845 protein-coding genes, 6 tRNA genes, 1 other RNA gene, 10 pseudogenes and 3 riboswitches (1 of these 865 running past the window's edge) are annotated in these 917,934 nt (G+C 70.8%); of the genes and pseudogenes, 366 read left to right on the plus strand and 496 right to left on the minus strand.

Annotation, left to right across the window (positions count from 1 at the left end; translation table 11 throughout):
- Nucleotides 1-59: the beginning of a PmoA family protein gene (locus OIE47_RS03625; protein ID WP_326560054.1), read on the minus strand. Its footprint begins 784 nt before the window's first position; the window shows 59 of its 843 coding nt (coding positions 1-59); it begins with the start codon at nt 57-59; its stop codon lies off the left edge, out of view.
- A gap of 229 nt (nt 60-288) precedes the next feature.
- On the opposite strand from OIE47_RS03625, the gene OIE47_RS03630 reads away from it, so the two are divergent.
- From OIE47_RS03630 to OIE47_RS03660, 7 genes are all read left to right on the plus strand, one after another.
- Nucleotides 289-1,323 (plus strand): LacI family DNA-binding transcriptional regulator, encoded by a 1,035-nt coding sequence (locus OIE47_RS03630; protein WP_326560055.1) that lies wholly within the window; start codon nt 289-291, stop codon nt 1,321-1,323.
- 153 nt (nt 1,324-1,476) lie between these two features.
- Nucleotides 1,477-1,887, plus strand: a complete 411-nt coding sequence (locus tag OIE47_RS03635; protein ID WP_326560056.1) for an L-rhamnose mutarotase — start codon at nt 1,477-1,479, stop codon at nt 1,885-1,887.
- Nucleotides 1,884-3,059 carry an L-rhamnose isomerase gene (gene rhaI / locus OIE47_RS03640; protein WP_326560057.1) on the plus strand — a complete coding sequence of 392 codons (1,176 nt, stop codon included), beginning with the start codon at nt 1,884-1,886 and terminating at the stop codon, nt 3,057-3,059. The genes OIE47_RS03635 and rhaI overlap by 4 nt, the downstream gene beginning before the upstream one ends.
- A gap of 56 nt (nt 3,060-3,115) precedes the next feature.
- On the plus strand, nt 3,116-5,155 hold the full coding sequence (locus tag OIE47_RS03645; protein ID WP_326560058.1) for a bifunctional aldolase/short-chain dehydrogenase: 2,040 nt from the start codon (nt 3,116-3,118) through the stop codon (nt 5,153-5,155).
- A 23-nt stretch (nt 5,156-5,178) separates the two neighbouring features.
- Nucleotides 5,179-6,669: a rhamnulokinase gene (locus tag OIE47_RS03650; RefSeq protein ID WP_326560059.1), complete on the plus strand. Its 1,491-nt coding sequence runs from the start codon at nt 5,179-5,181 to the stop codon at nt 6,667-6,669.
- Between the two features lie 590 nt (nt 6,670-7,259).
- Nucleotides 7,260-8,564: a DUF1996 domain-containing protein gene (locus tag OIE47_RS03655; RefSeq protein WP_326560060.1), complete on the plus strand. Its 1,305-nt coding sequence runs from the start codon at nt 7,260-7,262 to the stop codon at nt 8,562-8,564.
- 98 nt (nt 8,565-8,662) lie between these two features.
- The gene (locus OIE47_RS03660; protein ID WP_326560061.1) at nt 8,663-9,289 is read left to right on the plus strand and encodes a DUF305 domain-containing protein; all 627 of its coding nucleotides are present in this window, start codon (nt 8,663-8,665) and stop codon (nt 9,287-9,289) included.
- An 87-nt stretch (nt 9,290-9,376) separates the two neighbouring features.
- Here the strand turns inward: OIE47_RS03660 and OIE47_RS03665 are convergent, their stop codons facing one another.
- Nucleotides 9,377-10,591, minus strand: a complete 1,215-nt coding sequence (locus tag OIE47_RS03665) for a zinc-dependent alcohol dehydrogenase (RefSeq protein ID WP_326560062.1) — start codon at nt 10,589-10,591, stop codon at nt 9,377-9,379.
- A gap of 242 nt (nt 10,592-10,833) precedes the next feature.
- Complete coding sequence (locus OIE47_RS03670) at nt 10,834-12,135, minus strand: ABC transporter substrate-binding protein (RefSeq protein WP_326560063.1); 1,302 nt, start codon at nt 12,133-12,135, stop codon at nt 10,834-10,836.
- A 225-nt stretch (nt 12,136-12,360) separates the two neighbouring features.
- Between OIE47_RS03670 and OIE47_RS03675 the strand changes: the two genes are divergently transcribed.
- From OIE47_RS03675 to OIE47_RS03690, 4 genes are all read left to right on the plus strand, one after another.
- Entirely contained in the window at nt 12,361-13,539 is a 1,179-nt protein-coding gene (locus OIE47_RS03675) for a Gfo/Idh/MocA family protein (RefSeq protein ID WP_326560064.1), read from the plus strand.
- A 216-nt stretch (nt 13,540-13,755) separates the two neighbouring features.
- The gene (locus tag OIE47_RS03680; RefSeq protein ID WP_326560065.1) at nt 13,756-15,876 is read left to right on the plus strand and encodes an acyltransferase family protein; all 2,121 of its coding nucleotides are present in this window, start codon (nt 13,756-13,758) and stop codon (nt 15,874-15,876) included.
- Between the two features lie 212 nt (nt 15,877-16,088).
- On the plus strand, nt 16,089-18,209 hold the full coding sequence (locus OIE47_RS03685; RefSeq protein WP_326560066.1) for an acyltransferase family protein: 2,121 nt from the start codon (nt 16,089-16,091) through the stop codon (nt 18,207-18,209).
- Nucleotides 18,210-18,438: 229 nt separating this feature from the next.
- Nucleotides 18,439-21,357: a M36 family metallopeptidase gene (locus OIE47_RS03690; RefSeq protein ID WP_326560067.1), complete on the plus strand. Its 2,919-nt coding sequence runs from the start codon at nt 18,439-18,441 to the stop codon at nt 21,355-21,357.
- Between the two features lie 122 nt (nt 21,358-21,479).
- Here the strand turns inward: OIE47_RS03690 and OIE47_RS03695 are convergent, their stop codons facing one another.
- Nucleotides 21,480-22,484, minus strand: a complete 1,005-nt coding sequence (locus OIE47_RS03695) for a hypothetical protein (protein ID WP_326560068.1) — start codon at nt 22,482-22,484, stop codon at nt 21,480-21,482.
- A 187-nt stretch (nt 22,485-22,671) separates the two neighbouring features.
- On the opposite strand from OIE47_RS03695, the gene OIE47_RS03700 reads away from it, so the two are divergent.
- From OIE47_RS03700 to OIE47_RS03715, 4 genes are all read left to right on the plus strand, one after another.
- Entirely contained in the window at nt 22,672-23,343 is a 672-nt protein-coding gene (locus OIE47_RS03700; RefSeq protein ID WP_326560069.1) for a class I SAM-dependent methyltransferase, read from the plus strand.
- A gap of 9 nt (nt 23,344-23,352) precedes the next feature.
- Nucleotides 23,353-24,522 carry a cytochrome P450 gene (locus OIE47_RS03705; protein WP_326560070.1) on the plus strand — a complete coding sequence of 390 codons (1,170 nt, stop codon included), beginning with the start codon at nt 23,353-23,355 and terminating at the stop codon, nt 24,520-24,522.
- Between the two features lie 120 nt (nt 24,523-24,642).
- Nucleotides 24,643-25,584, plus strand: a complete 942-nt coding sequence (locus OIE47_RS03710) for an ATP-binding cassette domain-containing protein (RefSeq protein WP_326560071.1) — start codon at nt 24,643-24,645, stop codon at nt 25,582-25,584.
- Nucleotides 25,581-26,444: an ABC transporter permease gene (locus tag OIE47_RS03715; RefSeq protein WP_326560072.1), complete on the plus strand. Its 864-nt coding sequence runs from the start codon at nt 25,581-25,583 to the stop codon at nt 26,442-26,444. Before OIE47_RS03710 ends, OIE47_RS03715 begins: the two co-directional genes overlap by 4 nt.
- A gap of 55 nt (nt 26,445-26,499) precedes the next feature.
- On the opposite strand, the gene OIE47_RS03720 is transcribed toward OIE47_RS03715, so the two are convergent.
- The 4 genes from OIE47_RS03720 to OIE47_RS03735 all read right to left on the minus strand — a co-directional run bounded on the left by OIE47_RS03720 (nt 26,500) and on the right by OIE47_RS03735 (nt 30,890).
- Nucleotides 26,500-27,240, minus strand: coding sequence for a response regulator transcription factor (locus OIE47_RS03720; RefSeq protein WP_326560073.1), 741 nt, complete (start codon nt 27,238-27,240; stop codon nt 26,500-26,502).
- A gap of 22 nt (nt 27,241-27,262) precedes the next feature.
- A complete protein-coding gene (locus OIE47_RS03725; RefSeq protein ID WP_326560074.1) occupies nt 27,263-28,864 on the minus strand; it encodes a sensor histidine kinase in 1,602 nt (533 codons plus the stop codon).
- 117 nt (nt 28,865-28,981) lie between these two features.
- Nucleotides 28,982-29,686 (minus strand): dethiobiotin synthase, encoded by a 705-nt coding sequence (gene bioD, locus OIE47_RS03730; protein ID WP_326562981.1) that lies wholly within the window; start codon nt 29,684-29,686, stop codon nt 28,982-28,984.
- Between the two features lie 67 nt (nt 29,687-29,753).
- Nucleotides 29,754-30,890 carry an 8-amino-7-oxononanoate synthase gene (locus OIE47_RS03735; RefSeq protein ID WP_326560075.1) on the minus strand — a complete coding sequence of 379 codons (1,137 nt, stop codon included), beginning with the start codon at nt 30,888-30,890 and terminating at the stop codon, nt 29,754-29,756.
- Nucleotides 30,891-31,224: 334 nt separating this feature from the next.
- On the opposite strand from OIE47_RS03735, the gene bioB reads away from it, so the two are divergent.
- Together bioB and bsaP are read left to right on the plus strand one after the other, a co-directional pair.
- Nucleotides 31,225-32,220 (plus strand): biotin synthase BioB, encoded by a 996-nt coding sequence (gene bioB, locus OIE47_RS03740; protein ID WP_326560076.1) that lies wholly within the window; start codon nt 31,225-31,227, stop codon nt 32,218-32,220.
- Between the two features lie 14 nt (nt 32,221-32,234).
- Complete coding sequence (gene bsaP, locus OIE47_RS03745) at nt 32,235-32,444, plus strand: biotin synthase auxiliary protein BsaP (RefSeq protein ID WP_326560077.1); 210 nt, start codon at nt 32,235-32,237, stop codon at nt 32,442-32,444.
- A gap of 65 nt (nt 32,445-32,509) precedes the next feature.
- Here the strand turns inward: bsaP and OIE47_RS03750 are convergent, their stop codons facing one another.
- Both OIE47_RS03750 and OIE47_RS03755 read right to left on the minus strand, forming a co-directional pair.
- On the minus strand, nt 32,510-34,210 hold the full coding sequence (locus tag OIE47_RS03750; protein WP_326560078.1) for an insulinase family protein: 1,701 nt from the start codon (nt 34,208-34,210) through the stop codon (nt 32,510-32,512).
- A complete protein-coding gene (locus OIE47_RS03755; protein WP_326560079.1) occupies nt 34,207-35,157 on the minus strand; it encodes a hypothetical protein in 951 nt (316 codons plus the stop codon). The genes OIE47_RS03750 and OIE47_RS03755 overlap by 4 nt, the downstream gene beginning before the upstream one ends.
- Before the next feature lie 247 nt (nt 35,158-35,404).
- Here OIE47_RS03755 and OIE47_RS03760 point away from each other — a divergent pair, with 247 nt between their 5' ends.
- Nucleotides 35,405-36,442, plus strand: a complete 1,038-nt coding sequence (locus OIE47_RS03760) for an ice-binding family protein (RefSeq protein WP_326560080.1) — start codon at nt 35,405-35,407, stop codon at nt 36,440-36,442.
- A gap of 90 nt (nt 36,443-36,532) precedes the next feature.
- Here OIE47_RS03760 and OIE47_RS03765 read toward each other — a convergent pair whose 3' ends face one another.
- On the minus strand, nt 36,533-37,141 hold the full coding sequence (locus tag OIE47_RS03765) for a TetR/AcrR family transcriptional regulator (protein WP_326560081.1): 609 nt from the start codon (nt 37,139-37,141) through the stop codon (nt 36,533-36,535).
- A gap of 77 nt (nt 37,142-37,218) precedes the next feature.
- Here OIE47_RS03765 and OIE47_RS03770 point away from each other — a divergent pair, with 77 nt between their 5' ends.
- Entirely contained in the window at nt 37,219-38,130 is a 912-nt protein-coding gene (locus tag OIE47_RS03770; protein WP_326560082.1) for an SDR family oxidoreductase, read from the plus strand.
- Nucleotides 38,131-38,166: 36 nt separating this feature from the next.
- On the opposite strand, the gene OIE47_RS03775 is transcribed toward OIE47_RS03770, so the two are convergent.
- Entirely contained in the window at nt 38,167-41,088 is a 2,922-nt protein-coding gene (locus tag OIE47_RS03775; RefSeq protein ID WP_442792046.1) for a glycoside hydrolase family 9 protein, read from the minus strand.
- Nucleotides 41,089-41,346: 258 nt separating this feature from the next.
- Here OIE47_RS03775 and OIE47_RS03780 point away from each other — a divergent pair, with 258 nt between their 5' ends.
- The 3 genes from OIE47_RS03780 (at nt 41,347) to OIE47_RS03790 (ending at nt 45,349) form a co-directional block, all read left to right on the plus strand.
- Nucleotides 41,347-42,594, plus strand: coding sequence for a hypothetical protein (locus tag OIE47_RS03780; RefSeq protein ID WP_326560084.1), 1,248 nt, complete (start codon nt 41,347-41,349; stop codon nt 42,592-42,594).
- Between the two features lie 159 nt (nt 42,595-42,753).
- On the plus strand, nt 42,754-44,325 hold the full coding sequence (locus OIE47_RS03785) for an aldehyde dehydrogenase family protein (protein ID WP_326560085.1): 1,572 nt from the start codon (nt 42,754-42,756) through the stop codon (nt 44,323-44,325).
- A gap of 139 nt (nt 44,326-44,464) precedes the next feature.
- Entirely contained in the window at nt 44,465-45,349 is an 885-nt protein-coding gene (locus tag OIE47_RS03790; RefSeq protein WP_326560086.1) for a hypothetical protein, read from the plus strand.
- A gap of 51 nt (nt 45,350-45,400) precedes the next feature.
- Here the strand turns inward: OIE47_RS03790 and OIE47_RS03795 are convergent, their stop codons facing one another.
- Together OIE47_RS03795 and OIE47_RS03800 are read right to left on the minus strand one after the other, a co-directional pair.
- A complete protein-coding gene (locus tag OIE47_RS03795; RefSeq protein WP_326560087.1) occupies nt 45,401-45,841 on the minus strand; it encodes a DUF6924 domain-containing protein in 441 nt (146 codons plus the stop codon).
- Nucleotides 45,838-46,233 carry a hypothetical protein gene (locus OIE47_RS03800; protein WP_326560088.1) on the minus strand — a complete coding sequence of 132 codons (396 nt, stop codon included), beginning with the start codon at nt 46,231-46,233 and terminating at the stop codon, nt 45,838-45,840. Before OIE47_RS03800 ends, OIE47_RS03795 begins: the two co-directional genes overlap by 4 nt.
- A gap of 211 nt (nt 46,234-46,444) precedes the next feature.
- On the opposite strand from OIE47_RS03800, the gene OIE47_RS03805 reads away from it, so the two are divergent.
- The 5 genes from OIE47_RS03805 to OIE47_RS03825 all read left to right on the plus strand — a co-directional run bounded on the left by OIE47_RS03805 (nt 46,445) and on the right by OIE47_RS03825 (nt 50,670).
- Nucleotides 46,445-46,909, plus strand: coding sequence for an iron chaperone (locus tag OIE47_RS03805; RefSeq protein WP_326560089.1), 465 nt, complete (start codon nt 46,445-46,447; stop codon nt 46,907-46,909).
- A gap of 331 nt (nt 46,910-47,240) precedes the next feature.
- Nucleotides 47,241-47,723 (plus strand): NUDIX domain-containing protein, encoded by a 483-nt coding sequence (locus OIE47_RS03810; RefSeq protein WP_326560090.1) that lies wholly within the window; start codon nt 47,241-47,243, stop codon nt 47,721-47,723.
- Nucleotides 47,724-47,772: 49 nt separating this feature from the next.
- Nucleotides 47,773-48,423, plus strand: coding sequence for an HAD family hydrolase (locus tag OIE47_RS03815; RefSeq protein ID WP_326560091.1), 651 nt, complete (start codon nt 47,773-47,775; stop codon nt 48,421-48,423).
- 198 nt (nt 48,424-48,621) lie between these two features.
- Entirely contained in the window at nt 48,622-49,995 is a 1,374-nt protein-coding gene (locus tag OIE47_RS03820; RefSeq protein WP_326560092.1) for a serine hydrolase domain-containing protein, read from the plus strand.
- Nucleotides 49,996-50,070: 75 nt separating this feature from the next.
- On the plus strand, nt 50,071-50,670 hold the full coding sequence (locus OIE47_RS03825; RefSeq protein WP_326560093.1) for a hypothetical protein: 600 nt from the start codon (nt 50,071-50,073) through the stop codon (nt 50,668-50,670).
- Nucleotides 50,671-50,985: 315 nt separating this feature from the next.
- On the opposite strand, the gene OIE47_RS03830 is transcribed toward OIE47_RS03825, so the two are convergent.
- Both OIE47_RS03830 and OIE47_RS03835 read right to left on the minus strand, forming a co-directional pair.
- Nucleotides 50,986-51,273: a hypothetical protein gene (locus OIE47_RS03830; protein WP_326560094.1), complete on the minus strand. Its 288-nt coding sequence runs from the start codon at nt 51,271-51,273 to the stop codon at nt 50,986-50,988.
- A 104-nt stretch (nt 51,274-51,377) separates the two neighbouring features.
- Complete coding sequence (locus OIE47_RS03835) at nt 51,378-52,256, minus strand: endonuclease/exonuclease/phosphatase family protein (protein WP_326560095.1); 879 nt, start codon at nt 52,254-52,256, stop codon at nt 51,378-51,380.
- A 29-nt stretch (nt 52,257-52,285) separates the two neighbouring features.
- Between OIE47_RS03835 and OIE47_RS03840 the strand changes: the two genes are divergently transcribed.
- Nucleotides 52,286-53,404, plus strand: coding sequence for a hypothetical protein (locus OIE47_RS03840; protein ID WP_326560096.1), 1,119 nt, complete (start codon nt 52,286-52,288; stop codon nt 53,402-53,404).
- A 72-nt stretch (nt 53,405-53,476) separates the two neighbouring features.
- On the plus strand, nt 53,477-54,469 hold the full coding sequence (locus OIE47_RS03845; RefSeq protein WP_326562982.1) for a DUF1152 domain-containing protein: 993 nt from the start codon (nt 53,477-53,479) through the stop codon (nt 54,467-54,469).
- 47 nt (nt 54,470-54,516) lie between these two features.
- Here OIE47_RS03845 and rph (OIE47_RS03850) read toward each other — a convergent pair whose 3' ends face one another.
- Both rph (OIE47_RS03850) and OIE47_RS03855 read right to left on the minus strand, forming a co-directional pair.
- Entirely contained in the window at nt 54,517-57,111 is a 2,595-nt protein-coding gene (gene rph / locus OIE47_RS03850; protein WP_326560097.1) for a rifamycin-inactivating phosphotransferase, read from the minus strand.
- 265 nt (nt 57,112-57,376) lie between these two features.
- Complete coding sequence (locus tag OIE47_RS03855) at nt 57,377-57,841, minus strand: winged helix-turn-helix transcriptional regulator (RefSeq protein WP_326560098.1); 465 nt, start codon at nt 57,839-57,841, stop codon at nt 57,377-57,379.
- A 17-nt stretch (nt 57,842-57,858) separates the two neighbouring features.
- On the opposite strand from OIE47_RS03855, the gene OIE47_RS03860 reads away from it, so the two are divergent.
- Nucleotides 57,859-58,656: an SDR family NAD(P)-dependent oxidoreductase gene (locus OIE47_RS03860; protein ID WP_326560099.1), complete on the plus strand. Its 798-nt coding sequence runs from the start codon at nt 57,859-57,861 to the stop codon at nt 58,654-58,656.
- A gap of 40 nt (nt 58,657-58,696) precedes the next feature.
- Here the strand turns inward: OIE47_RS03860 and OIE47_RS03865 are convergent, their stop codons facing one another.
- Nucleotides 58,697-59,422: a TetR/AcrR family transcriptional regulator gene (locus OIE47_RS03865; RefSeq protein ID WP_326560100.1), complete on the minus strand. Its 726-nt coding sequence runs from the start codon at nt 59,420-59,422 to the stop codon at nt 58,697-58,699.
- Between the two features lie 24 nt (nt 59,423-59,446).
- Between OIE47_RS03865 and OIE47_RS03870 the strand changes: the two genes are divergently transcribed.
- Complete coding sequence (locus tag OIE47_RS03870; RefSeq protein WP_326560101.1) at nt 59,447-60,577, plus strand: FAD-dependent oxidoreductase; 1,131 nt, start codon at nt 59,447-59,449, stop codon at nt 60,575-60,577.
- A gap of 12 nt (nt 60,578-60,589) precedes the next feature.
- On the opposite strand, the gene OIE47_RS03875 is transcribed toward OIE47_RS03870, so the two are convergent.
- The gene (locus OIE47_RS03875) at nt 60,590-61,087 is read right to left on the minus strand and encodes a YcxB family protein (RefSeq protein ID WP_326560102.1); all 498 of its coding nucleotides are present in this window, start codon (nt 61,085-61,087) and stop codon (nt 60,590-60,592) included.
- A 121-nt stretch (nt 61,088-61,208) separates the two neighbouring features.
- On the opposite strand from OIE47_RS03875, the gene OIE47_RS03880 reads away from it, so the two are divergent.
- Entirely contained in the window at nt 61,209-61,883 is a 675-nt protein-coding gene (locus OIE47_RS03880) for an alpha/beta fold hydrolase (protein ID WP_326560103.1), read from the plus strand.
- Nucleotides 61,884-62,013: 130 nt separating this feature from the next.
- Nucleotides 62,014-62,622: a class I SAM-dependent methyltransferase gene (locus OIE47_RS03885; protein ID WP_326560104.1), complete on the plus strand. Its 609-nt coding sequence runs from the start codon at nt 62,014-62,016 to the stop codon at nt 62,620-62,622.
- A gap of 85 nt (nt 62,623-62,707) precedes the next feature.
- Here OIE47_RS03885 and OIE47_RS03890 read toward each other — a convergent pair whose 3' ends face one another.
- Genes OIE47_RS03890 through OIE47_RS03900 form a run of 3 tightly spaced genes read right to left on the minus strand, consistent with a single transcriptional unit; the run spans nt 62,708 to nt 65,764 of the window.
- Nucleotides 62,708-64,495, minus strand: coding sequence for an FtsX-like permease family protein (locus OIE47_RS03890; RefSeq protein WP_326560105.1), 1,788 nt, complete (start codon nt 64,493-64,495; stop codon nt 62,708-62,710).
- Nucleotide 64,496: 1 nt separating this feature from the next.
- Complete coding sequence (locus OIE47_RS03895; RefSeq protein WP_326560106.1) at nt 64,497-65,225, minus strand: ABC transporter ATP-binding protein; 729 nt, start codon at nt 65,223-65,225, stop codon at nt 64,497-64,499.
- Nucleotides 65,222-65,764 (minus strand): PadR family transcriptional regulator, encoded by a 543-nt coding sequence (locus tag OIE47_RS03900; RefSeq protein ID WP_326560107.1) that lies wholly within the window; start codon nt 65,762-65,764, stop codon nt 65,222-65,224. Before OIE47_RS03900 ends, OIE47_RS03895 begins: the two co-directional genes overlap by 4 nt.
- A gap of 210 nt (nt 65,765-65,974) precedes the next feature.
- On the opposite strand from OIE47_RS03900, the gene OIE47_RS03905 reads away from it, so the two are divergent.
- Nucleotides 65,975-67,126, plus strand: coding sequence for an epoxide hydrolase family protein (locus OIE47_RS03905; protein WP_326560108.1), 1,152 nt, complete (start codon nt 65,975-65,977; stop codon nt 67,124-67,126).
- Nucleotides 67,127-67,454: 328 nt separating this feature from the next.
- Nucleotides 67,455-67,748: a hypothetical protein gene (locus tag OIE47_RS03910; protein WP_326560109.1), complete on the plus strand. Its 294-nt coding sequence runs from the start codon at nt 67,455-67,457 to the stop codon at nt 67,746-67,748.
- 28 nt (nt 67,749-67,776) lie between these two features.
- Here the strand turns inward: OIE47_RS03910 and OIE47_RS03915 are convergent, their stop codons facing one another.
- Complete coding sequence (locus OIE47_RS03915; RefSeq protein ID WP_326560110.1) at nt 67,777-68,529, minus strand: SDR family NAD(P)-dependent oxidoreductase; 753 nt, start codon at nt 68,527-68,529, stop codon at nt 67,777-67,779.
- 83 nt (nt 68,530-68,612) lie between these two features.
- Here OIE47_RS03915 and OIE47_RS03920 point away from each other — a divergent pair, with 83 nt between their 5' ends.
- Entirely contained in the window at nt 68,613-69,239 is a 627-nt protein-coding gene (locus OIE47_RS03920) for a TetR/AcrR family transcriptional regulator (RefSeq protein ID WP_326560111.1), read from the plus strand.
- A 407-nt stretch (nt 69,240-69,646) separates the two neighbouring features.
- On the opposite strand, the gene OIE47_RS03925 is transcribed toward OIE47_RS03920, so the two are convergent.
- Complete coding sequence (locus tag OIE47_RS03925; RefSeq protein WP_326560112.1) at nt 69,647-70,444, minus strand: class I SAM-dependent methyltransferase; 798 nt, start codon at nt 70,442-70,444, stop codon at nt 69,647-69,649.
- Nucleotides 70,445-70,526: 82 nt separating this feature from the next.
- Between OIE47_RS03925 and OIE47_RS03930 the strand changes: the two genes are divergently transcribed.
- Entirely contained in the window at nt 70,527-70,985 is a 459-nt protein-coding gene (locus OIE47_RS03930; protein WP_326560113.1) for a GNAT family N-acetyltransferase, read from the plus strand.
- Nucleotides 70,986-71,081: 96 nt separating this feature from the next.
- Here the strand turns inward: OIE47_RS03930 and OIE47_RS03935 are convergent, their stop codons facing one another.
- Nucleotides 71,082-72,254, minus strand: a complete 1,173-nt coding sequence (locus tag OIE47_RS03935; protein WP_326560114.1) for a GNAT family N-acetyltransferase — start codon at nt 72,252-72,254, stop codon at nt 71,082-71,084.
- Nucleotides 72,255-72,329: 75 nt separating this feature from the next.
- Nucleotides 72,330-73,052, minus strand: coding sequence for an amino acid-binding protein (locus OIE47_RS03940; protein ID WP_326560115.1), 723 nt, complete (start codon nt 73,050-73,052; stop codon nt 72,330-72,332).
- Between the two features lie 180 nt (nt 73,053-73,232).
- Here OIE47_RS03940 and OIE47_RS03945 point away from each other — a divergent pair, with 180 nt between their 5' ends.
- Genes OIE47_RS03945 through OIE47_RS03955 form a run of 3 tightly spaced genes read left to right on the plus strand, consistent with a single transcriptional unit; the run spans nt 73,233 to nt 76,328 of the window.
- Nucleotides 73,233-74,369 (plus strand): phosphotransferase family protein, encoded by a 1,137-nt coding sequence (locus tag OIE47_RS03945; RefSeq protein WP_326560116.1) that lies wholly within the window; start codon nt 73,233-73,235, stop codon nt 74,367-74,369.
- A gap of 4 nt (nt 74,370-74,373) precedes the next feature.
- Entirely contained in the window at nt 74,374-75,072 is a 699-nt protein-coding gene (locus OIE47_RS03950; RefSeq protein WP_326560117.1) for a hypothetical protein, read from the plus strand.
- A gap of 38 nt (nt 75,073-75,110) precedes the next feature.
- The gene (locus OIE47_RS03955; protein WP_326560118.1) at nt 75,111-76,328 is read left to right on the plus strand and encodes an acyl-CoA dehydrogenase family protein; all 1,218 of its coding nucleotides are present in this window, start codon (nt 75,111-75,113) and stop codon (nt 76,326-76,328) included.
- Nucleotides 76,329-76,331: 3 nt separating this feature from the next.
- On the opposite strand, the gene OIE47_RS03960 is transcribed toward OIE47_RS03955, so the two are convergent.
- The 9 genes from OIE47_RS03960 to OIE47_RS04000 all read right to left on the minus strand — a co-directional run bounded on the left by OIE47_RS03960 (nt 76,332) and on the right by OIE47_RS04000 (nt 83,790).
- On the minus strand, nt 76,332-77,378 hold the full coding sequence (locus OIE47_RS03960) for a LacI family DNA-binding transcriptional regulator (protein WP_326560119.1): 1,047 nt from the start codon (nt 77,376-77,378) through the stop codon (nt 76,332-76,334).
- 83 nt (nt 77,379-77,461) lie between these two features.
- On the minus strand, nt 77,462-78,853 hold the full coding sequence (locus tag OIE47_RS03965; protein WP_326560120.1) for a GH1 family beta-glucosidase: 1,392 nt from the start codon (nt 78,851-78,853) through the stop codon (nt 77,462-77,464).
- The gene (locus OIE47_RS03970) at nt 78,850-79,755 is read right to left on the minus strand and encodes a carbohydrate ABC transporter permease (RefSeq protein ID WP_326560121.1); all 906 of its coding nucleotides are present in this window, start codon (nt 79,753-79,755) and stop codon (nt 78,850-78,852) included. Before OIE47_RS03970 ends, OIE47_RS03965 begins: the two co-directional genes overlap by 4 nt.
- Nucleotides 79,756-79,765: 10 nt before the next feature.
- A complete protein-coding gene (locus OIE47_RS03975) occupies nt 79,766-80,752 on the minus strand; it encodes a carbohydrate ABC transporter permease (protein ID WP_326560122.1) in 987 nt (328 codons plus the stop codon).
- Between the two features lie 72 nt (nt 80,753-80,824).
- Nucleotides 80,825-82,138, minus strand: coding sequence for an ABC transporter substrate-binding protein (locus OIE47_RS03980; protein WP_326560123.1), 1,314 nt, complete (start codon nt 82,136-82,138; stop codon nt 80,825-80,827).
- 245 nt (nt 82,139-82,383) lie between these two features.
- Nucleotides 82,384-82,950 carry a plasmid pRiA4b ORF-3 family protein gene (locus OIE47_RS03985; protein WP_326560124.1) on the minus strand — a complete coding sequence of 189 codons (567 nt, stop codon included), beginning with the start codon at nt 82,948-82,950 and terminating at the stop codon, nt 82,384-82,386.
- An 80-nt stretch (nt 82,951-83,030) separates the two neighbouring features.
- Complete coding sequence (locus OIE47_RS03990; RefSeq protein ID WP_326560125.1) at nt 83,031-83,279, minus strand: flavin reductase; 249 nt, start codon at nt 83,277-83,279, stop codon at nt 83,031-83,033.
- A complete protein-coding gene (locus OIE47_RS03995) occupies nt 83,264-83,611 on the minus strand; it encodes a cell division protein DivIVA (protein ID WP_326560126.1) in 348 nt (115 codons plus the stop codon). Before OIE47_RS03995 ends, OIE47_RS03990 begins: the two co-directional genes overlap by 16 nt.
- A gap of 29 nt (nt 83,612-83,640) precedes the next feature.
- Nucleotides 83,641-83,790 (minus strand): hypothetical protein, encoded by a 150-nt coding sequence (locus OIE47_RS04000; protein WP_326560127.1) that lies wholly within the window; start codon nt 83,788-83,790, stop codon nt 83,641-83,643.
- A gap of 181 nt (nt 83,791-83,971) precedes the next feature.
- Here OIE47_RS04000 and OIE47_RS04005 point away from each other — a divergent pair, with 181 nt between their 5' ends.
- The 3 genes from OIE47_RS04005 to OIE47_RS04015 are packed head-to-tail and all read left to right on the plus strand — an operon-like array spanning nt 83,972 to nt 85,264.
- Nucleotides 83,972-84,829 (plus strand): helix-turn-helix domain-containing protein, encoded by an 858-nt coding sequence (locus OIE47_RS04005; protein ID WP_326560128.1) that lies wholly within the window; start codon nt 83,972-83,974, stop codon nt 84,827-84,829.
- Nucleotides 84,830-84,845: 16 nt separating this feature from the next.
- Nucleotides 84,846-85,034 carry a DUF397 domain-containing protein gene (locus OIE47_RS04010; RefSeq protein ID WP_326560129.1) on the plus strand — a complete coding sequence of 63 codons (189 nt, stop codon included), beginning with the start codon at nt 84,846-84,848 and terminating at the stop codon, nt 85,032-85,034.
- Between the two features lie 29 nt (nt 85,035-85,063).
- Nucleotides 85,064-85,264 (plus strand): DUF397 domain-containing protein, encoded by a 201-nt coding sequence (locus OIE47_RS04015; protein WP_326560130.1) that lies wholly within the window; start codon nt 85,064-85,066, stop codon nt 85,262-85,264.
- Between the two features lie 7 nt (nt 85,265-85,271).
- Here the strand turns inward: OIE47_RS04015 and OIE47_RS04020 are convergent, their stop codons facing one another.
- From OIE47_RS04020 to OIE47_RS04030, 3 genes are all read right to left on the minus strand, one after another.
- Nucleotides 85,272-85,571 carry a hypothetical protein gene (locus OIE47_RS04020; RefSeq protein WP_326560131.1) on the minus strand — a complete coding sequence of 100 codons (300 nt, stop codon included), beginning with the start codon at nt 85,569-85,571 and terminating at the stop codon, nt 85,272-85,274.
- A 113-nt stretch (nt 85,572-85,684) separates the two neighbouring features.
- Nucleotides 85,685-86,845: an alkaline phosphatase PhoX gene (locus OIE47_RS04025; protein ID WP_326560132.1), complete on the minus strand. Its 1,161-nt coding sequence runs from the start codon at nt 86,843-86,845 to the stop codon at nt 85,685-85,687.
- A 161-nt stretch (nt 86,846-87,006) separates the two neighbouring features.
- Nucleotides 87,007-87,951, minus strand: a complete 945-nt coding sequence (locus OIE47_RS04030) for an alpha/beta hydrolase family esterase (protein ID WP_326562983.1) — start codon at nt 87,949-87,951, stop codon at nt 87,007-87,009.
- Here OIE47_RS04030 and OIE47_RS04035 point away from each other — a divergent pair.
- Nucleotides 87,950-88,543 carry a TetR/AcrR family transcriptional regulator gene (locus tag OIE47_RS04035; RefSeq protein ID WP_326560133.1) on the plus strand — a complete coding sequence of 198 codons (594 nt, stop codon included), beginning with the start codon at nt 87,950-87,952 and terminating at the stop codon, nt 88,541-88,543. The two genes, OIE47_RS04030 and OIE47_RS04035, sit on opposite strands and share 2 nt — an antisense overlap.
- Here the strand turns inward: OIE47_RS04035 and OIE47_RS04040 are convergent.
- From OIE47_RS04040 to OIE47_RS04060, 5 genes are all read right to left on the minus strand, one after another.
- Nucleotides 88,536-89,069: a YfbM family protein gene (locus OIE47_RS04040; protein ID WP_326562984.1), complete on the minus strand. Its 534-nt coding sequence runs from the start codon at nt 89,067-89,069 to the stop codon at nt 88,536-88,538. The genes OIE47_RS04035 and OIE47_RS04040 overlap by 8 nt on opposite strands.
- Nucleotides 89,070-89,118: 49 nt before the next feature.
- Nucleotides 89,119-89,898, minus strand: coding sequence for a TIGR03089 family protein (locus OIE47_RS04045; RefSeq protein ID WP_326560134.1), 780 nt, complete (start codon nt 89,896-89,898; stop codon nt 89,119-89,121).
- A gap of 263 nt (nt 89,899-90,161) precedes the next feature.
- The gene (locus OIE47_RS04050) at nt 90,162-90,821 is read right to left on the minus strand and encodes a phosphotransferase (RefSeq protein ID WP_326560135.1); all 660 of its coding nucleotides are present in this window, start codon (nt 90,819-90,821) and stop codon (nt 90,162-90,164) included.
- Between the two features lie 11 nt (nt 90,822-90,832).
- The gene (locus tag OIE47_RS04055; protein WP_326560136.1) at nt 90,833-92,029 is read right to left on the minus strand and encodes an endonuclease; all 1,197 of its coding nucleotides are present in this window, start codon (nt 92,027-92,029) and stop codon (nt 90,833-90,835) included.
- Nucleotides 92,030-92,078: 49 nt separating this feature from the next.
- On the minus strand, nt 92,079-92,561 hold the full coding sequence (locus OIE47_RS04060) for an OsmC family protein (RefSeq protein WP_326560137.1): 483 nt from the start codon (nt 92,559-92,561) through the stop codon (nt 92,079-92,081).
- Nucleotides 92,562-92,663: 102 nt separating this feature from the next.
- On the opposite strand from OIE47_RS04060, the gene OIE47_RS04065 reads away from it, so the two are divergent.
- From OIE47_RS04065 to OIE47_RS04075, 3 genes are all read left to right on the plus strand, one after another.
- Nucleotides 92,664-93,137, plus strand: a complete 474-nt coding sequence (locus tag OIE47_RS04065; RefSeq protein ID WP_326560138.1) for an NUDIX domain-containing protein — start codon at nt 92,664-92,666, stop codon at nt 93,135-93,137.
- A 215-nt stretch (nt 93,138-93,352) separates the two neighbouring features.
- Nucleotides 93,353-94,141: a pyrimidine reductase family protein gene (locus tag OIE47_RS04070; protein WP_442792129.1), complete on the plus strand. Its 789-nt coding sequence runs from the start codon at nt 93,353-93,355 to the stop codon at nt 94,139-94,141.
- Between the two features lie 142 nt (nt 94,142-94,283).
- Nucleotides 94,284-95,750 (plus strand): hypothetical protein, encoded by a 1,467-nt coding sequence (locus OIE47_RS04075; RefSeq protein WP_326560139.1) that lies wholly within the window; start codon nt 94,284-94,286, stop codon nt 95,748-95,750.
- 12 nt (nt 95,751-95,762) lie between these two features.
- On the opposite strand, the gene OIE47_RS04080 is transcribed toward OIE47_RS04075, so the two are convergent.
- Together OIE47_RS04080 and OIE47_RS04085 are read right to left on the minus strand one after the other, a co-directional pair.
- Nucleotides 95,763-96,323 (minus strand): hypothetical protein, encoded by a 561-nt coding sequence (locus OIE47_RS04080; RefSeq protein ID WP_326560140.1) that lies wholly within the window; start codon nt 96,321-96,323, stop codon nt 95,763-95,765.
- Between the two features lie 42 nt (nt 96,324-96,365).
- A complete protein-coding gene (locus OIE47_RS04085) occupies nt 96,366-96,974 on the minus strand; it encodes a TetR/AcrR family transcriptional regulator (protein ID WP_326560141.1) in 609 nt (202 codons plus the stop codon).
- A 248-nt stretch (nt 96,975-97,222) separates the two neighbouring features.
- On the opposite strand from OIE47_RS04085, the gene OIE47_RS04090 reads away from it, so the two are divergent.
- The 8 genes from OIE47_RS04090 to OIE47_RS04125 all read left to right on the plus strand — a co-directional run bounded on the left by OIE47_RS04090 (nt 97,223) and on the right by OIE47_RS04125 (nt 107,710).
- Nucleotides 97,223-98,596 (plus strand): extracellular catalytic domain type 1 short-chain-length polyhydroxyalkanoate depolymerase, encoded by a 1,374-nt coding sequence (locus OIE47_RS04090; RefSeq protein WP_326560142.1) that lies wholly within the window; start codon nt 97,223-97,225, stop codon nt 98,594-98,596.
- A gap of 228 nt (nt 98,597-98,824) precedes the next feature.
- Complete coding sequence (locus tag OIE47_RS04095) at nt 98,825-100,579, plus strand: ATP-binding protein (RefSeq protein ID WP_326562986.1); 1,755 nt, start codon at nt 98,825-98,827, stop codon at nt 100,577-100,579.
- Nucleotides 100,580-100,589: 10 nt separating this feature from the next.
- Nucleotides 100,590-101,735 (plus strand): metallophosphoesterase family protein, encoded by a 1,146-nt coding sequence (locus OIE47_RS04100; protein ID WP_326560143.1) that lies wholly within the window; start codon nt 100,590-100,592, stop codon nt 101,733-101,735.
- On the plus strand, nt 101,735-104,227 hold the full coding sequence (locus OIE47_RS04105; protein ID WP_326560144.1) for an SMC family ATPase: 2,493 nt from the start codon (nt 101,735-101,737) through the stop codon (nt 104,225-104,227). Before OIE47_RS04100 ends, OIE47_RS04105 begins: the two co-directional genes overlap by 1 nt.
- Nucleotides 104,224-105,198, plus strand: coding sequence for a hypothetical protein (locus OIE47_RS04110; RefSeq protein WP_326560145.1), 975 nt, complete (start codon nt 104,224-104,226; stop codon nt 105,196-105,198). Before OIE47_RS04105 ends, OIE47_RS04110 begins: the two co-directional genes overlap by 4 nt.
- Nucleotides 105,199-105,258: 60 nt before the next feature.
- Nucleotides 105,259-106,116, plus strand: coding sequence for a spermidine synthase (locus OIE47_RS04115; RefSeq protein ID WP_326560146.1), 858 nt, complete (start codon nt 105,259-105,261; stop codon nt 106,114-106,116).
- A gap of 140 nt (nt 106,117-106,256) precedes the next feature.
- Entirely contained in the window at nt 106,257-106,949 is a 693-nt protein-coding gene (locus OIE47_RS04120) for a sigma-70 family RNA polymerase sigma factor (protein ID WP_326560147.1), read from the plus strand.
- Nucleotides 106,946-107,710: an anti-sigma factor gene (locus OIE47_RS04125; protein ID WP_326560148.1), complete on the plus strand. Its 765-nt coding sequence runs from the start codon at nt 106,946-106,948 to the stop codon at nt 107,708-107,710. Before OIE47_RS04120 ends, OIE47_RS04125 begins: the two co-directional genes overlap by 4 nt.
- A gap of 115 nt (nt 107,711-107,825) precedes the next feature.
- Here the strand turns inward: OIE47_RS04125 and OIE47_RS04130 are convergent, their stop codons facing one another.
- Nucleotides 107,826-109,433, minus strand: a complete 1,608-nt coding sequence (locus OIE47_RS04130; protein ID WP_326560149.1) for an FAD-binding oxidoreductase — start codon at nt 109,431-109,433, stop codon at nt 107,826-107,828.
- Between the two features lie 187 nt (nt 109,434-109,620).
- A complete protein-coding gene (locus OIE47_RS04135) occupies nt 109,621-110,505 on the minus strand; it encodes a helix-turn-helix transcriptional regulator (protein ID WP_326560150.1) in 885 nt (294 codons plus the stop codon).
- 115 nt (nt 110,506-110,620) lie between these two features.
- Between OIE47_RS04135 and OIE47_RS04140 the strand changes: the two genes are divergently transcribed.
- Together OIE47_RS04140 and OIE47_RS04145 are read left to right on the plus strand one after the other, a co-directional pair.
- Nucleotides 110,621-111,373, plus strand: a complete 753-nt coding sequence (locus tag OIE47_RS04140; protein WP_326560151.1) for an SDR family oxidoreductase — start codon at nt 110,621-110,623, stop codon at nt 111,371-111,373.
- Nucleotides 111,374-111,512: 139 nt separating this feature from the next.
- Entirely contained in the window at nt 111,513-112,187 is a 675-nt protein-coding gene (locus OIE47_RS04145) for a hypothetical protein (protein WP_326560152.1), read from the plus strand.
- An 82-nt stretch (nt 112,188-112,269) separates the two neighbouring features.
- Here the strand turns inward: OIE47_RS04145 and OIE47_RS04150 are convergent, their stop codons facing one another.
- Both OIE47_RS04150 and OIE47_RS04155 read right to left on the minus strand, forming a co-directional pair.
- Nucleotides 112,270-113,577, minus strand: coding sequence for an NAD(P)/FAD-dependent oxidoreductase (locus tag OIE47_RS04150; protein WP_326560153.1), 1,308 nt, complete (start codon nt 113,575-113,577; stop codon nt 112,270-112,272).
- Nucleotides 113,574-114,515 carry a ferric reductase-like transmembrane domain-containing protein gene (locus OIE47_RS04155; protein ID WP_326560154.1) on the minus strand — a complete coding sequence of 314 codons (942 nt, stop codon included), beginning with the start codon at nt 114,513-114,515 and terminating at the stop codon, nt 113,574-113,576. The genes OIE47_RS04150 and OIE47_RS04155 overlap by 4 nt, the downstream gene beginning before the upstream one ends.
- A 311-nt stretch (nt 114,516-114,826) precedes the next feature.
- Here OIE47_RS04155 and OIE47_RS04160 point away from each other — a divergent pair, with 311 nt between their 5' ends.
- From OIE47_RS04160 to OIE47_RS04170, 3 genes are all read left to right on the plus strand, one after another.
- Complete coding sequence (locus OIE47_RS04160; RefSeq protein ID WP_326560155.1) at nt 114,827-115,690, plus strand: DUF4142 domain-containing protein; 864 nt, start codon at nt 114,827-114,829, stop codon at nt 115,688-115,690.
- Nucleotides 115,691-115,720: 30 nt separating this feature from the next.
- Nucleotides 115,721-116,737, plus strand: coding sequence for a Pecanex-like protein 1 (locus OIE47_RS04165; RefSeq protein WP_326560156.1), 1,017 nt, complete (start codon nt 115,721-115,723; stop codon nt 116,735-116,737).
- A gap of 258 nt (nt 116,738-116,995) precedes the next feature.
- On the plus strand, nt 116,996-117,916 hold the full coding sequence (locus OIE47_RS04170) for a DNA-3-methyladenine glycosylase family protein (protein WP_326560157.1): 921 nt from the start codon (nt 116,996-116,998) through the stop codon (nt 117,914-117,916).
- Between the two features lie 10 nt (nt 117,917-117,926).
- Here OIE47_RS04170 and OIE47_RS04175 read toward each other — a convergent pair whose 3' ends face one another.
- The 4 genes from OIE47_RS04175 to OIE47_RS04190 form a co-directional block, all read right to left on the minus strand.
- Nucleotides 117,927-118,424 (minus strand): DUF1990 family protein, encoded by a 498-nt coding sequence (locus OIE47_RS04175; RefSeq protein WP_326560158.1) that lies wholly within the window; start codon nt 118,422-118,424, stop codon nt 117,927-117,929.
- A gap of 72 nt (nt 118,425-118,496) precedes the next feature.
- Nucleotides 118,497-118,709 (minus strand): hypothetical protein, encoded by a 213-nt coding sequence (locus OIE47_RS04180; protein ID WP_326560159.1) that lies wholly within the window; start codon nt 118,707-118,709, stop codon nt 118,497-118,499.
- A gap of 84 nt (nt 118,710-118,793) precedes the next feature.
- Nucleotides 118,794-119,762, minus strand: coding sequence for a hypothetical protein (locus OIE47_RS04185; protein WP_326560160.1), 969 nt, complete (start codon nt 119,760-119,762; stop codon nt 118,794-118,796).
- Nucleotides 119,759-120,826, minus strand: coding sequence for an ATP-dependent DNA ligase (locus OIE47_RS04190; RefSeq protein WP_326560161.1), 1,068 nt, complete (start codon nt 120,824-120,826; stop codon nt 119,759-119,761). The genes OIE47_RS04185 and OIE47_RS04190 overlap by 4 nt, the downstream gene beginning before the upstream one ends.
- Before the next feature lie 183 nt (nt 120,827-121,009).
- On the opposite strand from OIE47_RS04190, the gene OIE47_RS04195 reads away from it, so the two are divergent.
- Both OIE47_RS04195 and OIE47_RS04200 read left to right on the plus strand, forming a co-directional pair.
- Complete coding sequence (locus OIE47_RS04195; RefSeq protein WP_326562987.1) at nt 121,010-122,593, plus strand: alpha/beta hydrolase; 1,584 nt, start codon at nt 121,010-121,012, stop codon at nt 122,591-122,593.
- Between the two features lie 31 nt (nt 122,594-122,624).
- The gene (locus OIE47_RS04200; RefSeq protein ID WP_326560162.1) at nt 122,625-123,083 is read left to right on the plus strand and encodes a GNAT family N-acetyltransferase; all 459 of its coding nucleotides are present in this window, start codon (nt 122,625-122,627) and stop codon (nt 123,081-123,083) included.
- 74 nt (nt 123,084-123,157) lie between these two features.
- Here OIE47_RS04200 and OIE47_RS04205 read toward each other — a convergent pair whose 3' ends face one another.
- From OIE47_RS04205 to OIE47_RS04215, 3 genes are all read right to left on the minus strand, one after another.
- Entirely contained in the window at nt 123,158-123,961 is an 804-nt protein-coding gene (locus tag OIE47_RS04205) for a hypothetical protein (protein WP_326560163.1), read from the minus strand.
- A 215-nt stretch (nt 123,962-124,176) separates the two neighbouring features.
- Complete coding sequence (gene ligD, locus OIE47_RS04210; RefSeq protein WP_326560164.1) at nt 124,177-125,214, minus strand: non-homologous end-joining DNA ligase; 1,038 nt, start codon at nt 125,212-125,214, stop codon at nt 124,177-124,179.
- Nucleotides 125,215-125,305: 91 nt separating this feature from the next.
- A complete protein-coding gene (locus tag OIE47_RS04215) occupies nt 125,306-125,896 on the minus strand; it encodes a hypothetical protein (RefSeq protein ID WP_326560165.1) in 591 nt (196 codons plus the stop codon).
- 66 nt (nt 125,897-125,962) lie between these two features.
- Here OIE47_RS04215 and msrB point away from each other — a divergent pair, with 66 nt between their 5' ends.
- A complete protein-coding gene (gene msrB, locus OIE47_RS04220) occupies nt 125,963-126,376 on the plus strand; it encodes a peptide-methionine (R)-S-oxide reductase MsrB (protein WP_326560166.1) in 414 nt (137 codons plus the stop codon).
- A gap of 81 nt (nt 126,377-126,457) precedes the next feature.
- On the opposite strand, the gene OIE47_RS04225 is transcribed toward msrB, so the two are convergent.
- Nucleotides 126,458-126,736 (minus strand): isoamylase early set domain-containing protein, encoded by a 279-nt coding sequence (locus OIE47_RS04225; RefSeq protein WP_326560167.1) that lies wholly within the window; start codon nt 126,734-126,736, stop codon nt 126,458-126,460.
- A 156-nt stretch (nt 126,737-126,892) separates the two neighbouring features.
- Between OIE47_RS04225 and OIE47_RS04230 the strand changes: the two genes are divergently transcribed.
- Together OIE47_RS04230 and OIE47_RS04235 are read left to right on the plus strand one after the other, a co-directional pair.
- Nucleotides 126,893-127,153 (plus strand): Prokaryotic metallothionein, encoded by a 261-nt coding sequence (locus OIE47_RS04230; RefSeq protein ID WP_326560168.1) that lies wholly within the window; start codon nt 126,893-126,895, stop codon nt 127,151-127,153.
- Nucleotides 127,154-127,194: 41 nt separating this feature from the next.
- On the plus strand, nt 127,195-127,644 hold the full coding sequence (locus OIE47_RS04235) for a GNAT family N-acetyltransferase (protein ID WP_326560169.1): 450 nt from the start codon (nt 127,195-127,197) through the stop codon (nt 127,642-127,644).
- Nucleotides 127,645-127,761: 117 nt separating this feature from the next.
- Here OIE47_RS04235 and OIE47_RS04240 read toward each other — a convergent pair whose 3' ends face one another.
- From OIE47_RS04240 to OIE47_RS04255, 4 genes are all read right to left on the minus strand, one after another.
- The gene (locus OIE47_RS04240) at nt 127,762-127,968 is read right to left on the minus strand and encodes a DUF397 domain-containing protein (RefSeq protein WP_326560170.1); all 207 of its coding nucleotides are present in this window, start codon (nt 127,966-127,968) and stop codon (nt 127,762-127,764) included.
- Nucleotides 127,965-128,837, minus strand: coding sequence for a helix-turn-helix domain-containing protein (locus OIE47_RS04245; RefSeq protein WP_326560171.1), 873 nt, complete (start codon nt 128,835-128,837; stop codon nt 127,965-127,967). The genes OIE47_RS04240 and OIE47_RS04245 overlap by 4 nt, the downstream gene beginning before the upstream one ends.
- A 403-nt stretch (nt 128,838-129,240) precedes the next feature.
- Complete coding sequence (locus tag OIE47_RS04250; RefSeq protein ID WP_326560172.1) at nt 129,241-130,449, minus strand: GNAT family N-acetyltransferase; 1,209 nt, start codon at nt 130,447-130,449, stop codon at nt 129,241-129,243.
- A 62-nt stretch (nt 130,450-130,511) separates the two neighbouring features.
- Nucleotides 130,512-131,273, minus strand: a complete 762-nt coding sequence (locus OIE47_RS04255) for an acetate uptake transporter family protein (RefSeq protein WP_326560173.1) — start codon at nt 131,271-131,273, stop codon at nt 130,512-130,514.
- Nucleotides 131,274-131,503: 230 nt separating this feature from the next.
- Here OIE47_RS04255 and OIE47_RS04260 point away from each other — a divergent pair, with 230 nt between their 5' ends.
- Nucleotides 131,504-133,708 (plus strand): ricin-type beta-trefoil lectin domain protein, encoded by a 2,205-nt coding sequence (locus OIE47_RS04260; RefSeq protein ID WP_326560174.1) that lies wholly within the window; start codon nt 131,504-131,506, stop codon nt 133,706-133,708.
- A 58-nt stretch (nt 133,709-133,766) separates the two neighbouring features.
- Here OIE47_RS04260 and hemQ read toward each other — a convergent pair whose 3' ends face one another.
- From hemQ to hemE, 3 genes are read right to left on the minus strand one after another with little or no spacing between them, the layout of a single operon-like run.
- Nucleotides 133,767-134,483 (minus strand): hydrogen peroxide-dependent heme synthase, encoded by a 717-nt coding sequence (gene hemQ, locus OIE47_RS04265; RefSeq protein WP_326560175.1) that lies wholly within the window; start codon nt 134,481-134,483, stop codon nt 133,767-133,769.
- On the minus strand, nt 134,480-135,958 hold the full coding sequence (gene hemG / locus OIE47_RS04270; RefSeq protein WP_326560176.1) for a protoporphyrinogen oxidase: 1,479 nt from the start codon (nt 135,956-135,958) through the stop codon (nt 134,480-134,482). Before hemG ends, hemQ begins: the two co-directional genes overlap by 4 nt.
- Before the next feature lie 19 nt (nt 135,959-135,977).
- Nucleotides 135,978-137,060: a uroporphyrinogen decarboxylase gene (gene hemE, locus OIE47_RS04275; RefSeq protein ID WP_326560177.1), complete on the minus strand. Its 1,083-nt coding sequence runs from the start codon at nt 137,058-137,060 to the stop codon at nt 135,978-135,980.
- 117 nt (nt 137,061-137,177) lie between these two features.
- Between hemE and OIE47_RS04280 the strand changes: the two genes are divergently transcribed.
- Nucleotides 137,178-137,750, plus strand: coding sequence for a DUF3000 domain-containing protein (locus OIE47_RS04280; RefSeq protein ID WP_326560178.1), 573 nt, complete (start codon nt 137,178-137,180; stop codon nt 137,748-137,750).
- Between the two features lie 67 nt (nt 137,751-137,817).
- On the opposite strand, the gene OIE47_RS04285 is transcribed toward OIE47_RS04280, so the two are convergent.
- Both OIE47_RS04285 and OIE47_RS04290 read right to left on the minus strand, forming a co-directional pair.
- Nucleotides 137,818-138,633, minus strand: a complete 816-nt coding sequence (locus tag OIE47_RS04285; protein WP_326560179.1) for a hypothetical protein — start codon at nt 138,631-138,633, stop codon at nt 137,818-137,820.
- 129 nt (nt 138,634-138,762) lie between these two features.
- Entirely contained in the window at nt 138,763-140,100 is a 1,338-nt protein-coding gene (locus tag OIE47_RS04290; RefSeq protein WP_326560180.1) for a S1C family serine protease, read from the minus strand.
- Nucleotides 140,101-140,320: 220 nt separating this feature from the next.
- On the opposite strand from OIE47_RS04290, the gene OIE47_RS04295 reads away from it, so the two are divergent.
- Nucleotides 140,321-141,640 (plus strand): ribonuclease D, encoded by a 1,320-nt coding sequence (locus OIE47_RS04295; protein WP_326560181.1) that lies wholly within the window; start codon nt 140,321-140,323, stop codon nt 141,638-141,640.
- A 67-nt stretch (nt 141,641-141,707) separates the two neighbouring features.
- Here the strand turns inward: OIE47_RS04295 and galE are convergent, their stop codons facing one another.
- Nucleotides 141,708-142,709: a UDP-glucose 4-epimerase GalE gene (galE, locus tag OIE47_RS04300; protein ID WP_326560182.1), complete on the minus strand. Its 1,002-nt coding sequence runs from the start codon at nt 142,707-142,709 to the stop codon at nt 141,708-141,710.
- Nucleotides 142,710-142,871: 162 nt separating this feature from the next.
- On the opposite strand from galE, the gene OIE47_RS04305 reads away from it, so the two are divergent.
- Nucleotides 142,872-144,068 carry a thiolase family protein gene (locus OIE47_RS04305; protein WP_326560183.1) on the plus strand — a complete coding sequence of 399 codons (1,197 nt, stop codon included), beginning with the start codon at nt 142,872-142,874 and terminating at the stop codon, nt 144,066-144,068.
- Nucleotides 144,065-146,134, plus strand: coding sequence for a 3-hydroxyacyl-CoA dehydrogenase NAD-binding domain-containing protein (locus OIE47_RS04310; protein WP_326560184.1), 2,070 nt, complete (start codon nt 144,065-144,067; stop codon nt 146,132-146,134). Before OIE47_RS04305 ends, OIE47_RS04310 begins: the two co-directional genes overlap by 4 nt.
- 324 nt (nt 146,135-146,458) lie before the next feature.
- Here the strand turns inward: OIE47_RS04310 and OIE47_RS04315 are convergent.
- The 3 genes and pseudogenes from OIE47_RS04315 to OIE47_RS04325 all read right to left on the minus strand — a co-directional run.
- Nucleotides 146,459-147,604: pseudogene (locus OIE47_RS04315) on the minus strand (sensor histidine kinase); the annotation flags it as partial.
- Between the two features lie 8 nt (nt 147,605-147,612).
- Nucleotides 147,613-148,299, minus strand: a complete 687-nt coding sequence (locus OIE47_RS04320) for a response regulator transcription factor (protein WP_326560185.1) — start codon at nt 148,297-148,299, stop codon at nt 147,613-147,615.
- Nucleotides 148,300-148,421: 122 nt separating this feature from the next.
- The gene (locus tag OIE47_RS04325) at nt 148,422-149,840 is read right to left on the minus strand and encodes a hypothetical protein (RefSeq protein WP_326560186.1); all 1,419 of its coding nucleotides are present in this window, start codon (nt 149,838-149,840) and stop codon (nt 148,422-148,424) included.
- 142 nt (nt 149,841-149,982) lie between these two features.
- Between OIE47_RS04325 and OIE47_RS04330 the strand changes: the two genes are divergently transcribed.
- Nucleotides 149,983-151,830 (plus strand): hypothetical protein, encoded by a 1,848-nt coding sequence (locus tag OIE47_RS04330; RefSeq protein ID WP_442792130.1) that lies wholly within the window; start codon nt 149,983-149,985, stop codon nt 151,828-151,830.
- A gap of 18 nt (nt 151,831-151,848) precedes the next feature.
- On the opposite strand, the gene OIE47_RS04335 is transcribed toward OIE47_RS04330, so the two are convergent.
- Together OIE47_RS04335 and OIE47_RS04340 are read right to left on the minus strand one after the other, a co-directional pair.
- Nucleotides 151,849-153,732 carry a hypothetical protein gene (locus OIE47_RS04335; protein WP_326560188.1) on the minus strand — a complete coding sequence of 628 codons (1,884 nt, stop codon included), beginning with the start codon at nt 153,730-153,732 and terminating at the stop codon, nt 151,849-151,851.
- Nucleotides 153,733-153,784: 52 nt separating this feature from the next.
- Entirely contained in the window at nt 153,785-155,683 is a 1,899-nt protein-coding gene (locus OIE47_RS04340; protein WP_442792131.1) for a hypothetical protein, read from the minus strand.
- A gap of 218 nt (nt 155,684-155,901) precedes the next feature.
- Here OIE47_RS04340 and OIE47_RS04345 point away from each other — a divergent pair, with 218 nt between their 5' ends.
- Entirely contained in the window at nt 155,902-157,131 is a 1,230-nt protein-coding gene (locus OIE47_RS04345) for a hypothetical protein (RefSeq protein WP_442792047.1), read from the plus strand.
- 132 nt (nt 157,132-157,263) lie between these two features.
- Here OIE47_RS04345 and dxs read toward each other — a convergent pair whose 3' ends face one another.
- Nucleotides 157,264-159,255 (minus strand): 1-deoxy-D-xylulose-5-phosphate synthase, encoded by a 1,992-nt coding sequence (gene dxs / locus OIE47_RS04350; protein ID WP_326560189.1) that lies wholly within the window; start codon nt 159,253-159,255, stop codon nt 157,264-157,266.
- Nucleotides 159,256-159,481: 226 nt separating this feature from the next.
- On the opposite strand from dxs, the gene OIE47_RS04355 reads away from it, so the two are divergent.
- On the plus strand, nt 159,482-159,721 hold the full coding sequence (locus OIE47_RS04355; RefSeq protein ID WP_326560190.1) for a hypothetical protein: 240 nt from the start codon (nt 159,482-159,484) through the stop codon (nt 159,719-159,721).
- Nucleotides 159,722-159,737: 16 nt separating this feature from the next.
- On the opposite strand, the gene OIE47_RS04360 is transcribed toward OIE47_RS04355, so the two are convergent.
- Together OIE47_RS04360 and OIE47_RS04365 are read right to left on the minus strand one after the other, a co-directional pair.
- The gene (locus OIE47_RS04360; RefSeq protein ID WP_326560191.1) at nt 159,738-161,054 is read right to left on the minus strand and encodes a class I SAM-dependent RNA methyltransferase; all 1,317 of its coding nucleotides are present in this window, start codon (nt 161,052-161,054) and stop codon (nt 159,738-159,740) included.
- Nucleotides 161,051-163,159, minus strand: a complete 2,109-nt coding sequence (locus OIE47_RS04365) for an APC family permease (protein ID WP_326560192.1) — start codon at nt 163,157-163,159, stop codon at nt 161,051-161,053. The genes OIE47_RS04360 and OIE47_RS04365 overlap by 4 nt, the downstream gene beginning before the upstream one ends.
- Before the next feature lie 173 nt (nt 163,160-163,332).
- Between OIE47_RS04365 and OIE47_RS04370 the strand changes: the two genes are divergently transcribed.
- Together OIE47_RS04370 and OIE47_RS04375 are read left to right on the plus strand one after the other, a co-directional pair.
- The gene (locus OIE47_RS04370) at nt 163,333-163,998 is read left to right on the plus strand and encodes a potassium channel family protein (RefSeq protein WP_326560193.1); all 666 of its coding nucleotides are present in this window, start codon (nt 163,333-163,335) and stop codon (nt 163,996-163,998) included.
- Nucleotide 163,999: 1 nt separating this feature from the next.
- Nucleotides 164,000-164,689, plus strand: a complete 690-nt coding sequence (locus OIE47_RS04375) for a potassium channel family protein (protein WP_326560194.1) — start codon at nt 164,000-164,002, stop codon at nt 164,687-164,689.
- A gap of 18 nt (nt 164,690-164,707) precedes the next feature.
- On the opposite strand, the gene OIE47_RS04380 is transcribed toward OIE47_RS04375, so the two are convergent.
- From OIE47_RS04380 to dut, 4 genes and pseudogenes are all read right to left on the minus strand, one after another.
- Nucleotides 164,708-165,403, minus strand: coding sequence for a DUF3159 domain-containing protein (locus tag OIE47_RS04380; RefSeq protein WP_326560195.1), 696 nt, complete (start codon nt 165,401-165,403; stop codon nt 164,708-164,710).
- Nucleotides 165,404-165,446: 43 nt separating this feature from the next.
- Nucleotides 165,447-165,827, minus strand: a complete 381-nt coding sequence (locus OIE47_RS04385; RefSeq protein WP_326560196.1) for an OB-fold nucleic acid binding domain-containing protein — start codon at nt 165,825-165,827, stop codon at nt 165,447-165,449.
- A 282-nt stretch (nt 165,828-166,109) separates the two neighbouring features.
- Nucleotides 166,110-166,769, minus strand: a pseudogene (locus tag OIE47_RS04390) (DUF3710 domain-containing protein); the annotation flags it as partial.
- A 103-nt stretch (nt 166,770-166,872) separates the two neighbouring features.
- On the minus strand, nt 166,873-167,376 hold the full coding sequence (gene dut / locus OIE47_RS04395; RefSeq protein WP_326560197.1) for a dUTP diphosphatase: 504 nt from the start codon (nt 167,374-167,376) through the stop codon (nt 166,873-166,875).
- 85 nt (nt 167,377-167,461) lie between these two features.
- Here dut and OIE47_RS04400 point away from each other — a divergent pair, with 85 nt between their 5' ends.
- Nucleotides 167,462-168,013, plus strand: coding sequence for a DUF3093 domain-containing protein (locus OIE47_RS04400; protein WP_326560198.1), 552 nt, complete (start codon nt 167,462-167,464; stop codon nt 168,011-168,013).
- Here the strand turns inward: OIE47_RS04400 and OIE47_RS04405 are convergent.
- Nucleotides 168,010-168,903 carry a hypothetical protein gene (locus OIE47_RS04405; RefSeq protein WP_326560199.1) on the minus strand — a complete coding sequence of 298 codons (894 nt, stop codon included), beginning with the start codon at nt 168,901-168,903 and terminating at the stop codon, nt 168,010-168,012. The two genes, OIE47_RS04400 and OIE47_RS04405, sit on opposite strands and share 4 nt — an antisense overlap.
- A gap of 147 nt (nt 168,904-169,050) precedes the next feature.
- On the minus strand, nt 169,051-169,347 hold the full coding sequence (locus OIE47_RS04410) for a DUF4193 domain-containing protein (protein WP_121159124.1): 297 nt from the start codon (nt 169,345-169,347) through the stop codon (nt 169,051-169,053).
- A 439-nt stretch (nt 169,348-169,786) separates the two neighbouring features.
- Between OIE47_RS04410 and OIE47_RS04415 the strand changes: the two genes are divergently transcribed.
- Nucleotides 169,787-170,305, plus strand: coding sequence for a LytR C-terminal domain-containing protein (locus tag OIE47_RS04415; protein ID WP_326562990.1), 519 nt, complete (start codon nt 169,787-169,789; stop codon nt 170,303-170,305).
- A gap of 139 nt (nt 170,306-170,444) precedes the next feature.
- Here OIE47_RS04415 and OIE47_RS04420 read toward each other — a convergent pair whose 3' ends face one another.
- Nucleotides 170,445-171,269: an inositol monophosphatase family protein gene (locus tag OIE47_RS04420; RefSeq protein ID WP_326560200.1), complete on the minus strand. Its 825-nt coding sequence runs from the start codon at nt 171,267-171,269 to the stop codon at nt 170,445-170,447.
- Nucleotides 171,270-171,556: 287 nt separating this feature from the next.
- Here OIE47_RS04420 and OIE47_RS04425 point away from each other — a divergent pair, with 287 nt between their 5' ends.
- Both OIE47_RS04425 and OIE47_RS04430 read left to right on the plus strand, forming a co-directional pair.
- Nucleotides 171,557-173,158 carry an RNA polymerase sigma factor gene (locus tag OIE47_RS04425; protein ID WP_326560201.1) on the plus strand — a complete coding sequence of 534 codons (1,602 nt, stop codon included), beginning with the start codon at nt 171,557-171,559 and terminating at the stop codon, nt 173,156-173,158.
- Nucleotides 173,159-173,402: 244 nt separating this feature from the next.
- Nucleotides 173,403-173,636 carry a DUF7455 domain-containing protein gene (locus OIE47_RS04430; RefSeq protein WP_326560202.1) on the plus strand — a complete coding sequence of 78 codons (234 nt, stop codon included), beginning with the start codon at nt 173,403-173,405 and terminating at the stop codon, nt 173,634-173,636.
- Between the two features lie 214 nt (nt 173,637-173,850).
- Here the strand turns inward: OIE47_RS04430 and OIE47_RS04435 are convergent, their stop codons facing one another.
- From OIE47_RS04435 to OIE47_RS04445, 3 genes and pseudogenes are all read right to left on the minus strand, one after another.
- Nucleotides 173,851-175,572, minus strand: a complete 1,722-nt coding sequence (locus OIE47_RS04435; RefSeq protein ID WP_326560203.1) for a DEAD/DEAH box helicase — start codon at nt 175,570-175,572, stop codon at nt 173,851-173,853.
- 433 nt (nt 175,573-176,005) lie between these two features.
- Nucleotides 176,006-176,626, minus strand: a pseudogene (locus tag OIE47_RS04440) (trimeric intracellular cation channel family protein); the annotation flags it as partial.
- Nucleotides 176,627-176,666: 40 nt separating this feature from the next.
- Nucleotides 176,667-176,885, minus strand: a complete 219-nt coding sequence (locus OIE47_RS04445; protein WP_326560204.1) for a DUF3039 domain-containing protein — start codon at nt 176,883-176,885, stop codon at nt 176,667-176,669.
- A gap of 104 nt (nt 176,886-176,989) precedes the next feature.
- Between OIE47_RS04445 and OIE47_RS04450 the strand changes: the two genes are divergently transcribed.
- The 3 genes from OIE47_RS04450 to OIE47_RS04460 all read left to right on the plus strand — a co-directional run bounded on the left by OIE47_RS04450 (nt 176,990) and on the right by OIE47_RS04460 (nt 179,853).
- Entirely contained in the window at nt 176,990-177,925 is a 936-nt protein-coding gene (locus OIE47_RS04450; protein WP_326560205.1) for a pseudouridine-5'-phosphate glycosidase, read from the plus strand.
- Nucleotides 177,922-178,821, plus strand: a complete 900-nt coding sequence (locus OIE47_RS04455) for a carbohydrate kinase family protein (RefSeq protein ID WP_442792048.1) — start codon at nt 177,922-177,924, stop codon at nt 178,819-178,821. Before OIE47_RS04450 ends, OIE47_RS04455 begins: the two co-directional genes overlap by 4 nt.
- A gap of 405 nt (nt 178,822-179,226) precedes the next feature.
- Nucleotides 179,227-179,853, plus strand: a complete 627-nt coding sequence (locus OIE47_RS04460) for a hypothetical protein (protein WP_326560206.1) — start codon at nt 179,227-179,229, stop codon at nt 179,851-179,853.
- Nucleotides 179,854-179,931: 78 nt separating this feature from the next.
- Here OIE47_RS04460 and OIE47_RS04465 read toward each other — a convergent pair whose 3' ends face one another.
- Nucleotides 179,932-180,288 (minus strand): DUF3099 domain-containing protein, encoded by a 357-nt coding sequence (locus OIE47_RS04465; RefSeq protein ID WP_326560207.1) that lies wholly within the window; start codon nt 180,286-180,288, stop codon nt 179,932-179,934.
- A gap of 104 nt (nt 180,289-180,392) precedes the next feature.
- On the opposite strand from OIE47_RS04465, the gene OIE47_RS04470 reads away from it, so the two are divergent.
- Both OIE47_RS04470 and OIE47_RS04475 read left to right on the plus strand, forming a co-directional pair.
- Complete coding sequence (locus OIE47_RS04470; RefSeq protein ID WP_326560208.1) at nt 180,393-180,680, plus strand: hypothetical protein; 288 nt, start codon at nt 180,393-180,395, stop codon at nt 180,678-180,680.
- A 13-nt stretch (nt 180,681-180,693) separates the two neighbouring features.
- Nucleotides 180,694-181,005, plus strand: a complete 312-nt coding sequence (locus OIE47_RS04475) for a hypothetical protein (protein WP_326560209.1) — start codon at nt 180,694-180,696, stop codon at nt 181,003-181,005.
- Between the two features lie 39 nt (nt 181,006-181,044).
- Here OIE47_RS04475 and OIE47_RS04480 read toward each other — a convergent pair whose 3' ends face one another.
- Complete coding sequence (locus OIE47_RS04480; RefSeq protein WP_326560210.1) at nt 181,045-181,611, minus strand: HhH-GPD-type base excision DNA repair protein; 567 nt, start codon at nt 181,609-181,611, stop codon at nt 181,045-181,047.
- 16 nt (nt 181,612-181,627) lie between these two features.
- Nucleotides 181,628-183,811 (minus strand): FxSxx-COOH system tetratricopeptide repeat protein, encoded by a 2,184-nt coding sequence (fxsT, locus tag OIE47_RS04485; RefSeq protein WP_326560211.1) that lies wholly within the window; start codon nt 183,809-183,811, stop codon nt 181,628-181,630.
- A 274-nt stretch (nt 183,812-184,085) separates the two neighbouring features.
- On the opposite strand from fxsT, the gene OIE47_RS04490 reads away from it, so the two are divergent.
- The 3 genes from OIE47_RS04490 (at nt 184,086) to dtd (ending at nt 186,505) form a co-directional block, all read left to right on the plus strand.
- A complete protein-coding gene (locus OIE47_RS04490; protein WP_326560212.1) occupies nt 184,086-184,526 on the plus strand; it encodes a cupin domain-containing protein in 441 nt (146 codons plus the stop codon).
- Between the two features lie 65 nt (nt 184,527-184,591).
- Entirely contained in the window at nt 184,592-186,076 is a 1,485-nt protein-coding gene (locus OIE47_RS04495) for a DUF7782 domain-containing protein (protein ID WP_326560213.1), read from the plus strand.
- Nucleotides 186,077-186,082: 6 nt separating this feature from the next.
- Nucleotides 186,083-186,505 (plus strand): D-aminoacyl-tRNA deacylase, encoded by a 423-nt coding sequence (gene dtd, locus OIE47_RS04500; protein WP_326560214.1) that lies wholly within the window; start codon nt 186,083-186,085, stop codon nt 186,503-186,505.
- Between the two features lie 77 nt (nt 186,506-186,582).
- Here dtd and OIE47_RS04505 read toward each other — a convergent pair whose 3' ends face one another.
- Nucleotides 186,583-187,371: a sporulation protein gene (locus OIE47_RS04505; protein ID WP_326560215.1), complete on the minus strand. Its 789-nt coding sequence runs from the start codon at nt 187,369-187,371 to the stop codon at nt 186,583-186,585.
- A gap of 302 nt (nt 187,372-187,673) precedes the next feature.
- Between OIE47_RS04505 and sigB the strand changes: the two genes are divergently transcribed.
- Together sigB and OIE47_RS04515 are read left to right on the plus strand one after the other, a co-directional pair.
- A complete protein-coding gene (gene sigB / locus OIE47_RS04510; RefSeq protein ID WP_326560216.1) occupies nt 187,674-188,708 on the plus strand; it encodes an RNA polymerase sigma factor SigB in 1,035 nt (344 codons plus the stop codon).
- A gap of 124 nt (nt 188,709-188,832) precedes the next feature.
- Nucleotides 188,833-189,189 carry a YrdB family protein gene (locus OIE47_RS04515; protein WP_326560217.1) on the plus strand — a complete coding sequence of 119 codons (357 nt, stop codon included), beginning with the start codon at nt 188,833-188,835 and terminating at the stop codon, nt 189,187-189,189.
- 21 nt (nt 189,190-189,210) lie between these two features.
- On the opposite strand, the gene OIE47_RS04520 is transcribed toward OIE47_RS04515, so the two are convergent.
- The 3 genes from OIE47_RS04520 to OIE47_RS04530 form a co-directional block, all read right to left on the minus strand.
- On the minus strand, nt 189,211-191,823 hold the full coding sequence (locus tag OIE47_RS04520; RefSeq protein ID WP_326560218.1) for a bifunctional acetate--CoA ligase family protein/GNAT family N-acetyltransferase: 2,613 nt from the start codon (nt 191,821-191,823) through the stop codon (nt 189,211-189,213).
- A 14-nt stretch (nt 191,824-191,837) separates the two neighbouring features.
- The gene (locus tag OIE47_RS04525) at nt 191,838-193,019 is read right to left on the minus strand and encodes an acetoin utilization protein AcuC (protein ID WP_326560219.1); all 1,182 of its coding nucleotides are present in this window, start codon (nt 193,017-193,019) and stop codon (nt 191,838-191,840) included.
- A gap of 86 nt (nt 193,020-193,105) precedes the next feature.
- On the minus strand, nt 193,106-193,972 hold the full coding sequence (locus OIE47_RS04530) for a sulfurtransferase (protein WP_326560220.1): 867 nt from the start codon (nt 193,970-193,972) through the stop codon (nt 193,106-193,108).
- 114 nt (nt 193,973-194,086) lie between these two features.
- On the opposite strand from OIE47_RS04530, the gene OIE47_RS04535 reads away from it, so the two are divergent.
- A complete protein-coding gene (locus tag OIE47_RS04535; RefSeq protein WP_326560221.1) occupies nt 194,087-194,773 on the plus strand; it encodes a metal-dependent transcriptional regulator in 687 nt (228 codons plus the stop codon).
- 112 nt (nt 194,774-194,885) lie between these two features.
- Here the strand turns inward: OIE47_RS04535 and OIE47_RS04540 are convergent, their stop codons facing one another.
- The 7 genes from OIE47_RS04540 to OIE47_RS04570 all read right to left on the minus strand — a co-directional run bounded on the left by OIE47_RS04540 (nt 194,886) and on the right by OIE47_RS04570 (nt 200,099).
- Nucleotides 194,886-195,434, minus strand: coding sequence for a hypothetical protein (locus OIE47_RS04540; protein ID WP_326560222.1), 549 nt, complete (start codon nt 195,432-195,434; stop codon nt 194,886-194,888).
- A 183-nt stretch (nt 195,435-195,617) separates the two neighbouring features.
- Entirely contained in the window at nt 195,618-196,820 is a 1,203-nt protein-coding gene (lhgO, locus tag OIE47_RS04545) for an L-2-hydroxyglutarate oxidase (protein WP_326560223.1), read from the minus strand.
- Between the two features lie 11 nt (nt 196,821-196,831).
- Nucleotides 196,832-197,128, minus strand: coding sequence for a DUF5522 domain-containing protein (locus OIE47_RS04550; RefSeq protein ID WP_326560224.1), 297 nt, complete (start codon nt 197,126-197,128; stop codon nt 196,832-196,834).
- A gap of 127 nt (nt 197,129-197,255) precedes the next feature.
- Nucleotides 197,256-197,951: an ABC transporter permease gene (locus tag OIE47_RS04555; RefSeq protein WP_326560225.1), complete on the minus strand. Its 696-nt coding sequence runs from the start codon at nt 197,949-197,951 to the stop codon at nt 197,256-197,258.
- The gene (locus tag OIE47_RS04560) at nt 197,948-198,862 is read right to left on the minus strand and encodes an ABC transporter ATP-binding protein (RefSeq protein ID WP_326560226.1); all 915 of its coding nucleotides are present in this window, start codon (nt 198,860-198,862) and stop codon (nt 197,948-197,950) included. The genes OIE47_RS04555 and OIE47_RS04560 overlap by 4 nt, the downstream gene beginning before the upstream one ends.
- Complete coding sequence (locus OIE47_RS04565; RefSeq protein ID WP_326562992.1) at nt 198,859-199,218, minus strand: GntR family transcriptional regulator; 360 nt, start codon at nt 199,216-199,218, stop codon at nt 198,859-198,861. The genes OIE47_RS04560 and OIE47_RS04565 overlap by 4 nt, the downstream gene beginning before the upstream one ends.
- Before the next feature lie 131 nt (nt 199,219-199,349).
- The gene (locus OIE47_RS04570; RefSeq protein WP_326560227.1) at nt 199,350-200,099 is read right to left on the minus strand and encodes a hypothetical protein; all 750 of its coding nucleotides are present in this window, start codon (nt 200,097-200,099) and stop codon (nt 199,350-199,352) included.
- Between the two features lie 87 nt (nt 200,100-200,186).
- Here OIE47_RS04570 and OIE47_RS04575 point away from each other — a divergent pair, with 87 nt between their 5' ends.
- Nucleotides 200,187-201,467: an MFS transporter gene (locus OIE47_RS04575; protein ID WP_326560228.1), complete on the plus strand. Its 1,281-nt coding sequence runs from the start codon at nt 200,187-200,189 to the stop codon at nt 201,465-201,467.
- A 43-nt stretch (nt 201,468-201,510) separates the two neighbouring features.
- Here OIE47_RS04575 and OIE47_RS04580 read toward each other — a convergent pair whose 3' ends face one another.
- The 4 genes from OIE47_RS04580 to OIE47_RS04595 all read right to left on the minus strand — a co-directional run bounded on the left by OIE47_RS04580 (nt 201,511) and on the right by OIE47_RS04595 (nt 205,872).
- Nucleotides 201,511-202,476, minus strand: a complete 966-nt coding sequence (locus OIE47_RS04580; RefSeq protein WP_326560229.1) for a DUF2332 domain-containing protein — start codon at nt 202,474-202,476, stop codon at nt 201,511-201,513.
- A gap of 418 nt (nt 202,477-202,894) precedes the next feature.
- Nucleotides 202,895-204,016: a hypothetical protein gene (locus OIE47_RS04585; RefSeq protein WP_326560230.1), complete on the minus strand. Its 1,122-nt coding sequence runs from the start codon at nt 204,014-204,016 to the stop codon at nt 202,895-202,897.
- 346 nt (nt 204,017-204,362) lie between these two features.
- Entirely contained in the window at nt 204,363-205,253 is an 891-nt protein-coding gene (locus tag OIE47_RS04590; protein WP_442792132.1) for an IS5 family transposase, read from the minus strand.
- A 133-nt stretch (nt 205,254-205,386) separates the two neighbouring features.
- Nucleotides 205,387-205,872 (minus strand): hypothetical protein, encoded by a 486-nt coding sequence (locus OIE47_RS04595; protein ID WP_326560231.1) that lies wholly within the window; start codon nt 205,870-205,872, stop codon nt 205,387-205,389.
- A gap of 11 nt (nt 205,873-205,883) precedes the next feature.
- Between OIE47_RS04595 and OIE47_RS04600 the strand changes: the two genes are divergently transcribed.
- Nucleotides 205,884-206,216 (plus strand): hypothetical protein, encoded by a 333-nt coding sequence (locus OIE47_RS04600; protein ID WP_326560232.1) that lies wholly within the window; start codon nt 205,884-205,886, stop codon nt 206,214-206,216.
- A gap of 221 nt (nt 206,217-206,437) precedes the next feature.
- Here OIE47_RS04600 and OIE47_RS04605 read toward each other — a convergent pair whose 3' ends face one another.
- The 3 genes from OIE47_RS04605 to OIE47_RS04615 all read right to left on the minus strand — a co-directional run bounded on the left by OIE47_RS04605 (nt 206,438) and on the right by OIE47_RS04615 (nt 210,588).
- Nucleotides 206,438-209,347 carry a vitamin B12-dependent ribonucleotide reductase gene (locus OIE47_RS04605; protein ID WP_326560233.1) on the minus strand — a complete coding sequence of 970 codons (2,910 nt, stop codon included), beginning with the start codon at nt 209,345-209,347 and terminating at the stop codon, nt 206,438-206,440.
- Nucleotides 209,348-209,411: 64 nt separating this feature from the next.
- The gene (nrdR, locus tag OIE47_RS04610) at nt 209,412-209,942 is read right to left on the minus strand and encodes a transcriptional regulator NrdR (RefSeq protein WP_326560234.1); all 531 of its coding nucleotides are present in this window, start codon (nt 209,940-209,942) and stop codon (nt 209,412-209,414) included.
- Between the two features lie 322 nt (nt 209,943-210,264).
- Nucleotides 210,265-210,588: a LysM peptidoglycan-binding domain-containing protein gene (locus tag OIE47_RS04615; RefSeq protein ID WP_326560235.1), complete on the minus strand. Its 324-nt coding sequence runs from the start codon at nt 210,586-210,588 to the stop codon at nt 210,265-210,267.
- Nucleotides 210,589-210,835: 247 nt separating this feature from the next.
- On the opposite strand from OIE47_RS04615, the gene lexA reads away from it, so the two are divergent.
- Nucleotides 210,836-211,627 carry a transcriptional repressor LexA gene (gene lexA / locus OIE47_RS04620; protein WP_326560236.1) on the plus strand — a complete coding sequence of 264 codons (792 nt, stop codon included), beginning with the start codon at nt 210,836-210,838 and terminating at the stop codon, nt 211,625-211,627.
- Nucleotides 211,628-211,761: 134 nt separating this feature from the next.
- On the opposite strand, the gene OIE47_RS04625 is transcribed toward lexA, so the two are convergent.
- On the minus strand, nt 211,762-213,414 hold the full coding sequence (locus OIE47_RS04625; protein ID WP_326560237.1) for a hypothetical protein: 1,653 nt from the start codon (nt 213,412-213,414) through the stop codon (nt 211,762-211,764).
- A gap of 82 nt (nt 213,415-213,496) precedes the next feature.
- Nucleotides 213,497-214,945: a GTPase HflX gene (hflX, locus tag OIE47_RS04630; RefSeq protein ID WP_326560238.1), complete on the minus strand. Its 1,449-nt coding sequence runs from the start codon at nt 214,943-214,945 to the stop codon at nt 213,497-213,499.
- 258 nt (nt 214,946-215,203) lie between these two features.
- On the opposite strand from hflX, the gene OIE47_RS04635 reads away from it, so the two are divergent.
- On the plus strand, nt 215,204-216,694 hold the full coding sequence (locus OIE47_RS04635; RefSeq protein WP_326560239.1) for an NAD-dependent malic enzyme: 1,491 nt from the start codon (nt 215,204-215,206) through the stop codon (nt 216,692-216,694).
- A gap of 208 nt (nt 216,695-216,902) precedes the next feature.
- Here OIE47_RS04635 and dapF read toward each other — a convergent pair whose 3' ends face one another.
- Genes dapF through OIE47_RS04650 form a run of 3 tightly spaced genes read right to left on the minus strand, consistent with a single transcriptional unit; the run spans nt 216,903 to nt 219,528 of the window.
- Nucleotides 216,903-217,817, minus strand: a complete 915-nt coding sequence (gene dapF, locus OIE47_RS04640; protein WP_326562993.1) for a diaminopimelate epimerase — start codon at nt 217,815-217,817, stop codon at nt 216,903-216,905.
- 29 nt (nt 217,818-217,846) lie between these two features.
- Nucleotides 217,847-218,767, minus strand: a complete 921-nt coding sequence (gene miaA, locus OIE47_RS04645) for a tRNA (adenosine(37)-N6)-dimethylallyltransferase MiaA (RefSeq protein ID WP_326560240.1) — start codon at nt 218,765-218,767, stop codon at nt 217,847-217,849.
- On the minus strand, nt 218,764-219,528 hold the full coding sequence (locus OIE47_RS04650; RefSeq protein ID WP_326562994.1) for a hypothetical protein: 765 nt from the start codon (nt 219,526-219,528) through the stop codon (nt 218,764-218,766). Before OIE47_RS04650 ends, miaA begins: the two co-directional genes overlap by 4 nt.
- Nucleotides 219,529-219,787: 259 nt before the next feature.
- Between OIE47_RS04650 and OIE47_RS04655 the strand changes: the two genes are divergently transcribed.
- Nucleotides 219,788-220,996 (plus strand): DUF349 domain-containing protein, encoded by a 1,209-nt coding sequence (locus tag OIE47_RS04655; RefSeq protein ID WP_326560241.1) that lies wholly within the window; start codon nt 219,788-219,790, stop codon nt 220,994-220,996.
- A gap of 314 nt (nt 220,997-221,310) precedes the next feature.
- The gene (locus OIE47_RS04660) at nt 221,311-222,699 is read left to right on the plus strand and encodes a pectate lyase family protein (protein ID WP_326560242.1); all 1,389 of its coding nucleotides are present in this window, start codon (nt 221,311-221,313) and stop codon (nt 222,697-222,699) included.
- Between the two features lie 77 nt (nt 222,700-222,776).
- Here the strand turns inward: OIE47_RS04660 and miaB are convergent, their stop codons facing one another.
- Nucleotides 222,777-224,273, minus strand: a complete 1,497-nt coding sequence (gene miaB / locus OIE47_RS04665) for a tRNA (N6-isopentenyl adenosine(37)-C2)-methylthiotransferase MiaB (RefSeq protein WP_326560243.1) — start codon at nt 224,271-224,273, stop codon at nt 222,777-222,779.
- Nucleotides 224,274-224,424: 151 nt separating this feature from the next.
- Here miaB and OIE47_RS04670 point away from each other — a divergent pair, with 151 nt between their 5' ends.
- Nucleotides 224,425-224,685: a DUF2277 family protein gene (locus tag OIE47_RS04670; RefSeq protein WP_326560244.1), complete on the plus strand. Its 261-nt coding sequence runs from the start codon at nt 224,425-224,427 to the stop codon at nt 224,683-224,685.
- 292 nt (nt 224,686-224,977) lie between these two features.
- Here OIE47_RS04670 and OIE47_RS04675 read toward each other — a convergent pair whose 3' ends face one another.
- A complete protein-coding gene (locus tag OIE47_RS04675; RefSeq protein WP_326560245.1) occupies nt 224,978-225,460 on the minus strand; it encodes a hypothetical protein in 483 nt (160 codons plus the stop codon).
- Between the two features lie 620 nt (nt 225,461-226,080).
- Here OIE47_RS04675 and OIE47_RS04680 point away from each other — a divergent pair.
- Genes OIE47_RS04680 through OIE47_RS04695 form a run of 4 tightly spaced genes read left to right on the plus strand, consistent with a single transcriptional unit; the run spans nt 226,081 to nt 229,544 of the window.
- Nucleotides 226,081-226,833 carry an amino acid ABC transporter ATP-binding protein gene (locus OIE47_RS04680; protein ID WP_326560246.1) on the plus strand — a complete coding sequence of 251 codons (753 nt, stop codon included), beginning with the start codon at nt 226,081-226,083 and terminating at the stop codon, nt 226,831-226,833.
- A gap of 58 nt (nt 226,834-226,891) precedes the next feature.
- The gene (locus tag OIE47_RS04685; RefSeq protein WP_326560247.1) at nt 226,892-227,773 is read left to right on the plus strand and encodes a glutamate ABC transporter substrate-binding protein; all 882 of its coding nucleotides are present in this window, start codon (nt 226,892-226,894) and stop codon (nt 227,771-227,773) included.
- A gap of 45 nt (nt 227,774-227,818) precedes the next feature.
- Nucleotides 227,819-228,529 carry an amino acid ABC transporter permease gene (locus OIE47_RS04690; RefSeq protein WP_326560248.1) on the plus strand — a complete coding sequence of 237 codons (711 nt, stop codon included), beginning with the start codon at nt 227,819-227,821 and terminating at the stop codon, nt 228,527-228,529.
- Nucleotides 228,530-228,575: 46 nt separating this feature from the next.
- The gene (locus OIE47_RS04695) at nt 228,576-229,544 is read left to right on the plus strand and encodes an amino acid ABC transporter permease (protein WP_326560249.1); all 969 of its coding nucleotides are present in this window, start codon (nt 228,576-228,578) and stop codon (nt 229,542-229,544) included.
- Nucleotides 229,545-229,676: 132 nt separating this feature from the next.
- On the opposite strand, the gene rny is transcribed toward OIE47_RS04695, so the two are convergent.
- The 6 genes from rny to OIE47_RS04725 all read right to left on the minus strand — a co-directional run bounded on the left by rny (nt 229,677) and on the right by OIE47_RS04725 (nt 236,661).
- The gene (gene rny / locus OIE47_RS04700; protein ID WP_326560250.1) at nt 229,677-231,452 is read right to left on the minus strand and encodes a ribonuclease Y; all 1,776 of its coding nucleotides are present in this window, start codon (nt 231,450-231,452) and stop codon (nt 229,677-229,679) included.
- A 505-nt stretch (nt 231,453-231,957) separates the two neighbouring features.
- On the minus strand, nt 231,958-232,809 hold the full coding sequence (locus OIE47_RS04705) for a regulatory protein RecX (RefSeq protein WP_326560251.1): 852 nt from the start codon (nt 232,807-232,809) through the stop codon (nt 231,958-231,960).
- A gap of 26 nt (nt 232,810-232,835) precedes the next feature.
- The gene (gene recA / locus OIE47_RS04710) at nt 232,836-233,882 is read right to left on the minus strand and encodes a recombinase RecA (protein ID WP_326560252.1); all 1,047 of its coding nucleotides are present in this window, start codon (nt 233,880-233,882) and stop codon (nt 232,836-232,838) included.
- A 183-nt stretch (nt 233,883-234,065) separates the two neighbouring features.
- Complete coding sequence (locus OIE47_RS04715) at nt 234,066-234,266, minus strand: DUF3046 domain-containing protein (protein WP_326560253.1); 201 nt, start codon at nt 234,264-234,266, stop codon at nt 234,066-234,068.
- Nucleotides 234,267-234,535: 269 nt separating this feature from the next.
- Nucleotides 234,536-235,225: a UdgX family uracil-DNA binding protein gene (locus tag OIE47_RS04720; RefSeq protein ID WP_326560254.1), complete on the minus strand. Its 690-nt coding sequence runs from the start codon at nt 235,223-235,225 to the stop codon at nt 234,536-234,538.
- Between the two features lie 92 nt (nt 235,226-235,317).
- Nucleotides 235,318-236,661, minus strand: coding sequence for an aminotransferase class I/II-fold pyridoxal phosphate-dependent enzyme (locus OIE47_RS04725; RefSeq protein ID WP_326560255.1), 1,344 nt, complete (start codon nt 236,659-236,661; stop codon nt 235,318-235,320).
- 39 nt (nt 236,662-236,700) lie between these two features.
- On the opposite strand from OIE47_RS04725, the gene OIE47_RS04730 reads away from it, so the two are divergent.
- Nucleotides 236,701-237,945, plus strand: coding sequence for a bifunctional pyridoxamine 5'-phosphate oxidase family protein/GNAT family N-acetyltransferase (locus OIE47_RS04730; protein WP_326560256.1), 1,245 nt, complete (start codon nt 236,701-236,703; stop codon nt 237,943-237,945).
- Nucleotides 237,945-238,616: a leucine efflux protein LeuE gene (gene leuE, locus OIE47_RS04735; protein WP_326560257.1), complete on the plus strand. Its 672-nt coding sequence runs from the start codon at nt 237,945-237,947 to the stop codon at nt 238,614-238,616. The genes OIE47_RS04730 and leuE overlap by 1 nt, the downstream gene beginning before the upstream one ends.
- Nucleotides 238,617-238,813: 197 nt before the next feature.
- On the opposite strand, the gene OIE47_RS04740 is transcribed toward leuE, so the two are convergent.
- From OIE47_RS04740 to OIE47_RS04790, 11 genes are all read right to left on the minus strand, one after another.
- On the minus strand, nt 238,814-239,704 hold the full coding sequence (locus tag OIE47_RS04740; RefSeq protein ID WP_442792133.1) for a sporulation protein: 891 nt from the start codon (nt 239,702-239,704) through the stop codon (nt 238,814-238,816).
- Between the two features lie 140 nt (nt 239,705-239,844).
- A complete protein-coding gene (locus OIE47_RS04745; protein ID WP_326560259.1) occupies nt 239,845-240,909 on the minus strand; it encodes a hemolysin family protein in 1,065 nt (354 codons plus the stop codon).
- The gene (locus OIE47_RS04750; RefSeq protein WP_326560260.1) at nt 240,906-242,282 is read right to left on the minus strand and encodes a hemolysin family protein; all 1,377 of its coding nucleotides are present in this window, start codon (nt 242,280-242,282) and stop codon (nt 240,906-240,908) included. The genes OIE47_RS04745 and OIE47_RS04750 overlap by 4 nt, the downstream gene beginning before the upstream one ends.
- Nucleotides 242,283-242,540: 258 nt before the next feature.
- Complete coding sequence (mnhG, locus tag OIE47_RS04755) at nt 242,541-242,891, minus strand: monovalent cation/H(+) antiporter subunit G (protein ID WP_326560261.1); 351 nt, start codon at nt 242,889-242,891, stop codon at nt 242,541-242,543.
- A complete protein-coding gene (locus OIE47_RS04760) occupies nt 242,888-243,148 on the minus strand; it encodes a monovalent cation/H+ antiporter complex subunit F (protein WP_326560262.1) in 261 nt (86 codons plus the stop codon). Before OIE47_RS04760 ends, mnhG begins: the two co-directional genes overlap by 4 nt.
- Nucleotides 243,145-243,837 (minus strand): Na+/H+ antiporter subunit E, encoded by a 693-nt coding sequence (locus OIE47_RS04765; protein ID WP_326560263.1) that lies wholly within the window; start codon nt 243,835-243,837, stop codon nt 243,145-243,147. Before OIE47_RS04765 ends, OIE47_RS04760 begins: the two co-directional genes overlap by 4 nt.
- Nucleotides 243,834-245,339 (minus strand): Na+/H+ antiporter subunit D, encoded by a 1,506-nt coding sequence (locus OIE47_RS04770; protein WP_326560264.1) that lies wholly within the window; start codon nt 245,337-245,339, stop codon nt 243,834-243,836. Before OIE47_RS04770 ends, OIE47_RS04765 begins: the two co-directional genes overlap by 4 nt.
- Nucleotides 245,336-245,875 carry a Na(+)/H(+) antiporter subunit C gene (locus OIE47_RS04775; RefSeq protein WP_326560265.1) on the minus strand — a complete coding sequence of 180 codons (540 nt, stop codon included), beginning with the start codon at nt 245,873-245,875 and terminating at the stop codon, nt 245,336-245,338. Before OIE47_RS04775 ends, OIE47_RS04770 begins: the two co-directional genes overlap by 4 nt.
- Complete coding sequence (locus OIE47_RS04780; protein WP_326560266.1) at nt 245,872-248,721, minus strand: Na+/H+ antiporter subunit A; 2,850 nt, start codon at nt 248,719-248,721, stop codon at nt 245,872-245,874. The genes OIE47_RS04775 and OIE47_RS04780 overlap by 4 nt, the downstream gene beginning before the upstream one ends.
- A gap of 350 nt (nt 248,722-249,071) precedes the next feature.
- Nucleotides 249,072-249,467, minus strand: coding sequence for a hypothetical protein (locus OIE47_RS04785; RefSeq protein WP_326560267.1), 396 nt, complete (start codon nt 249,465-249,467; stop codon nt 249,072-249,074).
- A 68-nt stretch (nt 249,468-249,535) separates the two neighbouring features.
- A complete protein-coding gene (locus tag OIE47_RS04790) occupies nt 249,536-249,874 on the minus strand; it encodes a hypothetical protein (RefSeq protein WP_326560268.1) in 339 nt (112 codons plus the stop codon).
- Between the two features lie 171 nt (nt 249,875-250,045).
- Here OIE47_RS04790 and OIE47_RS04795 point away from each other — a divergent pair, with 171 nt between their 5' ends.
- Complete coding sequence (locus OIE47_RS04795) at nt 250,046-254,602, plus strand: ATP-dependent helicase (RefSeq protein WP_326560269.1); 4,557 nt, start codon at nt 250,046-250,048, stop codon at nt 254,600-254,602.
- Nucleotides 254,603-254,648: 46 nt separating this feature from the next.
- Here OIE47_RS04795 and OIE47_RS04800 read toward each other — a convergent pair whose 3' ends face one another.
- On the minus strand, nt 254,649-254,819 hold the full coding sequence (locus tag OIE47_RS04800; protein WP_326560270.1) for a hypothetical protein: 171 nt from the start codon (nt 254,817-254,819) through the stop codon (nt 254,649-254,651).
- 95 nt (nt 254,820-254,914) lie between these two features.
- Here OIE47_RS04800 and OIE47_RS04805 point away from each other — a divergent pair, with 95 nt between their 5' ends.
- The gene (locus OIE47_RS04805; RefSeq protein WP_326560271.1) at nt 254,915-255,430 is read left to right on the plus strand and encodes a VOC family protein; all 516 of its coding nucleotides are present in this window, start codon (nt 254,915-254,917) and stop codon (nt 255,428-255,430) included.
- Nucleotides 255,427-255,978, plus strand: a complete 552-nt coding sequence (locus OIE47_RS04810) for a DUF6624 domain-containing protein (RefSeq protein ID WP_326560272.1) — start codon at nt 255,427-255,429, stop codon at nt 255,976-255,978. Before OIE47_RS04805 ends, OIE47_RS04810 begins: the two co-directional genes overlap by 4 nt.
- 12 nt (nt 255,979-255,990) lie before the next feature.
- Here the strand turns inward: OIE47_RS04810 and OIE47_RS04815 are convergent, their stop codons facing one another.
- Both OIE47_RS04815 and OIE47_RS04820 read right to left on the minus strand, forming a co-directional pair.
- Nucleotides 255,991-256,728 carry an ABC transporter permease gene (locus OIE47_RS04815; protein WP_326560273.1) on the minus strand — a complete coding sequence of 246 codons (738 nt, stop codon included), beginning with the start codon at nt 256,726-256,728 and terminating at the stop codon, nt 255,991-255,993.
- A complete protein-coding gene (locus tag OIE47_RS04820; RefSeq protein ID WP_442792049.1) occupies nt 256,709-257,656 on the minus strand; it encodes an ABC transporter ATP-binding protein in 948 nt (315 codons plus the stop codon). Before OIE47_RS04820 ends, OIE47_RS04815 begins: the two co-directional genes overlap by 20 nt.
- 98 nt (nt 257,657-257,754) lie before the next feature.
- Here OIE47_RS04820 and OIE47_RS04825 point away from each other — a divergent pair, with 98 nt between their 5' ends.
- The 3 genes from OIE47_RS04825 to OIE47_RS04835 all read left to right on the plus strand — a co-directional run bounded on the left by OIE47_RS04825 (nt 257,755) and on the right by OIE47_RS04835 (nt 259,887).
- Nucleotides 257,755-258,408, plus strand: a complete 654-nt coding sequence (locus tag OIE47_RS04825) for a TetR/AcrR family transcriptional regulator (RefSeq protein ID WP_326560275.1) — start codon at nt 257,755-257,757, stop codon at nt 258,406-258,408.
- 122 nt (nt 258,409-258,530) lie between these two features.
- On the plus strand, nt 258,531-259,457 hold the full coding sequence (locus OIE47_RS04830) for an alpha/beta fold hydrolase (protein ID WP_326560276.1): 927 nt from the start codon (nt 258,531-258,533) through the stop codon (nt 259,455-259,457).
- 13 nt (nt 259,458-259,470) lie between these two features.
- Nucleotides 259,471-259,887: a VOC family protein gene (locus OIE47_RS04835; protein WP_326560277.1), complete on the plus strand. Its 417-nt coding sequence runs from the start codon at nt 259,471-259,473 to the stop codon at nt 259,885-259,887.
- A 6-nt stretch (nt 259,888-259,893) separates the two neighbouring features.
- On the opposite strand, the gene OIE47_RS04840 is transcribed toward OIE47_RS04835, so the two are convergent.
- Complete coding sequence (locus tag OIE47_RS04840) at nt 259,894-260,799, minus strand: diacylglycerol/lipid kinase family protein (protein ID WP_326560278.1); 906 nt, start codon at nt 260,797-260,799, stop codon at nt 259,894-259,896.
- Nucleotides 260,800-260,961: 162 nt separating this feature from the next.
- On the opposite strand from OIE47_RS04840, the gene OIE47_RS04845 reads away from it, so the two are divergent.
- Entirely contained in the window at nt 260,962-261,681 is a 720-nt protein-coding gene (locus tag OIE47_RS04845) for a pentapeptide repeat-containing protein (RefSeq protein ID WP_326560279.1), read from the plus strand.
- 10 nt (nt 261,682-261,691) lie between these two features.
- Here the strand turns inward: OIE47_RS04845 and OIE47_RS04850 are convergent, their stop codons facing one another.
- Nucleotides 261,692-262,114, minus strand: a complete 423-nt coding sequence (locus tag OIE47_RS04850) for a VOC family protein (protein WP_326560280.1) — start codon at nt 262,112-262,114, stop codon at nt 261,692-261,694.
- Nucleotides 262,115-262,300: 186 nt separating this feature from the next.
- Between OIE47_RS04850 and OIE47_RS04855 the strand changes: the two genes are divergently transcribed.
- Entirely contained in the window at nt 262,301-263,524 is a 1,224-nt protein-coding gene (locus OIE47_RS04855) for a hypothetical protein (protein ID WP_326560281.1), read from the plus strand.
- Nucleotides 263,525-263,552: 28 nt separating this feature from the next.
- Here the strand turns inward: OIE47_RS04855 and OIE47_RS04860 are convergent, their stop codons facing one another.
- Both OIE47_RS04860 and OIE47_RS04865 read right to left on the minus strand, forming a co-directional pair.
- Nucleotides 263,553-264,977 carry an ATP-binding protein gene (locus tag OIE47_RS04860; protein ID WP_326560282.1) on the minus strand — a complete coding sequence of 475 codons (1,425 nt, stop codon included), beginning with the start codon at nt 264,975-264,977 and terminating at the stop codon, nt 263,553-263,555.
- A gap of 119 nt (nt 264,978-265,096) precedes the next feature.
- The gene (locus OIE47_RS04865; RefSeq protein ID WP_326560283.1) at nt 265,097-266,035 is read right to left on the minus strand and encodes an LLM class F420-dependent oxidoreductase; all 939 of its coding nucleotides are present in this window, start codon (nt 266,033-266,035) and stop codon (nt 265,097-265,099) included.
- An 87-nt stretch (nt 266,036-266,122) separates the two neighbouring features.
- Here OIE47_RS04865 and OIE47_RS04870 point away from each other — a divergent pair, with 87 nt between their 5' ends.
- From OIE47_RS04870 to OIE47_RS04885, 4 genes are all read left to right on the plus strand, one after another.
- Nucleotides 266,123-266,911, plus strand: a complete 789-nt coding sequence (locus OIE47_RS04870) for an SAM hydrolase/SAM-dependent halogenase family protein (RefSeq protein ID WP_326560284.1) — start codon at nt 266,123-266,125, stop codon at nt 266,909-266,911.
- A gap of 61 nt (nt 266,912-266,972) precedes the next feature.
- Nucleotides 266,973-267,221 (plus strand): CPCC family cysteine-rich protein, encoded by a 249-nt coding sequence (locus OIE47_RS04875; protein ID WP_326560285.1) that lies wholly within the window; start codon nt 266,973-266,975, stop codon nt 267,219-267,221.
- 27 nt (nt 267,222-267,248) lie between these two features.
- The gene (locus tag OIE47_RS04880) at nt 267,249-268,043 is read left to right on the plus strand and encodes a zinc finger domain-containing protein (RefSeq protein WP_326560286.1); all 795 of its coding nucleotides are present in this window, start codon (nt 267,249-267,251) and stop codon (nt 268,041-268,043) included.
- A 172-nt stretch (nt 268,044-268,215) separates the two neighbouring features.
- Nucleotides 268,216-271,839 carry a fibronectin type III domain-containing protein gene (locus OIE47_RS04885; RefSeq protein WP_326560287.1) on the plus strand — a complete coding sequence of 1,208 codons (3,624 nt, stop codon included), beginning with the start codon at nt 268,216-268,218 and terminating at the stop codon, nt 271,837-271,839.
- Here the strand turns inward: OIE47_RS04885 and pspM are convergent.
- The 7 genes from pspM to OIE47_RS04920 form a co-directional block, all read right to left on the minus strand.
- On the minus strand, nt 271,836-272,597 hold the full coding sequence (gene pspM, locus OIE47_RS04890) for a phage shock envelope stress response protein PspM (RefSeq protein ID WP_326560288.1): 762 nt from the start codon (nt 272,595-272,597) through the stop codon (nt 271,836-271,838). The genes OIE47_RS04885 and pspM overlap by 4 nt on opposite strands.
- Nucleotides 272,598-272,619: 22 nt before the next feature.
- Nucleotides 272,620-273,480 carry a PspA/IM30 family protein gene (locus OIE47_RS04895; protein ID WP_326560289.1) on the minus strand — a complete coding sequence of 287 codons (861 nt, stop codon included), beginning with the start codon at nt 273,478-273,480 and terminating at the stop codon, nt 272,620-272,622.
- 187 nt (nt 273,481-273,667) lie between these two features.
- The gene (locus OIE47_RS04900; protein WP_326560290.1) at nt 273,668-274,141 is read right to left on the minus strand and encodes a helix-turn-helix domain-containing protein; all 474 of its coding nucleotides are present in this window, start codon (nt 274,139-274,141) and stop codon (nt 273,668-273,670) included.
- Nucleotides 274,142-274,323: 182 nt separating this feature from the next.
- Nucleotides 274,324-274,845 carry a CinA family protein gene (locus OIE47_RS04905; protein ID WP_326560291.1) on the minus strand — a complete coding sequence of 174 codons (522 nt, stop codon included), beginning with the start codon at nt 274,843-274,845 and terminating at the stop codon, nt 274,324-274,326.
- Nucleotides 274,846-274,927: 82 nt separating this feature from the next.
- On the minus strand, nt 274,928-275,524 hold the full coding sequence (gene pgsA, locus OIE47_RS04910) for a CDP-diacylglycerol--glycerol-3-phosphate 3-phosphatidyltransferase (protein ID WP_442792050.1): 597 nt from the start codon (nt 275,522-275,524) through the stop codon (nt 274,928-274,930).
- 4 nt (nt 275,525-275,528) lie between these two features.
- The gene (gene rimO / locus OIE47_RS04915; RefSeq protein ID WP_326560292.1) at nt 275,529-277,049 is read right to left on the minus strand and encodes a 30S ribosomal protein S12 methylthiotransferase RimO; all 1,521 of its coding nucleotides are present in this window, start codon (nt 277,047-277,049) and stop codon (nt 275,529-275,531) included.
- A gap of 95 nt (nt 277,050-277,144) precedes the next feature.
- Nucleotides 277,145-278,068: an ornithine cyclodeaminase family protein gene (locus tag OIE47_RS04920; protein WP_326560293.1), complete on the minus strand. Its 924-nt coding sequence runs from the start codon at nt 278,066-278,068 to the stop codon at nt 277,145-277,147.
- Nucleotides 278,069-278,166: 98 nt separating this feature from the next.
- Nucleotides 278,167-278,235: riboswitch (guanidine-III (ykkC-III) riboswitch) on the plus strand.
- Nucleotides 278,236-278,242: 7 nt separating this feature from the next.
- Between OIE47_RS04920 and OIE47_RS04925 the strand changes: the two genes are divergently transcribed.
- Nucleotides 278,243-278,515 carry a CBU_0592 family membrane protein gene (locus OIE47_RS04925; RefSeq protein WP_326560294.1) on the plus strand — a complete coding sequence of 91 codons (273 nt, stop codon included), beginning with the start codon at nt 278,243-278,245 and terminating at the stop codon, nt 278,513-278,515.
- A gap of 92 nt (nt 278,516-278,607) precedes the next feature.
- On the opposite strand, the gene OIE47_RS04930 is transcribed toward OIE47_RS04925, so the two are convergent.
- Nucleotides 278,608-281,103 carry an FtsK/SpoIIIE family DNA translocase gene (locus tag OIE47_RS04930; RefSeq protein ID WP_326560295.1) on the minus strand — a complete coding sequence of 832 codons (2,496 nt, stop codon included), beginning with the start codon at nt 281,101-281,103 and terminating at the stop codon, nt 278,608-278,610.
- A gap of 194 nt (nt 281,104-281,297) precedes the next feature.
- Between OIE47_RS04930 and OIE47_RS04935 the strand changes: the two genes are divergently transcribed.
- Genes OIE47_RS04935 through OIE47_RS04945 form a run of 3 tightly spaced genes read left to right on the plus strand, consistent with a single transcriptional unit; the run spans nt 281,298 to nt 285,244 of the window.
- Complete coding sequence (locus OIE47_RS04935; RefSeq protein WP_326560296.1) at nt 281,298-281,768, plus strand: YbjN domain-containing protein; 471 nt, start codon at nt 281,298-281,300, stop codon at nt 281,766-281,768.
- Between the two features lie 14 nt (nt 281,769-281,782).
- Nucleotides 281,783-283,639 (plus strand): HSP90 family protein, encoded by a 1,857-nt coding sequence (locus OIE47_RS04940; RefSeq protein WP_326560297.1) that lies wholly within the window; start codon nt 281,783-281,785, stop codon nt 283,637-283,639.
- 30 nt (nt 283,640-283,669) lie between these two features.
- On the plus strand, nt 283,670-285,244 hold the full coding sequence (locus OIE47_RS04945) for a YbjN domain-containing protein (protein ID WP_326560298.1): 1,575 nt from the start codon (nt 283,670-283,672) through the stop codon (nt 285,242-285,244).
- A 236-nt stretch (nt 285,245-285,480) separates the two neighbouring features.
- Here OIE47_RS04945 and OIE47_RS04950 read toward each other — a convergent pair whose 3' ends face one another.
- Nucleotides 285,481-285,861 (minus strand): DUF2784 domain-containing protein, encoded by a 381-nt coding sequence (locus OIE47_RS04950; protein ID WP_326560299.1) that lies wholly within the window; start codon nt 285,859-285,861, stop codon nt 285,481-285,483.
- Between the two features lie 135 nt (nt 285,862-285,996).
- Here OIE47_RS04950 and OIE47_RS04955 point away from each other — a divergent pair, with 135 nt between their 5' ends.
- The gene (locus tag OIE47_RS04955) at nt 285,997-286,191 is read left to right on the plus strand and encodes a hypothetical protein (RefSeq protein WP_326560300.1); all 195 of its coding nucleotides are present in this window, start codon (nt 285,997-285,999) and stop codon (nt 286,189-286,191) included.
- Here the strand turns inward: OIE47_RS04955 and OIE47_RS04960 are convergent.
- Nucleotides 286,146-287,531, minus strand: coding sequence for an FAD-dependent oxidoreductase (locus OIE47_RS04960; protein ID WP_326560301.1), 1,386 nt, complete (start codon nt 287,529-287,531; stop codon nt 286,146-286,148). The genes OIE47_RS04955 and OIE47_RS04960 overlap by 46 nt on opposite strands.
- A 249-nt stretch (nt 287,532-287,780) precedes the next feature.
- Between OIE47_RS04960 and OIE47_RS04965 the strand changes: the two genes are divergently transcribed.
- The gene (locus tag OIE47_RS04965; RefSeq protein ID WP_326560302.1) at nt 287,781-288,134 is read left to right on the plus strand and encodes a TraR/DksA family transcriptional regulator; all 354 of its coding nucleotides are present in this window, start codon (nt 287,781-287,783) and stop codon (nt 288,132-288,134) included.
- 18 nt (nt 288,135-288,152) lie between these two features.
- On the opposite strand, the gene OIE47_RS04970 is transcribed toward OIE47_RS04965, so the two are convergent.
- The 4 genes from OIE47_RS04970 to OIE47_RS04985 all read right to left on the minus strand — a co-directional run bounded on the left by OIE47_RS04970 (nt 288,153) and on the right by OIE47_RS04985 (nt 291,931).
- Nucleotides 288,153-288,980 carry a DUF72 domain-containing protein gene (locus OIE47_RS04970; protein WP_326560303.1) on the minus strand — a complete coding sequence of 276 codons (828 nt, stop codon included), beginning with the start codon at nt 288,978-288,980 and terminating at the stop codon, nt 288,153-288,155.
- A gap of 106 nt (nt 288,981-289,086) precedes the next feature.
- Entirely contained in the window at nt 289,087-289,374 is a 288-nt protein-coding gene (locus tag OIE47_RS04975) for a DUF1905 domain-containing protein (protein ID WP_326560304.1), read from the minus strand.
- A gap of 50 nt (nt 289,375-289,424) precedes the next feature.
- Nucleotides 289,425-289,763, minus strand: a complete 339-nt coding sequence (locus OIE47_RS04980; RefSeq protein WP_326560305.1) for an Imm51 family immunity protein — start codon at nt 289,761-289,763, stop codon at nt 289,425-289,427.
- An 80-nt stretch (nt 289,764-289,843) separates the two neighbouring features.
- The gene (locus OIE47_RS04985; protein WP_326560306.1) at nt 289,844-291,931 is read right to left on the minus strand and encodes a transporter substrate-binding domain-containing protein; all 2,088 of its coding nucleotides are present in this window, start codon (nt 291,929-291,931) and stop codon (nt 289,844-289,846) included.
- A gap of 402 nt (nt 291,932-292,333) precedes the next feature.
- Here OIE47_RS04985 and OIE47_RS04990 point away from each other — a divergent pair, with 402 nt between their 5' ends.
- From OIE47_RS04990 to OIE47_RS05010, 5 genes are all read left to right on the plus strand, one after another.
- Complete coding sequence (locus OIE47_RS04990; RefSeq protein WP_326560307.1) at nt 292,334-293,041, plus strand: hypothetical protein; 708 nt, start codon at nt 292,334-292,336, stop codon at nt 293,039-293,041.
- Between the two features lie 129 nt (nt 293,042-293,170).
- Nucleotides 293,171-293,851: a hypothetical protein gene (locus OIE47_RS04995; protein WP_326560308.1), complete on the plus strand. Its 681-nt coding sequence runs from the start codon at nt 293,171-293,173 to the stop codon at nt 293,849-293,851.
- Between the two features lie 82 nt (nt 293,852-293,933).
- Nucleotides 293,934-294,503 carry an RNA polymerase sigma factor gene (locus tag OIE47_RS05000; RefSeq protein ID WP_326560309.1) on the plus strand — a complete coding sequence of 190 codons (570 nt, stop codon included), beginning with the start codon at nt 293,934-293,936 and terminating at the stop codon, nt 294,501-294,503.
- A gap of 10 nt (nt 294,504-294,513) precedes the next feature.
- The gene (locus OIE47_RS05005) at nt 294,514-295,470 is read left to right on the plus strand and encodes a CU044_5270 family protein (protein WP_326560310.1); all 957 of its coding nucleotides are present in this window, start codon (nt 294,514-294,516) and stop codon (nt 295,468-295,470) included.
- A 118-nt stretch (nt 295,471-295,588) separates the two neighbouring features.
- On the plus strand, nt 295,589-295,903 hold the full coding sequence (locus OIE47_RS05010; RefSeq protein ID WP_326560311.1) for a putative quinol monooxygenase: 315 nt from the start codon (nt 295,589-295,591) through the stop codon (nt 295,901-295,903).
- A 145-nt stretch (nt 295,904-296,048) separates the two neighbouring features.
- Here OIE47_RS05010 and OIE47_RS05015 read toward each other — a convergent pair whose 3' ends face one another.
- Genes OIE47_RS05015 through OIE47_RS05025 form a run of 3 tightly spaced genes read right to left on the minus strand, consistent with a single transcriptional unit; the run spans nt 296,049 to nt 297,306 of the window.
- Nucleotides 296,049-296,231, minus strand: coding sequence for a DUF397 domain-containing protein (locus OIE47_RS05015; RefSeq protein WP_326560312.1), 183 nt, complete (start codon nt 296,229-296,231; stop codon nt 296,049-296,051).
- A gap of 41 nt (nt 296,232-296,272) precedes the next feature.
- The gene (locus tag OIE47_RS05020) at nt 296,273-296,461 is read right to left on the minus strand and encodes a DUF397 domain-containing protein (RefSeq protein WP_326560313.1); all 189 of its coding nucleotides are present in this window, start codon (nt 296,459-296,461) and stop codon (nt 296,273-296,275) included.
- On the minus strand, nt 296,452-297,306 hold the full coding sequence (locus tag OIE47_RS05025) for a helix-turn-helix domain-containing protein (RefSeq protein ID WP_326560314.1): 855 nt from the start codon (nt 297,304-297,306) through the stop codon (nt 296,452-296,454). Before OIE47_RS05025 ends, OIE47_RS05020 begins: the two co-directional genes overlap by 10 nt.
- Nucleotides 297,307-297,694: 388 nt before the next feature.
- Here OIE47_RS05025 and OIE47_RS05030 point away from each other — a divergent pair, with 388 nt between their 5' ends.
- Nucleotides 297,695-298,912 (plus strand): helix-turn-helix domain-containing protein, encoded by a 1,218-nt coding sequence (locus OIE47_RS05030; RefSeq protein WP_326560315.1) that lies wholly within the window; start codon nt 297,695-297,697, stop codon nt 298,910-298,912.
- 23 nt (nt 298,913-298,935) lie between these two features.
- Nucleotides 298,936-299,211 (plus strand): hypothetical protein, encoded by a 276-nt coding sequence (locus tag OIE47_RS05035; RefSeq protein WP_326560316.1) that lies wholly within the window; start codon nt 298,936-298,938, stop codon nt 299,209-299,211.
- 16 nt (nt 299,212-299,227) lie between these two features.
- On the opposite strand, the gene OIE47_RS05040 is transcribed toward OIE47_RS05035, so the two are convergent.
- Complete coding sequence (locus tag OIE47_RS05040) at nt 299,228-299,635, minus strand: cupin domain-containing protein (protein ID WP_326560317.1); 408 nt, start codon at nt 299,633-299,635, stop codon at nt 299,228-299,230.
- Between the two features lie 95 nt (nt 299,636-299,730).
- Here OIE47_RS05040 and OIE47_RS05045 point away from each other — a divergent pair, with 95 nt between their 5' ends.
- The 3 genes from OIE47_RS05045 to OIE47_RS37985 are packed head-to-tail and all read left to right on the plus strand — an operon-like array spanning nt 299,731 to nt 301,058.
- Nucleotides 299,731-300,213: a MarR family winged helix-turn-helix transcriptional regulator gene (locus OIE47_RS05045; RefSeq protein WP_326560318.1), complete on the plus strand. Its 483-nt coding sequence runs from the start codon at nt 299,731-299,733 to the stop codon at nt 300,211-300,213.
- 37 nt (nt 300,214-300,250) lie between these two features.
- Nucleotides 300,251-300,814 carry a GrpB family protein gene (locus OIE47_RS05050; RefSeq protein ID WP_326560319.1) on the plus strand — a complete coding sequence of 188 codons (564 nt, stop codon included), beginning with the start codon at nt 300,251-300,253 and terminating at the stop codon, nt 300,812-300,814.
- A gap of 34 nt (nt 300,815-300,848) precedes the next feature.
- Complete coding sequence (locus OIE47_RS37985; RefSeq protein WP_442792051.1) at nt 300,849-301,058, plus strand: AsnC family transcriptional regulator; 210 nt, start codon at nt 300,849-300,851, stop codon at nt 301,056-301,058.
- An 88-nt stretch (nt 301,059-301,146) separates the two neighbouring features.
- Here OIE47_RS37985 and OIE47_RS05055 read toward each other — a convergent pair whose 3' ends face one another.
- Nucleotides 301,147-302,280 carry an epoxide hydrolase family protein gene (locus OIE47_RS05055; protein WP_326560320.1) on the minus strand — a complete coding sequence of 378 codons (1,134 nt, stop codon included), beginning with the start codon at nt 302,278-302,280 and terminating at the stop codon, nt 301,147-301,149.
- A 91-nt stretch (nt 302,281-302,371) separates the two neighbouring features.
- On the opposite strand from OIE47_RS05055, the gene OIE47_RS05060 reads away from it, so the two are divergent.
- Nucleotides 302,372-303,340, plus strand: coding sequence for a helix-turn-helix transcriptional regulator (locus tag OIE47_RS05060; protein WP_326560321.1), 969 nt, complete (start codon nt 302,372-302,374; stop codon nt 303,338-303,340).
- A gap of 43 nt (nt 303,341-303,383) precedes the next feature.
- On the opposite strand, the gene OIE47_RS05065 is transcribed toward OIE47_RS05060, so the two are convergent.
- The 5 genes from OIE47_RS05065 to OIE47_RS05085 all read right to left on the minus strand — a co-directional run bounded on the left by OIE47_RS05065 (nt 303,384) and on the right by OIE47_RS05085 (nt 308,754).
- Nucleotides 303,384-305,075 (minus strand): ribonuclease J, encoded by a 1,692-nt coding sequence (locus OIE47_RS05065; protein ID WP_326560322.1) that lies wholly within the window; start codon nt 305,073-305,075, stop codon nt 303,384-303,386.
- A gap of 82 nt (nt 305,076-305,157) precedes the next feature.
- A complete protein-coding gene (gene dapA / locus OIE47_RS05070) occupies nt 305,158-306,084 on the minus strand; it encodes a 4-hydroxy-tetrahydrodipicolinate synthase (protein WP_326560323.1) in 927 nt (308 codons plus the stop codon).
- A gap of 46 nt (nt 306,085-306,130) precedes the next feature.
- Nucleotides 306,131-306,883 carry an FAD-dependent thymidylate synthase gene (thyX, locus tag OIE47_RS05075; RefSeq protein WP_326560324.1) on the minus strand — a complete coding sequence of 251 codons (753 nt, stop codon included), beginning with the start codon at nt 306,881-306,883 and terminating at the stop codon, nt 306,131-306,133.
- A 53-nt stretch (nt 306,884-306,936) separates the two neighbouring features.
- Nucleotides 306,937-307,494 (minus strand): DUF2752 domain-containing protein, encoded by a 558-nt coding sequence (locus OIE47_RS05080; protein WP_326560325.1) that lies wholly within the window; start codon nt 307,492-307,494, stop codon nt 306,937-306,939.
- 30 nt (nt 307,495-307,524) lie between these two features.
- On the minus strand, nt 307,525-308,754 hold the full coding sequence (locus OIE47_RS05085) for a winged helix-turn-helix domain-containing protein (RefSeq protein ID WP_326560326.1): 1,230 nt from the start codon (nt 308,752-308,754) through the stop codon (nt 307,525-307,527).
- A 105-nt stretch (nt 308,755-308,859) separates the two neighbouring features.
- Between OIE47_RS05085 and OIE47_RS05090 the strand changes: the two genes are divergently transcribed.
- Complete coding sequence (locus tag OIE47_RS05090; RefSeq protein ID WP_326560327.1) at nt 308,860-309,408, plus strand: GNAT family N-acetyltransferase; 549 nt, start codon at nt 308,860-308,862, stop codon at nt 309,406-309,408.
- Here OIE47_RS05090 and OIE47_RS05095 read toward each other — a convergent pair.
- Nucleotides 309,340-310,662 carry a glycosyltransferase 87 family protein gene (locus OIE47_RS05095; protein ID WP_326560328.1) on the minus strand — a complete coding sequence of 441 codons (1,323 nt, stop codon included), beginning with the start codon at nt 310,660-310,662 and terminating at the stop codon, nt 309,340-309,342. The genes OIE47_RS05090 and OIE47_RS05095 overlap by 69 nt on opposite strands.
- Before the next feature lie 34 nt (nt 310,663-310,696).
- On the opposite strand from OIE47_RS05095, the gene OIE47_RS05100 reads away from it, so the two are divergent.
- The gene (locus OIE47_RS05100; protein WP_326560329.1) at nt 310,697-311,341 is read left to right on the plus strand and encodes a GNAT family N-acetyltransferase; all 645 of its coding nucleotides are present in this window, start codon (nt 310,697-310,699) and stop codon (nt 311,339-311,341) included.
- 60 nt (nt 311,342-311,401) lie between these two features.
- Here OIE47_RS05100 and OIE47_RS05105 read toward each other — a convergent pair whose 3' ends face one another.
- The 4 genes from OIE47_RS05105 to OIE47_RS05120 all read right to left on the minus strand — a co-directional run bounded on the left by OIE47_RS05105 (nt 311,402) and on the right by OIE47_RS05120 (nt 315,872).
- Nucleotides 311,402-312,343: a carbohydrate ABC transporter permease gene (locus OIE47_RS05105; protein ID WP_326560330.1), complete on the minus strand. Its 942-nt coding sequence runs from the start codon at nt 312,341-312,343 to the stop codon at nt 311,402-311,404.
- Nucleotide 312,344: 1 nt separating this feature from the next.
- A complete protein-coding gene (locus OIE47_RS05110) occupies nt 312,345-313,436 on the minus strand; it encodes a carbohydrate ABC transporter permease (protein ID WP_326560331.1) in 1,092 nt (363 codons plus the stop codon).
- 90 nt (nt 313,437-313,526) lie between these two features.
- A complete protein-coding gene (locus OIE47_RS05115; RefSeq protein ID WP_326560332.1) occupies nt 313,527-314,774 on the minus strand; it encodes a sugar ABC transporter substrate-binding protein in 1,248 nt (415 codons plus the stop codon).
- Nucleotides 314,775-314,855: 81 nt separating this feature from the next.
- Nucleotides 314,856-315,872, minus strand: coding sequence for a substrate-binding domain-containing protein (locus OIE47_RS05120; protein ID WP_326560333.1), 1,017 nt, complete (start codon nt 315,870-315,872; stop codon nt 314,856-314,858).
- A 145-nt stretch (nt 315,873-316,017) separates the two neighbouring features.
- On the opposite strand from OIE47_RS05120, the gene OIE47_RS05125 reads away from it, so the two are divergent.
- The gene (locus OIE47_RS05125) at nt 316,018-318,168 is read left to right on the plus strand and encodes an amylo-alpha-1,6-glucosidase (protein WP_326560334.1); all 2,151 of its coding nucleotides are present in this window, start codon (nt 316,018-316,020) and stop codon (nt 318,166-318,168) included.
- Between the two features lie 133 nt (nt 318,169-318,301).
- On the opposite strand, the gene dapB is transcribed toward OIE47_RS05125, so the two are convergent.
- The 16 genes and pseudogenes from dapB to rimP form a co-directional block, all read right to left on the minus strand.
- Nucleotides 318,302-319,063, minus strand: coding sequence for a 4-hydroxy-tetrahydrodipicolinate reductase (dapB, locus tag OIE47_RS05130; protein ID WP_326562996.1), 762 nt, complete (start codon nt 319,061-319,063; stop codon nt 318,302-318,304).
- A gap of 176 nt (nt 319,064-319,239) precedes the next feature.
- The gene (locus OIE47_RS05135; RefSeq protein ID WP_326562997.1) at nt 319,240-320,607 is read right to left on the minus strand and encodes a M16 family metallopeptidase; all 1,368 of its coding nucleotides are present in this window, start codon (nt 320,605-320,607) and stop codon (nt 319,240-319,242) included.
- A 121-nt stretch (nt 320,608-320,728) separates the two neighbouring features.
- A complete protein-coding gene (locus OIE47_RS05140) occupies nt 320,729-323,083 on the minus strand; it encodes a polyribonucleotide nucleotidyltransferase (RefSeq protein WP_326560335.1) in 2,355 nt (784 codons plus the stop codon).
- Between the two features lie 281 nt (nt 323,084-323,364).
- Nucleotides 323,365-323,634: a 30S ribosomal protein S15 gene (gene rpsO, locus OIE47_RS05145; protein ID WP_326560336.1), complete on the minus strand. Its 270-nt coding sequence runs from the start codon at nt 323,632-323,634 to the stop codon at nt 323,365-323,367.
- A 146-nt stretch (nt 323,635-323,780) separates the two neighbouring features.
- Nucleotides 323,781-324,725, minus strand: a complete 945-nt coding sequence (locus OIE47_RS05150; protein WP_326560337.1) for a bifunctional riboflavin kinase/FAD synthetase — start codon at nt 324,723-324,725, stop codon at nt 323,781-323,783.
- 122 nt (nt 324,726-324,847) lie between these two features.
- Nucleotides 324,848-325,735 carry a tRNA pseudouridine(55) synthase TruB gene (truB, locus tag OIE47_RS05155; protein WP_326560338.1) on the minus strand — a complete coding sequence of 296 codons (888 nt, stop codon included), beginning with the start codon at nt 325,733-325,735 and terminating at the stop codon, nt 324,848-324,850.
- A 212-nt stretch (nt 325,736-325,947) separates the two neighbouring features.
- A pseudogene (locus OIE47_RS05160) lies at nt 325,948-327,263 on the minus strand (MATE family efflux transporter); the annotation flags it as partial.
- Nucleotides 327,264-327,772: 509 nt separating this feature from the next.
- A complete protein-coding gene (locus OIE47_RS05165; protein ID WP_326560340.1) occupies nt 327,773-327,991 on the minus strand; it encodes a DUF6186 family protein in 219 nt (72 codons plus the stop codon).
- On the minus strand, nt 327,988-328,395 hold the full coding sequence (locus OIE47_RS05170; protein WP_326560341.1) for a hypothetical protein: 408 nt from the start codon (nt 328,393-328,395) through the stop codon (nt 327,988-327,990). The genes OIE47_RS05165 and OIE47_RS05170 overlap by 4 nt, the downstream gene beginning before the upstream one ends.
- A 51-nt stretch (nt 328,396-328,446) precedes the next feature.
- Complete coding sequence (locus OIE47_RS05175) at nt 328,447-329,514, minus strand: DHH family phosphoesterase (protein WP_326560342.1); 1,068 nt, start codon at nt 329,512-329,514, stop codon at nt 328,447-328,449.
- A complete protein-coding gene (gene rbfA, locus OIE47_RS05180; RefSeq protein ID WP_326560343.1) occupies nt 329,511-330,002 on the minus strand; it encodes a 30S ribosome-binding factor RbfA in 492 nt (163 codons plus the stop codon). The genes OIE47_RS05175 and rbfA overlap by 4 nt, the downstream gene beginning before the upstream one ends.
- 175 nt (nt 330,003-330,177) lie before the next feature.
- Entirely contained in the window at nt 330,178-330,471 is a 294-nt protein-coding gene (locus OIE47_RS05185; protein ID WP_326560344.1) for a DUF503 domain-containing protein, read from the minus strand.
- A gap of 88 nt (nt 330,472-330,559) precedes the next feature.
- Nucleotides 330,560-333,586, minus strand: a complete 3,027-nt coding sequence (gene infB / locus OIE47_RS05190; protein WP_442792052.1) for a translation initiation factor IF-2 — start codon at nt 333,584-333,586, stop codon at nt 330,560-330,562.
- A gap of 93 nt (nt 333,587-333,679) precedes the next feature.
- Nucleotides 333,680-334,011 (minus strand): annotated as a pseudogene (locus tag OIE47_RS05195) (YlxR family protein).
- A gap of 15 nt (nt 334,012-334,026) precedes the next feature.
- Complete coding sequence (nusA, locus tag OIE47_RS05200) at nt 334,027-335,082, minus strand: transcription termination factor NusA (RefSeq protein WP_326560346.1); 1,056 nt, start codon at nt 335,080-335,082, stop codon at nt 334,027-334,029.
- The gene (gene rimP, locus OIE47_RS05205; protein ID WP_326560347.1) at nt 335,079-335,813 is read right to left on the minus strand and encodes a ribosome maturation factor RimP; all 735 of its coding nucleotides are present in this window, start codon (nt 335,811-335,813) and stop codon (nt 335,079-335,081) included. Before rimP ends, nusA begins: the two co-directional genes overlap by 4 nt.
- Before the next feature lie 196 nt (nt 335,814-336,009).
- Here rimP and OIE47_RS05210 point away from each other — a divergent pair, with 196 nt between their 5' ends.
- The 4 genes from OIE47_RS05210 (at nt 336,010) to OIE47_RS05225 (ending at nt 338,489) form a co-directional block, all read left to right on the plus strand.
- Nucleotides 336,010-336,528: a hypothetical protein gene (locus tag OIE47_RS05210; RefSeq protein WP_326560348.1), complete on the plus strand. Its 519-nt coding sequence runs from the start codon at nt 336,010-336,012 to the stop codon at nt 336,526-336,528.
- Nucleotides 336,529-336,673: 145 nt separating this feature from the next.
- Nucleotides 336,674-337,096, plus strand: a complete 423-nt coding sequence (locus tag OIE47_RS05215) for a ferritin-like domain-containing protein (RefSeq protein ID WP_326560349.1) — start codon at nt 336,674-336,676, stop codon at nt 337,094-337,096.
- Between the two features lie 195 nt (nt 337,097-337,291).
- Nucleotides 337,292-337,831, plus strand: coding sequence for a PadR family transcriptional regulator (locus tag OIE47_RS05220; RefSeq protein ID WP_326560350.1), 540 nt, complete (start codon nt 337,292-337,294; stop codon nt 337,829-337,831).
- 97 nt (nt 337,832-337,928) lie between these two features.
- Nucleotides 337,929-338,489 carry a nitroreductase/quinone reductase family protein gene (locus tag OIE47_RS05225; RefSeq protein WP_326560351.1) on the plus strand — a complete coding sequence of 187 codons (561 nt, stop codon included), beginning with the start codon at nt 337,929-337,931 and terminating at the stop codon, nt 338,487-338,489.
- A gap of 18 nt (nt 338,490-338,507) precedes the next feature.
- Here OIE47_RS05225 and OIE47_RS05230 read toward each other — a convergent pair whose 3' ends face one another.
- The 6 genes from OIE47_RS05230 to pcaF all read right to left on the minus strand — a co-directional run bounded on the left by OIE47_RS05230 (nt 338,508) and on the right by pcaF (nt 346,038).
- On the minus strand, nt 338,508-339,224 hold the full coding sequence (locus OIE47_RS05230) for a VIT1/CCC1 transporter family protein (RefSeq protein ID WP_326560352.1): 717 nt from the start codon (nt 339,222-339,224) through the stop codon (nt 338,508-338,510).
- Nucleotides 339,221-340,078, minus strand: a complete 858-nt coding sequence (gene map / locus OIE47_RS05235) for a type I methionyl aminopeptidase (protein WP_326560353.1) — start codon at nt 340,076-340,078, stop codon at nt 339,221-339,223. Before map ends, OIE47_RS05230 begins: the two co-directional genes overlap by 4 nt.
- 111 nt (nt 340,079-340,189) lie before the next feature.
- Nucleotides 340,190-341,317, minus strand: coding sequence for an ATP-binding SpoIIE family protein phosphatase (locus OIE47_RS05240; RefSeq protein ID WP_326560354.1), 1,128 nt, complete (start codon nt 341,315-341,317; stop codon nt 340,190-340,192).
- Between the two features lie 581 nt (nt 341,318-341,898).
- The gene (locus OIE47_RS05245; RefSeq protein WP_326560355.1) at nt 341,899-342,399 is read right to left on the minus strand and encodes a DUF456 domain-containing protein; all 501 of its coding nucleotides are present in this window, start codon (nt 342,397-342,399) and stop codon (nt 341,899-341,901) included.
- Nucleotides 342,400-342,403: 4 nt separating this feature from the next.
- The gene (locus OIE47_RS05250; RefSeq protein ID WP_326560356.1) at nt 342,404-344,572 is read right to left on the minus strand and encodes a putative bifunctional diguanylate cyclase/phosphodiesterase; all 2,169 of its coding nucleotides are present in this window, start codon (nt 344,570-344,572) and stop codon (nt 342,404-342,406) included.
- A gap of 260 nt (nt 344,573-344,832) precedes the next feature.
- Nucleotides 344,833-346,038, minus strand: coding sequence for a 3-oxoadipyl-CoA thiolase (gene pcaF / locus OIE47_RS05255; protein WP_326560357.1), 1,206 nt, complete (start codon nt 346,036-346,038; stop codon nt 344,833-344,835).
- Nucleotides 346,039-346,171: 133 nt separating this feature from the next.
- Between pcaF and OIE47_RS05260 the strand changes: the two genes are divergently transcribed.
- Nucleotides 346,172-346,828, plus strand: a complete 657-nt coding sequence (locus OIE47_RS05260) for a DUF998 domain-containing protein (protein ID WP_326560358.1) — start codon at nt 346,172-346,174, stop codon at nt 346,826-346,828.
- Nucleotides 346,829-346,906: 78 nt separating this feature from the next.
- Nucleotides 346,907-348,034: an NADH:flavin oxidoreductase/NADH oxidase gene (locus OIE47_RS05265; RefSeq protein WP_326560359.1), complete on the plus strand. Its 1,128-nt coding sequence runs from the start codon at nt 346,907-346,909 to the stop codon at nt 348,032-348,034.
- A 15-nt stretch (nt 348,035-348,049) separates the two neighbouring features.
- On the opposite strand, the gene OIE47_RS05270 is transcribed toward OIE47_RS05265, so the two are convergent.
- From OIE47_RS05270 to OIE47_RS05290, 5 genes and pseudogenes are all read right to left on the minus strand, one after another.
- Nucleotides 348,050-349,294: a sugar ABC transporter permease gene (locus tag OIE47_RS05270; protein ID WP_326560360.1), complete on the minus strand. Its 1,245-nt coding sequence runs from the start codon at nt 349,292-349,294 to the stop codon at nt 348,050-348,052.
- Between the two features lie 229 nt (nt 349,295-349,523).
- A pseudogene (locus OIE47_RS05275) lies at nt 349,524-350,333 on the minus strand (ATP-binding cassette domain-containing protein); the annotation flags it as partial.
- Nucleotides 350,334-350,415: 82 nt separating this feature from the next.
- Nucleotides 350,416-351,543 carry a sugar ABC transporter substrate-binding protein gene (locus tag OIE47_RS05280; RefSeq protein WP_326560362.1) on the minus strand — a complete coding sequence of 376 codons (1,128 nt, stop codon included), beginning with the start codon at nt 351,541-351,543 and terminating at the stop codon, nt 350,416-350,418.
- A 175-nt stretch (nt 351,544-351,718) separates the two neighbouring features.
- A complete protein-coding gene (locus OIE47_RS05285; RefSeq protein ID WP_326560363.1) occupies nt 351,719-352,558 on the minus strand; it encodes a GNAT family N-acetyltransferase in 840 nt (279 codons plus the stop codon).
- Nucleotides 352,559-352,616: 58 nt separating this feature from the next.
- Complete coding sequence (locus OIE47_RS05290) at nt 352,617-353,888, minus strand: MFS transporter (protein ID WP_326560364.1); 1,272 nt, start codon at nt 353,886-353,888, stop codon at nt 352,617-352,619.
- Between the two features lie 128 nt (nt 353,889-354,016).
- Between OIE47_RS05290 and OIE47_RS05295 the strand changes: the two genes are divergently transcribed.
- The gene (locus OIE47_RS05295; protein WP_326560365.1) at nt 354,017-354,592 is read left to right on the plus strand and encodes a PadR family transcriptional regulator; all 576 of its coding nucleotides are present in this window, start codon (nt 354,017-354,019) and stop codon (nt 354,590-354,592) included.
- Nucleotides 354,593-354,744: 152 nt separating this feature from the next.
- On the opposite strand, the gene ispG is transcribed toward OIE47_RS05295, so the two are convergent.
- The 5 genes from ispG to OIE47_RS05320 all read right to left on the minus strand — a co-directional run bounded on the left by ispG (nt 354,745) and on the right by OIE47_RS05320 (nt 361,391).
- Nucleotides 354,745-355,917, minus strand: a complete 1,173-nt coding sequence (gene ispG / locus OIE47_RS05300) for a flavodoxin-dependent (E)-4-hydroxy-3-methylbut-2-enyl-diphosphate synthase (protein ID WP_326560366.1) — start codon at nt 355,915-355,917, stop codon at nt 354,745-354,747.
- A 7-nt stretch (nt 355,918-355,924) separates the two neighbouring features.
- On the minus strand, nt 355,925-357,175 hold the full coding sequence (locus OIE47_RS05305; RefSeq protein ID WP_326560367.1) for a M50 family metallopeptidase: 1,251 nt from the start codon (nt 357,173-357,175) through the stop codon (nt 355,925-355,927).
- Nucleotides 357,175-358,386, minus strand: a complete 1,212-nt coding sequence (gene dxr, locus OIE47_RS05310) for a 1-deoxy-D-xylulose-5-phosphate reductoisomerase (RefSeq protein ID WP_326560368.1) — start codon at nt 358,384-358,386, stop codon at nt 357,175-357,177. The genes OIE47_RS05305 and dxr overlap by 1 nt, the downstream gene beginning before the upstream one ends.
- Before the next feature lie 101 nt (nt 358,387-358,487).
- Nucleotides 358,488-359,036, minus strand: coding sequence for a GNAT family N-acetyltransferase (locus OIE47_RS05315; protein ID WP_326560369.1), 549 nt, complete (start codon nt 359,034-359,036; stop codon nt 358,488-358,490).
- 138 nt (nt 359,037-359,174) lie between these two features.
- Nucleotides 359,175-361,391: an MMPL family transporter gene (locus OIE47_RS05320; protein WP_326560370.1), complete on the minus strand. Its 2,217-nt coding sequence runs from the start codon at nt 361,389-361,391 to the stop codon at nt 359,175-359,177.
- Between the two features lie 127 nt (nt 361,392-361,518).
- Between OIE47_RS05320 and OIE47_RS05325 the strand changes: the two genes are divergently transcribed.
- Nucleotides 361,519-363,117, plus strand: coding sequence for a phytoene desaturase family protein (locus OIE47_RS05325; protein ID WP_326560371.1), 1,599 nt, complete (start codon nt 361,519-361,521; stop codon nt 363,115-363,117).
- Nucleotides 363,118-363,236: 119 nt separating this feature from the next.
- Here OIE47_RS05325 and OIE47_RS05330 read toward each other — a convergent pair whose 3' ends face one another.
- The gene (locus OIE47_RS05330; protein WP_326560372.1) at nt 363,237-364,820 is read right to left on the minus strand and encodes a Rieske 2Fe-2S domain-containing protein; all 1,584 of its coding nucleotides are present in this window, start codon (nt 364,818-364,820) and stop codon (nt 363,237-363,239) included.
- 179 nt (nt 364,821-364,999) lie between these two features.
- Here OIE47_RS05330 and OIE47_RS05335 point away from each other — a divergent pair, with 179 nt between their 5' ends.
- A complete protein-coding gene (locus tag OIE47_RS05335; RefSeq protein ID WP_326560373.1) occupies nt 365,000-365,221 on the plus strand; it encodes a DUF2631 domain-containing protein in 222 nt (73 codons plus the stop codon).
- Between the two features lie 119 nt (nt 365,222-365,340).
- Here the strand turns inward: OIE47_RS05335 and OIE47_RS05340 are convergent, their stop codons facing one another.
- From OIE47_RS05340 to OIE47_RS05375, 8 genes are all read right to left on the minus strand, one after another.
- The gene (locus tag OIE47_RS05340) at nt 365,341-366,609 is read right to left on the minus strand and encodes a DivIVA domain-containing protein (protein WP_326560374.1); all 1,269 of its coding nucleotides are present in this window, start codon (nt 366,607-366,609) and stop codon (nt 365,341-365,343) included.
- Nucleotides 366,610-366,676: 67 nt separating this feature from the next.
- Entirely contained in the window at nt 366,677-367,813 is a 1,137-nt protein-coding gene (gene rlmN, locus OIE47_RS05345; protein ID WP_326560375.1) for a 23S rRNA (adenine(2503)-C(2))-methyltransferase RlmN, read from the minus strand.
- Nucleotides 367,814-367,909: 96 nt separating this feature from the next.
- On the minus strand, nt 367,910-369,391 hold the full coding sequence (locus tag OIE47_RS05350; protein WP_326560376.1) for a phosphatidate cytidylyltransferase: 1,482 nt from the start codon (nt 369,389-369,391) through the stop codon (nt 367,910-367,912).
- Nucleotides 369,391-369,948: a ribosome recycling factor gene (gene frr / locus OIE47_RS05355; RefSeq protein ID WP_326560377.1), complete on the minus strand. Its 558-nt coding sequence runs from the start codon at nt 369,946-369,948 to the stop codon at nt 369,391-369,393. The genes OIE47_RS05350 and frr overlap by 1 nt, the downstream gene beginning before the upstream one ends.
- Before the next feature lie 178 nt (nt 369,949-370,126).
- On the minus strand, nt 370,127-370,894 hold the full coding sequence (gene pyrH, locus OIE47_RS05360) for a UMP kinase (protein WP_326560378.1): 768 nt from the start codon (nt 370,892-370,894) through the stop codon (nt 370,127-370,129).
- A 182-nt stretch (nt 370,895-371,076) separates the two neighbouring features.
- On the minus strand, nt 371,077-371,904 hold the full coding sequence (gene tsf / locus OIE47_RS05365) for a translation elongation factor Ts (protein ID WP_326560379.1): 828 nt from the start codon (nt 371,902-371,904) through the stop codon (nt 371,077-371,079).
- Between the two features lie 132 nt (nt 371,905-372,036).
- Nucleotides 372,037-372,885: a 30S ribosomal protein S2 gene (gene rpsB / locus OIE47_RS05370; protein ID WP_326560380.1), complete on the minus strand. Its 849-nt coding sequence runs from the start codon at nt 372,883-372,885 to the stop codon at nt 372,037-372,039.
- Nucleotides 372,886-373,159: 274 nt separating this feature from the next.
- On the minus strand, nt 373,160-374,353 hold the full coding sequence (locus OIE47_RS05375; RefSeq protein ID WP_326560381.1) for a hypothetical protein: 1,194 nt from the start codon (nt 374,351-374,353) through the stop codon (nt 373,160-373,162).
- Nucleotides 374,354-374,569: 216 nt separating this feature from the next.
- Between OIE47_RS05375 and OIE47_RS05380 the strand changes: the two genes are divergently transcribed.
- Together OIE47_RS05380 and OIE47_RS05385 are read left to right on the plus strand one after the other, a co-directional pair.
- Nucleotides 374,570-375,718, plus strand: coding sequence for a DUF2332 domain-containing protein (locus OIE47_RS05380; RefSeq protein ID WP_326560382.1), 1,149 nt, complete (start codon nt 374,570-374,572; stop codon nt 375,716-375,718).
- Nucleotides 375,719-375,847: 129 nt separating this feature from the next.
- Nucleotides 375,848-376,225, plus strand: a complete 378-nt coding sequence (locus tag OIE47_RS05385) for a YraN family protein (protein WP_326560383.1) — start codon at nt 375,848-375,850, stop codon at nt 376,223-376,225.
- Nucleotides 376,226-376,330: 105 nt separating this feature from the next.
- Here the strand turns inward: OIE47_RS05385 and OIE47_RS05390 are convergent, their stop codons facing one another.
- Nucleotides 376,331-377,776 (minus strand): glycerophosphodiester phosphodiesterase, encoded by a 1,446-nt coding sequence (locus OIE47_RS05390; protein WP_326560384.1) that lies wholly within the window; start codon nt 377,774-377,776, stop codon nt 376,331-376,333.
- 165 nt (nt 377,777-377,941) lie between these two features.
- On the opposite strand from OIE47_RS05390, the gene OIE47_RS05395 reads away from it, so the two are divergent.
- Entirely contained in the window at nt 377,942-379,168 is a 1,227-nt protein-coding gene (locus OIE47_RS05395; RefSeq protein WP_326560385.1) for an acyltransferase family protein, read from the plus strand.
- A gap of 183 nt (nt 379,169-379,351) precedes the next feature.
- Nucleotides 379,352-380,185: a GNAT family N-acetyltransferase gene (locus tag OIE47_RS05400; protein ID WP_326560386.1), complete on the plus strand. Its 834-nt coding sequence runs from the start codon at nt 379,352-379,354 to the stop codon at nt 380,183-380,185.
- A gap of 6 nt (nt 380,186-380,191) precedes the next feature.
- Here OIE47_RS05400 and OIE47_RS05405 read toward each other — a convergent pair whose 3' ends face one another.
- A complete protein-coding gene (locus OIE47_RS05405; protein WP_326560387.1) occupies nt 380,192-380,833 on the minus strand; it encodes a GNAT family N-acetyltransferase in 642 nt (213 codons plus the stop codon).
- A gap of 109 nt (nt 380,834-380,942) precedes the next feature.
- On the opposite strand from OIE47_RS05405, the gene OIE47_RS05410 reads away from it, so the two are divergent.
- Together OIE47_RS05410 and OIE47_RS05415 are read left to right on the plus strand one after the other, a co-directional pair.
- A complete protein-coding gene (locus OIE47_RS05410) occupies nt 380,943-381,887 on the plus strand; it encodes a helix-turn-helix domain-containing protein (protein ID WP_326560388.1) in 945 nt (314 codons plus the stop codon).
- A gap of 52 nt (nt 381,888-381,939) precedes the next feature.
- The gene (locus OIE47_RS05415) at nt 381,940-383,025 is read left to right on the plus strand and encodes a threonine aldolase family protein (protein WP_326560389.1); all 1,086 of its coding nucleotides are present in this window, start codon (nt 381,940-381,942) and stop codon (nt 383,023-383,025) included.
- Nucleotides 383,026-383,028: 3 nt separating this feature from the next.
- On the opposite strand, the gene OIE47_RS05420 is transcribed toward OIE47_RS05415, so the two are convergent.
- From OIE47_RS05420 to OIE47_RS05430, 3 genes are read right to left on the minus strand one after another with little or no spacing between them, the layout of a single operon-like run.
- On the minus strand, nt 383,029-383,517 hold the full coding sequence (locus OIE47_RS05420; protein WP_326560390.1) for a carboxymuconolactone decarboxylase family protein: 489 nt from the start codon (nt 383,515-383,517) through the stop codon (nt 383,029-383,031).
- Complete coding sequence (locus OIE47_RS05425) at nt 383,517-383,939, minus strand: GNAT family N-acetyltransferase (protein ID WP_326562998.1); 423 nt, start codon at nt 383,937-383,939, stop codon at nt 383,517-383,519. Before OIE47_RS05425 ends, OIE47_RS05420 begins: the two co-directional genes overlap by 1 nt.
- On the minus strand, nt 383,879-384,856 hold the full coding sequence (locus tag OIE47_RS05430; protein ID WP_326560391.1) for a pirin family protein: 978 nt from the start codon (nt 384,854-384,856) through the stop codon (nt 383,879-383,881). Before OIE47_RS05430 ends, OIE47_RS05425 begins: the two co-directional genes overlap by 61 nt.
- A 181-nt stretch (nt 384,857-385,037) precedes the next feature.
- On the opposite strand from OIE47_RS05430, the gene OIE47_RS05435 reads away from it, so the two are divergent.
- Complete coding sequence (locus OIE47_RS05435; protein ID WP_326560392.1) at nt 385,038-385,973, plus strand: GNAT family N-acetyltransferase; 936 nt, start codon at nt 385,038-385,040, stop codon at nt 385,971-385,973.
- Nucleotides 385,974-386,023: 50 nt separating this feature from the next.
- Here the strand turns inward: OIE47_RS05435 and OIE47_RS05440 are convergent, their stop codons facing one another.
- The 4 genes from OIE47_RS05440 to OIE47_RS05455 form a co-directional block, all read right to left on the minus strand.
- Nucleotides 386,024-386,170 carry a hypothetical protein gene (locus tag OIE47_RS05440; RefSeq protein ID WP_326560393.1) on the minus strand — a complete coding sequence of 49 codons (147 nt, stop codon included), beginning with the start codon at nt 386,168-386,170 and terminating at the stop codon, nt 386,024-386,026.
- A gap of 15 nt (nt 386,171-386,185) precedes the next feature.
- Entirely contained in the window at nt 386,186-386,563 is a 378-nt protein-coding gene (locus OIE47_RS05445; RefSeq protein WP_326560394.1) for a GNAT family N-acetyltransferase, read from the minus strand.
- A 42-nt stretch (nt 386,564-386,605) separates the two neighbouring features.
- Nucleotides 386,606-387,169 (minus strand): GNAT family N-acetyltransferase, encoded by a 564-nt coding sequence (locus OIE47_RS05450; protein WP_326560395.1) that lies wholly within the window; start codon nt 387,167-387,169, stop codon nt 386,606-386,608.
- A gap of 66 nt (nt 387,170-387,235) precedes the next feature.
- Nucleotides 387,236-387,583 (minus strand): winged helix-turn-helix transcriptional regulator, encoded by a 348-nt coding sequence (locus OIE47_RS05455; RefSeq protein WP_326560396.1) that lies wholly within the window; start codon nt 387,581-387,583, stop codon nt 387,236-387,238.
- Nucleotides 387,584-387,691: 108 nt separating this feature from the next.
- On the opposite strand from OIE47_RS05455, the gene OIE47_RS05460 reads away from it, so the two are divergent.
- The gene (locus OIE47_RS05460) at nt 387,692-388,801 is read left to right on the plus strand and encodes an NAD(P)/FAD-dependent oxidoreductase (protein WP_326560397.1); all 1,110 of its coding nucleotides are present in this window, start codon (nt 387,692-387,694) and stop codon (nt 388,799-388,801) included.
- A 48-nt stretch (nt 388,802-388,849) separates the two neighbouring features.
- Here the strand turns inward: OIE47_RS05460 and OIE47_RS05465 are convergent, their stop codons facing one another.
- The 6 genes from OIE47_RS05465 to OIE47_RS05490 form a co-directional block, all read right to left on the minus strand.
- Nucleotides 388,850-389,080 (minus strand): hypothetical protein, encoded by a 231-nt coding sequence (locus OIE47_RS05465; RefSeq protein ID WP_326560398.1) that lies wholly within the window; start codon nt 389,078-389,080, stop codon nt 388,850-388,852.
- A complete protein-coding gene (locus OIE47_RS05470) occupies nt 389,077-389,277 on the minus strand; it encodes a hypothetical protein (protein ID WP_326560399.1) in 201 nt (66 codons plus the stop codon). The genes OIE47_RS05465 and OIE47_RS05470 overlap by 4 nt, the downstream gene beginning before the upstream one ends.
- On the minus strand, nt 389,274-389,549 hold the full coding sequence (locus OIE47_RS05475) for a hypothetical protein (RefSeq protein ID WP_326560400.1): 276 nt from the start codon (nt 389,547-389,549) through the stop codon (nt 389,274-389,276). The genes OIE47_RS05470 and OIE47_RS05475 overlap by 4 nt, the downstream gene beginning before the upstream one ends.
- Nucleotides 389,550-389,688: 139 nt before the next feature.
- Entirely contained in the window at nt 389,689-389,919 is a 231-nt protein-coding gene (locus OIE47_RS05480; protein ID WP_326560401.1) for a hypothetical protein, read from the minus strand.
- A gap of 165 nt (nt 389,920-390,084) precedes the next feature.
- Nucleotides 390,085-391,251, minus strand: a complete 1,167-nt coding sequence (locus OIE47_RS05485) for a helix-turn-helix domain-containing protein (RefSeq protein ID WP_326560402.1) — start codon at nt 391,249-391,251, stop codon at nt 390,085-390,087.
- A gap of 373 nt (nt 391,252-391,624) precedes the next feature.
- Nucleotides 391,625-392,200 carry a hypothetical protein gene (locus OIE47_RS05490; RefSeq protein ID WP_326560403.1) on the minus strand — a complete coding sequence of 192 codons (576 nt, stop codon included), beginning with the start codon at nt 392,198-392,200 and terminating at the stop codon, nt 391,625-391,627.
- 50 nt (nt 392,201-392,250) lie between these two features.
- Between OIE47_RS05490 and OIE47_RS05495 the strand changes: the two genes are divergently transcribed.
- The 3 genes from OIE47_RS05495 to OIE47_RS05505 all read left to right on the plus strand — a co-directional run bounded on the left by OIE47_RS05495 (nt 392,251) and on the right by OIE47_RS05505 (nt 395,551).
- Entirely contained in the window at nt 392,251-392,403 is a 153-nt protein-coding gene (locus OIE47_RS05495; RefSeq protein WP_326560404.1) for a hypothetical protein, read from the plus strand.
- Between the two features lie 380 nt (nt 392,404-392,783).
- The gene (locus OIE47_RS05500; protein WP_326560405.1) at nt 392,784-394,304 is read left to right on the plus strand and encodes a YifB family Mg chelatase-like AAA ATPase; all 1,521 of its coding nucleotides are present in this window, start codon (nt 392,784-392,786) and stop codon (nt 394,302-394,304) included.
- Nucleotides 394,301-395,551: a DNA-processing protein DprA gene (locus OIE47_RS05505; protein ID WP_326560406.1), complete on the plus strand. Its 1,251-nt coding sequence runs from the start codon at nt 394,301-394,303 to the stop codon at nt 395,549-395,551. Before OIE47_RS05500 ends, OIE47_RS05505 begins: the two co-directional genes overlap by 4 nt.
- Before the next feature lie 58 nt (nt 395,552-395,609).
- Here OIE47_RS05505 and OIE47_RS05510 read toward each other — a convergent pair whose 3' ends face one another.
- On the minus strand, nt 395,610-397,316 hold the full coding sequence (locus OIE47_RS05510) for a cellulose-binding domain-containing protein (RefSeq protein WP_442792053.1): 1,707 nt from the start codon (nt 397,314-397,316) through the stop codon (nt 395,610-395,612).
- A 272-nt stretch (nt 397,317-397,588) separates the two neighbouring features.
- Nucleotides 397,589-398,020 (minus strand): VOC family protein, encoded by a 432-nt coding sequence (locus OIE47_RS05515; RefSeq protein WP_326560408.1) that lies wholly within the window; start codon nt 398,018-398,020, stop codon nt 397,589-397,591.
- 116 nt (nt 398,021-398,136) lie between these two features.
- On the opposite strand from OIE47_RS05515, the gene OIE47_RS05520 reads away from it, so the two are divergent.
- From OIE47_RS05520 to OIE47_RS05535, 4 genes are all read left to right on the plus strand, one after another.
- Nucleotides 398,137-399,171 carry a helix-turn-helix transcriptional regulator gene (locus tag OIE47_RS05520; RefSeq protein ID WP_326560409.1) on the plus strand — a complete coding sequence of 345 codons (1,035 nt, stop codon included), beginning with the start codon at nt 398,137-398,139 and terminating at the stop codon, nt 399,169-399,171.
- Between the two features lie 46 nt (nt 399,172-399,217).
- The gene (locus OIE47_RS05525) at nt 399,218-399,982 is read left to right on the plus strand and encodes a hypothetical protein (protein ID WP_326560410.1); all 765 of its coding nucleotides are present in this window, start codon (nt 399,218-399,220) and stop codon (nt 399,980-399,982) included.
- A 116-nt stretch (nt 399,983-400,098) separates the two neighbouring features.
- Nucleotides 400,099-401,040 (plus strand): tyrosine recombinase XerC, encoded by a 942-nt coding sequence (locus OIE47_RS05530; protein WP_326560411.1) that lies wholly within the window; start codon nt 400,099-400,101, stop codon nt 401,038-401,040.
- 113 nt (nt 401,041-401,153) lie between these two features.
- On the plus strand, nt 401,154-402,344 hold the full coding sequence (locus OIE47_RS05535; protein ID WP_326560412.1) for an aminotransferase class V-fold PLP-dependent enzyme: 1,191 nt from the start codon (nt 401,154-401,156) through the stop codon (nt 402,342-402,344).
- On the opposite strand, the gene OIE47_RS05540 is transcribed toward OIE47_RS05535, so the two are convergent.
- Nucleotides 402,262-402,900 (minus strand): murein hydrolase activator EnvC family protein, encoded by a 639-nt coding sequence (locus OIE47_RS05540; RefSeq protein WP_326560413.1) that lies wholly within the window; start codon nt 402,898-402,900, stop codon nt 402,262-402,264. The genes OIE47_RS05535 and OIE47_RS05540 overlap by 83 nt on opposite strands.
- Before the next feature lie 249 nt (nt 402,901-403,149).
- Here OIE47_RS05540 and OIE47_RS05545 point away from each other — a divergent pair, with 249 nt between their 5' ends.
- Nucleotides 403,150-403,755: a hypothetical protein gene (locus OIE47_RS05545; RefSeq protein WP_326560414.1), complete on the plus strand. Its 606-nt coding sequence runs from the start codon at nt 403,150-403,152 to the stop codon at nt 403,753-403,755.
- A 117-nt stretch (nt 403,756-403,872) separates the two neighbouring features.
- The gene (locus OIE47_RS05550; RefSeq protein ID WP_326560415.1) at nt 403,873-404,994 is read left to right on the plus strand and encodes a sulfite oxidase; all 1,122 of its coding nucleotides are present in this window, start codon (nt 403,873-403,875) and stop codon (nt 404,992-404,994) included.
- A 72-nt stretch (nt 404,995-405,066) separates the two neighbouring features.
- On the opposite strand, the gene OIE47_RS05555 is transcribed toward OIE47_RS05550, so the two are convergent.
- From OIE47_RS05555 to OIE47_RS05645, 19 genes are all read right to left on the minus strand, one after another.
- Complete coding sequence (locus tag OIE47_RS05555; protein ID WP_121158970.1) at nt 405,067-405,390, minus strand: DUF2469 domain-containing protein; 324 nt, start codon at nt 405,388-405,390, stop codon at nt 405,067-405,069.
- Nucleotides 405,387-406,199 (minus strand): ribonuclease HII, encoded by an 813-nt coding sequence (locus OIE47_RS05560; protein ID WP_326560416.1) that lies wholly within the window; start codon nt 406,197-406,199, stop codon nt 405,387-405,389. The genes OIE47_RS05555 and OIE47_RS05560 overlap by 4 nt, the downstream gene beginning before the upstream one ends.
- A complete protein-coding gene (locus OIE47_RS05565) occupies nt 406,199-406,669 on the minus strand; it encodes an NUDIX hydrolase (protein ID WP_326560417.1) in 471 nt (156 codons plus the stop codon). Before OIE47_RS05565 ends, OIE47_RS05560 begins: the two co-directional genes overlap by 1 nt.
- An 84-nt stretch (nt 406,670-406,753) precedes the next feature.
- Nucleotides 406,754-407,410, minus strand: a complete 657-nt coding sequence (gene lepB / locus OIE47_RS05570) for a signal peptidase I (RefSeq protein WP_326560418.1) — start codon at nt 407,408-407,410, stop codon at nt 406,754-406,756.
- Nucleotides 407,407-408,219: a signal peptidase I gene (gene lepB, locus OIE47_RS05575; protein WP_442792134.1), complete on the minus strand. Its 813-nt coding sequence runs from the start codon at nt 408,217-408,219 to the stop codon at nt 407,407-407,409. Before lepB (OIE47_RS05575) ends, lepB (OIE47_RS05570) begins: the two co-directional genes overlap by 4 nt.
- A gap of 264 nt (nt 408,220-408,483) precedes the next feature.
- Nucleotides 408,484-408,840, minus strand: coding sequence for a 50S ribosomal protein L19 (rplS, locus tag OIE47_RS05580; RefSeq protein WP_326560420.1), 357 nt, complete (start codon nt 408,838-408,840; stop codon nt 408,484-408,486).
- A 122-nt stretch (nt 408,841-408,962) separates the two neighbouring features.
- Nucleotides 408,963-409,739, minus strand: a complete 777-nt coding sequence (gene trmD, locus OIE47_RS05585; protein ID WP_326560421.1) for a tRNA (guanosine(37)-N1)-methyltransferase TrmD — start codon at nt 409,737-409,739, stop codon at nt 408,963-408,965.
- Nucleotides 409,740-409,794: 55 nt separating this feature from the next.
- On the minus strand, nt 409,795-410,370 hold the full coding sequence (gene rimM / locus OIE47_RS05590; RefSeq protein WP_326560422.1) for a ribosome maturation factor RimM: 576 nt from the start codon (nt 410,368-410,370) through the stop codon (nt 409,795-409,797).
- A complete protein-coding gene (locus tag OIE47_RS05595) occupies nt 410,370-410,630 on the minus strand; it encodes an RNA-binding protein (protein ID WP_326560423.1) in 261 nt (86 codons plus the stop codon). The genes rimM and OIE47_RS05595 overlap by 1 nt, the downstream gene beginning before the upstream one ends.
- The gene (gene rpsP / locus OIE47_RS05600) at nt 410,605-411,093 is read right to left on the minus strand and encodes a 30S ribosomal protein S16 (protein WP_326560424.1); all 489 of its coding nucleotides are present in this window, start codon (nt 411,091-411,093) and stop codon (nt 410,605-410,607) included. The genes OIE47_RS05595 and rpsP overlap by 26 nt, the downstream gene beginning before the upstream one ends.
- A 238-nt stretch (nt 411,094-411,331) precedes the next feature.
- Nucleotides 411,332-413,722, minus strand: a complete 2,391-nt coding sequence (locus OIE47_RS05605; RefSeq protein WP_326560425.1) for a geranylgeranyl reductase family protein — start codon at nt 413,720-413,722, stop codon at nt 411,332-411,334.
- 1 nt (nt 413,723) lies between these two features.
- Entirely contained in the window at nt 413,724-414,740 is a 1,017-nt protein-coding gene (locus OIE47_RS05610; RefSeq protein ID WP_326560426.1) for a polyprenyl synthetase family protein, read from the minus strand.
- Nucleotides 414,733-418,446, minus strand: coding sequence for a PKD domain-containing protein (locus OIE47_RS05615; RefSeq protein ID WP_326560427.1), 3,714 nt, complete (start codon nt 418,444-418,446; stop codon nt 414,733-414,735). The genes OIE47_RS05610 and OIE47_RS05615 overlap by 8 nt, the downstream gene beginning before the upstream one ends.
- 15 nt (nt 418,447-418,461) lie before the next feature.
- Entirely contained in the window at nt 418,462-419,028 is a 567-nt protein-coding gene (locus OIE47_RS05620) for a hypothetical protein (RefSeq protein ID WP_326560428.1), read from the minus strand.
- Between the two features lie 165 nt (nt 419,029-419,193).
- Complete coding sequence (locus OIE47_RS05625) at nt 419,194-419,814, minus strand: DUF402 domain-containing protein (RefSeq protein WP_326562999.1); 621 nt, start codon at nt 419,812-419,814, stop codon at nt 419,194-419,196.
- A gap of 89 nt (nt 419,815-419,903) precedes the next feature.
- Nucleotides 419,904-421,310, minus strand: coding sequence for a proline--tRNA ligase (gene proS, locus OIE47_RS05630; protein ID WP_326560429.1), 1,407 nt, complete (start codon nt 421,308-421,310; stop codon nt 419,904-419,906).
- A 467-nt stretch (nt 421,311-421,777) separates the two neighbouring features.
- Nucleotides 421,778-422,251 (minus strand): PPC domain-containing DNA-binding protein, encoded by a 474-nt coding sequence (locus OIE47_RS05635; protein WP_326560430.1) that lies wholly within the window; start codon nt 422,249-422,251, stop codon nt 421,778-421,780.
- Nucleotides 422,252-422,263: 12 nt separating this feature from the next.
- Nucleotides 422,264-423,340: an asparaginase gene (locus tag OIE47_RS05640; protein WP_326560431.1), complete on the minus strand. Its 1,077-nt coding sequence runs from the start codon at nt 423,338-423,340 to the stop codon at nt 422,264-422,266.
- A gap of 42 nt (nt 423,341-423,382) precedes the next feature.
- Complete coding sequence (locus tag OIE47_RS05645; RefSeq protein ID WP_442792054.1) at nt 423,383-424,990, minus strand: hypothetical protein; 1,608 nt, start codon at nt 424,988-424,990, stop codon at nt 423,383-423,385.
- A 431-nt stretch (nt 424,991-425,421) separates the two neighbouring features.
- Between OIE47_RS05645 and OIE47_RS05650 the strand changes: the two are divergent.
- A pseudogene (locus OIE47_RS05650) lies at nt 425,422-426,639 on the plus strand (UDP-N-acetylmuramate--L-alanine ligase); the annotation flags it as partial.
- Nucleotides 426,640-426,777: 138 nt separating this feature from the next.
- Here OIE47_RS05650 and OIE47_RS05655 read toward each other — a convergent pair.
- From OIE47_RS05655 to ftsY, 8 genes are all read right to left on the minus strand, one after another.
- Nucleotides 426,778-428,175 (minus strand): UDP-N-acetylmuramoyl-tripeptide--D-alanyl-D-alanine ligase, encoded by a 1,398-nt coding sequence (locus OIE47_RS05655; RefSeq protein ID WP_326560432.1) that lies wholly within the window; start codon nt 428,173-428,175, stop codon nt 426,778-426,780.
- Nucleotides 428,176-428,396: 221 nt separating this feature from the next.
- The gene (locus OIE47_RS05660) at nt 428,397-429,494 is read right to left on the minus strand and encodes an amidohydrolase family protein (RefSeq protein ID WP_326560433.1); all 1,098 of its coding nucleotides are present in this window, start codon (nt 429,492-429,494) and stop codon (nt 428,397-428,399) included.
- Complete coding sequence (gene ffh, locus OIE47_RS05665; RefSeq protein WP_326560434.1) at nt 429,491-431,038, minus strand: signal recognition particle protein; 1,548 nt, start codon at nt 431,036-431,038, stop codon at nt 429,491-429,493. The genes OIE47_RS05660 and ffh overlap by 4 nt, the downstream gene beginning before the upstream one ends.
- A 223-nt stretch (nt 431,039-431,261) precedes the next feature.
- A complete protein-coding gene (locus OIE47_RS05670) occupies nt 431,262-433,535 on the minus strand; it encodes a [protein-PII] uridylyltransferase (protein WP_326560435.1) in 2,274 nt (757 codons plus the stop codon).
- 10 nt (nt 433,536-433,545) lie between these two features.
- A complete protein-coding gene (locus OIE47_RS05675) occupies nt 433,546-433,884 on the minus strand; it encodes a P-II family nitrogen regulator (protein WP_173041812.1) in 339 nt (112 codons plus the stop codon).
- A 25-nt stretch (nt 433,885-433,909) separates the two neighbouring features.
- Nucleotides 433,910-435,304 carry an ammonium transporter gene (locus OIE47_RS05680; protein WP_326560436.1) on the minus strand — a complete coding sequence of 465 codons (1,395 nt, stop codon included), beginning with the start codon at nt 435,302-435,304 and terminating at the stop codon, nt 433,910-433,912.
- 290 nt (nt 435,305-435,594) lie between these two features.
- Nucleotides 435,595-436,425 (minus strand): aminoglycoside phosphotransferase family protein, encoded by an 831-nt coding sequence (locus tag OIE47_RS05685; RefSeq protein WP_326560437.1) that lies wholly within the window; start codon nt 436,423-436,425, stop codon nt 435,595-435,597.
- A 5-nt stretch (nt 436,426-436,430) separates the two neighbouring features.
- On the minus strand, nt 436,431-437,627 hold the full coding sequence (gene ftsY, locus OIE47_RS05690; RefSeq protein ID WP_326560438.1) for a signal recognition particle-docking protein FtsY: 1,197 nt from the start codon (nt 437,625-437,627) through the stop codon (nt 436,431-436,433).
- 152 nt (nt 437,628-437,779) lie between these two features.
- Here ftsY and OIE47_RS05695 point away from each other — a divergent pair, with 152 nt between their 5' ends.
- From OIE47_RS05695 to OIE47_RS05710, 4 genes are all read left to right on the plus strand, one after another.
- Nucleotides 437,780-439,570: an alkaline phosphatase D family protein gene (locus OIE47_RS05695; RefSeq protein WP_326560439.1), complete on the plus strand. Its 1,791-nt coding sequence runs from the start codon at nt 437,780-437,782 to the stop codon at nt 439,568-439,570.
- A 129-nt stretch (nt 439,571-439,699) separates the two neighbouring features.
- Nucleotides 439,700-440,173, plus strand: coding sequence for a MarR family winged helix-turn-helix transcriptional regulator (locus tag OIE47_RS05700; RefSeq protein ID WP_326560440.1), 474 nt, complete (start codon nt 439,700-439,702; stop codon nt 440,171-440,173).
- Nucleotides 440,174-440,378: 205 nt separating this feature from the next.
- Nucleotides 440,379-442,052 carry an MDR family MFS transporter gene (locus tag OIE47_RS05705; RefSeq protein WP_442792055.1) on the plus strand — a complete coding sequence of 558 codons (1,674 nt, stop codon included), beginning with the start codon at nt 440,379-440,381 and terminating at the stop codon, nt 442,050-442,052.
- Entirely contained in the window at nt 442,049-442,579 is a 531-nt protein-coding gene (locus OIE47_RS05710) for a universal stress protein (RefSeq protein ID WP_326560441.1), read from the plus strand. Before OIE47_RS05705 ends, OIE47_RS05710 begins: the two co-directional genes overlap by 4 nt.
- Before the next feature lie 136 nt (nt 442,580-442,715).
- Here the strand turns inward: OIE47_RS05710 and OIE47_RS05715 are convergent, their stop codons facing one another.
- From OIE47_RS05715 to OIE47_RS05725, 3 genes are all read right to left on the minus strand, one after another.
- Nucleotides 442,716-443,336 carry an HAD-IA family hydrolase gene (locus OIE47_RS05715; protein WP_326560442.1) on the minus strand — a complete coding sequence of 207 codons (621 nt, stop codon included), beginning with the start codon at nt 443,334-443,336 and terminating at the stop codon, nt 442,716-442,718.
- Nucleotides 443,336-446,914 (minus strand): chromosome segregation protein SMC, encoded by a 3,579-nt coding sequence (smc, locus tag OIE47_RS05720; RefSeq protein ID WP_326560443.1) that lies wholly within the window; start codon nt 446,912-446,914, stop codon nt 443,336-443,338. The genes OIE47_RS05715 and smc overlap by 1 nt, the downstream gene beginning before the upstream one ends.
- A gap of 383 nt (nt 446,915-447,297) precedes the next feature.
- Nucleotides 447,298-447,492: a hypothetical protein gene (locus OIE47_RS05725; RefSeq protein ID WP_326560444.1), complete on the minus strand. Its 195-nt coding sequence runs from the start codon at nt 447,490-447,492 to the stop codon at nt 447,298-447,300.
- 370 nt (nt 447,493-447,862) lie between these two features.
- On the opposite strand from OIE47_RS05725, the gene OIE47_RS05730 reads away from it, so the two are divergent.
- Together OIE47_RS05730 and OIE47_RS05735 are read left to right on the plus strand one after the other, a co-directional pair.
- Nucleotides 447,863-448,624 carry a CAP domain-containing protein gene (locus tag OIE47_RS05730; protein WP_326560445.1) on the plus strand — a complete coding sequence of 254 codons (762 nt, stop codon included), beginning with the start codon at nt 447,863-447,865 and terminating at the stop codon, nt 448,622-448,624.
- A gap of 238 nt (nt 448,625-448,862) precedes the next feature.
- Nucleotides 448,863-449,651, plus strand: coding sequence for an endo alpha-1,4 polygalactosaminidase (locus tag OIE47_RS05735; RefSeq protein ID WP_326560446.1), 789 nt, complete (start codon nt 448,863-448,865; stop codon nt 449,649-449,651).
- A gap of 31 nt (nt 449,652-449,682) precedes the next feature.
- Here OIE47_RS05735 and mutM read toward each other — a convergent pair whose 3' ends face one another.
- The 8 genes from mutM to rsmD form a co-directional block, all read right to left on the minus strand.
- Nucleotides 449,683-450,528: a bifunctional DNA-formamidopyrimidine glycosylase/DNA-(apurinic or apyrimidinic site) lyase gene (gene mutM, locus OIE47_RS05740; protein WP_326560447.1), complete on the minus strand. Its 846-nt coding sequence runs from the start codon at nt 450,526-450,528 to the stop codon at nt 449,683-449,685.
- A gap of 106 nt (nt 450,529-450,634) precedes the next feature.
- A complete protein-coding gene (gene rnc / locus OIE47_RS05745; protein ID WP_326560448.1) occupies nt 450,635-451,498 on the minus strand; it encodes a ribonuclease III in 864 nt (287 codons plus the stop codon).
- Nucleotides 451,495-452,541: a phosphate acyltransferase PlsX gene (locus OIE47_RS05750; protein ID WP_326560449.1), complete on the minus strand. Its 1,047-nt coding sequence runs from the start codon at nt 452,539-452,541 to the stop codon at nt 451,495-451,497. The genes rnc and OIE47_RS05750 overlap by 4 nt, the downstream gene beginning before the upstream one ends.
- 115 nt (nt 452,542-452,656) lie before the next feature.
- Nucleotides 452,657-452,830, minus strand: coding sequence for a 50S ribosomal protein L32 (rpmF, locus tag OIE47_RS05755; RefSeq protein ID WP_030335284.1), 174 nt, complete (start codon nt 452,828-452,830; stop codon nt 452,657-452,659).
- A 5-nt stretch (nt 452,831-452,835) separates the two neighbouring features.
- Nucleotides 452,836-453,399: a YceD family protein gene (locus OIE47_RS05760; RefSeq protein ID WP_326560451.1), complete on the minus strand. Its 564-nt coding sequence runs from the start codon at nt 453,397-453,399 to the stop codon at nt 452,836-452,838.
- A 155-nt stretch (nt 453,400-453,554) separates the two neighbouring features.
- Complete coding sequence (locus tag OIE47_RS05765; RefSeq protein WP_326560452.1) at nt 453,555-454,052, minus strand: hypothetical protein; 498 nt, start codon at nt 454,050-454,052, stop codon at nt 453,555-453,557.
- 193 nt (nt 454,053-454,245) lie between these two features.
- Entirely contained in the window at nt 454,246-454,734 is a 489-nt protein-coding gene (gene coaD, locus OIE47_RS05770) for a pantetheine-phosphate adenylyltransferase (RefSeq protein ID WP_326560453.1), read from the minus strand.
- Complete coding sequence (gene rsmD, locus OIE47_RS05775; RefSeq protein ID WP_326560454.1) at nt 454,731-455,294, minus strand: 16S rRNA (guanine(966)-N(2))-methyltransferase RsmD; 564 nt, start codon at nt 455,292-455,294, stop codon at nt 454,731-454,733. The genes coaD and rsmD overlap by 4 nt, the downstream gene beginning before the upstream one ends.
- A 317-nt stretch (nt 455,295-455,611) precedes the next feature.
- On the opposite strand from rsmD, the gene OIE47_RS05780 reads away from it, so the two are divergent.
- From OIE47_RS05780 to OIE47_RS05790, 3 genes are all read left to right on the plus strand, one after another.
- A complete protein-coding gene (locus OIE47_RS05780) occupies nt 455,612-456,607 on the plus strand; it encodes a hypothetical protein (RefSeq protein WP_326560455.1) in 996 nt (331 codons plus the stop codon).
- A gap of 546 nt (nt 456,608-457,153) precedes the next feature.
- Complete coding sequence (locus tag OIE47_RS05785) at nt 457,154-458,158, plus strand: cell wall anchor protein (RefSeq protein WP_326560456.1); 1,005 nt, start codon at nt 457,154-457,156, stop codon at nt 458,156-458,158.
- Between the two features lie 416 nt (nt 458,159-458,574).
- Nucleotides 458,575-459,744, plus strand: coding sequence for a cell wall anchor protein (locus OIE47_RS05790; protein ID WP_326560457.1), 1,170 nt, complete (start codon nt 458,575-458,577; stop codon nt 459,742-459,744).
- Between the two features lie 85 nt (nt 459,745-459,829).
- Here OIE47_RS05790 and recG read toward each other — a convergent pair whose 3' ends face one another.
- Both recG and OIE47_RS05800 read right to left on the minus strand, forming a co-directional pair.
- A complete protein-coding gene (gene recG, locus OIE47_RS05795) occupies nt 459,830-462,052 on the minus strand; it encodes an ATP-dependent DNA helicase RecG (protein ID WP_326560458.1) in 2,223 nt (740 codons plus the stop codon).
- A gap of 17 nt (nt 462,053-462,069) precedes the next feature.
- Nucleotides 462,070-463,884: a DAK2 domain-containing protein gene (locus OIE47_RS05800; protein ID WP_326560459.1), complete on the minus strand. Its 1,815-nt coding sequence runs from the start codon at nt 463,882-463,884 to the stop codon at nt 462,070-462,072.
- Between the two features lie 250 nt (nt 463,885-464,134).
- On the opposite strand from OIE47_RS05800, the gene rpmB reads away from it, so the two are divergent.
- Nucleotides 464,135-464,326, plus strand: a complete 192-nt coding sequence (gene rpmB, locus OIE47_RS05805; protein ID WP_326560460.1) for a 50S ribosomal protein L28 — start codon at nt 464,135-464,137, stop codon at nt 464,324-464,326.
- A 250-nt stretch (nt 464,327-464,576) separates the two neighbouring features.
- Here the strand turns inward: rpmB and OIE47_RS05810 are convergent, their stop codons facing one another.
- A complete protein-coding gene (locus tag OIE47_RS05810) occupies nt 464,577-465,044 on the minus strand; it encodes a GNAT family N-acetyltransferase (protein WP_326560461.1) in 468 nt (155 codons plus the stop codon).
- 92 nt (nt 465,045-465,136) lie between these two features.
- On the minus strand, nt 465,137-466,075 hold the full coding sequence (locus OIE47_RS05815) for a thiamine-phosphate kinase (RefSeq protein ID WP_326560462.1): 939 nt from the start codon (nt 466,073-466,075) through the stop codon (nt 465,137-465,139).
- A 168-nt stretch (nt 466,076-466,243) separates the two neighbouring features.
- On the opposite strand from OIE47_RS05815, the gene OIE47_RS05820 reads away from it, so the two are divergent.
- Both OIE47_RS05820 and OIE47_RS05825 read left to right on the plus strand, forming a co-directional pair.
- The gene (locus tag OIE47_RS05820) at nt 466,244-466,477 is read left to right on the plus strand and encodes an Lrp/AsnC ligand binding domain-containing protein (protein WP_326560463.1); all 234 of its coding nucleotides are present in this window, start codon (nt 466,244-466,246) and stop codon (nt 466,475-466,477) included.
- Complete coding sequence (locus OIE47_RS05825; RefSeq protein WP_442792056.1) at nt 466,478-467,143, plus strand: DUF3515 family protein; 666 nt, start codon at nt 466,478-466,480, stop codon at nt 467,141-467,143. It abuts the gene before it with no gap.
- A gap of 72 nt (nt 467,144-467,215) precedes the next feature.
- Here the strand turns inward: OIE47_RS05825 and OIE47_RS05830 are convergent, their stop codons facing one another.
- The 3 genes from OIE47_RS05830 to OIE47_RS05840 form a co-directional block, all read right to left on the minus strand.
- The gene (locus OIE47_RS05830; RefSeq protein ID WP_326560464.1) at nt 467,216-468,316 is read right to left on the minus strand and encodes a D-alanine--D-alanine ligase family protein; all 1,101 of its coding nucleotides are present in this window, start codon (nt 468,314-468,316) and stop codon (nt 467,216-467,218) included.
- A gap of 257 nt (nt 468,317-468,573) precedes the next feature.
- Nucleotides 468,574-468,795 carry a hypothetical protein gene (locus OIE47_RS05835; protein WP_326560465.1) on the minus strand — a complete coding sequence of 74 codons (222 nt, stop codon included), beginning with the start codon at nt 468,793-468,795 and terminating at the stop codon, nt 468,574-468,576.
- Between the two features lie 237 nt (nt 468,796-469,032).
- Nucleotides 469,033-469,155, minus strand: a complete 123-nt coding sequence (locus OIE47_RS05840; RefSeq protein ID WP_281278644.1) for a hypothetical protein — start codon at nt 469,153-469,155, stop codon at nt 469,033-469,035.
- 282 nt (nt 469,156-469,437) lie between these two features.
- On the opposite strand from OIE47_RS05840, the gene OIE47_RS05845 reads away from it, so the two are divergent.
- Entirely contained in the window at nt 469,438-470,283 is an 846-nt protein-coding gene (locus OIE47_RS05845) for a helix-turn-helix domain-containing protein (RefSeq protein WP_326560466.1), read from the plus strand.
- Nucleotides 470,284-470,287: 4 nt separating this feature from the next.
- Nucleotides 470,288-470,509, plus strand: coding sequence for a DUF397 domain-containing protein (locus OIE47_RS05850; protein ID WP_326560467.1), 222 nt, complete (start codon nt 470,288-470,290; stop codon nt 470,507-470,509).
- 185 nt (nt 470,510-470,694) lie between these two features.
- Here OIE47_RS05850 and OIE47_RS05855 read toward each other — a convergent pair whose 3' ends face one another.
- From OIE47_RS05855 to OIE47_RS05865, 3 genes are read right to left on the minus strand one after another with little or no spacing between them, the layout of a single operon-like run.
- The gene (locus OIE47_RS05855; protein ID WP_326560468.1) at nt 470,695-471,825 is read right to left on the minus strand and encodes a cystathionine gamma-lyase; all 1,131 of its coding nucleotides are present in this window, start codon (nt 471,823-471,825) and stop codon (nt 470,695-470,697) included.
- Nucleotides 471,826-471,857: 32 nt separating this feature from the next.
- Nucleotides 471,858-472,856 carry an NAD(P)H-dependent glycerol-3-phosphate dehydrogenase gene (locus tag OIE47_RS05860; RefSeq protein WP_326560469.1) on the minus strand — a complete coding sequence of 333 codons (999 nt, stop codon included), beginning with the start codon at nt 472,854-472,856 and terminating at the stop codon, nt 471,858-471,860.
- Nucleotides 472,853-473,599 carry a lysophospholipid acyltransferase family protein gene (locus tag OIE47_RS05865; protein ID WP_326560470.1) on the minus strand — a complete coding sequence of 249 codons (747 nt, stop codon included), beginning with the start codon at nt 473,597-473,599 and terminating at the stop codon, nt 472,853-472,855. Before OIE47_RS05865 ends, OIE47_RS05860 begins: the two co-directional genes overlap by 4 nt.
- Before the next feature lie 145 nt (nt 473,600-473,744).
- On the opposite strand from OIE47_RS05865, the gene cofC reads away from it, so the two are divergent.
- The 5 genes from cofC to OIE47_RS05890 all read left to right on the plus strand — a co-directional run bounded on the left by cofC (nt 473,745) and on the right by OIE47_RS05890 (nt 479,715).
- Nucleotides 473,745-474,365, plus strand: coding sequence for a 2-phospho-L-lactate guanylyltransferase (cofC, locus tag OIE47_RS05870; RefSeq protein WP_326560471.1), 621 nt, complete (start codon nt 473,745-473,747; stop codon nt 474,363-474,365).
- A 95-nt stretch (nt 474,366-474,460) separates the two neighbouring features.
- On the plus strand, nt 474,461-474,658 hold the full coding sequence (locus OIE47_RS05875; protein WP_326560472.1) for a cold-shock protein: 198 nt from the start codon (nt 474,461-474,463) through the stop codon (nt 474,656-474,658).
- A gap of 165 nt (nt 474,659-474,823) precedes the next feature.
- Nucleotides 474,824-477,175 (plus strand): RNA degradosome polyphosphate kinase, encoded by a 2,352-nt coding sequence (locus OIE47_RS05880; protein WP_442792057.1) that lies wholly within the window; start codon nt 474,824-474,826, stop codon nt 477,173-477,175.
- A gap of 144 nt (nt 477,176-477,319) precedes the next feature.
- Nucleotides 477,320-478,849: a CYTH and CHAD domain-containing protein gene (locus tag OIE47_RS05885; protein WP_326560473.1), complete on the plus strand. Its 1,530-nt coding sequence runs from the start codon at nt 477,320-477,322 to the stop codon at nt 478,847-478,849.
- Complete coding sequence (locus OIE47_RS05890; RefSeq protein ID WP_326560474.1) at nt 478,846-479,715, plus strand: NUDIX hydrolase; 870 nt, start codon at nt 478,846-478,848, stop codon at nt 479,713-479,715. Before OIE47_RS05885 ends, OIE47_RS05890 begins: the two co-directional genes overlap by 4 nt.
- A 30-nt stretch (nt 479,716-479,745) precedes the next feature.
- Here OIE47_RS05890 and OIE47_RS05895 read toward each other — a convergent pair whose 3' ends face one another.
- The 4 genes from OIE47_RS05895 to leuC form a co-directional block, all read right to left on the minus strand.
- A complete protein-coding gene (locus tag OIE47_RS05895; protein ID WP_326560475.1) occupies nt 479,746-481,755 on the minus strand; it encodes an endonuclease/exonuclease/phosphatase family protein in 2,010 nt (669 codons plus the stop codon).
- A 235-nt stretch (nt 481,756-481,990) separates the two neighbouring features.
- Entirely contained in the window at nt 481,991-482,605 is a 615-nt protein-coding gene (locus OIE47_RS05900; protein WP_326560476.1) for an HU family DNA-binding protein, read from the minus strand.
- A 218-nt stretch (nt 482,606-482,823) separates the two neighbouring features.
- Entirely contained in the window at nt 482,824-483,411 is a 588-nt protein-coding gene (gene leuD, locus OIE47_RS05905) for a 3-isopropylmalate dehydratase small subunit (RefSeq protein WP_326560477.1), read from the minus strand.
- Between the two features lie 14 nt (nt 483,412-483,425).
- Entirely contained in the window at nt 483,426-484,880 is a 1,455-nt protein-coding gene (gene leuC, locus OIE47_RS05910) for a 3-isopropylmalate dehydratase large subunit (RefSeq protein ID WP_326560478.1), read from the minus strand.
- A gap of 49 nt (nt 484,881-484,929) precedes the next feature.
- Here leuC and OIE47_RS05915 point away from each other — a divergent pair, with 49 nt between their 5' ends.
- Nucleotides 484,930-485,616 (plus strand): IclR family transcriptional regulator, encoded by a 687-nt coding sequence (locus OIE47_RS05915; RefSeq protein ID WP_326560479.1) that lies wholly within the window; start codon nt 484,930-484,932, stop codon nt 485,614-485,616.
- A 390-nt stretch (nt 485,617-486,006) separates the two neighbouring features.
- Here the strand turns inward: OIE47_RS05915 and OIE47_RS05920 are convergent.
- From OIE47_RS05920 to OIE47_RS05930, 3 genes are all read right to left on the minus strand, one after another.
- A tRNA-Glu gene (locus tag OIE47_RS05920) sits at nt 486,007-486,079 on the minus strand.
- Between the two features lie 84 nt (nt 486,080-486,163).
- A tRNA-Gln gene (locus OIE47_RS05925) sits at nt 486,164-486,238 on the minus strand.
- 131 nt (nt 486,239-486,369) lie between these two features.
- The gene (locus OIE47_RS05930) at nt 486,370-487,173 is read right to left on the minus strand and encodes a fumarylacetoacetate hydrolase family protein (protein ID WP_326560480.1); all 804 of its coding nucleotides are present in this window, start codon (nt 487,171-487,173) and stop codon (nt 486,370-486,372) included.
- Nucleotides 487,174-487,338: 165 nt separating this feature from the next.
- Between OIE47_RS05930 and OIE47_RS05935 the strand changes: the two genes are divergently transcribed.
- The 6 genes from OIE47_RS05935 (at nt 487,339) to OIE47_RS05960 (ending at nt 495,277) form a co-directional block, all read left to right on the plus strand.
- A complete protein-coding gene (locus OIE47_RS05935) occupies nt 487,339-489,153 on the plus strand; it encodes a hypothetical protein (protein WP_326560481.1) in 1,815 nt (604 codons plus the stop codon).
- Between the two features lie 235 nt (nt 489,154-489,388).
- A complete protein-coding gene (locus tag OIE47_RS05940; protein ID WP_326560482.1) occupies nt 489,389-489,823 on the plus strand; it encodes a protein-tyrosine phosphatase family protein in 435 nt (144 codons plus the stop codon).
- A gap of 120 nt (nt 489,824-489,943) precedes the next feature.
- Entirely contained in the window at nt 489,944-490,813 is an 870-nt protein-coding gene (locus tag OIE47_RS05945; RefSeq protein ID WP_326560483.1) for a 3-methyladenine DNA glycosylase, read from the plus strand.
- A gap of 103 nt (nt 490,814-490,916) precedes the next feature.
- Nucleotides 490,917-492,386 (plus strand): outer membrane protein assembly factor BamB family protein, encoded by a 1,470-nt coding sequence (locus tag OIE47_RS05950; RefSeq protein WP_326560484.1) that lies wholly within the window; start codon nt 490,917-490,919, stop codon nt 492,384-492,386.
- On the plus strand, nt 492,383-493,789 hold the full coding sequence (locus OIE47_RS05955) for an outer membrane protein assembly factor BamB family protein (RefSeq protein WP_326560485.1): 1,407 nt from the start codon (nt 492,383-492,385) through the stop codon (nt 493,787-493,789). The genes OIE47_RS05950 and OIE47_RS05955 overlap by 4 nt, the downstream gene beginning before the upstream one ends.
- Before the next feature lie 216 nt (nt 493,790-494,005).
- Entirely contained in the window at nt 494,006-495,277 is a 1,272-nt protein-coding gene (locus OIE47_RS05960; protein WP_326562955.1) for an ISL3 family transposase, read from the plus strand.
- Nucleotides 495,278-495,378: 101 nt separating this feature from the next.
- On the opposite strand, the gene OIE47_RS05965 is transcribed toward OIE47_RS05960, so the two are convergent.
- Nucleotides 495,379-495,879 (minus strand): DinB family protein, encoded by a 501-nt coding sequence (locus tag OIE47_RS05965; protein ID WP_326560486.1) that lies wholly within the window; start codon nt 495,877-495,879, stop codon nt 495,379-495,381.
- Between the two features lie 119 nt (nt 495,880-495,998).
- On the opposite strand from OIE47_RS05965, the gene OIE47_RS05970 reads away from it, so the two are divergent.
- On the plus strand, nt 495,999-496,805 hold the full coding sequence (locus OIE47_RS05970) for a maleylpyruvate isomerase family mycothiol-dependent enzyme (protein ID WP_326560487.1): 807 nt from the start codon (nt 495,999-496,001) through the stop codon (nt 496,803-496,805).
- Nucleotides 496,806-496,921: 116 nt separating this feature from the next.
- Here the strand turns inward: OIE47_RS05970 and OIE47_RS05975 are convergent, their stop codons facing one another.
- The 3 genes from OIE47_RS05975 to OIE47_RS05985 form a co-directional block, all read right to left on the minus strand.
- Nucleotides 496,922-497,116: a DUF397 domain-containing protein gene (locus tag OIE47_RS05975; RefSeq protein WP_326560488.1), complete on the minus strand. Its 195-nt coding sequence runs from the start codon at nt 497,114-497,116 to the stop codon at nt 496,922-496,924.
- A 69-nt stretch (nt 497,117-497,185) separates the two neighbouring features.
- A complete protein-coding gene (locus OIE47_RS05980; RefSeq protein ID WP_326560489.1) occupies nt 497,186-497,380 on the minus strand; it encodes a DUF397 domain-containing protein in 195 nt (64 codons plus the stop codon).
- Nucleotides 497,371-498,159 (minus strand): helix-turn-helix domain-containing protein, encoded by a 789-nt coding sequence (locus OIE47_RS05985; RefSeq protein WP_326560490.1) that lies wholly within the window; start codon nt 498,157-498,159, stop codon nt 497,371-497,373. Before OIE47_RS05985 ends, OIE47_RS05980 begins: the two co-directional genes overlap by 10 nt.
- A gap of 461 nt (nt 498,160-498,620) precedes the next feature.
- Here OIE47_RS05985 and OIE47_RS05990 point away from each other — a divergent pair, with 461 nt between their 5' ends.
- The 4 genes from OIE47_RS05990 to OIE47_RS06005 all read left to right on the plus strand — a co-directional run bounded on the left by OIE47_RS05990 (nt 498,621) and on the right by OIE47_RS06005 (nt 499,873).
- Nucleotides 498,621-498,887 (plus strand): flavin reductase, encoded by a 267-nt coding sequence (locus OIE47_RS05990; protein ID WP_442792058.1) that lies wholly within the window; start codon nt 498,621-498,623, stop codon nt 498,885-498,887.
- On the plus strand, nt 498,884-499,102 hold the full coding sequence (locus OIE47_RS05995; RefSeq protein ID WP_326560491.1) for a hypothetical protein: 219 nt from the start codon (nt 498,884-498,886) through the stop codon (nt 499,100-499,102). The genes OIE47_RS05990 and OIE47_RS05995 overlap by 4 nt, the downstream gene beginning before the upstream one ends.
- 28 nt (nt 499,103-499,130) lie before the next feature.
- Nucleotides 499,131-499,397, plus strand: coding sequence for a hypothetical protein (locus OIE47_RS06000; protein WP_326560492.1), 267 nt, complete (start codon nt 499,131-499,133; stop codon nt 499,395-499,397).
- Between the two features lie 95 nt (nt 499,398-499,492).
- Nucleotides 499,493-499,873: a VOC family protein gene (locus OIE47_RS06005; protein ID WP_326560493.1), complete on the plus strand. Its 381-nt coding sequence runs from the start codon at nt 499,493-499,495 to the stop codon at nt 499,871-499,873.
- A gap of 92 nt (nt 499,874-499,965) precedes the next feature.
- Here the strand turns inward: OIE47_RS06005 and OIE47_RS06010 are convergent, their stop codons facing one another.
- The 10 genes from OIE47_RS06010 to OIE47_RS06055 all read right to left on the minus strand — a co-directional run bounded on the left by OIE47_RS06010 (nt 499,966) and on the right by OIE47_RS06055 (nt 509,964).
- Nucleotides 499,966-501,045, minus strand: coding sequence for an acyltransferase family protein (locus OIE47_RS06010; RefSeq protein ID WP_326560494.1), 1,080 nt, complete (start codon nt 501,043-501,045; stop codon nt 499,966-499,968).
- Entirely contained in the window at nt 501,042-501,686 is a 645-nt protein-coding gene (locus OIE47_RS06015; protein WP_326560495.1) for a M15 family metallopeptidase, read from the minus strand. The genes OIE47_RS06010 and OIE47_RS06015 overlap by 4 nt, the downstream gene beginning before the upstream one ends.
- The gene (locus OIE47_RS06020) at nt 501,683-502,858 is read right to left on the minus strand and encodes a UDP-N-acetylglucosamine--N-acetylmuramyl-(pentapeptide) pyrophosphoryl-undecaprenol N-acetylglucosamine transferase (RefSeq protein WP_326560496.1); all 1,176 of its coding nucleotides are present in this window, start codon (nt 502,856-502,858) and stop codon (nt 501,683-501,685) included. The genes OIE47_RS06015 and OIE47_RS06020 overlap by 4 nt, the downstream gene beginning before the upstream one ends.
- 3 nt (nt 502,859-502,861) lie before the next feature.
- Nucleotides 502,862-503,851, minus strand: coding sequence for a D-alanine--D-alanine ligase family protein (locus tag OIE47_RS06025; RefSeq protein WP_326560497.1), 990 nt, complete (start codon nt 503,849-503,851; stop codon nt 502,862-502,864).
- A gap of 1 nt (nt 503,852) precedes the next feature.
- Nucleotides 503,853-505,016 (minus strand): alanine racemase, encoded by a 1,164-nt coding sequence (gene alr / locus OIE47_RS06030; protein WP_326560498.1) that lies wholly within the window; start codon nt 505,014-505,016, stop codon nt 503,853-503,855.
- A gap of 416 nt (nt 505,017-505,432) precedes the next feature.
- Complete coding sequence (gene arfB, locus OIE47_RS06035) at nt 505,433-505,852, minus strand: alternative ribosome rescue aminoacyl-tRNA hydrolase ArfB (RefSeq protein ID WP_326560499.1); 420 nt, start codon at nt 505,850-505,852, stop codon at nt 505,433-505,435.
- 87 nt (nt 505,853-505,939) lie between these two features.
- Nucleotides 505,940-506,857: a S1C family serine protease gene (locus tag OIE47_RS06040; RefSeq protein WP_326560500.1), complete on the minus strand. Its 918-nt coding sequence runs from the start codon at nt 506,855-506,857 to the stop codon at nt 505,940-505,942.
- Nucleotides 506,858-506,936: 79 nt separating this feature from the next.
- The gene (locus OIE47_RS06045) at nt 506,937-507,896 is read right to left on the minus strand and encodes a VWA domain-containing protein (protein ID WP_326560501.1); all 960 of its coding nucleotides are present in this window, start codon (nt 507,894-507,896) and stop codon (nt 506,937-506,939) included.
- On the minus strand, nt 507,893-508,912 hold the full coding sequence (locus OIE47_RS06050) for a DUF58 domain-containing protein (RefSeq protein ID WP_326560502.1): 1,020 nt from the start codon (nt 508,910-508,912) through the stop codon (nt 507,893-507,895). The genes OIE47_RS06045 and OIE47_RS06050 overlap by 4 nt, the downstream gene beginning before the upstream one ends.
- Nucleotides 508,909-509,964 carry an AAA family ATPase gene (locus OIE47_RS06055; RefSeq protein ID WP_326560503.1) on the minus strand — a complete coding sequence of 352 codons (1,056 nt, stop codon included), beginning with the start codon at nt 509,962-509,964 and terminating at the stop codon, nt 508,909-508,911. The genes OIE47_RS06050 and OIE47_RS06055 overlap by 4 nt, the downstream gene beginning before the upstream one ends.
- Nucleotides 509,965-510,187: 223 nt before the next feature.
- Between OIE47_RS06055 and OIE47_RS06060 the strand changes: the two genes are divergently transcribed.
- Complete coding sequence (locus tag OIE47_RS06060; RefSeq protein WP_326563005.1) at nt 510,188-511,138, plus strand: endonuclease/exonuclease/phosphatase family protein; 951 nt, start codon at nt 510,188-510,190, stop codon at nt 511,136-511,138.
- Between the two features lie 50 nt (nt 511,139-511,188).
- Here the strand turns inward: OIE47_RS06060 and cimA are convergent, their stop codons facing one another.
- Both cimA and OIE47_RS06070 read right to left on the minus strand, forming a co-directional pair.
- On the minus strand, nt 511,189-512,778 hold the full coding sequence (gene cimA / locus OIE47_RS06065) for a citramalate synthase (protein ID WP_326560504.1): 1,590 nt from the start codon (nt 512,776-512,778) through the stop codon (nt 511,189-511,191).
- Between the two features lie 239 nt (nt 512,779-513,017).
- Entirely contained in the window at nt 513,018-513,902 is an 885-nt protein-coding gene (locus OIE47_RS06070; protein WP_326563006.1) for an aminoglycoside phosphotransferase family protein, read from the minus strand.
- Between the two features lie 409 nt (nt 513,903-514,311).
- Between OIE47_RS06070 and OIE47_RS06075 the strand changes: the two genes are divergently transcribed.
- Nucleotides 514,312-514,638 carry a PRC-barrel domain containing protein gene (locus tag OIE47_RS06075; RefSeq protein WP_326563007.1) on the plus strand — a complete coding sequence of 109 codons (327 nt, stop codon included), beginning with the start codon at nt 514,312-514,314 and terminating at the stop codon, nt 514,636-514,638.
- Nucleotides 514,639-514,679: 41 nt separating this feature from the next.
- Here the strand turns inward: OIE47_RS06075 and OIE47_RS06080 are convergent, their stop codons facing one another.
- On the minus strand, nt 514,680-516,068 hold the full coding sequence (locus OIE47_RS06080; protein ID WP_326560505.1) for an MFS transporter: 1,389 nt from the start codon (nt 516,066-516,068) through the stop codon (nt 514,680-514,682).
- A gap of 145 nt (nt 516,069-516,213) precedes the next feature.
- On the opposite strand from OIE47_RS06080, the gene OIE47_RS06085 reads away from it, so the two are divergent.
- A complete protein-coding gene (locus OIE47_RS06085; RefSeq protein WP_326560506.1) occupies nt 516,214-516,957 on the plus strand; it encodes a tyrosine-protein phosphatase in 744 nt (247 codons plus the stop codon).
- Between the two features lie 103 nt (nt 516,958-517,060).
- On the opposite strand, the gene OIE47_RS06090 is transcribed toward OIE47_RS06085, so the two are convergent.
- On the minus strand, nt 517,061-518,158 hold the full coding sequence (locus OIE47_RS06090; protein ID WP_326560507.1) for a branched-chain amino acid aminotransferase: 1,098 nt from the start codon (nt 518,156-518,158) through the stop codon (nt 517,061-517,063).
- A 215-nt stretch (nt 518,159-518,373) separates the two neighbouring features.
- A complete protein-coding gene (locus OIE47_RS06095; RefSeq protein WP_326560508.1) occupies nt 518,374-519,405 on the minus strand; it encodes a 3-isopropylmalate dehydrogenase in 1,032 nt (343 codons plus the stop codon).
- Between the two features lie 221 nt (nt 519,406-519,626).
- Between OIE47_RS06095 and OIE47_RS06100 the strand changes: the two genes are divergently transcribed.
- On the plus strand, nt 519,627-520,565 hold the full coding sequence (locus tag OIE47_RS06100; protein WP_326560509.1) for an FAD:protein FMN transferase: 939 nt from the start codon (nt 519,627-519,629) through the stop codon (nt 520,563-520,565).
- Nucleotides 520,566-520,857: 292 nt separating this feature from the next.
- Nucleotides 520,858-521,214 (plus strand): hypothetical protein, encoded by a 357-nt coding sequence (locus tag OIE47_RS06105; protein ID WP_326560510.1) that lies wholly within the window; start codon nt 520,858-520,860, stop codon nt 521,212-521,214.
- A gap of 46 nt (nt 521,215-521,260) precedes the next feature.
- On the opposite strand, the gene serA is transcribed toward OIE47_RS06105, so the two are convergent.
- The 5 genes from serA to OIE47_RS06130 all read right to left on the minus strand — a co-directional run bounded on the left by serA (nt 521,261) and on the right by OIE47_RS06130 (nt 529,223).
- Nucleotides 521,261-522,859, minus strand: a complete 1,599-nt coding sequence (serA, locus tag OIE47_RS06110; RefSeq protein ID WP_326560511.1) for a phosphoglycerate dehydrogenase — start codon at nt 522,857-522,859, stop codon at nt 521,261-521,263.
- A gap of 208 nt (nt 522,860-523,067) precedes the next feature.
- Nucleotides 523,068-524,081 (minus strand): ketol-acid reductoisomerase, encoded by a 1,014-nt coding sequence (gene ilvC / locus OIE47_RS06115; RefSeq protein ID WP_326560512.1) that lies wholly within the window; start codon nt 524,079-524,081, stop codon nt 523,068-523,070.
- A 42-nt stretch (nt 524,082-524,123) separates the two neighbouring features.
- A complete protein-coding gene (gene ilvN, locus OIE47_RS06120) occupies nt 524,124-524,639 on the minus strand; it encodes an acetolactate synthase small subunit (RefSeq protein ID WP_326560513.1) in 516 nt (171 codons plus the stop codon).
- A 28-nt stretch (nt 524,640-524,667) separates the two neighbouring features.
- Complete coding sequence (locus tag OIE47_RS06125; RefSeq protein WP_326560514.1) at nt 524,668-526,659, minus strand: acetolactate synthase large subunit; 1,992 nt, start codon at nt 526,657-526,659, stop codon at nt 524,668-524,670.
- Nucleotides 526,660-526,919: 260 nt separating this feature from the next.
- On the minus strand, nt 526,920-529,223 hold the full coding sequence (locus OIE47_RS06130; protein WP_326560515.1) for a putative bifunctional diguanylate cyclase/phosphodiesterase: 2,304 nt from the start codon (nt 529,221-529,223) through the stop codon (nt 526,920-526,922).
- 44 nt (nt 529,224-529,267) lie between these two features.
- Here OIE47_RS06130 and OIE47_RS06135 point away from each other — a divergent pair, with 44 nt between their 5' ends.
- From OIE47_RS06135 to OIE47_RS06145, 3 genes are all read left to right on the plus strand, one after another.
- On the plus strand, nt 529,268-529,414 hold the full coding sequence (locus OIE47_RS06135; RefSeq protein ID WP_326560516.1) for a hypothetical protein: 147 nt from the start codon (nt 529,268-529,270) through the stop codon (nt 529,412-529,414).
- Nucleotides 529,415-529,424: 10 nt separating this feature from the next.
- Entirely contained in the window at nt 529,425-531,272 is a 1,848-nt protein-coding gene (ilvD, locus tag OIE47_RS06140) for a dihydroxy-acid dehydratase (protein ID WP_326560517.1), read from the plus strand.
- 213 nt (nt 531,273-531,485) lie between these two features.
- Nucleotides 531,486-531,920 (plus strand): DUF5980 family protein, encoded by a 435-nt coding sequence (locus OIE47_RS06145; RefSeq protein WP_326560518.1) that lies wholly within the window; start codon nt 531,486-531,488, stop codon nt 531,918-531,920.
- A 230-nt stretch (nt 531,921-532,150) separates the two neighbouring features.
- Here the strand turns inward: OIE47_RS06145 and OIE47_RS06150 are convergent, their stop codons facing one another.
- Complete coding sequence (locus OIE47_RS06150; protein ID WP_326560519.1) at nt 532,151-532,789, minus strand: hypothetical protein; 639 nt, start codon at nt 532,787-532,789, stop codon at nt 532,151-532,153.
- A 104-nt stretch (nt 532,790-532,893) separates the two neighbouring features.
- On the opposite strand from OIE47_RS06150, the gene OIE47_RS06155 reads away from it, so the two are divergent.
- Genes OIE47_RS06155 through OIE47_RS06165 form a run of 3 tightly spaced genes read left to right on the plus strand, consistent with a single transcriptional unit; the run spans nt 532,894 to nt 534,055 of the window.
- Entirely contained in the window at nt 532,894-533,241 is a 348-nt protein-coding gene (locus tag OIE47_RS06155; RefSeq protein ID WP_326560520.1) for an ArsR/SmtB family transcription factor, read from the plus strand.
- Nucleotides 533,238-533,702: an SRPBCC family protein gene (locus OIE47_RS06160; protein WP_326560521.1), complete on the plus strand. Its 465-nt coding sequence runs from the start codon at nt 533,238-533,240 to the stop codon at nt 533,700-533,702. Before OIE47_RS06155 ends, OIE47_RS06160 begins: the two co-directional genes overlap by 4 nt.
- Complete coding sequence (locus OIE47_RS06165; RefSeq protein WP_326560522.1) at nt 533,699-534,055, plus strand: nuclear transport factor 2 family protein; 357 nt, start codon at nt 533,699-533,701, stop codon at nt 534,053-534,055. Before OIE47_RS06160 ends, OIE47_RS06165 begins: the two co-directional genes overlap by 4 nt.
- Before the next feature lie 6 nt (nt 534,056-534,061).
- Here OIE47_RS06165 and OIE47_RS06170 read toward each other — a convergent pair whose 3' ends face one another.
- The 3 genes from OIE47_RS06170 to OIE47_RS06180 form a co-directional block, all read right to left on the minus strand.
- A complete protein-coding gene (locus OIE47_RS06170; RefSeq protein ID WP_326560523.1) occupies nt 534,062-534,670 on the minus strand; it encodes a class I SAM-dependent DNA methyltransferase in 609 nt (202 codons plus the stop codon).
- Nucleotides 534,671-534,695: 25 nt separating this feature from the next.
- A complete protein-coding gene (locus tag OIE47_RS06175; protein WP_326560524.1) occupies nt 534,696-535,139 on the minus strand; it encodes a nuclear transport factor 2 family protein in 444 nt (147 codons plus the stop codon).
- Nucleotides 535,140-535,282: 143 nt separating this feature from the next.
- Nucleotides 535,283-535,870, minus strand: coding sequence for a TetR/AcrR family transcriptional regulator (locus OIE47_RS06180; protein WP_326560525.1), 588 nt, complete (start codon nt 535,868-535,870; stop codon nt 535,283-535,285).
- Between the two features lie 70 nt (nt 535,871-535,940).
- Here OIE47_RS06180 and OIE47_RS06185 point away from each other — a divergent pair, with 70 nt between their 5' ends.
- Both OIE47_RS06185 and OIE47_RS06190 read left to right on the plus strand, forming a co-directional pair.
- Nucleotides 535,941-536,765, plus strand: a complete 825-nt coding sequence (locus OIE47_RS06185; protein ID WP_326560526.1) for a class I SAM-dependent methyltransferase — start codon at nt 535,941-535,943, stop codon at nt 536,763-536,765.
- A gap of 62 nt (nt 536,766-536,827) precedes the next feature.
- Nucleotides 536,828-536,912, plus strand: a riboswitch (ZMP/ZTP riboswitch).
- Between the two features lie 29 nt (nt 536,913-536,941).
- A complete protein-coding gene (locus OIE47_RS06190) occupies nt 536,942-538,042 on the plus strand; it encodes a phosphoribosylaminoimidazolecarboxamide formyltransferase (RefSeq protein ID WP_326560527.1) in 1,101 nt (366 codons plus the stop codon).
- A gap of 139 nt (nt 538,043-538,181) precedes the next feature.
- Here OIE47_RS06190 and OIE47_RS06195 read toward each other — a convergent pair whose 3' ends face one another.
- On the minus strand, nt 538,182-538,931 hold the full coding sequence (locus tag OIE47_RS06195) for an SDR family oxidoreductase (protein ID WP_326560528.1): 750 nt from the start codon (nt 538,929-538,931) through the stop codon (nt 538,182-538,184).
- A gap of 109 nt (nt 538,932-539,040) precedes the next feature.
- Between OIE47_RS06195 and OIE47_RS06200 the strand changes: the two genes are divergently transcribed.
- Both OIE47_RS06200 and OIE47_RS06205 read left to right on the plus strand, forming a co-directional pair.
- Nucleotides 539,041-539,649 carry a TetR/AcrR family transcriptional regulator gene (locus OIE47_RS06200; RefSeq protein ID WP_326560529.1) on the plus strand — a complete coding sequence of 203 codons (609 nt, stop codon included), beginning with the start codon at nt 539,041-539,043 and terminating at the stop codon, nt 539,647-539,649.
- A gap of 149 nt (nt 539,650-539,798) precedes the next feature.
- On the plus strand, nt 539,799-540,791 hold the full coding sequence (locus OIE47_RS06205; RefSeq protein WP_326560530.1) for a MerR family transcriptional regulator: 993 nt from the start codon (nt 539,799-539,801) through the stop codon (nt 540,789-540,791).
- A gap of 24 nt (nt 540,792-540,815) precedes the next feature.
- Here the strand turns inward: OIE47_RS06205 and OIE47_RS06210 are convergent, their stop codons facing one another.
- The 3 genes from OIE47_RS06210 to OIE47_RS06220 form a co-directional block, all read right to left on the minus strand.
- Nucleotides 540,816-542,054, minus strand: a complete 1,239-nt coding sequence (locus tag OIE47_RS06210) for an RNA polymerase sigma factor (RefSeq protein WP_326560531.1) — start codon at nt 542,052-542,054, stop codon at nt 540,816-540,818.
- Nucleotides 542,055-542,118: 64 nt separating this feature from the next.
- Complete coding sequence (locus OIE47_RS06215; RefSeq protein ID WP_326560532.1) at nt 542,119-542,490, minus strand: YciI family protein; 372 nt, start codon at nt 542,488-542,490, stop codon at nt 542,119-542,121.
- Nucleotides 542,491-542,523: 33 nt separating this feature from the next.
- On the minus strand, nt 542,524-543,174 hold the full coding sequence (locus OIE47_RS06220; protein ID WP_326560533.1) for a DUF998 domain-containing protein: 651 nt from the start codon (nt 543,172-543,174) through the stop codon (nt 542,524-542,526).
- Nucleotides 543,175-543,323: 149 nt separating this feature from the next.
- Between OIE47_RS06220 and OIE47_RS06225 the strand changes: the two genes are divergently transcribed.
- From OIE47_RS06225 to OIE47_RS06235, 3 genes are all read left to right on the plus strand, one after another.
- Nucleotides 543,324-543,749, plus strand: coding sequence for a hypothetical protein (locus OIE47_RS06225; protein ID WP_326560534.1), 426 nt, complete (start codon nt 543,324-543,326; stop codon nt 543,747-543,749).
- A 296-nt stretch (nt 543,750-544,045) separates the two neighbouring features.
- Nucleotides 544,046-544,816, plus strand: a complete 771-nt coding sequence (locus OIE47_RS06230) for an SDR family NAD(P)-dependent oxidoreductase (protein ID WP_326560535.1) — start codon at nt 544,046-544,048, stop codon at nt 544,814-544,816.
- A gap of 171 nt (nt 544,817-544,987) precedes the next feature.
- A complete protein-coding gene (locus OIE47_RS06235; protein WP_326560536.1) occupies nt 544,988-545,905 on the plus strand; it encodes a phosphotransferase in 918 nt (305 codons plus the stop codon).
- A gap of 129 nt (nt 545,906-546,034) precedes the next feature.
- On the opposite strand, the gene OIE47_RS06240 is transcribed toward OIE47_RS06235, so the two are convergent.
- Nucleotides 546,035-546,649 (minus strand): hypothetical protein, encoded by a 615-nt coding sequence (locus OIE47_RS06240; RefSeq protein ID WP_326560537.1) that lies wholly within the window; start codon nt 546,647-546,649, stop codon nt 546,035-546,037.
- An 853-nt stretch (nt 546,650-547,502) separates the two neighbouring features.
- Between OIE47_RS06240 and OIE47_RS06245 the strand changes: the two genes are divergently transcribed.
- From OIE47_RS06245 to OIE47_RS06255, 3 genes are all read left to right on the plus strand, one after another.
- Nucleotides 547,503-548,894 (plus strand): tetratricopeptide repeat protein, encoded by a 1,392-nt coding sequence (locus OIE47_RS06245; protein WP_326560538.1) that lies wholly within the window; start codon nt 547,503-547,505, stop codon nt 548,892-548,894.
- A 257-nt stretch (nt 548,895-549,151) separates the two neighbouring features.
- Nucleotides 549,152-551,419 (plus strand): CHAT domain-containing protein, encoded by a 2,268-nt coding sequence (locus OIE47_RS06250; RefSeq protein WP_326560539.1) that lies wholly within the window; start codon nt 549,152-549,154, stop codon nt 551,417-551,419.
- Complete coding sequence (locus tag OIE47_RS06255; RefSeq protein ID WP_326560540.1) at nt 551,416-552,486, plus strand: tetratricopeptide repeat protein; 1,071 nt, start codon at nt 551,416-551,418, stop codon at nt 552,484-552,486. The genes OIE47_RS06250 and OIE47_RS06255 overlap by 4 nt, the downstream gene beginning before the upstream one ends.
- Before the next feature lie 186 nt (nt 552,487-552,672).
- Here the strand turns inward: OIE47_RS06255 and OIE47_RS06260 are convergent, their stop codons facing one another.
- The 4 genes from OIE47_RS06260 to OIE47_RS06275 are packed head-to-tail and all read right to left on the minus strand — an operon-like array spanning nt 552,673 to nt 558,354.
- On the minus strand, nt 552,673-555,162 hold the full coding sequence (locus OIE47_RS06260; RefSeq protein ID WP_326560541.1) for a glycoside hydrolase family 2 protein: 2,490 nt from the start codon (nt 555,160-555,162) through the stop codon (nt 552,673-552,675).
- Nucleotides 555,159-556,055 (minus strand): carbohydrate ABC transporter permease, encoded by an 897-nt coding sequence (locus OIE47_RS06265; RefSeq protein ID WP_326560542.1) that lies wholly within the window; start codon nt 556,053-556,055, stop codon nt 555,159-555,161. The genes OIE47_RS06260 and OIE47_RS06265 overlap by 4 nt, the downstream gene beginning before the upstream one ends.
- Entirely contained in the window at nt 556,052-557,059 is a 1,008-nt protein-coding gene (locus tag OIE47_RS06270; RefSeq protein WP_326560543.1) for a carbohydrate ABC transporter permease, read from the minus strand. Before OIE47_RS06270 ends, OIE47_RS06265 begins: the two co-directional genes overlap by 4 nt.
- A gap of 8 nt (nt 557,060-557,067) precedes the next feature.
- Nucleotides 557,068-558,354 (minus strand): ABC transporter substrate-binding protein, encoded by a 1,287-nt coding sequence (locus OIE47_RS06275; protein ID WP_326560544.1) that lies wholly within the window; start codon nt 558,352-558,354, stop codon nt 557,068-557,070.
- A 243-nt stretch (nt 558,355-558,597) separates the two neighbouring features.
- On the opposite strand from OIE47_RS06275, the gene OIE47_RS06280 reads away from it, so the two are divergent.
- Nucleotides 558,598-559,617 (plus strand): LacI family DNA-binding transcriptional regulator, encoded by a 1,020-nt coding sequence (locus tag OIE47_RS06280; protein WP_326560545.1) that lies wholly within the window; start codon nt 558,598-558,600, stop codon nt 559,615-559,617.
- An 81-nt stretch (nt 559,618-559,698) separates the two neighbouring features.
- Nucleotides 559,699-559,783, plus strand: a riboswitch (ZMP/ZTP riboswitch).
- A gap of 108 nt (nt 559,784-559,891) precedes the next feature.
- The gene (glyA, locus tag OIE47_RS06285) at nt 559,892-561,160 is read left to right on the plus strand and encodes a serine hydroxymethyltransferase (protein ID WP_326560546.1); all 1,269 of its coding nucleotides are present in this window, start codon (nt 559,892-559,894) and stop codon (nt 561,158-561,160) included.
- Nucleotides 561,161-561,219: 59 nt separating this feature from the next.
- Here glyA and OIE47_RS06290 read toward each other — a convergent pair whose 3' ends face one another.
- Complete coding sequence (locus OIE47_RS06290; RefSeq protein ID WP_326560547.1) at nt 561,220-562,386, minus strand: acyl-CoA dehydrogenase family protein; 1,167 nt, start codon at nt 562,384-562,386, stop codon at nt 561,220-561,222.
- Between the two features lie 205 nt (nt 562,387-562,591).
- Nucleotides 562,592-565,264, minus strand: coding sequence for a putative bifunctional diguanylate cyclase/phosphodiesterase (locus OIE47_RS06295; protein ID WP_326560548.1), 2,673 nt, complete (start codon nt 565,262-565,264; stop codon nt 562,592-562,594).
- Nucleotides 565,265-565,533: 269 nt separating this feature from the next.
- Here OIE47_RS06295 and OIE47_RS06300 point away from each other — a divergent pair, with 269 nt between their 5' ends.
- Nucleotides 565,534-565,932, plus strand: a complete 399-nt coding sequence (locus tag OIE47_RS06300) for a PH domain-containing protein (protein WP_326560549.1) — start codon at nt 565,534-565,536, stop codon at nt 565,930-565,932.
- Here the strand turns inward: OIE47_RS06300 and OIE47_RS06305 are convergent.
- Complete coding sequence (locus OIE47_RS06305) at nt 565,926-566,852, minus strand: 2-hydroxyacid dehydrogenase (RefSeq protein WP_326560550.1); 927 nt, start codon at nt 566,850-566,852, stop codon at nt 565,926-565,928. The two genes, OIE47_RS06300 and OIE47_RS06305, sit on opposite strands and share 7 nt — an antisense overlap.
- 28 nt (nt 566,853-566,880) lie before the next feature.
- Nucleotides 566,881-568,554 (minus strand): hypothetical protein, encoded by a 1,674-nt coding sequence (locus OIE47_RS06310; RefSeq protein ID WP_326560551.1) that lies wholly within the window; start codon nt 568,552-568,554, stop codon nt 566,881-566,883.
- A gap of 146 nt (nt 568,555-568,700) precedes the next feature.
- Here OIE47_RS06310 and OIE47_RS06315 point away from each other — a divergent pair, with 146 nt between their 5' ends.
- Together OIE47_RS06315 and OIE47_RS06320 are read left to right on the plus strand one after the other, a co-directional pair.
- The gene (locus tag OIE47_RS06315; protein ID WP_326560552.1) at nt 568,701-569,888 is read left to right on the plus strand and encodes a PQQ-dependent sugar dehydrogenase; all 1,188 of its coding nucleotides are present in this window, start codon (nt 568,701-568,703) and stop codon (nt 569,886-569,888) included.
- Between the two features lie 156 nt (nt 569,889-570,044).
- Nucleotides 570,045-571,643, plus strand: a pseudogene (locus OIE47_RS06320) (metallophosphoesterase family protein); the annotation flags it as partial.
- A 332-nt stretch (nt 571,644-571,975) separates the two neighbouring features.
- Here OIE47_RS06320 and gatB read toward each other — a convergent pair.
- From gatB to ligA, 5 genes are all read right to left on the minus strand, one after another.
- Nucleotides 571,976-573,469, minus strand: a complete 1,494-nt coding sequence (gatB, locus tag OIE47_RS06325; protein ID WP_326560553.1) for an Asp-tRNA(Asn)/Glu-tRNA(Gln) amidotransferase subunit GatB — start codon at nt 573,467-573,469, stop codon at nt 571,976-571,978.
- Nucleotides 573,470-573,519: 50 nt separating this feature from the next.
- A complete protein-coding gene (gene gatA / locus OIE47_RS06330) occupies nt 573,520-574,995 on the minus strand; it encodes an Asp-tRNA(Asn)/Glu-tRNA(Gln) amidotransferase subunit GatA (RefSeq protein WP_326560554.1) in 1,476 nt (491 codons plus the stop codon).
- Between the two features lie 5 nt (nt 574,996-575,000).
- Nucleotides 575,001-575,300, minus strand: coding sequence for an Asp-tRNA(Asn)/Glu-tRNA(Gln) amidotransferase subunit GatC (gene gatC / locus OIE47_RS06335; protein ID WP_326560555.1), 300 nt, complete (start codon nt 575,298-575,300; stop codon nt 575,001-575,003).
- Nucleotides 575,301-575,369: 69 nt separating this feature from the next.
- The gene (locus tag OIE47_RS06340; protein WP_326560556.1) at nt 575,370-577,757 is read right to left on the minus strand and encodes a putative bifunctional diguanylate cyclase/phosphodiesterase; all 2,388 of its coding nucleotides are present in this window, start codon (nt 577,755-577,757) and stop codon (nt 575,370-575,372) included.
- A 177-nt stretch (nt 577,758-577,934) separates the two neighbouring features.
- Nucleotides 577,935-580,076 (minus strand): NAD-dependent DNA ligase LigA, encoded by a 2,142-nt coding sequence (gene ligA, locus OIE47_RS06345; protein WP_326560557.1) that lies wholly within the window; start codon nt 580,074-580,076, stop codon nt 577,935-577,937.
- Nucleotides 580,077-580,262: 186 nt separating this feature from the next.
- Here ligA and OIE47_RS06350 point away from each other — a divergent pair, with 186 nt between their 5' ends.
- Nucleotides 580,263-580,781 (plus strand): type II toxin-antitoxin system PemK/MazF family toxin, encoded by a 519-nt coding sequence (locus OIE47_RS06350; protein WP_326560558.1) that lies wholly within the window; start codon nt 580,263-580,265, stop codon nt 580,779-580,781.
- Nucleotides 580,782-580,886: 105 nt separating this feature from the next.
- Here OIE47_RS06350 and OIE47_RS06355 read toward each other — a convergent pair whose 3' ends face one another.
- The gene (locus OIE47_RS06355; RefSeq protein WP_326560559.1) at nt 580,887-581,399 is read right to left on the minus strand and encodes a hypothetical protein; all 513 of its coding nucleotides are present in this window, start codon (nt 581,397-581,399) and stop codon (nt 580,887-580,889) included.
- Between the two features lie 129 nt (nt 581,400-581,528).
- Between OIE47_RS06355 and OIE47_RS06360 the strand changes: the two genes are divergently transcribed.
- On the plus strand, nt 581,529-582,437 hold the full coding sequence (locus OIE47_RS06360) for a GNAT family N-acetyltransferase (protein WP_326560560.1): 909 nt from the start codon (nt 581,529-581,531) through the stop codon (nt 582,435-582,437).
- A gap of 27 nt (nt 582,438-582,464) precedes the next feature.
- Here OIE47_RS06360 and OIE47_RS06365 read toward each other — a convergent pair whose 3' ends face one another.
- The 9 genes from OIE47_RS06365 to OIE47_RS06405 all read right to left on the minus strand — a co-directional run bounded on the left by OIE47_RS06365 (nt 582,465) and on the right by OIE47_RS06405 (nt 590,913).
- Nucleotides 582,465-583,481, minus strand: a complete 1,017-nt coding sequence (locus OIE47_RS06365) for an ADP-ribosylglycohydrolase family protein (protein ID WP_326560561.1) — start codon at nt 583,479-583,481, stop codon at nt 582,465-582,467.
- Between the two features lie 63 nt (nt 583,482-583,544).
- Nucleotides 583,545-583,904, minus strand: a complete 360-nt coding sequence (locus OIE47_RS06370; RefSeq protein ID WP_326560562.1) for a VOC family protein — start codon at nt 583,902-583,904, stop codon at nt 583,545-583,547.
- Between the two features lie 176 nt (nt 583,905-584,080).
- A complete protein-coding gene (locus OIE47_RS06375) occupies nt 584,081-585,085 on the minus strand; it encodes a methionine synthase (RefSeq protein ID WP_326560563.1) in 1,005 nt (334 codons plus the stop codon).
- Nucleotides 585,086-585,116: 31 nt separating this feature from the next.
- On the minus strand, nt 585,117-586,190 hold the full coding sequence (gene mnmA / locus OIE47_RS06380; RefSeq protein WP_326560564.1) for a tRNA 2-thiouridine(34) synthase MnmA: 1,074 nt from the start codon (nt 586,188-586,190) through the stop codon (nt 585,117-585,119).
- Nucleotides 586,191-586,239: 49 nt separating this feature from the next.
- A complete protein-coding gene (locus OIE47_RS06385) occupies nt 586,240-587,418 on the minus strand; it encodes a cysteine desulfurase family protein (RefSeq protein WP_326560565.1) in 1,179 nt (392 codons plus the stop codon).
- Between the two features lie 243 nt (nt 587,419-587,661).
- Entirely contained in the window at nt 587,662-588,621 is a 960-nt protein-coding gene (locus OIE47_RS06390) for an electron transfer flavoprotein subunit alpha/FixB family protein (protein WP_326560566.1), read from the minus strand.
- Nucleotides 588,622-588,647: 26 nt separating this feature from the next.
- Nucleotides 588,648-589,439: an electron transfer flavoprotein subunit beta/FixA family protein gene (locus OIE47_RS06395; protein WP_326560567.1), complete on the minus strand. Its 792-nt coding sequence runs from the start codon at nt 589,437-589,439 to the stop codon at nt 588,648-588,650.
- 200 nt (nt 589,440-589,639) lie between these two features.
- Nucleotides 589,640-590,029: a hypothetical protein gene (locus OIE47_RS06400; RefSeq protein WP_326560568.1), complete on the minus strand. Its 390-nt coding sequence runs from the start codon at nt 590,027-590,029 to the stop codon at nt 589,640-589,642.
- 32 nt (nt 590,030-590,061) lie between these two features.
- Nucleotides 590,062-590,913, minus strand: a complete 852-nt coding sequence (locus OIE47_RS06405; RefSeq protein ID WP_326560569.1) for a GNAT family N-acetyltransferase — start codon at nt 590,911-590,913, stop codon at nt 590,062-590,064.
- A 41-nt stretch (nt 590,914-590,954) separates the two neighbouring features.
- On the opposite strand from OIE47_RS06405, the gene OIE47_RS06410 reads away from it, so the two are divergent.
- From OIE47_RS06410 to OIE47_RS06425, 4 genes are all read left to right on the plus strand, one after another.
- Complete coding sequence (locus OIE47_RS06410) at nt 590,955-591,347, plus strand: YidH family protein (RefSeq protein WP_326560570.1); 393 nt, start codon at nt 590,955-590,957, stop codon at nt 591,345-591,347.
- On the plus strand, nt 591,344-591,679 hold the full coding sequence (locus OIE47_RS06415) for a DUF202 domain-containing protein (protein ID WP_326560571.1): 336 nt from the start codon (nt 591,344-591,346) through the stop codon (nt 591,677-591,679). Before OIE47_RS06410 ends, OIE47_RS06415 begins: the two co-directional genes overlap by 4 nt.
- A gap of 27 nt (nt 591,680-591,706) precedes the next feature.
- On the plus strand, nt 591,707-592,111 hold the full coding sequence (locus tag OIE47_RS06420; protein WP_326560572.1) for a PLD nuclease N-terminal domain-containing protein: 405 nt from the start codon (nt 591,707-591,709) through the stop codon (nt 592,109-592,111).
- Between the two features lie 161 nt (nt 592,112-592,272).
- A complete protein-coding gene (locus tag OIE47_RS06425; RefSeq protein WP_326560573.1) occupies nt 592,273-593,814 on the plus strand; it encodes a DUF6020 family protein in 1,542 nt (513 codons plus the stop codon).
- Here the strand turns inward: OIE47_RS06425 and OIE47_RS06430 are convergent.
- Both OIE47_RS06430 and OIE47_RS06435 read right to left on the minus strand, forming a co-directional pair.
- A complete protein-coding gene (locus OIE47_RS06430; protein WP_326560574.1) occupies nt 593,797-595,443 on the minus strand; it encodes an acetolactate synthase in 1,647 nt (548 codons plus the stop codon). The genes OIE47_RS06425 and OIE47_RS06430 overlap by 18 nt on opposite strands.
- 117 nt (nt 595,444-595,560) lie before the next feature.
- Nucleotides 595,561-596,334, minus strand: a complete 774-nt coding sequence (locus tag OIE47_RS06435) for an enoyl-CoA hydratase/isomerase family protein (RefSeq protein ID WP_326560575.1) — start codon at nt 596,332-596,334, stop codon at nt 595,561-595,563.
- A 93-nt stretch (nt 596,335-596,427) separates the two neighbouring features.
- Between OIE47_RS06435 and OIE47_RS06440 the strand changes: the two genes are divergently transcribed.
- Nucleotides 596,428-596,934 (plus strand): DUF6232 family protein, encoded by a 507-nt coding sequence (locus OIE47_RS06440; RefSeq protein ID WP_326560576.1) that lies wholly within the window; start codon nt 596,428-596,430, stop codon nt 596,932-596,934.
- On the opposite strand, the gene OIE47_RS06445 is transcribed toward OIE47_RS06440, so the two are convergent.
- Nucleotides 596,927-599,014: a PrsW family glutamic-type intramembrane protease gene (locus OIE47_RS06445; protein ID WP_326560577.1), complete on the minus strand. Its 2,088-nt coding sequence runs from the start codon at nt 599,012-599,014 to the stop codon at nt 596,927-596,929. The genes OIE47_RS06440 and OIE47_RS06445 overlap by 8 nt on opposite strands.
- Nucleotides 599,011-599,568 (minus strand): hypothetical protein, encoded by a 558-nt coding sequence (locus OIE47_RS06450; RefSeq protein WP_326560578.1) that lies wholly within the window; start codon nt 599,566-599,568, stop codon nt 599,011-599,013. Before OIE47_RS06450 ends, OIE47_RS06445 begins: the two co-directional genes overlap by 4 nt.
- A gap of 291 nt (nt 599,569-599,859) precedes the next feature.
- Here OIE47_RS06450 and OIE47_RS06455 point away from each other — a divergent pair, with 291 nt between their 5' ends.
- Nucleotides 599,860-600,342 carry a DUF6232 family protein gene (locus tag OIE47_RS06455; RefSeq protein ID WP_326560579.1) on the plus strand — a complete coding sequence of 161 codons (483 nt, stop codon included), beginning with the start codon at nt 599,860-599,862 and terminating at the stop codon, nt 600,340-600,342.
- A gap of 16 nt (nt 600,343-600,358) precedes the next feature.
- Here the strand turns inward: OIE47_RS06455 and OIE47_RS06460 are convergent, their stop codons facing one another.
- Nucleotides 600,359-602,080 (minus strand): alpha-keto acid decarboxylase family protein, encoded by a 1,722-nt coding sequence (locus OIE47_RS06460; protein WP_326560580.1) that lies wholly within the window; start codon nt 602,078-602,080, stop codon nt 600,359-600,361.
- A gap of 284 nt (nt 602,081-602,364) precedes the next feature.
- Here OIE47_RS06460 and OIE47_RS06465 point away from each other — a divergent pair, with 284 nt between their 5' ends.
- Nucleotides 602,365-603,081 carry a hypothetical protein gene (locus tag OIE47_RS06465; RefSeq protein ID WP_326560581.1) on the plus strand — a complete coding sequence of 239 codons (717 nt, stop codon included), beginning with the start codon at nt 602,365-602,367 and terminating at the stop codon, nt 603,079-603,081.
- 24 nt (nt 603,082-603,105) lie between these two features.
- On the opposite strand, the gene OIE47_RS06470 is transcribed toward OIE47_RS06465, so the two are convergent.
- The 3 genes from OIE47_RS06470 to OIE47_RS06480 all read right to left on the minus strand — a co-directional run bounded on the left by OIE47_RS06470 (nt 603,106) and on the right by OIE47_RS06480 (nt 605,396).
- Nucleotides 603,106-603,960: a polysaccharide deacetylase family protein gene (locus OIE47_RS06470; protein WP_326560582.1), complete on the minus strand. Its 855-nt coding sequence runs from the start codon at nt 603,958-603,960 to the stop codon at nt 603,106-603,108.
- A gap of 64 nt (nt 603,961-604,024) precedes the next feature.
- Nucleotides 604,025-604,432, minus strand: a complete 408-nt coding sequence (locus tag OIE47_RS06475; protein ID WP_326560583.1) for a YccF domain-containing protein — start codon at nt 604,430-604,432, stop codon at nt 604,025-604,027.
- Between the two features lie 49 nt (nt 604,433-604,481).
- The gene (locus OIE47_RS06480; RefSeq protein ID WP_326560584.1) at nt 604,482-605,396 is read right to left on the minus strand and encodes a ribokinase; all 915 of its coding nucleotides are present in this window, start codon (nt 605,394-605,396) and stop codon (nt 604,482-604,484) included.
- A 77-nt stretch (nt 605,397-605,473) separates the two neighbouring features.
- Between OIE47_RS06480 and OIE47_RS06485 the strand changes: the two genes are divergently transcribed.
- A complete protein-coding gene (locus OIE47_RS06485; protein WP_326560585.1) occupies nt 605,474-606,451 on the plus strand; it encodes an LLM class flavin-dependent oxidoreductase in 978 nt (325 codons plus the stop codon).
- A 137-nt stretch (nt 606,452-606,588) separates the two neighbouring features.
- On the opposite strand, the gene OIE47_RS06490 is transcribed toward OIE47_RS06485, so the two are convergent.
- The 3 genes from OIE47_RS06490 to OIE47_RS06500 all read right to left on the minus strand — a co-directional run bounded on the left by OIE47_RS06490 (nt 606,589) and on the right by OIE47_RS06500 (nt 610,330).
- Nucleotides 606,589-607,506, minus strand: coding sequence for an N-acyl homoserine lactonase family protein (locus tag OIE47_RS06490; RefSeq protein WP_326560586.1), 918 nt, complete (start codon nt 607,504-607,506; stop codon nt 606,589-606,591).
- Nucleotides 607,507-607,649: 143 nt separating this feature from the next.
- Complete coding sequence (locus tag OIE47_RS06495) at nt 607,650-609,281, minus strand: cellulase family glycosylhydrolase (RefSeq protein ID WP_326560587.1); 1,632 nt, start codon at nt 609,279-609,281, stop codon at nt 607,650-607,652.
- A gap of 122 nt (nt 609,282-609,403) precedes the next feature.
- Complete coding sequence (locus tag OIE47_RS06500) at nt 609,404-610,330, minus strand: ABC transporter ATP-binding protein (protein WP_326560588.1); 927 nt, start codon at nt 610,328-610,330, stop codon at nt 609,404-609,406.
- Nucleotides 610,331-610,385: 55 nt separating this feature from the next.
- On the opposite strand from OIE47_RS06500, the pseudogene OIE47_RS06505 reads away from it, so the two are divergent.
- Nucleotides 610,386-611,366, plus strand: a pseudogene (locus OIE47_RS06505) (ABC transporter ATP-binding protein); the annotation flags it as partial.
- A 107-nt stretch (nt 611,367-611,473) separates the two neighbouring features.
- Nucleotides 611,474-612,475, plus strand: a complete 1,002-nt coding sequence (locus OIE47_RS06510; RefSeq protein ID WP_326560589.1) for an ABC transporter permease subunit — start codon at nt 611,474-611,476, stop codon at nt 612,473-612,475.
- A 78-nt stretch (nt 612,476-612,553) separates the two neighbouring features.
- Here OIE47_RS06510 and OIE47_RS37990 read toward each other — a convergent pair whose 3' ends face one another.
- Both OIE47_RS37990 and OIE47_RS06520 read right to left on the minus strand, forming a co-directional pair.
- Nucleotides 612,554-613,480: a golvesin C-terminal-like domain-containing protein gene (locus OIE47_RS37990; RefSeq protein ID WP_442792135.1), complete on the minus strand. Its 927-nt coding sequence runs from the start codon at nt 613,478-613,480 to the stop codon at nt 612,554-612,556.
- Between the two features lie 779 nt (nt 613,481-614,259).
- Nucleotides 614,260-615,435 carry an ROK family transcriptional regulator gene (locus tag OIE47_RS06520; RefSeq protein ID WP_326560591.1) on the minus strand — a complete coding sequence of 392 codons (1,176 nt, stop codon included), beginning with the start codon at nt 615,433-615,435 and terminating at the stop codon, nt 614,260-614,262.
- A 177-nt stretch (nt 615,436-615,612) separates the two neighbouring features.
- Between OIE47_RS06520 and OIE47_RS06525 the strand changes: the two genes are divergently transcribed.
- Both OIE47_RS06525 and OIE47_RS06530 read left to right on the plus strand, forming a co-directional pair.
- On the plus strand, nt 615,613-617,064 hold the full coding sequence (locus OIE47_RS06525; RefSeq protein WP_326560592.1) for a glycoside hydrolase family 3 protein: 1,452 nt from the start codon (nt 615,613-615,615) through the stop codon (nt 617,062-617,064).
- 93 nt (nt 617,065-617,157) lie between these two features.
- Complete coding sequence (locus tag OIE47_RS06530) at nt 617,158-617,943, plus strand: phosphatase PAP2 family protein (RefSeq protein WP_326560593.1); 786 nt, start codon at nt 617,158-617,160, stop codon at nt 617,941-617,943.
- 249 nt (nt 617,944-618,192) lie between these two features.
- On the opposite strand, the gene OIE47_RS06535 is transcribed toward OIE47_RS06530, so the two are convergent.
- The 3 genes from OIE47_RS06535 to OIE47_RS06545 form a co-directional block, all read right to left on the minus strand.
- Nucleotides 618,193-619,617 (minus strand): PQQ-dependent sugar dehydrogenase, encoded by a 1,425-nt coding sequence (locus tag OIE47_RS06535; RefSeq protein ID WP_326560594.1) that lies wholly within the window; start codon nt 619,615-619,617, stop codon nt 618,193-618,195.
- 125 nt (nt 619,618-619,742) lie between these two features.
- Complete coding sequence (locus OIE47_RS06540; RefSeq protein ID WP_326560595.1) at nt 619,743-620,840, minus strand: Ig-like domain-containing protein; 1,098 nt, start codon at nt 620,838-620,840, stop codon at nt 619,743-619,745.
- 82 nt (nt 620,841-620,922) lie between these two features.
- Nucleotides 620,923-622,089 (minus strand): Ig-like domain-containing protein, encoded by a 1,167-nt coding sequence (locus tag OIE47_RS06545; protein ID WP_326560596.1) that lies wholly within the window; start codon nt 622,087-622,089, stop codon nt 620,923-620,925.
- Nucleotides 622,090-623,242: 1,153 nt separating this feature from the next.
- Between OIE47_RS06545 and OIE47_RS06550 the strand changes: the two genes are divergently transcribed.
- Nucleotides 623,243-623,986, plus strand: coding sequence for a GAF and ANTAR domain-containing protein (locus tag OIE47_RS06550; RefSeq protein ID WP_326560597.1), 744 nt, complete (start codon nt 623,243-623,245; stop codon nt 623,984-623,986).
- A 38-nt stretch (nt 623,987-624,024) separates the two neighbouring features.
- Complete coding sequence (locus OIE47_RS06555) at nt 624,025-624,750, plus strand: GAF and ANTAR domain-containing protein (protein WP_326560598.1); 726 nt, start codon at nt 624,025-624,027, stop codon at nt 624,748-624,750.
- Nucleotides 624,751-624,771: 21 nt separating this feature from the next.
- Here the strand turns inward: OIE47_RS06555 and OIE47_RS06560 are convergent, their stop codons facing one another.
- Complete coding sequence (locus tag OIE47_RS06560) at nt 624,772-625,704, minus strand: AraC family transcriptional regulator (RefSeq protein WP_326560599.1); 933 nt, start codon at nt 625,702-625,704, stop codon at nt 624,772-624,774.
- Nucleotides 625,705-625,785: 81 nt separating this feature from the next.
- On the opposite strand from OIE47_RS06560, the gene OIE47_RS06565 reads away from it, so the two are divergent.
- Complete coding sequence (locus OIE47_RS06565; protein ID WP_326560600.1) at nt 625,786-626,643, plus strand: NmrA family NAD(P)-binding protein; 858 nt, start codon at nt 625,786-625,788, stop codon at nt 626,641-626,643.
- Complete coding sequence (locus OIE47_RS06570) at nt 626,640-627,143, plus strand: anthrone oxygenase family protein (RefSeq protein ID WP_326560601.1); 504 nt, start codon at nt 626,640-626,642, stop codon at nt 627,141-627,143. The genes OIE47_RS06565 and OIE47_RS06570 overlap by 4 nt, the downstream gene beginning before the upstream one ends.
- 33 nt (nt 627,144-627,176) lie before the next feature.
- Here the strand turns inward: OIE47_RS06570 and OIE47_RS06575 are convergent, their stop codons facing one another.
- From OIE47_RS06575 to OIE47_RS06595, 5 genes are all read right to left on the minus strand, one after another.
- Complete coding sequence (locus tag OIE47_RS06575) at nt 627,177-627,941, minus strand: class I SAM-dependent methyltransferase (protein ID WP_326560602.1); 765 nt, start codon at nt 627,939-627,941, stop codon at nt 627,177-627,179.
- Nucleotides 627,942-628,193: 252 nt separating this feature from the next.
- On the minus strand, nt 628,194-628,382 hold the full coding sequence (locus OIE47_RS06580) for a DUF397 domain-containing protein (protein WP_326560603.1): 189 nt from the start codon (nt 628,380-628,382) through the stop codon (nt 628,194-628,196).
- Nucleotides 628,382-629,161, minus strand: a complete 780-nt coding sequence (locus OIE47_RS06585) for a helix-turn-helix domain-containing protein (protein WP_326560604.1) — start codon at nt 629,159-629,161, stop codon at nt 628,382-628,384. Before OIE47_RS06585 ends, OIE47_RS06580 begins: the two co-directional genes overlap by 1 nt.
- Before the next feature lie 203 nt (nt 629,162-629,364).
- The gene (locus OIE47_RS06590; RefSeq protein WP_326560605.1) at nt 629,365-630,609 is read right to left on the minus strand and encodes an alginate lyase family protein; all 1,245 of its coding nucleotides are present in this window, start codon (nt 630,607-630,609) and stop codon (nt 629,365-629,367) included.
- A gap of 193 nt (nt 630,610-630,802) precedes the next feature.
- The gene (locus OIE47_RS06595) at nt 630,803-631,465 is read right to left on the minus strand and encodes a GNAT family N-acetyltransferase (RefSeq protein WP_326560606.1); all 663 of its coding nucleotides are present in this window, start codon (nt 631,463-631,465) and stop codon (nt 630,803-630,805) included.
- A 160-nt stretch (nt 631,466-631,625) separates the two neighbouring features.
- Between OIE47_RS06595 and OIE47_RS06600 the strand changes: the two genes are divergently transcribed.
- Complete coding sequence (locus OIE47_RS06600) at nt 631,626-632,381, plus strand: aminoglycoside adenylyltransferase domain-containing protein (protein ID WP_326560607.1); 756 nt, start codon at nt 631,626-631,628, stop codon at nt 632,379-632,381.
- 79 nt (nt 632,382-632,460) lie between these two features.
- Here the strand turns inward: OIE47_RS06600 and OIE47_RS06605 are convergent, their stop codons facing one another.
- A complete protein-coding gene (locus OIE47_RS06605) occupies nt 632,461-633,225 on the minus strand; it encodes an SDR family NAD(P)-dependent oxidoreductase (RefSeq protein WP_326560608.1) in 765 nt (254 codons plus the stop codon).
- A gap of 374 nt (nt 633,226-633,599) precedes the next feature.
- Between OIE47_RS06605 and OIE47_RS06610 the strand changes: the two genes are divergently transcribed.
- Genes OIE47_RS06610 through OIE47_RS06625 form a run of 4 tightly spaced genes read left to right on the plus strand, consistent with a single transcriptional unit; the run spans nt 633,600 to nt 638,703 of the window.
- The gene (locus tag OIE47_RS06610; RefSeq protein WP_326560609.1) at nt 633,600-634,079 is read left to right on the plus strand and encodes a formate dehydrogenase subunit gamma; all 480 of its coding nucleotides are present in this window, start codon (nt 633,600-633,602) and stop codon (nt 634,077-634,079) included.
- Complete coding sequence (locus OIE47_RS06615) at nt 634,076-635,665, plus strand: formate dehydrogenase beta subunit (RefSeq protein WP_326560610.1); 1,590 nt, start codon at nt 634,076-634,078, stop codon at nt 635,663-635,665. The genes OIE47_RS06610 and OIE47_RS06615 overlap by 4 nt, the downstream gene beginning before the upstream one ends.
- Nucleotides 635,662-638,478: a formate dehydrogenase subunit alpha gene (gene fdhF / locus OIE47_RS06620; protein WP_326560611.1), complete on the plus strand. Its 2,817-nt coding sequence runs from the start codon at nt 635,662-635,664 to the stop codon at nt 638,476-638,478. Before OIE47_RS06615 ends, fdhF begins: the two co-directional genes overlap by 4 nt.
- A gap of 3 nt (nt 638,479-638,481) precedes the next feature.
- Nucleotides 638,482-638,703 (plus strand): formate dehydrogenase subunit delta, encoded by a 222-nt coding sequence (locus OIE47_RS06625; protein ID WP_326560612.1) that lies wholly within the window; start codon nt 638,482-638,484, stop codon nt 638,701-638,703.
- Nucleotides 638,704-638,768: 65 nt separating this feature from the next.
- On the opposite strand, the gene OIE47_RS06630 is transcribed toward OIE47_RS06625, so the two are convergent.
- A complete protein-coding gene (locus OIE47_RS06630; RefSeq protein ID WP_326560613.1) occupies nt 638,769-640,976 on the minus strand; it encodes an MMPL family transporter in 2,208 nt (735 codons plus the stop codon).
- 351 nt (nt 640,977-641,327) lie between these two features.
- Between OIE47_RS06630 and OIE47_RS06635 the strand changes: the two genes are divergently transcribed.
- The 6 genes from OIE47_RS06635 (at nt 641,328) to OIE47_RS06660 (ending at nt 646,715) form a co-directional block, all read left to right on the plus strand.
- On the plus strand, nt 641,328-641,918 hold the full coding sequence (locus OIE47_RS06635; RefSeq protein WP_326560614.1) for a TetR/AcrR family transcriptional regulator: 591 nt from the start codon (nt 641,328-641,330) through the stop codon (nt 641,916-641,918).
- Nucleotides 641,919-641,923: 5 nt separating this feature from the next.
- Entirely contained in the window at nt 641,924-642,361 is a 438-nt protein-coding gene (locus OIE47_RS06640) for an SRPBCC family protein (protein ID WP_326560615.1), read from the plus strand.
- 97 nt (nt 642,362-642,458) lie between these two features.
- A complete protein-coding gene (locus OIE47_RS06645) occupies nt 642,459-643,775 on the plus strand; it encodes a sensor histidine kinase (protein WP_326560616.1) in 1,317 nt (438 codons plus the stop codon).
- The gene (locus tag OIE47_RS06650; RefSeq protein ID WP_326560617.1) at nt 643,772-644,518 is read left to right on the plus strand and encodes a response regulator transcription factor; all 747 of its coding nucleotides are present in this window, start codon (nt 643,772-643,774) and stop codon (nt 644,516-644,518) included. Before OIE47_RS06645 ends, OIE47_RS06650 begins: the two co-directional genes overlap by 4 nt.
- A gap of 179 nt (nt 644,519-644,697) precedes the next feature.
- The gene (locus OIE47_RS06655; protein ID WP_326560618.1) at nt 644,698-645,582 is read left to right on the plus strand and encodes an ABC transporter ATP-binding protein; all 885 of its coding nucleotides are present in this window, start codon (nt 644,698-644,700) and stop codon (nt 645,580-645,582) included.
- Nucleotides 645,579-646,715: an ABC transporter permease gene (locus tag OIE47_RS06660; protein WP_326560619.1), complete on the plus strand. Its 1,137-nt coding sequence runs from the start codon at nt 645,579-645,581 to the stop codon at nt 646,713-646,715. The genes OIE47_RS06655 and OIE47_RS06660 overlap by 4 nt, the downstream gene beginning before the upstream one ends.
- Nucleotides 646,716-646,772: 57 nt before the next feature.
- Here OIE47_RS06660 and OIE47_RS06665 read toward each other — a convergent pair whose 3' ends face one another.
- Together OIE47_RS06665 and OIE47_RS06670 are read right to left on the minus strand one after the other, a co-directional pair.
- Nucleotides 646,773-647,501 (minus strand): hypothetical protein, encoded by a 729-nt coding sequence (locus tag OIE47_RS06665; RefSeq protein WP_326560620.1) that lies wholly within the window; start codon nt 647,499-647,501, stop codon nt 646,773-646,775.
- A 5-nt stretch (nt 647,502-647,506) separates the two neighbouring features.
- Complete coding sequence (locus tag OIE47_RS06670; protein WP_326560621.1) at nt 647,507-648,244, minus strand: Crp/Fnr family transcriptional regulator; 738 nt, start codon at nt 648,242-648,244, stop codon at nt 647,507-647,509.
- 261 nt (nt 648,245-648,505) lie between these two features.
- Here OIE47_RS06670 and OIE47_RS06675 point away from each other — a divergent pair, with 261 nt between their 5' ends.
- The gene (locus OIE47_RS06675; protein ID WP_326560622.1) at nt 648,506-650,314 is read left to right on the plus strand and encodes a dynamin family protein; all 1,809 of its coding nucleotides are present in this window, start codon (nt 648,506-648,508) and stop codon (nt 650,312-650,314) included.
- Nucleotides 650,315-650,339: 25 nt separating this feature from the next.
- On the opposite strand, the gene OIE47_RS06680 is transcribed toward OIE47_RS06675, so the two are convergent.
- Nucleotides 650,340-651,083 carry an SDR family oxidoreductase gene (locus tag OIE47_RS06680; RefSeq protein ID WP_326560623.1) on the minus strand — a complete coding sequence of 248 codons (744 nt, stop codon included), beginning with the start codon at nt 651,081-651,083 and terminating at the stop codon, nt 650,340-650,342.
- A gap of 194 nt (nt 651,084-651,277) precedes the next feature.
- On the opposite strand from OIE47_RS06680, the gene OIE47_RS06685 reads away from it, so the two are divergent.
- A complete protein-coding gene (locus OIE47_RS06685) occupies nt 651,278-651,649 on the plus strand; it encodes a nuclear transport factor 2 family protein (RefSeq protein ID WP_326560624.1) in 372 nt (123 codons plus the stop codon).
- Between the two features lie 19 nt (nt 651,650-651,668).
- Here the strand turns inward: OIE47_RS06685 and OIE47_RS06690 are convergent, their stop codons facing one another.
- Nucleotides 651,669-652,496: a helix-turn-helix transcriptional regulator gene (locus OIE47_RS06690; protein ID WP_326560625.1), complete on the minus strand. Its 828-nt coding sequence runs from the start codon at nt 652,494-652,496 to the stop codon at nt 651,669-651,671.
- Between the two features lie 160 nt (nt 652,497-652,656).
- The gene (locus OIE47_RS06695; protein WP_326560626.1) at nt 652,657-653,289 is read right to left on the minus strand and encodes a hypothetical protein; all 633 of its coding nucleotides are present in this window, start codon (nt 653,287-653,289) and stop codon (nt 652,657-652,659) included.
- A 325-nt stretch (nt 653,290-653,614) separates the two neighbouring features.
- On the opposite strand from OIE47_RS06695, the gene OIE47_RS06700 reads away from it, so the two are divergent.
- Nucleotides 653,615-654,088, plus strand: coding sequence for a hypothetical protein (locus OIE47_RS06700; protein ID WP_326560627.1), 474 nt, complete (start codon nt 653,615-653,617; stop codon nt 654,086-654,088).
- A complete protein-coding gene (locus tag OIE47_RS06705; RefSeq protein WP_326560628.1) occupies nt 654,085-654,438 on the plus strand; it encodes a hypothetical protein in 354 nt (117 codons plus the stop codon). The genes OIE47_RS06700 and OIE47_RS06705 overlap by 4 nt, the downstream gene beginning before the upstream one ends.
- A gap of 102 nt (nt 654,439-654,540) precedes the next feature.
- On the opposite strand, the gene OIE47_RS06710 is transcribed toward OIE47_RS06705, so the two are convergent.
- Complete coding sequence (locus tag OIE47_RS06710; RefSeq protein WP_326560629.1) at nt 654,541-656,628, minus strand: NPCBM/NEW2 domain-containing protein; 2,088 nt, start codon at nt 656,626-656,628, stop codon at nt 654,541-654,543.
- A 765-nt stretch (nt 656,629-657,393) separates the two neighbouring features.
- On the opposite strand from OIE47_RS06710, the gene OIE47_RS06715 reads away from it, so the two are divergent.
- Nucleotides 657,394-658,527 carry a type I restriction endonuclease gene (locus OIE47_RS06715; RefSeq protein ID WP_326560630.1) on the plus strand — a complete coding sequence of 378 codons (1,134 nt, stop codon included), beginning with the start codon at nt 657,394-657,396 and terminating at the stop codon, nt 658,525-658,527.
- Nucleotides 658,528-658,733: 206 nt separating this feature from the next.
- On the opposite strand, the gene OIE47_RS06720 is transcribed toward OIE47_RS06715, so the two are convergent.
- The 5 genes from OIE47_RS06720 to amcA (OIE47_RS06740) form a co-directional block, all read right to left on the minus strand.
- The gene (locus tag OIE47_RS06720; protein WP_326560631.1) at nt 658,734-659,396 is read right to left on the minus strand and encodes a pentapeptide repeat-containing protein; all 663 of its coding nucleotides are present in this window, start codon (nt 659,394-659,396) and stop codon (nt 658,734-658,736) included.
- A gap of 75 nt (nt 659,397-659,471) precedes the next feature.
- The gene (amcA, locus tag OIE47_RS06725) at nt 659,472-659,654 is read right to left on the minus strand and encodes a multiple cyclophane-containing RiPP AmcA (protein ID WP_326560632.1); all 183 of its coding nucleotides are present in this window, start codon (nt 659,652-659,654) and stop codon (nt 659,472-659,474) included.
- A gap of 10 nt (nt 659,655-659,664) precedes the next feature.
- Complete coding sequence (amcB, locus tag OIE47_RS06730) at nt 659,665-660,786, minus strand: cyclophane-forming radical SAM peptide maturase AmcB (RefSeq protein WP_326560633.1); 1,122 nt, start codon at nt 660,784-660,786, stop codon at nt 659,665-659,667.
- Nucleotides 660,783-661,148, minus strand: a complete 366-nt coding sequence (locus OIE47_RS06735) for a hypothetical protein (RefSeq protein WP_326560634.1) — start codon at nt 661,146-661,148, stop codon at nt 660,783-660,785. Before OIE47_RS06735 ends, amcB begins: the two co-directional genes overlap by 4 nt.
- On the minus strand, nt 661,145-661,312 hold the full coding sequence (amcA, locus tag OIE47_RS06740; protein WP_326560635.1) for a multiple cyclophane-containing RiPP AmcA: 168 nt from the start codon (nt 661,310-661,312) through the stop codon (nt 661,145-661,147). Before amcA (OIE47_RS06740) ends, OIE47_RS06735 begins: the two co-directional genes overlap by 4 nt.
- 424 nt (nt 661,313-661,736) lie before the next feature.
- Here amcA (OIE47_RS06740) and OIE47_RS06745 point away from each other — a divergent pair, with 424 nt between their 5' ends.
- On the plus strand, nt 661,737-663,083 hold the full coding sequence (locus OIE47_RS06745) for a hypothetical protein (RefSeq protein WP_326560636.1): 1,347 nt from the start codon (nt 661,737-661,739) through the stop codon (nt 663,081-663,083).
- The gene (locus OIE47_RS06750; protein ID WP_326560637.1) at nt 663,080-663,655 is read left to right on the plus strand and encodes a flavoprotein; all 576 of its coding nucleotides are present in this window, start codon (nt 663,080-663,082) and stop codon (nt 663,653-663,655) included. Before OIE47_RS06745 ends, OIE47_RS06750 begins: the two co-directional genes overlap by 4 nt.
- 174 nt (nt 663,656-663,829) lie before the next feature.
- Here the strand turns inward: OIE47_RS06750 and OIE47_RS06755 are convergent.
- Nucleotides 663,830-663,905 (minus strand) — tRNA-Lys (locus OIE47_RS06755).
- A gap of 185 nt (nt 663,906-664,090) precedes the next feature.
- On the opposite strand from OIE47_RS06755, the gene OIE47_RS06760 reads away from it, so the two are divergent.
- Nucleotides 664,091-665,365, plus strand: a complete 1,275-nt coding sequence (locus OIE47_RS06760; protein ID WP_326560638.1) for a L,D-transpeptidase — start codon at nt 664,091-664,093, stop codon at nt 665,363-665,365.
- 196 nt (nt 665,366-665,561) lie between these two features.
- Nucleotides 665,562-666,863, plus strand: coding sequence for a L,D-transpeptidase (locus OIE47_RS06765; RefSeq protein ID WP_326560639.1), 1,302 nt, complete (start codon nt 665,562-665,564; stop codon nt 666,861-666,863).
- A 121-nt stretch (nt 666,864-666,984) separates the two neighbouring features.
- On the opposite strand, the gene OIE47_RS06770 is transcribed toward OIE47_RS06765, so the two are convergent.
- Nucleotides 666,985-667,060, minus strand: a tRNA-His gene (locus OIE47_RS06770).
- 129 nt (nt 667,061-667,189) lie between these two features.
- Nucleotides 667,190-667,786: an oligoribonuclease gene (gene orn, locus OIE47_RS06775; RefSeq protein WP_326560640.1), complete on the minus strand. Its 597-nt coding sequence runs from the start codon at nt 667,784-667,786 to the stop codon at nt 667,190-667,192.
- 67 nt (nt 667,787-667,853) lie between these two features.
- Here orn and OIE47_RS06780 point away from each other — a divergent pair, with 67 nt between their 5' ends.
- Complete coding sequence (locus OIE47_RS06780) at nt 667,854-669,149, plus strand: glycosyltransferase family 87 protein (RefSeq protein WP_326560641.1); 1,296 nt, start codon at nt 667,854-667,856, stop codon at nt 669,147-669,149.
- A 209-nt stretch (nt 669,150-669,358) separates the two neighbouring features.
- Here OIE47_RS06780 and OIE47_RS06785 read toward each other — a convergent pair whose 3' ends face one another.
- The 4 genes from OIE47_RS06785 to OIE47_RS06800 form a co-directional block, all read right to left on the minus strand.
- Complete coding sequence (locus OIE47_RS06785) at nt 669,359-671,419, minus strand: hypothetical protein (protein WP_326560642.1); 2,061 nt, start codon at nt 671,417-671,419, stop codon at nt 669,359-669,361.
- A gap of 121 nt (nt 671,420-671,540) precedes the next feature.
- Complete coding sequence (locus tag OIE47_RS06790) at nt 671,541-672,281, minus strand: YcnI family copper-binding membrane protein (RefSeq protein WP_326560643.1); 741 nt, start codon at nt 672,279-672,281, stop codon at nt 671,541-671,543.
- Nucleotides 672,282-672,293: 12 nt separating this feature from the next.
- A complete protein-coding gene (locus OIE47_RS06795; RefSeq protein ID WP_326560644.1) occupies nt 672,294-673,955 on the minus strand; it encodes a copper resistance CopC/CopD family protein in 1,662 nt (553 codons plus the stop codon).
- 35 nt (nt 673,956-673,990) lie between these two features.
- Nucleotides 673,991-674,644: a zf-HC2 domain-containing protein gene (locus OIE47_RS06800; RefSeq protein WP_326560645.1), complete on the minus strand. Its 654-nt coding sequence runs from the start codon at nt 674,642-674,644 to the stop codon at nt 673,991-673,993.
- A gap of 193 nt (nt 674,645-674,837) precedes the next feature.
- Between OIE47_RS06800 and OIE47_RS06805 the strand changes: the two genes are divergently transcribed.
- From OIE47_RS06805 to OIE47_RS06820, 4 genes are all read left to right on the plus strand, one after another.
- Nucleotides 674,838-675,410: a sigma-70 family RNA polymerase sigma factor gene (locus OIE47_RS06805; protein ID WP_326563008.1), complete on the plus strand. Its 573-nt coding sequence runs from the start codon at nt 674,838-674,840 to the stop codon at nt 675,408-675,410.
- Between the two features lie 130 nt (nt 675,411-675,540).
- Entirely contained in the window at nt 675,541-676,059 is a 519-nt protein-coding gene (locus tag OIE47_RS06810) for a MauE/DoxX family redox-associated membrane protein (RefSeq protein ID WP_326560646.1), read from the plus strand.
- A complete protein-coding gene (locus OIE47_RS06815) occupies nt 676,052-676,873 on the plus strand; it encodes a DsbA family protein (protein ID WP_326560647.1) in 822 nt (273 codons plus the stop codon). Before OIE47_RS06810 ends, OIE47_RS06815 begins: the two co-directional genes overlap by 8 nt.
- Entirely contained in the window at nt 676,870-678,000 is a 1,131-nt protein-coding gene (locus OIE47_RS06820) for a hypothetical protein (protein ID WP_326560648.1), read from the plus strand. The genes OIE47_RS06815 and OIE47_RS06820 overlap by 4 nt, the downstream gene beginning before the upstream one ends.
- Here the strand turns inward: OIE47_RS06820 and OIE47_RS06825 are convergent.
- From OIE47_RS06825 to OIE47_RS06840, 4 genes are all read right to left on the minus strand, one after another.
- The gene (locus OIE47_RS06825) at nt 677,961-678,734 is read right to left on the minus strand and encodes an energy-coupling factor ABC transporter ATP-binding protein (protein WP_326560649.1); all 774 of its coding nucleotides are present in this window, start codon (nt 678,732-678,734) and stop codon (nt 677,961-677,963) included. The two genes, OIE47_RS06820 and OIE47_RS06825, sit on opposite strands and share 40 nt — an antisense overlap.
- Nucleotides 678,735-678,807: 73 nt before the next feature.
- A complete protein-coding gene (gene cbiQ / locus OIE47_RS06830) occupies nt 678,808-679,578 on the minus strand; it encodes a cobalt ECF transporter T component CbiQ (RefSeq protein ID WP_326560650.1) in 771 nt (256 codons plus the stop codon).
- Entirely contained in the window at nt 679,579-679,992 is a 414-nt protein-coding gene (locus OIE47_RS06835; RefSeq protein WP_326560651.1) for a PDGLE domain-containing protein, read from the minus strand.
- Entirely contained in the window at nt 679,989-680,705 is a 717-nt protein-coding gene (locus OIE47_RS06840; RefSeq protein ID WP_326560652.1) for an energy-coupling factor ABC transporter permease, read from the minus strand. Before OIE47_RS06840 ends, OIE47_RS06835 begins: the two co-directional genes overlap by 4 nt.
- Nucleotides 680,706-680,848: 143 nt before the next feature.
- On the opposite strand from OIE47_RS06840, the gene bcp reads away from it, so the two are divergent.
- Complete coding sequence (bcp, locus tag OIE47_RS06845) at nt 680,849-681,322, plus strand: thioredoxin-dependent thiol peroxidase (protein ID WP_326560653.1); 474 nt, start codon at nt 680,849-680,851, stop codon at nt 681,320-681,322.
- A gap of 91 nt (nt 681,323-681,413) precedes the next feature.
- Nucleotides 681,414-681,497: transfer RNA gene (locus OIE47_RS06850), tRNA-Leu, on the plus strand.
- A 122-nt stretch (nt 681,498-681,619) separates the two neighbouring features.
- Here OIE47_RS06850 and OIE47_RS06855 read toward each other — a convergent pair.
- Nucleotides 681,620-682,372 carry a GntR family transcriptional regulator gene (locus OIE47_RS06855; RefSeq protein WP_326560654.1) on the minus strand — a complete coding sequence of 251 codons (753 nt, stop codon included), beginning with the start codon at nt 682,370-682,372 and terminating at the stop codon, nt 681,620-681,622.
- 638 nt (nt 682,373-683,010) lie between these two features.
- Between OIE47_RS06855 and OIE47_RS06860 the strand changes: the two genes are divergently transcribed.
- Genes OIE47_RS06860 through OIE47_RS06870 form a run of 3 tightly spaced genes read left to right on the plus strand, consistent with a single transcriptional unit; the run spans nt 683,011 to nt 683,719 of the window.
- Entirely contained in the window at nt 683,011-683,283 is a 273-nt protein-coding gene (locus OIE47_RS06860) for a hypothetical protein (RefSeq protein ID WP_326560655.1), read from the plus strand.
- 5 nt (nt 683,284-683,288) lie between these two features.
- On the plus strand, nt 683,289-683,495 hold the full coding sequence (locus tag OIE47_RS06865) for a hypothetical protein (protein ID WP_326560656.1): 207 nt from the start codon (nt 683,289-683,291) through the stop codon (nt 683,493-683,495).
- Nucleotides 683,492-683,719, plus strand: coding sequence for a hypothetical protein (locus OIE47_RS06870; RefSeq protein WP_326560657.1), 228 nt, complete (start codon nt 683,492-683,494; stop codon nt 683,717-683,719). The genes OIE47_RS06865 and OIE47_RS06870 overlap by 4 nt, the downstream gene beginning before the upstream one ends.
- A gap of 41 nt (nt 683,720-683,760) precedes the next feature.
- Here the strand turns inward: OIE47_RS06870 and OIE47_RS06875 are convergent, their stop codons facing one another.
- Nucleotides 683,761-684,348 (minus strand): TetR family transcriptional regulator, encoded by a 588-nt coding sequence (locus OIE47_RS06875; protein WP_326560658.1) that lies wholly within the window; start codon nt 684,346-684,348, stop codon nt 683,761-683,763.
- Between the two features lie 10 nt (nt 684,349-684,358).
- The gene (locus OIE47_RS06880; RefSeq protein ID WP_326560659.1) at nt 684,359-685,354 is read right to left on the minus strand and encodes an aldo/keto reductase; all 996 of its coding nucleotides are present in this window, start codon (nt 685,352-685,354) and stop codon (nt 684,359-684,361) included.
- A gap of 162 nt (nt 685,355-685,516) precedes the next feature.
- Here OIE47_RS06880 and OIE47_RS06885 point away from each other — a divergent pair, with 162 nt between their 5' ends.
- Nucleotides 685,517-686,038 carry a GNAT family N-acetyltransferase gene (locus tag OIE47_RS06885; protein ID WP_326560660.1) on the plus strand — a complete coding sequence of 174 codons (522 nt, stop codon included), beginning with the start codon at nt 685,517-685,519 and terminating at the stop codon, nt 686,036-686,038.
- Nucleotides 686,039-686,158: 120 nt separating this feature from the next.
- The gene (locus OIE47_RS06890; protein ID WP_326560661.1) at nt 686,159-686,794 is read left to right on the plus strand and encodes a flavin reductase family protein; all 636 of its coding nucleotides are present in this window, start codon (nt 686,159-686,161) and stop codon (nt 686,792-686,794) included.
- 44 nt (nt 686,795-686,838) lie between these two features.
- Here OIE47_RS06890 and OIE47_RS06895 read toward each other — a convergent pair whose 3' ends face one another.
- Nucleotides 686,839-688,020, minus strand: a complete 1,182-nt coding sequence (locus tag OIE47_RS06895; RefSeq protein ID WP_326560662.1) for a low temperature requirement protein A — start codon at nt 688,018-688,020, stop codon at nt 686,839-686,841.
- A gap of 153 nt (nt 688,021-688,173) precedes the next feature.
- Here OIE47_RS06895 and OIE47_RS06900 point away from each other — a divergent pair, with 153 nt between their 5' ends.
- Nucleotides 688,174-689,421 carry a serine hydrolase domain-containing protein gene (locus OIE47_RS06900; protein WP_326560663.1) on the plus strand — a complete coding sequence of 416 codons (1,248 nt, stop codon included), beginning with the start codon at nt 688,174-688,176 and terminating at the stop codon, nt 689,419-689,421.
- 82 nt (nt 689,422-689,503) lie between these two features.
- Here OIE47_RS06900 and OIE47_RS06905 read toward each other — a convergent pair whose 3' ends face one another.
- The 4 genes from OIE47_RS06905 to OIE47_RS06920 all read right to left on the minus strand — a co-directional run bounded on the left by OIE47_RS06905 (nt 689,504) and on the right by OIE47_RS06920 (nt 693,035).
- Complete coding sequence (locus tag OIE47_RS06905) at nt 689,504-690,166, minus strand: class I SAM-dependent methyltransferase (RefSeq protein ID WP_326560664.1); 663 nt, start codon at nt 690,164-690,166, stop codon at nt 689,504-689,506.
- 157 nt (nt 690,167-690,323) lie between these two features.
- Nucleotides 690,324-691,211 (minus strand): expansin EXLX1 family cellulose-binding protein, encoded by an 888-nt coding sequence (locus OIE47_RS06910; protein ID WP_326560665.1) that lies wholly within the window; start codon nt 691,209-691,211, stop codon nt 690,324-690,326.
- A 151-nt stretch (nt 691,212-691,362) separates the two neighbouring features.
- On the minus strand, nt 691,363-692,208 hold the full coding sequence (locus OIE47_RS06915; RefSeq protein ID WP_326560666.1) for an MOSC domain-containing protein: 846 nt from the start codon (nt 692,206-692,208) through the stop codon (nt 691,363-691,365).
- Nucleotides 692,209-692,252: 44 nt separating this feature from the next.
- The gene (locus OIE47_RS06920; protein ID WP_326560667.1) at nt 692,253-693,035 is read right to left on the minus strand and encodes a class I SAM-dependent methyltransferase; all 783 of its coding nucleotides are present in this window, start codon (nt 693,033-693,035) and stop codon (nt 692,253-692,255) included.
- A 191-nt stretch (nt 693,036-693,226) separates the two neighbouring features.
- Between OIE47_RS06920 and OIE47_RS06925 the strand changes: the two genes are divergently transcribed.
- The 6 genes and pseudogenes from OIE47_RS06925 to hutH all read left to right on the plus strand — a co-directional run bounded on the left by OIE47_RS06925 (nt 693,227) and on the right by hutH (nt 701,135).
- Nucleotides 693,227-694,108 carry a MurR/RpiR family transcriptional regulator gene (locus tag OIE47_RS06925; protein WP_326560668.1) on the plus strand — a complete coding sequence of 294 codons (882 nt, stop codon included), beginning with the start codon at nt 693,227-693,229 and terminating at the stop codon, nt 694,106-694,108.
- A 36-nt stretch (nt 694,109-694,144) separates the two neighbouring features.
- Nucleotides 694,145-695,794 carry a urocanate hydratase gene (hutU, locus tag OIE47_RS06930; protein WP_326560669.1) on the plus strand — a complete coding sequence of 550 codons (1,650 nt, stop codon included), beginning with the start codon at nt 694,145-694,147 and terminating at the stop codon, nt 695,792-695,794.
- A gap of 13 nt (nt 695,795-695,807) precedes the next feature.
- A pseudogene (locus OIE47_RS06935) lies at nt 695,808-697,022 on the plus strand (allantoate amidohydrolase); the annotation flags it as partial.
- A 74-nt stretch (nt 697,023-697,096) separates the two neighbouring features.
- Nucleotides 697,097-698,419 carry a formimidoylglutamate deiminase gene (locus OIE47_RS06940; RefSeq protein WP_326560670.1) on the plus strand — a complete coding sequence of 441 codons (1,323 nt, stop codon included), beginning with the start codon at nt 697,097-697,099 and terminating at the stop codon, nt 698,417-698,419.
- Nucleotides 698,416-699,603, plus strand: coding sequence for an imidazolonepropionase (gene hutI, locus OIE47_RS06945; protein ID WP_326560671.1), 1,188 nt, complete (start codon nt 698,416-698,418; stop codon nt 699,601-699,603). Before OIE47_RS06940 ends, hutI begins: the two co-directional genes overlap by 4 nt.
- Nucleotides 699,594-701,135, plus strand: a complete 1,542-nt coding sequence (gene hutH / locus OIE47_RS06950; protein WP_326560672.1) for a histidine ammonia-lyase — start codon at nt 699,594-699,596, stop codon at nt 701,133-701,135. The genes hutI and hutH overlap by 10 nt, the downstream gene beginning before the upstream one ends.
- An 80-nt stretch (nt 701,136-701,215) precedes the next feature.
- Here hutH and rdgB read toward each other — a convergent pair whose 3' ends face one another.
- The 5 genes from rdgB to OIE47_RS06975 all read right to left on the minus strand — a co-directional run bounded on the left by rdgB (nt 701,216) and on the right by OIE47_RS06975 (nt 705,810).
- Nucleotides 701,216-701,830, minus strand: a complete 615-nt coding sequence (gene rdgB / locus OIE47_RS06955) for an RdgB/HAM1 family non-canonical purine NTP pyrophosphatase (RefSeq protein WP_326560673.1) — start codon at nt 701,828-701,830, stop codon at nt 701,216-701,218.
- Between the two features lie 20 nt (nt 701,831-701,850).
- Nucleotides 701,851-702,579, minus strand: coding sequence for a ribonuclease PH (gene rph, locus OIE47_RS06960; RefSeq protein WP_326560674.1), 729 nt, complete (start codon nt 702,577-702,579; stop codon nt 701,851-701,853).
- Nucleotides 702,580-702,683: 104 nt separating this feature from the next.
- Entirely contained in the window at nt 702,684-703,811 is a 1,128-nt protein-coding gene (locus OIE47_RS06965) for a glycosyltransferase (RefSeq protein ID WP_326563009.1), read from the minus strand.
- Between the two features lie 5 nt (nt 703,812-703,816).
- Nucleotides 703,817-704,962, minus strand: a complete 1,146-nt coding sequence (locus OIE47_RS06970) for a glycosyltransferase family 4 protein (protein WP_326560675.1) — start codon at nt 704,960-704,962, stop codon at nt 703,817-703,819.
- Between the two features lie 101 nt (nt 704,963-705,063).
- Complete coding sequence (locus OIE47_RS06975; RefSeq protein WP_326560676.1) at nt 705,064-705,810, minus strand: MBL fold metallo-hydrolase; 747 nt, start codon at nt 705,808-705,810, stop codon at nt 705,064-705,066.
- 305 nt (nt 705,811-706,115) lie between these two features.
- Here OIE47_RS06975 and OIE47_RS06980 point away from each other — a divergent pair, with 305 nt between their 5' ends.
- On the plus strand, nt 706,116-706,685 hold the full coding sequence (locus tag OIE47_RS06980; protein ID WP_326560677.1) for a hypothetical protein: 570 nt from the start codon (nt 706,116-706,118) through the stop codon (nt 706,683-706,685).
- A gap of 15 nt (nt 706,686-706,700) precedes the next feature.
- Here OIE47_RS06980 and OIE47_RS06985 read toward each other — a convergent pair whose 3' ends face one another.
- The 3 genes from OIE47_RS06985 to OIE47_RS06995 form a co-directional block, all read right to left on the minus strand.
- Nucleotides 706,701-707,666, minus strand: a complete 966-nt coding sequence (locus OIE47_RS06985) for a PLP-dependent cysteine synthase family protein (protein ID WP_326560678.1) — start codon at nt 707,664-707,666, stop codon at nt 706,701-706,703.
- A gap of 10 nt (nt 707,667-707,676) precedes the next feature.
- Nucleotides 707,677-708,030, minus strand: a complete 354-nt coding sequence (locus OIE47_RS06990; RefSeq protein ID WP_326560679.1) for a MoaD/ThiS family protein — start codon at nt 708,028-708,030, stop codon at nt 707,677-707,679.
- Nucleotides 708,031-708,102: 72 nt separating this feature from the next.
- On the minus strand, nt 708,103-708,591 hold the full coding sequence (locus OIE47_RS06995; protein ID WP_326560680.1) for a M67 family metallopeptidase: 489 nt from the start codon (nt 708,589-708,591) through the stop codon (nt 708,103-708,105).
- 127 nt (nt 708,592-708,718) lie between these two features.
- On the opposite strand from OIE47_RS06995, the gene OIE47_RS07000 reads away from it, so the two are divergent.
- On the plus strand, nt 708,719-709,582 hold the full coding sequence (locus OIE47_RS07000) for an aldo/keto reductase (protein WP_326560681.1): 864 nt from the start codon (nt 708,719-708,721) through the stop codon (nt 709,580-709,582).
- Nucleotides 709,583-709,641: 59 nt separating this feature from the next.
- On the opposite strand, the gene OIE47_RS07005 is transcribed toward OIE47_RS07000, so the two are convergent.
- The 3 genes from OIE47_RS07005 to OIE47_RS07015 all read right to left on the minus strand — a co-directional run bounded on the left by OIE47_RS07005 (nt 709,642) and on the right by OIE47_RS07015 (nt 712,284).
- Nucleotides 709,642-710,136: a DUF2017 domain-containing protein gene (locus tag OIE47_RS07005; RefSeq protein WP_326563010.1), complete on the minus strand. Its 495-nt coding sequence runs from the start codon at nt 710,134-710,136 to the stop codon at nt 709,642-709,644.
- A 64-nt stretch (nt 710,137-710,200) separates the two neighbouring features.
- Nucleotides 710,201-710,491 (minus strand): ATP-dependent Clp protease adapter ClpS, encoded by a 291-nt coding sequence (gene clpS / locus OIE47_RS07010; RefSeq protein WP_326563011.1) that lies wholly within the window; start codon nt 710,489-710,491, stop codon nt 710,201-710,203.
- A gap of 104 nt (nt 710,492-710,595) precedes the next feature.
- On the minus strand, nt 710,596-712,284 hold the full coding sequence (locus tag OIE47_RS07015) for a hypothetical protein (protein ID WP_326560682.1): 1,689 nt from the start codon (nt 712,282-712,284) through the stop codon (nt 710,596-710,598).
- Nucleotides 712,285-712,492: 208 nt separating this feature from the next.
- On the opposite strand from OIE47_RS07015, the gene OIE47_RS07020 reads away from it, so the two are divergent.
- The 4 genes from OIE47_RS07020 to OIE47_RS07035 all read left to right on the plus strand — a co-directional run bounded on the left by OIE47_RS07020 (nt 712,493) and on the right by OIE47_RS07035 (nt 718,469).
- The gene (locus OIE47_RS07020) at nt 712,493-715,186 is read left to right on the plus strand and encodes a helix-turn-helix transcriptional regulator (protein WP_326560683.1); all 2,694 of its coding nucleotides are present in this window, start codon (nt 712,493-712,495) and stop codon (nt 715,184-715,186) included.
- A 53-nt stretch (nt 715,187-715,239) separates the two neighbouring features.
- Nucleotides 715,240-716,526: a nicotinate phosphoribosyltransferase gene (locus tag OIE47_RS07025; protein ID WP_326560684.1), complete on the plus strand. Its 1,287-nt coding sequence runs from the start codon at nt 715,240-715,242 to the stop codon at nt 716,524-716,526.
- A 29-nt stretch (nt 716,527-716,555) separates the two neighbouring features.
- Nucleotides 716,556-717,137, plus strand: coding sequence for an isochorismatase family protein (locus OIE47_RS07030; protein ID WP_326560685.1), 582 nt, complete (start codon nt 716,556-716,558; stop codon nt 717,135-717,137).
- Between the two features lie 72 nt (nt 717,138-717,209).
- The gene (locus OIE47_RS07035; RefSeq protein WP_326563012.1) at nt 717,210-718,469 is read left to right on the plus strand and encodes an MFS transporter; all 1,260 of its coding nucleotides are present in this window, start codon (nt 717,210-717,212) and stop codon (nt 718,467-718,469) included.
- Between the two features lie 102 nt (nt 718,470-718,571).
- Here OIE47_RS07035 and ctaD read toward each other — a convergent pair whose 3' ends face one another.
- The 4 genes from ctaD to eda all read right to left on the minus strand — a co-directional run bounded on the left by ctaD (nt 718,572) and on the right by eda (nt 723,597).
- Complete coding sequence (gene ctaD / locus OIE47_RS07040) at nt 718,572-720,329, minus strand: aa3-type cytochrome oxidase subunit I (RefSeq protein WP_326560686.1); 1,758 nt, start codon at nt 720,327-720,329, stop codon at nt 718,572-718,574.
- A 192-nt stretch (nt 720,330-720,521) separates the two neighbouring features.
- A complete protein-coding gene (locus OIE47_RS07045) occupies nt 720,522-721,628 on the minus strand; it encodes an FAD-dependent monooxygenase (RefSeq protein WP_326563013.1) in 1,107 nt (368 codons plus the stop codon).
- A 116-nt stretch (nt 721,629-721,744) separates the two neighbouring features.
- Nucleotides 721,745-722,842: a sugar kinase gene (locus OIE47_RS07050; protein WP_326560687.1), complete on the minus strand. Its 1,098-nt coding sequence runs from the start codon at nt 722,840-722,842 to the stop codon at nt 721,745-721,747.
- 2 nt (nt 722,843-722,844) lie between these two features.
- Entirely contained in the window at nt 722,845-723,597 is a 753-nt protein-coding gene (gene eda, locus OIE47_RS07055; protein WP_326560688.1) for a bifunctional 4-hydroxy-2-oxoglutarate aldolase/2-dehydro-3-deoxy-phosphogluconate aldolase, read from the minus strand.
- Between the two features lie 54 nt (nt 723,598-723,651).
- On the opposite strand from eda, the gene OIE47_RS07060 reads away from it, so the two are divergent.
- Nucleotides 723,652-724,446 (plus strand): IclR family transcriptional regulator, encoded by a 795-nt coding sequence (locus OIE47_RS07060; RefSeq protein WP_326560689.1) that lies wholly within the window; start codon nt 723,652-723,654, stop codon nt 724,444-724,446.
- A 210-nt stretch (nt 724,447-724,656) separates the two neighbouring features.
- Nucleotides 724,657-725,817 carry a GH12 family glycosyl hydrolase domain-containing protein gene (locus OIE47_RS07065; RefSeq protein WP_326560690.1) on the plus strand — a complete coding sequence of 387 codons (1,161 nt, stop codon included), beginning with the start codon at nt 724,657-724,659 and terminating at the stop codon, nt 725,815-725,817.
- Between the two features lie 75 nt (nt 725,818-725,892).
- On the opposite strand, the gene OIE47_RS07070 is transcribed toward OIE47_RS07065, so the two are convergent.
- From OIE47_RS07070 to OIE47_RS07085, 4 genes are all read right to left on the minus strand, one after another.
- The gene (locus OIE47_RS07070) at nt 725,893-726,942 is read right to left on the minus strand and encodes a hypothetical protein (protein WP_326560691.1); all 1,050 of its coding nucleotides are present in this window, start codon (nt 726,940-726,942) and stop codon (nt 725,893-725,895) included.
- Nucleotides 726,943-727,470: 528 nt separating this feature from the next.
- A complete protein-coding gene (locus OIE47_RS07075; RefSeq protein ID WP_326560692.1) occupies nt 727,471-727,860 on the minus strand; it encodes a TOBE domain-containing protein in 390 nt (129 codons plus the stop codon).
- Nucleotides 727,861-727,950: 90 nt separating this feature from the next.
- Nucleotides 727,951-729,786 carry an IPT/TIG domain-containing protein gene (locus tag OIE47_RS07080; RefSeq protein WP_326560693.1) on the minus strand — a complete coding sequence of 612 codons (1,836 nt, stop codon included), beginning with the start codon at nt 729,784-729,786 and terminating at the stop codon, nt 727,951-727,953.
- Nucleotides 729,787-730,001: 215 nt separating this feature from the next.
- Nucleotides 730,002-730,787 (minus strand): aldo/keto reductase, encoded by a 786-nt coding sequence (locus OIE47_RS07085; RefSeq protein WP_326560694.1) that lies wholly within the window; start codon nt 730,785-730,787, stop codon nt 730,002-730,004.
- A gap of 205 nt (nt 730,788-730,992) precedes the next feature.
- Between OIE47_RS07085 and OIE47_RS07090 the strand changes: the two genes are divergently transcribed.
- On the plus strand, nt 730,993-732,201 hold the full coding sequence (locus tag OIE47_RS07090) for a threonine synthase (protein ID WP_326560695.1): 1,209 nt from the start codon (nt 730,993-730,995) through the stop codon (nt 732,199-732,201).
- Between the two features lie 135 nt (nt 732,202-732,336).
- Nucleotides 732,337-734,451, plus strand: coding sequence for a catalase (locus OIE47_RS07095; protein WP_326560696.1), 2,115 nt, complete (start codon nt 732,337-732,339; stop codon nt 734,449-734,451).
- Between the two features lie 106 nt (nt 734,452-734,557).
- On the opposite strand, the gene OIE47_RS07100 is transcribed toward OIE47_RS07095, so the two are convergent.
- The 4 genes from OIE47_RS07100 to OIE47_RS07115 form a co-directional block, all read right to left on the minus strand.
- Nucleotides 734,558-736,375 carry a glycoside hydrolase family 15 protein gene (locus OIE47_RS07100; protein ID WP_326560697.1) on the minus strand — a complete coding sequence of 606 codons (1,818 nt, stop codon included), beginning with the start codon at nt 736,373-736,375 and terminating at the stop codon, nt 734,558-734,560.
- Nucleotides 736,376-736,426: 51 nt separating this feature from the next.
- Nucleotides 736,427-736,819 carry a cupin domain-containing protein gene (locus OIE47_RS07105; protein WP_326560698.1) on the minus strand — a complete coding sequence of 131 codons (393 nt, stop codon included), beginning with the start codon at nt 736,817-736,819 and terminating at the stop codon, nt 736,427-736,429.
- Nucleotides 736,820-737,140: 321 nt separating this feature from the next.
- A complete protein-coding gene (locus OIE47_RS07110) occupies nt 737,141-737,554 on the minus strand; it encodes a hypothetical protein (protein ID WP_326560699.1) in 414 nt (137 codons plus the stop codon).
- Between the two features lie 294 nt (nt 737,555-737,848).
- Nucleotides 737,849-738,940, minus strand: coding sequence for an FAD-dependent oxidoreductase (locus OIE47_RS07115; RefSeq protein ID WP_326560700.1), 1,092 nt, complete (start codon nt 738,938-738,940; stop codon nt 737,849-737,851).
- A 148-nt stretch (nt 738,941-739,088) separates the two neighbouring features.
- On the opposite strand from OIE47_RS07115, the gene OIE47_RS07120 reads away from it, so the two are divergent.
- Nucleotides 739,089-739,844 (plus strand): MIP/aquaporin family protein, encoded by a 756-nt coding sequence (locus OIE47_RS07120; RefSeq protein WP_326560701.1) that lies wholly within the window; start codon nt 739,089-739,091, stop codon nt 739,842-739,844.
- A gap of 54 nt (nt 739,845-739,898) precedes the next feature.
- Here OIE47_RS07120 and OIE47_RS07125 read toward each other — a convergent pair whose 3' ends face one another.
- Nucleotides 739,899-740,117, minus strand: a complete 219-nt coding sequence (locus OIE47_RS07125; RefSeq protein WP_326560702.1) for a winged helix-turn-helix domain-containing protein — start codon at nt 740,115-740,117, stop codon at nt 739,899-739,901.
- 183 nt (nt 740,118-740,300) lie between these two features.
- Between OIE47_RS07125 and OIE47_RS07130 the strand changes: the two genes are divergently transcribed.
- From OIE47_RS07130 to aceB, 3 genes are all read left to right on the plus strand, one after another.
- Nucleotides 740,301-740,498: a hypothetical protein gene (locus OIE47_RS07130; RefSeq protein WP_326560703.1), complete on the plus strand. Its 198-nt coding sequence runs from the start codon at nt 740,301-740,303 to the stop codon at nt 740,496-740,498.
- Nucleotides 740,499-740,734: 236 nt separating this feature from the next.
- Complete coding sequence (locus tag OIE47_RS07135; protein ID WP_326560704.1) at nt 740,735-741,175, plus strand: hypothetical protein; 441 nt, start codon at nt 740,735-740,737, stop codon at nt 741,173-741,175.
- Nucleotides 741,176-741,366: 191 nt separating this feature from the next.
- Nucleotides 741,367-742,968 carry a malate synthase A gene (gene aceB / locus OIE47_RS07140; protein WP_326560705.1) on the plus strand — a complete coding sequence of 534 codons (1,602 nt, stop codon included), beginning with the start codon at nt 741,367-741,369 and terminating at the stop codon, nt 742,966-742,968.
- A gap of 25 nt (nt 742,969-742,993) precedes the next feature.
- Here aceB and OIE47_RS07145 read toward each other — a convergent pair whose 3' ends face one another.
- Together OIE47_RS07145 and OIE47_RS07150 are read right to left on the minus strand one after the other, a co-directional pair.
- Entirely contained in the window at nt 742,994-743,476 is a 483-nt protein-coding gene (locus tag OIE47_RS07145) for an SRPBCC family protein (RefSeq protein WP_326560706.1), read from the minus strand.
- Between the two features lie 124 nt (nt 743,477-743,600).
- On the minus strand, nt 743,601-744,326 hold the full coding sequence (locus tag OIE47_RS07150) for a hypothetical protein (RefSeq protein ID WP_326560707.1): 726 nt from the start codon (nt 744,324-744,326) through the stop codon (nt 743,601-743,603).
- Nucleotides 744,327-744,569: 243 nt separating this feature from the next.
- Here OIE47_RS07150 and OIE47_RS07155 point away from each other — a divergent pair, with 243 nt between their 5' ends.
- Nucleotides 744,570-747,014, plus strand: a complete 2,445-nt coding sequence (locus OIE47_RS07155; protein WP_326560708.1) for a hypothetical protein — start codon at nt 744,570-744,572, stop codon at nt 747,012-747,014.
- Here OIE47_RS07155 and OIE47_RS07160 read toward each other — a convergent pair.
- Entirely contained in the window at nt 746,962-747,789 is an 828-nt protein-coding gene (locus OIE47_RS07160) for a response regulator (protein ID WP_442792136.1), read from the minus strand. The genes OIE47_RS07155 and OIE47_RS07160 overlap by 53 nt on opposite strands.
- Nucleotides 747,768-749,018: a sensor histidine kinase gene (locus tag OIE47_RS07165; protein ID WP_326560709.1), complete on the minus strand. Its 1,251-nt coding sequence runs from the start codon at nt 749,016-749,018 to the stop codon at nt 747,768-747,770. Before OIE47_RS07165 ends, OIE47_RS07160 begins: the two co-directional genes overlap by 22 nt.
- Before the next feature lie 129 nt (nt 749,019-749,147).
- On the opposite strand from OIE47_RS07165, the gene OIE47_RS07170 reads away from it, so the two are divergent.
- The 3 genes from OIE47_RS07170 to OIE47_RS07180 are packed head-to-tail and all read left to right on the plus strand — an operon-like array spanning nt 749,148 to nt 751,639.
- The gene (locus OIE47_RS07170; RefSeq protein ID WP_326560710.1) at nt 749,148-750,047 is read left to right on the plus strand and encodes an ABC transporter ATP-binding protein; all 900 of its coding nucleotides are present in this window, start codon (nt 749,148-749,150) and stop codon (nt 750,045-750,047) included.
- Complete coding sequence (locus OIE47_RS07175; protein WP_326560711.1) at nt 750,044-750,844, plus strand: ABC transporter permease; 801 nt, start codon at nt 750,044-750,046, stop codon at nt 750,842-750,844. Before OIE47_RS07170 ends, OIE47_RS07175 begins: the two co-directional genes overlap by 4 nt.
- Nucleotides 750,845-751,639, plus strand: a complete 795-nt coding sequence (locus OIE47_RS07180; RefSeq protein ID WP_326560712.1) for a YqeB family protein — start codon at nt 750,845-750,847, stop codon at nt 751,637-751,639. It abuts the gene before it with no gap.
- Nucleotides 751,640-751,718: 79 nt separating this feature from the next.
- On the opposite strand, the gene yicI is transcribed toward OIE47_RS07180, so the two are convergent.
- A complete protein-coding gene (gene yicI / locus OIE47_RS07185) occupies nt 751,719-754,046 on the minus strand; it encodes an alpha-xylosidase (protein WP_326560713.1) in 2,328 nt (775 codons plus the stop codon).
- Nucleotides 754,047-754,467: 421 nt separating this feature from the next.
- On the opposite strand from yicI, the gene OIE47_RS07190 reads away from it, so the two are divergent.
- Entirely contained in the window at nt 754,468-754,890 is a 423-nt protein-coding gene (locus tag OIE47_RS07190; RefSeq protein WP_326560714.1) for a hypothetical protein, read from the plus strand.
- A gap of 7 nt (nt 754,891-754,897) precedes the next feature.
- Here the strand turns inward: OIE47_RS07190 and OIE47_RS07195 are convergent, their stop codons facing one another.
- Both OIE47_RS07195 and OIE47_RS07200 read right to left on the minus strand, forming a co-directional pair.
- A complete protein-coding gene (locus tag OIE47_RS07195; protein WP_326560715.1) occupies nt 754,898-755,812 on the minus strand; it encodes an SDR family NAD(P)-dependent oxidoreductase in 915 nt (304 codons plus the stop codon).
- Between the two features lie 102 nt (nt 755,813-755,914).
- Nucleotides 755,915-756,382 carry a PPOX class F420-dependent oxidoreductase gene (locus OIE47_RS07200; protein WP_326560716.1) on the minus strand — a complete coding sequence of 156 codons (468 nt, stop codon included), beginning with the start codon at nt 756,380-756,382 and terminating at the stop codon, nt 755,915-755,917.
- A gap of 402 nt (nt 756,383-756,784) precedes the next feature.
- On the opposite strand from OIE47_RS07200, the gene OIE47_RS07205 reads away from it, so the two are divergent.
- Together OIE47_RS07205 and OIE47_RS07210 are read left to right on the plus strand one after the other, a co-directional pair.
- The gene (locus tag OIE47_RS07205; RefSeq protein ID WP_326560717.1) at nt 756,785-757,843 is read left to right on the plus strand and encodes a LuxR C-terminal-related transcriptional regulator; all 1,059 of its coding nucleotides are present in this window, start codon (nt 756,785-756,787) and stop codon (nt 757,841-757,843) included.
- The gene (locus OIE47_RS07210; RefSeq protein WP_326560718.1) at nt 757,840-758,040 is read left to right on the plus strand and encodes a hypothetical protein; all 201 of its coding nucleotides are present in this window, start codon (nt 757,840-757,842) and stop codon (nt 758,038-758,040) included. Before OIE47_RS07205 ends, OIE47_RS07210 begins: the two co-directional genes overlap by 4 nt.
- Before the next feature lie 29 nt (nt 758,041-758,069).
- On the opposite strand, the gene OIE47_RS07215 is transcribed toward OIE47_RS07210, so the two are convergent.
- From OIE47_RS07215 to OIE47_RS07235, 5 genes are all read right to left on the minus strand, one after another.
- Entirely contained in the window at nt 758,070-758,888 is an 819-nt protein-coding gene (locus OIE47_RS07215; RefSeq protein WP_326560719.1) for a hypothetical protein, read from the minus strand.
- Between the two features lie 157 nt (nt 758,889-759,045).
- Nucleotides 759,046-759,498, minus strand: a complete 453-nt coding sequence (locus OIE47_RS07220; protein ID WP_326560720.1) for a hypothetical protein — start codon at nt 759,496-759,498, stop codon at nt 759,046-759,048.
- Nucleotides 759,499-759,549: 51 nt separating this feature from the next.
- Nucleotides 759,550-760,353 carry a hypothetical protein gene (locus OIE47_RS07225; protein WP_326560721.1) on the minus strand — a complete coding sequence of 268 codons (804 nt, stop codon included), beginning with the start codon at nt 760,351-760,353 and terminating at the stop codon, nt 759,550-759,552.
- Between the two features lie 135 nt (nt 760,354-760,488).
- Nucleotides 760,489-762,333: an MFS transporter gene (locus OIE47_RS07230; RefSeq protein ID WP_326560722.1), complete on the minus strand. Its 1,845-nt coding sequence runs from the start codon at nt 762,331-762,333 to the stop codon at nt 760,489-760,491.
- A gap of 16 nt (nt 762,334-762,349) precedes the next feature.
- Entirely contained in the window at nt 762,350-762,796 is a 447-nt protein-coding gene (locus OIE47_RS07235; protein WP_326560723.1) for a MarR family winged helix-turn-helix transcriptional regulator, read from the minus strand.
- 156 nt (nt 762,797-762,952) lie between these two features.
- Between OIE47_RS07235 and OIE47_RS07240 the strand changes: the two genes are divergently transcribed.
- Nucleotides 762,953-763,879, plus strand: a complete 927-nt coding sequence (locus tag OIE47_RS07240) for a 2-hydroxyacid dehydrogenase (protein ID WP_326560724.1) — start codon at nt 762,953-762,955, stop codon at nt 763,877-763,879.
- Here the strand turns inward: OIE47_RS07240 and OIE47_RS07245 are convergent.
- On the minus strand, nt 763,876-765,222 hold the full coding sequence (locus tag OIE47_RS07245; RefSeq protein WP_326560725.1) for an AAA family ATPase: 1,347 nt from the start codon (nt 765,220-765,222) through the stop codon (nt 763,876-763,878). The two genes, OIE47_RS07240 and OIE47_RS07245, sit on opposite strands and share 4 nt — an antisense overlap.
- A gap of 206 nt (nt 765,223-765,428) precedes the next feature.
- Between OIE47_RS07245 and OIE47_RS07250 the strand changes: the two genes are divergently transcribed.
- Nucleotides 765,429-766,532 carry an Ig-like domain-containing protein gene (locus OIE47_RS07250; protein WP_326560726.1) on the plus strand — a complete coding sequence of 368 codons (1,104 nt, stop codon included), beginning with the start codon at nt 765,429-765,431 and terminating at the stop codon, nt 766,530-766,532.
- Nucleotides 766,533-766,562: 30 nt separating this feature from the next.
- Here the strand turns inward: OIE47_RS07250 and OIE47_RS07255 are convergent, their stop codons facing one another.
- The gene (locus tag OIE47_RS07255; protein ID WP_326560727.1) at nt 766,563-767,372 is read right to left on the minus strand and encodes an alpha/beta hydrolase family esterase; all 810 of its coding nucleotides are present in this window, start codon (nt 767,370-767,372) and stop codon (nt 766,563-766,565) included.
- A 43-nt stretch (nt 767,373-767,415) separates the two neighbouring features.
- Here OIE47_RS07255 and OIE47_RS07260 point away from each other — a divergent pair, with 43 nt between their 5' ends.
- A complete protein-coding gene (locus OIE47_RS07260) occupies nt 767,416-767,946 on the plus strand; it encodes a PadR family transcriptional regulator (protein WP_326560728.1) in 531 nt (176 codons plus the stop codon).
- A 106-nt stretch (nt 767,947-768,052) separates the two neighbouring features.
- On the plus strand, nt 768,053-769,279 hold the full coding sequence (locus OIE47_RS07265) for an exonuclease domain-containing protein (protein ID WP_326560729.1): 1,227 nt from the start codon (nt 768,053-768,055) through the stop codon (nt 769,277-769,279).
- Between the two features lie 25 nt (nt 769,280-769,304).
- Here the strand turns inward: OIE47_RS07265 and OIE47_RS07270 are convergent, their stop codons facing one another.
- The 5 genes from OIE47_RS07270 to OIE47_RS07290 all read right to left on the minus strand — a co-directional run bounded on the left by OIE47_RS07270 (nt 769,305) and on the right by OIE47_RS07290 (nt 774,744).
- The gene (locus tag OIE47_RS07270; protein ID WP_326560730.1) at nt 769,305-770,264 is read right to left on the minus strand and encodes a PfkB family carbohydrate kinase; all 960 of its coding nucleotides are present in this window, start codon (nt 770,262-770,264) and stop codon (nt 769,305-769,307) included.
- Complete coding sequence (locus tag OIE47_RS07275) at nt 770,261-771,784, minus strand: purine-cytosine permease family protein (protein ID WP_326560731.1); 1,524 nt, start codon at nt 771,782-771,784, stop codon at nt 770,261-770,263. The genes OIE47_RS07270 and OIE47_RS07275 overlap by 4 nt, the downstream gene beginning before the upstream one ends.
- A gap of 33 nt (nt 771,785-771,817) precedes the next feature.
- On the minus strand, nt 771,818-772,846 hold the full coding sequence (locus OIE47_RS07280) for an ADP-ribosylglycohydrolase family protein (protein WP_326560732.1): 1,029 nt from the start codon (nt 772,844-772,846) through the stop codon (nt 771,818-771,820).
- Nucleotides 772,843-773,562 carry a GntR family transcriptional regulator gene (locus OIE47_RS07285; RefSeq protein WP_326560733.1) on the minus strand — a complete coding sequence of 240 codons (720 nt, stop codon included), beginning with the start codon at nt 773,560-773,562 and terminating at the stop codon, nt 772,843-772,845. The genes OIE47_RS07280 and OIE47_RS07285 overlap by 4 nt, the downstream gene beginning before the upstream one ends.
- A gap of 204 nt (nt 773,563-773,766) precedes the next feature.
- Entirely contained in the window at nt 773,767-774,744 is a 978-nt protein-coding gene (locus OIE47_RS07290; RefSeq protein ID WP_326560734.1) for an SDR family NAD(P)-dependent oxidoreductase, read from the minus strand.
- Nucleotides 774,745-774,836: 92 nt separating this feature from the next.
- Here OIE47_RS07290 and OIE47_RS07295 point away from each other — a divergent pair, with 92 nt between their 5' ends.
- The 4 genes from OIE47_RS07295 to OIE47_RS07310 all read left to right on the plus strand — a co-directional run bounded on the left by OIE47_RS07295 (nt 774,837) and on the right by OIE47_RS07310 (nt 778,791).
- On the plus strand, nt 774,837-775,643 hold the full coding sequence (locus OIE47_RS07295) for a hypothetical protein (RefSeq protein WP_326560735.1): 807 nt from the start codon (nt 774,837-774,839) through the stop codon (nt 775,641-775,643).
- Nucleotides 775,644-775,722: 79 nt separating this feature from the next.
- A complete protein-coding gene (locus OIE47_RS07300) occupies nt 775,723-776,343 on the plus strand; it encodes a TetR/AcrR family transcriptional regulator (RefSeq protein ID WP_326560736.1) in 621 nt (206 codons plus the stop codon).
- 72 nt (nt 776,344-776,415) lie between these two features.
- The gene (locus tag OIE47_RS07305; RefSeq protein ID WP_326560737.1) at nt 776,416-778,014 is read left to right on the plus strand and encodes an MDR family MFS transporter; all 1,599 of its coding nucleotides are present in this window, start codon (nt 776,416-776,418) and stop codon (nt 778,012-778,014) included.
- A gap of 147 nt (nt 778,015-778,161) precedes the next feature.
- Entirely contained in the window at nt 778,162-778,791 is a 630-nt protein-coding gene (locus OIE47_RS07310; RefSeq protein WP_326560738.1) for a DUF899 domain-containing protein, read from the plus strand.
- On the opposite strand, the gene OIE47_RS07315 is transcribed toward OIE47_RS07310, so the two are convergent.
- A complete protein-coding gene (locus OIE47_RS07315; protein ID WP_326560739.1) occupies nt 778,788-780,011 on the minus strand; it encodes a PP2C family protein-serine/threonine phosphatase in 1,224 nt (407 codons plus the stop codon). The two genes, OIE47_RS07310 and OIE47_RS07315, sit on opposite strands and share 4 nt — an antisense overlap.
- Nucleotides 780,012-780,157: 146 nt before the next feature.
- The gene (locus tag OIE47_RS07320; RefSeq protein WP_326560740.1) at nt 780,158-781,021 is read right to left on the minus strand and encodes an SDR family oxidoreductase; all 864 of its coding nucleotides are present in this window, start codon (nt 781,019-781,021) and stop codon (nt 780,158-780,160) included.
- 129 nt (nt 781,022-781,150) lie between these two features.
- Between OIE47_RS07320 and OIE47_RS07325 the strand changes: the two genes are divergently transcribed.
- Nucleotides 781,151-781,531 carry a winged helix-turn-helix transcriptional regulator gene (locus tag OIE47_RS07325; protein ID WP_326560741.1) on the plus strand — a complete coding sequence of 127 codons (381 nt, stop codon included), beginning with the start codon at nt 781,151-781,153 and terminating at the stop codon, nt 781,529-781,531.
- A 29-nt stretch (nt 781,532-781,560) separates the two neighbouring features.
- Here OIE47_RS07325 and OIE47_RS07330 read toward each other — a convergent pair whose 3' ends face one another.
- Nucleotides 781,561-781,992 carry a hypothetical protein gene (locus OIE47_RS07330; protein ID WP_326560742.1) on the minus strand — a complete coding sequence of 144 codons (432 nt, stop codon included), beginning with the start codon at nt 781,990-781,992 and terminating at the stop codon, nt 781,561-781,563.
- Nucleotides 781,993-782,164: 172 nt separating this feature from the next.
- Here OIE47_RS07330 and OIE47_RS07335 point away from each other — a divergent pair, with 172 nt between their 5' ends.
- Together OIE47_RS07335 and OIE47_RS07340 are read left to right on the plus strand one after the other, a co-directional pair.
- Nucleotides 782,165-782,515 carry a hypothetical protein gene (locus OIE47_RS07335; protein WP_326560743.1) on the plus strand — a complete coding sequence of 117 codons (351 nt, stop codon included), beginning with the start codon at nt 782,165-782,167 and terminating at the stop codon, nt 782,513-782,515.
- Nucleotides 782,516-782,672: 157 nt separating this feature from the next.
- A complete protein-coding gene (locus OIE47_RS07340; protein WP_326560744.1) occupies nt 782,673-783,452 on the plus strand; it encodes a maleylpyruvate isomerase family mycothiol-dependent enzyme in 780 nt (259 codons plus the stop codon).
- 9 nt (nt 783,453-783,461) lie between these two features.
- Here the strand turns inward: OIE47_RS07340 and OIE47_RS07345 are convergent, their stop codons facing one another.
- Nucleotides 783,462-783,719, minus strand: coding sequence for a hypothetical protein (locus OIE47_RS07345; RefSeq protein ID WP_326560745.1), 258 nt, complete (start codon nt 783,717-783,719; stop codon nt 783,462-783,464).
- On the minus strand, nt 783,719-784,033 hold the full coding sequence (locus tag OIE47_RS07350; RefSeq protein WP_326560746.1) for a DivIVA domain-containing protein: 315 nt from the start codon (nt 784,031-784,033) through the stop codon (nt 783,719-783,721). Before OIE47_RS07350 ends, OIE47_RS07345 begins: the two co-directional genes overlap by 1 nt.
- 338 nt (nt 784,034-784,371) lie before the next feature.
- Here OIE47_RS07350 and OIE47_RS07355 point away from each other — a divergent pair, with 338 nt between their 5' ends.
- The 5 genes from OIE47_RS07355 (at nt 784,372) to OIE47_RS07375 (ending at nt 793,065) form a co-directional block, all read left to right on the plus strand.
- On the plus strand, nt 784,372-785,256 hold the full coding sequence (locus OIE47_RS07355; protein WP_326560747.1) for a helix-turn-helix domain-containing protein: 885 nt from the start codon (nt 784,372-784,374) through the stop codon (nt 785,254-785,256).
- Nucleotides 785,253-785,456 carry a DUF397 domain-containing protein gene (locus OIE47_RS07360; protein WP_326560748.1) on the plus strand — a complete coding sequence of 68 codons (204 nt, stop codon included), beginning with the start codon at nt 785,253-785,255 and terminating at the stop codon, nt 785,454-785,456. The genes OIE47_RS07355 and OIE47_RS07360 overlap by 4 nt, the downstream gene beginning before the upstream one ends.
- A gap of 1,113 nt (nt 785,457-786,569) precedes the next feature.
- Entirely contained in the window at nt 786,570-788,177 is a 1,608-nt protein-coding gene (locus OIE47_RS07365; protein WP_326560749.1) for an ATP-dependent nuclease, read from the plus strand.
- The gene (locus OIE47_RS07370; protein ID WP_326560750.1) at nt 788,177-789,871 is read left to right on the plus strand and encodes an ATP-dependent helicase; all 1,695 of its coding nucleotides are present in this window, start codon (nt 788,177-788,179) and stop codon (nt 789,869-789,871) included. The genes OIE47_RS07365 and OIE47_RS07370 overlap by 1 nt, the downstream gene beginning before the upstream one ends.
- A gap of 98 nt (nt 789,872-789,969) precedes the next feature.
- Complete coding sequence (locus tag OIE47_RS07375) at nt 789,970-793,065, plus strand: DUF3427 domain-containing protein (RefSeq protein ID WP_326560751.1); 3,096 nt, start codon at nt 789,970-789,972, stop codon at nt 793,063-793,065.
- A gap of 16 nt (nt 793,066-793,081) precedes the next feature.
- Here OIE47_RS07375 and OIE47_RS07380 read toward each other — a convergent pair whose 3' ends face one another.
- Entirely contained in the window at nt 793,082-793,921 is an 840-nt protein-coding gene (locus tag OIE47_RS07380; protein ID WP_326560752.1) for an NAD(P)H-binding protein, read from the minus strand.
- A gap of 88 nt (nt 793,922-794,009) precedes the next feature.
- Between OIE47_RS07380 and OIE47_RS07385 the strand changes: the two genes are divergently transcribed.
- Nucleotides 794,010-794,966: an AraC family transcriptional regulator gene (locus OIE47_RS07385; RefSeq protein ID WP_326560753.1), complete on the plus strand. Its 957-nt coding sequence runs from the start codon at nt 794,010-794,012 to the stop codon at nt 794,964-794,966.
- Nucleotides 794,967-794,996: 30 nt separating this feature from the next.
- Here OIE47_RS07385 and OIE47_RS07390 read toward each other — a convergent pair whose 3' ends face one another.
- The 4 genes from OIE47_RS07390 to OIE47_RS07405 all read right to left on the minus strand — a co-directional run bounded on the left by OIE47_RS07390 (nt 794,997) and on the right by OIE47_RS07405 (nt 798,545).
- The gene (locus OIE47_RS07390) at nt 794,997-795,947 is read right to left on the minus strand and encodes a permease prefix domain 1-containing protein (protein WP_326560754.1); all 951 of its coding nucleotides are present in this window, start codon (nt 795,945-795,947) and stop codon (nt 794,997-794,999) included.
- A complete protein-coding gene (locus OIE47_RS07395) occupies nt 795,944-796,285 on the minus strand; it encodes a PadR family transcriptional regulator (RefSeq protein ID WP_326560755.1) in 342 nt (113 codons plus the stop codon). The genes OIE47_RS07390 and OIE47_RS07395 overlap by 4 nt, the downstream gene beginning before the upstream one ends.
- Before the next feature lie 71 nt (nt 796,286-796,356).
- Entirely contained in the window at nt 796,357-797,601 is a 1,245-nt protein-coding gene (locus tag OIE47_RS07400) for an MFS transporter (RefSeq protein ID WP_326560756.1), read from the minus strand.
- Nucleotides 797,496-798,545, minus strand: a complete 1,050-nt coding sequence (locus tag OIE47_RS07405) for a DMT family transporter (protein ID WP_326560757.1) — start codon at nt 798,543-798,545, stop codon at nt 797,496-797,498. The genes OIE47_RS07400 and OIE47_RS07405 overlap by 106 nt, the downstream gene beginning before the upstream one ends.
- A gap of 95 nt (nt 798,546-798,640) precedes the next feature.
- Here OIE47_RS07405 and OIE47_RS07410 point away from each other — a divergent pair, with 95 nt between their 5' ends.
- The 3 genes from OIE47_RS07410 to OIE47_RS07420 all read left to right on the plus strand — a co-directional run bounded on the left by OIE47_RS07410 (nt 798,641) and on the right by OIE47_RS07420 (nt 801,002).
- Nucleotides 798,641-799,552, plus strand: coding sequence for a LysR family transcriptional regulator (locus tag OIE47_RS07410; protein WP_326560758.1), 912 nt, complete (start codon nt 798,641-798,643; stop codon nt 799,550-799,552).
- Between the two features lie 165 nt (nt 799,553-799,717).
- Complete coding sequence (locus tag OIE47_RS07415; protein WP_326560759.1) at nt 799,718-800,239, plus strand: SigE family RNA polymerase sigma factor; 522 nt, start codon at nt 799,718-799,720, stop codon at nt 800,237-800,239.
- Nucleotides 800,232-801,002, plus strand: a complete 771-nt coding sequence (locus OIE47_RS07420; RefSeq protein ID WP_326560760.1) for a DUF4232 domain-containing protein — start codon at nt 800,232-800,234, stop codon at nt 801,000-801,002. The genes OIE47_RS07415 and OIE47_RS07420 overlap by 8 nt, the downstream gene beginning before the upstream one ends.
- Nucleotides 801,003-801,011: 9 nt before the next feature.
- Here OIE47_RS07420 and OIE47_RS07425 read toward each other — a convergent pair whose 3' ends face one another.
- Nucleotides 801,012-801,743 (minus strand): maleylpyruvate isomerase family mycothiol-dependent enzyme, encoded by a 732-nt coding sequence (locus OIE47_RS07425; protein ID WP_326560761.1) that lies wholly within the window; start codon nt 801,741-801,743, stop codon nt 801,012-801,014.
- A gap of 294 nt (nt 801,744-802,037) precedes the next feature.
- Here OIE47_RS07425 and OIE47_RS07430 point away from each other — a divergent pair, with 294 nt between their 5' ends.
- Nucleotides 802,038-802,844: a TIGR03084 family metal-binding protein gene (locus OIE47_RS07430; protein WP_326560762.1), complete on the plus strand. Its 807-nt coding sequence runs from the start codon at nt 802,038-802,040 to the stop codon at nt 802,842-802,844.
- A gap of 120 nt (nt 802,845-802,964) precedes the next feature.
- Here OIE47_RS07430 and OIE47_RS07435 read toward each other — a convergent pair whose 3' ends face one another.
- From OIE47_RS07435 to OIE47_RS07450, 4 genes are all read right to left on the minus strand, one after another.
- Nucleotides 802,965-804,572, minus strand: coding sequence for an MFS transporter (locus OIE47_RS07435; RefSeq protein ID WP_326560763.1), 1,608 nt, complete (start codon nt 804,570-804,572; stop codon nt 802,965-802,967).
- Nucleotides 804,569-805,675 carry a carboxymuconolactone decarboxylase family protein gene (locus OIE47_RS07440; protein ID WP_326560764.1) on the minus strand — a complete coding sequence of 369 codons (1,107 nt, stop codon included), beginning with the start codon at nt 805,673-805,675 and terminating at the stop codon, nt 804,569-804,571. The genes OIE47_RS07435 and OIE47_RS07440 overlap by 4 nt, the downstream gene beginning before the upstream one ends.
- Nucleotides 805,676-805,750: 75 nt before the next feature.
- Nucleotides 805,751-807,391, minus strand: coding sequence for a GMC family oxidoreductase (locus OIE47_RS07445; protein ID WP_326560765.1), 1,641 nt, complete (start codon nt 807,389-807,391; stop codon nt 805,751-805,753).
- Nucleotides 807,388-807,918 carry a DUF5987 family protein gene (locus OIE47_RS07450; protein ID WP_326563015.1) on the minus strand — a complete coding sequence of 177 codons (531 nt, stop codon included), beginning with the start codon at nt 807,916-807,918 and terminating at the stop codon, nt 807,388-807,390. The genes OIE47_RS07445 and OIE47_RS07450 overlap by 4 nt, the downstream gene beginning before the upstream one ends.
- A 475-nt stretch (nt 807,919-808,393) precedes the next feature.
- On the opposite strand from OIE47_RS07450, the gene OIE47_RS07455 reads away from it, so the two are divergent.
- The 9 genes from OIE47_RS07455 to OIE47_RS07495 all read left to right on the plus strand — a co-directional run bounded on the left by OIE47_RS07455 (nt 808,394) and on the right by OIE47_RS07495 (nt 821,352).
- Complete coding sequence (locus OIE47_RS07455; protein WP_326560766.1) at nt 808,394-809,491, plus strand: carboxymuconolactone decarboxylase family protein; 1,098 nt, start codon at nt 808,394-808,396, stop codon at nt 809,489-809,491.
- A gap of 133 nt (nt 809,492-809,624) precedes the next feature.
- A complete protein-coding gene (locus OIE47_RS07460) occupies nt 809,625-810,206 on the plus strand; it encodes a hypothetical protein (RefSeq protein ID WP_326560767.1) in 582 nt (193 codons plus the stop codon).
- Nucleotides 810,207-810,208: 2 nt separating this feature from the next.
- Nucleotides 810,209-810,793 carry a copper resistance CopC family protein gene (locus tag OIE47_RS07465; protein WP_326560768.1) on the plus strand — a complete coding sequence of 195 codons (585 nt, stop codon included), beginning with the start codon at nt 810,209-810,211 and terminating at the stop codon, nt 810,791-810,793.
- A gap of 187 nt (nt 810,794-810,980) precedes the next feature.
- Nucleotides 810,981-811,970, plus strand: coding sequence for a DUF1702 family protein (locus OIE47_RS07470; protein WP_326560769.1), 990 nt, complete (start codon nt 810,981-810,983; stop codon nt 811,968-811,970).
- A 182-nt stretch (nt 811,971-812,152) separates the two neighbouring features.
- The gene (locus OIE47_RS07475) at nt 812,153-813,127 is read left to right on the plus strand and encodes a DUF1702 family protein (RefSeq protein ID WP_326560770.1); all 975 of its coding nucleotides are present in this window, start codon (nt 812,153-812,155) and stop codon (nt 813,125-813,127) included.
- A gap of 71 nt (nt 813,128-813,198) precedes the next feature.
- Nucleotides 813,199-818,991 carry a type I polyketide synthase gene (locus tag OIE47_RS07480; RefSeq protein WP_326560771.1) on the plus strand — a complete coding sequence of 1,931 codons (5,793 nt, stop codon included), beginning with the start codon at nt 813,199-813,201 and terminating at the stop codon, nt 818,989-818,991.
- 5 nt (nt 818,992-818,996) lie between these two features.
- Entirely contained in the window at nt 818,997-819,440 is a 444-nt protein-coding gene (locus OIE47_RS07485; protein WP_326563016.1) for an acyl-CoA thioesterase, read from the plus strand.
- A gap of 23 nt (nt 819,441-819,463) precedes the next feature.
- The gene (locus OIE47_RS07490; protein WP_326560772.1) at nt 819,464-819,979 is read left to right on the plus strand and encodes a flavin reductase family protein; all 516 of its coding nucleotides are present in this window, start codon (nt 819,464-819,466) and stop codon (nt 819,977-819,979) included.
- A gap of 14 nt (nt 819,980-819,993) precedes the next feature.
- Nucleotides 819,994-821,352, plus strand: a complete 1,359-nt coding sequence (locus tag OIE47_RS07495) for a cytochrome P450 (protein WP_326560773.1) — start codon at nt 819,994-819,996, stop codon at nt 821,350-821,352.
- Nucleotides 821,353-821,452: 100 nt separating this feature from the next.
- On the opposite strand, the gene OIE47_RS07500 is transcribed toward OIE47_RS07495, so the two are convergent.
- On the minus strand, nt 821,453-822,208 hold the full coding sequence (locus OIE47_RS07500; protein ID WP_326560774.1) for a helix-turn-helix transcriptional regulator: 756 nt from the start codon (nt 822,206-822,208) through the stop codon (nt 821,453-821,455).
- 711 nt (nt 822,209-822,919) lie between these two features.
- On the opposite strand from OIE47_RS07500, the gene OIE47_RS07505 reads away from it, so the two are divergent.
- The 4 genes from OIE47_RS07505 to OIE47_RS07520 all read left to right on the plus strand — a co-directional run bounded on the left by OIE47_RS07505 (nt 822,920) and on the right by OIE47_RS07520 (nt 828,085).
- Nucleotides 822,920-823,570 (plus strand): MerR family transcriptional regulator, encoded by a 651-nt coding sequence (locus tag OIE47_RS07505; protein ID WP_326560775.1) that lies wholly within the window; start codon nt 822,920-822,922, stop codon nt 823,568-823,570.
- 479 nt (nt 823,571-824,049) lie between these two features.
- Nucleotides 824,050-826,023 (plus strand): CRTAC1 family protein, encoded by a 1,974-nt coding sequence (locus OIE47_RS07510; protein ID WP_326560776.1) that lies wholly within the window; start codon nt 824,050-824,052, stop codon nt 826,021-826,023.
- Nucleotides 826,020-827,060, plus strand: a complete 1,041-nt coding sequence (locus OIE47_RS07515) for an enediyne biosynthesis protein (protein ID WP_326560777.1) — start codon at nt 826,020-826,022, stop codon at nt 827,058-827,060. Before OIE47_RS07510 ends, OIE47_RS07515 begins: the two co-directional genes overlap by 4 nt.
- A gap of 89 nt (nt 827,061-827,149) precedes the next feature.
- The gene (locus OIE47_RS07520) at nt 827,150-828,085 is read left to right on the plus strand and encodes a hypothetical protein (RefSeq protein ID WP_326560778.1); all 936 of its coding nucleotides are present in this window, start codon (nt 827,150-827,152) and stop codon (nt 828,083-828,085) included.
- Between the two features lie 70 nt (nt 828,086-828,155).
- On the opposite strand, the gene OIE47_RS07525 is transcribed toward OIE47_RS07520, so the two are convergent.
- Nucleotides 828,156-828,914: a MerR family transcriptional regulator gene (locus OIE47_RS07525; protein ID WP_326560779.1), complete on the minus strand. Its 759-nt coding sequence runs from the start codon at nt 828,912-828,914 to the stop codon at nt 828,156-828,158.
- A 573-nt stretch (nt 828,915-829,487) separates the two neighbouring features.
- Between OIE47_RS07525 and OIE47_RS07530 the strand changes: the two genes are divergently transcribed.
- Complete coding sequence (locus OIE47_RS07530; protein ID WP_326560780.1) at nt 829,488-830,186, plus strand: ice-binding family protein; 699 nt, start codon at nt 829,488-829,490, stop codon at nt 830,184-830,186.
- Between the two features lie 70 nt (nt 830,187-830,256).
- Here the strand turns inward: OIE47_RS07530 and OIE47_RS07535 are convergent, their stop codons facing one another.
- A complete protein-coding gene (locus OIE47_RS07535; protein WP_326560781.1) occupies nt 830,257-831,744 on the minus strand; it encodes a hypothetical protein in 1,488 nt (495 codons plus the stop codon).
- The gene (locus tag OIE47_RS07540; protein ID WP_326560782.1) at nt 831,741-832,931 is read right to left on the minus strand and encodes a hypothetical protein; all 1,191 of its coding nucleotides are present in this window, start codon (nt 832,929-832,931) and stop codon (nt 831,741-831,743) included. Before OIE47_RS07540 ends, OIE47_RS07535 begins: the two co-directional genes overlap by 4 nt.
- 129 nt (nt 832,932-833,060) lie before the next feature.
- On the opposite strand from OIE47_RS07540, the gene OIE47_RS07545 reads away from it, so the two are divergent.
- Together OIE47_RS07545 and OIE47_RS07550 are read left to right on the plus strand one after the other, a co-directional pair.
- Complete coding sequence (locus OIE47_RS07545; protein WP_326560783.1) at nt 833,061-833,750, plus strand: DUF4232 domain-containing protein; 690 nt, start codon at nt 833,061-833,063, stop codon at nt 833,748-833,750.
- A gap of 312 nt (nt 833,751-834,062) precedes the next feature.
- Nucleotides 834,063-835,529, plus strand: coding sequence for an IS4 family transposase (locus OIE47_RS07550; RefSeq protein WP_326556267.1), 1,467 nt, complete (start codon nt 834,063-834,065; stop codon nt 835,527-835,529).
- Nucleotides 835,530-835,624: 95 nt separating this feature from the next.
- Here OIE47_RS07550 and OIE47_RS07555 read toward each other — a convergent pair whose 3' ends face one another.
- Nucleotides 835,625-836,410, minus strand: coding sequence for a hypothetical protein (locus tag OIE47_RS07555; protein WP_326560784.1), 786 nt, complete (start codon nt 836,408-836,410; stop codon nt 835,625-835,627).
- Between the two features lie 331 nt (nt 836,411-836,741).
- Here OIE47_RS07555 and OIE47_RS07560 point away from each other — a divergent pair, with 331 nt between their 5' ends.
- A complete protein-coding gene (locus OIE47_RS07560) occupies nt 836,742-837,497 on the plus strand; it encodes an SAM-dependent methyltransferase (RefSeq protein ID WP_326560785.1) in 756 nt (251 codons plus the stop codon).
- Nucleotides 837,498-837,840: 343 nt separating this feature from the next.
- On the opposite strand, the gene groEL is transcribed toward OIE47_RS07560, so the two are convergent.
- Complete coding sequence (gene groEL / locus OIE47_RS07565; RefSeq protein WP_326560786.1) at nt 837,841-840,309, minus strand: chaperonin GroEL; 2,469 nt, start codon at nt 840,307-840,309, stop codon at nt 837,841-837,843.
- The gene (locus OIE47_RS07570) at nt 840,287-840,835 is read right to left on the minus strand and encodes a hypothetical protein (protein ID WP_326560787.1); all 549 of its coding nucleotides are present in this window, start codon (nt 840,833-840,835) and stop codon (nt 840,287-840,289) included. Before OIE47_RS07570 ends, groEL begins: the two co-directional genes overlap by 23 nt.
- A 163-nt stretch (nt 840,836-840,998) precedes the next feature.
- Between OIE47_RS07570 and OIE47_RS07575 the strand changes: the two genes are divergently transcribed.
- Together OIE47_RS07575 and OIE47_RS07580 are read left to right on the plus strand one after the other, a co-directional pair.
- Nucleotides 840,999-841,283, plus strand: coding sequence for a DUF427 domain-containing protein (locus OIE47_RS07575; RefSeq protein ID WP_326560788.1), 285 nt, complete (start codon nt 840,999-841,001; stop codon nt 841,281-841,283).
- 134 nt (nt 841,284-841,417) lie between these two features.
- A complete protein-coding gene (locus OIE47_RS07580) occupies nt 841,418-842,128 on the plus strand; it encodes an RICIN domain-containing protein (protein WP_326560789.1) in 711 nt (236 codons plus the stop codon).
- A gap of 15 nt (nt 842,129-842,143) precedes the next feature.
- Here the strand turns inward: OIE47_RS07580 and OIE47_RS07585 are convergent, their stop codons facing one another.
- Nucleotides 842,144-843,520 carry an MFS transporter gene (locus OIE47_RS07585; protein WP_326563017.1) on the minus strand — a complete coding sequence of 459 codons (1,377 nt, stop codon included), beginning with the start codon at nt 843,518-843,520 and terminating at the stop codon, nt 842,144-842,146.
- A gap of 1 nt (nt 843,521) precedes the next feature.
- On the opposite strand from OIE47_RS07585, the gene OIE47_RS07590 reads away from it, so the two are divergent.
- Entirely contained in the window at nt 843,522-844,589 is a 1,068-nt protein-coding gene (locus tag OIE47_RS07590; protein WP_326560790.1) for a GlxA family transcriptional regulator, read from the plus strand.
- A gap of 50 nt (nt 844,590-844,639) precedes the next feature.
- Here OIE47_RS07590 and OIE47_RS07595 read toward each other — a convergent pair whose 3' ends face one another.
- The gene (locus tag OIE47_RS07595) at nt 844,640-846,223 is read right to left on the minus strand and encodes a PQQ-dependent sugar dehydrogenase (protein WP_326560791.1); all 1,584 of its coding nucleotides are present in this window, start codon (nt 846,221-846,223) and stop codon (nt 844,640-844,642) included.
- A 318-nt stretch (nt 846,224-846,541) separates the two neighbouring features.
- Between OIE47_RS07595 and OIE47_RS07600 the strand changes: the two genes are divergently transcribed.
- The 3 genes from OIE47_RS07600 to OIE47_RS07610 are packed head-to-tail and all read left to right on the plus strand — an operon-like array spanning nt 846,542 to nt 847,929.
- Nucleotides 846,542-847,252, plus strand: coding sequence for a hypothetical protein (locus OIE47_RS07600; RefSeq protein WP_326560792.1), 711 nt, complete (start codon nt 846,542-846,544; stop codon nt 847,250-847,252).
- A gap of 15 nt (nt 847,253-847,267) precedes the next feature.
- Nucleotides 847,268-847,528: a hypothetical protein gene (locus OIE47_RS07605; RefSeq protein ID WP_326560793.1), complete on the plus strand. Its 261-nt coding sequence runs from the start codon at nt 847,268-847,270 to the stop codon at nt 847,526-847,528.
- On the plus strand, nt 847,525-847,929 hold the full coding sequence (locus OIE47_RS07610; protein WP_326560794.1) for a hypothetical protein: 405 nt from the start codon (nt 847,525-847,527) through the stop codon (nt 847,927-847,929). The genes OIE47_RS07605 and OIE47_RS07610 overlap by 4 nt, the downstream gene beginning before the upstream one ends.
- A 21-nt stretch (nt 847,930-847,950) precedes the next feature.
- Here OIE47_RS07610 and OIE47_RS07615 read toward each other — a convergent pair whose 3' ends face one another.
- The 8 genes from OIE47_RS07615 to OIE47_RS07650 form a co-directional block, all read right to left on the minus strand.
- A complete protein-coding gene (locus OIE47_RS07615) occupies nt 847,951-848,427 on the minus strand; it encodes a hypothetical protein (RefSeq protein WP_326560795.1) in 477 nt (158 codons plus the stop codon).
- Nucleotides 848,428-848,540: 113 nt separating this feature from the next.
- A complete protein-coding gene (locus OIE47_RS07620; RefSeq protein WP_326560796.1) occupies nt 848,541-850,517 on the minus strand; it encodes a vWA domain-containing protein in 1,977 nt (658 codons plus the stop codon).
- A gap of 3 nt (nt 850,518-850,520) precedes the next feature.
- On the minus strand, nt 850,521-851,996 hold the full coding sequence (locus OIE47_RS07625) for a sigma 54-interacting transcriptional regulator (protein ID WP_442792059.1): 1,476 nt from the start codon (nt 851,994-851,996) through the stop codon (nt 850,521-850,523).
- A gap of 34 nt (nt 851,997-852,030) precedes the next feature.
- Nucleotides 852,031-853,158 carry a hypothetical protein gene (locus tag OIE47_RS07630; protein ID WP_326560798.1) on the minus strand — a complete coding sequence of 376 codons (1,128 nt, stop codon included), beginning with the start codon at nt 853,156-853,158 and terminating at the stop codon, nt 852,031-852,033.
- 142 nt (nt 853,159-853,300) lie between these two features.
- Nucleotides 853,301-853,978: a response regulator transcription factor gene (locus tag OIE47_RS07635; protein ID WP_326560799.1), complete on the minus strand. Its 678-nt coding sequence runs from the start codon at nt 853,976-853,978 to the stop codon at nt 853,301-853,303.
- A complete protein-coding gene (locus OIE47_RS07640) occupies nt 853,975-855,279 on the minus strand; it encodes a sensor histidine kinase (RefSeq protein ID WP_326560800.1) in 1,305 nt (434 codons plus the stop codon). The genes OIE47_RS07635 and OIE47_RS07640 overlap by 4 nt, the downstream gene beginning before the upstream one ends.
- 36 nt (nt 855,280-855,315) lie before the next feature.
- A complete protein-coding gene (locus tag OIE47_RS07645) occupies nt 855,316-855,813 on the minus strand; it encodes a hemerythrin domain-containing protein (RefSeq protein ID WP_326560801.1) in 498 nt (165 codons plus the stop codon).
- A gap of 120 nt (nt 855,814-855,933) precedes the next feature.
- A complete protein-coding gene (locus OIE47_RS07650) occupies nt 855,934-856,542 on the minus strand; it encodes an NAD(P)H-dependent oxidoreductase (RefSeq protein WP_326560802.1) in 609 nt (202 codons plus the stop codon).
- Nucleotides 856,543-856,692: 150 nt separating this feature from the next.
- Between OIE47_RS07650 and OIE47_RS07655 the strand changes: the two genes are divergently transcribed.
- A complete protein-coding gene (locus OIE47_RS07655; RefSeq protein ID WP_326560803.1) occupies nt 856,693-857,211 on the plus strand; it encodes a DinB family protein in 519 nt (172 codons plus the stop codon).
- A gap of 18 nt (nt 857,212-857,229) precedes the next feature.
- On the opposite strand, the gene mdlC is transcribed toward OIE47_RS07655, so the two are convergent.
- Nucleotides 857,230-858,825: a benzoylformate decarboxylase gene (gene mdlC, locus OIE47_RS07660; RefSeq protein ID WP_326560804.1), complete on the minus strand. Its 1,596-nt coding sequence runs from the start codon at nt 858,823-858,825 to the stop codon at nt 857,230-857,232.
- 397 nt (nt 858,826-859,222) lie between these two features.
- On the opposite strand from mdlC, the gene OIE47_RS07665 reads away from it, so the two are divergent.
- A complete protein-coding gene (locus OIE47_RS07665; RefSeq protein ID WP_326560805.1) occupies nt 859,223-859,972 on the plus strand; it encodes a S1 family peptidase in 750 nt (249 codons plus the stop codon).
- Nucleotides 859,973-860,070: 98 nt separating this feature from the next.
- On the opposite strand, the gene OIE47_RS07670 is transcribed toward OIE47_RS07665, so the two are convergent.
- Entirely contained in the window at nt 860,071-861,351 is a 1,281-nt protein-coding gene (locus OIE47_RS07670; RefSeq protein WP_326560806.1) for a serine hydrolase domain-containing protein, read from the minus strand.
- A 115-nt stretch (nt 861,352-861,466) separates the two neighbouring features.
- Here OIE47_RS07670 and OIE47_RS07675 point away from each other — a divergent pair, with 115 nt between their 5' ends.
- From OIE47_RS07675 to OIE47_RS07695, 5 genes are all read left to right on the plus strand, one after another.
- Nucleotides 861,467-862,039 (plus strand): thymidine kinase, encoded by a 573-nt coding sequence (locus OIE47_RS07675; RefSeq protein ID WP_326560807.1) that lies wholly within the window; start codon nt 861,467-861,469, stop codon nt 862,037-862,039.
- 146 nt (nt 862,040-862,185) lie between these two features.
- The gene (locus OIE47_RS07680; protein WP_326560808.1) at nt 862,186-862,572 is read left to right on the plus strand and encodes a VOC family protein; all 387 of its coding nucleotides are present in this window, start codon (nt 862,186-862,188) and stop codon (nt 862,570-862,572) included.
- 69 nt (nt 862,573-862,641) lie between these two features.
- Nucleotides 862,642-863,892 (plus strand): RNA polymerase sigma factor, encoded by a 1,251-nt coding sequence (locus OIE47_RS07685; protein WP_326560809.1) that lies wholly within the window; start codon nt 862,642-862,644, stop codon nt 863,890-863,892.
- A gap of 340 nt (nt 863,893-864,232) precedes the next feature.
- Nucleotides 864,233-865,711: an FAD-binding oxidoreductase gene (locus tag OIE47_RS07690; RefSeq protein WP_326560810.1), complete on the plus strand. Its 1,479-nt coding sequence runs from the start codon at nt 864,233-864,235 to the stop codon at nt 865,709-865,711.
- Between the two features lie 169 nt (nt 865,712-865,880).
- On the plus strand, nt 865,881-866,786 hold the full coding sequence (locus OIE47_RS07695) for a putative sugar O-methyltransferase (protein WP_326560811.1): 906 nt from the start codon (nt 865,881-865,883) through the stop codon (nt 866,784-866,786).
- A gap of 56 nt (nt 866,787-866,842) precedes the next feature.
- Here OIE47_RS07695 and OIE47_RS07700 read toward each other — a convergent pair whose 3' ends face one another.
- From OIE47_RS07700 to OIE47_RS07715, 4 genes are all read right to left on the minus strand, one after another.
- On the minus strand, nt 866,843-868,309 hold the full coding sequence (locus OIE47_RS07700) for an MFS transporter (protein WP_326560812.1): 1,467 nt from the start codon (nt 868,307-868,309) through the stop codon (nt 866,843-866,845).
- A gap of 200 nt (nt 868,310-868,509) precedes the next feature.
- Complete coding sequence (locus OIE47_RS07705) at nt 868,510-869,904, minus strand: FAD-dependent oxidoreductase (RefSeq protein ID WP_326560813.1); 1,395 nt, start codon at nt 869,902-869,904, stop codon at nt 868,510-868,512.
- Between the two features lie 203 nt (nt 869,905-870,107).
- On the minus strand, nt 870,108-871,268 hold the full coding sequence (locus OIE47_RS07710; protein WP_326560814.1) for an epoxide hydrolase family protein: 1,161 nt from the start codon (nt 871,266-871,268) through the stop codon (nt 870,108-870,110).
- 152 nt (nt 871,269-871,420) lie between these two features.
- Nucleotides 871,421-872,302 (minus strand): alpha/beta fold hydrolase, encoded by an 882-nt coding sequence (locus OIE47_RS07715; RefSeq protein WP_326560815.1) that lies wholly within the window; start codon nt 872,300-872,302, stop codon nt 871,421-871,423.
- Between the two features lie 339 nt (nt 872,303-872,641).
- Between OIE47_RS07715 and OIE47_RS07720 the strand changes: the two genes are divergently transcribed.
- Nucleotides 872,642-873,829, plus strand: coding sequence for an acyl-CoA dehydrogenase family protein (locus OIE47_RS07720; protein WP_326560816.1), 1,188 nt, complete (start codon nt 872,642-872,644; stop codon nt 873,827-873,829).
- Between the two features lie 222 nt (nt 873,830-874,051).
- Here the strand turns inward: OIE47_RS07720 and OIE47_RS07725 are convergent, their stop codons facing one another.
- Both OIE47_RS07725 and OIE47_RS07730 read right to left on the minus strand, forming a co-directional pair.
- Nucleotides 874,052-874,447, minus strand: coding sequence for a YciI family protein (locus OIE47_RS07725; protein ID WP_326560817.1), 396 nt, complete (start codon nt 874,445-874,447; stop codon nt 874,052-874,054).
- 151 nt (nt 874,448-874,598) lie between these two features.
- Nucleotides 874,599-875,906 (minus strand): nucleotide disphospho-sugar-binding domain-containing protein, encoded by a 1,308-nt coding sequence (locus tag OIE47_RS07730; RefSeq protein ID WP_326560818.1) that lies wholly within the window; start codon nt 875,904-875,906, stop codon nt 874,599-874,601.
- Between the two features lie 233 nt (nt 875,907-876,139).
- Here OIE47_RS07730 and OIE47_RS07735 point away from each other — a divergent pair, with 233 nt between their 5' ends.
- The 7 genes from OIE47_RS07735 to OIE47_RS07765 all read left to right on the plus strand — a co-directional run bounded on the left by OIE47_RS07735 (nt 876,140) and on the right by OIE47_RS07765 (nt 884,042).
- Nucleotides 876,140-876,544, plus strand: coding sequence for an SgcJ/EcaC family oxidoreductase (locus tag OIE47_RS07735; RefSeq protein ID WP_326560819.1), 405 nt, complete (start codon nt 876,140-876,142; stop codon nt 876,542-876,544).
- A gap of 193 nt (nt 876,545-876,737) precedes the next feature.
- Nucleotides 876,738-877,982: a cytochrome P450 family protein gene (locus OIE47_RS07740; RefSeq protein WP_326560820.1), complete on the plus strand. Its 1,245-nt coding sequence runs from the start codon at nt 876,738-876,740 to the stop codon at nt 877,980-877,982.
- A gap of 174 nt (nt 877,983-878,156) precedes the next feature.
- A complete protein-coding gene (locus OIE47_RS07745; protein ID WP_326560821.1) occupies nt 878,157-879,539 on the plus strand; it encodes an NDP-hexose 2,3-dehydratase family protein in 1,383 nt (460 codons plus the stop codon).
- Between the two features lie 47 nt (nt 879,540-879,586).
- Nucleotides 879,587-880,882 carry an acyl-CoA dehydrogenase family protein gene (locus OIE47_RS07750; protein ID WP_326560822.1) on the plus strand — a complete coding sequence of 432 codons (1,296 nt, stop codon included), beginning with the start codon at nt 879,587-879,589 and terminating at the stop codon, nt 880,880-880,882.
- A 70-nt stretch (nt 880,883-880,952) separates the two neighbouring features.
- A complete protein-coding gene (locus OIE47_RS07755; protein ID WP_326560823.1) occupies nt 880,953-882,074 on the plus strand; it encodes a DegT/DnrJ/EryC1/StrS family aminotransferase in 1,122 nt (373 codons plus the stop codon).
- A 46-nt stretch (nt 882,075-882,120) separates the two neighbouring features.
- Nucleotides 882,121-883,374 carry a class I SAM-dependent methyltransferase gene (locus OIE47_RS07760; protein ID WP_326560824.1) on the plus strand — a complete coding sequence of 418 codons (1,254 nt, stop codon included), beginning with the start codon at nt 882,121-882,123 and terminating at the stop codon, nt 883,372-883,374.
- Between the two features lie 23 nt (nt 883,375-883,397).
- Entirely contained in the window at nt 883,398-884,042 is a 645-nt protein-coding gene (locus OIE47_RS07765; RefSeq protein WP_326560825.1) for a dTDP-4-dehydrorhamnose 3,5-epimerase family protein, read from the plus strand.
- Here OIE47_RS07765 and OIE47_RS07770 read toward each other — a convergent pair.
- Nucleotides 883,996-885,030 (minus strand): NAD-dependent epimerase/dehydratase family protein, encoded by a 1,035-nt coding sequence (locus OIE47_RS07770; protein ID WP_326560826.1) that lies wholly within the window; start codon nt 885,028-885,030, stop codon nt 883,996-883,998. The two genes, OIE47_RS07765 and OIE47_RS07770, sit on opposite strands and share 47 nt — an antisense overlap.
- A gap of 134 nt (nt 885,031-885,164) precedes the next feature.
- Between OIE47_RS07770 and rfbA the strand changes: the two genes are divergently transcribed.
- The 4 genes from rfbA to OIE47_RS07790 all read left to right on the plus strand — a co-directional run bounded on the left by rfbA (nt 885,165) and on the right by OIE47_RS07790 (nt 889,051).
- Nucleotides 885,165-886,037, plus strand: a complete 873-nt coding sequence (gene rfbA, locus OIE47_RS07775) for a glucose-1-phosphate thymidylyltransferase RfbA (protein WP_326560827.1) — start codon at nt 885,165-885,167, stop codon at nt 886,035-886,037.
- A 6-nt stretch (nt 886,038-886,043) separates the two neighbouring features.
- Nucleotides 886,044-887,033, plus strand: coding sequence for a dTDP-glucose 4,6-dehydratase (gene rfbB, locus OIE47_RS07780; protein ID WP_326560828.1), 990 nt, complete (start codon nt 886,044-886,046; stop codon nt 887,031-887,033).
- A gap of 43 nt (nt 887,034-887,076) precedes the next feature.
- Nucleotides 887,077-887,301: a ferredoxin gene (locus tag OIE47_RS07785; protein WP_326560829.1), complete on the plus strand. Its 225-nt coding sequence runs from the start codon at nt 887,077-887,079 to the stop codon at nt 887,299-887,301.
- 160 nt (nt 887,302-887,461) lie between these two features.
- Nucleotides 887,462-889,051, plus strand: a complete 1,590-nt coding sequence (locus tag OIE47_RS07790) for a DUF2142 domain-containing protein (RefSeq protein ID WP_326560830.1) — start codon at nt 887,462-887,464, stop codon at nt 889,049-889,051.
- Nucleotides 889,052-889,233: 182 nt separating this feature from the next.
- On the opposite strand, the gene OIE47_RS07795 is transcribed toward OIE47_RS07790, so the two are convergent.
- Together OIE47_RS07795 and OIE47_RS07800 are read right to left on the minus strand one after the other, a co-directional pair.
- A tRNA-Ala gene (locus OIE47_RS07795) sits at nt 889,234-889,306 on the minus strand.
- A 121-nt stretch (nt 889,307-889,427) separates the two neighbouring features.
- The gene (locus OIE47_RS07800) at nt 889,428-890,027 is read right to left on the minus strand and encodes a YqgE/AlgH family protein (RefSeq protein WP_326560831.1); all 600 of its coding nucleotides are present in this window, start codon (nt 890,025-890,027) and stop codon (nt 889,428-889,430) included.
- A gap of 282 nt (nt 890,028-890,309) precedes the next feature.
- On the opposite strand from OIE47_RS07800, the gene OIE47_RS07805 reads away from it, so the two are divergent.
- Nucleotides 890,310-891,113 carry an S-methyl-5'-thioadenosine phosphorylase gene (locus tag OIE47_RS07805; RefSeq protein ID WP_326560832.1) on the plus strand — a complete coding sequence of 268 codons (804 nt, stop codon included), beginning with the start codon at nt 890,310-890,312 and terminating at the stop codon, nt 891,111-891,113.
- An 81-nt stretch (nt 891,114-891,194) separates the two neighbouring features.
- Here the strand turns inward: OIE47_RS07805 and OIE47_RS07810 are convergent, their stop codons facing one another.
- The 9 genes from OIE47_RS07810 to pruA all read right to left on the minus strand — a co-directional run bounded on the left by OIE47_RS07810 (nt 891,195) and on the right by pruA (nt 899,517).
- The gene (locus tag OIE47_RS07810; RefSeq protein WP_326560833.1) at nt 891,195-892,145 is read right to left on the minus strand and encodes a hypothetical protein; all 951 of its coding nucleotides are present in this window, start codon (nt 892,143-892,145) and stop codon (nt 891,195-891,197) included.
- Nucleotides 892,146-892,238: 93 nt separating this feature from the next.
- Nucleotides 892,239-892,718, minus strand: coding sequence for a hypothetical protein (locus OIE47_RS07815; RefSeq protein ID WP_326560834.1), 480 nt, complete (start codon nt 892,716-892,718; stop codon nt 892,239-892,241).
- A gap of 164 nt (nt 892,719-892,882) precedes the next feature.
- Nucleotides 892,883-893,258, minus strand: a transfer-messenger RNA (tmRNA) gene (gene ssrA / locus OIE47_RS07820).
- A 99-nt stretch (nt 893,259-893,357) separates the two neighbouring features.
- Entirely contained in the window at nt 893,358-893,834 is a 477-nt protein-coding gene (smpB, locus tag OIE47_RS07825) for an SsrA-binding protein SmpB (RefSeq protein WP_326560835.1), read from the minus strand.
- A gap of 162 nt (nt 893,835-893,996) precedes the next feature.
- Nucleotides 893,997-894,872 (minus strand): permease-like cell division protein FtsX, encoded by an 876-nt coding sequence (gene ftsX, locus OIE47_RS07830; protein ID WP_326560836.1) that lies wholly within the window; start codon nt 894,870-894,872, stop codon nt 893,997-893,999.
- 78 nt (nt 894,873-894,950) lie between these two features.
- Nucleotides 894,951-895,631, minus strand: coding sequence for a cell division ATP-binding protein FtsE (ftsE, locus tag OIE47_RS07835; protein ID WP_326560837.1), 681 nt, complete (start codon nt 895,629-895,631; stop codon nt 894,951-894,953).
- 119 nt (nt 895,632-895,750) lie between these two features.
- Nucleotides 895,751-896,872, minus strand: coding sequence for a peptide chain release factor 2 (gene prfB / locus OIE47_RS07840; RefSeq protein ID WP_326560838.1), 1,122 nt, complete (start codon nt 896,870-896,872; stop codon nt 895,751-895,753).
- Nucleotides 896,873-896,939: 67 nt separating this feature from the next.
- A complete protein-coding gene (locus OIE47_RS07845) occupies nt 896,940-897,455 on the minus strand; it encodes a PadR family transcriptional regulator (RefSeq protein ID WP_326560839.1) in 516 nt (171 codons plus the stop codon).
- A 433-nt stretch (nt 897,456-897,888) separates the two neighbouring features.
- Nucleotides 897,889-899,517 carry an L-glutamate gamma-semialdehyde dehydrogenase gene (gene pruA, locus OIE47_RS07850; protein ID WP_326560840.1) on the minus strand — a complete coding sequence of 543 codons (1,629 nt, stop codon included), beginning with the start codon at nt 899,515-899,517 and terminating at the stop codon, nt 897,889-897,891.
- A gap of 317 nt (nt 899,518-899,834) precedes the next feature.
- On the opposite strand from pruA, the gene OIE47_RS07855 reads away from it, so the two are divergent.
- The gene (locus OIE47_RS07855; protein WP_326560841.1) at nt 899,835-901,013 is read left to right on the plus strand and encodes a hypothetical protein; all 1,179 of its coding nucleotides are present in this window, start codon (nt 899,835-899,837) and stop codon (nt 901,011-901,013) included.
- A gap of 41 nt (nt 901,014-901,054) precedes the next feature.
- Here the strand turns inward: OIE47_RS07855 and OIE47_RS07860 are convergent, their stop codons facing one another.
- Nucleotides 901,055-901,555 (minus strand): DUF6912 family protein, encoded by a 501-nt coding sequence (locus OIE47_RS07860; RefSeq protein WP_326560842.1) that lies wholly within the window; start codon nt 901,553-901,555, stop codon nt 901,055-901,057.
- 267 nt (nt 901,556-901,822) lie between these two features.
- Here OIE47_RS07860 and OIE47_RS07865 point away from each other — a divergent pair, with 267 nt between their 5' ends.
- Both OIE47_RS07865 and OIE47_RS07870 read left to right on the plus strand, forming a co-directional pair.
- Nucleotides 901,823-902,050 (plus strand): helix-turn-helix transcriptional regulator, encoded by a 228-nt coding sequence (locus OIE47_RS07865; RefSeq protein WP_326560843.1) that lies wholly within the window; start codon nt 901,823-901,825, stop codon nt 902,048-902,050.
- Nucleotides 902,051-902,248: 198 nt separating this feature from the next.
- Nucleotides 902,249-902,806, plus strand: a complete 558-nt coding sequence (locus OIE47_RS07870) for an Rv3235 family protein (RefSeq protein ID WP_326560844.1) — start codon at nt 902,249-902,251, stop codon at nt 902,804-902,806.
- A 166-nt stretch (nt 902,807-902,972) separates the two neighbouring features.
- Here the strand turns inward: OIE47_RS07870 and secA are convergent, their stop codons facing one another.
- Nucleotides 902,973-905,828 (minus strand): preprotein translocase subunit SecA, encoded by a 2,856-nt coding sequence (secA, locus tag OIE47_RS07875; protein WP_326560845.1) that lies wholly within the window; start codon nt 905,826-905,828, stop codon nt 902,973-902,975.
- Nucleotides 905,829-905,991: 163 nt separating this feature from the next.
- Between secA and OIE47_RS07880 the strand changes: the two genes are divergently transcribed.
- Together OIE47_RS07880 and OIE47_RS07885 are read left to right on the plus strand one after the other, a co-directional pair.
- Nucleotides 905,992-907,203 carry a GNAT family N-acetyltransferase gene (locus OIE47_RS07880; RefSeq protein ID WP_326560846.1) on the plus strand — a complete coding sequence of 404 codons (1,212 nt, stop codon included), beginning with the start codon at nt 905,992-905,994 and terminating at the stop codon, nt 907,201-907,203.
- Nucleotides 907,200-908,312 carry a GNAT family N-acetyltransferase gene (locus OIE47_RS07885; protein WP_326560847.1) on the plus strand — a complete coding sequence of 371 codons (1,113 nt, stop codon included), beginning with the start codon at nt 907,200-907,202 and terminating at the stop codon, nt 908,310-908,312. The genes OIE47_RS07880 and OIE47_RS07885 overlap by 4 nt, the downstream gene beginning before the upstream one ends.
- A gap of 72 nt (nt 908,313-908,384) precedes the next feature.
- Here OIE47_RS07885 and hpf read toward each other — a convergent pair whose 3' ends face one another.
- The 8 genes from hpf to efeU all read right to left on the minus strand — a co-directional run bounded on the left by hpf (nt 908,385) and on the right by efeU (nt 917,870).
- Nucleotides 908,385-909,032, minus strand: coding sequence for a ribosome hibernation-promoting factor, HPF/YfiA family (hpf, locus tag OIE47_RS07890; RefSeq protein ID WP_326560848.1), 648 nt, complete (start codon nt 909,030-909,032; stop codon nt 908,385-908,387).
- Nucleotides 909,033-909,287: 255 nt separating this feature from the next.
- Nucleotides 909,288-909,995, minus strand: a complete 708-nt coding sequence (locus tag OIE47_RS07895; RefSeq protein WP_326560849.1) for a ComF family protein — start codon at nt 909,993-909,995, stop codon at nt 909,288-909,290.
- 15 nt (nt 909,996-910,010) lie between these two features.
- Nucleotides 910,011-911,858 carry an LpqB family beta-propeller domain-containing protein gene (locus tag OIE47_RS07900; RefSeq protein WP_326560850.1) on the minus strand — a complete coding sequence of 616 codons (1,848 nt, stop codon included), beginning with the start codon at nt 911,856-911,858 and terminating at the stop codon, nt 910,011-910,013.
- A complete protein-coding gene (gene mtrB / locus OIE47_RS07905) occupies nt 911,855-913,630 on the minus strand; it encodes an MtrAB system histidine kinase MtrB (RefSeq protein WP_442792060.1) in 1,776 nt (591 codons plus the stop codon). Before mtrB ends, OIE47_RS07900 begins: the two co-directional genes overlap by 4 nt.
- Nucleotides 913,631-913,642: 12 nt before the next feature.
- Nucleotides 913,643-914,332 (minus strand): MtrAB system response regulator MtrA, encoded by a 690-nt coding sequence (gene mtrA, locus OIE47_RS07910; protein WP_326560851.1) that lies wholly within the window; start codon nt 914,330-914,332, stop codon nt 913,643-913,645.
- Between the two features lie 54 nt (nt 914,333-914,386).
- Nucleotides 914,387-915,667, minus strand: coding sequence for an iron uptake transporter deferrochelatase/peroxidase subunit (gene efeB / locus OIE47_RS07915; RefSeq protein WP_326560852.1), 1,281 nt, complete (start codon nt 915,665-915,667; stop codon nt 914,387-914,389).
- Nucleotides 915,668-915,777: 110 nt separating this feature from the next.
- Nucleotides 915,778-916,914, minus strand: a complete 1,137-nt coding sequence (gene efeO / locus OIE47_RS07920; protein WP_326560853.1) for an iron uptake system protein EfeO — start codon at nt 916,912-916,914, stop codon at nt 915,778-915,780.
- A 104-nt stretch (nt 916,915-917,018) separates the two neighbouring features.
- Nucleotides 917,019-917,870: an iron uptake transporter permease EfeU gene (gene efeU, locus OIE47_RS07925; RefSeq protein WP_326560854.1), complete on the minus strand. Its 852-nt coding sequence runs from the start codon at nt 917,868-917,870 to the stop codon at nt 917,019-917,021.
- Nucleotides 917,871-917,934: the final 64 nt, after the last annotated feature.

The following is a 917,934-nucleotide window of genomic DNA, read 5'->3' on the forward strand; positions in this document are numbered from 1 at the left end:
TACTCGGCGACGGTCTCGCCGCGTACGCGCAGCCGGGTGGTGGTGGTTCCGTGGCTCATCTGTCCGCCTCTCGTGGTCGACCACCCTCGCGGCGGCCCGACCAGCCAGGTACGAATTGGAAAGCGCTTGCCCCCGATCGGCGCCACCCTACCGGGCGCGGCCGGGCGACTGCTGCCGGTAGGGTCTGCGCCACGACGCGCGACCGGTGGCACGGGGATCGATCCGGCAACGCTATTCTTGACACGTTTCAGTCGGTGCGGACCAGCCCGACTGCGAAAGGAGGCGACGGTGGCGGGACCAGCCGTGAGCATCCGTGACGTGGCCACCCGCGCGGGTGTGTCGGTCGGCACGGTTTCCAACGTGCTCAATCGGCCCGACATCGTCGCGGCGTCGACCCGTACCCGTGTGCTCGCCGCGATCAGCGATCTCGGGTTCGTGCCGAACGACGCGGCCCGGCAGTTGCGCCGGGGCCGGGGACGCACCCTGGGCCTGGTCGTACTCGACGTGGCGAACCCGTTCTTCACCGACGTCGCCAAGGGCGTCGAGGAGGCCACCGGCGCGGCCGGGATGGCGGTCATCTTCTGCAACAGCGACGGCGATCCGGTACGCGAGAGCGCCTATCTGGACCTGCTGGAGGAGCAGCGGGTGCAGGGCGTACTGATCACCCCGGTCGACGACGCGAACGAGCGGCTGGTGCGGCTGCGCGACCGGGGCGTACTGGTGGTGCTGCTGGACCGACGCTCGAACCGGCCGGACGTCTGCTCGGTGTCGGTCGACGACCGGCTCGGCGGCGAGCTGGCCGCCCGGCACCTGGTCGAGACCGGACACCGGCAGATCGCCTTTGTGGGTGGGCCGTGGCGGCTGGAGCAGGTCCGCGACCGCTACGCCGGTGCGGTGCACGCCCTGCGTGAGGCCGGGTTGGACGAGGACCGGTTGCGCCGGTTCGACACCCCGAGCCCGACCGTGGCCGCCGGCCGGGACGCCGCCGCCCGGATCCTGGGCCAACCCCGTTCGGCCCGCGCCACCGCGGTCTTCTGCGCCAACGACCTGCTCGCCCTCGGGGTGCTGCAGGAACTGACCCGGCAGCAGGTCCGGGTGCCCGAGGAGATCGCCCTGGTCGGGTACGACGACATCGAGTTCGCCGCCGCGGCGGCGGTGCCGCTGTCCTCGGTCCGCCAGCCCCGTCAGCGGCTCGGGCGTACCGCGGCGGCCCTCATGCTGGAGGAGTCGAACGAGCCCGAGGTGCACCAGCACCAGCAGGTGATCTTCGAGCCCGAACTGGTGGTCCGCGAATCCAGCCGGTACACCCGCCGGGAGAGCTGAACCCCGGCGACTCCCGCCCGCCGACGCCGCAGCCGGTGGCCCGTGTGACATGACGGGGTCGACGCCGGGGCTTCGTTTCCTTGACATCCCAGCGCGGTCGCTCGTAGTTTGAGGGCGGGATTATTGAAACGGTTCACAAACTAAGGGGGCCCGGTGCGGAGAGTCTGCTTCGTCCTACGGGTACGACCCGACCGGCTGACCGAGTACACCGCGCGCCACGCCGCCGTCTGGCCGGACATGCTGGCCGCGCTCCGGGACGCCGGTTGGTACGACTACTCGATCTTCCTGCACACCGACGGACTGCTGGTCGGACACTTCCGTACCGACGACCTGGCCGAGTCGCTCGCCGCGATGGAACGTACCGAGGTCAACGCGCGGTGGCAGGCAGAGATGGCCCCGTTCTTCGAGGGACTCGACGGACGCCGCCCGGACGAGGGCTTCACCGTCCTCACCGAGATCTTCAACCTCGACGCCCAACTCGACGCCCTCACCCCCGCCTCGGCCGGCCCCGCCGCGCCCGCACCCGCCGCATCCGCACTCGATTCCACTCAGGAGCTATCGTGACCGCCACCGCAGCCTCGCCGGAGGTCCGGGCCGCCCTGCGCGGCCAGCGGATCGAGGTGCCCTCCTGGGCGTACGGCAACTCCGGCACCCGGTTCAAGGTGTTCTCCCAGCCGGGTGTGCCGCGTACCCCGCAGGAGAAGATCGCCGACGCGGCGCAGGTGCACGCGTACACCGGGATCGCCCCGATCGTCTCGCTGCACATCCCGTGGGACCGGGTCGACGACTACGCCAAGCTCGCCTCGTACGCCGCCGACCTCGGGGTACGGATCGGCGCGATCAACGCGAACGTGTTCCAGGACGACGACTACCGGCTCGGCAGCGTCACCAACCCCGACCCGGCGATCCGGCGCAAGGCCCTGGGCCACCTGCTCGAGTGCGTGGACATCATGGATGCCACCGGCTCGCCGGACCTGAAGCTGTGGTTCTCCGACGGCACCAACTACCCCGGTCAGGACGACATCCGCTCCCGGCAGGACCGGCTCGCCGAGGCGCTCGCCGCCACCTACGACCGGATCGGTGAGCACCAGCGGATCCTGCTGGAGTACAAGCTGTTCGAGCCGGCGTTCTACGTCACCGACGTACCGGACTGGGGCACCGCGTACGCGCACTGCCTCAAGCTCGGCGAACGGGCCCAGGTGGTGATCGACACCGGGCACCACGCCCCCGGGACCAACATCGAGTTCATCGTGGCGTTCCTGCTGCGCGAGGGGAAGCTCGGCGCGTTCGACTTCAACTCCCGGTTCTACGCCGACGACGACCTGATGGTCGGTGCGGCCGACCCGTTCCAGCTGTTCCGGATCATGCACGAGATCGTCCGGGCGGACGCCCTGCGGGTCGAGTCGGGGGTGAACTTCATGCTCGACCAGTGCCACAACATCGAGCCGAAGATCCCCGGCCAGATCCGCTCGGTGCTCAACGTCCAGGAGGCCACCGCGAAGGCGCTGCTGGTCGACGCCGACGCGCTGGCCGCCGCCCAGGCCGCCGGTGACGTACTCGGGGCGAACGCGGTGCTGATGGACGCGTACAACACCGACGTCCGGCCGCTGCTGCGCGAGATCCGGGCCGAGCAGGGCCTCGACCCCGACCCGATGGCCGCGTACGCCCGGTCCGGTTACGCCGAGAAGATCGCCGCCGACCGGGTCGGCGGACAGCAGGCCGGTTGGGGCGCATGACCACCACCGGCGAGACAACCGACAACGGCACACACGAGGGGAAACCGAGCACAGCGATGGGTACGCATCCGGAGGTGGCCGCGCTGCTGGGGCGCAGTCACCGGATCGGCGCCGACCGGCGCAACACCAACTTCGGCGGGGGCAACGTCTCGGTCAAGGCCACCGGCGAGGACCCGGTCACCGGTACGCCGGTCGAGCTGATGTGGGTCAAGGGTTCCGGCGGCGACATCGGCACCCTCACCGAGGCCGGGTTGGCGGTGCTGCGACTCGACCGGCTCCGGGCCCTGGTCGACGTCTACCCGGGCGTCGAGCGCGAGGACGAGATGGTCGCCGCGTTCGACTACTGCCTGCACGGCAAGGGCGGCGCCGCGCCGTCGATCGACACCGCCATGCATGGCCTGGTCGACGTCGCCCACGTGGACCACCTGCACCCGGACGCCGGTATCGCGCTGGCCACCGCCGCCGACGGCGAGGAACTGACCCGACGTTGCTTCGGCGACCGGGTGGTCTGGGTGCCGTGGCGCCGGCCCGGCTTCCAGCTCGGCCTGGACATCGCCGCGCTGGCCCGGGACAACCCGCAGGCGATCGGGGTGATCCTCGGCGGGCACGGCATCACCGCCTGGGGCGCCACCAGCGAGGAGTGCGAGGCCCGGTCGCTGGAGATCATCGCCACCGCCGAGCGCTTCCTGGCCGAGCACGGCCGACCCGAGCCGTTCGGCCCGCTCCTGCCCGGTTACGGCGCCCTGCCGGCCGAGCAGCGCCGCGCCAAGGCCGCCGCCCTGGCCCCGGTCATCCGGGGCCTGGCCAGCACCGACGCCCGGCAGGTCGGGCACTTCACCGACGACGAGGCGGTGCTGGACTTCCTGGCCCGCACCGAACACCCCCGGCTCGCCGCGCTCGGCACCTCCTGCCCGGACCACTTCCTGCGGACCAAGGTCCGGCCGCTGGTGCTGGACCTGCCGGCGGACGCACCCCTGGAGCAGGCGGTGACCCGGCTGCGCGAGCTGCACGAGGCGTACCGCAAGGACTACCGGGCCTACTACGACCGGTACGCCGAGCCGGACTCCCCCGCCATCCGCGGTGCCGACCCGGCGATCGTCCTGGTTCCCGGCGTGGGCATGTTCAGCTTCGGCAAGGACAAGCAGACCGCGCGGGTGGCGGCCGAGTACTACCTGAACGCGGTCAACGTGATGCGGGGCGCCGAGGCGGTCTCCACGTACGCGCCGATCGACGAGTCGGAGAAGTTCCGGATCGAGTACTGGCTGCTCGAAGAGGCGAAGCTGCGCCGGCTGCCGGCACCGAAGCCGCTCGCCGGCCGGGTCGCGCTGGTCACCGGCGGCGGCTCCGGGATCGGGGCGGCGATCGCCCGCCGGCTCGGCGCCGAGGGTGCGGCCGTGGTGGTCGCCGACCGGGACGCGAACGCCGCCGCGACGGTCGCGGCCGAGATCGGCAACACCGACCGGGCCGTCCCGGTCACCGTGGACGTCACCGACGGCGCGGCGATCGAGGCCGCGTTCGCGTCGGCCGCGCTCGCCTTCGGCGGGGTCGACCTGGTGGTGAACAACGCCGGGCTGTCGGTGTCGAAGTCGCTGCTGGACACCACCGAGGCGGACTGGGACCTGCAGCACGACGTGATGGCCAAGGGTTCGTTCCTGGTCTCCCGGGCCGCCGCGCGGCTGCTGATCGAGCAGGGCACCGGCGGTGACCTCGTCTACATCGTCAGCAAGAACGCCGTCTTCGCCGGCCCGAACAACGTCGCGTACGGGGCGGCCAAGGCCGACCAGGCACACCAGGTACGCCTGCTCGCCGCCGAACTCGGCGCGTACGGCATTCGGGTCAACGGGGTCAACCCCGACGGGGTGGTCCGGGGCTCCGGCATCTTCGCCGGTGGCTGGGGCGCCAAGCGGGCCGCGGTGTACGGCGTACCGGAGGAGGAGTTGGGCGCCTTCTACGCCCAGCGGACCCTGCTGAAGCAGGAGGTGCTGCCGGAGCACGTGGCGAACGCGGTCTTCGCGCTCACCGGCGGGGACCTGTCGCACACCACCGGGCTGCACGTGCCGGTCGACGCCGGCGTGGCCGCCGCCTTCCTGCGCTGAGCCACGACGATGGACGAACAGCGATGAGGAGTAACGCGTCGAGGTCGGCGGCGGTCGCCGCGGTCGACCTCGGCGCGTCCAGTGGTCGGGTGATGCTCGCCGAGGTCGACCGGGACCGGGTCACGCTGACCGAGGCGCACCGGTTCGACAACGGCCCGGTACGCCTGCCCGACGCCCTGCACTGGGACGCGTTGCGGCTGTACGCCGAGACGTTGACCGGGTTGCGGACCGCCCTGGCCCGCCGCCCCGACCTGGCCAGTGTCGGGATCGACTCCTGGGCGGTCGACTACGGGCTGCTCGACCCGGACGGTGCGCTGCTCGGCAACCCGGTGCACTACCGCGACCGGCGTACCGACGGGGTGCCGGAGCGGGTGGTGGCGGCGCTCGGGGCGCAGCGGCTCTACCGGGTGACCGGGCTGCAACTGCTGCCGTTCAACACGTTGTTCCAGCTCACCGCGGCACTCGGTACGCCCGCCCTGGCGGCGGCGCACCGGATGCTGCTGGTTCCGGACCTGCTCTCGTACTGGCTGACGGGGGTGGCGGGCAGTGAGGTCACCAATGCCTCCACCACCCAGCTGCTGGACGTACGGACCCGCGAGTGGTCGACCGAGCTGATCGAACAGGCCGGTCTCCCGGCACGGATCTTCGGCCCGCTGCGCCGTCCGGGCGACCACGCCGGGGAGTTGCTGCCCGAGGTCGGGGAGGCGATCGGGGCGACCTGGCCGGTCCCGGTCATCACAGTCGGCTCGCACGACACCGCCTCGGCGGTGGTCGCGGTGCCCGCCGAGGGTGACCGGTTCGCCTTCATCTCCTGCGGCACCTGGTCCCTGGTCGGTCTGGAACTGACCGAGCCGGTGCTGTCCGGGGCGAGCCGGCGGGCGAACTTCAGCAACGAGGCCGGGGTCGACGGCACGATCCGCTACCTGCGCAACGTGATGGGCCTCTGGCTGCTCCAGGAGTCACTGCGCGCATGGCGGGCCGCCGGCCTGGACGTCGAGCTGACCGACCTGTTGGCAGAGGCGGCCCGGCGTCCGGCACTGGCCGCCGTGATCGACCCGGACGACCCGGAGTTCCTGCCGCCCGGTGACATGCCGGCCCGGATCACCGAGGCATGCGTACGGCTGGGGCAGCCGGCGCCGGCCGATCCGGCGGCGGTGGTCCGGTGCATCGTGGACAGCCTGGCGCTGGCCCACCGGGTCGCCGTCCGGCAGGCCCAGGAGTTGTCCGGTCGGGACGTCGACGTGGTGCACGTCGTCGGCGGCGGTGCCCGCAACGAGCTGCTCTGCCAGCTCACCGCCGACGCCTGCGGGCTGCCGGTGGTGGCCGGTCCGGTGGAGGCGACCGCGCTGGGCAACGCGCTGGTGCAGGCGCGGGCGCTCGGCGTACTCGATGGTGGGTTGGCCGATCTGCGGGCGGTGCCGCGCCGCGATCCGACGCTGCGGACGTACCGCCCGGCGCCCGGCGCCGCCGCGGCCTGGCAGGCGGCGGCGGACCGGATCGGCCGACCGGGCTGAGACCTCCCGCGGGAGGGGTGCCCGCGGGTACGGGAAGGGGGTGCCGTGTCTCGTGCGGTGGCACGGCACCCCGCCCCCCGATCGACCGTGACACGCCGTAAAACCACGCATTCGCGCCAACCACGACAGCAGGGCGGCGTCCAAGTGCGTCGAGCCACCCTCATCGAGCAACATGCCCACGAATATGCGGAAAGCGTACGGCGGCTCGGCGCGACCGCCGACGAGGCCGTCGCGGCGGTCCGGGCGGCCTTCGAGGCGTAGCCGAACCCGAACCCGCTGGGCGCGGGACGGCCCGGCTGGACATCGATCGTGGCCGGGGAGATTCGTCCGGGGGAAGACCTTGTTCCGGAACCGTCCCAAAGCATTGACTCTGGGCAATAGAAGAGTCAAAGTGATGCCAGAGAGCGCTCTCACTACCCAGTTCGACACTCGTCCGTAACCCGTCCGACACAAGCTCCGGTGCGACCGACGACGCCCGTTCGGCGCCGCCACCGGCACAGCGGAGTCGGGCGCCACCACACCCCACCTACGGACGTTGCACCGGTGGCGACTCCCACGCCGCTCTCCTGCCCATGCCCCGAAGGAGCCCCATGCACCCGGTCGCACCACCAACCCGTTCCAGACCACGCCGCCGCCTGCGCCTCGCCACCGTGCTCACCACACTCACCGCCCTCGTCGGCACCTACCTCGCGGTCGGCGTCGGCCCGGCCGCCGCCGCCGAGGTAACGCTCTCCCAGGGCCGTCCCGCCACCGCGTCCTCGGTCGAGGGCGGCTACGCCGCCAGCGCCGCCGTCGACGGCAACGGCGGAACCCGCTGGTCCAGCGCCTTCAGCGACCCGCAGTGGATCCAGGTCGACCTCGGCTCGGCCCGCGCGATCAGCCGGGTGGCGCTGAACTGGGAAGCCGCGTACGCCAGCGACTTCCGGATCCAGACCTCCAACGACGCGACCAACTGGACCACCATCCACACCACGGTCGCCGGCACCGGTGGCAGCAAGAGCATCGCCGTCTCCGGCAACGGCCGGTACGTCCGGCTGCACTCCACCAAGCGGGCCACCGCGTACGGAGTGTCGCTCTGGGAGTTCCAGGTGTTCGGTGACGACGGTGGCGCCCCGCCGACGCCCCCGCCGAACGGGCCGATCGTCCGGGTGGCCGAGTTCCTGGCCGACTGCCCGTTCACCCGCCGGCTGCCCGACGACCCGATCATCTACCCCGGTCTGGCCGGCGCCTCGCACATGCACAGCTTCTTCGGCAACCTGTCGACCGACGCCAACTCGGACTACACGAGCCTGGCCAACGCGTCCAGCAACTGCAACCCGTCGATCGACCTGTCGTCGTACTGGGTGCCGACGCTGTACAACAACAACGTGCCGGTGGAGCCGACCATCGTCACCTTCTACTACCTCGGTGAGGGCGTACGCGCCGACATAGTCGCGCAGACCCAACCGATGCCACTCGGCCTGAAGATCGTCGCCGGCAACGCCAAGGCCACCAGCGGCGACCAGAGCATCGCCCGCTGGTCCTGCCTGCACGCCGGACAGGTGCCACCGGGCAAGGACTTCGTCAACTGTCCGGCCGGCACGATGATGGAGTCGTACCTCGACTTCCCGCAGTGTTGGAACGGCCGTGACCTGGACTCGCCCGACCACAAGAGCCACATGGCGTACCCGGTCAACCAGGCCTGCCCGTCCACCCACCCGGTGCACGTGCCCAAGCTGCGCCAGGTCCTGCGTTATCCGGTGAACGGCAACCCGGCCAACTTCCGGCTGGCGTCCGGGCCCGGCTACACGATGCACGGCGACTTCTTCAACGTCTGGCCGGCCGCGGAGATGGAGCGGCGGGTTCTCAACTGCATCCGTCCGGTCATCAAGTGCGGACATGACGGAACCTACTGAACGTGATCCACTAGGTAGGGGATGACACCGACGGCGGGGCCCGGCGAGCCGGGTCCCGCCCCGGTCCGTCGCCGACCGCCGGCACCAGGGAGGACGAGATGACTTCGACCGTACGCGGCACGCTGCTGCTGACCCTGCTCGCCGTACTCCTCGGCGGTTGTGCCGACGGTGGCGACGGGCCGGCGGCCGGGTCCGGAGCCGGCGGACCGACGAGCCCGACCGCGACGGTCAGCCCGGCGGGCGCACCCGGGGCGGCCGGAGCGGCGGGGAACTTCAATCCGACCGACATCGCCTGGACCCAACTCATGATCGCGCTGGACGAGAAGACCCTGCTGCTGACCGATCTCACCCCGAAGCAGACCTCGGACAACGGCATCCGGGGCATGGCCGACCAGGTCGGCACGAACCACCGGGGCGAGCTGACCGGGCTGCGGAGCCTGTTGCAGCAGGCCAGCGTGGCGGAGAGCAACGAGCACGAGGGGCACGACATGCCCGGCATGGTGACCGCCGACGACCTGCGCGCGTTGACCGCCGCCAACGGTCCCGCGTTCGACCAGCTCTTCGTCAGCAACATGCGCGACCACCTGGAGCAGACCCTGCGGCTCGCCCGCGCGGTGGAGAAGTCCGGCAGCGAGCCGAACATCCGGGCGCTGGCCACCGAGATCGAGCGGACCCGGACCGCCCAGCTCGACCAGCTCGCCGCGATCGAGTCGCAGGGGCGCTGAGCCCGGACGCCCGCTCTCCGGGGCCGCGAGGACGTCGGGACCCACGGTACGGTCGGCGCCATGCCGAGGATCCTGGGGACCCGGACCTCAGGTAGTCGGGTTGATCGCCACCTTGAGCCAGCCGGGCTCCCGGCGGTCGAACTCCCGGTAGGCGTCGACGATGTCGCTCATCGGCTCCTCCTCGGTGACCAGTCCGGACGGGTCGACCGTGCCGTTGCCGATCATCTCGACCAGTTGCGGCAGGTAGTGGCGGTGGTTGGCGTTACCGGCCTTGATGGTCAGGTTCTTGTTCATCGCGATGCCGGTCGGGAACGATGTCATCGTCGGCGGGTACACCCCGAGGATGCCGAGCGTGCCGGCCTTGGCCAGGGCGTCGACCGCCCAACGCAGGGCCTGACCGGGTGCGTTGCCCGGCACCCAGTTGTCGTCCCGCGGGGCCGCGTGCGGGGACACGTCGGCCATCTCCCGGGCGATCAGCTCGGCCTGCCGGTCTGCCTGCGCGGCGGCCGGACCCCGGGTGGGGCGCTGCGAGTCGACGCCGACCGCGTCGATGGCCCGGTCCACCCCGATGCCGCCGGTCAGCTCCTCGATCACCGACACCGGGTCCTCGGCGCTGAAGTCGATCACCTCGGCGTGCTGGCCCTTGGCGGTGGCGAGCCGGTCCGGCACCTGATCGACCGCGATCACCCGGCCGGCGCCCTGTAGCTGCGCGGAGAGGATCGCCAGTTGCCCCACCGGTCCGCAGCCGAAGACGGCCACCGTGTCCCCGGCGGAGACGTCGGCGATCCGGGCCCCGAACCACGCGGTCGGGAAGATGTCCGACAGCAGGATCGCCTCGTCGTCGGAGACGTCGTCGGGGAGCGCGACCAGACCGTTGCTCGCGTACGGGATGCGGGCGTACTCGGCCTGGAGTCCGGCGAAGCCACCGGCGCTGTCCGGGGCGCCGTAGTACGCGGTGCCGGCGCGACGGCCACCGGGGTTCGCGTTGTCGCACTGGGCCTGATAACCGGCCCGGCAGTAGGAACAGAACCCGCAGGAGATGGTGGACGAGATCACCACCCGGTCGCCGGGTGAGAAGTTGCGGACCGCGCTGCCGACCTGGACCACCTCGCCGACGCCCTCGTGGCCGAGGATGCTGCCCTCCCGCAGGCCGGGTACGGTGCCCCGGGCAAAGTGCAGGTCGGTGCCACAGATGGCGCTTCCGGTTATCCGGACGATCGCGTCGGTCGGTTCCTCTATCCGCGGATCCGGAACCTCATCCAACCGGATATCACCGATACCGTGCCAGACCGCTGCCCTCATCGCCGAGCCCCTTCCCCCAGGTCCCAAGCTGTCCGTGGGGCCTACCCGACCCGCCGGCCGGAAAACCGTCGAGACCACGCGCGCCGGGTGACGGCGGTGCCGGGTGCGCGGCGACACCCCGGCGACGGCGTGTGCGCCGGGGTGCCCGCAGACGGCGGTGCCCCGGTCCATCGGGACCGGGGCACCATCGGGTCGGGCTCAGTCGAGCTGGGCCGGGGCTCAGCCGACCTGGGTCGGGGCGCTCAGCCGAGCTGGCTCTTGGCCTCCGAGATCAGCCGCTTGGCGCCTTCCTGCGGCGAGATCCGGCCGAAGATGACCTCGTCGTACACCCGCTGGAACTCGGCCTTCACCGCGCCACCGCCCTTGGGCTGGGCCGGCGGGGTCGGCAGGAGCTTGTCGGTCACCGAGCTCTCGAACTCGTAGACCAGCTTGTCGTTCTCGGCCAGGGTCGGCGCGAGCGCGTCGCGTACCTTGCCGTTCGCCGGCATGCCGCGGGAGACCGCGAGGACCTTGCCGGCCGCCTCGTCGTTGATCAGGAAGTCGATCAGCATCGCTGCCTGCTTCGGGTGCTCACTGCGCTCGGCCACGCTGTACGCCATGGCCATCGACGCGATCATGCCGCGCTTGTCGGTGTCGCTGGGCATCGGGGCGATCGCCAGCGGGGCGCCGTACGCGGAGATCATCGGGCTGAAGCTGGAGTCGTAGTTGACCTCCGCCGTGACGCCCTTCTTGATCAGCGAGGAGTTCTGCACCGAGCCGTCCATCTGGGTGGTCAGCTCGGCCGGGGCGAGCGCGCCGGCCTTGCGGTACTCACCGGTCATGGTCCAGAACTGGGCCAGGTCGCCCTCTTCGAAGCCGAGCTTGCCGTCGTCGGTGTAGATCTTCTTGCCGCGCTGCTGCAACCAGATGTCGAACCAGTCGATGGCGAAGCCGAAGTCACCGAAGCCGGCGACCTTGCCACCGCCCGCCTGGTTCAGCTTCTGGCCGGCCGCGAGCAGGTCGTTCCAGGTCCAGGTGGCGGTGGGGGCGGCCACGCCGGCCTTGCTCCAGAGCGCCGGGTCGTAGATGACACCCTGGGTGTTCTGCGCGATCGGGATGGCGTACGTCGCGTCGCCCACCTTGCCCGCGGGGAGCAGCGTGGGGGTCAGGTCACCGACCTTGAGGGTGCCGTCCTTGATGTACTTCTCGAGGTCGAGCAGGGCGTTGCGGTCGGCGTACTCGCGCAGGTAGGCGCGGTCCATCTGCACCACGTCCGGGGCGTCGCCGCCGGCGATCTGGGTGGAGAGCTTCTGGAAGTACGCGTCGAAGGCGCCGAACGAGGTCTGCACCTTGATGTCCGGGTACTTGGCCTCGAACAGGTCGATGGCCTCCTCGGTCACCTTCGCCCGGGCGTCGTTGCCCCACCAGGTGAACTGGAGGGTGACGGGGCCGTCGTCGGCCGCGTCGTCACCGCCGCCGCACGCGGCCAGCGGCAGGGCGAGCAGCGCCGACACGGCGACCGCGGCGGCCCGTGCGACGCGGTGGGCCCGACGGGTTCTGAACATAGGGGTTTCTCCTTCGCTGGGGGCGCGTGGAGCAGGGGGTAAGCGCTTGCCCGGCACGGGCGGCTTGGCCATATGAAACGGTTTAACTAGACCGGACGCTAGGTCCGCTCCACCCTCTTGTCAAGGGATGGTTACCAACCCGCGTCGCCTCTGTTACCTGGGCCAGCGCACGGTCTCGCCGACGCGGGTTGAATCGTTACATATTCTGTGGGTAGCCTCGCCCGCATGTCCCAGCCCACACCACCCACGGTGGCCCTGATCGGCGCGACCGGCTACGGCGCCCAGCACCGGGAGGCCATCGCCGCCCTGGAGCGGGCCGGCCGGGTCCGGCTGGTCGCCCTCTGCGACACCCGGCCACTGTCCGAAGAGGCCCCGGGGGTCGCCGTACACACCGATCACCGCGCGATGCTGGCCGCCGCCCGCCCGGACATCGTGGTGGTCAGCACCCCGCCGCACACGCACCTGCCGATCGCCCTGGACGCGGTCGCGGCCGGCGCCGACCTGCTGCTGGAGAAACCGCCGGTGACCAGCCTCGCCGACCACGACCTGCTCAGCCGGGCCCTGCGGGACGCGGGCCGGATCTGCCAGGTCGGCTTCCAGGCCCAGGGCTCGCACGCGCTGGCGGCACTGCGGGACGCGATCCGCGACGGGCGGCTCGGCGAAGTCACCGGTGTCGCCGCCGCCGGCACCTGGATCCGCGACGACGCCTACTACGACCGCTCCCCCTGGGCCGGCCGGCGCTCGGTCAACGGGCAACCGGTGGTCGACGGCGCCCTGGTCAACCCGTTCGCGCACACCCTGATGCTCGGTCTCGACCTGGTCCGGGCCGCCGCACCCGGCGCGGTGCCGACCCGGTTCACCCTGGAGCGGTACCGCACCCGGGAGATCGAGGTCGAGGACACCGCCTGCCTGCGGGTCGAGTTCTCCGCCGGGCCACCGCTGCTGATCGCGGTGACACTCAGCGCGGCCGGCTTCCGCGAGGGCGACATGCTGGTACACGGGACCAACGGGTCGGCGGTGCTGGAGTACCCGACCGACCGGCTGCTGTTCGGCCCGGACGAGGCGGCTCTCCCCGGCGCCGCCGCCGGCCTGGCGAGCGGCGACCGGACGGGGCTGCTGGCCAACCTGCTCGACCACCGGCGGGACCCGTCCGTCGCGCTGCTCGCCCCGCTCGACGCCACCCGCGACTTCACCGCGCTGGTCGAGGCGATCCTGACCGCGCCGGCACCCACCCCGGTCGCAGCCGAACACCTGCGCCAGCACCACGACACCGGCAGCCCGGCCTGGGTGATCGACGGCATCGACGCGGCGGTCACCACCGCCACCACCACCATGACCACGTACGCCAACCTCAACCTCCCCTGGACCACCTCCCCGTACACAGCCCCCCTCCCCCGACCCTGACACCCCGACGATCTTGCAGTTGTGGTGGCGCGCAAATCCGGATGAGCGCCCTGATTCGGGCACCACAACTGCAAGATCGTCGACGAGGTCGGCGGCGGCGTTCGCGGGTCTGTCGATACGGCGGTGGTGGGTGGGTAAATGCTCTAATGTCGAGCCGAAATTCGCAAAAGCGACTTGGTGCCTGCACCATGGGCCGGCTGGCAGGGGTGGACCGGGATGACCGCGCTGGCGGGCCGCGACGAACGTGAGACCCGCTCCCGATCCGGCTTCCGGGGCGACATCCAGGGCATGCGGGCCCTGGCGGTCGTACTGGTGCTGCTGTTCCACGTCGGACTCGGCGTACCCGGCGGTTTCGTCGGGGTGGACGTCTTTTTTGTCATCTCCGGTTTCCTGATCACCGGGCTGCTCCTCGCCGAACTGGAGCGCACCGGTCGGATCTCCCTGGTCCGGTTCTACGCCCGGCGCGCCAAACGGCTGCTGCCGGCGGCGTTCCTCGTCCTGGCCGGATCCCTGCTGCTCACCTACCTTTTCCTGCCCCGTACCCGGTGGGCCGACACCGGCTGGGACGTGGTGGCCAGCGGCGCGTACGTGATGAACTGGCGGCTGGCCACCCAGGCGGTCGACTACCTGGTCGCCGCCGAGGCCCCGAGCATCCTCCAGCACTACTGGTCGCTCGCCGTGGAGGAGCAGTTCTACCTGCTCTGGCCGCTGCTGCTGATCGTGGTCGGGGTCCACGCCGCGAAACGGTGGCCGGGGCACCTGCGCCACCGGCTGCTGCTCTGCCTCGGCCTGGTCGCGATCGCCTCGTTCGCCTGGTCGGTGTACCTCACCCGGAGCAATCCGGAGTCGGCCTTCTTCGTCACCACCACCAGGATCTGGGAACTGGCCGTCGGCGGCGGGCTGGCCATCCTGAGCCGGCAACTCGTCCGACTGCCCCGCCTCGCCGCCGCCGCTCTCGGGTGGGCCGGACTCGGCACCATCGTGCTGGCCGCCCTGCTGCTCGGCGAGACCAGCCCGTTCCCCGGCCACCTGGCCCTGCTGCCGACCCTCGGCGCGGCGGCGGTGATCGCCGCCGGGGTGGCCGGCCGGGCGGGACCTGCCCGGCTGCTCGACCGGCGGCCGATCCGAGCGGTCGGCGCGATCTCCTACTCGCTCTACCTGTGGCACTGGCCCCTGGTGGTCACCGCCGAGGCCCGCTTCGGGGAACTGGGCCTGTTCGGCGGACTGGTCGTGGTGGCGCTCTCGACCGCGCTGGCGGTGCTGACCTACCGGTACGTGGAGAACCCGTTCCGGACCAGGAGGGTCTTCAGTCGCCGGCCGCTGCTGGCACTGCAACTCGGCCTGGCCTGCACCGCAACCGCGGTGGTCATGGGCCTGCTGTTCCAGTTCACCGTCTGGCCGCCCCCGCGGGTCGGCCCCTCGGCCGCCCTGCCGCCCCAACCGAACGCCACCGCCGGCGGCACCCTGCCCACCGGCCCGCTCGGCGCCGCCGTACTCGGTGCGCAGCCGCGGCACGACCCGGCGGGCGAGCCGGTGGACCACGTCGACTCGATCTTCCCGGCGCCGCTCGCCGCCCGGAAGGACCTGCCGGACGTGTACGACAACAAGTGCCTGGTGAACCAGCAGGACAACGAGGTGCTCACCTGCGTGTACGGCAACCGCGAGTCCGACTTCACGGTGGCGCTCGCGGGCGACTCGCACGCCGCCCAGTGGCTGCCCGCCCTGCAGCCGATCGCCGAGGCGAACGGGTGGCGGCTGGTCACGTACATCAAGGCGGCCTGTCCGCTGATCGGCATCACCGTGATCCGGTCCGGTCGACCCAACTCCAGTTGTACCGAGTGGAACCGGACCGTCCGGTCCCGGCTGACCGGTGCGGAGCGACCCAGGCTCCTGCTCACCAGCAGTTCGCTCTACACCCCCGTACGCGACGGCCGGGCCCTGAGCGGCGAGGCGGGTCGGAGCGTACTGGCCGACGGGCTCGGGGAGACCTGGTCCGGGCTGGCACAGGCCGGGATCGCCACCGTCGTGCTGCGCGGCACTCCGCAGCCGGGTCTGGACGTGGTCGAGTGCGTGTCGGAGCACGGGGACCGGTTGACCGAGTGCGCCGTCGACCGGGACACCGCCGTGGCCGGGGTGGGACCGATCCAGGCGGAGGCGGCCACCGGGCTGACCGGGGTGCACCTGCTCGACCTCAACGACGCGATCTGTCCGGCCGACCGGTGTGCCGCGGTCATCGGCGGGATGCTGGTCTACCGGGACACCAACCACCTGACCGCGAGCTACGCCCGGAGCCTCTCCCCCCGGCTGCGCGTGGAACTCGACCGCGTACTGGCCTGAGCGCGTGCCGGCCCGAGCGCAACACCCGGCGCTCCCGACGTCCGGCGCTCCCGACGTCCGGCGCTCCCGACGTCCGGCGCTCTCGACGTCCGGCGTTCTGACCGGCGCGGATAAGCGGGGAATACCCTCCACAGTCCTCTAATATCAACTCGAAAGTGGGCATAGACGACTTAGCTTGTCCGTCCGGCGCCGGCGCGTAGGGGGTAGGCGAGATGACTCAGCTGGCGAGCCGGACCGGGCGCGAGGCCACCGGTCGGCCCGAGCGCCGAGGTGACATCGAGGGGCTGCGCGGGCTGGCAGTCGTACTGGTGCTGCTCTGTCATGCCGGGCCGTGGGTCGTACCCGGTGGATTTGTCGGGGTGGACGTCTTCTTCGTGATCTCCGGCTTCCTGGTCACCGGCCTGCTCGCCGACGAGTTGGACCGGACCGGGAAGATCGAGCTGGTCGAGCACTACGGCCGGCGGGTACGCCGACTGCTGCCCGCCGCACTGGTCGTCCTGTTCGCCACCCTGCCGCTGGCCTACCTGCTGCTCCCACGCTTCCGGTGGGCGGAAACCGGCTGGGACGTGGTCGCCAGCGGCCTGTGGGTGATGAACTGGCGGGCCGCCGGTGCCGGTGGTGACCAGGTCGGCGCCGACGCCTTCGCCAGCCCGACCCAGCACTTCTGGGCCCTCGCCGTCGGCGCGCAGTTCCACCTGATCTGGCCGGTGCTGCTGCTCGGCCTCGGACTCTGGGCCGCCCGTCGGGGCGGATCGACGCGCCGGTGGCTGCTGATCGGCGCCGGGGTGGTCGCCCTCCCCTCGTTCGTCTGGTCGGTCGTGTACAGCAACGGCGCAACGGCGGCGGCCTTCTTCGTCACCACCACCCGGGCCTGGGAACTGGCCCTCGGCGCCGGCCTGGCCCTGCTGACCAGGGCACCGGTCCGGCTCACCGGGCCGGTGGCCTCGGTACTCGGCTGGGGCGGGTTGGCCGCCATCGCACTGGCGGCGCTGCTGCTGGGCGAGGCGACACCGTACCCCGGTGTGGCGGCGCTGCTGCCCACGCTCGGTGCGGCGGCGGTGATCGCCGCCGGTGGCACCGGGCCGGGGCGGCTGCTGTCGCTGCGACCGGTACGCGCGGTCGGTGCGGTCGCCCTTCCGCTCTATCTCTGGCACTGGCCGCTGCTGGTGCTGGCAAACGCCCGGTTCGGGGACCTGCACCCCGTCGGCGCCCTGGCGGTCCTGCTCGCCGCCGCCGCGCTGGCGGTGCTCACCCACCGGTACGTGGAACGTCCCCTGCGTACGCCCGGGTTCTCCGCACCGTGGCAGGCCGGGCAGGCGCTGCGGATCGGTCTGCTCGGCACCACCACGGCGGTGGTCGCGGGTCTGCTCTTCCAGCTCACCGTCTGGCCACCACCGCCGCCGAACCCGGCCACCGGACTGGCCGCGCCACCGGCGAGCGCCAGCCCGACGCCCGCCCCCGCGCCGTCCGCACCGCAGGGGGCGGCGGTGCTCGGGGACGAGCCGCGCAGCAACAAGGCCGGTGAGCCGGTGGACCGGGTCGAGAAGATCGTGCCGGAGCCGGCGAAGGCCGGTGACGACCGACCCGAGGGGTACGACGACAAGTGCCTGACCCCGGCGCAGGAGAGCAAGGTGCGCTCCTGCGTGTACGGCGACCAGGAGTCCGCCTTCACCGTGGTGCTCGCCGGTGACTCGCACGCCGCCCAGTGGTTGCCCGCGTTGGAGCCGATCGCGCGGGCGAACAAGTGGAAGCTGGTGACGTACACGAAGGAGTCCTGTCCGCTGCTGGGCGCTGCGGTGGCGCGGGCGAAGCGGGCGTACCCGAGTTGCACGGAGTGGAACCGGTCGGTACGGACCAGGCTGACCGGCGACGACCAGCCCCAACTGCTGGTCACCAGCAGTGCGGCGCACACCCTGTTCGCCGACGGTTACGCCCTGACCGGCGAGTACGGCCGGACCGAGCTGATCGGGAGCTTCCGGGAGACCTGGTCGGAGCTGGCCGACGCGGACCTGCCCACGATCGTGCTGCGCGGCACCCCGCAGCCGGGGCGGGACGTGCCCGAATGCGTGACCGGGCACCGGCAGCGGCTGACCGAGTGCACCGCGAAGCGGGAGACCGCGCTGGCCGGGATCGGCCCGGTGCAGGAGAAGGCGGCGTCCGGGCTGGACGGCGTACACCTGATCAACCTCAACGACGCGATCTGCCCGGCCGCCCGGTGTGCCCCGGTGATCGGCGGGATTTTGGTCTACCGGGACAACGAGCACCTGACCGCCAGCTACGCGGCCAGCCTCTCCCCCCGGCTGCGCGCCGAACTCGACCGCGTCCTGGCCTGAGCCCGGCCGCCTACCTGGCTTCCATTACCGGCCCGCTGGCCCGGCCCCGCCTCACTCAAGGATCACGTTCGAACCACCGAACGTGATCTTCCCTTGCCAAGATCGGGTGCGGGCTGGTATTCACGTATCTATACCTATGCACCCCCACCATTTCCTGGAGCCGACCGGACCGGTCGGCTCTTTCGCAGCGCCGTCCAAGGAGGATCCCTTGCGTCTACCGGAGCGAACAGTGTTCGGCAACAGATGGCGGGTCATGCCCGCGTTCGCCACGGCCGTCGTGATCGCGGCCACGCTTCCCGGTGCCACCGCCGCCAGCGCCGCCCCCGACCAGGCGGCACCGGCGGCCCCTGCCGCCGCGACGGACTCGTCCGTCGACGAGCACAACCACGAGGCCAGGGACAAGGACAACCGCCGGGGTACGGCGAGCCCGAGCACCACCCAGCGCTCGCGCGCCGACAGGGTCGACTCCTCCGTACGGTGGAACGCGTTCGGCACCCCGCACGCGCTCGGTCCGGTCGACGCCGGCCTGGCCACCGGTCTCGCCGCCGACCCGGAGACCGCCGCCCGGCAGTACCTGCTGGCGCAGCGGGACCTGTTCGGTCTGGACGAAGCGGCCGTGGCGAGCATGGAGAAGCTGCTCGTCCGGCAGATCGGCACCGGTGCCGTGGTCACCCTTCGGCAGCGCTTCGGTGACCTGCCCGCCGGATTCGACGGTCTGGTCAGCATCGCCGTCGACCGGGGCACCGTGGTCCACGTCAGCTCCTCGCTCACCCGCGACACCAGCGCCCCGGCACCGCTGACCATCTCGGCCGACGAGGCGTACGCCGCCGCGCTCGCCGACGCCGGCCTGCGCGCCGACCAGGTGGCCAGCCACGACCTGCGCAAGGTCGCCGTGCCGACCCCGGTCGACGGCAACCGGGCCGCCTGGGAGGTGACGCTGATCGGCAAGGAGAGCACCGAGCCGACCGCGTTCACCACCTTCGTGGACGGTACGGACCACAGCGTCCTGGTCCGGGAGGACCTGGTCGACTACGACTCGGACAACCCGCAGTGGGCGGTCTTCCCGGCCAACCCGCCGAGCAAGACCAACCCGCGCCACGACGACCGGGTCACCTGGTGCTTCACCTGGACCTGGGGCTGCGAGAAGACGGTCCAGGACGCGGCCAGCGGCCAGGCCTGGGACGTCGACCTGGCCACCGGTGAGCCGACGCTGACCACCCGGGGCAACTCGGCGAACAACGTCGTCTCCTGGGGTGCCGGCACCCCGGTCGTGCCGGCCACGCCGAGCCCGACCCGCGACTACGACTACCCGTTCACCGACCAGTGGCGGCAGTCCAAGTGCAACCCGGAGGTGTTCACCTCGTTGCAGCGCAACGACATCGACGCCGCCACCGCGAACCTGTTCGCGATGCACAACCGGATGCACGACTGGGCGTACAAGCTCGGCTTCGACGAGGCGGCCTGGAACCTGCAGGCGGTCAACCTCACCGCCGAGGGCCTCGGCGGCGACGCCGAGCAGGGTCGCGCCCAGCAGGGCGCGCTGACCGGCAACCGGAACAACGCCAACCAGTCGACCCCGCGTGACGGGCTGCCGCCGAGCACCAACATGTACCTGTGGCAGCCGATCGCCGGTACGTCGTACCCGCCCTGCGTGGACGGTGACTACGACATGACGGTGATCGGGCACGAGTACGCCCACGCGATCACCAACCGCATGATCGGTGGACCGGACTCCGGCATCGGCGGCCACCAGGGCGGCGCGATGGGCGAGTCCTGGGGTGACCTGCTCGGTACCGAGTACCTGGTCCAGAACGGCTGGAAGCCGGCCGGGAAGAGCCCGTACATCGTCGGTGGTTACGTCACCGGCAACCTGGAGAGCGGCATCCGCAACTACGACCTCAGCCGCAGCCCGCTGAACTACTCCGACGTCGGCTACGCGCTGTCCGGTCCGGCGGTGCACGCCGACGGTGAGATCTGGGGCGCCACCAACCACCGGATCCGCTCGGCCCTGGTCGGCCGGTACGGCGACGGCAACGCCCTGACCCAGGCGGCCTGCGCCGAGGGCAAGCTGGCGGTCGACAGGTGCCCGGGTAACCGCCGCTGGACGCAGCTCGTCTTCGACTCGTTCCTGCTCCAGGCGGTCAGCCAGGTCAGCATGCTCGACATGCGGGACAACATGCTCGCCGCCGACGTGCTCCGCTTCGGTGGCCGCAACCAGGACCTCATCTGGAACGCGTTCGCCGAGTCGGGCATGGGCCGGGACGCGGCCACGGTCAACGCCGCGGACACCGACCCGACGCCGAGCTTCGCCTCGCCGCACGCCCGCAACGCCACGGTCACGCTCCGCCCGAAGGGCGACAGCGCGTCCGCACCGGTCCGGCTCTACGTCGGCGACTACGAGGCCCGCGCGGTCCCGATCGCGGACACCGACCCGGCCACCGCCCTGCCGGACACCTTCGAGATCGTGCCGGGCAAGGAGTTCTCCTTCCTGGCCGTCGCCCCCGGCTTCGGGCACTCCCGGTTCACCGAGAAGTTCTCCTCCGGCGAGCGGGAGAAGCTGGACCTGGACCTAGACCGCAACCTCGCCTCGCTGACCGCCGGTGCGGTGATCAGTGGTGACGGGGTCAACCTGGACCGGATCGCCGACGACACCGAGACGACCAACTGGGCGTCGCTGGACGGGGTCGCCGGCAAGCGGGTCACGGTCGACCTGCCCGGTGACCGGGCGCAGACCGTACGGCGGGTGAACGTGAGCGCGTACCTCCGGCCGGCGATCGCCGGTGACGTGGACACGGGCAGTCAGAACGCCCTGTCGGCGTTGCGGTCGTTCACCGTGCTCGCCTGTGACGAGCGCAGGGCGGACTGCACCGACGACGCCAGCTTCCGGAAGGTCTACACCAGCCGGTCGGACGCGTTCCCCGGTGGGGCGTTCCGGCCGTACACCCGGGAGCTGAACCTGCGGTCGTTCGAGATCCCGAAGACGACCGCGACCCACCTGCGGCTGGAGGTGACCGCCAGCCAGTGCACCGGCGGTCCGCTCTACGCCGGTGAGCAGGACAACGATCCGGCCACCGCGACCGACTGCACCGCCAACAGCCCGTTCCGGACCCAGGTCCGGATCGCGGAGTTCCAGGCGTTCGAGCGGTAGTGGTGAAGTGACGGGTCCGCCTCCGGCCGCTCCCCCGGCCGAAGGCGGACCCGTACCCGGTGTGCCGCGGTCGGGGGCACGACCGGAGGAGGTCGGTGCGGCAACCGGGGGTCAGTGGTACGTCAGCGACGGCGCCAGACCGGAACGGTGGGCTCGTCGGTCTGCCAGACCGGTCGGCCGTAACCCGCACCCGGGTCCGCACCCAGGTCGATGGCGCCGTCGGCACCGGAGTCGGCGCGACGGCGGCGACGACGGAACGGTCCTCCGCCGGAACGGCCGGCTCGTTGGGCGCCCCGGCCGAGGGCCCGACCGGCTCCGCCGGTGACCGCGCCGAGGAGCCGGTGCCGGACCCGCATCAGCAGCCCGACGCCGAGGAAGAGCAGCAACGCCCCGGTCAGGAAGCCGACCTGGACCAGTCCCAGTCCGCCGGAGTTCGCGGCGGGATCGGGGCGACCGCCGCCGGTTCCGGAGGCCACCACGGGCTCTTCCGTCGGCACCGGGATCAGCTCGTTCGGCTGCTCGTCCTCGGCCGACTCCTCCGGTGCCGCCTCGGTTGCCTCCGGTGACGGGGATGCGGTGGTGCGGGTGGCCGACGGGGTGGCCCTGGCCCGGTTGCCGGCCACCGTACGGGTGGCGGATCCGCTGGCCAGTAGGCGTGACCGGGCGTCGAACGCCTCGGCGGTCACGGTGACCCGGCCGCCGGCAGCCTCCGCACCGAAGGCGATCCGGTAGCGCGCGGTGACCGTCCGGTCCCGGCAGAGTTCGCCGGGGTCGAAATCGTTGTCGGTCAGCCGGGCCGTGTCGCCGTCGGCCCGCACCTGTACGGGGAACGACCCGGTCTCCTCGACCCGGTCGACCCGTACCTGGTCCAGCCGGAGCCCGGCCACCCGCAGCACCAGTGACCAGCGGACCTTGCGGCACTCGCCGCGCTCGCTGGTGCCCACCACCGCCGAGATGGTCGCCGGGTCACCACCCGCGGTGAACTGACCGGGCAGGTCGAGCCGGGTGTCGAACCCCGGCGCCGCGCTGACCGGTGTGCCGGTGGCGAGCAGTCCCACCCCGGTCACCCCCGCCAGTACGACACCCAGCCGGCCGATGATCTGCCGCACCGCCACCACCGCCTCCATTCACGTACACCTATTGGTTTCGGTGATCCGATTACTCCCCGCAACGCTAGAACGGGATCAGGCAGCCGGAAAGGGGCGTAAGTCAGCACCCAGCGCCAATGAAACCCCCTACTTTCACCGACAGTGTTGAACCGGTAACCCAACCCCCGCGACACGCCGGCAGCACCGGCCCGGCACAATCCGGGTGGTGTCCGAAACCTCGGCGGCGTTCGTCCGCCTGCACGCCCGGCTGACCCCGGTCGCCTTCGTCCCGGAGGTCCTGCTGCACCAGGCCGACGAACCGATCGGTCTGTGGCAGCTCACCGAGGGTGAGTTCCGCAGCGAACAACCGCCACCGTTCTGGGCCTTCGCCTGGGCCGGCGGCCAGGCCCTCGCCCGCTACCTGCTCGACCATCCGGACGAGGTGGCCGGTCGCCGGGTGCTCGACTTCGCCTCCGGCTCCGGTCTGGTCGCCATCGCCGCCGCCCGCGCCGGCGCCCGGCACGTACGCGCGGTCGAGATCGACGAGCGGGCCGGCGCCGCGATCGAGCTGAACGCGCGGGCCAACGACGTACCGGTGGACATCACCGTCGCCGACATCCTCGACGACGACTGGGCCGGTGACGCCGACCTCGTGCTCGCCGGGGACGTCTTCTACAGCCAGGCGATGGCCAACCGGGTGCTGCGCTTCCTGCTCCGCGCCGCCCGTGGCGGGGCGCGGGTGCTGGTCGGTGACCCGGACCGGGCGTTCCTGCCCCGCGGCCGGTTCGGCAAACTGGCCGCGTACGACGTGCCGGTCCCGCCCGCGCTGGAGAGCGTACGGGTGAAGCCCACCACGGTCTGGGAGCTTGACCCCGGTCGGCCGGGTGCCGCTGGGTAGCGTGTCGCCGTGTTGTTCCGCAGCTGGGCGGCGGGGACGGTGGACCGGCCGTGGCCGGACGTCGCCACCGTCGCCGACCACGTCGACGTCGACCACCTGGTGGTGACCCGGCACGCCCTGGTCCGCCAGGTGCTCGCCGACCCGCAGACGTACCGGCCGGACAACGCGCTGGACGCGATGAGTCCGATACCGATCGCCGCCCTGCGGGTCCTGGCCGGGTACGGGTTCCGGCTGCCCCCGACGCTGGCGAACAACAGTGGACACAGCCACCCGGCGATCCGGACGATCGTCGCCGACGCCCTGCACCCGAAGCGGGTCGCCGAGCAGCAGGAATGGCTGACCGGCGTGGTCCGTACGCGGGTCGCCCGGCTCTCCGCCGAGCTGGTCGCCGGCCAACCGGTCGACCTGTACGCCGACCTCGCCGCCGACCTGCCGCTGCTGGTCCTGGCCCGGCTGGTCGACCTACCGGACGCCCGGATCGACGTCGTCAAGGAGTTCACCCGGGCGGCACTCGAACTGTTCTGGGCCCCGGTCGACGCCGTACGCCAACAGCACCTCGCCGCGATCGTCGGCCGCTTCCACACGGTCCTGCGGGAGTTCGCGACCACCGGATCCGGGCTCGCCGCCCGGTTGCGCGACGCCGGCCACCCCACGGACGTGGTGGTCGGCGCCCTGTTCTTCCTGCTGGTCGCCGGGCAGGAGACCACGTCGCAGTTCCTGACCCTGCTGCTGCACCGGCTCACCGGGGAGCCGGAGGTGCTGCGCGGGCTGACCGACGGCACGGTCGAGGTGGCCGACGTGGTGGAGGAGGGACTGCGACTGGAGCCCCCGATCGTCACCTGGCGTCGGGTCGCCGCCCGGGACACCACCCTCGGCGGGGTCGACGTACCGGCGGGGCGCAGCGTCGTACTCTGGCTCGCCCGTGCCGGCCGTGACCCGGCGGTGGTCGACGAGCCGGAGGAGTTCCGGCCCGGCCAGCCCGGCTCCCGCCGGCACCTCGCCTTCGGTGCCGGCGCGCACCGTTGCGTCGGCGCCCAGCTCACCCGGATGGAAGCCGCCGTCGTGGTCGCCGAAACCGCCCCGCTGCTGCGCGACGCCACCGTCCTGCGCGAGCCCTGGTGCCCCGACAACCTCTCCTTCCGCATGCCCGACGCCCTGGTCATCGCCCGTCCGGCCTAGTACCGGCGACGACCGGGCCTGACGAAGGTCAGGACCGCCTGGTGCCGTTCGGGTGCATCGCCCGACCCTGCCGGATTCCTACCGTCGACCCATCACGACGGGGGAACCCAGGGAGGCTCCATGATCACTTTGACCGGGCTGACGAAACGCTTCGGCGACTCGACAGCCGTCGACCACCTGACCCTGGACATCGCGCCGGGACGGGTCACCGGCTTTCTCGGCCCGAACGGCGCCGGCAAGTCCACCACCATGCGGATGATCCTCGGCCTGGACCGGCCCACCGCCGGGACCGCGCTGGTCGACGGTCGGCCGTACGCGAGCCTGCGACACCCGCTGCGGCACGTCGGGGCGCTGCTCGACGCCAAGGCCGTCCATCCGGGCCGGACCGCACGCGCACACCTGCTCGCGATGGCCCACAGCAACGGCATCCCGGCCCGCCGGGTCGACGAGGTCCTGGCCACGGTCGGCCTGACCGGCGTCGCCGGCAAGCGGGCCGGCACCTTCTCCCTCGGCATGGGTCAGCGCCTCGGCATCGCCGGCGCCCTGCTCGGCGATCCGGGGGTGCTGATGTTCGACGAGCCCGTCAACGGGCTCGACCCGGACGGGGTGCGCTGGATCCGCCAGCTCATGCGCTCCCTCGCCGCCGAGGGACGTACGGTCTTCGTCTCCAGCCACCTGATGAGCGAAATGCAGCTCACCGCGGACCAGCTCGTGGTGATCGGGAGGGGCCGGCTGATCGTCGACGCCCCGATCGCCGAGGTCATCGCGGGCAGCTCACGCACGGTGGTCCGGGTCCGCAGCCCACAACCGGCCGGACTCGCCGCGCTGCGCGACCGGCTGACCGCACCGACGGTCACCGTCGAGCCGGGCGACGCCGGGGAGCTGCTGATCTCCGGGGCCGATGTCGCGCTGGTCGGCGACCTGGCCCACGAACTCGGCGTACGTCTGCACGAGCTGAGCACCCGGGAGGCGTCCCTGGAACAGGCGTACCTGGAGCTGACCGCGGACAGCCTCGAATACACCGGCCCCGCCAGTGGGCCCGACCGGCAGGAGCGCGCATGAGCACCGTACCGACCCGTGGACTCGACCGGGCCGCGTCCCCATCCCCATCCTCTGCTTCTGCTTCGGGGTCGGGGTCTGCTGGTGGGGCGCCGACCGGGGGCGGGCTGGGCGGCGCGGTGGCCAGTGAGTGGACCAAACTCTGGTCGGTCCGCTCGGTCTGGTGGGCCCTGCTCGCCGGTGTCCTGCTGATGGCGGCGACCGCCGCCCAACTGGCGATCTACGTCCAGAACAGCAACACCAACGAGGACCCGACCGACGACCGGGGCGTGGTCGCGCTCGGCCGGGTCGCGATCGACTCCGTCGAGCTGACCCAGTTCGCCGTGCTCGCGATGGCGATGCTGGTGATCACCGCCGAGTACGGTTCCGGCACCATCCGGGCCACCCTCCAGTGGACCCCGTTGCGGTGGCACGTCATCCTCGCCAAGACCGCCGTCGTCGCCGGGGTCACCTTCGTGCTGGGGGTGCTGCTCGGGGCACTCGGTACGGCGGTCGCCGCCCCGATCCTCGGTGACTGGGGCCGGTACGAGCCCGCCGAGACCCTCGGGGACGTGTTGGGGGTCGGGGCGTACCTGTCCCTGATCTCGGTGTTCACCCTCGGTGTGGGGGCGGCACTGCGGGGTGCGGTCGCCACCCTTACCTCGGTCTTCCTGATCCTCACCGTGGTACCGGCGACGCTCGGGCTCACCAACGTGACGTTCATCCAGCGGATCGCCGACGCCATGCCCGGCACCGCCGGCCTCCACTTCCTACGCGGCGACACCGACCCCTACCCCCCACTCGTCGGCCTACTCCTCCTCACCACCTGGGCGGTACTCGCCCTCCTGGCCGCCCACACAGTCCTCCACCACCGCGACGCCTAACCCACCCGACCCCACCCCCACCCCTACCCCTACCCCTACCCCGTTGATCATGAAGTTAGCGACACGAAATCGCTCCGGCGGCGTCGCTAACTTCATGATCAACGGGGCGGGGCGGGGGCGGGGGTGGGGGCAGGGGCAGGGGTGGGGGTGGGGTGGGGAGGTTGGCTTCGTGGGCGATTATGGCGGCTTGGACGCGGTTTCGGACGTTTAGGCGGGTGAAGATGGTGCTCAGGTAGCCCTTTACGGTTCCTTCTACCAGGTAGAGGCGGCGGGCGATCTCGGCGTTGGAGAGGCCGGCTCCGACCAGCGCCAGCACCTCGCGTTCCCGTTCGGTGAGTGCCGAGGTCAGCTCCCGGGCCGCCGGGCCGCGCGACATCCGCTCCCCGCCGAGGTTCAGCACCCGCCGCGCCACCGCCGGCGACAGGTACGCGGCACCGTCGGAGACCGCCCGTACGCCGGCGATCAGTTCCCTCGGGTCGCCGGACTTGACCAGGAACCCACTGGCCCCGTCACCGATCGCGCGAGCGATGTAGTCGTCCTCGCCGAACGTGGTCAGCATGACCACCTCGGTCTCCGGCACCAACCGGCGGATCTCCGCCCCGGCGGCGAGCCCGTCCATTCGGGGCATCCGGATGTCGAGCAGCGCCACCCGAGGCCGGTGGGCGCGGACCAGTTCAACCGCGGCCCGACCGTCGGCCGCCTCGGCGACCACCTCTATCTCCGGGTCGGTGGCCAGGATCGCCCGTACCCCGGCGCGGATCATCGCCTCGTCGTCGGCCAGCAGGACCGGGATCATCACATCTCCTCGTGAAAACAGCTCAGCCGGGCAGTTCGTCCTTGGCCACCAACAGCCCGTCCGCGAAACAGAGCCGGTACGCGGGCAGCGCCAATGGGAAGTTGCCGTCGGTGTAGAACTCGCAGGCGGCGTTGACCGGTGCCGGACCGGTGTTCTTGGCCAACCCCTGTGCCTGCCGGCCGGGCAGCATCGGAGCCAGTTCGGTACGCGGCGCGCCGATCCGCAGCCGCTCGAACTCGGACCGGTGCAGCACCGAGTCGAACGTGACGAACGGGTAGTAGACCAGCGACAGCATGGCGGCGATCGCCAGCGGGGCGGTGACCGCCACCAGCAGGCTGCGCCGGACCCGCCGCCGCTGTGCGCGTAGACCACCGTCGTCGGCGGTGGCACCGGCGAGCAGCCGTACCGGGGCGTCGGGGTCGGCGGTGACACCGTCGGCGACCAGTGGCAGCCGGGCGACCACCGCGAACCCACCGGCGTGCGGCCCGGCGGCCAGGGTGCCCCCGGCCAGCCGCACCCGCTCGCGCAGGCCGAGCAGCCCGGTGCCGGCCGTCACCGGTACGGGCAGCGGCCCGGCCGGGGGCCGACCGTTGTGCACCCGCACCTCGATCCGCTCCGCCGTCCGGTCGACCTCGACCGTCACGGGGGCGCCGGGGGCGTACCGGGCGGCGTTGGTCAGGGCCTCCTGGACCACCCGGTGCACCGCCCGCCCGACCATCACCGGCAGCTCCGGTCCGGCGTCTTCCGGGTGCTGCGCATCGCGAAGACGAGTGGCATGGCCAACCGGCCGGTCCGGCCAGCGCAGGTCGACCGCGAGACCGGCCGCCGTCGCCCGGTCGACCAGTTCGGTGACGCTCTCGTCGACCGGCCGGGTCGGTGCCGCGCCCGCGTCCTCCCGGAGTACGCCGATGATCTCGCGGAGCCGGTCGGTGGCGGCGGCGACGCTGGCCCGGAGTTCACCGGCGGCGGCCCGTTGCCCGTCGTCCAGGCCGGGGGCGAGTTCCAACGCCCCGGCGCGCAGCGCGATCAGGCTCAGGTCGTGGCCGAGCGAGTCGTGCATGTCCCCGGCGATCCGTGCCCGTTCCCGCATCCGTACCCGTTCGGCCGCACCGGCCTGCTCCCGTTCGAGCAGTTCGGCCCGGGCCCACCCTGCCCGGACCAGCTCGCCGTGCTGACGCCGGTAGCGGCCGAGCAGCCAGGGGAACACCCCGGCGAAGAGCAGCATGGTGGCGAGCAGGAACCAGGTGGACAGTGCGCTCTCCAGCACCCAGAGGTTCAGGCCGGTGCCGCCCGCCGCGATCACGGCGAAGACCAGCCCGGCCGGTCGGGCCCGTGCCATCCGCAGACCGGCGAGGTAACTCAGCACCGGGATCGCGAACAGGAAGTTGCCGTCCAGCAGGGTCGGCGTGATCACCAGGACCAGGGCGACCAGCGGTTGGCGCCGGCTGACCGCCACCGCGATCCCCAGCAGGAGCGGTTCGGCGACGAGCAGCACCGGGTCGTACGGTCGGGACGGTGGGCTGGCCAGCGCCGCGACGATCGGTGCGGCGAGCGCCGCCCAGAGCAGCAGGTCCAGCACCACACCCCGCCGCCGGTCCCCCAGGCCCTGCCACCAACCCACCACCCGGCCAGGCTACGCGGCGCCGGACCGGCCCAGACACCGACGAAAGTCAGGTAGCTCGGCGCACTCGTCGGCCAGATGCGCCAGGCGCGCTCGTCGGCGCATGCGCCAGCCGGGCGCTCAGTGCACGTCGTCGGCCCAGGTGCGCCAGTCGTCGAGGACGCCGTACAGGGCGGGGGTGAGCCAGCCGGGCGCGGACCGCCGGAACACGCCGGGATCCATCCCGCCGGCCCCGTCCGGCAGTGCGCCGACCATGTTCGGCACCAGCTCGCTGAGGTTGGCCCAGTGGACCAGTTCCGGCTCGTTCGGCCAGGCCCCGAGGACCACCCCGGCCGGGACCGCCCGCCGTTCCAGCGCCTCCAGGGTGAGCGCGGTGTGGTTGAGCGTGCCCAGTCCGGCGCGGCTGACCACCACCGCCGGGGCCCCGAGCGAGACCGCGAGGTCGGCGACGGTCCACGGCTCACCGGAGGGGCGTACGCCCATCGGCACCAGGAGTCCCCCGGCTCCCTCGACCAGCACCAGGTCGTGCTTGTCGGCTTCGGCCCGGACGGCGTCGACGACGGCGTACAGCTCCAGGGGTTCCATCGCCGCGACCCGCGCCGCGGCCAGCGGGGCGAGCGGTTCGGGGAAGTTGGCCAGCGTACGCGCGGTCAGTGGGGCGGCGAGCCGGTTCACGATGTCGATGTCCGACGGGGCGCCGGTGACCGTACCGGTCTGGCCGGGTTTGATGACCGCGACCCGCAGCCCGGCCGCCTGGGCGGCGGCGGTGATCGCCGCGGTCACCACGGTCTTGCCGACGTCGGTGTCCGTGCCGGTGACCAGGATCGGGCCACGCCAGGAGGTGGTGCTCACCGGGCACCCGCCAGGATCGGGCCACGGCACGCGGTTCCGCTCACGGGGCACACTCCACGATCACGTCGAGGGCCCGGTCGAAGTCGGCCCTCGGTACCCCGGTGTTGATCGTCAGGCGGAGCCGGGACCGACTGTCCGGTGTGGATGGTGGGCGGAAGCAGCCGACCGCGACGCCCCGGTCCAGGCAGTCGGCGGCCCAGGCGGTCGCCGCCTCGGGTCCCGGCGCGGTCACCGAGATCACCCCGGCCGCCGGTGCCGACACGTCCAGTCCGGCCAGGCCGAGGCGGCGCATTGCCGTGGTCGCCCGGTCCGCCAGCTCCGCCCGCAGCGGATCCCCGGACCGCGCCAGCCCGGTGGCGGCGAGCACACCCGCCGCCACGGCCGGCGGCAGCGCGGTGTCGTAGATGAAGGTCCGGCCGGTCTCCACCAGGTGCCGGACCAGCTCCGCCGGGCCGGCGACGACGCCGCCGGCCCCGCCGAGCGCCTTGGAGAGCGTCGCGGTGATCACCACGTCCGGTGCGCCGGCCAGACCGGCGTCGACCACCGCGCCGGCTCCACCCGGACCGCGTACGCCCACCGCGTGCGCGTCGTCGACCAGCAGCAACGCGTCGTGGCGGCGGGCCACCTCGTGCAGCCTCGCCAGCGGGGCGAGATCGCCGTCGACGGAGAAGACCGACTCGGTGACCACCACCGCCGGACGCCCCGGCGCCGCCGCCAGGGCCGCCTCGACGGCGTCCACGTCGTTGTGCGGGGTGACCATGGTCTGCGCGCCGGACAACCGGCACCCGTCGATCAGCGAGGCGTGGTTGTGCGCGTCCGAGACGAGCAACGTACGCGGGCGGACCAGGGCGCGTACGGCACCGAGGTTGGCCAGGTAACCGGAGGAGTAGACCAGGGCCTGCTGCGCGCCGAGCCAGTCGGCCAGGGCCTGTTCCAGGGCGGTGTGCAGGTCGGTCGAGCCGCGTACCAGGCGTGATCCGGTGGCGCCCAGGCCGTACCGGTGCAGGGACTCGGTGGCGGCGGCGGTGACCTCCGGGTGCCGGGCCAGCCCGAGGTAGTCGTTGCCGGCGAGGTCGGTCACCGGGTCCGTGGCGCCGCGCGGGCGCAGTTGCCGGGTCAGCCCCGCCTTGGCCCGTAGCTGGGCACGCCGGTCCAGCGCCTCCAGCCACTTCGCCACGTCGACTCCTCGTCTGCCCGTCCCGCGTCGGGACCGCCCGACCCGTCACGCGCCGGCCCGATCACATCCGCGACCATTCGACCCGTCCCGACCGGCGAAAATTACCACTTCGCCGGGCGCCGACCCGGAAGGCGGGCCGTACGCCGGACCGATCCACGGGGAGCCGGGGCCGGGCGACGGTCACCTTAGCCGGTTCGGGCGGGCGGCACGACGGGGCCGGTTCCGGTGCTGGTGACGGCGGCTGCGGCGGGACCGGTCGCGGGGCGCACGGACACGACCACCCGGGGAGCCGGCGGCTCCCATCGATGGCCGAACCGCCTTGTAGGGTACGACCATGCCAGAGATCCTCGACCGGGCGCGTGCCCAGGTGCTCGGTGAAGGCGTCGGTCTCGACGAGGCCGGTGTGCTCGCCGTGTTGCGCCTTCCCGACGAGCACCTGCCCGCCGCCCTCCAACTCGCCCACGACGTGCGGATGCGCTGGTGCGGGCCGGAGGTCGAGGTCGAGGGCATCGTCTCGCTGAAGACCGGGGGGTGCCCGGAGGACTGCCACTTCTGCTCCCAGTCGGGGCTGTTCGCCTCCCCGGTCCGGTCGGTCTGGCTGGACATCCCGTCGCTGGTCGAGGCGGCGAAGCAGACCGCGAAGACCGGTGCGACCGAGTTCTGCATCGTCGCCGCCGTACGCGGCCCGGACGCGCGGCTGATGAAGCAGATGCGCGAGGGTGTGGCCGCGATCCGGGCGGAGGTGGACATCCAGGTCGCCGCGTCGCTCGGCATGCTCAACCAGGAGCAGGTCGACGAGCTGGTCGACATGGGGGTGCACCGCTACAACCACAACCTGGAGACCTGCCGGTCGTACTTCCCGAACGTGGTGACCACGCACTCCTTCGAGGAGCGGTGGGAGACCCTGCGGATGGTGCGCGAGTCCGGCATGGAGGTCTGCTGCGGCGGCATCCTGGGTCTGGGCGAGTCGGTGGAGCAGCGGGCCGAGTTCGCCGCGCAGCTCGCCGAGCTCGACCCGCACGAGGTGCCGATGAACTTCCTCAACCCGAGGCCGGGCACCCCGCTCGGCGAGCAGCCGGTGGTGGAGGGCAAGGACGCGCTGCGGGCGATCGCGGCGTTCCGGCTGGCGATGCCGCGTACGATCCTCCGGTTCGCCGGTGGCCGGGAGATCACCCTCGGTGACCTCGGCACCCGTGACGGTCTGCTCGGCGGGATCAACGCGGTGATCGTCGGCAACTACCTGACCACCCTGGGCCGTCCGGCAAACGCCGACCTGGACCTGCTCGACGAGCTGAAGATGCCGGTCAAGTCCCTCTCCGCGACGCTCTGAGCGACGGCGTGCCGATGGTTTCGAGCGGAGCAGACCCGACAACGGCGGTGTGGTGCGACCGGTGCGGCCGGTCGACCGGGGACGGTTCGCACGAGGACTGCGCGGCGGCCCGTGCACTGGAACCGCCCCGGTTCTGCCCCCAGTGCCGGCGCCGAATGAAGGTCCAGGTCCTCCCGACCGGCTGGTCCGCCCTCTGCGTCGAACACGGCGAGACCCACCAGTGAGCCCCGATAGTTGATCATGAAGTTAGGGCATCCCCGAGGCGCTCGGGGATGCCCTAACCTCATGATCAACGGGTTGGTTGGGAGCGGCGGCGGTGGCGGTGGATCAGGAAGATCGGCAGCGCTACGGTCGCGGTGAGGATCCAGGAGAACACCACCAGGCCCCAGATGAAGGCGTCCGCCTCCTCGGTCACGAACGCGCCGAGCGTCATCAGCAGCGCGAACCCGCCCACCCCGACGGTGGCGATCCCGCTCAGCACCAGCCCCACGACGGCCAGCCAGCCGTACGGTCGCAGCGGCGGCTTCGCCACCGGTTGCACCGGTCCCGGTACGGGGATCGCCTCCGGTGCCCTCGCCGGCATGTCGACCCGGAGGCTGACCGGTATCCGGTGGTCGAGCATCCGGACCGTGTCCGGGTGGAGCTGGAACAGGGTCGGCTCGATCCGCATCCCGATACCGTCCAGCCCGATCACCTGGCGGGCCCCGTCCGGCCAGGCCAGCATCGCCGCGGTCTCGGTGTAGGGGACGCTGAGCGGGCCGCCCGGTCCGAGGTAGCTGACGCCGTCGGGGCCGAACCGCAGCTCCCCGTTCCCGTCGATCGAGGTGTACGACGTACCCGGCAGCGCGTGGGTGGAGCGGGTCGGCGCCTCGGCGAAACCGGCCCAGTCGGCGCGGCAGCCGTCGGGCACCATCAGCAGCGCCGAGGACATCGCCTCATCGGCGACCCGGTGCAGGTCGGTCACGGTGACCTGTTTCAGCTCGGCCCGGTACTCCTCCAGGGTCAGGTTGGGCGCCCCGACCAGGAGGTTGAAGGCGAACCCGGGCAGCCGGGCGGCGTGCACCGCGGCGGAGCCGAGGGCGTCGGTGACCTTGCCGACGTGCGCGTCGAGGTCAGCCTGCTCGATCCGGCCGACCTTCAGTTTCGCCAGTACGTCGACAAAACCCCCGAGCACCGCCCACTGCTTCTCCGGCAGCGCGTCAGCGAGGGCGCGCAGGGTGGCGTACTCGCTGTCGCGGGGCTCGTAGACGGCGGTGGCGGTGTAGGAGAGACCGCCCTCCTGGCGCAGCGAGCGGAACAGTTCCCGTTCCAGTACCTCGGCGAAGACACCGGCGGCGGTGTCCCGGCGGACCACCGCGTCGAGGGCGACCGCACGGGAGCCGCTGGTGAAGTAGGCGGGGGTGGTCGGCAGCGCGGACGACGGGGTGGGCACCGGGTGCCGGGTGCCGTTCGGCAGCGGGAGGCGCAGTCCGGCGGGGACCCGGGCGCCGGCGATCCACAGGACCGCGTTCTCACGGGTGAAGTAGCGGCCCGCCCAGGTCCGCAGGTGCTCCGGGGTGAGCATCGACAGCCCGAACTCGGGGTAGCTGGCCAGCCCGTGGTCGCGGGCACCGTGCCGCCACAGCGGCACCGAGTCCATCGCGCCCGGCGAGCGGCTGCTCCATTCCGTACGGAGGATTTCCTTCTCCAGGTCGAGCCGCTGCATCGGCAGATCGTGCAGGTTGCGGCAGACGGCGGCGAGGAAGTCGGCGATGTCCTGCTCGGAGCCCTGTAGCTGGAACCGGGTGACGGCCGGTCCGGTGGCGCCGTTGAAGTGGTAGTCGGCGAGCCCGATCGGCGCGAGTGCCAGGTGCTCCAGCAGGTGCGTGACGCCGCTGCGGGCGAGCGTCTCGTCCGCGGTGCCGACCCGGAAGGCCAGTCCGGCCTGCATCGGCCCGTCGGTCGGCGCGAGCAGCGTCGGTACGCCGTCCACCTCGAGCTGCCGGATCATCGCGCGCCACCCTTCGCGTACGCGTCCGCCCGGAACCTCTGGAACTGCTCGGTGGCGTCGCCGAGGTAACCGAACATCGCCTCGCTACCGAGGTTGCCGAGGGCGGAGAACTGGGCCGCCGCCGCCTTGTGGTCGCCCATCAGCCCGAAGGCCATGGCGAAGGTGCCGCGTACGCCGACCCAGCCCCAGTCGTGCTGGAATCCGGGGTGCCAGACCGAGCGCCGGGCGGCCTCCTGGATGCTCTGCCAGACCGGCATGGTGAGCAGGTACTCGCCGGCCTGCCGCAGGGTGTCCGATTCGAGTGCCTGCTCCAGGTGCGCGGTCACCACCAGTACGCCGTGGTGACCGCCCTCTGGCGCCGCGTTCATGCACTCGCGGGCGAAGGTGTGGGCCGCTTCCCAGGATCCGCCCCACTTCGGACAGAGCTTCTGCAGCAGCGACTGCTGCCCGGGGAGATGGTGCGGCTCGTGACGGGCGAGCCGGTCGTAGCGGCGCCGCGCCTCCGACTGACCCATCTGCAGGCCCATGGCGGTGGTGAGGCGCCAGTCCCAGGCGGTCACGTACGCGGGGTGTCGGGCGGTGACGTCGATCAGGATCTGCTCGGCCTGCCGCAGGTACGCGTGGAGCTGGTCGAACTGCTCCCGGCTGACCTGGTTGGCCCGCTTGTCCGTACGGATGCTCCAGCCGGTCACGACGAGGCAGGCGGCGAGCAGGGTGGCCGGCAGGGCTTCACCGGGCTGCCGGGCCACCTCCGAACGGAGGAAACCCTCGATTCCCGGGTGGTCGCTGGCGTTGTTGACCAGGTGCGAGACCGTTTTCGCGTCGCGCCCGTCGAAGAGCTGCTCCACGGCCGGCCAGTCGGCGCCGGTCAGCGCCGCGCGCAGCCGGTTGACCTCGGGGAAGGCGGCCCCGGGGTCGAAGTCCGGAGCGGGAAGGGGTGCGGGCACTGCGGGATCATAGGTGATCACGATGACGGCTTGGGTCCCCTGTTGCACAGACCGGACAGGGTCGGATCGACGCCCGTCCACCCAAGCCCACCCTCCCGATATTAACAATTTACCCACTTGAGACCGATCTGCCCGGTTATGGTGCTTGACATCCATCAAAAAGGCATTTAGCCACTGGCTGGCCGTTCGGTGCTCCGATGACCGCGGAGACCCCTGCTGCCGTCGGTGCTCACGGGAGGGCTGTTCTGTGACGGGTCAGGTCACTTATCACGTTCGACGGGCGATCCTGCCCGCATCCGCGGGGCTCGCCGCGGTCGCCATCCTCACCGCGATCGCGCTGCTGCTGGTCAACACCAGGGGTGCGCAGGCCGCCCAGGCCCCCGTCGGGCTCGGCACCGCGGCGAACTTCTCCGTACTCGCCGGCTCCACCGTGACCAACACCGGGCCGAGCTTCCTCGCCCAGGACCTCGGCGTGAGCCCCGGCAGCTCGGCGACCGGGTTCCCACCCGGACTCGTCGGCGGCACCATCCACCTCGCCGACGCCGTCGCCCTCCAGGCCAAGAACGATCTCACCACCGCCTACAACGACGCCGCCGGCCGCACCCCGTTCACCAACCTTCCCGCCGAACTCGGCGGCAGCACCCTGATCCACGGCGTGTACCGCATCGGCGCCGCCCAGCTCACCGGGCAACTCACCCTCGACTCCCAGGGCGACCCGGCCGCCGTCTTCATCTTCCAGATCGACTCGACCCTGGTCACCGCCGCCAACAGCAGCGTCGTCTTCATCAACGGCGCCTCCCCCTGCAACGTCTACTGGCAGGTCGGCAGCTCAGCCACCATCGGCACCAACACCGCCTTCATGGGCAACATCCTCGCCGCGACGTCCATCACCATGAACACCGGCGCCACCCTCCAGGGCCGGGCCCTCGCCCAGACCGGCGCCGTCACCCTGGACACCAACACCATCATCGAGCCCCTCTGTCTCCAGCCGACGGGCACGCCCACCGGCACCCCGACGGGCACGCCCACCGGAACGCCGACGGGCACGCCCACCGGTACACCGACGGGCACCCCCACGGGTACGCCCACCGGTACGCCGACCGGACCTCCGACGGGCACCCCGACCGGCGGGCCCACCGTCCGGCCGACCCGTACCCACCTGCCGATCACCGGTCCCGGAGGCGGAAGCACCCTGGTACCGATGCTGACCGCGGCCGGAACCGGCATGGTCGTGGTGGGCGGACTGCTCGTCTTCCTCTACCGCCGCCGAATCCACGAGTCCTGAGCCACGACTCCTGAGCCAGGAGCGGCACGAGCCGGGGCAGCACACCCATCGGGTTGGGTGTGCTGCCCTCGTGCCGTACGGGTCAGGGATTCAGGATCGTCGGCGGTACGGGACGAGCAGGAACCGCAACTGCCCCCGGACCCGCTCCCCCAGCGCCCCCCGTGGTTCGAGCGCCCAGGTGATCATCGTTCCGTTGTACGCGGTGAGCAGTGCCTCGGCGAGCCCGTCCAGGTCGACCCCGGCCGTGCCGTCGCCGACAGCGATCTCCCCGGCCTGCGCCGCTTCCGCCAGCAGGTCACGGATGCCGGCGCGCAGGGCGACGGTGAAGTCCCGGGCCTGGGCGTGCAGTTCGGGGTCGGTGAGGTCCATCATCAGGAAGGCCACGTGGTGGGCCATCTGTTCGTGCCGTTGGACGCCCCCGGTCAACCCGACCAGGACGTTCTCCAACCGATCCAGCTTCGACACGGTGCCGTCGCGCGGGTCATGGAACGCCCGCGTGACGTCGTGCACCCCGCGCCGGGACACCGCGACCAGCAGCCCGTGCTTGGAGCCGAAGCGCTTGACCAGGGTGGCCGGTGACGCGCCGGTACGGTGCGCGACATCGGCCAGGGTGAGGGCTCCCGGACCGAGGTCGGCGATCGCCGAGGCGGCGGCGGCGAGAATCTGGTCGTCGGTGAACGCCAGGGGGCGGGGACTCATGGGCGGCAGTCTAGTTGATAGTAAATGAACCAGCATTTACTATCGGCCGAGCATCCGACGGAAGGCAGGCAGGCCCGATGAGCACTCCCGAACAGCCCCTGACCGGACAGGTCGCCCTGGTGGCGGGCGGCACCCGAGGCGGCGGCCGGGGCATCGCCGTACAACTCGGCGCGGCCGGCGCGACGGTCTACGTCACCGGACGCAGCAGCCGGGCCGGGCGCTCGGACCTGGACCGCCCGGAGACCATCGAGCAGACCGCCGAGCAGGTCACCGCCGCCGGTGGCACCGGCATCCCGGTCCGGGTCGACCACGGCCAGCCCGACCAGGTCCGGGCCCTGGTCGACCGGATAGCCGCCGAGCAGGACGGCCGGCTGGACGTCCTGGTCAACTGCGTCTGGGGCGGCGACCCGCTGACCGACTGGACGAACCCGCTCTGGCAGCAGGATCTCGACACCGGCCTGCGGCTGCTGCGCCAGGCCGTCGACACCCACATCATCACCAGCCGGTACGCCCTGCCGCTGCTCGTCGCCGCCGGGCGCGGGCTGGTGGTCGAGGTGACCGACGGCAACACCGCCCGCTACCGGGGCACCCTCTTCTACGACCTGGCCAAGTCCGCGGTCATCCGCCTGGCCGTGGCCCAGGCCGCCGAACTGCGGCCGTACGGGGTGACGGCGGTTGCCATCACTCCGGGTTTCCTGCGCTCGGAAGCCGTACTCGACCACTTCGGGGTGTCCGAGGCGAACTGGCGGGACGCGATCGCCCAGGACCCGCACTTCGCCGAGTCCGAGACTCCGGCGTACCTCGGTCGGGCCGTCGCCGCCCTGGCCGCCGACCCGGACGTGCTGACCCACACCGGCCGGGCCCTCTCCACCGCCGCCCTCTACCCGAGGTACGGGTTCACCGACGTCGACGGCACCCAACCCGACTTCCCCGCCTACTGGGCCAGGGCCCTCGAAACCGAACACGGCCCCCTGGGCGACCCCCTCTGAGACCCCGCGCGGGCACGGGGTCTCAGAGGGCCGGGGTCAGGTGAGGGTGCAGGGGGAGCCGTTGAGGGTGAAGGTGGCGGGGCGGGGGTTGGTGCCGGTGTGGGTGGCGTTGAAGCCGAAGGTGGTCGACGCGCCCGGCGCCAGGGTGCCGTTGTAGGAGAGGTTGGTCGCGGTCACCGAGGTGCCGGTCTGGGTGACGGTGGCCGACCATGCCTGGGTGACCCGCTGGCCGGCGGTGTACGCGAACACCAGCGACCAGCCGTTGAGCGTGCTGCTGCCGGTGTTGCGTACGGTGACGCTGCCGGTAAAGCCGTTGCTCCAGTCGTTGGTGGAGTAGGTGACCGCGCACGCCCCGGCCGGAGCACTCGGCAGGGTGGTCACGCCGACCGGTGCCGACGCGGCCGAGACGTTGCCGGCCAGGTCCACCCCGACCACGTAGAACTGGTACGCCGTAGCCGGCGTCAACCCGGTCACCCCGAGCGTCGCCGCGACCGGTGACCCGACCAGCACATCCGTCGCCCCCGCCTCCCGGTACACCCGGTAGCCGGCGAGGTCCCCGCCCGAGGATGCGGCCCAGGTGAGGGTGAGGCCGGTGGCGGTGACCGCCGAGGCGACCGGGGTGCCCGGCGTACCGGGTGGGGTGGTGTCACCGCCCCCGCTTCCGGTGGTGACCGCGACCGGGGTGGAGCCGGCCGACCGGTTCCCGGCACCGTCGCGGGCCACCACGTAGAACTGGTACGCGGTCGCCGGGGTCAACCCGGTCACCGCCAGCGACGCGGCGACCGGTGACCCGACCAGCACGTCGGTCGTCCCCGCCTCCCGGTACACGTCGTAACCGGCCAGGCCGCTGCCGCCGGTGTCGGTGGACGGGTTCCAGGTCAGCGTCACTCCGGTGGCGGTCACGGCCGACGCGACCGGGGTGCCGGGCACGGTCGGCGCGGTGGTGTCCGGGGTGGTCGGGCCGGGCTCGGTGCCCCAGACCCGTACGCCGCCCTCGTAGAGCGGCACGTTCGGGTTCGGCCCGACGGCGGTCTGGTACGACGGGTCGTTGGCCGAGTTCCAGGTTCCGCCCTCCGGTACGCCGATCTTGAACTGGACCTCCATCCGGTGCGCCGACTGTCCGGCCGGGGCGATCGTGTACCCGGCGCAGTTGACCTCGACGTACCAGAGGTCGCCGGAGGCCTGGCGGGCGGTGGTCGGTGCCGGGCACCCCTGGGTGTATCCGCTGGTCACCTCGATCGCACTGGTGCCCTCGCGGCGGAAGTAGTAGCGGAAGGTGGCGGCCTTGAGGGCACGGGCGGGGAAGGCCGACTTGTTGTAGACGACGGCCTTGATGCCGGTCGACCGGGTCTCGTTCTGCATCATCGTGGTTTCCACGGTCAGCTCGTCGATGTCCGGCGTCTCGGGCTGCGGGAAGGCGGAAAGCGGGGTGCCGCCGTACTCGGAATAGAGCCGGACCAGCGCGGACGTGAAGCCGGCGTTGTAGTCGGTGGCGACCTCGTTCATCACGTAGTCGCCCCGGCTGTCGGTGTACGCGTCGTTCGGCGCGGACGGGCCCCCGACGAGGGCGCCGTAGAGCACGTGCCGGGTCTCGACCGGTACGGTCTGGCTGTCCCACCAGGAGCCGTGCGCGGTGCGATGGTGCGGGTTGCGGGGCGAGTTGGTGCCGAAGCCGATCAGGTAGCTGGAGTTGCGCGGGTTGTCACCGAGGGCGTAGTTGATCTGCTTGACCGCGAAGTCGTGGTAGCGCGTCTTGCGGGTGGTGTCGGTGGTCCGGTCGGCGTAGACCAGGGCAGCGAAGGCGGTGTTGGCCGCGTAGCGCAACGCCCCCCAGGTGTCGAGGACGGCCATCCCGCCGGGTGAGGTGCGCACCTTCTCGCCGTTGACGCCGACGGTCCAGTAGTCGAGCCACCGGTTGGCGTCGTCGACGTACTTCTGCCGGCCGGTCAGGTTGGCCAGCAGGACGTACGTGCCGAACTGTTTGTTGTCCCAGGCCACGGTCCACTTGTAGAGCCGGGTGGTGGACTGGGGTTCGGTGCCGAGGCGGTCGTACTCGGCTTCGGCCTTGGCCAGGTAGGCGGCCTCGCCGGTGGCCCGGTGCAGCCAGATCGCGCCCCAGACCAGTTCGTCCTGGTAACCGCTCCAGGAGCGGTAGAAGCTGGTCACGTCGGTGATGCACTCGTGGTAGGCGCGGCGGACGGTGTCGGCGAAGGTGTAGAGCTGGCGGGCGTGGCTGACCAGCCGGTCGGCGTAGGTCGGGTCGGTGGGGCGGAACACCATCGAGGAGGCGGCCATCGCGGCGGCCGTCTCCCCCGCCAGGTCCGCCCCGCCACAGCTCGCGTCAATCTTGTACGCGGGCCGCGCCATCGGCATCACCTCGGCCGGTCCCCACCACTTGTGGTCGTCGTCGCCCTTGCCGACCTGTCCATAGAGGACATTCGGGGACGGGTGCGCCTTGATGAAGTAGTCGTTGACGAAGCGCAGGTTGTTCAGCAGGTGCGGGAGTTGCCCGGAGGCGGTGTAACCCGCCCGGTACTCGACCGCACCCCAGGCGAGCATGGTGGCGCTGAACGCCATCGGGAAGCCGAACTTGACGTGGTCGCCGGCGTCGTACCAGCCGCCGGTGAGGTCCAGGCCGGCGTCGGTGCCGTCGGTGAGGGCGGAGTCGCCGCGCCAGGAGACCCGGTTCCAGTCGGGCAGGGTGCCGCTCTGCTGGGCCTCGTAGAAGAACAGCGACTTCTGCAACGCCTCGGCGTAGTTGTACGCGGGCGCGGCAACCACGGGACCGGGAGCCGCGGCGGCCGGTGGACTGGTCGGGCCCGCGTACAGGAGGGCCGCTGCGGTTACCGTGAGTAAGCCGAAAGTGGCGAATCTTCGGTACCACCGTCCGGGCCGGACCCTACCGGTGGGCCGGGCAAGTTGACCATTTGGCCAGGCCGGCGCGATGCTGGGCAGCACTAGACTCGCTCCTGTCCGTGGAGCCGCGCGCGGCAACGCGTAGCGGAGGACATTGGAGGGGCGGATGTGGGCGCATCCGCCCTTTCGCTATGTCATCGACCCGTAGTGCGCGGCGGCAGTTTGGTGGGGTTCCGACGGAGGCGCGGGAGCGCTCCCATGGATGTCCAACAATGTAACCGCCACGTTGCCGCTTTGTGAAGAGCGACCGACGCCGATGGCTCGGCCGGAGTTGTTGCCCCGACTGGCTACAGTCCTGCGATGCCCGTCGCGTACCACCGGCTCCGCCGGTTCGCCGTACTCGCCCCGGTCACGGCGCTCGCCCTGGTCGCCACCCTGGCCGGGGCAACCCTGGCCGTACGGGCGCACACGCCCAGCCCACTGACCCGGACCGACGCCGAGGTGGTGGAGGACGCCCTGCCCCGGCTGGAGTTCCTGCGCCGGTCCCTCGACGACGGTTCGGCGCAGCGGATGCAGCAGCTCTTCCCGGAGGGCCACCTCTTCCTGCACGTGCTCTACGGGCTCTCCTGGGTCGACGTCGGCACCCGGTCGACCGCCCACCGGGACCGGGCGCTGACCGAGGCCCGGCGAGCCCTGGCCGAGGTCGACTCCGACGCCGGACGGGCCCCCTTCTCCCCCGCCCTCGACCCGCCGTACGGGGTCTTCCACGCCGGCTGGAGCAACTGGCTGCGCGGCGGGGTGGTACGCCTGGCCGGTGGCCCGACCGGGGCACCCGCCGAGGCCGAGCGGCTCGCCACCGACGCCGCCGCCCTCGCCGCCGCCTTCGACCGGCAACTGGGCTCGACCGGCTCGCCGTTCCTCACCGCCTACCCCGGTCAGGCGTGGCCGGTGGACAGCACCGTCGGGCTCGCCGTACTCCGGCTCACCGACCACCTCGCGGGGACGGACACGTACACCGAACTGATCCGGCGGTGGCGGACGGCGGCCGACGAACGACGCGACCCGGCCACCGGGCTGCTCCCCCACCGGGTCGACCCGAAGAGCGGCCAGCCGGTCGAGGGCGCCCGCGCCACCTCGCAGACCGTGGCACTGCGCTTCCTGCGCGAGGTGTTCCCGGCCGACGCGACCCGCGACTGGGCCACCTTCCGTACCCGGTTCGCCTCGACCGTGCCCGGCGCCCCCGGCCTGCGCGAACACCCGCGCGGCGTCGACCTGCCCGGCGACGTGGACTCCGGACCACTCATCCTCGGCCTCTCCGCCTCGGCCAGCGTGGTCGCGCTCGGTGACGCGGTGGTCTTCCGCGACCGGCGTACGGCAGCCGCGCTCACCGGCCTGGCCGAGGTGACCGGGATGGCCGTCGAGATCGGCGGGCAGCGCCGCTACCTGGGCGGGGTGCTCCCGGTCGGTGACGCCTTCCTCACCTGGTCGGTCACGGCCACCGGCTGGATCGTGCCGACGACCGAGTCCACCGCCCCGGTGGGCGGACCGTCACCATGGTGGCGGTTGCCCTGGCTGCTCCTCGCCTGGTGGCTGGTCCCGCTCGGTTGACCGTGAACGACTGAGCGCGGACGACCAACGGGTGGGCGGATCCGTCCTGGGATACGAGCGTACGGTTGCCGCCGACCGGCGGCACGCGGGACAGTACGCGCAGCTCAGCGGTGCCACCGAAGCTGCCGCTCCACTGGAAACGATCTCCAGGAGGCAGCGATGGCACTACGCCTCGCCGACGGCACCGGATGGCAGCAGACCCTCGCCCGCGCGGTCGCCACCACCCCCGAAGCGTTCGACCCCGCCACGTCCGACGTCGTCACCCTGCGCAACCTGATCCAGGGTGCCTGGCAGTCCGTCGGCACCCCGACCCCGGTGCGTACCCCGATCGACAACACCGTGCTGGTCAACCTGTCCCGGCTGAGCGCCGTCTCGGCCCAGGCCGCCGTCGCCTTCGCCGCCGACGAACACCGCGACTGGGCGATCCTGCCGCTGTCCGACCGGAAGGTCCGGGTCACCGAGGCACTGGACGAGCTGACCGTCCACCGTGACCTGCTGGCCCTGCTGCTGGTCTGGGAGATCGGCAAGCCATGGCGGCTGGCCTGCGCCGACGTCGACCGGGCACTCGACGGAGTCCGGTGGTACGTCAACGAGATCGACCGGATGCTCGCCGACGGTCGGGAGCCGCTCCCCGGCCCGGTCAGCAACATCGCGAGCTGGAACTACCCGATGAGCGTCCTGGTCCACGCCGAACTGGTGCAGTTGCTCGCCGGCAACGCGGTCATCGCCAAGACCCCGTCCCAGGGCGGCGCGGTCTGCCTGACCGTCGCGCACGCGCTGATGCGCCGGGCCGGTCTGCCCGCCACCCTCCTCTCCGGCGGCGGCGAGGAGCTCTCCGAGGTGCTGGTACGCGCACCCGAGATCGGCGCGGTCGCGTTCGTCGGCGGCCGGTCAAACGGCGGCAAGGTCGCCGCCGCGCTGCTCGACTCCGACAAGCGGCACTTCATCGAGCAGGAGGGGCTGAACGCCTGGGGCATCTGGGAGTTCTCCCAGTGGGACATGCTCGCCAAGCACCTGAAGAAGGGCTTCGAGTACGGCAAGCAGCGCTGTACGGCGTACCCCCGGTTCGTGGTGCAGCGTGACCTGGTCGACCGGTTCCTCGACATGTACCTCCCTGTCGTCCGCTCCGTACGCTTCGGCCACCCGCTCGCCGTCGGTGACGACTGGGTCGACGGCGACGCCCTGCCGGAACTGGACTTCGGCCCGCTGATCAGCGGCGCCAAGGCCGACGAGCTGCGCCGCAAGGTCGAAGAGGCGGTACGCGGCGGCGCGATCCCGCTCTACCGTGGCCGCCTCGACGGGGCACCGTTCCTCGACGGCCAGGACACCTCGGCGTACGTGGCACCCTCGGTGCTGCTCGCCCCGCCCGGACGGTCCCGGCTGATGCACGCCGAGCCGTTCGGCCCGGTGGACACGATAGTGGTGGTCGACACCGAGGACGAGCTGCTGGCCGCGATGAACGCCTCCAACGGGGCACTGGTCGCGAGCCTCGCCTGCGACAACGAGGACGAGGCGGCCAAGCTCGCGGTGGACCTCCAGGCGTTCAAGGTCGGCATCAACAAGCCCCGCTCGCGCGGCGACCGGGACGAACCGTTCGGCGGGCGCGGCGCCTCCTGGAAGGGCGCGTTCGTCGGCGGCGACCTGCTCGTGCACGCGGTCACCCAGGGCGGCGGTTCGGACCAACGGCTCTACGGCAACTTCCCCGACTACAACAGCTACCCCGCCACCTGACGCAGGGGTCCACGGCTGCTCCTCGTCCGGCAATACGTAGTCAGCGCGGGCGCCCTGCCGCTCCTGCGGGGCGGGAGGTCCCGGGATCGGTCGGACACTCGGTGGCACGCCCGCCTGCCGACCCACGGAGAATACGAACATGGAGATGGATCTCAACGCCGCGATCTCGTTCGTACAGACCCATGGACGCGTACTCGACCGGCGACGCCTGGGTCTGTTGCTGGGCGACGGTTCGCCGGGCGACGTGCTTGCCGCGCTGGATGCCTACCGCAACCCGGACGGCGGCTATGGCTGGGCGTTGGAACCCGACCAACGGTCGGCAACGAGTCAACCCGTGGCGGCAATGCACGCCCTGGAGGTCCTTGCCGACATCCGGGACACGAAGAGCCGGCGGCCCGTGGAACTGTGTGAGTGGCTCTCCGGACACACCCTGCCCGACGGTGGTGTGCCGTTCGGCCTGCCGTGCTCCGACACCGCGGGCAGCGCGCCGCACTGGGTGGAAGCCGACGCGACGGTGTCGTCCCTGCAGATGACGGCGCAGCTCGCCGCCCAGGCCCATCGACTTGCCCGACACCGCGCCGACATCGCGGCACATCCGTGGCTGGCCGCCGCCACCGCCTACTGCCTGGAGCGGATCGACCAGGTCGACGACGCCCCGCACGCCTACGAACTGATGTTCGCGATGCGCTTCCTCGACGCGGTCACCGGACATGACCGCCGGGCCCGCGCGCTGATCGACCGGCTCATCCCCTACCTGGTCAGCGACGGCCCGACCCCGGTCACGGGTGGTGCGGAGGGCGAGGTGCTGCACGTACTGGACTTCACACCGTACGCGGACGCACCCTCCAGGACGTCGTTCACCAAGGACGCCATCGCGGCGGACCTGGTCCGGCTGGCCCGCCGGCAGCAGCCCGACGGCGGGTGGACCGTTGCCTACACGGTCTACTCCCCCGCCGCCGTGCTCGAGTGGCGTGGTTACACGACGGTTCAGGCCATCGCCACGCTGCAAGGCGCTCCCCTGTGACCGTCAACCGGCTGCCCACGCCTGCCGCGCGCCCTCCGTCGCCGATCGGCCTCAGTGCCTCTGGTCATGATGCGGCTGTTGGACCTCATCGAAGCCACGATAGGTGCCGGACTCGTCGGCCGCGTCGGCAAACTCGTCGAAGTCCATGTTCGCGATGCTCAGGTTGGCCGAAACGTCGGCATACCAACGAGGCGGTACGCGGAACGTACGGCCGGGTTCGGTATAGAGGTCGACGGCGAGAAGTGGACGCTCTTTGTCAACCATCGTGATGACATCGGCGAGGAAGAGGTAGGTCAGCTTGTGGTCGTCGGCCGCGGCCATGTCCGCATCGATCAGAGCCCGGACAGTCACGTTGGAGTAGGTGACGTCACTGACACAGGTTGCACCTCCCGCTTCGGTGGCCTGTATGACTTCGCCCCATGCTCCGTCGTCGCCGAAGTCGACCCGCAGAATCAGCGTTGTCAGGTCGTCGGGTTGAGGCAGGGAGATCACCTCGATGATCCTTCCATCTCGTCCGCGGACATCCGGCTGATAGTCCTGCCGGCCTCGGTCTCCACCAGCGTCAGAGCACCGACCCAACTCGGACCATCCGGGTACTCCCAACTGGCCGGGTCCGCCAGTACCGCCGGCAGGTGGTCCCTCGACACAGGTTCGCCGTACGCCAGGCCCTCCCGACCCTCATTGACCACCGACACGTAGCGGCGCAACTCCATCCAGCCGCTGTCCACCAACCTCAGCAGGACGGAGGCAAGTTCGGACAGCGACGGCTCGGGCTGAGCGGGATCCAGGTCACCGAACACCCCGGGCAGCAGGTCCATCTCGAAGGAGTTGATGAGGAACGCTCGCTCGACATGCGACAGGCGTTGCCACTCGTTGAGGCCCACCAGCAGATCATCACATGCCGCTCGGAGCCCCGACGGACGCGTTTCATCGTTCCGCCTCGCACCTGCCGCTCGGGCGACGGGTCCGCCGACCGCGCGACGGGATGCCTTCTGAAGTAGGGGGCGCATCGATCAAGAATCGAGAAGCGCCAGCCTCCGCAGTACGGCTAGCGTCACCGTCAGTCACACCGACAACGATCAGGAGAGCGACGCGATGGGCGCGAGCAGCGATGCGAAGAACAAGACGAGCAGGGACGGCTTCTCCGAGGACGAACGCGCTGCGATGAAGGAACGCTCCGCGGAGCTGAAGAAGGAGGCGACCCGCGGTCGTGGCAACAAGGCTGCCGCCGAGGAACTCGACGTGCTCTCGAAGATCGCGGAAATGGAGCCGTCGGACCGGGCACTGGCCGAACGCATCCACGCCATCGTCACCACCAACGCCCCGGATCTGTCGCCGAAGCTGTGGTACGGACAGCCGGCCTACGCCAGAAAAGGCAAGGTCGTGTGCTTCTTCCGCAGCGGGCACGGGGACAAAGAACCCTACTCAACCTTCAGCTTCACCGCCGAAGCCAACCTCGCCGACGCCAGCGGCCTGTGGCCCACGTCCTTCGCCGTGACCGAGGTCAGCAACGAGGTCGCGAAGACCATCACCACCCTCGTCAAGAAGGCCGCGAGCTGACGTACTGCGAGGGGGCCACTGCCAATCGTCGTGGTCGAGCCGGACGTGTCCTGACTCGACGAGTAGGGCTTGGTCAACAGGGATTTTGTCGCGATGATCGTGCCGAACCCGGTCGGTGGGCTCGGGCTGTCGGGGTTGCTCGACGGGGTGCTCGCCTGAACGCCGTCGCGTCGCGCGGCGCTTCGCTTCGCTTCGGCCGGATAGTGGTGGAGCCCGGTGAGGGGTGGCAGGCGTCGTCGTCGCGTAACGAGCGGATCGTGGCAGAGCCGGATGTCTGCGCGTGCCCTCCGGCTGGAGGGAGCTTGTCCTATCCCTGTGCTCCAATCCCGTCATGCATATCGTCGTCTGCGGTGCGCTGGTGGAGAACGGGGCGGTCCTGCTGGTACACCGCAGCCCGACCCGCCGGGCGTACCCGGATCTCTGGGACCTGCCCGGGGGGCACGTCGAAGCGGGTGAGTCGGAACTACAGGCCCTCGCGCGTGAGATGCACGAGGAGCTGGGAGTTCACATCGCGGCGGAGTCCTCGTCACGGTTGGGCGACCTGCGTGCCGGCAGTGGCGAGGACGCCGTCCGCGTGAGCGTCTGGCACATCCGAGACTGGGTCGGCTCGCCCACCAACGGTGCACCTGAGGAGCATGACGACATCGCATGGGTCGGGATCAGCAAGCTGGCCGGTCTTCCCCTCGTGTTCGGCGCCCTGCCGGCATTACTGCGTGCCCTGCCCGAGCCTGACCGGCCGCCTCGTCGCGACGAAGCACGGACAACCGCAACGCCGGACGGCCCGCGTGGCGACAGCGATCCCGCACCTCCGTGAACAGGTGAGCGCCGCCGCGTCCGCCGCCCATTCCCGCTAGTCTCTTTGAGTGATCAATCCGATCGAGCTTGTCATCTTCGACTGCGACGGAGTGCTGGTCGACAGCGAGCGCATCGCGGTCCGTGTCCATGTCGCGGTGGGCGCGGACCTGGGCTGGCCACTTACCGAGGCGGACGTGGTCGAGCGGTTCGTCGGCCGGTCCAGCGCGTCCATCCGGGAGCTGATCGCCGTCCGCCTCGGGCACGATGTGGCCGGGACCTGGGCGGAGCGGTTCGAGCTGGCGCACCGCCAGGAGGTGGACGCCGGACTGACCGCGGTCGAAGGGATCACCGACGCGCTCGACGCGATCAGCCAGCCGACATGCGTGGCCTCCAGTGGTACGCACGAGAAGATGCGGCACACCCTGGGTCGCACCGGACTGTATCGCCGCTTTGCGGGCCGTATCTTCAGCGCGACCGAGGTCGCCCGCGGCAAGCCCGCCCCCGACCTGTTCCTGCACGCGGCGGCGAACATGGGTGTCCCGCCTGCGGCGTGCGTCGTGGTCGAGGACAGCCTGTACGGCGCGCAAGCGGCCCGCGCCGCGGGCATGCGCTGCCTCGGCTACGCGGGCGGACTTACCCCCGCCCGTCGACTTGAGGGCTCCGCCACCGTGATCTTCGACGACATGCGCAAACTGCCGGCCCTGCTCGACGAGGTCTGAGCGCGTGCGACTGCGACAACCTCCACCGCGGCAGGGGCGAAGTCGAATACGATCCGCCGTCCGCCTGCCGGTCCGAGTCGCCGGGGAAATACCCGCCGGAAGCTGAGAACGAACGTTGTACGCCGGTGGATAAGCGGTTCCCCGAACGTCCGCTCGGCAGATCAGGATGTTGAGCGGGCCGCCGGTAGGTTTGCCCGTATGTCACCGATCCCGACGCCGCTGCTGCCCGAAACCCGACGTGCGCTGGTCCACCGGCTGGCCACTGGTCAGGTAGCGGGTCGGGCGCCTTCGGTCGTCGCTGCCGTGGTGCGTGATGGCAGTCCGGTATGGATGGACGGGTGGGGAACGGTGGACGGAAGGGTGCCGGATGGCGACCTCCAATACCGGATCGGCTCGATCACCAAGACGTTCCTGGCGGTGCTGGTGCTGCGCCTGCGCGACGAGGGGCGACTCGCGCTTAGCGACCCACTGGCCGCGCATTTGCCCGGCACGGCGGCGGGCCAGGCCACGGTCGGTGCGTTGCTGGCGCACACCGCCGGGCTGATGTCTGAGGCGCCCGGCCCGTGGTGGGAACGGACCCCGGGAGCGCTGCGACCCGACCTGGCCGACGTGCTGGGCAGCGATCCGCAGGTGCATCCGGCCGGGCAGCGCTACCACTATTCCAGCCCTGGCTATGCGCTGCTTGGCGCGCTGGTGCAGCGGGTTCGGGGGCAGGCGTGGGGTGAGGTGCTGCGGCGCGAGGTGCTGGAGCCGCTCGCGATGACCCGCACCACCCTGCTGCCGGTCGCGCCGCATGCCACGGGCTGGGCGGTGCATCCCTGGGCCGATGTGCTCCTTGCGGAGCCCGCCGTGGACACCGGTCTGATGGCGCCTGCCGGGCAACTGTGGTCGACCGTGACGGATCTGGCCAGGTTCGCCGCGTTCCTCATCGACGGCGACGACCGGGTGTTGCATCCGGACACCGTCGCGCAGATGCGTACCCCGGCGAGCCCGCCGGAGGCGACGGACTGGGAGAGCGGCTACGGGCTCGGCATGCAGTTGCTGCGCCGCGACGGCCGGTTGTTGGCCGGGCACACCGGCTCGATGCCGGGCTTTGTCGCGACCGTTTGGGTCAGCCCCGATGACGCTCTGGGTGCGGTCGTTATGGGTAACGTGACCGCAGGCCTGTCCGCCGGTGCGCTCGCCGCCGATCTGCTACAGACGGTCGCCGAGCGGGAACCGCGGATCCCTGCGCCGTGGCGACCGCTGCCCTCAGTTGACCCACAGCTACTGGATCTCGCCGGTCCGTGGTACTGGGGGCCGGCTCCTTATGTGTTGCGCCCGCAGGCTGAGGGCTTCCTGGACTTGGCCTCGCTGTCCGGCGGGCGCGGCACCCGGCTACGCCCCACCGACGACGGCGGCTGGGAGGGGATCAACGGCTACTTCGCCGGCGAACGGCTGCGGGTGCAACGCGACGCGGCTGGTGCCGTCAGCCACCTCGATCTTGGCACCTTCGTCTTCACCCGGCAGCCCTACGACCCTGCGGCGCCAGTGCCCGGCGGTATCGACCCCGCCGGTTGGCGCGCCGGCTGACCTCACGAACGCACTGATCTCGACACGACCGGATGTCCTCACACCTAGATGCGCGGTCAATGACGGCTACCACGGGTGATGGGAACCCTGGCGCTTGCACGCCCGGTCGGCGGCAGAATAGTACGGCTGACCTTGGCCGAGGCGGTCCACGGATGCGACACTGCGGCGGTGAGTTGGTCGCTCTTCGTGGTGCCGCTGGACGGTCTTTCCCAGGACGGCATGTCCGACTGGATTGCGTCGGCCGAGTTTACGCGAGGCATACCCGAACAGGTTCCACAGGCGCTGCCCCGGCCCTCGGTCGCCGAGGTCCTGGACGCTTTTGAGGCGGCAGGCTGCCACGGAACGAACTGGTTCGAGGTCGTCGGTGAAGACGCAGGCTCACGGCTACCGGAGTGCCCGAGTCCGGGTACCTGCGCGAGCACCGGAGGGCTGGACCTCGGTGAGGTCAGCGTGTACTCGAGCGGCGAGACTAGTAGCCAGCCGGCTGTCCTGGCGGACGCGGCGGTGGAGACGGTGGCCTTTCGAAAGCCGAATCCCGTCGCGGTGTTGAGAGCGGTATGTGCCTTGGCATCGTATGCAGGCCCTCAGTTGGTGTTCGACGAGTCGGCGGACCAGGCATTCGCCGTCTGGCCCGGGGAAGCGGCTGGCGAGTTGGAGGACGACTGGCCCTGGTGACCTTTAGCAACGTTCTCCGAAGACCATGATCACGTGCACGCTCATCGACAGATCAGGATGTTGAGCGACGACAGAGGTCGCTACGGTGTGTGATGGTGGGCCATGCGCCGCCGCGCACGGTCGGAGGCAGATCCGGATGGTGGCGCTCTGGTCTTTTCGCCGCCACGGCGCGAGTGCTCGACCTTCTGGGCGGCGTGGTTGCGTCCGCGGGCCGAGCACGGCCGCCGCTGACCCTGCCGCCACCCGACCGCAGGACAACTGTCAACCGCCGCCGTTCTCGACCCAGCCGCACCACAGGTATCCGGCCGACCCTGATCAGAAGGGGGGTGCGTCCTCGCCCATCAGCGCCAGCACGACGCCTCCCTTTCCGCTCTTGAGGCTCTGGACCACGACCTTGCCGGTGCTGCCGTCGGGCAACTCCAAGGTAAAGGTCTTCCCGACCGCGTTCTTGGGGCCATTGCCGGCGCTGTTGGCGGGTCGGAAGTCGCCTGCCCACGGTCGAACCCCGCCCTTGCGGGCGGGCTCGGCGAAGAGTGCGGCGGTGCCGGGGGTCCTGGTTCCGTCGGAGGAGAGAAGCACTGAGGCGCTGCGATAGGTAGCCATATACGTCAAGACTATCCCGGACCGCGCTCGTTTGCGCTACGACAACTGCCCCGCGACGCGGCTGGAGCGGGAGCAGGTGTCGTAGTCGGCGGAGGGCGAGCGCGTCAGTTCTGGATGGAAAACGCCGCGACGACACCGTCGTGGTCGGACCTGGTGCCGCCGACGATGTCGTAGCCGGTCATCCACATGATCTGGTACGCCGGCAGCCGCTTCCAGAAGTAGACGTAGTCGATGTGCCGGTTGCCGTGCGTACCGGTGCCCTTTTCTCCGTACAGGTTGAAGTTGGAACGCAGGTTCGGCAGCTCGTTGGCTTCGAAGACCTGCCACGGGAACTTCGCGTACCCGTAGGTCCGGTCGGCGCTGAAGTCGACGTTGAGGTCACCGCTGACGATGACCTGGCCCTCGCCCTGCTTGTCGACCGCCAGTTCCTTGAGACCCTGGAACTGCGCCTCGGCGCACCTGGTACGCGGCAGGTCCTCCGGCCGACCGGCGTTTTCGATGCTGGCCACCGCATGGGCGTTGATGTGGGTCACGACGCGGCCACTGGCCTTGTGCCGGTACTTGACCCAGTTGTTGTACCGGGCGGGCGGCACCTCGCCCGGACCGTTGGTGTCACAGACGAAGATCGAGCCCTTGTCGAGTACGTCGAAAATGCTCTTCTTGGCGATCAGCGCCTCGCCGGCCTGGTTGGTCCCGCCCGGTGCGTACAACCACCAGCCGTTGTCGGCGGCCCAGTTCTCCAGGAAAGCCTTGCGGTTGCCGACCTCGTTGAGACCGACGAGGTCGGCCTTGGACGCGATCAGGTTCAGGTCGTGCACGAAGTCGGCCTGGCTCAGTCCGTGGTAAATATTGAGCGTCCCCGCCTTGAAGGCCACGGTCGCCGCGGCCGCCGCCGGAGTGGCCGACAGCAGGGCCGCCACCAGCACGACCGCCCCCGCGAGGGCGCCCAGGGCGCGGGTGGACCAGTGTGTCGTCTTGCGCATCGACTTCCCTTCGTACGAAACCGCCGTCGGTGGCGGCCACCGCACGCTATCGATCTCAGTCGACGCGGCACCGAACAACGGGGAACAAAAGACCGACAGGTCCGCGCCGACCGGCGAAGGTAGCTATCCTCCCCGCCGTGACCTTCACTTCGCCGGTACCGCCGCTGGACCTTCGGAGTCTGTTTCCCGGCATCGAGGCGTTCGGCAGGACAGCGACGCGGTTGCACCCGCGGGCGGGGACGCCGGGTCTGTCGGACAGTCACGTCGCAGGCATGCTGTTGTGGCCGGCCGACGAGCCGTGGCCGACGTGTCGGGGGCCTCATCTCGTGCCGACCGAGACCTCGGTTCCGGCGGAAGTCGCCGCGCTGCTCAAAACGCCTCGCGTCGAGATGACGGCGCTTCTGCGGGAACGGATTCCCGGTTTCACCGGGATCCGGACCACCGAGGCCGGCACCGTCCTGTTGGGTTCCGAGGCCGTGACGGAGCCGATTCCGAGCCCGTTGGTGCCGGTGGCGCAGCTGCGTGCGGCCGACATCCCGGACCTGCACTGCCCCGTCGGCACGGACCTGTTGCAGGTGTTGTGGTGCCCCAACAGACACCACGATTCGGCGGGACCCCCGGTGCAGCTGAGATGGCGCGTGTCGTCGACGGTCGTCGACCCGTTGCCCGCGCCGCCGCCCCCGACCGTCGTACGCGCGGAGCAGTACCTGCTGCGTTCGTGTGTGCTGCACCCCGAACAGGTCACGGAGTATCCGTGGTGGCAGGAGCTACCCGCAGAGCTCGGGCGCCGGGTCCGCGACTTCGACGACAACTGCCAACTCGGCGAGCACGACTACTCCTCCGTGTCCCGGGCGCGCGGGTGGAAAGTCGGCGGCTACGCGACCTGGGCACTCACCGACCTCCTCCCGATGGACTGTCCCGGCTGTCACAGGTCGATGGACCTTCTTCTGACGGTGGACTCGTCCGAGTCGGAAGGCAGCAGTGCCTGGCTGCCCGTCGAGGACTCACATCTCCGACCATCGCGGACCGACCCGGAGTGGATGGCCGCCTACCAACCCACCGGTGTTTCTGTCGGCCGTGAGGGCCGGCTGCAAGTCTTCGTCTGCATGACCTGCCCCGATACACCGACCAGACAGATCATCCAGTAGTCCGGCAGCGGATCCGCGCGCTGCCGCACGGGGCCCATGGACAGCATCGGCATGGTTGATCATTGCTCGGTGATGAACCCTGCCGCGCTGCCGACCGATCCCGGTACGTTCTCGTTGGCCGTTCCGCCGCTGTTTGCCGCGCTGGCTCCGGCGCGGAGCATCCTCATCGCCGGGGCCGGCGGAGGGTTCGACGTGTACGCCGGCCTTCCGTTGGCCCTCGCGCTGTGGCGCGGCGGCGTACAGGTGCACCTGGCCAGCCTGTCCTTCTCCGAGCTCGAGTTGATCAACCAGGACGCGTGGGTGACGGAACACGTCGCGGCGGTACAACCGGACACCGCCAGCCCGGACTGGTACTTCCCCGAACGGACGCTCGCCCGGTGGCTTGCGGCTCAGGACCTGCCGTCGACCGTGTACGCCTTTCCGCCGCTGGGCGTGCAGACGTTACGGGAGGCGTACCGGCACCTGGTCGACCAGCTCGACATCGACGCGGTGGTGCTGGTCGACGGGGGCACCGATGTCCTGCTGCGCGGCGACGAGAGTGATCTCGGCACCCCGGTGGAGGACATCACCAGCCTGGCCGCCGTGGCCGCGCTGGACGTACCGGTCAAGCTGGTGACCAGTCTCGGCTTCGGCATCGACGCCTACGACGGCGTCAACCACGTCGAGGTGCTGGAGAACCTTGCCGCGCTCGACCGCGACGGGGGCTACCTCGGCGCCCTGTCCATCCCGGGTTCCAGCCGGGAGGCCGCGCTGTACCGCGACGCTGTCGCCGACGCCCTGGCCGCCACCCCGGACCGGCCGAGCATCGTCCAGGGACAGATCGCCGCCGCCACCAGCGGGGCGTTCGGAGACGTCCGGTTCACCCGGCGCACCGGCAGCGGCGACCTGTTCGTCAACCCGCTGATGGCGATCTACTTCACCGTCGACCTCGACAAACTCGCCGCCCGATGCCTGTACCTCGACCGGATCGAGAACACCGTCGGCAGGCGACAGGTCATCACGCGCATCCAGGCGTTCCGCGACGAACTCCCCGGCGCACGCATCCCCCGCGCGTATCCTCACTGAGCGCCCGGACGGCAGGCCGGGCGCGAACCCGTGCCACCGGAGTTGGATCAGAGAATTTCGACGTACCCGTCGCTTCCGTGCACGCGGATCCGCTGCCCGTCGGGAATCAGCCGGGTGGCATCGACCACCCCGACGACGGCCGGCAGGCCGTACTCCCGTGCGATCACTGCGCCGTGTGTCATCAATCCTCCGACCTCCGTCACCAGGCCGGTGATGGCGACGAAGAGAGGCGTCCAGCTCGGATCCGTGTGGGCCGTGACGAGGATGTCACCCGGTTCGAGGTCAGCCCGGGCCATGTCCAGGATCACCCGGGCGCGCCCTTCGACGGTCCCGGCGGAGACCGGCAGGCCGACCAGGGCGCCCGCTGGCACGTCGTCGCGTCGGTACGCCCCCGTGACGGCCTCGCCGTCGGAGGTGAGCACCCGGGGCGGCGTGAGCGCGTGGTAAGACCGGTACGCCTCCTTGCGCTCCTGGATGAGCTGGTCATCCACCCGGTTGCCGCGTACGACGTCGTGGAGTTCGTGGAACGTGAGGTAGTAGATGTCCTCCTGCTCCGGGAGGACGTCGGCCTGCACGAGGCGCTCGGCCTCTTTCAGCAGAGCCTGCTTGTAGACGAAGTAGCGGCTGACGATCCCGTACTTCGGGTACTCCCGGTAGCCGATGAAGGTCCGTACCCGGTCGATCATCCGCTTGGCCTCGTCGGCTTTCTGGTCCCCGTCCGGCAGGGCCCGCAAGCGTGACAGGACGTCCTGTTCCTTCTCCTGTGCCTTCTGCCGTCCCTGCTCGAAGCGCCGTTCGGCGGCGCCCGGCCCGAAGTTCCTGACGTTGTCGAGGATCACGGGCACGAGCGTGGTGGGGCGTTCGCGCCAACGCGGCCTCGTGATGTCGATCTCGCCGACGCAGCGCATCCCGTACCGGTCGAGGTAGACCTCGACGGCCTCGCGCGCCTCGGTCCCGCCCGCGAGCTTCGGCAGGTCGTCCAGAAAGCCGTCGTCCTCGACGCCCTCCAGGAAGGCCACCACCTCCGGGTACGGGCGGATCACGTCCGCGACGTCGAGCAGTGCGAGCCCCATCTCCGACGTGATGTTGCCGGGGGCGGACAGCGTGAGGGTGTCGGCCGCGTTCTTCTCGCCCAGCCACTCCTGCAGCTTGTCGTTGAGCCACCAGGTGGCCTCCATCCCCGCCATGATCGCCTGGATGCTCAGCGGGTCGCTGAGGACCCGCTTGTGATCCTGGAAGGCCTCCAGCAGGAAGTCGAACAGCGCCGGTCCGGTCTTCGTCCGGATGTCGCGCTCCAACGCGGCGATGGAGACCTGGCTGCGCGCGATCAGCTCGGCGACGATGGCCGGATCGGTCTCGATCGGGGCGGGCGCCTCGCGGGGTGGCGGCCCGCCGGGGCCGGCGTCCGGGATCGTCGGGACGAAGTCGTCGCGGTCCAGGACGGTCTCCAGAGCGTCCCTGATCAGCGGATCGCCTCTCCCCATGACGTCCAGGAGGCCGGCGCGGCTCGCGGGCGAGGTCAGGCGCGGGGTGACGTCGACGAACAGCCTTCCGCCGGCCTCGTGCATCGGTGCCAGGGCCGTCAGCTGCCACACGGAGACACCCAGGGGCTTCATGGGGTCGGTCATCATCTGCCCGTGACCAACGGAGACGTAGACATGGTTGTCCTGGTCGCCGGCCTCCGGGATGGGAAAGAGCGTGGTGATCGGCCGGCTCTGCACGATCTGGAAGCCATCGTCGACCAGGCACCATTCGATGTCCTGCGGGCGGCCGAAGTGCGCCTCGATCCGCCGCCCGAGTTCCACGAGCCGCACGACCTGTACATCCGTCAGCGCCGGCTGCTCCTGCCGCCGCGAGTCGATTGCCACTTCCTGCGTACCGCCGGCCGGCAGGGCGTGCACGGCACGCTGTTTGGCGGCGATCGCCCTGGCGACGATCTCGCCGTCGCGGACCTTGAAGACGTCCGGGTTCACCAGGCCGGAGACCAGGGCCTCGCCGAGGCCGAAGCCGGCGTCCACGGTGGCGACCCTCCGGTTGCCCGTGACCGGGTCGGCCGTGAACAGGATGCCGGCCGCGTCCGGCAAGACCATCTGCTGTACGACCACGGCCATGCGGACCGTACGGTGGTCGATGCCGTTGCGCAGGCGGTACGTCACGGCCCGCTCGGTGAACAGTGACGCCCAGCACCGGCTGACGTGATCGAGGATCGCCATCGGCCCCACGACGTTCAGGTACGTGTCCTGCTGGCCGGCGAAGGAGGCTGTCGGCAGGTCCTCTGCCGTAGCGCTGGACCGGACGGCGTACGCGACTCGCTCGCCGAGCCGGGCGAGCGCGCGGGTGATCGCCGCCGCCAGGTCGACGGGGATGGCAGTCCCCTCGATGGTCCGGCGGATCTCCGCACTGAGCGTACGGATCGTCTCCCGGTCGTCCGGGGTCAGGCGGGACAGTTGATCGAGCAGATCGTCGACCGACGGCGCTTCTGCCATGATCCGCCGGAAGGCGGCCGTCGTCACGCAGAAGCCAACCGGCACGCGGATGCCTTCGAGCCGCGACAGCCCGCCCAGGTGTGCGCCCTTGCCGCCAACAACCGCGACCTGAGTCGCGTCAACCTCTTGAAGATCCAACACGTACCGCTCGATCACCCGTGCCCCCGTTTTCGCAGGTTGTGGCCTCGGCCGACGATTCTGCGCCACGACCCGGGTCTTGCCGCAAGCCCCCCGGTGCGCTATACGTTAGAAGTGGCAAGGAGAGAAATCTCCTTGCCTTTGCTTTTGTCGGCCGCCTCGGGCCGGCGGATACCTGGCCTTCGTCGCCCACTACCCCCGGCAACACCGCTCGCCATCTGTTCGACCGGACGGGACCCCCGGGACACGCGGCCGGCAGCGTACGGGTGCGTCGCGTGGTTTCTCAGGCGGGTCGCTGACGTGCCGCAGCGATCTCGGCGTGATGGTCGACCGCCCAGTCGGCCAGAGCGGAGAGCGGTTCCAGGAGGCTGACGCCGAGGGGCGTCAGCCGGTACTCGACGCTCGGCGGCAACGTCGGAAACACTTCACGTTCGACCAGGCCGTCGCTCTCCAGCGTGCGCAACGTCCGGGTGAGCATGCGCGGGCTGATGCCCTCCACGGCCCGATGCAGCTCGTTGAACCGGTACGGATGCCGACCGAGCAGGGTGACCAGCAACAGCGTCCACTTGTCGCTCACCCGCCACAGCACGTCGGTGACCGGGCAGCTTTCGTACTCGCCTATCGGAACAGGCGTCGGCAGCCGATGGTCGGGTAGTGAGGCACTCACACCGATGTTACTTGTGGACATGAAAATGCCTTCTTTCGCCTCCGCCGGCCGGCTGCCCAGAATGAGCACGTCATTGAGCAACGATAATGGGGGACGACATGGGCGTCGTGGTCATCAGTGGCGGCACGAACGGGATGGGACGTGCGTTGGCCCTCGGGCGGGCCGAACGCGGCGACCGGGTCCTGGTCCTCGGCCGCAGCCGTGAACGCGGCGAGGCGCTGGCCGGCGGCTCGATCGCCTTCCTTCCCGTCGACCTGTCCAGTGTGGCGCAGACGCGGCAGGTCGTCGAACACATCCTTACCGAGTACGAGGTCGTGGACGCGCTGGCGCTGTTCGCGAATGCCGTGGCGCCGCGTCGCATCGTGACAGTCGAGGGCCTGGAGCGTACGTTCGCGCTCTACTACCTCAGTCGATATCTGCTCAGCTTCGGCCTGCGTCCGGCCCTGGACCGGGCTGCCGCGCCGGTGGTCGTGAACGTCGCCGGTGTCGGGGTCACCAGAGGCAAGGTGCACTGGGCCGACCCGCAGCTGGCGTCGGGCTACTCGGCCGTGGCCGCACAGTTGCAGGCAGGTCGAGCCAACGACCTGCTCGGCGTGGGTTTCGCCCAGCGCTCCGGCAGCCGCGCCCGATACGTGCTCTACCATCCCGGATTCACCAGGAGCGGTGACCGTACCCCGCTCCCGCTGGTGTTCCGCGGGCTGCTCGCGGTGGCGGCGGCGGTGGCGGCCCGACCCGTCGTGGACGCGGTAGCGCCGGTTCACCGGTTCCTGGACGCGCCGCCGGCCGCGCCGGTGACCGCCGTCGACCGGAAGAAGTCGCTTCCACTCAGTTTCCCGACCCTCGACCCCCAGGACGCCGAGCGGTTGATGGACCTCACCGAGAAGCTCCTGAATTGAGCCTGTCGATTCGGCAGTTCCCACCATGGACAGCAGTCGGTCAGGTGCGGGGACGGTTGGTGATCCCGTCCAGGATGGTGATCAGGTTGTGGTGGAAGGTTTCCTCGGCGTTGTGGTGGGCGCCGTCGATGACAAGTCGGGCGACGGTGGGGTAGCGGCCCGTCTCGAGCATGCGGGTCAGGTAGGGCCCGAGGGTGGCCTGCCAAGCGGGCTCGTCCGTGCCGGTCGAACGGGCGGTGCGTCGCTCGGTGATCTCCCTGCGGAGTGCTCCGACGATGAACGCGTTGAGGGCGCCCAGGGCCCGCTGGAGGTCGTCGACACCGCGCAGGCCAGGGGCCTGGCTGAGCGCCGCCGCCGTCGATTCGCCCACGGCGAGCGCGTGCGGTCCCAGGTGCGGCCGTCCGCCGAGCAGGTCGGCGAACCACTCATGTTCGAGAGCGGCATCGCGGGTCCGGTGGACGATGGCCAGGACCGTGGCGCGCCACTCGGCGTGCTGGGCGGCCTCGGCGATCTGGGCGTACACGGCGTCGAGCATGAGGTCGAGCAGCTCGGACCTGTTGGCCACGTAGTCGTAGAGCCGCATCGGACCGACTCCGAGCTCTTTGGCGATCTTGCGTACCGACAGCCCGTCGAGGCCGTGCGCGTCGGCGAGCAGGATCGCCGTGGCGGCGATCTTCGCGCGGCTCAGTGGCACCGGAGCCACCCTCGGCTGAGGCTCCGGCCGTTCCCAGACGGGCAGCGGTGCGCTACCGTACGGCGTATCCATGAGGTACAGCGTACGGTAAGGAAGATGACGATGCGAGTAGCCATCGCCGGCGGCGGCCTTGGCGGGCTGACCCTGGCCCGGATCCTGCACCGACACGGCATCGATGCGGTGGTGTACGAGCGCGAGGCGAGCCGAGCCGCCCGATCGCAGGGCGGCTCGCTCGACCTGCACCCGGAGTCCGGGCAACACGCCCTGGCCGAGGCGGGTCTCGCCGGCCGGTTCCGGTCCGAGGCGCGCCCCGAGGGCGAGGAACATCGCATCCTCGACCCAGCAGGACGCACCCTCGTGCACCACAAGCCATCTCCCGGATCATTCTCCGGGCGTCCCGAGATCGACCGGAGCGTCCTGCGTGATCTTCTGCTGGATTCGCTTCCCGGCGACGCGGTTGCCTGGCAGCACCGGCTCGTCTCGGCGACACCACGATCCGGCGGGGGCTTCGGGCTGACGTTCCAGGGTGGCCGCGGAACCGACTGCGACATCCTCATCGGTGCGGACGGCGCACGCTCGGCCGTCCGGCCACTGCTGACCGACGTGAAACTGTCCTACGTGGCCACCCTGGTCGAGTTGGGCATCAGCGACGCCGACCGGCGCCACCCGGGCCTCGCCGAACTGGTCGGCCCCGGCAACCTGTGGTGCATCGGCGTGAACCAGATCCTCGCGGCTCAACGCCTCGGCGACGGCAGCATCCGGGTCGGGATCTCACTACGCGCAGAAGATCGCGACATCGACTCGTACCGTAGTAAGCGCGCTCTGCTGGAGATGTTCGAAGGCTGGGACCCGAGCCTCACCGCACTCATCGAAGCCGGCGACAGCGCGCCGACGCCGCGCACGATCGAAGCGATGCCCATCGGCACCCGCTGGGCCAACCGGCCGGGCATCACCCTCATCGGTGACGCCGCGCACCTCATGCCGCCGGTCGGCGAGGGTGCCAATCAGGCCATGCTCGACGCCGCCGAACTCGCCGGCGCACTCGCCGCCAACCCCACCGAACCGGAATCGGCGATCCGGACGTACGAGGAGGCGATGTTCACCAGAACGCACTCGATCGCCGAAATGTCGGCACGGGTCCAGGCGATGATGCTGTCCCCGACCGCAGCGGACGACATCACCCGCTTCTTCACGGCGCGGCCCACCGAGCCGTCACCCGCAGAGTGAGAAGGATGAAGTTCACCGGTCCTGGAGCAGCCCACGTTCGGCCATGTAGGCCCGCAACGTTTCGGCGTCCTCGGCGGACATCAGGCGGCGTGGGATCACGGTCGCCGGCATCCGGCCGACGTACACGATCCAGAACTCGGGGGTGTCGCTCACCCTTGCGACCCCGTCCCAGGCGATGCCGCCGGACTCCGAGCCGCTGCGCATCATGATGTTGTCGTCGGTGATGTCGTAGGCGCCCTCGACCGCGTAGCCGCCGGAGCGGCGCCGGGCGCGTAACCGGACCCACGGCAGGTACAGCATCGACAACAGGCCGGCTACGACCAGCGCGGTGCACAGCGGCGAGATCTTGTCGCCCCACGCGAACCCCTGCGAGACGGCGAGACCGATCGCCCCGACCGCCGCCAGGAGCGCGCCGATGTAGGTGTGCTTGCGCAGCCGAGCACCACTGAGCGCTGCGGCCACGCGGCCCGGGTACGCGGGATCGGCTGGGACGTCAAAACGGATGTGCACGCCAGAACGATAGTGCCCCCCGTACCCGCGACCCGAGCAGCGCTTCGATCCGGCGGCTGGCTGGCGTGGCAAACCCGGACACGTGGCCAGGATGTCGTGCCCGTGTGTGAGGCTTCGGGGCATGGCGACTTTCGTACTGATCCACGGCGGCGGGGGCAGCGCCTGGGACTGGCATCTTCTGGTTCCCGAGCTGGTCAGCCGTGGTCACGACGTGGTGGTGCCGGAGCTGCCGATCGAGGACCGGTCGGCGGGGTTTGCCGAGTTCCGCGAGACGGTCGTCAACGCGATCGGGGACCGGAGCGACCTCGTGGTCGTCGGACACTCGTACGGTGCGTTCACCGCGCCGCTGATTGCCGACAGGCTGCCGGTGCGGCTGATTGTCCTGCTCACCCCGATGGTTCCGAAGCCCGGCGAGAGCCCCGGGGACTGGTGGGGCAACACCGGTTACCGCGGCGTGGAGGGGCTCAGCGAGCAGGAGCAGTTCTACAACGGCGTACCGGCCGAGATCGTCGCCGAGGCCGGGGCGCATGTCAGGGACCAGGTCAGCGCGGAGTGGAACGAGCCGTGGCCGCTGGGCGCCTGGCCGGACGCGCCGACGAAGGTCCTCATCACCCGACAGGACCAGTTCTTCCTGGCGGACTTCCAGCGCCGGGTGGCCGCCGAACGGCTCGGGACCACCCCGGACGAGATCGACGGTTGCCACTCGGTGACGCTCAGCCACCCGGAGCAACTTGCCGACCGGCTGACCGCGTACCTGTTGCCCGAAGGCGCCGGGAGCCCGACCCACAGCAACTGACGGCGCCGCAGCGCGGTGGATGTGCTCGTCCGACCTGGCCCCCGGATCGCCGGATGCGGGCACCGCGAGAAGCGACGCGTGCGCCGCTGGCCCGGCCGGCTCTGCCGGTCCGAGCCCCTATAGTCGCGTGGTGAACGTGGATCAGGTCCGGCAGGCGTACGGGTCCGTCGCGGACCTCTACATCGAGCTGTTCGGCACAAGCGAGCAGGTACACGCCGACGACCTCGCCTTCATCGGGCGACATCTGGCGGGCCGACCGGGCACGGTGCTCGATCTGGGCTGCGGACCCGGCCATATCACCGACCACCTTCGCTCGCTGGGCGTCAACGCAACGGGAATCGACATGGTCCCCGAGTTCATCGACCATGCGCGGGCGGCCCACCCGAGCGGTAGCTACCAACTCGGGTCGTTCGAAAATCTCGCCGCCGCCGACCACTCCGTCGCCGGCATCCTGGCCTGGGGATCGTTGATCCATCTACCGCCGCAGGATCTCGACGGTGTGCTCGCCGAGTTCCGTCGAGTAATGGCCCCGGCCGGAGCGTTGGTGCTGGCCATCTTCGTGGGTGACGAGGTCGCCGCCTTCGACCACAAGGTCGTGACCGCCTACCGCTGGCCCGTCGACGAGTTCTCCGAGCGACTGACCCGTGCCGGCTTCACGGAGGTCGAGCGCCTGCAGCGGCCCGGCGACGGCACTCATCGGCCGCACGCCGCCATCGCGGCAGTCGCCACCGAAGGGTGAGCCGAGTCGGCCAGCCTCCCTGTCCGTTGCCCTCCACCTGTCCGGGGGCGGCGCGGGCGCCTGTCCGGGGAACTGTGGGGGGACGTCAGGTCGGTGCGGACGCGAGGGTGTCCGCCACGGGGCGACGTGCGGCGGCCAGCGCGGGGATGGCGGTGAGCACGGCGACGGCGAGCAGGACGCCGAGCGCCGCGGCGAGCATCGAGGAAGCGGGTGCGTACCGGTTGTCGCCCCCGGCGAAGAAGGTCACGAGACCGAAGGGGATTCCGGCGGCGACGCCCGGTATGGCGGGTAGCAGTTGCGCCACCGCCAGGCCCATCCCGGCCTGTGCTGGCGTCGCGCCGAGCGCGCGGGCGACGGCCAGCGGGTGCCGGGTGTCGAGGACGGCGGTCCAGGTGCTCACGACGGTGTTGAGCAGAGCGAGCAGGCAGACCACGCCGATGACGATGAGCAGGGCCTGGGTGGTTCGTTCGTCGCGGGCGTCGGGAAGGTCCGAGTAGCCGAGATCCAGCGGCTTGCGATCCTGCGCGAAGGCCATGAGTACGGCAGCGAGCGCGGTCGTGGTGACCAGGGTGTTCACCGTGACGAGCCGGGCACGGCGCGGCCGGCGTGCGTTGATGCGTACCCCGATCAGCAGGGCGGTGGGTAGCCGGCGGGACAGCCAGATGGCCCATCCCCGGCGGCGCGGGGGTGTGGCGGCGTCGGCCAACGCCTGGGTGGTGCTGGTGACGGCGGCGCGGATCACCGGTACCAGGGTCGCCGCGACGGCGATCCCGAGGGCGAGCGAGACGGCGGCGACCACCAGGCGCAGCGGTGGCGGGTGGACGCCGACCGAGCCGACGAGTCCGGCGGTCGGTCGGAACAGCGCGGGCGCGGCGAGCCAGCCGGCGGCCAGGCCGGTGCCGGCCGCGGCGAGCCCGATCACGAGATACTCGGCGAGGTGTACGGCGGCGATCATGGCCGGTCCGGCGCCGACTGCCTTGAGCAGTCCCACCCGGCGCCGCTGGCCGATCGCCCGGCCGGCGACGATGCCGGCGACCCCGGCCACCGCGAGGGCGGCCAGCAGCCAGCTACCGATCAGCAGGGCTTCGCGTGCCGGCGCGTTGAGCCGGTCGTTGGCGTCGGCGATGTCCTGCCCGGTGCGGAAGTGCCAGCCCCGGAACCTGGGGTTGCCGTTTGCCGGGTCGACGACCGTGATGCCGGCCGCCGGGTCGGCCAGCTTCAGATTCAGGGTGTACGACAACGGCCGGTTGCCGGCGAGCGTGGCGATGTCCGCCCGGTCGGCCCAGATCAGGCCACCGCCTTCGGTCAGGATGCTGCCCGGCAGGTGCCACCCGACGCGCGGGTACACGGGCCTGGCCGCGGTGACCGCGATCCCGGCCACGCGCAGCGGATGACCCTCGACGCTGACCGGGTCGCCGGTGCGGATGCCGAGGGCCTCGGCGAAGGTGCGCTCGACGACCACACCGCCGGGGCGTACCCAGGTTCCGTCGGTGACGGCCGGGCGGTCGACCGCGGCTGGCGCGTCGTCGCGGCCCTCGACGACGACCCGTACGGTCGTGTCGCGGGCGGTCAACGCCAGGAACGCCAGCGGGTGCGGCCCGCTGTGGTCGGTGACGCCGGGCAGGGTCGTCAGCGGTGCGAGCGCCTCCAGGGCTCCCGGGCCGGGAAATCCCGGCTCCACCACCAGGTCCGGACCCGCGGTGGCGACCCTGGTCCGCTCGTACGGGCCGGTGACGAGTTCCTTGAGGGCGAGGCCGAGGGTCAACGTCGCGGTCGCGGCGGTGACGGCGACCAGCAGCAGTATGGTCTCGGTCCGGCGCCGGGCAAGGTCCCGGACCAGCAGCCGCCAGACGAGCAGCAGGCGACCGGCCACGTCAGCGACCCCCGCCGTAGACGGTCCCGGTGCCGGCACCGGCGAGCCGGCTGTCGTCGGCGAACGCCCCGTCGCGCATGGAGATCACCCGGTCCGCGACCGCCGCGATCCGGGCGTCGTGGGTGACCACCACCAACGTCTGTCCCCCGGTGCGCAGCTCCTCGAACAGCCGCAGCACCTCCAGGGTGGCGGCGCTGTCGAGGTTGCCGGTGGGTTCGTCGGCCAGCACGACCAGCGGCTCGTTGCTCAGCGCGCGGGCGATGGCGACCCGTTGCCGCTGCCCGCCGGACAGCGCCGAGGGCAGGTACGCGGCACGGTCGGCCAGCCCCACCCGGTCCAACAGGTGCAGGGCCCGCCGACGGGCCCGACCGGGCTGCTGACCGGCCAGCAGCGCGGCCATCTCGACGTTCTCCACCGCGGTGAGCTCGTCCATCAGGTGGAAGGACTGGAAGACGAGGCCGATGTGCTGTCGCCGGAGTCGGGCCAGGGCCCGTTCGCTCATCGTGTCGATCCGGTGGTCGGCCAGCCACACCTCCCCGTCGGTCGGGCGTTGCAGCCCGCCGAGCAGGTGCAGCAGCGTGGACTTGCCGCAACCGCTGGGTCCCATGATGGCCAGCGCCTGCCCGGCGGGTACGTCCAGGTCGACCTCGTCGACCGCGCGTACCAGCGAGTTGTTCCAGCCGTACCGTTTGGTCAACCCGCGTGTGCGCAGCGCCGTCGATCCGGTCATGCCCCCGCCTTCTTCCGTTCGGTCCGATCACGCTCGGTCCACATGCGTTCGCACGCCTCCAGCCACTCCAGGTCGGCCCGCAGCCGCAGCACGACGCCCTCCAGCAGCAGCCCGGCGACCGGATCCACCGACCGGTCCAGTGCGGCCCGCTGGTTGTCGCGCAGCCGACGCAGCACCTCGCGTCGCTGCGCGTCGACCAGGGCCACCGGATCGGCCAACCGGGCGGACGCGGCGGCCACCAGCTTCAGGTGGAACTCGGTGAGGTCCGGCTTCGGCCAGCTCACCTCGGCCAGCCAGGCGGCGACCCGCTGCTGCCCGGCCGGGGTCAGGGCGTACACCCGGCGGTCGGGCCGGTCCGGCAGACCCTCGGACCGTTCCGAGGTCACCAGCCCCGCCTTCGCCAGCCGGGCCAACGTGACATAGATCTGCCCGGCGTTCATCGCCTCCCCGAGGGGGCCGAGCGCGTCCCGCATCCGGCCGCGCAGCTCGTACCCGTACGCCGGCTCCTTCGCCAGCATGGCCAGCACCACGTCCTGCACCCCGGCACACCCCTCGGATAGACCGCTAATAGATAACCGCTAGCTATGCCGCTGTCAACTCCGCCGGACCGACGATGTGTACAGTGGCCGCGTCAGCGACGAGGGGAGGTGAGCCCGGTGAAGACCCGACGTGACGCCTGGGCGCTCCACCCGGCCATCCCTGTCCGCTGACTTCGCGTCGGGGAGAGCGCCCTCCTGACCGGAGGAACAATGACCTTCTCCCCGTTCCGCATCGACGTTTCCGACGAGACCCTCGATGACCTGCGGGCACGACTGGCCCGTACCCGCTTCACCGCCGCCAGCGGCGATCGGCCGTGGCAGGCCGGCACCGACCCCGACTACCTGCGCGATCTCGTGTCCTACTGGGCCGACGGGTTCGACTGGCGCGCCCGGGAAGCCGAACTCAACACCCTGCCGCACTACCGGGCCCGGATCGACGGCCGCCGGCTGCACTTCCTTCGCGTACGCGGGAAGCGTCCGTCCGGCGCGCCCGCGCCGCTGCCGCTGATCCTGACCCATGGCTGGCCCAGCAGCTTCGTGGAGATGCTGCCGCTGGTCGACCGCCTGACCGACCCCGCCGGCCACGGGGGCGACCCCGCCGACGCGTACGACGTGGTGGTGCCCTCACTGCCCGGCTTCCTCTACTCGGAACTGCCGGAGGGTCCGCTCACCCGCGCGGCGATGGCGCGGACGCTGCACCTGTTGATGACCGACATCCTCGGCTACCACCGGTACGGCGCCTTCGGTGGCGACATCGGCGGTGCGGTCACCGGCTGGCTGGGCGCCCTGTATCCCGAGCAGGTCGCCGGCATCCACCTGATCCACCCGCCGTTCCCAGCCAGCTTCGACGCCCACCCGCTCTCCCCCGCCGAGCAGGCGTACCTGGATGCCGAAGCGGCGTACGACCTGACCGACGGCGGTTACAGCGCCATCATGGGCACCCGGCCGGACACCATCGCGGCGGCGTTGGGTGACTCCCCGGCCGGACTGGCGGCCTGGCTGGTGGACAAGTACCGGGACTGGAGCGACAACCACGGGGACCTGGAGAGCCGTTTCGACCGGGACACCCTGCTCACGGTCATCACCCTGTACTGGGCGAGCGGCTCGATCGGCTCGACGTTCCGGCAGTACGTCGACTTCGAGCACAACAGCCCACGACCCGACATCACCGTCCCTGCCGCGTTCACGGTGAGCACCGAACCGTCCCAGGCCAACTTCCCGCGCGAGATCGCCGAACGCGCCTGCACCGACATCCGGCACTGGAACGAACCGGGTAGGGGCGGACACTTCATGCCCCTGGAGGAACCGGACCTGCTCGCCGGCGAACTGAGGCGGTTCTTCACGTCGCTCCGCCCGTACTGACGGGTCAGGGGGCCGGGTGGAATCGGCCCGGCCCCCTGAGCGGGGTTCCTCGGCGCGTCCCGCCGCACGGTGGCGTCAGCCGGCCTCGGCCCGGGAACCTGACGCGCACGTGGTGACTCGCAGGTGCATGAGACTTCCGCAGTCGGCCGCTCTGCTCATTTCGGCCGTTGTCATTCTGCTTGCCGGGTGCACGACCGGGGCCCCCTCCGTACGGTCGGCTCCCGCTGTTCCGGCGGCGCCGAGCCCGACCAGGACGGGCTGCGGCTCCCCGGTTGACACCGGCCCGCTACCCGAATGGGCTCGGACCGGGTTCTCCGGCGACTCGAGCATGCCGCACGTTCTGGGCGACCGGGGTGACATCGTCGGCGCGATCTTCGGGTACCCGCTCACCGTGTCCCGGCCGGAAGGCCCCACCAACAAGATCCTCTGGGTGTCCAAGGTCTCGGACCCGCCCGGCGATCTCGTGATCGAGGCGAAACTCGACGCCTCGGACACCTCCGCGACCCGTCGCGTCACCGGCGGGCCCGGACCCTCCATCATCGACCTGCCCCAGCCCGGCTGCTGGCATCTCACCCTCACCTGGCCGGGCCACACCGACACCATGGATCTCATCTACCGATGACCGGCGGAAACCGGTACCGGTGCCATGCTCAGCCGGGCAGTGAGCTGCGCTCGCCTCCGTTGGCGACCACCACTGTTCCGTTGAGGTAGCTGCTGCGGCCGTCGACCAGGAACAGGACCACATCGGCGATCTCATCGGGCTCGCCCACCCGACCGCGAATGTTGACCTGCCCGAGCACCTCGATGTTCTCGCCGAGCATCTGCTCGGTGCCGGCGGTGCGTACCGGGCCCGGCGAGACGCCGTTGACCCGGACTCCGTTGGCACCGAATTCGGTGGCCCAGGAGCGGGTGAGCAGTTCCACGGCAGCCTTCGACGCGCCGTACGCGGCACCGACGGGTGCGGCCGAGGTGGCCGCGGTCGAGGTGACGTTGACGACGACACCGTAGCCGCGCTTCGCCATCGCCGGCGCCAGGGCACCCACCAGGAGGAAGGGTGCCCTGGTGTTGATCGCGACGTGCCGGTCGAAGCTTTCCGCGCTCGTCTCCGGCGTGCTGGTGAAGACGTAGATGCCGGCGTTGTTGACCAGGATGTCCACCTGACCGGCGTTGTCGGCCAGCCGGGCGACCTCCTCGGGGTTCGCCAGGTCGGCAACCACGAAGCGCGCCCGGCCGCCCCGCGCGACGATCTCGGTCACCACCTCGCTCCCCCGGCCCGGATCGCGCCCGTGCACGACGACCTCGGCGCCGCGGTCGGCCAACTTGAGGGCCACGGCGCGGCCGATGCCGGCGGTCGCGCCGGTCACCAGCGCGGTACGACCTGCGAGATCAGTGTCGACAGACATGACAACCTGCTTTCTGGGTTGGGCTACCCAATTTTTAGCAGTAAGTTTTGGGTTGCGCAACCCATTCCGGTAGGGTGGTGTCCGTGACAGACAGCGCGGACAAGCCCCGTCGGTTGACGCGCAAGGGGCAGGCGACCCGTGAGCGGATCCTGCAGGCGGCCACCGACCTCATCGCCGTACACGGGGTCGCGGGCACCGGCACCGAGGATGTCCGCAGGGCGGCCGGGGTGAGCGGCTCGCAGATCTACCACTACTTCGACAGCAAGCAGGCCCTGATCCGAGCGGTCATCACCCGTCAGGCCGACGCGGCACCGGTCCCCGGCCAGCCGATGATGGGCCTGCTCGACAGCTTCGACGCCCTCCGGGCGTGGGCCGACGCGGCGATCGAACGTCAGGAACAGAACGACGGTCGCGGTGAATGCACGCTCGGCTCACTGGCCGGGGAACTCAGCGCGACCGACGAGGAGTCGCGGGAGGATCTCAGCAAGGGGTTCCTCCGATGGCAGTCACTGCTCCACGACGGCCTGTTCGCCATGCAGGACCGGGGAGAGCTGCACCCGGACGCGGACCTGGACGAGCTGTCCCTCGCCCTGCTGACCGCGCTGCAGGGCGGGACCCTCCTCAGCCAGACGATGCGGGACACCCGACCGCTCCGGGCATCGATGAACGCGGCGCTGGCCTACATTCGCTCCTTCGCGCCTCCTGCTTGAGCGCCGGGAGCAGCCGCTCGGTACGAGCGGACACCGTCAGAGGCCGAACATCGGCAGGCAGGCCGCCATGCCGTCGACCGTCACGGTCGGCCGCTCCTGCCGGTTCCACTTCTCTCGGGTGAGCCGCAGGCGGTCGGACACCACGGCCTCGCCGTAACGGGCGTCGACGGAGTGCCGTCGTTGTCGTAGCCGAGCTTGCGGGACACACCCTGGGAGGAGTGGTTGTCCTGGAACACCTCGCCGACAGGCGGGAACTGACGTGTCCACAATCAGTACGGCCACCGTTGAGCGCTCGGGTTCGCGAACTGGCGCGGCGACCTGGCTCGTGCGGCCAAGCTGGAGAGGCTCCGTCCGTTCGCCGTCTGCCCCGAGGTGACAGCAGTGCGCAGATCGGATGCCGAGCCGAGTCACCGTGTCTTCTGAGCGATGGCGAGCCGGGTCCGGTACTGCTTGGTGATTTCTCCGTTGTAGACGTCGTCGATCAGGTGGGTGATGCACGCGAACAGGCCGCTGCGTGCCTGCGGTGCCATGGCTCGATTGCCGGAGTAGGTCATGAGCAGGTTCAGATACTCGTGGGCCGTGTAGGTCTGTTGCCACTCGTAGCGCCGGAATTCGACTGGCCCGAATCGTGCCGACCGATCGAACTCTGCCGCCTCCTCGGGGGTCTCGTCATCGGTCGTCAGGCGCATGCCGGGCGGTGTTGTGGGGTCGAAACGTTCATAGCATCGTTGGGCGTCGGCGAAGAAGGCGCTCGTCCCGCCGGCGATGTGGTGGGTCGAGACGATGCCGAGAGATCCGCCGGGACGCAGCAGGTCAGCGGCTTTGATCATGCGGACGTCGGGGTCAAGCCAGTGGAACGCGGTCGCGGAGAGAACCGCGTCGAAGGTTCCGTCCGAGGGCTGCCAGTCCTCGAAGGCCGCCGCGACCACGGTGACGTTCGGAAACCGTGCGAGGTTGCGTCGGGCGATGGCGGCCATGTCGGGGCTGAGGTCCATCGCGACGACATGGCATCCCAGTTGTGCCAGGGGCAGGGTCGCTTGGCCGGTGCCGCATCCGATCTCCAGCACCCGAGTGTGTGGACCGAGATCTGCGAATGTGGCGAGGTCGGTGAACAGTTGGGGCGGATAGGTCGGACGGCATTGGTCGTAGAGTTCGGCGTCCTGGCCGAATGTGGTGCGCAGTATTTCTCGGTTGGTGTCGGTCATAGTTGCTGGTTATCCCCTCAAGTCGCGCGGAACCGGAGGACCACCACGAGCCGGATCAGCTTGACACGATAGTTTGGCGATCATGGCGGACTGGGAGATCCGGCCGGCTTCGGTGGCGGATATCGAGGCGGTGGCCGAGTTGCGGGCCGTGGTGCTGCGGGCAGACCTGGAACGGCTCGGGCGGTACGACGAGCAACGGGTCCGGCAGCGACTGCGGCACGGGTTCGCACCCGAGCACACCTGGGTGATCGAGGTGGACGGGGCGTTCGCCGGCTGTGTGTCGCTGCGGCCGGCCGAGGACGCCCACTGGCTGGAGCACTTCTACCTGGTCCCGCACCTGCAGGGCAGCGGCATCGGTACGGCCGTGCTGCGTGGGCTGCTGGAGCGGTGCGACCGCGCCGGCACCCTGGTCCGGCTGAACGTGCTCCAGGGCAGTGCGGCCCGTCGGCTGTACGAGCGGCACGGGTTCAGACCTGAGACCGAGGATGCGGTGGACGTCTTCATGGTGCGCGAGCCGGCCTTCGCCGCGCCTGACGTGTGATCACCGTAAGTGATCATTGGTGCTGCTACCGAAGTAGCGGAGAGAGGGTTCCTTCCTGCCGTCCCACAGGAAGGAACCCTCTCCCCTTCGCCCCAGTCAGGCTGTTCCGGCGGCCCGGCTCCGCACCGGAGCCGGGCCGCTGGGGTCTTCGTCCGCCGCATCGGCGGAAGCATCGGCCGGGTCGGCGACTGTCCGCCCGGTGGTCGGGTCGGCGCCGAGGCCGGCCGCGACGGCCAGGTCGGCGCCGTTCAGCGGCAGGGTGACGGTCACCAGGTCACCGTCGGTCTCGACCGGTTCCGGCCGACCCACCCGGTGCAGCACCCGCAGCAGGCCGAGGTTGTCGGCGTACGCGTGCGCCACCAGCGCCGCGCACCCGCCCCGGCTCGCGTACGCGACCAGCCGGCGCATCAGCGCGCCGCCCAGCCCACGCCGCTGCCAGGCGTCCTCGACCAGCAGCGCCACCTCGGCCAGCGCACCCTCGGGCACCAGGTTGGCCATCGCCACCACCCGTTCCGGGGTGCCGTCGACACCGCCGGCCACGGCCAGCAGGGTCATCCCCCGCGCCGGCTCCAGCAGTTGGCGCAACCGGTCCGGGGATGGGGTCGCCGCGCCCAGGTAACGCTGCCAGCGGGTCCGGGCCGAGCAGCGGTTCTGCATCGCCAGCACCGCCGGCAGGTCGTCCGCGGTCGCCGGTCGTACGGTCAGTTCGGCGCCGTCGGGCAGGACCAGGGTGACCTGGTCGGCCGTACGCCGTACCACGTTCGCGGCCAGGTCCACCAGCGCCTGGGCGCGGGCGTACTCGGCCGGGGTGAAGCCGGGCGCGGCGCGGAGCACCTCGTAGGAGCCGCCGGCCGGGTCGGCGAGTCGCATGGTCTCCAGTCCCGGCTGCGGACGGCTCTGTCCGGGTGCCGGGCGCCAGGTGACCGCGTCGGCCCCGAGCAGTGCCCGCAACGCCTCACCGAGCGCGTCCGGGTCCCGGACCAGCCTGCTGGCCAGCCCCAACGCGCGGGTCGGCTGGTCCACCAGGCCACGCGCCTCGCTGCGCGCCACCCAGCAGTTCCGTCCGCGTCCGCGTTCCACCGCCGCCACCAGGTCGGCCGCGGTCAGTCGTTCCGGTGCGTCGACCAGGAAGTCGTCGAGCGCGCCGGCCTCGGTGGTGTGTACCTGCACGCTGAGGATGTTGACTCCGCGCAGCGCGAGACTGGCGGTCAACACCGCCAGGTAACCTGGCCGGTCATCGACCGTCGCCCTGATCCGCCATAGCGCCATCTCAGCTCCTCTCCCGGGTCCGCCCGGCCCATCGGCCGGGCTCGTCACGGGTCACTCCGCGTCAGCGTCGAGCGGTCACGATCGGATGGCCGCCGGGGGCGCACTGACCAGGTCGAGCCGGTCACCGAGGATGACCGCCGCGGCCCGTACCAGTTGCGCCACCCGGTCCACCTCGGTGATGTGGAAGCCTGCCGCCGACAGGCCTTCCGCATCCACCCGAGCCACCATGAGCACCAGCCCGGCCCGGCCGAACGGCGCCGCCACGTAGTGGGTGCCGACCGGCCCGTCCATCGCCCGGGCCCGTAGTGGCGTCACCTCCGGCAGGGTCAGCGGGTTCGGCGCACGCCAGCTCGCGTACGCCACCGCCGGTGCCCCACCGGGCGCCCCGGGAAGCGCCGCCCCCCGCCGGGACGCCCAGTCCGCCGGGACCACCGCGGCCGCCGCCCAGTCCGCCGCCAACAGACCGGGTACGGCGTCCACCAGCGTCGCCAGCCCGTCGCCGGGATTCCCCGCCACCTGGGCCAGCAACTCGGCATCCTGTCCCCCACTGGTGGGCGCGCCGATCGCCCGCCAGACGCCGTCCACCTGCACGCCGGGTATCGCCGCCAACCCGGCCATCAGCCGTTCGACCCGGGATGCACCGGGCCAGACCACGGTAAAGTCGTCGACAGCTCGCCCGCCGAGCCGCTCCAGCACGATCACCTGGACGATGTCGGCGCCCGCCACGCCCAGCGTGCGGGCCACCTGACCGAGCGCGCCCGGTCGGTCCGGCAGGGTCACCCGAACCCTCAGCAACATCTCTCTGTTCCTCCGTCGACGAGTCGGCGCGGGAACCCCGGGCGCCTGCTGACGGCGTCTGCACGCCGCTTTACCTGAACCAAGATTGCCCGCTGACCATTTCGCCCCTGTTGCCGCACCATGTCCCGGCCGCAAACACCCGTCCTTGACAAGTTGGCCCAGGTGCCATCAACTGTTCGGATGACCGAGCCGCCGGGCAGCGCCGTCCGGCCGGAGCCGACGTCGGCCGCCCCGGATCCGGGGCCCGTACCGACGGAGGAGTCGCCGGCCGGTCTCGATCTCGACCGGCTCGCCGGGCACCTGAGCGTCCACCGTCCCGACCTGCTCGACGGCGCACCCCGGGCCCGACTGATCCCCGGTGGCCGGTCCAACCTGACCTACCGGGTACGAACCGGTGCCCGCGAGTTCGTGCTGCGCCGTCCCCCGCTGGGCCACGTCCTGGCCACCGCGCACGACATGGCCCGCGAGTTCCGGGTGATCTCCGCCCTGTCCGGCACCGGTGTCCCGGTCCCGGCCGCGCTGCTGCTCTGCCCGGACCACACGGTGATCGGGGCCCCGTTCTACCTGATGGAGTGGGTGCCCGGGGTGGTCTACCGGGACCGGGCGCAGACCGACCGGCTCGGCCCGGGTCAGCGGCGTGCGTTGGCGCTCGCGATGATGGACACCCTGGCCGTGCTGCACGGGGTCGACCCCGCCTCGGTCGGCCTGGCCGACTTCGGCCGCCCCGAGGGTTTCCTCGCCCGGCAGGTACGTCGCTGGGGCGGGCAGCTCGACCAGTCCCGCAGCCGACCCCTGCCCGGCATGGCGGAACTGCGCGAGCGGCTGGCCGCCACCGCGCCCGAGGGCGCCAACGCGGGCCGGATCGTGCACGGCGACTACCGCCTGGACAACCTGCTGGCCGAGGCCGGTCCCGAGGAGAACGCGGAGCCGGCGGGGGCGACCATCCGGGCGGTGCTGGACTGGGAGATGGCCACCCTCGGCGACCCGCTGGCCGACCTCGGGCTGCTGCTGACGTACTGGGAGGTGCTCGGTGACCGGGAGGAGACGGTCGGCAACCCGGTCGCCGACGGCCTCGGCCCCCGGGCCGGGTTCCCGTCCGGTGCCGAGCTGATCGAGCGGTACGCCGACCGCAGCGACGTCGACGTCGGCCCGCTGGACTGGCACATCGCGCTCGGCTGCTTCAAGCTCGCGGTGATCTGCGAGGGCATCCACTACCGGCACACGCTCGGGCAGACCGTGGGCGACGGCTTCGACCGGATCGGCGAGATGGTGTTCCCGCTGGTCGAGCACGGGCTGACCGCCGTACCCCGGGGCTGACGCGGTGGCCGACGCGGAATCCCGCGCACCGATGCGCCCGCCCGGCGAGGACCACGCGCTCCGGGCACCGGCCGCCCCCGCTCGGCAGGCGCTGGTTGTCTTCGCCCTCGCGTACGGGCTGCTGCACCATCTCGGCGGGGCGCTCGGCGGGCTCGGTACGGTCGGCCCGACCCGGTGGGCCGACTGGGCCGAGCTGCTGGTGCCGTACGCGGTGCTGGTCCCGGCGGCGGTGGCGCTCGCGGCCGGCGGCGCGCGGCGGACGGTGTGGGCGGTCTACCTGGTCGGGGCGCTGCTCTACGCCGAGGGTAAGGGCGTACACGTGGCCGCGAACTCGATCGGGAACGTGGCTCCGGGGCCGGCGTCCCACCTCTGGGACGAGGTGGTCGGGCACTACCTCTGGTACGCGGGAGCCGCGCTCGTCCTCGCCGCGCTGGCCGCCACCTTCGCCCGGTCCGCCCCGCCGCACGGGATCGGGGGTTACCTGCTGGCGCTGCTGGTCGGGCTCACCCACGCGACGAACTCGCTGGAGGGCGGCACGGCGGTCTTCGGTGTGGTGGTCGCGATCGTCGGCTGCGGCTGGGGCTGGTCGACCCGGGCCGGGCTGGGCCGGCTGCTGCTGGTCGTGTACGCCCCGGCGGTGTTGGTGCTGGTCGGGTACGGGCTGTGGCACGGCGGCTTCCCGCAACCCTCGGAACTCGGCTGAGCCCTCGGAGACCCCCTGAGGCACAAGGAGGAAAGCAGATGGACTTCGGATTCGACGCCCGTACCGCCGAGCTGCACGAGGCCCTGGGCGACTTCATGGTCGACCATGTCTACCCGGCCGAGCCGGTGCACGCCGCCCAGGTGGCCGGGGCGGCCGACCCGTGGACCCGGCCGCCGGTGCTCGACGAACTCAAGGCCCAGGCGCGCAAGCGGGGCCTGTGGAACCTCTTCCTGCCCGATCCCGAGTACGGCGCCGGCCTGACCAACCTCCAGTACGCGCCGCTGGCCGAGCTGACCGGGCACAGCCCGTACCTGGCGCCGGAGGCGCTCAACTGCGCCGCGCCGGACACCGGCAACATGGAGCTGCTGGCCGAGTTCGGCTCGCCGGAGCAGCGGGAACGGTGGCTGCGTCCGCTGCTCGACGGGGAGATCCGGTCCGCGTTCTGCATGACCGAGCCCGAGGTGGCCTCGTCGGACGCGACGAACATCGCGACCCGGATCGAACGCGACGGCGACGAGTACGTGGTGACCGGGCGCAAGTGGTGGTCGTCCGGTGCGATGGACCCTCGGTGCGAGATCTTCATCGTGATGGGCAAGACCGATCCGGGCGCCGAGCGGCACCGGCAGCAGAGCATGGTGCTGGTCCCCCGGAACACGCCCGGCGTGACGGTCGAGCGCGGGATGACCGTCTTCGGTTACACCGACGGGGCGCACGGCGGGCACGCCGAGGTCAGCTTCGACGGCGTACGGGTGCCGGCGGAGAACCTGGTCGGTGCGGCCGGGGACGGGTTCCCGATCGCCCAGGCACGGCTCGGGCCGGGGCGGATCCACCACTGCATGCGCCTGGTCGGGATGGCGGAACGGGCGCTGGAGCTGCTCTGCCGGCGTACGTCGGAGCGGGTCGCGTTCGGTCGTCCGCTGGCCGAGCAGGGGGTGATCCGGGACTGGATCGCCGAGTCACGGGTCCGGATCGAGCAGGCCCGGTTGCTGGTGCTCAAGACCGCGTGGCTGATGGACACGGTCGGCAACCGGGGTGCGCACACCGAGATCCAGGCCATCAAGATCGCCACCCCTGCGATGGCCGAGTGGGTGATCGACAAGGCGATCCAGGCGTACGGCGCCGCCGGCGTCAGCCAGGACACCCCGCTTGCCGCTCTCTGGGCCCAGGCCCGCACCCTGCGCCTGGCCGACGGCCCCGACGAGGTCCACCGCGCCTCCCTCGCCCGCCGCGAACTCCGCCGCTGGTCCCCCGCCTGACGCTCAGGCGGAGGCGCGGTGGACCAGGTGGGTGTCGAGGAGGATGTAGGGGGTTTGCAGGTCCTCGTGGCGGATCCGGGACATCAGCAGGCGGGCCATCTGGCGGCCCATCTCCTCGACCGGCTGGTACACGGTGGTCAGCGGCGGGTCGGACTGGCGGGCGATCGGCGCGTCCTCGAAGCCGACCACGGACACGTCCTCGGGGACCCGCCGGCCGGCGTCGCGCAGGGCCCGCAGGGCGCCGCAGGCCATCAGGTCGGAGGCGACAAAAACCGCGTCGAGGTCCGGGCACTGTTCGAGCAGCCGCCGCATGGCCGCGGTGCCGCTGCTCTCACTGAAATCGCCGTACGCGATGAGGTGTTCGCTGACCGGCCGGCCGCTGGCCTGCACGGCCTGGCGGTAACCGGCGAGCCGGGCCACCCCGACGCCCATGTCCTGCGGTCCGGCGATCGTGGCGACCTTGGTCCGACCCTTCTCCACCAGGTATTCGACAGCCTGCCGGGCTCCACCGGCGTTGTCCACGTCGACGAAGTAGGCGGCCTGGGCGCCGGGTTGCAGCATCCTGGCCGGGCGACCGCCGAGGACCGCCGGCAGGGACCGCTGCTCCAGCAGGGTCGGCAGCGGGTCGGAGTCGTGCAGGGAGAGCAGGAGTACGCCGTCGACGTGCTGCGGGGTGAGGTGGTGCTCGACCCGTTCCCGTTCGGCGGGCGACTGGGCCATGGCGAGCCAGAGCTGCATCGGGGTGTCGAGCAGTCCGGAGCTGATGCCGCGGACGATGCCGGCGAAGAACGGTTCGCCGAAGACCCGTTCCTCCGACTCCGACACGACCAGCGCGACGGAGTCCGTACGCTGTGTGACCAGCGCGCGGGCGGCGCGGTTGGGTACGTAGCCCAGCTCGGCGATGGCCTGTTGGACCGCTGCCCGCGCCTCCGGGCTCACCTGGGGTGACCCGTTCACAACGCGGGAGACCGTGCCCCGGCCGACCCCGGCACGGGCGGCGACCGCGTCCAGGGTGGGCCGCCCGAGTGACCGGGTGCGCTGGGTTGTCATGGTGTGCTCCTCCGACGGTGGGGTGGGTCGGCACCGACCCGGCGCGGGTTGGTGCCGACACCCCGGTTACTGGCTGGCCCCGGTTATTGTGCGGCCAGACCGTTACGTCGGATCACGTCGGCGTACCACCTGGCACTGGACTTGGGGGTACGAAGCTGACTGTCGTAGTCAATGTGGATCATGCCGAAGCGCTTCGTGTAGCCCCATGCCCATTCGAAATTATCCATCAGGGACCAGGCGAAGTACCCACGCAATGGCACGCCCGAAGAGATCGCGGTGTGGCAGGCCCTCAGGTGGGCGTCGAAGTAGGCAACCCGGTCGATGTCGTCGACCTCACCGTCGACCACCTCGTCGACGAAGGCCGCCCCGTTCTCGGTGATGTAGAGCGGCAGCTCGGGGTACTCCCGGTGCACCCGCTCCAGCACCTCGACCAGGCCGGGGGCGTCGATCTCCCAGTTCATGTCGGTCACCGGCACCCCCCGGGTGACAAAACGGACGTGCTCGCTGCCGGGCCAGTTCGACGGCGCCCGCCAGTACGGCTCCGGCTCCACCCCCTCGATCGGGGCGGCCACCACGTGCCGGCTGTAGTAGTTGATCCCGAGCACCGACAGCGGGGTGGAGATGATCTCCATGTCGCCGTCGCGTACGTGCTTGAAGTCGGTCACCTGGGCCAGGTCCTCGACCACGTCCGGCGGGTACTCGCCGAGCAGGACCGGGTCGAGGAAGAACCGGTTGGCCAGCCCGTCGATGCGCCGGGCGGCGTCCGCGTCGGCCGGGGTGTCCCGCTCCGGCGAGACCGCGTACAGGTTGAGCGTGATGCCCAGGTCGTGGTCGGGCCGGGCCTCCTTGATCGCCCGTACGGCGAGACCGTGGCCGAGCATCAGGTGGTGACCGGCCTGGACCGCCGCCTCCGGGTCGCTGAGTCCGGGGGCGTGCGCGCCGGAGCCGTACCCGAGGAAGGCCGAGCACCACGGCTCGTTCAGCGTGGTCCAGTAGCGGACCCGGTCGCCGAGGGCGTGGTGGGCCAGCACCGCGTAGTCGGCGAACCGTTCGGCGGTGTCCCGCAGCGGCCAGCCACCGGCGTCCTGCAACGGCTGGGGCAGGTCCCAGTGGTAGAGCGTCACCCACGGCTCGATGTCGTGTTCGAGCAGGTCGTCCACCAGCCGCTGGTAGAAGTCCACCCCCTCGGGGTTGACCGGGCCGACACCTCCGGGCTGGATCCGGGTCCAGGACAGGGAGAACCGGTACGACTTCAGCCCCATTTCGGCCATCAGCTTGATGTCGTCACGGAACCGGTGGAAGTGGTCGCAGGCGACGTCGCCGGTGTGCCCCTGCTTGGTGAGGCCGGGGGTGTGGCTGAAGGTGTCCCAGATCGAAGGGGTACGGCCGCCCTCGGTGGCACCACCCTCGATCTGGTACGCCGCGGTGGCGGCACCCCAGAGGAAGGTGCTCGGGAAGATGAGCTCGTTGGTCACGACTTGACGGCGCCTTCCATGATGCCGCCGATGATCTGGCGGCCGAAGAGTACGAACACGACGAACAACGGCAGCGTCGCGATCAACGTGCCGGCGAAGATCTGCGAGTTGTCGGCGAAGTAGGCCGAGTTGAGGCTACGCAGGGAGATCTGCACGGTCGGGTTGGCCGGATCGGCCAGCACGACGAACGGCCAGAAGAACTGGTTCCACTGCTCCATGAAGGTGAGCAGCCCGAGTACGGCGGCGGCCGGGCGCAGGGCCGGGGCGACCACGTGCCAGTAGACCCGCCAGGTGGAGCAGCCGTCGACCCGGGCCGCCTCGATCAGCTCGTTCGGGACCGCCTGTTCGGCGTACTGGCGCATCATGAAGATCCCGAAGCCGCCGATCAGGAACGGTACGGTCACCGACGGCATGGTGTTGAGCCACTCGAGCTTCGCCATCAGGATGTAGAGCGGGAGCACCCCGAGTTGGATCGGCACCATCATCGAGGCGAGGATGATCAGGAGCAGCGCGTTCTTGCCCTTGAACCGCAGCTTGGCGAAGGCGAAGCCGGCGAGCGAGCCGAAGAAGACGGTGGCGATGGTGATCGTGCCGGAGACGAGGAACGAGTTCATCAGCCCCTTGACGATGTTCGCGTCCCCGTTGGCGAGCACCCGTTCGATGTTCTCGCCGAGCTTGCCACCGGGCAGGAACGGCGGTGGCCAGGAGTTGGCCGCGTCGTTCGTACGCGAGGCGATGACGATCATCCAGTAGAACGGGAAGAGCGACAGGATCACCGCGAAGACCAGGCCGACCCAGGTCAGCGGGCTGGCCTTCCACAGCCGCTCGGCACGGTTGCGGGGCGGGCGCCCCTTGGGCGGGGTGAGTGGCGAGGGCCGGGGCCCGAGCGTCGTCGTAGTCATCGTCGGGTCCTCACTTGTCCGAGCTGATGCGGCGGGCCAACAGGTAGTTGATCGCCGACATGGCCGCGATCAGCACGAAGAGCACGAGCGCCACCGCACCGGCGTACCCCCACCGGAACCGGGTGTTCATGACGTCGAGCAGGTACATGGTGATCGTCTGGAACTGACCCTGCGAGCCGCCGGAGATGCCGCCGGAACCGCTGGTGAACAGCAGCGGTTCGGTGAAGAGCTGGAGACCGCCGATGGTCGAGATGATCAGCGTGAAGATGATCGTCGGGCGGAGCTGCGGGATGGTGATCGACCAGAACTGCCGGGTCTTGGACGCGCCGTCGAGCGCCGCGGCCTCGTAGACGTCCTTGTTGATCGACTGCATAGCGGCCAGGTAGATCAACGCGTTGTAGCCGACCCACCGCCAGTCGACCATGGTGGAGATGGCGAACCAGGAGGCGTACCGGTTGGCCCGCCAGTCGATCGGGTCGATCCCGACCAGGTCGAGCAGCCAGTTGGCCAGGCCGAACTCCCGGGAGTAGATCATCGAGAAGATCAGCGCCACCACCGCGGTGGAGGTGATGATCGGCATCGCGATGGCCATCCGGAAGAAGGTCTGGCCCTTGATCCGCCGGTTCAGGGCGTTGGCCAGCAGCAGCGCGATCAGCAACTGCGGCACGGTCGACATGGCGAACATGCCGAAGGTGTTGACCACCGCGTTCCAGAACTGCGGGTCCTGGCCGATCTCGACGAAGTTGTCCAGGCCGACGAAGCTGATGGTGGCGTTCATCGGCGACCGGTCGGTCAGCGCGATCCAGACGGTGTAACCGATCGGATAGGCGCTGAAGATCGCGAAGATGACAAAGAACGGCAGGATGTACAGGTAGGGCGAGACCTTGAGGTCCAGCCGGGTGAGCGAACGTCGGGGGGCACGCCGGGGTCCCCGCTCGTCGTCCGTCCGGTGGCTGTGCCGGCCGGTCGGCGGGGCCGGGTCGAGATCCAGGCTCATCGGAAGTCCTTCAACTAGGGCGTGGCGCCGACAGGGCGAACCTGTCGGCGCCACCCGCGCTCACGGCCGGGGTCACTTACCGGCGGCCGCACCGTTCTTCAACGCGTCCTTCCAGGCCGCGTCGGCGGCCTGTCCCTGCTCGACCGCGCGCAGCGCGTTCTCCACCGCGGTCCGTACGGCCTGGTTCTTCGGGCCGAGGTAGACCGGCTTCAGCTCGGTGGCACCGGCGGCGAAGATCTTGCCGATCGGCGCGTTGCTGAAGTACGCGTTGGTCGCGGCGGTCACGGCCGGGTCGCTCAGCGCGGCCGGCTGCGAGGGCAGGTTGCCCAGCTTCTTGAAGACCTCGATCTGGCTCTGCGCGCTGGTCAGGTACTTGGCCAGCTCGGCCGCCGCCTTCTGGTGCTTGCTCGACTTCGGTACGGCGAGGAAGCTGCCGCCCCAGTTGCCGCCGTTGCCGGGCGCCTTGGCGACGTCCCACTTGCCGGCCGCCGCGTCACCGGCCTGGCCCTTGATCACACCGGTCATCCAGGCCGGGCAGGCGATGGTGGCGAAGGTGCCGTTCTTGAAGCCGGCGTTCCACTCGTTGGAGAACGACTGGAGGTTGTTGGAGAGCTTCGCCTCGATCATCTTGGTGGTCAGGTTGAACGCCGTCTTGACGTCCGGGTTGCTCTCCAGCACCAGCTTGTTGCTCTTGTCGTAGTACGTGTAGCCGGTGCCGGCGCCCGCCGTCTGGCTCAGTACGACGTTGAAGAAGTTGGTCGCCGAGTCGACGAACTTGTTCTTCTGGTCGGCGGCGGCGAACTTGGCGCCCTGCTCGATGAACGCGTCCCAGGTCGGCCAGAGCTTGCCGACCTCTTCGCGGTCGGTCGGGAGGTTGGCGGCCTTGAACAGGTCGGTGCGGTAGCAGATCGCCATCGAGCCGATGTCGGTGCCGAGGCCGAGGACCTTGCCGTCGGGGGTGGTGCCCTGCTCCCACTTCCACGGCAGGTAGTTGGCCTTGAGGTCGTTCGCGCCCTCGTCGGCCAGGTTCACGAACTTGTCGGCCTGCGCGTAGAACTGCACGATCGTGCCCTCTTCGAGGGCGACGACGTCACCGGCGCCGGAGCCGGCGGTGATCTGCTGGGTGAGCCGGGTGTTGTAGTCACCCAGGCCGAGGCCCTTGCCGCGTTCCTGGATCGTGACGTTCGGGTGGTCCTTCTTGTACGCGTCGTACAGGCCCTCGTACCCGAAACCCTGGTCGCCGAAGACGTCGACGATCAGGGTGATGGGCGCGTTGGGATCGGCCGGCTCGCTTGACGAGTCGTCGCCACAGGCCGTCGTGGCGAACACGGCGACGGACGCGATCGCGATTGCCGCGAACCGCCGACGGCGGGACGTGACGCTCATCCTGACCCCTCTCAGGTCGCATGTATGTGTGGTGGGGGGCGCGGTGGTACGGGTTGGGGACGGCTACCCGGACGAAGATCGTGGATCGATGCTGTGGCGCGAGCCACACGGGCCGGGAGCGCTCCCATGAGATTGCCGGGGGGTTTCCAGGGTGTCAATACCCCGATGGGAGCGTTCCCATTTCGTTACCGCCGCCGCCCAAGGTCACCAAGAGCGAAGAAGGTGTTACGGAGCCGCCGGGGCGTTCAGCAGAGCCGGCGGGTCAACGTGGTCGCCCGGTCGGCAGCGAACGCCTCCGCGTCGAAGGACCGGCCGATCCACTCCCGCATCGACTCGTGGTCCGGATGATCGGGATCGGCCAGCGCGACCAGGAAGGTCCGGTACCCGAACGCGCCACCCACGTCCTCCGGCGGGCAGGCACGGGCACCGCTCACACAGATCGGGTACCGCTCCCCCGGATCGGCACCGAACGCGTCCTCGACCGTGACGTCGTGCTCCCACCAGTCACCGAAGTCGTACGTGTAGCGGAACCTGCTCCCCTTGCCGACCACCGCGTCCAGCCGGGTGTCCAGCTCGTCGCGCAGGGTCAGCTCACCCTCCGGGTCGGGCTCGCCGTACTGGAGACCGTCGATCTCGAACGAGTGCAGGTGGCAGTCCTGCCAACCCATCACGTGCTGGAGGACGCGGTGCAGCCGGTCCAGGGTGTAACCACCTGGCACCAGCACCCGCCGCCACACCACGGGCGTGACATCGGAAAGCGAGACCTTCAGTTGGAAGATCTGCCGTTGCGGGCTCGACAGTTCGCGCACCATCAATCAATACCATGCAGGTCAGCGGCATAGCGCAGACTCAACGGAATAGCCCAAAATCTATCTATCGCGGCGCAGAACTTTCACGGCGGGCGAGGCAGCGGACGGTCACACCAGCCGAGCAACCGCTCGGTGAGCTGCCGGGTGCTCGACTCGCCGAGGTCGGCGCTCGCGTCGGCCAGATAACGCACCAGGTGCCGGCGCATCCGTACGGCGTCGCACTGGAACAGCACCTTGAGCTGCCGCTTGCGGGTCAGGCACGGCCACGGACTCCCGCAGGCCCGACACAGCCAGGTCGGCCTGGTCGGGGCATGGATCACCGCGTCGGCCACGGCCAGCCCCGTTGGTTGCGCCGGTCGCCGGTCGCCGCCCCTTCCGCCGTACGCCGATCAGCCGGCACCTCGCGCGGACAGCGACCGTGCCGGGACTGCCATTCGCGCAGCGCCGCCCGGTGATGCTCGGCCTCGTCGTGGGCCGCGGCCAGTTCCCGGTAGAGCGCGGAGAGTTCCCGCTCGACCCGCCACAGGAAGCCCCGCACCTCGGCCGGCGCGTAACCCCGTCGACCGATCCGGGTCCACCCGAAGCAGATCCCCCGGACGTCCCCCGGGACCAGGCGCCCCCGGCCGCCCCGGTAGACGCCATTCCGACCCGCGTTTCGATCCATCCGGCCCCCTCTCGGCTCTGCGATCCGACTCATTCCAGGTGGCCCAGGCGCAGGCAGACGAGGCAGCGCAGTCCCGAGCCGCAGACCGTGCACCAGCAACGCGACTTCCGATAGGTCACCAGCCCGGCAACGAAGCCGAGCAACACCGCCCCCACCACCACGAATCCCACCTGATACATCGACACGACATCCCCCTCGTCTGATCGAAGTCGCCAAGGCCGATCGAAAGTCATCGTGCCAAAGCAAATCCGGGAAGTCGAGACTTCCATGGAAGATTGGTTTGTGAGACTCTTCGGCCCGAGCTTGTACTTGGAGGATCGGGAGGCGAGACTGACCATGACCGCTCATTGGGAGGTACACGTGGCGAGGGCAAGCGGCCCCACCATCGCTCGCTGGCAACTCGGCGGGCAGTTGCGACAGCTGCGCGAGAAAGCAGCGGTCGACCACGCGGAGATCGCGGCCGAGTTGGGCTGCTCCGCCTCGAAGATCTACAAGATCGAGTCGGGTGACGTCGGCACGAGCCGGTCCGACGTCATCGTGATGCTCAACCGCTACGGGATCACCGACGAACGCCAGCGGCAGACCGCGCTTGACCTACAGAAGCAGGGCAAGGAACGCGGGTGGTGGGCGAAGTACGGCCAACTGCCGAACCCGTACAGCATGTACATCGGGCTTGAGTCGGCTGCCACGGCGATCCGGAACTTCGAACTGGCCGCCGTACCCGGCCTGCTTCAGACCGAGGACTACACCAGGGCGCTCTTCGATCAACAACGCCTCAACGACAGCCCGGAGGAGCTGAGCAGGAGACTCCAGGTGCGGATGGCGCGGCAGGAGTGTCTGGTCGAGGACCCGCCGGTTCAACTTTGGGCAATCATCGACGAAGGCGCGTTGCGCCGAGTAGTCGGCGGACCGGCCGTCATGCGCGCCCAGCTCGAACATCTCGTCACGCTGTCCCAGCGCAACAACATCAACGTCCAGGCGCTGCCGTTCAGCGAGGGCGCTCACCCCGGCATGCTCGGTTCGGTATCGGTACTGGAGTTCCCGGAAGAGGTCCACACGCCAGTTGCCTACGTGGAGAGCTTCGCGGGAGACGTGTACTTGGAGAAGGAGGAGGACATGCGACGGGTTACCGTTGCCTACACGCACCTGCACTCGTCTGCGCTCAGCGCCGCCAAGACACGGGACCTGATCGCGGCGATTGCGCACGAATTGACGTAGGCGAAGGAGAACCGCTGTGGAGCTGACCGGCGCCGAGTGGCGCAAGAGCACCAGGAGCCAGACCAACGGCCAGTGTGTCGAGGTGGCCGATCTCAGGGACGTAGTCGGCGTACGCGACAGCAAGGACGCCAACGGACCGGTCCTCACGATCAGCCGCGCCAGCTGGACCGCGTTCGTCGGCGGTCTCGGCGCTCGCGACAGCTGATCGGTCTCCGCGACGTAGGGCGGGCAGCAGTGGAGCTTCGCAGCGCCGAGTGGCGGAAGAGCACACGTTCCAGTGGCGGCGGCAACGGAGACTGCGTCGAGGTGGCCGATCTCCGGGACGCGGTCGGCGTACGCGACAGCAAGGACGCGGGCGGGCCGGTGCTCACGTTCGACCGTGCGGGCTGGGCGGCCTTTGTGCACGGCCTACGCGACCCGCAGCCGGCCGGGTAGTCCCGGGTCAGTCGTCTTCGGGCTCGTCTCGATATTCGCGGAGGGTGAACCCGGCGCCGTTGTTGTCGAGCGAAAACACGGTGACCGGGATCGTGCTGTCGTCGGCGAATCGCAGGCTGAAGAGCGGATCGAGGTCGCGAAGGATCTCGAAGCCTTGCAGGTCGTCGTCCTCGACCAGGCGCCCCGTCGCCTCCCAACCGGCCTCCGACGTACTGATCACCACCGTGACCTCGGTGCTGAAGCGCAGGGACGAGTTGGTCCACCAGTCGAGCCAGGCGCTGCCCCGATAAGCATCCACGCCGCCCACCTAACCACCGAGCGGCGAACAAGGCGTCGCCTCGTGTAGAGAAAGAGTGGCTATCCGGCGGGGGATAACCACTCTTTCTCTACACGAGGGGTTATCCCCCGCACGGATGGGGCTCAGGTGCGGAACGGGCCGGTGACGCAGTACGTGATGCCGCCGGACGAGGAGCCCGAGGTGCCGCGCTGGGACGAGAAGTACAGCCGGTTCCCGGCCGGGGTGAACGCGGGACCGCAGATCTCCGACGAGCCCTGGCCGGTGATCCGGAGGAACACGGAGATCTTGTCGTCCGGGGTGATCACGCAGATCTCCATGTTGCCGCCGTCCTCGGCGACGTAGAGGTCACCGAACGAGGAACCGGTGATGTTGTCGACGCCGGTCAGCGGGGCCGAACCGGGGCTGACGAGGTTGTCGTCGTACGCGAGTTCGTAGGTGTTGTTGGCGAGGTTGAGCTGCCAGACCCGGTTGTCGCCCTTGGTGGTGAACCACAGGGTGTTGTTCGAGTAGTGGCAGCCCTCCCCGCCGTTGAACGACTTGGCGCCGGACACCTGCGACCGGGTCACGGTCGGGGAGCCGTCCGGATCGGGTACGGCGGCCCAGCTGAACGAGCCTGACGTGGCGCTGCCGGCGACCAGTACCTGGAGCGCACCGGCCGACAGGTCGCCCCAGGTGTTCGGGATGAACCGGTAGAGCTTGCCGTTGGTCTCGTCCTCGGTGAGGTAGATGACCCGCCGGTCCGGGTCGGCGGCGGCGGCCTCGTGCTTGAACCGGCCCATCGCCGGGCGTACCACGGCGGTGCCGCCGAGCGGGTACGTCTCCCACACCCGGCCGAGGTTGACCTCCTCGCAGGACAACCAGGTATTCCACGGGGTCTTGCCACCCGCGCAGTTGTTGTTGGTGCCGGACAGGATCCGGGACGCCCCGGTGACGGCGCCACTGGAGTTGAACAGGATCCGGGACGCGCCGCCGCCGGAGCCGGAGCTGGTCTCGGAGTTGGAGACGTAGACCCAGCCGGTGCCGTTCGCGTACACCGCGCCGCCGTCGGGCGCGCTGTGCCAGGTGTACGAGGTGCCGGGCACCACCTGCCCGGAACGGGCGACGATCTGACTGGTGAAGCCGGCCGGGAGCTGGATGCCGTGGCTGTTGGCGGCCTGGAGCGGACCGTACGGGCCGGTCGCGTTCTGCGCCGGTGCCGCGTACGCCGCCGACCATGCGGTGAACGGGAGCGCTACGGCGCCGGCGCCGAGCACGGTGGCGCGCAGCATGTTCCGACGATCCATCTGGACCTCCTTGGTGGGGTGGGTCCGAGGAACGTAACGATCCGCCGTTGCCGGAGAACGCTACGTAAATGAACGTCCGTCATCGATATGTGAACGAGCAGGCCCGGTCCGCCACAAATAGGGCAGCGGCCGGCAGGGCCCCGACCGCTGTCACCGGTCTGTCAGTGACGTGCCGGCTCGGAAATGGCGAAGAACTCGTCGATCAGCCTGGCGGTCTGCACGTCCTGGCTGGTCTTGCCCATCACGGCGGGCCCCTTGGTCGGTCCCGGGATGGTGTGCCCGCCGCCGCGCACGGTGTAGAGCGCCACCGACGGGTGCCCGTGCTGCCGGTATTCGGCGCGCTCTATCGAGGTCGCCGCGTTCGCGGCCGGGAGTTCGGTGATGGTGGGCCGCGCGGTGATGCCGTTGCGGGCGGCGAAATAGGTCGCGGACTCGGGCGCGGACAGGCTGCGGCCGCCGACCTTGAAGGCCTTGCGCGCCCACCAGCTGAACTCACCCCCGGCGTACTTGACGATCGGGTCTTTCGTGCCGTGGATGAGCAGGATCGGCATCGGCGCGGGTGGTGCGTCGGCGAGAAGGAAGCTCTCGGGCGCCGGCATGGTCGCGGCGATCACGGTCGCACCGGCGATCAGCGCCGGCGTTTCGTGGGCCAGGCGAATCACCATCTGACCGCCGTTGGAGTAGCCGATCGCGTACACCTTCGCGGGGTCGATGTCGTGACTGTGGGTCAACCTCTCGATCAGCGCCCGGGTGAAGCCGACGTCGTCGCTGCTGTCCCTGCGGGCCGGGAAGGAGTTCTCACGCCGGGCGTCGTTCCAGTTGCCCTTGTACCCGTCGAGATAGACCACCACCGCGGCGCCGCTCTCGGCGAGCGCGTCGTAAGCCCGGCCGATGAACTTCCGGTGCTTGGCACCGGTCTGTCGCGATCCGTGGAACACGAGCAGGAGACTCCGTCCGGGTCTGCCGTCCGAAGGCCCGATGATCCCGTACGTCCGCCGCGTGCCGTTCACCGTGATGCTCTCGATCATGGGAGCCTCCTGAAGTGGATAGGTCATCCACTTCAACGTAGCAGAACCGGATAACCTATCCGGTATGCTTGTGGGCATGACCACTGCTCCACTGCGTAAGGACGCCGCCCGCAACTGGCACCGGATCGTGGAGGTCGGCCGCCGCTTGGTGGACGAGGAGGTGCCGATCCAGCTCAACGACGTCGCGCGGGCAGCCTCGGTCGGCGTGGCCACGGTCTACCGCCACTTTCCCACCCCGGAAGCGCTGGTCGAGACTGTGGCCACGCCCGGCCTGGAGTCGCTGGAGCAGCACGCCGAGCAGGCCCTGGCCGGTGACGACGCCTGGCTGGCGCTCCGCGACTTCCTGTACGCGGCCATCGATGCCCAGATGACCGACGCGTCACTCGCTCCGGTCTTCGCCGCGCCGCAGCATGCCCTGACACGCACCGCCGAACTCATGCGGCACCTGAACGAGTTGTTCGCGGGGATCCTCGACCGTGCCCGTGCGGCAGGAGTGGTTAACCCATCGGTCACACCTGCCGACGTGGGCCCCCTGATGTGCGGCCTGACCTTCGCGGCGCGCGTGCGCTCCGCCGCCGGCGACCACGCACCCGCCGTCATCGCCCGCCGGTACCTCGACGTGCTGCTGGAGGGGCTACGAGTCCACGAAGCTGGGCAACCGCCTAGTTGATCCAGCAGATGACGGCGTCGCCGCGCCTGGCGGCGGTGGCGAAGAACCGGCGGGCGTCGGGCAGGAAGTGGGCGACCCAGACGAGTTCGTCGGGCCGGTCCCAGCGGTTCGGGTAGATGTCGGCGCGCTGCAACTCGGCCGGGTCGACGCCCCGGATCAGGTCTTCCGGAGTGATGGTGGCGAGTTCGGCCGCAGCCGTGGCGACCTGCTCGGGGGTGAGGTAGCTGGGCGGCCCGTAACCCCAGTCCTTGCCCGACTCCTCGAGATGTTCGAGGAACTCCTGGAACTCCTCGTCCTCCGGATCCGCGTCGGGATATTCGACGAAGCCCTCGGCGCCCTCCACGATCGGGACGTCGAAGGCCCGACGCTCCAGCAGGAAGGCGAAAGCCTGCCACGCCTTGCCCGTACCCGACGATCGGTCGTCACCGGCTTCACCGGCGGCCTCGGCCAACTCGTACGCCCATTCGAGGTCGTCCTTTGCCCGTGCCAGCTCGGCCGGGGTCACCCGTAGCCAGTTCCCGTTCATGCTCACGGACGGCAGGTTAGGCGTACGGTCCGACAGGATCCGGCGCCGCTCAGAAGATGCGGTTGGCGCCTTCGGTGCGGGCGCGGGACTCGGCGGTGCCGGGTGCGAGGTTGTGGCAGAGGATCACCGACGCACCGGCGAACAGTGGGGCGAGCAGCCAGATGACCGGTTGTTCCTGCCCGGCCGTGTCGACCAGCACCCGGTCGCCCGGCCGCAGGTCGCGGGACTCGGCGATCCCCTGTGCCACCGTTGCCCACTCCCGGTAGCTGGTGCCGTCGACCGTGGCCGCGTCGGTGGGCCGGACCGAGGCGTACGGCGGCGCGCTGTCACCGTGCTCGCGGACCTCGACCAGGTAGTCCCGGTAGCCGGCGGGCACCTCGCGCATCGGTTCGGCCCCCGGCGCGAGCCCGAGCACGAACTGGTGTTCCGCCTCGGGTACGTCCTCCAGCCAGTTGTCGAGCCGGTCGTGGGCCACGAAGGTGACGTCGGCCGGCAGGTCCGCGCCGGGGCCGATGCGCGGCAGACCGGCGGTCGCGGCCAGGTGGAAGGCCACCGAAACGCCGGCCGACCAGGCGCCGAGCAGCACAGCGGCGGTCTGCCAGTGCGGCGGGAGCAGCACCGCCGCGCGGTCGCCGGGGTTCAGCCGGCAGCCGTCGACGAGCAGGTTCGCCGTCCTGGCCACCCACCCGCCCAGTTCGGCCACGGACAGCTCGGTCCGCTCCCCGGTCGCGTCGTCACAATAGGTGAGCAGTGGCCGCGAGGTGTCGACCGCCGCCGCGTCCAGCAGGGCGGGAACTTCCTCGGTACGGCGTGCAGCAGTCACGTCCATCAGGGCGACGATACCGAATCCCGCCCGAAAAGGACTCACCCGGAGCGGTAACGCGAATTTGTCGTACATCAAAAACGATGTACGTACTCGCCTGGAGATGTAAAGGAAAAACGCGATACGGCTTCCAGTGAGGTTACGCATCGTGACCGGACGGACGGAGGCCGGCAGGAGCGGGCGGACGGACGGAGGCCGGCAGGAGCGGGCGGACGGACGGAGGCCGGCAGGCGGGGCGCAGGCGGAGCGGGCGGTGGGCGCGGGGGGGGTCAGTCGGGGCGGGTTCGGACCAGGGCGGCGGCGCGGTCGAGGGCGGCCTTCTCGGTGGCGGTGAGGGTGGGATTGACCCGGCGCAGGTCCAACGCCCGCCGGAGCTGGCTGGCCCGGGGCGGCTGCGCCCGTTGCTGGAAGGCGGTCAGTGCCAGCCGGCCGGGGTCGGCGAGGACGCCCAACTCGCCGACGGCGACCTCGGCGAAGATCAGCGCGGTCATCGCCACGTCGAAGTCGGCCGGTCCCTCGATCGCGTTGCGCCAGTCGATCACGACCGGGCCGCGCGAGGTCAGCATGACGTTCAGCGGATGCAGGTCGAGGTGCAGGATCCGGTCGGTCGGGTCGGTGCTGAGCCGGGCCGGCAGGGCGTGCAGCCGGTCGTGCAGGTCCACCAGCAGGTCGGCGGCCGGGTCGACGTCGATCCGGCCGGCGAGCAGGGCGTCCAGGAGGGTTTCGCCGTCGAGTCGTTCGAGGACCATCTCGGGCCCGACGGCGGAATGGACCTCCGGCACCGGGTAGCCGGCGCCGGAGAGGTAGGCCATCACCGCCGCCTCCGGGGCGGTGTCACCGCCCTCCCGGTAGCGGCGCAGCACCCGCCTCCGGTCGAGCGCGAACACGTCGGCGTCCCGACCGGAGGCGAGCAGGGTGGGTTCGTTCACGGCTGCTGACGCTAGTTGCCCCAGATCGCCGTCGCCCACTCCGGGTGGTCGATGAACGGGTTGCGGTTGCCCTGCCACTCGTCGTAGATGACCTGGTTGCGGCGCTTCTCGAAGGCGTCCGGCGGGTCCGACCGGTTCCACTGCAACAGCACCGACAACTTCCCGATGTACGGGTTGCTGCCGTTGTTGACCGACTGGTTCATCTCCAGGTTGGGCCAGCCGTCGCCGCCCTCGTACCGGACCGCCATGTACATGATCATGCGGGCCACGTCGCCCTTGACCGCGTTGCGCGGTTCGAACGAGTCGCTGTCGGTGTAGTTGCCCGGTGCCTCCGCGACGGTGCTGCCGCCGCTGTCGAAGTCCTTGTTGCCGCGCGAGGAGTTGACCGAGACGTCCTCGGGGCGCAGGTGGTGTACGTCGGTGCCCGGACCGGTCGCGGTGCCGAAGTCTCCGTGCGACTTGGCCCAGACGTGCTCGCGGTTCCAGTCGTTCGGGTTGCCCCCGTTGGTGTTCTTGCTCTGCGACCGCCCGCTGTAGAGCAGGATGACGTTGCCCGAGTTGCCGGGATCCTGGTCGGTGTCCTTCAACGCCTCCCAGACCTGGTCGTAGGTGAGCCTGGTCTGGACCCTGATCACGTTGTGCAGGGCGGTACGCAGCGCGGGGCCGGTCTTGCCGATCGCGCTCGCGTAGTACGTCCGGTCGTAGTCGCCGCCCGGTGGGCTCGTGGTCGGACCGGCCGTCGGGGTACGGGTGGGAGTGGGGGTCGGGGTGGAGCCGCCGAGGGTCATCGCCGTCGGATCCTTCAACCCCCCGTGGGCGAAGTACGCGGTCAGCGTCCCGGTGACGGTGACCAGCCGCCCGCGCAGGCTCGGATTGGACTGGAGACCGAAGGTGCTCCGGTAGGAGCTGGTCACCTGGACGTAGAGCATCCTCGACGTCGCGGTCTCGCTCGCCACGTCGGCGATCGCGATGGCGGTGTCGCCGGTGAAGCCCGACCTGAGCACCGTGTTGGTGGCCGTCGGCTGACCGATGACGTACCCGGTGACCGAAGCGGACCTACCGTCCTGGGCGGCGAGTGCGCCGGCCACCGTCAGGCTCGCCGCCGCCGAGGCGGAGATCGCCGCGACCGGCAACCCCACCCCGAGTACGAGCGCGAGCCCGGCCGCCAGTCGCCACGTACGGGCGCCGGCGATCCTCCTGATATCCATATCTGGCGATGCTAATCGAGATCATCACGTTCACGTCATGCGTGCATGGTCATACTTCCGGCGTGGCGGCCACGACAACGGTCGGCTCGTGACGTACCGGGAAGTTGACCGAGTTGGCGATGAAACAGGCCCGGTGCGCGTCGGCGTGCAGCCCGGTCGCGGGTTCGACCATGGCCGGCTCGGCCACGGTCACCTCGGGCCGGAGCAGCACCTCGGTGAACCGGCCGCCGTCGGCGTCCTCGGTCATCGCGCCCACCGCCCGGTCGACGTAGCCGGTGACCACCACCCCGGACTCGGCGCAGAGGTGCAGGTACCAGAGCAGGTGGCACTGCGAGAGCGAGGCGACCAGCAACTGTTCCGGGTTCCACCGGGTCCTGTCCCCCCGGAACGCCGGGTCGGAACTGCCGGCGATGGTGACCGGGCCGTCGGCGGCCACCTCGTGGTCTCGGTGGTAGTCCCGGTACCCGCTGGTGCCGGTGCCCCGGTTACCGGTCCAGGTGACGACGGTGTCGTAGTGGTGCTGTCGGGCCATCTGCGGTCCACCCCTCCACCGGAACGCGTCCGGAAATCCGCGCGCGGGTCCGGGCAATCTCATGATCGGATGGGGACCAGCCAACCATGGGGAGCGCCACCGATGACAGCCGGTTTCGGACGGGAGGCGGCGGGCCGTACGCCGTCGGTTTCCTGTGTTTTCGTCTGCCACGACGGTGCCGGGCGGGTGCTGCTGGCCCGGCGCGGCGCCGGTGCCCGCGACGAGCCCGGCACCTGGGACACCGGCGCCGGGGCACTGGAGTTCGGCGAGACCTTCGAGGCCGCGGTGCGCCGCGAGGTCGGCGAGGAGTACGCGACCCGCCCGCTCGACATCACCACCCTCGGCGTACGGAACGTGCTGCGCGACGAGCCGCCCTCGCACTGGGTCGCGGTGGTCTTCGCGGTACGGGTGGACCCGGCGACGGTGACCATCGGGGAGCCGCACAAGTTCGACGAACTGGGCTGGTTCACGCTCGACGCCCTGCCCGCACCGCTGCACTCCCAGGTGCCACCGACCCTGGAACTGTTCGGCCGGACTGGGGCCGACCCGCAACGCGCCGCCGGTCGTACCGCATAGGGTTTCGACATGATCTGCCGAGCGTGCCGCGAACGGCGGCATGACCAGTGCCCCGGCCGGAACTGGTGCGACTGCCAGCACCGGGTCCCGGTGCCGACCCCTCCGGTGACCGGGCCGGCCGGCGAATGACCGAGCCGACCTCGGCCGCACCGGCCCCGACCACCGACCCGCGTACGCCGATCCACCGGCTCTGGCCGGCACCGGACGGTACGCCGCTGGACAACGACGCCCTCGCCGCGCTGTACGGCCGCACCGAACAGCCGCACCTGCGGGTCAACTTCGTGTCGAGCATCGACGGGGCGGTGGCCGTCAACGGGTTCTCCGCCGGGCTGTCCAGCGGCCCGGACAAGCGGGTCTTCGGCGTACTTCGGATGCTCTGCGACGCCCTCGTGGTCGGCGCCGGCACCCTGCGTCAGGAGAACTACGGCCCGTTACGCCTCGACGAGCGTCGCCGGGCGTGGCGGCGGGCGCACGGGATGTCCGAGTATCCGACCCTGGTGGTCGTCTCCGGGGCGCTGGACCTCGACCCCCGGCAGGCGGCGTTCGCCGAGGCCCCGGTCCGCCCGGTGGTCCTCACCCACGCCCGCTCCACCGCCCCGGCGGGGCTGGCCGCCGTCGCCGACCTGATCAGGGTCAGCGCGGACACCGCCGACCCGAACACCCGGTTCGAGGAGTCGACCGAGATCGGCCTGGTCAACCAGGTCGGGCTGGTGGACCAGAACGACCGGATCGACCTGGTGGACCGGGTCGACCTCACCGCCGGGCTCGCCGAGTTGCACCGGCGGGGCCACCGGCAACTGCTCTGCGAGGGCGGGCCGTACCTGTTCGGGGCGCTCACCACGGCGGACCTGGTGGACGAGGTCTGCCTGACCGTGGCGCCGCTGCTGGCCGGGGCGGGCGCGGGCAGGATCACCGCCGGTACGCCCAGTCCCCCGCGCGGGATGGGGTTGCGGCACCTGCTCGCGGCCGAGTCGACACTGTTGCTGCGCTACGCCCGGGACTGATCGGCGGCGGATCGGAGCCGCGACTCAGCCGGCCGGCCGATATTGATCTACGTTCGTCTATGGAATGGGAAACGGTTTCCTGTCAGTCTGCGTGAGGCGGATCTCTACGGCCCGCCCAGCCGACGCCACGGGGAGACTGTCGATGACCGCGCCTGTAGCCGACCGCCCGGACGGACCGGAGGCAGCCCCGGAGGCAGCCGCCGAGACGGTTGCGGAGACACCTCCGGAGCCGCTCCCCGAGACGGCGGCGCAACCCGATCCACCGGCCGGGAGGTCGAGGGCTGGCCGGATCGTGGCCGCGGTGGAGACGGCCCTGCTCGCGGTCGGGGTGATGCTGCTGGCCGTCACCCCGAAACCGCCGATGATGGGCGACGGGCTCGCCCGCTACCAGGCCCTGCTCGAACTGCTCGAACAGCGGCAACTGCCGGGCACCCAGTACTCGATGATCGGGCCGCTGTTCGCGACGCCACTGTGGCTGGTGGGGGACTGGTACGGCAACACCCAGATCTGGCTCGTGCAGTACAACTTCCTGCTGCTCATGATCGGACTCGCCGCGATCCACCTCCTGCTCCAGGGCCGGATGGCACCGCGTACGCACCGGCGGTTGCTGTTGCTCCTGGTCGCCGGGAGCATGGTCGCCGCGCACGTACAGGACTTCTACGGCGAGATGTTCACCGCGATCGCCGTCGGGGTCGGCCTGCTGGCGGTGACACTCCCGGACACCAGGTGGGCGACGAGGGCCGCCGGTTGGGTCGCCGTCGTCCTCGGCGTCGCCAACACCCCCGGGTCCATCGTGGCGCTCGGACTGGTCGTCGTCGTGCTCTGCCTGATGCGGCGCCGGTTGCGTTACCTGGCGGCTCTGCCGGCCGCCGCCGCCCTGATCGTCGGGGAGAACTGGTGGCGCTTCGGCGATCCGCTGCACACCGCGTACGCCGGGCACGGCGGTGGCGCGACGGTCATGCCGTACTCCGGGGACCCCGGTTTCTCGTACCCGTTCCTGGTGGGCCTGGTCGCGATCGTGTTCTCGTTCGGCAAGGGCCTGCTCTGGTTCACCCCGGGGCTGTTCCTGCCGGCCCGCACCCGGCTACGGGAGGCCGGCACGGACCTGTGGCGGGTCTGGCTGCTCTGGGCGGTGTTCGTGGCCGGCCTGGTGCTGCTCTACTCCCGCTGGTGGGGCTGGTACGGCGGCATGTACTGGGGGCCGAGGTTCTTCCTCATCGCCATGCTGCCCGCCGCCCTGGCCCTGGCCGTGTGCCTGGAACCGGGCCGGGCCGGCCCCTGGTTCAACGTCGCGACCGTGGGCGTGGCCGTGCTCTCCGTGTGGGGGGCCGCGAACAGCCTCGTCTTCGGCCAACTCCGACCGTGGACCTGTTACGAGAACAACTACCACCTGGAAGCCCTGTGCCATTTCACGCCCGAGTTCAGCCCCCTGTGGTTCCCGTTCGTCGACACCCCTGAGCTGACCAGCCTGCAACGCGGCACCCTGCTGTTCTACGCCGTGGTGCTGCTGTGGCTGGTCGCCCCGGTGGTCGGTCGGCTCGCCGGCCAGGCCCGGTCGGCGTTGGGCGGACACCGCGACCTGCTGGCCCGACGCAGCTGGCACTGGTAGCCGGCGGGACCGTTATCCCTCGTCACCGGCCCGCGAAGGCGCGGTCGGGCCGGCGAAGAGGTCGGTCTGCTCGTCGACCCGGAGGTCCGTGGTGGCGTGTGCCGGCGCGGGGCGGTCGCTGACCGGCAGCCGGGAGTAGAGCCGTACCTTCGGGTCGGGGCCGCGCCGGGAGGTCACCGGGCAGGTCACCAACCGCACCGGAAGCGGCGGCGTCTCGAAGCCCCTGCTCCCCCACCGCAGCCAGATCGGGATCCGGCCGGCACCGGCCTCGGCGAGCAGCTTCTCCACCGAACGGCGGCGGTCGGTCTTGTCGATCTCGACGGCGACCGGCGGGCCGTCCGGCCGGGCGCAGGCCACGTCGAGGAACGAGTGCCGATGCTGGTACGGCGGGGGCAGCGGCAACACGCTCGCCGCCCGCCGGTAGACCCGCCAGCCCCGACCGGTGGCCCAGGCGGCGACCTCCTCCACCAGCAGCGCGGTGACCTGCTCCGGTGTCCGGTCGACGAAGGTGAGCGCGGCCAGCCGGTCGGCCAGCGACGCGGCGATCAGTTCACCATCCCCGGCAACGTCCACCGCGTCACGCTAGCGCCTCCGGCCGCGACGCAGCCAAAGGCGCTAGCGAACGGTTCGCCCGCCCTTACGGAGGTTCTCGATGGTCAGGTCGAGTGCGGCTTCGAGGTGGGTGATCCGGCCGGTGGAGAGCATCATCAGCACCCCGCCCTGGATCCCGGCGAGCAGGGCCGCCGCCGTCCGGTCGGTGTCCAGATCCGGATCGACCTCGCCGGTGTCCCGCATGTGGCGCAGGCCCCTGTTGATCTCCGACTCCCACTGGTGCATCAGGGCGCGTACGACCGCCTGGGCGCCGGGGGTGCTGCGACCGAGTTGGGAGACCAGCACGTTGAGCGGGCAGTGCTGGCCCTGCTCCAGGTAGCGGGCGACGACCGCGTCGCGCCAGGCGTACCAGGCGGGCCAGGAGGTGAGGTCGCCGAGGAAGGGTTGCTGGTCGGTGAGCACCCGGTCGGCCTCGAACTGGGCCACCGCGAGCAGCAGTTCCTCCTTGCCCTCGGGAAAGTAGTGGAAGAGCTGGCTCTTGCTGGTGCCGGTCCGGGCGCGTACGTCGTCGAGGGTGGTGACGGCGATCCCGCGCTCCCGGATCTCCTCGGCGGCGCCCTCGATGATCCGTTGCCGGGTCGCGGCGCCCTTGCGGGTCAGTGTCCCGGCCACACCGGCCACCTCCTCTTTTAGGACCAGCGGGTCCACTTTACCCCGCGCCCGGCACCACCGGCGACCATCCGGCGGCGCAGCCCGTACCGATAATTTGCGGTCGCAATATGGCTTCCCACCTGAGGATACCTATGACCATCTATCTCTTGTGTAGTGAAAACTTTCGATCCATACTTCGGAATGTTTCACCACCATGGGCGATCCGGCAAGCCCTGCGGCCCGATCGGCCACCACCAGAAGGGGAACGCATGAAACGACTCCTCCGGTCGCTCGCCGCGGCCGGGGCCGCGGCGGCGCTGGCAGTGCTGAGCCTGATCGTGGCCACACCCGCGTCCGCGGCCACCCTGACCGAGGTGACCAACTTCGGGACCAACCCCAGCAACCTGCGCATGCACCTGTACGTGCCGGACCGGGTCGCCGCCCGACCCGCGATCCTGGTGGCCGTGCACTACTGCACCGGAACCGGTCCCGCCTTCTACTCCGGCACCCAGTTCGCCCAGCTCGCCGACCAGTACGGGTTCATCGTGATCTACCCGTCGGCGACCCGCAGCGGCCAGTGCTTCGACGTCTACTCGCCGCAGGCCCTGCGCCGCGACGGCGGCAGCGACCCGGTGGGGATCCTGTCGATGGTCCGGTACGTCCAGCAGCGCCACAACGGCGACCCGGACCGGGTGTACGCCACCGGCGTCTCCTCCGGCGCGATGATGACCAACGTCCTGCTCGGGAACTATCCCGACGTGTTCAAGGCCGGTGCCGCCTTCGCGGGCGTGCCGCACAGTTGCTTCGCCACCACCGATGGCTCGACCTGGAACAGCCAGTGCGCCAACGGACAGGTCATCCGAACCGCCCAGCAGTGGGGTGACCTGGTACGCAACGCGTACCCCGGTTACACCGGCGCCCGGCCGAGGATGCAGTTGTGGCACGGCACCAACGACGAGACGCTGCGTTACCCGAACTTCGGCGAGGAGATCAAGCAGTGGACCAACGTCCACGGGCTGAGCCAGACCCCGACGTTCACCGACACCCCGCAGTCCGGTTACACCCGCACCCGGTACGGCAGCAGCGGAGGCAACGCCCCGGTCGAGGCGATCAGCATGCAGGGCGTGTCGCACAACCTGCCGGTGAACGCGGCCGAGGCGATCCGCTTCTTCGGCCTGAACAGCACCACCCCGCCGACGACCCCGCCGCCGACCACTACTCCCCCGCCGACGACTCCCCCGCCCACCACTCCTCCGCCGACGACCCCGCCCCCGACCACGCCGCCCCCGACCACTCCCCCGCCGACCACGCCGCCGCCGGTGGGTGGGACCTGTGCGGTCGGTTACACGGTCAACGCCTGGAACACCGGCCTGACCACCGCCGTCACCATCAGCAACCGGGGTAGTGCCCCGATCAACGGCTGGACCCTGGTCTTCACCCTGCCGTCCGGGCAGACCATCACCTCCGGGTGGAACGCCAGCTACAGCCCGACCAGCGGCGCGGTGAGCGCCCGCAACGTCAGCTACAACGGCACGATCCCGCCGAACGGCTCCACCAGCATCGGCTTCCAGGCCACCCACACCGGCAACACCGGTCGGCCGGCCGCCTTCACCCTCAACGGCGTCGCCTGCACCGTCGTCTGATCCGGTGACTGTCCGGGGTGACAGCAACCCGTCCCGTCACCCCGGACAGTGCCGTACCGCCCCGCAGGCGCGTCAACTTGGCGTGCTGTCGTACAGGTGGGGCAGGATGCAACACGTGTCGTGTCTTGAGCAAGAATCGCCCGTGGTCCGCGCGTCGGACCCGACCCACGGACCGAAGCCGGTCCGGGCGTCGGCGCCGACCGGAGCCCGGCGGTGAGCACCCCGCCGATCGGCGACGAGTCGACCGACCCCGGCACGGTGGTCGGCCGGGTCCTGGGCACCGCCGACGCCACCCCGTTGCAGTTCTGGACCGCCGTCGGACCGGACAGCTACCTGCAACTCGACGACGTGGTGGTGACCCGGCGTGAGCTGCCCGACCGGGAACCGGTGACGATCGCCGGGGTGGTCACCCAGGTCCGGGCCCGGCACGAGGGCGCGCAGTTCGACTCGGACGTCTTCGCAATCGCCGACGGCACCCTGCCGGCCCAGGTGCAGGAGGCCGCCGAGATCACCACCACCCGGGTCGACCCGGAGTTCTACGTCCCGCCGTCACCCGGCGCGCTGGTCTACCGGGCGCAGGGCGAGGCGCGTGACTCGGCGCTGCACTTCGACCGGATGGAGCGGCGGGTGCCGATGGGCACCGGCCGGGACGGGGTGCCGGTCTTCCTCAACGCCGACTTCCTCGACGGGAGCCGGGGCGCCCACGTGTCGATCTCCGGCATCTCCGGGGTGGCGACCAAGACCAGCTTCGCCACCTTCCTGCTCTACTCGGTGTTCCGCTCCGGGGTGCTCGGCGGCGACGCGGTCAACGCCAAGGCGCTGATCTTCAACGTCAAGGGTGAGGACCTGCTCTTCCTCGACCACCCGAACACCCGCCTGGACGCGGCCACCACCGCGGCGTACGCGAAGCTCGGGCTCACCGCGGGCGCGTTCCCCGACGTTCGGGTCTACGCCCCTCCCCGGGCCGGTGACGCCTCCGGCACCCCGGACGTGAGCAGCAGGCTGACCGGGGTGGACAGCTTCTACTGGACGCTGACCGAGTTCTGCGCCGACCGGATGCTGCCGTACGTCTTCGCCGACGCCGACGACGAACGCCAGCAGTACACGATGGTGGTCCACTCGGTCACCGCCCACCTGCACCGGTACGCCCAGCCGGCCGACGGCGGGGTGAGCATCGACGGGGTACGGGTGCACTCCTACCCCGACCTGGTCGACCACATCGTGGAGCAGCTCACCGACGAGGAGACCCGGTCCACCTGGGCCGGCAGCGCGATCAACACCGGCACGGTGAACGCGTTCGCCCGACGGCTGATCAACAGCAAGAAGGACCTGGCCCGGCTGATCCGGGGCGACCTGGCCACCCGCCGCCCGCACCGGATCAACACCGCCGAGAGCGCCCAGGTCACCGTCGTCGACCTGCACAACCTGCCGGACCGGGCGCAGCGGTTCGTGGTCGGTGTGACGCTGAAGACCGAGTTCGAGAACAAGGAGAAGACCGGCACCGCCAAGCCGCTGCTCTTCGTGGTGCTGGACGAGCTGAACAAGTACGCCCCCCGCGAGGGCTCCTCCCCGATCAAGGAGGTGCTGCTGGACATCGCCGAGCGCGGTCGCTCCCTCGGGGTGATCCTGATCGGCGCCCAGCAGACCGCCAGCGAGGTGGAACGGCGGATCGTCACCAACTCGGCGATCCGGGTGGTCGGCCGGCTCGACCCGGCCGAGGCGTCCCGCCCCGAGTACGGCTTCCTCCCCCCGGCGCAACGCCAACGCGCGCTGCTCGCCAAACCCGGCACCATGTTCGTCAACCAGCCGGACATCCCGGTCCCGCTCTGCCTGGAGTTCCCCTTCCCGGCCTGGGCGACCCGGGTCTCCGAGGCCGGCCAGGCCCCGTCGGAGACGCTGCGTTCGATCACCCAGGCGGCCGACCCGTTCGCGGTGGTCGGCTCCGGGGCCGGCGCGCTGACCGACGACGACATCCCGTTCTGAGGACCCCGCCGTGAAGATCCTGCACACCTCCGACTGGCACATCGGCAAGGTCCTCAAGGGACAGTCACGGGTCGCCGAGCAGGTGAAGGTGCTGACCCAGGTGGTGGAGGTCGCCCGCGCCGAGCAACCCGACCTGGTGATCGTCGCCGGTGACCTCTACGACACCGCCGCGCCCACCCCGGAGGCGACCCGGCTGGTCACGCGCGCGCTGACCGCGCTGCGCAACACCGGGGCGCAGGTGGTCGCGGTCGGCGGCAACCACGACAACGGGCCGGCACTGGACGCCCTGCGCCCGTGGGCCGACGCGGCCGGGGTGGCGCTGCGCGGCAGTGTCCGGGACACCCCGGAGGAACACCTGGTCGACGGGGTCACCGCCGGTGGCGAGCGGTGGCGGTTGGTCGCCCTGCCGTTCCTGTCCCAGCGGTACGCGGTCCGGGCGACGGAAATGTACGAGCTGACCGCCGCCGAGGCGAACCAGACGTACGCCGACCACGTCGGGCGGCTCATCCGGCGGCTCACCGAGAGCTTCAGCGAACCGGACCGGGTGCACCTGGTCACCGCCCACCTGACCGTGGTCGGCGCGATGGCCGGCGGCGGCGAGCGGGAGTCGCAGACCGTACTCGGGTATGCGGTGCCGGCGACGGTCTTCCCGACCAACGCGCACTACGTGGCGCTCGGCCACCTGCACCGGTCCCAGCAGGTGCCCGGACCGGCCCCGATCCGCTACAGCGGGAGCCCGCTCGCGATCGACTTCGGCGAGGAGGAGAACCGGCCCTCGGTCACCATCGTCGAGGTCGGCACCAGCACCGCCGCCCGTACCCGTGAGGTGCCGATCACCGCCGCCTCGCCGCTGCGTACGGTCCGGGGCACCCTCGCCGAACTGGCCGAGATCGAGGCGCCGGACGGGTGGCTGCGGGTGTACGTACGCGAGACACCCCGGGCCGGGCTGCGCGAGGAGGTGCAGGCCCTGCTCCCCCGCGCGCTGGAGGTCCGGGTCGATCCGGAGCTGCTGGCGGCGGCCACCCGTACCCGGGCCGCACCCCGGGCCGGTCGCTCGGCGCGGGAACTGTTCGGCGACTACCTGGACAGTCGGGGCCCGGAGGACGACGGCGTACGCGACCTGTTCGACGAGCTGTACGAGGAGGTGGGCGGGTAGTGCGTCCGCTCCGGCTGGACCTGGCGGGCTTCACCGTCTTCCGGGAGCCCACCACGATCGACTTCACCGACGCCGACTTCTTCGCCCTGGTCGGGCCGACCGGTTCGGGCAAGTCGACGGTCCTCGACGCGATCTGCTTCGCCCTCTACGGCACCGTCCCGCGCTGGGGCGGCAGCCGGGGCATCGCCAACGCCCTCGCCCCGTCGGCGGTCGAGGCCCGGGTCCGGCTGGTCTTCGACTCCGCCGGCTCCCGTTACGTGGCGACCCGGGTGGTCCGGCGGGACAGCCGGGGCAACGTCAAGACCGGCAACGCCGGCCTGCAACGGATGCCCGACGGGTTCGACGTGACCAAGCTCGACACCGGGATGAGCCCGGAGGACCTCGGCGAGGCCCTGGCCGGCACCCCGGCCCAGATGGACGAGGCGGTGCTGACCGCAGTCGGCCTGCCGTACGAGCAGTTCACCAGCTGTGTGGTGCTGCCGCAGGGGCAGTTCGCGGACTTCCTGCACGCCAAGCCCGCCACCCGGCAGCAGATCCTGATCAACCTGCTCGGGCTCGGCGTCTACGAGCGGGTGCAGCAGGCCGCCACCGGGCGCGCGGTCGGAGCCGAGGCGCAGCTCGCCGCGGTCAACCAGGTACTGCAGGGGCTCACCGACGCCGACGAGGAGACCCTGACCGCCGCCACCGAGCACGTCGGCGCGATGCATCGGCTGGCCGACGACGTGCGGGCCGCCGTACCCGAACTGGAACGGGCCCGTGCGGCGGCGGACGCGGCGGCGGCCCGGCTGACCGCGCTCGACGGCGAACTCGCCGAACTGGACCGGATCCACCCGCCGGCCGACGTCGCCGCCGTGGCGCGGGCGGTGACCGACGCGCGGGCCGTGGCGGCGGAGACCGTCGCGGCGGTCACCCTGGCCGAGGAACGCGAAGAGAAGGTACGCGGCGAGCTGGCCTCGGCCGGTGACCAGACGATGCTGCGGCTGCTGTTGCAGGCACACACCGAACGGGACCGGGTGGCCGCCGAGGCGGAAGCCCTCGGGTCCGGGCTGACCGGCGCCGAGACCGACCACACCGCCGCGCTCGCCGCACTCGACCGGGCCCGCACCGACGCCGAGCGGGCGTCCGTGGAGCTGGAGGCGGCGCGCCGGGCATACCAGGAGGCGCAGACCGCCGACCGGGCCGCCGCGCTGCGCGGACACCTCGCCGCCGGGGAGCCGTGCCCGGTCTGCGAGCAGGAGGTGCACGTGGTGCCCGCGGTGCCGGCCGGTTCCGCGGTGACCGCCGCCGAGGCCGCCGGACACACCGCCAGGACCACCGCCGACGCCGCGACCAAGGTCCTCACCGAACGCGAACGGGCCGCCCGCGCCCTGGAACGGGACCTCGACCGGGCCCGTGCCCGGCACGACCAGCTCGCCGCCGCACTGTCCGAACTGGACACCCGGCTGGCCGACTCGCCCGGACCGGCCGCCCTGCGTCGTGAACTCGCCGCCCTGGACAGGCTGCGCGGCCAACTCGACCAGGCCGGTACGGCGGTCCGCACCGCACGGGAGGCGTCCCGGCGGGCCCGGACCGGAGTCGAGGCGGCCGAGGAACGGGTCCGGCTCGCCGGCCGGGAGTTCGACACCGCCCGCGACCGGATCGCCCGGCTCGGCCCGCCCGCCGCCGACCGGGACGACCTCGCCGCCGCCTGGGAGGTGCTGCGCGACTGGGCGCAGCGGGAGGCGGACCGCCGACGGGCCGACCGGGTCGACGCCGCGAGTGCGGTGGCGCAGGCACGGGCCGCCGCCGACACCGTCGCCGCCGGGATCGCCGCCCTGTTCACCGCCGCCGGGGTGCCCGCCGGCAACGCGACGGGCCGGTCCGGCACCGACCCGGTGGCCGCCGCGGCGGTCGCGGTGGTGGCCGCCGAGGCCGAACAGCGGCGCCTGGCGCAGCGGCGGGAGCAGGCCGACCAGCTCACCGAGAAACGGGTCGAACACGAACGCGCCGCCCGGACGGCACGGTCGTTGGCGGGGCACCTACGGGCCAACAACTTCGAACGGTGGCTGCTCGCCGAGGCGCTGGACCTGCTGGTCGACGGCGCCTCCCGGATCCTGCGCGAACTGACCGGCGGGCAGTACGAACTCACCCACGACAAGGGCGAGTTCTACGTGGTCGACCAGCACGACGCCGGGCTGCGCCGGGGCGTACGGACGCTGTCCGGCGGGGAGACGTTCCAGGCCAGCCTGGCCCTGGCACTGGCCCTGTCCGAGCAGCTCGCCGGCCTCTCCACCACCACCGCCAGCCTGGAGTCGATCCTGCTCGACGAGGGCTTCGGCACCCTCGACGTGGCCACCCTCGACACCGTCGCGGCGACCCTGGAAACCCTGGCCGCCCGGGGTGACCGGATGGTCGGCGTGGTCACCCACGTACCGGCGCTGGCCGAACGGGTGCCGGTCCGGTACGAGGTCAGCAAGGACGCCCGTACCGCACGGGTGGAGCGGATCGGATGACCGGGACCCAGGAGCCACCGCCCCGGCTCTACGTCGACGGCTGGGACCCCTCCTACGGTGCCTCGTTCGAGGCGGCCGGCGGACCGGCGGCGCCGAGCAGCGCACAGGTCGACGCGACCGTGGAGATGCCGGCGGACGAGTGGCGGGCGGTGGGCGTACCGGACGGTTTGCGGCCACCGGACGTGGTGCTCCTGGTCGACGGGGTACGCCGGATCGACGCCAGCGTCTGGACCCGCGAGCACGACGGTGCCTCGTACCCCGGCATCGCCGCCTCGTACGCCGCCGGCGTGGTCCGGTGCGACCTGCGGCGCGGGGCGGCCGAGCTGGCCGGGTCGCAGGTCAAACGGGGGCTGTTCACCGCCAGCCCGTCGGCCGGGGACGTGCTCGCCGGTCAGGTCCGCTACACGCTGCACCGGGTCGGCGGGACCGGTGAGCTGAGCAAGCTGCCGGCCGCCGTACAGGGGCCGCTGACCGCCCTGGAGGTCGAGGTCTCCGACGCGGCCAGGACCGACGACGACCTGCTGATCCTGGACGGGCCGCTGCGCAACCGGCGCGACCTGCCACGTGCCATCGGCTACATCAAGACCCAGCACAGCCAGTACCTGGACGCCGGGCTGACCGCCGTGGTGACCCGGCTGGCGCCGGGGGAACGGTCCCCGGTGTTCAAGCTCGGCACCGCCTGGGGCGGCTACTCCTGGTACCTGCGGCTGCCGGGGACGACCGGTGCCCCGTGGGCCGGGATCGTCCGGGTCGAGTGCTCGGCCGAGCTGAGCGCCCCGGAGGCGATCGGGCTCGCCGACCGGTCCCTGGTGACACTGCCCCGGTTCGCCTCGTCGCCGTACAAGGATCCTCGGGCACCGCAGAACCTGATCCCGATCGCCGGGCTGGAGCGCCGGCTGCGGGCCCTGCTCGGCGACGCCCGGCTGCTGCACCGCACGCTGACCGTGGCCGCCAACCGGCTTCCGCGCTGATCCGGTGACGCTGGCCATGGTCGCCGGCCCGGTCGGGGTCCGACCGACGATACTGGCGGTATGGCACGCAAGCGAGGTCCGGACCGGCTCGCCGTACGGGTCGACACCGGGCTCGCCGAGCTGGTGCCCGACCCCGACCGGCCGCGATCGTTCACGCTCAACCTCGACGGCACCCCGCAGTCGCACGTCGACCTGGACGACCCGACCCACCTCGAATTCGAGTACATCCGTCGGATGGCCGCCGCGATCGACCTGGTCGCCCCGGCCGGTACGCCGCTGCGGGTGCTGCACCTCGGCGGCGGCGCGCTGACCCTGCCCCGGTACGTGGCACAGACCCGCCCCGGCTCCACCCAACGGGTGGTCGAGATCGACGCCGCCCTGGTCGAACTGGTCCGCCGGGAACTGCCGTGGCCGCCACAGGCCCGGCTGAAGGTACGGGTCGCCGACGCCCGGGAGGCGCTGACCGGATCACCGGAGGACTCCTACGACCTGGTGGTAGCCGACGTGTTCGCCGGTGCCCGGACCCCGGCCCGGCTCACCTCGGTCGAGTTCGCCGCCGAGGTGGCACGGGTGCTCCGACCGGCCGGCAGCTACCTGGTGAACGTCGCCGACGGGCCGCCGCTGAAGCACATCCGGGGTCAGGTCGCCACGATCCGGTCGGTGCTGCCGATGGCCTGCCTGGTCGCCGACGCGGCGGTGCTGCGCGGTCGCCGGTACGGCAACCTGGTGCTGGTCGCCGGACGGGTGCCACCGCCGGTGGCCGAATTGACCCGCCGTGCGGCCGGTGACTGGTTTCCCGGCCGGGTGCTGGCCGACGAGGAACTGGAACGGTTCGTCGGCGGCGCCAAAATAGTGGTGGACGCCACCGCGACCGGTTCCGCCGCGCCCCCGGCCGGCACCTTCGGCGTCGCCGGGTGATCCGTACCACTCGGGGTCGGGTGAGCCGCTCCGCATAGGGCTGAATCACGGTCGCCCAGGATCCGGTGCATTGCCGTTGATCCGTTCCCGGTTCTGATCCGTACCCCTCGGTGGCTGGATGACCGGAAGCGGAGGGGTGAATGCACACGGTGACCGAAGAACGGCCCGCCGACCTGGTCCGGGCGGACTGGGTGCGCGCACCCCAGCCGCGACGGGATATCGAAGCCGGGGGCGGTATCGACGCCCGGATCGCGGCCCGCAATGATGTTCGCGTGACGCCACGATCGGCTACCGGCCGCCACCAATCCGGATCAGCCGAGGCCAACCGTTCAGACGATCTGGTCCGGCTCCTATATGAGCAGCATGCCGGCCCTCTGTTGATGTTCGTGCTCCGGCTCACCGGCGGGGACCGACAGCGGGCCGAGGATGTCGTACAGGAAACGCTTCTGCGTGCCTGGCGAAACGCGCACCGGCTCGGTGCCCAGGGACAGACGTCCCTGCGGCCCTGGCTGGTCACCGTCGCCCGTCGGATCGTCATCGACGAACATCGCAGCGGGCAGGCCCGGCCGGCGGAAACCTACGACCGCGACCTGGAAACCTTTGCCGAAGCCGACGAAACCGAACGGGTGCTACGCCTGATGACGGTTACCGACGCACTCCGCACGCTGAGCGACTCGCATCGGGAGATCCTGGTCGCCACCTATTTCCGGGGCCGTACGGTCCCGGAGGCCGCCGAGGAGTTGGGGCTGCCGCTGGGCACCGCCAAGTCCCGGGTCTACTACGCGCTACGCGCCCTGCGGACCGCGCTGCAACAGCGGGGGGTGACCGAATGAGCCGGTCCGACCACTTCGACGTCGCCTCGTACGCGCTGGGCGTGCTCGACGAAGAGGACACCATACGGTTCGAGGAGCACCTGGCCGACTGCTGGGCCTGCGCCGGTGAGCTGGAGTCGATGCTGCCGGTGGTGGACCTGCTCGCCGAGGTCGACCGGGACGACCTGGCGGTGATGGAACGGGCGACCGCCGACGACACCATGGTCACCCGCGCGCTGACGGTTGTCGGCCGGGACCGGCGCCGGGCCCGCAGCCAGCGGATCCTGAGCCTGGCCGCGGGTGTCGTGGTGGTGGCGCTGCTCAGCGGGCTGGCCCTGGTGACCGGCGCGAACTGGGTCGGTGGCGGTTCGAACACCCCCACTCCGTCCGGACCGGTGACCCAGGTCGGCGCTCCACCGTGGACCAACGGCAGCTTCCCGGACGTACCGAACGCGGAGAAGCTGACCGTCACCGACAAGGACACCGGCGTCCGCGCCGACCTGCTGCTCGACGCCCGGCCGTTCGGCACCCAGGTCTCGTTCGCGCTGCGCAACCTCACCGGCCCACGGGTCTGCCGGCTGGTGGTGCTGCGCAAGAACGGCGACCCGGAGGTGCTGTCGAGCTGGACCGTGCCGACCGAGGGTTACGGCACACCGGCCCGCCCGGAACCGCTGCTGCTGCAGAGCACCACCTCGGCGCCCCGCGCCGACATCGACCGGATGCAGATCCAGGCGCTCGACGACAAGGGAGCCGCGACGGCGCTGGTCACCATTCCCCTCTGAACGCCCGTACGGAAAACAGTGGGCTGTGCCGGAATCCTCGCTTCCGGCACAGCCCACTGTCGTGCTTCCAGCACAGCCCGCCGTCGTGGTGGCCGGTGGCGGTTGCCGGTCCGGGTTACGGGCGGACGGACAGGGTGTGGTGGAAGACGTCGCGGGGGTCCCAGCGGGCCTTGACCCGGCGCAGGCGGGGGTAGTTCTCCTTGTAGTACAGGGCGTGCCAGGGCACCCCGGAGGTGTTCCACCCAGGGTCGGCCAGGTCGGTGTCCGGGTAGTTGACGAAGGAGCCGTCGTTGACGGGGCCCGGCACCGGCACGCCGCCGGTGTCGGCGTACATGTCCCGGTAGAACTCGCGGATCCACCTCAGGTGCCGGGCCTCGTCCTTCGGGTCCGCCCAGGCCACGAGGTAGAAGAGCTTCAGGATCGAGTCGCGCTGGGCGGCGGCGGTCGCGTCCGGCGCGACGGCGTTGATCTGTCCGCCGTACGAGTTCAGGCTCAGCGTCCCGCCCACGATGTCGTAGTCGTCCCTGGTGAGGTGGCGGTGTACGACGTCCACCTGTCGGTCGGTGAGGCGCCGCCGCAGGTAACCCGCCTTGGTCTTGAGCCGCCACCGGCCGGGGTCCTCGCCCGGACCGCGCAGCGCCGAGGCGAGCCACGGTAGTCGCTGCTGCGTGCGGGCCGAGGGCGGAGCGAACCCGGCGCTGAGCGCGGCGACGTGCTCGTCGAGCAGCCGTTCGGCATTGGCGCCGGCCACCTGCCCGAGCATCAGGATCCGGCCGGACTGGCGGCGGAAGAGGAGCAGCTCGCTGTAGAGGCCGGCGTACGGCGTACCCGGTCCGCTGTGTCGCTCGAACCATCGCCCGTGGTTGCCTACCAGCCGCGCGAACGCGTCCGGGCCGAGTCCCTCCCAGGACCACTCCATCTCGAACGTCAGCACCGAGGCCGGCGGCTGGGGTAGCAGCCGGGTCGGGTCGGTGCCGCGTGCGCCCGGTGTACGGAACCAGTAGCGGGTGACGACGCCGAAGTTCCCGCCCCCGCCACCGGTGTGCGCCCACCAGAGTTCACGGTTGGGGTCCGACGGCTCCCTGGTGGCGACCACACTCCGTGCGGTGCCGTCGCGGTCCACGACGACCACCTCGACCGCGTACAGGTAGTCAACGACCAGGCCGAGCAGCCGGCACAGCGGCCCGTATCCGCCGCCCTGGACGTGCCCACCGGCACCTACCTCCGGGCAGTAACCGCCGGGGATGGTCACCCCCCACCCCAGGAAGAGCCTCCGGTACACCTCGCCCAGCGTCGCCCCCGCCTCGACCGCGAACGCGTTGTGCTTCGGGTCGAAGTAGACGCCGGTCATGCCCGACATGTCGATGACCACGCGTACGGCCGGGTCGTCGACGAAGTTCTCGAAACAGTGCCCACCGCTGCGCACCGCGACCCGCTTGCCGGCGCGTACGGCCTCCTGGACCGCCCGCACGACATGGTCGGTCGTACCCACGACGCGTATCTGCTCCGGCGTGCCCTCGAACCGCAGGTTGTAGCGACGCTGTACGAGGTCCTGGTACCGCGGGTCGTCCGGCGTGACCCGGATCGGGCCGAACGGTGGCGGCCACGCCGGTCCCGGCGCGCCCGACGCGGGTGACGCCGCCAGTCCCTGATGGACGGCCACGCCGGCCGCGGCGGCGACGGCTGTCCTGCGTAACAGGCTCCGCCTGGTGTGATCCCCCATGGACGTGTCTCCTTCGTGCTCGGTGGCGACCTTGCCGGACCGACGCTACGCAGGGTGATGCGCCCGGAAAATCCCGCTGACCGGAGGCTTGAGCCGGGGGCTGGCACCACCATCGATGGGGGCGTGGTGGTGCCGCGACAACTCTGCCGGCGGCCGCGACGGAGATTCCCGATTCGCGGAAGGGAACCTAGGTGGCGGGCAGGTCGGCCCGGCCGCCGAGGCGACGGAAGGTGTCGTGGGTGGGCGAGCCGGGCTCGGCCACGTAGACGATCAACCGCTGGTCGGTGTCGGCCAGGAGCAGCACCTGGCACTCGAACTCGAGCGGGCCGACCTCCGGGTGCGCCACCCGTTTGACGATCCGCCGACGAACCTCGACGTCGTGGTCCGCCCACAGCTCGGCGAACCAGGTCGAGCTGCCGAGCAACTCGGTCACCAGCTCCTCGATCCCCAGGTCCCCCGGGTAACGCCCGTACGCCGCGCGCAGGTCCGCGACCGAACTGCGGGCGAACCGCACCGCGTCGGCGTCCTCCCAGTGCTGGTCGTCGGCGGGCCGGCGGAACATCCAGCGGACCATGTTCCGGTCCGCGTCCGGGACCGCCGACAGGTCCCCGACGAAGTACGTCGCCAGCCGGTTCCAGGCCAGCACGTCGTACTTCGCGTCGACGACGTACGCCGGGGTCTCGACCATCGAGTCGATCAGGTGCCGCACGCCCTCGGTCACCTCCCGGCTCGGTCCGACCGTCGCGGGCGGGTTCTCCCCGGCGATCCGGAACAGGTACTCGCGCTCGTCCCGGGTGAGCATCAGCGCCCGCGCCAGCGCCATCAGCACCTGCCGGGACGGGTGCGGGCCCCGCCGCTGCTCCAGCCGGATGTAGTAGTCGATCGACATCCCGGCGAGCTGTGCCACCTCCTGCCGGCGCAGCCCCGGCGTACGGCGACCGATCCCCTCCGGCAGGCCGGCGTCACCGGGCCGCAACCGGGCCCGCCGGCTGCGCAGGAACGCCGCCAGCTCGTCGCGCCGCAGCCCGGACCCGTTGGCCGTGCTCGTCGCCGCACCGTTCGCCGTGTTCATGACTTCCATGGTGCTCCGCGTGCCGTGCCCACCGCACCCGGCGTGGGTGGTATCGCCAGTCCCAGCCTCGACGCGTCTCTCCCGCCCGGCCGCGCCCGGCGGCACGCTCGGACCCATGACCACCAACATGACCGTCCTGATCACCGGGGCGAACAAGGGAATCGGACTCGCCACCGCCAGGCAGCTCGGCGGGCGCGGCTACACCGTCCTGGTCGGCGCTCGGGACCCGGAGCGGGGCCGGGAGGCCGAACGGGTGCTGCGCGACGGCGGGGCCGACGCGTACGCCGTGGAACTGGACGTCACCGACGAGGAGTCGGTGGCCCGGGCGGCGAAACAGGTCTCCGACCGGTACGGACACCTGGACGTACTGGTGAACAACGCCGGTATCGCCCGGGGCGACGGGACCGGTCGGCCGAGCGAGACCACCCTGGCGACCCTGCGCGAGGTGTACGAGACGAACGTCTTCGGCGTCGTCACGGTCACCAACGCCCTGCTCCCGCTGCTGCTGGCCGCCCCGGCGGCACGGATCGTCAACGTCTCCAGCGAGGTGGGATCGATCGGCATCATGACCGATCCGGCGCATCCCCTGTTCCCGATCGCCTCGGTGCCGTACCCGTCGTCGAAGTCGGCGCTGAACATGGTCACCGCGATGTACGCGAAGGAACTGCGGGACACCCCGATCAAGGTGAACGCGGCGAATCCCGGTTACTGCGCGACCGACCTGAACGGCAACAGCGGATTCCGTACGCCGGAACAGGGGGCCGAGGTGAGCGTTCACCTCGCCACTCTGGGTGAGGACGGGCCGAGCGGGCTGCTGTGGGGCTTCCTGATGGACGGCAGCGACTCGTACGGGGTAATGCCCTGGTAGAGCCGTCCATCAGAACGGGTACGGGAAACCGGAGCGAACAGTTCAACGGTTTGCTGTGAAATTGTCCACCGTCTATCACCTCATCCGCCGGCCGGTAATCGCCGTACTTCCCCGTGACCTGCCAAGCTGAGGAGGACACGTGGCACTGATCAAGCGAACCGCGACCATTGCGAGCACGCTGGCCGCAATGACCGTGGTGGCCGCACTGACGGCCTGCGCCCCGGCCGGGTACGACCCGACCCAGGCCGCCGCCGACACCGAGCCGGTGGCGAACGCGGCGGCCGAGGCGGCGGCAGCGCCGAGTGCGACCCCGGAACCGTCGGCCTCCGCCGCGCCGAACCCGCCGTCGAACGCGCCTCTCACCACGGAACTGAACGGCAAGAAGGTCGCCAAGATGGGTTCGGTGGTCACCGACCAGAAGGGCTGGATCCTCTACCGGTTCGACAAGGACTCGGCCAACCCGCCGACCAGCAACTGCAACGGTGACTGCGCCCGGCTGTGGCCGCCGTCGCTGACCGACGGCAACACCGAGTTGACCGGGGTCGACGAGGACAAGGTCGGCGAGGTCACCCGCGAGGACGGCACCCGCCAGCTCACCATCGGCGGCTGGCCGGTCTACCGCTACATCGGTGACCTGAAGCCGGGCCAGTGGAAGGGCCAGAAGGTCGGCGGCACCTGGTTCGTGGTCGCTCCCGACGGCAAGAAGAACCTGAGCTGCCTGCCCGAGGGCACCCCGAAGCCCGTTCCGCTGCCGCCGGCCGACGGCGAGGGCGGTGCCGCCGAGAGCACCGGCGGCGACTCCTACTCGTACTGACCGGTGGCCACCGACGCGGCGGCCGGCCGTTGCCGAACAGGGCGCGGCCGGCCGTCGCCGGTGGTCGGTCGGAGTTGTCCGCTCAGCTCGCCGCGGCGAGCCGCCGTGGGGCGGCCGGTTCGACGGCCGGCACCGGCACCGGTGCGGAGGCCGACACGGAGACGGGCGCGGGCACGGTGATCGTGGTGCTGGCGAGCATGGTCCGGGTGATGGAGGTGAAGGCGTGCGGGGCGTTGACCGCGACCAGACCGACGAGTCGACCCTCGTCGTGGTAGCCGACCAGCACACCGGCGCGGGCCACGTCACGACGCCCCGGACGGAGTTCGGTGACGGTCACCTCGGCGTTACCCGGCAACTCACCGCAGACCTGGATGCGCAGCCCGTACTGGTCGGACCAGAAGCGCGGCACCAGGGTGACCGGCTCCACCGCACGGTCACCGGCGAGCAGGGTGTGGGCGGCGGCCCGGCCCTGCTGCAACGCGGCGATCCACTGTCCACAGCGGACGGGCCGGGCGGAGTAGCGCAGGTTCGGCCAGCGGGCGACGGTGCCGGCGGCGACGATTCCCTCGGCGCCGAGCACGCGCAGGCCCTCGTCGCACAGGACCCCGTCGGTGATGTCCAGACCGGTGCCCTCGAGCCAGTCGACGTCCGGTCGCTCGCCGGTGGTGGTCACCACCAGGTCGGCCTGGATCTCGTCGCCGTCGTCCAACTCGACCAGCCAGCCCCGGCGGCGCCGGTTCAAACCGGTGACCCGGCGGCCGAGTCGCAACTGCACCCCGTCGCGGGCCACCTCCTTTCCGACCAGCCGACCGACCGTCTCGCCGACCGCACGCCCCATGACGTACGGCTTCGAGTCGATCAGCACGGCGTCGCGGGCCAGGGTGCGTACCGCGGAGGCGACCTCGCAGCCGGTCAGGCCGGCACCGATCACCACCACCCGGTCGGCGTCACGCAGCGCGGCACGCAGCGCCCAGGCGTCGGCGAGCGTGCGCAGGGTGTGCAGGCCCGGTTCGCCCACCGGCCAGTCGCGCGGCAGGGCCGCCCGGGCACCGGTGGCGATCACCAGTCCGTCGTACCCGAAGCGTTCGTCGGTGTCGGTGGTGACGATCCGCCGATCCGGGTCCAGGTGCACCGCACGCCGGCCGAGATGCCAGGTGATGTCGGCGCCGTCGAGCACCGGCATCCGTACGTCGCTGGGCCGCCGGTGTCCGGTGAGCAGACCCTTCGAGCAGGCCGGTCGGTCGTACGGAGCCTCCGGCTCGCCGCCGAGCACCCGTACGTCGCCCCGGAAACCGGCCCGGCGCAGTTCCTCGGCGGCGGCCACACCGGCCCGTCCCGCTCCGACCACCACCACCCGGTCGTACGCCGAGCGTGGTCCACGCCGCCTCACGGCGCACCGTCGCGGCGGTGCACCCCCGTGCCGCTGCCCGAGGGGACGGATCGCGGACCGGGACGGGGTCGCCGGGCGGAGCGGGTGGGCCGGTCAGGTTCGGTGTCCGGATCGGACGGTGGGTCGAGGTCGAGGTCGACCGGGAGCGGGGTCAGCACGGTGGTCGGCACGCGGTTGAGGGTAATCGCCCGTGCGGGGCAGACTTCGACGGCTCGGATCACCGCGTTCGTCTGGTCGGCCGGAACCATGGCCTTGTACGCCAACCGCCCGTCGCCGCGCAGGGTGAACACGTCCGGCGCCTCGTGTTCGCAGAAGCCGAACCGGGCGCACCGGTTGGCGTCCACGTCGATGGTGATCTCCTGCCCGCGTCGCCGCCCGGTGAACCGCTCGCCCAGGTCACGACGCAGGTCGGTGGCCCACGGAGTGGTCGTGAACCAGAGCGCCACAGTGGACAACCAGGCGACCAGTACGCTGCCCCAGACGGCGGGCGGCCCGACATCCGAGCCGGAGATCAGCACGTGTGCGACGAGCAGCATGAACGCCACGTACGTCAGCGCGTGCAGCGCCCGCCACCGGGAGTACCCCAGCCGACGCTGGATCAGTACGGACAGCGTGGTGGCGAGGAGCAGTTCCAGCGCGATCACCCCGACCCCGATGCCGATCGGGTCGTCCGGGTTGAGGAAGGGGATGAACTGGTCGACCAGCCGGACCGGGCCACCGGGTGAGGCGAGCTGGACGAGGGCGTGCACCAGGCCGAGACAGAGCCCGAGCAGGGCGATCGTGGAATGGGTGGCGTGTGCGGTCGAATGCCGGATCCGGGTCAGCGCCCAGCCGTTGCGAAGGACCAGGCCGGACAACACCGCGAGCCAGAGCAGGAAGAATGAAATAAATCCCACGGTCGCGGCGATGAGATGGACGCTTTCCTGCGCACTGCGCACGCCTGCGGTCCTCCTATTCCCGATGGCACCGGCCCGGGGGTAGGTGTCTATATCATTCCGGGCTACCAGCCAGTATGGTGACCTGGGCGCAAAAGTCAAGGCGACCCTGACCAACGTTGTGGCCTGGGCATTGAACCCTACCCATCGGCCGAACGGACGATGTCCCGGGTTGACCTTCGCCAACATAAGTTCCACTTAAGTAAGTCCTAAGAATTCCCTATCTTGTTGAGCCCGGATTGACGACTGGACAATATGATCCGTACGGTTTCCGGGCAGTCGAAGATTTGCTGATTGTCAGGGGAGGTGAGCCGATGTTGACCGCACTGTCTCGTTCGCGGCGCCGGTCGAACTGGCCGGTGACGATGATCACCGGAATTGCCGGCGCCCTGCTCGGTGGCATGCTCGTCGCGCCCGTGGCGGCCATGGCCGCCCCACTCGCCGGCCAGCCGGTGCAGGCCCCGGTCCCGCACTCGTCGGGCGCTCCGATCAGTGGCGAGGTGCCGAACCCGCTCACCGAGCTGCCGGCCAAGCCGTCCGTCGCCGGGCCGGTCGGTCCGGCCGACCGGGACCTGCTGGTCAAGGTGAAGCTGGCCGGGCTCTGGGAGATGCCGGCCAGCGACATGGCGGTGGCCAAGGGCGCCTCGGCGAAGGTCAAGGAGGTCGGCGGGAAGATCGGCCCGCAGCACATGACGTTGGACGACCTGGTGAACAAGGCGGCGGCGAAGCTGGGCGTGCCGCTGCCGACCGAGCCGACCCCCGAACAGAAGGGCTGGCTCGCCGAGATGCAGCGCGCCTCGGGCCCCCAGTTCGACCTGGTCTTCGTGGACCGGCTCCGGGCCGCCCACGGCAAGATCTTCCCGGCCATCGGCGCCGTCCGGGCCGGCACCCGCAACGAAGTGGTCCGTGAGCTCGCCGCACAGGCCAACGCGTTCGTACTGACCCATATCACGCTGCTGGAGAGCACCGGGTTGGTCGACTACGAATCCCTCCCGTTGCCTCCGGCGCCCGCCCCCGGGGCGGCTGCGGCGGCGGCAGTCGGCACCGGCTCGCTTCTCAGCGGCGTCGACACCCGCGCCGCCACCGGCGGCATCAACCCGACCGTCGTCTGGCTCGTGCTGCTGGCCGCGCTGATCGCCGGCGCCTACAGCATGGTCCGCCTGATCCGCCCTCGCTGATTCGACCCTCGAAGGAAGAGGTGGCTCCACGTGTACGACACCCCCGCCCGCAACGCCCGGCAGAGCCGGTCGCCCCGCCCGCAACGCCGTACCCGGCTGATCGCCGTCATCGCCACCGTCGTCGTCTTCGGCGGCATCGTCGCGGTCACCCAGGTCTCGTCGGCGGGCACGAACTGGCGCGGTAGAGGCGCGCCATGCCCACCGGCGACCAGCGCGGCACAGCAGCCCCCGGCGAGCGCCTCCCCCGGCGCGAGCGCTCCGGCGGCGACGCTGAGCCCCGGTGCCGCCGCCCCGACGGGCAGCGCGCCGAACCCGGCGAACCCGGCCGCGGCGTACCACGACCACGGTGCCATCCAGCACCCCGGCGACGGCCAGGAAGCACCGGTCGCCGGTGCGCAGAACCGCCAGCAGGACCGCAACCGGGGCCGCAACTGCACCCCCCGCCCCGGTACGACGAGCGCCGCTCCCCCGGTCGGCAACCCGGCCAACCCGGGTGCCCCGCTGGAGATCCTCGGCAACAGCTGCGAGGGGAGCCAGAAGCAGCCGCACGACGGCTTCCAGAACGGCGACCGGTGCGTCAGCACCGAGTTCGGTGAGGTCGCCACGGCCGAGGACAACCCGTCGCTGCTGATCACCAACGCACCCCGCCGGGTACGGGTGAACCAGTCGTTCACCATCCGGGTCAGCACCCGCAACCTGGTCCGGGACCGGTTCCTCGCGGCCGGTCAGGGCGGGTACTACAAGGAGAGCTCGTTCCTGAACGAGGACGGTCTGGTCCGGGGCCACTTCCACACCGCCTGCCGGATGCTGACCAGCGACCGGGCCGCCCCCGACCCGGCGCCGGTCCCCGCGTTCTTCGTGGCCACCGAGGACGGCAAGGGCGGCGCCCAGGCCGACGAGGTCACGGTGACCGTGCCCGGTCTGCCGGCCGCGGGCGAGGCACAGTGCGCCTCCTGGGCGGGCGACGGTTCGCACCGGGTACCGATGATGCAGCGGGCCAACCAGATCCCGGCCTTCGACGTGGTCCGGGTAACCGTCACCAGGTGATCCGGCTCCCCCGGCGCCGATTCCGGCGCCGGGGCGGAACTTCCCGGAGCAGGCACGGGCACACCGACGCAGGTCCCCTCCACCGCCGGTGTGTCACAGGTCCCCAACCATCCCCCACAGCTGGTCCGGCGACCATGCGGACGGACAGGAAGGACGGCCCCACCAGCCAGGACAGCTGACCTGCTCCGGGTAGGACAGGCACCGGGACGCGCACGGGCGTCCCGGTGCCTGTCCGTTGCGGTGTCCTAGAGTGGGCCGGTGACCGAGACCGGGCCGGCGGCGACGCGGACGATCCGTCCGCCCGACGGCTACGCGCTGGCCGCCTCGGTCGGACTGCTGGCAATGGGCGGACACGACCCCTGTGCCCGGTTCGCCGACGGGGCGTTCTGGTGGGCCACCCGTACCCCGGCCGGGCCGGGGACGCTGGCGCTGCGGCGTACCGGTGGGGAGTTGCTGGCCACCGGCTACGGACCCGGCGCCGACTGGGTGGTGGAGCGGGCCGACGCGGTCGCCGGGCTCCGCGACGACCTCACCGGCTTCGCCGAACTCGCCGCCCGGCATCCGGTGGTGGCCGAACTCGCGCACGTGCACCGGGGGCTGCGGCTGCCCGCCACCGGGCAGGTCTTCCCCCGGCTGCTGCGCACGATCATGGAGCAGAAGGTCACCGGCAAGGAGGCGTACCGGGGTTACGCCGCCACCGTCCGGCACTTCGGGACCCCGGCCCCCGGGCCGCTGGCGTCGCTCTGGGCACCACCGGACCCGGCCGACGTGGCGGCGGCGCCCTACTGGGTGTTCCACCCGTTCGGGGTGGAACAACGGCGGGCCGACACGCTGCGCCGGGCCGCCGCGGTCGCGGACCGGCTGGAGCGGTGCGCGGACTCGGCCGAGGCGACCCGGCGGCTGACCGCCATCGCCGGCATCGGACCGTGGACCGCCGCCGAGGTCGTCCGGATCGGGTACGGCGACGCCGACGCGGTCAGCGTCGGTGATTACCACATCCCGAACACGGTCGCCTGGGCGCTGGCCGGGCAGGCGCGGGCGGACGACGCCCGGATGCTCGAGTTGCTGGAGCCGTTCCGGGGACATCGCGGGCGGGTCTGCGTACTGCTGGCGGCTGCCGGCGTACACGCGCCGCGCTTCGGCCCCCGGACGCCGATCCGTTCCTTCGCCCGGTTCTGAGCGCTGCCCGCTAGCGGGTCAGGCGGCGCAGGGCGGCGGCGAGGTTCCGGGCGTACAGGTGCTGGAAGGCCACCCCGAACGGCCCGGCGGCGGTCATCAACCACCCGGCCGGACGGCTGAACGCGGTGACGCTAAACCAGACCTCGCCCCGGTCGTCCCGCTCGACCAGGAACGCCTCCTCGCCCCGGGCCGGATGGCCGGGCAGGGTGCCGTAGCCGAAGCCGGCCCGCGACGCGTCGGCCACCGCCCACACCACCCGGCAGGGCGCACGCAGCCGCAGCGGGCCGAGACCGAGACCGGCGACCACCGTGACGCCCTCGGCGGCGCGGGGTCCGGTCGCCTCGATCCTGACCCCGGCGGCCCGGTGCAGGCGCCAGTCGAGTACGGCTTCGCCGGCCGCCGCAAAGTCCACCCGGCCGATCGAGGTGCGGTACCGCAGGTGCCGGTAACCCGGCGGAAGCTGGCCGGTACGGGTCGCGCCGACCTCGTCGTACGTCAGTGGATCCACCCGGGCCGACCTCCCGCCGTCGCCATCCCGACCGGGTGCGACAGACCCGGGGTCGTCAACATCCGGTACGCCTCAGGCGGCCTCGCGGAGGTCCGCCAGGGTGAGCGGGGTACGGGCCCGGAGCAGCCGGTCGAGCGCCTCGACGGTCGCCACCTCGCCCAGCACGTTCCGTCCCCCGCCGACCTCGGCCGGATAGCACCGGACCAGCCGGTACAGGTACCGCCCCTGAATCCGCTCGACACTCACCTGCCACCGCCCGCAGCAGGTGCAAACCCAACCTCGCATCCGGCGAACATAGCTCTGACCTGCGAAAACGCCGACCCGAACCGGTCGGGTGGGGCCGGCGGGGCAGGCGTGACGGGGGTGACGTCACAGTCCCTCGATCCTCCGGTACAGCGCCCGCACGGAGAGCACCGCCGACCGGATCTCCTGCACCACCGCGTCCGTACGGGAGGGCGGCAGCCAGGGGCTGACGGCGGCATCCAGGCCCACCGTGTCGATCGAGCACCCGTGCCGGAGACCGAGCATGTGTACGGCGTCGCAGTGCTGGAACGGGACGAACAGGTCCGTGGTGACCAGCAACAACCGCTCCCCCTCGGCGGGCTCGGCCATTTCCGCCCAGCCGAACAGGCTGTCCGCGGTGTTGGCGCGCTGACCGGGCCGCGACGACGCCACCGCCAGGGCGTGCACGGCCGGTTGCCGGTCGAGGTACGAGCGCACCCACCACCCCTCGCCCAACTCGGTCTCCCCGGACCGTCGCCGGGTCGGCTCGCCCAGTGCGAAGGCCCGCCGCAGCCCCTCGTCGACCGCGTCGCCCTCGGTGGGGCAGTCGCGCAGACCGATCTCCCGGACGGCGTCCTCCTGGTCGACGAGCGGCCGGGTCCCGCCCAGTCCGGCGACGGTCCCGGTGACGACCCCGGCCCGGAGCACGGAAGCGGCGAAGTCGGCGCGGGCCACGGAGGTGCGTACGCCGCCGCCGAGCACCAGCAGGTGGTCGTAGCTCCGGTGGGCGGGCGTCTGCCTGCCGGCGAGGCCGAGCGACGTCGCCGCCGCGCGGATCAGCTCGTCGACCTCCGGGGCGAAGTCCACCCGCCGGGCCTGGTGGCGTTCGCGTCCCTCGCGGAAGTTCCAGTGTTCGGCGGTGAACCGTTCCAGCTCGTCCAGGCGGGGGCCGAGCGGGCCCGGCAGGGGTGACGGGTGACCGAACGCGACGAGCAGGGCGGACATCGCCGCCGAGCCGGTCCAGGCGTCGATCGTGTCGGCGATCCCGGCTCGGCGATCGGCACCCGGTTCGACGTTCGGCAGCGGCACGACGGGAAAAACCGGGACGTCCGTCATCGGCTGGTCAGTACGTCGGCCAGGTTGAACCGGACCGCCCGTTCGAGCTGGGCGTACGTGCAGGTGTGCGGGTCGCGGTCCGGCCGCCAGCGCTCGAACTGGGTGGTGTGCCGGAACCGTACGCCCTCCATGTAGTCGTAGCGGACCTCGACGACCCGCTCGGGGCGCAGGGGCACGAAGGAGAGGTCCTTGCCGGCGTTCCACCGGCTCACCTCGTTCTTACGCGGGGTACGTTCGCCCTGCTCATGCGCGGCGTAGTTCCACGGGTGCCCGTCCATCGAGGTGACCAGGGGCTGCAACTCGACGAAGAGTTCCTCCCGTACGGCCATCGAGAACGCGCCGATCACCCCGACCGAGACGAGTACGTCACGCTCGTCGTAGAGGCCGAGCAGCAAGGAGCCGATCCGGTTGTCGGCGGACTTGTGCACCCGGTAGCCGGCGAGTACGCAGTCGGCGGTGCGCTTGTGCTTGATCTTCGTCATGACCCGCTTGTCCGGCTGGTAGGCCAACCCGGGGTCCTTCGCGATCAACCCGTCGAGGCCGGCGCCCTCGAACTCCTCGAACCACCGGCGGGCGGTCGCCTCGTCCTCGGTGACCGGGGTGACGTGGATCGGTGGCTTCGCGTCGGCGAGACACCGCTCCAGCAGCTCGCGCCGCTGCGCGAACGACCGGTCGGTCAGGTCGTCGTCGCCGAGTGCCAGCAGGTCGAAGGCGACGAAGCTGGCCGGGGTCTGTTCCGCGAGCAGCTTCACCCGGCTGGCGGCGGGGTGGATGCGCTGCTGCAACGCCTCGAAGTCGAGGGTGTTCCGGTCCGTGTCGGCGACGATGATCTCGCCGTCGATCACCGCCCGGTCCGGGAAGTTCGCCCGTACGGCCTCGACGATCTCGGGGAAGTAGCGGGTCATCGGCTTCTCGTTGCGGCTACCGATCTCCACCTCGTCGCCGTCGCGGAAGATGATGGATCGGAACCCGTCCCACTTCGGTTCGTAGAGCTGCCCGGCCGGGATGTCCCCGATCGGCTTGGCGAGCATGGGCGCGACGGGTGGCATCACCGGTAGATCCATGCGGCCCATCGTCCCCGCTGGGGTGTGGGGATGTCCACGAAATCATCGGCGCGCCGGACAGGACCGCACGGGTGAGCACGGTGACCGGCGATCCGGTACGGAGACGACCGCGTAGCCTGGCCACTGAGCCGATCGGGAGGATCTCTGGTGACCAGCACGCCCCGTCCACCGCTGCGCCGCCGGATGACTCGACGGTGGCGGGTGCTCGCCACCGTCGTCGCCGCCTCCCTGGTGCTGAGCGGCTGCACGTTGCCGGTCTTCGCGCCGCGTACGGACAACGTCCCGGACCGTGCACCGGCCGGGCCGGTCGGCGCGGCGGCGAACTGGCAGCCGTGCCCGGAGACGCCGAAGGACCTCGTCGGCCGGTCCGCACCGGACATGCGCTACGACTGCGCCACGATCGCCGTACCCCGGGACTGGCAGGCGGCCGGCGCCACGACGGGCGCCACCGCGACCCCCGGCGGGGCCGGGGCGACCTTCGACATCGCCCTGATCCGGGTCCGCTCGACCAAACAGAAGGACCGGATCGGCTCGTTGCTGATCAATCCGGGCGGGCCGGGCGGCTCCGGCGTGGACACCGCCGTCTACCTCTCCTTCGGCTCCGCCTTCGGCGGCCTGCCCGACGACATCACCGAACGGTTCGACCTGGTCGGCTTCGACCCGCGCGGGGTGTCCCGGTCCAGCCCGGTCAAGTGCATCTCCGACGCCGACCTGGACTCGAACTTCGGGTACGACCCCGACCCGCAGACCCAGGCCGAGTTCGACGCCTCGGTGGCGCTGTCCCAGCGGATCGGCGAGGAGTGCGGCGACAAGTACGGCGACCAGCTCCGCCTCTACTCCACCGAGCAGGCGGCCCGGGACATGGACGCAATCCGGGCGGCCGTGGGCGACGAGAAGATGACCTACCTCGGGTACTCGTACGGGACCCTGCTCGGGGCGACGTACGCCCAGCTCTTCCCGCGCAACATCCGGGCACTCGTGCTGGACGGGGCGGTCGACCCGGAGCAGGACGTGGTGGCCGGCTCGGAGAGCCAGGCCAAGGGGTTCGAGTTGGCGTTCACCAACTTCACCCAGTGGTGCGCCCGGACTCCGGCCCGGTGCCCGATCGCGCCGGACGCGCGCGGCGCCGTCACCGACGCGCTGGCCAAGGCCGACGTCTCCCCGGTACGCGGACGCAACGGCAGGACCGCGACCGGCGGCTGGGTGATGTACGCGGTGATCTCCTCCCTCTACACCGAGTCCGGTTGGGAGGAACTGGCCAAGGGCATCGACGAGTTGGCCGGCGGCGACCCGACCCAGGTGTTCGAGCTGGCCGACTCGTACGCCGAGCGCACCGCCGACGGCCACTACTCCAACCTGTTCGACGCGAACCTGGCGATCAACTGCGCGGACGAGGACAGCGTCCCCGACCTGGCCCGGATCCGTGAACTCCAGTCGCAGTGGCGGACGAAGTACCCGCTGTTCGGGGCGCCGCTGGCGGTGGGCCTGCTGAGCTGCCTGTACTGGCCGGGGCAGCGGGACCCGTACCCGACCGGGGCGGCGACCGGGGCGCCGCCGATCCTGGTGGTCGGCACCACCGGCGACCCGGCCACCCCGTACGAGCAGACACCGAAACTGGCCGGCATGCTCGGCGTCGGCAAGGTGCTGACGTGGGAGGGCGAGGGGCACACCGCGTACCCGCAGACGGCGTGCATCACCCGGGCGGTGGACGCGTACCTGCTCGACCTCACCGTGCCGGCCGCCGGCCTGCGCTGCCCGCCCCGGTGACCGTACGACGCGCCGTGTCAGGCTGGCCGGTGTGACGCAGACCAGTTTCCGGGCCGCCCGGCGAACCGACGTACCGGCGATCGTGGCACTGCTCGCCGACGACGAACTCGGCGCCACCCGGGAGATCGTCGGTGAGGGGACCGACGCCGCGTACTGGGCCGCGTTCGAGGCGATCGACGCGGACCCGCGCAACGTACTGGTCGTGGCCGACGAGGGCGGCGAGGTGGTCGGCACGTTGCAGCTCACCTTCATCCCGTCGCTCACCCGCGGCGGTGCCGAGCGCGCCGAGATCGAAGGCGTACGGGTACGCGCCGACCGCCGGGGCGACGGCCTCGGCCAACTCCTGATCGGCTGGGCGGTGGAGCAGGCCCGGGATCGGGGCTGCGGGCTGGTCCAACTGACCACGGACAAACAACGTACGGCGGCGCACCGGTTCTACGCCCGGCTGGGTTTCCGGGCCAGCCACGAGGGTTTGAAGCTCTCGCTGTAGACGCCGACGGCCCACCGCAGAACACGACGGGCCGTCGGCGCGCGGGGCGGATCCGGCTACCCCGCGAGCGGTGGTCAGGTGGTGCGCGAGGTGCTCGCGATCCGTCGGAGCATCGCCTCGGCCAGCTTGTCGTAGTCGATCGGCGTCGGCTTGAGCGCCGACTCCGCCTGGAACTTCAACACGGCCGTCACGTCGCGACGGAGCTGGTTGAACTCACGGACGAAACGCATCTCCCGAACGCCTCCGTCCGTGGTCTCCTGCATGTCGAGCAGCGCGTCGGTGGCCTGCCAGGCCACGGACAACGCACCATCCTGCGCCGGGGTCATCATGTCGCTTTCCTCATCCTTGGGTGGGTCTCCGAGCGCGATCGCGAGGATCCGCTCCATCAACGGGCGGTCGGCGCAGCGGCGTCGGTCGAGGCTCAGGTGCCAGTGCCACAGGTGTGAGCTGTCCGAGGTGGCCGACACGTTGCGTACGTTGTCCCAGCCGTCCACCACCTTGTCGCCGTCGACGTTGCAGTAGATCTCCCGGACCTCCTCCAGTTCACCGGCTCTCATCGCGGTGAGCAGCCGTTTCGACTGGGCGATCATGGGTTCGGTGGCACCGGGGGTGAAGTCGAAACCGGCGATGTGCCGTAGTTGCTCGGCGGTCGGTCCGGTCTGGGCGGTGTACGTGCGGTTGGTGCAGAGTGGACTCTTCTCCACGAATTCCTGCGATCGGTGCGCACCCCTGAGGTGCAGGTGGTCGCCCTTGGTTCCCGCGGCGGCGCGGGGGCGACCGGTACGCCGGCACAGTTCGTCTCCGAGCCAGTTCAGCTCGGCGGTGACGATCTCGCGGCGTACCCAGGGATCGGCGTTGAATTCTGCCTGCGTGGCCATGTAGGCACCGCTTCCCGAACACGTACCGACCTGTTCATGGGCAGGGGCGTACCGCCGACGGCGGTGAGCAGCGCCCGCCCGAGAGGTCGAATGGTCGGTCCGTGGTCTGCTTGTTACTCTAAGCAACGACCGCCCTGACCTGCGGGTTCGTCCCGGCGGGGAGGATGGCACATTGTGCGATCACACCTAGCCACAACCGGTTGACCAATGCGTCGTTATTCGGATTTCCCGTCGGTCTGCCGGGCCCGGCTGGGCTGGACGCGCTTCGGCTCGCCCGGCATCTTCGGGTGGTCCGGCGGGTACGGCAGGTCCCCCGAGCCGCCCCGGTCATCCCGCTGCGCCCACTCCAGCAGCGGGGTGATGTCCCACGGTGCCTCGTCCATCCCGGCGTGCGGGTCGCCGATCTTCGCCATCCGTGGCGGGACCGTACGCAGGTCGAAGTCGTCCGGCTCCACGTCCGGCAACTCGTCCCAGGTGACCGGGGTGGAGACGGTGGCGCGGGCGTTGGCCCGCAGCGAGTACGCGCAGGCGATGGTCCGGTCGCGGGCCATCTGGTTGTAGTCGAGGAACACCTTCTCGCCCCGCTGTTCCTTCCACCACGAGGTGGTCGCCAGGTCGGGGCGGCGCCGCTCGATCTCGCGGGCGAAGGCGATCACCGCGCGGCGTACCTCGGTGTACGTCCACCGGGGCTCGATCCGCAGGTAGACGTGCACGCCGCGACCACCGGAGGTCTTCGGCCAGCCGGTCGCGCCGAGTTCGTCGAGCAGTCCCCGGACCTCGCCGGCCACGGTCACCGCGTCACCGAAGTCGGTCCCCGGCTGCGGGTCGAGGTCGATCCGGAGTTCGTCGGGGCGGTCGACGTCGGCCGAACGCACCGGCCAGGGGTGGAAGACCACGGTCCCCATCTGCGCGGCCCACGCGACGTGGGCCAGGTCCGCCGGGCAGAGCTCGTCGGCGGTACGACCGCTGGGGAACTTGATCTCCGCGGTCTGCACCCACGGAGGTACGCCCCGGGCGGGCACCCGCTTCTGGAAGAACATCTCCCCCTCGATCCCGTCGGGGAAGCGCTGCAGGGTGGTGGGACGCGATCCCAGCGCCTGCATGATCCCGTCGCCGACCGAGAGGTAGTAGTCGAAGACGTCCTTCTTCGTGTAGCCGCGGCTCGGGAACATGACGCGGTCCGGGCTGCTCAGCCGTACCTGATGTCCCGCCACCTCGACCTCGACGGGTGGTGCCTTCGCGCTGCCGACCATGCCGCGACCATATGTCAACCACGGGCCCCGCAGGTCCCCGGCGGGCCGGTCGGGACCCGTTACTTCGGCTCGCGGCCCCGGCGGCGCGGGCTCAGTCCCCGTCGTCGGTCGCGTCGCCCGCCCTCGGCTCGGGGGTGCAGGCCGGCACCCGCCAGTCCCGGTGGGTCTCCCAGACGTGGCAGATCAGGAAGAGTTTGCGCTCGAATCTCGGGTCCCGGCCGAGTACCCCGTCGTACGGTGCGCGCAGCCGCAGGGTGGCACCGCTGTGCAGGTAGACGGCGACCAGGGTGCGCCCGTGCCGGCGTTCCGCCCGGATGTCGACGACCAGGCGCCAGGGCGCGAAGCCGTCCAGCCCCAGCGGGACGCTGCGTACGCCGAGTTCGTCCAGGCGGGCGCCGATCCGGCGCCGGACGGCCAGGCCGTAGATCAGGCCGAGCGGCACCGGCGCCAGTACGGCCACCACGATGGATTGCGGCGGGGCGCGCAGCTGCCAGGTCCCGCCCACCAGTACGGCCAGCAGGGTCGGTCCGGTCAACGCCGACGCGGCGAGCACGATCGTGCCCACGACGCCGGCCCAGAGCCCGCTGACAATCGCTTGGCGCCAGGTCGGCCGGAAACTGGCCAGCACCGCTAGCTGATGCTTGCCGTCCTGGTCCCCGCCCGGCCTGGTGGCCGCCCGCATGCCCTTCCAACGATCGTCGTCGGCAGTTGGTAATCAGCCGTTCGGCGGGCGTCGTACCGTTGGAGTATGACTCTTGACAAGAAGGAGCTTCCCCGTACCGAGGACGAGTGGCGGGTACGCCTGTCGCCCGAGGAGTTCCGGGTGCTGCGTCAGGCCGGGACCGAGCGGGCCTGGACCGGCGAATACGTCGAAACCAAGACTTCGGGGACATATCGCTGTCGCGCCTGCGACGCGGAACTTTTCGCCAGTGACACGAAGTTCGACTCGCACTGCGGCTGGCCGAGCTTCGACCAGGCGCTGCCCGGCGCGATCCGCTACATCGAGGACCGGTCGATGGGCATGGTCCGGGTGGAGGTGCGCTGCGCCAACTGCGACTCCCACCTCGGACACCGGTTCGACGGGGAGGGCTTCACCCCGACCGACGCCCGGTACTGCATCAACTCGGTGTCGATGCGGCTCGACCCGACCGACGTACACTGACCGACCCTGATCCGACGGACGGCCGTCTCCCGGCGGCCGTCCCGACGCCCCGGTGATGCCGGCCACCGGCCCGGTGTGGCTTCAGTGCAGGAGCAGCCGGCCGCCCTGCTGGTCCACCTGGTCGGCCTGGTCGTCGTCGAGCCAGATCCCACCGGTGGCCAGGTAGCGGAACCGGTACTCGCCGGGGGCGAGCCGGACCGTCACCGTACGGCTGCCGTCCCGGCGCGGAACCAGCTCGTGCCGGCCGGGTTCCCACCCGTTGAAGCAGCCGACCACACTGACCGTGCCGGTGGGCGCGTCCTTCGGCAGCGAGAAGGTCACCCGGGTCTGGTTCCCGAACAGTCGGTTCCGTTTGATCATTTCGCCCTCCAGCCCCTGGCCTGCGGTGGTGTCACCCGCTGTCCGGTTCAACGGGCGACCCGGCGGACGAGTGGCGGGCCCGTTTTACCGGTTTCGGCCGCCTTCACCGGTCCATCCCGTCAAGCTGGACCCAGTGTCCGAAACGGGGGGATTGTCATGGCAACCTGCGAAGTCTGCGGCAACGACTACTGGCTGGCGTTCGAGGTACGGACGGTGAGCGGCGACTCGCACACGTTCGACTCGTTCGAGTGCGCGATCCAGAGCCTCGCGCCGATCTGCGAACACTGTCAGGTCCGGATCGTCGGGCACGGGGTGGAGGTGTCCGGCCGCTTCTTCTGCTGTGCGCACTGCGCCCGTGCCGTCGAGGGCGACCGTGGCGCCGCCATCAAGGACACCGTCGGCGCCCGCCCCGCCTGACCCGGCGAACCGGTCGACGCCCGCCCGCCTACGATCGCGGGATGCAACCGCGGCAGCTCACCCTCCACGTCGCCTCCTTCGCCGACCTCGACGCCCGTACGCTGCACGACCTGCTCCGGCTGCGGATCGACGTGTTCGTGGTCGAACAGGAGTGCCCGTACCCCGAGTTGGACGGGCGGGACGTCGAGCCCGGCACCCGGCACCTGTGGCTGGAGCAGGACGGCGCGCCGGTGGCGTACCTCCGGGTCCTGGCCGACCCGGACGGGGTGGAGCGGATCGGCCGGGTGGTGGTGGCCAAGCAGGCGCGCGGCGACGGCCACGCCGGCCGGCTGATGACCGAGGCGCTTGCCCTGGTCGGCGACCGGACGAGCGTGCTGGAGGCGCAGGCGCACCTGGCCGGCTTCTACGCCCGCTACGGCTACACCCCCACCGGTCCCGAGTACGTCGAGGACGGCATCCCCCACCTCCCGATGCGCCGCATCCCCGCCTGACCCCCGCCCCGCTGGGTCCGCTGGCCCCGTTGGTTGGGTCCGTTCGGTCCGGCCCCGGTCACCGCCGCGATGGGCGAGAGCCGGGGCCGTCCAGCCATCCATCCTGTTGAGACCCGCTCAGGCGGGAGTGCCGTGCCCGACGTCCCGGAGGAAACGGGACCAGGGGCCGGGGCTGAAGACCAGAATCGGCCCGTCCGGGTCCTTGCTGTCGCGTACGGCCACCAGGTGGGGCAGGTTGTCGGCGACCTCGACGCAGTTGCCCTCCGCCCCGCTGCGGCTGCTCTTGTGCCAGATGGCGCCGGTCAGCTCGGTTCGATCGGTCATCGTCTCTCCCCTGCGAACGATTTGATCACCTCGCTCGATTCTGCCTCGGGGAGGGCGAGCCGGGCGAGGTCCTTCCAGATGGCGTCGTAGGCGGCGACGTCCGCCGGCCGGTCGAGGTAGAGCGCTCCGGTCGGCCCCTCCTGGTAGACCATCGGTCGCTCACCCTCCTCCCGCCTCGGCTGCGGGAAGGTGAGCATGACAAAGGCGCCACCGGTCGAGGCCCGGTGCAGGCCGGCGGCCAGCGGCAGCACCCGGAGGCGGATGTTGGGTCGTTCGTTGAGCAGGGCCAGATGGGTGAGCTGGTCGGCCATCGCGGCGGGATCGCCCAGTGGCCGGTGCAGCACCGCCTCGCTCAGCACGACGTCGAACTGCGGCGCGGTCGGGAGTTTGCGGGTGAGCATGCGCTGCCGCTTCATGCGCAATTCGATCCGGAGTTCACGTTCCTCGTCGGACCAGTCGGGTCGGCCGATCCGCATGACCTCCTCCATGTAGCGCCGCGTCTGCAACAGCCCCGGTATCAGTTCGCCGTCGTAATGGCGGATCCGCTCGGCGGCCGCCTCCATGCTGACGTACAGCTCGAACCAGTCCGGGACGGCGTCGCCGTACGCCTGCCACCAGCCGTCGGTGGTCTCCCGCGAGAGGCTGACGAGCGTCTCGGCCAGTTCCGCCGGCGCCTGGTAGACGTCGCACAGGGTCTTGACATCGAGGGTACGGACGGCCTGGAGTCCGGTCTCGATCCGGTAGATCTTGATTGTCGAGCAGTCGAGCGCCTCGCCGGCCGTCTTGATCGACATGCCGCCCTCGTCGCGGAGCTGACGCAGGTAACGACCGAGCTGACGCCGGGGCACGCTGGTGCTGGTTTTTTCCACCTGAAATCCCTCTCTGTTACGTCCTGAAAGACAGATCGGTTGCGTCACGAAAGACCCGGCGATGCAATCGAGAAACGCGGAGGTCGGCAGCGATCGACGCCGAAAAGCGGAGCTGATGCGGGCACGGGTCATTGACGGAAATCATAGTTGGCGGAGGGCCTGCGTGATGGGAAGGCAATTCACCGATTCTCTTTACATCATCTTTGATGTACGCACATCAAAGATGATGTACGAAGAAACCGCAGTACACGCCCCAGACGATCGGGACCGCCCACCCGACGCCGGTCGCCGCGACTCATATGAAGAAAGAGTGGCTATCCGAGGCGGGATAACCACTCTTTCTCTACAAGTGTGCGATCTGGAGCGGGGTGGAGTGGGGTGGGCGGGGCAGGGAGCGGGTGGGTTAGAAGTCGGTGAAGAGGTAGGGGACGGCGTGGGGGAAGAGGGAGCGGAGTTCGGTGGCGGCCTCGGGTGGGACGGTGCCGAAGCCGCGCAGGGGCAGTTCGTCCGGGTCGAGTACGCCGTAGGCCAGGGCGGAGATGCCGGCGGCGGTCAGGGTGGCGACGGGTGGGGCGGTGGCAGTGGCGGGCGCCGCGCCGGGGCCATGGGTGACCTCCAACCGACCGTCAACCCCGTCGAGGAGGTAGGTGCCGGCGATGAACGGGTCGTCGACGATGTCGACGCGTACCCGGCCGGGGGCGGTCGGCAGGCCGCGCAGGGCGTCGACCGAGAGCAGCCGGGCCATCGGCGCGACCGAACTCGGGAAGGAGAGCCTGCTCTCGGTGTGGGTGGCGAGATCGGTGGCCCACAGTTCCGGAGTCTCGTCGGGGGCGACCACCGTGCTGATCCGGGCCACCTGGTCGACGTGGCGGGCGAAGAACTGCAGCAGCAGCGCCCGGCCGAGCGGGTTGACGGTGAGCAGGTCGTCGGCGTGCAGCGTGCCGCCGTGCCCGTCGATCGTGTAGGTGACCGCGCCGACCACCTCGCCGTCGTGCCAGGCGCTGACGATCCAGCGCTTGTCGTCCTCCCGGCGCTGGACGTCCCGGTAGTCGGGCAGGAGGGAGAAGCCGTGCCTGGACGTCAACAGCCGCTCGGTGAGAGCACGGTGGGCGTCGTACCCGTCCCGGATCCGCTGCCAGCGCAGCTCCCCCGGCAGGTCCGCGCGCAGCCACTCACCGAGGTCGGCCGGGGAGAAGCTGACCGTACGCGGCTGCGGGAGCGCGGCGAAACCGAAACGGCCGTAGAAGGAGGGTCGGAACGGGTAGAGCGCGCTGATCGGGTACCCCTCGTCGCGCAGCTCACCGAGGAGCTGGGTGAGCAGTGTACGGACGTGTCCCTGGCGGCGGGCCAGCGGATGGCTGACCACACCGGAGACCCCCACCATCGGATGTACGGTCCCCCGGACGTTCTGCCGCATCGGGATCACGCTCACCGCCGCGAGCGTCTCCTTGCCGTCCTCCACGACCAGCGTGATGTTGCCCTCGTGGTACGGCAGGTAGCCGCGGAGTTTCGCCCCCTCCTCCGGCGGCATCGGCGACCGCTCGAACGCGTACTCCTGCAGGCGCCAGCTCGTGGTGGGACGTTCCTCGTTGGCCAGTCGACGGATCTTCATTGCCCCATCCCAGCCTGCGGGCCGTCCGGGTTCAACCCCGTTTCGCTCCGGAGCGGGCGCCGCTACTGGCCGACCTTGATGCCCGGCTCCCCGGCGACGAACTGGATCGACTGGCGCGGCTCCCGGCCGGGTACGTTCACGCCCCCGCGCTTGCCGAGCGGCAGGATGACCCGGCGGTAGGTTCCCTCCAACATCATCGCGGTCGCGACGTACCAGGCGATCAGGGCGGAGACGACGAAGAACCAGGCGCCGGTCGTACGCCAGGCGGAGCTGTCGGCGATCTGGCCGACGCCGAAGGTGGTCGCCCCACCGGCGAGTGCGATCAGCACCCCGGCGAGTCCGAGGTTCACCGCGAGCGCGGCGGCGGCACCGGACCAGGTGATCGCGGCGAGTGCGACGAACCAGTACCCGAGCGCCACGAACGGGGTGGGCTGGGTCAGTACGCCGATCGAGATCAACAGGAAGAGCAGCCCGTACGCGAGCCAGAAGGCGCCCCAGATCCCGTGCATGGCGGTGGCGAGCCCGTCCCGCGCCCGGTACGCCCACATCCCGGCCAGCAACTGGGCCAGGCCGCCGAGGAACGCGGCGAACGGGAAGAGGAACTGCGGGGTGGTCGAGTTGCCGTACCAGCCGGCCAGGTTCGCGCCGACGACGAAGGTGGCGGCGGCGAAGCCGAAGAGCCCGAGGATCGAGGGCGCGGCCACCGGTTGCAGCGAGATCGTGGCGTGGTTGCGCCAGAACTGGAACTCGCCGTCGTGGCCGTCGTGCCCGTCATGACCGTCGTTGCCGCGCATGGGTTGCGCCGGGCGTGACATGTGAGACATCTCCAGACTCCCTCTCCAGCGGAGCTCACCGCCTGACGCGGCCGGGCGGCTCACGGCCCGGCCGTGGACGGCTGAGCCGGTAGCGACCGCGGACTACCCATCGGACCAGGCATTACACGGGATGTTGACTTCCCCCTTCGCCAGGAATAGCCTTCCGTCAATCTGTAAAGTTTGTGAACTGATCGGCGTCAGTCACAGTCCTGCCGTCACCCGGCGAGTAAGGAAGCGCCATGACCCCCAGCAGCGCCACGACCCCCCGCAGTAGGACCAGGGGGCGCGTCCGGCCCCGGATCGTCGCCGTACTCGCCACCGTCGTGGTCGGGCTCGCGGTGGGCGCGGTGGGCGTAACCAACGCCCTGGCCGCGACCACCGGCGCGATCACCGGGTACGGCGGCAAGTGCGTCGACGTCGCCGCCGCCAGCAACGCCAACGGCACCCAGGTGCAGCTCTACACCTGTAACGGCAGCAACGCGCAACAGTGGATCGTCGGCGACGACGGCACCATCCGGGCCCTGGGCAAATGCCTCGACGTGGCCAGCGCGTCCACCGCCAACGGGGCCAGGGTGCAGATCTGGGACTGCAACGGCAGCGGCGCCCAACAGTGGACCGCCAGCGCCGGGCTGCTGCGCAACCCGCAGGCGAACAAGTGCCTCGACGCCACCGGCCCCTCCTCCGCCGACGGGACACCTCTGCAGATCTGGGAGTGTTTCGGTGGACCCAACCAACAGTGGGTCCTGCCCACCGGCGGCGGCGGTCCCACGCCGACGCCGACGGCACCGACACCACCGCCGGGAGGCAACGTGGACCTGGGGCCGAACGTCTCCGTCTTCGACCCGTCGATGTCCAGCGCGACCATCCAGAGCCGCCTGAACACCGTGTTCAACCAGCAGGAGAGCAACCAGTTCGGCAACAACCGGTACGCGCTGCTGTTCAAGCCCGGCACGTACAACGTCGACGTCAACGTCGGCTTCTACACCCAGGTCGCCGGCCTCGGTTACCTGCCCGACAACGTCACCATCAACGGCGGTGTCCACGTCGAGGCGGACTGGTTCCAGGGCAACGCCACGCACAACTTCTGGCGCGGGGCGGAGAACCTGTCGGTGAACCCGACCTCCGGCACCGACCGGTGGGCGGTCTCCCAGGCGGCGGCGTACCGCCGGATGCACGTACGCGGAAATCTCCAGCTCGACGACGGCGGCTGGTCCAGCGGCGGCCTGCTCGCCGACACCCGGGTGGACGGCCAGGTCCGCTCCGGGTCACAGCAGCAGTGGCTCTCCCGCAACACCCAGTGGGGTAGCTGGACCGGCTCGAACTGGAACATGGTCTTCGTCGGCGCGGTCAACGCACCGGCCAACAGCTTCCCCAACCCGCCCTACACCACCGTGGCGCAGACCCCGGTGGTCCGGGAGAAGCCGTTCCTCTACGTCGACCAGGCCGGCAACTACCAGGTGTTCGTACCCTCGGTGCGGTCCAACACGACCGGGACGAGCTGGGCGTCCGGCAGCCCGGCCGGCTCGTCCCTGCCGATCAGCCAGTTCTTCGTGGTGAAGCCCGGCGCGACCGCCGCCACCATCAACGCCCAACTCGCCCAGGGCAAGCACCTGCTGTTCACGCCGGGGATCTACCACCTGAACGACACCCTGCGGGTGACCCGACCGGACACGGTGGTGCTCGGCCTCGGCCTGGCCACGCTGGTGCCGGACAACGGCGTGGTCGCGATGAGCGTCGCCGACGTCGACGGGGTCAAGGTCGCCGGGCTGCTCTTCGACGCCGGCCCGACCAACTCGCCCGTGCTGATGGAGGTCGGCCCGACCGGCTCGTCGGCGAACCACTCGGCCAACCCCACCTCCCTGCACGACCTGTACTTCCGGGTCGGCGGCGCGGCGGTCGGCAAGGCCACCGTGAGCCTGCGGGTGAACAGCTCGAACGTGATCGGCGACCACCTGTGGATCTGGCGCGGGGACCACACGTACGGCGTCGGCTGGAACGTCAACACCGCCGACACCGGCCTGATCGTCAACGGTGCCGACGTCACCATGTACGGGCTCTTCGTCGAGCACTACCAGAAGTACCAGACCATCTGGAACGGCGAACGGGGCCGGACGTACTTCTACCAGAACGAGATCCCGTACGACGTGCCGAACCAGGCGAGCTGGCAGAACGGCTCCCAACAGGGGTACGCGGCGTACAAGGTGGCCGACTCGGTCAACACCCACGAGGCGTGGGGGCTGGGCAGCTACTGCTTCTTCAACGCGAACCCGTCGGTGGTGCTGGGGCACTCGTTCGAGGTGCCGAACAAGGCGGGGGTCCGGTTCCACAACATGGTCACGGTCTCGCTCGGCGGTGGCACCGGAAGCATCCGGAACATCATCAACAACGCCGGTGGTCCGGCGAACTCGACCACAACCGTCTCCACACTGGTCAACTACCCCTGATCGGGTGAACGCGGAGCGGGCCACGGCAGAAAGCGCCGTGGCCCGCTCCGCGTCGACGTCACGGCAGGCTGGTGACCAGTTCGCTGACCGAACGGCGGCGCCCGGTGTAGAACGGGACCTCCTCGCGTACGTGCCGGCGGGCCCGGGAGGCGCGCAGGTCACGCATCAGGTCGACGATCCGGTGCAGTTCGTCGGCCTCGAAGGCGAGCATCCACTCGTAGTCGCCGAGGGCGAACGAGGCGACCGTGTTGGCCCGTACGTCGGGGTAGCCCCTGGCCATCCGGCCGTGCTCGGCGAGCATCTCCCGGCGCTCGGCGTCGGGCAGCAGGTACCACTCGTACGAGCGCACGAACGGGTAGACGCAGATGTAGTCGCGAGCCGGCTCTCCGGCCAGGAACGCGGGTACGTGACTCTTGTTGAACTCGGCCGGTCGGTGCAGCGCCATCTGGGACCAGACCGGTGCCAGTTGCCGGCCCAGTGCCGTACGCCGGAACAGCCCGTACGCCTCCTGGAGCGCGTCCGGGGTGCTCGCGTGCCACCAGATCAGCACGTCGGCGTCGGCCCGCAGCGCCGAGACGTCGTAGCTGCCCCGGATCACCACGTCCTTGCTCGCCAGGTCGGCGAAGAGCGCCTCGACCTCGGCGGCGATCCCGTCCCGGTCGGCCGGCAGCGGCCCGGTGGCCCGGAAAACCGACCACATCGTGTAGCGGACGGTGTCGTTCAGTTCCCGTAGCCGGGCCGCGTTGCTCTGTTCCGCAGCAGAATCCGTACTCATCCCGTGGCTCCTCCCAACGCCTTGACGATCTCTTCAGCGGCCGTCTCGCCGGACCGTACGCAGATCGGCACGCCGACCCCGTCGTAGCCGGCGCCGGCCAGTGCCAGCGTCGGGTGGCTCGCCCGCAGGGTGCTCCGGGCCGCCGCTACCCGGTCCAGGTGTCCCGGCTGGTACTGCGGCAGCGCCCCGCCCCACCGTTGCACGTGGCTCGCCACCGGCTCGGGCAGTACGGCGCCGGGCAGCAGTTGCCCCAGTTCCCGGTGCACGGTCGCGATCAGTTCGGCGTCGTCGCGCTGCAACAGGTGCTCCTCGCCGTACCGGCCGACCGAGGTGCGCAGCAGGGCCAGCCCGTCCGTCCGGCGCTGGTGCGCCCACTTGGTGCTGAAGAAGGTGGCCGCCTTGATCAGTGTGCCCTCGGTGGCCGGCACCAGGATCCCGGAGAGGTCGGGCAGGGTGGCCGCCGGGACGACCAGGGTGACCAGCGCGACACTCGCGTAGTCGAGCCGGCCGACCAGGGCACCGACGCCGACGTCGACCCCGGCGAGCAGCCGGGCGGCCGGACGTGCCGGCAGGGCCAGCACCACCGCGTCCGCCTCGACCAGTTCCGGGTCACGGGTGGGCCCGATCACCAGCCGCCAGCCTGTCGGGGTGCGGCTCAGTTCGCGGACGGCCGCGCCGAGCCGGATCTGCACCCCGCCGACCGCCGTCCCGCCGCCGGTTCCGGCGGGTGCCACGAGTTGCTCGGCCGCGGCGTTGACCAGCCGGCTCAGCCCGCCCTCGACGGTGGCGAAGATCGGTCGGCCGGGGGCGCGGGGCGCGGCGGCCTGGGCCGCCCGGACCGCTCCGGCCAGGGTGTTCTCCACCCGTGCGGTGCGGGCCAGCGCGGGCATGGTGGTGGCCAGCGAGAGCAGGTCGGCCCGGCCGGCGTAGACGCCGCCGAGCATCGGGTCGACCAGCCGGTCGACCACCTCGTCGCCGAACCGGCGCCGGACCAGTTCGCCGACCGCGACGTCCTCGTCGGGGTCGAGCAGCGGGCGGCCGGCGTCGGTGTCCCGGTCCGCCGCCGGCTGCGCCACCGCGGCCACCTTCTCCAGATCACCGGGTACGCCGACCAGCGTCCCGCCGGGTACGGGCAGCAGCCGCCCGCCGAGCGCGATCGCGGCCTGCCCGGTCGCCGGGTGCACCAGGTCCTCGCCCAGCCCCAGCCGGCGGGCCAGGGCGATCGCCGCGGACTCTCCTCCGGCGGGGTCGCGGGTCAGGAACGCCTCGGCGCCGAGTTCGACGGGTGCGCCGGCGAGGGTGCCGGTGCGCAGCTTGCCGCCGAGCGAGCCGGACTGCTCGTACACGGTGATGGTGGTGCCGGCCGGTGCCCGGTCGCGCAGCCGCAACGCGGCGGCGAGGCCGGTGATCCCGCCGCCGACCACCGCGATCCGCGCCGGTTGTTCCCCGGCGTCGCCGCGCGTTCCGGTTTCCATGATCAGGCAGCTCTCATGATCAGCGGGCGGATGCCTCGTGCACCAACGCGACCACCCGGGTGAGTACGTCGGGATCGGTCTCCGGCAGCACGCCGTGCCCGAGGTTGAACACGTGTCCCGGCGTCGACTCCCCCTCGGCCAGGATCCGGCGCACCTCGGCCTCGACCACCGGCCACGGAGCGAAGAGCACAGCCGGGTCGAGGTTGCCCTGTACCGCCTTGTCCGGACCGATCCGTACGGTGGCCGCGTCCAGCGGCGTACGCCAGTCGACCCCGACCACGTCCGCCCCGGCCTCGCCCATGGCGCCGAGCAGCTCGGCGGTGCCCACCCCGAAGTGGATCCGGGGCACTCCCGCATCGGCCAGACCGGCCAGCACCCGGGCCGAGTGCGGCAGCACGAACCGCCGGTAGTCGGCCTCGGAGAGCGCACCGGCCCAGGAGTCGAAGAGCTGCACCGCGGAGGCGCCCGCGTTCACCTGCACCCGGAGGAACTCCCCGGTGATCTCGGCCAGCCGGTCGCAGAGCGCGTGCCAGACCTCGGGTGCGCCGTACATCAGGGCCTTGGTCTTGACGTGGTTGCGGGACGGGCCACCCTCCACCAGGTAGCTGGCGAGGGTGAACGGCGCCCCGGCGAACCCGATCAACGGGGTGTCACCGAGGTCGGCGACGAGCAGCCGGACCGCTTCGTCCACAAAGGAGAGATCGTCCGGGCCGATCGGCCGGATCCGCGCCACGTCGGCGGCGTCGCGTACCGGTTCGGCCACCAGCGGACCGGTGCCCGGAACGATCTCCAGGTCGACCCCGGCCGCCGCGACCGGGACCACGATGTCGCTGAACAGGATCGCGGCGTCCACCCCGTGCCGGCGTACCGGTTGCAGGGTGATCTCGCGGACCAGCTCGGGTCGGCGGCACGACTCCAGCATCGCCACGCCGGCCCGCAGGTCGCGGTACTCCGGCAGCGAGCGGCCGGCCTGGCGCATGAACCAGACCGGGGTGTGCGGCACCGGCAGCCGCCGGCAGGCACGGACGAACGGAGAGTCGGCGGGACCGGCCTGGGCGGGTTCCCCGCTCCGGCTCACATTTCCGGCAGTCGTGGTGGTCATCGGCGCAATCGTGCCACGCCCACCGGTGGCAGCGGAGGGGGCCGGGCCGATTGTGAGCACGAACGCGGACGGCGCGGCGATCCCCCACCACGCCACCGGTCGGCTTAGGCTGCGAACATGGCCGCCCCGATCGTGCTTCCCGAGACGTTCACCTCCGCGGTGGCCGGCTTGCGTGCGGCGGCGCCCCGGGATGAAATCCTGCTCGAAGAGGTGGGCGCCCCCCAGCGACTCGCCCCGTACGCCTTCGCGCTGAGCGCCACCGTGCTGCGCGACGGCGACGAGGTGGCCACCGGGCGACTCATCCTGCTGCACGACCCCGTCGGTCACGAAGCGTGGGAAGGGACACTACGCCTGGTCACGTACGTGACCGCGGAGCTGGAGATCGACCTCGCGGCCGACCCCCTGCTCCCCTCGGTCGGCTGGACCTGGCTCACCGACGCGCTCGACGCGCAGGGCGCCGACTACCGGGCCCTCGGTGGCACCGTGACCCAGACCATGTCCACCCGGTTCGGCGACCTGGCCGGGCCACCCGCCGCCGGTGACATCGAGATCCGGGCCTCCTGGACCCCTCTCGGCGCCGACCTGCACGCCCACCTGTTGGCCTGGTGCACCCTGCTGGCCTCGACCGCCGGGCTGCCCCCGCCCGGGGTGACCGCGCTGCCGGACCGCCGCCCGGCCGGCGCCGCCTGACCCCCGGATCAGGGGCCACCGGTCGCCGGCCGTCACCGTTCGGTCGTCATCGCGCGTTCGTCACCCGTCAGAGGTAGCCGTCGGCCTCCGCGCAGACCTTGTCCGCCTCTTCGAGCGCCTTCTTGAACGCGGACTCGCTGCTGGCGGTCATCGCCTTGCTGAACAGGTCGAGGCAGTTGGCGATGACCGCCTTCTGCCGGGCCTGCTCGTCCCGGTCGTTCTTGGTCCCGGTCAGGTCCTGCTCGACCGCCTTGATCCGGTCGTTGGCCGCCTCCAGGCCCCGGTTGAGCCGCTCGATCTCGCGCGAGTTCGCGGCCAGCCGGGTGTCCCGGTCGGCCACCTGGCCGGTGAGTTCCCGCTCGGTCCGGTTCAGCTCGTTGGACCTGGTCACGAAGAGCCCGGTCATCACCGCCCCGACGGTGAACAGCAGCGCGACGACGATCGAGAGCACCAGCACCGTACGGCGCTTGCCACCCGGCGCCGGTGTGCCGTACGGCAGGCCGGGTCCCGGCGGCGCGGACATCGGCTGCCCGTACGGTGCCCCCGACATCGGCACCCCCGGATAGGGCTGCGGCCCACCGACCGGCACGCCCGACGCCGGAACCCCGGAGACCGGCGCGTAGTACGGCGGCGGCACACCCGGCCCGGTCGGGGCGGGGTGGGCCACGGTCGGCGGCTCCGCCGGCTGTCCGGGCACCGCCGGAGCCGGGTGGGCCACCGTCGGCGGCTCCGTGGGCTGCCCGGCAGTGGCCGGCGGCGGATTCCCCGCTCCGGCCGGGCCGGCGGCCGGTACGGGGGCAGCGCCCGACCCGGTCACCGGCGGCAGCGGGGTGGTCGGATCGACCAGTGGCGCGTCGTCGGGACCGTTCAGGGGCTGGGACATGGGCTTCCTCCGTGGGTATGACTGAGCGCTGGATTATCCGGCCGGACCGGATGCGACGGTGGGGCACAAACGGCCCACACCGGTGATTGCGACCGATGGGCTGACCCGATGCGGGCTGTCCGGTCGACCTCAGCAGATCTTGAAGCCGTCGCAGGCGGTCTTGATGGGTACGGCCAGACCAATCCCCTCGGCGTCGCGTGCCTTCGCCGTGGCGATGCCGACGACCTGCTTCGCCCCGTTGATCACCGGGCCACCCGAGTTCCCCGGGTTGATCGGCGCGTCGAACTGGATCACCTTCCCGGGGCCGTCCTCGTTGTCGCGGAAGGCGCTGACCACACCGGTCGTCACGCTGTCCTCCAGGCCGAGCGGCGCGCCCACCACCACGATCTGCTGGCCGGACTTCACCACCTCGGGCGCGGCGACCAGGCCGGTGAAGGTGCCGTCCGTACTGAGCTGCGCGACGTCGTTGGCCTTGTCGACCTTGACGATGGTGGCCGGGAAGCGCTGGTCCGTACGCTCCAGGAAGACCTGCCTGCCGCCGCCGTTCCAGAGTTCCTCGACCACGTGGAAGTTGGTGAACAGGTTGGTGCCGCCGTTGGCGGTCGGCTTGCCGACGGCGAACGCGGTGCCGGTGAACTGCCCGGCCCGGACCCGGAAGACGCTGGGCAGGACGGCGCTGGAGATGGCCTCGGGGTTGAACACCTGCCCGGCCCGGTCCTCCAGGTTCCGGGTCTGCCCCTCGATGCCGTCCAGGCGGGCGCCGTCGGCCCGCTGCGCCTCGGCCAACCGCCGGTCGGTGTCGGCGAGCCGGCCGGTGAGCCGGTCGATCTGGTACGCCTGGAACCCGACCGCCCCGGCCAGCGCGAGCACCAGCAGCAGCGCGGTCACGCCGGGCCAGGCGAGTCGCCGCCGCGCCTTCGGCGCCGGTTCACCGACCCCGACCGGCGGGTAGGGGTAGCCGGGCGGCCCGTAACCGGTGCCCGGCGCAGGGGCGTACGCCGGCCCCGAGGACACCGGCCCGTAGCCCGGCGCGGAAACCGATGCCGGACCGTAACCGGACTCCGACCCCGGCCCGTGCACCGGGGCGGACGCCGGCCCGTAACCGGACCCGGACACCGCGCCGTGAGCGGGTGCGGAGACCGGACCGTGAGCCGGTACGGGGCCGGGGCCGGACGCCGGGCCGTATCCCGGTGCCGGTACGGGGCCGTACCCGGTGCCGGGTGCCGGCGGCGGGGTCAGCGGCGCGGTGGGGTCGGTCCGGGGCGGCTCCATCCGGGGCGGCAGCGGACCCGGCCTGACCTCGACCACCGGCTCCACCTGCGGCGATCCCGGGACACCGGACCACTGTCCGGGTCCGGGCGCGGTCCGGTCCGGTCCGTCCTCGGTCGGCTGCCGCTGGCCGGGCACCGGTGCGCCGGGGTACGGCTCGGGGCCAGGGGCGGGATGCGGGTCATAGCCAGAGGTCATGAATCGACGTCCTCCCGTAGACGTTCGTGCCACAGTCGTACCGTCGGGCGACCAGCCCGGGAATCTGCGGCAAGGAGGGACCGTACCGGCCGTGCTGAGCTTTGTCTTCCCCGATGTCTGACTCGTCCAATCCGACAAATGTACGCACCGTCCGGGCGGACAAACCGCCGCGCCGGCCCGGCTGCGTATGGCGGATGCGGGTGACCACTAGGGTTGTCAGGTGACCGACGAACCACCCCTGCGCCGTCGGGCCGCGCAAAGCCAAGCAGGGGACGAGCCGCACAGCCTGCCGGCGTCCGCGCCGGAACCCGAGACCGTGGGGCCCGACCCAACGCCTGGCGGGCCCGTTCCGCTCCTCGCCCCCCGCGACGGCACACCGGAGCCGGTGGCAACCCCTGCCGCCCTCGCCGATGTCGTCGCCCGCTTCGCCGCCGGCACCGGCCCGGTTGCCGTCGACGCCGAACGCGCCTCCGGCTACCGCTACAGCCAGCGCGCCTACCTGGTGCAGTTGCGCCGGGCCGGCGCTGGCACCGTGCTGATCGACCCGTTGCCCCTCGGCGACCTACACACCCTCGACGAGGCACTCGCCGACACCGAGTGGGTGCTCCACGCCGCCAGTCAGGATCTGCCCTGCCTGGCAGACCTGGGGCTGCGCCCGCGCCGGCTGTTCGACACCGAGTTGGCCGCCCGGCTGGCCGGTTTCGAACGCGTCGGCCTGGCCGCGCTGACCGAGCAGTTGCTCGGTTACACCCTGGAGAAACATCATTCGGCCGCCGACTGGTCGAGTCGACCGCTGCCGGACTCCTGGCTGACGTACGCCGCGCTGGACGTGGAACTCCTCACCGACCTGCGCGACCGTCTCGCTCTCGAACTGGAGGAGCAGGGCAAGCAGGACTGGGCGGCGGAGGAGTTCGCCGCGCTGGTGCTGTGGGGGGCGCAGCCGTTGCGGCAGCGACCCGACCCGTGGCGCCGTACCTCCGGTATCCACCGGGTCCGGGGCGCGCGCGCCCAGGCCCGGGTCCGGTCGATGTGGTACGCCCGCGACGCCATCGCGTCCCGGCGCGACTCCGCACCGGGTCGGGTCCTGCCGGACGCGGCGATCATCGCCGCCGCCGAGATGGACCCGAAGGACGAGCGGACCCTGCTGATGCTGCCCGGCTTCGGTGGCCGTTCGGTACGCCGGCTCGCCCGGACCTGGCTCGAGGCGCTTTCCGAGGCGAGGGCGCTGCCCGACGACGCGCTGCCGGTCAGCCCGTCGGTGGACGGGCCGCCACCACCGCACCGGTGGGCCGAGCGCGACCCGACGGCGGCGGCCCGGCTGGCCCGCTGCCGTGAGGTGGTGACCCGGATCGCGGCCGAGCACAATCTGCCGCCGGAGAACCTGATCACGCCGGACTCGGTCCGCCGGCTGGCGTGGACGCCGCCCGACGAGATCGACGAGGCGACGGTGGTCGAGACGCTGCGCGGCTACGGAGCCCGCAACTGGCAGGTCACCCTGATCGGGGAAGAGCTGACCCGGGCCCTGCCCGAGCCGGTCTGACCGCTCCGCCACCGCCCCACGTACGCCGGGGCGGTGGCGGTTCACACGGTCCTCGCGTACGGCGGCTTCAGTCTTCGAGTACGGCGTCGCGCTGTGCGGCCCAGGCCAGGGAGTGCCGGATCCCGTCCTCCAGGGTCAGTTCCGCCTTCCAGTCCAGCAACTGCCGGGCCCGGCCCGTACGGGTGTAGGAGCCGGCGGAGTCACCGGGGCGGGGACCGGTTTCGCGTACCCGCAGGGGGCGGTCGCTGACCGCGTTGAACGCGGTGACGAACTCCTTGACCGTGGTGCCGTTGCCGGTGCCGAGGTTGATCACCTCGTACGACCGCTGCGCGCCGACCGGGAGGATGTCGTCGAACCGGCGCAGCGCCTGTACGTGCGCCCGCGCCAGGTCCCAGACGTGGATGTAGTCGCGGATCCCGGACCCGTCACGGGTGGGCCAGTCGACGCCGGTGACCAGGAACTCGGTGTCCTTCTCCAGCGCGCTGATCATCATCCCGAGGGCGTGGCTGGGCCGGCGGAGCTGCAACCCGGTACGCATGGTCGGGTCCGCCCCGATCGGGTTGAAGTAGCGCAGCGAGAGTGCCCGCAGGTCGGTGGCGGCGGCGGTGTCGGCGAGGATCGTCTCCAGCATCGCCTTGGTCCGCCCGTACGGGCTGGTCGGTTCCAGGTCCGAGTTCTCGTCCACGGAGAAGTCCTCGCCGGGGCGGTAGATCGCGGCCGAGGAGCTGAACAGGACCCGCTGGCACCCGTTGCGCAGCAGGTGGTCGAGGAAGTCGACGGACTTGCCGACGTTCTCCCGGTAGTAGCGCAGCGGCTGGGCGACCGACTCGGGGACCACGATCAGCGCGGCGGCGTGCACGACCGCGGTGATGTCGGGGTGGTCGGCGAAGATCCGGTCGATCAGCGCGCCGTCGGCGATGTCCCCCTGGTAGAAGATCCGGTCCCGGGTGAACTCCCGCCGGCCGGTGTTGAGGTTGTCCAGGATCACCGGCACCAGGCCGTCATCGAGGCAGGCCGACACCACCGTGCTGCCGATGAAGCCCGCGCCGCCCGCTACCAGTACCTTCAACGCCGCCTCCGTGTCACCCCGCGCCGGTCCCGATCAACCTACCGGACCCGCGTCGGGGGCCGGGCGGACGTGGTGTGGCCCGGACCACAGACGGCGCACTGACAGCCCTAGTTACCGGCGAGTAGCATCCGGGGTACACGCCCCGCCGCCAAGGAGGCTCAAGTGCCCCGAGAAGTCAGGGAAGTCGTCTTCGTCGACGGCGTCCGCACCCCGTTCGGCAAGGCGGGTGGGATGTACGCCAACACCCGCGCCGACGACCTCGTCATCCGCTGCATCCGCGAGCTGCTGCGCCGCAACCCGCAACTGCCGCCGGAGCGGGTCGACGAGGTGGCCATCGCCGCCACCACCCAGATCGGCGACCAGGGCCTGACGATCGGCCGTACCGCCGCCCTCCTGTCCGGTCTGCCCAAGACCGTCCCCGGCTACGCCATCGACCGGATGTGCGCCGGCGCGATGACCGCGGTGACCACAGTGGCCGGTGGCATCGCCATCGGCGCGTACGACGTGGCCATCGCCGGCGGTGTCGAGCACATGGGCCGGCACCCGATGGGCGAGGGCGTCGACCCCAACCCGCGCATCCTGGCCGAGAAGCTGGTCGACCCGTCCGCCCTGGTGATGGGCTCCACCGCGGAGAACCTGCACGACCGGGTCCCGCACATCACCAAGGAGCGCTCGGACGCCTTCGCGCTCGCCTCCCAGCAGAAGACCGCCAAGGCGTACGCCAACGGCAAGCTCCAGGACGACCTGGTGACCGTCGCGATCCGCGACCCCGAGACCGGCTGGGCCCTGGCCACCGTCGACGAGGCGCCCCGGGACACGTCGATGGAGAGGCTGGCCGGGCTGAAGACCCCCTTCCGCCCGCACGGCAAGGTCACCGCCGGCAACGCCGCCGGACTCAACGACGGCGCCACCGCCAGCCTGCTCGCCGCCGAGGAGGTCGCCCACGAACTCGGCCTGCCGATCGGCATGCGCCTGGTGTCGTACGGCTTCGTCGGGGTGGAGCCGGAGGTGATGGGGATCGGCCCGATCCCGTCCACCGAGAAGGCGCTGCGGATCGCCGGGCTGACCATCGACGACATCGGCCTGTTCGAGCTGAACGAGGCGTTCGCGGTCCAGGTCCTCACCTTCCTGGACCACTTCGGGATCGCCGACGACGACCCCCGGGTCAACCAGTGGGGTGGGGCGATCGCCATCGGCCACCCGCTCGCCTCCTCCGGCGTACGGCTGATGACCCAGCTCTCCCGGCAGTTCGCCGAGCACCCCGAGGTGCGGTACGGCATCACCGCCATGTGCATCGGGATCGGCATGGGCGGCACGGTCATCTGGGAGAACCCGCACTGGAACGGGGCAGATTCATGAGTCAGCTGCAGAACCCGAACGAGGTTGTCACCAGGGCGCTGCTGCGGCTGGTGAACGTACCCGGGCTGGACCGGCCGGCGGCGCTGATCACACTCGACAACGGCTTCGACCACAAGAAGCCGAACAGCCTCGGGCCGGCCGGACTGGCCAGCCTGGACGAGGCGATCACCGCCGCGCTGGCCGCCGAGCCGGCGTTGGTCGCGGTGACCGGGAAGCCGTACATCTTCTGTGTCGGCGCCGACGTGACCGGGATCCCGCTGGTCACCGACCGGGAGCAGGCGCTCGATATCGGCCGGCTCGGCCACCGGGTCTTCGCCCGGCTGCGCGACAGCGCCGTACCGACCTTCGCCTTCGTCAACGGTGCCGCGATGGGCGGCGGCCTGGAGCTGGCCCTGCACTGCCACTACCGGACCCTCTCCGGCGGGGCGGCTGCGTTGGCCCTGCCCGAGGTGTCGCTGGGCCTGGTGCCCGGCTGGGGCGGAACGCAGCTACTGCCGAACCTGATCGGCATCCCGATGGCCACCCAGGTGATCATCCAGAACCCGCTGATGCAGAACCGGATGCTCAAGCCGAAGCAGGCGGCCGAGATGGGCATCGCCGACGTACTGCTCGAACCGGCCGACTTCCTGGAACGGTCGCTGGAGTGGGCGGCCGGCGTGGTCCGGGGCACGGTCACGGTGACCCGACCCGAGGTCGACCGGGAGATGTGGGACGGGGTGATGTTCTTCGCCAAGCAGACGCTCGACGAGCGGCTGCACGGCGCGGTCCCGGCGGCGTACCGGGCGTTGGAACTGCTCGGCCTGGCCAAGGACGCACCGTTCGAGGCCGGTACGGCCGCCGAGGACGAGGCCCTGGCCGACCTGGTCCTCAGCGAGGAACTCCGCAGCGGCCTGTACGCCTTCGACCTGGTCCAGCGCCGGGCCCGCAAGCCCGTCGGCGCTCCCCCGGCGACGCTGGCCCGCCCGGTGACCAAGGTCGGCATCGTCGGCGCCGGTCTGATGGCCTCGCAGCTCGCGTTGCTGTTCGCCCGCCGGTTGCAGGTCCCGGTGGTGCTCACCGACCTCGACCAGAACCGGGTCGACAAGGGCGTGGCCTACGTCCACGGCGAGATCGAGAAGCTGCTCGGCAAGGGCCGGATGGACGCCGGTACGGCAGCCAAGCTGCGCGGGCTGGTCACCGGCTCGGTGGACAAGTCGGTCTTCGCCGACGCCGACTTCGTCATCGAGGCGGTCTTCGAGGATCTCGGGGTGAAGAAGCAGGTCTGGGCGGAACTGGAGAAGATCGTCTCCCCGGAGGCGGTGCTCGCCACGAACACCTCGTCGCTGTCGATCGGTGCGATGGCCGCCGACCTGGAGCACCCGGAGCGGGTGGTCGGGTTCCACTTCTTCAACCCGGTCGCGGTCCTCCCGCTGCTGGAGATCATCCGGGGCGAGCGGACCGACGACGCCACCCTGGCCACCGCGTTCGCGGTCGGCAAGGAGCTGCGCAAGTCCTGCGTACTGGTCTCGGACGCACCGGCGTTCGTGGTCAACCGGCTGCTCACCCGGTTCCTCGGGGAGATCTTCGCGGCGGTCGACGCGGGCACCCCGCTCGACGTGGCGAACACCGCCCTGGACCCGCTCGGGCTACCGATGCGCCCGCTGGCGCTGCTGCAACTGGTCGGGCCGGCGGTGGCGTACCACACCGGGGCGACGCTGCACGGTGCCTTCCCGGACCGGTTCGGGGTGAGCGAGAACCTGAAGCGGATCGCCGACGCCGGCCGGCCCCTGCTGGTCGACGGCGAGGTGGACCCCGAGGTCGCGGCCCTGCTCCAGGTGGGTGACCAGCCGCTCGACGCCGAACAGGTACGTCAGCGCGCCCTCGACGCACTCGCGCAGGAGGTCCGGCTGATGCTGGACGAGGGAGTGGTGGCCGCCGCGCCGGACATCGACCTGTGCCTGATCCTGGGCGCGGGGTGGCCGTTCCACCTGGGCGGCGTGACGCCGTACCTGGACCGGACCGGCACCTCCGAGCGGGTCACCGGCCAGCGCTTTCTGCCGTACGGCGTGGCCAGCCTGCCGGCCTGACCCGTCCTGGTCCACGGGGGCCGTTCGCCGCACGACGCGGTGGACGGCCCCCGCCGCGAGCGGGTCAGCGCAACTGCTGGGCGACGTCCTTGCCGGCCGACAGGATCTCGATGACCGGCAGGGGCTTCAACGGCGTGACGGGCGCCGATCCGGGTGGGGTTACCGGACCGGTGGGGCCGGCACGTCCGCCGTGCCACCGTCCGCCTGAGCCGACGCCGGAGCCGTTGTCGAGGCCGGGACGGCCCTAGGAGCCGGAGCCACGGCCGGTGATGCGGCCGGCGACGCGGGCACCACCACGGCCGAGGCCGCCACCACCGGGGTCGCGTCGGCGGCCGGCAGCGTCACGGTGACCTCCAGGCCCCCACCGGGCTGGGCCACCGCGGTCACCGCTCCCCCGTGCGCGTCGCAGACCGCCGAGACGATCGACAGCCCGAGTCCGGAGCCACGGGCACCGGTCCGCTCCCGGCCACCGCGCCGGAACGCCTCGAACAGCCCCGGCACGTCGGTCTGGTCCACCTCGAAGCCGGTGTTCCCGACCACCAACCGGACCTGCGCCGCGTCCGAACTGGTACGCACCCAGAGCCGGCCGTGCAGGTGGTTGTACCGGACCGCGTTCTCGATCAGGTTCCCGGCCAGCCGCTCCAGCAGGCTCGGGTCGCCGACCACCGGGGCCGGCTCCAGCGACGCGCTGACGTCCAGCCCCAGCCGTTTCACCTCCGAGCCCATGGCGGACAGCGCGGCGGCGGCACCGTCGGCCAGGTCGGTGGGGGCCTTGCGGCTGAGCCGGCGCCCCGACTGGGCCTCGCTTCGTGCCAGCACCAGCAGCGAGTCGACCAGCCCGTTCGCCCGCTCGGAGGCGTCCCGGACCACGGTCGCCATCCGGCGGTACTCGGCCACGTCCGCCTCGTCGTCGGCCATCGTCACGTCGATCTCGGTACGCATCACCGCCAGCGGCGTACGCAGCTCGTGCGAGGCGTTCGCGACGAAGCGTTTCTGCGCCTCGAACGCCCCGCCGATCCGGTCCAGCATGGCGTCGAAGGTGCCGGCCAGCTCGGCCACCTCGTCGTCCGCCCCGGAGTAGCGGATCCGCTGGTCGAGGGTGGCCTCACCGAGCCGGCGGGCGGTGGAGGTGACCTGGTGCAGCGGGCGCAGCGCCCGACCGGCGACCGCGTACGCGCCGGCCACCCCGACCACGCTGATCGCCAGCAGGGCGACGAACCCCTTGGCCAGCAGTTGCCGGGTGGCGGAGGAGGCCACCTCCTCCTGCCACTGCTGGGCGTCCAGCTGGGTGTTGTCGGCGAGTACCACGGTGGTGCCGGGGAGCAGGTCGTCGGCGGGCCGGAGCGCGGCGGTGACCAGCAGCCAGGCGAGCAGCAGCAGGATCGCCCCCGCACCGACCAGCAGTACGCCGTTGAGCAGGGTCAGCCGCAGCCGCAGGGTGGGCCGCAGCCGGGGCCGTCGACGGGTCAGGTAGACGGTCATGCGCCGACCTGCTCGGGCAGGTAGCGCTCCGGCATTCGGTAACCGGCGCCGACCACGGTCTCGATCAACGGCGGATCACCGAGCTTCTTGCGCAACGTCATCACGGTGACCCGGACGGTGGTGGTGAACGGGTCGGTGTTGGCGTCCCAGACCCGTTCCAGAAGCTCCTCGCTCGACACCACCGCACCCCGGGCCTTCAACAACTCCTCCAGCACGCCGAACTCCTTGCGGGTCAGGTCGACCGGTGCGCCCGCGCGGGTCGCCACCCGGCGGGCCGGGTCGACCACCAGGTCCGCGACGGTGAGCACCGGGGGCGCGGCCGGGGTGGCCCGCCGGCCGAGCGCCTGCACCCGGGCGACGAGCTCGTCGAAGGCGAACGGCTTGGGCAGGTAGTCGTCGGCCCCGAGTTGCAGCCCCTCCACCCGGTCGGCGACCGTACCGCTCGCGGTGAGCATGAGGACCCGGGTCAGCGCCCCGGACTCGACCAGGTCGGCGCAGATCTGGTCGCCGTGCACACCGGGCAGGTCCCGATCGAGTACGACCACGTCGTACCTGGTCACCATCGCCATCTCGTGCCCGGCGGTGCCGTCGTAGGCCACGTCGACCGCCATGCCCCGGCGGCGCAGCCCGCGAACGATCGCGTCGGCCAGATTCCGCTCGTCCTCCACCACCAGCACCCGCATCGCGACCTCCGAAGCTCGACTGTCCCCCGCCGTCCAGGAACAACCTAGCCGCGCCGACCAAACCCCAGCTCAGGTCGCCCCTGCCGGGGCGGTGTCGGGCTCCGGCCGGGGCCGGCCGCCGGTCAGCTCGGCAGGTGCCAGATGCCGATCGCCCCGCTGAGCTGGCGGCAGACCAGCAGTCCGTCCGTGACCCGGCAGTCACCGGAGACGTCGGGCACCACGGCCAGCGGCCGGGTTGACCCCGACGCCGGGTCGAGGTCGGCGACCCAGGTACGGCCGTCGTCCGACCTGATCCGTACGCCGATCAACCGGACCGGGTCCGCCGGCTTCCCGCTGCCCGGTGCGGCCCCGGCGCCCGGCGAGCGGCCGATCACCTGCCAGGAACCGAGGTCGCCGAGCACCCGACCGGTGGCCGGGTCGAGCACGTTCAGCCCGGCCGCCACCATCGGCCGCGCCTCGCTGCTCGCGAGCAGGTACGCCCCGACCGGCATCAGGTTGCTCCAGCGGGGATCGCTCCAGCGGACCGCCCCGGTGGCCGGGTCGAGCACCCGTACGCCGCCCTGCGGGCGGAACGTGCAGAGCAGCGGGCCGCACGGCTGCGGCCACGGTTCCCGGTCGACGTCCCAGTCGATCGTCCACCGCCGGTCGAACGCGTCCAACCCGTACGCGGTGAGGCTCTGCGGGCCGTCGGGGACCAGCAGCAGGTCGCCGACGACCTGTGGCGGCCACTGACCGCTGCCGAGCGCGGGCGGGTGGGGCAGGTCCGCCGACCGGACCACCGCACCGGAGCCGAGGTCGCGTACCTCGATCCGGCCGGTTGTCCCCCTGGTCACGGCCACCTCCGGCAGCGGCCCCTCGGGGCCGGGGTCGGCGGACCCGGCCGGCGCGGCGTAACCGCGTACGACGCCGGCGGGCAGGGGGAGCGACCAGTGCACCGCCCCGGTGTCCGGGGCCACCGACTCCAGGGTGCCGGCGGACAGGACACCCCAGCCGTTCGGGGAGTCGTCCCAGCCGGGTCCACCGGCACCGACGTCGGTGTCCGGTACCCAGAGCAGGATGTCGCCGCTGGCGCTGGCCGTCTCGTAGGTGGCCGTACGGAGCCAGGAGATGGCCCCGGTGGCGGTGTCGACCCCGACCGTCCGCCGGGGTGCCACCGAACCCCAGTCCGAGGTGAGGACCAGCGTGTGACCGATCAGGGTGTGCCCGCCCAGGGGGCCCGGTACCGGCATCCGGACCTGCCACAGGAGCGCGCCGTCGGCCAGCCGGAACGCGCTGACCTGCTGCCGGGGCTCGGTGGAGGTGTCGACCGGGTCGATCACGAAGATCCGGTCGGTGCCGGTGACCATCGACGCGCCCAGCCGGGCGGGAATGGTCGCCACCGACAACGGGGGCGGCCCGACGCCGGCCGCGGTCACGGTGGCGAGCAGCACCGCCAGCACGGCGGCGATCCGGACCCACCGGTTGGCGAGCCAGGCACGGGCCAGTGGCCGCTCCTCGACCGGCTGCTCGGTGAGCCGATCACCGAGGTCGATCTCGATCACCGGCCACCCCTCCGTCCGAACCTCGTGTTGCCGTCCGGAGCGGTTGTCGTACCGGCGGTCGGACCGGGGGCCCGCGAGTCCATTCTCAACCGGCTGGCCCGACTCGCCCCGGCGCCCGCCTGTACGATGTCGCGTCGTGGCAATCCCGGTAGTAAATAACAATTCGGACACGGATCCCGCGTCGGAGGCACGCACCGGGTCGGACGACGCCCCCGCACCGGCGGCCTCCGACCAACCGCGCGTACGCCGACCGTACCGGAAGCCGGCCCGCGCCGACGTGCTCGCCATCGGGGCATACGTCCTGCTCGGGGTGGTGGTCTGCGCCAACTACTGGGTGGACATCCAGTACCGGGTGTCGTCGCACCTGCCGACCGACCACAGCTGGTTCGAGTGGCTCCTCTCACACGGCGCCTACTCGGTCCGGCACTGGGAGAACCCGCTCTTCTCGGCCCGGCAGAACGCCCCGGACGGGGTCAACATGATGGCGAACACCTCGGTGCTCGGCATCAGCCTGCCGCTGGCCCCGCTGACCATGCTGTTCGGTCCGCAGGTCACGTACGCGATCTACCTGGGCGGGGCGCTCGCGGCCACCGCCGGCACCTCGTACTGGATGCTCTCCCGGCACCTGGTCACCTCGCGCGGTGCCGCGTTCGTCGGCGGGGCGTTCCTCGGCTTCGCGCCGGGGATCGTGCACCACGCCAACGGCCAGCCGAACTTCGTCTCGAACTTCCTGCTGCCGATCATCGTGGTCCGGGTGCTGCGCCTCGGCGAGCCCGGCCGCTGGCTGCGCAACGGGCTGGTGCTGGGGCTGCTGGTCGCGTACCAGATCTTCATCAACGAGGAGATGCTGCTGCTCACGGCGCTCGCCCTGCTGGTGGTCGTGGCCGCGTACGCGGTGCAGCGGTGGTCGGCGGTACGCGCCCAGGCGGTGCCGTTCCTGCTCTCGATGGGCGTCGGCGGGGCGCTCGCCCTGCTGCTCGCCGGCTACCCGATCTGGTACCAGTTCAACGGCCCCCAGTCCTACCGGGGGTTGCAGGGCGGGATCTTCCACAACTGGGGCGAGGACCTGTCCGCGTTCGTCACCTACTCCCGGGACACCATCGCCGGCTCCGAGGCGGTGGAGAAGACCATCGGCATGACCGAGCAGAACACCTGGTTCGGCTGGCCGCTCGTCGGTCTCGCCCTGCTGGTGATCGTGCTGCTCTGGCGTACCTCGCTGGCGGCGCGGACGGCCGCCGTACTCGCCCTGGTCTTCGGCGTCGCCTCGATCGGGCCGTTCGTCCGGGTCGGCGGGGTCGAGACCGAGGTCCGGGGCCCGTGGAGCTTCATCCCGGACGACCTTCCGCTGGTCGAGATGATGATGCCGACCCGGCTGAGCCTGGTCGTCGCCGCCGTGGTCGGGGTGCTGATCGCGCTGGCCTGGGACGCGGTGGCGACCACCGCCGCCGGCGACGGGCCGCAGCGGCGCAGGGTCAGGATCCTGGCGTACGCCGCGATCGCGCTCGCGCTGCTGCCGCTGGTGCCCAAGCCCCTGCCCGCGATGCACATCGACCCGCCGCCGCACTTCATCACCAGTGACGAGTGGAAGCCGTACGTGCCGGCCGGACGCACCCTGGTGCCGGTGCCCGTGCCCAGCAACGTGCACGGCCTGTCGACGCTGCGCTGGAGCGCGCTGACCGAGCACGAGTTCCCGGTGCCGGGAGGCTACTTCATCGGCCCGAACGCCGAGGGGCAGGGCGTGTTCGGCGCCACCACCCTCCCCACCGCCATGCTGATGTACGTCACGATCGACACCGGCCAGGTCCCCGACATCACCCCGGAGCAGCGGGCCCGTGCCGTCGAGGACCTGCGGTTCTGGCGTGCCTCGGTGGTGGTGCTCGGCGACCACCCGAAGGTGGACGCGCTGCGCGGCCTGATGACCGCACTGATCGGGCCACCCCAGCGGGTCGACGACGTCTGGCTCTGGGACGTACGCGCCCTGGTCGGCTGACCCGCCGGACCGGGCCGGCTACGGGACCTGGGCGCGGACGTCCCAGACCCAGGCCCCGGAGATCATCCGGCCCGGTCCCAGCAGCAGGTCCACGGTCTCCTTGACCGGGCCGCCCCGGTGCAGGCCGCCCTGGACCACCACGGCGGCCCGCCAGTACCGCAGGTCCTCGATCGCCTGCCGCCGCTGCTCGTCACCGATCGGGGGCACCTCGCCGGTGAACGCGACCCGGTCGAGCAGCACCGCCGTCGGCCGGTCCGGTGCACCCCACCGGGCCCGCCGGTCGTCCGGGCCCATCGGCCCGATGAAGTAGCCGCCCGGCGCGGTGAACGCCAACCCGGTCCGGGCCGACCAGTACATGCCGGCGGTCGCCTCACCGCCCCGGGTCGGGGGCACCGGCACGATGGTGCGCCCCGGCGGGACGTAGGACCGCCACTCGCCGGTGGCCACGAACTCCGGCACCGGCCAGGTCGGCACCGTACGCAGCGGCAGCGGCGCCACCGGCAGCGCCACGGCGAGCAGCGCCCCGGCCCAGATCAGCCGGACCGGGAGCCCCCCGGTCCGGGCGGCCGGGCCCCGGCGGAAGACCTCGTCGGTGGCCAACGCGAGCAGGACCGCCAGCATCGGCAGGCAGATCAGCGGGAACCGGGCCGGCACCGCCAGGTCGATCAGCGGCAGCTCGGCGAGCAGCCGGTACGGCCCGGTCAGCCCGGTCGGCCGGCCGTCCAGCCGGATCTCGTCACCCAGCGACAGTACGGCGAAGACCACCACCCCGACCGCGAGCACCTTCACCAGCGGCCGGCGCCACAGCCAGACCACCACCACGGCACAGAGGACGAGCAGCGGCAGCCCGAAGAACGAGTTCTCCTCGGTCGGGTTCGGCGACAGCAGCCCCGGTACGGAGTCGTGCCCGGTCAGCGACTGGCGGGCGGACGCGGTGAACGAGTTGATGTCGAGGGCGTACCCGCCGGGGTCGAAGGGCAGCCCCTGGTAGTGGCCCGGACCGAGGAACTGGAACCAGAGCGGGTACGCCAGCAGCACCGCCGCGACCAGCGCACCGATCCCGAGCCGGCCGAGGAAGGCCCGGCCGATCCGGCGTACGGTGGCCGGGCTCGCCGCCGCGTACGCGACCGTGAACAGGCCGCAGGCCAGGACCAGGAAAACGAGCACCTCCTCGCCGAGGAACACCTGGTAGGCGACGAGCAGCCCGAGCAGCACACCGCGCCGGAGCACCCGGTCGGTCGCCGGGGCGAACACCACCGCGAGGATCGCCGGGACCAGGAACTGCGAGATCATGTGCAGGTGGCCGGTGGCCTGGGAGACCATGCCGGGGGCGAACCCGCAGAGCAGCCCGCCGACGGCGGCGGCGAACCGGGACCGGACCAGCCGGCGGGACAGGAAGAGGTACCAGGCGGCGGCGGTGCCGGCCAGCGAGCCGACGATGGCCAGCAGGAACGCGGTGTGCGAGCCGAACAGCAGGGTCACCGGGGTGAGCGGGACGCCCAGGCCGAGCACCGACGTGTTGGCCATCAGGTTGACCCCGTCGGGGGCGTTGAGCGCGGTGCTGTGCAGCGGGTTCTCCAGGTGGGTCACCGCGTGCGCGGCGCGGGCCAGCATCCACTCGAAGAGCAGCTGGTCGTTGCCGGCCCGGGTGTTGTGGTCCGGGTGCAGCCAGAGCCGGGCGGTGACGTACCCGCCGGCGAGCAGGTATCCCGCCACCACCGCCAGGTCGACCAGCCACGGACGGCCGCGCCACCCGGCGACGATCCGGGTACGCAGACGCCGTACCGCCGACGGGGGTGAGCCGGCCGGTGGGGTGCCGCCGTCCGGCGTACCGGGAGAGGTGTCCGCACCCGCGGTGACCACCGCGGTCCGGGCCGGTTCCGCTCCCCCGGTCGGATTCATCCGACCGGTACCGGTGTTCCGCCGCCGGCCCGGCCGGCTCCGGTCCGCCGCATCAGCTACTCGGGGCGGTCAGGGTACGGATGTCCCACAACCAGACGTCGTCCACCCGCCGGCCGGGGCCGACGATCTGCTCCACGGTCCGGCGCAGCGGTTCGGCGTTCTTCTCCCGGACCGGGAGCACCAGGATCGCCGCCTGCCAGTGCCGGAGTTCGTCCATCGAGCGGCGCCGCTCGCGGTCGGTCAGGGTGAGCACCCGCCCGGTGGTCGAGACCTGGTCCAGCAGTTCGCTGACCCCGCTCGGCCGGCCACCGAAGCGACCCGGATCGCCGGTGTTCCCGTTGCGCGGGGCCAGGAAGTAACCCCCGGGGATCTTGAAGTCGAGGTTGGTCGAGGCGGCCCAGCGCATCCCGTTGGTGTGTCCCATCGCCGGCACCGGCACCGGCACCAGGGACTGGTCCGGGCCGACGAACTGCCGCCAGTGCCCGGACGAGATGAAGTCCGGTACGGCCGGTCGGGAGGTCATCTTCAGCGGCAGCGGGATGAGCGGGAGCAGGACGACGGCCAGCGCGGTGACCACACCGACCCGGCGGATCCGGCGGTCGACGCTCTCCAGGGACCAGGCCCGGTCGACGGCGAGGGCGAGCAGGATGCCGATCACCACGGTCGTGATCAGACCGAACCGGGTCGGCACCACCGCGTCGAGCAGCGGCAGCTTGACCAGCCACTCCCACGGACCCCAGAACAGGTCCCGGTTCCAGTAGGAGACCCGCTCACCCAACGACAGGATCGCGAAGAGCAGCCCGGTGAAGGCGAGCGCCCGTACGATCACCTCGCGCCGCAGCCAGATCACGATGCCCACGGTGAGCAGGGCCAGGCCCCAGCCGAAGAAGGCGTTCTCCTCGGAGTAGTTCGGTGCCAGGTTGGCGTTGGCCCGCTCGTTGCCACCGAGGGTCGGCGAACCGGGGCTGACGAACGCGGCCAGGTCGTTGCCGTAGTCGCGGACCGCGTCGCTGAGCCCGTGGTACGCCTGCCGCCCGGCGAACTGCACGTAGAGCGGGTACGCCAGCAGGGCGACCGCGAGCACCGCGCAGACCGCCAGCCCACCGGCCAGCGGTCGCCAGGCGGTACGGAACCGGCCGGGCTGCTGCGCCAGCACGGCGGCCAGGAAGACACCGCAGGCCAGGGCGGTGAAGAGCAGGATCTCCTCGTTGATGAACGCCTGGTAGCTGACCAGCAGCGCGAGGATGATGCCGTCGCGCACGACCCGGGTGGAGCGGGTCAGCAGGATGACCCGCCAGACGATGAACGGCAGCAGGAACTGGGAGATGATGTTCGGGTGCCAACTGGCGTGTGACAGCAGCGCCGGGGAGAACCCGCAGAACCAGCCGCCGACGATCGCCGCGATCGGGTTGCGGACGACGTACCGCGACAGGACGAAGTACCAGGCCGAGGCGGTGCCGGCGAGGCCGAGCGTCACCAGGACCACGAAGGACACCGCCGGCCCGAACAGCAGTGTCACCGGGATCATCGGAATGCCCAGCCCGAGGATGGCGGTGTTCGCCATCAGGTTGACCCCGTCAGGATAGTTCAGCCGGTCGGTGAAGAACGGGTATTCGCCGTGCAACACCACCCGTACGGAGTGGGCCAGGAAGAACTGCACCTGGGCCGGGTCGCTGCTGTAGAGCGACGCCACCCGACCGGCCGGATCGAGCCAGATCTGGCTGGTCACCCAGAACGCGGCGAGCAGGAACGCACCGAAGACCAGCAGGTCACGGCGGCGGGTCGGCCAGCGGCGCACGGGCGTACCCGGGTTGCCGGAGCGGTCCGCGGTGCCCCGGTCCGAACCGGAGGGCGGTGGCGTCGGTGTCGTACCGGCGGTGGTGCCGTCCGCCTCGACGGCTCCACCGTCCGCATCGACGGAAACCGGGCCCTGCTCACCGGTCGGGTCAATGGCAGCGGGCCCGCCGGACCCGGGTGCCTCCGGATCCGGTGTGGTTTCGAGACGTGGCTCGGCAAGCGTCACAGTCGGCGGAGTCTACCGGAGCGTCACGGACGTATCGGACGGCACGTACGGGATTGCGCAACGAGATCCGGACGGCACGCGTGGGCCGCCAAAAGCTGGGACGGCTTTGCCAGGTGACGCCCGAGCCCCGCCCGAGATCTCGTAGGATGTGGCTTCCGCACGCCAACGGGATCGGGGGCTTTCAGGTGGGTTCGGTCCGTCGTGGCGGCGTTTTGGCCACGGTGCTGGCATCGGCACTGCTCATCACCGGTTGCGGCCCGAGCACGGTGGAGCCGTCCGATCCGCTCCGCGTCGGTGCCGACTCCCGCGACGGCTCGCTGGAGGTCTGGCCGGCCCGGGGCGGGCTGACCGGCGATCCACAGGCGACGGCCGCGGTCACCCGGGCGGTGACGGACTGGCGTTCCCCGGTCGACGACCGGGTGCACGTCTCCTCGTCCGGCATCCTCTGGCTCGGGCAGCTCGACGGCGGCCCGCCGGTGGCCCTGGTCGCCGCGGACGTGCCGGGCGACGCCGCCTCCTGGTTGCTCCAGCTCACGGGGCGGGGCGCCGAGTTCGAGGTCACCAACGCCGTCGACTACTCCGACCCGGGCTACCTGATCTACTCCGACGTGCTGCCGGTCGTGGTGCCGGAGGGCCGCCGGTACCTGACCTCGACCCGGGTGGAGCGGCTGCTCGGCCCGGACGGCAAGCCGTTGACGGTGACCGACGGGGTCAGCGCACCGGTGGCCGTACCGCGCTGCGGTGCGGTGCCGATCACCGCCCGGCTGCGCAGCACCGAGTCGCTGCCGCAGGGCAAGGCGAACGACCGGCTGATCGACCTCGGCACCGGGATCGCCGGGCCGCGTTACCCGCTGGTGGTCGACGAGTCCGGGTCCGGGTTGAGTGCCCTGGAGGGGCTGGACACCTGTTCGCTGGCCACTTTGACGGGTCCGTTCGGGAGCGTTCCGCGCCAGATCCACGACCGGGTCCACCTCGGCTCGGTGCCGACGTCCTGGCCGGCCGACCGGGTCGCCACGAAGCCGCTCGGGCAGGTCCGGTTCGGTTCGGAGAAAGCCGGCCGACTCGACCAGCTCTCCTGGCACACCGACGCGGGCATGATGAACGCGGTCGTCCTGCGGCCGGCACAGGGGGCACCGGTGGCCTCCGAGGCGGACCGGGTGAACCCGTTGCAGGCGTACGAGCTGCCCACGCCGGAACGGAACCTGGTGGTCCTGGTCTGGCGGGCCAACTCGGAGACCAACCTGGCCCTACCGGCGGGCGTGACCCGTCTGGTGGACCGGCCGGGCTTGGCCGTGGTCGAGAAACCGGCCACCCGGGTGACGTTCACCCTCACCACCGCCGACAAGTCCTACCAGCGCCAGATGGGCGGCCGGTAGACACTCGCCGTCCCGGCAATCGGGTACGAGGGCGGTCGGTCGGCAGCACGCGGCACCCGCGCGGAGACACGAACCGCCGGTGGGGACAACCGGTGACCGGTCATCCCCACCGGCGGTGGAGTCGTTCGCGGGTCAGGCCCGGCCGTTGCGGCCCTTGGCCCGTTCCCCGGTGGCCGGGCGGTCCCCGTTTCCGGCGGGAATCCGAACCTCGACCGGCTCGATCGGCGCGTCGAGGCGGGACACCCAGCCGGTGACGTCACGGGCCACGTCCTGGGCGGTCAGGCCCAGGTCGGCGAGGATCTGCGCGCGGGTGCCGTGCGGTTGGAAGACCGACGGCACACCGAGGTCGCGCAGCGGCACCAGCAGGTCGGCGTCGCGCATCGCCTTGGCCAGCGCGTCACCGACACCACCGGCGCGTACGCCGTCCTCGACGGTCACCACCAGCCGGTGCGAACCGGCGAGCGTGACCAGGTCCTCGGGGATCGGGCGGACCCAGCGCGGGTCGACCACGGTGACCCCGTAGCCCTGCTCGGCCACCCGGGCCGCGACCTCGACGCCGAGCTGTGCGAACGCGCCGACGGCGACCAGCAGGACGTCCTTGCGCGCCGACTCCGCGAGTACGTCCACCGTGCCGACCCGGCGGACCGCCGGCAGGTCCTTGGCGATCGAACCGGTCGGGAAGCGCAGGATGGTCGGACCGTCGTCGACGGCGACCGCCTCGCGCAACTCGGCGCGGAGCGTGGCGGCGTCGCGGGGGGCGGCGATCCGCAGGCCGGGCACCACTCCGAAGACGGACATGTCCCAGATTCCGTAGTGGCTCGGCCCGTCCGGGCCGGTGATGCCGGCCCGGTCCAGCACGAAGGTGACCGGCAGCTTGTGCATCGCCACGTCGAGCAGGACCTGGTCGAAGGCCCGGTTGAGGAAGGTCGCGTAGACCGCCACCACCGGGTGCAGGCCGCCGAAGGCGAGCCCGGCCGCCGAGGTGGCCGCGTGCTGCTCGGCGATGCCCACGTCGTACACCCGCTCGGGGTACTTACGGGCCAGCGAGGCGATGCCGGTCGGCTCGGCCATGGCGGCGGTGATGCCGACCACGTCGGGCCGCTCGTCGGCGATCGCGACCAGTTCGTTGGCGAACACGTGGGTCCACTTCACCGACGGCGCGGCGAGCGCCTTGCCGGTGGCCACGTCGAAGGCGCTCGGGCCGTGGAAGCAGTCGGCCTCGTCCTCTTCGGCCGGCCGGTAGCCGTAGCCCTTGCGGGTGACCGCGTGCACGATGACCGGCCCGCCGAAGCCCCGGGCCCGGCGCAGGGCCGACTCGACCGCGGCCACGTCGTGCCCGTCGACCGGGCCGATGTACTTGATGCCGAGGTCCTCGAACATCGCCTGCGGCGTGACCGCGTCCTTGATGCCCTTCTTGACCGCGTGCAGCACCTCGTACATCGGACGGCCGACCAGGGGCGTCGAGCCGAGGGCGTCCTTCACCACGTCGAGCACCCGCTCGTAGCCGGGGTTGAGCCGCAGCGTGGAGAGGTGGTCGGCCAGGCCGCCGATGGTGGGCGCGTACGACCGGCCGTTGTCGTTGACCACGATGACCAGTGGGTTGCGGGCGGCGGCGATGTTGTTCAGCGCCTCCCAGCACATGCCCCCGGTGAGCGCGCCGTCGCCGACCACCGCGACCACGTCGCGGCGTTCACCCCGCAGGGCGTAGGCCTTGGCCAGCCCGTCCGCGTAGGAGAGTGCGGTCGAGGCGTGCGAGTTCTCGATCAGGTCGTGCTCGCTCTCGGCCTGGCTCGGGTAGCCGGAGAGCCCGCCGCGCTGGCGGAGCTTGTCGAACCCGTCCTGCCGCCCGGTCACCATCTTGTGCACGTACGCCTGGTGCCCGGTGTCGAACAGGAACCGGTCGCGGGGCGAGTCGAAGACCCGGTGCATGGCGAGAGTCAGCTCGACCACGCCGAGGTTGGGGCCGAGATGGCCACCGGTGCGGGACACCTTGGCGACCAGGAAGTCCCGGATCTCGGCGGCGAGCAGGTCGAGTTCCTCGGCCGACATCCGCTTGACGTCCTGGGGGCCGCGGACGGTAGCCAGCAGCCGGCCCGGGTTGGCCGCACCCTCTTCAACTCTCATGACCGGAGAGTCTATCGGCCCCGGGGGCGAGTGCAGCCCGGGCCGGAATCGTGCGCCGTTATTCGTCCGAGGGGCGGGCCTGCTGACATCCGGCTCAGCTCGTACGCCGATCAGGCAACCGATTCTGGCGGATCATCGGCAACTCCGGACGGTAACGAACCGGGTGCTCCGAGGGGTGGCGACGTTAATATGGCGGTAACAACCTCCTCGTCTTGAGGTGTTCCGTATGTTGCCTCGTAGTACCCGTCGCAACCGATCGGGCAGGGACGTCCGGCACCCCCAGAAATCCGGGGGGTACGCCACCGGCCAGCTCCTGGGCCTGCTCGTCGTCCTCCTGATCGGCCTTCCTTTCCTCCCCCTACTCCTGCTGATCATCCTCTGGATCCGTCTGAAGGACCGGACCCAGGGCCGGCCGGACCGGCAGGCCGCCGCCACCCGACGCGCTCTGGCGCACGGCCTGCTCTGACCCAGCGTGACCAGCGTTATGCAGCCGGGGTGAACAGCCCCACACACTCGACGTGCTGCGTCATCGGGAACATGTCGTACCCGCGCAACGCGACCAGTCGCCACCCCGCCTCGGCGAAGACCCGTACGTCGCGGGCGAAGGCCGCCGGGTCGCAGGCCACGTACGCGATCGCCCGCGCTCCGGTGCCGGTCAGCGCCCGGACCACGTCCGCGCCAGCGCCGGTACGCGGCGGATCCAGCACCACCAGGTCCACCGGTCCGGTGATCCGGCGGCGGGCCAGTGCGGTCTCCACCTTCGCCGACACCACCTCGACCTGACCGAGGTCACCCAGGTTCTCCCGAGCCGCCGCGACCCCCGACGGCGCCGCCTCGACCATGGTCACCCGCCCGGTCGGACCGACCCGGTCGGCCAGCGCGGCGGCGAACAGCCCCGCCCCGCCGTAGAGGTCCCAGGCCCGTTCCCCGGTACGCGGCTCCAGCAGCTCCAGTACCGCACCGACCAGTGTCTGCGCGGCAGCCGGATGGACCTGCCAGAACGCGTCCGGCGGCAGTTGCCACTCCCGTCCGGCGGCCAGCTCCCGGACCTTCTCCGGACCCCGCTCGGTGACCGGGGTGCCGTCCACGACGAGTTGGACGGCGACGTCACCACCGGTGGAGGCGACCGTCTCCACCGCCTCGGCGGTGGGCCACCGCTGTCCGTCGACCGAGAGCACCGGCAGTGACTGGATCGCCGGGTGCGCGATCAGGCACCGGTCCACCGGGACCACCTCGTGCGAGCGGTGCTTGAGCAGACCGGCCCGGCCGGCGGCGTCGACCGCGTACCGGACCCGGGAGCGCCAGCCGAGCGGACCTCCGGGCAGCGGTTCGATCCGTACCCCGAGGCTGTCGACCTCCTCCGGGGTGAGTCGGCCGAGCCGGCGCAACTGCTCGCGTACGACGTCGGCCTTCCAGTCGAGCTGCGCGCTCGGCGCGACGTGTTGCAGGTCGCAGCCGCCGCAGAGGTTCGGACCGGCGTACGGGCACGGCGGGGTGACCCGCTGCGCCGACGGTTCCAGGACGGTCACCGCGTCGGCCCGCAGGTACCCCCGGTTCACCTCGGTGATCTCGGCGATCACCCGCTCGCCGGGGAGCGCGTGCCGGACGAAGACGATCTGCCCGTCGAGCCGGGCCACGCAGTGCCCACCGGGGGCGACCGCGTCGATGGTCAGCTCGACCAGCTCGGCCTCACCCGGACCCGATCCCGCCTCCGGCCGGGTCCCGCCCGGCTGGGTGTCGGCCGGGGTCGGCTCGGTCTGCTCGGTCCGTACGCCCGTCGGCGCCTCGGCCCGGCTCATCGGGGCCGCGCCGTCGGGTCGGGGTCGGTCTGCGTCGGGGCGACCGGGGGTGGCTGTGGCGGGGCCGGGGTGAGCAGGCCGGCTCCGGTGCCGCCGCCGTGGCCGGTACCGCCCATGCTGGCGCCGCGCGGGCCACGGGCGGGCCCACGGCTGAGCGTGGCGTCGTAACGGTCCAGGTCCTTGGTCGCCGACGAGGCCAACTGCCAGGGCACGCTGGTCACCATCACGCCGGGCTCGTAGAGCAGGCGGCCCTTGAGCCGCAACGCGCTCTGGTTGTGCAACAGGTTCTCCCACCATCGGCCGACGACGTACTCGGGAATGAAGACGGTGACCACGTCGCGCGGTGCGTCGCGGCGCACCGAGGCGACGAAGTCGAGGATCGGCCGGGTGATCTCCCGGTACGGCGAGTCGATCACGGTCAGCGGCACCGGCACCTCGCGGCGCTCCCACTCGGCCTGGATCGCCCGGGTGTCCTTCTCGTCGACGTTGACCGTGACCGCGGTCAGCGTGTCCGGTCGGGTCGCCTGAGCGTACGCGACCGCCCGCAGGGTGGGTTGGTGCACCTTGCTGACCAGCACGATGGCGTGGTTGCGGGCGGGCAGCATGGGCCGGCCCTCGGCCGGGGTCAGCTCGGCCGCGACGGTGTCGTAGTGCTTGCGGATGCCCAGCATCAGCAGGTAGATCACGGCCATCGCGGCGATCGCGATCCAGGCACCGAGCAGGAACTTGGTGATCAGCACGATCACCAGTACGACGCCGGTCAGCCCCATCCCGAAGCCGTTGATCCCCCGGGACCGGATCATCTTCCGGCGCCGTTCCGGATCCCGTTCCACCCGCAGGAGCCGGTTCCAGTGCCTGATCATGCCGGCCTGGGAGAGGGTGAAGGAGACGAAGACGCCGACGATGTAGAGCTGGATCAGTCGGGTGATCTCGGCCTGGAACCCGACGATCAGCACGATCGCGGCGATGGAGAGGAAGACGATGCCGTTGGAGAAGGCCAGCCGGTCGCCCCGGGTGTGCAGTTGCCGGGGCAGGTACCGGTCCTGGGCCAGGATCGAGCCGAGCACCGGGAACCCGTTGAAGGCGGTGTTGGCGGCCAGGAACAGGATCAGCGCGGTCACCCCGGCGACGATGTAGAGCAGGAACGAACCACTGCCGAAGACCGTCTCGCCGAGTTGGGTGGTGACCGTCTTCTGCACGTACCCCTCGGGGCCGCCGATGATCTGCCGGGCCGGGTCCTCGACGAACTGCAGGTGGGTCAGGTGGGCCAGGGTGATGATGCCGACCAGCATGGTGATCGCGACGACCCCGAGCAACAGCAGCGTGGACGCCGCGTTCTTGCTCTTCGGCGGCTTGAACGCCGGTACGCCGTTGGAGATCGCCTCCACCCCGGTCAGCGCCGCGGCTCCCGAGGAGAACGTACGCAGCAGCAGGAAGACCAGGGCGAATCCGGTCACGCTGTGTTCGGCCTGGATCTGCAACCCGGCACTGGGGGCCTGGAGGTCGTCGCCGAGCACGAAGATCCGGAACAGGCCGGTGAGCACCATCCCGATGATCACGATCATGAAGCCGTAGGTCGGGATCGCGAACGCCGTCCCCGACTCCCGCAGGCCGCGCAGGTTGATCGCGGTCAGGATCACCACCGCCGCCACCGCGACGCCGACCTTGTGGGTGGCCACGAACGGCACCACCGAGCCCAGGTTGGCCACCCCGGAGGAAACCGACACCGCGACGGTCAGGACGTAGTCGACCAGCAGCGCGCTGGCCACCCCCACCCCGAACTTCGGGCCCAGGTTGACCGTGGCCACCTCGTAGTCGCCCCCACCCGACGGATAGGCGTGCACATTCTGCCGGTAACTCGCCACCACGGTGAGCATGACCACAACAACGGCCAGCGCCACCCACGGCGAGAAGACGAACGCCGAGGCGCCGGCGATCGACAGGGTAAGCAGGATCTCGTCCGGCGCGTACGCCACGCTCGAGAGCGCGTCGGAGGCGAAGACGGGCAGTGCGATGCGCTTGGGTAGGAGGGTGTGCTGCAGCTTGTCGGACCGGAACGGTCGACCGAGCAGCAGCCGCTTCATCAGAGAGGTGGGACTGGCCACAACCGGTAAGAGTACGACCGGGACCAGCCCATCGACATCCGGTGGCTGATCAACCGTCCCCGGCCGGGAACCGGTACGGTCGGGCGGCGTGAGCTGCCCCCGGCATGGCACGCTCTTTGCAGTCCCCCGGCCGCCGGGTGGAGCACACACGGTTCACGCCAGGAGGAAGCACCGTGCACATCGTGATCATGGGGTGTGGGCGGGTCGGCTCGACGCTTGCCCACAGTCTGGAGTCCCGCGGTCATTCGGTGGCCGTGATCGACCAGAACTCGGACAGTTTCCGCCGGCTCGGTCCCGACTTCGGTGGGATCACGGTCACCGGGATCGGGTTCGACGGCGAGGTCCTGCGCCAGGCCGGCATCGAACGGGCGGACGCCTTCGCCGCCGTGTCCAGCGGTGACAACTCCAACATCATCTCGGCCAGGTTGGCCCGGGAGACGTTCGGGGTGACCCGGGTGGCCGCGCGGATCTACGACCAGAAGCGGGCCCAGGTCTACGAGCGGCTCGGCATCCCCACCGTCGCCACCGTCCGGTGGACCGCCGACCGGATGATCCGTCACCTGGTGCCCGAGGGGAACGTGGAGATCTTCCGCGACCCCACCAGCACCGTTTCGATCATCGAGGTGCCGATACACAAGGACTGGGTCGGCCGCCCGATCAAGGCGATCGAGCAGGCGACCGGCGCCCGCGCCGCGTACGTCATGCGGTTCGGTATCGGAACGCTGCCCACCGCGTCCAGCGTTCTGCAGGAGGGTGACCAGCTCTTCATGCTGGTCACCGACGACATGGCCGGCGGGGTCACCACGGCGGCCGGCGCACCGCCCGAAGGGGGACAGTGACATGCGGGTCGCCATCGCTGGCGCGGGCAACGTGGGCCGGTCCATCGCCCAGGAGCTGATCGACAACGGCCACCAGGTGATGCTGGTGGAACGGCAGCCGAGGATGCTGCGCCCGGAACGGGTGCCGGACGCCGAGTGGGTGCTCGCGGACGCGTGCGAGCTGGCCAGCCTCGAGGAGGCGGACCTGGCGAGCTGCGACGTGGTGGTCGCGGCGACCGGCGACGACAAGGTCAACCTGGTGGTCTCCCTGCTGGCGAAGACCGAGTTCGCCGTGGCCCGGGTGGTCGCCCGGGTGAACCGGGCGGAGAACGAGTGGCTCTTCACCGACCAGTGGGGCGTCGATGTCGCGGTGAGCAAGCCCCGGGTGATGGCCGCGCTGGTCGAGGAGGCGGTGACGGTCGGTGACCTGGTCCGGCTGATGACCTTCCGCCAGGGCGAGGCGAACCTGGTCGAGATCACCCTGCCGCGTACCGCGCCCTACGTCGGGCACCCGATCCACGCCGTACCGCTGCCCCGGGACTCCGCCCTGGTGGCGATCCTGCGCGGCCGGCGGGTGCTGGTGCCGAGCCCGGACGACCCGCTCGAGGCGGGCGACGAGCTGATCTTCGTATGCACGGCCGAGGTGGAGGACGCCGTCCGGGCGGTCATGCTCGGCGCGGACAGCGTCGAACGGACCCGGGGCGAGAGCTGACCGGAAGGCGGGCCGCGGTCAGCTCGGGCTGACCGCGGTGGCCGACCCGGCCCGCGGAGCGTCCCGGGTCACCCGGCGCACCGTCCAGACCGTGATCGCCAGCAACAGCAGGTACGGCGGGTAACCCAGGGCCAGCCGGGCGATGCCCAGCGCGGTGTCCTGGTCGGCGAGGTAGAGCGCCGCCTGGACGCCGACCTTCGCCAACCAGACCACACCCCAGAGCACGGTGAGCCAGGTGAAGGTACGCACCAGCCGGGCGTCCTGGCGCCACTCGGACTTCCCCTTGGCCACCAGCACCGACCAGATCCAGCCGACCAGCGGCTGCCGGATCGCGGCCGAGGCGAGCAGCGCCAGCCCGTACGCGATGCCGTAGAGGATGCCGGGCAGGTAGAAGTCCTTCGAGTCGCCGCTGCGGAAGGCGATGAACGCCCCGACGGCGATGCCGAACAGGCCGTTGACCGCGTGCCGGATCGGCCGCTTCTGTGCCAGCCGGAGCACCGCGATCGCGATCGCCACGGCCAGCGAGGCGATCAGCGCCGGGCGCAGCTCGGCGAGCACGTTGACCAGTACGAAGACGAGCACCGGGACGCTCGACTCGACCATCCCCCGCCAGCCGCCGAGCTGCTCGGCGACCTGCTCGGCCATGCTCGGCAGCGGTGCCTCGTCCGCCGGGTCGGTGTCGACCCTGGCGGCCGGCTGTGGTCCAGTCGTCATCTGCACGTCTTCCGTTCGGGGCGGCGGCTGCCCGGCCTCGTACTCAACGGGGCAGTTCCAACTCGTAGTACGGGTTGTAGATGACTTTACGGTCATCGCGAATCGCCACGCGACCGCGAACGGTCAATTGCCGTCCCGGCTCGATCCCGATGATGTGCCTGCGCCCCAGCCAGACCAGTGTCACCACGTCGGTGCCGTCGTAGAGGTCGGCCTCCAGCGTGGGCAGGTTCGTCCGGGGCGTGTAGACCACGGTGCGGAGCCGACCGGAGATCGACACCAGCTCGCCCCGCCGGCACAGCCCGGCCGGCGTGCCACCACACTGCGCGCTCTCGCGACGCAGTTCCTGCGCCTCGATCTCGGCCTCGCTCGCGGTCAGCCGCTGCAGGAGGTTGCGCAGCGACCCCCGACCCTCGTCGGTCGCCATGACCTCGTGCCACCCTCCTCGAGCCGCCCCGGATCATCCGGCCGCGGCCAGTTCCAGCCGGTCCCGGCGGGGACCGCACTGCCAGCGTACGCCGGTGGGCCGGATCGGCGCGGACCGGTGGATCTCCGATCAGGCTGACCCGCGCGGCCTCGGCGAGGGCTTGCCCCGGCGGGGCTGCTGCTGGTCGGGAGCGCTCCCGTTGACCCTCGGCGCGGGCGTCGGGCCGCCCCCGTCCGGGCCACCGCCGTCCGCCCTGATCACGGACTCCCCGCCCGGCGCGGTGCCGGCCGCGGCGGCCTCCGCCGCCTGCCGCTCGGCGATCTCCTTGGGCAGTCGCAACGGCAACGGCTCACGAACCGGCTTGGCCTCCTGGCCCCGGTCCACCACCAGTCCGTAGAGGCAGTCGGCGAGCGGGCCGGCGGCGGTCGGGTCGGTCGCCACCCTGCCCTGATAGACCCCGCGAACCATCCACCGCGGCCCGTCGATGCCGACGAACCGCAGGTCCGTGAAACCCTCCGGGGTACGGACCCGGGCCCGCAGCTCGACGCCGTACTCGCCGTCGCTCTCCTCGGCCGCCGTGCCCTCACCGGACAGGGACTCGCGGATCTCCGCCCGCACCTCGTCCCAGATGCCCTCCGAGCGGGGCGCGGCGAAGACGCCGAGCTGCAACGCGTTCTCCCCGTGCAGCAGCACCACCTGCTGGACCACACCCTCCGGGTCGGCCTGGACCCGGATCTCGACGTCGGCGACCGCGGGAATCTGCAGGCTGCCCAGATCGAGTCGCTCCACCCCGGCCGGGGCCTCGGAGATGTCGTACGGGCCCCGGTCGCCGGCCGGGGCGTCCGACGAGTCGTCCGCAGGCTGGTCGACCGCCGCACCCTCGGACCGACCGGCCCGCTCGTCACGGGCGTGCCGTCCGCCGCGTCCTCGGGAAAAGATCACCGTGCCGACCTTTCGTTCGCGACTGCGGGGCTCGCAAGCTCAACTCGCATTCCGGCGCAGCCGCGTCCCACGCGGACCGCCCCGGAACGCTCGCTCCTCGCGCTCACCGTGCCGACCTTTCTGCCTGCTGCTCGCTTGCGTCGCGCGGCGGGACCAGACCCGCGTGCCCGCCCGTCGAACCGTGTCCATTCTCGCCCCGCTGGGTGGCGGGAAGCTCGTCGACGGGGTGGAAGCGGGCGTGTTCCACCCGCTGCACCACGAGTTGCGCGATCCGGTCGCCACGAGAGATCTTGGCCGGGTTCTCCCGGTCATGGTTGATCAGGTTGACCAAGATCTCGCCGCGGTAGCCGGCGTCGACCGTACCGGGCGCGTTGAGCACCGTGATACCCAGCCTGGCGGCCAGTCCCGAACGCGGATGGACCAGCCCGACGAAGCCCTCCGGCAGGGCGATCGCGATCCCGGTGGGTACCAGCGCCCGCGCACCCGGCGCCAGCTCGACGTCCCGGGCGGCCAGCAGATCGGCGCCCGCGTCACCGGGATGGGCGTACACCGGTAGCGGTAGGTCCGGGTCCAGCTGTCGGACGGGTACGGGCACGGCCTGGGTCACGGTGTCACTCTTCCGATCCGTCGGGGCGGGCGATGGTCTCTATCCTGCCGGGTCACCCCGCCACGCCGCGCCGTACCCTCACACTGTGGCACCAACTCGTCTCACTTCCGCCGCCGCGCCGGCCGTGCCGAGCATCGACGGTTACCGCGAACGCCTCCGTCTGCCCTGGTGGGGTTGGCTTGCCGGGGCGGCAGCCGGTGCGCTGCTCGCGATGGAGGTCTGGATGGGCTCGGACGGCATGCGGGCCTGGTTGCCGTTTGTCGTGCTGCTCCCGTTGACCGCGCTCGGGCTCTGGTGGGTGGGTCGCATCACGGTCGGCGTACGCGACGGCGAACTGCTGGTCGACGACGCCCGGTTGCCCGTCCGGTACGTCAGCGACGCCATCGCCCTGGACGCGGAGGGGCGCCGCGAGGTCCTCGGCGTCGGCGCCGATCCGCTCGCCTTCGTGGTGCAGCGGCCCTGGGTGGCGGGCGCGGTGCAGGTCGTACTCGACGATCCGGCCGATCCGACCCCGTACTGGGTGGTCAGCTCCCGGCATCCGGTGCAGCTCGCCGAGGCGATCCTCGCCGCCCGCGACCTGGCCGGGACGACCGGTCGATCCGGCACCGCCGGCGACACCGCCACGGCGGCCGGTTAGTCGTTGTCCGGCCAGTGCCGTCGTGGCTCGGGCCCGCTGATGGTCCCCTGCTCCGGTGGGCCGGTGATGGCCCGGAACTGCTTGCGCAGGTCGGTCCGGATCGCGTCGCCCAGGGTGAGGGTCGCCCGCCGGTTGAGGTAACCGGCCACCGCGGCACCGGTCAGGAACGGGCCGAGGGTGGTCAGATTGCGCCCGAACCGGCGCAGCAACGTCTCCCGGAGCTGCTTGCGGACCGCCGGCCCGAGTACGGCGCCGACGCCCATCCCCGGCAGGAACGGGTTCACCCCGCGCCGGCTCGCCCACGACTGGATCATCGCGACGGCGCGCTGGCTGCTGCTGCCCGGCAGCGGAACCCCGTACGCCTCGTGCAGCTCGCCGATCAGCTTGATCTCGATGGTCACCACCGCGACCGTCTCGGCGGCCAGCAGCACCGGTGCGGAGAGCAGGGTCGGCGCGACCGCCCACTCCACCGCCGCCACCCCACCGCCGGCCGCACCCACCCCGGCGGTGGCCCTGGCCGCGTTACGGATCAACCGCTCGGCGAGCGCGTCGCCGTCGAGGCCGTCGTAGTGCCGCCGGAGCGTTTCCCGATCCCGGATCGGGATGTGCGGCACCACCTCGCCGACCACGTCGCTCATCCAGCGGATCGCCGCCCTGGGCCGGAACAGGTCGCCCAGACCACGGGCTCGAACCTGGCCGACGAGCCGGCCCAGCAGCCGGCGACGCCGCGCCGGACCGAGGTCGTCCTCGGTCAACGCGGCGATGGTCGCACCGAGGTCGCCCTCGGCGCTCTCCAACTCGGCGTCCGGCGGGTTCTCCACCGGGCCGGTCCCCCCAGTCGGCGCCGGCACCCCCTCAGGGGTCCCCGGCGCCTGCTCGGAGCGGGTCATGCGCTGACCTCCAGCCCTGGCGATCCGTCCAACGTCGAGTCGGTCGGATCGAGTCAAGCAGGTCGGTGCCACCCGCGCATCTCGAATCGAACGCGGCCTACCCTCGCCGCGTCGCCTCTCCGTCGCCCCCCGGCGACAGTGGCGAACTCAGGCGCACTCGCGGCAGATCAGCTCGCCGTTGCGCTCCACCGCGAGTTGACTGCGGTGGTGTACGAGGAAACAGCGGGCGCAGCGGAACTCGTCCGACTGCATCGGCAGCACCTTCACCGTGAGCTCTTCGTCGGCCAGGTCGGCTCCCGGAAGCTCGAAGCTCTCGGCGACTTCGGCCTCGTCGACGTCCACGGCGCCCGACTGTGAGTCGACGCGCCGGGCCTTCAGCTCTTCCAGGCTGTCCTCGCCGAGGTCGACCTCGTCGCGACGCGGGGCGTCGTAGTCGGTGGCCATCGGTTTCACTCTCCCATATCGATATAGTCGCTTCCGGTTGTAACGCCGGAAGACACTGTTTCGGTTCCCGCTGGCCGGTCATCTTTTTTCCGGTCGCCGACCCCGGCTCGGTGCCCGGGCCACGGCCGCCAGGAGAACACCCCCGGCGAGCGCGGTACCTTACCCCCCATCGGGCGAGGCATGTATACCGCCCTCGCGGCATGCATGTACGCCCGAGCGGCCAGAGTTGTTCCCAATGTGACTCAGGCGACACGAAGATAGGGGTAGCGGTAGTCCGAACGGCGTCGGCACGCCGGCAGGTTTGCCGGTTTCCGCGCCGGGCCGGACAACAGCTAGCCTCACCGGCATACTCGGTAGCCGACGGCGGCCAGGTCCCATCGGCCGCTCGGCACCACCGGTCCACACCTGTACGGGAGCCAACCAGATGAGTTTTGCCCGGGTGCGCGCGTTTGTCGTCGTCGGGGTGCTGGCGGTGCTCGCCCTGGTCTTCGTCGGTGCCGCCCTGATCCGCGACACGCAGAGCGGTGCCGCCGCCGAAGACGCCTGCCCGGCCGGGTTCAAGCGGGCCAACATCGCGTTGCGAGAGGCCAAGGACGTCAAGATCGCTGTCTACAACGCGACCGACACGCCCGCGCTCGCCTCGAACGTCGCGACGGACTTCAAGAACCGGAAGTTCCAGGTCGTCAAGCAGGGCAACGATTCCGAGCCGGTCGACGGGGTCGCGGTTCTGCGGTACGGCCCCAAGGGGATCGCCTCCGCGCACCTGCTGAAGGCGTACTTCCTGGACGAGGCCGAGCCGGAGTACGACCCCAACCGCGAGGACGACACCGTGGACGTGGTGATCGGGAACAGCTACACCCAGCTCGCCACCACCACCGAGGTCAACCAGGCCCTGTCCGGGCTCGGCTCGCCGAAGCTGGAGCCGGGCACCTGCCCGGCGAAGGAAGAGACGAACTGACCCGCCGCAGACCGAACGTCACCGGCCCCGCCCCGCGACCTGCGGGAGCGGGGCCGGTTTCGGTTCCACCGAAGGGTGGAGCGGTGCTACCCGAACAGGTGGATTGATTGACCCGGCAGGTCACGGTCTGCTCCGGGGGTCACGGTCCCCCGGCGGCGTCGAGCCGGGCCAGCCGCTCGTGCAGCGGGTCGAACAGGGCCGGCGGTGCGGCGATGACCAGATCCGGTCCGGGTGCGGCACCGGCCAGCCCGGCGACCCGCAGCCCCGCCTCGGCCGCGATCAGTCCACCGGCCGCGTGGTCCCAGTGGTTGAGGCCCTTCTCGTAGTACGCGTCGACGCTGCCCTCGGCGGCCAGGCAGAGGTCGAGTGCCGCCGCACCGAACCGGCGGACGTCGCGTACCCCGGTGATCAGTCCGGCCAGCACCCCGGCCTGGTGCGCGCGGCGGGCCGGGTCGTAGCCGAAGCCGGTGGCGACCAGCGCCTGGCCGAGATCGGTCTCGGTCGAGCCGGTGAGCTTCCGGCCGTCCCGCCAGGCCCCGCCGCCCAGGGTGGCGGTCCATTCGTCCCCGGTCGCGGCGTTGCGCACCACCCCCGCCACCACCTCGCCGTCGACCTCGGCGGCGAGCGAGACGGCGTACTGGGGCAGCCCGTACAGGTAGTTCACGGTGCCGTCGATCGGGTCCAGGATCCACCGGACGGCGCCCGGACCGGACGGGGCGGGGCCGGCGGTGGTGCCGTACTCCTCGCCGAGCACCGCGTCGGCCGGACGCGCCTCCCGCAGGGCGGCGACGACCTGCCGCTCCACCGCCCGGTCGGCGGCCGTGACCACGTCGGTCGCGGTGCTCTTGGTGGCCACCGCGGAGACCCCCTCGGCGCGCATCCGGCGGGCGGTGTCGGCGGCCCGTCGGGCCACCTCCAGCGCCAGCTCCAGCAGTTCCTCGGCGGTGGGCCGGCTGCTACCCATGGCGTCCCCTTCTCGCACAGGCTGCGACGTCCGCGCCGGACGCGAGTATCATCCTTACAAAGTCCACATGCGCTCCGAGTCGGCGGCCTCCAGCCGCCGTTTCGGCGTGCGGCGCGGGAGGAACCCCGCAGACGGCGTTACAATTCACGCCTGCCCACGCGCCACGGACCGCCGACACCGGCCGGCCCGGGACTCGGGGGTCCCTCAACCACATCGGTCCGGCACGACGCCTAGCGCTGCGCTGGCCGACCCGGCCGTGCTCGCTCATCGCCTCCGGAAGGTCATTCGTGACAGAACCCCGCCACACCGGCGCCGACGTACGCTCCCTCACCGACACCCTGATCGCCCACGCGCAAAACGCCGGCGGCCAGCTCACGTCGGCAGAGCTGGCGCGCACGGTCGAGTCCGCTGAGGTGACTCCGGCCCAGGCCAAGAAGATCCTACGGGCGCTCTCCGACGCGGGCGTGACCGTCGTGGTCGACGGCTCCGCGAGCACCCGTCGCCGGGTCGCCGCGGCTCGATCGGCCACCCCCGCCTCGCGGGCCACCACCGCCAAGGCCACGGCCAAGAAGGCGTCGCCCGCCCCCAAGCAGGCCACCGCCGCGGACGAGGCCACCCCGGCCCGCAAGGCGGCTGCCGCCGCCAGTGCGGCCGGAAAACCCGCTGAGACGCCCGCCAAGGCTGCGGCCCGGGTCGGCCGGGCCACCAAGGCGGCCGGCGCGGCTACGGGCGCGACCGGGGCCGTGAAGGCCACCAAAACCGCGACCAAGCCGAAGTCGGGCGAGGACGGCGAGATCGATCCCGAGGAGCTCGCCGCCGAGATCGAGGACGTTGTCGTCGAGGAGCCGGCCGAGCTGACCCAGGCGGCCGAGTCCGACGCGGCCAGCGCCGCCACCGACAACGACTTCGAGTGGGACGACGAGGAGTCCGAGGCGCTCAAGCAGGCTCGGCGCGACGCCGAGCTGACCGCCTCCGCCGACTCGGTCCGGGCGTACCTCAAGCAGATCGGCAAGGTCCCGCTGCTCAACGCCGAGCAGGAGGTCGAGCTCGCCAAGCGGATCGAGGCCGGCCTCTACGCCGCCGAGCGCCTGCGCGCGGCGGAGGAGGGCGAGGAGAAGCTCGTCATCCAGATGACGCGCGACCTCGGTTGGATCTCCCGGGACGGCGAACGGGCCAAGAACCACCTGCTGGAGGCGAACCTCCGCCTGGTGGTCTCCCTGGCCAAGCGCTACACCGGTCGCGGGATGGCCTTCCTCGACCTGATCCAGGAGGGCAACCTCGGCCTCATCCGGGCCGTCGAGAAGTTCGACTACACCAAGGGCTACAAGTTCTCCACCTACGCCACCTGGTGGATCCGCCAGGCCATCACCCGCGCCATGGCCGACCAGGCCCGCACCATCCGCATCCCGGTGCACATGGTCGAAGTGATCAACAAGCTGGGCCGGATCCAGCGCGAGCTGCTCCAGGACCTGGGCCGCGAGCCCACCCCGGAGGAGCTGGCGAAGGAGATGGACATCACACCTGAAAAGGTGTTGGAGATCCAGCAGTACGCGCGGGAGCCGATCTCGCTCGACCAGACCATCGGCGACGAGGGCGACAGTCAGCTCGGCGACTTCATCGAAGACTCCGAAGCGGTGGTCGCGGTCGACGCGGTCTCCTTCTCGCTCCTGCAGGACCAGCTCCAGCAGGTGCTCCAGACCCTCTCCGAGCGGGAGGCCGGGGTGGTGCGTCTGCGCTTCGGGCTCACCGACGGGCAGCCTCGCACCCTGGACGAAATCGGTCAGGTGTACGGGGTCACCCGGGAGCGGATCCGGCAGATCGAGTCGAAGACGATGTCGAAACTGCGCCATCCGTCCCGTTCCCAGGTGCTGCGGGACTATCTGGACTGAGCCAAAACGTCAACCAGTTGTGTCGCTTTGATCACCAGGTGTACAACACCCGATAGCGATCGGCCGGTTTCCCGGTTGTGATCGTTGACGTGGCACCCTTGGTGCACGGCACACTGTCTCTACCACGTGTGACCTCGGTCCCCCGCGGGCACACTGGGAAGGCCACACCCCGCCAGGGTGTTGCACGATAGGTGAGCAACGACCGAAGAGAGTGTTCATCGGTGACGACCCGAGGAGGAAGGCGATGACCCCGACCCTCACGCCGCCGCCCGCAACGGTGGCTCCCCCAGCCGCCGATGAACGGTGCGACCGCTGCAACGCCGCCGGCAAGCTCCGGATCACCCTCGCGGGTGGGAGTGAGCTGGTGTTCTGTGGACATCACGCGAACAAGTACGCCGAAGATCTGGTGAAGATCACGGTCCGGTTCGCGGCTGACCCAGATTTCACGTGGCGTGGCGCCGATCTGATGGCGAACTGATACGAAACCCCATATAGATGACCGGAGGGGCCCCTGACGGGCACCTCCGGTCATCTATCTATCCCCGTTCGGCAACCGGCTGGGCACGCCCTGCCCGGTACGGACGGGACAAGCGTCGCACCGTATCCGGTGACGCCCGTACCGCCCGCTCGGGTGGCACGGGCGTCTCCGGCTCGGTCGGTCCGCTTCCGGGCCGGGTCGGTTCCCGGCCCGGTCAGAGGGTCTGGATCGTGGCGATGCGTTCCTCTAGCTGCTCGATCGTGGCCTGAGCGCTCGGCGGGCCGCCACAGAGCCGACGCAGCTCCGCGTGGATCTTCCCGTGCGGCAGGTTCGTACGGTGGTGGTGGGCCGCCACCAGGGTGTTGAGCTGGCGCCGCAGGGTGACCCGACGCTCCGCCGCACTGCGGGGTGCGGTCGGCTCGCGGGGCGCCGGCACCGGCTCGTTCGCCGCCCGACGCCGCTTGGCGGCCAACTGCTCGGCCTGGCGCTTGTTCAGCAGCACCGACACCTGGTCGGCGGTGAGCAGGCCGGGCAGGCCCAGATACTCCTCCTCCTCCGGCGTACCGGCCTGGGCCGTGGTGCCGAACGAGGCGCCGTCGAAGATCACCTGGTCGAGGTGGGCGGTCGCTTCGAGGACCTCGAACCGTTTGTCCAGCTCGCCGCTGGCCTTCTCCTCGCGCTGCGCCCGTTCGAGCAGGTCGTCCTCGAAGCCCTCGCGCTTTTTGGGCTCCCCGAGCACGTGGTCCCGCTCGGCCTCCAACTCGCTGGCGAGCCCCAACAGGTGCGGCACGCTCGGCAGGAAGACCGATGCGGTCTCCCCCGGGCGGCGGGCCCGGACGAACCGCCCGATCGCCTGGGCGAAGTAGAGCGGGGTCGAGGCGCTGGTCGCGTAGACACCGACGGCGAGCCGGGGAATGTCGACCCCCTCGGACACCATCCGGACGGCGACCATCCAGCGCTGGTCCGACTCGGCGAACGCGGCGATCCGGGCCGACGAGCCCACGTCGTCGGAGAGCACCACCACGGCCTTCTCCCCGGTGACCCGCTCGATCAGCCGGGCGTACGCCCGAGCCGCCTGCTGGTCGGTGGCGATCACCAGGCCGCCCGCGTCGGTCATCCCGCCCGCCCGGAGCACCTGCAGCCGGGCGTCGGCGGCCCGGAGCACCTGCGGCATCCAGTCGCCGGCCGGGTCCAGGACCGTACGCCACGCCTGCGCGATCAGGTCCGGGGTCATCGGGTCGCCCAACCGGGCCGCCAGTTCGTCGCCCGCGTTGGTACGCCACCTCGTCTCGCCCGAGTACGCGAGGAAGATCACCGGGCGCACCACGCCGTCGCGGAGCGCGTCCGCGTACCCGTAGGTCGAGTCGGAGCGGGAGCGGGGCAGCCCGTCACCGCCCCGCTCGTACGTCACGAACGGGATCGGGTTGTCGTCGGAGCGGAACGGCGTACCGGTGAGCATCAGGCGGCGTACGGCCGGCTCGAAGGCCGCCCTGACCCCGTCCCCCCAGGTACGGGAGTCACCGGCGTGGTGCACCTCGTCCAGGATCACCAGGGTCCGCCGGGTCATCGTCCGCCGGCGGTGGACCTGCGGAGCCATCCCGACCTGCGCGTACGTCACCACGGCACCGTGGAAGTCGGTGGAGGAGTGCAGGTCGGCGTTGCGGAACGCGGAGTCGAGCTGGATCCCCACCCGGGCGGCGGCCAGCGACCACTGGGTCTTCAGGTGCTCGGTCGGTGCGACCACGGTGACCGCCTCGACGGTCCCGTCGGCGAGCAGTTCGGCGGCGATCCGCAGGGCGAAGGTGGTCTTGCCCGCACCGGGGGTGGCCACCGCCATGAAGTCCTCGGACCTCCGGCGCAGGTATCCCACCAGCGCCTTGCGCTGCCAGTCCCGCAGCGCCGGGAAGGTGTCGATCGCCGGCAGTCGGGCACCCACGCGAGAATCTCCCCTTCGGCTACCGGGACCGCGCGCTCGCGGACCGGATGGCCGCGGCGCGGCGGTGGTAGCGGTAACGGTGGACCATGAAAACGCCTCCGCGACCCAGGTGGCGCGCGAAGGCCGCCCCAGCATAACCAGCGGAGCCGGGCCGCCCCAGGCGACACCACCGCACCGTTGGTCACACTCCCCGGTGCTCGCCCCCGCGCTCGGACGACGATGACCCGGCCCGCTCCGGCGAGGGACCGGCCCCCTGGTCCGATGGGGTGACGCGGTCCGGTGCGGCGGGGTGGTCGGGCACGGGCGGCGACGGGACGGCCGGATCCGAAGTGCCGGTCGCCGCGCGGTCGCGAGGGGTTGCGGGCGTGCGGTGCGACGTGCCGGTGCGACGTCGGGACCGTTGTCGACGGGCCGGGACGGGGTGGCCGGTTCCCGGTACGACGACCAGCGGGACCGGTGCCGACCAGCGCCGACGCAGCGCCACCAGGCGCAGGCCGAAGATGAGGACCACCGCCGCGACCAGGGGCAGCGGTCCGGTCACTCCGGCGTGGTCCAGGGCGACCACCACGATCGACCCGGCCAGGGCGGCCACCGCGTAGATCTCCCGCCGCAGCACCACCGGGATCTCCCCGGTGAGCAGGTCCCGGCCGAGACCGCCACCGATCGCGGTGAGCATGCCGATCAGCACCGCGCCGACCGGCGGCACGTCGGCCGCGAGGGCCTTCAGCGTGCCGGTGACGGTGAACAGGCCCAGCCCGGCCGCGTCGAGGATCAGGACCGCCGTACGCAGCCGGGCCAGTTGCGGATGCAGCCAGAAGACCGCAGCCGCGCTGAGTGCGGCGGTGACCGCGTACCGCCAGTCGGCGAAGGCCAGCGGCGGGACCTCGTCGATCACCAGATCACGGAAGATCCCGCCGCCCAACGCGGCGACGAACCCGACAAAGACCACGCCGAAGAGGTCGAGCCGCTTCACCACCGCCGCCGACGCCCCGGACGCGGCGAATACGGCCACGCCGGTCAGGTCGGCCAGCAGCAGGGCGGTCGAGGTGGTCACCGCAGAATGTTACGCGCTGTCGATGGAACGGGTCGGCGGGTCAGTCACGCATCGACTCGTAGATCTCCTTGCACTGCGGGCAGACCGGTGAACCCGGCTTGGCCGCCTTGGTCACGGGGAACGTCTCGCCGCAGAGGGCGATGACGAAGGTACCCATGACCGCGCTTTCAGCAATCTTCTCTTTCCGGACATAATGAAACATCTCCGGCCCGGTGTCCGCGTCCTTCAGTTCCGGACGCTCGAGAACCTCGGTGCTCACGTCGGCATTACCTCCCAGAATGACCCCGCAACTTTCCAGTTTGGCAGGTCACTGGCGCAGGGTCCACCGGAACACCTGCTGACCGGCCCCGTACGGTGATCAACGTGACCAAGTTCAACATCCGCTACGGCGCCGAGGTGGCCGACGCCCGACGCGAGGGGCGCCCGATCGTGGCGCTGGAGAGCACCATCGTCTCGCACGGGCTGCCCCGGCCCGACAACCTCCGGGTCGCCCGGGAGATCGAACAGGCGGTCCGGTCCACCGGAGCGATACCCGCCACCATCGGCATGGTCGAGGGCGAACTGGTGGTCGGTCTGGACGACAACCAGCTCACCCGGCTGGCCAGCACCGACGGGGTGGCGAAACTCTCCGTACGCGATCTGGCCGTGGCCGCCGCGACCGGCGCGGACGGCGCCACCACGGTCGCCGCGACCAGCGCGGTCGCCGCCGCCGCCGGAATCGGCGTCTTCGCCACCGGTGGCCTGGGCGGGGTGCACCGCGAGGCTGCGCAGACCTTCGACGAGTCGGCCGACCTGACCGCGCTGGCCCGGACCCCGATCGCGGTGGTCTGCGCCGGGGTGAAGTCGATCCTCGACGTCGGCGCGACACTGGAACGGCTGGAGACGCTCGGCGTCACCGTGCTCGGCTACCGCACCCACCGCTTCCCCGGTTTTTTCATCACCGACAGCGGCTTCACCCTGGACTGGTCGGTGGAGACGCCGGAGCAGATCGCCGCGGTGCTGGCCGCGCGGGCGGACCACGGCGTACAGCCGGGCGGGGTGATCGTGGCGAACCCGCTGCCCGTCGACGAGCAGCTCGACCCGGACCTGCACGACCGGACCCTGGCCGACGGGCTGGCCCTGATGGCCCGCGACGGGGTCACCGGCAAGGCCGTCACCCCGTTCCTGCTCTCCCACTTCCACTCCTCCACCGGCGGCGCCAGCCTGGCCGTCAACGTACGGATCATCCTGCGCAACGCGACCCTGGCCGGGCAGATCGCGGTAGCGGCGGTCGCCCGGACCGGCACCAGCGCCGGATGATCGGGGCGGCGCGGATCATCGCGGTCGGCGACATCGTCACCGACGTCCTCGCGGTGCTCTCCGGGCCGCTGGCGACCGGCTCCGACACCCCGGCCGCCATCCGCCTCACCGGCGGCGGCCAGGCCGCGAACACCGCGGCCTGGCTGGCCTCCCGGGGCAACCCGGTGACCCTGGTCGCCGTCGTCGGCGACGACGACGCCGGTCGGGCGAGGGTGGCGGAGCTGACCGCCGCCGGGGTCGACTGCGCCGTACGCCGCTGCGACGACGCGCCGACCGGGACGGTGATCGTGCTCGCCGGTGCCGGCGAACGGACGATGATCAGCGAACGGGGTGCCAACCTCCGGCTGGCGCCGGCCGACCTGGACGCGGCCCTGGACGGCGCACCGGACGCCCGGCACCTGCACCTGTCCGCGTACACGTTGTTGGACGCCGACTCGCGCGACGCCGGGCGGCATGCGCTGGCCGCGGCACGTAAACGCGGGCTCACCACCAGCGTCGACGCGGCCTCCGCCGAGCCGCTGCGGCAGGTCGGTGCGGCGGCCTTCCTGGACTGGGTACGCGACGCCGACCTCCTTCTCGCCAACGCGGACGAGGCGGAGGTGCTCGCCGGGCCGGAAACGGCGCGTGCCCAGGCGGAGGCGTTGACGGGGTCCGTCAGGCACGTGGTGGTGAAACGGGGCGGAGACGGGGCAGTCTGGGCGTCGCGGGGCGGGCCGACGGTCGAGTCGGTGGTGCGGCGGGTGCGGGTGGTGGATCCGACCGGAGCGGGGGATGCGTTCGCGGCCGGTCTGCTGGGGGCTTGGACTCGGGGCTTGGGTCCGGGTGAGGCGTTGGGGTTGGCTGGCGAGGTTGGTGGGCTTGCGGTGTCTTCGGTTGGGGCTCGGCCTGTGCTTTGAGTTTGGTTGGCGGGTGGGGTTTCGGGGGCGGCGTACCCCGCTCTGGGCGGTCATGCTTGATCCCGACGCGGGGCACGCCGCCCCCGAAACCCGACGTGGGCGCTGTTTCAGTGAATGAGTGGTTATCCCGCCCTGGATAGCCACTCTTTCTCTGTATTAGAGGTCTGGTGGTGACCCGGGTGTCGGGTGTGCGAGGTTTTTGGGCTTGATCAACTCGCCTCGGGGGGGGCGTTGGCGGAATGCCGGCGGGCCCGGGACGGTTATACATCGCGTACGACCGGAGCAGCGCCGGGGCAGTGATCGCCTCGCCTCGTGTGTGCTGTGGCCTCGTACTTCTTTCCCCGAGCGCCAGCGCCTCCCCCTGTAGGCGCGCGTCGGGAACCCCCGAATGGAAGGTGAACCATCGTGAAGACGACTTTCACCGGTATTACCAAGACTTCGTTCGTTCGTAAGACCGCTCTGGGTGTTGCCAGCCTGGCGTTTGTTGGTGGCGCTGTCGCGGGTCCTGTGGGTCACGCGTTCGCGTCCCCGGCCGAGCACGCGGCTCCGGCGATGACCACGGTCGCGCAGGTCACGGCCGACAAGCCGGCCATGGACAAGCTGATCCCGCACGGTGTGCAGGGTGCCCAGTCGAGCATTGATCTGAGCAAGGACCAGCTTGCTAACGCCAAGGCCATCACGGAGACGGCGAAGAAGCTGGGTATGGGTGAGCGTGGTGCCGTGATCGCGGTTGCTACCTCGATGCAGGAGTCGAAGCTGGAGAACCTGGGTCACCTGGGTGACATGAACGACCACGACTCGCTGGGCCTGTTCCAGCAGCGCCCGTCGTCGGGTTGGGGTTCTCCTGAGCAGATCACGGATCCGACCTATGCCTCGACCATGTTCCTGAAGGGTCTGAAGCAGGTTGATGGTTGGCAGGACATGCCGTTGACGGATGCGGCGCAGAAGGTTCAGGTGTCGGCGTTCCCGGATGCGTACGCGCAGTGGGAGAACCAGGCCGCGCACATCGTGCAGGACGTCTGGACCAAGTAAGCAATACGAATAGTAAAAACGGAAGCCGGGTCCCCGTCACGGGGGCCCGGCTTTTCGCGTACCCGGAAGGTTTGGGTTCTAGGGTTCGGCGTCGATCACGGGGTGGGGACGCTCGGCGGGGAGGCTGCGGGGCGGGGTGTCGTCCAGGTGACGCTGGCGACGGCGGGCACCGAAGCGGTGCTCCTCCTTGGGCGGCCGGTCGTTGGCGAGCAGGACCGCCAGCCACGGTACGAGGACCATGCCGACGGCGCAGAGCGGCAGCCAGAGCCAGAGCAGGGGTGCCTGCACGCCGACCAGGATGGCACCGGCGACGATGCAGACGACGCGGATCGACATCATCACCACGTAGCGCACCTGGCGACTGTGCAGTTGGTCCTGCTGGCTCCGTGAGGCGTCGGTGATCAGGATCGGCTGGTACGCCTGGTGCTTCACCACGGTCCTCCTCGCAGGGGATGCCGGTCCATCCTCGCACTTCGTCAGCGGTGCCGACGAAAAGCGGACTGGTCTCGTTCGTGTTACGTACGTGGTACGCTCTCGCCGTGGGCAGCAGGTTCAGCTTCACCGACGAGGCGTTGGGCAACCTGAAGGTCTACGGCGTCACCCCCGGCGAGGTCTGGGAGGCCCTGCACAGCTCGCGGCGGGTCATCCGGCACCTCGGCGACGACGTGATGGTCATGTACGCGACCGCACGTCGCGGGCGCCGGCTGGCCATCCTGCTCGCCGAGGCCGACCACAACGACAACGACTGGGACATCCTCTCCGCACGCGACCTCAGCGACAGCGAGTCCAAGCGCTACGACGAGGCGATCCGGGGATGGCGACGATGAGGAGGCGATGACGATGAACCGACACGACGCGACCAAGCACTTCCACGAGGGCGGCGACCGGCTCGCGGACCTGATCGACGACAGTCAGCCGGTCGACCTGCCGACGCCCGACACGGACGTGCCGATGGTCAGCCGGTCCGTACGGCTGCCGCTGGACACGTACGAACGGGTCCGTGCCGCCGCCGACGCCCGCGGCATCGGGGTCACCACCCTGATGCGGCAGTGGATCGAGGCCGGGCTGGCCGACCTGGACGACTCGGCGACGGTGTCCCTGGCTGACGTACGCCGGGCGCTGGCGGCACTCGCCCACCCGACCGCCGCCTGATCCACCGCGCCTCCCGCACCACCGTCGGGCGAGCCGCGCTCAGACCTTGGCAGCGGCCTTCATCTCCTTCTTGTAGGCGCGCACCTTCGCCAGCGACTCGTCGTCAACGATGTCCGCCACCGAGCGGTACGCGCCCTCCTCGCCGTAGCCGCCGGCCGCCTCGCGCCACCCGGCCGGCTGTACGCCGTACTGCTTGCCCAGCAGGGCCACGAAGATCTGGGCCTTCTGCTTGCCGAAGCCCGGCAGCGACACGATCCGCTTGAACAGGTCGGCGCCGTCCGACACGTCCCGCCACAGCGCGGCGGGGTCACCGTCGTAACGGTCGACGATGACCCGGCACACCTCCTGGACCCGCGCCGCCATCGCCTTCGGGAAGCGGTGCAGGGCCGGCGGGGTGGCGAAGATCGCGAGCAGGTCGTCGGCGTCGAAGTCGGCCAACTCGGCCGCGGTCGGCTCGTGCCCGAGCCGCTGGACGAGTACGTGCGGAGACGTGAACGCCTTCTCCATCGTCACTTGTTGATCAAGGGTCAGGCCGATCACCACCGCCAGTGGGTCCCGGTCCAGCAGCGCGTTCGCCTCGGGGACGATCGGCAACGAGAAGCTCATGCCCCCATCATGCCGGTTACGGCTTCGGCTGGACGAGCGGCACGGCCGGCGGGGCACCGCCGACCCTGGCCCGCCAGTAGGCGAGTCTCGTACGGGTCCGATCCGTGTGGAGATGATCGTCGCCCAGCACCCGGATCCGGTCGACGAGCAGCTCCTCCAGTTCCGCGACCGCGCCCGCCGGATCACCGGCCTCACCACGCCACCGGGCGAGGTTGTACCGGGTGGTGAGGGTGCTGGGGTGATCGGGCCCAAGGACCCGCAGCCGGTCGGCCAGCAACAGGGCGGAGGCCTCCCTGGCACCGGCGGGGTCGCCGGCCAGACCGCGCCAGAAGGCCACGTTGTAGCGCGTGTTGAGGGTATTCGGATGATCCGGGCCCCGCACCCTCGACAGGTCCTCCAGTAACTGCTCGAACGCGACCAGGGCACCGGCCGGATCTCCCGCCCTGCCCCGCCAGAAGGCCAGGTTGTGCCGGGCGTTGAGGGTGTCGACGTGGTCCGGACCGAGGAGCCGGAGCAGGTCGGCCAGCACCTCACCGAACTCCCGGGCGGCCCGCCACGGGTCACCGGCGGTACCCCGCCAGTTGGCGAGGTTGCCCCGGCAGACCAGGGTCTCCCGGTTGTCCGGCCCGTCGACCCGCAACCGGTCCGCCAACAGCCGCTCGTACGCGGCCTCGGCCGCCGCCGGATCACCGCCCTGACCCAGGGCGTACGCGAGGTGGTGGCGCACGGTCAGGGTGTCGGCGTGATCGGCACCGAGCCGCGCCTCGGCACGGTCGTGCAGCCGTTGCCAGTACGTCAGCGCGTCGGCGCCGAGCCCGGATTCGCTGAGGCTCCGGCCGGCCCGCCAGAGCAGCGGATGCGGCTCGGGATCCCACAGCAGCGGGCCGGCGTGCCCGTCGAGCGTCTCCACGTTGGCCCGGAGCACCTGGCCGAGGGCGCTTTCCCGCTCGATCTCCGGCCAGGTCCGGCAGAGGGCGTCCGCCAGGGTGCGCGCCGCCCGCCGGAGCTGTTCGGGGGTGAGCTGTTCCCGGGTGGCCCGTTGGACGAGGCCGTGCACCCGGATGGCCCGACCGGCCTGGGCGGGATCGAAACTGATCAGGTTGACGCGGTGCAGGCCGTACAGCGCGTCCCTGGCATCCTCGGCGTCCACCGCCCGCTCCCCCGCGTACTCGACCGGGCGGGCCTGCCGGAGGTGGTCGAGGGCCACCTCGGTGGTGAGCACCGCAGCGGGGATGCCGTTCGGGTCGAGCAGGCTGAGCAGATGCAGCATCGCTCGGGCCAGGCCCGGTGGGTGCAGCCGGTCGGCGAGTTCGACGGAGAGTGCCCAGGTGGCGGCGACCGTCTCGCGGTGGTCGTCCGGCAGCGCGCCCGGCTCCGGCAAGAGTTCCGGCAGCCGACGTCGGGCGTCGACCAGCCGGCGCCGGTAGTCGGCGAACCCGAGTCCCCGGTCGACCAGGTAGGCGGCGGCCTGGGCCAGCGCCAACGGCAGGTAGCCCAGGTCGGCGGCGAGCAGGCGGGCCTGTTCCGCCTCGTCGTAGCGACCGGTCTTCGCGGTGAGGTAGCGGGTGGCCTGGTCCGGGGTGAACAGACCGACCTCGACCAGGCGACGACCGGACCCGCCCAGGGCGGTGTCCCGGCGCCGGGTGGTGACCAGGGTGTGCCCACCCACCGGCTGCGGTGGCCAGAGGCCACGCAGGTCGGCCGGGTCGGAGAGGTCGTCGAGCACGATCAGCCACCGCCGGTCGGTCTGGGCCAGCCAGGCGAGGAAACGGTCGGCGTCGGCGTCGGCACCGGTACGTTCGCCGGGCAGCACCTCCGCCGCCGCCCCGGCATAACCGGCGACGATCGAGTCCCGGCTCCCGGCGGTGATCCAGACCAGCAGGTCCACCGCGCCCTCCCGCCAGGCGTGACGGGCCAGTTGCGCCGCGACCTGGGTTTTGCCCACCCCGCCCAGGCCGACCAACACGCGTACCCCGGCGACCGGCTCTCCGACCGAGCCGTCGGTGTCCGCCGCCTCGACGGGACGGTCCTGGAAGCAGTCCGCCGCCGGTGGGACCACGCCGACCCGGCACGGCCAGGTCACCGGCGGTCGGGCGGCGACGAAGAGGTTCGTCTGGAAGCCGCCGTCGCCGATCTGTACGCCGAGCGCGGCGCCGGCATCGACGTCCCAGTGCGGCGTCGCCTGCGGACCGACGTTCACGTCCACCTCCCACGGCCCATCATGCACTGCCGATCGGTCTGGCAGGAGTCGTGAATCCCGGCGGATCCGACGTACGCCCGTCGATGCGGCGGGGGCAGGGCCGACCTGGAAACGCCCGTGGACACAGCAGGGTCCGTTCCGGTTCTCGCCAGCTAACCTCAGCTCGTCCGGTCGCGGGTACCCCGACCGGCGCGTCCGCCACCGGTTCGCCCGCGGATACGCACCCGCATCGGGCCGTGGCGGACGGTAGTCGTACCCGGAAGGAGAACGACCCGTGACCACGCCGCACCGGCCCGACCTGGCCGCGCAGCTCGACCTCGCGAGCCACCCCGAGGGCGGCTGGTTCCGCGAAACCTGGCGGTCCGCGCACAGCTTCCACCCGGACGGGTACGCCGCAGCGCGCAGCGCGGCCACCGCGATCCTCTTCCTCCTCGCCCCCGGTGAGGAGTCCCGCTGGCACCTGGTCCGCTCGGACGAGCTGTGGTTCTGGCACTCCGGCGGACCGCTGACGCTGCGCTTCGGCGGCACCGGGGAGCAGCCGGCGACCGACCCGGACGAGGTGCTGCTCGGCGCCGACGTGTCGGCCGACCAGCAGCCGCAGGTGCTGATCCCCGGCGGGGTGTGGCAGGCGGCGGTGCCCGCCGGTGACCAGCCGGTGCTGGTGAGCTGCGTGGTCGCGCCCGGTTTCGACTTCGCCGACTTCCGGCTGCACTGATCCACCAACCGCTTCTACCGGGGGTTGTGCCCGGCATGCTCGGGCGCAACCGGCAGGATGGCGGGGTGGACGAAAACGACATGCTCCTCTCCGCGGCCGGCGTCGACCAGCTCCGCACGGCACTGACCAACGCCGGTTACACGTCGAGCGGCATCGCCGGACGGCTGGGTCCGCAGGCGACCAGCGGGATGGCCCGCAACGACTTCCGGGCGGCGCTGCGGATCACCGCGGACCGGGACCCGCTCGGCACACTGATCCGGCTGTTCGTCTGCGCCCAGACCGAACCGGAGGCGGCGGTCGCGGCGGCCCTGGCTCCGCTCCCGCTGGCCGACGCTCTCGCCGCCGGCCTGGTCGAACGCGCCGACGGTGGCCTGCGCCAGGGCATCGACCTGGAGCCGTACGGGGACGCCTGGTGGGCGCTGTCCGACGTCCCGGCGAGCGCCCGACCGGGCCGCCCCCTCGCCGCCGACCATGTGCTGGGCATCGGTGGGGCGTCGACCACGCTGGTCGGCGCCACCGTCCGGCGGCCGGTCGACACCGCGCTCGACCTCGGCACCGGTTCCGGCGTACAGGCGCTGCACCTGGCCACCCACGCCGGCCGGGTGACCGCCACCGACTTCTCCACCCGCTCGCTGCGGTTCGCGGCGACCACCGCCGCGCTCAACGGCCAGCAGTGGGAACTGCTGCACGGCGACATGACCGCCCCGGTCGCGGGTCGCCGCTTCGACCTGGTGGTCAGCAACCCGCCGTTCGTCGTCGGGCCCGGTACCACCACGCACAGTTACCGCGACTCGGGGCGGGTCGGTGACGGGATCGCGGCGGAACTGGCCGCCGCCGCACCGGACCTGCTAACCGAGGGCGGCACGATGCAGTACCTCGCCAACTGGGTGCACATCGCCGGTGAGGACTGGGGCGAGCGGGTGGCCGGGTGGTTCGCCGGCACCGGGCTGGACGCCTGGGTGATCCAGCGCGAGGTGGCCGACCCGATGGCGTACGTCGACCTGTGGCTGGCCGACGCGAGCGAGGCGACCGACCCGCACCGGATCGCCGCCTGGCTGGACTGGTTCGACGCGCAGAAGGTGGAGGCGGTCGGCTTCGGGTTGATCAACCTCCGCCGGGGCGGGCACGACCAGCCGGTCGTCCGGGTCGAGGACCTCCGCCAGCCGGTGCAGCCGCCGATGGGCGACCAGATCGCCGCCTGGTTCGACCGCCAGGACTGGCTCCGGGTACGCGACACCGACGCGCTCCTGGCCAGCCGCTACCGGATCGCGGAGGGGTTGCAGCTCCGGCAGGAGGCGACCATGGGTCCGGACGGTTGGGCGGTGGACCGTCAGGTGCTCGCCATGCCGCACGGGCTGCGCTGGAGCGAGGAGGTGGACCCGCTGGTGCTGGCTCTGGTCAGTGGCGCGGACGGCCGGGTGCCGCTGCGTGAGCAGTTGGCGGTGCTGGCGATCGCGCACGAGGTGGCGGCCGACGACCTGGCCGAGGCGGCTGGGCCGATCATCGCGCACCTGGTGGAACGGGGTCTGATCACTCCCGAGACGGACTGATCGCCCGTGCGCGCGGTGGTGCAGACGGTCAGCCGGGCCAGTGTCACGGTCGACGGCGAGGTGGTAGGCGCGATCTCCGACGGGCTCCTGGTGCTGGTCGGGGTGACCCACACCGACACCCCGGCGACCGCCGAGACGATGGCCCGCAAGGTGTACGAGCTGCGGATCCTGGACGACGAGCGATCCGCCTCGGAGGTCGGTGCGCCGGTGCTCGTGGTCAGCCAGTTCACCCTGTACGGCGACGCCCGCAAGGGGCGGCGGCCGAGCTGGGGCGGTGCGGCTCCGGCCGAGGTGGCCGAGCCGTTAGTGAAGGCGTTCGCCGAGGCGCTGCGGGCACGCGGGGCGACGGTGGAAACGGGGCGGTTCCGCGCCCACATGCTGGTCGAGAGCGTGAACGTCGGTCCGTGCACCATCCTGCTCGACCTCTGAACGGCCCGGGCCCGTACACGATCCCGGCCGCCCGTCCCGTCCCACGCGGTGTGGGCGGGACGGGCCGGGCGGGTCGGCTAGAAGAACAGGCCGCGCTGGCGCATCGACTGGCGCAGCCAGCCGTCGAGCTGGGCGGCCCAGTCGGTCTGGTCCGCGGTGGCGTAGTCGACCGTGAACCGGCCGAACGCGTCGCGGCCCTCGGAAAAGACCCCGCCCCGCTTGTCGATCTCCAGGACGAGCTGGAGGTGCTGGGGCGTACCGACGAAGGTCAGTTCGAGCTGGTTGATGGCGCGGGCGTACTGCGGCGCCGGGTAGAACTCGATCTCCTGGTAGAACGGGAGCGTCTGCTGCACCCCGTAGATCCGGCCCCGCTCGACATCGGCCCGGGTGAACCGGAAACCGAGCCGGAGCAGGGCGTCGAGGATGCGCTCCTGCGCCGGCAACGGATGTACGGCAACCGCGTCCAGGTCGCCCTTGTCCACCGCCCGGGCCACCTCCAACTCGGTACGCAGCCCCATCGTCATGCCGTGCAGGTGCTGGCCGTAGACCTCGGTGATCGGCGTCTCCCAGGGCACCTCGAAACGGAACGGGATCTCGTGCCGCTGCCCGCTCTCCAGCCGGAACGCCCCGGTGGCGCGCTGGCGCTGGAACTCCTGCGTGGTGTCGTACTCGCCGTCGCCGCTCTCCACCTCGACCCGGGTGACGAGGCCCAGCGCGACGTACTCGATGTCGACCGGGTGGTCGCCCCCGCTGATCTGGATCCGGCCCTCGAGCTGGCCGCCCGGACGGCAGTTCGGGTTGTTCAGCACGGTTTCCACGGACGGGCCGCCCACACCCATCGCCTGCATCAGTCTTTTGAAGACCACGCCGTCCTCCCTGGCTTTCGTCGGCACTTGGTTGGTTCTCGTTGCTGGCCGGGTGGCCAATCGGTGGCACAGTAGCCGGTCCCGGCAAGCCCTCGTTCGCAGACTGAGCGCTCAGAATATTATCGACGTACCGCACTAAATAGGGTAAGTCGCCGGGAGCGACTCCCGGTTTCATGCCACCTGGACGATCGCCTCACCGCAGCTTCACGCCATGCCCGCCAAGCTGTTCTCATCGGCGCCACAGGGCTGCCGGTACGCGCCACTTAGTCGACGCGGGGAGGCGACTGAAGATGGTCCTCGAGATGATCCAGAACGAACTGCACCCGGCCGCCGTCATCGGGCCCGATAACAGCAAGGTTGCCGACAGCACGATTGTCGACAGCGGCACCACGGACACGCTGGTCGACCTGGACGCCACCGACGAGCGGGGCGTGTCGGCCGACCTGGTCCGCGCCTACCTCAACGGCATCGGCCGGACCAAGCTCCTCACCGCCGTACAGGAGGTCGATCTGGCCAAGCGGATCGAGGCCGGCCTCTACGCCGAGGAGAAGCTGACCGGCGACCTGCCGGCCGCACTGCGGCGGGACCTCACCACCGTGGCCGACCAGGGTCGGCTGGCGAAGAACCACCTCCTGGAGGCGAACCTCCGCCTGGTGGTCAGCATCGCCAAGCGCTACACCGGTCGCGGGATGGCCTTCCTCGACCTGATCCAGGAGGGCAACCTCGGCCTCATCCGGGCCGTCGAGAAGTTCGACTACACCAAGGGCTACAAGTTCTCCACCTACGCCACCTGGTGGATCCGCCAGGCCATCACCCGCGCCATGGCCGACCAGGCCCGCACCATCCGCATCCCGGTGCACATGGTCGAGCAGGTCAACCGGATGGTCCGGGCCCGCCGAGACCTCGCCACCACGCTCGGCCGCGAACCCAGCGTGGCCGAGGTCGCCGTGGCGCTGGGCGTACCGGAGTTCCAGGTGATCGAACTGATCTCGTACGACCGGGAGCCGGTCAGCCTGGACCAGGCCGTCGGCGAGGACGGTGAGAGCGCGCTCGGTGACTTCGTCGCCTCGGTCGACCCGCGCCAGGAGCCGGGCGACGCGGTCTCCCAGGGCCAGTTGCGCAACGAGGTGGAGATCGTGCTGGCCACCCTCTCGCAGCGGGAGGAGGCGGTGATCCGGCTGCGGTTCGGCCTCGACGACGGACGGCAGCGCACCCTGGACGAGGTGGGACGGGAGTTCGGGCTCTCCCGCGAGCGGATCCGGCAGATCGAGAAGGTGACCCTGCTCAAGCTGCGCGATCCCTCCCGCGCCGACCGCCTGGAGGCGTACGCGAGCTGACGCTCGCACGGCCTGGTGGAAGGGCCCCCGGTTGACAGCGGTTCGCGTCGACCAGGGGTCCTTTCCCTGTCCGGCGTCGACCGACCGGCACCATGATCAGGGAACGGGATGAGAGAGTTCGAACATGAGAATCGCGAACCTCGGCCTGCGATTCCTGCTGGAGCTCGGCGCACTGGTCGCGCTCGCCTACGGCGGCTGGCTGGCCGGCGAGCCACAACTGTGGCAGCGGCTCCTGCTGGCCGTGCTGTTTCCGCTCGCCGCCGCGCTGATCTGGGGCCGCTGGGTCGCACCGAGATCGGACCGGAAGCTGGCCGACCCGGTACGCCTGATCCCGGAGTGGGTGGTCTTCGGCGGTGCGACCGCCGTACTCGTGGTCAGCGGCCGTCCCTACCTCGGCGCCGCCCTGGCGGTACTGGCCGCCGCCAACCGGCTGGTGCTGTGGCGGCTGGGCAGCGACACCGACGGCCGGGCGGTCCGTTGACACCCACCGCCGCCCGATCGGTCAGAGGCGGCGGGGGCCGGTGTCGGGGCGGATGATCGAGGGACCGAGGGCGATCTCGGCGTGCAGGACCGCCACCCCGTCGGGGCGGGCCAGCACCGGGTTGAGGCGCAGCGACCGTACCCGTGGTTGCTCGTCGACCAGCCGGCCCACCCGCTGGAGCAGGTCGGCCAGCGCGGCCCGGTCGACCGGGTCCGCGCCCCGGTAACCGTGCAGCAGCGGCGCGGCCCGTGGCCCGTCGATCAGCGCGGCGGCGTCCCGGTCGGTCAGCGGCGCCGCCCGCCAGGCCCGGTCACCGAGCAACTCGGTCGCCACCCCGCCGAGCCCGAAGCCGACCACCGGGCCGAACACACGATCCTCGACCGCCTCCACCACGCAGGCCACCCCCGGTGGCACCATCGACTGGACCAGAACCCGGGCACCGAACGGTTCCGCGATCTCCCGGTACGCCCGGCGTACCGCGTTGTCGTCGGCGAGGCCCAGGCGGACCGCGCCCAGGTCGAGCCGGTGCCGCAGCCCCTCCCTGGCGGCCTTGAGCACCACCGGGTAACCCCGCAGCCGGGCCGCCTCCACCGCCGCCTCGACCGATTCGGCCACCGTGGACGGCACCACCGCGATCCCGTACGCGGCGAGCAGCCGCTCGGCCGCACCGGCCCCGCCGTCGGTCAGCGCGGTACGCGCCGCGTCGGCGTCGACACCGGCCAGTTCGGGCAGCTCACCCATTGGTGCACGTAACCAGTCGGCGTACCCGGTCATCCGGGCCAGGGCCCGTACCGCCTCCTCCACCGACGGGTACGACGGCACCCCGGCCGGCGGTCGCCCGACCGGGAAGGTCGCCACCGTCGGCCGGTCCCCGGCCAGCGCCACGCTCGCCACCGCCGAGGTGAAGTCGGCGTCCTCCCCCACGAGCTGACCGGGCAACGGCGGGGCGAAGTGCACCAGCAGGGCGTCGACCGCCGGGTCGATCGCGGCGTCGGCGAGGGCGTCGGCGAAGTCGTGCGCGGTCGCCTGCGGCTCGACGTTGCGCGGGTACCCGGTGGCGACGGTGAGCCCGTACGCGTGGCAGGCGATCGCGGCCAGGTCGGCCAGCGCGGTGGAGTTGCCGACGATCCCGATCCGCCGGCCGGCCGGCAACGGTTGCTGCGCCAGCAGGACGCCGACGTCGAAGAGTTCCGCCACGGTCTCCACCCGGATCACGCCGGACTGGGCGTACAGGGCGGTCATCGCCGAGGCGTCCGGACCGGCGGGTACGGGATCCGACCGGGGCTGCACCGGGGCGTCGGGTGCGGGCGGGCGGTTCGACGAGGCGAGCGCCACCACCGGCTTGGTCCGGCCGATCCGGCGGGCCAGCCGGGCGAACTTGCGCGGATTGCCGAAGGTCTCCAGGTAGAGCAGGATCACGTCCGTTCCGGGGTCGTCCTGCCAGTACTGGAGCAGGTCGTTGCCGGAGACGTCGGCCCGGTTGCCGGCGGAGACGAAACTCGACAGGCCCAGCCCACGGCGTTCCGCCTCGGCCAGCAACGCCACCCCGAGCACGCCGGACTGGCTGAAGAAGCCGACCCGGCCGGGGGACGGCAGCCGGGGCGCGAGGGTGGCGTTGAGGCGTACCCGCTCGTCGGTGTTGGCCACACCCAGGCAGTTCGGCCCGACGACCCGCATGCCGGCGGCGTGCGCGGCCCGGATCAGTTCGCGTTCGGCGGCGGCGCCGGACGGGCCGGACTCGGCGAACCCGGCCGAGACCACGACCAGGCCGTGCAGGCCGGCACCGGCCGCGTCGGCAACCACGCCGGGTACGGCCTCCGGCGGCACCGCGACAACTGCCAGGTCCAGCGGTACGCCGGCAGCAACCGCCGTCGGGTACGCCGGCAGCCCGCCCACCACGGCCGCGCTCGGGTGCACCGGTACGAGGTGTCCGGTGAAACCGCCGTCGCGCAGGTGCCCGAGGATGGCCGCCCCGATGCCCTGCCCGGTGGCGCTGGCCCCGTACACGGCGATGCCGGTGGGGGCGAGCAGCCGGGCGATCGACCGGGCCTCGGTCAGGTGCTCCCGACCCCACTGGACCCGCAGGGACGCCTCGGTGGGTGCGATCGGGAAGCTGAGGTGGACCACGCCGTCGGCGTACTGGCGCTGGACGAGGTAGCCGAAGTCGGCGAAGACCCGCAGCATGGTGGCGTTGGACGGCAGGACCTCGGCGACGAACCGGCTGATCCCCTCCCGGCGGGCCGCCTCTGCCAGGTGCTCCAGCAGCACCGGTCCGATGCCGCGCCCCTGGTGGGCGTCCTCGACCACGAACGCGACCTCGGCATCGGTCGCGCCGGGGCCGAGCCGGTCGAACCGGCCGACGGCGAGGATCCGCTCCCCCGCGACCACCACGAACGCCTCCCGGTCGTGGTGGTCGACGGTGACGAACCGGTGCAGGTCCCGTTCCGGAATGCGCGGGTACGGCGAGAAGTAGCGCAGGTAGCGGGTGCGGTCGGAGAACCGGGAGTGCATGGCGACGATGCCGGCCGCGTCGTCCTCGCGGATCGGTCGCAAATGGACGGTCGTGCCGTCGCGCAACAGCACGTCCGCCGAGCGGTCCGGTGGGCCCTCGACCACGCTCGGGTCGCCTCCCATCACTTCCTCGGGTCTCAGTCCCTGGGGTCGTGCGGGTCCAGCCCGTGCAGCGGGAACACCGCCTTGCGGGTGGCCAGGATGGCCCGGTCCACCCCGTCCGGCTCCCCGGTCGGCTGCCACGGCTCGTACGTCGGGTCGACGTTGTCGGTCATCCGCAGCGGTACGTCCCGCTCCGGCCGCCGGGACCGGGCCAGCGCCCGCCAGGCCGGCGGGGTGAGGGCGGCCGGGTCGATCGGTTCCCCGGTGGCGATCGCCAGCAGGTGGGTCCACGCCCTCGGCACGACCTCGACCAGGGCGTACCCGCCGCCGCCGGTGGCCACCCAGCGGCCCTCGCAGAGTTCGTCGGCGAGCGCCCGCAGCGCCAGGTAGCTGGCCCGCTGCCCGTCGACGGAGAGCCGCAGGTCGGCGAGGGGGTCGAGCCGGTGGCTGTCCGCCCCGCACTGGGTGACCAGGATCTGCGGCCGGAAGGCCCGCAGCACCGACGGGACGATCGCGTGGAAGGCCCGCAGCCAGCCGGCGTCGCCGGTGCCCGGCGGCAGCGGCACGTTGACCGCGCTGCCCCTGGCTGCCGGGCCACCGGTCTCGTCGGAGAAGCCGGTGCCCGGAAAGAGCGCCAGCGGGGTTTCGTGCAGGCTGACCGTGAGCACCCGGGGGTCGTCGGCGAAGATCTCCTGCACCCCGTCGCCGTGGTGTACGTCGACGTCGACGTAGGCGACCCGCTCGGCACCGAGGTCGAGCAGCCGGGCGATGGCCACCGCCGGATCGTTGTAGACGCAGAACCCGGCGGCCCGACCGGCCATGGCGTGGTGCAGGCCACCGGCGACGTTGACCGCCCGCCGGGCCTCGCCCCGCCAGACCGCCTCGGCGGCGGCCAGGCTCGCCCCGGCGATCAGGGCGCTGGACTCGTGCATGTTGTCGAAGATCGGGTTGTCCGAGGTGCCCAGGCCGTACCCGGAGAAGAACGGGTCGTTCGGGGCGGCGCGGACCGCGTCCAGGTAGTCCGGCCGGTGCACCCGGGTCAGCGCCGCCTCGTCGGCCGGCGTCGGCGCGACGATCCGGACACCGGCCCGGTCGAGTACGCCGAACTCTCTCGCCAACGCGACGGTCAGCTCGACCCGGACCGGGTCGAGCGGGTGCTCACCCAGGTCGTAGGCGAGCAGGGACTCGTCCCACATCACCACCGTGCCATCCGACATGGCGCCATCGTCGCACGGGGCGCAGCCCGCTCCCAGACGCATCCGCCCTCTCCACGTGGATGGAACGGGCCCGGTCGGGGACCGGATCAGGTGCCGGCGCCGGTGGCCACCGGGCGGTCCGGGTCGGTGAGCCAGTGGCTCCACGAGCCGACGTAGAGGCCGGCGTGCTCGTGCCCGGCGAGATGCAGGGCGAACACCGTGTGCGCGGCGGTCACCCCGGACCCGCAGTACGCGCCGACGCGTACGCCGGGCTCGACGCCGGCCTCGGCGAACCGGGTCCGGAGGGCGGCGGCGGCCCGCAGCCGGCCGTCCGGGTCGACGTGCTCGGTGGTCGGGAGGTTGACCGCGCCGGGCACGTGCCCGGCGACCGGGTCGATCGGCTCGGTGTCGCCCCGGTAGCGCGGGGCGGCCCGGACGTCGAGCAGCACCCCGTCACCGGCGGCGAGTGCGGCCGCCGCGTCGGCGTCGAGCACCGGCAGGCCGCCCGGACGGACGGTGACGTCTCCCGGCGCCGGTGTCGGCACCTCGGTGGTGACCGGGTGACCGGCGGTGACCCAGGCCGGGTAGCCGCCGTCGAGCACCCGGACCCGGGTGTGCCCGGCCCAGCGCAGCGTCCACCAGGCGCGGGCGGCGGCCAGCCCGTCCCCGGCGTCGTAGACCACCACCGGGTGGCTGGTCAGGACCCCGGCGGCCCGCAGGACCCGCTGGAGCGCGGCCGGGTCGGGCAGCGGGTGCCGCCCGTCGGGGCCGGGTGCCCCGCAGAGGTCGGCGTCGAGATCGACGAAGACCGCTCCGGGCAGGTGTCCGGCGGCGTAGTCGCCCCGGCCGGGTGGGCCGGCGAGGCGCCAACGCACATCGAGTACGGTGGGTGCGGCCGTGGCGGCCGGCTCCGGGTCGGCCAGTTCCCCGGCGAGGGCGGCTACGTCGACCAGAAGATCGTCTGTGGCGGGCATGACACTCAGTCAACACCATCACATTCGGTGGATACCAGCACGAGACGCCCCGTCCGGGCTGCGGCTCCGTGTCGGTAACTCGGGGTAGCATTGCCTACCGGGAGGGCGGCTGACGTGAACGACCTGGTCGATACGACTGAGATGTACCTGCGCACCATTCTCGAACTCGAAGAGGAGGGTGTGCCGGCCCTGCGCGCGAGAATCGCGGAGCGGCTGCACCAGAGCGGGCCGACCGTCAGCCAGACCGTGGCGCGGATGGAACGTGACGGTCTGCTGACCCTCGAGGACGACCGGCACCTGCGGCTCACCGCGTCCGGTCGGGGCCTGGCGATCGCCGTGATGCGCAAGCACCGACTCGCCGAGCTGCTGCTGGTCAACGTCATCGGCATGCCCTACGAGGAGGCCCACGAGGAGGCCTGCCGGTGGGAGCACGTGATGAGCGACGCGGTGGAGCAGAAGGTCTACGACCTGCTCAACCGGCCGACCCGGTCGCCGTACGGCAACCCGATCCCGGGGCTGGAGGCGCTCGGCAGCGCCCTGGACTCGACGACCGCCGAGGGCCCGGACGCGGAGCGTAACCTCGCCTTCCCCGGTCTGACCGGAATGGTGGTGGTCCGGCGCATCTGCGAGAGCGTGCAGACCGACGGTGACGTGCTGCGTCAGCTCCACGCCGCCGGGGTCGACCCGGGTGCCACGGTGACCGTGGCGCAGGAGCGCGACGGGGTCACCATCGACCGCTCCGGTGACAAGATCCGGCTGCCGCGTGAGGTGGCCTCGCGGGTTTTCGTCGCCGCATCCTGACTTCCGGTCCGGGCCCGCCGGACCAACCCATGCCGGTCACCGCGCGGTGGCCGGCATGCGACTGTCCGGGCACCGGCGCGCCCGCCGGGCAGGCGTGCCGGTGCCGTGACCGTCATGCCTTGGCGGCGTCGATCTCCTTGGCCAGGGTGACCAGCTTGGTGGCGAGGGCGTCCGCCGCCGGCTTACCCTCGCCGGCCGGGAAGGTGTAGCGGAGGTTGATCATTTGGCCGTCCGCGGAGAGCCAGGACACCTCCACACCGGCGCCGTAGTCCTTGCCCTCCGGCAGGGACAGCCGGTACGCGGCCTTGCCCAGCCCCTTGACGGTCTGTCCCCCCTTGGGCATCTCGTCGGCGAACACGGCCGAGTCGGCGGTGGTCGGCGTCACCGACAGCGCCAGATCGGGGCGGCTGGACTGCTCGGACTGGAGCACACAGGTGCTCGTCTTGCCCGAGGTGGTGGAGGCCGAGACATCGAACAGGGTGCCGATCGCCTTCTCCACCGCCGGGTAGTCAAGCAACTGGCAGACGCCCCCACCGGCCGAGGCCGGCAACTTCACCACCGGCGGGATGGGCAGCGGATCGTTCCGGGTCGCGGCGGCCGACTCGCCACAGCCGGACAGCACCAGCAGTCCCGCACCGATCAGTAAGAGCCGCCCGCGCACAGTGACCTCCCGCTCGCCCCGGCCGGGGGGCGGCCGGTGAGTCCGTCGGACACCGTACGGGGTCGGGCGCCAGGGGCGAAACCCCCCGCCCGGACATGGCGCTCCGCGAATGGAAATTTCGTCCATGCGGACCCGTGGTCCGTTCCGGCGCGGCCCCTGATCCACTCCTGGTGGACGCCGGTTCTACTCCGGCAGCCGGGCCACGATGTGCTTGGCGATCTCCAACGAACTGGTCGCCGCCGGCGACGGCGCGTTGAGTACGTGCACCTGGCGGTGCGCGGCCACGATGAGGAAGTCGTCGACCAGCGACCCGTCCCGGGCGATCGCCTGGGCGCGTACGCCGGCCGCGCTCGGCACGAGGTCCCGTACGGTCAGGTCCGGCACCAGGCGGGCCAGGCTGGCGGCGAACAGTTGCCGGGACAGCGACCGGCGGACCTCGGTCAGCCCGTACCCGAGGTGTCTGCGGGCCAGCCGCCACAGGCCCGGATAGGTGACCGCGTCGGCCAGCTCCCGCAGGTTGACCCGCCCCCACGAGTAACCCTCGCGGGCCAGCGCCAGGACCGCGTTCGGGCCGGCGTGCACGGTCCCGTCGATCATCCGGGTCAGGTGTACGCCGAGGAACGGGAACTGCGGGTCGGGCACCGGGTAGATCAGGCCACGGACCAGGTCCCGCCGCTCCGGTCGCAGCTCGTAGTACTCGCCCCGGAACGGGACGATCCGCGCGGACGGGGTGACACCGGCCAGCCGGGCCACCCGGTCGGCGTGCAGCCCGGCACAGTTGACCAGTACGTCCGCCACCACCTCGCCGGCCGTACTGGTCACGACCAGTTCCTCGGCTCCGGCCGGCCCGCCGCGGCGGGTGCTGACGCCGGTGACCCGGGCACCGAGCCGGATCCGGGCGCCCGCCTTCTCCGCCAGGGTGGCCAGGGCGGTGCAGACCGCGGTGAAGTCGACGATGCCGGTGGACTCCACCCGGAGGGCCTCGACGCACCGGACCGCCGGCTCGTACTCGGCGGCCTCGGCGGGGGTGAGCAGCCGGACCGGCAACCGGTTGGCCAGCGCCCGTTCGTGCAGGGCCCGCAACCGGGGCAGTTCCGCCTCGTCGGTGGCGACGATGAGCTTGCCGCACCGCTGCACCGGGATGTCCTGCTCGGCGCAGAAGTCCACCATGGACCGGCTGCCGGCACGGCAGAGTTCGGCCTTGAGGCTGCCCGGTTTGTAGTAGACCCCGGCGTGGATCACACCGGAGTTGTGGCCGGTCTGGTGGGCCGCCAGCCGGTGCTCCTTCTCCAGCACGGTGACCTCGGCGTCCGGCCGGTCGAGGATTATCCGGTGGGCCGTTGCCAGCCCGACGATGCCGCCACCGATGACCACGTACCTCGCCATGGCCGCAGACGCTACCGGCTGACGGGGCCGCCGGGAGCCGGGTCACCGGCCGGCTCGTCATCGACGTACGGACAGTGCCGGCATCCCCGTCCGCAGCACGTACCCCGGCGGGCCAGGAATCCCGCGGTGAGGACGAAGAGTCCGGTCGCCGGGTCCGGGTAGCCGGCCTGCCCGGCGGCGAGGGCGTCGGCGTGCGCGGCCAGGATCGACGACCGCAGCGGGTGGTCCGGTGCCAGCCGGGACGGGTGCGGCTGGTCCAGCGGGCGGGGTGCCAACGGCAGTCGCCGCCCCTGCTCACCGTCACCCATCCCGCGAGGTTACGCCCGGCGGCCGGACGCGGTTCGCGGCGAGCCCGGCCCTGGCCGTGGGCCGCCGGTGACGGTGACGGGTCCGGCTCCCCCCGAGCGAGCCGGACCCGTACCGGTGGAACGTCCGTCAGGTGGTGGCCCGGCGGATGGTCAGCAGACCGGCACCGGCCAGCGCCAGGGCGAGCAGGGCCGGCCAACCGGCGAAGAGGGTGAGCGCGGACTGGTCGCCGAACCACCGTCCGATGGTCAGCCACCACCCCTGCCAGGTGATCAGTACGGCGGGCAGGCCGAGCAGGGACAGCAGCCCGATGCTCAGGACGTACAGGCCGGTGATGCCCCAGCGCTTCATCACCAGGGCGGCGAAGATCCCGAAGAAGCCGAGCACCAGGAACGGCACCATGTAGATCAGGATCTGCAGGACCGGGTTATCGCTGTTCAGGAACGACGGGGCGAAGAAACCCATCGAGATGCCCCACCCGTCGGTCGCCCGCTCGGCCAGCTTGCACAGGTAGAGCATGACCCCGAAGAGCAGGGACTCACCGAGGAGCAGCAGCGAGACGGCGGCGTAGAAGGTCCGCCGGGTCACGCTCAGCCCGAGCGAGAACGGGAAGAACTGGGTGATCGACTGGCCGGCGCTGACCATCGTCACGATGTAGACGCTGACCAGCCCACCGGTCTGCGGCCCACCCTCGATGTCGTCGCCGATCCCGGTGAACAGGACCAGGTTGAACACGAAGCTGGTGAGCAGGATCCCCCAGGGCCAGGCGACCAGGGTCGGCCAGGTGATGAGGTGGACCCGGGTCGCGGGAAGGACACGGTTCATCGGAGGGCACCCTTTCCGGCGGTACGGACGTTCCCGGCACCGTTCGACGTACTGGTGAGCCGGACGACGAGTTCCTGTAGCGGGACCGGTGTCAGTTCCAGCCCGAGTCCGGTGATCCGGTTCCGCTCTGCCGGGTCGAACCGCCCCCGCAGGGTGACGCGTACCAGGTTGCCGAGCCGTTCGCGGTGCAGTTCCTCGGCGTTCGCGGCCATCTGTTCCACCTCGTCCACCGGCCCGGAGACCGTGACCAGCTCGGTACGGAGTGCCTCCGCGCTCTCGTCCAGCAGGATCCGCCCCCGGTCGATCAGCAGGACGTGCTCGATCAGGTTGCTGACCTCGTCGATCAGGTGGGTGGAGAGCACGATGGTGCGGGGATGTTCGGCATAGTCGGCGAGCAGCCGGTCGTAGAAGATCTGCCGGGCGGTGGCGTCCAACCCGAGGTACGGCTCGTCGAAGAAGGTGAGCGGTGCGCGGGCGGCGAGTCCGATGATGACGCCGAGCGCGGAGAGCATGCCCCGGGAGAGCTTGCGCACCTGTCGCCGTAGCGGCAGTTGGAAGTCGTCCACCAGGGCGGTGGCGAACTCCTGGTCCCAGCGCGGAAAGAGCAGGCGGGCGGCGGTGAGCGCGTGCCGTACCTGGAAGTTCTGCGGGTAGGTCTGGCTCTCCTTGATGAAGCAGACCCCGGAGAGGACCTCGTCGTTTTCGTACGGGTGCTGCCCGAACACCGACAGTTCGCCGGAGGTGGCGAAGTTCTGTCCGGTGAGGATCTGCATCAGGGTGGTCTTGCCGGCGCCGTTGCGGCCGAGCAGACCGTGGATGGTGTTCTCGGTCAGGGAGAAGCTGACGTCGTCGAGCGCGGTCGTCTGACCGAATCGCTTGGTCACGGCCCGGGCGGTCACCACCGCGCTCATCGCTCCCCCTCCCGGAGGTCGATCATCGACTTGAGCTCCTCGGCGCCGATGCCGAGCCTGCGCGCCTGCGCGAGCAGGGGTTGGACGTACTGGTCGGCGAACTCTTCACGGCGCCGTTCCCGCAGCCTGGCGCGGGCGCCGGTGGAGACGAACATCCCGATTCCTCGTTTCTTGTACAGAACGCCGTCGTCGACAAGCTGGTTGACGCCCTTCGCGGCGGTGGCGGGGTTGATCCGGTGGAAGGCGGCCAGCTCGTTGGTCGAGGGGACCTGGGTCTCCTCGGCGAGGCTGCCGTCGATGATCGCGGTCTCCAGCAGCTCCGCGACCTGGAGGAAGATCGGCCGGCCCTCCTCCATCACGCGCACCGGCCCGAGCGGAGGTCGCGCCGACCGGGCCGACCGAGGTTAGCCGGTTCATTACTCATGTAACTAACCATGTAACCAACCCGACCGGATGTCAAGTGCGGATCCCTGGGAGGGGTCCCGGATCAGTCCCGTTCCCGATGCGACGGCCAGACGTGGCCGCGCCGGTCGGCGTACTCCGGGGACCCGCCGCACACCTCCGTGACCACCCTCGGGTCAGCGGCGAGCAGCAGCTCCGCCAGCCTCTCCGCCTGGGTCGACGGATCTTCGGCGGTCACCTGGAACCGCGCCCGGAACTGGAGCCAGGGCCGACCCTCGACCAGGGCGGCCCGGTCTGGGTGCAGAAAGAAGACACCGATCTCGTACGGTTTCGAAGGCAGCGCGGTGACAAAGTCCAGCTCACACCCCTGGCGCGTCAGCCGCTCGGCCTGCCGCCGAAGCAGCTCCTCCACCAGGCGGGCGACCGTACGGGCCGGCCACTCCCAGTCGCGATCGATGGTTGCCCGGTCCAGTTCCTCGGCGTACTGCGCGGCGTCGAACCGGAACTCCGGCAGGTCGACGTTCTCCTCGTCCGGGTTGCGCCAGTCCGCCCAGACCACCTGGTCGCCATCGAGCCGGACGGTCACGTAGATCGCGCCGCAGCACCCCTCGGTGCAGGAGGCCTCCGCCAGGCGTACCTCGCGCGCCTCCACGGTCGCGGTCAGCGGCCCGTACGGTCGCAGCAGCGCCGCCGGATCCGCCCCGGGACCCTCCCGGAACACCCGGGCCAGGATGTCCTCCCCGTCGACCAGGGGTCGGACCTCCACACTCGCGCCCCGGTCGGACGGCCCCGGCACCACCACCCGCAAAGTCAGTCGCCCCAGCTCCACACTCATGTCACGATCGTTGGCCGGAGCCGCCCCGATGTCACACCGATTTCGGCGGCGTTCCCTCGTCAACTCCCGTACGGATCGGCGGCAGCAGTGACGCGACAACTGGCGCCACCCGCGCGGGCCGGTACGGCAGGCCCGGCGTCGCTCTGGCGCAGCCGGAACTTCCTGCTGCTCTGGAGTGGACAGACGGTCAGCGAACTGGGCACCCGGATCTCCGGCATCGCGATCCCGCTGCTCGCCGCGAACGACCTCGATGCCAGCGTGTTCCAGATCTCCCTGCTGACCTTCCTCGCCTGGTTGCCGTACCTGTTGTTCTCGCTGCCCGCCGGAATCCTCGCCGACCGGGTCGACCAGCGCCGACTGATGATCTTCTGTGATCTTGGCCGGATGGCGCTGATGCTGTCGCTGCCGCTGGTCGCGCTCGGCGGACACCTGACGCTCTGGTACCTCTACGGCGTCGTCGGGCTCTCCGGGGTGCTCACCGTGCTGTTCACCGTGGCCTACCGCAGCCGGCTCCCCCGGCTCGTCGCGGCCGACCAGCTCGTCGACGCCAACGCGAAACTCGGGATGAGCCAGGAGTTCGCCGAACTCGCCGGCGCGAGCATCGGCGGTGCGCTGATCGGACTCGTCGGCGCAGCCAGGACGTTCTTCAGCAACGGACTCGCCTTCCTGGTCAGCGCGCTGACCCTGTGGCTGATCCGGGAGACACCGGCCGAACGGGAACCGGCCGGACCGGAGACCGAACGGGTCGGGTTGCGGGTCGCGATGACCGAGGGCCTGGCCTTCATCCGCCACCAGCCGATCCTGGGTTCGATCCTGGCCTGTACGACCACGTCCAACTTCTTCGTCATGGCCTCGGGCTCCATCGAGGTCACCTTCATGGTCCGCGAGCTGGACGCCTCGTCCATGCTGGTCGGACTCGTCTTCACGCTCAGCGCGCTCGGCGGCCTGGTGGCCGGCGCCCTGGCCAGCCGCCTGTCCCGCTGGATCGGATCCGCCCGGATCATCTGGGTGGCGATGGCGGCGCCGGGACCGCTGTACCTGCTGATGCCGCTGGCACAGCCCGGCTGGGGGGTGCTGCTCTACGGCATCGGACTCGCCGCGTTCTCCGCCAACGCGGTCCTGTTCAACGTGGCGGCGATGACGTACCGGCAGCGCATCACCCCGCCCGGTCTGCTCGGCCGGGTCAACGCGTCGTTCCTGTGGATCTGCCTCGGGGCGGTTCCGCTCGGCGCACTGTTCGGGGGTGCACTCGCCAGTCACCTGGGTCTGCGGGCGACGCTGTGGATCTGCGTACTCGGCACCTGGAGTGCGGCCCTGTTCGTCTTCTTCTCGCCGCTGCGGAAGATGCGGGACATGGCGGTGGCGTGAGGTGCCCGGCGACTTGCCCCGAGGCGCGGCTTGCCCGGAGGTGTCAGCCGAACCAGGTCATCGCCTGGCCGTGGCCCCGGGTCCAGGCGAGCGGCTTCCCGTCGAGCGCGAGCACGTTGTGCAGCGCCTCGCCCGGCGGCTGCGGCAGGTGGTCGTAGGGCAGGACGTCCGGCGCCTCGTTCGCGATCCAGTGTCCCGGCAGGTCGCGTACCAGCTCGACGAACGCCTCCCGGCGCGGCACCGGCACCTGGTAGAGCACCGAGGTGTGGAACACCACCAGCGTCGCGTCGGCCGGCGCCCGTGCGGCCAGCGCCGGCAGGTCGTCCACCAGATCACCGCGTACGAGCAACGGCGGCTCGGCCGAGGCGACGGCAGCCGCGGCTCGTAAACGGGCCCGGCGGTGCGTGTGCTCGGGCCAGATGAGCGAGTCGAGCCACCCCACGTCCGCCGGGTCGGTCACGTCGAGCGGGTTCAGGTCCAGGCCACCCCGCCACACCACCTCCGGTACGCCGACCGGCAGCGGCACCCCCGTCGCCTCGCACTCCAGCAGCGGCGCCCCGGTCGCCTCGCGCTCCAGGAGCGGCTCGCCCGTGCCGAGCACCCTGTCCCCGTAGCGGTAGGCGTACCGGTCGGGATATAGGCAGAGTCCGGCCGACGCACCGACCTCCAGCAGGGCGAGCGGCTGCGGCAGCGCGGCGAGCACCGGCAGCAGTACGGCACACCGCCCGGCCTCGTTCGTCTGGGTGGCCCTGGCCCGCATCTGTGCCTCGATCGCCGGCCAGTTCTGCACCACGTACCCGTGGAACGCGGCCGGATCGTCAACCGGGCCACCGAGCAGCCGTACGACGCCGAACAGCAGGTTCGGTTGCCGCTTGGCCGGCGGGAGCGTACCGAGCAGTTCGATGACCTCGTCGTCACGGGCGACCGCGAGCGACAGTCGCTCGTACGCGGGCGACACCCCGCGCGCCTCACGTACCCCGAACTCGACGTAGGTCTCCGCGATCGTCATTCCCCGATGATCGCAGGAACCCCTGCCCACGGCCCCACCCAATGCCGGCCTCCACTTTCCCCTAGTGCGGCCCCTGCTTGCAGATGACGCAGCGCATCCCGTTGCCGGTGACATCGACAACCGGCGGAACGTAGGCGTGCGGGAACACCGGCGCGTCGCCCCATGCCGCCTGGACGCAGGCTTGCCCGTCCGAGCACAGGCCACAGCATGTGTGGCCGATCGCCTTGCTCAGGCGGGGGTTCTGGTGCTTCAGGCATCCGTTGTGCTGGCAGGTCCAAAATCCAACCCTTGTCACTGGTTGTCCTCCGCGTCGACTCCGAACTTAGCCTTAATGCAGGCTGCACTGTATCCGCCGAGGCGGCGGCACAGATGATGTCGACGGCGGCAATGAGCGCTGCGGGCCAGCTCCGGGCGTCGATCAAGTTCGGCTCTCCTTTGCTCGTTCGACCAGATGTTCCAGGACCACAGAGGTGAGGTCCGCGAGGTCGGTACGCGTGATCCGGCCTACATCCAAGTCGAACTGCGTCGCCAGCCTTCGACCCTTGTCGTGCAAAAAGACCGGATGCCGACGTGGCGTGCTGCCGCCAGCAACAAGCCGACCGCGCCAGTCCGCCATAACCGCGCGATCGGGTAACCCAGCGAGCCCGTCATGCTTGGCAACGTGCAGTGATTGGGCAAGCTCAGGTCGACCTCGCTCAACAAGAGCCTCCTGGATGGCGGACAGCATCATCGCTGGTTGCAGCGCGACAGCCAGATCGTGTGCTTCCAGGACGGCCTCTCGTACCGCTTCTTCCGACTCGTCCCTCAGATCGACATCGACGCAGGGCCGAAACAGCCAGGGCGAAGCCGCAGCCCTGCGGCCCCGGCATCGCACGTCCACGCCGATCCATGCCTGATCCGACCCATGCGGATGACGTCGCCAAGCGAGCAGCGTTGGGTTTCCCGCCTTGGTAACCGTGGCGCTCGCCATTCCAGCGCCAGGGAAGGCCCGGCACAGCGCATCATCGAGAGCGCGGGCGGTGCGACGAGTCACCAAATCCGGGACGTACCAGCCCTGAGCTTTCCCGATTGCAGCATCCGCCTCTGCATCCCAGCGGTGTAGAACCGCGGTGATTTCACCGGCGAGCCACGCCGTGTGTGGATCCGCAACCGTCTGCCAGGCACCGAAGATTGTAATGAGGCTCAGTGACCGCCACGGCGGGCGCGGTTCGCCATCAAAAGTGCAGTAGAACAATGCCGGTGCCATATCGAACGTGTCGGCCCACGCTCGATATCGATCCAGCTGATCGTCATGCTCGTCGCTGGCACCCTTCATCTCCAGCACAGCCACCGGCAGATCGTCCGACTGCCGGTAAAAGACAAGATCCACGCGCCCGGCGCGCTGTGCCTTGACCTCCCGCCGACACCGATATGTGTCCTCGGCCAGCCCGAGCAATCCAATCAGTGGCTGGGGATCCCGCTCGAACAGGAAGGCGAGCAGATCGCTTGAGCTGTTCTCGTTCGCGACCAATCGTCCAAGGGCAAGGCCGGGTTCCGACATTCGAAAGCTCCTCAGCGGACGTGGATTGGACATCTCGGGTAGCGGCCGAGACCGCGCTCACCTCGGGTTATCGGTATGCCAAGGATGCAGAAAGTGGCCCGGTGGAAGATTCCACGCGTGGAGAAGCGCGGCAAGCGCTTCTTCGCCTACGACGGTTGCAGCGCGCACGAGTACCGCGCCGATGTCGTAGTCGAAGCCATCCAACTGGTTGGCGTCATAGTCCCAGTGCGCCAGCTTGAAGGTGCGATCACGGTCGGGCCGGGTCCAGCCTTCCCGGTTGGCGACATGATCGGCATCAGCGGCGACGGATGCTCTTGCCGTCGATCACGGCGCTCTAGGGCGCGTTTTATAAGTCCGGTCGGAGCCACTCTCCGATGGCGGTGATGGTCAGGACGGCCTGGTAGCGGACGGCGAGTTTGTCGTATCGGGTCGCGACGCCGCGGTGGCGTTTGAGGCGGTTGATGCCGCACTCGACGGCGTGGCGTTGCCGGTAGACGACCGGGTCGAAGCGGGGTGGGCGACCGCCCTTCGATCCCTTGGCTTTGCGGTGGGCGTCCTGGTCGGCTTTGCTCGGGATGCAGGCCTTGATCCCGCGGGAACGCAGGTGGGCTCGGTTGCTTTTCGAGGTGTAGGCCTTGTCGGCCAGGACGAGGTCCGGACGGGTCCGGGGATGCCCACCGCCGGGCCGGCCCACCCGGATCTTGCGTAGGACGGGGATGAACTGCGGGCTGTCGCCGCGTTGACCGGCCGTGAGGATCAGGGCGAGGGGTTTCTGACCTTGTTCACAGGCCAGATGCGTCTTGGTGGTCAGCCCGCCTCGCGACCGCCCGAGCGCGTGATCGACGGGCTCGTCGTGGATGCCGCCGGGTGGTTCTCTCTGCAGATGCCCGTCCCGGCGGGCACCGGCAGCGTGTTGGTGGGCGCGGCTGGTCATCGAGTCGATGCTGACGTCCCACTCGATCCGGCCGGCCGCGTCAGCGCTGGCCTGTAGCCCGGCGAGGATCTTCTCCCAGGTGCCGTCGCGCTGCCAGCGGCGGAACAGGCCGTAGATGGTGGGCCAGGGCGCGTACTCGGCCGGGACGTCACGCCAGGGTGAACCGATCCGGATCCGCCACCGAATCCCGTCGATCAGCTGCCTTCTTGTCCACTTCGGCGGACGACCCCGAACCGGCGCAGCGGGTAGCAACGGGGCAAGCGCCGCCCATTGCGCGTCGGTCAGGTCGTGCCGCCTCGTCACCGCTAGGGTGGCCACGAGGTCTCCGGTGCATGGTGCTTCTTGGTCGTTGTACCAAGTACCGGAGACCTCGTTGTCTATCGATCACCGCCACGCCGTGACCTCAACCTGCCCACCGTGCTTTATGAAACGCGCCCTAGGGGTCGTCATCAGCGCTGCTCAGTTGCAGCGGCTCGGCGGGCCGGTAGGGGCGACCCTCTTCGATGAGCTTGGCGCGGTACTCGGTGATGTAGTGGCGCAGGGAAACGAGGCGGTGAGAGAAGACGAAGGCGTCTCCGCCGGCATCGTTCTTCGTGATGAAGTCAGGCACCCGGATGGTGGTGAAGTCGTTGCTGCTCAACGGCGGGATCTCGTACCAGGAGATGTAGGTGAGGGTCTCGCGGCGCAGGCCGGCGGCGAGCCCGAGGCTGATGATGGCCGCGTCCCGGTCGACGGTTCGCACGTCGTGCTGGCGGCGGTCCCGGTCGATTCGGATCGCGCCTTGGACGAGCAGGTCGGCGAAGCCCGGGGTGATCGGGGTGCCACGGCTGCCAGTGCCGCGGCGTGGCCGTAGGCCGGCGATGGCTTGGACGCTGCGGCCGTCGGGCAGGTTGATGCGCTCGAGGTCGAAGGGCAGCGGCAATTGTAGGTGCGGTGCAGAAACTCGTGGAACTGCTTGAGGGTGGAGCGCTGGGCTTGCCAGGTCGACGAGGAGACCTGGGTGTCCTGGTCGTACTGGCGGGCGCGGTAGTAGGCGAGCAGGTCTTCCTCATCGGCGACGAACACGTCGCTGCGGTGCTCGGCGGGGTCAATGCTGAGCCGCACCACGCGCAGATATTCGATCCAGGCGGCGACTCGACGGGCGTGGGCGACGGTCGTGTCCATCACCGGCCGTCGCTGGTGCTTACGACGCAGCCAATGCGACGCCGCCGCGTGATAGCGACCGTCGACAAGGATGGACGGGCTGTCTACGTGCTCCACCCGTAGCGCCGGCTCGCCGAGCATCTGCCCGAGCAGGTCGTGATCGGTGGGACGTGGAGGGACGACACTCACCGACACGTCCACTGCTCCCCTCGTACGCCCAAAGCAGATGCCTCCCACCCGAACGCGGATGGGAGGCATCTGTTGTAGGCCTTTACCAGGATCGATGTCAACCAGTGATTCCTCTTAGGAGTTACTCACGGGAGACATACATGAACTTCCCGGTTTCAGCTGCAGCCCGAGGTGGAGCCGCAGCCCTCGCAGACGTAGCAGCTACCGGCCGGGCGCATCTTCGTGCCGCAGGTGAAGCAGAGCGGTGCGTCCGCCGCCTTGCCGAGCACCGATTCCAGCAGCTCGGTCGAGGATCCGATCCGGACCCCCAGCTGCTTGGTCCCGGCCGCCTCGACCGACACCGGCTCGGCAACCGGTGCCACGGGGGCGGCCACCGGCTCCGCCTTGACCTCGACCGGAGCCGTCACCGGCGCGGAGGAGGCCATCACGGACAGCTCGAGGTTGTTCTCCGCCTCGGCCTCGGCCCGCAACTGCGCGGCCCGCTCGGTCGCGGTGAAGATGCCCAGTTCGGCGCGGCGCTCGTACGGCAGGAAGTCCAGTGCCAGCCGGCGGAAGATGTAGTCCATCACCGAGGCGGCCATCCGGATGTCCGGGTCGTCGGTCATCCCGGCCGGCTCGAACCGCATGTTGGTGAACTTGCTGACGTACGTCTCCAGCGGAACGCCGTACTGCAGGCCGATCGAGATGGCGACGGAGAACGCGTCCATCACCCCGGCGAGCGTGGAGCCCTGCTTGGACATCTTGAGGAAGACCTCGCCCAGGCCGTCGTCCGGGTACGACGACGCGGTGAGGTAGCCCTCGGCACCGCCGACCGAGAAGGAGACCGTCTCCGACGGGCGCTTCTTCGGCAGGCGCTTGCGTACCGGGCGGTACTCGATGACCTTCTCGACGACCTTCTCCGCGCTGACCGGCGCGACCTCGGCCGGGGCGGTCTCGACGGCCTTGTTCGGCTTGGCCACCGAGAGCGGCTGGCCGACCTTGCAGTTGTCGCGGTAGATCGCCAGCGCCTTGAGGCCGAGCTTCCAGCCCTCGAAGTAGATCTCCTCGACGTCGGCGACGGTGGCCGCCTCCGGCATGTTGACCGTCTTGGAAATCGCGCCGGAGATGAACGGCTGCACCGCGGCCATCATCCGGACGTGCCCCATCGGGGCGATCGAGCGCTCGCCCATGGCGCAGTCGAAGACGGCGTAGTGCTCCGGCTTCAGGCCGGGCGCGTCGACGACGTGTCCGTGGTCGGCGATGTGCTCGACGATCGCCTCGACCTGCTCCTCGGGGTAGCCGAGGCTGCGCAGGGCGCGCGGGACGGTCTGGTTGACGATCTGCATCGAACCGCCGCCGACCAGCTTCTTGAACTTGACCAGCGCCAGGTCGGGCTCGACCCCGGTGGTGTCGCAGTCCATCATCAGGCCGATGGTGCCGGTGGGCGCGAGCACCGACGCCTGGGCGTTGCGCCAGCCGTTGCGGTCGCCGAGCTTGTTGCCCGTCGTCCACTGCTTGGTGGCCTCGCGGACGATCGCGGTGGCGACCGCGCCGGACGGCTTGATCTCGTCGTTGGCGGCGGCGTGCTTGCGCATCACCCGCTTGTGGGGCTCGGCGTTGCGGGCATACCCGTCGTACGCGCCGACAACCCCGGCCAGCTCGGCCGAGCGGCGGTACGCGGTGCCGTTCATCAGCGAGGTGATCGCCGCGGCAACCGAGCGCCCGGTCTCCGAGTCGTACGGGTGGCCGGTCGCCATCAGCAGGGCGCCGAGGTTGGCGTAGCCGATGCCGAGCTGCCGGTAGGCCCGGGTCGTCTCACCGATCTTCTCGGTCGGGAAGTCGGCGAAGCAGATCGAGATGTCCATCGCGGTGATGACGAACTCGACCGACCGGACGAACTTCTCCACCTCGAAGCCACCGTCGGCGCGGAGGAACTTCATCAGGTTGAGCGAGGCCAGGTTGCACGAGGAGTTGTCCAGGTGCAGGTACTCCGAGCACGGGTTGGAGGCGGTGATCCGCCCGGTCTCCGGGCTGGTGTGCCAGTCGTTGATGGTGTCGTCGTACTGCAGGCCGGGGTCGGCGCACTCCCAGGCGGCCTGGGCGATGGTGCGGAACAGCCCCTTGGCGTCGACGGTGTCGATGACCGCGCCGTCGAGCCGGCCGCGCAGGTCGAACGTGCCGCCGCCCTCGACCGCCCGCATGAACTCGTCGGTGACCCGGACCGAGTTGTTGGCGTTCTGGTACTGCACGCTGACGATGTCCGACCCGCCGAGGTCCATGTCGAACCCGGCGTCACGAAGGGCACGGATCTTGTGCTCCTCGCGTGCCTTGGTGGTCACGAACTCCTCGATGTCCGGGTGGTCGACGTCGAGGATGACCATCTTGGCCGCGCGCCGGGTGGCGCCGCCGGACTTGATGGTGCCGGCGCTGGCGTCGGCGCCGCGCATGAAGCTGACCGGGCCGGAGGCGGTGCCGCCGCTGGAGAGCAGTTCCCGCGAGGACCGGATCCGGGAGAGGTTCACCCCGGAGCCCGAGCCGCCCTTGAAGATCAGCCCCTCTTCCTTGTACCAGTCGAGGATCGAGTCCATCGAGTCGTCGACGGCCAGGATGAAGCAGGCGCTGACCTGCTGCGGCGAGGCGGTGCCGACGTTGAACCAGACCGGCGAGTTGAAGCTGAACACCTGGTGCAGCAGCATCCAGGCCAGCTCGTGCTCGAAGATCTCGGCGTCGGCCGGGGTGGCGAAGTAACCGTGCTGCTCCCCCGCGGCCCGGTAGGTCTTCACGACCCGGTCGATGAGCTGCTTGAGCGACCACTCCCGCTCCGGGGTGCCGACGGCACCGCGGAAGTACTTGGTGGTCACGATGTTGGCCGCGTTGACGCTCCACGACTCCGGGTACTCGACCCCGCGCTGCTCGAAGTTGATCGAGCCGTCGCGCCAGTTCGTCATGACGACGTCCCGGCGTTCCCAGGTCACCTCGTCGTAGGGGTGCACCCCCTCGGTGGTCCAGACCCGCTCGACCTTGAGTCCGGTGCTGCTGGCCGCCCGTGACCGGCTCTTGTTCGCTGTCATACCTTCCCCCGCCATCTCATCCGCCCCCTTACCGGCACGGTCCGCCGCCGCGCCGCCTACATGATCAAAACCCAAGAAGCTAACTGGTACGGCCACCGGCCGGCTCCGCCTGTGCCGGGATCGCCGGCCCCTGCGGTGCGTCGCTCCGTGCCGCCGTACGGGCGGCAGCCGCCGCGCGCAGTGACTCGATCTCGCGCTCGAAGTCCCCCAGGGAGTCGAACGAGCGGTAGACGCTGGCGAAGCGGAGGTAGGCCACCTCGTCCAACTCACGCAGCGGTCCGAGGATGGCCAGGCCGACCTCGTTGCTCGGGATCTCGGCGGCGCCCTTGGCCCGGACGGTCTCCTCCACCCGCTGGGCGAGCAGAGCGATCCTGTCCTCGTCGACCGGGCGGCCCTGGCACGCCTTGCGCACCCCACCGATGATCTTCGTACGGCTGAACGGCTCGGTCACCCCGCTGCGCTTGACGACGGCGAGCACCGCCTCCTCGACGGTGGTGAACCGCTTGCCGCACTCCGGGCACGACCGCCGGCGGCGGATCAACTGGCCGTCGTCGGCCTCGCGCGAGTCGACGACCCGGGAGTCGGCGTGCCGGCAGTATGGACACCGCATAGCCGACCTCCTTTCACCGCACTGTGGGGTGCCCGCCACCCCCCGGACACCAGGACAGCCGGCGGGAGCCACTGTGAGGTGGCCGTCGCCGTGCTGGTGAGCGGGAAGCTGTGGGTAGTCGAACCCAACCTGTGGACGACTTACACCCTTGTCACTACTACATCTAGGGGTCGACCGTATGCCGCGGAGCGGCCGGGGTCAAGTTCAGGGCGGCCCGGCGCGCCGAGGCGTTATCTTGCCAACATCACCGGTCGGCCCCGGGTTACCGGGCCCCGACAGACGGTCAGACGACCACCGCGTGTCACCCCGAACACCCCGTGAGTCACTCCTCTCGCGGGAGCTTCAGCTTCTGCCCGGCGTGGATCGTGTTGCCGTCGAGCCCGTTGAGTCGGCGGATCTCGGCGATCACCCGGAACGGCTGTCGGCTCGGCCGGTGCCGCTCGGCGACCGACCAGAGCGTGTCACCGGGAAGCACCACGGCGGTCGGCACCGGACCGGGCGGATCGGACGCCCGGGACGAAGGGGCGAGCGCCACCGCCAGCCCGGCCGCGAGAACCAGGAAAAGACCGACCAGCACCACCCGACCACGTCGGGTCAGGCGGAGTCGACCACCCTGCGAGGGCCGGGAGATGTCCGGTGCACCCACGCTGACCTCCAAGATCGTACGCCAGTTCGATAGAACAGACGTACGATGGTGTATCAGAACAGACGTACGGATGTCGAGCGTGCGGGCACGACACGCCGACGCCACGTCGTACAGATGTTTGAAACTGTCCGATCTCACCTATACGGTCGTGAACAACCGATCCCGGCCGGCCCACGGTCGCAACGGGATCCGGGCCCATGCGCACCACGTGCCACACCGGCACCACCGCCGAGCAGGGAGGACGGACGTGTCGACCGACGACCGGACGAACCGGCAGCAAAACCCGCCAGAGGCCGCCGTTGGATCCGGCGCGACCTCGGCCCGCCGCCGCAGCCCGGCCCGCGCCCGAGCGGCCGAGCCGACCCTGCGCGCCGTCACCTCGGTGGTGAGCCACTTCCCCGACCTGGTCAGCGCCGACCTGACCGCCCGGCAGCGGCGGATCCTGGAGTTCATCCGGGACTGGGTGGAGCGCTACGGCTACCCGCCGAGCGTCCGCGAGATCGGCGAGGCCGTCGGTCTGGTGTCCCCGTCCAGCGTCGCCTACCAGCTCAAGGAACTCGAGCGGAAGGGCTTCCTGCGGCGCGACCCGAACCGTCCCCGCGCGGTGGACGTCCGTCCGCCCAGCGACCTCATGGACGACGAGGCGGCCCGCGCCCAGCGCCCCACCCCGGCGTACGTGCCGATGCTGGGCCGGATCGCGGCCGGTGGCCCGATCCTGGCCGAGCAGGCCGTGGAGGACGTCTTCCCGCTGCCCCGCGAGCTGGTCGGCGAGGGCGAGGTCTTCATGCTCAAGGTCAAGGGCGACTCGATGCTCGACGCCGCGATCTGCGACGGCGACTGGGTGGTCGTCCGCCAGCAGCCGACCGCCGACTCGGGCGAGATCGTCGCCGCCATGCTGGACGGCGAGGCCACGGTGAAGACCTACCGCCGGCGGGACGGGCACGTCTGGCTGATGCCGGCGAACTCCGCGTTCGACCCGATCCCGGGCGACAGCGCCTCGATCATGGGTCGGGTGGTCGCCGTACTCCGCCGGATCTAGCGTCCGGCAGCACGCTCACAGCCGTCGCGGTGCACCCGGGCCACAGCCCGGCCCGTACCGCGACGGCTTCGACGTACCCGGTCCGGACGAGCACAACCGGTCCTGGCCGGTACGGCACCGGACGGAGGGTCGGCTCAGCGCCGGCCCTGCTCCGGATAACCCTGCTCGGGGTAGCCCTGCTCCGGGTAACCGTTCTCCGGGTAACCGCGGGGCGCCGGGCGCCCCTGCCCGTACTGGCCGCCGCGCGGCTGGCCGTACCCGTTCACCGGTTGGTCGTTGCGCCGGTCGCCGGCCTGCCCACGGGGATCGGCGGGCGGGTAGCCGCCACGGCCTCCGCCGTAGGCCGGATCCGGCGCCGCGCCTCCGGGCGCCCGCGAACCGGCACCGCCGTAGACCCCGCCGCCGGGACCGGCGGTCTGCGGTCGGGGCGCACCACCGTAGACCGCACCGCCACCACCGCCGCCCTGCTGACCGCCGTAGACGCCCGGCTGGGGCCGTCCGGTGGGCTCGTAGCCGCCACCACCGGGGGCCGGGTAGGCACCACCGGGCGCACCGGTCCACCCACCGTCCTGGGCGCCCCCGCCGTACGTGTTCCCGCGTGCCTGTCCCGGCGGGTCCGCCGGGAGGTCACCGGCGCCCGGACGCCCGTTCCTCGACCCGTCGGCGTCCAGCGTGCCGTCCGGGTCCCCCGGTTCCCCCGCCCGCTTGCGCCGGGACCGGACGATGCCGAAGATCCCGAGCCCGACCAGCAGGGCGCCGAGCACCCCGACGGCACCGATCAGGTACGTGATGTCGGTGAGGGTGAGCTGGGAGGTCCAGGACTTGCCGCTGTCGCTCGTGCCACCGGTGGTGCCACCGGCCGCGGCCGGAGCGGCGGCGACCTGCGTCGACGGCTCATAGCTCTGGATCACGACCTCGGCGTCGTCGGCGAGGCTGCCGACGTCCGAGACGGTGACGAAGGCGCTGCCGTCCGGGGTGTACGCGATCGACTCGCCGAAGGCGTCGGCCAGCGGCGTCATCCGTGGCTTGCCGGTGGTCAGGGCCTTGACGATGTCACCGTCGGGCACGTCCCACTCGAACGCGTCCGCGTAGGTCCGCAACACCACCCGGCTACCGTCCGGAGACCGCGCCGCACCGGTGATCATCAACCGTCCGGTCACGGTGAGCAGGTTCTCCGTCGTGCTCTTCGGCAGGGTGATCTCGCCGGCCAGCTCCATCGGCACGCCCGTGGCGTTGTCCTTCGGCAGCGGCGCCGGCGCCCGGTAGATCTCGCTCTTCTCGGTGCCGGTCTTGGTGATGATGTACGGCGTACCGTCCTCGCCGAGCAGCAGCGCCTCGGCGTCGTGCGGCTTGTTGCCCGGATAGGCCAGCCGGTGCAGGACCGGCTTGCCGGTCCCCTCCACCGGCAGGCTCCAGAGCACCACGCTGGTACGCCGCTCGGCGGCGTCGACGTTGTCCCCGATGTCGGCGACCCAGAGGGTCCTGCCGTCCGCCGACAGCGCCAGGTCCTCCGGGTCCCGCGAGCCCTTCCCGGTGTACGGGACGGCCCTGGTCACCTTGCACTTGCTGCTCAGGAAGAAGATCTGGTCGTGGCTCTGCACCTCGGTGCTGTCGTTGATCACGACGTAACCGGTCTTGGTGGCGACCATGCCGGACAGTTCGTTCGTCCGGCTGTCGTCGATGGTGCACACCCTGGCCGGCGCGGCGAGCGCCGGGGCTCCAGTCAACCCCAGGCACGCGCCGACCACACCACCGACAACCACGACCGAGGAGAGGACACGCCGCATCGGCCAAGTGTCGCACGTCGCAGGGACACGGCGGGGAGGCCGTGATCGTTCGGCCCGAAGCTGCCGTTCGGGCAGTTTCAATCTACTCCCCGGAGGTCCGATATGGGGTCAATTCGGCCGCTAACGCCTCGTCGACCCGGACGTGCAGCAGGGTCCCCTCGGCGAGGTGTGTGGTGCCGAGTACCTCGCCACGCCGATGGATCCGGGCGACCAGGTCTCCCCGGGCGTACGGCAGCACCGCCCGCAGCTCGACCGCCGGCCTCGGCAGCCGGGCCTCGATCGTCGCCCGAAGGTCGTCGATGCCCCGCCCGGCCCGGGCCGAGACGAAGATGGCGTCCGGCCACTCACGCTTGAGCCGGAGCAGCATCTCCTCGTCGGCGGCGTCGGTCTTGTTCACCACCAGCAGCTCGGGCAGCTTGTCGGCGCCCACCTCGGCGAGCACCTCACGGACCGCCCGTACCTGCTCCTCGGGATCGGGGTGCGCCCCGTCCACCACGTGTACGACCAGGTCGGCGTCGGCCACCTCCTCGAGCGTCGAACGGAACGCCTCGACGATCTGGTGCGGCAGGTGCCGGACGAAACCGACCGTGTCGGAGAGGGTGTAGACCCGCCCGTCGGCGGCTTCCGTACGGCGGGTGGTCGGGTCCAGGGTGGCGAAGAGGGCGTCCTCGACCAGGACTCCCGCCCCGGTCAGCCGGTTCAGGATGCTGGACTTGCCGGCGTTGGTGTAGCCCGCGATGGCGATCGCCGGGACGGCGTTGCGACTACGGCGGGCGCGCTTGGTCTGCCGTACGGTGCGCATGTTCTTGATTTCCCGCCGCAGGCGGGAGATGCGGTGCCGGATCCGGCGCCGGTCGGTCTCCAGCTTGGTCTCACCCGGACCACGGGTGCCGACACCACCGCCCGCGCCACCGCCGCGACCGCTGCCGCCGGCCTGCCGGGACAGGCTCTCACCCCAACCGCGCAGCCGGGGCAGCAGGTATTCGAGCTGGGCCAGCTCGACCTGCGCCTTGCCCTCCTTGCTCTTGGCGTGCTGGGCGAAGATGTCCAGGATCAGCGCGGTCCGGTCGACGACCTTGACCTTGGTGCGCTGCTCCAGGTTGCGCAACTGGGACGGGGAGAGCTCCCCGTCGCAGATCACCGTGTCCGCACCGGAGGCGAGCACCTCGGCGGCGAGATCCTCGACCTTGCCCCGACCGATGTACGTCGCCGGGTCGGGCCGGGTACGCCGCTGGATCAGCCCCTCGAGCACCTCGGAACCGGCGGTCTCGGCGAGCGCGGCCAACTCGGTGAGCGAGTTCTCCGCGTCGGTCATGGTGCCCTCGGTCCAGACCCCGACCAGGACCACCCGCTCCAACCGGAGTTGCCGGTACTCGACCTCGGTGACGTCGGTGAGCTCGGTGGAGAGTCCGGCGACCCGGCGCAGTGCCTGGCGGTCCTCCCGCTCCATCTCACCGGTGGTGATCTCCTCGCCGAGCAGGGCGTCGAGGTCCTGGTCGGTCAGCGGAGCGAAGCTTTCCTGATTTCGCAAGCGGGTCTCCTGTCCGTTTCATTCCTGGCGTCAATCGTGACACGCTCCGCCACCGATCGCACCGCCATAATCCGTCACCCCGACTGATCGGCCCGTCAGGTACAACCAGGGGGTAACCCGTCAAAAAGGGGCGTTTGCGGGCTGATGAGGGTCGTTTACGGCACTCATGGGGGATGCGCCGGAAGCGGCCCGTACGACGCGGGTAAGAATGCGAAGCGACGGCCGGCCGGCCGTGCCCACCAACGACGGAGGGACCCCGTGACCACCACCCGCCTGCCGAGCGCCGGATTCTCGATCACCATCCGGATCGGCGTCACCGCTGACGCCTCGGCCATCGGCCGGCTCACCACCTGCGTCGGCGAAGCCGGCGCGATCGTCACCGCCCTGGACGTGGTCGATTCCGACCCGACCACGGTGATCGTCGACCTCACCTGCGACACCGCCGACTCCAACCACGCCGACCAGGTGGTGAAGTCGCTGACCGCCCTCGACGGCGTGGACGTCCGCAAGGTGTCCGACCGTACGTTCCTGCTGCACCTCGGGGGCAAGATCGAGGTCACCCCGAAGGTCGCGCTGCGCAACCGCGACGAGCTTTCCCGGGCGTACACCCCGGGGGTGGCCCGGGTCTGCCTCGCGATCGCGGAGAACCCGGCCGACGCCCGTCGGCTCACCATCAAGCGCAACACCGTCGCCGTGGTCACCGACGGGTCGGCCGTACTCGGGCTGGGCAACCTCGGACCGGCCGCGTCGCTGCCGGTGATGGAGGGCAAGGCGGCACTGTTCAAGCGCTTCGGCGGGGTGGACGCCTGGCCGGTGGTCCTGGACACCCAGGACGTGGACGAGATCGTCTCGATCGTGCGGGCGATCGCCCCCGCGTACGGCGGGATCAACCTGGAGGACATCGCCGCCCCGCGTTGCTTCGAGATCGAGGCGAAGCTGCGCGACCTGCTCGACATCCCGGTCTTCCACGACGACCAGCACGGGACCGCGATCGTCGTGCTCGCCGCGCTGACCAACGCCCTGCGGGTGGTGGGCAAGCGCCTCGCCGACGTCAAGGTGGTCGTCTCTGGAGCCGGCGCCGCCGGTACGGCGATCATGAAGCTGCTGCTGCGCCAGGGCGTCGGCGACATCATCGCGTACGACCGGGCCGGTGCCCTGCACCGTGGGCTGGCCGACGGCAACCCGGCCTGGCAGTGGCTGGCCGAGAACACCAACAAGGAGAACTACAGCGGCGACCTGCCCGGAGCGATCCGGGGCGCTGACGTGTTCATCGGGGTGAGCGCGCCGAACCTGCTCACCGGCGACGACATCGCCGGCATGGCGAAGGACTCGATCGTGTTCGCGCTGGCCAACCCGGACCCCGAGGTCGACCCGCGAGAGGCCCGCAAGTACGCGGCCGTGGTCGCCACCGGCCGGTCCGACCAGCCGAACCAGATCAACAACGTGCTCGCCTTCCCCGGTGTGTTCCGGGGCATGCTCGACGCGCACGCCGAGGAGTTCACCGAGGAGATGGCGCTCGCGGCGGCTCAGGCGATCGCCGACGTGGTCGGCGAGGACAAGATCAACCCGACGGTGATCGTGCCCAGCGTCTTCGACTCCCGGGTGGCCACCGCCGTCGCCGCCGCCGTACGCGCCGCCGCCCAGAACCCCGCTCCCGCCCCGGCCGCCGACCCCGGCCCCGCCGACCTCCCCGAGATCGCCGCCACCGCCGCCGCCCCCACCGCCCCCCTAGCCAACAACACCAACTAACCCGCCCACCCCGCCCACCCCGCTCCCTCGCCCGCCCTGCCGTCCCACCCCTCCCGCCCGCGTCGATCTTGCACTTGTGGTGGTTCACAAATCCGAACGAAAGACCTCATTCGGGCGCCACAACTGCAAGATCGACGGGCGGAGGGGCGGGCGGGGACGGGGACGGACGGGGCGCGGGGACGGGGCGGGGGTGTGGGGCAGGAGGGGGTCAGGAGAGGGTGGAGGGGTTCAGGGTGCCTTCGGCTATCAGGAGGGCGGGGCCGGAGAGCCAGGCGCTTTCGGGGTCGACGGTGATGGTGAGGCGGCCGCCGGGTACGTCCACCGCGACCACACCCTCGCTCAGGCCGGCGTCGCGCAGGGCCACCGCTGCCACCGCCACCGCACCGGAGCCGCAGGACAGGGTCTCCGCCGAACCCCGCTCGTAGACCCGCATGAGTACGTGCAGGTCGGTGCCGGCCACCGGCTCGGCCGGGGTGACGAACTCGACGTTGACCCCGGTCGGGAAGAACTCCGCATCGAATCCGGGTGCCCGGGTCAGGTCCAACGCGGACAGCTCCAGCCCGGCCGGCAGGACGCAGACCAGGTGCGGGTTGCCGCAGTCCACCGCCGCACCGGACAAAGTCACCCGCTCGGGCCCGTCCAGCCCGTCGGAGTCGGGCCGGGGGGCGAGGGCGGTGATCGACGTGCTGTCGCCGTACAGCCGGGGGGCGCCGAGGTCGACGGAGATCTCCCGGTCCGCGACCACGCCGCGCCCGACGGTGGCCGGTCCGACCACGGCCCGGACCACTCCGGCGCGGGTGGCGATCGGCAGCCCGCCGTCGGCCGGCTCGGCGAGGCCGTTGTCGAGCAGGTAGCGGGTGAAGACCCGGACCCCGTTGCCGCACATCTCGGCCAGCGACCCGTCGCTGTTCCAGTAGTCCATGAACCACTCGGCGTCACCCGCGTACGCGGCGCCGGCCGGATGCTTGGCCGCCCGGATCACCCGCAGTACGCCGTCCGCGCCGATCCCGCGCCTACGGTCACAGAGCGCGGCGACCAGCGTCGGGGTGAGCGGAAGTTCGCCGTCCGGGTCGGCGAGGATGACAAAGTCGTTGCCGGTGCCATGTCCCTTGGTGAAGTGCACCAGCCCATCATTCCCGATCATCGGCGTGTTCATCCCCGAGCCTGCTCCCGAGCCGCCTCGACGGCCTTCACCCCGGCCTCGACCAGGTCCGACCGGCCCGCGTCGAGCCAGCCGATCCGCGGGTCCCGACGGAACCACTTGCGCTGTCGACGGACGAACCGCCGGGTCGCGTGGATCGTCTCGGCGCGTGCCTGTTCCTCGGTCAGCTCCCCGTCGAGCTGGCGCAGCACCTGCTGGTAGCCGAGCGCCCGGCCGGCGGTCCGGCCCTCGCGCAGGCCCCGGCCGGCGAGTTCGCGTACCTCGTCGACCAGTCCGGCCGCCCACATCAGGTCGACCCGGAGGGCGATCCGCTCGTCCAGGACCGCGGTGTCCCGGTCGACGCCGAGCTGCACCGACGGGTACCAGGGCTTCGGATCCGGGAGGGCGGCGGTGAACGGGCCGCCGGTGAGTTCGATGACCTCCAGGGCACGGACGATCCGCCGCCCGTTGCCGGGCAGGATGCTCTCCGCCGCTTCGGGGTCGACCGCCCGGAGCCGGGCGTACAGCGGCGCCGGCCCGATCTCGGCCAGCTCCGCCTCCAGCCGTGCCCGCAGGGCGGGGTCGGTGCCGGGAAACTCGAACTCCTCCAGCACCGCCCGGACGTAGAGACCGGAGCCGCCGACCAGCAGCGGCACCCGGCCCCGGGCCAGGATGTCGTCGATCGCCGCACGGGCCAGCCGCTGGTACTCGGCGACGCTCGCGGGCTCGGTGACGTCCCAGACGTCCAGGAGGTGGTGTGGGACGCCGGCCCGCTCGGCCGGGGTGAGCTTGGCGGTGCCGATGTCCATGCCCCGGTAGAGCTGCATCGAGTCGGCGTTGACCACCTCGCCGCCGAGGGCCCCGGCCAGGCCGATGCTCAGCGCCGACTTGCCGGCCGCGGTCGGCCCGACGATCGCGACCACGAGACTCATCGCCGCCCCTCCCGCTCCCCGTCGGCCCGCTCCCCGTCAGCCTGCTCCCCGTCAGCCTGCTCGCCGTCAGCCTGCTCCCCGTCAGCCTGCTCGCCGTCGGCCGGGTGCCAGGTGGTCACGAAGTAGCCGACGCCGTACGGGGCGGCGTGGTAGGTCAGCTCACCGCTCCAGCCGCCACCTGCGGCACCGGCGAGCACCTGCCACGGCGCCCGCCCGGCCACCCGCAACTCGGTCGACACCACCGGGTCGAGGCCGAGCAGGGCGTCGACGTCCGCGCGGGCCAGGGCCTCGGCAACCCGATCGTCGTACGCGACCGCGCGCGGGTCGTCGTAGCCGGGTGACTTCTCCCCCCGGCAGGCCGACCCGTCCCCGAGGACGAGCAGCGCGACCCGGGGCCGGTGGTCGGCCAGTTCCGTACCGAGCTTGACGCAGTCCCCGGCGGTTGCCGTGGTGTCGACGGTGTCCAGCCGGAGGTCCGTGCCGGTGACGTCGTGCCGGCTGAGCAACCAGCCGCCGACCAGCAGGCTCAGCGGCCCGAGCGGTCGACGGGCGCCGTCACCGATGGCGAATCCGGTGTCCACTCCCCAGGGCGCGAAGCTGCCGGCGTACGGGGCGGGGAAGGTTTCCGTCCGGTCGCCGCCGCCGAGGACCACCAGCACGTCGGGAGCGACGGAAAGTAGTCGTGTGATCGCGGCGTCTGCGGCGTACCGTAGGTCATCGAGTTCGGCCGCGGCCGAGCCGGCGATCTCGGGCACGATCATCGGTGGGTGCGGGCAGACGGCGGCGGCGATCAGAGACACGCCACCACCGTAGCCGGGTTCGGACCTTACACCCGCTTGCACACCGATCGGCCATGGTCAAGGACACCGTATGGTCACGGTCGACCACAGGCGCTCGACGCGGACCCGGTTGGACCTGTGACAATGCCGGGGAGAAACTTCGCTGCAATATGACTGCGCCGTGGCGGCGACCCCGGGGGACCCCTCTCTTCGGTGGCGCCGGGAGAACGAGGATGGGCACATGAGCGACTGGACGGCCTTCGGACGGGTGGACGCGGACGGCACGGTCTACGTCAAGACGGCCGAGGGCGAGCGGGTGGTCGGTTCCTGGCAGGCCGGGGCACCGGAGGAGGGGCTGGCGCACTTCGCCCGCCGCTTCGCCGACCTGGTGACCGAGGTGGACCTGATCGAGGCGCGGCTCAACTCCGGCGCCGCCGACGCGGCGCACTCACTGGCGAGCGTACGGCGACTGCGTGGCTCGCTGGCCGAGGCGCACGTGGTGGGCGACATCGACGCCCTCGGCGCCCGGCTGGACAAGTTGGCGGGTGTTGCCGACGAGAAGGCGGGCGAGGCCCGAGCGGCCCGCGAGACGGCCCGGACCGAGGCGCTGGCGCGCAAGACGGCCCTGGTCGAGGAGGCGGAGAAGCTGGCCGCCGAGTCGACCGGCTGGAAGACCGCCGGTGACCGGCTCAAGGAGATCCTGGACGAGTGGAAGACCATTCGTGGGGTCGACAAGAAGACCGACGGTGAGCTGTGGAAGCGGTTCGCCGCCGCGCGCGACGGGTTCACCCGCCGCCGGGGCGCTCACTTCGCCACCCTCGACGCCCAGCGCAAGCAGGCCCAGGGCGCGAAGGAGGAGCTGGTCACCGAGGCCGAGTCGCTGGCCGAGTCGACCGACTGGGCGGCGACCGCGAACCGGCTCAAGGACCTGATGACGGAGTGGAAGGCGGCTCCGCGCGCCTCGAAGGAGGCCGAGCAGAAGCTCTGGGACCGGTTCCGGGCCGCCCAGGACGCGTTCTTCTCCCGGCGGAGCGAGGTCTTCTCCGCGCGGGACAACGAGCAGCGCGGCAACCTGGAGCGCAAGCAGGCCCTGCTGGCCGAGGCCGAGGCGCTGGACGTGGACACCGACCCGAGGGCCGCGCAGGCCAAGCTGCGGGAGATCCAGGGGGCGTGGCACGACGCCGGCCGGGTGCCGCGCGAGGCGGCTGCCGGGCTGGACCGCCGGCTGCGGGTCGTGGACGAGAAGGTACGGCAGGCAATGGACTCGGCGTGGCGGCGTACCGAGCCGTCGGCCAACCCGTTGCTGGTGCAGATGCGCGACCAGGTGGCCGAGGCCGAGCAGCGGCTGGCCCGGGCCCAGGCGGCCGGGGACGCCAAGCGGATCCGGGAGGCCGAGTCGGCGCTCGCCGCCAAGCGTCAGTTCCTCCAGCTCGCGGAGCAGGCGAGCTGACCCAACCGCACCGCCCGGTGACACCGGGCAGCCCGGGGGCCTCCTCCCACCGTCGATCGGTGGTGAGGGGGCCCTTTCGCCTGTCTGGTCCGAGGTGAGGCTTTACATCGATTCAAATCCATGGTTGCATCAGGAAAGCGCTTGCCTCGGGCATGTGAGCGCGGGAGCCAATGCTTCGACCACGGTTCGATCCGTACGGCGGGTAAGCCGGACGACGTCGATCCGGTGGATCACCGGCACCGCCTTGGGCACGGCCACCGGAGCTGATCCGCCGCCCGGCGCCGCTTTCCCGCCAGTCACCAAGGAGAGCCACCATGCTCGCACGACGGCGCCGGATGGCGCTGTTCAGCACTGCCGCCGCGGCCACCCTGACCCTCGCCGCGACCGGAATCGTCACCGCCGTCAACGCCCACGCCGCCGCCGGCTGCCAGGTCAGCTACTCGGTCGGCGGCCAGTGGCCCGGCGGCTTCAGCGGCAACGTCACCGTCACCAACCTCGGTGACCCGCTCGCCGGTTGGACCCTGCGCTGGTCGTACGCGGCCGGGCAGCAGGTGACACAGGCCTGGAACGCCACCGTCACCCAGAGCGGCGCCCAGGTCAGCGCGGCCAACGTCGGTTACAACGCCAACCTCGCCACCAACGCCAGCGCGTCGTTCGGCTTCAACGGCACCTGGAACAACTCCAGCAACCCGGCGCCGACCGGCTTCACCCTGAACAACGTGGCCTGCACCGGCAGCGTCGGGCCGACCACCCCCGGCACGAATCCGACCACTCCGGGGCCGAACCCGACCACACCCCGGCCGACCACGCCACCGCCGACGACCGGCCCGACCCTGCCCCCGCAGACCGGGCTGGTCGGTTGGGCCACCCAGAACGGTGGCACCTCCGGCGGTGGCAGCGCCTCGCCGATCACCGTCTCCGACTCGGGTGCTCTGACCAGTGCTCTCGGCTCCACCAGCGCCTCGGTCATCCGGGTCTCCGGCACCATCTCCTGCTCCGGGATGCTCCGGGTCCGGTCGAACAAGACCATCCTCGGCATCGGCTCCGGCGCCACCATCAACGGTTGCGGATTCAACATCAACGGCGACCGCAACGTCATCATCCGCAACCTCAACTTCCGCGGCTGGGACGACGACGCCATCAACGTCCAGGAGTCGGCCACCAACATCTGGATCGACCACAACAGCTTCACCGACGGCTACGACGGCGCCGTCGACGTCAAACGCGGCTCCGACTTCGTCACCATCTCCTGGAACCGCGTCTACGGCCACGACAAGTCGATGCTGCTCGGCCACAGCGACGACAACGCCAGCCAGGACATCGGCCACCTGCGGGTCAGCTACCACCACAACTGGTTCGACGGCTCGAACCAGCGACACCCCCGCGTCCGGTTCGGCAACCCGGTGCACGTCTACAACAACTACTACAACAACAACGGCGGCTACGGTGTCGCCTCCACCGAGGGTGCCGGCGTACTCGTCGAGGGCAACTACTTCGAGAACACCGACGACCCGTACCACCTCGGTGAGGGCGACTCCGGTCCCGGCACCCTGGTCGCCCGGAACAACCACTTCGTGAACTCCGGCACCGGCCAGACCGGCGGCAGCGTCGCCAGCATCCCGTACTCCTACCAACTCGACACCGCCAGCAGCGTCAAGTCCATCGTCACCTCGGGCGCCGGCACCGGCCGGATCGGCCTCTGACCGCGTGACGAAGGGCCCCTCGTACATCGGAATCCGACGTGCGAGGGGCCCTTCCTGACGCTTCGAAGACCCGGGGGTCAGCGCTCGCAGGCGCTCACGGCCGGGGTGGCGGCGAGCGGCGGTACGCCGATGGTGGGCAGGCCGAGCGACACCGCCGACGTACGCGGAACCCGACCGGCCTCGTACGCGTCACCGGCCCGCGTCCGGCGGTGGTGAAGCGGCGCCCCGTCGGCGTTGAGGTGGTGCGGCGCCGCGTAGGTCACCACGGTGTGCACGACGTCACCCGGTCGGATCGACCCGGCGTCGGGACCACCGTCGAAGTGCACCAGCCGGCCGTCGCGGGCCCGGCCGGACATCCGCCCGGTCCGCTCGTCCTTGCGCCCCTCGCCGACCGCGACCAGCAGTTCGACCGGTTCGCCGACCAGCTTCTTGTTCTCCGCCCAGGTGATCTCCTCGACGGCGGCGATCAACCGCTCGTACCGCTCCTGCACGACCTGCTTCGGCAACTGGCCGTCCATGGTCGCGGCCGGGGTACCGGGACGCTTGGAGTACTGGAACGTGAAGGCGGAGGAGAACCGGGCCTCGCGGACCACGTCGAGGGTCCGTTCGAAGTCGGCCTCGGTCTCGCCGGGGAAACCCACGATGATGTCGGTGGTGATCGCCGCGTCCGGCATGGCCGCCCGGACCTTCTCGATGATCCCCAGGTAGCGGTCCGACCGGTACGAGCGCCGCATCGCCCTGAGTACGTCGTCGGAGCCGGACTGCAACGGCATGTGCAGGGAGTGGCAGACGTTCGGTGTCTCCGCCATCGCCGCGATCACGTCGTCGGTGAAGTCCTTCGGGTGCGGGCTGGTGAACCGGACCCGCTCCAGCCCGTCTATCTCACCGGTGGCCCGCAGCAGCTTGCCGAAGGCGAGCCGGTCACCGAACTCCACCCCGTACGAGTTGACGTTCTGCCCGAGCAGGGTTACCTCCAGTACGCCCTCGGCGACCAGGGCGCGTACCTCGGCGAGCACGTCGCCGGGGCGCCGGTCCTTCTCCTTGCCGCGCAGCGAGGGCACGATGCAGAAGGTGCAGGTGTTGTTGCAGCCGACCGAGATCGACACCCAGCCGGCGTAGGTCGACTCGCGCCGGGTGGGCAGGGTCGACGGGAAGACGTCGAGGGATTCGAGGATCTCCACCTCGGCGCTGGAGTTGTGCCGGGCCCGTTCGAGCAGCACCGGCAGCGAGCCGATGTTGTGGGTGCCGAACACAACGTCGACCCAGGGTGCCTTCCGGACGATCTCGCTGCGGTCCTTCTGCGCCAGGCAGCCGCCGACCGCGATCTGCATGCCGGGGTGTTTGTCCTTCACCGGGCGGAGGTGACCGAGGTTGCCGTAGAGCCGGTTGTCGGCGTTCTCGCGTACGGCACAGGTGTTGAAGACCACCACGTCCGGGTCGTCGACCTCGGCGGCACGTACGTAACCGGCCTGCTCCAGCAGGCCGGAGATCCGCTCCGAGTCGTGCACGTTCATCTGGCAGCCGTAGGTCACGACCTTGTAGCTCTTCGACACTGTCGCGCGCCCCTCTCCCACGGCCACCAAGCGTAGCCGTCCGCCTCGTCCCGCCCAGGTCGGGTGGGTGCGCCGGCGCCGCCCGGCGGGAACGGCCGGCACCGCCGTACGCCCCTTCGGTGGCAGAGTATGCGCAGGGAGCCCCGACCGGCGGGCCGGACCAGGAGGAACCATGTGCCGCAGCATCAAGACCCTGCGTGAGCCGTACGCCGAGGAGGTCACGGTGGCCGACATCGAGGCGGCGGCGTTGCAGTACGTACGGAAGATCTCCGGCTTCCGTGCACCGGCGGCCCACAACGCGGCGGCGTTCCAGGCCGCGGTCGACGCGGTGGCGGACGCCACCCGGACCCTGCTCGACCAGCTCGTGGTCCGGGGCAGCAGCCCGGCCCAGGCCGGCGCGGCGGACACCCGGACCGCCACGAACGCCGGCTGACGGCGGCCCGACCCGTCCAGCCGGGTCGGTCCGCCGGTTGGACCGGCACCAGCGTTCGCGACCCGGTTGGCGGAGGACGGTGCCACCGCTTCGTCGGGCGGCCGTGTGCCCGCCGGGCCTCGTCGAACGGTCAGGCAGCCCGCGCGACGGCCAACCAGCGGCGGGCCGACAGCTTCCGGCCGGGTCAACCTCTGGCCCCGGCCGGGTCAGGCTCGCTCACCCGCCCGGTCAGGCTCGCCGCGAGCCCCCGTAGGCCCGACGCGCGGGCCGTGGGTCGCGTCCGCCGTGCGGGTCAGGCGGCGGCGAGGGCCGGGACCACCGAGTCCGGCCCCCACTGCGACTGGTGGCACTGCGACCAGGCCCGGCACCGTGGACTGTGCGCGCTGCACAGGCGAAGGTTGCTCAGGATGTCGCCGTCGTCGTCCTCGCGGACGTCGAGGTGCACCGGCCGGATCGTGCCGTCCGAGCCGACCAGCAGGTGCCGGCCGGGGTCGAGGGTGTCGTCCGCGAGCAGGCACGGCCGGCCGAGTCGTCGGGCGAAGGCCGCGATCACGGCCACCTCCGGCAGCCCGTCCGGGATGCCGTAGCAGTCCACGGAGGTGGGAAACTCCCCCGGCCTGGGCCACACGTCGCACACCACCGCGTCGTGCGGCAGCCGCGCCGGGTCGGCCGTGCTCAACGGCACCACCGCCGAGCCGAGTACGTCGGTGAGCGCGGAGCAGACCTCCGCGACGGTCATGCGGTCGTCGATCTTCCAGTTCCACAGCTCGGTCACGCCGCCTCCTCGCTGTGCGCAGCCACGGCCGCAGCAACGGCCCCTACTGACGATGGTGACCGGCAGCCGACGCCGAGCGGGGCTAAGTTACCGGTCTGTGACCATTTCTGCCGAAATCCGCCTATCCCATTACCTTGTGTAATCGAGTGGTGACACTCTACCGCTCCCGATTTCCGGCCGCACTCACTTAGCGTATTCCAGCCGCAGCAGTAGGTTTACCGACACTCGGCGTCCCCGTACCGGCCGCGATCGGGGGCGCGGGAGGGACCGTACGGGACGGTGCCAGGTCGCCGATCCGACCTCCCGGCGGCCGTCATGGTCCGACCCGGAGACGGGCGGGTGCCCGGTGGTCCTCCCGGTCCGTAAAACCGACGCGGTCGAGCACCTCGCCTGGACAGGTCCGGTTCCTGTCCGCCTCCGACAGGGTTTGCGCAGGCCAAGCCCTGTACGTCGGTCGTCCGAAGCGGACCGTACGGGTGGACCCGGCCACCTCATGGTCCGGATCGCGTTACCGCCCCGTGACCAGATCGTTTGCGTCGCCGCACGTCAGGTCCCCTACAGTTGCCTAACCAAAGCAGACTGGGGTCCACGACAGGACCACAGACCAGACAGGTGGGGGCATGACCGCGGCGACCGACCAACCGCTCATCAAGCTTGACGGGGTCAACAAATGGTTCGGCCCGCTCCATGTGCTGCACGACGTGAACCTCTCCGTCAATCGCGGTGAGGTGGTCGTCGTGATCGGGCCGTCCGGCTCCGGCAAGTCGACGCTCTGCCGGGCGATCAACCGCCTGGAGCCGATCAACTCGGGCACCATCATCTTCGACGGCCAGCCGCTGCCGGCCGAGGGCAAGGCCCTGGCCCGCCTGCGCAGCGAGGTCGGCATGGTGTTCCAGTCGTTCAACCTCTTCGCGCACAAGACGATCCTGCAGAACGTCACGCTAGGGCCGGTCAAGGTACGCAAGGAGAAGCCGGCCGCCGCGCGGGACCGCGCCCTGGCACTGCTGGACCGGGTGGGCATCGCCAACCAGGCCGACAAGTACCCGGCCCAGCTCTCCGGTGGACAGCAGCAGCGGGTGGCGATCGCCCGCGCCCTGGCGATGCAGCCGAAGGCGATGCTCTTCGACGAGCCGACCAGCGCGCTGGACCCGGAGATGGTCGGCGAAGTGCTGGACGTGATGACCTCGCTGGCCCGCGACGGCATGACGATGGTCGTGGTGACGCACGAGATGGGCTTCGCCCGGCACGCCGCGAACCGCGTCATCTTCATGGCCGACGGCCAGCTCGTCGAGGACGCTCCGCCGGAGGAGTTCTTCGCGAACCCCCGCAGCGAGCGGGCCAAGGACTTCCTGTCCAAGATCTTGACGCACTAGGCGTCCAGTGTGGAGCGCCCCGGGTGGGGGCGACCGTTCGTCGAAGAAGGAGATGTACATGCGTATCTCGCGAGTGGCCACGCTGGCCGCGGTCGCGGCCCTGACCCTGGGTGTTGCCGCGTGCGGCGGTGACGACAGTGACGACGCCGGCACGGCGCCCGAGAGCAAGAGCTTTGCCGCCGGCAGCACGATGGAGAAGCTGAACAAGGCTCAGAAGATCGTCATCGGCACCAAGTTCGACCAGCCCGGCTTCGGGCTCAAGGGCCTGGACAACAAGCCGGCCGGCTTCGACGTGGAGATCGGCAAGATCATCGCGACCGAGCTCGGCATCCCGGAGAGCAAGATCGAGTACATCGAGACCCCGTCGGCCGTCCGCGAGGAGGTCCTCGAGCAGGGCAAGGCCGACATCGTGGTGGCGACGTACACCATCAACGACAAGCGCAAGGAGCGGATCGACTTCGCCGGTCCGTACTACGTCGCCGGGCAGCACATCATGGTCAAGGCCGGCGACTCCAGCATCACCGGCCCGGACTCGTTCAAGGCCGGCGGCAAGAAGGTCTGCTCGGTCGCGGGTTCGACGCCGGCCGCGAACATCGAGAAGTACCTGGCCGACAAGGTCGCCCAGCTGGTGGTCTTCGACGTCTACCAGAAGTGCGTCGACGCGCTGACCGGCGGTCAGGTCGACGCCGTCACCACCGACAACGTGATCCTCACCGGCTTCATCGCAAAGAACGAGGGCAAGTTCAAGCTCGCCGGCCAGAAGTTCACCGACGAGCCGTACGGCATCGGGGTCAAGAAGGGCGACACCGCCTTCCGTGACTTCATCAACGACACCCTCGAGAAGATCTACGCCGACGGCCGTTACGCCAAGGCGTGGACCGAGACCGCGGGCAAGTTCGACTCGGCCGTTCCTACCGGCCCGAGCATCAACCGGTACTGAGTTTCACCGCTGGAGCTGGAGGGTGACCATGAGAGAGGCTTGTCCGTGAGTGTGCTCGTCGACAACTTCGACGTCTTCGCCGGGGGACTCTGGGTCACCTTCCAGCTCTGTGTGTTCGCCGCGATCGGTGCCCTGCTCATCGGCACCCTCGTGGCGGTCATGCGGATCGCGCCGGTGCCACCGCTGCGGTGGATCGGCACGGCGTACGTGACGGTGTTCCGCAACTGTCCGCTGACCATCGTCCTGTTCTTCGCCGCCTTCGCGCTGCCGGCGCTCGGGTCGAACGCCGATTTCCTGCGGATACCGGGGCTGACCTCGATCTCCAGCCGGCTCGGCAACGACCTGCCGTACTTCCGGTTCGCGATCATCGCGCTGAGCCTCTACACCGGCGCGTTCGTCTGCGAGGCCATCCGCAGCGGCATCAACGCGGTCTCGCCCGGTCAGGCCGAGGCCGCCCGGGCGATCGGCCTGACCTTCACCCAGAACCTGCGGCTGGTGGTGCTGCCGCAGGCGTGGAAGTCGGCGATCGTGCCGCTGGGCAGCGTCATCATCGCAATGATCAAGAATTCCGCGCTGGCCGGCTTCTTCGGCGTGGTCGGCGACCTTTCCAGCTCCGGCACGAACCTGACCAGTCAGGGCGGCGAGCCGATCATCCCGGTGTTCGTCGGCATCTGCATCGGCTTCCTGCTGCTGACCGTGCCGCTCGGCCTCCTGCTGGACCGGGTCGAGCGACGCCGGGCGGTCGGGGTCCGATGAACGAGCGAAACATCGAGCGGTACGCGGCGCACGGCGAGGACTCGGCATGAACCAGCAGCAATCGGTGCTCTACGACAACCCCGGCCCGCGCGCCCGGCGGATCACCCTGATCGGCAGCGTGATCGCCGTCGTCGGCATCGCCGCCGCCGTCTACTTCCTCGTCTACCGGCCGCTGGAGGAAAACGGCCAGTTCGAGATGGAGAAGTGGGGACCGCTGGTCGACCCGAACAACGAGGTCTTCCCGCTGGTCTGGGCCCGCCTGCGGGACGGCTTCATCGCCACCCTCACCGCCGCCGGCCTGGCGGTCGTCGGCTCACTGGTCGTCGGCATCGCGCTGGCCGTACTGCGGGTCCAGCTCAAGGCGCTGCGGGAACGCCGTTTCGTCGGTCTGCCCGTCCCGGCCGCGCTGGCCCTGCGCGTGCTGAGCTGGCTGCTCAACGCGATCACCCGGTTCTGCGTCGAGGTCTTCCGGGGCCTCCCGGTCGTGATCACCATCTTCTTCGTGGCGACCGCCCTGCCCGACCTCGGTATCGACTTCGGCGACCGGCTCTGGTACCTGGTGCTCGGCCTGACCATCTACAACAGCGTGGTGATCGGCGAGATCCTGCGCTCCGGGATGGAGGGGCTGCCCGGCGGCCAACGCGAGGCGGCGCTGGCCTGCGGCCTCAGCTCGTTCCAGATCACCCGCATGATCCTGCTGCCGCAGGCGCTGCGCATCATGCTCCCGGCGCTGATCAGCCAACTGGTGGTGGTCCTCAAGGACACCTCGCTCGGCTTCATCATCGGCTACGAGGAGGTGCTCCGGGTCAGCGCGTTCCTGATCGGGAACCTGGAGAACCCGATCCAGGTGTACGCCGTGGTCGGTGCCATCTACATCGTGCTCAACTACCTGCTCTCCAAGCTCGCCGAGTACGTCCAGCGCCGGCTCGCCAGGGGACGCAAGACGAAGGGTCTGCCCCCGATCGACGTCATGACGCCGGCCCGCGCCGGCGCCGACGGGAGCGGCGCCGCCTGAACCGAACGATCCGTACGACCGAACCCGGGTCCAGCCCCACGGCTGGCCCGGGTTTCGTTCTGTCCGGGACGGCTACTCTGCCCGTTCAGGGGCGCTGCCGGCACCGGGCCCCGCCGGTCGGCGGGCGGTCCCTCAGCGGGCGATCTCGGTGACCCGGGACTCGCGTACGACGGTGACCCGGATCTGACCCGGATAGGTCAGCTCCTCCTCGATCTGCTTGGCCACGTCACGGGCCAGCACGGCGGCACCGATGTCGTCGACGTCGTCCGGCTTGACCATCACCCGGATCTCCCGGCCCGCCTGCATGGCGAAGACCTTCTCCACTCCGGACTTGCCGCCGGCGATCTCCTCGATCCGCTCCAGGCGCTTGACGTACGCCTCCAGGCTCTCCCGACGCGCGCCCGGCCGACCACCGGAACAGGCGTCCGACGCCTGGGTCAGCACCGCCTCGATGGTCTGCGGCTGCACCTCGTTGTGGTGCGCCTCGATCGCGTGCACGACGTCGTCGGACTCACCGTACTTGCGGGCCAGGTCGGCGCCGATCAGCGCGTGGCTGCCCTCCACCTCGTGGGTGAGCGCCTTGCCGATGTCGTGCAGGAAGGCACACCGCTTGATCGTCGGCGCGTCCAACCGCAGTTCCGACGCCATGATGCCGGCGATGTGGGCGGTCTCGACCAGGTGCTTGAGCACGTTCTGCCCGTACGACGTCCGGTAGCGCAGCCGGCCGAGCAGGGTGACCAGTTCGGGGTGGATCTCGGTGATCCCGACCTCGACCAGGGCGTCCTCGGCGGCCCGCTGGCAGAGCCGCTCCACCTCGTGCCGAGCGGTCTCGAAGACCTCCTCGATCCGGTGCGGGTGGATCCGACCGTCGAGGACCAGCTTCTCCAGGGTGAGCCGGCCGATCTCCCGGCGTACCGGGTCGAAGCAGGAGAGCAGCACCGCCTCGGGGGTGTCGTCGATGATCAGGTTGACGCCGGTGACCGATTCGAAGGCGCGGATGTTGCGCCCCTCCCGGCCGATGATCCGGCCCTTCATCTCGTCACCGGGCAGGTGCAGCACGCTGACCACACTCTCGGCGGTCTGCTCGCTGGCGACCCGCTGGATGGCGTCCACCACGATGTGCCGGGCCCGCTGGTCGGCCGTGTTGCGCGCGTCGGCCTCGATGTCCCGGACCAGGATCGCCGCCTCGCGCTTGGCCTGCCCCTCGATCGCCTCGACCAGCTCGCCACGGGCGGCGTCGGCGGTCAGGCCGGCGACCCGTTCCAGCTCCCGCTTGCGCTGCTCCTCGGCCTCGACCAGGGCCGCCTCCCGGAGGCCCAGGGCACCCTCCCGCTCGGCCAGTTCGGTCGTGGCGGTGGCCAGCCGGCGTTCCCGCTCGGTGAGCCGCTCGACCTCCTCGGTGTGCAGCCGCTCCCGCTCGTCCATCCTGGCGGCCCGCCGCTCGACCTCGACGGCCTGTTCCCTGGTGGTGGCCGCGAGGGAGGCGATCTCCCGCTCACCGCTGCGCCGGGCCGCGGTTCGTACCTGCTCGGCGTCGACCTCGGCCTGCCGGTGCGCCCGGTCGAGCACGGTGTCCGCCTCGACCCGGGCCGCGTCCAGCACCCGCCGGGCCTCGGCCCGTGCCGCGCTCGCCTCGGCCTTCGCCGCGGCTGCCTCGGCCCGAGCGGCGGCGGCCGCCGATTTCGCCGTGTCCACCGTCGTGTACGCCTCGTCGGCAGCGGACCGCAGGGCCGCGAGGGACTGCTCCTGGCGGTCCTTCTCTGCGACGAAGGCGGAGTCGTCCGCCGCCGGTCCGGCCCCGGTGAGGCCGATCCGGCGCAGCGCCCGCGCACCCAGGACCAACGCGGTGAGTACGAGGGCGGTCAGCACCGCGATCGCGGCGAGCAGCCCCCACTCGAGCGCGGTCATGCCGACGCCTCACAGCGACTTGTACCGATGCCCCTGCGCCGCCCGGTCATGGCCGCCTCCCCTCACCGTCCCGGCGCCGGAGGGTCGCCCTCCTGGTGACGCGCCCTACGGCTGTCGAGACGCCCGACCGAGGCGGCTGGCCGAGGATAGGTTCCATCGGCGGTGTGTTGGTACACCGCCGAAGGCCGGGAACCGTGTCATCCCGTTACCGGATCGGCCTGTCCGGTAACGGGCTATCTGGCCCCTGAACTGGCCAAAGTGATGCCGTACTGTTACGCGATCTATGTTGTGCGTTTAGCCTGCGATGGTCGGGCAGTCTCACCTGTAACGCGAGGCTAGGTCGCGAGGTGCCCTTCGGTCAAGGACTCATGATCCAGCATGAGTCGGACGTACGGCACACGGATGCCTACCCGCAGCTCATGACGGGTGGGGCATACCCGGACGAGCCCGGCCGGTCGGAAGCCCTCACAGACCCCGTCACGTCGGTTGCCGGCGTCCGGCGGCGCTACTCCCCCGCCCGGGCGTCCCGGTCGACCTCGGACTCGGCGTCGGCGAGCGCGTCCGGGTCGATGTATTCGGCGAACTCGGCCGCCTCGGCGCTCTGTGCCGCCAACGCGTCCTTCACCGCCCGGATCGCCACACCGGGGGGATAGCCCTTGCGGGCGAGCATGCCCACCAGCCGGCGGAACACCGCGTCCGGGGCGCCCCGCGCGGTCCGCAGCTTGCGGTCGACCAGGGTCCGGGCGGTCTCGCTCTCGGTCGTCTCGTCCAGCTCCTCGAGCGCCTCGGCGGCGACGTCGCGGTCCACCCCGTGCTGGCGCAGCTCGTTGGCGAGCGCCCGGCGGGCCAGGCCCCGGCCCTGGTGGCGACTGGTCACCCAGGCTCGGGCGAAGGCGGCGTCGTCGATGATGCCGACCTCGTCGTACCGGTCGAGCACCTGGTGGGCGACCTCTTCGCTGATGCCCCGTCGGGCGAGTGCGGTCGCCAGCTCGGCTCGGGTACGCGGACGCACGGCGAGCTGGCGCAGGCAGATCTCCCGAGCCAGTTCGCCCTCGTCACGGGGCGGCCCGGCCTCGGCGGTGTCCCCGCTCCGGCCACGCCGTCGACCGCCGAAGCCGCCCGGCTGTTCCGCCCCGGCCCCGTCGGTACGCCCCGACGACGTCGACGCGCCCTCCGGCCAGCCCTGATCGTCCTCGGACCAGCCGGTTGTACCGGTGTCACCGGTCGCGGCGAGGTCGCCGCCCGGATCGGCGCCCGCGGACCGTCCCCGCCGCGAGCGCCCCACTGTCCCGCCGCCCGATCGGGGCGGTGCGGCATCCCAGCCACGCCCCGACCTGGCCCCACGTCGTCCAGCCATGATGGAGAGGAAGACTCAGCGACCGGTCAGAAGTCCACCGGCGGCAGCTCCGGGCCGCCCGCGGCGTCACTCGGGCTGACCCCGACGCCGAGCTTCTCCAGGATCTTCTTCTCGATCTCGGCCGCCACGTCCGGGTTGTCCTTGAGGAACTCCCGGGCCTTCTCCTTGCCCTGGCCGAGCTGGTCACCGTCGTAGGTGTACCAGGCGCCGGACTTACGGATGATCGACTGCTCCACACCGACGTCGATCAGGGATCCCTCGCGGGAGATGCCCTTGCCGTACATGATGTCGAACTCGGCCTGCTTGAACGGGGCGGCGACCTTGTTCTTCACCACCTTGACCCTGGTCCGGTTACCGACCACGTCGGTGCCGTCCTTGAGGCTCTCGATCCGGCGTACGTCGAGCCGGACCGACGCGTAGAACTTCAGCGCCCGACCACCGGTGGTGGTCTCCGGGCTGCCGAACATGACACCGATCTTCTCGCGGAGCTGGTTGATGAAGATCGCGGTGGTGTTGGTGTTGCTGAGCACACCGGTGATCTTCCGGAGCGCCTGGCTCATCAGCCGGGCCTGGAGGCCCACGTGGCTGTCGCCCATCTCGCCCTCGATCTCGGCCCGGGGCACCAGTGCGGCCACCGAGTCGATCACGATGATGTCCAGCGCGCCGGAGCGGATCAGCATGTCCGCGATCTCCAGCGCCTGCTCGCCGGTGTCCGGCTGGGAGACCAGCATCGCGTCGGTGTCGACCCCGAGCGCCTTGGCGTATTCCGGGTCGAGCGCGTGCTCGGCGTCGATGAAGGCGGCGATGCCACCGGCCCGCTGCGCGCTCGCCACCGCGTGCAGCGCCACGGTGGTCTTACCGCTGCTCTCCGGGCCGTAGATCTCGACCACCCGGCCACGGGGCAGACCGCCCACACCAAGTGCCACGTCGAGTGCGATCGAACCAGTCGGGATAACGGCCATCTGGACCTGCGGTCGTTCACCGAGCCGCATCACCGAGCCCTTACCGAACTGCTTGTCGATCTGAGCGAGAGCAAGGTCTAGTGCCTTCTCCCGGTCAGGTCCTGGCGCCATGGTTGCCACCCCTGCCTTCGCCGGCGTCTTTGCTGAACTTTTCGTCACGCGCACACGCTAGGCGCTAGGTCCGACAGAAAACAGCCGACCGGCCGTGAGCTGTGGACGAGCACCCCGCTGTGGACAATAGCCGAACAGGTGTACGACAGCATGCACGACACGCCACAAGGCAATAACGGCAGCTCAGCGTAGTCGGGCCGGTACTCGATCGGGGTACGCGGCGACCACCGCACGCCAGACGACGACGGTCGCCTCACCCTCGGCGAGCGCCTGCTTGACCGTCCGGCCACCCAACTGGGACAGCACCTGATCGGCGGCGATGCTGGTCGCGTACGCCGAGCCGAACACCTGCTCCAGCCGCGTCCAGAAATCCGTCAGCCGCACCGGTCCAACCCCCTCGCGTACACCCGTCCCCGACCCGCCGCCGGATCGGCCGCGCCACCACCCGCCGACGCCGACCGCCAACGCTAGCGCCACCGGCACCGTCACCGCGAACGGGCGCGACACCGACGGCCCCGGAACCCGCTTCCGTCCGACACCCGGCCTCCGACACCCGGCCTCCGACACCCGGCCACCGATGCCCGGCCTCCGATGCCCGGCCTCCGACACCCGGCCACCGACACCCGGCCACCGTGGTCGGGCCGGCGCCACGGTCAGGCCAGTGCCCCGGCGGCCACGGTCAGGTCGGCGACCAGGCCGGCGTACGCGTCCTCCCGGTTGTCGGAGCGCAGCACCGCCGAGGGGTGGATGGTGGCCAGCAGCCGGGTCGGCTCGACCTGCCCGTTCGCGGTGGTCGACGGCCGGGTGAAGTCCTCCGGGTGCTGGGCGGACTCCGGCCAGGGCAGCAGCACCCCCCGATCGCGGGTGACCCGGAACGCCGGCCCGAGCAGCGACTTCGCCGCGATCGCGCCGAGCACCACGACAACCTCCGGGTGCAGCACGGCGAACTCGGCGACCAGCCAGGGCCGGCAGGCGACGATGTGCACCTGGTCCGGGGTCTGGTGCAGCCGCCGCTTGCCGCGCATGGTGTGCCGGAAGTGCTTCACCGCGTTGGTCAGGTAGAGCTGTCCCGGGTCCAGGCCGGCGTCGTCCACCGCCCGGCGCAGCACCCGGCCGGCAGGGCCGACGAACGGGAGGCCTTCCCGGTCCTCCACGTCGCCGGGCTGTTCACCGACCATCACCACCCGGGCGGATGCGGCACCCCGGCCGAAGACCGTCTGGTTCGCGTCGGCGTACAGGTCGCAGCCCTCGCAGGAGGCCGCGGCCGTACGCAGCGCGGTCAGGCTCTTCGCGCGGGGCGGGATGAACTCCTGTGCGCCGGGGGCGGTCCGGGTCTGCGCCATGGACCTGTCCTACCCCGGCCCACCGCGCTCACACACCACGCCCCCGAGGGCACCCGCGCGGCACCGGCCGGGGAGATCGGGTGGGCGGGTGCTCAGGCGCCGAACGGGGTCGGCGGGCCGGTGCCGGTGGCGCGGAGCAGCGCGTCGGCCAGGGGTTCGATGTCGGCGTCGGCGAGCGGGCTGATCGTGATCCGGATGGCCGGTCCGGTGGCGAGCCGGTAGAGCGAGCCGGGCGCGACCGCGTAACCGGCGTCGCGCAGGCCGGTCACGGCCCGGATCTCGTCCGGGACCGGCAGCCAGACGTTGATCCCGCTGCGGCCGTGTGCGGTCAGCCCCCGCCGGGCCAGCGCCGCCCGCAGGGCCTCCCGCCGCCGCTGGTAGCTATCCCTGGCCGCGGCCACCTGGGCGGCCACCTCCGGATCCCGCCAGAGTCCGATGGCGAGCCGTTGCAGCAGGGTGGAGACCCAACCGGCGCCGACCCGCATCCGGCCTGCGACCCGGGCCACGGTCGCCTCGTCCCCGGCGAGGACCGCCAGGCGCAGGTCGGGACCGTAGGGCTTGCTGGCCGACCGGACGAAAGCCCAGCTCCGGGTCACCCCGGCGAGGCTGTGCAGCGGCATCGGGGCGAGTTCGGCGGCGTGGTCGTCCTCGATCAGCAGCAGGTCGGGCCGGGCACCGAGCAGTTCGCGCAGCTCCGCCGCCCGGTCGGCGGTGACCGCGGCCCCGGTCGGGTTCTGCGCCCGGCTGGTGACCACCAGCGCCCGTACGCCGGACGCCAGCGCGGCCCGTACGCCGGCCGGGGTGGGGCCGTTGTCGTCGACCGGTACGCCGACCGGCTGGAAGCCCAGCGCGGCGACCAGGTCGAGCAGGTTGGCCCAGCCGGGGTCCTCGACCCCGACCGGGTCGCCGGGGCGCAGGTGGGCGGTGAGGAGTCGTTCGATGCCGTCGAGCGCGCCACTGGTCACGGTGATCGAGTCGGTCGGCACCCCGTCGGCGGCCAGTCGCCGCCCGGCGAGGTCGACCAGTTCGGGCAGCACACCGGCATCCCCGTAACCGATGGGGGCGCCTCCGGCGTGGGCGAGGGCAGCCAGGTGCGGCCCGAACGCGGGCAGCAGCCGGTGGTCGGGCTCGCCGCTGGCCAGGTCGAGCGTCCCGGAGGCCACCGGGGGCAGCCGCAGCGCCGACCGGGACGCGGCGACCGGCGGTCGGGGGCGGATCCGGGTGCCGTTGCGTCCGGCGGTCTCCACCAGCCCGCGCTGGCGCAACGCCTGGTACGCCTTGGCCACCGTGGCCGGGCTGACCGCGAGCTGCCCGGCCAGGTTCCGGACCGGCGGCAGGGCCGCACCGGCGGGCAGGGCACCGATGCGTACGCCGGTTTCCACGCTGGCCGAAATCTCGGCTGCCGTACCACCCTCGATCTGATAATGTGCTGCCACAGTTTCGAGACTGTACTAGAACAATCGGGGAGGCGCCAGGTGTACCAGCAGACGGAACGGACCACCGCGAACCGAGGCCGCAACCGGATGGGCTACCAGCGCGACGCCGCGCACGCGATCCTGGACGAGGCGTACCACTGCTCCCTCGCCTTCACCGTGGACGGCGAACCCCGGGTCCTGCCCACCCTGCACGTACGCGTCGGCGACACGGTCTACCTGCACGGCTCCACCGGGGGACGGCCGCTGCTCGCCGCCCGTGGTCCGGACGGGCTGCCGGTCTGCCTCAGCGTCACCCTGCTCGACGGCCTGGTCTACGGCCGGTCCCAGTTCCACCACAGCGCCAACTACCGCTCGGTGATCGCGCACGGCACCGCCCACCTGGTCACCGACCAGGCCGAGAAGGCGTCCGCGATGACCGCCCTGGTGGAGAAGGTGGGCCGGGGACGGGCCGCCGACAGCCGCCCGCCGACCCGCAAGGAACTCGCCGAGACGGCGGTGCTGGCCCTGCCCCTGCGGGAGGTGTCGGTACGGGCCCGGACCGGCCCGGTGGTCGACGAGCCCGAGGACTACGACCTGCCGCACTGGGCCGGGGTGCTGCCGCTGCGGCAGGTCGCCGGCCCGGCCGAGCCGGACACCGGGGTCACCGCCCCGGTCCCCGACTACCTGCGCCCGCCCCGCTCGCCCTGGCTCACCGCGGCACCGATGACCGGCGCGCACGTACGGCTGGAACCGCTCGACCTCGCCCACACCGACGACCTGTACGCGGCCACCGACGACGCCGAGGTCTGGCGCCACCTGTCCCACCCCCGCCCGGCGAACCGGGACGACCTGGCGGCGGTCATCGCCGAGGCCCTGCGCGCCCAGCACCTCGGCACGCGGGTGCCCTGGGTGCAGCGCGACGCCCGGACCGGCCGGATCGTCGGCAGCACCTCCTACTACGAGGTCGACGAGGCCCGGCGGTCGGTGGCGATCGGGCACACCTTCCTGGGCCGGGCGAGCTGGCGTACCGGGATCAACACCGAGGCCAAGCTGCTCCTGCTCGGCCGGGCCTTCGACGAACTGGGCGCGGAGCGGGTGGTCTGGCACACCGACATCCGCAACGAGCGCTCCCAGCGGGCGATCGAACGGCTCGGCGCCCAGCGCGAGGGGGTGCTGCGGCGGCACCGGCAGCGGCCGGACGGCTCGTGGCGGGACACCGTGCTCTACGCCATGATCGCCGACGAGTGGCCGAAGGCACAGCTCTCGCTCCGGGAATCGCTTCGCCCGACGGCACCCCTGGGGTGATGATGACGCCCGTGCTGGGGATCACCGACATCTGGACCTACGTGCTGGGCACCGTCGCCATCGTGCTGCTGCCCGGACCGAACTCGCTCTTCGTGCTCTCCACCGCCGCCAAACGCGGCATCCGGGTCGGCTACCAGGCGGCGTCCGGGGTGTTCCTCGGCGACACCGTACTGATGGTGCTCTCCGCCGCCGGGGTGGCGTCGCTGCTCAAGGCGTACCCGCCGATCTTCATGGTGATCAAGTACGGCGGTGCGGCGTACCTCGGTTATGTGGGGTTGACCATGCTGCGCGGAGCGTGGCGGCGCTGGCGTGCCCGCAACGACCCCGGAGCGCCGCGCCTGATCGACGGGGCGGAGCCGGCCCCGGTGCGCAACCCGTTCCGGCGGGCCGCCGTGATCAGCCTGCTGAACCCGAAGGCGATCCTGTTCTTCATCTCCTTCTTCATCCAGTTCGTCGACCCGAACTACGCCTACCCGGCGCTGTCGTTCCTGCTCCTCGGGGTGATCGCGCAGGCCGCCAGCGTGCTCTACCTGACCCTGCTGATCCTCACCGGCACCTACCTGGCCGCCCAGTTCCGCCAACGCCGCCGCCTGGCCGCGGCAACCACCACCGGCATCGGCGTCCTCTTCCTGGGCTTCAGCCTCAAACTAGCCACCGCCACCGCCGGCTAACCCCTCCCCGCCCCTCCCCACCCCGCCCGGCCCCCGTCCCGCCCGTCCCGGCGATCTTGCACTTGTGGTCGCTGACATAAGCCCTAAGTCGGTCATACGAGGCGCCACAACTGCAAGATCGCCGGGGCGGGCGGGACGGGCGGGGGCGGGGTGGGCGGGGCGGGGGTGGGCGGGGCGGGGCGAGGGGCGGGGCGGGGTTAGATTCCGCCTTCGCCGCCGGCGGTGCCGGTGAGGCCCTCGCCTTCGGGGGGTAGGTCGGGGGGGCGGTTGGTGTGGACGGACTCGGGCATGGTCGGGCCGTCGGTGGCGCCGGAGCGGACGGCGGCGTGCCGGGCCACCGCGTGCCGGACCCAACTGTCCACCACCTCGACCCAGTTGAACCGGTCGACGTCGGCGTGCGGTACGCGGAACCGGGTCAGGCTGTAGTGGCTGGCTCCGGCGAGAGCCAGACGCCGGTCCAGCGCGAAGACCACCTCCAACGCCTGCGGACCGGCCAGGAAGGTCAGCTCGACCTCGGCGAACGGGCCGGCGTAGAGCGGCGCCGCCCAGTAACCGATCTTCTGGTGGAACGGCAGGCTCTGCCTCACCCCCGGCAGCTCCCCCTGTTGCAGGCCCACCTGGCGCAGGGTGAAGCCCAGACTCTCGAAGGTCGACAGGATCCGCTCCTGCGCCGGCAGCGGATGGACAAAAACGCCGGTCAGGCCGCCCCGGTCCAGTTCCGGGCCGAGCGCCACCTCGGTCCGCAACGCCATCGGCAGGTTCAACCGGGGTACGCCGTTGACCACGGTCACCGGAAGTTCCCAGGGCATCGGTACGGCGAACGCGACGTCCCGCCGCTCCCCCGGTCCCAGCACGACCGCCCCGGCGACCCGTACCCGGCCGAACTCGTACTCGAGGTAACCGTCGCCGCCGTCCGCCGGCTCGACCCTGGTCACCAGTCCCACCGTCACGTGCCCGATCGGCACCGGTTGGTCACCGCCGACCATCCGGACCCGTCCCGGCAGGTCGAGCCCCGGCCGGGTGCTCGGATTGGTCAGCGTCGTACGGACGGCGAAGCCCGTACCGGGTGACGCGCCACCGAAGAGCACCGTCGGCCGTCCCTCCACGCCGGGGCCTGCCCTGCCGATCCTGCCCCAACGCGACCGGGCGGGGCGGCCGATTCGACCACCCCGCCCGGTTGACACCGACTGACGAACCAGCACGGTCGACGACCGCGCGGCAGAACGGATCAGCGCAGTCGACGACCGCGCGGGACCTGGTCGGTCTCGTCGTCGAACTCCCCGATGACCTCCTCCAGGAGGTCCTCCAGGGCCACGAACCCGACCGGGCGGCCGACCCCGACCCGGTCGGTGACCAGGGCGAGCTGGGCCTGACGAGCCCGCATCGCGGCCACCGCCTCGGTGACGGTGGCGGTGGCGGCCAGGCTGAAGACCGGGGTCATCAGCTGCTCCGCCGTCGCCGCCCGGCCCGCCGTGGTGGCGCGTACGGCCTCGCGTACGTGCACCATGCCGGCGACCACGTCGGGGCCGTCCAGCACGGCCAGTCGGGACCGGCCACTGTCCCGGCTCACCGCCTCGATCCGGTCGGCGGTGTCCTCCCGCCGGACCGAGACGATCCGGTCCACCGGCTCCATCACGTCGGCCACCGTGGTGCCCTGCAACTCCAGCATGCTGGTCAGCAACTGCTGCTGGTCCGCGGCGAGCAACCCGTGCTCGGCCGACTGCTCCAGCAGCATCCGCAGTTCCTCCGGGCCGTGTGCCTGGGCCAACTGGTCCTGCGGTCGTACCTTGGCCAGGCGCAGGATCACGTTCGCCAGGCCGTTGAGCGCGGTCAGCAGCGGCCGGGCCACCCGGGCGAAGCCCCGGAACGGCAGGGCCAGCAGGACCGCGGACCGCTCCGCGTCGGTGATCGCCCAGGACTTGGGCGCCATCTCGCCGACCACCAGGTGCAGGAACGTCACCAGCAGCAGGGCGAACAGCAGGGCGATCACGTGACTGGGCGCGTCGGGCAGCCCCACCGCGTGCAGGACCGGGCTGGCCAGGTGCTCGATCGCCGGCTCGGCGAGGGCACCGAGGCCCAGGGTGCAGACGGTGATGCCGAGTTGCGCGCCGGCCAGCATCAGGCCGAGTTCGCGTACCCCGTCCAGGGCCGCCTTCGCCGCCCGTCCACCGTTCGCGGCGACCTGTTCCAACCGGTACCTCTTGCTCGCCACCAGGGCGAACTCGGCCGCCACGAAAAAGCCGTTCAGGGCGAGCAGGAGCAGCGAGATGAGCAGCGCCCAGGTCGTACTCATGCGGTCACCTCGGGGTGTTCGGAGCCGGCGCCGTACGCGTTCTGGCCGACCAGCGCGAGCCGGACCGAGTCGGCGACGTGCCGATCGACCGCGAGCACCTCGACCAGGGCCTTCGGGTGTGGCCGGGGAAGTTCGGACTCGGCCGACAGGTTGATCTCCAACCGGTCGCCGACCTCCGGCACCCGGCCCAGCTCGCGCATGACGAGCCCGGAGAGGGTGTCGTACTCGGGTGCCTCGGGCAGCGCGATGCCGGTGCTGTCCGCGACCTCGTCGATCCGCCAGCGGGCGGGCACCACCCAGGAACCGTCCGGCTGCCGGATCGGGGTCGGCTCGGGCGGGTCGTCCTCGTCCCGGATCGGGCCGACGAGTTCCTCCGCGATGTCCTCCAGGGTGATCACCCCGGCGAAACCGCCGTACTCGTCGACCACGCAGGCGAGCTGGCGGTGCCCGGCCCGGAGCCGGTCCAGCACCGTCGGCAGCGGCAACGTGGTGGGCACCAGCAACGGGGGTACGGCCACGTCCGCGACCCGGGTGGTGGACCGCCGCTCCGGCGGCACCCCGAGTACGTCGGCGATCCCGGCAACCCCGATCACGTCGTCCACGCCCTCGGTCCCGCGTACGGGAAAGCGGGAGTGGCCGGTGTCGAGGAGCTCCACCAGCCGGCTCACCGGATCGTCCGCCTGTACGGTGTGCACCGCCACCCGGGGCACCATCGCCTCGGCGGCGGTGAGCTGGCGGAAGTCGAGTCCCCGGTCGAGCAGGGTCGACATGGCGATGTCGAGCTGCCCCTCCTCCCGCGACTCGGCGATGATCTGTTCCAGGTCCTCCGGGGTGGCGCCGCTGGGCAGTTCCTCGATCGGTTCGATGCCGACCCGGCGCAGCAGCCGGGTGGCGGCGGCGTCGAAGAGGCGGATCACCGGGGCGGCGACGGTCAGGTAGATCAGGGTCGACCGGCTGAGCTTCAGGGCCAGCATCTCGGCGCGGGCGATGGCAAGGTTCTTCGGGGCCAGTTCGCCGAGCACCATCTGCACGACGGTCGCGATGACCAGCGACAGGGCGATGGACAGCGGCATGGTGATCCCCTCGGGGAACCCGGCCACGCCGAACAGGTCGGCGAGCCCGTCACCGAGGAAGGGTTCGGCGACGTACCCGACGAGCAGGGCGGTCAGGGTGATGCCGAGCTGGGCGCCGGAGAGCATGAAGGAGAGCCGTCCGGTGACCTTGAGGGCGCGCTGGGCGGCCGGGTCGCCGTCGTCGGCGAGCTGTTTGAGTTTGCCGCGGTCGACGGCGACGTAGCCGAACTCCTGGGCCACGAAGTAACCCGTCGCGGCCGTGAGCACGATGATCAGAAGAAGGCCGATCGCGATCAACACGGAGGGCTCAGGGCTCCCCGGTTCGTCGGTCGGTGGGAGGGGCGCCGGGTCGTACCCGGCTGGCTACTACTGCCCTCCTGGGCAGCGGAGTCGATCATGCCGACAGTTTATCCGGACGGCCCGGCCAATCACCCGAACCCTCGCGAGTCCGCCCCGGGGTAGGGCGAGGCCCTGGTTGTCCCTCTCTGCACGCTGATGAGCCGTTCCTGGTGCGTCTGGCCGGATTCGGCTCCGGGCGAGCTGCCGGCCGTCTCCTCCTCACCGGTCGGGGTTGGTGGGGGTGGCGTCGGCGAGTTCGTCGGTGACCAGCAGATCGGCCCGGTGCCGCCCGGCCCGGTACGCGGCCCGCCCCACCATCTGGGCGGCCACCGGGGCGGTCGCCAACTGGAACACCCCGACCAGGACCAGGGTGGCGATGTCGGCGCCCGTACGCAGCCGCAGTCCCACCCCGATCAGGATCAGCAGCAGGCCGAGGATCTGCGGCTTGGTCGCCGCGTGCATCCGGGACAGCACGTCGGGAAAGCGCACCACCCCGATCCCGGCGGCGAGACTGAGCAGCGCACCGGCGATCAGGAAAGCCGCCGAGAGCAGGTCCGCGACGTCGGTCACGAGTCCTCCCGGGCGGCGAACCGGACCACGCCCACCGAGGCCACGAACCCCAGGATGGCGAGGACCACCAGGATCGGCAGGGTGGTCGCGTGCCGGTTGATCGCCGCCTCGGTGCCGACCGCGCCGACGATGACGGCCAGCAGCAGGTCGGTGGCGACGACCCGGTCCAGCAGGGACGGGCCGCGGACGATGCGGTAGAGGGCCAGCAACGCCGCGACGGAGAGCAGTGCGGTGACGATCACGATCACGACGCTCATTCGGTCGCTCCTTCATCGGTACGGGTGGACGGTGGCGGGTCGGATTCGTCGGTGTTCTGCAACGGGGTCGGATTCGTCGCCGGTGGTGGGCCGGACGGGGGCTGGTCGGAGGCCGACGGGCCGGGTCCGGTCAGCAGGCGCAGTTCGGCGGCGGATCCCGTGGCCCGGACGATCCGCTCCTCGACCGCGAGCACGTCCCGCCGGGCGCGTTCGACGTCGGCGGGGCCGCGTACGTCCAACACGTGCACGTAGAGCGTGCCGGTGTCGCGTACCGCCTCGACGATGAGCGTGCCGGGGACCAGCGACAGCGCCTCGGCGGTCAGGGTCAGGTTCAGGTCCGAGCGCACCCGCAGCGGTACGGCGATGATCGCGCTGTGCCGTACGCCGTCCGGACGGACCGCGATCCAGGCGACCTGGACGCTGGCGGTGAGCAGTTCGGCGATGAACCGGGCGGCGAACCGGAGCAGCCCGAGTGGCCGGATCCGGCCGTCGAAGGTCACCCGTGGCAGCGGGAAGAAGACCAGGACCAGCAGCGAGACCAGCGCGCCCCCGAGGACGTTGCCCCAGGTGAACTCGCCCCAGAGCAGGTTCCAGACCAGCACCAGCCAGACCACGGTGACCAACTGGTCGCGCCACCGTCCCCGGGTGGTCACGGGTCGGCTGGTGGTGGCCTGCGACGGCCCGGTCACGGTGTGCCCACCGGGAAGACCGCTTCCACGTACGGCGTGCGTTGTCGCAGGTCCTCGGCCGCGTCACCGCTGAGCTGGTAGAGCGGACCGGCGACCACGGTGAGCCCGATCCCGAGGGCGACCAGGGCGAGGGTGGCGCCGACCATGATCGGCGGGAGTCCGGCCGGGGCGTGCGGATCGGCGAGCCTCGGTGCCCGCCAGAACGCCAGGTTCCAGACCTTCATGGTGGCGTAGAGGGTGAGCAGGCTGGTGAGGGTGCCGCCGATGACCAGCAGCCACGGCAGCGCACCGCCCTCCGCCACCCCGGCCTGGAGCAGGCCGAGCTTGCCGAGGAACCCGGAGAACGGCGGGATGCCGGCCAGGTTGAGCGCGGGTACGAGGAACAGGATGCCGAGCAGGGGTGCCACCCGGGCCAGCCCGCCGAGCCGGTCCAGGTTGGTGCTCCCGCCCCGGCGTTCGACCAGTCCGGTGGCGAGGAAGAGGGTGGTCTGCACGGTGATGTGGTGCACCACGTAGAAGATCGCCCCGGACAGCCCGGCCAGTGAGGTCAGCGCCACCCCGAAGATCATGTATCCGATGTGGCTGAGCAGGGTGAAGGAGAGCAGCCGCTTGATGTCGGACTGGGCGACCGCGCCGAGGATGCCGATCACCATGGTCAGCAGCGCGACCACCAGCAGCAGGTCGTCGACCTGGCCACCGGGGAAGAGCAGGGTCTCGGTACGGATGATGGCGTACACGCCGACCTTGGTGAGCAGGCCGGCGAAGACCGCGGTGACCGGGGCGGGAGCGGTCGGGTAGCTGTCCGGCAGCCAGGCCGACAGCGGGAAGACCGCCGCCTTGATCCCGAAGGCCAGCAGAAGCATCAGGTGCAGGACCAGCCGGAGTTCCGCCGGGAGGGCGTCGAGCCGGCCGGCGAGCTGGGCCAGGTTGAGCGTGCCGGTGGCCGCGTAGATCAGCCCGATCGCGCTCAGGAAGATCATCGAGGAGAGCAGGCTGACCACCACGTACGTCGTACCGCCTCTGATCCGTACCCCGGTCCCGCTGAGCGTGATGAGTACGTAGCTCGCGGCGAGCAGCATCTCGAAGCCGACGAAGAGGTTGAACAGGTCGCCGGAGAGGAACGCGTTCGTCACACCGGCGGTCAGCACCAGGTAGGTGGGGTGGTAGATGGTCACCGGGGTCGACTCGGAACCGTCCCCCCGGCCCTCCCCGATCGAGTAGAGCAGGACGCAGAGGGTCACCGCGGCGGAGACCACCAGCATCAGCGCCGAGAGTTGGTCGGCGACGAGCACGATGCCGACCGGCGCCGGCCACCCGCCGACGTAGACGACCAGCGGGCCCTCCCGGCTGGCCTGCACCAGGAGCACGACCGCGACACCGAGGGTGGTGCTGAGCGCGGTGATGCTGACCAGCCGTTGCGCGACCGGGTACCGGGCCAGGACCAGCGTCAACGCCGCCGCCAGCAACGGAATCACCACCGGCAGGGGAACCAGGTAGCTCATCGGTCACCACCACCCGTACCACCCAAGCCGGCGGCGCTGTCCGGGCCGGTGCCGTCGTGGCGGGTGAAGGGTCCCGCCGGGCCGGGTACCTGCTCCGGGTCGTCGCCGTCCTCGGTGGGCGCTTCCGCGCGGTCGTCCGTACGCTCGTCGACCGGCTCGTCCCCGCGGGTCACCTCGTCCCGCTGGGCGAGCACCATGATCCGCTGATCCTCCAGGTCGTCCTGTACCTCGTCGTGGCCGAAGAGCTGCCAGCTCCGGTAGCCGACGGCGAGCAGGAACGCGGTGATGCCGAGGGTGATGACGATCGCGGTGAGGACCATCGCCTGGGGCAACGGGTCGCTCATCTCCGCCTCCGGGGTGACCCCGACGATCGGTGCGGCGCCGCTGCGACCGCCGAGCAGGATCATCAGGTTGACCCCGTTGCCGAGCATGATGACGCCGAGCAGGACCCGGGTCAGGCTGCGCTCCAGCAGCAGGGTGACGCCGGCGCCGACGAGGACGGCGACGGTCACCGCCTGGACCAGGTTGGGGATCATGTCAGCTCCCGCTCTCGCAACGGTTCCAGTTCGGTTTCGGGTCCCTCGCCGGCCTCGATCTGCCGGTCCACCTCGGCGCCGAGGCTGCGCAGGATGTCCAGCACCAGGCCGACCACGATCAGGTACACGCCGATGTCGAAGAAGAGGGACGTGACCAGGTGCACCTCACCGATCACCGGCAGGTGCAGGTCGAGTACGCCGCTCTGCAGGACCTCGGCACCGGCCAGCAGGGCCAGCGCACCGGCGCCGACCGAGACGAACAGTCCGGCCCCGAGGACCAGTCCGGCGTCGACCGGGGCGGCCTCGTCGAGTTCGTACCGGCCTCCGGCGAGGTAGCGGACGGCCAGGGCCAGCCCGACGACCAGCCCGCCGCTGAACCCTCCACCGGGGGCGTTGTGCCCGGAGAACACCAGGTAGAGGGAGAACAGCACGATGGTGTGGAAGATCAGCCGGGTGACCACCTCGAAGACGATCGAGCGGCGCCGGTCGCGCAGGGTGGGTCCGGCCCGCAGCCAGACCCGTTCCCGGCGACGCTCCGGCCGGCTCGGACCCCGGCGGGCGAGGTTCGGCCGGCGGGGACCGGGACCGGCCCGGGGACGCTGGAAGATCAGGCTGGCGACCCCGGTGGCGGCCACCACCAGCACCGCGATCTCGCCCATGGTGTCCCAGGCCCGGATGTCGACCAGCGTGACGTTCACGATGTTGCGGCCATGGCCGTACGAGACGGCGAGTTCGGCGAAGTCGACCGAGATCGGCACCGCCTCCCGGCCACCGGCGGCGGCGAGCGCCAACCCGCCCATGACCAGACCGACGGCCGTACCGATGCCGACTCGCAGCCATCGGCTGGCGCGCAGCGGGCGGGCCGAGAAGTTGGCCGGCAACCGGCGCAGGACCAGCACGAACATCACGATCGAGACGGTCTCGACCAGGAACTGGGTCAGGGCCAGGTCGGGTGCGCCGTAGAGGATGAACATCATCGCCGTGCCGTAGCCGGTGACCCCGACCAGGACCATCGCGGTGAGCCGGCGGCGGGCCCGTACGGTGAGCACCGCGGCGGTGGCGAGGACGATCGCGACCACCAGTTGCACCGGGCTGTGCCAGAGCGCGATCCGCTCCGGCCAGGGCCGGCCGATCAGCAGCGCCCCGCCGGGCACCACCACCAGGACCACCAGGATGGTGCCGAGGTACTGCGGCAGCGAACCGCGCTGGGTGGCCCCGGTGACCTCGACCGCCACCCGGTCCAGCCAGTAGGTGACCCGCTCGTAGGCGGTACCGCCGTCGAACGGGGCACGCATCCGTTGGACCAGCCGGGCCATCCGGTGCCGCAGGGCGAACAGCAGCCCGCCGCCGGACAGCGCGACCAGGGTCAGCCCGACCGCCAGGCCGGGTCCGTGCCAGAGCGCGAGGTGGTATTCACCCGGACCGAACTGCCCGGCGTACGGGACCAGCAGGTCGTCGACCGGCCCGGCCAGTACGCCCAGCGCCAGCCCGGCCACCGCCAGCAGCCCGACCGGGGCGAGCATGGCGACCGCCACCGGTTCGGTCGGGGTGGCCGGCACCGAGGCTTTGGTGCCGAACGCCCCCCACAGGAAGCGCAGGCTGTAGGCCACGGTCAGGGTGGCACCGGCGACCAGGGTGGTCAGCAGGACGGGGTCGTGCCGGAACGCCTCGAACACCGCCTCCTTGCCGACGAATCCGAGCAGCGGCGGCACCCCGGCCATCGACGCCACGGCGAGTACGGCGGCGGCGAAGACCACCGGCATCCGCCGCCACAGTCCGGACAGCGCGGGCAGTTCACGGGTGCCGGCGCTGTGGTCGACGATGCCGACGACGAGGAAGAGCGCGGACTTGAACAGCGCGTGGGCGAGCAGCATGGTGATGCCGGCGAGTTCGGCGTCCCGGGTGCCCGCCCCGGTGAGGATGAACAGCAGCCCCAACTGGCTGACCGTGCCGTACGCGAGCAGCAGTTTCAGGTCGGTCTGGCGCAGTGCGGCCCAGCCGCCGAGCAGCATGGTGACCGCACCGGTGACGAAGACCAGCAGCCGCCAGGGCTGGTCGTCGGCGAACAGCGGGGCGAAGAGCGCGACGAGGTAGACCCCGGCCTTGACCATCGCCGCCGCGTGCAGGTACGCGCTGACCGGGGTGGGGGCGGCCATCGCCGCGGGCAGCCAGAAGCTGACCGGGAAGATCGCGGACTTGGTGAGCGCCCCGACCAGGAGCAGCACGACCAGGGTGGCGAGGTATCCGTCGGTGGGCAGCGGTGCGTCCGCCAGTTCGGAGATCCGGTACGTCCCGGCGCGCTGGCCGAGCATGATCAGGCCGATCAGCATGGCCAGCCCGCCGACGGTGGTGATCACGAGCGCCTGGGCGGCGGCCCGCCGGCTGGCCCACTTCTCCGGGTTCTGGCCGATCAGCAGGTAGGAGCAGACCGTGGTCAGCTCCCAGAACACGTAGAGCAGGATCAGGTTGTCGGAGACGACGAGGCCGAACATGGCGCCGGCGAAGCCGACGAAGGTGGCGGCGAAGCGACCGAGACCGGTGTCGTCGGCGGCGAAGTACCGGGCGCAGTAGACCAGGACCAGGGCACCGATCCCGCCGACCAGGAGCACCATCAGCCAGGAGAGCGTGGTCACCCGCAGGGCCAGGTCGAGGTGCAACTGCCGGACCCAGCCGTACGTCTCGGCCACCGTGCCGCCGTCGCGGACCGTACCGGTGATGGCGACGGCCCAGGCGAAGACCGCCGCCGGGGCGAGGGCCAGCAGGTAGCAGGCGCGGCGACCCCACCAACGGACGAGCAGTGGCGCGATCAGCGCCAGCGCGAGGTGGAGGCTCAGCAGCACCAGCATGCGTTCTCCAGGTAGGTGTCATCGCAGGCCCTTGTCCAGGGTCTGCGGCTACGGGGGATCAGGAGGCATAAACGTCGATAATGCCGGCAAATAACGAAAGTCGGGCTAAACCCCGTCAGCAGCCGCGACACCGGGCCGCCGGGCCGGATGGCCGGGCGGCACGACGTACCCGAAGCGGGCGAGGATGGGAAGTCCGGACCGCCACGGCGGGACGGAGATCAGCCGACGACCAGGCCGGCGGACGTCCGGACCACTGCCACTCGGTGACCATGGCGGCGGGGGTCGTTGGGGGTCCGGACCGCGACCGTCGGGCGCGGATCAGCCGGTGGCGCGGTGGTGCCGGCGGTGGGTCAGGCCGGCGGGGCGCGGCTGGACGGCCCGGAAACGGTCCGGGAACGCGGATCCGCCCGGTGTCCGACGATCGTCGCGGAGACCTCGACCGGTACGACCGGCAGCGCGACCGACCGCGTCCGCACGGCGAGCGGCTCCGGCGCGGGTGGGCGCAACTCCGCTCCGGCGAGCGCTCGGGCGGCGCCCCGGCCGGAGCCGGTTTCCGCCTCGCCCCGGCCGTGCACCGGGGTCGTGTGGTGCAGCGCCGCGCCGATGGACGCGTGCGGACTGGCCAGGGCGCCGGCCGGGGTGTCGGCGGAACTCGCCCCGTGTACGGCGGTGAGCGAGAGCAGGGTGAGCAGGACAGCGACGACCAGCCGACCGATCGGTCGGCGGATCAGACGTCCGTCCCACATTGCTTGATGTCACCCCGTCCGGTCGCTTCTCGGCGGGTGCAGTCTACCGGGTGGGTCCCGGGGGCCGATCAGTCCGAAGTGGACCCGACCAGCAGGTCGGGTCGGCCGAGTTGGAGAACGACCCGGTTGACCAGGTGTTGGGCCGCGGCGAGCGACCGGACCGCGACGAGTTTGCCGCGCCCCTCGCGGCGCAGGACGAAGTAGTGCACCGCGGCCCGGACCTGTGCCCGGTCGGCCGCGCTGGCCTGGGCGGTGTCGAGCACCAGGACGCGCAGGCAGGCACCGACCCGTTCGGCGAGTTCGAGGTCGGCGCCCCGCAGGCCGAGGCGGAGTGCGGCCAGGTGCCCGTCGACCTTCCGGATGAGTACGTCGGTGCCGCGATCGGCACGGTGCTGTTCGGCAGTCATCCGGCCCCCTCCGTACCGACCTCGGACTGCCGGAGAAGTTACTTTATGTCGCAGTGCGCCAGCAAGCAGTTAAGTAACACTTAACGGAGGAATAAGCCTTTAAGCGTACAAGCATCGCAAAGCGCCACGGTGATCCGCCGATTGTCGTAGGCGCGGGGCAGGATTGGCGCCATGGCGGACGTACTGGAGCGGTTCGGGGTGGCGACCCGTGAGTGGTTCGCCGCCGCGTTCGCCGCACCCACCGCCGCCCAGGCCGGTGCCTGGAAGTCGATCGGCGCCGGCCACAACGCCCTGGTCGTCGCGCCGACCGGATCCGGCAAGACCCTGGCCGCCTTCCTCTGGTCACTGGACCGGCTGGCCCGCGAACCCCGACCGGAGGACCCGAAGCAGCGCTGCCGGGTGCTCTACGTCAGCCCGCTCAAGGCACTCGCCGTCGACGTCGAACGCAACCTGCGCGCCCCGCTCACCGGCATCCGGCAGGCGTCCGCCCGGCTCGGGCTCCCGCCACCGGAGATCACCGTCGGGATGCGTACCGGTGACACCCCGGCGGACGAGCGGCGGGCCTTCGCCCGTACCCCACCGGACATCCTGATCACCACCCCCGAGTCGCTGTTCCTGCTGCTCACCTCGGCCGCCCGCGACTCCCTGCGCGGGGTCGAGTCGGTGATCGTCGACGAGGTGCACGCGGTCGCGGCCACCAAACGCGGCGCCCACCTGGCCCTCTCCCTCGAACGCCTGGACCAGCTCCTGCCCCGACCGGCACAGCGGATCGGGCTCTCCGCCACCGTACGGCCGATCGACGCCACCGCCCGCTTCCTCGCCGGTGCCCGGCCGGTCGACGTGGTCCAGCCACGCACCCCGAAGACCATCGAGGTCAGCGTCGAGGTGCCGGTGGAGGACATGACCCGGCTGGACGAGCGCAACCCACCCGACGACGACGAGCTGGGCACACCCCGCCGCGCCTCCATCTGGCCGGCGGTCGAGGAACGGGTCTTCCAGCTCATCCGGGAACACCGGTCGACCATCGTGTTCACCAACTCCCGACGGGGCGCGGAACGCTTCTGCGCCCGGCTCAACGAACTCGCCGCCGACGAGCAGGCCGGCGTTGCCGCCGCCCTCGACGCCCCACGGGCCGTACCGGCCGAACGGCTGCCGGCGGAGATCATGGCCCAGTCCGGCGCCGCCACCGGCGCCCCACCGGTGATCGCCCGGGCCCACCACGGGAGCGTCTCCCGCGAGGAACGCAAGCACATCGAGGAGGCGCTCAAGTCCGGCCAGCTCCCCGCCGTGGTCGCCACCTCCAGCCTCGAACTCGGCATCGACATGGGCGCGGTCGACCTGGTGGTCCAGATCGAGGCCCCGCCGAGCGTCGCCGCCGGCCTGCAACGGGTCGGCCGGGCCGGACACCAGGTCGGCGCCATCTCCCGAGGGGTCGTCTTCCCCAAGCACCGGGGCGACCTGATCTCCTGCGCGGTGGTCGCCGAGCGGATGGGCGACGGGGCGATCGAGGAACTGCACTACCCCCGCAACCCGCTCGACGTACTGGCGCAGCAGATCATCGCGATGGTCGCACTGGACGAGTGGCGGGTGCCCGACCTCGCCGCCCTGGTCCGCCGGGCCGCGCCCTTCGCCGAGCTGCCCGACTCGGCCCTGCACGCGGTGCTGGACATGCTCTCCGGGCGCTACCCGTCGACCGCCTTCGCCGAGCTGCGCCCACGGCTGGTCTGGGACCGGGGCACCGACCTGCTCACCGGTCGGGCCGGCGCCCAGCGGCTCGCCGTCACCAGCGGCGGCACCATCCCCGACCGGGGCCTGTTCGGCGTTTTCCTCGCCGGGGCGACCCGGTCCGCGCGGGTCGGCGAGTTGGACGAGGAGATGGTCTACGAGTCCCGGATCGGCGACGTCTTCCTGCTCGGCTCCTCGTCCTGGCGGATCGAGGACATCACCCCGGACCGGGTGCTGGTCTCCCCCGCCCCCGGCCAGGCCGCCCGGATGCCGTTCTGGAAGGGCGACAGCCTCGGCCGCCCGATCGAGCTGGGCCGGGCCATCGGCGCCCGGCTGCGCACCCTGGTCAAACAGGACGACGAGACCGCCACCGCGGCACTGCGCGACGGTGGGCTGGACGCCTGGGCAGCCGGCAACCTGGTCGCGTACCTGCGCGAACAGCGGGAGGCGACCCGGTCGTTGCCGGACGACCGGACCGTGGTGGTCGAGCGCTTCCGCGACGAGCTGGGTGACTGGCGGCTCGCCGTGCACTCGGTCCTCGGGGCCAGGGTCAACGGCCCCTGGGCGCTCGCGATCGGCCGCCGGCTGGCCGAACGGTACGGGGTGGACGCGCAGGTCGTACCGAGCGACGACGGGATCGTGGTGCGGCTGCCGGACACCGCCGACGAACCACCCGGCGCCGACCTGGTCGGCTTCGACCCGGACGAGATCGCGCAGATCGTGCAGGAGGCGGTGGGCGGCTCGGCGATGTTCGCCGCCCGGTTCCGTGAGTGCGCCGCCCGTGCCCTGCTGCTGCCCCGACGCGATCCCCGGCGCCGGCAACCGCTCTGGCAGCAGCGGCAACGGGCCGCCCAACTGCTCGACGTGGCCCGCGAGTACGCCGACTTCCCGATCACCCTGGAAGCGGCCCGCGAGTGCCTCCAGGACGTTTTCGACGTACCGGCGCTGGTCGGGCTGATGCGCGATCTCGCCGCCCGGAAGATCCGGCTGGTCGAGGTGGAGACCAACCAGCCGTCGCCGTTCGCCCGGTCGCTGCTGTTCGGCTACGTCGGCGCCTTCCTCTACGAGGGCGACGCCCCGCTGGCCGAACGCCGGGCCGCCGCGCTCGCTCTCGACTCGGCCCTGCTCGGTGAGCTGCTCGGCCGGGTCGACCTGCGTGAACTGCTCGATCCGGCGGTGGTCGCCGAGACCGAGCGGCAGTTGCAGTGGCTGACCGAGCAGCGCCGGCCCCGCGACGGCGAGGACGTGGTCGAGCTGCTCCGGCTGCTCGGCGACCAGACCGAGGCGGAGCTGGTCGAACGCGGTGCCCGACCGGAGTGGCTGACCGAGTTGGAGGCGACCCGCCGGATCCTGCGGGTACGGATCGCCGGACAGGAGCGCTGGATCGGGGTCGAGGACGCCGGCCGGTTCTCCGACGCGCTCGGGGTCGCCCTGCCGGTCGGCATCGCGCAGGCGTACCTGGAGCCGGTGACGGACCCGCTCGGTGACCTGGTCGCCCGCTACGCCCGTACGCACGCGCCGTTCCCGGCGGCCACCTGCGCGGCCCGGTTCGGGCTCGGGGTGTTCGTGGTGGAGCAGGCACTGCGCCGGCTCGCCGCGACCGGTCAGGTGGTGTCGGGCGAGTTCTCACCGGCCGGCACCGGCACCGAGTGGTGCGGTGCCGAGGTCCTGCGGCTGCTCCGCCGCCGTTCCCTCGCCGCCCTGCGCCGGGAGATCGAGCCCGTCCCGCCGCGTACGCTCGCCACCTTCCTGCCCCGCTGGCAGCAGGTCGGCGGCAACGCGAGAGGCGTCGAGGCGGTCGCCGCGGCGATCGAACAGCTCCAGGGCGTGGCGGTGCCCGCATCGGCGCTGGAGAGCCTGATCCTCCCGGCACGGGTGGCGGACTACTCCCCCGCGTATCTGGACGAGCTCTGCGCCAGCGGCGAGGTGACCTGGGCCGGTACGGGCGCGATCGGCGCCGCCGACGGCTGGGTCAGCCTCGCGTACGCCGACTCCGCCCCGCTCCTGCTCCCGCCGCCCGATCCGGCGCTCGCCCTGACCCCGCTGCACCAGTCGATACTGGACGCGCTCGGCGACGGGCAGGCGCTCTTCTTCCGGGCGTTGGCCGACCGGGTCGGTTCGACCGACGACGATCCCCTGGTCGCCGCCGTCTGGGAGCTGACCTGGGGCGGTTGGTTGACCAATGACACCATCGCCCCGCTGCGTGCGCTGCTCGGCGGACGGGGCGCACACCGGGCCCGCCCGGGAGCACCGCGTACCCGCTACCGGCGTCCCGGTCGCCCGGCACTGCCGGCCCGGGGTGGCCCACCGGCCGTCGCCGGCCGCTGGTCCCGGCTGCCCGATCGGGACACCGACCCGACCCGACGGGCCGCCGCCCTGGCGGATCTGCTGCTGGAACGGCACGGACTGGTCACCCGGGGCGCGGTCGCCGCCGAGGGGATCGTCGGCGGGTTCGCGGGCGTCTACCCGGTGCTGGTGGCGATGGAGGAACGCGGTGCCGCCCGACGGGGGTACTTCGTCGAGGGACTGGGCGCGGCGCAGTTCGCCGTACCGGGGGCGGTGGACCGGCTCCGCGCGCTGGCCGAACCGGACGACGGCCGTCGGCGTACGGGCAGCGCCCTGGTGCTCGCCGCCACCGACCCGGCGAATCCGTACGGTGCCGCCCTGCCCTGGCCGGAGCGGGTGGTCGACTCCGGTGACGGTGAACGCGGGGTGAGCGGGCACCGGGCCGGTCGCAAGGCCGGTGCCCTGGTGATCCTGGTAGCCGGCGACCTGGCCCTGTACGTCGAGCGGGGCGGCCGTACCCTACTGTCCTTCGTGGACGACAACGACGCCCTGGTCCTGGCCGCAAAAGCACTGGCCGACGCCGTCCACTCCGGCGCCCTCGGCCCCCTGTCGGTAGAACGCGCCGACGGCGACTCCGTCCAGTCCAGTCCCCTGGCGGCGGCCCTAACCGCAGCCGGCTTCCGCCCCACCCCCCGAGCCCTCCGCCTCCGCACCTGACCCCCAGGTTCGCGTTGATCATGAAGTTAGCGACGGATTTTCGCTCTCAGGGCGCGCTAACTTCATGATCAACGCGACAGCCGAGTCCGATCCGGAAGAAGATGATCTCACCGGGTACGTCGAGTGTCGGACGCCAACCGAGCCCGTCGACATGGAACCGCCGGGCGGCATCAAGATCGGCCATCGCCACCGTCACGAAGTGCACCTGTTGCTCCATGGTGATCCATTCTGCAGAGCGGCGGCACCCCGCTGGGCTGCTGACACGCCTGATCGTCTTGCCGGGCTCGACCATTCGTGCCTATGGTCACGGGCATGGCGGTTGCGTTCCGTGATCCCTTTCCGATCATTCTGAGCGACGATCCGGCACGACTCACCGCGTTCTATCGGGAGCGCCTCGGATTCACCGAGTCCTACCGCTTTCCGCCGGAGCAGGACAGCGAGCCGGAGTTTGTCGTACTCACGCTCGGTGGGGCCCAGTTCGCTTTCGGTCGGGCGGACGACACCGGGCTGCACGGCATTCCTCGGGGTGCGGACAACGGCCGGCGTACGGAGGTGTGCCTCTACACCGACGACGTGGACCGCGCAGTCGAGGACCTGCGTACCGTCGGGGTTCCGGTGCTGTTCGAGCCGGCCGACCAGCCGTGGCGGGAGCGGGCCGCGTACGTCGCGGACCCCGACGGCAACCCGATCCTGATCGTCGCACCACTGACGACCCAAGCCACCCCGCCAGCGACCGAACCGACCGAACCCATCGCACCGACCGCACCGACCGCACCGACCGCACCGGGCAACCGGATCGCATCGGCCGAACCGGTCGCCGGGTCGTGACCGAACCTGCGGACCACCCGCTCGCGGTCGAACTCGTGGCGCGGATGGATCGTGACCAGGAGGCTCGCAACGAGATATCGGGCCGCGCGACCGGCGAGGCCGCCTGGGCCCGGGTCAACGCGGTCGACGCCGAGAACACCGGTTGGCTGAAGACGGTGCTGGCAGAGAATGGCTGGCCACGCCGGAGTGTGGTCGGCGAGCAGGCCGCCCTTGCCGCCTGGCTGCTGGCCCAGCACGCCTCCCGCGACCCGGAGTTCCAGCGCGACTGCCTGGCCCTGCTCGAACAGGCGGTGCGCGACGGTGAGGCGAGCCCCGGCCATCTGGCCTACCTCACCGACCGCGTCCTCCGGGTGGAGGGAAAACCGCAGCTGTACGGCACCCAGTTCTGGTACGACCCGGAGAACGGGAATGAGCTGACCGCACAGCCGATCGAGGATCCAGCCGGGCTGGACGAGCGGCGCCGAGCGGTCGGCCTCGGACCGTTTGCCGAGTACGAGACCCTGATGCGTCACCGCGAGACCGAGGAGCCTGAGACCGAGGACGACTGAGCCGGATCGCCGCTATGCCCGACGGGTCATGATCCGCAGGGTGATGGTGAGGCCGAGTAGGCACCACACGCCCAGTACGGCGAACGGGAGTCCGCTTACCCCGTCCGGCGGGACGGCCAGGGTGTCGCGTACGGCTTCGGCCATGTACTGGAACGGCAGCGCCAGGTGCACGGTCTGGAGCCATTCGGGTAGCCGGTCGGCGGGAAAGTTGATCGGGGCGAACATCAGCGCCACGAAGACGATGAGCTGGGCGATGAGGCCGGTCACCGTCGGCGAGGTGGCGTACGCGATCGCGTACCCGATGGCGGTTGCGGTCACCGCGACGAGCAGGACGGCGACCACGACGAGCGGGCTGATGTCGAGGGTGAGGTCGAACCGGATCGTTGCCGTGAGCAGCGCCAGGACCAGTCCGGGCAGTGCGGTGACCAGCCAGGTGCTGAGGTCGGCGGCGAGGATCGCGGACCGGGGCACCGGGAGGGTCCGGTTGTAGTCGAAGGTACCGGCGGTCTTGGCCTCGGCGACCAACTGCGGGGCGAGCACCATGCCGACGGTGATCAGGCCGAGGGTGGGTGCGCCGGTCGACAGGTAGAGCGCGGTGGCGGGGTCCATGGTGGGGATCAGGAACGAGAAGCCGATCACGATGCCGACCGCCAGCATGGTCTGGATGATGACCATCAGCGGGAGGGTGTGCCTGAGCCGGATGGTGCTCCACCGCAGGAGCAGCAGGTAGCTACGCAGCCAGGATCGCATCGCCGGCCTCCTCCTTCGCGGTGCCGCCGGTCAGGCCGACGTAGACGTCTTCGAGGCTGACCGGGTGCAGGGCGAACTCGGTGATGGTTCCGGCGCCGCGCAGGCCGAGCGCCCAGGCGACCGCCCGTTCGGTCTGGTCGGTGCCGACGGGGAGGACGACCCGGTGGCCGGTGACACTCGCGGTGCCGGCCCAGGCCGGTGGCTCGGGTGGTGGCAGCCCCGGTGTGCAGGTGAGTTCGAGCCGCAGGTCGGCGGTGACCCGGTTGCGCAGTTCGGCGGGGGTGCCGGTGACCACCGCCCGACCGTGGTCGAGCACGACGATCCGGTCGACGCTCCGCTCGGCCTCGGCCACGTTGTGGGTGACCAGGATGACCGCGCACCCGTCCGCGGCGAGGTGGCGTACCTGCTGCCAGAGCAGGCGGCGGCGGACCGGGTCGACGTCGTTGGTGGGCTCGTCGAGCATGACCAGCCGGCCGGGTTCGACCACCGCCATGCAGAACGCGGTCAGCCGGCGGACACCCCCGGAGAGCCGTTCTCCGGGTACGTCGGCCCACTCGGCGAGGTCGAGGGCGGCCAGCAGTTCCCGGGTACGTTGCCGTACCCGTTGCCGTCTGCCGCCCCGGATCCGGCCGAGGATCTCGATCGCCTGTTTCGGCGTCACCCCGGTCAGCGGTGCCTGTGCCTGGAGTTGGACCGAGCAGACCGCACGCGCGTACGCCGGGTCGGCGACCGGGTCGCGCCCGTCCAGCCGCAGCGTGCCGGAGGTGGGTCGGACCAGGCCGGCGACCTGGTTGAGCAGGGTGGTCTTGCCGGCGCCGTTGTGTCCGAGCAGGCCGAGTACCTCGCCGGGACGGACCACCAGGGAGAGGTTGTCGTTGGCGCGCAGCCCACCTCGGTAGATCTTCGTCAGGTGTTCGACGTGCAGCACCCGCATCACCCCTTCACATACCGACCAGTATTCGGATACCAATGAGTATCCGGATACCGATGGGAATGTCAACGCACCCGCTGTGGCAGGATCACGACATGAGCGATCGACTCACCCGTGCGCAGCAGCAACAGCGCACCCGCCAGCACCTGCTGGACGCGGCCGAGACGCTCTTCGGCGAACGGGGCATCCACCGGACCTCGCTCGACGAGGTGGCGGCCGAGGCCGGGCTGACCAAGGGCGCCATCTACGCCAACTTCGAGGGCAAGACCGGCCTGGTGGCGGCGATCCTCGAACGCAGGCTCACCGACGACCACCCGGCCTACCCCGGCACCGATGTCGACGCCGACGTCTCGTACGACGGCTGGCTGCGCCAGCTCGGCGCCGACTACGACGCCAACCTCCCCCTGCCCGAGGTACGCCGGTTCGCCATGGCCATCGTCGAGTTCTGGCTGTACGGGATGCGCACCCCGGAGGCCCGGGAGTCGATCGCGGCGTGGCTGCGGGTGGTACGGGCGAGCAACGCGAAGGAGATCGTCGAGCGGACCGGGGGCAATCCGCCGATGCCCGCCGACCAGTTGGCCGCCCTGATGACCGCGCTGGACGTCGGCGTCGCCGTACAGCACCTGATCGACCCCGACGCGGTTCCCACCGAGGTCTACGGGCGTGGCCTGCGCGCCATCCTCGGCACCGACGGGGCGTCCCGGAAGGCAGCCCAGGAGACATCCGACCCGGCGGCAGCCGAGGGGTGAATCGCCGTACGGCGTTTCGGGTCTCCTGGTTCGGGTAGCAAGCGCGATCCGGTTCTGTCCCGGCGTCTGGGTCCGTCAGCCCGTCACGTGCTGCTCGGAGTCAGGCCGTGAAGGAGATCGCCATGACCAAGGTGCAATCCCGTCCGGGCACGACGAACCGGGTCCAGTCCATTCCCAGTTCCGTCGTCCACCGGAAGGCGAGCGTCGCCGGGACAGAGGTGTTCTACCGTGAGGCGGGGACGGTCGGCGCACCGAAACTGTTGCTCCTGCACGGATATCCGGCCTCGTCGCACCAGTACCGCAACCTGATGCCGGCACTGGCGGACCGCTTTCACCTGCTCGCCCCGGACTATCCCGGCTTCGGCAACACCGGCGTCCCGGATCCGTCCGATTTCGCCTACACCTTCGACCACCTTGCCGACGTGGTCGACCAACTGGTCAACCAGGTCGACTTCATCGGGCCGATGGGCATCTACATGGAGGGGTACGGCGGCGCGATCGGGAACCGGCTGGTCGACCGACACCGGGACTGGCTCCAGTGGCAGATCATCCAGAACGCCAACTCGTACGAGGAGGGCCTGAGTCCGGCCTGGGATCCGTTCAAGGCGCTCTGGAACGACCGGAATCCGGACACCGAGCAGGCGATGATGTCGCTCATGACGCCGGACGGGGTGAAGCTCGTCTACACCCACGGCCACAAGGACCTGGAGTCGCTCAGCCCGGACAACTGGAACATGGACTCGTTCTTCCTCGCCGGTCAGGACGCGCAACGGGCCCAGTTGGAACTGTTCTACGACTTCCGTACCAACGTCGCGTTGTTTCCGCAGTGGCAGGAGGCAGCGCGTACGCACCGGCCCGAGACGCTGATCCTCTGGGGCATGAACGACATCTTCTTCACCCCCACCGCGGGCGAGATGTACCTGCGGGATCTGCCCAACGCCGAACTGGTGCGGCTCGACTCGGGACATTTTGTGGTGGAGGACAGCCTCGACGAAGTCGTGACCGCGATCAACAGGTTCTACGACGGGCGCGTACGCCCGGCCCGCTGAGCAGGAGGCAACCATGACAACCGATGTGGCACCCGACTATTTCAAGCCCGAGGCGGGGATCTTCCTCGCCACCCTGCTGATCGTTCGCGACATCGACCGGTCACGGGAGTTCTACGAGCGGGTGTTCGGCGCGACCTGCATCCACGACAGCAACCCGCTGATCCTCCGCTTCCACAACAGCTACATCATCATCAACGTCGAGGGCGGCCCGACGGACGACAAGCCGACCGTGCAGGCCAAGGCGCCCGCCGACTCCGACACGTTGAGCTGTGCGATGAACGTACGGGTCACCGACATCCGGTCGCTCTACCAGGAGTGGAAGGCGCGCGGCGCGGACTTCATCACCGAGCCGAAGGACCACGGTACGGAGATCCGCTGTTACCTGCGCGACCCCGACGGCTACCTGATCGAGGTCGGCCAGGGCCTCTGACCCCTTCTAGCCTTCGGTCGCCTGATCGCCCTCACGCTGGGCCGGTACGCACACCGTGATGGCGGACGGCACCACCCGTACCTTCAGTCGCTTGTCGGTGCCGCACGCCCCGCCGTCGACCTCGTACGTCTGGGGCTTGCCGAACCGTACGTCGACCTTGCGCCCCTGGGTGATCTCGATCAGCGGGGAGTTCTCGGACCGGCCGACCGCCATCCGGCCGAGCGTACGGGCCCAGTCGATCACCCCGTGCCCGGTGGCGACCCCGATCTCCAGCCGGCCGTCGTCGGGGCGGGCGTCGTCGAACGCCTCGATCCCGCCGGTGATCGTGCTGACGTTGCCGAACAGCACGCAGCTCGCCTCGCCGTCGAACCACTTCTCCCCGTCGACCTTGATCTTCACCGGCACGACCTCGTCGCGTACGTGCCGCAGGCCGGTCCAGACGTAGGCGAGCTTGCCCATGCTGTCCTTCATCTGCCGGTCGGCGTCCGAGATCATCTCCGCGTCGAATCCGGCGCCGGCCATCACCGCGAAGTGCTGCCCGTTGACCCGACCGAGGTCGATCCGGCGACGCTCGCCGTGCAGGGCGATCCGGAGCGCCTCGTCGAGGTCCTGCGGAATGCCGAGGTTGGTGGCGAGCAGGTTGGCCGTACCGGCCGGGAGGATCCCGGTGGCACCGTCCCAGCCGGCGAGGGTGTCCACGCAGTGCTGGACCATGCCGTCCCCGCCCCAGACCAGGATCAGCTCGGCTCCCTTGTCCAGCGCTTTCCGTACCTTCTTGGGAGCCTTGCGGCTTTTCGGCACCTCGTACCAGATCGGGTCTTTGATGCCCTCGTCGGTGAGCCGCCGACGCAGCTCGCCGAGCCCGCCGCCGAGGGTCTTCTTGCGGTGGGCGATCACCGCGACCCTGGTCACCGGCCCACCCGGACCGCAACGAAGACGGCACGTCCGCCGCCCGACCGGGTCGGCGCAACACCAACGGAGTACGTCATGCGTCCGGTCTTACCCACCGCCCCACCCGATCTACACCCGCCCCACCGTCCCGGCGGCCCGAACCGGTTGGGCTACCGTGCGGACATGCCAGTACGCGCGGTACGCCGGGAAAGCGGTCGGTCGGCCGAGCGGGCACCGGTGGAGCCGAAACGACCCGCGTCGCTGGACCTGGCCACGGTCGAGGAGCACGACCTCGACCACGAGGCGACGTTCCGCCGGCTGGGGTTCGTGGACCTGGATCTGTCCGGCCGGTCGGCGGACGCGGTGGAGTTCGAGCAGTGCCGGTTGCGCGGCACCGACCTGAGCGGCGCAACGCTGGACGGGGCGAAGTTCAGCGACTGTCTGGTCGAGAGCTCGAACCTGGCCAACCTGCGGGTGGAGAAGTCGACCCTGCTGCGGGTACGGGTCTCGACGGCACGGATGACCGGCGTGCACTGGGTCAACGGGTCGCTGCGCGACGTGACGTTCTCGCAGTGCCGGCTCGACCTGGCCTCGTTCCGGTTCTCGAACTTCCGGCACGTGGTGTTCGAGGGGTGCAACCTGAGCCGGGCCGACTTCACCAACGCCGACCTCGGCGGCGTACGGTTCACCGACTGCGACCTGACCGGTGCCCAGTTCAGCCACGCGAAGTTGCCCGGCACCCGGTTCGTCAACTGTTCCCTGGCCGGGATCGGTGGGGTGACGAGTCTGGCCGGTGCGATCGTCGCGCGGGCCGACCTGATCGCGTTGTCGTACACGCTCGCGGGTGCGCTCGGCATCCGGATCGAGGACGAGGACGCCGATCCGGATGCCGAGCGCACCTGACGAGCGTCGGTCAGCTCACGCAGAGTTCGTTGCCCTCGGGGTCGTGCAGGGTGGTGTTGACCGGACCCCGGTCGGACGTGACCCAGGCGAGGGTGGCGCCCAACTCGACCAGTCGTTCGACCTCCGCCTTCGCCGCCTCCGGACCGACCTGGAGGTCCAGGTGCACCCTGTTCTTCGCGGTCTTCGGCTCCGGCACCCGCTGGAAGAACAGTCGGGGCCCGGTGCCGTCGGGGTCCGTGCAGGTCGCCACGTCCCGGAAGGCCCGGCGACCGTCGACCTCGATCACTTCCTGCGCCTGTAGCTGACCGCCGTCGAGCAGTTGCCCGATCAGCGCGCTGTGGTCCTCCTGCCGGTAACGCAGCGCCTCGGCCCAGAAGCGGGCCAGCGCGTGCGGGTCGGCCGCGTCGAAGGCCACCTGAATTCTCACGCCCATGACCGTTGCCTCCACACCATCGTCGTAACCGGTTAAACCGGTGTCTACAGCAGACTAACAAGCTCGGCGGCTTCCGTTGCTCCCGACACCACGCGGTTGAGGTGGTCCCTCCGACCCGACCCTCCCTCGATTCGCTAACGCCCCGCGGTGGATTGACCGGCGCCCGCGCTCTGACAGGATCAGCGGGTGCCCATCACCGCCTCCCGCGCCCTGGTCCGGCAAGCCGAGCGCTGGTTCGTCCGCCACGGCGTGCCCCAGATGATCGCCGGGTACGACTTCGACCGGCACATCCTGCCCCGGATGCTGCCGTTCCTCGCCGTGGTCGTGGTGGCCGACCTCGCCTGGGTGATCCTCCAGGCGGCCACCGGCACCGCCCGCTGGGTACTGCTCGCGATCGTGGTCGCCGCCGGGCTGGCCGGCTGGTCCGCACTGACCCGGTTCGGCCGCCGCCTGCCCCACTTCTCCCGGCGCATGATGATCACGATCCTGGTCGCGTACGCGGTGGTGCCGGTTGTCGTACCGCCGCTCGCGCTCTGGCTGCACGACGGACAGTTGAAAATCACCGTCACCTCGATCGCCGCGTTCGCGCTGCTGTTCACCGGCTCCTGGCTGGCCACCAGCTACGGCGTGGTCCCGCTGCTGCGCCGGGCCATCCGGCACGCGGTCGACGACATGCGCAACAGCGTCCGGCTACAGGGTCGGGCCCTGCCCCTGCTGCTCTTCGTCACCCTGTTCTTCTTTTTCACCGGCGAACTGTGGCAGGCGATGAACCGGCTGCCCTGGTACCGCCTCGGCCTGGTGCTCAGCCTCTTCACCGCGGTCACCATCCTGGCCGCCGCCGGCCGGCTGCGCGACGAGATCGGCCGGGTGGAACAGGACCTGAGCGCCGAACGGCTCTCCTCGTCCTGCAAGCGCACCCCGCTGGCCAGCCTCCCGATCGAGGAGGTCGCCCCGGACGGACCACTGCAACCGGTGCCACTCAACGCCCGGCAGGTTGGCAACCTCCTGCTCATGCTCGCCACCCGGCAACTCGTACAGGCCCTGGTGGTCGGGGTCGGGCTGTTCAGCTTCTTCCTGGTGCTGGGACTGATAGTGGTCCAGCCGGAGACCGCCGAACAGTGGATCGGTGAACCGCCGACGATGCTCGCGGGCGGGCTGCCGGTGCCGCTGGCACTGGTGGGCAACGCCACCCTCCTGGCCGGGTTCGGGAGCATGTACTTCGCGGTCACCTCGATGAGCGACGTGGAACACCGCCGCCAGTTCTTCGCCCCGATCCTGGACGAGGTCGAGCGGACCCTCGCCGTGCGCGCCGTCTACCTCTCCGTACGCGAGATCGTCCTGCCGACCCAGCCCGTACCCCTCCAGCCGGCGGAGGCTGCCATCGGTCCCGTGGTCGACGCGGGCCGGTAGCCCGAAGCGCGAGGTGCGGTGGCCCGAGTTACCGGCTCTCCGTGCTCCGCCAGGCGGCCAGCAGGTCTTCCGGGCCGTATGCCGCGTCCAACCCGCCGCAGGAGACGCCACTGCGCGACACCGCCAGGATCGGCAGCGGTTGATCGGTGAGCGCGGCCCGGTGCCGGTGCAGGACGGCAAGGTCGTGTGCGTCGAAGGTGGCCTGGTCAAGCCACTTGATCGATCCGACGAACAGCAGTTCCCGGGCGATCGGCCCACGGTCCGCGCCGACGATGTCGACCTCGACATCGTTGGCCCGGGTCCAGTAGCTGCCGACGGCCCCGGCGGCGGGTAGCGTCCCGTCCGGCAGCAGTCGGGAGAGCGCGTCCCGGACCAGGGGCTCCACCGCACGTCCCCGCCAACTGGTCCAGCCCCGCCGGATCCGGGCGAGGGTCAGGTCGCCTCGACCGCGCTCGATCTCGGCCATGTACGGGGCGATGAAGTGCAACCAGAACCGCAGGTAAGGATCTGCGATCCGGTAGCGGCGTTCCTTCGACGGCCGGGTGGACAGCGGCAGGTCACCGACCACCAGCCGCTTTTCGTTGAGTACGTCCAGCGAGCGCTGGAGCGGCGTAGCGCCGAGGCCACCGCTGGCGCGGGCGATGTTCGCGAAGGTCCGCTCGCCGGAACCGATCGCGGCGAGTACGGCACGAGCCTGGACGGCGGCGGGAAACTCGGCGGCCAGCGAACGTTCCGCCGAGACGAGCAAGGCCGACGTCGGGTCCGCCAGCGCCGTGGTGAGGAAGTCCCATACGTCCGTGCCGGGCTGCCATTCGGTGCAGACGAGCGGAAGACCGCCGGTGACCAGTGTGGCGTCGATGGCCTCGGCCGCATCCACCTCCAGCATGGTGCTGAGGTCCGCCGGGTTGAGCGGCCCCACGACCATCTCCCGACCCCGCTGGTGGAACGGCCGCTCGTAGCTGTTCAGCGCCTCCATCATGGACAGATCGGAGCCGATCAGGATCAGCAGCACCGGTTTACGGGACAGCTGCCGATCCCATGCCCGTTGCAGCACGCCTTCGAAGACGTGCTCCCCATCCATCAGGTACGGCACCTCGTCGATCACCACGACACTCGGGCCGTCCTCCGGGAGTGCCGCGGCGAGCAGCCGCAACGCGGAGTCCCAGTCCTCGGGGTTGGCCGCGGCCAGCAACTCACGACCCGGCAGCGGCGACTCGGCGACGTCGGCGCAGAACCGCCGAACCTCTTGCGGCGTGGGGGACCCGGCGGCGGTGAAGTAGACGCTGGGCGCGTCGAGGTTCTCGACGAACTGCTCGACCAGGCGCGACTTGCCCACCCGGCGTCGTCCACGGATCAGCAGGCAACGCCCCGGGCGGCTGTCGCCGGGCGCGATCCGCTCCAACTCGGCGGCGAGCACTCGCAGCTCACGGTGCCGGCCAACGAAGGCAACCATGATCCATCACCACTCCCCGCTGTCCTGACCATCGACCACCCGATGCTAACACTGATGTTACTAACATCCATGTTACTAACACTGATGTTAGTAACATGGATGTTAGTTATCTCTGGCGGTCAGAGCTGAGGGGCCACCTCGGCGGCGATCAGGTCGAGCTGGTCCAGGTCGGCGAGGTCCAGGAACTGCAGGAAGAAGCGGGAAGCCCCGCCCTTGGCGTACTCGTGCAGTTGCTCGACCACCTCGTCCGGGGTGCCGACCACACCGGGTCCGGTGCGCAGCTCGTCCAGGTCCCGGCCGATGGCGTCGGCCCGGCGGCGTACCTCGGCGTCGTTTCGCCCGCAGACCACCGTGACCGCGGCCGAGAGCGTCAGCGGCGCACGACCGGCGGCGTCCCGGCCGATCCGCTCGCAGGCCTCGACCACCGCGGCGAAGTTCTTCGCCGCCGCCTGCGCGGACTGGAACGGGACGTTGTACTCGTCGGCGAACCTGGCGGCCAGGACCGGCGTCCGCTTCAGGCCGGTGCCGCCGACGATGACCGGTGGTCCCGGGTGCTGGACCGGCTTCGGCATCGCGGGCGAGTCGTAGAGGTCGTAGTAACCGCCCCGGTACGTGAAGGTGTCACCCGGCGGGGTCCCCCACAGGCCGGTGATCACCTCGAGCTGCTCGGTCAACCGGTCGAACCGCTCCTTGAGCGGCGGGAACGGGATCCCGTACGCGCGGTGCTCGGCCTCGAACCAGCCGGTGCCCAGGCCCAGTTCGACCCGTCCACCGCTCATCTCGTCCACCTGCGCGACCGAGATGGCCAGCGGTCCGGGCAGCCGGAAGGTGGCCGAGGTGACCAGGGTGCCGAGCCGGATCCGCTCGGTCTGCAGGGCGAGCCCGGCCAGGGTCAGCCAGGCGTCGGTCGGGCCCGGTTGGCCGTCCCCGTTCATGTGCAGATAGTGGTCGGACCGGAAGAAGCCGTCGAAGCCACAGTCGGACGTGTGGCGCGCCACCCGGAGCAGATCCTGGTACGTCGCGCCGTCCTGCGGCTCGGTGAAGATGACCAATCGCATGCCATCAGCTTGCCAGGTGCCACCGCCCCGACGTGCCGGCGGAGGGGTTGTCGTCACCGCGACCGTGCGACGGCTAACGTGCTGGTCATGCCCGGCTATGGCTGGATCAGCCTGACCACCGACTACGGACTCTCCGACGGCTTCGTCGCCGCCTGCCACGGGGTGGTGGCCCGGCTGGCGCCCGCCGTACGGGTCCTCGACGTGACCCACCTGGTGCCGCCTGGCGACCTCGGGCGGGGTGCGGCCGTACTCGCCCAGACGGTGGTGGACCTGCCGCCGGCGGTGCACGTGGCGGTGGTCGACCCCGGTGTCGGCACCGCTCGGCGCGGGGTGGCGCTACAGACCCCCGGCGGGCTGCTGGTCGGGCCGGACAACGGGCTGCTCTGCTGGGCGGCCGACGCCCTCGGCGGGACCGAGCGTGCGGTGGAGCTGACCAACTCGGACTGGCACGCGGCGACCGTCTCGCACACCTTCCACGGACGGGACGTCTTCGCCCCGGTCGCCGCCCGACTCGCGCTCGGCGCCGAGTTCGCCGACGCCGGGCCATCGGTCGACCCGGCCAGTCTGGTCCGGCTCCCCGATCCGGTGGTCGGTAGCGGGCCGGGCTGGCTCGCCGCCGAGGTCCTGTCGGTGGACCACTTCGGCAACGTGCAGCTCGCCGCGCCCGCGTCCGCGCTGGACGGGCTGGGGGCGGCGTTGCTGGTGGAGGGCGTTCCGGCCCGCCGGGCGGCGACTTTCGGTGACGTACCGAGCGGTGCGCTCGCGGTGCTCGCAGACTCCGCCGGGCGGGTGGCGCTGGCGGTGAACGGTGGCCGCGCGGATGCCCTACTTTCGCTGGTAACGGGGCAGGTGCTACGGATAGCGGACGCTAGCTGATCTACTTCCGCATCGCGGACACGGAGCTGCGATGGATGGACCATTATGGAATGCTTGACCGGTGGGGAAGCATTCGATCGATGTACAAGCATGTCCATGCTGCGGCTTTTTCACCGGAGAAGGTGGGACCTGTCCGGTCTGTTTCTGGACGAACGACGGCCAGCAGGGGTCGGAGGACGCCGTGGTCGAGGGCGGCCCGAACGGCGACCTGAGCCTGTCCCACGCCCGGCTCAACTTCGCCATCTACGGCGCCAGCCATCCCCGTTACCAGGACATGGTCCGCGCCCCTCGGGTCGAAGAGCAGCCCTGACCCGGCGATAGCGGGCAGGATGGAAGCGTGCCCGAAGGCGACACCGTCTGGAACACCGCCCGCGCGCTGCACCGCGCGCTGGCCGGTGGCCGGCTGACCGCCAGCGACTTCCGGGTGCCCCAGCTCGCCGGCACCGACCTGGTCGGCTGGACCGTCCTGGAAGCGGTCAGCCGAGGCAAGCACCTGCTGATCCGCCTCGCCGAGCCGGCCGGCGAGCGGCGCCTCAGCCTGCACTCCCACCTGCGGATGGACGGGGCCTGGCGGGTCTACCCGCCGGGTGAGCGCTGGGCCGCCCGGCCGGCGCACCTGATCCGGCTGGTGCTGCGTACGGCGGATGCCATCGCGGTCGGTTACCACCTGCACGAGGTCGCCCTGGTGCCGACCGACCGGGAGGCAGAACTGGTCGGCGGGCTCGGCCCCGACCTGCTCGGCCCGGACTGGGACCCCGCCGAGGCGGTACGCCGGCTCGGCACCCACCCCCGGACGACCATCGCCGAGGCGCTCCTCGACCAGTCCAACCTGGCCGGCGTGGGCAACCTCTACAAGTCGGAGGTGCTCTTCCTGCGGGGCGTCAACCCGTGGACACCGGTGGCGGCGGTACCCGACCTGACCGGGCTGGTGACACTCGCCCAGCGGCTGCTCTCGGCGAACCGTGGACGGTGGACGCAGAGCACCACCGGCTCCCTGCACCGGGGGCAGACCAACTACGTGTACGGCCGACGCGCCCAACCGTGCCGTCGCTGCGGCATGCTGGTAGAGAAGGCCGAACAGGGCGACCGGGTCACGTACTGGTGCCCGCGCTGCCAGCCCGCCCCGAGCTGAACATCCCCACCCGCGAACCCGTGCCAAACCGACGCTGATCCAGCCGTATCCAATCGTCGCTTGACGCGGTTAGTTGCTTACGGATTGTCAGCGATGGCCGTCTGATCGGCTCGACCGAACCCCCACTGGCGGAACCTCCGGTCGAGCAGGCATCCGGGGAGGGAGCATGGTCATGTTCAGGAAACTCGCGGCGCACCGCCTGGCCCGGCGCGCGAAGCAGGACACCGACAGTCGCGCCGCTTCCCCCGCCCAGGCACCGGAAGAGTCCCGGCCCGGCATTCCACAGCAGACCCAGAGTCAGGTGACAACGGCGGCGATGCTGCCCGCGCCGGACTACTTCGGCTTCGTGCCCAACTACGCGAACAGTCCCCTGCCCCGCCTCGACCCCGCCGGACAGGTGGTATCCGGCACCGGGATGCGCAAATTCGTCGACTCGCTGCCCCTGGTCGGCGACGGGCAGCGCAACGACCTCGGCAACTTCCTGCCGGTCGCCACCCCGGACACGGTCAGCTACCCCGGCTGCGACTACTACGAGATCGGGTTGGAGCAGTTCACCCAGCAACTGCACAAGGATCTCGGCCCGACCCGGTTACGCGGCTACCGGCAGCTCAACAACGGCACCGACGCCAACGGGCGCAACACGGTCATCCCGCCGAACCGGCCGTACCATCTCGGGCCGGTCATCGTCGCGGACCGCAACCGACCGGTACGGGTGAAGTTCGTCAACGGCCTGCCGACCGGCCCCGCCGGGCGGCTGCCGCTGCCGGTGGACCCGACCGTCCGGGGCGCCGGACCCGGTCCCCTCGGCGGGCCGGAGCACTATCCGCAGAACCGCGCGGTGCTGCACCTGCACGGGGCGGCCACGCCCTGGATCAGCAACGGCGGCCCCGACCAGTGGCTCACCCCGGCCGGCGAACCGACCTCCTACCCCACCGGTACGGGCCTGGTGAACGTGCCGGACATGGCAACACCGGAGCCGGGGGCGGTGACGCTGTACTACCCGAACCAGGCCGGCGCCCGGCTGCTCTGGTACCACGACCACACCCTCGGCATCGCCCGGCTGACCGTCTACTCCGGGCAGCTCGGCCTCTACCTGCTCCGCGACGAGGTGGAACGGGAACTCGTCGCCGAGCAGGTCATCCCGGCCGACGAGATCCCCCTGGTCATCCAGGACAAGACGTTCGTGCCCGGCGACGCCCAGCTCGAAGCCCAGGACCCGACCTGGGACCGGGTCAACTGGGGCGGTCGGGGGAACCTCTGGTATCCGCACGTCTACATGCCCAACCAGAACCCGTACAACGAGTCCGGGACCAACCCGATGGGGCGCTGGGACTACGGGCCGTGGTTCTGGCCGCCGTACACGGGGACGGCGCACGGGCCGGCGGAGAACCCGCACTACGACCCGGCGGGCGCACCCTGGCAACCGCCGGTGATGCCGGGTACGCCGAACCCGTCCGTGGTCCCGGAGGCGTTCCTGGACACCCCGCTGGTCAACGGGTGCGCGTACCCGTACCTGCGGGTGGCGCCGAAGGCGTACCGGTTCCGGATCCTGAACGCCTGCAACGACCGCAGCCTCAACCTCCAGCTCTACTACGCCGCCTCGCACGGGCCGATGTGGCACCCGGACGGGACGCTGGGCGACGGCGGGGCCGGGGAGGTGCCGATGGTCGACGCCACCGCCAACCCCGACCACCCGCGCACCTGGCCGACCGACGGCCGGGCCGGAGGTGTGCCCGACCCGGACAGCGTCGGCCCGGACTGGATCCAGATCGGCACCGAGGGTGGACTGCTGCCCGAGGTGGCGGTGGTGCCGAACCAGCCGATCAACTACGTCTACAACCGGCGGGACATCGCCGCGCTGAACGTCTCCGAGCACTCGCTCCTGCTCGGCCCCGGCGAGCGGGCGGACGTGATCGTCGACTTCTCCTCCGTACCGCCCGGTTCGAAGATCATCCTTTACAACGACTGTCCGGCGCCGATGCCGGCCTTCGACACCCGGTACGACTACTACACCGGTGATCCCGACCGGACCGCCGCCGGTGGTGCCCCGAGCACCCAGCCCGGCTACGGGCCGAACACCCGTACGCTGCTCCAGTTCCAGGTGGAGGGGACACCGGAGGCGCCGTACGACCTCGAGACGCTGCGTGCCCGGCTGCCCGTGGCGTACGGCGCCAGCCAGCCCCCGCCGATCGTGCCGCAGCCGGCGTACGACACCGCGTTCGGCACCCGTACGCCGAAGAACACGCACGTCCCGATCCACAGCAACACGATCACGTTCACCCCCGCCGGGCGGACCGGCCCGGTCACCGTGCCGCTGCGGGCGAAGGCGATCCAGGAACTCTTCGAACCGGAGTACGGCCGGATGAACGCCACCCTCGGGGTGGAACTGCCGAAGGTCAGCGCGCTGGTGCAGACCACCACACCGCTGTCGTACGTTGACCCGCCCACCGAGATCCTGACCGGGACCGATCCGGGCACCCCGATCGGGGCACCGGGCGACGGCACCCAGATCTGGAAGATCACCCACAACGGGGCCGACACCCGGGCGATCCACTTCCACCACCTGGTGGTGCAGTTGATCAACCGGGTCGGGTGGGACGGCGCGATCCGCCCGCCGGACCCGAACGAGCTGGGCTGGAAGGAGACGATCCGGATGAACCCGCTGGAGGACACGATCGTCGCCATCCGGCCGACCGTCCCGGACCCGCTCCCGTTCAAGGTCGGCGACAGCGTACGGCTGCTCGACCCCACCCGACCGGCCGGTACGACCAGCGGCTTCACCCAGGTCAATCCGCGTACGGGCGAACCGGCGGTGGTCGTCAACCAGGTCTTCAACTTCGGCTGGGAGTACGCCTGGCAGGGTCATCTGGTCGGCCACGAGGGCAGCGAGCTGAGCCGCCCGGTGGTGCTCCGGGTCTCCCCGGCGCAACCCACCGGGCTCACCTCGACGGCGGCACCCGGCTCACCGACCGTGGCACCGTCGATCGCCCTCGCCTGGACGAACAACGCGACCCGTCCGGCGGCCACGAACCATCTCGTCGAGCGGGCCACCAACGCCGCCTTCAGCGCCGGTGTCACCGCGTTCAGCCTGCCCCCGACGGTCAGTACGACCACCGACTCCACGGTCACGCCCGGGACGACGTACTACTACCGGGTCCGTACGGAGACCGAGGTCGGCTACTCCGGCTGGTCCAACACCGCCTCCGCGGTGGTACGCCTGATCGCCCCGAGCGGCCTGACCGCGTCCGTGGCCCCGTCCGCCCCCGTACGCGTCGACCTGGCCTGGCGCAACCGCTCCTTCGCCACCGAGATCGAGGTGCAGCGGGCGGTGAACCCGACCTTCACCAGCGGGCTGGTCACCGCCTCCGGGCCGTTGACCGCCGCGTACACCGACAGCACGGTGAGCCCGAACACCACCTACTACCACCGGGTGCGGACCGTCTACCTCGGCGCCCCGTCACCCTGGTCGACGGTTTCGGTGGTGACCGTGCCGACCGCACCGGCGGTGCCGCACAGCCTCTCCGCGACCATCGCCGCCGCCGCACCGGACTCGGTCAGCGTGCAGCTCAACTGGTTCGAGAGCGCGGGCAGCGTGGTCAGCGGCTTCACCCTGCAACGGGCCAACGACGACTCGTTCGGCACCGGGCTGACCAGCTTCACCATCGCCGGTACCGCCCGTTCGTTCACCAACACCGGGCTGGCCCCCGGCACCACGTACCACTGGCGGATCCAGGCCTTCAACGCCGTCGGCACCTCCGCCTTCACCACCCCGCTCGCCGTCCAGCCCCCGGACTAACGCGGAGTGCGGAGCTGGGACAGGCCGGTGGCAATGCCGTGGAGGAGGTCGGTCGCCTCGGTCAACCGGGTGGCGGCCGGGTGTTCGGTCGCGGACCTCGTGTCCTCGGCCAGGTAGGCGGCGGCCGCGACGACCAGCGCCTCGTAGGCGGTGATGCCCCGGTCGAGCTGCCCGCACAGGTCCCGGTGCGCCGACTCCAACGCCGGGCGGGACCCGTCGGGCGCGAGCCGCATCGCCTTCTCCAGGCTGGCCACCCGGTGCGCCAGGTCGTGCAGCGAGGTCTCCGCCACGGTCGCCTCCAGCACCGCCGGCCCGGCCAGGGCGGGCAGCCGACCGGCCAGCCCGGTCATCGTGGACGAGGCCCGGGACAGTCGGTTCCACGGCTCGGCGGCGGCGGAGCCGCGCAGGGTGAACCGGGCCTTCTGCCGGCGTACCTCGGCCAGCGCCCCGGCACCGGCGGGGAGCCGCTCGACCGCGGCGATGAGTTGCGCGCGGGTCCGCTCGGCCGCCAGCGCCGGATCGGGCGGCGGTGGCGCCGGTTGCGCCGCCAGCAGGCGCAGGTCGGCCCACCGCCAGAGGGCCAACGCCGCGGTGCCGCCGGCACCGGCGACCCAGGCCGCGTCCGGCAGACCCAGTCCCTGGTACGGAGTCAGGACCACGGCGGCGCCGCCCAGCCCACCCGCCCAGACGCTCCACCAGCGGGCGGAACGGCGCAGGGAGCGCAAACGTCGGAAGTACCGGGCTCGCTGGTCTGCCATCGCTGCCCTCTCCTGCCCGAACTCAGCCGGCGGCGCTCTGGTCGCCGGTCGAGCGCTCCTTGGCCAGGCTCGCCCGGATCTCGTCGAGCCGGGCCACGCCCGCGTTGTCCGCCGCCCGGTTGGCCTGGTCGACCGCCGGCTGGGTCTTCCCGCCGAGCTGATCCCCGGACATGCTCGCCCGGATCTGCTCCAACCGGGCCGACCCGGCCAGGTCGAGGCTGCTCTTCTGGACCTCCAGCATCCGCCCCTCGACCGAGTTGCCGGCGAGTTCGGCGCGGCCCATGGCGGTGGCGTACCGGCGTTCGATCTTGTCCCGCACCTCGTCCAACGAGGGGGTGGTGCCCGGCGCGGCCAGCGTCGACATCGACTCCAGCGACTTCGCCACGGTTTCCTGCATCTTGGCCTGCTCGAGCTGACTCAGCAGCTTGGTCCGCTCGGCCAGCTTCTGCTGGAGGATCATCTGGTTGTTCTCGACCGCCCGACGGGCCTGCCCGGCGGCGCCGAGTGCCTGGTCGTGCAGGGCCTTGAGATCCTCGGTCGACTGCTCGGCCGAGACGAGCTGGGCGGCCAGGGTCTGCGCGGTCTGCTCGAACTTCTGCGCCTCCGCCTCGTCGCCCCCGGCACGGGCCTTGTCGGCGAGGACCAGCGCCTGACGGGTCATCCCCTGCAACCGCTCGACCTCGGACATCTGCCGGGACAGCCGCATCTCCAGCTGGTGCTGGTTGCCGATGACCGCTGCCGCCTGCTGTACGAGTGCCTGGTGCTGGCGCTGGGACTCCTCGATGGCCTGCTGTATCTGCACCTTCGGATCGGCGTGCTCATCGATCTTGGCGCCGAACAGCGCCATCAGGTAGCGCACTCCCTTGACGAACGGGTTCGCCATCTTCGCGTAGTCCCCTCGGTGTCATCCGCTTCGGCCGGTTGCCGCCCGACCGGTGTACACCGGTCGAACACGGCATGGTCACCATCGTCCCAGGCCGGCGCCACACCGGCAGACGACCACGGGGATATCGGCCGGGAAGCACCTCTGGAACTGCCACCCTACGCCGCAGAGGGCGCTCCGAGCAGGGTCAGGCGGCGCGGACGATGTCGCGACCCCGGTCGGTGGTCGACCGGACCCGACGGGTGGTGCGCAGCGTGGCCTTGAGCGGCGAGTCCTGGCGCACCGAGACGGAGACGTTCCCGTCGGTGGCGACCTGGCGTACGCCCGAATCGGTCACCGTACGCACACCGGACTCGGTGAGCACGGTGCGGGCCGGCACGTCGACCGTCGACCGTTCCTGCACCGGTGCCAGCACCCCGGACACCTGTTCGCCGAGCGCGACGGTGTCGCTGACCTCGCGCAACAGCTCGGAGAGGCGGGCGCCGAGGGCGTCACAGATGGCGGCGAGCAGCTCGCTCGACGCCTCCTTCTGGCCGCGTTCGATCTCGGAAAGGTAGCCGAGGCTGACGTTGGCGGCCGAGGAAACCTCGCGCAGGGTCCGGTGCTGACCCTGCCGGCGAGCACGCAACGCGTCACCGATCACCCGGCGTAGCAGGACCATCGCACCTCCCCCTCACGTGGGACCGTAGCTCCGGCGGCAGTCAGCGCAACGCCGCGTGGAGCGACTCCGACCCCCAATCCCGACCGCTGCCGGGACCTTCCCGCAACCGTACCCGTTGCCGGCCCGCACGACATCCCACCCCGCCGGTCCGGATTCCGGCCGGCACCCGCCGGGCGCCCCGGTCAGCTCCGCACCGGGGGCGGCGGTACGCCGTGCAACCGGTCCACGAGCAGCCGCAACGCCTCGGTGACCGTGTGCGCCCTGATCTGGTCCCGGCCGCCCCCGAGGCGCAGCTCACGCACCTGCGTACCGCCAGGTCCGGCCACCGCGACGTAGACGAGCCCGACCGGACGGCCGTTCTGCGGCTCCGGACCGGCGACCCCGGTGGTTGCCAGGCACCAGTCGGCGCCGCAGCGTCGGCGACCGCCCTCGGCCAGCGCGACGGCCACGTCCGCGTCGACCGGACCCCGTGCGGCGAGCAGTTCGGCCGGTACGCCGGCCAGGGATTCCTTCAGGTCGGTGGCGTAGACCACCAGCCCGCCCCGGAACACGCTGCTCACCCCGGCGATGTCCACGATCGTGGCGGCCAGCAGCCCGCCGGTGAGCGACTCCACCACGGCCAGGGTCTCGCCCCGCTCGGCCAGCGGGTGCACCGCCGCAGCCGCCTCGGTCGCCGCGACCCGTGCCTCGACCCCGCCCGTCATCCCGCCCCCTCGCCATCCAACCGACCCACCCACCGACCAACCCGCGCCGGCCGGTCCCGGTGACGGAACCCTCGGGCGGCGGTCAGTTGGCCCGACGACGCAGGCGCAGGGCCCGTACCACGTAGTCGAGCCCGGTGATCATGGTCACCACCAGGGCCACACCCATGATCCATGGGCCGACGAAGGTGGCCGAATCCGGCACCGGCCAGAGGTACCAGACGATCGCGAGGATCTGCAGCGCGGTCTTGGCCTTGCCGCCCCGACTGGCCGCGATCACCCCGAACCGGATCACCCAGAACCGGATCAACGTGACGCCGAACTCACGGGCCAGGATCAGCAGGGTGACCCACCAGGGCAGCAGGTCGTACCAGGAGAGCAGGACCAGGGCGGCGCCGGTCAGCGCCTTGTCGGCGATCGGGTCGGCGACCTTGCCGACCGCGGTGACCAGCTTGAACCGCCGGGCGATCCAGCCGTCGAGCAGGTCGGTCGCGGACGCCACCGCGAAGGTCAGGCAGGCGGCGATCCGCCACGCCGGATGGGTCATCTCGGAGACGACCGCCAACGCCACGAACACCGGGACCAGGACGAGCCGCAGGGCGGTGAGCGCGTTGGCCGCGTTGACGACGGGCACCGGCTCGACCATGGCGGCCGGGGCGGTGGGCTCCGACGCCTCCGTCACGCCGTCACCTCGCGCCGCCGGGCGGGCTGGCCGCCGCGGAGACCAGTTCGACCGGTACGGCGATCAGGTCGACTCCCTCGGTTGCGGTGACGGTGGCCCGGACCAGGTCACCGGGGCGCAGCGCGGCCAGGTCGACCCCGCCCTCCACCGGTGCCACCAGGGTCGTGGAGCCGTCGACCTCGGGCGCCTGGTGCTCGGCGCGCCCCTCGATCTGCCCGCCGTCGACCGTGTCGACCAGGACCTCGACGGTCGAGCCGAGGCGTTCCTCGGCCCGCTGGGAGCAGAGTTCGTCGGCGAGCGCGCTCAGCCGGTCGTACCGTCGCTTGATCGTGGCCGACGCGACCTTGCCGGGCAGGCCGGCGGCCTCGGTGCCGTCCTCGTCGCTGTAGTCGAACATCCCGATCGCGTCGAGCCGGGCCTCGGAGAGGAAGCGGACCAGCTCGTCCACGTCGGCGCGGGTCTCGCCGGGGAAGCCGACGATGAAGTTGCTGCGCGCACCCGCCGCCGGGGCCAGGTCGCGGGCCGAGCCGAGCAGTTCGAGGAATCGGGCGGTGGACCCGAAACGGCGCATCCGGCGCAGGACGGGCTCGCTGGAGTGCTGGAACGACAGGTCGAAGTAGGCCGCGACCCCCGGGGTGGTGGCGATCGTCTCGACCAGGCCCGGCCGGGTCTCCGCCGGTTGCAGGTAGCTCGCCCGGACCCGGACGATCCCGGTCACGGCGGCGAGCTGCGGCAAAAGCTTCTCCAGCAGGCGCGGGTCGCCCAGGTCCTTGCCGTACGAGGTGGAGTTCTCGCTGACCAGCACCAGCTCGCGTACGCCCGTCCGGGCCAGCCATTCCGCCTCGGCCAGCAGCTCTTCCGGGGGGCGGGAGACGAAGGCGCCCCGGAACGCCGGGATGGCGCAGAACGCGCACCGCCGGTCGCAGCCGCTGGCGAGCTTGAGCGAGGCGACCGGGCCGGCGTCGAGCCGGTGGCGCAGCACCGGCCGCAGGTGCGCCGGGGTGTGCTCGTCGGTGACGAGGCCACCGCCGGCCGGACGGACGGAGGTCTGGGCGTGACCGGGGAGCACGACCCCGCTGCCGTGCCGGTCGACCGGGGTCAGCGGGAGCAGTTCCCGGCGGTCCCTGGGGGTGTGCGCGACGACCTGCTCACCGGCGAGGACGGCGTTGAGCCGGGCCGAGATGTCGGGGTAGTCGTCGAAGCTCAGTACGGCGCCGGCCTCGGGCAGGCTGTCGGCGAGTTCACGGCCGTAGCGCTCGGCCATGCACCCGGCGGCGACCACCTTGGCTCCGGTGTCGGCGGCGGCGAGCAGGGTCTCGATCGAGTCCTGCTTGGCCTTCTCGACGAAGCCGCACGTGTTGACCAGCACCACGTCGGCACCCTCGCCGTCCGTGGTCACCTGCCATCCGTCGGCGTCGAGGCGGGCCGCCAGCTCCTCCGAGTCGACCTCGTTGCGGGCACAGCCCAGGGTCAGCAGTGCGACCCGGCGGCCGGTGGTCGAGGAAGACGAAGTAGCAGACACCATCCGAGGGTACCGGGCCGCTCCGGAAGCCCGGCGAGCGCTAGGGGTGCCTGCCGGGTGCGCAACCCCCCGGCCGCGCCGCTCCCCTCACCGCAGGGCTAGGCGGGCAGCGCCTCGACCCGGGCCAGCCGGTCGAGCAGGAAGACCTCCGCGCCGGCCAGCCCGACCGAGCAGAACAGGGTGACCTGGTCGGCGTCCGTCCGGCCCGGCTGTTCGCCGGTGAGCAGCGCGCCGAGGTGGCGCAGCCGGTCGGCGTACGGGGCGACGGCGGCGAGCATCGGCGGGCGGTAGTCCATCGCCTGGGCCAGCGAGTCGGTGACCAGCACCTCCGCCCGGTCGAGCAGGTCCGTACCGAACTCGGCCCGGCCCTGCTGCTTGAAGCCGACCACGTTGACGTGGGTACCGGGCGCGAGATCCGCCGGGTCGATCACCGGTACGGGGCTGTCGGTGGCGAGGACGACCAGGTCACGGTCGCGTACCGCCTCACTGGCGCTGGTCACCGCCCGTGCGGGTACGCCCAGCTCGGCCCGTACCCGGGCGGCGAAGGCGTCCCGGACGGCCGGCGTACGGCAGTGGACGGTGACCTCGCGCAGCGGGCGTACCGCCGCGGTGGCCCAGACGTGCGCCCACGCCTGCCGTCCGGCACCGAGCACGCCGACCGTGGCGGCGTCGGGGCGGGCCAGGGTGTCGACCGCCACCGCCCCGAGGGCGCCGCTGCCGCGCGAACCGATCTCCTCGCCGACCGCTATCGCCCGGATCCGTCCCGAGCCGGCGTCGTGCAGGACGACGAGTTGCTCGGCGTCGGGGTGGCCGAAGGTGTCGTAGGAACGGAACCCGTACCACTCCTCGGTGAGCTGCCCGGCGGCCGTGACCAGGCGACCTCCGTGCAGGGCGGCGGACGCCCGGGGCGGCGCGACCAACCGCCCGGAGTACGCGGCCAGCAGCGCGGCGCGCATCGCGGCGACGGCGGTGGTGCCGTCGAGCCGTTGCGCCACCTCGTCGTCGGTGAGAAGCAGGGTCATACGAAGATCCTGATAGTTGAACCGGACTTGAGGTCAAGTCGGACGGGTGAGGTTTACCACACAGCGGGTCGCCACCGGGGCGATGGCTAGACTGGCGGAAGGTGGACGCTTTCGCGTACGCCCCGGACGAGCGCGTGCCGTACCCGGCCAGGCAAAGACGGCGCGCAGACGGTGATGAACACACACGACCTGATCGAGGTCCTCGGCGCTCTGCTGATCCTGGCCGCCTTCGCCGCCAACCAGCTCCGCCGGATGGACCCGCACTCCATCCGCTACCTCGTCCTCAACGTCCTGGGCGCCGGCATCCTGGCGGTGATCGCCGCGACCGAACGCTCCTGGGGCTTCCTCCTCCTGGAGGGCACCTGGACCATCGTCTCGGTGATCTCCCTCACCCAAGCCCTCCTCCACCACCGCCGCCCAGCCCCCTCCTCCCCACCCGAATCCTGACCCCCTCTTGTAGAGAAAGAGGGGCTATCCGACCCGCGATAGCCCCTCTTTCTCTACAAGTGCGCCCTGCGGGACGAGGGCGTGGGGCTGCGTCAGGCGTCGGGGTCGCCCTGGAGGCTGGAGAGGACGTCGTCTAGTTCGTCGGGCTTGATGAGGACGTCGCGGGCCTTGGAGCCCTCGGAGGGGCCGACGACGCCACGGGTCTCCATCAGGTCCATCAGGCGGCCGGCCTTGGCGAAACCGACCCGCAGCTTGCGCTGGAGCATCGAGGTGGACCCGAACTGCGAGGTGACCACCAGCTCGATCGCCTGCACGAGTACGTCCAGGTCGTCGCCGATGTCCTCGTCGACCTTCTTCTTCGTGTCCTTCGCCGGGGCGAGTACGTCGGAGCGGAACTCCGGCTCCCGCTGGTCCTTGCAGAACTTCACGATGTCGCTGATCTCGGACTCGTTGACCCAGGCGCCCTGGATGCGTACCGGCTTCGAGGCGCCCATCGGCAGGAACAGCCCGTCACCGCGACCGATCAGCTTCTCGGCGCCGGGCTGGTCCAGGATGACCCGCGAGTCGGCCAGCGAGGACGTGGCGAACGCCAGCCGGGACGGCACGTTCGCCTTGATCAGACCGGTCACCACGTCGACCGAGGGCCGCTGGGTGGCGAGCACCAGGTGGATGCCGGCGGCGCGGGCGAGCTGGGTGATCCGGACGACCGAGTCCTCCACGTCGCGCGGGGCGACCATCATCAGGTCCGCCAGCTCGTCCACGATCACCAGCAGGTACGGGTACGGCCGGATCTCCCGCTCGCTGCCCGGTGGCGGCTTGATCTGTCCGGCCCGGACCTTGCGGTTGTAGTCGTCGATGTGGCGTACCCCGGCGGCGGCGAGGTCGTCGTAGCGCATGTCCATCTCGCGGACCACCCAGTCCAGCGAGTCGGCCGCCTTCTTCGGGTTGGTCACGATCGGGGTGACCAGGTGCGGGATCCCCTCGTAGCTGGTCATCTCGACCCGCTTCGGGTCGATCAGGAGCAGCCGCACCTCGTCCGGGGTGGCCCGGCTCAGGATCGACACCAGCAACGAGTTCAGGCAGGACGACTTGCCCGCACCGGTCGCGCCGGCGATCAGGATGTGCGGCATCTTGGCCAGGTTGGCGACCACGTACCCGCCCTCGATGTCCTTGCCGAGGGCCACCAGCATCGGATGGTGGTCGCTGCCGGCGGCGCGGGACCGGAGCACGTCACCGAGGGCCACGTCCTCCCGGTCGGTGTTCGGGATCTCCACCCCGACCGCGCTCTTGCCGGGGATCGGGCTGAGGATCCGTACGTCCGGGGACTTGACCGCGTACGCGATGTTCCGGGAGAGCTGGGTGATCCGCTCCACCTTCACCCCGTGGCCGAGTTCCACCTCGTAGCGGGTCACGGTCGGTCCCCGGGTGAACCCGGTCACCGCGGCGTCCACGTCGAACTGGTCGAAGACACCGGTGAGCGCGGCGATCACCTCGTCGTTGGCCTTGCTCCGGGTCTTCGGCGCCGTGCCGGTACGCAGCAGGTTCGCCGGTGGCAGGACGTAGTTACCGCCGAGGCCGGTGATGGCGAGCTGTTCGGCGCGGGTCGGCGCGGGCGAGTGCTCGGGCGGCTCGGCGACCTTCCGGGCGGCGGGCACCTTCGCGGGCGGTTTGCGGGGCACCGGGACCGGCTCGTCGGGGAACTCGTCGGCTCCGTACCCGTCGGTCTCGGTGGCGGACCCGACCCGGCTGCCGGTCCGGCGCCGGGACGGCCGGCGGCGGGTCGGGGTCTCCTCTTCCTCGTCGTCGGACTCGTCGGTCTCGTCGTCGGTGAGCGTGCCGCCGCCTCGACCGGTGACCGCCTCGGCGAACAGCCCGAGCCGCTCGGGAACCTTGTTGATCGGCGTCGCGGTGACCACGAGCAGGCCGAAGAGGACCAGCAGCACCAGCAGCGGTACGGCCACCCACGGGGTGACCGCGTTCTCCAGCGTCTGACCGATCCCGGCCCCGACCAGCCCACCGGCGTAGTCCCGTTCCAGGTTGTTGGCCGGGTGGTGGCCGATGTGCAGCAGCCCGCCGGTGCCCAGGATGAGCGCCGACCACCCGACCAGTCCACGGCCCCGGTGCTCCGCCTCGCTCGGTGTCCGCATCAGCCGGATCGCGCCGATCAGCAGCAGCAGCGGCAGGACCACGGAGATCGCGCCGAGGAAGAGTCGTACGGTGTCGGCCAACCGGGCGCCGAGCGGCCCGGCGGAGGAGAACCAGACCGCGACCGCGGTCAGGATGGACAGGCCGAGCACGAGCAGCCCGGCGCCGTCGCGGCGGTGTTCCGGGTCCAGCTCGCGGGCGGTGGCCGCCTGGCGGCCGGCGGCGCGGAACGCCCACCCGACACCGTGCGCCAGTCCCATCCACATCGTGTTGACCGCGCGACCGACGTAGACCGCCGGCGGGGTGCGAACCGGTCGCCGGGTGGTCGCTCGGGCGCGGGCAGCCTGCTGGGCACGCGTGCCCTGTCGGGTACGGGAAGGTGCGGCGCCGCGCGTCGACGACCCGCTTCGGCGCCGGTTCGCCTGAGGGGTACGGCCCGCCATAAGGTCACACGTTAGCCCTGCCGTCACGGATATCCGCGCTTTTACCGGTCGTGTCCGCCCCCGGTCCGGCACAACGTCACAGTCGGTACGGTCGAACGAGGTGGACGGTCCGGCCGAACTATGCCGGGTCGCGTGATCCGCCTAACATCACGGGCAGACCAACCAACCCATCTCGCCGCAACGGGGGACGTCGCATGTCATCGCCGGGTTTCCCGCACTCTTCCGAGGAGCCGGCCGAGGCCGGGCAGTTGCAGACGCTGCAACCGCTGACCAATGACCTCATCGCGGCGGTGCTCGGTGCCCGGGGCTTCTCCTTCTACACCGACGGCGACGGTGACCTGGTCGGCAGGTGGGACGACAACCTGATCTACTTCTTCCGGCTCGGTCCGGAGGGTGAGCTGCTCCAGGTACGCACGATGGCCGCGACCACGTTCCCGATCGACCGGGTGCCCGAGCTGTACGCGTTCTGCAACTCCTGGAACCACGACCGGCTGTGGCCCAAGGCGTTCGTACACGTCAACGACGACGGCAGTGCCCGGGTCTGCGGCGAGGTGACGGCCGACCTGGCCCAGGGCGTGACCCTGCACCAGCTCGACCAGCTGATCAACTGTGGCATCTCGACCGGTTGCCAGCTCGCCGAGTCCGCCGCCGAACTGCGGCCCTGAGCGCGGGATCCACGATGGAGCAGCGGTTCCGGGTCGACCTGCGCGGCATAGTCGACCTCCTCAGCCAACATCTCTACAGCAGCCCCCGGGTCTACGCCCGCGAGCTGTTGCAGAACGCCGCCGACGCGATCACCGCCCGGCGGGCACTGGCCCCCGGCGCCGACCCGGCGCCCGAGCCGGGGCGGGTCGTGTTCGAGATCGACCCGGACGGCACGCTCCGGGTGCACGACAACGGCGTCGGGCTGACCGAGCCCGAGGTGCACACCTTCCTGGCCAGCGTCGGGCGTACCTCGAAACGCGACGAGTTGGGTTTCGCCCGGCAGGACTTCCTCGGCCAGTTCGGCATCGGCCTGCTCTCCTGCTTCATGGTCGCCGACACCATCGAGGTGGCGTCCCGGTCGGTGACCGGCACCCCGGCGGTGCGGTGGACCGGGCACGCCGACGGGCGGTACACGGTCGTGGTCGACGACGCGGCCCGGCCGGGGATCGGCACCACCGTGACCCTGCGCCCCCGCCCCGGCGGGACGCACTGGTTCGCCCCGGACCAGGTCGCGGACCTGGTCCGGGCGTACGGGCACCTGCTCGACGTGGAGGTGGTCCGGCACGCCCCGGACACGGACGAACTGCGGCTGACCGAGCCGCAGGCGCCGTGGGAGGTCGACCACGAAGACCCGGACGTACGCCGTGAGGCACTGCTCGACTACGGGGCACAACTGCTCGGCAGCCGCCCGATGGACGTGATCGACCTGCGGATGCCGGAGGCCGGTCTGGTCGGGGTCGGTTTTGTGCTGCCGACCGCGAACACGGTCCAGACCGGCGGGCACCGGGTCTACCTGAAGCGGATGCTGCTCACCGAGAACGCGGTCGGGCTGGTCCCGGAGTGGGCGTTCTTCGTCCGGTGCGTGGTCGACACGTCGGTGCTGCGCCCCACCGCCAGCCGGGAGGGTCTCTACGACGACGACCTGCTGTCCCAGGTGCAGGAGTCGCTCGGCGGGCAGATCCGGGACTGGCTGCTGGACCTGTCGGTGCACCACCCGGACCGGCTCGCCGCCTTCCTCCGGGTGCACCACCTCGGGGTGAAGGCGCTCGCCGTACGCGACGACGAGATGCTGCGCCTGGTCGACGCCGGGCTGCCGTTCGAGACGAGCCGGGGCACGATGACCCTGCGGGCCTTCCGGCGGGGCGCCACCGTGCTGCGGTACGCCGAGACGGTGGACGAGTTCCGTGCCCTCGCCGCGATCGCCAGTGCCGCCGGCACTCCCCTGGTCAACGCCGGTTACGCGTACGACACCGAGATCCTGGAGCGGCTGCACCGGATCGACCGGTCGGTGACCGTACGGCGGTTGGATCCGGGTGAGCTGGCGGCCCGGTTGGAGCCGCTGCCGGCCGAGCAGGAGGCGGAACTGGCGACGTTCCTGGGTGTCGCCCGGGGCGTACTGGCCGAGTTCGGTTGTGTGCCGCTGATCCGCCAGTTCGACCCGGTCACCGTACCGGCGCTCTACGTGGTCAGCCGGCGGGCGCACCAGCAGGAGTCGGTCCACCGCAACCTGGCCCAGGCCGACGAGCTCTGGTCCGATGTGCTCTCCGCCTTCGCCGAGGTGGAGATCGAGCACCGCCCGGAGCTGGTGTTCAACTGGCGGCACCCGCTGATCCGGCGGATCTCCGCTGGCCCGCCGGGCGCCACCCTCCGCCACGGCATCGAGGCCCTGTACGGGCAGGCGCTGCTCGCCGGCCACCACCCCCTGCGCGCGGTCGACACCGCCGCCCTGAACCGGTCGTTTCTCGCGCTGCTCGACCGCGCCTTCTCCGGCCCGCCGGCCGGTACGGGCGCGGCTCCGGCAGCGGACCCGCCCCCCGAGGAGATCCCATGAACACCCCTTCTCGTGCCGCTAGGACGCCGCGTGAGTGAGCAGGAAGAGCTGGTCGAGGCGCTGGAGGATGCGCGGGATCTGCCGGACGGCGACGGCAAGATCGCCGAGCTGGAACGGATCGTCGCGCACGCCGACGCGGCCGGGAACGTACGGCTCGGCTTCGACGCCCGGTTCGCCGTGATCGACGCGTACAACAACCACACCGAACGGTGGCGGATGCTCCCGCCGTTCAGTTGGTGCCTGGCCGCCTTCGACCGGGACCCGTCGCTCTTCGACGACTGGGACGCGGAGATGCTCCGCTGGTACCACAAGTGGGCGATCGCGGCCCTGCGCAGCACGCCCAGGGTGGGGTTGGTGCAGACCCAGGCGGCCCTGGACGACCTGGAACGCCGGTTCAAGGCGGGCGGGCGCAGCCTCCAGGCGGTCTACAACCTGCGCTGCCGGGTCGCCGACCACCTCGGTGACGAGGCGGGGGCACGGGAGTGGCTGGCCAAGTGGCGTGCCGCCCGGCGGGACGAGAACAGCGACTGCGCGGGGTGCGACCCGTCCCGCCAGGCCGAACTGCTGGCCGGGTGGGGCGAGTGGGAAGCCGCGGTCGACACTGTCGAGCCGGTCCTCTCCGGTGCCCTCGGTTGCGCCGAACAGCCGGAGAAGGCCCTGGTCACGGTGCTGATCGCGTACCTGCGGCTGGGGCGGTACGACGAGGCGGCCCAGGCGCACGTGCGGGCGTACCGCCGGCACCGGCACGAGCGGGACGCGTTCCCGTTCCTCGCCGAGCACCTGCGGTTCTGCGCGCTGACCGGTCAGCACGAACGCGGGCTGGAGATCCTCGGCACCCACCTCGGCTGGCTGGACCGGCCGTACGACGAGTCCTCGGCGATGGAGTTCTCCGCCGCCGGGGCGCTGGTCTGCCGGCTGGCCTCGGAAGCCGGCGTCGACCGCAAGATCCAACGCCCGGAGTACGGCGAGCGCGCCGCCGCCGAACTGTCCCTCACGGCGCTCGGTGCCGACCTGGTGGCCACCGCGCAGGATCTCGCCGGCCGGTTCGACGCCCGCAACGGCTCCAGCCACCAGTCCGGGCGGATGGCCGCCTGGCTGGCCGAGCGGCCGGTCGACGTACCGGTGGTGCTGCCGCCGGACGAGCCGCCGGGCGACTGGGCGATGCCGTCCGCGCTGCCCCCGGAGGGGCGGCAGGACGTGGTGGCGCCGCTGCGAATCGAGGGCATCGTCGCGGTGTTGCAGGAGCGCGGCGACCACTACCGGGTGGACGAGGACGGCACGGTCGGTGGGCGTTGGGGCACCGCCGTGATCCAGTTCCAGCAGATCGGCGAGCGGCAGGAGATCCTGCACGCGCGGGTGATCGCCGACCGGCGGCTGGACGCGGACCGGCTGGCCGAGGCGTACGAGTTCTGCAACTCGTGGAACCACGACCAGTTGCTGCCGAAGGCGTACGTGCACGACACCGGCGAGGGTGAGCTGATCATCGCCGGTGACGTCACCACCGACCTGGAACACGGCGTGAGCGGGCCGCAGTTGGCCGCCCTGATCAACGCCACCGTGGCGACCGGTGCGGCCTTCGCCGACGCGGTGACCGACCTGCCCTGACGCTTCCGGCTCGACGAAACGGCAGTCCCCGCGCGGGGGCTGCCGTTTCGTTTTCCGTCGTGGTGCGAGCCGTCCTCCCCGTTCCGTCCTCCCCCCGTTGACCGGCTGATTCAAGGCGCTCGCAAGGTTCCGTGCCAGGTCCGCACGCCATGGTTGGGCAACTGTTTCAGCGCTCCGGGGGGGAGAGTGGCATGGCAGGACCCTCATCGCGGCATCCGGCCACGACGGTCGGATCTCTAGGCGCGCAGCGAGGGTCGCTGGACGCGTCGGCCGCGGAGGAAGAACCCGGTCCAGGAGGCGAACACCGTAAGGGCGAGCAGGACCTGGGCCAGGGCGGTGAGACGTTCGGGGAAGAGCACGCCCTCGACGTACCGATCGATGAAGCCCTGGGTGGTCGCGGCGCCGACCTCGCCCGCCTGACGTCTCGACCAGTGCTCGGCGTAGGTCAGCGGGCAGACCAGCTTGCCCACGACGACCGTCACCCCCCAGACCGCGGCGGCCAGGTGCGGCCAGATCGTCCAGCGCCAGTGCCAGGCCACGAACCCGCCGAGCAGCAGGTAGGCCAGAAAGCCGAAATGCACCACCAGGATCACCGTGGTCAACAACCGATACCCCATGTACGCCTCCGCAGGCCAGGCTACGCAGCCACGCCCGCCGAATCCTGGGTACGCGCACTCAGGAGCACATTTCCGGCGCGGCCGGATCGATCCATCGAGTTTCCCGGCAACACACCTACAGAGGAGAGACCGACAATGTTCGGCAGCACAGCACCCCGAACGATCCTGCGGACGCTGGCCGCGACGGTGGTCGCGTTCGCGGCGGTGACCGTCGCCCCGGCCCCGGCGCAGGCCGAGCCGTACTGGTGCAAGGACGCGTACTACAACAACGAAGAGCCGTCCGGCTACGGCGAGATCTGCCCCAAGGACCCTCCGGTGATCCTTCCGTGACGGGTCGATGGTTGGCTCCGCAGCGCGCCGCGTAGCACCCGCAGCACGATGCCCGGAGCCAGCAGGCTGGTCGGCGGGTCGATCAGGTTCAGGACCCGGAGGAACGCGGCACCGAGTACGGGGTCGGTGGTGGCCGCCCGGTGCAGCCGGTGGACGTACGCGTTGACGAACCGCACCTTCGCCGTACGCGGGCCGACCACCTCCGGGAACCGCAGGTCGGTGCCGACCGCGATCGACCAGGGCGCGTCGATCAGCCGGGCGGCGCCCCGGAAGAACCGCCGGGCCAGGTCGTCCGTCCCACCGGTGAGCAGTTGGCGCAGCAGCAGCGCCTCCAGGCTCGCCACGGTCATGCCCTGGCCGTAGATCGGGTTGAAGCTGCACACGGCGTCGGCGACCACCAGGTAGCCGTCGGGGAACCGGCGCAGGTGCTCGTACCGTCTGCGGATGCTCGCCGGGAAACGCATCTTGACCGGTTCGCCCGTCGGGGCGGCGGCCCGGAGCACCTCGGCGAACTCCGGTGCGACGAGCTGCCCGGCGTACGCGGCCAGACCCTCGTCGTCGGTGGGCGGCTCCTCGCCGAGCATGCCGGCGAAGGCGACCGCGAACTGGTTGTCCTCCCGGACGGCGATGATCGCCGACCGTGGCTTGCCCGGTACGGCGTTCGTCAGCACCCCCAGCAGCCCGTCGATGTGGTGCGGTTCCCGCCGGTAGGTGCGCGTCACATAGGTGACGTCGACGCGTACCTGGTCTTCGGCCGGGGGCGGGTAGCCGAGCCCCGCCAACCAGACCGGCGTACGGGAGGCGCGTCCGCCGGCGTCCACCACCAGGTCGGCGTCGATCGTGTACGCCTCGTCCTCCCCGGCCCCGTGCGGCAGCACCCGTACGCCGGTGATCCGGCTGTGGTCCGGGGTGGCGGTGATGCCCAGCACCTCGGTCGTGGCGAGGAACTCGACGCCCGGCAGTGCCGCCACCCGTGCCCGTACGGCATGTTCCAGCAGTGGCCGTCCGATGCCGACCGCGTGCAGGGAGGACGGTTTGCGGCGCATCAGGTAACCGTCGTTGTACCAGTTCACCTGCCCGTGCAGGTCGACCAGCGGGGCGCTGCGCGAGTGCAGTTCCTCGGTCAGGCCGGGGAACAGCTCGTCGAACGCCTCCCGACCACGGGCCAGCAGGACGTGCAACTGCCTGCCCTGCGGCACCCCGCGCCGGTTCGCCGGCTGGACCGGCAACCGGTCCCGGTCGATGACCACGACCCTGGCGTACGTCTCACTGAGCGCGCGGGCCGCGAGCAGCCCGCCCATGCTCCCGCCGACCACCACGGCGCTGCCGGTGGATGCCATGCGCAGCACTCTATGTGCCGAACCGGTCGCGTTCCGTCTTCGACGTTGCGCACTCGGCCGGGGGTGACCCTCCGTGGGTCAATAGAAGCCATGCCCTCCACCGTCAGGGTGTCGAGGCGCTGCTCACGGGTTCCCTCGGGACCGGGTGGGCGGCGCTCGTGGCGGTACTCGCCGGAAGTGCGATCGGCATCACGGTGCACGCGGCGGTCACCCATCTGCCACGCCGTACGCTCAACTGATGGAAGCGCCATGAGCAGGGAAAACGCACCGATCCGTGCGGCACTGCTGCGACTACGTCAGCAGGCCGAGGCCCAGGCCACAGCGCTGGACGGCGACCTGCGGAGCCTGTTCGAGGCGTCCCGGTCGTCCAACGCCGATGACGAGCACGACCCCGAGGGCTCCACCATCGCGTTCGAACGGGCCCAGCTCACCGCCGTAATGGACGCGGCGCGCCGGCAGATCGCCGAACTCGACGTCGCGTTACAACGGCTCGACGCCGGCACGTACGGGGTGTGCGAGGGATGCGGGCGTCCGATTCCCGCCGAGCGGCTTGCCGTACGCCCCTCGGCCCGTACCTGTGTCGCCTGCGCCGACCGGAGGTGACGGTGCCCTCGGGCGCGGTCAGAAGAGAGTCAGCGGCTCGGCCGGGATCGGCTCGGGAAGCGCCGCCAGTTCGGGTACCCGCGCCCGTACCTCGTCGTGGAAGCGACGGGCGAGCAGGGGCGCGTCGGCGTTGTCCGGGGTGTGGATGAACATGGTCGGCGAGCGCCCCTCGCGCAGCCAACCGGCGACGATCCCGACCCAGGGCTGCCACCCCTCGACCGTCCGCACCTCGGCGTCCCGGCCCAGGTAACGGACGATCGGCCGGTCGGTCAGCGCGTGGGTACGCAGCGGCAACCGCGGTTTCTTCGTCCACGCGTCCCGTTCCGCGTCGCTGGTCGGCGGACTCCGGAAGAAGGCGGTGGTGTCGAACGGGATCCATTCCGTGGCCGTCTCGGCAAGCACCCCTTCGAGCAGCCGCGCCGAACGGGGGTCGTCGAAGAACGCGGGGTGGCGGACCTCTACGGCGTACCGGTGGGTCTCGGGAAGCCGGCGCAGGAAGCTCGCGAGGGTGGGGACCTCGGTGGGACCGAACGATCCCGGCAACTGGATCCACAGCGCATGGGTACGCGGACCGAGTGGCTCGATCGCGTCCAGGAAGATCCGGAGCGGTTCGTCGACGTCGGTCAGGCGCCGTTCGTGCGTGATGGGTTTCGGCAGCTTGAGTACGAACCGGAAGTCGGGATCGGTCTGCTGCGCCCAGGTGACCACGGTGTCCCTGGCCGGAGTCGCGTAGAAGGTGGTGTTCCCCTCGACCGCGTTGCACCAGCTCGCGTAGTGCCGCAGGCGCTCGTGGGACGGAAGTGGATGCGGCAGGACGCGCCCCTGCCATGACTTGAGACTCCACATCGCGCATCCCACGTGCAGGTGCAAGACCCCGACCCCTTCCCTGGACCCACCGAACCGCTCGGACCCTATCGGGCGTTGACGGATTCGTACCCCGACGGGACCCGGCTCAGACGTCAACGGCGAGGCGTACGGTCACCACGTCGCCCAACTCGATCGCTTCGGCCTTGCGTACCCACGCCTTGATCGGCACGAGGTAACGCCCGTCCTTCGGGAACAGCGACGTCCGCCAGCCGGTCGCGCCGATCCGAGCCGAGACCGGGATCATGCCCCAGCCGTACGTCACCAGCGCCGAGGCCGCTTCCAGCGCACCGCACTCCTGCTCCGGCACGGTGACGAAGTGCCACGGCGACGGGCCCTTCCAGAACCACAGCTCGCCTCTGAACTCCAGGTCCACGAGATGAGGATAGGAGCCGGACGGTTACGGGAGTGGCCCCGAAACCCTGGTCAGTCGTCGAACTCGAATCCGTTCGCCTCGGCGTCGGCGACCAACTGCCGCATGCGCTCGGGATCCGTCGCCACGGCGGTCATCCGGATCGCCAACTCCTCCAGCGCGGCCCGGTCCGTACCGTAGGCGACGAACATGCTGCCCTCCGGGTCGTACGCGAAACGCCCGCCGAGCGCCGGTGCCTCGTTGCTGACCAGCAGTTGGGCCACGCCTTCCCAGAAGTACCCGTTGGGTTCGTGACCCAGCTCCGCGATCAGGTCGTCCACGTCGGTGGAGCCGGCGTCCAGCGACAGGGAGAACTTGCCCGGGGTCAGCTCGTGCAGCCGGATCGAATCCATCGGTGGAGCTTGCCAGCCACCGACATCCGGCGGCAACCGGAGCCGGGACCGGTCCTCGTACACGACGGGCGGGTGTCGGGTCAGCGGAGCACCGGGCGGCAGCCGGGGTCGGAGGTCAGAGCCGGCCGTTGGTCGCGGGCGAGCCGGTCCAGCAGGGACTGGTCCAGGAACACGGTGAGCAGGGTGAGGTCGTACCGTTCCCGTTCGACCCGGAGGCAGGTGAGCTGCGACCGGATCTGGTCGTTGCTGAGCATCTCGATGCCACCCCGCTTCGGCAGGACCATCGTGTACCGCTCGTCGACCCCCAGGATGTGCCCGCCGACCAGACGCTCCTGCGCGTCCTGGCCGGGCTGGGCGACGGCGACCACGCTCAGCGGCAGGATCGGTGTGGTGACGATGCCGTGCAGACCGATCACTGCCAGCGCGAGTGCGAGCAGAGCCGCACCCCGGGCGAACAGGGGCACGGCCGTACGCTGGATCGGCCGTCCGACACCGAACGCGAGCAGCAGCAGCGGGGCGGCGAGGACCACGATCGGGAACGCCTCGCCGAGCAGCAGGGCGGAGATGAGCGTGGGGGCGAGCAGGATCAGCGCCACCACCGCCGCGCCGGACACGAGCACCCGGTGCCGGGCCGGCCGGTCCTCGCGGGTCGGACCCAACGCGACGCTGTGCAGGGCGAGCGCGCACCAGGCCAGGTACATCACCGGCCAACTGATGGCGGCGAGCGCGAAACTGATCCACCGTACGTAGTTCGGGATGCGCCGGGTCCACCGGGCGAAGGCGTACCGGGCGGCGAGGGCCTCCTCGTCGGCCGGGCTGTCGGCGCTGCGCAGGATCAGGCTGCCCACCGCCAGGATCAGCACCGGCACCATGGCGAGTTGCCAGAGCGCGGCGAAGACCATCGTGGTGAAGAAGCTGACCGGGTTGATGTTCTGCAACATCAGCAGGGTGAGCTGCATGTTGCCGCCGCTCTGGATCCACACGTGCAGCGCGGAGACCGTCACGGGGATACCGACGATCAGCGGCCACGGGCCCTGCCAGTCGAAGCCGCGCGTCGGCGTACCACCCGGCCGGTTGTCCGTGGGCGGGTCGCTCGGCGTCGGCCGGGTTGCCCGGTCGCGCGGCACCAGCCGGAGCACGGTTCGGCGTTGCCGGGGAACCGCCCGGCGTTGCCGGGGCAGCCGGGACCGGCGGCGGGTGCTCTGCCGGGCCGGGGGTACCGAGGCGTGCCGGGGCACTCGGTGCGGCGATCGGCTCCCGGCCAGCGCCTGCGGGTCGAGGTCGTCGTAGAGGTTGACGCTGGACATGACGGAGGGCTGGGTCGCCACCAGGCCGGCGCGGCCCAGCGTCCGGTCGTACGCGACCTGCCAGGGGCTGTTCTGCCGTTTCAGGTAGCTGCTCTGTAGGAAGTGCTCGATCAGCGCCTGGAGATGGATGTCCCCGAGAGGGAGGCCGATGCCGAGCAGTTCGGTGGTGTCCAGCGGCAGGTCGACCAGGCTGAGTTTGTCCTCCGACCCGTACCGGACGCTGGCGAGCAGGACGCTGGAGGCGACGAAGGCGTCGAACTGACCGTTCGTCAACCCGTCGACACAGCTCTGCGTGGTGCCGCGGGTCGCAACGGGTATGTCGAGGCGTTGCAGTTGCGACTCGCTGGTCGAGCCGCCGGTCACGCAGACCCGCCGTCCCCGCAGGTCCCCGAGTTCGCGTACGTCGTCCGCGAGGGCACTGGGCACCAACGCCTCCTGGGTGGCGACCAGGTAGGGGGCGGCGAACCGTACCGCCTTCTGGCGCTCCTCGGTGATCGCGAACTCCGCCACGACCAGGTCGACCTTGCCCGTAGCCAGGGCGATGGCCCGCTCCTCGGGAGTCACCGGCGAGAACACGATCTGGTCGTCCGCGAAACCGAGCGAGTGCGCCAGATATCTGGCGATCTCAACGTCGAATCCGGTCAGTTCCCCCGTCGATTCCCGGTAGCCCAACAGTGGCCGGTCGACATAGACCCCGATGGTGATCTGTGCCTTACCGCTGAGAGTGGACGCTTCGAGGTAGCCGCTCACGGTCGGACCCCCGCCTCCGGGTGATCCGGCCTCACGCAGCCCGTAGAAGACGGTGAATCCGAGCAGGAGCAGCGCCAGTAGAGCGCCGATCGTGGCGCGGCTGAATGTCACCGATCGCCGCAGGGTAGTCACCATCATCGGCACAGTGTGTCACCGACCACAACCGGAAGGTCTACGGCTCGACGGGTGAGGCCCGCCGGTTCCAACGACCGGCAGCCGGGTCCCATCCGGTACGGGGGATTGCCCGTACATACCCGAACGCGTGCACCAAGCGGGTGCCGCGCCCTCGTCCAGTGATGTCGGACGAACGATCATCCACGGCCGGTTACACATCGGCGCGAATCACTGACCGCGCGACCGGGACGGGTCCCCCGCCCCCGAACACATACTGGGCTCGCCAAATGCCCTCACCCACAATTCCGGAAGCAGATACGGGAGCAGATCATGTCTTCGATCCCGTCGACCGGCGCGCGTCCGACAAGGCTTCGGCGCTGCCCGCTCCCCGTACGGTTGGTGGGTCTGATGTTGGCGGCGGGGTTCGCCGCTCTCGTCGTCGCGCAGTCGCCTGCCGTGGCGGCACCCGCGTCGGCCGTGGACTCCGAAGTGGCCGGCACCTGGGAGGGCGAGTACGTCTGCCAGCAGGGGCCGACCGGACTGACGCTCACCGTGTCCGACAACGGCAGTGGTGCGGTGACGGCCACGTTCCACTTCTACCCGGTCTCCCGCAATCCCGGTGTGGCGGACGGATCCTTCGAGATGCGCGGGAGCTATTCACCGCCGCGACTCGTACTGGATCCGCACGAGTGGACGAACCAACCACCCGACTACGGAATGGTCTCGCTCGACGCCACGTTCACCGAGGGCAGCCCGGACCGGATCAGCGGAAGAATTCCGGGAGACGGCTGCGGGGCGGTGGACCTGGTCCGTACGTCGGAACAGCCCGCCCGGTCCGTGACGTCGCTGTCTCGGTGCGACCTCGCCGCACTCCAACACTCGGTCGGTTATCTCCTCATGATGCCGGCGGCGCTGCTCGGCCTCGCCCTGGCCCTGTTCCTGATGTTCGTCTCGCGGGGCAGGATCACCGGCCTCATCGACGCCGTCATCTGGGCGTTCGGCCACCGTGTACGGGCGATCGCCGTCAGCGTGTGCCTGCTGTCCGCCATCGTCGGCTGGCTGGTCATGGGGGCGGGCGACGAGGTCATCGCCGGTTGCCCGACCTGACCGGGGTGCCGGACCCGGACCCCATCCCCGACAGGGGAAATTCAGGATCTGCGCCGCGGAACTGTTGACCTCAACGTTTGTTGGGGTTCTAGCGTCGACTCCGTACCCACACCTCCGAAGGAGCCGACCATGCGCGTCACCGAACAGCTTCCCGACCTCACCCGTACCGATGTGGGTGTTGCCCTGTCGAGCGAGTGGGTGCTCGGCACACCCGGCCGGCAGCGAGCAGCGGCGGATGCGATCGTCGCCGCCTGGCAGGACGCCCCCTGGCCGGCCGGACTGCTGTCGTACTCGATCTACCTGGACACGGACGGCGAGTTGGTCCGGCACTACTCCCAGTGGGCGGACGAGGCCGCGTTCGAGCGGTTCACCCACGACGGTCGGGCGGCCCGGGTCGACCGGATCGACGCCGCCGTGCCCGGCATCGAGCGGCGTGACCTGGCCCGGTACCGGATCTACCGGGGCAACCGGGCCGACGACGGCCGGGTCACGGGCGCGGTGGTGGCGGTGCGGGTCGACACCGACAGTCTCGAACGCTCGCGGGTCTGGATCGACGCGGTGTTCGAGGCGCTCGACGCGGACGGGAACCTGCCCGCCGGTGGCATCGGAGCCTTCTTCCACATCAGCGACGACGGCACCCACGTGTTGAACTACGCCGAGTGGACGAGCCCCGAGGCACACCTGGAAGCCCTGGCGGCCAACGGCAACGCCATCTCGAAGGGGCCATTGTGGGACCGCGTCCGGACCATGGAGGGCGTACGGCAGGTGAGCGTCAAGCGCTACCGCCTGCACCGGACCCTGACCGCCTGACCAGCACCTTCGAGCGACGATGTAACGCCACACGCGCGCCGAGCCAAGGAAGGGGTGCAACGGCAACCAGGAGGACGGACTTGTGAACGACTCCGGCACGCAGGAGGGCGACCTGACCACGATCGGGCACGATCCGGCGGCGTTCGAGATCTTCTACCGGGCGCACATCGACATCGTCGGCCGGTTCGTCGCCCGGAGGGTCGACGACCCCCACACCGCCGCCGATCTGACCGCCGAGGTCTTCCTCGCGGTGATCCACTCGGCGGCGGGCTACCGCGCCGACCGGGGCAGCCCGCTCGGCTGGCTCTTCGGGGTGGCCCGCAACGTGATCGCCGCCGAGCGGCGGCGGTCGTTGCGCCAGCACCAGGCGAGCGGACGGGTCGCCGGGCGGCGACTGCTGGACCCCGACGACATCGCGCGGATCGAGGAGCGGATCGACGCCGAGGCGGTGGCCCGCCGGACGTACGAGGCGCTGGGCGGGCTGCCGGAACAGACCAGGGCGCTGCTCGAACTCGTCGCCGTCGACGGTCTTTCCGTCGCCGAGGCCGCCCAGGCGTTGGGGATCTCCCCGATCGCCGCCCGGGTACGGCTGCACCGCGCACGCCGGACGGTACGCCTCCTGCTCGCCCACCCCGATCCCGCTTTCTCGTGAGGAGACGATCATGACGTCGACCAGATCCGACCGGTCCGATCGGTCCACCTTCGAGGAGCGGCTGCTCGTCGAGTTGAAGGACGAGATCACGGCGCGAAACCTCGAACGGTCCGGCGCACTGTCCTCGCCCGACACCGTCGGTCGGGGGGCTCGGCGGTCTCGCGTACCCGTCTGGCGGCTCGCCGTCGCGGCGGGGGTGGCCGGGGTGCTCGCCGCCGGCGTCCTGGTGGTGCAGGTGATCAGGGCGGACGACCTGCCGGCCGAGGCGAGCGCCGCGCAGGTCCTGCACGACGCGGCCCTGACCGCACGCCAGCAACCCGCACTCACCGCCCGGCCCGACCAGTACGTCTTCACGGAATATCTGGCCACCTACCGTGAGGAGCCGATGAGCGGGCCTTACCACACCTACCGGTTCCAGCGATGGGTGACGGCGGGCGACGGCGACCAATGGCAGGCGCGTCGGCGGCCGGAGTCCGAACCGGACGCATGGCAGAAAGCCCCGCCGCGGGCGGACACGCCCCGGCCCGCCGGCTACCTGACCGGACTGCCGACCGATCCTGACGGGATGCTGCGTTACCTGCGGGACAACCCTCCGGACCTCAACCTGCCGGCCGGCGCGGACGAGGCGGCCATCGCGGCCGAGCCCACCGCGCCGTTCACCACGGCAAGCTGGTTTCTCGACGGCTACCTGCCGCCGGAGTCGATGGGCGCACTGTTCGAGGCGATGGCACGGGTACCGGGTGCCGTGGTGGTCCCCGGCGGTGTGAAGGACGCCGCAGGTCGGCACGGGATAGCGCTGCGTACGCCGGGCGTCTTCGGCGCGACGGACGACGTCATCTTCGACCGCGAGACGTACGCCTACCTCGGCACCCGCATGATGCTGGTCCGCGACGGCAAGGAGTCGCTGTACCTGAGCACCGCCAGACTGCGGACCGCGATCGTCGACCACCCCGGCCAACTCCCGTAACGCGACTGATCGCCCTCCGTGCCACCGCCAACGCACCGGAGGGCGATGGATCGGATCCCGGCACCGCACCCTCGGGTACGGTGGCGCGGATCAACGCGGCGTACCCGAGGAGGGGTGGATGTTTGCACTGGTGGTTCGGTTCGACCTCCGCGACGACGCGGCTGCGACGGAGTTCGACCGGCTGACCTCGGAAACCCTGCCCCTCATCGAGACCCACGAGCCCGGCACCCTCGTCTACGCCACCCACCGAGTCGAAAACGAGCCGCTCGCCCGAGTCTTCTACGAGGTCTACCGCGACCGCGAAGCGTTCGAGTCACACGAACACCAACCCCACGTCGTACGCTTCCACGCCGACAAGGAACAGTGCGTGGCATCCGTACGCGTCGAGTTCCTGGAGCCATCGGCGACGAAAGGCCCCCACATTAGTCGTTGATCATGAAGTTAGCGACGAGATTTGGCTGATTTCCGGTCGCTAACTTCATGATCAACGGCCGAGGTCACCAGGAGGGGCAGTACGGCGGGGACACAGCATCGCCCTCCGCGCCGATTCGGGCACGGAGGGCGATGGGTGAAGTTAGTCAGTGTTGCTTGGCGAGGCTGACGAAGGCGCGCCACGCGTCCGGGGCGAAGCTCAGCGTGCCGCCGTCACGATCCTTGGTGTCCCGGACCAGCACCCGCCCCGGAAGGTTGTCGGCAACCTCCACACAGGCGCCACCGTTGTTGCTACTACGCGTGCTCTTCCGCCACCGTGCTCCGCTCATGTCCATACCCGTGTCCTCCAGACCAACGGTGTGTCCAAGAGTCAGTTCTGCTTGGCGAGGCTGACGAAGGCGCGCCACGCGTCCGGGGCGAAGCTCAGGGTGCCGCCGTCACGATCCTTGGTGTCCCGGACCAGCACCCGCCCCGGAAGGTTGTCGGCAACCTCCACACAGGACCCACCGTTGTTCCCACTGCGCGTGCTCTTCCGCCACCGCGCGCCGGTCACGTCCATGATGTCGCCGCTTTCTTGATCAAATCGAGGGATTGGTCACCCGGGAGCGCATAGTTCCGGATCCGCTCCCACCTACTAGCGAGCGTAGCAATCACGGTGGGCTTGTCCGTGATCTGCGCCGGCAGCTGACTGTCGGCGTGCGCGACCCGCGCGCCCTCCCGCGTCTCGGCGATGATGAACGGCCCACCGAACCCCGGATACATTCCGACGTTGCCGGGCACTACGTGCACCTGGACGTTCGGCATCTCCGCGCAGGTCACCAGATAGTCAATCTGCTCCGTCATGAGTGGGTTGGTCTGGACAGCAAGCCGCTGGATGACGGCTTGGTCGAAGACTGCAACGAGCAGAGGCGGTCGCTCCTGTGTGAGCACGGCCTGCCGACCAATCCGCGACGCGACCAGTCGGTCCAACTCTTCGGAAGTCAGCGACTCCCCGGCCAGGGTCGCCCGCGCGTACGCCTCGGTTTGCAGGAGGCCGGGAATCCACGCCGGCTCGAACCACAGCAGTGAGGCGGCGGCCCGTTCGATCTCGATCCACTCGCGCAACCACACAGGTGCGGCATCGTCCTTGACCATCTCCTCCCAGAGGGTCTCGAAATAGCCGCCGGTCTCCAGCGCCGTGTCGACCAACTCCAGGTGCTCCACGGTCACGGGCTTGGTGCCGGTCTCGATACCGGAGATCACCGTGTCCGAACAAAAGGTTCGCTTACCCAGCTCGATCTGCGTGAGGCCGGCGGCCTTGCGTCGGCGGCGCAGTTCGCGCAGCAGGTATTCAGAAGGTGAAATTCCCACGTGTTCCTCGTTCCTTCCCGGATTTCTCAGCCGGCCCGGCTCGATGGGCAACACCTGTGCCGCCAGCTCCCTGTTAGGTGAATCTGCGTTCCGAACGTAGCGGTATCCACAGCAGAGTGTCATCAGCGGGACCGCTCGGAGTTACGGCAATGACCCGGGCGGAACTGTGGGGCCGCCCCGCCGTCTCCCCCACGACCACCGGGGCGGCCCCTTCCACTCAAGAGAGGAGCCGCCTCATGTATGAGGACGACCATGAGCCGAGCGCATCCGGGCAGGTCGCCCCTGCGCCACGCGAGATGACGACCGATCTGCCACCCGTACGCGAAAGTCGGCAGCGGGCCCGCAACGGTGGACGGTGGCCAGCCCGGTCGGAACTCGGGCCGTCGGAACCCTTCGCGGTCGGTGTGTCCGGTCGAGCCCGGCCCGATTCCACCGACTGACGATGGAGGAATTACCCATCGGGCGGCGAGTGGCGTACTGGCGCAACCGCCGGAAGCTGACGCTCCAGGTTCTGGCAGACAGGGTCGGAATGTCGAAGAGTTGGATGGAGAAGGTCGAGTCGGGTGCCCGCCGGCTGGACAAGTTCTCGACAATCTCCGAGGTCGCGGACGCGCTGGAGATCGACATTTCGATGTTGCTCGGCCGCAGTCCGGACGCCCGCCCGCCACGTGCTTATGCGGATCATTGCGAGATCGGCGCGCTGCGCGACGCGTTGGGTAGATCGGCGCTGGCGTCGCGGCTCAGCCACCCGCGCCGGCCGGACCTGGGCAACCTGCGTCAGGCGACCGAGCACGCGTGGACGAGCTTCCAGTACGCCCGGTACGACGTCCTCGCCCAGGCGCTGCCCGCCCTGCTCCGCGCCGCCCAGTCCGCCGCCGACCACCACACCGGTGACGCCGCTGAACAGGCGACCGGCCTGCTCGCGCAGGTCTACCAGGTCGCCTCCTCCACGCTGCGGAAACTCGGTGAGTACGACCTTGCCCACCTGGCGGCCGATCGGGCCCTCGGGGCGTCCGTGCGGTGCGGTGACGACCTGCTCGCCGGGACGTCCACCACCAGGGTCGCCAACGCGCTGCTCGGGATGGGACACGCTCGGGCAGCGTTCGAGGCGAACGTGGCGATGGCGCACCGGCTCGCTCCGGGCGACGTCAACGACACCAGCCCGGCACGACTGTCGGTCTACGGCGTGCTGCTGCTCCAGGGCGCGATGGCGGCAGCACATCTGCGCGACAGCACCAGCGTCCGCGAACTGATCGCGGAGGCTCGGGTTGCCGCGACCGCGCTGGGTGTGGACGCGGACCACTACCGGACCAGTTTCGGCCCCACCAACGTCGAGTTGCATCGTGCGGCGGCAGCCGTCGAGCTGGGCGAGGGCCGGCAGGCGATCGCGGCCCACGACCAGCTCGATCGGGGCCGGCTGTCCGCGCTGGTCCCCGAGCGCCGGGCGCAGCACCTGCTCGACCTCGCCCGCGCGCTCGCCCACACCGGGGAACTCGATCGGGCCGGGGAGGTGCTGGGCGAGGCGGAGCATCTCGCCCCGGCGGAGATCCGCTCCCGTCCGGCTGCGCACGCCGTGATGACGGGCATTCTCCGGCGTACCAAAGGTTCTCCGCCCGCCCTGCTTGCCGCGCTCGCCGACCGGATGGGGGCACGGGTGTGAACAGACCAGAGTCAGGAGAAAACGTGACCGACGACGAGGGCGCCGCCTTCGGTGCCCCGCACCGGCCCGGCGCCGACTGGCGCTGTCGGGACGACGGCGAGGAGTGGCCGTGCCAGGTCTTCCGTCGACGCATGTGGTCCCTTTACCGCAACGACCGGGAGCGGCTCGCCGCTTTCATGCGCCACTTCCGGGACAAGGCAACCGCCGACCTGGACGACCTGACGGCCGAGCGGGCGCAGGCACGCTTTATCGGTTGGATAGACGACCCACCGGTACGCCGACGCCTGCGCTCGGTCTGACCGCGGCACCGCCGAATCAGACCACCCAGGCCGGTATGACCTTGTCGCCGTCCGGTACGGCGCAGTCGCGCGCCACCACCCCGGCGTCGAGCCGGTACGCCCGCATCCCGACCGGTGCCACCACAACGGCGGTGAACCCGTCCGGAGCTGCGGTGATCCGGCGCGGAACGTCGGCGGGGATGACGAGGGTGTCGCCGGGCTCGATGGCGTACCCCTCATCGGCCAACTCGACGGTGGCGGCGCCGGTCAGGACGGTCCAGACCTGCTCGGTGTCGATGCCGTGCAGCGGACCGGCCTGGCCGGCACCCATGTCGACCCGCCAGACGAGCTGGCCGGCACCGCCCTGGGTGGGCGAGGCGAGCGTGGTCATGATCGCGTTCGGGGTTTCGGTACGGCGGCTCTCGGCGTGGCGGATGACAGGCATCGCGGGATCCCCTAGATTAGACAACGTGGTTGTCGGAATAGTTAACCAGGTTGTCGATCGTGTCAAGTGAGTACCGGACCGAGACGCCGGCTGAGATGCCCGCCTCGACAAGCCCGGAGATGCCCGGTTACGAGGTGGCGCTGCGGCTTTTCCAGGGCTTTCGGCTCATGATCGACGAGTTGCACGCCGAGCTTGCCCGGCAGGGTCACCCCGATCTGCGACCCATGCACGGCTTCGTCTTCCAGGCGATCGGCCCCGATGGCACCACCGCAGTCGAACTCGGCCGCCGGCTCGGCGTCTCCAAGCAGGCGGCCGGCAAGACCCTCGACGGGTTGGAACGCCTCGGTTACGTCGTACGGGAGTCCGATCCGCGCGACGCCCGACGCAAGGTCGTACGCCTCACCGAACGCGGCGTCGACTCGCTCGTCCGGTCGGCACGCATCTTCGACGAGATCCGCGCCCGCTGGGCCAGCGTGCTCGGCCCCGACCGCCTCCGCGCGTTCGAGTCCGACCTGCGCACCCTCACCCCGTCGGAGATGTTCCCGCTGGACGTACCGGGCTGGTTCGGGAGCGATTGATCATGGTGCGGCAGGTTCATGGCACTACCGTGGGGACATGGAGAACGCCGCGCGCGTAGTCGAGGTGGTGGCCCACGACCCGGCGTGGCCGGATCAATTCGAGGTCGAGCGAGGGCTGTTGGCGAAGTCACTGCCCGCTGCGCTGGGCATCGAGCACATCGGGTCTACCAGCGTCCCCGGGTTGGCTGCCAAGCCGATCATCGACATCCTCGCTGTCGTGCGAGATGTCAGTGAGGTGATCGCCGATCACGCGGCACTCGATCGACTTGGATACGTCTACCGCCCACTGGTGTTCGCCGACGACGGCGAGCACTTGTTCTTCTGCAAGGACACCGCCGGCAGGCGGACCCACCACCTGCACGTATTCGGAATGATGTCGCCAGTGCCGGACGAGAACCGGCTCTTCCGTGACTTCATCGCGGCCGACACTGATGCTGCCCGCCGATACGAGGCGGCGAAAATGCGGGCGGCAGAGTTGAACCCCGACAGTCGGGCACGGTACGGCGCAGCAAAGGATGACGCCATGGCGGGACTGATGGCCGAGGCACGACTGTGGGGCGCGGCCATGCGCCAGGCTCCGAAACCCGCCACCGTCGCCTAGCCAGCGGGTGAGCCCGGCGTGGAATCATCAGTTGATGGCGGCGCCGCGAAGACACAGCACCGGTTTAGATGATCTCGACCGGCAAATCGTGGTCGCACTCCAAGCTGACGGACGCGCTAGCTGGACCCGGATAGCCAGAACCTGTGGCACCTCGGTGCCTACCATCGCCCACCGTGGTCAGCAGTTGTTGAGGGAAGGACTCGTTCGGGAGCGCGGACCTCGTGCTCGACACAATCCGGCGTGACTTCGTCGATGCCTCGCCGGCTACCACCACCTCGGTAGGTGGATGAGAGCGACCGTCCGAGCGTGGACGAGCAAGGACCAGTCGAACGTCAGCGGAGGTCGGCGAAGAAGCGGCGGAGGTCGGCGGCGACCGGATCGGGCTGGTCCATGCAGACGAAGTGGTGGCCGGCGGGGTTGTCCTGCGGCCAGTGCACGATGGTGTTGTCCCGCTCGGCGAGCCGACGGAAGCCGGGCGGTCCGCTGTAGACCCCGGTCGGCACCGCCTTCTGCCCCTCCGGCCAGGCAAAACCGGTGGCGTCGTACATCGGCCAGGAGGACGAGCCGAAGCTGCCGGTGAACCAGTAGAGGCTCACGTTGGTCAGGAGCAGGTCGCGGTCGATCACCCGGTCCGGAAGCTCACCGGTCACGGCGAACTCCTTGAACTTCTGCATCATCCAGGCCAGCGCCGCCGCCGGGGAGTCCTGCCAGCCGTACGCGAATGTCTGCGGTGCCGCGCGCAGCAGCGCGTGGTGGTCCACCCCGTTCACCCAGTTCTGCGTCTGGAGGTCCGCGTACGCGGCCCGCTCGTCGTCGGTCATCGTCGGCAGGTCGGCCTCGGTCGGGAAACCGAGTCCGCTGATCACGTACACGCCGACGACGTTGTCCGGAGCGAGTTTCGCCACCTCGGGGGCGACGTACGCGCCGAGGTCGCCGCCCTGGGTGCCGTAACGGTCGTAGCCGAGGGGGCGCATCAACTCGACCCAGATCCCCGCCACCCGCGCCACCGTGAAGCCGGTCGCCTGCGGTGGCGCGGAGAACCCGAAACCGGGCACCGACGGTACGACCACGTGGAACGCCCCGGCCGGGTCGCCACCGTACGCGCCAGGGTCGGTGAGGCGGCCGATCAGTTCGGTGAACTCCACGAAGGAGTTCGGCCAGCCGTGCGTGAGCAGCAGCGGCAGCGCCCCGGCAACCTCGGACCGGACGTGCAGGAAGTGAATGTCCTGACCGTCGATCTCGGTCATGAACTGGGGAAACTCGTTCAGCCGGGCCTCGGACCGGCGCCAGTCATAACCGTCGCGCCAGTAGCCGGCCAGGTCCCGCAGGTAGTCGACCGGCACGCCCCGACGCCACCCGTCGCCGGGCAACTGCGCGGGCCATCGAACGCGCGACAGCCGGTCGTCCAGGTCCGCCAGGTCGGCCTGCGGGATGTCGATCCGGAAGGGGCGGATCTCGGTGCTCATCGTTGCTCCTCGATAGATCGTCTTGACGAGGAGAAACAATAGAAGGGATCTAGGTCAGCTTCCGGCCTCGTTCGTCGGGCAGACTGGACCCATGACCGACACCCCCGGCCGGCTGCTCAGGCTGCTGTCGCTGTTGCAGACCCCGCGCGAGTGGCCCGGCAGCGAGTTGGCCGAGCGGCTGCGGGTCGGCCCGCGTACGGTCCGGCGCGACGTCGACCGGCTACGCGAGCTGGGTTACCCCGTGCAGGCGAGTCTCGGCGTGACCGGGGGATACCGGCTCGTCGCGGGCAAGGCCATGCCGCCGCTGCTGCTGGACGACGAGGAGGCGGTGGCCATCGCCGTGGGCCTGCGGATCGCCGCCGGCAACCCGATCGACGGCATCGAGGAGGCATCCGTACGGGCGCTGACCAAGGTGACCCAGGTCCTGCCGTCGCGGCTGCGGCACCGGGTCGGTGCGCTCGGCGCGGCCACCGTACCGATGATCACAGGGAGCGGGCCGGGGGTGGACCCGCAGACCCTGACCGTGATCGCCGGGACGGTCACCGCCCACGAGCGGCTACGGTTCGGCTACCGGGCTGGTGACGGGACCAGCGGCGACCGGCTGGTGGAGCCGTACCGGCTGGTCGCGGCCGGTCGGCGCTGGTACCTGCTGGCGTACGACAACAACCGCGCCGACTGGCGGTTCTTCCGGGTCGACCGGATCCGCGATCCACAACCGACCGGGGTACGGGTGCCGCCCCGCGAACCGGACCAGGATCCGACCGCGTTCGTCACCAGCAGGATGTACTCCCTCGCCCCCACCTACGAGGTACGGGCCACCGTGCACCTGCCCGCCGAACAGGTCGTGCAACGGCTCGGTGCGGCACCGGCGGACGTGCACGTGATCGACGAGCGGAGCTGTGAGCTGCGCGGGCACAACGACACCCTGGAGTGGTTGGCGTCGCGGCTGCTGATGCTCGGCTGCGAGTTCGAGGTGCACGAGCCGGCGGAGCTTCGCGCCTACCTGGAAGAGCTGGGCAACCGGGCCCGACGAGCCGCCGGCACCAAAAATCCGGGGTGACGCGGCAACCGTGCCACGCCACCCCGGATGAGTTCGACTCTCGTCAGACCTCGACCACGTTCGGCACGATCATCGGCCGGCGGCGGTACGCGTCGTTCACCCAGCGTCCGACCGTACGGCGGACGATCTGCTGGAGCTGGTGCGGATCGGTGATGCCCTCGGTGGCGGCCCGGCTCAGCGCCTCGGTGATCAGCGGGATCACCGGGTTGAACGCGTCCGGGTCGTCGGAGAAGCCCTTTGCCGACACGGTGGGTCCGCCGACGACCTTGCCGGTCACCGAGTCGACCACCACGGTCGCGGCGATGAAACCGCCGTCGCCGAGCATCCGCCGCTCGGTGAGCAGCGACTCACCCACGTCGCCGACGGCGAGACCGTCGACGTAGACGTACCGGCTCTGCACGTGACCGACCAGGGTGGCCCGGCCCTCGACCAGGTCCACCACGTCGCCGTCCTCGGCGATCACCACCCGGTCGGCGGCGACACCGGACTCGATGCCCAGCCGGGCGTGCGCCCGCAGGTGCCGCCACTCGCCGTGCACCGGCAGCAGGTTGCTCGGCCGTACGACGTTGAGCAGGTAGAGCAGCTCACCGGCGGGGGCGTGGCCGGAGACGTGGACCTTCGCGACGTCCTTGTGGATGACGGTCGCACCGGCCCGGGACAGCCGGTTGATCACGCGGTAGACCGAGGTCTCGTTGCCCGGCACCAGGGAACTGGCCAGCACGACGGTGTCGCCGGCCGCCACGGTGATGTGCCGGTGGTCGCCGGTGGCCATCCGGCCGAGCGCGCTCATCGGCTCGCCCTGCGACCCGGTCGACATGAAGACGATCTGGTTCGGCGGAAGGGTGGTCGCCTCGTCCAGCCCGACCACCAGGCCCGGCGGGATCTGTAGCAGCCCGAGGTCGCGGGCGATGCCCATGTTGCGGACCATCGACCGGCCGATCAGGGCCACCTTGCGGTTGTATTCGGTGGCCGCGTCGAGCACCTGCTGCACCCGGTGCACGTGCGAGGCGAACGACGCCACGATGATCCGGCCGCGTGCCTTGCCGAAGATCGAGCCGAGGATCGGGCCGATCTCCCGCTCCGGCGTCACGAAACCGGGGATCTCCGCGTTGGTCGAATCGGAGAGGAGCAGGTCGACGCCCTCGGCACCGAGCCGCGCGAACCCGGCCAGGTCGGTCAGCCGTCCGTCCAGCGGAAGTTGGTCCATCTTGAAGTCACCGGTGTGCAGCACCAGACCGGCCGGGGTACGGATGGCCACCGCGAGGGCGTCCGGGATCGAGTGGTTGACGGCGAAGAACTCGCACTCGAACGGACCCAGCCGCTCCCGCCCGCCCTCCCGCACGGTCAGCGTGTACGGCTCGATCCGCCGCTCGGCGAGCTTCGCCTCGACCAGTGCGAGGGTGAACTGCGAACCGACCAGCGGAATGTCCGGTTTGTGAGCGAGCAGGTACGGCACCGCGCCGATGTGGTCCTCGTGCCCGTGGGTCAACACGATCGCCTGCACGTCCTCGAGCCGATCGAGGATCGGTGCGAAGTCGGGCAGGATCAGGTCGACACCCGGCTGTTCGACGTCGGGGAAGAGGACCCCGCAGTCGACCACCAGCAGCTTGCCGTCGTACTCGAAAACGGTCATGTTGCGCCCGATGGCGCCCAGTCCGCCGAGCGGTATCACCCGCAGCCCACCTACGGGCAGCGGTGGGGGAAGTTCCAACTCGCGCGCCTGCGGCTGGCTCATGCCACCGCCTCGCCGCGATCGGTCGGTGCCGTCGTCCTACTGTTCAGCTTGCCCATGCCGCCGACCTTACTGATTGACCCACTCATGCCGGCAACTCCAGACCCGCGTCGGCGCAGTCGGCGCGCAACTGGGCGACCTCGGCCTCGGTCGCGTCGACCAGTGGGGGACGAACCGGACCGGCGGGCAGACCCGACGCCGCGAGGCCGGCCTTGACCAGGATCGTGCCCTGGGTACGGAAGATTCCGGTGAACAACGGCAGCAGCCGCCGGTGCAGGAGCAGGGCGGTGTCGTGCTCGCCCCGCTCGTACGCCTCGATCAACTGCTTGCTGAGCGCACCGGTGAAGTGCGTGGAGGTGCCGACCAGGCCGACCGCGCCGATCGACAGGAAGGGCAGCGTGAGCGCGTCCTCGCCGGAGTAGTACGCCAGGTCGGTGCGGCTGGTCACCCAGGAGGTGGCGAACAGGTCGCCCTTGGCGTCCTTCACCCCGACGATCCGCTCGTGCTCGGCCAGCCGTACCAGCGTCTCGGAGTCGATCGGCACTCCGGCGCGGTGCGGGATGTCGTAGAGCATGATCGGCAGGCTGGACGCGTCGGCAACCGCGGTGAAGTGCCGCAGCAGACCGGCCTGTGGCGGCTTGTTGTAGTACGGCGTCACCACGAGGAGCCCGTGGGCGCCGGCCTTCTCCGCGGAGGCGGCCAGCTCGATCGTGTGCCGGGTGTCGTTGGTGCCGACCCCGGCCACCACCTGGGCGCGGTCACCGACCGCCTCCACCACAGCCCGGAGCAGGCGTTCCTTTTCCGCGTCGGTGGTCGTGGGCGACTCGCCGGTGGTGCCGCTGATCACAAGGGCGTCGTTGGCCTGCTCGTCCACCAGATAGGTGGCGAGGCGGGCCGCGCCGTCGAGGTCCAGCGAGCCGTCCGCGGTGAACGGCGTGACCATGGCCGTGAGCAGTCGCCCGAAGGGACGGGATACCGCCCGGTCGGCGGCGGCAGGGTGGTCGTGCGTCATACCGCTAACCTATCGGACGCCCACCGCCCGGCCGCCGGGGAAGTGCTCAGGACTGCTCGGCGTACGGGCTGGTGGCCACCTCGGTGCCATCCGGGAGGGTGCTGACGGTGAAGTCGGCGAACACGTTCGGCGCCACCTGCTGGAGCTGGCGCAGGCACTCCACGGCCAGCTCACGGATCTCGACATCCGCGTGCTCGGTGGCCCGCATCGACACGAAGTGCCGCCAGGCCCGGTAGTTGCCGCTGACCACGATCCGGGTCTCGGTGGCGTTCGGGAGCACCGCGCGGGCCGCCTGCCGGGCCTGCTTGCGCCGCAGGGTCGGGTTCGTCACGTCGGCGAACCGCTGCTCCAGCCCCTCCAGCAACTCGTTGTACGCCCGTACGCTCGCCTCGGTCGCCTCGACGAACCGCTTGTGCAGCTCGGCGTCCTCGGCGATCACGGCCGGCTCCACCACGGCGGCGTCGCGCTCCGGCACGTACCGCTGGGAGAGCTGCGAGTACGAGAAGTGCCGGTGCCGGATCAGCTCGTGGGTGAACGACCGGGACACCCCGGTGAAGTAGAACGTCACGCTCCCGTGCTCCAGCACGGAGAGGTGGCCGACCTCGAGGATGTGCGCGAGGTAACCGGCGTTGGTCGCGGTGGCCGGGTTCGGCTTCTTCCACGACTGGTAGCAGGCCCGTCCGGCGAACTCGGCGAGCGCCTGGCCACCGTCGGCGTCGGTCGACCAGGGCACCTCTTCGGGGGCCTGGAACTGGGTCCACGCGATGAGCTTGACCTGCGGTGACACGATTTCCGGCATTCCTGGGACTCTAGTGGCTCCGGCGACGGCCGCGTCGCAAGGGGTTCCCGGTGTCAGACGTAGAACCAGGTGAACGGTGTCCACGGCAGGTTGCGCAACACCGAGAAGGCCATCCAGGCGCCGAGGAACACCCCGATGGTGACCGGGCCGATCGAGAGCTGCGGCAGGCGCCAGCCGAAGAGCTGCTTGCCGGCCCAGGCGGCGTAGACGTAGAGCAGGAACGGGACGGCGAAGACAAAGAGGATGTGGTGCCGGGCGGCGGCCGGCAGGTCACCGTGGAGCAGGTACCAGAACGCGCGGGTGCCGCCGCAGCCGGGACAGTCCAGCCCGGTGGTCAGCTTCAGCAGACAGGTCGGTGCCGCGTCGGGGGCGCTGCGGGTCGGGTCGGCGTAGAGCGTGTAACCGACCGCACCACCGAAACAGGCCAGGATCGCGACCGGCGCCAACCAGCGCGGGGACCGGGCCGCGATCCGGTCGAAGAACCGGGTGATCCGGTCGGGTTCGGCGGCCACCGGGTACCACTGCTGCGGGGCGTCCGGATCGGGTGTCCACTGCGGCCCCACGACGGTCGGCAGGTCGGGCGGTGTGGTCGGTCCACCCGTGCTGGTCATAGCCACCCCACTCGTCCGCGCCGGCCGCTCTCACCGTACACCGGTGGTGGAAACCAGGGCGGCGGTGAGCGGGCCGGCGAGATCGCCCGCGACGGGCGGTGCGACCGCACTCAGGCCGAGCCAGCCGGCGAGCCGGCGCAGCTCGGCGGCGAGCGCCAACGCGGTGTCGGCCGGGTCCGCGCCCGGCTCCAGCCAGGCCGCCGGCACCAGCAGCAGACCCGCCTTCCGGTCGGCCTTCAGGTCCACCCGGGCGGTGAACCGCTCCCCCTGCAGGAACGGCAGGACGTAGTAGCCGTGGATCCGCTGCGGGGCCGGGACGTAGATCTCGATCCGGTAGCTGAAGTTGAACAGCCGCTCGGTCCGGGCCCGCTCCCAGACCAGCGGATCGAACGGGCTGACCAGCGTGTTCGCCCGGATCCACCGGGGCAGCCGGGCATCGACGTGCAGGTACGCCGGCAGCCGCCAGCCCTGGACCGTCACCGGCAGGAGCTCCCCCGCCTCGACGAGTTCCGCCACCGCCGCCCGCGCCGCCGCCACCGGCAGCCGGAAGTAGTCGCGCAACTCCGGCTCGGCGGCCACCCCCAGGGACCGGGCCGCGATCGCCACCAACCGCCGGTACGCGTCCGCCGGCTCCGGGGTCGGTGTGTTCAGCACCGCCGCCGGCAGGACCCGTTCGGGCAGGTCGTAGCGGCGGGCGAAGGAGTTCGTCCGGCTGGCGGCGGCGACCTCGCCGGCCCAGAAGAGGAACTCCAGCGCCCGTTTCACCTCCGACCAGTTCCAGCCCCAGTTCCCGGTTTCGCGGGGGGCGTCGTGCTCGATCTCGGCCGCGGTCAGCGGACCCCGGTCGGCCACCTCGTCCCGGACCCAGGCGACGAGTTGCGGCTGCTCCTGGGCGATCCGGCGCATCCCGCCCCACGACTCGTCCCGGGCGGCGGCCATCCGCCAACGCAGCAGCGGTTGCAGGTCGACCGGGACCAGGGACGCCTCGTGCCCCCAGTATTCGAACAGGTCCCGCGGCGGTCGGTAGGCGGCCCGATCGAGGAGGTCGGTCGGGTACGGGCCGAGCCGGCTGTAGAGCGGCAGGTAGTGCGCCCGCTGCAACACGTTGACCGAGTCCATCTGGAGCAGCCCCACCCGGCCGAGCACCCGGCGCAGATGACGCGCGGTCGGCACGGCGGTGGGCACCGGGTCGGCGAAACCCTGGGCGGCCAGCGCCACCCGCCGGGCCTGGGCCAGCGACAAAGATTCAGAAACTCCCATCGCCCCGCACCCTAACCGCACCCTCCGACACTCATCCGGGGTATCCGGGCCGGGGCGCGACCCGATGGGCTGGACTCGCCGCCCGGCAGGGGTTAGAACGGACACGTGCTGACGATCCGACCGGAGGAACCCGCCGACGCCGAGGCGGTCGCGAGCGTGCACGTACGCACCTGGCAGGCCGGGTACGCGGGCATCATGCCGGACGAGGTGCTGGCCCGGCTGAACGTACAGGCGTGGGCGCAGCGGCGGCGCGACATCGGGACCGCCGACCCGGAGCACCCGTTCACCACCCTGCTGGCGGAACGGGACGACACCGTGATCGGGTTCACCACCTTCGGTCCGTACCGCAACAACCAGGACCGGGACGACCTCGACCACACCTACGGCGAGATCCTGACGATGTACGTCGACCCGGCGCACTGGGGCACCGGCGTCGGCCGGGACCTGATGGTCGCCGGGCTGACCGGGCTCACCGAACGCGGGTGGCGGGACATCCGACTGTGGGTGCTGGCGGAGAACGAACGGGCCCGCCGGTTCTACGAACGCGCCGGACTGGTCACCGACGGCGAGCAGTCGACGTACGAGCTACACCGGACCGGGGGACGGCCGCCGCTCGGGCTGGTCGAGCTTCGGTACGCCGCCCGGCTCGGCTAGCCGTGACGGTGCCCCGATCGGCAGCCCGACCAGCAGCGCGATGCTGACCCAGACGTAGGCGTTGCTGCCGAGGAACCCGCCCACTCCGGTGAAGTCGTGCTCCCAGGGCCAGACCAGTCGACTGCACAGCACCGCGTACGCGACGATCGCGAAGGCGAGCAGCCAGCGCCGCCTTCGGCTGCCGGCGGGTGACCCGTACGCGTGGTCGACCAGCAGGACCAGCGCCGGGATCAGCCACACCAGGTGGTGCACCCAGGTCACCGGGCTGACCAGCGCACCCAGCACCCCGGTCAGCGCCAGCCCGGTCACCTCGTCACCGATGCGCACAGCGGCCCGTACCCGCCAGGCCCAGATGACCACCGCGGCGCCGACCAGGATCAGCCAGGCCAGCTTGCTCGGCTGCGCCGGGTCGAGCCGGGCGACCATCCCCTGCAACGACTGGTTGGAGATGAACGCCAGCTCGCCGACCCGGTCGGTGTCCCAGAGCGCGGTGGTCCAGAACTCCCGTGAGGCGTCCGGGGCGATCGCGGCGGCGACCAGGGTCGCCACGGCCGCGGTCCCGCTGGCCGTGAGCGCCGCCCGCCACCGCCCGGTGACCAGCAGGTAGACGATGAAGATGCCCGGTGTCAGCTTGATCGCGGTGGCGAGCCCGATGCCCACCCCGGCCCAGCGTTTGTACCGGGACGGGGTCCGCAGACCGCCGGCCGGGGCCCGTCCGGGCAGGAAACTACCGGGTACGACCTGCCCGGGTGCGGCGTAGCCGGGGCGGACCAGCCAGAGCAGGTCGGCCGCGACCAGCACCAGCAGGAGCATGTTGACCTGGCCGAAGTCGACCGTCTCGCGCATCGGCTCGAAGGCCGCCGCGAGCAGGGCCGCCACCGCCAGGGCGAACCAGCGGGTCCAGCCCACCCGGCGGGCGATCGGGTCGACCAGCCACCAGAGCAGGAGCACGCTCACCACGACGGTGGCGGAGACGCTCAGCACCATCGACACCGTGAACGGCAGGTACGCCAGCGGCAGCATGACCAGGGCGGCGAACGGCGGGTAGGTGAAGCCGTACTTGCTGTTCGGCTTGAGCCAGTCGTAGATCTCGCCGCCCTCACGGGCCCAGTAGTGCAGGGCACCGGAGTAGACCTTGAGGTCGAAGAATCCGTGCCCGACGGCCGCCACCGACAGGAACGCGGCGACCAGTACGGCCAGGGCGAGCACGAAGAGTACCTGGTACCGGGTTCGCCGGAAGGTACCCTGCGCCACCGTCGCCTCCCTCGCGTCCGTACGCTCACCGTTCATGGCTCTCGGGTACGTCCGCCCGGCGCGTCCGGAGGACGCCGCCGAGATCGCACGCATTCAGCTCGCGACCTGGCGGGTCGCCTATCGCCGGCTGCTGCCCAAGCACGTGCTCGACCGGTTGGACGAGGGGTGGCTCGGCAAGCGGTGGTCCGCCGCGATCGAGGCACCACCGTCGCCCCGGCACCGCGTCCTGGTGGCGATCGAGCAGGCGGAGAAATCTTATCTGGTGGGTTTTGCCGCATCCGGACCGGCAGACGAGCAGTCACTTGCCCCGGACGAACCCGCGCAAACGCTGGTCCCGGACCTGATCGGGGTGACCGACCTGCTGGTGGAGCCGCGCTGGGGCCGCCGTGGGCACGGCAGTCGGCTGTTGGCGGCGAGCGTCGACCTGTGGCGTGAGGACGGCGCCCGTACGGCAATCGCCTGGGCCTTCGACGGCGACGAGGCGACCAGGGCGTTCCTGGCCAGCACCGGCTGGGAGCCGGACGGGGCGACCCGGGCGCTGGACGTGGACGACATGCTGGTCCCCCAGTTGCGCCTGCACGTCTCCCTGGACGCGGATTCGGCGACCGACGCCGAGCCGTCGACCGGCACCGACGCCGAGTTGTCGACCGGCACCGAGGAGCCCACGGACGCTTCGTGAGCGTGCGCGGGCTCCCCGTGCCACGGGGCCGGCCCCGGTCGGGCGCGGCCCCGGCGGGCGTCAGCCCTTGTCGGCGCCCTGGTTGGCGTCGCGGACGAAGTAACGCTGGAACACCACGAAGATGATCGCCACCGGGATGGTGGCCAGCAACGCGGCGCCGAGTTTGAGCGGGTACTGCGTACCCGCGCCGAGCGAGCCGCTGACCAGGTCGGCGAGCCCACGCGGCAGGGTGAACAGGTTCGGGTCCTGGACCGCGACCAGGGAGTGCGGGAACTCGTTCCAGGAGCCCTGGAACGACAGGATGGTCAGCGTGATCAGGGCCGGTCTGGCGGTCGGCAGGACCACCGACCAGAACGTACGGAACACCCCCGCGCCGTCGATCCGGGCCGCCTCCTCGACGCTGGGCGGCACCGACTCGAAGAACTGCTTCATGATGAAGACCCCGCTGGCGTCCACCAGCAGCGGCAGGATCAGCGCGGTGTACGTGTTGTAGATGCCGAGCTGGTTGAGGACCAGGAACTTCGGGATCAGCAGCACCACACCGGGTACGGCCATCACCGCCACCACGGCGGCGAAGATCGCTGTCCGGCCCCGGAAGCGCAGCCGGGCCAGGGCGTACCCGGCGAGCGAGTCCAGGAACACCCGGCCGAGCGTCACCACGACCGTGACCAGCAGCGAGTTGCCGAGCCAGAGCGGGAAGTTCGTCCCCTCGAAGATCCGTTGGAAGCTGTCCAGGTCGACCGGGTTCGGCACCGGGGAGAGCGGGTTCGCCGCCGCGTCCGGCTCGGTCTTGAACGAGCTGGCGATCTGGATCACGAACGGGTAGAGGAAGACCAGCGCGAAGAAGATCAGGATGGCGTACCCGACGAAGCTGGTCACCAGGCTGCGCGGCTCCCGCCGGTGGCCGGAGGTGGCGGCGGGCCTGGGCGTGCGTTCCGGCGGTGGCGGTGGGTCAGCGGCCGGCGCGTTTCCCCTGGTCGGGGGCTCGGTCACGATGGACATCTCACGACCTCCGCTCGGACCGGCGCCACCAGCGGTGCGAGCGGCCGGTGTCCCGGTCGCGCATCAACCGCCGCTGCGCCAGGGTCAGCACGATGATGATCAGGAACAGGACGAACGAGATCGCCGCGCCGGCGCCGTAGTCGAAGTCGCGGAACGCGGTCCGGTAGGACAGGTACGCCGGGGTGAGCGTGGTCTTCGCCGGATTGCCCTGACTCATCACGTAGATCTGGTCGAAGACCTGCCAGGACCCGATCAGGCCGAGGGTCAGCACCAGGAAGAGGGTCGGCTTGATCATCGGCAGGGTCAGGTAACGCAGCCGCTGCCACCGGGTCGTCCCGTCGAGCACGCTGGCCTCCTCCAGCGCCACCGGGACGTTCTGCAGCGCGGCGAGGAACATCAGCATGAAGGTGCCCGAGGTGGTCCAGATGACCAGCGCGATGATCGCCGTCATCGCCACGCTCGGCCCGGACAGCCAGTCCCACCAGCTCAGCCCGAGCGGGCCGCCGCTGCTCAACGCGGCCGGCGGCTCGTCCACCCCGAACAGGCCGAAGAACAGGTGCAGGATGCCGCGCGAGTCGGCGAACCACTGCGGCCCGTCGATCCCGAACAGGCCCAGCAGCCCGTTGATCGCCCCGGAGTTGGCGAACATGAACAGGAAGACCACGCTGATCGCGACCGAGCTGGTGACCGACGGGAAGTAGAACGCCGTACGGAAGAACGACTTGCCCTTGAGCATCCGGTGATTGACCACCAGGGCGAGGAAGAGTGCCAGTGCGGTCTGCACCGGTACGACGATCGCCACGTAGTAGATGTTGTTCCGGATCGAGGTCATGAAGTCGCGGCGGGCCAACCCGTCCTCGGTGAAGAGGTGGGTGTAGTTGTCCGCCCCGACGAACGGGACCTTGCCGGTGAACGGGCTGCCCTGACCGTTCCAGGAGGTGAGGCTCACCCAGAGCGCCATCAGGATCGGCAGCAGCATGAAAACGCCGAGGATCACCACGACCGGGGCGACGAAGACCCAGCCGGCGATCCGCTCGTTGCCGCGGATCCCACCACGTAGGCGGCGGGGAGCGGCCGGGACTCCGGAAGCCATGCTTCCTCTTTTCGAGGGGGAACTTTCGAGGGGTACGGGTCGGTGCGGGTGGGCCCCCGGTCCGCGGACCGGGGGCCCTTCCTCAGGAGGTCAGCCGCCGAGGGTGGCGGCGGTGTTCTTCTGCAGGTTCTGCAGGATCGTCTTCGGGTCGGTGCTGGCCAGCGCGGAGAGCTGGGCGTCGAAGTCGACCAGGACGCTGTCCATCTTCGGGGCGTTGACCGGGCCCTGGGCGTACTCGGCGCCGTCGATGAACGGCTTGTCGGCCGGGAACGCCTGGGTGTACTGGTCCCGGGCGGACTCGCGCGACGGCATGACACCGAACGCCTTGGCGAAGGTCATCTGCTGGTCGACGCTGGTCATCGCCTCGACGAACTTGATCGCCTGCTCCTTGTGCTGGCTCTTGGCCGCGATCCCCCAGCAGTTGGTGAAGGAGAGCGTGCCCTTGCCCTTCGGGCCGGCCGGCAGCGGGTGCACGGTGTACTTGGTGTCCGGGAAGTCGTTCTGCAGACCGCCCTTGATCCAGTTGCCCTCGATGGTCATCGCGACCTTGCCCTTGCCGAAGGCCTCACCGGCCCAGCCGGCGTCGAGCTGCTTCGGGTACTGCGCCAGACCACCGGCGAGCAGGGTCTTGACGTACTCCAGGGCCTGGAGGTTGGCCGGGCTGTCGGCGGTGGCCTGCTTGCCGTCGGCGCTGGTGATCCAGCCGCCGGCCTGGGCGAGGAAGGCGCCGACCCGGTCCCGGGTGTCGCCGATCGCCATCGGGGTGATGCCCTTCGCCTTGATCTTCTGGGCGGTGGTGGTGAGCTGCTCCCAGGTGGTCGGGATGTCCGCGTCGGTCAGCCCGGCCTTGGCCCACAGATCGGTGTTGATCTCAAGCGCGAGGGTGGAGAAGTCCTTCGGCGCGCAGTAGAACTTGCCGTCGTAGGTGAACGTCTGGCGCAGGCTGTCGTAGAAGTCGCCGCCGTCGGCGAGCTTGTCCCCGTACGGCTCCAGCGCGCCGACGCTGGCGTAGTCGGCGAAGCGGCCGGCGTCGACGTAGAAGACGTCCGGCGGGGTGCCGCCGGCAAGGGCCTGGCCGAGCTGCTGGGTGAGGTCCTGCGCCGGGGTGACCGTCGCGGTGTTGCCGGAGCTGCTGGCCCACGCGGTCGCCGCGTCCTGCACCGCCTTGGTCTCGGCCTCGCCGGACGAGCCGATCAGGATCTGGATGTTGGCCGGGCCACTGTTCTGGGCGCTGTCGGCGTTGTCGTCGTCGAAGCCACCGCCACAGGCGGTGGAACCGAACAGCGCCGCCACGGCGATGCCCGCCACAGCCGAGCGCCGGATGAAACGTCGTGCCATGTCAATCTCCTGGTGGGGGGTGGGATACCGGTGGTGCTTGGGAGGTACGAGGTATGCAGTTGGGGGTGTCCGTGCGCCCGGTCAGCCGGACTGGCGGAGCACCAGCGACGGCGCCAGCAGCACCTGGGCCGGTGCGCCGTCCCCGGTACGGCCGTCCCGGATGCCGCCGCCGTCGAGCACGCCGGTCAGCAGGTCCACGCAGCTCGCCGCCGCCTGGGCCAGCGGCTGGCTCACACTGGTCAGCCCGATCGCCTGGGCGACCGGGGTGTCGTCGAAACCGGTGACCGCCACGGTCACGCCGCGGGCCCGGACCGCCTGGAGGGCGCCCAGCGCCAGCGAGTCGCTGGCACAGACCATCGCCGTCGGCGGTTTCCGCAGACCGAGCAGTTCATCCGCCACCGCCTCACCCTGAGTAATGCCATCCGGGGTGGCCCGGTCGAGTTCGGCCGGGTCGGCGCCGGTCGCCCGGACGGTCGACGCCCAGCCGGCACGGCGGTTGTCGCCCACCCCGGAACCAACCGGCCAGCCAATGAAGGCTATCCGTTGGTGACCCTGAGTGACCAGGTGGGCGGTGGCTGCGGCGGTGCCGACGGCACCGTCGACGTCGACCCAGGGGTAGCGCTCCGGCGCGTCCCAGGACCGACCGAAGGTGACGAAGGGCACCTTCCGTTCGGCCAACCAGGCGGTACGGATGTCGCCGTGGTCGGTGCCGGTGAGCACGAACGCGTCCAGGTCGTACGCGCCGAGCAGGTCGTCGTAGGTGGCGATCTCGGTGGTCGGGTCCTCGGCCGTGTAGAGCATCACCCGGTAGCCGGCCTCGCCGGCCGCCTCGGTGAGCCCGTGCAGGAAACGGTCGAGGACCGAGCCGTTGATCCCGTCCCGGGTCGGCTCGATCCGTACGGCGATCAGTTGGGATCGCCCCGTACGCATCTGCCGGGCGGCCTGGCTGGCGCGGTAACCGAGGACGGAGATGGCCTCCCGAACCCGTTCGCGGGTTTCCTCGCGGACGATCTCCGGGCTGTGGATCACGTTCGAGACGGTCTGGCGGCTGACCCCGGCATGGCGGGCCACTGTCGCGATGGTCACTTTCTGTGCCATAAATCCTCCCTCCCGTCTTGAACGTTCAAACTCTGATGAGGCATTATTGGATCGTTCAAGTTTCTGGAATGTTTCGCATGTTGCACCGCCCGCGACGAGTTGTCAAGGGTTCGTCAACGCCCCGCCCCCCGCTCAGGAGCTCCTCGTGACCAACCGCTACCTGCAACCGTTGCTGCACGATCTTGTCGGTGTCGTCCTCGCCCCGACCAGCACCCTGAGCGGCCAGGACGGGCAGATCCGGCCGGCCGGCGTACAGGGCGTGTTCCACGCCGACGCCCGGGTGCTGTCCCGCGCCGAACTCCTGGTCGACGGCCGCGAGCCGGAGTCGATCACCCACGGCACCGACGGTCCGCACGGCGCCCGGTTCGTCTCGCTGGCCCGCTGGCTCGGCGACGACACCCCCGACCCGACCGTACGGATCGACCGGATCCGCCGGATGACCTCGCGCGGGCTGACCGAGGAGATCCACGTCTTCTCCACCGCCACCGCCCCGGTCCGCGCCGAGGTCACCCTCGACCTCGGCTGCGACCTGGCCCCGATCGAGGTGGTCAAGTCCGGCGGCGCGACCGTCGACCTCGAAGCCAAGAGCGGCGAACCCGGCCAGCTGACCTGGGCCGGCGACGGCATCACCGTCGTGGTGACCGGCGAACCGGTCGTCGCCGGCGGCACCATCGGCACGGGCGGCGGCACGGGCGCTGCGGCGGTCACGAACGCCAGCACCAACACCGGCACCGGCGCGGTGACCGCCGTCGCGGGAGACGGCACGGCCCGGCTGGTCTGGCCGGTCGAGCTGGCCCCGCGCACCTCGGCCGTACTGCGGTTTCACCTGGTCGTCGACGACCCGCGCGCCGTGGTTGTCGCACCGCCCGCGGAACCTGCCTGGTCCCGCCCGGAGGTACGGGCCGACGACCGGCGGCTCACCCGGCTGCTCGACCGGTCCCTCGACGACCTGCGCGGACTGCGGCTGGCCGAGGCCGATGCCCCGCAGGACGTCTTCCTCGGCGCCGGGGTCCCCTGGTTCCTCACCCTGTTCGGCCGGGACAGCCTCTGGGCAGCCAGGATGATGCTCCCGCTCGGCACCGACCTGGCCGCCAGCACGCTGCGGGTGCTCGCCCGCCGGCAGGGGACGAAGATCGACCCCAACTCCGGCGAGGCCCCCGGCAAGATCATGCACGAGTTGCGCCGGGACGAGTTCACCGTCGCCGGCAACGGCCTGCACCTGCCCGCCGCCTACTACGGCACCGTCGACGCCACCATGCTCTGGGTCAACCTGCTGCACGACGCCTGGCGCTGGGGACTCGCCGACAACGAGGTGGCCGACCTGCTGCCCGCCCTGGAGGCATCACTCGGTTGGCTCGCCGACCACGCCGACGCCGACGGTGACGGCTTCGTCGAGTACGTCGACACCAGCGGCCGGGGCCTGGCCAACCAGGGGTGGAAGGACTCCTTCGACTCGGTCCGGTTCCGGGACGGCTCCCTCGCCCACGCCCCGATCGCCCTGGCCGAGGTGCAGGGTTACGCGTACCAGGCGGCCACCCAGGGCGCGGCCCTGCTCGCCGCCTTCGGCCGGCCCGGCGCGCAACGCTGGCTCGACTACGCCGGTCGGCTCGCCGAACGGTTCCGCAACCAGTTCTGGGTCGACGGCCCCGACGGGCCGTACCCGGCCCTGGCCCTGGACCGGGACAAGCGCCCGGTCGACGCGCTGACCAGCAACATCGGCCACCTGCTCGGCACCGGACTGCTGACGGCGGCCGAGTCGACCCAGGTCGCCGAGGCGATCGCCGGACCCGGCCTGGCCGGCGGGTTCGGGCTGCGGACCATGTCCGCCACCGACGGCGGCTTCAGCCCGCTGTCGTACCACTGCGGCTCGATCTGGTCGCACGACACCGCGATCGTCATCGCCGGGCTGGCCCGGGAGGGCTTCACCGCCCCGGCCGCGCAGCTCGCCGAGGGGCTGCTCAGCGCCGCCGAGGCGTTCGACTACCGGCTGCCCGAACTGTTCAGCGGCGACGACCGGGCCACCCTGGGCCGGCCGGCGCCGTACCCGGCGGCCTGCCAGCCACAGGCCTGGTCCGCGGCCGCCGCCGTGGTCCTGCTCCAGGCGGCCGTCGGGCTCTACCCGGACGTGCCGGCCGGCACCGTACGCCTCCGTCCGCTGCACGGCGCCCCGCTCGGCGCGGTCAGCGCGCAGCGGCTGCGGGTGGCCGGCGCCCCGGTCGACGTCTCCGTGGACCGTGACGGTGTCGCCACCGTCACCGGACTACCGGCCGGTCTCACCGTGATCGACGAGCGGTAACACCCACCGGACGACAACGTCCCGGCACCGGATCAACCGGTGCCGGGACGACGTCATGCCCAGGGGTGCTCAGTTGCCGAGACAAGGGCAACCAGGGATGCTCGGTTGCCGGGCCAAGGGCAACCAGGGATGCTCAGTCGAGCAGGGCGTCCAGACCGAGGGTGAGACCGGGGCGGCGGGGCACCGAACGGATCGCCAGCAGCACACCGGGCATGAACGACGCCCGGTCGTACGAGTCGTGCCGGATGGTGAGCGTCTCGCCGGTCGTACCGAACAGGACCTCCTGGTGCGCGACCAGGCCGGCGGCGCGGACCGAGTGGACCCGTACGCCGTCGATCTCCGCCCCGCGCGCACCCGGCACCTCGTCCTTGGTGGCGTCCGGTCCGGCGCCGAGGCCGGCCTCGGCCCGTGCCTGCGCGATCAACCGCGCGGTGTGGGTGGCCGTGCCGCTGGGCGCGTCGAGCTTGCCCGGGTGGTGCTGCTCGATCACCTCGACCGACTCGAAGAACCGGGCGGCCCGAGCGGCGAACTGCATCATCAGGACCGCGCCGATGCCGAAGTTGGGGGCGATCACCACACCGACACCCGGCTTGTGCGAGAGCCAGTTGCGCACCCGGTCGAGGCGCTGCTCGGTGAACCCGCTCGTGCCGACCACGACGCTGATGCCCTGCTCGACGCACCAGTGCAGGTTGTCCATCACCACGTCCGGGGTGGTGAAGTCGACAACCACCTCGGCACCCGCGTCCGAGGCGGAGAACAACTGGTCGCCCTGGTCGACCATGGCGACCAGTTCGAGGTCGTCGGCGGCGTCCACCGCCCTGCACACCTCGATGCCCATCCGGCCCCGGGCGCCGAGCACCCCGACCCGCAGCGGCTCCGCCGACGTCTCCGCCAGTGCTTCAAGTCCGTCACTCACGGGGCACAACCTATCCCACCCCGCTCGGGAGGCACCCGCAGACGTCCCATCCGGCGGCCCACCGGTGGCCGCCGACACGGTCGGCCTGCGGGCCGAACGACACAGTCAGCCTGCGGGCCGATCGACACAGTCAGCCTGCGGCTCGATCGGCACGGTCAGCTCGCGGGAAAGTCGTCCTCGCCGAACGGGCCGACGACCGCGAGCGACATCGGGCGGGCGAGCAGGTCCGCGGCGAGCGCGTTGACCTCCTCGGCCGTGACCGCGTCCACCCGGGCCAGCAACTGGTCGACCGAGAGCAGGTCACCGAAGAGCAGCTCGCCCTTGGCCAGCCGGCTCATCCGGGAACCGGTGTCCTCCAGGCCGAGCACGTACGAGCCCTTCGCCATGCCCTTGCCCCGGGCGAGTTCGCTCGGGCTGATGCCGTTCGCGGCGACCTCGGCCAACTCGGCCCGGACCAGGTTCAGGACCTCTTCGACCTTGCCCGGGGCGCAACCGGCGTAGACGGCGAACACGCCGCTGTCGGCGTACTGGCTGGCGTAGGAGTAGACCGAGTACGCCAACCCGCGCTGCTCCCGGATCTCCTGGAACAGCCGGCTGGACATGCCGCCGCCGAGCACGTTGTTGAGTACGCCGAGCGCGAACCGCCGGTCGTCGACCCGGCCGATGCCGGCACAGCCGAGGATCACGTGCGCCTGCTCGGTCTCCTTGTGCTCCACCGCCGTACGCCCGACCCTGGTCTTCGTCGCCGGGGTGGCCGGACGCGGCGGTGCCGGGTCGGCCGCCGGGGTGTCCAGCGGGGTGCCACGCAGCGCCTGGCGGACCAGCTTGACCACGGTCGCGTGGTCGAGGTTGCCGGCGGCGGAGATCACGATGTTCGGCGCGGTGTAGCGCTTCTTGTAGAAGGTCTGGATCTGCCGGCGGGTCATCGGGGAGATGGTCTCCTCGGTACCCGAGATCAGCCGGCCGAGCGGGTGGTCGCCGTAGATGGCGGTGGCGAACAGGTCGTGCACCTCGTCGCCGGGCTCGTCGTCGTGCATGGCGATCTCTTCGAGGATCACCCCGCGTTCGGTCTCCACGTCGGCCGGGTCGAGCACCGAGTCGGCGACCAGGTCGCACATCACGTCGATGGCCAGCGGCAGATCCTGGTCGAGCACCCGCGCGTAGTAGCAGGTGTACTCCTTGGTGGTGAAGGCGTTCGTCTCGCCGCCCACCGCCTCGATCTCGGCCGAGATCTCCAGCGCGTTCCGCTTGTTCGTGCCCTTGAACAGCAGGTGTTCGAGGAAGTGCGAGACACCGGCGGAGGCACCGGTCTCATCCCGCGAACCGACCGACACCCAGACGCCGAACGAGACACTCCGTACGGTCGGGATCGCCTCGGTGAGGATCCGCAGACCGCTGGGCAGGACGGTACGCCGTACGGTGCCGCCGAGCGGATCGGTGCTGAGCGTACGGGTCACCGCCCGAGCCGGCGCCCGGTGAGCGCCGGTGCCACCGGCGGACCGGCCGTGTCCCGGCCGAGTCAGGAGAAATGGTGGTTGCGTATCCCGCTTCAAGGAACCAGGACTCCTAGCTCGGTGGAGATGGACAGGCCGTGTCCCATCGACGTGATCGACAGGACACGGCCCGTTTGGTCAACCCTGTGGATCAGCTACGGCGGTCCCGGCGACGACGCTCGCCGCCGCCCTCACCGCCACCCTCGCCCTCACCACGGCTCGGGCCACGGTCGCCCCGGTCCCGGTCGCCCCGGTCACGCGGGCCACGGTCGCCGCCCCGGCTGGCCGGACGGTCGGCGCCGTCGGCCTCGGCCGGTGCCTCCTCGCCCTCCGGACGCACCTTGTCCAGGTAGATCTTGCCCCGGGCGTCGATGTCGGCGATCGACACCTCGACCCGGTCGCCGACGTTCAGGAAGTCCTCGACCCGCTCGACCCGCTTGCCATCGCCGACCTTGGAGATGTGCAGCAGGCCGTCCCGGCCGGGCAGCAGCGAGACGAAGGCGCCGAACGGGGCGGTCTTCACCACGGTGCCGAGGAACTTGTCCCCCATCTTCGGCAGCGTCGGGTTGGCGATCGCGTTGATCCGCTCCACCGCGGCCTCGGCCGACGGGCCGTTGGTCGCGCCGACGTAGATCGTGCCGTCGTCCTCGATCGAGATCTCGGCGCCGGTCTCGTCCTGGATCGCGTTGATGGTCTGGCCCTTCGGCCCGATCACCATGCCGATCTTGTCGACCGGGATCCGGACCGTGGTCACCCGGGGTGCGTAGTCCGACATCGTGGCCGGGCCCTCGATCGCCTGCTGCATCACGCCGAGGATCGTGGTACGAGCCTCGTGCGCCTGCTGCAACGCGGCGGCCAGCACGTCCGACGGGATGCCGTCGAGCTTGGTGTCGAGCTGGAGCGCGGTGACGAACTCCGGCGTACCGGCGACCTTGAAGTCCATGTCACCGAACGCGTCCTCGGCACCGAGGATGTCGGTCAGCGTCACGTACTGGGTCTTGCCGTCGACCTCGTCGGAGATCAGACCCATCGCGATGCCGGCAACCGGCGCCTTGAGCGGCACACCGGCGGACAGCAGCGCCAGGGTGGACGCGCAGACCGAACCCATGCTGGTGGAGCCGTTCGAGCCAAGCGCCTCGGAGACCTGCCGGATGGCGTACGGGAACTCCTCCCGCGCCGGCAGCACCGGGATGAGGGCCCGCTCGGCGAGCGCCCCGTGGCCGATCTCGCGGCGCTTCGGCGCACCGACCCGGCCGGTCTCACCGGTCGAGTACGGCGGGAAGTTGTAGTTGTGCATGTAGCGCTTGGACTTCTCCGGGGAGAGGGTGTCCAGCGCCTGCTCCATCCGGAGCATGTTCAGCGTGGTGACGCCGAGGATCTGCGTCTCGCCGCGCTCGAACAGCGCCGAGCCGTGCACCCGCGGGAGCACCTGGATCTCGGCGGTCAGCGGCCGGATGTCGCGCGGGCCACGGCCGTCGATCCGGACCTGGTCCCGCAGGACCCGGGCCCGCATCTCGGACTTGGTCAGCGACCGGAAGGCGGCGCTGACCTCGCGCTCGCGTCCCTCGAAGTCGGTCGCGAGCTGCTCGCGCACCCGGTCCTTGATCAGGTCCAGGGCTTCCTCGCGCTCGGCCTTGCCGGCGATCCGGAGTGCCTCGGCGACGTCGCCACGGGCGATCGCGGCGACCGCTTCGAACGTGTCGTCCTGGTAGTCCAGGAAGAGCGGGAACTCGGCCACCGGCTTCGCCGCGACCTCGGCCAGCGCGCTCTGCGCCCGGCACAGCTCACGGATGGCGGGCTTGGCGGCCTCCAGGCCACCGGCCACGATCTCCTCGGTCGGCGCGGTCGCACCGCCGGCGACCAGGGCCACGGTGTTCGCCGTCGCCTCGGCCTCGACCATCATGATCGCGACGTCGCCGTCCGCCAGGGTCCGACCGGCCACGACCATGTCGAAGGTGGCCCGGGCCAGCTCCTCGTGGGTCGGGAAGGCCACCCACTGGCCGTCCACGTGCGCCATCCGGGTGGCACCGATCGGGCCGGAGAACGGCAGGCCGGAGAGCTTGGTGGACATCGACGCGGCGTTGATCGCGACCACGTCGTACGGGTGCTGCGGGTCGAGCGCCAGCACGGTCTCGACGACCTGGACCTCGTTGCGCAGGCCCTTGACGAAGGACGGGCGCAGCGGCCGGTCGATCAGGCGGCAGGTGAGGATCGCGTCCTCGCTCGGGCGCCCCTCGCGGCGGAAGAACGAACCGGGGATCCGGCCCGCGGCGTACATCCGCTCCTCGACGTCGACGGTGAGCGGGAAGAAGTCGAACTGCTCCTTGGGCTGCTTGCCCGCGGTGGTCGTGGAGAGGACCACCGTCTCGCCGAGTTGGGCGATGACGGAGCCGGCGGCCTGGCGGGCCAGGCGGCCGGTGGAGAAGGTGATCTCGCGGGTGCCGAACGCACCGTTGTCGATCACGGCCTTGCTCTGCTCGGTGCCGAGAGTGTTCTGCTCGGTCATGAGTGTGTTGCACTCCTTCGGTCGTGGGGCTCACGACCTCCCGATGCGCCGGTAGGTTCCGGCGCGCGCCCGGTTGGCATGGGGAACTGTTCGAACGGCCGGTCTTCGATCGAAGCGCCCGGGGTGCCGGCATGTGCCGGGGGCCCGGGGGCCACTACCGAGGACCGGTGCCGACCTGCTCCCGTTGGGTGGTCGCGCTGGCCCCTGTTATTCGTTGGTGACGGGTCGGGGGAGCGGTCGTCGCCGGGACGAACCCGACGTCGCGCCACTCCCCCGCTCAGTCACCTCCGCAGGCCGAGACGCTCGATGAGCGTCCGGTAGCGGCTGATGTCCTTCTTCTGCATGTAGTTGAGCAGCCGGCGACGACGGCCGACCAGCAGCAGCAGACCACGACGGCTGTGGTGGTCGTGCTTGTGCACCTTGAGGTGCTCGGTGAGGTCGGCGATGCGCTTGGTGAGGACCGCGACCTGGACCTCCGGCGAACCGGTGTCGCCCTCGGCGGTCGCGTATTCCTGCCGGATCTTGCTCTTTGCTTCCTGATCGAGCGCCATTTTCTCCCTGTTCTGGTGGGTTTCTAGTGAATACCTCGCACCCGCGGCGTCGTGCAGGCGCGCGAGGACCCTCGTCGGTGACCCGACGTCTCCGTCACATTACCAGCCCGGGGTACGTCAACCCCCTGAAGGGCCGGCCGCGCCGCTCAACCGAGCAGCGCACGGACCTGCGCCACGTCCTCGTTGATCTGCGCCACCAGTGGATCGATGCCGTCGTACTGGCGGGTCTCGCGCAGCCGCTCGACGAAGTCGATCGCCAACCGCTCCCCGTAGAGATCACCGGCGAAGTCGAGCACGTACGCCTCCACCCGGCGCTCCCGGCCGTTGAACGTCGGGTTGGTGCCGATCGACACCGCCGCCGGCCGTACCTCGGGTGGCTGACCGGCCCGTCCGCCGTGCCGGACCAGCCGGGCGGCGTAGATCCCGTCCGCCGGGACCGCCGCGTAGCGGTGGCAGAGCAGGTTCGCGGTCGGGAAGCCGATCTCCCGCCCCCGCTGGTCGCCCCGGACCACCACGCCGTCGAGCCGGTGCGGTCGGCCGAGCGCGGCCGTGGCGGCGGCCATGTCCCCCGCCGCCACACAGGCCCGGATGTACGTCGAGGAGAAGACGGTCTCGTCGCGCGCGACCAGCGGTGCCCCCTCCACGGCGAAGCCGAACGTACGGCCGAGCCGCTCCAGCAGGACCACGTCACCGGCGGCCCGGTGCCCGAAGCGGAAGTTCTCCCCGACCACCACCAGCGCCGCGTGCAGGTTCTCCACCAGGACGTTGTGCACGAACTCCTCGGCGGTCAACCGGGAGAACTCGGGCGTGAACGGCACCACCCAGAGCACGTCGACGCCGAGTTCCTCGATCAGTTCCGCCCGCCGGGTCGGCTCGGTCAGCACCGCCGGGTGGGTGCCCGGCCGGACCACCTCGGACGGGTGCGGGTCGAAGGTGACCACCACCGACTGCATCCCGAGTTCCCGGGCCCGCTTCGCCGCGTACCCGATGATCGCCTGGTGTCCCTGGTGCACCCCGTCGAAGACGCCGATGGTCACCACCGACCGGCCCCACCCGCCCGGCACCCCGTCGTACCCCCGCCAACGCTGCATCCGCGTCCCTTCCGCTCGTCCGCCCCCGGCCCGGCCCGCTTCCCACGACCGGCGCACTGTTCCGGCCCGCAACGCCCGGCCGGGTCCCGCTTCCCCGGTCAGGCCGGGTCCCCTTCTCCTGCTCAGGCCGGGGCGAGCACGATCTCCGCCCGGGCCCGGCCGCCCCGCTCGCTGACGATAGCGATCAGGCCGCCGGCCGGGTCGAACACGGCGTACGGCCCGTCGATGCCGGCCGGTTCCAGCGGGCCACCGTGGGAGAGCACCTTCGCCTCGGCCGCGTCGGCCTGCCGGGAGGTGAAGAACCTCCGGGCCGCCGCCTCGACCGGCAGGTTCACCACGTCCTGCGGCTCCCGCTCGGCCAGCTCGTCCAGGGTCACCGCCTCGGTCAGCTCGAACCCGCCGACGGCGGTACGCCGCAGCGCGGTCAGGTGCCCGCCGACGCCGAGCGCCGCACCGAGGTCCCGGGCGATCGCCCGGATGTACGTCCCGGACGAGCAGGTCACGTCGACGTCGAGATCCACCAGCTCCGGTGTCGGGCGCCGGACCGCCAGCAGGTCGAGCCGGGAGACCGTCACCCGGCGGGCCGCGAGCTGCACCGCCTCGCCGTCCCGCACCCGCTTGTACGCCCGCTGCCCGTCGATCTTGATCGCGCTCACCGCGCTGGGCACCTGGTCGATCTCGCCGGTCAACGGCAGCAGGCCGGCGCGGACCTGTTCGTCGGTGATGTCGCCCGCCGACGCCTCGGTGACCACGTCGCCCTCGGCGTCGTCGGTGATCGTCGACTGCCCGAGCCGGATCGTGGCGGTGTACCGCTTCCCCGCGCCGATCACGTACGTGAGCAGCCGGGTCGCCCGACCGACGCCGATCACCAGCACCCCGGTCGCCATCGGGTCCAGGGTGCCGCCGTGCCCGACCCTCCGGGTCCGGGCGAACCGGCGGATCCGCGCCACCACATCGTGCGACGTCATACCACCGGGCTTGTCCACCACAATCAGACCGTCGACGCTCACAACCGCCAAGCCTGCCAGACGCCGGCCCCCACCCCTCCCCCACCCACCCTCCGCCCCGTCCCCACCCCGCCCGACCCCACCCAGCCCGGCGATCTTGCACTTGTGGCTGTGCGCAAATCAGAAGAAGTAAGGCATCTTCGGGCACCACAACTGCAAGATCGCCCGGTGGGGTGGGGTGGGGACGGGACGGGGGTGGGGGTGGGGGTGGGGGTTTAGCGGGTGGGGCCGGCGATGGACCAGGCGTCGGTGCGGAGGCGGAGGAGTAGGCCGGCGAGGCGTACTACCAGGAACAGTGCGAGGCCGGCCCAGATGCCGCCGAGTCCCAGGTCGAGGGCGTAGGCGGCCCAGATCGCCGGCAGGAAGGCGCCCACCGCGGCGACGATGGTGAGATCGCGCATGTAGCGCAGGTCGCCCGCGCCGATCAGCACCCCGTCGAGGGCGAACACCACCCCGGCGATCGGTTGCATGCCGACGAACCACGGCCACGCGACCAGCGCCTGGTCGCGTACCTGCTGGTCGGCGCTGAACCAGGACGGCACCACCGGAGCGCCGGCGGCGACCAGCAGGGCGAAGACGATCCCGCAGGCGCCACCGATCAGGGCGAGCCGGCGGGCCAGCGCCCGGGCGCCGGCCACGTCGCCGGAGCCGAGTGCCGCGCCGATCAGCGACTGGGCGGCGATGGCCAGCGCGTCCAGCACCAGCGCGGTGAAGAACCAGAGTTGCAGGGCTATCTGGTGGGCGGCGACCGACGCGGCACCGAACCGGGCGGCGACGGCGGTCGCGGACAGGAAGCTGGCCTGGAAGGCCGCTCCGCGTACCAGCAGGTCGCGGCTGAGCACGAGCTGACCGACGATCATCGGTGGCCGGGGGCGCAGCGACACCCGTTCGGCGACCAGGGCGCCGACGAAGAGGATCCCGCCGAGGGTCTGTGCGGTGGCGTTGGCGACCGCGCTGCCGACCAGGCCGAGCCCGGCCGGGTAGACCAGCAGCGGGCAGAGCGCGGCGGAGAGCAGGTTGGGGCCGAGCACGAAGAAGAGTGGACGCCGGGTGTCCTGCACGCCCCGCAGCCAGCCGTTCCCGGCCGCCGCGAGCAGCAGGCCGGGTGCGCCGAGGGCGGCGATCCGCAGCCAGTCGGCGGCGGCGCCGGCCACCGCCGGGTCGTCGCCGGCAAGGGTCCGCGCCAGCGGTCCGGCCGCGATCTGGACCACGAGCAGAATGAGTACGCCGGAAGCGAGGGCCAGCCAGGACGCCTGTACGCCCTCCTCCACCGCGGCGGCGCGGTCACCGGCACCGAACCGGCGCGCCGAACGGCCGGTGGTGCCGTACGCGGCGACGGTGCCGAGCCAGACGACCAGGGTCATCACCGTGCCGGCGATCGCCAGCGCGGCGAGCGGCACCCGGCCCAGGTGGCCCACCACGGCGGTGTCCACCAGGACGTACAGCGGCTCGGCGGCGAGCACGATCAGGGCCGGTACGGCCAGCCGGGCGATCCGGCGCGAGGTGATCGGGGGCGGGTGCGGACCGGCGACGGTGGGGTTGCTCATCGCGCCTGATCCTGGCACGGCTCCCGTAAGGACTGCAATGCTCCACGGGACTTACTCAGTCGCGCAGGGGCGGAGCGGGTGGGCGGCCGACGGCCGAGTGGGTTGATCCTCGGTCGTCAGCCGCGCACCGGTGGTGTCACTGGCGGGTGTCCATCGACGTCTGCAGCGCGCGACGGGCCTGCTCACGAGCCTCGTCGGTGGTCTCCGGCTTGGTCTTGGTGGTGGCCATGGGACGGCTCCTTTTCCAGGGTGCGTCGGCCGCACAGGGAGGCGACCGTTCGCGTACGGGTTCTGCTGATCGCCGCCGGCCCGCCCTCCGGGGTCGCCGGACGGGGTCGGTCAGGGCAGCGTGAGCCCGGGTCGGTTGACCCTGGAGGCGCCCGGCACCGGGTGTGGAACCGTGGCACGCATCACAAACCAAGCTATCGTTCAGGTCCACATTCTGTACACCAATCCCGCGATACGGAACGGTACGGTGCGTTGACCTGCGGGGTCAGCGGGCGAAGAAGTGCCAGCCCAGCCACCACCAGAACCCGAAGAGGCCGATTCGGCCCACCGGGACGGGGCCCACCTCGTACCGCATCACCTGGGCGCAGACGTCACCGAGAGTAGGAATTCGCGAGCCCTCCCGCCGGGCCGCCCACTCGACCACCGCGAACAGGACGAAGGCCAGCAGGAAACCGCCGATCGCGAGCATCCGGGTCCCGCTCATCGGCGCACCAGCGCCCAGAAGGCCGCCAGCCAGCCGAAGTACACGGCCGACCGGGTCAGCTCGTCGGTCAGCAGCGGATCGGCCAGGCGGGAGAAGGTCGGGAAGTCGTCACCGGAACCGAGGGCGAAGGTGGCGCCCTCGAACACCCCGAAGACGGCAACCGGCAGCACCCACCAGATCGTGCCCGGACCCGGCCGGGCGGGCGGCCGGCGACGGGGCACCCGGTTGGTGAGTCCGAGCCAGATCAGCGCTCCCCCGGTGCCCAGGGTGTAGAGGTTCGCGGACAGGGAGAACGACGGTAACTGGCCGCCCACCAATGACAGACAGGCGAGTACGGGGACAGAAACAAGGGGTTTGTCCCAGGGACGCGGCACATCGACGGCTATTTCCGAGGGCTGCTCCATCTTCCGATTGTGCCCGCGGTGCCGGAGTGCCGAAAGTGCATTAACCCCGGACTATCCCCGATCTTCCGGCTCGGCCAGGACCCGCTCCAACTCGGCCCGGATCGCGCCGATCACCTCGGCCCGACCACCGCGACCGGTGAAACCGGCGGCCAGCCGGTGTCCCCCGCCACCGAGCGCCACCGCGACCCGGCTGACGTCCAGGGCACCCTTGCTCCGCATCGACACCGCCCACTCGGCCTCGGCCACCTGCTTGAGCACGCAGCTCACGTCCGCCTCCGCGGTGCAGCGGACCGAGTCGATCAGGGCCTCCAGGACGTACGCCGGCTGTTGGTGCCGGGCCAGGTCGTCCAGGGTCGCGTAGGTCCAGACCAGCCCGTGCCCGGCCGCGGCGGCCGGTTCGAGTTCGGCCCGGGCGAGGACGTCACCGTAGAGCCGGACGGCACCGAACGGCCTGGTGTCGAAGACCCGACGGGAGATCTCCTCCGGCCGGATCCCGGTGGCCAGCATCCGGGCCGCCATCTCGTGCACCGCCGGGGTGGTCATGGCGAACCGGAACGAACCGGTGTCGGTGGTCAGCGCGACGTAGAGGCACTCGGCGATCTCACGGTCCAGCGGTACGTCCAACCGGTCGAGCAGCCCCTCCACCACCACCGACGTGGCCGCCGCGTGCGGGTCGACCAGGTGGATCCGGCCGAACCGGGTGTTCGAGGCATGGTGGTCGAGGACCACCACCTCGCCGGCCCGGTCCAGACGGTCGACCAGATCGCCGATCCGGGACACGCTGGCTGCGTCGAAACAGAGCACCAGATCCGGGTCGGTCCAGGTGTCTGTGGCAGGTACGAGCAGGTCGAGACCGGGCAGGGCGCCGAACGGCTCGGCCACACCGGGCGGGCCGGGGAAGGTCGCCTGGAGCTGCCGGAAACCCATCCGGCGCAGGCCGAGGGCGAAGCCGAGCATGCTGCCCAGCGCGTCCCCGTCCGGGTTGACGTGGCAGATCAGCAGCACCCGGGAATCGGGCGAGAGGGCGCGTACGGCACCGACCGCCGCCGCCCAGTCAGCCTCGCCGGGACCGGCGTCGGCCGGCGACTGCGCGAGCGCCGAGCCGGCCGAGCCGGTCACCGCCGGTCACCGGCGTCGACCGCCGGATCGTCCGACTCGTCGGCGTCGAGGTCCTCGTCGTCGTCCTCATCCTCGTCGAGCTTGTACGGCTGCGCGTCACCGGCGTACGCGGCGTTGGCCGCCCGCCGCTGCACCTCCTCGTCCGCACTGCGCGCCACGGCGATCAGGTCGTCGATGTGCTTGACCTGGTCCTGCACGTTGTCGAGGACAAATGCCAGGGACGGCGAGTGGCGCAGCCCCAGGGCCTTGCCGACGGTGCTGCGCAGCAGACCCTTGGCGCTCTCCAGCGCGGCGGCGGTGGAGGCCTGTTCGGTGGCATCGCCGAGCACGGTGTAGAAGACCGTGGCTTCCCGCAGATCAGCGGTGATCCGGGCATCGGTGATGGTGATCATGCCGAGCCGAGGATCCTTGATCTGCGTACGCACCACGGAAGCCACCAGCTCCCGGACACGCTCAGCGTGCCGGCGTACCTTGGCCGGGTCCGTCATTTCCGCACCTCCACGGCATTCCTACTTCCGGCGCGGGCCGGTGGTGCGGTGCACCACCGGCGGCCACCGGCCGACTTTTGAACACTACCTGCGAGCCCCCGCGCGGCGCTTCCGGGCGGCGACCCGGCGACGGCACCCACCGGGGCGGTCCCTCGGGTACGGCCGCACCGGCCCCTCAGTCGTCCTCGCCGTGCAACCTTCTCCGGACCGACAAGAGTTCGAGCTCCGGTCGACCGGCGACCAGGCGCTCGCAGTTGTCGAGCACCTCACCCACGTGACCCGCCTCGGAGGCCACCACCGCGACCGCTATCTGCGCCCGTCCGTGCAGGTCCAGGCCGCCCACCTCGGCGACCGAGACCTCGAACCGGCGCAGTGCCGCCACGACCGGGCGGACATAGGATCGCTTTTCTTTGAGTGACCGGGAATCGCCCGGCAGCAATACGTCGAAAACCGCGGTTCCAGTAAACATCGAGTGGACAATACCGTCCGGACACCCCGCATGATCAAGGGGTTTACGCCCACCGGGCGTAAACCCCTTGATCAGTTGGACCTATTCGTCAGGCGCGGGTCTTCTCCCGCATCTCGAAGGTCTCGATGATGTCGCCAACCTGGACGTTGTTGTAGTTGCCCAGGGTGAGACCGCACTCGAAGCCCTCGCGCACCTCGGTCGCGTCGTCCTTGAACCGCTTGAGCGAGCTGATCGTGAGGTTGTCCGCCACGACCGCCCCGTCGCGCAGCAGGCGGGCCTTGGCATTACGCCGGATGACCCCCGAGCGGACGATACAACCGGAGATGTTACCGATCTTGGAGGACCGGAACACGTCGCGGATCTCCGCGCTGCCGAGCTCGACCTCTTCGTACTCCGGCTTGAGCAGACCCTTGAGCGCCGCGTCGATCTCCTCGATGGCCTGGTAGATCACGGTGTAGTACCGGATCTCCACGCCCTCGCGGTCGGCGATCTCGCGGACCTTGTTCGAGGCCCGTACGTTGAAGCCGATGATCGTCGCCGCCTCGGCCGAAGCACTCGCCAGCATCACGTTGCTTTCCGTGATGGCACCGACGCCACGGTCGAGGATCTTGAGCTGAACCTCCTCGGGGATGTCCAGCTTGAACAGCGCGTCCTCCAGGGCCTCCACGGAACCGGAGACATCGCCCTTGAGGATGAGGTTGAGCGAGGTCTTCTCGCCCTCCTTGATCTGCTCCATGAGCGTCTCAAGAGTGGCCCGACCACGGGAGTTGGCGAAGCTCGCCGCCCGCCGCCGTGCCTGCCGCTGTTCGGCGATCTGCCGCACCGTACGGTCGTCGGCCGCGGCCAGGAACGTGTCCCCGGCGCTGGGCACCGCGGTCAGACCGAGCACCATGACCGGGCGTGCCGGTCCGGCCTCGGCGACCTGGTTGCCGTTCTCGTCCAGCATCGCCCGGACACGTCCGTGCGCTCCACCGGCGACGATCGAGTCACCGGCACGCAGGGTGCCCTTCTGGACCAGCACCGTCGCCACCGCACCGCGACCCTTGTCGAGGTGCGCCTCGACCGCGACACCCTGCGCCGGCCCGTCGATCGGAGCGGTCAGCTCCAGCGACGCGTCGGCGGTCAGGAGGATCGCCTCGAGCAGCTCGTCGATGCCGATGCCGGGCTTGGCCGCGACGTTGACGAACATGGTGTCGCCGCCGTACTCCTCGGCGACCAGGCCGTACTCGGTCAGCTGCTGGCGGACCTTGTCCGGGTTGGCCTCCGGCTTGTCGACCTTGTTCACCGCGACCACGATCGGCACGTCGGCCGCCTTGGCGTGGTTGAGAGCCTCGATCGTCTGCGGCATGACGCCGTCGTCGGCCGCGACCACCAGCACCACGATGTCGGTGACCTGGGCACCACGGGCACGCATGGCGGTGAACGCCTCGTGGCCCGGGGTGTCGATGAAGGTCAGCGCACGCTCGTCGCCGTTGTGCGGAACCCACACCTGGTAGGCACCGATGTGCTGGGTGATGCCACCGGCCTCGCCCGCGACCATGTTGGTCTTGCGGATCGCGTCCAGCAGCTTGGTCTTACCGTGGTCGACGTGACCCATGACGGTCACCACCGGCGGGCGGGTGACCAGCCGGGCGACGTCAACCTCGGCGTCGAGGTCGATGTTGAACTGCGCCAGCAGGGCGCGGTCCTCGTCCTCGGGGCTGACGATCTGCACGTCGAAACCGAGGTGCTCACCGAGGAGCAACAGGGTCTCGTCCGAGCAGGACTGGGTTGCCGTGACCATCTCGCCCAGGTTGAACATCTCCTGGACCAGCGAGCCGGGGTTGGCGTTGATCCGGTCGGCGAAGTCCGACAGCGAGGCACCGCGCGACAGCCGTACGACCTGGCCCTGACCTCGGGGGGCACCCGAGCTCATGGTCGGCGCGGACAGGTTGTCGAACTCTTGTCTGCGCTGCTTCTTCGACTTGCGACCGCGGGTCGGCTTGCCACCCGGACGCCCGAAGGCACCCGCGGCACCGCCGCCACGGCCACGACCGCCACCACCCGGACGGCCGCCACCGGCGCCCGCACCGGCCGGCGCGCCGCCACCGGGACCACCGCGGTAACCGCCACCACCACCGGGGGCGCCACCGCCGCCACCGGGGCGGAAGCCGCCACCGGCACCGCCGCCGCCACCGGGACGGAAGCCACCGCCACCGCCACCGCCACCGGGACCGCCGCGGAAGCCGCCACCGGCACCGCCGCCGCCACCGGGACGACCCGCACCGCCACCGGGACCGCCCGGACGGCCGGGGCCGCCAGCGGGACGACCGGGACGCTGGGTCGGCATCGAAGCCGGGCTGGGCCGAGGCGGCATGGAGGCCGGGCTCGGCCGGGGCGGCATCGACGCCGGGTTGGGCCGGGGTCCGCCGGAAGCGGCCGGACGCTGACCACCCGGGGTGATGCCGAACGGGTTGTTGCCACCGCTACGCGCCGGCGGACGACCGCCGGGGCCGGGCCGACCCGGTGCCGGGGCACCCGGGTTCGCCGGCCGGGCGGCCGGTGAACCCGGACGCGGCGGAACGGCGTTCGGACCCGGACGCGGCCGGGTCTGTGCGCCACCGTCGGCCGGCGGTTCCCGGCGTACGGTGTCGCGCTGCTGCTGACGGGCGGCCTGGGCGGCCTTGACCGCCGCCTCCTGCTCCGCCTTCAGGGCCGAGGCGCGCGCCTCGGCGGCCGCCACCTCGATGTCGTGCGCGCTCGCCGGCTTGGCGGTCGGCGCGGCTGCGGCCGGCTGCGGCGGACCCGGAACCGGGCCCTTCGGCCGGGCCGGAGGCGCCGACGGCGCCGTGGGCCGCCGGGGCGGCATGGGCTTGGCGGACACCCGCGGCTCGCCCGGGGTTGCCCCGGGGGTCGCCGACGGAGTCGCCGGAGGGGCTGGGGTCGCCGGCGCAGCGGGAGCCGCGGGGTTCGACGACGCGACGAACGCGCCGCGCAACCGGCGGGCGACCGGCGCCTCGACGGTGCTCGACGCGGACTTGACGAACTCGCCCATTTCTTTCAGCTTGGCGAGAACGGTCTTACTTTCGACCCCGAGCTCTTTTGCCAGCTCGTGAACGCGGGCCTTGCCTGCCACTGCACTCCTCACTCCGAGGTCGTGCGGGCAGCACCCGCAACAACCTCACTCGTGCACTTGAAGCCTGGTCATTTCTGGGACTTCATCGTGTGCTCATGTCGGTCGTCCTACCTTGCTTGCGACCCTCGCCCGACCGGATGGCCGGACGTAGTGGTTGACGCATCAATGTGCTCGGCCAGCGCCCCGGTATCTGGAACACCGGGGATACGCAGCGCCCGCCCGAAGGCGCGGCGCCGCAGTGCCAGCGCGAAGCAAGCCGAGTCAAAGTGCAGATGCGCCCCCCGACCCGGCAGTCTGCGGGCCGGATCAGGTCGGAGATTGTAGCCAACCCCGTCGCCGACCGCGACAATCCGCAGCAGATCGACAGCCGAAGCGCGTTTCCGACAGCCCACACAGGTGCGCACCGGCCACACGCGTCGTACCACTGGGAAAGTCTACCCCTACCCGGCCGAGATCGCTCCGCCCGGCTCCGTCACGTGATCAGCGGACCCCCGCGCACCGGTCGGTGCCGGGCTCGCCGCCTGCTCGTTGTCCGGCCGGATGTCGATCCGCCAACCGGTCAGCCGGGCCGCCAGGCGGGCGTTCTGGCCCTCCCGGCCGATCGCCAGCGAGAGCTGGAAGTCCGGCACGGTGACCCGGGCCGCCCGGGTGGCCAGGTCGACCACCTCGACCCGCAGGGCCTTGGCCGGCGACAACGCGTTGCCGACGAAGTTGGCCGGATCGTCGGACCAGTCAATGATGTCGATCTTCTCGCCGTGCAACTCGCTCATCACGGCGCGGACCCGCTGGCCCATCGGCCCGATGCAGGCGCCCTTGGCGTTCACGCCGGGCACCGCCGACCGCACCGCGATCTTCGTACGGTGACCTGCCTCACGTGCGATGGCGGCGATCTCCACCGTGCCGTCGGCGATCTCCGGCACCTCCAGGGCGAAGAGCTTCTTCACCAGGTTGGGGTGCGAACGGGACAGGGTGATCTGCGGTCCCCGGAAGCCCTTGGCCACGTGCACCACCACGCACCGGATCCGCTGGCCGTGACCGTAGATCTCACCCGGCACCTGCTCCGGCGCGGGCAGTACGGCCTCCAGCTTGCCCAGGTCGACGCTGACGATGCCCTTCTCGGCCCGCCCCTCGTGCGCCTGCACCACCCCGGTGACCAGGTCGCCCTCGCGGCCGACGTACTCGCCGAAGTGCACCTCGTCGGTCGCCTCCCGCAGCCGCTGGAGGATCACCTGCTTGGCGGTCATCGCCGCGATCCGGCCGAAGTCGTGCGGGGTGTCGTCCCATTCCCGGCCGACCACGCCCTCGTCGTCGACCTCCTGGGCGTAGACCAGGGCGGCCCCGGTCTTACGGTCGATCTCCACCCGGGCGTGCGTCTCCGAGCCCTCGGTATGCCGGTAAGCGGTCAGCAACGCGGTCTCGATCGCCGCGAGGATCGTGTCGAACGGGATCTCCCGCTCGCGCTCCAGGGCGCGCAGTGCCGCGAGGTCGATGTTCACCTCTCCTCGCCCTCCACATCTTCGTCGTCAGTGTCGTCGATTTCGGGCAGGTCGTCGTCGTGCATGTCGGACTGGTCGTCGTCGATCTCCGCCAGGTCCTCGTCCGCCACCTCGTCGAGCCGGCTGAACTCCACCTGCACCCGACCGGGGCCGAGATCCGCGTAGGCCCACTCCCCGGACGTCCCGTCCAGGTCGAACCGCACCCGTTCGTCGTCGGCGGCGATCACCCGTGCGGTGACCTGCCGCTCGGTGGCCGGGCGGTCACCGGTCGCCGGATCCGCCGTACGCTGCTCCGGCGCGGACCGGCCGGGACCCTTCGTGGTGACCTTGACCAGTCGACCGACGTTACGCCGCCAGTGCCGGGGCAGGGTCAGCGGGCGGTCCACGCCCGGCGAACTGACCTCGAGCTGGTATTCCCCGGCGATCAGGTCCCCGCCGGTCTCCTCGGCCAGGTCGAGCGCGGCCGAGATGGCGCGGGACACGTCGGCCACCGCGTCGAGGTTGATGCCGCCGTCGCCGTCCACGATGATCCGGACCACGTGCCGTCGGCCGGCGCGGGAGACCGAGATGTCCTCCAGGTCGTACCCCTGCGCGATCACCACCGGCTCGATCACCGCCCGTAGTTGGGCCCGACGAGCCGTAAGATCACCCCGAGGGCGTTCCACGGAGCGCCGCTCACCAGCCCGCGGTCCAGCCGTCGACCGGCTGGTAGCGCGGCCACGCTGCGTCATATCCGCACTCCTTTCGAATCGTCGGCGGCCCGTGCGGGCAGCCATGCCAGTTCGCCACCGGGCCCAGACGCGCCCGGCGGCTGCGCAGAGCGTAACGCGCGGGCCGACCGGCGAGCCGGGCGGCGCACCGGCGGAGCGTTACGCCCGGTACCGGCCTTGTGGCCGGGGTCCGCGGCCCATGGTGTTGACTTGCCCGGTGCGGACCGCGGAGACCAACCAGAACCATCGCGTACGGGGGCGGTCCCGTCGCGACCTGATCCGGGCGGCCGGCCTGGTGGCACTGACCGCCGGAACGGGGTCACTGGCCGCGTGCGGCCTGTTCGGCGACGACCCGGTGCCACCGCCGCCCGACCCGCTCGCCCCCCTGGTGACCAACACCCTCGATCTCGCCGCCCGGTACGACGCCGCCGTGGCGGCCTTTCCCGATCTCGCCGACCGGCTGGCCCCGGTGGCACAGGCGCACCGGGCACACGCGGCGGAACTCGCCCGGGTGACCCGCACCGCCCTGCCCAGCGGCAGCCCGTCGGCCGGCGCCCCGGCGGGCACGGCGACACCCCCCGGCGACTCGAAGAGTGCGCTGGCGATGTTGCGGGCGGCCGAGACCGAGGGCCGGGAGACCATGGCCAAGGCCTGCACCGAGGCCCCGGCCGACCGGGCGGTCCTGCTCGGCACCATCGCCGCGGCGCGGGCCACCCACCTGGAGGTCCTCCGGTGAACCGGGCCGAAGGTGCCGTGGCGGGCCGAGCGGAAGGTGCCACGGTGAGCCGGGTGGGCGGCACGGGGACCGGCGGGCCGGCACATCGGCCGAACGGGAGCGACCGGACGAGCGGGCCAGCGGTGGTCCGGGCGGGGGTGGACGGATGAGCGGGCCACTGGACGCGGCACTCGCCGCCGAGCACGCGGCGATCTTCGCGTACGGGCCGATCGGGGTGCGACTGGCCGGGGCGGCGGCCACCGACGCACGGGCCGCCGAGGCCGCTCACCGGACCCGGCGGGACGCGCTGGTGCTGCTGTTGACCACCGGCGGCGGGACCGCGCCCGCGGCGGCGGCCAGTTACGAGTTGCCGTACCCGGTCACGGATCCGGCGTCGGCGCTGCGGCTGGCGGTCGAGATCGAGGAACGTACCGGCGCGGTCTGGCGGGCGGCGCTCGCCACCACCACCGGTGTCGAACGTGGGCGGGCTCTGGACGCGCTGACCGACTGCGCCGTACGGGCCACCCGGTGGCGGCGCACCGCGGGCGTCACTCCCGCCACGGTGGCATTCCCCGGTCGACCAACCTAGACCGCAGACCAGGCGCAGCGACGATCTTGCACTTGTGGTGGGCCACAAATCCGGACGAGTACCTCGATCCGGGGCGCCACAAGTGCAAGATCGTCGAGGGAATCGGTGGTGGGCGGGGATCGGTGGTGGGCGGGTCGGCCGAGTGGATCGTCAGCGAGTTGCGGGCGGGATACCCGGTATACATACTCGGTAGCCGTGTCCATCCGCTACGGCCTGCTGGCCCTGCTCGAACGCGGGCCGATGTACGGCTACCAGCTCCGATCCGCCTTCGAGGAGTCGATCGGCGCCACCTGGCCGCTCAACATCGGGCAGGTCTACACCACCCTCGGCCGCCTCGTCCGGGACGAGTTGGTCGAATCGTTGCCGGAGCACGACGCCGGGCAGCGGCCGTACCGGATCACCGAGGCCGGACGGGCGGACCTGGCCGGGTGGTTCGGCACGGCGCTGCGCCGTACCGACCGGCCCCGGGACGAGTTGACGATCAAGCTGGCGCTGGCGCTGGCCACACCGGGGGTCGACATCGACGCGGTGGTGAACACCCAGCGGGTGGCGAGCAGGCAGGCGCTGCAGGAGTTCGTCCGGCGCAAGATCCGCGACACCGACGCCGACAACGTCTCCGGGCGGCTGGTGCTGGACGCGATGATCTTCCAGACCGAGGCGGAGATCCGCTGGCTGGACCACTGCCTGGAGACCCTGGGCCGGGGCGGCACGCGGCCGGTAGCCGAGCAGCCGTAGGGGTTCCGGTCAGGGAATCGACGCCGGGCGCCCACCGGCACCGGATCCGCCGCCGTCGGGGGCTTTTCTTTTCCCCGGAAACCGACACACTGTGTCGATGTCCGCACTCGGTACGCTCGCCCGCCGGTTCAGCCACCGACGGTGGTTCGCCCGGACGGTCCGGTTCGTCGTCCCGGTCGACCGGGTGATCGGTCGCCTGACCAGGGGACGGGTGGTCGCGCTCGGGATCGCCCCGTCGCTGATCATCACGACCACCGGCCGCCGCTCGGGACAGCCCCGCAGCAACCCCCTGCTCTTCGTACGCGACGGCGACGCGTACGTGGTGATCGCCTCGAACTGGGGCCAGGCCCAGCACCCGGCCTGGTCGCTGAACCTGCTCGCCGACCCGAGCGCCACGGTCACCCTCGACGGCGCCCGGCTCCCGGTCCGGGCCACCCTGGCGGAGGGTGCGCAGCGGGAACGGCTGTGGCAACTGCTGCTGACGGAGTGGCCGGCGTACCAGACCTATGTGGAGCGGGCCGGCGGCCGGGACCTGCGGATCTTCCGGCTGGCCCCGGACGGCCCCGCCACCGCAGCCGACGACGGCGCCCCGGCGGACGGCCCTGCCGCCGTGGCCGACGATGGCGCCGACGCGGGTCCGCCCGACCCGCGGCCCTGAGCCCGGACCGGTCCGGGGTCAGCCGAGCGGGCCGCCGAGGCCGATCAACCGCCCGACCAGGTACGTCACCACGGCCGCCGCCATACCGAGCAGCAGTTGCCGGGTGCCGCTGATCCACCACGGCCGGCCGGTGAACCGGGCCACCAGCGCACCGGCCACGAACAGGCCCAGCGCGCCGACGCCCAACGCCAGCCAGAGGTTGGTGAAGCCGACCAGGTAGGTCAGCAGGGGCACCAGGGCGCCGATGGAGAAGCAGACCGTCGACAGGATCGCGGCCGTCCAGGGGCTCGGCTGCTCGTCCGGATCGACCCCGAGTTCCTCGCGTACGTGCACCCGCAGCGCCTCTTCGGGGTTGCTCCGCAGCGCCAGGGCGACCTGTTCGGCGAGATGACGGGGCAGCCCGCGCTGCACCCAGGCGTCGGCCAGTTCCTGCGCCTCGGCCTCCGGGTGCCGCTCCAGTTCGCGACGCTCCTTGGCCACCTCGGCGGCCAACTGCTCGTTCTGGGAGCGGACGCTGGTGTACTCGCCGAGCCCCATCGAGATCGCTCCGGCGACGAGGCCGGCGACGCCGGTCAGCACGATGGTGCGCGGCGCGATGCCGCCCCCACCGACGCCGGCGATCAAGGCGATGTTGGTGACCAGTCCGTCCATCGCACCGAAGACGGCGGGGCGCAGCCAGCCACCGGAGACGTCGGCGTGATGGTCCTCTCGTACCGCTGCCGGGGTTTCGGTCATGGCAGGGTGAGGATCTCGTGACCGTCCTCGGTCACCAGGATCGTGTGCTCGAACTGGGCGGTCCACCGCCGGTCCTTGGTCACGACGGTCCAGCCGTCGGCCCACATGTCGTACTCGTGGGTGCCGAGGGTGATCATCGGCTCGATGGTGAAGGTCATCCCCGGTTCCATCACGTCGGTGGGCCGGGGGCTGTCGTAGTGCGGGACGTACAGCCCGCTGTGGAAGGTCTCGCCGATGCCGTGGCCGGTGAAGTCGCGTACCACCCCGTAGCCGAACCGGCGGGCGTACGACTCGATCACCCGACCGATGACGTTGATCTGCCGCCCCGGGGCGACCGCCCGGATGCCCCGCATCATGGCCTCGTGGGTCCGCTCCACCAGCAGCCGGTTCGGCTCCGCCACCTCGCCCACGCAGAACGTGGCGTCGGTGTCGCCGTGCACCCCGTCGATGAAGGCGGTGACGTCGACGTTGATGATGTCGCCGTCCTCCAGCACGGTGGTGTCCGGGATGCCGTGGCAGATGACCTCGTTCAGGCTGGTGCAGCACGACTTGGGGAAACCCCGGTAGCCCAGCGTCGACGGGTACGCGCCCTGGTCGACCAGGAACTCGTGCACCACCCGGTCGATCTCGTCCGTGGTGACCCCCGGCTTGCAGTGCTCACCCGCGAGCTGCGTGGCCTGCGCGGCGATCCGCCCGGCGACCCGCATCTTCTCGATCGTCTCGGCGGTCTGCACGTGGGATCCGCGCCACTGGGCGGGCCGCTTCTTGCCGACGTACTCCGGTCGGGCGATCTGGGGCGGCACCGGCCGCCACGGGGACAGCGTGCCTGGGGTGAGTGGCGCACGGACGTTCATGCATCCAGCCTATCGCCGGGGGTGCGGGCGCTCACCGCGCCGTGACTCCCGCCACGACGGCTTCGTTCACCCCGGCGGGCCCACCCGCCGGCCGGACCGGTCGGGTCCGGATCAGGACGACAGGCGCCGCCAGAAGGTCAGCTCGGTGCCCTCGGCGGTACGGCTCACCCGCAGCTCGCCGAGCGCCCGGATCAGCTCCAACCCCCGCCCCCGGAACCCCGGATCGTGCGCCTCCCGCCACTGGCCGCTGTCCCGTACGGTCGCCACCACCGTGCCGTCGGCGACGGTCACCTCGACGGTGATGGTCCGGTCCACCGGTGCCACCGGATGCTCGATCGCGTTCGCCGCCGCCTCGGAGACCGCGACCACAAGATCGAACAGGTCTTCCTCGCCCACCTGGTGCTCGGTGAGGAAGTCCAGCAACCGCTGGCGCAGGGTGCTCAGCTTGGTCGGGTCCGCCGGCAGGCGCAGGGCGAACCGGTTCGGCGCGGTCTCCGCGAGCGCCAGGATCGCCACCCCGTCGGCCCTCGGCCGGCGTGGTGCCTGGACGAAACGCACCTGGATCAGCTCCTCTATCTGCTCTTCGGCCGGCTCGACCGGGATCGCCGCCACCGGCCGGGGCGAGTCCCACACCGGGCGGAACGGGAAGATCACGTCGGCCGGGGGCGCCACCGGGGTGGGTGCCCGTGCGGGGGCCGCGCTGTAGAACAGCAGCCGCGCCCCCGGCGCCAACCGGGACTCGATCGTGTCGTACCGGGCATCGGGCCCGGCCCCGATCGGCGGGCCGAGCGGTCGCCGGTGCAGCAGGTCGATCTGGCCCTCGGGGCCGAGGCAGACCGGTGACGGGTGACCCGCGCTGGCGTAGCAGAGCCGGCCGGTGTGCGGGTCGAACTCCAGGCAGACCACGATCGCGTACGACCCGCGCAGCGCGTTGCCGAACTGCGCGTTGAGGTGGGTGAGGGCGGTACCGGGCGCCACCCCGCCCAGCAGCTCCGCCAGCAGTGCGGTACGCAGTTGACCCATCGCCGCCACCGCCGGCACCCCGGTGTCGAGCACGTCCCCGACCACCAGCACCAGGTGGCCGTCGACGCTCGTGACCACGTCGTACCAGTCGCCGCCGCCCGTACCTGCGGTGTCGACCGTGGTGGTGCCGGCATCGACGCCGACAGGGAGTTGGCGCGTACCGTGCACCGGACCGGCCGGGTTTAGGCCGTCGTCTCCTGCCGGTCCCGCGCTCATCTCGCCTCCTGCTCCCGCCGGTGTGGAGGGCCGCTCAGCTCTCTCACCGTGTCCGCCCAGTACCCGATGGGAGGAGCGCCGTAACGCTTTGATCATGGTCAGTTGAGCGGTGTGGTGAGCACGACACCCACGGTGACCACGGCCGGAGCGGTCCGGGCGCGATCAGGCGGGGATCGGCGGCGGTAGCTGGATTCGATAATCGGATTGCCCCGACACCCCGGCCGGCCGCATGCTCGTTGTCATGCCGATGCGCGAGGACCGACGAGTGCGCCACCGGTGCGCCGGGTCGTCAACCGCGGCGGGAGCCGGACCGGCCCGCTGAGCCACTCCGGGCACCACAGATCTCCCGGAGACCCGGACACGGGTCTCCGACCGGGCCGGATCACACCGGCCCAGAGCCGGGCCCTCGGACGGCCCGGCGTACGCGACGGCGCGGGACGCGGTCACCTCTCTCACCCGTACGGCAACCGCCGTGCCAACGCCCGTTCCGCGCCGTCGCACCCACCACTGGGCCACGAGATCCGACAAACCACGCTCGGCGCCCGAAGCAGGTTCAGACCGACACGAACCAGGAGTGCCGGTCAGACCACGGCCAGGCCGACCACCCAGGTCAGCGCGATGGCGAGGGCGACGCTCAGTTCGACCAGCATGGCCAGGCCGAACGCCTTGAGCGCGTCCTTGGTCGACGGCCAGGCCAACCGGTTCTCGCCCAGCCGGAGCCGCTCGGCCAGCCAGACACCGAGCACGAAGCCGAGGACCAGGCCCACCACCGGCACGACGAAGAAGCCCACCAGCCCGAGTACGCCGCCGGCCAGCAACGTGCTGTTCGGCACCCCGGTCCGCTTCAGGTTCCGCCCCGGCCAGGCGTACTTGATGATGGTCCCGACCACGGTGAGCGCGGTGGCGATGCCGAGCACCACCCACCGGCCCCAGCCGCCGTCCGCGAAGATCGCCCAGATCAGTACGCCGCCCCAGCACAGCGGCAGTGCCGGCAGCACGGGCATGAGTACGCCGATGATGCCGGCCAGGATGGCCAGTCCAGCCAGGACAGTGACCAGGGAATCGGTGTCCGTCAGATCCACCCGGTCAGCCTGCCCTACGGAAGGCGGATTCGCGTAGTCGAGCGGTTATCTCGTCCGCCGCGACCGGCGCCCCGAAGTACAGCCCCTGCCCGGTGTCGCAGGTCAGCGCCCGCAGCCGGTCGGCCTGACCGGCCGTCTCCACCGCCTCGGCGGTCACCGACAGGCCCAGCGCGTGCGCCAACCGGACCAGGGCGTCCACGATCCGCTCGTCGACCAGGGCGAGCGGATCGCCGGTCCGGATCCCCTCGACGAACGGTGCGGCGAGCTTCAGCGTGTGGAACGGCAACCGCCGCAGGTACGCCAGGTTCGAGTAACCGGTGCCGAAGTCGTCGATGGCCAGGCGTACGCCGAGCGCGGCGAGCCGGCGCATCGAACGTACGGGCTCCCCGGAGGTGGCCATCAGCGCGCTCTCGGTGATCTCCAGTTGCAGCAGTTCGGCCGGGAAGCCGGTCTCGGCGAGCACGTCGGCCACCATGTCGACCACACCCGGATCGTTGACCTGCCGTACGGCCAGGTTGACGCTGACCACGAGGCGGGAGTCGGGGAACTCCCGCCGCCACCGGCTGCCGTACCCGCACGCCTGGTGCAGTACCCAGCGACCGAGTCGGATGATCAGGCCGGTCTCCTCGGCCAGCCCGATGAACTGGTCCGGGCCGAGCAGTCCCAGCTCCGGGTGCCGCCACCGGACCAGCGCCTCGACCGCCCGGGTCGATCCGTCGGCGAGTGCCACGATCGGCTGGTAGTCCACGGTGAACTCGCCCCGCTCCAGCGCGGCCGGCAGCACCGCGGCGAGCCCGGCGCGGGTGTTGTCCCGGGCGCCCCGCTCGGGGTCGTAGACCGCCCAGCGTCCGCGCCCGTCCGCCTTGGCCCAGTAGAGGGTGGCGTCCGCGGCCTTCATCAGCTCGGCCGGGCGGGTCCCGGCGAGTGGGCCCTCGACCAGGCCGATGCTCGCCGAGACCTCGAGCTGCTGGTCGCCGACATGCACCGGACGGGCGACGGTGGCCAGCGCCACCTCCGCCACGTCGATCACCTCCTGCGGGCCGCCGCTGCCGTCGACCAGGATGACAAACTCGTCGCCGCCCATCCGGGCGACCAGGTGACCACGGCCGGAGACGGATTCGGCGAGCCGCCGGGCGACCACCACCAGCAACCGGTCACCGAGGTCGTGCCCGAGGCTGTCGTTGATCGCCTTGAAGCCGTCGAGGTCGAGGAAGCAGAGGCCGACCCGGTCGGCGGGTTCACCGTCGGCGAAGACCGCCGCCAGCCGGTCGAAGAAGAGGGTACGGTTCGGCAGCCCGGTCAGCGGGTCGTGCAGTGCCTGGAAGCGCAGCCGCTGCTGCAACTCGTACCGTTCGGTGATGTCCTCGGCCATGGCCACGATGAACCTCGGCCGGCCGTCGTCGTGCCGGATCAGGGAGAGCGCCAGGTCGGTCCGGACGACGTCGCCGTCCTTGCGGCAGTACCGCTTCTCCACCCGGACGGTCTCCCGCTTGCCCTCGACCAGGTCCCGGTAGAGCTCGGCCAGCGGCTCGGCGTCCTCGGGGTGGCAGAGCGAGGTCACGTCGGTGTCGCGCAGTTCGCCGACGGAGTAGCCCAGCATCTCGGCGAACGCCTGGTTGACGTCGACGATCCGGCCGCCGGTGTCGGCGATCCCGATGCCCAGCGCGGCCCCGGTGAAGACGGCTCGGAACCGTGCCTCGCTGTCCCGCAGCGCCTGCTCGGTCTCGTCCCGGGCCTGCCAGGCCGAACGGCTGATCCGCTCCTGCTGGCTGAACGTCAGCTCGCGCAGCGCCCGGGCGAAGCCGGCGGCCAGGCCACCCTGCAACTGCGTCACCCGGTGCCGTACGGCCGGGGAGTCGGGCCGTTCGAGGAGGACCGCGGCGGCGAACCCGTTGCCGAGGGCGCGTACGGACCAGTCGAGCACGGCCGGGGCGGTCAGGTGCGCCCCGACGAGGGCCCGACCGACGTCGTCCGCGGGTTCGGCGCTGAACGGCTCGGCGAGCAACGCCTGCGCGAGCCGTACGGTGTGCACGGTCAGCAGGCGTTCGGTCTCCACCGCGCTCATCGGCACGAACCCGAGCCGGGCGACGGCGCCGGCCCACTGTTGGGCGTACCGGTGCACACCTGCCCGGCTGAACTCCTCACCGCCGGCCGGTGGTACGGGGGCCGGCACGGCTAGCCGCCGACGTGGTCAGGTGGGGCGATCCGCTGCCCGGCACCGCCGCCCGCCGGTCCACTGTGCACAGTGGAGGTGTTGCCCCTCCGGCGATGTTCGTCAGGCCGTTGCATCGTCCGCCTCAGCTCGTACCGCCGGTCGTCGACCGGATCGATGAGCCATCGAGCATACGCGCGGTCCGCCGCCCCGTGGCTCCGCCGCAGGGTCGTCACGATCCCGCCGATCGGGGCCCGTTCGACGGCACCGGGAGCGTCGCCCTAGTCGACGGACTCCAGCATCAGCGCGATGCCCTGACCGACCCCGATGCACATGGTGCACAGCGCCCGCCGCGCCCCCCGGTGGCGCAGTTCCAGCCCCGCGGTCAACGCCAGCCGGGCACCGCTGGCGCCGAGCGGATGCCCGAGGGCGATCGCGCCGCCGTTCGGGTTGACGTGCTCGGCGTCCTCCGGCAGTCCCAACTCGCGCAGGACGGCGACCGCCTGCGCGGCGAACGCCTCGTTCAACTCGACCAGGTCGACGTCGCCGATGCCGATGCCGAGCCGGTCGAGCAGCCGCCCGGTCGCCGGGACCGGGCCCATGCCCATCACCCGTGGCGGCACCCCGGCGGCGGCCGATCCGGTGATCCGGGCCAGCGGGGTGAGGTCGTAGCGGCGTACCGCGTCTGCGCTGGCGACGAGCACCGCGGCGGCGCCGTCGTTGACCCCGGAGGAGTTCCCGGCGGTGACGGTGCCGCCGTCGCGGAACGGGGTGGGCAGTGCCGCGAGCCGCTCCAGGGAGGTCTCCCTCGGGTGCTCGTCGAGGTCCACCAACCGGGTCTCCCGGCGGCCGGCCGGAACCTCGATCGGCGCGATCTCCTCGGCGAGCCGGCCGCTGGCCTGGGCGCGTGCCGCCCGCTGCTGGGAGCGGTACGCGAACGCGTCCTGGGCGGCCCGGTCGACGCCGTACTCGGCGGCCACGTTCTCCGCCGTCTCCGGCATGGCGTCGGTGCCCCAGCCGCGTTCCATCAGCGGGTTGACGAACCGCCACCCGAGCGTGGTGTCGTAGATCTCCGCCGCGCGGGAGAAGGGTGTGGTCGCCTTCGGCATGACAAACGGCGCCCGGCTCATGCTCTCCACCCCGCCGGCGACCATCAGGTCGGCCTCACCGGCGATGACGGCGCGGGCGGCGATCCCGACCGCGTCCAGCCCCGAGCCGCACAACCGGTTCACGGTGGTCCCCGGCACAGCCTCGGGGAGCCCGGCCAGCAGGGTCGCCATCCGGGCCACGTTCCGGTTGTCCTCACCGGCCTGGTTGGCGCAGCCGAGCACCACATCGTCCACGGCCGCCCAGTCGACCGTCCGGTGGCGGGCCACGAGTTCCCGGATCACGTGCGCCGCGAGGTCGTCCGGACGTACGCCGGCCAGCGCGCCGGCGTACCGGCCGATCGGGGTACGGACGCCGGAGACGAGGTATGCCGCTGTCACGCCGGGCAGCATAACCAGTCGAGATCAAGTCCCGCCCCGCCGGCCGCCCCGACCAGGTCCGGGGCGGCGACCAGGTACGTCGGGCACACCCGACCGGCACCGGTGCCCCGAGCCGGCAAGATAGTTTGTCCCCATGCGCCGGACCCTGGTCGCTCGCGGCGCCGCCGCCAGCCTGCTGACCGGAGTGGTCGTCGTGACCCTCGCCGTGGTCGCCGGTCCGACCTCCCCCGTCACCGGGTACGTCAGCGAGGCCGGCGTCGGCCCCAGCGGGTACGCGACCGCGTACCAGGTCGGGATCTTCGCGGTGGCGGTCGGCCTGCTCCTGCTCGCCGCGGCCCTGACCCCGACGCTGCGGCCGGCGTCCACCCTGCTGGCCGTCGGCGCCGCCGGCACCGGGCTGTCCGCCTCGGTTCCCTGCACCGCCGGTTGCCCGCTCCCGCCGTTCGAGCCGACCACCACCACCGACCTGGTCCACGGCAGCGGCAGCATCCTCGCGGTGGCCTGCGTCGTCTTCGCCATGGTGGCGATCGCCTGGTCGGCCACTGACGCCCGGGTGCTGCGCCGGCTCGGCCTGGTCGGCGCCACGGTGGCGCTGCCGCTGTCGGTGACGATCGGCCTGGCCATGCTCACCGTCGGCCGGGGACCCCTGATCGGGGCGGTCGAACGGACCCTGCTGCTCGTCATCGCGCTCTGGGCGATCGCCAGCGCATTGACAGCGGGCTTCGTACGCGGTGATATGTCACCCGAGCGTCCGGCCGGCTCCGCCGTCCGACATCCGGGCCGGCCCTGACCGGCCGGTCCCGCCCCCACGGGAACCGGTGGTAGCCGCAACACCGTGCCGGCGCCTCCGCCCCCGAGAGGATCGCCGATGACCGCCCGTCCCACCGCCCCCGAGGTCGCGACCGGTGCCGTACCGGCGGGTTCGGCGAGCGCCCTGTTCACCCCGTTGCGGCTGCGTTCGGTGACCCTGCCCAATCGGGTGGCGATGGCACCGATGTGCCAGTACTCGGCCGGTCCGGACGGTCTGCCCACCGACTGGCACCGGATCCATCTCGGTGCCCGCGCGGTCGGTGGGGCCGGGCTGGTGCTGACCGAGGCGACCGCGGTGCTGCCCGAGGGGCGGATCAGCCCGCAGGACACCGGGCTCTGGTCGGACGCCCACGTCGACGCCTGGCGGCCGATCACCGCGTTCATCTCCGAACAGGGTGCGGTGCCCGGGGTCCAACTCGCGCACGCCGGTTTCAAGGCGTCGACCTACCGGCCCTGGGCGCGGCACCGGGGCGGGGTGCCGGACGCCGGGGGCGGGTGGACGCCGGTCGGCCCCGGTACGGAACCGTTCGCTCCGGCGTACCGGATCCCGGCGGCGCTGGACACCGACGGCGTCGCCGCCGTGGTCGACGCGTTCGCAGCCGCCGCGACCCGGGCCGTGGCCGCCGGGTTCGAGGCGATCGAGCTGCACTCCGCCCACGGCTACCTGCTGCACGAGTTCCTCTCCCCGCTGTCCAACCATCGCACCGACGAGTACGGCGGCACCCTGACCAACCGGATGCGGCTGCCGCTTGCGGTCGCCCGGGCGGTACGGGCGGCGGTCGGCCCGGACGTGCCGGTGCTGGCCCGGATCTCCGCCACCGACTGGGTGCCCGACGGTTGGTCGGTGGCCGACAGCGTCCTGCTCGCCACCGAGTTGGCCACCGCCGGGGTGGACCTGGTCGACTGTTCCTCGGGCGGGGTGCTCCCCTCCGCACCGGTTCCGGTCGGGCCCGGCTACCAGGTGCCGCTGGCGGCCAGGATCCGGCGCGAGGCCGGGGTGCCCACCGGCGCGGTCGGGCTGATCACCGAGCCGGAGCAGGCCGAGGAGATCGTCGCGAGCGGGCAGGCCGATCTGGTCCTGCTCGGGCGGGAGTTGCTGCGTGACCCGTACTGGCCGCAGCGGGCGGCGGCCCGGCTCGGTGCCGCCCCCGACCGGCCCGCCCAGTACCTGCGCGCCTGGGAGTGACCGACCGCCGGGGATTCAGCCCCGGCCGGTGGTACGGCGACCGCGTCGGGACACCGAGTCGAGGATGACGGCGGCCAGCAGCACACCTGCGGTGATCATGAACCGGACCGACGAGTTGAGCTGGAGCAGGAACATGCCCGAGGTGATCGACCCGAGCACCAGTGCGCCGAGCAGCGCGCCGTAGGTCGAGCCCCGGCCGCCGAAGAGGCTCACCCCGCCGATGACGGCGGCGGCGATGGCGATCAGGAGGGTGTCGGCGGCCCCGGTGGACTGGCCGGCGGCGAATCCGCGGGACGCGGTCAGCACCCCGCCGAAGGCGGCGAACGCGGAGGCGAGCGCGAACACGGAGATCCGGATCAGCGAGACGTTGATGCCGGCCCGGCGGGCGGCCTCGACGTTGCCACCGACCGCGAAGATGCTCCGGCCGTAGCGGGTCCGGCGCAGCACCAGGTCGACGATGACCACCAGACCCACGAAGATCAACAACGCCACCGGTACGCCCTGCCAGGCGTTGAGTACGCCCACCGCGGCGAAGACCAGTACGGCCAGCCCGACCACCCGCACCAGCGAGGGCAGTACGCCCCGGGTCGGCAGTCCGGCCGCGATCCGGCGCCGACTGTCCACCAGCACGGTCAGGGCGTACACGACCACTGCCGCCGCGCCGATCACCCAGCCGGAGACGCTGTCCAGGTTGGTGTGGGTCAGCCCGCCGATCACCCCGGTGTACGGGAGGTTGATCGTCCCCTCCGGACTGAGCAGGTAGAGCTGCAGGCCCTGCCAGCCGATGTTGCCGGACAGGGTGACGATGAACGCGGGCACCCCGAGCCGGGCGAAGATGCTGCCCTGGAAGATGCCGATCGCGATGCCGAAGATGACCGCGACGATGATCGCCGCCACGTCGCCCCAACCGTTGCGCACGCTCAGTACGGCCAGCAGGGCGGCGGCCACACCGGCGACCGAGCCGACCGACAGGTCGATCTCGCCGAGCAGCAGGACCAGCACGATGCCGACACTGATCGTGCCGGTGGCGGCGATCTGGAGGGCGAGGTTGGTCAGGTTCTGCGGGCTGAGGAAGGCGTCGTTGAGCGACTGGAACACCGCCCAGATGACGATCAGTCCGATCACCACCGGCCAGGCGCCCAGTTCGCCGCCGCGCAACCGCCGCCGCAGGGCGTCCAGCGGGCCGGTGGTCCCCCGGTCGGCCGGGTGTTGGAGACCGTCACCGGCGGGCGGCTCCGGACTCGTGGTCGCCGTACTCATGCCGAGACCTCCCGCCGTGTCACGTCCGCTCCTCCGGGTCCGGGGAGTGGGCACCGCCGGCCGGCGGGCCACCGGCCGCACCGCCGGAACCCGGGCCGGCAGCCGAACCACCGGCGGCCGGACCACCGGCGGGTGGGTCGGGGACCGGGCCACCGGGCGGGCCGCCGACAACCGGGCCTCCCGCCGGGCCGCCGGGACCGGCGGTCGGACCCGTGACGGGTCCGGTCGCGGGGCCGGAGGCGGGCGAACCGGCCAGGCCACCGCCACCGCCCTCGGCGGAACGGGCCCGGCGTCGGGTGACGGCGTTGTCCAGCGCCCCGGTGATCGCCTGCACGATCTCCTCCTGGCTGGTCCGCTGCTGGTCGAACACCCCGGCGTTGCGGCCGAGGCGCAGCACCGCTACCCGGTTCGCGACCGCCTTGACGTCGGCCAGGTTGTGACTGATCAGGAGGACGCCGAGACCCCGCTGCCGGAGTCGTTCGATCAGGTCCAGCACCTCGGCGGTCTGTGCGACGCCGAGCGCGGCGGTGGGCTCGTCGAGCAGCACCAGCTTCGGTTCGCCGAGCAGCGACCGGGCGATGGCCACCGACTGGCGCTGCCCGCCGGAGAGGCCGGCGGCCGGCAGCCGTACGGAGGGGATCTTCACCGAGAGGCTGACCAGCAGTTCCCGCGCGCGTCGTTCCATCCCGATCTCGTCGATCACCAGGCTCCGGGTCAGTTCCCGGCCGAGGAACAGGTTGGCGACCACGTCGAGGTTGTCGCAGAGGGCGAGGTCCTGGTAGACGGTGGCGATGCCCAGCGCGGTGGCGTCGCTCGGTTTGGTGATCTGCGCCGGCCGTCCCTGCCAGCGGATCTCGCCCTCGTCGGCGGGGTTGACCCCGGCGATCACCTTGATCAGCGTCGACTTGCCGGCGCCGTTGTCGCCGACCAGGGCGACCACCTCACCGGGGTAGACCTCCAGCGAGACGTCGGCGAGTGCCTCGACCGCACCGAACCGTTTGGAGATGCCCGACAACGCGAGCACCGGTGTGTCGGCCACCGCCCTCACCCCGTTTCAGATCACGATCCGCCTGAGGAAGATCACGTGTTGCCCGAGGAAGATCAGGAATTGCCGCGGCGGGTCAGGAGATGCCGGCGGAGGCGCACGGTGCGGCGAACGCACCGGCACAGATCTGCGCCACCGTGTAGAACCCGTCCTTGATCACCGTGTCCTTGATGTTGGTCTTGGTCACCGAGACCGGCTCCAGCAGGACCGACGCGACGTCCTTGGTCCCGTTGTTGCGCATGGTGGTCGACTGCGCGGTGAAGTCCTGGCCGGTCGCCGCGTCGATCGCCATCTGCCCGGCGATGTCCGCCTCCGGTTTGATCGACTTGAAGACCGTCATGAACTGGTCACCGGAGACGATCCGCTGGATCCCGGCGAGTTCGGCGTCCTGACCGGTGACCGGGGGCAGCGGCGTACCGAATCCGGCGCCCTTCATCGAGGCGATCGCCCCACCGGCCATGCCGTCGTTGGCGGCGTAGACACCGATCACCCGGTCCCGCCCGATGGCCGTGATCGCCTGGTCCATCTCCTGCTGGGCCCGGTCCGGGGACCAGTCCGGGGTGTCGAACTCGTTGCCGATGTTGACCTTCCCGTCCAGTACGGAGTGGGCGCCGGCCTTGAAGTCGGCCGCGTTCGGGTCGGTCGGCGAACCGTTGATCATCACGATGTCGCCGCGCTTCGGGTCCTGCCCGTTCGCGCTCAACTGGTCCAGCAGCGCCTGCCCCTGCACCATGCCGACCCGCCGGTTGTCGTACGAGACGTAGAAGCTGACCGGGCCGGAGGCGAGCCGGTCGTACGCGACCACCGGCACCTTCTGTGACTGGGCGTTGCTGACGATCGCGCCGGCCGCCTTCGCGTCGACCGCGTCGAGGATCATCACCTTGATCCCCTGGGTCAGCATCGCCTCGGCCTGCGACTGCTGCTTGGCCGGGTCCTGGTCGGCGTTCTGGTAGAGGACCTCGCACTTGGGACACAGCTCGGCAAGCCGCGACTGGATCAGCGGCCGGTCGAAGGTCTCGTACCGGGTCGTCTTGGATTCCGGCAGCAGCAGACCGATCTTGAACCCGTCGGCGACCTTCACGTTGCTGGAGGTCGTGCCGCTACCGCCGCCGTTGTCGTCGTCTCCCCCACAGCCGGCAACCGCGAGCCCGGCCACGAGCAGCGCGCTGGTGACGCGCACGGCGGCGCGAAATCTCGTTGACACGTCTACCTCCTGGCTAGCCGACCCCGTCGCCGTAGTACCGCCGCAGGGGTTTCACATTTGCCCTGGTTGTCAGCTTGGCGGAACTAAGCGGTCTTTGGAGCTGCTTTGCCAGCATCGGTGGCACCACGCTGCCGAGGATCCACCCCGACAGCCGTCGACCGGCAGAAACGAAGGCTCAGAACAGGATGGTGGCGAACGTACCGACCGGCTGGAAGCCGCAACGCTCGTAGACCCGGCGGGCGGGCACGTTGTAGTCGTTGACGTAGAGCGACACCGTCGGCGCGACCCGGGTCAGGGCGTCCGCCACGACCGCGGCCATCGCGGCGGCGGCGATCCCCCGGCCGCGCCACCCCGGCGCCACCCAGACACCCTGGATCTGCGCGGTGCGCCGGGTGACGACCGCGAGTTCGGCCTTGAAGACCACCTGGCCGTCGACAAACCGGGCGTACGCGCGGCGCGCCCGGACCAGGTCGGCGACCCGACGGCGGTAACTGCGCCCACCGTCCTCGGCCAGCGGTGACACGCCCACCTCTTCGGTGTACATCGCCACGGCGGCCGGAAAGAGCAGGTCGACCTCGGCCGGGCGGACCGGGCGCACGTCGGGGTCGACCGGGATCGGCGGCTGCGCCCCGGTGGCCAGCAACGGCTGGTTCGGGCGTACGTCACGGGCCGGGCCCCAGTGCGCCGAGAGCTGCTCCCAGAGGCCGAGCACCTCGTCGGCCCGCCCGACGATCGACGAGCAGAACCGGTCCTCGGCGGCGAGCAGTTCACCGAACGCGCTGATCGCGGAGGCGGTCGCCCGTACGGGGGTGAGCTGACCGCCGACCCAGCAGAGCGACTCGATCTCCCGGCCGGAACCGTAGCCGTAGACCCGACCGTCCGCCCGCCACCAGGACAGTCCGTGCGCGGCGATCCGCTCGGCCACCTGGGCAGCCGCGTACGGTTCGAGGTCGAGCAGCCGTTCGACCGCGCCCCGCTCGGCCTCGCCGAGTTGCCGTACCGGAACCATCAGCACACCCACCAGCGTGCCAGATGAGTGACCGCTCGGGCGGGGCGACGTCCGTGCCCGCCCCTCAGGAGGGGGCCCTTCCGCCACCGGAGGCGACAACCAGCGGCGCTTCCTGCATCCCGACGCTGGTGGGGCGGTGTTGGGCGGCCCAGCGTACGACCGGGGGTTGTGCCGCGCCGAGCAGCGCGAAGAGTACGGCCAGCACCAACCACCCCGGCGCGCCCCAGCCGATCGCGAGCGTGGTCACCAGGACCGGGGCCAGCATGCCGCCGAGCTGCATCCCCATCCCGTACGCGCCCTGGTACTGCCCCTGGGCGTGGGCCGGAGCCAGCCCGAACGAGATGCCCCAACCGGCGGCGGAGTGCCAGAGTTCCCCGATCACGTGCACCAGTGCGCCGGCCACCAGCAGGCCGACCGCCACCGGGGTCGGCACCCCGCCGCTGGCCGCGTAGAGCAGGCAGGCGACACCGATGGCGACTCCGGCCCGGCGGGCGGCGTGCGCGGCCCCGGTCAACTGCTCGGTCCCGCGCGAGGCGCGTACCTGGAACAGGACGATGACGGTGGTGTTCACCAGGAGCAGGACCGAGATCAGCCAGCGCGGCGCGTGGGTGTGCTGGGCGATCCAGAGCGGCAGTGCGATGTTGAGCAGACCGAAGTGCATCGACATCAGCCCGTCCAGCACGGTGAAGGCCAGGAACGGGCGGTCCCGCAGGGCGATCAGTCGTGGCCCGTTGCCGGTCCCCCGTACCGGCGGGATCGGCGCCATCGGGATCAGGACCAGTGCCGCCCCGGCGAGGCTGGCGGCGTTGACCGCGATCAGCGTGACGTACGCGGCCCGGGTGTCGGCGGCGAGCCCGACGCCGGCCAGGACGGTGCCGACCGAGATGCCGACGTTGGTGGTGGCCCGCAGGTACGCCCTGGTGCGTACGCGCTGGTCGGGTGGTACGGCACCGGCGATCATGGCGCCCCGGGCACCCCGGAACGCGGCGTCGCTGAGCGCGGTGGCGACCCCGACCAGGAGGAACTGCGGGAAGGACCGGACCGCGATCAGGGCCGCGGTGAGCCCGGCCGAGCCGAGCAGGCCGAGGAACTGGATGCCGCGCGGCCCGAACCGGTCGGCCAGGTAGCCCATCGGGGTGCTCGCCACCAGGCTGACCAGCGCGGTCACGGTGAGACCGACACCGACCTCCGCCACGGTCAGGCCGACCGATCGGGTCAGGAAGAGCGCGCTCGCGGTGAGCCAGATGCCCCGTCCGACCGTCTGGACCAGGGTGGAGACGGCGAGGATCCGGGCCGCTCCGGGTTCCGGCAGAAGTCGTTCCGGCAGAAGTCGCATCACCCCACCCAACCGTACGACCGTACGGTTTGTCGCCCCATTATTGCCCGACTCACGTCGAGGGGGTTGCAGCCGATGCGTTGGCGATATATCGTCGACACATCAGCGATACTCACAGGAGGAGTTACATGAGTTTCCACCGAAGGTTCCAGGCGATGCACGACGAGTCCCGGATGCGCGGCGGCTTCGGCTTCCCGTCCTTCTCCCCCGGCGGCCACGGACATCCCGGTCACGGCCGGGGACGGGGTCGCGGCCGGGGACGCCGGCCGAACGTGCGCGGCGCCGTACTGGCCCTGCTCACCGAGCGGCCGATGCACGGCTACGAGATGATCCAGGAGCTCGACTCCCGTACCGGCGGTGCGTGGCGGCCGAGCCCCGGCTCGATCTACCCCACCCTGCAACTACTCGAGGACGAGGGCCTGATCGTCGCCGCGGCGGCCGAGGCCGGCGGCGGGCGCAAGCGCTTCAGCCTCACCGAGGCCGGCCAACCCGAAGCCACCGAGGCCGCCCAGACCCCACCCTGGGAAGAGTTCACCCCCGACACCGTCAACAGCTGGCAGGAGATGCGCGACGCCGGCTTCCAGGCGATGAACGCCCTCCGCCAGGTCATGATCAACGGCACCGACGACCAGCGCGAACGCGCCGCCCAGGTCCTCGAAGAAACCCGCCGCAAGCTCTACGCCATCCTCGCCGAATCCGAGTGACCGCCTCAGCACCCAGGACCAGACAGCAGAAAGGGCATCCCCACCACAGGAGGGGATGCCCTTTCCGTACGCACAAAGGTTTTCCGGGCGGCGTCCCCACGACGGGGATCAAGCCTGACGACCCAGAGTGGGGACGCCGCCCGGAAAACCCCCTAGTGAACAGTCACCGTAGGCCCGGTGATCATGTCCCGCAGCTCCTCGGGCAACTCCGCACCCATCTCATCCGCCAACCGCAGCGCCTCTTCGATCAGCGTCTCGACGATCTGCGCCTCGGGCACCGTCTTGACCACCTGACCGCGTACGAAAATCTGGCCCTTGCCGTTGCCCGACGCGACGCCGAGGTCGGCCTCCCGGGCCTCGCCCGGTCCGTTGACCACGCAGCCCATGACGGCGACCCGCAGCGGCACCGGCAGCCCTTCCAGACCGGCGGTGACCTCCTCGGCCAGCTTGTAGACGTCGACCTGGGCCCGACCGCAGGACGGGCAGGAGACGATCTCCAGACCCCGTTCGCGCAGGCCCAGCGACTCCAGGATCTGGTTACCGACCTTGATCTCCTCGACCGGCGGCGCGGAGAGCGAGACCCGGATCGTGTCGCCGATCCCCTCGGCCAGCAGCGCGCCGAACGCGACCGCCGACTTGATGGTGCCCTGGAACGCCGGCCCGGCCTCGGTCACCCCGAGGTGCAGCGGATAGTCGCACTGCTCGGCGAGCTGCCGGTACGCCCGGATCATGACCACCGGGTCGTTGTGCTTGACCGAGATCTTGATGTCCCGGAAGCCGTGCTCCTCGAACAGCGAGCATTCCCAGAGCGCCGACTCGACCAGTGCCTCGGCGGTCGCCTTGCCGTACTTGGCGAGCAGGCGCTTGTCCAGGGAGCCGGCGTTCACACCGATCCGGATCGGCACCCTGGCCGCCTCGGCGGCGCGGGCGATCTCGGCCACCTTGTCGTCGAACTGCCGGATGTTGCCCGGGTTGACCCGGACCGCCGCGCAGCCCGCGTCGATCGCGGCGAAGACGTACTTCGGCTGGAAGTGGATGTCGGCGATCACCGGGATCTGCGACTTCTTGGCGATCGCCGGGAGCGCCTCCACGTCGTCCTGGGAGGGCACGGCAACCCGGACGATCTGGCATCCGGACGCGGTCAGCTCGGCGATCTGCTGGAGCGTGGCGTTCACGTCGGAGGTAAGGGTGGTGGTCATCGACTGCACCGAGACCGGGGCACCGCCGCCGACCGGTACGGACCCGACCATGATCTGGCGACTGATCCGCCGGGGTGCGAGCGGCGGCGGAGGTACGGCCGGCATACCGAGACTGACAGCGGTCACTGGACACTCACCTTGAGAAGAGCGTGATCGGATTTACCACGTCCGCGGTGACGGTGAGCAGCGTGAACGCCCCACCGATCAGGATCACCACGTACGTTACGGGCATCAGCTTGAGATAGTCGACGCGCCCCGGGTCGGGGCGGCCCAGCCGGGCGAAGATCCAGGTGCGGACCCGTTCGAACCAGGCGATCGCGATGTGGCCGCCGTCCAGCGGCAGCAGCGGCAGCAGGTTGAAGATACCGACGAAGAAGTTCAGCGAGATGAACACCAGGACGAGGACTTCCCAGGCGTCGTTGGCGACGGCCTCGCCACCGAGCCGGCTGGCCCCGACCACGCTGATCGGGGTGTCCGCGTCCCGCTCACCACCGGTGATCGCGTTCCAGAGGGCCGGGATCTTCTCCGGGATCCGCTGCAACGCCTGCACCGTGCCGACCGCCATGTCACCGGTGTAGTCGGCGGTCGCGCCGAAGGCGTCGATCGGGCTGTAGGTGATCATGCCGGGGGTGGTGATGCTGAGTCCGACACCGAGCGCGGAGACCGGGGAAACCGGGCCGGTGGCGTCACCCAGGGGCGGGCGCTGCACCGAGGCGAGCTTCACCTCGGCCTGCTGGGTGGCGCCGTCGCGCTGGAAGTCGACCTTCGCGGGCGCGTCGGAGGGCGTACGCCGGACCACGTCGAGGACGTCGCCCCAGGTGGAGACGGCGGCCCCGTTCACCGCGGTGATCCGGTCCCCGGTACGGAGCTGGGCCTGGGCGGCCGGGCTCGGCGGGTCGTTCGGGGTGCAGGCGCGCTGCACGTTCTCCACCACGACGCAGTCGGCCAGGGCGATCACGGCCGGCTGCTGCCGGGCCTGCGCCTCGGTGGTCGGGAAGTCGGGGTTGGGCAGGCCCATGAAGACCGCGGCGAACCAGAGCGCCACGATCGCCAGCAGGAAGTGGGTGATCGAGCCCGCGGACATCACGATCGTCCGCTTCCACACCGGGAACCGCCACATCGCCCGCGGCTCGTCGGCCGGGTCGACGTCGTCGTCCTGGGGGGTCATCCCGACGATCTTGCAGAAACCGCCGAGCGGGATCGCCTTGAGTCCGTACTCGGTCTCGCCCCGGCGGAAGGACCAGACGGTGGGGCCGAAGCCCACGAAGTAGCGGGTGACCTTCATCCCGAAGCTCTTGGCCGTCACCATGTGTCCGGCCTCATGCAAGCTCACCGAGATGAGAATCCCCAGGGCAACCACCACGACCCCGAGCAGGTACAGCATCAAGCTCCCTTCACCGACATCTCGATGATCTTCTGAGCGTGCTCGCGTGCCCAGGACTCCGCCGCGAGCACCTCCTCGACGGTACCCGGTTCGTCCAGTTCCGGAGCCGCCTCCAGGACCCGCTCCAGCGTGTCGACGATGCCGAGAAACGGTAGCCGACCCGCCACGAACGCGGCGACGCACTCTTCGTTGGCGGCGTTGTAGATGGCCGGTCGACCCCGGCCGGTCAGCCCGGCCTGCTTCGCCAGCCGCACGGCCGGAAACGCCGCGTCGTCCAGCGGGGCGAACTCCCAGGTGTGTACGGCGGTCCAGTCGACCGCGGCGGCGGCCTCGGGCACCCGGTCCGGCCAGCCCAGGGCCAGCGCGATCGGCAGCCGCATATCCGGCGGGCTGGCCTGGGCGATGGTGGAGCCGTCGACGAACTCGACCATCGAGTGGATCACCGACTGCGGGTGCACCATCACCTCGATGTCGGCGTACGGGACGTCGAACAGCTCGTGCGCCTCGATCACCTCGAGGGCCTTGTTCACCAGCGTGGCGCTGTTGATCGTGACGACCGGTCCCATGTTCCAGGTCGGGTGCGCCAACGCCTGTTCGGGGGTGACCCCGGTCAGCTCGGCCCGCCGCCGCCCCCGGAACGGTCCACCGCTGGCGGTCAGGACCAGCCGGCGCACCTCGCTCCGGTCACCCGAGCGCAGGCACTGGGCCAGCGCGGAGTGCTCGGAGTCGACCGGCACGATCTGGCCGGGTCGCTGCACCGCACCCCGTACGATCGCACCGCCGGCGACCAGGGACTCCTTGTTGGCCAGCGCGAGCGTACGACCGGCGCGCAGCGCGGCCAGGGTGGGTGCCAGCCCGAGCGAGCCGACCACCCCGTTGAGGACCACGTCGGCCGGCCACTGCGCCAACTCGGTCATCGCCGACGGGCCGGCGAGGATCTTGGGGATGCGGAAGCCGCCGCTCGGGTAGCCGCGCTTGGCGGCCTCGGCGTAGAAGGCGAGTTGCAGGTCCTGGGCGGCCGAGGACTTGGCCACCCCGACGGCCTCGACCCCGAACTCCAGGGCCTGGGCGGCGAGTTCCGCCACGTTGCCACCGCCGGCACCGAGCGCGACCACCCGGAAGCGGTCGGGATTGCGCCGAGCGATGTCGATGGCCTGGGTGCCGATCGACCCGGTCGAGCCGAGCAGCACGATGTCACGGGGAACGCTCACCCGGACATTCTCCCTGAACCACGCCGACTACCGGACACCGAGCCTCACGCCCCGCCGGTGACCTGCCGATCCGGGCCGCCGATCCCCCACGGGAGACCGGCTCACCCAGGACGGCGCAGGACAAAGGTCTCCAACTCCTCGCCGCCGTACCAGTCGGTCCGCCGGCCGATCGGCGTCATGCCCAGCCGCCGGGTGACCGCCATCGAGGCGTTGTTGCCCGGCGACACCACCGCGTAGATCTCGGGGGTCCCGTGGGGGAACTCCCGGTCGACCGCGCCCCGGGCCGCCTCGGTGGCGAAGCCGTGCCCGTGCGAGTCCGGGTGCAGGTGCCAGCCGACCTCGATGTCCGAGGTGGGGGTCGAGCCGTCGGCACCCGGCAGCGGTTTGAGCAGCACCGTACCGACGACCTGTGCGGTGTCCCGGCGCTCGATCGCCCAGGCGCCGTAGCGGTCGCCGTGATCGGCGTGCCGGGCGTGCCAGCGCCGTACCACGTTGGCGGCCCGCCCGGGATCGGTGAGCGGGAGGTCGGGCGACGCCCCGAGCCAGCGGGTGACCTCCACCAGGGAGTAGATCTCGAAGATCCGGCTCAGGTCGCCCGGTTCCTCGGTCCAGTTCCGGACGACCAGCCGCTCGGTCTCGAACACCGTCATGGCCCGCGATCCTAGACCAGCCCGAAGCCGTGTCGCGATCACATAAAAGTCGGTCGGCCGGCAAGGAAGCCGATCTTGAACATGGCACGTCATCTGCTCGCCGTCGAGCACGCCCGGCCCGACCGGGCCCTCCGGGGATCAGGAGGGGCCGGACTCACGGATGCCGAAGCGGCGGTGGAAGCGGGCCAGCGGAGCGGGTGCCCACCAGTTCCAGCGGCCGAGCAGGCGCATCGTCGCCGGCACCAGCAGTGCCCGGACCAGGGTCGCGTCCACCACGATCGCCACGATCATGCCCACCCCGATCAGCTTGATGAAGGTGGTCCCCCCGGTGGCGAAGCCGGCCACCACGACGACCAGCAGGAGCGCCGCCGCGGTGATGATCCGGCCGGTGTGTTGCAGCCCGGTGGCGACGGCGGCGGTGTTGTCCCCGGTCCGGTCCCACTCCTCCCGTACGCGGGAGAGCAGGAAGACCTCGTAGTCGGTGGCGAGCCCGAACAGCACGGCGAGCATCAGGATCGGGTTGCTCGGCTCGATGAAGCCGGTCGGGGTGAAGTCGAGCAGGCCGGCGAGGTGCCCCTCCTGGAAGATCCAGACGACCACGCCGAACGAGGCGCCGATCGAGACCAGGTTCATCACCACCGCCTTGATCGGCAGCACCACCGAACCGAAGGCGAGGAAGAGCAGCACCAGGGTGGCCGCCGCCATGATCAGCGCCATCCAGGGCAGTCGCGTACCGAGGCTGTGCAGGAGGTCGGCGTCGGCGGCGGGACGACCACCGACGAGTACCTCGGCGCCGGCCGGGCCGGGCAGCCGGCGCAGTTCCCGTACGGCCGACTGGGCGGTCTCCCCGGTCGGCTCACCCCGGTACGTCACGGAGAGCAGGGTGTGCTCGCCCCGGTTCGCCGCCACCCGTACGCCGGTGACCCCGGACACCCGACCGACCTGCTCGGCGAACCCGCCGGTCACCTCCGCCGGCACCCCCGACACCAGGACCTCGATCGGGTTCGGGTTGCCGCCGGGGAACTCGGCGCCGATCCGCTCGGTGACCACCCGTGGCTGCGCGTCGGCCGGCAGCACCCGCTCGTCGATCCCGCCGAACTCGATCCGCAGGAACGGGGCGGCCAGGATCGCCAGCACCACCAGCACACCGACCAGGTACGGCAACGGCCGCCGCATCACACTGCGCGCCAACCGCGCCCAACCGCCCCCGGCGACCGCGCTCCCGTCCCGACCGGCCCCACCGGTCCCGCCTTCCGCAGCCGACGCAGCAGCCGACGCAGCGGCAGCAGCGGCCGACGCAGCCGCTCGGGCGGCCCGGCGGCGGGCACCCGGCAGTGGCACCCGGAGCGCGTTGATCCGGGGGCCGAGTACGGCGAGCAGCGCCGGCAGCACGGTCAGGGCGGCGAGCATGGCGACCAGCACCGCCGCCACCCCGCCCAACCCCATCGACCGGAGGAACACCTGGGGGAAGATCAGCAGGCTGGCCAGAGCCAACGCGATGGTCAACCCCGACACCAGCACGGTACGACCGGCGCTGTTCATCACCCGGGCGATCGCCGCCGAGGTGTCGTGCCCGGCGGCGAGTTCCTCCCGGAACCGGCTGACCACAAAGAGCGCGTAGTCGATCGCCATGCCGAGCCCGATCAGGGTGATGATGTTGACGGCGAAGACCGACACGTCGGTCACCAGGTGCAGCAGCCGTACGGCGACGAACGCGCCGAGGATGGCCAGTCCACCGATCAGCAGCGGGGTGGCCGCCGCGACCAGCCCGCCGAAGATCAGGATGAGCAGCACCAGGAGGACCGGGAGGGAGAGCGTCTCGGCCCGGGTGATGTCCTCGGTGGTCTGCTTGTTCGCGGTGACCAGGAACGGCACGTTGCCACCGATCTGGGTCCGTACGCCGGGGGCCTCCAGGTCCGGTCGGAGCCGTTCGAAGGCCGCGGTCTTGCCGTCCTCGTCGCCGGCCCGCAGTTGCACCAGGGCGTAGGTGGCCCGCCGGTCGGTGGAGAGCAGGGCCGGGGCGCCGGTGGCGTACCAGTCGGTCACGCTGACCACCTCGGGCCGCTGGCGCAGGCGCTCCAGGGTGGCGGTGACCGGCTCCCGGACGGCCGGCTGGTCCACCGTCGTGGTGGCGGAGGAGTAGAGCACCAGCACGTCGGCGCCCTGCTCACCCAGTTCGGCGACGATCCGCTGCTGGGCACGGCTGGACTCGCTGGCCGGATCGTCGAAGCCGCCGCCGGTGAGCGAGCCGAGCACCCCGGTCCCCCAGGTCGCGCCGAGCAGGACCAGGGCCAGCCCGCCGCCGAGCACCGCCCAGCGGAACCGTACGACCGCCGCACCCCACCAGTCGAACATCGACATCCTCCCGCGTCGCCCGTCCCGTCCCGCCCGGCGGTGCCAGCCACCGGTACGGGTGACGATCAAGATCCGGGTTCAGCCTAGGACCCTCCCGGACGGCTCCGATCGGCACTAGGCTCCCCGGATGAGCACAGAGCTGCCCCGGCGGGCCGACGTGGTGGTCATCGGGTCCGGGCACAACGGTCTGGTCTCCGCCGTGCTGCTGGCCCGCGCCGGCCTCGACGTGGTGGTGCTGGAGGCGTCCGGGACCCTCGGTGGAGCCACCCGGACCGAACAGCCGTTCGCGAAGGTACCGGGACTGCGCCACTCGACCGGGTCGTACCTGCTCGGGCTGATGCCGCCGGAGCTGATCGCCCTGCTGGACGTGAAGATCCCGGTGCTACGCCGCGACCCGCACTACTTCCTGCCGACGCCGGGCGGCCTCGGCTCGCCGTACCTGCTCTTCGGCAGTGACCGGGCGGCGACCCGGGCGCAGATGGCGTCGGTCTTCTCCCCCGCCGACGTGGCCGCCGACGACGCCATGCAGGCCGAGTTGGCGGCGTTGCGCGACGACCTGGCGCCGGCCTGGCTGGCCGAGCCGCTGCCGGTGGCGCAGACCGCCGAGCGGTACATCCGGCCGGCGCTGCGCGACATCTTCGTCGACCTGGTCACCGGCTCGGTCGCCGACTACCTGGCCCGGTTCGAGTTCCGGTCCGAGCTGCTGGTCTCGATGTACGCGGTCACCGACGGGCTCTCCGGGCTGAACGCCGGTCCGGACGACCCCGGCACCGGGCACAACTTCCTGGTGCACAACATGTGCCGGCTGCCCGGTGCCGACGGCACCTGGATGATCACCGAGGGCGGCATGGGGACCGTCTCGCGGACCTTCGCCGACGCCGCCCGCGCCGCCGGGGCCAAGATCTTCACCGGTACGCCGGTCAGCACGGTCACCCTGACCGGCGGTACGGCCACCGGCGTGGTGCTCGCCGACGGGCGGGAGATCGACGCCGAGGTGGTGCTCGGCGCCTGTGACCCGTACCGGTTGATCGACCTGTTGCCCGACGGCGCCCTGCCGGCCCCGCTCGGCGAACGGATGGCGGCGGTACGCCGTACCGGCACCACGCTCAAGCTGAACCTGGCACTGTCCGGGCTGCCGCGGTTCTCCTGCCTGCCGGCGGACGCCCCGAGCCCGTTCGGCTCGACCATCCACCTGCTGCCCGGCTCGGCCTCCCTGCTCGACGGGGCGGCCGGGGAGTCCCCGATGGCGGCGCTGCGCGCGATGTGGGCCGACGTGCGGGCCGGGCGGCTGCCGGAGGAGCCGACCATCGAGTGGTACCTGCACACCACCGTCGACCCGTCCCTGCGCGACGAGGCGGGGCACCACTCGTCGGCGCTGTTCGTGCAGTCGGTCCCGTACGAGCTGGCCGGCACCACCTGGGCCGAGGCGATGCCGTCCTATGTGGACAAGCTGCTGGCGGTCTGCGAGCGGTACGCCCCCGGCACCGCCGACCTGGTCGCCGACGCGGTACCCCTGCCCCCGCCCGGCATCGAGGCACATTTCGGCATCACCGGCGGGCACATCCACCACGTCGACAACACGGTCGCGTTCGCCGACCGGATGCCGTACGCCACCGGAATCGACGGCCTGTACGCCGGCAGCGCCGGCTGCCACCCGGCGGGCAGCGTGATCGGCGCCGCCGGACACAACGCCGCCCGCCGCATCCTCACCGACCTCAACCGCTGACCCCGCACTCGCGCGCTCGCGCCGCGCGCTCGGGGCTGCCGCTCATGTAGAGAAAGAGTGGCTATCCGGAGGCGGATAACCACTCTTTCTCTACATGAGGCGTTACGGGTGGGGCGGGGTCAGTCGGTGGTGGTGGTTGCTTCGGCGGGGACGGGGGCTTCGGTGCCGGCGCGGTGGGCGCGGATCTCGTGGCCGACGCTGGTGAGGCAGCGACCGCTGGGCAGGTCGAAGCGCCACCCGTGGAGCTGGCAGGTGAGCTGGTCGCCGTCGATGATGCCGAACCGGGTCAGGTCCGCCTTCAGGTGCGGGCAACGCCGCTGTACGACCCAGTCGCCGAGCGTGACGTCCTCGGCGTCCGGGCGCTGCTCGGCGTACCAGCCTTCGGCGTACTGGAGCCGCTCCTCGGAGAGGCACTTGAAGAAGGCGTACACGAACTCGTTGTACTGACCGATCCTGGCGGCCGAGAACCGGCAGGAGAGGAAGAGGGAGTTGACCCAGTCGACCTCGCCGGAGTGCAGGAGCGACTCGATCAGCGTCCGCTCGGTACGGAACCGGTAGCGGACCTTCTCGTCGGCGGCTGCCCGGACCTCCTTGCCCGGGAAGTCCACCACGATCGACTCGACCGACTCGCCGTCGTAACCGATGAGGTCGAACCGGATCGGACCGCCGACGCCCTTGGCCAGGTAGACGGACTCTTCGAGCAACGGCTCGATCCGGCGCTTCATCTCACCCAGGACGTCGACCTCCGGGTGCCGCCAGGTCGCCTTGGCCGCCTCGATCACCGGCCGCTGCCGGGCCTGGTACTCGCGCAGGTGCTCTTCCTTGTTCTCGAAGAACTTGCGGACGTCGGCGACCGGGTGGGTGGTCTCGCAGGTCTCGGTGGTCAGCTCGGAGACGGTGCCGGGCAGGAGGATGACCCCGTTGTCGTAACCGAGCCCCTCGTAGTGGTCGATGAAGACCTGCTGGTCGGGGAAGATGTTGCCCTCGTCGCCGTGGATGTCGTTGAACTGCCACAGGTCGTCGTCGAGAAAGCAGGGCGGTCCGGCGATCGGGAAGACGTAGGACGCCTTCAGGTCGTCGATGTAGCGGATCGTCCGGTCCATCTGCCGGTCGCGCTTCTGCTTGCCGAACGCCGTCTTCGCCGCCGCCGGCAGCTCGTAGACCATCGGGTACCAGATGGCGCCGGAGAACTGGATCATCTGCGCGTGCACGTGGCCCAGTTCGCTGAAGACGTCCAGATCGCTCGGGCGGGCGTCGTTCTGGTTGAGCAACCGGACGCCGTCGTACTCGACCCAGAGTGACGAGTCACCGATGGGGCCGTCGGTCGGGCTGGTCAGCGCCTGGATCATCACCTTGAGCCCGCCGTCGAGCTCGACCACCTCGTTGCTGGTGGTACGCAGGAAACTGGTGAAGCCCAGGTCCCGCAGCTCGTCCTCCAGCTCCGAGGTCGGGTACGCCGGCAGCAGGACGGTCGCCTTCTTCGAGATGAACCGCTTCAGGTGGGCGGCGTCGAAATGGTCCCGGTGCAGGTGCGAGACGTAGAGGTAGTCGACCTGGCCGAGGGTCTCCCAATCGAGCTGTGAATTGTCCGGGAATGGGAACCACGAGGCGAAGTAGGCCGGGTTGACCCACGGGTCGCACAGGATGCTGCCCGCACCCGTGTCGATCCGCATACTGGCGTGTCCCGTACCGGTCACTCGCACCGCGCACTCCTTCAACCGAGAGAACAAGTCGTACGCCCAAACGCTACCGGAGTGAGTACGGGGCCCAACCCGCGACGCCAGGTTGGCTGCCTCACGCCAGCGTGGAGACCCTCCGGCGCAGCCGGTGACCGGCGTGCCAAACTGAACCGGAGATCCGATCGTGAGGGGAAGGACCGAACGTGGCAGGAAGCGAGCCGGTAACGTCGCCCGATCAGCACAAGCCGGGGCACCGCAGGGCAGGCCGGATCGGCGCTGTCGTCTCCGCGGCGGCTCTGCTGGCCATGCTGGTCGGTAACCACGAGGGCGCGACCGAGGACATCTGGCTGATCGGCATCGCAGCCGGGCTGCTGCTGATCGTGATCGGCGACACCGTACTGCGTCGCAACGGGCTCCGTTCCTGATCCTCGGCGGCCGCCGGGATCGGCACGGTACACCGGCAACGTACACATTCAGGCCCGTCCCGGAACCGGGACGGGCCTGAATTCATGTTCTATCCGGTTGCCCGGGATGATCGAGACGGTCAGCGGCGGCGCAGGATGTCCTGCACCTCCTTGAGCGCGGCGTCAACCTCGGCTTCGAAGTAGCCGCCGGGCACCAGGCCAAACTTCATCAGGTCGAGTTCGGCCGGGTTGACCGGCATCGGCCCCCGCCCGGACATGCTGGTCAGGATTCCGTCGAACAACCGGTCCACCTGCTCCGGGTCGTACCCGCTACCGAAGCGGCGGACCTGGAACTGGCGACGGATGTTGTCGACCCGCTGCATGTCGCCACCGGGGCCGCCGGGCATCGGCGGAGGGCCACCAGCCGGCGGGCCACCCATCGGTGGGCCACCCATGGGCGGGCCGGCGATCGGCGGACCACCCGCGGGCGCCATGCCCGGTCCGGGACCGGGGCCACGGCCGCGCAGGTCACGGTCGGGCATCCGGATTTCGGCGGTCATGTCCGTCTTACCGTGGCGTCCCGACTCGAAACCGTCGAAACGGTCGTCCGGCGACGGCCCGAAGTTGGGACCGGGCGGACCGGCCGGCCCACGGGCACCGGGAGGCGGGCCGCCGGGGCCACGCGGGTTGTCATAACCACCGCGCGGCGGGACCTCGCCGCCGAAGACGCCGGTCGGCTCGTCGTACCGTCCGTACGGGTCCGGGGGCGGCCCGGCCTGGGCGGGCATCGGTCGTTGCGGCAGCGACGGCTGTCCCGGAGGCAGCGCACGGTCGTCCCGCATCGGCGGACCCATCCGGTCGGGGTGACCCATCGGACCGGGAGGACCCATGCGGTCGGGGGGCCCCATCCGATCCGGGGGACCCATCGGGCCGGGAGGGCCCATCCGGTCCGGCGGACCCATGCGATCCAGAGGGCCCATCTGTCCGGGGGGACCCATGCGGTCCGGAGGGCCCATCTGTCCGGGGGGACCCATGCGGTCCGGCGGACCCATCCGGTCGGGGGGACCCATGCGATCCGGGGGACCCATCCGGTCGGGGGCGCCCATCCGGTCGGGCGGACCCATCCGGGCCGGCAGGCGGGAGTCGGCGCCCCGGCTGCCGCCGCCGCGCTCCTCCAACTCGGCGAGCTGGCGCTCGACCCGGTCGAGATGCAGGTCGACCTGCCACTCGTCGTAGCCGCCGAAACGGACCCGGAACACCACGTCGTGGACTTCCGCCGAGGCGACGGGCGCGCCGACCGGCGAACCGGCGAGCGTGGACTCGACCCGGTCCAGGAACGTGTCAACCTCGTCGACCTTGTAGCCCCGCCGGAGCGCCTTACGCCGGAAGCGTTGACCCTGACTCGCCACTATGTCTCCTGCTTCGATCGCTCATCACGCAGCCCACTGCGCCAGCCGGCCCATCCGCGGTGCCCGGTCACGTGGCCACCTCGGCCGCGGCCAACTGCCCACATGCCCCGTCGATCTCCCGCCCTCGGGTGTCGCGGACCGTGGTCGACACCCCGGCCTCGCGCAACCGTCGGACGAACTCCCGCTCCACCGGCTTCGGGCTGGCATCCCAGCGGCTGCCCGGCGTCGGGTTGAGCGGAATGAGATTCACGTGTGCCAGCCGTCCGGCCAGCAGCCGACCGAGCAGGTCGGCACGCCACGGCTGGTCGTTCACATCTTTGATCATTGCGTACTCGATGGAAACGCGACGCCCCGTGCGGTCGGCGTAGTCCCATGCCGCATCCAGCACCTCGGCGACCTTCCACCGCTGGTTGACCGGAACGAGTTCGTCGCGCAGATCATCATCGGGCGCGTGCAACGACAGCGCAAGGGTCACCGAGAGGTCCTCGCCAGTCAACCGGCGGATGGCCGGCACCAGACCGACCGTGGAGACGGTGATGTGGCGCTGGGACAGGCCGAGCCCCTCCGGCGCGGGGGCGCAGAGCCGCCGTACCGCCGCGATCACCCGGGAGTAGTTGGCCAACGGCTCGCCCATGCCCATGAAGACCACGTGCGACAGCCTCGGCGGCGAACCGGCGACCGCACCGGACGCGGCCACCCCGGCGAGGTAGACCGCCTGGTCGACGATCTCGGCGGTGGAGAGGTTCCGGGTCAGGCCGGCCTGACCGGTCGCGCAGAACGGGCAGGCCATGCCGCATCCGGCCTGGCTGGAGATGCAGACGGTGATCCGGTCGGGATAACCCATCAGGACGCTCTCGACCATCGAGCCGTCGTGCAGCCGCCAGAGCGCCTTGCGGGTCGCGCCGTCGTCGCAGGCCAGCTCGCGGACCGGGGTCAGCAGGGTCGGCAGCAGCGCCTCGGTGATGCGGTCGCGGGTGGCGGCCGGCAGGTCCGTCATCTGTGCCGGGTCGCGTACCAGCCGACCGAAGTAGTGGGTGGAGACCTGGCGGGCGCGGAACGCGGGCTCGCCCAACTCCGCGACCAGCGCCTGCCGGTCGGGCAGGGCGAGGTCGGCGAGATGGCGCGGAGGCATTGCCGCGCGGGCGGACTTCCCGGCCGCCGTCGGCGCGTCCGGACTGATCTGGATCATGGGCAGGCTCGTCATGGCTTGTCCAGTCTCCCACGCCGACGGAAGCACGTACCTGGCCGAGGGGTCCGAACCGGTACGTGAACCCGGTGAGGTCGCGGACGTGGGAACATCTCAGCCGACCGGCACCAGGAGCGCCAACAGGAGATAAGCGACAGGTACGGCGAACAGCACCGAGTCCAGCCGGTCCATCAGACCGCCGTGTCCCGGCAGCAGATTGCTCATGTCCTTGACGCCGAGATCCCTCTTGATCATTGATTCGCCCAGGTCCCCGAGGACCGCCGCACCCGAGACGGCCACCCCGAAGAGGGCTCCCCAGAGCGGGTTCACGTCGAAGAGGAGGAAGAGCAGCAGGGCACTGCCCCCGGCCGCCGCCAGTACCGACCCGGCAAAGCCCTCCCAGGACTTCTTCGGGCTCACCGACGGGGCCATCGGGTGCTTGCCGAACATCACCCCGGCGGCGTACCCACCGGTGTCGGAGAGCACCACGGCGGCGATGGTCACCACCACCCGCAGCGGCCCGTTGGTGGGTTCGGCGGCGAGCAGCGCGGCGAAGCCACCCAGGAACGGCACGTAGACGGCGATCAGCGTCGCCGCGGTGATGTCCCGCTGGAAGCCCGCCGGTCCGTCGCCGAGCCGCCAGACCATGGTCGCCAGCACGGTCACCAGGAGCCCGAGGCTGAGCGCGTCCGGACCGGCCCACCAGGCCAGCCCCACCATCAGCACACCACCGACGACCAGCGGCACCAACGGCGCCTCGGCGCCGCCGCGCCGTACGGCCTGGGTCATCTCCCAGATGCCGATCGCCACCGCGGCCGCGATCACCGGGAAGAACGCGACCGGCAGCAGGACGAGCGGAAGGACCACCGCCGCGCCCAGGCCGAGTCCGACGCCGATCGCGGCCGGCAGGTTGCGCCCGGCCCGGCTGTTCGCCGGTAGGGTCGCGGGCCGTCCACGGCCGGCTCGACGTCGACCGGTACGGGGACGCGCGCCGGTCGGCTCGGCCTCCTCCGGATCGAGGGCCGGTGCACCGTCGGGCATCCCGCCCGGACCGTGCTCGACGTACTCGGGGTGCAGCCGGCCGGGGTCGACCTGCTCCGGCCGCCCCTGCCGGGGGTCGCCGTAGTCCGCTCTCGGCTGGTTCGGGTAACCGGGCGGCGCCACCAGGTTCTGCTGGTTCTGCTGGTCGAAGCCGCGGATCGGTGCCCAGCCGACGGGATCGGTCAGCCCGTCCGCACCCGCGTCGGCCAGGTCGTCGCCACCCGGGTAGCCGCCGCCGGGGTAGCCCGCACCGGAGTCCCCCGGTCCGTACGCAGGCCCGTCCGGCCGGTCCGTGCCCGCGTACGGGCCGGGCGGTCCCCCGTACGGACCGGGCGGGCCGGTGTAGCCGTCGCGACGGGCCGGCGCGTCACCGTGCCGGTACCCGGACACGGGTGCATAGCCCGGCGGGTCGGCAACGGCCTCGGGCGCGGCACCGGTGTGCCGCGCCCGAAGTCGAGGCTCCTCGGGAGCATCCGGCCAGTACGGGCCGGCAGGTCCGTCCTGGCGCTGCCGGCCCTGTGACTCGGCGCTGCCGTTGGGGTCGAGGTAGGACATCAGACCTCGAGCAGCTCGGCTTCCTTGTGCTTGACCAGTTCGTCGACGTGCGTCGAGTACTTCTGGGTGAGGTCGTCCAGCTCCTTCTCGGCGCGGCGCCCCTCGTCTTCACCCGCCTCGCCGTCCTTGACGATGCGGTCGAACTCCTCCTTGCCCCGGCGGCGGATGTTGCGGATCGCCACCTTGGCTTCCTCTGCCTTGTTCCGCGCCACCTTGATCATTTCCCGGCGCCGCTCCTCGGTCATCTGCGGGAGCAGGATGCGGAGCTGGTTGCCCTCGTTGCCGGGGTTGACGCCGAGGTCGGAGTCGCGGATCGCCTTCTCCATCGCCTGCAGCTGCGAGGCGTCGTAAGGCTTGATGATCGCCATCCGGGGCTCGGGTACGCCGACCGACGCCATCTGGGTCAGTGGCGTCGGGGTCCCGTAGTAGTCAATAATGATCTTGGAGAACATGGCCGGAGTGGCCCGCCCGGTGCGGATGGCACCGAACTCCTCCTTGGCGTGCTCGACCGCACGTTCCATCTTTTCCTCGGACTCGAGGAGAGTGTCGTCGATCACCTGCTCCCTCGCCTCCCTCTGCTAAGTCGTAGTCGTTTCTCATGCCCGGCTGCCCGGCTCGCGCCGCGCTCTGCTCGATGGTCCCGGCTTACGCCGTGCTCTGCTGTCCGGTCCCGGCTTACGCCGTGCTCTGCTCGATGGTCCCGGCTTACGCCGTGATCTGCTCGATGGTCCCGGCTTACGCCGTGATCAAGGTCCCGATCCGGTCGCCACCGACGGCGCGGATGATGGTGTCGTCGCCCTCGGCCCCGAAGACCAGCATCGGCAGGCCGTTCTCCTCGCAGAGGCTGAACGCGGCGGCGTCGGCCACCCGGAGCCCACGGCGGAGCACCTCGGAGAAGGTGATCTTGTCGAACTTGCTGGCGGTCGGGTCGGTACGCGGATCGGCGGAGTAGACCCCGTCCACCCCGTTCTTGCTCATCAACACGACGTCGGCACGAATCTCCAGCGCCCGCTGGGCGGCGACGGTGTCGGTCGAGAAGTACGGCATCCCGGCGCCCGCACCGAAGATGACCACGCGGCCCTTCTCCAGGTGCCGGATCGCCCTCAACGGGATGTACGGCTCGGCCACCTGGGCCATCGTGATCGCGCTCTGCACCCGCGTCTCGATGCCCTCCTTCTCCAGGAAGTCCTGGAGGGCGAGGCAGTTCATCACCGTACCGAGCATGCCCATGTAGTCGGCCCGTGCGCGGTCCATGCCGCGCTTCTGCAACTCGGCGCCGCGGAAGAAGTTGCCTCCGCCGACCACCACGGAGACCTGCACGCCACGGCGTACGACGGTCGCGATCTGCCGGGCGATGGCCTGGACCACGTCGGGGTCGACCCCGATCGCCCCGCCGCCGAAGACCTCACCGGAGAGCTTGAGCACCACCCGGCGGGCCCGACCGGGCGGCGGCGCCGTCGGATCGTCCGCCGCCAGGCTCCGATCACTAACCACCTGCGTCATCCGACCCGCCTCTCTCCCGCGGACATCCCGTCCGCTGCCCCGTCGCCGCACCTGCCGCTGCCGACCCTATGTGACGAGGAGGCCGCGGTGCCTGTCATGTACACCGGCGGCCTCCTCGTGGTTTGTCTCAGTCCCTCACCGACCCGGGCCGCAGTGGTGGCCCGGACCGACGGTGGGATCCGTCAGGCCTGGCCGACCTCGAAACGGACGAAGCGGGTCACGGTGATGCCAGCCTCGGCGAGCACCTGCTTGACCGTCTTCTTGTTGTCCGTCACGGACGGCTGCTCGACCAGGACGTAGTCCTTGAAGAAGCCGTTCACCCGACCCTCGACGATCTTCGGCAGGGCCGCTTCCGGCTTGCCCTCCTCGCGGGCGGTCTGCTCGGCGATGCGCCGCTCCGACTCGACCGTCTCGGCCGGCACCTCGTCACGGGTGACGAACTTCGGCCGCATCGCCGCGATCTGCATCGCCGCGCCGCGCGCGTCAGCGTCGGCGGCCTCGTCGGTCTTGCCGGTGTACTCGACCAGTACGCCGACCGCCGGCGGCAGGTCCTGCGCCTTGCGGTGCAGGTAGACCGCGATGGTCCCGTCGAGTACGGCGAAGCGGTTGAGCACCAGCTTCTCGCCGATCTTGGCGGACTGCTCCTGGATCAGGTCGGCGACGGTCTTGCCGTCCAGCGTCGAGGCGAGCAGCCCCTCGGCGTCGCTCACACCCGCCTGCTCGCCGTGCTCGACGAGCTGCTGGGCCAGCGCGATGAAGTCCGCGGTCTTGGCCACGAAGTCGGTCTCGCAGTTGAGCTCGAGCAGCGCCTTGCCGGAGTGGGCGACCAGGCCGTTCGCGGCGGTACGGCCGGCCCGCTTGCCGACGTCCTTGGCACCCTTGATACGCAGCAGCTCGATGGCCTTGTCGAAGTCGCCCTCAGCCTCGGTGAGCGCCTTCTTGGAGTCCATCATGCCGGCGCCGGTCAGGTCGCGGAGCCGCTTGACATCCGCAGCGGTGAAGTCTGACATGACTCTCTCTTCGGTGATTGGGACTGCGATTGATGATCTGCTAAAGGGATAACTCGGTCCGGGCGCGTGGTGTCCACGTACGCGCTCGGGCCAGCCGGCCGCGGTGTGCGGCCGGCCGACCCGGCGGCAGGGTCACTCAGCGGCGGCGGCCACGGGTTCCGCGGCCTTCGGCTCCGAGTCGTCGGCCTTCTTGTCGGTGTCCTCGATCAGCTCGCGCTCCCACTCGGCGAGCGGCTCGTCGGCGGCCACCACACCCGGCTCCGGCTTCTCGTCGCCGCCACGGTGCTTGCCGGAGCGGGCGATCAGGCCGTCGCCGACCGCCGCCGCGATCACGCGGGTGAGCAGTTCGGCGGAGCGGATCGCGTCGTCGTTGCCCGGGATCGGGAAGTCGACCTCGTCCGGGTCACAGTTGGTGTCGAGCACCGCGATCACCGGGATGCCCAGCTTGCGGGCCTCGTCGACGGCGATGTGCTCCTTCTTGGTGTCGACGACCCAGATCGCGGCCGGAACCTTGGTCATGTCCCGCAGACCACCGAGCGTCCGGGTGAGCTTGATCTTCTCCCGGGAGAGCTGCAGGGTCTCCTTCTTGGTGTAACCCGCGGCGGTGCCGGAGAGGTCGCCGAGCGCCTCCAGTTCCTTCATCCGCTGGAGCCGCTTGTAGACCGTCTGGAAGTTGGTCAGCATGCCACCGAGCCAGCGGTGGTTGACGTACGGCTGGCCGACCCGGGTCGCCTGCTCGGCGATGGCCTCCTGGGCCTGCTTCTTGGTGCCGACGAACAGGATGCTGCCGCCCTCGGCGACGGTCCGGCGGACGTACTCGTACGCCGTCTCGATGTACTCGAGGGTCTGGCGCAGGTCGATGATGTAGATGCCGTTGCGCTCGGTGAAGATGAAGCGCTTCATCTTCGGGTTCCAGCGGCGGGTCTGGTGCCCGAAGTGGACACCACTTTCCAGCAGCTGACGCATGGTCACTACGGCCATGGTGGGGTGCTCCTTCGATGTCCCTGGTTGTCACGCCGGGCCGGTTGGCCCGGCGTCCTGGCGCCTGGTCGACGGTCATGGTGGGCCCAATCAAGATCGGGACCAGGGGGCCGTCGTCCCACGGGCAACCGTGGAAAGGGCGCGCGAGGTCGACCGCGCAGGGCGGTCGCCATTGCCAAGTGTACGCCCCGCGCCCCCCGCCCCCGCACAAGCCCGGCAGGCCGGGCGAACGCGGGGACACCGGTGACGCGGGGAACGGGTGGTGCGTACCCGCTCAGCCGGCGGCGAGTGCGGCGGCGACGAACAGGACCAACCCGACGGTGAGGTACGCCGTCGGCGGGCGCAGCCACACCCTGCCCGGATCACCGATGGCCGCGCCCCCGGTCAGCAGCGCGTACATGCCGGTGGCGAACATCGGGAGGCCGAATGCGAGGAATGCCCCGGAGACGACCCCGCTGGGCGATACCGGCCCGCCGATCGCCCCGTCGACCAGGATCCGGAGCGCCGGCACCTCGAAGATCACCACCAGTACGGCAAAGAGCAGGGCGATGACCGGGCGGCGGGTCCGGTAGACGCCGTCCCCGGCCGGGGCGCCACCCGGACCGATCCGGCGGGGGCCGTCGGCGGGCTCGCCGTACAGACCGGTGGGCTCGCCGGTGGGGAACTCCGGTCCCGGCGGGAGGTCGGCCGGCTGGGCCGGGATCATGATCATTGGGCCGGTGGGCAGGTGCAGTGCTCCGGCGGCCGGGTCGGCCTGCGGGGACGACAGACCCGCACCGGGTACGGCCGGGGCGGGCGCCTGCGCGCTGCGGCCACCGGCGACGATCGGGTAGCCGGACAGAGGCGGGCGTTCCGTACCGCCCGCGCTGTGGGCCGGTTCGGTCCCGCCCCACCCACCGTCGACCGCCGGTTCGGCCAGCCGCCCGGTGGTCTCGCCCCGGCCGGTCGGTACGTCCCCGCCCCGCCCCGGGTCCGCCGCGTCCCGCCCACCACGCTCCGCCGGTACGGGGACGGCGTCCGGCCGTATCCGGATCGCTTCGAGCGGGTCCCGCCCCAGGTCGATCGGGTCGGCGTAGCCGGTGGGGGCGTACCGGTCGGGTTCGTTGCGGAACCGGTCCGGATCGGCGCGGAACCGATCCGACTCCCCGGTGAACCGGTCCGACTCGCGACTGCCGAGACGGTCAGGATCGCGACTGCCGAGGCGGTCAGGATCGGCGGTGAACCGGTCGGGGTCCACGGCGAAGCGGTCCGGACCGGCGGGGTACCTGTCCCGGTGGGAGTCGCCGTCCGGGTCGGCGGAGTGCCGGTCCGAGCCGGCCGGATAACGCTCGGACTCGGGATAGCGCTCGGACTCCGCCGGGTAGCGCGCGTCGGTGCTGGTCCGCCAGTCCGACTCGGGATATCCGCGCTCGTCGGCGTACCAGCGCGGCTGCTCCTGACCCTCGGGGAAGTTCCGTTGTCCGTCCACGATCGGGCACCGTAAACGACCCGCCCGAGGCGGCGCCAATTAGATGACCTTGATGCCCGGCTTGTTGCCGCTTCTGACTTCCGGCCGAGGCGCCGCTTTTTATCCGCGATGCGGAGATTCCCCGACGGGAGCTCGCGCCGTACCCGCCGGGGGTGCGTACCTGCACGTGACGAAGGTCGCTGCGCGCGACGGCCGGTCGGCGGACCATCACCCGGTATGACGGTTACCGAGGAGTTCGCCCTGGCGGAGATGTTCCGCCGCTTCGCCCGGCACGAGTTCCGCGGTGTCTCCCCCCGGTACGAGTACCTCTCCGCACTGCTCGCCGAACGACCGGACCTGTCCGGGCCGTTGCGCGCCGCCGGTCCCGGGCAGCGACGGGCGATCCTCTACTTCGCCGCCGTGCAGTACCTGCTCCGGACCAGCGCGGCGGGGCATCCGCTCGCGGCGTACCTGCCGACCCTCGGCGGTGGGCGGGAGGTCGACGACGGGCTGGGCCTGGCGTTCGCCGACCTGGTCGGTGCGTACCGGGACGAGCTGACGGCGATCTGCGGAACCAGGACCACCCAGACCAACGAGGCCCGGCGGGGTGCGGTGCTGCGTGCGGGCTTCGGCCGGGCAGCCGCGTACGCCGAGGACCGGCCGCTGCACCTGGTCGAACTCGGCACCAGCGCCGGCCTGCTGCTGATCAGCGACCGGTACGCCTGCCGGTACGTCGGCCCGGACGGCCGCACCGAGACGTACGGGCCGGCGGGGGTGCCGGAGTCACTGACCATGACGGTCGGGCTGCACGGTCCCGGTTGGCCCGAGCCGGCCGCCACCGAGCTGACCGTCGCCGATCGGGTCGGCATCGACCTCGCCCCGATCGACGCCACCGATCCGCTGGCCACCGACTGGTTGCGGGCCTGCGTCTGGCCGGAGCAGACCGAACGGCTGGCCCGGTTGGAGGCGGCCCTCGCGGAGGTGGCCCTGGTCGGGCCGCGACTGGTCGCCGGGGACATGGTGCAGACCCTGCCCACGCTGCTGACGGAGGTGCCGGACGGGGTGGTGCCGGTGGTCTTCGCCTCGATGGCGCTGACCTATCTCGACCGCGCCGACCGGCAGCGGCTGGCGGCGATCCTGGCCGGGTTCGGCGCCCGGCGTGACCTGACCGTGGTGCTCAACGAGGCGTCCGTCTCCGGCGCCGAACTCTTCCTCGACCGACGACCGGCGACGGCCGGACCGCCGGGGGTGCTCGCCGCCGCGCTGCTCACCGTGGTCGCCTGGCGCGACGGCCGGGCCACCGTCGAGGTGCTGGGCCGCACCGGCGGGCACGGCGACTGGTTGGAATGGCACCCCATGACGTACGCGTACGCGCCACCGGCCTGACCAGCGCTGGCACTCAGCCGCATAGCACGATGGTGGCTTGATCGTCCGGCTGTCCACAGGGCGCCCCGTCGTCCACAGGCTCGCCCTCGCCGGCTGCGCCGTACGGCCGGTCCGTTCACCCTCGACCCCATGACGCTGGAACGGAAGGCGGTCGGCGCGTACGGCGAGCGGTGTGCCGTACGGCACCTGGTGGCGAACGGTCTGCGGGTGGTGGACCGGAACTGGCGTACGCCCGCCGGACCGCACGGTCCCGCCGGGGAGATCGACATCATCGCCTGGGACGGTCCCGTGCTCGCGTTCTGCGAGGTGAAGACCCGACGGGGCGCCACCTTCGGCTCTCCCGCCGAGGCGGTCGTGCCGGCCAAGGCGCGGCGGTTGCGGCGGTTGGCCGCGCAGTGGCTGGAACAGTCCGGCGCCCATCCGGCCGAGGTTCGCTTCGACGTGGTCTCGGTCTTCGCCCCACCGCGCGGCCCGGCACAGGTGGAACACCTCAAGGGGGCATTCTGAACCCTTGGCCGGCTGACCCCCGGCCGGTGAGCCGCGCCGATCGGCGGCGCGACTCACCAGCGCGGCACGGCTCACCGAGGCGGCGCCCAACCGGCGGAGTGTGGGTCAGCCGGGGTTGGCGGCGTTCCAGTCGACGAGTTCGGGCGACCGGTTGGTGATGATCCCGTCCACCCCGAGGCCCTTGAGCTGCTGCCACTGGGTGGCCGAGTCGACCGTCCAGACCATCAGCGCCACCCCGGCGGTGTGCAGGCTCGCGATGACCGCCGGACGGGCGGTCAACGCCGCCACCGCCGGGTTGTACGCGGTCAGGTGGTACTGCCGGGCGATCGCCACCGGGTCCGCGTCGAGGGTGCTGCGCAGCAGGCCGAGCGGGATCTCCGGGGCAAGCTGGTAGCTGTACGTGAGCGCGCTGGTCTCGAAGCTCTGGATGAAGACCCGCCCGGTCATCTGCTCGGCCCGGATGATGTCGATGATCCTGCCAACCTCGGCCTTGGTGTGCGCACCCTTGATCTCCAGCAGCAGCTTGCCACCACGGGTACGCAGGTCGGCCAGTTGCTCGGCCAGCGTCGGCAGGCGTACGCCGGTGAACTGCGGGCCGAACCACGAACCGGCGTCGAGTTGCTTGAGCTGGGCGGCGGTGAGGCTGCGGATCGCGCCGGTGCCGTTGGTGGTCCGGTTCACCGTGCTGTCGTGCATCACGAAGGGCACGCCGTCCTTGCTCGGCTGGACGTCGTTCTCGATCCAGTCGGCCCCGTTGCTCCGGGCGATGTCCTGGGCGACCAGGGTGTTCTCCGGCGCCACCGCCGAGGCACCCCGGTGGGCGATGACGGTCAGCGGCGCACCGACGGGCCGGAGGTACGGGCTCGGCGCCAGCTCGGTGACCTTGACGTTGTCGAACGAGACGGTGGCCCCGTTCACGATCAGCGCCTGTACGCCACCGGCCGAGCGCTGCAGGCTGCTGGTCCGGAGCACCTCCCGGCCGCCGAAGAACCAGCGGGCGTTGATGCCGTGCACCTCGGCGGCGATGCTGATGTCCCGACCGGTGCCGGCCGCCGAAGGCGCCGCGGCGGTGTTCGTCACGTTCCACGTGTTCGCCGTGGTGAGCTGGGCGAACTCCAGCCCGTTGGTGGCGGTGCTGCCGCTGCGCAGGGTGGCGATCCACCACGGCGGGGCACCGGCGGTCGGTACGTCGAGCCCGAGCGCGGTCCACCGGGTCTCCTCGGCCACCGACTCGAACCGGACCGTCGCCTCGAGCCGGAAGTCGTTCAGGTGCCGACCGAAGGTGATCTTCTTCGAGCCGCTGCCGGCGGCCCCGTACAGCCGGCCGTTCTTGACCGTCCAGTCACCGTCGACGGCCCGCCAGCCGGCGGGCAGGCCGCCCGTGTCGAAGTTCGCGGAGACGACCACGCTGCCGGGGGCGGCGGCGGCCGGCGTGGTGTTGTCGACGGCGGTGAGCGTCGACACCGAGGCGGCCAGCGCCAGCAGTGCGACGGCGACCCGGCCGGGGGTGGTGGCACGGGCGGGCGCGATACCCGATCGAGTGAAGACCATGATTGGGCACGGTAGGGCGGACCGGGGAACAGTCGACCCCGAATCAGTGACGAGTACGGAAATCAAGGATGTACGACTCATCGTCGGCCGAAGTGGCCGATCCCGAACGGAAGCGGACCCGTGCCGGTGGCCGGTGCCGGCGTACCGGTTAGAGTGCCGGGCGTCATGACGAGCACTCCCACGGCCACCGCCGCTGGCCGACCCCTGAGCAAGCTGCCGTCACTGACCGGGTTGCGGTGGATCGCCGCGATGCTGGTCTTCGGCTTCCACGTCGGGACGATGCGGGTCATCGCCGAGCCCGACTACCACGCCGTGGTCAGCAAGGTGTTCACCCTCGGCCTGTCCGGGGTCCAGTTCTTCTTTATCCTCAGCGGGTTCGTGCTGGTCTGGTCGGCCCGACCCGGTGACACCCCGCTGGCGTTCTGGCGGCGCCGGGCCGCGAAGATCTTCCCCAACCACGTGGTGCTCTGGGCGGCGGTGCTGCTGCTCGGGCTCTACTGGGCGGACCCGTTCAACCTCAAGGTCGCGCTCACCAACCTCTTCCTGGTGCAGGCCTGGAACCCGACTCCGGGTTGGTTCTACAGCGTCAACACGGTGAGCTGGTCGCTCTCCTGCGAGCTGTTCTTCTACCTGTGCCTGCCCCTGGTCCTTCCGCTGATCCGCCGTCTGCGCCCCTGGGTCCTGGTCGCCGTCATCGTCGCGATGCCGCTGCTGATCCTCTCCCTCTGGCCGGGTCAGCTCCTGGTGCCGGAGGCGGACCGGTGGTGGTTCACCCAGGTGTTCCCGCTGGTGCGTTCGCTGGAGTTCTGGATGGGTGTGGCCGCGGCCGAGCTGATGGTGCGCGGCCGGTGGCGCGGCCCGAACCTGAAGGTCGCGACCGTGATCTTCCTGCTGACCTGGGTCGCCGCCACCCAGTGGATCCGCGCCGAGCTGTGGACGACCCTGCTCGCCGCGGCGTACATCCTGGTGATCGCGGCGGCAGCCGAGGCGGACGTACGCGGAACCTGGTCGCCATGGCGGTCCCGGCCGATGCGCTGGCTCGGCGAGGTGTCCTTCGCCTACTACCTGGTGCACGTGTTCGTGGTGACCAGCATCCTGCGGGCCACGAACCATCAGGGCGGTTTCCCCGGCTGGCAGGGACCGGCCGCGGCGATCGGCTTCCTGCTGCTCAACCTGGTCCTCGCCGGGCTGCTGTACCGGTTCGTCGAGACCCCGACGATGCGCCTGCTCGGGCCCCGACGGCGCCCACCGTCGACCTCACCGCCACCCGCCCGGGTACCGCGCCAGCCCGGCCCAACCGACCGCAACGGCAACAGCGATCCGGGCACGGCGCACGATCCGGTTGGCGATCGGGCCACCCCGCAGGGCCGAAGTGCCGAGCGGGTCAACTGACCGGGTACGCCGCCGCCGCGAACCCTCACGGGTAGTGGGCGTCACACCGAGGTCCAGATCACAGCGTTCGGTCGCCGGGTCGGCTTGGTACGCGTACGCCGTCCTGCCCATAGTTGTGGCTGCCGTACGGGCGTAGGCGCTGCTCAGCGTGCCCGACCACCACCTGTCGCCCGGAGGATCCCCGTGTCGGTTGATGATCGACTGTCCGCGCTCGCCGAACTGGCCGAGGCCGAGGTGATGTTCCGGTACGAGTCCGGCACACCGGAGAGTGTCCAGTCGACCCTCGGGATGGCGCAGACCCGGATCGGTGGCGGCGTCGCGGTGTCGATGCGACACGACCCGGCCGGCGGCTACTGGAACAAAGCGCTCGGCTTCGGTTTCGACGAGCCGGTGACCGCCAAGACGATCGCCGAGGTCTGCGACTTCTACCGGGAGCAGGGCCGCCAGCAGGCCACGATCCAGATCGCCCCGTCCCGGCTGCCGGACGACTGGGACGAGATCTGCGCCGCGCAGGGCATCACGCCGGGCTCGTACTGGGTGCAGTTGGCCCGCGAGGTGACCGACTTCCCGACGGTCGAGACGACGTTGCGGATCACCGAGGTCGACACCACCCAGGCCGCACAGTGGGCCTCGGTCCTGATGCGCGGCTTCGGCATGCCCGAGGAGGGTCTGGCGGAGATGATGGCCGCCACCGTGGCCCACCCCGACTTTCGCGCGTACGCCGCCTGGGACGGCGACGAGATGGTCGGGGCCGCCAACCTGTTCGTCCACGGTGAGGCCGGCGGGATCTGCGGTGCGTCGACCCTGCCCACCCACCGTGGCCGGGGCGCCCAGTCGGCACTGCTGGCGGCCCGCGCCCGCGGCGCCGCCGAGGCCGGGTGCCGTTGGCTGACCGCGCAGACCGGCCGTCCGGCCGAAGGTGATCACAACGCGTCGCTGGAGAACATGCTCCGGCTCGGTTTCCGGGTCAACTACGACCGCCGCAACTGGGTCTGGCAGTCGGACCTCCCGGCCTGACCGGGGTCAGGTGACGGGGGTGACCGCCGGTCGCCACATGGGTTGGATGCCGGGGCCGCCGTCCGGGAGCACGATCGGGGCGCCGAGCGCCCGGAACCCGTGTCGCTCGTACAGCTTGCGGTTGCGGGGGGTGCTGGCCTCCAGGTAGGCCGCGACCCCGTCGGCATCGGCCCGGGCGAGTTGGTGGGCCAGCATCGCGCCGCCGAGCCCACGGCCCCGGTGATCCGGTAGGACCACCATCAACTGGAGATACCAGTGCGGCTCGTCGCGCGGGTGACGGCGCTGGGTCAGCTCGTGCACCAGGGCCATCCGGGGCGCGTACTCGCCGTAGGCCTGGGCGAAGACGGCGGTCAGCTCCTCCGGGGCGGGGCCGGGTGCGACCGCGTCACCGTCGGTGTACTCCCAGAGGGACAGCCCGCCGATCCCGCCGGAGTCGTCCTGGGCGACCAGGATCTCGCCGGTGGCGAGCACCCCGAGCACCCAGCCGACGGTCTGCTCCGCGCCGGAGGTGAGCCGGTCGCGGCGTATCCGCTCGTCCGGCACCACCCAGCCGACCACGGCCTCGTCCAGGCTCGCCTCGCCGAGAACGGTCGCGATCGCCGCCGCCTCGTCCGCGCCGGCCCGCCGTACGGTCACACGTCCGGACATGATTTCCCCCCCGGTTCCGGAACGGCAATCATAGTTCGGACCACGATGGACGGCTGCCCCTGAACCGGGAGCTTGAGTCTCCGGTGGGTGGAGGGTGCAGGCTGGTCCCATGGACGACGGCACCGCCCCGCAGCGGTACACGATCGGGCAGTTGGCGCGGCGTACCGGGTTGGCGGTGCGGACGATCCGCTACTGGTCCGACATCGGGGTGGTACCTCCGGTGGACCGGTCCACCGGTGGCTACCGCCGGTACGACGCGAGCGCCGTGGCCCGGCTGGACCTGGTCCGTACCCTGCGTGAACTCGGCCTCGGCCTGGACGCCGTACGCCGGGTGCTCGCCCGGCAGGACACCCTGCCCGAGGTGGCGCGAATGCACGTCCGGGCCCTCGACGCGGAGATCCGTACGTTGCGGCTGCGCCGGGCGGTACTGGCCACCGTCGCGAACCGTGGCAGCACAACCGAGGAGCTGACATTGATCCACAAACTGGCCCGACTCTCGGTACGGGAGCGCCAGCAGGTCATCGACGACTTCGTCGACGAGATCTTCGCCGGGGTCGACGACTCCGACGCTCTGGTGGTCGCGGGATGGATGCGGGAGTTGCCGACGGAGTTGCCCGACGACGCCACCGCCGAGCAGGTGGACGCCTGGGTGGAGCTGGCGGACCTGGTCGCGGACGAGGACTTCCGGCGGTCCGTACGACGAATGGTGTTGACCGGTGGGGACGACAACCGGTTGGACTTCGGTCTCACCATCCGCCCGGCGGTGGTCGAGCACGCGGGGCGGGCGGTGGCGGAGGGGGTCGCGCCGGAGTCCCCGGTGGGTGCGGCGGTGCTCGCCCGGATCGTCCCCGCCGACCTGCCGGAGCCGGAGCGGGCCGCCCTGCTGACCTGGTTGGAGACGGTGGCCGATCCCGCCGTGGAGCGATACTGGGAGCTGTTGAGCCTGGTCAACGGGGTCGCCCCGGCACCACCGGCGGTGCCCGCGTTCACCTGGCTGCTGGCCGCACTACGGGCGACGCGACCCGGCTCGGCGACCCCGACGCACGCCCGGTGACGAAGAACAAGCCTTATTGCAAACAGGTGGCAGCAAGGGCATGCTCTGGATCATGTCCGCGCCCGATGCCCGCCCGCCGATCCGGCGTTCCCTGTTCGCACACGCGCCGATCCGGCTGAGCCCGCAGGTGGTGCTGCGGGACCTTCTGGAACGGGTGGACGCCGACACCCCGCCGTCCGGGCCGGACGGGCCGGTGGCGCAGCTCGAACGGCGGGTGGCGACCCTGCTGGGCAAGGAGGCCGCGCTGTTCTTCCCCACCGGGACGATGGCGCAGCAGATCGCGCTCCGGATCCACGCCCAGCGTCGCAACGTGCCCGCGTTCGCCGCGCATCCACAGACCCACCTGGATGCCTGGGAGGCGCAGGGTTACCAGGTCGTGCACGGGCTGCGCTTCCACCCGGCCGGTGACCGGCACCGGTTGATGACCGGCGCGGACCTCGAATCGATCGGTGAGCCGCTGGCGGCGGTGCTGTGGGAGTTGCCGCAGCGCGACATCGGCGGCCTGCTGCCCGAATGGGAGGACCTGCTGGCGCAGGTCGAGACGGCACGCTCCGGTGGGGCGGCGACACACCTGGACGGTGCCCGGCTCTGGGAGGCGCAGACCTACTACCGCCGGCCGTTCGACGAGATCGCCGGTCTCTTCGACACCGTGTACGTGTCGCTCTACAAGGCGCTCCAGGGCGTACGCGGCGCGATCCTGGCCGGTGACGCGGCGACGATCGCCGAGGCGGCGGTGTGGCGTACCCGGCTCGGTGGTGCCATCCACGACGCCTGGCCGCTCGCCCTGGCCGCGCTCGCCGGGCTCGACACCCTGCTGCCCCGGATGCCGGCCTTCCGGGACCATGCGATCGCGATCGCTGCGGCAATCAACGCCGACGGCGTGGCCCTGGCCTGGCCGGATCCGCCGCAGACGCCGATGTTCCACGTCCACCTGCCCGCGGGCCCCGCGGCCGTCGAACGGGCCGCCGCCGCGATCCTGGCCGAACACGGCGTCCAACTCTTCGGCCGGATCCGGTCCGCGCCGGATCCGACCAGGTCGAGTTTCGAGGTCACCGTGCACGAGAACGCGATGGACTTCACCCCGACCGAGGTGGTCGACCTGCTCCGGGAGCTGGTGCTGCGCGCGGTCCGCGACTGACGCCTACTTGGCGTCCGCGGTCACCGCCGGGCTCTGCACCGGTACGGGGTGCCGGCTGAGGATCGACACCCGGTTGAACGCGTTGATCGTGATCGCCGCCCAGCTCAGTACGGAGATCTCGTCGGCGGTCAGCACGGACTCGATCCAGGCGTAGTCGGCGTCGCCGGTCCGTTCCCCCGCGACCAGGGTCGCCCCCTCGGCGAGCATCAGCGCCGCCCGTTCCTTCGCCTCGAACAGCTCGGTCTCCCGCCAGACGGACAGGACGGAGAGCCGGTGCGTGGTCTCGCCCTCGGCGAGTGCCCGCGCGGTGTGCAGTTGCAGGCAGTACCCGCACCCGTTGAGCTGCGAGACCCGGATGTTGACCAGTTCGAGCAGGCGACGGCCAAGGCCGAGTTCGGTGGCCTGGGCCCGTACCTGGATCGCGGTCGCGTTGAGCGACTTGAAGATCGCGGGTGACTGCTTGTCGAGGTAGAGCCGGCGACCCGGTTTCACTACGCGCCGAGCCGGGCGAGCAGGTTCGGGGTGACCGGGTCGACCAGGTCGTCGTACTGGTGGTGGCGGGTGAGGTACGACTTCACGAACGGGCAGATCGGCACGATCCGCAGCCCGGCGGTGCGTACGTGGTCGAGCGCTCCGGTGACGAGGAGGCTGCCCAGCCCCTGGCCGCCGTACTCCTTGCCGATCTCGGTGTGGAAGAAGACCCGTTGGCCGTTGTTGTCGAAGAACTTGGCGAAGCCGGCAACCGTGCCGTCCACGGTGATGGTGTACCGGTGTCCGGGCTCGTCCAGCTCGACGGTCGGTTCGGGGGCGGTGTTCGTCATCGGGTCTCGTCTCTCCTTCTCGGGGTACGGGCTCAGGGGCGGAGTTTCAGCCGGCCACCCGGCAGGGGCGGCGCGGGAATGAGCTGCTCCCAGTCGGCGGGAAACGTTCCGTAGGGCAGGTCACCGGCGCCGGGGTCGCCTTCGCCGAAAGCCTGCGCCTGCCACCGGTTGCGGTACTCGACGATCTCCTCGTGCGTACGCCCGATGAAGTTCCACCACATGATGATCCGCTCGTTGAGCGGTTCGCCGCCGAGCAGCAGGATCCTGGCCGGTCCCTGCTCGGCGGTGACGGTCAGGGTGGCCGGTCCCGCCTGGACGAAGAGCAGCTCGGACTGACCGACGCCGGCACCGGCGACGGTGACCCGGCCGTCGTCGACCAGGATGCCGTGCTCGAAGGTCGGGTCGACCTCGATGGTCACCGTCGCCCCGGCCTCGATCCGGATCTCCGCCCCGACCAGGCGGGTGGCCGTACGGACCGGGGAGGTCGAGCCCATCAGGGAACCGATGAAGACGCTCACTCGGGCCCCGGCGAGGCTGATCGGCTCGGGGGTGTAGTGCTCGAACCGTGCCTCGCCGTGGCGCTCGTGGTCGGGCAGGGCGATCCAGAGCTGCGCCCCGCGCAGGACGGTGGTGTCGGGGGTGGAGAACTCGGAGTGGGCGATGCCCCGGCCGGCGGTCATCAGGTTCACCTCGCCCGGCCGGACCGTACGGACCGAGCCGACCGTGTCCTTGTGTTCGATCTCCCCGTCGAAGAGCCAGCTCACGGTCTGGAGTCCGGTGTGCGGGTGCCCGTTGACCGACATCCCACCGGATTCGGTGACGTCGTCCGGGCCGTAGTGGTCGACGAAACACCACGCGCCAATCAGCGACCTGGCCCGCTGCGGCAAAGTCCGGCGTACGTTCAGCGCCCGCAGTCCGCCCAGCGGGACCAGCCGGGGTTCCAGGATCTGGAGTCCCTCGGGTCCGGACTCGCAGGTGGTGAACTCCGGATCGGCCTCCGTGGTGCTCACGTACGTCCTCCAGCCTCCCGACGGCGACCGGATCTCCGCCGTCAACCCAGCGAGCGTAGCCCGCCGTCGGGTGCGGTACCCATGATCTACTCCTTGGCGATGCCGGTGGAAGCGTTCGGCTGGCATCGGCTGCCGCCGGCTGCGGGACGGTCCGCACGCCGCCGTACCCGAAGGGCTTTTCTTGACCACGATCCGTGTTGCCCACGCCGACGAGATCCCCGCACTCGTGCGGTACCCGGACGACGCCGAGCGTTCCGCCGGCACCGCCGCGTATCTGACCGACCTGCTCGCCAAGCGCTGCACCCGACCGGAGTGGTGCCTGGTGGCGGAGGAGGACGGTCACCTGATCGGCAGCGTGGTGCTGTGGACCATGCCGGGCCACGAGGTGCCCAGCGACGTTGTCCTCCTGGAAGCGCCCTGGGACGGGACCGAGCCGGCCGTCGGGCTGGCCCTGCTCGCGGAGGCGGCGACCCTGGCCAGGACGCTCGGCGCGACCGAACTGGGCCACGTGGTCGACTCCCCGGCCCAGGCACCGCAGTTCCAGCGCCACCCCGAGCAGCGCGGTGAGCTGCTGCGCCGGGCCGGCTTCACGGTGGCCCGCGACGGCCGACGTTTCCGCTGGTTGGCGGGCGGGGAGCTACCCGCGCAGGACGGGCGACTGCGGTTCCGGTCGCTGGCCGAGCTGGGTCGGGAACCCTTCGTCGGCCTGTTGGAGTCCCTGCTCGCCGACACCGCCGACGCCAGGCTGACCGAGGACGTACGCCGGCACGGCCTGCGCCGGGCCGCCGAGCTGCTGTTCGAGGAAACGGCCGAACTCCACCACGAGCCGCAGTGGTGGGAGATCGGGTACGCCGCCGACGGCAGCCCGGCGGTGGTCAGCCTGCCCGCGCACAACCCCGCGTTCCCGGTGATCGGGTTCGTCGGTGTGGCTCCCGCGCACCGGGGACACGGCTTCAGCTCGTCGGTGGTGGCGCGGGGCACGGCAATCCTGGCCGAGAACGGCGCGACCGAGATCCGGGGCGACTGCGACGTACGCAACGTCGTCATGTTCAAGGGCTTCCAGCGCGCCGGCTACGACAACTTCGCCAACCGGATGGAGTACGTCCGCCCCCTCTGACGCTAGGGCCTGTTGCGAGAGTCGATCTTGACCATTCCAGGGCACTACCGTCAGGTTGCCGCGGCGTAGCACCGGACGGTCACCTTCTGCTCCGGGCTCCACTGCTGTTCGACTGTGGCCAGCAGTTGCCAGCCGAGCCTCTCGTACAAAGCCGCCGCCGCCGTGTCGGAAGCCACCACGTCTAGCACCGGATGCAAGCCGCGATCCCGTGCTTATCTGACAGCTTTCGCGATCAGCAGCGCACCGATCCCGTGGCCACGGGCCCACGGAGCGACGAACAGTCGGTTGACCACGGCAGTCGCGTCGATACTCACGCCCGTACGAGCGCCCCACACCCCAGGTGCCGCGTCTCCCTCCCCGCTCCGGGACAAGACGATGTGGCCGGCTATCCGGCCATCCAGTTCCGCCACCCAGGAGGCGATGAGCGATGGCGGCGTGAGCCATGCGTCCGGGAAGTCGGGCCAGTTCACCGGATAACCGTCGCGCTCATGGACCTCCGCCAACACCCGCACACAGTCACCGAGGTCGCGATCAGTCCGCTGTCGAACACTCGGGGGTACGTCCGCGCCGGACACGTTCTCGATCTTCACTGCGGCATGGAAACACAGCCCAAGGCCCGTGACCAGCGACTTTCACCACAGACCCTGGTCGGGTCCGACGCCTGGTCGGGGCAGGTCGCGGCGCATGCAGACCCGGGTGGTGAGGTCGAGGCCGAAGGCGCGTTCCGCCTCCAGCACCTCGGCCAGGCCCGGCGTGATCTCCCCGTCGGCCAGTTCCCGGTAGCCGCAGCGGCCGTAGTAGGGGGCGTTCCACGGCACGGTCCGGAACGTGGTCAGCGTGCACGCCGCCAGCCCCCGACCGGCGGCCCAGTCCGCCACGTGGTCCAACAGAACCTGACCGACGCCCCGGCGAGCATGCTCCGGGAGGACGCTCACCTGCTCGACATGCGCACAACCGTCGACCAGGTCGACCACCACGAAGGCGATCACGGCATCGTGGTCGTCGCAGCCCACCCACGACCGCCCCTCCCGCTGGTACGCGGCGAACACGTCTGGGGCGAGTGGCTGGTTGTCCGCGATGTCGGCCATGCCGATGTCCCGGAAAAGATCACCGGCGGCCACCTGGATCACCGGCAGGTGCACCAGGTCCTCCGGGTTGGCAGGCCGTACCCGGACCGTGGCGCGCTGGACTGTCACGGTTGCGCACCCAACCAGGTCGGCCGATTGTTGTCGACCGCTTTGCCGGCGAGGTGCTCCGGAAGATCAGCTCTTGTCGGCGGGCAGGTGGTTCGTGGCCCAGCGGGAGATCTCGGTGAGGACCGGAACGAGCGCCTGCCCGCCCGGAGTGAGCTGGTAGGAAACCGCCACCGGCGGCCCCGGCTCCACCGTACGGGCGACGAGGCCGACCTCGGTCAACTCGGACAGCCGGTCGGAAAGTACCGAATCGCTGACACCCTCGACGGCTCGGGACAACTCGCGGAATCCAGCCGGCCCGTTGCGGAGGCTGCCGAGCACCAGGGCACTCCACCGCTTGCCCAGCACACCGAACGCGCGTGCCAGGGCCGCGTCGGCGCGGTCGCAGTCTCCTGCGTGGTTGACGGCGCTGGTCATACCACCAAAGCTAGCAGATCCGCTGGCGCTATGCTTTTCGAAGCGGCTAGTCTTGCCGGCGGTTCGCCCGATATTAGAAGTGACTATCAAACCTGGAGCTACGAGCAAATGACTGAGACATCCCGGCCGCGTCCGAGCGTGGCCGTCATCGGCGGCGGATACGCCGGATTCAAGGTCGCCAAGGCACTCGACGACGTCGCCGACGTGACCCTCGTCGACCCCTCCGACGCCTTCCTGCACAACGTGGCCGCATGGCGCGCACTGGTCGAGCCGGAGTGGGTGGAGCGGATCTTCCTCCCGTACAGCCGGCTCCTGCACCACGGACGGTTCGTGCGCGACCGGGCCGCGGCGGTCGAGGGCCGGCAGGTCACGCTCGCCGGAGGCGGGCGTCTGGAGCCGGACTACCTGATCCTGGCCACCGGCTCGTCCTACCCGTTCCCCGCCAAGAGCGACGAGACGGAGAGCGCGACCGCGCAGGCCAAGTTCCGCGACGCCCACCAGGAGCTGCGCGGCGCACAGCGGGTGCTGCTGGTCGGCGCCGGGCCGTCCGGCCTGGAACTCGCCGGGGAGATCAAGTCGTCCTTCCCGGAGAAGCAGGTCACCCTGGTCGACTCCGGACCGGACATCCTCCCCGGCCGGTTCGACCAGGCGCTCCGCGACGAACTGCGGGCCCAGCTCGACAAGCTCGGCGTCGAACTCAAGCTCGGCAGCCGGCTGAACGCACTGCCCGACATCGCCCCGGCCACCGCCGGACCGGTGTCGATCACCACGGTCGACGGTGAGGAACTGACCGCCGACGTCTGGTACCGCTGCTTCGGCGTCGGCCTGCAGACCGACTACCTGCATGGCGCGCTCGCCGAGGCCCGCAACGAGCAGGGGTACGTCCGGGTAGACGACCAACTCCGGGTCACCGGTCAGGACCGGGTGTTCGCCATCGGCGACATCTCCGACGCCGACGCCAACATGGCGGGCATGGCCACCCGGCAGGCCGAGCTGGTCGCCGCGAACCTGCGCACGCTGATCACCGGTGAGGGTGAGATCACCACGTACGAGCAGGCCGGGGTCATGATCGCGGTTCCGCTCGGCCCGGAGGGCGGTGCCGGACAGCTCCCCTGGATCGAGGGCATCGCCGGTGCCGAGGCGATCTCCGGCATCAAGGGCCGCGCCATGCTGGTCGAGATGTACAGCTCTCAGTTCGACGCTCCCGAGCGGGTCTGACGTCATCCGGCCCGGCGACGTACGCAACGTCGCCGGGCCGAGTCTCCGCTACAGCAGGTGGATCCGTTCGGTGCCGCCGTCCGGGTGCTGCACGCTGAGGCTGCCGCCGCCGCGCTCCATCAGGTCCAGGACCAGGTGGTAGACGACCAGGGCCCGGTTGATCGTGTCCGTCTTCGTGTCCCTGGTTCGCGCGCACGCCGCGTCCAGTGCGTCGAACGCGCGCGGGACGAGGTTGACGGTCACCTTGACCAGCGCGGGCCGCTCAAACTCGTTGGTCACGGCCGGGCGGCGAGCAGCAGGATCGGCACGACGGACACCGCCTTACCGCCGGCCCGCTGGTCGAGCGCCCACGCGAGCTGCGGGCACCCCTCGTCCGTGCACTGCGGACACCGGCGCTCACCGGTGTGACCGGCGATGCTCTGACCCGCCGCGAACCAGATCGCGGCCGGGGTGAGCGGTTCGTCCTGCCGGCTCATCTCGCCTCCCGCCCAGCCACAGCCCGTTCCACCGCCGCCAGGGCGACGTACTCGGCAAGGCACGGCGGGTGTCCGGGCTGACACTCGGGCTTGTGGGCGGACACCCACACCTCGGCGTGCTCGCCACGTTCGCCGACCCACCGGGTGTAAAGCCGCCCGTCCATGTGCACCAGACGGATGCATCGTGGTGTGGCCGCCAGTACGCCAAAGCGGGCGTACCACTCCCCCGGCTCCAGAGCGACGACCAGATCCCGCAGGTCCGCCTCGGTCACCACTCGCCCGGTACCGCGACGAGCGCCCGCGCCCGGGCGAGGTCAGGGCATCCGTCCTCCGTGCACCGCTCGCACGTACCTTCCCGGTGCCGCGCGACAATCCGCAGCGCATCCCGGATCATCTGCTCCGCCTCGCTGCTCACAGCGACCACCGCCCGCCGTTGCCGCGTGCCGGCCGTGTTCCGCTGCCGGACCGGCGAGCGCCGCCGAACGCTGCCGCCCCAACCAGCAGAGCCGAACGCCGGTCGGCCACGACGACCCGCTCGACCGGGACCGGTGACGGCGCGGGATCGGGCTGCGCCTGCTCGACCGGTGCCCGGTCAGGTTCGTGGTCGAGGAACCATTTCCGTCGAGTGCTGTTGATCGCCATCGCACACCTCCGTCATCTGGGGGCGCGCGCCGGACCGGACACGGGAGATCGGGCCCGGCGCACGCCGTGGAGGCGACGGCGGCCGTACCGGCGTTGATCGGGTCCGGATCGCCGCGCCCGCGACAGAACGTAGGGCGAAAATCACGGATAGCTGATTGCGTCCAGCTATCGGACCAGTTGGTCACCCAATCCGACCGCCACAGCGGCGCGCCGCAACGGCTTGCTGATCGCATTCTTCCGCGTCCGGCGCGTGATCACCGCGATGGTGTCCCGGACCGTGGGGCTCAGACGCACGTACTGCGGAGCGATGGCCTCGGCGCGCAGAAACATCGCGACGGCCTCGTCATCCCGCCTCCTGCTCGCCAACGCCTGGGTGAGATCCAGGTAGAAGGGCGCCTGACGTATGGCGAGTGGGATTCGCTCCGGCGTGACCGACGCCGCGTGCTCGATCGCAGGTCCCGTTTCTCCAAGCTCCAGAAGTACGGCCAGGCGCCAGATGTCGACATTGGTGGGGCCGAACGCAAAGCGTGCAAGCCCAAGTTCGTCCGGCTCGCCCAGCGAGTCGGCAACGTCCTGGGCCTCCCGCAGGTGATCCATCGCATCCGCTGCCTTGCGGTCGACGGCCGCCCGAAGCGAGGCGTAGAGATGCAGCATCCCGTACGCCTGGCGTACCTCGGGGTTGCCGATCTGCGGCTGGATGGCGTCGGCGGTCAACTGGGCTCGTTGCTCCGGCACCCTGGGAAGCTCGGGCGGCATGCTCAGGATCCGGATGAATTCGGCGGCGCCAATCCAGGCCGGGTCTCCCAGGTTCTGTGCCTCCAACACCGCCAGGCGGGCGGCGTCGCGGCCCAGGTCTGGATAGCCGAGGTGCTTGAGGGTGAACACCGCCACGTGGCTCACCTGGATCAGGTCCGGGCCGGTCAGGCCACCGAGCAGGGAGGGAAGCATGGGGGCGGCAGTCGCGAAGTCATACGCGCCGCCCGCCGCCATCAGCTCCGCGACGCTGCCCACCGGGGGGCGCAGTTCGCCCACCTCGCGCATGATCAGTGCCTCGCGGATCATCGGCACACTCGCCGCGGTCTGCGCCCGCGCTGGGCCGAGCGGGTCTCCGGGCTGGCCGGTCAGTTCGGCGACCGATACGCCAAGCGCGCCTGCGAGCGCGACAAGAGTGGCCCGGCGGTCGACGGGTCGCAGGCCGCGTTCGATGTGGCTGAGATACGGCTGGCTCATACCGGCCAAGCCGGCGAGCGCGCGTTGGGTCTTGCCCCGGCGCTTCCGCCAGTAGGCCACCTGCTCGCCTATGAACAGTTCATCGCCGATGGTCGCCGGCATGCTTGTTCCTCCCGCGAGGTACTCCCGATCGACGCCCGTACACGGGATCGCCCATGAGATCGACGGTACGCGCCGTGACTATCGGCTGCTACCGCCGAGGCGTCGCGACACGACGACGAGGGCCGGTGGATGCACACCACCGGCTCTCGCCCGTATCCACGTCTGGGTCCTTCCAGCGCAAGGAATCGGAGGCTTCTCCTTGGAAGATGCCGGAGCAGCGCCGGCCCAGGTGGCTGTGCTGGCGCCTAGCGTCGGGCGTACCGCCCAACGTCGTCGACGCCGCCACCTGCTAAACGACGAAAGGCGCCACCCACGCGTTATCTGTGAGATAAGGGCGCCCAGCATTGATCATAGAGTCGTCGACGACCCGGCATTATGTTGCATTCGATGTCAATATCTCCGAACGAGACACGCCCTCTGCAAGCAACACTGACTGCCTGCGTTTGAGGGTGCGATAAGAGACACGCACATAGTCGGTGAAATCCGGCGGGCAATCAACAACTGCAAAGATATCAGGCGAATCGCCCTTCCAGCCCTCAAGGACCACATCATAACTTGTCACGTGAGCACAGAATTGCGATACACACTCTGGCATCTCTTCGTCAAGAAGAAGGTCACCCTTAGTCATGATCAACTCGAAGGCCCTCTTGTTTGCAGGTTGGAAGATTGTCGTCATCCAACACCGCCACGCCGAAACTTGCTCGGCAGACAGCACTTCTTGCTGTTCCTTCTGCTGACGGATATCGCCGTACCTGCTTCGGAATGCCTCGAATGAGATTCGTGTTGAATCAGTAAGCGCGAAGGCCGGGCCGTAGAGTTCACCAAGTTGACGATTGATTCTGGTAAGGCGGTCGTTGCGCTCCTGTAGTCGGCGGCTATGGAAGTAGGTGAATAGGAATCCGAGCCCTGCAACAACCAGCGTTGTCGCCGCCGTGATCGCTACCGTCACTTTTCCCTCACCAAGTCGCGGCCCTCATCATATTTAGTCCATGTGCCGTGATGCCTTTGCAAGCCGGCGTGGGCATGATCCTGCCGGATTCCCACGGCGAGAAACCGCCGTACTGGGTGCTCGGCATCACCCGCGACTACCGAACCGTGTTCCTACCCGAACACGGGTTCACGGTCTACACCCGGCCCGGTTCCGCACCGTGACCCCTACCGGTACGGCCCGGACGGGCGGATCGACCCCACACCCACCACCCGGTAAGGGTAGGCGTTCTTAGTTTAGGAGGTCTCTCCCGCAAGACGGTTATGTCCGTCAGTGGAGCCTCCATAGCAGAACGAGGGCATGATCGTCCGGCCGTCCACAGGGCCCTTCGTCGTCCACAGGACGCCTTGAACGGGCTGCTGATGACCGCCCGGATCGGTCACCGTCCTGCCATGACATCCGTTCGACCAGCGGCACTCCCTCGCCCCGGATCCCTGCCCGCCGCCACACCACCCACGCAACCCTCGTCCCGCATACGTTGCATGTCAGTCCAGCGCGTCGGCGTAGGTCCCCATCCGTCCAAGGCCGAGTCCGGCGGGTCGCGGTGAGTTACGCGAAGGTGCTCTGTGTCGGCCTGGTCGGGGTGACCGGACATGTGGTCGAGGTCGAGGCCGACCTCGCCCCCGGACTGCCCGCCGTGGTCCTGTCCGGACTGCCCGACACCGCGCTCAACGAAGCCCGTGACCGCGTACGCGCCGCGATCGTCAACTCCGGGCAGCACTGGCCCAACCGCCGGATCACCGTCAACCTGCTCCCCGCCACCCTGCCCAAACACGGCTCCGGCTTCGACTTGGCAATTGCCGCAGCCCTGCTCGGCGGCTCCGGTGAACTGCCGCTCGCGCCACTGGAGGACGTGGTCATCCTCGGCGAACTGGGGCTGGACGGGACCGTCCGGCCGATCCGGGGCGTCCTGCCGATGGTCGCGGCGGCGGCCCGTGCGGGGATCAGCCGGGTGGTCGTACCGGTCGGGAACGCCGCCGAGGCCGCGGTCGTACCGGGGGTACGGGTACGCGCGGTGGACAACCTGCACCGGCTCGTCGCGTACGTGCGGGACGGGGCCGCGCTGCTCGAACCGCCGCCTCGGCAGGCGGCACCACCCGCGCAGGGACCGGACCTGTCCGAGGTCGCCGGTCAGGGGCTGGGTCGGCGGGCGGTCGAGGTTGCCGCAGCGGGTGGGCATCACCTGGCGCTGCTCGGGCCGCCCGGTGCCGGCAAGACGATGCTCGCCGAGCGGCTCCCGTCGATCCTGCCCGAACTGGACGACGACACCGCCCTGGAGGTCACCGCGCTGCATTCCATCGCCGGCATCCTGCCGTCCGGCGGAGACCTCGTACGACGACCACCGTTCCAGGCTCCTCATCACACCGCGACCGTGCCCGCGATCGTCGGGGGCGGATCGGGGCTGGCTCGCCCCGGAGCCGTGTCGTTGGCCCACCGGGGGATTCTGTTCCTGGACGAGGCGGCGGAGTTCCAGTCGCGGGCGCTCGATGCGCTGCGGCAACCGCTGGAACACGGTCGGGTGGTGATCAACCGGGCCAGGGGTGGCACGGAGTATCCGGCCAGGGTGCAGCTCGTACTCGCCTCGAATCCTTGCCCGTGTGCGAAACCGGCCGGGGACACCCACTGCGAGTGCACCCCGCTGGCCCGTCGCCGGTACCTGTCCCGGATCTCCGGGCCGCTGCTGGACCGGATCGACGTGCAGGTGGAGCTGAGCCCGCTGCGGGCGGCGGAGCTGATGGACAGCGGCGAGTCGAACGAGTCGTCCGCCGAGGTGGCGGCTCGGGTCGCGGCGGCGCGGACGGTGGCGACCGCCCGGTGGGCCAAGCTCGGCTGGAAGGTCAACGCGGACGTGCCCGGTCCGTACCTGCGGCAGGCTCGCTGGCGGTTGCCGGCGGCGACCACCTACGGGCTGCGCCGGCGCCTGGACCAGGGATCCCTTTCCGCCCGGGGCTTCGACCGGATCATCCGGATGGCCTGGACCATCTCCGACCTCGACGGCCGGGACCGGCCGAACGCCGACGACGTCAACGAGGCAACCCATCTGCGTACCAGGGAGGCATCATGAGCAACCCGCACCGGGCCACCGCAGCGGAGCCGATCCGCCCGGCCCCGGATTCGCCGGACGAACTGGCCGAGATCAGGCTGGCTCGGGTCGCCCTGACCTGGCTCGCCGAACCGGGGACCTGGTCGGTCTACCGGCTGACGAACGAGTACGGGCCGGTCGACGCGCTGGACCGGCTACTCGCCGGTGACGTACCGGATCGGCGGCTGCGTACGGCGGTCGCGGCTCGGCTGGCGGCGGGCAACCCGCGCGAGGTGGCCGCCGCCGCGATCGCGCACACCGAACGGCTCGGCGCCCGCATAGTCGTACCGGAGGACGGCGAGTGGCCGTCGCAGGTGCGTGACCTGGAACGGCTGTCTCTGCCCGGCGCCGACCGCAAAATCGACCAGGAAACCGCACCACCCCTCGCCATCTGGGTACGCGGACAGTGGCCGCTGGCCGAGACCCTGGACCGGGCGGTCGCCGTGGTGGGTGCCCGAGCCGCGAGCCCGTACGGCGGCTACGTCGCCACCGAACTCGGCTACGGACTGGCCGACCGGGGATGGACGGTGGTCTCCGGTGGGGCGCACGGCATCGACGCCGCCGCGCACCGGGGCGCGTTGAACGCCGGCGGGCTGACGGTGGCCGTACTCGCGTGTGGGGTGGATCGGCCGTATCCGGTGGGCAACAGCTCGCTGTTCGACCGGATAGTGGAGAGCGGTCTGCTGATCAGCGAGTGGATGCCGGGTGCCGAGCCGCTGCGTCACCGGTTCCTGATCCGCAACCGGCTGATCGCCGCCGCCACCGCCGGGACGGTGCTGGTCGAGGCGGCAGCCCGCAGTGGTGCCACCCAGACGTTGCGCCGGGCGCTCGCCATCAACCGCCCCGCGATGGTCGTCCCCGGGCCGGTGACCTCGGCGATGTCGGTGGGCGCCCACGAACTGCTCCGCGAACATCCGCGCACCCGGCTGGTCACCGGGCTGCCACACGTACTCGAAGAGGTCGGTCGGATCGGTGCGGACCTGGCGCCGCTCGCCCGCGCGCCCCGGCAGCCGCGCGACCTGCTGGACGAGGAATCGGCCCTGGTCCTGGAGGCACTCCCCCGGCGCGGCACTCTCGGCCCGGACGAGTTGGCCGCCCGAGCGGGCCTGGACGTACGCCACACGCTGCGCAAACTTGCCCTGCTCGAAGACCTCGACCTGATCGTCCGCCGCGACGGCGGGTACGCCATCGCCGCCCCGTCATCGCGCCCGACCACCATCGCCCCCTGAACCGGGCCGGGCCCGCGACGGAGAGTTCCGCCACGGGCCCGGCATCGGTGCGGTTTCGTCAGTTCGGGGCGTGTACCGAGTTGGCGGCGTAGTCCCTGGTGGCACCGCGTACATACAACTGGGTTGACTGGTTGCCGGAGAAGTACTGCTGGATCGAGCCGGCGAACGGCGTGCTGGAGGCGTTGCGTCCGTACGCGTCGGTGTAGACCGTGGTCGGTCCGGTGTTCTGCACAGTGAAGGTGCCCGGCCGGAACTCCCGGAGGGTGCCCTTGAACGGTGAGCGCGGATCGTCCCAGGCGACCTGCTGCCCGGTCTGCTGGGTGACCTGGCGGGCCTGGTTGCAGTAGTCACCACCCGCGAGGTTGGTGTAGCACAGGTCCACGATCCGGCCCATCCGGTTCGGCAGGGCTGGGTCGTAGTAGCGCGACGGGTTGACCACGTAGAACAGCGGGGCGAGGCGGAAGTTCAGCCCGGAACCGGTCACCTGGACGTCGGAAAACCAGAAGTCGTCCATGTCGGACACGGTGAACGGCACCGGGTTCGGGTAGAGCGGGTCGTAGTGGGTACGGCCCTCCCGGATCGCCTGCACGCAGCCCGGCTCGGTGATGAGCCGGCCCAGCGACCGGGTCTCCGACGGTGAGTCCGCGGGCACCGCAGGGCCGACGTTGATGAACTGGCCGCCGAAGCCCGGACATTCGCTGGGGCTGAATCCTCCGGCCCGGCCGAGCGGGATCAGCGCGCTGTACCGGGCCTCGGTGACCTGGCCGTTGGACTGCGAGCAGCGCTGGTTGAGGAGCAGTTCGTGGACGTTGTTGGTGAACGCGTCCGGCGAGTGGGTGCCCTGGTGGAACTTGAGCAGGACGTCGCAGGTCGCGATCGTGGGGCCCGACGGCGGGAAGAAGCTGCTGCCGTTGTCGCCCTGGATGACGTTGACGTTGTTGACCGACAGCACCTTGTGCCCGACGTGGTCCTCGTGCCGGTGGCTGTGCTCCGGCATGGCGTCCATCATCACTTCGCTGGTGTAGCCGAAGGCGGGCCACCGGGCGGTGCTGTACAGGTCCGAGTTGCGCGGGTCGTCACCGTGTTCGTGGCCGAAGTTGCAGCCGCTGGGATCCCGACTCGGGTGCCAGGTCGGGTAGACCTTCCCGTCGGGTCCGTACGTCCAGTAGCGGGCGTGGAGTTCGACCGAGCACTCCCCCGACCTCGGCTGGTATCCCTTGTCGTTGGCGGTGGCGATCAGGGTGTAGGCGCGACTGGTCGGCGCGCTGGCCGGTGGGAGCGCGGTGCCCCAGGTCGGGTTGCCGGGCGGCGCCGAGGTCGGCGGTGGCGTCGGCCCCGAGGTCGGCGGCGTGGTCGGGGGCTGGGTCGGCGGCCCGGTGGTGGGGTTGGGCCCCGGCGAGCCGGTGCAGGTGGTGCCGTTCACGGCGAAGCCGGTCGACGCGGGATTGCTGCCGGTCCAGGATCCGTTGAAGCCGAACGAGACGCTGGCACCGGTGGCGATGCTCCCGTTGTAGCTGACGTTGCGGGCGGTGACCTGGGTGCCGGATTGCGTCACGGTGGCGTTCCAGGCCTGGGTGACCCGTTGGCCGGCGGCGTAGCTCCAGGTCAGCGTCCAGGAGCTGACCGGGTCACCGACATTGGTGACGGTCACCGTCGCGGTGAAGCCGCCCTGCCATTGCGAACCGACCGTGTACGTGACGCCGCAGCCGGGGGCTGCCACCGCAGGCGCGGCGACGGTGACCGCCAGTGCACTGGCGGTCACCACGACTGCCACGGTCACGGCTGACCACAGCCGGGATCGGGGGCGATGTAGGCGCATGCTGGTCCTCCGAGCGATGGTGGGTGAATCGACGGGGACACGGCGCTCCGGCATGCGGCGGTGTCGGACGGCGAAACCGGGGTGCCTGCTCGGGTCGAGCGGGGCCGCATCGGTCAACGGTGCGGCCGGGAGGAACACCCGGAGGAGTGGCGACAGGTCACCATCGATTGATTTCCATCTATGCTACTGCTCGGGTCGGGCCTGTCAACGAGCGCCGGTCAGCCCTTGGTGGCGGCCAGGACCTCCAGGTAGTGCGGGTTGTACATGACGCCGAGGACGTTGCCGAACGGGTCGACCACCGAGGCGGTGATGAAACCCGAGGGGCGGTCGACGCGGGGCTCGTACTCCTTGGCCCCCATGGAGATCAGCCGCTCCAGGGCGACCGTCACGTCGTCCACGTGCCAGAACAGGACCGCGCCGCCGGGCTCGGTCGACCCGCCACCGGGCCGGTAGCGGCCGTCGATCAGGCCCAGCTCGTGCTGGTAGTCGCCAAGCCGGAACTCCCGGTATCCGGGCTTGCCGTCCGGACCGGGGAACTCGAAGTACGGCTCGATGCCGAGCAGTTCGGCGTACCACCGGGTTGCCGCGTCCAGGTCGTCGGCGAAGTAGGTGACGGTGGCCATGCCGCGCAGGATCGGGGTGCCGCTCATGACGAATCCTCCAGAGTTGATCGTTTTCGCTGGTCAGTGCGTTTTCGTGGCGCTACACCGGACGCTACCGGCCATTGCGGAACCTCCCGTTCCTCAATGCCTGACAGACTTCGGGAATGTTGGAAACCTCGGTCCGGCTCCTGCGGTTGCTGACCCTGTTGCAGACCCGGCGTACCTGGTCAGGTGCGGATCTGGCGACCCGGCTGGATGTCACCACCCGGACCGTCCGCAACGACGTCGAGCGGCTGCGCCAGCTCGGCTACCAGGTGCACTCCTCGACCGGCGTCACCGGCGGCTACCAACTCGGTGCCGGCACCGCACTGCCGCCGCTGCTACTGGACGACGACGAGGCCATCGCGGTTGCCGTCGGGCTGCGCGCCGCCGCGGGTGGCACGGTCGCCGGGATCGAGGACCCCTCGCTGCGGGCCCTGACCAAGCTCGAACAGACCCTCCCGACCCGGCTGCGTCACCGGATCGACGCGCTGCGCTCGGCCACCGAATCCGCGGCGGGTGGCGGGCCGACGGTGGACGTCGACACCCTCACCGTCATCGCCGGTGCCGTACGCGACCACGAGCTGCTGCGCTTCGACTACCTAGACCGAGACGGCCAGACCAGCACCCGCCGGGCCGAACCCCACCGACTCGTCTACACCGGACGCCGCTGGTACCTCGTGGCCTGGGACACCGACCGGCAGGACTGGCGTACGTTCCGCGCCGACCGCATCAGCCCCAGGCTGCCGAACGGGCCGCGCTTCACCCCTCGGGAACCCCCCGAAGGCGGGGCCGCCGACCACGTCATGCGCGGCCTGCGCTCACTGGCCTGGAAATACCGGGCCCGGGTACGCCTGCACGTCCCCGCCGAGGTCATCGCCGAACGGATGCCCCCGGAGGCCGGACTCCTGACCGTGGTCGACGAGCGGAACTGCCTGCTGGAGACCGGCTCCGACCTCCTGCACGACCTCGCCGGATTCCTCGGCCACCTCGACGTCCCCTTCACCGTGCTCGACCCGCCCGAACTCCGCGACCACCTGCGTACGCTCGCCGACCGCTACTCGGCCGCCGCCGCAGAGTCGCAAGTGGACCGACGGGATGCCGGTCGGGGCGGCAGCGCTCCCACTCCCCGTGACATCCGCGACATCGATGGGGCGTAGCCTTCCGCACGGCTCAGCGCAAAGTCGCCCAAACGGAGGGTTTTTCATGGCTCTGGTACGACGCGCGTCCGTTCTGGACAACGCCGGGCAATTGGTGGTGACGGCGGTCGGACGCGTTGCCGCCGCCCAGGCCGACACCACCACGTCCACGCCGGCCAACGGCGACGCATCGGCCGCCACCGGCACCCCTGATCCGGGTCAGCCGGCCGGCGGCAACGGCGAGGCGCCCGCAGCGGAGGCCGCCTCGGCCACGTCCCAGCAGGCCGGGTTCGGTGCCGTACTCGCGGCGTTCGCGACCATCGGTGCCGGTGGTTACGGCGCGTGGCAGATCTGGTCCAGCGGCGGGGCCGCCGCCATCATCCAACCCCCGGACACCACCGCGGTCTTCGGTACGTTGCTCGTCTTCGCCGCCGCCGTCGAGCGGGTGCTGGAGCCGTTCTCCCGGTGGTTCCCGGGTCGGCGTACCGAGGCCGCGCTCGAACAGACGATCGTGGCGCTGGCGAACCGGACCAGCAACCCGACCCACGCCGACCTGGTCGCGGTGGCACAGGCGAAGGCGCGGGTCGAACGGGCCAGGGGCAACCGGACCATCGTCGCCTGGGGCATCGCGACCGCGCTGGCCACGGTGGCCTCCAGCGCCGGCGGTTTCTACGTCCTGCACGCGGTCGCCGGCCCGGAGTGGAACGGGCTGCCGGTCTGGGTCGACGCGATCGTCACCGGTGTCATGGTCGGCAGCGGCACCAAGCCGGTGCACGACCTGATCAGCCGGGTCCAGGGCGCCAAGGAACAGGCCCAGAACCCGACCGCCTGACGGATCCGCTTCCCGGTGGGCCGGACCGGAGGAACTCTGGTCCGGCCCACCCCATCCCGAAGGTTCCCGGCGAGCCGGCTTGACTCCGGTGGGCGTACGGCCGACGGTCACGGGTGATGAGCCGTGAGACCCGCAGTACCCGAGCGACGCACGAGCGTCTGCCGCGGCCGATGCGTGACGCGGTGGACGACTTCGCCCGGCACCTGTCCAAGGTGGAGAACCGGTCCACCCACACCGTCCGGGCCTACGTGGCGGACATCGTCTCGCTACTCGACCACGCCGTCCGGCTCGGCGGCGGTACCCCCGCCGACCTGGATCTCGCCGCCCTGCGGAGTTGGCTGGCGAAGGTCCGTACCCTCGGTGCCGCCCGTACGACACTGGCGCGGCGGGCCGCGTCGGCGCGTACGTTCAGCGGGTGGGCGCACCGTACCGGCAGGATCGCCACCGATGTCGGTGCGGCGCTGGCCAGCCCGAAGGCGCACCGGGAGCTGCCGAGCGTGCTCCGGGCCGACCAGGCGACCACGCTCGTCCTGGCCCCCGGTGACGAGGCGTCCCCGGTGCTGCTGCGGGACCGGGCCGTGCTCGAACTGCTCTACGGCACCGGGGTACGCGTCAGCGAACTGTGCGGGCTGGACCTCGGCGACGTCGACCACGCCCGACGGGTCGTACGGGTGCTCGGCAAGGGCAACAAGGAACGTTCGGTCCCGTACGGCGTACCGGCGCAGCAGGCGCTCGACGGCTGGCTCCGGCTGGGGCGTCCGGCGCTGGCCGGGCCGGAGAGCGGGGACGCCCTGCTGCTCGGGCAACGGGGCGCGCGGCTCCTGCCGACAATCGCCCGTCGGCTGGTCGCCAACTACGCGACGGCGGCCGGGCTGCCCCGTACCAGCCCGCACGGGCTGCGCCACTCCGCCGCCACCCACCTGCTCGAAGGCGGCGCCGACCTGCGTGCCGTACAGGAGATGCTGGGACACGCCTCCCTGTCCAGCACCCAGATCTACACCCACGTCTCCGCCGAACGCCTCCGCGCCGCCTACCGCCAAGCCCACCCCCGCGCCTGACCCCGCACGCAAGCTCAGCCACTGATACAGAGAATGAGTCGCTATCGGCGCGCGGATAACCACGCATTCTCTGTATTGGTGGCGACCACTGGGGCGAAGACTAGGATGATCACGTGAGCGACGCAGCGTCACTGCCGCCCGAACCGATTCCCGGGGCCCGCCTGCTCTTCTCGCTCGACCCCGCGATCACCCACCTCAACCATGGCTCCTTCGGCACCGTGCCGATCGTGGTCCAGCGCGCCCAGCAGCGGTTGCGCGACGAGACCGAGTCGAACCCGCAGCGGTTCTACACCCGTGGGCTGACCGACAGGATCGCCCACGCCCGCCGGTACCTGGCCACCTTCCTCGGCGCCTACCCGGAGGGCACGGCACTGGTCGGCAACGCCACCACCGGGGTCGCGGTGGTGTTGCAGTCGCTGGGTCTGGAGCCGGGTGACGAGGTGGTCAGCACCGACCACGGGTACGGCGCGGTCGCCTGGTCGGTCGAGCGGGAGTGCCGGCGTACGGGCGCGGTGGCCCGAACCCTGACCGTGCCGCTGGCCGCGACGGACGAGGAACTCGTCGAGATCATCCGGTCGGGTCTGCGGCCGGGGCGGACCAAGCTGCTGATCGTGGACCAGATCACCTCGCCCACCGCCCGTCTCTTCCCGGTCGCCGCGATCGTCTCGGTGGCCCGCGAACTCGGCATCCCGGTGCTGGTCGACGCCGCGCACGTGCCCGGCATGCTCCCGGTGGAGGTGGACCGGATCGGGGCCGACTTCTGGGTCGGCAACCTGCACAAGTGGGCGTACGCCCCACGCGGCACCGCCGCGTTGGTGGTGTCCCCACGGTGGCGGGCACGGATCGAACCGCTGGTCGTCTCCTGGGAGCAGGAGAACGGGTTCCCGCTCAACGTCGAGTACCAGGCGACGCTGGACTACTCCGCCTGGTTGGCCGCCCCGGTGGGTGTGTTCGCCCTGCGGAGCCTCGGTGTGGACCGGGTCAGGGCGTACAACGCCGGGCTGGCCGCGTACGGGCAGCGGGTTGTGGGTGCGGCGCTCGGTCTGGGACCGGCCGTCCTGCCGGACCCCGGCGGACCGACGATGTCCATGCGTCTGGTTCCGTTGCCGGACGGTGTCGGCGCCACCCTGCCCGATGCGATCGCCCTGCGGCAGCTGGTCGCGGACACCCTCGCCACCGATGTTTTCCTCGCTCCGTGGAACGGTCGGGGGTGGTTGCGGCTCAGCGCCCAGGTCTACAACCGGGCCGAGGAGTACGACCGTCTCGCCGAGGCCCTGCCCGGTCTGCTCGCCGCCGCGCGCTGAGCCGGCGAGCCCTCGGTCCGGCCCTCGGGCGGCGGTCGAGCACCGGCAGCAGCCGGACCCGGGCCAGGCCGAGCAGGGCGAGCGGGTCGAGGTACTGCTCGCCCCGGCGCAGGCCCCAGTGCAGGCAGGCCGGTGCGGGACAGCCGGGGTGGCCGGGAAGCAGGGTGCCGAGCGGATCCGAGGCGGCGAGCCGGTCACCGGTCTGCACCGACGGCTCGACCGGTTGGTAGGTGGTCCGCAGGCCGTCGGCGTGGGTGATGCTCACCAGTGGCGTGCCGGCGACCCGTCCGGCGAAGAGCACCACGCCGGCACCGGCCGCGCGGACCGGCGAGCCCGCGTTTCCCTCGAGGTCCACCCCACGATGCCCGGACTGCCACGGCAGCGGCGGCGGGTCGAACCGCCGGACCACCCGGGGTACGCCGGCCAGCGGCCACCGCCAGGCCGACCCGACCGGCACCCCTTCCGCCGCCGACGGGACCGGCGGTACGGCCGTCACCAGCGTTGCTGCCAGCGACAGCACCAGCAGGGCCAGGGCGGGGCGACGGTACGTCCTCATGGCCGGCAGCGTGCCCGGCGACCCCGACCGGCGCAACGGGTACGGGCCGGACCTGTGGACAACCGGACCGGCTGTGGAAAACGCCCGCCGAGCGGGTTGATCTGCTATGTGTCACCAACCACGGTGGAGGGTCGATCGAAGGTCGGGACTTTGGTCCTGCCGCAGTGGGGTGTTCCGGCCCGCGCGGTGGGGTGGCGGCGCGGGAGATGGTGAGGGTGTCAAAAAGAGCTCCTAGCAGCGGAGGCAACGATGACCACCATCAACAGCGGCGGCAAGGCTTCGGCGGCGATCCCGGCGCACGCCCTGGAACAGGCCCTCTCGCCGGGCCACATGCTCACCACCACCGCCGCCCGCGCCTTGGCGGTGCTCCGGATCAGCACCGGGTTCGTCTTCCTGTGGGCGTTCCTGGACAAGACCTTCGGCCTGGCGTACTCGACCCCCACCGAGCGGGCCTGGATCAACGGTGGCTCGCCCACCAAGGGCTTCCTCTCCAACGTCGAGGTCGGGCCGATCCAGTCGATCGCCCACTCGATCGCCGGGACCTGGTGGGCCGACACGCTGTTCATGGCCGGGATGGCGGCCGTCGGCATCGCCCTGATCGCCGGGATCGGTCTGCGGGTGGCCGCCGGCTCCGGCGCGCTGATCATGGCGATGATGTGGCTGGCCGAGTTCCCCCTCGCCAGGTTCACCAGCGCCGGTGAGCCGTCGGGGTCGACCAACCCGATCACCGACTACCACCTGATCTACGCCGTGGTCCTGGTTGTCCTCGCCGCCGCGTACGCCGGTCACACCTGGGGCCTCGGGCGGATCTGGGCCCGCCTGCCCTTTGTCCAGCGCAACCGCTGGATGCTCTGACCCGGCACCCGGGACACGTACGGATGACCGCCCCTGCTGAGTCAGACCCGACGGAACCTAGTCTTGGTCCGGTGCGCCCGCCCACAAACGCGGGCCCCGGACCGGGAAGGCCTACTGATGACCAGGGTGAACGAGGTGAGCGGCCCACCACGGCTGGCTGAGCCGGGCGAGGGGATCAGCGCCGAGGAACTGCAACTGGCCGCCCGCAACCACGGGCTCCCGCTGGAGGCGCTGCGGTACGACGTGACACCGGTCGGTCTGCACTACCTGCTCACCCACTATGACATTCCGGACACCAGTCCGGAGACCCACACGCTCACCATCGACGGTCTGGTGGACCAGCCCCTGATCCTCGACCTGGCCGAACTGAAGCGCCGCCCCCGGGTGACCCACCGGGTCACGATGGAGTGCGCCGGCAACGGGCGCGCACTGCTGGAGCCCCGCCCGGTGAGCCAACCCTGGCTGGTCGAGGCGGTCGGCACCTCGGAGTGGACCGGCACCCCGCTGGCACCGCTGCTGCGTGAGGCCGGGCTGGCGGCGGACGCGGTGGACGTACTCTTCACCGGCGCCGATCACGGCGTGGAGCGCGGGGTGGAGCAGGACTACCAGCGCTCCCTCCCGGTGCCCGAGGCTCTGCGCGAGGACGTGCTGCTGGCGTACGAGATGAACGGTGCCCCGCTGCTGCCGCAGCACGGCTCCCCGCTGCGCCTGATCGTGCCGGGGTGGTACGGCATGGCACACGTGAAGTGGCTGCACCGGATCGAAGTGCTCGACCGGGAGTTCGACGGGTACCAGAACGCGGTCGCCTACCGGGTACACCAGGACGCCGACGATCCGGGCGTGCCGGTGTCCTGGATCGAGCCGAGGGCGTTGGTCCAGCCGCCCGGCTTCCCCGACTTCATGTCCCGGTCCCGCGCGCTGCGCCCCGGTACGGTCCCGCTGACCGGTCGGGCCTGGTCCGGCCACGCCCCGGTGACGAGCGTCGAGGTGACCGTCGACGGCGGCCTCACCTGGTCCCCGGCCACCCTGGAGGCGCCCGCCACCGGTACGGGGAGCACCCGCTGGGCCTGGGTCCGCTGGCGGTACGACTGGGACGCCGCCCCCGGCCGGTACACCCTGAGCGCTCGGGCTACCGACGCCTCGGGGCGTACGCAGCCGGTGGAGCAGCCGTGGAATCGGGGCGGGTTCGCCAACAACCTGGTGCAGCGGGTCGAGGTCGTCGTCGTCCTCGACGAGTGAGCGGTTCGGGGGTCGGCCCGCCCTGCGACCGGCCCCCGCCGTCAGCTCGCTGCCGTGCTCAGCTCAGTCAGCTCAGTTGCCGAAGCCGGAATCCGCTGGAAGGGAGATCTCCGGCTTTTCCAGCTCTTCGACGTTTACGTCCTTGAACGTCATGACCCGGACATTCTTCACGAAGCGCGCAGGTCGGTACATGTCCCAGACCCACGCGTCGTGCATCTCCACCTCGAAGTAGACCTCGCCGTCCGAGTTCCGCACGTGCAGGTCGACCTGATTGGCAAGATAGAACCGGCGCTCGGTCTCGACCACGTAGGAGAACTGGCGGACGATATCGCGGTACTCCCGGTAGAGCTGCAGTTCCATCTCGGTCTCGTACTTCTCGAGATCTTCCGCGCTCATCGCACTCCGCCTTCCATGGCCACATCTTCCCCCACCGACGCTGGCGGCCGAGGCTGCTCCCCCAACGCCACGCCGACGGTACCCCCTGGCGGGGTCGTCCGCTTCCTCGACTCATCCCCACCCACCCGCACCGGGCGCCGGGACCGTGGTGGGCGCCCGGCCCGACCCGAGATCGACGCCACGTTCACGTACGAGAAGCGATGCTCCTCGCACGGGCCGTGACGCTCCAGCGCGGCCGTGTGCTCCGGCGTGATGTAGCCCTTGTGCTCGGCGAACCCGTATCCGGGATACCGGCCGTCCAGCTCCACCATGATCCGGTCCCGGGTGACCTTGGCCAGCACGCTCGCGGCGGCGACACAGGCCGCGACCTGGTCACCCTTCCACACGGCGAGCCCCGGCACACCGAGGCCGTCCACCCCGAACCCGTCGGTGAGGACGTACTCCGGTCGGGTGGACAGCGACGCCAGCGCCCGGCGCATCGCCGCCAGGTTGCAGACGTGCAGCCCGCGCGCGTCGACCTCGTCGGCCGGGATGACCACCACGGCGTACGCCAGGGCCTGGTCGACCACGGCCCGGTAGACGCGTTCGCGGGCGGCCGGGGTGAGCAGCTTCGAGTCGGCCAGCTCGTCGATCTCGCCGCGCCGCCCCTCGGGCAGTACAGCCGCGGCGGCCACCAGCGGGCCCGCACAGGCGCCCCTGCCGGCCTCGTCCGCCCCGGCGACGTGACGGAAGCCCCGCCGCTGCAGGGCGCGCTCCAGCGCGTACAGGCCGCCCTCGCGGCGGACCACGGTGCGCGGCGGGGTCAGCACTACCGCTCACCGCCCAGCAGGCGGCCCAGCAGGGCGGGCAGCTCGGTCGGATAGAACCGGTCGGCGGTGGCCTCGAGCTCGGCCACCGACCACCACCGGTGTTCGTCGATGCTGTCCCGCTCGATCTGGTCGAAACCGGCCGTGTCCACCTCGAAGGCCAGCTCGGCCGGCACCCGGACCAGGAAGAACTCCTGTTCCTGGCGGTACCACCGGCCGCCGAACGGGAACTCGGTGACCTCCTGCCAGACCGGCTCGCCGACCTGGTCCACGCTCAGCCGCAACCCGGTCTCCTCGGCCAGCTCGCGGACCGCGCCGTCGGCCGGGGACTCACCGGGGTCCAGACCGCCACCGGGGGTGAACCAGTAACGGTGGTCCGGCCGCGCCGGATCCCAGCCCCGGAACAGCAGCACCCGGTCGGCGCCGTCGAGCAGCAGCACCCTGGCTGCCCGGCGAGGGGTGAAGACGGTCACCGGCTCAGCCTAGACGCGCCCGGTCCGCCCGAATACGGGCGGCCGGGGCGGAAGACGACGGATCGGGGACCGCACGGTCGGGTGTTACGAATTGGGGACCCCGTCGTACGAGTCCGGCACCGACAGCCACTTGGCCCGGTCCAGCGGCCAGAAGACGGTAAAGGCCCGCCCGACCACGGAGTCCACGGGGATGGTGGCCAGGTTGATGTCCCCGTCGGGGTTGCCGGCCTTGGACTGCTCCCAGTGCTCCAGCGAGTCGCCGGAGGCCGACCGGTGGTCGCCCATCACCCAGAGCCGCCCCTTCGGCACGGTGATGTCGAACTCCTCGTCGGCGGCCGGGTCCCGGACCCCGTTCTCGGTGAAGATGTACGGCTCGTCCAGCGAGTGCCCGTTGATCATCAGCCGGTCCTGCGGGTCGCAGCAGACGATGTGGTCGCCGCCGACGCCGATGACCCGCTTGATGAAGTCCTCGCCGTCGGGGTTGTTGCTCCACTCGAACGGCGCCCGGAAGACCAGGACCTCGCCCCGGTGCGGCTCGCGGAAGTCGTAGACCAGCTTGTTGACGAGCACCCGGTCGTTGATGTCCAGGGTGTGCTGCATCGACGGTGAGGGGATGTAGAAGGTCTGCAGCACGAATGCCCGGACCAGGACCGCGACCAGCACGGCCACGCCCAGCAGGATCGGAAGTTCCCGCCAGAAGGAATTACGCGGCTTCGGCTTGTCGGTCTGCTCGTCAATCACGGGTGGAGCCTACGATGCCGAGCTGGGAGCCAACGCCGGGAACTCGCGGAAATGAACAACGGCCCCAGAATCGGCAGCACGACCGCAAGTCCGGCACCGCCGTCCGATGTGACCGGGGTACGCGTTCCGGCCGGCGCGGCGACGACCTCCGGCAGCTTCTCGAAGGTCTCCGGCACCGACAGCGAGTCCCAGCGGGCGTACGGCCAGACGACCACGAAGGCCCGGCCGATCACGTTGTCGATCGGCACCGGGCCCTGGCACCGGGCGTCCTGGGAGACGAGCCGGTGGTCACCCATCACGAAGAGCTGGCCCGCCGGGACCACCACCTCGTCGAACCGTCGGGAGCGGCACTCCCGGGGGTCGGGCGGGATGTCCAGGGGCGAGTCCTGCAACACGTAGGTCTCGTCGAGCGGGACGTCGTTGACGGTCACCCGGCCCTGCTCGTCACAGCACTTCACCCGGTCGCCGGGAACCCCGACCACCCGCTTGATGAAGTCCTTCTCACCGGGGCGGCTCACCCCGACCAGGTCGCCGACGGTCCGTCCCAGCTTGCCGACAAAACCCGGCTCGGGTTCGTCGCTCTGCTGTGGCGCCCAGCGGTCGGTCCCCCGGAACACGACAACCTCGCCCCGGACCGGGTCACGCATGTCGTAGACGACCTTGTTGACCAGCACCCGATCGCCGATCAGCAGGGTGTCCTCCATGGACCCGGAGGGGATGAAGAACGCCTGGAGCAGGAAACTGCGGATCAGTACGGCAAGGCAGAAGGCGACCACGAGGAGCAGCGGCAATTCCTGCCAGAGCGGCATCTGCTTGCGGGCACGGCGGACCCGTCGGCGCCAGGGCTCGACGTCGTCCTGTTCATCCACGCTACGTACCACGCAACTCCCCGGTCCCGAGATACAGCACTACCGCCCGGTCGAGCCGAAGTCGGCCCCGGGCGGTAGTGCGGACGCGTCCCGACCCACGACAACCGTCGCGGTCGGACGTTGCGCTTCTGCCCGTGCCGGCCAGCGTAGTCCCCGCCGGCCAGGACGGCACGCCCCCACGACCGGGGGCGATGCCGGACCGGGTCAGCTGGACTGCTTCTCGCGCTTCTCCTTGATCTTCGCCTTCTTGCCGCGAAGCTCACGGAGGTAGTAGAGCTTGGCCCGGCGGACGTCACCGCGGGTCACGACCTCGATCCGGTCGAGCGCCGGGCTGTTGATCGGGTAGGTCCGCTCCACGCCGACACCGAAGCTGACCTTGCGGACGGAGAAGGTCTCCTGCAGGCCACCGCCCTGGCGACGGATGACCACGCCCTGGAAGATCTGGACGCGGGAACGGTTGCCCTCGATGACTCGGGCGTGCACCTTGACGGTGTCACCGGCGCGGAAGGCTGGGGTGTCGGTCCGCTGCGACTGGGCGTCAAGGGCGTCCAGGGTGTTCATCGCTGCATCCTCGTAAGGCTCACGGCGCACCGGGGTCGGCGCGCGGATTGGGTGATACTGATCCCCGCACGAACCGGAGATCCTCGTAGCCGCCCGCGGCGCGGGTGACCACGGCAACCCCCCTACTTTGCCATATCGGCGGGCGGCACCTGAAATCCGGCTCCGCGCAGGGTGGCCACGTCACGTTTGTCCAGTTGCTCGGGCGGCAGTACGGCCAGCAGGTCCGGTCGGCGGTCGGCCGTACGGAGCAGGGCCTCGTCGCGCCGCCAGCGGGCGATCCGGCCGTGGTCACCGGAGCGCAGAATCTCCGGTACGTCCTGCTCCCGCCAGCTCGGCGGCTTGGTGTAGACCGGCGCCTCCAGCAGCCCGTGCGCGTGCGACTCCTCGTCCAGGGAGTTCGCGTTGCCGAGGACGCCGGGCAGCAACCGGGTGATCGCCTCCAGCATCACGATCACCGCCACCTCGCCGCCGAAGAGCACGTAGTCGCCGAGCGAGATCTCGGTGACCGGCATCCGGGTCTCGGCGTGTGCCAGCACCCGTTGGTCGATGCCCTCGTACCGGCCACAGGCGAAGATCAGATGCGGTTCGGCGGCCAGCTCGTGGGCGAGCGCCTGGGTGAACGGCACCCCGGCCGGGCTCGGCACCAGCAGTCGCGGCGGGGGCGTGTCACCGGCCGGGACCAGGGCGTCGAGCGCCTCACCCCACGGCTCCGGCCGCATGACCATGCCCGGACCGCCGCCGTACGGTGTGTCGTCGACGGTCCGGTGCACGTCGTGCGTCCAGGTGCGCAGATCGTGTACGCCCAGTTCGAGCACCCCACCCGCCCGCGCCTTGCCGATCAGGGAGAGATCCAGGGGCGAGAAGTACTCGGGGAAGATGGAAACCACGTCGACGCGCATGCCACTCACACTCAGCTCGGGGGACCAACCGGTCGGAACTCGGAAGACCGACCGGTCAGAGGTCGAAGAGGCCAGCGGGAGCGTCGACCACTACCCGGCCGGCGGCCAGGTCCACCTCGGGCACGATCGCCTTGACGAACGGCACCAGCGCGACCCCGCCCTCGGGTCGGCGGAGTACCAGCAGGTCGGCGGCGGGTGCGTGGTCGATCCGGGTCACCTCGCCGAGCGGTTCACCGGTCGGGCTGACCGCGGCGAGGCCGACCAACTGGTGGTCGTTGAACTCGTCCGGGTCGCTCGGCGGGGGCACGTCGGCGCTGTCCACCCAGAGCAGGGTGCCGCGCAGCACCTCGGCGAGATCCCGGTCGTAGAAGCCCTCGAAGAGGACCAGGGGACGGCCCTGGTGCCAGCGGACCGTCTCGACGGTCAGCGACTCCGGCACCCGTACCGGCTCGCCCTGGTCGGTCACCGGTGCCGGGCCGACGGGGACGGGTGCGTTGGCAGGTGCCGTCGGGTCGGCGCGAAACACCGACCCGACAGCGAACCGTGCCTCGGGTTCGTCGGTCCGCACCTCCACGGTGACCTCACCGTGGACACCGTGCGGCCGCCCGATCCGGCCAACGATCAGGAGCATCAGTACGAGTCGACGATGTCGACCCGGACCCCACGGCCACCGATCGAGCCGATGACCTGGCGCAGCGCCTTGGCGGTACGCCCGGACCGGCCGATCACAGTGCCGAGGTCCTCGGGGTGCACCCGTACCTCAAGCCGCTTGCCCCGGCGCGAGTCGACCAGCCGGACGCGAACGTCGTCCGGGTGGTCGACAATGCCCTTGACCAGGTGCTCCAGTGCCGGCCGGATAGCCACGTCAGGCCTGCTCGCCGGAGGCGGCACCAGTCTGCTCCTCGGTCTTCGCCGGCTCCGCGGCCGGAGCGGCCTCGGCGGCGGGCGCAGCCTCGGCCGGAGCGGCCTTGGCGGCCTTCTTGGCCGGCTTGGCAGCCGGCGCGTCGGCAACGCCGGCGGCGGCCTTGGACTCGGCCTCGTAGATCGCGAGCCGGTCGGCCGGGGCGTCCTTCATCAGCAGCGGCGGGGGCGCCGGGAGGCCCTTGAACTGCTGCCAGTCGCCGGTCTTCTCCAGCAGACGCTGGACAGCCTCGCTCGGCTGCGCGCCGACGGACAGCCAGTACTGGACCCGCTCCGACTTGACCTGGATGATCGACGGGTGTTCCTTCGGCTGGTAGATGCCGACGAACTCGATGGCGCGACCGTCCCGCTTGGTACGCGAGTCGGCGACGACGATGCGGTATTGCGGGTTGCGGATCTTACCCATCCGCAGGAGCCGGATCTTTACGGCCACAGTCTGTTCGCTCCTGTTGCGATTCTCACCAGCCCGGAAGGGCGGTGGGCGGGTGAGCGCCAACCGGCACAGTGGGGTTTGGGCCGGAGACAACTCGGTGGACTGGCAACACGCCCGGGTTAGAGGGCGCCGAACGCGTGCCGGATACCAGCGACCCATTGTGCCAGACCCGGTACGGATATCTCACCTCGGACCCGGTCAACCTGGCCATTCGCCATGATTGTCCGGTTCGTCGCTCTCACGACGCCTCCCCGTCCGCGTCGTCCCCGATCATCCCGGAGTACCACCCGTGCCGGACCACCGGCCCCTCGGCCAGCCGGTGCAGCAGGTCGCGGGCGGGCCCGTCGGGCACCCGGTCGAGCGCCCGGCGGGCCTGCCGGGCGTGCTCGTCGACCAGCCGGGCCAGCTCGGTCAGCTCGGCCAGGGAGCCCTCCGACGACGGCACCGCGACGCCGCGCGGTCCCCCGAGGCTCCCCCGAAGCTCGCCACCCGCCGGCCCCGGTTCGCCACCCGCCGGCCGTCGCTGCCCACCGGCCGCCCGCAGTTCGTCGGCCAGTGCGTAGCTCACCCCCAGGTGCCGCCCGTAGCGGGCCAGCGCGTCGACCACCGGCGGACCGGCACCGCCGAGCCGCCCGCCCAACCGGCAGGGCAGCTCGAACGTGGTGGCCATCCGGGCGGTGAGCAGCTCCACCCGCGCCGACCAGTCGACCCCGGCCACCGCTCCCACCCCCGTCCCGGTAGACGTCCCGGGCCGCAGACCGGGCAACGCCCCGGAAGACAGACCGGGCGACGGACCGGGCGGTGACCGGTGGGCGGTCGTACCGGGGATAGGTGTTCCGCCCGGTGGGGCGGCGTCGGCGGTACGGAGTTCCCGGGCCCGGCCCTCGCAGTTCGCGGTCAGCGCGTCGGCGAACTCCGTCACCACCGCCGCCCCGCCCTGGGCGGCCAACTCGTACGCGCGGGCGAGCAGGTAGTCGGCGAGCAGGATCGCGAACCGGCTCCCCCACGGCACCGGGGCCGGGCCGCCGTCCCGACCACCGGCCGGGTCACCGGCGCTCGGGGCGGCACGGGGCGACGGCACCCACGGGCCGGAGTCGCGGGACGGGGCGCCACGGGGTTTCGGGAGGCCGGGGGAAGGCCGGGCGGGCGGGGCGCCGGCACCGTCCATCGCCAGGCCGGCGAGCAGGCCGAGATCCACCGCCGCCGCCAGCGCGTGGCTGACCGGGCTGCGACGGCCGCCGACGTACGCGGCGGCGAGCAGGAGCACCGCCGGGCGGATCGAGACCGCCGCCGGGTCCCGGTCGACCGCGAGCAGCCGGACGAACATCGGCCAGTCCTCGCGTACGCAACCGGCCAGCAGCTCGGCCACGGCGGTAAGGTCCCGCCGCAGTGCTCGGCCCAGGCCGGGATCGAGCGGTGGGAGCGGCCTGAGGACCTGTTCGGCACGGACGCCGTCGGGATGCAGCGCCAACCACCGGCACAGGGTGAAGATCGGCCGGTCGTCGTCGAAGGTCGACTCCAGCATCCGCCAGGTGAGCAGGTAACGGCGTGCCGCGTGGCGGCCGGACTCGAAGTAACCGGCGTGCCGGGCGCCCAGCTCGCGGGCGTACGGGGTGGGGTCGACCGGTGCGTCGGCGGACTCGTGCAGCGCCGCGTCGATCTTGGCGGCGGCCAGCGTCCCGGACTCCAGCGCGAAGCTGATCCCCTCGCCCGTGAACGGGCTCACCAGCCCGGCGGCGTCGCCGACCAGCAGCAGCCCCGGCACCCCGCAACGGGCCGGGTCGAAGTCGAGCCGCAGCGGCGCCCCGCTCATCCGGCCCACCGGACGGGCCCGCCGGAACCGGGGGTCGGTCGCGATCAGGTCGGTCACGAACCGGTCGTAGAGGCTGCGGACACTGTCCCGGTGGGACGGGTCGAACAGGCCGACCCCGACGTTCACCACCCCGCCGCCGACCGGGAAGACCCAGCCGTACGAGGGCAGCAGGTGCCGTTCGGTCACGTCGAACAGCGGCATATGGATCTCCAGCAGCGGGTCGAGTCCGACCACACCGGTGAAATAACCACGGGCGGCGAAACCGGTCTGGTCCGCCGCGCCCGTACGGAGTCCGGCCTGCCGGCCCAGCCCGGAGTTTGCCCCGTCGGCGGCGACCACCACCGGAGCCCGGACCGCCATCCGCCGCCCCTCCCGTTCGATCTCCACCCCGCGTACGGCACCCGGCTCGCCCAGCAGGTAGGTCGCGCGGGCGTCGGGCCAGAGCGTGGCGCCGGCCCGGACCGCCGAGTGGCAGAGCTTCGCGTCGAGTTCCAGCCGGGGAACCACCATCCCGTACGCGAGCGGCCCGTCCCCGTCGTACCGGAAGTCCCGGCTGCCCCGGCCCCGCATCCGGACCCGGACCCCGACCACCCTGGCCGCCCCGTCCAGTTCCGCCAGCACCCCCATGTCGGCCAGCAGCCGCACCGCGGCCCGGGTCAGCCCGTCCCCGCAGCTCTTCTCCCGGGGGAAGCCGCGCCGGTCGACCAGCAGTACCCGCCGGCCCCGCCTGGCCAGGTGGTACGCGGTCGCCGACCCGGCCGGTCCGGCGCCGACGACCACCGCGTCGAGCCGGGCCGGGCCGATCTCCCCGGCCATCTCAACCGGCCCGGGCGATGGCATGGTCGGCCAGCCGCCACAGCGACTCCCGGGCCGGTCCTGCGGGCAGCCCGGCGAGGTGGCTCCGGGCACGGGCGGCGAGTTCGCGGGCCTCACCGAGGACCTGGTCCACCACCCCGGAGCGGAGCACCAGGTTGCGTACCTCGGCCAGTTGGGCGGCACCCGGTTCGAGCACACCGAGCAGTTCCCGTACCCGTAGCGCGGCCGGTGTGCCACGGGCCAGCAACCGGAGTACGGACAGCGTGTAGACACCCTCCCGGACGTCGCCGAGCGGGTACTTGCCCAGCCGCTCGGCGCTGCCCCAGACGTCCAGGGCGTCGTCGGCGAGTTGGAACGCGACGCCCAGGTCGTGGCCGTAGCGGGACAGGGCGGTGACGATCCGGTCCGGGGCACCCGCCAGCCGGGCACCCAGCCGGCACGGAAGTTCGAACAGGGTGGCGGTCTTACCGGCGATGATCTCCAGGTACTCGGCCTCGGTCAGGCCGGTGTGGAAGGCGTTCTCGGTCTCCCGGAGCTGACCGGTGCAGAGTTCCACCAGCGCCCGCGCGGTCTCCCGGCCGTAGCCGTCGTCGAAGGTGGCGATCAGCGCGCTCGCCCGCGCCACCAGGAAGGTGCCGGTGACCAGGGCGCTCGAGTCACCCCACTGGGCGTTCACGCTCGGCCCGTGCCGGCGGGTCACGGCCCGGTCGAGCACGTCGTCGTGGTAGAGCGTGGCCAGGTGGAGCAGTTCCAGGGCGGCGGCGGCGTCCAGTAACCGGTCCGGCCGGAAGGTGCCGAACTCCCCCGCCACCAGCAGCAACGCCGGCCGGATCCGTTTGCCGCCCCGGTCGAGCAGGGCGGTGGCCATCGTCCACAGGCCCGGATCCCGCGACGCCACCGCGTCCTTCATCCGCCGGTCCAGGTCGGCCAGGGCGGTACGGGTACGCGCACTGGTCAGCCACCGGTCGTCCACCGTCGCCGCACCGACCACCGTCATCACCTTCCTCGACTCAACCACGCCAGCCCCTTCCGATCGGACCCGTTGCCGCCGGGGTGCCGGCGCCGCCGGCCGGCGGGCGGGGACCGGGCGGTACGGGTGTTTCGAGCACCACCCGGCAGCGGACCAGGAACGCCTCCACCCCGCGACCGTCGACCCGGACCGCGACGATGCCCGGTCCGGTCAGTACCGCGACTCCCGGCAGCGCCGGACTGGCCGGGGGCACCTGCGCCCGGTCCCGGATGTTGCCGGCCGCGTCGACCGCGGTCAGCGACAGCGGGCGGCCACCGGCGTTGAGCAGGGTGAGCGTGACCCGCTCCGCCGGACGCGGCAGCCGGAGCACCAGGCCGAGACCGAGGCGCAGCGCCGTACCGGTGGCCGGGGGGTCCAACGGCACGACCGACCGACCACCACCGTCTGGTGTACGCAGGCCGAAGCCCTGCTCGGTCCACTCCGGCGGGAACTGGGTGCCCCGTTCCCGGTCACCGAAGTCGAGCGTGACCTCGGTCGGCGGCGGCGGGGCCGGCGGGCAGTACGGCTGCGCGGCGAGCAGCTCCACGTCGTCGAACCAGACCCGCTCCACACCCGGAGCCGGATCCCGCCCGTCCGGCCGGTACGCCTCCAGGAAAACCGTGATCGCGGCGGAACGGGCGGTGACCCGTACGGTCAGCGGGCTCCACCGCTCGGACGCCGTACCGTCGCTCCACACGATGGTGTCGGCGCCCGGGTCGTGGCCACCGGCCGGGTCGACGCCGAGCCGGGCCGTACCCGGCCGGGCCTGGTCCAGGTCGTACCAGGCGGTGAGCTGGTACAACCAGTCCGGGTTGGCGCCGATCCGCTGAAACACCCCGACCCGTTCACGGGCGGCGGCCTGGAGTCCCTGGGCACGACGTCCACCGTGGACGACGACGTTGCTCGCGGTGTGCCGGGGCGCGGTGTCGGTCGCCGCCGACGCGCACAGGTACGGCTCCCAGCCGATCGCCACCGCCCCGGTGCCGCGCTGGGTGAACCCGTCCTCGAAGTGCCGGTTGACCACGTCGACCGCCCGGATCACCACCTCGTCGCTGCCCGTACCGCCGTCGTCGTCGGCAACCGTGCAGCGGGCCAGGAAGGTGCCCCGGTCCGGGTACCGGTGCGCGGCGACCGCGTTCCCCCTACTCGCCGGGGACCGGTGGACCTCGGTCACCACCGCCGGGATCGGGGTGGCGCAGTCACCGAACGCCCAGGTCGCGGTGTGGGTGTCACACCACCCCGGATCGCTGAACGTGGCGGTGAGGGTGAGGACCGTACTCGGGTACGTGAACAGGTCCGGCCCGGCGTCCACGGTCGGCGGCACGTTCCGTACGGTCACCAGCCGGGAGTCGGTGGCCATGCCCCCGTTGCGGTCCCGGACCCGCAGGGTCACCTCGTAGACCCCGTTGTCGGACCAGGCGTGCCGTACGGTGCTGGTCCCCTCCGACCGGGGCGGTCTGCTCGTCTGGACCACCGTGCCCGGCTCGGTCCCGGACGCGTCACCGAAGTTCCAGGTGGTTTCGTGCGAGTCGGTCCAGTCCGGGTCGGAGAACCGGCCCACGAGCGTGACGAGTTCACCCTCGTCGACCACCAGGTCGGGGCCGGCATCGACGATCGGCGGCACGTTCGCCACGTACACCAGGGCGAAGCTCCGGCTGGTCGCGCCGCCGGGTTCGGTGATCGTGAGGGAGTGTTCGGCCAGGTAGACACCGCAGGCGGAGTAGGTGTGGGTGAGGTCGCGGGTCGTCGTCGCCGGGCTGCCGTCGCCGGGCGACCAGGTGTACCCGGCGGCCGGGGCGGTGTGCCCGGCGGTCAGGGTCAGCGCGGATCCGGCGGTCCCGGTGTACGAGCCGCCGCTGCGGGCGGCGAGCACCGGGGTCTGCGGGTGGGGGCCGAGCACCTCCAGGGTCCCGGCGAGGACCAGCCCGTCGGCGGCGATCGTGATCGGGTCGTGGAAGACGGCCCGGACCCGGCCGATCCGGGCGAGTTCGGGAGGCCAACCGGTGAGTCCCCGGAGCACACCGGTGACCGGGTCGGCCCTGGTCGAACTGCCGATGCTGGCGGCGACACCGCTGACCACGGCGGCCACCACCACGATGACGATCCCGACCAGGATGCTGCCCGCCCCCCAGCTCACCACCGCGAGGATGAGCGCCACCAGCCAGAACGCGGTCGACTCCGCCGGGTCGATGTCGGGGTCACCGACCACCTGGTACTCCATCGCCTGGATCCCGTCCGCGTCGAGCACCCCGTCGGGATGCCAGCGCAGGCCCGCGTCGGCCCGGAAGGTGGCGTCCACGTCGATGCTGCCGAGGACCGCGTCGACCACGGTCAGCGCACCGGTCATCCGGATCGCCCCGTCGACCAGCTCGACGTCGAGTTCGCGTACGTCGGCGCGGCTGCCGTCCCGGTCGACCCGGCGGGGCAGGTCCGCTGCGGCCCAGCCGTTGCCGGCGCGGGCGGCCTCGATCCCGGCCCGGACGACCGGTCCGGCCAGGGCGATCGCGAACTCCCGGCCGGCCGGGACCAGTGGGCCGATCGCCCCGATGTCCGCTCCGGGGGCGGCGTTGACCGCGATGACGAGCGAGTCGGAACGCGCCCGGGTGGCGACGTCCCGCGCCTCGAACCGTTCGCCGCCGGCCTGTGGGGTCCAGAGCGCCAGGTGACCGCGGGCGGCCAGGTCGGTGTGGAACAGGTCGCCGATCAGCGCGGCGAGCTGCCCGGCGGTCGGCACCGGCACCGTACGCGGCCCGAAGCCCTGGACCAGGTCCGCGCCCTGCCGGCCGAGCCGGGTACGGAGGGTGTTTTCGAGGAGTCCGAACAGGCTGCCGTTGTTCACGGTGTAGTTCGTGCCCTCCAGCCCCGGCGCGGGGGCGATCGGTCCGACGGTCACCACCGCCGTGTCGAACCGGACCGTGTACACCCCCGGCGGTGCCTCCAGCTCGGCGAGGATCTCCACCCGTGCCTCGATCCCCATCGGGTCGGCCAGTTCGGGCGCCGGCCCGTCTCCGATGAGGTCGACCATCCGCAGGTAGGCCGGGAGGCTGATCAGCACGTGTCCGGGGTCGGGTCGGGTCACCTCGATCCGGTAGCCGGGCTGCCCCTGGTCGTCGTAGAACTCCAGGTGGGTGTCGACGGTGTAGTTGTTGCCGCCGACGGAGAGCGCCTGCCCGGACTCGTCCCGCTCGTGCGGGATGGTCGGCACACCGGGGTGGACCGTCCCGCCCAGTTCCCCGTTGCCGTACGCGAGGTGCAGGTACTCGGCGAGGAGCTGGTCGAGTTTGCCGCCGACCGGATCACCGGTGACCATCACGTCGACCGCCGTACGGGGCAGCCCGTCGAACCGGATCCCGACGTCGAGGGAACCCGGCAGCGGCTCGATCGGCGCCTCGACCCGTACGGTGGCGGTCAGGTCGAGCAACCGGGCGGACGGAACCGGCGGGTCGGCGAGGGTCACCTGGACGATCGCGCCGAAGACGAGCCGGCAGCCGTCGATCTCGGGCACCAGTTCGGCGTCGAGGTGCTGCTGCGGGATCTCCAGTTGCCCGCCCGAGGTGGTCCGGCCGCCGAGGTCGAGCCCGGCCGGGATCGGCACGTACGCGGGGACCGTGCCGGTGTCGCCGCACCCGGCGGACTGCCAGGCCCCGCGCAGCGCCTTGCGCAGGACCGATGGCGTCGCCGCGATCACGACGTCGAACCCGTGGGTGTCGGCCATGGTCCTCCCTTCGCGCTACAGGTCGGCGGTCGGTGGGGTGCCCCGCCGCAACCGTGCGGCCACGACGGTCACCGGCGGTGTCCGCTCGCCGTCGAGCAGCGCGACGAAGATCCGTTCGGATGCGAACCGGGGCCGGGCGGCCGAGATCCGCCGGTAGTCGAGCAGCGGCGGCAGCACCGGATGCTGGTCGCGCAGACGCCGGAGCGGGTCCGGGCCGGCGCCACCGGGTCGCCAGCGCGGCGGTCTGGTGTCCAGCACCGGTCCCGGTGCCACGGCGACGATGCCGAGTTCGACGAGGAGCCGCCGTACGTCCTCGGCGTCGTCCGGGTCGACCGCCCGGCCGGCCAGTCCGGCAACCTCCCGACGCAGGTCGGCGAGGCGGCCGGCGGCGCCGGGGCCCAACCTGAGCTGGTCGGCGAGGGCGGGCCTGATCTCGGGGTCGATGCTGTAGTCCAGCCGCTCGATGGCGAGCAGCGGGTTGGCCGCGGCGGCGCGGCCCAACCGGGGGTCGGCGTTGACCCGGGCGAGGATCTCGGCCGCGCGTGCCTGCAGGTCTGCCCAGGAGGTGATCTGGTCGGCCACGGGGACCTCCCACCAGGGGAACGACTTGCCCGGAGCCTAGGGCCCTGACCTGCGGTTTTACGGCTTCTGTCAGGAGGGCGACACTCTTGGTAGTGCCATTTTGTCCGGACTCGCCGGTCGGTTCGGCGCGGAACCGCGGGAGCCGTCCCAGATCCCGCCGGGCGCTCAGCGCACCGGGGGCCGATCCCAACCCGGCGGCAGCGACGCCGGCACCGTCCACCCCGGATCGGGTACGAAGTCGCGCCAGGTTCCGTCGAACGGGAACTCGCCGGCCTCGATCATCCGTACCACCCGCTGCCCCTCGGCCCGTACCGCCGCCTCGTCCGGCACCCAGTAGCCGTCGGGGAAGGCGAGGCGCTCGACGAACTCCTCCTCGTCCTTCCAGCGCCAGGTCAGGTCCGGGTCGACCACGATGTCGAGGTCCTGGTCGACCACGTCCACCCCGGCCACCTCGCCGTCGTCCCAGCGCACACCGTGCTCTTCGAGGTTGACGTACCAGTGGGCGAACCGGTCCTCGGCGTCGCGGAACAACCAGACCGAGTGGTCGGCACCGGTCGGCAGGAACTTCAGCAGCGGCGGACCCGCCCAGACGCCGGTGGCGAGCCGGTAGGAACGGCTCAGCCACTCGGCGAACGGCATCGCCCGCATACCCCGGCCGTCGTCGGCGACCTCGTGCGCGACCGGCGCACCACGCGCGATCCAGACCAGCAGACCGCGCTCGTCGTCGCTGACCACCCGGGCCGACCGGACCCAACCGATCCGCCCCCGACGCACGTTGCGGTGCATGATCAGCCGGCCGGGGGCGAACCGGGACGCGGACGTCCCGGTCAGCAGGTCGTCGCGGGCACTGGCGGACACCGCAGGATCAGCGGGCCTCAGTAGGAGCGGGCCAGGATGGCGACCAGGTCGGGCTCGTCCTCCGAGTCCGGCACCGAGCCGTCGGCACGAACCAGGCAGCGTACGGTGACACCCTGCCCGTTCGCCTCGGCCTCGCCCTCGACACCGACCGCCGACCACGGCACCCGGGCCCAGCCGGTGGCCGCCGCCTCGATCGCCTCGGCCAGCGTGCTCACCTCGAAGGTGCGGGACCTGCGCAGTTCGAGGGCCTCGTCGTGCAGGGCCTTCTGGTCGGCGTCGAGCGCGGCGAGCACCGCCGAGACCGCGTCGGCGACCGGGACCGGGGTCTTCGACCCGTCCGTACGCCGGACCACGACCGCGTTTCCGGCGGCCAGGTCGCGGGGGCCGACCTCGACCCGTACCGGATAGCCCTTGAGCTCGGCGTCGACGGCCCGGCGGCCGAACGGGGTGTCGACCCGCTCGTCCAGTGCGACCCGGACCCCGGCGTCGCGCAACGCGTCGCGGAGCTTCGCCGCCGCCTCGCTGACCCCGTCGCCGGCCTTGACCACCATCACGTACGCCTGGATCGGGGCGAGCCGGGGCGGCACCCGGAGCCCGTTGTCGTCACCGTGGGTCATGATCAGGCCGCCGAGCATCCGGGTCGAGGTGCCCCAGGAGGTGGTCCACGCGTGCTGCATGCCGCCGGTCGCGGCGGAGTAGGTGATGTCGAACGCCTTGGCGAAGTTCTGCCCGAGCTCGTGGCTGGTGCCGAGTTGCAGCGCCTTGCCGTCGCCCATCATGCCTTCGAGCGTGTACGTGCTGGTCGCACCGGCGAACCGCTCACGCGCGGTCTTGCGCCCGACCACCACCGGGATGGCCAGTACGTTGACCATCATGTCCTCGTACACCTCGTGCAGGATCCGGCGGGCGTAGGCCCGCGCGTCCGCCTCGTCGACGTGCGCGGTGTGCCCCTCCTGCCACAGGAACTCGCTCGTACGCAGGAAGATCCGGGGGCGCAGTTCCCACCGCACCACGTTCGCCCACTGGTTGAGCAGCAGCGGCAGGTCCCGGTACGAGTCGACCCACTTGGCCATGAACTCGCCGATCACGGTCTCGCTGGTGGGGCGTACCACGATCGGCTCGGCCAGCGGCTTGCCGCCACCGTGGGTGACCACGGCCAGCTCCGGGGAGAAGCCCTCGACGTGCTCGGCCTCACGCTTGAGGTAGGACTCCGGGATGAACAGCGGGAAGTAGGCGTTCTCCGCCCCTGCCGCCTTGATCCGGTTGTCCATCTCGGCCTGCATACGCTCCCAGATGGCGTAGCCCGCTGGTCGGATGACCATCGTGCCACGCACCGGGCCGTTGTCGGCGAGCTGCGCTTTGGCGATCAGGTCCTGGTACCAGCGGGGGAAATCCTCCGCACGGGGAGTGAGCACGCGTGCCATGACCACGTATCCTATGCGCCCCCCGGCACCCCCCACCCCACCCCCACCCCCCGACGCCGCCCCACAGCGAGGAGCGCGACGATCTTGCAGTTGTGGTCGTTCACAAATCCGACCAAGGCCACGATTCGCGGCACCACAACTGCAAGATCGCCCGGGTTTGGGGTTGGGGGAGGGAGGGGTGGGTGGTACTCGCGGGTTGGGCGACTGATCGGCAGGGCTGTGGCGACGTGCTGCCCCCATGGGGGCAGGAATTCGCCACAGCGCGTGGGCACCACTCATTCGGTTGACGAAGTCTGGTCACGAGGGCGGCGGTCGCGCCAGGCTCCAGCCCGCGAACCTTGATCCACGCGCTGAGCCGTTGCCCAGGGCGCCCCGAGAACAGCTCAGCGTGCACGGATCAAGCGAGCCAGCTCAGTACGCGTCGATCAAGGGCAAGACGCGTCAGCGGACGACCTGCCCCAGAGGACTCACACTCCGGGGATGGAGTCGATCCGAAGAAGCGGCACGTCGTAGAGGTGCGGCTGTCGTGGACGGCTCATCGCCGGCTGCGTGACCTCGATGATGACCAACTCCGTGACGAACTGAACCGTGGCAGCAAGCAGGTGACTGGTGTGCCCAACCGCACTTTGGGCCTTCAACCCGACGCTGACGTGGATATGAGGCAAAACGGTATCGGTCGTATCGTCGTAGGCGAGCGTGCCGGCGCCAAGCGCCTCGACGTTCGTCAAGTGGACCTTGGACCAGACAGGAGCTTGGGGATCTTCGAGGCGCTCACAGGTCCCGACGATCTCGACGCTACTCATACCGCCGATGAACATGGGAATGTATCCCTGACGAATACCGTGGACCTGGCACGCGTCGGCAAGAGCTGTGTAGAAGTCCTCGCCGTGGTCCATGACAACCACCAACGTACGTCCGGCGGTCACCTCATGACTGCGCATCCGTGTGCCCCTTCAGAGATCCGCTGCCGTCACCGTGGCCCGAGCGGGTGCCGGCCACGACCACTCTGCGGGGTCACCCAATCCGCCAGCAGCCTGGAAGGCCGCCGCGACCTGGGCGCGGTCGGCACCCCTGGCGAGACACAGGTGCAGCAGGATGCGTGCCTTGTACGGGTCGAGCAGCCCGGCAGAGATGAGACCTCGGCTCAACAGGTCGCGCTCGGAGCCGGGGAATCCATAGGTGCTGGAAAGGACAGGGCCGGCGCCGGTGCGGGAGGCAAGGACCACGGGAATCCGAGCGGACAGGTCCGTCAGTGGGAGCACCCACGCCTCCGGGACATGGCCCACCCCGAAGCCCGCCACGATGAGGCCATCAACCTGGTCGGCGAGCGCCGTAAGAATCTGGCCGTCGTCACCGATAGTCGCCGTGTGTAGACCGATTCGCCGCTGGCGGGGGCCAGGCTCGAACGGGCCCTGCAAGACGTGGCGTCGTACGCGGTTGAGAATCCTGGGAATGCCCTCGATGAGGTACCCCAGTGGCCCTCCGTCGGGAGAGGCGAAGGTAGCGGCGCTGGTCGAGTGGGTCTTGCGCACGCGGGCCGCCGCGTGGATTTCGTCGGCGAGAACCACTACGGAGCCGAGGTGTCGGGCCTGCGCGCTGGCCGCCACGACGATGGCGGCAAGGAGGTTGCCCGCGCCATCCGCGCCGGCAAGGGTGGGGTTGCGCATAGCCCCGGTTACCACCACGGGCTGCGGCTGGTCATGGAGCAGGTCGAGCAGGTAGGCGGTCTCCTCGATCGTGTCCGTGCCCTGCGTGATCACCGCCCCGGCCACCCCGAGGTCGAAATGTCCCCGCACCTGGGAAGCGAGTTCCGTCAGATCCTCGAAGGTCAACGATGCACCTGGGCGGTTGCGGAAGTTGACCACCTTCACGTCGATGCCGGTGTCCCCCAGGCCAGGTACCGCAGCGACGAGTTGATCGGCTGACAGGGCAGGCACAACGCCACCGGCAGCCCCGGTGGTCATAGCGATGGTGCCGCCAAGGCCGAACACGACAACTCGCGGCACGTCATCGGCAGGTGTCGCGGCCACGCAAGATCTCCTCGACGCAATCGGTTGTGGTGGTGGCTGAGCCTAGTAGGCGTCGAGGTCGACACCGGCGACGTATCGACAGCTACGGTCGATGCCGGCCGTCGAAAGGTGGCGGCTTCGCGGTTGGGCGATCCCCGCGAGGCCATGATCAGCAAGCTCGCGGCAGCGACGGACCAGGGGTAACCAGTCCAACCCCAGGTAGTCGGCAAGTGCGCGGAGCCTCTCATGGGACGCGGGCCCGGCGATAACCGAGTGGATTATGGCCCCGTTGGCGGCGTCGGTGTACTCCCGCAGTGTTGACCGATCACTGGTGACGTCAACGTGCCAGATGCCATCGGCCCGCACCCAGGTCGCAACGATCGCGCGACGACGGTCGGAGACAAATCCGGCTGTGCCGGCGTACTCCGGCTCGTCGGTGACGACGACCTTGATGCCGTATGACTCTATGAGGGCCACCGCCAGCAGCAACAAGATCCGTTCGCCCGTGGGTGACCCGTCGAGCGCTGAACGCGGGATGCAGAAGATGCGTACGGGTCCCGCGCCGATGAATCGTTCGGCCGTCGCCCGCAGGTATTCGAGTTTGTGGCCGAACAGCAACCAGGTGCTGGCCTCCTCCCCGTTGCTCTCCTGGGTCCAGAACACGGGTACGTCAGTCAACGTCGGGTAGTGGCGGCGAATGTGGCCGGCACAGAACGCGGAACCGAGCCAGATCTGCGCGGCGGGCGTGAGGTCAGCGGCGAGATCCCGGCTTGCCGCCGACCGCACCATAGGCTCATATCCGGGCAGGTCACGACGTGATTCTTCTAGCAGATCGTCGTCGGCGAGCAGTGCTGCGTCAAGGTTTGTCACAGCCCACAGGACGGCGGAGGTGAGCTCGTCAAGGACGTAAGCGTGGGGAATTGCTAATCGCGCCCCGGGCATTGCGCCGCGCAGCCGCCGGCGAACGTGCCGAGAATCCATCCCGAACAGTCGGTTGCCGTCCCTGCTCTCCGTGCTGCCGACCACCAGTGCTCGCCCTGGCCGGTTGAGGATCGGATCGTCACCGTATCCGTCCGGAACCGTGACCATGATCTGCCCACGGATGACGGCAGGGTGCACGTATGCCTCAAGTGCTAACCCTGGAAAGAATCGGCCCTCGGGTGCCCACAGTGTGAACGGCTGTCGCAATGGCGCTGTCGCAGCGGGTCCCCGCCCGGGCGCCAGCAGCGACACCGGGGCAGGCGCTAGCGGATCACCGAACTGGAACGAATCTTTCGAGCGGGGTCCGGACTGAGGGACCAAGCCCCGATGTTGAAGGACGTGTGCGCCCGGCGTCTGCCATGCAACGGCTCCCTTCTCCCTGCCGCCAACGTTGACTGACTCCCCCGGGGCATGGCCACTACGAGCCTTAGCCGCACAGAAACCCAGATCGACGTCGTCCCTGACATTGAGGACCACCCGAAGCGCCTTCCGGTATTCCTCCTGTGGCCATCGGATCTCACCTCGCTCCAGCTTGCCGACGTAGTTCGCATCGAAGCCGCTGTGCGCCGATCTGTGGCCGTACAGCAAATTGTTGACGAGATCCGCGAGCTCTTTCCGCGAGGTCGGCTTACCAGGGTGGACAGATGACGGCACCTGCTCCCGTGCCAAACGGAGAAGATCGTTCGACACGATCCGTCCTCCGATACCTGTCTCGGGTCCCGGTGTCGACGGCAACCGTGCCGCGCCACACACAATTCAGCGAGGTCCGGTCACAGAGTAATCGAATTCTTGGACCGAACACAGGGGGAGGGATGGGGATCCTCCCCCTGTCGAAGGATCCCCATCCCTCCCCATCCAGGGATCTTTCCTCCGCACACCTCGATCGCTCAACTTGGTTGTCAGAACCGCGAGAGCCGACTGCCAGGTCACCGGAATCAATCGGGCACATTGTCCAACTGCCTGGCTACGCGGGCCAGCTCTACGAGATCAGGTTGTTGACCGCCTATGACAAGGAGAACGGCACCATGACCGACACTGTCACCGGCAACCCCGTTGCCACGGCCTACACCGGGCCATTCAGCCTCGACCGACCCCATTTCGTGGGAGTTGGCGGGTGCGCGATGTCCGGGCTGGCCCGGCTGCTTGCGGAGTCCGGCCGGCGCGTGACCGGCAGCGACATCGCCGACTCGCCTACCCTGGAAATGCTGCGCACGGCTGGCGTGATCACGTACCCCGGCCACCACCGGAGTTACATCGAGGGCGCGTCCTGCGTCGTCTACACCACCGTCGGCCAGGGCGCCGACGAGGTGCACGCCGCCCGCAGCGCAGGCATCCCTGTGATCCACCGCGCGCAGGCCATCGAGGCCCTGTGCACCCGGCGCAGGCTTATCGCGGTATCCGGATCGCACGGGAAGTCCACCACCGCGGGCGTACTTGCCACCGCCCTACGCCAACTCGGCGAGGACCCCACCTACCTCATCGGCGCCGACCTGGATGCCCCAGGCTCGGGCGCCCGGCTCGGCAAATCGGACCTGATGGTCGTGGAGGCGGACGAGTCGGACCGCTCCTTCCTCTTCCTGCCGCCGGCCATCGCCGTGATCACCAACGTGACCGACGATCACCCCGAAAACTTCGCCACCCACGCCGAACTGGTCGATTCCTACGTCGCGTTCGCGGAGCGGATCGTGAAAGGTGGTGTCCTCATCGTCAACGCCGACGATGAGGGGGCCGCAGAGGTCGCCGCGCGCATCGCGGCGTACCGGGCAGACCTGCGGGTGCTGAGCTACGGCCGAAGCGGCACAGCCGACTACCGGCTGACAAGCGTGGCCGGTAGCGGATGGAACCTCCGCGCGGAGGTGGTACTACCCAGTGGCCAGGAGGTCGCGCTGGCGCTGTCGACGCCGGCCCCGCACCACGTCCATAACGCCATCGCAGCGCTCGCCTGTACGAACGTCCTCGGCGTCGGACCGGTCGCCGCGTCCCAGGCGGTATCCACGTTCACCGGAGTCCGGCGTCGGTTCGAGAACCTCGGGACGGTTGCCGGGGTAACGGTGATCGACAGCTACGCCGACCACCCGAATGAAATATTGGCCGACCTCTGTGCCGCCCGGACCCTGACCGTCGGTCAGGTTCTCGTCGCGTTCCAGCCCTCCGGACACTCCCGCGTGGCTGCCTTCGGCGCTGTCATCGGTGAAATCCTGAATGAGCGTGCGGATCACGTCATGCTGCTCGACGTACACGGGACCCTTCCGACCACAGGGCCCACCGCCGACGCGGCACAGATCGCTACCCGGTTGGACGACGACCGCTACACCCTGCCCATGGGCTCGAAGCACGTCGCATGGATCGTGAACCAGATGGCCAAGCCGGGTGACGTGGTGCTGACCATGGGCACCGGGTCGTCACGACCTACGGGAAGGTCATCATCGACCAACTCGCCGCCCGAAAAGCGCCATCACAGACGGTCTAGCCCCCCACTAGACCACCGGCACGCCGTCGGACTCCGTCAACTGGTGCGCGAGCGCCTGGAGTCCGGCGGCGTTTGCCGCCTTCACCAGCACCACATCGCCCGGCCGGAGTCCGACGCGCAGCTTCCCGAGCGCCGCTGAGGCATCCGGCACCCGATCCACGACCGTGCTCCCGGTGGACGCGCCGGCCGCATACTGGTCCGCACCGTCGCCACCGATTGCCACCAGCCAGGCAGCCCCGATGCCCGCGACCCGTTCCCCGATCTCCCGATGGGTCTGCGTCGCTTGATCCCCCAGTTCGGCCATCTCGCCGAGCACCGCGACTGCGCGACGGCCATCGCGGGCGCTCATGTCGGCCAGCGCCAGCAGCGCCGCCCGCATCGCGTCCGGGCTCGCGTTGTAGGCGTCGTTGATGACCGTGATCCCGTCCGGCCGTACGGTCACCTGCATCCGCCCCGGCGACAGCGCCTCCGCCTGTGACAGCCCCTCCGCTACAGCACCGACGGGGTGACCCAGTCCGATCGCGACGGCCGCCGCAGCGAGCGCATTCGCCACCTGATGCGTCCCATACAGCCGCAGCCGCACCTCAGCCCGGTCGGCACCGAAGACGAGCCGGAACACGGGGCGGCCAAGGTCATCGGAAGTGACATCCTCGGCTCGCACGTCGGCGTTGTCATCGAGGCCGAAGGTCAACACCCTCGCCCTGGTCCTGGCGGCCATCCCCAGCACCTTCGGGTCATCCGCGTTGAGTACCGCCAGTCCATCGTCGGGCAGTGCTTCGACCAGCTCGCCCTTGGCGGTCACGATGTTGTCGACCGAGCCGAACTCGCCCACGTGGGCGAATCCGATCTTGGTCACCACGCCTACCCTGGGCGGAGCGATCGAGGTCAGATACCTGATGTGACCGATTCCCCTGGCGCCCATCTCCAGCACGAGATATCGAGTGTCGGCCGTCGCCCTGGTAACCGTGTACGGCAGGCCCAGCTCATTGTTGTTCGAGGCACGGTTGGTGACGGTGTCCCCGAACCCCGCCAGCACCTGACCCAGGATGTCCTTGGTCGAAGTCTTGCCGACCGACCCCGTCACACCGATCACCGTCGCATTGCCGAGACGATCGACCAGTGCCCGCGCCAGCCGGCCATAAGCGGTCACCACGTCCTCGACCACGATTGCCGGCACGCCAACCGGACGCGACGCCAGCACGCCCGCCGCGCCCGCCTCGGTGGCAGCAGCGGCGAAGTCGTGCCCGTCCACCCGCTCGCCGGGCAGCGCGACGAACAGGCCGCCCCGCTCCACCTGTCGCGAGTCGAACACCACGGGAGCCACAACGGTCACGGCTGGATCATCGGCATCATGGACGACGCCACCTATGGCTGCGGCGATTTCCTCCAGGGAAAGAGCAAGCACACCGGCAACCTACCGCTTCTCCCACCGCGCAGGTGTTCAACCACCGGTCGGCGGACCAGCTTCCCTTGATCCACGCGCGCTGAGCTGTTGCCCAGGGCGCCCCGAGAACAGCTCAGCGCGCGTGGATCAAGCGAGACACCTCAGCGCGCGTGCTCAAACGAGACGGTCAGCGCGTGGATCACGCGAGACACCTCGGCGCGCGTGGATCAAGGGGCGATGCGTCAGCGGACGACTTGGCCGCGTAGGACTATGCGGCTCGGGGTGCGGAGCACCCGCAGGTCGGTGCGGGGGTCGGTGTCGTAGACGACGAGGTCGGCGAGGCCGCCTTCGACCAGGCCGGGGAAGCCAAGCCACGCTCTGGCTCCCCAGGAGCCCGCGGCGAGGACGTCCAGGGTGGACATGCCGGCCCGCTCGTGCAGCAGCAGCATCTCCTCGGCGGCGAGGCCGTGGTTGATCCCACCACCGGCGTCCGTACCGACGAAGATCGGCACGCCGGCCTCGTACGCGGCCCGGACCACGTCGGGGAAGCCGTCGCGCAGGGCGAGCATGTGTTTGGCGTAGCCGGGGAAGCGTTCGGCGGCACGTTCGGCGATGCCACCGAAGGTGTCGATGTTGATCATCGTGGGGACGAGTGCGGTGCCCCGGCGGGCCATCTCGTCGACCAGGTCCACGCCGAGCCCGGTGCCGTGCTCGACCGAGTCCACCCCGGCCCGGACCATGATGTCGACGGCGGACTCGGAGAAGGTGTGCACCGCGGCGCGTACCCCGGCTTCGTGCGCGGCCCGGACCGCGTCGGTCAGGGTGGCTTCGTCCCAGGTCGGCGCCAGGTCGCCGGCGTCCCGGTCGATCCAGTCGCCGACCAGCTTGACCCAGCCGTTGCCGGCCGCCGCCTGTTCGGCCACGGCCGCCCGCAACTCGCTCGCCGGCACCTCGACCCCGATGTCGCGCAGGTAGCGCTTCGGCGGGGCGATGTGCCGGCCCGCGCGGGCCAGTCGCGGCAGTCCCGGCTCGTCGTCCAACTCCGGGTACGGGTACGGCGAACCCGCGTCCCGGATCGCCAGGACCCCCGCCTCCCGGTCCGGTACGGCGAGCGCCCGAGCCTCGTCCAGCCCGGTGATCGGCCGCCCGCTCGGGGCGATGCCGATGTGGCAGTGCGCGTCCACGAGTCCGGGCAGCACGAACCCGCCGTCGTTGATCGTCTGCGCCCCGGCCACCGGCTCGTACGTGACCCGGTCACCAACCAGCCACAGATCACGTACCTCGTCGTCGGGGAGCAGGACCCCGCGTACGTGCAGTGAAACCGGGTCAAGCTGGCTCACTTGTTGTCGTCGGGCCGCTTGGTGAGCTTGTTGAAGTCGAGTTTCGGCAGCTTGAAGCCGGGCGGCAGGCCCTGCCCGGCACCCGGGTCCAGGCCCGGCGGGAGTTGCGGCATGCCGGGCATCCCGCCACCGGGGAAGCCACCGGCGGGACCGCCGACGCGGGGGCGGTTGCCGCCCTTGGTGCCCTTGCGCTTGTTCTTCGGCGACTTGGTCGCCTTGCGCCGGCCACCGGGCAGGCCCATCATGCCGCCCATCTGCTTCATCATCTTCTGCGCTTCGGTGAAGCGGTTGAGCAGCTGGTTGACGTCCATCACGGTGACCCCGGAGCCGTTGGCGATGCGGAGCCGGCGGGAGCCGTTGATGATCTTCGGGTTGGTCCGCTCGCCGGGCGTCATGCCCCGGATGATCGCGGTGACCCGGTCGAAGTGGCTGTCGTCCAGGTCGGCGAGCTGGTCCTTCATCTGTCCCATGCCGGGCATCATGGCCAGCACGTTGGCGATCGGACCCATCCGCCGTACGGCGATGAGCTGGTCGAGGAAGTCCTCCAGGGTGAACTGCTCACCGCCCATCAGCTTGGCGGTCATCTTCTCCTTCTGATCGGAGTCGAAGGCCTGCTCGGCCTGCTCGATCAGAGTGAGCATGTCGCCCATGCCGAGGATCCGGCTCGCCATCCGGTCCGGGTGGAAGACGTCGAAGTCCTCCAGCTTCTCACCGGTGGAGGCGAACAGGATCGGCTGCCCGGTGACCTCGCGTACGGACAGCGCCGCACCACCGCGGGCGTCACCGTCGAGCTTGGAGAGGACAACGCCGGTGATGCCGACCCCGTCGCGGAACGCCTCGGCGGTCCGTACGGCGTCCTGACCCACCATTGCGTCGATCACGAAGATGACCTCGTCCGGGTCGACCGCGTCCCGGATCGAGGCGGCCTGGGCCATCATCTCGGCGTCGATGCCGAGCCGGCCGGCGGTGTCGACGATGACGATGTCGCGGGCGGCCCGCTTGGCGTACTCGATCGACGCCTTGGCCACCTGGACCGGGTCACCGACACCGTTGCCCGGCTCGGGGGCGTAGACCTCGACGCCGGCCCGACCGCCGAGCACCTGCAACTGGCCGACCGCGTTCGGACGCTGGAGGTCGGCGGCGACCAGCATCGGCTGGTGGCCCTGTGCCTTGAGCCAGCGGGCGAGCTTGCCGGCAAGGGTGGTCTTACCGGAACCCTGGAGACCGGCGAGCATGATCACGGTCGGCGGGTTCTTGGCGAACTGGAGCCGCCGGCCCTCGCCGCCGAGGACCGCGACCAGCTCCTCGTGCACGATCTTGATGACCTGCTGGGCGGGGTTGAGCGCCTGGGAGACCTCGGCGCCCCGGGCCCGTTCCTTCAGGTTCGCGATGAAGGACTTGACGACGGGCAGCGCGACGTCGGCCTCCAGCAACGCCAGCCGGATCTCCCGGGCGGTGGCGTCGATGTCGGCGTCGGTGAGCCGACCCTTTCCACGGAGCTTGGTGAAGATCCCGGAGAGGCGGTCACTCAAGGTGTCAAACACGGCGCAACATCCCGTTTGTCTAGTTTCCGCGAGCAGGACTCGGACCGGCAGCGACACTTCCGGCCAACGCTAGGGTAGCCGCCCGGCACCCCGGCCGCCGCGTCGCTGCCACCGGCCGCCGATCACCGCCGCCCCACCTCACCCGAAGCGCGCCTCTTGTAGAGAAAGAGGGGCTGTCGGGGCGCGAATAAGCCCTCTTTCTCTACAGAGGCGCCGGGGGGCGTCAAGGGGTGACGGCGGCGAGGACGGCGGCTTCGACGCGGTCACGTTCTGATTCGTCGGAGTAGTCGCCGACCAGGTAGAAGGCGTCGACCACGTCGCCGCCCAGGGTGGAGATCCTGGCGGCGCGGACGAGGGCGCCGGCCTCGTCCAGGGCGCTCGTCACCCGGTAGAGCAGGCCACCGGAGTCGGCGGCGCGCAGTTCGAGCACCACCGCGTCGGTGGCCGCCGCCCGGTGCCAGACCACCTTCGGGGCCGCGCCGCCGCCCCTGCTGGCCAGGGCCCGGCCGCGAAGGCGTTGGATCACCGACACGTCGCCGGTGACCGCGCGGCGCAGGTCGGCGCTGAGCGCGATCGGGTCGGGTGGGGTGCCGTACCGGGGCTGGACCTGGAACTCGACCAGCCCCCGGTCGGCGACCGTGCTCGCGTCGGCGGAGAGCACTTCGAGCCGGTGCAGGGCCAGGCAACCGGCGACCGCGGCGAGCAGGCCGCGCCGGTCGGCGGCGGCCACCGCCACCCGCGCCCCGTCCAGGTGTACGGCCGGCAGCGGCCCCTCCAGCAGCGCCGGATCCGGCGTCGGGGGGTCGGGCAGCTCACCGGTGTCCAGAGCGGTGTGCACCCTGCCGACCAGTTCGGCGATCAGCCGGGACTTCCAGTCCGACCAGGCGGCCGGGCCGGTGGCCTGGGCGTCGGCGCGGGCGAGCCCGTGCAGGAGGCTGAGGGTGTGGCTGTCGCCGACCGCTTCGGCCACGCCGGAGATCGTCACCGGGTCGCGCAGGTCCCGCCGGGTGGCCACCTCGGGGAGCAGCAGGTGCAGCCGGACCAGCTTCTCGATCAGGTCGACCTCGGCCGGCGGGAGGCCGATCCGGGCGGCGATCGAGGCGGCGATCGGGGCACCGACGGTGCTGTGGTCACCGGGCAGGCCCTTGCCGACGTCGTGCAGGAACGCGGCGAGCAGCAGCAGGTCGGGCCGTTCCACCTCGCGGGCGTACGCGGTCGCCTCGGCGGCGGCCTGGACCAGGTGCCGGTCGAGGGTGAACAGGTGCACCGGGTTGTGCTGGGGCAGGCTGCGCAGCCGGGGCCATTCCGGCAACCAGCCGTCGATCAGCCCGTACCGGTCGCAGGTTTCCCAGGTGGGCACCAGGCCGGGGCCGGCGCCGAGGAGGGTGATCAGGGCGGCCCGGGCCGCCGCCGGCCACGGGGTCGGCAGCGGCGGGCAGTACGCGGCAAGCCACTCGCAGGTGGCGCGGGCGATCGGCAGCCCGGTGCTGGCCGCGGCGGCGGCGACCCGCAGCGACAGGCTGGGATCGGGGCGGGCGCCGATCGCGGTCCGGGCGAGGACCAGTTCGCCGTCGTGTTCGACCACGTCACGGGCGACCGGGCGGCGCAGGAGCCGGCCGTCGGCGCCCCGGTTGTCGGGGCCGCGCAGCCGTCCGCTGCGGAGCCGGTCGGCGGACCGGAACGCGTCGGCGAGGGCGTGGCTGATCGTACGGGCGTCGCCGGCCACCCGGCGCAGCACCGCGTCGCCGTCGTCGAGCCCGAGCAGGGTGGCGACGGCGGCCCGTTCCTGCGCGACGAGGCGGTCGACCCGCCGGCCCCGGGACACGTGCAGTGCGTCGCGGGTGTCGAGCAGCCGCAGATGGGCGGCGCGTACGGCCGGTCGGAGGGCGTCGCTGATCCCGGCGTACGCGATGGCGCGCAGCAGGCCCACGTCGCGCAACCCGCCGGCGGCCTCCTTGAGGTCGCCTTCGAGCAGGAAGGCGAGTTCGCCGTGCGCCTTCCAGCGGGCGGCGGTCACCTGGTGCAGCACCGGCAACTGCCGCACGGCGGTACGCCGCCACTGGTCACCGGCGGCGGCGATGAGCTTGTTGCTGAGTGCCTCGTCACCGGCGACGTGCCGGGCGTCGAGGAGCCCGAGGGCGACCTTGACGTCGTCGTGCGCCACGGAGAGCGCCTCGGGGATGGTGCGGACCGAGTGGTCCAGGCCGAGCCGGGCGTCCCAGATCGGGTACCAGAGCGCGGCGGCGATCTCGTCCATGCCGGGCACGCCGTCGTGCACCAGCACCAGGTCGAGATCGCTGTACGGGGACAACTGCCGGCGGCCGAGACCGCCGACCGCGACCAGCGCCACCCCGGCCGGTACTGCCGGCATCAGTGTCACCAACCAGGCGTCGAGCGCCGCCGCACGCTGTTCGCGTGCGGCGGCGCCGATCCCGGCGGTGAGCAGCGGTGTTCCGTCGTCGGTCAGTCCGACTGCCGGCGGTGTTCCCCTGGTCATCGCCATATGCTCAGAGCGCGTCGAGGCCGCGCTCACCGGTCCGGACGCGGACGACATCCTCCACGGCCGTGACCCAGACCTTGCCGTCACCGATCTTGCCCGTACGGGCCGCCGTGACCACCGCGTCGACGACCTTCTCGACGTCGATCTCGTCGGTCAGCACCTCGACCCGGATCTTCGGCAGGAACTCCACGGTGTACTCGGCACCCCGGTACACCTCGGTGTGGCCCTTCTGCCGTCCGTACCCCTGGACCTCGCTGACGGTCAGGCCGGCCACGCCGAGGGCGTGCAGGGCCTCCTTCACCGCGTCCAGCTGGTACGGCTTGATGACCGCGGTCACCAGCTTCATGTCCAACCCCTCCATCACAGGAACGTTAACCGGCGACCTTTTCGCTGACCGGAGCGGCCGGCTCGGCCGTGGTGCTACCGGGAGTGCCGATCCCGGCCATGGCGAACGCACCGCCACCGCCGCTACCGCCACCGGTGGAGAGGTCGTAGCCGGCCTCAGCGTGCTCCGCGATGTCGATCCCGTCGACCTCGGCCTCGGACTTGACCCGGAAGCCGATGGTCTTCTCGATCACGAAGGCCAGCACCCAGGCGATGGCGAACGACCATACCGTGACGACCAGGCCGGCGAGAGCCTGCCGACCGAGCTGGGTCGCGCCGCCGCCGTAGAAGAGACCGTCGGAGCCGCCCACCACATCGCTGATCGCGGCGTTGACCGAGTTGGTGGCGAACAGGCCGAGCCAGAGCGACCCGATCCAGCCACCGACGAAGTGCACGCCGACCACGTCGAGCGAGTCGTCGAAGCCGAGCTTGTACTTCAGGCCGACCGCGAGGGCGCAGACCACACCGGCGACGATGCCGAGCAGCACGGATGCCCAGGGAGCGATGAAACCACAGGCCGGGGTGATCGCGACCAGGCCGGCGATGGCACCGGAGGAGGCACCGACCATGGTCGGCTTGCCATCCTTGATCCACTCGACCACGATCCAGCCGAGCACCGCCGCGGCGGTGGCGAGCTGGGTGTTGATGAAGGCCAGACCTGCGACCGAGTCCACGGTCAGTTCGGAGCCGGCGTTGAAGCCGAACCAGCCGAACCAGAGCAGCCCGGCACCGAGCGCCACCAGCGGGATGTTGTGCGGCTTCATGCCCTCCTTGGGCCAGCCGAGCCGCTTGCCGAGCACCAGAGCCACGGCGAGCGCAGCCGCACCGGCGTTGATGTGCACTGCCGTACCACCGGCGAAGTCGAGCGCGTGGATCTTGGCGCCGATGAAACCGCCGCCCCACACCCAGTGCGCCACCGGGAAGTAGACCAGGGTCGCCCAGCCGAAGGCGAAGAGCAGCCAGCCGCCGAACTTGGCCCGGTCGGAGATGGCGCCGCTGATCAGCGCGACGGTGATCACCGCGAAGACCATCTGGAAGGCCATGAACACGTAGAGCGGGACGCCGATGCCGCTGGGGTTCTCCGCGGTCGCGCCCCAGAGGTCGGTCTCCGCGAGGAACGTCTTGGTACCGAGGTAGGCACCGGGATCGCCCCAGAGCCCGTTCACGTCGGCCCCGAAGGCGACGCTGAATCCGTAGAACCACCACAGAATCGAGATGAGCCCGATAGCCGAGAAGCTCATCATCATCATGTTAAGTACGCCCTTGGACCGGTTCAGGCCGCCGTAGAACAGCGCCAGTCCGGGTGTCATGAGCAGCACGAGCGCCGTCGAAACCAGCAGCCACGTAGTGTTGGCGCCGTCGATCGTCGGTGCTTCAGGCACGCTGGCCTCCTATAAGTGAGTTTCCTCCCCTCGAAAGCTCCGATTCGTGCCGGGCACTGTCCCGCTGCCCTTGCTGCCCGAGCCGAAACTTCCACCGACCCAGGGGCAGCGCCGCCCGTGCGCCGGTTGGGCGGAAGCTTCCCGGCCGGCTGTTTCACCCAGGGTCTCCACCGCGTTTCCGGGCCGTGACCAGTTGTTTCGTACGTGTGAAGAAAGTCTCACAGTCGATAGAACGGGTGGGGGCATATCAGCCGAAAGGCGCGCCGGAGGTATACGGAAAGCGACACGGGTCAACGGAGCGCGTACTCCAGGGTGTGCCGTTCGTAATCCAGCAGGCGGAGATCGCGCATCGGACGCCGCAGATGGCCCTTGTGCACTATCCGTACGAACGCCGGCTCGCCCGCCGCCGCCATCCGACGGATCCCCTCGACATGGTCGACGATCCGCTTACGGATGGTCCGCACCAACCGGTGCCGGTCCCGTGGGATCAGACCGTACGCGTCCGCGAACAACCGCAGCCGGCGGGGCCGGTTCGGCCGCTTCCACCCCAGCGTGTACGAGTCCCGGTCGGAGAAGAGCGGCACCCAGGTCCAGGCCGCGTACGCCACGTCGTAGATCCGGGCACCCGGTGAGGCCAGGTCGAAGTCGATCAGCGCGAGGGTCCCGTCCGGGCGCCAGATCACGTTGTGCGGGGCGGCGTCGTGGTGGCAGATCACCTCGGTGTCCGGCGGCGGCGGCCCGAACGACCGCCAGACCGCGCCGGTGACCGGGGCGAAGCCGTACTGCGCGTCGTGGAACATCCGGAGCATCGTGGCGACGGTGACCAGCGCCTCGTCGGTCACCCAGTGCGGGGCGAGCGGGTACTCCCCGCACTCCCCCTCCAGGTAGGACAGCACCTCCCGGTTGCGCTCGTCCATCCCGAGCGCGCGGGGCGAGCCGGTGAACCCGACGTACTCCAGGTGCCGCAGCAGCGCGTGCACCGAGGGCGTCCACGGCCCGGCGTTGCGCCGGACGGTGTCACCGACCCGTACGACGGTGCTCACGTTCCCGCCGTGCAGTGGAATTTCCTGCGAAGTCACGTACGGTCTCCCGATGCGCGGCGGCGGTTCACGGTAGGCCACCGAGGTTACGCCTCGGCGCCCAGCGGATCGGCGCCGATGAGCGCGTCGACGAACTGCGCGGGGTCGAACGGGGCCAGATCGTCCGGGCCCTCGCCCAGGCCGACCAGCTTGACCGGCAGGCCGAGCTTGCGCTGTACGGCGATCACGATCCCGCCCTTGGCGGTGCCGTCGAGCTTGGTCAGCACCACCCCGGTCACGTCGACCACCTCCATGAACACCCGGGCCTGCTCCAGCCCGTTCTGCCCCGTGGTGGCGTCCAGTACGAGCAGCGTCTCGTCGACCGGGCCGTGCTTCTCCACCACCCGCTTGACCTTGCCCAGCTCGTCCATCAGGCCGACCTTGTTCTGCAACCGCCCCGCGGTGTCGATCAGTACGGTGTCCACCCCGAGTTCGATACCCCGGCGGACCGCGTCGAACGCCACACTCGCCGGATCGGCTCCCTCCGGCCCCCGGACCACCTCGGCACCCACCCGGCCGCCCCAGGTGGTGAGCTGTTCCGCGGCGGCGGCCCGGAACGTGTCCGCGGCACCGAGCAGCACCGTACGACCGTCCGCGACCAGCACCCGGGCGATCTTGCCGCAGGTGGTGGTCTTGCCGGCGCCGTTGACCCCGACCACCAGCACCACACCGGGGGTGCCGTCGTGCGCGGTGGCCCGCAGTGCCCGGTCCATCCCCGGATCGAGCGCGTTGACCAGTTCGACCGCGAGCAGGGTGCGCAGGTCACGCGCCGTACGGGTGCCGAGCACCGCGGTCCGCTCGCGCAACCGGTCGACGATCTCCCGGGTGGCGTCCACGCCGACGTCGGCGGTGATCAGCGCGTCCTCGATCTCCTCCCAGACCTCCTCGTCGAGGTGGTCCCGGCTGAGCAGGGTGAGCAGTCCCTTGCCGAAGACGTTCTGCGAGCGGGACAGCCGGGTCCGCAGCCGGACCAGCCGGCCGGCGGTCGGTTCCGGGCGTTCCAGCGTCGGTGCCGGTTCGGCCGGCGGCGCCACCGGTGCCGGTGGCGCGGTCGCCGTGTCGGTGACCTGCCCTTCCGTGACTTCCGGTGCCTCCGGGGTGATCACGCCGGTGGGGCGGGTAGACACGCTCGTCTCGGGCGGCAGCGGCGGCTCGGGCCGCCGACGCAGCCGCGGCACCACCAGGCCGACGGTGCCGAGCAGCAGCACACCTAGCAGGATCAGCGCGAGAACGAGGTACTCCATGCGGGAATCCTGACAGATGCCGGCTCGGCCGGCCCAGCCGCCGCTCCCGATGGGCGCGACGGAGATCACCGGTACCCTCCGGCGAAACCCGGATGGCGGTGGGACCCGCCGGGTAGCAAGGATGGGTTCACCCACCCCTCGGAGGTCCAACGATGCCCGAAAGTCGGTTGCTGATCGGCCCGCTGCTGCGCCGCGTGGTCGGCACCCGCGCCACCGTCTGGGTGGAGACGAGCTCACCCGCCGTCGCCCGGGTCCGGACCGCGTCCGGCGCCAGCGGTACGGCCGCCACGTTCACCGCCTTCGACCACCACTACGCGCTGGTGGTCGTGGAGGGGCTGACGCCGGGCAGCGCCGAACCGTACGAGGTGTGGCTCGACGACGAGCTGGTCTGGCCGCAGCCCGAGTCGAAGTACCCGCCGAGCCTGATCCGTACCCGGGGCGACGACGAGACCGACCCGGTGCACCTGATCTTCGGCTCGTGCCGGGAGACCACCCAGCACGCGACCGCCCGCCGACTGCCGCCGGACGCCCTCGACGCGTACGCCCGGCGGTTGATGGCCAGCGGGGACGCGGCGGCCGACCTGCCCGACCTGATGGTGCTCCTCGGCGACCAGGTGTACGCGGACCAGACCTCGCCTACGGTCCGCAAGCTGCTCAGCCGCCGCCGGCACCGGCCGCACGGCGCCCCGGCCGACCAGGTGGTCAGCTTCGACGAGTACACCAAGCTCTACCTGGAGTCCTGGCGCGACCCGGAGATCCGCTGGCTGCTGGCGACCGTGCCGAGCGTGATGATGTTCGACGACCACGAGATCATCGACGACTGGAACACCTCGGCGCGCTGGCGGGCCGAGGTACGCGAAGAGCCCTGGTGGAACGAGCGGATCGCCAGTGGGATCGCCTCCTACTGGGTCTACCAGCACCTCGGCAACCTCGACCCGGACGAGGTCGCGGCCGACCCCGTCTACGCCAAGGTCATCGCCGCCGAGGATGCCACCTCGGTCCTGCGGGAGTTCGGCGAGCAGGTGGACGCGCACGTGTCCGAGGCCGCCGGCCACACCACGGGGGGCGTGGCCGGTGGCGACCCGCTCGGCGGGCCGGTACGGGTCGGGCGCTACCAGTGGAGCTACGGCCTCGACATCGGCCGGACCCGGCTGGTGATGCTGGACAACCGGTGCGGCCGGGTGCTGGACCGGTCCCGGCGGTCGATGCTCTCGCCCGAGGAGTGGGCCTGGTTCGTCGACCGGGCCCACGGCCGGTACGACCACCTGGTGGTCGGTTCGTCGCTGCCCTGGCTGCTCCCGCCCGCCGTACACCACGTCGAGTCGTGGAACGAGCGGCTCGCCGACTCCCGCCGCCCCCGGGTGGCCGCGTTCGCCGAGCGGCTGCGCCGGGCCTTCGACCTGGAGCACTGGGCCGCCTTCGACCGGTCGTTCGAGTCCCTGGCCGCCCTCTTCGCCCGGATCGGGACCGGCCGGACCGAGGATGCCGGTGCCGACGGTGGTGACGCCCCGGCGCTGGTCGGGGCGGGTCCGGCGTACCCGGCACCGGCGTCGATCAGCGTGCTCTCCGGCGACGTGCACCACTCGTACGTCGCCCGGGCGCGGTTCACCGACGAGGTGAAGACCCCCGTACACCAGTTGACCTGTTCGCCGATCCACAACCAGGTGCCCGCGTTCATGCGCCCGCTGCTGAAGCTGGGGTGGCACCCCGGCCCGAGCGGGGCGGCGCGGGCGCTGGCCCGTACCGCCGGGGTGCGGCGGCCGGGGGTGCGCTGGCGGCGGCTGACCGGGCCGTACTTCGGCAACGCGATCAGCAGCCTGCGGCACACCGGCCCGGCGGCCGAGGTGGTGATCGAGGGCACCGGCAAGGACGGGGTCCTGCGGGTGGTCGGCCACCAGCACCTCGCCCGGCCGACGGAGGCCGCCGGCCCGAGCCGGTCGTAGGCTGATCAGGGCGGTTTCCGCCGACGGACGGTGGGCGGGCGGCGTGCGACGTGCCCGACCCGCCCCGGTCCGCGATCCGGTGGAGATCGGTGACCGGCGGACGGGGTGATCCTCCGGGGAGGGAGATCGGTGGCGGGCGAGCGGGGCGACGGGGACGGCAGCCGGGACACGGCCGAGCCGGAACCGCTGCGTGCGGTCGAGCACGAGCTGACCGTGCTGTTGCGCCGGGCCCGGGCGGTCTCCTGGGAGGTGGCCCGGGAGGTGCACCCGCGCCTGGAGCCGAACGCGTACGGGCTGCTGCTCCTGCTGTTCCGGTCCGGTCCGACCCGGCTGACCGACCTGGCGGCGGAGCTGGGCATCGGCAAGGGCACGCTCAGCCGGCAGATCGCCGCCCTGGCGGAACTGGGCCTGGTACGGCGGCAACCCGACCCGGTGGACGGGCGCGCCGCCCTGCTCGACCTGACCGAGGAGGGGCAGCGCCGGTTCGCCGACGCCCGCCGTGCCCGGCAGGAGCAGTTGCACCGGGCCCTGGCCGGTTGGCCCACCGCCGACCAGGTCGAGTTCGCCCGGTTGCTGTCCCGGTACAACGCCGAGTCCCGCTGAACCGTCCGGGCCTGCCGGCCGGCTCCCGCTGCCGGCTGGGAACGACCACCGGCGACAGCCGCCCCCGCTGCCGGACTGACCGATCACACTTCCCCGGCTTTAGTTGCCTGGGGCAACTAGTTCTGCCTAGCGTGGGGTACGGCAACCAACCGGCGGGCGACGGCGGAACCCGCCGGGGAGAGCTATCCGCCGAAGGAACCACTCCATGACCCAGGCAACCGAGCCGGCGGTCCCGGCATCCGATCCGAGCGCGGACGCGGCTCCCGGAACCCCGATGACCCACCGGCAGATCCTCGAAGCCCTCTCCGGGCTGCTGCTCGGCATGTTCGTGGCGATCCTGTCGTCGACGGTGGTCTCGAACGCCCTCCCCCGGATCATCTCCGAGCTGCACGGCACCGAGTCGTCGTACACCTGGGTGGTCACCGCGACGCTGCTGGCGCTCACCGCGACCACGCCGATCTGGGGCAAGCTCGCCGACCTCACCAGCAAGAAGATGCTGGTCCAGCTCGCCCTGGTGATCTACGTCCTCGGCTCGGTGCTGGCCGGTCTGGCCCAGACCACCGGCGAACTGATCGCCTGCCGGGCCGTGCAGGGCGTCGGCGCCGGGGGCCTCACCGCGCTCGCCCAGATCATCCTGGCCGCGATGATCGCGCCCCGGCAGCGCGGCCGGTACAGCGGCTACCTCGGCGCGGTCCTCGCCCTCGGCACCATCGGCGGACCGCTGATCGGCGGCGTCATCGTCGACACCTCGTGGCTCGGCTGGCGCTGGTGCTTCTACGTCGGGGTGCCGTTCGCGGTGGCCGCGATCGTGGTGCTGCAGAAGACCCTGAACCTCCCGGTGGTCACCCGCAAGGTCAAGATCGACTACCTCGGCGCGACGCTGATCGCCGCATCGGTCTCGCTGCTGCTCATCTGGGTCTCACTCGCCGGCAACAGCTTCGCCTGGCTGGCCTGGCAGACCCCGGTGATGGTGCTCGGCGCGGTCGCCCTCGGCGCCCTCGCCCTGCTGGTCGAGTCCCGGGCCACCGAGCCGATCATCCCGCTGCACCTGTTCCGCTCCCGGACCGTCACCCTGGCCACCCTCGCCAGCGTCGCGGTCGGCGTGGCCATCTACGGCGCCTCCGTCTTCCTCGGCCAGTACTTCCAGATCAGCCGGGGCGAGAGCCCCACCCGGGCCGGGCTGATGACCCTGCCGATGATCCTCGGACTGCTCGTCGCCTCGACCCTCACCGGACGCCTGATCACCCGTACCGGGCGGTGGAAGCGTTACCTGGTCAGCGGCGCGGTCCTGCTCACCGTCGGTTTCGCCCTGATGGGCACGATCCGCGCCGACACCAGCTTCCCGCTGATGAGCGTTTACATGGCCGTGCTGGGTATCGGACTCGGCATGACCATGCAGAACCTGGTACTCGCGGTCCAGAACACGGTCCCGGTCCGCGAACTCGGCGCGGCCAGCTCCCTGGTCGCGTTCTCCCGCAGCCTGGGCGGCGCGGTCGGGGTCTCCGCGCTCGGTGCGCTACTCGGACACCGGGTCGCCGGCTACCTAGCCGACGGGTTCGGCAACCTCGGGGTGGCCGCACCCGACAGCGGTGGCGCGATCCCGAACGTGGCCACCCTGCCCGGCCCGATCCGTGCCGTCGTGGAGATCGCGTACGGTCACGGAGCAGGCGATATCTTCCTGACCGCGGCACCCTTCGCGCTGATCACCCTGGTCGCGGTCATCTTCATCAAGGAGGTCCCGTTGCGTCAGCAGAGCGGCACCGACCCGTCCGGCACGGGCACACCCGGGCCCGGCGGCCAGCACCGGCCGGGAACCCACGAGTCCGGCGGCCAGCTCCGTCCGGGGACGGCCACCGCCGCGCCGGGAGCGGTCCGATGACCGTCGAACCCGCCGACCAACCGGCGTACGACCCGCCCCGGACCGAGCAGCCCGACCGGGTACGGTACGGCCCGGCCACCGCCCCGTCACCGTTCGAACGCGGTACGGACGGCCCGAAGGTGGTGCTCGCCGGGGTCGACGGTTCGGTCACCTCGATGCGGGCGGTCGCGTACGCCGCCGGCCTGGCCCGCCGGCAGAACAGCGAACTGGTGGTGGTCTTCGTGGCCGCCCCGTCCGTACTCGCCGGACTGACACCGGGGATCGGCAGCCAGGTGCAGGACGCCCTGGACGAGCTGGGCGCCGAGCTGCGTCACGAGGTCGGCAGCGCCGCCGAGGAACTGGGTGTACCGCTGACCTTCCTCGGCCGCCGCGGTGACCCGTACGCCGAACTGCGTACGGTCGCCGACGAGATGCGGGCCGACATGGTCGTGGTCGGTGCCTCCACCCAGGCCGGTCACCGCCTGGTCGGCTCGATCGCCACCCGCCTGGTCAAATCCGGCCACTGGCCCGTAACCGTCGTCCCGTAGTCCCCGCGCCCCCTCCCCCGCCTGGCGCCTCTTGTAGAGAAAGAGTGGTAATTCCGGCCCGGATTGCCACTCTTTCTCTACAGGAGGCCCCTGCGCGGACGCGGCAGCGCGGCGCAGGGGGAGGGCGACGCAGGGGTCAGGGGGTGAGGGCGGCGCGGAGGTAGGGGAGGTCGGCGGGGCTGGTCCAGCGGTGGGCCGGCAGGCCGGCGGCACGGGCTCCGCGTACGGAGCGGTCGTCGTCGTCCACGAACAGAACCCGGCGGGGCGGGGTGGCGAGCGCCTCGCAGGCGGTACGGAAGTACTCGGGAGCCGGCTTGTGCACCCCGAGTACGGACGAGTTGAGGACCAGGTCCACCTCGTCCACCAGGTTCAGCTCGGCCAGATCCGCGTCGAGCCGGTCGGTGGCGTTGGTTGCCAGTCCAACCCGTACGCCGCCCGCGCGCACCTCCCGGACGAACGCGAGGACCTCCTGGTCGACCTCGCCCCGGTACGCCTGCCACTGGTCGACGGCGGCCAGCGCCCGCTCCCGGCTGCCGGCCGGTTCGGCCAGCGCGTCCGCTACCCCGGCCATCCAGTCCAGGTGACTGATCTGACCGGTGACCGCCGGCTGGAGCAGAGACCAGCGCATCGCGGTGTCGAGCAGCGCGCCGGCCGGGAGGCCGAACTCCCGCTCCACCGCCTCGTTGACCGCCGGATCCCACCGTCGCAGTACCCCGTCGAGGTCGACCAGCAGTGCCGTCGCCTTTTCCCGAGCCATCAGTCCTCTTCCCTGCTGAGCCGCTGGCTGATCACCTCGGTGACCCCGTTGCGCATGGTGACGCCGTACAGCGCGTCGGCCACTTCCATGGTGCGCTTCTGGTGGGTGATGATAATGAGCTGGCTCTTCTCCCTGAGCTGCGCCATCAGGGTGATCAGGCGACCGAGGTTGACGTCGTCGAGCGCCGCCTCCACCTCGTCCATGATGTAGAACGGGCTGGGCCGGGCGCGGAAGATCGCCACCAGCATGGCGACGGCGGTCAGCGACCGCTCCCCGCCGGAGAGCAGCGACAACCGCTTGATCTTCTTGCCGGGCGGGCGGGCCTCGACCTCGACGCCGGTGGTGAGCAGGTCGTCCGGCTCGGTGAGGATCAGCCGTCCCTCGCCGCCGGGGAAGAGGACGGTGAAGACCTGCTCGAACTCGCGGGCGGTGTCGGCGAACGCGCTGGCGAAGACCTCGAGGATCCGGTCGTCCACGTCCTTGACCACGGTGAGCAGGTCACGGCGGGTGGCCTTGAGGTCTTCGAGCTGCTCGGAGAGGAACTTGAACCGCTCTTCGAGGGCGGCGAACTCCTCCAGGGCGAGCGGGTTGACCTTGCCCAGCAGGGCCAGTTCCCGTTCGGCCTTGGCGGCCCGCTTCTCCTGCACCGGGCGCTCGAACGGCACCGGCTCGGGCACCGGCGTACCGTCCCGCTCGGCCATGGCTACGTCCGCCGGGGTGGGCGGGACCAGCTGCTGCGGTCCGTACTCGCTGATCAGCGTCTCCACGTCGAGGGCGAAGTCCTCGGCGGCCTTGATTTCGAGCTGCTCGATCCGCATCCGTTGTTCGGCTCGGGCCACCTCGTCCCGGTGCACCGCGCTGGTCAGCCGCTCGAGGTCGGCGCCGAGCCGCTTGGCCGCGCCCCGTACCTCCTGCAGCTCTGCCTCGCGGGAGGCGCGGGCGCGGGCGACCTCGTCGCGGGTCCGCTCGGCGGCGGTGAGGGAGGCCACCACCCGGGTGAGCGCCTCGCGGGCGCCGTACTCGACCGCGCGGGCGATCCCGGCCCCACGGGTACGCGCGGCCCGGCGGGCGGCGGCCCGCTCGCGGGCGGCCCGTTCGGCGTTCGCCTGCCGGACCAGGGAGTCGGCCCGGCCGGCGATGGCGGCGACCCGTTCCTCGGCGGTACGGACGGCGAGCCGGACCTCCATCTCGTTCTGCCGGGCGGGCGGCAGGTAGCGGGCGAGTTCGTCGCGTTCCTCGGTGGACGGTTCGGCGTCGATCGGGGTGACCTCGGCCAGCCGCAGCCGCTCCTCCAACTCGGCGAGCCCGGCGAGGTCCTGGTCGCGGGCCTCTTCGGCCTTGGCCCGGGACTGACCCAGCCGGTCGGTTTCGGCCTTGGCGGAGCGGGCGGCGGCGCCGAGTTCGGCGAGCCGGCGGGCGGCGGCGTTGCGCTGGCCCTCGGCCTCCCGCTTGACGGCCGCGGCGGCGGTGACGGCGTCCTTGCGTTCGGCCACCTCGGCTCGGGCGTCGGCGAGCTGGCCGGTGAGTTCGGCGATGGTCGCCTCGGCGGTGAGCCGGTTGGTCCGGGCCTCCTCGACGGCGGCCTGGACCTCGATGAAACTCGGTGCCTTGGCCGAGCCGCCGGCCGCGGCGTAGGCGCCGACCACGTCACCGTCCGGGGTGACCGCGCGCAGCTCCGGGTTCGCGCCGACCAGCCGGGTCGCCGCCTCAAGGTCGTCGACGAGTACGACGTCACGCAGCGCCCGGTGCACCGCCGGGCGGATCTCCTCCGGGGCGCCGACCAGGTCGGGCGCCCAGCGGGCACCGTCGGGCAGGGCGGGGCGGAGCGCGTCCAGTGAGCCGATCATGCCGGGTCCGGCGGCACCGCCGACCAGGAGACTGGCCCGGCCGGCGTCCTGGATCTTGAGCAGCCGCATCGCCTCGGCTGCCTCGTCCACCCCGCTGACCGCGACCGCGTCGGCGAGCGCACCGAGCGCGGCGGCCAGCGCGGCCTCGTTTCCCGGCGCGACGGTCAGCATCCCGGCCAGCCCGCCGAGCAGCCCAGGCACCTGGTCGGCGCGGGCCAGCAGCGCCCCGGCACCGTCCTTGCGGCGCAGCCCCATGGCCAGCGCCTCCTCGCGCGCCTTCCAGGTCGCCGCGTCCTTCTCTGCCCGGCGCTCGGCATCCGACAGCGCCCGTACGGTCGCGTTCGCGGCCTCGTGCGCGGCCTGCGCCTCGGCGTGCCGGGCGTCGAGGTCGACGTTGTCCCGCTCGGCCGCGGTCGACTGGGCGGCCACCGCGTCCACCTCGGCCTGTGCCCGTTCCGCCCGCCCCTGGGCGTCGGTGTGCGCGGCGGCCAACCGGGCGATCTCCTCTGCCGCGGTCCCGGTACGGGCCCGCGCCGAGTTGACCTGACCGGTGAGCCGGGCCAGCCCCTCCCGCCGGTCGGCGATCGCCTTGGCGGCGGTGACCAGCGCCCGTTCCGCCTCGGCGAGCTGCCGTTCGAGCTGCTGGCGGTTCTCCACCGCCTCGGCCAGGCGGATCTGGTCGTCGGTGAGGGCGGCGCGCAGTTCCGCCTCGTGCTCCCGGACCGTCTCCGCCTCGGCGGCGAGCTGGTCCGGGTCCCGGCCGGGTCGTTCGTCGTCCGGGGTGGCGCTCAGGTGCCGGAGCCGTTCCCGGGCGAGCTGTTCGGTGGAGCGGAACCGCTCCTGCAACGCGGAGAGCTTGTACCAGGTCTCCTGGGCCCGGGTGAGCAGCGGCGCGTCCTCGGCGAGCGCCTCCTCCAGTTCACCGAGGCGCCGCTGGACCTCGGTGTGCTCCGCCTCGACCTGCTCCCGCCGGTCCCGCAGGGCGGCCTCGTCGGCGATCTCCTTGTCCAGGGTCGTACGCAGGGTGGCGAGGTCGTCGGCGAGCAGCCGCAGCCGGGCGTCACGCAGGTTGGACTGGATCGCGGCGGCCCGGCGGGCCACCTCGGCCTGCCGGCCCAGGGGCTTGAGCTGGCGGCGCAACTCGGCGGTCAGGTCGTTGAGCCGGTTGAGGTTGGTCTGCATCGCGTCCAGCTTGCGCAGCGCCTTTTCCTTGCGCTTGCGATGCTTCAGTACGCCGGCCGCCTCCTCGATGAACGCGCGCCGGTCCTCCGGCTTGGCGTGCAGTACGGCGTCGAGCTGGCCCTGTCCGACGATGACGTGCATCTCTCGCCCGATGCCGGAGTCGGAGAGAAGTTCCTGGATGTCGAGCAACCGGCAGGAGTTGCCGTTGATCTCGTACTCGCTCTCGCCGGAGCGGAACATCCGACGGGTGATCGACACCTCGGTGTAGTCGATCGGCAGGGCACCGTCGGTATTGTCGATGGTGAGTGTCACCTCGGCCCGGCCCAGTGGCGCCCGACCGGCGGTGCCGGCGAAGATGACGTCCTCCATCTTGCCGCCCCGCAGCGCCTTGGCGCTGTGCTCGCCGAGCACCCAGGCGATGGCGTCGACGACGTTCGACTTGCCGGAGCCGTTCGGGCCCACCACACAGGTGATGCCCGGTTCCAGCCGGAGCGTCGTCGCGGAGGCGAAGGACTTGAAACCCTTCACCGTCAGGCTCTTCAGATACACGTTGCCGATCCTCGTCCGACGTGAGCGCCGGTCTGTCGGGCAGCCGTACCGAGCATCCGGCCACCGGGACTCGTCACCACCGCGGTCGTCGGGGCCGGCCGGCCGCTCCCGGCTGCGGGGACCTGGTCAACCCGCAGCGTAACCCGAACCGGTGTGTCGGCCGACGCGGCACACGCTCCCGAGCGCGTCGGATGCCTGGCAGCGGCCCTCCGGGTGGACCATCACCGGAGTACGCCGTCACGGACGGTGATTTTCGCCCGGTGAGGTGCACGACTCTTTCCGGACAAAAAGATGCGCGCCGCCACAAATGTGTCGGCGCGCGGTCGGTGCTGGTGCGTTTCAGCCGTACAGGCGGTGGACGCCGGTCCCCGGCGTCCGCACGCTCAGGTCAGTGCCGGTTCGGCGAGCCGCAGCAGGTCGTCTGCCTCGGACACCGCCGCTTCGAGCCGATCATTGTCGGCACGCAACCGGGTGATCTCGAACTCGAGTGCCTGAACCCTGGAACGCAGTCGGGTGACCTCGTCGAGCAGGCGCCGGTCGGGCGCCGCACCAACGTGGCCGTAGAGGGCCTTCGCCATATTGCGTCTCCTTGTAATGCGCTGCCGGAAAGGCCGGCCAACGCGCGCCCAACTCGTTCGCGACTACCTACCCGCAGGAACACGCGGGCATGCCTGGGCGCGACTGGCGACACCTATATAGTGTGCCGATGTCCCCTGTCTCGTCAAGTTGGACGGGGCGCAGATCACTCTCATGTCAACCGGTTTGCTTGCCGAGGGTCGCCGCGAGGCACGAACAAAGATCACTGTTCGGACCTTTGAAGTTTAACTCCACCTGGTCATCCGGCCACCACCCGCTGTCTTAGATCTTCCTTAGCCACGTTGCCCGGCCGACCCGCCCCGCGTAGCGTCCGCACCGGCCCACCCCCAGAACCGAGCCGGAGGCGTACGCGTGCAGGGGCGAACCGAACGGAGAGCCCACGGCGGCGGCAGGGCGCAGCGGCACTCGGCACCGGAGAACTTCACCGGCCGGCACCGCGACCCGCGCCGGCTGCCCGGCCCGGTCGGCGTGGCCACCGCGGTCACCCTGCTGCTGGTCATGTTCGGGGTCGGCGCGGCGGTGATGCCGATCGGCCTCGCCAGCGCACCCGACGCGGCCCCGACCGGCGAACCGGTCACCGAGGCCGTCGGCGTCGGCATCCTCGGTGCGGCACCCACCCCGACCACCGCCAGCCCCTCCCCGAGCGCCCGACGGACCACCCCGCCACCGGCCCGCCCCACCCCGTCCCGTACGCCGAGCAGGGCGCCGAAGGCGACCAGCGGGGGCGCGGACAGCCGGGAGGCGCAGGTGGTCGAGATCGTCAACCAGGAGCGGGCGGCGAACGGCTGCTCCTCCGTCTCCATGAACAACAAGCTGGCCGAGGCGGCCCGACTGCACAGCGAGGACCAGGCCGCCCACGACAAGATGTCGCACGACGGCAGCGACGGCAGCTCGTTCGTCGACCGGGCCAAGGAGGCCGGGTACAACAACCCGATGAGCGAGAACGTCGCCATGGGGTACGCCTCGCCGACCGCCGTGATGGACGGCTGGATGAACAGCCAGGGCCACCGGACCAACATCCTCAACTGCGACGCCAAGGCGATCGGAGTCGGCATCGCGGCCAACTCCGCCGGCCGGCTCTACTGGACCCAGATGTTCGGCACGGTGGCCTGACCCGATCCGCCGTTGTTCCGATCCGAGGGCATGACCCGTGCCGTACCGGGGGTTGGGTCGTTGGGCACAACGAGGGGGTGTGCTGCTCTTGACAACCGCGGCCCACTGATCCGTGCCCGGGCGGGCACCCGGACCCAGGTTCCGACCGCGACAACGGGCCGGAACCGGACACCTCGCCGCCCAGCCACCGCCGGTGCCGGTCACCGGGGCCTGCTCGCCCCGCTGTGCACTCCTGCTGGTGATCCTCGTTCTGCTGGTGCCGGCGCTGGCCGGGTGCGTACCGCAGTGGGCCCGGCCGGTGCCGATCCCGCCGTGGCCGCTCGGCCCCACCCCCACCTGGCAGTGGCAGTTACGTGGTGAGTTCGACCCGAACGTCGACGCCGAGGTGTTCGTGCTCGACGCCTTCCGTACCCCGGTCGAGGACGTACGCCGGCTGCGCGAACGCGACCGGCGGGCGGTCTGCCACGTGAACGTCGGGACGTACGAGCGCGAGCGGCCGGACGCGGACCGGTTCCCGGAGACCCTGATCGGCGCACCGGTCGACGGGGCCGACGAGCGGTGGCTCGACATCCGGCAGTGGTCGGCCCTCGAACCGGTGATCGCCGACCGGTTCCGGTTGTGCTACGGCAAGGGCTTCACCGCGGTCATGCCGGCGAACATGGACGGCTACGCCCGGGAGTCCGGTTTCCCGCTCACCTTCGACGACCAGCTCGTGTTCAACCGCCGGCTGGCCGCGCTGGCCCGCTCGACGAAACTGTCACCGGGGCTGACCAACGACCTCGAACAGGTGGTGGCGCTGGAGCCGTACTTCGACTTCGCGGTCAACGAGGAGTGCTTCCGCCGGGCCGAGTGCGACCAGTTGCTGCCGTTCGTCGAGACCCGCAAACCGGTCTTCCAGGTCGAGTACGAGTCCCTGGCCGACGACTTCTGCACCGCCGCCCAGGGCTACGGGTTCGCCACCATCCGCAAGGAACGCGACCTCACCGCCTGGCGGGAACTCTGCCCCGCCGTCCCCGTCGCCCGCTGACCGGCCCTGCCCAACGCCGACCGGCCCGTGCCTAGCCCCGGGGGCGGGGCTGGCAGCGGGGGCAGCTGTACGACGAGCGGTTCATGAACGACTCCCGCCGGATCGCCGCCCCGCACCGGTGACAGGGCAACCCCTCCCGGCCGTACGCGTTCAGCGACCGGTCGAAGTAGCCGCTCTCCCCGTTCACGTTCACGTACAGGGCGTCGAAGCTGGTCCCGCCGGCCGTCAGGGCCTCGCCGAGGACGTCCCGGATGTGCCCGAGCAGCCGGCGCGCGGCCGGTGCGGTGAGCGCGTCCGCCGGGCGGGCGCCGTGCAGCTTGGCCCGCCAGAGCGCCTCGTCGGCGTAGATGTTGCCGACCCCGGAGATCAACGTCTGGTCCAGCAGGGCCCGCTTGATCTCGGTGCGCTTACGGCGCAGCGCGGTCACGAACCCCTCGTCGGAGAAGGACGGGTCGATCGGGTCCCGGGCGATGTGCGCGATCTCGGCCGGGAGGCTCGCGCCGCCCTCGGAGACCGACAGGCCGCCGAAGGTGCGTTGGTCGACGAAGCGCAGCTCCGGACCGTCGTCGTCGAAACCGAACCGGATCCGCAGGTGGGTCTCGTCCGGCGTCTGCGCCGGCTGCAGCAACAACTGCCCGGACATGCCCAGATGTCCGATCACCGCGTCACCGCTGTCCAGCGGGAGCCACAGGTACTTGCCCCGCCGGCACGCGTCGACCACGGTCCTACCCGCGAGCACGGCCGCGAAGTGCGCGTCACCGGCCACGTGCCGGCGGATGGCGCGCGGGTGACGGACCTCGACGGTGGCGATTCGTCGACCGGTGACCCACTTGGCCAGGCCCTGCCGGACCGTCTCCACCTCGGGCAGCTCAGGCACTTCGTCACCTCACTCGGATACGCCGGGGGCACCGGCTCGGGCACACCGCAACCAACGCCTCCGGTATGCCGGATGCTTCCTCACGGCCTGCGGGAATCGAGCGTACTCAGCGGGCGTCGCCGGTGCCGTCGACCTGTCCGGCGGTGTCCGGTTCCGCCTCGGGCGGGTCCAGCACGCCGGCTCCGGTGGCGGGCCCCGCCGGTACGTCGACCGGTGCGCCGTCGGCCGCCGGGTCCTCGGTCGCCGGTTCGTCGGGTTCGGCCGGCTCGGACAGGATCCGCCAGGCCGCCTCGGCGGCCCGCTGCTCGGCTTCCTTCTTGCTCCGGCCGTCCGCGCCGCCGTACCGCCGGCCGGCGACCACCACCCAGGCGGTGAACGTCTTCGCGTGGTCCGGACCGGTGTCGTCGATCCGGTACTCCGGGACGCCGAGGCCCAGCGCCGCGGTCAACTCCTGGAGGCTGGTCTTCCAGTCCAGGGCGGCCCCGCGACCGGCCGACTCCGCCATCAGCGGGTCGAACAGGCGGTGGATCACGATCCCGGCCGTGTCCAGCCCGTACTGGAGGTAGATCGCGCCGAGCAGGGCCTCCAGGGTGTCGGCCAGGATGCTCGCCTTGTCCCGGCCACCGGTCGTCTCCTCGCCCTTGCCCAGCAGCAGGTACGGGCCGAGCCCCTCCGGACCGAGTCCACGGGCCACGTCGGCCAGCGCCCGCATGTTCACCACGCTGGCGCGCAGCTTGGCGAGCTGCCCCTCGGGCAGGTCCGGGTGGTTGTGGAAGAGCGCCGCGGTGATGACCACACCGAGCACCGAGTCGCCCAGGAACTCCAGGCGCTCGTTGGTCGGGAGCCCACCGTTCTCGTACGCGAACGAGCGGTGGGTCAGCGCCCGCTCCAGCAGCTCCGGGTCGAGGCTGACGCCGAACGCGGCCTCCAGGTACCCGATCGGTGCGCGACGGCGCTTGTCGTTGGTCATCCGGTTACCTCGGTGTCGGTCATGGGAGTCTCCTCGGTCCGGTCGTCTGCGCCATGACCGGTACGGCCGGTCGCCGTACTCCGCTCGGTTGTACGGCCGTCCCGGGTGTGGTCGGCGAGCAGCCCGGAGATCGCCGCGGTCGCACCGCGACGGTGCAGGTGGGCGGCGAGTGCGATCCCGGAGGCGAGATCGTCGTCGCGCGCCGCGCCATGGCAGACGACGACCGTACCGGCCACACCGAGCAGGGCGGCGGCCCGGGGCGCCCCTCCGCTGGCCGGGGGCCCGCCGGCCATCGCGTACGCGCCCTCGATGCCCTTGAGCAGGATGTTGCCGGTGAATCCGTCGGTGACGACCACGTCGGCCCGGTTGCCGACGGCGACGTCGTACCCCTCGACGAGGCCGACGTAGTGCGCGCCCGGCGGCAGGGCGGCCAGGGCGAGCACCGGGTCGGCGGCCCGTCGGGCCCGGTCCCCCTTGCCCGCCTCGGTGCCGACGGAGAGCAGCCCGATCCGGGGCTCGGCCACCCCGTGCACCACGGCGGCGTAGGCGGCGCCGAGCACCGCGTGCCGGGCCAGGGTGCCCGGTCGGGCCTCGAGTGAGCCACCGACGTCGAGCAGGACGACCGGCCCGCCGAGGGCCGGCAGGGTGGCCACCAGTGCCGGACGGCGTACGTCCGGCCAGCGGCCGAACCCGAGTACGGCGGCGGTGACGGTGGCGCCCGTGGCACCGGCGGAGACAACCGCGTCGGCGGTCCCCTCGACCACCGCGGCGACCGCCGCCCGGACGGTGGTGTCGGCCCGGCTCACCCGCCTCGGGTCGTCGCCCATCGCGACCCCGTGCCGGACCGGTCGGACGGAGATCCGGTCCCGGTCAGCCGGGTGCAGAACGCCCAACAGCTCGTCGGCCGCCTCAGGCGGGCCGACGAGCAGCAGGTGCAGGTCGGGGTCGGCGCCGAACGCCCGCAGAGCGCCGTCAACCACGACGGCGGGAGCTCCGTCCCCGCCGAGGAGGTCGACGGCGATCCGCACGGTGCCCGGCTCCACGGGAACGCCGGCCGTCACAATACGGCCGGCGCCGGCGGGAGCCGGTGCACCGGGCAGTCGCCAGGGCGTGGGCGCAACCCGACCCGGGGTCGGGAGCGTCACTCGGATGCCGGTGTCAGACCTCGAGGACCTGGCGGCCGTTGTAGGTGCCACAGACGCTGCACGCGGCGTGCGGCAGCTTCGGCGACTTGCACTGCGGGCACGCCACGGTCGCGACCACCGTGGCCTTCCAGTTCGCCCGGCGGGACCGGGTGTTGCTGCGCGACATCTTGCGCTTCGGGACGGCCACGGTTCCTACTCCTCTTTACGGGTCAGTTGCGTCAGGCCCGCCCAGCGCGGGTCGATCTGCTGGTGGCTGTGGTCAGCCGGCAGATCGTCCCAGTGCACCCCACAATCGGTGCACAGTCCCGGGCAGTCCTCTCGGCACAGCGGGTTCGTCGGTAGTGCGAGCACCACCGCGTCCCGCAGCGCCGGCTCCAGGTCGATCAGGTCGCCCTGCATGCGGCCCACCTCGTCCTCCTCGGTCGTCTCGTCCGTGGTGCTGTTCGCGTACGCGTACAGCTCCTGGATCGTGACGACCACGGAGTCGTCGATCTGGCGCAGGCAGCGACCACACTCGCCCTGCACGGCCCCGGAGACGGTCCCGGAGACGTATACGCCCTCGGACACCGACTGGAGGCTCAGGTCGAGACTCAGGTCCGTGCCCTCCGGCACGCCGACCATCTCCACGCCGAGGTCCGCCGGCGCCTTTACCACCCGCGTGACCGTACGCAACGCACCAGGCCGACGCGGCAGTTCCCTCGTGTCGAGGACCAGCGGCGACCTGGGATCGAGTTGGCTTGGCGTGTGTTTGGGCATAATCAGACTCCGGCCTGTTGGAGGCCGACGAAACAGGTTACCTGGGCGGCGGCCCGGGCGTCGAACCGGGGCACCGGGAAGCGCACTCCACGCTCATCGGCCCGCCGTAGCCCGGCGGTTCCCCCCGCCCGTTCGTCGGTCGGTGATGGTGACGATCAGAACGGCAGCGGGCGTTCGCTCTCCTCGCCGGCGAAAGTGCCGATCTCGCGCAGAGCGTGCATCTTGTCCCGGCCCCGCTCGATCGAGGCGAGCGCGCGGGTGAGGAACTGTTCGAAGTTCGCCAGCGCCGTGTCCACGTAATCGTCCACCTCGGCGCGCAGCCGCTGCGACTCGGCCCGCGCCTCGGCGATGATCCGGGCGCCCTCGTGCTCGGCCGAGACGGTGATCTCGTTCACCGAGACGAGGCGGGCGTGTTCCGCCTCACCCTCGCTGATGATCCGGTCCGCCTCGCGCTTACCGGCATCCATGATGTTGTCCCGCTCGTCGAGCAGGGCGGCTGCCCGGCGCAGGTCGGTCGGGAGGTCGGCGCGCAGCTCGTCGAGAGCCGCGATGAAGTCCGCCCGGTCGACCATGCAGTTGGTGCGCGACATCGGGACGGAGCGTGCCGTCTCCACGATGTTGATGAGTTCGTCGATGCGGTCGAGCGGGTCCACCGGTACCTCACTCCTGTCGTTCGTCTGCCGACCTACATGATGCGGCGTCCAACCGGGTTGCTGCTCAACCAATGATGCGGTGCCCGGGGGACGAGGGGACCAAACTGCCCGGCGTGGCGCGGAGCACACCCGCGCCGGGTGCGGTAGACACGCTCGGCCGTCGGTGGGGATCGATCGCCTCCGACGGCGGAAGCTAGGCCGGGGCGGTGGTGTTCAGCCGCTCCCGCAGCGCCCGGCGTACCAGGTCGGGCACGTGCGGGGAGACGTCGCCGCCCCACTTGGCGACGTCCTTGACCAGGCTCGAGGAGAGGAACGAGTAGAGCGGGTTGGTCGGCATGAAGAGCGTCTCGACGCCGGCCAGCCCGATGTTCATCTGCGCCATCTGCAGCTCGTAGTCGAAGTCACTCACCGCCCGGATCCCCTTGACCAGGACCGTCGCCTGCTGGGCCCGGCAGAAGTCGACCAGCAGCCCCCGGAAGGACGCCACCCGTACGTTGTCGTACGACGAGGTCACCTCGCGCAGCATCGCGATCCGCTCGTCGACGGTGAACAGCCCGCTCTTGGACTGGTTGATCAGCACGCCGACGATCACCTCGTCGAAGAGTCGACTGGCCCGCCCGATGATGTCGAGGTGGCCGTTGGTGACCGGGTCGAACGAGCCGGGACAGACCGCACGTCTCATGATCCGCGACCGTACCAAAGAGTGGTCTCTCCGTAACGCCGACCGCGCTCGACAGTGATCCCCTGCACCTCGTCCAGGGGACCGGTACGGGTCGACCGCTCGACCACGACCACCCCGTCCGGGGCCAGCCAGCCGTGCTCGACCAGTGCGGTCAGCATCAGGGTGATCTCCTCGTTCGGCACCGCGTACGGCGGATCCGCGAAGATCACGTCGTACGGGCCGCCGTCCGGGCCACCGGCGAGCACCTGGGCGACCTTCCCGGTGACCAGCCGCGCCGCCGGGGTGGCCCGCAGGGTGGCGAGGTTGTCCCGGGCGATCCGGGCCGCCCTCGGGTCGGCCTCGACCAGCAGTACGTGCACCGCACCCCGGGAGAGCGCCTCCAACCCGACCGCGCCGGAGCCGGCGTACAGGTCGGCGAAGCGGGCACCGTCCAGGTCGACCTGGGTGTCGAGCGCGCTGAACAGCGCCTCGCGTACCCGGTCGGAGGTGGGTCGGGTGGACGCACCCGGCGGGGCGACGATCCGCCTTCCACCGAAGCTGCCCGCCACGATCCGGGTCACCGCGACCTCCCGCTCTGCACGCAACGACGGTACGCCGGATGGCGGGACGGGCCGACGGACACCACCCACCCACCGACAGAGATCATTTGGACACGCCTAGTTGATCAAATATCTCGAATCCACAACATCGTGGTACGAAAGATCTCGAGACTGTCTCAATATCACCGGAATCGGTAAGGTCGGGCGCTGTGCCGGCTGCGTTCTCGCCGGCGTACGACGTTGGGGAGGCGTCGGCACAGGTCGCGCCCGAGTCGGCGGCGGCCATCTCCGCCATCCCCAGCGCCGTGCCCTGACGCTTCCATCTCCAGGAGTCACGCGTGATCCATCCCAAGCTGTCGCTGCGGCGTCCGCTCGCCGTCGTCGGGGCCGCCTTCATCGGTCTCGCCGCCGCGACCGTCGTCGCCGCGCCTGCGAGCGCGCACCACCCGATCGTCGAAGCGCAGGCCCCCTGCGTCCTCCCCTCCGGTGACTGGAAAGTCAACTGGACCGTGGCCAACAGCGAGAGCGACATCGTCGGCCACCTGACCAAGGTCCAGATCGACCCGGCGAACACCACCCTCACCGGCATCAAGGTCGGAGCGGAACTGCCGCGCAGCGGCAAGGGGAAGCTGGCCGGCGAGCAGGTGCTCAAGGCCAACCAGAACCGCACCAAGCTCACGGTGACCGCCAAGTGGATCCGGACCAACCGGGGCCAGCAGCAGGAGATCAAGCAGGAGGCCGCTTCGAGCTGGGTGAACAAGCCCACGGTCAAGTGCGCGACCACCCCCAGCCCGTCGCCGAGCGCCTCGGCGACCCCGTCGCCGACCGTTCCGGTCACCCCGTCGGCCAGCCCGAGCACCTCGACCTCGGCCTCGCCGAGCCCGTCGGTGAGCCCGAGCAGCTCGGCCACCCCGAGCCCGGTGCCGAGCATCACCCCGCCGGCGGTGGTCACGCCGGAGACCGCGGTCAAGCACACCTGCGACGACCTCACCTACGCGGTCACCAACCCGGCCGACGGCAAGACGGTCAACATCACCGTCACGCCGAACAAGGGCGAGCCGAAGACCCTCACCGTCGAGCCGGGCAAGTCCGGCAGCGTGTCGTTCCCGGCCGAGACCGGCCTGACCATCACGCCGAGCGGCGAGGGCGTCCTGGACACCACCCCGGTCGCCTGGGAGAAGCCGGCCGACTGTGACTCGGGCGCGGGCGGTGGCGACCTGCCGCTGACCGGTGCCGCCGCCGGTGGCATCGCCGCCGGAGCCCTGGTGCTGCTGGCCGCCGGTGTGGCGCTCTTCCTGGTGGCCCGCCGTCGTCGGCTGACCTTCACCGCCTGAGCGATCTCCACCGAACCGGCCTGAGAACGGCCCGGACCGGCAACGGCCCGGGGTGATCGAAGACCGGATCAGTACGAACGGACTGAGGGCGCGTCGACCATCCGGTCGGCGCGCCCTCGGCATTCACCGCCGCCGCGATCGCGTTTCTCCGGAATGGACGGTCCGTGGGCCCGGACGAATGATCGATTCCCGCCGGTCCTTACGTTCGGTCCTTTAGCTGAACGGTCACCCCGATTACTCCCGACCACGGGTCCGACTACCGTCTGCGATACCCGCTGGCCCACCACCGCGACATCGGAACCGGATGAGAAAAACCGGGAAACCGGACGTGGATCAATTATCTCGAATGTATAACAGAATGTTTAAGAGCGGCTCAAGGGTGTCCCCGCCGCGCCGACATCGCTAAGGTCGGGCGCTGTGCCGGTGCGAATTTGCCCGGCGTACGACGTCGGGGAGGCGTCAACCCGGGCCGCGTCTCATTCGGACAGTGGCCGAACTCGTCACCCCTCGTCGTGCCCTGACGTATTTACCCCCTCAGGAGTACGCGTGACTCAGCAGAAGCTGTCGCTCCGGCGGCCGCTCGCCATCCTCGGGGCCGCCGTCGTCGGCCTCGCCGCCGTCCTGACGGTTTCGGCCCCCGCGAGCGCCCACCACCCCGTGATCTCGGGTACCGCATGCAAGATCACGAGCGGTACCGACAAGGGCAAGTACGAGGTCAAGTGGACCGTCGCCAACAGCGAGCGGGACTGGGACGCGGTGGTGGAGAACGTCACCAGCCCCTCGCGCACGGCCATCACCAACATCGTGGTCGGCGCCAAGCTGCCCAAGCTGAGCTCCAACAAGCCGGCGCTGAGCGGTGTGCAGATCGTGCCGGCTAACAAGGACCGCCACCTCACGATCAAGGCGTTCTGGGACAAGCCGCGCGAGGACGTCACCAAGACGCAGACCGAGAAGGCGCGCGACATCGGCAACTGCCCGACCACGCCGACCAGCCCGACGCCGACTCCGACCAAGCCGCCGACGCCGACGCCGTCCGCGACCACCCCGACCCCGACGCCGCCGGTCACGACCCCGCCGTCGACCCCGCCGGCAACGACTCCGCCGGCGACCACCCCGCCGGCCAGCCCGACCCCGACCCCGCCGGTTGTCGTGCCGGAGCCGGGCGAGCCGACCTTCGAGCTGCAGGAGACCTGCGACAAGCTCACCTTCCTGATCGAGAACCCGGCCGACGGCATCGCCTTCACCGTGACGCTGACCTCGGAGAAGGGTGTGGTCAAGGAACTCAAGGCCGAGCCCGGCAAGACCACCTCGGTTTCCTTCGACGCGTACGCGGGTCTGAAGGTCACGCCGAGCGCCGAGGGCGTCACCGACGAGACCGTGGCATGGACCGCGCCGAACGACTGCGGTGGCGCCGGTGGCGGCAGCGATGACGAGCTGGCCCTGACCGGTGCGGCTGCGGGCGGTATCGCCGGCGGCGCGGCCGTTCTGCTGGCCATCGGTGTGGTGCTCTTCCTCGTGTTCCGTCGCCGTCGGGTCCGCTTCACCGCCTGATCCGGCTGACTGCTCCACCCGTACCTGAACGAAGAGTCTGAAGGCGCGTCGACCAAGCGGTCGACGCGCCTTCGGCATTTCTGTCACACAATCACCCCGACCAGACATGGGATGATCGACAACTATCACCCTGAGCAATCGGACCGATACGGAAATCCGGTCACGTGCCCGGATGCAAAATCCTGTCCAACTTCATGCAACGTCGACTATCTCGGGTGGATAACAGAATCATTAGCTGCGGCTCAAGGCTGTTCCTTTGCCGTTGACGTCGCTAAGGTCTGGCGCTGTGCCGGTACGTGAGAACCGGCCTACGACGTCGGGGAGGCGCCCCACCGGGTACGCGTCCATACCGGACAGCGACCGTTTCCGCCACCTCTGCGCCGTGCCCTGAAGCTTCAATCCCTCAGGAGCCACGCGTGATCCGTCCCAAGCTGTCGTCCCGGCGACCGCTCGCCGTACTCGGAGCCACCGTCCTCGGTCTCGCCGCGGCACTCGCCGTTGCCGTACCGGCCAGTGCCCATCACAGTGCGGTGAGTGGCGTGTTCGAATGCCTCCCCGCCACCGGCGAGTACGAAATCACCTGGACCGTCACCAGCGACGCCCCGGCCGAGGTGCAGAAGTTCAAGTTCACCGACGTGCTCGCCAAGAAGTACGTCGGAAACCAGTTCACCAAGGTCGACGTGCCCGGCATCGCCAAGACCGAGGGCGACAACTACCCGCACGACGCACACGGCTCGGTCACCGGGAAGCACCGGGTGCCCGGCAACAGCACCGGGGCCTCGCTCCAGGTGATGGCCAAGTGGGACAACGGCACCGAGGAATTCAAGTGGAACCGGGACGACGTCGCGCTCGGCGGTGACTGCAAGAAGGACGTCCCGCCGACCACCCCGCCCCCCACCACCCCGCCGACCACCCCGCCGACCACCCCGCCGGCCGAGCCGAAGGCGGCCAAGCCCACCGCCGATGTCGAGACGGACTGCGACGGCACCGCCCTGGTCGCCCTGAGCAACGGCGACGACGCCACCGCGCCGGCCGTCTTCGTGGTCACCGACGGCACCGGTACGGCCGGCAAGCCGGTCACCGTCGCCCCCGGCAAGACCGAGACCGTGGAGATCCCGGCCGACAAGGCCACCAGGGTCAAGGTGACCGCCGAGGGTGTGGAGAAGCCGCTCTTCGACGCCGCCCCGCCCGCGAACACCACCTGCATCGACGGCACCTACGAGGCCACCTGCGACGACCTGACGTTCACCATCGCCAACCCGGCCGACGGCGAGACCGTCAACGCGACCTTCACCCCGAACACCGGCGAGAAGAAGACGCTGACCGTGGAGCCGGGCAAGAGCGGCAGCGTCACCTTCGCGGGGACGTCGGGGCTGACCGTGGTCGGTGCGGTCGAGGGTTACGAGGCCGGGGCGCCGGTCTCCTGGGACGAGGACAAGCCCGAGGACTGCGGGGGCGGTGGCGGCGGTCTGCCGGTCACCGGTGCCGCGGCCGGTGGCATCGCCGCCGGTGCCCTGGTCCTGCTCGCCGCCGGCATCGCGCTCTTCGTGGTGGCCCGCCGTCGCCGGCTGACCTTCACCGTCTGATCCTGCGGATCCGGGTGAACTGAAGCAACAGCACTCGCGGGCGTACCGACCATCCGGTCGGTGCGCCCGCGGGTCTCTGTACGGGTCAGCCCTTTTCCAGGTACTCCGCGCGTTCCTCGTCGACCAGGGCGGCCACCGAGGCGGCGAGCCCCGGATGACCGGCCAGCTCCGGGTCCTCGTCCACCAGGGTGATCGCCTCGGCCCGTGCGTCCCGGATCAGGTCGGTGTCGCGCAGCAGCGAGAGCAGCCGCAGGTGCGAACGGCGACCGGACTGGGTGGCGCCGAGCACGTCACCCTCGCGGCGCTGCTCCAGGTCCAGCTCGGCCAGGCGGAAACCGTCGGAGGTCGAGGCGACCGCGTCCAGCCGCTCACGGGCCGGCGTACCCTCCAGGGCCTCGGAGACCAGCAGGCAGAGACCGGCGGCCGAACCCCGGCCCACCCGGCCCCGGAGCTGGTGCAACTGGGAGACCCCGAACCGGTCCGCGTCGAGCACCACCATCACGGTGGCGTTCGGTACGTCCACACCCACCTCGACCACGGTCGTGGCGACCAGGACGTCCAGGTCCCCGGCGGCGAACGAGCGCATCACCGCGTCCTTCTCGTCCGCCGGCAGCCGACCGTGCAGGACCCCGATCCGCAGCCCGTGCAGCGGCCCCTCGGCCAGCAACGGCGCCACCTCGGTCACCGCCAGCGGTGGGCGTTTCGCGGACTCGTCCGCCGGTGCCTCCTCGGCCGAGGCCGGGCCGTCACCGATGCGCGGGCAGACCACGTACGCCTGGTGTCCGGCGTTGACCTCCTCGCGCAGCCGGCGCCAGGCGCGATCCAGGAACGCCGGCTTCTCCGACGCCGGCACCACGTGCGACGCGATCGGCGAGCGCCCGCGCGGCAACTGGGCCAGGGTGGAGATCTCCAGGTCGCCGTAGACGGTCATCGCCACCGTGCGCGGGATCGGGGTCGCGGTCATCACCAGCACGTGCGGCGGCTGCTCGGCCTTGGCCCGCAACGCGTCCCGCTGCTCGACCCCGAACCGGTGCTGCTCGTCGACCACCACCAGCCCCAGGTCGGCGAAGTCGACCCCCTCGTACAGCAGGGCGTGCGTGCCCAGGACGATGCCGGCGCGGCCGGCGGCCACCTCTTCCAGCGCGGCCCGCCGGGCCGCCGCGCCGAGCGACCCGGTGACCAGGGCGACCCGCGTGCCGGCCGGGTCGCCGTCCAGCTCACCGGCGCGGCCGAGCGGTCCGAGCAGGTCGAGCATGCCCCGGTAGTGCTGGGCGGCGAGGACCTCGGTCGGGGCCAGCAGCGCGGCCTGTCCCCCGTCGTCGACCACCTGGAGCATGGCCCGCAACGCGCAGACGGTCTTGCCCGATCCGACCTCGCCCTGCAGCAACCGGTGCATCGGGTGGGCGGTGGCCAGGTCGGTGGCGATCTCCTCACCGACGGACCGCTGCCCCTCGGTCAGCTCGTAGGGCAGGCGCGCGTCGAAGGCGGCCAGGAGGCCGGCGTCGCGGGGTGGCCGGGGTCGCGCCGGCCACGCCGCCGCGCGGTGCTTGCGCTGCACCAACGTCAGCTGTACGGCGAACGCCTCGTCCCACTTGAGCCGGTGCCGGGCCCGGTACAGGTCCTCCTTGGTCGCCGGTCGGTGGATCTCCCGCAGGGCGGAGCCGAGCCCGATCAGGTTCCGGCTGGCCCGCATGGTCGCCGGCAACGGATCCTCCGGCATGGTCACGGTGTCCAGCACGACCCGGACGCAGCGGGCGATCACCCAGGTCGGCACCGCCGCCGCGGCCGGGTACACCGGGATCAGCGCCCCGGCGAACTCCTCGACCTCCTCGGCTGCCGCCACCTCGCCGTCGGCGACGCCCTCGCCCAGCAGGACGTACTCGGGGCCGTTGAGCTGCCGTTTGCCCCGGAAGTCGGTGACCTTTCCGGCGAACAGTCCCCACCGGCCGGGACGCAGCTCCCGCTCCCGCCAGGCCTGGTTGCCGAAGAAGGTCAGGGTCAGGGTGCCGCCGGAGGAGTCCCCGACGATCACCTCCAGCAGGTTGCCGCGCCGCTGCCGCATCGGCCGGACCGTGGTGCGCTGCACCTGGCCGAGCACGGTCACCTGCTCCCCGATCTCCAGCGACCGGATGTCGGTGTGCTCGCCGCGCTCGTCGTACCGGCGGGGGAAGTGGTAGAGCAGGTCACCGACGGTGTGCAGGTCGAGGTGACTGGCGAGGGCCTTGGCCGTCTTGTCGCCGAGCGGTGTCTTGAGCGGCGTGTCGGGCGTCAACCTCAACGGCGCGTCGGGCGTCAACGGCTCGGTCATGCCAGCTCTCCGCTCGGTCATTCGATCCCCACCAGCAGCGGGTAGAACGGCTGCCCGCCGGGATAATCGTGCACCTCCACGAACGGCCAGCGGCGCGATACGTGAGCGCGTACGGAGTCGGCGAGTCCGGCCGGCGCGTCGGCACCGAGCAGGAGGGTGACCAGCTCGCCGCCACCGCCCAGCATCCGGTCGAGCAACCCGGCGCAGGTCGACACCAGCTCGTTGCCGATCAGGTGCACCTCGCCCTCGACCAGTGCCAGTACGTCACCGGGCTGGCACCGGCCGGCCACCGTCAGCGCCTCCCGGGTGGCGTAACAGACCTCGCCGTACCTGCACGCCCCGGCCGCCTCGGCCATCGCGATGACGTCGTCCTCGAACCGGCGCCCCGGGTCGCGTACGGCGAGCGCCGCCAGTGCCTGCACCGGTGAACGGGTCGGCACCACGCTCACCCTGACCCCGTGGCCGTACGCCTCCTTCGCGGCGACGTTGGCCACCGCCTGGGTGTTCGGGTCGTTGGGCAGCACCACCACCTTGGCGGCACCGGTGGACCGGATCGCGGTCAGCAGGTCCAGGGTCGACGGATTGCCCCGGACCACGGTGGCACCCTCGGCGGTGAGGAGTTCGGCCAGCCCGGCCCCGTGCGCGACCACCACCGCCGCCCGGCCGTGCGGGCGGGACGGCTCCGGCGGGACGGCCACCCCCGCCGCGACATCGCCGCCCTGGCCGATGCTGTGCTCGCCGCCCCGGCCGGTGCTCCGGTCTCCACCCTCCTCGACGCCCTCGTCTCCGCTCAGGTCGGCGAAGCGTACGACCGTGATGTGGTACGGCCGCCCGGCGGCGACCCCCGCCTCCACGGTCGCGCCGACATCGTTGACGTGGACGTGGACGTTCCAGGTGGTCACCGTGCCGGGGGTCGCCTCGTCGCCGACCACCACCAGCGAGTCGCCGAGCCCGGCGAGGACGCCCCGCATCCGCTCCACCTCCGCCGGCTCGGCGTCGAGCAGGAACTGCACCTCGTAGGCGTACGTCTCGGCGCCGGTCTCCCGGACGGCGGTGACCGGCGGGGCCGGGACCGTCGGCGCCGGAGCGGGCGCACGTCGGTGCGGGGCCACACCGGTGATCACCTCGACCAGCGCGTCGAGCAGCACGCAGAGGCCGCGCCCGCCGGCGTCGACCACTCCGGCGCGGGCCAGCACCGGCAACTGCTCGGGTGTACGCGCCAGCGCGTCCGCGGCGGCATCCGCCGCAGCCCGTGCGACCTCGCCCAGATCGTCGCTGTCGACGGCGACAGCCCCTCGGGCCGCCGCCGCGACAACCGTCAGTACGGTCCCCTCGACCGGCACCGCCACCGCCGCGTACGCCGCCGTGCTGGCCGCCTCGAGCGCGCGGGCGAGGTCCCGGCCGCGTACGGCGGTCGAGGCGGCGAGCGTGTCGGCCAGGCCGCGCAGGATCTGCGAGACGATCACACCGGAGTTGCCCCTCGCACCGAGCAGCGCGCCCCGCGCCATCAACCGCAGCACCCGACCGTGCGGGCTCTGCCGAACGGGCGCGGCGGTCTGCGCGCCGGCCCGCGCGGTCACCTGCTCGGTGCTCTGCTCGGCCGTCTGAGCGGTGGGCTGGGTGCTGGTCGGCGCGGCCTCGGGTGAGTTGTCCAGGTCGAGCGCCAGCGCCTGCTGGGCCGAGGTGAGGGTGAGGACCAGGTTGGTGCCGGTGTCGCCGTCGGGCACCGGGTAGACGTTCAGCTCGTCGATCTCCGCCTGGTGCCGTTTGAGCGCCGCCAGTCCGCCCGCGCACCACCGCCGGACAGCGGCGGCGTCGAGGGTCTCCAGCACGGCGTGAAGCCTACTGGTGGCCCCCGACGCCCGCCCGCCGCCGCGACGGGCGCCGAGTCAGCGGGCGTTGTTATCGTTTTTGGGTGGGAACGGCCCTTCTCGACGCCGTCGCGGATGGGACCGGAATGGCATCCTGGCCGGGCGGGCGGAGCCGATTCGCCGGCCGAGCAGGGCATCGGGTAACCTGACGAGGTTGCCCGGACAGCACCCTGCCGGCAACTTCATGAACGATCAATCCCAGGAGTATCCCGTGGCTAGCGTGTGCGACGTCTGTGGCAAGGGGCCGGGCTTCGGCCACAACGTTTCCCACTCGCACCGGCGGACCAACCGCCGCTGGAACCCGAACATCCAGACCGTGCGCACCCCGGCCGGTGGCGGCAACACCCGCAAGATGCAGGTCTGCACCTCCTGCATCAAGGCCGGCAAGGTCGTCCGCGCCTGACGCGTTCGCCGCGTCCCCCGGTCCGGCACACCACCGGACCACCCAAGCATCAGCCGTCGGGTCCCCAGGACCCGACGGCTACTTGCGTACCCCCTCCCGCACACACCCCGCGCACCCCGTGCGACTGAAGCCCCCTCTTGTAGAGAATGAGTGGCTTCAGTCGCCCGAATAACCACTCATTCTCTACAAGAGTGGCTGGCCGCCGCGCTCGCGGCGGCGCGGCGGGGGGCGGGGAGGCGGGGCGGGTGGGTCAGAGGGGGCGGGCGAAGGAGAGGGTGCCGGGTTCGTTCCGGTAGTAGCCGAAGTTCTCGATCTGGACGTATCCGCAGGACTGGTACATCGAGATCGCCTCGGGCTGCTGGTCGCCGCACTCCAGGATGAGCCGCTTGCGGCCGTACTCGCGGGCCGAGCGCTCCACCGCCGACAGCACCGCGCGGGCCACACCCCGACCCCGAGCCGCCGGGGTGGTGTACATCCGCTTCAGCTCCGCGGTGTCCCCCGCGTCGCCGTGACTGCGCCAGCCGCCGCAACCGACCGGCTCCCCGCCCCGGTACGCGACCAGGAACGCACCGGACGGCGACTCGAACTCGGCCGGCTCGACCGGCGTCTCGTCGCCGCTGCCCCCGTACCGGACGCCCAGGTCGGCCAGTGCGTCGGCCACGAGCTGCTGGGCAACCAGCGAGTCGTAGCGCACCACGCGGATCTCGATCTCACTCACCCGTAAAGGGTACGGCCGCAGCCGTCCCTTACTGATCCGGATTCCGGTCACGAAGATCTCACCGGAGAACGGTTATCCGGTGAGTCGCGGGGCTACCGGAAGTGGTCCCAGCCGGCCGGCCCCTTGTACGCCTTACCGTCGACGGTCAGCCCGCTCCCGTCGACCACCCGCCCGATCACCCGCCAGTCGTCGGGCAGCGCCAGGTGCGCCGGGAAGGTGGCGGCCAGGGCGTGGTCGTCCCCACCCCCGAGGACCCAGGCGTACGGGTCGACGCCGAGGGCGTGCGCCGCGTCCCGCATCTGGGCGGGGACCTCGAAGGCGGCGGTACGCAGGTCGATGCCGACCCCGCTGGCGGTGGCCACGTGCCCGAGGTCGGCGAGCAGCCCGTCCGACACGTCGATCATCGAGGTGGCGCCGAGTCGGGCGGCCTGCGGTCCGGCCCGGTACGGCACCTCCGGTCGCCGGTACGCCTCCACCAGCAGTTTCGGCGTACGGAATCCGCGCGAGAGCACGGTGTAGCCGGCGGCGGCGTACCCGATCCGGCCGGCGAGGGCGACCACGTCGCCGGGCCGGGCGCCGCTGCGCACGACGGGCGCCCGGCCGCCCAGGTCACCGAGGGCGGTGACGGCGATGGTGAGCGTCGGACTCGACGACATGTCGCCGCCGACCACGCTCGCCCCGACCAGCGCCGCCTCCGCGCCGAGCCCGTCGGCGAGTTCCTCGGCCCAGCGCACCTCCAGGTCCGGCGGGATGCAGAGCGCGACCAGCAGGGCGGTCGGCAGGGCTCCCATGGCGGCGATGTCGGCGAGGTTCGCGGCGGCGGCCCGGTGCCCGACATCGACCGCCGAGGACCAGTCCCGCCGGAAGTGTCGCCCCTCGACCAGGACGTCCGTCGAGGCAGCCACCCGCCCGTCCGGGGCGCTCACCACGGCGGCGTCGTCCCCCGGCCCGAGCAGCACCGACGGCCCGGTGCCCAGCCGGGCGGTGACCCGGGCGATCAGACCGAACTCACCGGCTTTGGCCACGCTCACGCGCCGACCCCGGCATCCGACGTCGGGCGGTACGTCGTCACGTCACACCAACCGATCCGCTCGCAACGCACGCTCACTTGCGCCTCCCTTGACCACCGGTGGGGAACCGACCCACTCCGTACGGTATTTTCACGGTCGAGCCGCTCGGCGGCGGACGGAGGTCGGGTCGTGGTCCAGGCGTACATCCTCATCCAGACCGAGGTCGGAAGGGCGCGTGACGTGGCCGCGCAGATCACGGATATCTCGGGCGTGGTCCGAGTCGATGCCGTGACCGGGCCGTACGACGTGGTCGTTCTCACCGAGGCGCACACGGTTGACGAGTTGGGCAAGATGATCGTCAGCAAGGTCCAGTTGGTGCCGGGGATCACCCGTACCCTGACCTGCTCGGTGGTGCGGCTCTAAATGGCACAGCCTGTTCCCGTACCAACCGAACCGAACGAATCGACCGGATCCGGCGCAGCAGACGAGGGCGGCGCGACGGTCGGGCCCGTGGCCCCGGACCGCTCGATGCGGCAGGCCGCGATCTGGGCGACCGTGGTGGCCCTGCCGCTGACCGTGCTCGTGGCGGTGTTCGCCTTCGGGCGGCTGGCACCCGACTCGGAGGCCGCCGCCAACCCGACCCCGTCGGCCACCTCGGCCACCCCACGGGTGCAGTCCACCGCACCGGTCCCGGTGACCGCCGTCCCGCTCGGCGAACGGGCGGCCACGGTCTGCCGGGCCCTGCTCTCCCGGCTCCCTGCGAGCCTCGGTGAGCTGGCGCAGCGGCCGGTCACCACCGGCCCGGAACAGAACGCCGCGTACGGCGACCCGGCGGTGACCGTGGCCTGCGGCACCCCGCTCCCCTCGTTCCCACCGACCGACCAGGTCTGGGTGGTGAACTCGGTCTGCTGGCACGCACAGGAGCAGACCGACTCGACGGTGTTCGTCACCGTGGACCGCGAGGTGCCGGTGCAGGTCACCGTGCCCCGTGGCTACGACCCGCCGTTGCAGTGGATCGCCCCGGTCGCCGAGCCGGTGGTCGCCGCCGTCCCGTCCGGGAAGACCCGACCGACCGGCTGCACCGGCTGAGCCGAGTGCACCGGCTGGGCCGACTGCACCGACCGGCTGCACCGCTGGGCTCGGCAGGGCGGGGCAGCCGGGTCAGCGCAGGCCGGTGCCGCGACGGAGCGCGGTACGGATCAACCGGTCGACCAGCTTCGGGTACTCCAACCCGGCCGCCGCCCACATCTGCGGGAACATCGAGGTCGAGGTGAAGCCCGGCATCGTGTTGATCTCGTTGAGGTAGATGTCCAGGTCGGGCGTGACGAAGAAGTCGACCCGGGCCAGGCCCGCGCAGTCCAGCGCGGTGAAGGTACGGCAGGCGTACTCCTGGACCTGGCGGGTGACCCGGTCGGGCAGCCCGGCGGGGATGTCGTACTCGCAGGCGTCGCCGAGGTACTTGGCCTCGAAGTCGTAGAACTCGCGGTCGGTGGCCACCCGGACCTCGGCCAGCAGGGACGCCTCGGGGCCGCCTCCGGCCTCGCCCTCCAGCACCCCGCACTCGATCTCCCGACCGACGATCGCCGCCTCGACCAGCACCTTCGCGTCGATCTGTCGGGCGGTGACGATCGCCGCCTCGAGGTCGGCCCAGTCCGAGACCTTGGTGATGCCGTACGACGAGCCGGCCCGGGAGGGCTTGACGAAGACCGGCAGACCGAGCCGTTCCTTGTCCTCCTCGGTGAGCGTCATCCCGCTGCGCAGCACCACGTACGGGCCGGTGGGGATGCCCTCGGCCACGGCGAGCTTCTTGGTGAACTCCTTGTCCATGGCGGCGGCGGAGGCGAAGACACCCGACCCGACGTACGGGATGCCGGCCATCTCCAGCAGCCCCTGGATGGTTCCGTCCTCGCCGTACGCGCCGTGCAGGGCGGGAAAGACCAGGTCGATGTCGGCCAGGGCGGCCGGACCCTCGGTGGGGTCGAGCACCATCAGGCCGCTGCCGGTCGGGTCGGCCGGCAGCATGACGGCGGTTCCGGCGCTCGCGGTGATCTCCGGAAGATTACGGTCAGTAATGACCAATTGCTCTGGGTCACCACTGGTCAGCACCCATTCGCCGGCTTTGGTGATGCCCACGGGCACCACCTCGTATTCGTCCGGATCCAAGGCGTTGATGATGCTTCCGGCGCTCACGCAGGAGATCGCATGCTCCGTGCTACGACCGCCGAAGACGACTGCGACGCGGGTCTTCCGTGGGCTTGTCACGCGGGTGACCCTACTCTGCGTGGCCACCGCGCGGGTCGATAGGCCGGGAGTTCGATCAAGGCCCCGGCCTCACCCCGACCGATGGTATGGGGCCGGTCCGACGACCCTCGTGAGTCCGACCAACATCACGATTGCGACGTGCGGTTCCGCGGACCCGCCCCGGGGCTCTCGGCCAGGCGGGCACCAGCCGGTGCCCCGGGGCGGCGCGGGCCAGGGTCACGATGGTCGGGGACCTCGACCACCGGGAACCCCGGCGTTCAGTGTGGTTCGGGAGATCGCCGTCCGACGGCGATCACTTTGACGCGTTGCCGTCCGGCCCGGACCATGCCGAGCGCGGCGAACGCCCCGGCGATCCGGTCCGCGGCGTCCCTGCTGGTGGCGCCGACCACCTGGCGGCGCCGTTCCGGCTCCACCCGTTCGTTGCGCCCCTCGATGCCGAGCGGACGGACGTCGGTGAGGACGACGAGGTAGCGGGTCACCACGGGCGGCCTACCGGCGCCGATCGAGCGGACCGACCGGCACGGCCGGGGCGCTGCGGGTGGCTTTGCGGGCACCGGTGCCGGCGCAGAGGCAGCAGGTGCGGGTCCGGGCACCTCTGCCGGGGCGGTTGCAGGCGCCGGAACCGGGGCGGTTGCGGGCACCGGAGCCGGTGCAGGTGCGGTTGCGGGCATGGAAACGAGCGCGTTTGCGGGCACTGGTCCTGCTCCTCGTCCTGGTCAACCGGCATGGCGGGCGACCGCCTCGGGTTCGGCGGTGGTGCCGGCCAGGCCGCCGGAGCGGTCCCGGCAGACGTACGCCAGGTCGGCATGGATCCACGCGCCGTCGTTGTCCCGCAGCACCGGCCGCGTACACCATCGGCAACGCGATACACGAGGCCAACAGGGGGTCGCTGTCATCCGACACCTCCGGGTCCGCGGCGGTGGGGCACACGGCGGCCGGGTACGGGGGAGTCCCCGACCACCGTGCGCCTCATTCCCCTTTCCGTCACTCGCCGCCACCGTCGACACGACCACCGGCAGCGAGGACGCCAACACAGGTTGCCATCCGTGAAAGCGTGAATGCAACTCTCATGGGCGATCTCTCATGCACACTTTCTCGCCGAGGTGTGTCAAACTCGCTCCATGGCACCGAAGACCGCCCGCGCCCGCCGCCTCGGCATCGCCCTCAGGTCCTATCGCGAGGCTGCCGGGCTGACCCTCGAACGCGCGGCCGAGGAGATCAACAGCACCCGCAGCACGTTGTCCAGGTACGAGAACGCACTCAGCCTGCCCAGCCCGGCGACCGTCCGCGCCCTGCTCACCCACTACAACGTGGACGGAGACGCGCTGAAGGGCACGATCGAGCTGGCGAAGGAAGCCAAGAAGCCCGGCTGGTGGGTGTCGTACTCGTACCTGCTGGACCGCAAGACCGCCGACTTCATCGCGTTGGAGTCCGAGGCGACCTCCATCCAGTCCTTCGAGCCCTCGCTGGTGCCGGGCCTGTTGCAGACCCCGGACTACATCCGGGCGATCATGCGCGGCGGCCCGCACGTCCTCACCGACGACGGGATCGAGGAACGGGTCGACATCCGCCTCAACCGCCAGAAGCGGCTGACCGCCACCCCCGACCCGCTGGTCCTCGACGCGGTGATCGACGAGGTCGCGCTGCTACGCAAGGTCGGTGGTCACGACGTCTGGGCGGAGCAACTCGAACACCTGATCAAGATCTCCGAGATTCCGCACATCACCATCGGAGTGATCCCGCTCATCGCCGGCTACCACCGCGGCACCAGGGGATCGCTGCACATCCTCGAATTCGGCCGAGAAGATCAACCCTTGGCCTCGGTCGAGACTGTCGCGGGTCAACTCTCCTTCGACACCACGCCCGAGCTGGACACCTGCATGAAGATCATGCAGCACCTGCGCACCGTGGCCCTGAGCCCGGAGGCGAGCTGCGAGCTGATCTCCAACCTCCTGAAGGGACGGTAGACACATGTCCGCTCCAACCACCACCACGATGGCCGCTTTCGCGACCGCCGCCTGGCGCAAGAGCAGCCGCAGTGGCGACCAGGGTGCCTGCGTGGAGTTCGCCGTCACCACCGAGGCGATCGGTGTCCGGGACTCGAAGGATCCGGGCGGCCCGATCCTGACCTTCCCCGCCACCGCGTGGTCGGCGTTCGCCGGTGCCGTACCGACCGGCCCGATCATCGACTGACGAGCCGCACCGGCTCCTGAACGACCACAGCCACACCGCGCCGGACCGGTCCAGTGGGGATTCGGCGGCCTCGACCGAGCAGGCGCGACCAGCAACACCGGAAGCCCCGATCACTCCGATCGGGGCTTCCGCCGTGCCTCGTCCCAGCCGGCCGTACCTCGTTCTCAGCCGGCCGTACCTCGTTCTCAGCTCGCCGCATCGAGTGCCGCGGTGATGTCCGCGACCAGGTCGGCGGTGTCCTCCACCCCGCAGGAGAGCCGGACGAAGCCCTCCGGGGTGTCGTCGCCCCACTGCGCCCGGCGGTCGGCGCTGCTGTGCAGGCCACCGAACGAGGTCGCGGCGAAGACCAGCTTGGCGGCGCGCAGGAACCGGGTCACCCGGTCGGCGTCGCCGAGGTCGAACGACAGCACCCCCGGCACCCGGCGCATCTGCCGGCTCGCCACCGGGTACGACGGGTCGTCGGCGAGCCCCGGCCACCGCAGGCCGGTGACGTCGGACCGCTCGCTCAGTGCCAGGGCCACCGCCGCAGCGTTGGCGCTCTGCCGACCCAGCCGCAGGTCGAGGGTGGCCAGCGACCGGTGCGCCAGCCAGGAGTCGAACGCACCGGGTACCGAGCCGGTGGTCGCCCGCCACGCGCGCAGCGGCTCGAGCAGCTCGGCGGACCGGGTCGCGACGTAACCGAGCAGCAGGTCGGAGTGACCGGTCAACGCCTTGGTCCCGGAGGCGACGACCAGGTCCGCGCCGAGGTCGAGCGGGCGCTGACCGAGCGGGGTGGCGGTGGTGTTGTCCACCACGACCAGCGCACCGGCGGCGTGCGCCCGGTCGGCCAGTTCGGCCACGTCGCAGACGTCCAGGCCGGGGTTGGCCGGCGTCTCCAGCAGCAACAGGCGTACGCCCTCGAACGACGGGTACGGTCCGGCCGTCGGGGCGAACTCGACCCGTACGCCCATGGTGGCGAGGGTGGAGGTGGCGAAGGCCCGTACCGGGAAGTAGCCGTCGGTCGGCAGGACCACGCCGTCACCGGGCTTGAGCAGTGCCAGCAGGACCGCGCTGATCGCCGCCTGCCCGGTGGCGAAGGCGAGGCAGTCGCCCCCCTCCAGCTCACCGATCGCCGATTCGAGTGCGCGGCGGGTGGGGTTGTCCGGGCGGCCGTAGCCGTTCGGGTTCGTCCCCTGTCCGGTCTCCGGGTCGAGGTGGTACGGCGCGGCGAACACGGGACCGGGCAGGAACGGCTGTCCCGGCTCGGGCTCGGGAAGTCCGGCGTGCACGCACCGGGTGCTGTCGCCGTAGCCGTGCGGGTCCTGCTCGTCGATCATCGGTTCTCCAGCCCGTACGGCGTTTTTGTTGGTCATTCCGGTCGCGGTTTGCGGCTCATCAGCACCGCCATCGCGAGCCTCGGGTTGGCGCCCTCGTGGCAGACCAGCTCGACCTGCTCGGTGATCGGCATCTCCACCCCGTGTGCCCGGGACAGGTCCCGGATCGCCAGGCAGCTCTTGACCCCCTCGGCGGTCTGCCGGGTCGCCACCTGGGCCTGTTCGAGGGTCTCGCCCCGGCCCAGGTGCTCGCCGAAGGTCCGGTTGCGGGCCAGCGGGGACGAGCAGGAGGCGACCAGGTCACCCAGGCCGGCGAGCCCGGCGAAGGTGAGCGGGTCGGCGCCGAGCGCCACGCCGAGGCGGGCGGTCTCGGCCAGTCCACGGGTGATCAGGGTGGCCTTGGTGTTGTCGCCGAGTCCCATCGCGTTCGCCATGCCGTACGCCAGGGCGATCACGTTCTTCACCGCGCCGCCGAGTTCGCACCCGATGACGTCGTCGTTCGTGTACGGCCGGAAGTAGGGCGTGGTGATCGAGGACTGGACCAGGGTGGCCCGATCCATGTCGGTGCAGGCGACCACGGTCGCGGCCGGCTGCTCCTGGGCGATCTCGGGGGCGAGGTTGGGGCCGGAGACCACGACCACCCGGTCCTCGGCCACCCCGGCGGTCTCCATGATCACCTGGCTCATCCGCTTGGTCGTGCCCAGCTCGATCCCCTTCATCAGGGAGACCAGCGTCGCGTCGGGCTCGATGAACGCGGCCCAGTCGGCCAGGTTGCCCCGCAGCGTCTGCGACGGTACGGCGAGCACCACCAGGTCGGCACCGGCGATCGCGGCGGCGGCGTCGGCGGTCGCGGTGACCCGCTGCGGCAACCGGAGTCCGGGAAGGTACTCGGAGTTGTGGCCGGTGGTCCGGATCGCGTCGACCACGGACTCGCGCCGGGCCCACATGGTCACGTCCCGGCCGGCGTCGGCGAGGATCTTGGCGAAGGCCGTACCCCAGGAACCGGCACCGAGGACGGCGACGTGGCCGGTCACGCGGCGTCCCCGTCGCGGTGCGCGGACTCGTCGACGGCCCGGCGCGGGCCGTTCGGCGCCCAGATCGGCGGTGGTGTGCCGCCCCGGATCTCGGCGAGCTGATCCCGGAGCCGCAGCATGATCTCGTTGGTCATCTCGTCCAGCACCTGCTTGGTCGGGGCGGCACCGGCCCACCGGCTCAGGTCGACCGGAGGTCCGGCCACCACCGAGACCGGGATCCGGGGGCGCAGGCTGAGCTTGGCGTTGCGCGGGTCGAACAGCTTCTGCGCACCCCAGTGGGTGATCGGGACGACCGGGGCACCGGTGGCCAGGGCCAGCCGGGCCGCGCCGGTCTTGCCGCGCATCGGCCAGAGGTCGGGTTCGCGGGTGGTGGTGCCCTCCGGGTAGATCACCACCGCGCCGCCGTCCTTGACCGCGGAGATCAGGGTCTCCAGCGACCGGGCGGCGTCGACGGTGCCCCGCTCCACCGGGATCTGGCGGCACCTGAGCAGGATGTATCCGACCACCGGCACCCGGAAGATGCTGGCCTTGCCGAGGAACTGCGGCCACCGTCCGGTGTCGTTGATGTAGTGCCCCACCACCAGCGGGTCGGCGTGCGAGATGTGGTTCGGCACGATGATGACGCCGCCCGAGGTCGGTACGTGCTCCATGCCGGCCCAGGTCCTCCGGGTCCAGACCCACATCGGCGGCTTCACCAACGCGATCGCGAACCGCCGCCAGAACCCCAGCCTGCGCCGTGCCACTATGCCCTCCTCGTTGTGCCCCGGGCCCGGGGAGCACCGGTCGCCCCGGCGCCGCCCAACCACCCCGGCCCGCAGCGAAATCATGCCTGCTCGCCCCTGGTACGGCCAGCGAGGGGCCGGTCCCCGCGGCTGGCAGGATGATCGTGTGACCGAACCGACCTGGACTGTGGTGGTGCCGGTCAAGCGGCTCAGCGCGGCAAAGAGTCGGCTGCGTGGCGCGCTGCCGGGGGTTCCGCACGAGCCGCTGGCCCTGGCCCTGGCGCTGGACACGGTCAGCGCCGCGCTGGCGAGCCCGGCGGTCGCCGGGGTGCTGGTCGTGACCGACGACATAGCGGCCGGTCGGGCGTTGGGCGCGCTCGGCGCCCGGATCACCCCGGATCCGCCGACCGGCGGGCTGAACGGCGCCTTCACCCTCGGCGCCGCCCTGGTCGACGGCGCGGGGGTGGCGGCACTCACCGCCGACCTGCCGGCCCTGCGTACGGCCGAACTGACCGCCGCGCTGGCCGCCGTGGGGGCCGGTCCGCCGCGACTGCGCCGGTTCGCCCCGGACACCCCGGGCACCGGTACGGTGCTGCTGGTGGCGCCGGCGGGCGTACCGCTGGATCCGCGCTTCGGTGGGCCGTCGGCGGCGGCGCACACTGCCTCCGGGGCGCTCGCCCTGACCGGGGCCGGGCCGACCCTGCGCCGTGACGTCGACACCCGAGCGGACCTGCTCGCGGCGGCGGCACTCGGCCTCGGCCGGCACACCGCCGCCCTGCTCCCCTGACCGGCGCGGTCCCCCGCCGCCCATCCCTCCCCGGCCGGCGGCACTCTTCCCCGGCCGGCAGCCGACGCCGCCGGCCCCGGTGTACGGTGCTGGGCATGCAGGGCACCGTGGCGACGTACGACCCGCAGACCCGGTCCGGCACGCTCCTGCTGGACGACGGCACCGAGGTCGCCTTCCCGGCCACCGCGTTCGACGCCTCGGGGCTGCGACTGCTCCGTCTCGGGCAGCGGCTGAAGATCGAGTACGGCGCGTCCGGCGAGGTTACCCGGATCACTCTGCCCGGCCTGGTGTGATCATCAACCCAGCGGATTTAAGCGGAATTATTGGTGCAAGGTTGAGCCCTTTTTGGGCGAGATGACCGGGTTGTAGCGGCTCCCGTGTGCGCATTGTCCGACTTGCCGTGATCCGAAGATGGCAAGTTCATTTTGCGTTCACCCGCTTCGGGCAATGATGAAGCGGTGAGCACCCCGCCCGCCCACCCCCGCCCCCAGTCGCCCGGCCGCGCCCTGGCCACCACCCCGCGTTCGGCGCTGCCGGACTCCGAACCGCTCGTTCCGCCCGGTACGCCCCATCGGGGAGCGAACGGGCGGTTCGTCCGACCGGCCGAAAACGGCAAGGACTCCGACAACGGTCCCCTGCCCGGCACCGGGAGCACCCCGCCGCCGGCCCAGGATCCGCCGGCCGTGGCCGAGCCGCTGCCCGAGGACCGGTTCCTCAACCGGGAACTCTCCTGGCTGGACTTCAACGCCCGGGTCCTGGCCCTGGCCGAGGACCGGGCCACCCCGCTGCTGGAACGCGCCAAGTTCCTGGCCATCTTCGCCAGCAACCTGGACGAGTTCTACATGGTCCGGATCGCCGGCCTGAAGCGGCGGCTGCAGGCCGGGTTGCCGGTACGCGGCGGCGACCGGCTGCCGCTGCGTACGCAACTGGAGCTGATCGCGGAGAAGACCGCCGACCTGGGCGCCCGGCACGCCGGGTGCTTCGTCGACGACGTGGTGCCCCGGCTGGCCGCCGCCGACATCCACCTGATCCGCTGGGCGGAACTGCCCACACCCGAGCGGGAACGGCTGCGCACCTACTTCCGGGAACACATCTTCCCCGTGCTCACCCCGCTCGCGGTCGACCCGGCGCACCCGTTCCCGTACATCTCCAGCCGGTCGCTGAACCTGGCGGTGGCCGTACGCGACCCGGACGGCGGGCCGGAGCTGTTCGCCCGGGTCAAGGTGCCGAACAACGTGCCGCGTTTCGTCCGGGTCGAACGGGACACCCCGGGGATGCGCTTCCTGCCGCTGGAAGACCTGATCGCGGCCCACCTCAACCAGCTCTTCCCCGGGATGACCGTGGCCGAGTGCCACCTGTTCCGGATCACCCGCAACGCCGAGGTGGAGGTCGACGAGGACCGGGACGAGGACCTGCTCCAGGCGTTGGAACGCGAGCTGGCCCGGCGCCGGTTCGGTCCTCCGGTACGCCTCGAGGTCGCCTCGTCCATCTCCGACCACGTACTCGACCTGCTGGTCCGGGAACTCGACATGGACGACCAGGACGTCCTGCGGGTGCCGGGGCTGCTCGACCTCTCCTCGCTCTGGCAGATCTACAACGAGTGCGACCGGCCCGACCTCAAGGAACGCCCGTTCGTGCCGGCCACCCACCCGCGACTGGTCGAGGGCGAGGTGCCGCGCAGCGTCTTCGCCACCCTGCGCGACGGCGACATCCTGGTCCACCACCCGTACCACTCGTTCGCGACCAGCGTGCAGCGGTTCATCGAGCAGGCCGCCGCCGACCCGAACGTGCTCGCCATCAAGCAGACCCTCTACCGGACCAGCGGCGACTCCCCGATCGTGGACGCCCTGATCGACGCCGCCGCCGCCGGCAAGCAGGTGGTGGTCCTGGTCGAGGTGAAGGCCCGGTTCGACGAGGTGGCGAACATCGGCTGGGCCCGGGTGCTGGAACGCGCCGGCTGCCACGTCGTGTACGGCCTGGTCGGCCTGAAGACGCACTGCAAGACCGCCCTGGTCGTACGCCAGGAGGGCAACCAGATCCGCCGCTACTGCCACATCGGCACCGGCAACTACCACCCGAAGACGGCCAGGCTCTACGAGGACTTCGGCATGCTCACCGCCGACCCGGAGGTGGGCGCGGACCTGACCGACCTGTTCAACGTACTGACCGGTTACAGCCGGCAGACCCGGTTCCGCCGGCTCCTGGTCGCCCCGGAGGGCGTACGCAGCGGTCTGATCGAGCGGATCGACCGGGAGATCGCGCACGCCGCACTCGGGGTGCCGAGTCTCGTGCAGATCAAGGTGAACTCCCTGGTCGACGAGGAGATCGTGGACGCCCTCTACCGCGCCTCGCGGGCCGGAGTGCACGTGGACCTGATGATCCGGGGGATGTGCACGCTCCGCCCCGGCGTACCCGGCCTGTCGGAGAACATCCGGGTCCGGTCGGTCCTCGGCCGGTTCCTCGAACACTCCCGGGTGTTCCGGTTCGGCAACGGCGGCGGAACGCTCGCCGCCGACGCGGCGGCCGGTGGACGGCCGGTCGGCAACGGCGGCTCGGCCGAGTTCTGGATCGGCTCGGCGGACCTGATGCACCGCAACCTCGACCGTCGGGTGGAGGCGCTGGTGCAGGTCACCGACCCGGTCGCACGGGCCGAGCTGGACCAGGTCCTGACCACCGCGATGAGCGACGACGTGGCCTCGTTCGAGCTGCACCCGGACGGGACCTGGAGCCGGCGGATCGGTGAGCCGGACCGGCCGCTAGTCGACTTCCAGGACGCGATGCTGCGCCGGGTGGCCCGCGCCGCCAAGTAGGGGCCGGGTACCGCGCCGCCAAGTGAGGCCGGGTGGCCCCGGCGGCCGGGCCGCCCCGCGCACGGCGAGGCGGGCGGACCCCGGTGACGGTGCCGGATCGGCGCAGAAGTCCGCCGGGGGGACCGTCGTGGATAGGCTTGGCGGATGTTGGAGGAGGAACGCAAGTACGAGGTTGACGAGAACTTCACGCTGCCGGACCTGTCCGCGACGGTGCCGCCCGGGGGAAGGGTGCTCGCCCTGCCCCCGGTGACCCTCACCGCCACCTACCTCGACACCACCGATCTGCGGCTGGCCCGCGCCGGTGTCTCGTTGCGCCACCGCAAGGGTGATCCGCTGCCCTGGACGGTCAAGCTCCCGTCCGACGTGCCGGGGACCCGGCACGAGATCTCCCGCCCCGGCAAGCGCCGGGAGACCCCCGCCGAGCTGACCGCGCTCGTCACCGCGTACTCGCGGGGGGTGCCGTTGGTGCCGGCCGCGGTGGTCCGCAGCGTCCGGCACGCGTACGAACTGCGTGACGACGCCGACCGGGTGCTGGCCGAGATCGCCGACGACGCGGTGTCGGTGCTGGACGGCGACCGGGTACGCAAACGGTTCCGGGAGGTCGAGGTCGAACGCAAGGGCGGCGACGGGGACCTGCTCGACCGGGTGGAGGCGGTGCTGCGCGACGCCGGTGCGGTCGCGGGCGGCTTCACCCCCAAGCACGTACGCGCCCTCGGGAAGGCGGCGGCCGGTCCGGCGGACCTGGTCGCACCGGCGGAACTGCCCGGCAAGGCCACCGCCGGTGACGTGGTGACGAACGCGATCCGGCGTGGTGTCGGCAAGGTGCTCGCGCACGACCCGCTGGTCCGGTTGCGCCAACCGGTAGGCGACGACGACACCGCCGTACACCAGATGCGGGTCGGCTGCCGGCGGCTGCGCAGCGACCTGCGTACGTTCCGGTCGCTACTGCGCCCCGAGTGGGTCAACCCGCTGCGTGACGAGCTGAAGTGGCTCGCCGACGTGCTCGGGGAGGCCCGCGACGCGGAGGTGCTCCGGGACCGGCTGCACGTGACCGCGGACGCGGATCCGCTCAGCGGGCTGGACCGGGCGGCGGTGGACCGGATCGACGCGGTGTTGGAGCAGCGGCACGAGCGGGCGCTGACCTCGGTCGACGAGGCCCTCGGCTCGGAGCGGTACGCGGCCCTGGTCGAGGCGCTGGTCGCCGCCACCCGCGAGCCGCAGTTGACCGGGGCGGCCCGGGGACGGGCGGTGGACGTACTCCCGAAGTTGGTCGCCAAGCCGTGGCGCCGGCTGGCCCACGGCGGCAAGGACAGCGACGCCGCCGCCGACCTCGACCCGCTGGCCCCGGACGAGCGGTGGCACGCGGTACGGATCAACGGCAAGAAGGCCCGGTACGCGGTCGACGCGGTCGCCCCGGTCCTCGGCGGCGGGGCCCGCAAGCTGGCCAAGTCGCTGTCGCGGGTGCAGGAGCTGCTCGGCGAGCACCAGGACGCGGCGGTGGCCGCCGAGACCTGGCTCGGGGTGGCGGCGGACGATCCGACCGACCATGCCCTCGCGGTGACCGCCGGACGGCTGGCCGAGCGGGAGCGGACCACGATCCGCCGGATCCGGGCGGAGTTCCCGCAGGCGTGGCAGGGGACCTCCAAGGGAAGCCGGACGGACTGGCTGCCGTGAGCCCACTGATCCGAGCGGCCGGCGGTGTCGTCTGGCGCCCGTCCGAGCAGGGGGTGCAGGTGTGTGTGGTGCACCGCCCCCGCTACGACGACTGGTCGTTGCCGAAGGGCAAGCTGGACCGGGACGAGCACCCGCTGGCCGCCGCCGTACGAGAGGTCGCCGAGGAGTCCGACGTACGGGCGGTGCCGCAGGCCCGGCTGCGCAGCGTCCGGTACTTCAGTGACGGTCGGCCGAAGCGGGTCGACTACTGGTCGATGCGGGCGGTCGGCACGGGCGGGTTCGAACCGGGTACGGAGGTCGACGACATCCGTTGGCTTCCGCTGGAGGACGCGATCGGCCTGGTCACGTACCCGCACGACATCTGGGTCCTGCGCGACTTCGCCGCCCTGGCACCGGTGACCGCGGTCCTGGCGGTGTTCCGGCACGCCCAGGCGGGCAACCGGGCCACCTGGTCCGGGCCGGACACCGCCCGCCCGCTGGATCAGGAGGGCATCGCCCAGGCCCGTGCGGTGGCGTCGCTGGGGGCGCTGATCCGTCCGGTACGGCTCCGCTCGGCGACCGCCCGGCGGTGCGTACAGACGGTCGAGCCGCTGGCCGAGCTGTTCGACCTGCCGATCGAGGTCGACTCCGATCTCGACGAGCCGAAACCGGGGCAGGACGTGGCCGAGTGCGCGTTGGCCCTGGCCGCCCGGCTGACGGAGTTGGCGGCGGACGGGCGTACGACGGTGGCGTGCAGCCAGGGCAAGGTGATTCCGGGCGCGCTGGAGCACCTGACCGGCGTACCGGGCGACTACCGGACCCCGAAGGGCGGGGGCTGGCTGCTCGCCTTCTCCGGCGACCGTCTGCTCGGCGCGGACCGCCTGTAGCGGGGCGCCCGGCCGGGCAGGCCGGGCTCGTCAGCCGGGCAGGGTGAGGGTGACGGCCACGGCCAGGTGGTCGGAGGCGGTGCCGGGTACGACGGTCACCTCGGTCGCGGTGAGACCGCCGGCCACGAGTACGTGGTCGATCTGCTCCACCGGGTTGTCGGCCGGGCTGGTCGGCAGCGGCCGGTCGGCGGCGAGCGCGTCGACCAGTCCGGCGTCCAGGAGGGCCTGGAACGCCGGCTCCACCGGTTGGGTGTTCAGGTCCCCGGCCAGCACCAACGGCCGCCCAGCGGCCAGCTCGACGGCGTAGCGGGCCGCTTCACGGGCCTGTGCCACCGGTCCGTCGTCGGGCGGCGGTTGCAGGTGGGTGGAGACGACGACCAGCTCGGTGCCGCCGATCCGGAGCACCACGCCGAGCGCCTGGGCGCCGGTGACCGCACCCAGCCGGGGCAGGACGACCGTGCCGGCCGAGTCGACCGGCAGCGAGGTCAGCACGGCGTCGCCCCAGACCGGGTCGGCGGCCGGTGCGAACGTGTACCGCATGCCGAGGCGGCCGGCGAGCAGGGCGAGGGTGTCGTGTCCGCCGTTGAGCAGCCAGGCCCGGTCGACCTCGCTCAGGACGACCACGTCGGGCCGCTGGCCGGCGAGCACGTCGGTCAGCCCGTCCAGGTCGAACCGCCCGTCGAGCCCGAAGCCCATCCGGATGTTGTAGGCGACCAGGCGCACCCGGTTGCCGTCCGGCGTCGGCGCGGCGTCGGCGCCCGGTGGGGCCAGCAGGCCGCCGACCACCGCGAGCGCCGTACCGGAAATCACCGCCGTCCGCCGCCAGGACCGCAGCGGCGCCCGCACCCCGCCGCCGGCCGTTTCGGGTACGCCCTCAGCCCGCACTCCGTCATCCGTTTCGAGTACGCCCCCCGCCCGCACCGCCCCGGTCGCGACCGGAGCCCGGATCGCCAGCACGGCCACGAGGAGCGCGACCAGGACCGGGAACGCCCCGTTGGGGTAACCGATGTCGTAGGCCGCGTAGTAACCGATCGCACCGACGACGAAAACGAGGGTCCCGCCGAGCGCGGCGTAACCCGGCCGGGACGACGGCCCAGCAGTCCCGGTTGACCCGTCCGTCCCACCGGTACCGTCGTCCACCACGGACGCACCGGCGGAAGCGTTCGCCAGGGCCAGGCAACCGCCGAGCCCGGCGGCCGCGAGCAGCATCGCGAACGGCAGCGCCAGCGGCAGGTTGAGCGCGAACAGGACGCTCCCGGCCAGCAACGCGACCGGGTAGAGCCAGCGGAGCAGGCGTTGGCGTACCGGCCCGAGCCCGGTGGCCAGGAACAGTCCGACCGCCGCCGCGACCAGGACGGTCACCGGCAGCGGCTCCCCCGCCGGCGGGACCGCCACCCGGTCGAACCCCGCGGCGACACCGGCCAGGTAGGACGCGCCGGTCGCGGCGAGCGCGGGTGAACCGGCGAGCATGCCCCAGAGCAGCAGGGCCGGGCCGACGAGCAGCCACGGCCGTGCCGGCCCCGCCCGGTACGGGCCCCACGCCGAGAACTGCGCGACGAGGAACGCTCCCGCCACCGGTACGAGCACCAGGAAGTCCACGTTCCCGCGCCAGACCAGGTCGTACGTGCCGAGTGCGGTGTGCAGTACGGTCGTCGCCGCCAACCCCACCACCACCCCCGGTACGGCAACCGGTGCGGTGGTGGCGAGTCCGGCGAGCCAGACCAGTCCGGCGAGCAGGCCGGCGCTGGCCAGGTAGAGCTGCGCCTGCCCGCCCTCGGTGGCGGGCAGCAGGAGTCGGCTCCCGACCAGGACGACCGCCGCGACCGTGGTGACCCGACCGGCGCCGAGGAGCCGGAACAGCGCCGGTGCACCGAGCGGGAGCACGAACCAGAGCAGGGCGAAGGCGCCCATCAGCTCGGCCGGGGTGGATGCGGCCTGCCCGAAGATGGTGATGATCGACGGCAGCCAGACCCGCAGGATGTCGACGAGGAGCAGCACGCCGAGGGCGGCGGCGATGAGCGCAGGAGCCGAACGACGCACCGGGACTCCCGTGGGGGCGGGGGCGGACGAGGTCGGGCCATTCTCCGGCGAACCCATCGACGGGTCAACGCCCGTACGCGGTCGGTGTTCGTACCCGTTGTCCGGCCCGGCCGGCGCGCCCCGCCCCGACACGCCTGTCCCGGCCCCGTTTCCCGCCCCGGCGCTGTCCTTCTGCGGTGGCGCACACGAAGGCGCCCACCGGCGGAACCGGTGGGCGCCCAGGTGGTGCGGTGTTTCAGCGTCGGGCGGCGGCCTTCTTGGCCGGGGCCTTCTTCGCGGGAGCCTTCTTCGCCGCTGTGGCGCGGGTGGAAGTGCTCTTCGCCGCCGTGGTCTTCTTGGCCGCGGCGGTCTTCTTGGCCCCGGCGGACTTCGTCGCCGGTGCGGTCTTCTTGGCCGCCGCCTTGGTGGCGGTGGTCTTGGCGGGTGCCGCGGCCTTCTTGGTGGCGGTCGCCTTCTTGGTGGCCGCCGCCTTCGTGGCCGTGGTTGCCTTGGTGGCCGCCGACTTGGTCGCCGTCGACTTGGTCGCCGTCGCCGTCGCCGTGGTCTTCTTCGCCGCGGCGGCGGTCTTCGGCACCTTGCCGCTGGACACCATGTCCTTGAACCCGGCGCCCGGCCGGAAGGCCGGGACCGATGTCTTCTTCACCTTCACCGACTCGCCTGTTCGAGGGTTCCGCGCTGTTCGCGCCCCCCGGACACGCTTTTCGAAGACTCCGAAACCGGTGATCGCCACTTTCTCCCCCTTGGCGACCGCCCCCTGAACCTCGGCGAGGACCGCGTCGAGCGCCGCCGTCGCCGTCTTCCGGTCCCCCAGGCGAGCGGCGAGCGCCTCGATGAGCTCGGCCTTGTTCACGACTTCCCTCCCGTATGTGCAACTGGACTCAACGCGAGCCATTCTGCGCGCACGGTATGCCCTGTGCCACCGGGACACAAACATCTGCGGGAAAAAAGCCATTGTGTCGCAACGGATTCGCCCCCACCGGCGGCTCGGAGCTGCCCGGAAGGCGTAGGGCAGCAACGAATCCGTAAGTCCGGCGGGGGCGAAAACGGCTCCCGGGAGGGCGGTGTGGGCTATGCCACGACCGGCAGGAAGGGGAGCCGGTGGCGCTCGTACTCGGTGATGTTGGTCTCGTGGCGGAGGGTCAGTCCTATGTCATCCAAGCCCTCGATGAGCCGCCAGCGGCTGAAGTCGTCGAGCGGGAACGACCAGGTGGAGTCACCTGCCCGAACCTCCCGGGCGGTCAGGTCGACGGTGATGCGAGTGGTCGGGTCGGCCTCGACCAGGTCCCACAGTTCCTCGACGGCCTTCAATTCGAGCTCGACCGGCAAGAGACCTTCCTTGAGCGAGTTGCCACGGAAGATGTCACCGAAGCGAGGAGAGATCACTACGCGGAATCCCCAGTCCCGCAGCGCCCACACGGCGTGCTCGCGCGATGACCCGGTGCCGAACTCCGGCCCGGCCAATAGGATCGACGCACCGGAATAAATGGAATCGTTGAGTACGAATGCCGGGTCCTCTCGCCACGCACTGAAGAGGCCGTCGGCGAAGCCGGTTCTGGTGACCCGCTTGAGATACACCGCCGGAATGATCTGATCTGTATCCACATTGGAGCGACGCAACGGGACCGCGGTGCCGCTGTGCACGGTGAACTTTTCCATGTCGTATCAGCCCTTCACAGGTCGGCCGGGGCGGCCAGCCGGCCGATCACGGCGGTGGCGGCGGCGACCGGCGGGGAGACCAGATGGGTACGCCCGCCACGGCCCTGCCGGCCCTCGAAGTTGCGGTTGGAGGTGGAGGCGGAACGCTGCCCGGGCTTGAGCGTGTCCGGGTTCATACCCAGGCACATGGAGCACCCGGCGAACCGCCACTCGGCCCCCGCGTCGATGAAGACCTTGTCCAGCCCCTCCTGCTCGGCCGCCTCGCGTACCGCCGCCGAACCCGGTACGACGAGCATCCGTACGCCCTCGGCGACGCTGTGCCCGCGCAGCACGTCGGCGGCCGCCCGGAGGTCCTCCAGCCGGCCGTTGGTACAGGAGCCGACGAAGACCACGTCGACCGGGACCTCGCGCAGCGGCGTACCGGGGCGCAGGTCCATGTATTCCAGCGCCTTGCGGGCGGCGGTCTGCTCGGCCTCGGTGACGAAGTCCTCCGGGTCCGGCACGATCGCGCTCAGCGCGGCACCCTGCCCCGGGTTGGTGCCCCAGGTGACGAACGGGGTGATCCGGGTCGCGTCGAGGAAGACCTCGGTGTCGAAGGTCGCGTCGGAGTCGGTCGGCAACGTGCGCCAGTACGCCTCCGCGGCGTCCCAGTCGGCGCCCTGCGGCGCGTTCGGGCGACCCTTGAGGTACGCGAAGGTGGTCTCGTCCGGCGCGATCATGCCGGCCTTGGCGCCCCACTCGATCGACATGTTCGCGATGGTCATCCGGCCCTCCATGGAGAGCTTGCGGATCGCCTCGCCCCGGTACTCGACGATGTGGCCGCGCCCGCCGCCGGTGCCGACCTGGGTGATCAGGGCCAGCACCAGGTCCTTGGCGGTGACGCCGGGGGCGAGTTCACCGGTGACCGTGACCGCCATCGTCTTCGGCCGGATCTGCGGCAGCGTCTGGGTCGCCAGGACGTGCTCGACCTCGCTGGTGCCGATGCCGAAGGCCAGCGCGCCGAACGCGCCGTGGGTGGCGGTGTGCGAGTCGCCGCAGACGATCGTGAGTCCCGGCTGGGTCAGCCCGAGCTGGGGGCCGATCACGTGCACGATGCCCTGGTTCTCGTCACCGAGCGGGTGCAGCCGGACCCCGAACTCGGCGCAGTTGTTGCGCAGCGTCTCGATCTGCGTACGCGAGGTCGGGTCGTCGATCGTGAGCAGGTCACCGCGACGGGCCCGGAACGCGGGGTCGGCGTACCCGGTCGGGGTGTTGTGGTCCTCGGTCGCGAGCGTGAGGTCGGTACGCCGGACCCGGCGACCGGCCATCCGCAGCCCGTCGAAGGCCTGCGGGCTGGTCACCTCGTGCAGCAGGTGCAGGTCGATGAAGAGCAGGTCCGGTTCGCCGTCGGCGGATCGCACCACGTGAGCGTCCCAGACCTTCTCGGCCAGGGTCCTGGGCGAGGACGGTGTTGGCGTGACTCCCACCATCTGGACATCCTAAATTCTGGGAGGTATGTTTCGGCTTGTGGGACACAGTATGAGCGGTGTCGGCGTTCTCGACAAGGCGGTGGTCATCCTGGCCGCCTGCGTGGACGGCGCCAGCCTGGCCGAACTCGTCGATCGCACCAAGCTGCCGAGAGCCACCGCGCACCGGTTGGCACAGGCCCTGGAGATCCATCGAATGCTGGTACGCGACACCCAGGGGCGGTGGCGTCCGGGCCCCCGGCTGGGTGAGCTGGCCAACGCCGCACCGGATGTGCTGCTGACCGCCGCCGAGCCACTGCTCGCCGCGCTGCGCGACGCCACCGGGGAGAGCGCACAGCTCTACCTGCGCCGGGCGGACGAGCGGATCTGCGTGGCCGCCGCCGAGCGGGCCAGCGGGCTGCGCGACACCGTACCGATCGGTGCGGTGCTGCCGATGACCGCCGGATCGGCCGCCCAGGTCCTGCTCGCCTGGGAGCCTCCGGAGGCGGTCATGCCGCTCCTGCCCCGGTGCAAGTTCACCGGCCGCACCCTCGCCGAGGTACGCCGCCGGGGCTGGGCGCAGAGCGTTGCCGAGCGGGAGGTCGGTGTGGCCAGCGTCTCCGCCCCGATCCGCGACCGGACCGGCCGGGTGATCGCCTCGGTCAGCATCTCCGGGCCGATAGAACGCCTGGGCCGCCGCCCCGGTGACCGCCACGCCATGGCCGTAGTCCGCGCCGGCCAACGCCTCAGCGGCCTCTAACCCACCCCCTCCCCCCTCCTCCCCCTCCTCCCCCTCCCCCAGATCCGCGCTCTTGTAGAGAAAGAGTGGTTATCCCATCGCGGATAGCCACTCTTTCTCTACAAGTGTGGTCATCTCCGTCGGAGCAGGTGTTCGGCGGAGCAGGTGTTCGGCGGAGCAGGTGTTCGGCGGAGCAGGTGTTCGGCGTGCACGGGCGGTACGACGACAGGTTGAGGGCGCGGGGCGGCTCCGGCGGGCGCGACGGCGTGGAAGCTCGGGCGTGGGCGGGGTGGATCGCCGCAGGTGCGGAACGGGCGACGAAAAAAGCGAGCGAAGTGCCGGCGGCACCGCGCTCGCTATCGCATAATAAAAATAGCCCGCGCCACTTGCGTGACACGGGCTCCGAACCTGTAGCCCCGACGGGATTCGAACCCGCGCTACCGCCTTGAGAGGGCGGCGTCCTAGGCCGCTAGACGACGGGGCCAGGACTTTCTGTCTTACTTTGTCCTCCGAAGAGGACCGCTGAACTCTATCAGAGACCAGCTACCGGCGCCATCTCTGGCGTCGGTGGCTGGGGTACCAGGACTCGAACCTAGACTAACTGAACCAGAATCAGTTGGGCTGCCAATTACCCCATACCCCATCGGTGCCTTCCGGCACCGAGAAAAGACTTTACCGGACCGACTGGGAGAGGCCAAATCGGGTTATGGATCCGGCCTCCACCAGCGGATGAGCGGCCGTTGGCCGGGCCGCTCGGCGTACTGGGCGGGTCGTTCAGTCCAGCGCCACCACGGGATTCGACAGCTCGCCGATCCCGTCGATCCGCACCGTGACGGTATCCCCGTCGGTGAGCTGGCTAACCCCCGCCGGGGTGCCGGTCAGGATCACGTCGCCGGGCAGCAGCGTCATGACGTGTGAGATGTAGGACACCAGGGTCGGTACGTCGAAGACCATGTCCTTGGTACGGCCGAGCTGACGTACCTCCATCTGGTCGGGGTTGCGACCCACCTCGCAGCGAATCTCCAGGTCACTGACGTCGAGGTCGGTCACGATCCACGGCCCGATCGGGCAGAACGAGTCGAAGCTCTTCGCCCGCGTCCACTGGCCGTCCGCGCGTTGCAGGTCGCGCGCGCTGACGTCGTTCGCGGCGGTGTAACCGAAGATCGCCTTCGCGGCGGTCGCCCGGTCGACCCGGCGGGCACCGGTCACGCCGATCACCACGGCCAGCTCCGCCTCGTGCTCGACCTGCTTGGACTGGGTCGGCAGTCGGATCGCGTCCCGTGGCCCGATCACCGAGGTGGAGGGCTTCAGGAAGAGCAGCGGCTCGGTCGGCACCTCGGCTCCGTGCTCGGCCGCGTGCTCGACGTAGTTCCGCCCGACCGCGACCACCTTGCTGGGCAGGATCGGCGAGACGAGCCGTACGTCGGCCAGCGCCCAGCGGGCGTTGGTGAGCTTGATCTCCCCGAACGGGTGACCCTCGATCTCGGCGACCGTGAGGGCGCCGGGGCCGGCGTCCGGCTCACCCTCCACGACGCCGAACGACATTCCCTTGGCATGAGCAAAACGAACGATACGCACCTGGCCAATCTAGCCGTACCAGCGCCAATCCGGCCGGTGACCACCGTCGGTACGGGTACGGCGACGCGGCACCATACTCCAGCCGTTCGGCCGGACGATGCGATTCGCCCCTTCCAAACACCATTGACCGAACGGCGGCTTAGCGTCAGAAAAGGAGGTCTCGTTGTGATTTCTGCATCGACCCGACGGCGCCTGGCCAGTACGGTCCTCGCGGGCTGTCTGCTCTCCACCATCCTGCCCGGCGGGGCCGCACGGGCAGCGCCTTCGGCGGTCACGGTCGTGATGGCGAGCGGTGGCCACCACGCGCCCACCTATCAGATCCTGGTGCACAACGGCACCACCAGCACCATCGACACCACCGTCCGCCAGGAGTTGCCGCGGGGCACCACCCCGACCGTGGTCAGCGACGGCGGCCAGACCAGTCTGCCCGCCGGACAGACCGGTGGTACGGAGGTCTCCTGGCGCCTGCAACTCCCGCCCGGCGGCATGCACACGCTGAACACCGCGCTGGCTCCGACCCCGCCCGGCGTCCCGATGAGCGCACCCGCCTGCGCCTTCGCCGGGGCCGGCGACATCCCGTTCGACTGCGCGAGCGCGACCTGGCAGGCCGGCCAGGCGGAGAAGGCCGAGGACGCCGACACGGCGATCTGGCAGCGCCCGGCGTACCTGTTCGGCGCGGCGGTGGTGCTCCTGCTGCTCCTGGTGGCGGGACTCTGGTGGTGGCGCCGCCGGATCCGCCAGCGGGCCAACCGTGGCCGCGACGGAGGGCCCGGCGGCGGGTCGGGCGGCGGGTCGGGCGGCGGAGCCTCACGGGGCTTCGGTGGGCCACCGACCGGCGGCGGGGCGCCACCCGGCAGCGGGCCATCCAGCGGGGTCGGGCCACCCACCGGGGGCGGAATGCCACCCGGCCGCGGAACACCGGCGGGTGTGGGCGCACCGGCGGGTGTGGGCGAGCCGCCGTTCCTTGACCGGCCGGCGACGTTGGACCGCCCGCCGCCCGGACTCGCCCGGGGGCTTGCCCGGGGTGTGGCCCGGATCCGGCCGGGTGACGGCGCCGAGTCGTGGCCTTCGCCGAGGCCGACGTGGGGCGGGAACATCCCGCCCGAGGAACGACCGGCGACCGGTTGGGCCTCGGTAGACCTGCCACCGGCCACCACCGACGCACCGTCCCCATCCCCGTCCCAACCCAACCCGAGCCAGCCCGGCCCCACCCAGGCCAGCCCGAGCCAGGCCAGCCCGAGCCAGGCCAGCCCGAGCCAGGCCAGCCCGAGCCAGGCCAGCCCGAGCCAGTCAGGATCGAGCCGGCAGCAGGATCAGGTGCGGCAGCTCTCGGCCACGATCCCGAGCATGCCCGACGGCATCCCCAACACGTTCCTCTCCGGTGGGTCACCAACGGCGCCGCCCCGGCCGGCCGTACCGGGGCGGAGCAAACGGCGTACGGGGCCGCCGGTCTGGGGGGTGATCGGGATCGCGGTGGTGATCGTCGGACTGGTGGTGACGGCGGCTACCTGGGCGGCGACCTCGAAGGTGAGCGCGATCGACACGGGCAAACAACCGACCAGCGGCGCCTGGGTGGGCCGGACCAGTACGGGCACGATCGGCGCGACCATGCGCGACGCCACCTTCGAGTTCACCATCTACCGGGTGAACTGCGGGGACTCGGTCCAGCAACCGGCCGGACCCCGACCGTCCGGACACCGGTGCCTGGCCACCATCAGCGCCCGCAACGTCAGCAAACAACCTCAACTCTGGTACGGCGAATCGCAGCGGGCGTACGCGGCGACGGGCAACTGGGTGACCACGGACCTCGGCGCCACCAGGGCGGTCAACGGCGGGCGGGACATCTTCGCCGAGCCGGTGCCGCCGAGCGAGCGGATGCTCTTCCCGATCGTGTTCACCATGGACGGGCCGAACCCGCCGACCCGGGTCGAACTGCGCGGCGCGGTCTTCTCCGCCGGCGTCAGCGTCGCCGTGACCTGACCCGCGCCCGCCACCACTCATGATCGACCCACGCCCGCCGCCGCTCATGATCACTGCGCTCTGATCTGTTCTACAGGGGCACCCGGCAACAGCTCAGCGCGCGTGGATCAAGACCGCCCACCAAGCCGCCCGCCCGCCCCACCAAGCCGCCGCCCCACCAAGCCGCCCGCCCCACCAAGCCGCCCGCCCGCAAGTCGGGCTCATCCGGACCGGGCCGCCCGCCTACGCTGGCCGGGTGACGGAGCTTTGGGAACCGACGGGACCGGGCGTACTGAGGCTGCCGTCCGGGCGCCTGGTCCGGGGACGTGGCCTGCGGCACCCGCTCCCGGCCGGTCCGGAGCCGACGTCCGGGGTCTACCTGCTCGGCCGCCCGCCACCGCCGACAACCTGGCCGGCGCAGTGGCTCCGCTGGCCGGACTTCCGCCTGCCCGCCGACCGTGAGCAGGCCAGGAGCGTGTTCGCCGACATCTGGGAGCGGGCCGCCACCGAGCGGATGGAGGTCGCCTGCGGGGGCGGGCGGGGGCGTACCGGGACGGCGCTCGCCTGTATCGCGGTGGTCGACGGGGTGCCGGCCGACCGGGCGGTGGCCTACGTCCGGGAGCACTACGACCGCCACGCCGTCGAGACACCGTGGCAGCGGCGGTACGTCGAACGGTTCACCACCGGGTAGCCCCGCCGCGGGCTGGGGCGGACGACGGGCCACTGCCCACGCTGCCGCCGCTGGCTGGGCGGACGGGAGGCCACCGCCGCTGGCTGGGGTGGCCGGCTGGCCAGTGCGTACGCTGGGCCGGTGACCATTGCTGCCGCCCGTACCGTCGTGCTCGACGCGACGACGTGGCAGGCCCGGCGGGCGGCCCACGAACGCCGGGCGGACGACTGGCTGGCGCCGCACCTGCGGCGGCGGCAGGCCGGCGAGCGGCACCCGGTCGAGGACTTCCTGTTCACCTACTACTCGCACCGGCCGGCGCAACTGCGACGCTGGCATCCGGGCGCCGGGGTGGTGCTGGCCGACGCGGACCCGGACGACTTCGGCCGCGACTACCGGTCGACGTCCGCCGGGCTCACCCTCGACACCGATGCGGTACGCGCACGGCGCGGCGACTCGATCGACTGGATCCGTACGCTGCTGAGCCGGACCGCCGACCGTCCCGCCCAGTTCGGCTGCTTCGGGATGCACGAGTGGGCGATGGTCTACCGGCAGACCCAGCAGGAGGTTCGGCACAACTCCTGGCCGCTGCGACTGTCACCGGAGCAGACCGCGCAGACCGTCGAGCGGACCGGCGTACGGTGCAGCCACTTCGACGCGTACCGGTTCTTCACCGCACCGGCCCGGCCGTTGAACCTGCTCAATCCGACCCGGGAGACCCAGCACGACCTGGAGCAGCCCGGTTGCCTGCACGGCAACATGGATCTTTACAAGTGGGCCTACAAGCTGTCGCCACTGGTGCCGAGCGAGTTGGTGGCCGACGCCTTCGAGCTGGCTCGGGAGATCCGGACGCTGGACATGCGGGCCAGCCCGTACGACCTCGAGGCTCTCGGTCACCCGCCGGTCCGGGTGGAGACCGCCGAGGGACGGGCCGAGTACGCCTCCGCCCAGCGCGCCTTCGCCGAACGCGCCGCACCACTGCGCGCCCGCCTGCTCGCCGCCATCCCCACCTGACGTCCGTCCCCCACCCGACATCGATCTCCACGTGACATCGCTCCCCACCTGACATTCATCGCCGCCTACCATTCGGGGTGACACCGGCAAACGGGGGACGGCGATGGTCGGCACGGCACGCACCGGCGAACGTGCCGGGGACCCACCGGAACTGATGATCGACCTCGGTGCCGTACGGGACGATCCGGTCGACGTCGAACCCCGTCGACCGTTCACCTGGCGCCGGCTGCGACCGGTGGCGCTCGGACTCGTGGCGGCGCTGCTGCTCACCACCGGTGGGTCCGGGCTGCCGCCGGAGCCGATCCTGAGCGAGATCGCCAGCTTCCCGCACCCGCCCGCCCGCCAACAGGCCGCCTTCCCCGACCGGGGCATGCTGCTCACCGAGGACCGGCTCTTCATCGCCGCCCCGGAGCAGGGCGACCTGATCTGGCGGGTCTCGGCGTACGAGCTGGACCGGGGGCGTCGGGTGTGGACGTACGACCTGCCGGTGTGGCCGGGCACCAAACTGGAACTCCAGCACCGGGCCGGGATCCTGCTGCTCACCGGACCTCGACCGGACCGGACCGGCATGCGTACGGTCGCGGTCGACGACCGTACGGGTCGGGAACGCTGGTCACTGCCGAACGACGTGCAGTCGCTCGGCGACGACGGGACGGCGCTCGCCATCGACATGGTCTTCCCCGACGATCCCGCTCTTGCCGACTCACCGGAGGGGAGAAGCTCCTCCTACGCGTCGCCGTGGGGAACGTTCTACGGCGGGCCACCGCTGGGGAGGGTCGTCACCGGCATCGACCTGGGCACAGGTCAGGTGCGGTGGCGTTCCGAGCTGTTGAGCAGCGCGGTCATCGACGTCAGGGTCCTGTTCAGCGACGGCACTCTCAGCCGGATGCCGGACCGGGACTACGACCTGGCGGTGCGTACCGCCGACGGTGCCGCCGAACTGCGGGATCCGCGTACGGGCGCGGTGCGGCACCGCTTCCCCACGGTCAACCCCGGCGCCCTGCAACTCGGCGGGGATCTGGTGCTGGTCCGGCACAACTCCCTGGAGGTCACGGCGTACTCCACGCAGACCTACCGGCAGGTGTGGAGCCGACCGGTACGTGACGACACCTTTCTGGGCTTCTGCAGCTCGGATGAACTGATCTGCGAGTCCGGTCCGCAGGGCGCGTGGACGATCGACCGGGCCGACGGCAAACGGCTCTGGCCGATTCCCAGGGAACACGCGATCGCCGAAGCGGGCGGGCACCTGATCGAGTTCGTGCCCCAGGGCACGATGCGACCGCTGCGTACCGTCGACCCGCTCACCGGCGCGCCCCGGCTCCACCTGATGAACTGGAAACGCGCCGACGTCATGGCCAGCGGACGGGTCCTCTTCGTCAACCCGGAGACGTTCAGCGGGCCGACCTGGCTGGGAGTGCTCCGACCGGGTTGGGTGGCTCCGGTCGCGCTCGGGATGGTCCCGGTCGGGGTCTCCGACTGCCAGCTCACCGCGAAGGTGATCGCCTGCACCACCACCGACAACGCGCTGCGGATCTGGCGCTACCGGACCCCGGTCCAGGCGGAGGACGAGTGACTACGAGCAGCAGTACGAGCAGCGGAGCGCGAACGGATGCCGACACGCCCGTACTGATCGATCTCGACCTGTCGGGCGACGAACCGGCGGCGGGTGCCGTACCCGGTTTGCCGGTGTCGTTGCGTCGGCTGCGCTTCGGGGCGCTGGCGGTCGGGGCGGCGCTGCTGCTGGCCCTCGGTGGCTCGGCGGCACCCGGACCGTCGTCACTGACCGAGATCACCACCCTGATCGTGGCGCCGAACCGGGGCTTCGTCCTCACTCCCGACCGGCTGTTCGTCGGGGTGGACCAGCCCGGCCAGGCCGGCGAGTCCGTCGCCGCGTACGAGCCGCGTCAGGGGCGGTTGCTCTGGACCACCGAGTACGACCGGGACAGCACCGCCGCCGGATCGCTCGCCCGGCAGGTCGGGGACGTGCTGCTGACCCGGGTGCTGCGGGGCGAGGGCACGAGCACGACCGCTGTGGACGCGCGTATCGGCGAGGTCCGCTGGTCGGTGCCGGGTGAGTTGCGGACGATGACCGACGGCCGTACGGGGCTGACCATCGAGAAGGTCCTTCCCCCCAACTCCGAGGCACTGGAACTGTCCTCTTCGTACTACCCGTCCGCGCCCGGCGACGCCCACCTGGTCGCGCCGCTGGGGGTGGTGGTGCGGGCGTACGACCTGGGCACCGGGCAGGCGCTCTGGACTTCGGTGCCGGTGGCGGACGCGATGGCCACCAACTGGTCGAACGCCCCACCGGCCGAGAGTGCCGCGGTGGTGGTCACGACCGTGGACGGCCGGGTCGAGCAGTGGGATGCCCGGACCGGCAAGGCCAGGCAGAGCCTCCCGGCTGTCACGGTGGAGCCGCCTGCGGTGGTGGTGGCCGGGGACCTGCTGCTGGTTCAACGGGCGGACGGGGTACTGACCGCGTACGCGGTCGACACGTTCACCGAACGGTGGCACCGGACCCTGGGAAGTCCGGAGGTGGCCGTCAACAACTGCGGCGACCAGCCCTGCGTGGGCAACGGCTCGGGCTGGACGGTGCTCGACCCGGGCACCGGAAAGCAGACCGGTCCGAAGACCGATCCCAACACGGTCCGGGTGATGAACGGGAGCCATGTGGTCGAGTTGGGGCCCGGTGACGGCGGGCTGGCTCGTAGCGTCGACCCGGCCACCGGCCGGACGTTGGCCGACCTGACCGGCTGGGTGCAGATGAGCACCGCACCGCCGGGCAGACCGGCACTGCTCACGGCCCCGAGCAAGTCGGGCGCGGCGACCTGGTTCGGTCTGCTCGAACCGGGCGCGACCGAGGTGCACCTGCTCGGGATAGTGCCCTACGGGGCGGGGTACTGCCAGCTCGATGCGGACATCATCGTCTGCCAGGACGAGTCCAACGTCCTGCGCGTCTGGCGCTACCACCGCTGATCCGCCCGGTCCGCCCGCGAGCCGCCCTCAGCTCGGAACCATCGCGCCCCGAACCATCGCGCTCCGGAAAACTAAGCAACGCTTTCAACTCGTACATCGTCTTTGGCTCTTGTGACGCTTCCGTGGGTGGTTGGGCGCGTCGTTGTGGGGCACGCCGTTGTCCTGCCTAGGTTCTGGCTTGTCGAAGGTCAGAACTTTCAGTGGCGGGAGAACGGCGTGCGTAATGCCAGGTTATGGGCTCGATTGCTCGGCGTCGAGAAGACGGTGGTCGAGGGTGTCGAGTTCGATGAGGATGCGGGTGTGGTGGTGGCGTCGGTGCGGCCGGGGCGTGGTCAGCGGCGTCGGTGTGGGGTCTGCGGGCGGCGGTGTCCTGGTTATGACCGGGGTGAGGGGCGTCGTCGGTGGCGGGCGTTGGATTGGGGAACGGTCCGGATGTTCGTCGAGGCTGACGCGCCTCGGGTCCGTTGTGTCACTCATGGGGTGGTGGTGGCCGCGGTGCCGTGGGCGCGGCATGGTGCCGGACATACCCGTGGTTTCGATCAGACGGTGGCGTGGCTTGCCACGGTGTGTGCGAAGAGTGCGGTGACGGAGTTGATGCGGGTCGCGTGGCGGACGGTTGGTGCCGTGGTGGCCAGGGTCTGGGCGGATGTTGAGGCCGGGAACGATTTGCTGGCGGGGTTGCGTCGGGTGGGGATCGATGAGATTTCCTACCGGAAGGGCCGTAAGTATCTGCTCGTGGTGGTGGATCATGACTCGGGTCGGCTGGTTTGGGTGGCCAACGGGGCGAACCAGACCACCCTGGGCCGGTTCTTCGACCTTCTCGGCGAACGGCGGTGCGCGGAGATCAGTCACGTGTCCTGCGACGGGGCTCGTTGGATGAGTGACGTCATCACCGCTTACTGCCCGCAGGCGGTGCGTTGTGCTGATCCCTACCATGTGGTGGCGTGGGCGACCGAGGCCCTTGACGTCCAGCGGCGTCAGTCGTGGAACGCGGCCCGTGGGGCGGCGCGGGGTATCAGCCACAACCGGAGATCACGCGGGACGGCGAAGCTGCTGAACAACGCCCGGTGGGCGTTGTGGAAGAACCCCGAGAACCTCAGCGAACGTCAACGCGAGCAACTGGCCTGGATCGCCAGGACCGACCCCGTGTTGCACCGGGCCTGGGCCCTGAAAGAGGGCCTACGGACCGTGTTCGCGATCGCCAGACGCAGCCCGGCCGAAGCCGTCGAGGCCCTGGACAGGTGGATCAGCTGGGCCCGCCGATGCCGAATCCCGGGCTTCGTGAAACTCCAGCAACGGATCGTCCGTCACCGTCACGCGATCATCGCCTCGATCGAACACCGCCTGTCCAACGCCATCGTGGAGTCCACCAACACCAAGATCCGACTCATCATCCGCAGGGCCTACGGATTCCACTCCGCCGACGCCGTCATCGCCCTGGCCATGCTCACCCTCGGCGGCCACCGACCCAATCTCCCCGCCAGATAACCCACGGACCAGTCACAAGAGCCTCGTCTTTGATGTGCGTCAAAGACGATGTACGAACCTGACGCGTTATACGCCTGGCCGGGAAGGGCGGCGGTGTTGTGTCACGAAGCGTGGTCGCCCGTTGCCCCGTCGAGGAGTTCTCGCATGATGTCCATGTGACCGGCGTGCCGAGCGGTCTCCTCGATCATGTGCACCAGCACCCAGCGCATGGAGACGGTGTCGCCGCGCCACGAAGTGCCGTGCGCGTCGAGGTCGATCTCGGAGATCGCCTCGTCGGCCGCCGCGCAGGCTCGCTGGTAGAAGGCGACGATGTCCGCCGTCGTCTCCCCCGGATCGGCCCGCATGTCGGATTCCGGGTCCTGGTCGAGGTCGAACGGCATCGGCTCGACCGGCCGGCCGAACGTCTCGCAGAACCATCCGTACTCGACGCCGGCCAGGTGCTTGACCAGGCCGAGCAGGCTGGTGCCGGACGGGACCATGGGCCGACGCAGCCGCTCGTCGTCGAGATCCCGGACCTTCCAGAGGATCACGGCACGATGGCGGGCGAGGCTGGTGACGAGAGTCGTCTTCTCGTCCGAGGTACGAACCTGCGGTGGCGTCACCTCGGAACGCTAACCCGTCGGTACGACACCAGCCGCCCGCCCCCGTACGCCAACTGCCCGCCGCGTCGGCGGTGAAAAGCCCTGCCTGGTTTGCCGGTGCGTGGTGGTAGACAGGCAGCGTGGCAGAGACTCCGGAGTTCCCCGACCTGGTACGGCTGATCGACGAACGATCGAGCGCGTTCCGGGCCGCGCTCGCCTCCGCGCCCAGCCTGGAGGTGCAGGTGCCGACCTGCCCCGAGTGGACGCTGCTGGATCTGGTGCAGCATCTGGGCAAGGGACGCCGACGGTGGGCCGCGATCGTCGGCGCGGGGCCTGCCGACGCTCCCCCGCCCGAGACCGCCGCGAAGGGTCCGCTGGTTGGCCCCCGTGAGCGCGAGGCCCTGTTGGCTTGGTCGGCCGAGTCCACGGAGCAACTGCTGGACGCGCTGCGGGAGTCCGGCCCGGATCGCGGGTGCTGGACGTGGTGGGGCAGGTCGATGTCGCTACAGACCTCCGGTGCCGTCGCCCGGCACCAGCTCCAGGAGGTCGCGGTGCACACCTATGACGCCCAGCTCACCCTTGGTGCCGCACAGCCGCTGCCGGAAGAGGTGGCACTCGACGGTGTCGAGGATTTCCTGCTCACCTGCTGCGCGACGACGGCCCCCTGGCCGCACGAGCGTGCCGCCGTCGACTACCACGCTACCGAGGGCCGCTCCTGGCGCCTTTGGCTTTCCGCCGACGGCGCACGGGTCGCCCGTCTCCCCACGCCCGGCACGATGACCGCCACCGCTGCCGGCGAGGGACCGGACGCTGTCGACGCCTCCCTCTGGGGTACGGCCAGTGAGCTGGTCCTGGTCTTCTACGGCCGTGTTCCGGTGGACTACCTGAAGGTCGACGGCGACCGACGGATCTTCGACCTGCTCATCGACTGGGACCCGGACGCGTAGCACCGTGAAACCGCATCGACCGGTGACAGCAACGCAGCGCTGAGGCGGGCGAAACCATCGCCCGCCTCACTGCTCGTCCCCGGACGAGGAACGCTCTGCGCAGTACTCGAAACGGGTTACGGGCGGCGAGAACCTACGTCGGCCACGAACGCCCGCCACGCGGCAGGACCGAACGCCAACGTCCCACCCTCACGGTCCTTGGTATCCCGCACGAACACCCGCCCCGGCAGGTTGTCCGCCACTTCGACGCAGTCGCCACCCTGGGTGTTGCTGCGGCTGCTTTTACGCCACCGGGCGCCGATCAGGTCCATGTCTCTGCCACTCCCGAAGTCAAGGCAAGGGACTTGCTGGGCATGCTCTGTGAGTGGATTGCGATCGAGTTAGGGGCGGCGAGCAGCTACGTCGGCCACGAACGCCTGCCAAGCGGCAGGACCGAACGCCAACGTCCCACCCTCACGGTCCTTGGTATCCCGCACGAACACCCGCCCCGGCAAGTTCCCCGCCACTTCGACGCAGTTGCCACCATTGGTGTTGCTGCGGCTGCTCTTACGCCACCGGGCGCCGGTCAGGTCCATGTCTCTGCCACTTCCGATATCAACTCGAGGGACTGCTGATGGGGTAGAGCCTCGCCCCGGATGGATTCCCACACCTGAACCGCGTGTCTCATGTCCTCTGCGCGGTCGAACGTCTGCCCATGCAACTGACCTTCAATATAGACAACGTCCTCGCCGACGGGCGGGGTGGCGATCACGAAGGGGCCGTTGAGCCCAGCGTACGCGCCGACGGACAGCGGCACGACGTGGATTCGCACCCGTGGCATCGATGTTCCGAGCTTCACGAGGTGCTGGAGCTGCTCCTTCATGACCGTGGGACCACCAACGGGCCGGCGCAGCACGAACTCGTCGATGACCACGGTCAGCAGCGGTGGATTTTCCCGAGTCAAAATTTCCTGCCGCTCCAGTCGTGCGACCACTTGCTGCTCAATCTCTCCCGGTGCAAGCAAGGCCGAGGCAGCAAGCAACGCTCGGGCATATGCCTCGGTCTGGAGCAAGCCGGGCACAAACAGGGGCTCGAAGCTTCGAAGGGCAATGGCCTCCGCCTCGATGCCGGCCCACTCGCGGAACCAGGCCACCATCCCGTCTCGGCTGATCAGGCGTTGGATGCGGACGAACAGGCCACTGGTGTTGAACACCGAGTCGCAGCGGCGGGCGAAATCGGCGCTGGGGCGACGGTCGCCGTTTTCGATCTTGCCGACGAGGGCGGTCGAATAGCTGATCGCCTCGGCGAGTTCCTGCTGGGACATTTCAGCGGCGATGCGGATCAGTTTCAGCTCTTCGCCAAAGTGGTCGAGCATTGGTGATCTTTGCACGGACAACCTCCGGACAAGTTTGCTACCAACGGATCATGAGGCCCTACTCGATGGGCGGTCTGCCCAATGAGTCTCCCCAACATAGTGAAGTCCACAGCAGAGTGTCACTAGCGGAACCGCTCGGACCCATCGGCAAGTGGACTCGGACGGGCGGGACTGCGGGGCCGCCCCGGCTTCCCCGCCCAACCTCCCCGGGGCGGCCCCTTCCAACGACGAGAACGGAGACGATTCATGTCCGGCGAAGACAACGAGACAATCGGTCAGCACGACAGACCCACAATGGAAGTTCCACCGCGCGAGATGACCCCGGACCTGCCGCCGGCCCGCGCGCCGAGAAGACGTTCGACAAACCGAGGACCCGGGTACGACGACCCGCCGGTCCCCCCACTCGAACTGTTCGCGGTCGGCGTCTCCGGACGCGTACGCCGTGATCCTCACCGGCCGGCGTGACCGCGCGTACGCGTACCCGAAGGCGACCGCACCTGCCGATGCGGCCGACGTGGCGGTGCCGGGTCTGCGCAGCCGACTGGCCGTGCGGTCCGGCCCGACTGGCGCTGCTGGCGGAGTTCCACCGCAACCGGGTCGCGCTCTGCCTCTACCTCTCCGCCCAGTACGTCCGCGCCCTGGAAGACCTCGCCGAGTACGCACCGAACGCGCCCCGCGAGAACCTCTACAACCGTTTCATCGCCTGGCCGCCGGTGCCGCGCCGATGACCGAACCGGAACGTCCCCGACTGGTGAAGGTGACCTTCAACCTCACCCCGTCGGCCAACACGGCACTGGACCGGCTCGCCCAACTCGACGGCAATCGCACCGACGCGCTCAATCATGCGGTGAAAATCGCCGCACTCCTGCATGACCTGGCGCCCGAGGGGCATTTCACGATCGTGCGGGAGGATGGCGTACCGCGCGAGATCTACCTGATCTGACAAATCTTCGAGAAAAGGTGCGGCCAGCGTGGACAACGACGATCTGCTCGCCCCGCACCGCCCCGATCCGGCGTGGAATTGCGGTGACTGCGGCGAGCTGTGGCCGTGTCCGGTGTTTCGCGGTCGGCTCCGGTCGCTCTATCGCGGCGACACGGAGAAGCTGACAACATTCATGCGGCATTTCCGGGAACGGGCGGCGGTCGATCTGGCCGACCTCCCCCCGGCGCAGATCGAGGCCCGATTCCTCGGTTGGATATCGGACCCGCCGCCGCGCCGCCGACTCCGCTCGATCTGACGGATCCGCCCGATCTGACGGCTCGGCGGGGCGGTAGGTGGGCGGTGAGTGGGGAACAATGCCGGGAACATCCCCAAGGATCCGGGAGGGACACCATGGCCCCGCCGCCTCGCATGATCGTCTCCGGCATCGTGCTCGACTCGCCCGACGCCCAGGAACTCGCGGCGTTCTACCGGCGGCTGCTCGGGTGGAACGTGGAGCAGGACGAGCCGGACTGGGTGAAGCTCTCCGCTCCGGTGGGTGGTGCCGGGCTGTCGTTCCAGACCGAGTCGGCGTACGTGCGGCCGACCTGGCCCGCCGGCCCGGACGACCAGCAGATGATGCTGCACCTGGACATCGAGGTGGACGACCTGGAGGTCGCCGGGGCACACGCGCTCGCGGCCGGTGCCACGCTCGCGGACTTCCAACCCCAGGATGACGTACGGGTCTACCTCGACCCGGCCGGTCACCCGTTCTGCCTCTTCCTGCCGGGCTGACAGGCTGCCGGGCTCGCACGGCACGCCCCGATCGGTCACGTCCGGCTCCGCCCCGTGACGGGCCGGACGTGACCGTTCGGGGCGGCTCCGGCTCAGACCGGATGCGACCCGACCTGACGGGACCGCACCGGCACCCGCGCGAGGCGGTTCAGGGCGCGCTTCAACCGGGGTGCGAGCGGGCGTTCGACCACCACGTGGATGGCGTACGCGAGGGCGCCCATGCCGCCGATCAGGGCGGCGAGCAGCACCCATTTCAGCCCCGGATACGGCGTCACCAGCGGGCCGAACCAGCCCAGCAGGACAAACCCGATGTGGGCGTGGACCAGGTAGAGCGGGTAGGTCAGTGATCCGGCCACCAGGAACCACGGGCGGCCGATCCCGGCGGTGGCCTCCAGCGCGATCAGCGTCACCACCATGAAGATCAGCCAGATGACGCCGATGATGACCGCCGGGTGGAACCCGGTCCGGTAGCGCTCGGCCACGTCGGCCGCGAACCCCAACCCCCGGTAGACCGCGTTCGCGTACGCCAGCACCAGGATCGCCACCAGCTCCCAGCTCGGGCCGAAGCGGAGCAGCAGGCTCAGCGCCATCCCGGCGATGAAGTAGTGCGAGAACGTGGTCTGGAGCAGCAGGTCGGCGGCGGACGGCAGCAGCCCGAGTTCGTGCAGCCCGGTCAGGGCCAGCCACCCCCAGAGCGCGGCCAGGACCCGGCGGCGGGTCAGTCCGACCAGCGCCAGGACGAACACGACCAGGTAGAACCGCAGTTCGGCCCAGAGCGTCCAGTAGACGACGTCGATGTTGCCGACGTTGACCGCCGGGTTGAGCATGGTCAGGTTCGCCAGGTACTGCACCGGGCCGACCGGGAACCTCCCGGAGACGACGCTCACCACGGCGGTGAGGGTGACCGCGACCCAGAACGCCGGATAGAGCCGGACGATCCGGGAGACGACAAACTCCCGAGGGGTACGGTTCCAGGCGCTCGACAGGACGACGAACCCGCTGATCACGAAGAACAGGTCGACGCCGAGGTAGCCGTACCGGGTCACCTCGCCGAGCACCGGGAAGGTGACCGGGCTGAGGCCCTGCATCCAGGCGGAGAAGGTGTAGTGGAAGACCACGACCGCCAGCGCTGCGATGATCCGCAGGAGGTCGACTTCGTACAGCCGCCTCACGTCAGGTCGACCGGGCCGTACCGGGTGCTGTCGGCCCGCGTGTTCAGGGCCCAGTAGCGGTCGCCGAACGACCAGTGCCACCACTCGGTCGGGTAGTTGACCATGCCGGCGGCCGACAGTGCCGTACCGAGGATGTCGCGGTTGGCCCTGGCCTCGGGTGAGATGTCGGGCGAGCCGGTGAAGCAGGCGTTGGCGCTGGCCACCGGGCTGTCGTTGACGGCCGTACCCATGTCGAGTTCGTCGCCGTCGGCGGTGCAGAGGGTCAGGTCGACGGTTCCGCCGGTGCTGTGCGGGGCCACCTCGGGCGGCGAGACGTACTTGCTGGCCTCGACGTGCAGGCGCGCCGGCTCCCACCGTGGATACCGCTGGCGGAGTTCGTCCTTGTAGTCCTCGAAGTAGGTCGTCTGCAACGTCAGCGGCCGGTAGCCCTCGACGATGAGGAGGCGCAACCCGTACGGCAGGGTCCGCTGGGCGGTCAGCAGCCGGGCCGCGGTCTCCTCCCGCAGGTGGGCGTACGCACCGGCGGGGTCGGCGAGCCGGTCGTCGACCCGGAACCCGTCGATCCGACGCAGGTCGACCAGGGGTTCGTTGTTGTCACCGAGCGGGATCGCGGAGATCCGCCGGTCGGAGAGCAGGATCATGACCCGTACCGCCCGGCGGCGTCGATGATCGCGGTGGCGACGGCCGCGGCGGCGTCGGGGCGCCCGTAGCGGCGGGCGGTGTCGGCCAGATGTTGGCGCCGGTCGGGGTGGTCGAGCAGCATCATGATCTCCTCGCGGAGGCGGTCGGGGGTCGCGTCGGGGCCGGCGAGCATCCGGGCCGCACCCGCTTCGGCCAAGTGCCGGGCGGTACGCCGCTGCTCGTCACCCCCGGTCGGGATCAGCGGAACGAACACGCACGCCTTGCCGAGGGCGGTCAGTTCGGCGACCGTTCCGGCCCCGCTGCGGGCCACCACGATGTCGGCGGCGGCGAGCACGTCCGGCAGCTCGTCGTGTACGTAGTCGACCACCCGGTACCGGTCCCGCAGGTGCTCCGGCAGCCCGTCCGCGATCAGCCGCATCCGGTCGAAGGAGAACTCGCCGCACTGGTGCAGGATCTGGCAGCCGGCGAGCAGGTCCGGCAGGATCTCCGCGATCAGGTTGTTGACCTGGACCGCGCCCTGGGCGCCGCCGGTGACGTACAGCAGCGGCAGGTGCGGGTCGAGGCGGTACGCGGCCAGCGCCCGACCCCGGTCACCGCGCAGGATCTCGGGCCGGATCGGGTTGCCGGTGACCACCGCACGGGCCCTCGCCCGTTCGGGCAGGTGGTCGACCGAGGACTCGTGGCTGAGCAGGATCCGGTCCGCGATCCGGGCCAGGATCCGGTTCGCCAGCCCGAGGGTGAGGATCTGCTCGTGCATGACCAGCGGCCGGCGGGTCAACCAGGCCGCGATCCCGATCGGTACGGAGACGTACCCGCCGGTGGAGAGGACCACGGCGGGCCGGGTACGGGCCACGATCATGATCGCCTGGAGGATGCCGAGCGGGATCCGGAACGCGTCCGCGAAGTTGCGCCCCAGCTCCCGCAGGTTCGGTGACCGGCGCAGCTTCCCGGTGGTGATCGCCTGGAACGGGATGCCCTCCTGTCGGGCGATCTTCGCCTCCAGGCCGTGCGCGACACCGACCCAGAGCAGTTCCGGTTCGGTGCCGGCGACCGCGAGCCGGGCGCGCAGCGTACGGATGGTGGTCAACGCCGGATAGGTGTGCCCGCCGGTCCCGCCGCCGGTGACGACCACCCGGATCCCGCGCAGGTGCTCCGCGCTGTAGATGACCATGGGTCAGGCCGCCGCCGCGCCGAGCCGGGATTCCTTGAGCGCACCCGCGACCAGGATGTCGAGCAGGGCGGGGAAGGTGATCCCGGCCCGCTGCCAGATCTGCGGGTACTGCGAGGCGGCGGTGAAACCGGGGAACGTGTTGACCTCGTTGACCACCGGTTCCTGCCCGGTGTGCGGGAGGAAGAAGTCGACCCGGAGCAGCCCCCGGCAGCCCAGGGTGGTGAACGCCCGCACCGCCCGGTCCTGGAGCATCCGGGTCGAGTCGGGGTCGAGCGCGGCCGGGATGTGGAAGACCGCCCCGCCGTCGTACTTGGCGTCGTAGTCGAAGAAGGCGGCGCTGGCGACACTGATCTCCAGCGGTGGACCGGCCTCGATCCGGCCGTCCGGGTGTTCCAGTACGGCGACGTCGATCTCGCGTCCGCGTACCGCCGCCTCGACCAGTACCCGCGTGTCACTCTCCCGCGCCAACTCCAACGCGGCCGGCAACTGCTCCCACCGCTCCACCTTGGACACACCGATGCTGGAGCCGGCGCGGGCGGGCTTGACGAAGACGGGCAGGCCCAGCCGGTCCCGGTCGGCCGCCGACAGTTCCTGCCCCGGACGCAGGGTCACCCCGTCGGCGACCCGCAGTCCGTCGGCGGCGAGGAGGCGCTTGGTGACCTCCTTGTCCATCCCGGCTGCGCTGGCGAAGACCCCGTTTCCGACGTACGCGACGCCGAGCCACTCCAGCATCGACTGGACCGTCCCGTCCTCCCCGTACGGGCCGTGCAGTGCCGGGAACACGACGTCCTGGCTGCTCAGGGCCTTGAGTGCGGTGGTGAGGGTGGCCGGGTGGCCGTCGATACGCCACCGGCCGTCCCGCTCGATCAGGACCTCGGTCACGTCGTACGCGTCGCGGTCGAGGTGGGCGAGGATGCTCTCCGCCGAGCGGCGGGAAACGTCGTGCTCGCCGCTGCGCCCACCGAAGAGCACCGCCAGCCGGATGTTCGTCAACTCATCGCTCCAAGTGAAGATGTACCCGCGCCACCCGCGCGCCGATCCCGGTCATGACCTCGTGCGGATTGGTCCCCGCCCACCGCGCCCACTCCCCCACCGTCGGCTCCGCCGCCGCAGCACCCGGTGCCCCGCCGCCAGCGCCGGCAGCGCCGGGACCGAAGACGACAACCTCGTCGCCGAGGGCCACCGGCAGGTCACCGGCGTCGACGACGCACTGGTCCATGGCGATCCGGCCGACGATCGGGCACCGCCGACCGCCGAGCCACACCGACGCCCGATCCTCGGTGGTCCGGGACAGCCCGTCGGCGTACCCGAGCGGGATCAGCGCGAGGGTGGTCGCCCGGTCGGTGACGTGTTCGGGCCCGTACGACACCCCGCTGCCGGCCGGCACCCGCTTGACGTTGACCACGCTGGTTCGCAGGGTCATCGCGGGGCGCAGTCCGAACCGTCCGGGACCGGTCGGGTCGAACGGGTCGACGCCGTACAGGGCGAGTCCGATCCGGCAGAGGTCGTACCGCGCCTCCGGTACGCCGAGCGCTGCCGCCGAGTTGGCCAGGTGGACCACCTCGGGGGTCAGGCACGCGTCCCGGGCGATCCGCAGCGCCTCCCGGAACGTCGACACCTGACCGGTGACGCTCCGGCTGCCCGGCTCCTCGGCGTTGGTGAGGTGGGACCACACCCCCCGTACGCGGACGCTGCCCTCGGCCTCGTACTTGCGGGCCCAGGCGACGAGTTCGGGCCAGTCGTCGCCGTTGGCACCGTTGCGGGACAGGCCGATGTCGGCCTTGAGCTGCACTGTCGCGGGGGTACCGAGCCGGGTGGCCGCACCGGCGACCGAGTGCAGGTGGGTGAGGGTCGACACCGCGATGTCGACCCGCGCGGTGATCAGGTGGGTGAAGTCCTCGTCCGGGCGGTGCAGCCAGCTCAGGATCGGCGCCCGGATCCCCGCCGTACGCAGGGCCAGCGCCTCCGTGCTGGAGGTCACGCCGAGCCAGGTCGCTCCGGCCCGTACGGCGGCTCGCGCGACCGGCACCGCGCCGTGCCCGAAGGCGTCGGCCTTGACCACCGCCATCAGCCCGGTTCGGGCCACCCCGGCGACGGTACGGACGTTGTCCCCGATCGCCGAGAGGTCGATCACCGCCTCGGCCAGTTGCCCGCTCATCGGGCCCGCCCGAGCGGGAGCGCGGTCGCCGGGTCCGCCGACAACCACGAGAGGAACGGGTGCCCCGCAACACAGGGAGTCACCAGATAGGTCCTTTCTCGCGATATATCGGGTAAATGCGAGCCGCACCCCGGCCCGACCAGGTCCCCCACCAACACCCTGCGCGACTATACACAGCATGTATACACGCAGTGTCTACACCACCAAACCCCACCCCAACCCCGCCCCTCCCGCCGAAGGGCGCGCCTCTTGTAGAGAAAGAGTGGCTATCCCGGCGAGGGAGGCCACTCTTTCTCTACAAGAGCGTCGATCTTGGCGGAGGTGAGTGGAGGCGGACACCCTTGCGATGATCGTCGGGGGGCGTGTGGATCCTGTGAAGAAGTGACCATCGCGCCGTTTTGTGACGGCAAACTCGCTCAGTCGTCGTCGGAGCGGCGTAGGCGCTTGGTCTGACCGCGTCGCTTCTTGTCCGCGATCCGGCGCTCCTTCGCGCCCCGCGAGGGCCGGGTCGCCCGGCGCGGCGGAGCCGGCGGCGCGGTGGCCTCGGCCAGCAGGGCGGCCAGCCGCTCCCGTGCCGCCTCCCGGTTCATGAGCTGCGACCGGTGCTCCGAGGCCGTGATGGTCAGCACCCCGTCGACCAGGCGGTTCGCCAACCGGTCCAACGCCCGCGCCTTGAGATGCTCCGGCAGGGCGGTCGACCGGCCCAGGTCGAAGGAGAGCTCCACCCTGGAGTCTGTCGTGTTCACGCCCTGCCCGCCGGGACCGCTGGACCGGGAGAAACGCCAGTTCAGTTCCGCGTCGGGGATCGCCGTACCGGGGCGGATGGGCAACGTCACGACGCCGGCCGTCCGGCTCGGACGATCGTCATGTCGTCAGCCATGGCTAGAGGCTAGCCTCCCGCCCCGCTACTCCCGCCGGCAATTTCAGCCGCCCTTGCCGATGATCGTGTCGGCCACCTGCTGGACCTGCTCGATCGGGATGGCAAAACCGATACCGATCGACCCCTTGCCGTCGATGGTGGCGATCGCGGTGTTCACCCCCACCACCTCACCCCGGGCGTTGACCAGTGGGCCACCCGAGTTGCCGGGATTGATCGGGGCGTCGGTCTGCACCGCCCGGTGCCGGTTGTTGCCGAGCTTCACCTGCCGGTCCAGCGCGCTCACGATGCCGGCGGTGACCGTACCGGAAAGTCCCAGCGGCGAACCGACCGCGAGCACCGGCTCACCCACCTTGGTCGCGCCGGGTTTGGCCAGGACCAGCGGGGCCAGGCCGGCGCCCGCCGGAACCTTGAGTACGGCGATGTCGCTGCCCGAGTCGCGCCCCACCACCCGGGCCGGCAACTGCCGGCCGTCGGGCGTCTCGACCATCACCGTCGGCTCACTGCCGGCGCTGGAACCGGTGCCGGCCGCCCCCGGACCGGCCGACGCGGCAGCCGCACCGGCCTGGGCCACTATGTGGTCGTTCGTGATCAGATGCTGCTGGTCGTCGATGGCGAAGCCCGACCCGGTGGCCATTCCGCCGCCACTGGCCACGGTCACCGACACCACACCGGGTACGACCTGCGCCGCCGCGCCCACCATGTCCGGCGGGAGCGCGGTCGGCGATGCGGACGCCTGCGGATCCGCACCGTCCTGCCCGGCGACATAACCTCCGGCGAGCCCGCCGGAGGCGAGTGAGAGCGCGATCACGGCCAGCCCGGTCAGCAGAATCCGTCGCCACCGCCGCCCGGCCGAACCGGAACCGTCGCCGTCCCCGTGGCCCCGCCCACCCGCCGCCGGGTCGAGATCGGGTGAGATGAACCATGGGCCGCGCGGCTCGCCCAGCCCGCTCTGCTGTGCCATAGCGCACTCCTCGTCTGGTCGGTCCCGCTCCCGCATCCCCATCCAGCCAGTTCCCGAACACGTTCCGCGCCCGGCCCGCTCAGGGAAGCCGGGAGAACCAGACCATCGACCCCGCCGCCGCGCCCAGGGCCAGCAGCAACCCCACCCCGATGAACCGGGCCGACACGTCCTGCTCCTCGGTGCGGTAGCCGACCGACGTACCGATGTCCTGGTAGACGGCCCGCAGTTCGGCGCTCGTACCGGCCTCGTGGAACTCGCCGCCGGTCTCCTCCGCCACCGTCCGCAGGGTCTGACCGTCGACCGGCACCCGGATCGGTCGCCCACCCCGGTCGATGTAGCCGGCGGCGGTGCCGAACGAGATCGTGTGCACCGGCACCTTCAGCTTCACCGCGTCGTCCGCCGCCGTCATCGGATCCCGACCCGAGGTGTTCGCCCCGTCGGAGAGCAGCACGATCCGGGCCGGCGGCGGTTCCTGCGCGGCCTGGGAGTCCAGCGTCCGTACGGCCTCCAGGGAGGTGCTGATCGCCTCACCGATCGCGGTCCCCTGGACCCCGGTGCTTCCCTCGGCCAGGCGCTTGATCCCGAGGTGCAGCGCGCTGCGATCGGTCCCCGGCGGCACCAGTACGGCGGCACTCCCGGCGAACGCGACCAGTCCCACGTTGAACTCGTCCGGCAGCGCGTCGACGAACTTCTGCGCCGCGATCTTCGCCGCCGCCAACCGGTCCGGTTCCACGTCGGTGGCGAGCATCGAGGTCGACACGTCCACCGCGACCATGACGGTGGCCCGTTCCCGGGGCACCTGCACCTCCGCCGCCGGGCGGGCGAACCCGACCACCAGCAACGCCAGCATCGCCAGGAACAGGCTCGCCGGTACGTGCCGGCGCCAGGCCGGACGTTTCGGCGCCACCCGGTCGAGCAGGCGCAGGTTGGTGAAGCGGACCGCGTACTGGCTGCGTCGGCGCTGCATCAGGACGTACCCGACGGCAACCGCCAGTACGCCCGCGAGCAGCCACAACCGCTCCGGAGACTGCCAGGTCACCAGCCACCCCCCGGTCCCGCCGCCACCGTCGTGCCGGCCGGACGGGCCGGTGGACGGGCAGCTCTGGCCAACCGTCGCCGGGACTGCACGTGCCGGGCGATGTCGGCGATCCAGTCCCGATCCGTACGCAACGCGAGGTGCTCGGCGCCGGATCGGCGTACCGCCCCGGCGACCAGTTCCCGCTGCGCCTGGGCGGCCTCGGCGAACCGCTGCCGTACCCGCCGGTCGCCGGTCGACACCTCGCGGCGCTGCCCGCCCTCCGGGTCCACGAACGTGATCACCCCGACGTCGGGCAGTTCCAGCTCGCGGGGGTCGACCACCTCGACCGCGAGCACCTGGTGTCGGGCGGTCAGCCGGCGCAGCGGCCGTTCCCAGGTCGGTTCGCCGACGTCGGCGTCCGGCAACCCGTCGAGGAAGTCGGAGACGACCACGGCCAGCCCACGCCGAGGGGTGGACGAGTTCAGCGCGGCGATCGCCTCGGCCAGGGCAGGCGGACGTACGCCGTCGCCACCGCGCGGGGCGACGAGCAGCGTACGCAGCAGGCTCATCAGATGGTCACGACCGGTACGGGCCGGAAAGCGGCGGACGCCCTCCGGACCGAGTACGTGCGCGCCGAGCCGGTTGCCGGATCCGGCGGTCAGGTAACCGATCGCCGCCACCGCCGCCACCGCCAGTTCCCGCTTCTCCACCTCGGCGGTGCCGAAGTCCATGCTCGGGGTCGAGTCGACCAGCAGCCAGGTGGTCAGTTCCCGGTCCGCGTCCACCTCGCGTACGTGCGGCAGCGTGGTCCGGGCGGTGACCGCCCAGTCCATCCGGCGTACCTCGTCCTCGCCGGGCCGGTACTCCCGGCTGCCGGAGCACTCGGAACCCGGTCCGGGCAGCAGGCTGAGGTACTGGCCGTGCAGCAGCCCGTCGAGCCGGCGGTTGATCGCCAACTCCAACCGACGCAGCCGCCCCTCCGGCGCAAGCTCCCCCAACGACGCGCCGTCGCCGTGTTCCCGGTCAAAGCTGGTCATGCTGCGGCCAGGCCGGGGGCGCGGTTGTCGTCGCGGCGGGCGGGGGCGATCCGGGGCGGGGGTACCGCCTCGATCAGGCGGCGGACCACCGCCTCGGCCGGGATCCCGTCGGCGACCGCGTCGAAGGAGAGGACCAACCGGTGCGAGATGACGTCCACCGCCAGTTCCCGGATGTCCTCGGGGAGCACGTAGTCGCGGCCACGCAGCATGGCCTGGGCCCGTGCGGCGGCCACCAGGCCGAGGGTGGCCCGCGGGCTCGCGCCGTACGCCAGCAGTGGCGCCACGTCCTGCAGCCCGAACCGGGCCGGGTTGCGGGTGGCGAGGATCAGCCGGACGACGTACTCGGCGAGGGCGTGGTGGACGAAGACCTGGGAGGCCCGGTGCTGCAACGTACGCAGCCGGTGCGGGTCCAGCACCCGGCGTACCCGGGGGCGGTCGGTGCTCATCCGGTAGAGGATGGCGAGTTCGTCCACGTCACTGGGGTAGTCGACGGTCACCTTCATCAGGAACCGGTCCCGCTGCGCCTCCGGGAGCTGGTAGACGCCCTCGGACTCGATCGGGTTCTGGGTGGCGAGGACCAGGAACGGGTTCGGGACCGGATAGCTGGTGCCGCCGATCGAGACCTGGCGCTCGGCCATCGCCTCCAGCAGCGCCGACTGCACCTTCGCCGGGGCCCGGTTGATCTCGTCGGCGAGCACCAGGTTCGCCATGATCGGGCCGAGTTCCACGTCGAAGGTCTCCTTCGACGCCCGGTAGATCCGGGTACCGACGATGTCCGACGGGACCAGGTCCGGGGTGAACTGGATCCGGGAGAAGCTGCCGCCGACGACGTTCGCCAGGGTCTGCGCGGCGAGCGTCTTCGCCACCCCGGGTACGCCCTCCAGCAGGCAGTGCCCGTCCGCCAGCAGCGCGGTGAGAAGCCGCTCGACCAGGCGGTCCTGGCCGACGATGACCCGTTTGACCTCAAACAGGGTCTGTTCAAGTTCGGGGCCGGTCGACGTTGTCTCGACCGGCCTGGGCCCACTGGCCAAGGTGTCCGACATGTCCGTCACGGTGCAAGCTTCCCCGTCAGGGCACGGGCAAACATGTAAGGACCGGTCTTTGTCCAACCGGCCACGGAACGGTGCAGGGCGCCCCTTACTACTGAATCAGACCGGGAGCGACACGAAACCACCACATCCACCCACTACGTTGATCGGCATGACCGCCCCGAACACGAGCACCGAACCGGCACCGCCAACGCAACAGCCGCCACCGGCACGGGACGACGGGCGGATGCGGCGGGTCGTCACGATCGTCTGCTGGGTGCTGGTCGTGCCCGGTCTGGTCTGGGCGGTGATGCGGCTCGGCGGGCTGGAACGGGGAGCCCTGGCGCAGGGAGTGGCCTTCACCCCGTACGTCGTGCTCTGGACCCTGGTCCCGTTGGGGCTGGCCCTGGCGCTGCGGCGCTTCGCCGCCGCGGGCGTCGCCGCCCTGGTCACGCTCGCACTGGCCGCCGTGGTGGTGCCGAGGGCGCTGCCCGACAGCCAGCCCGACACCACCGGGCCGGCGCTGCGGGTGATGACCGCCAACCTGCTCTTCGGCGGCGCCGACGCGGAGGCGCTGATCAACCTCGTCCGCGACGAACGGGTGGACGTGCTCGCCCTCCAGGAGTTCACGGCCGAGGCGGGGAACGCGCTCGTCCGGCTCGGCCTCGCCGAAGTGTTGCCGTACCGGCAACTCGGCGCGGAGACCGGGGCGGCCGGTTCGGCGCTCTACGCCCGGTTCCCGCTGCGCGACGGCGGCGTACGGCAGAACCCGGGCGGCTTCCACCAGGCGTATGCAACGGTGCAGGTGCCGGGGGCGCCGCCGGTGCTGGTCGAGTCGGTGCACCCGATGGCCCCGTACGCGCTGGAGGCGCTGCCGTCCTGGCGTACGGACCTGGAGGCCGAACCGCCGGCCACCCCGGACGGCCCGTTACGGGTGCTGGCCGGGGACTTCAACGCCACCCTCGACCACGCGCCGCTGCGTCAACTGCTGGACACCGGTTACGTCGACGCCGCCGACGCCACCGGCAGCGGGCTCACCGGCACCTGGGGCCCGTACGACGGTGACCCGCTTCCCCCGATCGCCATCGACCACGTGCTCGCCGACCGCCGGATCGCCGTGGAAGAGGTGCGGGTGCACGCGCTCGCCGACAGCGACCACCGCCCCTTCCTCGCCGAACTCTCCCTCCCCGCCGCCTGAGCAACGGAAGGCTCCTTCCCGCTGGCGGACCGGCGGGAAGGAGTCACTCCTTACACCTCGGCGGGCTCGCGGGAGACGCCGTACGTGAGGGCGTCGACCAGGGCGTGCCAGCTCGCCTCCACCACGTTGTTGTGTACGCCGACCGTGGTCCAGTCCCGGCCCCGGTCACCGGTCGTCTCGACCAGGACCCGGGTGATCGCCCCGGTGCCGTGGCTGCCCTCCAGGATCCGCACCTTGTAGTCGGCCAGTTCGAACGTACGCAGGGCCGGGTAGTGCCGGGTCAGCGCCACCCGCAGCGCCTCGTCCAGGGCGTTGACCGGACCGTTGCCCTCGGCGGTGGCGATGACCCGCTCACCGCGTACCCGGATCTTGACCGTCGCCTCGGAGACCACCGAGCCGTCCTCCCGGTGCTCGACCAGCACCCGGTACGACTCCAGGGTGAACGGCCGGGGCACGTCCTGACCGGGCAACTCGGAGCGGACCAGCAGCTCGAACGAGGCGTCTGCGGCCTCGAACGACCAACCGCCGGCCTCCAGCTCCTTGACCCGCTTGGTGACCCGGGACAGGGCTTCGGGATGGCCGGCCAGGTCAATACCGAGCTCACGGCTCTTGAGCTCGATGCTGGCCCGACCGGCCATCTCCGTCACCAGGATCCGCATGTCGTTACCGACCAGCGTCGGCTCCACGTGGTTGTAGAGCACCGGATCCACTTTGATCGCGCTCGCGTGCAGCCCCGCCTTGTGGGCGAAGGCGGCGGCCCCGACATATGCCTGGTGGGTGTCGGGGGCGATGTTGGCGATCTCGGTGATGGCGTGCGAGACGCGCACCATCTGTTCCAGGCAGCCGTCCGGTAGGACGGGCAGCCCGAGCTTGAGTTGCAGGTTGCCGACGACGGTGAACAGGTCCGCGTTGCCGGGGCGTTCGCCGTACCCGTTGGCGGTGCACTGGAAGTGCTCGACGCCCGCCTCGACGGCGGCGACGGTGTTGGCGACCGCGCAACCGGTGTCGTTCTGGCAGTGGATGCCGAGCCGGTTCGGGCTGATGCCGAGCCGCCCGGTCAGGTCGTTGATCGCGGCGGTGATCTGGGACGGCAGCATGCCGCCGTTGGTGTCGCACATGACCACCCGCTCGGCGCCCGCCGCGAGCGCGGTCTCGACCACCGAAGCGGTGTACGCCGGGTCGTACCGGAAGCCGTCGAAGAAGTGCTCGCAGTCGAGGAAGACCCGGCGTCCCTCGGCGACGAAGTGCGCGACGCTGTCCCGGACCATCGCGAGGTTCTCCGCCCCGGTGGTGCGCAGGGCCCGTTCGACGTGCCGGATGTCGGACTTGGCAACCAGGCAGACCGCGGGCGTCTCGGCGTCGAGCAGGGCGCGTACCTGGGGGTCGTCGGCGACCGCCAGACCGGCCTTGCGGGTGGCACCGAACGCGACCAGGGTGGCGTGACGAAGCTGGAGTTCGGTACGGGCGCGGTGGAAGAACTCGGTGTCCTTGGGCATCGCGCCGGGCCAGCCGCCCTCGATGAAGCCGACGCCGAACTCGTCGAGCAGCCTGGCCACGGCCAGCTTGTCGACCACCGAGTAGCTGATCCCCTCACGCTGTGCACCGTCGCGCAGCGTCGTGTCGAAGACCTGGAAAGCCATCTGATTCCTTTCGAGAGCAGCACTGTCCGTCCGGCTGCGGCCCCAAGGCCGGACAAACAAAATGACCCCCCGCTGATGCGGGAGGTCTGCGCGCTCGGCGGAGGGGTTGCCGGCGCGCTAGTCGCGAATAATCAGTACGTGCTGGGTCACGCTCGGTACTCTGCCACTCCCGACCGGATTCCGGGAGGGAAAATCCACATCTCGGGACTGCCGGACCGGATCGTGGCCGTCGGCAGCCGTCATTCGAGCAGGGCGTCGAGGGTGTGGCGGGCGGTGTCGGCCATCACCGGATTGGTGTCGACGTAGTACCAGAGGGCGCCGATCGCCTGGAGCAGCGCCCATCCGCGCCCCCGCCGCCAGGTGGCCTCGTCGACACCGAGCGCCCGCCGGTAGGACTCCCGGGCACCGGGGCCGAGCAGGTTCCACGCCGGCTGGAGGTCCGCCGCCGGGTCGCCGACGTACACCGCACCGAGGTCGATGACGGCGGCGAGCCGGCCGTCGCGTACCAGGATGTTGCCCGGCATCAGGTCGGCGTGGATCCACACGTCGTCGCCGTCGTTGGCGGGCGCGTCCAGGCAGTCCGCCCAGATCCGGGCCAGCGTCGCCGTGTCGGTGAGGTGCCCGCTGCGGGCGAGGCAGTCGCGTACGTAGTCGTCCTTGGTCCGTAGCGGACCGCCCCGCCCGTGACCTGCCCACTTCCGGCCACCGGTGTCGATCCCGTGCAGGGCGGTGACGAATCCGGCCAGGTCACGGGCGAAGACGTCGCGGTCACCGATGCTCCCGGCGCTCGCCGTCTCACCGGGAATCCACCGGTACGCCGTCCACGGTCCGCCGTACCCCTCCCCCGGCTCACCGATGGCGAGCGGCTCCGGAACCGCGACCGACACGTACGCGGCGATGCGCCGGGCGTTGGCCTGCTCGGTGAGCAGGTCGTCGCGCAGTTCGGGGTCGAGGTTGGGTTGCAGCGGGAAACGCAGGACGATGTCCTCGCCGAGGCGGAACAGCGCGTTGACGGTGCCGTACGAGGTCACCGGGCGTACCGGGAGGGCGGACCAGTCCGGGAACTGGGCGGCCACCAGTGCGGCCACGACGTCCGTGGTGATCTCGACCTGATCGGCGTGCATCCTCACCGACCGATCCTCACACCCGGCCGGACCGCCCGCGACCCCGGACGGCCCGGCACCATTCGGACCGGTCGCGTCGGAACGGGTCGGGTGACCGGTAGGTGTAGCTTCCGGCGACTCTGGGTAGCAGGTTCCGGGACAGCGAAGTCGAGGACGAGAAGAGGAGTGAAAGCCAATGAACAGGCTCGATCCTCAGCCGACCCCGGACCAGAACCCGGAACCGATCCCGTTTCGGACCCCGGAGCCGACGCCGGACCAGGCGCTGGACCCGACCAGCCGTCGCGGACCCGACGAGTGGACCGGCACCGCCTCCGCGGAGACGTACCAGTCGACGGGCACGCCCCTTCCGCCGGGCGCGTATGAGCCTGACGGCTCGTTCCAGCCGTGGCGCTACCGGGACGACGCCGGCGTGACCGGCGCCGACCTGGTCGGCTACCACGTGGAGGCGACCGACGGCAGCATCGGCAAGATCGACCGTGCCAACTACGAGGTCGACGCCAGTTTCCTGGTGGTCGACACCGGGCCGTGGATCTTCGGCAAGAAGGTCATGCTGCCCGCGGGCGTGGTCAATCACGTCGACCACGAGGACCGCAAGGTCTACGTGGATCGGGACAAGGCCCAGATCAAGGCCGCTCCCGAGTACGTCGAAAGTGACCAGACCGATCCGGTCTACCTGGACAAGATCGGTGGTTACTACGGCGGCATGTACGGGCTGCCCGGCACACGGCCGCTCTGACCGTGACCGGACGGTAGTTCCAACCAGACCGGGCCGACCGCTCAACCCGGTCGGACAACCGAGGCGGGCCGGTGGGCTTCATCCCCACCGGCCCGCCGTCCGTCTGCCGCCGTGTCGTGCTGCTGTGGCGCCCGCAGGTGGCGTACGGACGGCGAGCAGAGGGCGCCCACGGCGGCGAGCAGGACCACCCCGGCGCAGCACAGCATCGCCGGCCGGGGGCCGAACCCGGTCGCCGCCGCCCCGACCAGGAGCAGCCCGATCGGGCCGAACATGAACGAGCCGAGGGCGTCGTACGCGCTGATCCGGGACAGCAACTCCGGCCGGATCTCCCGTTGCAGGGTCGTCTCCCAGAGGACGTTGCCGATGTCGACGCAGATTCCCGTGACCACGCCTGCCAGGACCACTGTCCACAGTGGTGCACTCAGGCCGAGCAGCAGGTAGAGCGGGACGGCGGCGAGACACGCCGACACCGCCACCAGCATCGGCCGGCGGGGTCGGAGCCGGATCACGATCGCCACCCCGATCAGCATTCCGACCGCCTCACCGACCAGCACCGCCGACCAGGCCCCCGCCCCGCCCAACTCCCGCTGCGCCAGCACCGGCCCGAGCACCCCGTGCACCGCCTGCGTCGTCGCCACCGTGAACGCGAACTGGACCACCATCACCCACAACCACTGCCGACCCACGAACTCCCGCCACCCCGCCCGCAGCTCAGCCACCACCGACCGTCCCGGACCTGCGCCGGCCACGGCTGTTGCTGTGGATCCGGCTGCGGATCCGGCTGTGGCTGTGGATCCGGCATCGGGCACGACGTGCGCGACCTTGACCTCGCCCGTCCGGGGCGGTCGCAGCCCGGCGACAAACACCCCGGACAGGGCGAAGAACGCACCGCAGAACGCCAGCGCCGGGCCGCCGCCCAGCAGCACCACCGTCGTGCCGCCGAGCGTGAAGCCGGCCAGCCGGGCGGTGTTCGTACCCATGCGAAGCAGGCCGTTCGCGGTCTGCAACCGGTCCGCGGACACCACCTCGGGCACGATGCCCAGGATCGCGGGAAAGAGCACCGCGACCCCGACCCCGGAGAGCGCGGCGCCCGCGACCAGCGCCGGCAGCGGGGCGCGGCCGGTCACCAACATGACCGAGAGCAACAGGTACGCCGCCGCGCAGAGCAGTTCACCCGCGATCATGACCCGGTAGCGGGGCAGCCGGTCGGCCAGTACCCCACCGGCGAGCATGAAGACGATCTGCGGCACCGCCTGCCCGACGAGCACCAGGGAGAGTGTGGTCGGCGTCGCCCCCGCCAACCCGAGTACGCCGAACGCGAGCGCCACCGGCGCGAACGCACCACCGAGCACGGACGCGGTACGGGCGGCGAACAGCAGGGCGAAGCGACGGTCCCGGAACAGGTGCAGGTCTTCCCCGTAACTGTGCACCCAATCAAGACAATCACTGTCTCGCCACCGTGGGGGATGTGCTTTGCCCTGATCACCGCCGGTCCCGCGCACCGCGATCCCCGGGCCACCGGCGCCATGATCATGACGTCGCCGACCGGCACGGGGGAGCCGATATGGTGAGTCCATGGACGCTTCCCCGGTCAGCCGCGTGACCGCCTTCGCCAGCCTCTTCAACTTCCGCGACGTCGGTGGTTACGCCGGACTCGACGGGCGTACGGTCCGCTGGCGACGGCTCTACCGGTCGGACTCACTGCACCGGATCGACGACGCCGACCAGGCGATCCTCGCCGAGTTGGGCATCCGTACGGTGCTGGACCTGCGCCGGCCGCACGAGGTGAAGCGGGACGGGCGGGTGCCCGCCTACGAGGGGCTGGACTACCGGCACATCCACCCGGAGCACCGGGAGTGGGACGAGGTCCCGTACGACGAGCAACTGGGCGTCGCCCACTACCTCGCCGAGCGGTACCGGGACCTGGCCGAGACCGGGGCAGCCGGCATAGCCCAGGCGGTCGGGACGATCGCGGACGAGGACGCGGCACCGGTGGTGGTGCACTGCGTGGCCGGCAAGGACCGTACCGGGGTGGTGTGCGCGCTGACCCTGTCCGTGCTCGGGGTGAGCGACGCCGACATCGCCGCCGACTACGCCCTCAGCACCGACGCCTCGGAACGCTTCCGCCTCTGGATCACCACCCAGCTACCCCCGCGCGACTTCCCCACCCCCCAGCCCTACTACTCCTCCCCCGCCGAAGCAATGATCATCTTCCTGACCAACCTCCGCCACCACCACGGCTCAGTAGAGCAATACCTCCTGGCCGCAGGCCTAACCCCCACCCAACTCCAAACCCTCCGCACCCACCTCCTCACCTGACCCCCCGACACACGCGTTGATCATGAAGTTAGCGACGCCCCCAGGGCGAAAAACTGTCGCTAACTTCATGATCAACGGCGAAGGGCGGGCCGGCGGAGGGCGGTTAGGCGATGTGGTGGACCCAGTTGTGGGGGTCGGTGGCTCGGCCGCGTTGGAGGTCTACCAGGCGTTGGCGTAGGGCGGTGGTGACCTCGCCGGGGGTGCCGTCGGCGATGGTGAACTCGCCGTCCGGGAAACGGACCTGGCCGATCGGGGTGATCACGGCGGCGGTGCCGCAGGCGAAGACCTCGCGGAGCTTGCCGCTGGCCACGTCCGCCTGCCACTCGTCGAAGGCGACCGGGCGCTCGACCACGGTCCGGCCCTCCTCACGGGCCAGGGTCAGCACCGAGTCCCGGGTGATGCCGGGCAGGATCGTGCCGGTCAGCGGCGGGGTGACGAGGCTGCCGTCGTCGTAGACGAAGAAGATGTTCATCCCGCCCAGCTCGTCGACGTACTTGCGCTCGACCGCGTCGAGGAAGACCACCTGTTCGCAGTCGTGCTCGAACGCCTCGGCCTGGGCGACCAGCGAGGAGGCGTAGTTGCCGCCGCACTTGGCCGCACCGGTGCCACCGGGGGCGGCGCGGGTGTAGTTCGGCGAGACCCAGACGTTGACCGGCTTGACCCCACCGGAGAAGTACGACCCGACCGGGGAGGCGATCACCACGAAGAGGTACTCGTTGGCCGGGCGTACCCCGAGGAAGACCTCGCTGGCGAACATGAACGGACGCAGGTAGAGCGTGCCGTCGTCGGCGGTCGGGATCCACTCCCGGTCGGCCTCGATCAGGTGGTGCAGGGCGTCGAGGAAGACCTGCTCCGGCAGCGGGGGCATGGCCATCCGGCGGGCCGACTCGACGAACCGCGCGGCGTTGGCCTCGGGCCGGAACAGCGTCACCCCGCCATCGGCCACGTGGTACGCCTTGAGCCCCTCGAAGATCTCCTGGGCGTAGTGCAGGGCGGCGGTCGCCGGGTCCATCGGGATCGGGCCGCGGGCCTCGACCCGTGCGTCGTACCAGCCCTTACCCTCGGCGTAGCGGATCGTGACCATGTGGTCGGTGAAGACCCGACCGAATCCGGGATTTGCCATCAGCGCGGCCCGCTCGGCGGCGGATACCGGCTGAGGATTCGGACGGATCTCGAAGTCGAGCTTGTCACCACCGCTCATAGCGCTGACCTCCATGGGGTACGGCACGCGGACGGGGCGTACCGAAAGAGAAACTGGTGCCTGAAAACTTACCCCGAACGTTCGTTCAACGGGAGTCTCCGGTCGGCTCATCGACCGGGACCAACCCGAGACGGTCACGCACGGCAATGCCCGCGCCCGCCCCGTGGATTCAGGGGCGGGCGCCGACCAGGAAAAGAAGGACCGGTGGCCGGTGGTCAGGCCGCGGCGTGGGCGGCGAGCCGGTCGCCAACTTCGGCGGTGCGCAGCGCCGCGCCCGGGGTACGGGCGGCAAGCTCGGCCGCGACCGCCCCGGTTACTCGGGCGGCGGCGTCGGCGTGACCGAGATGATCGAGGAGCAGGGCGGCGGAGAGGACCGCGGCGGCCGGGTCGGCGACGCCCTGGCCGGCGATGTCCGGGGCCGAGCCGTGCACCGGTTCGAACATGGACGGGTACGCCCGCTCGGGGTTGATGCTGCCGCTGGCGGCCAGCCCGATGCCGCCGCTGACCGCGGCCGCGATGTCGGTGAGGATGTCACCGAAGAGGTTGTCGGTCACCACCACGTCGTACCGCTGGGGCTGGCTGACCAGGAACATCGCCGCCGCGTCCACGTGCTGGTACTCGGTCTCGATCTCCGGGTGGTCGGCGGCGACGGCCTCGAACGCGCGGGCCCAGAGCGAGCCGGCGTGGGTCAGGACGTTGGTCTTGTGCACCAGGGTGACCTTGCGCCGCTCGCGCCGCTCGGCTCGGGCGAAGGCGTCCCGGATGACCCGCTCGACGCCGTGCCGGGTGTTCAGGCTCTCCTCGGTGGCCACCTCGGCCGGGGTGCCCCGGTGCAGGGTGCCGCCGGCCCCGGCGTAGAGGCCCTCGGTGCCCTCCCGGACGACCACCAGGTCGATCTCGCCCGGCTTGACCGTGGCGAGCGGGCTGACCGTACCGGGCCAGAGCCGGGAGGGGCGCAGGTTGACGTACTGGTCGAAGTCGAAGCGGAGCTTGAGCAGGAGGCCGCGTTCGAGCACACCCGGCGGCACGGTGGGGTCGCCCACCGCGCCGAGCAGGATGGCGTCGTGCTCGGCCAGCTCGGTCAGGACCGAGTCCGGCAGCACCTCGCCGGTCCGGTGGTAGCGCGCGGCGCCAAGGTCGTATTCGGTGGCCTCGACTCCGGGCAGCACCGCGTCGATGACCTTGCGCGCCTGCGCGACCACCTCCGGTCCGATGCCGTCACCAGCAACCACCGCGATCCGTGCCACCGACACGTCGATACCCCTTTGTCTCTTGCGCCGTCTAGGAAACGTTAAGGCCCCGTCTCGATTTCCGGTACGCGGGTCCTAGCATCTGGGATGGGAAAACCCTCAGGACACTCTCAGCCGATACCCATGAGTTGGACATCTTCGCTGCTTATGGTGCTTCAGGTGGGTCGAAGACGGATCCCGGGCCGGTCCCGCAGCGAATTGGCAAAGGGGGCGGGGAGATGCCGATAAGTGAACGCAGCCGAACCGATCGTCACCGTTGGGTGGAGAACCGCCCACCGGCACCGGACTTTCGGCTCGGTGGCGGGCCGAGCCCCGGCCTGCCCGGTCGACCGGGCGCCGGGCTGGCCATCGCCCGCGCCGACCGGCTGGTCGCCCGGCACACCGTACGCACCTCGATCGCCGAATACTCCCTGGTCGTGAACGGTCCGGCCTGGTGGGGCCGGCGGGGACTCGGCGAGGCGATCCGGGACGCGGTGGCGGAACTGCGCGCGATCGACCTCACCTACAGCCCGGCCCGACCGGAGAGCCTCGTCTCCCGGCTCCGCCGCGGCGAGATCTCGCCCGACGCGTACCCGCCGCTGGCGGACCTGGTCGCCCGGTGCGCGGCGATGCGGGCGGCCACCGACGGCTGGTTCGACGCCTGGGCCGTACCCGGCGGGTTCGACCCCGGCGGCCTGCTCAAGGGCTGGGCGGTCGAGCGGGCCGCGGCCCGGCTGCGCGCCGCCGGCAGCGAGGACTACGCGGTGCTCAGCGGCGGCGACCTGGTGGTCCAGGGCCGCGCGCCGCACGGCGGTCCGTGGCGGGTCGCGGTGCAGCAGCCGTACGCCGGACCGCAGCACCCCAACGAGGGCAGGTACCCGATCAACCGGAGCCATCCGGTCGGCGCCCAGCGCACTCCGCTGACCCTGGAGCTGACCAGTGGGGCGATCGGCAGTTCCGGGGTGGCCGGACGCCACGACCACGTGGTGGACCCGCACACCGGTCTGCCTGCCCGTCAGCTCGTCGCGACCACCGTCGCCGGCCCCGAACTCTCCGTCGCCGACGGGTACGCCACCGCGCTGTACGCCGCCGGCCCGGCCGGACTGGACTGGTTCCCCACCGCACAGGGCTACCGCGCACTGATGGCAGTACCCCGGCAGGTCGGGGTCCAGGGCTGAACCCGACGCCGCGATCGGCCCCCACGTCTCGGCAACGATCGTGGGGGCCGGCCAGCGACGGGTACGCGTGGCTCGCGTACACGGGGTGCCGGTTACCCGGTGTGTCGACGCGCGCTCATCACCCGAAGACGAGTCCACGTCAGGGAACTCACCGGGTATCCAGTATGGAACCTAACCAATCGACGCAACTCGCCGCAAGGCCGCTTGCACGATGCGTCGCTTGAGGATATGCACCGCGCGTCAGGCGGGGTATGCACAAATTGATGAACGACGGATGGCACCCTGTACCACCGTGAGTTTCGATCTGGTTGTGTGGGCCCTGGAGCACGGGGCCACGTCAGCGGATGTGCGGGCGGCCCATGCGCGGTGCCGTCAGGGTCAGCACGTCCAGGGTGCGCCGCAGCCCCGGCTGGTCATGTTCCACCGGGCGCTCATGGCGATATACCCGGACCGGGTCGCCGCACCCGCCTCGCCCTGGGAGGTGGTTCCGCTGCACCTCGCTGCGGACCACATCGAAATGCGACTCAGTCCCAGTTGCGACGACGCGGTGCTACTCCTGATCGAGCGGCTGGCCGGCGAACACAGCCTGCTGCTGCTCGATCCCCAGGACGGCTCGGTCTATCCACCACCGCATACGGTGATCCGTTAACCCGCCGGGGCTCGGCCACGGCCGAGCCCCGGCGGGCCCAGTCTCACTACTCCTCGCGCAGGTCGGCGACGCTGGCCGCGACCGCCCCGATCGAGTCGGCCGCCGAGGTGAGCAGCTCCGCGCCGACCGGCGAGTCCACGGTCAGCGTCATCAACGCCTCACCCCCGGCCTCCCGCCGCGCCACCTGCATCGCCGCGATGTTCACCCCGGCCTCGCCGAGGATCGAGCCGACCAGACCCACCACGCCCGGCCGGTCGGCGTACCGGAGGAAGAGCAGGATGCCCTCGGCACCCAGCTCCAGGTCGAACCCGTCGACCTCGGTCAGCTTGAAGACGTCCCGGGTGGCGGTGCTGCTCACGGTCCCGGAAACGGTGACCGCGCGGCCGTCCGGCAGCGCACCGGCCAACGTCACCAGATTCGGGTGGTCGATCGTCTCCTCGTGCGTGGTCAGCACCACCTCGACGCCGCGCTCCGCCGCGATGTGCGGGGCGTTGACGTACGTGACCTGCTCGGAGACGACCGAGGCGAACAGACCCTTGGTGGCGGCCAGCTTCAACACCGAGACCTCGTTGGTGACGATCTCACCGCGTACCTCGACGGTGACGCTGGCGGCGACCCCACCGGCGACCGCGGTGAAGACCTTGCCCAGCCGCTCGGCCAGCGGCAACAACGGCCGTACGTCCTCGGCCACCACCCCACCGGCCTGCACGTTCACCGCGTCCGGTACGAACTCCCCCTGCAACGCGAGCTTGACACTGCGCGCCACCGCCAGACCGGCCTTGTCCTGCGCCTCCACGGTGGAGGCGCCCAGGTGCGGGGTGGCCACCACGTTGTCGAACGCGAACAGCGGCGACGCCGTACACGGTTCCTTGCTGTAGACGTCGATGCCGGCGCCACCCACCCTGCCCTCGGCGATCGCGTCGGCGAGAGCCTGCTCGTCGACCAGGCCACCGCGCGCGGCGTTGACGATCCGTACGCCGGGCTTGACCATCGCCAGTTCCTTCTCCCCGATCAGCCCCACCGTCTCCGGCGTCTTCGGCAGATGGATGGAGATGAAGTCGCTCTCCCGGAGCAACTCCTCCAGGCTCACCAGCCGGACCCCGAGCTGGGCCGCCCGCGCCGGCTGGATGTACGGGTCGTACGCGATCAGCTTCGTCCCGAACGCGGCGATCCGGGCGGCGAACAGCACCCCGATCCGGCCCAGCCCGACCACCCCCACGGTCTTGCCCTGGATCTCGACACCGGTGTAGCGGGACCGCTTCCACTCCCCCGCCTTCAGCGCGGCGCTGGCGCTGGCGGTGTTGCGGGCCACGGCCAGCAGCAACGCGATCGCCTGCTCGGCGGCGGAGACGATGTTCGAGGTGGGTGCGTTGACCACCATCACCCCTCGGGCGGTGGCGGCGGGGACCTCCACGTTGTCCAGTCCGACCCCGGCGCGGGCGACCACCTTGAGCCGGGGTGCGGCGGCGACCGCCTCCCGGTCGATCTGGGTGGCGCTGCGCACGATGACGGCGTCGGCCGAGCCCAGCGCGGCGAGCAGGGCGGACCGGTCGGTGCCGTCGACGTGTCGTACGTCGAAGTCGTGGGCGAGTACGTCGATGGCGGCGGGGGCGAGTTCTTCGGCGATCAGTACGACAGGCTTCATGCGTCCTCTTGTCGTCGAGACGATCGGCTGCGGCGGGCCGCGCCACCACTCGCGTTACGTGGCGGAAACATCGGTCCTCAGCGATCGTAAACGCGCGATGACCTGCCAGGGAACGACACAACGCCCCCGGTGGTGGATTTCCACACACCGGGGGCGCCGGGTCCCACATGTTGCGCGGCCCTGCCGGGCCGTCGGATCGGCCGGAGGGTCAGGCCGTCTCGGTGAGCGGGCGGTCGACCCAGCTCATCATCCCGCGCAGCTTCTTGCCGGTCTCCTCGATCGGGTGCGCCGCACCCTCGGCCCGCCACTTGTTGAAGTTCGGCCGGCCGGCGTCGTCCTCGGCGATCCACTCGCGAGCGAACTCACCGGACTGGATCTCGCCGAGGATCTTGCGCATCTCGTCCTTGACCCGGGAGTCGATGACGCGCGGGCCGCGCGAGTAGTCGCCGTACTCGGCGGTGTCGGAGACGCTGTAGCGCTGCCGGGCGATGCCGCCCTCGTACATCAGGTCGACGATCAGCTTCAGCTCGTGCAGGCACTCGAAGTACGCGATCTCCGGGGCGTAACCCGCCTCGGTCAGCACCTCGAAACCGGTCTGGACCAGCGCCGACGCGCCACCGCAGAGGACCGCCTGCTCGCCGAAGAGGTCGGTCTCGGTCTCCTCCTTGAAGGTGGTCCGGATCGCACCCGCCCGGGTGCCACCGATCCCCTTCGCGTACGCGAGAGCGAGGGCCAGCGCCGTACCGGTGGCGTCCTGCTCGACCGCGACCAGCACCGGCACACCCTTGCCGTCGACGTACTGGCGGCGGACCAGGTGACCCGGACCCTTCGGCGCGACCATCGCCACGTCGACGTTGGCCGGCGGGGTGATGAAGCCGTACCGGATGTTGAGTCCGTGGCCGAAGAAGAGCGCCTTGCCCTCGGTCAGGTTCGGCTCGATCGCCTCGGTGTAGAGCGTGCGCTGCGCGGTGTCCGGCGCGAGCACCATGATCACGTCCGCCTCGGCCGACGCCTGCGCCGGGGTCAGCACCCGCAGGCCCTGCTCCTCGGCCTTGACCCGGCTCTTGGAGCCCTCCGGCAGACCGATCACGACGTCGACACCCGAGTCGCGCAGGGACAGCGCGTGGGCGTGGCCCTGGCTGCCGTACCCCAGCACGGCGACCTTCTTGTCCTGGATCAGACCCAGGTCGGCGTCGTCGTCGTAGTAAATCTCGATGCTCATGACTTCCCTTTCATGCGGCGCCCGATGGCCGGGCCACCGGACCTAAGCGGCACGCAACGCCGAACCGGTGGTGATCGAACGCGACCCGCGCCCGATGGCCACCAGACCGGACTGCACCATTTCCTTGATTCCGAACGGTTCCAGGTCGCGCAGGAGCGCGTCCAGCTTGTCGGGCGTACCGGTCGCCTCGATGGTGAGGGTGTCCGGCGCCACGTCGACCACCCGGGCCCGGAACAGGTTCACCGTCTCCAGCACCTGGGCCCGGGCGGCCCGGTCGGCCCGCACCTTCACCAGCACCAGTTCCCGGGCGACCGACACGCCCGGATCCAGTTCGACGATCTTCAGTACGTTGACCAGCTTGTTGAGCTGCTTGGTCACCTGCTCCAGGGGTGAGGAGTCGGCGTTGACCACGATGGTGATCCGGGAGACGTCCGGGTTCTCGGTCTCCCCGACCGCCAGGGAGTCGATGTTGAAGCTGCGCCGGGAGAAGAGGCCGCTGACCCGGGCCAGCACGCCGGGCTTGTTCTCCACCAGCACGGAGAGCGTGTGGATGGTCATGTCGTACTCCGCTTCACTGGTCGGCGCTTCACAGGTCGTCGTCTTCGAAGGCGGGGCGGACACCCCGGGCGAACATGATCTCGTCGTTGCTCGTGCCGGCGGCGACCATCGGCCAGACCATCGCGTCCTTGCCGACCACGAAGTCGATCACGACGGGTGCGTCGTTGATCGCCATCGCCGCCTCGATGGTCTTGTCCACGTCGGCGGCGGTCTCGCAGCGCAGGCCGATGCAGCCGAGCGCCTCGGCGAGCTTCACGAAGTCCGGGATCCGGTGCTTGTGGGTGCCGAGGTCGGTGTTGGAGTAACGCTCCCCGTAGAACAGGGTCTGCCACTGCCGGACCATGCCCAGGTTGCCGTTGTTGATGATGGCGACCTTGATCGGGATGCCCTCCAGGGCGCAGGTCGCCAGCTCCTGGTTGGTCATCTGGAAGCAGCCGTCGCCGTCCACCGCCCAGACCATCGTGTCCGGCCGACCGACCTTGGCCCCCATCGCCGCCGGCACCGAGTAGCCCATGGTGCCCAGGCCACCGGAGTTCAGCCAGGTGTTCGGCTTCTCGTACGAGATGAACTGCGCCGCCCACATCTGATGCTGGCCGACACCGGCCACGTAGATGGCGTCCGGACCGGCCAGCTCACCCAGGCGCTTGATCACGTACTGCGGGGCGAGGGTGCCGTCGGAGGGCTCGTCGTAGCCGAGCGGGTAACGCTCGCGCAGGTCGTTGAGCTGCGCCCACCAGTCGGTACGGTCACCGGCCACCCGGCTGCTCGTACCGGGCTGCCGCTCGACCGGGCCGGCGGCGCGGACCGCGTCGATCAGCTCGTCGATCACGTGCCGGGCGTCGCCGACGATCGGGACGTCCGCGGCCCGGTTCTTGCCGATCTCGGCCGGGTCGATGTCGGCGTGCACGATCGCCGCGCCGGGGGCGAAGGAGTCGAGCTTCCCGGTCACCCGGTCGTCGAACCGAGCGCCGAGGGCCACGATCAGGTCGGCCTTCTGGAGCCCGTACACGGCCGCGACGGTGCCGTGCATGCCCGGCATGCCCAGGTGCTGCGGGTGCGAGTCCGGGAACGCGCCACGGGCCATCAGCGTGGTGACCACCGGGATCCCGGTCAGTTCCGCGAGCCGGAGCAGCCCCTCGGTGGCACCGGCCTTGAGCACACCGCCGCCGACGTAGAGGACAGGGCGGCGGGCGGCGGCGATCAGCCGGGCAGCCTCGCGGATCTGCTTGCCGTGCGGGTGCAGGGTCGGCCGGTAGCCGGGCAGGTCCAGGGTGGGCGGCCAGGAGAAGGTGGTCTGCGCCTGGAGCACGTCCTTGGGGATGTCGACCAGGACCGGGCCGGGACGGCCGGTGGCGGCGAGGTGGAACGCCTCGGCCAGCACCCTCGGGATCTCCTCCGGGGTCTGGACCAGGAAGTTGTGCTTGGTGATCGGCAGCGTGATGCCCTGGATGTCGGCTTCCTGGAACGCGTCCGTACCGATCGACGGGCGGGCCACCTGACCGGTGATCGCGACCATCGGCACCGAGTCCATGTAGGCGTCGGCGATCGGGGTGACCAGGTTGGTCGCCCCCGGGCCGGAGGTGGCGATGCAGACCCCGACCTTGCCGGTGGCCTGGGCGTAACCGGTCGCCGCGTGGCCGGCGCCCTGCTCGTGCCGGACCAGGATGTGCCGCACGGACGAATCGTAGAGCGGGTCGTACGCGGGCAGGATCGCGCCACCGGGGATGCCGAACGCGACGTCCACTCCGAGCGCCTCGAGCGACTTGACCAGCGATCCCGCGCCGGTGACCGGCACCGGGGCCACCGGCCGGGCGGGTCCGGGGACCGGGCCTGGCAGCGGGGCCGCGTCGGCGCCGTCACCGGCCGGTCGGCCGCGCCGGGCCTGGTCGGCCGGGCCACCCTCGACACCGCCGGACCGGGTACGCCGGTTGAACTGGTCGGCTGTTTCGGTTACCGCCTCGGTGCTCGGCCGAGTTCGGCGGGCGGTGTGGGCGAGTGTCTCTGGCGTGGGTCTCGTCATAGCGATTCAGGCCTTTAACTCAGATCGGTGTTGTCAGCGTTGGCGCGTTGCGGAGGAAGTCCGCCCGATGAGGGGGAACCCGCCTGCCGGTCGCCCGCTCACATGGGCTGGGCGCTCCGGCCGAGGTTGGGAACCCGCCTCGATGACTGGGAGTTGACCAATAAAAACGGCCCTCGTGCAGATGCACGGGGCCAGCGCACTCTCCAACTCGAGAGTGCGCTCAGGTAAGTACTCGAAACGACCTGGTCGACGACATGGGGCTAAGCCTGACGCATCTCATGCGATGAGTCAACTGATCCCAGATTCTGGGCAGACCGGTTGCGCGGGGCGGGCACCGCCCGCGCTCCGGGCGAGGTCGCGGCATCGAGCATCGCCTCCAGGTGCTCGGCCGGAACCCCCCATCCGAAGAGCTGTCCCTGACCGAACCGGCACCCCGCCTCGACCACCGCAGCCAGCTCCAACGGGTTGGTCACCCCCTCGGCGATCACCTCCAGGCCGAGCTGGTGGCCGAGCCGCATCACCACGTCGACCATGGGGGCGAAGACCCGCCGCTCGCCCTCGCCCGGGGGTCGGATCGGCTCCTGCTCGGCGACCAGACTGTGGTCGATCTTCAGGATGTCGATCGGCAGCTTGCGCAACTGTCCCAGCGACGAGTACCCGGCGCCGAAGTCGTCCAGGGCGATCCGTACGCCGGTGGCCCGGAGGGCGGCGAGCCGGCGGATCAGCTCGTCCAGGTCGGTCGCCACCGCGTGCTCGGTGACCTCCAGGACCAGCCGCTGCGGCGGCACCCGGTGCGCCCGCAGCGCCTCGGCCACCTGCACCACGTACTCCGGGGCGTGCAGCTCCCTCGGGGACACGTTCACCGACAACCAGACGTCGTGCCCGTCCGCCAGCCAGATCGACAACTGGTGGCAGGCCTGGTGCAGCACCCAGGAGCCGAGCGGGGCGATCATGCCGCACTCCTCCGCCAGCGGAATGAACTCGTCCGGCCGGACACTGCCCAGCTCCGGGTGGTACCAGCGCAGCAGCGCCTCCGCGCCGACCGGGCGTACCGACGGGACCGCCACCACCGGCTGGAAGACGAGGTGCAGCTCGTTGCGCTCGATCGCGCCGCGCATCTCGTGTTCCAGGGTGGTCCGGCGGCGCAGCAGGTGGTCGTAGGCGACGTCGTAACGCTCGACCCGGTTCTTGCCCCGCTGCTTGGCGTAGCGCAGGGCCAGGTCGGCGTTGCGCAGCAGCGTCTCCACCTCCGGGGCGCTGGACTGGGCCGCCACCCCGACGCTGACCGAGACGAAGATCCGCCCGGCCGGGTGGTCGTAGGGGCGGCCGAGGATGCCCAGCAGCCGCTCGGCGACCCGCTGGGCCTCCGGGGGCCGGGCCCACATCAGCACCGCGAACTCGTCCCCGCCGAGCCGGGCCGCCAGGTCGCCGGGGCGCAGGTTGAGCCGCAGCCGCTGGGCGACCTCGGCCAGGACCGCGTCCCCGACGTCGTGACCGTGCAGGTCGTTCACGTTCTTGAAACCATCAAGATCAAGGCCCAGGAGTACGCACGGCGCCGCCGACGCCGAACCCTGTTGCAGGGCACGCAGCAGTCCCCGGCGGTTGGCCAGCCCGGTCAACGGGTCGGTGTGCGCCAACTCCCGGAAGTGCGCCTCCCGCTCGGCCAGCCGCCGCGCGTACGCCCGTACGTCGCGCAGGGCCAGCGACTGCCTGGCCACCAGGGCGAAGCCCTCCACGCTGCCGGAGACGATCCCGAGCACGGTGAAGTCGCCCATCCGGAGCAGGTGGTACATGGCGGAGACGGCCATCGCGAGCATCGGGAGGAAGGCGTACCCGGTGCCGTTGCGGATCAGGTCGGCGTCGACCTCCCCGGCCCGCTCGGTGGTCCGCCCGCCGAGGAAGATCAGGAGGAAGCCGACCGGCAGTACGGCCGCACCGGTCAGCGCGACCACCGGACCCGCCTGGCAGATCCCGACCGCCAGCCCGAGTCCCGCCAATCCGACCAGGGTCACCCCGGACCCGATCAGGACCAGCTCGCGACGCGGGCGGGGGGACCGGACGCCGACGACGAAGGTGAGCCCGATCGCCCCGGCGGCGGTCGCGGAGGCGAGCAGGATGGCCGGGCAGGCCCGTGGGGTCCAGTCACCGAGCAGCCGGGTCGGCTCGGCGGCGAGCACCCACCCGACGAACCAGAGCGCCGCGCCGATCACCAGCCCGTCCAGCACCAGCCGCAGTGCCGCGGACCGGGTACGGGCGACCCCGGGCAGCCGCAGCAACCCGGCGCAGAGCACCAGCCCGCTGGCCGCCAGCCCGACCGCGACCACGGTGGCGAGTGTCATCCGCTGGTGCTGGTGGTGGCTCCAGTGCCCGGCCATCCCGATGATGCCGACGAGGCCGGTGACCGCCGTCAGGGTGGCCAGCACGACGCCCGACGCCAGCAGCAGGTGCGCCCGGCGCCGGTCGCCGGTACGCCGGAGCGTCGAGAAGATCAACACTGACGTACCCGCGATCGCCGCGAGCCCACTCGCCACCGCGCCGACCACCACGCCAGAGGGGAGTTGCACGCATCCACTGTGCCGGATACGGGCCGTCCCGTGGGGGACGGGGTGTGCAGGATCGACCAGCCGGACGTACCGGATCCACCAGCGGCGACCCGCCCGGTGGCCTGCGGACCGCCCGCCCGGAGTCCCGTCCGGGCATCCCGCGTTCTGGACGCGCCCCCGCCGAGCGGGCCGGTACGGCACCGACGGTGTAACACTGGTGCAATGCCTGACCTGCGGTCCAAGACCTCCACTCATGGCCGGACGATGGCCGGGGCCCGTGCACTCTGGCGCGCCACCGGGATGACCGACGACGACTTCGGCAAGCCGATCGTGGCCATCGCCAACAGTTTCACCCAGTTCGTACCCGGTCACGTACACCTCAAGGACCTCGGTGGCCTGGTGGCGGACTCGGTGGCCGAGGCCGGCGGGGTCGGCCGGGAGTTCAACACGATCGCCGTGGACGACGGGATCGCGATGGGCCACGGCGGCATGCTCTACTCGCTGCCGAGCCGCGAGTTGATCGCCGACGCGGTCGAGTACATGGTCAACGCGCACTGCGCGGACGCCCTGGTCTGCATCTCGAACTGCGACAAGATCACCCCCGGCATGCTGCTGGCCGCGCTCCGGCTCAACATCCCCACCGTCTTCGTCTCCGGCGGCCCGATGGAGGCCGGCAAGACGATCGCGATCGAGGGGATCGTGCACGACAAGATCGACCTGATCGACGCCATGATCGCCTCGTCCAACGACGCGGTCACCGACGCCCAGCTCGGCGAGATCGAGCGCTCCGCCTGCCCGACCTGCGGCTCCTGCTCCGGCATGTTCACCGCCAACTCGATGAACTGCCTCACCGAGGCGATCGGGCTGGCCCTGCCGGGCAACGGCTCGACCCTGGCCACCCACGCCGCGCGCAAGGCGCTGTTCGAGGAGGCCGGCCGGACCATCGTGGAGATCTCCAAGCGCTGGTACGACGGCGACGACGACTCCGTACTCCCCCGCTCGGTCGCCTCCCGCGCCGCCTTCGACAACGCGGTCGCCCTCGACGTGGCCATGGGCGGCTCGACCAACACGGTCCTGCACCTGCTCGCCGCCGCCCGCGAAGCCGAGCTTGACTTCACCGTCGCGGACATCGACGCCATCTCCCGCCGGGTCCCCTGCCTGGCCAAGGTCGCCCCGAACTCCCCGAAGTACCACATGGAGGACGTGCACCGGGCCGGCGGCATCCCCGCGATCATGGGCGAGCTGGACCGCGCCGGCCTGCTCCACCGGGACGTGCACGCGGTGCACTCCCCCACCCTCGACCAGTGGCTCGCCGACTGGGACATCCGGGGCGGCAGCCCCACCCCCGAGGCGGTCGAGCTGTTCCACGCCGCCCCCGGCGGGGTCCGTACCACCGAGGCGTTCTCCACCACCAACCGGTGGGCGACCCTGGACACCGACGCCGCCGACGGTTGCCTGCGCGACCGGGAGCACGCGTACACGGTCGACGGCGGGCTGGCCATCCTGCACGGCAACCTGGCCCCGGAGGGATCCGTGGTCAAGACCGCCGGTGTCCCGGCCGACCGACTCAGCTTCCGTGGCCCGGCCAAGGTGTACGAGTCCCAGGACGACGCGGTCACCGCGATCCTCGCCAAGGAGGTCGTCGCCGGTGACGTCGTGGTGATCCGGTACGAGGGCCCGAAGGGCGGGCCGGGCATGCAGGAGATGCTCTACCCCACCTCGTTCCTCAAGGGACGCGGCCTCGGCCGCGACTGCGCCCTGATCACCGACGGCCGGTTCTCCGGCGGCACCTCCGGCCTCTCCATCGGGCACATCTCCCCCGAGGCGGCCGGCGGTGGCCTGATCGCCCTGGTCGAGCCCGGCGACGAGATCGTCATCGACATTCCGACCCGGTCGATCGAGCTGAACGTGCCGGCCGAGGTGCTGGACGCCCGGCGGGTCGCCCAGGAGAAGCGCGACAAGCCGTACACCCCGGTCGACCGGCAGCGCCCGGTGTCGGCCGCGCTCCGGGCGTACGCCTCGATGGCGACCTCGGCCAGCGACGGCGCGTACCGCCGCGTCCCGGAGTAGCCCGCACGAAGCAGTAGGACGAAGAACCGGCCCGGACCGCGATGGTCCGGGCCGGTCTCTGTCCCAGTCATCGGTACGGCCAAGGAAATGCTGCGAGCGAGGACCTACCGATGTCTCTGAAATTCGACTGAGATTCGTCGCCTAATTTGTTGCGGTGCCAGGTACGGCTACCCACTTCCCAGGGGGTTGGTTGTGAAATCGACGCACCGTAGCGTGAGATTGGCGCTCGGCCTGACAATCGGGCTGGCGCTGGCACTGTTCAGCGGGCCACCGGCTGCGGCAGCGGGCGGCGCCACCTCGGCGACGTACGACGCCGCCCCGGTCACCTGGAAACTCCTCGACTACCAGCAGGCGATCTGTGTCGACACCAGGTACGGCCGAAGCACGTACTTCCTGATCGTGATCCAGGGAAGCTGGTCGGCACCCATCGAGGTCACCGCGCGGGAGCTGCCCGCCGGCTCGACAGCCGGCACGCCCCACGCGTTCATTCCACCCGGATCGAATGACGACCACAACGTGCTCACCCTGGTCCCGGTGGTCGTACCGCCGACCCCGATCGGGGTCTACGGCGCGGTGCTGTGGGCGTCGGACGCGGTCGAGACGCAGACCGTCCCGATCACGATTCGGGTGCAGGAACGCTGCCCGTAGCAGGCGTATCGACAGTCGTCGTGCACCGGGTGAGGGGCGACTATTCGACTGGGCCGCGATCCCGGGTGGGATCGCGGCCCAGCGTCCGCCAACCAGTAGCCGCAACTACCCGTAGTGGGATGCTATTCGCTCGCCCTGGCCGAGACGAGCTCCCCGTACGACCCGGCATCCATTGCCAGCAACGCGTCTGGTGCCGGTGGGCGGTGGCGGTGGCTCGTTTCTCCAGGGCGTCAGTTCAGCAGGCGCTGGGCCCAGTAGACCTGGCCGTCCGGCCCGACGTTGATCAGGGCGACCAGGAGGTCGGTGACCGCGACGGGTGCGGTCGCGACGGCCTGCTCGGGTGGCGTGCCCCGGCGGGCCGGATGCAGCACGACAACGAGTGTCACCGGTGACGCGTCGACAGAGGACACCGTGACGGCGCTGCCGGCGCTCCAGAACGACCCATTGACCTCGCGCTTGCCGATGCCCTGGAGCCATGGATAGCGCTTCTCGGCGCGGTCCAGGGATCCGTCCGAGCCTGCGCCGACAGCGTCCGGCCGCGCCGCTGTCACGTTGATGAAGCCGGGCATCAGGCGGGTGCGCTTGTCCAGCACCACGATGCGGAACGAGCCGTCGACCTGGGGTTCGGGGGGCCGTACCCAGGTAACTCGGCCGAGGACGATCTGGTCGCCCGCACCGGCCTGCTCCACCTGGGCCGGGCTGATCGCGGCGTCCGCGGTGACCTGGTCGACCAGGCTCAGGGTCGCGGTGGCGGCCAGCGCCTCCGGACCGTACGGCGGCCGGTTGTGCCACCACCGCCAGCCGGCAACGCCTCCGACCGCGACGAGCAGCACCACCACTCCGACGATCGAACCAGCCCGCCGCCCCATGGTTGGCAGTAGAGCACATCACCACCATCGATCGACGTCCCGCGAGACCTCGTTCTTCACAAACGATGGCTTGCACAAATGGATGTTTGCGTTAGGGTGGAGCCGTGCTCACCTCGCTCGTGGCCCCCGGGCCGGACCTCGACTCGACCTTCGCGGCCCTCGGAGACCCTGTCCGTCGCGCCCTGGTGACTCGTCTCGCCCAAGGTGACGCCACGGTGGGCGAGCTTGCCGAGCCGTTCGACCTGACCCCGCAGGCGATCTCGCACCACATCGGTGTCCTGCGACGATGTGGCCTGGTGGAGCAGCGACGCGAGGGCACCAAACGCCCCTGCCGGCTGAGGATCGACCAGCTCTCGCTGCTCCGTACGTGGATCGACGACCAGCGCCGCGCCTGGGACGACCGGCTCGACGCCCTCGAACAGCACCTCACCGACGACGGAGCAGCCCGTTGACCAGAGCAGAACTCCGCGGCGACGAGCTGACCGCCGAGCGGCACCTTCCGGCGGAGCCCGAACGTGTCTGGGCCGCCTTCGTCTCGCCGGCAAGCATCGCGGCGTTCTGGGGCGGCTCGCACGCCACAGTCCCCGCCGAGTCCGTGGCCGTCGACCTGCGTCCCGGCGGAGAGTTCGCGCTCGACACCCGCGCCCCGGACGGCGCAACCCGCCGGCTCCGGTTCGTCTACGTGAGCATCGACGCGCCGCACGAGCTCGTGTTCGACGAACCCGTCACCGGCCTCCGTACGACGATCACCGTCCGTCCCGCCGGCGACGGCACGGACCTCACCGTCCACCAGCGTCGACTTCCCCCTGAGCTGCGAACGGCCCAGGCAGCCGACGGGCTCGCCTCGATCCTCGACGCCCTCGCCACACACCTGTCGAACCACCGGACCGCACCGGTACGGAGAACGCCATGACCCCGACGACCCAACGCGACCTCGTGGCGGAGTACTTCGCCGGTTTCCGGACCAGTGACCACCCGCGCATCCTGGCGACCCTCACCGACGACGTGGAGTGGGTCATCCACGGCCACCGGACCACCCGCGGCAGAGCTGAGTTCGACGGCGAGATCGAGAATCCGGCGTTCACCGGCAGCCCCGAACTCGACGTCCAGCGTGTCTACGAGGACGGGCCGGTGGTCGTGACCACGGGCGAGGGCCGGGGCGTCAGCGTCGAGCAGGGGTCGTTCCGCTTCGCCTTCAACGACCTGTTCACCTTCCGGGACGGGCTCATCGCCCGCGTCGACTCGTACGTCGTCCCGCTGCCCTGAGGCGGCTCACCGTTTCGTCGCGGTGGCCGCGATCGCGGCGTGCGGCCGATGAGTTCCATCGGCGGGCCGTTGCGCCCGCCCGACTTCCTCGAAGCCCGCTTCCCTCAGCCGCGCGGAGAACTCGTCAACGGGCCAGCGGTACGCCGTCACCACCTTGTGGTCGAAGGCGCCAACCTCGTCGCCGTCGAAGAAACCGACCACCAACGTACCGGCCGGGGTCATCGCTCGCCGGAACTCGGCGAGCACGCCGTCGAGGTCCCCTGGCGGCAGATGGATCAACGAATACCAGCCCAGGATGCCGCTGACGGAGTGGTCCGCGACGTCGAGATTGTCCATCGAGCCGAGCTGGAACTCGCTGTCCGGGTGGGCAGCCTTGGCATGGGCGACGAACTCGGGAACCATGTCGATCCCCCTCGCGTCGATGCCCAGCGAGCGGAGGTAACCGGTGAAGTGGCCGGGCCCGCAGCCCAGATCGAGCACCACACCGGGCTGGCTCGACAGGTGGTCCCCGATGAAGGCGAGGTCGTCGGGGTGCGCCTGCTGGACCGTACCGAACAACTCGATGTAAAGGTCCGCGACCGAGGCGTACGCCTGCCGTACCTGCTCCGATGTCATCGCGCGACTATAGGTCCCGAACCGGTTACTCCGCTGTGGCGGTGTCCGGGGCGGTGGGGCTGACGTGTGCCGCGATCAGGCGCCACCCCTTGTCCCCGTCGAGGATCCAGGTGCGCGTGTAGCGGACCCGGGCGAGGAACGGGTCACCGGCGATGGTGCCCTCCAGCGTGCCGAGGAACCAGGTCACCCCGGTGCCGCCGACGACGAGCACCGCCAGGTCCTCCTCCTCCACCCGGGTCATCGACTGCCGACCCGACCGGTGTACGTCCAGGTCGTCCTGCTTGGAGTACAGGGCGCCGTCCGGTCCGGTGAACACGAGCCGGTCGTCGATCAGCCGGTCCAGCGCCGCGACATCCGAGGCGAGTTGGGCCTGCTGTAGCCGTCGTTCGGCCGCGCGCAACGCGTCGACCTCATCGGAACCCGCGCCGGTGCCGGCGGCGTGGTCCAACGACTGGCCCATCTGAGACATCGACCGACCCCCAGGCTGACTGGACGAAGCATGTACGACCATCCTGTCATGCCGCGATCTACGCGTTAGGCACGGCCTGACAGGCCGCTGGACCGTTCTCGCGCTCGTGGCTGCCTGCGCCGAGTCCAGGTGTGGGATCGCGGTTACCGCAGGGCGCTGGCCAGGACGGTGGTCACGACCCTGTGGACGGCCGCAGGCTCTGGGGGGCTGTCCTTCCGCTCGGTGAACAGCAACTGCGCGGCGCCGATCAGGGTGGGCGCGAGCGTCTCGACGTCGGCGCCGGACTCGATCCGGCCATGGTCGCGCTCGGCCGTCAGGTATCCGGCGACCATGGCCGTGCCCTCGCCGACGAGGGGGAACCGGGCGGTGCCGGCGGCACGCAGCCTCGCGCGCAGCTCGTCACGGGCGATGACAAGGACCACGATCGCCACCATGACCGGCTCGAAGAGGTCCATCAGGGCACGAGTCAGGTTGTCGGCGACGGTGCCGGTCCCGGCCTCGTCCCGCAGGGCCGTGGCCTGAGCTTCGACCCGGGCGATGCGTTCCAGCACCAGTTCGGCGAGGAAGACGTCGAAGTCGGCGAAGTGTCGATGCAGCACCCCCTTGGCGACGCCCGCCTCCGTGGTGACCGCCCGACCGGTAAGGCCGGTGACGCCGTCTCGGATCAGCACCCGCACGGCGGCGTCGAAGAGTTGTCGGCGTGGGTCCTGTAGCGCTACGCCGGTGGGCAACGGCTACCCCCTTTCCCTTGTTGAGCGCGCGCGATTGCCGAAGTGGGCGAGCGCCCACTAGAGTGGGCGCATGGTCACTATACCGTCCTCACCTGGGCCGGAACCGCACCTGCACCGCCGGATGGCGGAGTCGTTCGGGGTCGACCCCGAGCGGTACGACCGGAACCGGCCCCCGTACCCCGACGCCGTGATCGAGCGGATCGTGGCCGCCAGCCCCGGCACCGACTTCCTCGATGTCGGCTGCGGCACCGGCATCGAAGCGCGCCAGTTCCTGGCCGCCGGCCGCACCGTGCTCGGCGTCGAGGCCGGCGCCCGGATGGCCGACTTCGCTCGGGCGACCGGCATCGAGGTCGAGGTCGCGACCTTCGAGGCGTGGGAGCCCACCGGGCGCACCTTCGACGCGGTCGTCTCCGGTACCGCCTGGCACTGGGTCGACCCGATCGCGGGCGCGGCGAAGGCGGCCCGGATCCTGCGGCCCGGTGGCCTACTGGCACCCTTCGGACACGTGTACCAGCTTCCGCCCACCGTGGCGGACGCCCTCGCCACGGCGTACCGACGGGCAGCCCCCGATTCGCCGATCAACTTCAACGCGCGGCCGGCGGGCTCGATCCTGGACGCGTACCGGGCGCTGTACGCCAGGGCCGCGGACGGGATCCGCGAGGCGGGCGGGTTCGACGAGCCCGAGCTGTGGCGGTACGACTGGGAGCGCTCGTACACCCGCGGCGAACTCCTGGACCTGGTGCCGACCTCGGGCGGGCTCACCAGTCTGCCGCCGGACCGGGTGGCGGAGGTGCTGGCGGCCGTGGGCACGGCGGTTGACGAGTTGGGCGGCACCGTGACGCTGGCGTACGCCACCTGGGGCCTCACCGCGATCCGGACCCGCACCCAGCCCTGAGCGAGGGCGCCCTCGGCGTTCAGCTACGTCGGCCGCGCCGTCAGCGCAGCCGGGTAGGCTGCTCAGGGGCCGCTACTGGCGAGGGTGGAGCACCACCGGGGAACCGGCCGCATTGCGCGTGTGGCGCCGTCCGCCTGGGCGCTTCCGGAAGCAGATGTCCTGCGATCGGAGGCACCATGAACCTGCGTTACGGCATGAACCCGCACCAGCGCCCGGCGACCGCGACACCGGTCGATCCGACCCGCCGACCCTTCCGGCTCCTCCACGGCGATCCGTCCTACATCAACATCCTTGACGCCGCCGCCGCTTGGCAACTCGTTCGTGAGGCTGCGAACGCCCTGGGTCGGCCCGTCGCGGCTTCCTTCAAACACGTCTCACCAGCCGGAGCTGCGGCGGCGGGTCCGATCGACGCCGTCATGGCGCGGACGTACGGGCTGGAGCCGACGACGATCGGGGCGTTGACCAGCGCATACGTACGCACCCGGGACGCCGACCCGAAAAGCTCGTACGGCGACTTCGTCGCGGTGTCGGAGACCGTCGACGCGGAACTCGCCGACCTGCTGCGCCGGGTGGTCTCGGACGGCATCGTCGCCCCGGGTTACGAGCCTGGAGTCGTGTCCGTGTTGTCGGCGAAGAAAGGAGGCCGCTTCCTCGTGGTGGAAGCCGACCCGGACTTTCAGCCACCGTTGACGGAGACTCGCGATGTCTACGGCCTGCGGCTCACCCAGCCACGAGACGACGTCCCGCTGACCCGCGAAATGTTGTCAGACCCGCAGTTGCCCGCTTCGGCCGTGGACGACCTGCTGCTCGGCCTCATCGTTGTCAGGTACACCCAGTCGAACTCCGTGGCGTACCTTCGCGATGGGATGACCCTGGGGATCGGTGCCGGTCAACAGTCACGGGTGGACTGCACTCAGCTCGCCGGCGCCAAGGTCGACACCTGGTGGTTGCGTCGCCACCCGAGCATTCAGGCGCTCGACGTGGACGCCAACACCAAAATTCAAGATCACGTCAATGAGCAGATCCGCCGGACCGCCGTGGAAGGCGAACCTCTCGACTCCGCCGACCGGACCCGGTGGCTGCGGAGGCTGGATCAGGTGGCGTTCGTCTCCGACGGCGCGCTCCCGTTCGCCGACAACGTCGAACAGGCCAAACGGCACGGCGTCCGGTACATCGCCGAGCCGGGTGACTCCATCCGATCCGCAGACGTGCTCGCCGAATGTCAGCGACAGGGCATCACCCTTGTGCGTACCGGCGTTCGCCTGTTTCGCCATTGACCTCCTCCGCGTAACGGCACGGCGGACAGCGAGGCGAGCGCCGCACCGGGTCGTCGGGCAGCCGCCCCACCGACGTTCCGCCAGAATGTGGCGGCGGCCCGACGACCCGTACGACCTACACCACCGCCGACTTCCCGGTTCAGATCTGGTTGAGTCCGCCGTCGGCGAACAGTTCGGCGCCGGTGACGAAGCTGGCCTGGTCGGAGGCGAGGAAGAGGACCGCGTTCGCGATCTCGGCCGGCTGGGCCATCCGGCCCAGCGGTACCGACCCGGCGAGGTAGCCCCTGAGCTGTACGGCCTGTTCCTCGTTGGGGGCCAGGCCGGTGATGCCGGGGGTGTCGGTCGGGCCGGGGATGATCGTGTTGACCCGGACCGCGCGTCCGCGCAGTTCGTTGGCCCAGGTACGGGCGAACGAGCGGATGGCGGCCTTGGATGCGGCGTAGACACCGAACGCCTCGGCGCCGCTGGTGGCGGCGGTGGAGCCGCTGAGGATGATCGACGCACCGTCGTTGAGCAGCGGCAACGCCTTCTGCACGGTGAACACGGTTCCCTTGACGTTGGTGTCGAAGGTCTGGTCGAAGTGCTCCTCGGTCACCTGCTCCAGGGAGGCGAACTCTCCCCCACCCGCGTTGGCGAACAGTACGTCCACCCGGCGGCCCTGCTGCGCCACCGCTTCGTACAGGCGGTCGAGGTCGGCCAGGTCGGACACGTCGCCGGCCACTGCGGTGACGTCGCCGTCGATCTGCGCGACGGCCGCGTCGAGGTGCTCCTTGCGGCGTCCGGTGACGAAGACGTGAGCGCCCTCGGTGGCGAACCGTCGAGCCACGGCGAGGCCGATGCCGCTCGTGGCCCCGGTCACGACCGCGGTCTTGCCAGTCAGTTGTCCCATCGGAGTTCCTTCCAGGGGTTTCTTCGGTACCGATCGGTACTGAAGTCGACCGTAGCACGTCCCGGCCGACTTGTGTACCGATCGGTCCCGAGCGGGCTACCATGGCTGCATGAGCACCACCCAGCCAACCTCCATCGGCCGACCCCGTGGCTTCGACGCCGACCGGGCACTCGACCGCGCCCTGGAGATCTTCTGGCGGCAGGGCTACGAGGGCGCCTCGCTCCACGACCTCACCGAGGCCATGGGAATCAACAAAACAAGCATGTACGCCGCATTCGGCAACAAACGGGATCTTTTCGACAAGGCGCTCGCCCGGTACGCCGAGATCGACATGGCGTACGCCCGTACCGCGCTCGCCGAACCCACGGCCCGGCAGGTCGCCGAGACCTTTCTCCGCGAAAACGCCAAGGCGGTGACCACCCCCGGACGTCCCGCCGGGTGCTTCTCCATCCAGGGCGGCCTGGCCTGCGGCCCGGCGAACGCCGACGTGACCGCGACCCTGGCCCGCGCCCGCAAGGCGGGAGAACTGGCGATGCGTGACCGGTTCCAGCGTGCGGTCGACGAGGGTGACCTACCCGCCGCCAACAGCCCGGACGACCTGGCCCGTTACATCATGACCGTGTCCGAGGGGCTGGCCGTGCACGCCTCGGCCGGCGCCACCCAGCAGGACCTGGAACGCGTGGTCGAACTGGCCCTACGCGTCGTACCCGGCCAGTAGGACGACGGTCACCAACGGTTCGTCGCGGGGTTGACGGTCGCGTTCGTGACGCTCGCGCTGGCCCCGCAGCTCGCCGGCTACTGAACGATGACCGCCGGCCCGAGTGGGGGCTTGCATCTCAAGCCGCTTGAGATCGCATAGTGGTCGTCGTGGACATGAACGAGCTGTACCCCATCGGGGATGTCGCCCGGCGGACGGGCCTGAGCGTCAGCGCCGTCCGGTACTACGCGGACGCCGGTGTCGTCACGCCGGCCGCCAGCACCCCGGCCGGCCACCGCCTGTACGACGTGTCGGCCATCGCCCGGCTGGAACTGGTACGGACGCTGCGGGAACTCGAAGCCGGCCTGGACGAGATCCGGCGGGTGCTGGCCGGCGAGGCGACACTGCGCGAGCTGGCCGCCACCCACCTGGCCCTGCTGGCACGGCAGGAGGCACGGCTGCGGAGCCGCCGCGCGGTGCTGTCGGTCATCCTCCGGCAGGACTCCACTGCCGAGCAGGTCACGCTGATGCACAAGCTGGTCGGCATGCCGGACGAGGAACGCGACCGGCTGATCGACGAGTTCTGGACCGAGGTCACCACCGGCTGGGAGGCACCGGAGCGGATGGTCGAGTGGTGGCGGGCGGCCCGCCCGGAGCTGCCCGAACAACCCACCGCGGCCCAGTTGGAGGCGTGGATCGAGCTGGCCGAACTGGTCCGGGACACCGAGGTCCGGCAGGCCGTACGCCGTGAGCTGTACGAGGCGTGCACCACCGGGGCCGGGCCGCTGATGACCTCGTCGCCGATGCTGGACACCCTGGAAGCGGGCGCGGCGATCGCCCAGCCGGTGATGGACGCGGCGCGGGAGCAGGTGCCGCCGGACTCGCCCAGGGGGCGGGAGATCGCCGACCAGTGGATCGGGTGGCTGACCGGCATCTTCGCGACCCCGGACAGCCCCGGGATGCCGGACACGCCAGAGTTCCGGATCCAGACAGCCGACCACATGCTGGAGGGCGCGGAGTGGGACCGCACCCCGCCGGACCCGGAGGACCCGTTCGACCGGTACATGGAGCTGGTCACCGCCGTGAACAACGTGCCGCCGGAGCGATTTCCGTACGAGTGGCTGGCCGCGGCCCTGCGCGCGTCCGCCGTACCGACTCCCTGATCGCGGTCGCCGGCCGGCGATCGGTCAGCCGAGGCGGTGGGCTCGGCGTTGGAGGTATCGCTGTTCGACCTGGTTCTGGGTCAGGGCGGCTGCTTCGCGGAACCGCGCCGCCGCGCAGGTCGTGTCACCGGTCATTTCGAGCAGATGTGCGCGGATCGCGCGTTCGCGTTGCCGGGTCAGTGGGTTCTCGTCCAGGTGGTGGCTCCGGTTGAGGTCGTGGAGCAGGGCCAGTCCTCGGGCCGGCCCGTACGCGTGCGCGACCGCGACCACCCGGCTCAGGCGTACCGGCGCGGTCGGACTGAGCCGTTCCAGTCCCAGGTACAGGGCCGCGATCTGGGGCCAGTCCGTCTGGTCCGGCGACGCGGCCGCGGCGTGCACGGCCGCGATCGCCGCCTGTAGCTGGTACGTGCCGACCTCGCGCCGCCGCCAGACGCTGTCGATGAGGTCGGCGCCCTCGCGGATCAGCTCGGGATCCCACCGTGTCCGGTCCTGCTCGTCCAGCGGCACCAACTCGTCGCCGTCGGTACGGGCAGCGCGTCGCGACTCGGTGAGCAGCATCAGGGCGAGCAGCCCGGTCACCTCCGGGTCGTCCGGCAGGGAGTCGTGGAGCATCCGGGTCAGCCGGATTGCCTCGCGGGTCAGGTCCACACGGGTGAGTTCGTCTCCGGTGGAGGCGGTGTAGCCCTCGTTGAAGATCAGGTAGAGCACCTGCATGACGGCGTTCATCCGGCTGTCGCGGTCGGCGTCGGTCGGCGGGGTGAACCTGGCTCCGGCGCGGGCCAGTTGCTGCTTGGCTCGGCTGATCCGGGCGCCCATGGTGTTCTCGGTCGTCCCGTGCGCGTGTGCGATCTCCGTGGTGGTCAGGCCGCCGACTGCGCGGAGCGTGAGCGCCACCTGGGAGGTGGGGCTCAGCGTGGGGTGACAGCACAGCAGCAGGAGGGTGAGGCTGTCGTCGGTCTCCAGCGCGGGATCTGCCTGGCGGGTCGGGTCCCGCATCGCCAGCTCGCTCATGCCGGCGTGCCGCTCGCGGCGGCGCCGGGCCTGATCGGTGCGGAGCAGGTCGACCATCCGCCGGTACCCGATCCGGATCAGCCAGCTGCGCGGGTTGTCCGGCACGCCGTCCGTCGGCCACGCCCGGCTCGCGACGAGCAGTGCCTCCTGTACCGCGTCCTCGGCGATGTCGAAGTGGCCGAAGCGCCGCACCAGCGCACCGAGGACCTGCGGTGCCTCGGTACGCAGCAGGTGCTCGACGTCCGGTGTCACGCCGGTGCTGCCGTTCGTGTGCCCGCCGGGCCTGCCGCCGTCCGATGACGCCGGATGCGGCGGGTCATGTCGCGAAGTCCGCGCCCATGATCGGGCGGATCTCCATCGGCTCGCCCAGCACCTCGACCATCCGCGAGACGATCTCGACGGCGCGCTCCTGGTTGTCCACGTCGATCACCGCGAAGCTGGCCAGGACCTCCTTGAGCTCGACGAACGGGCCGTCGGTCGCCACCACGCCGGTCGGTGTCCTGCGGACCGTGGTGCTGACTGCCGGGTGACCGAGTCCCTCGCTGCTGACGAACTCGCCGGTCTCGATCAGCTCCTGTTCGAACCGCTGGTACGCGGCGAACGCGGCCAGCGCCTCCTCGGACGGGGTGTCGGCGGTCGCGGCGTCCCAGGCGGCGGCCGGCGTGTAGCTGAGCAGCAGATACTTCACAGTTGTCCTCGTGTTCGCGGGGCTTTGATCACGCTACGCCGACCGGCTGGAACGGCGTAGGGAGAGGGCGACGACCGTCGTCCAGGTGAAGGCGACCAGGCCGTTCAGGGCGATCTGGATGCTCATGTGGCTCGGCGACATCGGCATCAGCAGGATGAGCGCGGCGAGGCCGTTCAGCACCGCCGGCAGGGCGGCCCGACGGCGGACGTGCCGGACGGTCAGCGCGATGGCGGCGACGGCCAACGCGGTGAAGGCGACGGCGGCCGCCGTCGAGTGCACGATGCTGTGCCAGGACATCTCGTCGACCGGCCCCTCAGGGGTCCCTACCGGGAAGCCGTACTCCGGATCCATGGTGAACACCCCGGCCGCGACGAGGCCGGCACCGAAGATCCCGACGAAGATCGGCAGTACACGCCGGCCGGTGCCCTCGGTGAGCGTGCGTCGGATACCGACGGCGAGCGCCAGGCCGCCGAGGCCGGCGAGCACGAACGTGGTGATCTGGATCCACCCGAGACTTCCGGTGGCCAACTGGCTGATCGGGTGCCGCGTGATGTCGTAGCCCTCACGCGTGAGCATCTGCGTCACGGCCGAGGCGAAGAAGACCGGCCCGGCAAGGGCACCAGCGAGGAGCAGCCGGTCGGACGAACGGCGGACGGCGGGAACGGTGGCGGCGACGGTGGCCATGACTTCCTCCTTGGTGGGTGCTTGCCGCTACCTCGTGGCCGCTCCGCGGACTTTGACGTTCCAGAGCATGAGCTAGGTCACACATTGTCGACGTCAAGGCCCGGACGTCGCCTCCGAGGTACCGGCAAGCACCCACCGAGGAGGACACGATGTCTGAGAACACCCAGCCGAGCGCCGAACTGACCGCCCTGGACCGCCTGGTCGGCACCTGGTCGGTGACCGGCGGCGCCGAGGGAACCGTGCGGTACGAGTGGATGCCCGGCCGGTTCTTCCTGCTCCAGCACGTGGAACTGAGCCAGTTCGACCAGCCGGTCACCGGCCTGGAGGTCATCGGACACCTACACCCGTTCGGCGAGCCGGTCGGGGCGGACGTGGTGTCGCGGTTCTACGACGCGGCCGGCAACACCTTCGACTACGTCTACGAACTCGTCGGCGACAAGCTGACCATCTGGGCCGGCGCGAAGGGCGGCCCCGCTTACTACGAGGGCACGTTCAGCGCCGACGACACCACCGTCACCGGCGAATGGACCTACCCCGGCGGAGGCGGATACGCCTCCGACATGACCCGGATCTGACACACCGGAAAGCCACGCCGACCCTGAACGGCCGGAGGCAGTGTCCCTCGCGCATCGAGGAGGTCATTGTCTCCGGCCGATTCGTCCCACTTTCGTCGACGCGGCGCGTCACGGCGCGGCGTTCCTGCCCGCCGATCTCGCTCCTCGCGGAGTTCCCCAACTGGTGACGTGCCGCACCTGGACGGGCTCCGCGCCCTGGCCCACAATCTGGACTTGCCGGTCCAATTTTGGCGCGCCATAGTTCGACCGGTATCGAGCGTCGGCCCAGGCGTATCGGGAAGTGATGGGAGAAACGCATGGATCTGCAGCTCGCTGGTAAGCGCGCTCTGGTCACGGGTGCGAGCGGCGGCCTCGGCGCGGAGATCGCCGCTGTCCTGGCAGCCGAAGGGGTCCGCGTGGTGGTGCACGGCCGGGATCAGGCCCGTACCGAGCAGACCGCCCGGAAGGTTGGTGGTGAGGCCGTCATCGGTGACCTCACCACCGATGCCGGTGCCGAAGCGGTGGCCAGCCGGACCGGAGAGGTGGACATCCTGGTCAACAACGCCGGCTTCTACGATCCCGCGACCGGGTGGGCGGACACGGACGCAGATGCCTGGGCCGAGATGTACAACATCAACGTGCTCAGCTCCGTACGTCTGATCCGGCATCTTGTTCCGGGCATGCGGGCCAAGGGCTGGGGCCGTGTCATCCAGGTCGGCAGCGTGACCGGTGAAACGCCATCAGCCGCGCAGCCGCACTACGCCGCCAGCAACGCCGCCCGGCTCAGCCTCGCCCGCTCGCTGGCCCGTGAACTCAAGCACACCGGGGTGACCTCCAACGCCATCGCCGCCGGCGCCATCCTCGTCCCCACCACCCGCGAATACCTCCTGGAACTCGGGCGTACGAACGGATGGGGTGAAACCTGGGAGGAGGTCGAGCATCACCTCCCGACCCGTACCGGCACCGACGTCGGCCGCATCGGCGATCCCCGCGAGTACGCCGACCTCATCACCTTCCTCGCCAGCCCCGTCTCCGACTACATCACCGGCGCCACCATCCGAATGGACGGCGGCCGGTACGACCGGTAGTCCGGGCGGATCGCCGCCCGCCCGTGGTCACCGACGCCCGCACCGGTGAGGCAGCGACGGCCGCCGGCGCTCCACGTGGGAGAAAGGGCCATCCGTGTACGGGCGGCACCACTGCTGACGGCCGGGATAACCGATGTCGCGGAGGCTCGGTGGGTCAGTAATCTCCCCGCCATGGAGGACGGGCTTTGGCGCGATCGGGACTGGCTGGCCGGGGTGCACGGCTGGATCGACGGCCGCCTCGATGAGCTGGGCATGGCCCGTACCGGGGCGATCGAGCAGCCGCATGTCTACCCGTGGTCGACGGTGCTGCGGATCCCGACCGAGATGGGCTCGGTCTGGTTCAAGGCGAATGCCGACCCGCTACGGCACGAGGCCGCCGTCGTCGAACGGATCGCCGCTCGCCGGCCCGATGCGGTGCCACCGCTGCTCGCCGCCGACACCACCGCCGGTTGGATGCTGATGGCCGATGGCGGGGAAAGTCTGCGTACGGTGGCGCCACGCGAGGGAAACCTCGACCGCTGGTACGACGTCCTGCCGCTCTACGCCGGCATCCAGCTCGACCTCGCCGGGGACGTGGACGACCTGCTTGCCCTGGGCGTACCGGACATGCGGCTCGCCGTGCTGCCGGGCGCGTACGAACGCCTGCTGGACGAGATCGGCGCCGAGCGGCGGTACCGCGACGCGTCGCCGATGGTGGCCGACCTGTGCGACGAACTTGCCGCGTACGCGCTGCCGGAACTCCTCCAGCACGACGACCTGCACGACGCACAGGTTTTCGTCCGGGACGGCCGCCACCTGGTGCTCGACTGGGGCGACGCGTGCATCTCGCACCCGTTCTTCACCCTGTCGGTGACCCTTGAGGGGGTGTTGGCGTGGGGCCTGGACGACGTCGAGCAGTCCGTCGACACCACCCCGTTCCGCGACGCCTACCTGGTCCCGTACACCAAGGGTTTTGACGGCGACCTTGTCGCCGCGACCAGGGTGGCGCTGCGGCTCGGTTGGGTGTGCCGCGCGGTCAACGGGCATGTGCCCGGCGACAACGAGCAAACCCTCACCCGGCTACGGATGTTCCTCGACGGTCGACCGTGACGTTGGGGTTGGTGACGCCCGGTCAGCCCGGATGGGCCGGTCCCGCCATAACGGCCGAGACCGGCTGACGGCCCCAGAATCAGACCGGCGGCCACCACGTGCACCAACACCCAGGCGTACGCGGCGTCCTCAGCTAGGCCACGAGCTGGGCCAGGAAGCAGCATTGGCCGTCGATGGCCAGCCGTTGAGCGACCTGATCGCGCGCACGAACCGTACGCATTGGTCGACGAATCCCGTTCCCGCATCGGGCAGGCGCAACGCCTGGATCGCCGCATGTGGGTCGACGACCGGGAACAGGTCAAGCTGGCATTCCTCGATCTGACCTCCACCGCGAATGGCCGCGGCCAGCGTGGTTGCTGCCCCGACGGCGACGCCGACGCAGGTGCGGTCCGGGATGCACAACAGGATGGTCCGTGCTGGTTCGTCGAACTCGGGATAGGCCGGGTATGCGCTGACATAGAAGAACGCACCGTCGTCCTTGTCGCCTACCACCAGCCGGTAGAACGGGCCGGAGCGGCCGTAGTCAGGCCCGACCAGATCGGCGCCGACGATGGTCGTCTCCTGCTCGGCCAGGGTCAGGACCCGACCCGGATCGACCAACTCACCCTGGTCGTACCGGCGGCCGGTGCGTACAGCATTCGCCGGTACGGAACAGCCGCCCAGCAACTCGGTCAGTACCTCCCGGGTCGTGGTCACCAGCGCGACGACGGGGAAGGCGACCGGCATCGCTGCCTGTAGCTCCACGGACATGAATCCCCCCATGGTCGGAACCCGAAGCATTGTGGCATCCCCAACCGCCCCTGCCCGTCATGGAGCAGGTCGCCGTCGGCCTCGACCACAGCCAGACCCATGATCAAAATCGGTGCCGCGACATCTGCATGGCCGGGCACACCTTCACCGTCACCGCGCTTCGTCCTCAGGACGGTTCGACGACCGAACTCGCGCGGATCAAATACGCGACCCACCCTTCACGAGACAGACCCGGTCGGTGCCCCTAAGGTGCGGCCGAGCGCGTTTAGCCGACTGATTCTTGGCCGTGAAGGGCACGGTCTCAAGTGTCAGATCATGGTCGTTACAGGCTACGAGCTCGGAGTCAGCGGTATCGTGCTGGCCGTTGTGGAGGGATTCCGGTTGCTGGGCGACGGCGCCCGGCGTTTGACCGTGGACTGGAACGGGCCCGGTGCGCCCCAACGTCTGGAGTGATGCGGCCTTTGCTTGAGGACGACGGTCGGTCGCAGCTCAGGTGAATCGAACCATGGGGCGGCTGTGTGATTCGGCATGGGCATCTTAAGTCGCTCTGGACCGTGAGATGGAGTGGAGCTTGAGGGTCAGCAGATTGATTTTGGATGTAGCTTTTCCGGTGTCGTGCGGTTAGCGGCGTCGGTTGTGAGGAATTGCCGGTTCTTTGGGCCAGAACTGTGTACGGTTCGGTTTCTTGTGAGTCCCTTGTCGAGGAGATTGCGCGGTGTCAGAGGTCGCAGAGCCGAGCGGGGACGGTGTTGGGTTGACTGATGCCCTAGGCGCAGCCGCCGACGACGGGCGGGCTTGGGAACCGGCGCCTCTGTCCGGCAGGTCGGCTGCCACGGTCTCCCAGTGGGTGGAGGTGCATCGACTGGCGGTAGCCGGTCGGGAGCCGGTGATCGCCCGGGATGTCGGGAGACAGGTCGCGCGGGCGTGGCTTCGCGGGTCTCGGTTCGCGGACGTCGCCGCCCTTGCGGGGGCTACCCTGACTCTCGGTCCGGACGCCGATGCCTTCCACGACCTAGGCTGGGCCCAATCCTCCACCGGGCAACCCCAACAGGCGCTGAGCAGCTACAAGCGGGCCCTGCACCTGTACCGCAAGGCCGGCAAGGAAGGCTACGACGCCGCCACACTCAACAACATCGGCGCCGTGTACAACAACTTGGGGGACCGGCAGCAGGCCCTGACCTACTACCAACAGGCCCTGTCCATCCGGCGGGAGGTCGGCGACCGCGCCGGCGAAGCGACCACCCTCACCAACATCGGCCTCGTGCACGACAATCTCGGGGACCGGCAGCAGGCCTTGACCTACTATCAGCAGGCCCTGCCCATCATGCAGAGGGTCGGCGACCGCGCCGGCGAAGCGACCACCCTCAACAACATCGGCCTCGTGTACAACAACCTCGGGGACCGGCAGCAGGCCCTGACCTACTACCAACAGGCCCTGTCCATCCGGCGGGAGGTCGGCGACCGCGCCGGCGAAGCGACCACCCTCAACAACATCGGCGGCGCGCACGACGGGCTCGGGGACCAGCAGCAGGCCCTGACCTACTACCAACAGGCCCTACCCCTCCATCGGGAGGTCGGCGACCGCGCCGGCGAAGCGACCACCCTCAACAACATCGGCGGCGCGCACAACAACCTCGGGGACCAGCAGCAGGCCCTGACCCGCTACCAACAGGCCCTGTCCATCCGGCAGGAGGTCGGCGACCGCGCCGGCGAGGCGACCACCCTCAACAACATCGGCTCCGTGCACGACGGGCTCGGGGACCAGCAGCAGGCCCTGACCTACTTCAAGCAGGCTCTCCCCATCCTGCGAGGGGTCGGCGACCGCGCCGGCGAAGCGGCCACCCTCAACAACATCGGCCTCGTGCACGACAGGCTCGGGGACCAGCAGCGGGCCCTGACCTACTACCAACAGGCCCTGCCCCTCCACCGAGAGGTCGGCAACCGCGCCGGCGAAGCGACCACCCTCAACAACATCGGCGCAATCCGGTTCCAGCAGGGCGATTTCGCAGGAGCAAAGGACAACTACGACGAAGGCCTTGCGATATTTCACGCTATCGGCGACCGCATATCAGAGGCGACGACGAGTTTCAACATGGCTGTCATGCTGTTGCAGATGGCACGAGTCGACGATGCTGCGCATTTCCAGCGCCGAGCCATCGCCTTGGCCGAGCGAACGAGTCATCCGGCACTGGACCAAATCCGAGCACTTCTCATCCAGCTCAAACAAGCGGAAGAATGATTGACAGTGGGTACTGCCTCACTTGAAGTCTCGGGACCGGACGCCACGCGTTGGGTAGCGGATCTCCACGTCGCCCTTGTCGCGGCCACTAGGCCCGGCGGCAGTGTGTCACGTTCCCTCCACCCCGAAGGTGTCACCGTCAAGATCCTGCTCAACGACGGGGCCTGGCTCGACTTGTCCGACGTCGGCCAGGGGCAGCTGGAGATCGTTTTTCCGCATGACGAATCGCAGCAGAGTTGAGGGCGGAGACAACCTGGATGAGCGAGATGAACAGCTACGAGCTGGGGATTTTTCAGCAGACGTCAGGCCACTGGGAACTGCGCTTGTCGGCCGATGGCGGCACCCCGAAGACCCGTGTCGTGGACGGAGCAGCGATCGACCACCTCATTGAGATGGTGGAGCGCGACTACAGCCAGGATGCGGTCGCCCAAAAGGTGTTCGGCTCCCCGCAGCTACGTGACCTCGGCGCAAAACTGGCCACCTTCCTCGACGGCGACGAACGGTGGCTGACTCCGGTGCTGGACCACCCGTCCGGCGCCACGCTGCGGATCACCGCCGGGGAACGGCTACGGCACCTCCCCTGGGAGCTGCTCGCCGATAACGGCTCGTACCTGACCGTCTCCGGCCACGCACCGCTGCTACCGGTACGTGCCGTCGGCACCAACACGGCCCTCAAAACCTCGACCTCCCCTGGAAACCGTCCCCTGCGGGTGCTGTTCATGGCGACGTCCCCGGAGGGTGTCGAGCCCGTGCTCCACTACGAGGCGGAGGAGGCGGCCATCCTGTCTGCGACCTCGCGTACGGGCACTGAACTGGTCGTCGAGGAGAGCGGCACCCTGGAAGGGCTTCGCTTTATCAGTCGCGACTATGGTGCGGGATACTTCGACGTCCTGCATCTGAGCGGCCACGCCACCATCAGCACGGACAGCCAACCCACTTTCCTGGCGGAGAACGAGTTCGGCGGGCTGGCCTACGCCACGGCTGACGAGATCGCCCAGGCCATGGCCGGGCGCTGGCCCCGACTGGTTTTCGTCTCCGGCTGCCTCACCGGTAGCGCCCCCGACGCAGGCACTTTCCCCTCCATGAGCGAGAGCCTCGTCCGTGCTGGAGCCCCCGCCGTGCTGGGGTGGGCGCTGCCGGTCGGCGACGTCTCCGCGACCGAGTTCGCCGCCCAGCTCTACCAGACACTGGCTGACGGTGAGCCCCTCGACCGGGCCGTCATCGAGGCCCGCCAGCATCTCTACAAGCACAAGCGGGGCAACTGGCACCTGCTACGCGTCTACGCCGACAAGTCCCCGCTGGCACCCATGGTCACGCCTCTGCGCACCGAGGGGCGTGCATGGATCCAGATTCGGCCCGCCGACCAGGACTTCCTCGACCGGCAAACTCAGCTTTCCCGGGTTGCCACCCGCGCCGCCTTCGTTGGACGACGGCGCGTCATCCAGCGCTGCCTGCGCACGCTCAAGCAACCCCACGGTCACGACGGCGCGGCTGAGGCCCTCATCCTGCACGGCATGGGCGGCCTCGGCAAGAGCAGCCTCGCCTCCCGGCTACTGGAACGCATGCCCAGCCACCAGCGGGTCGTCTGGTACGGCCGCGTCGACCTGACCAAGTTTCGAGAACTCACCACCAAGGTCAAACTCCCCACCCTTGAGCAGGAATTGCAGGCAGCCGAGCTCCTCGACAACAATCAGGCTCCCCTTGCCGCCCGCCTGCGCCACCTGCTCCGTGTCGACGGGCCTCTCGGGCGGACCCCCTGCCTGTTCGTGTTCGACGACTTCGAGGACGGCAACCTCGACGAACGCGACGGCACTCACGTGCTCTCCTATGAGATGGCCGACATCCTGCCCGCCCTACTCAAGGCCATCCGCGAAACCGGCAGCCCCAGCCGAGTTATCATCACCAGCCGCTATCGGTTCCCTAGGCCCGCCGCAACCGCGATCGTCGTCGAGTCACTCGAATCCCTCAGCGAGATCGAACAGAAGAAGAAACTCGCGAACCTGCCGAACCTGGGCCCTGCATCCTCCGTCGACCCCGACATCCGCAAGCGCGCCATCCAGGCTGCGGCCGGCAACCCCCGCCTACTCGATTGGCTCGACCTGATCGTCGCCGACACCAGCCTCGACATTGAAGGCCTCATCGCCACCATCGAGCAGGAGGCCGACCGGTTCCGCCGGGAGACCATCCTCGCGAAGAACCTCCTCAGCTCTCAAACCTCCGATCTGCAAAAGATGCTCGCGAAGGTCAACGTCGTCGAACTGCCCGTCCCCGCTGAGACCATCAAGGCCATCCACAACCACCCGGAGACCACCGGCCACATCAAACGCGCCGCCCAACTCGGCCTGATCGAAGAAGGCACCGACCCCGAAACCCGCCAACCCCGCTACTACGTTTCCAATGTTCTACGCCCCCTCATCCGCCCCCTGCTCACCGATGACGAGTACGCCCAAGCCTGTGCCGCCGGCGCACGATCCCTCTACCAACTCTGGGTCACCGACCCCGCCACCCCCAAGTCCGCGTCATGACCACCCTCACCCAGTTAGGGGAGGTGCATCGGCTGGCGGTGGCCGGTAGGGAGTCGGTGATCGCCCGGGACGTCGGGGAGCGGGTGGCGAGGGTGTGGCTGGGCAGGTCCCGGTTCGCCGACGTCGCGGCCCTCGCTAACGCGACCTTGACCCTCGGCCCGGACGCCGGTGCCTTCTACGACCTGGGCTGGGCCCAATCCTCCACAGGGCAACCCCAACAGGCCCTGGACAACTACGAGCGGGCCCTGCACCTGTACCGCGAGGTCGGCAACCGCGGCAACGAAGCGGCCACCCTCAACAACATCGGCGGCGTGTACGACAGCCTCGGGGACCGGCAGCAAGCCCTCACCTACTACCAACAGGCCCTCCCCATCCAACGGGACGTCGGCGACCACGCCGGCATAGCGGCCACCCTCAACAACATCGGCCTCGTATACAACGGGCTCGGGGACCGGCAGCAAGCCCTCACCTACTACCAACAGGCCCTTCGCATCCAACGGGACGTCGGCAGCCACGCAGGCGAAGCAACCACCCTCAACAACATCGGCCACGTGTACAACGGGCTCGGGGACCAACAGCAAGCCCTCACCTACTACCAACAGGCCCTTCGCATCCAACGGGACGTCGGCAACCGCGCAGGCGAAGCAACCACCCTCAACAACATCGGCGGCGTGCACGACAACCTCGGGGACCTGCCGCAAGCCCTCACCTACTACCAACAGGCCCTCCCCATCCGGCGGGAAGTCGGCGACCGCGCCGGCGAAGCGGCCACCCTCAACAACATCGGCGCCGTGTACAACGGGCTCGGGGACCAACAGCAAGCCCTCACCCACTACCAACAGGCCCTTTCCATTACGCGGGAGGTCAGCAACCGGGTCGGCGAAGCAGTCACCCGGTACAACATCGGGATGATCCACCGGGCGGAGGGAAACCTCGACTGGGCAATCGGCGAGCTAGAACTCGTCGTCAACCTCGACCGCCAAGTCGGCCACCCGGACCTAGCATCCGACGCTGCCACACTCGAACAGGTACGCCAAGAACGGGCAAGAACCCAGAAAGCGACCTAATCACCTCACCCACTCGGCTGGGCTGAACACCGGGCAGGTGCGCATCGCCCGACCGGACCCGATACACCGAGACTGCCGCTGTGTTCAACGCGCGTAGAAAGTGTTTCACCGCTCACCGAGGCGTCAAGACTGACTGCATTGTTTCTGCCACGGTGCGGGTGCGTCTGTTTCCTCTTTCTCAGATGGCTACCGGTCGTTGACGCAGCGCAGTACGGGTCGACTGGTCAACGCCGCCGCCTCCAACGCCCCAGCCGAGCGGACGGTGAACGTGGCTGTCTCCCCCGGCAGCAGCGTGACCAGGGCCTCGTCCACCTCAGCCGTCGGATCCAGCCGGTCGGCCGCAAGCACCAGATCCCGCAGAATCGTCCGAGCGGTCACCCGTACCCGCGTCACCTGACCGGTGGCGGCTGCCGAAGACTCGACCACGGCCTCGTAAGCAGCGGTCGGGTACGCAACATCTTTGTCCTCGGCGAAGAACCAGAACGCGCGCTGGCCCGTACCGACTGCTTCGGCGAGCAGCAGCTCGTGCCGGGGACGGTCGGTGGTGGACAGGTCCGCCGGGAGCGGAACCGTCGCCACCGAGTGCGGCGCCACCTCCAGGTCGAGGGCCGTCTTGGCGGCCGGTTCCCCGTCCAGGGTCAGCCGGGTCACGGTCACCGAGGTACGCCAGGGCACGCCCCCGTCGTTCACCGCGACCAGGTTCAACCCGCCGCCGTCACCCGGTTGTACGGTCAGCAGCCGGTCGGCGTAGACCCGGCGCAGGGCGTACCAGAGGGGTTTGCGACGGCCGTCGCCGTCGACGGCGGCCCACGATGTGACCGGCCAGCAGTCGTTGAGCTGCCAGACGATGGTGCCCATGCAGAGTGGGCGCAGCGCCCGGAAGTGTTCCACCCCGAGGCTGATCGCGCGGGCCTGGTTGAGCTGGGTCAGGTAGTGCCAGTCGTCGAAGTCGACCGGGGCGGGCAGGTGGGCGTCGAGTCCCCGTTGCAGTTTCGCGTCGCCGCCGCCGGCCTTCTGGTGGTGGGCCATGCCGGGCGAGTCGTGGGCCAGGGGTTCGTCACTCAGCGCCCGGCGCAGGGTCGCGTACGCGGGTGGGGCCTGATACCCGAACTCGGCCACGAACCGGGGCCGGTACTCCCGGTACTTGGTGTAGTCCTCGCGGTTCCACACGTCCCAGATGTGCATGCTGCCGTACGCAGGATCGTTCGGGTGTTTGTCGGTCCGCCCCGACCAGGGGCTGCCCGGCCAGTACGGTCGGGTCGGGTCCAGTTCGGCGACGATCGCCGGGAGCAGCTCGAAGTAGTAGCCGGCGCCCCAGGTCCGGTCCCCCAGTGGCTCCTGCCAGCCCCAGTCGTGCCAGCCCCAGATGTTCTCGTTGTTGCCGATCCAGAGGATCAGGCTCGGGTGGCTGGCGAGGCGTACGACCTGCGCGCGCGCCTCGGCCTCGACCTCGGTGGCGAACGGTTCCTCCTCCGGGTACGCCGCGCACGCGAACGGGAAGTCCTGCTCGACCAGGAGGCCAAGCTCGTCGGCGAGGTCGTAGAAGTCCTCGGACTCGTACCGGCCACCGCCCCAGACCCGGAGCATGTTGACGTTCGCGTCGACGGCCTGGGTGAAGCGGGCGGCGTAACGCTCGCGGGTGACCCGGGTGACGAAAACGTCGTCGGGGATCCAGTTGACGCCACGGATCAGGATCGGGGTTTCGTTGACCAGGATGGTGAACGCCGAGCCGTGTTCGTCCTCGCTGGTGTCGAGGCTGGTGGAGCGGAAACCGATCCGGCGCTGCCAGGTGTCGAGGGCTGCGCCGTCGGGGCCGCGCAGGGTCACGTCGAGCGGGTACCGGGTCTGCTCGCCGTAGCCGCGCGGCCACCACAGTTCGGGGTCGGGCACGTCGACGGTCAGGACCGTACTCGTGACGCCTGCCGGGATGACGGCTTCGGTGCGTACCCCGGCGACCGCGAGGCTGACGGTCAGCGGCTCGGCGGCGGCGCGTTCGACGGTGACCACCGCCTCGACCCGGCCGGTGTTGTCGGTGACGGTGACCAGCGGGCGGACCTCGGCCAGCCGGGCGACCGACCAGGTGTGCAGCTCGATCGGCTGCCAGATGCCGGCGGTGACCAGCGTCGGACCCCAGTCCCAACCGAAGTTGCAGGCCATCTTCCGGATGAAGTTGAACGGCTCCGGGTACGCGTTCGGCCGGTCACCGAGCGAGTCGCGCAACCCCTCGGCGTAGCGGTACGCGGAGTCGAACCGGACCTCCAGGGTGTTCTCCCCCGGCAGCAACAGCGACCGTACGTCGAACCGGTAGCTCCGGTGCATGTTGGCGGTACGCCCGACCTCGACCCCGTTGAGCTGGATCGTCGCCACCGTGTCCAGCCCGGCGCAGACCAGGTCCACCCGGTCGGCGGCCTGGTCGTCCCACTCGAAGGTGGTCCGGTAGACCCAGTCGGTCCGCCCGATCCAGGCCACGGCCAGCTCGTTGCTGTCCAGGTACGGGTCCGGGATCAGCCCCGCGGCGAGCAGGTCGGTGTGCACACAACCCGGTACGGTCGCCGGGACCGGCTGGTCGGACACGGACGCGGGCACTGCGGGGTGGGCCACGGGCCGGACCGACCAGCCGTCGTGCAGCGGACGCCGGGAGGGAAGGACAGCCGGTTCGGTTGAGCGAAGCGTCATGACTTGATCGCGCCTTCCATGATTCCTCGTACGATCTGCCGTCCACCGACGAACAGCATGATGAGCAACGGGATGGTGGCCACCAGTGCACCGGCCAGGACCCGGCGGTAGAGCACGTAGTTTCCGCTGGCGAGGTCGGAGATGGCGACCATCGAGGTCGGGTAGTCGGTCCCGTTCAGGGTGATCAACGGCCACTGGAAATCATTCCAGGTGCCGACGAAGGTGAGCAGGCCCAGTACGGCCAGCGCCGGGCGTACCGCCGGCAGGACGATGCTGGCGTAGATGCGCATCGTGGTGGCCCCGTCGATCCTGGCCGCCTCGACGAGTTCGTCCGGCACCGCCTCCAGGATGAACTGCCGCATGTAGAAGACCCCGAACGCGCTGACCAGGCCGGGCACGATGACGGCGAGCAGGGTGCCGTTCCACCCGATTTTGCCCATCACGATGTAGAGCGCGACCACGCCGAGCTGGTTCGGCACGGTCAGGGTGAGGATCACGATCACCATCAGGACGTTGCGGCCCTTGAACCGGAGCTTGGCGAAGGCGAAGCCGGCCAGCGAGCAGAAGAAGAGGACGGCGACGGTGACGACCGTCGAGACGATCGCGCTGTTGGCCAGGGACTGGATGAAGTAGACGTCCTGCATCGAGAAGACCTCGCGCAGGTTGGTCAGGAGCTGGTCGCCGGGGACCACCTGCGGCGGGATCTTGGCCAGGGCGGCGTCGGTGCTGGTGGCGATCACCAGCATCCAGTAGAGCGGGAAGGCGGAGAAGAGGATGACCAGGGAGAGGAAGACGTAGTTCCACAGGCTGCCGGGGGTGTCCGCCGGGGCCCGTCCGGTCAACGCGGCCCGTCGGCGGCTGCGCGGGGTCTGCGGGGTGGTGGTCGTACTCATCGTTTCCCCCCGCCGAGCCGGTTGGTGATCAGTGCGTTCACCGCGGCGACCACCACGATGATCAGGAACAGGGCCCAGGACATGGCGGCGGCGTACCCGAGGTTGAGGTCCTTCCAGCCGACCTTGTAGATGAGCTGGGCGATGGTCTGCCACTCGCCGTTGGCGCCGCCCCGGGCCGCCTGGGCGTTCTGCTCCAGCAGCATCGGCTCGGTGAAGAGTTGCAGGCCACCGATGGTCGACAGCACCACCGTGAAAATCACCACGGGCCGGATCATCGGTACGGTGATCCGCCAGAGCTGCCGCCAGACCCCCGCCCCGTCGACGGCGGCTGCCTCGTAGATGTCGCGCGGGATCGACTGCATCGCGGCGAGGTAGAGCAGGGCGTTGTAGCCGATCCACTTCCAGTTGACCATCGTGGCCAGCACGAACCAGGACGACCATTTCGCGCTGCGCCAGTCGATCGGCTCGTCGCCGGTCAGGTGCAGGACCGAGAGGACCCAGTTGGCCACCCCGCCGTCGCGGGCGAAGACCACCGCGAAGACGAGGGTCGAGGCGGTGATCGGGGTGACGTACGGCAGCAGCACCCCGACCCGGAACCAGGTCTGTGCGCGCAGCCGGCGGTTGAGCACCGACGCGATGACCAGCGCCAGGGTCAACTGGGGCACGGTGGACAGGACGAAGATGCCGAACGTGTTGTAGAGCGCGTTCCAGAAGTCGTCGTCGGTCAGCAGTTTCTCGAAGTTCGCCAGCCCGGCCCACCCGGTCAGGGTGGCGTCGTCCAGTCGCCAGTGCCGCAGCGCGACGACTCCGTTGAAGATGATCGGGAAGAGCCCGAACACCAGGAACAGCAGGAAGAACGGGGCGACGAGCAGGTACGGCGTAAAGCGCATGTCGAAGCGGTGCAGCCGGTTGCGCCAGCGGTGCCGGTCGGGCTCGTCGCGACCGGTGGGGCGCCCGGCCGGTCCGCCCGGCGGCGCCGCCGGGTCGGCACGGGTGACGGACATCGGACCTCCTAGGACGTGGCCGCCTTCTGGGCTTCCTTGGTCGCCTCGGTCCAGGCCTGGTTCAGCGGCTTGCCCTTGAGGTCACCGTTCTGCATCCGGTTCAGTACGTTCTCCACCGCGACCCGGGTCGGCCCGTTCTTCCTGCCCAGGTACTGCGGGGTCAGGCCCTCGGCGGTCTTGGAGAAGATCTGGCCGACGGGTGCGTTGTTGAAGAACGGGTTGGTGAAGTCCCGGATCGCCGGGTCCTGGTAGAGGGCCGGCTGGGACGGCAGGTTGCCGACCTTGTTGAAGATCTCGATCTGCTGCTCGGGCTGGATCAGCCACTCCAGCAGCTTGTACGCCTCGTCGGCGTGCTTGCTCTGCTTGGGGATGGTGAGGAACGAGCCGCCCCAGTTGCCGCCACCGCCGGGAATCGCCGCCACGTCCCACTTGCCGGCGGTGTCCGGGGCGCTGTTCTTGATGTGCCCCTGCATCCACGCCGGGCAGGCCAGTACGGCGAAACTGCCCTTGGCGAAGGCGGCGTTCCACTCCGGTTGGAAGGCCGGCAGGTTCGCGGAGATGTCGGCCCGGATCGCCTTGGCGGCCGTGTCGAACGCGACCTTCGGCCCACCGTTCATCTGGAGCGCGTCGCCCTGGTCGTAGAACCCGACCGACTGCTGCCCGAGTACGGGATTGAAGATGTTGGTGCCGGAGTCGATGAACTTCTTGCCCGTCGCCCTGGTGTAGGTCTCACCGGTGCTGATGAACTGGTCCCAGGTGGGCCAGAGGGCGGAGACCCGGTCCCGTTCGGTGGGGAGGCCGGCGGCCTGGAACAGGTCGGTCCGGTAACACATGGCCAGCCCGCCGACGTCGGTGCCGAGGCCGATCTGGGCCTTGCCGTCGGGGGTCAGCGTCTGCTTCCACTTCCACGACAGGTACTTGCTCTCGTACTGGCCGGCGCCGGAGTCGAGCAGGTTGACGAACTTGTCGGCCTGGCCGCGGAACTGGACGACGAAGCCCTCGTCGATGGCGGCGATGTCGGGGGCGCCGTCCCCGGCGATCAGCTTCTTCTGCAGGTCCTCGTGCTGGGCGTTGTACTCGCCGGTGTTCAGGCTGATCTTGACGTTCGGGTTCGCGGCCTCGTACCTGCCCTTCAGCTCGTCCAGCCCGAAGTCGCCCCAGTAGGCGATCTTCAGGGTGACGGCGCCACCCGACTCCGAACCGCCGCCGCTGTTGCCACTGCAACCCGCGACCAGAAGCATCCCTGCCGCGCTCGCGGCGACCAGCCGGACCCATCGGGCCCCGGACCCTGCCATGTTTTCCTCCACACCGTGGGAACGCTCCCGACATCGAGGAACGTTGACTGAACCGGATAAGTGAAGCCACCGTACGGTCGGGTCTCAGCCGTGTCAATGACGTGTTAACAGCGTGGGCATCGCGTAATCGAGATCGTCGGTGGTTATGCTTAACCGGACAAGCGGCCGCCGCCGCAAGGCCGTTCCAGCGCCGAGCCAGTAACCAGACCGGAGCGTTCCGGCCGACCAGCAGAGGGAGCGCCGGTGAAGCGGCCCACCATCGCGGACATCGCCCGCCAGGCCGGAGTCTCGAAGGGGGCGGTCTCCTACGCCCTCAACGGCCAGCCCGGCGTCTCGGAGACCACCCGGCAGCGCATCATCGCCATCGCCCGCGAGATCGGCTTCAACCCGAACAGCGCCGCCCGCGCCCTGTCCGGCGCCACCGCCAACGCGGTCGGGCTGGCCCTGCGCCGACCGGCCCGTACCCTCGGCATCGAGCCGTTCTTCATGGAGCTGATCAGTGGCGTCGAGGCCGAACTCTCCGCCCGGTCGTACGCGCTGACCCTCCAGATCGTCGCCGACCCGGAAACCGAGATCGCCGTCTACCGGCGGTGGTGGGGCGAGCGCCGGATCGACGGCGTTTTCCTCTGTGACCTGCGGGTCGACGACCAGCGGGTGCCGGCACTGGAGGAGTTGGGACTGCCGACCGTGGTGATCGGCGGCCCCGGACACACGGGCAGGCTCGCCAGCGTCTGGTCCGACGACGCGGCGGCCCTGGTCGAGACGGTCGAATACCTGTACGCCCTCGGCCACCGCCGGATCACCCGGATCGGCGGCCTGCCCGGCCTGCTGCACACGGAGATCCGTACCGAGGCGTTCACCGAGGTCAGCCGGCGACTCGGGCTGGACCGGACCCGCACGGTCGCTTCGGACTACACCGGCGAGGAGGGTGCCCGGGTCACCCGCCGGCTGCTCAGTTCCGCCGAACGGCCGACCGCCCTGGTCTACGACAACGACGTGATGGCGATCGCAGGGCTGTCGGTGGCCCAGGAGATGGGTCTGTCCGTACCCACCGACCTCTCCATCGTCGCCTGGGACGACTCACCCCTGTGCCGGCTCGTGCACCCGGCGCTGACCGCGCTCAGCCGGGACATCCCCGCGTACGGGGCCAACGCCGCCCGGCAACTCCTCGCCGCCATCGCCGGGGAGCCCATCGACGGCTTCCAGGACGAGACCGCCCACCTGACCCCCCGGGGCAGCACCGCACCGCCCCGCACCGCCTGATCCGTACGGGTTAAGCGGTTAAGTGCGGCGGGTGGGGGTGGCGCGCCATGCGGGGACGACCGGCGGGCCGCTACCATCAGGGCGGTTAAAGGCGACTGGCGCGGCGAGGTGGAAGAAACCACCGGGGAGCGACCGAGATAGTGCACCGCGCGCCTGGGTGCACGTCAACCGGGACTGTCTGGACCGGCCATGGCCGGGCGGGACGGCTCCGGCAGAGCCTTGTCCGGTCCGCACTCCGCAGCCGGGCAAGCGCCGACCAGCCAGGAGGATCCTCGTGCACGTACCACCGATTCCCGCCCTGACCGCCGCCGACCCGCAGTTGGCCGCCCTGATCGAGTCCGAGGCGCAGCGCCAGCACGACAAGCTGCGGATGATCGCCTCGGAGAACTACGTGTCCACCGCCGTACTCGAGGCCAGCGGGACCGTGCTGACCAACAAGTACTCCGAGGGGTACGCCGGCAAGCGGTACTACGAGGGCCAGCAGTTCATCGACCCGATCGAGACGCTGGCCATCGAGCGGGCCCGCGCCCTGTTCGGCGTCGACCACGCCAACGTCCAGCCGTACTCCGGGTCCCCGGCGAACCTCGCCGTCTACCTGGCGTTCCTGTCCCCCGGTGACAAGGTGATGGGGATGGCCCTGCCGATGGGCGGGCACCTCACCCACGGGTGGTCGGTCTCGGCCACCGGCAAGTGGTTCACCCCGGTCCGTTACCAGGTCTCCCGCGAGACCGGCCGGATCGACCTGGACGAGGTACGCGACATCGCCCTGCGCGAGCGCCCCAAGGTGATCTTCTGTGGTGGCACCGCGGTTCCCCGGACCATCGACTTCCCCGGCTTCGCCGCGATCGCCCGCGAGGTCGGCGCGATCCTGGTCGCCGACATCGCGCACATCGCCGGCCTGATCGCGGGCGGGGCGCACCCGTCACCGGTCGGCCACGCCGACGTCATCACCACGACCACGCACAAGACCCTGCGCGGCCCCCGTGGCGCCATGATCATGACGACCGCCGAGTACGCCAGCGCGATCGACAAGGCGGTCTTCCCCGGCCTGCAGGGCGGCCCGCACAACCACACCACCGCCGCCATCGCGGTGGCACTCAAGGAGGCCTCGACCGAGGACTTCCGGGCGTACGCCCACCAGGTGGTCGCCAACGCGCAGGCGCTCGCCGCCGCACTGGTCGAGCGGGGCTTCGAACTCTCCTCCGGTGGCACCGACAACCACCTGATCCTGGCCGACCTGACCAGCAAGGGGATCGCCGGCAAGCCGGCCGCGCAGGCGCTGGACCGGGCCGGCATCGAGCTGAACTACAACACGGTGCCGTACGACACCCGCAAGCCGTTCGACCCGTCCGGGATCCGGCTCGGTGCGGCGGCGCTCACCACCCGTGGCCTGACCGAGCAGCAGATGCCGCAGGTGGCGACGTGGATGGACGAGGCGGTCACCGCCGCGCTCAAGGACGACGAGGGCGCCCTGGACCGGATCGCCGGCGAGGTGAGCGACCTGCTGGCCGCGTACCCGATGCCCGGTTACACGACCGCCTGACCCCTGGCTCTTGTATTTGACGAAGGGGCCCTTCCGATCGGAAGGGCCCCTTCGTCGGGTCAGTAGCCGATGCCGACGGGGCGGCCGAGCAGGGCGCTGCCGTAGGTGGCGAGGAAGCCCTCCGCGGCGGCGGCGTGCTGGCTGAACGTGTGGATGTCACGGAACCGGCGTTGGAGCGGGGCGGAGTCCCGCGCCACCCCGCCCCCGCCGGAGCGGTAGCACATGTCCACCGCCGCCGAGGTCACCTCGGTGACCCAGGACAGGGCCGCCGAGGCGGCCGGACTGAAGCCGGCCACCGCACCGGGATCGGCGGCGGCAGCGGCGACGAACTCGGTGGCCAGGTCACGCAGGAGCGCCCTGGCCGCCCGTACGGACGTCTCGGCCCGGCCGAGGTGCAGTTGGAACACCGCCGAGTCGGCCAGGGACGTACGGGCGTAGAGGCGCTGCTTGCCCAGCGCCAGTTTGGTCACCTCGTCCAGTGCGCCCTGTGCGGTCCCGACCGCGACCGCCCCGAGGTGCAGGACGAACTGCACCAGCGGCGCCACCAGGTTCGCCTCCGGTACGGACGGCTTCCCGGTGAAGATGTCGAAGGTGTACGCGTCCGGGCAGAACGCCGAGGTGAGGGTGATGTCGTGGCTGCCGGTCCCGCGCAGTCCGAGCACCCGCCAGGTGTCGACGACCTGCACCTCGCCGGCCGGGAAGAGCATCGCCCGGGTCTCCGGCATTCCCTCGCCCGGCCCCGGCCTCGGTACGCCGTTCTCCACCACCACGCAGTTGCCGAAGATCCAGTCCGCGTGTTCGCATCCGCTGGCGAACGCCCACCGGCCGTCGACCTCGTAACCACCGTCGACGACCTGCGCCCGTCCCTGCGGGTTGAAACCACCGGCCACGATCACGTCCGGGCCGTTGGCGTAGACCTTGTCGAACTGTTCCCGGTCGAGCAGGGCGAGCAGGTGCGGGGCCTCGCTGCCGAGCATCACGGTCCACCCGGTGGCCGGGTCGGCGCGGGCCAGTTCCTCCAGCACCGCGATGCCGGCTAGCGGGTCGAGGTCGTACCCGCCGTGGCTGCGCGGGACGAACATCCGGAAGCAGCCGGCGGCGACCAGGTCGGCCAGCAGGTCGGCCGGCAGCCGGCGACCCTCCTCGGTCTCGGCGGCCCGACCGCTGATCCCGGGTGCCAGGTCCCGGACCGCCGCGAGGACCTGCCGGCCCGCGTCGTCGCTCATGTTCGCCCCTCCCGTCCGCCCGTCCGGCGGAACCCCGGCATCGACGGTAGTGAAGATGCGCGGCGCGGGGCACCGGCCGGCGGGGGACCCCCGGTCCCTCACCCGACCGACCGGGACTCCCCCACCGGGCGCGTTCCGGGCCGCTCTGACAACCGGATCCGGTCGCCGGAGCGTCAGGGGCGCCCGTCCACAAAGGATCGAGTCGTCAGCGGGACGGGGTCGGGAACTCCTCCAGGTACGCCTCCACCCGCTCGGCGGTTGCCGGACGGGCCAGCACGTAACCCTGGCCGTACCGGCACCCGGCCAGCCGGGCCTGTTCGACCTGCTCGGCGGACTCCAGCCCCTCGGCGATGATCTCCATCCCGAGCCGCCGGCCGAGGCTCACCACCACGTCGATGACCGGCTTGCCCTGGCCCTGCCAGCCGCTCGGCTCCGACACCAGGGCCCGGTTGATCTTCAAGATGTCGACCGGCATCCGGCGCAGGTGGGCCAGGGACGCCGGCCCCAGACCGAAGTCGTCCAGGGCGGTACGCACCCCGAGCGACCGCAACCGGCCGAGCTGGCTCACCACCCCCGACACGTCGACCTCGCCGCTCGGCTCCGAGATCTCGATCAGCAGCCGCTCCGGTTCGATCTGGTACAGGGTGAGCGCCGCCGCGACCCGGCCGACAAAATCCGGCCCGGTCAGCTCGGACGCCGACACGTTGACCGACATCCACAGCCGGCGTCCGCCACGGGACCACTCGGCGAGCCGGCGGCACGCCTTGTGCAACACCCAGCCGCCCAGCTCGTCCATCAGCCCGAGGGCCTCGGCCACCGGGACCAGTTCGGCCGGCAGGACCGTACCGAGCACGGGGCTGCGCCAGCGCACCAGCGCCTCGGTGCCGACCGGGCGCCGGTCGTGCAGGTCGAGCACCGGTTGGTAGACCAGGTCGAGCTCACCCCGCGCGGCGGCGCCGGGCAGTTCCCGTTCCAGGTCCATCCGGCGTACGAGCTGCTCCTCCAGGTAGCTGTCGTACCACTCGATCCGGTTGCGTCCGAGCTGCTGTGCCCGGCGCCGGGCCAGTTCCGCCCGGCGGAGCACGTCGTCCACGCCGGTGCCGCCGGCCAGGTCGGCCAGACCGATGCTCGCCTGGAGGCTCACGATCGTCCCCGGCAACTGGTACGGCTCGGTCAGCGCGCCGATCAACCGGATGCCCAGCGCGTACGCCAGCATCGGGCCGTCGACGGTGACCACCGCGAACTCGTCCCCGCCGAGCCGGGCGACCACGTCGTCACCTCCGGCGCCGGTACGCAGCCGCCGGCCGACCTCGACCAGGACCGCGTCGCCGACCTCCCGCCCTCGGGTCTCGTTGATCGCCGACATGCCGTGCAGGTCGACCACGAGCAGGGTGCCGGTGTGCCCGGCCAGCGACCGTTGGGTGACGATCGCCCGCATCAGGTCCCGCCGGTTGGCCAGCCCGGTGAGCTGGTCGGTGAAGGAGAGCTGGTGCACCCGGTGTTCCAGTTGCCGCCGTTCGCCCACGTCCCGGACGTGCACCACCAGGGCGCCCACCTCCGGCACGCCCCGCTGGTCGCTCACCGTGGACTCGGTGTCCCGCCAGATTCCGTGCCCGTCGCGCAACCGGGCGGTGACCAGTGGGGTCCGCCCGGTCACCGGTGCCGGGGCGGTCAGCACTCCGGTCAGCATGGTGGTGACCGGGGCGGCGTCGTCGGGGTGCATCAGGTCGGCGAACGCCCGCCCGACCACGTCGGCGTCGGCCAGGCCGAACAGCCGGGCGGCGGCCGGTGACTGCCAACGGACCAGCAGGTCGGCGCCGACCACCAGGGTCAGGTCGTTGGCACCGGCGACCAGCGCCCGGAAGTGCGCCTCCTGGCTGACCAGCCGTCGGGCGTAGCTGCGGATGTCGAGCACCGCGAAGACCTCGCGGACCACCAGGGTCGGGATCACCGCGAGCCCCAGCACGATCGAGGTGTGGTCGAACTCCCCGACCGTGACCAGGTGGTAGATCGCGGCCAGGGTGGCGACCACGGCGGGCACGGTGAGCAACGGGTACGCGGACAGGTGCGTCTCGGGTTCGCCCGGTGCCGGCGGTTTGGCGCCCGGGTTGGCGTACCGGGTGCCGGTGGCGGTCAGCATCGGCCCGATCACCAGCGGGACCGCCGCGGCCAGCGGCGCCCAGCCGGGCACGTCGTAGTGCAGCAGTACGCCGAGCGTGCCGAGCCCGAACACCGAGGCCCCGGCACCCGCGCCGCAGAGCCCGGCCACCCGCCGGTAGCCGGAGGAGCGCAGGGCGGTGACCGCGATGATCGACAACCCGCCCACGACGAGCAGCGCCACGGCCAGGGCGACCGGTGGTATCCCACCGGCCGGCGGCATCAGCCACCCGGCGAAGGCGAGGCTGATGCCGAGACTCAGCCCGTCGAACCCCCGGCGCAGCCGCATCGACGTGGTGCTCGCCGCGCCGGGCAGGAGCAGGGCGCCGAGCAGGTACAGCGGCAGGGCGACGAGCAGCCCGGTGAGGATCACGCCGGGGTGGGCCGCGGCCGGCAGCAGGGGCAGGGCGAGTGCGGTGAGCCCGGTTGCCACCACACCGACACCGAGGAAGCCGACGCCCCGACAGGGGCCGGAGCTGCGCCGGGCGGAGTGGATGGCCAGCGCGAGCCGGATCAGCCGGGCGGCGGCCAGGGCGGAGACCACGCCGACGGCGGCGGCCAGGGCGAGGTACGCGGACAGGAGACCGGTGGAACCGGCAAGCAGGAAACTCACTGCCGCCGATCCGGCGACGAGTTCCGGAAGCCGGATGGTGCGCCGGCGTTTTCCGGCGCGCGGGGGAGGCGCCACGGACACGGCGAAGTCGCCTTCTGCAGGGGGCACGGGGACGGTGTGGTGCGCGGGCGGTTCGGTGCGGGGCAGGTACGCCACGGGCGGTTTCGGCGGAGGGTTGCGGCGCACCTATCAACCGTCAACGAGGGATCCGGGGCGCGGTTACGCCCCGGTACGAAATATCCCGGTGACGCCGCTCACTTTTGGTAATCCCACGGCTACCCGTTTGGTCGCTTCGGTGCTTCCGGTCGGGTCAGATCGGCCCGGACGGGTCGACTCCCACCGGTGGCGGGGTCCGGACCGGGTGCGAAACTAGGGAGGTGACCAGCACCGATACCGTCCACTTCCGGTACAGCCAGGCGATCTGGGTGGCCGCCGTGATCGCGTTCATCAGCGCCCTGCCGCTGGCCAGCGCCGGTTGGTACTTCACCCCGGTACTGCTCATCCCGCTGCTGATCGGCATCTGGGCCTGGCGCGCCGGCACCGACGCGGACCGGGCCGGGATGAAGGTCCGGGCCCTGTTCGGGCAGCGGCTGATCCCCTGGCACGAGGTGGTCCAACTGGGCGTCGACGATCGGCGCCGGGTGATCGCGTTCCTCACCGGCGGTCAGGTCGTGTCGCTGCCCGCGGTGCCGGCCGACGGTCTGCACCGGCTGGTCGCCGCGAGCGGTCAGCACCTCCTGGGTACGGACGACCAGGCGCCCTCGACGGCTCAGTAGCCGTCGACCACCTCGTTCAGCAGCGGCTCCCCGGCCACGAGGCGGCGCAACTGGTCACCGGCGAGCCGGTAACCGCGCGGCAGCAGGCCGCGTACGGTGCCGCCGACGTGCGGGGTGAGCAGGACGTTCGGCAACTCCCAGAGCGGATGATCCGCCGGCAGCGGCTCCGGGTCGGTCACGTCGAGGGCCGCGCTCAGCCGACCGGTTTTCAACTCCGCCACCAGCGCGTCGGTGTCGGCAACCGGGCCACGGGCCGCGTTCACCAGCAGCGCACCGTCCGGCATCGCGGCCAGGAAACGCGCGTCGACCAGCCCACGGGTCGCCCCGGTCAGCGGCACCAGCAGCACCACGATGTCCGCCGCCGGCAGCAACGCCGGCAACTCCGCGACCCCGCGTACGCCCTCGGCGGGGCGGGCGGTCCGGGCGACCAGGGTCAGCTCCACCTCGAACGGCCGCAGGCGGGCGGTCAGGGCCGCCCCGATCGAACCGGCGCCGACGATCAGCACCCGCTTGCCGGCCAGCTCGTCGGTCGGCGTCGCCTGGGCGTACGACCACTCGTGGCGGGACTGGGCGCGGGCAAAGTACGGGAACATCCGCAGGTGGGCGAGGATCGCGGTGACCACCCACTCGGCGGTCGGCGAGTCGTGGACACCCCGCGCGTCGCAGAGGACCACCCCGTCGGGGAGCCGGTCGGCCCAGGCATCCGCGCCCGCGGTGAGCAACTGGACCACCCGCAGGTCGGGCAGGTCGGCCGCGAGGCGTACGACCTCGGAGCGCGCGAGGAACGGCGGCACCCAGAACTGCACCCCGGACGGGTCCGACGGCAACCGGTCCGGGTCCGGGGCGATCTCGACGCGTACGCCGTCGGGGAGCTCCCCGAGCATCGACCGGCCGTGCTCGTGCGGAATCCAAGCCTTCACAGCCGCCGACCCTAACCGCCGTACGCGCTCACCGCCTCGGCAGGTCCACCCGTGCCACGGGTCGGTAGATGTCGTACCCGGCGACGGTCGTGGTGTCCACCGGCACCCCGGTCCCGCCCAGGTACCCGGCCACGGCCGCGCTCAACGCCGTACCGGCCGGCAGCACGTACGCCGGACGTCCCGCCCGACCGACCGCGTCCCGGTACGGCAGGTAGCGGTCCCAACCGGCCCGGAGGTCGTCCCTGATCACCGCACAGACCAGCCGCTCACGGGTCTGGAAGGTGATGTTGTTGCAGGTCCAGTACTCGCCGTAGAACCGCGACACGCCGAGCCGGTCCAGTGCCGAGACCAGTTCCCGCCGCTGGTCGGCCACCCGACCCAACTCCGGCACCCGGCTCACCAACTGCCCGGTGGCCACCGCCAGGCTCGCCACCAACGCGGCCAACAGACCCCGCGCCGACCAGCGCAGCCATCCGGCCCGGCGTACCCGCTCGCCGGGCTCCGACCCGGACCGGCGCGACCGGGCCGACCCGGACCGATGCGACCACGGCGGCACGGTTGCCGCCGACCAGAGCGGCCAGAGCAGGGCCGGGAACGAGATCAGCAGGCAGGACAGGTAACGGGCACTCTCCACCCGCGTGTCGGCTGCGGCGCTGCTGGTCGCGTACGCGATCAGGCTCAGCGCGGCACCGACCACCAGGACCAGCCGACCGCCCTGGCGGATCCGCTCGACACCGGACCCGGCGCGCAGCGCCCGGACCGCCAGCACCCCGGCCACCACCAGCAGGATCGGACCGACCACACCCCACCAGAGCTGCCACGGCGCGCATCGGCCCGGTGCGCAGAACCCGGTGCCCATCGGCAGGCCGAAGAGGATCCCGCCGTGCAGCCGGTCCGGCCACGACGCGCCCGGATCACCGCCGAGGGTGGCGTAGCTGGCCAGTGAACGGTTCTCCGGTGCGGCGGTCAGGTTGTGCGCCACGATCGGCACCAGCCCGGCCAGCAGACCACCGCCGAGGGCCAGTCCCGCCCTGCCGCGCAGTTCTCGCCGGCCGACCACGAGCAGGAGCAGACCGGCCGCGCCGACGTACGGGAGCACCAGCCAGTCGTCCCAGAGGGTGAGCCCGGCGACCAGCCCGAACCCGGCGTACGCGAACAGCCGGCGCCGGCCCGTCCAACCGGCGAGGCCGAGGTTCACCGCGACCAGCACCAGGAGGACACCGGCGGGGTTCATCTCCGGGTAGCCCCCGGCGCTCACCAGTTGGTTCTTCAGCACCCGGTCGGAGCCGAGCGCCAGCAGCCCCACCGTGACGGTGGCCAACCACGGGGTGTAGAGCCGGCGGGTGAGTTGCCAGACCAGGGCCAGGAAGGCGGCGTAGAGGAGCAGGTTCGGCAGGCGCAGGGCGAGGGTGGACGGACCGAAAAGGGCGAACAGCGGCGCCGCGAGGTACGACTCCAGCGCACCCATGTAGTGCTGGCCGTAGAAGAACAGCGGGAACTCCCGGCCCTGTGCGACGTGCATCGCGACGAGCCCGCTCGTCGCCTCGTCACTGTTGGCCGGCGGCACCTCGTTCACCAACAGGACCAGCCGGTACGCGACCCCGAGCAGGCCGAACGCGACCGCCACCGGCAACGCGAGGCGCCGGGACCGGTCGTACGCCGCCTCGGATTCCGCCGGCTGCGCCACCGTTCCGACCACCACGGCCGGAGTCTTACACGTTTGCCGTGGTTTACCCGTTTGACGCCCCGGTCACCGGCGGGTCGCCCGACCAGCGATTCGTCGAAGGAGTGTGCCGATTGATCGAGCACGGCACGGGGTGCCCGTCCGCTCCGGCTAGGCTGGGCCGGGTGAACGTTCGCCCCCCGTACCCCCGCCGCACCCGGACCCGGGCGGCGGTCGCGTTCTGCGCGGCGGCCGTCCTCGCGACCAGCGGATGCGCCTTCGGCGACCCGGAGCCGGACCCCGCCGGCGAACCACCCACCTTCCCCACCCCGTCGGTCACCGCGACCGCCCGGCCCGGCGGCGTCGACCAGCAGGTCGCGGCGACGGTCCTGGCCACCGGCCTGCGGGTGCCGTGGGGCATCGCCTTCCTGCCCGACGGCGGCGCCCTGGTCACCGAGCGGGACACCGCCAAGATCCTCAAGGTCGGGCCGGAGTCCGACACCGACGGGCTCAAGGTCACCACCGTGCAGACCCTGCCCGAGGTGGACGCGGCCGGCGAGGGCGGGCTGATGGGGATCGCCGTCTCACCGGCCTACGACCAGGACAAGAGCGTCTTCGTCTACTACTCGACCGGCGAGGACAACCGGGTCGCCAGGTTAGTCCTCGGCGAGAAGCCGGCCCCGATCGTCACCGGCATCCCGCTCTCCGGCATCCACAACGGCGGGCGGCTCGCGTTCGGCCCGGACGGCTACCTCTACGCCACCACCGGCGACGCCTCCCAGCGCGGCCTGTCCCAGGACCCGAAGAGCCTCGGCGGCAAGATCCTGCGGATGACGCCGGACGGCAAACCCGCCCCCGGCAACCCGTTCCCCAACTCGCTGGTCTGGTCCCTGGGCCACCGCAACGTCCAGGGCATCGCCTGGGACGCGAACAAGCGGCTCTACGCCAGCGAGTTCGGCCAGAACACCTGGGACGAGATCAACCTCATCGAGCCCGGCAAGAACTACGGCTGGCCCGAGGTCGAGGGAGAGGGCGGGGCCGAAACCGACCCGAAGTTCAGCAAGCCGCTGGCGGTCTGGAAGACCGCCGACGCCTCCTGCTCCGGGGTCGCCGTGGTGGAGAACCTGCTCGCCGCCGCCTGCCTGCGCGGCGAACGGATCTGGTTGCTCGAACTGACCGCCGCCGGTGGTGTGCTCGGGCAGCCCCGATCCATCCTCACCGGCGAGTACGGCCGCCTGCGTACCGCCGTCCTGGCACCCGACGGCTCACTCTGGATCTCCACCTCCAACCACGACGGCCGAGGCGAACCCGCCGCGACCGACGACCGGATCATCCGGCTCGTCTTCTCCGGCGGCGGCGCCGGCCGGAGCTGACCGACCGACACCGCCGGAGCCGGCCGGAGCCGACCGACCGGCGGTGACGGAACCGCACACACCGCACGACCGAGACGGACGGGCACCACACGATGTATTCCAACCGGCCTGACCGGGTTTCCGGAGAACCCGTACCGGGCAGGGAATGATTTGCACATGGACAGGCAAGGGAACGACGACGAACAGCCCCCCGGCACCGGCCACACCCCGGCCACCCGCCGCCGGGCAGGCTCGACGCTGCGCCTGATCACCCGCCCGGTACGGGCGGTCCTGCGCCTCACCGGCCGGGCACTGACCTCGAAACCCGCCCGGCGTACGGGGATGGGCCTGAGCATCATCCTGGTGGCGCTCGCCGGAGTGGTCGGCGGAGTGCTGCTCGCCGGCCGGGTGAACGTCGACATCGGGCCGTTCCGGGCCGAGATGGCGATCACCCCCACGGTCAGCGGCGGCACCTCGGTCGACATCCCGCCCCTGGGCTCCCTCCAGATCGACAGCCACGCCGGCCCGGCCCACCTGTCGATCCAGCTCGGCTCCCTCGACCTGCGCCGCACCGAGGCGCTGATCGGCGACCCGGCCGGGATCGCCCGCGCCAGCCAGTCCGCCGTCTCCGACGTCACCAACGGCGTCATCCGGGTCGGGCTGCGTACCGTCTCGGTCGCCGTACTGGCCACGCTGGTCCTGGCCTTCCTGGTGTTCCGCAACACCCGACGGGTCGCCTGGGCCGGCGGGCTGGCGCTGCTGCTCAGCGGCGGGAGTCTCGGCGTCGCCGCGCTGACCATCCGACCGGAGTCGGTCGAGGAACCCCGCTACGAAGGTTTGCTGGTCAACGCGCCGGCCGTGGTCGGTGACGCCCGACGCATCGCCAACGACTACGGCAAGTACGCCGACCAGGTGCAACGACTCGTCGGCAACGTCAGCAAGCTCTACACCACCGTCTCCGCCCTCCCGGTCTTCGAACCGGCCCAGGGCACCACCCGGGTGCTGCACGTCTCCGACATCCACCTCAATCCGACCGGGTGGCAGGTGATACGGACCGTCGTGGAGCAGTTCGACATCGACGTGGTGATCGACACCGGGGACATCACCGACTGGGGCAGCGAGCCGGAGGCGTCCTTCCTCGGCTCCATCGGCGTCCTCCAGGTGCCGTACGTCTTCATCCGGGGCAACCACGACTCGGCCGCCACCGCCGCCGCCGTGGCCCGGCAACCGAACGCGATCGTCCTGGACAACACCGTCCGGACGGTCGCCGGGCTGACCATCGCCGGGATCGGCGACCCCCGTTTCACCCCGGACAAGGAGACCTCGCCGAACGGGTCCGGCGGCACGCCCCAGGTGATGGAACAGGTCACCGGCGCGGGCGAGAAACTGGCCGCGACCGTACGGGCGGCGCAGCCACCGGTCGACATCGCGCTCGTACACGACCCCGCGTCCGGCGTCGCGCTCAACGGAGCGTGCCCGCTGGTGCTGGCCGGTCACGTACACCACCGCGAGATCGACCCGCTGCCCCCGCTGCCCGGTCAACCGCCCACCCTGATGCTGGTGGAGGGGTCCACCGGTGGCGCGGGCCTGCGGGGCCTGGAGGGCGAGAAGCCGCTGCCCCTGGCCCTGTCGGTGCTCTACTTCGACCAGCAGAAGATGCTCCAGGCCTACGACGACATCCAGGTCGGCGGCACCGGCCAGGCCCAGGTCAGCCTCGAACGCCACCTGGTCGAGCCCCCGCAGCCCACCCCCACCACCAGCGCCACCCCCTCCCCCGGCGCCACCATCCCCGCCCCCTCCCTACCCGGCACCCCACCCCCGTCATCCCACCCACCCCCACCCCCACCCCCACCCGCTAACCAACCCCTTCCCCCCACCCCTCATCTCGTCGATCTAGGGCAAATGGTGGCGCACAGAGATCAACTCGCCACCATTTGCCCTAGATCGACGAACCAGGACCGGCCCGTGCACCCGCAGGGTAGGGGGCGGGGTGGGAGGTGCGGATGTAGAGAAGGAGTGGCTACCCCCTGGGGGGTAGCCACTCCTTCTCTACATCCGAGCGAACCCGATCGTTGCTGGCCCGCGAGGTGAGCGGGCGGCGGCCGGGGCTAGCTGAGGCGGGCCAGGATCAGGTCGCGGACGGTTTTGGCGTCGGCCTGGCCTCGGGTGGTCTTCATGACGGCGCCGACCAGGGCTCCGGCGGCGGCGACCTTGCCGTCACGGATCTTGGCGGCGATGTCCGGGTTCGCGGCGATCGCCTCGTCGACGGCGGCGGTCAGCGCACCGGTGTCGGAGACCACGCCGAGCCCACGGGCCGCCATGACCTCGCTCGGGCCGCCCTCGCCGGCCACCACGCCTTCGAGCACGGTACGGGCGAGCTTGTCGTTGAGCTTGCCCTCGTCCACGAGTCGCTGGAGTTCGGCCACCTGGGCCGGGGTCGCCCCGACCGCGGCGAGGTCGACGCCGGACTCGTTGGCCCGCCGGGACAGCTCACCGAGCCACCACTTGCGGGCGCCGGCCGGGGTGGTGCCGGCGGCGACGGTCTGCTCGATCAGCTCGACCGCACCCGCGTTCAGCACCGACTGCATGTCGAGGTCGGACAGCCCCCACTGCTCCTGCAACCGCTGCCGATGCACCCGGGGCAGCTCCGGCAGGGCGGCCTTCAGCTCGGCGACCCAGGCCCGGTCCGGTGCGATCGGCACCAGGTCCGGCTCGGGGAAATAGCGGTAGTCGGTGGCGGTTTCCTTGGACCGGCCGGGACGGGTGTCGCCGGTGTCCTCCTGGAAGTGCCGGGTCTCCTGGATGATCTTCGTACCGGCGTCGAGCAGGGCGGCCTGCCGCAGCATCTCCGACCGTACGGCCCGCTCGACCGAACGCAGCGAGTTGACGTTCTTCGTCTCGGTACGGGTACCCCACTCGTCACCGGGCAGGTTGAGGGAGGTGTTCACGTCGCAGCGCAGTGAACCCTCCTCCATCCGTACGTCGGAGACGCCGAGCGAGCGCAGCACGTCGCGCAGCTCGGTGACGTACGCGCGGGCGGTCTCGGGGGCGAGCGCACCGGTGCCGGGGATCGGCTTGGTGACGATCTCGACCAGCGGGATGCCGGCCCGGTTGTAGTCGACCAGGGACTCGGTGGCACCGTGGATCCGACCGGTGGCGCCGCCGACGTGCAGCGACTTACCGGTGTCCTCCTCCATGTGCACCCGCTCGATGCCGATCCGTACCGTCTTGCCCTGCACCTCGACGTCGAGGTAACCGTCGACGCAGAGCGGCTCGTCGTACTGGCTGATCTGGAAGTTCTTCGGCATGTCCGGGTAGAAGTAGTTCTTCCGGGCGAACCGACACCAGTCGGCGATGGTGCAGTTGAGCGCGAGACCGATCCGGATCGTCGCCTCGATCGCGGCCTTGTTGGCCACCGGCAGCGAACCGGGCAGGCCGAGGCAGACCGGGCAGGTACGGGTGTTCGGCTCGCCGCCGAAGTCGGTCGGGCAGCCACAGAACATCTTGGTGTTCGTGCCCAGCTCGACGTGGGTCTCCAGGCCGACCACCGGCTCGTACCGCTCGACGACGTCGTCGTACGAGGGCAGGACGATCGCGCTCATCAATACTCCAGCTCTCGAGCGTCATCCGGACAAAGCATGTTCAAGCGTAATCAGAGTGCCGGCGGGGTGAAGGTGCCGACCGCGGACTCCAGGGCGGCGGCGACCCGGTACATCCGGTCGTCGGCCATGGTCGGCGCCATGATCTGAAGACCCACCGGCAGCCCCTCGGACAGGCCGCAGGGGACCGAGATCGCCGGGCCGCCGTACAGGTTCGTCGGGATGGTGAACAGGTCGGCGAGGTACATCTGGTACGGGTCCCCGGTCCGCGACCCGAACGGGAACGCCACGAACGGGGTGGTCGGCGAGATCAGCACATCGACCTGCTCGAACGCGGCGTTGAAGTCCCGGGTGATCAGGGTACGGACCTTCTGCGCCTGCCCGTAGTACGCGTCGTAGTAGCCCGACGACAGCGCGTACGTGCCGAGGATGATCCGCCGCTTGACCTCGGGGCCGAAGCCCTGTTCGCGGGTGAGGGACATGACCTCTTCGAGCGACTTGACTCCGTCGTCGCCGACCCGGAGCCCGAACCGGACCCCGTCGAACCGGGCCAGGTTGGACGAGCACTCGCTCGGCGCGATCAGGTAGTACGCCGGGAGCGAGTACTCGAAGTGCGGGCAGGAGACCTCGACGACCTCGGCACCGAGCTTGGTCAGCGTGTCGACCGACTCGCGGAACGCGGCCAGGACACCCGGTTCGGCGCCCTCGCCGGAGAACTCGGTGACGATGCCGAGCCGTACGCCGGTCAGGTCACCGGTCGCGCCGAGCCGGGCGGCGGCGACCACGTCCGGGACCGGCTGCGGGATGGAGGTGGAGTCGCGCGGGTCGTGCCCACCGATGACCGCGTGCAGCAGGGCCGCGTCCTCGACCGTACGGGCGCACGGGCCGGGGGTGTCCAGCGACGACGAGAAGGCGATCAGCCCGTAGCGGGAGGTGCCGCCGTAGGTGGGCTTCGCGCCGACGGTGCCGGTGACCGCACCGGGCTGGCGGATCGAGCCGCCGGTGTCGGAGCCGATCGCCAGCGGCGCCTCGTACGCGGCCAGGGCGGCGGCGCTGCCACCACCGGAGCCGCCGGGGATCCGGCCCAGGTCCCACGGGTTGTTGGTGGGTCCGTAGGCGGAGTATTCGGTGGAGGAGCCCATCGCGAACTCGTCCATGTTGGTCTTGCCGATCGGCACCGTACCGGCGGCGCGCAGGCGCTGGACGATGGTCGAGTCGTACGGCGGGCGCCAGTTTTCGAGGATCTTGGACCCGGCGGTGGTCGGCACGCCCTTGGTGGTGAGCACGTCCTTGACCGCGACCGGCACCCCGGCGAGCGGGCCGAGGGGCTCACCGGCGGCCCGGCGGGCGTCGACGTCGCGGGCGGCGGCGAGCGCCCCCTCGGTGTCGACGTGCAGGAAGGCGTGCACCCGGCCGTCGACCTCGGCGATCCGGTCGAGGTGCGCCCGGGTCACCTCGACCGCGGACGCCTCGCCACCGGCGACAAGGGCCGCGACCTCCGTCGCGGTCATCCTGGTCACGTCACTCATGCCGGTCAGGCCTCCTCGTCCAGGATCCGCGGTACGCGGAAGCGTTGTTCATCGACATCCGGTGCACCGGACAGCGCCTCGGCCGGGGTCAGGCACGGCACCACGACGTCCTCGCGGAGCACGTTGGTCAGCGGCACGGAGTGCGAGGTGGGCGGGATGTCGGCCGCGGTCACCTCACCGACCCGGGCCACCGACTGGAGGATCACGTCGAGCTGGCCGGCGAAGGTCTGCAGCTCCTCCTCGGTGACGGCGAGCCGCGACAGCCGCGCCAGGTGCGCGACCTCCTCGCGGGAGATGGCGGCCATCGGTGCCCCCTTCGTGCGTGGACGTGCTTACCGGCGCAGCGTGACACGCGCGCCGTGACCCGAGCGAGTCTATTTGTCAGCCGGAGACGCGCTCTCCCCGACTCCCCCCGCCCCGGCAAGCTCGGCCGGCTCCCCGCTCGGCGGCTCCGGCAGGAACGACCCGTCGTCCTCGATCTGCACGGTCAGGTACGTTCCGTCGCCTCCGACCTGCTCCAGGACGTACGACTCGCCCTTGCCGACCGGTTCGGACCCCGCCTCGGCCGGGGCTTGCGCCGGGGCGGTCGGGGCTTGCGCCGGGGCGGACGTGTCGGTGTCGGCTGTCGGGTCCGGGTCGCGGGGGAGGGCCTCGACGGCGATCGGGGGCTTGGTCCGGTGCCGGCCGGGGGTCTCCTGAACCGGGCCGGGCACCAACGGACGGTAGCGGGCCAGCCAGGAGACCAGTTCGTCGGCCGGCATCGGCCGGGCGTAGAACCAGCCCTGGGCGACGTCGCAGCCGGCGGCGTGCAGCAGCCGCCAGGTCCGGGCGTCCTCCACGCCCTCGGCAACGACCCGCAGGCCGAGCGCGCCGGCCAGTTCGATCACCGACCGGACGATGGCGGCGTCGTCGGCGTCGGTCGCCATTCCGAGTACGAACGAACGGTCGACCTTCACCTCGGCCAGCGGCAGCCGGCGCAGGTGCTGCATGGAGGAGTAGCCGGTGCCGAAGTCGTCCAGGGCGATGGCCACGCCGATCTTGTCGAGCCGGGCGATGGTGGCCAGGACCCGGTGCGGGTCGGCCATCAGGGCGCCCTCGGTGATCTCCAACTGGATCCAGGACGGCGGTACGCCGTACCGGGTGAGCCGATCGGCGAGCTGGTCGGCGATCTCCCCGGTGTGCAGGTCACGGACGCTGACGTTGACCGCGGCCCGTACGGCGATCCCGGCGGCCGACCACTTCGCGAGCTGTTCCACCACGTCGTCGATGACTCGACGGGTCAACAGGCGCATCACCGCGCTCTGTTCGGCCACCCGGATCAGCTCCTCCGGGTCGACCTGGCCGCGTTTGGGGTGCCGCCACCGCAGCAGCGCCTCGACCCCGACGACCTCGCCGGTGGAGATCGCGATCTGCGGCTGGTAGTACATGGTGATCTCACCGGCGTCGGCTCCACCGGCCCGGTCGAGGACCCGGCGCAGGTCGGCCAGGAGGTTCAGCCGCTCCGGGGAGTTGTGGTCGGACTCGGGGGCGTAGACGGCGACGGTGTCACCCCGGTTCTTGGCGTCGTACATGGCCACCTCGGCGTGGCGCATCAGGGTCGCGAAGTCCTCGCCGTGTTCGGGGTAGACCGCGATGCCGATGGAGCCGCTGACGTCCAACGGCAGCCCGTCCAGGGCGACCGGTTCGACCAGCGCCTCGACCACCCGTTCCGCCAGGGCACGGGCCTCGTCCACCTCCACCAACCCGGTCGCCAGTACGGCGAACTCGTCCCCGCCGAGCCGGGCGACCAGGTCGGCGGGTCGGACCGTGACGGTGAGCCGTTCGCCGACCCGGACCAGCAGCCGGTCCCCGACCCCGTGCCCGAGGGCGTCGTTGACGTGCTTGAACCGGTCGAGGTCGAGCAGGAGCAGGGCCAGGTGCCGGCCGTCGGCTCCCTTGGCGGCCTGTTCGGCGTGGATGGCGATCTGGTCGGCGACCTCGGCGTACAGGGCCTTGCGGTTCGGCAGCGCGGTGAGGGGGTCGAGCCGGGCGAGTTGTTCCTGTTCGCCGGAGAGCCGGGCCATCCGGTAGACCGCGTAGAGCGGCACCAGGACCAGGGGGATCAGCGCGGGGCTGACCCGCGCGGCGGCCACCACCACCGGGCCGAGCAGCAGCAGGGACCCGGTGGAGAGCAGTTCGAAGCCGAGTCCGTGCCGGAACGCCGGCCACCACGGGGTGCCGAAGCGCAACCGTACGGCGAGGGTGACGGAGCCGTACTTGACGGCGAACCACGCGGCTGCGGCAACGGCGACGATCGCCACGTCGGCCCAGGTGGGGTGGGGGCGGGCACCGAAGGCGGCTTCGGGGCCGAGGCGGGCGACCGCGTGTGCGGCGGTGAGGGCGCAGGCGTACTGGGCGATGTTGAACACGATCCGCCACGGGGCGTGCCGCAGCCGGAACCCGGAGACCAGTACGGCGACCGCCTGCACGGCGATCGCCGGGGCGGGTCCCCAGCCGAGCAGGATGGCGAAGGTGAAGCAGATGCTGGGAAATACCGCCGAACTCTGCCGGCGGCCCGGCGGGGTGAATGGTCGCGCGTCGGATACGGCGGCGAGCGCGGCCATGACCCAGAATGCCGGCGGCAGTTGGGGAATCTGGTCGGGCAACGACATCAGCGGTACGGCGGAGAGCAGGGCCGCCAATACGACGACCGCCCAGACAAAGCCGAAGAATGCGGTTGCCCGTCCAGGAGGAACGGAGTTCCGCAACACTGCGGCCTCCATGCGACCTCCCGACCCGTGGTCCCGGGGCGCGGCCACCTGCCGCGCTGGTGCAACCATCAAACGCCCTCATCGGACGGATGTGGGGGGCGACAGACGCGAATCGGTTGTAGTCGTGACTAACTTGAAATACGCGGCATCTCGCCAGGGGCGAACTATAACGCAGCGCTAATCAGATGCTTACTCTTCGTTAGCTTTTGCCGCGTTAGCCGCCGTCTCGACCGCCGCCTCCGGGCCTTCGGCCAGCAGAATCTCGAATCCGGCCTCGTCCAGGATCGGCACCTTCAGTGACGCCGCCTTGTCAGCCTTACTCCCCGGGTTGTCGCCCACCACCACGAAATGGGTCTTCTTCGAAACCGAACCGCTGACCTTTCCGCCGCGCGACTGCACCGCCTCCGCCGCCCGGTCACGGGAATACGACGCCAGGGTGCCGGTGACCACGACCGTGATCCCCTCCAGCGGGCGCGGCCCCTGCTCGACCTGCTCCTCGGCCATCTGGACCCCGGCCTCGGTCCACTTGCGTACGACCTCGCGGTGCCAGTCGACGGTGAACCACTCCCGGAGGCTGGTGGCGATCCTCGGGCCGACCCCGTCCACCGAGGAGAGTTCCTCCTCACTGGCCTGCTCGATCCGCTCGATCGACCCGAACTGCCGGGCCAGTGCCTGGGCGGCGGTCGGCCCGACGTGCCGGATGGAGAGCGCCACCAGCACCCGCCACAGCGGGCGCTGGCGGGCCTCGACCAGGTTGTCGAGCAGCTTGACCGCGTTGCTGCCCAGGCTGCCGTCCTTGTTGACGAACAGCGGCACCGAGGCCAGCTTGTCGGCGTCCAGCGAGAACAGGTCGCCCTCGTCGACGATCGCCCGCGCGTCGAGCAGAGCCGCCGCCCCCTTCTCCCCCAGCACCTCGATGTCGAGGGCGTTGCGGCTGGCCAGGTGGTACACCCGCTCCCGCAACTGGGCCGGGCAGGACCGGGTGTTGGGGCAGCGGATGTCGACGTCGCCCTCCTTGGCCGGGGCCAGGGGGGTGCCGCAGGACGGGCAGTGGGTCGGCATCTCGAACGGGCGGGCGTCCGGCGGGCGCAGGTCGACCACCGGGCCGAGCACCTCGGGGATGACGTCACCGGCCTTCCGGATAACCACGGTGTCGCCGATCAGCACCCCCTTGCGCTCCACCTCGCGGGCGTTGTGCAGGGTCGCCAACGCGACCGTGGACCCGGCCACCCGGACCGGTTCCAGGACCGCGAACGGGGTGACCCGACCGGTACGCCCGACGTTGACCTCGATGTCGAGCAGCTTGGTGGTCACCTCCTCCGGCGGGTACTTGAAGGCGATCGCCCACCGGGGGGCGCGGCTGGTGGAGCCGAGCCGGCCCTGGATGGCGACCGGGTCGACCTTCACCACCACCCCGTCGATCTCGTGCTCGACGTCGTGCCGGTGCTCGTTGTAGTAGTCGATGTAGTCGCGTACCCCGGCGAGGTCCGGGACGACCCGCCACCGGTCGCTGGTCGGCAGCCCCCAGGCCCGCAGCGTCGCGTACGACTCGGACTGGGCCACCGGTTCGAACCCGCGCCGGGCGCCGATCCCGTGCACCACCATGCTCAGCGGGCGGGACGCGGTGATCCGGGGATCCTTCTGCCGCAGACTGCCGGCGGCGGCGTTGCGCGGGTTGGCGAACGGGTCCTTGCCCTGCTCGACCAGGGACGCGTTCAGGTCGGCGAAGTCGGCGACCGGGAAGTAGATCTCGCCCCGGACCTCCAGCAGCTCCGGGACGTCGGCGCCGTCGGCCAGCCGCTCGGGGATGGTCCGGATGGTCCGTACGTTCGGGGTGACGTCCTCGCCGGTGCGACCGTCACCTCGGGTCGCGGCCCGGACCAGCCGGCCGTTCTCGTAGGTCAGGTTGATCGCCAGCCCGTCGACCTTCGGTTCGCACAGGTAGCTGACCGCTCCCCCGGCGTCCCGTTCCACCCGCTCGGCCCACGCGGCCAGCTCGTCGAGGTCGAAGGCGTTGTCCAGCGACATCATCCGCTCGGCGTGGTCGACGGGCGTGAACAGCGTGGAGAAGGTCCCGCCGACCCGCTGGGTGGGCGACTCCGGCGTCCGCAGCGACGGGAAACCCTCCTCCAGTGCCTCCAGCTCGCGCAGCATCCGGTCGAAGTCGGCGTCCGGGATGCTCGGCGTGTCCAGCACGTAGTACCGGTACTGGTGGTCGGTGATCTCGGTGGCCAGCTCGGCGTGCCGCTCCCGGTCGGCCGCGCTCGGATCGGCGCCGGCCGCCGCCTCCTGTTCGGCGCTGACCTGCTGCGGGATCGCTTCCTCTGACACCAGTTGACCTCCGTGCTCGCGTTACCTCCGCACCGTATAGGTCCCGTCGGACATCCGGAGGCCGGGGCGCCGGACCCGCTGCCACCGGATGCCGCCGAGCCGGACCCGCCGGCTCCGGATGCCGCCCGCCCGGTGCCGTGCGAGGATCGCCACGGCCGACAGACCTCCGATGATCAGGGAGTACCGATGCCCACCTGGCTGCTCTGGCTGATCGGGATCGGCCTGGTCGCGGGCGTGACCGGCTGGGCCGTACGCCGGTTCCGTCGGGGTCCGGGCCGCCCGTCCCGTCCGGGCCGCGCGCCACGGCGGCCCCGGGGTCGTCCCACCGCACCGCCGCGCCCGAGGTCCGGCCCCGCAACCAAGCCGGCCGAGCCGAGGGTACGCCCGCAGCCCGGCGAGATCTGGTGGGCCGACGTCCCGTTCGAGGACGGAACCGGTTCGAAGGTACGCCCGTGCCTGGTGTTGCGCGGCGGTCGTCGGGGCGCGGACGTCCTGAAGATCACCAGCCAGGACAAGAGCGAGCGCGACGACCACGTGAAGATCCCCACCCGGAGCTGGGACCGGACCGCCGCCCGGGACAGTTGGCTCGACCTGTCCGACCCGATCACGGTCTCACTGACCTCGTTCGAGAACCGGGCCGGCAGTTGCGACGCCGACCTGTGGCACCGGGTCACCCAACTCCACCGCGTACGCCGCACCCGCTGACCCGTCCTGACCCGCCGGGCCGGGCTGTGGCGTTCCACTGCCCCTCCAGGGGTACGAATCCGCCACAGCCCGAGAGGCCGCACGGTGATCCGCGCGTGTCGAGCGTCAGAGTCCTCGTGACGCATGGCTCCACTCGGCGTCCGTCCAGGACGGGGTGGACATGCCGACCGGTCGCAGCCGAAGGTCCGGGTCGTCGGTCTGGACCAGACAGATGACGCGTTTGCCGAGCAGGGCGGCTGGCCACGCCCGTTCGGCGATCACGTCGAGGAGGGTCTGGGCTTCTTCACGGTGGTACTGCACGAACACGTCGAAGCCATGGAGTACGAGGACAAAGCCAGCGCACCGGTCCCACGTGTCCGCCACCGCCTCCCAGACTCCCTCGCTGAGGCACTGCCACTGGTCGTGGCAGACATTGCCGAGCGCCGAGGCAAGGTCACGGAACATGTGGGAGGCGATCATCCAGGAGGCGTCCACTGACACGACGTGGTAGTCGTGCTCCCGTAGCCAGGTGACGGTGTCGTCGAGGAGTGCTCGACTGTGCATCATTCGCACGGGTGAACGCATCATCAGGCGGTAGTCCACCCGATCCTGATCCGTCTCACGATCGAAGGCGGCCACGTCGGCCAGCATGCCGTACCGCAGCGCGAGGCAATGTCCCGAAACGGAACCACCCGCCGAAGCTCACAGGATGCATCAGCTCACGGAAAACCACTTGACCGTACGGCCCCGGCCGGGACGACTTGTTCCATGAGCGGCAGCGAACTCGGCGAGCGGCTGGACTGTGTGCGGCGATCCTGGAACCCTCGGCAGCGCCTGCATGCCGGTAACGTGGCCTGGGCCGGCGCCCGGGGTGACGGCAGCCCGGTTCCCGACGCCACCCTCACCTGGGGTGATCCCCTCCTGGGATTCGCGGACGTGTGGCTGTCCGGAGCATCGGACCAGCCCGCGCAGGCGTCCCTGCACCTGGGGCCCGACCTGACTGCCGCGCAGCGCGCCGCCGCCGTCGACGAACTGGTCCACCTGGCACCCCGGGTCACCGTCGAGGTGAGCGATCACGACACCGCCCTCACCGCAGTCCTGGCCGAGCGCGGCTTCCGGCACGCCGAAGGGCCGTGGTTCGCACAGCTCTGGCGGAGCCTGGTGGACCTCGCGGACCTCGGGACCCGCGCCGACTCCGCTGGCTACACGATCCGTCCCGTACGCGGGGACGAGCTCACCGAGCGGGTTGACGTACATCGCCGGTGCTGGGCGCCGGCCAGGATCAAGAGGATGCTGGGCCTGCCGGTGACCGGTGACGAGCCGGGTTCGAGCTACTCGGTCGACAAGCACCGTGCCGTGCTGGCCTCGCCGGTCTACCACCCGGAACTGGACCTGGTCGCCGTGGCGGCGGACGGTTCGTTCGCCGCGTACGGGCTGGGCTGGCTGGACGTCGACTCGGGGTCCGTACTCTTCGAGCCGGTCGGGACCGACCCGGAGCACGGCAGGCGCGGTCTGGCGGGGGCGTTGTGCACGAGAATGTTGCAGGTGGCCCGTGATCTCGGCGCCGACCAGGCGATCGTCGGCCCCCGTGGCGACAACGGCTATCCCCTGCCACGTCGGCTCTACACCGGGCTCGGGATGCACGAGGTGGCTCGTTTCATCCCCATGACCAGGTGACGGTGGCGGTGGCCGGCGCGGGTCGGCTCAGTCCCAGGCGTCGCCGAGGGCGGTGAGCTGGTCGGCGTACTCGATCCGGTCGAGCCAGTCCTCGGGGAAGACTGCCAGGCCGTCCGCCGCGCCGAGGAACGCACCGGCCAGGGCGGCGATCGAGTCCGAGTCACCGGAGGTGGTCGCCGCGCGGGCCAGGGCCGACACCGGGTCGTCCGGGTGCCGCAGCGCGCAGAGCAGCGCGGTCGCCAACGCCTCCTCGGCGATCCAGCCCTCACCGGTGGCCAGGCACGGATCTTCCCCGTCGTCCGGCTCCGCCAACACCTCTTCGAGCCGATCGAGCGCGCCCAGGCACTCGTCCCAACCGAGGGCGATGAACTCGGCCGGGTCACCGACCCCCGGACGCTGCCACAGGTCCCCCAGCCAGTCACCCCGGTAAACAATCCGCTGACCGATGGCCCGCTGCCGCAGCAGGCCGGGCACCTCGGCCAGCGCCGCGCCGTCGCGCAACACCCGCACCGCGTACGCGGTCAGCTCGCTCGCCGCGAGCCCGGTCGGGTGCCCGTGGGTGAGCCCCGCCTGGAGCTGGGCGACTCCGGCGAGGGTGTCCAGGTCGTACGTCGGCACCAGCCCGACCGGGGTGACCCGCATGTTGGCGCCGCAGCCCTTGGATCCGGCCACGGTCGCCGCCTGCCAGGGGCCGCCCTTGGCCAGTTCACCGCAGGCCCGCAGGCAGGTCATGCCCGGCGCCCGGTTGTTGTCGGGGCTGACGGCCCAGGCCAGAAACCGGGCGCGCAGCAACGGTTCGAGGACCTCCGGGGTGGCTGCCGGTGCCTCGCGCAAGGCCCAACCGACGGCCAGTGCCATCTGGGTGTCGTCGGTGACCAGGGCGGGATCCCCGGTCAGGTCGCGCGGGCCGCCGGGGCCGTAACGCGCCTCGATCTGCGCGACCGTCATGAACTCGGTCGGCTTGCCCAGCGCGTCCCCGTACGCCAGCCCGAACAACGACCCCGACGCGCCCAGCGCCGGCCGACCCGGTTCCGTCCCACCCATGCGGTGATCATGCCGGTCGTCGTCAACCCGATTCGGCGAGCGCAACGGTCGTTCCGACGTCGGTCAGTTGTCCCAGCACAGGCAGAACGGGTGGCCCGCCGGGTCGGCGTAGACCCGGAAGTCCTTTCCCCCACCGGAGAGCCGGGTGGCACCGAGGGCGAGCACCTTCGGCTCGGCCTCCTCGATGTCCTCCACCGTCACGTCGAGGTGGACCTGCTGCGGCCGTTCCGGATCGGGCCACCGGGGTTCGAGCAGGTCGGGAGCGAGCTGGAAGGCCACCCGAGACTGCCCCGGCCCTCCCCCGAGCGTCACCCAGTCATCACTGTCGTAAACCACCGACCGCCCCAGCAACTCCCCGTAGAAGCCAGCCAGCCCCCGAGGATCCGGACAGTCGATCACCACACTCCGCAACTCACCAACCATGCCCCCACCCTTCCCCCTGACTACGACACAAAAACGCTCCCCCCACCCGTTCAACGCGTCGATCTTGCACTTGTGGCGGTACACAAATCAGGAGTAGTACCGCTATTCAGGCGCCACAACTGCAAGATCGTCGCGCGGGGCGGGGGCGGGCGGGGGGCGGGGGCGGGGGCGGGGGGTTAGACCTCGTGGAGGCGGCGGGCGGTTTCTTGGGCGGTGGTGAGGGCGGTGCGGGCGTACTCGGGGGTGGCGCCGGCCAGGCCGCAGGTGGGGGTGACTACCACCTGCTGGGCCAACTGGGGGCGGGGGAAGCCGAGTTTGCCCCAGAGGGTGCGGACGCGGTCGGCCACCTGTTCCGCCGAGGGGGCCACGCCGGAGGCGGGGAGCGTGGACGGGATGGCGCCGACCAGCAGGCCGAGGCCGGACTCGATCGCCTCGCCGAGCGGGTCGAGCTGGGTGATCAGGTCGAGGTCGAACGCGACGGCGACGGCTCCGGCGGTACGGAACAGGTCCAGCGGTACGTCGGGGGCGCAGCAGTGCACGACGAGCGGGGCGTCGGCGGCGTCGACCACTATCCGCAGCAGGTCACGGGCGGCGCTCGTCTCGACCGCCCGGTACGCACTGAAGCCGCTCTCCGTCGGCACGTGCCCGGCGAGTACCGCCGGCAGCGACGGCTCGTCGAGTTGCAGCAGTACGGTCGCACCGGGCAGCCGTCGCCGTACGTCGGCCACGTGCCCGCGCAGCCCCTCGGCGAGCGAGTCGGTCAGGTCCCGTACGGCACCGGGGTCGCGCAGCAGCCTGCCACCGATGGCGAGGTCGACGTTGGCGGCCAGGGTCAGCGGTCCGGCCGCCTGGATCTTGACGGTGCCGGTGAAGCCGTCGGCCTGCTCGGTGAGCTGGTCGAGGTCCCGTTCCAGCAGGTCATGGGCGCGGCGGAGGTCCTTGCCGGAACGCGCCGCCACCCGCCACCGGCCGGTGTACAACTCCACCGGCAGGTCGACCAGGAACCCGGCGGTACGGCCGATCACGTCGGCACCGGGCCCCCGGCCGGGCAGTTCCGCCAGGTGCGGCAGTGCGGGCAGTTCGCCCAGCACGATCCGCTGCACCTCCGCGACATCCGTGCCGGGCATCGAACCGATACCGGTAGCCGCACCGGTGGGCCATGGCCATGACTGAGCGTCCATAGGCCGGAGGTTAGTGCACCAAGCGGGAAAATCAGCCAGTGATGGTCGCGGACCCGAGCACCACGTCGCCGGCCGGATCCGGTCGGTACGCCACGATCGCCTGACCGGCGGCAACGCCCCGGACCGGCCGGCCCAGCTCGGCGTGCAGGGTGTCGCCGGTGACCCGGACCGTGGCCGGAACCACCTCACCGTGGGCGCGGAGCTGCACCTGGCACTGCGTGGCCTCGGTCGGCAGGGCGCCACCGGTCCACACCGGACGTCGGGCGGCGACCTCGCTGGCCTCCAGCGCCTCGACCGGCCCGACGGTGACGGTGTTGGTCTTGGGAGTGATGGAGAGCACGTACCGGGGCTTGCCGTCGGGGGCGGGCACGCCGAGGGAGAGCCCCTTGCGCTGGCCGACGGTGTACGCGTACGCACCGGCGTGGGCGCCGACGACGGCTCCGGTGCGGGCGTCGACGATGTCGCCGGGCGCCTCTCCGAGCCGGTCGGCGAGGAACTTGCGGGTGTCCCCGTCGGCGATGAAGCAGATGTCGTGCGAGTCGGGCTTGTCGGCCACGGAGAGGCCGCGCTCGGCCGCCTCGGTCCGGACCTGGGCCTTGGTCGAGTCGCCGAGGGGGAAGACCGACCGGTCGAGCTGCTCGCGGGTCAGCACCGCGAGGACGTACGACTGGTCCTTGGCCAGGTCGACGCTGCGCCGCAGCAGACCGTCCTCGCCGCGCCGGGCGTGGTGTCCGGTGACCACGGCGTCGAAGCCGAGGGCGATGGCCCGGTCGAGCACCGCCGAGAACTTGATCTTCTCGTTGCAGCGCAGGCAGGGGTTCGGCGTACGGCCGGCGGCGTACTCGGCGACGAAGTCGTCGACCACGTCCTCGTGGAACTGGTCCGCCATGTCCCAGACGTAGAACGGGATGCCGATCACGTCGGCGGCCCGCCGGGCGTCCCGGGAGTCCTCCAGCGTGCAGCAGCCGCGCGCACCCGTCCGGTACGTCTGCGGGTTGCGCGACAGCGCCAGGTGCACGCCGGTCACCTCGTGCCCGGCCTCCACCGCCCGCGCGGCGGCGACCGCCGAGTCGACCCCGCCGGACATTGCTGCCAGAACCCTCACCGGGAAACCCCCTTCAACCTGTTCGAGGGTAGCTCTACGGCCCGCACGGTCAGCGCCGGGCAGACCTGGTCGCGCCGGCCCGGCGGGCCCGCTCGACGGCGGCGGGCAGCGCGGCGATCAGCGCGTCGACGTCCTCGGCGGTCGAGGTGTGCCCGAGCGCGAAGCGCAACGACGAGCGGGCCCGGTCGTCGTCGGCACCCATGGCGAGCAGTACGTGCGACGGCTGGGCCACCCCGGCGGAGCAGGCCGAACCGGTCGAGCAGGCGATCCCCTGGGCGTCGAGCAGCATCAGCAGGGCGTCGCCCTCACAGCCGGGGAAGGAGAAGTGGGCGTTGCCGGGCAGCCGGTCGCACGGGTCGCCGTTCTGGACCACCTCCGGAACCACCTCGACCAGGCGCTTGGTCAGGTCGTCGCGGAGGGTGGCGATCCGGGCGGCGTACTCGCGCTGGGCGGTGACGGAGGCCTCGACCGCGACCGCGAAGGCGACGATGCCGGCCGCGTCGAGGGTGCCGGAGCGAACGTCGCGCTCCTGGCCGCCGCCGTGCAGCAGCGGGGCGCAGGGCACGTCCCGGCCGAGCAGGAGGGCACCGACGCCGACCGGGCCACCGAGCTTGTGCCCGGTCAGGGTGAGCGCGGCCACCCCGCTGGCGGCGAAGTCGACCGGCACCTGGCCGACCGCCTGGACGGCGTCGGTGTGCACCGGGATGCCGTACGCGGCGGCGACCTCGGCGAGCGCGGCGATCGGCTGTACGGTGCCCACCTCGTTGTTCGCCCACATGACGCTGACCACGGTGGTCCGCTCGCCGTGTTCACGCAGCTCGGCGGCGAGCGTCTCCGGGTCGACCCGACCGGTGGCGTCGACCGCCAGCAGCCCGGTGTCGGCGCCCTCGTGCTGCTCCAGCCAGTGCACCGAGTCGAGTACGGCGTGGTGCTCGACCGAGCTGACCACCACCCGGTTGCGGGCCGGTTCGGCGGTGTGGCGGGCCCAGTGGATGCCCTTGATCGCGAGGTTGTCGCTCTCCGTACCGCCGCCGGTGAAGATCACCTCGGAGGGGCGGGCGCCGAGGACGGCGGCAACCCGTTCGCGGGACTCCTCCACGCGGCGGCGGGCCAACCGGCCGGAGGAGTGCAGCGACGAGGCGTTGCCGACCTCGCGGGCGGTGGCGACGTACGCCTCGAGCGCCGACTCGAGCATCGGCGTGGTCGCGGCGTGATCCAGATAAGTCATCGCGACAAGCCTATCCGCAGTCGTAAGGAGTGCACGGGCGGCCGGCCCGGTAATCCGAGCCCGGTTCGGAGGCAGCCGCCGCTCGCCCGGTTCGGCGCGGATTGCGGCGACCCGCCCGGATCGACGCCGCCCCGACCCCGTCAACGCGTACGCCGAAAGTGGCCGCCCGGATCCGGACGGCCACCCTCATGTACGACTTGCCGCTCCTTACCGGCCCATGCCGGGTCGGCCGTGGAGCGGGTGCTACTTGCGCTTGCGGATTTCCTCGGCGGCCTGCGGGACCACCTTGAACAGGTCGCCGACCACGCCGAAGTCGGCGAGTTCGAAGATCGGCGCCTCGCCGTCCTTGTTCACCGCGACGATGGTCTTCGAGGTCTGCATACCGGCCCGGTGCTGGATCGCACCGGAGATGCCGAGCGCCACGTAGAGCTGCGGCGACACGGTCTTGCCGGTCTGTCCGACCTGGAACTGGTGCGGGTAGAACCCGGAGTCGACCGCGGCCCGGGACGCGCCGACCGCGCCGCCGAGCAGGTCGGCCAGCTCCTCGACCAGCTTGAAGTTGTCCGCGTTGCCGACGCCGCGACCGCCGGAGACGACCACCGACGCCTCGGTCAGCTCGGGCCGGGAGCCCTTCTGCTCGGCGACCCGCTGGACCACCCGGGTCAGCTTGTCGGCCGCGCCGAGTTCGACGGTGAGCCGCTCCACCTCGGGGGTGGCCGGGGCCGGGCTCGGGGTGACCGAGTTCGGCCGCAGGGTGACCAGCGGCAGGCCGCGGGTCACCTTCGACTTGACGATGGCGGAACCGGCGAAGGCAATCTGGGTGGCGGTGCCGTCGGCGGCCAGTTCGACCACGTCGGTGAGGATGCCGTTGTCCAGCTTGACCGCCAGCCGGCCGGCGATCTCCTTGCCCTCCTGGGTGGATCCGAGCAGTACGGCGGCGGGCTGCACCCGCTTGACCAGCTCGGCCAGCACGGTGGCCTTCGGGGCCACCAGGTGACCGTCGATCTCCTCGCTCTCCGCGGCGTAGATCTTCGCCGCGCCGTACTCGCCCAGCTTCTCGGTGAGCGCGTCGGCGGCACCGGGGCCGCCGAGCACCACGGCCGAGGGCGTACCCAGCTCGCGGGCCAGGGTGAGCAGTTCGAGGGTGACCTTCTTGACAGCGAACGTTGTGGTGGCCTCGACCACGACAAGCACTTCAGCCATGACCGTCTCTTCTCTCTCGAACCTGCTCAGACGAACTTCTCGGTGGCGAGGTAGTCCACCAGCGCGACGCCGCCGGAGCCCTCGTCGGTGACCTTGGCGCCGCCGGCGCGCGGCGGGCGCTTGCTGTGCTCGACCACGACACTGGTCGCGCCGGCGCTGCCCACCTCGGCCGCGGGCACGCCCAGGTCGGCGAGGGACAGGGTCTGTACGGGCTTCTTCTTCGCCGCCATGATCCCCTTGAACGAGGGGTACCGGGGCTCGTTGATGGTGTCCCAGACCGAGACGACCGCGGGGGTGTTGGCGCTGACCACCTCGTAGCCCTCCTCGGTCTGCCGCTCCGCGGTCAGCACCGTGCCGTCGGCACCGGGCTCGACGGTGAGCTTGCGGGCACCGGTGAGCGCGGCGACGCCGAGCCGTTCGGCGAGCATGTGCGGGAGCACCTGGACCCGGCCGTCGGTGGATTCCGCACCGCAGATGACCAGGTCGGCGTTGAGGGTGCCGAGGGCGTCCGCGAGCACCCGGGAGGTGGCGACGGCGCAGGATCCGTGCAGCGCGTCGTCGAGCACGTGTACGGCCTTGTCCGGCCCCATCGACAGTGCCTTGCGGATCGACTCGGTGGCCCGGTCCGGGCCCATGGTCAGCACGGTCACCTCGCCGCCGTGCGCTTCCTTGATCCGCAACGCCTCTTCGATGGCGTACTCGTCCATCTCGTTGATGACGTTGTTTGCCGACCCCCGGTCGGTGGTGTTGTCGTCACTGCGCAGGTTGCGGTCCGCGCCCGAGTCGGGCACCTGCTTGACGAGTACGACGATGTTCATCGCGCTTCGACGACCCTCCTGTTGGTGTTGCCGGCCTCGCCCGGTTCCGGGGCGCAGCGTCCCGCGTTCCTTAACGATCGGTCAACCGCGGCACGCTGTGGAGTTGCCCACCCGCTATGTTACCTACCAGTAGCATTGCTTGGCCGGGCACTCAGGGTGACACAGCTCACCGCTGCCCGACCGGGCCGGGTGGGGTGGGCTCAGGAAATGGACAACGCGTCCCTGATCTTGTCCAGCATCGCCGACTCCGCCTCGCTCACCCCGTCCGAGGCCCGCGCCACCTCGTCACCGGCGCGCAGCACCGTCTCCCGGTAGTTCTCCAACTCGTCCGGGGCCTTGGCGCGCAGGATCCGTACGGCACTGCGCAGCGCCGGCAGCGCCACCGACTCCACCTCGTCGGGCTTCAGGTCGCCCGGCCGGGCCGAGGTGAACCGGGGCAGGCCACCGGTGGTCAGCACCTCCCGGACCAGGCCGGTGCTCCCGGCGATCGCGTTGGAGGCGGCGAAGCTCTCCCTGACCATGGAGAGCACGCCGGGATCGGCGTTGGAGACCAGGAAGACCGCGCCGAACGCCGCCCTCTTGAGGGTCATCCTCTCCTCATCACTGAGCGGCTCGGACACGGTTAAGGAGTGTAGACGTACGGGGTGGTCGTGGTGACCACGACGAAGCCGAGTCGCTCCAGGATCGGCCGACTGTCCGGCGAGGCGTCCACCTGCAACAGGGTGAAACCACGGGCGTCGGCGAGACGCGCCCGGTAGGTGACCAGCGCCCGGTAGATCCCCCGACCCCGCCAGTCCGGCAGGGTCGAACCGCCCCAGAGGGTCGCGAACCCGGTGCCGGCGACGTACCGGACCCAACCGGCGCTCACCACCCGGCCCGACTCGACGTCCTCGGCCACCACCACGGTCAGCGACTGCGGCCAGACCTCCGAGCCGTCCGCGCCCGCCCCTGCGTGCGAGACGGCCGGGTCCACCGCCAGCTCCCGCTCCAGCGCGTCGGCCAGCCAGTCGCGCGGCTCACCCCAGACGATCGACTCCATCTCCGCGATCCGGTCCAGGTCCGCGCGGGCGGTCACCTCACGCAGCCGTACGCCGGGCGGCGGCACCGGAAGCGTGGCCGACAGGGCCGCGACCGGGCCGATCACCACGGTCTCCTCTTCCTCCGGCACGAACCCGGCGGCCCGCAGCCGGTCCGGCAGATCGGCGGGCTCGTCGTGCCCGTGCAGCTTCCACTCCACCGACTCGCCCCGCTCGGCGAAGATCTCCCGCTGCCGGTTGATCAGGTCGTCCAGCGCCGCACCGGTCAACCCGCCGAGGTCCCGGTAACCGAGGAAACCCCCGTGGTCGAGCCCGAGGAACCGCAGCAGCGGCCCGTCCCGCTCCACCGACGCCCCGGCCGGCATCGGGTCCGGCACCCGCGCCCGCAACTGGTTGTCGTACGCGGTCCGCAGTGTGAAAACGTCCAGATCAGTCACCCACCCAGGCTACGGGCGACGTCGACCGGATAATTCGGGTCGTGCGCGAAACGATCAGGCAGTGGTGGAACCCGGAACGGCTGCACCAGGTCGGCACCCGGCCCGACTACCGGTTCTCCCTCGCCAACGAGCGCACCTTCCTCGCCTGGCTGCGTACGGGGCTGGCGCTCATCGCCGGGGGCCTGGCCATCGCCCAGTTCCTCCCCCCGCTGCCACTGGCCCACCTGCGCGAGGCGATCTCCGTCGCACTGCTGGTGCTCGGCGGGGCGGTCGCGCTGCACGCCGTCGACCGCTGGGTACGCACCGAGCGCGCCATCCGGCTCGGCACCGAACTGCCCCCGTCCCGGTTCCCCGCCCTGCTCGCCCTCGCGGTCGCCGTCGGCGCCCTGCTGCTGGTCGCGACGGTCCTGCTGAAGGTGGTGCGGAGCGGATGAACCCGGATCCCGGTCGGCCACCGGAACGGATCGACCGCGATCCCGGACTGCAACCGGAACGGACCCGGCTGGCGCGTCGGCGTACCGGGCTGGCGTTCGCCGCCGTCGCCGCGCTCACCGTACGGCTGGCCCTGGCGGACGGGATGGCCGTCACGTTGGTGGTCTCCGCCGGCCTGGCGGCAGCGCTGCTCGCCCTCGGGGCCACGATCACCCGGCGGGCGAGCCGGAACCCGTCGCGACCCGCCGGCGGCCGAACCGTGCCCCTGCTGGCCCTGGTCACCGTCGGTTACGCCGGACTTGGCCTGCTGCTGGTGGTAGGCGCACTAGGATGAGGTGCCCCGGTGGGTCATCATTGCCTTATGGTTCGCCTGATGTTATTTGCCTTTGTCGCGCACGTCGTCCTCGCCGCGATCGCGCTGATCAGCTGCCTCAGCGCGGACAAGGCTGACATCCGTGCCCTGCCCCGGTTCCTCTGGGTGCCGATAATTCTCGTCCCGCTGGTCGGCCCGATCGCCTGGTTCCTCGCCGGCCGCCCGGTCCCCGCCGCCCAGCGCGGCACCGCCGGTGGACGCGCCCCCGAGCGGCGCCGGCCGGTGGCACCGGACGACAACCCCGAGTTCCTCACCTCCCTCGCCGACGAGCAGGCGAAAAAGGACCGGGAGCTGTTCGAGCGCTGGGAACAGGACCTGCGCCGCCGCGAGGGTGAGATCCGGCGCCGGGAGACCGACGACCCGCCGGTGGAGGAGAAGCGCCCCGAGGCGTGACCCGAACGAATCGGGCGGGAACCACCGGGGTGTACGGATCGACCGCTCCGATTCACCCGGCGCGGGCGGCCGGTCGTACCATGGCGCCTTGACCCGCGTCCGGCACCGGCCGGTACGCACGGTCACGGTGCCCGCGCGAGACGCTTCCAGAGACGGCGGAGATGGACGACGACGCATCGGTCGAGACCGGCCCACGCTCCGACACCGATCCGCCCGCCCCCGCCCGGTGGCGTCTGGTCAGCCGCGACCGGTTGCCGGTGTACGCGCTGGTCAGCTTCGCCGCCACCCAGCTCGTCCTGCTGTTCTGGTGGGTCGCCTTCTATCCCGGCCTGTTCAGCCCCGACTCGCTCAACTACATGTGGCAGTCGACCACCGGGAACTGGAACACCCACCACCCGATCACGTACACCGCCCTGGTCTGGCTGTCGCTGCAGATCACCGGCGGGGTCGGCGCGCTCGCCCTGCTCCAGACGGTGGCGCTCGCCACCGGGCTGACGTACGCGGTGACCGGGCTGCGGCGGCTCGGCGGACCCGGCTGGCTCTGGACCGCCGCCGCCGTCGTACTGGTCGCCCTCCCACCGGTCGGCTCGTTCGTGCTGGCGGTCTGGAAGGACGTGCCGTTTGTCATCGTCCACGTCTTCCTGCTCGGCACCGTCGCCCGTCTGGTCGCCCGCCGCCGGGCCGGCGAAACGCCGCTGCTCCCCCGTGGCCTGTTCCTCGCCCTGCTGGCCGAACTGACCCTGCTCTGCCTGTTCCGGCAGAACGGGTTCATCGTGACCGCCGTCCTGATCGTGGTCTGCCTGCTGGTGCTGCGCGGAACCGCGGTACGGATGATCGTCGCGGGCGTCACCGCCATCACCCTCGCGCTGCTGACCAACTGGCTGCTGCTGCCCGCCCTCGGCGTACGCGACGCCGGCTCGCTGGTCGCGCTGGAGACCCTGTTCGGTGACATCGCGGTCGGCTACGCCGAAGACCCGGCCGGCTTCCCCGCCGCCGACACGGCGGTGATGACCCAGGTGGCGCCGCTGAGCCACTGGCGGGAGTCGGCCGACTGCTACTCGGTCGACCCGACCGTCTGGGCGACGCCGTTCGACCGGGAGGCCGCCGCCGAGCACAAGTCGGAGCTGGTGGCGATCTGGGGACGGCTGCTGGAACGCTCACCGGGCGAGGTGATCGGCTCCCGGCTCTGCCGCAGCTCGATCGCCTGGAACCCCGCGTCGACCGGGAACGTCGCCCGCAACCCGAACCCGTGGTCGGTCAAGGCGTACGTCGCGCGGGACCCGTTGTTCCGGGCCAGTCCCGCCGCGCACGCGGCGTACTCCGCCCCGCTCAGCCAGCGGGCCGCCGATCTCGCGGTGAAGCTCAACGCCCGTACGGTCGCCCCGGAGTGGCTCTGGTGGCGCGGGGCGAGCTGGGCGTACGCGGCGTACCTGGTGGTCGGGCTGGTCGCCTGGCGACGCCGTGACCTGGGCGTACTCGCCCTGGCCAGCCTCACCGCCGGGAACCAGCTCTCGGTGCTGGCGATCAACAACATGCAGGGCGCCCGGTACATGTTCACCCCGTACGTCCTGGGTGTCGTCCTGCTCCCGTTGCTGCTGACCGCCCGCCGCCCGGCCGAGGAACCGACCCCGGCCGAGGAGCCGACCCCGGCCGGGGAGGCGTCCGCCGGGGCGGCACCGGCCGGATCAGGCCAGGTTGGATGAGCGCGGGTACGCGTCCGCCGGGTCCGTCAGCACGTTGACCAGGTACGGCACCCCGGAGTCGAACGCCCGCTTCAGCGCCGGACGCAGGTCGCCGGCCTTGGCGACCGTCTCCCCCGCCCCGCCGAGCGCGGTCACCACGTCGTCGTAGCGCAGCTCGGGTTGCAGGTCGGCGGCGACGTCGTAGCCGTACATGGCGTTCATCGGGTGCTTCTCCAGCCCCCAGATGCCGTTGTTGCCGACCACGATCACCACCGGCAGCTTCTGCCGGGCCAGCGACTCGACGTCCATCAGCGAGAACCCGGCCGCCCCGTCGCCCATCAGCACACAGACCTGACGGTCGGGGTGGGTGACCCTGGCCCCCATCGCGTAGCCCATGCCGGTGCCGAGGCACCCGTACGGGCCGGGGTCGAGCCAGGTGCCGGGCTGGGACGGCTCCAGGTACCGACCGGCGTACGAGACGAAGTCGCCCCCGTCGCCGATGGTGACCGCGTCCGGGTCCAGGACCCGCCGCAGCTCGCCGTAGACCCGCGCCGGGCGGATCGGGTCGGACTCGGCCGCCATCTCGTCCGCGTCCCGCTTCTTCGCCGCGTTCTCGACCGAACGCAGGTCGGCGATCCAGCTCGCGTGGTCCTCACGGTCGCCCTCGTGGTCGGCGAGCGCGGAGAGGATCAGGCGCAGGTCACCGGCGGGGCTGACGGCCGGCTGGACGTGGGTGGCCCGCTGGGTGGGCGCGTCCACGATGTGTACGAGCTGGGCGTCGCCGAAGTCGCCGAAGCCGAGCCGGAAGTCGAGCGGGGTCCCGACCACCACGATCACGTCCGCGCCGTTGAGGGCGGTCCGGCGGGCCTTGGCGAAGGCGAGCGGGTGCTCGGGCGGGAGGGATCCCCGACCCATGCCGTTGGTGAAGACCGGGACCTGTAGCGCTTCGGCTGCCTCGCGCAGCGCGGCGGTGGCGTCACCGGCGTAGACGTCCGAACCGGCGATGATCACGGGGCGCTGGGCGCCGGCGATCAGCCGACCGGCCTTGGCCACCTCGTCCTGATCGGGTTCGAGCGGGGCGATCGCCGCGGCGCCCGGCGCGGTGGCCTCGCCGACCGAGAAGACGACCTCCAGCGGCAGGTCGAGGAAGACCGGGCCGCGGTGCGGGCTGAGCGCGGCGGTCAGCGCGGTCTCGATCGCGCCCGGGATCCCGTCGGTGTCGAAGACGGTGGCGGCGTGCTTGGTGACCGGGGTGACCAGGGGCAGGTGGTCGATCTCCTGGAGGCTGCCCGAGCCCCAGCGGAAGGCCGGCGCCCTGCCCCCGATGACCAGCACCGGTGAGCCGTTGAAGTGGGCGCTGGTCAGCCCGGAGATGCCGTTGGTGACGCCGGGGCCGGCGGTGAGCACGGCGAGCCCGGGACGGCGGCGCAGCTTGGCCACCGCCTCGGCGGCGAAGACGGCGGACTGCTCGTGCCGTACGTCGACGATGCGCATCGGCGGTCGGCCGGCGGCGTCGACCTCGCTGCGGTGTGCGGCGTCGTAGAGCGGGAAGACATGGCCGCCGGAGAGGGTGAACATCTCGGTGATGCCGTACGCCCGCAGCGCCGCCACCGCCAAGTCGCCGCCGTGACCTTCGATCCGCTCCGTCATCGCCGCTCCCTCATCCTCGCCGTGGGTGCCCAGGTTATCGGCCGACCCGGAAAAGATGAAGAAGACTCGCCTCTCTCTCCGGGACGGACCACCCTCGCCCTTCCGGCCGCTCCGGTGTCACCGGCCGGTGAAATCCGGTTTCCGCTTGGCCACGAACGCGGCCATGCCCTCGCGCCGGTCGTCGGTGGCGAACAACGCCGCGAAGAGCTGACTCTCCCAGGCCAGACCGGAGTTCAGATCCATGTCCAGGCCGCCGTCGACAGCCAGCTTCGCCGCCCGCAGCGCCTGGGCCGGACCCGACAGGTACGGCTGGACCAGCGCGACCGCCTCCGCGTACACCCGGTCGGCCGGCACCACCCGGTCGACCAGCCCGATCGCCAGCGCCTCGGTGGCGTCGACCATCCGCCCCGACATGATCAGATCCTTGGCCCACGCCGGGCCGACCAGCCGTGCCAACCGCTGGGTCCCGCCGGCACCGGGGATGATGCCGAGCTTGATCTCCGGTTGGCCGAGTTTCGCGTCCTGCGCGGCCACCCGCCAGTCGCAGGCGAGCGCCAGTTCGCAGCCGCCGCCGAGGGCGTACCCAGTGATCGCCGCGACCACCGGCTTGGGGATCCGGGCGATGGCGCCGAGCGCGCTGGACAGCTCGACCGCCCGCGCCGCCATGTCCACGTACGACATGTCGGCCATCTCCTTGATGTCCGCGCCAGCCGCGAACACCTTCTCGCCGCCGTAGACTATGACCGCACGGACGTCGGAGTCCGTGGTGACGGTGGCAGCCGCGGATCGCAACTCCTCCTGCACCTGGGTGTTCAGCGCATTCATCGGCGGCCGTTCCAGCCGGATGGTGCCGATACCGTCGCTGATCTCCAGCCGGACGAAGTCGCCCACACTCCACCTCCACATCGAAGTCGCGTACCCACAGTACGACGCCCCTCGTTGGGTACGTTGTCTGGTGTCCCCCGTGACCAGGACGTGAAGAAAATGATCACCTATTACGACGACCGGTCCGTACGGGTCACCTCCGAGGCGATCCGGGTTGGCGAACGCGCCTATCCCCTGCTCGAACTCGCCGAGATCTGGCACCAGCGCGGCGACCGCTCCTGGCGGGTACTGGCCGGACGCGGGGCGCTCGGTTTCGGCCTGATCGGTCCGGTGGTCGCCGCCGTACTCGGCATCGGTCTGGCGATCCGCTTCCACTCCTCGTTCATCGTGACGCTCGCCATCATCGGCGTATCGTGCCTGGTCGGGTTCGCCGTCGGCCCGGTCGCCGACCTGCTGCTCGAATTCCTGGACCGGTCGTACACCCGGGGTTCGCACCGGCTGGAGATCTGGGTCCGCTGGCACGGCCAGCCGATCCGGGTCCTGCAGACCCACGACGCCCTGAAGTTCGGTCAGATCTACCGGGCGCTGCAACGCGCCGTCGAGCACCGGCAGCCGGCCAACCGCCCCCGCCGACCCGACCCCCGACTGCCGGGACCACTCAGATGACGTCGGGGAAGAGCGCGAGCGCCAGCACACTCGCCCCCCAGCAGTAGGCACTGACCAGCACTCCGATCGTCGCCAACCGCAGCCCGCGGTGCACCGGCTCGTGCCGCCGCGCCGCCCCGACCAGCGGCACCGCCACCAGCAGCCCGGCGACCGGCACCGCCGGCCACGCCGCCAGCCCGACCACGGCCAACCCGATCGCCGTACGGGTCAACCAGGTCGGCGCCGGCACCGGTACGGCAGCGGCGGCCGGCACGGCGGGTGATCCGGTCAGCCCCTCCAGCGCCGTCCGGGCCTTGGCCAGCTCAGCCGTACGCCGCTGGACCACGCTCGTCCAGGTAACCGGCGGGTACGGCCGTACCCACACACCCGGCGCACCCCCGTAGACCGGCACTCCCCCCGGCACCCCCGCCCACGGCGGGGGCGGCGGTCCCCACGGCGGCCGCGGTCCCCACGGCGGAGGGGGTCCCCACGGCGGGGGTGACATCCACGGCGGAGCCGCCGCCGGTGGCGGGGGCATCGGCGGGGTCCACCGCACCGGGGCCGACTGAGCCGGAGTATCGGTCGGCACGGGAGTAGCGGGCGGAAGCGATCCCGCCGACGCGATCGATGGTGGCGGCGTCACCGGGGCGGGCAGGGCCTGGACGTCGGCCGGCGGTGGCACCGGGGCGGGCAGGGCCTGGACGTCGGCCGGCGGTTGCACCGGGGCGGGCAGGGCTTGGATTTCGGCCGGCGGTTGCACCGGGGCGGGCAGGGCTTGGATGTCGGCGGGTGGTTGCACCGCTGGGAAGGGTGGGACCGGCGCTGGCGGCCATGGGTACCAGGCCGGCCGGGGATGCACGACAGGCCATGGATACGGGGCTGCCCAGGGGTGCGCGGCCGGCGGGGCAGGGGGAACAGGCCAGGGATACGGGGCCGGCTGGGGGAAAGCGGCCGACTGGGGAGACGAGACCGGCTGGGGATGGGCGGTTGGCCAGGGGTGGGGCGGGGGTGCGGCGTACCAGATCGGTTGGGGGACGACCGGCGGCTGCGGTGGCAGGTCGACGAGCCGCAACTGGGCCCGTTGGACGCGCAGCGCCGCCCGACCGGCCCGCCAGCCGTGGGCCCGGACGACCGCCCGCGCCGCCCGGCCCCGGCCGCCCAGCGTGGTCACCGCGGCGGCCTCGTCGGCCGTCGCCAGCCCCGGTCCACCGGCGCCGAGCCGCTCCGCCAGCCGGACCGCGTCCGCGTGGCGGAGCGTGGCGAGCCAGTGGAACGACGCCGCGCCGGGAATCGCGATCACCAGCAGGTAACCGGTCAGCACGGCGAACCCGGGCAGCCGGTCGAGCCCGTCGGACACCGCGATCGCCACCGGCGAGTTGACCGCCGCATGGGTCAGCCAGGCGAGCGCCTGGGCGCCGACAAAAACACCCACCCGCCGCGCCCTCGTCCGGTCGGTACGGACGAGGAGGTACGCGACCCCGGCACCGGCGACGGCGGTGAAGAGCGGATGACCGACCGCACCTGGCAGGGTGAACCGCAGCACCAGCATCCGCAGTGCCTCGCCGACGTCGTCCGGCAGCGTGTCGTCCGCGGCCAATGCGGCGTAACCGAGATCCTCCACAGCGGCGAACCCGACCCCGATGATCGCCCCGTAGACCGCACCCGCGAAGACCGTACGCAGGTGGGGGCGGGCGGCCAGGAACAGGAACACCACCCCGGCGACCTTGGCCAGCTCCTCGGCCGGCGGGGCGACGATCATGGCGCCCCAGATGCCGGCGAACTCGGGCGAGAACAGGCGCCCGAGCAGGTCGTCGATGGTGAAACCGGCGGTCCCGCCGACCAGCACCGAGACCGTGGCGCCCCAGAGCCCCGCCAGCGCGACCAGCCACCAGGGACGGGTGCCGAGGCGGTCGAACTGCCGGATCAGGAGCAGGAAGAGTGCCGCGTAGACGGAGACCAGGAGCGTGCCGACCAGCGTCGACCACGGGGCGAGTACGGCGAAGAACACGGTGACGAGCAGGGTCGCCGCGGTGGCGAGCGCGGTGACGGACAGCAGGATCCAGAAGCTCGGCGTACGGACCAGCGACCACGGGCGGTTCACTGTGCCGCCGCCGGGTCGATCTCGATGCTGGTCACCGCTGCCCAGACCGGGGCCGGCAGTTCGGCGCAGTTCGCCACCGGGGTGGCCAGCACGACCACACCGATCGACCGCTCGGTCAGTACGGCGTAACAACCGGGGTCGACGTCGACGCTGTCGTCACCACGCAACGAGCCCCGTTCACCGGATACACCGGCGGTGGTGGTGACCCGCTCCGGTTCGCCGACCGGTCGCAGCCACTCGTCCCGATCGAGCTTGTGCCGTACGTGTGCGACGTACGGCCCGACGTCGCCGCGGAACTGCTGCGCGCTCAGGCGCAGGCGTACCCCACCGGCCAGCAGTGTCACGGCGCCGGTTCCCGGTCGGGATTCGGACAGATCGAGCCGCGCACCGGGTGGCGGGGCGATGGTCGCGCCGAAGCCGATGTCGACCCGCTCGTCGGAGAGCGGTGCGCCCTCGCTGGGCAGCGGTATCGCCAGCAACGCCGGCACACCGGCCAGGGCGGCCAGGCCAACCAGCAACAACACGGCCCACCCCGCGTTCTTCCAGCCCGTCACGCCCACCGCACCCCCGTCGTACGAACCCGGCATCCCCGTACGCACCCCATCGCGCCCCCACGCTACCGATCACGGTCAATCCCTCCCGACCCCCGAACCCCCACACCCCCGACCCCTCGACGATCTTGCACTTGTGGCGCCCGGATCAGGGCATTCGGCTGGGTTTGTGCACCACCACAACAGCAAGATCGTCGGGGTGGCCGGACGGGGTCGACGGGGAGGAGGGGAGGAGGGGTGGAGGGGTGGAGGGGGTTTGCTTGGGGCTGTTGACAGGCGCGGTTTGCTTGAGTGGTGACCGTCTATTACCGGGACGACACGGTGCAGGTGACCTCCGAGACGGTCCAGGCGGGCGGTCACCGGGTACCGGTCGCCGAACTGACCTACGTCTGGCACACCCGAGGGCGCGGCACGCTGCGGTCCCGCTCCCGGCTACTCGGACGCGGCACGCTCATCTTCCTGCTCTCGGTCCCCCCGCTGATCGCGACGATCTGCGTCGTCTCACTCGCGTACGCGGCCCAGGATCGGGGGAACTGGCTGCTCGCGGCGGCGATCCTCGGCATCTGCGTGGTGGGCGCACTGGCCCTGATGCCGTTCCTGGAGGTCCCGCTGAGCTGGTTGGACCGCTCGTACGACCGGGGGTCGGGCGTCTACGAACTCTGGGTGCAGCGCCAGGGGCAGGAACTGATGCTGTTGCAGATCTCCGACGCGATGCGGTTCGGCCAGATCTACCGGGCGGTGCAGCGTGCCGTCGAGCAACACGGCGACACGCGCTGAGGCGTAACCCGGAGGGTCAGGTCGTCTGCTCCGGCAGGCCGCCCCAGGGAAGCTGGGGAGGGTCCTCGGCCATCCGTGCCTGGTAGTCGAGGGCGGTTGTCTCCTGGCCCCAGCGCGGCATGCCGGTCGGCATGTCCCGGGTGTCGAGCAGCAGCTCGATGATGGTCAACCGGTCCGGTCTGCCGGGCAGTCCGGCGAAGACCCGGGCCAGGTCGCCCTCGGTGGAGACCACGTGCGCGTCGATCGGGGCGTCCCGGGCGAACACCGACGGGATCTGCGCGTACCGCCAGTTGTCGATGTCGTTGTACCGCTGGTGCGCCCCGTCGACCGCGCGCTCGACCGTGTAACCGCCGTTGTTCAGGACCACGATGATCGGATGCTGACCGGTGGCCAGCATCCGACTGATCTCCTGGACGGTGAGCTGCAACGACCCGTCACCGGTGACGAGGACGACCCGCCGCTGCGGGGCCGCCACCCCGGCACCGAAGGCGGCCGGTGTGGCGTACCCGATCGATCCCCACAGGGGTGCCTGGAGGCAGTCGGTTCCCGGCGGGAGCTGGATGGTCGCCACCCCGTACGACGGGGTGCCGGTCTCCGGTAGGAGCACGTCACCGGGGCGCAGCAGTGCCGCCAGCGCGGGCCAGAGCCGCGCCTGCCCGATCGGCTCGTCACTGGCCGGGTCGAGCGCGCCGGCCAGGTCGGGGGCGGGTGCCACGGCCGACTCCCAGTCGACGGTACGCGCCGGCGCGATCCCGTACAGGGCACGCAGCGCCGCGTCCGGCGGTACGCCCTCGAACATCGCCCCGGCCACCGATGCGGAGGTGCTGTTGAGCCCGATGATCAGTGACAGGTCCAGGTCGGCGGTGAACAGTCCGTCCCAGTCGAAGAACTTGGTGCCGACACAGACCAGGGCGTCCGCTCCCTCGATCACCTGCCGGACCGGATCGGCGCTGTCCCCACCGTTGTAGATGCCGACGAAGTGCGGGTCGGACTCGTCGACGAAGCCCCGGCCCATGCCCTGGGTCGCCACCGGCCAGTTCCGGTCGACCATCACCGACCGTACGAGCTGCCCGAGGTCGTACCGGATCGCCAGGTTGCCCACCAGGAGGGCGGGTCGGCTCGCGTTGGCCAGCAACCGCCGGGCGACCCCGGTGAACGCGTCGAGCTGCGCGGCGTCGACCACCGGCTCGGGCCGGGGCAGTGGTGACCGGGGCGCGGCCACCTCCTGCCGGGCCACGTCACCGGGCAGGCGTACGTAGACCGGCCGCCGGGCGAGCCACGCCTCGCACAGCACCCGGTCGATCTCGGTGGCCGCGTTCTCGGCGGTCAGGCTGGTCTGGGCGACGGTCACCTCCCGACCGATCCGGACCCACCGGTCGAAATCGCCGTCACCGAGCGAGTGGTGCATGGACGTGTGCTTGTCCATGATCCGGACCGGTGGTCCGCCGACGATCGACACGATCGGCACCGATTCGGCCATCGCCCCGGCCAGCCCGTTGACCGCGGAGAGTTCACCCGGACCGAAGGTGGTGAGGATGGCCGACATGCCGGCGAGGCGGGCGTAGCCGTCGGCCGCGTACGCGGCGTTCAGCTCGTTGCAGCTACCCACCCAGTCGATGCCCTCGAACGCCTCGATCTGGTCGAGGAACTCCATGTTGTAGTCGCCGGGCAGGCCGAAGACGTGCCGTACCCCGAGGTCGTGCAGCCGGCTCAGCAGCAGCTCACCGACCGTGGTCATGTTCCGGTGCCTCCGCGCACTGTGCCGCCCCCGTCGCCGTCGCCCACGCCCGTGCCGCTGCCCTGGCGGTCCGTCCGTTCCATTTTCCGGTCTTCGACGCCCGCCCGGACCGGGAATCGGCAAACCGGCGGGGCTGCCGCCGACGGGAACGGGGGACCGGGAATCGGCAAACCGGCGGGTTGCCGCCGACGGGGGGACGGGGGACCGGCACGCCGGCGGAAGGACACCGCCCGCCGTGGATCAGCCGTCGGGCGGCACTCGACCGGGCGACGCACAATTGCGGGATGGTGCTCCCCCTCCCCCGGCCCGCCGCCCTGCTCGACCTGACCAGATTCGCCGTCGGTCAGGCCGTCGGTCAGGCCACCGACGCCGCGACCACGCTCGCCGGTCTGCCCGCCCGCGCGATCGGCGTACTCGACCAGGCCGAGGAGCTGGTACGGCGGATCGGCACCGTGCTGGACCGGGTGGAGACCGCGCTGGACCGGATGGAGTCCACACTGGAGCGGACCGACCGGATCGTCGGGGCGACGGAGAAGGCCGTCGACCAGGTGCAGACGCTGACCGCCCGTGCCGCCGCCCCGATCGACGAGGCGAGCCGGGTGGCCGCCGCCGCGGCGGTCGTGGTCGCCGAGGCGGAACTCGTCGCTGGCAGGGCCGCCGCCACCATGGCCCGGGCCGAGGTCACCATGGGTACGGTCGACGAACTGCTCGGCGCGTACGCCGTCACGCTGCGCAAGGGTGCCCCGATGGCCAGCCGTTTTGTCGAGCAGCTCACCCCGGAGGAGGTCGACGCGGCGATCCGGCTGGTGGACGAGCTGCCCAAGTTGACCGGGCACCTGACGGCAGACGTACTGCCGATCCTGGCCACCCTCGACCGGGTCGGCCCGGACATCCACGACCTGCTCAACGTCACCCGCGACCTCAAGCTCGCCATCGCCGGCATTCCGGGCCTGGCCATGCTGCGTCGGCGCGGCGAGAACCGGTCCCCGGACGAGAGCTGACCCACCGGTCAGCGGAAAGCCCGGTCAGCGGATGTAGTCGCCGAGGACGGCCGGGGTCAGCCCGGCGGCGTGGATGGCGTTCAGCGCCGCGATGAGGTCGTCCACGAACCGGTCGCGGAAGTGCATCAGGATGATGTCGCCGGGGTGGATCTTGTGTTCACCCTGGTAACGCACCTTGCCCTTGTCGACCGACTCGGTCCAGAAGAAGGCCGCCTTCAGACCGCAGTCGTGCACGGCCCGCAGGGTGGTGCCGTCCTTCTCCCCGAACGGCGGCCGGAACAGCACCGGGCGGCGGCCGTACAGCGTGCCGAGCCGGTCGGCGGAACCGCAGATCTCCCGCTTCTGGGTCGCGTACGACTTGCCCCGCAGTCCCTGGTGGGTGAGGGTGTGCGCCTCGATCGCCACGTTGGGCGCGGCGAGTTGGAGTTGCCGGAAGTAGTCCGGGTTCTCCTTGATCGCGTCGATGGTGAGGAAGAGGGTCACCGGCACCTGCGCCTCGGCGAGCAACTGCCGCGCCTCGGGCCGTTTGATCCAGCCGTCGTCGATGGTCACGAACGCCACCGGCTGGGTGGTGGGGATGCGCGAGTACCAGCCCGCCGAGGCCCCGGCCGGTACGGTCACCGGCTCCGGCACCGGCGCGGCCGGGAAACGCGGCAACCTGGCCGCGTAGACGCCGACCGGGGTGGCCGCGACGGTGGGCCGGGCGGTCGCCGTGGCGGTGGGTGCGACGGTACGGGCGAGCCGGGCGGTCGCCGGGCTGGTGGTCGGTCCGGGAAACGCGACCACGAGCCCCGCCAAGGCCAGCACCACGACCAGTCCGACCGTCCACTGTGGCTTACCCCGGCCCGGCGCCCCCGTGGGCCCGCTACCAACGCTCATGTCGCGGGAGCGTACGCCGAGTCTGTCCGGGTGTGGTGACCCCCCGGGACGTCACTTATCGCAGCTAGGCGACCACGCCCGGACGGCGAAGGTCGTCGATCTCGACCACCTCGCGCCCGAGCGGCCAGAACGCCGCCGGTACGAGCTTGAAGTTGGCGATACCGAACGGAATCCCGATGATCGTGATGCAGAGCGCGACCCCGGCCAGTACGTGCATCAGCGCCAGCCACCAGCCGGCCAGGATCACCCAGAGCACGTTGGCCACGCCCGAACCCAGTCCGGCGCCCGGCTTCGGGGTGAGCGTCCGGCCGAACGGCCACAGCGAGTAGTACGCCAACCGCAGCGACGCCACCCCGAACGGGATCGTCACGACCAGGACGAAGCAGATCAGCGCCGCGATGCCGTACCCGATGGCGAGGACGATGCCGCTGCCGAAGATGAGCCAGAGGAGATTGAGGATGAAACGCACCATGCCCTCATAGTGCCCAACCCCCGCCACCGGGGGCGGCGAACGCCGCGGCTCAGTGCCCGGGGCGGGCGGTGGCGGTGGCAAAAAGGGCGTCGATCTCGTCCCGTCGGGGCAGCGAGCCGGAGGTGCCGACGTGCCGGGCGCAGGCCGCACCGGCGGCGCAGGCCCAGTGCACCGCGTCGACCAGGTCACGACCCTCGCCCCAGGCCACGGCGAGCGCGCCGGTGAAGGCGTCACCGGCACCGGTCGTGTCGACCGCGTCGACCGGAAAGCCCGGGATGTGCGCGGTGGTGCCGTCCCGGTCGCCGTACCAGGCGCCGTCGGCGCCGAGGGTCAGAACCGCCCGGGGTACGGCGTCCAGCAGCGCCCCCGGATCCTCCCGGCCCGCTCCGCTGACCGCCTGCGCCTCATGCTCGTTGACCACGAGGAGGTCGACCAGGTCGAGCAACTCGGCCGGGAGTTCCCGGGCCGGGGCGGCGTTGAGCACCACCCGGGTACCGGCGGCACGGGCCGCGGTGGCCGCTTCGAGGACCGTTTCGAGCGGGATCTCGAGCTGGGTTACCAGCACGTCCGCCCGGCGTACGGCGGAAAGCTCCGGTTCGGTGAGGCCGACGAACGCGGCGTTCGCGCCGGGCGCCACCACCACCGTGTTCTCGCCGTTGGCGTCGACGGTGACCACGGCCACGCCGGAGGCGCCGTAGACCACCCGCAGTTGGCCGGTGTCCACGCCGGAGGCGGCGATCCGCGCCTTCAGCGTCACCCCGAACGAGTCCGAGCCGATCGCGCCGAGGAAAACACCGGAGGCACCGGCCCTGGTCGCGGCGATCGCCTGGTTGGCCCCCTTGCCGCCGGGCACCATCACGAAGTCGTTGCCGAGCACCGTCTGCCCGGCCGCCGGCAGGACCGGGGTCATGGCCACCAGGTCCATGTTCGCGCTGCCCACGACAACAACCCGGGGCCGACTCATGGGCACCTCCTGCTGGTGGGACGCGGACCATGATTCTAGAGGCGGCGGTTGGGGTGGTTTTCTGGCAGGCTGCCTGGATGGGAAAGACGGCAATCGGGGTCATGTACCGCTGCGACAGCCCCCCGGAGCAGCTCCCGGCCTACGCGCGTCTGGTCGAGCGACTCGGTTACGACGAACTCTGGGTGGTCGAGGACTGCTTCTTCACCGGAGCGGTCTCCGCCGCGACGGTCGCCGCCTCGGTCACCGAGACGATCCGGATCGGTATCGGCATCCTGCCGGCCGCGTTCCGTAACCCCGCCCTGGCCGCGATGGAGTTGAGCAACCTCGAACGACTCTTCCCCGGCCGGATCCTGCCCGGTTTCGGCCACGGCATGCCGGACTGGGTACGCCAGGTCGGTGCCCACCACCCGTCCCCGCTGGCGGTGCTCGGCGAGACCGTCACCGTCGTACGCGCCCTGCTGGCCGGTGAGACGGTCACCGTCGACGGGCAGTACGCCAAGCTGGACGGGGTGAAGCTGGCGTTCCCGCCGGCCGAACCGCCCCCGATCTCGACCGGCGTACGCGGCGCGAAGTCGCTGCGGCTGTCCGGGCAGGTGGCGGACGGGACGATCCTGGCCGAGTGCGCGAGCCCGGCGTACCTGCGGTGGGCCAGGGACCTGATCGACGCCGGCCGCGCCGACGCCGGCCGGAACGACGACCCACACCGCCTGACCGTCTACGGTTTCCTCGACTTCGACTCCGATCGGTCGTACGCCCGTCAGGCGATCGCCGGCCGTTTCCTCGGCGGTCCGCCCCTCTCCCCCGCCGACGACGACCTGGCCGAGGAGATCGCCGCCCTGGTGGCCGCCCACCCGAAGGTGGAAGACCTGGCCGGGGCCCTGCCCGACCACTACGTAGACCGCTTCGCCATAGCCGGCACCCCCGACCAGTGCGCCGCCTCCCTACAGGCCCTCACCGACGCCACCGCCGACTCGATCATCTTCATCCCCCCCACCGACCCCCAACTAGCCGTAACCCAAATAACCCTCGCCGCCCCCACCCTCCTCCCCGGATAACCCCCGGATCACCTAGTTGATCATGAAGTTAGCGACGGTTTCCGCGCCGAAAAGTGTCGCTAACTTCATGATCGACGGCGGGTCGACGGGGGTGGGGGGGGGGGTGGGGGGCGGGGGTGGGCGGGCTTTGGCGGCGGTCAGTTTGCTGTCGTTACGCCGGCTCGCTCGGCCCAGGAACTGCCGGAGAGGTGGCCGCCTGCGGCGGGGTCGTGTGCGGGCAGGACGGCGAGGTTCGGGTACCGGCCGCGCAGGGTGTTGATCGCGCGGGTCGTCTCGCGCAGCCGGGCGCGTTCGCCGACGCCGGGGATGTGTCCGTCCTGCATGAGGTGCACGTCGTAGGTGACGTCACCGACCATCAGCAGCGGGGTCGCGCCGGGCTGGCGTACGAGCAGCGACAGCGAGCCGGGGGTGTGTCCCGGTGTGGGCAGCAGAACGAGAGTGCCGTCGCCGAAGAGGTCGTGGGCGGCGGTGAACGGTGCGACGGCCGGGTCGTTCGTCGCGCGTGGCGTCACCTGCCGCCAGCGCAGACCGGGCAGGTTGATGTGACTGGTGAGCATGCCCCGGTTCTCGGGGTTCGGCTGGTGCAGGTCGTCCCACTCGCGCTGGTCGACGACGATCTCGGCGTGGCTCAGCTCGGACAGGCCGCCGATGTGGTCCTGGTGCAGGTGCGACAGCACGACGGTGTGCACGTCGGCGATGTCGTAACCGATGCTGGCCAGTCGGGCAGTCAACGTCTGGTCGGAGTCGATCTGGAACCGGGCGAGCCGCCGGTAGATCAGCCCGGTCAGGCCGGAGGTCGGGAAGTAGTTCGGGTCGGTGACCGAGGCCCGGTCCTGCCCGGTGTCGAACAGGACGAGACCGTCCTCCCGCTCGATCACGTAGACGTTGATCGGTCGTGGGTCGGTCCACCGGCGTGAGGTCATCAGCCACCACAGGAACGGGGTGCCGTTCGACCGGACGTGCTGCGGGCGGATGTCCACCGTGCCGGTGCTGACCACCGAGACTGCCTTGATCGGGTTGCTGAGCTTGGGCGCGACCGCCGCGTTCTGTGTCATGACATTAGATTACACGACACACAATCCTCGGCAAGCCCCGGGCGCACTCATGTAGAGAAAGAGGGGCTATCCCGAGTCGGATAGCCCCTCTTTCTCTACAAAAGCGGGTGTTCTCGGCAGGGGGGCGACGCGCCCCCGGCAGGTCAGCTCGTGGGGAAGTTGTCGGGGGTGCGGGTGCGGTCGCGGATCCAGACGCCGGCCGGCTTGAGTACGGCGGTGCCGGCGTACGTGGTGCCGTTGCAGGTGCCGGTGTTGAAGACGGCACCGGACCGGAAGTCGTCGGAGAAGTTCCAGTTGACCCAGCTGATCTGCTTGCTGGCCATCAGATCCAGGTACGCCTGCGCCTGGGTGAAGTTGTTCGCGCCGTCACCGGAGGCGGTCTGGGTGCCGAACTCGGTGACGAACATCGGGATCCGGTCGGCGGCCCTGCTCAGCGCGTTCAGGTACGACGTGCCGTGCGAGGCGGCGTAGAAGTGGAAGGTGTACATGATGTTGGTGGCGTTGACCGGGTTGTTGACCACCTCGGTCTCGCTGGCACCGTCGGAGAGCCCGAGCGAGGACCAGGCGCGGGTGCCGACCAGCACCACCCCGTCGGGGTCCTGCGCGCGGATCACCGGGATGATCTGCTCGGCGTACGACTTGATGGTCGACCAGCCGACGCCGTTCGGCTCGTTCGCCACCTCGTACAGGATGTTGGTCTTGTCCCTGTGCCGGCTGGCGATCTCGGTGAAGAAGGTACGGGCCCGACTGAGGTTGAAGTTCGGGTCGCCCGGATCCAGCATGTGCCAGTCGACGATCGCGTAGAGGCCACGGGCGGTGGCCCGCTCGATGAAGTCGTGCACCCGGTCGGTGAAACCGCGCGGGTCGGTCTCGTAACCGTCCTCCTGGATGTACATCGAGATCCGGAGCACGTCGGCGCGCCAGTCGTTGGCGAGCGCGTCGAGGGAGTTGTTGTTGACGCACTGGGCGTACCACTGGATGCCGTGCGTGCTCATGCCGCGCAACTGGATCGGGCGCCCGTACTGGTTGCAGAGCTTGACGCCGCAGACCCGGAGCTGGCCGTTGATCGCCGCCGGGGTGGTGCCGCCGCCCCCGCCGGAGGCGGTGGTCGCGGTGACCTGGTTGCTCACCGCCGACAGGTTGCCGGCCGCGTCCCGCGCCCGGACCGTGAAGGTGTACGCCGTGGCGGCGGCCAGCCCGCCGACGGTGCCGCCGGTGCCGGTGACCGTGGTCGCGAGGGTCCCGCCCCGGTAGATGTCGTACCCGGTCACCGCGACGTTGTCGGTGGCGGCGTTCCAGGCCAGCGAGACACTGGTCGAGGTGACCGAGGTGCTGCGCAGGTTGCCGGGGACGGTGGGTGCCTGGGTGTCGCCGCCTCCTCCGCCGCCGGTGCAGGAGCCGCCGTTGACGGTGCAGTTGGTCGGGGTGCCGGTGCCCGACACGGTGAAGCCGAAGGTGGTGCTGGCTCCGGCGGCGAGGGTGCCGTTCCAGGACTGGTTGACGAAACTGTGGCGGTTGCCGGAGGTGGTCCGGGTCGCGTCCCAGGAGCTGCCGATGGTCGAGCCGGCGGCCAGGTCGAACTCGACCCGCCAGCCGGTGATCGTGCTGGTCGTGTTGTTGCGGACGGTGAACAGGGCCTCGTAGCCACTGCCCCAGTCCTGGGTCTTGGTGAAGCTGGCGGTCGCCGCGTACGCGCCCGGCGCCACCAGCAGACCTGCGGTCACGGCCAGCGCGGTGGCGGACACCAGCGTCGCCAGCCGACGGAATCTGTTCATCCTGTTCCCCTGACGATCGGATCGACATGACGACACGTATCGATGGAGGAACAGTAAATTTAATTAACAGTCACGTCAACATGACGACACTTGTCCATATTTGGCGGCACCGGTCGGGCGGCTCAGGCGGCGCGGGCGGTGAAGCGGTCCCCGGAGCGTTCGACGGTGAGCGGCAGTCCGAACGTACGGGAGAGGTTGTCCCCGGTGATGGTGTCGCCGACCAGGCCCTGGGCGACGATGCCGCCCTCGCGCAGCAGGAGCGCGTGGGTGAAGCCCGGCGGGATCTCCTCCACGTGATGGGTGATCAGCACCAGGGCCGGGGCGTCCGGGTCCCGGGCCAGTCCGGCCAGCCGGCCGACCAGATCCTCGCGCCCGCCCAGGTCGAGCCCGGCCGCCGGCTCGTCCAGGAGCAGCAACTCGGGGTCGGTCATCAGGGCACGGGCGATCTGCACCCGCTTGCGCTCCCCCTCGGACAGGGTCCCGTAACGCCGGTCGGCCAGCCCGGCGACGCCGAACTGGTCCAGCAGGGCCCGCGCCCGCGCCTCGTCCACCGCGTCGTAGCTCTCCCGCCACCTGCCGACCACCGACCAGGCCGCGGTCAGCACCACGTCGCGTACGGACTCGTCGCCCGGGATCCGCTCGGCCAGCCCGGCCGTGGTCAACCCGATCCGGGTCCGCAACTCGGCCATGTCGGTGCGGCCGATCTTCTCACCGAGCACGTGCACCGTGCCGCTGGTCGGGTGCGACCGGCCGCCGGCCAGATTGAGCAGGGTCGTCTTCCCAGCGCCGTTGGGGCCGAGCACCACCCAGCGCTCGTCCAACTCCACCCGCCAGCTCAGGTCCCGCAGCAGGAACGCACCGGTGCGGACCACGTTCACCCCGGCAAGGTCGATCACCAGGTCGTCGCTGGCCGGGCTCGGGTTCGGGCCGGTGGCAACGGCACCGGCGACGTTGTGGACCAGGTCAGTAGGCACCCGTCCATCCAACCACGCACGCGTCGCCGCCCCCCACGGACGGCGGCCTCCCCGTAAGGTGGGGCGCCGTGTCATTGATCACGCTGAACGGACCGGAGGTCCACATGGGCGGACGCGGCGAGGGGGTCGCGTGAGCGCGGTCATCGAGATACACGGGCTGCGTAAGAGCTTCCGCCCCCTGAGGGGCGAGCCGAGGGTCGCACTCGACGGGTTCGACATGCTGGTCGAGGCGGGGCAGGTGCACGGTTTCCTCGGCCCCAACGGCTCGGGCAAGACCACCACCCTGCGTACGCTGCTCGGCCTGGTCCGGGCCGACGCCGGAAGCATGCGGGTGCTCGGTGAACCGGCGCCGGAACGGCTGCCGGCGGTCGCGCCCCGGTTCGGTGCGATCGTGGAGAGCCCGCAGTTCTTCGGCAACTTCACCGGCCGGCGCACCCTGCGGCTGCTCGCCACCGCCGGTGGGGTCGAGCCGGTACGGGTGGACGAGGTGCTCGAACGGGTCGGTCTGCGGGACCGGGCCGAGGACCGGGTCAAGGGTTACTCGCTCGGCATGAAGCAGCGGCTGGCGGTCGCCTCGGCCCTGCTCAAGAACCCGGAGCTGCTGATCCTCGACGAGCCGGCGAACGGGCTGGACCCGGCCGGGATCCGCGAGATGCGGGACCTGGTTCGCGACCTGGCGTCGTCCGGGGTCACCGTCCTGGTCTCCAGTCACATCCTGGCCGAGATCGAGCTGATCTGCGACCACGTGACCATCATCTCGCGGGGACGGCGGGTCACCTCGGGAACCGTCGGCGAGGTGCTGGCCGGCTTCGACCGGGGCGAATACCTGGTACGGGTCGACGACCCGGAGGACCGCGCCACGGAACTGATCACGGCCGCCGGGCACGACGTGGTCACGTACCCCGACCGCCTGGTGGTCTCCGGGGTGTCCGATCCGGCCGCCCTCAGCCGCATCCTCGGCGAGCAGGACCTCTGGGTACGCGAGCTGACCCCGCTCACCCCGGACCTGGAGAGCGTCTTCCTCGAACTCACCGGAACCGTGCCGCAGCAGGGCAACCCGCACCAGGTCGACGACTCGGTGCTGCCGCAGCGCCCGGACACCGGCTACGGACCGGCGGCGCAGATCGAGCTGGGCTCCACCGCGGGACCGGACGACGGGAAACCGCCGGCCGCCATCGGGGCGGGAGCGCCGGTCACCACCGACGAGGGGACGAAGGCGTGAATCTCATCCAGGCCGAGTTGGAGCGGCTGGGTGCCCGACGTTTTGTCCAGCTCATGCTGGCGGTGCTGGTGGTCGCGTTCGCGATCACCGTCGTCACCACCATCGCCGGGTCGCGCCAACCCGGTGCGGGCGAGGTCGAACGGGCGCGGGTCGCGGTGCAGGAGCAGATCGACGCGAACGAACGCTGGCTGCGCGAGTGCCGGGAAACCCGCGAGGAGAACCCGGAGGAGTTCCGGTCCAACTACCCGGTCGACTGCGACGAGATGTACACCCGTACGCCGCAGATCGAGGACTACCTGACCGGGGTGTTCGTCTTCGAACGGCAGATGCCGGGGCTGGTCTACTTCCTGATCACGTTCCTCGCGCTGTTCGGTTTCCTGGTCGGGGCGTCGTACATCGGTGCCGACCTGAACTCGGGCGGGATGACCAACCTGCTGCTCTGGCGACCGCAGCGGCTCACCGTGCTCGGAACCAAGCTGGGCACCCTGCTCGGTGCCGTACTCGGACTGTCGATGGTCTCCTCGGTGCTGTACCTGGGCGCGTTCTGGTTGGTCGGCCAGACGCGTGGTTACCCCGGCATCCTGGACGCGGACTTCTGGAACACGATCCTGACCACCACGGTCCGGGGGTGGTTCCTGACCCTGCTGGTGGCCGCGCTGGGCTTCGCGATCGCGGTTCTGGGCCGGCACACCGCCGCCGCACTGGGCGTGCTCGCGGGTTACGCGGTGATCTGGGAGGGCGGCGGCCGGATCGTCATGGAGATCATCGACGCCCCGCGCCCGGACGTCCTGATGCTCTCCACCTACGTCGGCGCCTGGGTGCTCGGCCAACTCCACCTCACCGACCAGGGCTTCGTCTGCGACCCCGGACCCGCCGGCTACTGCCAGGTCACCCAGTACGTGCTGGGTTGGCCGGCGGCGCTGCTGGTGCTGCTGGTCGTGGTGGGCGCTTTCGTGCTCGCCTCGTTCGCCAACTTCCGCAAGCGGGACCTGGTCTGACCGGGGAGGGGCACCCGGTCTGACCGGGTGCCCCTCCCCTGCTCGCTACCGACCGTGCCCCTGCTGCCGCCCGTGAGATCAGAGGCGGGTGAGGCGGACGGCGTCGGCGATCACGTAACCGGTGCCGGAGGCCCAGCGGCTCACCCCGACCTTGTTGGCGTCGCCGGCGGCGAGGGTGAAGGAGCCCAGCGAGCGCCACTGCCCGCCGCCGGTGCGTTGGTTCACGATCACGGTCTGGTTCCCGCTCGGCGTCGCCACCACGTACGGGGTGGAGTCGTTGTAACCGGGGTCGGCCGGGTACCAGACGTCGACCCGGTAACTCGCCGTCGCCGGCACGTTGAACCGGTACCAGGCGACGTCGCTGGCGGCGACCGGGTTGGCGTACCGGTAGTCGACCCCCTGACGCTGCGCGGAGTACGTCGACACGCCCCAGTTGGCGCTCGCGGTGAACCGGCCCGAGGTGGTGTTGTCCACGGTGGCCGTCCAGCCGCCACCGCCGCCGCCACCGGAGCCGGTGACGTACTGCATGTAGGTGGTCCAGTTCCAGTTCGGGCCGGGGTCGGTGTGGGTGGCACCGGGCACCTGGTTGTGCCCGATGATGTGCGACCGGTCCTTCGGGATGCCGTACTTGTCGCACAGGTGCCGGGTCAGCGCGGCGGACGCCCGGTACATCGCGTCGGTGAACCAGGACGCCTGGTTGACGTAACCCTCGTGTTCGATCCCGATCGACTGGGTGTTGTACGTCCAGTTGCCGGCGTGCCAGGCGATGTCCTTGTCGCGTACGGACTGGGTGACGGCGCCGTCGGAGGAGCGGAAGGTGTAGTGGGCGCTCACCCCGGCGGCCGAGTTCTGGAACCAGTTCACCGTCCCGGCGTACGAGCCCTGCGCCACGTGGATGATCACGTAGTTGATCGGGTACGCCGACTCGCGACTCGACGCGGTGTAGTTGCCGGAGTACGCCGGCGCCCAGGCGGCCGGGCCGTAGTCGGTGCTGAGGGTGCCCACCCCGCCGGTGCCGGCGTTGCCGGAGGAGCCGAGCGGGGCGACGGTGGCGTACCCGCCCCGGTGCGGCGAGACGGTCCGGGGGGCGACCGACGTAACGGACGGGGCATTGAAGCCGGTGCCGAGCAGGTCGTACACGGCGTCGGCGTAGAGCCGGGCAACGGCCGGGTCACCGGCGCCGCCGTACCGGACGACCGGGAGGTACCAGTGGTCGACGTCGGCGCGCTGGGTCGCGTCCAGCCCGGCGGCGTCGGCGTACGAGCGCAGCACCGCCGCCGCACCGAGGATGTTGGCCGTGCTGTCGGTACGCAGTACGGCCGGGTCGAGGCCGGTGAGCGTGGCCGCCAGGTCCAGGGTGCGCAGTTTCGGATTGTTGGTCAGGTGCATGACGCCGTACCCGCCGGACGCGCTCGGGGCGCCACCGTGCCCGTCGAGCCGGGTTTCGGCGTAGCCGAGCGCGGCGAGCAGGTCGGCCGGCACCTGGTACCGCGCCGCCGCCCGGTCGAACGCGCCGGCCAGCGGCGACCGTGCCTCGGCGCCGGCCACCGGACCGTTGCCGGGAATGTCGGCCGGGCCGGCGGCCAGCGCGGGTTGGCCGGCCGGACCGGCGGCCAGGATCAGGGTGGCGCCGAGCAGGTAGCTCGCACGCCGTAAGGGAAACCGAACAGTCACCGTCACTCCTCCCCAGGGGATCGATGATCCTAAATCCGGATCACCGGATGACGGAACGCTATAGTGCGACGTTCGTCGATGTCGAGGGAGCTTGGGTAACCACGGGGTAACTAGCCGACGGTCGAGCCGAACACCTCGTCCCGGACCGCGTCGAGGGCCGTACGCAGCGCGCCGCGCAGCACCGGCTCGTCGGTCAGCTCGGTCACCACCACCCGTGGCGTGACCAGGGTGATCGCCGCGACCTCGTGCTGCACCCGCTCGGCCAGGGCACTGCCGCCGGCCTGACCGACCTCGCCGGCCAGCACCACCAGCGGCGGGTCGAGCACGACGCAGGTGCTGGCCACCCCGAGCGCGAGCCGGCGGGCGAGTTCGTCCAGCAGTTGACCGCCCTCGGTGCCGGCGGCGATCGCGGCCCGTACCGCGTCCGCGGCGGTCTGGGCCCGGAAGCCGTGCTCGCGGGCGACCACCCGGACCGCGTCGGCGGCGGCGAGTTGCTGGAACGCGGGCTTGGCCCGGCGGGAGACGTCACGAGGGATCGGTGCTCCGGGCACCGGCAGGTAGCCGATCTCGCCGGCCGCGCCGCTGCTGCCGTGGTGCAGCTTGCCGTTCAGCACGATGGCCAGGCCGACACCGACACCGACCCAGACCAGGACGAAGTCGTCGACGCCCCGGGCGGCACCGGACTGTGCCTCGGCGAGGGCGGCGAGGTTGACGTCGTTCTCGAACACGACCGGGGTGTGCAGGTCCTCCCGGAGGGCGGCGAGCAGACCCCGGTGCCAGCGGGGCAGGTTGAACGCGAAGGTGATGTCGCCGGTGGTCGGGTCGACCAGACCGGGCGTACCCAGCACCACCCGCCGTACGCTGCCCAGCGACGCTCCGGCGCTGCTCGCCGCCTGGACCACCGCGTTGTGTACGACGCCGACCGGGTCGTCGGTGTCGCGGGTGGACTGTTCCACCCGGCCGATCACCTTGCCGGTGATGTCGGCGCAGGCGGCGACCACCCGGTCCGGGCCGACGTCCACCCCGATCACGTGCGCGCTGCCCGGCTCGACCGCGTAGAGCTGGGCGTTCGGCCCGCGCCCACCGGCCTGCTCGCCGACCCGGATGACCAGCCCGCGCTCCTCCAGCCGTTCGACGAGTTGGGAGGCGGTCACCTTGGACAGCCCGGTCAGCTCGCCGAGCTGCGCCCGGGTCAGCGGCCCCTGCGAGAGCAGCAGTTCGAGCGCGGCGCGGTCGTTGAGCGCGCGTAGCAGCCGGGGCGTGCCGGGTAGCCGGGTGGAAGCCATTCAGGTCCCCTAATTATTAGTAAAGTTTGTTATTAGATGGGTTAGCCTTTACCGAGTAGCCGTAGCGTAACGGCCAGTCGGTGCTCCGGCGGTAAGCCGACAGGGCACCGGTTGGTCACGAGATGGCCCTGCTTGGTGCGACACTCGGACCAGTGGTGGCCGCGAAGAGGAGACAACGTGGGGACTGATCCAGGGCTCCGCCGGTTGGCACTGCGTACCCTGCTCGCCGCCTTTCCCGGCGACTCGCCGCCCGACTGGGCGCTCGGCCTGGTCGCCGACGGGCTCGCCGGCCACACCCTGTTCGGGCGTAACGTCACCGACCCGGCCCAGGTCGCGGCCAGCACCGCCGCCCTGCGCGCGGTCCGCCCGGACGTCCTGATCGCGATCGACGAGGAGGGCGGCGACGTCACCCGGCTGGCCCACGCCACCGGCAGCCCGTACCCGGGCAACGCCGCGCTCGGCGCGGTCAACGACGTCGGCCTGACCCGGCGGGTCTACCAGGCCATCGGTGCCGAACTCGCCGCCGTCGGGATCAACGTCAACCTGGCCCCCACGGTCGACGTCAACAGCGCGGACGACAACCCGATCATCGGCACCCGCTCGTTCGGCGCCGACCCGGTCCGGGTCGCCGCCCACTCCGCCGCCGCCGTCGCCGGCCTCCAGTCGGTCGGGGTCGCCGCCTGTGCCAAGCACTTCCCCGGTCACGGTGCCACCATCGCCGACTCGCACTACGAGTTGCCGACCGTCGACGTACCGCTGGACCTGCTCCGGGTCCGCGACCTGCCGCCGTTCGCCGCGGTGGTCGCCGCCGACACCAAGGCGATCATGACCGCGCACATCCGGGTGCCGGCGCTGACCGGCGACGGTCCGGCCACCTTCAGCCGGGCCGTCCTGGTCGACCTGCTCCGCCGCGAATACGGCTTCGCCGGTGCGGTGATCACCGACGCGCTGGAGATGAAGGGCGCGGCGCTGGCCGCCGGTGGCATCGGCCCGGCCGCGGTCCGCGCCCTGGGCGCGGGCGCCGACCTGCTCTGCATCGGCGCCGACGTGGACGCCGCCCTGGTCGAGGAGGTGGCCGCCGAGATCGTCGCCGCGCTGCGCGACGGCCGGCTCTCCACCGAGCGGGTCGAGGAGGCCGCCGGTCGCGCCGACGCCCTCGCCGCCTGGACCCGGGCCGCCGGGACCGCCGAGATCACCGCCGGCAACCTCGGGTACGCCGCCGCGAAGCGCGCGGTACGGGTCGAGGGGGTGCTGTCCGGCCTGGACGATCCGCTCGTGGTGCAGCTCGTCTCCAGCTCGACGATCGCGGAGGGGCGGGTCCCCTGGGGCCTCGGACCGCACCTGGGCGGCACCGAGCAGTTGCCGCTGGTGGCCGCCGAGACCGACCCGGAGACGCTGGCGAAGCTGGCCGACGGACGACCGATCGTGCTGGTCGGCCGGCACGTGCACCGGCTGCCGGGCGCGGCCGACCTGATCGAGGCGCTGGCGGTCGACCAGGCGGTGACCGTGGTGGAGATGGGCTGGCCGTCGACCTGGCGGCCGGCGGGCGTACGCGCCTTCGTCACCACGTACGGCGCGAGCCACGCCAACGGCTGGGCCGCCGCCGACACCCTCGGCCTGGCCGGCTGACCGCCTCCGGCCAGCCCGACTGACCTTCGTCGGGTCGCGACACCGACGAACGGAACAAGACTGCGGCCACCTCGCGTTCATACAGTGTTCACCATGGCGGAGCGCGAACGGTCGACGGAACGGTCAGCGAAACCAACGGATACCGGTACGGGGGCGGGCGGTCCGACGCGGCGCCGCCGTACCGGGAGCCGAGCGGTCCGGCTCTGGGCGGCGCTGGGGCTCGTGGTGGGCGGAGCCGGGCTGGTGGGCTGGCTCGCGCCCGGCGGACTCGGTGACCCGGCCGTGCTCCTGGTCACCGACGGTGTCTCGGCCGACGGGTACCGGACCATCGTCGAGGCGATCGCCGGCACGCCCGGATGGCTGCACCGACTGGTCGAACTGACCACCGACGCCGCCCTGCTGATACTGCTCGCACTCGTCGCCGGGATCGGCTGGCTCGGACGGCGGCGCGACCCGCTCCTGCTGGCCGGGGCGGTGCTCGTCCTCGTCACCACCGGTGCCGCGTACGCGCTGAGCGAGGCGTCGAAGCTGGTGGTGGACCAGGAGCGGCCGTGCCGGGCGCTGACCGGGGTGGAGTCGTTGGCCGCCTGCCCCGACGTCGGCGACTGGTCGTTCCCGAGCAACCACGCCACCATCGCCGGCGCGCTCGCGGTGGGTCTGGCGCTGGTCGTACCCCGGTTGGCCCTGTTCACCCTGCCGCTGGCCGGGTTGACCGCACTCCTGCGGGTGGTGGCCGGGGTGCACTATCCGCACGACGTCCTGGCCGGGCTGATCCTGGGCGGGGTGCTGGCCGCCGCGACGGTGACGGTGGCATGCGGCCCGACCGTACGCCTGCTGCGGATGCTGCGCCTGGCACCTGCGGCGGGACGGGCACGATAGGGGCAATGGGCATTTACCCGTCAAGTCCCCCGAACGGACATTTTGGACGGCTCTCCCGCAGTCTTGAAAGCAACCGCTCGGATTCGTAGCGTTACCACTGGTCGTACCGACAGGTTCGCACCCCATCACGGCGACCCACCGGCCACCGCCCAGCCAGCCATGCGCCGGCGGGCGGCACCGAGGACTTCGGCCTGGGGAAGGATGCGGACCGTGGGCCCGCCGGGGTCCACGGTCCGCGCCACGAACCGGCTAGCCGAAGTGGAACCGGCGGACCGTCCCGCCGGACAGATCCACGTAGTAGAGGTCACCCTCCGGCCCGATCTGGAGGTCGACGGGGGTGGCCGCCGTGGCGAAGGGAACGATCGTGGCCGGGTTCGGTACACCGTTCGGACCCGCCAGCATCGCCCAGACGCAGCCGCGCAGGAAGTCGGAGAAGAACAGCGCGCGGGCGTACGTCACCGGGTAGGGGCCTCCGGTCCTCGGGTAGAAGGCGAGCCCACTGATCACGGCCCGGCCGACCAGGCACCCGTCCCCCGGAGCAATCACCTGCGTACGCGCATAGCTGTAGTGCGGCGCGGTGACCGTACCGGCGGGTGCGGCGTAGAGGCTGTCGCAGAGGTTGAGGTGGGCCGCCCGGTAGTTGCCCTGCACGGCGGGCCCCTCGTAGCAGGGCCAGCCGTAGTTGCGTACCGGCCCGGCGACCGGGGCCACCACCCGGTCGATCTCCTCGTAGTTGCGCCAACCGACGTCACCGACCCAGATCTCACCGGTGCCCGGCCGGAACACCCAGCGGAACGGATTGCGCAGCCCGTACGCGACGATCCGCTTGGTGTTCGCGTCCGGGCTCTTCACCAGGGGGTTGTCGGCCGGGGCCTTGCCCGTGGTCTCGTGCACGCGGACGATCGTCCCGTCCAGGCCGGTCGGGTCCGCGGTGGTACGCAGGTCCTGCGACCGCAGCGCCCCACCCTCGGCCGTCGGCGGGCTCATCGGGCCACCGACCGGGGACGGCGGGTCCCCGCACGGGTTGCTCGGGGTGCCGAGCTGCCCGTAGTCCATCGTGTTGCCGGACGCCCCGTCGCCACCGGCGATGTAGAGGCGCCCGTCCGGGCCGAACCCGATGTCACCGATGGAATGGGTGTCGCTCTGCTGGCACCAGTCGTGCAGCAGCACCCGCTCGACGCCGTTCATCACGTCACCGCTGATGTGCAGGCGGGACACCCGGGCGCTGGACAGGCAGTTCCCGAGCACCGGGCAGGTGTCGCCGTAGGTCGGCGCGGTGCCGCCGACAACGCCGTCGTAGGTGTAGCCGACGTAGACCCAGGGGTTGGTGGGAAAGCCGGGTGGCAGCGCCAGGCCGACCAGGCCCAGGTCGGAAAAGTCGTAAACGTTGGTTCGCAGGTCGGCGAAGGTGGTCGGGGTGGAGTCGGACAACCCGTGGAAGACCTTGATGATGCCGTTCTTCTGGGCGACGAAGATCCGACCGTCGGGTGAGAAGACCAGTTTTGTGGGTTGGACGAGCCCGGAGAAGACCACCTGGTCGGTGAAGCCGGGCGGGAGCGCGGCAGCCCGTACCGGTCGCGCCTGCCCGGACGGCGGAGCGACCGCCGCGACAAGCCCGAGGCAGAGCGCCAGTACGGCCGAAACTCCGCGTCGTGTTGCTGTTCTCCTGGACATCGCTGCCCCCTCACATGCCGTGGTTCGAGATCGATGGGTGGGTTGATAGCTCGCCGGGTTCCCCCCGCACGCGCTGCGCGGAGGGAACCCGGCGGTTCGGAAACGGTGACGCGACCGCCCCGGGGTCAGAACTGGATGGCGACGGAGGCGCTGACGACGCGTCCCTCGAGCGTCAGCCGGTAGCTGAACCTGTCGGTCGAGCCGTGTGACTCGTTCGGCGTGTACACCACGGTCCGACGGCTGGTGATCTGCACCGTGCCGTGTGACGGCGGGGTCGCGATGGTGAGCGCCGCACTGTTGGTCGCGATGTCGTTGGCCAGCACCGCGATGTCCACCTTCCTGGTGCCGGTGGTTGTGGCGGTGTCGGCGTTGGCGATCGGCGCCCGGCTGAAGGCGCCACCGCCGTTCCCAATCCAGTGGTTCACCGAACCGTTGTTGATGTTGGTGGTGACCACGTCGGGATTGCCGTCGCCGTTCTCGTCCTGGACGGTGGCCGTCCACCGGGTGGCGCCGGTGGGGCTGCGTTCGAGGTTCACCACCGTGCCGGAGCTGAGCAGCACCACCACACCCGACGAGGTGTCCTCGCATCCCTGTTCGTAGGTGATGACCGCGTCCATCGTGCCGTTGCGGTCGACGTCGGAGAGCCGGGCGGTGAGGCCGCTGGCGCAGAACCGCATCGGGCCCGGGGTGAGGTCGCCGCCCTCTCCGTTCAGATAGGTGGCGAACGCCCGGTCCGCGTTGGACCACTCGTAGATGTCCCGACGCAGGTCACCGTTGAAGTGCCCCGACCCGATGAAGTCGGGCTTGGCCAGTGCGATGAAGCCGTCCGCCGCGCTGAAGTTCTCCAACACCAGCAGGTCGACGTCGGATCCGGCGGGTCGGCCGTTGGACCATCCCACCAGCAGGTCGTTCGTTCCGTCGTTGCTGAGGTCGAGAGCGGTGCCGATGTTGGGGCAGTCACCGGGCGTTCCCGCACCGGGCGGATCCGTGTACGAGTAGGCGACCGGTAGATCGAAGCCCCCGCCATCCAGGCCCGCCTCGACCACCACGCCGCAATCGTCGGGATCGACGTCGACCAGGGTGACCCGGTCGTTGCGCCCGTCCCCGGTCACGTCGCCGGTGATGGCCGCGTTCGGTCCACCCGCCCGAGCGGTCCCCGAGACCGCGCCCACCGCGACCATCGTCGTCAGAACGGTCACCAGGGTGATGAATTTTCTGGACATGATTCCTCCCATCAGGATCTCGATCCGCGGGTTCGCGCGATCCGAGCAGCACATCGGTTCAGGTGGTCGCCTCGGGCGCCCACTACCGCGCCGGCTCGGTGCCCTGCGGCGCTGCCGGAGTGGCGCTCGCCGATCGGGCGGGCGGCAGCTGGAGCGCAACCGTCACCGGGGCGACGGCGACCTTGCCGTCGTCGATCACCCGGTAGGTGAAGGTGTCGACGGTCGCCGGAGGGATTGCCGGAGGTATGTAGAGCAGGGTCTTCTGGGGCGTGATCTCGACCCGGCCGTAGCGCGGGGGGGTGTCGATCTCGATCTGCACCTCGACCGTCACCGCGTCGTTGGCCAGCACCGGGATGGGCGTCGGTACGGGTGCGGTGACCACGGCCACGTCCGGTTCCGGGCTGGGCGCCTCGACGAACCTGACCGGAGGGCGGACCAGGTAGTGCGACACCTCGGCGGTGACGTCGTTGACGGTCTGCACATCCGGGATACCGTCCAGGTCGGCGTCCACGATCGAGCTGTGCCAGACGGACGATCCAGCGAGGTCCTGCTCCAGGTAGTCCGCCTCGCCGTTGTTGAAGAGCACCGCCACCCCGGACTGCGGGGCACCGCAGCGCTCGAAGTACGAGAACACCACCTCGGTGGCCCGGTCCTGGGTGAAGTCGGCGAGTTGCGGAGGTTGGATGGGCGTGGCGCAGAACTGCAGTTGCCCCTGGGCCAGCCCGCCGTCGGACGTGTTCAGGAGCGTGGTGATTCCCTCACCCTGGTCGGTCCACTGGTAAACGTCCCTGCGTCCGTCGCCGTTGAAGTCGGAGGTGTCTATGTAACTGGGTTGGAACAGGCCGGTGGTTCCCCCCGAGGGACGGAAGTTCCGCAGGATCAGCAGATCCTGGTTCACCCCCACCGGACGGCCGGCGAACCATCCGACGACCACTTCCATGGACCCGTTCCGCCCGAGGTCGACCAGGGTTCCGATATCCGGGCACTGGAGGACGGCGCCGACTCCGGCGGGGTTCGGATACACGTACAACGTCGGCCCCTGGAAACCGCCGCCCGCCCTGCCCAACTGCACCAGGACACCACACCTGTCCGGTGGAGCCGAGGTGAGTTGGACCCTGTCCGTACGTCTGTCGCCGTTCACGTCGCCGAACAGCGTCTGACCCTGCGCACCCGCCTGAGCGGGTACGGCGGCACCCAAGGCGGTCACGGTCACGGCCACGGTCACCACGGCAATGCGTCTTGCCCACATGATGTTTTCCCTTCGCCTCCACACCCGTTGCGGTGGCTGGCTTATTCGCCGACACTAATTCGCCTATATGTCCATAAGCCAGTGGATGACCGCTATACGACACCTATATGACATATCGCGTTAATTAGGGCAGCAATATGCCCCGCTCCTGACCTCGGTCGCGAATCGAAAAGAGTTTCATTCGGGACCGGACATCGGTGGCGGCAAACTCTCTCGTGACCACCGTGCGGACGACAGGAGTCAATGCCGTCCTGGATCGTCATCTCCCGCGCCGGAACGCCCGGGCACGATGCGGAAACATCGCCGCGGAGGCGGGTATGACCATTCGGGCTCCGACCGGCGGTTACCTGAGCGGCGGGCCGTCTGCGCCCAGACCCGGCTCGTCCCCGGCCGCCCGGCATCGCACCGCAAACCGATCGGTACGGTTGCGACGGGCATCCCGGTGGGTACGGCCACGGTCCCCCGCAAAGCGAACGGTGGCCGGCGAGCGGTGGCAGGGGAGCGTCGATTCGTCGAGACGACTCCCCGAAGTCGACTTCTCGTTCATGTTGCCATCCTTCTGTCCGACACCGCCCTGGGTCGCCGAACGAAGTCGCACAAGGAAATTCGAATCAGTTGTGGTCTCATGTCCACGGTGACCGTCCGGTGCCGGGCGTAGGGCAGGCGGGACCGGTCACGGGTCGATGAGAGCCGGGTCGGCGGTGCGTGGAAAATGCACGGCGACATTTCTGGGCGGGCATCTGTCGCGATACAGATCCAGTCGGATCCGGGCACGGACATTGGCCCGGTCCGGGCACACGGCCACGGCGGTGAGCGCTTAGCGCGGAATGGTCCCTAGCACAGATGAGGGGAATTCATACGGGCCCCACCTTTGGTGTGTCGTCCTCGATTGCCAAGGTCTGGGGCAACATCCACTACTGGATGGAACAACGTTATCCCAGGTCAGAGGGGGTGTCAAGCGGACCAGACAAAGAATCATGCAGACGGGTGAATGGCAGGATGAGCCACGGCATGTATCGTTCCTCTGTCTATGTTGATGTCGCTTCCACCCGGCGGCACCTCTCACTAATCCGGAAGGTGCGCCTCCAATGATGATGTCTTCACGGACATACTCCGAACGAAATCGGCGGACCTGCCGTGGTGTGATCAAGGCATGACGGCGAATCACCCTGCGGGCCGATGGGTCCGAGCACTCTCGACCATCGCACAACAAGAGGCTCCGGACAACGGGGCCGACAACGTCGCGAAGAGCCTGTCCAGGATCTGCCGCGCCGCCGCGCACGAACTCGGCGGGTCGGGCGCGGGCGTCACCGTACTGAGCGAGCAGGGGGGCCGGGGGTTCGCCGCCGCCTCGGACGAGACCGCGTACATGTTGGAGGAACTCCAGTTCACCCTCGGGGAGGGTCCCTGCATCGACGCGTACGAGACGCGCCGACCGGTCCTGGTCCCGGACCTCACCGCCGACACGGCGCTGAGGCGCTGGCCGGTCTACGCACCAGCCGTCCGTGAGCATGACATCCGCGCCGTGTTCGCGCTTCCGCTCCAGGTGGGGGCCCTGCACCTGGGCGCCCTGGACCTGTTCCGCCACCAGACGGGCCCGCTGACCAAGGACGCGTTCGACCAGGCGCTCACCTTTGCGGAGATCGCGCTGACCGTCGTGCTCGACGGCCAGGGCACCACGACGGGTCGCACCCTGCCGGTCGGGTTCGACCAGTCGCCCGGCTTCCGGGCGGAGGTGGCACAGGCACAGGGCATGATCATGGTCCAACTCGGCGTCACCATCGAGGAGGCCCTGATCCGACTGCGCGCCCACGCCTATGCCGAGGGACGGCCGCTGCACCACGTCGCGCAGGACGTCGTCGACCGCAAGTTGCGATTCGACCAGACCCAGGAATGAACGACAGCATCCTTAGGAACAGGGGCCAGGAGCTTGTCATGACCGCAGTCTCACCACAACGTCTCGCGAGGATCTTCGTCGAGATCTCCGACACCCTCGTGGACGAGTTCGACCTCATCGACTTCCTACAGACGCTCACCCAGCGGGCAGCGGAGCTCGCGGAGGCGGGCGTCGTCGGTCTGGTCCTCGCCAACCACTACGACCAGCTCCAGTTCATCGCCGCGTCCAGGGAGGAGGCCCGGGTTCTCGAGCTGTTCCAGATCCAGAACGACGAGGGGCCGTGCCTCGACGCGTTCCGCAGCGGTATCCCGGTGGTGAACACCGATCTGGACAGCGCCGTCGAGCGTTGGCCACAGTTCGTGCCGTACGCCACCGCAGCCGGGTTCCGCGCCGTGCACGCCTTCCCGCTCCGGCTGCGTACGCAGGTCATCGGGGCGCTCAACGTCTTCGGCGCCGCCGGGAGCGAACCGCTCAACAGCGACGACATCCCGATCGTGCAGGCGCTCGCCGACCTGGCCTCGATCGCCATCCTGCACGAACGCGCGATCAGCCGGGGCGAGGAACTCACCGCCCAGCTCCAGAACGCGCTGAACAGCCGGGTCACCATCGAGCAGGCGAAGGGCGCCATCGCCCAGCGCAACGGCGTCAGCGTGGACGAGGCTTTCGTGCTCATCCGCCGGCACGCCCGATCGACCAACCAGCGGCTGGTCGAGGTGGCCCAGTCCATCGTCCTCGACCTCGCCAACGTCCCCGAACTCACCTGACCCCTGTCCGCCGGGCCGGGCTCAGGCCAGCGTGCGGTGTTGGGCCGGGCTGAGTCCGCGTACGCGCTTGAAGGCGGAGCTGAGCGCGAACGGGCTGCCGTAACCGACCCGCCGGGCCACCGCGGCGACCGTCGCGTCCGGTTCCCGCAGCAGGTCGGCGGCGAGGGCGAGCCGCCAGTTGGTCAGGTACGCCATCGGCGGCTCACCGACCAGTTCGGTGAACCGGCGGGCCAGGGCCGCTCGGGAGACCCCGGTACGCGCCGCCAGCGTGGCCACCGTCCACGGCTGCGCCGGTTGGTCGTGGAGCAGCCGCAACGCGGGCCCCACCACCGGGTCGCCGTGCGCCCGGTAGCCGGCCGGGGCCGCCGCCTCCGGCCGGGAGAACCAGGCCCGGAGTACGGCGATGAGCAGCAGGTCGAGCAGCCGGTCGAGGACCACCTCCTGGCCCGGCTCCTCCCTGGTCATCTCCTCCGCGAGCAGCCCGACCAGCGGACTGTTCCACGCCTCGCCCGGAAGCACGAGCAGTGGCGGCAGGACCCGCAGGAGCCGTTGGCTGACCTCACCCTCGACCTGGTACGTGCCGCTGAGCAGCACCGCCGTTCCGTCGACCCGCTCGCCCCAGGTCCGTACGCCGAGGTCCATCACCTCGCACAGCTCGTCACCGGCCGGTGTGGTGCTGAGCTCGCCGGGATGGATCACCGCCTGCGGCGGGGTCGCCGGATCGTCCGCCACGGTGTACGCCTCCGGTCCGCGCGCGATCGCCACGTCACCGGGGCGCAGCCGTACCGGCTCGCCGCCGTCCGGCAGCACCCACGCCTCGCCGCGCACCATCGACATCAGGGTGAGCGGTGCGTGGTCCTCGATCCGTACCGACCAGGGTGGGTCGAACACCGAGCGGATCAGGAACGCGCCGCGCGCCCTCGGCCCGTCCAGCAGCCCCGCGAGTGGATCCATGCGCCCAAGGTTAGACGCCGGCGCATGCGGTCGAGTGTCTCGACGATTCCCGCCGGCAGCCGCCCGGACTTGACTGGTGGCATGACAGCGAACACGTTTGACGCACCGATCCTGGTGCTCGGCGGCACCGGCAAGACCGGTCGCCGGGTGGTGCGCCACCTCACCGCCGCGAACCGGTCGGTACGGGTCGGTTCCCGTACCGGCGAGCCGCCGTTCGAGTGGACCGACGAGCGCACCTGGGACGGCGTACTGGCCGGGGTGGAGTCGGTCTACCTGGTGTACTACCCCGACCTGGCCGCACCGGGCGCGGTCGACACGGTCCGTGCCTTCACCGCGCGGGCGGTCGCCGCCGGGGTACGGCGACTGGTCCTGCTCTCCGGCCGGGGCGAGCCGGCGGCCCAGCTCAGCGAGGAGGTCGTCCGGAACTCCGGGGTGGCGTGGACGATCCTGCGCGCGAGCTGGTTCAACCAGAACTTCAGCGAGGACTTCCTGGCCGACTTCGTCACCGACGGCGCGGTGCTGCTGCCGGCCGGCGAGGTGGCCGAGCCGTTCGTCGACGCGGAGGACATCGCCGAGATCGCGGCCGAGGCCCTGACCGGGGACCGGCACGCGGGACAGCTCTACGAACTGACCGGCCCCCGGCTGCTCACCTTCGCCGAGGCGACCGCCGAGATCGCCCGCGCCGCCGGACGGCCGATCCACTACGAGTCGATGCCGCCCGAGGGGTACGCCGCCGAGATGGCCCGGTACGACGTACCGGCGGAACTGGTGGGGGTGCTGGTCGACCTCTTCGGTCAGGTGCTGGACGGACGCAACGCGTACCTGACCGACGGGGTGCGGCGGGCCCTGGGGCGCGAGCCCCGCGACTTCGCCGAGTACGCCCGCGAGGCCGCCGCCACCGGCGTCTGGGCCGCGCCGGCGCCGGTGGACGCGTCGTGACCTCCGCCCTGGCCGCCTGGTCGGCGGCGGTGACGCTGGCGGTGACCGGGGCGATCGCCGGCCTGTACTACGCCTACTCGGTCTCGGTGATGCCCGGCCTGAACGCGGTCGACGGTGGCTCCGCGATCCGGGCCATGAACAGCATCAACGTGAAGATCCAGAATCCGATCTTCTTCGTCACGTTCTTCGGGCCACTGGTCACGGCGACGCTGACCGGCGTGCTGCTGCTGGTCCTGGGGCACCGGCCGGCGGCGGTGCTCTTCCTGCTCGCCGCCGCCGTCTACCTGTTCGGCGCGTTCCTCCCGACGGTGGCAGTCAACGTACCGATGAACGACCTGCTCGCCACGACGACGGTGCCGGCCGATCCGGCGGAGGCGGCGCGGGTCTGGGCGGACTACTCGTCCCGCTGGTCCGGTTGGAACACCGTACGCGCCGCCGCCAGCCTGGTCAGCCTGCTCCTGGTGGGATCCGGCATCTACCTCTGGCACCGCCAGCGGTAGCGCGAGGGAACGGGGGACGCCCGGCGGATCAGGTCACCGAGGCTTGCGGGCCTCGACCAGGATCCGCCGGGCGTACGCGACGAACGGGCCGTCCGCCTCGATCCGCCGGTGCAGCGCGGCGAGTTCGTCGCGGTAGCGCTCGACGGTGAAGCCGGGCACGATCCAGATCACCTTGCGCAGGAAGTGGACCACCGCACCGATGTCGTGGAAGACCGTACGCAGGGACTCCTCGCGCAGGTCGAGCAGTTCCAGGCCGGCGGCCCCGGCCTCGGCGGCGATCCAGGCCGTGCCCCGACGGGGATTGGCCGGCAGCGGACCGGCGATCACCTCGGCCAGTTCGCCGACCGTGCGGGGGCCGATCTGCTGGGAGAGGAAGACGCCGCCGGGGCGGAGCACCCGGGTCACCTCCGGCCACCGGGTGTCGACCGGATGCCGGCTGACCACCAGGTCGAAGGCGGCGTCGCGGAACGGCAGGTCGGACCGGTCGGTGGCGGCGACCACGCGGGCACCCAGCGGAGCCAGGTTGCGCCGGGCGACGTCGACGTTCGGCGGCCAGGACTCGGTGGCCACCAGCAGCGGCGGCGCCTGCGCGATGGTGGCGAGCACCTCGCCCCCGCCGGTTTGCAGATCGAGTGCGGCGCTCGCCCGGGACATCCTGTCCGCGAGCAGCCGGGAGTAACCCCAGGAGGGGCGTTCCTCGGTGGCCCGGCCGGCGAACCAGGAGAAGTCCCAGCCTTCCACCGGCACGGACGCGCCCTCGGTGACAAGCTCGTCGAAGGTCGGCAACGTCGTGCTCATCCCGGCAGTCTCGACCGCCCCGGGCCCGCCCCGCAACGGAAAAACCCCTCCGCGTACGGCGGTCGCCGGCTGGACGCACCGCCAGGATCGGGAGGCACCAGCCACCCATCAACGACGACGTGAACTTAGCCGCGCTCGCCCCCTAGCCAAGTCTCACGGCGCTGCTGGTGGGCGCCTGGTGATCGCGAAGGGTTTGGCTCGCTATGACCGGCCAAACTCTCCGCGATCACGAAGGGCAGCCAGCGCGGGGCGTCAGCCCTGCTTGGCCTGGCCAACGAAGCTGCGCCATGCCGTTGACCCGAAGGTAAGCACCGGGCCGGACTGGTCCTTGCTGTCGCGGACGAGTACGCGACCGGGAAGGTTGTCGGCCACTTCCACGCAGTCCCCACCGGACTGGTTGCTGCGGCTGGACTTCCGCCAGTTCGGGGGTTCAGTCGTCATCACTCATCCACCAACTTCAAGATCAGGTCTCTCGACTGATCGCACGGGAGCGCGACCGCCGTTATAGCCTGCCACGTCCGATCGAGGCCACCTACGCGGGTTGGCTCGGCAACGACCCGGCCCTCGTAGAAGTCCTCCAGGTAGCCGACCATCCCTCCGCCGAGCATCGTGCCCAGGGCGAACGACCCCGAACGGCCTACATACAGTCCGGCCGCACCGGGAACCACGTGGACGAAGAGATTGGTGCGGTCGCTCGCGTCGGCCAAGTGCTTCAACTGATCCCTGGCGATCTCGGACCGTCCGCAACGCAATGCGGACTCATCCACTATGAAGGCGCAGAACGGCGGCTGATCTCGGTCGAGGATGCCGCTCTGTCGCTCCATGCGGTACGCAACCCTCGACGCAACCTCGTCAGCAGTCAATGTTCCCGATCCAGCGAACACTGCTTGCGCATACGCCTCGGTCTGAAGCAACCCTGGAATCAGGGTGGCCTGGAAGTAGCGGAGCAAGGACGCGGAGTCTTCAACCTCCCGCCATGGCCGGAACCAGTTCGGTGCCGGGCGGCGCTCCTTCCGGGCCTCGGTCGACGTCACCTGGATCTCGTCACCGGTTCCGAAGTACCCGTCCAGAGTCGCAGCCGTATCGGGCTGTGGGACCAGCCGGTTCGTCTCGAAGGCCGCGATCAACGAGCTACTGACCTGGATCGCGTCGGCCACCTGGTCCTGGGTGACCGCGCGCTCTGCGCGTAGCTGCTTGAGTCGCGCCGAAAGACTGTTCACACCTATTCCCCATGCAGAAGGCCGCGTCGCCTCTAAAGAGGCACGCCCAGGGCTGTCCATCCTTAGTGCTCTGCGGATATCTTCCGTCACCCCGCGTGCGGTCCAGGGTGGAGATGCTGTCGCTCCGCGTTCGAGTCGGTACGCGGTGCGCCGGCACACCCGTGGGCGCGGGTGTGCCGGCGACTTTCCGTGGTGCCGTACGGTCAGTTGGGGTTGTTCGCGTGGGTCAGGGTCTCCCAGGCGACGAAGAGGTTGTTGGTGCCGGCCGGGCGCTGCTGCTCGGTGAGCCGCTGGGTGTTGGTCATCGCGATGCCCATCCGGGTGTTCAACGCGTTGAACCCGACCTCGGTGACCGGTCCCAGTCCCTTGGTCAGGGTGCCGCCGCAGAGCCAGCTCGGGATCGCCTCGCCGAGCTGGTACTTGGAGTGGAGGCCGAGCGCGTGCCGGAGCCGGTCCTGCAACTCCGGGTAGAGGTCCTGGCCCTGGTGACGGGTGGTCTCGGCGACGTGGGCGATGGCGGACAGGCCGTACCCGGTGTGGACGAAGTCCCGGCAGGTCTCCTGGGACAGGCCGTCGACGAAGGTGTTCTGTCCCTGCCAGTAGCTTGCCACCTCGGCCCGGGTGTCGATGGTGCTGCCGGCCGGACCCTTCGGGAACGCCCCGTCGCTGGTGATGTAGAGGAAGGCGGGCACCCGGGCGCGGAACTTGGCCAGGGCCCGGTCGTAGACCGTCCGGTCCTCCAGGAAGACCGAGATGCCGATGGATGCCTCCATCATGCTCAGTTCCCAGTTGCCGTTGCTGTACGTGTTGCCGTTGATGATCTCCGGCAGGTAGACGTTGCGCAGCATGTTGCCGAACCGGGTGATGCTCGCCGACGACCACCCGGTGTACGTGTACCGGATGATCTCGGCGGCCCGGGGCCAGGACGAGCCCGCCCAGGCGGTCTGCAACGGTGCGTTGCTGTTGGTGTGGTCCTGGATCACCGCCGACCAGGCGTCCATGATCTGGATGGCCTTGGTGGCGTACCGGCTGTCCTGGGTGATGTACCAGGCCAGCGACAGCGTGTACGCGGCCAGCGCGTCCTCCCGCTCGTCGGTGCACCCGTTGTTCGGGTTCGAGTACGACCCGCACTCGACCACCGCGCGGGGCTTCGCGGTCCGGGTCAGGGACGCGTACCGGCTGGCCATCATCTGGTCGTACGCGGCGCGCCACGGCTGGGCGTACGCGTTGACCCGGCCCCGGATGAAGTCGAGCTGTGGCCGACTGACCAGCACACCGGGGTGGGTGAAGGTGGCCGGTGCGGCGATCACGACGTCACCCGCGGGTGCCGGGGCTGCGGCGGCGGCGCCGCTCACCTGTGCGGTGGCGGCCGGGGCTGCGGTCAGCAGCAGGGCGGTGACCGCGGTGACGGCGAACGCCCACCTGGCGTGCCGGAGTGGATGGGACATCAGGTCCTCCTGGTGGGAGTGGCCGACTGGCTCGGCTCGGCCGGGCAGGCGGGGGTGACCGACACCGAACTGTTAAGAGTGTTAACTACTTCGATATGACCATCTCGGTCGATACGTTGTCAACCCACCGCAGCCAGGCTGAACGCAGCCGACCCCCTCGAAAGGCATCCACCACGGTCACTGCCAGCGGCGATTACTCCGAGCGAAAGACCCCGTACGCCGTCCAACCCCGGTCCGGGAAACCCGCCGCCTCGGCCACCCGCGCCGAGGCCCGGTTGTCGGGCGCGTGCAGGTAGGTCGGCACCGCGCCCTCGTCGAGCACTCGCCGGGCGGCCTGCGCCACCAACCGCCGGGCCAACCCCCGCCCCCGGGCGGCCTGCGTGGTGCCGACCGACAACTCGTGTCCGTACCGGTCGTGGCGTTTGATCCCCACCCCGGCCAGGTACTCGCCGTCCCCGTCGCGGGCCACCAGGACATCACCGAACGGACGCAGCCAGGTGGGCAACACCGGATCGTCGGCGGCGACCCACTCCCCCGCGTCCGGCAGCGGGGTCGGTGCCAGCGAATACCGGAAGACCGCCGGAAAGGACTGCCAGGCGGGGTAACCGACCACCGCCGGCAGCTCGGCGAGCAGGGTGTCGAACGGCTTCCCGGCCAGTTCGCGTACGGCTGCCAACCGGTCCGGCGGCACCGACAGCACCAGGCCACCCGGTGCGCCGACCCCGACCGCCGGGCGTACCTGCCCGTCCCAGGCCGGCCGGATCCGCCGCTCCGAGCCCACCACCTGCAACGGCTGCCGGGTGGGCCACTGCCCCAGCCAGCTCACCAGATGGTGGAAGAGGCGTGTGTCGAGCAAGGGGCCCTTCCTAACGCGTCCGGATCGTTGGCTGGCGACAATCGGCAGCGTACGCCGAAGCGGGCGGCGCCGGTCGTGCACTCGTACAGCCGGTCCGGACCGGCTCCGGGCACGGTCGGCGGGGCGGAATGCGAGCGCCCGACCATTACCATGCGTGTCTATGACCGTCGCTGCCCGCGCCCCCCACCGGGTGGTCGGATACGCCCGCCAGGTCGCGACGGTGCTGCGTACCCTGCCCGGTACCGACCTGGTCGGGCTCTACCTGCACGGATCCGCCGTGCTGGGCGGTTTCTCCCCGGCGCACAGCGACGTCGACCTGCTCGCCGTGGTTGGTCGGAACACCGGCGAGGCGGGCCAGTACCGGCTCGGCACCGCGGTCGGGCGGACCGTCGACCGCTGCCCCGGACGGGGCCTGGAACTGACCGTCATCACCGCCGCCACCGCCCGCACCCCCGGCGGTTGCCCGTTCGAGGTACGGGTGGCCGGCACCGCCACCGGCACCCCGCACGTCATCCCCGGCAGCGGCCATCCCGGTGACCCGGAACTCGTCCTGCACCTGGAGGTCTGCCGCCGGTACGGGCTCGCGGTCACCGGCCCACCGCCGGACCGGGTCTTCAGCCCGGTACCGGCCCACCGGCTGCGCGAGGCGATCTGCGGGCAGCTCGACTGGGCGCTGGTCCAGGGCGCGCAGGGGTACGCCGTACTGAACGCGTGCCGGGCGCTGCGCTTCCTCGCCGACGGGAACCTCTGCGCCAAGGTCGAGGCGGGCCGGTGGTACCTGTCCCGGTCCCCGCACCACCCGCTGGTCGCCGAGGCGCTGGTCCTGCACCAGAGCGGCGACCACCGGGAACTCTCCGGTGCCGGCGCCCGGTTCGTCGCCGACGCACGCGACCTGCTCCTCGCCGCGCAGGACTGACCGAGGTCGGCGGCTGCGCCTCGTATTACCGAGGTCGGCGGCTGCGCCGCGTAGGACTGACCGACGTCGGTCCGCCGGCTCAGCGCAGGTAGGACGCGCCGTTGAGGTCGAGGACCGCGCCGCTGGCCCAGACCGCCTCCGGCGAGGCGAGCCAGGCGACCGCGGCGGCGATCTCGGCGGGCTCGGCGACCCGCCCGAACGGGCTCTGCGCCCGGATCGGATCCCCGGCCGCCCCGTCGAGCATCGACGCCACCATCTCGGTACGGATGAACCCCGGTGCCACCGCCGCCACGCCGATCCCGTGCGGGGCGAGGTCGACGGCGAGGGACTGGGTCAGCGAGTGGACCCCGGCCTTGCTGGCCCCGTACGCGGGCGCGTTCGGCTCGCCCCGGTAGGCGCCCCGGGAGCCGATGTTGACGATCCGCCCGCCGGCCGGACCCTCGGGCCGTTCGAGCAGGTGGTGCACCACGCACCAGGTGACGTTGGCGGTCCCGTGCAGGTTGACGTCGAGGATCTCCCGCCAGTTCGCCTGCCAGTCCGCGTACGAGGTTTCGGTGATCGGCCGTTCGACGTACCGTCCGGCGTTGTTGACCAGGAGGTCCACCCCGCCGAGCGCCTCGACCGCGGCGGTGACCACCGACCGGGCCCGGTCCGGGTCGGCCAGGTCACCGGCGACGACGGCGTGCCCGAGGCCGGGCAGTCCGGCGGCGACCGCGTCCGCCTCGGTGGTGTCCGCCCGGCAGTGCACGGCGACGGTGTATCCGGCCTGTGCGAGTGCCGTGGCGACGGCGGCCCCGACGCCGCGTGATCCACCGGTGACGAGGGCGCGCTGTCCGTTGCTCATCGCCGCACCATAACCGGGGCGCTCCGGCACCCGCCGACGCGGTACGACCGTCCACCGGTCCGGTCCTACTGATGGTCCACATCGGACCCCCGCACCAGCGCACAGATCTCGACAAAGATCAACCTGCCGTCGGAGCGTCCGGAGCGGCATGATGGAGGTAAGGACGCCGCTTCGTCGGCACCGACCCCGACCCTCCGGGGGTGTGAGCGCTGCCCGTGGCGCACCGAGGACCGAGACGGTGTGTGGCAGATACCCCAGGTCACCTGGCCGGTACCGGCCCGAGCGGCGAGCCGAACGGGCCAGTATTGCATACGATATTCAGGCTACAGTATTGTAAACACGGTGACCGTCGGCGATGTGGAGGTGGGATGGCAGTGGACAGTCCTGATACCTCGGTGAAGGATCGGGTGCGTGCGCTGGTCGCGGCACACCGAGGGGATCGAGGGGCACTGTTGCCGATCCTGCACCGGATCCAGGCCGAGTTCGGGTGGATCGACCAGGAGGTGGTGCCGGTCCTGGCCGCCGAGCTGAACCTCTCCCGCGCCGACGTGCACGGCGTCATCACCTTCTACACCGACTTCCGCTCCGAACCCGCCGGCCGCACCACGGTCAAGCTCTGCCGGGCCGAGGCGTGCCAGTCGGTCGGCGCCGAGAAGGTGGTCGCGCACGCCGAACAGGTGCTCGGCATCAAGGTCGGGCAGACCACGCCGGACGGCTCGGTCACCCTGGAGCAGGTCTTCTGCCTGGGCAACTGCGCACTCGGTCCGGCCGCCCAGATCAACGGGCGCGTCGTCGGTCGGCTCGACCCGCGACGACTCGACGCCCTCCTGGTCACGGAAACGGTGAACTCATGACCACCACCCACGGAAACGGGGAAACCATGACAACACCGGTCACCGTCTACGTCCCCCGCGACTCGGCCGCCCTCTCCGTCGGCGCCGACCAGGTGGCCGCCGCCATCCAACGCGAGGCCGCCCTCGCCGGGCGCCAGGTCGAGGTCGTACGCAACGGATCGCGCGGGATGCTCTGGCTGGAACCCCTGGTCGAGGTGGAGACCGAACGGGGCAGGATCGGGTACGGCCCGGTCGACCCGGACGCAGTCGGCGAACTGGTCGCCGCCGGCCTGCTCGACGGCGCCGACCACGAACTCCACCAAGGTGTGGTCGAGGAACTGCCCTGGCTGCGCGACCAGACCCGGCTCTGCTTCGCCCGGGTCGGAGTCACCGACCCGCTCTCCCCACAGGACTACGTCGCCCACGGCGGCCTGGCCGGGCTGCGCCGGGCCCTGGACCTCACCCCGGCCGAGGTGGTCGCCGAGGTCACCGAATCCGGGCTGCGCGGACGGGGCGGCGCCGGCTTCCCGGCCGGCATCAAGTGGAAGACCGTGCTCGACACCCCCGGTCCACTCAAGTTCGTCTGCTGCAACGCCGACGAGGGCGACAGCGGCACCTTCGCCGACCGGATGCTGATGGAGGGTGACCCGTTCACCCTGATCGAGGGCATGACCATCGCCGCGCACGCGGTCGGCGCGAGCGAGGGCTACCTCTACGTCCGCTCCGAATACCCCGACGCGGTCCGTACGCTGCGCCAGGCGATCGACATCGCCCGCGCCGAAGGCTGGCTGGGCGAGCACGTCCTCGGCTCGGAACTGACGTTCGACCTGTTCGTCCGGGTCGGCGCCGGTGCGTACATCTGCGGCGAGGAAACCGCCATGCTGGAGAGCCTGGAGGGCAAGCGCGGGATGGTCCGGGCCAAGCCCCCGATCCCGGCGATCACCGGCCTGTTCGGCAAGCCGACCGTGGTGAACAACGTACTCACGCTGGGGTCGGTGCCGGCGATCCTGGCGAACGGGGCGGCGGCGTACCGGGACCTCGGGGTCGAGCGCTCGCGCGGCACCCAGGTGTTCCAACTCGCCGGCAACATCGCCCGGGGCGGGGTGTTCGAGACCGCGTTCGGCATCACCCTGCACGACCTGATCTACACCTACGGCGGCGGCACCCGTACCGGCCGTCCGCTGCGGGCGGTGCAGGTCGGCGGCCCCCTCGGGCAGTACCTGCCCGCCGCCAACCTCGACCTCCCGATGGACTACGAGGCGTTCGCCGCCGCCGACGCTATGCTCGGCCACGGCGGCATCGTGGTCTTCGACGACACCGTGGACATGGCCTCGATGGCCCGGTTCGCGATGGAGTTCTGCGCCGAGGAGTCCTGCGGCAAGTGCACCCCCTGCCGGGTCGGTGCCGTACGCGGGGTCGAGGTCATCGACCGCATCGTCGCGGGTGAGGACCCGGACGGGAACCTGGCCCTGCTGGGTGATCTCTGCGAGCTGATGACCGAGGGATCACTGTGCGCCATGGGTGGGCTGACGCCGAACCCCGTACGCAGCGCGTTGCTGCACTTCCCCGACGACTTCACCGCCCGCTACGAGGAGGCCAAGCCATGAGCCTGTTGAAGGAACCCGACCTCGGCACCCCGGCGAAGGCCGGACCCGCGACGGTGTCGATCGAGGTCGACGGCCTACCGGTGACGGTGGCCGAGGGCACGTCGGTGATGCGGGCGGCGGCGCTGACCGGCATCGACATCCCGAAGCTCTGCGCCACCGACAGCCTGGAGGCGTTCGGCTCCTGCCGGCTCTGCCTGGTGGAGATCGACGGCCGGCGCGGCAGCCCCGCCTCGTGCACCACCCCGGTCGCCCCCGGCATGAAGGTACGCACCCAGACCCCGAAGCTGGAGAAGCTCCGCCAGGGCGTGATGGAGCTGTACATCTCCGACCACCCGCTGGACTGTCTGACCTGCTCCGCGAACGGCGACTGCGAGTTGCAGGACATGTCCGGTGCGGTCGGCCTGCGCCAGGTCAGGTACGGCTACGAGGGCGCCAACCACCTCGACGCGCCCACCGACACCAGCAACCCGTACTTCGACTTCGAGTCGTCCAAGTGCATCGCCTGCTCGCGGTGCGTACGGGCCTGCGGTGAGGTGCAGGGCACGTTCGCCCTGACCATCGAGGGGCGCGGTTTCGGGTCCAAGGTCAGCGCCGGTGCGGGCGAGCTGTTCATGGACTCCGAGTGCGTCTCCTGCGGTGCCTGCGTACAGGCCTGCCCGACGGCGACCCTGCAGGAGAAGTCGGTGATCCAGCTCGGCATGCCGAGCCGGAGCGTCGTCACCACCTGCGCCTACTGCGGGGTCGGGTGCTCGTTCAAGGCCGAGCTGCGCGGCGACGAACTGGTCCGGATGGTGCCGTACAAGGACGGCGGGGCCAACGAGGGGCACTCCTGCGTCAAGGGGCGGTTCGCGTTCGGCTACGCCACCCACCCCGACCGGCAGATGTCCCCGATGCTCCGGGACAAGATCACCGACGAGTGGCAGAAGGTCGACTGGGACACCGCTATCAACTACGTGGCGACCAGGATGCTCGACATCCAGACCCGGCACGGCGTCGGCGCGATCGGCGGCATCACCTCCTCGCGTACGACGAACGAGGAGGTGTACGTGGTGCAGAAGATGATCCGGGCGGCGTTCGGCAACAACAACGTCGACACCTGCGCCCGGGTCTGCCACTCCCCCACCGGGTACGGCCTCAAGCAGACCTTCGGCACCTCCGCCGGCACCCAGGACTTCCGCTCGGTCGCCAAGGCCGACGTGATCCTGGTGATCGGGGCGAACCCGACCGACGGGCACCCGGTCTTCGCCTCCCGGATGAAGCGCCGGCTGCGCGAGGGCGCGAAGCTCGTGGTCATCGACCCGCGCCGGATCGACCTGGTCCGGTCGCCGCACATCGAGGCGGCCCACCACCTGCAGCTCGCCCCCGGCACCAACGTCGCCGTGGTCAACGCCCTGGCCCACGTGGTGCTGACCGAGGGGCTCTACGACCGGTCGTTCGTCGACGAGCGGTGCGAGGACTTCGACGGGTGGGCCGAGTTCATCTCCCGGCCGGAGAACAGCCCGGAGGCGGTCGAGGAGATCACCGGCGTACCGGCCGAGGACCTGCGGTCCGCGGCGAGGCTGTACGCCACCGGCGGCAACGCCGCGATCTACTACGGTCTCGGCGTCACCGAGCACAGCCAGGGCTCGACCATGGTGATGGGGATGGCGAACCTGGCCATGGTGACCGGCAACATCGGCCGGGAGGGCGTCGGGGTGAACCCGCTGCGCGGGCAGAACAACGTGCAGGGCTCCTGCGACATGGGTTCGTTCCCGCACGAGCTGCCCGGTTACCGGCACGTCTCGGACGACGCCGTACGGACGGTGTTCGAGAACATGTGGGGTCGGCCGCTGATGTCGGAGCCGGGGCTGCGGATCCCGAACATGTTCGACGCCGCCGTGGACGGCACCTTCCGGGCGATCTTCGTACAGGGCGAGGACATCGCCCAGTCCGACCCGAACACCAAGCACGTCTTCGCCGCGCTCGGCGCGATGGAACTGGTGGTGGTGCAGGACCTCTTCCTCAACGAGACGGCCAAGTTCGCGCACGTGTTCCTGCCCGGCACGTCGTTCCTGGAGAAGGACGGCACGTTCACCAACGCCGAGCGCCGAATCAACCGGGTACGCCCGGTGATGGCGCCGAAGACCGGCAAGCACGAGTGGCAGATCGTCTGCGAGATCGCGGAGGCGATGGGCTACCCGATGAACTACAGCCACCCGCGCGAGATCATGGACGAGATCGCCGCGCTCACCCCGACCTTCGCCGGTGTCTCGTTCGAGGTGCTGGACAAGCTCGGCAGCGTGCAGTGGCCGTGCAACGAGAACGCCCCCGAGGGGACGCCGACGATGCACGTGGACGGTTTCGTACGCGGCAAGGGCCGGTTCGTACCGACCCCGTTCGTGCCGACGAAGGAACGCAGCACCCGCAAGTACCCGCTGATCCTGACCACCGGCCGGATCCTCAGCCAGTACAACGTCGGGGCGCAGACCCGGCGTACGGCGAACGTGGCGTGGCACCGCGAGGACGTACTCGAACTGCACCCGCACGACGCCGAGGTACGCGGCATCAACGACGGTGACGAGGTGACCCTGGCCAGCCGGGTCGGTGCCACCTCGCTGCGCGCCGTCCTCTCCGACCGGATGCCGGTCGGCGTCGTCTACACCACCTTCCACCACCCGGTCACCGGGGCGAACGTGGTCACCACGGAGAACTCCGACTGGGCGACCAACTGCCCGGAGTACAAGGTCACCGCGGTCCAGGTCGGGTTGAAGCACTCCCGGCCGCCGGCACAGGCCGCGCAGGACGAGGTGCTCCTGCCGGCGCTGGCGGACTGACCCATGTCACACCAGGGCGTCTCCCCGTCGGTCCGGCTCGCCAACGAGATCGCGGCGCACTTCCACCACGTACCGCCGGAGGTGGCGGCGAAGGAGATCGCCGAGCACATCCGGTTGTTCTGGGATCCGCGGATGCGGGCCGAGTTGGATCGTCGGGTCGGGTCCGAGCCGGACGAGTTGGATCCGCTGGCCCTCGCGGCGGCCCGCCTGCTGGCCGCGAGGTAGCACCGGCGCGCAGGCGCTCGGCTCTCCTACGAGAGCCGAGCGCCTGTTCCATGTCTGCCCGGTGGTTACCGGGCACCGGCGAGTTCCGGCTCGCCGACCGGGTCGCCGTCCCCGGCGGTCGGGGGCAGGTCACGGCTCAGCTTCTCGCCCTCGACGTCGACCTCGGGCAGGATCCGGGCCAGCCAGCGGGGCAGCCACCAGGCGGACCGGTCGAGCAGCGACATCACCGCCGGCACGATCGTCATCCGTACGACGAACGCGTCCACCAGCACCCCGAAGGCCAGGGCGAACCCGATCGACTGGATCAGCACCTGGTCGCCGAAGATGAAGCCGCCGAAGACGCTGATCATGATGATCGCGGCGGCGGTCACCACCCTGGCCCCGTGGCGGAACCCGGTGACGACCGCCTCCTGCGCGGTCCGGCCGTGTACGTAGTCCTCGCGCATCCGGGTGACCAGGAAGACCTGGTAGTCCATGGCGAGTCCGAACAGGATGCCGATCAGCAGCACCGGCACGATGGGGGCGATCGGTGACGCCTCCTCGACCCCGAAGACCGAGCCGAGCCACCCCCACTGGAAGACCGCGACCATGGCACCGAAGGTCGCACCGACGCTGAGCAGGAAACCGAGCGTCGCCTTCAGCGGCACCAGGATCGACCGGAACATCAGCAGCAGGATGAGGAACGCCAGCCCGACGACGAGCCCCAGGTAGGGCAGGAACGCGTCGTTGACCCGGTCGGAGGCGTCGATGTTGACCGCCGTCGAGCCGGTGACGGAGACCTCGGCCCCGGTCGACGTACGCAGGTCGGACTGCCGGTCGCGGATGTCGGTGACCAGGTCGGTGGTGGCCGGGTCGTTCGGTCCGGTCGCCGGTACGACGGTGAGCAGGGCGGTGCCGCCGTCCGGACTGAGCACCGGCGGGCTGATCGAGACGACGTTGGGCAGCCCCTTGATGGTGCTGGTCGCCTCGGTGGCCGCCGCGCCGACGTCACCGCCCTCGCCGTCCACCACGATGGTGAGCGGACCGTTGAAGCCCGGCCCGAACCCGACGCTGAGCATCTCGTACGCCTTGTGCTGGGTGGTCTCGGCGGGCGCCGTACCGTCGTCGGGGAAGCCCAGGCGCAGGTCGGCGGCGGGTACCGCGATCACGCCGAGCCCGATGACGGCCGCGACCAGCACCGGCACCCGGCGGCGGGTGACGAACCGGGCCCACCGCTCGCCCATCGGTGCCGTGCCCCGGTCGGACTCGAGGTCACGGGCACGCCGGCCACCGGTGATCCGCTTCCCGGCGAAGCCGAGCAGGGCGGGGAGCAGGGTCAGCGCGACCAGCACGGCGATCGCGACGGTGGCCGCCGCGGCCAGACCCATCGACCGCAGCACCGGGATGCCGACCACGGAGAGCCCGGCCAGGGCGATGATCACGGTGAGCCCGGCGAAGGCGACCGCGGATCCGGCGGTGCCGACGGCCCGGCCGGCGGCTTCGAGGGGATCCTTGCGGACCGCGACCTCGTGCCGGAACCGGGAGACGATGAACAGGGCGTAGTCGATGCCGACGGCGATGCCGAGCATCAGGGCGAGGATGGTGCTGTTGGAGTTGATGTCGACGAACCCGGAGGCGGCGCTGATCCCGGCCAGGCCGACCAGGACGCCGACGAGCGCGGTGAGCAGCGGCAGGCCGGCGGCGAGCAGCGAGCCGAAGGTGAGTGCCAGCACGACCGCGGCGATCACGATGCCGATGACCTCGGTGATCCCGGTCTCCGGTGACGACTGGAGGGCGTCGCCGCCGATCTCCACGGTCAGCCCGGCCGCGCGGCCGACGTCGGCGGTCTCCAACAGGGCGTCACGGTCCGAGGTGGCAAGCGCCGGTCCCTGTACGGAGTACCGGGCCTGGGCGATCCCGTACCGGCCGTCGGGTGAGATCGCGTTGGCCTGGTACGGGTCGACCACGCTGGCGACCTTCGGTGCGCCGGTCAGCGCCTCGACGACGTCGCCGACGGCCGTACGGTTCGCGGGGTCGGTGAGTTTCTGCCCCTCCGGTGCCTCGAACACCACCCGGGCGGTGGCGCCGCTGGCGTTCGCCTGCGGGAACCGGTCGGCGAGATGGTCGATGGCCCGCTGGGCCTCGGTGCCGGGGACGCTGAACGAGTTGGACATGCTGCCCGAGATGGTGGCCGCTCCCAGGCCGACCAGTGCGAGCAGAAGCACCCAGACTCCGGTCACCAGCCATCGGCGACGGTACGAGAACCGGCCTATCCGGTAGAGAAACGTTGCCACGAGATCCGCTCCAGGACAGATAGGGGACGTCATCCTTGCGCCGTCACGACGTCAAGGCGTTTGAACATGATCGATAAACGCCAGGTGAAGGCGCCGATACGGTGTTGCCGGTACGCCCTGAAGCTAGCCGATCGGCAAGGCGAGCACTAGCCGATCGGCAAGTGACACACCTAACGATCGACTAGGTAGCGCCTTGCCGATCGGCAAGCTATCGTCCAGCCGAGCGGCAAGGTAAGGACTCTCCGGCCGACCAGCCGTTTCCTTGCTGGTCGGCAAGCTGTGAGCCTGCTGGACGGCAGGTTAGGCTTGGCCCTGTCCGCAGCCCGCCACTGCCGACGCCGAGGAGGAGATATGACCGCGAGCCCCACCCGCGAGACAGTCGCCGCCGAGGGCACCCGGGCCCGGCTGCTCGACACCGCGCTGGCGCTGTTCTGCCACCGGGGTTTCGCCGGCACCTCGTTGCAGATGATCGCCGACCAGTTGGGCATCACGAAGGCGGCGGTCTACCACCACTTCAAGACCAGGGACGAGATCCTCGCCTCGGTCATCCGGCCGGCCGTCGAGGACATGGCCGCCGTGATCGCCGACGCCTCGGCCCAGCGCACCCCCACCGCCCGAGCGGAACGGATGCTGGTCGGCTGGGTTGACCTGGCGATCCGGCACCGTTCCCTGATCGCCCTGCTCCAGGTCGATCCCGGCGTCAAGCCGTTGCTCAAGGACCAGGAGAACGCCTCGATCCTGCTCGAACAGCCCTGCGACCTGCTCGCCGGCCACCTCCACGGCACGGTAGGCGCCGGGATCAGCGCCCAGGTGGCCCTGTTCGGCATCGCCGCCGCCGCCGCGAAGTCCGAGGTACGCGACCTGGACGACGACGAACTGCGGGAGATCCTGCTCGACGTCGGCCGCCGGATCCTCGGCCTGCGCCGCCCCCGAACGGCCTGACCGCCATGGACATCGACCGGACCGCGCCGGTGATCGTCGAACTGGCCACCATCGTCGACGCTCCCCTGGAAACCATCTGGGAGCTGCACACGAACGTCGACGAGTGGACCGTGTGGCACCCGGAGATCACCCGGGCCCGGCTCACCGGACCGCTGGCGGTCGGCGGTTCGTTCGAGTGGGAAACCGCCGGGCTGGCCGTCACGTCCACCATCGGGGAACTCGAACCGCTGCGCCGGATCGCCTGGGGCGGACCGGCGCGCGGCATCGACGGGGTGCACGTCTGGACGTTCGAGCAGAACAACGACGGGGTGGCCATACACGCGGCGGAGTCGTGGGCCGGTGAACCGGTGCTGGCCGACCCGGACGGTCTCCGGGCCGCCCTGACCGCCTCCCTCACCGCCTGGCTGGCCGCGCTCAAGGCCACCGCCGAGTCGATCCGCTGACCCGCCCGCCCGGATCCACCGTCACGGACGGTCACCGGAACGGACGGTCTTCGGCGCGGGCACGTGCCGAGGCGGCTCCCGACTAGGCTTCGCCACCATGACCACACAGGAGGCGCAGCACTGGGAGCGCCCCGGGCCGACCCCCGCGCAGCGCCGGCACGACTGGCAGATCGGGGCGCTGCTGGTGGGTGGCGGGCTGCTCAGCGTGCTGCTGCTCAACAGCTCCGGCACGTTCGCGCTCGGCCACCCACCCTCGTGGCCCGAGCAGCTCGCCTGGATCGTGGGGATCACCGCCCCGATGGCCTGGCGGCGGCGCTGGCCGGAGGTGACCACCCTGCTCACCGCCGCCGTGTTCATCGGCGCCCAGGCAAGGGCCCACGTCGACACCCTGGTCTCGTCCGTCACCCTGTTCGTCGCCATCTACACGCTCGGCGCCTGGGGCCGGGACCGGCGGCGGGCCGACGTGATCCGGATCGCGGTGATCGTGGCCATGTTCTGCTGGCTCGCCCTCAGCGCCGTGCTCGCGATGCCGGACATCCCGGCGGACGCGTTCAGCGGTGCCGCCGGCCCGCTGCCGCCCCTGTTCGCCGTACTGCTCACCTCGGTTCTGTTCAACCTGACGTACTTCGTCTTCGCGTACCTGTTCGGGAACACCGCGTGGCTGTCCGCGCGGCGGCAGCACGAGGTGCAGGTGCAGACCGAGGCGCTGCGCCGGTCCCAGGCCGTACTCGCCGAACGCGCGGTGATCCAGGAACGCGTACGGATCGCCCGCGAACTGCACGACGTCGTCGCCCACCACGTCGCCGTGATGGGCGTACAGGCCGCCGCCGCACGTCGGGTGATGGACCAGAACCCACCGAAGGCGAAGACCGCGCTCGCCGCCGTCGAGCAGACCGCCCGGACCGCCATCGACGAGTTGCGCCGCCTGCTCGGCGTGCTCCGGCAGGCCGACGCCTCCACCGACCCACTCACCGAACAGCCGACCGGACACCGGCTGGACCAGGTGGAGACCCTGCTGAGCGGGGCCCGGGAGGCCGGGCTGACGGTCGACTTCCGTACGTTCGGCGAACCGGTGCCGCTGACCGACTCGGTCTCCCTGGCGGTCTACCGGATCATGCAGGAAGCGCTGACCAACACCATCAAGCACGCCCGCGCCAACCTGATCGACGTACGGATCCGCTACCTGCGACAGGAGATCGAAGTGGACGTGGCCGACGACGGTCGCACCCCACCGGAGCACGCCGTACGGCCGCCGTCGGGCAGCGGACTCGGCCTGATCGGAATGCGGGAGCGGGTCGCGGCGCACGGCGGCGTACTGGAGGTCGGTGCCCGCGACGGCGGCGGATTCCGGGTACGCGCCAGACTTCCGCTGCACGACGACGTCCGGTCGGCCGAGACCGTGGACGCCGGATGAGCGAGGCAGGCGCGCCCGCGCCGATCCGGGTACTGCTGGTCGACGACCAACGGATGCTCCGCGCCGGCTTCCGGGTCATCCTCGAGATCGAGGACGACATCGAGGTGGTGGACGAGGCCGCCGACGGCGCCGAAGCGGTCGACCTGGCCGCCCGGCACCGCCCCGACGTGGTGCTGATGGACGTCGAGATGCCGGTGATGGACGGGCTGGAGGCCACCCGGCGGATCGTCGCCGCCTCGGCCACCGGCGGCGCTGCCGTGCTGATCCTGACCACGTTCGACCGCGACGACTACCTGTTCGCCGCCCTCCAGGCCGGCGCCAGCGGCTTCCTGCTGAAGAACGGCTCCCCGGAGGACCTGGTCGAGGCGGTACGGGTGGTCGCCCGAGGTGACGCCCTGCTCGCCCCGCAGCTCACCAAGCGGGTCATCGCCACCTTCACCGCACCCGGTTCCACGCCGACCATTGATCCGGGCGCGGGCGCACAGTCCATTCCGCCCGCGCAGCGGTCCACGCGGGAGGCCGGGGCGCTGTCCGGGCTGACCGAGCGGGAGCACGAGGTGCTCGTCCTGCTGGCCGGTGGCGCCTCGAACGCCGAGATCGCGGCCCAGTTGCTCCTCGGCGAGGCGACCGTGAAGACCCACGTGTCGCGGGTGCTGATGAAACTGCACCTGCGCGACCGTACGCAGGCGGTGGTCTTCGCGTACGAACACGGCGTGGTGACCCCCCGTACGGCCGAGGGCTGACCGCCGCCTCCACCTCGCGTCGGACGGCGGACCCCGCCGTGGCACCGGGGTCCGTCGCGCGACGGACCCCGCCGGCTCCGTCCGGCGCCGGACGCCAACGCGGGCGCCTCCCCCTAGGCTCGTTCACAGGTCACCCGCACCGAACCGGGCGGGGATCACGATCAAGCAGAGGAGACCGCATGCTCCGCGTCGCGTCCGTAAACCGGACGTTCGGTGATCGCCGGGTGCTGCACGACATCTCGTTCGGCATCGGTGCCGGCCGGATGACCGGCTTCGTCGGCGCCAACGGCGCCGGCAAGACCACGGCGATGCGCATCATCCTGGGGGTGCTCGCGGCCGACTCCGGCGAGGTCACCTGGGACGGCGCCCCGCTCACCCGCGACCTGCGGCAGGGCTTCGGGTACATGCCCGAGGAACGTGGTCTGTACCCGAAGATGAAGGTACGCGAGCAGCTCGTCTACCTGGGCCGGCTGCACGGGATGACCGCACCGGCGGCCAAGCGCAGCAGCGACGACCTGCTGGAACAGATCGGGCTGACCGAGCGGGCCGGCGACGCGGTCGACACCCTGTCGCTGGGCAACCAGCAACGCGCGCAGATCGCGGCGGCGCTCGTGCACGATCCGGTGGCCCTGGTGCTCGACGAGCCGTTCTCCGGGCTCGACCCGATGGCCGTCGACGTCATCGTCCGGGTGCTGCGGGAACGCGCCGCGCGCGGCGTACCGGTCCTCTTCTCCAGCCACCAGCTCGACGTCGTGGAACGCCTCTGCGACGACCTGGTGATCATCGCCGACGGGGCCATCCGGGCCGCCGGCAGCCGCGCCGACCTGCGCCGCAAGCACGCCTCGCCGCGGTACGAACTGGTCGTCGACACCGACGCCGGCTGGGTACGGGACCTGCCCGGCGTCACCGTGGTCGACCTGGACGGTGCTCGGGCGGTCATCGACATCCACTCGCCCAGCGACGACCAGGAGGTGCTGCGCCGGGTCCTGGAACGGGAACCCGTGCGCGCCTTCCGTCCGATCGTTCCGTCGCTCGCCGAAATCTTCCGGGAGATCGCACGATGACGCTCACCAGTCAGACCCAGCCGACCGACACCCCCACCTCCGCACCCGCCCCGACCCGGCCCGCCACCTCGTTCTGGCAGGCGGTCGGCCTGGTCAGCGGGCGCGAGATCGGGACCAAGCTGCGGGACAAGGCGTTCCTGTTCAGCACGGTCTTCTTCCTGCTGCTCACGGTCGGCTCGACCGTACTGCCGGCCATGCTTGCCGGTGGTCCGGACAGCGTCGCCGTGGTCGGCTCCGGGGCCGCCGAGGTGCTCGACCGGGCCGGGCTGGACGTACGGACCGTCGCCGACGAGCAGGCGGCCCGGGACCTGGTCCTCTCCGAGGACGTGGACGCCGCCGTGGTCGCCGGCCCGAACGGCGTACGGGTGCTGGCCCTCGACGAGGCGCCGACCGACGTGGTGGGCGCGTTGAGCACCGCTCCCCCGGTGGAACTGCTCGACCCGGCCGCGGTGGACCCGGTGGTGGGGGTCCTGGTGCCGCTGATCTTCGGCATGGTCTTCTTCTTCACCTCGATCACCTTCGGGATCCAGATCGCGCAGAGCGTCACCGAGGAGAAGCAGACCCGGATCGTGGAGATCCTGGTCGCCACCGTGCCCGTACGCGCACTGCTGGCCGGCAAGGTGATCGCCGCCAGCGCGCTCGCGATCGGGCAGATCATCCTGATCGCGGCGGTGGCGCTGATCGGCATGACGGCCACCGACAGCGGCGCGATCATGGACCAGGTCGCCCCGGCGATCGGCTGGTTCATCCCGTTCTTCGTGGTGGGATTCGTCCTGCTGGCGGCGATCTGGGCGGTCACCGGCGCGCTGGTCAGCCGGCAGGAGGACATCGGTTCGGTGTCCATGCCGGTGCAGATGCTGGTGCTGATCCCGTTCTTCGCGGTGATCTTCGGCAACGACAACAGCACCCTGATGACCGTGCTGTCGTACGTGCCGTTCTCCGCGCCGACCGCCATGCCGGTACGACTGTTCCTCGGTGAGGCCGCCGGTTGGGAGCCGGTGGTGGCGCTGCTGATCCTGCTCGCCTCGGCGGTGGCCGTACTGCTGCTCGCCGCGCGCCTGTACGAGGGCTCGCTCCTGCGTACGAACGGACGAACCACCCTCGCCGCCGCCTGGCGCAACCGCGGCAACTGACGATTTCCCCCTTGTAGAGAAAGAGTGGCCATCCTCGCGAGGATGGCCACTCTTTCTTTACAGGAGTCTTCTGTCCGGTGGGGGTGGTGGGTGTCGGGGGAGGTCTAGGAGGCCGGGTATGACCACGGCGTCGGAGAGGGTGGGCCAGGAGACCCGGGCGGCGCGGGGGTCGGGGGCCGGGCGGCTGGCGGGAAGGTGGTACCAGGCGGGTGGGGTGGTTTCCCGTCCCGCTATCGGCACCGGCCGGAAGTCCTCGGCGGGCAGTCCGGGGTAGTTCTGCCGGAGGACGTCCTGGTAGAGCGGGTCACTGGTGACGAGGGCCAGGTCGACCTGCTCGTCCTCGGGCCGGGTGAAGGCGGTTTCGAAAACCGGGGTGTGGGCCAGGTCGGTGGCGAGGACAACGCCGGGGCCGAGGAATCCGGTCGCGCCCCGGCCGATGCTTCCGCCCACCAGCACCGCGCGGAGCCGGATTCGACCGGCGGCTCCCGGCTCCCGGTTCGACTCGTAGAGCGCGTGGCGCAGGCCGAGCACCAGCGCGGGTACCACCCGGACCGGGTCGACGGCCGGCGGCAGGACCACCACCTGCGCACCACCACCGCCCCGGAGGGCGCCGCCCGGGATGCTGCCACCGGTGATCCGGCGAATGCGGGCTCTCAGGCAGGCGAACTGGATGATGCGGAGGAGCCGGAACTGGTCGTCCACCTGTTCGGGTGCCGTGCGGGAGCCGTGGTCCGGGATGTCGACCACCAGGCAGAGCCGGTCGGTGAACTCCGGGAGGTCGGTCATGGCAGCTACCCCTTCTCGTTGTCCGGCGGCCCTCCTCCCTGGGTCGCCAACTTCCGCAGCGCCTCCGGGTCGCGCACGATCTGTCGCCGGTACTCGGACTTGATGACGTCCTGGTCGCGCAGTTCGCGTACCGCTCTCTGCAGGCTCGGCTCGGAGACGCCGATCAGGCTGGCCAGCTCGGGTTGGCTCAGCGGCACCTCGATCCGGATTCCGTCGGAGTGCGGTCGGCCGTAGGTCTCGGCCAGGTAGTGCAGCACCAGAGCGAGCCGGTTACGGACGGAGGCGCCGTTGATGTCGATCCGGTGCCGGGTCGCCCTCCGGAACTTGTCGGCCACGGCGCCGTGGATCGCGCGGGCCGCGACCGGGTGCTCGGCCATGAAACGGGCCAGGGTCCGTTGCGAGATGGCTCGCGCGACGACGGCGGTCGCGGTGAACACCGAGGCCGACCGGGGCGTGTTGTGCAGCGCACCCAGCTCGCCGACGAGATCACCGCCGATCCGGATCGACAGCAGGATGCTCCGGCCGTCGACCGCGCTTCCCACCACCTTCACGCAGCCCTCCAAGAGGACAAACGCATCGGTTCCCCGGTCATCCTCGATCATCAGTGCCTCACCGACGCCGAATGATCGTTGGGTGCCGAGTGTGAGTAGCGCGGACCGGTCGGCCGGCTGGAGATCGTGCAACAACGTCCCACGCGCCCACCGGACATTTCCAAATCGCGACGAGCCGTCTACAGCCGCCATTGTCGACACGCTCCGAGACCTCGACCCGCTCCGTCGTGGTTGCCTCCAACTGGCCGTCACTCTAAGCGCCGGAATCTGTTGTCAAATCCACCTTCCCGTCAGTGCGGGCGGCTCGTCGGCCGCAATTCCAGCACTGCTCGGAGAGACGAACCCCATCCTGTGATGGGAAGCACGGGTACCGACGTCCATAACATCTTTCCTGACCATCGGTACCGTCCGAAGTGGCTTCACCGAGGGCGGGCCGCCGGCGAGGAGGCGGTCGTGGAGGAAATATTCCGGGTACGGCAGGACGTGCTGACGCATTTCGCCCGGATCATCGAGATGGTCGCGCCCGAACTGCCCGACGCCCTGGGCCGGAAGGCCCGTACGGCCTGGGAGCGGCTCGACTCGGGGCAGTACCGGGTGGTGGTCTGCGGCGGGTTCCGGTCCGGCAAGTCGACCCTGCTGAACACCCTGGTCGACCGGCCGGGACTGTTCCCGGTGTCGCCGGACGTCGTCACCACGTCCACAGTAGTCAGTCTCTCCTGGGCCGACGAGGAGCAGGTCGTCGCCCACTTCGACCGGCGCCCCGGCGATCCAGGCCCGCTGTGGCAACCGCTGGAGCTCATCCCGCTCGACCGGCTCGCCGAGTTCGGCACCGAGCCGACCGGCCCGGTCCACCGGCGGGACGTACGCCAGGTGGAGGTCGGGTTGCCCCTGCCCCGGCTGGAATCGGGGCTGGTACTGGTCGACACCCCGGGCATCGGCACCACGCACACCGAGGTCGTACGGGCCGAGCTGGCCGAGGCCGACGTCCTCGTCTTCGTCGCGTCGGCGGTCGAACCACCCGGTACGGAGGAGCTGTCCTTCCTGGCCGACTCGGTGGCCTTCTGCCCCGAGGTGATCACGGTAGTCACCTTCCTCGACCTGGTGGCCGACCCCGAACCGGTGATCCGCGAGCTGACCGGGAGGATCGCCGGCACGATCGGAATCCCGCCGGAGGAGCTGGTTGTCGTCCCCGGCCTGTCGGACCAGCTCGCCGACTTCTGTTGCCGGGTCCAGGTCCTGGCCGCGCTCGACACCTGGGAGGAACTGGTCGACGCGCTGCGCCGGCCGGAGGCCGAACGGCTGACCGCCCTGGTCGACGACGCGCCAACCGGACTCCGGAACGAACTGGCCGACCTGCGTGCCGAGGTCGAGTCGCGGAAGAAACAGCAGAGCCGGCAACTGGCGAGCCTGCCGCTGGACCTGGAACGGGCGGCCCGACCGGTCCGGCGACGCCTCGCCGAGGACTTCGACAAGCTGACCGTTGACTTCCGCACCGACAGCTACGGCGAGCAGGGACAGCGGGACCCGGACGGTGTCGCCGGATGGGTTGCCGCGAAGACTGCCGACATCGTCGCGGGGGCCGAACGGGAGTTGCTGGTCGCCGCGAGCACCGTCGCCCGGCAGTACGGTCTGGACGCGTACACCGAGGGCGGTTTCACCGAGCCGGCCGCCGGCACCGACCCGGAGATCGAACAGCGGCCGGTCGAGCACCCACCGGAGGCGGGACGGCCGGCGCGGGTTCGCGCGGGGCGGGGCGGGGTCACCGCGTACGGAAGCACGGGTGCGTTCCTGGGGGTCATCGCCGGAACGATCGTGCTACCCGGCGTCGGGACGATGGTCGGGGCGGCCGTCGGCGGTCTGGCGGGGCAGGTCTCCGGTTGGTTCGCGGGTCGGCGGGAGGGAGAGCGTCGGCACGAGCTGCGACGTCGGCGGGAGGTCGGCGCCCAGTTGCGGGAACTCGGCCTGTCGAAGATCGAATCCGCGCGACGGGCGGCCGAACGCGACCTGGACAACCAGCAGCGCGACCTGTCCGCCAGCCTGGGCGAGACGCTGGAGGCCAGCCACCGCACCGAGCTGGGGATCCTCGCCGACCGGGCGGCCGACCTGAACGACGCCCTGCTCGAATCCGAGCGGCGGCGTGATGCGGCCCTGGTCGACCTGGAGACCATGCTGGAGCACTACACCCGGTTGCTCGAGGAGTGCGACGCGCTCCGCGACCGGTTGGAGGCCGTCGGCCCCCCGAAGATCGGGCGTACGGGCTGAGGCCCGCCGTTCCCGCCCCGATCCGTCAGCCCTGGGCGGTGGGACGGACGACCAGTTCGTTCACGTCGACGTTGTCCGGCTGCGCGATCGCGTACCCGATGGCGTCCGCCACCGCCGACGCGGGGATGGCGAGCTGTTGCGACGCGGCCCGGACCGCCGCTCGTACCTCCGGGTCGCCGCCGTGGTCGCCAAGCTCCGAGTGGGTGAACCCCGGACTCACCACGGTCACCCGAAGTTCGCGGCTCTCCTGACGCAGACCTTCCGAGAGCGCCCGTACGGCGAACTTGGTGGCGCAGTAGACGGAAGCCGTTGGGTCGACCCGGTACGCCGACGTCGAGGCGACGTTGACGATGTGGCCGGCACCCCGACCCCGCATGTACGGCAGCACGGCCGCGATGCCGTGCAGGGTGCCGCGCAGGTTCACGTCGATCATCTGATTCCAGTCGTCGATCCGGAGCGAGTCGATGGTCGACAGCGGCATCACGCCCGCGTTGTTCACGAGCACGTCGATCCGGCCGTACCGCTCATGGGCGGTGTCGGCGAAGGCGCGGACGCTGGCGAGGTCGGTCACGTCGAGTTCCCGGTGGTCGGCCCGCCCGCCCGCGGCGCGCAGTTCGGCGACGAGGGCCGCCAGGCGGTCCACCCGCCGGGCGCCGAGCACCACGTGGTGGCCGTCGGCGGCCAACCGGTGGGCGGTCGCCGCACCGATGCCGCTGCTGGCCCCGGTGATGAGAACGATCTTGTGATCGACGGTCGTCGGGCTGGTCAAGGGGTACTCCCGGAGGTGGCTGGGCTCGCGGCGGATCACCGCGGGACCAAGCGTGCCGCCCTGGTCGGCCCCGGAAGAAGGACATGACTTCCTGGGTGTGAGGCACCCAGGAAGACGCGCCCTTCCGCCGGATCACGGGAACCGCACATGATTGGCCGACCCGAACCCCCGATCCCTGGAGAGAGGCGACAACAATGGCAAGGACCAGGGCCATCACCGAACGACAGGTGAAGAGCTGGGTTGATGGTTATGTGAAGGCGTGGACCACCGGCGATCCCGCCGATGTCGAGGCCCTCTTCACCGAGGACGCCGAATCGTACGAATGGCCGTACGAGACGGCGTGGATCGGCCGGCAGGAGATTATCGACGGGTGGCAGACCCGCGCCCCGTGGCAGGAGGGCGGCTGGACCTTCGACTGGTCCCTACTGGTGATCAACGGCGACACCTTCGCCATCAAGGGGACCGGTGTCTACGCCAAACTCGGCACCTTCGACAACCTCTGGGTCGTCACCCTCGACGCCGGCAGGAAGTGCACCACGTTCCGGATGTGGAACAACGAGGTCTGAGTCGCGTACCCGGTCGGGGTCAGGCTCCGGCGGACACGGAGCCCAGGCGGGCGAGGGCGTCGGCGCTGCGGGTGCCGGGCTCCGGCGTACCGACGAGCAACTGCTGGCCGGGGGCGTCGCGGACGTCGAACGTCTGGTACGTCAACTCGATCCGGCCGACCTCGGGGTGGACGAAGACCTTGAACGCGCGGGTGAGCCCGCCAACGGTCTGGTCCTGCCAGAGGGACCGGAAATCCGGCGAGGTACGCAGCATCTCGTCCACGAGCGCCCGGATCTCCGCGTCGTCCGGGTAGTAGCCCGCGTTCAGTCGCAGGGCATGGACCACCCGCTCGGCCAGCATCGGCCATTCGGCGAACACGGCTCGGGCCCGAGGATGCTGGAACAGGACCCGGACCATGTTGGTCATGCCGTCGAAGGGTGAGAGCAGGGCGGCGGCGATGGCGTTGGTCGCGAGTACGTCGAACGCCGGACTCAGCACGTAGGCGGCCGAGGTGGGAAACGAATCCAGCAACCGGAGCAACGACGGGTCCACCAGGTCGCGCGAACTGCCCGGTGTCGGGCGCGGACCCAGTCCGGCGAGCCGGAAAAGGTGCCCTCGGGTGTCGCCGTCGAGCTTGAGCGCCCGCCCGATCGCGTCCAGGACCTGCCCGGAAGGATTGCGTTCCCGGCCCTGTTCGAGCCGCGCGTAGTAGTCGACGCTGACCCCGGCCAGCACGGCGACCTCTTCGCGCCGGAGCCCGGCGACCCGGCGATCCCCACCGCCGTGCAGTCCGGCGTCGGCGGGTTCGAGCCGGGCGCGATGTGCCCGGAGGAACTCCCCGAGCCTGTTCGCTGAGGTGGCCGGCATGACCACCAGCCTAGTCGCCCCACCTGCGGGATCACGGCGCCGCCGGACAACCGCCCCCTTTTCAGGAACGGTACGCGGAACAAGCCGTAATGCGCGGTTCGTGGGTCGGAACCCCCGAACCGGCACGCCGGGGCTACGGGTTGGGCCGCACCGGATCCGGCTACTGCCCGGCGAGGTGGGCGCGGAACCGGACCAGCGACAGCAGGTGCAGTACGAGCAGGAACGGCACCGCGAACGTGGGGATCAGACTCAGCGGCAATTCGGCCATCGGCGGGGTGACGAGGGTGCCGTCGGGCAACGCCTCCCGAGCACCGATGCCGTTCACGATGCCCATCCCGATCGCGACGACAAAGTCCGCAATACCGAAGAAGGTGAAGCCGAGGAAAACCGGCCGGGCGGCCCGGCCCCGGCGCAGTACGTAGATCGCGACGAAGGGTGCGGCGAGCCCGACCACGATGTCCCCGAGCCCGGCCGGGAGGGCGAAACTGGCCGGCAGCAGATCCTGTGCGTACAGGGCGAGGAAGGCAAAGCCGGCCACCCGCCAGCACTGGAGGTTGATCAGTACGGTCAGGTCCAGCGTCTCGACCCAGGCCCGGAACCGGCGTACGAGCAGGGCCGATCCGACCAGGACGACCGGCAGACCCGCAGCCAGGCCGATCCGCAGGGGCGGCTCGTCCGGGTCACGCACGATCAGACCGGCCCACGCCGCGAGCCCGGCCAGCGTCAACCAGACCGCACCGACGACCATCAGCAGGAGGGTGCTGCGGCTCGGAGCCGGAGACGGCGCGACCATGAGTGCCTCCACTGTGTTCAGTGCCGGAATGGCCACAACATAGACCACCACCATTTCCGGAGTCACTAGCCCGCCAACCGGCGATGCGAGCGAAACGGACACCATGCTCGATCAGGACCTCAACGGCCTTCCCGGCCGGACAGCGGCGGTCGGTCTTCGAGGCGAAGCAGCGCGGGAGGCGGGCCGGGCCGGGGCGCTGACACCGTACGCCGGAAGCACGGCGCCCGGCGGTCCGCCGGGCGCCCTGCCGCCAGCCGCTCATCCACCGCTCTTGATCAAGGGTTTGAGGCGAGCTGGGCAGGACTTCCACGGTAGTGTGGATGTCATGGTTGCGGCACATGAAGAGGTGCCGTTCAGCGAGTTCCTCCATCGGCCCGGGGCCGCTGCGGAACGGCTGAACGTCGTGCGTGCGTTGCGGCTCCGTCGTCGCGACGCGGAGGATCTCGCCCTGATCCGGGCGGACCAACTGGAGAGCGACGCCGTCGTCGTCGACTTCACCTCACGCCTGCTGGCGGGCCTGATCCGGTCCGGCTCCCTGGACGCGGTGCGCCGAGTCCTGGTCGAGGCGCTGCCGTGGGTCACCTTTCTCCCCGAGCCAGACGTCGACCAACTCCTGTCCGAGTTGGTGACGGTGACGCAGGGGGCCGCCTCCCTGGACAACCTGACTCCGGTAGCCGTACTCCTGACCCAGTGGCGGCGCACCGCCGAGGTGTACAGCGACCCGGTGCTGCTGGAAATCCTCCACCGCGAACCCGAAGGGGACTTCGGACCGGTGCAGCCTCCGACTGAGCAGCAATGAGCCCGAAGCGTGGCGACCGGGTGGCTCCACCACCCACCGGCGCGGAATACGATCTCCGGTTCGCGAACTCCTCGGCCGCCGACGGCTGGGAGGACCTGGCCCGTCAGGCACCCGCGAACCTGCGGCGGGCCCACGACGCCATCCGCGCCAACCCGAGGGCAATGACCACCCCGGAACGACACCACCGCCTCAAGGGGTCCCTCGCCAGCGGTGTCTGGAAGGGCCAGACGCACGAACGCTGGCAGTACGAGGTCACCGGCGGCGGCCGAGTCTGGTACCTGATCGACGACGAGCGTCGGACGGCCTGGATTATCTACGCAGGTCCTGGTCACCCCAGGCAAACCGACTGACTTCTGCTTACCAGGACCACCAGGACCAGGACCGCCGGCATAAACGTGATCGAGGCTCTGGCCAGGGCTGAATCCCGGCCAGAGCCCCGATCACACGTGCGTTCAGCAGGTGGCGTTCAGGCCGCCCCAGTCGGCGCGGTCGTTGTAACCGCCGTCGCCACCGTCGCCGACCACCAGGTCGAGCACCCGTACGCCGGTCAGGTCGACGTCGACCTGACGGATGTCGTCACGGGTGAGGACCCCACTGTCGAACAGGACCCGGCCGTCGCCGACCACCTGGAAGGTCGAGGTGGCTCCGTCGGGACCGACGTTGCGTACGGCGTCGTCCAGGCCGACGGTCGCGGTCAGCCGGTCGCACCGGTCGCCGAGGTAGTAGCGGACCGTGGAGGGCGAGGCGACACCGAGGCCGGTCGGGTACACCTGGCCGACCAGACTGATCGGTGACCCGCCGCCCACACTCAGGTCGACCGTCGGGGTCATCCAACCGCTGGTGGCGCTGATCCACGCGTGGTGCGACAGCACAACCTCGCCGGTCGGCGGCGCCGGGGCGATCACCACCGTCGACACCGAGGTCTGGCGCGACTTCCCGTGCCCGATCACCTCGTACGACGTGGTGGCGGTCAGCGCGGCCTCGCCCGGAACGGCGGTGGCCGGCAGGGTCACCGTGAAGGCGAAGGTGGTGGACTGACCGGGGGCGAGCAGGATCGGTGCCCGGTCGAGCGCCTTGACCGTCCAGCCGGCGGGCGCGGCGAGCGTGACCTGCGGCTTGAGTACGGGCAGCAGACCGTCGTTGCGTACGACCACCTCGACCCGTGCCACGTCGCCACCGCCGAGTACGGGCGCGGTCCCCTCCGGGGTGGCGGCGTTGCCGACCTTCGTGACCTGCGGCAGGCCGGCGGTCACGTGCGGCACACCCGGCAGGCCGCGCGCCGGCCCGACCCGCAGCAGTGCGGCGCCGTGCGCCGGAACCGCCGCGCTGATGGTGCCGGCGCTCTCCGTGACCTGGTTGGTCCAGGCGTTCTTCACGGTGAACCGGGCGCCGGACAGGCCGACCGACGAGGCCCTGGTGGTGAGGATCTTCGAGCTCTCACCCCGGTTGAGCAGCACCACGGCCCGGTCGCCGTTGGCCAGGCGCTTCACCCAGGTCTCGGTCGTACCGGCGGGGCCGACCCGTACGGCCTGGACACCGGCCGGATCCTGGTTGATCGCCAGCGCCTCGGGGTCGGTGAGCGTGTCGACCGAGGTCTGGCTGATCTTGCGGATGTCGCTGCCGATCACCAGCGGGGCGGCGGCCACCGACCAGAGCGTCATCTGCGTACGGAATTCCTCCTCGGACATGCCGAGGCCGGGGGCCAGGTAGTCCGGGTCGTTGAAGTGACCCGGTCCGGCGGCCTCGGGGTGCCGCGCGTTCGCGTCGTAGTTACGCAGGACGTCCTTGAACTTGATGTCGCCGACAAACCCGACGTCGGTATAGGTCCGCCAGGACTGCGCAATCGCCGGGGCATAACTCCAGGAGTACGTCGACTGCTGCTCCTCCGGGTAGTTGCCCCAGTCCGGGGAGCTCACCGGGTTGCACAGGTTGAAGATGATCGGGCGCTTGCCGGCGTTGTTCCGCAGCGCCCGGGCGAACTCGGTGTAGACGGTCTTCGGGTCCAGGTCGGCGGCGATCCCGCAGAGGAAGTCCACCTTCACCGCGTCGAACTCCCAGGCGGCGAACTGGTCCGCGTCGCGCTGGTAGTAGCCGCCCCCGCTGCCGAGCCCACACTTGCCCGGGATGTACGGCCCCGCGTCGGTGTAGATGCCCGCCTTCAGACCCTTGCCGTGGATGTAGTCGACCAGCGGCTTCAGCCCGTTCGGGAACCGGGTCCGGTCGGCCTGGAGGTCACCGGCGGCCGTACGCGGCTCCGGGTCCTGCCAGCCGCCGTCCAGCCAGACGATGTCGTAGCCGGCCCTGGCCAGGCCACGGCTGACGATCGAGTCGGCGACCTCCCGTACCGACTGCTCGGAGAAGTCACCGCCGAGCCCGAAGTACGTGTTCCAGCCCTGGTACGGCGTCGGGCTGAGTACCTGTTGGGGTGCCGGTTTCGTAGCCGCCACAGTGTCCGGCGCGGCTGCGGCGTGGGCGGGTGCGGGGACTACCAGCAGGCTGGCCGTGAGGACGGTCAGGGCGGTGAACAGATGTCGTCTCACATCGGGTTCCTTCGCAGCGGTGGGCGGACCGGTACTCCTGGGTTGTTTCGACCGATCCTGCAAGGCGTTACGCCGACGTGTCAATAATATTTCATAAATTATGAGATCGAGGTTCGCCGCGTCTCACGCCGCACGCGCTGCTCATGAGGAGGCCAGGGGGAAGTGGGAACATGCGGCTGGAGCCGGAGGCCTTCGAGGTGGGGACCGGTGATCTCGTACGCAATCCACCCGGCGACCTGCGTACGGCCTCGCGAACGGAGAGGCCGAGGACCCGGACCAACTGCCTCACCCTGGCCCAACCGGTACTCCTGAAGGAGCGGACCGGGTTCGATCACCGAGGCGATCGGGATCTGGCCTAAATCTCGTGGGTCAGATCCAGGGTTCGACCAGCGGAGTGCCGGCGAGGCGTCCAGCGACCCAACCACTCCCGCCTCTTGCGGTTGTGATGGCCTCGGACACAAGCTAATCGTTGGTGCGACCACCCAGCTCAGCGGTGCGCTACGCGTCGTCCGCGCAACAGATGATGGAGCCTCGCGCGCCTCCAGTCGGTAGCGCATTTTACTCACGACCGAGACACTGCAACCTGCCCTTTCCGTCGTATCGGACCGACGAAAGGAGGGGTTAGTCGGTCTTTTTCGCGGCTCCGCGCCACATGATCACTAGGTAACATCCGGTCGTTGCCCTGGGCCCTCCGACTCGTCAACAGCGGGGAATACAGGCATACGTACGCGCCGTTTCACCTATTTACAAGAAGGAGTGCGCTTAATGGAGTTCGATGAACGGGTCGCCGCGCTCGCCACGAAGGTCCGGAACCAGCGGGACGCGATTCAGACGGAAGAAGCTGCCAAGAATGCTTTCGTCATGCCGTTCATCTCAATGATCCTCGGTTACGACGTCTTCGATCCACTGGAGGTCGTACCGGAGTTCACCGCCGACGTCGGGATCAAGAAAGGAGAGAAGGTCGACTACGCGATCATGCGTGACGGCGAGGTGCAGATCCTCATCGAGTGCAAGCAGCCGCGCGACTCTCTGAAGATCGAACACGCATCTCAGCTCTATCGATACTTCTCCGTTACGAATGCGCGGATCGCCGTCCTCACCAATGGACAGGTCTACCATTTCTACACCGATCTCGATGCCCCCAACAAGATGGATGCCAAGCCCTTCCTCGTGCTCGACCTGGAAGATATCGACGACACCCTCTTGCCGGAGCTGCGTAAGCTCACGAAGGAAGTTTTCGATCTCGACTCCATCATCAGCGCGGCCGAGGAGTTGAAGTATCTCGGTCAGATCAAGCGTTCGATGGCGGCGCAGTTCAAGGAGCCTGAGGATGAGTGGGTCAGGTTCTTCGCGACGAAAGTGTATGAAGGTTCATTCACTCAGAAGAGACGCGATCAGTTCAGGTCTCTCGTTGCCAAGGCTGCCTCACAGTTCGTCAGAGATCAAGTGAACGATCGCCTGAAGGGCGCACTCTACGCAAGCCTTCCCAAGCAGACTACCGAGGCGCCCTCCGAAGTGCTCGAGAGCGAAGAGGTCGCGCTGAGCGATGTCGCCCGCGACACGGAGGTGGAGACCACGCTCGAAGAACTCACCGGCTACCAGATCATCAAAGCGATCGCGTGCAGTGAGGTCAAGCCTCAACGTATTGTGGGCCGCGATGCCAAGTCCTACTTCGCGGTCATCCTCGACGACAACAACCGCAGGCCGATCGCGCGACTGCATTTCAACGGCAAGGCCCGAAAATACCTTGGAACGTTCGACGCCAACAAGACGGAGACTCGTCATCTGATCGACTCCATTGACGATATCTATCTTCACGCTGAGGCAATACGGAATGCAGTACGGGCGTTCATGGGCGAGGGGGTCACAAGAACCTCCGGAAAGCTTGACGCGCCCTGATTCATTGGCTATTTCATGGTGATCGACGGTGGTTGAGCGGGCAGGTGAGGGCGGCGCGTCGTCGCTCCGGACAGGGCGAGGCTCCCGCTAGGGCAGCAGGCGACGAAGACCGACCGCCCTGCTTGGGAGCCACGTTGCTGACCTATCGTGCCAGCATCCCCGCTGACCTAACGATGGAAGTACGGTCGGACGCTCAGACCCGCTTTTCATTCAGCGCGCACGTCAACGCGTAGCTCCTCGATCACCAACTGAGTGAGTTCGGAGAGTTGGTCTTGGCCGAGGGTAATCCCCTGCAGGTTGACAAGCGCCGCCTTGAGGTCGTGAAGGCGGTTGCCCCGAAGGTCAGCGCCTTGGAGCTGGCAGGATTCAAGTTCAAGATCGGTCAACTGGCACGACCTGATGACGACTTTGGGTAGTCGGCAGGAGGACCACGTGCCGTTGGCGAGCGTGCAGTCGCTGAAGGCCATGGCTCCGGCGGCTACGACGCGCTGGAAGGTGGCGTAGTCAAAGCGGCAGCCGTCGAAGAGGACGTCTTTCAGGCGTACGTCAGTCAGCCGGGTACCGGTGAACCGCGAGCCGGTGAACGCGCAGCGTTCGATGGTGACCCCGGACAGAGTGGAGCCGGAAAGGTCGGTGCGGGTGATCTCGCTGCCCCAGATGGTTCCGGCTTCCCAGGTGCTCTCGCTGAGGTCTGCGCCGGTGATCCGGCTGCTACGGATGCTGACGTCTTCCAGTTGCGTGCCGCGCCAGGAGGCACCCTCGATGCTGGCCTCGGTTAGGTCGCTCGTCGGAGCGTAGACGCGATCAAGATCTTCCGGGTCGAGATCCGGGAGCAAAATCTTCACATCACCGATGGTGGTTGTCCGCATGCATCCTCAGTCTGCTTAGGAGCGCGAGGTGGCTGCGCCACCCCGCGTTCGTTCGCCTACTCCTGGGTCAGGAGGTCACTTCTTCTTGTTCCAGTTGTCCCAGCCGGGTCGGCTGTCGAACCCTCCCTTGTTGCTCCAGGTGGGTCGGTTGTCGAACTTGGCCGCGTCGATCGACGCTATCGTCCGGAGCGGCTCGACGCCAAAACGTGCGAGGTGTTCCGGCGTGGCGTCCACGAGGCTCGTGAGCGCGTTGGTCACGGTGGTCCTCCTAGCTTGCGAGGCGGTTTGCGGTGGCGCGGACAAGGGCCTGTCGGGTGGTGCGGCAGTAGTTGGTCTCGCGGGCGGTGAAGGTGTGGTGCTCGAAGTAGCGGTTGCCGGCCTGGGCGCCTCGGCAGAAGTCGTAGAACATGCAGTGGTCCGCGCATTCGTTGAGCCCGGTAATGAACTCGGTGACGTACCGTAGGTTGCCGGCCCGGGCCAGGATGTTGCCGATCGGTTCATGGAGAACGTTGCCTGCGGTGAAGTCTCCGTACTGGGGATCCTTGATTCCGAGGAGCTCTGGTGACAGGAGGACCACGTGCCCGTCCCAGGAGATGGTGGGGATCGGCTCGTACGGGGCGTCGTTGACGAGCCCGGCGCGGGTGGCGGTGAGGTAGTCGGCCAGGCGGTCCAGATCGCGGATGGGTAGCGGGTTGCCGTCGATCCGTCGTTGGACAAGCCGGTGCCAGAACCGGTAGGCGGCATCCTCCGACACCGGTGTACGCCCGGCGCCCTCCTGTTCCTCGATGTTGAAGCCCACAGAACGGCACCCGGGCAGGTAAGTGAAGAAATCGATGAGGTCGTCCGCCTGGTCGATGGTTTCCGGCGTCACGACGCAGATCACCGAATACGGCAATCCTGCCTCGGCGAGAGCCTGTATCCCTCGGATGGTCCGGGCCGTTGTTGACTTTCCGGCCCGGTCGAGTCTGTTGCGGTTAAGGGCGCCGGGGCCGTCGATGCTGACACCGATCTCGAACTCGTAGGCAGTGAACAGGTCGCACCACCGTGGGTTGACGAGGGTGGCGTTGGTCTGGATCTCGTGGCGTACGTGTCCGGCCTGCCTCAGGTCCTCGAACGGTGCTAGCAGTTCCCGGAAGGTGTCGAGAGGTGTCGCGGTGGGCTCGCCTCCGTGCCACACCACGCTCACCGGATAGGGGCTGCCCTGCTCCTCGACGGATCGGGCGCACTCTGCGGCGATCGGGACCGTCATGAGCCTTCGCAATTGTCGGTCGGGCAGGTAGCAATAGGTGCAGTCCAGGTTGCAGAAGCTGGTGGGTTGCAGCACCAGGGTGTGGAACGTGCGGGCTATGGCCGCCCGCCCATCAGCGGTGATGACACCGATGCCGCTCATGATCCTGCCTCCCCTTCCTGTATAGGGTCGTCGTGGTCATTTGGTGCCGGCGGGTGGGGTACGCGTGGCCAGCCAAGGAACCTGTCGAACAGACCGGCGCCGCTTCCCGTCGTGCCGGGGTTGAGTTTGTGCAGATCATCGATGGCGTCGCAGAGCAAGGTGGCCAGGTAGAGGCACAAGCCGACTCGGCTGCCCTCGTACTCGGCCAGGAGATCCAGTTTTGCCCGCCCGCAGGGCCACGGCTGACCACAGGTCCGGCACAGCCAGATCGGACGCAGCGGCAAATGCTTCCTCCGCGCCGTTTCTCCCTGCTTTGAGGTGCGGCGGTGCCCAGGCACAACGTCCGAGTGGGCTTCGGTCATCGGCGTATCTCCTGCCGGGGCTGCCGTTCGAAGTGCTGACGCCACAAGTGGGTGAGCAAAGGCGGTTCGGTTGTCCGCTCCAACTCGGGCGGGCCGACGTGTCTCGGCGGCTCCGGACGCCACGGTTCGCCCGTCGTCGCGTTGCGCGATGCGTACACCGTCATGGTCGCCTCCCGAAGCAGGTAGGCGCCGGCAAGCGGTGGGCTCGCCTGGGGAAAGGCAAGCCCACCGCCGCAGGTCGGCAGCTGGGAGCAGGCTGCCGTTCACCCGCCCGCGCAGCCCTCGTGGCAGTACGCAGACGGGGAGTCACAGGCACACGCATGCGATTCTTCGGGGGCAAGACCGGCCGACGCGTCAAGAGACGCTGCTGGCCTCGAATGGCTACATGCTTCATTTCGGCCCTCCCTGGCGGGAACCGTGAGGTGTGGTGGCGGCGCCCGTTCGTCACGAACGGGCGACCGGCTGACTCAGAATCTCCGGGGAGCATGACGGTGGGAATGTCTCTGCGGTGCAGTCGCGGTGCACCCACCGGCACGCCACGTGACGCTACGATCGGCACGCTGACCTGTCCCATTGAGAGGACATCCGATGGCCACAGTGACCAACTGGACCGGCCAGGACGCCAACGCCCTGCGGCGGGCGTTACGGATGAGCGTCACCGGCTTCGCCGAACACCTGGGCGCGGCCCGACGCACGGTGGCCAAGTGGAGCAGCCAGGGCAAAAGCATTCAACTACGTGCCGATATGCAGGCCGCGCTCGATACGGTGCTCGCGCGGGCCGCCCCCGACGTTCTGGAACGCTTCGAAGCCCTGCGGGAACAAGGCACCTGTAGTGCACTTGCCGCTACCACCAGACCACCGGCCGCCGGAGACGCCGATACTGGCAGGGACAAACCTGGCTTCGAGTCGGACGGTGACGTGCAGCGTAGACAGTTCCTGCAGGGCGCGACGGTCGGCGGCATGGCTACCCTGGCCGGCGTCACGCCACTACTCGACGCGCTGGTCTCAGCGCCGGCGACTCGGACTGCCGAGCCGGTTGCCCTGCCCCTTCGAGACTTCGCCCGCGACATTGCCACCGCGAAGGCCGCCTATCAGGCATGCCGGTACGAGCAGGTTCTCGGTGGCCTCGCGACCCTGCTACCCGCTCTGGCGCCGACCCGGGAGGAAGCCGAGGGCGACCAGCGGACCCGAATCGAGGCCCTGGCCAGCGACCTGTACCACGTCGTCGGCAGCGTGCTACTCAAGATCGGGGACCGGGGCATGGCCCTGGTGGCGGCCGAGAGAAGCACCCACGCGGGCGCGGCCAGCCAGGACCCGGTAGCAATCGCCTGCAGCGCACGGATCATGACCCACGCCCTGATGAGCAACGGCCACACCAGGCAGGCGAGGAACCTGGCCGAGAACGCGGCCAGTGCCCTCGAACGGAACACCCGGCTCGGGTCCACCGACCAGGTGGCCGTCTACGGCGCCCTCCTGCTCCGCGGCGCAATCGCCGCCGCGCGCAGCGGCGATCGGGACAGCGCGCAAGCCATGATCGACGAGGCCACCCGTGCCGCCGCGCGGCTCGGCTACGACGGCAACGACCGGTGGACCGGCTTCGGCACCACGAACGTCCTGCTCCACCAGGTCAACATCGCGCTGACCCTGGGGGACGCCGGCACGGCCGTCACCCTCGCCCGCCAGGTGCCACTGGACAAAATCCGCCTCGCCGAACGCAGAGCCTCGCTGTTCGTCGACGTGGCCCGCGCCTACACCCAGTGGGGACGTTACGAGCACGGCCTGAACGCGTTGCGCATCGCGTACGACGTGGCGCCCGAGGAGCTCCGGTGCCGGCCAGCGGTCCAGCGCATCGCTGGTGACCTCGCGGCCCTCAGCCGGGGTCACCTCCGCACCGAGGTTGTCGAGTTCGCTCACCGCGTTGGGATCCCGGTATGACCGCCGGCCACCTGCAAATCGTCGTCTGCGGCGCCGGCCCCGCCACAGACGTGACAGAACTGCTCGCTACCGCCAAGGAAAGAGCCTGGACGGCTGCGGTCACCGCCACCCCCAGCGCCATCGACTTCATCGACGTCGAAGCCATCGAGACGACGACCGGACACCCGGTCAGGTCCACCTATCAGTCATCGCCACGTGCTCGCCGTACGCTTCCCGGCGCCGACGCTCTCGTCATCGCCCCCGCGACGTACAACTCCATCAACAAGATCGCTCTCGGCATCGCCGACAACTACGCCATGACCTCGGTCGCCGAACTGATCGGACGCCAGGTCCCGACCGTCATCGTTCCGTTCGTCAACGACGCCCTGGCCACCCGCGCACCCTTCCAACGCGCCGTGGCGGACCTCCGCCACGAACACGTACATGTCCTGCTCGGCGAAGACGAAGGATGGGAACCTCACCCACCGGGCAGCGGCAACGACCGGCAGAGAGTTTTCCCGTGGACGGCGGCGTTCGAGACAGCGGCCCGGCTTGCCCAAGAGTCGCGAGCAGGTGCCGGCGATCAGGGCTGACTGCCAGGGACGGCAGGCCGTCATTCGCCGAGCCTGCCCACGAACGCGGCGGGCAATCCCACGGACGCGCTATCCGTCCAACGGCTTCCGAGCACCCATCGAGCAACCGAGCACGCCAGCAACAATGAAAAAGGCCCGGACCCAGGATGAAACCCAGGTCAGGGCCTTTATCAATGGTGCGCCGCCAGGGACTCGAACCCCGAACCCGCGGATTAAGAGTCCGCTGCTCTGCCAGTTGAGCTAGCGGCGCTCTCTGACAACGGTGGAAACCCTAGCACGCACCTGGGAGCCGACTCCAATCAGATAGCCCCGGCCACCCGTACGGGCTGCGCGGCCGACAAAGGGCCCAAAATCCGGCTTCGATCCGTCCGGGGCACCGAGTTCTGGTGCGGATGGTGCACGATGTGCCGCAGGATTCGATCGAACGGGGTGGAGATGGGCAACGTCACGCGGGGCTGGGCGATGATCACGGCCCTGGTCATGGTCACTCCACTGGCCCTGGCGGGGTGCGGCGGCAGCGGCGACAAGCCGGAGTTCGTGGGTGCCTCCACCCAGCCCACCGCCAGCCCCACACCGCCGGCCGAGCCGGTCGTGCTCGCCATCACCCCGGAGGCCGGGGCGGCCAAGCAGCCGGTGAGCACCGAGATCGGCACCACGATCACCGGCGGGAAGATCACCGACGTGACGCTCACCACCGAGGGCGTGAAGGTCGCCGGCAGCCTGCGCGAGGACAGCTCGTCCTGGGTCCCGGCCAACCCCCTGAAGTACGGCAAGAAGTACGACGCCACCGTCACCGCCACCGGCACCACCGGCCAGGTGGAGACGAAGACCACCTCCTTCACCACGATGACCAAGCCGGGTTCCCAGATCGGCTCCGGGCTGTACCTGTTCGACGACAAGGTGTACGGCGTCGCGATGCCGGTGGTGGTCGAGTTCTCCCCGGGCATCCCGAAGAAGGACCGGGCGGCGGTGCAGCGGCGGATGTTCGTCGACACCGTGCCGGCTCAGCCGGGTGTGTGGCACTGGGTGGACAACGGCACCCAGGCGTACTACCGGGCGCCGGAGTACTGGCAGCCGGAGACGAAGCTGACCGTACGGATCGCGCTGGAGGGCATCCCGCTGAGCAACGGCCGGTACGGCAACGTCGACCGGAAGGCCACCACGAAGATCGGCAACAGGTTCGAGATGAAGGTCGACAACGCGACCAAGCAGATGACGGTCTTCGAGAACGGCAACCTGGTCCGCACCATGCCGGTCAGCCTGGGCAAGAAGGCCACGCCCTCGTCCAGCGGGACCATGGTGGTGATGGAGAAGAAGGAAAGCACCGTCTTCGACACCAGCGACGACCCGAACCCGGCCAACCGCTACGTCACCGACATCGACTTCGCCCAGCGCCTCACCTGGGGTGGCGAGTACATCCACGCCGCACCCTGGTCGGTGGCTCAGCAGGGGCGTACGAACGTGTCGCACGGGTGCGTGAACCTGTCGACGCCGAACGCCCGGTGGCTGTTCGAGAAGACGAAGACCGGTGACCCGGTGACGGTCAAGGGGACCGAGCGCAAGCTCGAGGACGGCAACGGCTGGACCGCGTGGAACCTGACCTGGGCCGAGTTCATCAAGGGCAGCGCGTTGCCCGTACCCGATGCTCTTGCCGCCGGTAACGCGCCGGCCGGTCCGACGCCGAGCACCGGGGCCACCCCCGGCGCCTGACCGGCGCCGACGTCCGCTCCCCCGGCATTGCGCGGTCGGGGCCGGTTCGACTGGCCGCGATTGCACGGACGAACCCGGCAATATACCGACAACTTACCCCCGCTGTCTGCGTTTCTCGCCACGTGGTGAAACCAAAATTTGCCCGGGAGCGTCTTTGGGAGAGGATGGTCGTGGGGACCAGGACTGTGAGGGGCTAATGCGCGCGAGTCGAGACCAGTTGATGGGGCAGACCGCGAAGCGGCGTCGGGCAACCGTGCGCACGCTCGTGACGGTCGTGCTGACCGGGGCGCTCGCGCTCACCGCCGCAGGCTGCAGCAGCGGGGGCGGTAACTCACCGGCCTGGCAGGGCGGCAACAAGGCCCCGGACGGCCCGAAGGCCAGCGCGACGATCACCAGCCCGGCGGCCGACGCGAAGGACGTACCCGCGTCGACCGAGATCGCCTTCAGCAGCAAGGACGCGACCACCACGACGTTCGACCTGAAGGACGGCACCGGCAAGGCCGTCGAGGGCAAGGCCAGCGCCGACGGTACGACCTGGTTGCCCAACGGCGCCCTCGAATACGGTACGACGTACACGGCGACCGTGACGGCGACCGGCGACGACGGCAAGCCGGCGACCACGACCAGCAACTTCACCACGATGGCCAAGCCGGAGAACCAGGTACGGGTGACCAGCTTCCTCGGTGACGGCGCCGTGGTCGGCGTGGGTATGCCGTTGATCGTGAAGTTCTCCCGTGCCATCCCGCAGGACTTCCGGGACGACATCCAGCGGCGGATGACCGTGACCGCCACCCCGGCGCAGGAAGGCGCCTGGCGCTGGATCAGCCCGACCGAGGTGCACTACCGGCCGAAGACCTACTGGAAGGCCAACACCGAACTGGACTACAAGATCCAGGCCGGTGGGCTGCCCCTGGGTGACGGCTGGTACGGCCGGGCGGACCTCACCATCGACGCCAAAGTCGGTTCCTCGGTGGTGATGACGGTCGACAACAAGACCAAGAAGATGACCGTCACCAAGGACGGCGCGGTGATCCGTACGATCCCGATCAGCCTCGGCGCCCCGGTCACCCCCTCCTCCAGCGGCACGATGATCGTGATCGAGAAGCTGAAGAAGACGGTCTTCGACACCATGGACGACCCGATCCCGACCAACCGCTACCGCACCGACATCGAGTACGCCCAGCGCCTTACCTGGGGTGGCGAGTTCATCCACGCCGCGCCCTGGTCGGTGGCTCAGCAGGGTCGTACGAACGTGTCGCACGGCTGCGTGAACATGTCCCAGGCGAACGCGCAGTGGCTCTTCGACCAGACCAAGATCGGTGACCCGATCACGGTCAAGGGCACCGAGCGCAAGCTGGAGAACGGCAACGGCTGGACCGACTGGAACATGAGCTGGGACGAGTTCATCAAGGGCAGCGCCATCCCGTACGAGGCGCCGGCCGCTCCCGCCCCCAGCGACGTGCCGTCCGCCGACCCGAGCGTCACCCCCACCACCTGATCGAAGCCACGACGCGGGTCGGACCACGGGAAGCTTCCCACCGGTCCGGCCCGCGTTTGGTTCTGCCGGCACACCCCGTCCGGAAACGAAACAAGCCCCCTCCGAAGAGGGGGCTTGACTGTGGGGTGACTGACGGGATTCGAACCCGCGACCCCCGGGACCACAACCCGGTGCTCTGCCAACTGAGCTACAGCCACCACGTCGACCACACCCGGATCAGGAACCGCCGGGCCGGGCGCCGACCAATAATAGCCACACCCACCCGTACCGCGTCGAGCGGGTTGCCACCCGGTCGGGCACGAACCCCACCGGGTGGCGGAAACCCGTCAGAGCTGGGCGGCGATCGACTTCGCGGTCTCGACGTCCGGGCCGGGCAGCGGGACGAAGACGGTACGCCGGTAGTACTCCAGCTCCCGGATGCTCTCCCGGATGTCGGAGAGCGCCCGGTGTGCCAGCCCCTTCGCCGGTTGGCCGAAGTAGACCCGTGGGTACCAGCGCCGGCACAGCTCCTTGATCGACGACACATCGATCATGCGGTAGTGCAGGTGCGCGTCCAGCCGGGGCATGTCACGGGCCAGGAAGCCCCGATCGGTCGCGATCGAGTTGCCGCACAGCGGGGCGCTACGAGGGTCCTTGACCAGGCTGGTCACGTACTCCATGACCAGGTCCTCGGCCTCGGCGAGGCTCACCGCGGAGCGGCGTACCTCCTCGGTGAGGCCGGAGCGTTCATGCATTGCCCGTACTATCTCCGGCATCCCCGCCAGCGCCTGTTCGTCGGCGTGGATCACCACGTCGACACCTTCACCAAGAACGTTGAGGTCCGGATCGGTAACGAGAGCAGCGACCTCGATCAGCGCATCCTTGCCCAGATCGAGCCCGGTCATCTCACAGTCGATCCAGACAAGAAGATCAGCCACCGCCACAGACTACGCGCAGCCCAGCAGCCCGCGCCTCAACGCGGCAGCCACAACCGACCGCTAGGGTTTTCCCGTGCCAGCCGATCCCGCCGCATCACCCACCACCACCGCAGACGACCCGGGTGGCCGCACCGCCCGTTGGCTCGTCGTGGCGGTGGCGCTCGCTGCCGTGGTCCCGGTCATCTACCTGCTCGGCACGCCGCACAACTTCTTCGACCTGAAGATCTACATGAGCGCCATGCGCTGGTGGGCCAATGGCAACCCGCTCTACGACTATGCCCAGCCGGACCGGGTGCAGGGCGAGCTGTACTTCACGTACCCGCCGTTCACGGCGCTGCTGATGCGGCCGTTCGCCGGTCTGCCGCTGGGCGCCACGGTCACCATCTTCACGATCTTCACCGTCCTCGCGGTGATCGTGACCACCTGGTGGCTGATCATGTCGATCGCCGATCGTCGGGGCTTCCCCCGCTGGCTGGCTGCCGTGGTGGCCATCCCGCTCGTCTTCGCCGCCGAAAGTACCCGGGAGACGATCACGTTCGGCCAGATCAACATGCTGCTCGTGGTGCTGATCCTGGGTGACCTGCTGTTCGCCGTACCCCGGAACTCACGCTGGGCCGGCGTCGGCGTCGGGCTGGCGACGGCGCTCAAGCTGTATCCGGGCATTTTCATCATCTACTTCCTGACCACCCGGCGGTGGCGCGAGGCCGCGGTGGCGAGCGCGAGCGCGGCGGTGGCGACGCTGCTCGCGGCGGCGATCGCGCCCGGCGACTCCTGGCGCTTCTGGACCCACGAGCTGTGGGCGACCGGGCGGGTCGGCCGCACCGACTACACCGGAAACCAGTCCCTGTTCGGCCTGTTGAGCCGGATCACGGTGCCGGAGAAGCCCGATCAGTTGCTCTGGCTGGCGCTGGTCGCGGTGGTGGGTGGGTTCGGCCTCTGGCGGGCCAGCCGGGCCGCCAGAGGCGGGGACGAGCTCAGCGGGCTGGCCCTGACCGGCCTGGTCGGCGCGCTGGCCAGCCCGATCAGTTGGACCCACCACGTGTACTGGTTCATCCCGGCCGTCCTGGTGCTGGCCGACGCGGGTCTGGCGCAGCCGCCCGGTTGGGAGCCGACCGGGCTGGGTCGACGCCGAAGGCGGGCCCTGCTGGTGCTGGCCGGGGTGGTCTACGCCAGCGTCGTCTACGGGGTGGTCTCGTTCCACGACTGGGGTGTCAAGCCCGTACCGACCGACTCACCGATCGAGTTCGTGCTGCGCAACATGTACGTGCTGCTGGCCGTGCTGCTGCTCGTCGTGCTGCCCACCCGGCATCTGGTCCGGGCGGCTCCCACCAACAGCGTTCCCCGCAGCGGTGTCCCGGTGACGCGCTGACTGTCCGGTAGTGGCAGAAGTTGCACCAACTGGACAGATCTCCCCTAGTCATCCCTGTTGGGGCTAATCTACTACCAGCACCTTTAAAACGTTCCTTCAGTACACCGATCCCCCGGTGAGAGTGGCCCTTCGTGTCGGCAGCGCGGAGGGCCACTCGCCGTCTGTCACGAGCCCGTTCCCGGCCCGGAGACCATCGCCCTACGCCGGGTTCACCTCGTCGAGGCGGCCTCGGCCGGACCACCGCCGCCAGCCGCCGGCCCGGTGTCCGCGTCAGCGGTGCTCACCGCTGACGGCTGGGCACCGGCATCCGCCACCGGCTTGCACTTCTTGGACCGGGTCGTCACCGCGCCGCTCTCCGCCGTACCGGCCGCCTTGGTCCGCCGGGTCGAGGTGGCCCGGGGCGCCGCCGGCTTGGCCGCCGGTCCGACACCCACCACGGGTACGCCGGACGCCTGCGCGGCCGACGACTCGGCCATGCCCTTGCCCGGGTACGCCGGCACGGGGTTGGTGACCCGCTCCGCCCGCGCGTGCACCGGATCAAGAGCGGGCTCGGACTTCGGGGCCGGGTCGGGCCTGGTCGGTGCCGTACCGGCGGGGTTCGTCTCCGGCTCGACCGGCACTGGCGGCACTGGCGGAACCGCCACGGCCCGACCCGTTCCGGGCTGAGCGGTTCCGGGCTGGACAGCTCCGGGCTGAGCGGTTCCGGGTTGAGCGGTTCCGGGTTGAGCGGTTCCGGACTGGACAGCCTCGGACTGGGGAGCGGCGGGTTGAGCGGGTTCGGGCTGGGCAGCCTCGGACTGGGGAGCGGCGGGTTGAGCGGGTTCGGGCTGGGCAGCCTCGGGTTGGGCGGCTTCGGCGCGGGTTGGTTGGAACTGGGCGGACCGAACCGGGGCGGTCTTCGCCGGATAGGCCGGTGCACGGTTCGCGGGCTGCTTCGACACCGGTGCCGTCGTACCGGCGGCCCGAGGCGGCCAGTTCAGCACCAGTTTGGCGGGCGGTGGACTGCTCGCCGGCCAAATATGGTCGAGGCTGCGCCCGGAGACCGGAGTACCGCCAGCGGGTTCGCCGTTCGCGGCCACCTCGACGGGTGGCACGGTCGTGCCTGCCTGGGTGCCCTCGGGCGGGCTGAGTACGTCCGCCAGCGTCTCCGGACGGGCCGATGCCGGGCCGGTACGGCGGGCCCGGAGCCCGTTCGCCGACCGGGCGCTCGTGGCGTCGACCGAGCGAGCGCTCGTGGTGTCGACCGAGCGAGCGCTCGTGACGTCGACCGGACGAGAACTCGTGACGTCGACCGGGCGGGAGCCGCTGATGTCGACCGGGCGGGAGCCGCTGATGTCGACCGGGCGGGAGCCGCTGATGTCGACCGGGCGGGAGCTGGTGGTGTCGACCGGGCGGGACGGGGCCGGCAGGTTCGACTGGGTCGGCCAGCCGACCGGGGCCGCCGCCGGAGCGACCGGGGTCGGCAACGGGGAGAGTGCCCGAGACCGCACGGGACGCCGGGAGCGCTTGTTGGCGCGTACGGGTTCGCCGACGTCGTCGAGGGCGCGTACGCCGAGCCGGGCGGTCAGTACCGGGAGTTGGCCGGGCTCGACCACGAAGACCACCTCGCGGGGGCGGCTCGGCCAGACCAGGACGGCGACTCCGAGCACCGCGAACAGGACGCCACCGGCGAGCAGGCCCCAGGTTGTCGGTTCGAGCCAACCCACCCGCAGTTCGGCGCGGAGGTCGAGCGCGACACCCGGCCCGGCGTCGGGGTACATGACCACGAGGCTGAGCCGCTGTGCGCGCAGGTCGTCGAGGTCGAGGTCGAGGGTGCGGGTTCCCTGACGTACCCAGAATGCCTGTTCGCCGGGCTGCGCCACGAGGGCCTGGCTGGGTACCCCGATCCCGGAGACCGAGGTGACCTGCACCGGTAGCCGGCCCCGGGTCACGGCGACCCGGTCGACCAGCGCGTACGGCATGGTGGCCAGGTAGCGGCCGACCTCGGCGGTCGGGGCGAGGCCGAGGAACGCGGGCCGGGACTCGGTCCCGGCGGCGATCCGGAGCCGGGCCTGTCCGGTACGGGCGAACGGGGCGTCCCGGCGCAGCAGCTCGTCCACGTCGGGTACGACGATGGCGCGACCGGGTGTCTGGATCCGTTGCAACGTCGCGGTGAACGCGCCACCGGGGTCCCGCTGGCCCGCCACCGTCCACAGTGCACTGCCGACGAGCACCGCCGTCAGCCCGACCGTGAGCAGCAGCACCCCGGCGATGGTGCGTACGACGCGCATCGGCTCTTCCCCCTGATCGAAGTATCTTCCTGACGATACCGACCGAAAGGGGCTTAATACTCTTTATTGCCCGAAACGCCACTGGCCCGCCGGATCACCGGCGGGCCAGCGGATCAGTCCGTCAGACGTCCGACGGGGTCGCCGGGCGGCGGGTACGGGCGAACGCCAGTCCGCCCAGCACCAGACCGGCCAGACCGGCCACCAGCCCGGCGATGCCCAGCCCGACCCCGGCCGAGCCGTCCTCGTCATCGTCGTCGTCGGCCTGGGCGACGGGGGCCACCGACGGGGTCGCCCCGCCGGACGCCGGGTCGGCCGCCTTGGCCAGCTTCAACACCGGGGCCGGGTGCTCCGGCTCCTCGGCACCGGCCGCCGCCGGCTCGTCGATCCAGCGCGAGATGTTGCCGTCCGAGTAGGTCTGGAGCACCTTGAAGACCAACTGGTCGACCTGGGGCAGCGGGCCCAGCGAGACGCCGAACTCCTGGAACTGCTCCGGCTTGACCTCCGCGCCCGCGGTGGCGGTCCAGGTGATCTTCGACACCGCCTCGGTGATCTGGCTGCCGTGCACCTCCAGCGGCGGGTCGACCTTGCGCTTCTCCAGGGCCACCGTCCAGCCCGGCACCGCGATGGTCGAGACCGACGCGACCGGGGCGTTCTCCGGCAGGTTGACCTCGATCTTCGTGGTGGACGCGGTGTCGCTCTCGTTCGGCACGCGGAAGGCCACCCGGCCGTATCCGCCCTGGGTCGCCTCCTTCGGATTGACCGTGACGTGCGCGGACGCCGGCAGGGCGACGCCGAACACGCCGACGAGAGCGGCGCCGAGCACGAGAGCGGCCGCGGTCGCGGTACGCCGGGGACGGATCATGGAAGTGCCTTCCTAGTTGATCGGCACGGTGGCGGTCACCGTGGCCTGGTCGATGTCGGAAATCCGGACGGTGAAGCGCAGTTGCCACTCGCCCGCGGTGGGGAGGTTGATCTCACCGGTGGCGTGGTTGTCGGTCAGCGGCAGCAACGGGATCTCGATCGGCTCGACGCCCTTGGACGGCAGGGCGGCGGTGCCGGTCCACTCGACCACCGGCTGCGGCTTGTTGTCCGCGGTGTACGCGTACAGGTGGATCGAGTTGCTGCCGGTGCCGGCCGGGTCGACCTCCACCTCGACCGAGAGCAGGTTGCTGGTCAACGTGGTGGAGAAGAACCCCGCACCGGCGGCCCCGTCGTTGGCCTCGGCGGTCCGCCCCGGCGGGGTCTGTACCAGGACCGCCGAGATGGCGAGGATCAGCGCGGTGACGCCCAGCTCGGTCCAGACCGCCCGGCGCATCCGCCCCGGCTGCTCGGTCGCGAGCCGCCGCTGGACCAGCCGGCGGGAGTACGCGGCGACACCGATCACCAGGCCGAAGAGCACCACCTTCGCGATGATCAGGCGGCCGTACGTGGTGTCGATCAGGGCGCTCGGCGTGGCCACCTCGATCAGTGCCTGGACGACCCCGGCGAGCAGGAGCGCGGAGACCGCCACCGCCGCCCAGCGGGACCAGATCGGCAGGATCGCCCCGAGTTCCCGCTCGTCGGCCCGGCGCAGCAGGAAGGCGACCAGCATCAGCAGCCCGCCGAGCCAGACCGCCATGCTGCCCACGTGCACCGCGTCGACCAGCACCGACACCGCCGGTACGGGTGACGCCGCCGAGTGTCCGGCCAGCGGCCAGGTGAACAACCCGGCCACCCCGAGTACGGCCAGCAGGATGTGGTCGGCCCGACCCGCGTTGCCGCGCAGCACGGGGCGGAGCAGGATCGCGGCGGCCACCAGGATGCCGAGCCGGACCAGCAGCACCGCGCCGAACGTACTGGCGAGCACGTCGCTCAGGGCGCTCCCGCTGATCGAGAACAGACCGCCGCCGGTGGTGTAGGGGACCTGGAGCCAGATCCCGATCAGGGTCGCCGCGGTGACCAGGCCGAACCCGGTCCAGACCAGTCGGGCCGGGCCGCGCCGGTCCAGCCGCTGCGGCCAGAGCAGGCTGAGCACCAGGACCGGGCCGACGAGCAGCACCAGCCCGGCGTACCCGAGGTATTTGCCGACCGCGACGGCGGCGGTGATCGCCGGGTCGACGGTGTCGTTCTCGGTGTCCGTCGGCGGGCTGGACGGCGCACCGACCGAGTACGTGTAACCCCCGGCCACCGGGTGGCTGTCGGCGGAGATCACCCGGTAGCTGACCAGGTAGGTGCCCCTGGGACCGCCCGGGTCGACCGGGATGGTCACCACGGCGCCGTCGAAGACCGGCTCGCCCCGGTCCACCCGCGCCCCGTCCGGGGCGAGCACCCGGATCTTGTCGGGTACGTTCCGGACGCCCTCGCTGAACGTGAGCACCACCTCGGTGGGCGCGCTGGGCAGCACCGCGTCCGCGACCGGGCTGCTGCTGACCAGCACCGCGTGGGCGCTGGCCGGGCTGGCGGGCCCGAGCAGCAGGGCGAACATCGCCAGCAGGAGGCCGAGCATCGCCCCGGCCCGCGATACCCATGATCTTTGTGCGGCAGTCATGCGAGACATGCTCGCCCAGAAACCCACCACGGCGCGACCTCGTGTCACCCGCGTCCCGCCACCACCACCGCGCCGAGCGGCGGATCGGTACGCCGGGTGACCCGGCCGAGCGCCCAGAGCAGCCCGGCCTGCACCACCGTGGCGAGGTGGCCGATCTCGTGCACCACGGCCGTGGTCGAGTTCACGATGTCGACCACGCTGGTGCCGGCGAGGCAGACCGCGAGAACGAGGGCGACCGGTACGAACGCCTGCGCCCGCTCCGGCCGGTACGCGGCGAGTGCGAACCCGACCGCGAGGGCCACGTCGAACGACGCCATCTCCCGGCTGGTGTGCAGGTCGAGGTCGACGCCGAAACCGGCGAGCAGGATCGGCAGGGCGATGGCGAACTGGGCGACGGCGGCCACCGCCACCGCGACCCGGAGGATCTGGCGCCGGCCGTACGCGGCCTGGGCGCGGCGGCGGGCGGCTGCGGCGTTCACCGGGTCGGCGGCCACCGCCGCGAGTACGGTGGCAGTCAGGTCCGGCACCTCGACCGCCTGGGCGCGACTCATGACCCGGCCGAGTTCCTCCGCCCGGGCCAGCCACACCTGGCAGCCGGGGCAGGTCACGGTGTGCGCGTCGAGCGCCTCCAGCGGCGCCCGCGGGTCTTCTCCGTCGAGCCGCGCGGACAGCGCGACCCGTACCTCGTCGCAGGTCATGGGGAGATAGTCGATGTCCGGGGCGGAAAAGTTCCCGACCGTGCTCAACCCCACCCAAGCCAGCCAAGGCCGCCCCCGCACTCCGGCCGCGCGCGTAACCTCGGATGTCGTGATCCCCGTCCCGCGCGAGTCCGCCCAGGCCAGCGCCACCGTCGACCCACCGCCGGTGGTGACGACGATCACGGACGCCGAGATGATCTCGGTAGCGGGGGTGGCGGCAGCCGATCGGACGTTGGCCCTGGACGACGCGACCCACTGGGCGTTGCGTGCCCGCGACGGGGATCCGTCCGCGCAGGCGGCGTTCGTCCGGGCCACCCAGGCCGAGGTGTGGCGGTTCACCGCCGCCCTGGTCGACCGGGACAGTGCGGACGACCTGCTCCAGGACACCTATCTGCGCGCGTTCCGAGCACTGCCGGCGTTCGAGGGCCGGTCGAGTGCGCGTACGTGGTTGCTCGGCATCGCCCGGCGGGCCTGCGCCGACCATCTCCGTACGGTGGTCCGGCGACGCCGGTTGGACGAGCGGTTGACCGGGCAGGCGCACACCGATCACCCGTACCCGGATCCGGCCGGGCAGTTCGGTGCGGCGGACCTGCTCCGGCGGCTGCCCGCCGAGCGGCGCGGCGCGTTTGTCCTCACCCAACTCCTCGGGCTGTCGTACGCCGAGGCGGCGGCGGTGGAGGGGGTGCCGGTGGGCACCATCCGGTCCCGGGTGGCGCGGGCGCGGGCCGAACTGGTCGAGGCGGTCGGCGATGCGCTGGCGAGCTGAACCGGGCGGCGGTCGGGAAAACGCCGGGGTCGGCTGGGAGCGTTTCGGGATCGGCTGGGAGGTTCCTGGGGTCTGCTGGGACTTGACTGGGAAGCGGAACCGCCCGGCAGGGTCCGGCGACTAAGGAGCCATGACCATGGTGACCTCAGCACGCGCGCGTTGGGATCCCGTCCAACCGTGGCTCGGGCTGGCCGTACGCCTCGGCTTGGCGGCGGTGTGGTTCTGGGCCGGCAGCACGAAAGTCGGTGACCTGGCCGCCGCCGGCCGGGCCGTGAACGCGTACCAGATTTTCTCCTTCGACGTGTCCAGGGTGATCGGGGCGGCACAGCCGTTCGTCGAGATCGCCCTCGGCGTACTCCTGCTCCTCGGGCTGGCCACCCGACTGGCCGCCGGTGTCTCCGCGCTCCTGCTGGTGCTGTTCATCGCGGGGATCGCCTCGGCCTGGGCCCGTGGCCTGGCGATCGACTGCGGGTGCTTCAGCGAGGGCGGGCCGCTGGCCGTCGGCCAGACCCCGAGTTACCTGCCCGAGATCCTCCGGGACATCGGGTTCCTGATCATGGCGGCGTTCCTGCTGCGCTGGCCGCCCAGCCCATTGTCGATCGACCGGTGGATGGCCGGCGGGCAGCGTCTGGAGGACGAGGATGAGTAGCCCACGGGGGCCGGGCCGCCAAGGCGGTTCGGGACGCAGGCCGGACAAGGCCCAGCAGGGCCCGCAGAAGGCACAGGGACCGCAGAAGGCACAGAAGGGACAGAAGGCGGCGCAGAAGAAGAGTTCCGCCCGGGTGGTCCGCGAGCAACTGGCCCGGGAGCGCCGCCGCCGACGCACGATCTGGACCTCGCTGATCGCGGTCGCGGTGCTGGTCATCGCCGGTCTGATCGGCTGGAGCGTCTTCGCCAGCCAGCCTTCGACCAGCGACTTCACCGCGCCGGCCAACGCCACCGCGGACGGCAACGCGATAGTGGTCGGCACCGGGCCGGTCACCATCGACATCTACGAGGACTTCATCTGCCCGTTCTGCGGCCAGTTCGAGAAGTCCACCGGCGCCACGCTCGACCAGCTGGTCAGCGAGAACAAGGTGAAGCTCCAGTTCCACCCGGTCGCGTACCTCGACCGGGCCTCCTCGACCAACTACTCGACCCGGTCGTCCGCCGCCTCCGGCTGCGCGGCCGACGAGGGCAAATACCGGGAGTACGCCGAAGCGCTGTTCAACCGGCAGCCGGCCGAGGGCAGTGCCGGACTGAGCGACGACGAGCTGATCAGCATCGGGACCTCGGTCGGGCTGGACGGGGGCACCTTCGGGTCCTGCGTACGTGACGGTACGTTCAAGCCGTGGACCGCGCATGTGACCGAGGCGGCGAGCCGGGCGAACATCAACAGCACGCCGACCGTACTCGTCAACGGCAAGGGCGTGAACCCGAACGCCGACGCCCTCAACGCGGCAGTGGCAGCGGCCACGAAGTGATCCGTCGACTGCTCACCGTGTGCGTCGCCGGCCTGCTCGGCGCGCTCGCGGTGGGCAGCCCGGCGCTCGCCCACGGTGCGGACGCCCCGGACGGCACCGACTACCGGACCTCGGTCACCACGCTCGCCCCGGCTCTGCCCGGCCTCACCGTACGGGCGGTCGAGGCGGGCGCCCGGCTGGAGCTGACCAACCGGACCGGCCGGACCGTCGAGGTCCTCGGCTATGCCGGTGAGCCCTACCTCGAGGTCCGCCCGGACGGGGTGTACGAGAACCGGAACTCCCCCGCGACGTACCTGAACCGGACCCTGGACGGGGACACCGAACCGCCGGCCGGGACCGACCCGACCCTGCCCCCGTCGTGGCAGCGGATCGGCACCGAACCGGTGGCCCGGTGGCACGACCAGCGCACCCACTGGCTGGAGGAGGCCCCACCGGAGCAGGTACGCGCCGACCCGGACCGGACGCACCGGATCCGGGACTGGACGGTCCCGTTGCGCGACGGCGTCACCCCGATCGAGCTGCACGGGACCCTGGACTGGTTGCCGCCACCGAGCCCCGGACCGTGGTGGCTGGTGAGCCTGGTCGGCGCGCTCGCCCTCGGCACGCTCGGCCTGCTCCCGGCCGGTACGCGTCGCGGCCGTCTGGTGACGGCAACGCTGGCCGGGGGCTTCGCCCTGGCCGGGGCGGGTGCGGTCGCCTTCGCGGTGGCCCGCGAGTTGGACGCCGGGGCGGACGGGCTGGGCGGGGTGACGCAGGGCCTGCTCGCCGGGCAGATCTGGCCGCTGCTCACCGGGCTCGGCGCGCTCGCCGCCGGGGCGTACGCGTTGGCCCGACGCCCGGCCGCCGACTTCGCCCTGGCCCTGTCCGGGGCCTGCCTGGCCCTGTTCGCCGGGGTCGCGAACGCGGCGGTGTTCGGCCGGTCGGTGGCCCCCGTGCCCTGGCCGGGGACGTCGGCGCGGGTCCTGGTCGCGGCCATGATCGTGATCGGGGTCGGTGGGACGCTGGCCGGTGTGCTGCGGCTGCGCGCGGTGGAACGCGACGCCCCCGGCGCCGGTGGCGTCGTGCACCGGGATGCGGCGGCGGGCGATCAGCCTCGGGCGGCTGCCGCGACGGGGTCGAATCCGTAGGGCAGTTCGAGCCGGTGCCGGGCCAGCAGGTCGGCGTCGGCGAGCACCTCGGCCGTGCCGCCGTCGGCGACGATCCGGCCACCGTCGAGGATCACCGCCCGATCGCAGAGTTCCAACGCGTACGGCAGGTCGTGGGTGACCATCAGCAGGGTCACCGGCAGTCCGCGCAGGATCTCGGCCAGTTCCCGGCGGGCGGCCGGATCGAGGTTGGACGACGGCTCGTCGAGCACCAGGATCTCCGGGTGCATGGCGAGCACGGTGGCCACCGCGACCCGGCGACGCTGGCCGAACGACAGGTGGTGCGGCGCCCGGTCCCGGTGCTCGCTCATCCCGACCGCGGTCAGTGCCTCGTCGACCCGGGCGGCCAGTTCGGCACCGCGCAGCCCGAGGTTGGCCGGGCCGAACGCCACGTCCTCCGCGACGGTGGGCAGGAAGAGCTGGTCGTCGGGGTCCTGGAAGACGATGCCGACCCGGCGGCGGATCTCGCCCAGGGTGGCCCGGTCCCGGTCCACGGTCAGCCCGCCGACGGCGACGGTTCCCTGCGCCGCGGCGAGGATCCCGTTCAGGTGCAGCACCAGCGTGGTCTTGCCCGCGCCGTTCGGCCCGAGCAGGGCCACCCTGTCCCCCTTCGGCACGGTCAGGTCGACCCCGTGCAGGGCGACGTGACCGTCGGGGTAGGCGAAGCGCACGCCGCGTACGTCCAGCGAGGGGGCGGTTTCCACAGCATCGATCATGACAGCCTCGGATTGGTGGCGCCGACGCTGGTCAGGCCGGTGCGGGCGGCGCTCGTCCGACCACCGGTGCGGCTCATCCGAGGACCAGGGCGGTCACGGCGATGCCGGCGGCGGCGAGCGGTACGGCCGCACCGGCGACCCAGTGCCCGGCGGTCGCGGCACCGGTGGACTGCCACACCGCCGGCATCCGACCGTCGTAGCCACGGGCGAGCATCGCCAGGTAGACCCGCTCGCCGCGTTCGTACGCGCGGAGGAAGAGCGCGCCGATGCCGGCCGCGAAGCCCCGCAACTGCCAGAGGAAGCGCGGGTCGTCGCCACGGGAGAGCCGGGCGACCCGCATCCGCCGGGCCTCCCCGGCCAGCACGTCGAGGTAGCGGAGCATGAAGGTGGCGATCTGGGTGAGGACCTGCGGGCAGTGCAGCCGGTCCAGGCCGAGGATCAGGTCCCGCATGGTGGTGGTCCCGGCCAGCAGGAGCGAGGCGAGTACGCCGAGGGTGCCCTTGGCGAGGATGTTCCAGCCGCCGTACAGGCCGTCGACGGAGAGGCTCAGGCCGAGCCAGCTCACCCGCTCGCCGTGGCCGAGGAACGGCAGCGCGAAGGCGAAGAAGACGAACGGCAGCTCGATCAGCGATCGCTTGAGCAGCCAGCCGGGGCCGATCCGGGCCAGCGCCGCCACCACGACCACCAGTACGGCGTACCCGCCGAACGCCCAGAACGCGTGTCTCGGGGTGGCGACCACGGCGATGCTGAAGGCCACCATCGCCGTGATCTTCACCTCGGGGGCGAGCCGGTGCACGGGCGAGTCGCCCTCCCGGTAGAGCACGTGCGCGTGCCCGGCGCCCATCTACTTCGCCGCTTCCGAGCCGGCCGGGACAGTGGTTGCGTCGGCGGTGTCGCCGGTGTCGGCGGGTCCGCTCGTGGCGGTGCCCCGGCGGCGGGTCAGCCAGAACAGGCCACCGCCGAGAGCGAAGGTGATCAGCACCCCGGCCACCCCGGACAACCCGGTGGACAGGTACGAGTTCCGCACGCCCTGCACCCCGTAGTCGGCCAGCGGGCTGTCGGCCAGCTCGTGGTCCTTGGTCTGCTGTGCCGGGCAGCTCCCGCCGGTGATGTTGTCCTCGGCGTCGAAGGTGCAGCCCTCACGCAGCGAGGAGTCCAGTCCGTCCGGGTGGGACGAGGCGAAGTTGCTGACCACCCCGGCGAGCAGCAGGGCGACCAGCAGCCCGCCGATGAGGAAGGCCCAGTTCCGCTGCTTCATCGCGCACCTCCGGCGATCGGGTCGGCCAGGACCGGCACCGGCCGCAGGCCGCGCAGGGCGTAGACGAGGTCGGGTCGTACCTTGGCGACGGTGACCACGGTGGTGGCGGTGATCAGGCCCTCGCCGATGCCGATCAGCAGGTGGGCGCCGGCCATGGTGGCGGCCAGCCCACCGAGCGAGTCACCGAGGTCGGTGGTCCCGCCGAGCCAGTACTGCAGGATGAAGCCCTGCGAGGCGACCACGACGCTGATCATGGCGGAGACGAAGCCGGTCACCGCCAGCCCGGCCGGCGTACGCGGCAGGACCCGGAGCAGGAGGGCGATCAGCAGGTAACCGACGGCCGTACCGAGGATCGCCATGTTGGTGATGTTCAGCCCGATCATCGCCACGCCGCCGTCGCTGAAGACCAGCGCCTGGACGACCAGCACCACCGACACGCAGAGCGCGCCGACCCACGGCCCGACCAGGATCGCGGCGAGCGCGCCGCCGAGCAGATGTCCGCTGACCCCGGCGGTGAAGATCGGGAAGTTCAGCATCTGGACGGCGAAGATGAACGCGGCCACCAGGCCGGCCATGGGTGCCAGCCGGTCGTCGAGGTCGCGCCGGGCGCGGATCACGCAGAACGTGAGCACCACCAGCGTGAACGCCGCGAAGATCGCGGCTACGGGACCGTCGATGATCCCGTTCGAGATGTGCATCGCGATGGACTGCACTGATTCCTCCCCACCCGCGGCGTGAAGGTCCGTGCCGGCGGGATCGCAGCGTATTTGCCAACGTGCCCTTGTTGCCAACATCTTGCAACAACTACTGACACCGATCAAGATCGTGCCTGCTGGCGGGGGTAATGTCACGCCCCATGACGGGTTCTCGCCTCGCGCCGGGCGATTCGGCGCCAGAATTCACCCTCCCGACCGACGACGGCAAGACCCTTGCCCTCAAGGAGCTACGCGGTCGGAAGGTCGTGCTCTACGCGTACCCGGCCGCGATGACACCGGGCTGCACCAAGCAGGCCTGCGACTTCCGCGACTCGCTCGCCTCGCTCCAGGCCGCCGGGTACGAGGTCGTCGGCATCTCCCCCGACCAGCCCGCCAAGCTGGCCAAGTTCCGCGAGCGCGACGCGATCACGTTCCCGCTCGTCTCCGACGCCGACAAGGCGGTGCTGACCGCGTACGGCGCGTACGGCGAGAAGCAGCTCTACGGCAAGACGGTCACCGGCGTGATCCGCTCCACCTTCGTGATCGACGCCGACGGGCTGATCGAGCGGGCCCTCTACAACGTGAAGGCGACCGGCCACGTGGCCAAGCTCCGCCGCGACCTCGGCCTGGACTGATCTTCCCGCGCGACGGTCCGGTCGGCCGATCCCGGTACGCCGGACGTACGTGCGCGCGGCTGCCATCGAGGCTCTAGACTCGTACCCGCCAGCGGGAGTGGTGTAATGGCAGCCACGCAGGATTTAGGTTCCTGTGCCTTCGGGCGTGGGGGTTCGAGTCCCCCCTCCCGCACCAGGGTTCGTCGTCGATCTTGCACTTGTGGCGCCTGAATCAAGGCACTCATCCCGATTTGCCAACCACCACAAGTGCAAGATCGTTTGCGATACCCGGTGTGTGGCGGCCGGTGGTGGGGGCGGTCAGAGTACGGGCACCCGGTACACCAGCTCGTAGCGACCGCGCGGCAGCACGATCGTGGCCGTCTCCACCGGCACACCGGCCGCGTAGTACGTCCGCACAATGACCCAGACAGGCGCCGAGGACGGGGCCAGGTCCAGCGCCTCCGCTTCATCCGGCAGTGCCGGGCGGTCCGTAAGCCGCTCCTCAAAGTCGTCGATCCGCACCCCGATCGAGTCCATCCGGGCCACCACACCAACCGCGGCACCGTCCTCCGGCCACTCGACCGGGGTGCCCGCGGTAATGGCCAGCGGCTCCCACGAGGTCGAGAGTTGGATCGGCTCACCGTCGGCAGCGAACCGGTACGAGGTTCGCATCACCGGTGCGCCGGGTTCGATGGCGAGCCGCTGGGCGATCAGGTCGTCGGCGACGTCGTGCCGGCTGTCGTGATCCCATGTTGGAGTGCGTTCAGCCTGCTCGGCGTCTCGAGCGAACGGGGAGGTCGGCCCGTCTGCGGCCCGCATGTTGCGGCCGTGGGCGTAGCGGATGAGGCGGCTGCCATCGCGTACGTAGACGCCGGACCCGGCCCGGCCAATGACGAGGCCCTCGCCCTTGAGGGTGGCGATGGCCCACTTCGCGACGCTGCGGCTGATGTCGTGGGCGGCCATGAGCTTGGTTTCGCTGGGCAGCTTCGCGCCGGGCGGCAGTTCGCCGGTGAGGATTTGGGTGCGCAGGATGGCGGCGAGCTGTAGGTACGCGGGTGTGGTTCTGGGCATGGCTATACCTCCGGTCAGCCCGACCAGTCGATCACAGCTCGACCACTAAAGCTAGTACGCCAAGTTTGGCGTGGTCTATTGCCAGAGCCTACCTAGTCGACTAGCTTTTGAACCGATCCCGTCACCGCCCGACTCCGGCCAGCAACCAAGGTGGGCGGTGGCGGGATCCCTGGTCGGGCGCCGGTCCAGCTTCCCGTGGCTTGCCCGGCGCCCCGGGGCGCGGCGGCGGTAGTGGCGTCGCTCGCGCCCCACCTACTGGAGGTGGGCGATGGCAGCGATCAACAGCACCCGGCGGAAGTGGTTTCTGGACCCCGACCCTGAGCCGGTCGAGCAGGTGAACCCCGGTCCGGCACCGGCACGGGTCGAGCCGGCCCGCTCGGTGGATCCGCGTCCGGCTCTGGTGGAGGGGGCCGCGAGGGTCGGAAGGGCCTACCGGTCGGATCCGGCGACCCGGCGCCGGCTCAACTCTCGGCAAGCGGCCTGGTGGGGGGCGTCATGAGCGACGCCGCGCAGATGATCCGGGACGCGCTCCGGATCGTGGCGCAGCACCGGGACAGTACGTGCGCGCAATGCAAGGACGACGGAACCTGTCCGGCCCTTGACTGGGCGCGGGGGCTCGTCGCGACGCCGGGCGAGTGGTGACCGGCCTACCCGGCGGGGTGCCCGCTGGCGCACTTCTGCACCTCCAGCCGGGCGAGTGGTACGTCAGGGGACACCTCGCGTCGGAGGAGACCACCATCCGGGTGGTCGCCGTCGACCGCGCGTACCCGCGTACCCGCGACGGCGAGCAGGAAGTGTGGGTGTCCGCCCACTGGTCGACGTGCACCGACCCGGATCGGACCGGGCACCTGCCGTGCTTCGGCAACTACGTACGCGTCACCGCGATCGTGCGGGAGGCGTCTGCCGGATGAGCCGGATGGACGAACCCCTCACCGCGGCGGCGATTCGGATGGCGGTCGACCTGACGTTGCGTCAGCACCAGCCGGGTCCGCACCCGTGGCAGCCGGGAACATGCCGGCAGTGCACCCCGGACGGGTGCGCGCAGCTCGCGTGGGCGGTCCAGGTCAGGCGCGGCGAGGTCAAGTACGGCGAGGCGCCGGGCAGGACAGGTGCGGCTCCGTGACCGAGCCGGACCGACCCGCGCTGAAGAAGGTCACGGTCAACCTCGGCCCGCGCGCGGTTGACGCCCTGGACGCGGCCTGCGCACGGACCGGGGACACGAAGACGGACACGATGAACCGGGCGCTGGTCGTGCACAACCTGGTGCTGGGGCTGGTGGAGCACGGCGGCGGGAGCCTCGCCGTACGGCACCCGGACGGCGGAATTGAGCGAATTCACCTGCTGTGAGCTTGGAGCGAGCCTGAACGAGGCGGCATACCCGTCGATGGTCAGTCGCGGCGACGCAGTCCGTCGAGGAGCAGGTCGCAGACGGCTTCCAGGGCGTCGGCGATGCCCGGCTCGCCCCACTCGGCAGCGTGTGCCGGGTGGTGCCAGCGGGCGGTCGCCTGGAGCACCGCCCGCGCCGTACGGTCCACGTCGGAGACGTCGAAGTCCCCGTCGGCCACCCCGTCACCGATGATCCGGGCGAGTTGCCGGATCAGGTCCTGGACGTGTTCCTCCACCACCGCCGAACTCTCGTTGACCAGCACCATGTAGGTGGCGAACAGTTCCGGATCGTCCAGCGCCTTGCCTCGCTTCTCGGCGGCGAGCGTGGTGAGCCAGGCGCGCAGCCGCTGCGGTGCGGGCAGGTCGGCGGTGGTCAGCGCGGGCAGCGGGGCGTGCGCCCGGTCGAGCCAGCGCTCGGCGACCGCCTCGCGCAGCGCAGCCTTGCTGGCGAAATGCCGGTAGACGCTGCCGTGGCTGACGCCCAGGACGCGGGCGACGTCGACCACGGTCGTCTTGGCGGGGCCGAAGCGGCGGAGGACGTCCTCCGCCGCTTCGAGGATCTGCCCGGAGGTCAGAGTGGTGTCGGCCATGGGCACCATCTCACCGCTCGCTGTCGAGGTGGGTCATGTAGGGGGTGGCATAACGGGTCCCGGCGGCCGATCCGGCCGGTACGGCCCGCTCGATCGCGGCCAGGTCTTCCGGGGTCAGCTTCAGGTCCAGCGCACCGAGCGACTCGGCCAGCCGGTCCCGCTGACGGGCGCCGACCAGGGGCACGATGTCCGTACCCTGGGCGAGCACCCAGGCGATGGCGACCTGCGCGACGGTGGCTCCACGGGCCTGCGCGACCTCCCGCAGCGACTCGACCAGGCGCAGGTTCGCCGTCAGGTTGTCGCCGCTGAACCGGGGCACGGTGTTGCGGAAGTCGCCGGGGGTCAGTTCCCGGTCGGCGGTCCAGCGGCCACTCAGCAGGCCACGGGCGAGGACCCCGTACGCGGTCACGCCGATGCCGAGTTCGCGTACGGTCGGCAGGATCTCCGCCTCGATGCCCCGTGAGATCAGCGAGTACTCGATCTGGAGGTCGCTGATCGGGTGCACCGCGTGGGCGCGCCGGATGCTGTCGGCGCCGACCTCGGAGAGGCCGATGTGGCGTACGTGTCCCTTTTCGACCTGCTCGGCGATGGCGCCGATGGTCTCCTCGATCGGCACGTTCGGGTCGACCCGGGTGAGCCGGTAGACGTCGATGTGGTCGGTGCCGAGCCGGCGCAGCGAGTACGCGAGGAAGTTGCGTACCGCCTCGGGGCGACCGTCGATGCCCCGCCAGCCGAGGTCGGGGTCGCGCAGCCCGCCGAACTTGACGCTGATGTTGACGTCGTCACGGTCGCGTTCGTGCAGCGCCCGGCCGATCAGCATCTCGTTGTGGCCCATGCCGTAGAAGTCGCCGGTGTCGAGCAGGGAGATGCCGGCGTCGAGGGCGGCGTGAATGGTGCTGATGCTCTCCGTCTCGTCGGCCGGGCCGTAGAGGTCGGACATGCCCATGGTGCCGAGGCCGAGCGCGGAGACGGTGGGTCCGGTGCTGCCGAGTTTGCGGGTTTCCATGATTGGTTCTTCTCCTCGTCCAGGGGTCAACTCGGTTCGGACTCAAGTATGGGTCGACAGCTGACAGATTTCAACTTCTGTCAGCCCACTACGACTGTTACCGTCGTCACCATGGTCGAGCGCCGGCCGGGTACGCGGCACCGAACCGGCGAAGATGGCCCGGTGACCCTCCGCTTCGTGCTCGATCCCGAGCTGACCGCTGCGCTCCGGCAACGGCTCGTCACGCTCTGGACGGAGGTGACCAACGCCGGAGGTGCCGTCGGTTTTGTCGCCCCGGTCACCGAGGAGCAGGTCCTGCCCGTGGCACAGGACGCCTTCGCCGGCATCGACAGCGGGCTGGACCGGCTGCTGGTCGGGTACGCGGACACCGGCGAACCGGTCGCCTTCCTGATCTTCGCGTCCAACCGGTTCGCGCTCAAGGAGCACTGGCGCGTACTCAAGCGGGTGATGGTGCACCCCGACCGGCAGGGCACCGGCTACGGCGCGGCGCTGATGGGCGAGGCCGAACGGCTCGGCCGCAAGCTGGGCCTGGAGGCGCTCCAGGTGACCGTCCGGGGCGGGCTGAACCTGGAACGGTTCTACGAGCGCTGCGGATACCGCGAGGTCGGCCGGCTGCCCGGCGCGCTGCGACTCGCCCCGGACGACGACCGGGACGAGATCCTGATGTGGCTGCCACTGGTCTGACCGGGCCGAACGCCAGGTCCGATCGCCGCCAGCAGCCGGCGGCACGGGCGCGGAGAGTGGTTCATGGCCCGCGCGGCGACGCGTGGACCAGGTCCCACCGACTCCGCGAAAGGCCAGACCATGCACGTTGTCCCCGGGCTCAAGGTGCTCTACTTCGGCACCCCCGTGGTGTTGATCAGCTCCCGTAACCCCGACGGCAGCACCAACCTGGCACCGATGTCGTCGGCCTGGTGGCTGGGCCGGTCCGCCATGCTCGGCCTCGGCAACAGCGGACAGACGACGGCGAACCTGCTCCGCGAGCGGGAGTGCGTACTCAACCTGCCGTCGTCGTCGATGGTCGACGCGGTCGACCGGATCGCGCTCACCACCGGCACACCCGTGGTGCCCGAGCACAAGCGCGAGCAGGGGTACCGGTACGAGCCGGACAAGTTCGCCCTGGCCGGGCTGACCGAACAGCCGTCGGAGCTGGTCGCGCCGCCTCGGGTCGCCCAGTGTCCGATCCAGCTCGAATGCCGGGTGATCGAGGCGTACCCCTTCGGCCCCACCCCCGACTGCACCGCGTTCCAGGTTGAGGTGCTCCGCGCCCACGTCGAGGAAAGCCTGGTCATCCCCGGTACGCACCACGTCGACCCGATCGGCTGGGATCCGCTGATCATGAAGTTCTGCGAGTTCTTCGGCGGCGGCGGGAACGTACACCCGTCCCGGCTGGCCGACGGCTGGAACATGCCGCACCAGCTCGCCCGTACCCCTGGCTGAGCAGCGGGCGGGGCCGGTCCCACGGCCGCGGAAGGCCGCCACGGTCAGGTGGCCGGTGCGGGTCGCTCCGGCGGACGACCGTAGGCACGACGGGCGTCGAAGACGGCGACCACCGCCAGCACGAGGGTCGAGGCGGCGGCGGTCGCCACCGGTGGGAGGTAGAGCGCGGTGCCCGCGACGACGGCCAGCAGGAGGATCGCGACCCATCGTGGCCGGGACACCCGACCGAAGATCACGTATTCGAACGCGGCACGTCCGGCCAGGAAAAGGGCCGGACCACCAGCGATGCCGGCGGTCCACCCCGGCTCGGGGTCGCCGTCCGGGTGTTCGAGGATGACCGTGAAACCCACGGCGGTCAGGAGGATGCCGGCCACCATCACCATGTGCGCGTACGAGGACCACTGGCTCAACCGGTGCGGACGCGTGGAAGCCGCGATGGCGGCACCGAGCTGCTCCCCGGCACGGTAGATGTAGAGCCGCCACATCAACGCGGTGCTGGCGAAGGCGAACACCAGCACCGTCGTACGGTGCAGCGTCAGGCCCTTCTGCCCGTCGGCGAAGGTCAGCCCCAGGATCAGGATGATCTCCCCGAGCGCGATGACGAGCACCTGCCGGTACCGCTCGGCGAGGTGGCTCTCCTGGATCGTCATCTCCCAGCCGGGTGCCTCCCCGAGTCCCGGGGCGGGCCACCGCAGGGCGGCCGAGACGTAGTCGATGATCAGCGCCGCCAACCAGAGCACCGCGCGCAGCCACCCGTGGGCGAACGCTCCCGGAATCCAGAGCAGGGCGGAGCCGGTGAACCAGAAGGCCGCCCGGGTCGACCGCTGCCCGAGCTGGGTGCCCCACTCGGCGACGATGATGAAGACGTGCCGGGTGAGGTGGATCGTCACGTAGGTGAGGGCGAAGAGCAGCCCGTACCTGGTGAACGCCTGGGGCAGCACGATCGCCATCAGCAGGACGCCGAGCATCACGAGGATGACGTAGAGCTGCAGTAGCGGGTGTTGCGGGTCGAACTGGTCGGTCAACCACGCGGTCAGGACCCAGATCCACCACAGGGCCAGGAGCAGGACGAACGCTCTCAGCGCGCCGCGCCAGGTCAGGTCCTCCACCAGCAGGTGGGTGATCTGGGTGAGCGCGAAGACGTACACCAGGTCGTAGAAGAGTTCCAGGAACGCCGGCTGCATCGGGGTGTTGGGGCCGCGCAACAACCTCACACCGGTGCTCACGATTCATTCTCACGTTTCGTCCCCGGGCGGGTGACGTTATGAACGGATCGCCAGCTCAGCCGGACTCACGAACGGGACAGTCGACGCAGTCGGCCCATAAGAGTTGCAAAGCGCTACTACGGTCGGTCCCGGATCGTCCATCCGGGAGGAAACATGCGCAAACCACCACCACGCAGGCTGTTCTCGTTCTGGTTCGGCTCACTGGCCTCGGCCGTACTGGTCGTCGGGCTGGCGGGTCCCGCCGCGGCGGCCCGACCCGCACCCACCGAACGTCCGGGGCCCGGCAGCCTGCCGGTCGCGGCGCTCGACACGGCGCTCGCCGGGATCCACACCGCCGGCATGATCGGTGTCTTCGCCGAGGTCCGCGACGGCCGGGCCACCTGGCGCGGCGCCAGCGGCATCGCGGACATCAACACCGGCCGACCGGTACGCCCCGACTACCGTCACCGGGTCGGCAGCGTCACCAAGACCTTCGTCGCCGCCACCGTCCTGCAACTCGTCGGTGAGGGCAGGATCTCGCTCGACGCGCCGGTCCGGCGCTACCTGCCCGGCCTGATGCCGGACGACACCGTGACCGTACGGATGCTGCTCGGCCACCGCAGCGGGATCGGCACCTACGACCAGGTCCTGTTCGCCACACCGGAGCTGGTCGAGGAGCACCGGAACACCACGTTCAGGCCCCGCGAGCTGGCCCGGGTCGGGCTGGGCATGCCGGCGACGAACCCGCCCGGCGCGGCCTTCTCGTACTCGAACACCAACTACATCCTGGCCGGGTTGATCGTGGAGCAGGTCACCGGTCGCCCCGCCGCCGAGGAGGTCAGCCGCCGGATCCTGCGCCCCCTGGGCCTGCGCGACACCTACTTCCCCGGCACCGACCCGCGCATCACCGGCCCGCACAGCCGGGGCTACGTGCCCTGGTACGAGGGTGAGCTGCGGGACTTCACCGTCTACAACATGTCCTGGGGGTACACGGCCGGTGAGCTTATCTCGACCACCGCCGACCTGGACACCTTCTACCGCGCGCTGCTCGGCGGCCGACTGCTGCGCCCCGCCCAACAGGCCGACCTGGTGCGCTTCCTGCCGACCGGGACCGGGGTGGGCTACGGGCTCGGCCTGTTGTCGCTCCCGCTGGCCTGCGGTGACGCGTACGGGCACGACGGCCAGGTGTTCGGCTACACCACGCTCTCGCTGCACTCCCCCGACGGCAGACGACAGGTGAGCGTGGCGCAGAACGCCAGCCACTACCAGTACGCCGGAGACCCGATCAGCGCGGCGCTCTTCCAGTTCCTCGACACGGCCCTCTGCGGTCCACAGAGCACCGACGCCGCCCGTACCGCCACGGCCCGGACCTTGCCCCTCACCCCGGCACCGGGACTCCTGCCGCCCACCCGGCTCTCCTAGTCCTGTCCCTCCCGCCGATCCAGGGCAGGTTGTCGTCAACAGGCGCTGCCTGCCCTGGATCGCTGGCGGGGTGGGGTCAGGTTCAGTCCGATTTGCGGGCTAACAGAAATGCCGCCTGCTTTCTGGGCTGCACCTGGGTCGGCTCCCAGACCGTCGTGAGGACAACCTGGAATCCGGCCTCGGTCAGCATCTCCGTGACGGCTTCCGGGCGACGGTAGTAGAGGACCAGGTCGACGTCGTAGCCCCACGCCTCGGCGAAGTGCTTCGGAGCGTCGCCCATCTGGAACAACAGCATCAGCGGTGCTCCCGGGACCAGCACCCGGTGGAACTCGGCCAGCACGCCCGGCAACTCCTGGTCGGGGATGTGGATGGTCGAGTACCAGGCGTTGAGGCCGGACAGGCTCCGGTCGGGGTGGTCGAGCCCGGTCATCGAGCCGACCTCGAACCGCAGCTCCGGATAGTTGGCCCGGGCCTGTTCCACCATGCCGGGCGACAGGTCGACCCCGAACACGTCGAGCCCCTGCTCGCGCAGGAACGCCGTCACGTGCCCCGGCCCGCACCCCACGTCGGCGGTCGGCCCGGACGCCACCTCACCGGCCCGGCCGGACGCCAGCTCGGCGAAGAGCGTCAGCTGGCTCCGCAGCACCGGCTGCCCAGCCAGCTCGTCGGCGAAGCGGGCCGAATACCCCTGGGCCACGAAGTCGTACGAGGAACGGGTCGGATCGAGGAAGGCCAGATCGCTCATGACCCGAAACCTATCGGCCCCCTCCCTCCCCCCGAAGACCCCTGGGACAGAGCGCCCACCGCTCGACTTCGCGGAAAATCCATGATGCGAAGAGTTCGGCTCGCCATAGCCGGCCAAACTCTCGGGGATCATGGATGACCGACGGGTTGGGGCGGGGTCAGCAGCGGGAGGCGTTGGCAGGGTCGGGGCCGGCTAGGGCTTCGAGGGTTGCTGCCGGGCTGGTCGGGGCCGCCGGGGTGGGTGACGGCGAGGCCGGGGTGGGCGCGGTCGGGGTGGCGCTCACGGTCGGGGCCGGTGGGGCCGAGGGCGAGGAGCCGGGCGTACGGGCTGCGCTGGGCGGCGTACCAGCACCGGAGAGCGAGACCGTGCTGCGTTGGAGCTGCTCCGGGGCCATCCGGATGTTGGTGGCGGTCGTCTGGTGCCCGTACACGTCGGTGACCCTGATGCTGTACGGCCCGGCGCCCATTCCACCGTCGATGATCCAGTAGTTGTAGTCCTGGCGGGCCGCCGCGCGGAACCCGCCGGTGGTTCCCTTCGCCTCGACCGAGCGGAGCGGGTTGCCGTGGTTGCCCACCTGCACCGCGAACCACCACTGGGAGGCGCCGTCCTTCATCCGGAAGGTGAGCCCTCCGTTGACCGGTGGGTCGACCACCGCCCGGTACGTCACCGGCACCACGCCCTGCGCCCGGTCGCCGATCCGGTCGAACGCCTCCTCGGAGAGGTCGATGTGACCGGGTGCGCAACCGGCGCACTGGTCCATGACCACCACCCGGACCTTGCCCTTCGGACCGGTCACGTCGAGGTAGCCGCCGCAGGCCGCCGCCTTGGCGTACTCCGACGGGCCGAGTGCGACGTAGAGCCGGTCGGCCGGGACGCTCGGGAAGGAGCAGTTGCCGCCGGACCGGCCCGCGTCGTAGAAGCTGGCCTTTCCCTTGTGGACGGTGCTGCCGGTCGGTGGCGCAGCGCAGGCCGGGGAGGCGCCGGAGCGTACGGCGAGGGTGATGCCGAGTACGGCGGCGAGTACGGCGACACCTGCACCGGTCAACCAGGGCCCGATCCGTCGATTCGACCGGCGTGTGCCGGTGTCGTCGGCCGGGGTGCCGTTCTCTGAGGCCGTGCCGGGTGCAGTCACGGCGTCCGATGTTGCCGCACCGCCCCCACCCGCGCAACAGCCCGTGCCGGACGCGCCCGACCGGTCAGCCGAGCACCTCCACGGTGTCGCCCACGGTGACCGTGCGGTCCCCGCCGGAGGATCCGCCCGCAGTGGCCTCCACCGTCATCTGGAGGCCGAAGAGGAGCTTCTGGCCGATGTTCCGCCGTCTGGCGAGCATCCGTAGCGGTTCCTGCCCCCGCTCCCCGGTCTCCTGGTCGATGGTCGCGACCAGGCAGCGGCCACACTCGGCGGCGCCGTGGAAGATCGCCCCGCCGATCCGGATCCGCCGGCCGACCCATTCCCCCTCGGCCCAGGGCGCGGCACCGCTGATCACCAGGTTGGGACGGAACCTGCTCAGCGGCAGCGGCCCCTCGACGCTGCCCGACTCCGCCAGCCAGTCGTTGAACGCGTCCAGTGACGCGGTGTTGACCAGCAGCAGCGGAGTGCCGTCGGCGAAGCTCACCTCGGCCCCGGAACCGGGCGAAACCGACCAGGGAACGAGGTTGCGGGCCGGATCACCGAGCCAGACCAGCCGGACCGCGCGTCCCAACAGCCGGTAGAGCCAGTCGTCGGCCTCGGCACCGGCGGCGCGTACGGGCGAGGGCGGCCGACCCCGGAAGACCCGGACCTCGATCGCCTCGCCGCCGGATGGTTCGGCCAGGTCGAGCGCGGCCAGCCCCGGTGCGGACAGGGTCAGCCCACCGGGCCGGGACACCGCCCGCAGCGTCACCAGTTCCCGGTGCTGGCGCTGGGTGAGGCCGATCCCGTGTTCGTCCACGACGAGCCAGCGCCGGTCGCCGTCCAGGCCCCACGGCTCGACCCGGGCCGTGTCGCGGTCCATCCGTCGGCAGCCCTTCACCGGGTACGTGTGAATCGAGACCACTCGCATCCGGCCAGGATCGCACGCCGTCGGGGACCGCCGGGTGCCTCGGACTACCAGGCGACTCCGATGCCGTCGCCGGGGAACCAGTGCCGGGCCGGTGTCTCCCGGTAGGCGAGGAACCGGCGGCCGGTGCGCTCGGCGTGCTCGGCGAGCACGTTGGTGACCGTGACGTTGTCGGTGAGCAGCATCGCCTCGGCCGCCAGTTTCGGCTCGACCGCCTCGAACTCGTTGCGCTCGTGACCGGCGCTGTGGTCGCTGTCGTGCAGGAACAGGTCGACCGGCCGGTCCAACTCCCGGATCGAGGCGATCGAGTCGCCGATAACCAGGTCGACCACCTCGGACCAGGGTTCGACCCGGGCCAGGTAACCGGCCTCGGGGTTGATGTCCAGCGAGGTGACCCGGCCGGGATGTCCCTCGGCGGCGTTGCGCAGCAGGGCGGAGGCGAGTACGCAGGTGCCGAGCCCCTTGTCCACCCCGGTCTCGACGACGTGTGCCGGTCGGGTCGCGCGGACGATCGCGTACCAGCCGATCCGGCGGGCGTAGCGGACGTGCCGGTCGGCCAGTCCCCGGCGCGCCGAGGCGGCCGTGGTCCGCTCGATGTGCTGCCGGAGCGCGGCGTCGGATTCGATCTCGGCCAGGTAGTCCCGGATCTGCTTGACCGGGGTGTCGGTGATGACGCTGACGAACCAGGCGAGGTGGTCGCGGCTGAGTCGGGTCAGGTCGTACGTGTAGTTGTGGTGTTCGCGCGAGGTGAGCAGCCACCGGGCGGAGACACCGAGCACCCGGGCGTCGTGCCGGGCCACCCGGAGCAACCGTTTCGGAAAGGCCGCCACGGGGGCGAGCGGAGTACGAGCGATGGTGCGCCGGAGTCTGGTCCCATCCACGATGTTGGTTGTATCACGTTGCGGGTGGCCCGTTGGGACATACCCGTCCATCTCTGTTCGGCCGAGCCTCATTGCCAGGTGAATGATTTCATGCATAGAGTGCTCCCGTGAATGACGATTCACTTGTCCGAGATGCGGTAATGGTCGCTGTACCCGAGCCGGGTCCCGGTGCTGTCGCGACACCCCCGACGGACCAGGTCCTCGACCTGTTCCACGGCATCCGGCTGACCCCGACGCAACGGCGGATCGCGCACAGCCTGGTCCAGCACGCCGCCTCGGCCGCGTACCTGTCGGCGGCCGAGATCGCCGAACTCGCCCAGGTCAGCCAGCCCTCGGTCACCCGGTTCGCGATCGCCCTCGGCTACGACGGCTACCCCGCCCTGCGCCGCCGGCTGCGCCAGATCACCGCCGTCGAGCGGGGCCGCCCGGCCTCCGACGTACCGGCCGGCAACGAACTGCAACGGGCGGTCAGCGCCGAGGTGGAGAACCTGCACCGGCTCGCCGAACAGCTCACCGACCCGGACAAGGTCACCACCGCCGGGGCACTGCTCGCCAACAGCCGCCCGCTGCCGGTGCTCGGGCTGCGCGCCGCCGCCCCGCTCGCCGCGTACTTCGCGTACTTCGCCGCCAAGGTGCACCCGGACGTACGCGTACTCGACACCGGGGGGAGCCTGCTCGCCGACCGGCTCGACCAGGCCCGTACGGCCGGCGCGACCGCACTGCTCGCCATCGTGCTGCCGCGCTACCCGCGCGAGTCCCTCGACGCGCTCCGCGAGGCGCGGCACGCCGGTCTCTCCATCGTGGTGATCACCGACTCGGCGGTCAGCCCGGCCGCCGAGTACGCCGACATCGTCCTGCCCGCCGCCGTCGGCGCCCAACTCGTGTTCGACCTGCACACCGCCCCGATGACCCTGGCCATGGTGCTGCTCCAGGCGATCTGCGACGCCGCACCCAGCCACACCCAGCGCCGGTTGGAGGAGTTCGAACAGTCCGCCGCCCGCCGCCAGGTGTTCCTCACCTGAGTCCGCACTCCCCCACCGTTGCGCCAGGAGACCCCGATGTACCAGCCCGTTCGTGCCGCGCGCGGCAGTACCCGTACCGCAGTTGGTTGGGCCCAGGAAGCGGCCATGCGGATGTTGATGAACAACCTCGACCCGGAGGTGGCCGAGCGCCCCGAGGACCTGGTCGTGTACGGCGGCACCGGCCGCGCCGCCCGCGACTGGCCCTCGTACCACGCGCTGATCCGGACCCTGACCGAACTGCGCGACGACGAGACGATGCTGGTCCAGTCCGGGCGTCCGGTCGGGGTGCTGCGTACGCACGAGTGGGCGCCCCGGGTCCTGCTGGCCAACTCGAACCTGGTCGGTGACTGGGCCACCTGGCCCGAGTTCCGCCGCCTGGAACACCTCGGTTTGACCATGTATGGCCAGATGACCGCCGGATCGTGGATCTACATCGGCACCCAGGGCATTTTGCAGGGCACCTACGAGACCTTCGCCGCGGTCGCCGCCAAGCGGTTCGACAACACCCTCGCCGGCACCCTCACCCTCACCGCCGGCTGCGGCGGGATGGGCGGCGCCCAGCCGCTCGCGGTCACCATGAACGGCGGTGCCTGCCTGATCGTCGACGTCGACCCGGAACGGCTCGCCCGCCGGGTCAAGGACCGCTACCTCGACCGGGTCGCCGACAACCTGGACGAGGCGGTCGAGGCGGTGCTGGCGGCCAAGCGGGAACGCAGGGCCCTGTCGGTCGGGGTGGTCGGCAACGCCGCAGTGGTCTTCCCCGAGCTGCTGGTACGCGGGGTCGAGATCGACATCGTCACCGACCAGACCAGCGCCCACGACCCGCTCTCCTACCTGCCGGTGGGTGTCGAACTCGCCGACGCGGCCGAGTACGCCGCCGCCAAGCCGGCCGAGTTCACCGACCGGGCACGGTCCTCGATGGCCCGACACGTGGCGGCGATGGTCGGCTTCCTCGACGCCGGTGCCGAGGTTTTCGACTACGGCAACTCGATCCGGGGCGAGGCCCAACTCGCCGGGTACGAGCGCGCCTTCGACTTCCCCGGTTTTGTGCCGGCGTACATCCGGCCGCTGTTCACCGAGGGTCGGGGGCCGTTCCGCTGGGCCGCACTCTCCGGTGACCCGGCCGACATCGCCGCCACCGACCGGGCCGTACTCGAACTGTTCCCGGAGAACGAGTCGCTGGCCCGGTGGATCCGGCTCGCCGGTGAACGGGTCGCGTTCCAGGGGCTGCCGGCCCGGATCTGCTGGCTCGGTTACGGCGAGCGGGACCGGGCCGGGGTCCGGTTCAACGAGATGGTCGCCTCCGGCGAGCTTTCCGCACCGGTGGTGATCGGGCGGGACCACCTGGACGCCGGGTCGGTCGCCTCGCCGTACCGGGAGACCGAGGCGATGGCCGACGGATCGGATGCGATCGCCGACTGGCCGCTGCTGAATGCGCTGGTCAACACCGCCAGCGGGGCATCATGGGTGTCCATCCACCACGGTGGCGGGGTGGGCATCGGCCGGTCGATCCACGCCGGGCAGGTCTGCGTTGCCGACGGCACCGCGCTCGCCGGTCAGAAGATCGAACGCGTACTCACCAACGACCCGGCGATGGGGGTGCTCCGGCACGTCGACGCCGGTTACCCGAGCGCCGCCGAGGTGGCCACCCGTACCGGCCTGCCGGTGCCGATGGACCGGGCGTAGGGAGGGGCAGGCGTTGTCAGCAACGGTGACCGAGGGATCCGACGGGGTGGCGGCGTTCCGGGCCCTGTGGGACGAGATCGCCCCGATCGGCCGTGACCCGGTCAGCGGCGGTTACCTGCGGTACGCGTTCGGCGAGGCCGAGCTGTGGCTGCGGGACTGGTTCCGGCGGCAGGCCGCCCACCGGGGCCTGCCGGTCGAACAGGACGGCAACGGCAACCTGTTCGCCTGGTACGGCGACCCCGGACAGGGTGACGCGGTCCTGGTCGGCAGCCACTTCGACTCGGTACCGCACGGCGGCGGCTACGACGGGCCGCTCGGCATCGTCAGCGCCTTCCTCGCCCTCGACCGGCTGCGCGCGCAGGGGCGGAGGCCGTACCGGCCGATCGGGGTGGTCGCGTTCGCCGAGGAGGAGGGTGCCCGGTTCGGCGTACCGTGCCTCGGGTCCCGGCTGCTCACCGGCGACCTGCCGGTGGAACGGGCGGCGGCGCTCACCGACCGGGACGGGACCACCCTGGCCGAGGCGCTCGGTGCCCGGCCGGCCGGTGCCCGGCCGGACCTGCTCGGCCGGATCGGCGCCTTCGTGGAGCTGCACATCGAACAGGGCCGGGCCCTGGTCGACCTGGGCGCACCGGTCGGCATGGCCAGCGGAATCTGGCCGCACGGGCGCTGGCGGATGGACTTCACCGGCGAGGCGAACCACGCCGGGACGACCAGGATGAGCGACCGGCGCGACCCGATGCTCACGTACGCCTTCACCGTCCTCGCCGCGAACAAGGAGGCCCGGCGGTGCGGCGCCCAGGCCACCGTCGGCCGGGTCGAGGTCGAACCGAACGCCACCAATGCGGTCCCGTCGCTGGTCCGTGGCTGGCTGGACGCCCGCGCCGCCGAGGTCGCCACGCTCGACGCCCTGGTCGGGGCCGTCGGGCAGAAGGCGGCCGAGCGGGCGGTCCGGGACGGGACCGGCGTACGGCTGACAGCCGAGTCGGTCACCCCGCTGGTCGAGTTCGACGGTGGTCTGATCGACCTGTTCCGGCGGGTGCTGGACGACGGCGTACCGGTGCTGCCGACCGCCGCCGGGCACGACGCCGGGGTGCTCGCACCGCACCTGCCCACGGCGATGCTGTTCGTCCGCAACCCGACCGGGGTGTCGCACTCGCCGGCCGAGACCGCCGGTGACGACGACTGCGCGGCCGGGGTGACCCGGCTCGCCGACGTGCTGGCCGCCCTGGCCTGCGAACCGGCACCGGCACCGACCGGCGCCCGAAGCAGCGGCGGCACCGACTTCGAACCGGTGGAGGACGCATGAGCACACAACGGTTCCACGCCGAGTACGCCTGGCTGCCCGGCGACGAGTCACCCACCCCCGACGTGCTGATCGAGATCGCCGACGGCAGGTTCAGCGGGGTGACCGCCGGGGTTCAGGTGCCGCCAGGCGTGCGGCGGCTGCCGGGGGTCACCCTGCCGGGGCTGGCCAACGCCCACTCGCACGCGTTCCACCGGGCGTTGCGCGGCCACACCCAGACCGACGGCGGTACGTTCTGGAGCTGGCGGGACCGGATGTACGAGGTCGCCGGACGACTCGACCCGGACACCTACCTGGCCCTGGCCCGAGCCACGTACGCCGAGATGGCGCTGGCCGGGATCACCTGCGTGGGCGAGTTCCACTACCTGCACCACCAGCCCGACGGCACCCCGTACGCCGACCCGAACGTGATGGGTGCCGCGCTGGTCGAGGCCGCCGCCCAGGCCGGTGTCCGGCTCACCCTGCTGGACACGCTCTACCTGACCTCCACCGTGGACGGTGAGCCGCTGCACGGGGTCCAGCGCCGGTTCGGCGACCGGGACGTGGACGCCTGGTCGGACCGGCACGACAAGTTCCCGGCCGCGGCGCATCTGCGCCTCGGTGCCGCGCTGCACTCGGTCCGGGCGGTCCCGCTCGGCGCGCTGTCCACCTTCGCCTACCGCAACGGCGGCGTCCCCCTGCACTTCCACCTCTCCGAGCAGCGGGCCGAGAACGACGCCTGCCTCGCCACCCACGGCTGCACCCCGGTCCAGCTCCTCGCCGACATGGGCGTACTCGGGCCTACCGCGACCGCGGTGCACGCCACCCACCTGACCGAGGACGGGGTGGCCCTGCTCGGCGAGACCGGGACCGGCGCCTGCCTCTGCCCCACCACGGAACGGGACCTGGCCGACGGGATCGGACCGGCCCGCGCCCTCGCCGACGCCGACAGCCCGCTGAGCCTCGGCTCGGACAGCCACGCCGTGATCGACCTGTTCGAGGAGGCGCGGGCGGTCGAACACGACGAGCGGCTGCGTACCGAGCGGCGCGGGCACTTCACCCCGGCCGCGCTCACCCACGCCGCCACCGTCGCCGGGCACGCCGCACTGGGCTGGTCCGACGCCGGCACGATCGCCGTCGGGAGCCGGGCCGACCTGGTCACGGTCCGGCTGGACAGCGTACGGACGGCGGCGGTGCCGCCCGCCGGGGTCTTCTTCGCCGCCACCGCCGCCGACGTCACCGACGTACTGGTCGACGGTCGGGCGGTGGTCCGGGACGGCCGGCACGTGTCGATCGACGTGGCCGCGGAACTTCACCGGTCGATCGGGCGGGTGTGGCGGTGAGCGCCCACCCGGGGCCGAGCCTGCTGGTCGACAACATCGGTGAGCTGGTCACCAACGAGCCCTACGGCGAGAGCGGCCCGCTCGGCATCCGGCGCCGGGCGGCGGTGCTGGTCGAGGACGGCCGGATCGCCTGGCTCGGCCCGGCGAAGTACGCCCCGGCCGCCGACGGGCGGATCGACGCCGACGGCGCGGCGGTGCTCCCCGGATTCGTGGACAGCCACTCACACCTGGTCTTCGCCGGTGACCGGGCACCCGAGTTCGCGGCCCGGATGGCCGGCCAGCCGTACACCGGCGGCGGGATCCGGACCACGGTCGGCGCCACCCGCGCCGCCAGCGACGACACGCTGCGGGCCAACGTCTCCCGGCTGCGGATCGAGGCGCTGCGCCAGGGCACCACCACGATCGAGATCAAGAGCGGGTACGGGCTCAGCGTCGCCGACGAGGCCCGCTCGCTGCGGATCGCCGGTGAGTTCAGCACCGAGACCACCTTCCTCGGCGCCCACGTCGTCCCGGCCGAGTACGCCAACCGGCCCGACGACTACGTCAGCCTGGTCTGCGGGCCGATGCTGCGCGCCGCCCTGCCGTACGCCCGGTGGATCGACGTCTTCTGCGAACGGGGCGCGTTCGACGCCGACCACGCCCGCGCGATCCTCACCGTCGGCCAGGCCGCCGGTCTCGGCGTACGGCTGCATGCCAACCAGCTCGGCCCCGGTCCCGGAGTGCAACTCGCGGTGGAACTCGGGGCGGCCAGCGCGGACCACTGCACCCACCTGACCGACACCGACATCGACGCGCTGGCCGGTTCGGAGACGGTCGCCACCCTGCTGCCCGGTGCCGAGTTCTCCACCCGGTCGGTCTACCCGGACGCCCGGCGCCTGCTCGACGCCGGTGCCGTGGTCGCGCTCGCCACGGACTGCAACCCCGGCTCGTCGTACACCTCCTCGGTGCCGTTCTGCATCGCTCTCGCCGTACGCGAAATGGGAATGACCCCGGCGGAGGCGGTCTGGGCCGCGACCGCCGGCGGGGCACGGGCGCTGCGCCGCGACGACGTCGGCGTGCTGCGCCGGGGCGCGCGGGCCGACCTGACCATCCTCGACGCGCCCTCGTATCTGCACCTGGCCTACCGGCCAGGGGTACCGCTGATCCGCCAGGTCCTGCACAACGGAGTACCGCAATGTCAGTAGTCACCGTCACCCCCACCGGCGTCACCCCCGCCGACGTCGTCGCCGTCGCCCGCGGCTCGGCCACGGTTGTGCTCGACCCCGCCACGATCGCGGCGATGGAGACCAGCCGGGCGATCGTGGACCGGATCGAACAGGACGGCCGCCCGGTCTACGGGGTCTCCACCGGCTTCGGCGCGCTCGCCAACACCTTCATCGCCCCCGAACGCCGGGCGGAGCTGCAGCACGCGCTGATCCGTTCCCACGCCGCCGGGATCGGTGCCCCGATGCCCCGCGAGGTGGTCCGGGCGATGATGCTGCTGCGCGTACGCTCGCTCGCGCTCGGCCACTCCGGGGTCCGGCCCCTGGTCGCGCAGTCCCTGGTCGACCTGCTCAACCACGACATCACCCCGTGGGTGCCGGAACACGGTTCGCTCGGCGCCTCCGGTGACCTGGCCCCGCTGGCGCACTGCGCACTGGCCCTGCTCGGCGAGGGATGGATCCTCGGCAAGGGCGACGGCACCCGCGAGGACGCCTCGGTGGCCCTGCACCGGGCCGGGTTGGCCCCGATCGAGCTGGCCGCCAAGGAGGGGCTGGCGCTGATCAACGGCACCGACGGCATGCTCGGCATGCTGCTGCTCGCGATCGGCGACGCGGAACACCTGTTCGCGATGGCCGACGTCACCGCCGCCCTGGCGATCGAGGCGATGCTCGGCACCGACCGGCCGTTCCAGCCCGAGTTGCACGCCATCCGCCCGCATCCGGGGCAGGCCGTCTCGGCGGCGAACATCCACCGGCTGCTCCAAAGCTCCGGCATCATGGACTCGCACCGCAACGACCTGGCGCACGCGGTCCAGGACGCGTACTCGATGCGGTGCGCCCCACAGGTGGCCGGGGCCGCCCGGGACACCCTCGGTTTTGTCACCTCGGTCGCCGGCCGGGAACTCCTCTCCATCGTCGACAACCCGGTGGTGCTGCCGGACGGTCGGGTCGAGTCAACCGGTAACTTCCACGGCGCCCCGCTCGGCTTCGCCGCCGACTTCCTCGCCATCGCCGCCGCCGAGGTGGGCGCGATCTCGGAACGCCGGGTCGACCGGCTGCTCGACATCACCCGCAACCGGGACCTGCCGGCGTTCCTCACCCCGGACGCCGGGGTCAACTCCGGGCTGATGATCGCCCAGTACACCGCGGCCGGGATCGTGGCGGAGAACCGCCGGCTGGCCGCCCCGGCCTCGGTGGACTCCCTGCCCACCAGCGGGATGCAGGAGGACCACGTCTCGATGGGTTGGGCGGCCACCCGCAAACTCCGTACGGTGCTGGACAACCTGACCAGCCTGCTCGCGGTGGAACTGCTGGCCGGCGTACGCGGACTGCAACTGCGCGCCCCGCTGACCCCGTCACCGGCCGGTCGGGCCGCGGTGAACGCGGTGGCCCGGTTCGCCGGGGAACCCGGCCCGGACATCTTCCTCGCCCCGGCCCTGGAGGCCGCCCGCGCGGTGGTTTCCGGCCCGGACCTGCGCACCGCGATCGAGTCCGCGATCGGCCCCCTGGCCTGACCATCGGCCTGCCGGCACACGAAAGTGCCCCTTCCCGTCGCGATCCGCGAAGGAAGGGGCACCTGTCGATGCGGGTGGGATCAGCCGGGTAGCAGCACCTTGGCGATGACCTTCGCCAAGGCGCGCAGCGCCTTGCCCCGGTGGCTGACCGCGTCCTTCTCCGTCGGGGAGAGTTCGGCGTTCGTACGCTCCTGGCCGTCGCCGAGGAACACCGGGTCGTACCCGAAGCCGCCCTCGCCGCGCGGAGCGCGCAGCAGCCGACCGGTCTGCCTGCCGTCGACCAGGTGTTCCTTGCCGCCCGGCAGCACCAGGGCCACCGCGCAGACGAAGGCGGCGCCCCGGTGCTCGTCCGGTACGTCACCGGTCTGCCCCAGCAGCAGCTCCAGGTTGGCCCGGTCGTCGCCGTGCCGGCCGGACCAGCGGGCGCTGAACACACCCGGCATCCCGTTGAGGGCGTCCACGGTCAGGCCGGAGTCGTCGGCCACCGTCGGCAGACCGGTGTGCTTGACCCCCTCGCGCGCCTTCAGCAGGGCGTTCTCGCCGAACGTGAGCCCGGTCTCCGGCACCTCCTGGTACGCGGGCAGGTCGGCCAGGCCGACCAGCTCGATCCGTTGTGGACCGAGCGCCCCGTCCAGGATGCGCTGCAGTTCGACCAGCTTCTTCGTGTTGCGGGTCGCCAGCAGCACCCGGGTCATCTGCTCTCCTCGTTCCACTCTCAGCCGGCCAGGGCCTTGCGTTGGGCGTCGGCCAGCTCCGCGCAGCCGAGCACCCCGAGGTCGAGCAGGGCGTCGAGCTGGTCCCGGGCGAAGACGTTGGCCTCACCGGTCCCCTGCACCTCGACGAAGTCCCCGGCACCGGTGCAGACGATGTTCATGTCCACCTCGGCGGCCACGTCCTCCAGGTAGTTCAGGTCGAGCCGGGGCTCACCGTCGACGATGCCGACGCTGACCGCGGCGACCGAGCGGTGCATCACCGAGGCCGGCTTACCGGCCAGTGCCTTGCGGGCGGCGAGCCAGCCGACCGCGTCGTGCAGGGCGACGTACGCGCCCGTCACCGAGGCGGTACGGGTCCCCCCGTCGGCCTGCAGTACGTCACAGTCGAGCACGATCGAGTTCTCGCCCAGCGCCTTCAGGTCGATGCAGGCCCGCAGGCTGCGACCGATCAGCCGGGAGATCTCCTGCGTCCGGCCGCCGATCCGGCCCTTGACGCTCTCCCGGTCGGAGCGGGTGGTGGTGGCCCGGGGCAGCATCGAGTACTCGGCGGTGACCCAGCCGAGGCCGGATCCCTTGCGCCACCGGGGCACCCCCTCGGTGACGCTCGCCGTACAGAGCACCCGGGTCTGGCCGAACTCGACGAGCACGGACCCTTCCGGGTGCACGCTCCACTGCCGGGTCAGTGTCACCGGCCGGAGTTCATCGGGCTGCCGCCCATCAGGTCGTGCCATGGGGGCAGCCTATGTGTTACACCGCAGCCCGCCGCCCTGGGGCACCCCGTCGCGCCGGAACAGACCCCGGAACCCGGCGGCCGGAGCCGGGACGGCGGCGCGGGTCAGGCGGGGACGGACACCGCGACCGGGGCGTCGTGGGCACGGAGGAAGCCCTCGACCGAGGCGGCCCAGCCGAACCGCTCGGCTCGGGCGCGGGCGGTGGCCCGGCGTTCCGGCTCCGGCGTGGCCAGCACGGACACGATCGCCTCGGCGAAGGCGTCACCGGTGCCGTCCGCGCCCCTGCCGGCCTCCCCCACCACCTCCGGCAACGCGCTGGCGGCGTTCACCACGACCGGCGTACCGCAGGCGAGCGCCTCCAGACCGGCGAGCCCGAACGTCTCCACCGGCCCCGGCGCGACCACCACGTCCGCGCTGGCCAGCAGGCCCGCGACCCGGTCCCGGTCGGGCAGGAAACCGGTGAAGTGCACCGGCAGCCCGGCGGCCCGGTGGCCGAGCGCGGTCCGGCGGGGCCCGTCACCGACCACCACCAGGGTCGCCGGAACACCGTTGGCCCGGAGTGCCGCCAGCGCGTCGATCGCCAGGTCGGGGCGCTTCTCCGGCGACAGGCGGCTGCAGTGGACCAGCAGCACCTCGCCGTCGGGGGCGTACTCGGCGCGTACGGCCGGGTTGTGCCGGTCCGGGTGGAACCCCTCCAGGTCGACGCCGAGCGGTACCTGGCTCAGGTTCGGCGCGCCGATCCGGCGGAACTCCGCCGCGGCCCAGTCGGTGGTGCAGACCACCCGGTCGTACGTGGCCGCGCTGCGCCCGTTGAGCCGGTCGGCCACCCGCTGCCCGATCGGTGCCGGGGCACCCCAGACGCCGAGCAGCCCGGTCAGGCTCTCGTGCGACACCATCAGCGACGGCACCCCGTGAGCCTTCGCCCAGGCGCCGGTCCACCGCAGGGTCGACCGGTCCGAGACCTCCAGCCGGTCCGGTTCCAGTTCCTCCAGCAGCCGGCGCAACCGGCGGCGGCCGGCAAGGACCCGGTAGCCGCCGGTGCCGGGCAGCACCGGTCCGGGCAGGGTGATGACCCGGTCCGAGCCCACCATCTCGTCACCGGCGCGCTCACCGGGAACAACCAGTACGGGTTCGTGTCCGGCCGCCCGGTACCCGGCGCCGAGGCAGCGCAGCGCGGTGCGCAGCCCGCCGGAGCGGGGGGTGACGAAGTTCGCCAGCCGGACGATGCGCAGCGCCGTCACGCGGCGATCCGGCGGGGGGCGGTGGCTCCGGCACCGGTCAGCACCGCCCGGTAGTGCCCGATCAGCTCGTCACCGACGGCCGCCCAGGTCCGGCTGGCCACCCAGGTCCGGGCCGCGAGACCGTACGCCCGGCGGCGCTCGCTGTCACCGGCCAGTTCGGCGACCGCGTCGGCGAGCGCGGCCCCGTCCTCCGGCGGCACCAGGGTTCCGGTCACCCCGGACTCGATCAGGTCCAGTGGCCCACCGGCGGCCGGTGCGACCACGGGCAGGCCGCTGGCCAGCGCCTCCTGGACGGTCTGCCCGAACGTCTCGTACGGGCCGCTGTGCACGAAGACGTCCAGGCTGGCGTAGAGCCGGGCGAGTTCCGACCCCTGCCGGGAACCGAGGAAGAGCGCGTCGGGCAGGGCCCGTTCCAGGTCCCGCCGCGCCGGCCCGTCCCCGACGATGACCAGCCGTACGCCGGGCAGCCGGGAGGTGGCCGCGAGCAGTTCCACCCGCTTCTCCACCGCCAGCCGGCCGACGTAGCCGACCAGGAGTTCGCCGTTCGGGGCGAGGGTCGCGCGTACCTCTTCGCTGCGCAGCGCCGGGTCGAACCGGACGCTGTCGACACCCCGGCGCCACAACCACACCCGCTGTACGCCGTGCGTGACCAGGTCGGCGGCGGACCGGGTGGACGGGGCGAGGGTACGGTCGGCGGCGTTGTGGATGTTGCGCAGCCAGCGCCAGGCGGCGGCCTCGCCCCAGCCGAGCCGGTAGTGCCGGGCGTACGCGGCGAGGTCGGTCTGGTAGACCGCCAGGGTCGGCAGGTCGAGTTGACCGGCCACCGCCATGCCCCGGGCACCGAGCACGAACGGGCTGGCCAGGTGGACGACGTCGGGGGCGTGCTGGTTCAGCGCGTCGGCGAGCCGGGCGGACGGCAGCCCGAGCCGGAAGCTGCGGTAGCGGGGCACGGCCACGCTCGGCACCCGGATCACCGGGTACGGGTGGTCGCCGGGAACACCACGGGTGGCTGACGACGGCGCCGGCGCGATCACGATCGGGGTGTGCCCCCGGTGGACCAGGTGCTCGGCGACGCGGACGACGGAGTGCGCCACACCGTTGACATCCGGCGGGAAGGACTCCGTGACGATCGCGATGCGCATGCGCTCACCGTGGAACCCGTGCTGGTGCGGCGGGCGACGGCTAGCTGACCGGCTGGCAAACAGTGCCGCACAAGATGTCGCCGTCGATGTCCGACCCGTCGTCAGATGTCGTAGCGGGCACCCGGTCGGGCGATTTCCACCGGGCCGGCGAAGGCCGACGCGGCGGCCTCGTGGGTCAGCGCCTCGCTTCCCCAGGCACTGACCAGGTGGGTCAGCACCAGCCGGCCGACCTCGGACTTGGTGGCGATCTCCCCGGCCTCGCGCCCGGTCAGGTGCAGGTCCGGGGGGTTGTCCACGCCGTCGAGGTAGCTCGCCTCGCAGAGGAAGAGGTCGGCACCCTGGGCCAACCGGAGCAGCGCCTCGCAGGGGGCGGTGTCGGAGGAGTACGCGAGCGACCGCCCGTTGTGCTCCAGGCGTACGCCGTAGGTCTCGACCGGGTGGTTGACCCGGTCGACGGTGACCGTGAACGGGCCGATCGGGAAGCTGCCCGGCTGCAGGCCGTAGAAGGTGTAGACGTCGTCGACGCCGGTCTCCTCCTGGCTGTACGCGCTGGCGAGCCGGTCCGGCGCCCCGGCCGGTGCGTACACCGGCAGCGGCGGGTACGGCCCGTCGGGGGCGTACCGGCGCACGACGACGTAGGTGACCGCGTCGAGGATGTGGTCGCAGTGCAGGTGGGTGAGGAGGATCGCGTCGACCGCGTGCAGCCCGGCGTAGCGCTGCAGGGCGGTGAGTGATCCGGAGCCGAAGTCGACCAGCAGGCGGAATCCGTCGGCCTCGATCAGGTAGGCCGAGCAGGCCGCCTCGGGACCGGGGAAGCTCCCGGCACAGCCCAGAACAGTCAGTCGCATCCGGTCGTCCTGAAGTTACCGATGGTCACGGACAGCCCGCCGACCAATGAGTAGACGATCTTTGCCGGCGCCTCGGTCACGGTGCGCAGCCTACGCTTCGACACCGGGAGGCAAGAAAAAACTGGTGCTTGTTGTCGCCAAGGTGACACCGCCCCAACCTCCGCCTCCCACTTGGGCCGAACGACTTCCCGTACCTCGCCGTTACGCCCCGTCACGCCTGAGCGTTGCATCAGGTGACAAGTCCCGCCGACGGTGGCGGGCGATGATCTGGACCAGGACGGTGCACCGTGCCCACCGAGGCTGAGATGACGACTGGCGCCCCGCAGCGGGAGACGGCCATGCCGGCGGTCGCTCTCGGCACCGTACCGCTGGTGGCGACCGGCACGATCCGGCCGGCGGCGCCCACCGGTCATCCGGTGGCCACCCACGCGTCGGAGACCGCGTACGCCGTCGCCCCGACGGTCGCGCGGGCCGCGGCGCGGGTACGCCCGGCGTACGCCGGACCGGACGACGGCGCCACCATGGCACCGCAGCCGCCCCTGGTGCCCTGGGCGGCGCCCACCGCGGACCACCCGATCTGCACCCGGCGGGCGGGTCCGCGCGGCACCAGCCGGCAGATCCTCGGCGTGTGCGGCTGGGCCACCGCGTTGGGTCTGATCGGGCTCGCCACCGGGCTGCGCGGACTGGTCGCGATCGTCGCGGGGACGGCGCCGGACTGGTACGAGCCGACGATGGCCGCCGTCGGCCTGGGCGGCGTCGCGCTGACCATGGTCGCGTTCCTCTCCGTCCGGCACCCTCGACTGCCCTGGATCATGCTGAGTCTGGCCACGCTGCCGCTCGCGGTCAACCTGGCGCTGACCCTCGCCGCGTTGTGAACCGCGGCGAGGGTCTCAGGCCCAGAGTTGACCCTCCAGGGCTTCCTCGGCGTCGCTGAGGGTGCCGCCGTAGGCGCCGGTGGAGAGGTACTTCCAGCCGCCGTCGGCGACCACGAACGCGACGTCGGCCCGGCGGCCGGCGCGTACCGCCTCGTGTGCCACCGCCAGCGCGGCGTGCAGGATGGCACCGGTGGAGAACCCGGCGAAGATCCCCTCCACCTCGACCAGTTGCCGGGTACGCAGCACCGCGTCCCGGGTCCCGACGGAGAACCGCCGGGACAGTACGGTCGCGTCGTACAACTCGGGCACGTAGCCCTCGTCGATGTTGCGCAGCCCGTAGACCACCTCGCCGTACCGTGGCTCGGCGGCGACGATCTCGATGCCCTCGACCTTCTCCCGCAGGTACCGGCCGGTGCCCATCAGGGTGCCGGTGGTGCCCAGCCCGGCCACGAAGTGCGTGATCGTCGGCAGGTCCTGGAGCAGTTCCGGTCCGGTGGTCTCGTAGTGCGCCCGCGCGTTCGCCTCGTTGCCGTACTGGAACAGCATCACCCAGTCCGGGTGTTCGGCCGCTATCTGCTTGGCCGTCGCCACCGCCTGGTTGGAACCGCCCGCGGCCGGCGAGAAGATGATCTCCGCGCCGTACATCCGGAGGAGCTGGACCCGTTCGGTGGAGACGTTCTCCGGCATCACGCAGACCAGCCGGTAGCCGTGCAGCTTCGCCACCATGGCCAGCGAGATACCGGTGTTGCCGCTGGTCGGTTCGAGGATCGTGTCGCCCGGCCGGAGCCGGCCCGCCGCCTCGGCCGCCCGGACCATGTGCAGGGCCGGCCGGTCCTTGATGCTCCCGGTCGGGTTGCGGTCCTCGAGCTTGGCCCACAGCCGCACCGACGGTGCCCCTTCGGGCACCGTCGGTGAGAGGCGCGGCAGACCCACCAGCGGCGTGCCGCCGCAGGCGTCGAGCAGGTTGTCGTACCGCGCCACGGCGGCCGCCTCAGCGGGTGGTGACCGGTGCGCGGCGACCCGTCGCCGCGCTGTGCGAGATGATCGCCGCAGCCGCGGCGAAGCCGAACGCGCCACCGGCCACGGCCGGCAGGATGGTCACGGTGTCGCCGTCGGCGACCTTCGCGTCCAGGGCGCCGAGGAAACGTACGTCCTCGTCGTTGACGTAGACGTTGACGAACCGGTGCAGGGCGCCCTCGTCGGTGACCAGCCGGCCGCGCAGGCCGGCGTGGTTGGAGTCCAGGTTGGACAGCAGCTCGGCCAGGGTGTCCCCGGCGCCTTCGACGATCTTCGCGCCGCCGGTGTAGCTGCGCAGGATGGTGGGGATGCGAACCTCGATGGCCATGGTGTTACTCCTAGAGATGCGACGGTTTCGGAGGAAGGAGGGACTACGGACAGGGCGCCACCCGCGAGCGGGTCAGCGGCCGGAACACTCGTAGTCGACCGTCGTCGGGCTCTGCCCGAACATGTAGGACTGCACGGCGTGCGGGTCCACCGCGGCCTCGACGATCTCGACCGGCTCCTCGGTGACCACGCCGTCCACGATGCGGAACGAGCGGATCTCCTCGGCGTCCGGGTCACGGGTGGAGACCAGCAGGTAGTGCGCGCCCGGCTCACCGGCGAAGGAGACGTCGGTGCGGGAGGGGTAGGCCTCGGTCGCGGTGTGCGAGTGGTAGATCACCACCGGCTCCTCGTCCCGGTCGTCCATCTCCCGCCAGACCCGCAGATGCTCCATCGAGTCGAACTCGTAGAAGGTCATCGAGCGGGCGGCGTTGTCCATCGGGATGTGACGGGTCGGCCGGTCGCTCCCGGCCGGGCCGGCGACCACACCGCAGGCCTCGTCGGGGTGGTCCCGACGAGCATGCGCGACGATCGCGTCGCGGATGGCCCGGTCGATGCTCAGCACGGCACCAGCTTACCGCCTGATTCGGGGCCCCGGCGGGGGCCACCTCACCCGTGGACCCCCAGCCGGGTTAGCCCGGTCACGGGGAGGGAAGCTGTTGGTCGAGATGTGATCCAAGGAGGGCTCCGTCATGAAGAACCGCCGTATCGGCGCCGTCGAGGTGAGCGCGATCGGCCTCGGTGGCATGCCGATGTCGATCGAGGGCCGCCCGGACGACGAGAACCGGTCGATCCGGACCATCCACGCCGCGCTCGACGCCGGTGTCACGCTAATCGACACCGCCGACGCCTACCACCAGTACGCCGACGAGGTCGGCCACAACGAGTCGCTGATCGCCCGAGCCCTGGGCAGCTACGGCGGCGACACCTCGGACGTACTCGTCGCCACGAAGGGCGGGATGGTCCGGCCCGGCGACGGCACCTGGGGAACCGACGGCCGACCGGAGCAGATCCGGGCGGCCTGCGAGGCGTCGCTCAAGCGGCTGGGCGTCGACTCGATCGGCCTCTACCAGCACCACCGCCCCGACCCCTCGGTCCCGTACGCCGACTCGATCGGTGCCGTACGCGACCTGCTGGACGAGGGCAAGATCCAGATGGCCGGGATCTCCAACGCGAACCCGGACCAGATCCGGCAGGCCCAGGAGATCCTCGGCGGTCGGCTGGTCTCGGTGCAGAACCAGTTCTCCCCCGCGTTCCGCAGCTCCGAGCCGGAACTACTGCTCTGCGACGAGCTGGGGATCGCGTTCCTGCCCTGGTCCCCGCTGGGCGGGATCGCCCAGGCGGGCGAGCTGGGCAACCGGTTCCAGCCGTTCGCCGACGTGGCCGCCGCCCGGGGCGTCAGCCCGCAGCAGATCTGCCTGGCCTGGCACCTGGCCCAGTCGCCGGTGGTCATCCCGATCCCCGGCGCGAGCCGGCCGGAGTCGATCCTCGACTCGGTGGCCGCCACCGCCCTGACCCTGGACGACGACGAACTGGCCACCCTCACCTTCGGGTGAGCCGTGGACGCGCCGAGGGGCCCCGGGTTGCGCCCGGGGCCCCTCGGCGTACGCGTTGTCTAGTCGACCAGGGCGTTGAGCAGGGACTCCTGCAGGTAGCCGAGATAGGCGTAGACGGAGAGCTGGAACACCCGGCTCGACGTCGGGTCCTGGAGGATCGCCTGGTCGAGCTCGTCACCCAGGTCGGTGCCGTCCTTGATCTCCAGCCGTACGCCCATCGCCAGCCGGGCGTCGTTGAGGGCGCGCAGCCACGCCTCGGCCGCCTCGGGATCGAGACGTACCTCACCACCGGTCTCCGGCGGCAGCCCGGCCAGGATCGCCCCGGCCTGGTCGATCTTGCCGGTCTTCAGGTCGCCCTCGGTGTACCGGCGGAACTCGGCCGAGTTGGTCGGATCTTCGGGGTAGATGTCCGGAAAGAGCCGGCCGACCACCGGATCGTCATGATCGAAACCATCGGTGAGCAGGCCGACCACCTCGCCGGCGACCTTGCGCAGCACCCGTACCTCGTCCGCGGCGAAGGTGGCCACGCAGTGTTCGCCGTACCGACGGAACATGCTCACTCCGATTCCCCGCTGCCCTCGTGCGCCCGACCGGACCGAATAACCCGGTGCCCACTATTCACGACCGGTCGACTGTCGCCCAGAGTCCGTACCCGTGCAACTGTGCCGCGTCGTGTTCCATCCGCTCACGGGCGCCGCTGGACACCACCGCACGACCCTTGTGGTGTACGTCGAGCATGAGCTGCTCGGCCTTCTCGTGGCTGTAGCCGAAGAGTTTCTGCAGCACCCAGGTGACGTAGGACATCAGGTTCACCGGATCGTCCCAGACGATGGTGACCCAGGCCCGGTCGGAAACCGGCACCTCCTCGGTGTCCGGCGTCTCGACTGGTGCGATCTGGGGAGCCGCCATGCCCTCCATCGTGCCACTGCCCCACGGGAACTGTTGAACCGGAACGCCGCCGTTGTCCGGAAGTTGGCGCGGGAAGATCTTCGGCGGTTGGCGCGGGGGCATGCCTAGGCGAGCAGGATGCCGTGGTCGACGGCGTCGTTCAGCACCGTACCCAGGGAGACCTGGACCGCCTTGAACCGTCTGGTCAGCTCGCGGGCCAGCTCCAGCTCGACCTCCCGCAGCGCCCGCTGGAGCCAGGACCGCCCCTTGGGCGTGTCGGCGTTCGCCGGGTTGCGCCAGTGCTGGTAGCAGCCGCCGGACAGACCGGCGCCGATCGGCGGCAGGACCGTCCCGCCCAGCTCGCCGGGGTACGCCGCCAGCGCCTGCACGGCTCGCGCCCCGGTGACCGTGGCGACCCCGCCGGTGCTCGTGACGAGCAGCACCCGGGCCAGTTCCCGGCCGCCCCGGTCCTCGGCGAACCCCCACCGTACGGCGACCGCCACCCGTCGGCGTACCGCCTCGTCCGGTGGCTGGCCGAAGACCCGGGTGAGGGTTTCGGTCAGGATCCGCTCCACGCCCAGGTCGGACTCGGCGACGGCACGCAGCGACAGTGCGTGCAGTTCGCGGTCCAGCGCACCGGGCAGTGCCCGGCACCCGCCGCCGAAGACGAGTTCCTGCACGCAGCGCAGGTGGATGTGGGCGAGTTCGAGGGCGAGGTGCTGGCGGAGCCGGTGGGCGCGGGTGTGCACCTCCCGGTCGAGCCAGTCGGCCCACTCCGACTCGTGCGCGTCCCGGGCCACCGGGACGGTACGGGTGGCGTTCGGCGGCACCGGGGGATGCGCGGCGACCCGGCGCATCGCCTCCCGGTCGGCCCAGTCGACCAGTACGCCGCGCAGCGGGCCGGTGTCCCCGTACTCCGGGTCGACGGCGAACCAGTCCGCGTCGGCCAGGGCCGGCACCGCGGCCAGCAGGGCGGCCCGGTGCGCGGCGAGGATCACCCGCGTCGGGCCGGGATCGCGCGCGTCCACGACGTAACCGATGTCCGGGCCGAGGTCGTCCTCCGGACGCAGCGGACCGAGGTTGGTGTCGGCCTCCGGCCAGCCGTCCGCGCCCGGGGTGACCGCGAAGAAGACCTTCGCCTCGCCCCGCGCGACCTGGGTCAGCAGGTCCAGGTCGGCCAGGCCCAGCGCCTGGTCGGCGGAGATCACGAACAGCAGCGCACCGGACCGCTCGACCACGTCGAGCAGGACCCGGGTGCCGGCCAGCCCGAGACTTCCGGTGTCCGGGGCGTCGACCAGGTCGAAGCGGCGCAGCAGTGGCTCGGGGTGGGTCAGTTCGACCCGGCGGGGCGGGCGGGCCAGGGCCGGACCGGCGGCGGTCGCCCCGGTGGCGTACCCGTGCGGTTCCCGGTAACCGGGGACGTAGGCGGCACCGGTGACCTCCCGGCCGTGCCGTACCACCAGGTAGCTGCCCTCCGGTGCCCGCAGCCCGGACTCGTCGGTGTCGAGCAGGGCGGCGAGCAGGGCGGTGCGGTCCGCTCCGGCGGGTCCGACGGCCACCACGGCGAGCGGTTCGTCGGGCGCGGGGTCGACCAGCGCGGCGTCGACGCGGGGCTGTTCGGTGCCGGCGGGTGCGGGGCCGGGCTGTGCGCGTACCTCGGCCGGGTCCGGTGCCTCCGCGGGTCGGCCGCCGTCGAGCTCCGAGCCGGCGAACGTACGGACCGGGCCGGGACCTGCGTCCGGTCGGTCGCCCTCCGTACCGGCGGCGTCGGCCGGGCCGGAACCGGTGCTGCTGTACCGCGGTCCGGACTCCATGCGGGCGGCCTCCTGAACCAACTGGCGGCGTCCGACGGATCACGCCGGACAGGTACGAGTCCGGCATTAGCACCGAACAAAGAGAACGCTACGTGTCGATGCCCGCACGCTGCGAGCAGCGTTGTTACTCATCGGGAACCGTAGCCATACTCAACTCCGGCGCGTCGCGAGTCACACCTGGAATGAGTTGGATCGATATGCTGCGGGGATGGCGATCCCCCTGTGGAACTTCGTCGGCCGCGCGGCTGAGATTGACCGACTGACCGCCGCCGCGACCAGTTCACGCGGTCGCGGCCTCATTTTCAGTGGTGACGCCGGGATCGGCAAGAGCAGGCTCCTCCGGGAGGCGGTCAAACGGCTGCCGGCGGACCGGTTCGCAGTCTGGCACGCGTCCGGGAACATCGCCACCGGCGGACTGCCGCTCGGCGGCCTGGCCCAGGTGCTGCCGGCCGACCAGCCGGTCGGACTCTCCGCCGCGGGCGTGCTGCGCTGGGCGCTCGACGCGCTGCACCAGCAGGCCGCCGGCCGGACCATCGTGCTCGCCATCGACGACGCCCACCTGCTCGACCAGTCCTCGGCCGCGCTGGTCTACCTGATCGCGCACGCCGAGAACGCCAAGGTGTTCTGCACCGTACGCATCGGCGAGGAGATCCCGCTGTCGATCCGGGCACTGTGGAGGGACGACCTGGTCGAGCACGCGGAGCTGAGCCCGATGGGCCAGCCCGAGGCGCACAAGCTGCTCAACGAGATGCTCGGCGGCCAACTCGACGGCATCTCCGCCGACCGGCTCTACAGGTACTCCCAGGGCAACGCGCTCATGCTGCGCGAGCTGGTGATCGCCTCGATGACCAGCAACGAGCTGGTGCAGAGCGAGTTCGGCACCTGGACCTGGACCCGGAGCGGCCCGGTGGAACTGGCCCCGAGCCTGGAGGAGTTGATCGACACCCGGATCGGGCAGCTCAGTCCGGGCGTACGCCAGGTGCTCGAACTGGTCGCCCTGGGCGAGCCGATCGGGCTGCGGCTGTTGCAGAACGCCACGGACGAGCTGGACGTGGAGACGGCCCAGGAACGCGGCCTGATCCGCGAGTTCCGCGATGACCGCCGTACCAACGTGCAGCTCGCCCACCCGCTCTACGGTGACCTGGTCCGCAAGCGGTGCCCGGCGACCAGGGCCCGGCGGTTGAAGGCCGAACTCGCCGACCTGCTCCAGACCACCGGCAACAAACGCCGCGACGACGTGCTGCGGCTGGCGGTGTTGCGGCTGGATTCCGGCACCGCACAGGATCCGGTCCTGCTGCTGGAGGCGGCAGTGCAGGCGTTCGGCCGGTTCGACGTACCGCTCGCCGCCCGGCTGGCGCGGGCCGCGCTGGACACCGGTGGCGGGTTCGACGCCGCCGAACTGCTCGCCACCATCCTGATGTTCACCGACCAGCCGGAGAAGGCGATCACGGTCCTCGACGGCATCGTCGACCAGGTCGACTCCGACGAGCGACGCGGCCGTTACCTGACCGTACGCGGGATGGTGACCTACTGGGGGCTCAGTCAGCAGTCGACGGTGAAGGAGATCTCGGCCGCGGCGGAGCAGCTCACCGACCCGCCGGCCCGCGCCCGGGTACGCGCCTTCGAGGCGATCATGCGCCTGCACCAGCTCGAGTTCGCGGACGCGCTCCGGCTGAGCCGGGCCGTGCTGGACCGGCCGGCGGCCAGTCTCGCCGCCCGCGGGCTGGCCCGGTGCACGATCGCGCACCTGCAGGCGGCCCAGGGTGAACTGCTGCACAGCGGACGGGCGATCGCCGGGGTGGAGGCGGAGGCGGCCCTGTGGCGTACCGACATGCCGTACCTGCAACTCGCCCTGGAACTGGCCCGGGGCACCCGGCTCGCCCTCGCCGGTGACCTGCGCGGCATCGACGCGATCGTGGCCGCCGAGTTCGCCGACCTGGCGGTGGCCGGGGACTTCCGGCTCGGTTCCGGTTACCTGTCGATCCTGCGGGCCCAGGCCGCCCGGCTGCGGGGCCGGACCGCGGACGCGTTGCGGACCAGCACGGACGCGTGCGCGATGCTCGCCACCAGCCGGGTGTTCGCCGGCCTGGCGCACGCCGAACGGGCCCACGCGGCGGCGCTGCGCGGTGACACCGTGCAGGCCACCGACGCGATGGCCGCCTCCGACCAGACGCACTCGCCCGGCATGGCGATCCTCTACCCGTGGCGGGAGCAGGCGCGGGCGGCCGTACTGGCCGCGACCGGCAACCTCGACGGAGCCGCCGACCACCTCGTCAAGCTCGTCGGCAAGCTCCGCGAGGACAAGCTCACCGGACACGAGATCCTGGCCCTGCACGACCTGGTCCGGCTGGACCGTGCCCACACGGAGGTCGGGCAGGCCACCCGGGAGGGGCGGCGGCAGAGCGTGGCGCACCGGCTCACCGAGCTGACCGAGGTGGTCGAGGGTGTGCTGCCACCGCTGCTGGCCCGGCACGGCCGGGCGGTGGCGGCCCGGTCCGGCGACGACCTGCTGGCGGTGGCGAACAGCTTCGACGAGTTGGAACTGACACTCTTCGCCGCCGAGGCGACGGCGATGGCCGTGGCCCGGCTCCGCGAGGCCAAGTCACCCCGGGCGCACGAGGCGAACGTACGGCTCAGCGCGCTGCTGGAGCGGTGCGACACCGTACGGAGCCCGGCGCTGACCGCCGAGCAGCCTGCCCTGACCGAGCGGGAGCGCCAGATCGCCCGGCTGGCCGCCGGTGGCGTACCGAGCCGCAACATCGCGGAGCAGCTCTACATCTCCACCCGCACGGTGGAGAACCATCTCCAGCGGGTCTACACCAAGCTCGGGGTGGCCGGGCGCGGGGAACTCTGGCCGGCGCTGCGGGCACTGCCGGACCACGACGGCAAGACCACTGGATGAACGCCTGTGGACATGCCGTCCCGGCCGAACGGGCCCGCGCTTAGGCTAGACGGGTGAGCAGTCCCCGTTCCTCGTTGCTGACCGACCACTACGAGCTGACCATGGTCAGTGCCGCACTCAAGGACGGCACCGCCGACCGGCAGTGCGTGTTCGAGGTGTTCACCCGCCGGCTGCCCACCGGACGGCGTTACGGCGTGGTCGCCGGCACGGCCCGCCTGGTCGAGCTGATCCGCGAATTCCGCTTCGACTCCGCCGAGGTGGACTGGCTGCGCGAAGCCGGGGTGGTCGACGAGCAGACCGCCGCCTGGCTGTCCCGGTTCCGCTTCACCGGCGACATCGAGGGGTACGCCGAGGGCGAGTTGTTCTTCCCCGGTTCGCCGATCCTGACCGTCTCCGGCACCTTCGCCGAGTGCGTGATGCTGGAGACCCTGGCCCTGTCGGTGCTCAACCACGACTGCGCGATCGCCGCCGCCGCGGCCCGGATGGTGACCGCCGCCCGCGGCCGTACGGTGATCGAGATGGGTTCCCGCCGGGCGCACGAGGAGGCCGCGGTCGCCGCCGCCCGGTCGGCGTACCTGGCCGGTTTCGGCTTCACCTCCAACCTGGCCGCCGGGCAGCGTTACGGGATCCCGACGGCGGGCACCGCCGCGCACGCGTTCACGCTGCTGCACGACGACGAGGCAGCGGCGTTCGCCTCGCAGGTGGCGGCGCAGGGCAAGGGGACGACGCTGCTGGTCGACACGTACGACATCGCCCAGGGCATCCGGAACGCGATCGCGGTCGCCGGCCCGGACCTGCGGGCGATCCGGATCGACTCGGGTGACCTTTCGGTGCTGGCGCACCACTCGCGGGAGTTGCTCGACTCGCTCGGCGCCACCGAAACGAAGATCATCGTCTCCGGCGACCTGGACGAGTACGCGATCGCCGCGCTCGCCGCCGAACCGGTCGACATGTACGGCGCCGGTACCGCGGTGGTCACCGGGTCCGGCGCGCCCACCGCCGGGCTGGTCTACAAGCTGGTCGAGGTCGACGGGCGCCCGGTGGTCAAGCGGTCGGAGAACAAGGCGACCGTCGGCGGGCGCAAGGTGGCGATCCGCCGGCACAAGCCGACCGGTACGGCGACCGAGGAGATCGTGGTCTCCCAGGGGGTGCCCGACCACCGGCCCAACGACCGGTTGCTGCAGCGCAGCTTCGTGGTCGCGGGCGAGCCGGTGGAGCTGCCCGGCCTGGTCGAGTCCCGCGAGCACCTGCGGCAGTGCCTCATCTCGATCCCCTGGGAGGGGCTCAAGCTCTCCGCGGGCGACCCGACCATCCCGGTCACCGTGGTGCCCACGACCTGACCCGGAACGACCCGAAAGGCGCTACCCAGATGAGCAGAGCACTGATCATCGTCGACGTGCAGAAGGACTTCTGCGAGGGCGGCTCGCTCCCGGTCGGCGGCGGCGCCGGGATCGCGACGAGGATCTCCGACCTGCTGGAAACCGAACCTGACCGGTGGCAGCACGTGGTGGCGACCAAGGACTACCACGTCGACCCCGGCGCCCACTTCGCCGAGCCGGCGGACTACGTGGACTCGTGGCCGGAGCACTGCGTGGCCGGGACACCGGGCGCGGACTTCCACCCGAACCTGCGTACGGACCCGATCGAGGCGGTGTTCCGCAAGGGGGAACGGTCGGCGGCATACTCCGGGTTCGAGGGGTTCTCGGACGGGGGCGAGACACTGGCCGACTGGTTGCGCGGGCGTGAGGTCGACGCGGTGGACGTGGTCGGCATCGCCACGGACCACTGCGTACGGGCGACCGCCCTCGACGCCGCCCGGGAGGGCTTCGCCACCACCGTCCTGCTCGACCTGACCGCCGGGGTGGCCCGCCTGACCACCGACCAGACGGTCACCGAGCTGGACGAGGCGGGAATCATCCTCCTGGGTGAACCGGTGATCCAGGGGCACTGAGCCGGCCAGCGAGGCGCTGAGCCGGGTCGGGCCGCAAACCCGGTGGCGCCGGTGTCCCACCCCTGGGCCAGGATGGTCCGGGAGGTACGGACCGTGTTGGATTTGAAGCCTTACCGGAAAGCGCTCGCGCTGCCCGGGCTCCGCCCGCTGCTACTGGTGTCGATCCTGGCCAGGGTGCCGATGGCGGCCTCTGCCGTGGTGCTGACCCTGCACGTGGTCAGTCTGGGGTACGGCTACGCCGCCGCCGGAGCCGTCGGGGGTGTGATGACGGTCGGCTCGGCCCTCGGCGCGCCCCTGCTGGGCCGGCTGGTCGACCGGCGAGGCCTGCGGCCGGTACTGCTGCTGACCACGATCGCCTCGGCGGTCTTCTGGCTCACCGCACCGCACCTGTCGTATCCGGTCCTGCTCGGCTCGGTGCTGTTCGGCGGTCTGCTGACCCTGCCGGTCTTCTCCGTGGTCCGGCAGTCGATCGCCGCGCTGGTTCCGCCGGAGCGGCGCCGGCAGGCGTACGCGCTGGACTCGATGTCGGTCGAGGTGTCCTTCATGACCGGGCCGGCGCTGGCCGTGCTCCTGGCCACCACCGTGTCGCCCGAGGTCACCATGTTCGCCATCGGTGCCGGCATGGTCCTGTCCGGGGTGATCCTGTTCGTGCTGAACCCGCCGACCAGGACAGTGGCGGAGGCGACCGCTCCGGGGCGGCCGGTGGCGCGCCGGGAGTGGCTCACCCCTCGGCTGATCGGGCTGCTCGCCATCAGCGTGGCCGGCACCCTGGTGCTCGGCGGCACCGACGTCTCGGTGGTGGCGGTGCTGCGCGAGCACGGCCAGGTCGGGTGGACCGGGGCGGTGCTGACGATGTGGGCGGCGTACTCGCTGGTCGGGGGCTTCGCGTACGGTGCGCTGTCCCGCCCCGTCTCCCCGTTGCTGCTGACCGTACTGCTCGGTCTGGCGACCATCCCGGTCGGACTCGGCGGCGGCCGGTGGTGGCTGCTGAGCCTCGCGCTGCTGCCCGCCGGTGCGCTCTGCGCGCCGACCCTGGCGGCCACCGCCGACGCGGTCAGCCGGCTCGTCCCGGCCAGTGTGCGCGGCGAGGCGATGGGCCTGCACGGCTCCGCCATCACCGTCGGCGTGGCCCTGGGCGCCCCCCTGGCCGGCGCCATAATCGACACGACATCCCCCGCCTGGGGCTTCGCCGCCACCGGCCTCCTAGGCACCCTAACCGCCCTCCTCTCCCTCCCCCTCCACCCCCGCCGCCCCCGCCCCCGCCCCACCGACCCGGCGTTGATCATGAAGTTAGCGCACTCTGAGCGCGAAAAATCCGCGCTAACTTCATGATCAACGACTAGGGGCACGGGTGGGGGCACGGGGGGCGCGGGTGGGTGGGGATGCGGAAAGGCGCCGCCCCACAGGGGCGGCGCCTTTCCGTGGGGCTGGGGTTTAGCGGCGGTCCAGGTCGGAGGCGGTGTCTTCCTGGTAGCTGGCGCCGCCGTCGGACTCGCTGGTCAGGGGCTTGGCGCCGCCCTCGGGCGGACCGGCCAGGGAGTGGCCGGCGGCCAGTTCCGGGAACTTGAGGTCGAAGGCCGGGCGCTCGGAGCGGATCCGGGGCATCCGGTCGAAGTTCCGCAGCGGCGGCGGCGAGCTGGTCGCCCACTCGAGCGAGTTGCCGTGACCCCACGGGTCGTCGACCTCGACCACCGGACCGGTCTTGTACGACTTCCAGACGTTGTAGATGAACGGCAGCGTGGAGATACCGGTGATGAACGCGCCGATCGTGGAGATCGTGTTCAACGTGGTGAAGCCGTCCGTGGGCAGGTAGTCGGCGTACCGCCGGGGCATGCCCTCGGCGCCGAGCCAGTGCTGCACCAGGAAGGTGGTGTGGAAGCCGACCATGGTGAGCCAGAAGTGCACCTTGGCCAGGCGCTCGTCCAGCATCCGGCCGAACATCTTCGGGAACCAGAAGTAGATGCCGGCAAAGACGGCGAACACGATGGTGCCGAAGAGTACGTAGTGGAAGTGCGCCACCACGAAGTACGTGTCGGAGACGTGGAAGTCGACCGGCGGGCTGGCCAGCAGTACGCCGGAGAGGCCACCGAAGAGGAACGTGACCAGGAAGCCGACCGCCCAGAGCATGGGCGCCTCGAAGCTGATCTGGCCTCGCCACATGGTGCCGATCCAGTTGAAGAACTTCATGCCGGTCGGTACGGCGATCAGGAAGCTCAGGAACGAGAAGAACGGCAGGAGCACCTGACCGGTGGCGAACATGTGGTGCGCCCAGACGCTCATCGACAGCGCGGCGATACCGATCATCGCGCCGACCATGCCCTTGTAGCCGAACATCGGCTTGCGGGAGAAGACCGGGATGACCTCGCTGATGATGCCGAAGAACGGCAGCGCGACGATGTAGACCTCGGGATGGCCGAAGAACCAGAAGAGATGCTGCCAGAGCATCGGTCCGCCGGTGGCCGCGTCGAAGACGTGCGCCCCGAGTATCCGGTCCGCGGCGAGCGCGAACAGGGCCGCCGCGAGCAGCGGGAAGACCATGATCACCAGCAGGCTGGTGACGAGGATGGCCCAGGTGAAGATCGACATCCGGAACATCGTCATGCCGGGCGCACGCAGCGTGAGGATCGTAGTGATCATGTTCACGCCACCGAGGATGGTGCCCAGACCGGAGATGGCCAGGCCGACGATCCACAGGTTGGCGCCGACACCCGGCGAGTTCTCCACACTGCTCAGCGGCGCGTAGGCGAACCAGCCGAAGTCGGCGGCGCCACCGGGGCTGACGAAGCCGCCGAGGGCCATCGTCCCGCCGAACAGGTAGAGCCAGTACGCGAAGCTGTTCAGCCGGGGAAAGGAGACGTCCGGCGCGCCGATCTGCAACGGCACCACGTAGTTCGCGAACGCGAACACGATCGGCGTCGCGAAGAACAGCAGCATGATCGTGCCGTGCATGGTGAACAGCTGGTTGTACTGCTCGGCCGACAGGAACTGCAGTCCCGGCCGGGCCAGCTCGGCGCGCATCAGCAGCGCCATCAGGCCGCCGATCATGAAGAACGCGAAAGCCGTGATCATGTACATGATCCCGATCTGCTTCGCGTCCGTCGTACGCAGCAGCCGCGCGATGGCCGAACCCTTTACCGGCTGGCGGACCGGCCAGGGCCGGGTCACGATCGGCTTCGGTGCGACGGTGGTCACGAGTGGCCTCCGGTTCTCGTTGGTCCCACTGCGCCCACAGATCTGATCCGCACGCGCTGTTGATTCTCTGTTGGCCGTATCTCGGAGGCGAGAATAGTCCCCAGCAGCGGCGGCTCCGGCGCCGGGTGGCCGGACGCGCCGTCGGGGGCGGTCCACCGGCTTTCGCCGCAGCGACGGCGTCGCGGTGCGCGGTTACGCGGGATCGAGTAGTAACCGGTAGTGCTCGGCGAAGATCCGGGCACCGCGTCCGCGCAACAACGGATCGCGCAGCGGTGGCGGCACGTCCCTGGTCCGGTCCCGGTCGCGGGTCCGGTCCAGCACCCATTTCGTACGGGGGCGCCGACGACTCTCGTACCGCGCCAGCGCCTCGGTGACGGTCTCCGCCGCGGCGAGCGCACGGGCCAGCACCAGGGCGTCCTCCAGCGCCATCGCGGCGCCCTGGGCCAGGGTCGGGGCGGTGGCGTGTGCGGCGTCACCCACCAGCACCACCCGCCCGCGCGACCAGCGTCCCAACTCGACCTCGTCGCTCGTACCGACCCGTACCGAACGGATCGCGTCGAGTACGGCCGGCACCGGGCCGCCGTACTCGGCGAAGCGTTCCCGTAGTCGGGCGATCGGGTCGTCCGGGAGGTCGGCGCAGGTTTCGTCGGCGTAGCAGTGCAGCCGGCCGGCACCCATCGGTACGACCACGAAGGCGGAGTGCTGGCCGAGCAGCGCGGTCCAGTCGGTGACCCTGGGTCCACCGGTGACCACGCTGCGGTAGACGATCTGACCGACCTGCCGGGCCGGACCGCCGAGGGCAGCGAGCGAACGCACCGTGGAGTGCCGGCCGTCGGCGCCGATCACCAGGTCGTACTCGCCCTGGCGACCGTCGTCGAAGGTGACCGAGACGGCGTCGCGGGCGAGTTCCAGGGTGTTGATCCCGGTGGCGTACCGGACCTCGCCGCCGGCCGCGGTCAGCAGCACCTGGTGCAACTCGGCCCGGGGCAGCGCGCGGCACTCCCCCACGCCGGACCAGAGCAGACCGAGGTCCACCTCACACAACCGGCGCCCGCGTACGTCGAGGAAGCGCTGCCGGCCGATCACCTGGCCGAGTGGCCGGACCGGGCTGTCCAGGCCCAGGTCACGCAGGGCGCGGGCGGCATTGCCCTGAAGGTAGATGCCGCCCGCGATCGCCATCGGCGCGGACTGCCACTCGGTGACCTCCGGCCGGAAACCGGCGAGCCGGAGGGCGCGGGCGGTCGCCAGACCGGCGATGCCCCCACCGACGATCAGGATGCGAAGGGTGGAACCGAGCATGTTGGTGACGCCTCCGGGAGGGGACTCGGCACGCGTTGAAGCCAAGACGCTACTCCGTGCGATCCCTCACCGATAGCACCGCGCGGGGTGGCGCCGGGCCCTCCCGTTTTCGGTTGTCAGCGCTGTACGCGGGCTCCGGCACCCCGCATCAGCGCCTCAACCTCCTTACGGCTAGCCATCGAGGTGTCACCGGGAGTGGTCATGGCGAGGGCCCCGTGGGCTGCTCCGTACTCGACCGCGAGGGCGAGGTCACCGTGCTCCATCAGCCCGTACACCAGGCCGGAGGCGAAGCTGTCGCCGCCGCCGACCCGGTCCAGGATCTCCAGCCCCGGCCGGTGGGTCGCCTCGACGAATCCGGAGTCGGCCGACCAGGCCACCGCACCCCAGTCGTTGACGGTGGCGCTGCGTACGGTGCGCAGCGTGGTGGCGACGACCCGGAAGTTGTCGTACTCCTTGGTCACCGCCTCGATCATGCGGCGGAAGTTCGCCGCGTCCAGGTCGGCGAGGGACTCGTCGGTGCCGGGCACCTCGAAGCCGAGCGAGGCGGTGAAGTCCTCCTCGTTGCCGATCATCACGTCGACGTAGCGGGCCAGCCGGCGGTTGACCTCCTGCGCCCGCGCCTGCCCGCCGACCGCCTGCCAGAGGCTGGGCCGGTAGTTGAGGTCGTACGAGATGACCGTCCCGTGCCGGCGCGCGGCGGACATCGCCGCCTCGATGGTCTCCGGGGTGGTCTCGGAGAGGGCGGCGTAGATGCCCCCGGTGTGCAGCCAGCGCACGCCCAGCGTGCCGAAGAGGTGGTCCCAGTCGACGTCGTCGGCGCGGAGCTGGCTGGCGGCGGTGTGCCCCCGGTCCGAGGTGCCGACCGCGCCCCGTACGCCGAACCCCCGCTCGGTGAAGTTGAGTCCGTTGCGGACGGTGCGCCCGATCCCGTCGTACGGCAGCCACTTGATCAGCGCGGTGTCCACGCCACCGGTCAGGACCAGGTCCTCCAGCAGCCGACCCACCTCGTTGTCGGCGAACGCGGTGACCACGGCGGTACGTTTCCCGAAGCAGCGCCGCAGCCCACGGGCGACGTTGTACTCCCCGCCGCCCTCGAAGGCCCGGAACCCACGGGCGGTACGCACCCGGCCCTCACCCGGGTCGAGTCGCAGCATGATCTCGCCGAGCGACACCAGGTCGTAGCGGCACTGGTCGGCGGGACGAAGCTCGATCACGGTCACACCTGGCTCCCGGTGGTGGTGCCGCCGGTGGCGGCGTGGGCGGCGGATACGGCGGCGGCGGTCAGCCGGGTGACCTCGTCCCACCGGCCGGCGGTGAGCAGGGCCGGGGCGACCATCCAGGTGCCGCCGACCGCGAGGACCGCCGGGTGGGCGAGGTAGTCGGGCAGGTTGGTGGTGTTGACCCCGCCGGTCGGGATGAACCGGACCGACCGGAACGGCGCGGCCAACGCCTTGATCATGTTGAGCCCGCCGAGCTGCTCGGCCGGGAAGAACTTGACCGTGTCCAGTCCGGCGTCGAGGGCCATCTGGATCTCGGTCGCGGTGGCGGCACCCGGAAACACCGGTACGCCGAGTTCCTGGCAGTGCTTCACCACGGCCGACCCGAACCCGGGGCTGACCACGAACCGGGCGCCCGCCTGCACCGCCCGGTCGACCTGGGCCGGGGTGAGTACGGTCCCGGCGCCGACCAGCAGGTCCGGCCGCTCGGACATGAGCGCGATGGCCTCGGCGGCGGCGTCGGTCCGGAAGGTCACCTCGACGGTGTGCAGGCCGCCGGCGGTCAGCGCGGCGGCGAGCGGGACCGCCGAGGCCGCGTCCTCGAGCACCACCACGGGCAGGATCCGCCCCGCCGCGATGGCCGACGGCACCGAGTGCCGCCCGTCGCCGGTCCCGGCCGCCGTCGAGGTGGTGGCCGAACCGTCGGCCGAGGCCGAATCCGATGATTGTTCAGGATGATGAACGCTAGTCACATACGTGACCCTACTGCGGCCTTACCAAGTGTCAAGCGGGCTAGAGTGACCGGCATGACGAGCACCGCCGACGCGACCAGGGGCGAGACCTTCCAACCGGTGAAGTCCGCCGGGCGGACCCTGGACGTGCTGGAGGCGCTGGCCGACGGTGCCGGTCCCCGCTCCCTGGGCGACCTCGCCCGCGCGCTGGCCATCCCGAAGAGCAGCCTGCACGGCATCCTGCGCACGATGATCCAGCGCGGCTGGGTCGAGGCGGACGCCACCGGCACCCGGTTCGGGCTGGGCGTACGCGCCCTCCAGGTGGGCGCGGCGTACCTGGAGACGGACACGGTGACCGGGCTGCTCAGCGGGGTGCTCGACCAGCTCGCCGCGCAGTTCGGCGAGACGGTCCACCTCGGCCGGCTCGACGGTCCGCACGTGGTCTACCTGGCCAAGCGGGAGTCGGTGCACCCGCTGCGGCTCTACAGCGCGATCGGCCGGCACCTGCCGGCGCACGCCACCGCACTGGGCAAGGTGCTGCTCGCCGAGCGCCCGGACGAGGCGGTCGACCGGCTCCTGCACTGGCCGCTCACCGCGCTCACCGGGCGGACCATCACCGACCCCGGTGCGCTGCACGACGAGCTGGCCGCCATCCGGTCGCGGGGTTACGCGATGGACCGCGAGGAGAACACCGAGGGCATCGTCTGCTTCGCGATGGCCGTACCGCTCCAGGCTCCGGCCACCGACGCGATCAGCCTCTCCATCCCGGCCACCCGCCTCGACGCCACCAGCGAGGACCGGATCGTCGCCGCCCTCACCGCCACCCTGGCCCAGATCCGGGCCGCCCGCCCCCTCCTGCCCGCCCTCTGACCCACCCGCCGGGTACGGCGTTCACCCAGCGGAACGGATGCCTGGCTCGCTCCTTCGTCGCAGACATCCACGGCCGGTGCCGAGGTTGCGCTTCACTTAGACGCATGTAAATGTATTGCGTAGTGATGGGAGCGCTCCCGGAACCACCACCAGGGAACACACCCGCACCAGTCACCGTCTCCACGGCCACCCACCGTCCAAGGAGCATCCATGAGAACCGTCCGCGCCATCGCGGCGGCCGGCCTGCTCGTAGCGGGTTCGCTCGTCGCCATCGTGGCCGCCGGCCCGGCCCAGGCCGACACCCAGATCTGCGAGCAGTACGGCTCCACCACGATCCAGGGCCGCTACGTGGTCCAGAACAACCGCTGGGGCACCACCGCCCAGCAGTGCATCAACGTCACCTCGACCGGCTTCTCGGTGCTGAGCCAGCAGGGCTCCGCGCCGACCAACGGCGCCCCGGTGTCGTACCCGTCGGTGTTCCTCGGGTGCCACTACGGCAACTGCTCACCGGGCACCAACCTGCCGCTCCAGGTCAGCCGGATCAGCAGCGCCACCAGCAGCATCAACTACACGTACGTCGGCGGCGCGACCTACAACGCGTCGTACGACATCTGGCTCGACCCGACGCCGAAGACCACCGGGGTGAACCAGATGGAGATCATGATCTGGTTCAACCGGCAGGGCTCGATCCAGCCGATCGGTTCGCGTACCGGCAGTGCGACCGTCGGCGGGCGCACCTGGGAGGTGTGGACCGGCAACAACGGCGGCAACAACGTCATCTCCTACCTCGCCCCGTCACCGATCACCAGTTGGAACTTCAGCGTGCTCGACTTCATCAACGACGTACGCAACCGGGGCGCGATCACCAACTCCTGGTACCTGACCAGCATCCAGGCCGGGTTCGAGCCGTGGCAGGGCGGTGCCGGCCTCGGTGTCACCTCGTTCGCCGCCGCGGTCAACAGCGGCACCCCGCCGACCACACCACCCACCAACCCGCCGACCACGCCGCCCACCGGCGGGCCGCCCACCACCCCGCCGCCGAACCCGGGGACCGGTAGCTGCCGCGTCGCCTACACCTCGAACTCCTGGCAGGGCGGTTTCACCGCCGAGGTCGGCATCACCAACACCGGGTCCACCCCGGTCAACGGCTGGACCCTGGCCTACAACCTGCCGTCCGGGCAGCAGGTGACCAGCGCGTGGAACGCCACCGTGACCCAGAGCGGATCGGCCGTGACCGCCCGGAACATCGGTTGGAACGGCACCATCGCCCCCGGCGCCACGGTCGCCTTCGGGCACCAGGGCACGCACGGGGGCGGCTACACCCCGCCGACCGCGTTCACCCTGAACGGCACCGCCTGCACCAGGGGCTGAGCCGTACCCGGGGCTGACTTCACCCCACCCCTGGTCGTCCGGGACGCGGCCCACCGGACCCGGACGACCAGGGGCTCAGAAGTCGCGCCGTACGGGTGCGGCACCGCCGGGTGAGCCGAAGGCGGGCCAGCCCTGCGGCGCCATCGCCTGCACGGGTTGCTGCGGCCGGACGGGTGCCGCCCCGGCACCGCCCTTGGGCGGCAGCGGCGCACCGAGGGCGAGTGCCCCGTACGGATATCCCGCGTCGGCGAAGACGACCCGGCTCAGGTCCTGCCCCGGCAGGTCGGCCGGCAGGTCACGGGGTTCGCCCGGCGGCAGGACCGGCGCGAGCGCCTGGAACACCGCCCGTACGCGGTCACCCCGGTAGTCGGCCGGCGCGTACGTCGCCCGCAGCAGCGCCCCGCCGTACGACAGCGGCACGACCTCGGCGAACGCGCCGGTCTCCCGCAACGCGGCGATGCCACCGAGGCGGCCGAGCAACTCCTCCGGGCAGAGCGTCACCCACTCGTACCCGCGCAGGTAACCGCGGCTGGACTGGGCCGACTCCTCGACCGGTCGGGCGAGGACCGAGTCGAGCAGGGTGGCCGGCGCCACCGTACCGGCGTTGATGACGATCTCGCCGTACGACGGATTGGCCACGTCGCCGACCCGCCGGGTCAGCTCGACCAGCGCCGGGAGCACCTGCGCGAGGCGTCCCGGACGTCCCTCGAAGCCCACCGACACCTGCAGCTTGAGGTGCCGCTGGTGGGCGAACCGGAAAACGTAGAGTTCGAGTTCGGAGGCGACGGCCGACGGATCGACGTCTGCCCAGTGCGCCGAGAGCTGGTAGAGCCCCTCGGTCAGCCCGTCCGCCCAGCGCTGCGGCCGGCGGCGGCGGGCCCGCCCGTCCGGGTGCTGCTCGTACGCGCTCAGCGACAGCCACGGTTCGGGTGCCCCCGCCGGTTGGACGAACGGCAGCAGCAGCCGGCTTGCCTCGTCGTACCAGTGCTGCAGCAGCGCGAGGCTGCGGGACGGATCGTCACCACAGTCCAGATAGAGCAGACAGGTAGCAAAATCGGGTTCCGACTCGCTGTAGTGTCCCCACATCGACGGCACAGGACCGCCGTGGTTCCCTTCATTGTTCATCTTTGCGCCTCCCCATGGCTCCACCCCAGGTCCCTATCTCCACACACCCGCTACGCCCGACCTTTTTCCTCGGGTGCAGGGCCGGGTCGAGTGGTTCGGTCACGTGGGTGACGCCACTTTGCCCTAGATCTGCGAGAAAATCCACGGGCAACGCGCAGCGGCACCACACATACTGACCGTTAGTCACGGAATTGACAGTGCGGGCGTCCAGATCGGTAATACACCAGGTCAGGGCGGCAAGACAACATCGCTCAATGGGGCCCGTCACAACACTCTGCGTAGTCGAGGCGAGCGATCGGCGCGTTGCCGGAGGCATCCGCCATGGTCGGCGCCACGGAACCGGTTACGGCAATCGAGGCCATTACACAGAGGTGCCCACCACTCACGATCCGAATTGGACGACCGCGTTGCTTCCATCCCACCAATCGGTAGGGAAGGGCCTCTTCCTATCGTTTTCAGTATTGGAAGTGGCCCTTACCGACATCCGGATCCGATCGGTCGGATCCGCGGGGGACGGGGCCCGATCGGTCAGGCCCGTTCCACCACCACGGTGGTGGACTTGATCACGGCGACGGCGGTGGAACCCACGTCCAGGCCGAGTTCGTCGACCGCCTCACGACTCATCAGCGACACCACCCGGAACGGTCCGGCCTGGATGTCGACCTGCGCCATCACCGAGTCCCGGCTGACCGCGGTCACGATCCCGCGCAACCGGTTGCGCGCCGAGGACCGGCCGGTGCCACCGTCGGGTGTCTCGGCCAGCGACCGGGCGAAGCCGGCGAGATCCGTACCGGCGATGCTCCGGTGGCCGTGCTCGTCCCTGGTCGCTGCGAGCCGACCGGCGTCCACCCAGCGCCGTACCGTGTCCACGCTGACCCCGAGCAGGTCGGCCGCCTCGCCAATCCGATACGTCGCCACCCGACCACCCTAGAGCCGTACCGGGGCCGGGACCGAACGGATCCGGGCTCCCGGGCGGATGCCCAGGAGCCCGGATCGTTCACCGGTGGATCAGACGGTGAAGGAGAGGCGCGTACGGCGGCGGATCACCATCAGTGCGACCGCGCCGGCACCGATCAGCAGCAGCGCGACGGTGAGCAGGGTGCCCACCGAGGCACCGGTGACCGGCAGGCCGCCCGCGACGTAGCGGAAGGTCAGCCCGTTGGAACTGCCCAGATCGGTGGTGACGCTGACGGTGGTGTTCCCGCCCGCGCAGGGCGGGGTCACGAAGGTCAGCGACAGTCCGTCGGGGCTGACCGTGACCGCGGTGACCGGGATCGACCGCCCGCAGATGTTCACGATGGTCGCGCCCGGTACGAGGCCACTGCCGTTGATCCGGACGGTGGTGCCACCCGCGGTCGGGCCCTGGTTCGGGTCGAGGTCGCTGATGGTCGGTGCGGCCAGGACGTAGGTGAAGCCGTCCGGTGCGGTGGCGTCCGGGCCCTCCAGGAGGACGACCACGTCAACCGGTCCGGCCGGTCCGACCGGGGTGGTGACGGTCAGCGAGGTGCCGGCGTCGTTCACCACCAGGTTGGTGCCGAGGTTGCCGCCGAAGGTCACCCCGGTGGCGCCGGTGAAGCCGGTACCGGTGATCGTCACGCTGGTGCCGCCCGAGGTCGGACCCGTGTCGGGTACGACGTCGGTGATCGTCGGCGCGACGAAGGTGAACACCGGTGCGACCGCCGTACCGGCCGGGAAGACCAGGTTCACCACGGACGGGCCGGCGGCGTTGCTCGGGGTCACCACGGTGATCTCGGTCGCCGCGTCGTTCACGGCGAAGCCGGTGCCGGGAGTGCCGTCGAAGGTCACTCCGGTGACGCCCTCGAACCCACTGCCGATGATCGTGACCGTGGTGCCACCGGCGGTGGGGCCGAAGGTCGGGGCCAGGCTGGTGACGACCGCGTCGCTGCCGTCGGCGATGTACGTGTACACCAGCGAGTCGGAGTCACCGCTCGAGGTGCTGACCACTACGGACGCCGGGCCGACCTCGCCGGCCGGGGTGGTCGCGGTCAGCGAGGTGCCGGCCGGGGCGACAACAACGTTGGTCGCCGGTACGCCGTCGAAGTTGACGACGGTGTCACCGGGGATGAAGTTGGTGCCGGTGATCGTCACCTGCTGCCCGCCGGACTGCGGTCCGGAGTTGGGGACGATCGTCGCGGCGGTCGGCGCCCCTGCGGGCAGTGCCCGCTCGCAGGTGGCCTCGGTCAGGATCACGCTGCCCACGTTGATGTTGATCGGCACGATCACCGTGCCGGTGAGCGTGACCTCGGCGATCACACCGCTGGCGGTGGCCCCGCCCGCGGCGACCGTCTCGACGCTGGTCAACGAGATGTTGAGCGCCGCGTCGACGACGCCGGCGACGGTGACGGGGGCGCTCCTGGTGGTGGCCGGGGCGTTGGCGACCAGGACGACGGGCGTGCCGAACACCTCCAGGTTGTTCACCACGGTGTCGGCGGTCTGGGTGCCGAGGGCCGGGCAGGTCACATCGGCGGAGATCTCGTCCGCGGAGATCGCACTGATTCCGAGGAGGCCGATCGAGAGCCCCTGGATGGTGCTCGTTGCCAGGGAGATGCCGGGAGCGCGGGTGGCGCTGACGTCCACCGTCCCGCCGAACACCACGCCGACCGCGCCGGGTACGACGATCGGGACCGCGGTTTCGCTGTCCGTACCGAACCCGACCGGTGCGGTCGCCGTACCGATCGTGCCGTTCGCGCTGATCACCGGAACGCCGAGCACCTCGGCGTCGAGGTCGGTCACGACGCCCCGGGCGCTCGCGTCGCCCGCCGCCGCGAGGGCCGGAGTCACCAGTCCGAGCGTTGCCGCACCGGTGACCGCCAGGGTCAACACTGCCGTTGATGTGTTCCGCCAGAAAGGACGCACCATTCGCCTCGTCTCAAGATCAAGCCAGACTCTTCCCGACAGCCGGGAAGGAACCACTGGAACCCGATCTATGTAACGAAGCCACTTAGAGGGCGGTTACGACGAAAACGGACTGATCGTACCGCAAGCGTCCAGATCTAGCAAACTATCCGATTTTTTTAAGACCGTACCCGAGCCGGCGGCTAGCCGGCGAGGCCGTCGATCCGGCGCAGCTCGTCGGCGCTCAGCGAGAAGCCGAACACGTCGAAGTTGGCCCTGATGCGCTCCGGGGTGACCGACTTGGGGATCACCACCACCCCGTGGTCGATGTGCCAGCGGAGCACCACCTGGCTCGTCGTGACCCCGTGCGCCCCGGCTATCTCGACCAGCACCGGATCGTTCAGGTCGGTGCTCTTGAACGGGCTGTACCCCTCCAACGCCACCCCGCGCTGCCGGTTCTCCGCCTCCCGGTCCGGGTCGTACAGCGACGGGCCCCAGCGGATCTGGTTCACCGCCGGCGCCACCGAGGTCGCCTGGATCAGCACGTCGAGCTGGGTGGTGCTGTAGTTGCTCACACCGACCGCCCGGGCCAACCCCTCGTTGCGTACGGCGAGGAACTCCCGCCAGGTGTCGAGCCCACCCCCGCGCTGCGGCGGCCAGTGGATCAACCACAGGTCGACGTGGTCGGTGCCGAGGGCGGCCAGGCTCTCGCCCAACGTCCGCCGCTCGTGTCCGGCGTGCTCGGGCGGGAGTTTGGTGGTGAGGAAGACCTCCTCGCGCGGCACCCCGCTGTCCCGCAGCGCCCGCCCCACCTCGTCCTCGTTGCCGTACGCGGTGGCGGTGTCGATGTGCCGGTAACCGGCCTCCAGGGCGGCCCGTACCGCCTCGTAACAGGCCCGGCCGGTGGCCTGCCAGGTGCCGAAGCCGACCAGCGGCATGGCCACCTCGCCGGGCAGGGCGACCGTCGGTTGGTCCACGGATGAGGTCATGGGATCTCCTACCCACAGCGGCCGGGACCATGCACGGGGTCACCGGACCGGGAGAGAATACCGGTGGCGGTGACGACCCGGACGGCGACGGACGCCTGCGTACGCCCGGTCAGCCGCCCGGCGTACAGTTTCTGATCTTCGGACCTTTTCCTGTCGGGGACGCGGTCCGGGGCCGTCCCGCCGCACGGACCACCCGAGGAGAACGGTGTACCTGACCCACCTGGAGTGCCCGCGCTGCGGCGACACCGCCGAGGCCGACCAGCCACAGAACCTCTGCTCCTGCGGCTCCCCGCTGCTCGCCCGGTACGACCTGGACGCGGTGGCCGCCGCGGTCAAGCCGGCGGAGTTCGCCGGTCGTCCGGCCGACCTGTGGCGCTACCGGGAACTGCTCCCGGTGGCCGACCCGGCGTACGTGACCACGCTCGGCGAGGGCTGGACGCCGATGGTCGCCGCCCCCCGCTACGGCGCCGGGATCGGGCTGCCCGGACTGCTGATCAAGGACGAGGGACTGATCCCCACCGGTTCCTTCAAGGCACGCGGCGCCGCCGTCGGGATCTCCCGCGCCAGGGAGCTCGGGATCCGCCGGGTGGCGATGCCGACCAACGGCAACGCGGGTGCCGCCTGGGCCACGTACGCCGCCCGTGCCGGCATCGGGGCGACCATCGCCATGCCGGTCGCCGCGCCGACCATCACCCGCCGGGAGTGCATCGCCGCCGGTGCGGACCTGCACCTGATCGACGGTTTGATCAACGACGCCGGGCGGTACGTCGCCGGCTTGATCGCCGCGTCGGCGGACTCCCCCGAGGGCCCGATCTTCGACGCGAGCACGCTCAAGGAGCCGTACCGGCTCGAGGGCAAGAAGACCATGGGGTACGAGATCGTCGAGCAGCTCGGGTGGCAGGTCCCCGACGTGATCCTCTACCCGACCGGGGGCGGGGTCGGGCTGATCGGCATCCACAAGGCGCTGCACGAGATGCGGCAGCTCGGCTGGATCGGCGACCGGTTCCCCCGCCTGGTGGCGGTCCAGTCGACCGGCTGCGCCCCGATCGTGCGCGCCTTCGGTTCGGGCGCCCGACGGGCCGAGCCGTGGGTCGACGCCCAGACGGTGGCGTTCGGGATCACCGTGCCGGCGCCGCTCGGCGACGAGCTGATCCTGGACGCGCTGCGGGACACGGCGGGAACCGCGATCGCCGTACGCGACGAGGACATCCTGGCCGACCTGCGTGAGTTCGGTGCCCGGGAGGGTCTGCTGCTCTGCCCCGAGGGCGCGGCGTGCCTGACGGCGGCGAAGCAGCTCCGGGCCGGTGGCTGGATCCGGGCCGACGAGCGGGTGGTGGTGCTCAACACCGGCGCCGGCCTGAAGTACCCGGAGACGATCGACGCCGACAACCTTCCGGTGCTGCCCCGCCCGTGAGCCGGGGCGGTTGCCACGCCGGTAACTCCGCGAAACCGCCCGAGGCGCCTGTGAACGGCGCAGAATTGCGGTAATCACGCAGTCTGTCTCGATACGGGACAGACCGCGCGTACCGTTGCCTCGGGAGGATCCGCGATGACGCCGCGACCGCAGTCCGAACCCACCGCCAAGTCTCGGCAGCTGGCCGCCGCCGAGGTCGATCCGCTGACCGGGTACCTGACCACGGATCAGGGGATCCGGGTATCGGACACGGACAACTCGCTGCGGGCCGGCGCCAGGGGGCCGAGCCTGCTCGAAGACTTCCACCTCCGCGAGAAGATCATGCGGTTCGACCACGAGCGGATCCCGGAGCGGGTGGTCCACGCGCGCGGGTCGGGGGCGCACGGTTACTTCCAGGTGTACGAGTCGCTGGCCGACCGTACCGCCGCCACCTTCCTGCACGACCCGTCGGTCCGTACGCCGGTGTTCGTCCGGTTCTCCACCGTCCAGGGATCCAGGGGCTCGGCGGACACCCCGCGCGACGTACGCGGCTTCGCCACGAAGTTCTACACCGAGCAGGGCAACTTCGACCTGGTCGGCAACAACATGCCGGTCTTCTTCATCCAGGACGGGATCAAGTTCCCGGACCTGGTGCACGCGCTCAAGCCCGAGCCGCAGCACGAGATGCCGCAGGCAGCCTCGGCGCACGACACGTTCTGGGACTTCGTGTCGCTGCAACCGGAGACGATGCACCACGTCATCTGGCTGATGTCCGACCGGGCGATCCCGCGCAGCTTCCGCACCATGCAGGGCTTCGGCGTGCACACGTTCCGGCTGGTCAACGCGAGCGGCCGGTCGACCTTCGTGAAGTTCCACTGGACCCCGGTCCTCGGCACCCACTCGCTGGTCTGGGACGAGGCGCAGAAGATCGCCGGCAAGGACCCGGACTTCAACCGCCGGGACCTGTGGGAGGCGATCGACGCCGGCCACTTCCCGGAGTACGAACTCGGCATGCAGTTCATCCCGGAGGACCAGGAGTACGCCTTCGACGACATCGACCTGCTCGACGCGACGAAGATCATTCCCGAGGAGGTGGTGCCGGTGACCCCGGTCGGGCGAATGGTTCTCGACCGTAACCCGGAGAACTTCTTCGCCGAGACCGAGCAGGTGGCGTTCTGCATCGGCAACGTGGTGCCGGGCATCGACTTCACCAACGACCCGCTGTTGCAGGCCCGGCTCTTCTCCTACCTCGACACCCAGCTCACCCGGCTGGGCGGCCCGAACTTCGCCCAGATCCCGATCAACAAGCCGGTCGCGCCGGTGGCCAACCACCAGCAGGACGGCTTCCACCAGCAGACCATCCGGCGCGGGCCGGCCAACTACCACCCGCACTCGATCGGCGGCGACGGCCCGCTGATCGCCGGGCCGGACCAGCAGCCGTTCGTCACCTACCCGGAGACGGTGGACGGCCCGAAGGAACGTCGTCGCAGCGCCACCTTCGCCGACCACTACAGCCAGGCCACCCTGTTCTGGAACAGCATGTCCGACTGGGAACGGCAGCACATCGTGGCCGCGTACCGGTTCGAGCTGGGCAAGGTCACCCGGCTGCCGATCCGCGCGCTGATGGTGACGCACCTCAACCGGATCGACCACCAGCTCGCCACCGCCGTCGCGGCCGGGATCGGGGTGCCCGTACCGGAACCGGAGGGCGAGAACCACGGCCGCACCTCCCCCGCCCTGAGCCAGGCACTGACCGCCCGGGAGACGGTCCTCGGCCGGAAGATCGCCGTCCTGGTCACCGACGGGGTGGACCGGGAGAGCGTCACCGTCCTGGAGCAGGCCCTGACCGCGCTGGGCGCCACCGTGGAACTGCTCGCGCCGGTCGACGGGAACGTCACCACCGCCGACGGCGTCGACCTGCCGGTCACCCGGGCGATCACCACCGTCGCCTCGGTCCTCTACGACGCCGTGGTGCTGCCGGCCGGTGAGGACGCCGCGCTGGCGCTGACCGCCGACGGGTACGCGGTGCACTTCGTCGCCGAGGCGTACAAGCACGCGAAGCCGATCGGCGTACTCGGCAGCGGGTTGGCGGTGTTCAACCAGGCCGGGCTGACCGCCCCGGTCCCCGACCGCAGCGGCGTGGGCCGGGCAGCCGGCGTGATCGTCCAGTCAACCGCCGGCCCGGCCAGCGACGACTTCGTAGCGGCCTTCGTGGAGGACATAGCCCACCACCGCCACTTCGACCGCCCCCTCGACGTCATCCCCGCCTAACCCGCCGCCCTCCTCTTGAAGATCGCGCTCCCGTTGAAGATCGCGCTCATGTAGAGAAAGAGTGGCTATTCCTCCGGGGGTAGCCACTCTTTCTCTACAAGAGGCGCTACCCCCGGAAGGCGGGGTCGGCCTCGGTGAGTTGCCAGGCGGCGTTGATGAGGCCTACGTGGGAGAGGGCCTGGGGGGTGTTGCCCAGGTGTTGGCCGCTGGCGGGGTCGATCTGCTCGGCGAAGAGTCCCAGGTCGTTGCCCCGGGCCAGGGTACGTTCGAAAAGGGCCTCGGCCCGTTCCCGCTCACCGGCCAGGACCAGGCACTCGACCAGCCAGAACGTGCAGAGGACAAACGCGGCCGGGTCCCCCGACCAGCGCCGGATCAGCCCGTCGGTGCCCAACCGGCTCTCGATCGCCTCGATCGTCGACCGCATCCGTGGATCGGTCGCCGGCAGGAAGTTCGCCAGCGGCATGATCAGTGCGGAGGCGTCCAGTTCGTCGGTGCCGATCACCCCGACGTACGCGCCGAGACGTTCGTTCCAGCCGTCGGCGAGCACCATCTCCCGGATCTCGTCCCGGACCGTGGCCCAGCGGTCGACCCGCGATCGGGCGTCCGTACCGAGCTTGGGTGCGAGTTGCACCGCCCGGTCCAGCGCCACCCAGGCCATCACCTTCGACGACAGGTACTGCCGTTCGGCGCCCCGCTCCTCCCACATGCCGCAGTCCGGTGCCCGCCACGTGCCGACCACCTCCTCGGCGAGGCTGATCAGCATCGCCCGCAGCTCCCCGTCGAACTCGCCGAGCTGGTCACTGAGCCGCTTGGTAGCGGCGAAGATCTCACCCGGTACGTCGAGCTGACGCTGCCCCCAGGCGTCGTTGCCGACCCGGACCGGACGGCTGCTCGCGTACCCGCGCAGGTGGGCCAGGGAGTGTTCGGTCAGGTCCCGCTCGCCCTCCACCCCGTACATGATCTGCACGGGTCCGGGGCCGATCCGGCCGGCGGAACGGGCCGCCCAGGCGAACAGGCGGGACGTCTCGTCCGGGCAGGCGGCGATCCAGAGGGCGTGCATGGTGAACGCGAAGTCGCGCAGCCAGGCGTACCGGTAGTCGTAGTTCCGGCTGCCGCCGGGGTCTTCGGGTAGCGAGGTCGTGGCGGCGGCCACCAGGGTCCCGCTCGGCACGTACGTCAGTCCCTGCAACACCAGTGCGCTGCGCCGGACCTGGTCTGCGTACCGGCCCTCGTAGTGGTGCTCCGCGTCGAGCGAGCGCCACGACCGTGCGGTGTCGGCGACGGTGGCCCGCCGGGCCGGGTCGCCCGGCGGCACCGGGGCGTACGCCTGCGTGTAGGCCAGGTCGAACGGGATCACCTGACCCGCGGCGACCTCGAACTCGGCGGTGGCGTGGCCCCGCTCGCAGCGCACCGGCACCGGGGCGCTCATGGTCAGGGTCGCCGGCCCCGCCGCCGCCACCACCCTGTTCCCCTGGTGGTGCACGTACGGCGCCAGCAGCCCGTACTCGGGTCGGGGTACGAACTCGGTGCGCATCCGTACGCTGCCGGCGAGCCCTTCGACGACCCGGAGCAACACCGCCGGCGAGCGGTGCCCCAGGTCGTGCCCGCGCGCCCCCGGTTCGAGAGCGAGCGCGTCGGTGACCGCCACGCTCCCGCTGTCGGTGTGGTGCACCGTACGCAGGACCAGCGTGCCGGGCAGGTACTCCCGCTCGGTCCGGTATCCGGGCCCGCCCCGGTCGACCGGCGCCAGGAGCCAGTGCCCGGCATCCGGGTCGAGCAGCCGGCCGAAGACGGAGGGGCTGTCGAACCTGGCCGGGCACCACCAGTCGACCGAGCCGCCACGACCGACCAGGGCGGCCGACCGGCAGTCGGAGAGGAAACCGTAGTCGGAGATCGGGGCGTCGGTCTGCGGTGGCTCGGACACCGCCCCCGGATACCCCGATCCCCGCCACTCACCGCGCGACGATCATTGGTTTCAGGAGGTCGGCGGTTCGTCCTTGCCGGCTTCCTCGGCCGCGTCGGCCTCCTCCTTGGTCCGGTGCACCGCCTTGTCGGCGTGCTCCGGCGGGCCGTAGACGGTGTAGAGCACCAGTGGGTTCGGGCCGGTGTTCACGAAGTTGTGCTTCGTCCCGGCCGGGACCACCACCAGGTCGCCCTGGGCCACCGCCTTGGTCCTGCCCGCCACCCGGGCCTCGCCGGTGCCGCTGACGAAGGTGAGGATCTGGTCGGTGTCCTCGTGGACCTCCTCGCCGATCTCACCGCCGGCCGGGATGGTCATGATGACGAGTTGGGTGTGCTCGCCGGTCCAGAGCACCTGACGGAAGTCCGGACTCTTCTCGGCGACGGTCGCGATAGTGAAATGCTCCATGTCCGCCTCCTTACCCGGATGGGCACCGGATGACGCGCGCCAATTGGTGGCGGGATGGAGGTTTGCCGGCCGCATGGGTGGGAACGTCAATATCTGACCGGCGCTACGGAGAACCTTCAGGCCGGTCGAGCCAGGTCCCCGCTGGCGTACCGCCGAAGGGCTGCGGTGGTGGGAGACGGCCAGAGCGCGGCGACGCCCGACGGGGTCGGGCGGCGCCGCGCGCTCATGTACCCGCCCGTTGCCCGCCCCACACCTCTTGCCCGTCCCGGACACCAGTGGTCCCCGGGACGTGGCATGTCCCGGGGACCACTGCCGGGGGTGTCAGGAGAGCACAGCGAGGTGGAACGCCCGGTCGGCCGGGACACCGGCGGAGGTCCAGGTTTGGACGAAGACTCCGTTGGCGACGCCGCTCCGACCGACGACGGCGATCTCACCCGAGGGGGAGGTGCCGACGCTGCCGGTGAGCCCGATCGTGCCGACGTAGGCCGAGCCGGTGACGTCGTGGCTGAACACGACCTGGTACTGGCCGACGGCGACGCGGGCGGCCGAGACCACGCCGAAGCCGCGTACGACGGCTCCGGTGCCACCGTTGATCACGGCGAAGAAGGTCTGGGCGGTGGGCGGCAGCCCGGCGGTGGTCGCCGGTACAAACTCGACGCCCACTCCGGCCGCTTCGGCGGCACTGGCGGACGGCTGCTCGGTCGACTTGCCCTTGCTGGTGGCGGATTCGGACATGGTGATGCTCCTTGCTGGAGCAGGCTGGACGGCAGCCTGCGGGGGATGGGAGAAAATGGAACAGATCCATTGATCTATGGGAAAAACCGAGATTCCCACCTGATCAATGCCATTTACCTCCTTAAGGCTAGGCCCGACTACCGCCAGTGACCAGGTCGTACACCTGTACAATCAACGACAGACGTCCCTAAATACGAGCAGGCTTCACAAATCGTTCGACCCGCGTCGTCCTATGTGGACAATGTGTTGATGTCGGTGCTGCTCCGAAGGGGTGGAAGGTCAATCGGCGGAACGTCAGCCGATGACCGCCGGGCGCAGAAAACGCCGGACCTCGCGTACGGCCGCACGCCCGGCCCGGTTCGCGCCGATTGTGCTCGCCGACGGACCGTAACCAACCAACTGGATCCGGGGATCCGCGACCACCCGGGTCCCGTCCATCGTGATCCCGCCACCCGGTGCCCGCAGCCGCAGCGGGGCGAGGTGGTCCAGGGCGGCCCGGAACCCGGTGCACCAGAGGATCACATCGGCGTCGACCGTACGACCGTCGGCCCAGACGGCCCCGTCCGCAGTGATCCGGTCGAACATCGGCAACCGGCGCAGGACGCCGCGTTCCCGCAGTTCGCGTACCCGGGGTGTGTCGACGAGCCCGGTCACACCGACCACGCTGCCCGGCGGGCGACCGGCGCGTACCGCCTCCTCCACCAGGGCCACCGCGGCCCGGCCGTGTTCCTCCCGGGTGAACTCACCCTCCCGGAAGACCGGCGGCCGGCGGGTCACCCAGGTGGTACGGGCGACCTCGGAGATCTCGCCGAGCAGTTGCACCGCCGAGGTCCCGCCACCGACCACGAGCACGTGCTTGCCGGTGAACTCGGCCGGACCCCGGTAGTCGGCGGTGTGCAACTGCCGCCCCCGGAACAGTTCCTGTCCCGGGTAGTGCGGCCAGAACGGCCGGGTCCAGGTGCCGGTCGCGTTGATCAGGGCGCGGGCGGTCCAGGTCGTTTCGCCCCCTGCCCCTTCGGCGGGGGCGGCGACCACGTCGAGGCGCCCGTCTGGGCGGTCCCGTACGGCGTCGACCCGTACCGGCCGATGCACCGGGAGGCCGAACTCCCGCTCGTACCGCTCGAAGTACTCGGCCACCACGTCGGCCGCCACCCTGGTCGGGTCGGGCGTCCCCAGCGGCAGTCCGGGCAGGTCGTTGATCCCGTGTACGCCGTCGAACCGCAGCGTCCGCCACCGGTGCCGCCACGCGCCGCCCGGCCCGTCGTCGCCGTCCAGCAGCACGTATCCGGACTCGGGCGCGAACCCTGCCCGGTGCAGGAAGTAGCCGGCGGAGAGTCCGGCCTGACCGGCTCCGATCACCACGACGTCGACATCACGGCCATCCACGGCCGGTACAACCACCGGGCCGGCGGGATCCGTACCGGTTGCCGGCGTCGGTCGGCTCACATCGCGGTCCGGCATGACAGCCCCGACATGGAGCCATAATCGGGAGGAAATGTCGCCGGAACGACTGAAAGGTTCCTATCCTGACAACATGGACAACACCAAACGCTACGGCGCGGAGTTCCTCGGCACCCTGCTGCTGGTCTTCTTCGGCGTCGGCAGCGTCATCGCCGCCCGTGTCGAAGGCGGCGTGGTCGTGGTGGCCCTGACCTTCGGCTTCATCCTGCTCGTCCTGACCTACATGCTCCTGCCGCTCTCCGGCTGCCACGTCAACCCGGCCGTGACGCTCGGTGCCCTGCTCACCGGCCGGATCTCGCTGGCCGGGGCGATCGGCTACTGGATCTCCCAACTGGTCGGGTCGGTGATCGGCGCACTCCTGCTCTGGATCCTGGTCAAGGGCGGCGACGTGGTCGACCAGAGCGGCGCTCTCGGCACCAACGGGTACGGCGCCAACATCAACCTCGGCGGCACATTCCTGCTGGAAATCGTGCTCACCTTCCTCCTGGTCCTGGTCATCCTCACCGTGACCAGCCGGTACGAGCAGCGCGCGATCGCCGCCGTCGCCATCGGGCTGGCCATCGCCGCCTGCCACCTGGTCGGCGTCGCGCTGGACGGGACGTCGGTGAACCCGGCACGGTCGTTCGGCCCGGCCCTGTTCGAGGGTGGCGCGGCCCTGTCCCAACTCTGGGTCTTCATCGTGGCGCCGCTGATCGGCGGGATCCTCGCCGCCCTGGCCCTGCCGCTCACCCTGGGTCCCGACTGGCGCAGCCCCGCCCTCGCACCCAGCCCGGGACCCGGCGGACCCGCCCCGGCTCCCGAACCACCGGCACCGCCCGCCGTCGCCTGAGGACGTCCAGCACGGTCGATGGCCCAGTCACACCGGGCCGTCGACCGTTTGCGTTCAGCGCTCCCGGACGTACACCCCGACTCCGGGCAGCGTCTCCGTGATGCCCTTGGCCCGAAGGTTCTGCATGGCCCGATCGATCACCGGCTCGGTAACGCTGTAGTGCTCGATCAACTCTCGCCGACTGGGCAGCTTGGCGCCGGGCGCGAACTCTCCCGCCTCGATGCGTTTCTCCAGGTCATCGGCAATTTCCTCATAGCGGTAGCGCGGTGGCACGGTGATCCCTCCGGTCGGCCCTTACAGAGAATCACCAACACCAAGCCCTTGACTACCCAACGCTAGCTATGGGAGCTTCGAAAACAGGTCCCTCCGGTCGGCAACCAAGGGGACCTGGATAGCGGCCCGGCTACCTGATCTGTGATCGGTGGCCGGGTCTGCCCACCCCCTGAGGAGGCCGCGATGGCGATGGACGACGGACCGGAAACTCCCGCGACAGTGCTCTGGGCATCGAAACGGGTGATCACCCAGCACCAGCGCGGCACCTGCAAACAGTGTCGACTGGATGGCGGGTGCGAGACGCTGAACTGGGCGGTGGCCAACGTGAAGGCCAACCGACAGGCCGGCAACCGGCCAGACCGGTACGCGACGCAGCCGTGAACGAAGAGCCCGCCGAGATGTGCTTGCGGTGTCGGCGCGCGATCGAGCAGGGCGAGGCGGACCACCCCTGCGTCGACCGGGACGGCGGCGGCCCGTACCGGTTCGCACGGGAGTGGCGGTGCGAGTGCCCGTGCCCGAAGGAGACCGGTGGAGCAGAAAGATCGCGCTCGATACACTGACACCCGGCCGATGGCGCCCACTCGCCATCACGGTCCACTACAGGGCGGGCGGTCGGGATGGCGTACGGACACTGGCGGCGGGCACTCCCGCTCCTGCTACTGGGCGCGGCGCTCGTGCTGACCGGTTGCACCGGCGTCGGGGTGGCCGGCGCACCTGACTCCGGCTCGGCGTCGTACCAGGTGTGGGGGCTGAACGAGACGTCGAGCGAACTCGGCGGGGCGAACCGGACCGTGGTGCTCAACGGCGATTTCGACAACGACAGCAAGGCGTTCTTCGCCGTCAAGGGCGACTGGGACAAGGACGGGTTCACCCTGGACGAGGCGAGCGGCACGAAGGTCCGGGACCTGGCCGACTCACTGCCGGAACGTACCGGCGACCCGAACTGCGTACGACTGGTCCTGGTCGACGGCCGCCTCCTCGGCGACCAGGCCGTGGCCGCCATCACCGTCGCCGAGATCCCCGACACCGGCCCGGTCACGGCCACCCCCCTGACCTAACCCCCGTCCCCACCCCCTCGCCCCGCCCCCATCCGTCGCCGATCTTGCAGTTGTGGTGCCTGAATCGAGGCACTGATCCCGATTTGTGTACCGCCACAAGTGCAAGATCGTCGCGGGGAGCGGGGTGGGTGGGGGCTCGTCTAGAGTCGGCGGGCGGGTGTTGATGGGTTGGGGTAGTGGGGGGAGTGTCGATGGGTCTGACCGACGGGGTTGAGGTTGACGGGCCGTTGCACGGGCGGTACGAGGAGATCCTCAGCGCCGAGGCGCTCGGGTTCCTGGCGGAACTGCACCGCGTCTTCGAGCCTCGGCGCCGGGACCTGATGGGCCGCCGGGCCGCGCGGGAGGCGGTGCTTGCCGAGGGCGGGTTGTTCGACTACCTGCCCGACACCGCGCACATCCGCGAGGGCGACTGGCGGGTCGCCGAACCCGCACCCGGACTGGTCGACCGCCGGGTCGAGATCACCGGACCCACCGACGCGAAGATGACCATCAACGCCCTCAACTCCGGGGCGAAGGTCTGGCTCGCCGACCTCGAGGACGCGAACACCCCGGCCTGGGAAAACGTGATCGGCGGGCAACTCAACCTGCGGGACGCGATCGACCGTACGCTCGACTTCACCGGACCCACCGGCAAGCGCTACACCCTGCACGACGGCGACCTGGCCACCATCGTCGTACGCCCGCGTGGCTGGCACCTGACCGAGAAGCACCTCCTGGTCGACGGCGAGAGGCTGGCCGGGGCGCTGGTCGACTTCGGCCTCTACTTTTTCCACTGCGCCCAGCGGCAGCTCGACCACGGCGCCGGACCCTACTTCTACCTGCCCAAACTGGAGAGTCACCTCGAAGCGCGGCTCTGGAACGACGTCTTCGTCCTCGCGCAGGAACGGCTCGGCATCCCGCGCGGCACGATCCGGGCAACGGTGCTGATCGAGACCTTCCCGGCCGCGTTCGAGATGGAGGAGATCCTCCACGAGCTGCGCGAGCACTCCGCCGGGCTGAACGCCGGCCGCTGGGACTACATGTTCAGCGTGGTCAAGAAGTTCCGCAGCAGGGGCGCGGACTTCCTGCTCCCGGACCGGAACACGGTGACGATGACCGCCCCGTTCATCCGGGCGTACACCGAACTGCTCGTCCGGACCTGTCACAAGCGCGGCGCGCACGCAATCGGCGGCATGGCCGCGTTCATCCCGAGCCGGCGGGACCCGCAGGTCAACGAGACCGCGTTGGCCAAGGTCCGCGAGGACAAGACGCGCGAGGCGGGCGACGGCTTCGACGGTTCCTGGGTGGCCCACCCGGACCTGGTGCCGCTCTGCCGGGAGATCTTCGACGCCCGCCTCGGCGACCGGCCGCACCAACTCGACCGGGTCCGCGCCGACGTCACCGTCACCGCCGCGCAACTGCTGGACGTACGGCACACGCCCGGGTCGCGTACGGAGGCCGGGCTGCGCAGCAACATCAGCGTCGGCATCCAGTACCTGGCCAGTTGGTTGGCCGGCACCGGTGCGGTGGCCATCAACAACCTGATGGAGGACGCGGCGACCGCCGAGATCTCCCGTTCCCAGGTGTGGCAGTGGCTGCACACCGGGGTGACGCTCGACGCCGGCAGCGGTGGGGCCGGACCCGGCCCGTTGGTCACCCGTGAACTGGTCGAACGGATCGCCGACGAGGAGATCGTGGCGCTGGGCGGCGACCCCGGTCGGTACGCCGCCGCCCGTGACCTCTTCCTCGAGGTGGCCGTCGCGGACGAGTTCGTCGACTTCCTCACCGTGCCGGCGTACGAGCGGATGCCCTGACCGGGGTCCCGCCGTCGGCGCGCGGTCAGTCCGTTGTGGACTGCTTCCCGGCGTACGCGGCCAGCCCCTCGGCGGTCTGCCGGATGAACCGTCCGAGGAACAGACGGTAGAACCAGCCGGTGCCGGGCACCTTCGCCTCGAAGGTCGAGTGCCACCGGATCGTGGTGCCCTCCAGGGTCGGCGTCAGGTCGACGTCGGCCCGGTAGTCCCGCAACGGCAGCCCGGACAGGAGTACGTAACTGAGCCGGCGGGCCGACACCAGTTCCACGATCTCCTCCCGGCTGGTCATCGGCCCGGTACGGAACACCCGGATCGCGCCCACCTCCTCGTGTGCGCCCGGCCCGCCGTCCCCGGCCCCGTTCCCGTCCACCGGCGGTACCGCCCGTTCCAGCTCGAACGAGTCCAGCCCCGACCAGGTCGGCCAGGTGGCGCCGGCCCGCAGCAACGCGTACACGGTCTCCACCCCGGCCACCGACCGGGCCGTCACATCGATTTCCTGCCGTCCCATTCCCACTCCCCGTGGATTCTGCGGTTTTCACCGTCGATCCAGGGTAGATCCTGGTCAGTCGATCTCTGCACGCACTGATTTGCCCCGGATCGACGGCAACTCGGGTGTGGACGGACAGCGGAATTCAGGAGCGGGTGACGCGGAAGATCCGGCGGTTGTCCTCGGGCGCCGTGTCGCGGTACATCTCGCCCTGCGGACCGGCGGACCAGGCGTCGACGAGCCAGCGGGAGATGGTGCTGTCGTTGTTGTCCTCGGCGGACGGCGACTTGACCCCGAGACGGTAGACCCGGGACTCACCGGCCCCCAGGGCGCCCTTGTCACACTTCGACCCGGCCGGGAAGCCGTCCTGCCGTGACCGGAGCTGGTCGCAGCCGGCCCAGTCGCCACCGTCGGCGGACATGCTCGCGGGCAGTTCGACGGTGAAGATCAGCCGGGCGACCGGGAACGGTCCGTTGTTCCGGATGGTGACCACCAGTTCGCCGTGGCGTACGCCGTTGACCGGGCGGTCGAGGGTGAGGCCGGGGGTCTGCGGTACCAGGTCGGTGAAGTCCCGCGCCGGGTCGTAGCCGGCCGGCGGCTTCGTGGCAGGCGTCGCCGGGCGGCTCGGCGTACGGGTCACCGGCTTCGTCGGCGTCCCGGTGGGCGCTGCCGTCTCGGGCGAGGTCGTGGGCGGGGCAGTGGGCGGGGCAATGGTCGCGGTCGCGGTCGGTACGGTTCCGCCGCCGGTGCCCCCGGTCGCCGGTTCGGAGGCGCTTCCGCAGCCGACCGCCGCCAGCAGCAGTCCGCCGCCCAGCGCGGCCGTCACCAGCGCGGCCCTCCACCGTCCGCCGATCCCCCGTGCTCGGTACATCGTTCCTCCTCGTCAAGGGCCGGTTCCCGGCCGTACCCGTTACACGGGCGGGCTATCACCGCGGTTGCGTCGGCTCACCGACAGCGCAAACCAGATAGTTACCACTATCTGCCCATTTGAGTCTGATATCCGACTGCGCCAACCCGGCCACGGGAGCACGGTGGAGAAGCACCGGTCGCCTCGAACATCGCCCCTGAGCTGGGCAAACGAGGCTCCGATGCCGATCATCGGAGAGGTTGCCCCATGCCGCTCGTGCGATTCGACACCGATCCGGTCCAGCGTCCCACCGGCCTCGTACCCCCGATTCCGGACCTCGAAGGGGTCACCGAGCTACGGCTGCACGGCGTCGGCGGGACCACCCCGCAGGACCTGCTCGGCGACGACGCCCCGCTACAGGTCTCCGGCGACCGGATCGCCGGCTTCTACCGGACCGCCGACGTTGCCGGGCGCCACGTCGAGGCGTACTCGTGGGGTGGGATGACCTCACGGGCCGGCTCCCGGGTGCTGTGGCTGCTGCTGTTCCCGTTCGCACTGGCCAACGTCGCCGGGTGGATGTGCACCCCGCGTACGCACGCCTCCGGGTGGCGGTTCCGGCTGCACCGTACGGCGACCCGCTGGGCGGCCCTGTTCCTCACCCTCAACCTGCTGCTCATCTCCGTGATCACCGCACTGGAACTGCTGGCGTACCAGTGCGCGGGCCGGGCCCGGTGCGCCGAGCAGAGCTGGCTGCTGCGCCCGCTGCGTGACCCGCTGCTCGCCGACTTTCCGGGCCGGCGACTGCTGCTCGGCGCGCTGGCACCCCTCGCCCTGGTCGCTCTGCTGGCGGTGCTGACCCTGCGGTCGATCGGCCGCTACGAGGCGGTCAACCCACCGCTGCGGGTGGTCGCGACGGCATCGACGCGCAGTGCCGCACAACCCGGTGTGGGCCTGTCCGATCCGACCTTCTGGGCCGGTGGGCGCAGCACCCACGACCTGGGGCACCTGCATCTCGGCGCGGGACTCGGGTTCGTCGGAATGAGCCTCGCCCACACCGTGCACGCCACCTCGTCGGTGGCCGGGGCACCGGTGACCGCCGGTTGGCTGCACACAGGTGTGCTGCTGGCCGGCGGCGGGCTGCTGCTCGCCGTACTGGTCCTCACCGCGCTCGACGCGTGTCCGCCCGGCAGTGCCCGCGCCGTGTTCGCCTTGGGCGCGGTCACGCTGGTCGGCGCCGGCTGGTTCGCCGCGATCCAACCCGGGTACGCCCAACCCTTCGGCTACCTGCCGGGCATCCCGTTGGTGTCCAACCTGACGCTCGGCGCGGTCGGCGTCAGCCTGCTGCTGGTGCTGGTGGCGTCCCTGTGCGGGGGCTGGCGCCGGGGGACGTTTGTCATCTTCGGTCCGTTCGTGGCGCAGGTGCTCGGCGTCTTCGCGCTCAACGTCGTACTGCTCGGGGCGATGTCCCGGTTCGCCGACCTGGTGGCGGAGGTGTCGTCCCGGAGCAAGCTGCCGTCCGCGCCCACCACGGGGGCGGAGGTGTACATCTATCCGATCGTCGCGAAGATGGTCAACTACCTGACGCTGGCGCCGCTGGCGCTGATCCTGCTCTTCGTCCTGTACGAGCTCGTCGTCTACTGGCGGGCGGGGGCGGACCGGGCCACGGTGACCCGGATCTGCGAGTGGTACCGGGGCAACGTGGCCGAGCCCACGGACGAGCGCAGGTGGCAGTACGACGCCGCCGGCGGTGGCGTGTCCACATCGGACGTAACTGCGTCCGGGACGGCCGGGCGGGCCTGGGGAGCACGGCTGGCGCGGGCTCGGCGGTTCGCCGGAATGGCGCACGACCTGGACAAGCTGATGACCGTGATGGCGGTGGCGGTGACCACGGTGGTGATCGCGATCCAGGTGCGGTACGTCGCCTACGGCAAGCTGCCCTGGGGCACCCAGTGGGCCTACACCCTGGGCAGTTACCTGGCGTCCGGCATCCCGCTGGCGCTCATCGTGCTGCTGCGCCGGGGTTGGCGCAATCTGGAGAGTCGACGTCGGATCGGCGTCCTCTGGGACGTGATGACGTTCTGGCCGCGCGCGTACCATCCGCTGGCCCCGCCGTCGTACGCGGAACGGGCGGTGCCGGAGGTGCAGCGGCGGCTGTGGCGGATCCACGACCGGGGCGGGCGGGTGGTGGTCACCGCGCACAGCCAGGGCACCGTGATCGCCGCCGCCGCCCTGTTGCAGCCGCACAGCCGGCCGGACGACGACGTGGTGGGGCTGGTGACCTTCGGGTCACCGCTGCGCACCCTGTACGGGTGGGCGTTTCCGGCGTACTTCGGCGAGACCGTGCTGCGTCAGCTCTCCCCCGCCGACGATACGACGGGAGCGGCGGTGCACGAGTGGCGGAACTTCTACTACCTCACCGACTACATCGGCGGCCCCGTACTCCCCGATCGGGGCGGGCCCGAGGAGCGGGTGGACGTGGAGCTGCCCGATCCGCCGACGAGCTGGCACATCTACGGTCAGCCGGAGCCGGTCGCCGGCCGCCACTCCGGTTACTGGTCCGACCCGGCGGTCTGGCTGACCGTGGACCGGCTGGCGGGCGAGTTGGCGACCACGGCGGCGGTGCCACTGCCCCGGACGCGACCCGACGACCCGGCGCGGCTCAGACCAGTTCCGCGTCGTGCACCAGCAGGGCCACCTGCACCCGGTTGTTGAGTTCGAGCTTCGCCAGCAGCCGGGAGACGTACGCCTTGACGGTGGCCACGCTCATGTAGAGCGCGGCGGAGATCTCGGCGTTCGAGCACCCCCGCCCGAGCGCCAGCGCCACCTCCCGTTCCCGGTCGCTGAGTCCGGCGAGCTGCCGCAGCGCCCGTTCCCGCCGGGAGTCCGCACCGGTCCGCCCACCCGTGCCGGACGGGACATCGGGTACGGGCCCGGTCGCGTACGCGATCAACCGGCGGGTGACGGCCGGCGACAGGGTGGCCTCGCCGGCCGCCACCCGCCGGACCGCGCGGACGATCTCGGCCGGCGGGGTGTCCTTGAGCAGGAAGCCGCTGGCACCCGCGCGCAGGGCCCGGAGCACGTGCTCGTCGGCGTCGAAGGTGGTCAGCACCAGCACCTCGGGCGGATCGGGCGCCTGCCGGAGTGCCTCGGTGGCGGCCAGCCCGTCGACCCGGGGCATCCGGATGTCCATCAGCACCACGTCCGGCGCGTACGCGGCCACCGCGGCGGCGACCTCACTCCCGTCGGCCACCTCACCGACCACCCGGAGATCCTCGGCCCCGCCGAGGATCATCGACAGCCCGGCCCGGACCAGCGCGTCGTCGTCCACCAGCAGGACCCGGATCACCCCGTCCCCGCCCGCCGCCGAATCGCCCGCCGGGGCCGATCCGCCGGCCGCCGTCGATCCGTCACCCACGCCCACCCCGGTTGAACTGTCGCCCACGCCGACCCCGGTTGAACTGTCGCTCACGCCGACCACGGTAGCCAGGCCGCCAAGCGGAAGTCGCCGGTCGCGGTCCGGCCGTGCTCCAGCCGGCCGCCGGCCAGGCTGGTCCGCTCGGCGAGACCGACCAGGCCGGTCCCGGTGCCGGGGATCCGCTGCGCGGGCACCTGCCCGACCGGCCACCTGTTGCTGACCTCGACGCTGAGCCCGGTGCCGGGACCGCCGACCACGGTGACCGTCACCGCCGACCCGAGCGCGTGCTTGCGGGCGTTGGTCAGCCCCTCCTGCACGATCCGGTACGCGTTGCGCCCGATCCCCGCCGGCACCGCCTCCGGCCGCTCGATCCGCTCCCGGACGCTCACCCGCATCCCCGCCCGCCTGGACTCCTCGGCCAGGACGGCCAGGTCCGCCAGGGTCGGCTGGGGGCGCTCGGGCCCCTCACCGGTGCTCTCCTCGCGGAGCACCCCGATCACCTCACGCAGGTCCTGCAACGCCAGGTGGGCGTTGTCCCGGATCACCCCGGCGGCGCGGGCCACCTCGTCCGGTGCCGCGTCGGGGCGGAACTCCAACGCCCCGGCGTGCAGGCTGAGCAGCGAGATCCGGTGCGCGAGTACGTCGTGCATCTCCCGGGCGATCCGGGTCCGTTCCAGGTGCCGGGCCTGGGCGACCCGCAACTGCTGTTCGGCCTCGGCCCGGTGGGCCCGGTCCCGCAGCGAGACGACGAGCTGCCGGCGGGCCCGGACGACCATGGCCCAGAGCGTCACCGAGACCATGATCGCGAGCGTCAGGGCGATCGCGAACCGCACGTCGACGGTGGGGTCTGGGCGCAGCCAGCAGAAGATGAGCGCGGCGAGCAGGTGCAGGCCGGTGACCGGTGCGGCGATCTTGAGCGGCCGGTGCACCACCACCGTGAAGAGCACGATCAGGATGAGCATCCCGGACGGGGGCGAGATCAGGCTCAGCGGCAGGCCGGCCAGGGCCAGCTGGACCGGCCAGCGGCGGCGTACCCAGAGCACGCCGCAGAGGGCGACGCTGAGCCAGCCGTCCAGGGTGAGCACCCACTCCGGGATGGTGCCGCCCAGCGGGCCGGGCTGGTCCCGTTGGTGCAGGTCCCAGGAGACCATGATCGCGAAACCGGCCGCGATCAGGAAACAGAGCGAGTCGACGATCCAGTCACGGGTGGTGCGCCTGGGCTGGCGCCCGGCCCGGTCCGGCGCCGCGGTCAGGGCGGACGGCAGCAGCCAGGCGTTCTCCGAAGCCGCGATACCGGTCACGCCCCTATGTTACGAACTGTCACCGCCCACCGACAGCGACCAAAGTCGAGGCCGGACCGTAGACCAAGGTCGCGGATGCGCGACCGACGGCCGCAGCGGCGGGAGGCCCCGCGCCGCCACGCTGGTCACATGATTGCGGTCAACCACCTGAGCAAACGGTACGGCGGGCACCCCGCCGTCAACGACGTGACGTTCCAGTGCGAACCGGGCACCATCACCGGGTTCCTCGGCCCGAACGGTGCCGGCAAGTCCACCACCATGCGGATGATCTGTGGCCTGACCCCGCCCTCGGCCGGCACCGCGACCGTCAACGGGGTCCGCTACCAGGACCTGCCGAACCCGGGGCGGGAGATCGGCATCCTGCTGGACGCCTCCGCCCAGCACGCCGGGCGTACCGGCCGGGAGGCGCTGACCCTGGCCGCGATGACCATGGGCGTGGACCGTCGGCGGGTCGGCGAGACCCTGGAGCGGGTCGGGCTGAACGCGGTGGCGGCGAAACGACGGGTACGGGCGTACTCGCTCGGTATGCGGCAGCGGCTCGGCCTGGCGCAGGCGCTGCTGGGTGAGCCCCGGGTGCTGATCCTCGACGAGCCGGCGAACGGGCTGGACCCGGAGGGCATCTTCTGGATGCGCGGCCTGCTGCGTGACTTCGCCGACCGGGGCGGCACGGTGCTGCTCTCCTCGCACCTGCTGCGGGAGGTGGAGGCGGTGGCGGACCGGCTGGTGGTGATCGGGGGTGGCCGGGTCGTCGCCGAGGGCAGCAAGGACGAACTGCTGGCCGGTACCGGGACCGTGGTCCGGGCGGTCGACCCGCAGACCCTGCGTACGGCCCTGCAACGGGCCGGGTTGGCCGCCACCACGAGCACCGACGGTGGACTGCTGGTGCAGGCCGAGCCGGTGGCGGTGGGCCGGGTCGCGGCTGACGCCGGTGCGGTGCTGATCGAGCTGCGCTCCGCCGAGAGCAACGGCCTGGAACAGATCTTCCTCACCCTGACCGCGGGCGACTCCGTACGGGAGGCAGTCAAATGACCACCACGACCACCACCAGCCCGACCACCTCCCCGGCCGGACCGGCGTCCCATCCCGTCCTGCGCCGCCCCGGGCTGGCCCGGCTCACCACGGTCGAGCTGCGGAAGCTGGCCGACACCCGGGCCGGCTACTGGTTGCTGATCGTGATCGCCCTGGCCGCGGCGGCGATCGTCACCGTCCAGCTCTTCGTCATGCCGGACGAGGACCAGACCTTCACCAACTTCTTCGTCCCGTCGCTGCTTCCGGTCGGCATCCTGCTGCCCGTGCTCGGCATCCTGCTGGTGACCGGCGAGTGGTCGCAGCGCACCGCGATGACCACGTTCGCCCTGGTGCCCCGGCGGCACCGGGTGCTGGCGGCGAAGCTGCTCGCGGCGAGCGTCGCCGCGCTCGCCTCGGTGCTGGCCAGCCTGGCGGTGGCGGCGATCGGCACCGCGCTGGCCGGGGCGCTCGGGGGGGCCGGCACCTGGTCGGTCGAACCGGTCATGATCGGCTACGCCGCCCTGTTCCAGATCATCAACGTGGGGATGGGCGTCGCGTTCGGCATGCTGTTCCTGAACACCCCGCTGGCGATCGTGCTCTACCTGCTGCTGCCGACCCTCTGGTCCATCCTGGGCGAGATGATCAGCGGGCTGCGCCGGTCGGCGGAGTGGCTCGACCTCAGCGTCACCTCCGTACCGTTGACAACGGCCGACGTCACCTCCGGGCAGTGGGGCCGGCTGGGCGTCTCGGTGGCGGTCTGGGTGCTGCTTCCACTGGTCGCCGGACTGATCCGGATCGTGCGCCGCGAGGTCTCGTAGATGTCGCCGACCGAGTCCTCACCGGGGGCGCCGCCCGACCCTGCCCCGGCAGCACCGCCCGATCCCGCCCCGGCAGCGCCCCCCGCCGAGCGGCCGGCAGCCGGTGAGCGGGTGGTGGCCGGTGAGCGGGTGGTGGCCGAGCCGGGCTGGGAACGGCTCCTGATCTGGACCCTCTTCCCGCTGCTGGGCGCGGGTGCGATCGCCGGGCTGCACGCGCTCACCGACTGGCTCGTGAAGCTGCCGTGGGCACCAGTGAAGATCGCGGCCAAGTTCGTCAAGGATCTACCCGACCCCGCGGCGACCCTCGGCGCCATCGGGATCGGCCTGGTGGCCGGGCTGATCGTCGCGGTGACGGCCGTGCACGAGCAGCTCGCGGTGACCGTCGCCGCCGACCGGGTCACCCTGGCCCGGCGCGACGGGACCGTACGGGAGGTCGACGGGAAAGCGGTGGGTCTGGTCTTCCTCGACGGCAAGCACCTGGCGCTGCTCGACGCGGCCGGCGCCGAGCTGGCCCGGGAGAAGTCCGACCTGAAGGGTGAGCTGCTGCGGGAGGCGTTCGAGGCACACGGCTACCGCTGGGTGGACGAGGATCCGCACCTGGCCGAGTACCGGCTCTGGGTGGCACCGGTCGGCGACCTGCCCGAGTCCGTGAACGTCCTGCTCACCGCCAGGCAGAAGGCCCTAAAGGACGGCAAGACCGGCTACGCAGCCCGCATCCGCACCGAACTATCCCACCTCGGCTTCATCATCCGCGACGACAAAAAACACCAACACTGGCGCCACCCCACCCCCTAACTCCCCAGCCCGCCCGCCCCCGCCACGCGGAACCGCCCGGACCTCCCGAACCGCCCGGACCTCCCCGTTGATCATGAAGTTAGCAACGCGATCCGGGCAGATCGCCGTACCTAACTTCATGATCAACGGGTTGGTGGGGCGGGGGTGGACCAGGTGGAGTGGGTGGGGGGATGGGGGTGGGGGTGGAACCGGGGGTGGGTTGGAGTTGCCAGGGGAGGGCTGGGCCGGTTAGGCGGGTGGCGGTTAGGGCGGTGGCGGTGCGGGTTACGGAGAAGCGGGCGGCTTCGGTGCCGTTGGGGGCGGGGATGGAGACCGTGACGTCGGCGCCGGTGGGGAGCTGGTAGACGGCCAGGGTCACGCCGTCGGCGTACGGGTAGTCGGGGCGGTCCTCGACGGCGCCGAGCGGCAGCACCGTACCGGGGCGGACCAGGACCGGCACCCGGTCGAAGCCGACCGACTCCCGGACCCACCGCGGACCGGTGATCTCCGCCCCGGTCATCAGATCGGTCCAGGTGCCCGCCGGCACGTAGTAGTCGACCGTGCCGTCCACGTTGAACACCGGGGCGACCAGCAGGCTGTCGCCGAGCAGGTACTGCCGGTCCAGGTACGCCACCGCCGGGTCGTCCGGGAACTCGGCCACCAACGGCCGCAGGACCGGCATCCCCTCCCGGTGCGCGACCACCGCCTGCCCGAACAGGTACGGCATCAGCCGCGCCTTGAGCCGGGTGAAGATCCGCAGTACGTCGACCGCCTCCTCGTCGAAGTCCCACGGCACCCGGTAACTCTGACTGCCGTGCAACCGGCTGTGGGTGGAGAGCAGCCCGAACGGCACCCAGCGCTTGAACAGGGCCGGATCCGGCTTGCCCTCGAACCCGCCGATGTCGTGGCTCCAGTAACCGAAGCCGGACATGGCCAGCGACAACCCGCCGCGCAGCGTCTCCGCCATCGACGCGGGAGTGGACTCGCTGTCCCCACCCCAGTGCACCGGGAACTGCTGCCCCCCGGCGGTCGCGGACCGGGCGAACAGCACCGCCTCACCCTCGCCCCGGTGCTCGCGCAGCAGGTCGAACACGACCTGGTTGTAGATCTGGGTGTAGTAGTTGTGCATCCGCTCCGGGTCGGAGCCGTCGTGCCAGACCACGTCCGTCGGGATCCGCTCGCCGAAGTCGGTCTTGAACGCGTCCACCCCCATGTCCAGAAGGCCCCGCAGCTTGTCGGCGTACCAGCGGCGGGCGTCGGGGTTGGTGAAGTCGACCAGGGCCATCCCGGCCTGCCACTGGTCCCACTGCCAGACGTCCCCGTCGGCCGTCTTCACCAGGTAGCCGTGCTCCACCCCCTCGGCGAACAGCGCCGAGCGCTGCGCGATGTACGGATTGAGCCAGACGCAGATCCTCAGGTTCCGTTCGTGCAGCCGCTTCAGCATGCCGACCGGGTCCGGGAAGACCTGCGGGTCCCACTCGAAGTCGGACCAGTGGAACTCGCGCATCCAGAAGCAGTCGAAGTGGAAGACCGACAGCGGCAGGTCCCGGTCGGCCATCCCGCTGACGAACTTGTTCACCGTCTCCTCGTCGTACGAGGTGGTGAAGGAGGTGCTCAGCCAGAGGCCGAACGACCAGGCCGGGGGCAGGGCCGGGCGGCCGGTGAGCGCGGTGTACCTGCGCAGGATCTCCCGTGGCGTGGGGCCGTAGATGACCAGGTATTCCATCGACTGTCCGGCGACGCTGAACGACACCTTCGACACCGCCTCGGCGGCCACCTCGAACGAGACCCGGCCGGGGTCGTTGACGAAGACGCCGTACCCGGCGGTGGTCAGGTAGAACGGCACGTTCTTGTACGCGTGCTCGCTGCTGGTCCCGCCGTCCTCCTGCCAGATGTCGACCGTCTGGCCGTTCTTCACCAGCGGGCCGAACCGCTCACCGAGCCCGTACACGGTTTCGCCGACGCCGAGCAGGAGCTGCTCCCGGACGTACGAGCCGTCGTCGGTGTCGAGCGCGGCCATGCTCTTGTAGCCGCTGCTGGTCAGCACCCGGTCGTCGGCGACGAAGTCGAGGCGCCAGTCGTCGCCCCGGTGGAACCGGGCTGTCAGCGCACCGGAGGTGATGGTGGCGAAGTCGGTGCCGTCGCTGGTGTGGACCTCGGTGTCCGGGTCGGTGGTCAGGCTGAACTCCGGCCGCCGGGGCCGCTCCCCCAGCAGGTGCGCGACCTTGACCGCGATCACGTCCGGCGCGGGCGAGGTGCACCGTACGGTGATCAGCGGTTGGTTGAGGGTGTCGCCCCGGTTCAGGATCTTCTTCGTCGGGGCGTACACGGTGAGCGCGGCGGGCTCGACCGCGACGTCGCGTACCTGCATCGGGTAGAGCGGGTGTACGCCGTCGCGCATCCGCCAGTAACCGTTGCTGAACTTCATCTCGGGTCCTATCCGGTTGATGCGTTACCTGACCGCGCCGGCCATCGCGCCGCGGGTCAGGGTGCGCTGGAAGATGAGGAAGAACAGCACCGAGAGGGTGGGCCAGTTGGCCGGCACCGCGTCGAAGCGGTTCGACTATCCGCTTCGACAGGAAGCTACGAGCGTGTCCGAGCTGTGTCAATGGCACGACCACGAATTTCCGCGACGTACCGACGAGCCGGTCATGCGGTCCACCGCGCCCGGCGTCGGAGGGAGCGCCGGGGTGAACCGACACGGCTACCCTGCGCGAACGGAGGGCAACAGCCCGGTCGGGCCGTGTTGCCAGGCGGGCGACGGCGCAGGGGCGTTGCTACTGTCGGTCCAGATGATCAGGTCAGGGCCGCGGTGACGTGGCCGCTTCGGACGCTGGAGGAGTCCAGGGGTGTTCACGCTCGTACCGGCCGCGGTGCTCGACGAATGGAAGCACCTCGCGGCACAGGTGCGCGGCGTGCTGTCCGAGGCGGGACTGCCGGTCGCCGCCGAGGGCGACGACGACTACTTCGCCGGGGTGACGGTGGACGTCGATCCGGGCGACGACGAGGCCGGCGGCGTCTTCGTACTCTGGCGACCGCACCGGCGCCTGGGCAACGCGGTGGTGGTGAGCGTGACCGAACAACGGATGGACGATCCCGTACTGCGCCACTTCGGTGCCATCGCCGAGGCCATGCGGCAGGCGATCTGGTCCATCCTCGACTCGGCCGGTTTCACCGTGACCGACCCGCAGACCGACTACCGGCCGCTGCAACTACAGGTCGTCGACGGTCCCGCCGACCCGACCCCCACCGCCGCCGACCCAACAGCGTGAATCGCGGTCAGGCGAGCAGGCGCAGGGACGTCTCCCAGAGCCGGTCGGCGTTGGCGCGGTCGAGCACGAACGGCGCCACCCCGGTCAGGTCCGGAGTCCGGCGGGCGACCAGGGACGCCTCGTTGCAGTTCTCGAAGTACCGACCGCCGATGCCGTCGAGCACCGGCGAGGTGGCCAGCAGCACCGAGGTCGCCGCGCCCTGCTCCGGCGAGTTGATCCGCTCGGCGGGGGTGCTCAGCCGGCCACCGACGTGGCGCTGGAGATTGGTCGCGATCGCGCCGGGGTTCAGCGCGTTCGCGGTGATGCCGGCGTCACCCCAGCGCCCGGTGACACCGACCGCGAACAGGATGTTGGCCGACTTGGACTGCCCGTACGCCAACCAGGGGTCGTAGCTGCGGAAGGCGAACTGGAGATCGTCGAAGATCACCGGTGAGAGCATGTGCGCGCTGGAGCTGAGCGAGACGATCCTCGCGCCACCGGCCGAGGCCAGCGAGTCGTAGAGCCCCAGGGCGAGGGCGAAGTGCCCCAGGTGGTTGGTGGCGAACTGGATCTCCCACCCGTCGGACGTGCGCTGCTCCGGGGAGGCCATGATGCCGGCGTTGTTGACCAGCACGTGCAGCGGGCCGTCCCAGGCGTGGACGAAGGCGGAGACCGAGGCGCGGTCGGCCAGGTCCAGGACGGCCACCCGTACGTTCTTGTTGCCGGTGGTGCCGGTGATGTCGGCGGCGGTCCGCGCCCCCGCGTCGGTGTTGCGTACGGCGAGCGTCACCTCGGCCCCGACGCCGGCCAGCGCCCGTGCGGTCTCCACCCCGATGCCGGACGCACCCCCGGTGACGATCACCCGCCGTCCGGACAGATCGATCCCCTCCGCCACCTCGGCGGCGGTCGAGGAGAAGCCGAAGGGCGTCTCGATACGGGTCATTTCCGTATGCTGCCCCAGCCGAACCGGGGGTGCGGCGGAACGGGCAAACCGCTACCGCCGGTTCCGCCGGCCGGGCTGTGGGTCGGCCGGCGACCCGACCCGTCAGGCGTCGCCGAGCCGGGCCGGGAAACCACCGGTGGCCAGCGGGCCCCAGCTCTCGATCGTCACCCGGATCAACGACTTGCCCTGCGTACGCATCGCCTGCCGGTACTCGTCCCAGTCCGGGTGCTCACCGGAGATGCAGCGGAAGTACTCGACCAACGGCTCCAGCGCCTCCGGCAGGTCGAGCACCTCGGCGGTGCCGTCGACCTGCACCCAGGGCCCGTTCCAGTCGTCGGACGGGACACAGACCGACACCCGTGGGTCGCGACGGATGTTGGCGGCCTTGGCCCGCTCCGGATAGGTCGAGACGACGATCCGGCCGGACGTGTCCACCCCGCAGGCCACCGGCGACGACTGCGGGCGGCCGTCGGCCCGCGTGGTGAGCAGGACGGCCCGGTGGCGCGGGGCGAGGAACTCGGTCAACTGTTCACGGTCGACCCGGGTGTTGGTCGCGATGGTACGGGGCATGCCACCCACCATAGGTCGCCACCGGCGGCGGTGCGCCGGGCGGTCCCCGTACCCGTCCGGTCGGTGCACGGCCCCCGACCACCGTGGGGTCACCGGCCCGCGACGACCGCGTCGGTGACCCCACGGTGATTACGGCCAGGTACCCGGCACCGTCACGGCCCCCGAATCCGGGGTGCCGGGACCTGGATGCCGCCCGGGAGAGCTACCCCCCGTTGTGTAGCTCTCCCGTGGGCGACCCGTTGACAATGCGGCAGCCCGCGGCGGTCGAGCAAGGACACCCCGTTTTTCCGTTGCATGATCGTGCAATGCGGCCGACCGCTCTTCCCCCACGGTTGACGTGATGGTGTGCTGTGTACGGGGCGAGCGGGGGGTCCGCTCCGGAACGGTCAACGGGAGGATCGGGTGCCCGAATCCACCGACACGATTCCGCGTCTCACCCGGTGGGGAGTGTCACCGGACGCGGATCTCATCTACCGCGCGCTGACCATGATGGGTGGTCGCAAGGACACCGAACTGAGCCGGGAACTCGGCCTGCCCCGGTCCCGCGTGGTCGCCGCCCTGGACGAGCTGGCGGCACTACGGGCGGCCCAACCGACCCGGTCGGCCACGATCCGGTCCGGTGTCGCCCGGCGCTGGGACCCGTGCCCGGTCCCGCAGGTGCTGCGGCACCTGCGCCGGCCGGCGGTGCCCGGCAGCCAGCGGGATCGCTGGCGGCAGCACTTCGGCACGCTCGACGGGCTCGACCTGCCGACGCCCGACGACTCCCGGATCCGGCGCTGGACCACCCGCTCTCTCGCCCGGCGTCGGATCGCCCACCTCGGCGCCGCCGAACGGCACGAGCACCTGGCCATCAACACCGAGGAGGTGATCACCGCCGACGCGACCGCCGCGGCGCTTCCGGTCGACCGTGGCCTGGTCGAACGGGGTATCCAGATCCGCATCCTCGGCCGGCCCCCCGGTGACGGCGACCGCACCACCGCACACCTGGCCCAGGTGGGCGGGGGTCTGACCTACCGGGAACTGCCCGACCTGCCCATCAAACTGATCGTCTTCGACCGACGCGTCGCGCTCTTTCCGGCCGACCCGCTGAACTTCGAAGCCGGTGTCGTCGAGGTCGACGATGCACCGGTGGTACAGGCACTCTGCGGACTCTTCGACCGGTTGTGGACGCAGGGACGCGATCCGCACCGACAGGGGGTACCGCCCATCACACTCACGCCCCGGGAGCAGGCGCTCGTCGCGCTCCTGTCCGCCGGACACACCGACGTGTCCGCCGCCCACGAGCTGAAACTCAGCGTACGGACGGTGGCGTACACGATGCGGGAGCTGATGGACCGGCTCGGCGTGGAGAACCGGTTCCAACTCGCGCTCCTGCTCGGTGCCGCCGGTGCCGCTCCCCTACCGATGTCCCGAACCGCCGTGCCCCAACCGACCGAACAACAAGACAAGGATGACGGATGAGACACCTCAGGGGTTCCGCCACGCGGATCGCCTTCGCCGCCGCGATGCTGGTCGGCATCGTGGCCGCCGGTGCGACCCCGGCCGCCGCCGCACCGGACCCGCCCGGCGCGTGTGCCTCCTGTTTCACCGACCCGGACGAGCGCCCCGTGGTCATCCCGCCCCAGATGCCGCGACCGAACGCGACGAACCTGCCGTAGCCCCCGCTCGGCCCGGTCCGTGGCGTGACTCAGCCGGCGCTGGCCGTACGCCATCCGGTGGCGGGCCGGTGCTGGCGGGACGCGTCGCGGACCGGGGTGCTGGTGCCCGTACCGCCGCCGCCGGGCGGTAGCAGGTGGGACGCCTGGCGGGCCCGTTGCGCCGCCGCGAACGCCTCGTCGCGCAGACTCTGGGCGGCCACCGCCGCAGCCTCCGCCGTACGCCACGCGGCGTGCTCGCGTTCGGTCGCCGTCCGCTGGGCGGCGAGCCGGCTCTCGCGTACGGCGCGGCGCAGCACGACCTCCTGCTCGACCGGGTGCCGTCGGGGGTCCCACCCGTTGCGGTGCGCCAGCGCGTTGCCCAACTCCAGCACGGACAGGTCCTGCCGGCCGCAGGCGCTCAACGCGGCCCGGTGCAGGTAACGCTCCCGGTCGGCGTACTCCGACGGGGTGCGCGGCGTACGCGGAACCGGCAGGTACGTCGTCGCGGCCACCCGCCGGGCGTCCGCGTCGGCGGACTCGTACGCCTGCCACGCCGTCTCGGCGTCCTCCTGCGCGGCCAGCCACTCCTCCCGGCGCCGGCGTGCCGTCTCGGCCGCCCGACCCGCCGCGACGGCCACCTCGTCGGCGTAACGGGCCAACTCCTCCGCCTCGGCGGTGAGCCTGGCCCGACCGGCGACCGCCGCCCGCATGGGTACGACGCCGGTCGGGCCGCCACCGTCGGTGAACTCCGGGCTGGGCCGGCGGGCGATCAGGACCGCCATGGCGACGAGTGCCACCACGATCAGTCCGGACCAGATCACCGCGGCCCGGGGAATGTCGAGCAGGAAGAAGTACATGAGATTGTCCATAACCAGCACACCTCGCCGATAAACGATCGCGTTCGGGGTTTCCGTCGGGGCCACGCGATCCTGCCCGGCGTCGTACCCGATCAGCCCGTGAAGGACCTGGGAATACGCGTCGTGGATCGCGGGAAGGGACTCGCCGGCCGGGACGGCCGGTCGGGTGTCACCCGAGGGGCGGAGCCCGCGGACCGGCGGGCAGGCCGTGACCGGAGCCGGCCGGGATGGTCGATCGTGTCGGGCGGTCCGGCGTCGTCCGCCGGTCCGGCTGGCCGGGTGCGACGGTGACCCGGTCGACGGCCGGGACGCGGTCGGTGGCGTCGTCGGAGTCGACCCGCTCGCCGGCCCGGACAGCAGCCGTGGCAGCGCCGGTGATCGGTGTCTCCGGCCGGGTGGCTGTCGGCGGGATGGCCGCAGGTGGGGTGTTGTTGTCCGGGGTTGCCGGCCCGGTGACGACCGCGTGGACCGGGGCGGTTGCCCGGTGTGCGGAGGGCGGGGCGGCGTCGGCGGCACCGGCGCTCAGGCCGAGCACGAGCGCCATCAGGATCAGGCCGGTCAGCAGCCGCAGTGACCGGCGCGCCACCCACCACAAGGGGCGGGAAAGCGTCACGGCGGTCACGCCGGTGAGCTTACCGTCCCCACGTCCGGTTTGGGTCGATCATGAGCACGATCACCCGCCGACCCCGCGACGCCGACCCGGCGGGTACCTCACGGCGGCCCATCCGAGCACGGCCGCGTACGCGACTCCGGCGACGAGCAGGGCCACGGTGACGGTCGGGGTGTTCGTGCCGGTGCCGATCGGGGACGCGACGCTGCCGAACGGAGGGCTCCACAGCACGACGAAGGCCGCAAACTCCTCGTCCCAGAGCACCAACAGCACCGCCATCACCCCGTGGGCCAGCACCCAGGCGAGCAGGGTCGGGACGACCCGGTCCGGATCGAGCAACAAACCCACGGCGGCACCGGCGACCGCCCAGAGCGGGAACGACAGCAGCCCGACCAGCACCACCTGCCAGAACCCCGAATCCCGGAGCAGGTCGGGGTCGAAGTCCAGCCCGGCCGCGCGTACGTCCACGATGGACATCGTCAGTTCGGTACGCAGTGTGGCGGCCGGTGCCACCACGGCCAGGTTCAGCAGTCCCAGCGCCGCACCCGCCAGGCCGGCGGCGGCCATGATGGACAGTGGCCGGGACGTTGTGCCGGCGCGTACCGCCTGGCGGCCCAGGGCGGCGCCCAGGGCGAGCGCGATGAGTTGGCCGCACAGGAAACCCGAGGTGTAGCGGAGCAGGGCGGTGGTGTAGAGCCGTTCGAACTGCTCGGCGTCGCCCTGTGGGTCGGGGTTGACAACGAACTCGTAGCCGCTCTCGTACACCGGCATCAGCAGGAGAGCCAGGACGGCGACCGCGCCCGGAGCCCAGAGCGCCGATCGCAGGCGCGTCAGCGTACGCAACTGGGCGTGGACCGTGGTCGTCATGACCGTTCATCATCCCCGCGCCCCGCCCCGAGCGCTGTCAGCTACCCGCGAGGTACGGGTCAGCCGACGTACGGGCGCCCGCCGCGAGGGGGTACGGCGGGCGCCCTGCCCGGCACGGCCGGAGCGACCGTACGGTCAGCTCCGGTCGCGGTCGCGCACCAGCGGCTCGGCCGCTCGTGGGGTCGGGGTCAGCGGCTCGGCCCCGTACAGTTCGTCCACCAGCTCGGTCTCCCGGGTGACCAGGTCGTCGGCGGGTCCGGCGGCGGACGCCTTCGGGGCGAACAGGGAGGCGGCGGCCCCGACCAGGGCCATCGCGATGGCGAGCCAGAACACGATCCCGAGCCCGTGGTGGAACGGCCCGGCGATCAGGTGCGGGAAGAACTCCCGGCCGGTCAACGTGTCCGCGTTCGCGGTCGGCAGTGCGCCCAGCACGTCCGGGCCGAGCAGCTGCTCGATCGGGTTGTAACCGAGGAACGCGGCGAAGAGCGTACCGACCGGTGGGAGCTGGGCGACGGTGTGCGCGGCGGCGGCCGGTACGCCCTGCGCGGTCAGTCCGGAGTCGAGGGACTGCGGCAGCGAGCCGGCCAACCCGGCCACCATCAGCGAGAAGAAGACCCCGATGGAGAGCACCATGCCGGAGTTCTGGAAGGTCGCCCGCATGCCGGAGGCGGCACCACGCAGCCGGGCCGGCACGCTCGACATCACCAGGGCGGTGTTCGGGGCGGCGAACAGGCCACCGCCGAGCCCGTTGAGGAAGACCAGCATCGCGAAGACCCAGTAGTTGAAGTCGCTCGGGATGAGCAGCAGTCCGCCGAAGGACAGGGCCATCACGACCAGCCCACCGGCAGCGAAGAGACGGGCGCCGTACCGGTCGGAGAGGGCCCCGGCGAGCGGTCCGGCGGCGAGGAAGCCGATGGTGAGCGGGAGCAGGTAGATGCCGGCCCAGAGCGGGGTCTGTTCGTAGTTGTAGCCGTGCAGCGGCAGCCAGATGCCCTGCAACCAGATGATCAGCATGAACTGGAGACCGCCACGGGCGATCGAGCCGAGCAGGCTGGCGGCGTTGCCGCTGGCGAACGCGGCGATCCGGAACAGTCCGAGCGGGAACATCGGCTCGGCCACCCGGGACTCGATCACGCAGAACAGCGCCAGGACGGCCACCCCGCCGATCAGCCCGGTCAGCACCCACGGGTTGGTCCACCCCATGGTGTGCCCGCCGTAGGGTTGGATGCCGTACGTGATGCCGGCGAGCAGCGCGGTCAGCCCGACGGCGAAGGTCAGGTTGCCCCACCAGTCGAGCCGCGCCTTGACCCGTACGCCGGTGTCGTGCAGGGACCGGTAGGCCCAGATCGTGCCGAGCAGGCCGATCGGGACGTTGACCCAGAACACCGACCGCCAGTTCCACTCGGCGAGTAGGCCACCGAGGACGAGTCCGATGAACGAGCCGGCGATCCCCGCGACGATGTTGATGCCCAGCGCGGTGCCGCGTTGCCGGGCCGGGAACACGTCGGTGACGATCGCCGCCGCGTTTGCCATCAGCATCGATCCGCCGACGGCCTGGAGCACCCGCCAGCCGATCAGCCAGAGTGCCCCTCCCCCACCGTCGAACGGGTCCAGGGAGAGGACGATCGAGGTGACGGTGAAGATGGCGAAGCCGGCGTTGTAGATGCGGACCCGACCGAACATGTCGCCGAGGCGGCCGAGGGTCACCACCAGGACCGCGGTGACCAGCATGTACCCCATCAGCATCCAGAGCAGGTAGCTGACGTTGCCCGGCTCCAGCGGGTTGAGGTGGACCCCGTTGAAGATCGCCGGCAGCGAGATCAGCACGATCGAGGAGTTGATCGTGGCGAGCAGCATGCCCAGGGTGGTGTTGGACAGGGCGATCCACTTGTAACGCGGGTTGTCGGCGCCGCCACCGGTGAGGCCGCGTACGCCGGTGCCCGTGCCGGTGCTGCCGGCCCGCCCGTTCGAATCCGTCACGTCAGTTGTTCCTTGCTCAGAGGGGTTCTGCCCGCCCGGCGAGCCGGTCGAGTACCTGTAGCGAGGTGACCACCGCCGCCCGTTCGTCGGCGGAGAGGTCGGCGAGGAGTTGGGCGAGCTTCTCCGCCCGGATCGCCCGGCGACGCCGTACCAGTTCCCGCCCGGCCTCGGTGATGTCGACGACCACCACCCGGCGGTCGGCCGGGTCACTCCCGCGTTCGGCCAGCCCGTCGCGTTGCAGCCGGGAGACGAGCTGGGTCATGCCGGGCTGGGTGACCCCCTCGGCGACGGCCAGGTCGGAGAGGCGGTGGGCGCCGAACTCGTCCAGCCGGTAGAGCGTCGAGGCCGCGGTCAGGCTGAGCCCGTCGGGTGTGGTGAGCCGCCGGAGCAGCCGGATCACCCGGTCGAAGCTGTTCACCGTACGGAGCAGGTCTGTTTCGCCGTCGGAGGTTCCGTTCACCACACCCCAGTTATATATCAGGTACTTATAGAAGCTGCTTATGATTCAACCCACAGGGGCTGGGCTGTCCGGAGCGGGCAATCGACGGCGGTGCGCTGACCTGGGATTTTCCGGATACCCAGGGCATCGAAGAATCATGAGAAGCTATCGTATTAATACGTGAAGGCGTGGATTCCTCATAAGTCCGGCATATCCCTGCTGGGTGAGCTGCCGTCCGGCGTCACCGTCGAGGTCGCGGACGACCCGCTCCGGCTCCCCTCGGAGCCGACCGGGGTCGAGTTCTGGGTGCCGACGTTCATCGGTCAGCCGTCCCTGGTCCGGCTCGCCCCGGACCTGCCCGACCTGCGGGTGGTCCAGCTCCCGAGCGCCGGCGCGGACGCCTGGATCAGGGCCCTCCCGCCGAGCGTCACCCTCTGCGACGCGCGGAGTGTGCACGACTCGTCGACCGCCGAGTGGGTGGTCGGCGCGATCCTGGCCCAGTTGCGCCGGTTCCCGGAGTTCGTCCGGGCCCAGGAACGGCACCACTGGGCACACGAGCAGGTCGCACCCACCGACGAGCTGTACGGCAAACGCGTACTGATCATCGGGGCCGGTTCGATCGGCACGGCGGTCGCGGCCCGGCTCGCCCCGTTCGGGGTGACCCTGACCCTCGCCGCCCGCACCGCCCGCCCCGACGAAGGCGTGTACGGCGTCGCCGACCTGCCCGAACTGCTGCCCTCGGCCGACATCGTGGTCCTGCTGGTGCCGCTGACCGAGCACACCCGGGGACTGGTCGACGCCCGTTTCCTGGCCGCGCTGCCCGACGGGGCCCTGCTGGTCAACGCCTCCCGTGGCCAGGTCGCCGACCCGGTGGCCCTGTACGCCGAACTCTCCACCGGCCGGATCGGTGCGGCGCTGGACGTCACCGAACCGGAGCCGCTCCCGTCGGACGACCCGCTCTGGCAACTGCCGAACGTACTGATCACGCCGCACGTCGGGGCGATGGTGCACGGCCTGATGGCCCGCACGTACCGGTTGGCCGGGGCGCAGCTACGCCGGTACGTGGCCGGGGAGCCGCTGGTCAACGAGGTCGTGAACGGTTACTAGTAGCGCCGTGCCGGCTGACCGGCGAGTACGCGGGAGCCTTCCAGGACGGACATCATCGACTGGTTGGCCTCCCAGCCGTCCGGGAACTTCACCGGGACGTTGAGGTGCACCGGTTCGGTGGACGGGTGCGCGTCGAGCAGGTCGGCGATGCCGGCACGGGCCACCACCACACAGGCGTGCCGGTGCCGGGAGGTGAGTACGCAGAGCCGCCCCGACTCCAGGTGGAAGGCGGTCGCGTCACGCCGGCCGGAGAGCGGGTGCAGGACCACGGTCAGGTCGTACTCCCGCCCCTGGAGCCGGTTGGCGGTGTCGACGGTGATGTCCGCGCCGGCCGGGCCGAGCATCGACCGGATCACCGCGACCTGGTCCCGGTGGGCGGCACCGATCGCGATCCGGGAGGCGTCGACGGGTGCACCCGATCCGGTCCGCTCGGAGATCGCCACCGCACCCCGTTCCAGCACCCGGCGGGCCAGCGCGGCACAGGCCGCCGCCGCCTCGGTGTCCGTACGCGGGGTGTGCCGGGCGGGTAGCTGGTAGAGCGCCCAGCCGGTGTTGGCGGCCTGTTCCACCGCCTCGTCCACCCGGTCACCGGGCCCCGGCCGGGTCAGCGACAGGGAGCGGTCCCGTGCCGACGTGCCGGCCCGGAAGCCGGTGAACGGGTAGAAGGCGGCGGCCACCACCGGGGCGGCCGAGGCCGGGAGCCGCCAGGAGACCGGGAGCCGGTGCACCGGGAGGTCCGGGTTGTGGCGCAGCAGGACCGCCACCGCGCTCTGCATCGGATCCCAGGTGAGGCCGGTCCACCGGACGGTGTCCACGGTGGAGAACGGGTCGAGCTGGCCGGGGTCGCCGACGAACAGGGCCCGTTCGAACCGGGCGGCGACGCGGAGCAGGGCGTCGGAGCGCATCTGGTACGCCTCGTCCACGATCGCCCATGGCCAGGAACCCTCGCTGATCATGGCCCACTTGGCTGCCGTACCGATGATGACCGCCGGACCGCCGAGGTCGGCGACCTTGGCCGCGACCCGGACCAGGTCGTGCCGGGCGACCCGCTCGGAGGGTACGTAGTCGGTGGCGGAGAGCCGGCCGATCGGCAACTCGGGGGCGGCCACCGCCAGCCGGTCGACCAGGTCGTCCACCTGCTCGTTCGTCTGGGCGATCACGATCAGCGGCTCACCGGCTGCGGCCAGTTCGACGGCGGCCCGGACCACCAGGGTCGACTTGCCGGCACCGGGGGGCGAGTCGACCACCACGCCCCGGTGCGCACCCTCGCGCAGGTCGGCCAGGACCGCGTCGACTACCCGTCCCGCCTCGACCGCCGGCGGCAACGCCAAACCCGTGACCATGCGCGGCTGCACCCCTCCCGGCCGACGACTTCCCGGCACACTATCGGCCCGCACCGAGCCCGCCGCAGTCGCCGGGCCGAGCCGATCTCATCTCACACAGAGTGTTTGTCGGAACACCGTCAGACACGAGTTGTGTTGCCAGCCGACCACTACCGTCCGAGAAACCCGAGGTCAGGTGGGCTTTGTCGGATCTGAGGAGTGGACCCATGTGGACCGTACGCAATCGTGACCGGCGTCTGATCGTCACCGCCAGTGTCCTTGTTGCCAGTCTGGTGGCCGTCGTCGGCGCCCACCCGCTCGCCGCCTCGGCGGCCAGGACGAACCAGCCGTTCTACGGTGACCTCACCGGTGACGGCTACGTCGACATGATCACGCTGGGCTTCTCCGGGGGAAGCTGCGCGGCCAGCGTGTTCCCCGGTGACCGGGTGGGCCGGTTCGGCACCCCGACCGTGCATCCGTACCAGATCCTGGAGGACCCGCATGGGGCCTGCGCGGACGTCGGCACGGTGCTCGACATCGGTGGGGACGGCACCCCCGAGGTGATCGTGGGCTGGTGCTGCGGTCCGACGGTCGACTACGGCCTGCTGATCCTGCGGAACTTCCAGCCGGTCGGGACCCTGCCCGGCCTCTGGGAGACCGACGAGCTCGGGGTTGCCCAGTTCGGCGGCGACAAGCTGCCCGACCTCTACCTGAGCACCTACTTCGGCGGCTTCACCACCTATCTCAACACCACAGGCGGAACCCTGGTCGAAGGCCCGATCAACCACACCTGCGGCGACCCGCGCTACCTGCTCGCCGACTTCAACCGCAACGGGCGACAGGACGTGGTGATCAATTGCGTCGACGTCCCGAACGACGGCAACGTGGACGTGCTGCTCGACGACGGCCGGAAGGTGCCACTGCGCGCCGGGCAGGACCACGAGAGCTACCTCCTGAAGGTGCTCGACCTCAACGCCGACGGTCGCCCCGACGTACGGACCACCTCCGAGGTCAGCGGTACGACGATCGACTACCTCGGTCGCGGTGACGGCACCTTCGCCACCACCCCGATCGCCAACGACGACCTGGCGTACGCGTACCGGGCCACCCCGAAGGTGATCAAGGTACGGGTCAACGACCTGGCCAGCAGCACCGCCAAGCTCACCGTCACCCAGCAACCGAAGTACGGCTACCTGACCAACGTCGACTCCCGCTACGAAATCCAGTACGTCCGTACCGCCGCCCACAAGCTCACCGACACCTTCGTCTACCGGCTCACCGAGGGCGGGCTGAGCGACACCGCCACCGTCACCGTGAAGATGAAGGACTGACGTCAGCCTGCTCGGTCCGTCGGCGGCCGGTCACGGCAGCGGGTGCCGGGTGAAGAACTCCCACATCAGCCTGCTCGCGTCGGCGGGCCAGGCGTGCCCCATCCGGGCCACCGAGTAGACGACGTGCTCGGTGCCGCCGGGGCAGGTGGTGGTGTAGACGTGGGTCGGCCCGCCCTCCATCGTGATGCTCCTGACCTGCTCGTTTCCGCATCCGAGGGCCTTGTCCCAGCCGGTGTTGGTCACCGGCCACGCCTGGCTGAGCCGGTCGTCGCCGCCCTGGAAGGTGATCAGCGACAACGGTCGCGACGGCACCGACGTGTCCGGGTTCGACCCGCTGACCGGGGCCACCGAGGCGAACCGGTCGGCCAGCCGCTCGGCCACGTCGTAGGCGAGGGTGGCACCACGGGAGAAGCCGGTGGCGTGCACCCGCCTGGTGTCGACACCCCAGACCGGGACCAGGTGGTCGAGCAGCGCACCCACCGCCCGGGCGTCCGGGAACTCCTTCGGGTACGCGACCAGGAAGCCGTTCGCGTCCGCGACCTCGTTCAGCCCGGTCCGCACCGGCAGGGTCTCCGCCGCCTCGCTGCCGTGCAGGGCCACGACCAGCGGGTACGCCTTCCCTGGTGCGTAGCCCGGCGGGGCGTGCAGGAGGAACTCCAGTTTCGCGCCCTCGGCCGACCGGAAGGCCAGGGTGTGGTCGCCGGGGGCGGGTGTCTCCGGCGGCAGGGTGGCCTCGGTGCCGGTTGGCGGCGTCGAGGTCTCCTCGGCTGCGGTCGAACACCCGGTCGCGGCACCGGTGACGGCGGCAAGGGTGAGCAGGATCATCCAGGCGCGCTTCATATGTCAGAACTTACATAGACACGACCGGGACCACAATGTACGCGTGTCCACTCTCGGCTTCGCCCTGCTCTCCCTGCTGACCCGTGGCCCCGCCACGGGGTACCAGCTCAGTCAGCGGATGAAGGTGCCGATCGGCCACTTCTGGGTGGCCAACCACAGCCAGATCTATCCCGAACTCGCCCGACTGACCGAGGCCGGTCACGTCGAGGTACGCGAGGACGCCGGACCGGGCCCCCGGGCGAAGAAGACGTACACCCTCACCCCCGCCGGACGGGAGGCCCTCGCCGGCTGGCTGCCGCAGCCGCCGACCGTCGCCCCGCGCAGCGAGGTGGCCCTCAAGGCGTACGCGGTGAACAGTGCCGATCCACAGCGGATGGCGGCGATGTACCGGGGACTGGCCGAACAGGCGGCGGCCACCCTGACCGCCTTCGAGCAGGAACTCGGCTGGATGCGCGACGAGGGCTACGACGACGTGTCCCACCCGAAGTTCGGCAACTACGCCGTCCTGCGCCTGGGCGTCGAGTCCCAGCGGGTCATGCACGAGTGGACCACCTGGCTGGCCGGTCGGCTGTAACCGGAACGGTCACCCGGTCTTCCCGTCCCTTCGGCTGTTCCGGCACCGGGATCCTGATCAATAGGGTGGCGGTCCCCGTGCTTTCGACCAGAAGAAGGTGGCGCTGGTGTACGCCGTCATTGACGTGGAGACCACCGGATTCAACCCCGGCATGCACGACCGGGTCTGCGAGATCGCGGTGGTCCACGTGGACGGTCGGGGGCAGATCACCGATCAGTGGTCCAGTCTGGTCAACCCCGAACGCGACCTCGGCCCCCAGCACATCCACGGCATCCGGGCCGCCGACGCCCGCCGTGCCCCGAAGTTCCACCAGCTCGCCGGGGAGGTCGCCCGGCGGCTGCGCCACCGGCTGCCGGTGGCGCACAACCTGGCCTTCGACGCCCGGTTCGTGACCGCCGAGTACGGGCGGCTCGGTGCGACGGTCCCCCTCCACCACGCCGACGGGCTGTGCACGATGCGGCTGGCCGCGAACTTCCTGCCCCTCGCCGGCCGCAGTCTCGCCGACTGCTGCCTCGCCGCGGCGATCCCCCAGCGGCAGGCACACTCCGCACTGGACGACGCGCTGGCCGCCGCCCACCTGCTGGCCTACTACCTCCGCGCGGTCGGGCAACCGCCGCCGTGGGAGGACTCGGTCCGGCTGGCCGGCAAGCAGGTCTGGCCCGAGTTGGCGCAGCCCGTCGGGGTGGCGGCGATGACCCGGAGCGCTACCGGCGGCAAGCAGGAACACTTCCTCGCCCGGCTGATCGACCGGCTGCCCCGCGTACCGGATCCGCCGCAGGCGGACGCGTACCTGGCCCTGCTCGACCAGGCGCTGCTGGACCGGTACCTGTCGGCGACCGAGATGGACGCGCTGGTGGACACGGCGGGCGCCCTCAAGCTGACCCGGCGGGAGGTTGTCGTCCTGCACCGGCAGTACCTTCGCTCGCTGGCCGCCGAGGCGGCCGACGACGGTGTGGTCACCGCCGAGGAACTGCGGGACCTGCACGCCGTGGCGACCCTGCTGGACCTGCCCCCGAACGAGGTCGAGGGCGCGATCGGCGAGGCCCTCTCCGGCGGCAGCGGGATCCCGGCCGGGCCGGCGACCACCCAGCGGTTCTCCCTCACGGCCGGCGACATCGTGGTGTTCACCGGGCAGATGGACGAGCCCCGCGAGGTGTGGGAGGCGAGGGCGATCGGTGCCGGGTACGACGTCGGCCGGTCGGTGACGAAGAAGACGACGCTGCTGGTCGCCGCCGACCCGGACAGCCTCTCCGGCAAGGCCCGGCTGGCCCACAAGTACGGCATCCCGGTGGTACGACCGGCGGCCTTCCTGACCATGCTGCACGGTCGCTGACGCCGCCCGCTGACCCGACCGCCCCTCACCGGACCAGGGCGTCCACCTCGGCGGCGGTCGGGGCGGTGGCGGGACCACGGCGGGTCACCGCGAGCGCGGCGGCGGCGTTGGCCCGGCGTACGGCGTCGGCTGGGTCGAGTCCACCGGCCAGAGCCGCCGCGAAGGCGCCCACGTGCGCGTCGCCCGCGCCGTTGCTGTCCACCACCCGGACCGGGAACGCCGGTACGACAACCGGCTCCCCGCCCCGCACCACCAGTACGGCACCGCCCGGCCCGGTACGGACGAGCACACCGGCCCGTCCGGTACGGGCGGCCAGTGCCGACGCGGCGGCAACCGGGTCCTCGAGTCCGGTGAGCAGTCGCGCCTCCCGCTCGTTGCAGCTCCACCAGTCGGCACGGGCGAGTGCCGGGGCGAGCACCGGCGCCGGGATCTCGGCGACCAGTGGACCGGGGTCGACGATCACGGTGACACCCGGATCGAGGGCCGGCAGCCACCCGGCCAGCGCCGGTCCGTTCGACGGGTAGGCCAGGCTGTAGCCGGAGACGTAGACGAGGTCGCCGGGGCGGGGCTCGATCCGGGCCAGGTCGGCCGGACCGAGTCGGGCCTCGGCACCGGGGCTGGTGGCGAAGGTCCGCTCCCCGGAGGGGTCGACCATCGCGACGCTGAACCCGGTGTCGAGATCGGGCAGCGGTGGCTGGAGCACCTCGATCCCGGCCTCGGTGAGCTGACCTCGGGCCAGGTCACCGAAGGGGCCGGTGCCGTGCATTCCGGCGTACGCGACCGGCAGTCCCTGGCGGGCGGCGCCGACCATCACGTTCAGCCCTCCCCCGGCGGTGATCCGGCTCTCCGAGGCGAGCACGTCACCGCCGGTCTCCGGCAGCCGGGGCAGGTACATCACCACGTCAACGACGACGTTTCCGGTGTGCACCAGCCGGGCCGGGCGGGCGCCGGCACCGCCCGCCGGACGGACGGGATCGGCGCTCACGACCGTACCGCCAGGGTTTCGCCGTCGACCGGCGCTTCCGGACGGTCCCGGTCGGACCGTGCCGTCCCGCCGAGCCGGCGGGCACCGGTGGCGCCGAACAGCAGGTAGAGCCCGCCGGAGACGACAAACGCGGCGACCCACCCGAGCCCGTTGGTGCCCATCCACGAGTCGGCCAGCGGGCCGCTGAACCAGACGTCGGTGGCCGAGGTGGAGGCGGTGGTGAAGAGCAGGCCGACGACGATGCCGGCGAGCCACGGCAGGACCGCCGACCAGCGGAACCCGCCCCGGTACCAGTAGACGCCGGTCGCGGTGGTGTCCATCAGGCCGTCGGGCTGGTACTGCCGGCGGAAGAGCATGTCGGCGAGGAAGACCGCGACCCAGGCGGTGATCGGTACGGCGAGCAGCGAGATGAAGGTGATGAACGGTCCGTAGAAGTCCCCGGCGATCAGCATGAAGTAGATGCCACCGGCGAGGGTGAGCACGATGTCCAGCCCGACGGCGACCACCCGGCGGGCCCGTACGCCGAGGGTGATCATGGTGAGGCCGGCGGAGTAGACCGAGAGGTTGTTGGAGAGCAGCAGCCCACCGAACGCGGCGAGCAGGTACGGGACCGCCATCCAGGACGGCAGCATCACCTGGATCGCCGAGACCGGGTCACTGGCCGACGCGAGGGTGCCGTCGCCGGCCGAGAGCAGCCCGCCGAGCCCGATGAGCAGGAACAGCGGCACACCGGCACCCACCGACGCCGCCACCACGATCCGCCGACCCGGTACGTGCCGGTGCTGGTAGCGGGCCATGTCGGCACCCGCGTTCGCCCAGCCGATCCCGGTGCCGGCGGCGATCACGCCGATCCCGGCGATGACCACGCTGGCCGGGGCGGCCGGTGCGTGTGCCACCGCGTCCCAGTTCACCTTCGTGATCAGGAACGCGCCGACGAGGATGTTCAGCGCTCCGAAGACGTACGTGGCCCACTGCTGGATCCAGACCAGGGTGGCGTGCCCGAGTCCGGAGACCACCAGGGTCAGCGCGACGAACACGAGCAGGCTGATCACGGTCAGTACGGAGTTCGACCCGACCCCGAACACGATGCTGATCAGGGCCAGCAGCGCGTACGCGGCGGTGGTGGTGTTGACCGTCTCCCAGCCGACCCGGGACAGCCACGAGATCACGGTCGGCCCGTGGTTGCCGCGTGGGCCGAAGACCGCCCGGGACAGGGTCATGCTCGGCGCCCCACCCCACTTGCCGGCCACGCTGATCAGGCCGACCAGGGCGAACGACCCGAACGAGCCGAGGGCGGCGACGAGCAGCGCCTGCCAGATGTTCATGCCCCGCAGGGCGACCAGGGTGGCGCCGAGCGGGAGCCCCAGGATGGAGATGTTGGCCGCGAACCACACCCAGAACAGTTGGCGTGGTCCGCCCGTACGCTCGGCGGGTGGTACCGGCTCGATGCCTCGGGTTTCGATGGCACCGATCCGGTTGGTGTCGGCCGGAGCGGTTCCGGCCAGTTCGGTCGCGGACATCTTTGTCCTGCCTCTCCCCTGCGGGTTCCGGCGTCAGCGGGGCTGACGGAGGGCGAGCAGGTTGATCGCCATGTCGGTCAACGGAAGGTGGTTCACCGTCTCGATCGTCTCGATCGCGGCGGACGGGTAACTGTCGGCGCCGTGCAGGGCACCGGCGACGGCTCCGACGATGGCGGCGATGGTGTCGCAGTCGCCGCCGAGGGACGCGGCGAGCAGGCACGCCTGCCACGGGTCGTCGGGGTGGACGGCGAGGACCGCGAAGGCGGCCGGCACCGACTCCTGGGTGGCCACGCTCGTCCCGACCAGGCGGTAGATCGTCTCGGCGGCCACCTCAGGCGGTTGCCCGGCGACGAGGCGGGTGGCCCAGTCGATCCGGGCGCCGATGTCGGCGGCGGCGATCCAGTGCCCACGGGTGCCGGCGAGGCGCGCGGCGCGTACGGCGGTGGCGGTCACCGTCGCCTGGTCGGCGCCGTCCAGGCCGGCGCTGACCGCGGCGGCGACGGCGGCGGCCCCGGCGAGGGCGACCCCGGTGTTGTGGGTGACCCAGCTCGCCTCGACCACCCGCTCCACGAGCAGGTCCAGGTCGTCCACTCCCACGGCGATCCCGACCGGGGTGATCCGCATGGCCGCGCCGTTGGTGGTGCCGTACCGGCCGGCTTCCTCGATCGGGCGCCCGGCGGCGACGGCGGCGACGGCGGACCGGGTGGACGGGCCGAGCAGGTCGAGGGACCCCCGGCGGCGCATGTCGTCCTCCCAGGCGAGCAGTTCGCGGGCGAGCCGGTGACCGTCGATCCGGCCGTCGCCGTCGAGCAGCAGCCGGCCGACCAGCATGGCCTGCTCGGTGTCGTCGGTGACCGACCCGGCCGGCATCCCCGGGGCGATCGGCTGGTCCGCCGGCCCCGGTTCGAAGCCGGTCAGCCGGCCGTACCGGTCCTTGATCCGCTCGCGGGGCAGGGACTGGGTCGGCATCCCGAGCGCGTCGCCGATGGCGAGTCCGGTGAGCGCGGCGACGGCCCGCGCCCGGATGGTCGAGGCGGTCGTGGTGTAGCCGGCGTCGGTCATGACGACTCCCCGCCGAAGCGCAGGTGCAGCCGGAACCGGTCGGGGTCGAGCAGGCTCTCGACATGTTCGACCAGGTCACCGGCCCGGTCGCGGCTGAGCCGCCGGGTGTGCAGGTAGAGCTTGCCGGCGTCGCAGCCGAGCAGTTCCGCGTCGGCCGGGGTGGCCCGGGTCAGCTCGACCCATTCCTCGCCCCGGTCGGGCACCAGGCCGGCGTCGCGCAGGGCCGCGTAGAGGGACCCGGTGAGGCCCCGCTCGGGCAGGTCCCGCAGGGCCCCGACCGCCGGGATCCGGCTTCGTTCGATCGAGATCGCGGGCCCGTCGGCGAGGGAGCGGAGCCGGTCGACGGCGACGTACTCGGTGGTGGGCAGGTCGAACCGGGCCGCCAGCTCGGGTTCGTGGACCAGCGCCAAGCGGAGCACGCGTACGGTCGTCGGCACGCCCTGTTCGGCCAGGGCGCGGGCCCAGCCGAGCCGGTCGTCCAGCGCCCGCCCGTCGAAGGTGACGAACGATCCCTTACCGGAATGGGTGGAGATCAATCCCCGCCGGCCCAGTTCGGTGAGCGCCTGGCGGACCGTGTTGCGGCTCACGTCGAACCGTGACGCGAGGGCGTGCTCCCCCGGCAGTTGGGCGCCGTTGGCCAGCCGCCCGCCCCGGATGTCCCGGGCCAACTCGTCGGCGATCCGCTGGTGCTTGAGCCGGAAAACCTGTCCAGACATGTCCAGGACGATAGCTCTGAGCTGCGGCACCGACAACCCGAGCATGATCCGGCAGCGGCCAGCAGGGCAACTCCCACCTGCACTGGCACATCGCCCCGCTCCCCCCGGGCACCCCGTACGCCCGGCAGCAGTTCCAGGCCCTCCTGGCGGAGAACGGCGTCATCGAGTGGTCGGACGACCAGGCGGCGGAACTGGGCGACCTGCTCAGGACGGCCCTGTGTAACGGCTGACGGCGTCGATGTCCGAGCTGACGGCGTCGACTCCGGTGAGCGTGGCCGACACCGCCCAGAGCCGCGCCGCCTCGCTCGGCGTCCCGTCACCGGCGACGGCACGCTCGGGAAGATCGGCGATGTCGCAGTCGACGCAGTAGACCCCGCCCAGACCCGCGAGCCGGGGCGAGGTGGCCGCCCACACCTGCGTCGCCGCCCCCTGTTCGGGGGTCTTGAAATCCGCCCCGATCTGGTTGCCGTCCTCGTCGACCCAACCGGCGGCGACCATCTCCGACCGGGAGAGGTGACGTTGCAGCGGGGTGAGGATGTAACCCGGATGTACGGAGAACGCCCACACCCCGTACGCCCGGCCGATGGTGTCGAGGTGCTCGGCGAACCGTACGTTGGCCATCTTCGACTGCGCGTACGCCTGCCACTTGTCGTACCCCTGCTCGAACTGGAGGTCGTGCCACCGGATCGCCGAGTCCGCGTAACCGGAGGCGACGGCCACCACCCGGGCACCTCCGCCGCGTACGAGCGCCGGCCACAGGCGGTTGACCAGGGCGTAGTGCCCGAGGTGGTTGGTGGCGAACTGCGCCTCCCAGCCGGAACCCACCCGGGTCTCCGGGCAGGCCATCAGCCCGGCGTTGTTGACCAGGATGTCGATGTCCCGACCCGACGCCAGGAACCGGTCGGCGAAGCCACGGACGCTGTCCAGGTCGGTCAGGTCGACCTCGTCCACCTCGACGCCGTCGATCCCCTCGACGGCCTCCCCGGCGGTCGCCGGGCGCCGGGCGGCGACGACAACCCGTGCACCGGCACGGATGAGTGCGCGGGTGGTCGCCAGGCCGAGACCCGAGTGGCCGCCGGTGACGATCGCGAGCCTCCCGGACAGGTCGATCCCCGACAACACGTCGTCCACGCTGGTCCGGGCGCCGAATCCCGATCCGATCGAACGCTGGGGTGTGTTCATGAGCCGACGCTAGGACTTCGAGCGCGGTCGAAGTCAACAGCCGGGTTTTGTTGGATGGGTGACCGTGGACGGGGTGGTCCACACTGCACCGCATGATGGCCACCACTTCCCCCGATCCTGGCAGCGCCCGTACGTGGATCCGGGGTCGGCCCGGTGCCGTCCTGCTCATGGTGGTGGCGGTCGGGCTGGCGGTGGCCGGGATCGTGGTGGCTGAGTTCATCGGCGCGACCACCCTGCCCGGCCTCGCCCTGAGCCTGCTCCTGCCAGGGCCGATCATCTTCGGCCTGATCGCGCTGGGCCCGTGGCTCGCGCGCAGGCCGAAGCCGACCGCCCTGCGGCTGGGGACCGGACCGGCCTTCGTGGCCCCGCCCGAGTATCCGCTGCTGGGAGCGATGGCGGCGCAACAGTTGACGTTCACGGTGTTCATGGCCAACCTGCAGCTACGGGTACTCGAACCGGACGAGGGCGCTCCGCCGCTCGCGCTCCTCATGGTGAGCCTGCTGCTGATGGTCAGCCTGTTCGGGCTGTCGCTGCTGTGGGTCGTGGCGGTCTTCCGTGACGGGATCCGGCTGGAGCTGCGCCCGGAGAGCCTGGTGGTGGTCACCCTCCTGGGTCGCCAGGAGGTGCCGTGGGAGGCGATAGCGGTTGGCCCGCCACCGCGACCGAGCACCTGGGACGCCAGCCCGGTCGGTATCGGCCGACAGGACCTGGTCCGTACCACCGGGTTGATCAAGGTCTTTCCGCAGGTGTTGCTGCCGCTGGACCAGCTCGGCGTACAGCCGGCCTTTCTCACCAATGCGATCAACCACTACCTGCTGCATCCGGAGTACCGGGCCGGCATCGGCACCCCGGAAGAGCATGATCGACTCCAGCGGGCGATGGCGGTGTATGGCGGCTGACCTGGGCGGTGTTCTACATCACCTCGTTGCGCACGATAAAAGTTTGCAGGACCTGCAAGTTTGTTCGTACGGTAACCGGGTGACCATCGTCGAGGACGCCACCGCCGGGCGCCGGGACCGCAAGAAGCGGCAGACCCGCGACGCCCTGGTGTCCGCCGCGCTGCGCCTGGTGGCCGAGCGCGGGCTCGACCAGGTCACCGTCGAGGAGATCAGCGAGGCCGCGGACGTCTCCGCGCGTACGTTCTTCAACTACTTCTCGTCCAAGGACGAGGCCCTCGTCGGCGACCAGGCGGGCGACAGCGAACGGGTGCTGGCGGTGCTGGCGACCGTGCCGCCGGAGGTGCCCGCGCTGGAGGCCGTACGGCTGGCGCTGACCCCGATGCTGGAGGAGATGCAGGCCGACTCGGCGCTCTGGCTGCTGCGACTGAAGGTCGTGGCGCAGAACCCGTCGCTGCTCCCCCGGCTGGTGGCGGGCAGTGTCGAAACCGAACGGTTGACCACCGAGGCGCTGGCCGCGCGTACCGGGGTGGGGCCGGACCACGTCTATCCGGCCCTGGTCACGGCCGTCACCGGGGCGGCCTTCCGGATCGCCATCATCCGCTGGTCGGCCAGCGGCGGCAGCCTGCCGCTGACCGACCTGGTCGACGAGGCGTTCGCCGGGGTCGCCGCCGGCCTGCCAGATCCCCGATCCGCCGCCTGACCCGACGACTTTTCCGCCCCGGCCTTGTCAGTGCCGGGGCCACCACACCTGCTCGTGACGAAGGATGCGTTGATGACCACAACCGCCGCGCCCGCCGAGACCGCGGATGCCGGCTCGGGGCGCATGTCCCGCCGGGAAGTCCTCCAGGCCCTCTCCGGCCTCATGGTCGGCATGTTCGTGTCGATCCTCGCCTCCACCGTGGTGGCGAACGCGCTACCGCGCATCATCGCCGACCTGCACGGCAGCCAGACCGTCTACACCTGGATCGTCACCAGCGAACTGCTGGCGATGACCGCGACCGTCCCGCTCTGGGGCAAGATGGCCGACCTCTACAGCAAGAAGCTGCTGATCCAGCTCTCGCTCGGCCTGTTCGTGGTCGGTTCGCTGATCGCCGGCTTCACCCCGAACGTCGAGGTGCTGCTGATCAGCCGGATCGTGCAGGGCATCGGCGCGGGCGGCATGAGCGCGCTCGCCCTGATCGTCATGGCGGCGATGATCCCGCCGCGTGAACTGGGCCGGTACGCCGGCATCTTCGGCGCGGTCTTCGGCGTCGGCACCATCGCCGGCCCGCTGATCGGCGGTGTCCTGGTCGACACCTCGTGGCTGGGCTGGCGCTGGTGCTTCCTGATCGGGGTGCCGTTCACCCTCCTGTCGATCTTCCTGCTCCAGCGCACCCTGCACCTGCCGGTCGTACGCCGGAAGGTGAACATCGACTGGGCCGGTGCCGCCCTCATCACCGCGGGCGTCTCCACCCTCCTGGTCTGGTCCTCCCTCGCCGGGCACAAGTTCGCCTGGGGTTCGGGGTGGACCGCGCTGATGGTCGGCGGCGGCCTGGTGCTGCTGGCACTGGCGATCTGGGTCGAGTCGCGGGTGGCGGAGCCGATCATCCCGCTGAGCATCTTCCGCAACCGGACCGTCTCCCTGGCCACCGTGGCGAGCGTCCTGGTCGGTGTGGCCATGTTCGGCGGCACCGTGTTCCTGTCCCAGTACTTCCAGATCTCGCTGGGCAAGTCGCCGACCGTCGCCGGACTGATGAGCCTGCCGATGATCTTCGGTCTCCTGGTGTCGTCCACCGTCGCCGGCCAACTCATCACCAAGTACGGCCGGTGGAAGATCTACCTGGTCGCCGGTGGCGCGATCATGACCGCCGGCATGGTCCTGCTCGGCACCATCGACGCCGGGACCAGCGTCCTGATCCTGTCGATCTACATGGCGGTCCTCGGCATCGGCGTCGGCATGCTGATGCAGAACCTGGTGCTCGCCGCGCAGAACGACGTACCCGCGCACGAACTCGGCGCGACGACCTCGGTGCTGACCTTCTTCCGGAGCATGGGCGGCGCCATCGGGGTCAGCGCCCTCGGCGCGGTACTGGCCAACCGGGTCACCTCGCTGCTGAGCGAGAACCTGGGACCGGCGGCCGGTGGCGGCACCGGCACCGCGGCGGTCCCCGACCTCGCCACCCTGCCCGAACCGGTCCTGCGGATCGTGCAGGACGCGTACGGCACCGCCACGGCCGACCTGTTCCTGATCGGTGCGCCGATCGCCCTGCTGGCGTTCGTCGCGGTCCTGTTCATCAAGGAGAAGCCGCTGAGCACCCTGAGCGGGACCGAACGACTCGAGCAGGAAGGGCAGGACGGGCAGGCAGCGGTACCGGTCACCCCGGTGCACTGACACCCGTACGACGAGGCCAGGAGCCCGCACCCCGACAACGGGGTACGGGCTCCGGTCGCTTTCCGGACCGGGTGACTGTGCCGATCGGGTCGGAGACACGCTGCTCAGGGCAGGTCACTTGTCGGACCCGGGCTCCACAATCGGCCAATGGAGAAACCCAGCATCGTTGCGCCCGACCAGTGGCAGCAGGCCCGCGACGAACTGCTCAAGGCGGAGAAGGAAGCCACCCGCGCCCTGGACGCCCTCGCCGCCCGGCGCCGCCGACTGCCGATGGTCAAGTTCGACAACGGGTACGCCTTCGACACCCCGACCGGCACCAGGACGCTGCTCGACCTGTTCGAGGACCGGGGACAGTTGATCGTCTACCAGTTCATGGACAACGGGCCGAAGCACTTCTGTCCTGGCTGCACCTGGTTCACCAACAGCGTCCCGGTGACCGGGCTCGCCGGGCTGGCCGACCGGGGCGTCTCGTGGGTGACGGTGTCGAACATGCCGCTCGCCCAGATCGAGGCGTACAAGGCGAAGATGGGGTGGACGTTGCCGTTCGTGTCGTCGCGGGGCACGTCCTTCTCGGACGACTGTGGCGCCGGCCGCGGGTTCATGCTGAGTATGTTCCTCCGCGACGGCGAGGACGTCTACCGGACGTACAACACCACTTCGCGGGGCGTGGACCGGCTCGTTTTTGTCAACAGCATGCTCGACCTGACCCCGTACGGGCGGCAGGAGGACTGGGAGGACTCGCCGGCCGGCTGGCCGCAGCACCCCACGTACGGCTAGGCCGACCGGCGCTCGTCGGAGTACGGAAGGTGGGCGAGCGGGCTCCGGGGCGGTCGCCATTCGAGGAACACCGCGGTGGCGTCGTCCTGGAGTTCGTCCTTCTGGTGCGTGACAACCGCGCGTACGAGCCGACGCATCGTCTCCGGTGTCGGCAGCTCGTCGTTGAGCGCCCGGTTGACGAAGTCGACGAGCCGGTCCACCCCGAACCGTTCCCCCTCGGCGCTGACCGCATCGGTGACCCCGTCGGTGTACGCGAGCACCCGGTCACCGGGATGCAGGTCCTCCTCGTGCACCTCCGGCCGGCGGGGCGACATGTGGCCGAGGCCCAGCGGCAGCGCGGTCGGGCCGGGCAGTTCCCGGATCGCGTGACCGTCGCGCAGCAGCAGGGCACCCGGATGACCAGCATTGATCATCCGTAGCCGACCGGTGTCCCGGTCCAGCTCGGCGAGCAGTGCGGTGGAGAAGAGATTCGGGTGCTCGGAGCGGATCCACTTGTCGATGCTGAGCGCGGTGTCGACCAGGTCCAGGCCGCACCGGCGGGCGTTGCGGTAGACGTTGACCACGAGCGAGGCGAGGGTGCTCGCCTTGATGCCGTGCCCGCAGGTGTCGAAGAGTCCGACGCTGAGCACGTTGTCGTTGAGGGCATAGTCGAAGACGTCCCCGCCGACGTCGTAACAGGGTTCGAGGATGGCGGTGACCATCATGTCGTCGGTCGCGAACGTCAGCGGTGGCAGCAGCCCCCACACGATCTCGGCGGCGACCTGCATCGGGAGGCGTCGGCGCATCCGTTCGACCACGTCGCCGTACGGGCGGCGGTTGACCAGGAGCTGGGCGACGCTGACGGAGAGTTCCCGGGCGGCGTCCTCCATGCCCGGGTCTTCGGTGGCCGGACAGACGATCTCGAGTACGCCCATCCGCTCGCAGCCGACCAGCAGCGGCACCCACATCCGGTTGCCGCCGTCGACGGTCACCTGGACGTCGACGCCGCTGAACGCCCGGCCGGCGAGGGTCGCCTCGATCGACAGCACGTCCCGGTGCAGCCCGTTGCCGAGCATCGGTACGAGCTGGGTCTGCTGGTAGTCGGCGAGGTAGACGACGATCTCGGTGGCCCCGATCGCCGGGGCGGCCCGGCTGATCAGGTCGGACAGGTCGTCCGGCCCGCCTCGCGGCGCGGTCAACTGGAGCCAGCGCACAGCATTGCCCGCGTCGACCACTACCACCCACCCTCCGTGTCTCCCCCACCGTAGGAGCCGGGTGGCAATCCCGCCAACCGGGCGACGGGGATGCGGTCGGTGTCACCCGAGGGCGGTGACCGGCGCAGTCCCCGTCGGCCCGGTGGCCGGCGTCATCGACCGGTTTCGGCCGCTCAGCCGAGCTGCTTCAGCCCGGCGGCAACGGCGTCGGCGAGCGACGTGGTGGGACGGCCGAGCAGGCGGGACAGGTCGCCGGTCTCGGTGTGGAGTTCACCCCGGAGCATGCCGACGCGGGAGTCCGCGTACACGTCGGCGGCGGGCTGGGGCAGGCCGACGCTGACCAGGAAGGCGGCGTACTCGGATGCGGTGATGTCGCGGTATTCGACCGTACGTCCGCTCTGGCGGCTGAGTTCGGCGGCCAGGTCGGTCATCGTGACGGCCGAGTCGCCGCCCAGCTCGTACGCCTTGTTCTCGTGTCCTTCGCCGGTGAGCACGGCGGCGGCGGCACCGGCGAAGTCGGCGCGGGTGGCGAGCGACAGGCGGGCGTCTCCGGAGGCGTCGACGATCGCGCCGTGTTCGAGGTTCTGGGCGAAGCTGCTGGTGTAGAGGTCGAGGTAGAAGCCGTTGCGCAGGAACACGAAGGGAACGCCCGACTCACGGATGAACGCCTCGGTGGCCTGGTGCTCGCCGGCGAGGACGAGCTTGGCGGTGTCGGCGTTCAAAATGCTGGTGTACGCGAGCAGCCCGACCCCGGCCGCGCGGGCGGCCTCGACCACGTTGCGGTGCTGCGGTTCGCGCTGCCCGACATCGGTCCCCGAGATGAAGAGGATCTTGTCGGCGCCCTCGAACGCGGTGGCCAGGCTCGCGGGGTCGTTGTAGTCGGCGTGCCGGACCTGCACCCCACGCTCGGCGAACCGGGCCGCCTTCTCCGGCGTCCGTACGGCGGCGACGATCTCCCCGGCGGGCACACCGCGTGCGAGCAGGTCTTCGATGACGATGGAACCGAGCTGGCCGGTGGCCCCGGTGACGACGATCATGCGTAGCTCCTTGGAAGGATCAACTGACGAGTAGCCTCCCTGAAGAATGTACTAACTTTTCGAAAGTGCCGAGTAATAGTGAGCACCTTCACTAACGACAGCGCCCTGGTCACGGCTACCGTAGTCACCATGGTTGACTCCACCCCCGCCGAAGACGGGTACGACGGCGACGACGCGATGATCGCCGACGTCTTCGCCCGCGACTGCTCCTCCCGGCGCATCGTGGAGAACATGGCCGGCAAATGGGGCATGCTCGCCCTGGCCGCACTGCACGAGGGGTCGTACCGCTTCAACGCCCTGCGCCGCCGGGTCGACGGGGTCAGCGAGAAGATGCTCTCCCAGACCCTCCAGGGGCTGGAACGCGACGGCCTGGTCCTGCGCGACGTGCAGGCCACCATCCCCCCGCACGTCGAATACAGCCTGACCCCGTTCGGCGAACGCGTTGCCGCCAAGATCGTGGACCTGATCGAGCTGGTGCAGGACGAGGTCAACGCCACCAGCTCCCGCTAGGTTTCCCGGAGGCATCGACCCCCGGCTCGTCAGTCGATCGACCCGGAGAGCTGTAGCTGTCCGGTGCCGTCACCGCCACCGGCGCCCTGGGTGAACAGCTTCCCGTCGACCGTGGCGACCGCCCTGACGTCTCCGGAGCCGTGCCTGACCACCAGCTTCCACGAGCCCGACTCGATCCGGAACGTCTTCTCCCACGGCAGCTTCGCCGCCTTCTCCTCCACGGCCTCGCCGTTGACCTCGTAGCTGACGTTCTCCAGTCTGGCCGTCCCGGTCATCGAAAGGACCAGGGTGTGCGCCTCTCTCGAGGGTGCCGACGTGGCCTGGATGGACGGTTCCAGCGGGGCGTCCGTCGCGGATGCCGGGGCGCCCGGGGCACGGGTTTCCGGAGAGGTGTCGGTACAGCCGGCGACGGCGGCGAGCAGCAGGATCGACACGGCGAGTCGGGCGGTGGCTGGCTTCATCGATTGCCTCACCAGTGTGGAGGGATGATCCGGAGTCGCCCGCCACGGTATCGGGGCTTGCTGAACAATTGCCCCTACCTGGCAGGTTCCGGACGCCTCCGTGCAGGAACAGCGGCCAAGCACCAGACTGACAACGCCGTAGAATGACGCCGCCTGGTATCGGAGGAACGCCGTGGGCTACAGGGAACGACGGGCCGAGATGCTCGCCACCAAGGCGGCACCGCATCTGGAGCCCGGCGAGCAGATCCAGACCGGATTCATGACGCTGACCGGTTGGAGCATCTTCACGGTGCCGGCGGAGACGTTCGTGGTCACCGACCGCGCCATCCTCGTCATGGGCCGCGCCGGGGTATACCGCCTCCCGCGCAACTCCTGGTTCGGCAAACCGACCGGGATCTACTACAGGTTCCAGCTCGACCGCTCGTACAGGGTGCACCGGCAGTGGTACCAGGAGGTCATCGCCGCCGACGAGGCGCTGCGCGAGATGCAGACCCGCGACGACCCGGCGGCCGGCGAGCACTGAACCACCCCTACCCGGCAGGTTCCCGACGCCCTGCCCCGACCGCGGTCACACGGCCTGCACGAGCACACCCGCGGCTCACCCACCACGATGCACCCCGCCCCAGGCCCCAAAAAAAAATGGGTTCCGGTTGTCGGAGCGGAGGTGGTAGACAGCCGTCGTGGCAAAGACCCTGGAGTTCCCCGCGCTGCTGCGGCTGATCGACGAACGCGCGACCGCCTTCCGCGCGGCGGTTCTGTCCGCACCCAGCCTCGATCTACCGGTGCCGACCTGCCCCGGGTGGACGCTGCTGGACCTGGTGGAACACCTGGGCAAGGGCCAGCGCAAATGGGCCGCCGTCGTCAACGCCGGTCCGGCCGCCGCTCCCCCGGCGGAGTTCGCGCCGGACGGCCTCGCGCCCGCACCTCGGGAGCGCGAAGCCCTGCTGACCTGGTGGGACGACTCCACCGCGCGGCTACTGAACGCGCTGCGCGAGGCCGGCCCGGATCGCGGCTGCTGGACGTGGTGGGGTGTGTCGGAGTCGCCGCAGACCGCCGGTGCCGTCGCCCGGCACCGGGTCCAGGAGGTCGCGGTCCACACCTACGACGCCCAGATCACCCAGGGCGCCCCGCACCCGCTGCCGGAGGACGTGGCGCTCGACGGTGTGGACGAGTTCCTGACCACCTGCTGCGCGACCACGATCGCCTGGCCGCACAAGCCGGCCGACCTCGACTTCCACGCCATCGAGGGCCGCTCCTGGCGCCTCTCGCTCGACGCCGAGGGTGCACGGCCAACCCGCCTCCCCACCAGCGAGGGCCTGGACGCGCCCGCCGCCTCCGCTCGGGCCACGGCCAGTGACGTGGTCCTCTGGCTCTACAACCGCATCCCGCTCGACTCCCTGGAGCTGCGCGGCGACGGACGCGTCTTCGAACTGCTCCGCGACTGGAACCCGGACGAGTAGGACAACAGCTCAGCGCGTCAGGCGGCGGGCGCAGGGGCCGTCGTGGTCGGCGCGGAGCAGGCAGCGCCGGCCCGCACCCAGCAGCCGGTCACAGAAAACCCGATGATGTACGCGCTGCTCGTCCTCGTACGACACGGTGATCTCACCGGGGTCCACCAGCGGCAGCAACCGCAGGGACCGACCCACCACCCGGGCCAGACGCTGGGCGCCGGCCAGGTCGCGGGCAAGGATCGGCAGGCGTACGACAAAACGCTCCCGGTCGGCCATCAGTAGCGCTCCGAGACGTTCGCCGTACGAGATTGGCGCGACTGCCACTGACGCAGCGCCACCTTGACCCGGATCGTCTCGTCCCTGCTCTTGGCCAGCTCGTCGTAGAGGCCGGTCATGTCGGTGGCGACCCGATCCAGGAACTCCCGTACCTCGTCCGGGTCGAGCCCGCGCCGCCGCCCGAACCAACCGACCGTACGGAACCGCCGCCCGCGCACCTGCCACGGCCGCAACGGCGCGTACGCCCTGGACCGGTAGTGGACGCCCCTGCTCTCCTGCTCGGTCCCACGAAACCGTGCCAAAAAGTTGCGCATTCCTGTGCCTGCCTTCCGGTTCGGATTGGGTCTGGAAGGGGCGGCCCGCCCGTCCGCCGCGAACGGGCGGACCACCCCGCCCCACCACCGCAGCCTCGATCGGCAGTACGACAGCAGGGCTGCTCATCGGTTGTGCGAGTTGAATTGATCTATGCCAAATGATGATCAGCTATCCACGGTGGTCATCGTCTTGGGAGCCATCCTGTGGCAGGATGATTCGAGAGCGCAACGTTTCAGCAAAAGAAACCGCGCCAGCACATTGACTTCTTTTACTGCAACCGATACGTGTTGCAGGAGCCACCCGACGAGTGTTCAGTTTGGAACTGGGGAGCGATCAAATGCCCGAAGAGATCGGTTCGACCGTCCCGCGCCGCCAGCTCGGCCGGCTGCTGCGCCAGTACCGCACCGAGGCGCACGTGACGCTTGACGCGGCGGCCGAAGCGCTCGAATACAGCCGCCAGAAGATCTGGCGGATCGAGAGCGGCATGGGCGCCGTACGCGGCCTGGACGTCAAGGCGATGTGCGAGTTGTACAGCGTCTCCCCCGAGGTGACCGACGCCCTGCGCGGCCTCGCCTCCGAGACGAAGTCGAAGGGCTGGTGGCACGCGTACGGCGACGCCGTCCCGAGTTGGTTCGAGCTGTACGTCGGCCTGGAGTCGGCCGCCTCCCGCCTACGCGGCTACGACGAGTCCCTGATCACCGGCATCCTCCAAACCAAGGAGTACGCCCAAGCCCTCTTCCGGCTCGACCGGCCGACGATGAGCGACGAGGAGCAGGAGCGTCTGGCAGAGGTGCGGTTGCAGCGGCAGGCGCTGCTGACCCGGCGGTTGCCGAAGCCACCGCGCCTGGAGGTGGTGCTCTCGGAGGCGGTACTGCGGCGTGGCGTCGGAGGAACCGCAGTGATGGCAGGTCAGCTCCGGCGGCTGCTGGAAATCGCTGACCTGCCCAACGTCTTGCTTCGGGTGCTGCCGTTCGCGGCCGGGGCACATGCCGGCGCGGTAGCCGGAACCTTTGTGATCCTGGACTTCCCGCCCGAGAAGGGGCGAGCGGTTCCCGAGCCATCCGTCGTCTACAGCGAGGCCCTGACCGGGTCTCTCTACCTGGACAAGCCCGACGAGCTGACGGCCTACCAGGACACCTGGAACGGCTTAGCCAGAAGGGCTCTGGATGAGGGACAATCGAAGCACATGATCAACCGGCTCGTTGGGGAGATGGAACGATGACTGACCTGAGCGGTGCACGCTGGCGCAAGAGCACCCGCAGCGGCGGCAACGGCGGCGCCTGCGTAGAGGTCGCCACCAACCTGCCCGACGTAGTGGCCGTACGCGACAGCAAGGACCCTTACGGCGTGGCCTTGACCTTCGCGCCGAACCAGTGGGTCGACTTCGTCGCAGCCATCAAGATCGCCCATCTCGACCGCTAACCAATCGGCACGTCGCACATACTGTGGGAGGCGTGGCGAGATGCTCATACGCTCGACGCTGCCGGCGGTGCCGGCGGTGCCGATTCGGAAGACGAAATACCCTGAGCATCATCTTGCGGTGAATGCACGAACAATAAAAGCTGCTTGGAGCTCGTATTTACACTGCACTGGCCCATAGAGCCGCAGAGGTTCCCAACCTCGCTGACTGGCTACAGGGATGGGGAACCGTCGCGAGTACCGGCGTATCCACGCTCGCCGCGATCGCCGCCTTAGGCCTACTACGGCATGAAATTAAGGTCAGGCGAAGCGAGGGTCACGATCGCGACGCATCGCAAGCACGACTCGTCACCGTACGAGTCCAAAGCAAAAGGATCGTCAACCACCAAATCCGAGATATCACTGTCACGTTGACCAATCACAGCGCTGGACCCATCTTCGAGATCGAGTTCGGAGCAGTCATCCCCGGCGACCATGACGCATGCGGCGCGCTGCGAGACGAGGTAGGGCCAGGCGCTACAGCCATCATTGAGTGGAAATTGAAGCGATCCCTTCGATATGACGAAGAGGGTCACCTCGCCGCTAGTTTCGACACATATATAACCTTTACGGACACCCTTGGGCTTCGCTGGAATAGGCACGGGCGAGCACAACCAGAACGGCTTATAATTCTCGATTCTCCACCACCCGGGTGGAAGCGAATCCGCCTACGCAGACGATCTTCCACCCAATAACACCCACCAGACCTAGTTCCGGAATTCGCGTGCAACAACTCCCGAAGGCCGCCGGCACGCCACCGCGCAATCGCTGCCTTTCGTCAGACGAGGCGTGTCAAGGCCCAGGCCTGTGCGAGTCTTCGATGGACGCCAAGCGCCAGCGTCAGGGAGGACCTGACCCTTACCCGGCAGTCCGGCCGACGTCAGCCCCAGTCTCTGTCGGAAACCCGATATCCCGCCCGATGTACTTCCAAGGGCCGAGTCGTGGTGCGAACGGATGTACTAATCATTCAAGAGAATGATCTGACCTACACGACATCCGGCCAGAAATCAAACCACAAATCCTCTCGCGGGTCGTCTCCCGGTGGCGCTAGCGTAGCCACCTCGGAAGGAGGCCGGCATGCGACTTTCTCGACTGACCGTTGTCAACTACGCACGCATACCCGACCTGGACCTATCAATGGGACAGCATGTCGTGCTTGTGGGGCCCAACGACGTTGGCAAGACCTGCATCCTGAGATGCATTCATTTTGCGCTCGGCGCCACCATCGCCAGCCTTTACCAATCGATCCTGCCTTCAGACATCGCCGATCCCGCCAAGGCCCTTCGAATCGCCGTCGATCTGGTAGATTTCAATCAGAACGAAAAGGCCCTCTTTCCCGACGAGATCACCGTGGACCCTGACGGATCACAAAGGTTACGGATTTGCGTCGAGGCGGAAGGGCTTCCTGGCGATGGAGCCGATCTTGCCATTCGGAGATACTTCCCTGAATCCGGCCACCTTCGGGCGCCAACAAGACAACAATTAGCGGGTGTCGGCTGGCACTATCTTCCGGCAGTGCGTTCAGGAGGCGCCGAGGGCGTCGAGGGTAGGGCGAGCGGATTGCGCAGCCTCCTTCAAACGGTCGACCTAGGCGATGAACGCAAAAAGCTCGGCGAGACACTAGAAGAACTCAACAGCGACCTCAACGAATCGAAGACGCTGATGGACCTACGTGTCAAAATGGCCGAGCACCTATCGTTAGCGACCGCTCGACAGGTAACCAAGGACGACCTAGTGTTCCGCTCGGCGGCGACCCCGGACGAGATGGTTCGAATCCTCAATCTACTTCTGAATAGGGCCGACGGTTTGCGGCCACTCAGCGAGCAGTCAGACGGCATGAATGCACTTGCCGCGATGGCATTTTATGACCTTTCGTCTACAGCCTCCAACATCGTCGCTATCGACGAACCTGAGACCCACCTCCATCCTGCCGCCCAAAGGGCGCTGGCGGACTTACTTGCATCAGGAAAAAACCAGAAGGTGATCTCGACACACTCGCCCTTTATTGTTCAGCGGTTCGATCCGGAGTGGATCGTGGCATTTACCGCGAGTCGCGAGTGCAGACAGCTTCAACCAGGCCTGTTAAGCAAGACTGACAAGGTCATGGCGCAATGGTGGACGGGGTCGAAGCTGGAACCCCTTACAGCTAGCCGTATAGTATTCGTGGAGGGCTTGGCTGACCGGATAATACTCGAAGCTTGCGCTCGAGCTGCGAATATCAGCCTTGATCGCCGGTCAATTTCGATCGTTGAACTTGGGGGAGCCACCGCCTTCGGTCAGGCGAATCGCTTTTTCGGACGTGGCGGTTTCGGCGCCGATGTTGCTGGTCTCGTGGACGCCGACGCCGAACACATCTGGGCGAAGGACCTCTTAGTAGATATCGCCGATCTCTCGCAACACGCCATTTATGTCTCCCGGGACGATCTAGAAGCAGAGTACGTCAGGGCATTGGGCGCCCAGGATACCGTCGCAATACTGGTCTCATCCGGCGCCTTCACAAGGCAACAGATATTGAATTTCCGCTCCGTACCAGCGATGGCCGACCTTAAAGATTTGGATGTAATCGACTTCTGCCGGAAGAACAAAGTACAAGCAGCACTAGCTGTGTCGACTTCGATTTCGGAGTCGCATGTCAAGCAGATGCAAGGGATGAACGACCTACTAGAAGACATTAAGGCATTCTGATGACGTTGACTGGCGAATACCCGGCCGAAAAAGCGAGCCTTTTGGATGAGCCGCATGGCAACCTTGTGCTATTGGCACCGCCGGGTTGCGGCAAGACTGAAGCGCTTGCCCTCCGCGCGATGGGACTGATCGAGAGCAAGCGAGTAACAGCACCCAACAAGCTCCTCGCGCTAGCCTTCTCGAACAGGGCCCGAGACAATATTGGAGGTCGAATCCGGCAGCTAACTCAGCCCGCCATCTATAGGCAGTTAGTCGATTTGACCAACTTCCATGGATTAGCAGCTAGAATCTACCAGGCCCATGCCTCGACTATCGGTTTGGACCCAGAGGCGATCATGCCGGAACGCGGTTGGCTCCGCCAGGTTTTAACCACCCTGTCCGACCACCATCCTACCCGCCAAGCCGCGATGGACACACTGACGCGCGTGAAGTTACAGCCTCTTTCCGATGAGGAAATCGCGTCAGAGTTGGAGCGCTCAGGAAACGACCTGGCTATCACGGCCGAACGGATCAGGCACGACAGCCGCAGGCTAGACTATTCTGACCTCCTTAGACACGCCCAGCGCATACTGCTCAACGAAGGAGTTGCCGAATTGTACGCGCTGCACTACAGCGCGATCATAGTGGATGAATTTCAGGACTTATCCCCCCAACAACTTTCCATTGTCTCTTCGATCTCTCGCAACAACGTGACCTACGCAGGCGATTTGGGGCAAGCGATCTATTCGTTCACTGGAGCCGACCCAGAAGCTGTCCTTGCCACCCTTCGAAGGCTTCCGGACGTGCGGATCATTGAGTTCACCGAATCGTACCGGTCCTCACCTGCGGTCTTGGATGTCTTGAACGCAGTCGGAAAGCCGCTTGGTCTACTGGAGGTTCGGAGCGCGGAACCAGCGACATGGAAGCTCGGTGGCTTCTCCGGTGCGGCCGCTTATGTGACCCCAGAAGCCGAAGCTCACTTCGTGATCAATTCTGCCAAACTCATTCTCGATCACAACCCTAACGCATCCGTGGGAGCGATCTCGCGCGCTGGCTACCGACGAAAAGCACTTGACCAACTATTGAAGGAATTTTCGGCGACTCACCCCGTCTTCGTTTGGGATAGCCCAGTACACCGGCCAGATATTCTCCGAATACTTCGGAAGGAAATGGCGCGGATCCGACCCTTCGGCGGAAGCCAGCAGGAGCAGCTTGAGCAGTTGAAACAAGCATCCATTGCCGCGTTTGAGCCATCTGACGTTGAGTCGATTGACGACGTTCAGGAGGCTTGCGCATTTCTGGCTGACCGCGTTCAAGAAGGATCTAGCGTTGTCACTGCCCTGGATGCAATAGGTGCGTCGGGGAATCCTGAGCGGACGGTCGGGCCAGGCCTCCACGTCCTGAACGCCCATATCGGCAAGGGTCAACAGTTCGACTGGGTGTTCGTCATCGGCTTGGAAGAGGGCCATGTGCCCATGTTCCTCGCGAAGACAGACGACGAAATCACAGAGGAACACAGGGCACTTGTAGTCATGGTCTCTCGCGCCAGACACGGAATTGTAGGGACCAGGGCGCTTGAGACGTCGACAAGATACGGTCCGCGTGCAAGTTCCGCCTCACGGTGGTGGGATGCCTTCGAAAACGCGTCCCGCAATCTGGGCCCAGCGCTTCACCTCAGCCTTGATGCGCATCTTAATTCCCAGATAAACGGCTGACGTCCGACTGCTAGGCAGCGATCTCAGTATCCAGTTTAGGAATACGTGGTCCAGAGAGCGGGACAGCGGGTGGGCGTACGGGTGGTTAGGTTGCTGGGGTGACTGAGCTGGGGCGGGGGATCTACGAGCATCTGATCACGTACGGGCTGGCTGGTCAGCTCGACGGGATCGGGTCTGAGCTGGTGGAACGTACGGACCTGGATCCGGCGGACGCGCACGAGGTGTTGGGGCGGCACATCGCTGCGCTGACCACTCGGGCGCTGCGTGCGGTCAGCGGCTCCGACCGGGAGAGTCTGGCCCGGCAGGTCGCGATCGCTAACCAGATCGCCGAGACGATCGCGTCGATCGAGCCGCGTGCCGTCGACACCGCCGACCAGGTCACCGACGTCCACAAGCTCCTCACCGCCATCGCGGACCCGCCCACCCCACCAGCGAAGCCGACCTTCCCCGTACGTCCGCGCACTCCCCTGTCCACCGGGGCGCTGCTGGTCAACGGGCGGCACCAGCCGCGCATCGGGCACGAAGTCGCGACCGAGATGGCGTCGGCCGACGAGGTTGACCTGCTCTGCGCGTTCATCAAGTGGTACGGGCTGCGCCTGGTCGAACGCCCGATCCGGGAGCTGATCGAACGTGGTGGCCGGGTCAGGGTCATCACCACCACCTACCTCGGTGCGACGGATCAACGGGCCCTGGACCGGCTGGTCGACTTGGGTGCCGAGGTCAAGGTCTCCTACGAGACCAGGACCACCCGCCTCCACGCCAAAGCGTGGCTGTTCCGCCGCAACAACGGGGCAAGCACCGCGTACGTCGGATCTTCGAATCTTTCGAAGGCGGCGCTGGTCGACGGCCTGGAGTGGAACATTCGGGTCTCCAACCTCGAACAGCCCTCGGTCATCAACACCTTCGAGGCGGCCTTCACCGATTACTGGAGCGACCCGGCGTTCGAGCCGTACGACCCGGCCGAGGACCGGGAGCGGCTGCGTCGGGCGTTGTCGCACGAGCACACCGGCAACGGCACGGTCAGCGAACCCGACGTCGAGATCACCAACATCGACGTCCGACCGTACGGGTACCAGCGGGAGATCCTGTCCGACCTGGCCGCCGAGCGGCTGGTCCACGGGCGGCACCGCAACCTGGTGGTGATGGCGACCGGCACCGGCAAGACCATTGTCGCCGCCCTCGACTACCGGGAGCTGCGACAACGCGGGACCGTCGAGTCGCTGCTGTTCGTCGCCCACCAGGAGCAGATCCTGCGGCAGAGCCGATCCGTCTTCCGGCACGTGCTCCGCGACGGAAGTTTCGGTGAGGTCCTGGTCGGGGGCGAGCAACCAACGCAGTGGCGGCACGTTTTCGCCTCGATCCAGTCGCTACAGAGGCGGGACATCGACCCGACCAGGTACGACATGGTGATCGTGGACGAGTTCCATCATGCCGAGGCGCCGACGTACGCCCGGCTGTTGGAGCGCGTGGCTCCTCGCGTACTCCTTGGATTGACGGCGACGCCCGACCGGGCTGACGGCGGCGACGTGCGGCGGTGGTTCGACGGACGCACGGCCGTTGAGCTGCACCTGTGGGAGGCGCTGGAGCGGCAACTGCTCGCGCCGTTCCAGTATTTCGGGCTGCACGACGAGGTTGACCTGTCGACGCTGACGTGGAAACGCGGGCAGGGTTACGAGACCGCCGACCTGGAGCGGGTCTACACCGGAAACGACGCCCGCGCCCGCTACATCCTGCAAGCCCTGGCCGACAAGGTCGACGTTGGCAGCATGCGGGCGCTCGGGTTCTGCGTCAGCATCGGGCACGCCGAGTTCATGGCCGAATGGTTCACCCGGGCCGGTGTGCCGGCACGGGCGGTGACGTCGCGGGTCGATGCCGCGGGCCGCCGCGCGCTGATCGACGCTTTCAAACGCCGAGAGGTACGGGTCCTCTTCACCGTCGACCTGTTCAACGAGGGCGTCGACCTGCCGATGGTCGACACGATCCTGATGCTCCGCCCGACCGAGAGCGCCACCATTTTCCTCCAGCAGCTCGGCCGTGGGCTGCGCCTGGACGACAACAAAGCGTGCCTGACCGTGCTCGACTTCATCGGCGGGCAGCACGCCAACTTCCGCTTCGACCTCCGCTGGCGGGCGTTGACCGGGGTCAGCCGGCGGGCGATCGAAGTCGCCGTACGCGAAGACTTCCCGACCCTGCCGAGCGGCTGTCACGTGGAGCTTGACCGGGTCGCCAAGGAGATCGTGCTGGCGAACCTGCGCAACGCCCTGCCCAGCTCGACCAAAAACCTGACCTCGGAGCTGCGGGCGCTCGGAGACGTCAGCCTGGCCGAATACCTGCACGAGACCGGGTTGGAGGTCGAAGACCTCTACCGGCGTAAGAACATGGGTGGCTGGGTGGGGCTGCGTCGGCTCGCCGGGCTGGAGACTCGCCCGCCCGGCCCGGAGGACCGGGTCCTCGGGCCGGCGATCGGCCGGATGCTCCACCTGGACGACCCGGACCGGCTCGGTCTGCTCCGGCAGCTCGCCTCCGGTGAATCACCGGCGCCGGGACGGCTGGCCGACCTGATGCACCTCAACCTCTGGGGGCCGAAAGTGCCGGCGAGCGAACGGGAGGAGCGGTTGGTCCGGCTCTGGTCGGAGCACCCGGACCGGCAGGCCGAGTTGGGGCAGCTCTACGGGGTGCTGCGGGAACGGATGCACCGGGTGGTGGGCCCTCCCGCTTCGGCGAGCGTGCCGTTGCGGGTGCACGCGCGGTACAGCCGCAACGAGGTGTTGGCGGCGTTCGGCGTACCGGATCCGGGGTCGATGCGGGAGGGGGTGAAGTGGGTCGAGGCCGAACAGGCCGACATCTTCTTCGTCACCCTGGTCAAGTCAGAACAGCACTACTCCCCCACCACCATGTACGCAGACAGGGCCATCACCCCGGACCTGTTCCAGTGGGAGTCGCAGAGCACCACCTCGTCGCTGTCACCGACCGGGCAGCGCTACGTCAACCACGCCAAGCGTGGATCGAGCGTGCACCTGTTCGTCCGCGAGACCAAGGACCGTGACGGCGACCTCGGGGTGCCCGCCTACCTGTACGCGGGAGCGATGGTCTACGAACGGCACACGGGTGATCGGCCGATGCGGATCTTCTGGCGGCTCGACCATGAGCTGCCGGCCGACGTGTTCCACGCCGCCCGGGTGATCGCCGCCTGACCGGCTTCCGGGTCGGTTACGACCAGGCGCCGGCCGCAGCGGCCCGAGCGGCGTACGTGTCGAAGTCGATCGGGTCCCGGCCGAGGAGTCGCCGTACGGTGTCGGTCGGTTCGGCGAGGTGTCCGGCGCGCATTCCGGCGAACAGGACGTTGAGGGCGGCGGCGGTCTCCTCCGAATGGCCTTCGGCGAGGAGTTCGGCCCGGTACTCCTCCGGTGTCAGCTCGTCGTACCGAATGGGCCGCCCGGCCGCCTCGGCGATCGTCGCCACGGCCGCGCCGAAGGTGAGTGCGCGGGGGCCGGAGAGGTCGTACACCTGCCCCTGATATTCGTCCGAGGTCGTGGTCAGGAGCAGGGCGGCGACGTCGGCGACGTCCTGGGCGTCGACGAACGGTTCCGGGGTGGCACCGATCGGCAGGGCCAACCGGCCGTCGCGCAGGGGTTGGTGGAACAGGTCCTCGTCGAAGTTCTGGTTGAAGTTGTTCGGCCGGATGATTGTCCACTCGGCTCCGGAGTCGCGTACGGCCTGCTCCCCGGCGACCATGCCCGGGGAGAAGTCGCCCTCGATCCGGTCGATTCCGCGCCCGGACAGTGCCAGGAAACGGGTGACGCCGAGTTTTGCCGCCAGGGTGACGAAGTTGTCGGCGGCGGCGGGTTCCTCCGGGGCCATGAGGTAGACCGCCGAGGCGCCCTCCACGGCCGGTTGCCAGGTGCGCGGATCCGACCAGTCGAACGGGACCTCACCGGAACGGGAGGCAGCCCGGACCCGCGTGTTGGCGTCCCGGAGCGTACGGACCAGCCGGCGTCCGATCTTGCCGGTGCCGCCGATGACGAGGATGTCGTTCGCGCCTGTTGTCATGTTCACCAGTCAACCGGCGTGACCACCAATCGGACATGGCCAGCCGTACGCCGGGCATGTTCGATCGTCCGCGACCTATGGTGAAGTCATGGACCCGTTCGACGATCTGCTGCGTGGCGTACGCGCGGACGGCGCCGCGTTCGGCCGGTCGGTGCTGTCGCCGCCGGGGGCCCTGCGGTTCGTCGGCGGCGCGCCCCTGACCCTGTGCGTGCCGCTGCGCGGCGAGGGTTGGATCAGCCACCCGACCGGCGAGAAGCCACGTCAGGTACGGCTCGGTGAGGCGGTTGTCGTACGTGGACCGGAGCCGTTCGTGTTCTCCACCGAACCCCTGTCCGAGTTTGGGCCGGGACAGGTCCGGGACGTGCACTGCGGGCAGTCGCGGACGGCCGGGGCACCGGACGGGGATCCGGCCGAGCGGTCGGTCCTGCTGGCCGGGGCGTACCACGTCCAGGGTCGGGCGCCGCACCGGCTGTTGGGGGTGCTTCCGCCCGTACTGGTGGTGGCGGACGACCACGACTGCGCGTCGCTTCGGGACTACCTCGACTCACAGCTCGGTGCGTGTCGGCCGGGTCGGCAGATCGTCCTGGACCGGATGCTGGACTGGCTGCTGGTCTGCACCCTGCGCGACTGGTTCGACCAGCCGGGTGCCGAGCCGCCCGACTGGTACCGGGCACTGGGTGACGACACGGTGGGGCTCGTGTTGCGGGCCATGCACGAGGCACCGGACCGGCCGTGGACCCTCGCGTCGCTGGCCGCCCGAGCCGGGGTGTCCCGTACGACGTTGGCGAAACGGTTCACGGAGCTGGTGGGTGAGCCTCCGCTGACGTACCTGACGGACTGGCGGATGACGCTCGCCGCGGACCTGCTGACCGGGTCGACCGCGACGGTTTCCGCCGTGGCGCACCAGGTCGGGTACGCGGACGCGTTCGGTTTCAGCGCTGCCTTCAAGCGGATCCACGGGGTGAGTCCGACCGAGCACCGCCGGCTCGCACCTTCCGTGCCCGCCGCACACCGAACCGCCACCCCCGCCACGTCTGGTACGTGACGGGGGTGGCGGCCGGTCGGGCCGGGTGGGTCAGGCGGTGCGGCGCCGGGTCTTGATGATGCTGTCGATGATGTCCCAGACGGTGATGACGGCGATCCCGACGGTGCTGAAGGTGGCGAGGGTGCTGAGGTTGTCGCCCTCGCCGAGCCAGTCGAGGTGTCCGACGAAGGCCGGGCTGAGCAGTCGGTCGTTGAGCAGGAGCCACGCCACCGGGACCGCGAAGGCCAGGTCGAGCAGGACGTTGATACCGACCAGGGGCCAGGTCCAGTGCCCGACGCGGTATTTCACGATCTCGAAGCCGGCGCTGATCACCAGCAGACCGATCAGGACCGGAAGCCACGAGTTCCACAACGCCGGGTCGATGATCGGGATGTTGGTCCCGTTGTCGGTTTGCAGCCACGAGTGGAAGTGCTGCAGGACCAGGTAGGCGATGGTCAGCCCGATCGTGAAGACTGCGGCGATGGCGTCGGTGAGGCCGATCTCCCGCTTCACCGGTACGGCGGGAAGCTGGTCGACGTTCCACTCGGGCAGACCGAGGGGGGTGTTGGTGCGTTCGGCGATGGCGAATCCGAGGGTCACCCAGAAGGCGATCTGGACCGCGACCTCGATCGCGACGCCGATCCCGGTGCCGATCGCCCCACCGACAGTTCCGTCGTCGGCGGCGTCGACGATCGCGACCACGGTCCCGACAATCGCCGGTACGAAGCTGAGCAGCGTCTTCAGCAGCTTGGCCCAGTGCAGGTAGTACTTCGGGCCGATGAGCTGGAGCCTGCGGTCGGCGTACCGGGCGGCGAGGCGGTCAGGGTTGCCGAGTTCGGTGAGGACCTCCCGTTCGGCGGCGACGGGGTCCTGCCCGTTGCCGGCCCGGTCCTCGATCATGTCTTCGATCGACCCGCGCAGCTCGGCGGCGATCTCGTCGCGGCGCTGGGCCGGCACCGATTGCAGGGTCGCGGCGAGGTAGCGGTCGGTCAGGGTGTTCATCGGTCCACTCCTTCGATCAGGCCGGTCATGGAGGTCTGGATGGCCGAGAGGTCGTCGAGGAGTCGTCCCAGGATCTCTTCGCCCTCGTCGCTGGTGCGGTAGAACTTGCGCGGTCGGCTCTCGTCGGTGTTCCACTCGCTGGTCAGCAGGCCCTGGTCTTCGAGCCGGCGCAGGAGCGGATAGAGGGTGTTCGCGTCCACCGGGAAGCCGTGCTCGGTGAGGCGCTGGAGCAGTGCGTAGCCGTAGCCGGGTTGGCGCAGCGCGACGAGGCTCGCCGCTACCACCGTGCCCCGCCGCAGCTCCTGTAGGTGCGTCCGCAGGAGTTCTTCGTTCGCCATGCATCACACTGTACTGTGCGGCACACACCATTGTCTAGCGCTACATCATTGGAACTGACCGGAACAACGTGTCAGCCACGTACGAGGGCGGCGGCCGGCAGCTCGCGGCGGGTACGGACCGGGGAGCAGAAGACGGGGAGGAAGGCGGTCGCCATGAAGGCGGCACCGACCCAGAGCGTGGTGTTGACGGTGGTCAGCTCGCCGATCAGGCCCGCCACGGCGGCGCCGAGCGCGAGCGCCCCGGTGAGCAGGAAACGGAAGGTGGCGTTCATCCGGCCGAGCAGCACGTCGGGGGTCATCCGCTGACGCAGGCTCACCCCGAGGACGTTGTCCAGACCCGTCTTGAACAGCGCCAACACCCAACCCGCCCCGGCCACGTACAGCCACGGCCCCCGGTCGAGCAGGGGTACGAGCAGTGCGGCGGGGGCCAGGCAGAGACCGGCCAGGCCCAGGGTGCGGCCGTACCCGAGGCGGGCGGCGATCGGGCGGGCGCACCGGGCACCGAGCAGGAGTCCGGCTCCACCGGCCGCCCAGAACAGCCCGAGCAGCCCCGCCGGCAGGCCGAGCTGCCGGACGAACAGGACCGGGAGCATGGTGTTGACGATCTGGGAGCCGAGGTTGCCCAGGGCGGCGGTGAGCGCGAGGGCGCGCAGTTCCGGGTTGCCGAACACGTGCCGGAGTCCGGCCCCGATCTGCGCCCCGAGCCGGACGCGCCGCTGCGGGGGCGGCGGTGCCGGCGTACGGCGGATGGCGGTGAGACGCAGCGCCGAGGCCAGGTACGCGATGGCCGTACCGGCGATGGCGACGGGGGCGGTGAGCAACTGGACGAGGAAACCGCCCGCACCCCGCCCGGCGACGTTGCCGGCGGCGATCAGGCTCACCACGGCCGCGTTCGCCTGGACCAGGCCGTCGCGGCCGACGAGCTGCGGGAGGACGCTCTGCGAACCGATGTCGAAGAAGACGGTTGCGGCGCCGGTGAGCAGGACCACCAGGTAGAGGTGCCCGAGGGTGAGGGCGTCCAGCGCCCAGGCGACCGGGATCGAGGCGTACAGGGCGGCTCGGGTCAGGTCGGCGGTGATCAGCACCCGGCGGTGGCGCATCCGGTCCACCCACGCCCCGGCGGGCAGCCCGATCAGGAGGAAGGCGACGGTGCTCAGGGCGGCGAGTGCTCCGACCTGGCCGGGGCTGGCGTCGAGCGCGGTGACCGCGATCAGCGGTACGGCGACGTATCCGATGCTGGTGCCGAACTGGCTGAGGGTGGTGGCGGTGAAGAGGACCCGGAAGTCGGTGACCCGCCAGGGTGAGTGGGGCTGCACGGTGTCTCCGATTGGTCGTCGGGGCGGGCGGCTTGGTCGTCGGGAGGAGCGGCGGACACGGCGCCGGAGGGGCGGGTGCGGGTCAGGCCGACGCCGACGAGCACCACCGCCATCCCGGCGATGATCCGGAGGCTGAGCCGTTCGTCGAGGACAACCGCGCCCAGGGCCACCGAGACGACCGGGAGCAGGTAGCCGACTGTGGCGGCGGTGACCGGGCCCTCGGTGGCGATGAGCCGGGCGTTGAGGTGGAACGTGACACCCGTACCGAGGGTGCCGAGCACCACGACCGCGACGATCGCGGTGATGGTGGGTGTCGACGGGGCGGCGGTCCCGGCGGGCAGGGCGAGGGTGGTCAGGCCGGTCGCGGTGAGGAGTTGGGCGGCGGAGAGGGCGAGCGGCCCGGTCTGCCGGCCGGTCAGGTGCCGGGCCATGTAGGCGAACGCGACCGCGTAGCTGGCCGCCGCGGCGAGCAGGAGCAGGGCGCCCCAGCTCGTCAGGCCGGTCCGGTGCCAGGGCGCGAAGATGAGCAGGGTGCCGGCGAAGCCGAGCCCGAGGCCGGTCAGCCGGAGCGGATGCGGGTGCCGTTCCGCGCCGAGGGCCAGGCCGATCAGCAGTGACCACAGTGGAGTGGTGGCGTTGAGGACCCCGGCCACCCCGGAGTCGACGGTCTGCTCACCGACACTGAACAGGAAGAACGGCAGGGCGTTGCAGAAGAAGGCGGCCACGACGAGATGCAGCCAGGTCCGCCGGTCGCGCGGGAGGCGCTGGCGCGCGGCGTACGCGAGCGCGAGCAGGACGGCCGCACCGAGGGCGCACCGGATCACGGTGATCTGGAGCGGGGTCAGGCCACCCCCGAGGGCGACCTTGATCCAGAGGAAGCCCGATCCCCAGAGCAGGGCGAGGACCCCCATGCGTACGAGGGTTGCGTGCTGGCCACCGAACACGTTCGCCTCCTGACGGGTGGACCGACGTTCACCGTGTCCCGGAAGCAGTTGTAAGACAAGCGAAAAGATCTGCACACGGCGTTAAGCTGAGCTACATGCTTGACGTACGGCGAATGCAGTTGCTCCGCGCGGTCGTGACCAGCGGTTCGGTCAGCGCGGCAGCCCGCGACCTCGGCTACACCCCCTCGGCGGTCAGCCAGCAACTGACGGTTCTGGAGAAGGAGGCCGGGATCGCGCTCCTGGAGCGGACCGGGCGCGGCGTACGCCCCACCGACGCCGGCCGACTCCTCAACGAGTACGCCGCCACCATCGGTGAGCAGGTCGCCGAGGCGGAAACCGCGCTCGCCGACCTGCGGGCCGGGCGTACCGGTCGGTTGGCCGTCCGCTACTTCGCCACCGCCGGGGCGAGCCTGGTCGCACCCGCGGTCGCCCTGTTCCGCCGCGCGTTCCCCGGCGTACGCGTCGACCTGCGACTCGGTGAACCCGAGGACTCGCTGCCGGAGCTGAAGCAGGGCGGTGCGGACCTGGCGATCGTGGTCCGGGACCCGGACCGGTTGGCCGACGACGGCATCCGGTTCACCCACCTGCTCGACGACCGGTACGTCGCCGTCCTGCCCCGGGGGCACCGGCTCGCCGCGAAACGGGTCCTCGACCTGACCGACCTCGCCGACGAGCCGTGGGTCGGCAGCGAATGGCCCGGCCCCTGCCTCGACGCCGTGATCGGCGCCTGCGACTCGGCCGGCTTCCGCCCCGATTTCGTGGTGCAGAGCGAGGACTACGCCACCGCACAGGGTTTTGTCGCCGCCGGGCTCGGCATCGGGCTGGTGCCGGAGATGGGGCTCGGCAGCCGCCATCCGGCCGTTGTCGTACGCCGGGTCCGCAACCCGGTCCCGGTACGGGTCATCTACGCGGCCGTACGGGAGTCGTCCCCCGCCCGACCGGCCCTGCGCGGCCTGCTCGACGCCCTCCGGGAGGCGGCGGCCACCGTCCGGCCGGCCGGGCGCTGACGGCTCCCCGAATACTGGCGACCGGAGCAGGGAACCAGGTACGCCCGCCCGGCGTGACCCTTGCGTACAGGACAGCAGGGTGCACGGCGGAGGAGTGCGGGGATGGTCGGTAGGCAGGCACAGTGGGCGCGTTCTGTCCGGCCCCGAAGGGCATGTTGACTGACGGTGCCCGGTTACATCGAGTTCGACGACTTCTACGCGACGACGTACCGACGGGTGGTCGGCTACGTGTACGCGATGATCGGCAACCTGGCCGAGGCCGAGGACGCCGTGCAGGAGGCGTACTCCCGGGCCTGGCCCCGGTGGTCGAAGCTGCACGACTACGCCGACCCCGAGGCGTGGGTCCGTACGGTGGCGTACCGGGCGGCGGTCAGTAGCTGGCGCAAGGCCACCAACCGGCTGCGGGCGCACCGCCTCCACGGTGCCCCCGCCGACGTGCCGGAACTCGGGCCGGAGCACATCACGCTGGTCGAGGGCCTGCGGAAGCTGAACGCCGACCAGCGCTACGTCCTCGTCCTGCACCACCTGGTGGGGCTCAGCGTCGAGGACATCGCCCACGAGACCGGCGTCGCCGTCGGCACGGTGAAGTCCCGGCTGTCCCGTGGCCGGCGTGCCCTCGCCGTCGAACTGGGTGAGTTGACCGGCGACGGGGACTCCGGGACGCGGAAGATGGTGAGCGATGTCTGAGCCGGACCGTCAACCCCCCGGAATCGACTCCCGGTTGGCCGAGTTGGCCGAGGTCGCCGGTCGGGCCGTCGTCCGACCACCGGTCGGTGCGATCCGGCGGCGCGCACACCGCCGCACCCTGCGCCGAGCGGCGACAGCGGGCGGGCTCGCCGCGCTGCTCCTGGTGGTGGGCGGCGTGGGCACGGGGTTCCTGCTGCCCTCGCGTCCGCCCGCACCGCCGTCGACCACGACCCAACCCACCACCACCCCACCGTCGCCGGCTCCGTCCTCGGTCGCCCCCACCCCCACCGCGCCCGTGACACCATCGACGCAAACGCAGTCGACACCGTTCTGCCGCAAGGCCGATTTGAAGGTGTCCAGGCGCGCAACGGAAGCCGGATCCGGTCACCGGGCGGTGATCCTGGTCTTCACCAACACCGGGGCCGGGCCGTGCCGGACCAGGGGATACCCCGGTGTCGCCGGGCTCGACCGCGACGGGAACCAGGTCGCACAGGCCGAACGGACCCGCAGCGGCTACCTCGGTGGGCTCGGCGCCGACACGAAGGCCCCGACGGTGACACTCTCCCCCGGTCAGTCCGCCTCGGCCACCGTCGAGGCCACGGCGTTCGACCCCGCGACCGGCAACGGGTGTACGCCGTACGCCGGGCTCCTGGTCACCGTCCCCGACGACACCGCCTCGACCCAGGTCCCCTGGACCAACGACGGCTGCACCGGGTTGGAGGTACATCCGGTGGTGCCCGGCACCAGCGGGAGCGCCCGTTGAGTGTGCTGCTCAGCCGTGCCCGACCGCCCGACGTGACCGGCGGTCGGGCGGTGGTGGGCTGACCAGCACCCCCAGCACCTTGCCGAGCCGCTGCGCGGGGCGCATCTTCGTCGCCGACTCCAGCCGCTCCCGCAGTACGGGCACACCGTCGCCGGTCAGCTCGTCCAGGGCGGAGCTCCTGCCGCCCATGGCCAGCACCAGCGGCTCGGCGTCGCCGCGTACGACCGCGCCGGTGCCGTGGTCCCAGCCGGCGTCGTCGGCCACCAACCGCAGCCCGCGCAGCCGCCCGCCCAGCGCGAATCCGGGCGACGGCTTCGCCGCGAGATGCTGGTACGCCACCCACAACCGTTCCTCGGAAAGGATTCGTGGAATACCGAGCGGGCGCCGGATGTCAAGATCGTGCAGGACGATGTCGGCGAGCACCGGATCGTATCCGGATCGGGGAATCGTCGTACGCGACGACGCGTTCCGGCGCAGTTGTCCGATCAGCGTGTCGGAGCCGCGTTTCGCGTACCAGCGGGTGAGGGTGACGTTGACCCGGTCGAGGTCCGCCCCGGTGGCCGCGATGCCCAGGTAGAGCTTCACCTGACCGAACCGCAGGAAGCTGACCAGGTGCGCGGCGAGGTCGTGCATCGTCCAACCCGTACACAGGCTCGGGGTGCGCAACTGGTCGACGGTCAGGCCGGCGAGCAGGTCCGCAGCCCGTCGACGCTCGTCGACAATCATGTCGTAGACCCGCATTTCCCGACCGTAGGACAGATTGCCGGGCCGGCCTTCTTCCATCGTGCCGAATCCGCGATCGCCGGCCGGGCCCATTCGGATCGGGGGCCGAATCGTGCGGAAAGGCGACTCCGCATGCACAGAGAAGACAGCGCAGGTCGGCCGAGGCGAAGCTTGATCGGACTGCATCAATGGAGCGGTCGGCGTGCTCAGCGCCTCGCCGTGTCGCGAGGGTGACCGGGCGGGCCGGTGCCTCGGCGGGCCCGGTCCGTCCCCTTCGGACCGGAAGCCGGCCGACAGTGAGAGGAGACACGCGTGACAACACCGGAGAACGTGATCCCCGCCTTGATAGCCGACGGAAACGACGTCGACGGTCTGCTGGCGGACCTCGACGACGCCCAGTGGGGACTGCCCACCCCGTCGGAGGGCTGGACGATCGCCCACCAGGTCGCCCACCTGGCCGCGACCTTCCACCTGGCCGCGATGGCCGCGTCGCAGCCCGAAGGGTTCGTGGCCATGACAAAGCAGTTGAGCCCCGACTTCGGGGCCAACGTCGACGCGGCGATGGCACCGTTCCTCGCCGCGCCGCCGCAGGTCCTGCTCGGGCACTGGCGGTCCGAACGGGCGAACGCGGAACAGGCGTTGGCGTCGGTGCCGGCCGGCAAGGTCGTACCGTGGCTGGTCCGGCCGCTGCCCGCGACGGTTCTCGCCGCCGCCGGAATGATGGAGTTGTTCGGGCACGGTCAGGACATCGCCGACGCGCTCGGCGTACGGCGGGAATTCACCGACCGGATCGCCCACCTGGTCGGGTTCGCGGTCCGGACCTGGGACTTCGGCTACCTGTCCCGGAACCTGACCCCGCCGGAGGTGGAGTTCCGGTTCGAGCTCACCCTGCCGTCGGGGGCGCCGTTCGTCAGCGGCCCGGAGAACGCCGAGCAGCGGATCACCGGCCCGTCCGTCGACTTCTGCCTCCTGGTCACCCGGCGCCGCCACCGCGACGACCTGGACCTGGTCGCCACCGGCCCCGACGCCGAACAGTGGCTGAACATCGCCCAGGCCTACCGAGGCCCCGCCGGCCCCGGCCGCCGCCCCGGCCAATTCGCCACCGCCCACCGCCCCTAACCGACCGCCGCCCTCACCGAGGGTCCACCGCGACGATCTTGCACTTGTGGTGGTACACATTCCCGAACAATCAACGCGATTCGGGGCACCACAAGTGCAAGATCGTCGGCAGGGACGGGGCTAGGGGCGGCGGCGGGGAATGAACGTGGCGAGCAGGGCGCCGAGGAGTAGGACGGCGGCTACCACGGTCAGGGTGGGGCGGGCTGCGGCTAGTAGGGCGTCGCCGAAGGCGTTGGCCGCTGAGCGTTCGACCTGTTCGGTCAGGGACTGGGGGAGGTGGTCGGGGGCGGTGAAGCCGCCCTGTTGGCCGCTGCCGAGGCGCAGGCCGTGCTCGGTCGCGTCGGCGAAACCGGCCACGAACCCCGGCCGCGCCTCCGGGGGCAGCAGACCCGCCTGGTGCTGCGCGGAGTCGTGCAACGAGGCAACGAGCCGGTTCTGGAGCACCGCGCCGATCACGGCGGCACCGAGCGCCGCGCCGACCTGGCGGGCCGTGTTGAGCACCCCGGAGGCGGCACCGGCCCGGGCGGGGACGATGCCGCGCATCGCCTCGGTGGTGGTCGGTGCGATCGCCGCGCCCATCCCGATGCCGATCAGGACCAGGGGCGCGAAGAACACCCACACCCCCGAGTCCCGCGCCGGCAGGTACGCCATGCCCAGCACCCCGAGCGCGAACGCGGCCAGCCCGAACACCAGCAGGATCCGGCCGCCGAGCCGGTCGGCGAGCCGTCCCGCCACCGGGGCCACCGCGCTGAGCGTGATCGTCCACGGCAGCGCGGCGAGGCCGGACATCAGCGGGGTCATGCCGTACAGGGTCTGGGTTTCGATGACGAAGACGAGTAGGAACCCGTAGAGGGCGAACGAGGTGATCAGGGTGATCACGGTGGGGATCGCGTACCCGCGATCGCGCAGCAGCCCGAGCGGTACGAGCGGTTCGGGCTGGCGCCGTTCCCAGAGCACGAAGAGCCCGAGGAGCAGACCGGCGGCGAGCAGGACCAGCGGGATCGTCACCGGGCCGACGATCGTGCCCCAGTGGTGCCCCTCCCCCTCGACCAGCGCGTACACCAGGCCGCTGAGGCCGAGGGTGGCCAGGACCAGCCCGACCGGGTCGAAACTCTTCGGGCGCGGCTGGCGCAGGTCCGGTACGAACCGCAGGGCCAGCGCGATTCCGGCCAGGCTGAGCGGCACGTTGACGTAGAAGATCCACTGCCACCCGAGGTGGGTGACGATCAGTCCACCGGCCGTCGGTCCGCTGACCGCGGCGATGCCGGCGACGGCGGTGAAGATCCCGAACGCCGCACCCCGACGGGCCGGCGGGAAGATCGCGGAGAGCAGCACCAGCGCCTGCGGCAGCAACGCCGCCGCACCGATGCCCTGGAGCACCCGCGCGGCGATGAGCTGCCCCGGGCTCTGCGCCGCGCCGCAGAGCAGTGAGGCGAGCGCGAAGACACCGAGCCCGGCGACGAACACCGTACGCGGGCCGACCAGGTCACCGAGCCGGCCGAAGACGATGAGCAGGGTGGACAGTGCCAGCAGGTAGCCGTTGAGGACCCACAGCACCGTGCCGATCCCGGTGTCGAGCGAGCTCATCATGACCGGCGCGGCGGTGTTGACGATGCTCGTGTCGAGCAGGATCAGGAAGTTGCCCAGGCAGAGCACGGCGAGCGCGGCCCACGGGTTGACCGGCCGGGGTGTGGTCGTGCTCCGGGGTGCCGGTCGGGTGGTGGTCATGCTTCGAGGTGCCGCGCGGCCGGGGGCGGGGTCGTGCCGGCGGGGGTCAGCTTCGTACTGACCTGCCGGGCCGCGGCCAGGCTCGCCCACGAGGTGAACTCGATCAGCGTGTCCTCGCCGGGGTGGGCCCGCCGGAACGTCTCGACCAGTTCCGGGCTGACCTGCGCGGACGCGAAGGCGGTCACCAGCCCCAGCCGGGCCGCCGGGCGTTCCGCCTCCGGCAGGCCCGCCACGGCGGCGTCGGCCCAGACCCGGGCGCTGAGCCCCGGCGGTTCGGCGGCCGGGTCGGCGAGGCGTTCCAGGATCAGCGCCCGGGCGCCGGCCGGCACCGTCGGGGCACCGGCGTCGATCGCGGCGTACGCGCGGGCGAAGGCGTCGGAGACGGTCGCGTCACCGGCGGCCCAGTGCAGGTCCGCCGGTGGCGGGGCCGCCGGCAGCAACCGGAGCGAGTCGCCCGGTTCGACCGTACGGCGGGCCAGCGCACCCATCAGCCAGGCGGCGACCCGGCGTACGCCCGGCAGGGCGGGACCGGGAATGCCGGCCGGGAGCAACGAGTCGACGAGGAAGAGGTTCACCATCCGGTTGATGTAGTGGAACGTCACCGCGACCCCGATCAGCTCGGGGGCCTCCTCCGGGGTGAACGGCACCGGCCCGGCGTCGGGGGCGGACGCGCCCAGGCCGGAGGCGCCGGCCCAGAGGGCGATCGCGCGCAGCCGGGAATCGGTCACGTCGTCCCACCGCTGCTCGGCCACGGCCGCCGCCGACTCGCCCCGGAGCAGTCCGCGCAGCGTGGCCCCGTGCACCTCCACGCAGTACGGGCACCGGTTCGCCACCGACACCGCGGCGGCGACCGCCTCCTTCGCCTCCCTGGTCGCCCTCCCCTGGGCGAGCAGCGCCTCGCGCAGCATCAGCCAGCACGCGGCGAGTGCGTCGGGCGCCGGTGAGTGCAGGCTGATCGGGGGTGCGAGCATGCCGAAGTCCCGCTCGACCTGCCGGTACACCTGGGCGACCAACCCGGTCGCGGCCAGTGGCGGGACCGCCTGGACGTGCCGTACGTGTGCGGTGGCCGGGCGGCGCGTCGCCCGTTCGATCAACCCACTCATGCGGGTTCCCTTCCGATCAGGAGCGGGTAGAGGAGGGTGGCACCGGCCCCTGGATCGGGGCCGGTGCCGACGGGATCAGACGAGATCCAGGCTCGGGGCACGGACGGAGGCGCTGCTCGACTCGGGCAGCGCGCCGACGTACGTGACCTGCACCCCGCGTTCCCGGGCGGCCCGGACGATGCCGGGCATGGCCCGCTCGGCCAGGGCGGCGATGGTCAGCGCCGGGTTCACGGTCAGGGCACCGGGCACCGCCGAGCCGTCGGTGACGAAGATGCCGGGGTGGTTGCGCAGTTCGTGCCGGTCGTCGAGCGCCGAGGTCTCCGGGTCGTCACCGATCCGGCAGGACGCCAACGGATGCACCGTGTACGCCCCGACCACCTCGTTCGTCCACGGCATCACCCGCGACAGGCCGTCCTTCTCCAGGATCGCCTTGACCTCCGCGTCGGAGAGGTCCCACCCGCGCCGGGTGTTCACCGTCGGCCGGTACTGCAACGCGCCCTGGCCGAGCATCTGCTGGGAGATCCGGTTCGCGTTGCCGGTCGGCGGCGGTGGGCCGAACACGCCCTCGTTGTCGTCCTCGGACATGGTGAAGATGGTCAGCCAGGACGGCCACTGCCGCATCAGTTCCTTCTTCTCCACCCCGAACCAGCTCGGACCCTCGGCGTCGGGGACCTGGGCGAGGATGGTCCCGAGACCCGGCGGGAAGTAGAGCTGCTCCAGGGAGAACCGGTCGAACTCGGGCAGGTTCCCGTCCAGGTGGTCCCAGGTCGCCACGACCGGCCCACGGCCGATCTGGTTCGCCGCGTACGCGAGCCCGTTCTCCCGGCTGAGGCCGAGCACGTCGCGTACCTTGTCCTCGTCGATGATGGCGGTGTTGAGGCGTTCGCCGTTGCCGGAGAAGTAGCGGCCGACGGCGTGCGGCATGGTGCCGAGGGTCTCCTCGGAGCGTTGCAGGATCACCGGGGTGGCGCCCGCGCCGGCCGCCAGGATGACGATCTTCGCGTCGATGGTGCCGTGCTCGTGGTGCACCCGGTAGTCGAGTTCGTCCACGGTCGAGTAGTGCACCCGGTAGCCGCCGTCGTCGTTGCGCGACAGGTACTGCACCTCGTGCAGCGGGCGGATCTCCGCCCCGTGCGAGATCGCCGCCGGGAGGTAGTTGAGCAGCAGGGACCGCTTCGCGTCGAACTTGCAGCCGGCCATCATCCAGTTGCAGTTGGTGCACATGGAGACGTCGACCGCGGACGGGACCGGGTTCGCCGTACGGCCGGCGTGGTCGCAGGCGGCGGCAAAGAGCCCACCGGCGTACGGCACCTGGTCCCAGCTCGTCTTCGTCACCGGAAGTGCCTCGCTGACCCGGTCGTACCAGGGGTCGAGGGTCTCCCGGTTGATCGCGGCCGGCCACATCCGGCGGCCGATGCTGCCGTGGCGTTCGAAGACGAACCGGGGCGCCCTCGGCATCGTCGCGAAGTAGACCACGCTGCCGCCGCCGACACAGTTGCCGCCGAGCAGGCTCATCCCGTCGCCGAGGGTGAAGTCGAAGATCCGGGTGAACGACTTGCCGAGTTCGAAGTCCTGGTCGAACTCGTCGGCCGACAACCACGGTCCACGTTCGAGGACAACCACCTTCGCGCCGCCCGCGGCCAGGTGGTACGCGGCGATCGCGCCGCCGAACCCGCTCCCGATCACCAGGACGTCGGTCTGTTCCGTGCTGCTCATGCGGGGCTCCCGGTGGCGGTGGTGTGTGGGTGGAGCTGGGACAGGGCACGGCCGTACGAGAAACGCGGGAACCGCCAGACCCCGTCCGGCTCCGGCTTGGCGTAGCCGATGGCCAGCAGACCGGGGTGACCCGCGGCGAGGGCGTCGGCGGTGCTCATGTGCGCCGCGCTGTCGAAGGCCATGTTGCTGAACATGGCCAGGCCGACCCAGACGCCCCGCTCCTCATGGCCGGGCGCGGTCAGTCGCAGCACCAGGGCGGTACGGTCGGCGAACGGCAGCGCGACGAACGCCGGTACGGACTCGTCGAGGGTGAGGTCGTGCTCGGCGGCGTACTCCTGGGCGTGGCCGTTGAGCATCGCCATGAAGCCTTCGAGCATGTCACCCAGTCCGCTGCCGGGCAGTTCGAGCAGTTCCACCGCTCCGGAGGCGACCGCGCCGCCACCCTCGGCCATCCCGGCGACGGCCCGGTCGTCCGGCGTACGCCGCTCGCCCGGGACGATCGTGTCGGCGTACGCCTCCAACGTCATCGTCTTCCATTGGTCCGTGTCTGCGGTACCGGTTTGCACGGTCTCGCCTCCTGCACTGAATGGTCAGCACACACCGAAACCGGATCGGTTGGATAATTGCTACCGGACCGGCGGGTGAATGCGGAAGGATAGGCGTAATGGTGGCCCGGGTATCGCACGGTTAATCGATATCGGCCCGCCACATCTCATGGTCCGATTGGCACCGATGCGGCGCATCTCCTGACGTGCTGGAGGTGCTCGAACGTGGACATTCGCCGGCTGGCGCCCCTATCCGGCGGAGCCGATTTCTTCCAACGTGCGCAGAACGTACGGCTGGTTGTCCGTCGCCGGGTGTCGCGGCGCCTTCTCGAAACGTGCGCAGTGTGGTCGCAGCCAGGTGCCGGGCCTGTCGGTGTGCCAATACTGGCATCGATGAGCGCGACCGTGTCCCGGTCTCCCGGCGGCCTCGTCGCGCATCGCGGCAGGGGAGGCCGACATGGTCGTCAAGCGGATAGCGGCATCAGTGATCCAGCGTCAGGTCAAGTACGTCACACCGGTACCGGTGGCCGCCGCCGACGGGCACCTCGCCGAGGTGTACCGCCAGGTTGCCGAGGAGATGGGGCTGGTCGTGCCCCCGGTTCAACTGCACTCGCCGGTGCCCGACCTCGCCTCGGCGTACTGGATGATCATGCGCGAGACGCTGCTCCCGGTCGACATGGTGGACCGGGAGACCAAGGAGGCGGTGGCGACCGCGGTCGCGGTGGCCAACATCTGCCCCTACTGCGTCGACATGCACAGCCTCGGCATGTACGAGCTGGGCACCGAGCACGACGCGGAGGCCCTGGTCGCCGACAAGGTCGAGGACGTCGCCGACGCGCGTACCCGTGCCATGGCGACCTGGGCCCGGATCGCGCACCAGCCCGAGGCCGCGTTCGCCGTCGCGCTGCCGTTCGGACCGGTGGAACGGGCCGAGCTGGTCGGTGTGGTGGTGGCGATGCACTACCTCTCCCGGATGGTGAACGTCTTCCTGTCCAGCTTCCTCATCCCGCCGAGGCTCAACGCCGCCGGCCGGCGGCGGTTCAAGCGCGGGGCGAGCGTCATGTTGCGCTCCACGTTGCGGGCCGACCGCCCGGCCGGACGATCGGTGGACCTGCTCCCGCCGGCCCCGCTGCCCGCCGGAGCGGAGTGGGCGGCCGGGAGCCGGGCCATCGCGGCGGCGGTGGGACGTGCCGACGCCGCGTTCGAGGCGGCCGGGACCCGGGCACTGACCCCGGCCGTACGCGACCTGGTCCGGCGCCGGCTCGGCCGGTGGAACGGCGAGGAGACCGGACTGAGCCGGCGGTGGTGCGAGCGGCTGATCGAGGACCTACCCGAGGCGGAACAGGCGTCGGGGCGGCTGGCCCTGCTGACCGCGTTCGCGTCGTACCAGGTCGACGAGCACGTGATCCGGGAGTTCCGGGCCACGGCACCCGAGGACACCGCGCTGCTCGACGTCACCGCGTGGGCGAGTTGGATCACCGCCCGCCACGTCGGCGCCTGGTACGCCCCGGCGGCCCTGGCGGCCGGGCCCGCGAAGCCGGTGCCCGGTCGATAGAAGAGGCCGTACGGGTCATCGAAAAAGAGCAATCCTGAACAACTCACGGTCCTGACTGCCTGACAACCTGTAACGGTGGCGATCCCTGTCGCCTCGTGCACAGCGACCAACGCCATCCCCCGCTGGAGGAGAAATGACCGCCTACACCGCCCCGGCCGGCGGTTCCGCAACCGGCCTGCTCGACCGGTTGAACGGCGCCCGGCACCGGGCCGCCCTCAACGTGTTCATGCTCATCGTGCTCGCCCACTGGGCCGAGCACCTCACCCAGGCGTTCCAGATCTGGGTCCTCGACCGGCCGGTGAAGCAGTCCCGTGGCGTACTCGGCCAGTGGTTCCCGTGGCTGGTCAGCTCCGAGTGGCTGCACTACGGGTACGCCCTGGTGATGCTCGCCGGACTGTGGTTCCTGCGCAAGGGCTTCGTCGGACGCGCCCGTACCTGGTGGATGGTGGCGTTCGCCATCCAGTTCTGGCACCACATCGAACACCTGCTGCTGTTCGTCCAGGCCCAGGCCGGCGTGGTCTTCTTCGGCCAGGCGGTGCCGACCAGCGTCGCCCAACTGGTCTTCCCCCGGGTCGAGCTGCACCTGTTCTACAACACCGTGGTCTTCCTGCCCATGGTCGTCGCGATGTACTACCACCTGCGGCCGAGCCCGACCGAGCGGGCCGAGGCGGACTGCAACTGCGCCCCGGAACTCGTCTCCTCGGGCCACCGGTAGTCGTGCTCGACGTGTCGGCGGCCGGCGGGGCGCAACCAGCCTCGCCGGCCCGGCCACGCCGCTGGCGGAGCCGGCTGGGCGCGGCCCTGGCGGTCTTCGCGGCACTGGCGATCGGCGTACCGGCGGTGGTGGGTGGACCGGAGACCGAGCTGACCGGGGTCAGCCCCGCCGACGGGACGACCGTACCCGGACCACCGGCGGAGGTGGCCCTGGTCTTCACCGGGCCGGTCGACCCGAGGGAGTTCCACCTCACCGTCGCCGACCGCAACGGCCGCGTGGTGAGCAACGGTGCCGCACGGCTGGACGGTCAGCGGATAGTGGTGCCGCTCGCCCTGGTGCCGGCCGGTGCGTACCGGGTGGCGTACCACGTGGCGCTCCCCGACGGGCAGGAGTTGGACGGGATAACCGACTTCTCCGTCGCCGCCGGTTCGGCGGAACGCTGGACCGCGCCACCGCCCGACCCGGCGCTCGCCGGCGCCCACGCCCACGGTGGCGCCGACCCGCTCAGCGTCGTGCTGACCTGCGTCGCCCTCCTGCTCATCGGCGCCCTGCTCTACCTCCTCCTGAGCCGCCCCCGCCCGAACTGATCCCCACCGGAAGGGCTCCTTCCCGCCGCATCCCGGCGACCGAAGGGGCCCTTCCCGACGCGTGGACGGGGGGCGCCGGGTGACGGTCGGTGAACAGGGCACTGGAGGAGACGTGGGGGGCGGGTCGGCCGGTTCACGATGGAACCGCCGCCGCCGGTGGCCCCGCCACTTCAGCGAGGGGGAGATCATGGCTACCGCCCTTGGTTCGCTGCGCAACCTGCTCATGACGCCATCGCTGGCCCAGGTGAGCTTCGAGGGGCGGGGCTTCCCGATCACCCCCACCGACGCCACCCGCCGGCTCGAAGCAATCCCACAGTCGGTGATCTGCGGTTTCGAATGGGGCATCGACGCCCGGAGCCTGTGGGAGGTGCAGAGCCGGGTCGAGTTGGTCGAGCCGGAGCTGCGCGGATTCGCGTACGAGGGCGTGACCATGGCCTTCACCATCCGCGACTCGATGGCCGGTGGACGCGGCCGGCTCGCCGGGGACCTGCTGCGGGGCCCCGGACGCCCGCACATCTTCCTCACCTACATCGGGATCGGATTCGCCATGGCCCGGCTGCCGCGACCGCTGTGGAAACGGGTGGTGCCGGACCTGACCGGGGTGCCGTACCACCCGACGATGAGTTGGCTCGCGGTCGACGGATTCGGGTTCGACCGGGCCTACTTCGACACGCAGAAATGGGTGCAGGAGCAGAAGCGGCCGACGCCGTATCCGTGGGACGGGTGGCCCGACTACTTCCCCCGCGCCTTCGATCAGGGCGTCGGGCGGGCCCTCTGGTTCATCCATGGTGGACAGGTGGCCGACGTCGCCGCGGCGGTGGAACGGTTCGCCGTGGACCGGCGGGCGGACCTGTGGAGCGGAGTGGGACTCGCGGCCACCTTCGCCGGTGGGTGCGGACCGGCCGACCTGGCCGTCCTGCGCCGGGACGCGGGCGCGTACGCACCCGACCTGGCCCAGGGAGCCGTGTTCGCCGCCAAGGCGCGGGCGTTCTCCGGACACGTGCCGGAGCGGACCGAGGGGGCGATGGGCGCACTGGCGGACCTGTCCGTCACCGCCGCGTCGGAACTCGCCGACGACGTCGCCGTGGGCGGACTGCACGCGGACGGGCTGCCGCAGTACGAGGTGTGGCGGGCGAAGGTACGGGAGTCGGTCACGGCTCCCTCGGGGTTGCGCTGAGCGCCCGACCGCACCGGCTACCGGACCCGTCCGTTCGCTCGCCGAACGGACGGGTCCGTCATTTCTTCGATCGTGTGGGCATCCGTTCACAATGGCCAGATGGGCAATCACGAGGAAGAAATTCCGGTCGGGCCCTGCGAGGATCGGATTAGCGTGGACGAATAGATGTTGGGGAGCGTTCCATGAGATCTTATCGCGCGTTGCGGCGCCGTATCCTGACGCCGAACGTTTCCGAGACCAAGCTCGAAGTCCGGGGATTCCACGTCAAGAATCCCGAGGCCAAGGAGCTGCTGGAAACGGTAGGCCGGTCATTTCTGACCGGTTACGCGTACGCCGCAGAGGCCGCCACCACAGACGAGGCGGAGGAGCGACTCGAAGGCGTACCGACCCGCTTCCGCGGATTTGCGTACGAGGGTGCCGCGATGGGTTTCGCGGTACGGGAGGGACTGCCGATCGGCGGCCGGGGAATGGTTCGTGACTTCCTCGACGGGCGCGGGCACGACCACATCTACATGGCGTACGTCGGTGTGGGTTGGGCGATGGCCCGGCTGCCGAGGTTCCGTTGGTCGAGCCTGTACGCGCCGGACCCGCTGCTGCGCTGGCTGGTGCTCGACGGGTACGGCTTCCACCAGGCCTACTTCCAGACCGAGCGGTACGTCCACCAGGGATTCCAGGAGGAAAACTTCCCCTGGCCCGCCGGACCCCACGGCTGGTACGCGAACCGCGCCATCGACCAGGGGATCGGTCGGGCGCTGTGGTTCGTCGGCGGGACCGAGGCCGAGGTTGTCGCCGGGCTGATCGACCGGTTCCCGGAGCACCGCCGGTCGGATCTGTACAGCGGTGCCGGACTCGCCGCCACGTACGCCGGTGGCGGTGACGACACCGAACTGCGGTGGTTCGCCAAGCACGCCGGGCCGTACCAGCGCCAGGTGGCGCAGGGATCGGCGTTCGCCGCCGGTGCCCGGGTACGGGCCGGACTCGTGGTGCCGCACAACGAGATCGCCACCCAGGTTTTCTGCGGGATGACACCGGTCGAGGCCCAGCGGGTGACCGACGAGGCGCTGGTCGACCTGCCGGCCGACGGCGACGTCCCGTCCTGGGAGGTGTGGCGGCGCCGGATCGCCGCCCGGTTCGACTCCCTCGACACCGCCCCCTAACCGTTTCCCGCACATCGCCGGTCGCGGACGACGCGCACCAGCGGGCGTCCGCAGGAGAAGAGGTCGTGTCCATGTCCAAAATTGCCATCGTGGGAATGGCGTGCCGGTATCCGGACGCCACCTCACCGAGAGAACTGTGGGAGAACGCGGTCGCCGGTCGACGCGCGTTCCGCCGGCTGCCCGACGTACGGATGCGGCTCGACGACTACTGGGACCCGGATCCGAAGGCGCCGGACCGTTTCTACGCCCGTAACGCCGCGGTCATCGAGGGGTACGAGTTCGACCGGATCGCGTACAAGGTCGCCGGGAGCACGTACCGGTCGACCGACCTCACCCACTGGCTGGCGCTCGACACCGCCGCCCTGGCCCTCGCGGACGCGGGTTTCCCGATGGCCGAGGGGGTCCCGCACGAGCGCACCGGTGTGGTGGTCGGGAACACCCTGACCGGTGAGTTCTCCCGCGCCAACCAGCTCCGGCTGCGGTGGCCGTACGTGCGGCGGATGGTCGCGGCGGCGCTCAAGGAGCAGGAGTGGGACGACGACCAGCTCGGCTCGTTCCTGGACGACTTCGAGGCCACCTTCAAGAGCCCGTTCCCGGAGATCGACGAGGACACCCTCGCCGGTGGCCTGTCGAACACCATCGCCGGGCGGATCTGCAACCACTTCGACCTCAAGGGCGGCGGGTACACCGTGGACGGTGCCTGCTCGTCGTCGCTGCTCTCGGTGGCGACGGCGTGCAAGGCCCTGCTCGACGGGGACCTCGACGTGATGGTGGCCGGCGGGGTCGACCTGTCGATCGACCCGTTCGAGATCATCGGTTTCGCCAAGACCGGAGCGCTCGCCACCGGTGAGATGCGGGTCTACGACCGCAACTCGAACGGCTTCTGGCCCGGCGAGGGCTGCGGCATGGTGGTCCTGATGCGCGAGGACGAGGCCCGCCGGGCCGGTCACCGCGTGTACGCCTCCATCGCGGGCTGGGGCATCTCGTCGGACGGCAAGGGCAGCATCACCCGGCCGGAGATCAACGGCTACCGGCTGGCGTTGCGTCGGGCGTACGAGCGGGCCGGTTTCGGGATCGAGACGGTCAGCATGTTCGAGGGTCACGGGACCGGGACCAAGGTCGGTGACACGAACGAGCTCACCGCGCTCAGCCAGGCCCGGTTGGAGGCCGACCCGCACGCCCGACCGGCGGCACTCAGCTCGGTCAAGGGCATGATCGGACACACCAAGGCCGCGGCCGGAGTCGCCGGCCTGATCAAGGCCGCGATGGCGGTGCACCACGAGGTGATCCCGCCGTCGATCGGATGCGTCGATCCGCACGAACTGCTCGACGGGGACGGGGCCGCGCTGCGGGTGCTGCGCAAGGCGGAGTCGTGGGTGGCCGACGCCCCGGTCCGGGCCGGTATCACCGCGATGGGCTTCGGCGGGATCAACACCCACATCGTGCTGGAGAACGACCAGCCCCGCCGACGGGTACGTTTCGACACCCGTACCCGGTCACTCGCGTCGTCGGCGCAGGACGCCGAACTGCTGCTGGTCGACGCCGGTTCCCCGACCGAGTTGCGGGAACGGGTGCAGCGGCTGATCGACTTCGTTCCGCAGCTCGCGTACGCCCAGCTGGGTGACCTGGCCGCGACCCTGCACCGGGAGCTGCGCGAGTTGCCGTACCGGGCGGCCGTGGTGGTCTCCTCCCCCGAGGAGGCCGAACAGCGGCTGCGCCGGGTGGCCGACGCGCTGGACGCGGGCGAGACCCAGCTCTTCGCCGCCGACGGCGGCATCCTGCTCGGGCACGTACGCGGGCCCGGCCGGATCGGCTACCTCTTCCCCGGCCAGGGGTCGGGGCGCGGCACCAGCGGCGGTGCCCTGCGCCGCCGGTTCGCCGAGGCGGCCGACATGTACCACCAGGCGTCGCTGCCCAGCTCCGGCGACATGGTGGCCACCTCGGTCGCCCAACCCCGGATCGTGACCGGCTCGATGGCCGGGGTCCGGGTGCTGTCCACGCTGGGTCTGGAGGCCGTCGTCGCGGTCGGGCACTCCCTGGGCGAGATCTCCGCGTTGCAGTGGGCCGGCGCTCTGGACGAGCAGGCCCTGCTGCGGGTCGCGGCCCTGCGCGGGAAGACCATGGCCGAGAACAGCGCCACCGGTACGATGGCCGGCCTCGCCGCGTCGCCGGCAGTGGCCGCGGATTTGACCGCCGGACTGCCGGTGGTCATCGCCGGTTACAACGGCCCGCAGCAGACCGTCATCGCCGGCCCGGTGGAGGCGGTCGAGGAGACCTGTGCGCGGGCCCAGGCGGCGGGACTCGTCGCGACCCGGCTGTCGGTGTCGCACGCGTTCCACTCGCCGCTGGTGGCACCGGCGGCGGCGGCCTTCGGCGCGGCGCTGGACGCCGAGGACTTCGGCCCGGTGGAGCGGCGGATCATCTCCACCGTCACCGGTGAGGCGCTGCCCGCCGACACCGACCTGCCGGCGCTGCTGCACCGGCAGATCACCGACCCGGTGCTGTTCAGCCAGGCGATCGCGGTCGCCGCCAAGGAGGTGGACCTGTTCGTCGAGGTCGGACCGGGCCGGGTGCTCAGCGGGCTGGTCGGCACGGCGGAACTGCCCGCGGTCGCGCTCGACACCGACGACGAGTCGATCGGCAACCTCCTGCGGGTGGTCGGTGCGGCGTACGTGGTCGGCGCGAGCCCGGTCGACTCGGCCCTGTTCCACGGCCGGCTGATCCGGCCGTTGCAGGTCGGGACCGAGTTCCGGTTCTTCGCCAGCCCGTGCGAGGCGGCACCGCCGCTGGACCTCGCCACCCGGCAACGGGTGTCGAACGCGCCGGCCGCAACCACCGAGACGGTGGCCGGGCCGACCGACGAGTCGACCGCCCACCTGATCCGCCGGTTGGCGGCGGAACGGGCCGAACTGCCGCTGGAACTCGTCCACGACTCCAGCCGGCTCCTCGACGACCTGCACCTGAGTTCGATCACGGTGGGACAGGTGGTCAGTCAGGTCGCCACCCAGTTGGGCATGCCGGCGGCACAGACGCCGACCAACCTCGCCACCGCGACCGTACGTGAACTCGCCGACGCCCTGGAGGCGCTGGCCGCGACCGCGCACAGCGGTGACCTGGCCCCCACGCAGGTGGTGGCCGGCGCCGGGGCCTGGGCCCGACCGTGGACCCTGGACCTGGACGAGGTCCCGCTGCCCGGCCCGGCGACCGGTGCCGCCGCGAACGGTGGCCAGTGGCAGGTGTACGCCAACACCGACAACCCGATCGCCGAACCGTTGCGGCACGCGTTGCAGCGGGCGAACCTCGGCTCGGGTGTGCTGGTCTGCCTGCCCGAGGGCTGCACCGAGGAACAGCTCGAGTTCGCGCTGCGGGGTGCACAGGCGGTGCTCGGCGGGACGGCCGGTGACCGGTTCGTCCTGGTCCAGCACGACCGGGGCGCGGCCGGGCTGGCCAAGACCCTGCACCTGGAGGCGCCGAAGGTGCGTACGACGATCGTCCACCTGCCGGTGACGGCGGCGGCGGTCGAACAGGTGGTGGCGGAGGTCGCCGCGACCGGGGACTACGCCGAGGTCCACTACGACGAGGCGGGCGTACGGCGGGTGCCGACGCTGCGGGTGATGCCGGTCGAACCGGCCCGTACGGTGGCCGCCCTGGACACCACCGACGTGCTCCTGGTCACCGGTGGCGGCAAGGGCATCACGGCCGAGTGCGCGCTGGCGATGGTGCAGGACAGCGGGGCGAGCCTCGCCGTACTGGGCCGTTCCGACCCGGCCGCGGACAAGGAACTGGCGGCGAACCTGAAGCGGATGGCCGACCTCGGGGTGAACGTACGCTACGCCCGGGCCGACGTGACCGACCCGGAGCAGGTACGCACCGCCGTCGCCGAACTGGTCGGGGCACTCGGCCCGATCACCGCGCTGCTGCACGGGGCGGGCCGTAACGAGCCGGCCGCGTTGACCGGGCTCGACATGGCGGCGTTCCGCCAGACGTTCGCGCCGAAGTTGGACGGGCTCCGGGTCGTCCTCGACGTGGTACGCCCGGAGCGGCTGCGCCTGCTGGTGACCCTGGGCAGCATCATCGGCCGGGCCGGTCTGCGCGGCGAGGCGCACTACGCCACCGCCAACGAGTGGCTGGCCGACCTGACCCGCGAGGTCGGGCGGGAGCACCCGACGTGCCGCAGCATCTGCCTGGAGTGGTCGGTCTGGTCCGGGGTGGGCATGGGTGAGCGGCTGTCGGTGGTCGAGTCGCTGACCCGCGACGGGATCACCCCGGTCACCCCCGACCAGGGCGTCGCGATCCTCCGGCGGCTGCTGTCGGACCCGGACACCCCCGAGGTGGTGGTGATCAGCGGGCGTACCGAGGGCATCGGGACGGTCCGCTACGACCTGCCGACGCTGCCGCTGCTGCGCTTCGTCGACCGGCCGCTGGTCCGCTACCACGGTGTCGAACTGGTCACCGAGGTCGACCTCAACGGCGGTACCGACCTCTACCTGCCCGACCACCTGCTCGACGGCAACCTGCTGATGCCGGCGGTGTTCGGGATGGAGGCGATGGCGCAGGTGACGGCCGCGTTGACCGGCTGGACCGAGGTGCCGGTGATCGAGGACGCGCAGTTCCTGCGGCCGATCGTGGTGCCGCCGGAGGGCAGCACCCGGATCAGGATCGCCGCGGTGGTCACCGGTACGGACACGGTGGACGTGGCGATCCACAGCGCCGAGACGGCGTTCGCCGCCGAGCACTTCCGGGCCCGGCTGCGTCGCGGTGACGGGGTCGTCCCGGACGGGGCCCCGGACCAGGTCCCGGACGGGCTCCCGGTGGTGCCGCTGGTGCCGGAACGGGACCTGTACGGCGACGTCCTGTTCCAGGGACCCCGCTTCCAACGGGTACGCCGCTACCACCGTGCCGCCGCCCGGGACGTCGACGCGGATCTGTCCGCCGACGCGTCGGTGGGCTGGTTCGCCGGTTACCTCCCCGGCGAGCTGCTCCTCGGCGACCCCGGCGTACGGGACGCGCTGATGCACGGCAACCAGGTGTGCGTACCGGACGCGACCCTGCTGCCGGCCGGTATCGACCGGATCCACCCGGCGGGCCCCCGGATGTCCGGCACCGAGGAGCTGCGGTACTGCGCCACCGAACGGTCCCGCGACGGCGACAACTACGTGTACGACATCGCGCTGCGCGACCGTACCGGAGCGGTGGTCGAGCGGTGGGAGGGTCTGCGGCTGCGGGCCGTACGCAAGAACGACGCGCGTGGCCCGTGGGCGGCGCCGTTGCTCGGGTCGTACCTGGAACGGGCGGTCGGCGACCTGCTCGGCGCCCGGGTGGCGGTGGCGGTCGAACCCGACCCGACCGGTCCCCCGGACGCCGACGGTGCCGACCTGATCGCCACCCGACGGGCACACACCGCGCTCGCCGCCGGCCGGGCCTTCGGGCATCCGGTGGAGGTCCGGTACCGCCCGGACGGCCGCCCGGAGGTCGACGGCGACCGTACGGTGTCCAGCGCCCACGGCGCCGGGCTCACCCTCGGCGTCGCCGGTGCCGGCGCGCTGGGCTGCGACGTCGAGCTGGCCGCACCCCGGCCGGTCTCGGTCTGGCAGAGCCTGCTCGGCCCGCATTTCGAACTGGCCGAACTCATCGCGCAGACATCCGGGGAGAGCGCGGACATCGCCGGAACCCGGGTCTGGGCGGCGGTGGAGTGCCTGCAGAAGGCGGGCCGGACCAACCAGGCACCGCTGGCACTGCTGCCGTCGGAGCGCGCGGGCTGGACCCTGCTCAGCTCGGGCGAGCTGCGGATCGCCGTGTTCGTCACCACGGTGCGGGACGTTGCCGGACCCGTGGCGTTCGCCATCCTGACCGAAGGGCGTTGAGCGTGATGGAGATGTACTACGAGTACCGGCACACGGTTGGTTTCGAGGAAACCAACATCGTGGGGAACGTGTACTACGTCAACTACCTGCGGTGGCAGGGGCGGTGCCGGGAGATGTTCCTCAAGGACCGGGCCCCGGCGGTGCTGGACGACCTGCGCGACGACCTGAAGCTGTTCACGCTCCGGGTCGACTGCGAGTTCTTCGCCGAGATCACCGCGTTCGACGAGCTGGCGATCAGGATGCGGCTGGTCGAGCTGGCACAGACCCAGGTCCAGTTCGGATTCGACTACGTCCGGCTGGACCCGGGCGCGGGCGAGACCCTGGTCGCCCGCGGCAACCAGCGGGTGGCGTGCATGCGTGGCCCGAACACCCGTACGCTCCCGGCCCGAGTGCCGGAATCCCTGGTCCGAGCGCTCGAGCCGTACGTGCTCGCGGCGCCTCGGGCCTGACCGGACGGCAGTGGAGGACGACTGTGGATGTTCAGGCGAAACCGTCCTCGACGGCCGAGATCCAACTGCTCCGACGTTCGTTCAGCGCGTACGCCACCGGCGTCACGGTGGTGACCGTCGGTGGCGACGCGCCGCACGGCATGACCGCGAACTCGTTCACCACGGTGTCGCTGGACCCGCCGCTGGTGCTCGTGTGCGTGGGTCGGCAGGCCATCATGCACGGGCTGCTCGCGGAGACCGGCACGTTCGGGGTTTCCGTCCTGTCCGCACACCAGGAGGCGGTGGCCCGGTACTTCGCCGACAAGCGCCGCCCCCTGGGCGCGGAGCAGTTCGAGGCGGTGGACTGCGTACCGGGTCAGATCACGGGCGCGCCGCTGGTCCGCGGCGCGCTGGCCCATTTCGAGTGCAAGCTGCGGGCAGCTTACGACGGTGGGGACCACACCATCTTCGTCGGCGAACTGCTGTCGCTGGACCGGCATCTGGACGACAAGGCCCTGCTGTTCTACCTGGGCAGGTTCGCTCAGTTCGACTTCGAGTGAGGTGACGTGGCGCCATGACAACTCTGGATCGAGCCCGGCGGGTGCCGCCGGGACCCCCGCGCAGCTCCGCGATGCGGATGCTCGCGGTGATGAACCGGGACCGGTTGGGCATGATGACCGACGCGGCCGCGGCGTACGGCGACGCGGTCCGGCTGCCGGTCGGACCGAAGTCGCTCTACTTCTTCAACCACCCCGACTACGCCAAGCACATCCTCGCCGACAACAGCGCGAACTACCACAAGGGGATCGGCCTGGTGCACGCCCGGCGGGCGCTGGGCGACGGGCTCCTGACCAGCGAGGGTGACCTCTGGCGCAAGCAGCGTTCGGTGATCCAGCCGGCGTTCCAGAGCAAGCGGATCGCCGCCCAGGCCGGTGCGATCGGACTGGAGGCCGCCGCCCTGGTCGAGCGGCTGCGGGCGTACGAGGGCCAGGGGCCGGTCGACGTGGTCAAGGAGATGACCGGGCTGACCCTGGGGGTGCTCGGCCGGACCCTGCTCGACGCCGACCTGGGTACGTTCAACACCATCGGGGGCTCCTTCTCGACCGTCCAGGACCAGGCGATGTTCGAGCTGGCGACGCTGAGCGCGGTGCCGACCTGGATCCCGCTGCCGACCCAGCTCCGGTTCCGCCGGGCACGGCGGGACCTGGAACGGATCGTCGACCAGTTGGTCGCCGACCGTCGGGCGAGCACCGGGAACCGCGACGACGTCCTGTCCCGGCTGATCATCTCGGCCGGGCAGGAGTCCGACCCCCGGGTGGGACGGGAGCGGCTGCGCGACGAACTGGTGACCCTGCTGCTGGCCGGGCACGAGACGACCGCGAGCACGTTGACCTGGAGTCTCTACCTGATCGACCAGCATCCGCAGGTGTGGGAGCGGATGCACGCCGAGGCGGTCGAGGTGCTCGGTGACCGGCCACCGGTCTACGAGGACCTGCGGGGGCTGAAGTACACGGCGATGGTGGTGGAGGAGGTGATGCGACTCTTCCCGCCGGTGTGGCTGTTGCCGCGCAAGGCGTTGCGGGAGGACAACGTGGGCGGCTACCACGTACCCGCCGGGGCGGACGTGGTGGTGTGCACGTACACCCTGCACCGGCACCCGGACTTCTGGCCGTCGCCGGAGCGGTTCGACCCGGAGCGGTTCGACCCGGCCCGTTCGGGCGACCGGCCCCGGTACGCGTACATCCCGTTCGGTGCCGGTCCCCGGTTCTGCGTCGGCAACCACCTGGGCATGATGGAGGCGGCCTTCGTCCTCGCCATGCTGGCCCGTGAGCTGCGGCTGGTGAAGGCTCCGGAGCACGAGGTGGTGCCGGAGCCGATGCTGTCGCTGCGGATGCGCGACGGGCTGCCGATGACGGTACGCAGCCTGCGCTGAGGCGTACCGGACATGGTTGTTGCCCGCCGGCGTTCGCGCCGGCGGGCAATTTCCGGCGAGCGCGGCCGGGGCATCGGCCGCGCTCGCCGGTCCCGCGTGGTCAGGCCACCGCGAACGGCTCGTAGGAGCTGTCGCTGCGGACACCCGCGCGGATCAGGGCATCCTTGCGTACGTCGAACAGGGCCAGCAGGACCGGCGGATCCATCGTCCGCATCGGCTTGAGTTGCAGGTCCACCGACTCGACCACGCTGTCCCGGCACATCTCGATCGGCCCGACGATGCCCACGGACAGGTCGTCGGGGTTCAGCCCGGCGCCGTCGACGGAGTCCTCGGTGCCGGCCGGGACGGCGTGCGCCAGCAGGTACCACGCGCCCTTCGGTACCCGCTCCAGCGCGTACTGCCCGGCATGGTCCAGGATCGCGCAGCTCACCGGCCGGCCTTCGGGGATGCGGTCGGGGAACAGGCCGACGAAGGTGACCTGGCGTCCGGTCGTCGGGTGGGGATGGATGATGCCCTTGACCGTGCCGCACGCGGCCTCGGGGCCGCTGTCCGCATGGATCTTCGGCGTGAACCCGCCGAGCCTGCGGTAGGTGGTCGGTGACAGTCCCACGCTGCGGGAGAAGCGGGAGCTGAACGTACCGACGCTGGTGTAGCCCACCCGCATGCTGATGTCGGCGACGTTCAGTGAGGTCGACACCAGCAGCTGCTTGGCCCGTTGCAGCCGCAGGGCGGACAGGAACCGTCCGGGCGACAGCCCGGTCGCGCGTTGGAACATTCTCGAGAAGTGGAACTTGCTGAACATGGCCACCCGCGCCATGTCGTCGATCGTGAGCGGCTCGCTCAGATTGTCGAGCATCGTAGCGATTACGCGTTCTACAGCTTGTTCGGCGGTATCGTGCATCGCGATTCTCCCCCGGATCTCAGCCGTTGCCCAAGGAGTAGCACTCAGGGACAAAAGCGCCTCTTCATTGACGTCGCTCGACTCGATCAATACGGGGTTGCCCCACACTCACCCGTACTGACACTGCATCCCCGAAGCCCCGCTATCGCCGGAAGTACGTGGTCCGCGAATTGGCCCGATCCGGTGACCGCACACATCCCAAGCGATAGTTGTCGATGCTAGACCAAACCGTAACGACCAGCAACGGCTCCGTCACCGAACCGCGTTTGTCCTGGTGGCGCCCCCTATCCCAAGTCCCGGGCGCGACGCTGGCCTGCGGAAACACGTCCGGTATCGTCCCGACCAGTCCGAACTGAGCAATAATTTGGAGATAAGATGGTGGTGATTCCTGGTATCCATTGACCGACCCCGGTGCGGGCGATGCGTCCGCTTTCGATGTTGGTTGCATCGGTTCGGCCGCTAATTTCGCGGAATATCGCCTTTGCTCACCGCACCGCAACGGTCCCCCGACACCGCACCGACGGCCTTCGGACAGTGGCCGAGCGAAGCTTAAGAGACCATGAAATCCCTGGTCAGACACATATTGGCGAACATCTACAAGGCTTGCGGTACTCGATCATGTGTGGCAGCATGCATTGAGCGGACCCCACAAACCTCTGGAGTTCGATGAGAATTTCGGTACTCAGCAGACAGAGCGGGGTCCCGGTAGCGACGATCAAGTTCTACCTCAGAGAACAACTGCTGCCACCAGGTACACCTACCGCCAGGAACCAGGCCGAGTATGACGAAGAGCACCTTATACGGTTAAAACTAATTCGGGTGTTGACCGGTATAGGAATGATGAGCATCGCCTCGGTCCGCGAGGTACTGGCAGCGATCGACGACAATTGCCTCGCCCCTCAGGCGGTGGCCAAGGTGGTCACCAAGGCCCTCCTCGCGGACTACCCCACCGAGGACTCGGAGCCCGGCGTCATCGAGTCGGCGCTGGGGCGCATCGACCAGCTCGTCCACACTGTCGGCTGGCGCGTCGAGCCCGAGGCACCCGCAAAATCCACCCTGGCGCAGGTTTTCGCGGCGCTTCAGTACCTCGGCTGGGACGACGACAGTGACGCCTTCAGGCTGTACGTCTCCGCCGCCGACGCCCTGGCGAGGCACGAACTGGACCAGTCGCCGCAGGAGACCGCCGCCACGGCGGTAGCCCGTACCGTGCTGAACGAGGTGGCCTTCGCCGCCATGCGCCGGATGGCGTACGAGCACTATCTCGCCCTGCGGGTGGCCGGCGGCACGGCACCCGAAGAGGCCCCGCGGGCCGACTGAGCAGCCGTTCGCCCGCCGCGCCACCGGGACGGATCCCCTTTCGCCGCGATCTATTCCCGGCGCCGGCAGCCACCCTTCTCCCATATTGCGCAGGTCAGGCGATACGCGGGCCTAGAGCACTTTTTGAGAAGACACCGGCTGGGCACGACGCGAGGATATCGATGGTCGGAAGGTAATTGGTCCGGCGTGACGGAATAGTCAAGGAAGGAAGGAAGAACGCTCGCTCGTCGCGCAGTGGCCGCCCAGGTGCAGTCCACAACTCGCCGGGCGCCGGGGCCGGTCATCCACCTGGTTCCACGGGCCGACCCCGCCGTGGGCCCTCGCGTAACTGGCGGTGAACCGACGAACGGCGTACGAATTCGAAACGCCCCGTCGGACCGACAACTCCGCCAGTAAACAAGCACTCCGCAACCGCATCGCCGTACGCGATCGCCGGTTGTCGGGCGCTGCCCCGTGCCGTCTATTTCGAGGGGAAAACGATGCCATCGAAACCCGGCGTCCTGCGCCGGTTAACCCCGGCCCTGTTCGTGCTCGTCCTGACGGGCACCCTGTTCGTGGCCGCTCAACTACCGGAGGCGTCGGCCGAAGATCGCGCATCGATGGCCTCGCGCTTCCGGTTCACCGAGCTGCCCATCGCACTGCCCGAAGGGCTGCCGCTGCGGACCGTCCGCGAGGTGAACCCCGAATACGAGCACATCAAGTCGTGGATCTCCTCGGTCGGCGCGGCGATCGCCGTCAACGACCTGGACGGCGGCGGAGTCGCCAACGACCTGTGCCTGGTGGACACCCGGAGCGACTCCGTGATCGTCACACCGGCACCGGAGAGCGGCGGCAGCTACCCGCCGTTCGTACTCGACCCCGCCCCGCTGCCGATGAACTCGGTGATGGCCCCGATGGGCTGTGCCCCCGGTGACTTCAACCAGGACGGTTGGACCGACCTGCTGGTCTACTTCTGGGGTCGTAGCCCGGTGCTGTTCATGCAGCGCGGCACCTCCGCGCCGCTGAGCCTGGCCACCTACCTCCCGATGGAGTTGCTCCAGTACGGCACCGCGCCCGACGGCCAGTACCACGGCCCGCAGTGGAACACCAACGCGGTGAACATCGCCGACTTCGACGGCGACGGGCACCCCGACATCGGGGTGTTCAACTACTTTCCGGACACCGCCGTCCTCGACCCGCAGGGGCTCAAGGGCGTGACGATGAACCACTCGATGTCCCGGGCCCAGAACGCCGGCGGCGCGCACATCATGCGCTGGAAGTCGGCCACCGTCGGCGCCACCCCGTCGGTGACGTACGAGGAACAGAACGCCATCGAGCCGAACCTGGCCACCGGGTGGTCCCTCGGCGCAGGCTCGGCCGACCTCGACGGCGACCTGCTTCCCGAGCTGTACGTCGCCAACGACTTCGGCAACGACCGGTTCTTCCACAACGTCTCCACCCCGGGCAACATCAAGTTCACCCTCGCCGAGGGCCGCCGGGGTGCCTTCACCCCGAAGTCGCTGGTCGTCGGGCACGACTCGTTCAAGGGCATGTCGATCGAGTTCGGCGACCTCAACTCCACCGGTCGGTTCGACATGTTCGTCAGCAACATCACCACAAGTTGGGGCATCGAGGAGAGCAACTTCCTCTGGAAGAACACCGCGGACAACGTCGAAGAGGCGCGGGAGAAGCTCAGCAGCGGGGTGGCCCCGTTCGACAACAAGGCGGCGGACGCGAACATCGCCTGGGTCGGCTGGGGCTGGGACTCCAAGATGGCCGACTTCGACAACAGCGGCCAGCTCAGCGTGGTCCAGACCACCGGCTTCGTGAAGGGCCACATCAACCGGTGGAACTGGCTCCAGGAACTCGCCATGGCCAACGACCTCATGCTGGCCGAACCGCACATGTGGCCGAACGCCGAGCCCGGTGACGACATCTCCGGCTCGTCGCCGTTCGCGTTCTGGGTCCGGGAGGACAACGGCCGGTACGTCAACCTCAACGAGGACCTGGGGATGACCGACACCACGCCGTCGCGCGGGGTCGCGGTCGCCGACGTGAACGCCGACGGCAGCCAGGACTTCGCGGTGGCCCGGCAGTGGGGACCGCCGGCCTACTACCGCAACACCAAGCCGGCCGAGGGCAACTTCCTCGGCCTGCGGCTGCACCGGCCGGTGGCCGGCGCGACACCGGGGGCGGCCGGTCCGATCGGGACCCCGGCGTACGGGGCCCAGGTGAAGATCAAGACCGCAGACGGGCGTACGCAGGTCGCCCAGCTCGACGGCGGCAGCGGGCACTCCGGCAAGCGCAGCTTCGACGTCTTCTTCGGGCTCGGCGACGAAGCGAACAAGCCGGTCTCCGCCGAGCTCTGCTGGCTCGACCTCAGCGGGACGATGCACATGCAGACGCTCAACCTGAACCCCGGTTGGCACGACTTCATGCTCACCGACCAGGCCCAGGAGGTGGCGGGCTCATGACCCACGTCGAACGCATCAGCACCGCCGGAGTCGGCGTCCGTACCCCGGTCGCCACCGCACCGGCCCGGACCGACCAGGCGACGACCGCCGCGACCGGGGCACCTCCCCGGCCGAACCGGATCGACGGCAAGGACCCGCGCTATCTCGCGCTGCGCAACTTCGCCATCTCGATGAGCATCTTCAACATCCTCGGCTACTCGGTGTTCGGCTTCGAGCAGCCGTGGACGTGGCCACTGTTCGCCCTCGCGGTCGGCTACACCACCGAGTTCGTCTGCGAGACGATCGCGGCCTGGGCCGGGAAACGACCCGCGGAGTACGCCGGCAACGGTGCCTGGGGCGTCTACACCTTCCTGCTACCGACCCACATCACGTCGCTCGCGGCGAACATGCTGCTCTACGCGAACGACATCTTCTGGCCGATCGCCTTCGCCGTCGTGGTCTCGGTGGGTCAGAAGTACGTGCTCCGGGCGCCGATCAAGGGGCGGTTCCGGCACTTCATGAACCCCTCCAACTTCGGCATCACGATCACCCTGCTCGCCTTCTCCTGGGTGAACATCGCGCCGCCGTACCACTTCACGGAGAACGTGCCGGACGTGATCCGGATCGTGATCCCGGTGGTCATCCTCACGGCCGGGACGGTGCTCAACGCCGCCCTGACCAAGAAAGTCGGCCTGATCATGGGGTGGGGCGGCGGCTTCGTACTCCAGGCCCTGATCAGACACTGGATCTGGGACGTGTCCCTGTGGGGCGCGCTGGTGCCGATGACCGGGGTGGCGTTCATCCTCTTCACCAACTACATGGTCACCGACCCCGGCACCACCCCGAGCCGGTTCCGGGACCAGTTCATGTTCGGTGCCAGCGTCGCCACCGTCTACGGGGTGCTGATGGTGTTCAACATCGTCTACACCCTCTTCTTCGCCGTCACCCTCGTCTGCCTGGCCCGCGGGCTCTGGTGGTGGAGCCGGTGGCTGCGTGAGCGCCGGCAGGAGGGCGTGACCGCCCCGGTGCCGGTGGCGCCACAACCGGCGACCGCCTGATCCATCGCCGGTATGGAATGGCCCCCTGCCCTCACTTATGGTCAGGGGGCCATTCCTCTCTGTTGTCCTACCCCCGAAGAGGAGCAACCGTGAAGGTCTCACCCCAGCTCGTCACGGCGCCGCCCGCCCCGACCAACGCGCGACCGCGTACCGGTCGGGTGGTTGTCCTCAGCGTGTTGGCCGGCGTGCTGCTGGCCGTGGTCTGGTCCTACCACTTCGTCGACGCGGTCATCGGAGACAACGTCGCGAACACCCTGCTCGGCCACGACGCCAAGGGCACCGCCATCGCGGGTACCGCCGCCGGGCTGCTGTTCGCGTTCGTGTCCGGGCTCGCGGGTACGTTCACCGCCTGCAACATCGCCATGGCGGCGGCGATCGGGCCGATGAGCCAGGCCGGCGCGACCGGTGGCACAACCGGCGCCCTGCGTACGATGCTGCGTCCGGTGGGCTGGCTGGCCCTCGGCATGGTGTCGGTGTCCGCGGTGTACGGGTTCGTCGGCGTCCTGCTCGGCGACCGCCTTCCGCAGCTCTCCACCGACCTCGTCGGCGACATGCCGGTACGCATTCTCCAGTCGTCGGTGGTCTTCGGGGTGATCGGGCTGGCGCTGGCCTATCTCGGCCTCGCGGCGCTCGGGGTGCTGCCCGACCCGTTCGCCACCCGACCCGTCGCCCGGGTCGTCGTCCTGGGCGCACTCGTCGGCGGCTTCCTCATCGGTCGGCCGTACCCGCTGTTCAACAAGCTGTTCCACTGGGCGGTCGACTCCGGCAACCCGTTCTACGGTGCCGCGGCGTTCGTGCTCCAGTCCCTGGGCAACATCGTGATCGTCGCGGTGCTGTTCGCCCTCGTCGTCGCCGGCACCCGGGGCCGGTTCCTGACCTGGTTGTCCCGCGACCCGGTACGGATGGCCGTCATCACCGGCAGCCTGCTCGTCGCGTTGGGCGTGTTCACCGTCGTCTACTGGGACATCCGGGTGCCGGCGATGTTCGGGTTCGGCTGGTTCCCGACCCTGCCGTACAACAACTGATCCCGACCGACGTACGACCTCTCGGGTACGGAACCGGTGGGCAGGTCGCCACCGGTTCCGTACCCGGTTGCTAGGCGCGGGTGATCGCGTTGGCGTGGATGGCCCCGCACAGGTAGGCCGTCATGCCCGGTGCGATGTTCTCGTAGTACGCGGTGAACCTCGGGTCGGCCAGGTACATGTCGGCCAGCCCGGTGTGGATCTCGTACGTGCACTCGTAGAACCAGCGGCTGATCAACTGGCGGTGCTCCTCGGCGAGCGCCATCGCGGCCGGGCTGTCGGCCGGGGCGCCCGTGTCCATCAGCGCCACGAACCGCCGGCCCCACTCGGCGTTCTCCGCCTTGTTCCGCAGCCAGTCGTCCTTGCTGTACTGCCCCGCACGCCGGTTCGACTCCCGGTACGCGTCGGTGTCGCCCCAGCGCTGCTCGGCCTCGGCCGCGTGCTCGTCCGGGTCGAAGTCGCCGAAGACCTCGAACCGCTCCTCCGGTGTGAGTTGGATACCCACCTTCTTCGCCTCCATCGCGAACTCGATCGCGGTGACCATCTCCCGCAGCCGGTGGATCCGACCGGTCAGCAGTTCGTGCTGCCGACGCAGATGCTCGGTCGGATTCGACTCCGGGTCGTCGACGATCGCGTTGATCTCTTCCAGTGGGAACCCCAGCTCCCGGTAGAACAGGATCTGCTGCAACCGCTCCAGGTCGGCGTCGTCGTACCGGCGGTAGCCCGCACCCGTACGACCGCTCGGCGAGAGCAGACCGATCTCGTCGTAGTGGTGCAGCGTCCGTACGGTCACGCCGGCGATCCGCGCCACCTCCCCCACCGGGTACTCCACGGGTTCCCTCCCTTCCGAGAACCACCCTCCCGCCTCCCGCTACGTGAGGGTCAACCCCACCCACCAACACCCGCTGTTACGGAGAAAGAGTGCTGACGCCCCCGCATTACTGATCGTTACATTTGCCCTTCGCGGCGACCCTCGTCCGGGGGTGCAGCGCGGCGCAGACTATCACTCTGAGCTGCGAATATGATGTGTGCCAATCGGCGGCTCACCCCTCGACAGAGTCGACCAGCACAACTACGGTACGTAACTAGAGTCGCAGCGTCGGCTCTCCGGTACGAATCCCAGGGGCTCTCTCCTGGTCCCTCCACTCTGCTCCGACCGCCGGCCACAACCGAGTCGATCAGCCGGCACCGCCCCCGCACCACGGACCTCCACCGTCCCGGCTCCCGCCACGGCCGGGCGCTGATCTCCGGCCGTTTGCCGGTCACCCCACCGCTCCCCGCCAGCTTGAGCGGGCACGGCGGACCCGGCGGGCCATCACACGCGCAGAACACGGCCGTATCGGCCGTGCCGGTCTCCACCATGGGCAGATCCGACCCCGCCAGGATCTCCACGAAAGGAAACGCCATGAGTTCAACAGACAGCGGAACGAGCGCGGCCACAGCGGCGGTGTCGTTGGGCACGGCCGCCCAGTTCGCGGTCCTCGCCGCCTCGACGATCACCAACACCGGACCCACCACCGTCACCGGGGACCTCGGGCTCAGCCCCGGCACCTCGGTCACCGGCTTCCCGCCGGGAGTCGTCAACGGCACCCAGCACGTCGCCGACGCCGTCGCCGCACAGGCGAAAACCGACCTGGGCACCGCGTACGACGACGCGGCGGCCCGGGTGAGCACCACCACCCCGGTCGAACTCGGCGGGACGACCAAAACTCCCGGCGTCTACGAGTCCCTCGCCGGCACCTTCGGCATCACCGGCGCACTCACCCTCGACGCCCAGGGCGACCCCGGCGCCGTTTTCGTCTTCAAGGCAGCGTCCACCCTGATCACCGCCTCGGCCAGCAGCGTCAACCTGGTCAACGGCGCACGGGCGGACAACGTCTTCTGGATCGTCGGCAGCTCGGCGACCCTCGGCACCTACTCCATCCTGCGCGGCAACATCCTCGCCGTCGCCTCGATCACCGTCACCACCGGCGTCACCATCGAGGGCCGCGCACTCGCCCGCAACGCCGCCGTCACCCTCGACAGCAACACGATCACCGCCCCCACCGGCGGTGTGCTCGCGGCGGGAAGGCACTCAGTCCGTAGTGCGGGCGCCTCGGACTGAGCGCGGGCGGTTCGGACCGGACACGGTCGGTCCGAACCGGGCGCGGGCGCCGACGGGTCGGCCGGGGTCTCTACGACTCGGTCGACCCGTCGGTGGGTGGGCCGCCGTGGGTCCAGGGGGTGTCCTCGCGGGACGGGAAGGTGCCGGGTGGGGCGTACCCGTCGGTCAGGGTGGTGTAGCAGAGCCGCTCCCCCACCTCCGGTACGGTGCCCGGCGGCGCGGTCAGCCCCCGACCCATCCCACCGGACAGCTCCAGCACCACCTCGGTCTTCGACCCGTCACCGGTCCGGGTGACGAACACGACCCTGGCCTTCTGCCCCGGCCGGGCCGGTGAGGTGAGGGACGCACCGGGCTGGACGAGCACCGGATCGGTGGTGACCACCATGATCCGGGGACGGAGCACCGGCCGCTTGCCGGTGTCGTCGACCCGCGCCGGGTCGGCCAGGGTCACCTCGCCGACGAACGCCTCCCCGGTCAACCGGTGGTCGGCCATCACCAGCGGGTCGTCGTACGCGCGCTGGACGGCGTAGGAGCTGAGGGCGCGTTCCAGCCGGTGCAGGCGCTGGGCGGCGGCGACCGCCCCGTCCCGTCGGGGCTGCGGCTGGCCGCCCTCGTCGGTGTAACCGGCGTAGTCGGTGAACGCGTCCCGGTCGGCGTCCCAGCGTCCGGCCACCCGCGCCCCCGGCGGCAGGGCGTGCAGCAGCGACAGCCCCCGCCACATCAGCCGCCAGGTCGGCTCCAACTGGCCGCGCAACGCCTCCGCCATGCTCGCGTACGCCCGCTGCCGGGCCGGCGCGTCGTCCGCCGCCACCGCCGCCTGGTACGCGGCCATCGCCGGGGCGAGTACGCCGTTGTCGAACTCCGGATCGGTGGCCGGTCCGGCCGGGGGCCAGATCGACGGGTCCTCCGCCTCGGCGGCGGCGACCGATCCGGTGACCCCCGGCGGCGGGTCTATCCAACCGAGCTGGGCGGCCAGGTTCAGGTCCTCCACCGAACTCTGCCCGGTCGCCCAGTGCAGGCCGAGCGCCTCGGTCAGCGCCACCAGCAGCGACGATCCGGGGTGTTCGGCCCGTTCGGCGAGAAAGGTCAGCCACCGCCCGACCAGCGGGACCGAGGCGTCGACCGGATAGTCCCCGTCGGTACGCCGGAACCGGGTGTTGCGGCCGAGCAACCGCAGGAAGGTGATCCCGCCCGAGTTGGGGACGATCAGTTGGGGCGCCTCGACGTACCGGTAGCGCACGTCCCGTCCCCGGTCGACCGGGACCGACTCGGACACGCCCCGGTGACCGTCCAGGTAGGGCAGGAGCACGGTGCCGAGCGCGGTGACGAAGTCGAGCCGCTGGTCCCGGTTGCGCGGCTGTGGGACCACCAGCAGCCGGGGCTGTCCGGGGTCCGTGCCGACCAGGACCGCGAGCGGTGCGTTCGCCTCGCCGGCCATGGTCAGCGGGACCAGGACCAGTGGCCGCCGGGCGAGGTGCAGGTGCCGGACGGTCGCGGTCGGTTGGGCCTTTCCGGCGGCGAGCGCCTGCGCGCGGGCGAGGGCGGTGAGCGTACTCATGACAGGGCCTCGGCCCGCAGCCGCGCGGCGGCCTGGAGCATCGCGGCGGCCTCGGCCTGCCCGTCGGCCGGTGCCAGTTCGCCGCTGGCCAGGGCGAGCACGGTCGGGACCCGCTCGACTCCGCCCAGTTCCTCGCGGACCGACTTGCCCAGGCTGCCGGTCTGGCCGCGTGCCTCGTGCCGGCAGAAGAAGGCCAGCTCGCAGCTTGCCAGGCAGTCCGGCGCGTAACGCGCCTCGACCACGCTCAGTGCGGTGGTCAGCGCGGCCGGCGACCGGCCCGGCCGACCGGCCCGGTCGGGCGCCAGGTCGAAGGTCAGATCCGCGGGCAGCGCGGCCACCACCTCTTCGACCCGCGCCATCCGGGTGAGCTGCCGACGCAGGGTCGACAACTGCTTGCGTACGTCGATCAGCGCGGCCACCGGCTCGTTGGTGAAGTCGCGCGGGCAGACCAGCAGTACGTCGTGCGACACGATGGCCGGGTCATGCCCCGCCTCGGTCAGCAGTTGCCGCATCGCGAGTACGTAGACCGCCGCCTGGACCGCCGCGGCGGAGACCTTGCTCGGGTCGGCCTGCCCGTCGATCACCGGAAACGACTTGATCTCCACGACGTGGAACCGACCGTCGACCCGGAACGCGATCAGGTCCGGTTCCAGGTAGACCGGCTGGCCGGCGACCTCCAGCCGGAGCAGCGGGTGGTCGAAGATCAGGGCGTCACCGGACGCGGGTGACCCGGCGGCCTCGCCGAGCAGGTGCCGGGACCGCTCGTACCGTTCCTCGTTGGTCTCGGCCGGTCGGGCCGGGTCGGCGTCGGTGTCGGCCGTCTCCGTGGTCCGGTCCGGCCTGCCATCGTCGAGGTCGGTGTAGGCCGCGTCGGGGATCGGGAGTCCGATCCGCTCACGCAGCAGGCGGAGCAGTTCGACCCCGCCGTCCGCCTTCACCTGCCGCTCGAACGCGTTGCCACGGGTGATCGCGAACCGGGACTGGCCGAACCGGGCAGGGAAGCCGATGTGCTCGGCCAGCCGGGGCTTGTCGACCCCGGCCGCGTCCAGCACCGCCCGCCGGTGGCAGCCCGGATTGCCGGTCAACGCCGCGATCGTACGGGCGTTGTGCCGTCGGGGGGCCACGGCGCCACGCAGCCGCTCCAACCAGCGCTCGGTGGAATCCCGCATCAACCTGGAATCCGGCATCGACGCAGCGTACAAGCTCACCGTGGGATCGCCCCCGATCGCCACCCGCCTTCACAGCTCGCGCACATGCTCTTCACGGCACGGGCCGACGGTTCTCCGCCGGACCGACTCGTGTAGGAGGATCGCCGGGTGCAGACGTACCCCGCTCGCCGCCGACCCGCCCGCCACCGGCTCGGCCCGCTGGTCACCACGGTCGCGGCGGTGCTCCTGTTCGGCGCCGGCTGCGAGGGTCCCGTGCCCGGCCAGCCGATCGTCCTGCCGGCGCCGACCCCGCCGGCGCCCTCGCCCTGGACGGTTCCGGCACCGGGCGAGAGCGGTCGCACCGCTGACGTACCGGCGCAGGGCGCCCCGAGCGGGTCGGCCACCGGTCTGCCCGTACCGACCGTGACGGGGGCTCCGCGCGAGGCCGCCAGTTGCCCGGCGTCGGGCGTACTGGTGAGCACCAGCCCGACCGATGCCGCGATGGGGCTTCGGGGCATGGGCATCGTGCTGTTCAACTGCGGCACCGAACCGTTCCCGCTGAACGGCTACCCGGTGGTACGGGTGCTCGACGCGGAGCGGGAACCGCTGGCGGTGAGGGTCGAGAACGGGACCGCGCTGGGCGGCGAGGACCCCGGCCCGAAGGAGATCACCGTGTACCCCGGCGGCACCGCGTACGCCTCGGTGCGCTGGCGGAACACGGTCACCGACGGGGAGATCGCCGAGGGCGCGTACCTGGAGGTCGCCCCGGCGGCCGGACAGCCGGCCCAGACCGTGGCGAAGCACCTCGACCTGGGCACCACCGGCCGGCTGGAGGTACACGCCTGGACGATGTCCTGACGGGCCGTGGGATGTTTTGGACTGCCTCGCGCAAATGGCCGCGAACGGTGCGGACCCCTCGGATCAAGCCCGACCGCGTGGCTGAGACCGGGACGCCCGGCGAAACAAACAATCGCGTTCGTCTTCTACATCACCTTTGATGTGCGTACACAATGCCGCTCAGTTAGGGCGGTGGGTGGTCGGGTGACGCCGGATGGTCACGGCGGCGTGGCGGAACATGGAACAACGGAACTACCGGTATGACTGTCGATCGACCAAGAAAGACCGTCTGTCCCGGGAGTTCCGTTGTCGGTTCAGTTTGCCATGCCCGCGATGAGTGGCCCAGCCCGCGATCACATCGATCTCGGGGTGTTGACCAGTACCGTCCCACCCGACCTGGTCGACGAGGTCATCGAGACCACCGGCTGCCGGGAACAACGACGCCGGGTCCTACCCGCCCGGGTGGTGATCTACTTCGTACTCGCGTTAACACTGTTCAGCGCCGCCGACGGCTACCGCCCACCGGGATACCGGGCCGTCCTACGGATCCTGGTCCTACGGTGGCGGGGCCTGTGTCAGGGATGCGTGATCGCGTCGAGCTCAGCGTTGACCCAGGCCCGGCAGCGACTCGGCGTCAAGCCCTTCCACCTGCTCTTCGACCGGGTCCGTGACTCCACCAACACCCCCACAACCGGCTCGACCTACGCCTTCGGTCGACGTCTCGTCGCATGGGACGCCACCACCCTCCCCGCCCCGGACACCCCCGCCAACGCCACCGAATTCGGCTACCACGGCCAAGCCCGCAAACCCACCAAAAAACAAGTGGACAGCTACCTACGCCGGCTCGGCAGCACCCCACTGATCCGACTCATGACACTCATCGACTGCGGCACCCACAGCATCATCGACGCCGCCTTCGACGGAGTCGTCACCTCCAGCGAACCCGCCCTCGCCCGGCGGCTCCTCGCCTCACTCACCCCCGGCATGCTCCTCCTCGCCGACCGGAACTTCACCAGTCACGACCTGTGGTCACACGCCACCGCCACCGGCGCCGACCTCATCTGGCGAGCGAAGAAGAACCTCCAACTCGTCCCCACCACCCACCTACCCGACGGCTCATTCCTCGCCACACTCCCCACCAGACGCGAGACCGCCCGCCTCAACGGCGCCCGCGCCCGCGGCCGCGCACCCCAACCACCACGCCACGGCCACCAAATCCGCGTCGTGGAATTCACCATCACCACCACCACCGGCCAAGACACCCGAACCGACGAATACCGGCTACTCACCACCCTGCTCGACCACCACCACGCCCCCGCGCAACAACTCGCCACCCTCTACCAACAACGCTGGGAATCAGAAACCCACTACAGCTTCCTCAAACCCCGCCTCATCGGCACCAACACCACCCTCCGCTCACACACACCCACCGGCATCACCCAAGAGATCTACGCACTCCTCATCACCTACCAAGCCCTCTGCCACCTCCGCACCGAAGCCGCCACCACCGCCAACCACGACCCCGACCACATCTCCTTCACCCTCACCCTCCGCACCGCCCGCACCGCCCTCCACCAACCCCCCACCCACCACACCCGCAACCACACCATCACCGACATCCTCAACGAACCACCACTCACCAGACGCCACCGCACCTACCCCCGCCAACGACGACCAACCGCCACCCCCTACCCCACAAAACCCCGCCACCAACCCCGACCACCCACCCACACCCACCACCACATCACCATCACACCCAGCCAAACCACCACCAAAATCACCAACCAACGCCTTAACTAAGCGGCATTGTGTGCGTACATCGAAGATGATGTACGAGATCAACGCGTTGGTTTTCCTGGGAGCGTCTGCGCTTCGACCGACATGGGCGCCGGACCTCAGGTGGTGTCGGGGAGCTTGCCGATCGTGTCCCGGTCGACCAGGGCCCGGTTCGGGGTGGCCAGCCGGGCCTGGTCCGGATCCAGGAAGTCGATCAGGGCGATCAGTTCGTGCTGCATCCGTACCAGGCGGGCGTTGCCGTCGTAGTCCGCGGTCGCGATCACGTCCACGTCCGCCCGGATCCGGGTGAACCAGGACGCGAACCGGGGATCGGTGTCGAGGCGCTCGCAGAACTCGGCGTACCCCATCGACTCGTACCGGGTGCCGGCGCTGTCCTCGACGCGTACGAGCAGCAGTTCGCCGATCGCCCGTTGCTGGCCCCGGAACAGGCGCAGCGGCGGCGGGGTGTCCAGCGCGGCGACGATCTGCGTCATCCGGTCGAGGAAGCCGAAGAACCGTTTGTTCCGCTCGACGTCGCCGAGGTCGAGGAACTGCTGGTCCCGCCGGATGATCTCCACCCAGCAGAGGTACTCGGCCAGCACGTACACGGTGTAGTCGCGGGTGTACCGCTCGTCGTCCACGTCACCGCAGTGCAGGTACGTGGAGAGGAAACCCGGCCGTACGGCGTTGAACAGCCGCCCCTGCAACGCGTGCGCGGACCAGAGCAGCGGCTCCCGGTAGCGGCTGAGCAACTGCTCGGCGAGTTCGGCCTTGCTCTGCCGGTGCCGCTGCTCCTCGAGCTGGTACTGCAACACGGTCACCCGACGGGCGGAGAGCGTGGTGAACAGGACACTGAGGAGGGAGACGACGGCCGATCCGACGGCGATGAATACCTCGGGCTGCACGGCGGACAGAGTGCCCGACCGGAGCCTGTCGTGTCGACCCGTTCCCCGCCCTCGGCCGTGAACTTTCCCACCACCCGACACCGGCCGGCGCGGTTTGCGCCACGACGAATCGAAGGCGGTCTAGTCTGAGCGATTCACGGCCGGTTCGAGTGTCCACTCGACACAGTGATTTTTTCACGCCTGAGCTGCACAAACGACGCGACCGGTCGGTGCGCGCGGCGGACCGGAACGGCCCGGATGCCGGCCCCGGACCCACCCCTGCCGGACGATCCGGATCTTGCGCCGAAAGATGGGGCTCGACACGATCCGGAAAACGGGTAATCCTGGCCCGATGTCGCTTTGGTTGCACGAGCTGTCGGAGGCGGAGCACCGCATCCTCAACCCGTTCACCCACGAGAAGTTGATGCTGCTCGGGGCGGCCAGTCGGGTCGGGCCGCAGACCAGGGTCCTCGACCTCGCGTGCGGGAAGGGTGAACTGCTCGCCCGCTGGGCCCAGGGTTACGGCATCCGTGGGCACGGCGTGGACATCAGCGAGGTGTTCCTGACCGCCGCCAGCAAACGCGCGGCCGAACTCGGGGTCAGTGACCGGGTCAGCTTCCAGTACGGCGACGCCGCCGAGTACCGGGCCGAGCCCGCCGGTTACGACGTCGTCTCCTGCCTCGGCGCGACCTGGATCGGCGGCGGGCTGGCCGGGACCATCGAGCTGATGCGGCGGGCGGTCCGCCCCAACGGGCTGCTCCTGGTCGGCGAGCCCTACTGGATCGACCCGCCACCGCCTGGGGCGTACTCGGCGTACGGGTTCGGGCTGGACGACTTCACCTCGCTCGGCGGCACCCTGGACCGGTTCGAGGCGGCCGGCACCGACCTGGTCGAGGTGGTGCTCGCCGACGCCGACAGTTGGGACCGTTACGTGGCCCAGCAGTGGTGGACGCTGACCGAGTGGCTGCGCGCGTACCCGCACGATCCGCGCGCCCAGCAGGTACGCGAGTTCCGTGACCTGTCCCGCCGGTGGCACCTCGAGTACGGCCGCCGCTACTTCGGCTGGGGCGTCTTCGTACTCCGCCCGACGCTCGCCCCGGGACGGTAGTCCGGCGGCGACGCCGGCCGTGACGCCGCTGCCCACCGGTCCACTCCGACGAAGGGTGACACGTCACTCTTCGTGTTGGGACGGTTAGGACGGCAGACATCCCGGCAACGCACATCCGACATGCCGCGCGTCTTCTTTGCCGCTCGGGCTGACCTTCAGCCACCGGCACTGGCGGATAGTTGTCTCGGCGAGTGCAATTTGCGCCGCGGTGCGCGCCTACCAGCGTCGCACTGCCGCAATTTCGCACCCGATGACCTGCTGCACGTCGGCACCACGTCGCAGCACGGGCGGTGGCCGGCACCGGGCAACCGGTGCCGGCCACCGCAGCCCGACCCGGCACGGCTCAGCCGAGCATGAGGTAGCGGGTCACCACGCTCGCGGCGGCGCTCACCGCCTCGCGTACGGTCGCTGCGGCGTCCACGATGCCGGCGTCCCGCGCCACCACGTACCGCCCGCTCACCAGGTCGAAGGTGACCCCCGGCCCCCGGTACCACAGGTCCTCGGGCACCCCGTCCGGGTCGCGCCCGGCGCTGCGCAGCAACTCCTCGAACGGCGCCGGCAACGCGTCGACGACAACCGCGTACCCGAGCCCCTCGTCGTCTCCCCGCTGCCTCGGCACCGGTGCGGTACGCCGACCGGTGAGCCGGGTGTGCACCCCGAGCAGCGCCGCACCGCCGCCGGCGACCAGTCCCCACTCCACCGCAGCCTTGGCGTTGCGTACCGCGTCGTCGATCTGGCGCCGCCGGACCCGCTGCTGCTCCGGGGTCACCTCGCCCACCTTGATCACCGCCACCCCGCCGGCCACCCGGGACAGCCGCTCCGCCGACACCCGCAGCGGCTCGCCGTACCGCGACTCGGCCCGCCGCCTCCCGTCCGCCCGGGGGTCGTTGCGGCGCGGATCGGCACGGGTCCGCGCGGTCCGCAGCCGCTGGTAGCGGCGGACGATCGGGTCCGGGTCGTCGACCCCGGCCAGGACCACCGACTCGCTCCGGGTGGTGACCACCCGCCGGGCCCGGCCCAACTCGGCCAGGGTCGCGTCGGCGAGACGCACGGCCGACTCGCCCCCGAGCACCGTCGCGCCGGTGAGCGCGGCCAGTTCCGCCAGCGCGTCCCGGCGTTGACCGGCCGGCCAGGGCAGGGTCACCGCGACCGGGCTGAGCAACTGCCGGGCCTTCGCCAGGACCAGCGCGGCCAGCGCCGGGTCACGGATCTCGGGCGCGAACACCGCCAGCGGCCGACCCTCCCGTTCCACCGCGCCCAGCAACCGCAACAACTCCTCGGCGGTACCGATCCGCTCGTCGACGAGGAGCACGTACGGCTCGTCGAGCACCGCCTCCGCCTCCTCCTCGTCGGTCACGAAAGCCGGTGACACGTGCCCGGCCCGCAGGCTCATCCCCTCGGTGAGTTCCAGTTCGAGGCCGAACAGGTTGCTCGCCTCGACCCGGATCACGCCGTCGCGGCCGATCCGGTCCACCGCCTCGGCCACCAGGTCGCCGACGAGTTCGTCACCGGAGGCGATGGTCGCCAGCGCCCGCAGTTCCGCTCTGGTGCGTACCGGCACCGCGAGGCCGGCGAGTTCCACGGCGACATCCCGTACGGCGGTCGAAATCCCCCGCCGCAGCGCCACCGGGTTGGCGCCGCCCCGGAGTGCGGCGGAGGCGCCGTCCAGCATGGCCTGGGCGAGGACCACGCCGGTGGTGGCTCCGTCGCCGACCCGGTGCCGGATTCCCTCCACCAGTTCCCGCAGGTAACCGGTGCCGAGCGCGTCGCGGGGGTCGCCACCTGCCAGCAGCCGGACGATCCCGGCCGCGTCCGCCATCTCGTGGTACCCGCCCTGCTCGTCCTGGACCAGCATCCGCCGGCCGAACGGCCCGTAGGTCCGCCGGATCAGGTCCGCACCCGTACGGAAGCCGCGCGCCACGATCGCCTGGTGCTGGTTGTAGGTGGCCGGCAGGTGGAGGGTCGGGGCGCCCGGGGCGGGTCCGGCGGTGAACCCGTTCGGGGCACCGCCGACCGTTCCGCCCGGCACCGGGACGGCGGCGCCACCCGTGATCGGCGCGGTGGCCAGGTAGATGTGCGGCTCGGCGTTGTAGGCGCTGTACTTCGGCTGCTGTTCCGGCCGGCGGCGGATCACCCCGTCGTGCACGTAACGGAACAGCTCGTCGACGCCGACCAGGCCGTCCCGGTCGAGGTCCGCCGCACCGGTGACCAGCCCTTCGATCAGTACGTCGGTGAAGATCGAGCCACGGGGTGCCGAGGCGACCAGTTCGTCGGACTCGAACGCGTACTCGTAGCTGTCGCAGGCGCTGAGTACGACGTACCCCCGGCCCACCTGGCACTCCAGCGCGCCCTGCGGCGCTCCCTTGAAGCCCTCGGCGAACGCACCGGCGAAGCAGCAGTCCAGGATCAGCACCTTGGCCGCGGCCCGGCACGCCTCGAACTGCTCGTTGACGAAGGAACGGGAGATGGCCGTGCTCGCCGGGCGGGTACGGACGGTGTCGGCGGCGGCGAAGTAGAGCCGGTGGTAGGGGTCGACGATCCCGTGGCAGGAGAAGTAGAGCAGGACGAGATCGCTGTCGACCCTGTCCGTCAACAGGTCCTCGATCGCCGCCCGTACCTCCCGTTCGGGGGCGTCGCGCAGCGTACGCACGTGGAAGTTGCCGATCGCCGGATCCGCCAGTACGGCACCCAACCGCGCCACGTCCTGCTGCGGTGCGCGCAGCCGGTCGAGGGAGGGGTCGGCGTACTCACCGGTCGCGATCAGCAGCGCGTACCGGCCGGCCGGTGATCTAGTCGCCACCGGACCCGACATCCCGCCGCGCCTGCGGTACCGCCTTCACCTCCGGCCGCGCGCCCCGCCCGGGCACCGCCCGGACCTTCGGCTCCGGACCCGTCTGCGGCACCGGGCCGACCTCGGGCACCTGCACGGTGTCGGGCACCTCGGGGAGGTCGACCGCCGGGTCGGTCCGGTCGGGCGTGGTGAGCCAGTGCGCGACCGCCTGCTCGGTACGTGCCGACGGGTCGACGATGGTCAGGGTCCGGTCCCCGTCGCGGAGCACGATCCGCCGGGCGGCGCCCCGCCGGACGAAGGCGACCACGATCTGGGTAAGGGCGGCGAGGGTGGTGGCCGAGAAGGCGCCGGTGATGACGAGTTCGGCGAGCGACACCGCCTCGCCGGCCTTACGGCCGGTGGCGGGGTCGGGGTCCGGTCGCGGGTCGGAACCGGTCCGGGGATCCGGGCCGGGCGCGGATCGACCGACCGCTATCCCCGCTCCGGTCCGCAACTCCCGGAGCAGGGCGGTGGTGGCGGCAGCGTCGGCCCGATCACTGTCCGCCATCGGGCCACTGACCTGCAGAAACAGTTCCCGATCACCTGACGCGTTCCACATACAGTAATTATCTCGTAACTATCAGTGATCCGATAGAGGGTAACGGCTTGCCGTTCCGGGAAGATCGCGCTAGCCGTGGCCGCCCCGCCCAGACCGGCATACGCTGGAAAACGTGCCGAAAGCCATGTGGAACAACCAGGTCATCGCAGAGAGCACCGACACCGTGGTTGTCGAGGGCAACCACTACTTTCCGCGCAGCGCGTTGCGCGACGACGTGATTCGGGAATCCGACACTCACACCATCTGCCCCTGGAAGGGAGAAGCCTCCTACTACTCCCTCTCCCTGGACGGCAACGAGAGCCAGGACGCGGTCTGGTACTACCCCGATCCGCTCCCCGCCGCCGAGCAGATCCGCGACCGGGTCGCCTTCTGGAAGGACGTCCAGGTCGTCGACTGAGCGCCGGGCACCCGCCGGGGATCGACGAATCCGTACCGAGCGTGCCCGCCGCGCCGTACCCGTACCGGAAAATGCCGGGTGGGGTGCGGCGGGCCGATTGGTCCCGGACCCGGCGACTGAGTCACTATCTGGGGATGGTCACCTCCGAGCCACGACCACAACCGCCGGGTGGCACCGTCTACGGCGCGCCCGCCCCGCCGCAGCCCGGCCGGGACCGGCTGATGACGGCCGCGCTCGCGATCGGCGGCGTCGGCGTACTGATCGGGGTGCTCTTCGCCACCGGCCTCTTCGCCGGTGGCGGCGACGGTGACCAGGCAGCGGTGCCCGCCCCGGCCGCCGTCTCCGACCCCGCCGCACCGCCCGCGCCGAGCGGCGTGGCGGCGGGCAGCACCGAGCCGGCACCCCCGCCCAGCCCGACCCCGGCGGAGATCCCCGCCCGGATCTTCCGCTCCGCGGCATCGTCGCTCTGCCTCGCGCTCAACACGAACGACAACCCGGACGGGCCCCAGGTCCAGCAGCGGGTCTGCACCGGCGACCTGACCCAGCAGTGGCGCCCCACCCCCGTCGTGGGTGACGAGTTCGGCCTGGTCAACGTCGCAACCGGACGCTGCCTGGAGGTGAAGGACGGCAGCAAGGACGACGGCGCGCGGCTGCACTTCGCGGTCTGCGACGGCACCGTCGAGCAGCGGTGGCGACTGGCCGGGCTCGACACCGGGCAGGTGTCGCTGGTCAACCTCAACAGCGGGCGCTGCGCGGACGTGCCCGAGAACACCCTCACCAGCCCGGACACCAGCCTGCAACAGTGGGCCTGCCACGGCCGAGCCAACCAGCAGTGGGTCGGGTAACCGGGCCACGACCCGCTAGACGTCGGTGGGACGCAGCCGCCAGGCGCGCGGGGCGGTGGTGACCGGCTCCGGTTCGACCACCGGCACCGGCTCGGGTTCCCGGCGGCGCAACATCAGCGAGAGCGCCGCCGCGCCGAGCGCCAGCACGCCGGCGGCGTACCAGGCCACGGTGTACTCACCGAGCCGGTCCCGGACCAGGCCGGCGCCGGTGGCCGCGATCGCCGCACCGACCTGGTGCGAGGCGAACACCCAGCCGAACACCACCGGTCCCCGGTCACCGAAGTGCTCCCGGCACAGGGCGACCGTCGGCGGCACCGTGGCCACCCAGTCGAGCCCGTAGAAGACGATGAACACCAGCATGGTCGGCCCGGTGGTGTTGACGAAGAGGCTCGGCAGGACCAGCAGGGAGAGCCCGCGCAGCGCGTAGTAACCGGCCAGGAGCAATCGGCTGTCCACCCGGTCGGTCAGCCAGCCGGACGCGATCGTGCCGACGATGTCGAAGAGACCGACCAGGGCGAGCAGGCTCGCGGCGGTCGTCTCGGCCACCCCGTGGTCGTGGGCGGCCGGGATGAAGTGGGTCCCGACCAGTCCGTTGGTGGTCGCCCCGCAGATCGCGAACCCGCCCGCGAGCAGCCAGAACGCGCGGGTCCGGGCGGCCGTCCGCAGCCCGGTCAGCGCCCGCGCCGCCGCACCGGCGGCGCCGCCCGGCAGCGGCTTCGGGCGAACGACCTCGGTGCCGCCGTACAACGGCAGGCCCAGGTCCGCCGGGTGCTCGCGCAGGAAGAACACCACCAGCGGTACGACCAGCAGCGCCGCCCCCGCCACGACCAGGGCGGCCACCTTCCAGTCGTACGACTGGACCAGGTTGGCCAGCACGGGCAGGAAAACGAGCTGCCCGGCGGCGCCACCGGCGGTGAGCACCCCGGTCACCAGTCCCCGGCGCTTGACGAACCAACGCCCGGTCACCGTCGCCACGAAGGCGAGCGCCATCGACCCGGTCCCCAACCCGACCAGTACGCCCCAGCAGGCGATGAGCTGCCAGCTCGCGGTCATGAACACGGTCAGCCCGCTGCCGGTGGCAACCAGGAGCAGGGCGGCGACCACCACCCGGCGGATGCCGAACCGCTCCATCAGCGCGGCGGCGAACGGTGCGGTGAGCCCGTAGAGGATCAGGTTGACCGAGACCGCCGCGGAGATGGTGGCCAGCGGCCAGCCGAACTCCTCGTGCAGCGGGTGCAGCAGGACCGACGGCGTGGCCCGGAACCCGGCGGCACCGACCAGGGCCACGAAGGCCACGGCGGCGACGGCCCAGGCGGGATGGAACAGGCGCTGAGTCTTCACGGTCGAAGTCTCGATCACACTCACCCCGGCGACGAGTGGCCGGAGAGCCATCATGCGCAACAATCGGGCCATGACCGCTCGCCCGCACCGGATCGCCGTACTCGCCCTGGACCAGGTGGTCGGCCTGGATCTTGGCACACCGTCGCAGATCTTCAGCACCGCCCGCAACGCCGCGGACGAGCACTTCTACACCGTCGACACCTGCACCCCGGGCGGGCGCCCCGTACGCAGCAGCGCCGGCTTCCAGGTCGTCCCGGACCACGGGCTGGAGCTGCTGGACCGGGCGGACACGGTGATCGTGCCCGGCGTACACGGGGCGTCCCTGGACGACCGGGCGATCCTCGATCCGGAGGTGCACCGGGCGCTGAACGCGGCGTACGAGCGGGGAGCCAGGATCATGTCCATCTGCACCGGCGCCTTCGTGCTCGCCGCCGCCGGTCTGCTCGACGGGCGTCCGGCGACCACCCACTGGGCGTACGCGGAACGGTTCCGGCGCCGGCACCCTAGCGTACGGCTCGACCCCGGGGTCCTCTTCGTCGACGACGGGAACGTCCTCACCTCGGCCGGGGTGGCCGCCGGCATCGACCTCTGCCTGCACGTCATCCGCACCGACCACGGCAGCGCGGTGGCCAACCGGTCGGCGCGCCGGTGCGTGGTCCCGCCGTGGCGCGACGGTGGTCAGGCGCAGTTCATCGAACGGCCGGTGCCCCACCCGACCGACGCCAGCACGGCGGCGACCCGGCAGTGGGCCCAGCACCGCCTGCACGAGCCGCTGACCCTGCGGCAGCTCGCCGGTCACGCCAGCATGAGCGTACGGACGTTCACCCGGCGGTTCCGGGCCGAGACCGGTCTCAGCCCCGCCCGGTGGCTGTTGCAGCACCGCACCGACCACGCCCGCCTGCTACTGGAAACCACCGACCTCCCGGTGGACCAGGTAGCCCAACGCTCCGGCTTCGGCACCGCCGCCGCCCTACGCCAACAACTCCACCAGAGCATCGGCGTACCCCCGACCACCTACCGCCGCACCTTCCGCCACTCCTCCACCCCTCCCCCTCTTCCCACCCCTCCCCCTCTCGACCGCGCAAATACAGAGAAAGAGTGGCTATCCGACGCGGAATAACCACTCTTTCTCTGTATTAGTGGGGCGGGGCGGGGCGGGGCGGGGGTGGGTCAGGCGCAGGGGGTGTTGTTGAGGGTGAAGGTGGTGGGTGGGGGGTTGGCGCCGCTGCTGGTGCCGAGGAAGCCGAAGGTGACCGAGGCGCCCGGTGCCACGGTGCCGTTCCAGTTGGCGTTGCGGGCGGTCACCGCCGCGCCCTGCTGGCTGCCGCTGGAGTTCCAGAACGTGCCGGCCCGCTGGGTGCCGGGGAAGGTCCAGCCGACCGTCCAGCCGTTGATCGGCTGGGTGCCGGTGTTGGTGAGGGTCAGGGTGGCGGTGAAGCCGGTCCCCCACTGGGAATCCACCCGGTAGCCGACGGTGCAACCCACCGGCGGCGGGAGCGCCGCGAAGGCGACCTTGTGCAGTTGTCCGGGCAGGTCGTTGGCGAGGTAGATCTCCCCGGCCGCGTCGACCCCGAGCGTGGTCGGCTGGATGGTCAGCTCACCGAGCGCCCGGGTGGCGTACGTGCCGCCGCCGGGCCGGATCGCGAAGCCGGTGCCGGAGCAGTAGTCGGTGGCGAGGTACGTTCCGGCCGCGATGTCGGCGTACTGCTGGCCCCGGTAGACGTGCCCGCCGATGATGGCGCACCCGTCGACCGAGGTGCGGTACGTGAAGACCGGTTCGACGAAGGTGGCGCCGGCCGGACAACGCGCCTGGTTGAACACCTGGGTGCCCTCCCGGCAGGACCAGCCGAGGTTCGCCCCGGCCCGGCCGGCCGGCAGGTGGTCGACCTCCTCGAAGGTGCCCTGGCCGACGTCGGCGATCCAGAGCGATCCGTCGGCCGGGTCGAACGAGAACCGCCACGGGTTGCGCAGCCCGTACGCCCAGATCTCCGGTCGGGCGTTCGCGACCCCGACGAACGGGTTGCCCGCCGGTACGCAGTACAGCAGCGGCGCGCAGGCCCGGCTCACGTCCAGCCGGAGGATCTTGCCGAGCAGGGTGGTCAGGTTCTGCCCGCTGTTGAGTACGTCGTCCGCGCCGCCACCGTCGCCCAGGCTCCAGTAGAGGTAGCCGTCCGGGCCGAAGGCGAGCTGCCCGCCGTTGTGGTTGCCGTACTCGGCGTGCGGCTGGGTCAGCAGGATCTGCTCGCGGGCGGCCGGTACCGGCTGCTGGTTGGCCTGGTCGAGGGTGAACCGGGACAGCGTCAGGGTGCCGGACGGCAGGCTGGTGTAGGCGACGTACAGGGCCCGGGTGGCGGCGAAGTTGGTCGAGGTGACGATGCCGAGCAGGCCGCGTTCGTTGCCGGCGGTGGAGACCCGGTCGGTGATGTCCAGCAGTGGCGCCTCGGCGAGGCCGGTGCTCGGGTGGTAGACCCGTACGGTGCCGACCTTCTCGGTGATCAGCAGCCGGCCGCTGCCGTCGTCCGGGGCGAAGATCGCGGTCGGCCGTTGCAGCCCCGAGGCGACCTGGGTGGTGCTGACGGTCAGCCGGTCCAGCGGTACGGCAGCCGCCTGGATCGTGGCCGGTCCGACCGCCGCTGCCGACCCGGTCAGGGTGTCGTCGCGGGCGGCGGCGGGTGCCCCGGCGAGGGCGAGCGGCATGAGTACGGCGATGGTCGCGGCCGCGCCGAACCGGCCAAGTGATTGACGTCGCAACATATTTACTCCCATCGGTTAACAGGAACGTAACGCCACAACGAGGTTCCGAACCGACCGTCCCAGATCATGGGAACGCTCCCACGCCCCTGGTGGGATGCCCGGATTCACCTGCTTCAGACGCTCGGCCACTTAACCGAGGGAAAGTGGCGTTCCGGCCCGACCGGCCATCCGGACCGATGCGGCCAGAATCGGATAGACCCAGAAACGCCACCAGCTTTCCGACCAATTTACGTCGCAGTTACGACAGTTTACTGTATTGATAACAATCATTTGCTCGCTACGCTCACCGCAAAGGTCGTCGCACCGGAAAGGTGAACGATGAGCGACACACCATTCGGGTTCTCCCGCCGGGGTTTACTGGTGACCGCGGCAACCGCCTCCGCGGTCACCGTCGCCGGCGCGACCCCCGCACTCGGCGCCCCGCCCGAAGCGCCCGTGGCCGGCACCGGGGCCACGGCGGTCACCGTGACCCGGGACCGGATCGCCACCGCCGTCATCCGCTCGCCGGGGGGCGGGCTGGCCGCCTGGCCGTTCCAGGTGGACCTGCACGACCGGCTGGGCGGGTGGTTGGCGTTCTGGTCGGCAAACTCGCCGTCGAGCTGGCAGGAGCCGGTGGAGGTGGCCGGTCGCACCGAGTCCTCCGGTGCCACGTTCACCCTGACCGGGCTCCGTCACCGCCGTGACGACCAGGTACGCGACGGGTTCGCGGCCGGACGGACCGACCGGGCGTACTGGGCCACCCTGGCCAGCCTGCACCACCACTTCGCGCTCGTCGAGCCGACCGGCGACGGCGTACGGGTCACCGGCGGCGCCGCAGGTTTCACCGGCTCACCCGACCAGGTCGCCTTCGCCGCCTCGGCGTGCCGCGAGCTGTGGGGTTACCGGGCCGCCTCCACCGCCGACTGGCGCAGCGCCGCCAACCGGGCGCTGCGCCGGGCCGGGCAGCCGGCCGACATCGCCTCGCGCGCGGGTTGGGCGACATTCACCAGGACAAGCCTGCGGCTCGGGTTGGACACCGAGTCGTACTAGTCAGAGGAGGCAGGAATGGCACGTAGCGAATTCCGGTTCGTCGTCGACGGGGTCGAACTGGACGAGGCACAGAAAGCGCGCATCGCCGGTGAAATACAGAAAGCCGGGCTGAACGCGTTGCACAACGTTTCGGCGAAATTGTCCAATCCGCTCACCATCGGCCACGGAAACATCAAGCTCCGTCCCGAGTGGTACGGCCTCTGGGTGCTGGACGGCCCGCTGGCCGACGACCTCGGGACGAAGATCAACGATATCGGTTTCTGGATCCAACGGTGACCGAGGTCCCCCTACGGCCGGACCCGCCGGAGCGGATGTGCCCGAGTACACCGAAGGCCAACGCCACGGTGTTCCTGGGCATGATCACCCCGGCGGGGCGGGTCGCGTACGTCACCCCGGCGATGCCGGCCGAGGTGGCCCTGTCCGGTCTGCCGGACTCGACCGGACCGGCGGAGTCGCAGTACCGGCTGGCCGGACCGTGCGTCACCTCGTCCTGCGGGTTCTGGACCGGTGACCACTGTGGCCTCGGCGCCCGCCTGGTCGAGTCGTACCGGGAGACGGCCGTACCGGACGAGTCCTCGCTCCCCCGCTGCGCGATCCGGCGCACCTGCCGGTGGTACGCCGAACAGGGCCCGGCCGCCTGCCCCGCCTGCTCACACGTCGTCACCGACGCCCGCTGAGTTCCCGCGCGGGGGACATCGTCAACCGGCGGCCGGAGCGTGCAGGGCGCGCAGGTCGTCGGTGTGGGCGGGCAGGTGGACCCGGCCATGGATGTCCAGGGCCCGACCCCAGGGCAGTGCCTCGTCGATGTCGAGCCGGGCGCCCTCCCGTACCCGGGTCTGGACCAGGGTGTCGGACTTGTCGAGCAGCCGCTCGGTCAGGCCGCAGAGCTGCCCGCTGGTGGTACGCAACCGGCTCGTCAGTCCGTCGAGGCCGCCGTACTGGCGCGCGAGTTCGTCGAGCTGCGGTTGGTGGATGGTGTCCAGCTCGTAGTACGCGTACGGCGAGCCGGCGAGCACCGCCTCGGTGGCGTTGATCAGCAGCTCGTCGTTCGCCACCAGATGCGCGAGCAACTGCTCCGCACTCAGTTCCTCGCCAACCGCCCCCCGAAACCCCCCCACCCCGTCAACCTCGGCAAACAACGCCCGATAAGCCCCCCGCAACCCCTCAGCCTCCACCCACCGACCCTAACCCCGCCCCAGCCCGTCGATCTTGCAGTTGTGGCCCCCGTTCCGCCCCGTTTCGCGAACTTCGTGAGGCACCACAACTGCAAGATCAACGAGAGCGGGGGTCAGCGGCGGCGGCCTTGGCGGGCGCGGAGGTAGTCGGATACGACGTACTGGCCGAGGTCGTCGGGAGAGGGGGTGAAGACGCGGCCGCCGGAGCGCTTGGCCACGGCGTCGACGAACCGGCGTAGGCCGGGGTCCTCGCCCAGCATGAAGAGGTTCATGGTGGCGCCGTACCGGGTCAGGGCGTCGACCTCGACCACGGTGGCCTCGATCGTCTCCCGCAGCGGCGGCCAGTTGAACACCCCGACGCCGTCGTCCGGGTCCAGGTGCGCAGTCGGTTCCCCGTCGGTCACCACCAGCACCACCGGCTCGCTGCCGGCGTGCCGGCGCAGGTGCCGACCGGCCAGCCGGAGCGCGTGCTGGAGGTTGGTGCCCTGCACCATCTCCGGCTCCACCGCCGCCAACTCCTCCCGGGACAGCTCGGCGGCCTCCCGACCGAAGCCGATGATCTGCAACGCGTCCTGCGGGAACTTGGTCGCCACCAGGTGCGACAGGGCCAGGGCGGTCTGCTTCATCGGGCCCCAGCGTCCCTCGGAGACCATCGAGAAGGAGAGGTCGACACAGAGCGCCACCGCCGCCGAGGCGCGCCGCTCGGTCTCCACCACCTCGAAGTCCTCGACCGCGAGGGCCACCGGCACCCCGCCACCACCTCGGCGTACCGCGCGGGCGACCGTGCGCACCACGTCGAGCGGCTGCTCGTCGCCGTACTCCCAGGGTCTGGACGCCCCGGTGACCTCGCCGGCCGCGCCGGCCGCGCGCAGGTCGTGTTCCCCGCGCCGGCCCGACCCCAGGTCGGCGAAGACCCGACGCAGCGCGGTCCCGCCGAGCCGGCGCAGGGCCTTCGGGCTCAACGTCAGGCCGTCTGCACCCCGGGTCACCCAACCCTGCCGGCGCAGCTCCCGCTCAAGGTCACGCAACCGGCGTACGTCGTCGGCGGCGTCCCGGCCCAGGTTGCGCCGGACCGCCTCCACGTCCACCTCGTCCAGGGTCGCGCCCGGATGTTCCTGACCGAGCTGGTCGAGCAGGTCGTCCAGCTCGGCGATCTCGGACAGCGCACCGGTCGCCTGGCCGTAGTCGAGCGGCTGGTCGCCCCGGACCCGCTCGCGCCGTTCCCAGGCCAGGTCGGGACGCAGGCCGCGCAGGTTGCCGTCGAGAGCGGCCATCTCCGCCGCCAGGTCGGGGCCGAGCGCCGACTCCATGAGCTGGGCCAGCTCGGACCGTTGCCGGTCGGACAGCGACCGCATCAGCCGCTCCCCGGCGGCGGCCCGCCGGGCGAGTACGTCCACCAGCTCGTCGGTCGACCCCGGCTGCTCCGGGAAGAACTCGCCGTGCCGGCCCATGAACTCGGCGAACGCGTCCGTGGTGTCCTCGCCCCGACCGTGCCGGGCGAGCAGGTCGTTCAGGTCGTGCATCATCTCGCCCAGCCGCTGCCGGGCGGCCGGGTCGGCGGCCGACGAGCGCAGCGCGTCGCGCAGCCCGGAGAACCGCTGCTCCAACACGTCCCGGCGCAGCCCGTCGAGGATCTGCTGGTACGCCTGCCGGGCCTCGTCGCTGGTCCACTGGTAACCGCCCAGCTCCTCGACCGCGCGGGCGGTGGAGTTCGGCAGGTTGTCCAGCACCGCCTCGGCGAACCGGGCCGCGTCGTCGTCGCGCCCGCGCAGCTCGTCGCGTTCGGCGGCGAGCGCCTGGTCCAGCAGCGCCTGCGCCCGGGTGACCGCGCCGTCGAGGTTGCCCCGGCGCATCGCCTCACGGCGCATCCGCCGGGCCCGGGCGAGCAGTTCGTCCAGTCCTGCGCCGCCCGTCGGGCCCTGCCGGAGCAGGGCCCGCAGCGCGTCCCGGAGGCTGCCGCCGGCCAGCACCTCGGCGCCGACCGAGTCGACCGCGGCACGCACGTCGTACGGCGGGGCGAGCGGGTCCGGGCCGCCGCGCCAGGAGCCGTACCGGAACCGGTTTCCGCCGGGTACGTCCGTCGGGCTCATCGGTTAGCCCCGCCCACCGGCCGAGCGGCCGCCCTCCGGGTTGTGCCCGCCGTAGCGGGTCCGACCGTCCTCGGTCACGTCCTTGGCCAGCCGGCGGGTCAGGTGCAGCCCCTCCAGCACGAACTCGATCCCGGCGGCGGCCTCGCCCGGCGTGGGCGCGTCACCGAGCCCGAGCCGGTCCAGCGCCTTGGCCAGCCCCGGTACGGTGCCCACCTGGCGCAGCAGGTCGGCGGTGCCGACCAGTTCGCCGGTCTCGATCACCGCGCCCTCGGCGACCAGGTTGATGAAACCGGAGAGGTCCAGCCCGGCGAGCCGGTCCCGGAACGTCTCGGCGGTGGCGGTACGCAGCAGGTGGCCGAGGATCTCCACCTCGCGGCCCTCCTCGCCGCTCTCGAACTCGACCTTGCCCCGCAGGGTGCTGGTCACCGAGACCGCGTCACCGACCCGGGCGACCGGTGCGCCGGTCCCCTCGGCCTCCTCGCCGAGCAGGCCGCCCCGGCGCAGTGCGGCGGCGGCCACGGTTTCGGCGGCGGCGATGGCGAACCGGGCCGAGACACCCGAGCGGGGGTCGACCGACGGCGACTCGCGTACGGCGCGGGCGAACCGGGCGAGCACCTCCAGGACGTGCTCCGGTACGGCGGCGACCAGGGCCGCCTCCTGCCGGATCAGGTCCAGCTCCAGCTCCAGTTCGAGCGGGTAGTGGGTACGGACCTCGGCGCCGAACCGGTCCTTGAGCGGGGTGATGATCCGGCCCCGGTTGGTGTAGTCCTCCGGGTTGGCGCTGGCCACCAGGAGCAGGTCCAGGGGCAGCCGGAGCTGGTAGCCGCGTACCTGGATGTCGCGTTCCTCGAGCACGTTGAGCAGCGACACCTGGATCCGTTCGGCCAGGTCGGGCAGCTCGTTGACGGCGAAGATGCCCCGGTTCGTACGCGGCACCAACCCGAAGTGGATCGTCTCCGGGTCACCGAGGGTCCGACCTTCGGCGATCCGGATCGGGTCCACGTCGCCGATCAGGTCGCCGACGCTGGTGTCCGGGGTGGCGAGCTTCTCGCCGTAGCGCAGGGAGCGGTGCAGCCAGGCCACCGGCAGGTCGTCACCGGCTTCGGCGGCGAGCCGGCGGGCGGCCGGGGTCAGCGGTTGCATCGGGTGTTCGTTGAGAGCCGAGCCGGGCAGCACCGGGGTCCACTCGTCGAGGAGCTGGACGAGTCCCCGGATCAGCCGGGTCTTGCCCTGCCCGCGCTCGCCGAGCAGGACCAGGTCGTGGCCGGCGAGCAGGGCGCGTTCCACCTCGGGGAGCACGGTGTCCTGGTAACCGACGATGCCGGGGAACCGGTCCTCGCCGGCTCGCATCCGGGCCAGGAGGTTCTCCCGCAGTTCCTGCTTCACGGTGCGGTAGCGGTGACCCGCCGCGCGCAGCTCTCCGAGCGTGCGCGGCAGGTCGGCCGGCGGGTTGGGCGGCAACTGGGATATCTCCGTCACCTGGAACACGCTAGCTCGCTACCACCCCCGGCCGTCAGGGCTGAGGTTGATCATCTGGTCCGTCGTGGGGGACGGCCGGTTGCCGGAGCTCGGCCGGGCCGCGCCGACGCAGGTGGTAGGCGAGGGTCGCGGCGCCCAGCGCAACGCCCCAGAGCGGCCAGAGCAGCATCGGCAGCACCGCAGGATTGAGGTCGCCGGCAAGCTCCAGGAACTCCGGATGGCTGAACAGGCCCACCCCGGCCGAGGTGACGAAGATCGCGACCAGGGTCGCCGGCACCACCGCCAGTTTGACCGGCACCCGCCGTCCGGCGATCCCGATCATCCAGCGTGGGAAACGCTCCCCCCAGGGCCGGGTCAGCCCCACGGTCAGCACGGCGCCCACCACGGCGAACGCCGCGAGGCCGGCTCCGGCCCAGACGCCGTCGCCGGAGCGCAGGTCGCGCAGTTCGGTCGCGGTCAGGCCGAGCGGGATGTTCGCCAGCCAGGCGAACCGGGTGAGCGCGTAGAGCACCGGGATGATCATTGCGATCCAGGTGACCCATCGCCCCCAGCGGGCCGCCGACACCGCCGTGGTCCAGCCGGCACCGGCCGCACCCGGCCCGTGCGCCGTGCCGCGGGCGGCCGTACGCGACTGCCAGCCGACCAGCGTACGGGCGAGCAGCAGCCCACCGAGCACCACCCAGATCTTGTTGATCGTGGTCCAGTCGAACACCTCCGCGTAGTCGACGTCCGGCCAGCCGAACGGGGCACCGAGGATGAGCATCGGCGCGTACCCGGCGAGCGCCAGCACCCGCATGTCGGGTACGACCACGAGCAGCAGCGCGACCACGGCCCAGCCGTACCCGAGGAGCAGTACGCGGGGCAGGCCGTGCGGTCGTACCGCCCGGGGTCCGGTGATCGCCAGGGCCAGCAGCGCGGTGAGGAACCCGATCGCGGCGAAGACCGGCGCCCCCGTGGCGTCGGTCAGCAGCCGCAGCAGGTTCGCCTCGTTGCCCCGGGTGCCGGCCCCGTACGGGTAGCCGTCGCCGGTGATCGTCCAGCCGAGCGCGAGCAGGCCGTAGAGGGCGGCCCAGACGGCGGTCAGCCAGCCGGCGTAATCCGTCGACCCGCCGGCCGGGTCCCGCACCGGCGGCGCGAGTGGTGGGGCGGTTGTCCCGGTCATCATGTTTCCTCTCGTCGAGGGCGGTGGTGTCGTGTAACCACCCTCGCGAGCGGGGTGCCCGGTTACCTCCCGTGCCGGGGTGAACCACCTCCCCCTGGCGGGGGAGCCCCGGCGGGGTTCAGCCGGCGGACGGCGTCGGGGTTCAGCCGGCGGACGGCGTGACGAAGCCGGACTCGTACGCGGCGATCACCGCCTGGGTACGGTCCCGGGCGCCGAGCTTGCCGAGCACGTTGCCGACGTGGGTCTTCACCGTCTCGACCCCGACCACCAGCGCCTCCGCTATCTCCACGTTGGACAGTCCGGCGGCCATCAGGCGCAGCACCTCGGCCTCCCGGCCGGTCAGCCGGGCCCGGTCGAGCCGGTCGCCCCCGGTCCCCCCGTACGCGGCGGCGAGCCGCCGGACGGCCGCCGGGAACAGCAGCGAGTCGCCCCTGGCCACCAGCCGGATCGCGGCCACCAGTTCCGCCGGGCGGGCCCGCTTGAGCAGGAAACCGCTGGCTCCGGCGCGGAGCGCGGCGTAGACGTACTCGTCGTTGCCGAAGGTGGTCAGGACCAGCACCCTGGGCGGGTCGACGGAGGTGGCGAGCAGCCGCCGGGTGGCCTGGATGCCGTCGATCGCGGGCATCCGTACGTCCATCAGCACCACCGCGGGACGCAGCCGGGCCAGCAGCGGCGGCAGTTCGGCGCCGTCGGCTGCCTCGCCGACCACCCGCAGGTCCGGTTGGGCGTCGATGATCGCCCGCAGGCCGACCCGGATCAGTTCCTCGTCGTCCACGATCAGCACGTCGATGGTCGGGCCGAATCCCGCCGGTCCGCTCATGACAACACCTCCCGCTCGGTCGGCAGCCGCACCGACACCCGCCACTCGGCCCCGTCCGGTCCGGCGCTCATCCGCCCGCCGAGCAGCAGCACCCGCTCCCGCATGCCGGCCAGCCCGCGTCCGCGCCGGCGCCGGTCCGCGGTCCCCACCATCGGGTTGACCAGCTCGATCTCCAGGAACCCCACCGGTACGCCGATCCGCAGCCGAACCGGCCGCCGGCCGCCGTGCCGGGCCGCGTTGGTCAGCCCCTCCTGCACGATCCGGTAACCCTCCCGGGACAGCATCGCCGGCAGCCGGTCGACGGCGCCGGTCAGCTCGACCTGGACCGGCAGTCCGGCCGCCGTGGTCTCGGCCACCAGCCGGTCCAGGTCGGCCAGGTCCCGCTGTGGTGACCGGGCCGGCTCCGGTTCCCCGTCACCTCGGTCCGGCGCGGATCGCCGGTCGTCCCCGCGGCCCGCCGGATCGTCTTCCCGTTCCCGGAGCAGGCCGAGTCCGTGGTCGAGGTCGTCCATCGCGGCACGCGCGGTCTCCTCGATGGCCAGCAGCGCCCGGCGGGTGAACTCCGGGTCGGTGTCGAGCAGTTCCCGGGCCGCACCGGCCTGGAGGGTGGCGACGGTGAGCGCGTGCCCGACCGAGTCGTGCAGTTCCCGGGCCAGTCGGTTGCGTTCGGCGAGTCTGGCGGCCCGCGCCTCCAGCACCGCCAGCCGTTCGGTCTGCGACGGGCCGAGCAGCACCGGCGCCATCTGGGTGGCCAGCGCCCCCAGACCCGCGACCGCGTACCCGAGGCCGAGAAGCAGGACCAGACCGGTGCCGACCAACCAGCCGGTGTCGTGTTCGTCCAGCGGACCGAAGCGTGTCCCGGCCATCGCCTCGGCCCCGATGCCGAACCACTGGGCGATGAACACCAGCGCCATCGGCAGTGCGGTGATCAGGCCCCACATCACCACACCACCGGTGACCAGGTGCAGGCCGATCCAGAGCGCGGCGCGCAGCCGGGTCTCCCGGTCCAGCCGTCCGGACCGGGAGGGCTCCGGCAGGTCGACGTCGAGCAGCGCCCGGGCGGCGGCGATCTCCAGTGCCCGGCTGCCGCCGAGGAAGATCGGTACGGCGGCGATGACCACGGCCACGGCCAGCACCAGGACGGTCGCCCCGCGTGGCGTGTCCGAACCGGTCAGCATGGTGCCGAACAGGACCCCGAGCAGCAGGTACGGCAGCAGCAGCACCCCGCCCAGGAGCAGGAACACGCCGCGGCGGTACGTGGTGCCCCGTACCAGGGGGGCCAACGCCGGGTGGACCGTCACCCCGCCATTGTCGCGGCCGGACGCCCGGCGGTGGGGTCAGCGATGCGCCTCGATGTACTGCTTCGGGTCCTTGTCGCGGAACATGAGCCCCTTGCCGCCCGGGTGTTCGCCGTAGAAGGTGAGCCACCGGGCGCCGAGCTGGGCACGCAGTTCGACATCGGCGTGCCGCCGGAAGTCGGCCAGCGCCCCGTCCTCCTCCTCGGCCAGGTGCTCGCTGTTCTCCTTGCGGGCCCGCCAGACCGCCGCCCACCACTCGTCGGTGCCGAGCACGTGGTTCTTCGCCTCGGCGATGGCGTCCCGGATCTTGTTGTGGTCGCCGATCGCGTCGTCGGTCTCGTCCGCGCCGTCGTCACCGTGCCGGACCAGGTACGGGTAGAGGATCGACTCCTCCGCCTCGGCGTGGATGTCCAGGTGCAGGGCGAGCGCCTCCCAGACGGCCCGGATCTCGGCCTCGTCGCGGGCGTCGTCGAGGCGGGCGAACCCCCGACGGAAGGCGTGGTGGTCGTCCAGGATCAGCGCGGTGATGTCGTCCATGACGCTCGTCCTTCACGGGGTTGCTGGTCGGCGGCCGGTGACGCGTTGGCCGCCGACCGCCGGGTCGGGCGCGGCAACACGCCGAACCACGCTAACCCGACCCGGCGTCGCCCGCCCGGGTTACGCCCGGACCCGCAGCCCGGCCAGTGCCCCGCCGACCAGTCCCACCTGCCGGTCGACCCACGCCGCGACCAGGTCGGACCCCGCAGCGAGCTGCCCCTCCAGCACGGCGAGCGGTTCGACGGGCAGGGTGGCGCCGAGTTCGGCCAGCAGGTCGGTCAGGCTGTTGGTCACCGCGCGCAGGTGCGCGTCCGAGGCGGCGATCGTGACCGGTACGGCGACCACGCCGGCAAGTCCCCGGTGGCCGAACTGATCCAGGAAGATCTTCAACAGTCCGGTGTAGCTGCCCTTGTAGGTGGGGGTCGCCACGATCAGCAGCCGGGCCGACCGGACCACCTCGAACGGGTCGGCGACCTCGGCCGAGCCCCGCACCGGCTCGGCGTCGAAGCTCACCCCGACCAGGGTGGCCAGCTCCAGCACCTGTACGCCGTGCAGCACGGTGGCGGACCGGGCCAGGCCGGCGACCAGCGCCTCGGTCGCCGCCTCGGCGAGCGTACGGCTGCGGGAACCCGGACGCGGGTTGCCGACCAGCACCACGACGTCGGCGCCGGTGGGCGGCTCTGCGGTGGCGGGCTCGGTCTGCACCGGGATGGCGGGGTTGGCGGTCATCGGCGGGCTCCTCGCATTACCTCTAATTCCGATCGGGTTAGTAGCTTAACCCGCACCCCCGCTCCACCGACACCTCCGCCGGAAGGGGCACTCATCCTCGGCGATCATGGGGAAGGAAACCTCCACGACCACTCGTGACATCCTGTGGCGATGACGTGGACAGCACCGGTGGTGGTGCGAAGTGGTGGGGCGCCGAACGCGCCGGAGCCGGAACTGCTGCGCGGGCTGCTCGACTGGCACCGGACGACGCTGCTGCTCAAGTGCGCCGGACTCGACGGCGGGCAACTGGCGCGGGCGAGTGTCGCCGGGTCGAACCTGTCCCTGCTCGGCCTGGTCCGGCACCTGGCCAAGGTGGAGCGGATCTGGTTCCGGCGCCGGTTCCGGGGCGAGGCGGTCGAGATGCTCTACTCGACCCCGGAGTGGAAGGACGCCGACTTCGAGGATCTCGACCCGGCGCGGGCCGAGGCCGAGTACGCCCAACTGCTCGCCGAGCAGGAGGCGGCCCGCCGCGCGGTCGAGGACGCCCCGCTGGACGCCACCTTCGTCGGCGCGGACGGCAAGGAGATCTCCCTGCGCCTGGTCTTCGTCCACATGATCGGCGAGTACGCCCGGCACAATGGCCACGCCGACCTGATCCGTCAGGGAGTCGACGGGGTCACCGGCGCCTGAACCGCCACCCGCCCCCGGTCACAGGATCGGTGGTACGTCGGCGGTGATCGGCACCGCCAGTACGGTCGGACCGCTCGCGCCGAGCGCCGCCCGGAACGCGTCGACGAACTCGTCCGGCGTTGCCAACCGGGGCGCGTGGCAACCGAATCCGGCGGCCACCGCGGGAATGTCGAGGTCGGGCAGGTCCAGTCCGGGCACCCCGGCGGTCTCCTTGAACTCGGCGAACGCCTTGAGGATGCCGTACTGGCGGTTGACCGGGACCACGAACACGACGGGCAGGCGCTGCTGGGCGGCGGTCCAGAGGGCCTGGACCGAGTACTGGAACGAACCGTCGCCGATCACCGCGATCACCGGTCGTTGCTGGCCGGTGGCCCGCTGGGCGAGCGCGACACCGACCGCCGCCGGCAGTCCGAAGCCGAGTCCGCCGCTGGCCGTGGTGAAGTACGAGCCGGGGCGGGTGATCGGCAGGTGGCGGCGCAGGATGCTCAGGTTCGACGGGGTCTCGGTGACCAGGATCCCGTCGGCCGGCCAGTGCCGGGCCAGTACGGCGAACAGGGCCGCCGGGGCGAGCGGGTTGCCGACCTCCGGCTCCGGCGGTGCCGACCGTACCGGCGGGAGCGGGCGCTGGGCGACCGGGACCAGCGCGGCGAGTGCCGCACAGGCCAGACCGGGGTCACCGAGCAGGCTCTCCCCCACCGGGGCACGGGCCGCCTCGGCCGGGTCGTCGGTGATGTGCAGCAGTTGCGCGCCCGCAGGCAGGTAGTCGCCGGGCACGTGCGGGTAGTAGCGGAAGACCGGGGCCCCGATCACCAGGATGGTGTCGTGCCCGCTCAGCCGCTCGCCGAGCGGCCCGATGGCGAACGGCAGGATGCCCTGGTACTGCGGATGGTTCTCCGGGAAGCCGATCCGCTCGGGTGCGGGCGCGGACCAGACCGGGGCCCGGGTCCGCTCGGCCAGCGCGACCGCGGCCGACCAGCCACCGCTGCGGTCCACCCCGCCGCCGAGCACCAGGACCGGGTTGGCGCTCTCGGCGAGCAGGTCGGCGAAGTGGGCCAGCCGCTGCGGGTCGGCCGCGTACCGACGGCTGACCTGCCGTAGCTGCGGTGGCGGATCGGCCGGCTGATGCCAGTCGTCCAGCGGCAGGGAGAGGAAGACCGGCCCGGCCGGTGGCTGCACCGCCGTGCTGTACGCACGCATCAGCGCCGCCGGGATGTCCTGGGCCCGGACCGGCTCGTAGCTCCACTTCACGTACGGCTGGGCCAGTTCGGTAGCGCGGACGCTGGTCAGTCGGGGTTCGATCAGCAGCATCTCGCGGGCCTGCTGGCCGGCGGTGACGATCAACGGGGTCTTGTTGTGCCAGGCGGTGATCAGGTTGCCCATGGCGTTCCCGGTGCCGGGGGCGGTGTGCAGGTTGACGTGCGCCGGTTCTCCGGTCGCCTGGGCGTACCCGTCGGCCATCGCCACCGCGGACGCCTCCTGGAGCGCGAGGACGTAGCTGAAGTCGTCCGGAAAGTGGCCGAGGAACGGCTCCTCGGTCGAACCGGGGTTGCCGAACACGGTGGTCAGCCCGAGTTGGCGCAGCAGGTCGTACGTCGCGTCCCGGACCGTCGCCATGGGCACACCTCCCCCCGTCCGAGCCGGTCTACCCGCGTTCACGGCTTTTATCCCGCCGGATGGCACCCTTCCCGGCACCCGCCCCATCGGGTACCGATCACACCCGCGGCGGGAGCTGCCCGCATCGATCATGCCCAGAGGCCGGCGGCGATGTCTCGCCCCGAAGTCGGGGGCGCGCCCAACCCCGGGGGATCGAGGATGATCACCGTGGATCCGGGGCCGGCTGCCGTACCGCCCCCGACCTGCTCCGACCGGGAGCATCGGGGTTGGTCCGGTGTGGACGGGCGGGGTCAGGGCGCGCGGCAACCCCGCTACTGAGCCATAATCCCGACACAAGCAACCAACCGAAGGATGTGTGGTGCCTGTGTTACGCAAGCGTCGATTCCGGTCGATATGGATGCTGCTCGCGCCGGTGCTGGTCGCCGGTCTCGCCTTCGTCCCCGCCGGTCCGGCCAACGCGGTCGCGAATGGCGTCGACGTTCCGAACGGTCTCTACCGGTTCGCGGTCAAGCTGACCATGACCGGCATCCCGACCGCCGACGGCGGGCGCCGCAACAGCGCCTGCTCGGGCGCCCTTGTCCAACAGAGGTGGATCATCACCGCCGGCCACTGCTTCCGGGACCTCAACGGCGTACGGGTGGAACGCACCCTGGCCGACGAGACCCTCGCCACCGTCGGGCGGGCCGACATGTCGTCCTCGATCGGCGAGGAGGCGGAGGTGATCACGGTTCGTCAGCACCCCGAGCGGGACCTGGCACTGGTCCGGCTCGACCGCCAGATCACCACCATCGCGCCGCTCGCACTGAGCCTGCGCCCGCCGGCACCCGGTGAGGTGGTCCGGCTGACCGGTTTCGGCTCCATCCAGGGCACCAACCCGGTCCCGTCCAACCGGCTCCGCACCGGCGAGTTCACCGTCACGTCCATTGCCGGGCCGACCATCGGCATGACCGGCCTGGCCCCGTTCCCCGACACCAGCGCCTGCGCGTACGACTCGGGTGCCCCGTACTTCCGGGACAACCAGCGCGGGGTGCGCAGCCTCGTCTCGATCGAGAGCGGCGGGCCGACCTGTCCGCACGCCCTCGAGGAGACCACCGTCCGGGTCGACAACATCACCGGCTGGATCAAGGGCATCATCAACGCCGGCTGACACCCGGCAGCCGCCCCGACGCCCTTGATCGTCGGTTGTCGCGCCGGGCACCCGCCGTGCGGGTTTCCACCGGTAACCGACGATCAGGGTGTCCGGGTTCAGAAGTAGTTCGGGTAGAGGTTCGTCGTCGGCCAGGTGGTCACCTTGGCCGAGGCCGCCCACAGCAGCGGGTCGATCTCGGGGTACGCCAGACCCGACGCATCGTCGCGCTGGTTGAACAGCACCGCCCAACTCCGCCCCTGGTACGTCCGGACCAGCAGCGAGTACGTTCCCGGCATGCTGCCGGTGTGCCAGGTGTTGCGGCCGGTCCCGCCGGTGGTGACCGGGCGGACCTGCCAGCCCAGCCCGTAGTACCAGCCGGCCGGGTCGACCCCGATCCCGCCGGGAACGGCCCAGACCCGCCCCAGCGAGGTGCTGTTCAGCACCGGACCGGCGGCGTCGAAGGCCGACGCCCAGCGCACCAGGTCCACCGCCGACCCGATCCAGCCACCGTTGGCGTCCTGCAACCGCATGCTGAACGCCCCGTACGGCGCGGCCACGGTGGCCCCGGTCTCGTTCAACACCGTCGGGCCGGTGTACTGGGAGCGGTAACGCACCTCACCGGCGTGCGGGGCGATGCTCCAACCCTGGGCCATCCGGGTGATGCCCAGCGGGGCGAGAAGCTTCTGCTGCACGTACATGGCGTAGGGCAGGCCGCTGACCGCCTCGATCACCCGACCGGCCGACTGGTAGCCGAAATTGCTGTACGCGACCCTCGTACCGGGGTCGTGTTGCAGCGGCTGGCCGGCCATGTACCGGATCACGTCGGCCGGGTACAACTCCATCGGTACGCCCAGCGCCCGGGAGATGGTCCGGTCGGCGAAGTTCGGGTCGAAGGCCAGGGCCCGGTCCCATCCCCCGGTGTGTTGGAGCAGTTGCCAGAGGGTCACCCGCGACAGCCGGGGGTCGGCGGTCTGCCCGGCCGGCGGGGTGAGGTCGAGCAGCGACGCTACCGGGGTGCCGAGCGCCACCGCACCGTCCTGGGCCAGTCGGGCCAGCGCGGCGGCGGTCACCGACTTCGACAGGCTGGCGATCCGGAACAGCGAGGTCGGCGCGACCGTCTGCGCCGGGTCGTCGCTGTAGCTGTAACCACGGGCGAGCACCAGCCGCCCCTGGTGCGTGACGGCCAACTGGCCGGCGGAGATGTTCCGCGCCTGCATGAAGCTCTTCATCGTGTCGTCGAAGCTCTTCAGCGCGGTCACCGCCGTACCGGTGACCTTCCAGGTCGGTGCGGCGGCCCGCGCGGGCGCCGTGACCAGGGCGCCCCCGGTCAACGTCCCGGCACCTGCCGCCCCGATCAGCTTGCCGAAGGTCCGCCGGTCCAAACCTGTACGTCGCATGCCCGTCCTCCCCGTGATCGTCGAGCCTTGATCGTCGAGCCTTGATCATCGACGGGGGTCAGGGTAACCGAGAGACGAGTTCTCGCCGGTCGGGTCGGGCGCTACGGTGTGGCCCGTGGATCTCACCGTCATCCTGGGGCCGATGAAGAGCGGAAAGTCGCTCGAACTCGTCAGCCTGCTCTCGCCCCTGCAGTACACCAACGTCCGGCACCGGGTCTACCAGAGCGCCCGGCACGTACGCGACGTCGGCGTCGTCTCCCGCAGCGGTGCCGCCCTGGCGACGGTGAAGACGACCTCGCTCGCCGCCGCCCTGGACGAGCAGGTGGAGGTGGTCGGGATCGACGAGGTGCACATGTTCACCGTCACCGACGTGTCGGTGGTCCGGACCCTGCTGGGGCGGGGCACCCGGGTGGTGGCGGCCGGGATCGACCTGGATCACCGGGGCGAGATGTTCGCCCCCGTACGCGCCCTGCTCGAACTCGGTCCGGCGACGGTGACCTACCGGCGCGCGGTGTGCGACATCTGCCGGCACTTCACCGCCGTCTACACCCAGGTGCTCGAACACGGTGAGCCGATGATCCGGGTGCTCCCGCCGTCGACCGCACTGCCGGACGACGGGACCTACACCTACGAGGCCCGCTGCCGGGACTGCGCCGTGCTGCCCGTCGCCGCCCCGGTCCCGGCCTGACCCCGCCTCCGGCACCCCCCGCCGCTGGTCCGGGCGATTTTTTCCGGTCCGGATGACACCGGAATGTCGATTCCGGGAGGCTGGCTCCGACCTCTGATGTGAGGGCCCGACCGGTGGTGCCCGACGACCGAGGAGAGGACTGGACAATGGGTCTACCTGTGGTACATTTCGAAATAATTGGTACGGATCCCACCAAGCTCCGCGACTACTACGCCGGGCTGTTCGACTGGGAGTCCACCGCTGGTGACGCGACCACGGAAAAGGTCTCCCAGCCGGGCAACTACCACTTCATCGAGGGAAACACGAACGGCGACGGAAACGCGATCAACGGCGGTATCGGTGGCGGCGAGGGCTACGAGCGCCGGGTCGTGTTCTACGTGGGCGTACCGGACGTCGAGTCCGCGCTGCAGAAGGCCGAGAGCCTGGGCGGCAAGCGCCTGATGGGACCCGAGCCGAAGTCCGGTGACTTCGCTGTCGGGCACTTCTCCGACCCGGAGGGTAACGTCGTCGGCGTCGCCGGCCCGTCGGCCTGACCACCCGCCTGCGCCACGGCCGGTGCGGCGCGGCGCGGAGGGGTGAGCTGAGATGCCTGGCCAGGAGATGTGAGCGGCACGCACGAGCTGGAGGACCTGCTGCGCCGGCTGGCGCCGCGGGTCCTCGCCGCGCTGGTCCGCCACTTCGGCAACTTCGAGACCGCCGAGGACGCGGTCCAGGAGGCACTGCTCGCCGCCGCGACACAGTGGCCCGGGCGCGGCGTACCGGACAACCCCTCGGCATGGCTGATCACGGTCGCCTCCCGGCGGATGACCGACCAGCTCCGCAGCGAGCAGGCGAGCCGGCAGCGGGAGGAATGGGTGCACGCCCAGACCCCGTCGGACGAGTTCCTCTCGCCCGCGGCCGATGTCGAACGACGGGACGCCGACGACACGCTCATCCTGATGCTGCTCTGCTGTCACCCGAGCCTCACCCCGGCCTCCCAGGTCGCGCTCATGCTGCGCGCGGTCGGTGGCCTGACCACGGCCGAGATCGCCAAGGCGTTCCTGGCGCCCGAGACGACCATGGCCCAGCGGATCAGCCGGGCCCGGCAGCGCATCCGGGCGGCCGGGGCGACGTTCGAGATGCCGCCCGAGCACGAGCGGGCCGAGCGGGTCCCGGTCGTGCTGCACGCGCTGTACCTGATCTTCAATGAGGGCTACACCGCGACCTCGGGGCCGAGTCTGCACCGGGTCGGCCTGACCGCCGAGGCGATCCGGCTGACCCGGATCGCGCACAAGGTGCTGCCCCAGGACGGCGAGGTGGCCGGGCTGCTGGCATTGATGCTGCTCACCGACGCCCGCCGGCCGGCCCGTACCCGCCCGGACGGCAGTCTGGTGCCGCTCGCCGAGCAGGATCGCACCCAGTGGCAGCCGGACTCACTCAAGGAGGGGCTCGATCTCATCACCGGGATCCTGTCCCGGGCGCGGCTCGGGCCGTACCAGCTCCAGGCGGCGATCGCGGCGGTACACAGCGAGGCCGGCCGCGCCGAGGACACCGACTGGCCGCAGATCGTGGCGCTGTACAAGCTGTTGCAGCAGGTCGCGCCCAGCCCCATGGTGTCCCTCGGTCATGCGGTCGCGGTCGCGATGGTGCGCGGACCACAGGCCGGGATCGAACTGCTCGCCCCGCTGGAGGCCGACGGCCGGCTACCCGACCACCACCGCCTGCACGCGGTACGGGCACATCTGCTGGAGATGGCCGGTGACCGCGCCGGCGCACACGAGTCGTACCGGCGGGCCGCCCGTCTGACCACCAGCCTGCCCGAGCAGCACTACCTGCACAGCCGTGCGGCGCGATTGGCCCCGGAAGACTCCTGACCGGCGGCGGCGCCGAGCCCGCTGCCAGCGCACTTCCGAACCCGTGATCTCCGGGTCCTTTCGCCGATCCATTGTGGACTCGCGGCGTTACTCTCCGCAATTTTCCGGTCGCATCGCATTTGCCACGCGCGGCGACTCGTGCACGTACCGGTTGATTGTTCTCCAAAGTGGATTTACTCCTTTGATGCTGAGTCAAAAATCAGCAAGACAGGAGATGCAAGGTACGCGATCATCGATAGACTCCCTGTGATGTCCGCTTGATCAGGAAGGGATCGCTGTGACCAAAGACCTGACTCGCCGTGGCTTCCTTGGCCTCGCCGCCGTATCCGCTATCGGTGCCGTGGCGGGTTCCTCTGCATCAGCCGTCTACGCCTCCGGCACCACCCCCTCGGGACGCGGCGGCAGGGTCGACTGGAATTCACTCGGTCGCCACCTGGACGGCGACCTGGTCCTGCCGTCGGATGGCCGCTACTTACAGGCCCGGCAGCTGGCAAACGCTCAATTCGACAGCATCCGTCCGCAGGCCGTCGCCTACTGCGAGACCAGAAGAGACGTACAGATCGCCCTGGCGTTCGCCCAGGACCACTCGTTGCACACCGTCCCCCGCAGCGGTGGGCACAGCTTCGGCGGTTACTCGACCACACAGGGCCTGGTACTGGACGTCTCCCGGATGAACCAGATCAGGATGAGGGGGCCGAATGTCGTCATCGGCGCGGGCACCCAGCAGGTCGACGCCCTCGGCACGCTGACCCCGCACGGAATGGCACTGGTCAGCGGGATCTGTCCCACCGTGGGCGTGGGTGGATTCATGCAGGGCGGTGGTATCGGCTGGCAGACCCGCAAGTACGGAATGGCGTGCGACCAACTGGTCGAGGCCACCGTCGTACTGGCGGACCGGCGGGTCGTACGCGCCTCGGCCGACGAACACCCCGACCTGTTCTGGGCGCTGCGCGGCAACGGCGGCGGAAACTACGGTGTGATCACCAGTTACGAGCTCAAGCCGGTCCACCGCCGCACCATGGTGAGCTACATGGTGTCCTGGTCGTGGGACATCGCCAAGGAGGTCATCGAGCACTGGCAGCGGTGGGCGATCGATTCGTCCAACGACCTCGCCTCGATCCTGCTCGCGATGATCCCGGACCTGGGCCAGACCCCGCAGCTCGTCGTACTCGGCAACTGGTACGGCACCGTGGAGGAACTCAACGGCCACCTCGACACGCTGGCGGGAACGATCGGCGTGACTCCGGCCGTCCGGAACGTCATCGAACGGTCGGTCTTCGACGCCACCATGGACATCTACGGCTGTGCACAACTGACCACCGAGCAGTGCCACCGCGTCGGAACCTCTCCGGTGGCCCAGACTCCCCGGCAGAACTACTACCACACCCGCAGCCGAATGTTCGACGAGCCGGCACCGAATGTCGACCAACTCCTCGAAGCCTTGGCCGCACCAGGAAAGGCACGGAGTGGGCAGAACCGCATGCTCTACTTCGAAACGCTTGGTGGGGCGGCGAACGTGCCGGCCCGGACGGACACCGCCTACGTCCACCGCACCACCGAAATGCTCATCGGCTACACCGGTACGTTGAACCACCCGGACTACACCGACGAGGACACCACGGCGTGCGAGGAATGGCTCGCCGACAGCTTCCGGGTGCTCAGTGAACACTCCCTGCCGGAGAGCTACCAGAACTACATGGATCCGTCGCTGCCGGACTGGCGCCAGGCGTACTACGCGGAGAACTACCCCCGGCTGGTGCAGATCAAGCGCAGATACGACCCGCACCGTTTCTTCAACTTCGCCCGGAGCATCGGCTGACCGTTCCGTACGACACGGTCGGTGGTAGCCGCGCATGCGTGTTGCGCGGCTACCACCGAGTGGTGGCGGTGGCCGCGCTTTCCTTCTCCCAAATTGCGCAACAGCCGGATGGGCCGGTGAGCGCACTCCATCGGATGTCCCGCGCCGCGTACTCGCGAAGGATGGCGGCATGGCAGACAAGTACGGTGGCAGCACTCTGTGGGACACCTACCATCGGACGCGCATCACGAAGGAATCGAGCGTCGACCTGGCCGGCTTCAAATCGGCCGGGGTCAACTTCAAGCTCGCCCTGTGGAACCCGCGGACCAACGGAGTCCGCTACCTCAAGTCGCTGATCTACAACGTCGCCGACGGGCTGGACGATGCCGGCTGGCAGCGGCTGCGCCGGATCGGCGGTCGCGAGACGGGCGCGCCGATCGCGGTACGGATCCACGGCGAGCTGGTCTGCATGGACTATCTGCAGGCCGTGCTGGAGCTGGAGTTCATGGAGCGCCATGTCGCGCTCGACGGCGGGACCGTTCTGGAGATCGGCGCCGGATACGGCCGTACGTGCCACGCCGTACTGGCCAACCACGACGTGGCCGGGTACTACATCGTCGACCTGGAGAACTCGCTCGACCTCGCCCGGGCCTACCTCCGGGAGGTCCTGGACGCCGACGACTTCGCCAAGGTGCGGTTCGTGCCGGCCGGGGACCTGGAGGAGACGCTCGCCGGCCTCCGGTTCGACCTGTGCCTCAACATCGACTCGTTCGCCGAGATGGACGCCGAGGTCGTCCGGAACTACCTCGCCTTCGTCGCCCGTCACTGCCGCCACCTGTACGTGAAGAACCCGGTCGGCAAGTACCTCGACCCGAGCCTCGACGACCACGCCGAGGGTCAGGAGCTCGTCGCGATGGCGTTGCGCACCGGGTTGCTCCGGGACGTCATCGACATCCACGACAGCGAGGTGGTACGCGTCCAGTCGGCCAAGTTCGTCGACGCGTACCGCCCGGCGGCGGGCTGGACGGACCTGGCCGACGAGTGGGCACCGCCGTGGAGCTACTACTGGCAGGCGCTCTACCGCGCCGCCGCCTGAACAGCACCCGAGGGCGGGGAAGCGCTTGAGCGCTCCCCCGCCCTCGCCGATCTCGCTCAGGACGGTTGCGGCACCCTGCTGGCGAGCCGCTGAGTGACCGGCCGCAGCAGCACCAACGCGACAACCAGGCAAGCGAACGCGACGAGCACGTCGGCCCGGAGTCCCGCCTGGAGGCCGTCGGTCATCCGAGCAGGGTCCCCGGAATCGCCGCCGGCGGAGACGACCACGGCCGAGATGATCGCCGCACCGAGCGCGCCACCGAGCTGGAACGTGGCGTTGGTGGCGCCGGAGGCCACACCGGCGATTTCCTGGTCCACCGTGGAGAGCGCCGCGGCGACCGCCGCCACCGGCCCGGCACCGAGCCCGAGGCCGAAGAGGAGCAGGCCCGGGAACAGGTCGGCGAAGTAGGTGCCGTCGGGCGACACCTGCGACAGCAGGAGTAGGGCACCGATCATGAGCACGGCGGCGACGGCGACCACCGGACGGAACCCGAGCTTGGTCATCGCGGCCTGACCGGCGAAGGCTCCGACGAGGGTCATCAGCGTCATCGTCAGCATGCCGAGGCCGAACTCCATCGGCGTGTAGCCGAGCACCCGCTGGGCGTACGTCGTGATCGCCACCGACATGCCCACGGTCGTCATGGCGAAGAGGGTCATCGCCAGGTTGCCCCCGACGAACAGCCGGTTCCGGAAGATCCGCAGCGGCAGGAGCGGCGCGGCCGACCGGCTCTCGACGACGACGAACAGGGCGATCAGCACCACCGCGCCGAGCAGCATGGCGAGGACCGTGCCGTCGGCCCAGCCCCTGGTGGGCGCCCACACGATGGCCGCGATCAGCAGCATCAGTCCCACGGTGCTGGTGAACGCCCCGGCCGGGTCGTACGCCCGCGCACCCGACTCACGGCTCTCGAGCAGCAGGATCGGCGCGAAGATCAACATGCCGATGGCCACCGGAATGTTGATGAAGAAGATCCACTCCCAGCCGAGGGTGTCGGTGATCGGCCCGCCGATCAGCAGGGCCGCCGTGGCGCCGATCCCGCCCAACCCCGACCAGAACGCGAGCGCCTTGTTGCGCTCGGGCCCCTCCGGGAACATCGTCATCAGGATCGCCAGCGCGGACGGTGCCAGCAGCGCCGCCGAGACCCCCTGCACGACCCGGGCGGCGATCAGCACGCCCGCCGAGCCGGCAAGGCCGCACAGCAGCGACGACACCAGGAACAGCGCCGTGCCGACGATGAACATCTGGCGGCGCCCGCGCATGTCGGCCAGCCGGCCGCCGAAGAGCAGCAGACCACCGAAGGCCAACATGTACGCGCTCAGGAACCACTGGCCCACGTTGGCCGAGACCCCCAGATCGATCTCCATCGACGGCAGCGCCAGGAGGACGATCTGGGCGTCGAGGATCACCATGAAGGCGGTGACGGAGAGCAGGATCAGCGCCTTCCAGCGCCGCGGATCCGGCGCGGGGACCGCTGGCCCGGGCTCGGCGGTCGCCGTCGGCTCGGGTCGATGGCTGTCGGACACGTCGTTCCTCCAAACGGGGTTTCCCGGTCGGTCCTTGTCGCATGCGTCGGGCGCCTGATGGCTCCCTCACAGCAGAGGTCGGAGCGGACGGCCCGGAATCGACATTCCGGCACCACGAGGTCCCGAAAAGCTTCGGTCCCTCATGGCCCGGTCGGATTCACCGCGACCCCGCCCGACTTCGGCGGGGTCGGTCGCCGGGGTCAGGCGGTGGGCCTGGCACCCGCGTCGGACGAGACGCCACTCGGTACGGGCTTGCCGGGCACGGGCCGGCGGACGGAGCGCCGCAGTACCCGGCCGACCATCTGCGGGCGCATCAGCGCCTCGGGCGGGTCGAGAAGGCCGGCGACCCGCATGAAGCCCTCGGTGACCTTGGCGTCCTTCGTCGCGGCGTACTGCAACCGCGCCATGTACGCGTTCCCGACCCGTACCTTCAGCGGACGCTCGCCGGGGACGCCGGGAAAGGCCAGGTCACCGGTGACCGAGATCTCCCACGGGGTGTCGATGATGCGGGACACCTCGGTGAAGAAGTCGGCGGCGTCGGGTGGCGAGCCGAGCCGGAGCCCGTCACGGAGGGCGACCACCTCCATCGCGGCGACGCTCATCCCCTGCCCGTACACCGGGTTGAAGCTGCACACCGCGTCGCCCATGACCAGATACCCCTCCGGGAAGCGGGGCAGCCTCTCGTAGTGCCGCCGTACGCTGGCCGGGAACCGGAAGCTCACCGGGTCGTTGATCGGCTCGGCCTCGCGCAGGGTCTCGTAGATCTGCGGCACCGGCAGGCTGCGGACGAAGTCGAGGAACGCGTCCGGGTCGGTCGGCGGGTAGTCGCCGAGGATTCCGGTCAGCGACAGGTTGACCAGGTCCGGGCCGATCTTGCCGAAGAACGCGCCGCGCGGGTGCGACGGCCCCGCGATCTGGTTGATCGACGGAATTCCCTCCAGCATGCCCGGGTACGGCTTGTAGTGGCGGGTCGTGTACGCCAGGCCGATCTTGACGGTTTCCTCTTCCGGACGGGTGTAGCCGAGTTCGTTGAGCCACACCGGGGTACGGGAGCCCTTGCCGGTGGAGTCGACGATCAGGTCGGCCTCGAGCAGCCGCTCCTGTTCGTCACCCTCGTGCGCCTGCACCCGTACGCCGACGATCCGCTGGTTGTCCGGGGTGGCGACGATGCCGAGGATGTCGTACCGCTCCAGGAAGGTGACGTTGGGCAGGGCGGCGACCCGGGCCCGGAGCTTCTCCTCCAGCATCGGCCGGGGCGCCATCACCGAACGCAGACCGGTCCACGCGGCGCGCAGCCGGCGCGCGTTGATGTACCAGTGCATCTCGCCGAGGTCGCAGGTGGGGATCCCGTCCGCGATCAGCCCGTCGGTGAGGCCCGGAAACAGGTCCTCCAGGATGAGGTGGCCGCGGGCGTGCAGGGCGTGGGCGTGGATGGTGTGCGGCGTGCCGCGGCGGGGCTCGCTGACACCGACCACCTTGTCCCGGTCGACGACCAGCACCTCCCCGTAGAACTCGGACAGCACCCGGGCCGCGAGGACCCCGCCCATGCTCCCGCCGAGCACCACGGCGCGCTTTCCGATCTGATCCTTGGTCATCGGTTCCTCCTCCTGTGTGTCACGCGGTCAGAGCGGGTTCGGGGCCCGGTGCCGACGAGCCGGCCCGTTGCCTGGTCGAGCAGGCCGTACACGGAATCGCGCCCGGCCCGACGGACCGGCCGCGCGCTCCCGGACGGCCGGATCCGCGCGGGGCCGTCGCCCGTCCCGCTCATCACCCCGACTCCGCCCGTCCGGGGCCGACGTCAGTCCTTCTTCAGCAGGCGGCCGAAGGTCCGGATGTCGTCGACGAGCAGGTCCGGCTCCTCCATGGCGGCGTAGTGGCCACCACGGTCGAACTCCGACCAGTGCACGATCGTCGGGAAGTCGCGCTCGGCGAACCGGCGGATGGCCACGAACGCGGCGTGCGGGAACACCGCCACCCCCATCGGCGCCTGGATCGTCGGGTAACGGCCGACCGGCAGGTTGATCGGGAGCTGCTCCGCCGACTCGTAGTAGGTCTGGTTGGACGAGCCGGCGGTACCGGTGAGCCAGTAGATGGTGGCGATGGTCAGCAACTGGTCGCGATCGACCGCGTCCTCCGGGAACCGGTCCGAGTCGGTCCAGTCCTTGAACTTCTCCACGATGTACGCGAGCTGCCCGACCGGCGAGTCGGTCAGCGCGTACGAGACCGTGTGGGGGCGGGTGGAGTGCAGCTTCATGGTGCCGGCGAGGTGGTCGTTGAACCGCTGCGAGTGCGCCATCCGGGCCTGGTCGACCTCGCTGAGGTTCTCCAGGTCGGCCGGGTCTTCACTGGGTGTGGTGGCCAGCATGTTGAGGTGTACGCCGGCCACGTGCTCGGGGTCGACGAGACCCACCAGGATCGAGATCGGCGCACCGAAGTCGCCGCCCTGCGGCACGTAGCGCTCGTACCCGAGCCGGCGCATCAGCTCCGCCCAGGCCTGGGCGACCCGCATGAGGTTCCAGCCGGTCTGCTCGGTCGGGCCGGAGAACCCGTAGCCGGGGATCGACGGGATGACGAGGTCGAACGCGTCCGCCGGGTCGCCGCCGTGCGCGCGGGGATCGGTCAGCGGGCCGATCACCTTGGTGAACTCCGCGACCGCGCCCGGCCACCCGTGCGTGATCAGCAGCGGCGTCGCGTTCGGCTCGGGCGACCGGATGTGCAGGAAGTGCACGTTGGCGCCGTCGAGCTCGGTAGTGAACTGCGGGTACTGGTTGAGTTCGGCCTCGGCGGCACGCCAGTCGTAGGACGTGCGCCAGTACTCGGCCAACTCCTTGAGGTAGGCGGTGGGCACACCGCGGTCCCAGCCGGTGTCCGGGAGCTTCTCCGGCCAACGGGTCGCGGCGATCCGGCGGTTCAGGTCATCCAGATCGGCTTGCGGAATCTCAATTCGAAACGGCTTCACGCTGGGCTCCTAGTCGCACTGAATGAGAGGGCGCCCGTCGACTTTCCCATCGACTTTCCGGGTGCCGCATCTTCGGTGATGCGCTGCCTGCGGTGATGCGTTGCCTTCGGCGGATCGGGATCGCCGGAACAGGCACGGCGGTGCGTGGCGTCTCAGCCGGTCCGCTCCGGGGAGCGGACCGGGATGCCGGCGAAGTCGGCCACCAGGGACCAGTACGCCTCCGGGTTCTGCTCGTGGGCCAGGTGCCCGGCGTCGGGCACCCAGGCGGCCGACACGTTGCGGATACCGGCCTCCAGGAAGCCCTTCACGTGCGGGTCGAGCGAATGACCGGCCGGCTTCGCGCCGTGCAGGTAGAGCAGCGGGGTGGTGACGTCCGTTGTCGCGGCCTGGTTCTCCGCGACGTCGCGGGGCATCGCGCGATACCAGGAGAACGCCGTCCGCCGCGCGCCCTCGGTCTGGTACGCGCGCACGTACTCCTGTCGCGACTGCTCGCTGATCCGGCTCCCGTCCCCGGAGAGGTTGTCGTACCAGTGGTCGAAGAACTGCCGTTCACGGCCGGCGACCAGGGCCTCCGGCAGGCCCGGCATGGCGTTGAAGTGGAAGTGCCACATGGAGGGGTCACGGGTACCGAACTCCCACGGGAACACCCCGGGGATGACAACGTGCAGGATCACCGCGCGAGCCAGTCCGGGGAAGTGACGCAGGTAGGCGAAGGCCGCCATCCCGCCGACGTCGCTGCCGACCAGTGTCACGTCCCTGAGCCCGAGCGCCTCGAACAGTCCGTACAACTTTCCCGCGATCGCCTTCTTGGTCCCGTCGGTCGGATCACCGAGCGAGCCGCCGACCCCGGGCAGGTCCACCGCGATGGCGTGCGCGGAGGGCGCGGCCAGTTCCAGCACCCTGCGGTACGTCACCCAGGAGGTCGGGAAGCCGTGCACGAACACGACCGGGGGTGCCCCGGGCGTGCCGGCCTCCACCACGTGCAGCGACGAATCGCCGACCTGCACCTGACGATGCCGAAGGTTGTCGTCCATCGGTTTTCCCCTAACAGTGAATGGTCTCTGGCTTCCGGTTCCGCGGCATGAGCACGGGGTCGCGCGATCCCACAGGGCTCCGCCGCGAGCGGCGAGCGGCGAGTAGACGGGCATGCGGCATTTTCGGCATTTCGCAGCCCTCGCGGATCTGATTCTGGGTCTCGCCGTACCAAAACCGCATCTCCGAGCGTGCCCCGCAAAGCGCAAGAAATGACCACCGGGATCGCATCCTCGGAGGTGCGCCTACGGCGCACGTCAATGCAGAATCAAGTGCCACATCGCTGGCGACCCGGCTCCATTGCAGAGCACTTCCCAGATTTCGACACCCAGGAGGGCATGATGTCGCCGACGCAGACGGTGGCCCCGACGCGTGAAGAGTTGGTCCGGCGCGCCTCGTCGCTGGTGCCGTTGTTGCGCGAGCGGAGCGGGTGGATCGACGACAACCGGCGGCTGCCCGACGACGTGATCCGGGCGTTCGAGGACTCCGGCCTGCTCAGGATGCGCGTGCCGACACAGTACGGCGGGTTCGAGAGCGATGCCCGTACCCTGATCGACGTCCACGCGGAGATCGCCCGGGGTGATGGTTCGGCCGCCTTCTGCATCTCGGTCTGGTCCCTGATCAACTGGCTGGTCGGGCGTTTTCCCGACGAGGTGCAGGACGAGGTGTTCGCCACGCCCAATGTCCGGGTGTGCGGCAACATCTCGGCGACCGGTACGGCCACTCCGGTCGACGGGGGCTACGTCTACAACGGCCGATGGCGCTTCAGCTCCGGCGTACTGCACAGCCACTGGGTTTTCGCGGCGGCCATGCTGGACAGCCCGGACGGCCAGTCGGTGCCGATGACCGCGCTCATTCCCGCCAGCGAGATCGAGATCGTCGACGACTGGCACGTGACGGGGCTACGCGGCACCGGCAGTGTCACCACCGTGGCGAAGGACCTGTTCGTGCCCGCGGCACACGTGGTCGCGCAGAGCGATCTGTTCAGCCCGCAGAGCCAGTCCCGGGCCAACGCGGCGAAGCCGATCTACGAGGTGCCGCTGCTGGTCACCTCGACCGCGGCGACGGCCGGGCAGACCATCGGCGCCGCGAAATACGCCATGGAGTCCTTCCTGGAACGGCTCCCGGGCCGGAAGATCACCTACACCTACTACCAGAGCCAGCGCGAGGCGCCGATCACTCATTTCAAGGTGGGCGAGGCGGCGCTGTTGACGGAGGAGGCCGAGGCTCGGGCGCACCGCTTCGCCGAGATGGTGGAGCGCAAGGCGAAGATCAATGAACCGTGGTCGGAAGCCGATCGCATCTACTCCCGGGTGCAACTCGGGCGGATAGCCCAGCTCGCCGAGCGGGCGGTCAACATCCTCGCCTCGGCCAGCGGGGCATCGTCGATCTACGAGGACGTCCCGATCCAGCGCATCCAGCGCAATCTGCACGCCATGGCCATGCACGCGCTGACCCTGCCGGACACCAACATCGAGCTGTACGGCCGCAGCCTGTGCGGGCTCGAACCCAACACCCCGTTCCTCTGACCCACCGGGATCCCACGCACCACAGGCCGGAGGCATTCCGGCCTGTGGTGCACTGCGTTCGGGCCGCCGTGTCGTGGTGGCCCGAACGCTACCGGGCCGCTTCTCCGACGGTTTCGAGGTTGTCGCGATGCCGGGCCGGACGATTGTCGCGATGCCGCCCCGAAACGGCGAGGACCCGCGGCGCCGGACGGCGCAGCAGGTCCTCGATCTCCCCGCCGGTGCTCACATCTCCAGGCCGGACATATCCATGATCGGGTGAATCTCGACGGCGCCGAACCGCGCATCGGGAATCCGCGAGGCGATCTCGATCGCCCGCTCCATGCTTTCGCAGTCGAGCACGTCGTAACCCGCGAGCTGTTCCTTGGTCTCCAGGTACGGGCCGTCCGTGGTGGTCAGCACGTTGTCGCGCACCCGAACCGTACGGGTGGTCACCGGATCGGCCAGCGCCGCGGCCACCACCAGCTCGTCAGACTCGCTGATCTCCCGGCCCAGGGCCTCGGCCTGCTCCGTCAAAGCTTCGCGCTCGGCCGCCGGCATCGCCAGGAACTCCGGATTGCGCAGGAACATGGGATGCTCCCAGTTCTCCGGATTGCTGTAGATCAATAGCAGAAACTTCACCGTGCCTCCCCGTCGGGAACGCCCACGTCGGACAATACCGGCGAGCGTACCTCTCATACGGCGACCGACGCCGCCGTTGACAGCAACACCGGCGCCGGTCGTGTTCCCGTCCGAGAATCGGCACAACTCCGGTTCGCGACGATCCCGGAGATCACGTCAGCGGTCCGGTCCCTCCGCCCGCTTTCCGCTGCGCCACCAGCTTCTCGAAGACGGCGACGGTGTCGTTCGGGGTGGGTGTCCGCAGATGCTCGTCGCGCAACCGGTGGGCATTGGAGATCATGTCCGGGTCGGTCAGCGCCTTGACCAGATACTCGCGCAGGAGTTCGGGGGTGAGCTGGTCGGCGTCGGCGACGTACGCGCCCGCCCCCTGCTCCTCCAGCCCGTTGGCCAGCGCGACCGACGCCCACCACTTCTCGTTCCAGTAGATGTTGGGCACCACGAGCTGCGGAACACCCAGTTCGAGGGCGGTGGCCATCGTGCCGTACCCGCCGTGGTGCACGACGGCCGAGCAGGTCGTCAGCAGCGCGTTGAGCGGCACGAAGTCGAACACGCGGACGTTGTCCGGAATCGACGCGGAGCCGAGTTGCTTGGCGTTGAACGTCGCGATGACCTCGATGTCGAGATCCGCGACCGCGTTGAACAACGTCTCGGCGGCCCCGGTCTGGCCGAAGTTGAAGTCCCGGTGCGAGACACCCTGGGTGATGCACACCCGGGGACGCTCCGGCTTTTCGAACATCCACTTCTCGACCTTGTGCGGACCGTGGAACGCGATCGGGCGCGACTGGATGTAGTCGACGTCCTTCGGCCGCCACGTCCACGTCGGCCAGCCGATCACCGTACGTTCTCCGAGCAGGACCTCCTCGTCGAAGGGGAAGCCGTACCGCTCGTAGATCGGCGCCAGCCAGTCGCGCAGCGGGTCCGGCCTGCCCTCGCTGCGGTGCAGCCCGCCGCCCTCGCCGTAACAGTCGGCGCGGAGCTGCGCGAGCGTGTCCGCGCCCCACAACAGCCGTGCGTCGAGCGCCCCGGACACCCGGGCCGCGAGACCGGCGCCGAACATGAACGGGTCCCTGAGCACCAGATCGGGCTTCCAGTCGGAGGCAAGCTGTACGAGGTCCTCGTAGATGTCCTCGTGGTGGTAGAGGGTGCTGGACCCGAAGGCCGTCAACTCCAGTTCGGTGAAGGGGTCCTTCACCTTCCGGTAGTCGGTCTGGGCCGGTCGGTACACCGGCAGGTTCGACCGGTCCGGTCCCCGATCCGGCTCGGTCGAGGACATCATCACGTCCATCGGAATGGTTCCACCCACCGGTACGCCCATGAACCCGATCGCCCCGATAGCGTCGGTCAGATCGGGTGCGGTGGCGAATCGGACGTCGTGTCCCGCGGTACGAAACGCCGACGCCATCGGCGCGAACACGTACAGGTGCGTCTTGAACGGCACGGTCACAAAAAGAACCCGCATCGACTTCCTCTCCACCAGGTCATTTAGCGTCACACGCATGTGAATCGGACGTGCCCGTCAACCCTCCCATCCGCGTTTTGACCACCGCATCTCCTGGAATGCGGTGCGTACGAGCACTACGGAAGAAGCTTCGGACCAGTCGTGTGTGCAGACTGGAGGGACCGCCGTGGACGCCATCGGTGCGCGCACGGTGAATGCGCTTGACCGCTTTTCCCCACAGAGGAGAGTCATCGATGACCACCGAGGTCTCTACCGACAAGGCCGCGATCGCGGCCGTCCCGCAGCGCGTCGTCGAGGCGTGGGCCAAGCAGGACGCGGCCGCCTTCGCCGGTGTCTTCACGGCCGACGGCACGCTGATCCTGCCGGGCCTGTTCCTCAAGGGCCAGGACGACATCCGCGCGTACATGAGCCAGGCGTTCGAGGGCCCGTTCAAGGGGACCAGGGTGACCGGGCAACCCATCGACCTGCGCGTTCACGGTGACCTCGGAATCGTCGTGACCCAGGGCGGTGTGCTCGCCCCGGGCGACGCGGAGGTCACGCCGGAGCGGGCCATCCGCGCCACCTGGATCGTGATCAAGGACGACGGACAGTGGCGCCTCGCCGCCTACCAGAACAGCCCGGTCAACACGCCCTCCTGAAGCAGATCCCCGCATTGCCGCGCACCCCGTCACCCGGCGGGGTGTCCGGCATGTTCGTGCCCGGATTTCGAATACGGACCGGGGACCGGGCCGCCGCAACGGCCCGCAACGTCGAAGATGCCGGCCGCCGAACAGTGTCCGTACGGTCGAAAAGGACCCAACAAGACAACCGCGTTATTCCCAGGAGGTTCGGATGGAAGGCCGCTGCCCGTACAAGCTCGACGTGACCGGTCAGGACGTGCACGCTGAGGCGCAGGCACTGCGGGAGCAGGGATCGGGCATCGCCATGGTCGAGCTTCCGGGCAATGTCCGTGGATGGGTCGTCGTCGGACACGATCTGGCGATGGAGCTGCTGAACAGCCCCAAGGTGTCGAAGAACCCACGCATGCACTGGCCCGCCTGGATCAGCGGCGAGATCGGTGCCGACTGGCCGCTGGCGAGCTGGCCGACGATGGAGAACATGACCACGGCGTACGGCCAGGAGCACCAGCGCCTGCGCCGCCCGGTGGTCAAGGCCTTCACCCCGAAGCGGGTGCGCGCGATGCAGCCGTACATCGAGCGCACCGTCGCGGGCCTGCTCGACCGGCTCGCCGAGACGCCGCCCGGTGAGACGGTCGACCTCAAGCGCAACTTCTCGTACCCCCTGCCGGCGACCATCATCTGCGACCTGTTCGGCGTGCCGGAGGCGGACCGCGCCGCGGTGCTCCGGGGCGGGGAGAAGACGCCGGACTCCTCCCTCACGCCCGAGGAGGCGGAAGCCAACATCCGCGACTGGCACGAGCAGTTCGGCAAGCTCATCGCCTCGAAGCGGGCGCACCCCCAGGACGACCTCACCACCGACCTGCTGCTCGGCGACGGTGATGACCGGCTCACCGACAACGAACTCATCGGCACCCTGTTCGTCGCGCTCGGCGCGGGCTCGGAGACGGTGATGAACCTCGTGACGCACGCCGTACTCAAGCTGCTGACCCACCCCGAGCAGCGGGCGATGGTGGCGGACGGCCGCGCCTCGTGGGACGACGTCATCGAGGAGACGCTGCGGCTGGAGTCCCCGCTCAACATGCTGCCGCTGCGGTTCGCCGTCGAGGACCTCGAAATCGACGGCACGATCGTCCCCAAGGGTGACCCGATCCTGATGGGGTACGGCGCGATCGGCCGCGACCCGGCCGTCCACGGCGAGACCGCCGAGGAGTGGGACGTGACCCGGGCCGACAAGGAGCACCTGAGCTTCGGCTACGGCACCCACTACTGCTTCGGGGCGCCGCTGGCCCGACTGGAGGCCAAGATTGCGCTGCCGGCGCTGTTCGAACGCTTCCCCGACATCCAGCTCGCCGTCACGCCCGACGACCTGGAGTCGCAGGGCACCTTCATCATGAACGGCCACAAGACGCTCGACGTGGTCCTGGAGAAGGCCCCGGTTCCCGCCGGCGCCGTTTAACGGTTCCGACGTCCCGGCCGGTCCGCCCGGCCGGGGCGTCGCCGTGCCCGTCGAGGAATCGCCGCCCCCTGACGGAGGGCAACGACGAAGTGGATCGGCCGTCGACCTGCCGGCAGGCTGGAGTTGCCCTGGCGATGCGACCTCGGCGAACCCCATGAGAGGGAGATCCTTCGGATGGCCACAGATGCCCTTCTCGAGGCGCGCGAGGACAACGAACTCCCCGGCCGGTTCGCCCGCTCCGCCGCCGCCACGTCCGGTGCCGCCCTGCAAACGGCCGACTTTCCGGCGTGGTTCGCGCGGCGCCGCCTGGCCCACGAGTTCCGGGTCCGGCGGATCCCCTTCACCCAGCTCGACCGGTGGGACTTCGAGGCGACCACCGGGAACCTCCGGCACCGCAGCGGCCGGTTCTTCACCGTCGAGGGCCTGGAGGTCAGCTCGGAGGACGACCCGACGCCGATCTGGCAGCAACCCATCATCGTCCAGCCGGAGATCGGCATCCTCGGCATCCTCGCCAAGGAGTTCGACGGCGTACTGCACTTCCTGATGCAGGCCAAGATGGAGCCGGGCAACACCGGCCTGCTCCAGCTCTCCCCCACCGTCCAGGCCACGCACAGCAACTACACCCGCGTACACGGCGGCAGTGCGGTGAAGTACCTCGAATTCTTCAGCAACCTCGACCGGCACCGGGTGCTCGCCGACGTCCTGCAGTCCGAACACGGGTCCTGGTTCTTCCACAAGTCGAACCGGAACATGATCGTCGAGACGCTCGACGACGTGCCGCCGGACGACGATTTCCGGTGGCTGACGCTGGGCCAGATCGGCGAACTCCTGCGCCTGGACAACGTCGTCAACATGGACGCCCGTACCGTGCTCGCCTGCGCGCCCACCGCGTACGCCGAGGCCGGCGCGCTGCACTCGGACACCGACCTGCTGTCCTGGCTGACCACCGAGCGGTCCCGGTCCCGCCTGCGTGCCCGGCTCGTCCCGCTGTCCCGGCTGGCCGACTGGCCCCGTCGCGACGCGTCCCTCGGACACGTCCGGGACCGGTACTTCCGGGTGGTGGCGGTCGCGGTCGAGGCGGGCAGCCGTGAGGTGACGGCCTGGACCCAGCCGCTGATCGAGCCGGAGGGTCCGGGTGTGCACGCGTTCCTGTCCCGCTCCTTCGGCGGGGTGCCGCACCTGCTCGTGAACGCCCGGGCCGAGGGTGGCCTGCTGGACGTGATCGAACTCGGCCCGACCGTCCAGTGCCAGCCGCACGACCTCACCGACCCGCTCACCGGGCAACGCTCGCCCTTCCTCGACACGGTCATGAATGCCACCCCGGCGCGGCTGCGCTACTCGGCGCGGCACTGCGAGGAGGGCGGGCGTTTCCTCCGGGCGGAGAGCCGGTACCTGGTCGTGGACGCCGACGAGGATCAGGCGCCCGCGCAGCCGCCGCCCGGCTACCGCTGGGTCACCCCCGGCCAGCTCACCTCCCTGGCCCGGTACAGCCGGTACGTCAACGTCCAGGCCCGGACCCTGCTTGCCGTCATCAACGCCGGCGCGGTCCGGTTCTGACCCCCGCCGTTCCGCGCCCGGCACCCACCATCACGGAAGGAGACGCGATGTCGACACAGCACCCGCGGCAGGCGGGGGGCGGTGCCCTACGCTCGCCGCTGACGGCGGAGGGTCGCGTGCTGCTCGACCTCGCCGCCCCGTACGTACCGCAGATCCGGGCGGAGGCCGAGGAGAACGACCGCCTGGCCGCCTTCCCGGTCGAGACGTTCGCCGCCTTCGCCAAGAACGGCCTGATGGGCGCGACCGTGCCGACCGAACTCGGCGGCCTGGGTGTGACCCGGCTGCACGACGTGGCGACCGCGCTCGCCACCGTGGCCGAGGCCGACGCCTCCACCGCGCTCGCCTGGCACGTCCAGCTCAGCCGCGGCCTCACCCTCACCTGGGAGTGGCGCAACGGCACACCACCGGTACGGGTGATGGCCGAACAGTTGCTGCGCTCGATGGCCAGCGGCAGGGCGGCGGTCTGCGGCGCGGTCAAGGACCATCCCTCGGCGGTCACCACCCTCACCCGGGACGGCTCCGGGCGCTGGTCGCTGTCCGGCCGCAAGACCCTGGTCAGCATGACGCCGATCGCCACCCACTTCTTCGTGCACGCGCAGACGCGGGTCGACGGCGAGCCGCCGATGCTGACCGTCGCGATGCTGCCCCGGGACACGCCCGGTCTGACCGTGCTCACCGACTGGAACGGCCTCGGCATGCGCGCCTCCGGCACGGCCGACATCGCGTTCGACAACTGCCCGGTCTCCGACGAGGACGTGCTCCCCCGCCGATCTCTCGGCGGCCGGAACGACGCGGTCCTGGCCGGCCAGACGGTCAGCTCGATCACCATGCTCGGCATCTACACCGGGATCTCCCAGGCTGCCCGGGACATCGCGGTGGCCCGGTGCGCGGGTGGCTCCGGCCAGCCGCCGGCCGCGGCGGCCACCCTCCTCGCGGAGATCGACGCCCGCCTCTTCGCGCTCCGGGCGACCGCCGCGACCGCGCTCACCGACGCCGACACCGCCTCCGCCGACCACAGCGGCGACCCGGCCGAGCGGGGCCGGCGGATGATGACCCCGTTCCAGTACGCGAAAATGATCGTCAACAAGATGTCGCTGGGCATCGTCAACGACAGCCTCACGATCGTCGGCGGGATGGCGTACTCGGCGGCGCACCCGCTGGCCCGGCTCGTCCGGGACGTACGCGCCGGCTGGTTCATGCAGCCGTACACGTACCCGGACGGCGTCAACTACCTCACCGCGCAGGCTCTGCGGCTGCGGCGGGACAACGACTACGTGAGCGCTCGGGCGGTGCCCACCCCGGTGGGCAACACGGAAGATGCCCCGCCCCGCGAGCGGGTGTGACGATGAGAGCCGGAGATCAACGTACGTCAACATCCCCGCGACACCCGTTGGTACGAACCGGAAGGCGGCCATGACCACTCGAGTCTGGGACTACCTGCCCGAGTACGAGAAGGAACGGGTGGACATCATCGACGCGGTCGAGACGGTGTTCGAGTCGGGGCAGCTCGTGCTCGGCGCCAGCGTGTCGAGCTTCGAGTCCGAGTTCGCCGGCTACCACGGTGGCGGGCACTGCACCGGGGTCGACAACGGCACCAACGCGGTGAAGCTGGGCCTGGAGGCGCTCGGCGTCGGCCCCGGCGACGAGGTGATCACCGTCTCGAACACCGCCGCACCGACCGTGGTCGCCATCGTCGGCGCCGGCGCCACCCCGGTCTTCGTGGACGTCCAGGAGGACGACTACCTGATGGACACCGACCTGGTGGCCGCCGCCATCACGCCACGGACCAAGGCCCTGCTCCCGGTGCACCTCTACGGCCAGTGCGTCGACATGGCCCCGCTGCGGCGGCTGGCCGGCGAGCACGGCCTGTCGATCCTGGAGGACTGCGCCCAGTCGCACGGCGCCCGCCACCACGGCCAACTAGCCGGCACGATGGGTGACGCGGCGGCGTTCTCGTTCTACCCGACGAAGGTTCTCGGCGCGTACGGCGACGGCGGCGCGGTGCTCACCCGGGACGAGAACATCGACCGCGCGCTGCGCCGGCTGCGGTACTACGGCATGGAGACGGTCTACTACGTGACCGCACTCCCCGGCCACAACAGCCGCCTCGACGAGGTCCAGGCCGAGATCCTGCGCCGCAAGCTGCGCCGGCTCGACGAGTACATCGCCGGACGCAACGAGATCGCCGAACGGTACGCCGAGGGGCTCGCCGACCTCACCGGCCCCGGCGGCCTGGTCCTGCCCTCGGTCCGGCCGGAGAACGACCACGTCTACTACGTGTACGTGGTGCGCCACCCGCGCCGCGACGACATCATCGAGCGGCTCCAGCGGTACGACATCGCGCTGAACATCAGCTACCGGTGGCCGGTGCACACGATGACCGGGTTCGCGCACCTCGGCTACGCCACCGGCTCGTTGCCGGTGACCGAACGGCTGGCCGACGAGATCTTCTCCCTGCCGATGTACCCGTCGCTGCCACGCGCCCGCCAGGACCAGGTGATCGAGGCCCTGCACGAGGTCCTCGGATCCCTCTAGTCCCGCCGCTTTTCCCCGCCGCCAACGACCGAGGAGCACAGCCATCATGCCTACCGCCGACTCGGCCCCGCCCGCGTCCACCACCACCACGTGCCAGGTCTGCGACGGCTCGGTCGAGGAGTTCCTGGACCTCGGGCGGCAGCCGCTCTCGGACGCCTTCCTGACCGAGCGCGACGTACCGGAGGAGTTCTTCTACCGGCTCGCCGTCGGGGTGTGCCACTCGTGCACGATGGTGCAGCTCGTCGAGCAGGTGCCGCGCGAGCGGATGTTCCACGAGGACTACCCGTACTACTCGTCGGGGTCGTCGGTGATGCGGGCGCACTTCGAGGAGACGGCCCGTGGCTTTCTCGCGACGGCGTTGGCCAAGCCCGACCCGTTCATGGTCGAGATCGGCAGCAACGATGGTGTGCTGCTGAAGACGATCCGCGCCGCCGGGGTGCGCCACCTCGGCTTCGAGCCGTCCGGGAAGGTCGCGGCGGCGGCGATGGAGCACGGGGTACGGGTGCTCAACGAGTTCTTCGACGCGGGCACCGCGGCCAGGGTACGGGCGGACGACGGGCCCGCCGACGCCATCTTCGCGGCCAACACGATCTGCCACATCCCGTACATGCGGTCGATCCTGGAGGGTGTCGACACGCTGCTCGCCCCGGACGGGGTGTTCGTCTTCGAGGACCCGTACCTCGGGGACATCGTGGCGAAGACATCGTTCGACCAGATCTACGACGAGCACTTCTTCTTCTTCACCGCCCGGTCGGTCCGGGCGATGGTGGCCCGTTTCGGCCTCGAACTCGTCGACGTCGAGCGGATTCCCGTACACGGTGGCGAGGTCCGCTACACCATCGCGCGGGCCGGGGCGCGTACGCCGTCGGACGCGGTCGCCGAGCTGATCGCCGCCGAGGAGGCGCAGGGGCTCGCCGACCCGGCGACGTTGCGACGTTTCGCCGACGCGACCGCGCGGATCCGCGACGACCTGCGGGCTCTGCTCCAGCGGCTGCGGGACGAGGGGCACGAGGTGGTCGGGTACGGGGCCACCGCCAAGAGCGCGACGGTGACCAACTTCTGCGGTATCGGGACCGACCTGGTCTCGTTCGTCTGCGACACCACGCCGGCGAAGCAGGGGCGGCTGACGCCCGGCACGCACATCCCGGTCCGACCGGCGGCGGCCTTCGCCGACCCGTACCCGGCCTACGCGCTGCTCTTCGCCTGGAACCACGCCGACGAGATCATGGCGAAGGAGCAGGGGTTCCGCGAGGCCGGCGGGAAATGGATCCGGTACGTGCCGCACGTACACGTGAGCTGACCACACACGAGACGGAGCTGACCATGTCCGAACACGCGCGGGAACTGGCGATCGGTGGGGCCTTCGCCTTCACCACCGCGGCTTTCCCGGACGAGCGCGGTGTCTTCCTGTCGCCGTACCAGCAGTCGGTGTTCGTCGAGGCGGTCGGGTACCCGCTGTTTCCGGTGGCCCAGTGCAGCTACAGCTCGTCCCGCCGGGGCGTGGTCCGGGGTGTGCACTTCACCACCACCCCACCGGGTACGGCCAAGTACGTCTACTGCCCGCGCGGCAGGGTCCTCGACGTCGTCGTCGACCTGCGGGTGGGCAGCCCGACGTTCGGCGCCCACGACACGGTGGTGATGGGCGGCGAGGACTTCCCGGCCGTGTACCTCCCGGTCGGGGTCGGCCACATGTTCGTCGCCCTGGAGGACGAGTCGGTGATGACGTACCTGCTCTCCACGGAGTACCGACGGGAGAACGAACTCGCCGTCTCCCCCTTCGACCCGAGGTTGTCGCTGCCGATCCCCCGGGAGATCACGCCGCTGCTGTCCGAGCGGGACCGGCTGGCGCCGACACTGGCCGAGGCGCTGGCCGCCGGGATCCTGCCGGACTACACGGCGAGCCTGCGGGCCGAGGCGGCGCTCACCCCGACGCCGAAGCCGTCCGGGTCGGGTGCACGAGGGCGGTGACCGTACGGTCCAACGCCTCCCGGAGCGGGACCAGCGGACGCCACCCGGTGGCCGCCCGGAACGCCGACGCGTCCACCACCATGCTGTGCGCGTCGGTCCCGGTGGCCTGCGCCGGAGGCGGTACGGAGACAACCGGGACCGGGGGTCGGCCGGTGTGCCCGGCGACGACCTCCGCGATCGTCCCGAAGAGGTCCCGCAGGCTCACTCCGACTCCTGTCCCGAGCGGCCAGTGCCGGCCGGCGAGGAGGTCCGCGTGGTGCAGGGCCGCCACGAAGGCCTCGGCGACGTCGTCCACGTACAGCAGGTCGCGCTGGACCGCGCCGTCGGCCCACACGGTGAGCGGCTCGTCGGCGAGTGCCCGGCGGGCCATCGCCGCCACGACCCCACGGTCCGGTGCCGCCGGAGCCGGGGCCGGTCCGAAGATCGTCGGTAGCCGCAGGGACACGCCCCGGAGCACACCCTCGGCGGTGGCGGCGCGGAGCAGTCCTTCGGCGGCCTGCTTCTGCCGGTCGTAGGCGGTTGCCGGGTGGTCGGTCTCGGTGCCGTCGATCGGCACCCGGGGCGGCAGGCCGACCTGCGACGTGGACCCGGCGAACACCACCGCCGGGGCCGGCAGACGGCGGCTGCGCAGCGTCCGGACGAGGTCGTCCAGGACCCCCACGTTGGTGCGCTCGCTCGCCGGGTCGTGGTCGGCGCCACGCCAGCCGGAGGTGTGCAGGACCAGGAAGACCACCGCGTCGGCGTCCGCCACGGCCGCCTCGACGGCACCGGGGGTGGTGAGATCGGCGGCGTACGTCTCGACCTCGGCGACCGCGCCGTGCGGCACCGTGACCGGCCGGCGGGCGACCGCCCGCAGCCGGACCGGGCGGCGGGCCAGGGCCGCCGTCACCGCCGACCCCACGAAACCGGACGCCCCGAGTACGGCGACCAGCGGCGGCTCCCCGTCCCCACGAGTCGGCCACGGCCCGGGTTCGCGTGTCTGCGTCATCGCTACAGCGTGGCGGCGGCGGTGGTCGGCGGCATCTTCCGGATTGCGCATCTCACCACGGAACGCCGCAATACAGGAGACCTTTCCCAAGGGGTCACAAGCCAATACTGGAATCCCCGACGAACGGAGCTGGCATGAAGGGAATCATCCTGGCCGGCGGCACCGGAAGCCGGCTCTACCCGTTGACCCTGGCGACGTCCAAGCAACTGCTCGCCGTCTACAACAAGCCCCTCGTCTACTACCCGCTCTCCGCGCTGATGCTGGCCGGCATCCGGGACATCCTGATCATCTCGACGCCGTCGACGGTGCCGCTCATGCGCGCCCTGCTCGGCGACGGCTCCCAGCTCGGCCTCCGGATCTCCTACGCCACCCAGGAGGAGCCACGGGGCATCGCCGAGGCGTTCGTCATCGGCGCCGACCACATCGGACCGGACCCGGTCGCGCTGATCCTCGGCGACAACCTCTTCCACGGCGCCGGATTCGCCCAGCGGCTGCAGCAGTGCGTGGCCTCGCTCGACGGCTGCACCCTCTTCGGCTATCCCGTCTCGGACCCGAGCCGGTACGGCATCGGCGAGATCGACGAGAACGGGATGCTCGTCTCGATCGAGGAGAAGCCGCTGCGCCCGCGCTCCAACAGCGCCATCACCGGCCTCTACTTCTACGACAACGAGGTGGTCGACATCGCCCGCCGGCTCACCCCGTCGGCCCGTGGCGAACTGGAGATCACCGACGTCAACCTGGAATACCTCAAGCAGGGCCGGGCACGGCTGATCCGGCTCAGCCGGGGCAACACCTGGTTCGACTGCGGCACCCACGACTCGCTCCTGGCGGCCAGCCAGTACGTGCAGGTCATCGAGAAGCGGCAGGGCGTACGGGTGGCCTGCCTGGAGGAGATCGCCCTCCGGATGGGGTTCATCGACGCCGAAACCTGCTACCAACTCGGCGTCGGAATGCGCCAGTCGGACTACGGCCAGTACCTCACCCAAATCGCGTACGCGCTGGACTGAGCGGACATGAGGATCCTGGTCACCGGCGGAGCCGGATTCATCGGTTCACACTTCGTCCGCGCCACCCTCGGTGGCGAATACGGCGAGTACGACAACCTGCACGGCGCCGAGGTCACCGTCCTGGACAAGCTGACGTACTGCGGCAACCGGGCGAACCTCCAGCCGGTGGCGGACGATCCACGCCTGCGGTTCGTGCCCGGCGACATCTGCGACGCCCGGCTGGTGAACACGGTCGTCCCCGGCCACGACGCCGTGGTGCACTTCGCGGCCGAAACCCACGTGGACCGCTCCATCGACGGTGGTGCCGAGTTCGCCCGGACCAACGTGCAGGGCACGCAGACCCTGCTCGACGCCGCCCACCGGCACGGGGTTTCCCGGTTCGTGCACGTCTCCACCGACGAGGTGTACGGATCGATCGACGAGGGCTCCTGGGACGAGCGCCGCCCGGTCGCGCCCAACTCGCCGTACTCCGCGACGAAGGCCGGGTCGGACCTGCTGGCGCTGGCCCATCACCGTACGCACGGACTGCCGGTGATGATCACCCGCAGCTCCAACAACTACGGGCCGTACCAGTACCCGGAGAAGGTCATCCCGCTCTTCGTCACCAACCTGCTCGACGGGCGGACCGTGCCGCTCTACGGCGACGGGAACAACGTCCGCGAGTGGGTGCACGTCGACGACCACTGTCGCGGCATCGCCCTGGTGCTGGCCGGCGGCCGGCCCGGTGAGATCTACAACATCGGCGGCGGCACCGAGTTGAGCAACAGCCAGCTCACCGACCACCTGCTCAGCGCCTGCGAGTGCGGGTGGGAGCGGGTCCGCCGGGTCGAGGACCGCAAGGGCCACGACCGGCGGTACTCGGTCGACGACGGGAAGATCACGGCGGAGCTGGGCTACCGGCCACGGATCGGGTTCGCGGAGGGCCTCGCCGAGACCGTCGCCTGGTACCGCGCCAATCGCGCCTGGTGGGAGCCGCTGCGCGCAGCCCGCGACTGAGCACCGTCACGGGGCATCGGATCGGACGATCGGAGAGGAAGCCGTGGCCACTACCCGGTGGCGGGTCTCAGTCAACCCGAACGCCTGCGTGTCCTCCGGCAACTGCGTGTCCATCGCGCGGGGCCGGTTCGAACTCACCGACGACGGGGCACGTCCCCGGGCCGAGCTGCTCGACCCGGACGACGACGTCGTCGAGGCCGCGGAGACGTGCCCGATGGAAGCGATCAGGATCATCGACGTGACCGACAACTCGGTCGTCGCCCCGTAGGCGGCGGTTTCCACACGAGCCGAGGCCTACCCGCGCGGTGACGGACCCGTCGCCGAGCTGGGCCGTCGCCCCTTCAGGAACGTCCGACCCTGATAACATCGCGCCCCGCCGGGCGTCGGCCGGAACAGGTGCCGACATCCCTCCTAACTCGGAGTGTGAGTTGCACCTTCCACGGCTTTGGTCCCTGGCGTTCGCCGGGTTCTTCCTCGTCATCACCGGTTGGTCCCTCGCCAGCCCGTACAACGGCAACGCGGACGAGATAGCGCACATCTACCGTGCGTACGGCGTCGTGAGCGGCGACGTGTTCCTGAAGCCGGAGGCGGCCTCGCTCGGCACCGGCGCCTTCCACAAGGTGCCGGCGAGCCTGGTGAAGGCGGCGGACATCTGCTGGCAGATGCGTCCCGAGGTGTCGGCAGCCTGTGCCAAGGCCCCGGACGGCCGTGACCTCACCCCGGTCGAGGTCGGCAACCCGGCGGGACGGTACAACCCGGTGTACTACGCGGCGGTCGGGCTGCCACTCAAGATCTGGCCCGACATGCGGGGGGTGATGGGCGTACGGCTGCTCACCGGTTTGGTCGCCGCCGCGTTGCTCGCCTTCGCGGTGGTCTGCATCGTCCGCTCGCGGCGCCCCCTGCTCCTCGGCGCGCTGCTGCTCGGTACGAGCCCGATCGCGATCAACATGGCCGGCGCGGTCAACCCCAACGGCGTCGAGATCGCCGCCGGCATCCTGCTCTTCGCCGCCGGCCTGTCCGTCCTCGCCGGTCCTCGGGACGACCGGCCGCCCACCTGGATGCTCACCCTCGTCGTGATCAGCGCCGCCATCCTGGTCAGTGTCCGCAGCGGCGGTCCGGCCTGGCTCGCCCTGGCGCTCGGCGCCCTGCTGCTCCCGCTGCGCTGGGCCAACCTGCGCCGCCTGGTCGTCGACCGGTCGCTGCGGATCGCCACCCTGGTCGTCACGGTCGTCAGCGTGCTGTCGGTGCTGTGGATCGTCGTGATGAAGGCGAGCAAACTCGCCGGGGGCACACCGGCCGGCTTCGGTCCCGGCCAGATCATGGTGCACGTGGTGGGTCGCTGGCCACAGCTCATGGACCAGATGGTCGGTGAACTCGGCTGGCTCGACGTACACCTGTCCGGATCGGCGTACGTCCTGTGGCAGTTGCCGGCCGGAGCGCTGCTGCTCCTCGCGGCACTGGTCGGCAGCGGTGTCGACCGGTGGCGACTGCTCATCGTCGTCGGTGGCGCGGTGGGCGTCGCGTCCGTACTCGACGCGGTCAACGCCGACGCGACCGGTGGGTTCGTCGGACAGGGCCGCTACCTGCTGCCCGTCCTGAGCGGGGCGCTGCTGCTCGCCGCCTGGATCATCACCCGCGGCGGCACCCTGACCACCGGGCAGACCGCGCTGGCCGTACGGGCGATCATCGTCATCACGGTGCCCATCCAGCTCTACGCCCTGCTCGTCGCCGAGGCGCGGTACACCCGCGGCATCCCGCCCATGGCCTCGCCGGCAAGCTACAACCCGCTCGGCGGCGACTGGCAACCGGCGACAGGTCCGATCGTCCCGCTCATCGTCACCGGTGTGGGACTGCTCGTCGTCGCCGTACTCTGCTGGCGGCTGGCCGCGATCGAGCCGGCACCGCCGGTGCACCCGGAAGAAGAGCACAACGCCGACCGGGTACGTCCCACGAGCGGTGCCGGCGGTTCGACGGGCGACACCGGCGCCGTACCGGCCGTGGCCCCGGTGGCCGCCTGACCGCCGCCCGTCCGCCCGGGTACGACCGACACCACGGCTCGTCCGGCCACCGCTGAAAGGACCGCAGATCGTCCACCCGCGACTTCCATCGCGGGTGGACGATCGGGACGCCACACCTGCCACCGAAAACAACAATGCCCTGGTCGACCCGGATGGGTTTCGACCAGGGCATCGCCCTAGGGTGGAGCCGAGGGGACTCGAACCCCTGACCCCCACACTGCCAGTGTGGTGCGCTACCAGCTGCGCCACGGCCCCTAGCTTGCTCAACCGCTCTGTCTTGCCTGCCCGATCTCTCGGGCACTCGCGCAATATTACACATGCCCCGCTGCTAGGTCATCTCCGAGGGGGTCGCCTCCGGCAACCCGCCCCCGACCAGCTAGTTCAGGGCCACGTCCGGCGGGAAGTGGGCCACCGCGGCCATCATGCCGCCCTGGCGACGCAGCACCATCGGCCACAGGTCGTCCGGCCGGTCGACGAACGCGTCACCGGGCAGGGCGTCCAGGACGAACCACGACCCACTCTCGATCTCCGCCTCCAGTTGCCCCGGTGACCAACCCGAGTAGCCGGCGAAGACCCGGATTCCGGAGACCGCGTCACCGATCCGTTCCGGGTCGACGGAGAGGTCCACCGTGCCGACCGCACCGGAGACCTGGTGGAAGCCCTTCACCCGGCGTACCGGGGTGCGCATCCGGGCCAGGCAGATCGCCGACTCCGGCTGCACCGGCCCACCCTCGAACAGGACCGCGGGCTCACCGGCCAGGCTGCCCCAGGCGCCGAGCACGTCGGCCACCGGCACCTCGGTGGCGCGGTTGAGCACCACCCCGAGGGCGCCGCCGGGCTCGTGCGCGACCAGCAGCACCACCGTACGGTCGAAGTTGGGATCTTTCAGAGACGGGGTCGCGACCAGCAGTTGCCCGGTCATCGACGCCATGGCGCGCCCCCCGATCGCCTGCCCCTCACCCTGTACGCCGGACATCTCTACTCGGAGGCGCAGTCACGGGAGGGGCCGAACACCGTCGGCCATACCGGATCCACACCGTCAAACGCGACCATGCGCGCAGTCAACGCCATGCCTCGCACCATAGCTTGCACGGCTGTCGCTGGCTAAGGTCTGGACGGCCAGTGCGAGTTGAGCAACCGGCGATAAGCCGGACCGTCCGGATCGTCCCGACAGTGGTCCACTTGCCGGTAACAGCGCCGAACGGTGTGGGGCAGGGCTACCGGTGACCGGAGCGCTCGGGGATGGCAGGGTAGGCCCGTGAGTGCACACGCAGAGCTTGCCATCATCGGAGGCTCCGGCCTCTACGCCCTCCTGGACGGTGCCACCGAGCACGCCGTACAGACCCCGTACGGCGCCCCGTCCGACCCGATCACGATCGCCGAGATCGCCGGCCGACCGGTGGCGTTCCTGCCCCGGCACGGGCGCGATCACCGGTACCCGCCGCACCGGATCCCGTACCGGGCCAACCTGTGGGCGCTGCGCTCGCTCGGCGTACGGCAGATCCTCGCCCCGTGCGCGGTCGGCGGCCTGCGGCCGGAACTGGGGCCGGGCACGTTCGTGGTCCCGGACCAGTTGATCGACCGGACCAGCGGCCGGGAGCAGACGTACTACGACACCGGTGCGGTGCACGTGTCGTTCGCCGACCCGTACTGCCCGGACGGTCGGCGTGCGGTGCTGACCACGGCGCAGCGGCAGGGCATCGACGCCCACGACGGCGGGACCATGGTGGTGGTCGAGGGGCCGCGCTTCTCCACCCGGGCGGAGTCCCGGTGGTTCACCGCGATCGGCGGTTCGGTGATCAACATGACCGGGCATCCGGAGGCCGTACTCGCCCGTGAGCTGGAACTCTGCTACACCTCGGTCGCCCTGGTCACCGACCTGGACGCCGGGGTGGAGGGTGGCGAGGGCGTCACCCACGAGGAGGTGTTCCGGGTCTTCGGGGAGAACACCGAACGGCTGCGCGAACTGCTCCTCGACGCGGTCGCGACGCTGCCCCTGGACCGCTCCTGTGCCTGCGCGCACAGCCTGGACGGGATCACCCTGCCGATCGAACTGCCCTGATCCGCCAGCGGCAGGGAGACCGCCGGCGGATCAGGGCGCGCCGCGCGAGCGCGGCTGCCCGGACCGGGCCGCCGAGGAGGATCAGCGGGCCGTGGTCAGGATCAGCGGCCGTCCGGAGGCGGCGTCGAGCACGGTACGGGCGGCAAGCGGCGCCTCCAGGGTCACCGTGACCGGTTGCAGCACCAGTTGGTCGGTGCAGATGCCGTCGGAGCGGACTGCCGTACCGCCGAGCAGCACCAGGTCGCCCTGTTCCCGTACGAGTGGGGTGACCTCGGTGTCGCAGGCGCCGACGCCGAGCCGGTAGGTCAGTTTGGATCCGTCGGTCTCGACCAGGTCCTGCGCGCCCACCAGCCCCTCGGCCGGGGTGCCTGCGGGGGCGGGCGGCTCCGGCGGGGTCCCGGTCGCGCTCGCGGCGACCGCGACCCGGGCGATCCGGGCGGCGATCTCGTCGATGGTGAACAGCCAGGCCGGCACCGTGGCCTCGCCCCGGCTGGTTCGGATGGTGGTCGTGCCCAGCTCGACCTTGGTGACGGTGAGCGGGGTGCAGGCGATCATCGCCGGTCCGCTGACCGAGCCGTCCGGCCCGCTGTCGGCCGGTACGGGCGGCGGCGGGAGCTTCGGACCCTTCGGACAGGGCGGCGGGTCCCCCTGGTCGAGTTGGCGGTACGCGGCCTCCGCGCTCACCAGCGGCACGGTGAGCCTCCCGTCCGGGAAGACGATCATGCCGTCGGCCGGGACGGCGGACGGCAGCGGTGCCCGCTCCCGGTACCACCCCGCGATGAGGGCCTGCTTGGTGTCCTCACCGAGCCTGGCGTCGGCGGGCACCACGGTCGGCTCCTGCAACGGGACGTACCCGCTGCGCCAGTCCGGTGGTACCGCCGCCTGCCAGGCCGCCGCGACCTCGGTCGCCCGCTGCTGGAACGCCTCCTCCCGGCGGTCCGGTGCGGCGGATCCGGTCGAGGTGTCCGGCTGTGCGCATGCGGCGAGGGTCAACAACATCGCTAGGCCCAGCGGGGCGGGAAAACGTCGCATGTCGATCAGACGTCGTCCGGCGGTGTCGGGTTCCGTACACCCGGTCCTCGGCGCGTCGGACCTCTCCGACCGGGACGACCCGGCCCGGCCCGGTCAGCTCGGGCGACCGATGTCGGTGCCGTAGGCCCGGTAGACCAGGTCGGCCCCGCGCTGTCGGTGCCGGGACAGTTCCCGCAGCAGGTCACCGGCCCAGCCGCGCAGTTCCTCCGTGGTCGCCTCGGGCAGTTGCGCCCGCCGTTGCAGCGCAGCGAGTACGGCGGCCACCGCGGCGTGCTCGCGCAGCAGCACATGTACGGTCCGGGCCAGCCGTGGTGCCCGGTCGAGCAGTTCGGCGTAGAGCCCGGACCGTCCCTCGGTCAGCCTGACGTGCTCGGTGAACTCGCCCCGCAGCCCGTCCAGCCGGAGCGCGACGCGGTGTCGCCAGTCCGGATCGTCGGCCGGACCGGCCAGGGCCTGTTCGAAGGCGTGGATCTCGCGGAGCAGGGTGACCCGGTGCCGCCGCGCCGCGCGCAGGGCGATCGGGTCGCCGGTCGGGAACGCCGCCACCGGGTGCTGAATCGGGCCGGTCACCATGACGCACCTCCTTGAGCGCCTACCGCCTGAGCTGATGGTGAGTCCACCACCCCGCCGGTGTCCAGCCCCCGGAGTGCTCGATCCGTCCCCGGTCGAACCCCTCCGGGGCACAGAGCGGGTAAAACGACTCTGCGCCCCGGTCCGGAGACCGGGGCGCAGAGCGCTGGTGGAGGTGCCGGGAATCGAACCCGGGTCCTTCGTCGGATTGTCAGGACTTCTCCGAGCGCAGCTCGCTATGCCTCTACTCGGCCCCACCGATCACGCGAGCGAGTTGGTGTGACGGGCCCAGTCGCTGATTAATCTCGCCGCACGAACCCCGCGACCGGGTTCGATTGGCCAGCCTTCTAGCTGATGCCGGCAGACTGGGACGAAGGCACTCCCAGGCCGACAGACTTGCTACTCGCCTCAGGCGGCGAGAGCGAAGTCAGCGCGATTTTGCTTGGCGCTTATTGGTTTCCGACGACCGATTCTCGAGACGACGTCGGCTTCCTCGGCTCGCTTCCCCTGACGCAGCGTACGAAGTCGAAACCAGTCACCCCCTAGACAGGGCCACCTGACGTGGCAGCCACCCCAACCTTAACGCCTCGCGCCACCGGGTTAATTCCGGATCCCCGTCCCGGCGCGTTGCCCCAGGTCAGGTCAGTCCATGCCCTTGCCGCGCCGGCCGGCCGCCTTGGCGATCTCCCGGTCGGCGTCCCGCTTGGCCAGGTCCTGGCGCTTGTCGTACGACTTCTTACCCCGGGCGAGACCGATCTCCACCTTCGCCCAGCCGTCGTTGAAGTAGACCGAGAGCGGGACCAGGGTCAGGCCGCTCTCCTTCAGCTTGCCGAGCAGCCGGTTGATCTCGATCCGGTTGAGCAGCAGCTTGCGGGTACGGCGGGGCTCGTGGTTGGTCCAGGTGCCCTGGGTGTACTCCGGGATGTGCATCCCGTGCAGGAACAGCTCCCCGCTGCGCTCCTGGGCGAAGGCGTCGACCAGCGAGGCGCGGCCGGCGCGCAGGGACTTGACCTCGGTGCCGGTCAACGCCATGCCCGCCTCGTACGTGTCAAGAATGGCGTAGTCGTGGCGCGCCTTCCGGTTGGAGGCGACGACCTTGCGCCCCTTCTCCCGTGGCATCCGCGCCACCCCTCTCCGCTGCGTTGACGGCCGCCGGACTCCGTTGACGGCCGCGCAATGCTACCTCGTGCACAAGGGCCTCCGGTTAGCGCTTTTCGCGCCACCGAAGGCCCTTGTGTCCGATTACACCCCGAACGGGGCGAACGCGACCCGTACCGGAAGCTAGACCCGCAGGTAGAAGCGGAGGGTGACCCAGGCGGTGACCGCGCTGACCAGACAGCCGGCGCCGGCCATCAGCGGCAGCATCAGCAGCACCCGGCTCCACTCGATCGGGGTGAGCAGGTCGGTCAGGTCCCGTAGCGAGCCGTCCAGCAGGAAGACCTTGCCCAGGACCAGCGCGCCGAAGCCGATGAGGGAACCGATGAGACCGGCCACCACCGCCTCGAGCACGAATGGTGCCTGGATGAACCAGTTGGACGCACCGACGAGTTTCATGACCGCGACCTCGCGGCGCTTGCTGTACGCGGCGACCTGGATCGTGTTACCGACCAGGAGGAGGGCGGCGATCGCCATGATCGAGGCGGCTACCAGGCCCATCTTCTGCACCGCGCTGAGGATGTTGAAGATCTTGTCGAGAAGTCGCCGCTGGTCGACGATCTCGTCGACGCCCTCGGTGTCCTTGTACTTGTCGTAGACGGCCTGGTACTCCTCCGGGTTCTTCAGCTTCACCCGGAACGACTCGGGGAGCTGCTCCGGCTTGACCGCGTTCACCAGGTCGGGCGCGTCCTGGAACATGGTCCGGAACTTGTTGTACGCGTCCTCACCCGACTCGAAGAGGACCTCTTCCACCAGCGGGTCGCTCTTCAGCTCGCCCTCGAGGCCCAGCCGCTGATCGTCCGGGATGTCGACCTTCAGGAAGATCGCGACTTCGATCTTGTCGTAGTAGAAGTCCTTCATGGTGTCGACCTGGAGGTACATCAGGCCGCTGGCACCCAGCATCGTCAACGACACGGCCATCGTGATGATCATCGCGATGGTCATCGTCACGTTGCGCCACAGTCCGACCAATACCTCGGACAGGACGTATTTCACGCGCATCGGGGGTTCCTTCCGGATCTCCGCAGAGGGTCGTTCGTCGTCAGGTCAGGGCCGGGTCGGCCGTCTGAGCGCCGGGGCTCAGCCGTAGACGCCACGGGCCTGGTCGCGCACGATGCGACCACTCTCGATCTCGATGACGCGGCGGCGCATCTGGTTGACGATGTTGGAGTCGTGGGTAACCATCACGACCGTGGTACCGGTGCGGTTGATCCGGTCCAGCAGACGCATGATCTCGATGGACGTGTCCGGGTCGAGGTTTCCGGTGGGCTCGTCGGCCAGCAGGATCAGCGGCCGGTTCACGAACGCCCGCGCCACCGCCACCCGCTGCTGCTCGCCACCGGACAGTTCGTGCGGGTAGCGGTGCTCCTTGCCGCCGAGGCCGACCAGTTCCAGCACCTCGGGCACGACCCGGCGGGCGACCGCCTTGGTCTTGCCGATCACCTCGAGGGCGAAGGCAACGTTCTCGTACGCGGTGCGGTTGGGCAGCAGCCGGAAGTCCTGGAAGACGCAGCCGATAGAGCGTCGGAAGTTCGGGATCTTCCAGGAGCGCATGCCGGTGACGTCGCGGCTGTTGACCACAACCTTGCCCTTACTGGGAGTCACCTCATGCAGCAGCAGCTTGATGATCGTCGACTTGCCGGATCCGGAGGGACCGATGAAGAAGACGAACTCACCCTTCTCGATCGAGACCGACACGTCGTCGAGCGATGGCCGGGACGCCTTCGGGTACGTCTTCGTCACTTGCTCAAGCTGAATCACGGGTCGTGAGTCTACGCGGTGTAACGAAAAGTCCAAGCCCCACGGGCCATCAATCGGCCCGCAATGTCGGAAAGGAGTGGCCCGCCGTCGGCGCTGGGTGCGCCCCGGCGGGCCATCGCTCAGGCCACCTCGCCAGCGAGCTGACGCTGCTTGCGCCAGCGGATTCCCGCCTCGATGAAGCCATCCAGCTCCCCGTCGAAGACCGCGGTCGGATTGCCGGTCTCCTGCTCAGTTCGCAGATCCTTCACCATCTGATAAGGGTGCAGCACGTAGGAGCGCATCTGGTCACCCCAGGAGCCGGCCGCGTCGGTCTTGAGCCCGGCCAGTCGGGCCTGCTCCTCCTGGCGCTTGCGCTCCAACAGCCGCGACTGCAGCACCCGCATCGCGGACGCCTTGTTCTGCAGTTGGGACTTCTCGTTCTGGCAGGTGACCACGATGCCGGTGGGGATGTGTGTGATCCGTACCGCAGAGTCGGTCGTGTTCACGCTCTGTCCACCTGGCCCGGACGACCGGTACACGTCGACCCGGATCTCGTTCTCCGCGATGTCGATGTGGTCGGTCTGCTCGGTGACGGGTAGCACCTCGACACCGGCGAAGCTCGTCTGCCGCCGCCCCTGGTTGTCGAACGGGCTGATCCGGACCAGCCGGTGAGTGCCCGACTCAACACTGAGAGTGCCGTACGCGTACGGGAACTTCACCGCGAAGGTGGCCGACTTCAGCCCCGCCTCCTCGGCGTACGACGTCTCGTAGACCTCGGTCGGGTACCCGTGCCGTTCCGCCCAGCGCAGGTACATGCGCAGCAGCATCTCGGCGAAGTCGGCGGCGTCCACCCCGCCCGCACCGGCCCGGATCGCGACCAGCGCCTGACGCGAGTCGTACTCACCGGAGAGCAGGGTGCGGACCTCCATCTCCTGGATGGCCTTGCCGAGCCCGCCGATCTCGGTCTCCACCTCGCCGAGCACCCCGGGGTCGTCCTCCGCCTCGGCCAGCTCCAGCAGGACGTAGGCGTCGTCGAGGCGGCTGCGCAGGCTGCCCAGCCGCTCGATCTCGCTGTTGACGTACGAGAGCTGGGAGGTGACCTCCTGGGCCTTGACCTGGTCGTCCCACAGGTCGGGCGCGGAGGCCGCCTCTTCGAGCTTGACCTTGTCCTGGCGCAGCCGGTCGACATCGAGGACTGCCTCGATGCTGCGTAGCGTGGCATCGAGGTCTTTGAGCTGGTCGGCGTAATCGGCAGCGGTCACAACTGTCAACAATAGCGACCGTCAGCGCAAGCGGCCCACTACCTCAGCGACGGGTCCCCGTAGGAGATCAACTGGCCGGTGCCGTCTTCAGCCAGGAGAGCGCCGCCTTGTGGTACTGGACGGCGAACTCGAGCGCCGCGGCGCCGTACGAGTCACCGGCCTTCTTGGCGTCCTTGGCCTGCTCACGGGCCATCGCGAGGGCCTCGGTGTGGTACTCGTTCGCCCCGCTGTAGAGGTTGCGCAGCTGGTTCGCCGAGTGCTGCTCGCCGAAGGCGACCCGCAGTGCGGTCGGGTTGCGCACCGTGTCGCGCCCCGGCACGTCGGTCAGCCAGCGGGAGAATGTCCGCTTTCCGGCCGCCGTGATCGCGTACGGCTGGCTGGAGCGCGGGCCGGGCTTGCCGAGCCGGACCAGACCCTGGTCGGCCAGCACCGGGAGTTCCCGGTAGACCTGGCTCCGGGTCATCGACCAGTACGGTGCGAGTCGCCGCTCGGCGGCGGCCATCAACTGGCCGCCGGTCATTGGTCCTTCGTGGAGCAGCCCCAGTAGAGCTGCTGCCGTTGGGTTGATTCCTGAATCCGCCATGCCCCTTACGCTGCCACTTTGGCGCCGTCGCGTCTAGGATTTGGCATGATCTGCGGCAGGTTGTACTCCACTGTGCACCGTCCGAGGCAGACTGTCCAGTGAGGATGCTCGATATCGTGGCCGATGTGAAGCCCCCGGGACACCCGTCCGGGTGACAGTGGTCCGCCCTCGGGCGGGCCGACCACTATCAAGTACCTGCGCTGCCGGGTAGAGTACGCCACAATTCGGGCATTTCGCGCAATTTTCCAAGGATTACCCCGAAGCTCCACCCGCCCGACCCAGAAGTTCCCCCCAGCCCGCGCCACCACCCCCACCACACGCACCCCCGCCCGCCTTCTCTCGCGATCTAGGGCAAATACGTGTGAATGAAGATCAAAAAACACGTATCTGCCCTAGATCGCGCACGGGAGAGGGTGGGGGGCGAGGGGGGTGGTTAGCCCATGTGGGGGTAACGGTGGTCGGTTGCGGGGACGAAGGTCTCCTTGATGGTCCGGGGGGAGATCCACCGGGCCAGGTTGTGCCAGGAGCCGGCCTTGTCGTTGGTGCCGCTGGCCCGGGCGCCGCCGAACGGTTGCTGGCCGACGACGGCACCGGTCGGCTTGTCGTTGAGGTAGAAGTTGCCGGCCGCGTACCGCAGCGCCCCGCTCGCCCAGTCCAGCACCCGGCGGTCGGTGGCGAAGATCGAGCCGGTCAGCGCGTACGGGGCGACCGACTCCGCCTGTGCCACCACATCCTCGAACCGGGCGTCGTCGAACACGTGCACGCCGAGGATCGGGCCGAAGTACTCGGTGGTGAAGACCTCGTGACCCGGGTCGTCGCACTCCAGCAGGGTGGGGCGGACGAAGTAACCGACCGAGTCGTCGGCCGTGCCACCGGCGAGCACCCGGCAGCTGTCGGCATTCTTGATCATGTCCAGGGCGGTGGCGTGCCGGGCGAACGCCCTGGCGTCGATCACCGCGCCGCCGAAGTTGGAGAAGTCGGTGACGTCGCCGTACTTCAGTGACTCGACGGTGGCGGCGAGCCGGTCGCGCAGGCCGCCCTCCCACAGCGACCGGGGCACGTACGCCCGGGACGCCGCCGAACACTTCTGACCCTGGTACTCGTACGCCCCGCGAACCAGCGCGGTGTGCAGCGCGTCCACGTCGGCGCTGCTGTGCGCGATGACGAAGTCCTTGCCGCCGGTCTCCCCGACCAGCCGCGGGTAGCCCCGGTAGCCGCCCAGGTTCTCCCCCACGGTCCGCCAGAGCTGCTGGAAGACCTTGGTCGAACCGGTGAAGTGGATGCCGGCGAGATCCGGGTCGGCGAGGACCACCTCGGAGACCTCCACGCCGTGCCCGGTGACCATGTTGATCACGCCCGGCGGCAGGCCGGCCGCCTCGAAGAGCTGCATGGTGAAGTGGGCCGCGAACTGCTGGGTCGGCGCCGGCTTCCAGACCACCGTGTTGCCCAGCAGCGCCGGAGCGGCCGGCAGGTTCGCCGCGATCGCGGTGAAGTTGAACGGGGTGACCGCGTAGACGAAGCCCTCCAGCGGGCGGTGGTCGAACTGGTTCCACACCCCGGCGGACGAGTTCGGCTGCTCGGCCAGGAGCTTGCGGGCGAAGTGCACGTTGAACCGGAGGAAGTCGATCAGCTCACAGGCGGCGTCGATCTCGGCCTGGATCGCCGTCTTCGACTGGCCCAGCATGGTCGCGGCGTTGAGGGTGTCCCGCCACGGTCCGGCGAGCAGGTCGGCCGCCCGGAGGAACACCGCGGCCCGGTCGGCAAAGGACAAACCGCGCCACATCGGGGCAGCTTCCTTGGCGGCCGTCACCGCCGCCTGAGCATCCGCGTTGGTTGCGTTGTGGGTGACCCCCAGCACATGCTGGTGCCGGTGCGGCTGTACGACGTCGATCGCGGCGCCCGCAGCCATCCGTTGCCGACCGCCGACCGTCATCGGCAGGTCCAGCCGCTCCGCGGCCAGTTCGCCGAGCCGCCGCTGCAGGCTGTCCCGCTCGGCGCTCCCCGGCGCGTAGTCGCGAACCGGCTCGTTACGCGGCTCGGGTACGGAAAGTACGGCGTCCATCGCATGCTCCTGAACGATCTCGACAACGTCGGCGAAATCGGACCCACCTGTTCCGGCCGGTCGGCCGGTCGCCGTGGCCCGTTCACCGGGGGTGCCGGTTATCCGGGGGTGGGACCTGGGCCAATCCTCCCACGCACGCCGGCCCGGACGGATCACGGCACGACCCGGAGCGGCCCCGGCGGGACCGGACCGCGCAGGCGGCCCGTGGCCCGGACCGGCGCGCCACGTACGCTGAGAGGCCCGGCGACCCAACCACGCCGCGCCCCCTCCCGCCGCTGCGGCGGCGCGGCGGGCGGGTACCCGTTGAAGGGGAGACGATGAGCACACAGTCCGGCAGCACCGCGGTATCGCCCCCGGACCGGTCGGCCACCACCACGGCCGCACCGACGCCGGACGGCGGCACCACCCCGCCCACGTACGCCCCTGCGGCACTCGGCCTCGGCGTGCTGGCGATCGGCTGGCTCGCCGCGATGCTCTGGATCGGCCAGGCCGAGATCACCTCCTCGGACATCAACTCGATCGTGATCGCCATGGCCGCGCTCGCCCTGCCCGGCCTGATCTCGGCCAGCATGGTCGGCGGCGCCGCGGCGGCCGTCGTGGCGGCCAACCTGCTCACCCGGCGCGGGGTCCACCGCAGCACCCCCAGGTTCGCGGCAGCGGTCGGTGCCGGGCTGCTCGTCGGGCTGCTCGCCGCACTCACCGTGACCCTGAGCTACGGCGACGGCGACTCGATCACGGTCCTGGCCGGCACCGTCGCCGCGGCCGCCACCGTCGGCGGAATCGCCGGGGGCGTACGGGCGGTGCCGGTGGTGGGAGCCGTGGTCGCCGCCGGGCTGACCGTCTTCGTGATCAACACGGCTCTGAACATCTTCAAGGACCCGCTGCTCTCGCTCTACGGCTACGGCGACACCGACCAGTCGCAGACCAACGCCCTGGAGTGGTTCTCCCGTACCGGTTCGATCGGCGGCGGGCTCGTCGCCGGGCTGCTGGTCTTCTTCTACCTCGGCCTGGCCCGACGCCGGACCCTCGCGCTGAACCCCCGGGCCAGCCTGCCGCGCTGGCCCGCCTACCTGGTCGCGGGCGCCGGCCCCGGGCTGCTCCTGCTCGCGGCCGAACTGCTCACCCAGACCGCCGGTGCCCGGCTGCTGGCCGCCGCCGGATCGCTCAGCGAGGTCGACCGGGGGCTCCAGGACCAGCTCAGCGAATACCGGTCGAACCAGGCCCTCTGGGTGCTCTTCGTCGGCGCGCTCACCGCGCTCATCGCCTTCGGGCGCACCCTGCGCCCGGCCGGCGCCGAGCCGGAGGACGAGACCGCGACCGAGTTCACCGACGAGGTGGAGGTCGAGGACCGGGTGGCGGACGAGGACGGGATCTCGGACGAGGACCCGGTGGCGGGCGAACGGCTCGATCCGGACGACGACGAGATCGGATGGGACGACGAGGGCGGCACCGACAAGCGATCGGCCGACCGCCGCCCGGACACCGCCCGCTCCTGACCCTCCGCTCCCCCGGCAGGTAGCCCCTGCCGCCGGCCCGGTCAGCCGAGGTCGTCCAGCTCGGAGATGTCGTACCAGGCCAGTTCGTGGTCCTCGACGCCGTCGACGGTGAACTGCGCGTCCTCGTCACCGGCGAGCGCCTCGTTCACCACCGCGACCGCCGCGCTCACGTCCTCGACCGCCTCGCTGTCGTCGAGGTGGATCGCGGCCACCGCGCCCACCGGGACCGCCTTGTCCAGGCGTACGGTGCTGGATCCCAGCTCGACCTCGGCCCGCTGCACCGCCTCGGCGGGCAGGTCGGCGGAGACCACCACCCGACGACGGGGGGCGTCGGGATCCTCCCGGAGCAGCCGCAGCGCGTCCTGGGCGGCGCGGGTGAAGGCGACGTACTCCAGTTCCTCCTCGTCGCCCTCGGCGTACCACTCGCGCAGCATCGGTGTCACCGCGTGCGCCTCGGTGGCGGGCAACTCGCCCTGCTTGCGCAGGGCGGCCAGCATCGGCACGGTAGCCGGGAGGTACACCCGAACCAGTTCTGCGCGCACCGTTCTCGTCTCCCCCGCTCGACAACGCCACCGGCGGCGCTGACCCCCACAACGCCGAATCGTCCGACGCCGTCCCTGTCATACACCCCGCCGGGCCGGACCGGAAGCGTGCCCCTCCCGGCTGTGGCCGATCAGCAACGTCGGCCACGCCCGCCCGGTCGCCCGGTACCGGTGCGCCCCCGGAGGGGGTCCGGGTGGGAACCACGGTCGAGCGGGAAACGGCAGTCGATGGCAAACTGAAGCAAACACGACCACCGGGAGTCACTCGTGGAGCCCAGGTTCCTGCTGCTGTCCGACGTCGCCGCCGAGCTGAACGTCTCGGACTCGCAGGTCTACCACATGGTGCGCAGCGGGGAGCTGCCCGCGATCAAGATCGGTGGCCGGGGTCAGTGGCGGGTCGAACGGGCCCAACTGGAGCAGTACATCCAGCACAAGTACGCCGAAACCGCCGACTGGGTACGCAGCAACCCGCTGATCGAGCGCGACCCGGAGTAGCCGTACCCGTCGAGCGGGTGTCACCACCTGGTGGCATCCCGCTCCGTGCTGCCCGGAAAACCTTGACGAGCCATCCATCGTTCGCTACAAATGTGATTGGTCGGAGGCAAACGAAAGCAAACGCAAGATCAAGAAGGGAAACTCAAGCCCGCCGTACGGACCAGGCCACTCGCCCGCCCCGCCGTACGACTGCGACCGGTGCCCCCGCTCGACCCTCCGTTCGACGACGAACTGGCCGGGCCTGGCTGGGTCGCCGGGCTCGACGGGCAGCTCGCCCTGCCACTGTCCGTTCCGGTGCCGAGGGTCGGCGGATCCGGGGCCACCGACCGGGCCCCCGCCACACCCGTGGCGCCCGCGGCCCTGCCACCGGAGGCGTTGGCCACCGCCTCGGCGGAGGCACGACAGGCGGCCTACCGGTTCCTGAGCACCGCTCTGGAGATCCTGAACGGCTACCGACCGGCCGCCCACGTCCGGCCCCTGTCGGTCGGCGCCGACGCGACCGCGATCACCGAGCAGCTCGTCGCCGCCACCCGGCGACTGGGCGAGCACCGCCGCCAGCGCCCGGCCGTACGCCCACCCGGGGCGGGCGCGGGGCACGTGGCCGTACGCCTGCGGCTGCTGCGGGTCTCCGAACCACACCAGGGGATCGCCGAGGCCGCCGCCGTACTCGGGTCGGACGAACGGAGCTGGGCGATGGCGTACCGGCTGGAACGGCGGCGGGGGAGCTGGCTCGGCACCTACACGCGGGTGCTCTGAGGCGGGCGGACCCCACGCCCAGGTGCTCTGAGGCAGGCCGACCACGGGCGGTGGCCTGAAGGTGGAAACGGAAACCGGGTCCGGTTCCGGCCACCTGTGTCGGTGGGCGGAACCGGACCCGGATCGGTAGTTGCCTGCCGGCGCCCGTTGCGCGCCAGCGGGTCGGTCAGGAACCCGTCGGGGAGCCGTGGCAGCGCTTGTACTTGCGGCCGGAGCCACACGGGCAGGGGGCGTTACGGGACGGACCCTCGCCGCCGACCGACTGACCCGGTGCCGGCGTACGCCGCGCCGCCGAGGGCGGCGGCGGACCCTGGCGTCCGACCCCGAGGGCCGGTGCCTGCGGCTGCGGCTCCTGGCGTTCCAGGACCACACCACCGGCGCCCGCCTCACCGTCGATGGTCGGCGCGGAGTACTGCAGACCCTGCCGGCGCGGCGCCCGGGCCAGGCCCTTCGCCCGGATCTCCACCGGCGCCTGGTCGAGCACGACCTCGGCGGCGGCCGGCGGGGTCTCCTGCTCGACCTGGACCTCCAGGTTGAACAGGAAGCCGACCGTCTCCTCCTTGATGCCGTCCATCATGGTGGCGAACATGTCGAAGCCCTCGCGCTGGTACTCCACCACCGGGTCACGCTGGGCGTAGGCCCGCAGGTTGATGCCCTCGCGCAGGTAGTCCATCTCGTAGAGGTGCTCGCGCCACTTCCGGTCGATGACCTGGAGCAGCACCATCCGCTCGAGCTGGCGCATCGCCTCGCTGCCCAACTCCTCCTCGCGCCGGGCGTACGCGGCCTGCGCGTCCTCCCGGACCTTGGCGAGCAGGAAGTCGGCGTCGAGGTTGTTGCGCTCGCCACCGGCCTCGTCGATCAGGTCGTCGACCGTAACGCCGACCGGGTAGAGCTGCTTCAGGCTGGACCAGAGCTGGTCGAGGTCCCAGTCCTCGGCGTAGCCGTCGGCGGTCGCCCCGGTCACGTACGCGGTGACGGTGTCCTCGATCATGTGCTGGACCTGGTCACTCAGGTCCTCGCCGTTGAGCACCCGCAGCCGCTCGGCGTAGACCACCTGGCGCTGCTTGTTCATCACGTCGTCGTACTTCAGGACGTCCTTGCGGACCTCGGCGTTCTGGCCCTCGATCTGGGCCTGGGCGCTCTTGATCTGCCGGGTGACCATCTTCGACTCGATCGGCACGTCCTCGGGGATGTTGAAGCGCTCCATCACCGCCTCGACCGCGCCGGCCCGGAAGCGCCGCATCAGCTCGTCCTGGAGGGAGAGGTAGAACCGGGACTCACCCGGGTCACCCTGCCGGCCGGCACGACCACGCAGCTGGTTGTCGATCCGGCGGGACTCGTGCCGCTCGGTGCCGAGGACGTACAGGCCACCGGCGTCGGTGACCTCGTCGGCCTCGTCGTCGCACGCCTGCTTCCAGCGCGGGAGGATCTCCTCCATCGCCTTGGCGTACTCCTCCTCGTGCTCCACCGGGTCGAGCCCGCGCTGGCGCAGCTCGTTGGCGGCGAGGTACTCCGGGTTGCCGCCGAGCAGGATGTCGGTACCACGGCCGGCCATGTTGGTCGCGACGGTGACCCCGCCCTTGCGCCCGGCCTGCGCGATGATCTCGGCTTCCCGGGCGTGGAACTTGGCGTTCAGCACCGCGTGCGGGATGCCCCGGCGGCGCAGGAGCTGCGACAGGATCTCGGAGTTCTCCACCGAGACCGTGCCGACCAGCACCGGCTGGCCGCCCGCGTGCCGCTCGGCGATGTCCTCCACGACCGCGTTGAACTTGGCCTTCTCGGTCTTGTAGATGACGTCGGGCTTGTCCATCCGGACCATCGCGCGGTGGGTCGGGATGGACACGACGCCGACGTTGTAGACCTTCTGGAACTCGCCGGCCTCGGTCTGGGCGGTACCGGTCATACCGGACAGCTTGGAGTAGAGGCGGAAGTAGTTCTGCAGGGTGACCGTGGCAAGAGTCTGGTTCTCCTGCTTGATCTCCACGCCTTCCTTCGCCTCGATGGCCTGGTGCATGCCCTCGTTGTAACGGCGACCGTGCAGGATGCGACCGGTGAACTCGTCGACGATCAGGACCTCGCCATCGCTGACGATGTAGTCCTTGTCCTTCTTGAAGAGCTCCTTGGCCTTGATCGCGTTGTTCAGGTAACCGACCAGCGGGGTGTTCACCGACTCGTACAGGTTGTCGATGCCGAGCCGGTCCTCGACCTTGCCCACGCCCTTCTCGGTGACCGCGATGGTCCGCTTGGCGTAGTCGACCTCGTAGTCGCCCTCGCCGTCCTTGCCGGACTGGAGCCGCGCCACCACGCCGGCGAACTCGCCGTACCAGCGGGCCGAGTGCTCGGCCGGGCCGGAGATGATCAACGGGGTACGGGCCTCGTCGATCAGGATCGAGTCGACCTCGTCGACGATCGCGAAGTTGTGCCCGCGCTGGACCAGCTCCTCCTGCGACCAGGACATGTTGTCCCGCAGGTAGTCGAAGCCGAACTCGTTGTTGGTGCCGTACGTGATGTCGGCCGCGTACGCCGCCCGGTGCTCGCTGGCCGGCCGGTTCGGCAGGATCACGCCCACGGTCAAGCCGAGGAACTCGTGCACCCGCCCCATCCAGGCCGCGTCACGTTCGGCGAGGTAGTCGTTGACGGTGACGATGTGCACGCCCTTGCCCGACAGCGCGTTCAGGTACGCCGGCAGGACCGAGGTGAGGGTCTTGCCCTCACCGGTCTTCATCTCGGCGATGTTGCCGAAGTGAAGCGCGGCACCACCCATCACCTGGACGTCGTAGTGGCGCTGGCCGAGCACCCGGGCGGCGGCCTCGCGGGCGGTGGCGAAGGCCTCCGGCAGCAGGTCGTCGAGGGACTCGCCATCGGCGATCCGCTGGCGGTACTGCTCGGTCAGGGCGCGCAGCTCCTCGTCGGTGAGATCGACATAGTCGTCCTCGATCGAGTTGATGGCATTGGCGACGGCCTTCAGCCGCCGCACCATGCGGCCTTCGCCGGCGCGGAGGAACTTTTCGAGAATCGACACGGATCAACGCTCCCCTAGACGGTCTGCCGAACCATCGTAGGCGCTCCGCCGGGGCAATCGGCAGCCGCGCTGTCGACCGGTCCGAGCTAACCGGACAATTCACCCTATAGGTTCGAGCAGACGCGCCGAATCCAGTTACGCCCAGGGCGAACTCTCCGGCAAGATGGCCGACGTGAAGCCCGTGGAGATCATCGAGGGCGGCCTACTGCTCCGCCCCTGGAATCCGGCGGACGCGAGCGCCGTACACCGGGCCTGCCAGGATCCGGACATCCGGCGCTGGACCACTGTTCCCGCCCCCTACCTGCCAGAACACGCGAAGGGATTCGTCGGCGGCAGCGCACCGGCGGCCTGGGAGGCGGGCACCGGCGCCCCGTTCGCGGTCTGCGACGCCGCCACCGGCGAACTGCTCGGCTCCTGCGGCCTGGTGACGATCGACCAGAGCCTGCGGTCGGGTGAGGTGGGCTACTGGACCGCCCCCTGGGCCCGGGGTCGCGCCGTCGCCGTCCGGGCCACCCGCGCCGTCGCCCGATGGGCGTTCCGGGACCTCGGCCTGCGCCGGGTGATCTGGCAGGCCGAGGTGGGCAACCACGCCTCCCGGCTGGTCGCGCTCCGGGCCGGGTTCCGGGTCGAGGGTGAACTCCGGCTGGCGCAGCCACATCCCCGGGGCGGTTCCGACGGCTGGATCGGTTCGCTGCTCCCGGAGGACCTGCCCGAGCCGGACACCGACCCGACCGGAACCGGTGGGCCGGCCGGACCGGGCTCGCTCGTGGCCCGCCGGGCCGCGGTCTTCGGCCGCCCGCAACCGGTGCTGTTCGCCACCACTGCGGACGGGGAGATCCGGCTGCGCCGGCCGGAGGAACGCGACCTGGACGCGATGGTCACCGCCTGCCGCGACCCGTGGGCGCTGCGCTGGCTGAGCCTGCCGGACCCGTACCAGCGCTCGGACGCGGAGTTCTTCACCCACCGGCACACCGCCCTGCGCTGGGGACGCGGCGACGGGGCGGTGTTCGTCATCGCCGACCCGGAGGACAACTTCGCCGGCACCATGGAGCTACGCCTGAACGGCAACGACCCCGGCGTGGCCGACGTCGGTTACCTGGTCGCACCGCACGCCCGGGGGCGCGGCTACTGCCCCCGGGCACTCGCCGCCGTCTGCGCCTGGGGTCTCAGCAGCCTCGCCCTCGCCCGGATCGAATGGCGGGCCCACGTCGGCAACGACGCCTCCCGGCGGGCCGCCGAGAAGGTCGGCTTCGTGGTGGAGGGCATCAGCCGGCAGGGCATCCCGCACCGGGGTGGCCGGGTGGACGTCTGGGTCGGCGCGCTGCTGGCGGAGGACGGCGTCGTACCTGGCCGGGCCGGCGCGGGCACGGCGTGAACCGGGAGACCATCGAGGCGCCCGGCGTACGGCTGCGACTGTTCCGCGACGCCGACCTCGAAGACCTGATGGTGGGCTGCAACGACCCGCTGACCCGACGGTTCCTCCCGCACCTGCCCGGCCCGTACACCGCCGCCGACGCCCACTGGTGGATCAGCGACGGTACGGCGGCGGTCTGGGCCCGAGGCGGTGCGGCGTACGCGATCGCCGACCCGGCCACCGACCGCCTCCTCGGCGGAATCGGCATCGACCAGGTCGCACCCGCGCGGGGTCAGGGCGAGATCGGCTACTGGGTGACGCCCCGCGCCCGTGGTCGCGGGGTGGCCACCGCCGCCACCACCCTGCTGGCCGGGCGGGCTCTGACCCACGGCTTCGCCCGGCTGGAACTGCTCACCGACCCGGAGAACGTGGCGAGCCAGCGGGTGGCCCTGGGCAGCGGGTTCAGCCGCGAGGGGATCCGGCGCGGCGCCGGGAACGCCCCCGACGGCAGCCGGCACGACCTGGTGGCCTGGGCCCGGCTGGCGGACGATCCGCCCGGTCCGGCGGCCCGGCTCCTGCCGGACCTCCCCGGCGGGCTGCTGACCGACGGCGTGGTCACGCTCCGCCCGCTGACCGCGGCCGACACGGAGTTCGTGCACCGGCTGCGGAGCCTGCCGGAGATGGTCGCGACCAGCGTGCCGCCGGTCGCACCGGAGCGCGCCGAGGTGGCGGACCGGTGTGCCCGCGCACCGGGCCAGTGGCTGGCCGGCGAACGCGCCGACCTGGTCATCCTGGACACCGCCACCGGTACGCCGGCCGGCGAGATCGGGCTCTACTACCAGGAACCGCAGACCGGCCAGGCCATGATCGGGTACGGCATGGGCCCGGAATGGCGGGGCCGGGGTTACCCGACCCGCGCCGCCCGGCTGGTGGCCCGGTGGGCGTTCGAGGACGCCGGGATCGAGCGGTTGATCGCCGGCGCCGCACCGGACAATCCCGGCTCCCGGCGGGTGTTGGAGAAGGCCGGTTTCCGGCAGGAGGGTGAGCTACGGGGCCGGCTGCCCGGTCCCGCCGGACGGCGGCTGGACGACGTGCTCTACGGAATGCTGCCGCAGGACCTGCGCCGCTGAGCTACCGCCGGCGGATCCGGCCCGGCCGGGCGGGGCGAGTTGCCGCTGCGCCCCGCGCGACCGACCGGCGCCCTACTCGGTGAGCGCGATGAGCCCGTAGTCGTAGCCCTTGCGCCGGTAGACGACGCTGGACCGTCCGGTTTCCTTGTCCAGGAACAGGTAGAAGTCGTGCCCGACGAGTTCCATCTGGAACAGCGCGTCGTCGACGGTCATCGGCTCGGCCGGGTGCAGTTTCGCCCGGGCGATGTGGCCCGGCTCGTGCTCCTCGTAGCCGTAGCCGTACGGGTCCTCGGTGGACTCCGGCTCGTCCCGGAGGTCCGGGTCGGCGGTCAGGGTGGCCACGGCGGAGTCGCCGAGGTCGGCCACTGGCAGGCCGGCCGTCGCGGCGGCGACGGAGATCGGCGCATGCCGGCCACGGTGCACCCGGCGGCGGTCGGCAGCCCGGCGCAGCCGGGTGTCGAGCTTGGCTATCGCCACATCCAGGGCGCTGTAGAAGTCTTTGGCGCACGCCTCGGCGCGCACGACGGGTCCGCGAGAGACGCAGGTTATCTCTACTCGCTGACAGTTGTCAGCCTGTCGCGGATTGCGTTCGTGGGACAGCTCGACGTCGACTCGAATGAGCTTGTGATCGTAGCGCTCGATCTTCGCGAGCTTGTCGGCTACATGAACCCGGTAATGCTCCGGGACTTCGACGTTACGGCCCTTGACCACGACATCCATGCGTGACCTCCTGTGATCGGACGGTCCGGAAACAGAAAAACCCGGTCAGCCTGCCTCCAGGAATCGTCCTTCGGCACCGACCGGTCGAGAATGACGCCGCCTCCTTCCTTAAACCCGGGGCGGGGTGGAGTCCCCCTCATACCCCCGGTCCCCAAAACGCTAACTCCTGTTCTTCCTATAGTCACCCCCCGCTACCAAGAACCTTTGGAAACAGTCACTTGTGGCACGATCGTGTGAAATCGGCTGCACGGACCGTTACCGCCGACCCCGTCGACTCGTTGCCGCGAGTACCGCCGCGGCATCCACCCGCAGCCCGGCCGCCCGCAGCGAGCCGCTCACCGCGGCCAGGGTCACCCCGGTCGTGACGATGTCGTCGAGCACGACCACGAACCGGCCGGCGCCGCTGCGGCGTACCGCCGGCAGGCGTCCCGCCCGTACGGCGAAGGCGTGCCGGGCCGCCGCCGCCCGACCGGCGGTGTCCAGCGTGGCGGAGTCCGGTCGGGGCAGAGCCCGCAGCGGCGCCCCCAGCGCGACCGGCCAACCCGCCGCCCGCAACCGCTGACCGGCGTGCCGGGCCAGCCGGCGCAGGTGGTCACCGTGCCGCGCGCGAATCGCCACCGCGGTCGTCGGCACCGGGATCAGCAGCACCGGTCGCGGTGCGCCGGCGGCCTCCGCGACCACCTCGGCGAGCAACCGCCCCAACGGCCGGGCCAACGAGTGCCGACCCCGTTCCTTGTACGCCAGCAGCATCTCCCGCAGCTCTCCCCCGTACGCCCCGAGCGCCACGCAGGCGGGCAGTCCCGGTGGTGCCGGGGTGGGGCGTACCGGTGCGGGACGCAGCGCCTGGAGCGCACCGGCACAGCGCGGGCAGACACCGTGCCGCAACTCGGTCCGGGTGACCCGGCAACCGGCGCACTCGGCCGGCAGCACCAGATCGGCCAGCTCGGCCCAGACTCCGGTCACGTACTCCCCCCGCGCTCAGTAACGGAAAAACGGCGCGCTCGGTTTGCTCGACGCGCTGACCGAGGGCGTCGGGCCGGGGTTCGGTACCACCTGGTCCCGGCCGATCAGCCGGTCCGCCGCCGAGGCGGCGCCGTTGGTCTCGTACATCACGCCGAGCTGCGTACGGCTGAGCGGATTGTCGGGGTACGCGGCCAGGTGCAGGACGTCACCGCGGGTGTCGTCCACCAGCCCGGTCTCCAGCACCCCGTCCGCACTGATGTTCTCGATCACCGACCGCCGGTCCGACTGGGCACCGGCCAGCGCGAGCCGGCTCTCCCCGCTCCAGTCGACCGCCGTCACCGTGGTCAGGGAGGTGTCCAACCGGCGGGCCCGGCCGACGGTGACCGTACCGCCGTCGGTGCTCAGCGCCGCGACGTAGACGGCGCCGCCGGCGACCACCGCGATCCGGTGCCCGTCCAGTGCCGCGCCGACCCCGGTCACCCGGCCGGTGACCCCCGGCAGCGCGATCCTGACCAGCCGCGCGTTGGAGTCGAATCGGTGGAGGTTCCCGTCCGCGACGACCAACCCGATCGGCGCCCGCGGGTCGACGCCCTTCAGCCAGATCGGCCGTTCCATGCTCGGGTACGGGTCGCTGAGGGCGAAGGTCTGCAACGGTTCGGCGCCGCTGGCCACCCGCAGCCGCCACCGCTCCCCGTCCGGGGTGACGAGCGCCGCCCCGACCTGGTTGCCGTCCCGCGTCAGCGCGGCGGAGTGCACGTCGCGGTTCTGCTCCGGCACGATCGGGACCGGCTCGATCGCCTCGTCCCCGTCCCGCAGCTGGTGCACCGCCCCCTCGGACACACAGAAGCGGGTGGCGGTGCCGGTCAGGGGGTAGGGCGGGTTGACCCGCCGGTAGCCGTCGACGGCGGCCACCTTCCGCCGTTGGCTCTGGATCTTCAACTCCAGCTCACCGTCGTCGCCGCCCATGCCCTGCGGATTCGGCGGCAGCAGCGACCAGGCGAGCTGGGTGAAGAGACGGTCCAGGTCGACGTCGTTGGTCACCTCGCTGGCCGGCACGGAGAGGTTGACCTCCAGCCGGCCGCCGGACGTCGGCGCGTTGCCGATCCGGCTGGTCCCCTCCGGCAGCGGTACGGCGGCCGGCGACAGCCACGGTGCCGGGCCACCGATGAGCCAGCCGAGCAGTTCGGTGGCCTGCGACTCCCTCGGCACGGACAGCGGCAGGTAGCGCACGTCGGGCACCAGCACGGTCCGGCCGGCGTTCCAGAAGTAGATCGTGCGCGGGCTGTAGTACGCGTCCAGCGCACCGGTGCTCATCAGCAGTACCGGCGGCGGGTCGATCACCCACATCCCGCCCGTGGGCGGCGCCGCGCCGTCGACGACGGGCGCCGGACCGATCCGGAAGACGTAGGTGCGTTCGGTCAGCTCCGGCTCGCCGATCGTTCCGTTCATCCGCAGTACGCCGACCTGCTGCACCTGCATGGTGACCAGCCAGCTACCGCTGCGAGCGGGATCGCCCTTCACCTGCGGTCGGCCGATCAGCCGGACCAGGTTGATCGCCGGTTCGCCGCCGACCTTGAGTTTGAGCTTGCCGCTGCCTTCGGGGATGTAGCTGTTCACCCGCTGGTAGATCTCGTCGGTCTCGCCCCCGGCCGCGGCCGTCAGGTAGTTCGCCGCGACCTGCTCGGGAACCTCGCTGTCCAGCCGCTGCGGCAGCCGCTGGGTGGAACCGCCGCCCGAGTCCTGCCCGGACTCCGGTCCCTTGCCGTCGACCCGTACCTCGGTCTCGCCGGGGATGCCGCAGCCGACCAGCCCGACGCAGAGCAGCAGGGCCACCGTCGCGGCGGGTAGATTCCTCCGACTCATGTGGTCACCTCCGTACGCTGCGCGCCGGACTCCGACGCGGTCGGGTCCACCGGCCGGTCCGGTCCGGCGGCCACGGTCTCCGGCACGGGACCCGCGCCGATCGCCAACCGTGCCCCGCTCGGCACCGGCACCACGGCACCGGCCGCGGCGTCGCTCGGCACCAGTCGCAACGGCGCGGAGGTCAGCCGGTCACCGGCGCGCACCGGCAGGGTGAGCCGGAACTGGGCCCCCTGTCCGGGTGCGCCCCACGCCTCCAGCCAGCCGCCGTGCAGCCGGGCGTCCTCCAGGCTGATCGACAGCCCCAGGCCGGTACCGCCGGTCTGCCTGGCCCGGGACGGGTCGGCCCGCCAGAACCGGTTGAAAACGAGCTTCTCCTCGCCGGGCTTGAGCCCCACCCCGTGGTCCCGGACGGTGATCGCCACCGCCTGCTCGTCAACACCCAGGACCACCTCGACCGGACGTCCCTCGCCGTGCTCGACCGCGTTGCCGACCAGGTTGCGCAGGATCCGCTCCACCCGGCGCGGATCCACCTCGGCGATCACCGGCAGGTCGGGCGCGTTCAGGAGCAGCGGTACGCCGAGCCGGGCGGCCAGGCCGTCGAGGCGCTCCACCACCCGGTGCACGACCGGCACCAGGTCGGTCGGCTCGGCGTCGAGCATGGCGAAGCCGGCATCGAACCGGCTGATCTCCAACAGGTCGGTGAGCAGGCCCTCGAACCGGTCGAGTTCGGCCTGGAGCAGCTCCGCGCTACGGGCCACCGCCGGGTCGAACTCGTCCCGCTCGGCGAAGATCAGGTCGGCGGCCATCCGTACGGTGGTGAGCGGGGTACGCAGCTCGTGTGACACGTCGGAGGTGAACCGCCGCTGCAACCGGGACATCTCCTCCAGCCGGACGATCTGCCGCTGGAGGTTGGTCGCCATCTGGTTGAACGAGGCGGCGAGCAGGGCCAGGTCGTCCTCCCCGTTGACCACCATCCGCTGGTCGAGCAGGCCGGCGGAGAGCCGCTGGGCGGTCCGGGCGGCCACCCGTACCGGGTTGACCACCAGTCGGGTCACCAGGGCGGAGAGCAGCCCGAGCAGGAGCACCAGGGTGATCCCGGTGGCCACCACGGTCGACCGCGCCTCGTCCGCGATCTTGTCCCACCGGGTCAGCGGTACGAAGTAGTAGAGCTCGACCTGGCCGAACTTGGTCGGCACCGGGGAGCCGTAGACGAGGTACTTCGCCGTACCGCCGTCGAGGTTGCCGGTGCGGAACTGGTGGGCCACCTCGCCCCCGGCCACCCGCTCGCGCAGCTCGTCGCTGATCATCGGGCTCACGTCCACCCCGACCGGCGAGGTGGCCGGCTCGATCGTCCGGTACCCGTCCGCCTGGAGCGCCACCACCACGCCGGCGACCTGCTCGGGGTCGTTGCCGGCGAGGTAGAGGGCGGTCGTCTCGAAGGTGGCGCTGAGCTTCGGCGCGTACGACACGGTGTAGACGTTGATCTGGTCCTCGGCGTAGTTACGGCCGTTCTCCAGCCGCTGCTTGACGTCGGCGGTGGCGTTGTCGAGCAGGATGTTGGTGATCCGCTCGGCGACCAGGACGGCGAAGCCGCCGACCAGGAGGCTCGACGCGACCAGGGTGATGCTGACGACCCGCAACTGCAGGGACCGGCGCCAGGCCTGGTGCAGGCCGGCGGCGATCGCCCGGGACCGGGCGAACGCCGCACGCCAGAACTCCCGGGCCGCGATGCGGGCACGGGTCAGTGCGGGGGGAAGCGCAGGGTGAGCCACAGTGTGCCCAGGCTATCCGGTGCCCGCCTTGTAGCCCACGCCCCGCACGGTCAGGATGATTTCGGGGCGCTCGGGATCTGGTTCGATCTTGGCCCGCAGCCGCTGTACGTGCACGTTGACCAGCCGGGTGTCGGCCGCGTGCCGGTAGCCCCAGACCTGTTCGAGCAGGACCTCGCGGGTGAACACCTGGCGGGGCTTGCGGGCCAGGGCGACCAGCAGGTCGAACTCCAGCGGGGTCAGCTTGACCTCTTCGCCGTCCCGGCTCACCGTGTGCGCCGGTACGTCGATGTTGATCTGGTTGCCGGGCGGGCCGATGGTCAGCATCTCCGGCGCGGCATCCTCGCCCCGGCGCAGCCGGGCCCGCATCCGGGCCACCAGTTCCTTGGGCTTGAACGGCTTGACGACGTAGTCGTCGGCCCCCGACTCCAGGCCGAGTACGACGTCGACGGTGTCACTCTTCGCAGTCAGCATGACGATCGGCACGCCCGACTCGGCCCGGATCGACCGGGCCACGTCGATGCCGCTCATCCCCGGCAGCATCAGGTCGAGCAGGACGATGTCGGGCCGGCTGTCGCGGAACGCGGCCAGCGCCCGCTCTCCGTCTGCGACGAAGGAGGGCAGGAATCCCTCGCTGCGCAGCACGATGCCGAGCATCTCGGCCAGCGCGGGGTCGTCGTCGACCACCAGTACCCGGGCTCTCATGGCACCAATATTCCATCCCCGTTCATGTTCATGGGACCGGCACCACCCCGACGATCAGTCAAAGAGTGCGCGACCCCAGAAATCGCCCTGATCCCGTACGCCGGGCGGGCAGGCAAAGAGCCCGCTGGATACGTGCCGTAGATATTCGTTCAACGCATCGTGACGAGCGAGCTGGGTCTGGATGGACACGAACTGCTTTCGCGGATCACGCTGGTACGCCATGAAGAACAGGCCGGCGTCGAGCCGACCGAGCCCGTCGGAGCCGTCGACGTAGTTGTAACCCCGGCGGAGCAGCCGGGCCCCGTTGTTCAGGTCGGGGTGGGCCAGCCGCACGTGCGCCGTCTCGGCGATCGCCGGCTTGCCGTCCGGGCCGGTCGCCTTGAAGTCGATCGGGTCGAACTCGTCGTGCTGCCCGAGCGGTGCCCCGCTGCCCTTGGTCCGGCCGACCAGTTCCTCCTGCTCGCCCAGGGAGGTCCGGTCCCAGGTTTCGATGATCATCCGGATCTTCCGGGTCACCAGGTAGGAGCCGCCGGCCATCCACTCCTGGCCGTCGCCCGGCTGGACCCAGAGGTGGTCCCGGAGCAGGTCGGTGTCCTCGGCCTTCAGGTTGGCCGTACCGTCCTTGAACCCGAACAGGTTTCGCGGGGTGGCCTGCTCCCGAGAGGTCGACGAGGTACGGCCGAAGCCGAGCTGCGACCAGCGGACGCTCACCACGCCCATGCCGAGCCGGGCGAGGTTGCGGATCGCGTGCACCGCCACCTGCGGGTCGTTGGCGCAGGCCTGTACGCAGAGGTCGCCACCGGAGATCTCCGGTTGCAGGGCGTCGCCCGGGAAGCGGGGCAGCTCGGCCAGGGCGGCGGGGCGCCGGTCGGCGAGGCCGAACCGGTCCCGGCCGTCGGCGTCCCGGAACAGGGTGGGGCCGAACCCGACGGTCAGGGTGAGCCCTGACGGTGGCAGGCCGAGCGCCTCCCCGGTGTCGTCCGGCGGGGCCTCCGGTGCCCCGTTCACCGCGCCGACGACCCCCGCGTCCTGGCCGGCGGTCATCCGCGCGGCGGCCACGGTCCAGTCCCGGAGCAGCTCGACCAGGCGGGCCCGGTCCTTGGTGATCACGTCGAAGGCGACGAAGTGCAGCCGGTCCGGCACCTCGGTGGTGATGCCCGCCTGGTGCTCGCCCCGGAACGGGACCGCACCGGAGGCGGAACTGGCCGAGGTCGGTTTCGGGTCGAACGTACCGCGCAGCAGCGCACCCGTACCGGCGGCGACCCCGACCCCGGCGACGCCGGCCGCCCCGGCGAGCCCGATCGCCCGCCGGCGCGACACCCGGTTTTCCGTCACGTCCCATCTCCCAACCGCTCGCCCGTCCCACGCCGCCCGGCGCCGCCCGAGGCAGCGCCGGGCACCGGTCGACCCACCCGGCTCGACCGCCCTACCCGGCGACCACCGCCCTACTTGGCGACGACCGCGGCGACCTTGCTGATCGGCTCGGCGAGCGCGTTGATCGCGTCCGAGAGATCCTTCAGGTCGGCCTTGCTCAGCTCGTTGTGCAGCTTCCACCCGTCACCGGCGCGGTGCTCGGCGAGCGTGGTGTCGACCGTGGCGAACCCGGCGTCGAGCGAGGTGACCAGGTCGGGCGCGCGCTCGGTGAGCACCGGGCGGAGCGCGGCGATGGCCGCCTTGGAGCCTTCGACGTTGGCGTTGAAGTCCCACAGGTCGGTGTGCGAGTAGCGGTCCTCCTCACCGGTGATCTTGCCGGTGGCGACCTCGTCGAGCAGTTCCTTGGCGCCGTTGGCCAGGTTCAGCGGGGAGAGCTTCTCCGCGTTCGCCTTGGCCACGATCTCCTTGACGTCGGTCAGCAGCCGGTCCGCGATCGGGCCGTCCTTGCTGACGTCGCCGGTGGTCCAGAGGTCCTTCTCCAGGCGGTGGAAGCCGGTGAACTCCATGCCCTCCTCGAGCACCTCCTCCCGGCCGTCGATCTTCGGGTCGAGGTCACCGAAGATCTCCGCGACCGGCTCGATCCGCTCCCAGTAGGTCCGGGCCACCGGGAAGAGCGCCTTGGCCCGCGCCACGTCGCCGGCCTTGACCGCGGTGACGAACTCGGTGGTCTTGTCCAGCAGCGCACCGGTCTGGCTCTGCACGTACCGCTGGTAGCTGTCGGTCGCGCCGGCCAGGGCCGCGTCGTCGGTGAGCGGGGCGGCGGAGCCGCTGACGGTCAGCGCACCCCGGATGCCCTTGCCGATCATGCCCGGCTTGCAGGCGGTCTCGTACGTGCCGGCGGGCAGTTCGACGTGCAGCTCGCGACTGAGGCCGGGAACCACGTTCTCGACCTCGCCCATCACCCGGTCACCGGCGGCGTAGACGTAGAACTCGGTGACCTTGGCACCGGAGTTGGTCACGTTGAACACGACCGTGCCGGCGCCGACCTCGGTCGAGCCGACCTCGCACGCGGTGTCGCTGGCCTTGACGGTGATCGGCCCGCCACCGGCGGCGTCCCCGGCGCTGTCGTCCTCGGCGCCACAGCCGGCCAGGCCGGCACCGGCGAGCACGCCGGCGGCGGCCAGCGCCAGAAAGCGGGTGGTACGCATTCGGGTTCTCCTTGCGGTTCGGGTGATCCGGCCCGGTCGGCTGCCGCCGGGATGGGCGGGAGCGGACACGGGCAGGCTTCGAGCAGTCGGTGTGGTCGAACGGGTCAGGCCGATTGGGCCGCGGGCGCCGGTGCGGCGGGCGCGGCGGTCCCGGACGCGCGGCGTCCGGGAAGCAGGAAGAGGAGCAGAACCGGGATCGCGTACGCCGCCCAGGCGACGATCTCCAGCACGGTCGACTCGGCGGTGACGTTGAACATCCCGCTGAGCAGGGTGCCGTACCAGGTCGACGGGTCGAACAGGCCGGAGTACGCCAGGTTCCTGATGCCGGGCAGGACGCCGGCCTCCTGGAAGTCGTGGGTGCCGTACTTGAAGATCCCGGCGGCGACCAGGATGAGCAGCGCGCCGGTCCAGGTGAAGAAGCGGGTCAGGTTGATCCGGACCGCGCTGGCGTAGAGCAGGTAGCCGATCGCGATCGCGGTGGCGATGCCGCCGATCAGTGCGTAGAGCGGGCCGCCGTTGACGTTCGCGCCCTGCACGGCCGAGTAGAAGATGAGGGCGGTCTCCAGTCCTTCCCGGACCACGGCCAGGAAGGCCATCAGGGCGACCGCCAGGGAGCCGACGGCGAGCGCGTCGGTGAGCTTGCCCCGCAGTTCGCCGCTGAGCGAGCGGGCCGCCCGACGCATCCAGAAGATCATCGCCGTGACGAAGGCGACCGCGGCCACCGAGGTCACCGCCTCGAACAGCTCCCGGTCGGAGGACCGGGCCAGCAGGGTGGTGCTGGTGTATTCGAGGAGCCAGCCGAAGAAGACGGAGAGGACGACCGCGAGTGCGACGCCACCCCACACCTGGGGCAACCGGTCCCGGCGCTCGGACTTGACCAGGAACGCGACCAGGATGCTGACCACCAGGGTGGCTTCCAGTCCCTCACGCAGACCGATCAGGTAGGTGGCGAACATCAGGACTCCGGGTCACTCGGTTAGGCGTCCCTAAGTTAGGACAGCCTACCTTGCTCCCTCCTTC

The organism is Micromonospora sp. NBC_01796 (assembly GCF_035917455.1).
Classification (GTDB): Bacteria; Actinomycetota; Actinomycetes; order Mycobacteriales; family Micromonosporaceae; genus Micromonospora_G.

Coding starts and splice junctions, on each gene's coding strand:
- OIE47_RS06705 (WP_326560628.1), top strand. CDS start 654,085: ATGAGCCCGAAGCGTGGCGACCGGGTGGCTCCACCACCCACCGGCGCG.
- OIE47_RS06440 (WP_326560576.1), top strand. CDS start 596,428: ATGATCACCTATTACGACGACCGGTCCGTACGGGTCACCTCCGAGGCG.
- OIE47_RS04420 (WP_326560200.1), bottom strand. CDS start 171,269: ATGGGTAGCAGCCGGCCCACCGCCGAGGAACTGCTGGAGCTGGCGCTG.
- OIE47_RS07285 (WP_326560733.1), bottom strand. CDS start 773,562: ATGTCTGGACAGGTTTTCCGGCTCAAGCACCAGCGGATCGCCGACGAG.
- OIE47_RS04660 (WP_326560242.1), top strand. CDS start 221,311: ATGCTCGCACGACGGCGCCGGATGGCGCTGTTCAGCACTGCCGCCGCG.
- OIE47_RS04135 (WP_326560150.1), bottom strand. CDS start 110,505: ATGAACACGGCGAACGGTGCGGCGACGAGCACGGCCAACGGGTCCGGG.
- OIE47_RS04045 (WP_326560134.1), bottom strand. CDS start 89,898: ATGGACGTGACTGCTGCACGCCGTACCGAGGAAGTTCCCGCCCTGCTG.
- dxs (WP_326560189.1), bottom strand. CDS start 159,255: ATGAGAGTTGAAGAGGGTGCGGCCAACCCGGGCCGGCTGCTGGCTACC.
- OIE47_RS07135 (WP_326560704.1), top strand. CDS start 740,735: ATGGCGTACGGACACTGGCGGCGGGCACTCCCGCTCCTGCTACTGGGC.
- OIE47_RS03935 (WP_326560114.1), bottom strand. CDS start 72,254: ATGGCGCTATGGCGGATCAGGGCGACGGTCGATGACCGGCCAGGTTAC.
- OIE47_RS06415 (WP_326560571.1), top strand. CDS start 591,344: ATGAACCCGGATCCCGGTCGGCCACCGGAACGGATCGACCGCGATCCC.
- OIE47_RS06235 (WP_326560536.1), top strand. CDS start 544,988: ATGGAGGACGGGCTTTGGCGCGATCGGGACTGGCTGGCCGGGGTGCAC.
- OIE47_RS03715 (WP_326560072.1), top strand. CDS start 25,581: ATGAGCACCGTACCGACCCGTGGACTCGACCGGGCCGCGTCCCCATCC.
- OIE47_RS03780 (WP_326560084.1), top strand. CDS start 41,347: ATGCCCGTCGCGTACCACCGGCTCCGCCGGTTCGCCGTACTCGCCCCG.
- OIE47_RS04950 (WP_326560299.1), bottom strand. CDS start 285,861: ATGGGGTATCGGTTGTTGACCACGGTGATCCTGGTGGTGCATTTCGGC.
- OIE47_RS06195 (WP_326560528.1), bottom strand. CDS start 538,931: ATGGGACAACTGACTGGCAAGACCGCGGTCGTGACCGGGGCCACGAGC.
- OIE47_RS05380 (WP_326560382.1), top strand. CDS start 374,570: ATGACGGTTACCGAGGAGTTCGCCCTGGCGGAGATGTTCCGCCGCTTC.
- rfbA (WP_326560827.1), top strand. CDS start 885,165: ATGAAGGGAATCATCCTGGCCGGCGGCACCGGAAGCCGGCTCTACCCG.
- OIE47_RS04925 (WP_326560294.1), top strand. CDS start 278,243: ATGAACACACACGACCTGATCGAGGTCCTCGGCGCTCTGCTGATCCTG.
- OIE47_RS07630 (WP_326560798.1), bottom strand. CDS start 853,158: ATGACCGGGACAACCGCCCCACCACTCGCGCCGCCGGTGCGGGACCCG.
- leuE (WP_326560257.1), top strand. CDS start 237,945: ATGATGACGCCCGTGCTGGGGATCACCGACATCTGGACCTACGTGCTG.
- OIE47_RS04980 (WP_326560305.1), bottom strand. CDS start 289,763: ATGGATTCGATCCGGCTGCACGAGCTGACCCCGGGCAAGTTCTCCCTG.
- OIE47_RS07815 (WP_326560834.1), bottom strand. CDS start 892,718: ATGGTGACCGGCCCGATTCAGCACCCGGTGGCGGCGTTCCCGACCGGC.
- amcB (WP_326560633.1), bottom strand. CDS start 660,786: ATGAGCGGCATCGGTGTCATCACCGCTGATGGGCGGGCGGCCATAGCC.
- pyrH (WP_326560378.1), bottom strand. CDS start 370,894: ATGACGCAGGTGGTTAGTGATCGGAGCCTGGCGGCGGACGATCCGACG.
- OIE47_RS04120 (WP_326560147.1), top strand. CDS start 106,257: ATGCACACGGTGACCGAAGAACGGCCCGCCGACCTGGTCCGGGCGGAC.
- OIE47_RS04250 (WP_326560172.1), bottom strand. CDS start 130,449: ATGAAGATCCGTCGACTGGCCAACGAGGAACGTCCCACCACGAGCTGG.
- OIE47_RS06395 (WP_326560567.1), bottom strand. CDS start 589,439: ATGAACATCGTCGTACTCGTCAAGCAGGTGCCCGACTCGGGCGCGGAC.
- ftsX (WP_326560836.1), bottom strand. CDS start 894,872: ATGCGCGTGAAATACGTCCTGTCCGAGGTATTGGTCGGACTGTGGCGC.
- OIE47_RS03845 (WP_326562982.1), top strand. CDS start 53,477: ATGAACCCTGCCGCGCTGCCGACCGATCCCGGTACGTTCTCGTTGGCC.
- OIE47_RS06390 (WP_326560566.1), bottom strand. CDS start 588,621: ATGGCTGAAGTGCTTGTCGTGGTCGAGGCCACCACAACGTTCGCTGTC.
- OIE47_RS04960 (WP_326560301.1), bottom strand. CDS start 287,531: ATGGCATCCACCGGCAGCGCCGTGGTGGTCGGCGGGAGCATGGGCGGG.
- OIE47_RS07060 (WP_326560689.1), top strand. CDS start 723,652: ATGACGAGCACCGCCGACGCGACCAGGGGCGAGACCTTCCAACCGGTG.
- rny (WP_326560250.1), bottom strand. CDS start 231,452: ATGACCGCGCTCGAGTGGGGGCTGCTCGCCGCGATCGCGGTGCTGACC.
- OIE47_RS06125 (WP_326560514.1), bottom strand. CDS start 526,659: ATGACGAGACCCACGCCAGAGACACTCGCCCACACCGCCCGCCGAACT.
- OIE47_RS05710 (WP_326560441.1), top strand. CDS start 442,049: ATGACCGTCGAACCCGCCGACCAACCGGCGTACGACCCGCCCCGGACC.
- OIE47_RS03835 (WP_326560095.1), bottom strand. CDS start 52,256: ATGCGCAAGACGACACACTGGTCCACCCGCGCCCTGGGCGCCCTCGCG.
- OIE47_RS06260 (WP_326560541.1), bottom strand. CDS start 555,162: ATGACGCTTCGCTCAACCGAACCGGCTGTCCTTCCCTCCCGGCGTCCG.
- OIE47_RS06555 (WP_326560598.1), top strand. CDS start 624,025: ATGACCGCAGTCTCACCACAACGTCTCGCGAGGATCTTCGTCGAGATC.
- OIE47_RS03655 (WP_326560060.1), top strand. CDS start 7,260: ATGCACCCGGTCGCACCACCAACCCGTTCCAGACCACGCCGCCGCCTG.
- OIE47_RS03790 (WP_326560086.1), top strand. CDS start 44,465: ATGGAGATGGATCTCAACGCCGCGATCTCGTTCGTACAGACCCATGGA.
- OIE47_RS04380 (WP_326560195.1), bottom strand. CDS start 165,403: ATGACGACTGGACCACAGCCGGCCGCCAGGGTCGACACCGACCCGGCG.
- OIE47_RS07590 (WP_326560790.1), top strand. CDS start 843,522: ATGCGCAACAATCGGGCCATGACCGCTCGCCCGCACCGGATCGCCGTA.
- OIE47_RS06485 (WP_326560585.1), top strand. CDS start 605,474: ATGGGAAAGACGGCAATCGGGGTCATGTACCGCTGCGACAGCCCCCCG.
- OIE47_RS05165 (WP_326560340.1), bottom strand. CDS start 327,991: ATGAGCGGGACCCGGATGCTCGCGATCGGCGGTTTCCTGCTGGCCTTC.
- OIE47_RS07410 (WP_326560758.1), top strand. CDS start 798,641: ATGCTTGACGTACGGCGAATGCAGTTGCTCCGCGCGGTCGTGACCAGC.
- OIE47_RS03860 (WP_326560099.1), top strand. CDS start 57,859: ATGGGCGTCGTGGTCATCAGTGGCGGCACGAACGGGATGGGACGTGCG.
- OIE47_RS04885 (WP_326560287.1), top strand. CDS start 268,216: ATGTTCAGGAAACTCGCGGCGCACCGCCTGGCCCGGCGCGCGAAGCAG.
- OIE47_RS05675 (WP_173041812.1), bottom strand. CDS start 433,884: ATGAAGCTGGTGACCGCGGTCATCAAGCCGTACCAGCTGGACGCGGTG.
- ftsY (WP_326560438.1), bottom strand. CDS start 437,627: ATGGAGTACCTCGTTCTCGCGCTGATCCTGCTAGGTGTGCTGCTGCTC.
- OIE47_RS05315 (WP_326560369.1), bottom strand. CDS start 359,036: ATGACGGTGTTCGAGACCGAGCGGCTGGTCGTCCGGAACTGGACCGAG.
- OIE47_RS04285 (WP_326560179.1), bottom strand. CDS start 138,633: ATGTCCCAGCCCCTGAACGGTCCCGACGACGCGCCACTGGTCGATCCG.
- OIE47_RS05010 (WP_326560311.1), top strand. CDS start 295,589: ATGTTTGCACTGGTGGTTCGGTTCGACCTCCGCGACGACGCGGCTGCG.
- nrdR (WP_326560234.1), bottom strand. CDS start 209,942: ATGCGGTGTCCATACTGCCGGCACGCCGACTCCCGGGTCGTCGACTCG.
- OIE47_RS05015 (WP_326560312.1), bottom strand. CDS start 296,231: ATGAGCGGAGCACGGTGGCGGAAGAGCACGCGTAGTAGCAACAACGGT.
- OIE47_RS07695 (WP_326560811.1), top strand. CDS start 865,881: ATGGCAGACAAGTACGGTGGCAGCACTCTGTGGGACACCTACCATCGG.
- OIE47_RS05050 (WP_326560319.1), top strand. CDS start 300,251: ATGGAGAACGCCGCGCGCGTAGTCGAGGTGGTGGCCCACGACCCGGCG.
- OIE47_RS07495 (WP_326560773.1), top strand. CDS start 819,994: ATGACAACTCTGGATCGAGCCCGGCGGGTGCCGCCGGGACCCCCGCGC.
- OIE47_RS06880 (WP_326560659.1), bottom strand. CDS start 685,354: ATGGAAACCCGCAAACTCGGCAGCACCGGACCCACCGTCTCCGCGCTC.
- OIE47_RS05725 (WP_326560444.1), bottom strand. CDS start 447,492: ATGGCGAAGGCCCTCTACGGCCACGTTGGTGCGGCGCCCGACCGGCGC.
- OIE47_RS07395 (WP_326560755.1), bottom strand. CDS start 796,285: ATGGCGAACGAAGAACTCCTGCGGACGCACCTACAGGAGCTGCGGCGG.
- OIE47_RS07735 (WP_326560819.1), top strand. CDS start 876,140: ATGACCACCGAGGTCTCTACCGACAAGGCCGCGATCGCGGCCGTCCCG.
- hutU (WP_326560669.1), top strand. CDS start 694,145: ATGTACCAGCCCGTTCGTGCCGCGCGCGGCAGTACCCGTACCGCAGTT.
- OIE47_RS07530 (WP_326560780.1), top strand. CDS start 829,488: ATGAGTTCAACAGACAGCGGAACGAGCGCGGCCACAGCGGCGGTGTCG.
- OIE47_RS04525 (WP_326560219.1), bottom strand. CDS start 193,019: ATGTCGGATGGCACGGTGGTGATGTGGGACGAGTCCCTGCTCGCCTAC.
- gatA (WP_326560554.1), bottom strand. CDS start 574,995: ATGAGTGACGTGACCAGGATGACCGCGACGGAGGTCGCGGCCCTTGTC.
- OIE47_RS04585 (WP_326560230.1), bottom strand. CDS start 204,016: ATGTCGGAACCCGGCCTTGCCCTTGGACGATTGGTCGCGAACGAGAAC.
- OIE47_RS05625 (WP_326562999.1), bottom strand. CDS start 419,814: ATGCACCGCAACGTGCGTCGGGGGCGGATCGGTTGGGTCCGGTCGGCC.
- OIE47_RS07665 (WP_326560805.1), top strand. CDS start 859,223: ATGCTGCTCGCGCCGGTGCTGGTCGCCGGTCTCGCCTTCGTCCCCGCC.
- map (WP_326560353.1), bottom strand. CDS start 340,078: ATGAACGTCCGTGCGCCACTCACCCCAGGCACGCTGTCCCCGTGGCGG.
- OIE47_RS04795 (WP_326560269.1), top strand. CDS start 250,046: ATGGCGGACGTACTGGAGCGGTTCGGGGTGGCGACCCGTGAGTGGTTC.
- OIE47_RS07535 (WP_326560781.1), bottom strand. CDS start 831,744: ATGAGTACGCTCACCGCCCTCGCCCGCGCGCAGGCGCTCGCCGCCGGA.
- alr (WP_326560498.1), bottom strand. CDS start 505,016: ATGAGCGGGCAACTGGCCGAGGCGGTGATCGACCTCTCGGCGATCGGG.
- OIE47_RS07210 (WP_326560718.1), top strand. CDS start 757,840: ATGAGACACCTCAGGGGTTCCGCCACGCGGATCGCCTTCGCCGCCGCG.
- OIE47_RS03650 (WP_326560059.1), top strand. CDS start 5,179: ATGAGGAGTAACGCGTCGAGGTCGGCGGCGGTCGCCGCGGTCGACCTC.
- OIE47_RS04550 (WP_326560224.1), bottom strand. CDS start 197,128: ATGGGTGACGGTGAGCAGGGGCGGCGACTGCCGTTGGCACCCCGCCCG.
- OIE47_RS07355 (WP_326560747.1), top strand. CDS start 784,372: ATGCCCGAAGAGATCGGTTCGACCGTCCCGCGCCGCCAGCTCGGCCGG.
- OIE47_RS04000 (WP_326560127.1), bottom strand. CDS start 83,790: ATGTATCAGGTGGGATTCGTGGTGGTGGGGGCGGTGTTGCTCGGCTTC.
- OIE47_RS04125 (WP_326560148.1), top strand. CDS start 106,946: ATGAGCCGGTCCGACCACTTCGACGTCGCCTCGTACGCGCTGGGCGTG.
- OIE47_RS07715 (WP_326560815.1), bottom strand. CDS start 872,302: ATGGACGACAACCTTCGGCATCGTCAGGTGCAGGTCGGCGATTCGTCG.
- OIE47_RS05020 (WP_326560313.1), bottom strand. CDS start 296,461: ATGGACGTGACCGGCGCGCGGTGGCGGAAGAGCACGCGCAGTGGGAAC.
- OIE47_RS05305 (WP_326560367.1), bottom strand. CDS start 357,175: ATGCTGTACCTGCTCGGGGTCGTGGTGGTTGCCCTGGGGATTCTCATC.
- OIE47_RS06470 (WP_326560582.1), bottom strand. CDS start 603,960: ATGAGCGTTGGTAGCGGGCCCACGGGGGCGCCGGGCCGGGGTAAGCCA.
- hemE (WP_326560177.1), bottom strand. CDS start 137,060: ATGACCACCACGACTGCCGGAAATGTGAGCCGGAGCGGGGAACCCGCC.
- OIE47_RS07290 (WP_326560734.1), bottom strand. CDS start 774,744: ATGAACACACCCCAGCGTTCGATCGGATCGGGATTCGGCGCCCGGACC.
- OIE47_RS06980 (WP_326560677.1), top strand. CDS start 706,116: ATGACGACTGGCGCCCCGCAGCGGGAGACGGCCATGCCGGCGGTCGCT.
- miaA (WP_326560240.1), bottom strand. CDS start 218,767: ATGAGTCTCGTGGTCGCGATCGTCGGGCCGACCGCGGCCGGCAAGTCG.
- OIE47_RS04760 (WP_326560262.1), bottom strand. CDS start 243,148: ATGAGCGTCGTGATCGTGATCGTCACCGCACTGCTCTCCGTCGCGGCG.
- OIE47_RS06255 (WP_326560540.1), top strand. CDS start 551,416: ATGACCACCCTCACCCAGTTAGGGGAGGTGCATCGGCTGGCGGTGGCC.
- OIE47_RS06600 (WP_326560607.1), top strand. CDS start 631,626: ATGACCGTCGCTGCCCGCGCCCCCCACCGGGTGGTCGGATACGCCCGC.
- OIE47_RS04955 (WP_326560300.1), top strand. CDS start 285,997: ATGTTCGGCAGCACAGCACCCCGAACGATCCTGCGGACGCTGGCCGCG.
- hemQ (WP_326560175.1), bottom strand. CDS start 134,483: ATGAGTACGGATTCTGCTGCGGAACAGAGCAACGCGGCCCGGCTACGG.
- OIE47_RS06200 (WP_326560529.1), top strand. CDS start 539,041: ATGAGCACCACCCAGCCAACCTCCATCGGCCGACCCCGTGGCTTCGAC.
- OIE47_RS04520 (WP_326560218.1), bottom strand. CDS start 191,823: ATGGGAGGCGACCCGAGCGTGGTCGAGGGCCCACCGGACCGCTCGGCG.
- OIE47_RS07150 (WP_326560707.1), bottom strand. CDS start 744,326: ATGTACCGAGCACGGGGGATCGGCGGACGGTGGAGGGCCGCGCTGGTG.
- OIE47_RS05295 (WP_326560365.1), top strand. CDS start 354,017: ATGAGTTTCCACCGAAGGTTCCAGGCGATGCACGACGAGTCCCGGATG.
- OIE47_RS04580 (WP_326560229.1), bottom strand. CDS start 202,476: ATGACGATCGCGGAGACCTACGTCGAGTTCGGGGTACGTGAGGCGCGC.
- recA (WP_326560252.1), bottom strand. CDS start 233,882: ATGGCGCCAGGACCTGACCGGGAGAAGGCACTAGACCTTGCTCTCGCT.
- OIE47_RS07500 (WP_326560774.1), bottom strand. CDS start 822,208: ATGCTCGACAATCTGAGCGAGCCGCTCACGATCGACGACATGGCGCGG.
- OIE47_RS07730 (WP_326560818.1), bottom strand. CDS start 875,906: ATGCGGGTTCTTTTTGTGACCGTGCCGTTCAAGACGCACCTGTACGTG.
- OIE47_RS06100 (WP_326560509.1), top strand. CDS start 519,627: ATGCCGATAAGTGAACGCAGCCGAACCGATCGTCACCGTTGGGTGGAG.
- OIE47_RS04230 (WP_326560168.1), top strand. CDS start 126,893: ATGGCAACCTGCGAAGTCTGCGGCAACGACTACTGGCTGGCGTTCGAG.
- OIE47_RS07145 (WP_326560706.1), bottom strand. CDS start 743,476: ATGGGACGGCAGGAAATCGATGTGACGGCCCGGTCGGTGGCCGGGGTG.
- OIE47_RS06230 (WP_326560535.1), top strand. CDS start 544,046: ATGGATCTGCAGCTCGCTGGTAAGCGCGCTCTGGTCACGGGTGCGAGC.
- OIE47_RS05545 (WP_326560414.1), top strand. CDS start 403,150: ATGACCACCATCAACAGCGGCGGCAAGGCTTCGGCGGCGATCCCGGCG.
- OIE47_RS05615 (WP_326560427.1), bottom strand. CDS start 418,446: ATGGCCGACACCCACGGGTTCGACGTCGTGATCGCGGCGACGCCATCG.
- OIE47_RS05885 (WP_326560473.1), top strand. CDS start 477,320: ATGTTGGAGGAGGAACGCAAGTACGAGGTTGACGAGAACTTCACGCTG.
- cbiQ (WP_326560650.1), bottom strand. CDS start 679,578: ATGGGCGCCGGGCACGCGCACGTGCTCTACCGGGAGGGCGACTCGCCC.
- OIE47_RS07645 (WP_326560801.1), bottom strand. CDS start 855,813: ATGGACGACATCACCGCGCTGATCCTGGACGACCACCACGCCTTCCGT.
- OIE47_RS04515 (WP_326560217.1), top strand. CDS start 188,833: ATGAGAATCGCGAACCTCGGCCTGCGATTCCTGCTGGAGCTCGGCGCA.
- OIE47_RS05670 (WP_326560435.1), bottom strand. CDS start 433,535: ATGACCAGGGGAACACCGCCGGCAGTCGGACTGACCGACGACGGAACA.
- OIE47_RS07680 (WP_326560808.1), top strand. CDS start 862,186: ATGGGTCTACCTGTGGTACATTTCGAAATAATTGGTACGGATCCCACC.
- OIE47_RS06925 (WP_326560668.1), top strand. CDS start 693,227: ATGGTCGCTGTACCCGAGCCGGGTCCCGGTGCTGTCGCGACACCCCCG.
- OIE47_RS05530 (WP_326560411.1), top strand. CDS start 400,099: ATGAGCCGTGAGACCCGCAGTACCCGAGCGACGCACGAGCGTCTGCCG.
- OIE47_RS07845 (WP_326560839.1), bottom strand. CDS start 897,455: ATGGCGGATTCAGGAATCAACCCAACGGCAGCAGCTCTACTGGGGCTG.
- OIE47_RS04475 (WP_326560209.1), top strand. CDS start 180,694: ATGAACCGACACGACGCGACCAAGCACTTCCACGAGGGCGGCGACCGG.
- OIE47_RS06915 (WP_326560666.1), bottom strand. CDS start 692,208: ATGCGAGTGGTCTCGATTCACACGTACCCGGTGAAGGGCTGCCGACGG.
- yicI (WP_326560713.1), bottom strand. CDS start 754,046: ATGAAGTTCAGCAACGGTTACTGGCGGATGCGCGACGGCGTACACCCG.
- OIE47_RS04055 (WP_326560136.1), bottom strand. CDS start 92,029: ATGGATATCAGGAGGATCGCCGGCGCCCGTACGTGGCGACTGGCGGCC.
- OIE47_RS04195 (WP_326562987.1), top strand. CDS start 121,010: ATGACTCGACGGTGGCGGGTGCTCGCCACCGTCGTCGCCGCCTCCCTG.
- OIE47_RS06350 (WP_326560558.1), top strand. CDS start 580,263: ATGCCCACCTGGCTGCTCTGGCTGATCGGGATCGGCCTGGTCGCGGGC.
- OIE47_RS06265 (WP_326560542.1), bottom strand. CDS start 556,055: ATGAGTACGACCACCACCCCGCAGACCCCGCGCAGCCGCCGACGGGCC.
- OIE47_RS06385 (WP_326560565.1), bottom strand. CDS start 587,418: ATGACTTATCTGGATCACGCCGCGACCACGCCGATGCTCGAGTCGGCG.
- OIE47_RS05985 (WP_326560490.1), bottom strand. CDS start 498,159: ATGCTCGACCACTTTGGCGAAGAGCTGAAACTGATCCGCATCGCCGCT.
- OIE47_RS05060 (WP_326560321.1), top strand. CDS start 302,372: ATGACCGACACCCCCGGCCGGCTGCTCAGGCTGCTGTCGCTGTTGCAG.
- OIE47_RS07670 (WP_326560806.1), bottom strand. CDS start 861,351: ATGCGACGTACAGGTTTGGACCGGCGGACCTTCGGCAAGCTGATCGGG.
- OIE47_RS07345 (WP_326560745.1), bottom strand. CDS start 783,719: ATGGCCGACCGGGAGCGTTTTGTCGTACGCCTGCCGATCCTTGCCCGC.
- OIE47_RS04895 (WP_326560289.1), bottom strand. CDS start 273,480: ATGGCGAACCCGTTCGTCAAGGGAGTGCGCTACCTGATGGCGCTGTTC.
- OIE47_RS04280 (WP_326560178.1), top strand. CDS start 137,178: ATGGCCGCCCCGATCGTGCTTCCCGAGACGTTCACCTCCGCGGTGGCC.
- OIE47_RS04845 (WP_326560279.1), top strand. CDS start 260,962: ATGCCAGTACGCGCGGTACGCCGGGAAAGCGGTCGGTCGGCCGAGCGG.
- OIE47_RS07600 (WP_326560792.1), top strand. CDS start 846,542: ATGAGCGACACACCATTCGGGTTCTCCCGCCGGGGTTTACTGGTGACC.
- OIE47_RS07880 (WP_326560846.1), top strand. CDS start 905,992: ATGGCCGACGTGAAGCCCGTGGAGATCATCGAGGGCGGCCTACTGCTC.
- OIE47_RS04930 (WP_326560295.1), bottom strand. CDS start 281,103: ATGGCGGGCCGTACCCCTCAGGCGAACCGGCGCCGAAGCGGGTCGTCG.
- OIE47_RS06760 (WP_326560638.1), top strand. CDS start 664,091: ATGGGCAACGTCACGCGGGGCTGGGCGATGATCACGGCCCTGGTCATG.
- OIE47_RS05695 (WP_326560439.1), top strand. CDS start 437,780: ATGCCCGAAAGTCGGTTGCTGATCGGCCCGCTGCTGCGCCGCGTGGTC.
- OIE47_RS07770 (WP_326560826.1), bottom strand. CDS start 885,030: ATGACGCAGACACGCGAACCCGGGCCGTGGCCGACTCGTGGGGACGGG.
- OIE47_RS04235 (WP_326560169.1), top strand. CDS start 127,195: ATGCAACCGCGGCAGCTCACCCTCCACGTCGCCTCCTTCGCCGACCTC.
- OIE47_RS06790 (WP_326560643.1), bottom strand. CDS start 672,281: ATGATCCGTCCCCGGCGTACCGCGACCGCGGCCGCTCTCGTGCTCGGC.
- OIE47_RS03880 (WP_326560103.1), top strand. CDS start 61,209: ATGGCGACTTTCGTACTGATCCACGGCGGCGGGGGCAGCGCCTGGGAC.
- OIE47_RS06225 (WP_326560534.1), top strand. CDS start 543,324: ATGTCTGAGAACACCCAGCCGAGCGCCGAACTGACCGCCCTGGACCGC.
- OIE47_RS06590 (WP_326560605.1), bottom strand. CDS start 630,609: ATGTCCCATCCACTCCGGCACGCCAGGTGGGCGTTCGCCGTCACCGCG.
- OIE47_RS06050 (WP_326560502.1), bottom strand. CDS start 508,912: ATGACCAGCTTTGACCGGGAACACGGCGACGGCGCGTCGTTGGGGGAG.
- OIE47_RS07085 (WP_326560694.1), bottom strand. CDS start 730,787: ATGACCTCATCCGTGGACCAACCGACGGTCGCCCTGCCCGGCGAGGTG.
- OIE47_RS04455 (WP_442792048.1), top strand. CDS start 177,922: ATGATCGGGGCGGCGCGGATCATCGCGGTCGGCGACATCGTCACCGAC.
- OIE47_RS04995 (WP_326560308.1), top strand. CDS start 293,171: ATGCGCGTCACCGAACAGCTTCCCGACCTCACCCGTACCGATGTGGGT.
- groEL (WP_326560786.1), bottom strand. CDS start 840,309: ATGTCGGGTCCGGTGGCGACTAGATCACCGGCCGGCCGGTACGCGCTG.
- OIE47_RS04555 (WP_326560225.1), bottom strand. CDS start 197,951: ATGAACCGTGTCCTTCCCGCGACCCGGGTCCACCTCATCACCTGGCCG.
- rpsO (WP_326560336.1), bottom strand. CDS start 323,634: ATGGCGCTCGATCAGGAAGCAAAGAGCAAGATCCGGCAGGAATACGCG.
- OIE47_RS07255 (WP_326560727.1), bottom strand. CDS start 767,372: ATGAAGCGCGCCTGGATGATCCTGCTCACCCTTGCCGCCGTCACCGGT.
- OIE47_RS03810 (WP_326560090.1), top strand. CDS start 47,241: ATGCATATCGTCGTCTGCGGTGCGCTGGTGGAGAACGGGGCGGTCCTG.
- OIE47_RS06220 (WP_326560533.1), bottom strand. CDS start 543,174: ATGGCCACCGTCGCCGCCACCGTTCCCGCCGTCCGCCGTTCGTCCGAC.
- OIE47_RS04410 (WP_121159124.1), bottom strand. CDS start 169,347: ATGGCCACCGACTACGACGCCCCGCGTCGCGACGAGGTCGACCTCGGC.
- OIE47_RS06825 (WP_326560649.1), bottom strand. CDS start 678,734: ATGATCGATGCTGTGGAAACCGCCCCCTCGCTGGACGTACGCGGCGTG.
- OIE47_RS06865 (WP_326560656.1), top strand. CDS start 683,289: ATGGACGAACCCCTCACCGCGGCGGCGATTCGGATGGCGGTCGACCTG.
- OIE47_RS04870 (WP_326560284.1), top strand. CDS start 266,123: ATGCCCGGCTATGGCTGGATCAGCCTGACCACCGACTACGGACTCTCC.
- OIE47_RS07635 (WP_326560799.1), bottom strand. CDS start 853,978: ATGAGCGGACCGGCGGGATTCGGCCCGACCATCGACGTGCTGATCGTG.
- OIE47_RS06165 (WP_326560522.1), top strand. CDS start 533,699: ATGACCCCGACGACCCAACGCGACCTCGTGGCGGAGTACTTCGCCGGT.
- OIE47_RS07470 (WP_326560769.1), top strand. CDS start 810,981: ATGGCTACCGCCCTTGGTTCGCTGCGCAACCTGCTCATGACGCCATCG.
- OIE47_RS03720 (WP_326560073.1), bottom strand. CDS start 27,240: ATGATCCCGGTCCTGCTGGCCGACGACGAGGCGATGATCCGCGCCGGG.
- OIE47_RS04805 (WP_326560271.1), top strand. CDS start 254,915: ATGGCGGTTGCGTTCCGTGATCCCTTTCCGATCATTCTGAGCGACGAT.
- OIE47_RS04970 (WP_326560303.1), bottom strand. CDS start 288,980: ATGTGGAGTCTCAAGTCATGGCAGGGGCGCGTCCTGCCGCATCCACTT.
- OIE47_RS06970 (WP_326560675.1), bottom strand. CDS start 704,962: ATGCGCATCGCGATCGTCACGGAGTCCTTCCCGCCGGATGTCAACGGT.
- rbfA (WP_326560343.1), bottom strand. CDS start 330,002: ATGACGGACCCGGCCAAGGTACGCCGGCACGCTGAGCGTGTCCGGGAG.
- OIE47_RS06690 (WP_326560625.1), bottom strand. CDS start 652,496: ATGCCGGCCACCTCAGCGAACAGGCTCGGGGAGTTCCTCCGGGCACAT.
- OIE47_RS07655 (WP_326560803.1), top strand. CDS start 856,693: ATGACGTGGACAGCACCGGTGGTGGTGCGAAGTGGTGGGGCGCCGAAC.
- gatB (WP_326560553.1), bottom strand. CDS start 573,469: ATGAGCGCGATCGTCCTGCCCTCGTACGACGACGTCGTCGAGCGGTAC.
- OIE47_RS06375 (WP_326560563.1), bottom strand. CDS start 585,085: ATGGACGCTCAGTCATGGCCATGGCCCACCGGTGCGGCTACCGGTATC.
- gatC (WP_326560555.1), bottom strand. CDS start 575,300: ATGGCCGCCATCTCCCGCGAGGAGGTCGCGCACCTGGCGCGGCTGTCG.
- OIE47_RS03765 (WP_326560081.1), bottom strand. CDS start 37,141: ATGAGTCCCCGCCCCCTGGCGTTCACCGACGACCAGATTCTCGCCGCC.
- OIE47_RS05715 (WP_326560442.1), bottom strand. CDS start 443,336: ATGGCTCGGGAAAAGGCGACGGCACTGCTGGTCGACCTCGACGGGGTA.
- OIE47_RS07120 (WP_326560701.1), top strand. CDS start 739,089: ATGGACAACACCAAACGCTACGGCGCGGAGTTCCTCGGCACCCTGCTG.
- OIE47_RS07045 (WP_326563013.1), bottom strand. CDS start 721,628: ATGCTCGGTTCCACCCTTCGCATCCTGATCGTCGGTGGGGGCATCGCC.
- OIE47_RS06545 (WP_326560596.1), bottom strand. CDS start 622,089: ATGTGGGCAAGACGCATTGCCGTGGTGACCGTGGCCGTGACCGTGACC.
- OIE47_RS05515 (WP_326560408.1), bottom strand. CDS start 398,020: ATGAGCGGCACCCCGATCCTGCGCGGCATGGCCACCGTCACCTACTTC.
- OIE47_RS07000 (WP_326560681.1), top strand. CDS start 708,719: ATGAAGAACCGCCGTATCGGCGCCGTCGAGGTGAGCGCGATCGGCCTC.
- pspM (WP_326560288.1), bottom strand. CDS start 272,597: ATGGCAGACCAGCGAGCCCGGTACTTCCGACGTTTGCGCTCCCTGCGC.
- OIE47_RS03980 (WP_326560123.1), bottom strand. CDS start 82,138: ATGAGCGTCACGTCCCGCCGTCGGCGGTTCGCGGCAATCGCGATCGCG.
- OIE47_RS06695 (WP_326560626.1), bottom strand. CDS start 653,289: ATGGTCGCGCCGTCTCCGGCTCCGAGCCGCAGCACCCTCCTGCTGATG.
- OIE47_RS04650 (WP_326562994.1), bottom strand. CDS start 219,528: ATGATCGTGCCCGAGATCGCCGGCTCGGCCGCGGCCGAACTCGATGAC.
- OIE47_RS04405 (WP_326560199.1), bottom strand. CDS start 168,903: ATGACCCGCTCCGAGCAGGCGCCGGGGACCCCTGAGGGGGTGCCGGCG.
- proS (WP_326560429.1), bottom strand. CDS start 421,310: ATGGCACGCGTGCTCACTCCCCGTGCGGAGGATTTCCCCCGCTGGTAC.
- OIE47_RS04215 (WP_326560165.1), bottom strand. CDS start 125,896: ATGCGGGCGGCCACCAGGCCGGGCGGGGACCAGGACGGCAAGCATCAG.
- OIE47_RS06720 (WP_326560631.1), bottom strand. CDS start 659,396: ATGCGGACAACCACCATCGGTGATGTGAAGATTTTGCTCCCGGATCTC.
- OIE47_RS06275 (WP_326560544.1), bottom strand. CDS start 558,354: ATGGCAGGGTCCGGGGCCCGATGGGTCCGGCTGGTCGCCGCGAGCGCG.
- OIE47_RS06060 (WP_326563005.1), top strand. CDS start 510,188: ATGCGGCGGGTCGTCACGATCGTCTGCTGGGTGCTGGTCGTGCCCGGT.
- OIE47_RS07855 (WP_326560841.1), top strand. CDS start 899,835: ATGAGCACACAGTCCGGCAGCACCGCGGTATCGCCCCCGGACCGGTCG.
- OIE47_RS06855 (WP_326560654.1), bottom strand. CDS start 682,372: ATGCCCAGAACCACACCCGCGTACCTACAGCTCGCCGCCATCCTGCGC.
- OIE47_RS04030 (WP_326562983.1), bottom strand. CDS start 87,951: ATGCCCACAAGCATACCGGATAGGTTATCCGGTTCTGCTACGTTGAAG.
- OIE47_RS04090 (WP_326560142.1), top strand. CDS start 97,223: ATGAAACGACTCCTCCGGTCGCTCGCCGCGGCCGGGGCCGCGGCGGCG.
- OIE47_RS06090 (WP_326560507.1), bottom strand. CDS start 518,158: ATGAGCGGTGGTGACAAGCTCGACTTCGAGATCCGTCCGAATCCTCAG.
- OIE47_RS03865 (WP_326560100.1), bottom strand. CDS start 59,422: ATGGATACGCCGTACGGTAGCGCACCGCTGCCCGTCTGGGAACGGCCG.
- OIE47_RS04320 (WP_326560185.1), bottom strand. CDS start 148,299: ATGCGGGTGCTGGTGGTGGAGGACGAGCGGAATCTGGCCGACGCGATC.
- OIE47_RS07065 (WP_326560690.1), top strand. CDS start 724,657: ATGAGAACCGTCCGCGCCATCGCGGCGGCCGGCCTGCTCGTAGCGGGT.
- OIE47_RS07245 (WP_326560725.1), bottom strand. CDS start 765,222: ATGGTCACGGGTTTGGCGTTGCCGCCGGCGGTCGAGGCGGGACGGGTA.
- OIE47_RS06890 (WP_326560661.1), top strand. CDS start 686,159: ATGCACGTTGTCCCCGGGCTCAAGGTGCTCTACTTCGGCACCCCCGTG.
- OIE47_RS05270 (WP_326560360.1), bottom strand. CDS start 349,294: ATGAGTACGGCGACCACGAGTCCGGAGCCGCCCGCCGGTGACGGTCTC.
- clpS (WP_326563011.1), bottom strand. CDS start 710,491: ATGGCGGCTCCCCAGATCGCACCAGTCGAGACGCCGGACACCGAGGAG.
- leuC (WP_326560478.1), bottom strand. CDS start 484,880: ATGGTGGGAGTCACGCCAACACCGTCCTCGCCCAGGACCCTGGCCGAG.
- OIE47_RS06905 (WP_326560664.1), bottom strand. CDS start 690,166: ATGAGCGATCTGGCCTTCCTCGATCCGACCCGTTCCTCGTACGACTTC.
- OIE47_RS07765 (WP_326560825.1), top strand. CDS start 883,398: ATGTCCGAACACGCGCGGGAACTGGCGATCGGTGGGGCCTTCGCCTTC.
- OIE47_RS06425 (WP_326560573.1), top strand. CDS start 592,273: ATGGACGACGACGCATCGGTCGAGACCGGCCCACGCTCCGACACCGAT.
- OIE47_RS07070 (WP_326560691.1), bottom strand. CDS start 726,942: ATGAACAATGAAGGGAACCACGGCGGTCCTGTGCCGTCGATGTGGGGA.
- OIE47_RS07480 (WP_326560771.1), top strand. CDS start 813,199: ATGTCCAAAATTGCCATCGTGGGAATGGCGTGCCGGTATCCGGACGCC.
- OIE47_RS06370 (WP_326560562.1), bottom strand. CDS start 583,904: ATGGTTGGTGAGTTGCGGAGTGTGGTGATCGACTGTCCGGATCCTCGG.
- OIE47_RS04815 (WP_326560273.1), bottom strand. CDS start 256,728: ATGCGATCCTGGCTGCGTAGCTACCTGCTGCTCCTGCGGTGGAGCACC.
- OIE47_RS05215 (WP_326560349.1), top strand. CDS start 336,674: ATGAGCGGGCCACTGGACGCGGCACTCGCCGCCGAGCACGCGGCGATC.
- OIE47_RS06765 (WP_326560639.1), top strand. CDS start 665,562: ATGCGCGCGAGTCGAGACCAGTTGATGGGGCAGACCGCGAAGCGGCGT.
- OIE47_RS05170 (WP_326560341.1), bottom strand. CDS start 328,395: ATGGAGCAGCCCTCGGAAATAGCCGTCGATGTGCCGCGTCCCTGGGAC.
- pruA (WP_326560840.1), bottom strand. CDS start 899,517: ATGGACGCCGTACTTTCCGTACCCGAGCCGCGTAACGAGCCGGTTCGC.
- OIE47_RS04850 (WP_326560280.1), bottom strand. CDS start 262,114: ATGGGCGTGAGAATTCAGGTGGCCTTCGACGCGGCCGACCCGCACGCG.
- OIE47_RS06500 (WP_326560588.1), bottom strand. CDS start 610,330: ATGACACGGCGCCCCACCTTACGGGGAGGCCGCCGTCCGTGGGGGGCG.
- OIE47_RS05605 (WP_326560425.1), bottom strand. CDS start 413,722: ATGGCCGGGGAGATCGGCCCGGCCCGGCTCGACGCGGTGGTCGTCGGC.
- OIE47_RS05140 (WP_326560335.1), bottom strand. CDS start 323,083: ATGACCGAGCAGAACACTCTCGGCACCGAGCAGAGCAAGGCCGTGATC.
- OIE47_RS04355 (WP_326560190.1), top strand. CDS start 159,482: ATGTTGCCTCGTAGTACCCGTCGCAACCGATCGGGCAGGGACGTCCGG.
- OIE47_RS07280 (WP_326560732.1), bottom strand. CDS start 772,846: ATGACCGACGCCGGCTACACCACGACCGCCTCGACCATCCGGGCGCGG.
- thyX (WP_326560324.1), bottom strand. CDS start 306,883: ATGCCGGAAATCGTGTCACCGCAGGTCAAGCTCATCGCGTGGACCCAG.
- OIE47_RS06420 (WP_326560572.1), top strand. CDS start 591,707: ATGGTTCGCCTGATGTTATTTGCCTTTGTCGCGCACGTCGTCCTCGCC.
- coaD (WP_326560453.1), bottom strand. CDS start 454,734: ATGAGACGTGCGGTCTGTCCCGGCTCGTTCGACCCGGTCACCAACGGC.
- OIE47_RS04695 (WP_326560249.1), top strand. CDS start 228,576: ATGAACCAGCAGCAATCGGTGCTCTACGACAACCCCGGCCCGCGCGCC.
- amcA (WP_326560635.1), bottom strand. CDS start 661,312: ATGACGGTGTACGCATCGCGCAACGCGACGACGGGCGAACCGTGGCGT.
- OIE47_RS07310 (WP_326560738.1), top strand. CDS start 778,162: ATGGAGAAACCCAGCATCGTTGCGCCCGACCAGTGGCAGCAGGCCCGC.
- OIE47_RS05760 (WP_326560451.1), bottom strand. CDS start 453,399: ATGCCCAAACACACGCCAAGCCAACTCGATCCCAGGTCGCCGCTGGTC.
- OIE47_RS06495 (WP_326560587.1), bottom strand. CDS start 609,281: ATGAACAGATTCCGTCGGCTGGCGACGCTGGTGTCCGCCACCGCGCTG.
- OIE47_RS04530 (WP_326560220.1), bottom strand. CDS start 193,972: ATGCCCGCCACAGACGATCTTCTGGTCGACGTAGCCGCCCTCGCCGGG.
- OIE47_RS04255 (WP_326560173.1), bottom strand. CDS start 131,273: ATGTCTCACATGTCACGCCCGGCGCAACCCATGCGCGGCAACGACGGT.
- OIE47_RS06040 (WP_326560500.1), bottom strand. CDS start 506,857: ATGGCACAGCAGAGCGGGCTGGGCGAGCCGCGCGGCCCATGGTTCATC.
- OIE47_RS06530 (WP_326560593.1), top strand. CDS start 617,158: ATGGCGGAGCGCGAACGGTCGACGGAACGGTCAGCGAAACCAACGGAT.
- OIE47_RS06460 (WP_326560580.1), bottom strand. CDS start 602,080: ATGACCACGGTCGGTGAGCTGCTGCTGAGCCGGCTGCACGACCTCGGG.
- ilvN (WP_326560513.1), bottom strand. CDS start 524,639: ATGACCATCCACACGCTCTCCGTGCTGGTGGAGAACAAGCCCGGCGTG.
- OIE47_RS06785 (WP_326560642.1), bottom strand. CDS start 671,419: ATGCGCGTCGTACGCACCATCGCCGGGGTGCTGCTGCTCACGGTCGGG.
- OIE47_RS04625 (WP_326560237.1), bottom strand. CDS start 213,414: ATGCGGCGTGTCCTCTCCTCGGTCGTGGTTGTCGGTGGTGTGGTCGGC.
- OIE47_RS05915 (WP_326560479.1), top strand. CDS start 484,930: ATGAGCGGTGTCGGCGTTCTCGACAAGGCGGTGGTCATCCTGGCCGCC.
- OIE47_RS03945 (WP_326560116.1), top strand. CDS start 73,233: ATGACCGAGCCGCCGGGCAGCGCCGTCCGGCCGGAGCCGACGTCGGCC.
- OIE47_RS06795 (WP_326560644.1), bottom strand. CDS start 673,955: ATGTCTCGCATGACTGCCGCACAAAGATCATGGGTATCGCGGGCCGGG.
- OIE47_RS04035 (WP_326560133.1), top strand. CDS start 87,950: ATGACCACTGCTCCACTGCGTAAGGACGCCGCCCGCAACTGGCACCGG.
- OIE47_RS07180 (WP_326560712.1), top strand. CDS start 750,845: ATGTCGCCGACCGAGTCCTCACCGGGGGCGCCGCCCGACCCTGCCCCG.
- OIE47_RS07450 (WP_326563015.1), bottom strand. CDS start 807,918: ATGACGTTGGAGGCGTACGCCGACACGATCGTCCCGGGCGAGCGGCGT.
- OIE47_RS04940 (WP_326560297.1), top strand. CDS start 281,783: ATGGAGCAGCGGTTCCGGGTCGACCTGCGCGGCATAGTCGACCTCCTC.
- OIE47_RS03645 (WP_326560058.1), top strand. CDS start 3,116: ATGGGTACGCATCCGGAGGTGGCCGCGCTGCTGGGGCGCAGTCACCGG.
- OIE47_RS06815 (WP_326560647.1), top strand. CDS start 676,052: ATGAGTAGCCCACGGGGGCCGGGCCGCCAAGGCGGTTCGGGACGCAGG.
- OIE47_RS05405 (WP_326560387.1), bottom strand. CDS start 380,833: ATGTCCGGACGTGTGACCGTACGGCGGGCCGGCGCGGACGAGGCGGCG.
- OIE47_RS05470 (WP_326560399.1), bottom strand. CDS start 389,277: ATGAGCCGGCAGGACGAACCGCTCACCCCGGCCGCGATCTGGTTCGCG.
- OIE47_RS05100 (WP_326560329.1), top strand. CDS start 310,697: ATGGCTCTCGGGTACGTCCGCCCGGCGCGTCCGGAGGACGCCGCCGAG.
- OIE47_RS05825 (WP_442792056.1), top strand. CDS start 466,478: ATGGCACAGCCTGTTCCCGTACCAACCGAACCGAACGAATCGACCGGA.
- OIE47_RS06650 (WP_326560617.1), top strand. CDS start 643,772: ATGAGCGAGGCAGGCGCGCCCGCGCCGATCCGGGTACTGCTGGTCGAC.
- OIE47_RS07810 (WP_326560833.1), bottom strand. CDS start 892,145: ATGCGACGTTTTCCCGCCCCGCTGGGCCTAGCGATGTTGTTGACCCTC.
- OIE47_RS06625 (WP_326560612.1), top strand. CDS start 638,482: ATGTCACACCAGGGCGTCTCCCCGTCGGTCCGGCTCGCCAACGAGATC.
- OIE47_RS07425 (WP_326560761.1), bottom strand. CDS start 801,743: ATGCGGGTCTACGACATGATTGTCGACGAGCGTCGACGGGCTGCGGAC.
- OIE47_RS04565 (WP_326562992.1), bottom strand. CDS start 199,218: ATGGAGGAGGGCCGGCCGATCTTCCTCCAGGTCGCGGAGCTGCTGGAG.
- rfbB (WP_326560828.1), top strand. CDS start 886,044: ATGAGGATCCTGGTCACCGGCGGAGCCGGATTCATCGGTTCACACTTC.
- OIE47_RS06715 (WP_326560630.1), top strand. CDS start 657,394: ATGGAGTTCGATGAACGGGTCGCCGCGCTCGCCACGAAGGTCCGGAAC.
- OIE47_RS07705 (WP_326560813.1), bottom strand. CDS start 869,904: ATGACCAAGGATCAGATCGGAAAGCGCGCCGTGGTGCTCGGCGGGAGC.
- OIE47_RS04430 (WP_326560202.1), top strand. CDS start 173,403: ATGACCCCGACCCTCACGCCGCCGCCCGCAACGGTGGCTCCCCCAGCC.
- OIE47_RS06250 (WP_326560539.1), top strand. CDS start 549,152: ATGAGCGAGATGAACAGCTACGAGCTGGGGATTTTTCAGCAGACGTCA.
- OIE47_RS06535 (WP_326560594.1), bottom strand. CDS start 619,617: ATGTCCAGGAGAACAGCAACACGACGCGGAGTTTCGGCCGTACTGGCG.
- OIE47_RS06560 (WP_326560599.1), bottom strand. CDS start 625,704: ATGGATCCACTCGCGGGGCTGCTGGACGGGCCGAGGGCGCGCGGCGCG.
- OIE47_RS05030 (WP_326560315.1), top strand. CDS start 297,695: ATGGAGGAATTACCCATCGGGCGGCGAGTGGCGTACTGGCGCAACCGC.
- efeU (WP_326560854.1), bottom strand. CDS start 917,870: ATGTTCGCCACCTACCTGATCGGTCTGCGTGAGGGACTGGAAGCCACC.
- trmD (WP_326560421.1), bottom strand. CDS start 409,739: ATGCGCGTCGACGTGGTTTCCATCTTCCCCGAGTACTTCTCGCCCCTG.
- rph (WP_326560674.1), bottom strand. CDS start 702,579: ATGGCACGACCTGATGGGCGGCAGCCCGATGAACTCCGGCCGGTGACA.
- OIE47_RS03975 (WP_326560122.1), bottom strand. CDS start 80,752: ATGAGCCTGGATCTCGACCCGGCCCCGCCGACCGGCCGGCACAGCCAC.
- OIE47_RS06520 (WP_326560591.1), bottom strand. CDS start 615,435: ATGGCTTCCACCCGGCTACCCGGCACGCCCCGGCTGCTACGCGCGCTC.
- OIE47_RS04190 (WP_326560161.1), bottom strand. CDS start 120,826: ATGGATCTACCGGTGATGCCACCCGTCGCGCCCATGCTCGCCAAGCCG.
- OIE47_RS07755 (WP_326560823.1), top strand. CDS start 880,953: ATGACCACTCGAGTCTGGGACTACCTGCCCGAGTACGAGAAGGAACGG.
- OIE47_RS03710 (WP_326560071.1), top strand. CDS start 24,643: ATGATCACTTTGACCGGGCTGACGAAACGCTTCGGCGACTCGACAGCC.
- hemG (WP_326560176.1), bottom strand. CDS start 135,958: ATGGAAACCGGAACGCGCGGCGACGCCGGGGAACAACCGGCGCGGATC.
- OIE47_RS03970 (WP_326560121.1), bottom strand. CDS start 79,755: ATGACTACGACGACGCTCGGGCCCCGGCCCTCGCCACTCACCCCGCCC.
- OIE47_RS05980 (WP_326560489.1), bottom strand. CDS start 497,380: ATGGACCTGACCGGCGCCCGGTGGCGTAAGAGCAGCCGCAGCAACACC.
- OIE47_RS07365 (WP_326560749.1), top strand. CDS start 786,570: ATGCGACTTTCTCGACTGACCGTTGTCAACTACGCACGCATACCCGAC.
- OIE47_RS06490 (WP_326560586.1), bottom strand. CDS start 607,506: ATGACACAGAACGCGGCGGTCGCGCCCAAGCTCAGCAACCCGATCAAG.
- OIE47_RS05855 (WP_326560468.1), bottom strand. CDS start 471,825: ATGATCGACGAGCAGGACCCGCACGGCTACGGCGACAGCACCCGGTGC.
- aceB (WP_326560705.1), top strand. CDS start 741,367: ATGGGTCTGACCGACGGGGTTGAGGTTGACGGGCCGTTGCACGGGCGG.
- OIE47_RS03915 (WP_326560110.1), bottom strand. CDS start 68,529: ATGTCTGTCGACACTGATCTCGCAGGTCGTACCGCGCTGGTGACCGGC.
- OIE47_RS07475 (WP_326560770.1), top strand. CDS start 812,153: ATGAGATCTTATCGCGCGTTGCGGCGCCGTATCCTGACGCCGAACGTT.
- OIE47_RS04290 (WP_326560180.1), bottom strand. CDS start 140,100: ATGACCTCTGGCTATGACCCGCATCCCGCCCCTGGCCCCGAGCCGTAC.
- OIE47_RS05045 (WP_326560318.1), top strand. CDS start 299,731: ATGCCCGCCTCGACAAGCCCGGAGATGCCCGGTTACGAGGTGGCGCTG.
- OIE47_RS07760 (WP_326560824.1), top strand. CDS start 882,121: ATGCCTACCGCCGACTCGGCCCCGCCCGCGTCCACCACCACCACGTGC.
- OIE47_RS05240 (WP_326560354.1), bottom strand. CDS start 341,317: ATGAGCGCGGGACCGGCAGGAGACGACGGCCTAAACCCGGCCGGTCCG.
- OIE47_RS07750 (WP_326560822.1), top strand. CDS start 879,587: ATGTCGACACAGCACCCGCGGCAGGCGGGGGGCGGTGCCCTACGCTCG.
- OIE47_RS07295 (WP_326560735.1), top strand. CDS start 774,837: ATGATGGCCACCACTTCCCCCGATCCTGGCAGCGCCCGTACGTGGATC.
- OIE47_RS06185 (WP_326560526.1), top strand. CDS start 535,941: ATGGTCACTATACCGTCCTCACCTGGGCCGGAACCGCACCTGCACCGC.
- OIE47_RS06940 (WP_326560670.1), top strand. CDS start 697,097: ATGAGCACACAACGGTTCCACGCCGAGTACGCCTGGCTGCCCGGCGAC.
- OIE47_RS05525 (WP_326560410.1), top strand. CDS start 399,218: ATGGCTCTGGTACGACGCGCGTCCGTTCTGGACAACGCCGGGCAATTG.
- OIE47_RS07440 (WP_326560764.1), bottom strand. CDS start 805,675: ATGAGTGGGTTGATCGAACGGGCGACGCGCCGCCCGGCCACCGCACAC.
- smpB (WP_326560835.1), bottom strand. CDS start 893,834: ATGCCACGGGAGAAGGGGCGCAAGGTCGTCGCCTCCAACCGGAAGGCG.
- OIE47_RS07800 (WP_326560831.1), bottom strand. CDS start 890,027: ATGTCCGGCGTACAGGGTGAGGGGCAGGCGATCGGGGGGCGCGCCATG.
- OIE47_RS04865 (WP_326560283.1), bottom strand. CDS start 266,035: ATGCGATTGGTCATCTTCACCGAGCCGCAGGACGGCGCGACGTACCAG.
- OIE47_RS06360 (WP_326560560.1), top strand. CDS start 581,529: ATGAGCGGCAGCGAACTCGGCGAGCGGCTGGACTGTGTGCGGCGATCC.
- OIE47_RS03805 (WP_326560089.1), top strand. CDS start 46,445: ATGGGCGCGAGCAGCGATGCGAAGAACAAGACGAGCAGGGACGGCTTC.
- OIE47_RS07225 (WP_326560721.1), bottom strand. CDS start 760,353: ATGACGACCACGGTCCACGCCCAGTTGCGTACGCTGACGCGCCTGCGA.
- OIE47_RS07350 (WP_326560746.1), bottom strand. CDS start 784,033: ATGCGCAACTTTTTGGCACGGTTTCGTGGGACCGAGCAGGAGAGCAGG.
- OIE47_RS05875 (WP_326560472.1), top strand. CDS start 474,461: ATGCAGGGCACCGTGGCGACGTACGACCCGCAGACCCGGTCCGGCACG.
- OIE47_RS04860 (WP_326560282.1), bottom strand. CDS start 264,977: ATGGTTGCCTTCGTTGGCCGGCACCGTGAGCTGCGAGTGCTCGCCGCC.
- OIE47_RS06365 (WP_326560561.1), bottom strand. CDS start 583,481: ATGGGTGGGACGGAACCGGGTCGGCCGGCGCTGGGCGCGTCGGGGTCG.
- msrB (WP_326560166.1), top strand. CDS start 125,963: ATGACTCTTGACAAGAAGGAGCTTCCCCGTACCGAGGACGAGTGGCGG.
- lhgO (WP_326560223.1), bottom strand. CDS start 196,820: ATGGCGAGGTACGTGGTCATCGGTGGCGGCATCGTCGGGCTGGCAACG.
- OIE47_RS07540 (WP_326560782.1), bottom strand. CDS start 832,931: ATGCCGGATTCCAGGTTGATGCGGGATTCCACCGAGCGCTGGTTGGAG.
- OIE47_RS04570 (WP_326560227.1), bottom strand. CDS start 200,099: ATGAGTGTGGAGCTGGGGCGACTGACTTTGCGGGTGGTGGTGCCGGGG.
- OIE47_RS04705 (WP_326560251.1), bottom strand. CDS start 232,809: ATGGCTGGACGACGTGGGGCCAGGTCGGGGCGTGGCTGGGATGCCGCA.
- OIE47_RS04560 (WP_326560226.1), bottom strand. CDS start 198,862: ATGAGCGCGGTGGTGACCGCCCGGGCCGTGACCAAGCGATTCGGTCAG.
- OIE47_RS07020 (WP_326560683.1), top strand. CDS start 712,493: ATGGCGATCCCCCTGTGGAACTTCGTCGGCCGCGCGGCTGAGATTGAC.
- OIE47_RS05055 (WP_326560320.1), bottom strand. CDS start 302,280: ATGAGCACCGAGATCCGCCCCTTCCGGATCGACATCCCGCAGGCCGAC.
- serA (WP_326560511.1), bottom strand. CDS start 522,859: ATGAAGCCTGTCGTACTGATCGCCGAAGAACTCGCCCCCGCCGCCATC.
- hpf (WP_326560848.1), bottom strand. CDS start 909,032: ATGGATGTCGTGGTCAAGGGCCGTAACGTCGAAGTCCCGGAGCATTAC.
- OIE47_RS07215 (WP_326560719.1), bottom strand. CDS start 758,888: ATGGACAATCTCATGTACTTCTTCCTGCTCGACATTCCCCGGGCCGCG.
- OIE47_RS03905 (WP_326560108.1), top strand. CDS start 65,975: ATGACCTTCTCCCCGTTCCGCATCGACGTTTCCGACGAGACCCTCGAT.
- OIE47_RS06070 (WP_326563006.1), bottom strand. CDS start 513,902: ATGCACGCCGATCAGGTCGAGATCACCACGGACGTCGTGGCCGCACTG.
- leuD (WP_326560477.1), bottom strand. CDS start 483,411: ATGGAAAAGTTCACCGTGCACAGCGGCACCGCGGTCCCGTTGCGTCGC.
- OIE47_RS03870 (WP_326560101.1), top strand. CDS start 59,447: ATGACGATGCGAGTAGCCATCGCCGGCGGCGGCCTTGGCGGGCTGACC.
- rimO (WP_326560292.1), bottom strand. CDS start 277,049: ATGGTGTCTGCTACTTCGTCTTCCTCGACCACCGGCCGCCGGGTCGCA.
- OIE47_RS07485 (WP_326563016.1), top strand. CDS start 818,997: ATGGAGATGTACTACGAGTACCGGCACACGGTTGGTTTCGAGGAAACC.
- OIE47_RS06170 (WP_326560523.1), bottom strand. CDS start 534,670: ATGACATCGGAGCAGGTACGGCAGGCGTACGCCTCGGTCGCGGACCTT.
- OIE47_RS06635 (WP_326560614.1), top strand. CDS start 641,328: ATGACCGCGAGCCCCACCCGCGAGACAGTCGCCGCCGAGGGCACCCGG.
- OIE47_RS04835 (WP_326560277.1), top strand. CDS start 259,471: ATGACAACCGATGTGGCACCCGACTATTTCAAGCCCGAGGCGGGGATC.
- OIE47_RS06150 (WP_326560519.1), bottom strand. CDS start 532,789: ATGGGGCGGCGGGCTGGTTCGATCGTCGGAGTGGTGGTGCTGCTCGTC.
- OIE47_RS03895 (WP_326560106.1), bottom strand. CDS start 65,225: ATGACCGGATCGACGGCGCTGCGCACACGCGGGTTGACCAAACGGTAC.
- OIE47_RS07435 (WP_326560763.1), bottom strand. CDS start 804,572: ATGACCACCACCCGACCGGCACCCCGGAGCACGACCACACCCCGGCCG.
- OIE47_RS05415 (WP_326560389.1), top strand. CDS start 381,940: ATGTCCGCGCCCGATGCCCGCCCGCCGATCCGGCGTTCCCTGTTCGCA.
- OIE47_RS03925 (WP_326560112.1), bottom strand. CDS start 70,444: ATGACCGACACCAACCGAGAAATACTGCGCACCACATTCGGCCAGGAC.
- OIE47_RS06735 (WP_326560634.1), bottom strand. CDS start 661,148: ATGACCGAAGCCCACTCGGACGTTGTGCCTGGGCACCGCCGCACCTCA.
- OIE47_RS05460 (WP_326560397.1), top strand. CDS start 387,692: ATGACTGAGACATCCCGGCCGCGTCCGAGCGTGGCCGTCATCGGCGGC.
- OIE47_RS07605 (WP_326560793.1), top strand. CDS start 847,268: ATGGCACGTAGCGAATTCCGGTTCGTCGTCGACGGGGTCGAACTGGAC.
- OIE47_RS06175 (WP_326560524.1), bottom strand. CDS start 535,139: ATGTCTCAGATGGGCCAGTCGTTGGACCACGCCGCCGGCACCGGCGCG.
- mtrA (WP_326560851.1), bottom strand. CDS start 914,332: ATGAGAGCCCGGGTACTGGTGGTCGACGACGACCCCGCGCTGGCCGAG.
- OIE47_RS04800 (WP_326560270.1), bottom strand. CDS start 254,819: ATGGAGCAACAGGTGCACTTCGTGACGGTGGCGATGGCCGATCTTGAT.
- OIE47_RS06005 (WP_326560493.1), top strand. CDS start 499,493: ATGGCCCCGCCGCCTCGCATGATCGTCTCCGGCATCGTGCTCGACTCG.
- OIE47_RS07900 (WP_326560850.1), bottom strand. CDS start 911,858: ATGAGTCGGAGGAATCTACCCGCCGCGACGGTGGCCCTGCTGCTCTGC.
- OIE47_RS06640 (WP_326560615.1), top strand. CDS start 641,924: ATGGACATCGACCGGACCGCGCCGGTGATCGTCGAACTGGCCACCATC.
- OIE47_RS05260 (WP_326560358.1), top strand. CDS start 346,172: ATGCGCCGGACCCTGGTCGCTCGCGGCGCCGCCGCCAGCCTGCTGACC.
- OIE47_RS05080 (WP_326560325.1), bottom strand. CDS start 307,494: ATGACCAGCACGGGTGGACCGACCACACCGCCCGACCTGCCGACCGTC.
- OIE47_RS06750 (WP_326560637.1), top strand. CDS start 663,080: ATGACCGCCGGCCACCTGCAAATCGTCGTCTGCGGCGCCGGCCCCGCC.
- OIE47_RS04185 (WP_326560160.1), bottom strand. CDS start 119,762: ATGACGGACGTCCCGGTTTTTCCCGTCGTGCCGCTGCCGAACGTCGAA.
- OIE47_RS04685 (WP_326560247.1), top strand. CDS start 226,892: ATGCGTATCTCGCGAGTGGCCACGCTGGCCGCGGTCGCGGCCCTGACC.
- OIE47_RS04360 (WP_326560191.1), bottom strand. CDS start 161,054: ATGAGCCGGGCCGAGGCGCCGACGGGCGTACGGACCGAGCAGACCGAG.
- OIE47_RS05150 (WP_326560337.1), bottom strand. CDS start 324,725: ATGCAGCGTTGGCGGGGGTACGACGGGGTGCCGGGCGGGTGGGGCCGG.
- ligD (WP_326560164.1), bottom strand. CDS start 125,214: ATGGTCGGCAGCGCGAAGGCACCACCCGTCGAGGTCGAGGTGGCGGGA.
- OIE47_RS05950 (WP_326560484.1), top strand. CDS start 490,917: ATGGTCGGCACGGCACGCACCGGCGAACGTGCCGGGGACCCACCGGAA.
- OIE47_RS07580 (WP_326560789.1), top strand. CDS start 841,418: ATGGTCACCTCCGAGCCACGACCACAACCGCCGGGTGGCACCGTCTAC.
- OIE47_RS07320 (WP_326560740.1), bottom strand. CDS start 781,021: ATGATCGTCGTCACCGGGGCCACCGGCCAGCTCGGTTCCATCGTCATC.
- OIE47_RS03910 (WP_326560109.1), top strand. CDS start 67,455: ATGCCGCACGTTCTGGGCGACCGGGGTGACATCGTCGGCGCGATCTTC.
- OIE47_RS04785 (WP_326560267.1), bottom strand. CDS start 249,467: ATGTGGGACGGACGTCTGATCCGCCGACCGATCGGTCGGCTGGTCGTC.
- OIE47_RS07305 (WP_326560737.1), top strand. CDS start 776,416: ATGACCACAACCGCCGCGCCCGCCGAGACCGCGGATGCCGGCTCGGGG.
- OIE47_RS06430 (WP_326560574.1), bottom strand. CDS start 595,443: ATGACGGAGCGGATCGAAGGTCACGGCGGCGACTTGGCGGTGGCGGCG.
- OIE47_RS05265 (WP_326560359.1), top strand. CDS start 346,907: ATGACCGCCCGTCCCACCGCCCCCGAGGTCGCGACCGGTGCCGTACCG.
- OIE47_RS03940 (WP_326560115.1), bottom strand. CDS start 73,052: ATGTTGCTGAGGGTTCGGGTGACCCTGCCGGACCGACCGGGCGCGCTC.
- rnc (WP_326560448.1), bottom strand. CDS start 451,498: ATGACCAACGACAAGCGCCGTCGCGCACCGATCGGGTACCTGGAGGCC.
- OIE47_RS06875 (WP_326560658.1), bottom strand. CDS start 684,348: ATGGCCGACACCACTCTGACCTCCGGGCAGATCCTCGAAGCGGCGGAG.
- OIE47_RS03785 (WP_326560085.1), top strand. CDS start 42,754: ATGGCACTACGCCTCGCCGACGGCACCGGATGGCAGCAGACCCTCGCC.
- OIE47_RS05410 (WP_326560388.1), top strand. CDS start 380,943: ATGGACGACGGCACCGCCCCGCAGCGGTACACGATCGGGCAGTTGGCG.
- OIE47_RS03770 (WP_326560082.1), top strand. CDS start 37,219: ATGAGCACTCCCGAACAGCCCCTGACCGGACAGGTCGCCCTGGTGGCG.
- OIE47_RS04240 (WP_326560170.1), bottom strand. CDS start 127,968: ATGACCGATCGAACCGAGCTGACCGGCGCCATCTGGCACAAGAGCAGC.
- OIE47_RS03680 (WP_326560065.1), top strand. CDS start 13,756: ATGACCGCGCTGGCGGGCCGCGACGAACGTGAGACCCGCTCCCGATCC.
- OIE47_RS07745 (WP_326560821.1), top strand. CDS start 878,157: ATGGCCACAGATGCCCTTCTCGAGGCGCGCGAGGACAACGAACTCCCC.
- OIE47_RS07515 (WP_326560777.1), top strand. CDS start 826,020: ATGACCCACGTCGAACGCATCAGCACCGCCGGAGTCGGCGTCCGTACC.
- OIE47_RS05495 (WP_326560404.1), top strand. CDS start 392,251: ATGCCTTTGCAAGCCGGCGTGGGCATGATCCTGCCGGATTCCCACGGC.
- tsf (WP_326560379.1), bottom strand. CDS start 371,904: ATGTCAGACTTCACCGCTGCGGATGTCAAGCGGCTCCGCGACCTGACC.
- OIE47_RS03930 (WP_326560113.1), top strand. CDS start 70,527: ATGGCGGACTGGGAGATCCGGCCGGCTTCGGTGGCGGATATCGAGGCG.
- OIE47_RS05975 (WP_326560488.1), bottom strand. CDS start 497,116: ATGGACCTGATCGGCGCCCGGTGGCGTAAAAGCAGCCGCAGCAACACC.
- OIE47_RS03670 (WP_326560063.1), bottom strand. CDS start 12,135: ATGTTCAGAACCCGTCGGGCCCACCGCGTCGCACGGGCCGCCGCGGTC.
- OIE47_RS06340 (WP_326560556.1), bottom strand. CDS start 577,757: ATGGAGGCCGCAGTGTTGCGGAACTCCGTTCCTCCTGGACGGGCAACC.
- OIE47_RS06700 (WP_326560627.1), top strand. CDS start 653,615: ATGGTTGCGGCACATGAAGAGGTGCCGTTCAGCGAGTTCCTCCATCGG.
- cimA (WP_326560504.1), bottom strand. CDS start 512,778: ATGGCTTTCCAGGTCTTCGACACGACGCTGCGCGACGGTGCACAGCGT.
- OIE47_RS07460 (WP_326560767.1), top strand. CDS start 809,625: ATGACCGCCTACACCGCCCCGGCCGGCGGTTCCGCAACCGGCCTGCTC.
- OIE47_RS04670 (WP_326560244.1), top strand. CDS start 224,425: ATGTGCCGCAGCATCAAGACCCTGCGTGAGCCGTACGCCGAGGAGGTC.
- lepB (WP_442792134.1), bottom strand. CDS start 408,219: ATGCCGCTCTGGCAGGAATTGCCGCTGCTCCTCGTGGTCGCCTTCTGC.
- OIE47_RS07275 (WP_326560731.1), bottom strand. CDS start 771,784: ATGTCCGCGACCGAACTGGCCGGAACCGCTCCGGCCGACACCAACCGG.
- OIE47_RS05385 (WP_326560383.1), top strand. CDS start 375,848: ATGACGCTGGAACGGAAGGCGGTCGGCGCGTACGGCGAGCGGTGTGCC.
- OIE47_RS04130 (WP_326560149.1), bottom strand. CDS start 109,433: ATGGGGGATCACACCAGGCGGAGCCTGTTACGCAGGACAGCCGTCGCC.
- OIE47_RS06580 (WP_326560603.1), bottom strand. CDS start 628,382: ATGACGACTGAACCCCCGAACTGGCGGAAGTCCAGCCGCAGCAACCAG.
- OIE47_RS05290 (WP_326560364.1), bottom strand. CDS start 353,888: ATGCGACTTCTGCCGGAACGACTTCTGCCGGAACCCGGAGCGGCCCGG.
- OIE47_RS07570 (WP_326560787.1), bottom strand. CDS start 840,835: ATGGCGGACAGTGATCGGGCCGACGCTGCCGCCACCACCGCCCTGCTC.
- OIE47_RS05105 (WP_326560330.1), bottom strand. CDS start 312,343: ATGTCCATCGTGACCGAGCCCCCGACCAGGGGAAACGCGCCGGCCGCT.
- OIE47_RS05120 (WP_326560333.1), bottom strand. CDS start 315,872: ATGGCACAGAAAGTGACCATCGCGACAGTGGCCCGCCATGCCGGGGTC.
- OIE47_RS05395 (WP_326560385.1), top strand. CDS start 377,942: ATGACGAGCACTCCCACGGCCACCGCCGCTGGCCGACCCCTGAGCAAG.
- OIE47_RS06290 (WP_326560547.1), bottom strand. CDS start 562,386: ATGAGCGACGACGCGGGCCGGCAGGTCCTCGCGGCGGTCCGGGACCTG.
- OIE47_RS05390 (WP_326560384.1), bottom strand. CDS start 377,776: ATGGTCTTCACTCGATCGGGTATCGCGCCCGCCCGTGCCACCACCCCC.
- OIE47_RS05995 (WP_326560491.1), top strand. CDS start 498,884: ATGACCGAACCGGAACGTCCCCGACTGGTGAAGGTGACCTTCAACCTC.
- OIE47_RS06810 (WP_326560646.1), top strand. CDS start 675,541: ATGACCATGGTGACCTCAGCACGCGCGCGTTGGGATCCCGTCCAACCG.
- OIE47_RS07620 (WP_326560796.1), bottom strand. CDS start 850,517: ATGAGCCCGACGGACGTACCCGGCGGAAACCGGTTCCGGTACGGCTCC.
- OIE47_RS06660 (WP_326560619.1), top strand. CDS start 645,579: ATGACGCTCACCAGTCAGACCCAGCCGACCGACACCCCCACCTCCGCA.
- OIE47_RS04115 (WP_326560146.1), top strand. CDS start 105,259: ATGGCACGCAAGCGAGGTCCGGACCGGCTCGCCGTACGGGTCGACACC.
- OIE47_RS07035 (WP_326563012.1), top strand. CDS start 717,210: ATGGTCCGGGAGGTACGGACCGTGTTGGATTTGAAGCCTTACCGGAAA.
- OIE47_RS06975 (WP_326560676.1), bottom strand. CDS start 705,810: ATGCGACTGACTGTTCTGGGCTGTGCCGGGAGCTTCCCCGGTCCCGAG.
- OIE47_RS04075 (WP_326560139.1), top strand. CDS start 94,284: ATGACCGCGCCTGTAGCCGACCGCCCGGACGGACCGGAGGCAGCCCCG.
- OIE47_RS04655 (WP_326560241.1), top strand. CDS start 219,788: ATGAGCGACTGGACGGCCTTCGGACGGGTGGACGCGGACGGCACGGTC.
- OIE47_RS03985 (WP_326560124.1), bottom strand. CDS start 82,950: ATGGTGCGCGAACTGTCGAGCCCGCAACGGCAGATCTTCCAACTGAAG.
- OIE47_RS04790 (WP_326560268.1), bottom strand. CDS start 249,874: ATGACTGCCGAACAGCACCGTGCCGATCGCGGCACCGACGTACTCATC.
- OIE47_RS04900 (WP_326560290.1), bottom strand. CDS start 274,141: ATGGTCCTGCTACGCCGGGTGATCGGTGACGCGTTGCGTGCTCGCCGG.
- efeO (WP_326560853.1), bottom strand. CDS start 916,914: ATGCGTACCACCCGCTTTCTGGCGCTGGCCGCCGCCGGCGTGCTCGCC.
- OIE47_RS07585 (WP_326563017.1), bottom strand. CDS start 843,520: ATGGCTCTCCGGCCACTCGTCGCCGGGGTGAGTGTGATCGAGACTTCG.
- OIE47_RS07510 (WP_326560776.1), top strand. CDS start 824,050: ATGCCATCGAAACCCGGCGTCCTGCGCCGGTTAACCCCGGCCCTGTTC.
- OIE47_RS06670 (WP_326560621.1), bottom strand. CDS start 648,244: ATGGCGGCTGTAGACGGCTCGTCGCGATTTGGAAATGTCCGGTGGGCG.
- OIE47_RS04065 (WP_326560138.1), top strand. CDS start 92,664: ATGACAGCCGGTTTCGGACGGGAGGCGGCGGGCCGTACGCCGTCGGTT.
- OIE47_RS04935 (WP_326560296.1), top strand. CDS start 281,298: ATGTCATCGCCGGGTTTCCCGCACTCTTCCGAGGAGCCGGCCGAGGCC.
- bsaP (WP_326560077.1), top strand. CDS start 32,235: ATGGTTTCGAGCGGAGCAGACCCGACAACGGCGGTGTGGTGCGACCGG.
- OIE47_RS07200 (WP_326560716.1), bottom strand. CDS start 756,382: ATGCCCCGTACCATCGCGACCAACACCCGGGTCGACCGTGAACAGTTG.
- OIE47_RS05850 (WP_326560467.1), top strand. CDS start 470,288: ATGTCCGCTCCAACCACCACCACGATGGCCGCTTTCGCGACCGCCGCC.
- OIE47_RS07325 (WP_326560741.1), top strand. CDS start 781,151: ATGGTTGACTCCACCCCCGCCGAAGACGGGTACGACGGCGACGACGCG.
- OIE47_RS06015 (WP_326560495.1), bottom strand. CDS start 501,686: ATGATCCTGCTCTCCGACCGGCGGATCTCCGCGATCCCGCTCGGTGAC.
- OIE47_RS05455 (WP_326560396.1), bottom strand. CDS start 387,583: ATGACCAGCGCCGTCAACCACGCAGGAGACTGCGACCGCGCCGACGCG.
- OIE47_RS05705 (WP_442792055.1), top strand. CDS start 440,379: ATGACCCAGGCAACCGAGCCGGCGGTCCCGGCATCCGATCCGAGCGCG.
- OIE47_RS04025 (WP_326560132.1), bottom strand. CDS start 86,845: ATGGATCGTCGGAACATGCTGCGCGCCACCGTGCTCGGCGCCGGCGCC.
- OIE47_RS04225 (WP_326560167.1), bottom strand. CDS start 126,736: ATGATCAAACGGAACCGACTGTTCGGGAACCAGACCCGGGTGACCTTC.
- OIE47_RS07445 (WP_326560765.1), bottom strand. CDS start 807,391: ATGAGCAGCACGGAACAGACCGACGTCCTGGTGATCGGGAGCGGGTTC.
- OIE47_RS04335 (WP_326560188.1), bottom strand. CDS start 153,732: ATGAATCCGACCGGGGGAGCGGAACCGGCCCGGACCGCGGTGGTCACC.
- OIE47_RS05540 (WP_326560413.1), bottom strand. CDS start 402,900: ATGAGGACGTACCGTCGCCCCGCCCTGGCCCTGCTGGTGCTGTCGCTG.
- OIE47_RS07740 (WP_326560820.1), top strand. CDS start 876,738: ATGGAAGGCCGCTGCCCGTACAAGCTCGACGTGACCGGTCAGGACGTG.
- OIE47_RS06655 (WP_326560618.1), top strand. CDS start 644,698: ATGCTCCGCGTCGCGTCCGTAAACCGGACGTTCGGTGATCGCCGGGTG.
- OIE47_RS05005 (WP_326560310.1), top strand. CDS start 294,514: ATGACGTCGACCAGATCCGACCGGTCCGATCGGTCCACCTTCGAGGAG.
- OIE47_RS04480 (WP_326560210.1), bottom strand. CDS start 181,611: ATGAGCTTCTCGTTGCCGATCGTCCCCGAGGCGAACGCGCTGCTGGAC.
- OIE47_RS04375 (WP_326560194.1), top strand. CDS start 164,000: ATGCGGGTCGCCATCGCTGGCGCGGGCAACGTGGGCCGGTCCATCGCC.
- OIE47_RS04205 (WP_326560163.1), bottom strand. CDS start 123,961: ATGGCCACGCAGGCAGAATTCAACGCCGATCCCTGGGTACGCCGCGAG.
- OIE47_RS06465 (WP_326560581.1), top strand. CDS start 602,365: ATGGTGCTCCCCCTCCCCCGGCCCGCCGCCCTGCTCGACCTGACCAGA.
- OIE47_RS05520 (WP_326560409.1), top strand. CDS start 398,137: ATGTTGGAAACCTCGGTCCGGCTCCTGCGGTTGCTGACCCTGTTGCAG.
- OIE47_RS06990 (WP_326560679.1), bottom strand. CDS start 708,030: ATGGCCATCGAGGTTCGCATCCCCACCATCCTGCGCAGCTACACCGGC.
- OIE47_RS04180 (WP_326560159.1), bottom strand. CDS start 118,709: ATGCGAGGTTGGGTTTGCACCTGCTGCGGGCGGTGGCAGGTGAGTGTC.
- OIE47_RS05325 (WP_326560371.1), top strand. CDS start 361,519: ATGAGCACAGAGCTGCCCCGGCGGGCCGACGTGGTGGTCATCGGGTCC.
- OIE47_RS07720 (WP_326560816.1), top strand. CDS start 872,642: ATGTCGCCGACGCAGACGGTGGCCCCGACGCGTGAAGAGTTGGTCCGG.
- rdgB (WP_326560673.1), bottom strand. CDS start 701,830: ATGACCCGGGTGCTGCTGGCGACCCGCAACACGAAGAAGCTGGTCGAA.
- OIE47_RS07370 (WP_326560750.1), top strand. CDS start 788,177: ATGACGTTGACTGGCGAATACCCGGCCGAAAAAGCGAGCCTTTTGGAT.
- OIE47_RS07110 (WP_326560699.1), bottom strand. CDS start 737,554: ATGTCCGAATCCGCCACCAGCAAGGGCAAGTCGACCGAGCAGCCGTCC.
- OIE47_RS06745 (WP_326560636.1), top strand. CDS start 661,737: ATGGCCACAGTGACCAACTGGACCGGCCAGGACGCCAACGCCCTGCGG.
- OIE47_RS04310 (WP_326560184.1), top strand. CDS start 144,065: ATGAGTCAGCTGCAGAACCCGAACGAGGTTGTCACCAGGGCGCTGCTG.
- OIE47_RS03685 (WP_326560066.1), top strand. CDS start 16,089: ATGACTCAGCTGGCGAGCCGGACCGGGCGCGAGGCCACCGGTCGGCCC.
- OIE47_RS04140 (WP_326560151.1), top strand. CDS start 110,621: ATGACCACCAACATGACCGTCCTGATCACCGGGGCGAACAAGGGAATC.
- OIE47_RS03955 (WP_326560118.1), top strand. CDS start 75,111: ATGGACTTCGGATTCGACGCCCGTACCGCCGAGCTGCACGAGGCCCTG.
- OIE47_RS07420 (WP_326560760.1), top strand. CDS start 800,232: ATGTCTGAGCCGGACCGTCAACCCCCCGGAATCGACTCCCGGTTGGCC.
- OIE47_RS07195 (WP_326560715.1), bottom strand. CDS start 755,812: ATGACCCGTATCGAGACGCCCTTCGGCTTCTCCTCGACCGCCGCCGAG.
- OIE47_RS04770 (WP_326560264.1), bottom strand. CDS start 245,339: ATGAGCTACCTGGTTCCCCTGCCGGTGGTGATTCCGTTGCTGGCGGCG.
- OIE47_RS07130 (WP_326560703.1), top strand. CDS start 740,301: ATGGCGATGGACGACGGACCGGAAACTCCCGCGACAGTGCTCTGGGCA.
- OIE47_RS07550 (WP_326556267.1), top strand. CDS start 834,063: ATGAGTGGCCCAGCCCGCGATCACATCGATCTCGGGGTGTTGACCAGT.
- OIE47_RS06645 (WP_326560616.1), top strand. CDS start 642,459: ATGACCACACAGGAGGCGCAGCACTGGGAGCGCCCCGGGCCGACCCCC.
- OIE47_RS06190 (WP_326560527.1), top strand. CDS start 536,942: ATGAACCTGCGTTACGGCATGAACCCGCACCAGCGCCCGGCGACCGCG.
- OIE47_RS04905 (WP_326560291.1), bottom strand. CDS start 274,845: ATGACGGGCGGGGTCGAGGCACGGGTCGCGGCGACCGAGGCGGCTGCG.
- OIE47_RS06800 (WP_326560645.1), bottom strand. CDS start 674,644: ATGACCTGCGACGAGGTACGGGTCGCGCTGTCCGCGCGGCTCGACGGA.
- bcp (WP_326560653.1), top strand. CDS start 680,849: ATGACGGGTTCTCGCCTCGCGCCGGGCGATTCGGCGCCAGAATTCACC.
- OIE47_RS05350 (WP_326560376.1), bottom strand. CDS start 369,391: ATGTCCTACCTCGACCCCAACGGCAGCGCCGAGTCACAGGGCCGGCAG.
- OIE47_RS07105 (WP_326560698.1), bottom strand. CDS start 736,819: ATGGAGCATTTCACTATCGCGACCGTCGCCGAGAAGAGTCCGGACTTC.
- OIE47_RS06540 (WP_326560595.1), bottom strand. CDS start 620,840: ATGTCCAGAAAATTCATCACCCTGGTGACCGTTCTGACGACGATGGTC.
- rimP (WP_326560347.1), bottom strand. CDS start 335,813: ATGACGCAGCGTGGCCGCGCTACCAGCCGGTCGACGGCTGGACCGCGG.
- OIE47_RS03695 (WP_326560068.1), bottom strand. CDS start 22,484: ATGGAGGCGGTGGTGGCGGTGCGGCAGATCATCGGCCGGCTGGGTGTC.
- OIE47_RS05065 (WP_326560322.1), bottom strand. CDS start 305,075: ATGAGCCAGCCGCAGGCGCGCGAGTTGGAACTTCCCCCACCGCTGCCC.
- OIE47_RS07380 (WP_326560752.1), bottom strand. CDS start 793,921: ATGACAACAGGCGCGAACGACATCCTCGTCATCGGCGGCACCGGCAAG.
- OIE47_RS04745 (WP_326560259.1), bottom strand. CDS start 240,909: ATGAGTACGACCTGGGCGCTGCTCATCTCGCTGCTCCTGCTCGCCCTG.
- OIE47_RS07385 (WP_326560753.1), top strand. CDS start 794,010: ATGGACCCGTTCGACGATCTGCTGCGTGGCGTACGCGCGGACGGCGCC.
- OIE47_RS07250 (WP_326560726.1), top strand. CDS start 765,429: ATGTGGACCGTACGCAATCGTGACCGGCGTCTGATCGTCACCGCCAGT.
- OIE47_RS07155 (WP_326560708.1), top strand. CDS start 744,570: ATGCCGCTCGTGCGATTCGACACCGATCCGGTCCAGCGTCCCACCGGC.
- OIE47_RS04965 (WP_326560302.1), top strand. CDS start 287,781: ATGAGCAGGGAAAACGCACCGATCCGTGCGGCACTGCTGCGACTACGT.
- OIE47_RS05550 (WP_326560415.1), top strand. CDS start 403,873: ATGACCAGGGTGAACGAGGTGAGCGGCCCACCACGGCTGGCTGAGCCG.
- fdhF (WP_326560611.1), top strand. CDS start 635,662: ATGAGCCTGTTGAAGGAACCCGACCTCGGCACCCCGGCGAAGGCCGGA.
- OIE47_RS05225 (WP_326560351.1), top strand. CDS start 337,929: ATGTCCGCACTCGGTACGCTCGCCCGCCGGTTCAGCCACCGACGGTGG.
- OIE47_RS04720 (WP_326560254.1), bottom strand. CDS start 235,225: ATGGCGCAGACCCGGACCGCCCCCGGCGCACAGGAGTTCATCCCGCCC.
- OIE47_RS06480 (WP_326560584.1), bottom strand. CDS start 605,396: ATGAGTCGGCCCCGGGTTGTTGTCGTGGGCAGCGCGAACATGGACCTG.
- OIE47_RS06575 (WP_326560602.1), bottom strand. CDS start 627,941: ATGAGCACGACGTTGCCGACCTTCGACGAGCTTGTCACCGAGGGCGCG.
- OIE47_RS04775 (WP_326560265.1), bottom strand. CDS start 245,875: ATGATCCCCAACCTGGTCCAGGCGGTGACCGTCGCCGTCCTCGTCGGC.
- OIE47_RS07650 (WP_326560802.1), bottom strand. CDS start 856,542: ATGACCGCCAACCCCGCCATCCCGGTGCAGACCGAGCCCGCCACCGCA.
- OIE47_RS06270 (WP_326560543.1), bottom strand. CDS start 557,059: ATGTCCGTCACCCGTGCCGACCCGGCGGCGCCGCCGGGCGGACCGGCC.
- OIE47_RS05635 (WP_326560430.1), bottom strand. CDS start 422,251: ATGCGCAGTCATGAGGTGACCGCCGGACGTACGTTGGTGGTTGTCATG.
- OIE47_RS06085 (WP_326560506.1), top strand. CDS start 516,214: ATGGACGCTTCCCCGGTCAGCCGCGTGACCGCCTTCGCCAGCCTCTTC.
- OIE47_RS07030 (WP_326560685.1), top strand. CDS start 716,556: ATGAGCAGAGCACTGATCATCGTCGACGTGCAGAAGGACTTCTGCGAG.
- OIE47_RS05485 (WP_326560402.1), bottom strand. CDS start 391,251: ATGCCGGCGACCATCGGCGATGAACTGTTCATAGGCGAGCAGGTGGCC.
- OIE47_RS04780 (WP_326560266.1), bottom strand. CDS start 248,721: ATGCTGGTGCTGCTGAGCCTCCACCTCGCGCTGGCGCTGATCGCGCCA.
- OIE47_RS07175 (WP_326560711.1), top strand. CDS start 750,044: ATGACCACCACGACCACCACCAGCCCGACCACCTCCCCGGCCGGACCG.
- OIE47_RS06475 (WP_326560583.1), bottom strand. CDS start 604,432: ATGGTGCGTTTCATCCTCAATCTCCTCTGGCTCATCTTCGGCAGCGGC.
- hutH (WP_326560672.1), top strand. CDS start 699,594: ATGTCAGTAGTCACCGTCACCCCCACCGGCGTCACCCCCGCCGACGTC.
- OIE47_RS07330 (WP_326560742.1), bottom strand. CDS start 781,992: ATGAAGCCAGCCACCGCCCGACTCGCCGTGTCGATCCTGCTGCTCGCC.
- OIE47_RS05185 (WP_326560344.1), bottom strand. CDS start 330,471: ATGTTTACTGGAACCGCGGTTTTCGACGTATTGCTGCCGGGCGATTCC.
- OIE47_RS07170 (WP_326560710.1), top strand. CDS start 749,148: ATGATTGCGGTCAACCACCTGAGCAAACGGTACGGCGGGCACCCCGCC.
- OIE47_RS06805 (WP_326563008.1), top strand. CDS start 674,838: ATGATCTCGGTAGCGGGGGTGGCGGCAGCCGATCGGACGTTGGCCCTG.
- recG (WP_326560458.1), bottom strand. CDS start 462,052: ATGACCGAGCCGTTGACGCCCGACGCGCCGTTGAGGTTGACGCCCGAC.
- OIE47_RS07390 (WP_326560754.1), bottom strand. CDS start 795,947: ATGAACACCCTGACCGACCGCTACCTCGCCGCGACCCTGCAATCGGTG.
- OIE47_RS07005 (WP_326563010.1), bottom strand. CDS start 710,136: ATGTTCCGTCGGTACGGCGAACACTGCGTGGCCACCTTCGCCGCGGAC.
- rpsB (WP_326560380.1), bottom strand. CDS start 372,885: ATGGCCGTAGTGACCATGCGTCAGCTGCTGGAAAGTGGTGTCCACTTC.
- dapA (WP_326560323.1), bottom strand. CDS start 306,084: ATGACGCACGACCACCCTGCCGCCGCCGACCGGGCGGTATCCCGTCCC.
- OIE47_RS06665 (WP_326560620.1), bottom strand. CDS start 647,501: ATGACCGACCTCCCGGAGTTCACCGACCGGCTCTGCCTGGTGGTCGAC.
- OIE47_RS06615 (WP_326560610.1), top strand. CDS start 634,076: ATGACCACCACCCACGGAAACGGGGAAACCATGACAACACCGGTCACC.
- OIE47_RS06400 (WP_326560568.1), bottom strand. CDS start 590,029: ATGACCCTCAAGAGGGCGGCGTTCGGCGCGGTCTTCCTGGTCTCCAAC.
- OIE47_RS06835 (WP_326560651.1), bottom strand. CDS start 679,992: ATGAAGCAGCGGAACTGGGCCTTCCTCATCGGCGGGCTGCTGGTCGCC.
- OIE47_RS07015 (WP_326560682.1), bottom strand. CDS start 712,284: ATGGAGTCCGGACCGCGGTACAGCAGCACCGGTTCCGGCCCGGCCGAC.
- OIE47_RS03750 (WP_326560078.1), bottom strand. CDS start 34,210: ATGATCCGGCAGCTCGAGGTGGACGGCGTACCGACGCTGCTCGCGCCG.
- OIE47_RS04385 (WP_326560196.1), bottom strand. CDS start 165,827: ATGGCGACCGACGAGGGTCGGGGGTCGCTGCGCAACCTCCTGCAGCGG.
- OIE47_RS04060 (WP_326560137.1), bottom strand. CDS start 92,561: ATGGCCCGACAGCACCACTACGACACCGTCGTCACCTGGACCGGTAAC.
- OIE47_RS05085 (WP_326560326.1), bottom strand. CDS start 308,754: ATGGGAGTTTCTGAATCTTTGTCGCTGGCCCAGGCCCGGCGGGTGGCG.
- OIE47_RS04830 (WP_326560276.1), top strand. CDS start 258,531: ATGACCAAGGTGCAATCCCGTCCGGGCACGACGAACCGGGTCCAGTCC.
- OIE47_RS04920 (WP_326560293.1), bottom strand. CDS start 278,068: ATGACCCTGCTTCTCACCGACGACGAGGTGGCGCAACGGCTCGACGGC.
- OIE47_RS07455 (WP_326560766.1), top strand. CDS start 808,394: ATGGTCGTCAAGCGGATAGCGGCATCAGTGATCCAGCGTCAGGTCAAG.
- OIE47_RS05555 (WP_121158970.1), bottom strand. CDS start 405,390: ATGAGCGCGGAAGATCTCGAGAAGTACGAGACCGAGATGGAACTGCAG.
- OIE47_RS05320 (WP_326560370.1), bottom strand. CDS start 361,391: ATGTTCGACTGGTGGGGTGCGGCGGTCGTACGGTTCCGCTGGGCGGTG.
- OIE47_RS04110 (WP_326560145.1), top strand. CDS start 104,224: ATGACCGGGACCCAGGAGCCACCGCCCCGGCTCTACGTCGACGGCTGG.
- OIE47_RS03995 (WP_326560126.1), bottom strand. CDS start 83,611: ATGGATCGAAACGCGGGTCGGAATGGCGTCTACCGGGGCGGCCGGGGG.
- OIE47_RS06020 (WP_326560496.1), bottom strand. CDS start 502,858: ATGGTCATCTACAGCGCGGAGCACCTGCGCGGGATCCGGGTGGTCGTC.
- OIE47_RS06565 (WP_326560600.1), top strand. CDS start 625,786: ATGACAGCGAACACGTTTGACGCACCGATCCTGGTGCTCGGCGGCACC.
- OIE47_RS03675 (WP_326560064.1), top strand. CDS start 12,361: ATGTCCCAGCCCACACCACCCACGGTGGCCCTGATCGGCGCGACCGGC.
- OIE47_RS37985 (WP_442792051.1), top strand. CDS start 300,849: ATGGCGGCGCCGCGAAGACACAGCACCGGTTTAGATGATCTCGACCGG.
- OIE47_RS07595 (WP_326560791.1), bottom strand. CDS start 846,223: ATGTTGCGACGTCAATCACTTGGCCGGTTCGGCGCGGCCGCGACCATC.
- OIE47_RS04825 (WP_326560275.1), top strand. CDS start 257,755: ATGAGCGATCGACTCACCCGTGCGCAGCAGCAACAGCGCACCCGCCAG.
- rimM (WP_326560422.1), bottom strand. CDS start 410,370: ATGCTCCTGATCGTTGGCCGGATCGGGCGGCCGCACGGTGTCCACGGT.
- rlmN (WP_326560375.1), bottom strand. CDS start 367,813: ATGACGAGCCTGCCCATGATCCAGATCAGTCCGGACGCGCCGACGGCG.
- OIE47_RS07505 (WP_326560775.1), top strand. CDS start 822,920: ATGAGAATTTCGGTACTCAGCAGACAGAGCGGGGTCCCGGTAGCGACG.
- OIE47_RS04160 (WP_326560155.1), top strand. CDS start 114,827: ATGTTGACCGCACTGTCTCGTTCGCGGCGCCGGTCGAACTGGCCGGTG.
- OIE47_RS03665 (WP_326560062.1), bottom strand. CDS start 10,591: ATGAGGGCAGCGGTCTGGCACGGTATCGGTGATATCCGGTTGGATGAG.
- OIE47_RS07095 (WP_326560696.1), top strand. CDS start 732,337: ATGACGCCGCGACCGCAGTCCGAACCCACCGCCAAGTCTCGGCAGCTG.
- OIE47_RS06550 (WP_326560597.1), top strand. CDS start 623,243: ATGACGGCGAATCACCCTGCGGGCCGATGGGTCCGAGCACTCTCGACC.
- OIE47_RS05845 (WP_326560466.1), top strand. CDS start 469,438: ATGGCACCGAAGACCGCCCGCGCCCGCCGCCTCGGCATCGCCCTCAGG.
- bioB (WP_326560076.1), top strand. CDS start 31,225: ATGCCAGAGATCCTCGACCGGGCGCGTGCCCAGGTGCTCGGTGAAGGC.
- OIE47_RS05040 (WP_326560317.1), bottom strand. CDS start 299,635: ATGCCTGTCATCCGCCACGCCGAGAGCCGCCGTACCGAAACCCCGAAC.
- OIE47_RS04605 (WP_326560233.1), bottom strand. CDS start 209,347: ATGGCGGGGGAAGGTATGACAGCGAACAAGAGCCGGTCACGGGCGGCC.
- OIE47_RS03960 (WP_326560119.1), bottom strand. CDS start 77,378: ATGACAACCCAGCGCACCCGGTCACTCGGGCGGCCCACCCTGGACGCG.
- OIE47_RS05110 (WP_326560331.1), bottom strand. CDS start 313,436: ATGGCTTCCGGAGTCCCGGCCGCTCCCCGCCGCCTACGTGGTGGGATC.
- OIE47_RS06685 (WP_326560624.1), top strand. CDS start 651,278: ATGGCAAGGACCAGGGCCATCACCGAACGACAGGTGAAGAGCTGGGTT.
- OIE47_RS05505 (WP_326560406.1), top strand. CDS start 394,301: ATGAGCAACCCGCACCGGGCCACCGCAGCGGAGCCGATCCGCCCGGCC.
- OIE47_RS05480 (WP_326560401.1), bottom strand. CDS start 389,919: ATGGCGATCAACAGCACTCGACGGAAATGGTTCCTCGACCACGAACCT.
- ilvD (WP_326560517.1), top strand. CDS start 529,425: ATGCCTGACCTGCGGTCCAAGACCTCCACTCATGGCCGGACGATGGCC.
- rplS (WP_326560420.1), bottom strand. CDS start 408,840: ATGAACACCCTGGACGCCCTTGACGCCCAGTCGCAGCGGACCGACACC.
- OIE47_RS07560 (WP_326560785.1), top strand. CDS start 836,742: ATGTCGCTTTGGTTGCACGAGCTGTCGGAGGCGGAGCACCGCATCCTC.
- sigB (WP_326560216.1), top strand. CDS start 187,674: ATGATCCAGAACGAACTGCACCCGGCCGCCGTCATCGGGCCCGATAAC.
- OIE47_RS04040 (WP_326562984.1), bottom strand. CDS start 89,069: ATGAACGGGAACTGGCTACGGGTGACCCCGGCCGAGCTGGCACGGGCA.
- OIE47_RS05230 (WP_326560352.1), bottom strand. CDS start 339,224: ATGACCGAAACCCCGGCAGCGGTACGAGAGGACCATCACGCCGACGTC.
- OIE47_RS06605 (WP_326560608.1), bottom strand. CDS start 633,225: ATGAGCAACGGACAGCGCGCCCTCGTCACCGGTGGATCACGCGGCGTC.
- mdlC (WP_326560804.1), bottom strand. CDS start 858,825: ATGGCGACGGTCCGGGACGCGACGTACGACCTGCTGCGCCAACTCGGG.
- OIE47_RS03820 (WP_326560092.1), top strand. CDS start 48,622: ATGTCACCGATCCCGACGCCGCTGCTGCCCGAAACCCGACGTGCGCTG.
- OIE47_RS04345 (WP_442792047.1), top strand. CDS start 155,902: ATGTGGCTTCCGCACGCCAACGGGATCGGGGGCTTTCAGGTGGGTTCG.
- OIE47_RS04680 (WP_326560246.1), top strand. CDS start 226,081: ATGACCGCGGCGACCGACCAACCGCTCATCAAGCTTGACGGGGTCAAC.
- OIE47_RS03660 (WP_326560061.1), top strand. CDS start 8,663: ATGACTTCGACCGTACGCGGCACGCTGCTGCTGACCCTGCTCGCCGTA.
- OIE47_RS07360 (WP_326560748.1), top strand. CDS start 785,253: ATGACTGACCTGAGCGGTGCACGCTGGCGCAAGAGCACCCGCAGCGGC.
- OIE47_RS03830 (WP_326560094.1), bottom strand. CDS start 51,273: ATGGCTACCTATCGCAGCGCCTCAGTGCTTCTCTCCTCCGACGGAACC.
- OIE47_RS04260 (WP_326560174.1), top strand. CDS start 131,504: ATGACCCCCAGCAGCGCCACGACCCCCCGCAGTAGGACCAGGGGGCGC.
- OIE47_RS06900 (WP_326560663.1), top strand. CDS start 688,174: ATGCGCAAACCACCACCACGCAGGCTGTTCTCGTTCTGGTTCGGCTCA.
- OIE47_RS05115 (WP_326560332.1), bottom strand. CDS start 314,774: ATGGCACGACGTTTCATCCGGCGCTCGGCTGTGGCGGGCATCGCCGTG.
- ilvC (WP_326560512.1), bottom strand. CDS start 524,081: ATGAGCATCGAGATTTACTACGACGACGACGCCGACCTGGGTCTGATC.